854 protein-coding genes, 19 tRNA genes, 2 other RNA genes and 15 pseudogenes (1 of these 890 only partly in view) are annotated in these 910329 nt (G+C 68.5%); 437 read left to right on the forward strand and 453 right to left on the reverse strand.

Annotated features, from left to right (window positions below; genetic code table 11):
• The 6 genes in view from acs to QFZ21_RS00590 are tightly spaced (at most 32 nt apart) and all read left to right on the forward strand, a layout consistent with a single transcriptional unit that may run on beyond the window.
• Positions 1-1709, forward strand: partial view of an acetate--CoA ligase gene (gene acs / locus QFZ21_RS00565; RefSeq protein ID WP_373425987.1) — the 3' portion only. The gene continues 319 nt to the left of window position 1, outside the view; the window shows 1709 of its 2028 coding nt (coding positions 320-2028); the start codon falls outside the window, past its left edge; its stop codon occupies positions 1707-1709.
• Positions 1710-1716: 7 nt separating this feature from the next.
• A complete protein-coding gene (locus QFZ21_RS00570; RefSeq protein ID WP_307373311.1) occupies positions 1717-3021 on the forward strand; it encodes an O-acetylhomoserine aminocarboxypropyltransferase/cysteine synthase family protein in 1305 nt (434 codons plus the stop codon).
• Positions 3018-3602 carry a CoA-binding protein gene (locus QFZ21_RS00575; RefSeq protein WP_307373313.1) on the forward strand — a complete coding sequence of 195 codons (585 nt, stop codon included), beginning with the start codon at positions 3018-3020 and terminating at the stop codon, positions 3600-3602. Before QFZ21_RS00570 ends, QFZ21_RS00575 begins: the two co-directional genes overlap by 4 nt.
• Before the next feature lie 32 nt (positions 3603-3634).
• The gene (coaE, locus tag QFZ21_RS00580; RefSeq protein ID WP_307373316.1) at positions 3635-4234 is read left to right on the forward strand and encodes a dephospho-CoA kinase; all 600 of its coding nucleotides are present in this window, start codon (positions 3635-3637) and stop codon (positions 4232-4234) included.
• Positions 4231-5442 (forward strand): MFS transporter, encoded by a 1212-nt coding sequence (locus QFZ21_RS00585; protein ID WP_307373319.1) that lies wholly within the window; start codon positions 4231-4233, stop codon positions 5440-5442. The genes coaE and QFZ21_RS00585 overlap by 4 nt, the downstream gene beginning before the upstream one ends.
• Positions 5443-5467: 25 nt before the next feature.
• Complete coding sequence (locus tag QFZ21_RS00590; protein ID WP_307373321.1) at positions 5468-6259, forward strand: GNAT family N-acetyltransferase; 792 nt, start codon at positions 5468-5470, stop codon at positions 6257-6259.
• Here the strand turns inward: QFZ21_RS00590 and QFZ21_RS00595 are convergent.
• Positions 6232-6852, reverse strand: a complete 621-nt coding sequence (locus tag QFZ21_RS00595; protein WP_307373323.1) for a DUF4126 domain-containing protein — start codon at positions 6850-6852, stop codon at positions 6232-6234. The two genes, QFZ21_RS00590 and QFZ21_RS00595, sit on opposite strands and share 28 nt — an antisense overlap.
• Before the next feature lie 65 nt (positions 6853-6917).
• On the opposite strand from QFZ21_RS00595, the gene uvrB reads away from it, so the two are divergent.
• A complete protein-coding gene (uvrB, locus tag QFZ21_RS00600) occupies positions 6918-8990 on the forward strand; it encodes an excinuclease ABC subunit UvrB (RefSeq protein ID WP_307373326.1) in 2073 nt (690 codons plus the stop codon).
• Between the two features lie 16 nt (positions 8991-9006).
• A complete protein-coding gene (locus QFZ21_RS00605) occupies positions 9007-9339 on the forward strand; it encodes a TfoX/Sxy family protein (RefSeq protein WP_307373328.1) in 333 nt (110 codons plus the stop codon).
• 61 nt (positions 9340-9400) lie between these two features.
• Here the strand turns inward: QFZ21_RS00605 and QFZ21_RS00610 are convergent, their stop codons facing one another.
• Positions 9401-9655, reverse strand: coding sequence for a hypothetical protein (locus tag QFZ21_RS00610; RefSeq protein WP_307373330.1), 255 nt, complete (start codon positions 9653-9655; stop codon positions 9401-9403).
• A gap of 44 nt (positions 9656-9699) precedes the next feature.
• On the opposite strand from QFZ21_RS00610, the gene QFZ21_RS00615 reads away from it, so the two are divergent.
• The 16 genes from QFZ21_RS00615 to QFZ21_RS00690 all read left to right on the forward strand — a co-directional run bounded on the left by QFZ21_RS00615 (position 9700) and on the right by QFZ21_RS00690 (position 25621).
• On the forward strand, positions 9700-10143 hold the full coding sequence (locus tag QFZ21_RS00615) for a MarR family winged helix-turn-helix transcriptional regulator (protein ID WP_307373333.1): 444 nt from the start codon (positions 9700-9702) through the stop codon (positions 10141-10143).
• Positions 10144-10203: 60 nt separating this feature from the next.
• On the forward strand, positions 10204-10959 hold the full coding sequence (locus QFZ21_RS00620) for a DUF4129 domain-containing protein (RefSeq protein ID WP_307373335.1): 756 nt from the start codon (positions 10204-10206) through the stop codon (positions 10957-10959).
• On the forward strand, positions 10956-11429 hold the full coding sequence (locus QFZ21_RS00625; RefSeq protein WP_307373339.1) for a hypothetical protein: 474 nt from the start codon (positions 10956-10958) through the stop codon (positions 11427-11429). The genes QFZ21_RS00620 and QFZ21_RS00625 overlap by 4 nt, the downstream gene beginning before the upstream one ends.
• On the forward strand, positions 11426-12397 hold the full coding sequence (locus QFZ21_RS00630; RefSeq protein ID WP_307373342.1) for a MoxR family ATPase: 972 nt from the start codon (positions 11426-11428) through the stop codon (positions 12395-12397). The genes QFZ21_RS00625 and QFZ21_RS00630 overlap by 4 nt, the downstream gene beginning before the upstream one ends.
• Complete coding sequence (locus QFZ21_RS00635) at positions 12394-13704, forward strand: DUF58 domain-containing protein (protein ID WP_307373345.1); 1311 nt, start codon at positions 12394-12396, stop codon at positions 13702-13704. Before QFZ21_RS00630 ends, QFZ21_RS00635 begins: the two co-directional genes overlap by 4 nt.
• A complete protein-coding gene (locus QFZ21_RS00640) occupies positions 13701-14240 on the forward strand; it encodes a hypothetical protein (RefSeq protein WP_307373348.1) in 540 nt (179 codons plus the stop codon). Before QFZ21_RS00635 ends, QFZ21_RS00640 begins: the two co-directional genes overlap by 4 nt.
• Before the next feature lie 55 nt (positions 14241-14295).
• Complete coding sequence (gene uvrA, locus QFZ21_RS00645; protein WP_307373350.1) at positions 14296-17184, forward strand: excinuclease ABC subunit UvrA; 2889 nt, start codon at positions 14296-14298, stop codon at positions 17182-17184.
• On the forward strand, positions 17184-19058 hold the full coding sequence (gene uvrC, locus QFZ21_RS00650) for an excinuclease ABC subunit UvrC (protein ID WP_307373351.1): 1875 nt from the start codon (positions 17184-17186) through the stop codon (positions 19056-19058). Before uvrA ends, uvrC begins: the two co-directional genes overlap by 1 nt.
• 29 nt (positions 19059-19087) lie before the next feature.
• Positions 19088-19960, forward strand: a complete 873-nt coding sequence (gene rapZ / locus QFZ21_RS00655; RefSeq protein WP_307373352.1) for an RNase adapter RapZ — start codon at positions 19088-19090, stop codon at positions 19958-19960.
• A 67-nt stretch (positions 19961-20027) separates the two neighbouring features.
• Positions 20028-21005 carry a DNA-binding protein WhiA gene (gene whiA, locus QFZ21_RS00660; protein ID WP_307373354.1) on the forward strand — a complete coding sequence of 326 codons (978 nt, stop codon included), beginning with the start codon at positions 20028-20030 and terminating at the stop codon, positions 21003-21005.
• A gap of 185 nt (positions 21006-21190) precedes the next feature.
• Positions 21191-21817: a superoxide dismutase gene (locus QFZ21_RS00665; RefSeq protein ID WP_307373357.1), complete on the forward strand. Its 627-nt coding sequence runs from the start codon at positions 21191-21193 to the stop codon at positions 21815-21817.
• Between the two features lie 103 nt (positions 21818-21920).
• On the forward strand, positions 21921-22931 hold the full coding sequence (gene gap / locus QFZ21_RS00670; protein ID WP_307373359.1) for a type I glyceraldehyde-3-phosphate dehydrogenase: 1011 nt from the start codon (positions 21921-21923) through the stop codon (positions 22929-22931).
• A gap of 10 nt (positions 22932-22941) precedes the next feature.
• Positions 22942-24156 carry a phosphoglycerate kinase gene (gene pgk, locus QFZ21_RS00675; RefSeq protein WP_307373361.1) on the forward strand — a complete coding sequence of 405 codons (1215 nt, stop codon included), beginning with the start codon at positions 22942-22944 and terminating at the stop codon, positions 24154-24156.
• Positions 24147-24938, forward strand: coding sequence for a triose-phosphate isomerase (gene tpiA, locus QFZ21_RS00680; protein WP_307373363.1), 792 nt, complete (start codon positions 24147-24149; stop codon positions 24936-24938). Before pgk ends, tpiA begins: the two co-directional genes overlap by 10 nt.
• A gap of 81 nt (positions 24939-25019) precedes the next feature.
• Positions 25020-25268: a preprotein translocase subunit SecG gene (gene secG, locus QFZ21_RS00685; RefSeq protein ID WP_307373366.1), complete on the forward strand. Its 249-nt coding sequence runs from the start codon at positions 25020-25022 to the stop codon at positions 25266-25268.
• Entirely contained in the window at positions 25268-25621 is a 354-nt protein-coding gene (locus tag QFZ21_RS00690; RefSeq protein ID WP_046012631.1) for an RNA polymerase-binding protein RbpA, read from the forward strand. The genes secG and QFZ21_RS00690 overlap by 1 nt, the downstream gene beginning before the upstream one ends.
• Before the next feature lie 89 nt (positions 25622-25710).
• Here the strand turns inward: QFZ21_RS00690 and QFZ21_RS00695 are convergent, their stop codons facing one another.
• Entirely contained in the window at positions 25711-26946 is a 1236-nt protein-coding gene (locus QFZ21_RS00695; RefSeq protein WP_307373368.1) for a hypothetical protein, read from the reverse strand.
• A 19-nt stretch (positions 26947-26965) separates the two neighbouring features.
• Positions 26966-27039, reverse strand: a tRNA-Gly gene (locus QFZ21_RS00700).
• A gap of 139 nt (positions 27040-27178) precedes the next feature.
• On the opposite strand from QFZ21_RS00700, the gene QFZ21_RS00705 reads away from it, so the two are divergent.
• The 12 genes from QFZ21_RS00705 (at position 27179) to QFZ21_RS00760 (ending at position 37900) form a co-directional block, all read left to right on the forward strand.
• A tRNA-Pro gene (locus tag QFZ21_RS00705) sits at positions 27179-27252 on the forward strand.
• 62 nt (positions 27253-27314) lie between these two features.
• Positions 27315-28799, forward strand: coding sequence for a trigger factor (tig, locus tag QFZ21_RS00710; protein WP_307373370.1), 1485 nt, complete (start codon positions 27315-27317; stop codon positions 28797-28799).
• Between the two features lie 72 nt (positions 28800-28871).
• A complete protein-coding gene (locus tag QFZ21_RS00715) occupies positions 28872-29366 on the forward strand; it encodes a tetratricopeptide repeat protein (RefSeq protein ID WP_307373372.1) in 495 nt (164 codons plus the stop codon).
• Positions 29367-29445: 79 nt separating this feature from the next.
• Complete coding sequence (locus tag QFZ21_RS00720) at positions 29446-30042, forward strand: ATP-dependent Clp protease proteolytic subunit (RefSeq protein ID WP_116636734.1); 597 nt, start codon at positions 29446-29448, stop codon at positions 30040-30042.
• A gap of 20 nt (positions 30043-30062) precedes the next feature.
• Positions 30063-30704, forward strand: a complete 642-nt coding sequence (locus QFZ21_RS00725; RefSeq protein ID WP_307373375.1) for an ATP-dependent Clp protease proteolytic subunit — start codon at positions 30063-30065, stop codon at positions 30702-30704.
• Positions 30705-30858: 154 nt separating this feature from the next.
• Positions 30859-31794, forward strand: a complete 936-nt coding sequence (locus QFZ21_RS00730; RefSeq protein WP_307373378.1) for a sugar-binding transcriptional regulator — start codon at positions 30859-30861, stop codon at positions 31792-31794.
• Positions 31791-32792 carry a deoxyribose-phosphate aldolase gene (gene deoC, locus QFZ21_RS00735; RefSeq protein ID WP_307373380.1) on the forward strand — a complete coding sequence of 334 codons (1002 nt, stop codon included), beginning with the start codon at positions 31791-31793 and terminating at the stop codon, positions 32790-32792. The genes QFZ21_RS00730 and deoC overlap by 4 nt, the downstream gene beginning before the upstream one ends.
• A gap of 8 nt (positions 32793-32800) precedes the next feature.
• The gene (locus QFZ21_RS00740) at positions 32801-34243 is read left to right on the forward strand and encodes an aldehyde dehydrogenase family protein (RefSeq protein WP_307373382.1); all 1443 of its coding nucleotides are present in this window, start codon (positions 32801-32803) and stop codon (positions 34241-34243) included.
• Positions 34240-35091 (forward strand): aldehyde dehydrogenase family protein, encoded by an 852-nt coding sequence (locus tag QFZ21_RS00745; RefSeq protein ID WP_307373384.1) that lies wholly within the window; start codon positions 34240-34242, stop codon positions 35089-35091. Before QFZ21_RS00740 ends, QFZ21_RS00745 begins: the two co-directional genes overlap by 4 nt.
• Before the next feature lie 151 nt (positions 35092-35242).
• Positions 35243-36511: an ATP-dependent Clp protease ATP-binding subunit ClpX gene (clpX, locus tag QFZ21_RS00750; RefSeq protein WP_307373387.1), complete on the forward strand. Its 1269-nt coding sequence runs from the start codon at positions 35243-35245 to the stop codon at positions 36509-36511.
• Between the two features lie 17 nt (positions 36512-36528).
• Positions 36529-37299 (forward strand): hypothetical protein, encoded by a 771-nt coding sequence (locus QFZ21_RS00755; RefSeq protein WP_307373389.1) that lies wholly within the window; start codon positions 36529-36531, stop codon positions 37297-37299.
• 34 nt (positions 37300-37333) lie between these two features.
• Positions 37334-37900, forward strand: a complete 567-nt coding sequence (locus QFZ21_RS00760) for an NUDIX hydrolase (protein ID WP_307373392.1) — start codon at positions 37334-37336, stop codon at positions 37898-37900.
• On the opposite strand, the gene QFZ21_RS00765 is transcribed toward QFZ21_RS00760, so the two are convergent.
• The gene (locus QFZ21_RS00765) at positions 37897-38523 is read right to left on the reverse strand and encodes a class I SAM-dependent methyltransferase (RefSeq protein ID WP_307373394.1); all 627 of its coding nucleotides are present in this window, start codon (positions 38521-38523) and stop codon (positions 37897-37899) included. The two genes, QFZ21_RS00760 and QFZ21_RS00765, sit on opposite strands and share 4 nt — an antisense overlap.
• A 7-nt stretch (positions 38524-38530) precedes the next feature.
• The gene (locus tag QFZ21_RS00770) at positions 38531-40582 is read right to left on the reverse strand and encodes a M3 family metallopeptidase (protein ID WP_307373396.1); all 2052 of its coding nucleotides are present in this window, start codon (positions 40580-40582) and stop codon (positions 38531-38533) included.
• Positions 40583-40687: 105 nt separating this feature from the next.
• On the opposite strand from QFZ21_RS00770, the gene QFZ21_RS00775 reads away from it, so the two are divergent.
• Together QFZ21_RS00775 and QFZ21_RS00780 are read left to right on the forward strand one after the other, a co-directional pair.
• Positions 40688-41299 carry a transcriptional regulator gene (locus QFZ21_RS00775; protein ID WP_307373397.1) on the forward strand — a complete coding sequence of 204 codons (612 nt, stop codon included), beginning with the start codon at positions 40688-40690 and terminating at the stop codon, positions 41297-41299.
• Entirely contained in the window at positions 41296-41514 is a 219-nt protein-coding gene (locus QFZ21_RS00780; protein WP_307373399.1) for a hypothetical protein, read from the forward strand. The genes QFZ21_RS00775 and QFZ21_RS00780 overlap by 4 nt, the downstream gene beginning before the upstream one ends.
• Positions 41515-41529: 15 nt before the next feature.
• On the opposite strand, the gene QFZ21_RS00785 is transcribed toward QFZ21_RS00780, so the two are convergent.
• The 9 genes and pseudogenes from QFZ21_RS00785 to QFZ21_RS00825 form a co-directional block, all read right to left on the reverse strand.
• Positions 41530-41763, reverse strand: a complete 234-nt coding sequence (locus tag QFZ21_RS00785; protein ID WP_307373401.1) for a hypothetical protein — start codon at positions 41761-41763, stop codon at positions 41530-41532.
• A pseudogene (gene valS, locus QFZ21_RS00790) lies at positions 41763-44379 on the reverse strand (valine--tRNA ligase). Before valS ends, QFZ21_RS00785 begins: the two are co-directional and overlap by 1 nt.
• An 81-nt stretch (positions 44380-44460) precedes the next feature.
• Positions 44461-45294 carry a serine hydrolase gene (locus QFZ21_RS00795; protein WP_307373404.1) on the reverse strand — a complete coding sequence of 278 codons (834 nt, stop codon included), beginning with the start codon at positions 45292-45294 and terminating at the stop codon, positions 44461-44463.
• Positions 45291-46247 carry an LD-carboxypeptidase gene (locus QFZ21_RS00800; protein ID WP_307373405.1) on the reverse strand — a complete coding sequence of 319 codons (957 nt, stop codon included), beginning with the start codon at positions 46245-46247 and terminating at the stop codon, positions 45291-45293. Before QFZ21_RS00800 ends, QFZ21_RS00795 begins: the two co-directional genes overlap by 4 nt.
• Entirely contained in the window at positions 46244-47893 is a 1650-nt protein-coding gene (locus QFZ21_RS00805) for an ABC transporter ATP-binding protein (protein ID WP_307373407.1), read from the reverse strand. The genes QFZ21_RS00800 and QFZ21_RS00805 overlap by 4 nt, the downstream gene beginning before the upstream one ends.
• A gap of 1 nt (position 47894) precedes the next feature.
• On the reverse strand, positions 47895-48809 hold the full coding sequence (locus tag QFZ21_RS00810) for an ABC transporter permease (protein ID WP_307373409.1): 915 nt from the start codon (positions 48807-48809) through the stop codon (positions 47895-47897).
• The gene (locus QFZ21_RS00815; RefSeq protein ID WP_307373412.1) at positions 48806-49849 is read right to left on the reverse strand and encodes an ABC transporter permease; all 1044 of its coding nucleotides are present in this window, start codon (positions 49847-49849) and stop codon (positions 48806-48808) included. Before QFZ21_RS00815 ends, QFZ21_RS00810 begins: the two co-directional genes overlap by 4 nt.
• 70 nt (positions 49850-49919) lie before the next feature.
• Complete coding sequence (locus tag QFZ21_RS00820; protein ID WP_307373415.1) at positions 49920-51725, reverse strand: ABC transporter substrate-binding protein; 1806 nt, start codon at positions 51723-51725, stop codon at positions 49920-49922.
• 283 nt (positions 51726-52008) lie between these two features.
• Positions 52009-53157, reverse strand: a complete 1149-nt coding sequence (locus QFZ21_RS00825) for a M20 family metallopeptidase (protein ID WP_307373416.1) — start codon at positions 53155-53157, stop codon at positions 52009-52011.
• 92 nt (positions 53158-53249) lie between these two features.
• Between QFZ21_RS00825 and QFZ21_RS00830 the strand changes: the two genes are divergently transcribed.
• The 10 genes from QFZ21_RS00830 (at position 53250) to QFZ21_RS00875 (ending at position 64317) form a co-directional block, all read left to right on the forward strand.
• Positions 53250-54041, forward strand: a complete 792-nt coding sequence (locus QFZ21_RS00830; RefSeq protein ID WP_307373418.1) for a GNAT family N-acetyltransferase — start codon at positions 53250-53252, stop codon at positions 54039-54041.
• Positions 54038-54727, forward strand: coding sequence for a MurR/RpiR family transcriptional regulator (locus QFZ21_RS00835; RefSeq protein ID WP_307373419.1), 690 nt, complete (start codon positions 54038-54040; stop codon positions 54725-54727). The genes QFZ21_RS00830 and QFZ21_RS00835 overlap by 4 nt, the downstream gene beginning before the upstream one ends.
• On the forward strand, positions 54724-55887 hold the full coding sequence (gene menC, locus QFZ21_RS00840; protein ID WP_307373421.1) for an o-succinylbenzoate synthase: 1164 nt from the start codon (positions 54724-54726) through the stop codon (positions 55885-55887). The genes QFZ21_RS00835 and menC overlap by 4 nt, the downstream gene beginning before the upstream one ends.
• Positions 55888-55914: 27 nt before the next feature.
• Positions 55915-57018 carry a dipeptidase gene (locus tag QFZ21_RS00845; protein ID WP_307373422.1) on the forward strand — a complete coding sequence of 368 codons (1104 nt, stop codon included), beginning with the start codon at positions 55915-55917 and terminating at the stop codon, positions 57016-57018.
• Entirely contained in the window at positions 57015-57728 is a 714-nt protein-coding gene (locus QFZ21_RS00850) for a type 1 glutamine amidotransferase (protein WP_307373425.1), read from the forward strand. Before QFZ21_RS00845 ends, QFZ21_RS00850 begins: the two co-directional genes overlap by 4 nt.
• Positions 57725-59260, forward strand: coding sequence for a serine hydrolase (locus QFZ21_RS00855; RefSeq protein ID WP_307373427.1), 1536 nt, complete (start codon positions 57725-57727; stop codon positions 59258-59260). Before QFZ21_RS00850 ends, QFZ21_RS00855 begins: the two co-directional genes overlap by 4 nt.
• A gap of 101 nt (positions 59261-59361) precedes the next feature.
• The gene (locus tag QFZ21_RS00860; RefSeq protein WP_307373429.1) at positions 59362-60981 is read left to right on the forward strand and encodes an ABC transporter substrate-binding protein; all 1620 of its coding nucleotides are present in this window, start codon (positions 59362-59364) and stop codon (positions 60979-60981) included.
• Positions 60982-61058: 77 nt separating this feature from the next.
• Positions 61059-62003, forward strand: a complete 945-nt coding sequence (locus QFZ21_RS00865) for an ABC transporter permease (protein ID WP_307373431.1) — start codon at positions 61059-61061, stop codon at positions 62001-62003.
• Positions 62000-62812: an ABC transporter permease gene (locus tag QFZ21_RS00870; protein WP_307373434.1), complete on the forward strand. Its 813-nt coding sequence runs from the start codon at positions 62000-62002 to the stop codon at positions 62810-62812. The genes QFZ21_RS00865 and QFZ21_RS00870 overlap by 4 nt, the downstream gene beginning before the upstream one ends.
• On the forward strand, positions 62809-64317 hold the full coding sequence (locus QFZ21_RS00875; RefSeq protein ID WP_307373436.1) for an ABC transporter ATP-binding protein: 1509 nt from the start codon (positions 62809-62811) through the stop codon (positions 64315-64317). Before QFZ21_RS00870 ends, QFZ21_RS00875 begins: the two co-directional genes overlap by 4 nt.
• Here QFZ21_RS00875 and QFZ21_RS00880 read toward each other — a convergent pair.
• On the reverse strand, positions 64307-64957 hold the full coding sequence (locus tag QFZ21_RS00880) for a pentapeptide repeat-containing protein (RefSeq protein WP_307373439.1): 651 nt from the start codon (positions 64955-64957) through the stop codon (positions 64307-64309). The two genes, QFZ21_RS00875 and QFZ21_RS00880, sit on opposite strands and share 11 nt — an antisense overlap.
• A gap of 419 nt (positions 64958-65376) precedes the next feature.
• Here QFZ21_RS00880 and QFZ21_RS00885 point away from each other — a divergent pair, with 419 nt between their 5' ends.
• From QFZ21_RS00885 to ndk, 5 genes and pseudogenes are all read left to right on the forward strand, one after another.
• A complete protein-coding gene (locus QFZ21_RS00885) occupies positions 65377-66120 on the forward strand; it encodes an endonuclease domain-containing protein (RefSeq protein WP_307373441.1) in 744 nt (247 codons plus the stop codon).
• 386 nt (positions 66121-66506) lie between these two features.
• Positions 66507-69915, forward strand: a pseudogene (gene ileS, locus QFZ21_RS00890) (isoleucine--tRNA ligase).
• Complete coding sequence (locus QFZ21_RS00895) at positions 69912-71264, forward strand: folylpolyglutamate synthase/dihydrofolate synthase family protein (RefSeq protein WP_307373444.1); 1353 nt, start codon at positions 69912-69914, stop codon at positions 71262-71264. The pseudogene ileS and the gene QFZ21_RS00895 overlap by 4 nt, the downstream one beginning before the upstream one ends.
• Positions 71261-71683: a DUF4233 domain-containing protein gene (locus QFZ21_RS00900; protein WP_307373447.1), complete on the forward strand. Its 423-nt coding sequence runs from the start codon at positions 71261-71263 to the stop codon at positions 71681-71683. Before QFZ21_RS00895 ends, QFZ21_RS00900 begins: the two co-directional genes overlap by 4 nt.
• 1 nt (position 71684) lies before the next feature.
• Positions 71685-72101 carry a nucleoside-diphosphate kinase gene (gene ndk, locus QFZ21_RS00905; RefSeq protein ID WP_307373449.1) on the forward strand — a complete coding sequence of 139 codons (417 nt, stop codon included), beginning with the start codon at positions 71685-71687 and terminating at the stop codon, positions 72099-72101.
• Between the two features lie 61 nt (positions 72102-72162).
• Here ndk and QFZ21_RS00910 read toward each other — a convergent pair whose 3' ends face one another.
• Positions 72163-72780 (reverse strand): vitamin K epoxide reductase family protein, encoded by a 618-nt coding sequence (locus QFZ21_RS00910; RefSeq protein ID WP_307373452.1) that lies wholly within the window; start codon positions 72778-72780, stop codon positions 72163-72165.
• Between the two features lie 283 nt (positions 72781-73063).
• On the opposite strand from QFZ21_RS00910, the gene QFZ21_RS00915 reads away from it, so the two are divergent.
• The gene (locus QFZ21_RS00915; protein WP_307373455.1) at positions 73064-75706 is read left to right on the forward strand and encodes an Rne/Rng family ribonuclease; all 2643 of its coding nucleotides are present in this window, start codon (positions 73064-73066) and stop codon (positions 75704-75706) included.
• Here the strand turns inward: QFZ21_RS00915 and QFZ21_RS00920 are convergent.
• Positions 75668-75937 (reverse strand): DUF4031 domain-containing protein, encoded by a 270-nt coding sequence (locus tag QFZ21_RS00920; RefSeq protein WP_307373457.1) that lies wholly within the window; start codon positions 75935-75937, stop codon positions 75668-75670. The genes QFZ21_RS00915 and QFZ21_RS00920 overlap by 39 nt on opposite strands.
• A gap of 211 nt (positions 75938-76148) precedes the next feature.
• Here QFZ21_RS00920 and rplU point away from each other — a divergent pair, with 211 nt between their 5' ends.
• From rplU to QFZ21_RS00975, 11 genes are all read left to right on the forward strand, one after another.
• The gene (gene rplU / locus QFZ21_RS00925) at positions 76149-76457 is read left to right on the forward strand and encodes a 50S ribosomal protein L21 (protein ID WP_028501602.1); all 309 of its coding nucleotides are present in this window, start codon (positions 76149-76151) and stop codon (positions 76455-76457) included.
• Between the two features lie 19 nt (positions 76458-76476).
• A complete protein-coding gene (gene rpmA, locus QFZ21_RS00930) occupies positions 76477-76734 on the forward strand; it encodes a 50S ribosomal protein L27 (RefSeq protein WP_028501603.1) in 258 nt (85 codons plus the stop codon).
• A 119-nt stretch (positions 76735-76853) separates the two neighbouring features.
• Complete coding sequence (obgE, locus tag QFZ21_RS00935) at positions 76854-78353, forward strand: GTPase ObgE (RefSeq protein ID WP_307373460.1); 1500 nt, start codon at positions 76854-76856, stop codon at positions 78351-78353.
• The gene (gene proB, locus QFZ21_RS00940) at positions 78350-79135 is read left to right on the forward strand and encodes a glutamate 5-kinase (RefSeq protein ID WP_307373462.1); all 786 of its coding nucleotides are present in this window, start codon (positions 78350-78352) and stop codon (positions 79133-79135) included. The genes obgE and proB overlap by 4 nt, the downstream gene beginning before the upstream one ends.
• A 9-nt stretch (positions 79136-79144) precedes the next feature.
• Positions 79145-80398: a glutamate-5-semialdehyde dehydrogenase gene (locus QFZ21_RS00945; RefSeq protein WP_307373465.1), complete on the forward strand. Its 1254-nt coding sequence runs from the start codon at positions 79145-79147 to the stop codon at positions 80396-80398.
• Between the two features lie 67 nt (positions 80399-80465).
• Positions 80466-80690: a hypothetical protein gene (locus QFZ21_RS00950; protein WP_307373467.1), complete on the forward strand. Its 225-nt coding sequence runs from the start codon at positions 80466-80468 to the stop codon at positions 80688-80690.
• Between the two features lie 22 nt (positions 80691-80712).
• Complete coding sequence (gene nadD / locus QFZ21_RS00955) at positions 80713-81318, forward strand: nicotinate-nucleotide adenylyltransferase (RefSeq protein ID WP_307373469.1); 606 nt, start codon at positions 80713-80715, stop codon at positions 81316-81318.
• Positions 81315-82607, forward strand: a complete 1293-nt coding sequence (locus QFZ21_RS00960) for a hypothetical protein (RefSeq protein ID WP_307373472.1) — start codon at positions 81315-81317, stop codon at positions 82605-82607. Before nadD ends, QFZ21_RS00960 begins: the two co-directional genes overlap by 4 nt.
• On the forward strand, positions 82607-82987 hold the full coding sequence (gene rsfS / locus QFZ21_RS00965; RefSeq protein WP_307373474.1) for a ribosome silencing factor: 381 nt from the start codon (positions 82607-82609) through the stop codon (positions 82985-82987). Before QFZ21_RS00960 ends, rsfS begins: the two co-directional genes overlap by 1 nt.
• Position 82988: 1 nt before the next feature.
• Positions 82989-83678, forward strand: coding sequence for an SDR family oxidoreductase (locus QFZ21_RS00970; RefSeq protein WP_307373478.1), 690 nt, complete (start codon positions 82989-82991; stop codon positions 83676-83678).
• A gap of 97 nt (positions 83679-83775) precedes the next feature.
• A complete protein-coding gene (locus QFZ21_RS00975) occupies positions 83776-84060 on the forward strand; it encodes a hypothetical protein (RefSeq protein ID WP_307373480.1) in 285 nt (94 codons plus the stop codon).
• Positions 84061-84136: 76 nt separating this feature from the next.
• On the opposite strand, the gene QFZ21_RS00980 is transcribed toward QFZ21_RS00975, so the two are convergent.
• The 4 genes from QFZ21_RS00980 to QFZ21_RS00995 form a co-directional block, all read right to left on the reverse strand.
• The gene (locus tag QFZ21_RS00980; protein ID WP_307373481.1) at positions 84137-84319 is read right to left on the reverse strand and encodes a hypothetical protein; all 183 of its coding nucleotides are present in this window, start codon (positions 84317-84319) and stop codon (positions 84137-84139) included.
• Between the two features lie 370 nt (positions 84320-84689).
• Positions 84690-87308, reverse strand: coding sequence for a hypothetical protein (locus QFZ21_RS00985; protein WP_307373482.1), 2619 nt, complete (start codon positions 87306-87308; stop codon positions 84690-84692).
• Positions 87309-87342: 34 nt separating this feature from the next.
• On the reverse strand, positions 87343-90378 hold the full coding sequence (locus tag QFZ21_RS00990; RefSeq protein ID WP_307373485.1) for a toll/interleukin-1 receptor domain-containing protein: 3036 nt from the start codon (positions 90376-90378) through the stop codon (positions 87343-87345).
• Positions 90371-91543 (reverse strand): hypothetical protein, encoded by a 1173-nt coding sequence (locus QFZ21_RS00995; RefSeq protein WP_307373487.1) that lies wholly within the window; start codon positions 91541-91543, stop codon positions 90371-90373. The genes QFZ21_RS00990 and QFZ21_RS00995 overlap by 8 nt, the downstream gene beginning before the upstream one ends.
• A gap of 235 nt (positions 91544-91778) precedes the next feature.
• Between QFZ21_RS00995 and QFZ21_RS01000 the strand changes: the two genes are divergently transcribed.
• From QFZ21_RS01000 to QFZ21_RS01015, 4 genes are read left to right on the forward strand one after another with little or no spacing between them, the layout of a single operon-like run.
• On the forward strand, positions 91779-92834 hold the full coding sequence (locus tag QFZ21_RS01000) for a PASTA domain-containing protein (RefSeq protein WP_307373490.1): 1056 nt from the start codon (positions 91779-91781) through the stop codon (positions 92832-92834).
• A complete protein-coding gene (locus QFZ21_RS01005; RefSeq protein WP_307373492.1) occupies positions 92831-95215 on the forward strand; it encodes a VWA domain-containing protein in 2385 nt (794 codons plus the stop codon). The genes QFZ21_RS01000 and QFZ21_RS01005 overlap by 4 nt, the downstream gene beginning before the upstream one ends.
• Positions 95212-97494, forward strand: coding sequence for a hypothetical protein (locus QFZ21_RS01010; RefSeq protein ID WP_307373495.1), 2283 nt, complete (start codon positions 95212-95214; stop codon positions 97492-97494). Before QFZ21_RS01005 ends, QFZ21_RS01010 begins: the two co-directional genes overlap by 4 nt.
• A complete protein-coding gene (locus tag QFZ21_RS01015; RefSeq protein ID WP_307373497.1) occupies positions 97491-99611 on the forward strand; it encodes a TIR domain-containing protein in 2121 nt (706 codons plus the stop codon). Before QFZ21_RS01010 ends, QFZ21_RS01015 begins: the two co-directional genes overlap by 4 nt.
• A 248-nt stretch (positions 99612-99859) precedes the next feature.
• Here the strand turns inward: QFZ21_RS01015 and QFZ21_RS01020 are convergent, their stop codons facing one another.
• Both QFZ21_RS01020 and QFZ21_RS01025 read right to left on the reverse strand, forming a co-directional pair.
• Positions 99860-100090 (reverse strand): hypothetical protein, encoded by a 231-nt coding sequence (locus tag QFZ21_RS01020; RefSeq protein WP_307373500.1) that lies wholly within the window; start codon positions 100088-100090, stop codon positions 99860-99862.
• A 135-nt stretch (positions 100091-100225) separates the two neighbouring features.
• Positions 100226-100298: transfer RNA gene (locus tag QFZ21_RS01025), tRNA-Ala, on the reverse strand.
• A gap of 137 nt (positions 100299-100435) precedes the next feature.
• Here QFZ21_RS01025 and QFZ21_RS01030 point away from each other — a divergent pair.
• The 5 genes from QFZ21_RS01030 (at position 100436) to QFZ21_RS01050 (ending at position 104803) form a co-directional block, all read left to right on the forward strand.
• The gene (locus QFZ21_RS01030; protein WP_307373502.1) at positions 100436-101506 is read left to right on the forward strand and encodes an NAD(P)-binding domain-containing protein; all 1071 of its coding nucleotides are present in this window, start codon (positions 100436-100438) and stop codon (positions 101504-101506) included.
• Between the two features lie 64 nt (positions 101507-101570).
• A complete protein-coding gene (locus QFZ21_RS01035; protein WP_307373505.1) occupies positions 101571-102362 on the forward strand; it encodes a hypothetical protein in 792 nt (263 codons plus the stop codon).
• On the forward strand, positions 102359-102886 hold the full coding sequence (locus QFZ21_RS01040) for a DUF3592 domain-containing protein (protein WP_307373506.1): 528 nt from the start codon (positions 102359-102361) through the stop codon (positions 102884-102886). Before QFZ21_RS01035 ends, QFZ21_RS01040 begins: the two co-directional genes overlap by 4 nt.
• Positions 102887-102915: 29 nt before the next feature.
• A complete protein-coding gene (locus tag QFZ21_RS01045) occupies positions 102916-103572 on the forward strand; it encodes an NAD(P)H-binding protein (protein WP_307373508.1) in 657 nt (218 codons plus the stop codon).
• Positions 103573-103603: 31 nt separating this feature from the next.
• Positions 103604-104803 carry a glycoside hydrolase family 3 N-terminal domain-containing protein gene (locus QFZ21_RS01050; protein WP_307373510.1) on the forward strand — a complete coding sequence of 400 codons (1200 nt, stop codon included), beginning with the start codon at positions 103604-103606 and terminating at the stop codon, positions 104801-104803.
• Between the two features lie 2 nt (positions 104804-104805).
• Here QFZ21_RS01050 and QFZ21_RS01055 read toward each other — a convergent pair whose 3' ends face one another.
• From QFZ21_RS01055 to QFZ21_RS01065, 3 genes are read right to left on the reverse strand one after another with little or no spacing between them, the layout of a single operon-like run.
• The gene (locus tag QFZ21_RS01055; RefSeq protein WP_307373512.1) at positions 104806-105669 is read right to left on the reverse strand and encodes a 3-methyladenine DNA glycosylase; all 864 of its coding nucleotides are present in this window, start codon (positions 105667-105669) and stop codon (positions 104806-104808) included.
• A 12-nt stretch (positions 105670-105681) separates the two neighbouring features.
• Positions 105682-106707, reverse strand: coding sequence for an App1 family protein (locus QFZ21_RS01060; RefSeq protein ID WP_307373514.1), 1026 nt, complete (start codon positions 106705-106707; stop codon positions 105682-105684).
• 4 nt (positions 106708-106711) lie between these two features.
• Positions 106712-107383, reverse strand: a complete 672-nt coding sequence (locus QFZ21_RS01065; protein WP_307373516.1) for a DedA family protein — start codon at positions 107381-107383, stop codon at positions 106712-106714.
• A 41-nt stretch (positions 107384-107424) separates the two neighbouring features.
• Between QFZ21_RS01065 and QFZ21_RS01070 the strand changes: the two genes are divergently transcribed.
• The 5 genes from QFZ21_RS01070 (at position 107425) to holA (ending at position 115494) form a co-directional block, all read left to right on the forward strand.
• On the forward strand, positions 107425-108756 hold the full coding sequence (locus QFZ21_RS01070; RefSeq protein WP_307373518.1) for an anthranilate synthase component I family protein: 1332 nt from the start codon (positions 107425-107427) through the stop codon (positions 108754-108756).
• 34 nt (positions 108757-108790) lie between these two features.
• Positions 108791-111367, forward strand: coding sequence for a leucine--tRNA ligase (gene leuS, locus QFZ21_RS01075; RefSeq protein WP_307381171.1), 2577 nt, complete (start codon positions 108791-108793; stop codon positions 111365-111367).
• Between the two features lie 97 nt (positions 111368-111464).
• Positions 111465-112070, forward strand: a complete 606-nt coding sequence (locus QFZ21_RS01080; RefSeq protein ID WP_307373521.1) for a ComEA family DNA-binding protein — start codon at positions 111465-111467, stop codon at positions 112068-112070.
• 33 nt (positions 112071-112103) lie between these two features.
• Entirely contained in the window at positions 112104-114419 is a 2316-nt protein-coding gene (locus QFZ21_RS01085; RefSeq protein WP_307373523.1) for a ComEC/Rec2 family competence protein, read from the forward strand.
• 37 nt (positions 114420-114456) lie between these two features.
• Entirely contained in the window at positions 114457-115494 is a 1038-nt protein-coding gene (holA, locus tag QFZ21_RS01090; protein ID WP_307373525.1) for a DNA polymerase III subunit delta, read from the forward strand.
• 114 nt (positions 115495-115608) lie between these two features.
• Here holA and rpsT read toward each other — a convergent pair whose 3' ends face one another.
• The gene (gene rpsT, locus QFZ21_RS01095; protein WP_307373528.1) at positions 115609-115869 is read right to left on the reverse strand and encodes a 30S ribosomal protein S20; all 261 of its coding nucleotides are present in this window, start codon (positions 115867-115869) and stop codon (positions 115609-115611) included.
• Between the two features lie 222 nt (positions 115870-116091).
• On the opposite strand from rpsT, the gene QFZ21_RS01100 reads away from it, so the two are divergent.
• Together QFZ21_RS01100 and QFZ21_RS01105 are read left to right on the forward strand one after the other, a co-directional pair.
• Entirely contained in the window at positions 116092-117465 is a 1374-nt protein-coding gene (locus QFZ21_RS01100; protein WP_307373530.1) for a GH1 family beta-glucosidase, read from the forward strand.
• The gene (locus tag QFZ21_RS01105; RefSeq protein WP_307373532.1) at positions 117462-118682 is read left to right on the forward strand and encodes an MFS transporter; all 1221 of its coding nucleotides are present in this window, start codon (positions 117462-117464) and stop codon (positions 118680-118682) included. The genes QFZ21_RS01100 and QFZ21_RS01105 overlap by 4 nt, the downstream gene beginning before the upstream one ends.
• Here the strand turns inward: QFZ21_RS01105 and QFZ21_RS01110 are convergent.
• The 5 genes from QFZ21_RS01110 to QFZ21_RS01130 all read right to left on the reverse strand — a co-directional run bounded on the left by QFZ21_RS01110 (position 118677) and on the right by QFZ21_RS01130 (position 125128).
• Positions 118677-119405 carry an alpha/beta fold hydrolase gene (locus QFZ21_RS01110; protein ID WP_307373533.1) on the reverse strand — a complete coding sequence of 243 codons (729 nt, stop codon included), beginning with the start codon at positions 119403-119405 and terminating at the stop codon, positions 118677-118679. The two genes, QFZ21_RS01105 and QFZ21_RS01110, sit on opposite strands and share 6 nt — an antisense overlap.
• A gap of 63 nt (positions 119406-119468) precedes the next feature.
• The gene (locus tag QFZ21_RS01115) at positions 119469-121184 is read right to left on the reverse strand and encodes an ABC transporter family substrate-binding protein (RefSeq protein WP_307373534.1); all 1716 of its coding nucleotides are present in this window, start codon (positions 121182-121184) and stop codon (positions 119469-119471) included.
• A 115-nt stretch (positions 121185-121299) separates the two neighbouring features.
• Complete coding sequence (locus tag QFZ21_RS01120; RefSeq protein WP_307373535.1) at positions 121300-123231, reverse strand: ABC transporter ATP-binding protein; 1932 nt, start codon at positions 123229-123231, stop codon at positions 121300-121302.
• Complete coding sequence (locus tag QFZ21_RS01125; protein ID WP_307373537.1) at positions 123228-124145, reverse strand: ABC transporter permease; 918 nt, start codon at positions 124143-124145, stop codon at positions 123228-123230. Before QFZ21_RS01125 ends, QFZ21_RS01120 begins: the two co-directional genes overlap by 4 nt.
• Positions 124145-125128: an ABC transporter permease gene (locus tag QFZ21_RS01130; protein WP_307373539.1), complete on the reverse strand. Its 984-nt coding sequence runs from the start codon at positions 125126-125128 to the stop codon at positions 124145-124147. Before QFZ21_RS01130 ends, QFZ21_RS01125 begins: the two co-directional genes overlap by 1 nt.
• Positions 125129-125401: 273 nt before the next feature.
• Between QFZ21_RS01130 and lepA the strand changes: the two genes are divergently transcribed.
• Positions 125402-127255: a translation elongation factor 4 gene (lepA, locus tag QFZ21_RS01135; RefSeq protein WP_307373542.1), complete on the forward strand. Its 1854-nt coding sequence runs from the start codon at positions 125402-125404 to the stop codon at positions 127253-127255.
• 80 nt (positions 127256-127335) lie between these two features.
• Here the strand turns inward: lepA and QFZ21_RS01140 are convergent, their stop codons facing one another.
• Positions 127336-127671, reverse strand: coding sequence for a GIY-YIG nuclease family protein (locus tag QFZ21_RS01140; protein ID WP_307373544.1), 336 nt, complete (start codon positions 127669-127671; stop codon positions 127336-127338).
• A gap of 207 nt (positions 127672-127878) precedes the next feature.
• On the opposite strand from QFZ21_RS01140, the gene QFZ21_RS01145 reads away from it, so the two are divergent.
• From QFZ21_RS01145 to QFZ21_RS01210, 14 genes are all read left to right on the forward strand, one after another.
• Complete coding sequence (locus QFZ21_RS01145) at positions 127879-128532, forward strand: DUF1990 family protein (protein WP_307373547.1); 654 nt, start codon at positions 127879-127881, stop codon at positions 128530-128532.
• Positions 128533-128548: 16 nt separating this feature from the next.
• On the forward strand, positions 128549-129784 hold the full coding sequence (hemW, locus tag QFZ21_RS01150) for a radical SAM family heme chaperone HemW (protein WP_307373550.1): 1236 nt from the start codon (positions 128549-128551) through the stop codon (positions 129782-129784).
• 136 nt (positions 129785-129920) lie between these two features.
• Positions 129921-130955 (forward strand): heat-inducible transcriptional repressor HrcA, encoded by a 1035-nt coding sequence (hrcA, locus tag QFZ21_RS01155; protein WP_307373552.1) that lies wholly within the window; start codon positions 129921-129923, stop codon positions 130953-130955.
• Positions 130956-130992: 37 nt separating this feature from the next.
• On the forward strand, positions 130993-132108 hold the full coding sequence (gene dnaJ, locus QFZ21_RS01160) for a molecular chaperone DnaJ (RefSeq protein WP_307373555.1): 1116 nt from the start codon (positions 130993-130995) through the stop codon (positions 132106-132108).
• Positions 132109-132110: 2 nt separating this feature from the next.
• On the forward strand, positions 132111-132839 hold the full coding sequence (locus QFZ21_RS01165; RefSeq protein ID WP_307373556.1) for a 16S rRNA (uracil(1498)-N(3))-methyltransferase: 729 nt from the start codon (positions 132111-132113) through the stop codon (positions 132837-132839).
• A 52-nt stretch (positions 132840-132891) separates the two neighbouring features.
• Positions 132892-133242: an HIT domain-containing protein gene (locus tag QFZ21_RS01170; RefSeq protein ID WP_307373558.1), complete on the forward strand. Its 351-nt coding sequence runs from the start codon at positions 132892-132894 to the stop codon at positions 133240-133242.
• Positions 133243-133321: 79 nt separating this feature from the next.
• The gene (locus QFZ21_RS01175; protein ID WP_307381172.1) at positions 133322-134368 is read left to right on the forward strand and encodes a PhoH family protein; all 1047 of its coding nucleotides are present in this window, start codon (positions 133322-133324) and stop codon (positions 134366-134368) included.
• 16 nt (positions 134369-134384) lie between these two features.
• Positions 134385-134843, forward strand: a complete 459-nt coding sequence (ybeY, locus tag QFZ21_RS01180) for an rRNA maturation RNase YbeY (RefSeq protein WP_307373560.1) — start codon at positions 134385-134387, stop codon at positions 134841-134843.
• Positions 134840-136135, forward strand: a complete 1296-nt coding sequence (locus QFZ21_RS01185; RefSeq protein WP_307373562.1) for a hemolysin family protein — start codon at positions 134840-134842, stop codon at positions 136133-136135. The genes ybeY and QFZ21_RS01185 overlap by 4 nt, the downstream gene beginning before the upstream one ends.
• Positions 136128-137024, forward strand: coding sequence for a GTPase Era (era, locus tag QFZ21_RS01190; protein WP_307373564.1), 897 nt, complete (start codon positions 136128-136130; stop codon positions 137022-137024). The genes QFZ21_RS01185 and era overlap by 8 nt, the downstream gene beginning before the upstream one ends.
• Before the next feature lie 54 nt (positions 137025-137078).
• On the forward strand, positions 137079-137606 hold the full coding sequence (locus tag QFZ21_RS01195; protein WP_307373566.1) for an RNA polymerase sigma factor: 528 nt from the start codon (positions 137079-137081) through the stop codon (positions 137604-137606).
• Complete coding sequence (locus QFZ21_RS01200) at positions 137596-138582, forward strand: hypothetical protein (protein WP_307373568.1); 987 nt, start codon at positions 137596-137598, stop codon at positions 138580-138582. The genes QFZ21_RS01195 and QFZ21_RS01200 overlap by 11 nt, the downstream gene beginning before the upstream one ends.
• On the forward strand, positions 138579-139049 hold the full coding sequence (locus tag QFZ21_RS01205; RefSeq protein WP_307373572.1) for a hypothetical protein: 471 nt from the start codon (positions 138579-138581) through the stop codon (positions 139047-139049). The genes QFZ21_RS01200 and QFZ21_RS01205 overlap by 4 nt, the downstream gene beginning before the upstream one ends.
• 36 nt (positions 139050-139085) lie before the next feature.
• Entirely contained in the window at positions 139086-140042 is a 957-nt protein-coding gene (locus QFZ21_RS01210; protein ID WP_307373575.1) for an NADP-dependent oxidoreductase, read from the forward strand.
• A gap of 1 nt (position 140043) precedes the next feature.
• Here QFZ21_RS01210 and QFZ21_RS01215 read toward each other — a convergent pair whose 3' ends face one another.
• The gene (locus tag QFZ21_RS01215; protein WP_307373578.1) at positions 140044-140691 is read right to left on the reverse strand and encodes a hypothetical protein; all 648 of its coding nucleotides are present in this window, start codon (positions 140689-140691) and stop codon (positions 140044-140046) included.
• Between the two features lie 194 nt (positions 140692-140885).
• Here QFZ21_RS01215 and leuA point away from each other — a divergent pair, with 194 nt between their 5' ends.
• The gene (gene leuA / locus QFZ21_RS01220; RefSeq protein ID WP_307373581.1) at positions 140886-142640 is read left to right on the forward strand and encodes a 2-isopropylmalate synthase; all 1755 of its coding nucleotides are present in this window, start codon (positions 140886-140888) and stop codon (positions 142638-142640) included.
• A gap of 156 nt (positions 142641-142796) precedes the next feature.
• On the opposite strand, the gene QFZ21_RS01225 is transcribed toward leuA, so the two are convergent.
• Complete coding sequence (locus tag QFZ21_RS01225; RefSeq protein ID WP_307373584.1) at positions 142797-143489, reverse strand: trimeric intracellular cation channel family protein; 693 nt, start codon at positions 143487-143489, stop codon at positions 142797-142799.
• Between the two features lie 34 nt (positions 143490-143523).
• Here QFZ21_RS01225 and recO point away from each other — a divergent pair, with 34 nt between their 5' ends.
• Together recO and QFZ21_RS01235 are read left to right on the forward strand one after the other, a co-directional pair.
• Positions 143524-144267 (forward strand): DNA repair protein RecO, encoded by a 744-nt coding sequence (gene recO / locus QFZ21_RS01230; protein WP_307373588.1) that lies wholly within the window; start codon positions 143524-143526, stop codon positions 144265-144267.
• Positions 144264-145064 carry an isoprenyl transferase gene (locus QFZ21_RS01235; RefSeq protein WP_307373590.1) on the forward strand — a complete coding sequence of 267 codons (801 nt, stop codon included), beginning with the start codon at positions 144264-144266 and terminating at the stop codon, positions 145062-145064. Before recO ends, QFZ21_RS01235 begins: the two co-directional genes overlap by 4 nt.
• Here QFZ21_RS01235 and QFZ21_RS01240 read toward each other — a convergent pair.
• Both QFZ21_RS01240 and QFZ21_RS01245 read right to left on the reverse strand, forming a co-directional pair.
• Positions 145007-145615, reverse strand: a complete 609-nt coding sequence (locus QFZ21_RS01240) for an AAA family ATPase (RefSeq protein ID WP_307373593.1) — start codon at positions 145613-145615, stop codon at positions 145007-145009. The two genes, QFZ21_RS01235 and QFZ21_RS01240, sit on opposite strands and share 58 nt — an antisense overlap.
• Positions 145616-145824: 209 nt before the next feature.
• Complete coding sequence (locus QFZ21_RS01245) at positions 145825-146121, reverse strand: GIY-YIG nuclease family protein (protein ID WP_307373595.1); 297 nt, start codon at positions 146119-146121, stop codon at positions 145825-145827.
• Positions 146122-146414: 293 nt separating this feature from the next.
• Between QFZ21_RS01245 and QFZ21_RS01250 the strand changes: the two genes are divergently transcribed.
• A complete protein-coding gene (locus QFZ21_RS01250) occupies positions 146415-147089 on the forward strand; it encodes a DsbA family protein (RefSeq protein ID WP_307373597.1) in 675 nt (224 codons plus the stop codon).
• Between the two features lie 75 nt (positions 147090-147164).
• Here QFZ21_RS01250 and QFZ21_RS01255 read toward each other — a convergent pair whose 3' ends face one another.
• Both QFZ21_RS01255 and QFZ21_RS01260 read right to left on the reverse strand, forming a co-directional pair.
• Positions 147165-148391, reverse strand: coding sequence for a metallophosphoesterase family protein (locus QFZ21_RS01255; protein ID WP_307373599.1), 1227 nt, complete (start codon positions 148389-148391; stop codon positions 147165-147167).
• Positions 148392-148544: 153 nt separating this feature from the next.
• Positions 148545-149036, reverse strand: a complete 492-nt coding sequence (locus tag QFZ21_RS01260; protein WP_307373601.1) for a glutathione peroxidase — start codon at positions 149034-149036, stop codon at positions 148545-148547.
• A gap of 60 nt (positions 149037-149096) precedes the next feature.
• On the opposite strand from QFZ21_RS01260, the gene dusB reads away from it, so the two are divergent.
• From dusB to QFZ21_RS01285, 5 genes are all read left to right on the forward strand, one after another.
• Positions 149097-150272, forward strand: coding sequence for a tRNA dihydrouridine synthase DusB (gene dusB, locus QFZ21_RS01265; RefSeq protein ID WP_307373604.1), 1176 nt, complete (start codon positions 149097-149099; stop codon positions 150270-150272).
• A complete protein-coding gene (locus QFZ21_RS01270) occupies positions 150262-151647 on the forward strand; it encodes a deoxyguanosinetriphosphate triphosphohydrolase (protein ID WP_307373606.1) in 1386 nt (461 codons plus the stop codon). The genes dusB and QFZ21_RS01270 overlap by 11 nt, the downstream gene beginning before the upstream one ends.
• Complete coding sequence (dnaG, locus tag QFZ21_RS01275) at positions 151647-153506, forward strand: DNA primase (RefSeq protein ID WP_307373609.1); 1860 nt, start codon at positions 151647-151649, stop codon at positions 153504-153506. The genes QFZ21_RS01270 and dnaG overlap by 1 nt, the downstream gene beginning before the upstream one ends.
• A gap of 53 nt (positions 153507-153559) precedes the next feature.
• On the forward strand, positions 153560-154333 hold the full coding sequence (locus QFZ21_RS01280; RefSeq protein ID WP_307373611.1) for an ATP-binding cassette domain-containing protein: 774 nt from the start codon (positions 153560-153562) through the stop codon (positions 154331-154333).
• Positions 154334-154431: 98 nt separating this feature from the next.
• Positions 154432-154507 (forward strand) — tRNA-Asn (locus tag QFZ21_RS01285).
• A gap of 41 nt (positions 154508-154548) precedes the next feature.
• Here QFZ21_RS01285 and QFZ21_RS01290 read toward each other — a convergent pair.
• From QFZ21_RS01290 to QFZ21_RS01300, 3 genes are read right to left on the reverse strand one after another with little or no spacing between them, the layout of a single operon-like run.
• Entirely contained in the window at positions 154549-155442 is an 894-nt protein-coding gene (locus tag QFZ21_RS01290; RefSeq protein WP_307373613.1) for a dihydrodipicolinate synthase family protein, read from the reverse strand.
• A gap of 45 nt (positions 155443-155487) precedes the next feature.
• Positions 155488-156198 (reverse strand): bifunctional 2-polyprenyl-6-hydroxyphenol methylase/3-demethylubiquinol 3-O-methyltransferase UbiG, encoded by a 711-nt coding sequence (locus tag QFZ21_RS01295; protein WP_307373615.1) that lies wholly within the window; start codon positions 156196-156198, stop codon positions 155488-155490.
• Positions 156195-157241, reverse strand: a complete 1047-nt coding sequence (locus tag QFZ21_RS01300; RefSeq protein ID WP_307373617.1) for an NAD(P)/FAD-dependent oxidoreductase — start codon at positions 157239-157241, stop codon at positions 156195-156197. Before QFZ21_RS01300 ends, QFZ21_RS01295 begins: the two co-directional genes overlap by 4 nt.
• 68 nt (positions 157242-157309) lie before the next feature.
• Here QFZ21_RS01300 and QFZ21_RS01305 point away from each other — a divergent pair, with 68 nt between their 5' ends.
• Positions 157310-157888, forward strand: a complete 579-nt coding sequence (locus QFZ21_RS01305) for a helix-turn-helix domain-containing protein (protein ID WP_307373619.1) — start codon at positions 157310-157312, stop codon at positions 157886-157888.
• A gap of 51 nt (positions 157889-157939) precedes the next feature.
• Here QFZ21_RS01305 and QFZ21_RS01310 read toward each other — a convergent pair whose 3' ends face one another.
• Both QFZ21_RS01310 and def read right to left on the reverse strand, forming a co-directional pair.
• Positions 157940-158446: a septum formation family protein gene (locus tag QFZ21_RS01310; protein ID WP_307373621.1), complete on the reverse strand. Its 507-nt coding sequence runs from the start codon at positions 158444-158446 to the stop codon at positions 157940-157942.
• A 138-nt stretch (positions 158447-158584) separates the two neighbouring features.
• On the reverse strand, positions 158585-159151 hold the full coding sequence (gene def, locus QFZ21_RS01315; RefSeq protein WP_307373622.1) for a peptide deformylase: 567 nt from the start codon (positions 159149-159151) through the stop codon (positions 158585-158587).
• A gap of 43 nt (positions 159152-159194) precedes the next feature.
• Here def and QFZ21_RS01320 point away from each other — a divergent pair, with 43 nt between their 5' ends.
• Positions 159195-160241, forward strand: coding sequence for a DMT family transporter (locus QFZ21_RS01320; protein ID WP_307373624.1), 1047 nt, complete (start codon positions 159195-159197; stop codon positions 160239-160241).
• A 3-nt stretch (positions 160242-160244) separates the two neighbouring features.
• On the opposite strand, the gene pgl is transcribed toward QFZ21_RS01320, so the two are convergent.
• The 6 genes from pgl to tkt are packed head-to-tail and all read right to left on the reverse strand — an operon-like array spanning position 160245 to position 168358.
• Complete coding sequence (pgl, locus tag QFZ21_RS01325; protein ID WP_307373627.1) at positions 160245-161024, reverse strand: 6-phosphogluconolactonase; 780 nt, start codon at positions 161022-161024, stop codon at positions 160245-160247.
• A 5-nt stretch (positions 161025-161029) separates the two neighbouring features.
• On the reverse strand, positions 161030-161965 hold the full coding sequence (locus tag QFZ21_RS01330; RefSeq protein ID WP_307373629.1) for a glucose-6-phosphate dehydrogenase assembly protein OpcA: 936 nt from the start codon (positions 161963-161965) through the stop codon (positions 161030-161032).
• Positions 161962-163512, reverse strand: a complete 1551-nt coding sequence (gene zwf / locus QFZ21_RS01335) for a glucose-6-phosphate dehydrogenase (protein ID WP_307373632.1) — start codon at positions 163510-163512, stop codon at positions 161962-161964. The genes QFZ21_RS01330 and zwf overlap by 4 nt, the downstream gene beginning before the upstream one ends.
• A gap of 21 nt (positions 163513-163533) precedes the next feature.
• Entirely contained in the window at positions 163534-165141 is a 1608-nt protein-coding gene (locus tag QFZ21_RS01340; RefSeq protein WP_307373634.1) for a glucose-6-phosphate isomerase, read from the reverse strand.
• On the reverse strand, positions 165138-166250 hold the full coding sequence (gene tal, locus QFZ21_RS01345; RefSeq protein WP_307373636.1) for a transaldolase: 1113 nt from the start codon (positions 166248-166250) through the stop codon (positions 165138-165140). The genes QFZ21_RS01340 and tal overlap by 4 nt, the downstream gene beginning before the upstream one ends.
• Positions 166247-168358: a transketolase gene (tkt, locus tag QFZ21_RS01350; protein ID WP_307381174.1), complete on the reverse strand. Its 2112-nt coding sequence runs from the start codon at positions 168356-168358 to the stop codon at positions 166247-166249. Before tkt ends, tal begins: the two co-directional genes overlap by 4 nt.
• A gap of 217 nt (positions 168359-168575) precedes the next feature.
• Here tkt and QFZ21_RS01355 point away from each other — a divergent pair, with 217 nt between their 5' ends.
• Positions 168576-169481, forward strand: coding sequence for a heme o synthase (locus QFZ21_RS01355; RefSeq protein WP_307373638.1), 906 nt, complete (start codon positions 168576-168578; stop codon positions 169479-169481).
• A 57-nt stretch (positions 169482-169538) separates the two neighbouring features.
• Here QFZ21_RS01355 and QFZ21_RS01360 read toward each other — a convergent pair whose 3' ends face one another.
• Together QFZ21_RS01360 and QFZ21_RS01365 are read right to left on the reverse strand one after the other, a co-directional pair.
• Complete coding sequence (locus QFZ21_RS01360; RefSeq protein ID WP_307373640.1) at positions 169539-169994, reverse strand: hypothetical protein; 456 nt, start codon at positions 169992-169994, stop codon at positions 169539-169541.
• A gap of 65 nt (positions 169995-170059) precedes the next feature.
• Entirely contained in the window at positions 170060-171181 is a 1122-nt protein-coding gene (locus QFZ21_RS01365; protein ID WP_307373642.1) for a heme A synthase, read from the reverse strand.
• A 230-nt stretch (positions 171182-171411) separates the two neighbouring features.
• On the opposite strand from QFZ21_RS01365, the gene sufB reads away from it, so the two are divergent.
• The 7 genes from sufB to QFZ21_RS01400 are packed head-to-tail and all read left to right on the forward strand — an operon-like array spanning position 171412 to position 177994.
• Positions 171412-172830: a Fe-S cluster assembly protein SufB gene (gene sufB / locus QFZ21_RS01370; protein WP_307373644.1), complete on the forward strand. Its 1419-nt coding sequence runs from the start codon at positions 171412-171414 to the stop codon at positions 172828-172830.
• Complete coding sequence (gene sufD / locus QFZ21_RS01375; RefSeq protein ID WP_307373646.1) at positions 172831-174036, forward strand: Fe-S cluster assembly protein SufD; 1206 nt, start codon at positions 172831-172833, stop codon at positions 174034-174036. It abuts the gene before it with no gap.
• Positions 174033-174359, forward strand: coding sequence for a non-heme iron oxygenase ferredoxin subunit (locus tag QFZ21_RS01380; RefSeq protein ID WP_307373647.1), 327 nt, complete (start codon positions 174033-174035; stop codon positions 174357-174359). The genes sufD and QFZ21_RS01380 overlap by 4 nt, the downstream gene beginning before the upstream one ends.
• The gene (gene sufC, locus QFZ21_RS01385; RefSeq protein WP_307373649.1) at positions 174360-175130 is read left to right on the forward strand and encodes a Fe-S cluster assembly ATPase SufC; all 771 of its coding nucleotides are present in this window, start codon (positions 174360-174362) and stop codon (positions 175128-175130) included.
• Between the two features lie 10 nt (positions 175131-175140).
• Complete coding sequence (locus QFZ21_RS01390; RefSeq protein ID WP_307373652.1) at positions 175141-175470, forward strand: metal-sulfur cluster assembly factor; 330 nt, start codon at positions 175141-175143, stop codon at positions 175468-175470.
• 2 nt (positions 175471-175472) lie between these two features.
• Positions 175473-176627: a MalY/PatB family protein gene (locus QFZ21_RS01395; protein ID WP_307373654.1), complete on the forward strand. Its 1155-nt coding sequence runs from the start codon at positions 175473-175475 to the stop codon at positions 176625-176627.
• Positions 176624-177994: an MFS transporter gene (locus QFZ21_RS01400; protein ID WP_307373655.1), complete on the forward strand. Its 1371-nt coding sequence runs from the start codon at positions 176624-176626 to the stop codon at positions 177992-177994. Before QFZ21_RS01395 ends, QFZ21_RS01400 begins: the two co-directional genes overlap by 4 nt.
• Here the strand turns inward: QFZ21_RS01400 and QFZ21_RS01405 are convergent.
• On the reverse strand, positions 177957-178541 hold the full coding sequence (locus QFZ21_RS01405) for a TetR family transcriptional regulator (protein ID WP_307373657.1): 585 nt from the start codon (positions 178539-178541) through the stop codon (positions 177957-177959). The two genes, QFZ21_RS01400 and QFZ21_RS01405, sit on opposite strands and share 38 nt — an antisense overlap.
• 74 nt (positions 178542-178615) lie before the next feature.
• Here QFZ21_RS01405 and QFZ21_RS01410 point away from each other — a divergent pair, with 74 nt between their 5' ends.
• Positions 178616-179311 carry an energy-coupling factor ABC transporter ATP-binding protein gene (locus QFZ21_RS01410; RefSeq protein ID WP_307373659.1) on the forward strand — a complete coding sequence of 232 codons (696 nt, stop codon included), beginning with the start codon at positions 178616-178618 and terminating at the stop codon, positions 179309-179311.
• Positions 179308-179901: an energy-coupling factor transporter transmembrane component T gene (locus tag QFZ21_RS01415; RefSeq protein ID WP_307373661.1), complete on the forward strand. Its 594-nt coding sequence runs from the start codon at positions 179308-179310 to the stop codon at positions 179899-179901. Before QFZ21_RS01410 ends, QFZ21_RS01415 begins: the two co-directional genes overlap by 4 nt.
• A 3-nt stretch (positions 179902-179904) precedes the next feature.
• Here the strand turns inward: QFZ21_RS01415 and QFZ21_RS01420 are convergent, their stop codons facing one another.
• The 4 genes from QFZ21_RS01420 to QFZ21_RS01435 all read right to left on the reverse strand — a co-directional run bounded on the left by QFZ21_RS01420 (position 179905) and on the right by QFZ21_RS01435 (position 183880).
• A complete protein-coding gene (locus tag QFZ21_RS01420) occupies positions 179905-181212 on the reverse strand; it encodes an acyltransferase (RefSeq protein ID WP_307373663.1) in 1308 nt (435 codons plus the stop codon).
• 96 nt (positions 181213-181308) lie between these two features.
• Positions 181309-181980: a response regulator transcription factor gene (locus QFZ21_RS01425; RefSeq protein ID WP_307373666.1), complete on the reverse strand. Its 672-nt coding sequence runs from the start codon at positions 181978-181980 to the stop codon at positions 181309-181311.
• Positions 181977-183257 carry a sensor histidine kinase gene (locus QFZ21_RS01430; RefSeq protein ID WP_307373667.1) on the reverse strand — a complete coding sequence of 427 codons (1281 nt, stop codon included), beginning with the start codon at positions 183255-183257 and terminating at the stop codon, positions 181977-181979. The genes QFZ21_RS01425 and QFZ21_RS01430 overlap by 4 nt, the downstream gene beginning before the upstream one ends.
• Positions 183258-183262: 5 nt before the next feature.
• Complete coding sequence (locus tag QFZ21_RS01435; RefSeq protein ID WP_307373670.1) at positions 183263-183880, reverse strand: DedA family protein; 618 nt, start codon at positions 183878-183880, stop codon at positions 183263-183265.
• Between the two features lie 164 nt (positions 183881-184044).
• Here QFZ21_RS01435 and QFZ21_RS01440 point away from each other — a divergent pair, with 164 nt between their 5' ends.
• The 3 genes from QFZ21_RS01440 to QFZ21_RS01450 all read left to right on the forward strand — a co-directional run bounded on the left by QFZ21_RS01440 (position 184045) and on the right by QFZ21_RS01450 (position 186789).
• Positions 184045-185643 carry an ABC-F family ATP-binding cassette domain-containing protein gene (locus QFZ21_RS01440; protein ID WP_307373673.1) on the forward strand — a complete coding sequence of 533 codons (1599 nt, stop codon included), beginning with the start codon at positions 184045-184047 and terminating at the stop codon, positions 185641-185643.
• A gap of 29 nt (positions 185644-185672) precedes the next feature.
• Positions 185673-186257, forward strand: coding sequence for a pyridoxal 5'-phosphate synthase (locus QFZ21_RS01445; RefSeq protein ID WP_307373676.1), 585 nt, complete (start codon positions 185673-185675; stop codon positions 186255-186257).
• Positions 186258-186324: 67 nt separating this feature from the next.
• A complete protein-coding gene (locus QFZ21_RS01450; protein WP_307373679.1) occupies positions 186325-186789 on the forward strand; it encodes a cupin domain-containing protein in 465 nt (154 codons plus the stop codon).
• 15 nt (positions 186790-186804) lie between these two features.
• On the opposite strand, the gene QFZ21_RS01455 is transcribed toward QFZ21_RS01450, so the two are convergent.
• Genes QFZ21_RS01455 through QFZ21_RS01470 form a run of 4 tightly spaced genes read right to left on the reverse strand, consistent with a single transcriptional unit; the run spans position 186805 to position 188822 of the window.
• Positions 186805-187614 carry an SURF1 family protein gene (locus QFZ21_RS01455; RefSeq protein ID WP_307373681.1) on the reverse strand — a complete coding sequence of 270 codons (810 nt, stop codon included), beginning with the start codon at positions 187612-187614 and terminating at the stop codon, positions 186805-186807.
• Positions 187611-187805, reverse strand: coding sequence for a hypothetical protein (locus QFZ21_RS01460; protein ID WP_307373684.1), 195 nt, complete (start codon positions 187803-187805; stop codon positions 187611-187613). The genes QFZ21_RS01455 and QFZ21_RS01460 overlap by 4 nt, the downstream gene beginning before the upstream one ends.
• Complete coding sequence (locus QFZ21_RS01465; protein ID WP_307373686.1) at positions 187802-188155, reverse strand: DUF3099 domain-containing protein; 354 nt, start codon at positions 188153-188155, stop codon at positions 187802-187804. Before QFZ21_RS01465 ends, QFZ21_RS01460 begins: the two co-directional genes overlap by 4 nt.
• Before the next feature lie 55 nt (positions 188156-188210).
• Complete coding sequence (locus QFZ21_RS01470; protein ID WP_307373689.1) at positions 188211-188822, reverse strand: DUF4190 domain-containing protein; 612 nt, start codon at positions 188820-188822, stop codon at positions 188211-188213.
• A gap of 161 nt (positions 188823-188983) precedes the next feature.
• On the opposite strand from QFZ21_RS01470, the gene QFZ21_RS01475 reads away from it, so the two are divergent.
• Complete coding sequence (locus QFZ21_RS01475) at positions 188984-189694, forward strand: beta-ketoacyl-ACP reductase (RefSeq protein WP_045280106.1); 711 nt, start codon at positions 188984-188986, stop codon at positions 189692-189694.
• A 24-nt stretch (positions 189695-189718) separates the two neighbouring features.
• Here the strand turns inward: QFZ21_RS01475 and QFZ21_RS01480 are convergent, their stop codons facing one another.
• The 3 genes from QFZ21_RS01480 to QFZ21_RS01490 all read right to left on the reverse strand — a co-directional run bounded on the left by QFZ21_RS01480 (position 189719) and on the right by QFZ21_RS01490 (position 192397).
• Entirely contained in the window at positions 189719-190414 is a 696-nt protein-coding gene (locus QFZ21_RS01480; protein WP_307373692.1) for an alpha/beta fold hydrolase, read from the reverse strand.
• Between the two features lie 41 nt (positions 190415-190455).
• Complete coding sequence (serB, locus tag QFZ21_RS01485) at positions 190456-191091, reverse strand: phosphoserine phosphatase SerB (RefSeq protein WP_307373694.1); 636 nt, start codon at positions 191089-191091, stop codon at positions 190456-190458.
• 64 nt (positions 191092-191155) lie between these two features.
• A complete protein-coding gene (locus tag QFZ21_RS01490; protein ID WP_307373696.1) occupies positions 191156-192397 on the reverse strand; it encodes a glucose-1-phosphate adenylyltransferase in 1242 nt (413 codons plus the stop codon).
• A 70-nt stretch (positions 192398-192467) separates the two neighbouring features.
• Between QFZ21_RS01490 and glgA the strand changes: the two genes are divergently transcribed.
• The 3 genes from glgA to QFZ21_RS01505 all read left to right on the forward strand — a co-directional run bounded on the left by glgA (position 192468) and on the right by QFZ21_RS01505 (position 194829).
• Complete coding sequence (glgA, locus tag QFZ21_RS01495; RefSeq protein ID WP_307373699.1) at positions 192468-193652, forward strand: glycogen synthase; 1185 nt, start codon at positions 192468-192470, stop codon at positions 193650-193652.
• Between the two features lie 17 nt (positions 193653-193669).
• Positions 193670-194455, forward strand: coding sequence for an ABC transporter ATP-binding protein (locus tag QFZ21_RS01500; protein ID WP_307373703.1), 786 nt, complete (start codon positions 193670-193672; stop codon positions 194453-194455).
• Between the two features lie 110 nt (positions 194456-194565).
• Positions 194566-194829: a type B 50S ribosomal protein L31 gene (locus tag QFZ21_RS01505; RefSeq protein WP_307373706.1), complete on the forward strand. Its 264-nt coding sequence runs from the start codon at positions 194566-194568 to the stop codon at positions 194827-194829.
• A 64-nt stretch (positions 194830-194893) separates the two neighbouring features.
• Here the strand turns inward: QFZ21_RS01505 and QFZ21_RS01510 are convergent, their stop codons facing one another.
• The 4 genes and pseudogenes from QFZ21_RS01510 to QFZ21_RS01525 form a co-directional block, all read right to left on the reverse strand.
• Positions 194894-195178, reverse strand: a complete 285-nt coding sequence (locus tag QFZ21_RS01510) for a hypothetical protein (RefSeq protein WP_307373710.1) — start codon at positions 195176-195178, stop codon at positions 194894-194896.
• Between the two features lie 56 nt (positions 195179-195234).
• The gene (locus tag QFZ21_RS01515) at positions 195235-195966 is read right to left on the reverse strand and encodes a hypothetical protein (protein WP_307373713.1); all 732 of its coding nucleotides are present in this window, start codon (positions 195964-195966) and stop codon (positions 195235-195237) included.
• Between the two features lie 109 nt (positions 195967-196075).
• A pseudogene (locus QFZ21_RS01520) lies at positions 196076-196489 on the reverse strand (alpha/beta fold hydrolase); the annotation flags it as partial.
• Positions 196489-198492 carry a DUF262 domain-containing protein gene (locus QFZ21_RS01525; protein WP_307373716.1) on the reverse strand — a complete coding sequence of 668 codons (2004 nt, stop codon included), beginning with the start codon at positions 198490-198492 and terminating at the stop codon, positions 196489-196491. The pseudogene QFZ21_RS01520 and the gene QFZ21_RS01525, both read right to left, overlap by 1 nt.
• 176 nt (positions 198493-198668) lie before the next feature.
• On the opposite strand from QFZ21_RS01525, the gene QFZ21_RS01530 reads away from it, so the two are divergent.
• Together QFZ21_RS01530 and QFZ21_RS01535 are read left to right on the forward strand one after the other, a co-directional pair.
• Entirely contained in the window at positions 198669-199442 is a 774-nt protein-coding gene (locus QFZ21_RS01530) for a hypothetical protein (protein ID WP_307373718.1), read from the forward strand.
• A 212-nt stretch (positions 199443-199654) separates the two neighbouring features.
• Positions 199655-200158 carry a DUF3145 domain-containing protein gene (locus QFZ21_RS01535; protein WP_307373720.1) on the forward strand — a complete coding sequence of 168 codons (504 nt, stop codon included), beginning with the start codon at positions 199655-199657 and terminating at the stop codon, positions 200156-200158.
• Between the two features lie 135 nt (positions 200159-200293).
• On the opposite strand, the gene QFZ21_RS01540 is transcribed toward QFZ21_RS01535, so the two are convergent.
• Positions 200294-201697: a PLP-dependent aminotransferase family protein gene (locus QFZ21_RS01540; protein ID WP_307373723.1), complete on the reverse strand. Its 1404-nt coding sequence runs from the start codon at positions 201695-201697 to the stop codon at positions 200294-200296.
• Positions 201698-201792: 95 nt separating this feature from the next.
• Here QFZ21_RS01540 and QFZ21_RS01545 point away from each other — a divergent pair, with 95 nt between their 5' ends.
• Positions 201793-202449: a YitT family protein gene (locus tag QFZ21_RS01545; RefSeq protein ID WP_307373725.1), complete on the forward strand. Its 657-nt coding sequence runs from the start codon at positions 201793-201795 to the stop codon at positions 202447-202449.
• Between the two features lie 74 nt (positions 202450-202523).
• Here QFZ21_RS01545 and QFZ21_RS01550 read toward each other — a convergent pair whose 3' ends face one another.
• From QFZ21_RS01550 to aceE, 6 genes are all read right to left on the reverse strand, one after another.
• The gene (locus QFZ21_RS01550) at positions 202524-203762 is read right to left on the reverse strand and encodes a beta-ketoacyl synthase (protein ID WP_307373727.1); all 1239 of its coding nucleotides are present in this window, start codon (positions 203760-203762) and stop codon (positions 202524-202526) included.
• Positions 203763-203854: 92 nt separating this feature from the next.
• Entirely contained in the window at positions 203855-204103 is a 249-nt protein-coding gene (locus tag QFZ21_RS01555) for an acyl carrier protein (protein ID WP_017202249.1), read from the reverse strand.
• 67 nt (positions 204104-204170) lie between these two features.
• Positions 204171-205172, reverse strand: coding sequence for a beta-ketoacyl-ACP synthase III (locus QFZ21_RS01560; RefSeq protein ID WP_307373740.1), 1002 nt, complete (start codon positions 205170-205172; stop codon positions 204171-204173).
• Positions 205169-206089, reverse strand: coding sequence for an ACP S-malonyltransferase (locus QFZ21_RS01565; protein ID WP_307373741.1), 921 nt, complete (start codon positions 206087-206089; stop codon positions 205169-205171). Before QFZ21_RS01565 ends, QFZ21_RS01560 begins: the two co-directional genes overlap by 4 nt.
• Before the next feature lie 100 nt (positions 206090-206189).
• Positions 206190-207392, reverse strand: a complete 1203-nt coding sequence (locus tag QFZ21_RS01570; protein ID WP_307373742.1) for a CdaR family transcriptional regulator — start codon at positions 207390-207392, stop codon at positions 206190-206192.
• 31 nt (positions 207393-207423) lie between these two features.
• Complete coding sequence (gene aceE, locus QFZ21_RS01575; protein WP_307373743.1) at positions 207424-210150, reverse strand: pyruvate dehydrogenase (acetyl-transferring), homodimeric type; 2727 nt, start codon at positions 210148-210150, stop codon at positions 207424-207426.
• 155 nt (positions 210151-210305) lie between these two features.
• Between aceE and QFZ21_RS01580 the strand changes: the two genes are divergently transcribed.
• The 4 genes from QFZ21_RS01580 to QFZ21_RS01595 all read left to right on the forward strand — a co-directional run bounded on the left by QFZ21_RS01580 (position 210306) and on the right by QFZ21_RS01595 (position 212896).
• Positions 210306-210381 (forward strand) — tRNA-Val (locus QFZ21_RS01580).
• Between the two features lie 31 nt (positions 210382-210412).
• Positions 210413-211039: a DUF1349 domain-containing protein gene (locus QFZ21_RS01585; protein ID WP_307373745.1), complete on the forward strand. Its 627-nt coding sequence runs from the start codon at positions 210413-210415 to the stop codon at positions 211037-211039.
• A gap of 99 nt (positions 211040-211138) precedes the next feature.
• Positions 211139-211903 carry a class I SAM-dependent methyltransferase gene (locus QFZ21_RS01590; protein ID WP_307373748.1) on the forward strand — a complete coding sequence of 255 codons (765 nt, stop codon included), beginning with the start codon at positions 211139-211141 and terminating at the stop codon, positions 211901-211903.
• A gap of 102 nt (positions 211904-212005) precedes the next feature.
• Positions 212006-212896 carry a TIGR01777 family oxidoreductase gene (locus QFZ21_RS01595; RefSeq protein ID WP_307373750.1) on the forward strand — a complete coding sequence of 297 codons (891 nt, stop codon included), beginning with the start codon at positions 212006-212008 and terminating at the stop codon, positions 212894-212896.
• Positions 212897-212924: 28 nt separating this feature from the next.
• On the opposite strand, the gene QFZ21_RS01600 is transcribed toward QFZ21_RS01595, so the two are convergent.
• Positions 212925-213689: an SDR family oxidoreductase gene (locus QFZ21_RS01600; protein WP_307373752.1), complete on the reverse strand. Its 765-nt coding sequence runs from the start codon at positions 213687-213689 to the stop codon at positions 212925-212927.
• 100 nt (positions 213690-213789) lie between these two features.
• Between QFZ21_RS01600 and QFZ21_RS01605 the strand changes: the two genes are divergently transcribed.
• On the forward strand, positions 213790-214635 hold the full coding sequence (locus tag QFZ21_RS01605; RefSeq protein ID WP_307373754.1) for a helix-turn-helix transcriptional regulator: 846 nt from the start codon (positions 213790-213792) through the stop codon (positions 214633-214635).
• Positions 214636-214656: 21 nt separating this feature from the next.
• On the opposite strand, the gene QFZ21_RS01610 is transcribed toward QFZ21_RS01605, so the two are convergent.
• Together QFZ21_RS01610 and QFZ21_RS01615 are read right to left on the reverse strand one after the other, a co-directional pair.
• Positions 214657-215046 (reverse strand): DUF2510 domain-containing protein, encoded by a 390-nt coding sequence (locus QFZ21_RS01610; RefSeq protein WP_307373756.1) that lies wholly within the window; start codon positions 215044-215046, stop codon positions 214657-214659.
• A 13-nt stretch (positions 215047-215059) separates the two neighbouring features.
• Positions 215060-215899 (reverse strand): aldo/keto reductase, encoded by an 840-nt coding sequence (locus QFZ21_RS01615; RefSeq protein WP_307373757.1) that lies wholly within the window; start codon positions 215897-215899, stop codon positions 215060-215062.
• Between the two features lie 127 nt (positions 215900-216026).
• Between QFZ21_RS01615 and QFZ21_RS01620 the strand changes: the two genes are divergently transcribed.
• The 4 genes from QFZ21_RS01620 to rnpB all read left to right on the forward strand — a co-directional run bounded on the left by QFZ21_RS01620 (position 216027) and on the right by rnpB (position 219303).
• Entirely contained in the window at positions 216027-216410 is a 384-nt protein-coding gene (locus QFZ21_RS01620; RefSeq protein WP_307373759.1) for a YchJ family protein, read from the forward strand.
• 37 nt (positions 216411-216447) lie between these two features.
• Positions 216448-217182, forward strand: a complete 735-nt coding sequence (locus tag QFZ21_RS01625; protein ID WP_307373761.1) for a zinc ribbon domain-containing protein — start codon at positions 216448-216450, stop codon at positions 217180-217182.
• A gap of 22 nt (positions 217183-217204) precedes the next feature.
• Entirely contained in the window at positions 217205-218902 is a 1698-nt protein-coding gene (locus QFZ21_RS01630) for a bifunctional 3'-5' exonuclease/DNA polymerase (RefSeq protein ID WP_307373764.1), read from the forward strand.
• A gap of 44 nt (positions 218903-218946) precedes the next feature.
• Positions 218947-219303: RNase P RNA component class A (gene rnpB, locus QFZ21_RS01635), an RNA gene on the forward strand.
• 79 nt (positions 219304-219382) lie between these two features.
• Here rnpB and QFZ21_RS01640 read toward each other — a convergent pair.
• On the reverse strand, positions 219383-219547 hold the full coding sequence (locus tag QFZ21_RS01640) for a hypothetical protein (protein ID WP_307373765.1): 165 nt from the start codon (positions 219545-219547) through the stop codon (positions 219383-219385).
• Between the two features lie 771 nt (positions 219548-220318).
• Between QFZ21_RS01640 and QFZ21_RS01645 the strand changes: the two genes are divergently transcribed.
• A complete protein-coding gene (locus tag QFZ21_RS01645; RefSeq protein ID WP_307373768.1) occupies positions 220319-220684 on the forward strand; it encodes a hypothetical protein in 366 nt (121 codons plus the stop codon).
• A gap of 160 nt (positions 220685-220844) precedes the next feature.
• Here the strand turns inward: QFZ21_RS01645 and QFZ21_RS01650 are convergent, their stop codons facing one another.
• Complete coding sequence (locus tag QFZ21_RS01650; protein WP_307373770.1) at positions 220845-221648, reverse strand: hypothetical protein; 804 nt, start codon at positions 221646-221648, stop codon at positions 220845-220847.
• A gap of 171 nt (positions 221649-221819) precedes the next feature.
• Here QFZ21_RS01650 and QFZ21_RS21025 point away from each other — a divergent pair, with 171 nt between their 5' ends.
• Positions 221820-222320, forward strand: a complete 501-nt coding sequence (locus tag QFZ21_RS21025) for a hypothetical protein (RefSeq protein WP_373425988.1) — start codon at positions 221820-221822, stop codon at positions 222318-222320.
• 108 nt (positions 222321-222428) lie between these two features.
• Here QFZ21_RS21025 and ppgK read toward each other — a convergent pair whose 3' ends face one another.
• Positions 222429-223175 (reverse strand): polyphosphate--glucose phosphotransferase, encoded by a 747-nt coding sequence (gene ppgK / locus QFZ21_RS01655; RefSeq protein ID WP_307373772.1) that lies wholly within the window; start codon positions 223173-223175, stop codon positions 222429-222431.
• A gap of 68 nt (positions 223176-223243) precedes the next feature.
• Between ppgK and QFZ21_RS01660 the strand changes: the two genes are divergently transcribed.
• Genes QFZ21_RS01660 through QFZ21_RS01675 form a run of 4 tightly spaced genes read left to right on the forward strand, consistent with a single transcriptional unit; the run spans position 223244 to position 228766 of the window.
• Positions 223244-223471, forward strand: coding sequence for an SPOR domain-containing protein (locus QFZ21_RS01660; RefSeq protein ID WP_307373775.1), 228 nt, complete (start codon positions 223244-223246; stop codon positions 223469-223471).
• A 2-nt stretch (positions 223472-223473) separates the two neighbouring features.
• A complete protein-coding gene (gene glnA / locus QFZ21_RS01665; RefSeq protein WP_307373778.1) occupies positions 223474-224811 on the forward strand; it encodes a type I glutamate--ammonia ligase in 1338 nt (445 codons plus the stop codon).
• Positions 224812-224820: 9 nt separating this feature from the next.
• Entirely contained in the window at positions 224821-227796 is a 2976-nt protein-coding gene (locus QFZ21_RS01670) for a bifunctional [glutamine synthetase] adenylyltransferase/[glutamine synthetase]-adenylyl-L-tyrosine phosphorylase (protein WP_307373781.1), read from the forward strand.
• A gap of 49 nt (positions 227797-227845) precedes the next feature.
• The gene (locus tag QFZ21_RS01675; protein ID WP_307373784.1) at positions 227846-228766 is read left to right on the forward strand and encodes a diacylglycerol kinase family protein; all 921 of its coding nucleotides are present in this window, start codon (positions 227846-227848) and stop codon (positions 228764-228766) included.
• A 32-nt stretch (positions 228767-228798) separates the two neighbouring features.
• Here QFZ21_RS01675 and QFZ21_RS01680 read toward each other — a convergent pair whose 3' ends face one another.
• A complete protein-coding gene (locus QFZ21_RS01680; RefSeq protein ID WP_307373786.1) occupies positions 228799-229953 on the reverse strand; it encodes an AI-2E family transporter in 1155 nt (384 codons plus the stop codon).
• Between the two features lie 175 nt (positions 229954-230128).
• On the opposite strand from QFZ21_RS01680, the gene QFZ21_RS01685 reads away from it, so the two are divergent.
• Both QFZ21_RS01685 and QFZ21_RS01690 read left to right on the forward strand, forming a co-directional pair.
• Complete coding sequence (locus QFZ21_RS01685; protein ID WP_307373788.1) at positions 230129-231691, forward strand: glycosyltransferase family A protein; 1563 nt, start codon at positions 230129-230131, stop codon at positions 231689-231691.
• Positions 231692-231914: 223 nt separating this feature from the next.
• The gene (locus QFZ21_RS01690) at positions 231915-232604 is read left to right on the forward strand and encodes a Type 1 glutamine amidotransferase-like domain-containing protein (protein WP_307373791.1); all 690 of its coding nucleotides are present in this window, start codon (positions 231915-231917) and stop codon (positions 232602-232604) included.
• 421 nt (positions 232605-233025) lie between these two features.
• On the opposite strand, the gene glnA (QFZ21_RS01695) is transcribed toward QFZ21_RS01690, so the two are convergent.
• A complete protein-coding gene (gene glnA / locus QFZ21_RS01695; protein ID WP_307373794.1) occupies positions 233026-234450 on the reverse strand; it encodes a type I glutamate--ammonia ligase in 1425 nt (474 codons plus the stop codon).
• A 122-nt stretch (positions 234451-234572) separates the two neighbouring features.
• Between glnA (QFZ21_RS01695) and QFZ21_RS01700 the strand changes: the two genes are divergently transcribed.
• Entirely contained in the window at positions 234573-234968 is a 396-nt protein-coding gene (locus tag QFZ21_RS01700) for an RDD family protein (protein ID WP_307373796.1), read from the forward strand.
• 6 nt (positions 234969-234974) lie between these two features.
• Here QFZ21_RS01700 and QFZ21_RS01705 read toward each other — a convergent pair whose 3' ends face one another.
• The gene (locus QFZ21_RS01705) at positions 234975-235463 is read right to left on the reverse strand and encodes an ATP-dependent zinc protease (RefSeq protein ID WP_307373798.1); all 489 of its coding nucleotides are present in this window, start codon (positions 235461-235463) and stop codon (positions 234975-234977) included.
• Positions 235464-235480: 17 nt separating this feature from the next.
• Here QFZ21_RS01705 and QFZ21_RS01710 point away from each other — a divergent pair, with 17 nt between their 5' ends.
• Positions 235481-236668, forward strand: a complete 1188-nt coding sequence (locus QFZ21_RS01710; RefSeq protein WP_307373799.1) for a RimK family alpha-L-glutamate ligase — start codon at positions 235481-235483, stop codon at positions 236666-236668.
• A 60-nt stretch (positions 236669-236728) separates the two neighbouring features.
• Here QFZ21_RS01710 and QFZ21_RS01715 read toward each other — a convergent pair whose 3' ends face one another.
• The gene (locus tag QFZ21_RS01715; protein WP_307373801.1) at positions 236729-237439 is read right to left on the reverse strand and encodes a DUF4191 family protein; all 711 of its coding nucleotides are present in this window, start codon (positions 237437-237439) and stop codon (positions 236729-236731) included.
• 164 nt (positions 237440-237603) lie between these two features.
• Here QFZ21_RS01715 and QFZ21_RS01720 point away from each other — a divergent pair, with 164 nt between their 5' ends.
• The gene (locus tag QFZ21_RS01720) at positions 237604-239136 is read left to right on the forward strand and encodes a hypothetical protein (RefSeq protein ID WP_307373803.1); all 1533 of its coding nucleotides are present in this window, start codon (positions 237604-237606) and stop codon (positions 239134-239136) included.
• A gap of 8 nt (positions 239137-239144) precedes the next feature.
• Here QFZ21_RS01720 and sucB read toward each other — a convergent pair whose 3' ends face one another.
• The 3 genes from sucB to QFZ21_RS01735 form a co-directional block, all read right to left on the reverse strand.
• Positions 239145-240947, reverse strand: a complete 1803-nt coding sequence (gene sucB / locus QFZ21_RS01725) for a 2-oxoglutarate dehydrogenase, E2 component, dihydrolipoamide succinyltransferase (RefSeq protein WP_307373805.1) — start codon at positions 240945-240947, stop codon at positions 239145-239147.
• Between the two features lie 67 nt (positions 240948-241014).
• Positions 241015-242388 (reverse strand): dihydrolipoyl dehydrogenase, encoded by a 1374-nt coding sequence (lpdA, locus tag QFZ21_RS01730; protein ID WP_307373808.1) that lies wholly within the window; start codon positions 242386-242388, stop codon positions 241015-241017.
• 3 nt (positions 242389-242391) lie between these two features.
• Positions 242392-243864: a leucyl aminopeptidase gene (locus QFZ21_RS01735; RefSeq protein WP_307373810.1), complete on the reverse strand. Its 1473-nt coding sequence runs from the start codon at positions 243862-243864 to the stop codon at positions 242392-242394.
• A gap of 113 nt (positions 243865-243977) precedes the next feature.
• Between QFZ21_RS01735 and QFZ21_RS01740 the strand changes: the two genes are divergently transcribed.
• The 3 genes from QFZ21_RS01740 to QFZ21_RS01750 all read left to right on the forward strand — a co-directional run bounded on the left by QFZ21_RS01740 (position 243978) and on the right by QFZ21_RS01750 (position 247018).
• A complete protein-coding gene (locus QFZ21_RS01740; RefSeq protein ID WP_307373812.1) occupies positions 243978-244919 on the forward strand; it encodes a proteasome assembly chaperone family protein in 942 nt (313 codons plus the stop codon).
• 168 nt (positions 244920-245087) lie between these two features.
• Positions 245088-246326: an RNA polymerase sigma factor gene (locus tag QFZ21_RS01745; RefSeq protein ID WP_307373814.1), complete on the forward strand. Its 1239-nt coding sequence runs from the start codon at positions 245088-245090 to the stop codon at positions 246324-246326.
• On the forward strand, positions 246326-247018 hold the full coding sequence (locus QFZ21_RS01750; protein WP_307373816.1) for a coenzyme F420-0:L-glutamate ligase: 693 nt from the start codon (positions 246326-246328) through the stop codon (positions 247016-247018). Before QFZ21_RS01745 ends, QFZ21_RS01750 begins: the two co-directional genes overlap by 1 nt.
• Positions 247019-247112: 94 nt before the next feature.
• Here QFZ21_RS01750 and QFZ21_RS01755 read toward each other — a convergent pair whose 3' ends face one another.
• On the reverse strand, positions 247113-248129 hold the full coding sequence (locus QFZ21_RS01755; protein ID WP_307373818.1) for a sugar-transfer associated ATP-grasp domain-containing protein: 1017 nt from the start codon (positions 248127-248129) through the stop codon (positions 247113-247115).
• A gap of 81 nt (positions 248130-248210) precedes the next feature.
• Here QFZ21_RS01755 and QFZ21_RS01760 point away from each other — a divergent pair, with 81 nt between their 5' ends.
• Both QFZ21_RS01760 and QFZ21_RS01765 read left to right on the forward strand, forming a co-directional pair.
• Positions 248211-248915 (forward strand): alanine racemase C-terminal domain-containing protein, encoded by a 705-nt coding sequence (locus QFZ21_RS01760; protein ID WP_307373820.1) that lies wholly within the window; start codon positions 248211-248213, stop codon positions 248913-248915.
• The gene (locus tag QFZ21_RS01765) at positions 248912-249952 is read left to right on the forward strand and encodes an alanine racemase (protein WP_307373823.1); all 1041 of its coding nucleotides are present in this window, start codon (positions 248912-248914) and stop codon (positions 249950-249952) included. The genes QFZ21_RS01760 and QFZ21_RS01765 overlap by 4 nt, the downstream gene beginning before the upstream one ends.
• 88 nt (positions 249953-250040) lie before the next feature.
• On the opposite strand, the gene QFZ21_RS01770 is transcribed toward QFZ21_RS01765, so the two are convergent.
• Positions 250041-250259 (reverse strand): hypothetical protein, encoded by a 219-nt coding sequence (locus tag QFZ21_RS01770; RefSeq protein ID WP_307373824.1) that lies wholly within the window; start codon positions 250257-250259, stop codon positions 250041-250043.
• A gap of 180 nt (positions 250260-250439) precedes the next feature.
• Here QFZ21_RS01770 and QFZ21_RS01775 point away from each other — a divergent pair, with 180 nt between their 5' ends.
• Positions 250440-252566 (forward strand): type IIA DNA topoisomerase subunit B, encoded by a 2127-nt coding sequence (locus tag QFZ21_RS01775; RefSeq protein ID WP_307373826.1) that lies wholly within the window; start codon positions 250440-250442, stop codon positions 252564-252566.
• 9 nt (positions 252567-252575) lie between these two features.
• Here QFZ21_RS01775 and QFZ21_RS01780 read toward each other — a convergent pair whose 3' ends face one another.
• The gene (locus QFZ21_RS01780; RefSeq protein WP_307373828.1) at positions 252576-253793 is read right to left on the reverse strand and encodes a glycosyltransferase; all 1218 of its coding nucleotides are present in this window, start codon (positions 253791-253793) and stop codon (positions 252576-252578) included.
• A gap of 32 nt (positions 253794-253825) precedes the next feature.
• On the opposite strand from QFZ21_RS01780, the gene QFZ21_RS01785 reads away from it, so the two are divergent.
• From QFZ21_RS01785 to QFZ21_RS01800, 4 genes are read left to right on the forward strand one after another with little or no spacing between them, the layout of a single operon-like run.
• Positions 253826-254815: an NAD(P)-dependent oxidoreductase gene (locus tag QFZ21_RS01785; RefSeq protein ID WP_307373830.1), complete on the forward strand. Its 990-nt coding sequence runs from the start codon at positions 253826-253828 to the stop codon at positions 254813-254815.
• Positions 254812-255609: an MBL fold metallo-hydrolase gene (locus QFZ21_RS01790; protein WP_307373832.1), complete on the forward strand. Its 798-nt coding sequence runs from the start codon at positions 254812-254814 to the stop codon at positions 255607-255609. Before QFZ21_RS01785 ends, QFZ21_RS01790 begins: the two co-directional genes overlap by 4 nt.
• On the forward strand, positions 255609-256910 hold the full coding sequence (locus tag QFZ21_RS01795) for a F390 synthetase-related protein (protein WP_307373834.1): 1302 nt from the start codon (positions 255609-255611) through the stop codon (positions 256908-256910). The genes QFZ21_RS01790 and QFZ21_RS01795 overlap by 1 nt, the downstream gene beginning before the upstream one ends.
• Positions 256897-257829: a 3-oxoacyl-ACP synthase III family protein gene (locus tag QFZ21_RS01800; RefSeq protein ID WP_307373835.1), complete on the forward strand. Its 933-nt coding sequence runs from the start codon at positions 256897-256899 to the stop codon at positions 257827-257829. Before QFZ21_RS01795 ends, QFZ21_RS01800 begins: the two co-directional genes overlap by 14 nt.
• Before the next feature lie 13 nt (positions 257830-257842).
• On the opposite strand, the gene QFZ21_RS01805 is transcribed toward QFZ21_RS01800, so the two are convergent.
• Positions 257843-260284, reverse strand: a complete 2442-nt coding sequence (locus tag QFZ21_RS01805; protein ID WP_307373837.1) for a DNA topoisomerase (ATP-hydrolyzing) subunit A — start codon at positions 260282-260284, stop codon at positions 257843-257845.
• 44 nt (positions 260285-260328) lie between these two features.
• Here QFZ21_RS01805 and QFZ21_RS01810 point away from each other — a divergent pair, with 44 nt between their 5' ends.
• Positions 260329-261450 (forward strand): alkaline phosphatase family protein, encoded by a 1122-nt coding sequence (locus tag QFZ21_RS01810; protein WP_307373839.1) that lies wholly within the window; start codon positions 260329-260331, stop codon positions 261448-261450.
• A gap of 27 nt (positions 261451-261477) precedes the next feature.
• Here the strand turns inward: QFZ21_RS01810 and sepH are convergent, their stop codons facing one another.
• On the reverse strand, positions 261478-262530 hold the full coding sequence (gene sepH / locus QFZ21_RS01815) for a septation protein SepH (RefSeq protein WP_307373841.1): 1053 nt from the start codon (positions 262528-262530) through the stop codon (positions 261478-261480).
• Between the two features lie 199 nt (positions 262531-262729).
• Between sepH and QFZ21_RS01820 the strand changes: the two genes are divergently transcribed.
• Positions 262730-263023 (forward strand): DUF4193 domain-containing protein, encoded by a 294-nt coding sequence (locus QFZ21_RS01820; protein WP_167943181.1) that lies wholly within the window; start codon positions 262730-262732, stop codon positions 263021-263023.
• Positions 263024-263104: 81 nt separating this feature from the next.
• Here QFZ21_RS01820 and QFZ21_RS01825 read toward each other — a convergent pair whose 3' ends face one another.
• The gene (locus QFZ21_RS01825; protein ID WP_307373843.1) at positions 263105-263575 is read right to left on the reverse strand and encodes a DUF3093 domain-containing protein; all 471 of its coding nucleotides are present in this window, start codon (positions 263573-263575) and stop codon (positions 263105-263107) included.
• Between the two features lie 3 nt (positions 263576-263578).
• On the opposite strand from QFZ21_RS01825, the gene dut reads away from it, so the two are divergent.
• The 5 genes from dut to dxs all read left to right on the forward strand — a co-directional run bounded on the left by dut (position 263579) and on the right by dxs (position 270489).
• Entirely contained in the window at positions 263579-264052 is a 474-nt protein-coding gene (gene dut / locus QFZ21_RS01830) for a dUTP diphosphatase (RefSeq protein ID WP_307373845.1), read from the forward strand.
• Positions 264045-264632: a DUF3710 domain-containing protein gene (locus tag QFZ21_RS01835; RefSeq protein ID WP_307373847.1), complete on the forward strand. Its 588-nt coding sequence runs from the start codon at positions 264045-264047 to the stop codon at positions 264630-264632. Before dut ends, QFZ21_RS01835 begins: the two co-directional genes overlap by 8 nt.
• Positions 264629-265399 carry a DUF3159 domain-containing protein gene (locus QFZ21_RS01840; RefSeq protein ID WP_373425989.1) on the forward strand — a complete coding sequence of 257 codons (771 nt, stop codon included), beginning with the start codon at positions 264629-264631 and terminating at the stop codon, positions 265397-265399. Before QFZ21_RS01835 ends, QFZ21_RS01840 begins: the two co-directional genes overlap by 4 nt.
• 155 nt (positions 265400-265554) lie before the next feature.
• Positions 265555-268392, forward strand: a complete 2838-nt coding sequence (locus QFZ21_RS01845; protein WP_307373849.1) for an aconitate hydratase — start codon at positions 265555-265557, stop codon at positions 268390-268392.
• Between the two features lie 156 nt (positions 268393-268548).
• Positions 268549-270489, forward strand: a complete 1941-nt coding sequence (gene dxs, locus QFZ21_RS01850) for a 1-deoxy-D-xylulose-5-phosphate synthase (RefSeq protein ID WP_307373851.1) — start codon at positions 268549-268551, stop codon at positions 270487-270489.
• A 39-nt stretch (positions 270490-270528) separates the two neighbouring features.
• Here dxs and QFZ21_RS01855 read toward each other — a convergent pair whose 3' ends face one another.
• Positions 270529-271998 carry a glycerol-3-phosphate dehydrogenase/oxidase gene (locus QFZ21_RS01855; protein ID WP_307373853.1) on the reverse strand — a complete coding sequence of 490 codons (1470 nt, stop codon included), beginning with the start codon at positions 271996-271998 and terminating at the stop codon, positions 270529-270531.
• Positions 271995-272567 (reverse strand): TetR/AcrR family transcriptional regulator, encoded by a 573-nt coding sequence (locus QFZ21_RS01860; RefSeq protein WP_307373855.1) that lies wholly within the window; start codon positions 272565-272567, stop codon positions 271995-271997. The genes QFZ21_RS01855 and QFZ21_RS01860 overlap by 4 nt, the downstream gene beginning before the upstream one ends.
• 53 nt (positions 272568-272620) lie before the next feature.
• Between QFZ21_RS01860 and QFZ21_RS01865 the strand changes: the two genes are divergently transcribed.
• Genes QFZ21_RS01865 through QFZ21_RS01875 form a run of 3 tightly spaced genes read left to right on the forward strand, consistent with a single transcriptional unit; the run spans position 272621 to position 276789 of the window.
• The gene (locus tag QFZ21_RS01865; protein WP_307373857.1) at positions 272621-274255 is read left to right on the forward strand and encodes an FAD-binding oxidoreductase; all 1635 of its coding nucleotides are present in this window, start codon (positions 272621-272623) and stop codon (positions 274253-274255) included.
• Position 274256: 1 nt separating this feature from the next.
• The gene (locus QFZ21_RS01870) at positions 274257-275174 is read left to right on the forward strand and encodes a diacylglycerol kinase family protein (protein WP_307373858.1); all 918 of its coding nucleotides are present in this window, start codon (positions 274257-274259) and stop codon (positions 275172-275174) included.
• Complete coding sequence (locus QFZ21_RS01875; protein WP_307373860.1) at positions 275158-276789, forward strand: FAD-dependent oxidoreductase; 1632 nt, start codon at positions 275158-275160, stop codon at positions 276787-276789. Before QFZ21_RS01870 ends, QFZ21_RS01875 begins: the two co-directional genes overlap by 17 nt.
• Before the next feature lie 78 nt (positions 276790-276867).
• On the opposite strand, the gene QFZ21_RS01880 is transcribed toward QFZ21_RS01875, so the two are convergent.
• From QFZ21_RS01880 to QFZ21_RS01895, 4 genes are all read right to left on the reverse strand, one after another.
• Complete coding sequence (locus QFZ21_RS01880; RefSeq protein ID WP_307373862.1) at positions 276868-279009, reverse strand: 3-hydroxyacyl-CoA dehydrogenase NAD-binding domain-containing protein; 2142 nt, start codon at positions 279007-279009, stop codon at positions 276868-276870.
• Positions 279009-280214 carry a thiolase family protein gene (locus tag QFZ21_RS01885; protein ID WP_307373864.1) on the reverse strand — a complete coding sequence of 402 codons (1206 nt, stop codon included), beginning with the start codon at positions 280212-280214 and terminating at the stop codon, positions 279009-279011. The genes QFZ21_RS01880 and QFZ21_RS01885 overlap by 1 nt, the downstream gene beginning before the upstream one ends.
• Before the next feature lie 73 nt (positions 280215-280287).
• Positions 280288-281481, reverse strand: a complete 1194-nt coding sequence (locus tag QFZ21_RS01890) for a ribonuclease D (RefSeq protein ID WP_307373866.1) — start codon at positions 281479-281481, stop codon at positions 280288-280290.
• The gene (locus tag QFZ21_RS01895) at positions 281474-282055 is read right to left on the reverse strand and encodes a DUF3000 domain-containing protein (RefSeq protein ID WP_307373867.1); all 582 of its coding nucleotides are present in this window, start codon (positions 282053-282055) and stop codon (positions 281474-281476) included. The genes QFZ21_RS01890 and QFZ21_RS01895 overlap by 8 nt, the downstream gene beginning before the upstream one ends.
• Before the next feature lie 25 nt (positions 282056-282080).
• Between QFZ21_RS01895 and QFZ21_RS01900 the strand changes: the two genes are divergently transcribed.
• On the forward strand, positions 282081-283235 hold the full coding sequence (locus QFZ21_RS01900) for a S9 family peptidase (protein ID WP_307373869.1): 1155 nt from the start codon (positions 282081-282083) through the stop codon (positions 283233-283235).
• Here the strand turns inward: QFZ21_RS01900 and QFZ21_RS01905 are convergent.
• Positions 283219-283650, reverse strand: coding sequence for a SufE family protein (locus tag QFZ21_RS01905; RefSeq protein WP_307373871.1), 432 nt, complete (start codon positions 283648-283650; stop codon positions 283219-283221). The two genes, QFZ21_RS01900 and QFZ21_RS01905, sit on opposite strands and share 17 nt — an antisense overlap.
• Positions 283651-283669: 19 nt before the next feature.
• Positions 283670-284563, reverse strand: coding sequence for a sulfurtransferase (locus QFZ21_RS01910; protein WP_307373873.1), 894 nt, complete (start codon positions 284561-284563; stop codon positions 283670-283672).
• 145 nt (positions 284564-284708) lie between these two features.
• Here QFZ21_RS01910 and zapE point away from each other — a divergent pair, with 145 nt between their 5' ends.
• The 3 genes from zapE (at position 284709) to QFZ21_RS01925 (ending at position 287717) form a co-directional block, all read left to right on the forward strand.
• Complete coding sequence (gene zapE / locus QFZ21_RS01915; RefSeq protein WP_307373875.1) at positions 284709-285746, forward strand: cell division protein ZapE; 1038 nt, start codon at positions 284709-284711, stop codon at positions 285744-285746.
• Positions 285747-285880: 134 nt separating this feature from the next.
• Complete coding sequence (locus QFZ21_RS01920) at positions 285881-287119, forward strand: ammonium transporter (RefSeq protein WP_307373876.1); 1239 nt, start codon at positions 285881-285883, stop codon at positions 287117-287119.
• 19 nt (positions 287120-287138) lie between these two features.
• Complete coding sequence (locus tag QFZ21_RS01925; RefSeq protein WP_307373878.1) at positions 287139-287717, forward strand: type II toxin-antitoxin system PemK/MazF family toxin; 579 nt, start codon at positions 287139-287141, stop codon at positions 287715-287717.
• On the opposite strand, the gene QFZ21_RS01930 is transcribed toward QFZ21_RS01925, so the two are convergent.
• Positions 287683-288846: a DUF1611 domain-containing protein gene (locus QFZ21_RS01930; protein WP_307373880.1), complete on the reverse strand. Its 1164-nt coding sequence runs from the start codon at positions 288844-288846 to the stop codon at positions 287683-287685. The two genes, QFZ21_RS01925 and QFZ21_RS01930, sit on opposite strands and share 35 nt — an antisense overlap.
• Before the next feature lie 219 nt (positions 288847-289065).
• On the opposite strand from QFZ21_RS01930, the gene QFZ21_RS01935 reads away from it, so the two are divergent.
• Complete coding sequence (locus QFZ21_RS01935) at positions 289066-289452, forward strand: SPW repeat protein (protein ID WP_307373883.1); 387 nt, start codon at positions 289066-289068, stop codon at positions 289450-289452.
• Between the two features lie 79 nt (positions 289453-289531).
• Here the strand turns inward: QFZ21_RS01935 and QFZ21_RS01940 are convergent, their stop codons facing one another.
• A complete protein-coding gene (locus QFZ21_RS01940) occupies positions 289532-289963 on the reverse strand; it encodes a GIY-YIG nuclease family protein (RefSeq protein WP_307373885.1) in 432 nt (143 codons plus the stop codon).
• Between the two features lie 117 nt (positions 289964-290080).
• On the opposite strand from QFZ21_RS01940, the gene QFZ21_RS01945 reads away from it, so the two are divergent.
• The 3 genes from QFZ21_RS01945 (at position 290081) to QFZ21_RS01955 (ending at position 293835) form a co-directional block, all read left to right on the forward strand.
• On the forward strand, positions 290081-291046 hold the full coding sequence (locus QFZ21_RS01945) for a TIGR03885 family FMN-dependent LLM class oxidoreductase (protein ID WP_307373888.1): 966 nt from the start codon (positions 290081-290083) through the stop codon (positions 291044-291046).
• Positions 291043-292707 (forward strand): alpha-amylase family protein, encoded by a 1665-nt coding sequence (locus QFZ21_RS01950; RefSeq protein ID WP_307373889.1) that lies wholly within the window; start codon positions 291043-291045, stop codon positions 292705-292707. Before QFZ21_RS01945 ends, QFZ21_RS01950 begins: the two co-directional genes overlap by 4 nt.
• A 192-nt stretch (positions 292708-292899) precedes the next feature.
• Positions 292900-293835, forward strand: coding sequence for a sorbosone dehydrogenase family protein (locus tag QFZ21_RS01955; RefSeq protein ID WP_307373891.1), 936 nt, complete (start codon positions 292900-292902; stop codon positions 293833-293835).
• A 13-nt stretch (positions 293836-293848) separates the two neighbouring features.
• Here the strand turns inward: QFZ21_RS01955 and QFZ21_RS01960 are convergent, their stop codons facing one another.
• Positions 293849-294250: a hypothetical protein gene (locus QFZ21_RS01960; protein WP_307373893.1), complete on the reverse strand. Its 402-nt coding sequence runs from the start codon at positions 294248-294250 to the stop codon at positions 293849-293851.
• 94 nt (positions 294251-294344) lie between these two features.
• Positions 294345-294420: transfer RNA gene (locus QFZ21_RS01965), tRNA-Val, on the reverse strand.
• A 151-nt stretch (positions 294421-294571) separates the two neighbouring features.
• Between QFZ21_RS01965 and QFZ21_RS01970 the strand changes: the two genes are divergently transcribed.
• The 4 genes from QFZ21_RS01970 to QFZ21_RS01985 all read left to right on the forward strand — a co-directional run bounded on the left by QFZ21_RS01970 (position 294572) and on the right by QFZ21_RS01985 (position 295467).
• Positions 294572-294644 (forward strand) — tRNA-Gly (locus tag QFZ21_RS01970).
• A gap of 52 nt (positions 294645-294696) precedes the next feature.
• Positions 294697-294767, forward strand: a tRNA-Cys gene (locus tag QFZ21_RS01975).
• A 28-nt stretch (positions 294768-294795) separates the two neighbouring features.
• Positions 294796-294867 (forward strand) — tRNA-Val (locus tag QFZ21_RS01980).
• 468 nt (positions 294868-295335) lie between these two features.
• Positions 295336-295467, forward strand: coding sequence for a hypothetical protein (locus QFZ21_RS01985; RefSeq protein WP_307373895.1), 132 nt, complete (start codon positions 295336-295338; stop codon positions 295465-295467).
• Positions 295468-295719: 252 nt separating this feature from the next.
• Here QFZ21_RS01985 and QFZ21_RS01990 read toward each other — a convergent pair whose 3' ends face one another.
• Entirely contained in the window at positions 295720-295872 is a 153-nt protein-coding gene (locus QFZ21_RS01990) for a hypothetical protein (RefSeq protein ID WP_307373897.1), read from the reverse strand.
• A 128-nt stretch (positions 295873-296000) separates the two neighbouring features.
• Between QFZ21_RS01990 and QFZ21_RS01995 the strand changes: the two genes are divergently transcribed.
• The 3 genes from QFZ21_RS01995 to QFZ21_RS02005 all read left to right on the forward strand — a co-directional run bounded on the left by QFZ21_RS01995 (position 296001) and on the right by QFZ21_RS02005 (position 297090).
• Positions 296001-296273, forward strand: a complete 273-nt coding sequence (locus QFZ21_RS01995; protein ID WP_307373899.1) for a hypothetical protein — start codon at positions 296001-296003, stop codon at positions 296271-296273.
• 104 nt (positions 296274-296377) lie between these two features.
• Positions 296378-296638 (forward strand): hypothetical protein, encoded by a 261-nt coding sequence (locus QFZ21_RS02000; protein ID WP_307373900.1) that lies wholly within the window; start codon positions 296378-296380, stop codon positions 296636-296638.
• Positions 296635-297090, forward strand: a complete 456-nt coding sequence (locus tag QFZ21_RS02005) for a BLUF domain-containing protein (protein ID WP_307373902.1) — start codon at positions 296635-296637, stop codon at positions 297088-297090. Before QFZ21_RS02000 ends, QFZ21_RS02005 begins: the two co-directional genes overlap by 4 nt.
• A gap of 45 nt (positions 297091-297135) precedes the next feature.
• On the opposite strand, the gene QFZ21_RS02010 is transcribed toward QFZ21_RS02005, so the two are convergent.
• From QFZ21_RS02010 to QFZ21_RS02020, 3 genes are all read right to left on the reverse strand, one after another.
• Positions 297136-297657: a hypothetical protein gene (locus QFZ21_RS02010; RefSeq protein WP_307373904.1), complete on the reverse strand. Its 522-nt coding sequence runs from the start codon at positions 297655-297657 to the stop codon at positions 297136-297138.
• A gap of 303 nt (positions 297658-297960) precedes the next feature.
• Positions 297961-299307: a deoxyribodipyrimidine photo-lyase gene (locus QFZ21_RS02015; RefSeq protein WP_307373906.1), complete on the reverse strand. Its 1347-nt coding sequence runs from the start codon at positions 299305-299307 to the stop codon at positions 297961-297963.
• Between the two features lie 29 nt (positions 299308-299336).
• Entirely contained in the window at positions 299337-299735 is a 399-nt protein-coding gene (locus QFZ21_RS02020; RefSeq protein ID WP_307373908.1) for a hypothetical protein, read from the reverse strand.
• A 117-nt stretch (positions 299736-299852) separates the two neighbouring features.
• On the opposite strand from QFZ21_RS02020, the gene QFZ21_RS02025 reads away from it, so the two are divergent.
• The 3 genes from QFZ21_RS02025 to QFZ21_RS02035 all read left to right on the forward strand — a co-directional run bounded on the left by QFZ21_RS02025 (position 299853) and on the right by QFZ21_RS02035 (position 303225).
• Positions 299853-300623: a GIN domain-containing protein gene (locus QFZ21_RS02025; protein WP_307373909.1), complete on the forward strand. Its 771-nt coding sequence runs from the start codon at positions 299853-299855 to the stop codon at positions 300621-300623.
• A 143-nt stretch (positions 300624-300766) separates the two neighbouring features.
• Entirely contained in the window at positions 300767-302695 is a 1929-nt protein-coding gene (thrS, locus tag QFZ21_RS02030; RefSeq protein ID WP_307381176.1) for a threonine--tRNA ligase, read from the forward strand.
• On the forward strand, positions 302692-303225 hold the full coding sequence (locus tag QFZ21_RS02035; protein ID WP_307373911.1) for an HIT domain-containing protein: 534 nt from the start codon (positions 302692-302694) through the stop codon (positions 303223-303225). Before thrS ends, QFZ21_RS02035 begins: the two co-directional genes overlap by 4 nt.
• A gap of 15 nt (positions 303226-303240) precedes the next feature.
• Here QFZ21_RS02035 and pdxY read toward each other — a convergent pair whose 3' ends face one another.
• Both pdxY and QFZ21_RS02045 read right to left on the reverse strand, forming a co-directional pair.
• Positions 303241-304092 (reverse strand): pyridoxal kinase PdxY, encoded by an 852-nt coding sequence (gene pdxY / locus QFZ21_RS02040; RefSeq protein WP_307373913.1) that lies wholly within the window; start codon positions 304090-304092, stop codon positions 303241-303243.
• A 61-nt stretch (positions 304093-304153) separates the two neighbouring features.
• A complete protein-coding gene (locus QFZ21_RS02045; RefSeq protein ID WP_307373914.1) occupies positions 304154-305458 on the reverse strand; it encodes an aminotransferase class I/II-fold pyridoxal phosphate-dependent enzyme in 1305 nt (434 codons plus the stop codon).
• 89 nt (positions 305459-305547) lie between these two features.
• On the opposite strand from QFZ21_RS02045, the gene pdxS reads away from it, so the two are divergent.
• Together pdxS and pdxT are read left to right on the forward strand one after the other, a co-directional pair.
• The gene (pdxS, locus tag QFZ21_RS02050; RefSeq protein ID WP_307373916.1) at positions 305548-306441 is read left to right on the forward strand and encodes a pyridoxal 5'-phosphate synthase lyase subunit PdxS; all 894 of its coding nucleotides are present in this window, start codon (positions 305548-305550) and stop codon (positions 306439-306441) included.
• Positions 306431-307039 (forward strand): pyridoxal 5'-phosphate synthase glutaminase subunit PdxT, encoded by a 609-nt coding sequence (pdxT, locus tag QFZ21_RS02055; protein ID WP_307373918.1) that lies wholly within the window; start codon positions 306431-306433, stop codon positions 307037-307039. Before pdxS ends, pdxT begins: the two co-directional genes overlap by 11 nt.
• Here pdxT and QFZ21_RS02060 read toward each other — a convergent pair.
• Together QFZ21_RS02060 and QFZ21_RS02065 are read right to left on the reverse strand one after the other, a co-directional pair.
• Positions 307036-308415: an aminotransferase class V-fold PLP-dependent enzyme gene (locus QFZ21_RS02060; protein ID WP_307373920.1), complete on the reverse strand. Its 1380-nt coding sequence runs from the start codon at positions 308413-308415 to the stop codon at positions 307036-307038. The two genes, pdxT and QFZ21_RS02060, sit on opposite strands and share 4 nt — an antisense overlap.
• A 43-nt stretch (positions 308416-308458) precedes the next feature.
• Complete coding sequence (locus QFZ21_RS02065) at positions 308459-309145, reverse strand: alpha/beta hydrolase-fold protein (protein ID WP_307373921.1); 687 nt, start codon at positions 309143-309145, stop codon at positions 308459-308461.
• 88 nt (positions 309146-309233) lie between these two features.
• Here QFZ21_RS02065 and QFZ21_RS02070 point away from each other — a divergent pair, with 88 nt between their 5' ends.
• From QFZ21_RS02070 to QFZ21_RS02105, 8 genes are all read left to right on the forward strand, one after another.
• Complete coding sequence (locus QFZ21_RS02070; RefSeq protein ID WP_307373923.1) at positions 309234-309995, forward strand: YebC/PmpR family DNA-binding transcriptional regulator; 762 nt, start codon at positions 309234-309236, stop codon at positions 309993-309995.
• A 46-nt stretch (positions 309996-310041) separates the two neighbouring features.
• Positions 310042-310620 carry a crossover junction endodeoxyribonuclease RuvC gene (gene ruvC, locus QFZ21_RS02075; protein ID WP_307373925.1) on the forward strand — a complete coding sequence of 193 codons (579 nt, stop codon included), beginning with the start codon at positions 310042-310044 and terminating at the stop codon, positions 310618-310620.
• Positions 310621-310629: 9 nt separating this feature from the next.
• Entirely contained in the window at positions 310630-311250 is a 621-nt protein-coding gene (gene ruvA / locus QFZ21_RS02080; protein WP_307373927.1) for a Holliday junction branch migration protein RuvA, read from the forward strand.
• Positions 311243-312271 (forward strand): Holliday junction branch migration DNA helicase RuvB, encoded by a 1029-nt coding sequence (gene ruvB / locus QFZ21_RS02085; protein ID WP_307373929.1) that lies wholly within the window; start codon positions 311243-311245, stop codon positions 312269-312271. Before ruvA ends, ruvB begins: the two co-directional genes overlap by 8 nt.
• Positions 312272-312349: 78 nt before the next feature.
• Complete coding sequence (gene yajC, locus QFZ21_RS02090) at positions 312350-312745, forward strand: preprotein translocase subunit YajC (RefSeq protein WP_373426034.1); 396 nt, start codon at positions 312350-312352, stop codon at positions 312743-312745.
• Between the two features lie 55 nt (positions 312746-312800).
• Positions 312801-314567, forward strand: coding sequence for a protein translocase subunit SecD (gene secD, locus QFZ21_RS02095; protein WP_307373933.1), 1767 nt, complete (start codon positions 312801-312803; stop codon positions 314565-314567).
• Positions 314567-315556 carry a protein translocase subunit SecF gene (gene secF, locus QFZ21_RS02100; RefSeq protein ID WP_307373935.1) on the forward strand — a complete coding sequence of 330 codons (990 nt, stop codon included), beginning with the start codon at positions 314567-314569 and terminating at the stop codon, positions 315554-315556. The genes secD and secF overlap by 1 nt, the downstream gene beginning before the upstream one ends.
• 69 nt (positions 315557-315625) lie before the next feature.
• Positions 315626-317878 (forward strand): bifunctional (p)ppGpp synthetase/guanosine-3',5'-bis(diphosphate) 3'-pyrophosphohydrolase, encoded by a 2253-nt coding sequence (locus QFZ21_RS02105; protein WP_307373937.1) that lies wholly within the window; start codon positions 315626-315628, stop codon positions 317876-317878.
• Here QFZ21_RS02105 and QFZ21_RS02110 read toward each other — a convergent pair.
• Entirely contained in the window at positions 317865-318416 is a 552-nt protein-coding gene (locus QFZ21_RS02110) for a type IV toxin-antitoxin system AbiEi family antitoxin (RefSeq protein WP_307373939.1), read from the reverse strand. The two genes, QFZ21_RS02105 and QFZ21_RS02110, sit on opposite strands and share 14 nt — an antisense overlap.
• 64 nt (positions 318417-318480) lie before the next feature.
• The gene (locus QFZ21_RS02115; RefSeq protein WP_307373941.1) at positions 318481-319833 is read right to left on the reverse strand and encodes a DUF349 domain-containing protein; all 1353 of its coding nucleotides are present in this window, start codon (positions 319831-319833) and stop codon (positions 318481-318483) included.
• A gap of 215 nt (positions 319834-320048) precedes the next feature.
• Here QFZ21_RS02115 and nirB point away from each other — a divergent pair, with 215 nt between their 5' ends.
• Genes nirB through QFZ21_RS02135 form a run of 4 tightly spaced genes read left to right on the forward strand, consistent with a single transcriptional unit; the run spans position 320049 to position 324959 of the window.
• On the forward strand, positions 320049-322628 hold the full coding sequence (gene nirB, locus QFZ21_RS02120; RefSeq protein ID WP_307373943.1) for a nitrite reductase large subunit NirB: 2580 nt from the start codon (positions 320049-320051) through the stop codon (positions 322626-322628).
• Positions 322625-323023 carry a nitrite reductase small subunit NirD gene (gene nirD / locus QFZ21_RS02125; RefSeq protein ID WP_307373945.1) on the forward strand — a complete coding sequence of 133 codons (399 nt, stop codon included), beginning with the start codon at positions 322625-322627 and terminating at the stop codon, positions 323021-323023. Before nirB ends, nirD begins: the two co-directional genes overlap by 4 nt.
• Positions 323020-323835, forward strand: a complete 816-nt coding sequence (gene cobA / locus QFZ21_RS02130; protein WP_307373947.1) for a uroporphyrinogen-III C-methyltransferase — start codon at positions 323020-323022, stop codon at positions 323833-323835. The genes nirD and cobA overlap by 4 nt, the downstream gene beginning before the upstream one ends.
• The gene (locus QFZ21_RS02135; RefSeq protein WP_307373949.1) at positions 323832-324959 is read left to right on the forward strand and encodes a uroporphyrinogen-III synthase; all 1128 of its coding nucleotides are present in this window, start codon (positions 323832-323834) and stop codon (positions 324957-324959) included. Before cobA ends, QFZ21_RS02135 begins: the two co-directional genes overlap by 4 nt.
• Before the next feature lie 54 nt (positions 324960-325013).
• On the opposite strand, the gene QFZ21_RS02140 is transcribed toward QFZ21_RS02135, so the two are convergent.
• Both QFZ21_RS02140 and QFZ21_RS02145 read right to left on the reverse strand, forming a co-directional pair.
• Entirely contained in the window at positions 325014-325916 is a 903-nt protein-coding gene (locus QFZ21_RS02140; protein WP_307373952.1) for a formate/nitrite transporter family protein, read from the reverse strand.
• A 144-nt stretch (positions 325917-326060) separates the two neighbouring features.
• A complete protein-coding gene (locus tag QFZ21_RS02145; RefSeq protein ID WP_307373954.1) occupies positions 326061-326390 on the reverse strand; it encodes a hypothetical protein in 330 nt (109 codons plus the stop codon).
• A gap of 126 nt (positions 326391-326516) precedes the next feature.
• On the opposite strand from QFZ21_RS02145, the gene QFZ21_RS02150 reads away from it, so the two are divergent.
• The 12 genes from QFZ21_RS02150 (at position 326517) to aroQ (ending at position 338490) form a co-directional block, all read left to right on the forward strand.
• Positions 326517-327890: a replication-associated recombination protein A gene (locus QFZ21_RS02150; protein ID WP_307373956.1), complete on the forward strand. Its 1374-nt coding sequence runs from the start codon at positions 326517-326519 to the stop codon at positions 327888-327890.
• A gap of 167 nt (positions 327891-328057) precedes the next feature.
• Positions 328058-328687 carry a 30S ribosomal protein S4 gene (gene rpsD / locus QFZ21_RS02155; protein ID WP_045280244.1) on the forward strand — a complete coding sequence of 210 codons (630 nt, stop codon included), beginning with the start codon at positions 328058-328060 and terminating at the stop codon, positions 328685-328687.
• A gap of 116 nt (positions 328688-328803) precedes the next feature.
• Positions 328804-328992 carry a hypothetical protein gene (locus QFZ21_RS02160; protein WP_307373959.1) on the forward strand — a complete coding sequence of 63 codons (189 nt, stop codon included), beginning with the start codon at positions 328804-328806 and terminating at the stop codon, positions 328990-328992.
• A gap of 52 nt (positions 328993-329044) precedes the next feature.
• A complete protein-coding gene (gene alaS / locus QFZ21_RS02165) occupies positions 329045-331705 on the forward strand; it encodes an alanine--tRNA ligase (RefSeq protein WP_307373961.1) in 2661 nt (886 codons plus the stop codon).
• Entirely contained in the window at positions 331702-332175 is a 474-nt protein-coding gene (ruvX, locus tag QFZ21_RS02170; RefSeq protein WP_307373963.1) for a Holliday junction resolvase RuvX, read from the forward strand. Before alaS ends, ruvX begins: the two co-directional genes overlap by 4 nt.
• 2 nt (positions 332176-332177) lie before the next feature.
• Positions 332178-333761, forward strand: a complete 1584-nt coding sequence (mltG, locus tag QFZ21_RS02175) for an endolytic transglycosylase MltG (protein ID WP_307373966.1) — start codon at positions 332178-332180, stop codon at positions 333759-333761.
• A gap of 26 nt (positions 333762-333787) precedes the next feature.
• Positions 333788-334600 carry a shikimate dehydrogenase gene (locus QFZ21_RS02180; RefSeq protein WP_307373968.1) on the forward strand — a complete coding sequence of 271 codons (813 nt, stop codon included), beginning with the start codon at positions 333788-333790 and terminating at the stop codon, positions 334598-334600.
• A 73-nt stretch (positions 334601-334673) separates the two neighbouring features.
• Positions 334674-335903 (forward strand): chorismate synthase, encoded by a 1230-nt coding sequence (aroC, locus tag QFZ21_RS02185; RefSeq protein ID WP_307373970.1) that lies wholly within the window; start codon positions 334674-334676, stop codon positions 335901-335903.
• Positions 335887-336405, forward strand: a complete 519-nt coding sequence (locus QFZ21_RS02190) for a shikimate kinase (RefSeq protein WP_307373972.1) — start codon at positions 335887-335889, stop codon at positions 336403-336405. The genes aroC and QFZ21_RS02190 overlap by 17 nt, the downstream gene beginning before the upstream one ends.
• Positions 336402-337490 (forward strand): 3-dehydroquinate synthase, encoded by a 1089-nt coding sequence (gene aroB / locus QFZ21_RS02195; RefSeq protein ID WP_307373974.1) that lies wholly within the window; start codon positions 336402-336404, stop codon positions 337488-337490. The genes QFZ21_RS02190 and aroB overlap by 4 nt, the downstream gene beginning before the upstream one ends.
• Entirely contained in the window at positions 337487-338053 is a 567-nt protein-coding gene (locus QFZ21_RS02200) for a GNAT family N-acetyltransferase (protein ID WP_307373976.1), read from the forward strand. The genes aroB and QFZ21_RS02200 overlap by 4 nt, the downstream gene beginning before the upstream one ends.
• Before the next feature lie 2 nt (positions 338054-338055).
• Positions 338056-338490, forward strand: coding sequence for a type II 3-dehydroquinate dehydratase (gene aroQ, locus QFZ21_RS02205; protein WP_307381178.1), 435 nt, complete (start codon positions 338056-338058; stop codon positions 338488-338490).
• Between the two features lie 78 nt (positions 338491-338568).
• On the opposite strand, the gene QFZ21_RS02210 is transcribed toward aroQ, so the two are convergent.
• Positions 338569-338982 carry an HNH endonuclease signature motif containing protein gene (locus QFZ21_RS02210; RefSeq protein ID WP_307373978.1) on the reverse strand — a complete coding sequence of 138 codons (414 nt, stop codon included), beginning with the start codon at positions 338980-338982 and terminating at the stop codon, positions 338569-338571.
• Here QFZ21_RS02210 and QFZ21_RS02215 point away from each other — a divergent pair.
• From QFZ21_RS02215 to QFZ21_RS02230, 4 genes are all read left to right on the forward strand, one after another.
• Complete coding sequence (locus QFZ21_RS02215) at positions 338970-339548, forward strand: hypothetical protein (protein WP_307373981.1); 579 nt, start codon at positions 338970-338972, stop codon at positions 339546-339548. The genes QFZ21_RS02210 and QFZ21_RS02215 overlap by 13 nt on opposite strands.
• Positions 339549-340035: 487 nt before the next feature.
• Positions 340036-340596: an elongation factor P gene (gene efp, locus QFZ21_RS02220; RefSeq protein WP_307373982.1), complete on the forward strand. Its 561-nt coding sequence runs from the start codon at positions 340036-340038 to the stop codon at positions 340594-340596.
• Between the two features lie 3 nt (positions 340597-340599).
• Positions 340600-341010: a transcription antitermination factor NusB gene (nusB, locus tag QFZ21_RS02225; protein ID WP_307373984.1), complete on the forward strand. Its 411-nt coding sequence runs from the start codon at positions 340600-340602 to the stop codon at positions 341008-341010.
• Between the two features lie 54 nt (positions 341011-341064).
• Positions 341065-344349, forward strand: coding sequence for a DEAD/DEAH box helicase (locus tag QFZ21_RS02230; RefSeq protein ID WP_307373986.1), 3285 nt, complete (start codon positions 341065-341067; stop codon positions 344347-344349).
• Here QFZ21_RS02230 and QFZ21_RS02235 read toward each other — a convergent pair.
• Complete coding sequence (locus QFZ21_RS02235) at positions 344346-345251, reverse strand: DUF4349 domain-containing protein (protein ID WP_307373988.1); 906 nt, start codon at positions 345249-345251, stop codon at positions 344346-344348. The two genes, QFZ21_RS02230 and QFZ21_RS02235, sit on opposite strands and share 4 nt — an antisense overlap.
• Before the next feature lie 184 nt (positions 345252-345435).
• Here QFZ21_RS02235 and QFZ21_RS02240 point away from each other — a divergent pair, with 184 nt between their 5' ends.
• The 30 genes from QFZ21_RS02240 (at position 345436) to QFZ21_RS02385 (ending at position 379597) form a co-directional block, all read left to right on the forward strand.
• Positions 345436-347013 (forward strand): Rieske 2Fe-2S domain-containing protein, encoded by a 1578-nt coding sequence (locus QFZ21_RS02240; RefSeq protein WP_307373990.1) that lies wholly within the window; start codon positions 345436-345438, stop codon positions 347011-347013.
• 83 nt (positions 347014-347096) lie between these two features.
• Positions 347097-347627 carry a bifunctional pyr operon transcriptional regulator/uracil phosphoribosyltransferase PyrR gene (gene pyrR, locus QFZ21_RS02245; RefSeq protein ID WP_307373992.1) on the forward strand — a complete coding sequence of 177 codons (531 nt, stop codon included), beginning with the start codon at positions 347097-347099 and terminating at the stop codon, positions 347625-347627.
• A complete protein-coding gene (locus QFZ21_RS02250) occupies positions 347624-348589 on the forward strand; it encodes an aspartate carbamoyltransferase catalytic subunit (RefSeq protein ID WP_307373994.1) in 966 nt (321 codons plus the stop codon). The genes pyrR and QFZ21_RS02250 overlap by 4 nt, the downstream gene beginning before the upstream one ends.
• Entirely contained in the window at positions 348586-349890 is a 1305-nt protein-coding gene (locus QFZ21_RS02255) for a dihydroorotase (protein WP_307373996.1), read from the forward strand. The genes QFZ21_RS02250 and QFZ21_RS02255 overlap by 4 nt, the downstream gene beginning before the upstream one ends.
• Entirely contained in the window at positions 349887-350423 is a 537-nt protein-coding gene (locus tag QFZ21_RS02260; protein ID WP_307373998.1) for a hypothetical protein, read from the forward strand. The genes QFZ21_RS02255 and QFZ21_RS02260 overlap by 4 nt, the downstream gene beginning before the upstream one ends.
• Positions 350420-351589 carry a glutamine-hydrolyzing carbamoyl-phosphate synthase small subunit gene (gene carA / locus QFZ21_RS02265; RefSeq protein ID WP_307374000.1) on the forward strand — a complete coding sequence of 390 codons (1170 nt, stop codon included), beginning with the start codon at positions 350420-350422 and terminating at the stop codon, positions 351587-351589. The genes QFZ21_RS02260 and carA overlap by 4 nt, the downstream gene beginning before the upstream one ends.
• Entirely contained in the window at positions 351589-354876 is a 3288-nt protein-coding gene (gene carB / locus QFZ21_RS02270; RefSeq protein WP_307374002.1) for a carbamoyl-phosphate synthase large subunit, read from the forward strand. The genes carA and carB overlap by 1 nt, the downstream gene beginning before the upstream one ends.
• Entirely contained in the window at positions 354873-355718 is an 846-nt protein-coding gene (pyrF, locus tag QFZ21_RS02275) for an orotidine-5'-phosphate decarboxylase (protein WP_307374004.1), read from the forward strand. Before carB ends, pyrF begins: the two co-directional genes overlap by 4 nt.
• Positions 355678-356622 carry a guanylate kinase gene (gmk, locus tag QFZ21_RS02280; RefSeq protein ID WP_307374006.1) on the forward strand — a complete coding sequence of 315 codons (945 nt, stop codon included), beginning with the start codon at positions 355678-355680 and terminating at the stop codon, positions 356620-356622. Before pyrF ends, gmk begins: the two co-directional genes overlap by 41 nt.
• A 64-nt stretch (positions 356623-356686) precedes the next feature.
• Positions 356687-356944 carry a DNA-directed RNA polymerase subunit omega gene (rpoZ, locus tag QFZ21_RS02285; protein WP_042536631.1) on the forward strand — a complete coding sequence of 86 codons (258 nt, stop codon included), beginning with the start codon at positions 356687-356689 and terminating at the stop codon, positions 356942-356944.
• Positions 356945-357035: 91 nt separating this feature from the next.
• Positions 357036-358229, forward strand: coding sequence for a methionine adenosyltransferase (gene metK / locus QFZ21_RS02290; protein ID WP_307374014.1), 1194 nt, complete (start codon positions 357036-357038; stop codon positions 358227-358229).
• A gap of 16 nt (positions 358230-358245) precedes the next feature.
• Positions 358246-360207 carry a primosomal protein N' gene (locus QFZ21_RS02295; RefSeq protein ID WP_307374016.1) on the forward strand — a complete coding sequence of 654 codons (1962 nt, stop codon included), beginning with the start codon at positions 358246-358248 and terminating at the stop codon, positions 360205-360207.
• A gap of 18 nt (positions 360208-360225) precedes the next feature.
• Positions 360226-361146 (forward strand): methionyl-tRNA formyltransferase, encoded by a 921-nt coding sequence (gene fmt, locus QFZ21_RS02300; RefSeq protein ID WP_307374019.1) that lies wholly within the window; start codon positions 360226-360228, stop codon positions 361144-361146.
• The gene (locus QFZ21_RS02305) at positions 361143-362660 is read left to right on the forward strand and encodes an RsmB/NOP family class I SAM-dependent RNA methyltransferase (protein ID WP_307374021.1); all 1518 of its coding nucleotides are present in this window, start codon (positions 361143-361145) and stop codon (positions 362658-362660) included. The genes fmt and QFZ21_RS02305 overlap by 4 nt, the downstream gene beginning before the upstream one ends.
• Positions 362661-362664: 4 nt before the next feature.
• Positions 362665-363345: a ribulose-phosphate 3-epimerase gene (rpe, locus tag QFZ21_RS02310; RefSeq protein WP_307374023.1), complete on the forward strand. Its 681-nt coding sequence runs from the start codon at positions 362665-362667 to the stop codon at positions 363343-363345.
• A complete protein-coding gene (locus QFZ21_RS02315; RefSeq protein WP_307374025.1) occupies positions 363342-363605 on the forward strand; it encodes a phosphoribosyl-ATP diphosphatase in 264 nt (87 codons plus the stop codon). Before rpe ends, QFZ21_RS02315 begins: the two co-directional genes overlap by 4 nt.
• A gap of 38 nt (positions 363606-363643) precedes the next feature.
• Complete coding sequence (gene hisG / locus QFZ21_RS02320; RefSeq protein ID WP_307374027.1) at positions 363644-364486, forward strand: ATP phosphoribosyltransferase; 843 nt, start codon at positions 363644-363646, stop codon at positions 364484-364486.
• The gene (hisF, locus tag QFZ21_RS02325) at positions 364486-365247 is read left to right on the forward strand and encodes an imidazole glycerol phosphate synthase subunit HisF (RefSeq protein ID WP_307374029.1); all 762 of its coding nucleotides are present in this window, start codon (positions 364486-364488) and stop codon (positions 365245-365247) included. Before hisG ends, hisF begins: the two co-directional genes overlap by 1 nt.
• A complete protein-coding gene (gene hisI / locus QFZ21_RS02330) occupies positions 365244-365603 on the forward strand; it encodes a phosphoribosyl-AMP cyclohydrolase (RefSeq protein ID WP_307374033.1) in 360 nt (119 codons plus the stop codon). The genes hisF and hisI overlap by 4 nt, the downstream gene beginning before the upstream one ends.
• Positions 365600-366190 carry a Trp biosynthesis-associated membrane protein gene (locus QFZ21_RS02335; protein WP_307374036.1) on the forward strand — a complete coding sequence of 197 codons (591 nt, stop codon included), beginning with the start codon at positions 365600-365602 and terminating at the stop codon, positions 366188-366190. Before hisI ends, QFZ21_RS02335 begins: the two co-directional genes overlap by 4 nt.
• Positions 366191-366236: 46 nt before the next feature.
• Complete coding sequence (locus QFZ21_RS02340) at positions 366237-366467, forward strand: HGxxPAAW family protein (protein WP_307374038.1); 231 nt, start codon at positions 366237-366239, stop codon at positions 366465-366467.
• Between the two features lie 2 nt (positions 366468-366469).
• On the forward strand, positions 366470-367243 hold the full coding sequence (gene trpC, locus QFZ21_RS02345) for an indole-3-glycerol phosphate synthase TrpC (protein WP_307381179.1): 774 nt from the start codon (positions 366470-366472) through the stop codon (positions 367241-367243).
• On the forward strand, positions 367240-368508 hold the full coding sequence (gene trpB, locus QFZ21_RS02350; protein ID WP_307374040.1) for a tryptophan synthase subunit beta: 1269 nt from the start codon (positions 367240-367242) through the stop codon (positions 368506-368508). The genes trpC and trpB overlap by 4 nt, the downstream gene beginning before the upstream one ends.
• Entirely contained in the window at positions 368505-369308 is an 804-nt protein-coding gene (trpA, locus tag QFZ21_RS02355; RefSeq protein WP_307374042.1) for a tryptophan synthase subunit alpha, read from the forward strand. Before trpB ends, trpA begins: the two co-directional genes overlap by 4 nt.
• A gap of 10 nt (positions 369309-369318) precedes the next feature.
• The gene (lgt, locus tag QFZ21_RS02360; RefSeq protein ID WP_307374044.1) at positions 369319-370344 is read left to right on the forward strand and encodes a prolipoprotein diacylglyceryl transferase; all 1026 of its coding nucleotides are present in this window, start codon (positions 369319-369321) and stop codon (positions 370342-370344) included.
• Between the two features lie 82 nt (positions 370345-370426).
• Positions 370427-375007, forward strand: a complete 4581-nt coding sequence (gene gltB, locus QFZ21_RS02365; RefSeq protein ID WP_307374046.1) for a glutamate synthase large subunit — start codon at positions 370427-370429, stop codon at positions 375005-375007.
• A complete protein-coding gene (locus QFZ21_RS02370) occupies positions 375000-376466 on the forward strand; it encodes a glutamate synthase subunit beta (protein ID WP_307374049.1) in 1467 nt (488 codons plus the stop codon). Before gltB ends, QFZ21_RS02370 begins: the two co-directional genes overlap by 8 nt.
• A 62-nt stretch (positions 376467-376528) precedes the next feature.
• Positions 376529-377980, forward strand: coding sequence for a pyruvate kinase (pyk, locus tag QFZ21_RS02375; RefSeq protein WP_307374051.1), 1452 nt, complete (start codon positions 376529-376531; stop codon positions 377978-377980).
• Positions 377981-378113: 133 nt separating this feature from the next.
• Positions 378114-378926, forward strand: coding sequence for an alpha/beta fold hydrolase (locus QFZ21_RS02380; protein ID WP_307374053.1), 813 nt, complete (start codon positions 378114-378116; stop codon positions 378924-378926).
• Positions 378923-379597 carry a triacylglycerol lipase gene (locus QFZ21_RS02385; RefSeq protein WP_307374055.1) on the forward strand — a complete coding sequence of 225 codons (675 nt, stop codon included), beginning with the start codon at positions 378923-378925 and terminating at the stop codon, positions 379595-379597. The genes QFZ21_RS02380 and QFZ21_RS02385 overlap by 4 nt, the downstream gene beginning before the upstream one ends.
• On the opposite strand, the gene QFZ21_RS02390 is transcribed toward QFZ21_RS02385, so the two are convergent.
• Positions 379594-379806 (reverse strand): DUF2945 domain-containing protein, encoded by a 213-nt coding sequence (locus tag QFZ21_RS02390; RefSeq protein ID WP_307374058.1) that lies wholly within the window; start codon positions 379804-379806, stop codon positions 379594-379596. The genes QFZ21_RS02385 and QFZ21_RS02390 overlap by 4 nt on opposite strands.
• Positions 379807-379871: 65 nt before the next feature.
• Positions 379872-379954: transfer RNA gene (locus QFZ21_RS02395), tRNA-Leu, on the reverse strand.
• Between the two features lie 92 nt (positions 379955-380046).
• On the opposite strand from QFZ21_RS02395, the gene QFZ21_RS02400 reads away from it, so the two are divergent.
• The gene (locus QFZ21_RS02400) at positions 380047-380667 is read left to right on the forward strand and encodes an ANTAR domain-containing response regulator (protein WP_282217145.1); all 621 of its coding nucleotides are present in this window, start codon (positions 380047-380049) and stop codon (positions 380665-380667) included.
• Positions 380668-380670: 3 nt separating this feature from the next.
• Positions 380671-381234 carry a GNAT family N-acetyltransferase gene (locus QFZ21_RS02405; protein WP_307374062.1) on the forward strand — a complete coding sequence of 188 codons (564 nt, stop codon included), beginning with the start codon at positions 380671-380673 and terminating at the stop codon, positions 381232-381234.
• Here the strand turns inward: QFZ21_RS02405 and QFZ21_RS02410 are convergent.
• Entirely contained in the window at positions 381209-381637 is a 429-nt protein-coding gene (locus QFZ21_RS02410) for a hotdog fold thioesterase (RefSeq protein WP_307374064.1), read from the reverse strand. The genes QFZ21_RS02405 and QFZ21_RS02410 overlap by 26 nt on opposite strands.
• A 45-nt stretch (positions 381638-381682) precedes the next feature.
• Here QFZ21_RS02410 and polA point away from each other — a divergent pair, with 45 nt between their 5' ends.
• From polA to QFZ21_RS02440, 6 genes and pseudogenes are all read left to right on the forward strand, one after another.
• Positions 381683-384316: a DNA polymerase I gene (gene polA, locus QFZ21_RS02415; protein ID WP_307374066.1), complete on the forward strand. Its 2634-nt coding sequence runs from the start codon at positions 381683-381685 to the stop codon at positions 384314-384316.
• A 41-nt stretch (positions 384317-384357) separates the two neighbouring features.
• A pseudogene (locus tag QFZ21_RS02420) lies at positions 384358-386035 on the forward strand (DUF885 domain-containing protein).
• 53 nt (positions 386036-386088) lie between these two features.
• A complete protein-coding gene (locus QFZ21_RS02425) occupies positions 386089-387123 on the forward strand; it encodes an LLM class flavin-dependent oxidoreductase (protein ID WP_307374068.1) in 1035 nt (344 codons plus the stop codon).
• A 48-nt stretch (positions 387124-387171) separates the two neighbouring features.
• Positions 387172-388524 (forward strand): MFS transporter, encoded by a 1353-nt coding sequence (locus QFZ21_RS02430; RefSeq protein WP_307374069.1) that lies wholly within the window; start codon positions 387172-387174, stop codon positions 388522-388524.
• Between the two features lie 47 nt (positions 388525-388571).
• A complete protein-coding gene (locus QFZ21_RS02435; protein ID WP_307381181.1) occupies positions 388572-389318 on the forward strand; it encodes an SGNH/GDSL hydrolase family protein in 747 nt (248 codons plus the stop codon).
• A 64-nt stretch (positions 389319-389382) separates the two neighbouring features.
• A complete protein-coding gene (locus QFZ21_RS02440) occupies positions 389383-390129 on the forward strand; it encodes an SUMF1/EgtB/PvdO family nonheme iron enzyme (protein WP_307374072.1) in 747 nt (248 codons plus the stop codon).
• Positions 390130-390134: 5 nt separating this feature from the next.
• On the opposite strand, the gene QFZ21_RS02445 is transcribed toward QFZ21_RS02440, so the two are convergent.
• The 4 genes from QFZ21_RS02445 to QFZ21_RS02460 are packed head-to-tail and all read right to left on the reverse strand — an operon-like array spanning position 390135 to position 393148.
• Complete coding sequence (locus QFZ21_RS02445; protein ID WP_307374074.1) at positions 390135-390797, reverse strand: alpha/beta hydrolase; 663 nt, start codon at positions 390795-390797, stop codon at positions 390135-390137.
• Positions 390794-391216: a GNAT family N-acetyltransferase gene (locus tag QFZ21_RS02450; RefSeq protein ID WP_307374076.1), complete on the reverse strand. Its 423-nt coding sequence runs from the start codon at positions 391214-391216 to the stop codon at positions 390794-390796. The genes QFZ21_RS02445 and QFZ21_RS02450 overlap by 4 nt, the downstream gene beginning before the upstream one ends.
• A gap of 19 nt (positions 391217-391235) precedes the next feature.
• The gene (locus QFZ21_RS02455; protein ID WP_307374078.1) at positions 391236-392561 is read right to left on the reverse strand and encodes a nitrate/nitrite transporter; all 1326 of its coding nucleotides are present in this window, start codon (positions 392559-392561) and stop codon (positions 391236-391238) included.
• Between the two features lie 41 nt (positions 392562-392602).
• Positions 392603-393148 carry a GNAT family N-acetyltransferase gene (locus QFZ21_RS02460; protein ID WP_307374080.1) on the reverse strand — a complete coding sequence of 182 codons (546 nt, stop codon included), beginning with the start codon at positions 393146-393148 and terminating at the stop codon, positions 392603-392605.
• Between the two features lie 70 nt (positions 393149-393218).
• Between QFZ21_RS02460 and QFZ21_RS02465 the strand changes: the two genes are divergently transcribed.
• Positions 393219-393587 (forward strand): VOC family protein, encoded by a 369-nt coding sequence (locus QFZ21_RS02465; RefSeq protein WP_307374082.1) that lies wholly within the window; start codon positions 393219-393221, stop codon positions 393585-393587.
• A 6-nt stretch (positions 393588-393593) separates the two neighbouring features.
• On the opposite strand, the gene QFZ21_RS02470 is transcribed toward QFZ21_RS02465, so the two are convergent.
• Complete coding sequence (locus QFZ21_RS02470; RefSeq protein ID WP_307374085.1) at positions 393594-393878, reverse strand: DUF1905 domain-containing protein; 285 nt, start codon at positions 393876-393878, stop codon at positions 393594-393596.
• Between the two features lie 476 nt (positions 393879-394354).
• Here QFZ21_RS02470 and QFZ21_RS02475 point away from each other — a divergent pair, with 476 nt between their 5' ends.
• Positions 394355-394972, forward strand: coding sequence for a TetR/AcrR family transcriptional regulator (locus QFZ21_RS02475; protein WP_307374087.1), 618 nt, complete (start codon positions 394355-394357; stop codon positions 394970-394972).
• On the opposite strand, the gene QFZ21_RS02480 is transcribed toward QFZ21_RS02475, so the two are convergent.
• Positions 394957-395487: an AAA family ATPase gene (locus tag QFZ21_RS02480; RefSeq protein WP_307374089.1), complete on the reverse strand. Its 531-nt coding sequence runs from the start codon at positions 395485-395487 to the stop codon at positions 394957-394959. The two genes, QFZ21_RS02475 and QFZ21_RS02480, sit on opposite strands and share 16 nt — an antisense overlap.
• A 53-nt stretch (positions 395488-395540) precedes the next feature.
• Complete coding sequence (locus tag QFZ21_RS02485) at positions 395541-396167, reverse strand: TetR/AcrR family transcriptional regulator (RefSeq protein WP_307374091.1); 627 nt, start codon at positions 396165-396167, stop codon at positions 395541-395543.
• A gap of 114 nt (positions 396168-396281) precedes the next feature.
• On the opposite strand from QFZ21_RS02485, the gene QFZ21_RS02490 reads away from it, so the two are divergent.
• From QFZ21_RS02490 to QFZ21_RS02500, 3 genes are all read left to right on the forward strand, one after another.
• On the forward strand, positions 396282-396824 hold the full coding sequence (locus QFZ21_RS02490) for a dihydrofolate reductase family protein (RefSeq protein ID WP_307374093.1): 543 nt from the start codon (positions 396282-396284) through the stop codon (positions 396822-396824).
• A 172-nt stretch (positions 396825-396996) separates the two neighbouring features.
• The gene (locus tag QFZ21_RS02495; protein WP_307374096.1) at positions 396997-397668 is read left to right on the forward strand and encodes a peptidoglycan recognition family protein; all 672 of its coding nucleotides are present in this window, start codon (positions 396997-396999) and stop codon (positions 397666-397668) included.
• 60 nt (positions 397669-397728) lie between these two features.
• Positions 397729-398574 (forward strand): bifunctional 2-polyprenyl-6-hydroxyphenol methylase/3-demethylubiquinol 3-O-methyltransferase UbiG, encoded by an 846-nt coding sequence (locus tag QFZ21_RS02500; RefSeq protein ID WP_307374098.1) that lies wholly within the window; start codon positions 397729-397731, stop codon positions 398572-398574.
• Between the two features lie 9 nt (positions 398575-398583).
• Here the strand turns inward: QFZ21_RS02500 and QFZ21_RS02505 are convergent, their stop codons facing one another.
• The 3 genes from QFZ21_RS02505 to QFZ21_RS02515 are packed head-to-tail and all read right to left on the reverse strand — an operon-like array spanning position 398584 to position 401785.
• Complete coding sequence (locus QFZ21_RS02505) at positions 398584-400941, reverse strand: excinuclease ABC subunit UvrA (RefSeq protein WP_307374101.1); 2358 nt, start codon at positions 400939-400941, stop codon at positions 398584-398586.
• 29 nt (positions 400942-400970) lie between these two features.
• Positions 400971-401381, reverse strand: coding sequence for a VOC family protein (locus tag QFZ21_RS02510; RefSeq protein WP_307374103.1), 411 nt, complete (start codon positions 401379-401381; stop codon positions 400971-400973).
• Between the two features lie 5 nt (positions 401382-401386).
• A complete protein-coding gene (locus QFZ21_RS02515) occupies positions 401387-401785 on the reverse strand; it encodes a helix-turn-helix transcriptional regulator (protein WP_307381182.1) in 399 nt (132 codons plus the stop codon).
• Positions 401786-401965: 180 nt separating this feature from the next.
• On the opposite strand from QFZ21_RS02515, the gene QFZ21_RS02520 reads away from it, so the two are divergent.
• Positions 401966-402562, forward strand: coding sequence for an HdeD family acid-resistance protein (locus QFZ21_RS02520; RefSeq protein WP_307374106.1), 597 nt, complete (start codon positions 401966-401968; stop codon positions 402560-402562).
• A 67-nt stretch (positions 402563-402629) separates the two neighbouring features.
• Here QFZ21_RS02520 and QFZ21_RS02525 read toward each other — a convergent pair whose 3' ends face one another.
• Entirely contained in the window at positions 402630-403394 is a 765-nt protein-coding gene (locus QFZ21_RS02525) for an SDR family oxidoreductase (RefSeq protein WP_307374108.1), read from the reverse strand.
• Between the two features lie 120 nt (positions 403395-403514).
• Between QFZ21_RS02525 and QFZ21_RS02530 the strand changes: the two genes are divergently transcribed.
• From QFZ21_RS02530 to QFZ21_RS02545, 4 genes are all read left to right on the forward strand, one after another.
• Positions 403515-403988: an NfeD family protein gene (locus QFZ21_RS02530; protein WP_307374110.1), complete on the forward strand. Its 474-nt coding sequence runs from the start codon at positions 403515-403517 to the stop codon at positions 403986-403988.
• 25 nt (positions 403989-404013) lie between these two features.
• Positions 404014-404943 (forward strand): SPFH domain-containing protein, encoded by a 930-nt coding sequence (locus QFZ21_RS02535; RefSeq protein ID WP_307374113.1) that lies wholly within the window; start codon positions 404014-404016, stop codon positions 404941-404943.
• Positions 404940-405716, forward strand: a complete 777-nt coding sequence (locus tag QFZ21_RS02540; protein ID WP_307374115.1) for a glycerophosphodiester phosphodiesterase family protein — start codon at positions 404940-404942, stop codon at positions 405714-405716. Before QFZ21_RS02535 ends, QFZ21_RS02540 begins: the two co-directional genes overlap by 4 nt.
• A gap of 123 nt (positions 405717-405839) precedes the next feature.
• Complete coding sequence (locus QFZ21_RS02545) at positions 405840-406223, forward strand: RNA polymerase-binding protein RbpA (RefSeq protein WP_307374117.1); 384 nt, start codon at positions 405840-405842, stop codon at positions 406221-406223.
• Positions 406224-406309: 86 nt separating this feature from the next.
• Here the strand turns inward: QFZ21_RS02545 and lnt are convergent, their stop codons facing one another.
• From lnt to QFZ21_RS02590, 9 genes are read right to left on the reverse strand one after another with little or no spacing between them, the layout of a single operon-like run.
• The gene (gene lnt, locus QFZ21_RS02550) at positions 406310-407842 is read right to left on the reverse strand and encodes an apolipoprotein N-acyltransferase (protein ID WP_307374119.1); all 1533 of its coding nucleotides are present in this window, start codon (positions 407840-407842) and stop codon (positions 406310-406312) included.
• An 11-nt stretch (positions 407843-407853) separates the two neighbouring features.
• Positions 407854-410328 carry an RNA helicase gene (locus QFZ21_RS02555; protein ID WP_307374121.1) on the reverse strand — a complete coding sequence of 825 codons (2475 nt, stop codon included), beginning with the start codon at positions 410326-410328 and terminating at the stop codon, positions 407854-407856.
• A complete protein-coding gene (gene tatC, locus QFZ21_RS02560; RefSeq protein WP_307381184.1) occupies positions 410325-411083 on the reverse strand; it encodes a twin-arginine translocase subunit TatC in 759 nt (252 codons plus the stop codon). The genes QFZ21_RS02555 and tatC overlap by 4 nt, the downstream gene beginning before the upstream one ends.
• A gap of 57 nt (positions 411084-411140) precedes the next feature.
• Entirely contained in the window at positions 411141-411374 is a 234-nt protein-coding gene (gene tatA / locus QFZ21_RS02565) for a Sec-independent protein translocase subunit TatA (RefSeq protein WP_307374124.1), read from the reverse strand.
• 44 nt (positions 411375-411418) lie between these two features.
• Positions 411419-412402, reverse strand: coding sequence for a YafY family protein (locus tag QFZ21_RS02570; protein WP_307374126.1), 984 nt, complete (start codon positions 412400-412402; stop codon positions 411419-411421).
• Entirely contained in the window at positions 412399-413391 is a 993-nt protein-coding gene (locus tag QFZ21_RS02575) for a YafY family protein (RefSeq protein ID WP_307374128.1), read from the reverse strand. The genes QFZ21_RS02570 and QFZ21_RS02575 overlap by 4 nt, the downstream gene beginning before the upstream one ends.
• On the reverse strand, positions 413391-414323 hold the full coding sequence (locus tag QFZ21_RS02580) for an FKBP-type peptidyl-prolyl cis-trans isomerase (RefSeq protein ID WP_307374130.1): 933 nt from the start codon (positions 414321-414323) through the stop codon (positions 413391-413393). Before QFZ21_RS02580 ends, QFZ21_RS02575 begins: the two co-directional genes overlap by 1 nt.
• A gap of 10 nt (positions 414324-414333) precedes the next feature.
• Positions 414334-415353 (reverse strand): tRNA (adenine-N1)-methyltransferase, encoded by a 1020-nt coding sequence (locus tag QFZ21_RS02585; RefSeq protein ID WP_307374133.1) that lies wholly within the window; start codon positions 415351-415353, stop codon positions 414334-414336.
• Positions 415350-416042, reverse strand: a complete 693-nt coding sequence (locus tag QFZ21_RS02590; protein WP_373425990.1) for an HAD family hydrolase — start codon at positions 416040-416042, stop codon at positions 415350-415352. Before QFZ21_RS02590 ends, QFZ21_RS02585 begins: the two co-directional genes overlap by 4 nt.
• A 79-nt stretch (positions 416043-416121) precedes the next feature.
• Between QFZ21_RS02590 and QFZ21_RS02595 the strand changes: the two genes are divergently transcribed.
• Positions 416122-416970: a PAC2 family protein gene (locus tag QFZ21_RS02595; protein WP_307374135.1), complete on the forward strand. Its 849-nt coding sequence runs from the start codon at positions 416122-416124 to the stop codon at positions 416968-416970.
• A gap of 33 nt (positions 416971-417003) precedes the next feature.
• On the opposite strand, the gene QFZ21_RS02600 is transcribed toward QFZ21_RS02595, so the two are convergent.
• Positions 417004-417828 carry an undecaprenyl-diphosphate phosphatase gene (locus QFZ21_RS02600; protein WP_307374136.1) on the reverse strand — a complete coding sequence of 275 codons (825 nt, stop codon included), beginning with the start codon at positions 417826-417828 and terminating at the stop codon, positions 417004-417006.
• Positions 417829-417870: 42 nt separating this feature from the next.
• Positions 417871-419166 carry a M20/M25/M40 family metallo-hydrolase gene (locus QFZ21_RS02605; protein WP_307374139.1) on the reverse strand — a complete coding sequence of 432 codons (1296 nt, stop codon included), beginning with the start codon at positions 419164-419166 and terminating at the stop codon, positions 417871-417873.
• Positions 419167-419277: 111 nt separating this feature from the next.
• Between QFZ21_RS02605 and QFZ21_RS02610 the strand changes: the two genes are divergently transcribed.
• Positions 419278-419360 (forward strand) — tRNA-Leu (locus tag QFZ21_RS02610).
• A 47-nt stretch (positions 419361-419407) separates the two neighbouring features.
• On the opposite strand, the gene QFZ21_RS02615 is transcribed toward QFZ21_RS02610, so the two are convergent.
• Positions 419408-420502: a VIT1/CCC1 family protein gene (locus QFZ21_RS02615; protein ID WP_307374141.1), complete on the reverse strand. Its 1095-nt coding sequence runs from the start codon at positions 420500-420502 to the stop codon at positions 419408-419410.
• A 154-nt stretch (positions 420503-420656) separates the two neighbouring features.
• The gene (locus tag QFZ21_RS02620) at positions 420657-422399 is read right to left on the reverse strand and encodes a DEAD/DEAH box helicase (RefSeq protein WP_307374144.1); all 1743 of its coding nucleotides are present in this window, start codon (positions 422397-422399) and stop codon (positions 420657-420659) included.
• A 124-nt stretch (positions 422400-422523) separates the two neighbouring features.
• Between QFZ21_RS02620 and QFZ21_RS02625 the strand changes: the two genes are divergently transcribed.
• On the forward strand, positions 422524-423351 hold the full coding sequence (locus QFZ21_RS02625) for an SGNH/GDSL hydrolase family protein (protein ID WP_307374147.1): 828 nt from the start codon (positions 422524-422526) through the stop codon (positions 423349-423351).
• A gap of 21 nt (positions 423352-423372) precedes the next feature.
• Here the strand turns inward: QFZ21_RS02625 and QFZ21_RS02630 are convergent, their stop codons facing one another.
• On the reverse strand, positions 423373-424173 hold the full coding sequence (locus QFZ21_RS02630; protein WP_307374149.1) for an RNA methyltransferase: 801 nt from the start codon (positions 424171-424173) through the stop codon (positions 423373-423375).
• Between the two features lie 82 nt (positions 424174-424255).
• On the opposite strand from QFZ21_RS02630, the gene QFZ21_RS02635 reads away from it, so the two are divergent.
• Together QFZ21_RS02635 and QFZ21_RS02640 are read left to right on the forward strand one after the other, a co-directional pair.
• Positions 424256-425095, forward strand: a complete 840-nt coding sequence (locus QFZ21_RS02635; protein WP_307374151.1) for a Sir2 family NAD-dependent protein deacetylase — start codon at positions 424256-424258, stop codon at positions 425093-425095.
• Positions 425092-425679, forward strand: a complete 588-nt coding sequence (locus QFZ21_RS02640) for a histidine phosphatase family protein (protein WP_307374154.1) — start codon at positions 425092-425094, stop codon at positions 425677-425679. The genes QFZ21_RS02635 and QFZ21_RS02640 overlap by 4 nt, the downstream gene beginning before the upstream one ends.
• A gap of 27 nt (positions 425680-425706) precedes the next feature.
• Here QFZ21_RS02640 and QFZ21_RS02645 read toward each other — a convergent pair whose 3' ends face one another.
• Genes QFZ21_RS02645 through QFZ21_RS02665 form a run of 5 tightly spaced genes read right to left on the reverse strand, consistent with a single transcriptional unit; the run spans position 425707 to position 431659 of the window.
• Positions 425707-426516, reverse strand: coding sequence for a CoA ester lyase (locus tag QFZ21_RS02645; protein ID WP_307374157.1), 810 nt, complete (start codon positions 426514-426516; stop codon positions 425707-425709).
• Positions 426513-426992, reverse strand: a complete 480-nt coding sequence (locus tag QFZ21_RS02650) for a MaoC family dehydratase (RefSeq protein ID WP_307374160.1) — start codon at positions 426990-426992, stop codon at positions 426513-426515. Before QFZ21_RS02650 ends, QFZ21_RS02645 begins: the two co-directional genes overlap by 4 nt.
• 10 nt (positions 426993-427002) lie before the next feature.
• On the reverse strand, positions 427003-428151 hold the full coding sequence (locus QFZ21_RS02655; RefSeq protein WP_307381185.1) for an acyl-CoA dehydrogenase family protein: 1149 nt from the start codon (positions 428149-428151) through the stop codon (positions 427003-427005).
• Between the two features lie 2 nt (positions 428152-428153).
• Positions 428154-430100 carry a biotin carboxylase N-terminal domain-containing protein gene (locus tag QFZ21_RS02660; protein ID WP_307374163.1) on the reverse strand — a complete coding sequence of 649 codons (1947 nt, stop codon included), beginning with the start codon at positions 430098-430100 and terminating at the stop codon, positions 428154-428156.
• A 5-nt stretch (positions 430101-430105) separates the two neighbouring features.
• Positions 430106-431659, reverse strand: coding sequence for a carboxyl transferase domain-containing protein (locus QFZ21_RS02665; protein ID WP_307374165.1), 1554 nt, complete (start codon positions 431657-431659; stop codon positions 430106-430108).
• 112 nt (positions 431660-431771) lie between these two features.
• Here QFZ21_RS02665 and QFZ21_RS02670 point away from each other — a divergent pair, with 112 nt between their 5' ends.
• Positions 431772-432389 carry a TetR/AcrR family transcriptional regulator gene (locus tag QFZ21_RS02670; protein WP_307374168.1) on the forward strand — a complete coding sequence of 206 codons (618 nt, stop codon included), beginning with the start codon at positions 431772-431774 and terminating at the stop codon, positions 432387-432389.
• On the opposite strand, the gene QFZ21_RS02675 is transcribed toward QFZ21_RS02670, so the two are convergent.
• From QFZ21_RS02675 to pdhA, 3 genes are read right to left on the reverse strand one after another with little or no spacing between them, the layout of a single operon-like run.
• The gene (locus tag QFZ21_RS02675) at positions 432382-433749 is read right to left on the reverse strand and encodes a dihydrolipoamide acetyltransferase family protein (RefSeq protein WP_307374171.1); all 1368 of its coding nucleotides are present in this window, start codon (positions 433747-433749) and stop codon (positions 432382-432384) included. The genes QFZ21_RS02670 and QFZ21_RS02675 overlap by 8 nt on opposite strands.
• Positions 433746-434756, reverse strand: coding sequence for an alpha-ketoacid dehydrogenase subunit beta (locus QFZ21_RS02680; protein WP_307381187.1), 1011 nt, complete (start codon positions 434754-434756; stop codon positions 433746-433748). Before QFZ21_RS02680 ends, QFZ21_RS02675 begins: the two co-directional genes overlap by 4 nt.
• Before the next feature lie 2 nt (positions 434757-434758).
• Entirely contained in the window at positions 434759-435874 is a 1116-nt protein-coding gene (gene pdhA / locus QFZ21_RS02685; protein ID WP_307381188.1) for a pyruvate dehydrogenase (acetyl-transferring) E1 component subunit alpha, read from the reverse strand.
• A 170-nt stretch (positions 435875-436044) separates the two neighbouring features.
• On the opposite strand from pdhA, the gene QFZ21_RS02690 reads away from it, so the two are divergent.
• Positions 436045-436518 (forward strand): Lrp/AsnC family transcriptional regulator, encoded by a 474-nt coding sequence (locus QFZ21_RS02690; RefSeq protein ID WP_307374174.1) that lies wholly within the window; start codon positions 436045-436047, stop codon positions 436516-436518.
• On the opposite strand, the gene QFZ21_RS02695 is transcribed toward QFZ21_RS02690, so the two are convergent.
• A complete protein-coding gene (locus QFZ21_RS02695; RefSeq protein ID WP_307374176.1) occupies positions 436490-437389 on the reverse strand; it encodes an alpha/beta fold hydrolase in 900 nt (299 codons plus the stop codon). The two genes, QFZ21_RS02690 and QFZ21_RS02695, sit on opposite strands and share 29 nt — an antisense overlap.
• A gap of 66 nt (positions 437390-437455) precedes the next feature.
• Here QFZ21_RS02695 and QFZ21_RS02700 point away from each other — a divergent pair, with 66 nt between their 5' ends.
• The 3 genes from QFZ21_RS02700 to QFZ21_RS02710 all read left to right on the forward strand — a co-directional run bounded on the left by QFZ21_RS02700 (position 437456) and on the right by QFZ21_RS02710 (position 439695).
• Positions 437456-438184 carry a 3'-5' exonuclease gene (locus QFZ21_RS02700; RefSeq protein WP_307374178.1) on the forward strand — a complete coding sequence of 243 codons (729 nt, stop codon included), beginning with the start codon at positions 437456-437458 and terminating at the stop codon, positions 438182-438184.
• An 83-nt stretch (positions 438185-438267) separates the two neighbouring features.
• Positions 438268-439227 (forward strand): helix-turn-helix transcriptional regulator, encoded by a 960-nt coding sequence (locus QFZ21_RS02705; protein ID WP_307374179.1) that lies wholly within the window; start codon positions 438268-438270, stop codon positions 439225-439227.
• Positions 439228-439377: 150 nt separating this feature from the next.
• The gene (locus tag QFZ21_RS02710) at positions 439378-439695 is read left to right on the forward strand and encodes a hypothetical protein (RefSeq protein ID WP_307374180.1); all 318 of its coding nucleotides are present in this window, start codon (positions 439378-439380) and stop codon (positions 439693-439695) included.
• A gap of 46 nt (positions 439696-439741) precedes the next feature.
• Here the strand turns inward: QFZ21_RS02710 and QFZ21_RS02715 are convergent.
• Together QFZ21_RS02715 and QFZ21_RS02720 are read right to left on the reverse strand one after the other, a co-directional pair.
• A tRNA-Ile gene (locus QFZ21_RS02715) sits at positions 439742-439815 on the reverse strand.
• Between the two features lie 30 nt (positions 439816-439845).
• Positions 439846-440383, reverse strand: a pseudogene (locus tag QFZ21_RS02720) (gamma carbonic anhydrase family protein).
• A gap of 130 nt (positions 440384-440513) precedes the next feature.
• Between QFZ21_RS02720 and QFZ21_RS02725 the strand changes: the two are divergent.
• On the forward strand, positions 440514-440999 hold the full coding sequence (locus tag QFZ21_RS02725; protein ID WP_307374182.1) for a Dps family protein: 486 nt from the start codon (positions 440514-440516) through the stop codon (positions 440997-440999).
• A 66-nt stretch (positions 441000-441065) separates the two neighbouring features.
• On the opposite strand, the gene QFZ21_RS02730 is transcribed toward QFZ21_RS02725, so the two are convergent.
• The 5 genes and pseudogenes from QFZ21_RS02730 to QFZ21_RS02750 form a co-directional block, all read right to left on the reverse strand.
• Complete coding sequence (locus QFZ21_RS02730; protein WP_307374184.1) at positions 441066-442562, reverse strand: amidohydrolase; 1497 nt, start codon at positions 442560-442562, stop codon at positions 441066-441068.
• Positions 442559-443200: an FMN-binding negative transcriptional regulator gene (locus QFZ21_RS02735; protein WP_307374187.1), complete on the reverse strand. Its 642-nt coding sequence runs from the start codon at positions 443198-443200 to the stop codon at positions 442559-442561. The genes QFZ21_RS02730 and QFZ21_RS02735 overlap by 4 nt, the downstream gene beginning before the upstream one ends.
• Before the next feature lie 57 nt (positions 443201-443257).
• Positions 443258-444257 (reverse strand): annotated as a pseudogene (locus tag QFZ21_RS02740) (Fpg/Nei family DNA glycosylase).
• Position 444258: 1 nt separating this feature from the next.
• Positions 444259-444744, reverse strand: a complete 486-nt coding sequence (locus QFZ21_RS02745) for a ribose-5-phosphate isomerase (protein ID WP_307374190.1) — start codon at positions 444742-444744, stop codon at positions 444259-444261.
• Positions 444745-444782: 38 nt separating this feature from the next.
• Positions 444783-445967 carry a ferrochelatase gene (locus QFZ21_RS02750; protein ID WP_307374192.1) on the reverse strand — a complete coding sequence of 395 codons (1185 nt, stop codon included), beginning with the start codon at positions 445965-445967 and terminating at the stop codon, positions 444783-444785.
• A gap of 124 nt (positions 445968-446091) precedes the next feature.
• On the opposite strand from QFZ21_RS02750, the gene pepN (QFZ21_RS02755) reads away from it, so the two are divergent.
• From pepN (QFZ21_RS02755) to QFZ21_RS02770, 4 genes are all read left to right on the forward strand, one after another.
• On the forward strand, positions 446092-448662 hold the full coding sequence (gene pepN, locus QFZ21_RS02755; RefSeq protein ID WP_307374194.1) for an aminopeptidase N: 2571 nt from the start codon (positions 446092-446094) through the stop codon (positions 448660-448662).
• A 78-nt stretch (positions 448663-448740) separates the two neighbouring features.
• Positions 448741-449814, forward strand: a complete 1074-nt coding sequence (locus QFZ21_RS02760) for a mechanosensitive ion channel family protein (RefSeq protein ID WP_307374196.1) — start codon at positions 448741-448743, stop codon at positions 449812-449814.
• Positions 449811-450260: a globin gene (locus QFZ21_RS02765; RefSeq protein WP_307374197.1), complete on the forward strand. Its 450-nt coding sequence runs from the start codon at positions 449811-449813 to the stop codon at positions 450258-450260. Before QFZ21_RS02760 ends, QFZ21_RS02765 begins: the two co-directional genes overlap by 4 nt.
• Positions 450257-451915 (forward strand): FAD-binding dehydrogenase, encoded by a 1659-nt coding sequence (locus QFZ21_RS02770; RefSeq protein WP_307374198.1) that lies wholly within the window; start codon positions 450257-450259, stop codon positions 451913-451915. Before QFZ21_RS02765 ends, QFZ21_RS02770 begins: the two co-directional genes overlap by 4 nt.
• Positions 451916-451927: 12 nt before the next feature.
• Here QFZ21_RS02770 and QFZ21_RS02775 read toward each other — a convergent pair whose 3' ends face one another.
• A complete protein-coding gene (locus QFZ21_RS02775) occupies positions 451928-452593 on the reverse strand; it encodes a hypothetical protein (protein ID WP_307374199.1) in 666 nt (221 codons plus the stop codon).
• A 51-nt stretch (positions 452594-452644) separates the two neighbouring features.
• Here QFZ21_RS02775 and QFZ21_RS02780 point away from each other — a divergent pair, with 51 nt between their 5' ends.
• Positions 452645-453529 carry an acyl-CoA thioesterase II gene (locus tag QFZ21_RS02780; protein ID WP_307374201.1) on the forward strand — a complete coding sequence of 295 codons (885 nt, stop codon included), beginning with the start codon at positions 452645-452647 and terminating at the stop codon, positions 453527-453529.
• Here QFZ21_RS02780 and QFZ21_RS02785 read toward each other — a convergent pair.
• From QFZ21_RS02785 to QFZ21_RS02805, 5 genes are all read right to left on the reverse strand, one after another.
• Complete coding sequence (locus QFZ21_RS02785; protein ID WP_307374202.1) at positions 453526-453807, reverse strand: HNH endonuclease; 282 nt, start codon at positions 453805-453807, stop codon at positions 453526-453528. The genes QFZ21_RS02780 and QFZ21_RS02785 overlap by 4 nt on opposite strands.
• Before the next feature lie 185 nt (positions 453808-453992).
• Positions 453993-454481 (reverse strand): thioesterase family protein, encoded by a 489-nt coding sequence (locus QFZ21_RS02790; RefSeq protein WP_307374204.1) that lies wholly within the window; start codon positions 454479-454481, stop codon positions 453993-453995.
• Between the two features lie 7 nt (positions 454482-454488).
• Positions 454489-456168, reverse strand: coding sequence for an energy-dependent translational throttle protein EttA (gene ettA / locus QFZ21_RS02795; protein ID WP_307374206.1), 1680 nt, complete (start codon positions 456166-456168; stop codon positions 454489-454491).
• Between the two features lie 63 nt (positions 456169-456231).
• Positions 456232-456729, reverse strand: a complete 498-nt coding sequence (locus QFZ21_RS02800; RefSeq protein WP_307374208.1) for a hypothetical protein — start codon at positions 456727-456729, stop codon at positions 456232-456234.
• A gap of 74 nt (positions 456730-456803) precedes the next feature.
• A complete protein-coding gene (locus QFZ21_RS02805) occupies positions 456804-457328 on the reverse strand; it encodes a single-stranded DNA-binding protein (RefSeq protein ID WP_307374210.1) in 525 nt (174 codons plus the stop codon).
• Between the two features lie 205 nt (positions 457329-457533).
• Here QFZ21_RS02805 and QFZ21_RS02810 point away from each other — a divergent pair, with 205 nt between their 5' ends.
• Complete coding sequence (locus tag QFZ21_RS02810) at positions 457534-457803, forward strand: hypothetical protein (protein WP_307374212.1); 270 nt, start codon at positions 457534-457536, stop codon at positions 457801-457803.
• Between the two features lie 91 nt (positions 457804-457894).
• On the opposite strand, the gene QFZ21_RS02815 is transcribed toward QFZ21_RS02810, so the two are convergent.
• Positions 457895-457969, reverse strand: a tRNA-Arg gene (locus QFZ21_RS02815).
• A gap of 60 nt (positions 457970-458029) precedes the next feature.
• Here QFZ21_RS02815 and orn point away from each other — a divergent pair.
• The 6 genes from orn (at position 458030) to QFZ21_RS02845 (ending at position 460674) form a co-directional block, all read left to right on the forward strand.
• The gene (orn, locus tag QFZ21_RS02820) at positions 458030-458656 is read left to right on the forward strand and encodes an oligoribonuclease (protein WP_307374214.1); all 627 of its coding nucleotides are present in this window, start codon (positions 458030-458032) and stop codon (positions 458654-458656) included.
• Positions 458657-458692: 36 nt separating this feature from the next.
• Positions 458693-458768 (forward strand) — tRNA-His (locus tag QFZ21_RS02825).
• Positions 458769-458857: 89 nt separating this feature from the next.
• The gene (locus QFZ21_RS02830; protein ID WP_307374217.1) at positions 458858-459487 is read left to right on the forward strand and encodes a LysE family transporter; all 630 of its coding nucleotides are present in this window, start codon (positions 458858-458860) and stop codon (positions 459485-459487) included.
• A gap of 40 nt (positions 459488-459527) precedes the next feature.
• Positions 459528-459875 (forward strand): metallopeptidase family protein, encoded by a 348-nt coding sequence (locus tag QFZ21_RS02835; RefSeq protein ID WP_307374219.1) that lies wholly within the window; start codon positions 459528-459530, stop codon positions 459873-459875.
• Positions 459876-459931: 56 nt separating this feature from the next.
• On the forward strand, positions 459932-460168 hold the full coding sequence (gene clpS / locus QFZ21_RS02840) for an ATP-dependent Clp protease adapter ClpS (RefSeq protein WP_373426035.1): 237 nt from the start codon (positions 459932-459934) through the stop codon (positions 460166-460168).
• Positions 460165-460674 (forward strand): DUF2017 family protein, encoded by a 510-nt coding sequence (locus QFZ21_RS02845; RefSeq protein WP_307374223.1) that lies wholly within the window; start codon positions 460165-460167, stop codon positions 460672-460674. Before clpS ends, QFZ21_RS02845 begins: the two co-directional genes overlap by 4 nt.
• 4 nt (positions 460675-460678) lie before the next feature.
• On the opposite strand, the gene QFZ21_RS02850 is transcribed toward QFZ21_RS02845, so the two are convergent.
• From QFZ21_RS02850 to gatC, 6 genes are read right to left on the reverse strand one after another with little or no spacing between them, the layout of a single operon-like run.
• Positions 460679-461260 carry a hypothetical protein gene (locus QFZ21_RS02850; RefSeq protein WP_307374226.1) on the reverse strand — a complete coding sequence of 194 codons (582 nt, stop codon included), beginning with the start codon at positions 461258-461260 and terminating at the stop codon, positions 460679-460681.
• Positions 461244-461561, reverse strand: a complete 318-nt coding sequence (locus tag QFZ21_RS02855) for a hypothetical protein (protein WP_307374229.1) — start codon at positions 461559-461561, stop codon at positions 461244-461246. Before QFZ21_RS02855 ends, QFZ21_RS02850 begins: the two co-directional genes overlap by 17 nt.
• A gap of 38 nt (positions 461562-461599) precedes the next feature.
• Entirely contained in the window at positions 461600-462856 is a 1257-nt protein-coding gene (gene dinB, locus QFZ21_RS02860) for a DNA polymerase IV (protein ID WP_307374231.1), read from the reverse strand.
• A gap of 47 nt (positions 462857-462903) precedes the next feature.
• On the reverse strand, positions 462904-464418 hold the full coding sequence (gene gatB, locus QFZ21_RS02865) for an Asp-tRNA(Asn)/Glu-tRNA(Gln) amidotransferase subunit GatB (RefSeq protein WP_307374232.1): 1515 nt from the start codon (positions 464416-464418) through the stop codon (positions 462904-462906).
• Positions 464418-465956, reverse strand: a complete 1539-nt coding sequence (gene gatA, locus QFZ21_RS02870; protein WP_307374233.1) for an Asp-tRNA(Asn)/Glu-tRNA(Gln) amidotransferase subunit GatA — start codon at positions 465954-465956, stop codon at positions 464418-464420. The genes gatB and gatA overlap by 1 nt, the downstream gene beginning before the upstream one ends.
• Positions 465953-466252, reverse strand: a complete 300-nt coding sequence (gene gatC, locus QFZ21_RS02875) for an Asp-tRNA(Asn)/Glu-tRNA(Gln) amidotransferase subunit GatC (protein WP_307374235.1) — start codon at positions 466250-466252, stop codon at positions 465953-465955. Before gatC ends, gatA begins: the two co-directional genes overlap by 4 nt.
• Positions 466253-466321: 69 nt before the next feature.
• On the opposite strand from gatC, the gene QFZ21_RS02880 reads away from it, so the two are divergent.
• Both QFZ21_RS02880 and QFZ21_RS02885 read left to right on the forward strand, forming a co-directional pair.
• A complete protein-coding gene (locus tag QFZ21_RS02880; RefSeq protein WP_307374237.1) occupies positions 466322-468022 on the forward strand; it encodes a long-chain-fatty-acid--CoA ligase in 1701 nt (566 codons plus the stop codon).
• A gap of 66 nt (positions 468023-468088) precedes the next feature.
• Positions 468089-469921, forward strand: a complete 1833-nt coding sequence (locus QFZ21_RS02885) for a DEAD/DEAH box helicase (protein WP_307381190.1) — start codon at positions 468089-468091, stop codon at positions 469919-469921.
• A gap of 87 nt (positions 469922-470008) precedes the next feature.
• On the opposite strand, the gene QFZ21_RS02890 is transcribed toward QFZ21_RS02885, so the two are convergent.
• The 4 genes from QFZ21_RS02890 to QFZ21_RS02905 are packed head-to-tail and all read right to left on the reverse strand — an operon-like array spanning position 470009 to position 475128.
• Entirely contained in the window at positions 470009-470476 is a 468-nt protein-coding gene (locus QFZ21_RS02890) for a hypothetical protein (protein ID WP_307374238.1), read from the reverse strand.
• Positions 470473-472806: an NAD-dependent DNA ligase LigA gene (ligA, locus tag QFZ21_RS02895; RefSeq protein ID WP_307374240.1), complete on the reverse strand. Its 2334-nt coding sequence runs from the start codon at positions 472804-472806 to the stop codon at positions 470473-470475. The genes QFZ21_RS02890 and ligA overlap by 4 nt, the downstream gene beginning before the upstream one ends.
• Positions 472807-472845: 39 nt before the next feature.
• Positions 472846-473943 (reverse strand): tRNA 2-thiouridine(34) synthase MnmA, encoded by a 1098-nt coding sequence (gene mnmA, locus QFZ21_RS02900; RefSeq protein WP_307374241.1) that lies wholly within the window; start codon positions 473941-473943, stop codon positions 472846-472848.
• A 9-nt stretch (positions 473944-473952) separates the two neighbouring features.
• Positions 473953-475128 carry a cysteine desulfurase family protein gene (locus tag QFZ21_RS02905; protein WP_307374243.1) on the reverse strand — a complete coding sequence of 392 codons (1176 nt, stop codon included), beginning with the start codon at positions 475126-475128 and terminating at the stop codon, positions 473953-473955.
• A 100-nt stretch (positions 475129-475228) separates the two neighbouring features.
• On the opposite strand from QFZ21_RS02905, the pseudogene glgX reads away from it, so the two are divergent.
• The 3 genes and pseudogenes from glgX (at position 475229) to glgB (ending at position 481644) form a co-directional block, all read left to right on the forward strand.
• Positions 475229-477302: pseudogene (glgX, locus tag QFZ21_RS02910) on the forward strand (glycogen debranching protein GlgX).
• Between the two features lie 143 nt (positions 477303-477445).
• Entirely contained in the window at positions 477446-479443 is a 1998-nt protein-coding gene (locus tag QFZ21_RS02915; protein ID WP_307374245.1) for an alpha-1,4-glucan--maltose-1-phosphate maltosyltransferase, read from the forward strand.
• The gene (gene glgB, locus QFZ21_RS02920; RefSeq protein WP_307374248.1) at positions 479440-481644 is read left to right on the forward strand and encodes a 1,4-alpha-glucan branching protein GlgB; all 2205 of its coding nucleotides are present in this window, start codon (positions 479440-479442) and stop codon (positions 481642-481644) included. The genes QFZ21_RS02915 and glgB overlap by 4 nt, the downstream gene beginning before the upstream one ends.
• Positions 481645-481704: 60 nt before the next feature.
• Here glgB and QFZ21_RS02925 read toward each other — a convergent pair whose 3' ends face one another.
• Entirely contained in the window at positions 481705-482634 is a 930-nt protein-coding gene (locus tag QFZ21_RS02925) for a tetratricopeptide repeat protein (RefSeq protein ID WP_307374250.1), read from the reverse strand.
• Positions 482631-484577 (reverse strand): glycosyl transferase, encoded by a 1947-nt coding sequence (locus QFZ21_RS02930; protein WP_307374252.1) that lies wholly within the window; start codon positions 484575-484577, stop codon positions 482631-482633. The genes QFZ21_RS02925 and QFZ21_RS02930 overlap by 4 nt, the downstream gene beginning before the upstream one ends.
• Before the next feature lie 178 nt (positions 484578-484755).
• Between QFZ21_RS02930 and QFZ21_RS02935 the strand changes: the two genes are divergently transcribed.
• Positions 484756-485817: an AI-2E family transporter gene (locus QFZ21_RS02935; RefSeq protein ID WP_307374254.1), complete on the forward strand. Its 1062-nt coding sequence runs from the start codon at positions 484756-484758 to the stop codon at positions 485815-485817.
• Between the two features lie 9 nt (positions 485818-485826).
• On the opposite strand, the gene QFZ21_RS02940 is transcribed toward QFZ21_RS02935, so the two are convergent.
• From QFZ21_RS02940 to rpsB, 9 genes are all read right to left on the reverse strand, one after another.
• On the reverse strand, positions 485827-486543 hold the full coding sequence (locus QFZ21_RS02940; protein WP_307381192.1) for an alpha/beta hydrolase: 717 nt from the start codon (positions 486541-486543) through the stop codon (positions 485827-485829).
• 2 nt (positions 486544-486545) lie between these two features.
• A complete protein-coding gene (locus QFZ21_RS02945) occupies positions 486546-486833 on the reverse strand; it encodes a hypothetical protein (protein WP_307374255.1) in 288 nt (95 codons plus the stop codon).
• A 9-nt stretch (positions 486834-486842) separates the two neighbouring features.
• The gene (locus tag QFZ21_RS02950; RefSeq protein WP_307374257.1) at positions 486843-487421 is read right to left on the reverse strand and encodes a transglycosylase SLT domain-containing protein; all 579 of its coding nucleotides are present in this window, start codon (positions 487419-487421) and stop codon (positions 486843-486845) included.
• Between the two features lie 159 nt (positions 487422-487580).
• On the reverse strand, positions 487581-488162 hold the full coding sequence (locus QFZ21_RS02955) for a DivIVA domain-containing protein (RefSeq protein ID WP_307374259.1): 582 nt from the start codon (positions 488160-488162) through the stop codon (positions 487581-487583).
• A complete protein-coding gene (locus tag QFZ21_RS02960; protein ID WP_307374261.1) occupies positions 488162-489304 on the reverse strand; it encodes a phosphatidate cytidylyltransferase in 1143 nt (380 codons plus the stop codon). The genes QFZ21_RS02955 and QFZ21_RS02960 overlap by 1 nt, the downstream gene beginning before the upstream one ends.
• A gap of 5 nt (positions 489305-489309) precedes the next feature.
• Positions 489310-489864, reverse strand: a complete 555-nt coding sequence (frr, locus tag QFZ21_RS02965; protein ID WP_307374264.1) for a ribosome recycling factor — start codon at positions 489862-489864, stop codon at positions 489310-489312.
• A 68-nt stretch (positions 489865-489932) separates the two neighbouring features.
• Complete coding sequence (pyrH, locus tag QFZ21_RS02970; RefSeq protein ID WP_307374266.1) at positions 489933-490649, reverse strand: UMP kinase; 717 nt, start codon at positions 490647-490649, stop codon at positions 489933-489935.
• Positions 490650-490740: 91 nt separating this feature from the next.
• Positions 490741-491568 carry a translation elongation factor Ts gene (tsf, locus tag QFZ21_RS02975; protein WP_307374268.1) on the reverse strand — a complete coding sequence of 276 codons (828 nt, stop codon included), beginning with the start codon at positions 491566-491568 and terminating at the stop codon, positions 490741-490743.
• Positions 491569-491613: 45 nt separating this feature from the next.
• Positions 491614-492597 (reverse strand): 30S ribosomal protein S2, encoded by a 984-nt coding sequence (rpsB, locus tag QFZ21_RS02980; protein ID WP_307374270.1) that lies wholly within the window; start codon positions 492595-492597, stop codon positions 491614-491616.
• Positions 492598-492917: 320 nt separating this feature from the next.
• Here rpsB and QFZ21_RS02985 point away from each other — a divergent pair, with 320 nt between their 5' ends.
• Entirely contained in the window at positions 492918-493433 is a 516-nt protein-coding gene (locus tag QFZ21_RS02985; RefSeq protein ID WP_307374272.1) for a murein hydrolase activator EnvC, read from the forward strand.
• A 50-nt stretch (positions 493434-493483) separates the two neighbouring features.
• Here the strand turns inward: QFZ21_RS02985 and QFZ21_RS02990 are convergent, their stop codons facing one another.
• The 10 genes from QFZ21_RS02990 to QFZ21_RS03035 form a co-directional block, all read right to left on the reverse strand.
• The gene (locus tag QFZ21_RS02990) at positions 493484-494386 is read right to left on the reverse strand and encodes a tyrosine-type recombinase/integrase (RefSeq protein WP_307374274.1); all 903 of its coding nucleotides are present in this window, start codon (positions 494384-494386) and stop codon (positions 493484-493486) included.
• Between the two features lie 74 nt (positions 494387-494460).
• Positions 494461-494958: a DNA-processing protein DprA gene (locus QFZ21_RS02995; RefSeq protein WP_307374276.1), complete on the reverse strand. Its 498-nt coding sequence runs from the start codon at positions 494956-494958 to the stop codon at positions 494461-494463.
• On the reverse strand, positions 494955-495668 hold the full coding sequence (locus QFZ21_RS03000; protein WP_307374279.1) for a DNA-processing protein DprA: 714 nt from the start codon (positions 495666-495668) through the stop codon (positions 494955-494957). Before QFZ21_RS03000 ends, QFZ21_RS02995 begins: the two co-directional genes overlap by 4 nt.
• The gene (locus tag QFZ21_RS03005; protein ID WP_307374281.1) at positions 495665-497194 is read right to left on the reverse strand and encodes a YifB family Mg chelatase-like AAA ATPase; all 1530 of its coding nucleotides are present in this window, start codon (positions 497192-497194) and stop codon (positions 495665-495667) included. Before QFZ21_RS03005 ends, QFZ21_RS03000 begins: the two co-directional genes overlap by 4 nt.
• Complete coding sequence (locus tag QFZ21_RS03010) at positions 497191-497553, reverse strand: YraN family protein (RefSeq protein WP_307374284.1); 363 nt, start codon at positions 497551-497553, stop codon at positions 497191-497193. The genes QFZ21_RS03005 and QFZ21_RS03010 overlap by 4 nt, the downstream gene beginning before the upstream one ends.
• A 158-nt stretch (positions 497554-497711) precedes the next feature.
• Complete coding sequence (locus QFZ21_RS03015) at positions 497712-498038, reverse strand: DUF2469 family protein (protein WP_017204525.1); 327 nt, start codon at positions 498036-498038, stop codon at positions 497712-497714.
• Between the two features lie 69 nt (positions 498039-498107).
• The gene (locus QFZ21_RS03020) at positions 498108-498767 is read right to left on the reverse strand and encodes a ribonuclease HII (protein WP_307374292.1); all 660 of its coding nucleotides are present in this window, start codon (positions 498765-498767) and stop codon (positions 498108-498110) included.
• On the reverse strand, positions 498764-499489 hold the full coding sequence (gene lepB, locus QFZ21_RS03025; RefSeq protein ID WP_307374294.1) for a signal peptidase I: 726 nt from the start codon (positions 499487-499489) through the stop codon (positions 498764-498766). Before lepB ends, QFZ21_RS03020 begins: the two co-directional genes overlap by 4 nt.
• A 118-nt stretch (positions 499490-499607) precedes the next feature.
• Positions 499608-499955 (reverse strand): 50S ribosomal protein L19, encoded by a 348-nt coding sequence (gene rplS, locus QFZ21_RS03030; protein WP_120776970.1) that lies wholly within the window; start codon positions 499953-499955, stop codon positions 499608-499610.
• 169 nt (positions 499956-500124) lie between these two features.
• On the reverse strand, positions 500125-500613 hold the full coding sequence (locus QFZ21_RS03035) for an MFS transporter permease (protein WP_307374297.1): 489 nt from the start codon (positions 500611-500613) through the stop codon (positions 500125-500127).
• 110 nt (positions 500614-500723) lie between these two features.
• Here QFZ21_RS03035 and map point away from each other — a divergent pair, with 110 nt between their 5' ends.
• Positions 500724-501506 (forward strand): type I methionyl aminopeptidase, encoded by a 783-nt coding sequence (gene map / locus QFZ21_RS03040; protein WP_307374299.1) that lies wholly within the window; start codon positions 500724-500726, stop codon positions 501504-501506.
• A 15-nt stretch (positions 501507-501521) separates the two neighbouring features.
• On the opposite strand, the gene QFZ21_RS03045 is transcribed toward map, so the two are convergent.
• Together QFZ21_RS03045 and QFZ21_RS03050 are read right to left on the reverse strand one after the other, a co-directional pair.
• Positions 501522-501968 carry a pyrimidine dimer DNA glycosylase/endonuclease V gene (locus QFZ21_RS03045; RefSeq protein ID WP_307374301.1) on the reverse strand — a complete coding sequence of 149 codons (447 nt, stop codon included), beginning with the start codon at positions 501966-501968 and terminating at the stop codon, positions 501522-501524.
• Entirely contained in the window at positions 501965-502702 is a 738-nt protein-coding gene (locus tag QFZ21_RS03050; protein ID WP_307374303.1) for a class I SAM-dependent methyltransferase, read from the reverse strand. Before QFZ21_RS03050 ends, QFZ21_RS03045 begins: the two co-directional genes overlap by 4 nt.
• Before the next feature lie 70 nt (positions 502703-502772).
• On the opposite strand from QFZ21_RS03050, the gene QFZ21_RS03055 reads away from it, so the two are divergent.
• A complete protein-coding gene (locus QFZ21_RS03055; RefSeq protein WP_307374305.1) occupies positions 502773-503366 on the forward strand; it encodes a histidine phosphatase family protein in 594 nt (197 codons plus the stop codon).
• A gap of 10 nt (positions 503367-503376) precedes the next feature.
• Here QFZ21_RS03055 and trmD read toward each other — a convergent pair whose 3' ends face one another.
• The 4 genes from trmD to rpsP are packed head-to-tail and all read right to left on the reverse strand — an operon-like array spanning position 503377 to position 505427.
• Positions 503377-504093, reverse strand: a complete 717-nt coding sequence (gene trmD, locus QFZ21_RS03060) for a tRNA (guanosine(37)-N1)-methyltransferase TrmD (protein WP_307374307.1) — start codon at positions 504091-504093, stop codon at positions 503377-503379.
• A gap of 19 nt (positions 504094-504112) precedes the next feature.
• Positions 504113-504766: a ribosome maturation factor RimM gene (gene rimM, locus QFZ21_RS03065; RefSeq protein WP_307374310.1), complete on the reverse strand. Its 654-nt coding sequence runs from the start codon at positions 504764-504766 to the stop codon at positions 504113-504115.
• Positions 504759-504989, reverse strand: a complete 231-nt coding sequence (locus QFZ21_RS03070) for an RNA-binding protein (RefSeq protein WP_183152609.1) — start codon at positions 504987-504989, stop codon at positions 504759-504761. Before QFZ21_RS03070 ends, rimM begins: the two co-directional genes overlap by 8 nt.
• A 6-nt stretch (positions 504990-504995) precedes the next feature.
• A complete protein-coding gene (rpsP, locus tag QFZ21_RS03075; RefSeq protein ID WP_307374313.1) occupies positions 504996-505427 on the reverse strand; it encodes a 30S ribosomal protein S16 in 432 nt (143 codons plus the stop codon).
• A 185-nt stretch (positions 505428-505612) separates the two neighbouring features.
• Here rpsP and QFZ21_RS03080 point away from each other — a divergent pair, with 185 nt between their 5' ends.
• Positions 505613-506785 carry a glutamate--cysteine ligase gene (locus QFZ21_RS03080; RefSeq protein WP_373425991.1) on the forward strand — a complete coding sequence of 391 codons (1173 nt, stop codon included), beginning with the start codon at positions 505613-505615 and terminating at the stop codon, positions 506783-506785.
• A 22-nt stretch (positions 506786-506807) separates the two neighbouring features.
• Here the strand turns inward: QFZ21_RS03080 and QFZ21_RS03085 are convergent, their stop codons facing one another.
• Entirely contained in the window at positions 506808-507779 is a 972-nt protein-coding gene (locus QFZ21_RS03085; RefSeq protein WP_307374316.1) for a sugar-binding transcriptional regulator, read from the reverse strand.
• 102 nt (positions 507780-507881) lie between these two features.
• Here QFZ21_RS03085 and QFZ21_RS03090 point away from each other — a divergent pair, with 102 nt between their 5' ends.
• From QFZ21_RS03090 to glpK, 3 genes are all read left to right on the forward strand, one after another.
• Positions 507882-509591 carry a glycerol-3-phosphate dehydrogenase/oxidase gene (locus QFZ21_RS03090; RefSeq protein WP_307374317.1) on the forward strand — a complete coding sequence of 570 codons (1710 nt, stop codon included), beginning with the start codon at positions 507882-507884 and terminating at the stop codon, positions 509589-509591.
• A 92-nt stretch (positions 509592-509683) separates the two neighbouring features.
• On the forward strand, positions 509684-510439 hold the full coding sequence (locus QFZ21_RS03095) for an MIP/aquaporin family protein (protein WP_307374318.1): 756 nt from the start codon (positions 509684-509686) through the stop codon (positions 510437-510439).
• A 44-nt stretch (positions 510440-510483) separates the two neighbouring features.
• The gene (gene glpK, locus QFZ21_RS03100) at positions 510484-511998 is read left to right on the forward strand and encodes a glycerol kinase GlpK (protein WP_307374320.1); all 1515 of its coding nucleotides are present in this window, start codon (positions 510484-510486) and stop codon (positions 511996-511998) included.
• A gap of 66 nt (positions 511999-512064) precedes the next feature.
• On the opposite strand, the gene QFZ21_RS03105 is transcribed toward glpK, so the two are convergent.
• A complete protein-coding gene (locus tag QFZ21_RS03105) occupies positions 512065-512982 on the reverse strand; it encodes a hypothetical protein (RefSeq protein ID WP_307374322.1) in 918 nt (305 codons plus the stop codon).
• Between the two features lie 122 nt (positions 512983-513104).
• Positions 513105-513986, reverse strand: a complete 882-nt coding sequence (locus QFZ21_RS03110) for a LysR substrate-binding domain-containing protein (RefSeq protein WP_307374323.1) — start codon at positions 513984-513986, stop codon at positions 513105-513107.
• Positions 513987-514064: 78 nt separating this feature from the next.
• Between QFZ21_RS03110 and QFZ21_RS03115 the strand changes: the two genes are divergently transcribed.
• Positions 514065-514979 (forward strand): EamA family transporter, encoded by a 915-nt coding sequence (locus QFZ21_RS03115; protein ID WP_307374326.1) that lies wholly within the window; start codon positions 514065-514067, stop codon positions 514977-514979.
• Between the two features lie 7 nt (positions 514980-514986).
• On the opposite strand, the gene ffh is transcribed toward QFZ21_RS03115, so the two are convergent.
• Genes ffh through QFZ21_RS03135 form a run of 4 tightly spaced genes read right to left on the reverse strand, consistent with a single transcriptional unit; the run spans position 514987 to position 518345 of the window.
• Positions 514987-516546, reverse strand: a complete 1560-nt coding sequence (ffh, locus tag QFZ21_RS03120) for a signal recognition particle protein (RefSeq protein WP_307374328.1) — start codon at positions 516544-516546, stop codon at positions 514987-514989.
• A gap of 13 nt (positions 516547-516559) precedes the next feature.
• Positions 516560-517060 carry an RNA polymerase sigma factor gene (locus tag QFZ21_RS03125; RefSeq protein WP_307374329.1) on the reverse strand — a complete coding sequence of 167 codons (501 nt, stop codon included), beginning with the start codon at positions 517058-517060 and terminating at the stop codon, positions 516560-516562.
• Complete coding sequence (locus QFZ21_RS03130) at positions 517057-517719, reverse strand: hypothetical protein (protein ID WP_307374331.1); 663 nt, start codon at positions 517717-517719, stop codon at positions 517057-517059. The genes QFZ21_RS03125 and QFZ21_RS03130 overlap by 4 nt, the downstream gene beginning before the upstream one ends.
• A 38-nt stretch (positions 517720-517757) precedes the next feature.
• The gene (locus QFZ21_RS03135; RefSeq protein WP_307374334.1) at positions 517758-518345 is read right to left on the reverse strand and encodes a TetR/AcrR family transcriptional regulator; all 588 of its coding nucleotides are present in this window, start codon (positions 518343-518345) and stop codon (positions 517758-517760) included.
• A 99-nt stretch (positions 518346-518444) separates the two neighbouring features.
• Between QFZ21_RS03135 and lipB the strand changes: the two genes are divergently transcribed.
• The gene (gene lipB / locus QFZ21_RS03140) at positions 518445-519098 is read left to right on the forward strand and encodes a lipoyl(octanoyl) transferase LipB (RefSeq protein WP_307374337.1); all 654 of its coding nucleotides are present in this window, start codon (positions 518445-518447) and stop codon (positions 519096-519098) included.
• Positions 519095-520087: a lipoyl synthase gene (gene lipA, locus QFZ21_RS03145; protein WP_307374339.1), complete on the forward strand. Its 993-nt coding sequence runs from the start codon at positions 519095-519097 to the stop codon at positions 520085-520087. The genes lipB and lipA overlap by 4 nt, the downstream gene beginning before the upstream one ends.
• A 16-nt stretch (positions 520088-520103) precedes the next feature.
• Here lipA and QFZ21_RS03150 read toward each other — a convergent pair whose 3' ends face one another.
• From QFZ21_RS03150 to smc, 3 genes are all read right to left on the reverse strand, one after another.
• Positions 520104-520604 carry a DUF2004 domain-containing protein gene (locus QFZ21_RS03150; RefSeq protein ID WP_307374342.1) on the reverse strand — a complete coding sequence of 167 codons (501 nt, stop codon included), beginning with the start codon at positions 520602-520604 and terminating at the stop codon, positions 520104-520106.
• 44 nt (positions 520605-520648) lie between these two features.
• A complete protein-coding gene (gene ftsY / locus QFZ21_RS03155; RefSeq protein ID WP_307374344.1) occupies positions 520649-521521 on the reverse strand; it encodes a signal recognition particle-docking protein FtsY in 873 nt (290 codons plus the stop codon).
• Between the two features lie 61 nt (positions 521522-521582).
• Positions 521583-525128, reverse strand: a complete 3546-nt coding sequence (gene smc / locus QFZ21_RS03160; protein WP_307374347.1) for a chromosome segregation protein SMC — start codon at positions 525126-525128, stop codon at positions 521583-521585.
• A 527-nt stretch (positions 525129-525655) separates the two neighbouring features.
• On the opposite strand from smc, the gene QFZ21_RS03165 reads away from it, so the two are divergent.
• From QFZ21_RS03165 to QFZ21_RS03185, 5 genes are all read left to right on the forward strand, one after another.
• Complete coding sequence (locus tag QFZ21_RS03165) at positions 525656-525937, forward strand: hypothetical protein (protein WP_307374349.1); 282 nt, start codon at positions 525656-525658, stop codon at positions 525935-525937.
• Between the two features lie 14 nt (positions 525938-525951).
• Complete coding sequence (locus tag QFZ21_RS03170; protein ID WP_307374351.1) at positions 525952-527040, forward strand: GNAT family N-acetyltransferase; 1089 nt, start codon at positions 525952-525954, stop codon at positions 527038-527040.
• Entirely contained in the window at positions 527037-528116 is a 1080-nt protein-coding gene (locus QFZ21_RS03175; RefSeq protein WP_307374361.1) for a GNAT family N-acetyltransferase, read from the forward strand. The genes QFZ21_RS03170 and QFZ21_RS03175 overlap by 4 nt, the downstream gene beginning before the upstream one ends.
• 103 nt (positions 528117-528219) lie before the next feature.
• Positions 528220-528915 (forward strand): ABC transporter ATP-binding protein, encoded by a 696-nt coding sequence (locus tag QFZ21_RS03180; RefSeq protein ID WP_307374362.1) that lies wholly within the window; start codon positions 528220-528222, stop codon positions 528913-528915.
• Positions 528912-530234: an FtsX-like permease family protein gene (locus QFZ21_RS03185; RefSeq protein ID WP_307374364.1), complete on the forward strand. Its 1323-nt coding sequence runs from the start codon at positions 528912-528914 to the stop codon at positions 530232-530234. The genes QFZ21_RS03180 and QFZ21_RS03185 overlap by 4 nt, the downstream gene beginning before the upstream one ends.
• A gap of 6 nt (positions 530235-530240) precedes the next feature.
• On the opposite strand, the gene mutM is transcribed toward QFZ21_RS03185, so the two are convergent.
• From mutM to QFZ21_RS03215, 6 genes are all read right to left on the reverse strand, one after another.
• Positions 530241-531104 carry a bifunctional DNA-formamidopyrimidine glycosylase/DNA-(apurinic or apyrimidinic site) lyase gene (gene mutM / locus QFZ21_RS03190; RefSeq protein ID WP_307374366.1) on the reverse strand — a complete coding sequence of 288 codons (864 nt, stop codon included), beginning with the start codon at positions 531102-531104 and terminating at the stop codon, positions 530241-530243.
• A complete protein-coding gene (rnc, locus tag QFZ21_RS03195) occupies positions 531097-531789 on the reverse strand; it encodes a ribonuclease III (RefSeq protein ID WP_307374367.1) in 693 nt (230 codons plus the stop codon). Before rnc ends, mutM begins: the two co-directional genes overlap by 8 nt.
• Positions 531790-531803: 14 nt before the next feature.
• Positions 531804-532013, reverse strand: coding sequence for a 50S ribosomal protein L32 (gene rpmF, locus QFZ21_RS03200; protein ID WP_105668338.1), 210 nt, complete (start codon positions 532011-532013; stop codon positions 531804-531806).
• 2 nt (positions 532014-532015) lie between these two features.
• Positions 532016-532510: a DUF177 domain-containing protein gene (locus tag QFZ21_RS03205; protein WP_307374370.1), complete on the reverse strand. Its 495-nt coding sequence runs from the start codon at positions 532508-532510 to the stop codon at positions 532016-532018.
• A 126-nt stretch (positions 532511-532636) separates the two neighbouring features.
• Positions 532637-533134 carry a pantetheine-phosphate adenylyltransferase gene (gene coaD, locus QFZ21_RS03210; RefSeq protein ID WP_307374372.1) on the reverse strand — a complete coding sequence of 166 codons (498 nt, stop codon included), beginning with the start codon at positions 533132-533134 and terminating at the stop codon, positions 532637-532639.
• Positions 533135-533162: 28 nt separating this feature from the next.
• Complete coding sequence (locus QFZ21_RS03215) at positions 533163-535337, reverse strand: ATP-dependent DNA helicase RecG (RefSeq protein WP_307374374.1); 2175 nt, start codon at positions 535335-535337, stop codon at positions 533163-533165.
• Between the two features lie 60 nt (positions 535338-535397).
• On the opposite strand from QFZ21_RS03215, the gene rsmD reads away from it, so the two are divergent.
• Entirely contained in the window at positions 535398-536030 is a 633-nt protein-coding gene (rsmD, locus tag QFZ21_RS03220) for a 16S rRNA (guanine(966)-N(2))-methyltransferase RsmD (RefSeq protein ID WP_307374376.1), read from the forward strand.
• Here rsmD and thiL read toward each other — a convergent pair.
• Positions 536000-536995 carry a thiamine-phosphate kinase gene (gene thiL, locus QFZ21_RS03225; protein ID WP_307374378.1) on the reverse strand — a complete coding sequence of 332 codons (996 nt, stop codon included), beginning with the start codon at positions 536993-536995 and terminating at the stop codon, positions 536000-536002. The two genes, rsmD and thiL, sit on opposite strands and share 31 nt — an antisense overlap.
• Positions 536996-537018: 23 nt before the next feature.
• Here thiL and QFZ21_RS03230 point away from each other — a divergent pair, with 23 nt between their 5' ends.
• A complete protein-coding gene (locus QFZ21_RS03230) occupies positions 537019-537501 on the forward strand; it encodes a DUF3515 domain-containing protein (protein ID WP_307374380.1) in 483 nt (160 codons plus the stop codon).
• A gap of 24 nt (positions 537502-537525) precedes the next feature.
• On the forward strand, positions 537526-538122 hold the full coding sequence (locus QFZ21_RS03235) for a hypothetical protein (protein ID WP_307374381.1): 597 nt from the start codon (positions 537526-537528) through the stop codon (positions 538120-538122).
• Between the two features lie 3 nt (positions 538123-538125).
• Here QFZ21_RS03235 and QFZ21_RS03240 read toward each other — a convergent pair whose 3' ends face one another.
• The 6 genes from QFZ21_RS03240 to leuC form a co-directional block, all read right to left on the reverse strand.
• Positions 538126-539208, reverse strand: a complete 1083-nt coding sequence (locus QFZ21_RS03240) for a D-alanine--D-alanine ligase family protein (protein WP_307374383.1) — start codon at positions 539206-539208, stop codon at positions 538126-538128.
• Complete coding sequence (locus QFZ21_RS03245) at positions 539114-540274, reverse strand: NAD(P)H-dependent glycerol-3-phosphate dehydrogenase (RefSeq protein ID WP_373425992.1); 1161 nt, start codon at positions 540272-540274, stop codon at positions 539114-539116. The genes QFZ21_RS03240 and QFZ21_RS03245 overlap by 95 nt, the downstream gene beginning before the upstream one ends.
• Complete coding sequence (locus QFZ21_RS03250) at positions 540240-540995, reverse strand: 1-acyl-sn-glycerol-3-phosphate acyltransferase (RefSeq protein ID WP_307374387.1); 756 nt, start codon at positions 540993-540995, stop codon at positions 540240-540242. Before QFZ21_RS03250 ends, QFZ21_RS03245 begins: the two co-directional genes overlap by 35 nt.
• A gap of 5 nt (positions 540996-541000) precedes the next feature.
• Positions 541001-542368 carry a UDP-N-acetylglucosamine 1-carboxyvinyltransferase gene (gene murA / locus QFZ21_RS03255; protein WP_307374389.1) on the reverse strand — a complete coding sequence of 456 codons (1368 nt, stop codon included), beginning with the start codon at positions 542366-542368 and terminating at the stop codon, positions 541001-541003.
• Between the two features lie 66 nt (positions 542369-542434).
• The gene (leuD, locus tag QFZ21_RS03260; protein ID WP_307374390.1) at positions 542435-543031 is read right to left on the reverse strand and encodes a 3-isopropylmalate dehydratase small subunit; all 597 of its coding nucleotides are present in this window, start codon (positions 543029-543031) and stop codon (positions 542435-542437) included.
• Between the two features lie 3 nt (positions 543032-543034).
• On the reverse strand, positions 543035-544474 hold the full coding sequence (leuC, locus tag QFZ21_RS03265) for a 3-isopropylmalate dehydratase large subunit (RefSeq protein WP_307374392.1): 1440 nt from the start codon (positions 544472-544474) through the stop codon (positions 543035-543037).
• Between the two features lie 190 nt (positions 544475-544664).
• Here leuC and QFZ21_RS03270 point away from each other — a divergent pair, with 190 nt between their 5' ends.
• Both QFZ21_RS03270 and QFZ21_RS03275 read left to right on the forward strand, forming a co-directional pair.
• The gene (locus tag QFZ21_RS03270) at positions 544665-545960 is read left to right on the forward strand and encodes an O-acetylhomoserine aminocarboxypropyltransferase/cysteine synthase family protein (protein WP_307374394.1); all 1296 of its coding nucleotides are present in this window, start codon (positions 544665-544667) and stop codon (positions 545958-545960) included.
• Positions 545957-547270 (forward strand): LLM class flavin-dependent oxidoreductase, encoded by a 1314-nt coding sequence (locus tag QFZ21_RS03275; RefSeq protein WP_307374396.1) that lies wholly within the window; start codon positions 545957-545959, stop codon positions 547268-547270. Before QFZ21_RS03270 ends, QFZ21_RS03275 begins: the two co-directional genes overlap by 4 nt.
• 18 nt (positions 547271-547288) lie before the next feature.
• On the opposite strand, the gene QFZ21_RS03280 is transcribed toward QFZ21_RS03275, so the two are convergent.
• Positions 547289-547786 (reverse strand): DUF427 domain-containing protein, encoded by a 498-nt coding sequence (locus tag QFZ21_RS03280; protein ID WP_307374397.1) that lies wholly within the window; start codon positions 547784-547786, stop codon positions 547289-547291.
• Positions 547787-547822: 36 nt separating this feature from the next.
• On the opposite strand from QFZ21_RS03280, the gene QFZ21_RS03285 reads away from it, so the two are divergent.
• The gene (locus QFZ21_RS03285) at positions 547823-548410 is read left to right on the forward strand and encodes an LON peptidase substrate-binding domain-containing protein (protein ID WP_307374399.1); all 588 of its coding nucleotides are present in this window, start codon (positions 547823-547825) and stop codon (positions 548408-548410) included.
• Here the strand turns inward: QFZ21_RS03285 and QFZ21_RS03290 are convergent.
• On the reverse strand, positions 548382-548732 hold the full coding sequence (locus tag QFZ21_RS03290) for a DUF2834 domain-containing protein (protein WP_307374401.1): 351 nt from the start codon (positions 548730-548732) through the stop codon (positions 548382-548384). The genes QFZ21_RS03285 and QFZ21_RS03290 overlap by 29 nt on opposite strands.
• 12 nt (positions 548733-548744) lie before the next feature.
• The gene (locus tag QFZ21_RS03295; protein WP_307374403.1) at positions 548745-549749 is read right to left on the reverse strand and encodes a TerC/Alx family metal homeostasis membrane protein; all 1005 of its coding nucleotides are present in this window, start codon (positions 549747-549749) and stop codon (positions 548745-548747) included.
• Positions 549750-549941: 192 nt separating this feature from the next.
• Here QFZ21_RS03295 and QFZ21_RS03300 point away from each other — a divergent pair, with 192 nt between their 5' ends.
• From QFZ21_RS03300 to QFZ21_RS03325, 6 genes are all read left to right on the forward strand, one after another.
• Positions 549942-550610: a TIGR00645 family protein gene (locus QFZ21_RS03300; protein ID WP_307374405.1), complete on the forward strand. Its 669-nt coding sequence runs from the start codon at positions 549942-549944 to the stop codon at positions 550608-550610.
• A 55-nt stretch (positions 550611-550665) separates the two neighbouring features.
• Complete coding sequence (locus tag QFZ21_RS03305; RefSeq protein ID WP_307374407.1) at positions 550666-551223, forward strand: RNA polymerase sigma factor; 558 nt, start codon at positions 550666-550668, stop codon at positions 551221-551223.
• On the forward strand, positions 551220-552341 hold the full coding sequence (locus tag QFZ21_RS03310) for a DUF4349 domain-containing protein (protein ID WP_307374409.1): 1122 nt from the start codon (positions 551220-551222) through the stop codon (positions 552339-552341). Before QFZ21_RS03305 ends, QFZ21_RS03310 begins: the two co-directional genes overlap by 4 nt.
• Positions 552342-552451: 110 nt before the next feature.
• Positions 552452-553000 (forward strand): helix-turn-helix transcriptional regulator, encoded by a 549-nt coding sequence (locus tag QFZ21_RS03315; RefSeq protein ID WP_307374411.1) that lies wholly within the window; start codon positions 552452-552454, stop codon positions 552998-553000.
• Positions 553000-554238 carry an MFS transporter gene (locus QFZ21_RS03320; protein ID WP_307374413.1) on the forward strand — a complete coding sequence of 413 codons (1239 nt, stop codon included), beginning with the start codon at positions 553000-553002 and terminating at the stop codon, positions 554236-554238. Before QFZ21_RS03315 ends, QFZ21_RS03320 begins: the two co-directional genes overlap by 1 nt.
• Positions 554239-554274: 36 nt before the next feature.
• Positions 554275-555600 carry an acyltransferase gene (locus QFZ21_RS03325; protein WP_307374414.1) on the forward strand — a complete coding sequence of 442 codons (1326 nt, stop codon included), beginning with the start codon at positions 554275-554277 and terminating at the stop codon, positions 555598-555600.
• A 42-nt stretch (positions 555601-555642) separates the two neighbouring features.
• On the opposite strand, the gene QFZ21_RS03330 is transcribed toward QFZ21_RS03325, so the two are convergent.
• Positions 555643-555715 (reverse strand) — tRNA-Glu (locus QFZ21_RS03330).
• A 152-nt stretch (positions 555716-555867) separates the two neighbouring features.
• Here QFZ21_RS03330 and QFZ21_RS03335 point away from each other — a divergent pair.
• Entirely contained in the window at positions 555868-556506 is a 639-nt protein-coding gene (locus QFZ21_RS03335) for an MBL fold metallo-hydrolase (protein WP_307374416.1), read from the forward strand.
• 2 nt (positions 556507-556508) lie between these two features.
• Complete coding sequence (locus tag QFZ21_RS03340; protein ID WP_307374419.1) at positions 556509-557033, forward strand: GNAT family N-acetyltransferase; 525 nt, start codon at positions 556509-556511, stop codon at positions 557031-557033.
• On the opposite strand, the gene pepN (QFZ21_RS03345) is transcribed toward QFZ21_RS03340, so the two are convergent.
• From pepN (QFZ21_RS03345) to gltX, 6 genes are all read right to left on the reverse strand, one after another.
• A complete protein-coding gene (pepN, locus tag QFZ21_RS03345) occupies positions 557030-559513 on the reverse strand; it encodes an aminopeptidase N (protein ID WP_307374421.1) in 2484 nt (827 codons plus the stop codon). The genes QFZ21_RS03340 and pepN (QFZ21_RS03345) overlap by 4 nt on opposite strands.
• Before the next feature lie 55 nt (positions 559514-559568).
• Entirely contained in the window at positions 559569-560582 is a 1014-nt protein-coding gene (locus QFZ21_RS03350; protein WP_307374423.1) for a DNA topoisomerase IB, read from the reverse strand.
• A gap of 53 nt (positions 560583-560635) precedes the next feature.
• Positions 560636-561928 (reverse strand): MFS transporter, encoded by a 1293-nt coding sequence (locus tag QFZ21_RS03355; protein WP_307381194.1) that lies wholly within the window; start codon positions 561926-561928, stop codon positions 560636-560638.
• Positions 561929-562017: 89 nt separating this feature from the next.
• Positions 562018-563013, reverse strand: a complete 996-nt coding sequence (locus tag QFZ21_RS03360; RefSeq protein WP_307374425.1) for an SDR family oxidoreductase — start codon at positions 563011-563013, stop codon at positions 562018-562020.
• A 79-nt stretch (positions 563014-563092) separates the two neighbouring features.
• Positions 563093-563164: transfer RNA gene (locus QFZ21_RS03365), tRNA-Gln, on the reverse strand.
• Between the two features lie 113 nt (positions 563165-563277).
• Positions 563278-564783: a glutamate--tRNA ligase gene (gene gltX / locus QFZ21_RS03370; protein ID WP_307374426.1), complete on the reverse strand. Its 1506-nt coding sequence runs from the start codon at positions 564781-564783 to the stop codon at positions 563278-563280.
• Positions 564784-564955: 172 nt separating this feature from the next.
• On the opposite strand from gltX, the gene QFZ21_RS03375 reads away from it, so the two are divergent.
• A complete protein-coding gene (locus tag QFZ21_RS03375; protein ID WP_307374428.1) occupies positions 564956-566200 on the forward strand; it encodes an acyl-CoA dehydrogenase family protein in 1245 nt (414 codons plus the stop codon).
• Positions 566201-566265: 65 nt separating this feature from the next.
• Here the strand turns inward: QFZ21_RS03375 and QFZ21_RS03380 are convergent, their stop codons facing one another.
• The 6 genes from QFZ21_RS03380 to QFZ21_RS03405 form a co-directional block, all read right to left on the reverse strand.
• The gene (locus QFZ21_RS03380; RefSeq protein ID WP_307374429.1) at positions 566266-567036 is read right to left on the reverse strand and encodes a class I SAM-dependent methyltransferase; all 771 of its coding nucleotides are present in this window, start codon (positions 567034-567036) and stop codon (positions 566266-566268) included.
• On the reverse strand, positions 567033-568289 hold the full coding sequence (locus QFZ21_RS03385) for an MFS transporter (protein ID WP_307374431.1): 1257 nt from the start codon (positions 568287-568289) through the stop codon (positions 567033-567035). The genes QFZ21_RS03380 and QFZ21_RS03385 overlap by 4 nt, the downstream gene beginning before the upstream one ends.
• Positions 568286-569062, reverse strand: a complete 777-nt coding sequence (locus QFZ21_RS03390; RefSeq protein WP_307374433.1) for a fumarylacetoacetate hydrolase family protein — start codon at positions 569060-569062, stop codon at positions 568286-568288. The genes QFZ21_RS03385 and QFZ21_RS03390 overlap by 4 nt, the downstream gene beginning before the upstream one ends.
• 30 nt (positions 569063-569092) lie before the next feature.
• A complete protein-coding gene (locus QFZ21_RS03395; protein WP_307374435.1) occupies positions 569093-570193 on the reverse strand; it encodes a branched-chain amino acid aminotransferase in 1101 nt (366 codons plus the stop codon).
• A gap of 62 nt (positions 570194-570255) precedes the next feature.
• Positions 570256-571299 (reverse strand): 3-isopropylmalate dehydrogenase, encoded by a 1044-nt coding sequence (locus QFZ21_RS03400; RefSeq protein ID WP_307374436.1) that lies wholly within the window; start codon positions 571297-571299, stop codon positions 570256-570258.
• Positions 571300-571373: 74 nt separating this feature from the next.
• The gene (locus QFZ21_RS03405) at positions 571374-572909 is read right to left on the reverse strand and encodes an MFS transporter (protein WP_307374439.1); all 1536 of its coding nucleotides are present in this window, start codon (positions 572907-572909) and stop codon (positions 571374-571376) included.
• A gap of 63 nt (positions 572910-572972) precedes the next feature.
• Between QFZ21_RS03405 and QFZ21_RS03410 the strand changes: the two genes are divergently transcribed.
• Complete coding sequence (locus QFZ21_RS03410) at positions 572973-573515, forward strand: TetR/AcrR family transcriptional regulator (protein ID WP_307374440.1); 543 nt, start codon at positions 572973-572975, stop codon at positions 573513-573515.
• Positions 573516-573530: 15 nt separating this feature from the next.
• On the opposite strand, the gene serA is transcribed toward QFZ21_RS03410, so the two are convergent.
• From serA to QFZ21_RS03425, 3 genes are all read right to left on the reverse strand, one after another.
• Complete coding sequence (gene serA / locus QFZ21_RS03415) at positions 573531-575135, reverse strand: phosphoglycerate dehydrogenase (RefSeq protein WP_307374443.1); 1605 nt, start codon at positions 575133-575135, stop codon at positions 573531-573533.
• 140 nt (positions 575136-575275) lie between these two features.
• A complete protein-coding gene (locus QFZ21_RS03420; RefSeq protein ID WP_307374445.1) occupies positions 575276-575608 on the reverse strand; it encodes a hypothetical protein in 333 nt (110 codons plus the stop codon).
• Entirely contained in the window at positions 575605-576072 is a 468-nt protein-coding gene (locus QFZ21_RS03425) for a hypothetical protein (RefSeq protein WP_307374447.1), read from the reverse strand. The genes QFZ21_RS03420 and QFZ21_RS03425 overlap by 4 nt, the downstream gene beginning before the upstream one ends.
• Before the next feature lie 81 nt (positions 576073-576153).
• Here QFZ21_RS03425 and QFZ21_RS03430 point away from each other — a divergent pair, with 81 nt between their 5' ends.
• The gene (locus tag QFZ21_RS03430) at positions 576154-577092 is read left to right on the forward strand and encodes a hypothetical protein (protein ID WP_307374449.1); all 939 of its coding nucleotides are present in this window, start codon (positions 576154-576156) and stop codon (positions 577090-577092) included.
• A 95-nt stretch (positions 577093-577187) separates the two neighbouring features.
• Here QFZ21_RS03430 and ilvC read toward each other — a convergent pair whose 3' ends face one another.
• The 7 genes from ilvC to QFZ21_RS03465 all read right to left on the reverse strand — a co-directional run bounded on the left by ilvC (position 577188) and on the right by QFZ21_RS03465 (position 585979).
• On the reverse strand, positions 577188-578216 hold the full coding sequence (gene ilvC / locus QFZ21_RS03435) for a ketol-acid reductoisomerase (protein WP_307374450.1): 1029 nt from the start codon (positions 578214-578216) through the stop codon (positions 577188-577190).
• A gap of 70 nt (positions 578217-578286) precedes the next feature.
• The gene (gene ilvN / locus QFZ21_RS03440; RefSeq protein WP_307374452.1) at positions 578287-578799 is read right to left on the reverse strand and encodes an acetolactate synthase small subunit; all 513 of its coding nucleotides are present in this window, start codon (positions 578797-578799) and stop codon (positions 578287-578289) included.
• Between the two features lie 3 nt (positions 578800-578802).
• Entirely contained in the window at positions 578803-580605 is a 1803-nt protein-coding gene (locus QFZ21_RS03445; protein WP_307374454.1) for an acetolactate synthase large subunit, read from the reverse strand.
• 48 nt (positions 580606-580653) lie between these two features.
• Complete coding sequence (gene ilvD / locus QFZ21_RS03450; RefSeq protein ID WP_307374456.1) at positions 580654-582372, reverse strand: dihydroxy-acid dehydratase; 1719 nt, start codon at positions 582370-582372, stop codon at positions 580654-580656.
• A gap of 9 nt (positions 582373-582381) precedes the next feature.
• Positions 582382-583179 carry a trehalose-phosphatase gene (gene otsB, locus QFZ21_RS03455; protein WP_307374458.1) on the reverse strand — a complete coding sequence of 266 codons (798 nt, stop codon included), beginning with the start codon at positions 583177-583179 and terminating at the stop codon, positions 582382-582384.
• A gap of 24 nt (positions 583180-583203) precedes the next feature.
• The gene (locus tag QFZ21_RS03460; RefSeq protein WP_307374460.1) at positions 583204-584634 is read right to left on the reverse strand and encodes a trehalose-6-phosphate synthase; all 1431 of its coding nucleotides are present in this window, start codon (positions 584632-584634) and stop codon (positions 583204-583206) included.
• A 70-nt stretch (positions 584635-584704) separates the two neighbouring features.
• On the reverse strand, positions 584705-585979 hold the full coding sequence (locus tag QFZ21_RS03465) for an MFS transporter (RefSeq protein ID WP_307374462.1): 1275 nt from the start codon (positions 585977-585979) through the stop codon (positions 584705-584707).
• Between the two features lie 211 nt (positions 585980-586190).
• On the opposite strand from QFZ21_RS03465, the gene QFZ21_RS03470 reads away from it, so the two are divergent.
• On the forward strand, positions 586191-586490 hold the full coding sequence (locus QFZ21_RS03470; RefSeq protein ID WP_307374464.1) for a hypothetical protein: 300 nt from the start codon (positions 586191-586193) through the stop codon (positions 586488-586490).
• Positions 586491-586524: 34 nt separating this feature from the next.
• On the opposite strand, the gene QFZ21_RS03475 is transcribed toward QFZ21_RS03470, so the two are convergent.
• Genes QFZ21_RS03475 through QFZ21_RS03485 form a run of 3 tightly spaced genes read right to left on the reverse strand, consistent with a single transcriptional unit; the run spans position 586525 to position 589160 of the window.
• On the reverse strand, positions 586525-587709 hold the full coding sequence (locus QFZ21_RS03475; RefSeq protein ID WP_307374466.1) for an acetyl-CoA C-acetyltransferase: 1185 nt from the start codon (positions 587707-587709) through the stop codon (positions 586525-586527).
• Positions 587702-588370 (reverse strand): CoA transferase subunit B, encoded by a 669-nt coding sequence (locus tag QFZ21_RS03480; RefSeq protein WP_307374468.1) that lies wholly within the window; start codon positions 588368-588370, stop codon positions 587702-587704. The genes QFZ21_RS03475 and QFZ21_RS03480 overlap by 8 nt, the downstream gene beginning before the upstream one ends.
• A 1-nt stretch (position 588371) precedes the next feature.
• Positions 588372-589160 (reverse strand): CoA transferase subunit A, encoded by a 789-nt coding sequence (locus QFZ21_RS03485; RefSeq protein ID WP_307374469.1) that lies wholly within the window; start codon positions 589158-589160, stop codon positions 588372-588374.
• Positions 589161-589265: 105 nt separating this feature from the next.
• Between QFZ21_RS03485 and QFZ21_RS03490 the strand changes: the two genes are divergently transcribed.
• The 4 genes from QFZ21_RS03490 to QFZ21_RS03505 are packed head-to-tail and all read left to right on the forward strand — an operon-like array spanning position 589266 to position 592282.
• Positions 589266-590054, forward strand: coding sequence for an IclR family transcriptional regulator (locus QFZ21_RS03490; RefSeq protein WP_307374471.1), 789 nt, complete (start codon positions 589266-589268; stop codon positions 590052-590054).
• Positions 590055-590089: 35 nt separating this feature from the next.
• Positions 590090-590506: a MarR family winged helix-turn-helix transcriptional regulator gene (locus QFZ21_RS03495; protein WP_307374473.1), complete on the forward strand. Its 417-nt coding sequence runs from the start codon at positions 590090-590092 to the stop codon at positions 590504-590506.
• A gap of 29 nt (positions 590507-590535) precedes the next feature.
• Positions 590536-591765 carry an MFS transporter gene (locus QFZ21_RS03500; RefSeq protein WP_373425993.1) on the forward strand — a complete coding sequence of 410 codons (1230 nt, stop codon included), beginning with the start codon at positions 590536-590538 and terminating at the stop codon, positions 591763-591765.
• Between the two features lie 34 nt (positions 591766-591799).
• Positions 591800-592282 carry a YbaK/EbsC family protein gene (locus QFZ21_RS03505; RefSeq protein ID WP_307374475.1) on the forward strand — a complete coding sequence of 161 codons (483 nt, stop codon included), beginning with the start codon at positions 591800-591802 and terminating at the stop codon, positions 592280-592282.
• Positions 592283-592327: 45 nt separating this feature from the next.
• Here QFZ21_RS03505 and QFZ21_RS03510 read toward each other — a convergent pair whose 3' ends face one another.
• Positions 592328-592741, reverse strand: a complete 414-nt coding sequence (locus tag QFZ21_RS03510; RefSeq protein WP_307374477.1) for a hypothetical protein — start codon at positions 592739-592741, stop codon at positions 592328-592330.
• A gap of 143 nt (positions 592742-592884) precedes the next feature.
• Between QFZ21_RS03510 and QFZ21_RS03515 the strand changes: the two genes are divergently transcribed.
• From QFZ21_RS03515 to QFZ21_RS03550, 9 genes are all read left to right on the forward strand, one after another.
• On the forward strand, positions 592885-593679 hold the full coding sequence (locus QFZ21_RS03515; protein WP_307374478.1) for an NAD(P)-dependent oxidoreductase: 795 nt from the start codon (positions 592885-592887) through the stop codon (positions 593677-593679).
• Positions 593680-593991: 312 nt separating this feature from the next.
• On the forward strand, positions 593992-594243 hold the full coding sequence (locus QFZ21_RS03520) for a hypothetical protein (RefSeq protein WP_307374480.1): 252 nt from the start codon (positions 593992-593994) through the stop codon (positions 594241-594243).
• 514 nt (positions 594244-594757) lie between these two features.
• Positions 594758-595252, forward strand: coding sequence for a hypothetical protein (locus tag QFZ21_RS03525; RefSeq protein WP_307374483.1), 495 nt, complete (start codon positions 594758-594760; stop codon positions 595250-595252).
• Positions 595253-595550: 298 nt separating this feature from the next.
• Positions 595551-595904 carry a hypothetical protein gene (locus QFZ21_RS03530; protein WP_307374485.1) on the forward strand — a complete coding sequence of 118 codons (354 nt, stop codon included), beginning with the start codon at positions 595551-595553 and terminating at the stop codon, positions 595902-595904.
• Positions 595901-596527, forward strand: coding sequence for a hypothetical protein (locus QFZ21_RS03535; protein ID WP_307374487.1), 627 nt, complete (start codon positions 595901-595903; stop codon positions 596525-596527). The genes QFZ21_RS03530 and QFZ21_RS03535 overlap by 4 nt, the downstream gene beginning before the upstream one ends.
• Positions 596524-596904: a hypothetical protein gene (locus QFZ21_RS03540; RefSeq protein WP_307374490.1), complete on the forward strand. Its 381-nt coding sequence runs from the start codon at positions 596524-596526 to the stop codon at positions 596902-596904. Before QFZ21_RS03535 ends, QFZ21_RS03540 begins: the two co-directional genes overlap by 4 nt.
• A gap of 392 nt (positions 596905-597296) precedes the next feature.
• A complete protein-coding gene (locus tag QFZ21_RS03545; RefSeq protein ID WP_307374492.1) occupies positions 597297-597611 on the forward strand; it encodes a hypothetical protein in 315 nt (104 codons plus the stop codon).
• A 63-nt stretch (positions 597612-597674) separates the two neighbouring features.
• Positions 597675-597875, forward strand: coding sequence for a WhiB family transcriptional regulator (locus QFZ21_RS21030; RefSeq protein WP_373426036.1), 201 nt, complete (start codon positions 597675-597677; stop codon positions 597873-597875).
• A 151-nt stretch (positions 597876-598026) separates the two neighbouring features.
• Entirely contained in the window at positions 598027-598602 is a 576-nt protein-coding gene (locus QFZ21_RS03550) for a recombinase family protein (protein WP_307374494.1), read from the forward strand.
• Positions 598603-598662: 60 nt separating this feature from the next.
• Here the strand turns inward: QFZ21_RS03550 and QFZ21_RS03555 are convergent, their stop codons facing one another.
• Positions 598663-599532, reverse strand: coding sequence for a hypothetical protein (locus tag QFZ21_RS03555; protein ID WP_307374496.1), 870 nt, complete (start codon positions 599530-599532; stop codon positions 598663-598665).
• 121 nt (positions 599533-599653) lie between these two features.
• On the opposite strand from QFZ21_RS03555, the gene QFZ21_RS03560 reads away from it, so the two are divergent.
• Positions 599654-600109, forward strand: a complete 456-nt coding sequence (locus QFZ21_RS03560; protein ID WP_307374498.1) for a hypothetical protein — start codon at positions 599654-599656, stop codon at positions 600107-600109.
• A 24-nt stretch (positions 600110-600133) separates the two neighbouring features.
• On the opposite strand, the gene QFZ21_RS03565 is transcribed toward QFZ21_RS03560, so the two are convergent.
• Complete coding sequence (locus QFZ21_RS03565) at positions 600134-601120, reverse strand: RelA/SpoT domain-containing protein (protein WP_307374500.1); 987 nt, start codon at positions 601118-601120, stop codon at positions 600134-600136.
• Positions 601117-602142, reverse strand: a complete 1026-nt coding sequence (locus QFZ21_RS03570; RefSeq protein ID WP_307374502.1) for a nucleoid-associated protein — start codon at positions 602140-602142, stop codon at positions 601117-601119. The genes QFZ21_RS03565 and QFZ21_RS03570 overlap by 4 nt, the downstream gene beginning before the upstream one ends.
• Positions 602143-602547: 405 nt before the next feature.
• On the opposite strand from QFZ21_RS03570, the gene QFZ21_RS03575 reads away from it, so the two are divergent.
• Positions 602548-602826 carry a hypothetical protein gene (locus QFZ21_RS03575; RefSeq protein WP_307374503.1) on the forward strand — a complete coding sequence of 93 codons (279 nt, stop codon included), beginning with the start codon at positions 602548-602550 and terminating at the stop codon, positions 602824-602826.
• A gap of 25 nt (positions 602827-602851) precedes the next feature.
• Here the strand turns inward: QFZ21_RS03575 and QFZ21_RS03580 are convergent, their stop codons facing one another.
• The 3 genes from QFZ21_RS03580 to QFZ21_RS03590 form a co-directional block, all read right to left on the reverse strand.
• Positions 602852-603115, reverse strand: a complete 264-nt coding sequence (locus QFZ21_RS03580; RefSeq protein ID WP_307374505.1) for a hypothetical protein — start codon at positions 603113-603115, stop codon at positions 602852-602854.
• Positions 603116-604368: 1253 nt separating this feature from the next.
• A complete protein-coding gene (locus tag QFZ21_RS03585) occupies positions 604369-604701 on the reverse strand; it encodes a hypothetical protein (RefSeq protein WP_307374507.1) in 333 nt (110 codons plus the stop codon).
• A gap of 10 nt (positions 604702-604711) precedes the next feature.
• Positions 604712-604909, reverse strand: a complete 198-nt coding sequence (locus QFZ21_RS03590) for an AlpA family transcriptional regulator (protein ID WP_307374509.1) — start codon at positions 604907-604909, stop codon at positions 604712-604714.
• Between the two features lie 36 nt (positions 604910-604945).
• Between QFZ21_RS03590 and QFZ21_RS03595 the strand changes: the two genes are divergently transcribed.
• On the forward strand, positions 604946-606175 hold the full coding sequence (locus QFZ21_RS03595) for a tyrosine-type recombinase/integrase (RefSeq protein WP_307374512.1): 1230 nt from the start codon (positions 604946-604948) through the stop codon (positions 606173-606175).
• Between the two features lie 100 nt (positions 606176-606275).
• On the opposite strand, the gene QFZ21_RS03600 is transcribed toward QFZ21_RS03595, so the two are convergent.
• Positions 606276-606348 (reverse strand) — tRNA-Lys (locus QFZ21_RS03600).
• A gap of 153 nt (positions 606349-606501) precedes the next feature.
• On the opposite strand from QFZ21_RS03600, the gene QFZ21_RS03605 reads away from it, so the two are divergent.
• From QFZ21_RS03605 to QFZ21_RS03615, 3 genes are read left to right on the forward strand one after another with little or no spacing between them, the layout of a single operon-like run.
• The gene (locus QFZ21_RS03605; protein ID WP_307374514.1) at positions 606502-607299 is read left to right on the forward strand and encodes an inositol monophosphatase family protein; all 798 of its coding nucleotides are present in this window, start codon (positions 606502-606504) and stop codon (positions 607297-607299) included.
• Between the two features lie 19 nt (positions 607300-607318).
• On the forward strand, positions 607319-607888 hold the full coding sequence (locus tag QFZ21_RS03610) for a hypothetical protein (protein WP_307374516.1): 570 nt from the start codon (positions 607319-607321) through the stop codon (positions 607886-607888).
• Between the two features lie 45 nt (positions 607889-607933).
• Positions 607934-608470, forward strand: coding sequence for a GNAT family N-acetyltransferase (locus QFZ21_RS03615; protein WP_307374517.1), 537 nt, complete (start codon positions 607934-607936; stop codon positions 608468-608470).
• 39 nt (positions 608471-608509) lie between these two features.
• On the opposite strand, the gene ssrA is transcribed toward QFZ21_RS03615, so the two are convergent.
• Positions 608510-608879: a transfer-messenger RNA gene (ssrA, locus tag QFZ21_RS03620) on the reverse strand.
• A 140-nt stretch (positions 608880-609019) separates the two neighbouring features.
• On the opposite strand from ssrA, the gene QFZ21_RS03625 reads away from it, so the two are divergent.
• Positions 609020-609682, forward strand: a complete 663-nt coding sequence (locus QFZ21_RS03625; protein WP_307374519.1) for an SIMPL domain-containing protein — start codon at positions 609020-609022, stop codon at positions 609680-609682.
• A 16-nt stretch (positions 609683-609698) separates the two neighbouring features.
• Here the strand turns inward: QFZ21_RS03625 and hflX are convergent.
• Positions 609699-610979, reverse strand: a pseudogene (gene hflX / locus QFZ21_RS03630) (GTPase HflX); the annotation flags it as partial.
• A gap of 292 nt (positions 610980-611271) precedes the next feature.
• Between hflX and QFZ21_RS03635 the strand changes: the two are divergent.
• Positions 611272-611913, forward strand: coding sequence for a class I SAM-dependent methyltransferase (locus QFZ21_RS03635; protein ID WP_307374523.1), 642 nt, complete (start codon positions 611272-611274; stop codon positions 611911-611913).
• Here QFZ21_RS03635 and dapF read toward each other — a convergent pair.
• The 18 genes and pseudogenes from dapF to QFZ21_RS03725 all read right to left on the reverse strand — a co-directional run bounded on the left by dapF (position 611906) and on the right by QFZ21_RS03725 (position 628495).
• Positions 611906-612781: a diaminopimelate epimerase gene (gene dapF, locus QFZ21_RS03640; RefSeq protein WP_307374524.1), complete on the reverse strand. Its 876-nt coding sequence runs from the start codon at positions 612779-612781 to the stop codon at positions 611906-611908. The two genes, QFZ21_RS03635 and dapF, sit on opposite strands and share 8 nt — an antisense overlap.
• Positions 612782-612790: 9 nt before the next feature.
• A complete protein-coding gene (locus QFZ21_RS03645; protein ID WP_307374526.1) occupies positions 612791-613354 on the reverse strand; it encodes a dihydrofolate reductase family protein in 564 nt (187 codons plus the stop codon).
• Positions 613355-613382: 28 nt separating this feature from the next.
• The gene (gene miaA / locus QFZ21_RS03650) at positions 613383-614312 is read right to left on the reverse strand and encodes a tRNA (adenosine(37)-N6)-dimethylallyltransferase MiaA (protein ID WP_307374528.1); all 930 of its coding nucleotides are present in this window, start codon (positions 614310-614312) and stop codon (positions 613383-613385) included.
• Complete coding sequence (miaB, locus tag QFZ21_RS03655; RefSeq protein ID WP_307374530.1) at positions 614309-615856, reverse strand: tRNA (N6-isopentenyl adenosine(37)-C2)-methylthiotransferase MiaB; 1548 nt, start codon at positions 615854-615856, stop codon at positions 614309-614311. Before miaB ends, miaA begins: the two co-directional genes overlap by 4 nt.
• Before the next feature lie 47 nt (positions 615857-615903).
• Positions 615904-616830, reverse strand: coding sequence for a regulatory protein RecX (locus QFZ21_RS03660; RefSeq protein WP_307374532.1), 927 nt, complete (start codon positions 616828-616830; stop codon positions 615904-615906).
• Entirely contained in the window at positions 616830-617879 is a 1050-nt protein-coding gene (gene recA, locus QFZ21_RS03665) for a recombinase RecA (RefSeq protein ID WP_307374534.1), read from the reverse strand. Before recA ends, QFZ21_RS03660 begins: the two co-directional genes overlap by 1 nt.
• Positions 617880-618148: 269 nt before the next feature.
• A complete protein-coding gene (locus tag QFZ21_RS03670) occupies positions 618149-618373 on the reverse strand; it encodes a DUF3046 domain-containing protein (RefSeq protein WP_307374535.1) in 225 nt (74 codons plus the stop codon).
• Positions 618374-618397: 24 nt separating this feature from the next.
• Complete coding sequence (locus QFZ21_RS03675) at positions 618398-618706, reverse strand: helix-turn-helix domain-containing protein (protein WP_060925763.1); 309 nt, start codon at positions 618704-618706, stop codon at positions 618398-618400.
• 141 nt (positions 618707-618847) lie between these two features.
• A complete protein-coding gene (locus QFZ21_RS03680; protein WP_307374540.1) occupies positions 618848-619336 on the reverse strand; it encodes a CinA family protein in 489 nt (162 codons plus the stop codon).
• Positions 619333-619908 (reverse strand): CDP-diacylglycerol--glycerol-3-phosphate 3-phosphatidyltransferase, encoded by a 576-nt coding sequence (gene pgsA, locus QFZ21_RS03685; RefSeq protein ID WP_307374543.1) that lies wholly within the window; start codon positions 619906-619908, stop codon positions 619333-619335. Before pgsA ends, QFZ21_RS03680 begins: the two co-directional genes overlap by 4 nt.
• Positions 619908-622613 carry a DNA translocase FtsK gene (locus tag QFZ21_RS03690; RefSeq protein WP_307374544.1) on the reverse strand — a complete coding sequence of 902 codons (2706 nt, stop codon included), beginning with the start codon at positions 622611-622613 and terminating at the stop codon, positions 619908-619910. Before QFZ21_RS03690 ends, pgsA begins: the two co-directional genes overlap by 1 nt.
• A gap of 72 nt (positions 622614-622685) precedes the next feature.
• The gene (locus QFZ21_RS03695; RefSeq protein WP_307374545.1) at positions 622686-623180 is read right to left on the reverse strand and encodes a GNAT family N-acetyltransferase; all 495 of its coding nucleotides are present in this window, start codon (positions 623178-623180) and stop codon (positions 622686-622688) included.
• A gap of 76 nt (positions 623181-623256) precedes the next feature.
• The gene (locus QFZ21_RS03700) at positions 623257-624933 is read right to left on the reverse strand and encodes a ribonuclease J (RefSeq protein WP_307374547.1); all 1677 of its coding nucleotides are present in this window, start codon (positions 624931-624933) and stop codon (positions 623257-623259) included.
• Between the two features lie 53 nt (positions 624934-624986).
• Positions 624987-625964 carry a 4-hydroxy-tetrahydrodipicolinate synthase gene (gene dapA, locus QFZ21_RS03705; protein WP_046014383.1) on the reverse strand — a complete coding sequence of 326 codons (978 nt, stop codon included), beginning with the start codon at positions 625962-625964 and terminating at the stop codon, positions 624987-624989.
• A gap of 49 nt (positions 625965-626013) precedes the next feature.
• Positions 626014-626415, reverse strand: a pseudogene (locus QFZ21_RS03710) (EF-Tu/IF-2/RF-3 family GTPase); the annotation flags it as partial.
• A 15-nt stretch (positions 626416-626430) separates the two neighbouring features.
• Positions 626431-627192, reverse strand: a complete 762-nt coding sequence (locus QFZ21_RS03715) for an SDR family oxidoreductase (RefSeq protein ID WP_307374552.1) — start codon at positions 627190-627192, stop codon at positions 626431-626433.
• Positions 627192-627665, reverse strand: coding sequence for a dihydrofolate reductase (locus QFZ21_RS03720; RefSeq protein ID WP_307381197.1), 474 nt, complete (start codon positions 627663-627665; stop codon positions 627192-627194). The genes QFZ21_RS03715 and QFZ21_RS03720 overlap by 1 nt, the downstream gene beginning before the upstream one ends.
• Positions 627666-627685: 20 nt before the next feature.
• A complete protein-coding gene (locus QFZ21_RS03725) occupies positions 627686-628495 on the reverse strand; it encodes a thymidylate synthase (protein ID WP_307374554.1) in 810 nt (269 codons plus the stop codon).
• A 118-nt stretch (positions 628496-628613) separates the two neighbouring features.
• On the opposite strand from QFZ21_RS03725, the gene QFZ21_RS03730 reads away from it, so the two are divergent.
• The 3 genes from QFZ21_RS03730 (at position 628614) to QFZ21_RS03740 (ending at position 630061) form a co-directional block, all read left to right on the forward strand.
• Entirely contained in the window at positions 628614-629027 is a 414-nt protein-coding gene (locus QFZ21_RS03730) for a thioredoxin family protein (RefSeq protein ID WP_307374557.1), read from the forward strand.
• Between the two features lie 21 nt (positions 629028-629048).
• Positions 629049-629552 (forward strand): DUF4395 domain-containing protein, encoded by a 504-nt coding sequence (locus tag QFZ21_RS03735; protein WP_307374559.1) that lies wholly within the window; start codon positions 629049-629051, stop codon positions 629550-629552.
• A gap of 83 nt (positions 629553-629635) precedes the next feature.
• Entirely contained in the window at positions 629636-630061 is a 426-nt protein-coding gene (locus QFZ21_RS03740) for an OsmC family peroxiredoxin (protein ID WP_307374562.1), read from the forward strand.
• Positions 630062-630077: 16 nt separating this feature from the next.
• Here QFZ21_RS03740 and QFZ21_RS03745 read toward each other — a convergent pair whose 3' ends face one another.
• From QFZ21_RS03745 to QFZ21_RS03765, 5 genes are all read right to left on the reverse strand, one after another.
• The gene (locus QFZ21_RS03745; RefSeq protein ID WP_307381198.1) at positions 630078-630527 is read right to left on the reverse strand and encodes a hypothetical protein; all 450 of its coding nucleotides are present in this window, start codon (positions 630525-630527) and stop codon (positions 630078-630080) included.
• Complete coding sequence (gene dapB / locus QFZ21_RS03750) at positions 630527-631267, reverse strand: 4-hydroxy-tetrahydrodipicolinate reductase (RefSeq protein WP_307374564.1); 741 nt, start codon at positions 631265-631267, stop codon at positions 630527-630529. Before dapB ends, QFZ21_RS03745 begins: the two co-directional genes overlap by 1 nt.
• 52 nt (positions 631268-631319) lie before the next feature.
• Positions 631320-631922 carry a histidine phosphatase family protein gene (locus QFZ21_RS03755; RefSeq protein ID WP_307374566.1) on the reverse strand — a complete coding sequence of 201 codons (603 nt, stop codon included), beginning with the start codon at positions 631920-631922 and terminating at the stop codon, positions 631320-631322.
• 69 nt (positions 631923-631991) lie between these two features.
• Positions 631992-633017 (reverse strand): aldo/keto reductase, encoded by a 1026-nt coding sequence (locus QFZ21_RS03760; RefSeq protein WP_307374568.1) that lies wholly within the window; start codon positions 633015-633017, stop codon positions 631992-631994.
• Positions 633018-633235: 218 nt separating this feature from the next.
• The gene (locus tag QFZ21_RS03765) at positions 633236-635509 is read right to left on the reverse strand and encodes a polyribonucleotide nucleotidyltransferase (RefSeq protein WP_307374570.1); all 2274 of its coding nucleotides are present in this window, start codon (positions 635507-635509) and stop codon (positions 633236-633238) included.
• A gap of 364 nt (positions 635510-635873) precedes the next feature.
• Between QFZ21_RS03765 and QFZ21_RS03770 the strand changes: the two genes are divergently transcribed.
• Entirely contained in the window at positions 635874-637184 is a 1311-nt protein-coding gene (locus QFZ21_RS03770) for a UDP-glucose/GDP-mannose dehydrogenase family protein (RefSeq protein WP_307374572.1), read from the forward strand.
• Between the two features lie 24 nt (positions 637185-637208).
• On the opposite strand, the gene QFZ21_RS03775 is transcribed toward QFZ21_RS03770, so the two are convergent.
• Positions 637209-639152 (reverse strand): GDSL-type esterase/lipase family protein, encoded by a 1944-nt coding sequence (locus QFZ21_RS03775; RefSeq protein WP_307374573.1) that lies wholly within the window; start codon positions 639150-639152, stop codon positions 637209-637211.
• Between the two features lie 140 nt (positions 639153-639292).
• Between QFZ21_RS03775 and QFZ21_RS03780 the strand changes: the two genes are divergently transcribed.
• Both QFZ21_RS03780 and QFZ21_RS03785 read left to right on the forward strand, forming a co-directional pair.
• Positions 639293-639877: a DedA family protein gene (locus tag QFZ21_RS03780; RefSeq protein WP_307374575.1), complete on the forward strand. Its 585-nt coding sequence runs from the start codon at positions 639293-639295 to the stop codon at positions 639875-639877.
• Between the two features lie 37 nt (positions 639878-639914).
• On the forward strand, positions 639915-640091 hold the full coding sequence (locus tag QFZ21_RS03785) for a DUF5302 domain-containing protein (RefSeq protein WP_197072143.1): 177 nt from the start codon (positions 639915-639917) through the stop codon (positions 640089-640091).
• Between the two features lie 69 nt (positions 640092-640160).
• Here QFZ21_RS03785 and QFZ21_RS03790 read toward each other — a convergent pair whose 3' ends face one another.
• Positions 640161-641597 carry a cation:dicarboxylate symporter family transporter gene (locus QFZ21_RS03790; protein WP_307374578.1) on the reverse strand — a complete coding sequence of 479 codons (1437 nt, stop codon included), beginning with the start codon at positions 641595-641597 and terminating at the stop codon, positions 640161-640163.
• Positions 641598-641741: 144 nt separating this feature from the next.
• On the opposite strand from QFZ21_RS03790, the gene QFZ21_RS03795 reads away from it, so the two are divergent.
• Together QFZ21_RS03795 and QFZ21_RS03800 are read left to right on the forward strand one after the other, a co-directional pair.
• The gene (locus QFZ21_RS03795) at positions 641742-643028 is read left to right on the forward strand and encodes an ATP-binding protein (protein ID WP_307374580.1); all 1287 of its coding nucleotides are present in this window, start codon (positions 641742-641744) and stop codon (positions 643026-643028) included.
• A complete protein-coding gene (locus QFZ21_RS03800; RefSeq protein ID WP_307374582.1) occupies positions 643025-643705 on the forward strand; it encodes a response regulator in 681 nt (226 codons plus the stop codon). Before QFZ21_RS03795 ends, QFZ21_RS03800 begins: the two co-directional genes overlap by 4 nt.
• An 18-nt stretch (positions 643706-643723) precedes the next feature.
• Here QFZ21_RS03800 and QFZ21_RS03805 read toward each other — a convergent pair whose 3' ends face one another.
• The 3 genes from QFZ21_RS03805 to QFZ21_RS03815 form a co-directional block, all read right to left on the reverse strand.
• The gene (locus QFZ21_RS03805; protein WP_307374584.1) at positions 643724-645076 is read right to left on the reverse strand and encodes an FAD-binding oxidoreductase; all 1353 of its coding nucleotides are present in this window, start codon (positions 645074-645076) and stop codon (positions 643724-643726) included.
• 81 nt (positions 645077-645157) lie between these two features.
• Positions 645158-645820, reverse strand: coding sequence for an FMN reductase (locus tag QFZ21_RS03810; protein ID WP_307374586.1), 663 nt, complete (start codon positions 645818-645820; stop codon positions 645158-645160).
• A 1-nt stretch (position 645821) separates the two neighbouring features.
• The gene (locus QFZ21_RS03815; protein WP_307374587.1) at positions 645822-647048 is read right to left on the reverse strand and encodes an LLM class flavin-dependent oxidoreductase; all 1227 of its coding nucleotides are present in this window, start codon (positions 647046-647048) and stop codon (positions 645822-645824) included.
• Positions 647049-647158: 110 nt separating this feature from the next.
• Here QFZ21_RS03815 and QFZ21_RS03820 point away from each other — a divergent pair, with 110 nt between their 5' ends.
• Both QFZ21_RS03820 and QFZ21_RS03825 read left to right on the forward strand, forming a co-directional pair.
• On the forward strand, positions 647159-648289 hold the full coding sequence (locus tag QFZ21_RS03820; RefSeq protein ID WP_307374589.1) for an acyltransferase family protein: 1131 nt from the start codon (positions 647159-647161) through the stop codon (positions 648287-648289).
• 9 nt (positions 648290-648298) lie between these two features.
• Positions 648299-649162 carry a serine hydrolase gene (locus QFZ21_RS03825; RefSeq protein ID WP_307374591.1) on the forward strand — a complete coding sequence of 288 codons (864 nt, stop codon included), beginning with the start codon at positions 648299-648301 and terminating at the stop codon, positions 649160-649162.
• On the opposite strand, the gene efeB is transcribed toward QFZ21_RS03825, so the two are convergent.
• Genes efeB through efeU form a run of 3 tightly spaced genes read right to left on the reverse strand, consistent with a single transcriptional unit; the run spans position 649163 to position 652688 of the window.
• Positions 649163-650479, reverse strand: a complete 1317-nt coding sequence (gene efeB, locus QFZ21_RS03830) for an iron uptake transporter deferrochelatase/peroxidase subunit (protein ID WP_307374593.1) — start codon at positions 650477-650479, stop codon at positions 649163-649165.
• Between the two features lie 35 nt (positions 650480-650514).
• The gene (gene efeO / locus QFZ21_RS03835; RefSeq protein WP_307374595.1) at positions 650515-651747 is read right to left on the reverse strand and encodes an iron uptake system protein EfeO; all 1233 of its coding nucleotides are present in this window, start codon (positions 651745-651747) and stop codon (positions 650515-650517) included.
• Positions 651744-652688: an iron uptake transporter permease EfeU gene (gene efeU / locus QFZ21_RS03840; RefSeq protein ID WP_307374596.1), complete on the reverse strand. Its 945-nt coding sequence runs from the start codon at positions 652686-652688 to the stop codon at positions 651744-651746. Before efeU ends, efeO begins: the two co-directional genes overlap by 4 nt.
• 154 nt (positions 652689-652842) lie before the next feature.
• On the opposite strand from efeU, the gene QFZ21_RS03845 reads away from it, so the two are divergent.
• Entirely contained in the window at positions 652843-653847 is a 1005-nt protein-coding gene (locus QFZ21_RS03845) for an isopenicillin N synthase family oxygenase (RefSeq protein WP_307374598.1), read from the forward strand.
• A gap of 4 nt (positions 653848-653851) precedes the next feature.
• On the opposite strand, the gene QFZ21_RS03850 is transcribed toward QFZ21_RS03845, so the two are convergent.
• The 3 genes from QFZ21_RS03850 to rpsO form a co-directional block, all read right to left on the reverse strand.
• Positions 653852-654190, reverse strand: coding sequence for a transcriptional regulator (locus tag QFZ21_RS03850; RefSeq protein WP_307374600.1), 339 nt, complete (start codon positions 654188-654190; stop codon positions 653852-653854).
• Between the two features lie 13 nt (positions 654191-654203).
• A complete protein-coding gene (locus QFZ21_RS03855) occupies positions 654204-655079 on the reverse strand; it encodes a hypothetical protein (RefSeq protein ID WP_307374602.1) in 876 nt (291 codons plus the stop codon).
• Between the two features lie 178 nt (positions 655080-655257).
• A complete protein-coding gene (gene rpsO / locus QFZ21_RS03860) occupies positions 655258-655527 on the reverse strand; it encodes a 30S ribosomal protein S15 (protein WP_307374603.1) in 270 nt (89 codons plus the stop codon).
• A gap of 187 nt (positions 655528-655714) precedes the next feature.
• On the opposite strand from rpsO, the gene QFZ21_RS03865 reads away from it, so the two are divergent.
• A complete protein-coding gene (locus QFZ21_RS03865) occupies positions 655715-657007 on the forward strand; it encodes an MFS transporter (RefSeq protein ID WP_307374605.1) in 1293 nt (430 codons plus the stop codon).
• Between the two features lie 49 nt (positions 657008-657056).
• On the opposite strand, the gene QFZ21_RS03870 is transcribed toward QFZ21_RS03865, so the two are convergent.
• Both QFZ21_RS03870 and QFZ21_RS03875 read right to left on the reverse strand, forming a co-directional pair.
• Positions 657057-657611 carry a YceI family protein gene (locus tag QFZ21_RS03870; RefSeq protein ID WP_307374607.1) on the reverse strand — a complete coding sequence of 185 codons (555 nt, stop codon included), beginning with the start codon at positions 657609-657611 and terminating at the stop codon, positions 657057-657059.
• A 180-nt stretch (positions 657612-657791) separates the two neighbouring features.
• On the reverse strand, positions 657792-658160 hold the full coding sequence (locus tag QFZ21_RS03875; RefSeq protein WP_307374609.1) for an FKBP-type peptidyl-prolyl cis-trans isomerase: 369 nt from the start codon (positions 658158-658160) through the stop codon (positions 657792-657794).
• A gap of 90 nt (positions 658161-658250) precedes the next feature.
• Here QFZ21_RS03875 and QFZ21_RS03880 point away from each other — a divergent pair, with 90 nt between their 5' ends.
• Complete coding sequence (locus QFZ21_RS03880; RefSeq protein WP_307374611.1) at positions 658251-659753, forward strand: GntR family transcriptional regulator; 1503 nt, start codon at positions 658251-658253, stop codon at positions 659751-659753.
• A 134-nt stretch (positions 659754-659887) separates the two neighbouring features.
• Here the strand turns inward: QFZ21_RS03880 and QFZ21_RS03885 are convergent, their stop codons facing one another.
• Positions 659888-661195, reverse strand: coding sequence for a PrsW family intramembrane metalloprotease (locus QFZ21_RS03885; protein WP_307374613.1), 1308 nt, complete (start codon positions 661193-661195; stop codon positions 659888-659890).
• Positions 661196-661284: 89 nt separating this feature from the next.
• Here QFZ21_RS03885 and QFZ21_RS03890 point away from each other — a divergent pair, with 89 nt between their 5' ends.
• Positions 661285-662154, forward strand: coding sequence for a fumarylacetoacetate hydrolase family protein (locus tag QFZ21_RS03890; RefSeq protein ID WP_307374614.1), 870 nt, complete (start codon positions 661285-661287; stop codon positions 662152-662154).
• Positions 662155-662237: 83 nt separating this feature from the next.
• Here QFZ21_RS03890 and QFZ21_RS03895 read toward each other — a convergent pair whose 3' ends face one another.
• Entirely contained in the window at positions 662238-663698 is a 1461-nt protein-coding gene (locus QFZ21_RS03895; RefSeq protein WP_307374615.1) for an aspartate ammonia-lyase, read from the reverse strand.
• Positions 663699-663756: 58 nt separating this feature from the next.
• A pseudogene (locus QFZ21_RS03900) lies at positions 663757-664678 on the reverse strand (phosphodiesterase).
• Between the two features lie 60 nt (positions 664679-664738).
• Between QFZ21_RS03900 and QFZ21_RS03905 the strand changes: the two are divergent.
• The gene (locus tag QFZ21_RS03905; protein WP_307374617.1) at positions 664739-665305 is read left to right on the forward strand and encodes a TetR/AcrR family transcriptional regulator; all 567 of its coding nucleotides are present in this window, start codon (positions 664739-664741) and stop codon (positions 665303-665305) included.
• A 27-nt stretch (positions 665306-665332) separates the two neighbouring features.
• On the opposite strand, the gene QFZ21_RS03910 is transcribed toward QFZ21_RS03905, so the two are convergent.
• Positions 665333-665668: a peptidase gene (locus QFZ21_RS03910; RefSeq protein WP_307374619.1), complete on the reverse strand. Its 336-nt coding sequence runs from the start codon at positions 665666-665668 to the stop codon at positions 665333-665335.
• Positions 665665-667050 carry an inorganic phosphate transporter gene (locus QFZ21_RS03915; protein WP_307374621.1) on the reverse strand — a complete coding sequence of 462 codons (1386 nt, stop codon included), beginning with the start codon at positions 667048-667050 and terminating at the stop codon, positions 665665-665667. The genes QFZ21_RS03910 and QFZ21_RS03915 overlap by 4 nt, the downstream gene beginning before the upstream one ends.
• A gap of 156 nt (positions 667051-667206) precedes the next feature.
• Here QFZ21_RS03915 and QFZ21_RS03920 point away from each other — a divergent pair.
• Positions 667207-669307, forward strand: a pseudogene (locus QFZ21_RS03920) (S9 family peptidase).
• A gap of 36 nt (positions 669308-669343) precedes the next feature.
• Here QFZ21_RS03920 and QFZ21_RS03925 read toward each other — a convergent pair.
• The 6 genes from QFZ21_RS03925 to truB form a co-directional block, all read right to left on the reverse strand.
• Positions 669344-670372 (reverse strand): 6-phosphofructokinase, encoded by a 1029-nt coding sequence (locus QFZ21_RS03925; RefSeq protein WP_307374623.1) that lies wholly within the window; start codon positions 670370-670372, stop codon positions 669344-669346.
• Positions 670373-670574: 202 nt separating this feature from the next.
• Positions 670575-672719 (reverse strand): DEAD/DEAH box helicase, encoded by a 2145-nt coding sequence (locus tag QFZ21_RS03930; RefSeq protein ID WP_307374625.1) that lies wholly within the window; start codon positions 672717-672719, stop codon positions 670575-670577.
• A 222-nt stretch (positions 672720-672941) separates the two neighbouring features.
• The gene (locus QFZ21_RS03935; protein WP_307374626.1) at positions 672942-673892 is read right to left on the reverse strand and encodes a bifunctional riboflavin kinase/FAD synthetase; all 951 of its coding nucleotides are present in this window, start codon (positions 673890-673892) and stop codon (positions 672942-672944) included.
• Complete coding sequence (locus QFZ21_RS03940) at positions 673889-674326, reverse strand: hypothetical protein (protein WP_307374628.1); 438 nt, start codon at positions 674324-674326, stop codon at positions 673889-673891. The genes QFZ21_RS03935 and QFZ21_RS03940 overlap by 4 nt, the downstream gene beginning before the upstream one ends.
• Positions 674327-674383: 57 nt before the next feature.
• A complete protein-coding gene (locus tag QFZ21_RS03945) occupies positions 674384-674752 on the reverse strand; it encodes a hypothetical protein (RefSeq protein ID WP_307374630.1) in 369 nt (122 codons plus the stop codon).
• Positions 674749-675642 carry a tRNA pseudouridine(55) synthase TruB gene (gene truB, locus QFZ21_RS03950; RefSeq protein WP_307374632.1) on the reverse strand — a complete coding sequence of 298 codons (894 nt, stop codon included), beginning with the start codon at positions 675640-675642 and terminating at the stop codon, positions 674749-674751. The genes QFZ21_RS03945 and truB overlap by 4 nt, the downstream gene beginning before the upstream one ends.
• Before the next feature lie 88 nt (positions 675643-675730).
• Between truB and QFZ21_RS03955 the strand changes: the two genes are divergently transcribed.
• Positions 675731-676597: an A/G-specific adenine glycosylase gene (locus QFZ21_RS03955; RefSeq protein ID WP_307381199.1), complete on the forward strand. Its 867-nt coding sequence runs from the start codon at positions 675731-675733 to the stop codon at positions 676595-676597.
• A 13-nt stretch (positions 676598-676610) separates the two neighbouring features.
• Here QFZ21_RS03955 and QFZ21_RS03960 read toward each other — a convergent pair whose 3' ends face one another.
• From QFZ21_RS03960 to nusA, 5 genes are all read right to left on the reverse strand, one after another.
• Positions 676611-678785, reverse strand: a complete 2175-nt coding sequence (locus QFZ21_RS03960; RefSeq protein WP_307374634.1) for a response regulator transcription factor — start codon at positions 678783-678785, stop codon at positions 676611-676613.
• A 126-nt stretch (positions 678786-678911) separates the two neighbouring features.
• On the reverse strand, positions 678912-679337 hold the full coding sequence (gene rbfA / locus QFZ21_RS03965) for a 30S ribosome-binding factor RbfA (protein WP_307374636.1): 426 nt from the start codon (positions 679335-679337) through the stop codon (positions 678912-678914).
• A 99-nt stretch (positions 679338-679436) separates the two neighbouring features.
• Entirely contained in the window at positions 679437-682220 is a 2784-nt protein-coding gene (infB, locus tag QFZ21_RS03970; RefSeq protein WP_307374638.1) for a translation initiation factor IF-2, read from the reverse strand.
• 94 nt (positions 682221-682314) lie between these two features.
• A complete protein-coding gene (locus QFZ21_RS03975) occupies positions 682315-682569 on the reverse strand; it encodes a YlxR family protein (protein WP_307374640.1) in 255 nt (84 codons plus the stop codon).
• Positions 682570-682628: 59 nt separating this feature from the next.
• Complete coding sequence (gene nusA, locus QFZ21_RS03980; RefSeq protein WP_307374642.1) at positions 682629-683615, reverse strand: transcription termination factor NusA; 987 nt, start codon at positions 683613-683615, stop codon at positions 682629-682631.
• A 132-nt stretch (positions 683616-683747) separates the two neighbouring features.
• Between nusA and QFZ21_RS03985 the strand changes: the two genes are divergently transcribed.
• Positions 683748-685103: an FAD-dependent oxidoreductase gene (locus tag QFZ21_RS03985; RefSeq protein WP_307374644.1), complete on the forward strand. Its 1356-nt coding sequence runs from the start codon at positions 683748-683750 to the stop codon at positions 685101-685103.
• Here the strand turns inward: QFZ21_RS03985 and QFZ21_RS03990 are convergent.
• The 3 genes from QFZ21_RS03990 to QFZ21_RS04000 are packed head-to-tail and all read right to left on the reverse strand — an operon-like array spanning position 685072 to position 688695.
• Complete coding sequence (locus QFZ21_RS03990) at positions 685072-686112, reverse strand: TIGR00730 family Rossman fold protein (protein WP_307374647.1); 1041 nt, start codon at positions 686110-686112, stop codon at positions 685072-685074. The two genes, QFZ21_RS03985 and QFZ21_RS03990, sit on opposite strands and share 32 nt — an antisense overlap.
• 11 nt (positions 686113-686123) lie before the next feature.
• A complete protein-coding gene (locus QFZ21_RS03995) occupies positions 686124-687878 on the reverse strand; it encodes a proline--tRNA ligase (protein WP_307374649.1) in 1755 nt (584 codons plus the stop codon).
• Positions 687879-687924: 46 nt separating this feature from the next.
• The gene (locus QFZ21_RS04000) at positions 687925-688695 is read right to left on the reverse strand and encodes an isocitrate lyase/phosphoenolpyruvate mutase family protein (protein ID WP_307374651.1); all 771 of its coding nucleotides are present in this window, start codon (positions 688693-688695) and stop codon (positions 687925-687927) included.
• Positions 688696-688840: 145 nt separating this feature from the next.
• Here QFZ21_RS04000 and QFZ21_RS04005 point away from each other — a divergent pair, with 145 nt between their 5' ends.
• Both QFZ21_RS04005 and QFZ21_RS04010 read left to right on the forward strand, forming a co-directional pair.
• Positions 688841-690259 (forward strand): RNB domain-containing ribonuclease, encoded by a 1419-nt coding sequence (locus QFZ21_RS04005; protein WP_307374652.1) that lies wholly within the window; start codon positions 688841-688843, stop codon positions 690257-690259.
• 9 nt (positions 690260-690268) lie between these two features.
• Positions 690269-690961 (forward strand): nucleotidyltransferase domain-containing protein, encoded by a 693-nt coding sequence (locus tag QFZ21_RS04010; RefSeq protein ID WP_307374654.1) that lies wholly within the window; start codon positions 690269-690271, stop codon positions 690959-690961.
• A 34-nt stretch (positions 690962-690995) separates the two neighbouring features.
• Here the strand turns inward: QFZ21_RS04010 and QFZ21_RS04015 are convergent, their stop codons facing one another.
• Together QFZ21_RS04015 and ispG are read right to left on the reverse strand one after the other, a co-directional pair.
• The gene (locus QFZ21_RS04015; RefSeq protein ID WP_307374656.1) at positions 690996-691859 is read right to left on the reverse strand and encodes a hypothetical protein; all 864 of its coding nucleotides are present in this window, start codon (positions 691857-691859) and stop codon (positions 690996-690998) included.
• Between the two features lie 41 nt (positions 691860-691900).
• Positions 691901-693031: a flavodoxin-dependent (E)-4-hydroxy-3-methylbut-2-enyl-diphosphate synthase gene (ispG, locus tag QFZ21_RS04020; protein ID WP_307374658.1), complete on the reverse strand. Its 1131-nt coding sequence runs from the start codon at positions 693029-693031 to the stop codon at positions 691901-691903.
• A gap of 251 nt (positions 693032-693282) precedes the next feature.
• Here ispG and QFZ21_RS04025 point away from each other — a divergent pair, with 251 nt between their 5' ends.
• Positions 693283-695166, forward strand: a complete 1884-nt coding sequence (locus tag QFZ21_RS04025) for a chorismate-binding protein (protein ID WP_307374660.1) — start codon at positions 693283-693285, stop codon at positions 695164-695166.
• Positions 695167-695185: 19 nt separating this feature from the next.
• Here the strand turns inward: QFZ21_RS04025 and QFZ21_RS04030 are convergent, their stop codons facing one another.
• Positions 695186-696499, reverse strand: coding sequence for an RIP metalloprotease (locus QFZ21_RS04030; RefSeq protein ID WP_307374662.1), 1314 nt, complete (start codon positions 696497-696499; stop codon positions 695186-695188).
• 65 nt (positions 696500-696564) lie between these two features.
• Between QFZ21_RS04030 and QFZ21_RS04035 the strand changes: the two genes are divergently transcribed.
• The 3 genes from QFZ21_RS04035 to QFZ21_RS04045 all read left to right on the forward strand — a co-directional run bounded on the left by QFZ21_RS04035 (position 696565) and on the right by QFZ21_RS04045 (position 699660).
• Positions 696565-697149, forward strand: a complete 585-nt coding sequence (locus tag QFZ21_RS04035) for a hypothetical protein (RefSeq protein WP_307374663.1) — start codon at positions 696565-696567, stop codon at positions 697147-697149.
• A gap of 103 nt (positions 697150-697252) precedes the next feature.
• Positions 697253-697942, forward strand: a complete 690-nt coding sequence (locus tag QFZ21_RS04040; protein WP_307374665.1) for a YcnI family protein — start codon at positions 697253-697255, stop codon at positions 697940-697942.
• A 95-nt stretch (positions 697943-698037) separates the two neighbouring features.
• Positions 698038-699660 carry a Mur ligase family protein gene (locus tag QFZ21_RS04045; protein WP_307374667.1) on the forward strand — a complete coding sequence of 541 codons (1623 nt, stop codon included), beginning with the start codon at positions 698038-698040 and terminating at the stop codon, positions 699658-699660.
• Positions 699661-699676: 16 nt separating this feature from the next.
• Here the strand turns inward: QFZ21_RS04045 and dxr are convergent, their stop codons facing one another.
• The gene (gene dxr / locus QFZ21_RS04050) at positions 699677-700759 is read right to left on the reverse strand and encodes a 1-deoxy-D-xylulose-5-phosphate reductoisomerase (protein WP_307374668.1); all 1083 of its coding nucleotides are present in this window, start codon (positions 700757-700759) and stop codon (positions 699677-699679) included.
• A 36-nt stretch (positions 700760-700795) separates the two neighbouring features.
• The gene (locus tag QFZ21_RS04055) at positions 700796-701761 is read right to left on the reverse strand and encodes an FKBP-type peptidyl-prolyl cis-trans isomerase (RefSeq protein ID WP_307374669.1); all 966 of its coding nucleotides are present in this window, start codon (positions 701759-701761) and stop codon (positions 700796-700798) included.
• Between the two features lie 123 nt (positions 701762-701884).
• Between QFZ21_RS04055 and QFZ21_RS04060 the strand changes: the two genes are divergently transcribed.
• The gene (locus QFZ21_RS04060; RefSeq protein WP_307374670.1) at positions 701885-702682 is read left to right on the forward strand and encodes a 1-acyl-sn-glycerol-3-phosphate acyltransferase; all 798 of its coding nucleotides are present in this window, start codon (positions 701885-701887) and stop codon (positions 702680-702682) included.
• A 23-nt stretch (positions 702683-702705) separates the two neighbouring features.
• Here QFZ21_RS04060 and QFZ21_RS04065 read toward each other — a convergent pair.
• Positions 702706-703204: pseudogene (locus QFZ21_RS04065) on the reverse strand (OsmC family protein).
• Positions 703205-703235: 31 nt separating this feature from the next.
• On the opposite strand from QFZ21_RS04065, the gene QFZ21_RS04070 reads away from it, so the two are divergent.
• Positions 703236-704231 (forward strand): asparaginase, encoded by a 996-nt coding sequence (locus QFZ21_RS04070; RefSeq protein ID WP_307374672.1) that lies wholly within the window; start codon positions 703236-703238, stop codon positions 704229-704231.
• Positions 704232-704254: 23 nt separating this feature from the next.
• Here QFZ21_RS04070 and QFZ21_RS04075 read toward each other — a convergent pair whose 3' ends face one another.
• The 17 genes from QFZ21_RS04075 to prmC all read right to left on the reverse strand — a co-directional run bounded on the left by QFZ21_RS04075 (position 704255) and on the right by prmC (position 721081).
• Positions 704255-706957 carry an FtsK/SpoIIIE domain-containing protein gene (locus tag QFZ21_RS04075; RefSeq protein ID WP_307374674.1) on the reverse strand — a complete coding sequence of 901 codons (2703 nt, stop codon included), beginning with the start codon at positions 706955-706957 and terminating at the stop codon, positions 704255-704257.
• Between the two features lie 141 nt (positions 706958-707098).
• Positions 707099-707896 (reverse strand): PP2C family serine/threonine-protein phosphatase, encoded by a 798-nt coding sequence (locus QFZ21_RS04080; RefSeq protein WP_307374676.1) that lies wholly within the window; start codon positions 707894-707896, stop codon positions 707099-707101.
• A 79-nt stretch (positions 707897-707975) separates the two neighbouring features.
• Entirely contained in the window at positions 707976-708953 is a 978-nt protein-coding gene (locus QFZ21_RS04085; RefSeq protein ID WP_307374678.1) for an aldo/keto reductase, read from the reverse strand.
• A gap of 118 nt (positions 708954-709071) precedes the next feature.
• Complete coding sequence (locus QFZ21_RS04090; RefSeq protein WP_307374681.1) at positions 709072-709881, reverse strand: DUF5684 domain-containing protein; 810 nt, start codon at positions 709879-709881, stop codon at positions 709072-709074.
• A gap of 114 nt (positions 709882-709995) precedes the next feature.
• Entirely contained in the window at positions 709996-710742 is a 747-nt protein-coding gene (yaaA, locus tag QFZ21_RS04095) for a peroxide stress protein YaaA (RefSeq protein ID WP_307374684.1), read from the reverse strand.
• 91 nt (positions 710743-710833) lie between these two features.
• Positions 710834-711094: a F0F1 ATP synthase subunit epsilon gene (locus QFZ21_RS04100; protein ID WP_307374686.1), complete on the reverse strand. Its 261-nt coding sequence runs from the start codon at positions 711092-711094 to the stop codon at positions 710834-710836.
• A gap of 2 nt (positions 711095-711096) precedes the next feature.
• Positions 711097-712551 (reverse strand): F0F1 ATP synthase subunit beta, encoded by a 1455-nt coding sequence (atpD, locus tag QFZ21_RS04105; protein WP_046014457.1) that lies wholly within the window; start codon positions 712549-712551, stop codon positions 711097-711099.
• A gap of 21 nt (positions 712552-712572) precedes the next feature.
• On the reverse strand, positions 712573-713472 hold the full coding sequence (locus QFZ21_RS04110; RefSeq protein ID WP_136055020.1) for a F0F1 ATP synthase subunit gamma: 900 nt from the start codon (positions 713470-713472) through the stop codon (positions 712573-712575).
• Positions 713473-713492: 20 nt separating this feature from the next.
• Positions 713493-715133, reverse strand: a complete 1641-nt coding sequence (gene atpA, locus QFZ21_RS04115) for a F0F1 ATP synthase subunit alpha (protein ID WP_307374691.1) — start codon at positions 715131-715133, stop codon at positions 713493-713495.
• 47 nt (positions 715134-715180) lie between these two features.
• A complete protein-coding gene (locus tag QFZ21_RS04120; protein WP_307374693.1) occupies positions 715181-715972 on the reverse strand; it encodes a F0F1 ATP synthase subunit delta in 792 nt (263 codons plus the stop codon).
• Positions 715972-716529 carry a F0F1 ATP synthase subunit B gene (locus QFZ21_RS04125; protein WP_307374695.1) on the reverse strand — a complete coding sequence of 186 codons (558 nt, stop codon included), beginning with the start codon at positions 716527-716529 and terminating at the stop codon, positions 715972-715974. The genes QFZ21_RS04120 and QFZ21_RS04125 overlap by 1 nt, the downstream gene beginning before the upstream one ends.
• Positions 716530-716555: 26 nt before the next feature.
• The gene (gene atpE / locus QFZ21_RS04130; protein WP_045265023.1) at positions 716556-716795 is read right to left on the reverse strand and encodes an ATP synthase F0 subunit C; all 240 of its coding nucleotides are present in this window, start codon (positions 716793-716795) and stop codon (positions 716556-716558) included.
• A 57-nt stretch (positions 716796-716852) separates the two neighbouring features.
• Positions 716853-717638, reverse strand: coding sequence for a F0F1 ATP synthase subunit A (atpB, locus tag QFZ21_RS04135; RefSeq protein WP_307381200.1), 786 nt, complete (start codon positions 717636-717638; stop codon positions 716853-716855).
• 143 nt (positions 717639-717781) lie between these two features.
• Positions 717782-718300, reverse strand: a complete 519-nt coding sequence (locus tag QFZ21_RS04140) for a hypothetical protein (protein WP_307374698.1) — start codon at positions 718298-718300, stop codon at positions 717782-717784.
• Positions 718300-719469 carry an MraY family glycosyltransferase gene (locus QFZ21_RS04145; RefSeq protein WP_307374700.1) on the reverse strand — a complete coding sequence of 390 codons (1170 nt, stop codon included), beginning with the start codon at positions 719467-719469 and terminating at the stop codon, positions 718300-718302. Before QFZ21_RS04145 ends, QFZ21_RS04140 begins: the two co-directional genes overlap by 1 nt.
• Positions 719466-720170, reverse strand: a complete 705-nt coding sequence (locus tag QFZ21_RS04150) for an L-threonylcarbamoyladenylate synthase (protein ID WP_307374702.1) — start codon at positions 720168-720170, stop codon at positions 719466-719468. Before QFZ21_RS04150 ends, QFZ21_RS04145 begins: the two co-directional genes overlap by 4 nt.
• Positions 720171-720220: 50 nt before the next feature.
• Positions 720221-721081 carry a peptide chain release factor N(5)-glutamine methyltransferase gene (gene prmC, locus QFZ21_RS04155; RefSeq protein ID WP_307374704.1) on the reverse strand — a complete coding sequence of 287 codons (861 nt, stop codon included), beginning with the start codon at positions 721079-721081 and terminating at the stop codon, positions 720221-720223.
• A 98-nt stretch (positions 721082-721179) separates the two neighbouring features.
• On the opposite strand from prmC, the gene cysK reads away from it, so the two are divergent.
• Both cysK and epsC read left to right on the forward strand, forming a co-directional pair.
• Entirely contained in the window at positions 721180-722118 is a 939-nt protein-coding gene (gene cysK, locus QFZ21_RS04160; protein WP_307374706.1) for a cysteine synthase A, read from the forward strand.
• On the forward strand, positions 722115-722690 hold the full coding sequence (gene epsC / locus QFZ21_RS04165) for a serine O-acetyltransferase EpsC (protein ID WP_307374708.1): 576 nt from the start codon (positions 722115-722117) through the stop codon (positions 722688-722690). Before cysK ends, epsC begins: the two co-directional genes overlap by 4 nt.
• 7 nt (positions 722691-722697) lie before the next feature.
• On the opposite strand, the gene QFZ21_RS04170 is transcribed toward epsC, so the two are convergent.
• From QFZ21_RS04170 to lysA, 6 genes and pseudogenes are all read right to left on the reverse strand, one after another.
• On the reverse strand, positions 722698-723093 hold the full coding sequence (locus tag QFZ21_RS04170) for a phage holin family protein (protein ID WP_307374710.1): 396 nt from the start codon (positions 723091-723093) through the stop codon (positions 722698-722700).
• Positions 723094-723125: 32 nt separating this feature from the next.
• Complete coding sequence (prfA, locus tag QFZ21_RS04175) at positions 723126-724205, reverse strand: peptide chain release factor 1 (RefSeq protein ID WP_307374712.1); 1080 nt, start codon at positions 724203-724205, stop codon at positions 723126-723128.
• A gap of 10 nt (positions 724206-724215) precedes the next feature.
• Entirely contained in the window at positions 724216-726309 is a 2094-nt protein-coding gene (gene rho / locus QFZ21_RS04180) for a transcription termination factor Rho (protein ID WP_307374714.1), read from the reverse strand.
• A 159-nt stretch (positions 726310-726468) separates the two neighbouring features.
• Entirely contained in the window at positions 726469-727416 is a 948-nt protein-coding gene (thrB, locus tag QFZ21_RS04185; RefSeq protein ID WP_307374716.1) for a homoserine kinase, read from the reverse strand.
• Positions 727417-727418: 2 nt separating this feature from the next.
• A complete protein-coding gene (locus QFZ21_RS04190; protein WP_307374718.1) occupies positions 727419-728723 on the reverse strand; it encodes a homoserine dehydrogenase in 1305 nt (434 codons plus the stop codon).
• Positions 728720-730164, reverse strand: a pseudogene (gene lysA / locus QFZ21_RS04195) (diaminopimelate decarboxylase). The gene QFZ21_RS04190 and the pseudogene lysA overlap by 4 nt, the downstream one beginning before the upstream one ends.
• A 150-nt stretch (positions 730165-730314) precedes the next feature.
• On the opposite strand from lysA, the gene QFZ21_RS04200 reads away from it, so the two are divergent.
• A complete protein-coding gene (locus tag QFZ21_RS04200) occupies positions 730315-731361 on the forward strand; it encodes a YihY/virulence factor BrkB family protein (RefSeq protein ID WP_307374720.1) in 1047 nt (348 codons plus the stop codon).
• A gap of 16 nt (positions 731362-731377) precedes the next feature.
• Here the strand turns inward: QFZ21_RS04200 and QFZ21_RS04205 are convergent, their stop codons facing one another.
• On the reverse strand, positions 731378-732220 hold the full coding sequence (locus QFZ21_RS04205) for a DUF2993 domain-containing protein (protein ID WP_307374722.1): 843 nt from the start codon (positions 732218-732220) through the stop codon (positions 731378-731380).
• 51 nt (positions 732221-732271) lie between these two features.
• Positions 732272-733936: an arginine--tRNA ligase gene (gene argS, locus QFZ21_RS04210; RefSeq protein ID WP_307374724.1), complete on the reverse strand. Its 1665-nt coding sequence runs from the start codon at positions 733934-733936 to the stop codon at positions 732272-732274.
• A 93-nt stretch (positions 733937-734029) separates the two neighbouring features.
• Between argS and QFZ21_RS04215 the strand changes: the two genes are divergently transcribed.
• Together QFZ21_RS04215 and QFZ21_RS04220 are read left to right on the forward strand one after the other, a co-directional pair.
• Positions 734030-734845: an SGNH/GDSL hydrolase family protein gene (locus QFZ21_RS04215; RefSeq protein ID WP_307374726.1), complete on the forward strand. Its 816-nt coding sequence runs from the start codon at positions 734030-734032 to the stop codon at positions 734843-734845.
• A 16-nt stretch (positions 734846-734861) separates the two neighbouring features.
• A tRNA-Arg gene (locus QFZ21_RS04220) sits at positions 734862-734934 on the forward strand.
• A 282-nt stretch (positions 734935-735216) separates the two neighbouring features.
• On the opposite strand, the gene QFZ21_RS04225 is transcribed toward QFZ21_RS04220, so the two are convergent.
• A complete protein-coding gene (locus QFZ21_RS04225) occupies positions 735217-735732 on the reverse strand; it encodes a TetR/AcrR family transcriptional regulator (protein WP_307374728.1) in 516 nt (171 codons plus the stop codon).
• Positions 735733-735923: 191 nt separating this feature from the next.
• On the opposite strand from QFZ21_RS04225, the gene QFZ21_RS04230 reads away from it, so the two are divergent.
• A complete protein-coding gene (locus QFZ21_RS04230) occupies positions 735924-736994 on the forward strand; it encodes a zinc-binding alcohol dehydrogenase family protein (protein WP_307374730.1) in 1071 nt (356 codons plus the stop codon).
• 92 nt (positions 736995-737086) lie between these two features.
• Here the strand turns inward: QFZ21_RS04230 and QFZ21_RS04235 are convergent, their stop codons facing one another.
• Positions 737087-737707, reverse strand: a complete 621-nt coding sequence (locus QFZ21_RS04235) for a cyclodeaminase/cyclohydrolase family protein (RefSeq protein WP_307374732.1) — start codon at positions 737705-737707, stop codon at positions 737087-737089.
• 64 nt (positions 737708-737771) lie between these two features.
• Here QFZ21_RS04235 and QFZ21_RS04240 point away from each other — a divergent pair, with 64 nt between their 5' ends.
• Genes QFZ21_RS04240 through QFZ21_RS04250 form a run of 3 tightly spaced genes read left to right on the forward strand, consistent with a single transcriptional unit; the run spans position 737772 to position 739682 of the window.
• A complete protein-coding gene (locus QFZ21_RS04240; protein WP_307374734.1) occupies positions 737772-738233 on the forward strand; it encodes a MarR family winged helix-turn-helix transcriptional regulator in 462 nt (153 codons plus the stop codon).
• Between the two features lie 29 nt (positions 738234-738262).
• Positions 738263-738685, forward strand: a complete 423-nt coding sequence (locus QFZ21_RS04245; RefSeq protein WP_307374736.1) for an organic hydroperoxide resistance protein — start codon at positions 738263-738265, stop codon at positions 738683-738685.
• A 19-nt stretch (positions 738686-738704) separates the two neighbouring features.
• Complete coding sequence (locus QFZ21_RS04250; protein WP_307374738.1) at positions 738705-739682, forward strand: zinc-binding dehydrogenase; 978 nt, start codon at positions 738705-738707, stop codon at positions 739680-739682.
• Between the two features lie 7 nt (positions 739683-739689).
• Here the strand turns inward: QFZ21_RS04250 and QFZ21_RS04255 are convergent, their stop codons facing one another.
• Positions 739690-741189 carry a phosphotransferase gene (locus tag QFZ21_RS04255; RefSeq protein WP_307374739.1) on the reverse strand — a complete coding sequence of 500 codons (1500 nt, stop codon included), beginning with the start codon at positions 741187-741189 and terminating at the stop codon, positions 739690-739692.
• On the reverse strand, positions 741186-742916 hold the full coding sequence (gene treS / locus QFZ21_RS04260) for a maltose alpha-D-glucosyltransferase (RefSeq protein WP_307381202.1): 1731 nt from the start codon (positions 742914-742916) through the stop codon (positions 741186-741188). Before treS ends, QFZ21_RS04255 begins: the two co-directional genes overlap by 4 nt.
• A 183-nt stretch (positions 742917-743099) precedes the next feature.
• Here treS and QFZ21_RS04265 point away from each other — a divergent pair, with 183 nt between their 5' ends.
• The gene (locus QFZ21_RS04265; RefSeq protein ID WP_307374741.1) at positions 743100-743501 is read left to right on the forward strand and encodes a RidA family protein; all 402 of its coding nucleotides are present in this window, start codon (positions 743100-743102) and stop codon (positions 743499-743501) included.
• 23 nt (positions 743502-743524) lie between these two features.
• Here the strand turns inward: QFZ21_RS04265 and QFZ21_RS04270 are convergent, their stop codons facing one another.
• The 5 genes and pseudogenes from QFZ21_RS04270 to QFZ21_RS04290 form a co-directional block, all read right to left on the reverse strand.
• Positions 743525-744601, reverse strand: a complete 1077-nt coding sequence (locus QFZ21_RS04270) for a DNA polymerase IV (RefSeq protein WP_307374743.1) — start codon at positions 744599-744601, stop codon at positions 743525-743527.
• 40 nt (positions 744602-744641) lie between these two features.
• Entirely contained in the window at positions 744642-745034 is a 393-nt protein-coding gene (locus QFZ21_RS04275; RefSeq protein ID WP_307374745.1) for a DUF1304 domain-containing protein, read from the reverse strand.
• Positions 745035-745060: 26 nt separating this feature from the next.
• Positions 745061-745951 carry a CPBP family intramembrane glutamic endopeptidase gene (locus tag QFZ21_RS04280; RefSeq protein WP_307374747.1) on the reverse strand — a complete coding sequence of 297 codons (891 nt, stop codon included), beginning with the start codon at positions 745949-745951 and terminating at the stop codon, positions 745061-745063.
• A pseudogene (gene trmB / locus QFZ21_RS04285) lies at positions 745948-746674 on the reverse strand (tRNA (guanosine(46)-N7)-methyltransferase TrmB). Before trmB ends, QFZ21_RS04280 begins: the two are co-directional and overlap by 4 nt.
• A gap of 38 nt (positions 746675-746712) precedes the next feature.
• A complete protein-coding gene (locus tag QFZ21_RS04290; protein ID WP_307374749.1) occupies positions 746713-747552 on the reverse strand; it encodes a DUF3097 domain-containing protein in 840 nt (279 codons plus the stop codon).
• A 122-nt stretch (positions 747553-747674) separates the two neighbouring features.
• On the opposite strand from QFZ21_RS04290, the gene QFZ21_RS04295 reads away from it, so the two are divergent.
• From QFZ21_RS04295 to QFZ21_RS04310, 4 genes are all read left to right on the forward strand, one after another.
• On the forward strand, positions 747675-749732 hold the full coding sequence (locus tag QFZ21_RS04295; RefSeq protein WP_307374751.1) for a TPM domain-containing protein: 2058 nt from the start codon (positions 747675-747677) through the stop codon (positions 749730-749732).
• Positions 749733-749790: 58 nt separating this feature from the next.
• The gene (locus QFZ21_RS04300; RefSeq protein ID WP_307374753.1) at positions 749791-750534 is read left to right on the forward strand and encodes a PspA/IM30 family protein; all 744 of its coding nucleotides are present in this window, start codon (positions 749791-749793) and stop codon (positions 750532-750534) included.
• 66 nt (positions 750535-750600) lie between these two features.
• Positions 750601-751404: an arginase family protein gene (locus tag QFZ21_RS04305; RefSeq protein WP_307374756.1), complete on the forward strand. Its 804-nt coding sequence runs from the start codon at positions 750601-750603 to the stop codon at positions 751402-751404.
• On the forward strand, positions 751401-751838 hold the full coding sequence (locus tag QFZ21_RS04310) for a Fe-S oxidoreductase (RefSeq protein ID WP_307374758.1): 438 nt from the start codon (positions 751401-751403) through the stop codon (positions 751836-751838). Before QFZ21_RS04305 ends, QFZ21_RS04310 begins: the two co-directional genes overlap by 4 nt.
• A 31-nt stretch (positions 751839-751869) precedes the next feature.
• Here the strand turns inward: QFZ21_RS04310 and QFZ21_RS04315 are convergent, their stop codons facing one another.
• The 3 genes from QFZ21_RS04315 to QFZ21_RS04325 are packed head-to-tail and all read right to left on the reverse strand — an operon-like array spanning position 751870 to position 753557.
• The gene (locus tag QFZ21_RS04315; RefSeq protein ID WP_307374760.1) at positions 751870-752340 is read right to left on the reverse strand and encodes an SIP domain-containing protein; all 471 of its coding nucleotides are present in this window, start codon (positions 752338-752340) and stop codon (positions 751870-751872) included.
• Positions 752341-752373: 33 nt separating this feature from the next.
• Positions 752374-753084 carry a tyrosine-protein phosphatase gene (locus tag QFZ21_RS04320; protein WP_307374762.1) on the reverse strand — a complete coding sequence of 237 codons (711 nt, stop codon included), beginning with the start codon at positions 753082-753084 and terminating at the stop codon, positions 752374-752376.
• Positions 753081-753557, reverse strand: coding sequence for a carboxymuconolactone decarboxylase family protein (locus QFZ21_RS04325; protein ID WP_307374764.1), 477 nt, complete (start codon positions 753555-753557; stop codon positions 753081-753083). Before QFZ21_RS04325 ends, QFZ21_RS04320 begins: the two co-directional genes overlap by 4 nt.
• Positions 753558-753729: 172 nt before the next feature.
• Between QFZ21_RS04325 and QFZ21_RS04330 the strand changes: the two genes are divergently transcribed.
• The 6 genes from QFZ21_RS04330 to QFZ21_RS04355 all read left to right on the forward strand — a co-directional run bounded on the left by QFZ21_RS04330 (position 753730) and on the right by QFZ21_RS04355 (position 759713).
• On the forward strand, positions 753730-754671 hold the full coding sequence (locus QFZ21_RS04330; RefSeq protein WP_307381204.1) for an alpha/beta fold hydrolase: 942 nt from the start codon (positions 753730-753732) through the stop codon (positions 754669-754671).
• 93 nt (positions 754672-754764) lie between these two features.
• Positions 754765-756279: an ABC transporter substrate-binding protein gene (locus QFZ21_RS04335; RefSeq protein ID WP_307374766.1), complete on the forward strand. Its 1515-nt coding sequence runs from the start codon at positions 754765-754767 to the stop codon at positions 756277-756279.
• 17 nt (positions 756280-756296) lie between these two features.
• Complete coding sequence (locus tag QFZ21_RS04340) at positions 756297-757247, forward strand: ABC transporter permease (RefSeq protein ID WP_307374768.1); 951 nt, start codon at positions 756297-756299, stop codon at positions 757245-757247.
• The gene (locus QFZ21_RS04345) at positions 757244-758113 is read left to right on the forward strand and encodes an ABC transporter permease (protein WP_307374771.1); all 870 of its coding nucleotides are present in this window, start codon (positions 757244-757246) and stop codon (positions 758111-758113) included. Before QFZ21_RS04340 ends, QFZ21_RS04345 begins: the two co-directional genes overlap by 4 nt.
• A complete protein-coding gene (locus QFZ21_RS04350; protein ID WP_307374773.1) occupies positions 758110-758901 on the forward strand; it encodes an ABC transporter ATP-binding protein in 792 nt (263 codons plus the stop codon). Before QFZ21_RS04345 ends, QFZ21_RS04350 begins: the two co-directional genes overlap by 4 nt.
• The gene (locus QFZ21_RS04355) at positions 758898-759713 is read left to right on the forward strand and encodes an ABC transporter ATP-binding protein (RefSeq protein WP_307374775.1); all 816 of its coding nucleotides are present in this window, start codon (positions 758898-758900) and stop codon (positions 759711-759713) included. Before QFZ21_RS04350 ends, QFZ21_RS04355 begins: the two co-directional genes overlap by 4 nt.
• Positions 759714-759788: 75 nt before the next feature.
• Here QFZ21_RS04355 and QFZ21_RS04360 read toward each other — a convergent pair whose 3' ends face one another.
• Genes QFZ21_RS04360 through QFZ21_RS04370 form a run of 3 tightly spaced genes read right to left on the reverse strand, consistent with a single transcriptional unit; the run spans position 759789 to position 761908 of the window.
• Positions 759789-760406 carry a GNAT family N-acetyltransferase gene (locus tag QFZ21_RS04360; RefSeq protein ID WP_307374777.1) on the reverse strand — a complete coding sequence of 206 codons (618 nt, stop codon included), beginning with the start codon at positions 760404-760406 and terminating at the stop codon, positions 759789-759791.
• A 9-nt stretch (positions 760407-760415) separates the two neighbouring features.
• On the reverse strand, positions 760416-761123 hold the full coding sequence (locus tag QFZ21_RS04365) for a uracil-DNA glycosylase (RefSeq protein ID WP_307374779.1): 708 nt from the start codon (positions 761121-761123) through the stop codon (positions 760416-760418).
• A gap of 2 nt (positions 761124-761125) precedes the next feature.
• Positions 761126-761908, reverse strand: coding sequence for an SDR family oxidoreductase (locus QFZ21_RS04370; protein WP_307374781.1), 783 nt, complete (start codon positions 761906-761908; stop codon positions 761126-761128).
• Between the two features lie 148 nt (positions 761909-762056).
• Here QFZ21_RS04370 and QFZ21_RS04375 point away from each other — a divergent pair, with 148 nt between their 5' ends.
• The 3 genes from QFZ21_RS04375 (at position 762057) to QFZ21_RS04385 (ending at position 765754) form a co-directional block, all read left to right on the forward strand.
• Positions 762057-763379 carry a bifunctional o-acetylhomoserine/o-acetylserine sulfhydrylase gene (locus QFZ21_RS04375; protein ID WP_307374783.1) on the forward strand — a complete coding sequence of 441 codons (1323 nt, stop codon included), beginning with the start codon at positions 762057-762059 and terminating at the stop codon, positions 763377-763379.
• Positions 763380-763534: 155 nt separating this feature from the next.
• Positions 763535-764488, forward strand: coding sequence for an endonuclease/exonuclease/phosphatase family protein (locus QFZ21_RS04380; RefSeq protein WP_307374786.1), 954 nt, complete (start codon positions 763535-763537; stop codon positions 764486-764488).
• 60 nt (positions 764489-764548) lie between these two features.
• Positions 764549-765754 carry a homoserine O-acetyltransferase gene (locus tag QFZ21_RS04385; protein WP_307374788.1) on the forward strand — a complete coding sequence of 402 codons (1206 nt, stop codon included), beginning with the start codon at positions 764549-764551 and terminating at the stop codon, positions 765752-765754.
• A gap of 34 nt (positions 765755-765788) precedes the next feature.
• Here the strand turns inward: QFZ21_RS04385 and QFZ21_RS04390 are convergent, their stop codons facing one another.
• Genes QFZ21_RS04390 through QFZ21_RS04415 form a run of 6 tightly spaced genes read right to left on the reverse strand, consistent with a single transcriptional unit; the run spans position 765789 to position 770541 of the window.
• Positions 765789-766394 carry an NUDIX domain-containing protein gene (locus tag QFZ21_RS04390; protein ID WP_307374790.1) on the reverse strand — a complete coding sequence of 202 codons (606 nt, stop codon included), beginning with the start codon at positions 766392-766394 and terminating at the stop codon, positions 765789-765791.
• Positions 766395-766403: 9 nt separating this feature from the next.
• A complete protein-coding gene (locus QFZ21_RS04395) occupies positions 766404-767633 on the reverse strand; it encodes an MFS transporter (RefSeq protein ID WP_307374792.1) in 1230 nt (409 codons plus the stop codon).
• Positions 767634-767642: 9 nt separating this feature from the next.
• On the reverse strand, positions 767643-768113 hold the full coding sequence (locus QFZ21_RS04400; protein WP_307374794.1) for a GNAT family N-acetyltransferase: 471 nt from the start codon (positions 768111-768113) through the stop codon (positions 767643-767645).
• Positions 768106-768435: a thiamine-binding protein gene (locus tag QFZ21_RS04405; RefSeq protein ID WP_307374796.1), complete on the reverse strand. Its 330-nt coding sequence runs from the start codon at positions 768433-768435 to the stop codon at positions 768106-768108. The genes QFZ21_RS04400 and QFZ21_RS04405 overlap by 8 nt, the downstream gene beginning before the upstream one ends.
• 34 nt (positions 768436-768469) lie before the next feature.
• Complete coding sequence (locus QFZ21_RS04410; protein WP_307374798.1) at positions 768470-769711, reverse strand: hypothetical protein; 1242 nt, start codon at positions 769709-769711, stop codon at positions 768470-768472.
• On the reverse strand, positions 769708-770541 hold the full coding sequence (locus QFZ21_RS04415) for an NAD(P)H-hydrate dehydratase (RefSeq protein ID WP_307374800.1): 834 nt from the start codon (positions 770539-770541) through the stop codon (positions 769708-769710). The genes QFZ21_RS04410 and QFZ21_RS04415 overlap by 4 nt, the downstream gene beginning before the upstream one ends.
• A 56-nt stretch (positions 770542-770597) precedes the next feature.
• Between QFZ21_RS04415 and QFZ21_RS04420 the strand changes: the two genes are divergently transcribed.
• Positions 770598-771665 carry an NADH:flavin oxidoreductase/NADH oxidase gene (locus QFZ21_RS04420; RefSeq protein ID WP_307374802.1) on the forward strand — a complete coding sequence of 356 codons (1068 nt, stop codon included), beginning with the start codon at positions 770598-770600 and terminating at the stop codon, positions 771663-771665.
• Positions 771666-771739: 74 nt separating this feature from the next.
• Here the strand turns inward: QFZ21_RS04420 and QFZ21_RS04425 are convergent, their stop codons facing one another.
• The 3 genes from QFZ21_RS04425 to QFZ21_RS04435 form a co-directional block, all read right to left on the reverse strand.
• Positions 771740-772801 carry a hemolysin family protein gene (locus QFZ21_RS04425; protein WP_307374804.1) on the reverse strand — a complete coding sequence of 354 codons (1062 nt, stop codon included), beginning with the start codon at positions 772799-772801 and terminating at the stop codon, positions 771740-771742.
• Positions 772798-774114 carry a hemolysin family protein gene (locus QFZ21_RS04430; RefSeq protein ID WP_307374806.1) on the reverse strand — a complete coding sequence of 439 codons (1317 nt, stop codon included), beginning with the start codon at positions 774112-774114 and terminating at the stop codon, positions 772798-772800. Before QFZ21_RS04430 ends, QFZ21_RS04425 begins: the two co-directional genes overlap by 4 nt.
• Before the next feature lie 112 nt (positions 774115-774226).
• The gene (locus QFZ21_RS04435) at positions 774227-775681 is read right to left on the reverse strand and encodes a GuaB1 family IMP dehydrogenase-related protein (RefSeq protein ID WP_307374807.1); all 1455 of its coding nucleotides are present in this window, start codon (positions 775679-775681) and stop codon (positions 774227-774229) included.
• A gap of 159 nt (positions 775682-775840) precedes the next feature.
• Between QFZ21_RS04435 and QFZ21_RS04440 the strand changes: the two genes are divergently transcribed.
• Positions 775841-779533, forward strand: coding sequence for a multifunctional oxoglutarate decarboxylase/oxoglutarate dehydrogenase thiamine pyrophosphate-binding subunit/dihydrolipoyllysine-residue succinyltransferase subunit (locus QFZ21_RS04440; RefSeq protein WP_307374809.1), 3693 nt, complete (start codon positions 775841-775843; stop codon positions 779531-779533).
• An 81-nt stretch (positions 779534-779614) separates the two neighbouring features.
• Here the strand turns inward: QFZ21_RS04440 and QFZ21_RS04445 are convergent, their stop codons facing one another.
• The 3 genes from QFZ21_RS04445 to QFZ21_RS04455 are packed head-to-tail and all read right to left on the reverse strand — an operon-like array spanning position 779615 to position 781857.
• Positions 779615-780919: a GNAT family N-acetyltransferase gene (locus tag QFZ21_RS04445; protein WP_307374811.1), complete on the reverse strand. Its 1305-nt coding sequence runs from the start codon at positions 780917-780919 to the stop codon at positions 779615-779617.
• Between the two features lie 33 nt (positions 780920-780952).
• A complete protein-coding gene (locus tag QFZ21_RS04450; RefSeq protein WP_307374813.1) occupies positions 780953-781198 on the reverse strand; it encodes a zf-HC2 domain-containing protein in 246 nt (81 codons plus the stop codon).
• Positions 781195-781857, reverse strand: a complete 663-nt coding sequence (locus tag QFZ21_RS04455) for a sigma-70 family RNA polymerase sigma factor (RefSeq protein WP_373425994.1) — start codon at positions 781855-781857, stop codon at positions 781195-781197. Before QFZ21_RS04455 ends, QFZ21_RS04450 begins: the two co-directional genes overlap by 4 nt.
• A gap of 69 nt (positions 781858-781926) precedes the next feature.
• Here QFZ21_RS04455 and aroA point away from each other — a divergent pair, with 69 nt between their 5' ends.
• From aroA to bcp, 3 genes are read left to right on the forward strand one after another with little or no spacing between them, the layout of a single operon-like run.
• On the forward strand, positions 781927-783243 hold the full coding sequence (gene aroA / locus QFZ21_RS04460; protein WP_307374817.1) for a 3-phosphoshikimate 1-carboxyvinyltransferase: 1317 nt from the start codon (positions 781927-781929) through the stop codon (positions 783241-783243).
• Between the two features lies 1 nt (position 783244).
• On the forward strand, positions 783245-784315 hold the full coding sequence (rsgA, locus tag QFZ21_RS04465; RefSeq protein ID WP_307374819.1) for a ribosome small subunit-dependent GTPase A: 1071 nt from the start codon (positions 783245-783247) through the stop codon (positions 784313-784315).
• Between the two features lie 9 nt (positions 784316-784324).
• The gene (bcp, locus tag QFZ21_RS04470; protein ID WP_307374821.1) at positions 784325-784798 is read left to right on the forward strand and encodes a thioredoxin-dependent thiol peroxidase; all 474 of its coding nucleotides are present in this window, start codon (positions 784325-784327) and stop codon (positions 784796-784798) included.
• 39 nt (positions 784799-784837) lie between these two features.
• Here bcp and QFZ21_RS04475 read toward each other — a convergent pair whose 3' ends face one another.
• Positions 784838-785239: a hypothetical protein gene (locus QFZ21_RS04475; RefSeq protein WP_307374823.1), complete on the reverse strand. Its 402-nt coding sequence runs from the start codon at positions 785237-785239 to the stop codon at positions 784838-784840.
• 234 nt (positions 785240-785473) lie between these two features.
• Between QFZ21_RS04475 and QFZ21_RS04480 the strand changes: the two genes are divergently transcribed.
• Positions 785474-785722 carry a WhiB family transcriptional regulator gene (locus QFZ21_RS04480; RefSeq protein WP_028503730.1) on the forward strand — a complete coding sequence of 83 codons (249 nt, stop codon included), beginning with the start codon at positions 785474-785476 and terminating at the stop codon, positions 785720-785722.
• A 67-nt stretch (positions 785723-785789) separates the two neighbouring features.
• Here the strand turns inward: QFZ21_RS04480 and QFZ21_RS04485 are convergent, their stop codons facing one another.
• Positions 785790-787274, reverse strand: coding sequence for a sensor histidine kinase (locus QFZ21_RS04485; protein ID WP_307374829.1), 1485 nt, complete (start codon positions 787272-787274; stop codon positions 785790-785792).
• A 24-nt stretch (positions 787275-787298) separates the two neighbouring features.
• Positions 787299-787685 carry an Rv3235 family protein gene (locus QFZ21_RS04490; protein ID WP_307374831.1) on the reverse strand — a complete coding sequence of 129 codons (387 nt, stop codon included), beginning with the start codon at positions 787683-787685 and terminating at the stop codon, positions 787299-787301.
• Positions 787686-787813: 128 nt separating this feature from the next.
• On the opposite strand from QFZ21_RS04490, the gene QFZ21_RS04495 reads away from it, so the two are divergent.
• Entirely contained in the window at positions 787814-788425 is a 612-nt protein-coding gene (locus QFZ21_RS04495) for a hypothetical protein (RefSeq protein WP_307374833.1), read from the forward strand.
• Here the strand turns inward: QFZ21_RS04495 and QFZ21_RS04500 are convergent.
• Positions 788413-788691, reverse strand: a complete 279-nt coding sequence (locus tag QFZ21_RS04500; protein WP_307374836.1) for a helix-turn-helix domain-containing protein — start codon at positions 788689-788691, stop codon at positions 788413-788415. The genes QFZ21_RS04495 and QFZ21_RS04500 overlap by 13 nt on opposite strands.
• A gap of 97 nt (positions 788692-788788) precedes the next feature.
• Between QFZ21_RS04500 and QFZ21_RS04505 the strand changes: the two genes are divergently transcribed.
• Together QFZ21_RS04505 and QFZ21_RS04510 are read left to right on the forward strand one after the other, a co-directional pair.
• Positions 788789-789409 (forward strand): SAF domain-containing protein, encoded by a 621-nt coding sequence (locus tag QFZ21_RS04505; RefSeq protein WP_307374838.1) that lies wholly within the window; start codon positions 788789-788791, stop codon positions 789407-789409.
• Complete coding sequence (locus QFZ21_RS04510; RefSeq protein ID WP_307374840.1) at positions 789406-790677, forward strand: P-loop NTPase; 1272 nt, start codon at positions 789406-789408, stop codon at positions 790675-790677. Before QFZ21_RS04505 ends, QFZ21_RS04510 begins: the two co-directional genes overlap by 4 nt.
• Here QFZ21_RS04510 and QFZ21_RS04515 read toward each other — a convergent pair.
• Positions 790568-791794, reverse strand: a complete 1227-nt coding sequence (locus tag QFZ21_RS04515; RefSeq protein WP_307374842.1) for a pyridoxal phosphate-dependent aminotransferase — start codon at positions 791792-791794, stop codon at positions 790568-790570. The two genes, QFZ21_RS04510 and QFZ21_RS04515, sit on opposite strands and share 110 nt — an antisense overlap.
• 65 nt (positions 791795-791859) lie before the next feature.
• The gene (secA, locus tag QFZ21_RS04520) at positions 791860-794664 is read right to left on the reverse strand and encodes a preprotein translocase subunit SecA (protein WP_307374844.1); all 2805 of its coding nucleotides are present in this window, start codon (positions 794662-794664) and stop codon (positions 791860-791862) included.
• A gap of 186 nt (positions 794665-794850) precedes the next feature.
• Between secA and QFZ21_RS04525 the strand changes: the two genes are divergently transcribed.
• The 4 genes from QFZ21_RS04525 to QFZ21_RS04540 all read left to right on the forward strand — a co-directional run bounded on the left by QFZ21_RS04525 (position 794851) and on the right by QFZ21_RS04540 (position 800438).
• Complete coding sequence (locus QFZ21_RS04525) at positions 794851-795486, forward strand: PadR family transcriptional regulator (protein ID WP_307374846.1); 636 nt, start codon at positions 794851-794853, stop codon at positions 795484-795486.
• Entirely contained in the window at positions 795483-796208 is a 726-nt protein-coding gene (locus tag QFZ21_RS04530; protein WP_307374849.1) for an ABC transporter ATP-binding protein, read from the forward strand. Before QFZ21_RS04525 ends, QFZ21_RS04530 begins: the two co-directional genes overlap by 4 nt.
• A complete protein-coding gene (locus QFZ21_RS04535; protein ID WP_307374851.1) occupies positions 796205-799033 on the forward strand; it encodes an FtsX-like permease family protein in 2829 nt (942 codons plus the stop codon). Before QFZ21_RS04530 ends, QFZ21_RS04535 begins: the two co-directional genes overlap by 4 nt.
• Before the next feature lie 76 nt (positions 799034-799109).
• Positions 799110-800438 (forward strand): hypothetical protein, encoded by a 1329-nt coding sequence (locus tag QFZ21_RS04540; RefSeq protein WP_307374854.1) that lies wholly within the window; start codon positions 799110-799112, stop codon positions 800436-800438.
• 64 nt (positions 800439-800502) lie between these two features.
• Here QFZ21_RS04540 and hpf read toward each other — a convergent pair whose 3' ends face one another.
• From hpf to mtrA, 5 genes are all read right to left on the reverse strand, one after another.
• Positions 800503-801159 carry a ribosome hibernation-promoting factor, HPF/YfiA family gene (hpf, locus tag QFZ21_RS04545; RefSeq protein WP_307374856.1) on the reverse strand — a complete coding sequence of 219 codons (657 nt, stop codon included), beginning with the start codon at positions 801157-801159 and terminating at the stop codon, positions 800503-800505.
• 87 nt (positions 801160-801246) lie between these two features.
• Complete coding sequence (locus QFZ21_RS04550; RefSeq protein ID WP_307374857.1) at positions 801247-801936, reverse strand: ComF family protein; 690 nt, start codon at positions 801934-801936, stop codon at positions 801247-801249.
• A 97-nt stretch (positions 801937-802033) separates the two neighbouring features.
• Positions 802034-803755 carry an LpqB family beta-propeller domain-containing protein gene (locus tag QFZ21_RS04555; protein ID WP_307374859.1) on the reverse strand — a complete coding sequence of 574 codons (1722 nt, stop codon included), beginning with the start codon at positions 803753-803755 and terminating at the stop codon, positions 802034-802036.
• On the reverse strand, positions 803752-805434 hold the full coding sequence (gene mtrB, locus QFZ21_RS04560) for an MtrAB system histidine kinase MtrB (RefSeq protein ID WP_307374861.1): 1683 nt from the start codon (positions 805432-805434) through the stop codon (positions 803752-803754). The genes QFZ21_RS04555 and mtrB overlap by 4 nt, the downstream gene beginning before the upstream one ends.
• Before the next feature lie 7 nt (positions 805435-805441).
• On the reverse strand, positions 805442-806122 hold the full coding sequence (mtrA, locus tag QFZ21_RS04565; RefSeq protein ID WP_307374863.1) for an MtrAB system response regulator MtrA: 681 nt from the start codon (positions 806120-806122) through the stop codon (positions 805442-805444).
• Positions 806123-806219: 97 nt separating this feature from the next.
• On the opposite strand from mtrA, the gene QFZ21_RS04570 reads away from it, so the two are divergent.
• The 5 genes from QFZ21_RS04570 to QFZ21_RS04590 all read left to right on the forward strand — a co-directional run bounded on the left by QFZ21_RS04570 (position 806220) and on the right by QFZ21_RS04590 (position 811767).
• The gene (locus QFZ21_RS04570; RefSeq protein WP_307374865.1) at positions 806220-807614 is read left to right on the forward strand and encodes a hypothetical protein; all 1395 of its coding nucleotides are present in this window, start codon (positions 806220-806222) and stop codon (positions 807612-807614) included.
• Entirely contained in the window at positions 807611-808252 is a 642-nt protein-coding gene (locus QFZ21_RS04575) for a DUF4129 domain-containing protein (protein WP_307374867.1), read from the forward strand. Before QFZ21_RS04570 ends, QFZ21_RS04575 begins: the two co-directional genes overlap by 4 nt.
• Positions 808249-809436 carry a DUF4350 domain-containing protein gene (locus tag QFZ21_RS04580; protein ID WP_307374869.1) on the forward strand — a complete coding sequence of 396 codons (1188 nt, stop codon included), beginning with the start codon at positions 808249-808251 and terminating at the stop codon, positions 809434-809436. The genes QFZ21_RS04575 and QFZ21_RS04580 overlap by 4 nt, the downstream gene beginning before the upstream one ends.
• Before the next feature lie 99 nt (positions 809437-809535).
• Positions 809536-810459 carry a MoxR family ATPase gene (locus QFZ21_RS04585; protein ID WP_307381206.1) on the forward strand — a complete coding sequence of 308 codons (924 nt, stop codon included), beginning with the start codon at positions 809536-809538 and terminating at the stop codon, positions 810457-810459.
• A complete protein-coding gene (locus tag QFZ21_RS04590; RefSeq protein WP_307374871.1) occupies positions 810460-811767 on the forward strand; it encodes a DUF58 domain-containing protein in 1308 nt (435 codons plus the stop codon).
• Between the two features lie 10 nt (positions 811768-811777).
• Here the strand turns inward: QFZ21_RS04590 and QFZ21_RS04595 are convergent, their stop codons facing one another.
• A complete protein-coding gene (locus QFZ21_RS04595) occupies positions 811778-812770 on the reverse strand; it encodes a stage II sporulation protein M (protein ID WP_307381209.1) in 993 nt (330 codons plus the stop codon).
• A 16-nt stretch (positions 812771-812786) separates the two neighbouring features.
• Between QFZ21_RS04595 and QFZ21_RS04600 the strand changes: the two genes are divergently transcribed.
• Complete coding sequence (locus QFZ21_RS04600; RefSeq protein WP_307374873.1) at positions 812787-813596, forward strand: RDD family protein; 810 nt, start codon at positions 812787-812789, stop codon at positions 813594-813596.
• A gap of 48 nt (positions 813597-813644) precedes the next feature.
• Here QFZ21_RS04600 and QFZ21_RS04605 read toward each other — a convergent pair whose 3' ends face one another.
• The 4 genes from QFZ21_RS04605 to QFZ21_RS04620 form a co-directional block, all read right to left on the reverse strand.
• Complete coding sequence (locus QFZ21_RS04605; protein ID WP_307374875.1) at positions 813645-814859, reverse strand: ABC transporter permease; 1215 nt, start codon at positions 814857-814859, stop codon at positions 813645-813647.
• Positions 814856-815623: an ABC transporter ATP-binding protein gene (locus QFZ21_RS04610; protein WP_307374877.1), complete on the reverse strand. Its 768-nt coding sequence runs from the start codon at positions 815621-815623 to the stop codon at positions 814856-814858. Before QFZ21_RS04610 ends, QFZ21_RS04605 begins: the two co-directional genes overlap by 4 nt.
• Positions 815620-816546: an efflux RND transporter periplasmic adaptor subunit gene (locus QFZ21_RS04615; protein ID WP_307374879.1), complete on the reverse strand. Its 927-nt coding sequence runs from the start codon at positions 816544-816546 to the stop codon at positions 815620-815622. Before QFZ21_RS04615 ends, QFZ21_RS04610 begins: the two co-directional genes overlap by 4 nt.
• A 100-nt stretch (positions 816547-816646) precedes the next feature.
• Entirely contained in the window at positions 816647-816853 is a 207-nt protein-coding gene (locus QFZ21_RS04620) for a DUF3499 family protein (protein ID WP_307374881.1), read from the reverse strand.
• A gap of 81 nt (positions 816854-816934) precedes the next feature.
• On the opposite strand from QFZ21_RS04620, the gene QFZ21_RS04625 reads away from it, so the two are divergent.
• Positions 816935-817363 carry a hypothetical protein gene (locus QFZ21_RS04625; RefSeq protein WP_307374883.1) on the forward strand — a complete coding sequence of 143 codons (429 nt, stop codon included), beginning with the start codon at positions 816935-816937 and terminating at the stop codon, positions 817361-817363.
• Positions 817364-817386: 23 nt separating this feature from the next.
• On the opposite strand, the gene QFZ21_RS04630 is transcribed toward QFZ21_RS04625, so the two are convergent.
• The 5 genes from QFZ21_RS04630 to manA all read right to left on the reverse strand — a co-directional run bounded on the left by QFZ21_RS04630 (position 817387) and on the right by manA (position 823609).
• Entirely contained in the window at positions 817387-818769 is a 1383-nt protein-coding gene (locus tag QFZ21_RS04630) for a DUF5719 family protein (RefSeq protein ID WP_307374885.1), read from the reverse strand.
• Positions 818766-819128, reverse strand: coding sequence for a hypothetical protein (locus QFZ21_RS04635; RefSeq protein WP_307374887.1), 363 nt, complete (start codon positions 819126-819128; stop codon positions 818766-818768). The genes QFZ21_RS04630 and QFZ21_RS04635 overlap by 4 nt, the downstream gene beginning before the upstream one ends.
• A gap of 134 nt (positions 819129-819262) precedes the next feature.
• Positions 819263-821923, reverse strand: coding sequence for a glycosyltransferase (locus tag QFZ21_RS04640; RefSeq protein ID WP_307374889.1), 2661 nt, complete (start codon positions 821921-821923; stop codon positions 819263-819265).
• Positions 821924-822024: 101 nt separating this feature from the next.
• A complete protein-coding gene (locus tag QFZ21_RS04645; RefSeq protein ID WP_307374890.1) occupies positions 822025-822342 on the reverse strand; it encodes a WhiB family transcriptional regulator in 318 nt (105 codons plus the stop codon).
• 124 nt (positions 822343-822466) lie between these two features.
• Positions 822467-823609: a mannose-6-phosphate isomerase, class I gene (gene manA, locus QFZ21_RS04650; RefSeq protein WP_307374892.1), complete on the reverse strand. Its 1143-nt coding sequence runs from the start codon at positions 823607-823609 to the stop codon at positions 822467-822469.
• 68 nt (positions 823610-823677) lie between these two features.
• Between manA and QFZ21_RS04655 the strand changes: the two genes are divergently transcribed.
• Positions 823678-825093 (forward strand): O-antigen ligase, encoded by a 1416-nt coding sequence (locus tag QFZ21_RS04655; protein ID WP_307374894.1) that lies wholly within the window; start codon positions 823678-823680, stop codon positions 825091-825093.
• Entirely contained in the window at positions 825090-826388 is a 1299-nt protein-coding gene (locus QFZ21_RS04660; RefSeq protein WP_307374896.1) for an O-antigen ligase, read from the forward strand. Before QFZ21_RS04655 ends, QFZ21_RS04660 begins: the two co-directional genes overlap by 4 nt.
• A gap of 7 nt (positions 826389-826395) precedes the next feature.
• Here QFZ21_RS04660 and galE read toward each other — a convergent pair whose 3' ends face one another.
• The gene (gene galE / locus QFZ21_RS04665; protein WP_307374898.1) at positions 826396-827385 is read right to left on the reverse strand and encodes a UDP-glucose 4-epimerase GalE; all 990 of its coding nucleotides are present in this window, start codon (positions 827383-827385) and stop codon (positions 826396-826398) included.
• A gap of 149 nt (positions 827386-827534) precedes the next feature.
• On the opposite strand from galE, the gene QFZ21_RS04670 reads away from it, so the two are divergent.
• From QFZ21_RS04670 to QFZ21_RS04680, 3 genes are read left to right on the forward strand one after another with little or no spacing between them, the layout of a single operon-like run.
• Entirely contained in the window at positions 827535-829445 is a 1911-nt protein-coding gene (locus tag QFZ21_RS04670) for a glycosyltransferase (protein ID WP_307374900.1), read from the forward strand.
• Positions 829442-830404 carry a glycosyltransferase gene (locus QFZ21_RS04675; RefSeq protein WP_307374902.1) on the forward strand — a complete coding sequence of 321 codons (963 nt, stop codon included), beginning with the start codon at positions 829442-829444 and terminating at the stop codon, positions 830402-830404. Before QFZ21_RS04670 ends, QFZ21_RS04675 begins: the two co-directional genes overlap by 4 nt.
• Complete coding sequence (locus QFZ21_RS04680; protein WP_307374904.1) at positions 830401-830994, forward strand: hypothetical protein; 594 nt, start codon at positions 830401-830403, stop codon at positions 830992-830994. Before QFZ21_RS04675 ends, QFZ21_RS04680 begins: the two co-directional genes overlap by 4 nt.
• Positions 830995-831023: 29 nt before the next feature.
• Here the strand turns inward: QFZ21_RS04680 and QFZ21_RS04685 are convergent, their stop codons facing one another.
• Genes QFZ21_RS04685 through wecB form a run of 6 tightly spaced genes read right to left on the reverse strand, consistent with a single transcriptional unit; the run spans position 831024 to position 838177 of the window.
• Entirely contained in the window at positions 831024-831758 is a 735-nt protein-coding gene (locus QFZ21_RS04685) for an ABC transporter ATP-binding protein (protein ID WP_307374905.1), read from the reverse strand.
• Positions 831758-832576, reverse strand: a complete 819-nt coding sequence (locus QFZ21_RS04690) for an ABC transporter permease (RefSeq protein ID WP_307374907.1) — start codon at positions 832574-832576, stop codon at positions 831758-831760. The genes QFZ21_RS04685 and QFZ21_RS04690 overlap by 1 nt, the downstream gene beginning before the upstream one ends.
• A 10-nt stretch (positions 832577-832586) precedes the next feature.
• On the reverse strand, positions 832587-833723 hold the full coding sequence (gene glf, locus QFZ21_RS04695) for a UDP-galactopyranose mutase (protein WP_307374909.1): 1137 nt from the start codon (positions 833721-833723) through the stop codon (positions 832587-832589).
• On the reverse strand, positions 833723-835018 hold the full coding sequence (locus QFZ21_RS04700) for a nucleotide sugar dehydrogenase (RefSeq protein ID WP_307374911.1): 1296 nt from the start codon (positions 835016-835018) through the stop codon (positions 833723-833725). Before QFZ21_RS04700 ends, glf begins: the two co-directional genes overlap by 1 nt.
• Before the next feature lie 10 nt (positions 835019-835028).
• A complete protein-coding gene (locus QFZ21_RS04705) occupies positions 835029-837098 on the reverse strand; it encodes an acyltransferase family protein (protein ID WP_307374913.1) in 2070 nt (689 codons plus the stop codon).
• Positions 837095-838177 (reverse strand): non-hydrolyzing UDP-N-acetylglucosamine 2-epimerase, encoded by a 1083-nt coding sequence (gene wecB, locus QFZ21_RS04710; protein WP_307374915.1) that lies wholly within the window; start codon positions 838175-838177, stop codon positions 837095-837097. Before wecB ends, QFZ21_RS04705 begins: the two co-directional genes overlap by 4 nt.
• A gap of 54 nt (positions 838178-838231) precedes the next feature.
• Here wecB and QFZ21_RS04715 point away from each other — a divergent pair, with 54 nt between their 5' ends.
• From QFZ21_RS04715 to QFZ21_RS04725, 3 genes are read left to right on the forward strand one after another with little or no spacing between them, the layout of a single operon-like run.
• A complete protein-coding gene (locus QFZ21_RS04715) occupies positions 838232-839332 on the forward strand; it encodes a glycosyltransferase (RefSeq protein ID WP_307374917.1) in 1101 nt (366 codons plus the stop codon).
• Entirely contained in the window at positions 839329-840495 is a 1167-nt protein-coding gene (locus QFZ21_RS04720) for a glycosyltransferase (RefSeq protein WP_307374919.1), read from the forward strand. The genes QFZ21_RS04715 and QFZ21_RS04720 overlap by 4 nt, the downstream gene beginning before the upstream one ends.
• A gap of 1 nt (position 840496) precedes the next feature.
• Positions 840497-841630: a glycosyltransferase family 1 protein gene (locus QFZ21_RS04725; RefSeq protein WP_307374921.1), complete on the forward strand. Its 1134-nt coding sequence runs from the start codon at positions 840497-840499 to the stop codon at positions 841628-841630.
• Here QFZ21_RS04725 and QFZ21_RS04730 read toward each other — a convergent pair.
• From QFZ21_RS04730 to QFZ21_RS04770, 9 genes are read right to left on the reverse strand one after another with little or no spacing between them, the layout of a single operon-like run.
• Positions 841627-842928, reverse strand: a complete 1302-nt coding sequence (locus QFZ21_RS04730; RefSeq protein WP_307374923.1) for a glycosyltransferase — start codon at positions 842926-842928, stop codon at positions 841627-841629. The two genes, QFZ21_RS04725 and QFZ21_RS04730, sit on opposite strands and share 4 nt — an antisense overlap.
• The gene (locus tag QFZ21_RS04735) at positions 842925-843326 is read right to left on the reverse strand and encodes a hypothetical protein (protein ID WP_307374925.1); all 402 of its coding nucleotides are present in this window, start codon (positions 843324-843326) and stop codon (positions 842925-842927) included. Before QFZ21_RS04735 ends, QFZ21_RS04730 begins: the two co-directional genes overlap by 4 nt.
• Entirely contained in the window at positions 843323-844447 is a 1125-nt protein-coding gene (locus tag QFZ21_RS04740) for a glycosyltransferase family 2 protein (protein ID WP_307374927.1), read from the reverse strand. The genes QFZ21_RS04735 and QFZ21_RS04740 overlap by 4 nt, the downstream gene beginning before the upstream one ends.
• A complete protein-coding gene (locus QFZ21_RS04745) occupies positions 844437-846251 on the reverse strand; it encodes an ABC transporter ATP-binding protein (RefSeq protein ID WP_307374930.1) in 1815 nt (604 codons plus the stop codon). The genes QFZ21_RS04740 and QFZ21_RS04745 overlap by 11 nt, the downstream gene beginning before the upstream one ends.
• Complete coding sequence (locus QFZ21_RS04750) at positions 846248-847462, reverse strand: hypothetical protein (protein WP_307374932.1); 1215 nt, start codon at positions 847460-847462, stop codon at positions 846248-846250. The genes QFZ21_RS04745 and QFZ21_RS04750 overlap by 4 nt, the downstream gene beginning before the upstream one ends.
• Before the next feature lie 31 nt (positions 847463-847493).
• Entirely contained in the window at positions 847494-848480 is a 987-nt protein-coding gene (locus QFZ21_RS04755) for a Gfo/Idh/MocA family protein (RefSeq protein ID WP_307381211.1), read from the reverse strand.
• Positions 848477-849574: a DegT/DnrJ/EryC1/StrS aminotransferase family protein gene (locus QFZ21_RS04760; protein WP_307374934.1), complete on the reverse strand. Its 1098-nt coding sequence runs from the start codon at positions 849572-849574 to the stop codon at positions 848477-848479. The genes QFZ21_RS04755 and QFZ21_RS04760 overlap by 4 nt, the downstream gene beginning before the upstream one ends.
• A complete protein-coding gene (locus QFZ21_RS04765; protein WP_307374936.1) occupies positions 849571-850182 on the reverse strand; it encodes an acyltransferase in 612 nt (203 codons plus the stop codon). The genes QFZ21_RS04760 and QFZ21_RS04765 overlap by 4 nt, the downstream gene beginning before the upstream one ends.
• 60 nt (positions 850183-850242) lie before the next feature.
• Positions 850243-851451, reverse strand: a complete 1209-nt coding sequence (locus QFZ21_RS04770) for a glycosyltransferase family 4 protein (protein ID WP_307374938.1) — start codon at positions 851449-851451, stop codon at positions 850243-850245.
• Between the two features lie 57 nt (positions 851452-851508).
• Here QFZ21_RS04770 and QFZ21_RS04775 point away from each other — a divergent pair, with 57 nt between their 5' ends.
• Together QFZ21_RS04775 and QFZ21_RS04780 are read left to right on the forward strand one after the other, a co-directional pair.
• Complete coding sequence (locus QFZ21_RS04775; RefSeq protein ID WP_307374940.1) at positions 851509-852207, forward strand: glycosyltransferase family 2 protein; 699 nt, start codon at positions 851509-851511, stop codon at positions 852205-852207.
• A 3-nt stretch (positions 852208-852210) separates the two neighbouring features.
• A complete protein-coding gene (locus QFZ21_RS04780) occupies positions 852211-852564 on the forward strand; it encodes a DUF2304 domain-containing protein (RefSeq protein WP_307374942.1) in 354 nt (117 codons plus the stop codon).
• Here the strand turns inward: QFZ21_RS04780 and QFZ21_RS04785 are convergent.
• The 12 genes from QFZ21_RS04785 to QFZ21_RS04840 all read right to left on the reverse strand — a co-directional run bounded on the left by QFZ21_RS04785 (position 852548) and on the right by QFZ21_RS04840 (position 868378).
• Positions 852548-854446 carry a DUF6541 family protein gene (locus tag QFZ21_RS04785; RefSeq protein ID WP_307374944.1) on the reverse strand — a complete coding sequence of 633 codons (1899 nt, stop codon included), beginning with the start codon at positions 854444-854446 and terminating at the stop codon, positions 852548-852550. The two genes, QFZ21_RS04780 and QFZ21_RS04785, sit on opposite strands and share 17 nt — an antisense overlap.
• Entirely contained in the window at positions 854443-855180 is a 738-nt protein-coding gene (locus QFZ21_RS04790) for an ABC transporter ATP-binding protein (protein WP_307374946.1), read from the reverse strand. Before QFZ21_RS04790 ends, QFZ21_RS04785 begins: the two co-directional genes overlap by 4 nt.
• Positions 855177-856127, reverse strand: a complete 951-nt coding sequence (locus QFZ21_RS04795) for an ABC transporter permease (RefSeq protein ID WP_373425995.1) — start codon at positions 856125-856127, stop codon at positions 855177-855179. The genes QFZ21_RS04790 and QFZ21_RS04795 overlap by 4 nt, the downstream gene beginning before the upstream one ends.
• Before the next feature lie 91 nt (positions 856128-856218).
• Positions 856219-857658 carry a hypothetical protein gene (locus tag QFZ21_RS04800; RefSeq protein WP_307374950.1) on the reverse strand — a complete coding sequence of 480 codons (1440 nt, stop codon included), beginning with the start codon at positions 857656-857658 and terminating at the stop codon, positions 856219-856221.
• Entirely contained in the window at positions 857655-858353 is a 699-nt protein-coding gene (locus tag QFZ21_RS04805) for a cytidylyltransferase domain-containing protein (protein WP_307374952.1), read from the reverse strand. Before QFZ21_RS04805 ends, QFZ21_RS04800 begins: the two co-directional genes overlap by 4 nt.
• Entirely contained in the window at positions 858350-859396 is a 1047-nt protein-coding gene (locus QFZ21_RS04810) for a nucleotidyltransferase family protein (protein ID WP_307374954.1), read from the reverse strand. The genes QFZ21_RS04805 and QFZ21_RS04810 overlap by 4 nt, the downstream gene beginning before the upstream one ends.
• Positions 859389-860504: an N-acetylneuraminate synthase gene (neuB, locus tag QFZ21_RS04815; protein ID WP_307374956.1), complete on the reverse strand. Its 1116-nt coding sequence runs from the start codon at positions 860502-860504 to the stop codon at positions 859389-859391. The genes QFZ21_RS04810 and neuB overlap by 8 nt, the downstream gene beginning before the upstream one ends.
• A complete protein-coding gene (gene neuC / locus QFZ21_RS04820; protein ID WP_307374958.1) occupies positions 860501-861664 on the reverse strand; it encodes a UDP-N-acetylglucosamine 2-epimerase in 1164 nt (387 codons plus the stop codon). Before neuC ends, neuB begins: the two co-directional genes overlap by 4 nt.
• On the reverse strand, positions 861661-862818 hold the full coding sequence (locus tag QFZ21_RS04825) for a LegC family aminotransferase (protein ID WP_307374959.1): 1158 nt from the start codon (positions 862816-862818) through the stop codon (positions 861661-861663). The genes neuC and QFZ21_RS04825 overlap by 4 nt, the downstream gene beginning before the upstream one ends.
• Positions 862815-863810, reverse strand: a complete 996-nt coding sequence (locus tag QFZ21_RS04830; RefSeq protein ID WP_307374961.1) for a GDP-mannose 4,6-dehydratase — start codon at positions 863808-863810, stop codon at positions 862815-862817. The genes QFZ21_RS04825 and QFZ21_RS04830 overlap by 4 nt, the downstream gene beginning before the upstream one ends.
• A gap of 30 nt (positions 863811-863840) precedes the next feature.
• Positions 863841-867110 (reverse strand): LGFP repeat-containing protein, encoded by a 3270-nt coding sequence (locus QFZ21_RS04835; protein ID WP_307374964.1) that lies wholly within the window; start codon positions 867108-867110, stop codon positions 863841-863843.
• 194 nt (positions 867111-867304) lie between these two features.
• On the reverse strand, positions 867305-868378 hold the full coding sequence (locus QFZ21_RS04840) for a glycosyltransferase (RefSeq protein ID WP_307374966.1): 1074 nt from the start codon (positions 868376-868378) through the stop codon (positions 867305-867307).
• A gap of 121 nt (positions 868379-868499) precedes the next feature.
• On the opposite strand from QFZ21_RS04840, the gene QFZ21_RS04845 reads away from it, so the two are divergent.
• Positions 868500-870263, forward strand: coding sequence for a DUF4012 domain-containing protein (locus QFZ21_RS04845; protein ID WP_307374967.1), 1764 nt, complete (start codon positions 868500-868502; stop codon positions 870261-870263).
• A gap of 142 nt (positions 870264-870405) precedes the next feature.
• On the forward strand, positions 870406-870987 hold the full coding sequence (locus QFZ21_RS04850) for a hypothetical protein (RefSeq protein WP_307374969.1): 582 nt from the start codon (positions 870406-870408) through the stop codon (positions 870985-870987).
• Positions 870988-871192: 205 nt separating this feature from the next.
• Here QFZ21_RS04850 and QFZ21_RS04855 read toward each other — a convergent pair whose 3' ends face one another.
• The 6 genes and pseudogenes from QFZ21_RS04855 to QFZ21_RS04880 all read right to left on the reverse strand — a co-directional run bounded on the left by QFZ21_RS04855 (position 871193) and on the right by QFZ21_RS04880 (position 877080).
• Positions 871193-872647: an LCP family protein gene (locus tag QFZ21_RS04855; protein ID WP_307374970.1), complete on the reverse strand. Its 1455-nt coding sequence runs from the start codon at positions 872645-872647 to the stop codon at positions 871193-871195.
• Positions 872644-873111: a 5-(carboxyamino)imidazole ribonucleotide mutase gene (gene purE, locus QFZ21_RS04860; protein WP_307381216.1), complete on the reverse strand. Its 468-nt coding sequence runs from the start codon at positions 873109-873111 to the stop codon at positions 872644-872646. Before purE ends, QFZ21_RS04855 begins: the two co-directional genes overlap by 4 nt.
• Positions 873112-873230: 119 nt before the next feature.
• Positions 873231-874356 (reverse strand): annotated as a pseudogene (locus QFZ21_RS04865) (5-(carboxyamino)imidazole ribonucleotide synthase).
• A 65-nt stretch (positions 874357-874421) separates the two neighbouring features.
• Complete coding sequence (locus QFZ21_RS04870; protein WP_307381217.1) at positions 874422-874940, reverse strand: PH domain-containing protein; 519 nt, start codon at positions 874938-874940, stop codon at positions 874422-874424.
• Between the two features lie 86 nt (positions 874941-875026).
• The gene (locus tag QFZ21_RS04875; RefSeq protein ID WP_307374972.1) at positions 875027-875800 is read right to left on the reverse strand and encodes a biotin--[acetyl-CoA-carboxylase] ligase; all 774 of its coding nucleotides are present in this window, start codon (positions 875798-875800) and stop codon (positions 875027-875029) included.
• Complete coding sequence (locus QFZ21_RS04880) at positions 875797-877080, reverse strand: CDP-glycerol glycerophosphotransferase family protein (protein ID WP_307374974.1); 1284 nt, start codon at positions 877078-877080, stop codon at positions 875797-875799. Before QFZ21_RS04880 ends, QFZ21_RS04875 begins: the two co-directional genes overlap by 4 nt.
• Positions 877081-877195: 115 nt before the next feature.
• On the opposite strand from QFZ21_RS04880, the gene QFZ21_RS04885 reads away from it, so the two are divergent.
• Positions 877196-878221 carry a glycosyltransferase family 2 protein gene (locus tag QFZ21_RS04885; RefSeq protein ID WP_307381219.1) on the forward strand — a complete coding sequence of 342 codons (1026 nt, stop codon included), beginning with the start codon at positions 877196-877198 and terminating at the stop codon, positions 878219-878221.
• Positions 878222-878236: 15 nt separating this feature from the next.
• Here the strand turns inward: QFZ21_RS04885 and QFZ21_RS04890 are convergent, their stop codons facing one another.
• From QFZ21_RS04890 to QFZ21_RS04900, 3 genes are read right to left on the reverse strand one after another with little or no spacing between them, the layout of a single operon-like run.
• Positions 878237-879673, reverse strand: a complete 1437-nt coding sequence (locus QFZ21_RS04890) for a CDP-glycerol glycerophosphotransferase family protein (RefSeq protein WP_307374976.1) — start codon at positions 879671-879673, stop codon at positions 878237-878239.
• The gene (locus QFZ21_RS04895; protein WP_307374978.1) at positions 879670-880923 is read right to left on the reverse strand and encodes a CDP-glycerol glycerophosphotransferase family protein; all 1254 of its coding nucleotides are present in this window, start codon (positions 880921-880923) and stop codon (positions 879670-879672) included. Before QFZ21_RS04895 ends, QFZ21_RS04890 begins: the two co-directional genes overlap by 4 nt.
• A 45-nt stretch (positions 880924-880968) precedes the next feature.
• Positions 880969-882549 (reverse strand): S1C family serine protease, encoded by a 1581-nt coding sequence (locus tag QFZ21_RS04900; RefSeq protein ID WP_307374980.1) that lies wholly within the window; start codon positions 882547-882549, stop codon positions 880969-880971.
• A 98-nt stretch (positions 882550-882647) separates the two neighbouring features.
• Here QFZ21_RS04900 and QFZ21_RS04905 point away from each other — a divergent pair, with 98 nt between their 5' ends.
• On the forward strand, positions 882648-883850 hold the full coding sequence (locus tag QFZ21_RS04905) for an aminotransferase class I/II-fold pyridoxal phosphate-dependent enzyme (RefSeq protein ID WP_307374982.1): 1203 nt from the start codon (positions 882648-882650) through the stop codon (positions 883848-883850).
• 14 nt (positions 883851-883864) lie between these two features.
• Here the strand turns inward: QFZ21_RS04905 and QFZ21_RS04910 are convergent, their stop codons facing one another.
• Positions 883865-884674 (reverse strand): carbon-nitrogen hydrolase family protein, encoded by an 810-nt coding sequence (locus QFZ21_RS04910; RefSeq protein WP_307374984.1) that lies wholly within the window; start codon positions 884672-884674, stop codon positions 883865-883867.
• 79 nt (positions 884675-884753) lie between these two features.
• Between QFZ21_RS04910 and QFZ21_RS04915 the strand changes: the two genes are divergently transcribed.
• Positions 884754-884827 (forward strand) — tRNA-Met (locus QFZ21_RS04915).
• Between the two features lie 90 nt (positions 884828-884917).
• On the opposite strand, the gene QFZ21_RS04920 is transcribed toward QFZ21_RS04915, so the two are convergent.
• From QFZ21_RS04920 to QFZ21_RS04930, 3 genes are all read right to left on the reverse strand, one after another.
• On the reverse strand, positions 884918-886378 hold the full coding sequence (locus tag QFZ21_RS04920) for a cytosine permease (RefSeq protein ID WP_307374986.1): 1461 nt from the start codon (positions 886376-886378) through the stop codon (positions 884918-884920).
• A 141-nt stretch (positions 886379-886519) separates the two neighbouring features.
• Positions 886520-889444, reverse strand: a complete 2925-nt coding sequence (locus QFZ21_RS04925) for a UPF0182 family protein (RefSeq protein WP_373425996.1) — start codon at positions 889442-889444, stop codon at positions 886520-886522.
• 72 nt (positions 889445-889516) lie between these two features.
• Positions 889517-890608, reverse strand: coding sequence for a PDZ domain-containing protein (locus tag QFZ21_RS04930; protein WP_307374988.1), 1092 nt, complete (start codon positions 890606-890608; stop codon positions 889517-889519).
• A gap of 118 nt (positions 890609-890726) precedes the next feature.
• Here QFZ21_RS04930 and QFZ21_RS04935 point away from each other — a divergent pair, with 118 nt between their 5' ends.
• Positions 890727-892130 carry a zinc-dependent metalloprotease gene (locus QFZ21_RS04935; RefSeq protein WP_307374989.1) on the forward strand — a complete coding sequence of 468 codons (1404 nt, stop codon included), beginning with the start codon at positions 890727-890729 and terminating at the stop codon, positions 892128-892130.
• A gap of 801 nt (positions 892131-892931) precedes the next feature.
• Here the strand turns inward: QFZ21_RS04935 and QFZ21_RS04940 are convergent.
• Both QFZ21_RS04940 and nudC read right to left on the reverse strand, forming a co-directional pair.
• Positions 892932-894653: an ATP-dependent helicase gene (locus QFZ21_RS04940; RefSeq protein WP_307374991.1), complete on the reverse strand. Its 1722-nt coding sequence runs from the start codon at positions 894651-894653 to the stop codon at positions 892932-892934.
• Entirely contained in the window at positions 894650-895531 is an 882-nt protein-coding gene (gene nudC / locus QFZ21_RS04945; RefSeq protein WP_307374993.1) for an NAD(+) diphosphatase, read from the reverse strand. The genes QFZ21_RS04940 and nudC overlap by 4 nt, the downstream gene beginning before the upstream one ends.
• 64 nt (positions 895532-895595) lie before the next feature.
• Between nudC and QFZ21_RS04950 the strand changes: the two genes are divergently transcribed.
• Positions 895596-897062, forward strand: coding sequence for a phosphotransferase (locus QFZ21_RS04950; protein ID WP_307374995.1), 1467 nt, complete (start codon positions 895596-895598; stop codon positions 897060-897062).
• Here QFZ21_RS04950 and QFZ21_RS04955 read toward each other — a convergent pair.
• Both QFZ21_RS04955 and QFZ21_RS04960 read right to left on the reverse strand, forming a co-directional pair.
• A complete protein-coding gene (locus tag QFZ21_RS04955; protein ID WP_307374997.1) occupies positions 897008-900517 on the reverse strand; it encodes an ATP-dependent DNA helicase in 3510 nt (1169 codons plus the stop codon). The genes QFZ21_RS04950 and QFZ21_RS04955 overlap by 55 nt on opposite strands.
• Complete coding sequence (locus tag QFZ21_RS04960) at positions 900514-903726, reverse strand: ATP-dependent DNA helicase (RefSeq protein ID WP_307374999.1); 3213 nt, start codon at positions 903724-903726, stop codon at positions 900514-900516. Before QFZ21_RS04960 ends, QFZ21_RS04955 begins: the two co-directional genes overlap by 4 nt.
• A gap of 147 nt (positions 903727-903873) precedes the next feature.
• Between QFZ21_RS04960 and QFZ21_RS04965 the strand changes: the two genes are divergently transcribed.
• From QFZ21_RS04965 to QFZ21_RS04975, 3 genes are read left to right on the forward strand one after another with little or no spacing between them, the layout of a single operon-like run.
• Positions 903874-904098 carry a DUF3107 domain-containing protein gene (locus QFZ21_RS04965; protein ID WP_046013903.1) on the forward strand — a complete coding sequence of 75 codons (225 nt, stop codon included), beginning with the start codon at positions 903874-903876 and terminating at the stop codon, positions 904096-904098.
• 7 nt (positions 904099-904105) lie between these two features.
• On the forward strand, positions 904106-904393 hold the full coding sequence (locus QFZ21_RS04970) for a hypothetical protein (protein ID WP_307375002.1): 288 nt from the start codon (positions 904106-904108) through the stop codon (positions 904391-904393).
• 18 nt (positions 904394-904411) lie between these two features.
• A complete protein-coding gene (locus QFZ21_RS04975; protein ID WP_307375004.1) occupies positions 904412-904909 on the forward strand; it encodes a hypothetical protein in 498 nt (165 codons plus the stop codon).
• Here QFZ21_RS04975 and QFZ21_RS04980 read toward each other — a convergent pair.
• Positions 904906-905619, reverse strand: coding sequence for a ferritin-like fold-containing protein (locus tag QFZ21_RS04980; RefSeq protein WP_307375006.1), 714 nt, complete (start codon positions 905617-905619; stop codon positions 904906-904908). The two genes, QFZ21_RS04975 and QFZ21_RS04980, sit on opposite strands and share 4 nt — an antisense overlap.
• A 192-nt stretch (positions 905620-905811) precedes the next feature.
• On the opposite strand from QFZ21_RS04980, the gene QFZ21_RS04985 reads away from it, so the two are divergent.
• Positions 905812-907335: a DEAD/DEAH box helicase gene (locus QFZ21_RS04985; RefSeq protein ID WP_307375008.1), complete on the forward strand. Its 1524-nt coding sequence runs from the start codon at positions 905812-905814 to the stop codon at positions 907333-907335.
• Between the two features lie 8 nt (positions 907336-907343).
• On the opposite strand, the gene QFZ21_RS04990 is transcribed toward QFZ21_RS04985, so the two are convergent.
• Both QFZ21_RS04990 and QFZ21_RS04995 read right to left on the reverse strand, forming a co-directional pair.
• On the reverse strand, positions 907344-908264 hold the full coding sequence (locus tag QFZ21_RS04990; protein ID WP_307375010.1) for a DUF817 domain-containing protein: 921 nt from the start codon (positions 908262-908264) through the stop codon (positions 907344-907346).
• Positions 908265-908327: 63 nt separating this feature from the next.
• Positions 908328-909197 (reverse strand): PHP domain-containing protein, encoded by an 870-nt coding sequence (locus QFZ21_RS04995; protein ID WP_307375012.1) that lies wholly within the window; start codon positions 909195-909197, stop codon positions 908328-908330.
• 82 nt (positions 909198-909279) lie between these two features.
• Here QFZ21_RS04995 and QFZ21_RS05000 point away from each other — a divergent pair, with 82 nt between their 5' ends.
• Positions 909280-910302, forward strand: a complete 1023-nt coding sequence (locus tag QFZ21_RS05000; protein WP_307375013.1) for an endonuclease/exonuclease/phosphatase family protein — start codon at positions 909280-909282, stop codon at positions 910300-910302.
• The last annotated feature ends 27 nt before the right edge of the window (positions 910303-910329 follow it).

The following is a 910329-nucleotide window of genomic DNA, read 5'->3' on the forward strand; positions in this document are numbered from 1 at the left end:
CGGGGGATCGGGTCTCGGTCACCTACGCCGACCTGCAGCGGCGGGTGTCGCAGGCGGCGAACGGACTCCTGGCCCTCGGCATCCGTCCCGGCGATCGTGTCGTGATCTACCTGCCCGTGCTGGTCGAGACCATCGTGATCACGCTCGCGTGCGCGCGGATCGGTGCCGTCCACTCGCTCGTGTTCGGCGGATTCTCGGCCGAGGCCGTGCGGTTCCGGCTGCAGGACACCGGCGCGAAGCTGCTCGTCACGAGCGACGGCCAGTATCGACGGGGCACCGCCACCGAAGTGAAGTCAACGGCCGACATCGCCGCCGCCGACCTGCCGGACCTCGAGCACGTGCTCGTGCTGCGTCGCACGGGTCAGGAGGTGCCATGGACGGAAGGTCGCGACGTCTGGTGGCACGACGTGGTCGACACCGCGTCGACGGAGCACGAGGCGCAGCCGTTCGACGCCGAGCATCCGCTCTTCATCATCTACACCTCCGGGACGACCGGGAAGCCGAAGGGCCTCGTGCACACCTCGGGCGGGTATCTCACGCACGCGAGCTGGGCGCACTGGGCGCACTTCGACGCCAAACCCGACGACGTGCACTGGTGCACCGCCGATCTCGCGTGGGTGACCGCCCACACCTACGAGATCTACGGACCGCTGTCGAACGGACTCACGCAGGTCATCTACGAGGGCACGCCCGACGCTCCGCACCGGGAGCGGCACCTCGAGATCATCGAGCGCTACGGAGTGACCGTGTACTACACGGCGCCCACGCTGATCCGCACCTTCATGACCTGGTTCGGCGCCGAGCTCCCGACGGGTCACGATCTCTCGACACTCCGGCTGCTCGGCACCGTCGGGGAAGCCATCAATCCGGAGGCCTGGGTGTGGTTCCGGCGGAACTTCGGTCGCGATGAGCTGCCGGTCGTCGACACCTGGTGGCAGTCCGAGACCGGCGCCGCCATGATCGCTCCGCTGCCGGGTGTGACGACCCTCAAGCCGGGGTCGGCGACGGTTCCGCTGCCCGGCATCGACGTCGCCGTGGTCGATGAGCACGGAGTCGAGGTGGCGCCCGGTCGCTCGGGCACGCTGGTCGTGCGACGACCCTGGCCCGGTATGGCGCGCACGGTGTGGGGGAACCCGCAGCGCTACCGCGACGCGTACTGGTCGGCCTACGCCGGTCACGGCGACTTCGGCGGGTACTACGTCGCCGGCGATGGAGCGACCAGAGACGCCGACGGGTACATCTGGATCCTCGGGCGCCTCGACGACGTCGTCAACGTCTCCGGACACCGGCTGTCGACCATCGAGATCGAGTCGGCGCTGGTCGCCCATGAGACGGTCGGCGAGGCGGGCTCCGCCGGAGTCGCCGACCCCGTCACCGGTCAGGCGGTCGTCGCATTCGTGACGCCGTCCGGGAGGTCGGAGGTCACGCCCTCGGCGCTCCGCGCACAGGTGGCGCACTCCATCGGCCCGGTCGCCAAGCCCAAGCACGTGGTGGTCGTCGCCGATCTGCCCAAGACGCGCTCCGGCAAGATCATGCGCCGGTTGCTCGCGCAGCTCTGGGAGGCCGAGCAGGACCGCCGTGCCGGGCGCGAACCCGATCCGCTCGGCGACACCACATCACTGCAGAACCCCTGGGCCGTCGACGACATCGCCGACGTGCTCGCCACTGCTGAATCAAGCGCAACTGAAATCTCCCCGCAGTCGAACTGAGGACACCATGACCGAAGAACACCGTTTCGGGTTTCGCACCAGAGCCCTCCACGCCGGCGGCACTCCTGACGCCGCGACAGGCGCGCGCGCCGTGCCGATCTACCAGACCACCTCGTTCGTCTTCGAGGACGCGGCGGATGCCGGGAACCTCTTCGCCCTGCAGAAGTACGGGAACATCTACTCGCGGATCGGCAACCCGACCGTCGCCGCCCTGGAAGAGCGCCTCGCGTCGCTCGAGGGCGGCATCGGGGCGGTCGCCACGGCGTCCGGGATGAGCGCAGAGTTCATCACGTTCGCCGCCCTCGTCGGCGCCGGTGACCATGTCGTCGCGGCCGCGCAGCTGTACGGCGGCACCGTGACCCAGCTCGACGTGACACTGCGGCGCTTCGGCGTCGAGACCACCTTCGTCGCCTCGACCGATCCTGCCGATTACGCGGCGGCGATCCGTCCGGAGACAAAGGTCGTCTATGTGGAGATGATCGGCAACCCCTCGGGCGAGATCGCCGATATCGAAGGACTCGCCGCGGTCGCACACGAGGCGGGGGTGCCGCTCGTCGTGGATGCGACGCTCGCGACCCCGTATCTCGCGCGCCCCCTCGAACACGGCGCCGACATCGTCATCCACTCGGTGACGAAGTTCCTCGGCGGGCACGGCACGACCCTCGGCGGTGTCGTCATCGAGAAGGGCACGTTCGACTGGGGCAACGGCAAGTTCCCGCAGATGACGGAGCCGGTCGACTCCTACGGCGGCATCAAGTGGTGGGACAACTTCGGGGAGTACGGTTTCCTCACGAAGCTCCGCTCCGAGCAGCTGCGCGACATCGGGCCGGCGCTCAGCCCGCAGTCCGCGTTCAACCTGCTGCAGGGGATCGAGACGCTCCCGCAGCGCATCGACGCCCACCTCTCGAATGCCCGGATCGTGGCCGACTGGCTGGATTCCGACCCGCGCGTCGCCTACGTCACGTGGGCAGGACTCGACGGACACCCGCATCGGGAGCGCGCCGCCAAGTACCTCCCGCTCGGACCCGGCTCGGTCTTCGCGTTCGGTGTCGCGGCCGAGGACGGGCGCGCCGCGGGGGAGACCCTGATCGAGAACCTGCAGCTCGCCTCACACCTCGCGAACATCGGCGACGCGCGTACACTCGTCATCCACCCGGCATCCACGACCCATCGTCAGCTCACCGAGGCGCAGCTCGTGGCCGCGGGAGTGCGACCCGACCTGATCCGCATCTCTGTCGGACTGGAAGACGCGGAAGACATCATCTGGGACCTCGACCAGGCCCTCACCACGGCGACGGGAAAGAACCGATGAGCGCGACCAACACTTCGGCAACGGATGCCTGTGCCCTCCCCGCTGTGACGGATGCCGCGGCGTGCGCGCTGCCCGGCGCTGTCGCCGTCGATCCCGACCGCACCTGGGTCGGCCCCTCGCAGTCGGACCGCTTCGGATTGCTGCGTCGGACGAAGTCGGTGGCGATCGTGGGGGCATCGAACAACCCGGCTCGCGCGTCGTTCTTCGTCGCGACCTACCTGCTCTCGAGTACGGCGTACGACGTGTACCTCGTGAATCCTCGGGAGAAGGAGATCCTCGGTCAACCCGTGTACGCCTCTCTGGCCGATCTCCCCGTGGTCCCCGACGTCGTCGACGTGTTCCGGCGGCACGATGACCTGCCGGGCGTCGCGCAGGAGGCGATCGACGTCGGAGCGAAGGCACTGTGGCTTCAGCTCGGCTCCTGGAACGAGGATGCCGCCGCACTGGCGGAGGCCGCGGGCCTGTCGGTCGTCATGGATCGCTGCATCAAGATCGAGCACGCGCGCTTCCACGGCGGACTGCACCTCGCCGGGTTCGACACGGGCGTGATCAGCTCCCGCCGCCAGCTGCTGTCGCGGTGAGCGGCCGGGCCCCGGAACTCTAGACTGGCCGCATGCCCCTCATTGCACTCACCGGCGGCATCGCGTCCGGCAAGTCGACAATCGCCCGCCGACTGGCCGAGCACGGCGCGGTCATCGTGGACGCGGACCAGATCGTCCGCGATGTGCAGGCACCGGGCTCACCCGTGTTGGAGCGGATCGCCGAGACCTTCGGCTCCGACGTCATCGGGTCGGACGGCGCGCTGGATCGTGCTGCTCTCGGCGCCCGGGTCTTCGGAGACGCCGCGCTGCTGAAGCAGTTGAACGCGATCGTGCATCCTGCCGTGCGCGCGGAGTCGCAGCGCCGGTTCGAGGCCGCCCTCGCCGAAAATCCTGAGCCCGTGGTGGTGTACGACGTGCCACTCCTCGTCGAAGCCAGGGTGGACGATCCCTGGGACACCGTCGTCGTGGCGCACGCGCCGGCATCCGAACGTCTGCGCCGGCTGGTCGAGCTGCGCGGGATGGACGAGCGCGCCGCGCAGGAGCGCATCGATGCGCAGGTCTCGGACGAGAGGAGGCTCGCGATCGCCGACGTGGTCATCGACACCGCCGGCACCCTCGAGGCGACCCGCGCGCAGACCGACGCACTCTGGGAGCGGATCCGCGCGCGGTGACGTTCTCGGGTCATGCGCCGGGCTCCCGCGACTACCGGCGCCTCATCGCCGGTCTGTTCTTCGCCGGTGTCGCGACCTTTGCACAGCTGTACTCGGCTCAGGCCGTGCTGCCACAGATCTCCGTGGACCTCGCGGTCAGCCCGTCGACGGCGGCCCTGAGCGTGTCCGCATCCACGCTCGGCCTGGCTCTGGCGGTCATCCCCTGGTCGATCGTCGCCGATCGCATCGGCAGGGTGCCGGCGATGGCGACGGGTGTGCTCACCGCCACCGTGTTCGGACTCGCGGCGCCCCTGAGCAATGAGATCGCCGTTCTGCTCACTCTGCGATTCGCCGAGGGCGTGGCGCTGGGTGCGGTCCCCGCAGTGGCGCTCGCGTACCTCAGCGAAGAAGTCGAGGGGAGATACGCCGCCACGGCCGCGGGCAGCTACATCGCCGGAACCACGGTCGGCGGACTGCTGGGTCGTATCGTCTCAGGGCTCGTCGGAGAATTCGGGGGATGGCAGGCCGGGATCCTGTCCGTGGCGGGGCTCTGTGCCGTCGCCGCCGTGCTGTTCCTCTGGTTCACGCCGCGATCGAGGGGTTTCGTGCCGGGACGCCTGCGGGCCGATCGCGGACCGAGCATCATCGAGCGATTGCGCGCACCCCTGCGGTCACCTCTGCAGTGGGCGCTCTACGCGCAGGGGTTCCTGCTGATGGGCGCCTTCGTCGCGGTGTACAACTACCTGGGCTTCCATCTCGCGGGGGATCCGTTCGACCTGCCGTCGTGGCTCGTCACCCTGCTCTTCCTCGCCTACCTCGCCGGCACCTTCTCGTCTCCGTGGGCGGGCGTGATCGCCTCCCGGATCGGTCGATTCCCGGTGCTCGTCGCCTCGATCGGCGTGATGGCCGCCGGTGCAGGCCTGATGCTCGTCCCCGTCGCGGTGGTGGTCCTCGTCGGCCTGCTGCTCTTCACCGCCGGGTTCTTCGGGGCGCACGCCGTGGCATCCGGATGGACTCCCGTCGCGGTGGACCCCGCCAGCCGGGCGCAGGCCTCCTCGCTGTACTACTTCGCGTACTACGCGGGTTCGAGCCTGTTCGGCTGGATGCTCGGCCTGGTGTTCGGGTCGGCGAGCTGGGGCTGGTTCGTCGTGGTGGTCGTGGCGATGTGTGCGGCGGCTGCCCTCGCCGGGTGGGCGGCTCTGCGCAGGGCGCCGTCCGGTCGGGTCTGACCCTCCGCTCTGAGAGGATCTCCTCATGCAGCAGGAGTATCTCGAGGCGTACGACAGTCAGCTCCGCACCGACGCGGAGGTCGCGGACGCCCTCAGTGTGGAACGGCTCGGACCCCTTCGTCTCGCGACGTTCGCCGGTGGTCGGGGGTTCGTCACCTACGCGGACCTCGGCGGCGCGGACGCCGACGGCATCGGCGAGATGGTCGAGGCAGCCACGCAGTACTTCCTCGGCCTGAGCGGCATCGATGAGGTGGAATGGAAGACCCGCGGGCACGATCGAGCACCGGGCCTCCACGCCGGCCTCGTCGCCCGCGGCTTCGTTCCCGAAGAGTCGGAATCGATCATGATCGGGGAGGCCGCGCTGCTCGCGCAGACGGTCGCGACGCCTCCGGGAGTGGAGGTGCGCCGGGCTCGCACCGAGACCGAGGTACTGGCCGCCGGAGAGATGCAGGGTCGGGTGTTCGACGATCTCGGATGGCGTTCGCGCGCGGAGGCGCTGATGACGCGGCTGCAGGCGGATGACACTGTGGAGCTTTGGATCGCCGTCGCGAACGACGCGGTGATCAGCGCCGGGCGACTCGAGCCGGTCGCAGGCACGGCCTTCGCCGGGCTGTGGGGCGGATCGACGCTGCCGGAGTGGCGGGGCCGCGGGATCTATCGGGCGCTCACCGCCGAGAGAGCCCGCTCGGCACTGGCGCGCGACATCCGTTATCTGCAGTCGGACTCCACGGAGTTCTCGCGCCCGATCCTCGAACGATCGGGGCTCGTGAGGGTCTCGACGACGACGCCCTACGTCTGGACGCGTCCCTCCGACTGAGCCGCTCGGCGCTCCCTGCGCCGTCGCGCGCTCCGCCTCGCGATCACGATCGCGACGACGATGAGACCGAGGAGCAGGATGCCGGCGAGGACCGGGACGATGATGGCGGCCGCCGCCAGGGCGAACGAGGCGCCGTCCTCGGCCGTGCTGAGCACGGGAGCCGCGAGGCCGCCCGTGGTCGCGTTCGCTGCGAGGCGGGCGCCCGCCTTCAGCACGTGGACGACGAGCGCGATGACGATGCCGGCGACGACCGGCACCCACGTGTTGTCCGTGAAGAACGTCGAGGGGTCGTCCACCGCGATGGTCTGGGCTCCAGATCCGGCACCGAACGCGACCCCGCCGGCGGCCGGACGGATGACGCTCTGGACGACGTCGTTGATCGAATCGAGGGCGGGGACCTTGTCCGCGACGATCTCCAGTGCGAGAAGGGCGCCGAGCAACCACAGTGCGATGTCACCGGAGAGCCACGACCACCCCGCGGGGAGTGACATCGCCGGGAGAAGTCGGTCGGCGAGTCCGAGGAGGAACAGCGGCATCCATGCGTTCAGGCCGGCTGCGGCGGCGAGGCTGGAGCCGATGACGAACTCGATCACGCCCTTACTCTAGGCGCTGACGATCCGACGGCCTCGATGTCGGAGGGGCGGCATACGCTGGAGGTATGCAAACCACGCGCAGTGTTCGCCCCTTCGAGGTCATCAGCGAGTACGCGCCCGCCGGTGATCAGCCGAAGGCCATCGCCGACCTGGCCGGGCGCATCAATGCCGGCGAGACCGACGTCGTGCTGCTCGGAGCGACCGGTACCGGAAAGTCGGCCACGACCGCCTGGCTCGTCGAGCAAGTGCAGCGCCCGACCCTGGTGCTCGCCCACAACAAGACCCTGGCTGCACAGCTGGCGAACGAGTTCCGTGAGCTCATGCCGAACAACGCCGTCGAATACTTCGTGTCGTACTACGACTACTACCAGCCGGAAGCGTACGTCCCGCAGACCGACACCTTCATCGAGAAGGACTCGTCGATCAACGCCGAGGTCGAGCGTCTGCGTCACTCGACGACGCAGTCTCTGCTCAGCAGGCGAGACGTCATCGTGGTGTCGACGGTGTCGTGCATCTACGGCCTCGGTGCACCGGAGGAGTACCTCCGCGCGATGGTCGCCCTGCAGGTCGGCGAGCGATACGACCGTGATGCGCTCATCCGTCAGTTCATCGCGATGCAGTACAACCGCAACGACGTGGACTTCTCCCGAGGCAACTTCCGCGTGCGCGGCGACACGATCGAGATCATCCCGGTCTACGAGGAGCACGCGATCCGCATCGAGCTCTTCGGCGATGAGATCGAGGGGCTCTACTCGCTTCATCCGCTCACCGGCGAGGTCATCGAGAAGCTCGACTCCGTACCGATCTTCCCGGCCTCGCACTACGTGGCGGGCACCGACGTGATCCAGCGCTCCATCGGGACCATTGAGCACGAACTGGAGCAGCGCCTGGCCGAGTTCGAGCGGCAGGGAAAGCTGCTCGAGGCCCAGCGGCTGCGCATGCGCACGTCATTCGACCTCGAGATGATGCAGCAGCTCGGCTTCTGCTCGGGCATCGAGAACTACTCGCGCCATATGGACGGCCGCATGCCGGGCGAGCCACCGCACACGCTGCTCGACTTCTTCCCCGACGACTTCCTGCTGGTGATCGACGAGTCCCACGTGACCGTTCCCCAGATCGGGGCGATGTATGAGGGCGACGCCTCGCGCAAGCGCACTCTCGTCGACCACGGGTTCCGCCTGCCGAGCGCGATGGACAACCGTCCGCTCCGGTGGGACGAGTTCAAGAACCGCGTGGGTCAGACCGTCTACCTGTCGGCGACGCCGGGCAAGTACGAGATGGGCATCGCCGACGGCATCGTCGAGCAGATCATCCGCCCGACCGGTCTGGTGGACCCGCACATCGTCGTGAAGCCGTCGAAGGGCCAGATCGACGATCTGCTCGAAGAGATCCGGCTGCGTGTCGAGCGCAACGAACGTGTCCTGGTCACCACCCTCACCAAGAAGATGTCCGAGGAGCTCACCGACTTCCTCGGCGAGCACGGCGTGCGGGTGCGCTACCTGCACTCCGACGTCGACACGCTTCGCCGCGTCGAACTGCTCAGCGAACTGCGTGCCGGGGTGTACGACGTGCTGGTCGGCATCAACCTGCTCCGTGAGGGCCTCGACCTTCCGGAGGTCTCGTTGGTCGCGATCCTCGACGCCGACAAGGAAGGCTTCCTCCGGTCCGGCACCTCGCTGATCCAGACCATCGGTCGCGCGGCGCGCAACGTCTCGGGCGAGGTGCACATGTACGCCGACAAGATGACCGATTCGATGGCCAAGGCGATCGAGGAGACCGATCGACGTCGCGAGAAGCAGGTCGCCTACAACCTCGAGCACGGCATCGACCCGACGCCGCTCCGCAAACGCATCGCCGACATCACCGAGGTGCTGGCGCGCGAAGGCGCGGACACGGCCGACATGCTCTCCGGGCGAGGTCGCCAGTCGGGTAAAGGCAAGTCGCCCACCCCGAACCTGCGACGCACGGGTATCGCCGCCGAGGGCGCGCAGCAGCTCGAAGCCACGATCCAGGACCTGTCGAACCAGATGCTCGCCGCAGCAGGAGAACTGAAGTTCGAGCTGGCGGGGCGCCTGCGCGATGAGGTGCAAGACCTGAAGAAGGAACTCCGGGCGATGGAACGCGCCGGACACGCCTGACCTGGAGGGGTGACCGATGGATGCTGCAGGCGAGGAGCTCGCCGATCGGATCCGTGCGCTCCTAACGGTGGGGACCGAGATCGAGGAGCGCCGGATGTTCGGTACCCGCGCGTTCCTCGACGACGGGCGCATCCTGGTGGGTGCGCGCCCCGGCGGCGTCCTGCTCGTGCGCGTCGAAGAGGAGAATGGCGTCGCGCTGCTCACCGAACCCGGAGCGACACGGGCCGTGATGGGCTCCAAGGTCATGGGAACCGGATGGCTCGACATCGCGCCCGAAGCCATCGCCGACGACACGACCCTCATGTTCTGGCTCGATGTCGGGCGGGAGACCGCTGCTCGGAAGGGATGAGCCCGCGAGACGCAGCGGCCTGGCGGGGGAGAGGCTTCGGCGAGGAGTTGTGCGAGAACTGTCAGCGGAGGCCTACGGGCAGTGCACCATCGTTCGGGGTCCGGAACGATCGATCTCGTGCTCGGTCATCGGCGCCCCGCACAGCGGACACGCGCGCTCGGCCCCGCTCAGCGGCGCTGGGCGGGGGAGTCTTCTCGTAGGGGCCGACCGACGCGGGGCCGGCGAACCGGATCAGGTTGCTGTTGACCCACGCGTACAGGCCGCCGGCTTCGCGGATGCGGGTGCGAAGCGGTTCACGCTCAGGGTTCGAGGCCATGTTCATTAGTGTACTAACTATTAGCGCACATGTATAGTCGCCTTGTGACGGCATCCGACGATCTGCTCCGGCTGGACAATCAGCTCTGCTTCGCCCTCGTGACAGCGGCGCGCAACGTCGTCGCGATCTACCGGCCCATCCTCGAGCCGCTGGGACTGACGCACCCGCAGTACCTCGTGATGCTGGCTCTGTGGGAGCGCGCACCCCGCACGCTCAACGACCTGGCGGCCGACCTCGCACTCGAACCGGCGACGGCCTCACCGCTCGTGAAGCGCCTCGAGGTCGACGGGTTGATCGCGCGGCAGCGCAGCGCCGAAGACGAACGACGGCTGGAGATCACGCTCACCGCGGCGGGATCCGCGCTGCGGGAGCGCGCCCTCGACGTACCGCGCCAGGTCATGGCCGCCGTGGGGATGGGCGTATCGGAGGTCGCCGCATTGCGCGACGGTCTCGGCCCCTTCGCGGGGCGACGTCCCGACCTCGGCTGATCCGCACCACCCCGAGCCGTCCGACCTCGGCGCGGCGGAAGGCCCGTCTAGGGTGGAGTCATGTCGCGCCCCGAGCCTCCGGTCACGGAGCGGGAGCCCGTCCGCGACAGACCGCCCACGCGCCTGTTCTTCCCGCTGATCTCGGTCGTCGCGCTGTTCCTGATCGTCATGTTCGCCGCCGCCTCCCAAGGCCTTCCACAGTTCTCCGCCGTGCCGCAGGGTGGGACCGAGGAGTCGTACGCTCCGACCGCACCACCGGCCCCGTCCGCGCCGCCGTCGTCGCTGCCCGAACCTCCCGAGGACTCGCTGCTCCTCACGATCATCGGCATCATCATGGCGACGATCGTCGGCGCGGTGATCCTGATCGTGCTGTATCTGGGCCTACGCCTGCTGATCCGATACCTGGCCGGCCTATGGCGCGATCGGCCTCTCGCGCGTCGAGCGGCGGCGGAGGTCGACGCCACGCCGATCACCGATTCCCTCACCGACGTCGAGCCCGATGTGGGGACGATGCGTCGCGGGATCGCAGAGGCACTGCGGACCATCGGCGAGCGTCCCGATCCCGGAGACAGCATCATCGCCGCCTGGGTGGGGCTCGAGGAGACGGCCTCCGACGCGGGTACCGGCCGCGACATCCACGAGACGCCGTCGGAGTTCACCGTGCGCATCGTCGGGAGTCGCGCGGGCATCGCGGACGAGGTCTCGGTGCTGCTGGGTCTGTACGAGCGGGTCCGGTTCGGCGGCCACATCGCCGACGAGGGGGATCGTCACCAGGCGGCAGCCTGCCTGAGCGGCATCCAGCGGGGGTGGCGATGACGGGTCGGATCGTGCTCGCGGGCATCGGCGGGATCATGGCGATCGCGGTGCTCCTGCTGCTGTCGTGGCTCGGCGTGCCGATGGAGTTCGCGCTCATGTGGCTCATCGTCGTGATCGCAGTCGCCGTCGCGAGCCGACAGGTCTTCTTCGATGAGACCGTCGAATGGCCACCGCCGGAGCGCGAACGCATGGTGCGGGGCTCCGACGTCTCGCGCCTCGCCTGGTCCCTCAACACCCGCACGGGCGTCGCCGGGTATGTCGTCGTCGGCCGAGTCCAGCGCATCCTGCGACGTCGGCTGGCGCACCATGGCCTCGATCTCGACGACCCGGTGCAGCACGCGCGGATCGATGCGCTCCTGGGCTCCGGCATCCGCGAGGCGGTCCACCGTAAAGAAGTGCGGAGTTCCGACATCGACCGACTCCTCGATGCGATCGAGAAGCTTTCCCCAGAACCGGAGGAGACCAGATGAACAGTGAAGAGACGGCACGGATCGCCGAGGTCGGGCGTCGGGTGAGGGAGAGCGTCGGCACGGCCGTCGTCGGGATGGACGAGGCGCTGACGATCGCTCTCGCGGCCATCTTCGCCGGCGGTCATGTGCTGTTCGAGGATGTACCCGGTCTCGGAAAGACGCTGGCCGCGCGGAGCCTCGCGGCTGCGCTCGGACTCGACTTCCGGCGCCTGCAATGCACCCCGGACATGCTCCCGGGCGACGTCACCGGATCGTATGTGTACGCGCCGGCCACGGGCGACTTCCAGTTCCGCCCGGGGCCGATCTTCACCGGGCTGCTGCTGGCCGACGAGGTGAACCGCACCACCCCCAAGACCCAGTCCGCGATGCTGGAGGCGATGGCCGAACGGCAGGTCACCGTCGAGGGCAACAGGTTCCCGCTGCCACAGCCGTTCCACGTGATCGCGACCTCGAACCCGATCGAGTACGAGGGCACCTACGCTCTCCCCGAGGCGCAGCTGGACCGATTCATGGTGCGCCTCGCGGTCGGGTATCCGACCTTTGACGACGAGGCGCGGATCATCCTCGAGCGCGTGCGACGGCAGACCCCGGACGTCTCGGTCGCCGCCGTGGTCGACAGCGCCGGTCTCCTGGCGATCCAGGCTGCGGTCGAGCGGATCCACGTCGATCCCGACGTGGCGCGCTACTGCGTGGAGCTCACCAGGGCGACGCGCGACGCGGTGAACGTCTCGGTCGGAGCGTCCCCCCGCGGATCCCAGACGCTCGTGCTGCTCGGACGGGCGCTGGCCGCCCTCGACGGTCGGGCGTACGTCCGCCCTGACGACATCAAGCGCATCGCGGGACCCGTCCTGGCGCATCGCCTCACCCTCACCCCGCAGGCATGGGCACAGGGAGTCGATCCCGCATCCGTGGTCGCGTCAGTGGTGGCGTCGACCCCAGTGCCTCCGACCGTGGCCGCGGTGCGGTGAGCGACGTCCGCGCGTCGAGCCGCTCTCCATTGCGATGGCGGCGGACCCCGGTCATGGCGGCCGGGCTCGGCGGGGCGGTGCTGCTGGCAGCGGTGGGGCTGGCGTTCTCACGTCCGGACGTCGTCGCGATCGGGCTGCCCCTCGCGCTGACGACGATCTGGGCGCTGCGGGGGCGACCGCGTGGCGGCGATCTGCACATCGTGCTGCGCGCGCGGTCGGACGCGGCCGAAGGGTCGAACGAGGCAGTGGCGGATGTCGACATCGATGCCGAAGCCGACTGGGTACAGGTCGCGATCGATCAGGAGGAGCGCAGAACCGGTGTGGCCGATGTGCGTCCCGGCGAGGCCGCCGTCACGGCGCGGGTCCGGCTGCAGCATTCCGGTCCAGCCGAGCTGCTCGACGTCACGACCAGGGCCGTCGCTCATGACGGGGCCTGGGTGACCGACAGTGGGCCGCGCACCGCCGTCGTCTGGCACACCGCGCCTCGGACTCGCCCGATCGGCGTCCTGCCGGTCGCGCCGCGCCTCCGGGGGCTGCACGGCGCACACGAGGGCTCCCGACCCGGACAGGGTGGCGACTTCCGCGACATCCATGCTTTCGCGCCCGGCGACGAGCTGCGGCGCGTCGACTGGCGCGCCACCGCCAGGGCCGCGCGTCGGCCCGGCGAGCTCCTGGTGCGGCGGAGCAATGCGCTGAGCGATTCCTCGGTCGTGATCGCGCTCGACACGGCAGACGATCTCGGCACCGTGGTGGCCAGCTGGGGAGCGGCGGACAGCGATCGCTCCGGGGTCACATCGCTCGACCTCGCCCGTGAGGCGGCGCTCTCCGTTGCCACGGCCGCGATCGGCGCGGGGGATCGAGTCGCCTACCACACGCTCTCGCCGGGAGGCAGGAGCGTCCCGGCGGGCGGGGGAGTGCGGCACCTCCCGCGTGTGCGCGGTGTCATCGCCGCGACGGGCCCGGGTGGAGACGATTCCCGATATCGCCGATCGCCCGTCGTACCCTCCGGATCCATCGTCTTCGTGCTCTCGACCTTCTTCGACGGTGCAGCCGCCGACCTCGCGACCCGGTGGCGTGCTGCGGGGCATGCCGTCGTCGCGATCGATGTGCTGCCGACACCCGACGCGGGTCGCCTCACTCGGGAGCAGCGGATCGCGCTGCGGATGCTGCTCGCCGAACGCGACGACGTCCTGATCGATCTCCGACGCTCAGGGGTGGAGATCGTTCCGTGGGCGGGGGCGGATGTGGATGCCGCCGTGCGGCTGGCCGCACGGCGGCTCGAGCGGACGCGGGCGGTGCGGCGATGAGTCGCGCGATCCGCTCGTTCCGGGCGGGCGTCGCGGTGTTCGGGATCGTTCCGCGGCTGCTGCTCGTCGCCGTGGTCTGGATCGGCGCGATCGCTCTCGTCCCGTTCGCGCTCTGGCAGGGGGTCGCCGTGCTCGCGGCACTGGTCGCCCTGGTCGTGCCGCGATCGATGGCGGCCTGGCTCGCGGCCGCGTGCCTGGCCTTCGGAGTCGTGCTGGCGGCGCCGGCGCCGGAACGGACCGCTCTCGCCGTGCTGCTCGTGCACGCGGTGCACGTGCTCGGATCGCTGAGCCTGGTGATCCCCTTGCGCTCGCGGCTCTCGTTCTCGGCCCTGCTGCCGAGCCTCTACCGGTTCGTGGTGGTGCAGCTGCTGACGCAACCCCTCGTGTTCGCCGTCTGGCTGCTCGCGCCGTCGCCCGTGGATCGCGGGATCGCCTGGATCGCTCCGCTCGCGGGGGCGGCGCTGCTGCTGGGAGTGATCCTCGCTCTGCGGGCGGCGAAGAACGCGGATGCCGCGTCAGAAATGCGCGTCGATTGAGCGGTCTCACAGCCACCGCGGAGCCGATGTCCGTGGCCCCTCGTAGACTTGTCCGGTGCCTATTGTCCCCGTTGCCACCCCAGGAAAACTCAGCGTTCGCGGTGCCCGAGTCCACAACCTCAAGAACGTCGACATCGACATTCCCCGCGACTCGCTCGTCGTGTTCACCGGCCTGTCCGGTTCCGGGAAGTCGAGCCTCGCGTTCGACACGATCTTCGCCGAGGGCCAGCGTCGCTACGTCGAATCGCTGAGCGCCTACGCGCGCCAGTTCCTCGGCCAGGTCGATCGTCCCGACGTCGACTTCATCGAGGGGCTGAGCCCGGCGGTCTCCATCGACCAGAAGTCCACCAACCGCAACCCGCGGTCGACGGTCGGCACGATCACCGAGATCTACGACTACATGCGACTGCTCTGGGCGCGCATCGGCATCCCGCACTGCCCCGAGTGCGGCGAGAAGATCCAGCGGCAGACCGTGCAGCAGATCGCCGATCAGCTCATGGAGCTGCCCGAGCGCACGCGGTACCAGATCGTCGCTCCGATCGTCTCGCAGAAGAAGGGCGAGTTCGTCGACCTCTTCCGCGAGCTGGGCGCGAAGGGCTACTCACGCGCGATCGTCGACGGCGACCTCATCCAGCTCGCCGAGCCCCCGACGCTCAAGAAGAGCTACAAGCACGACATCGCCGTGGTGGTCGACCGTCTCGTGGCCTCCGACGAGATCCTCAGCCGCGTCACCGACTCGGTCGAGACCGCGCTCGGGCTCGCGGGCGGTGTCGTGCAGGTCAACTACGTCGACGGCGAAGGCGATGACGCGTGGCAGACCTTCTCCGAGAAGCTCGCCTGCCCGAACGGGCACGAGCTCACGCTCACCGAGATCGAGCCGCGCACCTTCTCCTTCAACGCGCCGTTCGGCGCCTGCCCCGCCTGCTCGGGGCTGGGAACGCGCATGTCGGTCGACGTCGATCTGATGCTCGGCGACACCGACCTCTCGATCCGCGAGGGCGTCATCATCCCGTGGACGACGCAGGGCAAGGGACTGTTCCAGTACTACGAGCGTCTGCTCGAAGGCCTGTCCCGCGACCTCGACTTCTCGCTGGACACGCCGTGGCACAAGCTCCACTCCGATGTGCAGGACGCGGTGCTGCGCGGCGAGAACTACAAGGTCACCGTCAAGTGGAAGAACCGGTACGGGCGCGAGATGCGCTACGCCTCGGGGTTCGAGGGCGTCGTACCCTACATCGAACGCCAGTACCTGCAGGCCGAGTCCGACACGCAGCGCAGCCGCTGGGGTGAGTACCTCCGCGAGGTCCCGTGCCCGGTGTGCGACGGCAACCGCCTCAAGCCGGAGGTGCTGGCCGTGCAGGTGCACGGGCACTCCATCGCCGAGGTCTCGCACCTCAGCCTCTCCGACGCCCGGGCGTTCATGGAGACGCTGAAGCTCACCGATCGTGAGGCGCAGATCGCCGCGCAGGTCCTCCGCGAGATCCGACTGCGACTCGACTTCCTGCTGCAGGTCGGGCTCTCCTACCTCAACCTCAGCCGCTCGGCGGGCTCGCTCTCCGGTGGCGAGGCCCAGCGCATCCGTCTCGCCACGCAGATCGGGTCCGGCCTCACGGGCGTGCTGTACGTGCTCGACGAGCCGTCGATCGGTCTGCACCAGCGCGACAACCGCCGCCTGATCAACACCCTCATCAAGCTCCGCGACCTCGGCAACACCCTGATCGTGGTGGAGCACGACGAGGAGACCATCGAGGCGGCCGACTGGGTCGTCGACATCGGTCCCGGTGCGGGCGTCAACGGCGGTGCGGTCGTGCACTCCGGGCCGTACTCGGCGCTGCTGAACGACAGCGAGTCGATGACCGGGCAGTATCTCTCCGGTCGCCGCGAGATCCCGATGCCGAAGAAGCGGCGGAAGATCGACAAGAAGCGCATGCTGAGTGTCGTGGGCGCGCGAGCGAACAACCTCCGCAACGTCACCGCCGACTTCCCCCTCGGCGTGCTGACCGCCGTCACCGGCGTCAGCGGCTCGGGCAAGTCGTCGCTCGTGAACGACATCCTCTACCAGGTGCTGGCCTCCAAGTTGAACGGTGCGCGCACCGTTCCGGGCAAGCACACCAGGGTCACCGGCCTCGACAACCTCGACAAGGTCGTGCACGTCGACCAGGCGCCGATCGGTCGCACCCCGCGGTCGAACCCCGCCACCTACACCGGCGTCTTCGATCGCATCCGCACGCTCTTCAGCGAGACCCCCGAGGCGAAGGTGCGCGGCTACCTTCCGGGGCGCTTCAGCTTCAACGTCAAGGGCGGGCGCTGCGAGGCGTGCTCGGGCGACGGCACGATCAAGATCGAGATGAACTTCCTGCCCGACGTGTACGTCGACTGCGAGGTCTGCCACGGCAAGCGGTACAACCGCGACACGTTGTCCGTGCACTACAAGGGCAAGAACATCGCCGAGGTGCTCGAGATGCCGATCGAGGAGGCCGCGGATTTCTTCGAGCCCATCCAGGCCATCCACCGCTACATGAAGACGCTGGTCGATGTGGGACTCGGGTACGTGCGGCTCGGTCAGTCGGCCACCACCCTCTCCGGCGGTGAGGCGCAGCGCGTCAAGCTCGCGACCGAGCTTCAGCGGCGCAGCAACGGTCGCAGCATCTATGTGCTCGACGAGCCGACGACCGGTCTGCACTTTGAAGACGTCCGCAAGCTCCTCGAGGTGCTGAACGGGCTCGTCGACAAGGGCAACACGGTCATAGTCATCGAGCACAACCTCGACGTCATCAAGTCGGCCGACTGGGTCATCGACCTCGGCCCCGAGGGCGGCTCCGGCGGCGGTCAGATCATCGCCACGGGTACCCCGGAGCAGATCGCACGCGTCGAGGAGAGCCACACCGGCCTCTTCCTCGGCGAGATTCTCGGCGAAGGGCGCTCCGCGCGGAAGGCCAGCTGATGGCGGATGCCCTCTCGTACAAGCCGCGGGCGGGGGAGATACCCACCGACCCCGGCGTGTATCGGTTCCGCGACGCCGAAGGACGCGTGCTCTACGTGGGCAAGGCGAAGAACCTGCGCCAGCGGCTCTCGAACTACTTCGCTCCACTGCGGACCCTGCATGAGCGCACCCGGCGCATGGTCACCACGGCGTCGTCGGTCGAATGGACCGTGGTACCCACGGACGTCGACTCGCTCCAGCTCGAGTACATGTGGATCAAGGAGTTCGATCCGCCCTTCAACGTGCGGTATAAGGACGACAAGTCCTATCCGTTCATGGCGGTGACCCTCGGCGACGAGGCGCCGCGAGTGATCGTCACCCGTAACCACAAGATCCCCGGCGCGCGCTACTTCGGACCGTTCCCCAAGGTCTGGGCGGTGCACGAGACCATCGACCTGATGATCAAGGCGTTCCCGATCCGCACCTGCAGCGACGCGAGCTACAAGCGCGCCATGCAGACGGGCCGTCCGTGCTTCCCCGGGCAGATCGGCAAGTGCGGCGGTCCCTGCTCCATGACGGTGACGATCGAGGAGCACCGGGCCATGGTCGACGACTTCGTCGCGTTCATGGCCGGCGGAGACGAGCGGTTCACCAAAGACCTTCGCAAGCGGATGCTGGCCGCGTCCGCGGCGATGGACTACGAGGCGGCGGCGAAGTACCGCGACAAGCTCACCGCGATCGACGCGGTGCTCGGCAGGAGTGCCCTCGTGCTGCAGCCGGACGAGGACGCCGACCTGTTCGGCATCGCCGAGGATGAGCTCGCGGCCGCGGTGCAGCACTTCGTGATCCGCGGTGGCCGCGTGCGCGGTGTGCGGGCGATGACGATCGAGAAGGAGATCGACATCACCACGGGGGAACTCGTCGATCAGGTTCTGCAGCGCGCGTACGGCGACGCGCAGGACGTGCCTCGCCGCATCCTGGTGCCGACCCTCCCCGATGACGCCGCGGAGCTCGAGGTCTGGCTGCGTGAGCGCCGCGGCAAGAAGACGGAGATCGCGGTGGCGCAGCGCGGTCAGCGCGCCGACCTCATGCGCACGGCGACGCTCAACGCGCAGCAGGCGCTGATCCGGTACAAGACGCGGCGCACGAGTGACTACGTGGCGCGCACGCAGGCACTGACCGATCTGCAGGAAGCCCTGGGCATGAGCGAGGCTCCGCTGCGCATCGAGTGCTTCGACATCTCGCATCTCGGCGGCACGAACGTCGTCGCGTCCATGGTGGTCTTCGAAGACGGACTGCCGCGCAAGGATCAGTACCGGTCGTTCGGGATCCCCGAGACCACCGACGACACCGACTCGATGTACCAGGTGCTCCGACGCAGACTCGCCTACCTCGATCGACCGGAGGAGCCCGAGGAGGAAGCGGGCGACGACGCGATCGTCCGCCGCAAGCCGCGGTTCGCCTACCCGCCGCAGCTGCTCCTCGTCGATGGCGGGAAGCCGCAGGTCGAGGCCGCCGCGCGCGCACTCCGCGACGCCGGGCACACCGAGATCGCGGTCTGCGGCATCGCGAAGCGCCTCGAGGAGGTCTGGCTTCCCGGCGAGGACTTCCCGGTCATCCTCCCGCGCACGAGCGAGTCCCTCTACCTGCTGCAACGCCTCCGCGACGAAGCCCATCGATTCGCGATCACGCACCAGCGCAAGAAGCGGCGGAACGACATCACCACCGTGCTCGCCGAGGTCCCCGGTCTCGGTGAGTCGCGCATCAAGGTCCTGCTCAAGCACTTCGGCTCGGTGACGGCGCTCAAAGGAGCTCAGCCTCACGAGATCCAGGAAGTCCAGGGAATCGGTCCCGTGCTCGCGCAGAATATCCATACGCACCTCTCCACTCGCTAGGCTGGATAGCGGGGGAGAAGGGCTGAGCGATGACTGACGGGGAGAAGGGCGAGTTTCTCATCGTCACGGGGATGTCCGGCGCAGGCCGTACCACTGTGGCGAATGCACTCGAGGACCTCGGCTGGTACGTCGTCGACAACCTGCCCCCGCAGATCCTCCGCCCACTTCTCGACCTCACCGACATGGGTGGCAAGGCTCTGCCGAAGGTGGCAGCGGTGGTCGACGTCCGAGGCCGCAACCTCTTCGACGACTTCCCCGGCGTCGCCCGCGCGCTCCGCTCGCGAGGTTCCGTCCGCGTTCTGTTCCTCGACGCGTCCGACGACGTGCTCGTCCGACGTTTCGAGTCCGTCAGACGGCCGCACCCTCTGCAGGGCGACGGCACACTGCTCGACGGCATCCGCATCGAGCGTGCTCGCCTCGCGCCGATCCGCGAGGCGGCCGACCTGGTGGTCGACACCTCGACGTTGAACATCCACCAGCTCGCGACACAGGTGTCCGACATCTTCTCGGAAGAGGGCGAGGCGCGTCATCGCCTGACGCTGCTCAGCTTCGGCTTCAAGTACGGGCTGCCCACCGACGTCGACATCGTCGCCGACATGCGTTTCCTCCCCAACCCGTTCTGGAACGAGGAGCTGCGCGGCCTGACGGGGCAGGACGAATCGGTGCGCGACTACGTGCTCTCCCGCGAGGGCGCGACCGAGTTCCTCGATGCCTACGCCGCGGCACTCGTGCCGGTGCTGGAGGGGTATCAGCGGGAGAACAAGAGCCACTCCACGATCGCCATCGGCTGCACGGGCGGCAAGCACCGTTCGGTGGCGATGTCGGAGGAGCTCGCACGACGGCTCTCGGCGGTCCCCGGGGTCGCCGTCAATGTCCGTCATCGGGACCTCGGCAGAGAGTAGCCGGTCGCCCGGCCGAGTAGGCTGGACGTTTGCGTCGCGATCCGGCGCGTGAACGTGAAGGAGTGTCGTGGCACTAACCACCGACGTCAAGGCTGAGCTGGTCAGCATCCGCAACGCACCCCCGACGGTGCGCGTCGCCGAGGTGACCGCGATCCTCCGGTTCGCCGGTGGTCTGCACTCCATCGCAGGCCGCGTGGCCGTGGAGGCGGAGGTGGATGCCGAGACGCTCGCGCGCCGCGTCGCCCGCGACCTCGCCGAGATCTACGGGGTGCGCCCCGAGATCGCGCAGGTGCAGTCGAGCACGGCCAACGACGGTGCCCGCTGGGCCGTGCGAGTGATCTCGCAGGGAGAGACCCTGGCACGACAGACCGGGCTCCTCGACCAGCGCCGCCGTCCGGTGCGCGGTCTGCCGAACCGGCTCACCACCGGCTCCCGTGCCGAGGTCGCCGGCCTCTGGCGAGGCGCGTTCCTCGCAGCCGGAACCCTCAGCGAGCCCGGCCGTTCCGCGATGCTCGAGGTGCTCTGCCCGTCGTCCGAGGCAGCGATGGCACTCGTCGGCGCCGCACACCGCCTCGGTGTCGCCGCGAAGGCCCGCGAGGTGCGCGGCATGCCCCGCGTCGTGGTCCGCGAGGGGGAGGCGATCCGCACCATCCTGAACGAGATGGGCGCGCAGAAGACCGCCGTCACGTGGGAAGAGCTCCGCCAGCGCCGCGAAGTGCGTGCCGGCGTCAATCGACTGGTCAACTTCGACGACGCCAACCTGCGCCGCTCCGCGCAGGCCGCCGTCGCCGCCTGCGCGCGCGTCGAGCGCGCACTCGAGATCCTCGCCGACGAGGTGCCCGACCACTTGCGCGTGGCGGGCGAACTGCGTCTGGCACACCGCGATGCCAGCCTTGACGAGCTCGGTCATCACGCCGATCCGCCGCTGACGAAGGATGCTGTGGCCGGCCGCATCCGCCGCCTGCTGGCGATGGCCGACAAGCGCGCTCAGCAGGAGGGCATCCCGGGTACCGAGGCCGCTGTGCCGATGGGGCTCGACGTCTGATCCGGTTGCATTCGAAGGCCCGCCGCCCCGCATGCAGGGCGGCGGGTCTTCGTCATATGGCGGAAGGATCTGGTCCGGCCAGGCGTTGTCGTCAGTAGGATGAGTTACGTCCGCTCTACGCCGCACATCGGTGGCGCGGAGGATCGGCAAGCGCCGCGGCGCGGCGCGGATTGGATGAAAGCGATATGGCGACTTACACGCTCCCTGACCTTCCCTACGACTTCGCAGCCCTCGAGCCGCACATCAGCGGCAAGATCATGGAACTTCATCACGACAAGCACCACGCGACCTACGTCGCCGGCGCGAACACCGCGCTCGAGCAGCTCGCGGAGGCCCGTGACAGCGGCAACCTCGCCAACGTCAACAAGCTCGAGAAGGACCTCGCCTTCAACCTGGGCGGCCACGTCAACCACTCGATCTTCTGGACCAACCTGTCGCCGAACGGCGGAGGACAGCCCGAGGGCGAGCTCAAGGCGGCCATCGACGAGTACTTCGGCTCGTTCGACAAGTTCCAGGCGCACTTCACGGCTGCAGCGACCGGCATCCAGGGCTCCGGCTGGGCCGTGCTCAGCTGGGACTCGATCGGCTCGCGCCTGATCATCCAGCAGCTGTTCGACCAGCAGTCGAACACGGCGCAGGGCACGATCCCGCTCTTCCAGCTCGACATGTGGGAGCACGCCTTCTACCTCGACTACCTCAACGTCAAGGCGGACTACGTCAAGGCGGCATGGAACATCGCCAACTGGGAGAACGTCGCCCAGCGCCTCGAGGTCGCCCGCAAGCAGACGAACGGCCTGCTGGTACTGTCGTAATCAAGACGGGCGTCCCGACGGACATCTGGCCCGTCGGGACGCCGTTGTCCATGCTTGTCTAGTTGAAACCGCGCGTATGCGCACGAGAAATCAGGAGACCTTAGTGTCTGTCAAGATCGGTATCAACGGCTTCGGCCGCATCGGACGCAACTACTTCCGCGCGGCTCTCGCGCAGGGAGCAGACCTCGAGATCGTCGCGGTCAACGACCTCACCGACAACAAGACCCTCGCGCACCTGCTGAAGTACGACTCGGTCGGCGGCGTCCTCGACGCCGAGATCAGCTACGACGACGAGAGCATCACGGTCAACGGCAAGAAGATCAAGGCGTTCGCAGAGCGCGACCCCGCCGGTCTCCCGTGGGGCGAGCTGGGCGTCGACATCGTCATCGAGTCCACCGGTTTCTTCACCAAGGCCGAGGCGGCCAAGAAGCACCTCGAGGCCGGCGCGAAGAAGGTCCTCATCTCGGCTCCCGGTACCGGCGTCGACGGCACGTTCGTCATGGGCGTGAACGAGGACACGTACAACCCGGAGACCGACCACATCATCTCCAACGCGTCGTGCACCACCAACTGCCTCGCGCCGCTCGCCCAGGTCTTCAACGACGCGTTCGGCATCGACCGCGGCTTCATGATGACGGCACACGCCTACACCGCAGACCAGAACCTGCAGGACGGCCCGCACAGCGACCTCCGTCGTGCCCGCGCCGCCGCGATCAACATCACGCCGGCATCGACCGGTGCGGCCAAGGCCATCGGCGAGGTGCTCCCGGAACTCCAGGGCAAGCTCAGCGGCTCCTCGTACCGCGTCCCGGTTCCCACCGGCTCCATCGTCGACCTGACGCTGGTCACCGACCGACAGGACCTGACGGTCGACGAGGTCAACGCGGCGTACAAGGCAGCTGCGGCTGACGGCCGCCTGGCCGGCTACCTGCAGTACAACGAGGACCAGATCGTCTCGAGCGACATCGTGCACAACGCGCACTCGTCGATCTTCGACTCGACCCTCACGAACGTGAGCGGCAACCTGGTCAAGGTCTCGAGCTGGTACGACAACGAGTGGGGCTACTCCAACCGTCTCGTCGACCTGACCGAGTACGTCGCCGAGCGTCTCTGAGCTCCGACACATGACTCTGCGCACCCTGGAATCGCTGGGTTCGCTCGAGGGCAAGCGCGTCATCGTCCGTTGTGATCTCAACGTCCCCCTGCGGGACGGGGTCATAACGGACGATGGCCGTGTACGCGCCTCGCTGCCGACTCTCAACGCACTGATCAACGCGGGTGCCCGCGTTGTCGTGTGCTCGCACCTCGGACGCCCCGATGGTGCTCCCGACCCGCAGTACAGCCTCGAGCCGGTGGCTCAGCGTCTGTCCGAACTCCTCGGCGCCCCCGTCGCGTTCGCGCGCGACACGGTCGGCGAGTCGGCGCAGGATGCTGTGGCGTCGCTGGAGGACGGCGGGGTCGTCGTCATCGAGAACCTGCGCTTCAACGCGGGGGAGACCGCGAAGGACGACGCGACGCGTCAGGCCTTCGCCGCTGAGCTCGCGAAGCTCGGCGACGTGCTCGTCTCCGACGGCTTCGGTGTCGTACATCGCAAGCAGGCGAGCGTCTACGAGCTCGCCGAGCTGCTGCCGTCTGCGGCCGGCCTGCTGATCGAGACGGAGCTCGACGTGCTCGACCGCCTCACCGAGAAGCCGGAGCGTCCGTACGCGGTCGTGCTCGGCGGATCGAAGGTGAGCGACAAGCTGGGCGTCATCTCGCACCTGCTGCCGCGCGTCGACCGCATCCTCGTCGGCGGCGGAATGCTGTTCACCTTCTTGAAGGCGCAGGGACACGAGGTCGCCTCGAGCCTCCTCGAAGAGGATCAGCTCGACACCGTCCGCGAGTACATCGCCGAGGCCGAGAGGCGCGGCGTGGAGTTCGTGCTTCCGACCGACGTCGTCGTCGCCGCATCGTTCTCCGCGGATGCCGAGCATGAGACGGTCGCCGCTGACGCGATCGAGTCGACGGCGTTCGGCGCCTCCGGCATCGGCCTCGACATCGGCCCGGAGACGGCCGCCCGGTTCGCCGAGGTGATCCGGAGTTCGAAGACGGTGTTCTGGAACGGCCCGATGGGCGTGTTCGAGTTCCAGGCCTTCGCGGCCGGCACGAAGACCGTCGCACAGGCGCTCACCGAGGTCGACGGCCTCAGCGTCGTTGGCGGGGGCGACTCCGCGGCCGCCGTGCGTCAGCTCGGATTCTCAGACGACCAGTTCGGTCACATCTCGACCGGTGGCGGAGCAAGCCTCGAGTTCCTCGAGGGAAAGAAACTACCCGGCCTGGAGGTGCTCGGATGGGCATAGCGACCCGTACCCCGCTGATCGCGGGCAACTGGAAGATGAATCTCGACCACCTGCAGGCGGTCGCGTTCGTTCAGAAGCTGCACTGGACGTTGAAGGACGCCAAGCACGAAGACGGTTCGGTCGAGGTGGCGGTCTTCCCGCCGTTCACCGACATCCGCAGCGTGCAGACGCTGGTCGACGCCGACAAGATCCCGTTCGCCCTGGGCGCGCAGGACATCTCGTCGCACGACTCGGGCGCATACACCGGTGAGGTGTCCGGCGCGTTCCTGGCGAAGCTCGACGCGAAGTACGTCATCATCGGCCACTCGGAGCGTCGGGAGTACCACGCCGAGTCCGACGAGGTCGTCGCCGCGAAGGTGCAGGCATCACTCAAGCACGGACTGGTCCCGGTCATCTGCGTCGGCGAGACCGCGGAGGATCTCGAGAAGTTCGGCGCCAGCGCGGTGCCGGCCGGTCAGCTCGAGGCGGCGCTCCAGGGTGTCTCGCCGAAGGCCGACATCGTCGTCGCCTACGAGCCGGTCTGGGCGATCGGATCCGGTCAGGCGGCGACGCCGCAGCAGGCACAGGATGTCTGCGCCGCGTTGCGCACGGTCATCGCGAAGGTCCTCGGCGACGATGCCGCCGCGCGCACCCGCATCCTGTACGGCGGCTCGGTGAAGTCGTCGAACATCGCCAGCTTCATGCGGGAGCCTGATGTGGACGGCGCCCTGGTCGGCGGCGCGAGCCTCGTCGTCGACGAGTTCGCCGCGATAATCCGCTTCGAGAAGCACGTCGGCGTGTGAGTGCAGCGGGGCTCCGGCCCCGCTGCACCGTATACTTGACCGTTACGGGGGCGCACCTGCCCCAGCGAAAGGCTCTTTCTCGTGGCAATTCTCGAGTTCGTCCTGCAGGTCGTGCTGGGCATCACCAGCGTCCTGCTGACCCTCCTCATCCTCTTGCATAAGGGCCGCGGTGGTGGCCTTTCCGACATGTTCGGCGGAGGCATGACCTCGTCGGCCGGCTCTTCCGGTCTCGCGGAGCGGAACCTCAACCGCTTCACCGTCGTCCTTGCGCTGACCTGGTTCGTCGCCATCGTCGCGCTCGGCCTCATCACGAAATTCGAGGTCATCTGATGGCTACCGGTGGAAATGCAATCCGCGGCACCCGTGTCGGTTCCGGCCCGATGGGCGAACAGGACCATGGCTACCACGCCGACCGCATCGCGGTCTCCTACTGGGACGGGCTCGGCAACGAGACGGTCCGCTACTTCGCGGCAGGGCTGCCCGAAGACGAGATCCCGGAGACCATCGATCACCCGCAGTCGGGGCTGCCGGCCGGCCGCGACAAGGAGAACCCTCCTGCTCTCGCGAAGGCCGAGCCGTACAAGACGCACCTCGCCTACGTGAAGGAGCGCCGCACCGACGAGGAAGCCGTGCAGCTCCTCGAGGATGCGCTCACCCAGCTGCGCGAGCGCCGGGGCCAGTGACCTTCGCTCTCTGACACGGAAGAAGCCGCCGCGAGTGATCGCGGCGGCTTCTTCCGTGTGTCAGCGCCTGACCGGCGTGGAGCGGGTGGTCACCGGCACTTCTTCGCGGCGTCGATGTAGTTCTGCGGCGGGTACCCGTAGGCCCACACGCCGTTGGCGTCGTCCGAGAAGCCCATACTGATCGCCCAGGCCGTCGCCCACTTCTCGATGCTGTCCTGCGTCGAGGAGTCGTACATGTCCTCGCATTTGACGCTGATCGCGTGTCCGACCTCGTGAGCGACGAGAGCCTTGCTCCGGTCGGCAGGCCATTGCTCGGCGACGGAGTTCGACAGCTCGATGACCGACCGCCCTGGATCATCCCACCACCAGGTCGTGTATCCACCCATGCTGCCGTTGTACCCGGCGCCGTTCACGATCGGGGCCCAGTCGAACTCGAGCAGCACTCCGGGGGCCAGCGACCGCGCGAAGGCCTCGATCTCGAGCCGCGCGTTCATCAGCGGACCGGACTTCTCGGCGAGCTCCGCCTTCTCGGCGGAGACGACCTGTGCCGCTGCGCTCTGCAGGGCGGAGTACGTCGTCACCGCGGTCTCATCGATCGTCGTGGTCGCGATCGCGTCGGCGGCAGCGCCGCGCAGGGCGATCACGGCGTCGTTGCGAGTGGAGAGGTGAGCCTTCTCGAAGGCCGTCGCCTTCTCGCCGGTGGTGGCGATGAGCGAGGTACCGCTCTCGGTGACCGCGTCGGAGGCGTCGAACAGGTCGGCCGCCTCCGCTGTCAGGTCGTCGGCGTACTGGAGGGCGTCCGCGCGTTCCTGATCGAGCCGACCGGTCTCGCCGAACAGCTCCCAGAACCATGTCGGCTTATCTCCGGCGACGGGGATATCCCGGGCGATCAGTTCTTCAGCGGCCTGCGCGGCGCCGTCTGCCTCGGCGACGGCGCTGACGAGTGCCTCCTCCGCTGCCGGGTCGACCGTGATGGCCTCGTTCTCGCTGTCGAGGATCAGCTGCGCGGATTCCGTCACCGCCTGCAGGTCGCTGTTCTCGCCGCGGAGCAGCGTCTTCTCACTGCTCGCGGACGCGACGGCATCCGCATGGCTCTCAGCCGCCGCGTCATAGCCGAGGTTCGCCGAGACCTGCGTGATCGCCAGGGCGGCGATGACGGCTGCGCCGCCGAGGATGCCGAGCACGAGGCGTGTGTGCCGCTTCCGCGGCGCGCGCGGGGGAGCTGCCGGTCCGACCCCGGAGAAGTGCGCGGAGAGGTGATGTCCTCCGTCGCGCGATGCGGGGTCGGGGATACGAGGGTGGTGCGGCGACGGAAGAGCGGTCACTGGATGCTCATTCGGTAGGTGGAGGGGCTGACGGGAATCGAACCCGCATCATTAGTTTGGAAGACTAAGGCTTTACCACTAAGCTACAGCCCCGAATCCCGGGCACTTCGTCAGGCTCAGCAACCCGGGGATCGGACCGGAGCAGTAACTCCGGCGTCATCGATCATACCGGACCGTGAGGGGTGCTCCCGTCCGTTAGACTCGATGGGGCTGAATCTGCGCGCGGATTCCCCGGGGCGTAGCTCAGCTTGGTAGAGCGCCCGCTTTGGGAGCGGGAGGTCGCAGGTTCAACTCCTGTCGCCCCGACACGGCATCTTCAGCCTGACAGCCGCGCTCTTGCGCGGAGACAACAAGGAGAACACACAAGCATGGCGAACAGCACCGTCGAGAAGCTGACCCCGACCCGGGTCAAGCTCAGCATCACGGTCACCCCGGACGACCTCAAGCCGAGCATCGCTCACGCGTATGAGCACATCGCTCAGGACGTCCAGATCCCCGGCTTCCGCAAGGGCAAGGTCCCGGCACCGATCATCGATCAGCGCATCGGTCGCGGCGCGGTCATCGAGCACGCCGTCAACGAAGGACTCGACAAGTTCTTCCGCGAGGCCAGCGCCGAGCACAAGCTCCGCGTCGTGGGCCGCCCGGCCGCCGACATCACGCAGTGGCCGAACGAGAAGGACTTCTCGGGCGACCTGCTGGTCGATGTCGAGGTCGATGTCCGTCCCGACATCGAGCTGCCTTCCTACGACGGCATCACCGTGACCGTCGACGCCGTCGAGGCCGATGAGGCCGCACTCGACGCCGAGCTCGAGAACATGCGTGCGCGCTTCGGCACGCTCGTGCCCGTCGACCGTCCGGCCGCGAAGGGCGACTTCGTCGACCTGGACCTCGTCGCCACCATCGACGGCGCCGAGATCGACCGCGCCGAGGGCGTCTCCTACGAGATCGGCTCCGGCGAGCTGCTCGAGGGCATCGATGATGCGATCGAGTCGCTCACCGCCGGTGAGGACACGACCTTCCGCTCGTCTCTGGTCGGTGGCGACCACGCCGGCTCCGAGGCCGAGGTCTCCGTGACGGTCAAGGCCGTCAAGGAGCGCGAGCTTCCCGAGGCTGACGACGACTTCGCGCAGATCGCCAGCGAGTTCGACACCATCGCCGAGCTCCGCGCGAGCCTCGCCGAGCGCGTCGCGCAGCAGGGCGTCTTCACGCAGGGCTCCGCCGCACGCGACAAGCTCGTCGAGGCGCTGCTCGAGAAGGTCGAGATCCCGGTCCCGCCGCAGCTCATCGAGGACGAGGTACACAACCACCTCGAGGGTGAGAACCGCCTCGAGGACGACGTGCACCGCGCCGAGGTCACCGAGGCGAGCGAGAAGCAGTTCCGCACGCAGGTGCTGCTCGACACGATCGCCGAGCAGGCCGACGTGCAGGTCTCGCAGGAGGAGCTCAGCCAGTACCTGATCCAGTCGGCATCGCAGTACGGCATGGCTCCGCAGGAGTTCGTCGAGGCGCTGCAGTCGTCGAACCAGCTCCCGGCCCTGGTCGGCGAGGTCGCCCGCAACAAGGCGCTCGCGATCGCTCTCGGCAAGGTGAAGGTCGTCGACACCAACGGCAAGGCCGTCGATCTGTCCGACTTCATCGTCACCGACGACGAGGCGTCCGAGGACGCTGCTGTCGAGGCCGACGAGAAGCCCGCCAAGAAGCCGGCCGCCAAGAAGCCGGCTGCCAAGAAGGCTCCGGCGAAGAAGGCCGATGACGCCGAGGCCGAGGACAAGCCCGCCGAGGACAAGCCCGCTGCCAAGAAGCCGGCCGCCAAGAAGGCTCCGGCCAAGAAGGCTGCCGACAAGGCCGAGTGATCGACACGATCCAGTGAAGAGGGCGGATGCTGCGGCATCCGCCCTCTTTTCGCATCGAGGGAGAACGTGAGCATGAAGAGCTGGGACGAGCGGATCGACGACGTCTGGGCGGAAGCCGCAGGCGACGAGGTCGGCGATGACACGATCGCGCACATCGACGCCTTGGCGGCCGAACGCGGCCCGGACGACGGCAGGGCGGAGTTCGAACGGGCGGGAGCACGCGATTCGGCGGGCAGGCCCGACGAGGCCGTGGCGCTGTATCGACGTGCTTTGGCGCTCGGACTCGATGAGGACCACCGCTCGCAGTGCGTGATCCAGCTGGCGAGCTCGCTGCGCAACCTCGGCGAGTTCGACGAGGCGCTCGACGTGATCCGTGCCGAAGCGGCGCGCGCACCGGACGGGCCGTACCGCGATGCCGTCGCCACAGTGCACGCGTTGATCCTCGCGAGCGCCGGCCGCCCTGCCCAGGGACTCTCGGTGGCGCTCCTCGCGCTGGTCCCTCACCTCCCTCGCTACCATCGCTCGATGACGGCGTACGCGCGGGAGATCGCGGAATCCGACACCTGATATGCCGACGGCGAACACGGCCTGAGCGCCGCGCCGACGCCGGTAGATTCGAAGCACGAACAAGGAAACAGGAGCTGAAATGGCTGCAGAACCCCTCGTCGCGACGAGCGTCTTCGACAGGCTGCTGAAGGACCGCATCATCTGGCTCGGTTCAGAGGTGCGCGACCAGAACGCCAACGAGATCTGCGCGAAGATCCTTCTTCTCGCCGCGGAAGACTCAGAGAAAGACATCTACCTCTACATCAACTCGCCCGGTGGGTCGATCACCGCCGGCATGGCGATCTACGACACCATGCAGTTCGTGCCGAACGACATCGTCACCGTCGGCATCGGCATGGCGGCGTCCATGGGACAGCTGCTGCTCACCAGCGGCACCAAGGGCAAGCGCTACATCACCCCGAACGCCCGCGTGCTGCTGCACCAGCCGCACGGTGGCTTCGGCGGCACGTCGAGCGACATCCAGACCCAGGCGCAGCTCATCCTCTCGATGAAGAAGCGCCTTGCGGAGATCACGGCAGGCCAGACCGGCAAGTCGGTCGAGCAGATCAACGCCGATGGTGACCGCGACCGCTGGTTCACCGCCGAAGAGGCCCTCGAGTACGGCTTCGTCGACCACATCCGTGAGCACGCGAGCGATGTCACCGGCGGCGGCGGCACCGCGGACGACGCAGAGTAATCCGGATTCGAGAGGACACCATGTACACGCCCACTTTCCAATCCGCAGGCAACCTGCCGTCCAGCCGCTACGTGCTCCCGCAGTTCGAGGAGCGCACGGCCTACGGCTTCAAGCGTCAGGACCCGTACAACAAGCTCTTCGAAGATCGCGTGATCTTCCTGGGCGTGCAGGTCGATGACGCATCCGCTGACGACGTGATGGCGCAGCTGCTCGTCCTGGAGAGCCAGGACGCCGAGCGCGACATCACGATGTACATCAACTCGCCCGGTGGCTCGTTCACCGCGATGACGGCGATCTACGACACGATGCAGTACGTCGCGCCGCAGATCCAGACCGTCGTGTTGGGTCAGGCGGCCTCCGCTGCTTCCGTGCTGCTCGCAGCCGGCGCGCCGGGCAAGCGTCTCGCGCTTCCGAACGCCCGTGTGCTGATCCATCAGCCGGCGATGGGTGAGGCCGGCCAGGGCCAGGCGTCCGACATCGAGATCCAGGCGGCGGAGATTCTCCGCATGCGCACCTGGCTCGAGGAGACCATGGCTCGCCACACCGGTCAGCCGGTGGAGAAGGTCAACCGCGACATCGATCGCGACAACATCCTCTCGGCCGAGCAGGCGCTCGAGTACGGCATCGTCGACCAGGTGCTCACCACGCGCAAGCGCGTCTGATCACGTCGATTCCGAAGGGGCACCAGTCATCACGACTGGTGCCCCTTCGTCGTACCCGACGGATGCGCAGGCCGCCCACGGGCTAATGCTCATATGAGCGAAAAGGTGCGCGAACGCGGCTGACCGCCTACCCTGGAGAGGGAAGGAGGATGCCGTGGAAGAAGATCTGCTCATGGTCCGCGTCGCCGAGCTGTACTACGACGAGGACAAGACCCAGGACGAGATCGGCGGACTCCTCAAGGTTTCCCGGTGGAAGGTCGGCCGCCTGCTGACGCAGGCACGTGAGCGCGGCATCGTCCGGATCGAGATCGTTCATCCGCGCGCGCGGCGCCTCGGTTTGGAACGTCTGCTCGTGGAGCGTTTCGGGCTGGCGGATGCGGTCGTCGTCCCAGCCCCGGAGGGGGACGACGGCACGCTGGAGCGCGTCGCGCAGGCCGCCGCCGATTTCCTCGCCGCACTCCGACCCGCACCGCGAACCTTGGGTGTGAGCTGGGGCCGCACGCTGCGTGCCGTCGCCGAGGCTCTGCCCGACGGCTGGGCGAACGGCGTCACCGTGGTGCAGCTCAACGGCGGCGTCAGCCTCAACCGTCGTTCCGGCGGCGCGGCCGGCCTCGCCGTGACGATCGCGCAGCGGGCCTCGGGCCAGGTGTCACTTCTGCCGAGCCCGGCGATCCTGGAGCGCGTCGAGACCAAGCAGGCCATCGAGGCCGACCGCACCGTCGCGGCGATCCTCGAGGAGGCCGCAGAGGCGCAGGCCTTCCTCTTCACCGCGGGTCCCTGCGACGCGTCGTCCGCCCACGTCGAGAACGGCTACCTCAGCGCCGAGGACGTGGAGGAGCTCGCCAGACGCGGCGCCGTCGGCGACGTCCTCGGGCGCTACGTCGACGCCGAAGGCAACATCGTCGACGCGCAGCTCGACGCGCGCACGGTGGGCGTCTCGCTCGACCGGCTGCGCGGCGCCAAGCGCGCGATCTTCGTCACCGCGGGCCCCGCGAAGCATGACATCGCGCGTACAGTCGTGACCAGCGGCCTGTGCGGCGTTCTGGTGACCGATGAGACCACAGCACGAGCATTGTTGGAGGAACAGTGACGACCCAAGAACTCAGCCGCAGGACGGCGGTGGACGTCCTCGGCGGTGAGCCGGACGACGCCACTCTCCGTCGCTTCCTGCACGGCCTCCCCGGCGTGGACGCGGTCGGACTCGAGCAGCGCGCTGCCGGTCTCGGCACCCGCTCGATCAAGACCACGTCGAAGGCGTGGGCGCTCGACACGATCATCAAGCTGATCGACCTGACGACCCTCGAGGGTGCCGACACCCCGGGCAAGGTGCGATCGCTCGTCGCGAAGGCGAAGAACCCGGATGCTGCGGATCCCACGACGCCTCGCGTCGCTGCCGTGTGCGTCTACGGCGACATGGTCGGCGACGCGGTCACCGCGCTCGGCAGCCTGCACGGCGACCCCGACGACGGGCTCATCTCGGTCGCTGCGGTGGCGACGGCGTTCCCGAGCGGACGCTCCTCTCTGGCAATCAAGCTCGCCGACACCGCCGAAGCAGTGGCCGCCGGTGCGGACGAGATCGACATGGTCATCGACCGCGGCGCCTTCCTGTCCGGGCGCTACGGCCTCGTGTTCGATCAGATCGCCCAGGTCAAGGAGGCCTGCCGCCGCGCGGACGGCACTTACGCCTCCCTGAAGGTCATCCTCGAGACCGGCGAGCTCAACACCTACGACAACATCAAGCGGGCCTCGTGGCTCGGCATCCTCGCCGGCGGCGATTTCATCAAGACCTCGACCGGCAAGGTGCAGCCCGCGGCCACGCTGCCGACCACTCTCTTGATGCTCGAGACCGTGCGCGACTGGCACCGCGGTACGGGCGAGAAGATCGGCGTGAAGCCCGCCGGCGGCATCCGCGCATCGAAGGATGCCGTGAAGTACCTCGTCACGGTCGCCGAGACGGTGGGGGAGGAGTGGCTCCAGCCGCACCTCTTCCGCTTCGGCGCCTCGAGCCTCCTGAACGACGTGCTCCTGCAGCGGCAGAAGCTCAGCTCCGGCCACTACTCGGGCCCCGACTACGTCACGATCGACTAGGGATACACATGTCATTTCTGGAATACGCTCCGGCACCGGAGTCCAAGGCGGTCCTGAACCTGAAGGACAGCTACGGGCTGTTCATCAACGGCGAGTTCGTCGACGGGTCGGGGGAGAGCTTCACCACCATCTCGCCGGCCGACGAGACGCGCATCGCCGAGATCGCCTCCGCGAACGACGAGGACATCGACCGGGCCGTCGCCGCTGCGCGACGCGCCTACGAGAAGACCTGGTCGAAGATGTCGGGCCGCGACCGCGGCAAGTACCTCTTCCGCATCGCCCGTCTCGTGCAGGAGCGCGCCCGCGAGCTCGCCGTGGCCGAGAGCCTCGACAACGGCAAGCCGATCAAGGAGAGCCGCGACGTCGACGTGCCACTGGTCGCCTCCTGGTTCTTCTACTACGCCGGCTGGGCCGACAAGCTCGATTACGCCGGGCTGGGTGCGAACCCGCGTGCCCTCGGCGTCGCCGGACAGATCATCCCGTGGAACTTCCCGCTGCTGATGCTCGCGTGGAAGCTCGCTCCGGCTCTTGCCGCGGGCAACACCGTCGTGCTGAAGCCCGCCGAGACCACGCCGCTGACCGCGCTGATCTTCGCCGAGATCCTGCAGCAGGCAGATCTTCCCGCCGGGGTCGTCAACATCGTCACGGGTGCGGGAGCATCCGGCGCATCGCTGGTGCGCCACCCCGACGTCGACAAGGTCGCGTTCACCGGGTCGACCGGTGTCGGCCGTGACATCGCGCGCGCCGTCGCGGGGACGCACAAGAAGGTCACGCTCGAGTTGGGCGGCAAAGCGGCGAACATCGTGTTCGACGACGCGCCCATCGACCAGGCGATCGAGGGCATCGTCAACGGCATCTTCTTCAACCAGGGTCACGTGTGCTGTGCCGGCAGCCGTCTGCTGGTGCAAGAGTCGATCCACGACGAGGTCATCGATCGGCTCAAGAGCCGTCTGTCGACACTGCGCCTCGGCGACCCCCTCGACAAGAACACCGATATCGGCGCCATCAACTCCGCAGCCCAACTGGCCCGCATCCGTGAGCTCAGCGACATCGGCGAGGCCGAGGGTGCCGAGCGCTGGACGGCCGACTGCGCGATCCCGGAGAAGGGGTTCTGGTTCGCCCCGACGATCTTCACCGGCGTCGAGGCCTCGCACCGCATCGCCCGCGATGAGGTGTTCGGGCCTGTGCTCTCGGTGCTGACGTTCCGCACGCCCGCCGAGGCGATCGCCAAGGCGAACAACACGCCGTACGGTCTCTCCGCCGGCATCTGGTCCGACAAGGGATCGCGCATCCTCGCGGTCGCCGACCGTCTGCGTGCCGGCGTGATCTGGGCCAACACCTTCAACCGTTTCGATCCGTCGAGCCCGTTCGGCGGGTACAAGGAGTCCGGGTACGGCCGCGAGGGCGGACGTCAGGGCCTCACCGCCTACCTCAAGGGAGCCGCAGCATGAGCAAGCGACTGGCCGTGCCGAAGACGTACAAGCTGGCGATCGGCGGGGCGTTCCCGCGGAGCGAGTCCGGACGCACGTACGAGGTGTTCTCGCCCAAGGGCGCGTTCCTCGCCAACGCGGCGAAGGGTTCGCGAAAGGATGCCCGCGACGCGGTGGTCGCCGCGCGTGCCGCGGTGAAGGGCTGGTCGGGAGCGACGGCCTACAACCGCGGCCAGGTGCTCTACCGTGTCGCAGAGGTGCTCGAGGGACGCCGCGCGCAGTTCGTGGAGGAGATCGTCGCGCAGGAGGGCGGCTCGACATCTGCCGCCGAGTCGCAGGTCGACGCGGCCATCGATCTCTGGGTCTGGTACGCCGGCTGGTGCGACAAGTACGAGCAGGTGGCGGGCAACGCCAACCCCGTGTCGGGCCCGTACTTCAACATCTCAGTGCCCGAGCCGACCGGTGTGGTCGCGATCGTCGCCCCGCAGGACTCGGCGCTGCTGGGTCTGGTCTCGGTCGTCGCTCCGGCCCTCGTCGCCGGCAACGCCGTGGTCGTGATCGCCAGCGAGCGGCATCCGCTGTCGGCCATCAGCCTCGCCGAGGTCCTGGCGACGAGCGATGTGCCCGGGGGAGTCGTCAACGTGCTCACCGGCTCGCCCGCCGAGATCGCGCCGTGGCTCGCCTCTCACCAGGACGTGAACGCGCTCGACCTCGCAGGAGCGGGCCACCTGGACTGGGTCGACATGCAGATCGCCGCGGCCGAGACGCTGAAGCGCGTGCTCGCGCCGGGCGAGGTCGTCGCCTCGCCGGAGCGGATCGGCGTCTTCACCGAGGTGAAGACCGTCTGGCATACGAAGAGCATGGTCTGACACATCCATCGGATCCGACGGAGGCCGGGCTCGCAGCTGCTGCGGTCCGGCTTTCGCCGTCACCAGACCGGATCGCGCCAATGCGGCCCTGTGTCGGATGCAGAGGTTAGGCTCGAAGGACGATCTCTGGATCCCCCATAGGAGGACGCGCATGGCCCGTATCGGTGAAAGCGCTGACCTGTTCAAATGCTCATTCTGCGGAAAGAGCCAGAAGCAGGTGCAGCAGCTCATCGCTGGCCCCGGTGTGTACATCTGCGACGAGTGCGTCGAGCTGTGCAACGAGATCATCGAGGAGCGCATGGCGGAGTCCTCCGCCGAGGGCGTCGCGGAGTTCGAACTGCCGAAGCCGCGCGAGATCTTCTCCTTCCTCGAGGAGTACGTCGTCGGACAGGAGCCCGCGAAGCGCGCCCTCGCCGTCGCGGTCTACAACCACTACAAGCGCGTCCGCGCGCACGGCACCCTGCAGACCGCCGAGCAGAAGGCCGAAGAGATCGAGATCGCGAAGAGCAACATCCTGCTCATCGGACCGACCGGCTGCGGCAAGACCTATCTCGCTCAGACGCTCGCCAAGCGCCTCAATGTGCCGTTCGCCGTGGCCGATGCCACCGCGTTGACCGAGGCCGGCTACGTCGGTGAGGACGTCGAGAACATCCTGCTCAAGCTGATCCAGGCCGCGGACTACGACGTGAAGCGTGCCGAGCAGGGCATCATCTACATCGACGAGGTCGACAAGATCGCCCGCAAGGCCGAGAACCCGTCGATCACGCGCGACGTGTCGGGCGAGGGCGTGCAGCAGGCGCTGCTGAAGATCATCGAAGGCACGGTCGCCTCGGTGCCGCCGCAGGGCGGCCGCAAGCACCCGCACCAGGAGTTCCTGCAGATCGACACCACCAACGTGCTCTTCATCGTCGCCGGTGCGTTCGCCGGACTCGAAGACATCGTGTCCGCGCGCGTCGGAAAGCACGGCATCGGCTTCGGCGCTCCGCTGCACGACAAGACCAAGGACCTCGATCTCTTCAGCGAGGTGCTGCCGGAGGACCTGCACAAGTTCGGGCTCATCCCGGAGTTCATCGGTCGTCTGCCCGTCGTCACGAACGTCTCGCCGCTCGACCAGGACGCGCTGATGGAGATCCTCACCGGACCCCGCAACGCGCTCGTCAAGCAGTACCAGCGCATGTTCGAGCTCGACGGCGTCCAGCTGGAGTTCGACGAGGAGGCACTGCGATCGATCGCCGACTTGGCCGTCGAACGCAAGACAGGCGCCCGTGGTCTCCGCGCCATCCTCGAAGATGTCCTCGGACCGATCATGTTCGAGATCCCCTCCGCGGAAGACGTCGCCAAGGTCATCGTGACTCGCGCCGCCGTCGACGAAGGCGCACCGCCCACCATCGTGATGGAGCGCAAGCGCAAGAGCGCGTGATGGGCTGAGGGCCGATCGTGCGTCAGGTCACGCTCGTCGTCGGGACCGTCTGCGTGGTCATGGTCGGTTTGGCTGTCTTCGCCACGCTCTGGCTCACCGGCTCGATCTTCGGTTCGCAAGACGGTGACAGGATCGCCTGGGATCGGGCGGCAGCGACGGCGGACGCCATGCAGGAAGACTTCGGCTATCAGCGCGACCGGCGCGATGCCGAGACGATCGCGGCCGGACCGGTGTTCACCGGGAGAAACGGTGCCACGCCCGTCGCCTGGTCGGGCTCCACAGACGCAGGTGACGAGGCAGTGATCGACGTCCGTATCCGCGTGGACGTCGCAGCCAACGAAGGCGGGTTCGGCAACGGTCCCGTCGTGAGCGCAGGAAATGCCGAGCGCTGCTACCGCTTCACACTGGTCATCAGCCAGGACGCCCGCCGAGACGAGGTCGACTGCGCCGATCTCCCGACCGACGTGGAGCCACCCGTGATCACGCCGCTGGCTGCTCTGCCGGAAGACGCGGCCGTCCGGTTGGAAGCCCTGCTGGCGGCATCCGATCCATCCGACCTCGCGCAGAACGTGCGTGCGGAGTTCACCGACCCGAAGTTCTCCGTTGACACGACGGTGACCGACGCCGGCGAGCTCGTCGTCGCCGTCGGTGCCCAAGAATCCCGCGACTGCCTCGTGAGAGTGCGCAAGCTCGACGGAACGATCGCTCCGGTGTCCTTCGATCGCATCCTGCTCGAGCCGGGCGAGGGCGGATGCACGGTGCAGCTCTACACAGCGCCGCCACTCTGAGCGCGTTGCCGTGCTAGCCAGAAGGAGAAGTCCTGTGAATGGATCGACGAACGATTCTCCTCACCCCTGGCGTGTTGTCTCGTCGGAGATGCTCGTCGCGGATCGATGGATCCGAGTCCGGGCTGACGAATGCGTCGATGAGCACGATCGTCGCATCGCGCCGTTCTACGTGTTGGAGTATGGCGATTGGGTCTCCGTGCTCGCCGTCGACACCGAGGGCCAGGCGATCCTCGTCGAGGAGTATCGCCACGGCGCCGGCATCGTCGCACAGGGAACCATCGGCGGAGGGGTCGAGCCCGCTGAAGAACCCCGCCGAGCGGCCGAGCGCGAGCTACGCGAAGAGACCGGCTACGAGGCTCGAGAAATCATCGACCTCGGAGCTACGTGGGCCAACTTCGGCAATCACACCAATCGCGTGCACCACTTCCTGGCACGCGACTGCGTTCTGGTGTCCGAGCAGTCGCTCGACGAGAGCGAGTCGATCGCGGTCCGGTTGCTGCCGGTGGCCGACGCGGGAGCCCGGCTGGAGCAGAGCTATCACCAGCTCACCTGGTACAAAGCGCAGGCGTGGCTCGCCGGGCAACCGCCGGACTCGCCCTAGGGGGTCGGCACGACGAGCTCTGCGATCAGCAACTCATCGATGGCATCGCTCCACTCCCGATGACGACGCAGTGTGAAGCCGTATCGGTCGAACGTCGCCGAGAGGTTCGCCGCGCCGGAGTACGGGGCGTGGTCGCGTGCATACGGCCGCTGCGCCGAGGGCTGCTCGGGAGCGCCATGACCGGACGTGTCCGTCTTCTGGAACGTCGCCGTCACGAGTCGTCCACCCGGTCGCAGGATCCGCCGCCATTCCGCCGCAGCTGTAGGCACATCTGGGATGATGTGCAGCGCTGTCACGCAGGTGAGCAGGTCGACCGACGCGGACTCGACCGGTATGTCCGCTGCGGACGCCCGGAGCCACGTCGCTCCCGGCAGATGGCCGCGCGCGACCTCGAGCATCCCCGCGGAGATGTCGACACCGATGAGGTCGGCGTCGACGGCACGGGGCGCGATCGCGCGGAGCACCAATCCCGTCCCTGTCGCGACATCGAGGATGACGTGCACGTCGGTGAGATCGGCGAACTCCGCCGTCGCGGTGGCGACAGCTCGATGCATCGCGCTGTCGTCGTATCGTTCAGCGCGGGAATCGAAGGCAGCGCTGATGAGGCTCAGCGGATCACTCATCCGTGGCTCAGCCCTCGAGTCCTCGTCGTTCGAGCAGCGGCGCGATCTCGGCGTCCCGGCCGCGGAAGTCGCGGTAGGCGTCCAGTGGATCCTGGGAACCGCCCACGCCGAGGAGACGCTGCCGGAATCGGTCGCCGTTCTCGCGGGTGAGGCCGCCGTTCTCGCGGAACCAGTCGACCGTGTCGGCGTCGAGCACCTCGCTCCAGATGTACGAGTAGTACCCGGCGCTGTATCCGCCGGAGAAGATGTGGGCGAAGTACGTCGAGGAGTAGCGCGTCGGGACGACCGGGTCGTTCAGACCGATGTCGGCGAGGGCCGCCGCCTCGAACGTCGGCACGTCGTCGATCGTCGCATCCGGGCCGATCCGATGCCACGCCTGATCCAGCCACGCCGCCGCCAGATACTCGCTCGTCGCGTGCCCCTGGTCGAACTTCTCCGTGGCGCGGAGTCGCTCGACGATCGCCGGATCGAGCGGCTCTCCGGTCTCGTGGTGCCGCGCGTAGTTGTCGAGGATCTCGGGCCAGAGAATCCACATCTCATTCACCTGGCTCGGGAACTCGACGAAGTCGCGGAACACGTTCGTCCCGGCGAAGTGCGGGTACGTGACCGTCGCGAACAATCCGTGCAGCGCATGGCCGAACTCGTGGAACAGCGTCGTGACCTCGTCGAGGGTCAGGAGAGTCGGCTCGCCGTCGCCCGGAAGCGGGACGTTCAGATTGTTGACCACCACGGGAGAGGTGCCGCGCAGCGTCGACTGGCTCACGATCGAGTTCATCCACGCTCCGCCGCGCTTCGAATCACGGGTGTAGAGGTCGAGGACGTAGAGACCCAGCGGGCTGCCGTCGGCGTTGTGCACCTCGAAGACGCGGGCGCCGGAGTGATACGCGGGAAGGTCGGCCCGTTCGGTGAAGGTCACGCCGTAGAGGCGGGTGGCCGCGAAGAAGACGCCGTCCTGCAGGACGCGTTCGGCCTCGAACCACGGGCGCAGCGCACGGGAGTCGATGTCGTAGCGCGCGCTGCGCACCTTCTCGGTGTAGTACGCCCAGTCGTGCGCCTCGATCGGGAAGAGTTCGCTCTCGGTCTCATCCACGATCGCCTGCAGTGCCTCACGCTCCGCTGCGGCGTTGCGCGCCGACGGTGCCGCGAGCTGACGCAGCATCCGCTCTACCGCCTCCGGGGTACCGGCGGTCTCGTCTGCCGTGACGTACGCCGCATGGGAGGCGTAGCCGAGCAGTGCGGCGCGCTCCGCGCGCAGTCGCACGATCTCGATGAGGACCGGACGATTGTCGTGGGAGTTGTCCCGTGCGCCGCGCTGCCGTGACGCCGCCATGATGCGTCGCCGCGATTCGCGGTCGCGCAGCTGCGCCAGGTACGGGTGTCCGGTGAAGAGCGGCAGCGCGATCAGCAGCTTGCCGTCCAAGCCACGTTCCTGCGCCGCGCGGGCTGCCGCGGAGAGCTCTCCCGCGCTGAGACCGTCGAGTTCCTCGGGGGAGTCGAACACGACCGCGAGGTCGTTCGTGTCGTCGAGCAGGTTGCGCTCGAACGTGTTGCTCAGCGTCGAGAGCTGCTGGTTGAGCACGGTCAGGCGTGCCTTGGCCTCGTCATCGAGCGCGGCTCCGGCGTGCGTCATCTCGCGGTGGTGACGCTCGACCAGATACCGCTGCTCTGGTTCGAGGTCGAGATCGTCGAGCTGGGCGTGCACCTGCTGCACCCGCCAGTAGAGGGCACTGTCGAGGGTTATGGCGTCCTGGTGCGCGGCCATGAGCGGAGCCAGCTGCTCGTCGACCGCCTGGATCTCCGGTGTCGCGTCCGCCGAGCTCACCGTGTAGAACGTGTGGGCCACCCGGTCGAGCAGCTCGCCGGAGCGCTCCAACGCCTCGATGGTGTTCTCGAACGTCGGCATCGATCGCACCATGGTGATGCGGGAGATCTCGCGGAGGTGCTCCTCGAATGCCGTCCGGAAGGCCGGGAGATAATGTTCGGCGCGGATCGTCCGGTAGTCGGGGAGCCCGTAGTCGAGCGAAGACGGCAGGAGCAGCGGGTTCGAGGCGTCGGTCATCCTCCGAGCCTAGCCACCGTCCCTCTCGAAGTCAGGGTGCAGTACAAAGGAACGGTTGCAAAGAAATGCTTGCAAAGAACCCTTTGCAAGAGTATCTTTGCAAGCATGACGGAGAACACGCAGATCAAGACCCTCGATTCGGGGGCGCTCAAGGCCCTCGCGCACCCGTTGCGGGTGCGGATCTTCGATCTGCTCGCCTCGCAGGGGCCGCAGACCGCCAGCTCGCTTGCCGCGCTGGTCGGGGAGACCTCGGGGTCGACGAGCTACCACCTGCGCGCCCTCGCCGCCCACGACCTCATCCAGGAGGTCGAAGGCCGCGGCACCGCGCGGGAGCGATGGTGGGAGCGCCCCAAGGGGCGGATCGACCTGCCGGGGCCGGACGACACCATGTCGCCCGCGAACCGCGCCGCAGCCCAGATCGTGACATCGGAATTCTTCCGGCTGCGCCACGAGACGCTGATGGCCTACCTCAACCGCCCGCAGGCTCAGGAGCCGGAGGAGTGGCGCGACGTCGGCATGGCCACGACCACCCACCTCGACATGACCGCGGCGCAGGTGCGGGAACTGCGGGAAGAGATCGAAGCATTCCTCGAGAGCGCGATCTCGCGCTTCCGCGGACAGACCGGCCCCGACGTGCGCCGCGTGTCTCTCCGTACCGACATCTTCGATCTGCCGAAGATCAGCACTCGCCAGAACAGCCCTGAGGAGGGATCATGACCACCGCAACGCTCCGACTCGCCACTCCCACGCCCTTCGAGCGGATGCTCCGGCAGGCCGCGCTCGGGCTCGCCCGACACGTCGATCGTCGGATCGCCGCCCGCGCCGAACGCCGAGACATCGCTCTCGACATGCTCCGCGAGCAGCAGGCCCGGAAGCAGGACCCGCGCGCCGTCGACCATGCACTCGCGCAGCTGGGACTCCCGCGGCGCTGAGGCGACGAGCCCGGGTCAGTCCTCGAACGGCCGCGCGATGACCTCGCCGGTTGCGGTCTGAAGGACTTCCCATCCCGCATCGAGCTCGGCGATGGCCCGCCCTTCGAGCCAGGTGAGGGTCCAGTGGCCCTTCGACAGGCTCACGGACCCAGCCAGATTCGCTTCCACCTCGGCGATCGCCGGCCGCAGGGCCGCGGGGACCGATGCCGGCGGTTCGGATCCCGCGGCCCAGCGCGTGCCGAGCTGCATCAGGCGTCCTCGGTCGGGGCGAACTCGATCGCGGTGACCGCGAACTCCTCTGCCTCGACGAACTCGATCTCGGCGATGCGACCCACAGCCCGCAGGTCGTCGGCGGCGGCTCGCAGGGCATCGAGCTTGGCGGCCGGGGCAGCGATGACGGCGCGCGAGACCGGGGTCTTCTGTGACGCCTTCGCCTCGGTCTTCGCACGACGGATGCCGATGAGCGCCTCGCTCGCGACGGAGAGCACCGCGGCGTCGCCCTCGACGCCCAGGGGCTCCGGCCACGCGGCGTTGTGCACCGAGCCCTCTTCGAACCAGGACCAGACCTCCTCCGTGGCGAACGAGATCACCGGCGCGAGCAGGCGGAGCAGAGTCGACAGCGCCAGACGCAGTGACAGGGCGGCGGATGCCTGGCCCGCGTCGGTCCGGTCGTAGGCGCGCTCCTTGACGAGCTCGAGGTAGTCGTCGCAGAAGGTCCAGAAGAACGCCTCGGTGAGTTCGAGGGCTCGAGCGGCGTCGTACCGCTCGAAGGCCTTGGTCGCCTCGACCACCACGCCGTCGAGGGCGGTGAGCATCGAGGCATCCAGGGCACGCGTCACCTCGGCGCCCTCGGGCACCGGGAACGACAGCACGAACTTCGCGGCGTTGAGCACCTTGATCGCCAGGCGCCGACCGATCTTGACCTGCGTCGGGTTCTGCGGGTCGAAGGCGGCATCCATGCCGAGTCGGCTCGAGGCCGCCCAGTAGCGCACGGCATCCGATCCGTGGTTGTCGAGCACGTCGGCGGGGGTGACGACGTTGCCCTTCGACTTCGACATCTTCTTGCGGTCGGGGTCGACGATGAAGCCGGAGATCGCGGCGTTGCGCCACGGCGTCCTGTCGTCTTCGAGCGTCGAGCGCAGCATGGTCGAGAACAGCCAGGTACGGATGATGTCCTGACCCTGCGGGCGCAGGTCGAACGGCGCCGTGAGCTGCCACAGCTCCTCGTCACGCTTCCACCCGCCGGCCAGCTGCGGAGTGAGCGACGACGTCGCCCAGGTGTCGAGGATGTCGGCCTCGGCGTCGAACCCGCCAGCGACGCCCCTCTGCGCTTCGGTGTAGCCCGCGGGCACATCGGTGGTCGGGTCGATCGGGAGCGACGCGGCATCCGGCGTCAGGACACGGTCGTAGTCGCGGTCGCCGTTCTCGTCCAGGCCGTACCAGAGCGGGATCGGCACGCCGAAGAACCGCTGCCGCGAGACCAGCCAGGTCGCCCGTCAGGCCGCCCACCCAGTTCTCGTAGCGCACGCGCATGAAGTCGGGGTGCCAGGCGAGTTCCTGGCCGTGTGCGATCAGCTTGTCGCGCAGGTCGCCGTCTCGGGCGCCGTTGCGGATGTACCACTGACGGGTCGAGACGATCTCGAGTGGACGGTCGCCCTTCTCGAAGAACTTCACCGCGTGGTTGAACGGCTTGCCGACCGCGGTCATGTCGCCGGTCTCCTGCAGCTTCTCGACGATCGCCTTGCGCGCGCTGAACACCGTCTTGCCGCCGATGTTCTCGGCGTACCAGGCGGCGGCATCCGCGTCGGCGACCGAGGACGGCGCGTCCGGCAGGAAACGGCCGTCCAGACCGATCGTGGTCATGTTGGGCAGCGAATCTCCGGTGGTGGTGCGCAGCTCGCGCCACCAGATGATGTCGGTCACGTCACCGAAGGTGCAGACCATCGCGGCACCCGTGCCCTTGTCGGGCTGAGCGAGGTGATGACCGTGGACCTCGATCTCGGCGTCGAAGAACGGAGTCCGCACCTTCGTCCCGATGAGGTGCTTGTGCGGGCCCTCCGGGTGCGTCACGATCGCGATGCACGCGGGGAGCAGCTCGGGGCGGGTGGTGTCGACGGCGATGGAACCCGATCCGTCCGCGAAGGGGAACTCGATCGTGTGGTACGCCGCCTGCTGGTCGCGGTCCTCGAGCTCGGCCTGCGCGATGGCCGAGCGGAAGTCGACATCCCACAGAGTCGGCGCCAGCGCCTGGTAGGCCTCGCCCCGCTCGATGTTGCGCAGGAACGCCAGCTGACTCTGCCGCATCGAGTCGTCGGAGATGGTGCGGTAGGTCTGCGTCCAGTCGACGCTCAGTCCGAGTTGCCGGAACAGCGACTCGAACTGCTTCTCGTCCTCGATCGTCAGCCGCTCGCAGAGCTCGATGAAGTTGCGGCGGCTGATCGGCAGCTGGTCAGCCGCACGGCTGGACTTGTTGTCGCCGCCCTCGAACGGAGGCGTGAAGTCATCGGTGTAGGGGAGCGACGGGTCGCAGCGCACGCCGTAGTAGTTCTGCACCCGGCGCTCCGTCGGCAGGCCGTTGTCGTCCCACCCCATCGGGTAGAACACGGTCTTGCCGCGCATGCGCTCGAACCGGGCCTTGACGTCGGTGTGCGTGTAAGAGAACACGTGCCCGATGTGCAGGCTTCCGGATGCCGTCGGCGGCGGGGTATCGATCGAGTACACGCCCTCGCGGCCGACCTCCGCCGCGCGCAGACGGTCGAACAGGTAGGTGCCCTGCTCCGCCCAGGCGGCGTCCCACTTCGCTTCGAGACCTTCGAGTGCGGGCTTGTCGGGAATCCGGTTCAGAGTCGAATCAGAAGCAGGCATGGAGGTCTCCTCGAGCGATGTATGCGGCACTGTGTGAGCGTGCCTGAGTGTGGGTTGTGCGCTCCAGTCTACAGAGGGGGTTCAGGGACGAGCGTCGTCGCGGTCGCGCCCGGTGACATGCCGGCGGAGCAGTTCGCCGACCGCCCTCATGCCGTCGATGACCGGAGCTCGGAGGTCGACCGGCGAGGTCTTCCAGTTCGCCGCGACGGCGTAGGCGACGCGGGAGGCCGGTCCGGTGAGGAGTCCGACGTCGACCCGGGCGAAGCTCACGCTGCCGGTCTTGTGCCGGAGAACCATGCCCTGGTACTCCGCATCGACGTGTGCGAGCGGGTCGAGGAGGAACGAGTCCGCCGTCATGGAGGTGTCGGCATCCGCGGCGAGCCAGCCCAGCACGCGTGCGCAGACGCCCGGGGAGTAGACGTCTCCCGCGCCCAGGCGCCGAATGACGTCGGCGAGTTCGGCCGCGGTGCCGTACGACGGGGTCCAGGGGAGGTCGGGTGTGCGCTCGTTCCGGATGTAGTCGAGCAGCGAGGTGCGGGTGTAGCCGAGGTCGGGGGCGACCCGGCGCACGGCCTCCAGTCCGCAGAGGTGGATCAGAGCGTTGGTCGCCAGGTTGTCGCTCACCGCCCCGACGAGGAGCGCGGCATCGTGCACCGTGATCCGCTGGTCGTGCATCCGATACAGCAGACCGGAGTCCTCCACGCGGTGCTCGTCCGGCACCGAGATCCGGTCGTCCTCCGACAGCGTGCCCTCCTCGAGCCGCCGTGCCACCTCGATGAGGAGGAAGATCTTCCCGATGCTCGCGGTCTCGCATTGCTCGTCCGGCTGGAACTGCGCGAGCACGGTTCCGTCATCCGCGTCGAGCACGGCCACCGACCAGGTGGCGCGCGGATCGAGAGGAGGAAGCGCGATCATGCGTCCGCCCCGACCGTGAGCTTCGCGCGGTCGCCGTTGGCATCGAGCACCCCGTCCACGCCGAGCGGGATGCTGAGCGCGTTCGGATCGTGGCCGAAACCCTGCTCCCAGAGGACCGGTATCCCGGCTCGGGCGAATTCCTCCTCCATCAGGGCGCGCACGAGGTCGAGATCTCCGCACTCGTGCCAGGAACCGAGCACGACGGCAGACGCGGCAGCGAGCCGGCCCGCCCGCCTCAGCTGCGTGAGGTACCCGTCCAAACGGTAGGGCTCCTCGGTGATGTCCTCCAGGAACAGGATGCCGGGGGCGGCGACGGCGGCTTCGGGTGCGCCCATCGCGGCGGCGAGCAGACTCAGGTTGCCCCCGGTGAATCGTCCGGTGGCGGTTCCGGGGCTCATCACCTCGGCCTTCGGCCCGATGAGGTCGCGTCCGCCCCACGGCTCGAACAGCCAGCGGTGCACGTCATCACGGACGAACTCGGAGTCGCGGAACACGTTGTTCCCTGGCATCGGACAGAACAGCGTGGCGAGGTCGAGGTGCGCGCGCACCGCCTCGTGCAGCGCCGTGATGTCGGACGAGCCGGTGAGGAGCTTCGGGCGACCATCGAGCCGGGCGGCCGCGCGCCGCATCTCGTCCCAGTCGATCCCGTCGAGGAGCCGCAGCGCCCCGTATCCGCCGCGGAGCGCGACGACGGCGTCCACCTCGGGGTCGAGCCACGCATCGACGAGGTCGCGACGTCGGGCGTCGTCCGGGCCGGCGAGGTACTTCGCGCGGGGGTGGGGAGTGAGCACGGCCTCGCCGACGCGCACGCGCAGCCCCCACGCCTCATAGAACCCGACGGCGCGCTGCAGGCTCGCTTCATCACCGGGACCTGCGGGCGCGACGAGCGCGACGGTGTCACCGGGCTGCAGCGGTGCGGAATCAAGGTAGGGCGACCGGCTGGACCGGGTCATGCCGCGCTCTCCTCGATGCGGGGTGCGGCTGCCAGCAGTCGCCGGGTGTACTCGTGCTGCGGATTCAGCAGCACCTCCTCGGTGCTGCCGCGCTCGACGATCTCGCCCTGGTACATCACCGCCACGCTGTCGGCGATGTTCCACGCCAGACCGAGGTCGTGCGTGATCACGAGTGCCGACAGGCCGAGCTTGCGCCGCAGAGACAGCAGCAGCCCGAGGATCTCGCCGCGCACCGATGCGTCCAGCGACGCGACCGGCTCGTCGGCGATGAGCATCTGGGGCTGCACGGCGAGCGCGCCGGCCATGACCACGCGCTGGCGCTGTCCGCCGCTGAGCTCCTGCGGGATCGCACTGAAGTACCGCTCGGGCGGAGTGAGCTCGGCCTCGGCCAGGCTCTGCGCGACGCGCTCGCGTTCGTCGCCGCCGAAGCGCTGGATGCGCAGGCCTTCGGCCACGGATTCGTACACGCTGTGCTTCGGGTTCAGCGCGGCCCAGGGGTCCTGGAGGATGAGCTGCACCTTCGACCGGAACTGCCCGAGGAGGCGGCCCCTGGTCGGGATCCGCTCGCCGGCGAACAGGATCTCCGAGCCCTGATCTGCGGGCTGCAGGCCCATCAGCGCGCGGGCGAGCGTGGACTTCCCCGAACCCGACTGACCGACCAGTGCGACGATCTCGCCCCGGCGCACCGCCAGGTCGACGGTGCGCACCGCGTGCACCGGGCGCCCGCCGGAGCGGTAGGTGACGTTGAGGCCCCGCGCTTCCAGCAGGACCTCGTCGCCGTGTTCCGTCTCGGGGATGTCGTCCGCGTCGCGGCCGTGCCGTGTGACCGGCGCCATGCGCGACGCGGGGTCGCCGATCGTCGGGAAGGCATCCGCCAGCTGGCGCGTGTACGGCTGCGTCGGTCGAGTGCACACGGCGTAGGCCTCACCGACCTCCACGAGCTCTCCATTGCGCATGATGGCGATTCGCTGGCAGGCGGTGGCGAGCACCGACAGGTCGTGGCTGATCATCAGCATCGAGATCCCGCGCTCGGCCACCAGCCGCGAGATCATGTCGAGGATCTGCTTCTGCACGATCACGTCGAGCGCTGTCGTCGGCTCGTCCGCGATGATGACCTCCGGATCGCACGCGAGCGCCATCGCGATCATGACGCGCTGCTTCTGTCCGCCGGACAGCTCGTGCGGGTAGGACTCCGCCTTCTGCGGGTCGAGGTCGACCACGTCGAGCAGCTCGAGCACTCGGGCCTTGCGTGCCTGCTCGGTCGACCACTGCTCGGAGACGTGGAGCTGGAGGGCCTCCATGATCTGCCACCCCACGGTGCGCACCGGGTTGAGGGAGTGCATGGCGCCCTGGAAGACGATCGATGTCTGCGACCACCGCACGGCGCGAAGCCGGCCGAACGACAGCGTCGCCACGTCTTCGTCTCCGAGCAGCACGCGTCCGGTCAGCGTCGCGTTGCGGGGGAGCAGCCGCAGCACGCTCATCGCCAGGGTGGACTTGCCGGAGCCCGACTCGCCCGCGATGCCGAGGGTCTCGCCGGCCGGGATCGTGAGCGAGATGTTCCGGACTGCGGCAATCTGCTCACGGGCCGAGCGACCGGTGGTGCGATAGGTGATCGAGACGTCCTCGAAGATGAGATCGGGCATGTCACCGGGTCCTTAGCGTCGGGTTGGTGATGTTCTCGACGGCGCGACCCATCAGAGTGAAGGCGAGCACGACGAGGACGATCGCGAGGCCGGGGACGAGCACGTACCACCAGTAGCCGCTCGTGGCCGCGGAGACGTCCATCGCGTTCTTCAGGATGGAGCCCCAGGACTGCAGCGTGGTGTCGCCGAGCCCGAGGAAGGCGAGCGTCGATTCGGAGATGATGGCGGATCCGACCGTGAGCGTGGTGTTCGCGAGCACCAGCGGCAGCACGCCGGGCAGCAGGTGCTTGATGATGATGTGCCAGTGGCCGGCGCCGAGCGCGCGGGAGCGCTCGATGTAGTCGCGGGATTCGACGGACAGGGTCTGGGCCCTCACGACCCGAGCGGTGCCCGCCCAGGAGGTGAGACCGATCGCGATGATGATCGTCCAGACTCCGCGGCTGAGCACCGAGGACAGCACGATCGCCAGGATCAGCGCCGGGAGCACCAGGAAGAAGTCGATGATGCGCATCATCAGTCCACCGAAGAATCCGGTGAAGTGACCGGCGGCAATCCCCACGAGGGTGCCGATGATCATCGACATCGCAGTGGCCGCGAGGCCGACGAGCAGCGACACCCGCGCTCCCCACACCATGCGTACCCAGAGCTCTCTGCCCTGATGGTCGGTGCCGAGCAGATGCTCCCACGACGGGGGAGCGAACCGCTCGACGTCGACGAGCTTCGTGACGTCGAGCATGCTCGGCGGTGCGATCACGGGGGCGAGCAGGGCGATCACCGTCACGATGACGAGGAAGACCAGACCGACCATGCCGGCGCGGTGGTGCGAGAACTGCCGGCAGAAGTCGGCGAAGGCCACGCCTCGGCGATGCCAGGCGAGCGCACGCGGGGAACGGACGGACGGCGCTGACGTGCTCATGCGCGCCTCACTCTCGGGTCGAGCTGTCGATAGATGAGGTCGGCGACGAGGTTCATCACGATGATGATCGCGGAGAACACCACGAACGTGCCCTGCAGCAGTGGCAGGTCGGGGCCGGAGATCGCCTCGAACGTGAGCTTGCCGAGGCCGGGCCAGGAGAAGACCGTCTCGACCGTCACAGCCCCGGCGATGAGCCCGCCGATGTGCATGAAGACGAGAGTGACCGTCGGCAGCATGGCGTTCGGCACCGCGTGACGGCGCCGGACGAGGTCGTCGCGAAGACCCTTCGCACGCGCGGTGGTCAGGTAGTCGGCACCCATCTCCTCGAGCAGCGAGCTGCGCATCACCATGAGGTACTGGGCGTATACGACCGCGACCATCGTGATCACGGGCAGCACCATGTGCGAGACGACGTCGAGCACGGCGCCCACGGGATCCGTCGGCGGATTGGGAGAGACCATCCCGCCGGTCGGGAACCAGTGCAGCGTGCCACCGAAGACCATCAGCAGCAGGAGAGCCAGCCAGAACGTCGGTACCGACCAGAACACCAGCGAGGTGCCCGAGGCGATGCGGTCGAAGGTGGAGCCGTGCTTCCAGGCGGCCTTCTGGCCGAGCCACAGACCGAGAGCGATCGCGAGGACCGCCGCCGTGCCGGTGAGCAGGATCGTGTTCCAGAAGTACGCGCCGATGAGTTCGGAGACCGAAGTCCGGTACACGTAGCTCGTGCCGAAGTTCAGCGTGAACACGTTGCCGAGGTAGTCGATGAACTGCTGCCAGAGGGGTTTGTTCAGGCCGAGCTGCTCGCGCAGCTGATCGGCCTGTTCCGCACTCATCCCGCGCTCGCGGGCGATCGACGCGACCGGGTCGCCGGGGAGGATCTTGAACGCGAAGAAGCCGAGCAGGATCACCATCGCCATGCTGATGGCCGCTCCGCCGAGCTTGGCGAGGATGTAGCGCAGGGCGCCGACGCCCTGGGGCTGCTCCTCGGCGGAGCCACTGGTCGCGATGGCGGAGGTGGACGGGGGTACCGCGTTCGTCATGGGGTCTCCTTGCTGCGGACAGCGACGCCGCGGGAGCGGAAGGATCCGCTGCCCGCGGCGTCTGCCGGAATCATTCGACGTCGGCGATGTTGCGACGTCGGATCAGGAAGAAGATCAGTCCTCCGACGAGGATGACCCCGACCACGACTCCGCCGATGATCAGTCCGGTGTTGGTGCCGGTGCCGCCGGCGGTGGCGCCCTCCACCGGCTCGACGGTGAGGTAGCCCCAGTAACCCGCCTGGTTGGCGATGATGCCGGTGTCCTTCGGCTGCAGCGTGAAGCCCGTGAAGCGGTCGGACCGGTAGGCCTCCAGGGAGTTCGCGTACCAGGTGGCGATCTGCGCGGTGTCGGTGTAGTTCAGCTCGAGCATCTCGCGAACGATCTCCTCGCGCTTCGTCTCGTCGAGCTCCGAGCGCTGCTGCGTGTACAGCTCGTCGAACTCCGGGTTGCAGTAGCCGTCCTGCGTCGTTCCGCCGGTGCCGTCGGTCGACGTCGGCAGGTTCATGCAGGTGTTGATCCCGAGCTGGTAGTCGGGGTCGGGGTTGACGGACCAGCCGCTGAAGTACAGGTCGTAGTCACCGCTCACGGCCTTCGCGCTGATGGTGTCGGAGTCCGTGGACTCGACCGTGATCTCGATGCCGATGTCCTTCATCCAGGGCACGAAGAAGTCCGCGATGGACTGCTCGTTGGAGTCGTCGGCGTCGATCATCAGGCGGAGCGCGAGCCGCTCTCCGTCCTTCTCGCGGATGCCGTCTGCGCCGGGAGCCCAGCCGGCCTCATCGAGCTTCGCCTTCGCTGCATCCGGATCGAATCCCTCGATCACGGAGCTGTCCTCGGGGAGGCTCCACTTCGGGAACGATGCGGGGATGAAGCTGGTCGCGTGCACGCCCTGTCCTTCGAGGACCTTGTCGAGAAGCGTCTCGGTGTCGGTCCCGAGGCGGATGGCCTGACGCACCTCGACGTCCTTCAGCGCTTCGCTTCCCGTGCCGTAGGGCACGTTGTCGCGGGTCTGCTGACCGAGGTTGACGCTGATCGAGTGGAACCGTCGCCCTTCGCCCGAGTGCGTGGTGATGCCCTCGACGCCGTCCAGCGCGTCGAACTGCGTGGGCGTGAGCCCGGTGACCAGGTCGACGTCGCCGGCCTTGAGCGCCTGCACCTGTGCGTCGGAGTTCGTGTAGTACACGTACTGGATCGCATCGATCTTCGGGGCTCCACGCCAGAACTTCTCGTTCGCCTTGAGGACGATCGACTGGTTCGCCGCGTAGCTCTCGAGCAGGAAGGGCCCGGAGCCGACGACATCCTTGTCGTTCGCGAAGGTGGTGGGGTCGTCGACGTTCTCCCAGATGTGCTGGGGGACGACCGGGATCTCGGAGCCCGGGTTCGGCGCCTGCGGGGTCTTGAGGGTGATCACGACGGTCTTGTCGTCGGGTGCCTCGACGGTGTCGAAGTTCGACACGAGGTTGCCGTTCGCGGTGGCGAGCGCCGGAACGGTCATCATCTGCTCGTACGTGTACTTGACGTCTGCGGACGTGATGGGTTCGCCATCCGACCACTCCAGATCATCCTGCAGGGTGAAGGTCCACGTGCGGCCGCCGTCGCTCACGTCCCAGGAGTCGGCGAGACCCTTGGTCGGCGAGCCGTCCTCGGCGTCGTTCTGCACGAGCGACTCGTACACGTAGCGGATGATGTTCGTCGGCGCGAGGTAGATCGAGATGAACGGGTTGAACGTGTCGACGAAGCCGGAGGTCGCGATACGCAGCGTGGTGTCGTCGGCCGGAGCTTCGGTTGAGGCCTGCACCGACTGCGCCTGCGCGGCACTGACCGGGGCGGCGATGAGGAGCGCGGAGACGATCGCAGCGGCGGTCAGACTTCGCACTGTTCGGGAGCGGGGATCAAGGCGCATGGAGGAAGTCCCTTCGGGCACCGCCCGGATTCACGATGAAGGCGGGTCGGTGGAGACCATGCAAGCGGATGTCGGCCCCGGGGTCAAGGGATCGGATGCGTATCGTCCGGAATTGCTCACGGTGTGTTGCGCCTCGACGTCGGTTCGATTGCCCTGAAACGGCGGAAAACAGCGGGTACGCGCGATCATCGGTAGTCGTGCAGATTTTACAGCTCGGTAACACGGCGGGGTGATCCGGATCGTATCTGGGCCGTCGTCAGGGTGTCGAAACGCGGAGGACGGCGCACAGCAGTTCGACCCGCTCGATCAGCGACGAGACCAGGAAGTGCTCGTCCCTGGCGTGCGCGCCGCCACCGCGGGGGCCGAATCCGTCGACCGTGGGGATGCCGCGGCTGCCGAGGAGGTTCGTGTCTCCCGCGCCCGCGGCCGGGCGTCCGGAGACCTGCTGGCCGACGGCTCGCCCCGCCACGGAGATCTGTTCGAGAAGCAGGGCGTCGGCGGGCGACGGCTGCCACGCCGGCCGGGAACTGAGGACGTCGACGGCGAGTCGAGCGCGGGCGCGTATCGGACTCAGTGCGGTCAGCGCCTCGAGCACCTGCCGCTCGGTCGCGGCGTCGGTGAACCGCAGGCCCACCTCGGCCTCGGCATGCGCGGGGACGACATTGGCCCTCGTCCCTCCCGAGATCGTGCCGACGTTGCAGAGGACGGGGCCGGGAAGCGCAGGGTCGGAGGTGATCGCGCGCACCCGCACCAGCTGATCGACGAGCTCCTCGATCGCGGACACGCCATCTTCGGGATCGAGTGCGGCGTGCGCGGCCTTGCCCTCGACCGACAGTCGCACCCGAGTGCTTCCGCGTCGGCCCACCTTCAACGCCCCGTCCGGATGCGGGGACTCGAACCCGATGGCGCCGGCGACACCCTCCGCGCGCTCGAGGAGCAGGGGTGAGGACAGGGGTGAGCCGACCTCCTCGTCGCAGACGAGCACGATCCGCACAGCCCGGCGTTCCGCCGGCGGCAGGTCCTTCGTTCGCCGCAGAGCCTCGAGCATCACGACGATGCCTGCCTTCATGTCGTAGGTGCCGGGCCCGCGGACGACGTCGCCGTCTCTCGACAAGGGCACGTCGCCGTCGAGAGTGCCCACGGGCCAGACGGTGTCGGTGTGCCCGACCAGCAGCAGTGGAGCGCCCGTGCCGGGGAAGTCGGCGACGAGGTCGATGCCGGCAGGGGAGGGGATCCGCTCGACGACGGCTCCGAGTGATTCGAATCGCGCACTCAGGCTCTCGGCGATTCGCGCGCTCGCGGCGGCGTCGTAGCTCGGCGTCTCATGACCCACGAGTTCGGCGACGAGTGCGAGGATGGCCTCTGACTGAGGGTCCGTTCCGGAGGTCGTCGAGGATGTGCTCACATTTACGAACCGTATCTGCCTCTTGATCGTGGTGCAACCCGCCGATAACATCGCTCGCATCACAAAGATTCGTCGATCTTAGGAAACGTATCGTGCCTCATGCTTCGGTGGCTGCCAGCGCCAGCGTCGGATTCAGCTGCCGGGAACTCCGCACCCATGCCGAGTTCATCGAGGCCTCGGCCCTGTACTCCCGGGTGTTCGCCTATTCCGAGAACGAGTTCGCGCTGAATGCGAACCTGCTCACGTCCCTCGCGCGCAACGGCGGGTCCGCGGTCGGCGCCTACTCGTCCGAGGGCGACCTGATCGGATTCGCCTATGGGTTCGCCGGCAGCGACGGACATGGCGCGACGTACCACTTCTCACAGGCCGCCGCGGTGGACCCCGACCATCAGGGGCGCGGGGTCGGCAAAGCACTGAAGCTCGCCCAGCGCGACGTCGCGCTCGGGTGGGGGCAGCGCACGATGCGATGGACCTTCGACCCGATCCTGTCGCGTAACGCCCACTTCAACCTCTCCTCTCTCGGCGCCGTCGGCATCGCGTTCGTGCCCGACTACTACGCACGGCCGGGCACCGACCGGCTCGTCGTCGCCTGGGACCTCACCGATACCTCCGCGACCGCCGCCACCGACGCCGCCATCGAGAGCCCGCCGCCGGTCGAGCGGGCGGACTGGGGGCGGTCTCTGCCGGCAGCCGACGGGGGCAGCTGGATCGTGACCTCTGCTCGCCCGGACGACCTCTCGGCGGCGGAACGCACGACGTTGGCCAGCAAGCTCGGCCAGACGCTGACCGAGGTCTTCCTGCGCGGCGAGGTGCTGATCTCCGCATCGCGGATCGACGAGACGACGGCGGTCTACCGCGCCGTGCCAGGGGAGGGGGCGGCATGACCGCACAGGACCACGAGGATCGCGATCTGATGTCACCCCGCGATCGCTTCGGCGAGCGCATCCGCACGAATCAGTCTGCGGAGAGCATCCAGGCGCACATCATCGAGACCGAGCAGCGCTCGCTCGCGCAGACGTTCGAGGAGCTGAGCAGATCGGCGCAGGTGCCCCAGGCGGCCTCGCTGCTTCTCGGCGCCCGCCGCCGCTACATCGCCGGCGAGGGCAAGGCGGCGGCATACGCGCAGCTGCTCAATGCCGATCTGTCCGCGACGCTCTCGAACGTCTTCCTCGTCGACGGTCATGCCCTGCATCCGCTCACGGTGCTCACCGACGTCCGCGCGTCGGATGTGCTGGTGGCGTTCTCGCTTCGCCGCTACCGGGAGGAGACCGTCCGGTTGGGGCGCCTCTTCCGGGAGGCCGGCGGTCAGCTCGTGGTCATCACTGACAGCGACGACGCGCCTCTCGCTCCGATCGCCACCTCTCTGATCCGCGTGCGCACCGGTTCGGCGTCGTACGCGGATTCACCCACACCGGTCGCCGCGGTCTGCCATCTGCTGAGCGCTCTGACGACCGCGAGCGCGAAAGGTGCCAGGCGACGCCTCGCCGAACGGGACCGGCTGGTCGCGCGCCTCGGCCTCTACGCGCCGGAGCAGAAGCGGACGCGCGCGGATGCGGAGGGCGACGCGTGAGGATCTCCCGCGTCCGGCTGTTCGTGCTGCGGCAGTCGCTGCTGCACAGCTTCGAGACGAGTTCGCACCGGAAGTCCGGGATCGAGCACATCCTGGTCGAGTTGACGGATGCCGACGGCCGGACCGGCTGGGGAGAGATCGCATCCCCCAGCGATCCCTACTTCGGCGCCGAGACGACTGCCACGGCGTGGGAGATCGCGACGCGCTACCTGCTGCCCGCCGTGCTCGGCCGAGAGTTCGATCGGCCCGAGCAGCTGGAGGAGGGGTGGAGCCGCATCCGCGGTCATGAGTTCGCCAAGGCGGGATTCTCGGGAGCCGTCTGGGACCTCTACGCCCGTGCGACGGGAGTGGCCCTGGCCTCGGCGCTCGGAGGCGACCGTGACGAGGTGGTGGCGGGCGTATCTCTCGGGATCGAGCCGTCGATCGATGATCTCCTGCGCCAGGTCGACGTGCAGCGGGCCGCCGGGTATGGGCGGGTGAAGCTGAAGATCGCCCCCGGGTGGGATGTCGAGCCGGTCCACGCGGTGCGCGGGGCGCATCCCGACCTGGACCTCCATGTCGATGCCAACGGTGCCTACTCGGACGACGAGGAGTCCGCCGGGGTGTTCGCGCGCCTCGACCGGGAGGGCCTCACGATGATCGAGCAGCCGTTCGCTCCGCGGGACCTCGTCTCGCACGCCGCGCTGCAGGCCAGGATCGGAACCGACGTCTGCCTCGACGAGTCGATCGTCGCGCTGGGTGACCTGCAGACCATGCTCCGGCTGCGGGCGGGACGAGTGCTCAACATCAAGGTGTCGCGCATGGGCGGGCTCAGCGTCGCGCGGGCGGCGCACGACATCGCCGTCGACGCGGGCATGCCGGTCTGGTGCGGGGGTATGCACGAGTTCGGCATCGGACGGGCGGCGAATGTCGCGATCTCCTCGCTTCCCGGTTTCCTCCTCCCCTCGGACGTCTCCGGATCGGACAAGTACTACGCCTCGGACATCATCGACCCGCCGATCGTGGCGGTGGACGGCCGCGTGCGCGTGCCCCGCTCAACCGGCATCGGACACGAGGTGCTGGTCGAGAGCATCGAGCGCGGTGCGTCGCGCTCCTTCGACTCGGCCGGTGCGAGAGCATCGGAGCAGGAGCCGACCCCGGTGGGCCTCCGGCGCGAATGAACCCAGAGCAGACGATCGAGGAGTGAGTTGAACGGTACGAGGATAGGCGTCATCGACGGGCACAACGATCTCGCCTGGGCGAGCCGATCCGTCCTGGGCTACGGCGTCGACGAACTGTGCGAAGCCGTGCCGGCACTGCACACCGACCTCCCGAGGCTCGCGGCCGGCGGGGTCGCCGGACAATTCTGGTCGGTGTGGGTGGATCCGGTGCTCCAGGATGCGGAGCAGGTGGTCGGCACTCTCGAGCAGATCGACTTCGTGCACCGCCTGGTCGACGCGTACCCCGCCCAGCTGGCGTTCGCGCGCACGGCGGCGGATGCACGGGCGGCGATGGCGGAGGGACGGATCGCCTCCTTCATCGGCATCGAGGGCGGCGACCAGATCGGCGGCTCGCTCGCCGTGCTGCGGCAGTTCGCCCGGCTGGGCGCCCGCTACATGACGTTGACCTGGTCGCGCACGATCGCCTGGGCGGACTCCGCCACCGACGATGCGGAACACGGCGGGCTCTCTGACTTCGGGCGCGAGGTGGTGCGGGAGATGAACCGCATCGGGGTGCTGATCGACCTCGCGCACGTCGCGCCGACCACGATGCGCGATGCGCTGGCCGAGACGACCCGACCCGTGATCGTGAGTCATTCCGGCGCGTTGGCGCTGTGCGACCATCCGCGCAACGTGCCCGACGACGTGATCGCCGCGATCGGCAGTCAGGGCGGCGTCGTGATGGTGCCGTTCGTGCCGACCTTCCTCACCCAGGCGCGCCGGGACTGGTGGACCACCGGTGAGGCGGGAGACGCACCCCCGGTCGGCGTGTCCGATGTGGCGGACCACCTCGACCACGTCCGGCGGATCGCGGGGATTCATGCGGTCGGGATCGGCGCCGACTACGACGGCACCGACGTGATGCCGGACGGCCTGGCCGACGTCTCCTCCTACCCCGCGCTCTTCGAGGAGCTCCGCGATCGCGGGTGGTCCGACGCCGACCTCGCCGCGGCCGCGCATGAGAACGTGCTGCGCGTGCTGGAGGCATCCGACCCTGATCATGAGGCGTTCCTCGCCGGACGCGCGGGTGCCCCATCGCGTGCCGCGATCGCACCCGCGATCGACACGGCTGTGCGGGCGAGGCGCTCATGAGCGCCCGCGTGCTCGTGGTCGTCAACTCGGTGAGCTCGGGTCCACGGCGACTAGAGACCTGGCTGAGGGAGCGCGACATCTCGGTCGAGCAGGTGGTCGGAGCGGAGGCGCCGCTTCCCGCGGCGCTGGACGGCTTCGACGGCCTCGTGCTTCTCGGCGGCGGGCTGATGCCCGACGACGACGACCAGGCGCCGTGGCTCCCGGCGGAGCGAGCGCTCGCCGCGGCAGCCATCGCCGCAGACCTTCCGACCCTCGGCATCTGCCTGGGCGGCCAGCTGATCGCCCACGTCGGCGGGGGAGAGGTCCGGGCCAAGACAGGGCCCGTCGAGCGCGGGGCGACACCGATCCGGCCGACGGATGCCGGTCGCCAGGACGCTCTGTTCGGAGTGCTCGGCGATGGTGCCCCGATGATCGAGAACCATCAGGACATGATCACGCGTCTCCCGCCGGATGCCGTGCTGCTGGCATCCAGCGACGCCGTCGCGAACCAGGCCTTCCGGCTGGGCGAGCACGTGCGCGGCGTGCAGTTCCATCCGGAGGCCAGTGCGGCCGACCTCCGTCAGTGGGATGACGCGGCGCTGCGCGGCGAAGGGCGCGCGCTGCCGGAGCTCATCGCCGAGGCGGAACGGGCCGATGCGCGCAACACCGCTGCCAGCCGCGGCCTCGTCGACGCCTTCGCCGACGAGGTGCTCGAGCGGGTGCACGCATGAGCCGGTGGGACAGCCTCGACCATCTGACGTTCGATCAGGCAGCGGGGCGCGCGCTGGAGGCGGGACTCGACGAGCGTGCCAAGACACTGGCGCCCGGGTCGATCGCGGCGATCTCGCTGCGCGGCGAGGTGCGGGCCGTGGTCCCGCAGGGCACCCCGCGTGAGGATGCCGCGCCGACGACCCGCGACACCGTCTTCCGCATCGCCTCGATGTCGAAGAGCTTCCTGGCCGCGGCGGTGCTCGCGCTCCGCGATCGCGGTCTGCTCGATCTGCATGCACCGATCACGGAATACGTCCCGTACGTCAAGGCTCAGTACGCCGGCCGGGATACCGTGATGACGGGCGCTCTGCTGCTGTCCAACCGCGCAGGGCTCAGCGAGGATAACGCGTGGGTCGATCGCCACCTCGGCGCCACCAGGGCCGAGATCGCGGAGCTGTTCACCACCGGACTCCCGCTGTCGGCGAGGCCGGGGACGGTGTATCAGTACTCGAATCTCGGCCAGTCCCTGCTCGGCCGGGCTGTCGAGACAGTGACGGGGCGGCCGGTGGATGATGTCGTGCGCGAGCTCCTGCTCGAACCGCTCGGCCTGGACCGCACCGCCCACGTCGCCGACCGGTACACGAGCACGTCACTCGCCACCGGATTCCGCACCTTCGACGAGGGGGCGACGTTCGTCGCGGAGCCGTTCGTCGGCTCGGGCGCCCTCGCCTGCATCGGCAGCCTGTTCAGCACGGTCGAGGACATCGCCACGTGGATGTGGTTCCTCGGCTCGGCGTACACCGATCAGCCGACGCATCCGGAGGTCCTCGCCCCGGAGTCCCGCCGTGAGATGCAGCAGCTGCACACGCCCATGCCGGTGCCTGCCGCAAAGCCCGGTGAGCGCGAACTCGCCGGACTCGGCTACGGCTACGGGCTGTTCGTGGAGGACGACCGTCGGTTTGGCCGAATCGTGCAGCACTCGGGTGGCCTCCCCGGTTTCTCGGCGCACATGCGCTGGCACGCCGCGACAGGGGCAGGCGCCGTCGTGTTCGGCAACTCCGACGGCTATGGGGCGAAGCGTGTCGCAGAGAACGTGCTGCGCGAGCTCCTCGTCGGTATCCACGCGCCCTCCGCGGTGATCCAGCCATGGCCGGCGACGGTGGATGCGGCGCGCAGCATCGACCGGATGCTGCGCGATGGCAGCTCGTCGACGGAGCTGCCCCTGCTCGCCAGCAACGTCCTCGAGGACGTTCCCGCCGCCGTGCGCGACGAGCGGTTCGCCGCCCGACGGGACGAGGTCGGCGGGATCGTCGCCGAACAAGAGCAGTTCGAAGAGCGGATCGTCTCATCGGCGACGGAGGCGCAGCTGCGCTGGCGGATCTCGGGGGAGAGCGGCGACCTCCTGGTCGATACGGCGATGGTCGGCGTCCCGAAGCCGCTCGTCCAGAGCCTGGTGATCTCGGCGGTGGACCGCGGACAGTCGCTCCTCCCCGACGAAGAACCCTCCGCGTCCGACCATCATCGGCTGGTGATCCCCGGGTCGCAGCGCTGACGAGACCAGTGGCGTCAGGTGATTCCCGCCGCACATCGACCGAGTCCAACAATCGGTCGTAGACTGGAAGCATCCCGACCCGCTCTTTCAGAGGAATCGTCATGCCCGCACGTCCCGCGCGCCGCCTTCTGCCGCTCACCGCCCTCGTCGCCGCCACCGGACTCGTGCTGAGCGCCTGCGCTGCGCCGGCATCCCCGAGCGGCGGAGACGCCGACGCCGAACTCGTCTGGTCCATCGAGGGCGCGAACCTGTCGGCGGGGCACATGGATCCGCAGATCAGCCAGCTCGACGTCTCGGGCATGGTGCAGCGCGCCGTTCTCGATTCGCTGGTGTTCCAGGAGGACGACGGCTCCTTCTCACCGTGGTTGGCGACGGAATGGAAGGTCTCGGACGACAGCACCGAGTACACCTTCACGCTGCGCGACGACGTCACCTTCACCGACGGCGAACCGTTCGACGCTGAGGCGGTCAAGGCGAACTTCGACCGCATCGTCGATCCCGAGACCGCGTCGAAGCAGGCGGCCAGCATGCTCGGCGCCGACTTCTACGACGGCACCGAGGTGGTCGACGAGCACACGGTGACCGTGCGGTTCACGCAGCCCTACGCGCCGTTCCTGCAGGCCGCGAGCACCCCGCAGCTCGGCTTCTACTCGCCGGCGGTGCTCGCCGAGTCCGCCGACCAGCTGGCGGCCGGCGGCCCCGGCATCACCGTCGGCACCGGTCCGTTCGAACTGACTGAGTACACGCCCGATCAGGAGATCGTGTACACGCGCAATGACGACTACGCCTGGGGTCCGCACGGCGACGAGGCGCCGAAGTTCGAGACGCTGCGGGTGGAGATCCAGCCCGAGGCCTCGGTCCGTACCGGGGTGGTGGAGAGCGGCGAGAGCGATCTCGCCAGCAACATCCCGCCGAACCTCGCGAAGGACCTCGGCGACGGCATCACGGTGGACTCCGTCGAGTACCCGGGCCTGCCGTACTCGCTGTACCTCAATGAGAAGTACGGCCTGTTCGCCGACGAGAAGGTGCGGCAGGCGTTCGCCCGCGGCATCGACATCGACGCGGCGGTCGACGAGATCTTCTTCGGTCAGTTCCCGCGTGCGTGGAGCATCCTCGGATCGACCACGCCCGGGTACGACGCGTCTCTCGAGGACAGCTGGCCCTTCGACCAGGACGAGGCGAACAGGCTGCTCGACGAGGCCGGATGGACCGAGCGGAACGCCGACGGCATCCGCACGAAGGACGGGGCGCCGCTCTCCGTCCGCTGGATCGCCTACACGCCGGTCCCGGATGACCGCGCCGCTCTCGCGAACGCGATCCAGTCCGACCTCAAGGAGATCGGATTCGACGTGAAGCGCGAGGTCCTCGAGCCCGGCGCCTACAACGACCAGTACATCCCGAAGACGTTCGACCTCACGGACTGGGGCTTCTCCGGCGTCGATCCGGATCTGCTGCGCGCCCACCTGCACACCGACGGCTTCCAGAACGCCTCCCAGGTGAGCGATCCCGAGATCGACGGGCTTCTCGAGCAGGCGGTCGCGACCAGCGACCAGGGCGAGCGCGACGAGCTGTACACGCAGCTGCAGGAGTGGAACGCCGACTACACGGCGATCGTGCCGCTCTACAGCCCGTCGGCGATCACCGCGGTCGGTGAGCGGGTCGAGGGACTCGACTACGACCTGTACGGTCGGCCCCTGTTCTACGATGTGACGGTCGGCTGACCCGGCGTCCTTCGTCTCGTCGCTTCGCTCCTCGCTCAGGAACCGGACATCGGTCGGCTGACCCGGAAGGGAGAACGGTGAAGGCTGCGTCACTCCGTATCGCGGGCCTCGCCGCATCCCTCGTCATCGTCCTGTGGGGCGCGGCGACCGTCGCGTTCCTGGCCTTCCGGCTGATCCCGGGCGACCCCGTGTCGGTGATGCTCGGCCCGCAGGCCCAGGTGAGCGAGGCCGTCAAGGACGGCATCCGCGCCGAACTCGGCCTCGATCGACCGCCGTTCGAGCAGTACCTGACCTTCATCGCCCAGCTCGCTCGCGGCGACCTGGGGGAGTCGTACCAGCTGCGGATGCCGGTGACCGAGGTGATCGGCAGGCAGCTCGGGGCGACCCTGCAGCTGGCGGTGCTGGCGCTCGTCATCGCGGTGGTCCTCGCGCTCGCGGTGGCTCTGTTCGTGCGCGGCGAGGCGGGTCGTGCGGTCGCGGCCGGCATCGAGCTCGTGGTGCTGTCGTCGCCGGTGTTCTGGATCGGGCTCATCCTGCTCAGCGTCTTCGCGTTCGGCCTCGGGTGGTTCCCGGTATCGGGCACGCGGAACCCCGCGACGATCGTGCTGCCCGCGATCACGCTGGCGCTCCCGGTCGCCGCGCTGCTGAGCCAGGTGCTCCGGGATGGGCTGGTCCAGGCCGAGCGGATGCCGTTCGCCGAGACGGTCCGCGCACGCGGCGCAGGGCCGACCTGGTTCACGCTGCGGCATGGGCTGCGGCACGGAGCCGCGAACGCCGTGACCCTCGCCGCCTATCTCACCGGCTCGGTCCTCGGCGGAGCGGTGCTCGTGGAGACCGTCTTCGCCCGCCCGGGGCTCGGTCGCGTGACGCTCGCGGCGATCAGTGACCGCGACCTGCCGGTGATCACCGGGGTCATCCTGCTGAGCGCGGTGGTCTTCGTCGCCGTGAACCTCGTGGTGGAGTTGCTGCATCCGCTGATCGATCCCCGGGTGACCGTGTCTCGCCCCGGTCTCGTGCGATGAGGCGCGCGCAGCGCGGGCTGCTGTGGGTCGCGATCGGCGTGCTGCTCGTGATCGGCTTCGCGGCCCTCTGGCCCGGCCTCCTGGCGACGCACGATCCGCTGCAGACCGACGTGCGGTCCGCGCTCCTGCCGCCGGGCGCCGAGCACCTCTTCGGTACCGATCAGAGCGGACGCGACGTGTACTCGCGCGTCGTCTTCGGCGCCGGGCGATCGCTCGGCATCGGGCTGCTCGCCACCGCGATCGCCCTCGTGGGCGGACTCGTCCTCGGGGCGCTCGCCGGCGTCGCCCCGCGCGCGGCCGACGCGATCATGATGCGGATCAACGACGTCCTGATGGCGTTCCCCGAGTTCCTGGTGGCGCTCGTCGTCGTCGCCGTGCTCGGGCCGGGACCGGTGAACATCGCAATCGCGGTGACCCTCGCGGCCGTTCCGGTGTACATCCGTCTCGCCCGGGTGCAGACACGCACCCTGCGCGGGGCCGAGCATGTCGAAGCGGCGCGCATCCTCGGCGTTCCGCCGGTACGGGCATTCGTACGCCATGTCGCGCCGGGGGTGCTGGGCTCGCTCAGCGTGCTGGCGACGATCGGCATCGGCTCGAGCATTCTCGCCGCGGCGGGTCTGAGCTTTCTCGGCCTCGGACCATCCGAACCCACCCCGGAGTGGGGGCTGATGCTCGCCGGCGGACGCAACGTGCTCGGTCAGGCGTGGTGGATCTCGGTGTTCCCCGGTATCGCGATCACGCTGACCGTGGTCGCCGCGACCGTCGTGGGGCGCATCCTCCGGGCGCGGGCAGACGGGCGGCGCGCATGACCGCGGCGCTCGAGATGCAGGGTCTGCGGATCTCGTTCGACGGCACGCCGGTCGTCGACGGCGTCTCGTTCACGGTCGCGCCGGGGGAGTGCGTGGCGATCGTCGGAGAGTCGGGCGCGGGCAAGTCGCTGACCGCCCGTGCGCTTCTCGGGCTCACACCGGCGGATGCCGAGGTGCACGTCGAGCGGCTCGTGGTCGACGGGGTGGACGCAGGGTCGCTCAGCGAGCGTGCCTGGCGGGGGCTGCGCGGACGGCGGATCGCGCTCGTCTCTCAGGACGCCCTCGTCTCCCTCGATCCGCTGCGCCGGATCGCGGACGAGATCGCCGAGCCTCTGCGGCTGCACGGGCTCGTCCGCGGGCGGATGGCGCTCGCCGGCCGGGTGCGGGAACTGCTGCAGAGGGTGTGGATGCCGGATGCCGAGCGCCGGGCGCGCCAGCATCCGCATGAACTCTCGGGCGGGCTGCGGCAGCGCGCCCTGATCGCGTCGGCGCTCGCTGCCGATCCGGCGGTGCTCGTGGCGGACGAGCCGACGACCGCGCTCGATGCGACGGTGCAGGCCCGGATCCTCGATCTCCTGCGGGAGATCCCGGACGACGGGACTGCCGTGGTGTTCATCAGTCACGACTTCGCCGCCGTGCGCCGTCTCGCCGACCGGGTGCTGGTGATGCGCGGCGGCGTGGTGGTGGAGCAGGGACCCGTGGCCGAGGTGCTCGAGCATCCGCGTCACGAATACACCCGGCAGCTCATCGCGGCCACCATCCACGAACCGCGCACCTCGGTGGAGACGTCGGCCGATCCGGTGCTGGTGGTCGCCGAAGCCTCGAAGAGCTTCGGCGAGGTCCCGGCCGTGGTGGACGCCTCGTTCTCGGTGCCCACGGGACGCACGCTCGGTATCGTCGGGGAGTCGGGCTCGGGCAAGACCACGCTCGCGCGCATGATCGTCGGGGTCGAACGCCCTGATTCCGGAGCACTGCGCTGGATCGGCGAGCGCCGGGTGCAGCTCGTCCACCAGAATCCGCTCGGAGCGTTCGACCCCCGCTGGACCGTGGCTCGCTCGCTGCGCGAGGCCCTCGAGGCCGGGGGCGTGCCGCGCTCGCACCGTGCCGCGCGCGTGACCGCCCTGCTCGCCGAGGTCGATCTCGACCCCTCGCTGGCCGGCCGGCGACCGATCGCCCTCTCCGGCGGGCAGCGCCAGCGGGCGGCCATTGCCCGGGCGCTGGCCGCCGATCCCGAGGTGCTGGTGCTCGATGAACCGGTCTCGGCTCTCGATCCTTCGGTGCGCGAACGCATCCTGCGCCTGCTGGCTCGACTGCAGCGGGAGCGCGGTCTCACGATGATCCTCGTGTCACACGATCTCGATGTGGTCGCTGCGGTGTCCGACGAACTCTTGGTGATGCAGGACGGCCGCATCGTCGAGCAGGGTGCGACCGCCACGGTGTTCGGTTCACCGCAGCATCCGTTCACTCGAGAACTGCTCGCCGCGAGCGGTGCCGTCAGTCCTTGAGCTGGATGCCGAGTCCGGCAGCGATCACGGGGGCGAGCTGCTGCACCTGATAGCCGGTGAGCGTCGTGCCGCGGAGGCTGTTCGCGTCGAGGTACGACAGGGCGTCGAGCCCGCGCAGGTCGACGTCCCTGGCCCGCATGCCGCGCGGGTCGACCTCGTCGCTGGACGTGTCGGCGAAGCGCACGCGGGTGAGCTCTGCCTGCGGCAGGTCGATGGTGCGGATGCTGCAGCCCGAGATCTCGATGTCGGTGGCGCGTGCGGCGCCGAGGTTCAGATAGTCGATCCGCAGGTCGCGCAGTTCGAGTTCGTCGATGCGGGCCCCGCTGAGATCGAGGGTGCCGATCCGGCCGTCGCTGATCCGCAGCCGCCGCACTCCCGCATCACGCATCTTCAGTGATGCGATGCGCACCCCGGTCATCGCGACGTCGAGGATCGTCGCGCCGGTGAGGTCGACGGCATCCGCATCGGCCCGGAGGGTGCACTGCTCGAGGGAGGCGTAGGCGAGGTCGGTGTCACCGTTGAGCTCGAGGCTCGCGGCGAGGAGGTCGGCGCTGCGGCGTGGCGTCGCCGACTCGAGGACGTCGGGAAGGTCGGGCGGCGAGACGCGGGGAGCGGCAGGGGATTCGGTGGTGCGAGGCATGGTTCGAGGGTAGGCGGTGGGGCGGACACTCCGGCGGCGCGAGGTCACGGCCACGCGTGTGCGTCGGAAGCGTCGGAAGCGTCGGAAGCCTCGGAAGCCTCTGTGGCCTCGGAAGCCTCTGTGGCCTGCGCGCCTGACAAGGCGTTGTGCGCGTCGCAAGGCCGGATGCGGCCCAGCAGGCCTTGCAAGACGCACAAGGCCTTGTCCGGCGGATGCCGACTCTTCCTCCGGATCGCGCACCTAGAGGAGTTATCCACGGATGCCGCGGAATGAACAGGCGGCGAGCGCCGTCCAGCGTCCGAGATGTTCAGACTGTTGCGCAATGAAGAAGATCGATGACCTGGTCGCACTCCTGTCGCGGCGCGGTGGCGTCGTGCGCGCTTCTGTCGTCAGGGACGACGGCTACCCCCCGGAGAACGGTGGATGCTGCGGTCGCTCGCGGCATCCTCACCCGACCCCGTCGGGGATGGCTCGCGCTGCACGACGCCGACCGCGTCCTGGTCGCGGCCGCACGACTCGGGGTGGTCGTGACGTGTCGGACCGAAGCCAGCCTGCGGGGGTTGTGGCTGCACGACCACCGCGGTCCGCCGCATTTCGCGTTGTCGCCCAACGCCGTGGGGAGGCGGGCGGTCGCGGCGACGTTCCACTGGGGTACGCCTCCTGTGCCGCGGCATCCGGACATGCTAGCCGATCCGATCGAGAACGTTCTGGCGTTCATCGCCGAGTGCGAACCGTTCGAGCAGGCGCTCGCCACGTGGGAGTCGGCCTTGAACAAGTCCCTGGTCACGATCGAAGGTCTGCGCGGCCTCTCGTGGCGACCGGCCGCACGTCGTGTGCTCGACGTGGCCAGCCCTTTCGCGGATGCAGGGCTCGAGACCTATCTGCGCGAAAGGCTGCGGTGGCTGCGGGTGTCGATCCGGATGCAGATTTGGATCGCCGGGCATCGTGTCGACACTCTGATCGGGGACCGGCTCGTGGTGCAGATCGACGGCGCACACCACGTCGGAGCGCAGCGTGCGGAGGACATCAGGCACGACGCCGAGCTGATGATGATGGGGTATCACGTCATCCGCGTGTCGTACACGCAGGTCATGTTCGACTGGCCCGCGGTGCAGGACGTGATCATGCGGGCCGTGGCTCAGGGGCTGCATCGGACTCGCTGAGCCGTACGTCTCGCAAGGCCATGTGCACCTCGCAAGGCCGTATATCCCGCATAAGGCCTTGCGACACGCGCAACACCTTGCGGGGCGTACGCGAAGACGGGATAGGGCGACGCACGCACCACCTTGCGGGACGCACGACGTCACGGATGCCGGCGCCTCCGGAGCGCGTACAATGGAGGGACGAGCATAGATCCGGCATCACCGGGGAGCTCTCGGAAGAACAGCCCTCCCTCGTGAGAGAGCGGGCTCAGTAGAACCGAGCGGGGCAGGCCCGTCACAGCCGTAGTGAGAGTGGCCCGCCGTGAGGCGCGCACGCGAGGTGGTACCGCGGTCCGCGAGGGTCGTCCTCGCAGGAGCATCCGCCACGACGATCACTGCGAGACGATATGACCTACCCGCGTTCCTCCTTCGGACCCGCCGCCGACGCTTCGACAGGCTCAGCGACCGCCGCCGCCGTCGCGCCCAGCCCCCGCTTCCCGCAGATCGAGGAGGAGGTGCTCGACTTCTGGAAGACGGATGATACGTTCCGCGCCTCGATCGAGCAGCGCGAGGGCTCGCCCGAGTGGGTGTTCTACGACGGTCCGCCGTTCGCCAACGGCCTTCCCCACTACGGTCACCTGCTCACCGGGTATGCCAAGGACGTGTTCCCGCGCTTCCAGACCATGATCGGCCACAAGGTCGACCGCGTCTTCGGTTGGGACACCCACGGGCTCCCCGCCGAGCTCGAGGCGATGAAGCAGCTCGGCATCACCGAGAAGAGCGAGATCGAGGCCATGGGCATCGACGTCTTCAACGACAAGGCGAAGAACTCGGTGCTCGCTTACACGCACGAGTGGCAGGACTACGTCACGCGTCAGGCTCGCTGGGTCGACTTCGACCGCGGCTACAAGACCCTCGACCTCGGGTACATGGAGAGCGTGCTCTGGGCCTTCAAGACCCTGTACGACAAGAACCTGGCCTACGAGGGCTACCGCGTGCTGCCGTACTGCTGGCGTGACGAGACGCCGCTGAGCGCGCACGAACTCCGCATGGACGACGACGTGTACCAGATGCGTCAGGACCCCTCCGTCACGGTCACGTTCCCCCTGACCGGCGCGAAGGCCGAGTCGCTCGGACTCACCGGCGTGCGCGCCCTCGCCTGGACGACCACGCCCTGGACCCTGCCGACGAACCTCGCGCTCGCCGTCGGACCCGACATCGAGTACGTCGTGCTCCCCGCCGGACCGAACGGTGCAGCCGACGTGCACCAGACGCCGGGAACGACGGATGCCGCTGTCGAGGCCTCCGCGCACCGCTACCTCCTCGCCCGTGAACTGCTCGGCGGCTACGCGAAGGATCTCGGCTACGAGAGTGCCGAGGACGCGCTCGCCGCGGTCGACGCGACGCTTCGCGGCGCCGAGCTGCAGGACGTCACGTACGACCGGCTCTTCGACTACTACGCCGACGAAGAGACCTACGGCACGCAGAACGCCTGGCGCATCCTCGTCGACGACTACGTCACCACCACCGACGGCACCGGCATCGTCCATCAGGCTCCGGCCTTCGGTGAGGACGACCTCCGCGTCGCCGGAGCCGCCGGCATCCCCACGATCCTCTCGCTCGACGACGGCGGACGTTTCCTCCCGAACGTCAGCGACGTCGCCGGAGAGCTGTGGATGGAGGCGAACACTCCGCTGGTCCGCATCATCCGCGACAACGGGCGTCTCGTGCGCCTGCAGAGCTATGAGCACTCGTACCCGCACTGCTGGCGCTGCCGGAACCCCCTGATCTACAAGGCGGTGTCGAGCTGGTTCATCCGCGTCACCGACATCAAGGACGATATGCTCGCGAACAACGAGCAGATCACCTGGGTGCCGGAGAACGTCAAGCACGGGCAGTTCGGCAAGTGGCTCGAGGGCGCGCGCGACTGGTCGATCAGCCGCAACCGCTACTGGGGCTCGCCGATCCCGATCTGGAAGAGCGACGACCCCGAGTACCCGCGTGTCGACGCCTACGGATCGCTGGCGGACATGGAGCGCGACTTCGGCACGCTGCCGCGCAACCCCGAGGGCGAGATCGACCTGCACCGGCCGTACATCGACGACCTCACGCGGCCGAACCCCGACGACCCCACGGGGAAGTCCACCATGCGGCGCATCGAGGACGTCTTCGACGTGTGGTTCGACTCGGGATCGATGCCCTACGCGCAGGTGCACTACCCGTTCGAGAACCAGGAATGGTTCGACTCGCACGCGCCGGCGGACTTCATCGTCGAGTACATCGGGCAGACCCGCGGCTGGTTCTACGTCATGCACGTGCTCTCGACCGCGCTGTTCGACCGTCCGGCGTTCACCGGTGTGAGCTGCCATGGCATCGTGCTCGGCAGCGACGGCTACAAGATGTCCGAAGTCGCTGCGCAACTATCCCGACGTCAGCGAGGTGCTCGATCGCGACGGCTCCGACGCGATGCGCTGGTTCCTGATGTCGAGCTCCGTGCTGCGCGGTGGCAACCTCGCCGTTACCGAGGAGGGCATCCGGGCCGGCGTCCGCGAGTTCCTGCTGCCGCTGTGGAACTCGTGGTACTTCTTCGCGACCTACGCGAACGCTTCGGGCGCCGACGGATACGAGGCGTCCTGGCGCACGGATTCGACCGACGTGCTCGACAGGTACATCCTGGCTCGGCTCGGCGACCTCGTCCGCGAGGTCAGAGCCGATCTGGAAGGGCTCGACTCCACCACGGCATCCGCTCGCCTGCGCGACTTCGCCGAGGTGCTGACGAACTGGTACATCCGGCGATCGCGCGACCGTTTCTGGGTGGGAGTGACCGCTGACCCGAAGAGTCGCGAGGCGTTCGACACGCTCTACACCGTGCTGGAGACGCTGACCCGCGTCGCCGCTCCGCTGGTGCCGCTGGTCAGCGAACGCGTCTGGCAGGGCCTCACCGGCGGACGCAGCGTGCACCTGCAGGACTGGCCGGATGCTGAAGCGTTCCCCGCCGCAGATGACATCCGCGATGCGATGGATGCCGTCCGTGAGCTCTCGAGCGTGGGCAACGCCCTGCGCAAGAAGGAGAAGCTCCGGGTGCGCCTGCCGCTCGCACGTCTGACGGTCGTCTCGCCGCTGGCCGGCGGTCTCGCGCAGTTCGAGGACATCCTGCGGGAAGAGCTCAACGTCAAGGCCGTCGAGCTCGTCGGCCAGCAGGACACCACGGCCGCCGAGTACGGCATCACGCACCGCTTGAGCGTCAACGCCCGTGCCGCCGGTCCGCGCCTCGGAAAGAACGTGCAGACGGTGATCAAGGCCGCGAAGGCCGGCGACTGGTTGGAGGTCGACGGCGTCGTCACCGCGGGCGGACTCGCCCTGGAGCCCGCCGAGTACGACCTCGCGCTCGAGACGACGGGCCGGCCGGAGGGCGAGGCTCTGGCCATCGTCCCCTCGGGTGGGTTCGTGCTGCTCGACACGCAGACGACGCCGGAGCTCGAGGCCGAGGGTCTCGCCCGCGACGCGATCCGCGTCGTACAGGAGGCACGTAAGAACGCCGGCCTCGACGTGAGCGACCGCATCGTGCTCGCCCTCAACGCCGCGCCCGCAGAGGCGGCTGCCCTCGAGGTGCACGCCGACCTGATCGCGGCCGAGACACTGGCGGTCGCCTTCGCCGTGCAGGCGACGGACGACATCGAGACGCTGGTCGATGAGGTCGGCAGTCCCGGTGACGGCGTGTTCCGCTCCGGCGCCCGCGCGCTGGGCTCCGGCAAGGCGCCGATCATCGTCACGATCGATGCGACCGCGGTCGTCAGCGAAGGGGCAGCCTCATGAGTGATCGCGAACGGGCGGATGCCGTCTACGAGACGCTCCTCGGCCGGGCGGGGGAGCGCTGGGTGCAGCCGCGCAAGGAGCGCACCGCGCGCATCCTCGCCTTCCTCGACGACCCGCAGCGCACCTACCGCGTCGTGCACATCACCGGCACGAACGGCAAGACCTCCACGGCCCGGATCATCGAGAGCCTGCTCCGCGCGCACGATCTGCGCACCGGACTGTTCACCAGCCCGCACCTGGAGCGGTTCACCGAGCGCATCATGATCGACGGCGAGCCGATCGCGGATGCCGCCGTCGCCGACGCCTGGGATGAGATCGAACCGTTCGTCGACATCGTGGATGCAGAGCTCGAGGCAGCAGGCGACGCCCCGCTGACCTTCTTCGAGCTGCTCACCGTGCTCGCCTTCGTGGCGGCATCCGACGCTCCCATCGATGTGCTGGTGCTCGAAGTGGGCATGGGCGGGGAGTGGGACTCGACCAACACCGCCGATGGCGACGTCGCGGTGTTCGCGCCCATCGACATCGACCACGCGGATCGCCTCGGCAGCACGATCGCCGAGATCGCCGAGGTCAAGGCGGGCATCATCAAGGAGGGTGCTGCCGTCGTCTCGGCCCAGCAGCCGCCGGAGGCCGCGGAAGTGCTGCGACGCGTCGCAGCGGAGAAGAACGCGACGATCGCCTTCGAGGGCGAGGAGTTCGGACTGGCCGAGCAGAAGCTCGCGGTGGGCGGCCAGCTGCTCACCATCCGCGGACTCGCGGGAGAGTACGTCGAGGAGTACCTGCCGCTCTACGGCGCACACCAGGGGCACAATGCCGCTCTCGCCGTCGCCGCGGTCGAGTCGCTGATCGGAGGCGCGTCGCAGCGCATCGCGGGCGACATCATCTCCGACGGGCTCCAGGCCGCGACCTCGCCGGGTCGGCTTCAGCTGCTCGGGGTCGCGCCGACCGTCGTGGTCGACGCCGCACACAACCCGCACGGCGCCAAGGCCCTCGTGCAGGCGCTGGACGACAGCTTCGACTTCGACGAGTGGGGTCTGGTGCTGGGCGTGCTGTCCGACAAGGATGCCGCGGGCATCGTCGCGCAGCTCGCTCCCGCGGTCGCGCACGTCTTCGCCACGGCGCCGGACTCCGAACGGGCCAACGATGCCGACGTCATCGCCGACCTGGTCGAGCAGACCGAGACCCGCGCCACCGTGCATCCCTCGCTGGCCGATGCCGCCGACGCCGCGCGCGAATGGGCGGCGTCGTCGGATCGTCGTGCGGTGGTGATCGCCGGTTCCGTGGTTCTCGCCGGCGAGGCGATCGCTCTGGCCGAGGAAGAGGATTGGAAGTCCGGGTGGCGCGCATGAGTTCCGATGCCGCTCCCGCGCCCGCGCCGCGCACGCCGCGCCCGCCGCGCACCCTGGTGCAGAAGCTCGCGCCCGTGGTGCTCGGCTTCGAGGCGATCGTCGTCTTCCTCGCGGGGCTGACGATCTTCGGCCTGAAGGCCCTCCCCGCCGGGATCGAGCCCTGGTGGGCGATCGTCGCCGGCGGTGTGGTCGGTCTCTTCTGCATCGTCGTGGCGGGATCGATCACGAGGCCCTGGGCCATCCCCGCCGGATGGGTGATCCAGGTGCTCATCGCCCTGTCCGCCCTCCTCGTGCCCGCCATCCTGCTCGCCGTCCTGGTTTTCGGTGGGATGTGGGCGTATGCGACGATCGTGGGGGCTCGACTGGATGCACGACTTCCCGCGAAGCCCTCGACCGAGACTCAGACAGAGAGTGAATGACATGGCCACCGAAGAGACACTCGTCCTCGTCAAGCCCGACGGCGTCGCCCGCGGACTCACCGGCGCGATTCTCGCGCGTATCGAAGCGAAGGGTTACGCGCTCGTCGACATCCGCCTCGTGGACCCCGACCGCGACGTGCTCGCCGCCCACTACGCCGAGCACGAGGGAAAGCCGTTCTACGAGCCGCTGCTCGAGTTCATGCTCTCCGGCCCGTCGGTCGCCATCCGACTCGCGGGCAACCGGGTGATCGAGGGCTTCCGCTCGCTCGCCGGCACCACCGACCCGACGACCGCGGCACCCGGCACGATCCGCGGCGACTTCGGCCGCGACTGGGGCCTCAAGGTGCAGCAGAACCTCGTGCACGGCTCGGACAGCCCCGAGTCGGCTGCGCGCGAACTCGGCATCTGGTTCGACTGAGACCACTCGCGCGAAAGCCCGCTCCCTCCGTGGGGGCGGGCTTTCGTCGTCCGGGGGAGAGTCAGAACAGGATGCGGACCATCTCGCCGAGGAAGTCGATACCGCGCAGCTGGATCAGCAGGATGATGAACGCATACGCGAGGATCGTCGCGAGCGGCACCCAGACCATCGCCTTCTCCGCGGTCGCCCTGGCCTTCTCGTTCCGGGTGAAGGTGCCGTTGCGCGTGAGATGCACCATCGTGGCGAAGAAGGTCGGGATCACCACTGCCCAGGTGACCATGCACCACGGGCAGAGCACGCCGAGGTTGGGTGCGTAGAGACTCTGGCCGATGAGCCAGCAGACGAAGACGAAGGACCCCGTGATCCCGGCGCCGAAGACCGCCCAGAACCACCGGGGGAACTGCGCTCCCGCGAGCACGGCCACGCCGACGACGAGGGGCGCCATCCAGCCGGTGAGTCCGAGGAGCGGGTTGGGGAAGCCGAACAGCTCACCCTGCCACGACCCCAGGTTGGTGGTGCACTGGACGAACGGGCTCAGATCACAGGCGAGCGCTTCCTTCGGATTCTCCAGAAGGATGAACTTCTCGACCGTGAGTTGGAAGGCGGCGAACCAGCCGACGACGCTCGCGATGATCAGCCAGACGGCGTAGACGACGGGGCGGGTGCGCTGCTCGCTCATGGGGTGATTATCTCAGTGGGAGCTATGGAAGTCGGGAGAACGGGCCGGTGAAAACGCGGGCTCGACGGCGTGATGCCGTAATCGGGGCGACTTGGTGCGATAATGGCCTGTGATGCGATGACCGGCGCCGCCGTGACACGCATCGACGCAGACTTCGGGGCCCCATGCCCCACGCGATCAGAGCCATGAGCCGGTCGCACGCCGATTGAGTTCGCGGCACCCGCGGGTGCCGCATGAGATTTCGCGAAGGCACCTGGTGCCTCGCGCAGGGAGCAAGCCAGAGATGGCCGATGAGAACAATGACAACAACATCCCGACCCTCGACCTCCCGGCTGACGCCGCGGAGCAGCTGACGGAGCCTGACGCTCCTGACGCCGACGTCGTGTCGGAGGCATCCGCCGAGTCTGAGGACGCGGCCGCCGAGGCTGCGGGGGAAGAGACCGCAGGCGGTTCCGATTCGGACGCCACGGACCTCGCCGAAGCGGAGCTGGCAGCGGATGCCGCGAACAACGCCGCCTCCGCCCAGGAATCCGATGACGCGCAGAGCGCCGAGCAGACCGACGGCGGTGCAGAGGCGATCGCCGAGGCGCTGATCGCCTCAGATCTCGAGATCGAGTCCGACGTGATCTCGACGGATGCTGACGCGCCGGCCGACCAGGAGTCTGCTGCCGACGCCGAGCCCGCTGCCGACACCGAGCCTGCTGCCGAGGCTGAGCCCGCTGCCGACGCTGAGTCTGCTGCCGAGACGGAGCCCGAGCCGGCCGGCCCCGTGACTGCGGTCTCTCTGGGACTGCTTCCCGAGGTGTTCGTCTCCCAGGTCTCGACGCAGCTGCACTTCTACGCGCCCGAGGTCGTCCCGCTGCCGGCACGCGCCGAGCGCCCGGAGCGAAACGACCGCAGCGAGCGCATCTTCGACCGGATCGCCGATCGCGATCAGGATGACCAGGCAGGCCGCCGCGGCCGCCGCCGTCGGGGTGGATCCGAGGGTGACGAGCAGCGCGACGAGCCGCGTCAGCGCCAGCGCGTCGTCGAGTACATCACCGAGCCGAAGGCCATCAAGGGCTCGACCCGGCTCGAGGCGAAGAAGCAGCGCCGCCGCGACGGCCGCGACGCCGGACGACGTCGTCCGGTCGTGACCGAGGCGGAGTTCCTGGCGCGTCGCGAGTCGGTCGACCGCAAGATGGTCGTCCGTTCCAAGAACGGCCGCACGCAGATCGGCGTCCTCGAGGATGGTGTGCTCGTCGAGCACTACGTCGCCCGCAACCAGGACGCCTCGTTGATCGGCAACGTGTACCTCGGCCGCGTGCAGAACGTGCTGCCCAGCATGGAGGCCGCGTTCGTCGACATCGGTCGAGGCCGCAACGCCGTGCTCTACTCCGGTGAGGTCGACTGGGACGGCGTCGAGACGGGCAACCAGCCGCGCCGGATCGAGCTCGCGCTCAAGCCCGGCGACCGCGTGCTCGTGCAGGTCACGAAGGATCCGATCGGCCACAAGGGCGCACGCCTCACCAGCCAGATCTCGCTTCCCGGCCGCTACCTCGTGTACGTGCCCGGCGGTTCGATGAACGGCATCAGCCGCAAGCTGCCGGACAACGAGCGTGCGCGCCTGAAGCGGATCCTCAAGGAGGTGCTGCCGGAATCGTCCGGCGTCATCGTCCGCACCGCCGCCGAGGGCGCCACGGAAGACCAGCTCACGCGGGACGTGCAGCGGCTCACCGCCCAGTGGGAGCACATCCGCAAGCAGGTCGACAACCAGCAGGCTCCCGCTCTGCTGCACGCCGAGCCCGATCTTCTCGTCAAGATCGTCCGGGATGTCTTCAACGAGGACTTCACCAAGATGCTCATCCAGGGCGAAGAGTCGCAGCAGACGATCCGCGCGTATCTCGAGAGCGTCGCCCCCGACCTCCTCGAGCGGACCGAGCCGTACGAGGACGAGACCGACCCCTTCGACGCGTTCCGCATCACCGAGCAGATCGAGAAGGCGCTGGACCGCAAGGTGTGGCTGCCCTCCGGCGGTTCGCTCGTGATCGACCGCACCGAGGCGATGACGGTCGTCGATGTCAACACCGGCAAGTTCGTCGGCTCGGGGGGAAACCTCGAGGAGACGGTCACCAAGAACAACCTCGAGGCGGCGGAGGAGATCGTCCGTCAGCTGCGCCTGCGCGACATCGGCGGCATCATCGTCGTCGACTTCATCGACATGGTGCTCGAGTCGAACCGCGACCTCGTTCTGCGCCGGCTGATCGAATGCCTGAGCCGCGACCGCACGAAGCACCAGGTCGCCGAGGTCACCTCACTCGGCCTCGTGCAGATGACGCGTAAGAAGCTGGGCCTCGGCCTGCTGGAGACCTTCAGCGAGAACTGCGAGGTGTGCGCCGGCCGCGGTGTCATCGTGCACCACGATCCGGTCGTCAAGCACCGCTCCAACGGCAGCAGCAGCGGCGACCGCAATGGCGACCGCAACGGCAACGGCAACGGCCAGAGCAACCGCCGCCAGCGCGGCGGTGGCAACGGCCCGAGTCAGAGCGCCCCGCCGGCGCCCAACGTGACCCACAGCATCCCCGAGGGAGCGAAGTCAGCGCTCGCGCAGATCGCCGCCTCCACGCTCGCACCGAGCCTCGAGCCCGTCGAGATCGCGGCGGATGCCGGTTCGGCCGAGGCCGTCCAGTCCCCGGCACCCGAGCGGGCAGAAGCACCTGAGCGCGCGAAGAAGCCGCGGAAGAAGCGCAGCTCCGACCGCAAGGGACCGAGGTCGCCTGCCGAAGCGCTGCTCGATTCCGTGCTCGACGCTCTGCCGGAACCCAAGGCTCCCGGTCAGGGACGCGGTCGCCGCCGGGTCTCCACTGCGGCGCTCACGGGCACCCCGATCTCGGTCACCAACGACTCGTCAACGGCGCCGGTCGCGTCCGCGGACACGGAGTCCTGAGGCGATCAGTCGTCGTACCAGTTCCTTGCCGCCGACGTGCTCAGCGCCGGCGGCGAGGAGCCGGGGGATGAGGTCGGCCGGCACGTCGTAGTGGTCGAGATCGAACGCGCGAGCGGGAACATCGTGGGCCTTCGCGAAGGCGTGCAGCTCGTCGAGATCGGTATCGCTGACCAGGTGCGCCCACAGTCTCCCGTGGGCAGGCCAGATCGGGTCGTCGACGAGAACGGTCATCCTGTCAGCCTACGACCGGACACACCGGCGGAGCCGCTTTGCGACCTCGTCCGACATCCGGTAAAGTAGTCCCTTGGTGCGTATGCCGCCCCGTCCTCGTCGGTCGGAGCGGAGAGCCTTGCAATTGCACCCGTCGTCCGCGACGTATGCAAGCAACAGTCTTCCCGTGAGATTCCTGAGCCGACGTGCTCCCCAACGAAACAGGTATGAAGTGGTTTACGCAGTAGTGCGCGCCGGTGGCCGGCAGGAGAAGGTCGAGGTCGGCACCATCGTTCAGCTCGACCGTGTCAAGGCTGCCCAGGGCGAGAAGATCGAGCTGGCCGCCGTGCTGCTCGTCGACGGCGCCACGGTGACCACCGACGCTGACTCGCTCGCGAAGGTCAAGGTCACGGCTGAGGTCATCGGCAACCTCCGCGGCCCGAAGATCATCATCCAGAAGTACAAGAACAAGACCGGCTACAAGAAGCGCCAGGGGCACCGTCAGGAGCTCACGCGCGTCAAGATCACCGGCATCAAGTAAAGACCGAGGAGACCAGGACATGGCACATAAAAAGGGCGCAAGCTCCACCCGTAACGGTCGTGACTCCAACGCTCAGCGACTTGGCGTCAAGCGCTTCGGCGGTCAGCAGGTCCTCGCCGGCGAGATCATCGTCCGCCAGCGCGGCACGCACTTCCACCCCGGTGTGAACGTCGGCCGTGGTGGCGACGACACGCTGTTCGCTCTGGCCGCCGGTGCGGTCCAGTTCGGCGCGAAGGGCGGCCGCAAGGTCGTCAACATCGTCGCCGCTGCTGAGTGATCACAGCACGACATTAGTCATCCAGACGGGGCGGGCTTCGGCCCGCCCCGTCTGTGCATCTGCCCGCGGATCGATCATCGATCCCCGGGCGAATAAACCAATCAGGAGGAGATCGCGACATGGTCACGTTCGTCGACACCGTGACACTGCACCTGCGTGCGGGCAAGGGCGGCAACGGCTGTGTCTCGGTCCACCGCGAGAAGTTCAAGCCGCTCGGCGGCCCTGACGGCGGCAACGGCGGTGACGGCGGCGACGTCGTGCTCGTCGCCGACCCGCAGACGGGCACGCTGCTCTCGTACCACCACTCGCCGCACCGGAACTCGGGCAACGGCGGTCCCGGCATGGGCGACCACCGCTCGGGCTTCCTCGGCGAGAACCTCGAGCTGCTGGTCCCGGTGGGCACCGTCGTGAAGAACACCGACGGCGAAGTCCTGATCGACATGATCGAACCGGGCGACCGCTATGTCGCGGCTGCCGGTGGCCAGGGCGGGCTGGGCAACGCGGCTCTCGCGACGCCCAAGCGCAAGGCGCCCGGATTCGCGCTCCTCGGCACCCCCGGGGTCGAACGCGACCTGGTGCTCGAGCTCAAGACCGTCGCCGACATCGCCCTCGTGGGGTACCCGTCCGCCGGCAAGTCGAGCTTGATCGGCGCAATCTCCGCCGCCCGGCCCAAGATCGCCGACTACCCGTTCACGACGCTCCACCCGAACCTCGGTGTCGTGCAGTCGGAGGACTTCCGCTACACCGTCGCCGACGTGCCCGGTCTCATCGAGGGTGCCAGCGAAGGCCGCGGCCTGGGCCTGGAGTTCCTGCGGCACGTCGAGCGCTGCACGGCACTGCTGCACGTGCTCGACTGCGCCACGCTCGAGCCCGGGCGCGACCCGATCTCCGACCTCGACGTGATCCTCGGCGAACTCGCGGCCTACCAGGTGCCGGAGGGACAGACGCCACTGCTCGAGCGCCCGCAGATCATCGCGCTGAACAAGATCGATGTGCCCGAGGCGCGCGATCTCGCCGAACTCGTGCGCCCCGACCTCGAGGCCCGCGGCTTCCGCGTCTTCGAGATCTCGACGGTCTCCCACGAGGGTCTTCGTCCGCTCACGCTCGCGCTCGGCGAGCTCGTCGACAAGCACCGCCGCGAGGCGGTCGTCGCCCCGCCGCGCGAGCGCGTCGTCATCCGCACACGCGGTCCGAAGAAAGAGTTCTCGATCCGGGTGGAGGGCGGCACGTACGGCAACGTGTACCGCATCCTCGGCGAGAAGCCTGTGCGCTGGGTTCAGCAGACCGACTTCCAGAACGAGGAGGCCGTCGGCTTCCTGGCCGATCGGCTCGAGAAGCTGGGCGTCGAGGACGAGCTGTTCCGCGTCGGAGCGGTGCAGGGTTCGACCGTGGTCATCGGCGAGGGCGACAGCATCGTCTTCGACTGGGAGCCCACCATGAGCTCGGCCGCCGAACTGATGGCGGCGCCGCGAGGAACAGACCCCCGACTCGCACCGAACGACCGTCGTACGACCTCGGAGCGTCGCCAGACGTACTACGAGCGCATGGACGCGAAGGCTGCTGCTCGTGCGGAGGTGGAGGCCCAGCGCCTCGCGGCGTACCGCGAGGACGGCGAGTGACCGCTCGCACTCGCGCAGATCTCGCCACGGCATCCCGCATCGTCGTGAAGGTGGGATCGTCGTCGGTGAGCGGCGAGTCCTCCTGGCGCATCCCGGTTCTGGTCGAGGCCCTGGCTGCGGCCCACGCGCGCGGCGCCGAGGTCGTGCTTGTGTCCTCCGGGGCCATCGCGACCGGCATCCCGTTCCTGCGTCTCGAGGCCAGGCCGACCGACCTCGCCACCCAGCAGGCGGCAGCGGCCGTCGGGCAGAACATCCTCGTCTACCGGTACCAGGAGTCGCTCCGCCCCTTCGACATCGTGGCGGGGCAGGTCCTGCTCACGACCGGCGACCTGGAGAATCCGACGTCGCGGTCGAACGCGCGTCGTGCGATGGAGCGGCTGCTCGGACTGCGCATCCTCCCCATCGTCAACGAGAACGACACCGTGGCGACGCAGGAGATCCGCTTCGGTGACAACGACCGTCTGGGCGCGCTCGTGGCGCAGCTGATCGAAGCCGACGCGCTCATCCTGCTCAGCGACATCGAGTCGCTCTACACGAAGCCGCCGTCCGATCCCGCTGCGGAGCCGATCGACATCGTCGCTCCGGATGCCGATCTCACCGGGCTCGAGTTCGGCGCGACCGTGGTCAACAGCGTGGGCACCGGGGGAGCGGCGACCAAGGTGTCGGCGGCACGACTGGCCGCGGCATCCGGTATCGGCGTGCTGGTGACCAGCGCCGACCTCGTGGATCAGGCCCTCGCCGGCGCTGAAATCGGGACCTGGTTCGAACCCGCGATCTCCTAAACTGGGCGGATGACCGACCAGACCCCGCAGGTGCGCTTGGTGCGCGCCAAAGAGGCGTCTCGCGCCATTGCCGCGCTCACCAGTGACGACAAGGCGCACGCGCTCGAAGCGATCGCCGTCGCTCTCGAGCAGGATGCCGCCCGCATCATCGAGGCGAACGGTCGCGACATCGCGCGCTGCCGTGAGGACGGCATCGGTGAATCGCTGATCGACCGGCTGCGGCTCGACGAGAAGCGGGTCGCCGCACTCGCCTCCGCCGTGCGGCAGGTCGCAGCGCTCCCTGACCCTGTCGGCCGGGTCGTCGGCGGGCACCGCATGCCGAACGGCGTGTCCCTCGAGCAGGTGCGAGTACCCTTCGGCGTGGTCGGCGCGATCTACGAGGCTCGCCCCAACGTCACGGTCGACATCGCCGCATTGGCGCTGCGGTCCGGCAACGCGGTCGTCCTCCGGGGCGGCAGCGCCGCACGCGATTCCAACACCGTGCTGGTCGAGATCATGCGCCGGGCACTCGAAGGCGCGGGCGTCACGCCCGAGGCGGTCCAGACGGTCGACGACTTCGGCCGCGAGGGCGCCAAGGCGCTCATGCACGGACGCGGATTCATCGACGTGCTCGTGCCGCGGGGGAGTGCCGGCCTGATCGAGACGGTCGTCACCGAATCCACCGTGCCCGTGATCGAGACCGGCGCGGGCAACGTCCACATCCTGCTCGACGAGACCGCCCCCGACGACTGGGCCCGCGACATCGTGGTGAACGCCAAGGTGCAGCGGCCGAGCGTGTGCAACGCCGTCGAGACCGTCCTGGTGCACCGTCAGGCCGCGCCGCGGCTCATCCCGCTCGTGGCGAGCGCCCTGCAGAGCGAGGGCGTGGCGATCCACGGCGACGACATCGTGGCCGGTCTCGTGACCCAGGTGATCCCCGCGACCGAGGAGGACTGGGAGACGGAGTACCTCAGCCTCGACATCGCGATGAAGGTCGTCGATTCGCTCGATGAGGCGCTCGACCATATCCGGCGTTACAGCACCGGTCACACCGAGTCGATCATCACGACCGATTCGCGCAACGCCGAGCGCTTCCTCGCGGAGGTCGACTCCGCCGTGGTCATGGTGAACACCTCGACCCGATTCACCGACGGCGGCGAGTTCGGATTCGGCGCGGAGGTCGGCATCTCGACGCAGAAGCTGCACGCCCGGGGCCCGATGGGACTCTCGGAGCTGACCAGCACGAAGTGGCTCGCGCGCGGGTCGGGGCAGACGCGCGGCTGAGGGCTAGACTGGGGGACGCTGTACCGCGCAGGATCCCGAAACAGCACCGCCACGAAACGGAGTCAGGATGAACCTCGTCGCACAGATCGCGATGGCCGCCGCCGAAACCGAGCACCACGGCAACGTCCAGCTGGAGACGCTGATCTTCGGTGTCATCGCGATCATCGTCTTCGCGTTCCTGGCTCTCGTCACCCTGTCGTACAAGAACGTCGCCAACCGTCACTCGGCGAAGGCGGACGCCTGGGCGGCGCGGCACGGCAAGGACGGCCACGAGGCAGGACACGGCCACTGAGCCCCATGGATATCGCGCCCTCATGAACACTGCTGCGACCACGCGCGCGCCGCGCATCGGCGTGATGGGCGGAACGTTCGACCCCATCCATCACGGCCACCTGGTCGCAGCGAGCGAGGTGGCGCACTCCTTCGACCTGGACGAGGTGGTCTTCGTCCCCACCGGTCACCCGTGGCAGAAGTCCGACGTCACGCCCAGCGAGCACCGCTACCTGATGACAGTGGTCGCCACCGCCTCCAACCCGCAGTTCACGGTCAGCCGCGTCGACATCAACCGTGAGGGCCCGACCTACACGATCGACACTCTCCGTGATCTGAAGACCGAGCGGCCGGATGCGGAGCTGTTCTTCATCACCGGAGCGGATGCCGTAGCGCAAATTCTCAGTTGGAGGGACCATGATGAGTTGTGGGAGTTGGCCCACTTCGTCGCGGTCTCTCGCCCAGGACACGTTCTGAGCACCGATGGCCTCCCGAGCGACAATGTCAGCCAGCTGGAGGTGCCGGCGCTGTCGATCTCGTCGACCGTGTGCCGTGAACGCGTTCGCGACGATCAGCCGGTCTGGTACCTCGTTCCCGACGGCGTCGTCCAGTACATCGCGAAGCATCATCTGTATCGGAGCAAGGCATGAGTACATCGGATCAGAACGAGCACGGTCCGCTGACGCGCAAGCAGCTGCGTGAGATCCGACTGACGGGTTCCACGCCCGTGATCACGCCGGAAGACGCCGCAGCCGCCGCCGCAGCGCCACCCGTACCCCCGGCGCCTCCCGTGCCCCCGGCACCTCCCGTGCCGAGCGCCGCCGAGCCGATCGACCCGGGTCCCGCGACGACCGCCGATGACGCCGCTGACTCCCACGGCCCGCTGACTCGCCGTCAGGTCCGCGAGCAGGAGCGAGCCAGGACCGGCTCGGTCGCGGTCACCGGAGCCGATGGTGCGGATGCTGAGGCAGAGACTTCCGCTGCTGACGCAGGCGCAGAGGTAGAGGCAGACGAGCCCGCCGCGCTGGTCGCCGAGCTCGTCGAAGAACCTCAGGTCGAAGAGCAGGCCGAAGAGCAGGCCGAAGAGTCTGAGCCCGTCGAACAGCCCGAGCCGGTAGCGAGCTCCGACGAGCCGGCCCCGGCCATCGTCTCGGGCGTCCCTGATTTCGCACGCCCCACTCCGACCGACACCGCGGGAGACGACGACGACCTCGACGATGAGATCGTCATCGAACCTCTCAGCGCTTCGGGTTCGGCACCGGTCGATGATGCTCCGGTGGTCGTTGCCGACGAGTCCGCCGAGCGGACGGAGCGGGACGACGTCGCCGCTGTCCTGGGGCTGCCCGGCGAGAGTGAGTCTTCTGCCGCCGAGACCGACGATGTCCTGGCTGACGTCGACGACTCCGACGACACCGACGAGGTCGAAGACGCCCGTCCGACCGTCAACTCCGCGTTCGGCGAGGGCGTCCTGACGGACGCGCCCGAGGTGCACACTCCGTTCCGTCCGTCGTTCGACGAGCTGCTCACGGTCGGAGACTCCACCGGGTCGCAGCATTCCGCGCCGAATGCTCTGATCTTCACGCCGTCACCCGGCGACGGATCCCTCTCGGGTCCCGTCGCCTCCACCGGTGAGATCCTGGTCACGGGTTCCTACGAGCTGCCCCAGGGCATGGGCTCGCAGGGTCACGCCCACGGCACCACCGATGGCAAAGACATCGATGCCGTCCTTATCGACGGAGAGCTGCCCCCGGCATCCTCTCCGACGCCGATCGCCGCCAGCGCAGCGGTCAGCACCATCAAGCCCGCCGGCGAAGTCATCCGCCCGCCGGCGCCCGAGAAGGGCAGCAGGCTCACCCTCGTCCTCACCATCATCGTCGGGGGTCTGGCTCTCGCTCTGGCGGTCGCTCTGGTCGTCGCCATATCTACGAATGTGTTCTGATGCAATCACCTGAAACTGCCGAAGAGATGCTGCGTCTCGCAGCACAAGCCGCCGTCGACAAGGGCGGTGAGGATCTGGTCGCGCTCAACGTGTCCGAGCCGCTGCCGCTCGTCGACATCTTCCTGCTCGTCACCGGAAACAGCGAGCGGAATGTCGCCGCGATCGCGGACGAGATCGAGGACCGGCTGCATGAGGCGGGTCACAAGCGCGTGCGCCGCGAGGGTCGTGCAGAGTCCCGCTGGGTGCTGCTCGACTTCGGCGACCTGATCGTGCACGTCTTCCACCAGGAGGAGCGCGTCTACTACGGCCTCGAGCGTCTCTGGAAGGACTGCCCGGTCGTTCCGATCGACGTCGCCGAGCCGGCCGCAGATCGTCCCTGACGTGCCGACGCACCTGATCACCGGGGCCGGTTCGGGCATCGGCGCGGTCCTCGCGCGACGCCTGCTGGATCGCGGTGACCAGGTGATCGCGCTCGCTCGCGACGCCGGTCGCGCCCGCGAGATCGCCGCGGAGCTCCCGGGCGCGTCCACACTCGTCGCCGATCTCGCGACGCCGGGCCGGGTCTCCTGGGCTCTGTCGAAGCAGCACCTTCCGGAGCGCATCGACTCTCTGGTGCACGCGGCGGGTGTGGTCGACCTCGGGACGGTGGCCGACCTGGCGCCCTCCCTGTGGGAGCAGCAGCTCGCCGTGAACCTCATCTCTCCGGCGGAGCTGACACGACTGCTCCTCCCGGTGTTGCGCGTGTCTCGCGGACAGGTGGTGTTCGTCAATTCCGGCGCAGGCCTGCACGCTCACGCGGGGTGGTCGGCGTATGCCGCGTCGAAGCACGGCCTGAAGGCTCTGGCTGATGCCCTTCGTTCGGAGGAGGCCGAGCACGGCGTCCGCGTGACGTCGATCTTCCCGGGTCGCACCGCCACTCCCATGCAGGAGCGGGTACATCAGCAGGAAGGGGTCGAGTACGACCCCGAGCGGTTCATCAGCCCGGATGCTGTCGCGACGACGATCCTCACCGCTCTCGATCTGCCGCGCGACGCGCACCTCACGGATCTCACGGTGCGCCCCGGTCGCTGAGCCCGGAATGCACCACCCGCGGAATCTGTCAAGCGTCTTACTGCCGTTCGGTACGCCCTGCACACTCTCATCAGAGAGAGTCCTGGAGGGGCAACCGATGTCAGAAGTGCCGGAACCGCGTTATGTGATGAATCGCCTCACCTCATCGGAGTGGATCATCAACGATCTGCGGTACCCGTCGAACGATCCGCGACACGTGGTCGCCTGCGTCTACGACGTCGAAGAGACCGAGGTCGAGGTGACGTGGCTGCGTCAGCTTCCGCTGGCGATCCGCTACGGCTCTGCCTTCGACGCTCTTGCCGACCTCGAGCGACTCCATCACTCCGTCCGCTCGACGCGGCCGATCTCGATCCCGTCCCGTCGCCCGCTGCTCGCGACCTGATCGTTCGCGGACAACGGCGCCCGCAACGAGAAACGCACCTCCCGATCATCGGGGGGTGCGTTTCCTTGAGTGCGGCTCAGAGAGCGTCGTTCTCGTCGACGTCAGCGTCGGCTGCCACGCGATCCGCCTCTGCGCTGTCGACCAGCGCGTCGTCGATGTCGGTGTCGACCACCTGCTCTCCGTCGACGTCCTTCGTCGGTACGCCCTCGGGGTTGTCATCGTCCGGGAACGGGACGACAGGAGGAATCGGGTTCGACATGTTCGCATCCTTTCGATCAGTGGAGCTGGATGCCGCAACCGTACGACCGCATCGCTCCCGCGGAGAGCGGGTTGACCGGAGTGGGGGAGCGCGCTAGACGAAGAAAGCCCCCGGACGAATCCGGGGGCTTCTCTGGTGGACCTGAGGGGACTCGAACCCCTGACCCCCTGACTTCGGTTGGAGTGTCCCGGGCTCCCGTTTCATCCCTCTGATGCCCTCGTTGACGGGGCTTGGGGCGGCGGGTTGGGAGGAGGCGCCCGCGCGGGCGTTGACGCAGGTCAGCTCGCACCAGCGGGCGGACCCGCCGCGCAGCGCGGCAGCGCGGGGGCATGAGGCGCGCACTGCGGGGCGGTGAGGAGTCGGGAAGCCGTCAGCGGGTCGCTTCGCCGACCAACCGGTACGACGCACGGAAGCGGGAGTGCGGAACGGGCCATCGATTGCCCCGGTCATCGGTGATGACCCAGTCCCCCGCGCGCGCTAGGGAGGCGCCTTCCAGGGATGCGACGGATTCCACCTCGAGCGTGCGTCGTGCACGGACCGTTCCGGAACGACGGAACCGGCCGTCTCCGAGCGAGGCGTAGATGAGCGGGAACTCGGCCTCTGCGACCGTGCGCAGGCTCCCGTCGGCTTCGGTCACCTGCCAGTCGCCGGCACCTCCCTTCAGCTCGCTGCCCGCATCGGACGTCCATGAGACCGGCTCGGTCAGCTGCACCGCTGAGACGACCCCGTCGCGCGCGTACCGCCGTCCATCCGTACGCGCAGGGATGATCCCCCGCGCCGCGAGGTTCGTCAGGACGATCTCGACCTGACGCCTGTTCCAGGCCTGGAGGGAATCCCTGGCCGCACCATCAGCCCGAGTCGACACGGCCCTGACCTTCGCACCCCGCTGGTTGAGCGGGATTCCCGTCTCCCAATCGCGGATGCTGTCGTTCCGGCGCTCGGCATCCTCGCGAATGAGGCGCGTGTTCCGCGCCTCCGCTGTCTCGTCGTGAGGCGGCACCTCGACCGCACCGCTCCACCCGTTCTGCAGTCGGAGCGCGACCCATCGCTCGTGTTCCCGCTCCGCCAGGAGACCGACCTCGGACGCGCTCAGCACTGCACCCCGGGTGCCGTCGTAAGGGACCCATACGAGTCCTGTGGCCAGCTCGGGCAAGCCGGTGAGCAGATGTCGGAGCTGTCGCACGTTGTCCTCGCGGATGAACTCGGGGAGGCGCTCGTCCTGCTCGTCCCACGGGTCACCCCAGGCGCGTCTGGTCGGACGCGGGTCCTGGCCTCGGGCGGCCACGTACATCTCGTGTTGGTGACGCGCGAGACCGGCCCAGCTGTCCTCCGGCGGATAGCGCCGTACTTCGGCTTCCTCCGTGACGATCGTCGAATGCAGGACCGGACCGAATCGGATCACCGCACCTCGCGGATGGGGACCTGCGGCTGACACGAATCCGTCCACGCCACGCACACGCTCATCGGCGAGGAAGAAGCGCGTGCGGGGAAAGAGCTGCGCCAGGCGCAGGGTCGAGGTGACCGCATCGGCACCCGTGACGATCACCGCCGCATCCGCCGACTGCGACAGGAGCTCGTCGGCAGCGGCCTCCCAGTCGTCGCCGCTGCTGATGACCGCAGGGCGCAGAAGATGAGCCGTGACCCCCGCGCTCGCATCCCACTCCTTGAGCATCCGATCCGCATGCGCATCGATAAGGACGACCCGGGGTGCCCCCGATGCGTCGCTCGCCGCTTCCGCGCCTCGCGCCCCCGCCACTTCCATCGCTGACCACGTGTTCCAGGCGAGCCGTTCCAGAAGCGCGCGTCCGAGGCCGGTGTCCCCCTGGATCAGGATGACCGGTGGATGCAGTTCGTCGACGGCGCGAAGCAGTTCGTCCGCGAGGACCTCGGATTCGGAGAGCGCATCGACGAACCAGCGCCGATCGGCGACGTGCGTGACGCGGAACTCCTGTGCCTCGCGTGAGTCGTCCAGCAGCAGCGTGATCCGCGGTACTCGACGATCGCTCAGCGAGAAGTCCGTCGTCGCCAATACGTCCTCCGCCGCGCGCAGGACGCGTCGGTTCACCTGAGCCCGGTCGGCGACCACGTACATGCGGTGCAAACTGGGGTGGTCCCGACGTCCGGCGCGAGAGAACGAGAACGCTCTATAGGTCAGAGCAAGTCGCAGCGCTTCGGGGCGGGTGGCATTGCCGATCAGCACGATCGCGCCCAGTTCGGTGGCTTCGGCGACGAGGGGGTCGGATGCATCGTCGTGGAGCGCCACGACGAGGGGTCTGCGCCGCGGTGCCGAGCGCCAGCGCGGATCGAGATCGAGCGGCTCCTGCAGCAGGGCCTGGACGAGCGGGAGCGAGCGACTCGTGAGCCCCACGACGAGGTCGACGTACTTGGCGCGACGGACGACGAGCCTGTTCCACGGCTCCCGCGACGCCGCGATGAGGACCAGCGCAGCACCAGTGAAGGTGGTCGCGATCGCGGCGAAGCGGGCGACCTCGAGTGACAGGGGGAGAACACCCGCGCACTGGCCGATCGCGTCGGGGCCGACGGCCGACGTCTCCAGCGCGCCGACGAAGAGCATGAGCGTCCAGGTGATCGGAGAGAAGAACGCCTGCTCGCCGTCAGTGCAGGGCCCGAACGACGCATAACCCAGGACAGCGGCGACGGCGGCGAGCCCGATGATCACGACGAGCGGAGCAGGTGCGAGGCTCTGCGTGGGTGTGCGTCGAAGGGCAGCACGATTGGGCGCCCACCAGCCGACGAACGTCAGCGCCCACATGGCGAAGAGCGCGCAGGTGAACCACCCGTTGCCGGCAGCGGGGAGGAACCACGGCGCGCCCGGATCGAGGCTCCACGCCGGGCGGAGGACGCCGACCGCCGCGACCCAAAGTGTCAGGGCGACTGTCGGAGGCAGTAGGAGCACCCACCACACCCGCACGGGTCCACGGGCCGCCACTACAGCGGTGTCGGAGGCTGGCGATCGTCGATCCGTCATGATACCGATTCCGTTCCTGCGGGCGTCGAAGCGGTCACGATGCGCAGATCCCGATCAGATGGATCTCGCACAGGGCGTCGTGGAGGCGCTCCCGAGAAATCGGGACGGTGAGCGTGCCGTCGTCACCGCCGTCCATGTCCACGGTGACGATCGCGAGCCCGTCGTAGGTCGTCGTCGAGAGGGAGGACACCTGCGTGTAGACGTCGATCGCATCCGAGACCAGCGTGCGCGCGGTGCCCGCGTCGATGATCTCGAACCGACCGCTGTCCGAGTTCATGGCCAGAAGCAGACCGTCATCCGTGAGGAAGGCGAACCGATCCGCTCCGCCGAACTCCGACCGCAGCGTCGGTTGCTCCGTCCACCCCGTGTCGTCGTGCCGGGCTGTCGCCGTGCTGCCCGTGCCCGTCTGGTACGCGAGCCACGATCCGTCCGCCGACCAGGCAGCTGCGAGCTCCGGCGATCCCACGGCGAACGACGTGGTCACCGGGCGTCCGGATCCGTTCCATGACGTCCTGATCGCTTCTCCGTCGGCGCTGCGATAGGTGATCCATCCGGATTCCCCGTCGATGACGTACCCGCTGATCTGCGCGGGGTCAATGCCCTTCCAGGGGTCGCCGGAGGTGCAGTCGACGGAAGAACCGTCGATGAAGGATCCGACCACATGCGGGGCGTCCGCCACACGGGCGTCCTCAGAGAAGCCCGCACCCGGCACGAAGGCGATGGCCGCGGCGCCGTCGCATGAGGCCAGGGCGACGACCTCGTCCGGGGTGACGAGCTGTGTCTGCGCGGTGCCGGCCTCGTAATCGTGCACACGGACCACGAGTCCGCTGGCGTCGGGCGCGTGAGCAGCGGACTCCGCGTTCTCAAGACTCCGGCGGGCGATGGGGCGTCCCTGGTCGATGAACACCACGCCGCCGGACTCGAGCGCGACGGCGCGGCCGCTCTCCCCTGCATAGGTCGTCGATGTCTGTTCGGTGATCCATCGCCACGGTGCGGCCAGCGTGTCCGCGGTGTACACCTCGATCGGCGCGTCTCCATCGAGGATGACCGCGGACTGCCCTCCGACTACGATCCGCCCGCCTTCTGTGGAGCCGAGTGCCACGACATCCTGGCCGTGCCACGCCAAGGCAGGAGCTGTCTCCACCAGGGTGCAGCCGGCGGCGAGCGCGCCGCTGTCCCAGGTCTGCATGGGAACGACCTCGAATCCGTCCTTCGTGACGACGAGATACCCGGTCGCCCGCGCGGGAAGGATCGCGAGTCCGGTATCTGACGCGCAGGCCCCCTGCACAGGCTCCGCACCGTACTGACCGGGGTAGTCGAGTTCACGACTGACCAGCGTGGACCAGCCGTTCTCATGCTGGACCCACCCGTCCGGGGGCGCATAGCCGCTCTCTATGCTCACGAGCGTCGCCGTGCTGGCGAACACCGTCAGATATGTGGTCGACGTCAGCCGCACGACCGTGGGCTGGTACTGGTTCCCCGACACGGACGACGGCGCGGTGGGAACGGCCATATCGCGGGCGGGCACTCCGACTGTCCCTGCGAGGTCGATGGTCATCACTTCGCCCGTGTACCCATCGTCGTTGGTGATCGCCGCGATGTCCCAGACCTCCGGAGCGGTCGTCACTGGTGCGAGGATGAACCCGTCGCCATCAGGGCGCACGAAAATCCAGCTCGAGCGGTCTTCGTCGGCGAGTAGGAACGAGCCGTGCTCGTCGACGTCCACCACCGTCATGCCCTCGGTTCCGGCAAGCGGAACGGAGACGTCGCGTGACCGGTCATGGATCACCGGCGAACCAGAGCTGGGTTGCAGGTAGATCAGGTCTCCGGATGCCGTCGCCGACAGGGCTCCGTCCGTATCGCTGAGAACCGAGGCGGCCCCCTTCGCATCGACGAACAGGACCAGCTCCCTCCACCCGGACGCGCTCGCGCTCGTCTGCTGAACGACGACTCCGTCACTCCGTCGGAGCAGGATGCTGCACCAGAGGGCACCGGAGTCACCGTCCTCCGCCGGGCTCACAGCATGCACGGCAAGCTCGGCGGCTCCGGCGTCGAAGACGACAGGAACCCCGCCGATGCACGCGACACCGGCGCCCCTGCTGAGCAGATGCACGGCATCGACGGTTCCGCCCACACGGCCGGAGGAGCGGATCTCCCCGCTGTCGAGATCGTAGACGCGCAGTGTCGGGTCGGCGGCGTCGTCCCAGATCACGAAGGATCGGTCGCCGACGACGGCCCCTGCCGGCACCATGCCGTCAGGGTCGATGCTGTGGATCAGGTGTCGAGCGGATGCTGCGGCATAGAGCATCGCCCCACGCAGGCTGGCCGAGTCGGAGCGATCCGCGGCGCGCAACGCGAACTCCGCGGCTGTCACAGGCGACCGCTCGCCGATCAGGATGGTCTGCGCGGCATCGGCTTCCGACTGCGCCAGGGCCGCGGCCTCCTGAGCAGCGCGCAGGTTGATCAGAGACCAGACGCCCGCGACGGCGGCGGCGACGAGGAGCACGGCCATCGTCGCGGCGATGGCGACGACAGTGCGCTGCCGTCGACGCTGCAGCGCCGCCTCCTCGAGCAGCAACGACTCGATGGGGATGTCCCGGATCGCGGCGAAGATCGGCGCGACGGCGGTCCGCTCCAGTCGGCGTTGCGCCGCCCCCAGGTCGATCCACTTCTGCTCGGAACGGAAGGCGCTCCGCAATGCCGGTGGAAGCTGTTCCGGGTGGATGAAACCGTCGTCCCAGGTGAGGTCGATGTCGTCGAGGCGGATCAGGAAGAGCCGATCGGGGGCCCCGCCGTTGGCCAGCCAGTGCGAAATCTCCTGATCCACCCAGCGTGACTCGACGGTGTCCTTCGCGAGCAGCACGATGAGGGAGTGGCTCCGGTCGAGGGCGGCGAGGATCTCCCCGTCGAGGTCGCCTGGTCGCAACGACGACTGATCGAGGAAGACGTCGAAGCTGTCCTCATTCCTCCTCGCCCGGCCTAGCCCTTCCAGAGCGGTCTTGATCGCACGCGCCTGTGCCATTGCCGTGGAGCGGTACGAGATGAAGGCATCGTAGAGCTGCTCAGCCATCGCAGTCGCTCCCGGTCGGCGCGTGGAGGATGCGGGCGATGCCCTTCAGCGGCTCGCTTCCCAGGCTGATGGCATCCGTCAGTTCCCACAGCGGTCCGACAGGGCTGGACAGCACGGCATCGCATCCCTCTCCGATCGCCCCCCAGGTGTGAGTCGTGACGGGAGAGGTGTCGGTCACGCCCGTCTCGGCGTCGATGCTGCCACGCAAGGACGTCCGCTTGAACTCGCACTGCTCACCCTCGTCGTGCTCGATCGTGACGTCCACGACGTAGCGCCCGCCATCCCACCATCCAGCCGTGACGACCATCTGCTCGTCCTCTGCGCCGGTCGTCACGGGGTCCGTATCGACGATCTCGCCCGCGCGATTGTCGACGATCACGACGTCTTCGCCGTGGTAGCACGCTCCCCACGTCGTGCCCTGCTGCACCGCGCTGAAGCGGCCGTCCGAGGAGACATCCACCGGCCCGACGCCGTTGTGACCGAGGATCTCCGTGTCCCGGGTCAGAGTGCCGTCCTGCTCGTAAAAACCCAGACTCCAGGGGCCGTAGAGCCGACCATTACCCGCCTCACCGCCTCTGGCCGATATCGCCGAGACCAGCACGAGACCGTCCACGCTCGCCTCGACCGTCGGGAAGCGCATCTTCGGCATCAGAGACGGCTCGAAGCGGGAGCGGACGAATGAGGCGTTCACGCGGCCGACCTCCGCGAGACCCTCGTCGAAGGTGACCAGGTCGAAGTCGATGCCGGGGGTGAACGACTGTTGAGCGGTGACCAGACCCGCCTCGGTCGCGGTCAGACCGTGACAGCCCGCGCACGTCGCAGACAAGCTCACCTCTCCATCGGAGAGGACGATCAGCGCATCTCCTGCGAGTACGGCGAGGCGTCCGCCGTCCAGAGGCGCCACCCTGGCGCCATCGCCAGCGATCGGTTCGTCGTCTATTACGGGCGTCGTCAGCGCTCCGTCCGCGTGGATCGTGACGAGTCGGTAGTCGGTGTCGAGCGCCAGCGCATAGTGGGACGCCTCGCTCACCACCGACGGTTGAGGCGTCGCGTCCGCGGTGCAACCGGTCAGCAGGGACACGGATGCGGCGATCAAGACGACGAGACCCGTCGTGCGCGTCCACGACGGGATCGCTCGATGCGCGGTGGTCGAGCCGTCTCCCATGCCCGAACTCTACTGGTGAGGGATCGCGCTCACGCAACAATGTCGGTCGCCGCACCCGGCGGACGACGTCGCGCTCTCGGTGTCGACGGCAGCCCCGCGGGACGTCCGATCGATGGACGCCGTAACGGATGAAGATTTCCTGCGACTCCCGCTCGTCATACTGCAACAATGGCGCGATGAGCCCGATATGTCGGGTGCGGATCGTGTCTGCGGACACACCATCGCAGGGGAGCACATGGACGCTGGGGAGCGGGACGTTTCGGGAGCTGGTGGGGGATCCGCCGCGGCGAACGCGGGAGCGGCGGAGACGGCGGATGCCGGGACCCCTGAGCGGCGGACCGCCCCGCGGCGTCGCCTTATCGTGATAGCCGGCGCACTCGCCGCGCTCGCGCTGGTCGTGGGCGGTACGGCAGGGGGATGGCATCTGGCCAACCGCACGCTCATCGCCTCGGCGTCGACGGGCGAGGAGTCGTCAGAGCCGGCGCCTGTGGTCGACCGCGTCGATTCGATCGTGATGCCTGAGGTGCGCGGGATGTCCCGTGCGGACGCCGAACAGGTCATCGCGGACGCGGGTCTCGTCGCGACGGTCTCGTTCACGGATACCCCCTCGGCATTGCCGGAGGGGATCGTCGTCGTGCAGGAGCCCCTCTCGGGGGCCGCGGATCCGACGACGATCGTGCTGGGGATATCCGTCCCCGCCGTGATGCCCGACCTCATCGGTCAGGAGCGGGACACCGCACTCGACACGCTTTCGGACCTTGCCGTGGCCGGAGAGGTCGTCTTCGCCTACGATCCCGACGCCGATTCCGGCCATGTGATCTCGTTGGCGCCCGCACCGGGAACCGCGCTGGGCGGCACCGCCACCGTAACGGTCGCCGCCAGGGGCGCCGAGCTCGACCTGCTCGAAGTCAGCGCGGACAGGGACCGATGCTCCACCCGGTCTGGTCTCCTCCTCGCCGGTGTCGAACACAGCCAGGCGATGACCTGCGACGTCGCCCGTGGAGGATCGGTCGCCTGGTTGCTCGAGGGTCGGGCCGACCGAATCACGGCCGCACTCGGCCTCACGGACGACTCGTCACCTCAGGCCTCCGCGCACGTGCGTGTATTCGCCGACGGGGTCGCGATCCTCGATCGGGAGGTGCGCTTCGGTGCGGCCGTGCCCCTGGACGCGCGGATCTCCGGAGTCCTCCAACTGCGGATCGAGGTCACCGGCACAGGCGACGCATCGTTCGCGATCGCACAGCCGGTGCTCGTGGGCGTGGACGTCGCGATCGCCGAGCTCGCCCGATGAACGGCAGGAAGCTCGGCGTCCTGATTGCCGCGACTCTGGTCGTCGCCTCGCTGCTGACCTCGTCGGTGTCCTCGTCCGCTGCCGCCGTCGAGCACGCGGTAGCCGCGCGCACCGGCGCTGCAGGCGGAGTCGCACCGGCAGCCCTGCCGAACGAAGGACGAGCCGCTCCGATCGTCGTGCTTATGGACACCTCCGGTTCCATGGACGATGACGACGGTTCAGGACTGAAGAAGCTGGTCGGCGCCGAGCGTGCCGTGACGCACATCGTCGAGACCCTCGGTTCGTCCACCGTGTTCGGCTTCGCGACCTACCCCGGAGACCGATCCTGCGACGGCGTGCGCTGGGTGATCGAGGCGTCGGAGACCGGCCTCCTCGACCCGGATTCCGCCGTGAGCCGGGTGAGGGAGCAGAAGGCCGACGGCGGCACGCCCACGGGCCCCGCGCTGCAGGCGGTGGCCGACCGGCTCCGCGAGCAGGGGTACTGGAAAGCGACCATCGTCCTCGTGTCCGACGGTCTCAGCACCTGCGGAACACCGCCGTGCGAGGTCGCCACGGCGCTCGTCGCCGACGGTTTCGACGTCACCGTTCCGACCGTCGGCTTCCGCACCTCCGACGAAGGAGCTGCGGAGTTGTCCTGCGTCGCCGAGGCAACAGGAGCGAAGTCCTATCAAGCGGGGGATAGCGAAGAACTGGACGACACTCTCGCGGCGATCGTTCAATCGAGGGTGTCGCTGGACGTGCAGTTCGATCCGAATCCGCTCGCCGGCGGGTCGCTGACGATCGCCGCGAGCGTGCAGCACGTCGGCGGCCGCGCGGCCGCCGACGTGCGGATGACTCTCGTCTTCGGCGAGGCCGACGACGAGCGCCGCGCCGGAATCCCTCCCCAGGTCTCGCTGGGGACCCTCGCGGACGGCAACAGTGGCTCCTACACCTGGACCGTGGGCGCCGGCGTGCGCGGAGAGACTCGAACCGTGCCGTTCACTGTCCGAGTCTGGGGGACGAACCTGGCCGTCACGGAGTTCACCGGCGAGTACACCACCCGGCCGCCGTTCGGGAAGGGTGCGGATCTGGGCGCCGTGCTGAGCGGCGTCGACGCGAAGCATCCGCTTGTCGTCTTCGGGGACTCGTACTCCTCCGGCGAGGGCACCGGCTCGTACCTCGACGTCCCGGCCGGCATCTCACCGAAGTGCCATCGCAGCGCCTCGACGACGATGGGCGCAGTGGTGGATGCGTCCGCGCTCGTGGTCCTGGCCTGTTCCGGTGCAGTGATGACGGATCTGACCCAGCCGAGCGAGCGCGCGGATAGGTCGCAGCTGGGACAGTTCGACAGGCTCGGGATCGTCCCCGGTGCGGCGATCCTCACCTTCGGGGGGAACGACATCGGTTTCGCCGCCGTGGTGACCCGCTGCCTCCTGATCAGCTGCGACGATCAGGGCATGCTCGACACCAAGGCCGGTGAAGTCGCCGACCTGCAAGCCGGCCTCGAGCTCGCGTATCAGGCGGCCTGGGCGCGGGTGAACACTCCCGCACTCGTGAAGGCACGCGACGGAGCCTACGCACCGGTCGTCGTGCTGCCCTATCCGAAGATCCTGCACCGAGCCGAGTACGGGGCCTGCTACCAGTTCAGCCACGGCGAGGTGATCGTCGCCGAGACCCTGGGCAGAGAACTCGGCGCTGTCGCCGATCGAGCCGTGCGAGCAGTCCAGAGCAGAGGGTTCGAGGTCTACTTCGCCGCACCCGTGATCGATGCGGTGCGGCCCGATCATACGCTCTGCGAAGCGGGTGACGAGGCCTTCATCAACGGACTGATTCCGCCGGGGAAATCGGAGTCGGTGCATCCGAAGGCCAGCGGGTACGAGGCGATGACCGACGCGCTCATCGGCTGGTCCCGCGCAACGGAGCGGATCGTCCCCGACGTGGCGGCGTCGGAAGTCGAAAGGCTCATCAGCATCCCGGAGGTGCGTCGTCCCGGCCCCCCGACTCCGGTCGTGGACGGAGCACTGCTCGTTCCCGGTCAACGCATCCGCGTCGACGGCAGCTTCGAGCCGAACAGTCCGGTCACGGTGGTGCTGAACTCGGATCCACGGGTGCTCGGCACGATGATCGTGGATGCCGACGGAACCGCGTCCGGCGATGTGGGGATCCCGCTCGACGCGCAGCTCGGTGCGCACCGGATCCACGTCTCGGGGTTCACCACCGACGGCGAGTTCGTCGCACGCTGGTACGACGTCTCCGTGATCGCGGAGACACAGCTGTGGGTGCACGCCGCCACCGTGAGCAGCGGGGTGGCGATCCTCGCCGCTGGCGTCCTGTTCGTCGTGGCACGACGACGACATCGACTGGAGCACCCGTCCTCCGTGGAAGAGAAGGTACGACCATGACGCCGACCGACGGATCGAGCGCGCGTCCGCGGGTGCACATCGTTGATTCCGTGGACACGTCCGAGGCGTCGGACGAGATCATCCGGCAGCTCGACGCACTCGGCGTCGACGCGTCCGCGCCGCTGCCCACGACGCCGGGAGAGGTGCGTGCGATCGTCGTGTTGCTCTCGGACAGAGCTCTCCAGGATCCGGTGTGGATGCGACGCGTCGAGGCCCTTCGCGACGAGCGCCTCGTCCCCGTCAGCGTCGGAGTCTCGGAGCACGGCGTGCCCGACTTCCTGAGGGAGCTCAACTGGGTGTTCTACCGCTCCCAGGACCAGGAGTTCGTCGCGCGACTCTTCACCGGCATCAACACCGACATCGGACGCTTCCGCAGCGATCGGGACACGCGCGCACTCGCGGAACGCTGGCTGGCCTCTGACCGCAACCCGGATCTCCTCGTCGACGACATCCGCGAGGTGAAGAGGAGGACGGAGGACGCCGGGCTCACGGCCGAGCGGGCGCGGTCAGAGTCATCCGTCTCGGCCCAGTTCCTCGCCGCGTCGCGCGCACTCGCCGTGCGCACGCGCATCGTCAGGATCTGGAGGGCTACTTATCGCAGTGCGATCGCGATCGCCGCCGTCGCCGCCGTCGTGTTCACGGTCGACTCCGTGCAGCAGGCGATCCACCGATCGAACAACTCGGTGTCGTTCGCGGTGGGAGACCCGGCGGCCGGCGTGCGCCCGGACATCGCCGCCTTCAAAGCAGGTGCCTCGCTCGCGGATGCCGGGGATTTCGACGGCGCTGACGGCAGATTCCGCATCGCCGTAGATGCCCTCAGTCGCCACTGGCCGCTCGGGTATCTGTCCGTCGGGGAATGGGCGATCGCCGCGATACGATTCGAGGCGGACGGCTCACTCGTCGCCCTCGATCAGGGCGGAACGGTCTGGCGGTGGACCTCTGCACTCGAGGCCAGGAACGCCCTCGAGACCGATGCATCCGTCATCCGAGGGGGTGACATCGCAGACGCCGACGTCGTTGTCGGGACCGACGGCTCGCGGATCGTGACGATCGACTCCGCGGGAACCTCGACGGTGGTCGCCGAGTTCGATGACATCGCGGATCTCCGCGTGGCGACATCGAGCAGCCGGATCCTCGTCTCTGCCGGTGGGCACCTGCACATCGTGCCTCTCGACGCAGGGACGGGACAGCAGGCCGAGGACCTCGGCGTCCGGGGCACCGTCATCGACATGGCGCAGACGACGGACGGCGGGGTGGTGGCGCTCGTCGAGCAGGATGGCGTCCTCCATCTCGTCGGTGATGACGGCTCGTCCACCCCGGTCGGTCCGTCGCCGGGCCCGATCACCAGCGGATCGCTCGCCGCAGATGGTTCGCGCTTCGCCCTCGATGTCGAGGGCACGATCTGGACATCGATTCAGGCGTCCGCTCCGGTGTCCAGCGGCATCCGCATCCCCGGAGTCCTCATCGAGATGCAGATGTCGAACGATGGGCTCGTCTTCGTCTCGGATCGCACGCGCGGCACGTGGGTCGCCGACCCCGAACTGGGTATCGATCTCGGCAGCATCTGCATCGGTCTGTCGGGGATCACGGAGATCGCGATCGAGCCGGGCGGAGACCGCGTGCTCTGCGTGCAGGGAACGCGCATGCTGCTCGACTCGCTGGACGGCATCCGGCCGGCGGATCGCGGCGTCGCCGTCGCGGAGCCGGCGCATTCGGCGGCGTCGTCCGGCGCCGTGGAGTCGGTGTCCATCCGGGACGGCCTCGTTGTCATCGATCGGGCGGACGCGCGTCCGTTCGCTCTGGACACGGCCGGAGTGTCGTTCGATCCCGCATACGTCCGACCCGAGTGGGTGGATGATGTCGAGTTCTTCGCCACCGGTGCTCTGATCGGAGCGCGCGGCACACCGACGTCGGTCGCGGTATCGGAGGACGGCGGCACCTTCGCCATCGGCTTCGTGGGCGGAACCCTGATCGAAGTCGATGTCGACGCGGAGGGCCACATGGCGCGCGTGGGATCCTGGCAGTTCCCCGATCATGTGCCGGTGAACTCCATCTCGTGGTCGGACGACGAGACCTCGATCTCCGCGACGAGTACAGAGGGCGTGCGCTGGGAACGGGCGTCGTGTGCCGGGTGCTGGTCGGAGGGGACGCTGAACGAGCGCATCGTCTCGCGGGCCTGGCTGTGCTACGAGGCAGCGGACATCGACCAACTCGGCGAGGCAGCGAAGGAGCTGTTCCGCCTCAGGGACTGCGAATCGAGATGGGGTGCGGGATCGTGAACGACTTCTTCATCTCTTATGCGCGCGAGGACGGCGAGTTCGCGCGAGCTCTCGTCGAGAGGCTCACGCGGCTTGGATGGACCGTGTGGATCGACGAGAAGGACATCCCCCCGTCGGTACCGTGGATGACCGAGATCCAGCGTGCGATTGGGGAGTCGATGCTGGTCATCGCGGTGGAGTCAGAGCACTGGCTCTCCTCGGATGCCTGTCGCATCGAGGTCGAGCTCGCCGCGCAGTCAGGCAGCGAGATCGTGCGACTCGTGCCCGAGCCCGCGGCCCTCGAGGATGCCGTCTCCCTTGTCGTGAGCGAACGGCGAGCGCTGCCCGAGGCGAGAGGCCTCGCTCTGATGGCGTCGACCGCGGCGACGATCTGGCGCGACTCCGGGCGCCGTCGATCCCTGCTCCTGCGCGGTCGTCCGCTCCGGGTCATGCGCAGGGCGCGCTCCGGTCATCCGGACGAGTTCTCGCTCCCCGCGACGGCGTTCCTGCGCGCGTCCGGTCAGGCGGCGGCCAGGCGCCTCTTCGCCACCATCGTTCTCGCGCTCGTCGCTCCCGTGCTCGCCCTCGGCATCGCCGTCAGCATCGCGGTCGCTGGCAAGGTCGATGAGCGGGTCGCGACTCAGGTCGCGGCCGCCACCGAGGCGGCGCAACGCAGTACCTACGCCGCCTGGAACATCTATTCGGGCATCGAGAGGATGCCGACGTCGATCGAATCCACCACCGCCTACCGACAGCTGTTCACCTTCCTGGCCGCGCGTACGCCGATCGCCTGGGACGGCGTCGTTCTCGAGACCTCGGGCTCGACCACGGCGACGAGCGCCGACGGTGGGTCGTCCGTGAGCGCACAGGGCGCGCGAGTGATGGTGACGGAGGCGGACGGACAGACGACGATCCTGCTCGCCTCGGCTCCCGTCACCGCCGTCGCGTGGAGCCCCGATTCGCAGTGGCTCGCCGTCGCGACCGCGACCGGCGCCGAGGTGATCTCGGTCCGCACGGGTGCGGTCATCGCCCTGCGCGGTGGCGCGGGCGCCGCGGATGCAGTGCGATGGCAGGATGCCTCGCACGTACAGGTGAGCGGGTCGACGGGCACGGGGACCTGGCGGGTGTTCGATGGGACGCCCGTCGCCGATCTTCCTGGCGTCCGCTACGGCGCCGAGTCGGACGGGCAGCTGTTCACTGTGGACTCAAGCGGCACGCTGTCGCGCACGGATCCGGTATCCGGAGAGGTTGCGACGCTGCCCGGTGACAGCGCAGAGCAGACGCCGACGGGAATGGATGCGGCCGCTGGCACGGTGGTCGTGGCGTTCGGCGGGGCGGAGCCATTTCTCAGAGTGCTGACCGATCGCGGTGCGAAAAGCCGCGACATCCCCATTGCAGGCTGTTCACCGATGGCGATCTCGTTGTCTCCCGGTGCGGATGCCGCATACCTCGCCTGCACGGTCCAGGAGACCAACCTGTCGCGGGTCGATCTCAGCAGCGGCGCGGTGACCTCGGCGCCGATGCAGCGGCAGATGGCATACGGGGTGCGTGCTCTCGACGACGGGGTGCTCTGGGGTGGCTACTTCGGAGCGGTCATGGAGTCGTCGAACGATCTGTCTCCGCGCAGGCTGACGGCACAGGAGACGGCGGCAGGCGCGTGTGGCACGCCGGTGCGGAAGTTCGTCGGCGCAGCGGACGGCTCTGAGCTCTTTCCCATCGGCGATGGGACGGGTGGCTTCGGATGCGCGGCAAAGATCGAGTTCGGCGAGTCTTTCGAGTCGCATCTGCTGATCTTCGAGACAGGAGACGGGAATGCGGCCCCGGATGCGGCGGTCAGCCCCGACGGCTCGCTCGTCGCCTATGGACTCGCGGACGGACGGGTGCGCGTGTTCACGACGGATCAGCTGGAGCCGGTCTACTTCGCGCAGGTCATGCCCGATTCGGTCCGGTCGATCTCGTTCTCGGCGGGTGGTGACCAACTGGTCGTGGCAGGCATCGGCGGGCAGGTGGTCTCCATAGCGCTCGACTTCACGTCCGCGGAGGACGCCAGGGAGTCGCTCATCGAGGATGCGCGCACTCGGCTGCAGAACGCGATCGACTGGGGGATCTACCTCTCGACGATGGATCAGTCTGAGTGACCGCCTACGGGGTGCGGCCGGCAGGGCGAGGACGGCGAGCGTCTTGGTGCGTCCAGTCGCGGACGTGTGAGACAGCCCGCCGTCGCGACGGCGGAAGCGAACACGCACCTCCGAGCTTCGTGACCTGATGGACGACGCTCATGCGGCAGGCGGCGACGTGGGACGCGTGGCCCCGGTCTACGGCATCCACCAGGCGCTGTGCCGGCAGGAACAGCTCCGCGAGAACCCGAAGTACGCCTGAAAGCACATCATCGGCGCTTGGCACTCATGGTCTGGGGAAACCGATTCTGCGCCATGCCGAGATAGACCTCGCCGACGCGCCCGTGATTCGCCATGCCCACGTTGAAGAGCACGGAGACAGCGGCCTCCGAAGAACGCACGTAGAATCGACCGAGGCTGAGAGCCTCGCGCACACAAACAACCAGTTGAGAACCGGGCGTATCCGCTGCGTCGGGAACGCCCTTGGTTCCCTGAGACATCCCCTCATATGCCGCGAGACCCGGCGCGGAGACTGTGACGACGAATGAGGGCACAACGACGAAAATTGCCCGTATTCTGGGCACGCGATTGATTCCCAAACGCGAAAAAACCCGCGATCTCTCGCGGGTTCATCGTGGACCTGAGGGGACTCGAACCCCTGACCCCCTGCATGCCATGCAGGTGCGCTACCAGCTGCGCCACAGGCCCAGACGCTGCCCCCGAACAGCTCGGAGCAACTTGAAAAGAGTACTACACGATTCGGCGGCAGCACCAATCGGGGAGCGGACCCCGGGCGCGTCGCCGCATCGCGGAACAACGGCCCCGGCCCGGGTGTTCGATCCATCGTGGACATCCTCGACAGCCTCGTGATCGGTGCAGGGCAGGCCGGTCTCTCGGCATCGTTCCATCTGACGCGGCTGGGGATATCGCACGTCGTCCTGGACTCCGACGCTCGACCGGGCGGCGCGTGGCAGCACCGCTGGGATGCACTGACGATGCGGGATGTGCATGGTGTCGCCGAGCTGCCGGACGACACGGCTCCTCCGCGTGACGAACAGCGCGCGAATGTCGCGGTTCCCGCTTACTTCGCCGCGTACGAGCGCGCGCACGACCTTCCGGTGATCCGGCCCGTGCAGGTCGATCGTGTGGAGGATCGGAACGGCCTTCTCGCGGTGCGTGCGCACGAGCGGGAATGGACGACGCGCACACTCGTGAACGCGACCGGCACGTGGAGCCATCCTTTCCTTCCGCACTACCCCGGTATGGAGACGTTCCTCGGGGAGCAGCTGCACACCGTGGACTACCCGGGACCCGCGCACTTCATCGGCAAACGCGTCCTGGTGGTCGGCGGCGGGGCATCCGCGGTGCAGTTCCTCGGCGCCCTCGCACCGATCACCGAGACGCTCTGGGTCACCCGCCGCGAGCCGGTGTGGCGGACGGACGACTTCTCGCCGGAGGCCGGCGCCGCGGCGGTCGCGCTCGTCGAACAGCGAGTGGCCGCCGGTCTTCCTCCCCAGAGCGTCGTCAGCGTCACCGGGCTCATGCTCCGGCCGCAGGAGCAGCAGGCGGAGCGGCTCGGTGCGTATGCCGACCGCCGTCCGATGTTCACGAGGATCGAGCCCGACGGGGTGCGCTGGGCCGACGGATCGTTCGAACGCGTCGATGTCATCCTCTGGGCGACGGGCTTCCGGCCCGCGATCTCGCATCTCGCACCGCTGCAGCTGCGCAGCGCCGCCGGAGGGATCCAGCTCGACCGCCACGGCCGCGGCACCACGGCCGTGGCCGACCCGCGTGTGCAGCTGGTCGGCTACGGCCCCTCTGCGAGCACCATCGGAGCCAACCGGGCCGGACGATCGGCGGCGAAGGGCGTGCAGCGTGCGTTGAGCGGCGTGCGCGCTTCCGCGAGCCCCAGCTGAGACCGGGCTGCCGGGGCGAAACCTGTGTTCGGTAGGCGATACCCCCGCTCGCTACGCTGTGCTCATGCTCCGCATCGTCATGGCCGTCGTCTGGCTGCTGCTCTCGGCCTGGCTCCTCATCTGGACCGGTGAGGGACTCTTCGGCGTGAACCAGCGCCAGTCGATCCTGCCGTTCTCGGGCGAGGACACCCTGGGCGGCCCGATCTTCATCGGTGTCGCCTGGGGACTGCTGCTGACCTTCGGCGGGATGTTCGTGGGGCTCGGTCGCCGCAGGGTGCCGCGCGGCGACGAGCAGATCGGAGTCGGCACGATCGTCGAGATCTCGCGCACCGGCCTGACTGTGAACGACGTGCCGCAGTACGACATCTTCGTACGCGTCACCCCGATCGCCGGCGACGACTTCATCGGGCAGCTGCGGATGCTGGTCGACGCCAGTGACTTCGCCGCGCTGCAGGTCGGAGCGCCGATGCCTGTCCGCTACAGCCTGACCGATCAGGACACGGTCGAGCTCGCCGATCCGACTGAGCCGGCTGTCCGCGACGCCCTGATGCAGTGGCGGATCGACCGCGGGCTCATCGACCCGCGCCAGGTGCGGGCGAGGATGACCGGCACGCAGGTCCCGGCATCCGTCCTCGAGGTCCGCCCGACCGGACGGCGCAAGGAGGGGCAGAGCGAGCTCGCCCTGCGCGTGCTGATGGCTCCGGAGGGGGCGCCCACCTGGGAGGCGGACACCACCGTCTTCGTCTATCCGCAGGCGATCTCCCATCTGCAGGTCGGCGCACCGATCTGGGCGTTCTACCGCCGGGAGGACCCGCAGACGGTCGCCGTGACGATCGAGAAGGAGGCCGGGCGATGAACCCCCTGGACACCCTCATCTGGCTGCTGAACTTCCCCGTCTCGCACGGCTATGCGATGGTCTTCATCGCGGGATTCTCGATCCTCGGCCTGTTCGCGATGTCGGCGCGGGGAGCAGTGCCCGGCGGTGAACTCCGCGCGATCCGCGAGCGGGAGGGGCTGCTGCGCCCCGAGGAGCGTTCGCGCGGGCAGCTGGGGGGCAGCGTTCGTCGCATCGTCTTCCGGGTGCTCGCCTTCGTGATGCTGGGGTGCCTCGTGCTCGGCATCCTCAGCCTGAGCGGTGTACCCGTCACCCGCGCCTACATCTACGACAACGGCCGCCCGACGACGGCGACGATGGAGGGCGACTGGGTGACGTTCACCACGGCGGACGGCGTCGAGTACACGCTCGAGAGCAACTTCTTCACGCCGGCGGTGTACCCGGATCGCGACGCCTATCTGCCCGGCGGCGCGCCGGTCGTGGTGCGCTATCTGCCCTCTCACCCGCAGGCGTTCGTGATCGACAGCGCGCAGACCCCGCGCTGACGTCCGCCACGGCGCGTAGGGTGAAGAGCATGTCGCGCATCATCGTGTTCGGCGGCCACGGCCGCATCGCCCTGCTTCTCGCCCCGCTCCTCGCCGCTCGCGGAGACGAGGTCACCGGAGTCATCCGCAACCCCGATCACACCGCCGAGGTCGAGGCGGGCGGCGCCAAGGCCCTGGTGGCCGACGTCGAGCATCTCGACGTCGATGCCCTCGCCGAGATCATCCGTGGGCACGACGCCGTCGTGTGGTCCGCCGGTGCCGGCGGCGGGTCCGCGGAGCGCACCTACGCCGTCGACCGCGATGCGGCGGAGCGGACGATGGATGCGGCGCAAGCCGCGGGCGTGCGCCGCTACGTCATGGTCTCGTGGCTCGGCTCGACTGCCGACCACGGGGTGCCGGAGGACGACTCGTTCTTCGCATACGCCGACGCCAAGTGGGCGGCCGACGAGCACCTGCGCGGCACCGACCTGGAGGGCACGATCCTCGCCCCGGGAACCCTCACGTTCGATGAGCCCACCGGCCGCATCCAGATCGATCCGGACGGCCGCGGTGCCGTCGCTCGCGCCGATGTCGCGGCAGTGATCGCCGAAGCCCTCGCGCAGCCGTGCACGATCGGGCGGACGATCCGCTTCGGCAACGGCAGCGCGGATTCCGCGGTCACGGTCGCCGACGCGCTCGCCTGCTGAGCGCGCCGACCTCGATCCCCGGAGCACCGAGATGCCGCGTCGACGCAGCTGGGCAGCCGTCGTGCTGTTCGCCGTGGCGGGAGCGGTGTGCGCAGCGCCGAGTGCCGCGGCGATGACTGCGGGGTCGGCTGACCACGCGACGGCAGCAGAAGAGACGGCTGTCGCATCAGCGGACTCCCTGGGCGACCACGCGGCATCCCTCGTTGCCTCGATGACGGTGGAAGAGCAGGCGGCGACCGTCGTCATGGGACACATCGGCGGCACCGACCCCGCGGCGTTGCGGTCGTACATGGCCGCAGGCTTCGGTGGCTTCATCTTGATGGGGGCGAACATCCCCGATTCCGAGGCCGCCCTCCAGAACGTCACGGCCGCCCTCACGACCGACGCCGCGCTGCCGCCGCTGATCGCGGTGGACCAGGAGGGCGGCATCGTGTCGCGCCTGAACGGCGACGACTATCCTGCGTCGACCACGCTGAAGGAGCGCCCGGTCGCCGACACGACGGCAGCGTTCGCCGCACGCGGTTCCCTGGTCGCGCGCTCCGGCATCACGGTGAACTTCGGCACCGTCGCCGATGTCACCGACGACGCAGGCTCGTTCATCTACGGACGTGCTCTCGGCACGGACCCGCAGAGCGCCGCCGAGCGGGTGGCCGCAGCGACGACGGCGCAGGAGCCGTTCGTCGCCTCGACCCTCAAGCACTTCCCTGGACACGGTGCCGCGCCCGGCGACTCGCACCGTGCCATCCCCGACTCCTCGATGAGCCTGAAGGAGTGGCGGTCGACCGAGGCGAAGCCGTTCGCCGCCGGCATCGATGCGGGTGCCTCGTTGCTGATGTTCGGACACCTGGCATACACCGCAGTCGACAGCGCTCCGGCATCCCTCTCACCGGCCTGGCACGAGATCGCCAGAGACGAACTCGGCTTCGACGGCGTCATCGTGACCGACGACCTCGGCATGCTGCTGTCGTCGGGTGACCCGGCCTACGCCGATCCGGTCGCGAACGGGGTGGCCGCCTTGGCGGCCGGCTCCGACCTCCTCCTGGTGATCGCGGGGTCCGACGCCGGTACAGCGGGGCGGATGACCGCCGGCATCGCCGCCGCCGTCGACTCGGGGGCCCTCTCGGCGGAGAGGCTCGAAGAAGCCGCCATCCGTGTGGTGACCCTGCGACTGCGTCTCTCTGCCGCGACGACGCAGTGGACGCAGTGCCCTGACTGCGACCCGGCGGACTGAGGTCAGACGCCGGCGAGCACGTGCTCGCCCTGCCACGCGTCCAGCAGTGCCGACCGGAGAGCGGCACCCCGCTCCGCGAAGCCCCGCTGCCGACGCACGTACTCGCTCTTACCGTCGGCGGTCTCGATCGGAACCGGGACGACGCCCCAGGCGGCGAGGTCGTAGGGAGCGGCCTGCATGTCGAGCAGACGGATGTCGCGGGCAAGCTCGAACGCATCGAGCAGCAGCTCGCCGGGGATGAGCGGTCCGAGCTTCATAGCCCACTTGTACAGGTCCATGCCCGCGTGCAGGCACCCCGGCTGCTCGAACAGCGGCTGCTCGTCGCGGGTCAGCGTCTCGCGGTTGCGCGGCACAGCATCGGGCGTGAAGAAGCGGAACGCGTCGAAGTGGGTGCAGCGCAGGTCATGCCCCTCCACGACGGCGTCCGTGCCGGCCTGCCCGAGGCGGAGCGGAACCGGATGCCGGTGCTCATCGGCGCGGTAGACCATCGCCCACTCGTGCAACCCGAAACACCCGAACTGCCCGGGGCGCGAGGCCGTGCGGCGCAGCATCCGCTCGACGAGACCCGCGAGCTCCGACTTCTCGCTCGCGAACGCGGCGGCGTCCGGCACCACGGTACCGTCGGTCGAGCCGGGGGAGTACCAGCGCCAGGAGAGGCGTTCCGGCGCGTCCTCGAGCTCGATGCCCGCCCCGGGGTGCCAGCGGCGCAACTGCGCGGGCTTGTAGGCGTAGTAGGTGAACAGGAAGTCCCAGACGGGATGCTTCTCGGCGCGCGTCGCGCGTTCGCGATGCTCGGCCGTGAGCGCGTCGGCGCGTGCGTGATGTTCCCGCTCGCGGGTCGTCCACTGCTCGCGTGTCAGCATCATGTCCGTGTCCTGTCAGCGCAGGATGCCGGCCTCGCCGAGCTGATCCCGCAGGCCCGCACCGTCTTCGGCGCTCACCCACGGGGCCGAGTCCGCGGCGTGCGGTTCGGGTTCGGCGCGACCACCGGCGAGCACGGCCTCGGCCGGCAGCAGCCGTCGGATCGCGACGCCGGCGATGGAGTCGGGGTGCTCCTCCATGAACTGCGTGTAGATGGCCTCGTCGTGCTGTCCGTCGTCGCCGATGAGCAGCCACTTCACGTCGGGGAACTCGGTCGCCAACCGGCGCAGGTTGGTGAGTTTGTGCTCGCGTCCGCTGCGGAACCAGCGGTCGTGGGTCGGACCCCAGTCGGTGAGCAGCATGGAGCCGGCCGGGAAGAGGTGGCGCCCGAGGAAGCGCCACAGCGTCGGCGCCACGTTCCACGCGCCGGTCGAGAGGTACACCATCGGCGCACCCGGATGCTGGCGCAGCAGCTGGTCGAGCAGCACCGCCATGCCGGGGACAGGAAGACGCGCGTGCTCGTCGAGGACGAACGAGTTCCAGAATGCGATGAACGGGCGGGGGAGTGCCGTCACCATGACCGTGTCGTCGACATCGGAGACCACCCCGAACTTCGTGCTCTCGGCGACGATGAACGCCCGAGCCTCCACCGGCTCCTGCTCCTCGACCGAGATGGTGAACGTCTGCCACCCGGCTTCGAGGTCGGCGTGGATCACGGTGTCGATGACTCCTCCGCGATCGGCGACCACCTGATGCGTGGAGTCGCCGAAGTGCACGGTCACCGCGGCGAAACTGACCGGGATGCCGACGAAGCTGCGCCAGCCCCGCACGCTCGCGGGCTCGCCGTCGCGGGTGCGCCGCGCCGGCGGGACGATCAGCACACGACCGACGACGCGCACCCACCCCGGACCGCCATAGCCGGGGAACGGGAGGATCGTGGCGACGCGCCCGCGGCGGCGCGCACGGCCCTCACGCCAGACGTGGAGGCGGTGCTCGAGTCGCGCGAACCAGTGGATCCGGGGCGCCGGGGGTGCGGAAGCCATTGGCTCAGTCTTTCACGTCGGCGTCCGACTCCGCTCCGTCGTCCTCCAGGTGACGGGATTCGAGGCGATGCAGCAGTTTCTTGCCGAGGAACACCGCCAGGAGGAAGACGGCGATGATGCCCACGAAGATGTACCCGGCGTAGTGGACCTTGTCGGCGAGCTCATCGAAGCTTCCGGCGGCGAGAGAGGTGATGCTGACGTATGCCGTCGCCCACAGCAGGCAGGCCGGCGCCGTCCAGGCGAGGAAGCGGCGGTACGAGAAGTGGCTCATCCCCACGGTGAGGGGAACGAGGGAGTGCAATACCGGAAGGAAGCGCGACAGGAAGATGGCGATGCCGCCTCGACGGGCGAGGTAGCGCTCGGCGCGCACCCAGTTCTTCTCCCCGACTCGACGCCCCACCCAGGAGGACCGGATGTGCGGACCGATCCACCGCCCCAGCCAGAAGCCGATGCTCTCACCGATCAGGGCGCCGACCAGCACGGCGACGATCATCGCTGCAGCCTGCGCCGGGCCCGTGATCCCGATGGAGGCGACCAGGACGACCGTGTCGCCCGGGACGACGAGCCCGATCAGGACGCTGGTCTCGAGAAGGACCGCCACACCCGCGATGAGTGTGCGGGCGACCGGGTCGATCGAACGCATGAAGTCGATCAGCCACGGTATGAAGTCCTCCACTCCTTGAGGATACGGGAGCACCCCGGTCCTAGGCTGGAAAGGTGCGCGAACGCCTGAGTCCCCGTGAGCTCTCCCTCTGGGTCGAGCCCGCGACGGTGTTCCGGATGCTGGAGGCTCGATCCGCCGACGTGTTCTGGCTGGATGCCGGAGCCGATGCCGCCGAGGGATGGAGCTTCGTGGGGACGGGGGAGCCCGCCGTGCTTCCGCAGGACGTGCGGCTCGACGTACCCGTCGACGGCCAGGATCTTCCGCCCTTCTCTGGTGGCTGGGTGGGCTGGCGCGACTATGAGAGCGGCGCGCGGGTCGCGGGTGCTCCGGTCTCCTCAGACGCTGAATCCGCCGGTCCCTCCTGGCTGCGCGCCACGCGGGTGGTCGCCTTCGACCATGCGGCTGCACGGGTCTGGGCGCTCAGCGCCGCAGGCGCCGTCGAGGGGTGGGCGGCCGAAGTGGCCTCGGCATCGGCATCCGTCCCCGAATCTCTCGCGACGAGCCGGTCGGACTTGGCGCCACCGTCACCCGTGATCGCCGATGCACGACATGAGCCCCACGAGTACGCCGCCCTGATCGAACGCTGCCGCCAGCTCATCCGCGCGGGGACCGCCTACCAGCTCTGCCTCACCACGCGCTTCACCGTGCCGGGGGCTCACGATGCCGTCACCGTGTACGAGCGCCTGCGTGCCGCGACCCCGGCGCACCACGGCGGGTTCATCCGCATCGGAGGACGAGCACTCCTGAGCGCGAGTCCCGAGCAGTTCCTGCACGCGGCAGGGGGAGTGCTTCGATCCCGTCCGATCAAAGGGACCCGGCCGCGGAGCACGGATGCCGCCGAGGATGCCGCGCTCGCCGCCGAACTCGCCGTCGACGCGAAGGAACGCGCGGAGAACGTCATGATCGTCGATCTGATGCGCAACGACCTCTCCCGCGTGTGCGTGCCCGGCTCGATCCGGGTGGAGGGGCTGTGGGTCGTGGAGAGCTACCCGGCCGTCCACCAGCTCGTCAGCACCGTCAGCGGCACAGCGGCCGAGGGCACGACGATCGGCGCTCTGCTCGAGGCGACCTTCCCGGCGGGGAGCATGACGGGCACGCCGAAGCTCTCGGCAATGACGCGGCTGCACGAGCTGGAGGGCGGGCCGCGCGGCGTCTACGCCGGCTGCTTCGGATACGTCGGCGTCGACGGTGCGGTGGATCTGGCGATGGTGATCCGCAGCATCGTGATCGATGAGGATCGTGCCGTCGTCGGTGCCGGAGGCGGCATCACCTGGGGATCGGTGGCCGCCGCGGAGGTCGCGGAGGTCGCGACCAAGGCGCGTGCCCCACTGGCGGCGCTGGGCGCGGAAATGCCCGGCCTCTGGGGTTCCGATATCCTGAATTGATCCCGTTTTTTCCTGCAGATTGGTCGTGCGTTCGTTGTCTGAGAACCTGTCCTTCGGTCCCGCCGACGAGGGGACCCCGTCGGCGCACGCCATCCAGAGCAAATGGCAGAAGTACTGGGCGGAGAACGAGACCTTCCTCACGGGCGGCGATGACGACAAGCGGCCGCGGCGCTATGTGCTGGCGATGTTCCCGTACCCGTCCGGCGACCTGCACATGGGACACGCGGAGAACTACCTCTACTCCGACATCGTGGCGCGTTTCTGGCGCCACCGCGGACACAACGTGCTCAACCCGATCGGCTGGGACTCTTTCGGACTGCCCGCCGAGAACGCGGCCATCCGACAGGGCGCCGACCCGCGCGAGTGGACGTACACCAACATCGCCCAGCAGAAGGCCGCCTTCCAGAGCTACGGCGTGTCCTTCGACTGGTCGCGGGTGCTGCACACCTCCGACCCGGAGTACTACCGCTGGAACCAGTGGCTGTTCCTGAAGCTGCACGAGCGCGGACTGGCCTACCGCAAGAAGAGCGCCGTCAACTGGTGCCCGAACGACCAGACGGTGCTGGCGAACGAGCAGGTCGTCGACGGCCGCTGCGAGCGCTGCGGCTACGAGGTCGTGAAGAAGAAGCTGACCCAGTGGTACTTCAAGATCACGGACTACGCGGATCGCCTGCTCGACGACCTGAACCAGCTCGAGGGCTTCTGGCCGCACAAGGTGCTGCAGATGCAGCGCAACTGGATCGGCCGTTCCGTCGGCGCCGACGTCGACTTCGCGATCGAAGGGCGCGAGGAGCCGGTGACGGTCTTCTCGACGCGCCCCGACACTCTGCACGGCGCCACGTTCTTCGTCGTCGCCCCCGACTCCGATCTGGCGAGCGAGCTGGTGGCGGATGCTCCGGCCGAGGTGCAGGAGCGGTTCCGGACGTACCTGGAACAGGTGCAGAAGGAGACCGACATCGATCGGCAGTCCACCGACCGCCCGAAGACGGGCGTGTTCCTGGAGCGCTACGCGATCAACCCGGTCAACGGCGAGAAGCTGCCGGTCTGGGCTGCGGACTACGTGCTCGCCGACTACGGCCACGGTGCCGTCATGGCCGTGCCGGCGCACGACCAGCGCGACCTCGACTTCGCCCGCGCGTTCGATCTGCCCGTCAAGGTGGTCGTCGACACCACGGCTCCGATCACGGGTGCGATGCCCGTGATCGAAGTGGACGACGAGGGCGTTCCGATCGACACCGGAGAGATGCTCGACGAGCAGAATCCGGCGTCCACCGGTATCGCGCTGACCGGCGAAGGCCGGATGATCAACTCCGGCGCGCTCAACGGACTGTCCAAGCGCAACGCCATCGCTCGCGCGATCGAGCAGCTCGAGGCGTCCGGCACCGGCCGCGCGGCCAAGAACTACCGCCTGCGTGACTGGCTGATCTCGCGCCAGCGCTTCTGGGGCACCCCGATCCCGATGCTGCACGCCGAGGACGGCCGGATCATCCCGGTCGCCGAGGACCAGCTGCCCGTGAAGCTGCCCAGCGTCGAGGGTCTGGACCTCAAGCCGAAGGGCGCGTCGCCGCTCGGCGCCGCCGAGGGCTGGGTGCAGACCGTCGATCCCGAGACCGGCGACCCGGTGCTGCGCGACCCCGACACGATGGACACGTTTGTCGACAGCTCGTGGTACTTCCTGCGCTTCCTGTCGCCGAACAGTGACACCGTCGCGTTCGATCCGGCTCAGGCGGCTCGTTGGGCTCCGGTCGACTCGTACATCGGCGGCGTCGAGCACGCGATCCTGCACCTGCTGTACGCACGTTTCATCACCAAGGTGCTCTTCGACATGGGCCTGATCGACTTCACCGAGCCGTTCTCGAACCTGATCAACCAGGGCATGGTGCTGCTCGACGGCGCGAAGATGTCGAAGAGCAAGGGCAACCTGGTGCTCTTCGAAGAGGAGCTCGACGCGTACGGCGCCGACGCCCTGCGTGTCGGCCTCGCGTTCGCGGGCCCCGTCGAGGACGACAAGGACTGGGCCGACGTCTCGACGACCGGTGCACAGAAGTTCCTGGCGCGGGCCCTGCGCATCGCCGGCGAGGTGTCGAGCCCGGTGGACGTCGTGTTCGCCACGGGTGACGCGGCACTGCGCCGTGCGACGCACAAGCTGCTCTCCGAGGCTCCGGCGCTCGTGGAGCAGACGAAGTTCAACGTGCTCGTCGCCCGCCTGATGGAACTGGTCAACGCGACGCGCAAGACGATCGACGGCTCGGCCGGTGCGACCGACCCCGCCGTGCGCGAGGCTGCCGAGACGATCGCCGTGATGCTCGATCTCATCGCTCCGCACACCGCGGAGGAGATGTGGGAGATGCTCGGTCATGAGCCGTCCGTCGGTCTGGTGACCTGGCGCTCGGCCGATCCGGCTCTGCTCGTCGAGGACACGATCACCGCCGTCGTGCAGGTGGGCGGAAAGGTGCGCGCACAGCTCGAGGTGTCGGCACGCATCGGCGAGGCCGAGCTCGAGGCGCTGGCGCGCGCGGACGAACGGGTCATCCGCTCGATCGGCGACCGGGAGATCCTCAAGGTCGTCGTGCGTGCCCCGAAGATCGTCAGCATCGTCGTCAAGGGCTGAGGCAGATACTCCTCCACCGGGGGCGATCCTGAGGGGTTGTCCCCGGTCGGCGTCTTCGCGCGCTGGGAGAGGAGAGCCGCGCGTCTAGCGTGACGGCATGGCCGCACCGCAGTCTCCGCCCGCTCCTCCTGCTCCGCGCCGACGGATGAAGTTGAGCATCGGCGCCGCGATCGCGTTGGCCCTGGTGGTGCTCTCCGCCGCCGTCGGTCTCGGCATCCTGCGCGGCCAGGCGGCTCCGACTGAATCGCTGCCGCTGTCGGGTGCCGCCGCGACATCCGGGCCTTCCGGTGAGCTCTACGTGCATGTGCTCGGTGCAGTGGAGCGGCCCGGGCTGTACGTGCTCGAACTCGATGCGCGCCTGGTCGACGCGGTGGCAGCCGCCGGCGGCACGACGGATGATGCAGACCTGGCGGCCGTCAACCTCGCGCGCGTCCTCGCCGATGGAGAGCAGATACTCGTGCCGACGCGTGGGGCGCCGGCTGACGCGCCGGGAGCCGCGCCGCCCGGCGACGACCGCGTCGACCTGAACTCGGCCGATCAGGCGGCCCTGGAGGCCCTCCCGCGCATCGGTCCGGCGTTGGCCGAGCGCATCATCGCCTGGCGCGAGGAGAACGGACGGTTCCAGTCGGTCGATGACCTACTCGCCGTGCCGGGTATTGGCGAGAAGCTGCTGGAGGGGATCCGAGACGGTGCGCGCGTGTGACGATCGTTCCCATCGGATGGGCCGGAGTCCGGTGTGAAGCGTCGCGACCTCCGACTGCTGCCCCTCGCTGTCGGTGTATGGGGCTCCGCGCTGTTATGCGTGTTCCTTCCGGGCTGGTCCGCCTGGATGGCGGCCGCCTGTGCGATCGGCGCGCTCATGGCGTTCGTTCTCTCCCGTCGATCCCGCGGTCGACATCCCCGTGGAGGCGGCGGGCTCGTCCTGCTGCTCTTCGCCGTGATGGCAGCCGCTGCGGTCACCGCCGGGCTGGCGACGCCGTCGCGGGAACAGGCCGCGGGGTGGTCGGGACGCGTGGTGGAGGTGACCGCGGACGTCACCTCGTCGGCATCGCTCGGACGGGATGGGCGGCTCTGGTTCGAGGCGCAGACGCGGGGCATCGGCATCCGCGGCGATCCTGTCGCGATAGCTGTGCCGGTGCGGATCGGTGTCGACCCGGGCGATGGGTTCGACCTCGGCGCCGGCGTGCGGGTCGTCGGGCAGGCGATGGCGACGGACCCGGGGGAGCGATCGGCCCTGATCGTGTTCGCGACGGAGGCGGAGGTCGTGCGTCCGGCCGAGGGTCTCTTCGGCATCGCCGCCGGCGCTCGACAGGCGTTCATCGATCGATCGACGCGGCTGCCCGAGCCGGGAGCAGGCCTGCTCCCCGGACTCGCCGTGGGCGACACCCGCGCCGTCACCTCCGAGCTGAACGATGACATGCGCACCAGCGGCCTGAGTCACCTCACCGCCGTCAGCGGAGCGAACTGCGCGATCGTGGTCGGAGCCGTGTTCTGGATGACTGCCTTGTGCGGCGGAGGGCGGATGCTGCGCGTCGTACTCGCTGCGTCGGCGCTCACCGGCTTCGTGATCCTGGTCACGCCGGAGCCGAGCGTGATCCGGGCCGGGGTGATGGCCGGGGTGGCAATGCTCACGGTGCCGCTCGGGCGACCGAGCGCCGGTGCGGGGATGCTGGCGCTGTGCGCCGTGGCGATCCTGATCGCGGATCCGTGGCTCGCGGCGACTCCGGGGTTCGCGCTCTCCGTGATGGCGTCCGGTGCCCTGATCCTGCTGGCGCCGCCGCTGAGCCGAGGAATGGCACGATGGATGCCGCAGCCGGTCGCTCTCGCGGTCGCCGTGCCGCTGGCCGCTCAGCTCGCCTGCGGCCCCATCATCGCCCTGTTCGCCGAGCAGCAGTCCCTGGTCGGCATCGCCGCGAACCTGATCGCTGCGCCGGCCGCGCCGATCGCGACCGTGATCGGACTGCTCGGCTGCCTCGCCGCGCCCATTCCACCGCTGGCCGACCTCTTGACCGCCTCCGCATGGCTTCCGGCCGCCTGGATCGCGACGACCGCAACCACCACCGCACAGCTGCCCGCGGCAGAGCTGCTCCTCCCGGCCGGGATAGGGAGCGCCGCACTCGTCGCTCTCGTCAGCGCGTCGATCACGGTGGTTCTGCTCCGCCCGCACACGACGCAGATGCCGGGAACTCGGCGTTGGGCGAGGCTGCTGCGACCCAGCGCCGCGAGCGTCCTCGTCGTCGTGATCTCGCTGGCGGCTGCGCGTATGCTCCTGACCGGTCCGCTGGCCACAGCCACGACACCGGATGAGTGGTCGATCGCTGCCTGCGACATCGGCCAGGGGGACGCCCTGGTGGTGCGCTCCGCCGGGAAGGTGGCGCTGATCGACACCGGCCCCGACCCCGACGCGCTGGCGGAGTGCCTGACGAGCCTCGGCGTTGATCGCATCGATCTGCTCGTCCTCTCGCACTTCGACCTCGACCATGTCGGCGGCGCCGCCGCGGTGCAGGGGAAGGTCGACGCCGTGGTGCACGGACCGACGGCGGAGCAGGCCGATGAGCGGCTCTTGAGCGATCTGCGAGACGGCGGTGCACGCCTCACCCAGGTGTTCGCCGGGCAGCGCGGCTCTCTCGGTGGCGCGGCCTGGCGGGTGCTCTGGCCGCTCCGGAGTTCGGCGGCCTTCCCTTCGGGCAACGACGCCAGTGTGGTGATGGAGTTCGACGGGGGCGGGGTGCCGCGTTCGCTCTTCCTCGGCGACCTCTCCGCGGCCCCGCAGCGCGTGCTGGCCCGCAGCACTCCACTCAGCGACTACGCGGTGGTCAAGGTTGCTCACCATGGCAGCGCCGATCAGGATCCTGCGCTGTACGAAGCCCTCGATCCGACCGTCGCGCTGTTCAGCGCCGGCGCCGACAACGACTACGGACACCCGCGTGATGAGACGCTCGATCTCCTGACCACGACCGGCGCTCACAACCTCCGGACCGATCAGCACGGGCGGGTCCTGCTCGGCATCCGCGAGGGAGAACTGCAGGTGTGGACCGACGAGAGCCCGTGACCGTCCTGGTGTCGCACGCCCCCGGTAGTCTGGAGCCATGGCAGCTTCGCGTCCCCCCTCCCGTGGCGGCGCGAAGGCGGGGAAGATCCCCCAGGTGTCGTGGCGCGATCCCCATCCCGCTCCGCTGGTGCTCGTCGCCGGCCCCGAGGAGATCTGCGCCGAACGCGCGATCGCCGGCGTACGCGACTACCTCCGTGCAGAAGACCCGGCGCTCGAGGTCAGTGACGTCCGCGCCGACGATTACGCCCCGGGCACCCTGCTGTCAGTCACCTCGCCGTCGCTCTTCGGAGAGCCGCGGCTGGTGCGCGTGTCGGGCGTGGAGAAGTGCACCGATGCGTTCATCCAGGAAGCGCTGTCCTACCTCGAACACCCTCAGGAGGGCGCGACTGTCGTGCTGCGGCACACCGGAGCGAGTGTGCGGGGAAAGAAGCTGCTCGACGCTCTGCGTGCCGGAACCGGCGGCGGCATCGAGATCGCCGTTCCCGCCATCAAGCGCGACGGCGACCGCGTCGACTTCGCGGCGGGGGAGTTCCGGGCGGCCAAGAAGCGCATCGCCCCGCCGGCCCTGCGCGCCCTCGTCTCCGCGTTCGCCGATGACCTCACCGAGCTGGCCGCCGCCTGCCAGCAGCTGATCGGCGACGTCGAGGGCGACATCTCCGAAGAGATCATCACCAAGTACTACGGCGGGCGCGTCGAGGTCTCGGCATTCGTGGTCGCCGATACGGCCATCGCCGGGCGCTACAGCGAAGCGCTGATCGCGCTGCGGCACGCCCTCTCATCCGGAGCAGACCCGGTACCGATGGTCGCCGCGTTCGCGATGAAGCTCCGCACCATGGCTCGCGTCGCCGGCAACCGCGAACCCAGCCGTCAGCTCGCCCAGCGCCTGGGCATGAAGGACTGGCAGGTCGATCGAGCTCGCCGCGATCTCGCAGGCTGGAACGAGCGGTCGCTCGGTATGGCGATCCAGGCGACGGCGCGGGCCGATGCCGAGGTCAAGGGCGCCGCCCGCGATCCGATCTTCGCGCTCGAGCGCATGGTCACGGTCATCGCGACGCGGGAGCCGTTCGGCGCATAGGCGACGCTCACCCGCGGAGCCCCGGGAGAGGACCCCGCGAAAGAGGGCAACGAAAAAGCCCGCCTCGAGGAGGCGGGCTGATTCAGAAGCTGCTCGACGAGCGGCGGTCTTCGCTCAGAGCGAGGCGACCTGCTTGGCGATGGCCGACTTGCGGTTCGACGCCTGGTTCTTGTGCAGAACGCCCTTGCTGACGGCCTTGTCGAGCTTGACGGCGGCCTTCTTGAAGGTCGCCTCAGCGGCTGCCTTGTCTCCGGCGGCAACGGCTGCCTTCGTCGAGCGGATGAGCGTCTTGAGCTCGCTCTTCACGGCCTTGTTGCGCTCGTTCGCCTTCGCGTTGGTCTTGTTGCGCTTGATCTGCGACTTGATGTTTGCCACGTGTGGACGCTTTCTATACAGGAATATGAGGAATGCCGGCAGCAGAAGAGGGCTGCTGCACAGCGGTCGTGAGGGAAGAACCCACACGCAAGCCAAGAGTCGAGTCTACCAGCAGACCACCCGTTCGCGCGAAACGGCGCCGGGAAGAGGATACTCGGTCGCGGATGGGCTGGCACCGGGTGCAGAATCATCACTATCCCGACATCGACGTCAAGGAGTCTCATGACCTTCGACCCCGTTCATCCGCGCATGCCTGCGGGGTTCCGCTGGTCGGCCGCGACTTCCGCCTTCCAGATCGAGGGGTCACGGCAGGCGGACGGAGGGGGCCGCTCCATCTGGGACGACTTCCTGGAAACGCCGGACGCGATCGTCGACGGGTCGACCGCGGATCCGGCGTGTGACAGTTACCGGCATCCGGGGGTGGACGTTGCCCTCGCCGCAGGCCTCGGCCTCGACCGCTACCGCTTCTCGATCCCCTGGGCGCGCGTGCAACCCGACGGCGCAGGGCGCGGCAACGTCGCCGCCCTGGACCACTACTCGGGGTTCGTCGACCGGCTTCTCGACGCCGGAGTGACGCCGTTCCCGACACTCTTCCATTGGGAGATGCCGAGTTCGGTCGAGGCAGCGGGCGGATGGCTGAGCAGGGACACCGTCCACCACTTCGCCGACTATGCGGAGATCGTTGCCGACCGCCTCGGAGACCGCGTCGCGCACTGGTACACCCTGAACGAGCCTGCGATGATGACGCTGCAGGGTTACGCCGTCGGTGCTCTCGCCCCGGGGAAACAGCTCCTCTTCGATGCCCTCCCGACCGTGCATCACCAGCTGCTCGCCCATGCCCGAGCGGCCGAGGCGCTCCGCGACCGAGGTGCCGCGCAGGTGGGGCTCGTCAACAACCACACCTGGGTGATGCCCTTGCGCGACACGGCCGACGATCATCAGGCCGCCGCGCTCTACGACGTCCTGCACAACCGCCTCTTCAGCGAGCCGCTGCTCGCCGGCCGCTATCCCGATCTGGAGGCCCTGGGACTCCCGCCGATGCCCGTGCAGGACGGCGACCTCGCAGCCATCGCCGGCTCCATCGACTTCTACGGCATCAACTTCTACAACCCGACGACGGTCACCGCCGCAGACCCCGTCGGCCCGATCCCCTTCGACATCGTGCCGACACCGGGCGCCCCCGTGACAGGCTTCGGGCCGGAGTGGCCGATCGTGCCCTCCGCACTGCGCGATCTCCTCATCGATCTGCACGCGCGGCATCCCGAGCTCCCACCCGTGATCATCGGGGAGAACGGCGCGTCGTTCCCCGAACCGGAGCGCGCCGGCCGGGTGGAGGATACCGCGCGGATCGACTACCTCACCGGCCACATCGCGGCCGTGGCGGAGGCGATCGAGGCGGGTGTGCCCGTCGAGGAGTACACGGTCTGGTCTCTCCTCGACAACTGGGAGTGGGCCGACGGCTACACGCAGCGCTTCGGTCTCGTGCATGTCGATTTCGAGACGGGGGAGCGCACGCCGAAGGCCTCCTACGACTGGTATCGGGAGCACATCGCGAGCAGCCGGGCCACCGCTGCCGGATCGGAGCAGGGACGATGACGTCATCGACGAAGGCCGGTGCGCGATGGATGTCGCTGTTCACGCTGGCCTGGTTGGCCATCTGGACCGTGCAACTCACTCCCGTGCAGCTGCTGCTGCCCCTGCAGCTCGATACCCCGGAGGATGACTGGATCCGCGGCGTCGTGTCGTCGGGCCTGGTGCTCGGCATCGGTGGTCTGGCGGGTATCGTCGCCGGGCCTCTGGCGGGAACGCTGTCTGACCGGGCAGGCGTCGGGCGCCACCGGCGGCGCCCCTGGGCACTGGGCGGAGTGTGGCTCACGGCCGTCTGCCTCGTCGTGACCGGCTTCACCAGCGGTCCGTGGGCGGTGGGGGCGGCGTGGGTCGGCGTCTCGGTCGGCGTGGCCGTGGCATCCGCGGCTTTCACGGCTCTGATCGCCGACCAACTGCCGTCGACGCAACGAGGGGCGGCCTCCGCCGCGGTGGGCTCCAGCCAGGCGGTGGGTATCGTCGTCGGCGTCGGCCTGGTGGTGCTCTTCGGCCTCGGTATCCGCGACGGCTACCTGCTGCTCGCGGCCGTCATCGCCGTCGCGGGCACGGCAGCCGCTCTACTGCTCCCAGACCCTCCCGGGGTGGCCGAGACGCGTCCCACGGCGACCGGCCGACGACTGCTTGCGTCACTGCGCGACCGCGACTTCGCCTGGATGCTCGCGGGGCGCCTGGTGACCAACGTGGGCAACGCCCTCGGAACCGCGCTCTTTCTCTTCTTCCTGCTGCACGGGCTCGGACAGCCGAGCGACATCGCCACCGACAACCTCCTGCTGCTGATCATCGTGTACACGGTCTTCGTCGTGATCGCCTCCGTGCTCACCGGCATCATCTCGGATCGCACCGGCAACCGTCGGACCCTCACGATCGCCGCGACCGTCGTGCAGGCCACGTCGGGCGTGGCCATCGCCCTCGTGCCCACATTCGAGATGACGATGGTCGCCGCCGCCCTGATGGGTCTCGGCTACGGAGCGTTCTCGACGGTCGGACTCGCCTTCGCCGCCGATCTGCTGCCACATGAGCAGGACCACGCGCGGGACCTGGGAATCGTCAACGTGACCGCCGCGCTGGGGCAGCTGATCGGTCCGGTGCTCGGTGCCGCACTCGTCGCCCTCGTCGGAGGATTCTGGCTGGTGTTCGTCGCGGCCGCCGTGCTGTCGCTGGTCGGCGGTCTGCTCACGGCATTCGCGCGTCAGCCGGCGAGATCATGACGCAGACGGCGCCTCCAGTGAGGCGATCGCCAGACGCAGCACCGCGTTGAAGACTCGCGGCCGCATCGCCGTGACCAGGTGCGTCGTGCGCGGGACGACGATCAGCTCTGCGTGCGGTGCGAGGCGCAGGAACAGCCGTTCGTTCACGCGCAGCTGATCGTACTGGCCGTTCACGAACCAGAGGGGCACCTCGATCCGCCTCACCGCCGTCGGGATGTCGAGCGTGGCGAGACTGCGGAGAGCGGCATCCTGCGTGTCGAGGGCGTAGCCGCCGGCGGCGAAGTCGGAGCGCGTCTCGGCGGGAATGGTCGCTGCGAGCATGCGGCGGGTGATCCACATGCCGCGGTCGGGAAGCGAATCCACGGCACGGAACAGCATCCGGTAGGCGGCGAGTCCTGCACCGCGGGGGAGTGAGGTGCACGCGGCGGCGACCAGACCGGCCACCGGGGGCTTCTGGGCGCCTCCCGCATAGGTGAGCGAGAGCAGCCCGCCCATCGAGTGGCCGACCAGCAGCACCGGTCCCTTCTCGGCCGCGGCGCGCACTGCGACGTCGATGGTGTGCAGGGCCTCGTGGAGGGAGAAGTCCTCGTCCATCCGGGAGCCGTGCCCCGGCAGGTCGACCGCGGTGTGCGCGTACCCCTGCTCGTCGAGGAAGGCGAGCTGAGAGCGCCACATCGTCGCCGAGGTGCGGATGCCGTGCACGAACACGATCTGAGCGGTCACGCGTTCAGCATAAGGAAAGCGGGGCCGGTGGATGAACCACCGACCCCGCTTCCTTCAAGGGATTTACTTCTCGTATCCCACGTTCTCCACCGGCGTGATGCCGAAGAGGTCGAGACCCACGTAGGGCTCGGGCGTGAGGTTGGCGAGGCCCTCCTTGACGGTCCAGATCTCCGGGCCGTTCAGGACGGGGATGATGCCCCAGGTCTTGGAGAAGATGTCAGCTTCCATCTCCATGGCCTTCTTCGTCTGCTCCACCGGGTCCGAGATCGTCTCGAGCTCATCGTGGATCATCTTGTCGATCTCCGGCGTGCCGGTGCCCGACAGGTTCAGGCCGCTGTCCGAGCAGTACAGCTGGCAGAACCAGGCGGCACCGAACGGGTCGGACGACGTGAAGTTGAGGAAGAACAGGTCACCGTTCTGGGTGTTGTAGTCCTCGGCGAAGTCCGCGGACGGACGCTGGTCGACCTCGACCTCGACGCCGATCGCCTTCAGCTGAGCCTGCACGGCGAGCGAACGCGCGCGTGCGGTCTCGGTGTCGGAGTGCACGGGGAAGACGAGCGACAGACGCTGGCCGTCCTTCTCGCGGATTCCGTCATCGCCTGCGACCCAGCCGGCCTCATCGAGGAGCTTGTTCGCGCCGTCGGTGTCGCCGTCCTTGCGGCCGGCCTTCTCCAGAGCGTTGAAGTAGTCAGGCTGGAAGGAGAACAGCGTCAGCGAGCCGGCGGGGTCCTCGGTGTAGTCGAGACCGTTGAAGACGATCTGCTTGACCTCTTCGAGGTTGATGCCCTCGAAGATCGCCTTGCGGACATTCAGGTCCTCGAGGACCGGGTTGGCCGCGTTGAGCGTGAAGATCGCGTTCGCGGTCGCCTGACCCTTGTAGGTCTTGACGCCCTCGAGGCCCTCGACCTGCGCGAGCAGTTCGGCGCTGCCGGTCTCGGCCATGTCGACCTCGTCGTTGCGCAGCGCGTTGACCGCAGCGGTCGGCTCCATCTGGATGAACTCGACCTTGTCGAGCAGCGGAGCCTCGCCCCACCACTTCGGGTTCGGGGTCAGCGTGACGACGCCGCCGGTCTTGTCGTAGTCCGACACGGTGTAGGGGCCAGCGCCCCACTCCGGGTGCCAGTCTCCGAGGAAGGCGGTGTTGAAGAGCTCCGGCGTGTTCACTGCCGGGTGCAGCAGCTGCGAATAGACCATCTCGGGCCAGGCGAACTCGCTCTTGAAGGTGACGATGACATCGTGGTCGTTCTCGCCGGCCTCGACGGACTCGATCTCCTTCCAGCCGTCGGTGGCGTTCGGCACGTATGCCTCGTTCTCGCCGTTCTGGGCTTCCCACGTCGCCTTGAAAGCGGTGACGTCGATGGGCGTGCCGTCGTTCCAGACAGCCTTCTCGTTGACCTTGAAGTGGAGGACGGTCTTGCCGTCCTCGACACCGAAGGAGTAGTCGTCGAGGTACGCCGGGTTGGGCTTGACAGTGCCGTCGGGGTCCATGAGCAGAACCTGCGGACGGAACCACGTTCCGATCTGGGTGACGCGTGCGTCGCCGTCGCCGTGGAAGTAGTTCAGCTGCTCCGCGATGTTCGAGACGGGGATGCGCAGCTCGCCGCCCTCGGCGAGGTTCTCGCGCGGCTGCGGGTTGTAGTCGGCGCCGGTGACGGTCTGTCCTTCACCGGAACCGCCGTCGTCGCCGCCGCCGTTGCCTGCTGCTGCACATCCGCTCATGGCGAGTGCGATGGCGCCGCCGATAGCGACGATGCCCATCAGCTTCTGATGCCGTTTCATGGTACTCCTTAGTGCCTGTCGGCCTTACTTGGGATAGGGGCAGAATAACTCCGCCCTTCGCGCGCAGATCGCATTGAGCACCGAACCGTTATCGGACTGTGCACTGCGGCGAGGGTCACGTGGCGGAGGCCGCCACCGCGTCGAAGCCTTCTACGGGGAGGACGATCCGCTCGCGGGTGCGCTCGATGTCCGGGTCGGGAATCGGGATGGCCGAGAGCAGCGCCTTGGTGTAGGGATGCTGCGGATCGTCGAAGACCTGGTCGACGTCGCCGTGCTCGACGAAAGCTCCCTTGTACATGACGGCGACCCGGTCGGCGATGTGCCGGACCACGGCGAGGTCGTGCGCGACGAACAGGTAGGAGAGACCGAGACGCGCCTTGAGCTCGTCGAGCAGGTTGATGACACCCGCCTGGATCGACACGTCGAGGGCGGACACCGGCTCGTCCAGCACCACGATCTTGGGGTTGGTCGAGATGGCTCGGGCGATGCCGATGCGCTGACGCTGTCCGCCGGAGAAGGCCGTCGGGAATCGGTCGCTGTGAGCAGGGTCGAGGCCGACCGTGCTCATCAGCTCCTCGACGCGATCGAAGACCTCGTCCTTGCCCATGCCGATGGCGAACATCGGCTCGGCGATGATGTCCCACACGGTCATGCGGGGGTCGAGAGCGCCCATCGGGTCCTGGAACACGATCTGCAGGTCACGACGGATCTGACGCTCCTGCGAACGCGACGTGATGTCCGAGACGCTCGTGCCGGAGATCCGGATGTCGCCGTCCTCCTGCGCGACGAGATCCATGATCTGCAGCAGCGTGGTCGTCTTGCCACTGCCGGACTCGCCGACGATCGCCAGCGTCTCGCCCTGACGGATGTCGAAGCTGATGCCCTTGACCGCCTGCACCTCGCCGACCTTGCGCTTGAAGAGCGAGCCCTTCATCAGCGGGAAGGTCTTGCGGAGGTTGACGGCCTCCAGCGTGATCGGGCGCTCCTCGCGCGGGATCTTCGTCAGCGCACTCTCCGGGATGATCGGGACGGGGAAGACGGGCAACCCGCCGAGCAGGCCGCCGTCCTCGATCTCGTCGGCCCGGATGCAGGCCGCGGTGTGGCTCTCGTGACCGGTCGTCGACACCGGCAGCAGCTCCGGCTCGCGCTCGGTGCAGGCCGGGATGGCGATCGGGCACCGGGCCGCGAACGGGCAGGCGTCCGGCAGGTTGATCAGCAGCGGCGGGTTGCCCTTGATCGGGATCAGCGGCACCTTCTCGTGCTTGTCGACGCGCGGGATGGCGCCGAGCAGACCGATCGAGTACGGCATCCGGGTGCGATAGAAGAGCTCACGCACGGGTGCATGCTCGACCGGCTTTCCGGCGTACATCACGAGCACGTCGTCGGCGGTCTTGGCGACCACACCCATGTCGTGCGTGATGATCATCATCGCGGCGCCGGTCTCGGTCTGCGCCTTGTCCATCAGCTCCAGGATCTGCGCCTGGATCGTCACGTCGAGAGCCGTGGTGGGCTCGTCGGCGATGATCAGCTTCGGATCGTTGGCCATCGCGATCGCGATCACGACACGCTGACGCATACCTCCGGAGAACTCGTGGGGGAACGCCTTCATCCGTCGTTCCGGCTCCGGGATGCCGACGCGCTTCAGCAGGTCGACGGAGCGATCCCACGCCTCCTTCTTGGAGAGTCGGCGGTGCACGGTCAGCGCCTCGATGAGCTGGTCGCCGATCGTGAACACGGGGGTGAGCGAGGTGAGAGGGTCCTGGAAGACCATCGCCATGCCGTTTCCGCGGATCACGGACAGCTGCTTGTCGGACTTGCCGAGCAGCTCCTGGCCGTCGAAGACGATGGAGCCGGAGACCTTCGCGTTGTCGTCGAGGAGTCCCATGATGGCGAGCGAGGTCACGGACTTGCCGGAACCCGATTCGCCGACGATGCCGAGCGTCTTGCCGGCCTCGAGGTCGAACGACACGCCGCGAACGGCATCGACGCGGCCGGCCTCCGACGCGAAGCTGACCGTGAGGTCTCGGACCGAGAGTACAGAACTCATGCGCGACCTCCAGCCGCCGAGGTGGGATCGAGGGCATCGCGCAGTCCATCCGCGATCAGAGCCATCGACACCGTGAGAAGCGTCAGAGCGGCAGCGGGGAAGAAGAACAGCCAGGGCGCGCTGACAAGAGTGCTCGAGCCATAGCCGATGAGCGCGCCGAGGGACACGTCCGGCAGCTTGACACCGAACCCGAGGAACGAGAGGGCCGTCTCCGTGAGCACCGCCGAGACGACGCCGAGCGTGAAGTTGATCACGAGCAGCGAACCGATGTTCGGAAGCATGTGCCGGATGACGATCCGCATACCGGAGAGCCCGGCGTAGCGCGCCGCGTGGATGTACTCGCGCTCGCGGATCGAGAGCGACAGCGTCCAGATGATCCGTGCGGGCATGTACCAGCCGACGACGAAGATCAGCACGAGTGAGATGACGAGCCAGTTTCCGCCGGCGTCGTTGGAGATCATCGCGAGGATCAGGAAGGCGGGGATGACCATCATGAAGTGGATGATGGTCAGCATGATCCGCTCGTAGGTGCCTCGGAAGTACGCGGCTGTCGCGCCGACGATGGCGGACACCACCGTCGTGCCGACGGCGACCAGCACGGCGATCTGGATCGAGCGCTGCAGGCCTACGGCGACCTGGGCGAAGTTGTCGTTGCCCGAGCCGTTGGTGCCGAACCAGTGCTCCGCGGAAGGACCCTGTCGCAGGGCGAGGAAGTCCAGGTCGGTGTGGCTGTGATTCGCGACGAGCGGACCGACGATCGCGAAGAGGACCAGGACGGCCAGGATGATCACGCCGAGGACGGCCCCGCGGTTGCGCATGAAGCGCCGGGTGTAGAGCGCCCTCATCGAGGTGCGCTTGCGGTTCTTCGGCGGGGCGCCGACCTCGGGGGACACGCCGATGGATTCGAGGGACATCAGTTCACCCGCACTCTCGGGTCGAGGATGACGACCGTCACGTCGGCGAGGATGGCGCCGATCGCGGTCATGAGGGCACCGAACGCCGCGACGGCGACCGTGCCATGGATGTCGTTGGTGCTCAGGGTGCTGATGAAGTACTTGCCCATGCCGTTCCAGTTGAAGATCGACTCGGTCAGCACTGCTCCGGTGAAGACCAGCGGGATCGTGAAGGCGACCTGGGTCGTGACCGGGATGAGCGAGGTGCGCAGCGCGTGCTTGCGGATCGCCTGCTGCTTCGTCAGACCCTTCGCGCGGGCGGTCCGCACGTAGTCGGCCTTGATGTTGTCGAGCAGCAGCGATCGCTGCAGGAAGTGGATGGACGCGTAACCGGTGATGACCAGCGCCAGCGTGGGTAACGTCAGATGTTGGAGCACGTCGACGAGAACAGGGAAGAACCCCTCCACCCCCGGGCTCGACGCGCCTGTCACGTAGAAGACCCTCACCCCCACGGCGTTGTTGAAGCCGATCGCGAGCAGCACGAGTGCGAAGCCTGCGACGACGACGGGGATGTTCAGGGTGATGATGCTGGTGGCCTGGCCGATGCGGTCGGCGAGCTTGTACTGGCGCGAGGCCGTGTACACGCCGAGGGCGATGCCGAGGACGGTCGTGATGATCGTGGCTCCGAGGACGAGCTCCGCGCTCACCCAGATCCGGTACGACACCTGCTCGTTGACGGACTCGCCCGTCGGGCCCAAGCCCCAGTCCCAGCGGAAGATGATGCCGGAGAACCAGTTCCACCACCTCTCAAGGAGCGGCACGCTCGCCGAGAGGTTGCGCGGCACCAGGAGGGCGTCGATCTGCTCTTGAGAGAGCGGAGGGCGGCGACCGAAGTAGTTGGTGGCGGGATCGAGGTACAACCACGCGAGGAAGTAGGTGATGTTCGTCGCGACGACGATCATCAGCACCCAGCCGAGAAGGCGGCGCACGAGATACTTGATCAAGGTGATGATTCTTTCTCTTTTTCAGACGCGCTCGGGATCTGCCGACGCAACGCTGAGTCGGGTAGTTATTCAACCACCATCTACCGTTCTGCGCGATGTGACCACGCCACGCGGGTTGTGACGGAGTCCTATCGCCCACGGGATCCAGTGTCACAGATGGCCCGGGCAACTTCGCGAGACTATCACCGGTATACCGGAATCCGACATTAGGCATCCCTCACCGTCCCGCGCGAATCGATGATCGGTCACCCCTCACCGTAGAATCGACGGGACATGTCACCTCGCGCTCTCACACCTCTTCAGCCTGCCTCGACACCGGCTGCGCAGATCCGCAACTTCTGCATCATCGCCCACATCGATCACGGCAAGTCGACTCTCGCCGACCGCATGCTCCAGATCACCGGAGTCGTATCAGATCGCGACATGAGGGCGCAGTACCTCGACCGCATGGATATCGAGCGCGAACGCGGCATCACGATCAAGAGCCAGGCGGTGCGGATGCCGTGGCAGCTCGACGGCGAGACGCTCGCCCTCAACATGATCGACACCCCCGGTCACGTCGACTTCACCTATGAGGTGTCCCGCTCGCTCGCGGCCTGCGAGGGCGCCATCCTCCTCGTCGACGCGGCGCAGGGGATCGAGGCGCAGACGCTGGCGAACCTCTACCTCGCCCTCGAGAACGACCTCCACATCATCCCGGTGCTGAACAAGATCGACCTGCCGGCTGCAGATCCGGAGAAGTACGCGAAGGAACTGGCCTCCCTCATCGGCGGCGAGCCCGAGGACGTGCTCCGCGTCTCCGGCAAGACCGGCGTGGGCGTCGAGGAGCTGCTCGATCGGATCGTCCGTGACATTCCCGCACCCGTCGGCGATGCGGATGCCCCGGCGCGCGCCATGATCTTCGACTCGGTCTACGACGCCTATCGCGGCGTCATCACCTATGTACGGATGATCGACGGCAGCTTCGCGCCCCGCGAGCGCATTCAGATGATGTCGACCGGCGCGAACCACGAGGCGCTCGAGGTGGGCGTCTCGAACCCGGAGCCCACACCCTCCCAGGGGCTGGGCGTCGGCGAGGTCGGCTACCTCATCACGGGCGTGAAGGACGTGCGCCTGTCGAAGGTCGGTGACACGGTCACCACCGCCCGCAAGCCCTCGGATCGACCGCTCCCGGGATACACCGATCCGAAGCCCATGGTCTTCTCCGGCGTCTATCCGATCGACGGCAGCGACTATGCGGAGCTCCGCGAGGCGCTCGACAAGCTGAAGCTGTCCGACGCTTCGCTCGCCTACGAGCCCGAGACCTCGGTCGCGCTCGGCTTCGGCTTCCGCTGCGGATTCCTCGGTCTTCTCCACCTCGAGATCATCACGGAGCGCCTCGAGCGCGAGTTCGGACTCGACCTCATCACCACCGCGCCCAGCGTGATCTACGAGGTGCTCACCTCGGACACCGGCGAGACGGTCACGGTCACCAACCCCAGCGAGTACCCGGACGGCCGGATCGGATCCGTGTCCGAGCCGATGGTCAAGGCGGCGATCCTGCTGCCGAAGGACTACGTCGGCACCGTCATGGAGCTGTGCCAGACCCGGCGCGGAACGCTGCTCGGCATGGAGTACTTCTCCGAGGAGCGCGTCGAGCTGCGCTACAACATGCCGCTCGGCGAGATCGTCTTCGACTTCTTCGACCAGCTCAAGTCGAAGACCCAGGGCTACGCCTCGCTCGACTACGAGCCCTCGGGGCAGCAGGAGGCCGACCTCGTCAAGGTCGACATCCTCCTGCAGGGCGAGAAGGTCGATGCCTTCAGCTCCATCGTGCACCGCGACAAGGCCTACGCCTACGGCACGCTCATGACGGAGCGGCTGCGCAAACTCATCCCTCGTCAGAACTTCGAGGTGCCGATCCAGGCCGCCATCGGCGCCAGGATCATCGCGCGTGAGACCATTCGGGCGCTCCGCAAGGATGTGCTCGCCAAGTGCTACGGCGGTGACATCAGCCGCAAGCGCAAGCTCCTCGAGAAGCAGAAGGAGGGCAAGAAGCGCATGAAGATGGTCGGTCGCGTCGAGGTGCCCCAGGAGGCGTTCATCGCCGCGCTCTCCGGCGACGTCGACGGCAAGGACAAGAAGTAGGGCTTCGCCCGCGCGGGGCCCGCTGAGCCTGTCGAAGGGGTGTCGGCTCTCTTGGTTGGGTCGCTGAGCCTGTCGAAGCGTCAGGCGTCGGATCCTCTTGGTTGGGTCGCTGAGCCTGTCGAAGCGTCAGTAACGCGTGATCTCGATAGTTCTGGTAGCTCCGACCCGCGCCGCTCGATGGGCGCGTCCTTTTTTCTCCGGTTCCAGCCCTGTATCTGCTTCTCGCGCCGGAACGCCGCATCCACCGTCTCGAAGTGCTCTGCGTATGCGAGCGTGACGGGGCGGCGTTTGCGCGTGAAGTTCGCGGCCCGAAGGTCATCCTTGTTGTGCTCCCAGACGCGGGCGTCAAGGTCGCCGTTCGTGCTTCCGGTATAGAAGCTTCCGTCGATACATTCGAGAATGTAGGTCCACGCCATGGACTTATCGTCGCGCGGCGAACGTCGGCCAGGCGCGGCTGTGGATAACCGGCTGGCCCTTGACAGGCTCAGGGGCTGGGGCAGTCGGCCCTTCGACAGGCTCAGGGACCCAAGGGCGTCGGATCTGGACGTGGTGATGCGTGTGAAAGGTGACGCCCCGCGGCGCGGAGAGTGATCGCCCAGGTAAGTCGAAGTAGGGTGGAACTCATGCGGCGCGGGACTTTCCGAGACGACACGGTGGACTATGCGGCCGTGGGTGCGACCCACGCGCCCGATCTGATGCACTACCCGCCCGAGCGCAGCATTCCCGCAGAGGAATCCTGGCGCATCGGCAGTGGAGCCGAGCGGTTCCAGACCGCCGGCGAAGCGCTCCTGTCCTGGACGGCGCAGCGTGCCGCTGGGCTTTCCGTCGACGATGTGCGACCCGCTCCGGGCCCCGCCTACGCAGGCGTGAGCTTCGATGCGGAGGGGAACCCGATTGCGCCGAGCAAGCGCGATGTCGAGCCGCGGTACGACGCGGAGGGCACGCCTTTCGTCGGCGCCGGCATGACGTTGCACCTCAAGGGGCGCGTCGGCGGCATGCGCGCAGACTCCGAACTCCGCGTCATCTCGGTCACCGAGGAGACCCGGCGCATCGGCTTCGTGCTGGGCACGGTCGGCGGCTCGGTCGTCAGCGGTGAGGAGTCCTTCGACGTCGAATGGCGCGAGGACAACGACGAGGTGTGGTTCACGGTCCGCGCGTTCGACGCTCCGAACTCCCTTCTCTACCGCACCATCCCGGCGCTCGTGAAGCGCCGCCGTCGAGAGCTCTTCGCCCGCTATCTCCGCGCCATCTCCCCGCTCTACGCGACGCCCGTCTGATGACGCGAGCGCTCTGATGGCGGGTCCCCTCCCGCTCGGCGACCCCGCGCCCGCCGACGGCAGGCTGCCGGCAGACCTTCCGGTCGATCTCTCGGTCCCGCTCTCGGCCTACCTGCACATCCCCTTCTGCCGGGTGCGCTGCGGATACTGCGACTTCAACACCTACACGTCGACCGAACTCCGGGGTGCGAAGCAGGAGGACTACGCGGCCACGCTCCTGACCGAGATCGACCTCGCACGGCGGGTGCTCGACGAGGCTGGTGCGCTCCGTCCCCTCCACACCGTGTTCTTCGGCGGCGGCACTCCCACCCTGCTCCCGGCCGGCGACCTGGCGCGGATGCTGGACGCCACCGCATCCGCCTTCGGGCTCGCCAACGGCGCCGAGGTCACCGTCGAGGCCAATCCCGACACGGTGACTCCGGCTGTGGTCCGCACCCTCGCCGATGCAGGCGTGACACGCCTCTCGATCGGCATGCAGTCGGCGGTGCCGCACGTGCTGGCCGCGCTCGATCGCACCCACCAGCCGGAGAACGTGCGCACCGCGGTCATGGCCGCGAAGGACGCAGGCCTGGCGGTCAGCGTCGACCTCATCTACGGGGCACCGGGTGAGTCGCTCGCCGACTGGGAGCGTTCGCTCGATGCGGCGCTCGCGCTCGACTCGGAGCACATCTCCGCCTACGCCCTGATCATCGAGGACGGCACCAAGCTCGCGCGGCAGATCCGCCGCGGCGAGGTGCCGACACCCGACGAGGACCTGCAGGCCGACATGTACGAGCTCGCCGATGCGCGCCTCGCGGCCGCAGGTTTCGACTGGTACGAGATCAGCAACTGGGCGCGCGCCTCGAGCGACGCAGGGTCGGCCGCCAATCGGTCGCGGCACAACCTGGCCTATTGGCGGGGGAGCGACTGGTGGGGGTTCGGCCCCGGGGCGCACAGTCACGTCGCCGGCCTCCGCTGGTGGAACGTGAAGCATCCCGCTGCGTACGCACAGCGGCTCGCGGCATCGGATTCGCCCGCCGCGGGGACCGAGCGGCCGGATGAGAGGGCGCGGCTCCTCGAACGGATCCTGCTGCGCAGCCGCATCCGGGAGGGGATCTCGATCGACGAAGTCGCGACCGCCAACCGGAAGCGCGTCGCCGGGCTCATCGCCGACGGGCTCGTCGATCCCGCTGCGGCTGTCAAGGGTCGCGTCCAGCTGACGCTCCGCGGACGGCTGCTGGCCGACCGCGTCGTCCGCGAGCTCACCGACTGAGTCCGCGCGGGGGGAGATCACTCCGCGTCGTCCTCGAGCGATGTGTTCGGGGCTTCCCCGGGTTGGCGGGGTAAGATTGGCACTCGGAACATCAGAGTGCCAGCGAGCATCCGAGTGTCAGCGGAAGGGGAAGGCGATGGTCTCAGAGCGAGGACTCCAGGTTCTCCGCGCGATCGTGAAGGACTACGTCGAGACCCACGAGCCCGTCGGCAGCCGTTCGATCGTCGATCGATACTCCTTCGGCGTCTCGGCCGCGACCATCCGCAACGACATGGCTCTGCTCGAGGACGAGGAGCTCATCACCGCCCCGCACACCTCATCGGGTCGTGTGCCCACCGACAAGGGATACCGCGTCTTCGTCGACCATCTGGCGCAGCTGCGCCCCCTGAGCGTCGCGCAGCGCACGGCGATCGAGTCCTTCCTGACCGCGCCCGCCGATCTCGACGATCTGATGATCCGCACCGTGCGCGTGCTCACGCAGCTGACCGGGCAGGTGGCCCTCGCGCAGTATCCGTCGTTCGCGCGGGCGCACATCACGCACATCGAACTGGTGGCGCTCGCCCCGAATCGGATGCTGATCGTGCTGGTCACCGATGCGGGCGGTGTGTCCCAGCGGATGACACCGCTGCCGGTCGATGTCGACGAGACCGACGTGGCCTTGCTGCGTGCACGGCTCTCGGCCCTGATCACGGGGCAGGCGGTCAGCGACGCCGACGAGCGTCTGCAGAACCTGGTCAGCACGACCGAGCACCAGCCGCAGGATGCCGCGCTGCGCACTCTGGCGGCCGTGGTCGTCGAGGAACTCGGCGAGTTCCGCCAGGAGCGACTCGTGATGGCGGGCGCCGCGACACTCGCACGCCGCGAACAGGACTTTCGCGGCAGCATCCACCCGCTGCTGGAGGCGATCGAGGAGCAGGTGACGCTGCTGCGCCTGATGAGCGAGATGGTGACCGACGAACACGGCCTGGCGGCGAGCATCGGCACGGAGAACGCGCCGTTCGGCCTCGGCGAGGCGTCGATCGTCGCCAGCAACTACGCCGCTCCGAGCGGCATGGCGCGAGTCGGCGTGATGGGGCCGACGCGAATGGACTATCCGAGCAACCTCGCAGCAGCACGGGCGGTCGCCCGCTACCTGTCGCGGATGCTCGACGAGGACGAGGCCGCTCGCTGAGGCGAGGGTCACGAGAGACACATCCAGAAAGGCGATTGTGGCGGACCACTATGAGGTTCTCGGGGTGTCCCGGGACGCTTCCACCGATGAGATCAAGAAGGCGTACCGACGCCTTGCGCGGCAGCTCCACCCCGATGTGAACCCGGGAGACGACGCGGCGGAGAAGTTCAAGCTCGTCACCCACGCGTACGACGTGCTCAGCGACGACGAGTCGCGGCAGCGGTACGACATGGGCGGCGGAGACGGCGCCGCCGGGAACTTCCAGGGCTTCGGCGGCTTCGGCGACATCTTCGAGACGTTCTTCGGTGCCGCCCAGGGCGCCGGACGCGGCGGTCGTCCGCGATCACGCCGTGAGCGCGGCCAGGACGCGCTGGTTCGCGTCACCCTCGACCTCGGCGACGTCGTCTTCGGCGCGCACCGCGACATCGAGGTCGACACCGCGATCCTCTGCGAGACCTGCCAGGGTTCGTGCTGTCAGCCGGGAACCTCGCCGGTCACCTGCGACATCTGCGGCGGGTCCGGTCACGTGCAGCGCCAGGTGCGCAGCCTGCTGGGCAACGTCGTGACCTCTCAGCCATGCGGCACCTGCGAGGGCTACGGGACCACCATCCCGTTCCCGTGCGGCACCTGCGGTGGTCAGGGACGCGTGCGCTCCCGTCGCACCGTGTCGCTCGACATCCCGGCCGGCGTCGAGACCGGTCTGCGCCTGCAGCTGCCCGGCTCGGGCGAGGTGGGCAGGGCCGGCGGCCCGAACGGCGACCTGTACGTCGAGGTCACCGTGAACGCGCACCAGGCCTTCAGCCGTGAGGGCGACGATCTGCTCGCGACCCTCGAGGTGTCGATGACCGATGCGATCCTCGGCACCGAGACGTCCATCCAGGGACTGGACGGCGAGGTCGACCTCGAGATCCGCGCGGGCGTGCAGTCCGGCGACGTGCTCACGATCAAGGGCCGTGGCATCACTCCGCTCCGCGGATCGCAGCGCGGAGACCTGCGCGTGGGCGTGCAGGTCGTCACGCCGACGAAGCTCGATTCCGCGCAGCGCGCGCTGATCGAGGACTTCGCCAAGAAGGCGAAGGCTCCGGGCCCCCAGTTGGCGCAGTTCCAGCAGGGGCTCTTCTCCAAGCTCCGCGACCGCTTCCGCACGCACTGATCGTGGCGCTGCACTTCCTCGTCGAGTCCTCGACCGACGCCGCGGTCGGAGACATGGTGTCGCTCACCGGCGCCGAGGCGAAGCATGCGGCCGTGGTGCGGCGTCTCCGCGTCGGCGAAGCGGTGACGGTCGGCGACGGCTCCGGCGTGTGGCTGTCCGGGCTCGCCGAGGAGGTGTCTCCGACGCGCGTCGACGTGCGGGTCGCCGAGCGCGTGGAGCATCCTGCGCCGACGCCCCGCATCGTCCTCGTGCAGGCTCTCGCCAAGGGCGACCGCGACGAGCTCGCGGTGCAGGCCGCGTGCGAGCTCGGCGTGGACGAGATCGTCCCCTGGCAGGCGAGTCGCAGCGTGTCGCGCTGGGAGGGACCGAAGGCCGCGAAGGGACGCGAGCGCTGGGCGTCGATCGTCCGTGAGGCGGCCAAGCAGGCGCACCGCGCGTGGGTGCCCGAGGTCGCAGCTCCCGTCACCACCGGGCAGCTCGCCGAACGGGCGGACGCGCAGCGGGTGCTGCTGCTCGACCCCACGGCATCCGTCCGTCTCTCCGAGGTGCGGCCGGACGGACGCGACATCGTGCTCGTCGTCGGACCGGAGGGCGGCATCTCCGATGAGGAGCTGGCGCGGCTCACGGATGCCGAGGCGGAGCGAGTCCTGCTCGGCGATACCGTGCTGCGCACCTCGACTGCGGGACCCGCTGCGATCGCCGTGCTGTCGGTAGCACTCGGACGCTGGTGACGCTCGTCCGCCCCACCGGCCGGTGTACGCGCCGGTCGGTAGACTTGACCCCATGACGGAACCCTCGATCTTCACGCGCATTCTCGACGGGGAGATCCCTGCGGAGATCCTCGCCGAGACCGATCGCCTGTTCGCGATCCGAGACATCGCGCCCCAGGCGCCCGTGCATCTGCTCGTCGTGCCCAAGACCGCCGACTACCGCGACGTGACCGAGGTCGCCGCCGCAGATCCGTCGCTGCTCGCCGAGATCGTCGCCTTTGCGAACGAGCTCGCGGGGCAGCACACGGACGACGGCGACTTCCGTCTCATCTTCAACACCGGCGCCAACGCCGGACAGACCGTGTTCCACGTCCACGCGCATGTGCTGGGCGGCGGACTTACCGAGAAGAGTGTCGGTGCCTGAGAATCACGAACCGCAGGAACGCAGCCTGGGGGGACCGACGCCGGAGTCGGTCGAGAAGATCTACGTCGACGGCGTCGCCATGGTGCAGCTGCTCGGCCCGCAGGATCGTCTGCTGCGGATGCTCGAGAAGGAGCACCCCGAGGTGCAGGTGCTCGTCCGCGGCAACGAGATCACGCTCAGCGGCACGCGGGATGCGGTCGGCGGGGCGAAGAGCCTGGTCGACGAACTGCTGACGATGACCAGGGCGGGCCACGATCTGGCGCCCAGCGACGTCTCGAACTCGGCGCAGATGCTGCGCCAGGAGGGCGGCCCCCGTCCTAGCGAGGTGCTCGGGGAGGCAATCCTCTCCACCCGGGGCAAGGTCATCCGTCCGAAGACCCTGGGACAGAAGGAGTACGTCGACGCGATCGAGGAGAACACGATCGTCTTCGGCATCGGTCCCGCCGGAACGGGCAAGACCTACCTCGCGATGGCGAAGGCCGTGCAGGCTCTGCAGCGCAAGGAAGTCACCCGCATCATCCTCACCCGTCCGGCGGTCGAAGCGGGGGAGCGCCTGGGGTTCCTGCCCGGCACGCTCACCGACAAGATCGACCCGTATCTCCGGCCGCTCTACGACGCGCTCAACGAGATGATGGATCCCGAGATCGTCCCTCGCCTGATGGCGACCGGAACGATCGAGGTCGCCCCGCTCGCCTACATGCGCGGACGCACGCTCAACGACTCGTTCGTCGTGCTCGACGAGGCGCAGAACACCACGCCCGAGCAGATGAAGATGTTCCTGACGCGACTCGGCTTCGGTACCAGGATGGTCGTCACCGGCGACATCACGCAGGTCGACCTGCCGCAGGGGTCGTCGGGTCTGCGTCTCGTCACGCGTGTGCTGGACGGGATCGACGACATCCACTTCTCGCGTCTCACCAGCGCCGACGTGGTGCGCCACTCGCTCGTCGGTCGCATCGTCGACGCCTACAGCGAGTATGACGAGAAGCGCACGGCACAGCGGTTCGAGCGTGAGCAGGCGGCCGCCCTTCGGCAGGCTCAGGGACCGGATGCAAGGACCGAACGACGCGGCGGCGCTGCCCGCCCAGGACCCCGTGACCGGATGCCGAAGCGAGGCCTCTCCTGATGAAACGAGCACAGGCATGATCGAGATCAACAACGAGTCGGCCATCGGCATCGACGAGACCGTCCTGCAGCGGCTCACCGACTTCAACCTGGAGCAGCTGCACGTGAGCCCCGACGCCGAGGTGGCCATCGTGCTCGTCGACGAGGGCGCCATGGAGGCTCTGCATGTGCAGTGGATGGACGAGCCCGGCCCGACCGACGTCCTGAGCTTCCCGATGGACGAACTGCGCCCCGGCACCGAGGACCGCCCGACGGCGCCCGGCCTGCTCGGCGACATCGTCCTCTGCCCGCAGGTCGCCGAGACCCAGGCGCAGGCGGCGGGTCACGGACTGATGGACGAGCTGATCCTGCTCACCACCCACGGTCTGCTGCACCTGCTGGGCTTCGACCACGCCGAGCCCGACGAGGAGCGTGAGATGTTCGGGCTGCAGAAGGAGCTCATCCAGGGCTTCGCTGCGGCTGAACGCCGCCGATGACAGCGACTCTCCTGCTCATCGCCGCCGTGCTGCTGGTGGCGTTCGGCGGTCTGATGTCGGCGATCGACGCGGCGTACGGTGTCGCCTCCCGCGGCAATCTGGCCGACATGGCGACCGAGGGAAGACGTGCCAAGGCCCTCGGCCGCATCGCCGCCGACCTCGACGCCCACGTCAACGCGGTCGCCTTCATCCGCGTGCTCGCCGAGGTCACGGCCGCGGTGCTCGTGACCGTCGCCTTTACGATCCTCATCGACAACAACTGGTGGGCGATGCTCGCCGCCGCACTCCTCATGACGGCGATCACGTTCGTCCTCGTTGGCGCGAGCCCCCGATCCTTCGGGCGACAGCACGCGGAGGGGATGATCCGCGGGACCGCGTCGATCGTGCGCGGCCTGCGCATCTTCCTCGGTCCGATCGCCCAGGGACTCGTCGTACTCGGCAACCGGGTCACCCCCGGCACCGGGCGCAGCTCCTTCACCAGCGAGGATCAACTGCTCAGCATGGTCGACGAGGCGGCATCCAACGACCTCATCGAAGAAGACGACCGCGACCTCATCCACTCCGTCTTCGACTTCACTGACCAGTTCGTGCGGGCGGTCATGGTGCCGCGCACCGAGATGGTGACGGTCGACGCCACCGCGACCACCGACGAGGCGATGTCGCTGTTCCTGAACCGTGGGGTCTCGCGCATCCCGGTGGTCGATGACGACGCCGACGACGTGGTCGGAGTGCTCTACCTCAAGGACCTGGTGCAGTTCGCGTATCGCGACGACAGTGCCTGGCGCGCGGCATCCATCCGTCCCATCGCGCGACGGGCCACGTTCGTGCCGGAGTCGATGCGGGCAGAGACCCTGCTGCAGCAGATGAAGCGCGACGCGGTGCACGTGTGCCTGGTGATCGACGAGCACGGCGGGATCTCAGGGCTCGTCACGCTCGAGGACCTGATCGAAGAGCTCGTCGGCGAGATCTCCGACGAGTACGATCAGGTGTCTGCGGAGTTCGTCGATCTCGGCCACGGGCGGTATCGCGTCAGTGCTCGACTCTCGCTGGAAGACGTGGGTGACCTGTTCGGGCTCGAGCTCGAAGACGACGACGTCGACTCGATCGGCGGTCTGCTCGGCAAGGCGCTGGGACAGGTGCCGCAGCCCGGTGCGACCGCGACGGTCGCGGGCCTGTCGCTCACCGGTGGGGCATCGCGCGGTCGCGGTCGAGGAATCGCCACGGTTTTCGTGGAACGGATGGCAACGGAGCCCGATGCTTCGGACGACGAAGGAGATCGACGCGATGACTGAGCAGACGAGAAGCGGATTCGTGACCTTCGTGGGGCGGCCGAACGTGGGGAAGTCCACGCTGACGAACGCGCTGGTGGGCGAGAAGATCGCCATCACCAGCGAGAAGCCGCAGACGACACGGCGGGCGATCCGCGGCATCGTCAATCGTCCGGAGGGGCAGCTCGTCATCGTCGACACCCCGGGCATCCACAAGCCCCGCACCCTCCTCGGCGAGCGGCTGAACGACCTGGTCGATCAGGTCCTGGGCGACGTCGACGTCATCGGGTTCTGCGTGCCGGCGACCGAGAAGGTCGGCCCGGGAGATCGCCGCATCGCCGCATCGCTCGACGGCTACGCCCGCGCGAAGAAGATCGCGATCGTCACCAAGACCGACGCGGCGGGGCGCGACGAGATCACGGAGCGGCTGCTCGAGGTCGACGCGCTCCGGGAGGACTGGGCCGCCGTCATCCCGCTGTCCGCGCTGACCCACGATCAGCTCGAAGTGCTGGCCGACGAGGTGCTGAGCCTGATGCCGAAGGGGCCGGCTCTCTACCCCGAGGGCATCACGACCGATGAGTCGCAGGAAGACCGGATCGCGGAGATGATCCGTGAGGCTGCGCTCGACGGCGTACGCGATGAGCTGCCACACTCGATCGCCGTCGTGATCGATGACATCGCACCGCGTGAGGGCACCGACCTCACCGACGTGCATGCCTCGATCGTGGTCGAGCGCGACAGCCAGAAGGCGATCATCATCGGACACAAGGGCAAGCGTCTCAGCGACGTCGGTGCCCGTGCACGGGTCGGCATCGAGAAGCTGCTCGGCACCCGGGTGTTCCTGGGGCTGCACGTGAAGGTGGCGAAGGAATGGCAGCGCGATCCCAAGCAGCTGGGTCGACTCGGATTCTGAGATGCACCTGCGCCACACGTCGTCGTCGGCGGGCAGACCGCCGACCACGCTGACATGAGGGAGCGCGGCGGAGACCCGGACACGCTGCGCGAGGAGGCCTTCACTCGAGTCTTCGACGCGCACTGGGCGGCCGTACGACACCACATCGAGTGCGTCGTCGCGGACGACACCGAGGTGTCGGAGATCGTGTCGGAGGTGTTCCTGCTGGCGTGGTCGAAGCTCAAGCCGGCTCGCCCGATGGGTCGGGTCTGGCTGCTTCGCGCGGCGGAGCGGCGCGTGCGCGCGCGTCCCGGCCCTGCTTTGACCCTGCAGTCGGCGGTGGATGCCGTTCACGCCGGCGTCTCCGGAGACCCCGATGCTCCTGGGCGGGTGGGGCGGGCTGAGGTCGTCCGGGCTTTGGGTGTCCTCACTCCGCGTGAGGCGCGTATCATCATGCTCACGTACTGGGATGGACTCGCGGAGGGGGAGATCGCGGAGTTGTTGCGCGCTCCTGAGTCCCGGGTGCGGAAGACGCTGGGCCGTGCGCGGGACAGACTGCGCGCGGAGCTCGGGCTGGAGGGGGGAACAGTTGATGACGTCTGAACACAGTGTGCTCGAGCGGGCGCTCATCGACGCCGATCCCGCGCGGACGCCCCGGGATGCCGCACCGGACGCACGCGCCATGGCGATGCGCGACCGGATCATCCGCACGTCGTCCGCCCCGAAGAGACATCGACGTGCGCGGGCCGTCGGCTGGACGGCGGGCATCACGGCGGCCGCAGCGAGCGCCGTTCTCGCTTTCGCCGTCCTCGTGCCGAACTCGCCCGCGATCGCGGGGTCGCCGTCTCCGCTCGACTTCGCCGGGTCGAGCACGATCGCCCAGATCGTCGATGAGGCGAGCGCCGATCTCGAAGCCGTTCCGGGACCCGCCGAACCGCTGCGATTCGTGCGGACAGCCTCCTGGGGGTTCTCGGTGGAGGTCGGCAACGAGACCACCACCGTCGTTCCGCAGCTCTCGACCCTGACCTGGGAGCCCGATGGATCCGGTCACATGACGATCATCGAGGGCGAGCCCTACGACCCGGCTGATGCCGAGGCGAGCAATGGCGCGGAGGTCAAGAGCAGTGGCGAGGTGGTCGAGGACTTCGACATCACCCCCGAACAGTTCGCGTCGCCGTGGTTGACCACACCGGGTGACTCCGCCGAAGACGTGACAGCGCTGCTTCGCGCATTCGGGATGCCCGAGAACGCCACTGCGTACGACGTGGAGATGGCCGTCACCGCGGTACTCGGTCAGTGGACGCTGACGAACGCTCAGCACCGGGAGATGCTGGCGGTGCTGGAGGGGGCGGGCGGGGGTGAAGCGCTCGGTACGTCGACCGATCGTCTCGGGCGGCCGGTCACCGGCATCCGCATCATGTCACCGGATGGCGCCGTGAGCGATCTCGTCCTGATCTCTCTCGACACGGGACGGATCGTCGGCGTCGAGCGAACGGTGCTGAAGGCGGATGCCGTCTATCCCGCCGGCGCGATCATCTCGTACACGATGTGGGACGTCGATGAGGAGCTGGTCCGGTGAGACGCCTGACCGCGGCGCTGCTCACCGCGCTGGTCGGGCTCGCGCTGACAGCGGGGGCGACTCCTGCGGTCGCAGATTCCGCGGGGGAACAGGACCCGCTGATCACGGCCATGCTCGAGGAGGTACCGGGCGGTGTCGTCGTCGCCGAGAATCGCGTCGTCTGGTCACGGCTCGACATGGAGCTGAACGTCCGGCCCGGGCAGGCAACGGTCGCGCGTGAGGTGGAGAAATGCGCCTCCGGGAGGATCTGCGCATTCAACGCCGTCAACCAGGGTGGGAGCTCGCTGACCTTCGGCACCTGCGGTACTCACCCGATTCCCTCGGCGTTCGTCACCAGGTCGCTCGCCAACGCGCGTTCCTCGGGGTCCGTGCAGGCGCGCAACGGTCTGACCGTGCTCGCGACCGTGTATCCCGGGAACTGGTCGAACCTCATCGGTACTGTCACGACCCTGCGGTGTGTGCTCTGAGGCCGCTGGGCGTGGTGCACGGGATAGCCTTCGAGGATGACTGATGCGGAGATGGCGATGGCTCGACACTGGATAGCGATGTCATCCGGCGCTCCCGAGAATTGGCAGTTCGTCGAGTACGACGCGGCAATCCCAGCCCACGGCGAGGTGACGATCCGCGTCCACGCGGCGGGCGTCAACCCGGCGGATGCCAAGCATGTCGCAGCCGAGCGGCCCGGGGTCGAGTTCCCGACGCCGATCGGTTACGAGGTCTCCGGGGAACTCACCGCGATCGGACCCGACACGCTGAGCGGATCGGGCCACGCCGAAGTCGGAGACGAGGTCGTCTCGTTCCGGGTCCGCGGCGGCTATGCGACAGCGCTCACCGTGCCCGCCGAGAAGGTGTTCGCGAAGCCGACCACTCTCACGCATCCTGAGGCGGCGAACCTTCTCCTCGTGGGGACCACAGCGGCCGAGATGCTCGCGGTGACGGGAGCCGCCCCCGGCGAGACGATCCTGCTGCACGGCGCATCGGGTGCGGTCGGGGTGAGCGTCCTGCAGCAGGCCCGACTTCGCGGCATCCGCGTGATCGGCACCGCGAGCGAGGGGCGGTTCGACGAGGTCGAGCGGTTCGGGGGTGTCCCGGTGCGCTACGGAGCGGGTCTCGCCGAGCGCGTGCGCGAGGTGGCCGACGGGCCGATCGCCGCGGCGCTCGATGCTGTCGGGACCGATGAGGCGATCGACGTGTCGCTCGAACTGGTCGCAGACCGCAGTCGCATCGTGACGATCGCGGCATTCGGCCGTGCCGCGTCGGACTGCATCCTCGCCATCGCGGGATCGATGCCTGACAGCGCCCGGTTCCGCGACGAAGTGCGTGGCGAGCTGGTCGCCCTGGCACAGAACGGCGATCTGGTCGTGCCCATGGCTCGCACATTCCCCCTGGACCAGGCGCCGGAGGCACACCGATTCCTCGCGACGGGTCACCCCGGTGGCAAGATCGCGCTGATCCCGTAGATCAGTCGATCTCCCGGAGTGACGAGGTGACGACGACAACACCCTCGCCGAACTCCGCGTCCACGGCATCCTGGATCGTGCCGTCATCCCAGAGCACCTGCAGCCACACGTACCCGCGATCGGTCATCACGGTGACGGCGTCAGCGCCGAGCCGGGTGGAGATGTCGTCCTGCACACGGGCGAGTTCATCCTCAGAGGTCGTGCCCTCGACCCCGTCGGTCGGATCCTCGGGCGCGATCGGGTCGAAGAGCGCCAGCATGATCGGCGGATCGGTGTTCGTGATCCGCTCGCCGTCGTACATCCCGTAGACCGCGTATGTTCCCCAGGTCGTGTCGCCACTGGTCTCGCTGCCATCGACGCCGTCCCAGGTCCAGTCATCGACGGGGATGCCACTGCATTTCGGAGGAGCGGACAGCGCGACCGCGCCGAAGCATAACTGCACATCGCCTCCGACGTCGAGGACGGTGCCGGTCCCGATGACGCGCCCTTCCGGCAGGCCGGGACTCGCGTTCTCGAGAAGCTGGTCGGATGGAACGGTCGTGCTGGTCGGCGCGGGGGACCCGCCGGGCCCCGACGCGCACGCGCTCAACAGGAGGAGGCCGACGACGGATGCCGCGGCAAGACTCAGGCGACGCTGCGATGTGCTCATACCCGACAGTGTCGGTGGCTCGCGGATCGTCTCAAAGCCGTTCCAAGCGCGCGCAGCAACCCTGCTAGCATGACGGCATGCCTTTCGGCGGTCTGCTTCTTCTTAGCTGCCGCGACGAGTCCTAAGAGCTAGGGCCTTCCTCGTCGCGGCGCTTGTGTTGGCCCGTACACCTTGACGAAGAGAAGAAGCCCATCATGCAGAACACTCAGCGCCCGTCTGCGATGCCGATCCACAAGTATCGGCCGTACCACGAGCAGATCAACGTCCAGCTGCCTGACCGCACCTGGCCCGACGCCCGCATCACCGAGGCCCCTCGCTGGTGCGCGGTCGACCTCCGCGACGGCAACCAGGCGCTCATCGACCCGATGTCGCCCGAGCGCAAGCGCGTCATGTTCGAGCTGCTCGTCAGCATGGGCTACAAGGAGATCGAGGTCGGGTTCCCCTCGGCGAGCCAGACCGACTTCGACTTCGTGCGCCAGCTCATCGAAGAGAACCTGATCCCCGACGACGTCACCATCCAGGTGCTGACCCAGGCGCGCGAGCACCTCATCGAGCGCACGTACGAGTCGATCGCCGGCGCCAAGCAGGCCATCGTGCACCTGTACAACTCGACGAGCGTGCTGCAGCGCGAGGTCGTCTTCCGCACCGACAAGCAGGGCATCATCGACATCGCGCTCGAGGGAGCCCGCCTCTGCCGGAGGTTCGAGAAGACGATCCCTGACACGAAGGTCTACTACGAGTACTCGCCGGAGAGCTACACGGGCACCGAGCTCGAGTTCGCCGTCGACGTCTGCAACCAGGTGATCGAGGTGTTCGAGCCGACGCCCGACCGCAAGGTGATCATCAACCTGCCGGCGACGGTCGAGATGGCTTCGCCGAACGTCTACGCGGACTCGATCGAGTGGATGAGCCGTCACCTCGCCCACCGCGAGAACGTCATCCTGTCGCTGCATCCGCACAACGACCGCGGCACCGCGATCGCGGCGGCCGAACTCGGCTACATGGCCGGCGCCGACCGCATCGAGGGCTGCCTGTTCGGCAACGGCGAGCGCACCGGCAACGTCGACATCGTCGCGCTGGGCATCAACCTGTTCACGCAGGGCATCGACCCGCAGATCGACTTCAGCGACATCGACCAGGTCAAGCGCACGGTCGAGTACTGCAACCAGCTGCCGGTGCCTGAGCGCAGCCCGTGGGCCGGCGACCTCGTCTTCACCGCGTTCAGCGGATCGCACCAGGACGCGATCAAGAAGGGCTTCGAGGCGATGGCCGCGCGGGCAGAGGCGGAAGGCGTCACGGTCGACGACATCGAGTGGGCCGTGCCCTACCTGCCGGTCGACCCGAAGGACCTCGGTCGCTCGTACGAGGCGGTCATCCGCGTCAACTCGCAGTCCGGCAAGGGCGGCGTCGCGTACCTGCTGAAGTCGGACCACGCGATCGACCTGCCGCGGAAGCTGCAGATCGAGTTCTCCGGGGTCGTGCAGGCGAAGACGGATGCCGAGGGCGGCGAGGTCACGTCCGACCAGATCTGGTCGATCTTCAACGACGAGTACCTGCCCGCCGACGACGCCACCGCAAAGTGGGGACGCTTCGAGCTGCTCGCCACGCAGACCCGCAGCGACATGTCGGGCGAGGTCGTGCTCGACGTCGTGCTGCGTGACGACGAGCAGCAGCTCGCGGTCGCGGGCTCGGGCAACGGCCCGGTCGCCGCGTTCGTCGAGGTGCTGCGCGCGCAGGGCTTCGACATCACGGTCTACGACTACGTGGAGCACGCTCTCAGCGCGGGTGGGGACGCGCAGGCGGCGGCCTATGTCGAGCTGCAGGTCGGCGACCAGCGCCTGTGGGGCGTCGGCATCGACGGCGACATCTCGACCGCGTCGCTCAAGGCGATCGTGTCGGGCGTGAACCGGTCGATCCGTACCCGCCAGCAGGAGCTGGCCACGGTCTGATCATCGCGCGCGACGTCCTTCGTCTTGCTTCGCTCGCTCAGGAACCGGAAGACTCGGTTGATGAGCGCCCTTCGTCTCGCTTCGCTCGCTCAGGAACCGGAAGTCTCGGTTCCTGAGCGAGGAGCGCAGCGACGAGACGAAGGGCCGCTCGCGTGCTCAGTCGCGGGGCTTGACGATCGCGATGGCACCGGTCTCGGCGGCGACCTTCCGCCGGTAGATGCGGCGCTGCTCCGGCAGGGAGACGTCGAAGCTCACCGCCAGCACGCGGATGACCGCCGTGACGACGATGCCGAGGATTGCGGCGAGCGTGATCGACATCCCGAAGCCGCTCGCGATCACGATGAAGGCGCAACCCGCGCCGGCGGCGACCGCGTACAGCGACCCGACGTGCATGATCGCGGTCGGCAGGCCCATCAGCATGTCGCGCAGCACGCTGCCTCCCACGGCTGCGCAGACGCCGATGAAGACCGCGGGAACGGGCGGGATGCCGAACCCGAGCGCCTTGCTCGTGCCGAAGGCGCCGAACATGCCGATGACCACGGCATCCAGCACCACGATCACGGTGTTGAGACGGGTGAAGAGTCCGGCGAGCAGCATCCCGAGCAGTGCGGCGCCCGTCGCCGTCACGAGGTACCAGTTGCTCTGCAGCGTGGCCGGTGTCTGACCGAGCAGGATGTCGCGGATGAGACCGCCACCCATGCCAATCATGATGCCGATGATCGCGACGCCCAGCCAGTCCAGCCGGCGCTGACCCTGGAACCCCGAGGCGAACAGTGCGCCCTGCACCCCGCCGAGGCCGACGCCGAGGAGGTCCGCCCAGAGCGGAATGGTGAAGAGCGGTTCGGTCACGCCTCCATTCTCTCGCACGGAGGATAATCGAAGCGTGCCCACCTACCGAGACGAAGTGGTGATCCTGCGCACCCACAAGCTGGGTGAGGCCGATCGCATCGTCACCATGCTCTCGCGTCGACACGGCAAGGTGCGGGCGGTGGCGAAGGGTGTGCGGCGCACGTCGTCGAAGTTCGGGTCGCGGCTGGAACCGTTCATGGTCGCCGACGTGCAGCTCTACCAGGGGCGTTCTCTCGACATCGTGCAGCAGGCCGAGTCGCTCGGCTCGTACGGTACCGACATCGCCGCGCACTACGACCGCTTCACCTCGGCGAATGCGATGGTGGAGACAGCCGACCGCCTGAGCGACTCCGAGGCGACACCCGATCAGTATCTGCTCCTCGTCGGCGGCCTCAGGGCCCTGTCGCGCGGCGAGCACGTACCGCGCAGCATCCTCGATTCCTACCTCCTCCGGGTGATGTCGCTGTCGGGGTGGGCCCCGTCGCTCGACGACTGCGCCCGCTGCGGCACGCCGGGTCCGCACTCGACGTTCGTCGTGCAGCTCGGTGGCCTGGTGTGCCCGAACTGCTCGCCGGCGGGCAGCCCGCGGGTGGCTGAGAAGACGTTGGCCCTGCTCCGCGCCCTGATCGCCGGGGACTGGGAGCTCATCGATGCGGCGTCCCCGGTCGAGACGGCGGCAGCGTCCGGACTCGTCGGCGCCTACGCGCAATGGCACCTGGAGCGCGGCATCCGCTCGCTCTCGCACGTTTCCGACATCCGAGGAGAACAAGCACGGTGAGCCCCAAGCCCTACACGCACAAGGACGCCGTGGCTTACCGCCCGCTCGACTGGACGGGGGTACGTCCGCCGGTCTTCCGTGCGGTGCCCGAGCATGTCGCGATCGTGATGGACGGCAACGGCCGCTGGGCGAACCGTCGGGGGCTCAATCGGGTCGAAGGGCACAAGGCCGGCGAGGAAGTGCTGCTCGACGTCGTGGCCGGAGCCATCCAGGCCGGCGTGAAGCACCTGTCCGTGTACGCGTTCTCCACCGAGAATTGGGCGCGTTCTCCCGAGGAGGTCCGCTTCCTCATGGGCTACAACCGCGACGTGCTGCATCGCCGACGCGACCAGCTCAACGAGTGGGGCGTGCGGGTGCGCTGGGCCGGTCGCAAGCCGCGCCTGTGGGGGAGCGTCATCAAGGAGCTGCAGTACGCCGAGGAGCTGACGCGCGGCAACGACGTGCTCACTCTCACCATGTGCGTCAACTACGGCGGTCGCGTCGAGCTCGTGGACGCGATGCGGGCGCTCGCGGCCGACGTCGCGGCCGGACGGATCAAGCCGAACGCCATCAGCGAGAAGATGATCCGGCGCAACCTCTACGTCCCCGACATGCCCGATGTGGACCTGTTTGTGCGCAGCTCGGGGGAGCAGCGCACCTCGAACTTCCTGCTGTGGGAGTCGGCGTACGCCGAGATGGTGTTCCTCGACACGCTGTGGCCCGACTTCTCGCGCGAGGAGCTGTGGCGCGCGATCGGGATCTACCTCTCTCGGGACCGTCGTTTCGGCGGAGCGATCGACACTCCGGCGGGGTCCTGAGCCCGGAGCCACGCCTCGGTCTGCCGCGGATGCCGCAGCCGCACGATCGTGAGATGCGGGAAGCGCTCGACGACCTCCGGCATCCGCTCGCCCCACTTGTGGAGCGTGTTCGTCTGCCAGAGCAGGATGTTCTCCTCCGGATCTCCGTTCAGCATCCGCCAGATCGGCTTCTCGACGTTGCCGTTCCACAGCGGAGTGCGCAGGATGCCGCGGGCGAGCGTGCGGCGCACCAGACGCCACCGGACCACGCGATACGGGTAGTCGAGCCAGACGACGAGCTGGGCGCGCGGAGGGAGGATCTCGTCGGTCCCCTTGCTGGTGTACTGCCACTCGGTGACCCAGCGGTCCTCCGCGGCGAACGACTGCACGTCGTCGAGGAACTCCGGTCGTGGCGTCCAGTTCGGCCCGTGGAACAGCGCATCGATCTCGACGTGGCGTAGCCTCCAGGCTTCGCCGATGCGAGCCGCCAGCGTGGTCTTCCCCGATCCGGTGACGCCCGCGATCAGCACCCGCTCCGGCCGGATGGGCAGAGGATCGTCGGCGGTGAGCATCCGGAAATCCTATCGATCGAGTGCGCCCTTCGTCTCGCTTCGCGGTTCCTGAGCGAGGAGCGAAGCGACGAGACGAAGGGCGCTCAGGAACCGGGGTGGGAAGAATCTCCGGTTCCTGAGCGATGGGCCCTTCGTCTCGCTTCGCTTGCTCAGGGACCGGGGCAGTGAGAACCTCCGGTTCCTGAGCGAGCGCAGCGAGACGAAGGACGTCAGCCGGTGTCCCGTTCCCGTCGCTGCCGCTTGCTCCAGCCGGGGAGTTCGTCATAGCGGCCCTCGATCAGCAGGATCTTCTTCGCTCGCGACCATCCATGAATACGTCGTTCCCAGCCGAACGCTTCGTCGACTCGGGAGAGCTCGCTGCTCCAGACGAGTTCGACGGGGCGGCGTCGTCTCGTGTAGTCCCCGCCTTCGCCGAACTGGTGCTGGGCGAGACGGAACTCGAGGTCGACGGTGCTTCCCGTATAGAAACTTCCGTCGCGGCATTTCAGGATGTAGACGAACGGCATGACGAGAACGTAGCCAACCGCGCTGCGGTGCGGAGACGTTCTCCACAGGCTCTCCTGGGCGCCCTTCGTCTCGCTTCGCGGTTCCTGAGCGAGGAGCGAAGCGACGAGACGAAGGGCGCTCAGGAACCGCGAAGCGACGTAACGAAGGGCGCTCAGGAACCGGCGTGTGAGAGGCCCGCGGTTCATCGGCGAGGGGCCCTTCGTCTCGCTTCGCTCGCTCAGGGACCGGGGTGTGAGGGCGCTCAGGAACCATAGGTGGAATAGCGGGCGGAATCATGCGGTTGGATGAGGGTGTGAGCGAACCCATCTCTATCGACATCTGGTCCGACATCGCCTGCCCGTGGTGCTACATCGGCAAGCGCAACCTGGAGAAGGGCCTCGAAGCCGTCTCCGCCGACGAGGATGCCCCCGAGGTCACCGTCACCTTCCACTCCTTCGAGCTGTCGCCCGACACTCCCGTCGACTTCGACGGCGACGAGATCGACTTCCTGGCCGGTCACAAGGGCATGCCGCGTGACCAGGTCGAGCAGATGCTCTCGAACGTGACGGGCGTCGCGGCGAACGCGGGGCTCGAGTACCGCTTCGACCTGCTGCAGCACACCAACACGGTGAAGGCGCACGAGCTGCTGCACTTCGCCAAGGCCGAGGGTGTGCAGCACGCGATGGAGGAGCGCCTCATGTCGGCGTACTTCACCGAGGGCAAGCACGTCGGCCGCATCGACGACCTCGTCGAGCTCGCGGTCGAGGTGGGGCTGGACGCCGACGGCGCGCGCGAGGCCCTCGAGAACGAGACCTATCTCGCCGCGGTCCGGCAGGACCAGGCACAGGCACGTGCCTACGGAATCCAGGGCGTGCCGTTCTTCGTCGTCGACGGACAGTACGGCATCAGCGGCGCGCAGCCGCCCGAGGCCTTCGAGAACGTGCTCCGCGACCTGTGGGCGAAGCGGGACGAGCCCGTCGAGGCCTGAGCCGTCGAACGATGACGCACGCGATGCGGCGGGGACCCGGGAGGATCCCCGCCGCTTCGCTGTGTGCGCCGGGTGTCAGACGCGCTGCTGGCGCGGGGCGAGAGGCAGCGGCTTCATGGGCTGGTCGTTCGCGGTCAGGTCGATGCCGAGGTCGCGCGCGTAGGCCACGCGCGTCGCGATCGACACCTCTTCTCCCGACTCGGTGAGTTCGAACACACGACCCCCGCGCATCCGGTTGCGCTCGGCCCCGTCGAGTCCGTAGGCGCCGAAGCCGGTGCCGGGCGCGTAGCCGAGCAGCACGCCGTAGTAGTCGCCGACGTAGTCGTTCACGTGGTCGTGGCCCACGAAGACGCCCTTCACATCGCCGCGTTCGACGATCGCGTTGTACATGCCCGAGTTGAAGGGCCCGGGGCACTCGTCCTCGTTGCGCTCTCCGGCGATGCCGTGGCGCGCCTTGCCGCGCGCAGCATCCGCCTCCGTACGCGTGTCGACGCCACCCCACCACATGAAGCGGTGCTCCCACAGGGCGATGTGGAGGAACATGAGGCCGGGCACCTTGCGGCCTCGGCGCTTCTCGAGCTGCTGCGACTGCTCGCGGTACCAGGCGACCTGGTCCATGCGCAGCCAGTCCCAGGTCGGGTAGCCGTCGAAGTTCTGGCCGGCGATGGTCTCCGGGGCGTAGCGACCCGCATCCATCAGCCACAGCGCGAACGCCTCGCGCTTCTTCTTGGCCGACGACGCGATCGAGACGATGGTGTTGCTGGTGCCGGTGACTCCGCGGGTGCTCTCGGCATTCACGTTGTACTCGTACGAGCGGTAGATCTTCAGCATCCCCGCCTCGTCGACACCCGACTGGGGAAGCGAGTCCTCGTCGTGGTTGCCGTAGGTGACCGCCCACGGGATACGGCGCGACTCCATCGGCCAGACGACGTTGTTGATCGCCTGCTTCACGGCGAGCCGCGTCTCGCAACCGCCGGTGATGACGTCGCCGTTGATGACCACGAAGTCGGGCTTCTCCTGGTCGAGCACCTTCTCGATCAGTTCGACCGTGCGCCGGTCGGTGAGCTCGTCGTCCTGCGTGTCATTGAACTGCACCACCTTGAAGGTCCCGTCGGCGCGGAACCGCAGCTGCGAGGCGCCGGGGCGTGGCCCCGCCGACACGGAGCCTGCAGCCGATGCCGACGAGGATGCGGACGAGCTCGCGGACGCCGGGTCGGCGCTGAGGGGCAGCGCGGTGCCGAGAGCGCCGAGCGCTCCGGCGGTGAGGACGGTTCGCCGGCTGATCGGCAGTCGGTCGGACATGGTGGTCTCCTTCGTCTTACGGGCGATATGCGCCGCGGCGAGACTAGGTCGGCCAGGTGGCGTCCGATCGACGTGCGGGTGAACGGACCCGTTCCCCGTCGAGGCAGGAGCGAAGGGCGCGGTTTACGCGCAGGTGAACGATCCGGCCTGGATCTAGCGGGGGAGAGCCGCCTCGATCGCGCTGACGATCTCCGGGTCATCCGGCTTCTGCTTCGGACGGAAGCGCAGGACCTCACCGTCGGGGAGCACGAGGAACTTCTCGAAGTTCCACTCCACGCGTCCGGCCTTGCCATTCGCATCCGGAGCTTCCTTCAGCGCCTTATACAGGTCGGAGGCGTTGCGTCCGTTGACCTTGACCTTCCCGTTCACCGGGAACGAGACACCGTAGGTCGTGGAGCAGAACTCGAGGATCTGCTCGATGGAGCCGGACTCCTGCAGGAACTGGTTGCTGGGGAAGCCGACCACGCTGAAGCCGCGGTCGCCGTAGAGACGCTGCAACTCCTCGAGCTGCTCATACTGCGGGGTGAGACCGCACTTGGACGCGACATTCACCACCAGGACGACGTCGGCGCCGAAGTCGTCGAGGGTCTTCTCGTTGCCCTGGGCATCGGTGAACGGGATCGAGCGGAGCGCAGAATCGGTCATACTTCACAGCTTAGGTCGCAGCATCCGTACCGGCTCCGCGTCTGGGAGAATGGAGGTGACATGACTCTCGCCACCGCCACCGCCCGCCCCCTCCGCATCGGTCCGATCGAACTCGACGTGCCGGTCGTCCTCGCACCCATGGCGGGGATCACGAACACCGCGTTCCGACGTCTGTGCCGCGAGTACGGGGCCGGCCTCTACGTGAGCGAGATGATCACGTCCCGCGCGCTCGTCGAACGCAACGAGACGACGATGCGGTTGATCCGGCACCATGAGTCCGAGACTCCTCGTTCCATCCAGCTGTACGGTGTCGACCCGAAGACGATCGCCGAGGCCGTGCGCATCATCGTCGCCGAAGACCACGCCGACCACATCGACCTGAACTTCGGATGCCCGGTGCCGAAGGTCACCCGTCGCGGCGGGGGAGCAGCGCTCCCGTGGAAGTCGAAGCTGTTCGCCGACATCGTCGATCAGGCCGTGAAGGCCGCAGGCTCCATCCCGCTCACGGTGAAGATGCGCAAGGGCATCGACCGCGACCACCTCACGTTCATCGACGCGGGTCGGGCCGCGGAGGATGCCGGAGCCGCGGCCGTCGCCCTGCACGCCCGGACGGCGAGCGAGTTCTATTCCGGTCACGCCGACTGGAACGCGATTGGCGAGCTCAAGCAGGCCGTCACCAGCATCCCCGTGCTCGGCAACGGCGACATCTGGTCGGCGGACGACGCCGTGCGCATGATGGAGCAGACCGACTGCGACGGCGTCGTCGTGGGTCGTGGCTGCCTCGGGCGCCCGTGGCTCTTCGGTGAGCTGGCGGCCGCCTTCGGCGGCGGCCCTTCGTCGAGCTCAGGGACCGGTCCGGTGGTCGACGCCACGCTGGGTTTCGTCGCGAACGCCTTCCGCCGGCACGCGCAGCTCCTCGTCGAGTTCTTCGAGGAGGAGGACCGCGGATGCCGCGACATCCGCAAGCACGTCTCCTGGTACTTCAAGGGCTACCCGGTCGGCGGCGACATCCGCACCGGTCTCGCCACCGCGTCGAGCCTCGCCGAGATCGACGAGCTGCTCGGGCAGCTGGATCATTCGGCGCCGTACCCCGGGGCGGATGCCGAGGGGCAGCGCGGCCGCTCCGGTCACCCGAAGCGCACCGCCCTGCCGGACAAGTGGCTGGAGTCGCGCGAGGTCGCGTCGTCGGCCACCGAGATGATGCGTGGAGCGGAGATCGAGAACAGTGGTGGCTGACTCTCAGGACAGCGCGCGCATCGACGGATACGCCGCCCGCGACGCCGAGCGCTTCTTCGCCGAGACCCATCGTTCGGAGCGCGACGACTTCGCCCGTGATCGTGCGCGCGTGCTGCACTCCGCGGCCCTCCGCCGCCTCGCCGCCAAGACGCAGGTGCTGAGTCCCGCGAGCACCGCCGACTTCGCGCGCAACCGCCTCACGCACTCGCTCGAGGTCGCCCAGGTCGGCCGGGAGCTCGCCACGGCCCTCGGCGTGGCGGCCGATGTCGTCGACACCGCCTGCCTGAGCCACGACCTCGGCCACCCTCCGTTCGGACACAACGGCGAGCGCGCGCTCAACGAGTGGGCCGAGAGCATCGGCGGCTTCGAGGGCAACGCCCAGTCGCTGCGTATCCTCACGCGTCTTGAAGCCAAGGTGCTCGACGACGACGACCACTCGGTCGGTCTGAATCTCACCCGCGCCAGCCTCGACGCGACCTGCAAGTACCCGTGGACCGTCGACAGCCCGGTGCCCGATCCGGGCGGTCGACTGAAGTTCGGTGTGTACCCCGAGGACGAGGCGGTCTTCCGGTGGATGCGCGAGGGGGCGCCGGGGCGTCTGCGCTGCATCGAGGCCGAGATCATGGACCTCTCCGACGACATCGCCTACTCCGTGCACGACTTCGAGGACGCGATCGTCAACGGCTACGTCGATGTCGCTCAGCTGGCCGACCCGAGGGAGCACGATGCTCTGGTCGGCCGGATCCAGCAGTGGGTCGGGTACGACTTCACCCGCGACGAGCTGGCCGATGCGCTGTACCGGCTCGCATCGCAGTCGATGTGGCTCGCGTCGTTCGACCGCTCGCGGCAGGCGCTCGCGCGTCTCAAGAACCTCACCAGCGACCTGATCGGCCGCTTCGCGCGCGCCGCGGTCTCGGCGACGCGGGATGCCTACGGGGGAGTGCCCCTGGTGCGCTACAACGCGCACGTGATCGTGCCGCGGGTGGTCGAGGCGGAGATCGCCGTACTCAAGGGCATCATGGGCCAGGCCATCGTCACGATCGATGCGCGCAAGGGCGTCTACAAGGAGCAGCGGCGCGTGCTCAAGCGGCTCGCCGACGTGCTGTGGTCGACCGACACCCTGTGGTCGGCCGGCGCCGACGTGCTCGAACCGGCCTTCGCCGCCGATTTCGTCGCCGCCGTCGACGATGCCGAGCGGGCCAGGGTCGTCGTCGATCAGATCGCGAGCCTCACCGATCAGAGCGCCATCGACTGGCACAACCGGCTCGTGGGGGAGATCGACCCGGCCGAGGTCGGCATCTGGACGCCGCGTCATGCCCGCCCCGGTACTCGCCCGCACGCCGAGAGGCGGCCCGTCGCCGAAGGGGCGCGCTGATGCCGCGCATCCGGCAGGCAGACGTCGACGAGGTCAAGGCGCGCACCAACATCGCCGACATCGTGGGTGAGCGCGTGTCGCTGAAGTCCGCGGGCGTCGGATCGCTCAAGGGCCTGTGCCCGTTCCACGACGAGAAGAGCCCGAGCTTCCACGTGCGCCAGCAGGTGGGGTACTACCACTGCTTCGGATGCGGCGAGTCGGGCGACGTGTACTCGTTCCTCCGCGAGATGGACCACGTCAGCTTCACGGAGGCCGTCGAGCGGCTGGCCGGCCGCATCGGCTACACGCTCCACTACGAAGACGGCGGCGCGGCCCCCGAGACGAGCGGACGCAGCCGTCTCTATGCCGCCAACACGGCCGCGGCGGAGTTCTTCCGTGCCCAGCTGCTCTCACCGGATGCCGAGGCCGGGCGCCGCTTCCTCGGCGAACGGGGCTTCGATGCGGGAGCGGCGGCGCACTTCGGCGTCGGCTTCGCGCCTCGGGGCTGGGACGGCATGCTCAAGGCCCTCACCGCGCAGGGCTTCACCCGGGAGGAGCTCGTCACGGCAGGGCTCGTCTCCACGGGGCAGCGCGGCGTCTACGACCGGTTCCGGGGCCGTCTGGTCTGGCCGATCCGCGATGTCTCCGGTCAGACGATCGGCTTCGGCGCCCGCAAGCTGTTCGACGACGACCAGGGTCCGAAGTACCTGAACACCCCCGAGACGCCGATCTACAAGAAGGCGCAGGTGCTCTACGGGCTCGATCTCGCGAAGCGCGACATCGCTCGCGGGGATCCCCGCCGGGTCGTCGTGGTCGAGGGGTACACCGACGTCATGGCGTGCCATCTCGCAGGGCTCACGACCGCGATCGCGACCTGCGGCACCGCCTTCGGCACCGACCACATCAAGGTGCTGCGCCGTGTGATGGGTGATGACAACGCCTCCGGAGAGGTCGTGTTCACGTTCGACGGCGACGAAGCGGGACAGAAGGCCGCGCTGCGTGCCTTCACGGAAGACGATCGGTTCAACGCGCAGACGTTCGTGGCCGTCGCGCCCGACAGCCTCGACCCCTGCGACCTGCGTCTGCAGCGGGGCGATGCGGCGGTCCGCGGGCTGATGGACGCCAAGGTGCCGATGTTCGAGTTCGCGATCGACCGCAAGATGAGCGGTTTCGACCTCGCCACGGTCGAGGGGCGAGTCGGCGCGCTCCGGGCCGCGGCACCGATCGTCGCCGAGATCCGTGACCAGCTCCTGCGTCCGGGGTACGAGCGGGTGCTGGCGCGTCGGCTCGGCATGGACCCGACCGAGGTGCGCAACGAGGTGGAACGTGCGGCGCGCGGGGTGTCCCAGCATCCGCCGACACGACGCGAGACGCCGCAGATCGACCCGGCGACCGGCGTGGCCGCCGTCGTGCCGGTGACGCTCGCCGGTCTGCCGCGCACGGCAGACGTCGCCGTCGAGCGCGACGCACTCATGGGGGCTCTGCAGTACGGCCATCAGGTCGACCAGACCCTCCTCGATCGGGCGCTCGCCTCGCCGTTTCGCACGGTGGGCCTCGACGCGGTGCGCGAGGCCGTGGCATCCGCTCCCGACCGCACCAGAGCGGGCTGGGTGACGGATGCCGTGAACGCCGTCCGCGAGCCGTATCGGTCCCTGGCGGGGGAGCTGCTGATGACGCCGTTCCCGGCCAAGAACGAGGAGGGCGCTGTCGCGTCGGCCACCGACCTCGCCCGCCGGCTCATCGTGCGGCAGCTCGAGCGTGAGAAGCAGGAACTGCTCGGGGCGGTGCAGCGCGTGCCGGCCGACTCCGACGGCGGGCGCGCGCTCCGGATGCGCCTGCGGGATATCGACGCCGAGCGCCAGCGGTTCGCCGAGTCGTGAGCGGCGCCGAGTCGTAACGTCGACCACGGCGGCAGAGACGGCAGGATGGTGACATGTCCCGTAAGCCCGAGTCCAGCGACGCGATCGAGTGCTCCGATCTGGTGATCGACCGGATCGGGCACGGCACGCCCACCCGGGCGGTCGACGGGGTGACGTTCTCGCTCGCCCCCGGCGGGCTGATCTGCGTGGCCGGTCCGACCGGCTCCGGGAAGTCGACCCTGGTGGCCGCGCTGGCAGGTTCCACCGATCCGTCCGTGCGTGTCGCCGGCGGGCGGGCGACGGTGTGCGGCGTGGATGTCCGGAAGCCCGGCCGCAAGCACCGGATCCTGACGTATCGCACCGGGTTCGTCCCCCAGGGAGCGGGAGCCGACCTACCGCCTCGTCTGACGGTGAACGAGGTGATCGCGGAGCCGATCCTCGTGCGCGAGCGACGGGTGAACTCCAAGGCGCTGTCGATCCGGGTGGCGACCCTGCTCGACGAGCTGCATCTTCCGCTCGGTACGGCCGCCAAGTTCCCGTACGAGCTGAGCGCGGGCATGCGCCAGCGCGTCGCGATCGCCCGCTCGTTCATCCTGGAGCCCCAGGTGCTCATCGCCGACGAGATCCTCGCGAACCTCGACCTCGAAGTGCGGCCAGTGGTCTTCGATGCGATCACGCGACGTCGCAAGGAGCAGTCGATGGCGGCGCTTCTCGTCACCAACGACGCGGCGTTCATCCGCGAGCTGAATGCCGAGACGCTCATGCTCCGCGGTGGACATGTGGTGGCTCGCGGAGTCGGCAAGGACCTGCTGTGGGCTCCGAACGCCGAGTCGGATTCCGGGCACTGATCCGCGACACGCCCGGAGGCGCCGAGATGCCCGTGGCTGTCACGAGCAGGGCCTGGAGTTTGCTAGGCTTGTCGAGTTGCCCGCGCAGCGGAGCACATTCCTCGGTAGCTCAATTGGCAGAGCAGCCGGCTGTTAACCGGCAGGTTCTTGGTTCGAGTCCAAGCCGGGGAGCCAAGATGGCCCGGAACTCCTTCGAGTTCCGGGCCATTCCCTTTTCAGGCTCCGAGCGCGAGCGCGTCGATGACCTCGGCCACTCGCGCTCGCGCGTCTGAGCGGAGCCCTCGCACCGGCCGCGGTAGGCAGTCGGGGGCGACCAGCTCGAGGTGCTCGGCGATGGCTGCCGTCACGCGGTAGCCGCCGTGCTCGATGAACAGTGCCCACAGCGGATCCAGACGGGCGGACGCTGCTGCCGCGGCCGCATGGTCGCCGGCCTGAGCGGCTCGGGTGATCGCCAGCGCCGGGTGGGGGAGGATGCCGCCGAGCACCGAGTACCAGGCGTCGCATCCGGCGGCCAGCCCTTTAGCTGCGAGCCAGTCTCCTGAGACGCCGATCGACACGGAGCCGGGGATGCGAGCGCGGATGCCGGATACGCGCTCGGCGGCCTCCTGCGGGTCGGTCGGAACACCCGGGATCTTGACCGAGGCGACGTTCGGCAGCGTCGCGACCCGAGCGTAGAGGTCGTCCGTGAAGGTGAAGTGAGTGGTGCGTGGGTTGTCGTAGACGACGAGCGGGACCGAGAGACCGGCCGTCACGTCTTCGAACAGGCCGAACACCTCGTCGGCGTCGAGCGCTTGGTATGCGACAGGCGCGAGGAGCACAGCGCTCGCGCCGGCATCCTGTGCATCGTCGGCGAGCCGCTGCACCTCGGACGTGCGCAACGCTCCGATGCCGACCATCACCGGAACGTCGCCCGCGGCGCTCACCGCGGCGCGGGCGACTCGGCGGCGCTCGTCGCGGTCGAGGTACGGGTACGAGCCGGTCGATCCGAGTGCCGTGATCGAGTCGACGTCGGCGGCGACGAGCCGCTCGATCAGGCCGACGTAGGCTGCCTCGTCGAACTCGTCATCGCGCAACGGCGTGAGCGGGAAGGCGCTGAGACCCGAGAACATGACTGCTCCACTCCTGCGGCGCCGGGGTGAGATGATCGCGCACGCTCAGCGAGGATAGCGCGGCGGGTCGCTCTCGTCTTGCGTCGGGTACGCGCGCCGCACCCGGAGCACGGCATCGACGAGGGTGATTTCGCTGCCGTCACGCCAGATCGCTGGGCGCTGCACGAGAGCGCTGGTCTCGGTGATCCAGTCCTCGCCCAGGTCGAGGGACGCGAGCACCTCGTCCGGCGTCGGCAGGGGCGGCCCGTCGTGCTGGTGATGGTCGAGCGCGGAGCCCGGAGGCGTCGCGCCGTGACCGACCACGAGCAAGTGTCCGCCGGGCGCGACCGCCGCTGACGCACGGCGCAGCACGACCTCTCGCGGAAGCTCGACGGGCGAATGCAGGAACGCCGAGGTGACGAGCTCGAACTGCGAAGGCGGCTGCCAGGTCGACAGGTCTGCCTGCACCCAATCGACGCGGTCGGCGAGCCCCGACCGCGTGGCTTCGGCTGCACCGACGGCCAAAGCCGTCGCGGAGATGTCGACCGCCGTCACCCGCCACCCTCGGGAGGCGAGCCACAGCGCGTCGCCGCCCTCCCCGCAGCCGAGCTCGAGAGCGGTAGCCGGGGTCAACTCTGCGACCTCCCGTGCCACAGCCTCGTTCACGCGGCCACTCCACACCTGACCGTTCTCGCCGCGTGTGGAGCGATAGCGGGTCTCCCAGAACTCCTCGGGATCGGATGCGGATGCCGGATCCGGCACAGGGTGCGCGCTCATCGCTGCGCGCCCGAGGCCGTGGCCACCTGCTCCGTGTCCACCTGCTCCGTCGCCGCAGCGACGTCGAGCGCGACGAGCTCCCCGTTCAGCGTGAGCGCGGCGGTCGCGCCGGAGCCCGCGGCGATCGGCACCAGGGCGCCCGGGTTCGCGGCGTTGCCGACTGCCCAGATGCCCGGGATGCTCGTCCTCCCGAAGGCGTCGACGGCCGGCCAGAGCCCGAAGGGCGTCTCGACACGCTCTGCCTCGAGCTGCTGCAGTGGGCCGTCGAGGGCGACGAGAGCCGGTTCGGCGAAGATCACGTCGACGGGGGCCGTCGAGCCGTCGGCGAGCTCGATTCCGGTGAGCACTGCGCCTCGAGTGATGACACGCGCGACGGCGAGGGGCTCCACCCGCATACCTCGCGCCTCGAGCACCCGCCGCTCCTCGTCGGGGATGGCGCCGGCGAGGTGGGTGAACACGGTGATGTCGCTCGAGTACGAGCGCAGCATATGGGCCTTGTGCAGGCCGGCGACGGAACCGACCAGCACTCCGATCGCACGGCCGGTCGCTTCGTAGCCGTCGCAGTACGGGCAGGCGACCACGCCCCGGCCCCACTGCTCTGCGAGGCCGGGAACGGCGGGCAGCTGGTCGCGAGCGCCTGTCGCCACGATGAGTCTGCCGGCGGTGGCACGCGCGCCGCTGTCGGTCAGTACCTCGAACCCGCCGGCGATCGTGCGCGTCGTGGTCACGCGGGCGTTCACGATCACGCCGTCGACGGCTCGCACCTCGCGGTACCCGTCGGCGACGAGGTCGAGCGGGGAGTAGCCGTCGCGGCTGAGCACGCCGTGCATGTGCGGGGCGAATCTGTTGCGCGGTTCCTGCGCGTCGAGCACCAGCACGCGACGGCGTGCCCTGGCGAGGATGAGGGCGGCGCTCAGACCTGCGGCGCCGCCACCGATGACGATGACGTCCCAGTGCTCGTCGGAGCGGGGAGTGTCGGTCTGCGTGTCCGTGTCGGGGAGGACGGGGGTGGATGCGGGAGAAGACGCCTGCGATTCGGTCATGCCTCCAGCATCCGCACCTGATAGCGTTTCAGCAAATAACCGTGCTGAATCGGCAACAAGGAGAATCCATGCTCGACGATTCGCTCGCCTTCATCGGGCCCCGTCTCAAGACATGGCGGGAGAAACGCAGCATGACCCTCGCCGACCTGTCGGCACTCACGAACATCTCGCCCAGCACGCTGTCGCGCCTGGAGGCCGGCAAGCGCGCTCCGAACCTCGAGCTGCTCGTCCCGATCGCGCGTGCGCTCGGTGTCGGTCTCGACGACATCGTGCCGCGCTCGACCCCCGATCCCCGGGTCTCCCGCAAGACCAGCGACGTGGGCGGCATCCGGTACGAATCGCTGTCGCCGGCGTCGAGTCCCGTGCAGACCTACAAGGTGAGATTCCCCGCGCACCAGGCGGGGGTGACCGCCGTTCCCGAGCCCAAGGTGCACGACGGGCAGGAATGGCTCTACGTCATCTCCGGACGACTACGGCTGGTGCTGGGCGACCAGGATGTGACGCTCGGTCCCGGAGAGGCGGCGGAGTTCGACACGCGTGTCCCGCATTGGCTGTCTGCGACGGGCTCCGGCCCGGCGGAGATCCTGTCCATCTTCAGCAAGGAGGGCAAGCGCATCCACCTGCGCGCCCGACCTGCGACCCGCTGACGCAGAAGAGGCCCCGCCGAGCGGCGGGGCCTCTTCCAGAACACGGGTCGGTCAGCGCGCCGCGCCCTTGAGCGAGGCCTCGACCGGGCCTGCGGGGTCGCTGACCACGCACTGGATCACGCGGTCGTCGAGCTCGTCCCAGGTACGCTTCGTCGGGGTGATCGGGTAGACCTCGAGCGTCGAGTCGTCGTAGGCGACTCCGATGAAATCGGTGAATCCGGCGCCGATGCACTCCTGCGAGGCGGCGTCGACAGCCTCCTCGGAGAAGTCGCCGTCGTCCATCTTGAACTCGTAGTAGACCTCTTCGTCGTGCGACTCGGTGCAGGGCACGACGTCGACATCCTGGATCTCGCCGGTGGCACTGGCCATCTTGCAGTCGCCGACCTTCAGCGCGAACACGTCGATGTTGTCGCTCTCGGTGACCTGGCCGGTCTCCTCGTCACGGTCGGCGTCGCCCGCCCCGCTGCCGAGAATGTCGTTGATCGCGCTACAGCCGCTCAAAGCGACGGAAAGCGCCAATGCGGCCCCCGCCAGCATCAACGCGCGTCGCGTACGCATCTTCATCATGATTGTTGTCCCCTCCACAGAGCCTCTTGGTGCGCGGGCATGCGAAGAAGACGCCCGCCGCGATCACGCTATCCGTCCGCGAGTCTGTGATGCAACTCCGAAGATGCTGTGATCGCGCTGGGAGCGGATTCAGCCCTCGAGGTCATCCACACCGGGCAGCCAGCTGGCGCCGGGGCGGCCCCAGCCGCGCTTGCGCGCGATCTTCTGCGCCGTCTTCCAGTCGGAGTCGGAGAGGCGGTCGACGTACAGGATGCCGTCCAGATGGTCGAACTCGTGTTGCATGATCCGCGCCCGCCAGCCGTCGACCTCGATGGTCACGGGCTCGCCGTCGAGATCGGTGGCGGTCACGTGCACGCGCTCGGAGCGCCGCAGCGGGAATCGCTCGCCGGGGAACGAGAGGCACCCCTCCGACTCCAGGTCGGGGTCGGGGTCGCCCGGCTCGAGCGGGGTCATCCACAGCACGGGGTTGATCAGCACACCGCGCCACGGCTGATCATCGTCATCCGCGTAGTTGTACGTGTAGATCCGCAGCGGCACCCCGACCTGGGGGGCGGCGAGCCCGACGCCGGGCGCGGCATCCATGGTCTCGAACATGTCCGCAACGAGAGTGCGGATGTCGTCGGTGATCTCCTCGACGACGGATGCGGGGGAGTGCAGAACGGGGTCGCCCATGATGCGAATCGGAAGTACAGCCACGTCACAACCCTAGTCCGCACGGGTCTCCGGGTAGGGTCTTAGTGTGAGCGTTGGGGTGTGGACAAACACGGCCGAAGAGGTCGGCGATCAACTCGTCGGCGCCTTCCAGAACCCCGGGCTTCTGCTCGGCATCCCGCTGGCTCTGGCCGGCGCGGTGTTCATGTCGCTCGGTGCGCAGTACCAGCACCGCGGGGTCGAGAAGGTCGAGCGCCTGAGCGGGTCGGCCGGCACGTCCGGTCTGAGCTTCGGCCAGATCAAGGCGCTGCTCACCCGCCCGTCGTGGATCCTCGGCACGTTCATGCTCGTGCTCGCCATCGTGTGCCAGCTCGCCGCGCTCGTGAAGGCGCCGCTCATCGTCGTCCAGCCGCTCGGCGCGATCGCTCTCGTGATCACGACGCTGCTGAACGCTCGCATCTCGGGACACTCTCCGACCAAGAAGTCGCTCACCGCGATCATCTTCTGCGTCGGGGGTATCTTCCTCTTCGTCTTCTTCGCGGCCATCTACGCCACGGAGAAGGAGGTCACCGAACGCGAGCTGTTCGTCATCCTCGCGCTGCTGCTCGTCGTGATCATCGTGCTCGGCGCGTGCTGGCTCATCCTGCGGCAGCGCATGCGTGCCCTCTTCTACGTCATCGGCGCCGGCATCCTCTACGGATTCGTCGCCACGCTCGCCAAGGTCGTGATCAAGCGCATCGAGGCCAGCCAGTTCGAGTGGATCACCGCCGTCTGCGTCCTCGCGCTTCTCGCCGCAGCCGCGGTCGGTGCATACTTCGTGCAGACGGCGTACAGCTCGGGACCGCCCGACCTCGTCATCGCGGGACTCACGGTCGTCGACCCGCTGATCGCCGTGCTCATCGGCATGATCGTGCTCCGCGAGGCCGCAGCAGCTCCCTGGTGGGTGCTCATCATCTTCGCCGCCGCCGGCGCCATCGCGGTCTGGGGCGTCGTCAACCTGGCCCGCTATCACCCTCAGGTCATCAGCGACAGCCAGGAACTGGGTATCGAGCGCGGGAGCACTCCGTCGTCCGGATCGTCAGCGCGTCCCGAGGCTTCGAAGCCGGAGTCGCCGCACCGGCCCGACCTGCCGTAGCGGTCAGTACGCCTGGTCGATCAGATCGGGCGAGACCTCGGATGCCGCCGCCTCGTCGACGAAGAACACCGTGCGCTTGCGACCCTTGGCTCCGGCGGCCGGAACGCTCGTGTAGCTCGCACCGGCGAGGGCGAGGCCGAGAGCGGACGCCTTGTCAGCACCGGTCAGGACGAGCCAGACGCGCTTCGACGAGTTCAGCACCGGACGAGTCAGCGTGACGCGCTCGGGCGGCCGCTTCGGAGAGTTGCGCACCGGAAGCGCCGCCTCGTCGGTCACGGTGACCTCGGGCCGATCCGGGAAGAGCGAGGCGATGTGGCCGTCGGGCCCGACGCCGAGGAAGCACACCGCGAACGACGGCCAGGGATTGTCATCCGTACCGAAGCGGGCGAGTTCCGCCGCGTACGCGGCTGCCGCCTCATCGAGCGTAATTCCGTCGTCGGATCCGGCGACCTCGTGCACGTTCTCGGCCGGAACCTGGATGTGATCGAGCAGGGCCTGCCGCGACTGCACCGAGTTGCGCTCGGGGTCGTCGCGCGGGACGAACCGCTCATCGCCCCACCAGAAGTGCACCAGCGACCAGTCGATCTCGGCGGCACGCGGGTCCGCGGCGGCCGCGCTCAGCACCGAGCCGCCCATCGAGCCACCGGTCAGGGCGACGTGCGCGATCCGGCCGTTGCGCGTGCGCGCGCGGACACGGGCGAGGAAGCGATCAGCGACCCGGGTGGCGAGGGCAGCAGGCGTGGATTCCACCACGACCCGCTTCTCTGCGGACGAAACCTGCATCGACGTCACTCTCCAGTCTCGGGCGGACCCAGCTTCTCCCAGCCCTCGGTGATCACTCGACCGTACAGGACATCGGGGTCCAGCCGACGCAGCTCCTCCGCCAGGCACTCGCGCAGCGTTCGGCGCGGCAGGTGCAGGTCGTGGTGCGGCTGATCGGGCTGCGTGAGCACGGCGACACCGGGAGCGGGACGCTCCAGCAGGATGTCTCCGGACTCCCGGGTGAGGCGCACCGACTTGATGCCCTCCTGCCAGTGATCAGGGTCTTCGTACGACCAGCGCACCGGAACCTCGAGGGCCATCTGCAGCCACGCCGCGAGCAGCGCGGTCGACGGCGACGCGGCCGCGCCGCGCACCTCGACCTCGGTGATCGGCTCGTAGGGGGGCTGGTCCAGCACCGCGGCGAGCTGCTCGCGCCAGTGCGTCAGGCGCGTCCACGCGAGGTCGGTGTCGCCCGGGGCGTGCGTGCGTCCGAGCAGTGCAAGCCGGTCGCGTACGTCCGACGCGGTCGCGGCATCCGTGATCCGACGCTGCGCGATCTTGCCGAGCGGCGATGTGGCGGGGGACTCGGGGGCCTCTTCCGGCCACCAGGCGACCACGGGCGCGTCGGGGAGGAGGAGACCGGTGAGCAGGCTCTCCTCGTTGCTGGCGGCGTCGCCGAAGGCGCGGAGGACGACGACCTCACTGGCTCCGGCGTCTCCCCCGACACGGATCTGCGCATCGAGGCGGGAGTCGCCATCGCCCGTGGTGAGCACGATGACGCGCATCGGGTGCTCGCGAGAGGCGTCGTTCGCCGCGTCGATGGCGGCCTCGGCCACGCCGTTGCGGGCGGAGATCACGAGGGTGAGCACGCGTCCGAGGGCGACCGCTCCGCCCTCTTCACGTACCTTGACGAGCTGCTTCGCGACCTGGCTGACGGTCGTGTCGGGAAGGTCGATGATCACGGTCGTCTCCAGACTCGTCCGTCGCGGGCCAGGAGGTCGTCGGCGGATGCCGGACCCCAGGAGCCGGGCGCGTACTGCTCGACCGGGCCGCCGACGGCCGCCCAGTACTTCTCCACCGGGTCGAGGATCTTCCAGGAGAGCTCGACCTCCTCGTGCCGCGGGAACAGCGGCGGGTCGCCCAGCAGCACGTCGAGGATGAGCCGCTCGTAGGCCTCGGGGCTCGCCTCGGTGAAGGCGTGGCCGTAGCCGAAGTCCATGGTCACGTCGCGCACGTTGGAGCCGCTGCCCGGGACCTTCGAACCGAAGCGGATGGTGACGCCCTCGTCGGGCTGCACGCGGATGACGAGTGCGTTCTGCCCGAGTTCGGAGGCGTTGCCGCGCCCGAAGAGGTGCTGCGGGGCTCGGTTGAAGACCACGGCGATCTCGGTGACCCGACGCCCCAGGCGCTTGCCGGTGCGCAGGTAGAACGGCACGCCCGACCAGCGACGCGTGTCGATCTCGAGCTTGATGGCCGCATACGTCTCGGTGGTCGATTCGGGGTTCATCCCCTCTTCGGCCAGGAAGCCGGTGACCTGCTCGCCGCCCTGCCATCCGCCGTCGTACTGACCGCGTGCGGTGGCGAGCGAGAGGTCTTCCGGCACGTGCACGGCCGCGAGGACCTTCTCCTTCTCAGCACGCAGATGCTCCGCCGACAGGCTGATCGGCTCTTCCATCGCGGTGAGCGCGAGCAGCTGGAGCAGGTGGTTCTGGATGACGTCGCGCGCCGCGCCGATGCCGTCGTAGTACCCCGCGCGCCCGCCGACGCCGATGTCCTCGGCCATCGTGATCTGCACGTGGTCGACGTAGTTGCGGTTCCAGATCGGTTCGTAGAGCTCGTTGGCGAAGCGCAGCGCCAGGATGTTCTGCACCGTCTCCTTGCCGAGGTAGTGGTCGATGCGGAAGATCGAGTCCGCCGGGAAGGCGACCTCGAGCGCGGCGTTCAGTGCGCGAGCCGATTCGAGGTCATGCCCGAAGGGCTTCTCGATGACGACGCGGCGCCAGTTCTCGTCGTCGTCGGCGTCTTCCCCGACGAGGCCGGAGTCCTTCAGCTGCTTGGCGACCAGCGGGAAGTCCCGCGGCGGTATCGACAGGTAGTAGGCGTGATTGCCCATCGTGCCGCGTTCCACATCGAGCTTCTCGACCGTCTCCCGGAGCTTGCGGAAGGAGTCGGGGTTGTCGAACTCGCCCGAGACGAAACGGATGCCCTGCAGCAGCTGCTCCCAGGTCTCCTCGCGGAACGGGGTCCTGGCGTGCTCCTTGACCGCGTCGTAGACGACCTTTGCGAAGTCCTGGTCCTCCCAGTCGCGTCGGGCGAATCCGACCAGGGCGAACCCGGGCGGCAGCAGGCCGCGATTGGCGAGGTCGTAGACCGCGGGCATCAGCTTCTTGCGTGAGAGGTCACCGGTGACGCCGAAGATCACGAGGGCGCTGGGCCCTGCGATCCGGTTGAGACGGCGATCGTCGGGGTCACGCAGCGGGTTGTGCCCGCGCGAGATGGGAACAGACATCGGTGGGGGATTCTCCTGCTGTTACTTCTGAGCGGCTTCGAAGAGGGCGAGCACGTCGTCGGAGGACTCCGTGATCGTCAGGGAGACGACCGGACGCCCGTGGTCCGCGAGAACACCCGCGTCGCCGGCGGCCTGCGCCTGGATGAGCTGCCCGAAGGTGAAGGGTCGCTCGGGGATCTCGAGATCCACGTCGGTGCGCTCGAGGATCTGCAGGAACACACCCTGGGCGGGTCCGCCCTTGTGGTACTGACCGGTCGAGTGCAGGAACCGCGGTCCCCAGCCGAAGGTCGTGGGACGACCCGAGTCGGCGGCGACGAGCTCGCGCAGGCCCTGGAGCTGCGGGACCTCGAGGCGGTTGACGTAGGCCTGGATCGACACGTAGCCGTCGGCGGGGAGCTGAGCCCAGAGCGCGTCCAGCACGCCCTCGACGGTGCCCGATGCCGCGAGTGCGGGGTCCGACACGCGCACCTCGACACCGTTCTCGACGAACGCGGGAGCCGTCGGCTCCGGACGCGCGTCGAGCAGGCCGCGGGCGGCGATCTTCGCCGACTCGACGTCGGGCTGGTCGAACGGGTTGATCCGCAGCAGGTGACCGGCGATCGCGGTCGCGTACTCCCAGACGATGAGCTGCGCACCGAGCGATCCGCTGACGAGGATCTCGCCCGGGTGGCGCTCGTGCAGGTGGAACTCGTTCGCGTCGTCGACCAGACGGACGATCTGCAGGTCGGCGGGCTTCGAGTCCAGCTCCGGCGAGACCGGGAGCAGGACGACCGGGAGGATCCCGGTGCCGTCCTTGCCGGTCGACTCGGCGATCAGCTGCTCGATCCAGTCGGGGAGGCCGTTGATGTGCGTCCCGTCGGTGATGAGGCCGAGCTTGTCGCGGCGCGGGCTGGTCGCGGAGATCGCCGCACCGAGCCGCAGGGCGGGGTTGTCGGCAGAGTCGACGGCGACCTCGAGCAGCGAGGCCTCTGCCTCATTCAGCAGCTCGTCGATGTCGGCGCCGGCGAGACCCGAGGGCACCAGTCCGAACGCGGTGAGCGCCGAGTAGCGACCGCCGACGTTCGGGTCGGCGTTGAAGACGCGGTAGCCGGCCTCGCGGGCGGACGCGTCGAGCGGAGAGCCCGGGTCGGTGACGACGACGATGCGCTCGGTCGGGTCGATGCCGAGATCGCGGAACGCCGCTTCGAAGGTGCGGCGCTGCGAGTCGGTCTCGACCGTCGAGCCGGACTTCGACGACACGACCAGCACGGTGTCGGCGAGGCCCTCGTCGAGCGCCGCGAGCACCTGACCGGGAGCAGTGGAGTCGAGGATCGTCAGCGGCACGCCGGCCGTCTGCGCGATGACCTCGGGGGCCAGCGACGAGCCGCCCATTCCGGCGAGCACGACGCGCGTGACGCCCTTGGCGTGCAGGTCTTCCCGGAGCGCGGTGATCTCCGCCACGAGCGGGCGGGAGATCGAGACGGCCTCGACCCAGCCGAGACGCTTGGTCGCCTCCGCCTCGGCATCCGGACCCCACAGAGACGCGTCGCCGCCGGTGATGCGCGACGCGATCAGGTCGTGGACGAGGCTCGGGACCGTCTCATCGATCGCCGCACGGGCCGCGCCCGAGGTGTGGATCGAAAAGGTCATCGCTGCGCCTCGAGAGCCTCGGTGACCTGGCCGAGCAGGTCGTGCCAGGAGTCGATGAACTTGGCGACGCCCTCGTCCTCGAGAACCTGGGTGACGTCCTCGAGGTCGATGCCGACCTCGGCGAGGTCCGCGAAGACCTGGTGCGCCTCGGCGTATCCACCCGTGATGGTGTCTCCGGTGATGACGCCGTGGTCGAACGTGGCCTCGAGCGTCTTCTCCGGCATCGTGTTCACGACGCCGGCCGCGACGAGCTCGGTGACGTACAGCGTGTCGGGGAGGTTCGGGTCCTTGACGCCGGTGGACGCCCACAGCGGACGCTGCAGGTTCGCACCGAGCGCGATCAGGTCCTGTGCGCGCTTCTCGGCGAACTTCTGCTCGAAGAGCTCGTAGGCGAGCCGCGCGTTGGCGAGCCCGGCCTTGCTCTTGAGTGCCTTGGCGGCGTCGGTGCCGATCGCGTCGAGGCGCTTGTCGGTCTCGGTGTCGACGCGCGACACGAAGAACGAGGCGACCGAGTGGATGCTCGACAGGTCGAAGTCGGCGCTGTGCGCCCGCTCGAGGCCCGTCAGGTACGCGTCGATCACGTCGGCGTAGCGCTCGAGGCTGAAGATCAACGTGACGTTGACGCTGATTCCCGCCGCGATCGCCTCGGTGATGGCGGGCAGGCCCGCCTTCGTCGCGGGGATCTTGACCAGGAGGTTGGGCCGGTCGACCTTCGCCCACAGTTCCTTGGCGGAGGCCACGGTGCCGGCGGTGTCGTGCGCGAGGTCGGGGGAGACCTCGATCGAGACGCGCCCGTCGACGTGGTTCGACTTCTCCCACACCGGACGGAACACGTCGAGTGCTGCTGCGACGTCCTGCGTGGTGGCCGCGAAGACGGCCTCCTCGGCGCTGGCGCCGGAGGCGGCGAGCTCGGTGACCTGGGCGTCGTACGACGTGTTGTTCTTGTCGGTGATCGCGTTGGCGAAGATGGTCGGGTTCGTGGTGACGCCGACGATGTTGCGCGACTCGATCAGCTCGGCGAGGTTGCCCGAGGAGATGCGCGTGCGGGACAGGTCGTCGAGCCAGATGCTCACACCTGCGGCGGCGAGCTGTGCGGTGGGGGTGCTCATACGTTCTCCTTGGTGCTGTTTGCCGCGAGGGTCTCGCGTGCGGCCGCGATGACGGCCTCGGTGGTGATGCCGAACTTCTCGAACAGGGTCTTGTAGTCGGCGGAGGCGCCGAAGTGGTCGATGCCGACCGAGCGTCCGCGGTCGCCGACGATCCCGCGCCAGCTGAGCACGGAGCCCGCCTCGACGGAGACCCGGGCGGTGACGGATGCCGGGAGCACGCTCTCGCGGTACGCCTCGTCCTGCTCGTCGAACCACTCGAGCGACGGCGCCGACACGACGCGGACGTTCACGCCTTCGGCGGCGAGGGCCGCGCGCGCGTTCACGGCGAGCTGCACCTCCGAGCCGGTGGCGATGATGATGACGTCGGGGCTGCCGTTCGGTGCCTCGGCGAGCACGTAGGCGCCCTTGACGGCCTCCGAGGCGGAGGCGAAGGAGTCGCCGGATGCCGCGCCGTCACCGCGCTCGAACACCGGGATGTTCTGGCGGGTCAGGGCGATGCCGGTGGGGCCCGCGTGACGGCGGAGGATCTCGAGCCAGGTGACCGACGTCTCATTGGCGTCGGCCGGCCGGACCACCGTGAAGTTCGGGATGGCGCGGAGCGTGGCGATCTGCTCGATCGGCTGGTGCGTCGGTCCGTCCTCGCCGAGGGCGACCGAGTCGTGCGTCCAGACGAAGATGCTCGGCACGTTCATCAGCGCGGCCAGACGCACCGACGGGCGCATGTAGTCGCTGAAGATGAGGAAGGTGCCGCCGAACGCGCGGGTCTTCCCGTGCAGCACGATGCCGTTGACGATCGCGCCCATGGCGTGCTCGCGGATGCCGAAGTGCAGGACCCGGCCGTACGGGTTGCCCGACCATTCGTGCGTCGACCACTCGGCGGGGATGAACGACCGTGCGTCCTTGATCGTGGTGAGGTTCGACTCAGCGAGGTCGGCGGAGCCGCCCCACAGCTCAGGGAGTTCGGCGGCGAGGGCGTTGATGACCTGGCCGGACGCGGCGCGGGTCGACACCTCCTTGCCCGCTTCGAACACCGGGAGAGCCGCGTCGATGTCGGCCGGCAGGTCGCCCGCCTCGAGGCGGTCGAGGAGTTCCTTACGCTCCGGGTTCGCGGCGGCCCAGGCGTCGAAGGACTCCTGCCAGGCGGCACGGGCCTCGGCGGCGCGAGCAGCCAGGCCGCGGGTGTGCTCGATCACGTCGTCGGCGACCGCGAAGCTCTGCTCGGGGTCGAAGCCGAGGACCTTCTTCGTCGCGGCGAGCTCGTCGGCTCCGAGAGCGGAGCCGTGGATCTTGCCGGAGTTCTGCTTGCCGGGCGACGGCCAGCCGATGATCGTCTTGAGGATGATCAGCGACGGCTTGTCGGTCTCGCCCTTGGCGGCCTCGATCGCGGCGTACAGCTCAGCGACGTCTTCGACGTACTCGCCCGTCTTCTTCCAGTCGACGACCTGCACCTGCCAGCCGTAGGCCTCGTAGCGCGCGGCGACGTCTTCCGTGAAGGCGACGTTCGTGTCGTCCTCGATCGAGATCTGGTTCGAGTCGTAGATCGCGATGAGGTTGCCCAGCTGCTGGTGACCGGCGAGCGAGGATGCCTCGCTGGTGACGCCCTCCTGCAGGTCGCCGTCACCGGCGATCACGTATACGAAGTGGTCGAACGGGCTGGTGCCGGCAGCGGCATCCGGGTCGAACAGACCCCGCTCGTAGCGCGCGGCGTACGCGAAGCCCACCGCCGAGGCGAGACCCTGTCCGAGCGGGCCGGTGGTGATCTCGACGCCCTTGGTGTGGCCGTACTCCGGGTGTCCGGGAGTCAGGGAGCCCCACGTGCGCAGGGCCTTGAGGTCTTCCAGCTCGAGGCCGAAGCCGCCGAGGTAGAGCTCGACGTACTGCGTGAGGGAGGAGTGCCCCACTGACAGGATGAACCGGTCGCGGCCGAGCCAGTCGACGTCCGTCGGGTCGTGGCGCAGCACGCGCTGGTAGAGGAGGTAGGCCGCCGGCGCGAGGCTCATCGCCGTGCCGGGGTGACCGTTGCCGACCTTCTCGACGGCATCGGCCGCCAGGATCCGTGCGGTGTCCACCGCGCGTCGATCGATGTCATCCCACTGCAATTCCGACACGTTCATGCCCTTTCCGACAGTTTCGAGGGCGCGCTTATTCCCTGGCGCATCCGCTTCGTCACGGGGAGTGCACTGCGCCGGGCGCGCGAGTGATTTCAGCATAGCGCTGGCGCGGGAGGTGCCACGGGGGCTTGACAGCCAGATGACGTCATCCGGTGTCATACACTGGAGAGGTTGTCCGGGAACATGTGCGGAGGAGGCGATCGAGATCTCGACGATGTCTGATCAGACCGTGAAGAAGTCGTCCGTCGGTCGCACGGTGAAGGCTTACATCACCCTCACGAAGCCGCGTGTTCTCGAGCTGCTGCTCGTATCGACGGTGCCGGTGATGTTCCTCGCAGCGGGCGGGCTCCCCGACCTGTGGCTGGTGCTCGCCACCGTCGTGGGCGGATCGTTGAGCGCGGGCTCCGCCGCCGCCTTCAACATGTACCTCGATCGCGACATCGACGCGCACATGCACCGCACCGAGAACCGGCCACTGGTGACCGGAGAGGTGACTCCGCGCGGTGCACTGATCTTCTCCTGGACGCTCGCCGTCGTGTCGACGGTGTGGCTCGCAGTGACGACGAACTGGCTCGCAGCCACGCTCTCGGCCGTCGCCATCTTCTTCTACGTCGTGATCTACACGATGATCCTCAAGCGTCGCACCGAGCAGAACATCATCTGGGGCGGCATCGCCGGATGCTTCCCTGTGCTCATCGGCTGGTCCGCCGTCACAGAGTCGCTGGACTGGCCCGCGTTCATCCTCTTCCTGCTCGTCTTCCTCTGGACGCCGCCGCACTACTGGCCGTTGTCGATGAAGTACAAGGACGACTACGAAGACGTCGATGTGCCGATGCTGGGTGTCACGCGCAACGCGTCGCAGGTCGGCCTCCAGGTCATCCTCTACGCGTGGGCGACCGTCGCGTGTTCGCTCCTGCTCGTGCCGATCGCCGGCATGGGTCTCGTCTACACGGTGTCGGCGCTCGTCTTCGGCGGCTGGTTCATCTACGAGTCGCACCGCCTCTACAACCGTGCGGTGCACGGCACCGAGGCGCGACCGATGCGCGTGTTCCACGCGTCGATCACCTATCTCACGCTGATCTTCGTGGCGGTCGCGCTCGACCCGCTGCTCCCGTTCTGACACCTGCTGAATGACGAAGCGGCGCCGATTGCTCGGCGCCGCTTCGTGGTTCAGTGCTCAGCGCGTGACGGCGGGTGCGGTCTTGTCGGCATCCGTGTCAGCATCCGTCTCAGCTCGCGCGGCCGCGTCGTCGGACTCCGCGCCGGCGGTGAGGTCGACGGGCCCTTCCTCGGCCACCGGCGAGGTCTCGTCGACCTCGGGCGTCCCGTCGGGCTCGGTCGTCCAGTCGATCGCCTCGACGACGGCCGGTGCGGGGGTCGCAACCAGCGACCGCGCGGCGACCAGTCCGAGCGTCAGCAGGATGCCGATGATCCCGGCGGCGAGCACGCCGGCGCCCACGACGACGAGCGACTGCCCGACATAGACCTCGACGCCAGTGGCCGTGCCATCCAGCAGGGTGGTCGTCATCGTGCCGATCTGGCTGGAGATGAGCCAGGCGCCGACTGCCGTCGTGACGAGGGACACCACCAGGAGGAGCCAGAATCCGATGCTTCGTGTGAGTGACTTGTTCATGCCGCCCACGATCCCCGACGCGCCGATGAGACCCTAATGCGGGCCCTATGGATAGCCTGTGCGGATCACTCCGCGGCGGTCACCGGGCGCCGGAGATGCAACACGACGACCGTGTATGCGGCCGCAGACAGCGAGGCGAGCACCATGTGGATTCCGACGAGCAGCGGGGGGAGTCCCTCTCTCGCCTGCCAGACACCGACGGCCACCTGCACGCCGATAGCGATCACGAGCACGAGCAGCCAGCGGCGCGGTTCCGCCCGCAGCTTCCAGGCGGCGACCGCCAGCACCAGCACGAGAGCGGCGAGGATGTAGCCGGGCCACGAGTGAACATGGGCGAGGATCGTCGCGTCGAATCCGTGCCGGAACACCTCGGCGTCGCCGGAGTGGGGCCCTGAGCCCGTGGTCAGCACGCCGAACACGATCGTCACCGCCAGGGCGAGCCCGGTCACGTGGGTGAGGATTGCGAACCACTTCGGCACGGCGCGCTCGCGCGGACCGGGCGCCGCGTACAGGCGCACGAGGAACGCAGCGGTGACGCAGACGAGCAGCAGCGACGAGACGTAGTGGAACCCGACGATGAACGGGTTGAGCCCGGTGAGCACGGTGATGCCGCCGACGAACGCCTGCGCGATGACGCCGACCAGAGTGATCCACGCCGGCACGGTCAGGTCGCGCCGATCGCTGGAGGCGCGCACGGATCGCACGGCCGCGACGATCGTCACGAGCAGCAGCACCGCGGCCGCGACGGGGAACGCGAGGTCCTTGTCGAAGAACCGGACGACGGCGTATGCGACGCCCGCCGCGACGATCCCGCCGCCGGCGAACCACAGCGCGGTGGTCAGTGCGCGTCGACCGCTGATCAGATGCAGCACGAGCAGCACGACCGCGATGGCGATGAGGCCCACCACGCCCGTCATCAGCCGGTTGCCGAACTCGATCACGCCGTGAATGCCCTGCTCGGGGGTCGGCACGAGGGATTCCGGCGTGCACAGTGGCCACTCCGAGCATCCGAGCCCGGAACCGGTGAGCCGCACCGCGCCGCCGGTGCCGATGATGATCGTCTCCGTGACGAACGACAGCCAGGCGAAGATGCGCAGCGCCCGTCCCCACCCGACGGGGCGGAGCGCGTCGGTGCTCTGCGCATCACCGGCATTCGTCGTGGCGGCGGGGAACTTCGTCTCGGGCATGGGTCCTCCGGACCGGGCTGACTCGCGGGCACGGCCCGGTTGTCAGGCGGAACCTGTAGAATCGGATTGTTGCGATGAGCGCTGACAGCGCTGATGCATCGACAACAGTTTAGGCGCGATGAATGCGCCGGTGATGAGGGCCCACCAACGGCACACACTCCCGCAGACTCGACGGGGATCACGTGTGCCGGGGCGGATGACACCGTTTTGGGACCTGTGAGGAGAGTGTGATGTCGGATGTGCTGATCGACCGCCCGGAGCTTGAGAGTCTGGGGGTGTACGAATTCGGATGGCACGATGAGGACGCCGCCGGAGCCATTGCGAAACGCGGAATCTCCGAAGAGGTGGTCCGTGGTATCTCGGCCCTCAAGCACGAACCCGAATGGATGCTGAAGACCCGTCTCAAGGGATATCAGCTCTTCGGGAAGAAGCCGATGCCGACCTGGGGCGCCGACCTCAGCGCGATCGACTTCGACAACATCAAGTACTTCGTGCGCTCCACGGAGAAGCAGGCGCAGACCTGGGAAGACCTCCCGGTCGAGATCCGCGAGACGTACGAGCGCCTCGGCATCCCCGAGGCCGAACGCCAGCGTCTCGTCGCGGGTGTCGCCGCCCAGTACGAGTCCGAGGTCGTCTACCACCAGATCCGCGAGGACCTGGAGGCACAGGGCGTCATCTTCATGGACACCGACACGGCGCTGCGCGAGCACCCCGAGTTCTTCGAGGAGTACTTCGGCACGGTCATCCCGGCCGGAGACAACAAGTTCGCCGCGCTCAACACCGCCGTCTGGTCGGGCGGATCGTTCGTCTACGTCCCCAAGGGCGTGCACGTCGAGATCCCGCTGCAGGCGTACTTCCGCATCAACACCGAGAACATGGGCCAGTTCGAGCGGACCCTGATCATCGCCGACGAAGACAGCTACATCCACTACATCGAGGGCTGCACGGCCCCGATCTACAAGTCGGACTCGCTGCACTCCGCCGTGGTCGAGATCATCGTGAAGAAGAACGCCCGCGTGCGTTACACGACGATCCAGAACTGGTCGAACAACGTCTACAACCTGGTCACCAAACGGGCCGTCGCCCACGAGGGCGCGACCATGGAATGGGTCGACGGCAACATCGGCTCCAAGGTGACGATGAAGTACCCGTCGATCTACCTCATGGGCGAGCACGCCAAGGGCGAGACGCTCTCGGTCGCCTTCGCCGGTCCCGGTCAGCATCAGGACGCCGGCGCGAAGATGATCCACATGGCGCCCTACACGCAGTCGTCGATCGTGTCCAAGTCGATCGCCCGCGGCGGTGGTCGTGCCGGCTACCGCGGCGAGGTGCGGGTGGACGCGAACGCCCACCACTCGGCGAACACCGTGCGCTGCGACGCGCTCCTGGTCGACACGAAGTCGCGCTCGGACACGTATCCCGCGATCGACATCCGCGTGGACGACGTGCAGCTCGGCCACGAGGCCACGGTCTCGAAGGTCAGCGAGGAGCAGCTGTTCTACCTGCAGTCCCGCGGTATGCCGGAGGACGAGGCGATGGCCATGATCGTGCGCGGCTTCATCGAGCCGATCGCACGCGAGCTGCCGATGGAGTACGCGATGGAGTTGAACAAGCTCATCGAGATGGGCATGGAAGGCAGTGTCGGCTAGATGACGGCTCAGGCTACGGCGTTCGCAGGGACGCAGGATACGAACGCGCACATCGACCCGGCGGCCCAGGTGGCCGACGCCGGCTTCGTTCCGGTGCAGACCCGCTCTCAGCGGCCGCACTCCTTCGAACCGGCGGACTTCGGAGCGCCCAGCGGCCGTGAGGTCAACTGGAAGCACACGCCCGTCGCGAAACTGACGTCACTGTTCGCCGTCGCGGCGCCGAACGACGGAGTGCGCTACGAGTTCAGCGCGGGGGAGCAGTACGTCGCAGCGCCCCTCGCGATCGGCGCTGCGCCCCGCGGCGAGGTCTTCCTGGCGGAGGACGTCACGGCGGCGATCGCCTGGCAGGGCTCCGCCGAGGGGATGCACATCCGCATCCCGCGTGAAGAAGAGGTCGCTGAACCGATCTTCGTCTCGATCGCGGGTCTCGGCGCTGATCGCCGTGCCGACGCCCACATCGTGATCGAGGCGCTGGAGCACAGCTCCGCCACCGTGGTGCTCCAGCACACCGGCTCGGCGCAGTACGCGCAGAACATCGAGATCATCGTGCGCGACGGTGCGAAGCTGACGGTCATCAGCCTGCAGCAGTGGCAGGACGACGCGATCCACGCGGCTGCCCACCAGGCACGCGTCGGCGCGGATGCCACGCTCAAGCACTTCGTCGTCACCTTCGGCGGCGGCGTCGTGCGGGTCAATCCCAATGTCGAGCTCGCGGGCGCCGGTTCCGAGGGCTACCTCTACGGACTCTCCTACGCGGACGCCGGGCAGCACCTCGAGAGCCAGGTGTATCTCCACCACAAGGGCTCGCACACCAAGGGCGACGTGCTCTACAAGGGCGCGCTGCAGGGTCAGGGCGCGCACAGCGTCTGGATCGGCGACGTCCTGATCGGCGCGAACGCGAACGGCACCGACTCGTACGAGGCGAACCGCAATCTCGTGCTCACCGAGGGCGCCCGCGCCGACTCCATCCCGAACCTCGAGATCGAGACCGGCGACATCCTCGGAGCAGGTCACGCGAGCGCCACGGGCCGCTTCGACGACGAGCAGCTCTTCTACCTGCAGGCCCGCGGCATCTCGGAGGAAGAGGCGCGGCGCCTCGTCGTGCTGGGCTTCCTCACCGACATCGTGCAGCGCCTCGGGATCCCGGCTCTGGAGACGGAGCTGCTCGACGCCATCGAGACCGAACTCTCGGCGGTGAACGCATGACCGCCGAGCGCGTCTGCGGCGTGACCGACCTCGAGGTCGACATGCCGCTGCGTGTCGACCCGGCCGGAGTGCCGATCACCGTCATCAAGGACTCCGAGGGCGTCATCCACGCGATCGGCGACACCTGCACCCACGGTGAGATCTCGCTGTCCGAGGGATTCGTCGAAGACGGTGCCGTGGAGTGCTGGGCCCACGGCTCGGCATTCTCGCTCACCACCGGCGTGCCCCAGAACCTCCCCGCTTATGAGCCCGTCCCGGTCTACGTCGTCGAGATCGACGGCGACGACGTGCTCATCGACCCGACCGTGACGAAGGAAGTCTGAATGTCTGTTCTCGAGATCCGCGACCTGTTTGTGACGGTCGAGACCGAATCGGGGACCACCCCGATCCTCAACGGAATCACCCTCACCATGAACACCGGTGAGACCCACGCCATCATGGGCCCCAACGGCTCTGGCAAGTCGACGCTCGCGTACACGATCGCCGGTCACCCGAAGTACACGGTGACCTCGGGCTCGATCACGTTCGACGGCCAGGACGTCCTCGCCATGACCGTCGACGAGCGCGCTCGCGCGGGCCTCTTCCTCGCGATGCAGTATCCGGTCGAGATCCCCGGCGTCACGGTGACGAACTTCCTGCGCACCGCGAAGACCGCGATCGACGGCGAGGCGCCGGCCATCCGCGGCTGGACCAAGGACGTCAAGACGGCCATGTCCAACCTGCGCATGGACCCGAAGTTCGCGCAGCGCAACGTCAACGAGGGGTTCTCCGGTGGCGAGAAGAAGCGCCACGAGATCCTCCAGCTCGAGGTGCTCAAGCCGAAGTTCGCCGTCCTCGACGAGACCGACTCCGGTCTCGACGTCGACGCTCTGAAGATCGTCTCCGAGGGCGTCAACCGGGCCAAGGAGAACACCGGTCTCGGCGTGCTCCTCATCACCCACTACACGCGCATCCTCCGCTACATCCGTCCCGACTTCGTGCACGTGATCGTCGCGGGCAAGATCGTGGAAGAGGGCGGCCCGGAGCTCGCCGACCGGCTCGAGGACGAGGGTTACGACCGTTTCCTCGACCCCGCGGCCCCCATCGAGGCGTAGGCTGATTCGCATGACAGCGACCCTCACGGACGAGAAGTACGACGCGGTCACCGAGGCTCTGAAGGACGTCATGGATCCCGAGCTCGGGATCAACGTCGTCGACCTCGGCCTCATCTATGATCTCGCCTGGGATGACGAGAACGACGCTCTCGTCATCCACATGACGCTCACCAGCGCCGGCTGCCCGCTCACCGACGTGCTCGAAGAGCAGACGGCTCAGGCGCTGGACAACGTCGTCGACCGCTTCCGCATCAACTGGGTGTGGATGCCGCCGTGGGGCCCCGAGAAGATCACCGACGACGGTCGGGACATGATGCGCGCCCTCGGCTTCGCGATCTAGGGATGCTTCGCGTCACGGCGCTGCCGTTGGCAGAGCTCCGAGAGCGCAGCAGCGAGAAGTGGCGGGAGTACCCCGCCGACGTCCTGCCGCTGTTCGTCGCGGAGACCGACTTCCCGCTGGCGCCGGCCGTGGCGGCGGCGCTCCAGCGTGCCGTCGACGTCGGTGACACGGGCTACGTCGCGTCGCGCAACCCGCTCGCCGCGTCCTTCACGGGTTTCGCGCAGCGCCGCTTCGGGTGGTCGCCCGACCCCGCACGCATGCGCAGCACCGCCGATGTCAGCATGGGAATCGTCGAGCTGCTGCGTCGAGTGACGCAGCCCGGTGATCGAGTGATCGTCACACCACCGGTCTACCCGCCGTTCTACGAGCTCGTCTCCGAGGCGGGGGCCGAGGTGGAGCGGGTTCCGCTGCGCGACACCGGCACCGGCTGGGAACTCGATCTCGACGGAATCCGCGCGGCGTTCGACGACGGTGCGACCGCGATCCTGCTCTGCAACCCGCACAATCCGACCGGCACCGTGCACGACGCCGACTCGCTCGCCGCCCTCGCCGAACTCGCCGAGGAGTTCGGAGCCGCTGTGGTCTCCGACGAGATCCACGCGCCGCTCGCGCAGCCGGGGACCGACTTCACGCCTTTCCTCGCTTCCGGCGAGGCGGCGCAGCGCGTCGGGTACGCGGTGGTCAGCGCCAGCAAGGCGTTCAACCTCGCCGGGCTCAAGTGCGCGCTGATGGTGACCGCCGACGACGCCACCTCGGCGGTCGTCCGCGGACTCCCGGTGGAGGTCGAATGGCGGACGGGTCAGCTCGGACTCCTCGCCGCTGTCGCCGCGTTCTCCGAGGAGAGCGATGAGTGGCTCGACGGCCTGCTGCGCACCCTCGACGAGAACCGCGTGCTGCTGGAGGACCTTCTCGCATCGCGCCTTCCCGGCGCCCGGTATCGGATCCCGGATGCCGGCTATCTCGCCTGGATCGACCTGTCGGCTCTGGGCTGGGGCGACAACCCCGCGCGACGGATCCTCAAGGACGCCAAGGTCGCTCTGCACTTCGGTCCGGCCTTCGGCGCCGAGGGCGCAGGCCACGTGCGGCTGAACTTCGGCACGAGTCCTGAGATCATCACCGAGGCCATCGAGCGCATCGCGGCGCTCGTCGGTCGATGACGCTCCCGGAGTCGCCCGCGTCGATCTGGGACCGCCAGCGCATCTGGGTGACCCTCGGTGCCGTCGCGCTCATCTTCCTCGCCGCGATCGAGGCCCTGGCCGTCACGACGGTGATGCCGATCGTCAGCGAGGCTCTGGACGGCAAGGAGCTCTACGCCGTCGCATTCGCCGGAACCCTCGCGACGAGTGTGATCGGCATGGTGGCTGCAGGTGCCTGGGCGGATGCTCGAGGGCCGCGGGGTGCCCTGTACGTCGCCGTGACGCTCTTCGTCGCGGGCTTGCTGATCTCGGGGCTTGCGATCACGATGCATCAGTTCCTGGTCGGGAGGCTCGTCCAGGGCCTCGGAGCGGGCGGACAGACCGTCGCGCTGTACGTCGTCGTGGCGCGGCTGTATCCGGCACACCTGCACGGCCGCATCTTCGCCGCATTCGCCGCGGCCTGGGTCGTGCCCTCGATGATCGGGCCGTTCCTCGCCGGAGCCGTCGCGGAGTACCTGGACTGGCGATGGGCGTTCCTCGGTGTCGCGGTGCTTACCGGCGCGGCGTTCGTGATGATCGCCATCCGGCTGCGCGGCGTCGATCTGGGGCACGGCGAGCCTCAGGATGGCCGCGCTCTCATCGCGCGTCTGCTGCTCGCCGTCGTGGTGGCGGTCCTCGCGGTCGTGGTCGGCTTCTCGGCCGACATGTCGCCCGCGTTCCGCTGGCCGGTCGCACTCGGGGCCGTGGTCGTCATCGCCGTCGCCGTGCTCCCGCTGCTGCCCCGGCGCACGCTGCGGGCCGGGCGGGGTCTGCCGAGCGTCGTGCTGATGCGCGGCATCGCGGCCGGGGCCTTCTTCGCGGCGGAGGCGTACATCCCGTACCTGCTGATGGAGCGGTTCGATTTCACGGCGACCTGGGCCGGAGTGGCGCTGATGCTCGCGGCGTTCGCCTGGGCGGGAGCATCCGCTCTGCAGGGACGCTACGGCGAGCAGTTGGGCAACCATCGCATCTCTCTGATCAGTCTCGGACTACTGCTGATCGCAATGGTGTGCGTGCTGCTCGCCGCTCTCTTCGGCGTCTCGCCTGCGCTGGTGATCATCGGATGGGCGTTCGCCGGAGGCGGGATGGGACTGCTCTATCCGCGCCTGACCGTGCTCACCCTGGCCTACTCCGACGAGACGAACCAGGGTTTCAACTCGTCGGCGCTGTCGATCTCGGATGCGACCGGATCGGCCGTCGCGATCGCTCTCGCCGGTCTCGGCGTGGCCACTCTCGGGGGCGGCTCAGGGGCATTCGGCGTCGTGTTCGCGTTCGGGATCGCCCTGGTCGTGCTCGCCGTGGTGCCGGGCCTCAGGCTGGGCCACGCCGCCGAGTCGCAGACGCCCTGACGGCCTCGGCGATGGCGGTCACGCCGAGGTCGAAGACCCGGTCGAGCCCCGCCGTGACATCGGTCTCCCCACCGTCGAGCAGGGCGCCGTGGCTGTCCGCGTGCATGCGCTGCTGTACGAGCGTCGCGTGTCCGAGCACGAAGTGCAGGATCGCGATCGCGCGCTCATCGACCTCCTCGGCGCCGGCGCGCTCGAGCTGTGCGGCCAGGGCGGTCTGGGCGGGCGAGGCGCCGAGCCTCAGAGCGTGGGTGCTGAGAACGAGTTCTGCGCCGTCACGGTGGGCGTAGAGCGCATCGCGGATGCCGCGGGCGGTCGTGAGCACATCTGTCGCGCCGACGGGGATCGAGGCGGTGATGCGATCGGCGAGGTCGGCGAGGAGCTCCTGCTTGTTCGCGTAGTGCCAGTAGAGCGCGCTGGGCTGCACCTCCAGTCGTGCCGCGATCCGTCGCATCGAGAGGTCGGCGAGACCCACCTCGTCGAGCAGCCCGAGTGCGGTCCGAGCCACGCTGTCGCGGTCGTGTCGTGCGGAATTGTGCTCGGGGGTCATGTCCTCACTATAGTGAACAGCGTTCAGGTGAACGGTGTTCAGGTGGAGCATCCGAGCCGATCGAAGGAGGGCGGATGTCCCAGGCGATGACGGACACCACCACGATCTCGCTCGACGGCGTGGGAGTCGAGATCGACGGTCGCGCGATCCTGCGGGACGTGGCCCTCATTCTGACGGCGCCGAGGACCGCGGTGATCGGCGCGAACGGTTCCGGGAAGTCGACGTTCGCGCGCCTTCTGAACGGGCTCATCACGCCGTCCCACGGTCGGGTTGTCGTGCAGGGACACGACACGGTTCGGGATCGTGCTTCGCTGCGGCAGCGGGTGGGCTTCGTGTTCACCAATCCCGAGGCCCAGATCCTGAGGCCCACGCCGGCGGAGGATCTCGCGCTGTCGTTGCGCGGCCGACCTCGCGCGGAGGTGGCGCAGCGCGTGCAGGCCGCGCTCCGTGAGCACGGGCTGTCCGCCCACGCCGACGCCCCGGCTTCGACGCTGTCCGGAGGGCAGAAGCAGATGCTGGCACTGGCGTCCGTGCTGATCGCCGAGCCGCGACTGATCGTGGCGGACGAGCCGACCACGCTCCTCGATCTGCGCAACGCCCGCCGCATCGGTGACCTCCTCCTCGCCCAGCCGGCGCAGACCGTCATCGTGACCCACGATCTGGAGCTCGCTTCCCGCTGCGATGTGGCCGTGCTCTTCGAGGAAGGCCGGGTGACCGCGACCGGCGACCCGGCCAGCGTCATCGAGACCTACCGTCGAGGTTGTGGATGATCCAGCTCTACCGGCCGGGAAGCGGAATCCTTCATCGGGCGCCGGCATCGCTCAAGCTTGCGGCGCTCGCACTGCTCGCGCTCGGTCTGTCGCTGGTGCGGCTCGACGCGGCGGGCACGGCGGGCGTGCTGCTCGGCGTCGTCGTGCTCTATGGCGCGGGCGGACTGCCGCCGCGGGTGCTGGTCGCCGAGCTCTGGCGAGTGCGCTGGCTGGCGATCGTGCTCGCGGCGGCTCTGGCGGTCTTCGTCTCCCCGCTCGCGGCATGGATCAGCACGGGCCGCGTCGTCGCACTGCTGCTCCTCGCGAGCCTGCTGACGCTGACCACTCGCATGTCCGAACTGCTCGACGTCCTGCAGCGGCTCCTGCATCCGCTCCGCCGGTGGGGCGTCGACCCGGATGCCGTCGCGATGACGATCTCGCTCACGATCACCATGATCCCCGTCGTGGCGGGTTTTGCCGAGCGGGTGCGCGAGGCCGGACGAGCCCGGGGTGTTCGACTCGGTGTGCGGACGGTGGTGCCGCTGCTCGTGCTCACCCTCCGCCATGCCGACGAGGTCGGCGAGGCGCTGGCAGCCCGAGGCATCGGCTGACCCTCACGCGATGCCGAACGCCGCGCGAGGCACCGGGAGAGCTGCCGCGGAACGGGCGAGACGGAGCGCTCCGGCGATGAGCAGGACGGCGATGACGATCGTCGCGACCGACGCGCTGAGGGCGAGGAGCAGCACGATCCCGATCAGCCCCACCAGCGAGCCGAGCACGATCCGCGGAGCGGAGGTCGTCGCCTCGGGCGCGGCCTGTGTCTCGAAGCGTGTGAACGCCATCGCGACCACGGCGGTGAGGATCAGCGCCGTGGCCAGCCACAGCGGACGCCCCGCCCACCATGCCACGCTGTCCAGCGCGGGCAGGGGAATGCCGGTGAGCAGAGCGCCGGTGGCGGTGATACCGGCCATGGCGAGCAGCACCGGCATGTGCCAGAGGTAGATGGTCATGGCCCGTCGCGTGACGAAGTTCGTGAAGGCTGCCGGCTGAGGGCGGCGGCTGAAGCGCTCGAGGCGGTCGCGGTTCAGCGAGAGGGCGCCGGTGTGGATGACTCCGACGAGGATCAGGGCAGCCGTGGGTGGATTGATGTTCGCGATGAGGTCGGGCGAGTAGACGCCGGTGAGGAAGGTGAGCGCCAGCAGCAGCGTCGCCGCGCGGATCGCGAGCATGCGGACGCGGCGGCTGAGCGTATCGATGCGGCCATCCGCGAGGAAGAAGCCGAGCTGCTGGAGCGCCATCCAGACGAAGGCGAGGTTCAGGAATCCGAGTCCCTCGAAGCCGCTCGCGGCGCGGAGTGCGTCGACGACGACCGCTGCCAGCGCGAGCAGGGCGATCGTCCGCAGCGGTGCCCGCTCGTGCGCGGCCGCGAGGAGCGGAAGCAGCGCCTGGCAGAGCACGAACACCCCGAGGAACCAGAGTGGCTGCCCGTAGCGGAACCCCGCGGTCACGATGATGTCGGCCGGGACGCCGACGATGGTGAGGACGGCGAGAGAGATCCCGACGACGGCGATCGTGAACAGCGCCGGCCGCAGCAGCCGGTGCAGCCGACCGGCCACGAAGGCCGTGGCCGTGCCGCCGCGACTGCGCAGACGCCGGTAGGCGAGCAGCCCCGAGAATCCGCCGATCACGAAGAACAGCGGCATCACCTGGAGCATCCAGCTCAGAGGAGCGATCCACGAGGTGCCGTCGCTGGCGTTCGTGAATGCCGGACCGGAGGCGGTGAGGGTGACGCCGACCATGATCGAATGCAGGAGCACCACGCCGAGGACGCAGAGGGCGCGGACGAAGTCGATCCCGGTGTCGCGCTGTGCGGGCGGCGGGGGAGTGGGAGCTGCGGTGCGCGGTGCCAGGGCGATGGTCATGAGTCCTCCTCGGGGCGATGTCCCCGAAGACTATGGACGCGGTGCGCGGGGCGGCATCAACCCCGGGTGCCGTTCCGGCCCCTACCGTGGAGTGAGTCAGTTCGACGGTTCGACGAGGCCGGTGTCGTAGGCGAGGATCACGGCGTGCACGCGGTCGCGCAGGCTCAGCTTCGCGAGCACCTTGCCGACATGCGTCTTCACGGTCTGCTCGGCGATGAACAGCTCGGCGGCGATCTCGGTGTTCGAGTGGCCCTTGCCGATCAGGACGAGCACCTCGCGCTCCCGTTCGGTGAGGTCGGCGAGCGCCGTCGCGGCGCGAGGTGCGCGGGGTCGTCGCCCGGCGAACTGCTCGATCATGCGCCGCGTGACGCTCGGCGCGAGGAGCGCATCGCCACCGGCCACCACCCGCACGGCGTGTACCAGTTCCTCCGGCAGTGCATCCTTCAGCAGGAACCCGCTGGCTCCGGCCTCCAGGGCGTCGTAGACGTAGTCGTCGATGTCGAATGTCGTGAGCATCAGGATCCGCGGGACGTGGGCCGCGGGATAGTTCGGACCGAGGATGCGCCGGGTCGCCTCGATGCCGTCGAGTTCCGGCATCCGCACATCCATCAGGATGACGTCCGGATCGAGTCGCGCGGACAGCGTGACCGCCTCGGCGCCGTTCGCCGCCTGCCCTGCGACGCGGATGCCGTCGTGGGCGTCGAGCAGTGCGGCGAATCCCGCACGGACCATGGCCTGGTCATCGGCGATGAGGACGCTGATCGTCACGGGTTCTCCTTGTCGGTGCCGGAAGCGCCGGTGAGCGACTCCGACGTTCTGGGTGCGCCGTCGACGGCCAGGGGAAGCGATGCCTCGACCGTCCAGCCGCCGTCGGAGTCGGCACGGGCGGAGAGGCTCCCACCGAGGAGTTCGGCACGCTCGCGCATCCCGCGAAGACCATATCCCGTTCCGTGGCCGTCCGGAGTGCGGGGCGGCGCGGCGTTGTGTACGCGGATCCGGATCGTCTCGGCATCGGCGTGCAGGCGGACGGCGATCCGGGCTCCCGGCGCGTGACGGACGGCGTTGCTCAGGGCCTCCTGGATGATGCGGAACGTGGCGATCTGCACTCCAGGTGCCGCCGCGGAGGCCGTGTCGCCTCCCTCGATCATCAGGCCGACCTCCACACCGGCACGGCGGATGCTGTCGACCAGGGCCGGCACATCGTCGATTCCCTGCTGCGGTGTCAGCTCGGTGCTCTGGTCCTCGGTGCGCAGCACACCGAGCAGCCGTCGCATCTCGGTCAGCGAGCCGCGAGCCGTCGCCGCGATGTCGTCGAACTCGGCTGCCGCGACATCGCCGATCTCGGGGAGGCGGTAGCGCGCGGTCGAGGCCTGGACCTGGATGACCGACATGCTGTGCGCCACGACGTCATGCAGCTCGCGCGCGATGCGCGTGCGCTCCTCGACGAGGGCGCGCCGCGATTGCTCGAGGGCGCTGTGCTCCTTCTCCCGGGTCAGCTCCTCGGCTACCCGCAGCCTTCCGGCCACCAGCGCCGCGATGAGGAGCATCGCCGCACCGAGGGAGACCGTCACGATGGTGTCGGCGGTGGCGTTGCCGGCGGCGGCCGGCGACGAGACCATGTCGGGCCGCAGGAGCGGCGAGGTGAGCGAGGCGATCACTCCGATGATCAGGGCGATGGAGCCGAAGCGGATGCCGTGCCGGAAGGTGATGACGCCGACGAAGACGACGAAGGCGAGGAGCGCCGGCACCGACCACGGCCACGGCGCATGACTCGCGTGCTCCCGGTCGACGATGAGGGGCACGGTGAAGACCGCGACGCCGAGCAGGGCGGTCGCCCACCGTGGATGCGAGATCGCCAGCAGCGGAGCGACGCACAGCGCGGCGCCGAGCAGGAACGACAGCGGGACCGGTGTGCCGTACAGCGCGGAGTGGATCGGCACCAGGTTCGCGAACAGCGCCACGGACACCACGCACAGCACCACGAGGGCCGCGGTGCGGGGTGAGATCCGCGAACGGCGTGGGGTGGTCTTCGGGCGACGTGCCATGAGTGTCATCCTGCCAGTCGGGGGATGGGCTCTCGTCGTCGACGAGCGGCCGCGACGCGGTCGAGCACCACTCCGACGACGAGAGCGATGACGATGCCGAGCCCTGCACTGAGCAGCGGCTGGTCCTTGATCCACGCGCCGGCGAGCAGGCCGATCGCCAGGCTGAAGATGCTCCAGCTGATCCCGGCGACCAGGCTCAGGGGCAGGAAGCGGCGCCAGGCGAAGTCCAGTGCTCCGGCCGACATGTTCACCGCCACCCGACCGACCGGGATGTACCGCGCGCCGAGGATGAGCGTCGCGCTGCGGCGATCGAGCGCTCGTTGCGCATGAGCGAACGCGCCGGCCACCCTCGGTCGACGCATCCAGGCGAACCGGGTGGTGCCGAGGCGCCGACCGATCGCGAACGCGATGTTGTCGCCGATCGCCGCGCCGATCGCGGCCACCAGACCGAGGAGCAGCAGGTTCCCGTCACCCGTGGACGCCGCCACCGCGACCGCGGCGACCAGCACCGTCTCGCTGGGAACGGGCGGGAAGAACCCGTCGATGATCGTCACGGCGAACAGCACCAGGTACAGCCAGGGGGAGGCGATCGCCTGCATGATGATCTCGTTGAGTATGTCCACTCCTGCACGCTACGAAGAGGAGACAGGTCGGGGCATCACTCTGCGGTATCGTCCCTGTCACTCTGAGGGCTGATCTTGCTGACCGGCGCCCCCTGCCGCGCGGCTTATACTGGGAGGTCGGCCGCTCGGCCGGACATCTCCCCCTGAACGAACGGACATCCGCTGTGCTTGCCGTGCACGACCTCGAGATCCGCGTTGGCGCGCGCCTGCTCATGGAGAACGTCTCGTTCCGCGTCGCCGACGGAGACAAGATCGGGCTCGTCGGCCGTAACGGTGCCGGAAAGACCACGCTCACCAAGGTGCTCGCCGGTGATGCCCTGCCGTCGAACGGCAAGGTGACCCGCTCGGGCGAACTCGGCTACCTGCCTCAGGACCCGCGCTCGGGCAACCCGGAAGACCTCGCCCGTACCCGCATCCTCGACGCCCGTGGCCTCGGGCAGCTGAACCTCGGGATGACCGAGGCCTCGCTCGCGATGGGCTCCGAAGACCCGGCCGTCGCAGAGAAGGCCATGAAGCGCTACGCCGCGCTGACCGAGAAGTTCGAGGCGCAGGGCGGCTACGCCGCCGAAGCACAGGCCGCTTCCATCGCGCACAACCTGTCGCTGCCCGACCGCATCCTCGACCAGCCGCTGTCCACCCTGTCCGGTGGTCAGCGTCGTCGCATCGAGCTCGCGCGCATCCTCTTCTCCGACGCGCAGACGATGATCCTCGACGAGCCCACGAACCACCTCGACGCCGACAGCGTCGTGTGGCTGCGCGAGTTCCTCAAGGGGTACAAGGGTGGGCTGATCGTGATCAGTCACGACGTCGAGCTGGTCGGTGAGACCGTGAACCGCGTGTTCTACCTCGACGCGAACCGTCAGGTCATCGACACGTACAACATGAACTGGAAGAACTACCTGCGTCAGCGGGTGGCCGACGAGGAGCGCCGCAAGAAGGAGCGCGCGAACGTCGAGAAGAAGGCGACCACGCTGCAGCTGCAGGCGGCGCGCTTCGGCGCGAAGGCCTCCAAGGCGGCTGCCGCCCACCAGATGGTGGCGCGCGCGGAGAAGATGCTCGCTGGGCTCGACGACGTGCGCCAGGAGGATCGCGTCGCGAAGCTGCGGTTCCCGAAGCCGGCTCCCTGCGGCAAGACGCCGCTCATGGCGTCCGGTCTGTCGAAGTCGTACGGTTCGCTGGAGATCTTCACCGACGTCGACCTCGCCATCGACCGCGGCTCCAAGGTCGTGATCCTGGGACTCAACGGTGCCGGCAAGACGACACTGCTCCGGATGCTGGCGGGCGTCGACAAGCCGGACACCGGGCAGCTCGAGCCGGGCCATGGACTCAAGGTCGGCTACTACGCCCAGGAGCACGAGAACCTCGATGTCAAGCGCTCGGTGCTCGAGAACATGGTGTCGGCGGCCCCGCACATCACGGAGACCGAGGCGCGCAAGGTGCTCGGCTCGTTCCTCTTCACGGGTGACGACGTGCTGAAGCCGGCCGGCGTGCTGTCCGGTGGGGAGAAGACGCGTCTGTCCCTGGCGACCCTCGTGGTGTCCTCCGCGAACCTGCTGCTCCTGGATGAGCCCACCAACAACCTCGACCCTGCGTCGCGCGAGGAGATCCTCGGCGCGCTCGCGCACTACGAGGGTGCTGTCGTGCTGGTCTCGCACGACCCCGGTGCCGTGCAGTCGCTCAACCCGGAGCGGGTGCTGATCCTGCCCGACGGTGTCGAAGACATCTGGAGCCAGGAGTACCAGGACCTCATCGAGCTCGCCTGAGCCGGAGCCCACGTGGCATAGTCGAGAGGGTGACAGACCCCGAGATCTCTCGACTGAATCAACCTCTCAACGAATGGCTTCGTGGTCGCCACGCTCTCACCGGCGAGCCGCCCGAGTGGAACCTCGATGCGCTGCCCGAGGAGCCGACGGTCCTGTTCCGTGAATGGATGCTGCAGGCCGACGCCGCCGGTGTCGCCGAGCCGCACGCAGCGACTCTCGCCACGGTCGATGCGAGCGGCGTTGCGGACGCGCGAACCCTGATCCTGAAGGAGATCGATGACGGGCGCTGGGCCTTCGCCAGCACCCGTTCCTCTCGCAAGGGTGCTCAGTTGACCGACTCGCCGTCCGCCGCACTGAACTTCTGGTGGCAGCCGCAGGTGCGCGCGGTTCGGGTACGAGGTCCTGTGGAGGAGGCGACAGCCGAGGAGAGTGCGGCAGACCTCGCTGCGCGGTCCGCCTCGGCGCGGGAGGGGATCGCGCCCGGCGACTGGGTGCGCTGGCGGATCATCCCGACGAGGATCGAGTTCTGGCAGGGATCGCGGGACCGCCGACACACCCGAGTCGTCTACGAACCGGTCGGCGACGGCTGGTCGCAGACGATCATCCGCGACTGACGTCGCCGAGGCCGCGAGGATAAGCGCGACCGCCGCACCCGACTACCCGCATCGAAGGAGAGACAGCGTGGACACACCCGCACCGACTGAGCGAGGAATGAGCGGATACCAGGTTGTCGAGATCGGTGAGCTCGACCAATGGCGCAGCCATCACGGCGGTTTCGATGCGACTCGATCGCGGGACGGCCGGCGCGTCGTCGATCACGAACTGACGATGCAGTACATCGGGATGACGGCGAATGCTCTCGAGCCGGGAGAAGAGGCCGGCTACTGGCACGTGCACGCGAAGGTCGAGGAGGTCTACGTGTTCCTCGGCGGCCGAGGGCAGATGGGGCTGGACGACGATGTCGTCGAGGTGGGCCCCGGCACCGTGATACGCGTTGGTCAGGGCGTCGCGCGCACGTGGCGGGCGCGCCCGGACAGCCCGGGAGAGCTGCGCTGGCTGTGCATCCGTGCGGGCGGCGAGGCGTTGCCGCACCTGCCGGACGACAGCTCGCGGCTGCCGCAGAAGCCCATGCCCTGGGTCGACTGAACGCGGCGACGAACCTCAGTGCGCGTCGAGCAGCTCGTCTTCGACGTCGGCGTCCTGATCTCGGCGACGGGACTTCTTCACCGGGGTTGCGATCCCCTCGACGTCTTCGCGATGCTTCACGATCTCGGTGCGGATGATGTATCCGATGAACACGAAGCCCATCAGAGCGAACAGGATCCACTGAATCGCGTAGGAGAGATGCGGGCCGGGATCGTCGGTGGGGGAGTCGAATCCTCCCAGCGAGGTCCCGGCGGGCTCCTCGCTGATGAGCTGACCGTACGCGCCGGTGATCACATCGCCGTCGACGAGTTCGGCGATCGACGGCAGGTTGATCGTCGGCACCTGGCCGTCAGGCGCTCCTCGACCGGAGGCCGGAAGCTGCTCCCCGGGACGGAGTCGCACGGTCGCCTCCACCTCACCGGTCGGCGGGGCGGGAACGGAATCCGGCGAGTCGCCGTCACCCGGGGGCACCCAGCCGCGGTCCACGATGAAGACGCGGCCGTCGACGTCGCGGAACGGAACCAGCACCTCGAACGCGCTCGTGCCCCCGTGCGGACGGTTGCGCACCAGGAGCTGTTGATCGGCGAGGTACTCGCCCCGCAGAATCACCGGGTGCCATTGGTCGCCGGGGTCGAGCGCGCCGTCGTCACCGATCAGGTCGGACAGGGGTACCGGGTCCGCGTCGTAGTTCTGCTCGACGAGCGCGATCTGCTCCGAGCGCGTTTCGTTCCGCTCGAACTGCCAGTTCGACAGGAAGGCGCACGCGACCGCGAAGCCGATCGCGATGAGCACGTACACAGCCCATCGGGTCATCCGCTGACTCATGCGGGAAGACCGTCCCGAACGAAGACGGGGAAGTCCCTCGCGGCCAGATAGTCGTGAAGGAACCCGACGTGCTCATCGCAGGCGAGCCAGATCTTCTCGCGATCGGCGGCGTGGATGCGCGGGTTGCGCCACACGACCTGATGGGTCGCCGCGCTCCGGCAGCCGGCGCGCGCGCATTCGAACTCGGTCACGATTCGTCCCGGCGTCCTTCGCGGATGGTGAACACCTGCGGATCGGTGGATTCCTCGACGGCGATGGGCTCGGGCTTCGGCGCCTCGATCTCCTGCACCGGAGATTCGGCGATGGTCTCGGTGCTGTCGCTTCCGGCATTGGCGAAGACCACGGCGATGTAGGGGAGCACGGCGGCGGCGATCCCGAACACCCAGGTGTACCAGCCGTACGGCTGGACGAGGACCATGAGGGCGAAGCAGATGATGCGGATCGTCATCGTGAGCGCGTAACGGCGCACACGATGATCCGCCTCATCCTGCGGCGACTGCGGCAGTGAGGTGACGGCCGGGACTCCGCGCGCGTTCTTCACGATGTTCCCAGCCTACGCCGGTGCGGCGACACCGGCGCGTCGGTGCGGCGGACGCTCAGCTCGCGTAGAGGAAGGGAAGGGTGAAGGCTCCGAAGAACAGCAGGCCGACGATCGTCGAGATGATCGAGAACAGGAGGATGCCGGCGACGACGTAGCCCATGATCACCCCGGCGAAGGCCATGCCGCGTCCGCCCAGACCGGGGTCGCGCTTGGTCTGACGAAGAGCCATGTGGCCGGTGATCACGGCGGCGATGGACGCCAGCATCGGTACCACGGCCCAGAACAGCACGATTCCGGCGATGCCGCAGACGAGTGACGTGACGGCGAGGCCGCTCGTCGGCCGGGCCGGCGGCGCGGGGTAGCCCGAGGCCGCGTAAGGGGAGTAGCCCTGCTGCTGCGGGGGGAGCGGAGGACCGTAACCGGACTGGGCGGGGGCGACGCCGTAGGGCGACTGCTGGATGGCTGCCTGACCGTACGGCTGCTGCTGCGGGGCGACCTGCCCGTATCCGGGCGTTGCGCCGGGGTAGGCCTGGGTGGGCTGAGGCGGGACCTGCGCGGGATATGTCGGTGCGTACGCCGGCGACAGCGTGGCCGCAGGAGGAGGAGGCGGCGGGGGTGTGAGTCGCTGCGCGTCGGGGGGAGAAGGGATGCGGGTGTCGTCGCTCACGCTGGTGCCTTTCGTCGCGTTCAGCGTCCCAGCACGCCTGGGTTCTGTCAAACGCTCGCCGCAGCCGGGCGATCACCGCGCACGTGCCTGGCGGAGCATCCTCGATAGGATCGATGACGGCTCGGGACCCCGGACCACGGCCCAGATCAGGAGTGATACCCATGAGTGCTCAGCGCGTCGTCCTCGTGACCGGAGGCAACCGCGGCATCGGCCGCGCGATCGCCGAGCGCTTCGTCCGCGACGGGTACCGTGTGGCCGTCACCGCGCGCAGCGGTGAAGGGCCAGAGGGCACGTTGACCGTCCGTGCGGACGTGACGGATGCTGCGGCGCTCGACGCCGCGTTCACCGAGGTGGAGCAGCAGCTCGGACCGGTCGAGATCGTCGTCGCGAACGCCGGGATCACGAAGGACACCCTGTTGTTGCGCATGAGCGAGGACGACTTCGACAGCGTGGTGGCGACCAACCTCGGCGGTACCTTCCGCGTGGTCAAGCGCGCGTCCAAGGGCATGCTGCGCGCGCGGTTCGGCCGAGTCATCCTCATCTCCAGCGTCGTCGGGCTCTACGGCTCCGCGGGCCAGGTCAATTACTCTGCGTCGAAGAGCGCGCTCGTCGGATTCGCTCGCTCCCTGACGCGCGAGCTCGGCGGGCGAGGTATCACGGCGAACGTCGTCGCCCCCGGATTCATCGAGACCGACATGACCGCGGAACTGCCCGAAGAGACCCAGAAGCAGTACAAGGCGAACATCCCTGCAGGCCGGTTCGCCACCCCGGACGAGGTCGCCGGTGTCGTGACCTGGCTCGCCGGTGACGACGCGGGCTACATCTCGGGCGCCGTCATCCCGGTCGACGGCGGTCTGGGCATGGGGCACTGACCCCGCCTCGGCCGCGTCAGGCGGTCATCGGGCGATCGCAGCGTTGATCAGCTCGCCGAGCTTCTCCGGCACGGAGAACTGCGGCCAGTGGCCCGACCCGATCTTCACGACCTCGGTGTCGTCGATCGCATGGAACTCCTCTGCGTAGTCACCCCACTGTTCGAGAACTGCTTCGAACGCCTCGCGGTCGAGACCGCCCATCAGCAGCGTCACCGGCACCCGGTACCGAGCGTCGTCGCCGAGGACGATCCCGTCGGTCGGCACGCGAGCGGGAACACTGCGGGCCAGGGGCGCGGTGCGCGCTCGCGTCGCCTCGTCGAGGTCGCTGACGTCGTCATCCGGGAAGAAGTCCCATCCCGGGAAGGCGACCACGCCGTCGACCAGCTCGAACTCGCCGATGTTCGCGCCCGGAGGCAGCGGCACGGTGTCGACGAAGATCACGCGGCTCACGCGGTCGGGCCGTGCGTCGGCGACACCCCAGGCGACGTTGCCCCCACCGCTGTGCCCGACGACGACGGCCGCACCCGGCAGGGAGTCCAGAGCGGCGACCGCAGCATCGACCCACTCGGCGATGCCGACGTCGGCGGACTCGGATGCCGGAGCGCCGAGGCCCGGCATGGTGAGGGGATGCGCGCGATGCCCCGCCTTCTCGAGAGTGGGGATCACGGCGTCCCAGCTGGTGGCATCGAGCCAGAGACCGGGGATGAGAATGATGTCCATGACCCGACGGTAGCCCTGGCGTCCGACATCCGCCAGGTTCGCTAGGGCAGGAGCGGAATGACCTCGGACAGGTCCTGCGGCCCGATCACGAGGCTCGCGGCGCTCTTCACGGCCGGCTTCGCATTGAAGGCGATTCCGAGCCCGGCGACGCCCATCATGGGCAGGTCGTTCGCGCCGTCTCCGATCGCGATCGTGGCATGCGGTGCGATGCCGAGCTCGCGGGCCCATGCCTGCAACGACGAGGCTTTCGCGGCGCCGTCGACGATGTCGCCGTCCACGTGGCCGGAGAGCACCCCGTCGACCACCTCGAGTCGATTCGCACGCCAGCGGTCCACACCCAGCTCCGGAGCCACACCGTCGAGGATCTCGTGGAACCCGCCTGAGACGACCCCCACGACACCGCCGCGCTGATGCACGGCCGCGGTCAGCTCCCGCACGCCCGGCGTCGGCTCGATACGTCCGCGGACCCGCTCGAACGCGGCGACCGGCACTCCCTCGAGTGCGGCCACGCGCGACCGCAGGCTCGTGGCGAAGTCCACCTCGCCGCGCATCGCGGCCTCGGTCGCCGCCTGGACCTCGTCGCGACGGCCGGCCTCGTCGGCGAGCAGCTCGATCACCTCATTGCGGATGAGGGTGGAATCGGCATCGAGGACGACGAGGAATCGCGCGGCGGTCACACGATCGAGCCTACCGACCAGCGGTGTGGTCGTTGCGCCGCGTGACTCGTCCGCGTCCGACGCCTCAGCGCTCGATGAAGATGCCCTTGCCGACCACGGTGATCCCCGACTCGGTCACCGTGAAGCCGCGGGCGAGGTCCCGCTCCCGATCTACGCCGACGGTCGCACCATCGGCCAGCACCACGTTCTTGTCGAGGATCGCCCGATGCACCCGGGCGCCCTGACCCAGCCGCACGTGATCGAAGACGACCGAGTCGGTGATGGTCGAGCCGCCTCCGGCGAGCGTCCACGGACCCACGACACTGCGTTCCAGGTGGGTGCCGGAGAGCACGGATCCGAGCGAGACGATCGAGTCGATGGCGTTGCCGATGCGACCGACCGAGTCGCGCACGAACTTCGCGGGCGGCGAGTTCACCGCCTGGGAGTGGATCGGCCACTCCATGTTGTAGAGGTTGAAGATCGGCAGCGTCGAGATCAGGTCGCGGTGGGCGTCGAAGAAGGAGTCGATCGTCCCCACATCGCGCCAATAGGACCGGTCGCGCGGCGAGGATCCGGGGACCTCGTTCTGCTTCATGTCGTAGTAGCCGGCCTCGCCGCGGTCGACGAAGTAGGGCACGATGTCGCCGCCCATGTCGTGTCCGGAGGTGGGCGACTCGCCGTCGGCCTCCACGGCGGCGATCAGCGCGTCCGTATCGAAGATGTAGTTACCCATCGAGGCCAGCACCTCGTGCGGCGAATCCTCGAGGCCGGCGATGTCGGTCGGCTTCTCGAGGAACTGCTTGATCCGGCCGGATTCCGCATCGGCGTCGATCACGCCGAACTGCGATGCCAGGGCCAGCGGCTGGCGGATGCCGGCGACCGTCGCCTTCGCACCGGAGGCGATGTGGGCGTCGAGCATCTGCCGGAAGTCCATGCGGTACACGTGATCCGCACCGATGACGACGACGATGTCGGGCTTCTCGTCGTTGATCAGGTTCATGCTCTGCAGGATCGCGTCGGCGGATCCCGAGAACCAGCGCTTGCCGAGCCGCTGCTGCGCCGGCACCGACGCGACATAGGAGTCGAGGAGTGCCGACATCCGCCAGGTCTGGGAGATGTGGCGGTCGAGACTGTGGGACTTGTACTGCGTGAGCACGACGACCTGTCTCAGGCCCGAGTTGATCAGGTTGGAGATCGCGAAATCGATCAACCGGTACTGCCCGCCGAAGGGCACAGCCGGTTTGGCGCGATCAGCCGTGAGGGGCATGAGTCGCTTGCCCTCGCCTCCGGCGAGGATGATCCCGAAGATCTTCTTTGGAGCGGACATGGCTCAACCATAGATGCCACGAAGCTCACCTCACTAGCGTCTGGACAAGTGAGTCACTAGCGTCTAAAGCATGCGAGTCGAGATGATCACGAAGGAATACCCGCCGGAGATCTATGGCGGGGCCGGTGTGCACGTCGCGGAGCTCGTCACGGCGCTGCGTCAGAGCATCGAGGTCAGGGTGCGAGCCTTCGGCGCTGAGCGCACGGAGGAGGGGACCTTCTCCTATCGTGCACCCGCCGAGCTCGCTGACGCGAACGCGGCGCTGCAGACCCTGGGCACGGATCTCGAGATCGTCTCGGCGATCGCCGACGCCGACATCGTGCACAGCCACACCTGGTACGCCAACTTCGCCGGGCACCTCGCCTCCCAGCTGCACGGCATCCCGCACGTGCTCACTGCTCACAGCCTCGAGCCGCTGCGCCCGTGGAAGGCCGAGCAGCTCGGCGGCGGATACGCCGTGTCGAGCGGGATCGAGAAGCTCGCGTACGAGAACGCCGCCGCCGTCATCGCGGTGAGCGCAGGCATGCGCGCCGACATCCTGCGCAGCTATCCGCAGGTGGACCCGGCGAAGGTGCGCGTGATCCACAACGGGATCGATGTGGATCGCTGGCGTCCGGTGCACGATGCCGCCTTCCTGCAGTCCATCGGGATGGACCCTGACCGTCCGTCCGTCGTCTTCGTCGGTCGCATCACCCGCCAGAAGGGTCTGCCGTATCTTCTCCAGGCCGCTCGGCTGCTGCCGCCGGAGGTGCAGCTGGTACTGTGCGCCGGCGCCCCGGACACGCCGGAGATCATGGCCGAGGTGCAGGAGGGCGTGCGTCTCCTGCAGCAGAGTCGTGACGGCGTCATCTGGATCGAGCGGATGCTGCCGCGCGATGAGCTCTCGGCCATCCTCACCGCGGCCACGACGTTCGTGTGCCCGTCGATGTACGAGCCTCTGGGGATCGTGAACCTCGAGGCGATGGCGTGCGGTGCGGCGGTCGTCGGAACTGCGACGGGCGGCATCCCCGAGGTCGTCGCCGACGGCGTCACTGGTCGTCTCGTACCCATCGAGCAGCTGCAGGACGGCACGGGCACGCCCGTCGATGCGGAGCGATGGGTCGCGGATCTCGCGGCCGTGCTCACTGAGGTCGCCATGGATCCGGAGCGGGCACGCGCCTACGGCGAGGCCGGGCGGGAGCGGGCCCGCGACGAGTTCAGCTGGGGTGCGATCGCCGACACCACGCGCGCGCTGTACGCGGAGCTGTCCGACTGAGCCGATAGGCTGGAGACATGTCGATCGCTCTGGAATTCACCGACGTCGTCGTGCGCCGCGAAGGGCGCAACATCGTCGATCACGTGACCTGGCAGGTCGCCGACGATCAGCGGTGGGTGATCCTCGGGCCCAACGGCGCAGGCAAGACCACGCTGCTGCAGCTGGCCGACACGCTGATGCATCCGACGGCCGGAACCGTCACGGTGCTGGGGGAGACCCTGGGCCGCACCGACGTGTTCGAGGTGCGTCCCCGCATCGGGTTCGCCTCGTCGGCGATGGCCAAGCAGGTGCCGCGCGACGAGACCGTCCTCAACACCGTTCTGACGGCTGCGTACTCGGTGCTCGGCCGGTGGAACGAGAGCTACGAGGACATCGACGAGCGCCGTGCCCTCCGGGTACTCGGAGACTGGCGACTCGATCATCTCGCTCAGCGCACGTTCGGAACGCTGAGCGACGGCGAGCAGAAGCGGGTGCAGATCGCGCGGGCCGTCATGACCGACCCCGAACTGCTGGTGCTCGACGAGCCGACGGCGTCCCTCGACCTCGGATCGCGAGAAGAGCTCCTCGCCCTGCTGAGCGGCTATGCGTCGTCTCCGTCGACGCCGGCGATGCTGATGGTCACGCACCACGTCGAAGAGATCCCGGTCGGGTTCACGCATGTGATGCTGCTTCGCGAGGGCCGCGTCGTGTCCGCCGGCCCGATCGCTGAGACGCTCACCGCCGAGGCACTGAGCGAGGCGTTCGGGATGCCGATCACTCTGAGCTCCGACGACGGCCGGTACGCCGCCCGCGCGGCATCCTGAACCGAGTCACGCAGAGTTTAGAACTACTGATAGAATCGATCCTTGGTGCTCACTGCGCCGCAGACTTCCCTCGTCCCTGGCACAATCCAGGGCAGCAACTAAGGAATCCCATGAAGACTGACATTCACCCCACGTACACGGCCGTCGTGTTCCGCGACCTCGGCTCGGGCGAGACGTTCCTCACCCGTTCCACGGTCCCGGTGAACGCGACCAAGACCATCGAGCTGGACGGCGTGGAGTACCCCGTCATCGACGTCGAGATCTCCTCCGCCTCGCACCCGTTCTACACGGGAAAGCAGCGCATCATGGACTCGGCCGGTCGCGTCGAGAAGTTCAACCAGCGCTTCAAGGGCTTCGGCGGCTCGTCCAAGTAACGACCGCTGTCACGAAGGCCCCGCACTCCTCGGAGTGCGGGGCCTTCGTCGTGCCGCGCGACGGTCAGATGTCGATGACGATGCGGTCGCCGCGGATCCTTCCCGGCGGGTCGCCGGGGGACGGGGCCGGTGCCGTGCGCTGCGTCTGGCGGTCGCGCTCCTGGCTCGCCTCGTGCGCGGTCGGCGACCACACACTGTCGAAGACGCCGACCAGACCGCCCGCGGCGGCGTTCTCGTACTTCTCCTCGACCGGCTTCCTCGAGAAGGTTCGCATCATGCCGAAGATCAGGAGGCCGGGCCCCATGGCCAGCACGACGGCCACCGCCGTCCACGCCATGACGTCCTTCATGGGTCCAGCCTAGACACGGCGTCGCCGTGCGGCATCCGCCTTCCGGCGGAGAGCCGTCAGCGGATGCGGCGTTCGTGCGCCAGATCGATCAGTCGCGTCAGCACCGTTCCGGAACGCAACCCGTTGTGCTCGTGCTCGGAGGTGATCCACGCCTCGACTCCGGGCAGCAGTCGTGCCGTCTCGAGCGAGAACTCCAGAGGGACGTAGACGTCGTTCACGTAGACGGCAGCGGCACCCGTCGCGCCCGAGGCGGCGATCGCCTCGGCGTCGTAGATCTCCGGCCACTCGAACTCGGCCAGCTCGAGGGCGACATCGCGCCAGGGCTGGAAGGCCGGCACCGTCTCGGTCCAGTCGCGTCGGATGTGCTCGCCGGTGAAGAGACTCGCATCGTCCCGGAAGTCGGTTGGTTCCGTGCGTTCCGCAGACCACCGCGTCGCCTGCCCGCTCGCGTAGCTCGACTCGTGGAAGGCGAAATACAGCGGGTTGCGGCCGTTGTACGGCATCGCGTGCAGGAGGTCGTGCCGGAAGGCGTTCGACGTCGGGTCCTGCTCGAGAAGGGACCACACGGTCTGCCAGCCGTCGTTCGTCCCGAGGGCGGATCCGACGGAGCGCATCCGGGATCGGGACACGACCTCGCCGTCCGGAAGCACGATGAGCCCGGCATCTGCCAGGTCGACCAGTCGGAGCATGGCGTCGCGATGCTCGGGGAACCGGCGGTAGTAGCGCTCCGATGCCGAACGCATCTTGTCGTAGCACAGGGCATAGACCTCGTCGGGGTGGCGCTCCACGGTGCTGAGCCCGCCGGTGATGAAGACGTCTTCGAGGGGAGCGGGCGTCCGTCGAGAGGTAGGCCAGCGTCGTGAAGCCGCCGAACGACTGTCCGAGCACGGTCCAGGTCGCGGCGCCCAGGTGCTCCCGCAGCGCCTCGCAGTCGCGCACGATGGCGTCGGCGCGCAGGTGCGTGAGGTGCTCGGCGACGACCGATGCGCCCCGGTCGAGATCCGCATCGCCGACCGGTGTGGACCGGCCGGTGCCGCGCTGGTCGATCAGTACCACCCGATAGTGGGCGAGCGCCTCGTCGAGCCACGCCGGCGCCGTCGACGAATGGAAGGGACGGGGAGACTCATGGCCCGGGCCACCCTGGAGGAAGACCAGGTAGGGGAGGGCTTCGCCGCCCTCCCGCGAGACGACCGCGGCGAACACGTCGATCGTCCGAGTGTCGGCGGGATCGCCCCAGACGAGGGGAACGGTGAGCGTGTGCTCCTCGACGGTGAGATCGAGAAGTCGGCGGGTGCGGGTCTCGGCGGTCATCACATCACGTTCCCTATGTAGGAGTACTTGACGAAGACCTCGGCGGCGATGCCGGACTCCTCCAGCACCCCCTGCACGGCGGTCATCATGTAGTGGGAGTCCCAGCCCATGTAGAGGAAGTGGGAGTCGTCGAGCTCGTCCCACTGTCCCTTCCAGGCCATCTCGTCGTAGATCGGACCGCCGTGCTCTGCGCAGTAGGTCAGCGCGGCGCTCCGGGTGTCGGTCCAGGCCCGGCGGAAGACCCGGTTGAAGAGGTACTTGACGTCGGGGACCTCCCAGCGTTCCCCGCGGTACTCGACGTAGTCGAACTCGCGTTCCCAGCCCGCCGGCCAGCCGCGACGGCGGACGGCATCCAGGATGGGGGTCAGGCCGTCGTCGTCGATCTCCGGCAGCGCCGGCCGAGCCCAGATCCGCACGACATCGGTCGTCAGCGCGACCGTGCGCTGCGAGATCGCTGCCGTGCCCCAGCTGTCGGCTCCCGCGAGTGCGCGCGTCGCCGGTACCGAGCTCCGGGCGTAGGCCTCGTCGCGCTTGACGGGGAAGGCCGCTCCGAACACCCGCTCGGTCAGCGGCTGCTCGAGCAGGGTGAGGTTTCCGAGGGTCGGGGCGAGCGCCCGGTGGCTGTTCTGCTCGTCCTCGGTGTAGTCGCTCCACGGCCGCAGTCCGTCTCCCGACCAGGTGTCGCCGGGGGCTGTGGGAACGACGTGTTCGACATCGTAGGCATCGAGGTCGTCGACGCCTTCCAGTCGTCCGAGCACGTAGGCGGCATGGGGGAGCTCGGCGTACTTCAGCACCGCGCTCACGCGCTCATCGGACGGAGTGATCCTCGCGAAGGCGCGGGCCAGCGAGTCGCGCCCGCCCGTTCGGGCTCGGCACAGCCGGGCGATCAGACGCTCGCCCGGGAGATTCACCAGGGTGCGCCGCAGATGCAGCGCCTGGATCCATTCCAGGGTCTCGATCAACTCGTCCCGGTCGATGACGCCCCGCGCATGGTCGCTGTAGGCGCTCATCACGAGCGGGTAGGAGGAACGGCCGAACGTGTTCACGTAGCGCAGTGGCCGCGCGAGCTCGGCATCCGGCTCCCGCGAGGGATCGAGCAGGATGCCGTAGATCTCGGCGAAGTGCCGCCAGTTCTCGGCGTCGCTCTGCAGCTGCGCCAGATCGACGCGGGGGAACGACCGGCGGAACGCGCTGTACACGCCGTGCTCGCCGTTCGCTGCGAGCTCCCGACCGGTGACCAGCACGAGGTAGTGCCGCCAGAAGGCCCCGATCGCCTCACCGGTGTGCTGCTCTATGGGGATCCAGTAGCACGACTCGACGTCGACCTGCTCGGCGTGGGTCAGACCCATCAGGATGTAGTTGTGGATGAGCTCGTGATCGCGCAGCGGCTCGCCCGTGGAGTTCAGGCTCTCGAAGATCTGCTGCGCGTTCGCTTCGGCGCCGAGGGTGATCGAGACGTGCTCGAGTCGCCGCAGCCCCTGCCAGATTCGCGGCACCTCGTCGACGTGGATCTGGCTGCGGAAGAAGGCGTAGTTGTCGTCGAAGCGGGATTCGCGGTCGGCGTCGCCGCGGCGGTCCAGCACCACCGATTCGTACAGCTCCGCCCAGGCGTCGTGCGGACGGAGCTTCGTGCGATCGGGCGCGTCCTGCCGCACCAGTACCCGTTCCAGCTCGGCCGCGGTGACCGGATCGGTCTCCCGGACGGCGTGGTGGAGCGATGCCACCAGCAGCATCAGGGTGGTGATGCGCTGCTGTCCGTCGATCAGGATGAGGTCGGCGTCGCCAGACGGGCCGTCTTCGGCCGAGAGGATCGACCCGATGAAGTGGCGGTGGGACTCGTCTTCGCGAGCCACCGCGCGGATGTCGGCGAGCAGCCGCTCGCACCCTCCGATGTCCCAGCGGTACTGGCGCTGATACACCGGGACGACGATGCTCTTCGACCCCGCCGCGAGCCATTCGATCGTGTTGACTGCTGTCGCCTCGACGTTGGTCGCGGTGCTCATGCTGGTGTCTCGTCCTCCCGTAGCGCCGGGCGCCGTGGACTCGCCGGGCGCCCGATCCAGTCTATTCGGTTATGCACGGCCGACCTCAGGGGAGCTCGCGATCGTCGCTGTTAGGCTTGCCTTATCAGGGCCTGTTAAAACGTGCTGGCCCCCGATGAAAGGATCTGACTCAGATCATGGGATACATCAAGTCCGCTGCCCTCGAGGAAAAAGGATTCGTCGTCCTCGACAGCTACAACCAGGAGCTCGACCCCAAGGAGTGGCTCGACATCGAGTACAACGACTGGAAGTCGTCGGGTGACACCCGCTTCGCTCCTCTCGCCAGTGCCTTCGGTGACATCGAGTGCAACGGCTTCTGGAACCACAAGCCGCCGCGCACCGATAAGGACGGCGTCTGGATCGACTCGCAGACCGAGAAGGCTCCGAACCTGACCCGTCGCGCGCAGGAGCCGGGCGCCAACGTCGGCCGCTGCCGCGTCATCGAGTTGCAGCCGACGCCCTACGGCGAGTGCCTCTACAACCTGCACCAGGACGACAACAACCGTCTGAACCCCGACGGGACCGGCTGGGTCGTCCGCGGATTCTTCAACCTGACGGATGACAAGGACAGCTACTTCGTCCTCCGCGAGAACCGCACCGACCCGAGCATCGAGTACCGCATCGCCCTTCCGGCCGGAGCGCAGCTCATCGTCGACACGCAGCGCCTCTGGCACGCCGCCACGCACAACGGCGACGAGCCCCGCTACTGCCTGATCACGTCGTGGACCTCGGGTCCTGAGCTCGACGCGTACATCGAGAAGTACAACGGCACGGATGACGTTCCCAACTACGAGGTCGCGCAGGATGTCCTCGAGGCAGGGTACGCCGAGCAGGCCCGCAAGGATGCCGCTCGCGCCGCCTACTACGCCGCGAAGGGTCAGCAGGTCAAGCAGGCGATGAGCGAGGCCTGAGCCTCCTCCTGGGGCGCTGAGCCTCCTCCTGGGTCGCTGAGCCTGTCGAAGCGACGAAGGCCCCGGTCGGGAAGACCGGGGCCTTCTTTGTGTGAACTACACGCTTGTGATTTCGGGGCAGGTAAGCGAGAATGAGCCCATAACCGCATATTCTCGCCACTCACGTTGGTTCAGGTCGTTGGGGAAGACGCACCTGATGAAACGGAGAGATCATGGCGACGGCTTACGCACGCGGAGTGGTGTTCATCCACTCTGCGCCTCGCGCGCTCTGCCCGCACCTGGAATGGGCGGTAGGGCGCGCTATCGGGCGCGCAGTGAACTTCGACTGGACCGCGCAGCCAGTCCTCGACGGCGCCCGCCGCGCGGAGTTCTACTGGGATGGCCCGGTCGGCACCGGGGCGGCTCTTGCGACCGCGATCCGCGGGTGGGAGCACCTGCGGTTCGAGGTCACCGAGGATCCGATACCCGGCAGTGACGGCGGCCGCTGGCTGCACACGCCCGACCTCGGCATCCACTACGCGCAGACGGATGCCGCCGGCAACATCGTCGTCGGCGAGGATCGCATCCGCTACGCGATGGAGATCGCCGCGGGGAGCGCGGTCGAGCTGCAGCGCGAGCTGGACGTCGCCCTCGGCTCGGCCTGGGACGAGGAGCTCGAGCCGTTCCGCCATGCCAGCGATGACGCACGCGTCGTCTGGCTGCACAAGGTCGGATGACCGACCCACGAAGCCTGGAGCGCGGAGGCGTGAGTATCGGATGCCGGTGATCCATCCCGGACGCTGAGAAGACGTATCCCGCTCCACACGACGAGGACCCCGCCCCGCAGAGGGACGGGGTCCTCGTCGCGATGATCAGATGACGGCGGCGCGCGGCAGCTCCTCGCGGTCTGTGATCTCGCCATCGCGCACGTCCGACCAGGCGAGCCGCAGTCTCTCCATCGCCGCCTTCGTCCGATCGGGCGGGAGGGTGATAGGGATCCGCAGTCGCCGTTCGAGGACGCCACCGGTGGCGAATCTCGGGCCTGGCGGCAGAATCAGTCGGTGCTCGCGTGCCGCCAGCGAGAGTCGGGTCGACACGGGTGCCCCCAGATCAACCCAGGCGGAGAGGCCGCCGTGCGTCTGCGGCATCCGTACTCCCTCGATGCGTGCGAGGCCCTCTGCGACGGCCGCCCGCCCGGCATCGAGGCGCGCGCGCACGTGCGCGGCGAGGGCGGGCATCTCGGTGAGGAGTTCGACGGCGATGCACTGTTCGAGGAGGGCGGTGCCGAGTTCGAAGGATGGCCGCACCGCGAGCAGACGGGCGATCAGTGGACGCTCGGCGCGGATCCAGCCGATTCGCATGCCGCCCCACGCGATCTTCGACATGGAGCCGATGGTGACGACGTGCGGCCCGAACGCGGCCATCGGGCGCGGAGACCATCCGCGATCGATGTCGAGCTCTGCGGTCGTCTCGTCGACGATGAGATACGTACCGGTGTTCTGCGCCGTCGCAGCGATGAGCGAACGCTCGGAATTCGTCAGCGTGGCACCGGTGGGATTGTGGAAGTCGGGGATCAGGTACGCGATATGCGGGCGGCTCTGCAGCAGCAGCTCGGTGAGGTGAGCCGTGTCCCATCCCTGCACGTCGACCGGTGTGGGCAGCGTGCGGTACCCGTACCGGCGGATCGCCTCCAGTGCGTGCGGGAAGGTGGGTTGTTCGACGACGGCGCGCTCTCCGCGTCGGCCGATCGTCGCGAGCACCAGATTGAGAGCGCTCAGCGCCCCGGAGGTGATGATGATCTCCTCCGCATCGGTGGCGACGCCACGCTCTGTGAAGCGCCGGGCGACGGCGTCGCGCAGTTCCGGGAGGCCGCGCAGCGAGTACCCGCTCGTCCCGCGCAGGGCGGCCAGCCGCGGCAGGGCGCGGACGGTGGCGTCGTACAGCCCCGGTGTGGAGTCCATGGAGGCGATGGAGAGATCGATCGCGGAATCGTCCTCGTCCATCTGCGGCGAGACGTGGTCGTGGGGGAGCGCGACCCGCGTGCCCCCGCCCTGTCTGCGCGAGACATAGCCGTCGACCTCGAGGAGGTCGTAGGCCCGGGTCATCGTCGATCGCGACCGGCGTAGCTCGAGGGCGAGGGAACGCTCGCTGGGGAGTCGTTCGCCGACCGTGAGGCGTCCGTCGAGGATGAGGGCGCGGATCTGTCCCGCCAGAGCCGCTGCGGTCGCGCCGGCCGCGCTCCGGGCGCCGAGCTGATCCACCAATCGTGAGGTCACCACTCCAGGATGCCGCAAACTGGCCTGATATCAGCAGACCACTTTTCGGAGAGTGGCCTTCTCTGTGCGGAGGCGGGATACAGCACCATGGAGAGATGAACCTCCGTTCCGCGATCCTCCCTGTCACCGCCACGAGTCGCCGCGACCTCGTCGAGCGCCTGGTGCAGCTGATCGTCGGGCTGGTCCTCTACGGTGTCGCGCTGGGGTTGATGGTGCGCGGCGGGATCGGAGTCGCGCCCTGGGACGTGCTGTCACTGGGTATCGCGACGCAGACCGGCCTCGGATACGGAGCCGTCACGAACCTCGTGGCCGTCGTCGTGCTGCTCCTCTGGATTCCGCTCCGACAGCGGGTGGGCATCGGAACGCTGCTCAACGCGCTCCTGATCGGGCCGAGTGCGGACCTCACGCTGCTCGTCGTTCCCGATCCGCCCTCGATCTGGGTCGGCGCACCGATGTTCGTCGTCGGTCTGGTGCTTCTCGCATTCGCGACCGGTCTGTACATCGCTGCGAGCTTCGGGCCGGGGCCGCGGGACGGGCTGATGACCGGGCTCGTGCGGCGCACCGGCTGGCGGGTGTGGATCGTGCGCACACTGATCGAGGGCAGCGTGCTGCTCATCGGCTTCCTGCTCGGTGGACCGGTGGGCGTCGGCACGGTGCTGTTCGCACTCGGCGTCGGCCCTCTGGTCGGCTGGTTCCTGCCGCGCATCACCCGCATCCGTGCGGAACGCTCGCGCCGACTCGCGCCCGTGTGACAGCCCTGAGCAGGTGCCGCGACACGAGAAGAGGCTTCGGGAGAATCTCCCGAAGCCCCTTCTGTTCCGAGCTGTCAGTCGGCGTTGGCGAACACGGCGACGGCGTTGTGGCCGCCGAAGCCGAAGGAGTTGCTGATCGCGATCTGCGGACCGTCGCCGAGCGGCGTCGCCTCACCGGACAGGCGGAACGGCACGGCGGGGTCGGGCTCGGTCATGTTGATCGTCGGAGGCGCCACACGATCGCGCAGTGCGAGCAGCGAGAAGATCGCCTCGAGTGCACCGGTACCGCCGAGGAGGTGGCCGGTCGATGCCTTGGTCGCGGAGACCGGGATCTCGCCGAGTCGGTCGCCGAAGACCTTCTTGAGTGCCACATACTCGTTCGGGTCGCCGACCGGGGTCGACGTCGCGTGTGCGTTGATGTGCGTGACCTGCTCGGGGGTGACGCCGGCCTCTTCGAGTGCCTGGGTCACCGCGCGGGCCGCGCCGGTGCCCTCGGGGTCATTGCCGGTGATGTGGTACGCGTCGGCGGTCACGCCGCCGCCGAGCACGTAGCCGTAGATCTTCGCGCCGCGAGCCTTGGCGTGCTCCTCGGTCTCGAGGATGAGGGCTGCAGCTCCCTCGCCCATGACGAAGCCGTCGCGGTCGATCGCTCCGGGACGCGAGGCGTGCGCCGGGTCGTCGTTGCGTCGTGACAGTGCCTGCGCGGAGGCGAACGACGCCATGGTGATGGGGTGGATCGCGGATTCGGTGCCACCGGCGATCACGACGTCGGCGAGCCCGTCCTGCAGGTGGTGGAAGGCGTGGATGATCGACTCGGTGCTCGAGGCGCAGGCGCTCACCACGGTCTGCGCGTAGGCGCGGGCGTGGAACTGGAGAGAGAGGTTGCCGGCCGCCGCGTTGGGCATCAGCATCGGCACGGTGAGGGGCATCACGCGTCGCGGGCCCTTCTCACGCAGGGTGTCCCAGGCGTCGAGCAGGGTCCAGAGGCCGCCGATGCCGGTCGCGAAGTCGACGCCGAGCCGCTCGGGGTCCACCTCGGGAGATCCGGCATCCTCCCACGCCTCGCGCGCGGCGATCAGCGCGAACTGCGACGAGGGGTCGAGGCGCTTGGCCTCATGCCGCGGGAGCACCTCTTCCGGTCGCACCATCGCCTCTGCGGCGAACGTCACGGGAAGGCCGTACTGCTCGACCCAGTCGTGCTCGAGAGTGCGGGTCCCGGACACGCCTGCGAGCAGGTTGGTCCAGTTGTCCGGGGCGGTCCCGCCGATGGCGGACGTGGCGCCGATGCCGGTGACGACGATGCGCTTGGTCATGGTGTGGTTCCTTGTCGGGCGGGGTCGAGCGGAGTTCGGGCAAGGCAGAGGATGCCACGCCCCGCGGAGGCGGGGGTGGCATCCTGCGCGGATTACTCCTGGCCTGCGACGATGAAGTTGACGGCGTCGCCGACGGTCTTCAGGTTCTTGACCTCGTCGTCGGGGATGGTGACGCCGAACTTCTCCTCGGCGTTGACGACGATCGTCATCATCGAGATCGAGTCGATGTCGAGGTCGTCGGTGAACGACTTCTCCAGGGCGACCTCGGAGGCGTTGATGCCGGTCTCGTCGGTGATGAGCTCTGCGAGGCCTGCGAGGACCTCATCGTTGGTGAAAGCCATGTGGTCTTCCTCTTTCTTGCGGGTTGTAATCGGAACCGTGGAACAGTCTAGGGATTCTCGCGCGATCTCAGGGGAGGACGACGACCTGTGCGGCGAAGACGAGCCCGGCGCCGAAGCCGATCTGCAGGGCGAGGCCGCCCGACAGCTCCGGGTGCTCGGCCATGAGTCGGTGACTGGCCAGCGGGATGGATGCCGCCGAGGTGTTGCCGGTCGTCTCGATGTCGCGGGCGATGACCGTCGTCTCCGGCAGCTTCAGCTGCTTGGCGAACTCGTCGATGATGCGCATGTTGGCCTGGTGCGGGATGAACGCGGCGATGTCGGACGGTTCGACGCCCGCCCTGTCGAGTGCTTCGCGCGCGACCTTGGCCATCTCCCACACTGCCCACCGGAAGACGGTCTGGCCCTCCTGGCGGAGGGTGGGCCACGGCACCTCGCCGTCGCGGAACTGCGTGAGCGTGCCGTTCATGCCGACGGCATCCGCCTTGGAGCCGTCGGAGCCCCAGACGGCGGGGGCGATCCCGGGCGTGTCGCTCGGACCGATCAGCGCGGCGCCGGCGCCGTCGCCCAGAAGGAAGGAGATGCTGCGGTCGGCCGGGTCGACGACATCGGAGAGCTTCTCGCTGCCGATGACCAGGGCGTACCGGGCAGCGCCGGCCCTGATCAGGGCATCGGCCTGCGTGACCGCGTAGGAGTATCCCGCGCAGGCTGCGTTGACGTCATAGGCGGCCGCCGGGTTCGCGCCGACGCGATCGGCGACGATCGCCGAGACCGAGGGGCTCTGCTTCGGGTTGCTGATCGTCGCGACGATGACCAGGTCGATCTGGTCGGCGGGGATGCCGGACTTCTCGATGGCCTCGGCGCCCGCGATGGCCGCGAGGTCGATGGCATCGGTGCCCTTGTCGGCACGGACCCGGGTGATGATCCCGGTGCGCTGACGGATCCACTCGTCGCTGGAGTCGATCGGGCCGATGAGGTCGTCGTTCGGTATGGCGTTCTCGCCGCGGGCGGCACCGAACGAATAGATCCGCGTGTAGGCGGGTCCGGTGACCTGCTTCAGGGTGGCGGTCATGCGGCTTCTCCGTTCAGCAGCGCGACGGCTGCGTCGAGATCTTCGGGAGTCTTCACAGCGACGGTCGGCACTCCGCGCAGCCCGCGCTTGGCAAGACCTGTGAGCGCGCCGGCGGGCGCGAGTTCGATGAGGCCGGTGATTCCGTGTTCGGCGAACGAGGCCATGCAGAGATCCCAGCGCACGGGCGAGGACACCTGGTCGACGAGATAGGTGAGCGCCTGCGTGCCGCTCTCCACCTGCGAGCCGTCGCGGTTGGTCCACAGCGGAATCGTGGGGTCGGCGGGTGTCACGGTGCCGATGGCGTCGCGCAGCGCGGCGACCGCGGGGGCCATGTACTCGGTGTGGAAGGCGCCGGCGACCTGCAGCGGGATCACACGAGTGCCCTTGACCGGCTGGGTCGAGAGGGCTTCGAGGCCGGGGAGCTCGCCGGCGACCACGAGCTGGCCGCCGCCGTTGTAGTTGGCGGGGGAGAGCCCGAGTTCCGTCAGCCGCTCGAGGACCGCCTGCTCGTCGCCGCCCAGGACGGCGCTCATGCCGGTCGGGGTCTGTGCCGCGGCATCCGCCATGGCTCGTCCGCGGATGCCGACGAGGCGCATACCGGTCTCCGCGTCGATGACTCCGCTGCCGACCAGCGCCGCGATCTCGCCCACCGAATGTCCGGCGATGCCGTCAGCCGACCGGCCGGCCCGCTGGACCAGCGCGTCGCCGGCGATCAGCGATGCCGCGACGATGAGCGGCTGCGCGACGCGCGTGTCGCGGATGGTGTCAGCATCCGACACCGTGCCGTGCTCGCGGAGGTCGACCTGCGCCGCATCCGAGTAGGCCGCGAGGCGTTCTGCCACTCCGTCGAGCTCGAGCCAAGGGGCGAGGAATCCGGGGGTCTGCGAGCCCTGACCAGGGCATACGACGACAATCACGTACTCAGTCTCTCAGCGTTTCGGGTTATGCGGTGGATGATCCATCACAAGATTCCGAGGATCCCTTGTGTGTGGCGTACAGGCCGTCGGTGCGCGGCGCTCAGCGCTGCGGGCGGCGGAGGGCCGGGCGGCGACGCGCCTGATCGCCCACGCCGATCGATCCGAGGATGAGCGCCGTCTGCAGGATCAGGGCCTCACGCGGCCCCGTGGCATCCCAGCCGATGACCTCGCTCACGCGCTTGAGGCGATAGCGCACGGTGTTCGGGTGCACGAACAGCTCCCGGGCGGTGGCTTCGAGCGAGCGACCGTTGTCGAGGTAGCTCCAGAGAGTGGTGACCAGATCGGTCGAGTGCGCCTGCAACGGGCGGAAGATGCGCTCGATGAGAGTCTGTTTGGCGAGCGGATCTCCGGCGAGCGCGCGTTCGGGGAGGAGGTCGTCCGCCTCCACGGGCCGCGGGGCGCTGCGCCAGGCACGCGCGACAGCGAATCCGGCCAGGGCGGCGCGGGCGCTCTGGCTCGCATCGACGAGAGCGACCACGGCAGGGCCGAGAACCACGTAGCCGGGGCCGAACGACGGTTCGAGGCGCGCGGCGATCTCCTGGAAGCCGAGTTCGTCCTCGACCTCCTCGGTGTCCTGTCCCGCGACTCTGGCGCGGCCGAGCACCAGCACCAGTCGCGATCCCTGCACGCCGATGAGCACGTCGACCGCCAGCTTGCGGGCGGTGCGACGCACGAGGTCGACGTCGAACTGCGGGGGTGTCGTGCCCACCAGGACCGCGACCTCGCCGTGGCCGTGCCAGCCGAGAGCGGCGATGCGGCTGGGCAGCTCCTCGTCGGCTTCACCCGTGAGGATCGAGTCGACGACCAGTGCCTCCAGCCGCGCATCCCAGAGCCCGCGGGCCTCGGCGGCCCTGGCGTAGACGTCGGCGGCGGCGAAGGCCACATCCCGCGAGTACAGCAGGATCGCCTCGCGAAGATCGTTCCCCCGGCCGGCGACGCGCTCCTCTGTCACCTCGACCGTCACCCGGATCAGCTGCAGCGTCTGCTGAAGGCTGACGCTGCGCAGCAGCTCGCGGGGCGCCGCCGCGAAGATGTCGGCCGCGATCCAGGGCGTGGAATTGGGGTCCTCGTACCACTGGATGAACGAGGTGATGCCGGCCTGCGCCACCAGCCCGACCGCCGAGCGGCGGGCTGGTGGCATGTCGGCGTACCACGGAAGTGTGTCTTCCAGCCGCTTGATGGTCACCGAGGCGATGTCGCCGGAGATCCGGCGCAGCCAGGTGAGCGTCGCAGCCTTGTCCATGCTGCGGGAAGACGAACCTGTCACCGAGGGCTCAGCTCTCCCCGCCTGCGTTGCCGCTCGTGCCGGCGTTGACGTCGTGCAGGCTGTACTTCCGGATCGCCTGAGCCGCGAGCGAGCGGTCGACGACGCCGTCCTCCGCCAGCGACTGCAGGGTGCGCACGACGACCGACGGGCCATCGATCTTGAAGAAGCGACGTGCCGCAGCACGGGTGTCGGAGAAACCGAAGCCGTCGGCGCCGAGCGTGGCGAAGCGGTTCGGGACCCACGGGCGGATCTGGTCCTGCACGGCGTGCATGAAGTCGCTCACCGCGACGACCGGACCTTCGGCGCCCTGCAGCTTCTGGGTGAGGTAGGCCGTGCGGGGCTCCTCCTCCGGGTACAGGAAGTTGTGCTCGTCGGCGGCGAGGCCGTCGCGGCGCAGCTCGGTCCACGAGGTGACCGACCAGACGTCGGCGATCACACCCCAGTCGTTCTTCAGCAGCTCCTGCGCCTCGAGGGCCCAGGGGAGTCCGACGCCCGACGCGAACAGCTGAGCACGGGGGCCCTCGCCTTCGCCGACGGACACCCGGTGGATGCCCTTGACGATGCCGTCGACGTCGACGTTCTCCGGCTCTGCCGGCATCACCATCGGCTCGTTGTACACCGTGATGTAGTACATGACGTTCGGGTCTTCGTGGTTCCCGCCGTACATCCGCTCGAGACCCGAGCGCATGATGTGCGCGATCTCGTAGCCGTACGCCGGGTCGTAGGAGACCGTGGCCGGGTTGGTGGCCGCGAGCAGGTGCGAGTGGCCGTCGGCGTGCTGAAGTCCCTCGCCGGTGAGCGTCGTGCGACCGGCCGTGGCGCCGATGATGAACCCGCGGGCCATCTGGTCGCCGGCCGCCCACTGCGCGTCGCCCGTGCGCTGGAATCCGAACATCGAGTAGAAGAGGTAGATCGGGATGAGCGGCTCGCCGTGGGTGGCGTAGGAGGTGCCCGCGGCCGTGAAGGCTGCGAGAGCGCCCGCCTCGTTGATGCCGACGTGCACGATCTGGCCCTGCGGGCTCTCCTTGTAGGCGAGGAGCAGTTCCCGGTCGACCGACGTGTAGTGCTGGCCGTTCGGGTTGTAGATCTTCGCGGTCGGGAAGTACGCGTCCATGCCGAAGGTGCGTGCCTCGTCCGGGATGATCGGCACGATGCGGTGGCCGAAGTCCTTCGAGCGGAGGAGGTCCTTCAACAGGCGGACGAACGCCATGGTGGTGGCGATCTCCTGCGTGCCGGAGCCCTTCTTGGGCAGGGCGTACGCGGCGTCGTCCGGCAGCGAGAGTCCGACGTGCGTCGACCGACGCTCCGGCAGGAAGCCGCCGAGTGCCTGACGACGCTCGAGCATGTACTGGATCGTCTCGTCCTGGGGTCCCGGGTTGTAGTACGGGGGAAGGTACGGGTTCTCCTCGAGCTGCGCGTCCGTGATCGGGATGTGCATCGCATCGCGGAACGTCTTGAGGTTGTCGAGCGTCATCTTCTTCATCTGGTGGGTCGCGTTGCGGCCCTCGAACTGCGGACCGAGGCCGTAGCCCTTGACGGTCTTCGCCAGGATGACGGTGGGCTTGCCCTTGTGCTCGGTCGCGGCCTTGAACGCGGCATAGACCTTGCGGTAGTCGTGACCGCCGCGCTTGAGGTTCCAGATGTCGTCGTCGGAGTAGTCCTTGACGAGGGCTGCGGCACGCTCGTCACGGCCGAAGAAGTGCTCGCGGACGTACGCGCCGGACTCGGCCTTGTACGTCTGGTAGTCGCCGTCGGGGGTGACGTTCATCAGGTTGAGCAGTGCGCCCTCGGTGTCGCGGGCGAGCAGGTCGTCCCACTCGCGGCCCCACACGACCTTGATGACGTTCCAGCCGGCGCCGCGGAAGAACGATTCCAGCTCCTGGACGATCTTGCCGTTGCCGCGCACCGGCCCGTCGAGGCGCTGGAGGTTGCAGTTGACGATGAACGTGAGGTTGTCGAGGCCCTCGTTGGCGGCGACCTGCAGCTGGCCGCGGCTCTCGACCTCGTCCATCTCGCCGTCGCCGAGGAAGGCCCAGACGCGCGAGGCGGAGGTGTCCTTGATGCCGCGGTTCTCGAGGTACTTGTTCGACATCGCCTGGTAGATCGCGTTGATCGGGCCGAGACCCATCGAGACGGTCGGGAACTGCCAGTACTCCGGCATGAGGCGCGGGTGCGGGTAGGAGGGGATGCCGTTCGGGGCGTGCGACTTCTCCTGGCGGAAGCCGTCGAGCTGATCCTCGGTCAGGCGACCCTCGAGGTAGGAACGTGCATAGGTGCCGGGGGAGGCGTGACCCTGCACGAAGATCTGGTCGGCGCCGCCCGCGTGATCCGCACCCTTGAAGAAGTGGTTGAAGCCGACCTCATACAGGGCGGCCGAGGAGGCGTAGGTGGAGATGTGTCCGCCGACCCCGATGCCAGGGCGCTGCGCGCGGTGCACCGTGATCGCGGCGTTCCAGCGGATCCAGGCGCGGTAGCGGCGCTCGACCTCTTCATCACCGGGGAACTCGGGCTCGTTCTCCGGTGCGATGGTGTTGATGTAGTCCGTGGTCGGGACCATCGGCACGCCCAGGTGCAGCTCCTTCGAGCGCTTGAGCAGGCTGAGCATGATCTCTCGGCCACGACCGTGGCCCTTCGCATCCACCAGCTCATCGAGCGACTGCTGCCACTCGCCGGTCTCCTCCGGATCGCTGTCGAGGGGGCCCTGGGAATACGGATCCTGGTCGTGAACAGTCACGGGGTGGAGCCTTTCGTCAAGCTGGCAGGTCATGCCAAGGAAACGGGAAGCGACGCGGGCAGCCTTGTCGGCTGTGCACAACGCGCGCCGGGTTCAGCCTATCCCTCTTCCACGACAGGGGTACGCATCGGACGCCCGATACACTGGACGCACCAGGGCCTTTAGCTCAGCTGGTAGAGCGCCACGTTTACACCGTGGATGTCGTCGGTTCGATCCCGGCAGGGCCCACCAGTCGATGCCGGATCGGGGCTAGCCTGATCGCATGACGGTATACATCCCGAGCATCGAGACCCCGTTCCGCCCGTTCCCAGAAGACCGCTGGTCGGTGGATCCTGCCTCGGGCAGCATCAGCGTGTCCAGCATTCCCGGCACTGACATCTTCACCGACCCGGGCGGCGATGACGGCGACCAAGTCACGTCGTCGACGCTGCACAACGCCGCGACACTTCTGACCGATGCTCCCGCCGGCGACTTCCAGCTGAGCGCGCGCGTCCGCGTCCGCTTCGCAGGCACGTTCGATGCCGGCGTGCTGTTCCTGCGCCACGACCGTGAGACGTGGGCGAAGCTCTGCTTCGAGTTCTCGCCGCGCGGGCAGGGCATGATCGTCAGTGTCGTCAACGATCGCGTGTCCGACGACGCCAACGCCTTCACGGTCGACGGTGATCACGTGCACCTGCGTGTATCTCGGAAGGGGACGGTTTTCGCCTTCCACGCCTCCACGGACGGCGAACGATGGATGCTGATCCGCGCGTTCGCGCTCCCGAACGGCGACAAGACGCTCGAGGTCGGATTCGAGGCCCAGTCACCTCAGAGCGACGGCTGCGACGTCGTCTTCGACGAACCCCGCCTCGTGGAGCGCACGATCTCCGACTTCCGCGACGAGTCGTGAACCACGGTTCTTCTCTCTGGTGATCACCGACCAGCCCCGCGCCCGGGTCGACACGGGACACATGTCTTCGTGCGTGCTTGACCGGATTCCCGAGAACCGATGATCGACGCGGAAGACTCCGAGTGGTCGGCCATCGCCGACGTGTGGGCGGAGCTGTGGGGAAGCTTCGCCGATCCGTCGCGTGGCGTCGTCATCGATGCCACCGGGATCGGACCCGGTTCGCGCGTGCTCGACGTGGGATGCGGGAGCGGGGAGTTCCTGGCGATGCTGGGCACACTCGGAGCAGAGGCGGCGGGCATCGATCCCGCCCGGCGCATGGTCGAGATCGCCCGAGCGGCTGCCCCCGCGGCGGATGTACGTGTGGGCGCGGCAGAGGAGCTGCCCTGGCCCGATGCCTCGTTCGATGTCGTGACCGCCTTCAACGCGCTGCAGTTCGCCGAGGACACCCTCGATGCGCTCGCGGAGATGCACCGGGTGACCGCACCCGGAGGCCTCGTCGCGATCGTGAACTGGGCCGAGCGCGACCGGAACGACCTCGACGCGATCGATACCGCCGTCGCGGCCGCCGAGGGCGATGAGCCGACGCCGGACGGGGAGCTCCGTCGGGAGGGCGGCGTGGCGCAGCTCCTCGCGGACGGCGGGTTCGAGGTGGTGTCCGCCGGGCTCGTCGAGATGCCCTGGGAGGCGCCGGATGCGAAGACGCTGCTGCGGGGTGTGCTGATGGGCGAGGATGCCGACATCGTCTCCGAGATCGCACCTGTCGTGCTCGCAGCGGCTGAGTCGTTCCGGACGGAGACCGGCGCATACCGCCTGGTCAACGCCTTCCGCTACGCGGTGGCCCGTCGTCCCGCTGCAGCGAGATGACCTCGGATCATCCGCGGGCGCAGTCACCCACGGGCATAGTGTGGACACCACTCACACCGTGAGCGAACGATCAGTGCAGGGGAACGGACACCGGGAGCGATCATGGCGCGACGCATCGTCATCAGTGGGGCATCCGGTCTGATCGGAAGTGCGCTGACCTCTTCGCTCCGCTCGGACGGCGCCGAGGTCATCACGCTCGTCCGCCGCCCGCCGAGGAGCGACACGGAGCGGCAGTGGGCGCCGGGGGAGCGCGACCTCGATCCCGATGTGTTCGCCGGTGCGGAAGCGGTCGTCGCGCTGGGAGGCGCGAGCGTCGGACGCCTGCCGTGGACACCCCGCTACCGCGACGAACTCGTCGACTCTCGATTGAAGAGCACCCGCACGATCACGACCGCCCTTCGCGCCCTGCGCGATGACGCGCCCGCCCTCGTCTCGGCATCCGCCGTCGGCTACTACGGATCGGCCCCGGGCGAGACGCTGACTGAGGACTCTCCGGCCGGAGGGACCTTCCTCGCGCAGCTGTGCGTCCAGTGGGAGGGGGAAGCGCTCCGGGCCGCTGATCACACCCGCGTCGCTCTGCTGCGCACCGCCCCGGTCATCCATCGCCAGGGCGTGCTCAAGCCGCTCATCCAGCTCACGCGCTTCGGAGTCGCCGGGCCGATCGGGCCCGGAACGCAGATCTGGCCGTGGATGTCGCTGGAGGACGAGGTGCGCGCGATCCGCCACGTCATCGATGCGAAGATCGGCGGCCCCGTGAATCTCACCGGTCCGACGCCGGCATCCGCCAATGACATCGGCCGAGCGCTCGCCCGCGAGATGCACCGCCCGTTCTGGCTCCCTGCTCCCACCTGGGCCCTGCGTCTGGCGCTGAGCGCCGCGGCGGCCGACTCGCTCCTGGTGTCGGACGCCGATGTGCGCCCGACGGTGCTGGAGAAGACCGGGTTCCACTTCACGCACCCCACCGCGGCGGAGGCGGTTCACTCCGCCGTGTGATCCGCCTCCGCGCAGGGTCGATCCGCGCTCAGTGCCCGTGGGGGTCGAGGCGATTGATCGTCGACACCACCTGGTCGTAGTCGCCGCGAGCCTCGCCGTACCTCAGGAACTTCACGTTCTCGACCTGGATCTCGGTCGCGTCGGGCTGTGCCTCGAGCAGCTCCATCACCTCGGAGACGAAGTCATCGAGCGGCATGGCGAAATCGCTCTCCTTCTGCCCGGGCAGCAGATCGGTCTGCACGGACGGCGGCTCGAGCTCGACGACCTTCACCGTCGATCCCGCGAGTTGCAGGCGGAGCGACTCGCTGAGCATGTGGATGGCCGCCTTGCTCGCGTTGTAGCTGGGCGTCGCCTTCAAGGGAGCGAACGCCAGGCCGGAGGACACGGTCATGATCGTGGCATCCGGCACGCTGCGCAGATGCTCGATGAAAGCACCGATGAGGCGGATCGGACCCAGGACGTTCGTGGTGATCGTCTCCTCGGCGGTCGCGAGGAACCCGGAGGGCGCCGACCAGTCCTCGACACGCATCACGCCGGCCATCGTGATGACGACGTTCAGGCTCGGGTGGGCGGTGATCACCTCGGATGCGGCGGAGCGGATGCTGTCGGCATCCGTCGTGTCGATCTGCACGGTGTGGATTCCCGGGTCCTCCGCAGCGATCGTGCGGAGCAGCTCGGCGCGTCGTCCGCCGACGATCACGGTGTTCCCCTTCGCGCGCAGTGCACGAGCGAGGGCGAGGCCGATGCCGCTGGTGGCGCCGGGGATGAAGATGGTGTTTCCGCTGATGTTCATGTCTCCACCCTCGGCTCCCATCCGAGGGCGCACCAGGGACGGGTCATCCAGGGATCGGCGGTCCCTGGATGGACCCGCTGCCGGGAGGGATACTGAACGGATGGATCGAGACGCGCTCGCTGAATTCCTCCTGCGGCGACGGGAGAGCCTGAGGCCGTCCGACGTGGGTCTGAGCGAAGGGGCGCGGCGACGGACGCCGGGACTGCGCCGGGAGGAGGTCGCCCAGCTCGCGGCGATGTCGACCGACTACTACACCCGCCTCGAGCAGCGTCGGGGGCCGCAGCCGAGCATCCAGATCGTCGCAGCGCTGGCGCGGGCGCTGCGGCTCACTTCCGACGAGCGCGACTACCTGCACCGGATCGCGGGGTACAGCGCGCCGGACCGCTCGGTCTTCACCGATTACGTGCGCCCCGGCCTGCAGCGCATCCTCGACCGCTTGCACGATTCACCCGCGTTCGTCGTCTCGGGGCTCGATGAGGTGCTGGTGCAGAACGACGCCGCCCGCGCGCTCCTCGGCGACGCGAGTCACCTGCGGGGGCTCGAGCGCAGTGGGATCTACCGCTGGTTCGCTCGCCCCGGCACCGAACGGGGTCGCTATCCCGAGGCCGATCACGCCCGGCAGAGTCGCTCGCTGGTCGCGTCACTGCGGGCAGCGCATGGCGCGGAGGGCACACGTGCCCGCGCCGCCGAGATCGTCCGCGAACTCACCCCGCGCAGTCCGGAGTTCGTCGAGCTGTGGGAGACGCACGAGGTGCGCCGCCGCTTCGAGGAGCACAAGGTGCTCATCCATCCGGAACTCGGCGAGATCGAGGTCGACTGCCAGGCCCTGTTCACCGAGGACGAGTCCCAGGCGCTGATCGTGCTCACCGCCGCGCCGGGGAGTGAAGCCGCCGGCAAGCTCGAGCTGGTCCGCGTCCTCGGCACTCAGACCGTGCACTCGTCCTGAGCCGCGACGCGCGGCTGCGGATCAGGTGAGGCGCTCGAAGACCAGGGTCGCCTGGATCCGATCGCCGCCGCCGAAGCCGGCGCTCCCGGAGGACGCCGTGGTGATCGTGTGCAGGCGGTACCCGAGCGCGGCCTGGGCGTTGATGGCGCGTTCGAGCTCGGTGAGGTTGCCGGACCCGGAGCCCCACATCTTCTCCTTGAGCACGACCTGCAGCACGACATAGCTCATGCCGGTCGCCGCGGGCCGGGGCTGGGCGCCCGACACGGCATCCGCCTGGATCCTGTTGATGACCCCGTTCAGCCCCGGCTCCTCGGGAGGCGGGGGCTGCACGGTGTCGGTCCAGTTCTGACCGTCCCACCATCGGGTCGTTCCGGAGCCGTCGTCGTACCAGCCGGCCTGTGTCGCGGTCATCGTCTTCTTCCCGTCAGGATTCTTCGTGGGTCCGCGGATCGGCGTCGAACAGCCGTCCGTCCGGTCGTCCGAGAGCCGTGATCGCCGCGACCTCCGCGTCGTCGAGGACGATCTCGGCGGCGGCGAGGTTCGAGACCTGGTGCTCGAGGGACGATGCCTTCGGGATGGACACGACCTCGCGTGCGACGTGCCAGGCGAGCACCGCCTGCACCGGGGTGATGCCGTGCGCGGCCGCGACCTCGGCCACGACAGCCTCCTCCACCAGCTCGCGAGCCCGCCCGAGCGGGCTCCACGCCTCGGTCAGGATGCCGTGCTCGCGGTGGTAGGCCAGCTGCTCCTCCTGAGGGAAATAGGGGTGCAGCTCGATCTGGTTCACGACCGGTCGCACGCCGGTCTCGCGTTCGATGCGCTCGAGGTGCTCGGGGAGGAAGTTCGACACGCCGATCTGCCGCACGATGCCCCGCTCCTGCGCGTCGACGAGGGCGGCCCAGGCCTGCACGTACTCGTCCTGGCTCGGGTTCGGCCAGTGGATGAGGTGGAGGTCGGTGATGTCCAGGCCGAGTCGCGAGCGGCTCTCCTCGATGCTCGTCCGCGCCTTCTCGGTCGGATGGTGGCGGCCGGGCAGCTTCGTGGTGACGATGATCTCTTCACGAGGAGCGTCGGATGCCGCGACGCCGAGGCCCACCGACCCCTCGTTCTCGTAGTTGAAAGCACTGTCGACCAGCCGGTAGCCGGCATCGAGGGCTCCGGCGACGGCGGCAGCGCCCTCGTCGCCGTTCAGTGCGTAAGTGCCGAGACCGATGGCCGGCAGCGCGAAGCCGTTGTGGGCGGTGAAGGTGGGAACAGCGGGCATCGGATCTCCTTCGGGAAGTGTTCCCCCAGCGTAGGCCTTGCGGTTCGGGCACGTCAGCGCTCGACTGTTGGGTCAGGACACCGGCGTGCGGGATCATGGCTCTCATGACTCTCGGCGCCGGACTCCCATGACAGATTCCGTACGATGCCCGTGTCTCTCCGGGAACACGTTCGATTCCTGCTGTGGGCCGCTCTTGCAGGGGGCTGCCGCACCCACGGCGGAGCGGCTGATGCGGTCCCGGTTCACCGCGTTCAGCCGAGAGGATGCCGCGTACCTGCTGCGCACCTGGCATCCGACGACACGGCCCCTCGCCGTCGATTTCGACCCAGGGCTGCGCTGGCTGCGGCTGGTGATCCTCGATCGCGTGGCCGGCGGACCGTTCGACGATGAGGGCGTCGTCGAGTTCGAGGCGCACTGGGTGCAGGATGCCGAGCGCGGAGCGCTGCACGAGCGCAGTCGCTTCGTGCGTGAGGAACGGCAGTGGTACTACCTCGACGGCGACGTGCGATGACCGGCGGGATGTCGCGGCAGCGGCTAGATTTGAGAGCGTGAACGCCACCCCCGAAGACCAGCGCACCCTGCTCGACATCGCCGACCTCGACCGGCGCATCGCGCAGGCGGAGCGTGCGCGCACGAAGCCTGCCCAGGCGGCGCGGATCAGCGAGCTCGTCGCCATCCGCCAGGATCAGCTCCGGGAGCTCACCTCGCTGACCGGCACCCGCGACGACGTGCGCACCGAGCTGAAGCGGCTGGAGTCCGACGTCGCCGTCGTCGAGCAGCGCCGCAACCGCGACGCCGAGCGGCTGGCCGCATCGACGAGCGCGAAGGACGCGCAGGCGCTCGAGCACGAGCTCGCCAGCCTCGCCCGCCGCCAGAGCGACCTGGAGGATGCCGAGCTCGACGTCATGGGGCGTCTCGAAGAGGCCGAGGCCGCCGTCGCCGCTCAGCAGGCCCTGCTCGAGACCACGACCGCCGAGGGGACAGCTCTCACCTCGCAGGCGAAGGCCGATGTCGCGGCCGCCACGGATCAGGGCACGCAGCTCGCGCGCGACCGGGCCGCCGTCGCGGCGACCGTGTCGGCAGACCTGCTGGCCGAGTACACCCGCCGCGCCGCGAACAGCGCCGGCGCGGCTCTGCTGACCCGCGGCACATGCAACGGCTGCCGCATGCAGCTGCCCAGCACCGACCTGAACGACGTGCGCCGCGCGCCGGCCGACCTCGTCGTCACGTGCCCGGAGTGCGGCTGCATCCTCGTGCGCACCGAAGAATCCGGGCTCGCTTGAGCGGGGCCCGCACGCGCCGTCGATGAGTTCGTCGACGTCGCACGAGCGGCGCATCGCGTTGGTGGCCGTCGGGAGCGATGAGTTCGCGGCCGTCGAGCTCGATGAGGGCGACGCTGAGCGCAGTCGCGTCCTCCTGTCCGGTGAGCAGCTCCTCGCCTGGGTGGCCGAGACCGAACGATCTGCCGCGCCGCGCTGGATCATTCGCAGTGCGCGGGACATCTATCCGCGTCTCCTCGGCGGCGAAGTCCGCCTGGGACGGACGCACGACCTGCTGCTCTGCCACGCGATCCTGCGCGACACCGATGCGGTGGCCCGGCCTCTCCCGCCCTCACCGGCCTGGGTTCGTCGCGAGCCCGACGATGCGGCCCCCGCGCTGTTCGACGTCATCGAGCACGACGCCGGGGACGACCCCGTGACCGAGGTGCTCGAGCAGTTCCGTGCGCAGCGCCGGGTCATCGCGCAGGAGCGGGGCGGTCGGCTGACCCTCCTGTGCGCGGCCGAATCGGCCGGCGGGCTGATCGCGGAGGAGATGCGCGCGGCGGGGCTGCCGTGGGACGAGGGCGTGCATGACGCGATCCTGACCGAGACGCTCGGCACGCGCCCGATAGCCGGAGGTCTGCCCAGCAGGATGGTGGAGCTCGGCGACCGGGTGCGGGCGATCCTCAGCGACTCGACCCTGCACCTCGACAGCCAGCCGAAGCTGCTCCGCGCCCTGCACCGCGTCGGTGTGCAGGTGGAGTCCACCAGCCGGTGGGAGCTCGCGAATCAGTCGCACGCGGTCGTGGAGCCGCTGCTCGCCTACAAGAAGCTCTCGCGGCTCCTCAGCGCCAACGGGTGGGCGTGGCTGGCCGAGTGGGTGCACGACCGGCGGTTCCGTCCGGTGTACATCCCCGGCGGGGTGGTGACCGGCCGGTGGGCGTCGGCGGGTGGCGGGGCGCTGCAGCTGCCGCGGAGCCTGCGCCCTGCCGTGCGCGCCGACCCCGGCTGGACGTTGATCGTCGCCGACGTGGCACAGCTGGAACCGCGGATGCTGGCCGCCATGGCGTCGGATTCGGCGATGGCCGAGGCCGCCAGGGGGAGCGACCTGTACGCGGGCGTCGTCGCCTCCGGCGCCGTCGGCACCCGCGAGGAGGCGAAGTACGCCGTGCTGGGTGCGATGTACGGCGCCACCACGGGGGACAGCGGCCGCCTCGTGCCGCGGCTCCGGAAGGTCTATCCCCGTGCGATGGCGCTCGTCGACAAGGCCGCACGCACCGGCGAGGACGGGGGAGTCGTCTCCACCTGGCTCGGCCGTTCGTCCCCTCGCCCCTCCATCCAGTGGGCGGACCTGCAGTCGAGAGCGACAAGCGCCGACGCCGATCCCGCCGAGGTCGCCCTCGCGCGGCGGCGTGCGCGGGATTGGGGGCGCTTCACCCGCAACTTCATCGTCCAGGGAACGGCCGCCGAGTGGTCGCTGATCTGGTTGGCCGAGATCCGGCACCGGCTGCAGCGCGCGCCGGAGGCGGCGGTCCCTGCCGTCTCGTCAGGACCGTTCGCCCGCCGGCCCCACCTCGCGTTCTTCCTGCACGACGAGGTCATCCTGCATGTGCCGGAGGAACAGGCCGAGGCTGCGGCCGACGCGGTGCGCGTGGCCGCGGCGGTGGCCACGCGCCGGCTGTTCGGCGACTTCCCCATCGATGTGCCGCTCGATCTGCGGATCGCGGAGTCGGCGGAAAAGTGATCGCGGTCGCCGCTCGCCGGGAGAAAGTAGACTGAGCACGCGAATGGGTCGACTGGACGGTCGCGTGGCGGGCAACCGCACCGAGGAACGTCCGGGCTCCACAGGGCAGGGCGGTGGGTAACACCCACCCGGAGTGATCCGCGAGAAAGTGCCACAGAGAGCAGACCGCCCCGCAAGGGGTAAGGGTGAAAGGGTGGTGTAAGAGACCACCGGGGGCCATGGTGACATGGCCCGCCAGGTAAACCTCGCCCGGAGCAAGGTCAGACAGAGGATGTTGACGCGGCCCGCCGAGTCCTCGGGTAGACCGCTGGAGCGGCACGGCAACGTGTCGCCGAGACAGATGGCCGTCGAAGGGGCGAAGAACCCCGGAACAGAACCCGGCGTACAGGTCGGCCCATTCGCATTAACCCACTTGATCAGGGACTTACCTGATTAAGATGGCACATAGTCCGCACATAGTCCGCAGAGAGTCCGCATCAGTCAGGGATCACCGGGCTCGTCCTCAAGACGGCTCGAGAGGGCCGAGTGCAATAGACGGCGTGCCCAAGGCGGCATTCGGAGCGTGAGGGCCTGGGTGTCCTCCGACGAAAGCCCGTGCTCCAGGGTGACGGTGAACTCGGGTTTGGCGTCCACGTGGATCGTCATCCGCTGGATGCTCGTCGGGATGTCGCCCTCGAGTAGGAGCGCTCGTCCCTCGGATGCGTACCTGTCACCGCCGTTCAGTCGGGCCGCGTGCTCGTGGCAGACGCCCCGCTCTCGAATGTCTGACCCATCTCCGGTGGCGAAGGCCGTCTCGGCTACGTTCAGGCAGCGCTCCGCAGCACTGCGCACGCGGGAGCATCGATCATGGATGAAAGGGTAGCGTCCGAAGCCCACATGCGCCGCGGAGGTCCTCGACGACGGGCAGTGCTTCGACGGCGTGGGGCGGACTCGCTTTGCGGAGCCCTTCACGGACGGTGGTGGCTCGGCTGTCGCCTTGACGACGAGCTCGATGGGTTCCGTGCGGACCTTAGGTCTGACGGAAGGGTCGGCCCATGGCGGATCGCAGGAAGACTCACTCGTCTCTACGAAGCCATCAAGGAAGACCCCGCGCCCCTATCCAGAGACACCGCCGACGACTTCATCAAGACCGCCGACAATCTCCGATCCACACTCGAGAGCGCGCAGAACCACATACTCACATCGCCCCCAGCAGCAGAACCAGACTCAGGGGCCGACCCCACCACCGACACCAGTGCCTAACGCTCGCGCTCGCCGCAGCGGATCGATCCGGCACCTCGTTGAAATCGGATCGACGTAGCCGAGCGTTTCGATCTCACGGAGCGGGCTTGTGGTGGTCGAGGGCCCGAACCCGCTCGATATCATGAGCGGATGGTCGTTCCCGCCGCCCCAGTACGAGCGCCCAGAGCGTTCCAGATGATGTGGGTGATCGGCTTCCTGATCGGAACGACCACGCACACGGCAGATCTGATCGTCGGCGGATTGGACGTCTACACCGGCTTCCCGCCTGGACTCCGGCTGTTCTGGGTGACACTCACGATTCTGGATCCCGTCACCGCTGTGTTGATCTACCTTCGACGGCGCTCCGGCATCGTGCTCGGCGTCACCGTGATGGTCGTCGACATCGCAGTGAACTGGACCGTCTTCATTCTGGTCGGCGGACTCTCGTGGTTTGGGATCATGAGTCAAAGCCTGTTCGCAGTGCTCACCTTCGTCACGGCACGCACCCTTTGGTTATGGTTCGGTCAATCTTCCGCACGGGGCGTCAACGTGAATGGGTAGAGCTGATCGACTTGCGGGCCCAGAGCACACCAAGGGATGACTGAGACTGGGGTCGTCGCGCTCCGCGTTCTGAGCCTCCGCCGAGCCTGCGGGGGGACGCAGCGTGCCGGAAGGTGTCGGCGGTCAAGCCGGTACCCGTACCCCCGCGCCGGAACGCTGGCTACGGCGTGATCAGCCATTCGAGGAACGACCGAGCTTCAGCCTCGTCCAGGATGACGCCAGCCTCGCTGCTTTCACGGATCAGTTGCGCGATTCCCGCATCTGTAACCGTTCCGCCGTCCAGTCCCCAGTTCGAGCGCGACTTCTCTTGCTGCTCCGGGCTCGCCTGATCCCACAGATAGATCATCGATTCGACGTCGGGCGTAAGTGCGTCGGCACCCTCAGCCGAATCGGAGCCTCCGAGATCCACAGCTTCGCCGAATGTTTCGATCGCTGCGGCTTCTCCCATGCCGAGCGACACGAGGACAGTCTCTACCTCATCGCCCTCGGAGACGACGAAGGTCTGGGCGAATGCCGCTTCACCTCCGGCGAGCATCTTCGGAGCGGCGTTGAGCGAGCGGAACTCGTCGTCGAGCAGGTATTCATCATCAAGGAAGACACCGTTCACGATGGCTTGGACGTTGAGCTCGGACGCGGGTTCGACCGGGTCACCGCCGACGCGAGTGATCGACCCCGCTACGGTCACGTAGCGCGTGCCGGACTGTTCCAACGGGAAGAGGTCCGAAAGGCGCGTTGGAGCCTCTTGAGGCGCCTGAACGGTAACTTCCCACACGGACCCATCGAACTCGAGTGTCACAGTCTCCCCGAAGGCGTGAGATGCGCTCTCAACTTCGGTGGGATTTTCAGACTCGCTGACGCTCGGGGCCGGCGACGGCGCACCAGGTGTCTCGGCAGGAGTTGAACATCCCGCCACTAGAAGGCCGACTACTGCCAGGCCGACGAGGGCCCCGATCTTGCTGTGCATGACGGGAAGCCTATCTGGCGGCCGTCGCGCAACTCGTTCGGTCCTGCACTCGTAAGAATTTCGAGGCGCGAGCGGTGGCAGCACGTCACCTCTGCCGCCTCACACGTCATATTCGACGTACGAGGCGGCGGCTGGCGTAATACGCGCATACCCGAGAACTATGGTCTCGACATGGCTACACGTCGCGTCAGGGGGACCGGCACCGTCTTTCAGGATCAACGCGGATATTGGACGGTGGCGTTGCCGCTCCCATCGCAGGACGGCACGCGAAAGCGGAGCGTCAAGCGGTTCAAGAGCCGAGGTGCGGCTCTGGAGCACCTTCGTGATTTTGAACGGTCAATCCAGGGAACGGACTTGCCGCGTAGCGCTGAATACCCATCTGGAGCTGGTGTCACCACTGTCGGAGAGTGGTTCGAATACTGGCTCGCCGAGTGCGTGTACCCGCAACTGAGACCGCGGACGGCCGACGGATACAGAAGCGCCGTTATCACCCACATCGTGCCCGCGCTCGGGGCCGGGACGTCGTTGTCCTCGGTTCGCGCGACAGACATTCGTCGCATGCAGCACCTGGTGAGAGAAGGCCTGGCTGCGACCACCGTTCGCAACGGTCAACGGGTTAATTCCCGATCAGACCGAAGAATCCACCAGCGCCAACGGTCGTCAACCATCTAGGCTCCGTACCCGGCGTACAGGTCGGCCCATTCGCCCTCGCACGAACGAAGGCCCCGCTGCATCAGCGGGGCCTTCCTCGTGAAATGGGTTCCTGAGCCTGTCGAAGGATCAGTCGCCGGCGAGGGAGGCCGCGCCGATGATGCCCGAGTTGTTGCGGTGGATCGCCGGGACGATCGGGGTCTTGAGGTCCAGCAGGGGAAGGAAGTCCCCGGCGTTCTTGGACACGCCGCCGCCGACCACGAACAGGTCGGGGCTGAAGAGGAACTCGATGTGCGAGTAGAAGGCCTGCAGGCGCTCGGCCCAGGCTTCCCAGCTGAGGTTCTCGCGCTCGCGCGCCGAGGTCGCCGCCCACTGCTCGACGGACTCGAACTCGCCGAAGTTGAGGTGGCCGAGCTCGGTGTTCGGGAGCAGCACGCCGTCGTAGATGAAGGCCGAGCCGATACCGGTGCCGAGCGTGGTCAGGAGGGTCAGGCCGCGCACATCCCGCGCCGCGCCGTGGCGTGCTTCGGCGACGCCGGCGGCATCCGCATCGTTCACGAAGACGATGTTGCGTCCGAGGCCGTCGCGGAAGAACCGCTCCGCGTCGAAGTCGACCCATTCCTTCGAGACGTTTGCCGCAGACAGCGTCTTCCCGCGCTTGACGATCGCGGGGAAGGCGACACCGAGCGGGAGGGTCGAGTCGTGCACGTCGAGCGTCTTCAGGACGGACTGCACGGCCACGAGCACATCCTGCGGGGATGCGCCCTCGGGAGTGGGGACGCGCACCCTGTCGGAGGCCATCGTGCCGTGCGCCAGGTCGACGAGTCCTGCTTTGATTCCCGTGCCGCCGATGTCGACGCCGATCGCTTTTGCCATGAGCATTAGCTTAGCGACCGCCGCACACGCCAGTAGGATCGATGACATCACGCGAGGAAGGGACAGCCATGTCTGACGGCGACGCAAAGTACTGGTACAACTCAGAGACCGGTCAGGTCGAGTTCGGCATGATCTCGCCGTCGGTGGACCGTGTCGGTCCCTTCGACACCGAGGCGGAGGCCGCTCGTGCCCCCGAGGTCGTCAAGGAGCGTTCGCGCGCCTGGGCCGAGGAGGAGGCCGCGGAGCAGGGCTGGGATGCGAAGAGCGGCGACGCAAAGGGCCAGGGCGCAGAGTAGTCATGGACAAGCAGAGGGACTTCGTCCTCCGGACGATCGAGGAGCGCGGCGTCAAGTTCGTGCGGCTGTGGTTCACCGACGTCATCGGCACGTTGAAGTCCGTCGCGATCGCGCCGGCCGAGGTCGAGGGAGCCTTCGCTGAGGGCATCGGCTTCGACGGCTCGGCGATCGAGGGACTGACCCGCACCTACGAGTCGGACCTGCTCGCACAGCCCGACCCGACGACCTTCCAGACGCTGCCATGGCGCGGAGAGATCGACCCGACGGGACGGATGTTCTGCGACATCACGACGCCCGACGGGCAGCCGGCGGTCGCCGACCCCCGCCACGTGCTCAAGCGCACGCTCGCGAAGGCCGCCGACGCCGGGTTCACGTTCTACACGCACCCCGAGATCGAGTTCTACCTGCTGAAGTCGTCGTCGTTCGGGCCCGAGGGCCCCGTCCCCGTGGACTCCGCCGGGTATTTCGACAACGTTCCCGGTGGCACCGCGCACGATTTCCGCCGGCGTTCGGTGCGGATGCTGGAAGATCTGGGCATCTCGGTCGAGTTCAGCCATCACGAGGGCGGCCCGGGGCAGAACGAGATCGACCTGCGCTACGCCGACGCGCTGACGACCGCCGACAACATCATGACCTTCCGCACGGTGATCAAGGAGGTGGCGATCGAGCAGGGCGTCTACGCGACGTTCATGCCGAAGCCGCTCAGCGGTCAGCCCGGCAGCGGCATGCATACGCACATGTCCCTGTTCGAGGGCGACCAGAACGCCTTCTACGAGGAGGGCGCGAAGTATCAGCTCTCCAAGACCGGCCGGCACTTCATCGCGGGTCTTCTCCGGCACGCGAACGAGATCGCCGCGGTCACCAACCAGTTCGTCAACTCGTACAAGCGGCTCTGGGGCGGCGACGAGGCTCCGAGCTTCATCACCTGGGGCCACAACAACCGTTCCGCGCTGGTGCGCGTGCCGATGTACAAGCCCAACAAGGGACAGTCGTCACGCGTCGAGTACCGTGCGCTGGACTCGGCGGCGAACCCCTACCTGGCGTACGCGCTCCTGCTCGCCGCCGGCCTCAAAGGCATCGAAGAGGGCTACGAGCTCCCGCCCGAGGCGGAGGACAACGTCTGGGCGCTGAGCGACGCCGAGCGGCGTGCGCTGGGCTACTCGGCACTGCCCGCGAGTCTCGACCACGCGCTCGAGTACATGGAGGCCTCTGAGCTCGTCGCCGAGACGCTGGGGGAGCAGGTCTTCAACTACGTGCTCCTCAACAAGCGCAAGGAGTGGGAGGCCTACCGCGGCCAGGTCACTCCGCTGGAGCTGAAGAACAACCTCGAACTGCTCTGAGGGACGCGCATGGCCCGTCCGGACGACTCCGTCTCGCTCTCCGCACTGGCGCGGCTCGGCTTCTCGGAGTTGAGCGAGGCTGCGGCATCGCTGTCGGAACTCGCGGAGATCCTCGACCTGTCGCGTTCCCTGCTGCTCGAAGCGGGGGATGCCGCCGACCCCGACGCCGCGGTGCGGGGAATGGTCCGCGTGGCGAGACGGGATGCGACGCAGCTGCGCGCGCTTCTCGCGAACGAGGAGTCGCGCCGCCGAGTCTGGCGGGTGTTCGGAGCCTCGGAGGGGCTGGCGGACTTCTTCCTCCGGCATCCGGACCAGCTGCCCGTCCTCGGCGAGCCGAACGACGTGCTCCCTTCCGGCGAGGTGCTGCGGGAGCGGCTCTTGGCATCGGTCGGTGCACGCGACGGGTTCGCGGAGACCGGCGACGACGCCGCGGTCGTCGCCATCCGCGTCGCGTATCGCCGAAATCTCGCTGCGATCGCCGCGTTCGACCTGACACATGCCTCGCCGGAGACCGTTGTCGCCGAGGTGTCCGCGGCACTGGCGGATGCGGCAGGCGCCGCCCTCGAAGCATCCCTCGCCGTGGCCAGGGCCCGACTGCGTGAGACGACGCCGCAGGCCGAGATCGCGGCGACCCGCCTCTCCATCATCGGGATGGGGAAGTCCGGTGCCCGGGAGCTGAACTACGTCAGCGACGTGGACGTGATCTTCGTCGGAGGCACCGGCGATGAGGAGGTCGTCGGCGAAGCTCGCGCGATCGACATCGCCACCCGCCTCGCGCGGGAGACGATGCGCGGACTCGACGGGATCGAGATCGAGCCTCCGCTGTGGGAGGTCGATGCGAACCTGCGTCCGGAGGGCAAGCAGGGAGCCCTCGTGCGCTCGCTGTCCTCGCACCTCGCGTACTACGACCGATGGGCGAAGAGCTGGGAGTTCCAGGCGCTTCTCAAGGCGCGGCCGCTGGCCGGCGACGAGCTCCTCGGCGCCGAGTACATCGCCGCCGTGCAGCCGAAGATCTGGTCCAGCGCGGCCCGGGAGGACTTCGTCGAGAGCGTGCAGCGCATGCGCGAGCGGGTGATGGAGCACATCGATGCCGAGGACGCGCCGTACCAGCTGAAGCTCGGCTCGGGCGGTCTGCGTGACATCGAGTTCACGGTGCAGCTTCTGCAGCTCGTGCACGGCCTGACGGATGAGACGCTGCGCACGCGCGGAACTCTGGAGAGCCTCGACGCGCTCGTCGCCGGTGGCTACATCGGGCGGGCGGATGCGGCCACCTTCGCGGACGACTACCGAGTCCTGCGACTGATGGAGCACCGTCTGCAGCTGAGGGAGCTGAGTCGCACGCACCTGATGCCCCGGACTCCCGCCGGCCAGCGGGTCCTCGCCCGCAGCACGGGGCTTGCCGAGACCGGGGAGGGCGTCTGGGCGCGGTGGGAGAGCGTGCGCCGGGAGGTGCGGGAGATCCATACGCGGCTCTTCTACCGGCCTCTGCTGAGCGCCGTCGCCGGACTGCCCGAAGAGGAGCGCACGCTCTCTGCGGCGCAGGCGCACGACCGTCTCGCGGCGATCGGTTTCCGCGACCCCGCGGGGGCGCTGCGTCACATCGGAGCCCTCACGACGGGGCTCAGCCGCAAGACCACGATCCAGCGGCACCTGATGCCGATCATGGTGCGCTGGTTCGCCGACGGCAGCGACCCCGACTACGGCCTCATCGCCTTCCGCCGGATCAGTGAGCGCCTCGGCGACACGCCCTGGTTCCTGCGGATGCTGCGCGACTCGTCCGGTGCCGCCGAGAGCCTCACGCGACTCCTCTCCTCGTCCCGCTACGTCGGGGAGCTCATGGAGTGGATCCCCGAGTCGGTCGCCTGGCTCGACAGCAGCGGTCGGCTGCGTCCGCGTGGTGCGGCGGCCCTGGACGAGGAGGCGAGGGCAATCCAGACCCGCCACGAGACGGTCGCCGACGCCTCGCGCGCCATCCGGGCGCTGCGGCGACGGGAGCTGCTGCGCACCGCGATGGGCGGGGTGCTCGACGTGCTCACGATCGAAGAGGTCGCGACGGCGCTGACCGAGATCACCGAGGCGACGATCCAGGCCGCGCTGCGAGCCGTGATCCGCGAGGTGGTGCCGCCCGAGGACGGTGCCCTCGATTTCGCCGTGATCGCGATGGGCCGTTTCGGCGGCGCAGAGCTCGGGTTCGGCTCCGACGCCGACATCCTCTACGTGTACGAGGCCAACGGGGTCGAGGCGCAGCGGGCGCAGACGCTCGCGACCCAGATCGTCGCGGGCCTCCGGGAGCACCTCACCGACCATCGGGTTCCGCTGGATCTCGACGCGGACCTGCGTCCCGAGGGGCGTCAGGGGCCGGTGGTCCGATCCATCGCGGCGTACACCGAGTACTACCGTCGGTGGTCGCTCTCCTGGGAGGCGCAGGCGCTCCTGCGAGCGCGCGGCGTGGCGGGCAGCGCGAAGCTGGTGGAGCGCTTCACCGCTCTGGCGGACACCATCCGCTATCCCGAGGACGTCGACCTGCAGGGCACCAGGGAGATCAAGCGCATCAAGGCGCGCGTCGAAGGGGAGAGACTGCCGCAGGGGGCCGACCCGCGTCGTCACCTGAAGCTCGGACCCGGCACGCTCAGTGACGTGGAATGGCTCGTGCAGCTTCTCCAGCTGCAGCACGCGCACGACGTGCCGGGGCTGCAGACGACCTCCACGCTCTCGGCCCTCGACGCCGCGGTCGCCGCCGACCTGGTGCCCGAGCCCGATGCAGAGCGCCTGCGAGAGGCCTGGCGGCTGGCCAGCAGGCTGCGTTCGGCGATCACACTGCTCACGGGTCAGACCAGCGATGTGCTCCCGGCCGACCGCCGGCAGCTCGATGCGATCGGCCGGCTTCTGGGGTACCCGGATCGCTCGGCCACAGAGCTCGAAGAGGACTTCCTGGGCGTCACGCGCAGGGCCAGGAAGACGTTCGAGCACCTGTTCTACGGGTAGTACGCGCGGCGAGTTTGCAGTATCCGGCGCCGTGACCCAAGCTGGCGCTATGAGCGACGCACGAATCGGAATCATCTGGAACCCCTCCAAGGTCGAGCAGGAGGTTCTCCAGGATGCCGTGAGTGCGGTCTTCGACGCCGGTGCCGACATCCGCTGGTGGGAGACGACGCCCGAGGACCCGGGTCGGGGCATGGCACGGGAGGCCGTCGAGGACGGCCGGGAGGTCGTCATCGCGGTCGGCGGCGACGGAACGGTGCGTGCGGTCGCGGAGTCGCTCGCCAGCTCGGAGACAGCCCTCGGCATCGTGCCTCAGGGGACAGGCAACCTCCTCGCGCGGAACCTCGAGGTTCCGTTGAACAACGTGAAGGCCGCGCTCGAGCGCGTCCGTGACGGAGAGGAGCGCCGCATCGATCTCGGCTGGGTGACGTACGACGGCACCGAGCACGCCTTCGCGGTGATGGTCGGCTTCGGCGTCGACGCGCAGATGCTGGTCGAGACCGATGACGATCTCAAGTCGAAGGCGGGATGGCTCGCCTACGTCGAGGCGATGGGGCGGGCACTGGCCGGCACCGAGATGACCGACATCACTCTCGCGATCGATGGCGACAAGGCGGTCGCCGTGCGCGGCCACACGATGCTGATCGGCAACTGCGGGATGGTGCAGGGTGGCATCCGCCTGCTGCCCGACGCCGTGCTCGACGACGGGAAGCTCGATGTGTTGATGATCAGCGCCGACGGGGCGCTGCAGTGGCTCGACACGCTCCGCTCGTTCGTGTGGGACAACGGCATTCGCCGTCTCTTCGGTGCGGTCGACGAGGCGGTCAGCACGGATTCGGCGCGTCACCTGCCGGTCGAGACGATCTCGGTCGAGCTCGCCACCCCGCTCATCTTCGAGATCGACGGCGAGGAGCTCGGCGAGGTCACCTCGTTCGATGTCCGCGTGCAGCCGGGCGCTCTGCTCGTCCGCTGAACTCGCGCTGCGCCAGCGCGTGCAGGCTTCGATCAGCGAGTCGTGACGACCGGAGGGACCGTCTTACGGTCCTGCGCGGGGAAGAGCACCTTCTGCACGATGATGATGATGCTCGCCGCCACGGGGATGGCAACGAGCGCGCCCAGGATGCCGCCCAGCGCGCCTCCGGCGACCGCCGCGATCACGACGAGGGCGCCGGGCACCGCCACGGCCCTGCTCATGATGCGCGGCGAGAGCACGTACGCCTCGATCTGCATGTAGACGAGGTAGTAGCCGATCGCGATGAGCGCAGTCACGGGGGACACGAACAGGCAGATCAGGGAGTTGATGATCGAGGCGGTGAGTGTTCCGACCAGGGGGATCATCGATCCGATGAACGCGATCAGGGCGAGGAGAGCGGGCACCGGGGCTCCGATGATGCTCAGGAAGATGAGACTCAGGATGCCGTTGATCAGCGCCAGGCTCGCCTGTCCGATCACGTAGCGGCCGACGGCTCCGGAGACGTCCTCGAGGAGGTCGGTGAAGGTCGCGCGCTGGTAGGCGGGAACGAACCGTGCGGCGGTGCGCTTCATGCTGCGCAGCGAACCCATGAAGTAGAGGGTGAGGATCAGGACGATGGTGATCCCTGTGAACCCGCCCGCGATGCCCGCGCCGACGGCGAAGACCCCGCCGCCGATGTCGGCGTAGTTGTCCGGGTCCTTGAAGAAGTCCAGCACGCCCTGGACGGCATCCTCGATGGTGGAGCCGAACTGACCGCTGACGTCCTTGAACCACGCGCTGTTCATGAAGTCCTCGACCATCCCCGGCCCGTCCTTGATCAGGTTGCTGATCTGTTCGACGAGGAGGGGGACGATGGCCAGGATGATGCCGGCGAACGCGAGAACCACGCCCGCCACGACGATCGCGACGGCAGCTGCGCGGGGGAGCTTGCGCTCGATGAAGGTGACGATCGGATCCAGTCCGAGCGCGAGGAAGACAGCCACGCCGATGTACACCAGCACCGTGGCGAGCTGATCGACGATGCCGCCGATCATCAAGGCGACCAGGACGCCGAGTGCGCCGAGGAGGCCGAAGGTGAACGGGTTCGTCCTGGCGTAGGCGGCGACCGCGTTCGACGGCTGCGCTTCGGTGAGAGTGGTCGTCGAACCCTGCTGCGCAGCCTTCGTGTGCACGGTCTTGCGGCGCATGATTCCCTCACTCTGTTCTTTGAGACCCCTCAGTTGACCATCCGGCCCTCGCCTGGTCAAGGCGGCCACGCCGGGTTGACACGGAACCGCCGACCGGGGTGACTTCTACGCCGAGACCGGAGCACGCCGGTGAACCTTCAGGATCGGCCACGGCCCATGACCTACGCTCGCCAGAGTGACGATTGAGAGAAGAGTTCGCGTCAGCGTGATCGTGCCGGTGTTCAACCCCGGACCGACCTTCGACGACCTGGTGGGGTCCTTCGACCGGCAGACCCTGTCGGCCGCCGAATTCGAGGTGCTGCTCTGCGACGACGGGTCCGACGAGTCGACGCAGGAGCGTCTCGCGGCGGTGGCGCAGGACCGTCCGAACGTGCGGGTGCTGAACCTCCCGCACAGCGGCTGGCCGGGCACGCCACGCAACGAGGGGATCGCGGCGGCGGCGGGGGAGTACATCTTCTTCGTCGATCAGGACGACTATCTGTTCGATGCCGTGCTGGAGAAGATCTGCGACTACGCCGACCTGCACTCGTCCGACGTCATCGTCGGCAAGGAGGTCGGCATCGGTCGCACTCTTCCGCGTCAGATCTTCCGGCGCGACGTGCCGCACGCGGTGCTCGGCAAGGATCCGCTCCTCGAACTGCTCACTCCTCACAAGATGTTCCGCACCGCTTTCCTGCGGGAGCATGAGATCCGCTTCCCGGATGGCCGTGTGCGGCTGGAGGACCACCTCTTCGTGATGCGGGCCTACTTCCTGGCCCGGACCATCTCGATCTTCGCCAGCGAACCGTGTTACGCCTGGGTCAAGCATCCGGGCAGTGCGAGCGCGGCGCGGATCGAACCCGAGACGTACTTCCCCCACCTGGAGGCCGTGCTCGACCTGGTGGAGGCGCACACCGAGCCCGGGCGGCTGCGCGACAAGCTCCTGCGGCACTGGCTGCGAGGAAAGATCCTCAAGCGGCTGTCGGGGCGACAGATGGCGCGATACCCCGCGGCGTATCGCGATCGTCTGCTCGATGTCGTCAGACCCCTCGTCGCAGCGAGGTTCGGATCCGGGGTCGACGACGGACTCACCTTCCCGAATCGGATCCGTGTCGCCCTCCTGCGGGCCGACCGACGTGCGGAGCTCCTCCGCCTCGCCGAGTTCGAGGCCGGGCTCGAGTGCGAGGCCGTCGTCACTTCGGCGAGCTGGACGCGCGGGGGCGGTCTCGCACTCGCGGTCGACGTTCGGATCACCTCGGGTGGTGCGGATGCCTTCGTCGCCGAGGAGTCCGTTCCGGGCTCGGGGCGCGTCGCCTGGGTGCCGGCCGTAGATCTCGGCGACCTGCCGCGCACGCTGTTCGAAGAGAATCGCGACGTCCGCCGCGACCACATCGACCTCTTCGCCGGATCGGAGAGCGGCGGCGCGCAGCGGCGTCTGCTCAGCCGGAAGCCGAAGAAGAGCGGTCCGGTCCGCGTGGCGGTCGATCCGCTGCGGGTCTTCGAACCGACGGACAGTTCGCGTCATGCTCGCTTGAGCGTGAAGATCCGTCGGGGCGGATGGACCTTCGAGGTTCCGCTGACGGCCGATCCCGCCCTGCTCGCGGGTGCCGGGGCGTCACCGCTGCTGGCCGGTCGCACCACCATTCTCGCCGTGACCGACGGCGGCGCGGTCGACCTCGTCCGCGAGTGGCCGGGAGGCGCCCTGAAAGACTTCGTAGGCCGCGCCGTGCGTCGCATCCGGGCGCTGCGCAAGAAATGAGCGCCGTGCCGTCCACAGGCCCCGGCTAGGTCACGATCCCCTTTTCTGGCAACCCCCTCGGCGCAGGACGCACAGATCTCTAACGTGGTGCGGGCAGGACGGGCCCGCGCCGCTGGAGGGTGCGCGCGCGGCGACGTTCTGAGGGGCAGTGGCCCGTTGCCGGGTTTCGCCCTGTGCAGCGGGCCACTGGTCGGTGCACACTGGCAGGGCGAAGGAGCCGCACATGAAACTACTGTTGACCTCCGGTGGCGTCACCAACCCGTCCATCCATCGTGCCTTGCGGGAGACGCTGGGCAAGCCGATCGAGGAAGCCACCGCGCTCATCATCCCGACCGCGCAGTGGGGGCATCCGATGTGCTCCCCACAGTCGGCGTGGATGTCCACGGCCGGCCGCTGGCCCGAACGACAGGATCTCGTCGAGCTCGGGTGGAAGTCGGTCGGCCTCCTCGAGCTCACGGCGCTGCCGAGCATCGACCCGGATCGGTGGAAGCCGTGGGTGCGCGAGGCGGACGTGCTCCTCGTGGAGGGCGGGGATGCGATGTACCTCGCTTTCTGGATGCGGGAGTCAGGCCTCGTGGAGCTGCTGCCGGAGTTGACCGAGACCGTGTGGGTCGGCATCAGCGCGGGGAGCATGGTCATGACACCGCGGGTCGGCGATCTCTTCGTGGAGTGGAACCCCGCGGGCGGCGACGAGGGACTGGGGCTGGTCGACTTCTCGCTCTTCCCGCACCTGGACTACCCCGGCTGGTCGGAGAACACCTCCGAGAGCGCTCGGGAGTGGGCCGAGGAAATCGGTGGCCCCGCCTATGCGATCGACGATCAGACGGCAATCGCGGTGGTCGACGGCGATGTGCGAATCGTCTCCGAGGGCAAGTGGCTGCCGTTCGGCCTCGCGGTCGACCGAGACCGCTGAGCCAGCGTCGACACGACAGCGGAGGGACTCTCACTCCGGATCTCCCGAGAGATCCTGGCGAGGAAGAGCCCCTCGACACCGGAGCGGCTTGGACACAGTCCCCCAGGACGTGTCTGGTGCATGCTCTCCCGCGTGATGGTACGCCTGATCAGCGCGCGCGGAAATCCCATGGTGATTCGCGAGAAGCAGGCGTACGCTCCTTGCGGATGGGGTGAGCCGGTGGAGGCCCCCAGCGAAGCCGGCTAGGTGTCCCGATGGGTTTCCCAGAACCGGTCGGGGCACCGTTTTGTCGATCTCTTGCTCTGATTCGCAGAGCGACTCCAGACACCGAAGAGCCCGCCCCAGCTGATGCGGGGACGGGCTCTTCGTGAGATTGCGCGGACTCCGCGAGGGCTAGCCCAGCGAATCCCGCGTCATCGGGTCAGACGCCGAAGTACAGCTCGTACTCGAACGGGTGCGGGCGCTGCGCCATCGGCAGGATCTCATTCTCGTACTTGTACGAGATCCAGGTCTCGATGAGCTCCTTGGTGAACACGCCGCCCTCGAGGAGGAACTGGTGGTCCTCCGCCAGTGCGTCGAGCGAGTCCAGCAGCGAGTTCGGGACCTGCGGGATGCCCTTGGCCTCCTCGGGGGGAAGCTCGTAGAGGTCCTTGTCGACCGGCTCGTGCGGCTCGATGCGGTTCTTGATGCCGTCGAGGCCGGCCATCAGCTGCGCAGCGAACGCGAGGTACGGGTTGCCCGAGGCGTCAGGTGCGCGGAACTCGATGCGCTTGGCCTTCGGGTTGGAGCCCGTGATCGGGATGCGGATCGCGGCGGAACGGTTTCCGGCCGAGTAGACCAGGTTGACCGGTGCCTCGAAGCCCTTGACCAGACGGTGGTAGCTGTTCAGGGTCGGGTTGGTGAAGGCGAGGAGCGCCGGCGCGTGCGCCAGGATGCCGCCGATGTACCACCGAGCGACGTCGCTGAGCTGGCCGTAGCCGGCCTCGTCGTAGAACAGCGGCTTGCCGTCGGCCCACAGGGACTGGTGCGTGTGCATACCGGAGCCGTTGTCGCCGTAGAGCGGCTTGGGCATGAAGGTCGCGACCTTGCCCCACTCGTTGGCGGTGTTCTTGACGATGTACTTGAACTTCAGGATGTCGTCCGCCGCGTGGACCATCGTGTCGAAGCGGTAGTTGATCTCCTGCTGACCGGCGGTGCCGACCTCGTGATGCGAGCGCTCGAGGATGAACCCGGCGTCGATCAGCTTCAGGGTGATGTCGTCGCGCAGGTCAGCGGTCTTGTCGACGGGGGAGACGGGGAAGTAGCCGCCCTTATAGGGGGTCTTGTTGGCGAGGTTTCCGCCCTCTTCCTCGCGGCCGGTGTTCCAGGCGGCCTCCTCGGAGTCGACCTTGTAGAAGCTCTCGCCCGCGGTGACCGAGTAGCGCACGTCGTCGAAGATGTAGAACTCGGCCTCGGGGGCGAAGAACGCGGTGTCGGCGATGCCGGTCGACGTGAGGTACTTCTCCGCCTTCTTGGCGACCTGACGCGGGTCCTTCGAGTAGATCTCGCCGGTGCGCGGGTTGTAGATGTCGAAGATCATCACGAGGGTGCTCGCCTCGCGGAACGGGTCGATGTACGCCGTGGTGACATCGGGGATGAGCTGCATGTCGGACTCGTGGATGCTCGCGAAGCCGCGGATCGAGGAGCCGTCGAAGAGCTGACCCTCCGTGAAGAATCCCTCGTCGACCGTCGATGCAGGAATGTTGAAGTGCTGCTGCACACCCGGGAGATCGGTGAAGCGGATGTCAAGGAACTTGACGTCGTTCTCCTTGATGTAGCTCAGTACCTCGGACGAATCTTTGAACATGTAACGACTCCTGGATTGCGGATCGATGGCTTCACGGCCATTGTGCACAGTACGGCGGGGGCGTTTCTCCCGGGTGTCCGTATTGTTTCAGGCATGTTACAGGGGTCGCTTAAGCTGGACCGGTGACGGATGCTGTGAACGCGTACCCCGGCGAGCGACTCGGACTGCCGGAAGCGGGTCCCGGAAGCGTGGGACGCCCGGGACGGCGCATCGCGGCGCTGGCGATCGACTGGGCAGCCGCGGTGATCCTCTCCATCGCCTTCTTCCAGTACGACGCGATCGCGACGACCGTGATCTTCGTCGTGGTGCAGATCCTGTTCATCCCGACCGCGGGCGGAAGCCCAGGCCACCGCATCCTCGGAATGCGAGTCGTCCGGCTCGACGGCGCATGGGTCGGGCTCTGGCGGCCGATCGTGCGCACCCTGCTGCTGGCCGTCGTCATCCCCGCGGTGATCTGGGATGCCGATCAGCGCGGTGTCCACGACAAGGCCGCCGGCACTCTCCTGATCCGCGCCTGACCTCGCTCAGGCGCGCCCGCGGTTGCGGCGGCGGGTCTCCCGGGGAGCCCGACCACCGAGGAAGGAACGCGCGGGGTCCACGATGTATCCGTGGCGCAGGGCCTCGCGGCCGATCAGCATACGGAAGCCCATCTCGTCCCGATTGCTCAGCGTCACCTCGGCGAGCACCTCCCGATCCACCAGCCGGATGAGCAGCTTCACCACCAGCCGCTCCTGCGCATGGCCCGACGAGCTGCGCACGGCGCGCCGGTCGTGAACCGGCGTCTCCACGACGACGGCATCCTCCTGGCTGTCCTGCCAGGGCTTCACCCGGAAGCGGACCCAGTCCTCGCCCTCCCGATCGAACTCGTGCACGTCGAACGCGTGCAGCGACGATGTGCGGGCACCGGTATCGATCTTGGCCTTGAGCCAGTCCACTCCGAGATCGGGCAGGCTGATCCACTCGCGCCACCCCGTAAGGGTGTTTGAATGGGTAGACCTACTCACTCGATACATCCTGGCAGGAAATCCCCGTGAAGATCGCAGTGCTCTCCCGTGCGCCGCAGGCGTACTCCACCCAGCGACTGCGTGCAGCCGCGCTCCAGCGCGGTCACAACGTCAAGGTCCTGAACACCCTGCGCTTCGCGATCGACCTGACCGCGGATGAACCCGACCTCCACTACCGGGGACGGCAGCTCAGCGACTACGACGCGATCCTGCCGCGCATCGGCAACTCCATCACGTACTTCGGCACGGCCGTGGTGCGCCAGTTCGAGCAGATGGACGTCTATACGCCCAACACCGCGAACGGGATCTCGAGCGCGCGCGACAAGCTCCGCGCCAACCAGATCCTGTCGCGGCACAACATCGCGATGCCGCCCACCGCCTTCGTCAGGAACCGGGCGGACGTGCGTCCGGCGATCGAGCGCGTCGGCGGGGCGCCCGTCGTGATCAAGCTCCTCGAGGGCACGCAGGGGATCGGAGTCATCCTCGCGCCGCAGGTGAAGGTCGCCGAGGCGATCATCGAGACGCTCCACTCGACGAAGCAGAACGTGTTGATCCAGAAGTTCATCTCCGAGAGTCGGGGTCGCGACATCCGTGCTCTGGTCGTCGGCGATCGCGTCGTGGCAGCCATGCGGCGCTCCGCGGCGGGTGACGAGTTCCGCTCCAACGTGCACCGTGGCGGCTCGGTCGACGCGGTCGAGCTCGATCCGGTATATGAACGAGCGGCCGTGCGCTCCGCGCAGATCATGGGCCTGCGGGTGGCCGGCGTCGACATGCTGGAGGGGGAGGACGGACCGCTGGTGATGGAGGTCAACTCCTCGCCGGGGCTGCAGGGCATCGAGACCGCGACCAAGCTCGACGTCGCGGGCGCGATCATCGATTACATAGCCGGACAGGTCGCCTTCCCGGAGATCGACGTGCGACAGCGTCTGACGGTGTCCACCGGCTACGGCGTGGCTGAGCTCATGGTCCACGGTGCGGTCGACCTGGTGGGCAAGACGCTGGGCGAGGCGGGCCTCTGGGAGCGCGACATCACGGTGCTCACGCTGCACCGCGGCGTGAGCGTCATCCCGAACCCGCGCAAGCACGTCGTGCTCGAGGCCGAGGACCGGCTGTTCTGCTTCGGCAAGCTCGACGAGATGCGCTCGATGGTTCCGGAGCGGCGTCGTCGCCGTGCCAAGGTGCGACGACTTCCTCGGCAGCCGCTTTCCGAGTGAACGAAGAACGCGGCCGCACCTGGAGTCCAGGGCGGCCGCGTTCTCGCGTTCTACAGGGGCTCAGCGCGGACGCTGAGCACGGACCTTCGTCGGGTCGATGCCCTTCGGGATCGGCAGCGACGACAGCGACTGCGAGACGGAGTCGATGCGGCGGATGACCGCAGCCATCGTGGTCTTGTCGATCGCCTTCGGCAGCTTCTTGATGGTCTTGGCGAGGTCGGCGATGGCCACCTCGTCGTCACCGTGTCCGACGTAGAACACCGTGACGGGCACGCCGTGGGCGACGCGCTGAGCCTTGCTCCGCTCCTCGTTGACGAGGCGGGTGAGGCGACCGCGCGCCCCCTCACCGACGACCACGATGCCGCCGCGGCCGACCGTGCGGTACACGGCTTCCTGCGTCTTCGGGTTGATGCCCACCGGGGTCTCGGATGCCTGCCAGCTGCGGCCGAGGCTGGTGCTGAGCACGTGACCGGTGGCGCCGGGCATCCCGTCGATCTTGGTGTACATCGCGGAGGTCGACATCCGCGTCATCAGGAACAGCGCGCCGAGCACACCGAGCATGAGGCCGGTGATGCCCCAGAGGATGAGCGTCCAGATCTGGAACGGGGGGATCAGGTAGCCCGCGACCAGGCCGAGGAGGATGCCGCCGATCAGGATCGCGATCTGGATCCAGGGGAGCCAGGGGTAGGCCTCACGCGTGAACTTGAAGAGGGACTTGATCTGGGAGAAGAACCCAGGACGCTTTTCGGGTTCGGGAGCACGCTTGGCCATGGGTACCAGCCTACCCAGTTCGGGCGGTCCTGACATCGACGTTCGCGTCCAGCGGAGCAGCCACCGGCAGCGACTCTTCCTGCACATCCTTCGAAGACCTGCTGATACATCCACATCGAGTCCGATCGGCCCCGCGCGGTCGCTTCTCAGGATGTGATGAGGGCATGGCAGATGTCGAGATCGAAGACCGGAGCGTCGCGCTCGTTCCGGGCGTGCACCGGGTGGTCCGCGCGCTCGATCCGGCAGAAGGTCCGTTCGCCGGCACCCTGGTCACCCGTGGGGACGGCGTGGCTGTGCGGATGGATGCGACCGATCTCGCGGGATGGCTGGGGTGGCGTTTCGCGGGAGCAGAGCACGTCGCAGGCCCGATCGACGTCGTCCGGCGTCCGGATGGGCACGACGTACTGCTGCCATGGTGCACGGACCGGGTACTGGGGTTCCTGGTCCGCCGGGCGGCGGCGGCCGCTCCGCTCACGTCGGGGGAGTGCAGCACGCTCGTCGCGAGCCTGCTGCGTGGCCTCGACGAGCTGGGCGGCTCCGCTGACGGGGTGCCGACGGGGATGTGGTGGCTGAGTGACGTCGGCCGCCCCATCTTCGTCATCGGCGGAGGACAGGATGCACGAGCCGGGGTCGTGTCGATCGTTGAGCGTCTCAGCGCGGACAGCACCGACAAGGCGCTGAAACGCGCGCTTCTGGCCGTGCACCAGGGAGTCGGGAAGGCGATGTCCCAGCCGAGGGTTCCTCGGAAGCTCCTGGATGCATGGGAGCAGGAGGTGCTGTCCGTCGCGGCTCCGCGCCCCCTCGTGCGGGAGACGCACGCGCCGGAACGGGCACGCGAGGTCGCTCGCGCCGTCCTGTCCGAGGCGGCACCGGCCGCACCACGGCGGCGGGGCCGACGGGCGGATGCTCCCACGGCCGCGCGGTCCGATGCCCGGCGCACACCGGGCATTCAGCAGCTGGAGGCCCTTCGGGGTACCGTTCGCCGTGTCGCTGTGGCGCTCGGCGGACGATTGCGAGGCCGCGGGCGAGTCGACGATCGGCGGCCGCAGACGAGGGCAGCGGCACCGGCATCGGCGAAGGAAGCGCATCCGCGTCCTCGCATTCGACGTCGCGCGATCGTCGTCGGCAGTGGGGTAGCCGCCGTGGTGCTCGCCGGCGGGCTGCTCTGGCCGGGCGACGCGCCAGGACAGGCGGCAGGCGACGATGGCTCAGGTGAGCCGTCGGTCGCTCGATCAGTCGATGATCCCGCGACGCCGCGCGCGGCCGACGCGGCAAAGGATCGGGAGCCGAAGGATGATGGGCCAGGGGATGCTGATCCGAAGGACGACGCCGAGCCTGACGGTGAGGACCGGAAGTCGCCCCGCGGAGCGCAGGAGCCGGATGCCGCAGCACCCGCATTGCTGGCCCTGATCGCCGAGTGCGGAGCAGCGGAGGACCCGCTGTGCACTGATGCGGTCGCGGCGGGATCGACCGGCGTCGTGGAAGCCCTCGTCACCGCGTCATCAGAGGATCCGGCGATCCAGCTGGTCGACGAGTACGGAGACGTCGCCGTGATCCGCCTGAGCACACCCCGAGCCGCTCCCGAACAGGGAGGTGAAACTCCGGCATCCGGTCCCGAGCAGATGCTGGTGCTCGTCCGCCACGACGAGAAATGGCTGGTCCGCGACGTCTACGGCGTCGCGGACCAGCCAGGATGATGCTGTCGTCAGGCTCCCAGCTGGGCGGCGAACTGCGCCGCCTCGAGGCGAGCCTTCACCGCGCCGAGGAAGCGAGCGGCATCGGCGCCATCGATGATCCGGTGGTCGTACGAGAGTGCGAGGTACACGTACGAGCGGACGGCGATCGCGTCGACTGCACCGACCTTCACCAGGCCGGGGCGCTTGACGACCGTTCCTGTTCCGAGGATCGCGGACTGCGGCAGGAACACGACCGGAGTGTCGAACAGCGCGCCGCGCGAACCCGTGTTGGTCAGCGTGAACGTGCCGCCGGCGAGCTCATCCGGCTTCAGCTTGTTGTCGCGGGTGCGTGCGGCGAGATCGGCGATCTCGTGCGCGATCTGCGCGATGTTCTTCGACGCGGCGTCGCGGAGCACCGGCGTGAGCAGGCCCCGCTCGGTGTCGACGGCGATCGATACGTTCTCGCTGGCGGGGTAGACGATCTGCTCCCCGTCGACGGTCGCGTTCACGATCGGGAAGGCCTGCAGAGCCTCAGCGGTCGCCAGAGCGAAGAACGGCAGGAACGACAGCTTGTCGCCCGTCTTCTCCAGGAACGACGCCTTCACGCTGTCGCGGTACTCCGCGAGTGCCGTGACATCGACCTCGACGACCGTGGTCAGCTGAGCAGTCTGCTGCATCGACTCGACCGCGCGCTTGGCGAGGACCTTGCGCAGACGGGACATCGGCTGCGTCGTGCCCCGGAGCGGCGACACCTCGAGCGGCGCGGGGGCTGCGGCAGCCGGGGCGGCAGCGGCAACCGGTGCGGCCTTCGCGGTCTCGGCGGCCTTCAGGACGTCTTCCTTGCGGATACGACCGCCGACACCGGTGCCGGTGACCGAAGCCAGGTCGACACCCTGCTGCGAAGCCAGGCGCCGCACCAGCGGCGTCACGTAGAGGTTGTCGTTCTCCGTGGGGAGGCTGAGCTTCGGCGCAGGAGCAGCAGAGGCTGCGGCGGGCGCCGGCTCGGCAGGAGCCGCAGCGGGCGCGGGCGCGACAGGTGCCGGGGCAGCCTCCGCAGCGGGGGCTTCAGCTACCGGCGCCTCAGCGGCCGGAGCCGCAGGAGCCTCAGCCGGAGAAGCAGGAGTCTCGGAAGGCGCAGCGGGAGCCTCAGCGGCCGGAGCCTCTGCAGCCGGAGCCTCGGAGGGAGCAGCGCCGGAACCGACACGTGCGAGCACAGCGCCGACGGCGACGGTCTCGTCTTCGCCGGCAACGATCTCCTGCAGCACGCCGGCGACCGGCGAGGGGATCTCGGTGTCGACCTTGTCGGTCGAGATCTCGAGGAGTGCCTCGTCGACCTCGACGGAGTCGCCGACCTGCTTGAGCCAGCGCGTCACGGTGCCCTCGGTGACGCTCTCACCCAGCTCTGGAAGCACGATGTCCTTCGCGTCGCCGGCCGGCGCAGCAGCGTCGGCAGCGGGCTGCGCTTCAGCGGCCGGAGCAGCCTCAGCCGGAGCGGCCTCAGCAGGAGCGGCCTCAGCCGGAGCAGCTTCAGCAGGAGCGGCCTCAGCAGCGGGAGCTTCCTCAGCGGGGGCATCCCCGGCAGGGGCGGCGGCGCTGCCGTCGCCGATCCGCGCGAGCAGAGCACCGACCTCGACGGTCTCGTCCTCGGCCACGAGGATCTCCTCGATCACACCGCTGACGGGGGAGGGGATCTCGGTGTCGACCTTGTCGGTCGAGATCTCGAGCAGGCCCTCGTCCGCCTGGACGGTGTCTCCCACCTGCTTGAGCCAGCGGGTGACCGTACCCTCTGTGACGCTCTCACCGAGAGCGGGGAGGACGACGGATGTGCTCATGACTGAGTCTCCTTCAGGAAGTTGTATGACGCGTATCTAGCTTAGTGACTCGGGCACCGGTTGGTGCTCAGAGGGCGTGCAGGGGCTTTCCGGCCAGGGCGAGGAAGGCTTCCCCGAGGGCCTCGCTCTGCGTCGGGTGCGCATGGACCAGAGGCGCGATGTCCTCCGGGTGGGCTTCCCAGGCGACGGCGAGCTGTCCCTCGGTGATGAGCTCGCCGACACGGTCGCCGAGCAGATGCACACCGATGACGGGGCCGTCCTTGAGACGGACGACCTTGACGAGTCCCGCCGTGCCGATGATCTCGCTCTTGCCGTTGCCGGCGAGGTTGTATTCGTAGGCGATGACCGCATCGCTGCCGTGCTCGGCGATCGCGCCCTCCTCCGTGGCACCGACCGATGCCACCTCAGGGCTCGAGTAGGTGACCTTCGGGATCTGCGAGTCCGGGATGTTCACGGGGGAGAGGCCGGCGATGCGCTCCGCGACGGCGATCCCCTGCTGGAATCCGCGGTGGGCCAGCTGCAGGCCGGGCACGATGTCGCCGACGGCCCAGACACCGGGAACGCCGGTGCGCAGCTCCTGATCGACCGTCACGAATCCGCGGTCGAGCTTCACGCCGGCTTCCTCGAAGCCGAGGTCGGCGGTGACCGGGCCACGTCCGACGGCGACGAGCAGGTAGTCGGCGGTGAACTCCTTGCCGTCCTCGAGGGTCACGGTGACCGAGTTCTCGTCCTGAACGGCGGTCTGGAAGCGGACGCCGAGCGAGTACTGGATGCCGCGGCGGCGGAACGCGCGCTCGAGGCCCTTGCTCATCGCGATGTCCTCGTTCGGGACGAGGTGGGGCAGCGCCTCGATGATCGTGACCTCGGCTCCGAACGACCGCCACACACTGGCGAACTCGACGCCGATCACACCGCCGCCGAGGATGAGCACGCGCTCGGGGATGACATCGAGGCCGAGAGCCTGCTCGCTGGTCAGGATCCGCCCGCCGATGTCGAGGCCCGGGAGTGAGCGGCTGTAGGAGCCGGTGGCGAGCACGACATCGGACCCGACGTAGAGGTCGTCGCCGACGCTGATGCTGCGATCGGCGTTCAGGCGGCCGAGTCCCGGGACCGTGGTGATGCCGCGAGCCTTGACGAGCCCTTCGAGTCCCTTGAACTTCTTCGCGACGATGCCCTCGCGGTAGGCGCGAACGCCCACGGGGTCGATGCCCTCGAGGGTCGCGGTGATGCCGACGTGCGCGGCGTCACGAACGTGCTCGGCGACCTCCGCGGCGTGCAGCAGAGCCTTTGTCGGGATGCAGCCGCGGTGCAGGCAGGTGCCGCCGACCTTGTCCTTCTCGATGAGGGCGACCGACTTGCCGAGCTCGCTGGCGCGCAGGGCTGCGGCATACCCGCCGCTGCCACCGCCCAGGACGACGATGTCGAAAGTGTGCGTTGTCATGTGTCATGCCTCCTTGTGGGATGCTGCGGCGAAGGCGACGATCGATCGGACCATCGCCCCCGTGGGGCCTTTTTCGGTGAAGCCGTACGGAGCCCCGCCGTGCTCGCCGGAGCCGGCGATGTCGAGGTGCACCCAGGGGATGCGCGGGGCGTCCGCCTCATCTGACGTGCGTCCGACGAAGCGCCGAAGGAAGAGGCCGGCGTAGGACGCCCCGCCCATCCGGTCGCTCATGTTGACGTTCTGCAGGTCGGCGATCGGCGACTCGAGCGATTCCTCCAGATAGCTCGGCAGCGGCATGTGCCAGGCCGGTTCGCCGGTCTGCGCGGCGGCGGCGAGGAGTTCCGCGACGGTGTCGTCGTCACCGAAGACCCCGGTGTGCCGGTGGCCGAGCGCGGCCACGATCGCACCCGTCAGCGTGGCGACGTCGATGATGACGTCGGGGTGCTCGCGGCTCGCGGCCACGAGTCCGTCCGCGAGGACCAGCCGTCCCTCGGCATCCGTGTTGAGCACCTCGACGGTGGTGCCGTCCAGGATGCGGACGACGTCGCCCGGGCGGAGCGCCCGGCCGGACGGCATGTTGTCGGTGATGCAGAGCCAGGCGGTCACGCGCACCGGCAGCGCCAGGGTGGCGATCGCGCGCAGCGCGGCGAGGCTCGTGGCGGCGCCCGCCATGTCGAACTTCATCCCCACCATGGATGCCGCGGGCTTGAGAGACAGGCCACCGGTGTCGAAGGTGATGCCCTTGCCGACCAGCGCGATGTGGCGGGTGGCATCAGCAGGGGAGTAGTCGAGACGCACCAGGCGCGGGGGGCGGTCGGATCCCTGGGCGACACCCAGGATGCCGCCGAAGCCCTGTTCGGCGAGAGCCGTCTCGTCGAGGATCTCCACCGTGACGTCGAGACCGGCGACGCTCTCCGCGGCGCTCTGGGCGAGCTGCTCGGGGCTCTGCCACTCGGCGGGAACATTGACGAGGTCTTTGATCTGAGCGACGGCATCGCCCACGGCCTGCGCACGGGCGATCTCGTGGTCATCGATCTCGGCGTGCAGCGTGACGGAGACGGCCCGCTTCTTGCCCGGTTCGGAACGGTAGGTCTCGAACCGGTATCCGCCGAGCACGGCGCCCTCGGCCGCCGCAGCGGCGAACGACTCCAGTCCCGGAGCGAGGCCGAGCGCCACGCTCTCGAAGCCGGTCAGCGAGCGCAGCGCTGCGCCTGCCGCGTTGCGCACCGCAGCTTCGTCGGGCGTGGCGCCGACGCCGACGACGGCGAACGGGAGCGAGGTCACCTCGGGCGCGTACACCCGCGTGAACGAGGAGGCGGATCCGGTGAATCCGATGCCCGCCAGAGCATCCGCCAGACCGGGGAACCCTGCCAGAGACTCGGACGATGCGGGAAGATCGGAGACGACGAGCACTGCGGCATCTGCAGCGCTTCCGGGGAACGTATCTGTGGTGTGCGACAGCACGGGAAGCGTCATGTCTCCATCCTAGGAGCCCGTCGCAGCCGTGGTGCGCGGGGACGGGGCCGCGTGTTCGCTCTCAGCATGACGAGCCCAGCCCGGGTGCCGGGAGGTGCTCGTAGCATGGTGACATGCCCTTCTCCGGTGAGATCCACGAACGTGTCGCGAACGCACCGACGGTGCCGCGCGGCCTGCCCCTGGTCGTGCTCCTGACGGGATTCACCGACGCGGGCAGCGCGGTCTCCGGTCTGATCGAGCACCTGCGCGAGACCGCCTCGCCGCAGCCCATCGTCGTGTTCGACAATGACGTGCTGCTCGACTACCGTGCTCGGCGCCCGGTGATCTCCTTCGATCAGGACCACCTGACCGAGTTCCGTCCCTCTCGGCTCGAACTGTCGCTGGCGACCGACGCTCTGGGTCAGCCGTTCCTGCTCCTCGCCGGCTACGAGCCGGACTTCGCCTGGAACGCCTTCGCGCAGACGGTCCTCGACCTCGCTGCCGAATTCGAGGTGTCCGGGCTCAACTGGGTGCACTCGATCGCGATGCCGGTGCCGCACACCCGCCCCATCGGCACGACCGTCAGCGGCAATCGCCGCGAGCTCACCGTCGCCCACTCGGTGTGGCGTCCGCGCACGCAGGTCCCCGCCACGGCAGGTCACCTGCTCGAGTTCCGTTTCGCGGAGCAGGGTCTCCGCGTCGTCGGTTTCGTGCTCCTGGTGCCGCACTATCTGGCCGAGACGGAGAACCCGGACGCCGTCATCGCCGCCGCCGACAAGCTCATGGCCTCCACCGGCCTCGTGCTCATCCTCGACGCCGTGCAGGAACGCCGCGACGACTACCTCACCCGGGTCGACGAGCAGGTCACCGGGAACGACGAGCTGCAGCAGATGGTCCACAACCTCGAGCGCCGCTATGACGCCTACATGGCCGGCCGCAACCCCGACGACGACTCGTACGACGAGGGCGGATTCAGCGAGCGCGACCTGCCCAGTGCCGATGAGCTGGCCGCCGAGCTCGAGCGCTATCTCGCGTCGCGCCCCTCCGGCGACGACGACAAGCCTCGGCGCAGCTGAGAAGAATCCGCGGCAACTTCGCGGCAATGCGTCGGCATCGCCACACGTGTGCGATACTAGGAGTCTGACCCGTTGTCAATCAGTGTTTTCCCGCACTGGACTTGACAAGGGTCTTACTAGTGTCCGAAATGTCCCGGGGCGGCTCATCAGCCCCGTGAAAGGCGAAACGTGACTCCTGCCACGACGAAGAAAACCCGGACGACGAAGAAGGCCGAAGAGACCACCGTCGACACTGAGGTCGAGGTCGACGCGCCCGAGAAGCCCGTACCGCTCAGCGCAGCCAAGCGCGCGGCGGCGAAGCGCGCCCCGGTCAAGAAGAAGAAGGCCGACGACGTCGTCGAAGATGACGAGGCTCCCGCAGCCAGCGCCGTCGAGGACGACGAGGACGACGACTCCAAGCCGAAGTTCACCGAGCCTCTGCCGACCGGCGCGATCGTCATCTCGTCGAACGACGACGAAGACGTCCCGGTGTACTCCACACAGATCACCGGTGCGACGGCCGACCCCGTCAAGGACTACCTGAAGCAGATCGGAAAGGTCGCGCTGCTGAACGCGGCCGAAGAGGTCGAGCTCGCCATGCGGATCGAAGCCGGTCTGTTCGCCGAGGAGAAGCTCTCCGCGATGACCGCCGCCGAGCGCACCGGCCAGCTCGGTCTCGACCTGCAGTGGGTCGCCCGCGACGGTCAGCGCGCCAAGAGCCACCTGCTCGGCGCCAACCTCCGCCTCGTCGTTTCGCTCGCGAAGCGCTACACCGGCCGCGGCATGCAGTTCCTGGACCTGATCCAGGAGGGCAACCTCGGTCTCATCCGTGCGGTCGAGAAGTTCGACTACACCAAGGGCTTCAAGTTCTCGACGTACGCCACCTGGTGGATCCGTCAGGCGATCACGCGCGCGATGGCCGACCAGGCCCGCACCATCCGCATCCCGGTGCACATGGTCGAGGTCATCAACAAGCTCGCCCGCGTGCAGCGTCAGATGCTGCAGGACCTCGGTCGCGAACCCACTCCGGAAGAGCTCAGCCGCGAGCTGGACATGACCCCGGAGAAGGTCGTCGAGGTGCAGAAGTACGGCCGCGAGCCGATCTCCCTGCACACGCCTCTCGGCGAGGACGGCGACAGCGAGTTCGGTGACCTCATCGAGGACACCGAGGCGGTCGTCCCGGCCGACGCGGTGGGCTTCACCATGCTGCAGCGCCAGCTCGAGCAGCTGCTCGACTCGCTGTCCGAGCGCGAGGCCGGCGTGATCCGGATGCGCTTCGGACTCGGCGACGGCCAGCCCAAGACGCTCGACCAGATCGGCGACACGTTCGGCGTCACGCGTGAGCGCATCCGTCAGATCGAGTCGAAGACGATGGCGAAGCTGCGCCACCCGAGCCGCTCGCAGTCGCTCCGGGACTACCTCGAGTGATGCAGGCGAACGAGGGCAAGGCGCTCGAGACGAGCGTCGACGGAAAGTCGTTCGCGCGGATTCCGCTGCGCACCCGCGTCGTGATGCCGGATGACGACCTCGACGCGATCATCACCGAGTATGCGAAGGACGCCGTCCGCCCGGGCGACCTCCTTTTCGTGACCGAGAAGATCGTCGCCATCACGCAGGGCCGGTCGTACCGTCTCGACGAGATCCAGCCGCGCAAGCTGGCGCTGTTCCTGTCGAAGTACGTCACGCGCACGCCGTACGGCATCGGACTCGGCATGCCCGAGACGATGGAGATGGCGCTGCGGGAGTGCGGCACCCCTCGCATCCTGCTCGCCGCCGCCGTCGCCGCAGTGACGAAGGCGCTCGGCCGTAAGGGCGACTTCTACCGCATCGCCGGCGACAAGGCCCGCGCGATCGACGGACCGACCAAGCACACGATCCCGCCCTACAACGAGGCCGTGGTGCTCGGACCGAAGGACCCCCGCGGGGTCGCCTCACACCTCAAGTCGCTGCTGGGCGGAGAGCTGGAAGTAGCCGTCGTCGACATCAACGACCTCGGCGGCAACATCCTCGGCTCGACCCTCGACAAGGATGGCGAGCGCCGCCTGGTCAAGATCCTCGGCGACAACCCGCTGGGACAGGGACTCGAGTCCACGCCCCTCGGCATCGTCCGGGCGGTCTGACCTCCGCCCACGGACACACCCCCTTCGTCGGGCTCAGGAACCGAACTGCGGAAGGCCCGGATGCTCAGCATCCGGGCCTTCCTCGTCTGCTGGTTCAGAACCCGATGATCTTGCGGTAGCGCGGCTTGTGTCCGGTGCGGATGCCGGTGACGCTGGGCTTGTTCTCGTAGACACCGGCGCCCCAGTTGCCCTCGACGAGAACCGGGCCCTCGGGGGTCACGACGACGTCCCAGCCGACGTACTGCACCTGCGGCACCACGCGGGCGACCTGGTCGATGAAGGCGCGCACCTCATCGATGTACGGGAGCTGGAAGTCAGCGATCCGGAAGCCCGAGTCCGGATGCGTCTCGTGCACGTGGCCGTGCGAGTCGTAGCCGGCGCCGACGGAATGACCGTTTTCGTCGAGCATCGTATAGAAGCCGCCGAAGGTCATCTGGTCGCTCACGGCGCCGCGACCGAACTTCTGCGCCATCGCCAGGATGTGCGCCTTCTCGCCATCGAAGAACGCAGTGATGCGGGTGGTGTTGACCGTGCCGGGGCAGACCGCAGCGAGGTCTCCGTGTTGGCGGATGACCTCTTCGATGAGCAGTTCGCCGCGGCTCAGCAGTCCGGCGTGGAACTCGTCCCAGTCGGTGATGTCGGCGGCGTGGTAGCGGTGCACGCCGGTACCGGCCTGGCCCACGGGCTCCTTGGTGACGATCGTGCCGAGACGCTGGGTGAGTTCGCGCACGGCATCCGCGTTCCCCGCGTCGACGACGAGCCACTCGCGGTGCAGGTGTGCCGCGAAGTGCCGGTTGAACTCGATCTTGTCCTGGAAGATCCAGCGGAAGTCCGGGTGGTCGTAGCGCTGCGAGAGCTGGTTCGAGACGGGGTGCGTCATGTACGTCTCGCGCTCCGCCTTGGTCAGCATCGCGAAGTCGTAGTCGATGTAGTCCTGGAATCCGACATTGTGCCGAGCCGCCGACCAGAGCATGTCGACGATGATGGCCGGTACCGCCCTGTGGTGCTGCTCCGACGCCTCCTTGGCTCGCTCCACCACCGACCCGACATCGATGCGGCGGGCACGACCCAGCAGATAGCGGACGCGGGGCGCGAGGGAAAGACGAGACATTGGGCTCCGAGGGTAGGGGTCCTCACCAGTCTACGGGGGCGTACAGGGCAAGCCGGGAAGGCGGAAGCTACTCTGGAAACCGTGTGTGACACGACTTCCAGCGCCCTGCCTCGTGCGGTGATCTCCCGCTCGGCGCTCGCTGCTGCGGCATCCGCCTCCGTTCGCGCGGGGGGAGAGACCGCCGACCTGCGGCGCGATGCCTGGGGGCACGGCGTCCTCACCGTCGCGCAGGCCGTGACGGCGGCAGGAGCCGCCCAGGTCCTCGTGGACTCGGAGGGCGAGATCGAGGCGCTGCGCCTGGAAGGGATCACCGCCGTGACAGCAGGGACCCCGGACATCGATCCGGCGCTGCTCTACGGGCTGCCGGATGCCGACGGCTCGCTCGCGACCCGACCTGTCCTGCGGCTCGCCGGTCGAGTCATCTCCACGAAGCGTCTTCGGGCCGGCGACGCCGTCTCGTACGGGTACACCTTCCGGGCGGAGACGGACACGACCGTGGCGCTGGTGACCGGCGGCTACGCGCAGGGGATCGTGCGCGCCCTCGGCAACCACGCCGAGGTCGAGATCGACGGCATCGCCCGCCCCATCATCGGGCGGGTCGCGATGGATGTCTGCGTGGTCGACCTGCAGGGTGCCGACGCGGATCTCGGAAGCGAGGTCACCTACTTCGGCGGCTCCGGCCCCGCCGCCCCGGGGCTCTCCCGCTGGGCTGCACTCACTGGGATGACGGTCGGCGAGCTCGTCGCGGTCGCCGGATCGCACGCGGCACGGGGGTGGGAGGCATGAGCCGCCCCGAACTCCGGATCAGCAGCGCGACCTTCCGCGCCAACATCGAGGCGGTCCGTGCGCGCATCACGCCCTCAGCGCTCATGCTCGTGCTCAAGGACGACGCCTATGGCCACGGACTGCCCTGGGCCGTCGAGACCGCGGTCGCGGCGGGAGTCGAGTGGTTCGGCAGCTACGACGTGCGCAGCGGGCTGGATGCACGACGGATCGCCGGCGGCGGCGTGCGCGTGTTCGCCTGGGCCACATCGACGGATGCCGAGATCGATGAGGCGCTCCTGCGGGATGTCGAACTGGGCGTCGGCTCGACCGAGTACCTCCGGCGCATCATCGACCGCGCCTCGGTCCTCGGCACCCCTGCTCGTGTGCACCTGAAGATCGACACGGGTCTGCACCGCAACGGCATCCTCCCCGAGGATTGGGCCGGCGCCGTGGCCGAGGCCCGGCAGGCGGAGCGCGCCGGGCTCATCGAGCTCGACGGCGTGTGGAGCCATATCGCCGAGGCCAGCGACGAGGAGGATGACGAGGCGCAGGCGGCATTCCTGCAGGCGGTCCGCATCGCCGGCGAATCCGGGACCGCGCCGGCCTCGCGTCACCTGACGGCGTCTGCCGCATCCTGGTGGCGACCCGAGCTGCGGGGATCCGTGTCACGGATCGGCGCCTTCTGCTACGGCATCCGATCGGCGGACGGGCCGGAACTCGAGGGCGTCCGACCCGTCGCCGCACTGGTCGCCCAGGTGACAGAGCTGGTCGAGGGCGAAGCCGTGATCGGGATCGGCAGTTTCGACGGCGTCCCCTCCACACTCTCGGGCGCACCGGTCGGGACCCCTGCGGGTGCTCGCGTCCTGCGGACGATCGATCAGACGACGGCGACCGTCGCGGAGTGGCCGGGCATGCAGGTGGGCGACGAGGTGACGCTCTTCGGCCCGGGAAGCCACGGGGAATCCAGCGCGACCAGCCTTGCCGAGCGCATCGACACCGTGGGCGAGGAGATCCTCACCCGGCTGAGTCCCCGCGTGCGTCGCGTCGTCCTGGACTGAGAGTCAGCAGGGGACTGCCGCCCGTCCGGGAACGAGAAAGGCTCCGGACCGCGCCGAAGCGCAGACCCGGAGCCTGGAGTCGTGGGGATCAGACGGTCTCGACGAGGCGTGCGCTCTCGTCGTGCCAGCTGGTCGCGACACTGCGGAGCTTCTCTTCGTACTTGCGGCCGTGGTGGGCGCAGAACAGGAGCTCGGATCCGTTGACTTCGGCCGCGATGTACGCCTGAGCGCCGCACGAATCACAACGATCCAGTGCGGTCAGGCGGAACTCGATGGCGGAAGCCTCACGTTCGGTCGTTGCATTCATCTCGGTGCCTCCTCGGGTGTCGGCCTCGCTGTGGGTGTGCTCAATGTAACCACGCTGCACCTGTATGCATGCCCGGTTGACGGCGTGTTTCGCTCAGCGCGTACGCAGACGGCACGGGCTGGGATCCGGTGGGGAGTGTCGGCGGCCGGCTCGGGCCCGTCGAGAATAGACTCGGAGATTGTGACCGCCGAGTATTCCGCCCATCATCTCCAGGTGCTCGAAGGGCTCGAGGCTGTCCGCAAGCGTCCCGGTATGTACATCGGTTCCAACGGATCGCCGGGCCTGATGCACTGCCTCTGGGAGATCATCGACAACGCCGTCGATGAGGCCGTCGACGGCAACGGGTCGAAGATCGATGTGATCCTTCACGACGACGGCAGCGTCGAGGTGCACGACCGCGGCCGCGGCATTCCCGTCGATGTCGAACCGCGCACCGGCCTGACCGGTGTCGAGGTGGTGTTCACGAAGCTGCACGCCGGTGGAAAGTTCGGCGGAGGCTCGTACGCGGCATCCGGCGGCCTGCACGGCGTCGGCGCATCGGTCGTCAACGCGCTCTCGGAGCGTCTCGACGTCGAGGTCGATCGCGGTGGCAAGACCTACGCGATGTCGTTCCATCGCGGGGAGCCGGGGATCTTCACCGACACCGGCGAGAAGCGGCCGGATGCGCCGTTCAGGCCGTTCGAGGACAAGAGCGAGCTGCGCGTCGTCGGCAAGGCGCCGCGAGGGGTCACCGGCACCCGCATCCGCTACTGGGCCGACCGGCAGATCTTCACCAAGGATGCGACCTTCCAGCTCGGCGAACTCGAGACGCGCGCCCGGCAGACGGCGTTTCTCGTTCCCGGTCTCGAGATCGTGGTCCGCAACGATCGCGCTCAGGACCGTCCGTCGTCGACGGCCGAGGATGGCACGGCCATCGACGCGAGCGCACCGAACGTGACCTCGTACCACTACGAGGGCGGCATCTCCGAGTTCGTCGACTACCTCGCGACCGACCCGCCCGTCACCGACAACTGGCGTATCCAGGGCGAGGGGACCTTCAAGGAGACGGTGCCGGTCCTGCAGGCCGACGGGCACATGATCGCGACCGAGGTCGAGCGGGTCTGCGCCGTCGACATCGCGCTCCGCTGGGGCACCGGCTACGACACGCGGGTGCGCTCCTTCGTCAACATCATCTCCACGCCCAAGGGCGGAACCCACCAGCAGGGCTTCGAACAGGAGCTGCTGAAGGTGCTGCGCTCCCAGGTCGAGCAGAACGCCCGCCGGCTGAAGGTCGGAAACGACAAGCTCGAGAAGGACGACGTTCTCGCCGGGCTCACCGCGGTGCTCACGGTGAACGTGCCGGAACCGCAGTTCGAGGGGCAGACCAAGGAGATCCTGGGCACACCGGCCGTGCGGCAGATCGTGGCGCAGGTGATCCGCAAGGACCTCGCGCAGCGCTTCACCTCCACCAAGCGCGACGACAAGAACCAGGCGGCGCAGCTGCTCGACAAGATCGTCTCCGAGATGAAGGCGCGCGTCTCCGCGCGGGCGCACAAGGAGACCCAGCGCCGCAAGAACGCGCTGGAGTCGTCGACCCTGCCGACCAAGCTCGTCGACTGCCGCACCAACGAGGTCGAACGCAGCGAGCTGTTCATCGTCGAGGGCGACTCGGCGCTGGGCACGGCGAAGAACGCCCGTAACAGCGAGTTCCAGGCGCTGCTGCCGATCCGAGGCAAGATCCTCAACGTGCAGAAGGCCTCGGTCAGCGACATGCTGTCGAACACGGAGTGCGCGTCGATCATCCAGGTGATCGGTGCGGGTTCCGGTCGCACCTTCGACATCGATGCGGCGCGCTACGGCAAGGTGATCCTGATGAGCGACGCCGACGTGGACGGCGCGCACATCCGCACCCTGCTGCTCACGCTCTTCTTCCGCTACATGCGACCGCTCATCGAGCACGGCCGCGTCTTCGCCGCCGTGCCTCCGCTGCATCGGGTGATCGTGATGAATCCGGGTTCGAAGCCGAACGAGACGATCTACACGTACAGCGAGCAGGAGATGCACGCGCTGCTCGCCAAGCTCCGCAAGGCGGGCAAGCGCTGGCACGAGCCGATCCAGCGCTACAAGGGCCTCGGCGAGATGGATGCCGAACAGCTCGCGAACACCACCATGGACAAGTCCGGCCGTCTGCTCCGTCGGGTGCAGATGCAGGATGCCGAGGCAGCCGGTCGCGTGTTCGAACTGCTGATGGGGAACGAGGTCGCCCCGCGCCGTGAGTTCATCATCGACTCGTCGGGGCAGCTCTCACGAGAAGCCATCGACGCCTGAACGGTCGGGTCAGCGGGCGACGCGCAGTGCGGCGTCGTAGACCTCGAGCAGTGCGGCACGATGCGTGCCCTGCGCCACCTGGTCGCGGTGCGCGATCGCGGCTTCGCTGAGGTCGGTCACCGAGGCGGGATCATCGCGCAGCCGGGTCAGAGCGGCTGCGAGCCCCGCGGCATCCGAGCTCGCCGTCACGAGTCCGCCGCCGGGCGGCAGGGTCTCCGCGAGGTCGGGATCGGTGACGATCACCGGGAGACCGGTGGCGATGGCCTCGAGGATCACCATCGGCTGGTTGTCGAAGTCGAGGGAGCTGGATACCAGGACGTGCGCGTCGCGCATCGCCGCGAGCACTTCGGACTGCGGAACGCTGCCGTGCACGCGGATGCGCCCGTCGGGGAGCGCTGCGGCACGCCGCGACACGGAAGCCCGCGAGACGCCGTCGCCGTACATGTGCGCAGCGATGTCCGGCACCTGCTCCACAGCGTCGAGGAACACTCCGGGACGCTTCTCCGGAGAGAGCCGACCGCACCAGATCACCCGCAGCTGCTCGCCGGGCGCGACGACTCGCGGCTCGGGAGCGCCGACGGCATCGAGTACCGATCGCTCGATGCCGTTCGACAGCACCGTCATCGGCGTCTCGACTCCCTGCGCGCTGAGCTTGTGCGCGAAATGCGCCGAGGGCACGATCACGCGATCCGCGTGATTCGCCTGACTGACCATCAGCCGCCACATCCGTCGCGCCGTGCGGGTGTGCGTGTACGGGGACGAGGAGTCGACTCGCGCGAGATCATGACTCATCCGCCGGCGATGCATCCCGGCCAGCAGTGCCGTGGTGACGCTCGGCAGCGGGAGGACGGAACGGGTGTAGACGTCGATCCGACCGTGCATCGTCTGCACGACGGGGATGCCGAGTGCGCGGGCGGCCTCGAAACCCGCGAGTGCGGCGAACATCTCGGTGTGCACGTGCACCACGTCGACTCGGCGCTCTCTCAGCTCGCGCTGCAGCAGAGCAGCGGCGCCAGACGGCGTCCACGTGAACGGATAGCCGTCCGGCGCGAATCGTCGGGCCGTCGGGAGGCGGATGACCGAAGGATCGGTGCTCTCCGCCGAGAGGGGCGCGAACACCCACACCTCGTGTCCGGAGCGCTCCAGTTCCTCTTTGTGCGCCTTGACCACGGTCTGCACTCCGCCGAGCGTCGGCAGGTAGTAGTCGGTGACCAGGGCGATGCGCACCCCCTCAGACTATGGCCGCTAGGGTGAGGAGCATGTCCGGAGCCCGTGTGCTGGTGACGGGGGCGAGCGGGTTCCTCGGCGGCCATGTGGTGCGCGATCTCGACGCGCACGGCCACGAGGTGTTCGCCGCCGGTCGTAACGCCCCGGCCCTCGCCGCGGTCGCCGACGAGGAGCATCGCATCCGCGGCGATCTGAGGTCCCTGGCCTCCGCCGAGCTCTCCGTGGACGCGGTGATCCATTGCGCGGCGCTCTCGACCCCATGGGGGCCCTGGCGGGCCTTCCAGGAGGCGAATGTCGAGGGCACAGCGCGCGTCGTGGAGTTCGCCCGCCGGAACGGCGTGCGCCGGATCGTGCACGTGTCGTCTCCGAGCGTGTACGCCGCTCCCCGGGATCACCTGCTGATCCGCGAAGAGGAGGTCGACACGGACAACCGGCTCAACGGGTACATCCGCTCGAAGATCGCCGCCGAAGCGCTGCTGCAGGAGGCTCGTCGCACGGGGCAGATCTCTGAGCTCGTGATCCTGCGCCCGCGGGGTCTGATCGGCGTCGGCGACCCGAGCCTGATCCCCCGCCTGCTCGACGTGCATCGCCGGGTCGGCATCCCGCTGTTCGACGGCGGCGAGAACCTGATCGACGTCACCGCTGTCGAGAACGTCGCGACGGCGCTGCGGCTCGCGCTCGACGCGGGCGATCCGGCCGGCGGCGTGTACAACATCACCAACGACGACCCTCGATCGTTCCGTGCTCTGCTGACGACGCTGCTCGAGCTCCTCGGCGAGACGCCGCGGATGAGGCCGATGAACCGCCGGGCGGCGTGGGCGCTGGCGACGGCGCTGGAGGCGATCTGCCGTGTGACACCTGGCCGCCCTGAGCCTCCGCTCACTCGGTACACCCTCAGCACCATCGCCTACTCGCAGACCCTCGACATCTCCCGCGCGGAGGCAGAGCTCGGGTACCGGCCGCACGTCTCCCTCGACGGCGCGCTCGCCCGCGTCGCTGCGCACCTGCGAGCGGCAGCATGAGCGGGCGCCTGCGGCACTACGTGTGCGGAAGCACGAGCCATGATCTTGCGGCGATGTTCCGCGGCGGGGCGCACGAGGTGAGGCAGTTCCCGTCCGGCGTCTTCCTGTACGACGGAGCGGGCGGGCAGCGCGTGCTCTTCGACACCGGCTACGCGACGGGCGAATGGCGCACGGGCTGGCGCGGTGCCGTGTACCGCCGCCTGCTTCCGCCGACGGTCGCGCCGGACGATGACATCGCCCGACAGCTGCGGGAAGACGGCGTGGACCCGGCATCTGTCACGCACGTGGTGCTCTCGCATCTGCATCCGGATCACGTGGGCGGGGTCGCGCGTTTCCCCGAGGCGACGTTCGTGATGACATCGGGTCAGCAGCGGGCGTTGGCCGCGCCGCGGCTCCGAGCCGGCATCCTCACAGGTCTCCTTCCGTCGTGGTTCAGTGACGCGACGAAGATCGTGCTCGGCGAACGCGACTTCCGTCCGACCGCTGTCGGGGGCGTTCCGCTGTCGGCCGCCGACCTGTTCGGCGACGGCAGCTACCGGATCCTGGACCTCCCGGGGCATGCGGACGGCCACATCGGCGCCCTGGTCGATGGCCGTGTGCTGCTCGCGGGGGATGCGGGGTGGGGTCGGGACCTGCTGGGAGCGGCAGATGCTCTCCGGGCGATCCCTCGTGCGGTGCAGCACGACTACGCCGACTACACGCGGACGGCCGCGCACCTGCAGGCCGTGGCTGCCGGGGGCGTCCGCATCGTGTGCAGCCACGACCCCCTCGATGAGAAAGAGCTGCTGTCCTGATGTCCCGGGTGCGGATCTTGCGCGAGTTCGCCGCCGTGCGGTGGGGCCGGCCGCTGCGCTCACGCGCAGGGGTGGAGCGACGTCAGACGAGGCTGCTGCGACGACACCTCCGCTTCCTCCGCCGCCGGTCGCCGCATTTCCGCGAACTCCTGGACGCGCACCCGTTCGACGCGCTCCCACTCATGGACAAGAGCGTGATGATGCGTCGGTTCGACGAGATCAACACCGTCGGAGTGCACCGGGATGAAGCGCTGGCCCTGGCGATCGCCAACGAGCGCTCTCGGGACTTCGCGGCGGATCTCGGCGAGAACTCCGTCGGGCTCTCCAGCGGCACGAGCGGTCACCGCGGCCTGTTCATCGTGAGTCCGCAGGAGCGGGACGCGTGGGTCGGGACCGTGCTCGCGCGCACCCTGCCGCGCGGACGGCTGCTCGGACACCGCATCGCCCTGTTCCTGCGCGCCGACAACAGCCTCTATGAATCCGTCGGATCGCGCGCGGTGTCGTTCTCGTACTTCGACGTGCACACCGACATGACGGAGAACATCCGCCGGCTCGAGGCCTTCCGCCCCACGATCCTGGTGGCGCCGCCCTCGGTGCTCCGGCTGATCGCCCGTGCCGCCGAGGACGGAATCCTCCACACCCGCCCGCAGAAGGTCTACGCCGTCGCGGAAGTCCTCGAGCTGACTGACGAGCGCCGCATCGCCGCGGCGCTCGGCCAGGAGCGGTTGCATCAGCTGTACCAATGCACGGAAGGATTCCTCGCGCACACCTGCGAAGAGGGCGTGATCCATCTCAACGAGGACAGCGTGCTGTTCGAGCGCGAGCCGCTCGACGAGGAGCGGTTCACCCCGATCATCACCGATCTCCGGCGACGGGCTCAGCCGATCGTGCGTTACCGCCTCGGCGACGTGCTGCGCATCCGGGCGACGCCGTGCCCGTGCGGAAGCGCCCTGACGGCGATCGAGCGCATCGAGGGGCGGGAGGGCGACACGCTGCTGTTCCGCGGACTCGACGGTCGAGGCGTGCCGGTGTTCGCCGACGTGATGACCAGGGCCCTGCTGTATGCCGAGGGGTTCGACGAGTACCGGGTGGTGCAGACGCACGCGTCGCTGCTGAGGATCTCCCTGGATGTGCTCGATGATCAGACGACGGACAGCGTCACGCACGAGGTGCACGCGCTCGCCGATCGGCTGGGCTGCGAACGCCCGGAGATCGTCTTCGACGTGTTCGAGCGAGACGGTTCGGTGAAGCTGCGCCGAGTGGTGCGGACGTGGAGGGGGAACGCCGATGCGGAGCTGTGAGATCGTCGGATGGGGGAGTGTGCTGCCCCCGGACTCCGTCCGCTTCGAGGACCAGGTGCGCTACCGCATCGCGGAGGACGTGTCGCACCTCGACATGCTCGCGAGCGCCTGCACCCGCGCACTCGCCCACGCGGGCATCGACATCGATGACGTCGATCTCGTGCTGGGAGCATCCGCCGCGGGGATCCAGCCGATCCCGTGCACGGCCGCGCTGGTCCTGGAACGACTGACCCTCGCCGGCCACGCCGCCGCCTTCGACGTGAACTCGACCTGCACCAGCTTCATCACCGCGCTCGATGTGGCCTCTCGGTACCTCGATTCCGGGGATCACGACACCGTCCTCGTGTTCGCCGGCGACGTCGGGACGAGGTTCCTGAACCCCGCCCAGCCCGAGAGTTACGAGCTGTTCAGTGATGCCGCGGTGGCCATGGTCCTCCGACGCTCCGACGACTCCGACCGTGGGGTGATCGCCAGCGCGCAGCAGACCTGGCCGTCGTACGCGCACGACACCGAGATCCGGGGCGGTCTCTCGCGGTCGCCGGCGCAGCTCTACGCGCAGTCGGACCCCGGCGACTACCTGTTCGACATGAACGGACGGCGGGCACTGCTCGGAATGATGCGCGTGCTGCCCGACTTCTTCGCGCGCTTCCACGCGAAGAGCGGTCTCGCCTACGACGACGTCGCTCTCTGGGTGCCGCACCAGGCCTCGGCCGCGCTCGGACCGATGCTCGACCGCCTCGGGATTCCAGAGGACCGTCGCGTGGACGAGGTCGCGCGCTTCGGCAACATGGTGTCGGCATCCGTGCCGTTCATGCTGGCGCGCGCTCTCGAGTCCGGGCGGGTGGGAGCCGGCGACACGGTCATCCTCTGCGGCACGGCGGCGGGTCTCACCGCGAACATCCTCGCTCTTCGTCTGTGAGGCGCGGGAACGCTCAGACGATCGTGCGGCCGATGCTGCCGATCACCCCGTCGATCGGCTGACCGGATGCATCGCGCCGGGCGCCCGTCTCGGGAAGCTTGCGCACGGCGCCTGTCGGATCGACGGCCTGGGCAGGACTCGGTCCCACCCAGGCGACCGTGAGCCGGTCCTCGCCCTTCAGGAACGAGTGCGCACGCACGCCACCGGTCGCGCGGCCCTTCGCCGGGTACTCGGAGAAAGGCGTCACCTTGGCGCGCCCCGGGTCGGTGCCCGGCAGGATGCTGTCGCCGCCCGAGACGGTGGCCACGACGGCGTCCGTCCCCGGAGCCACCACTCCGAACGAGAGCACGGAGGCGCCCGCTCCGAGCTTGATCCCGGCCATGCCGCCCGCCGGTGCCCCCTGCGGACGAACCGCGGATGCCGGGAAGCGCAGCAGCTGCGCATCAGTCGTGACGAACACGAGCTCGGAGTCGTCCGGTGCGTCGGCGGCGCCGACCACCGTATCGCCGGGCTTCATGCCGATGACCTCGAGGTTCGGACGCACGGGTAGCGTCGTCGGCACGATGCGCTTCACCGTGCCCTGTGCCGTACCGAGCGCGATCGGCGTCTCGCTGTCGAAGCGCACGAAGCCGATGACCCGTTCCCCTCTGGTCGAGATGCCGAGATAGTCGCGCAGCGGGGTTCCTGCGGCCAGCTGCACGGACGTCGCCGGCACGGACGGCAGGTCGACGGGGGAGAAGCGCACGACGCGACCGGTGCTGGTCAGCGCACCGAGCTCGGCGCGAACTGTGGTCTCGACTGTCGTGAGGATCGCATCGTGCTTGCTCCGGCGAGCCGGAACAGCGAGTTCCTGGCCTTCGCCGAGGTCGACGCGCACGGCCCGTCCGGTCGTCGAGAGCACCAGCACGGTGGCGGCATCCGCGATCTGCAGGTCGACCCCGCCCTTGGCCGCGCGGGGCTTGGGCGGTGCGGCGTTCATGAGCATGGTGCGACGCGCGGTGCCGTAGGCGTCTGCGGCGGCGTCGAGCTCGCGAGCGACGACCGCGCGAAGCAGCACCGGACTCGCGAGGAGCTCCCGCAGGGAGGCGATCTCCGCGAGCAGCGCGTCCCGCTCGGTCTCGAGCTCGATGCGCGAGAACTTCGTCAGACGGCGCAGGCGCAGCTCGAGGATGTACTCCGCCTGCAGCTCACTCAGATCGAAGACCGAGCGCAGGCGCGTGCGTGCCTGCTCCGAGTCGTCGGACGAGCGGATGACCTGGATGACCTCGTCGATGTCCAGGATGGCGATGAGGAGGCCTTCGACGAGGTGCAGGCGCTCCTCCCGACGGGCGAGCCGGTAGCGGCTGCGGCGGGTGATGACCTCGAGGCGGTGCCCGACGTAGACGCTGAGCATCTCCTTGAGGCCGAGGGTGCGGGGCTGCCCCTCGACGAGCGCGACGTTGTTGATGCTGAAGGAGTCCTCCAGCGGCGTCAGCCGGTACAGCTGCTCGAGCACCGCGTTCGGGTCGAAACCGGTCTTGATGCCGATCGCCACCCGCAGGCCGTGGTTGCGGTCGGTGAGGTCGGTGACGTCGCTGATGCCCTGCAGCTTCTTGGACTGCACCGCGTCGCGGATCTTCTCGATCAGCCGCTCCGGACCGACCATGTACGGCAGCTCGGAGACGACGATGCCGGTGCGGCGCGGCCCGAGCGGCTCGATGGAGATCTTGCCGCGCACCTTGAGGGCGCCGCGTCCGTTCGTGTACGCGTCCTTCACGCCGTCCAGGCCCATCAGGATGCCGCCGGAGGGGAAGTCAGGGCCGGGGACGAACTCCATCAGGTCTTCGGTGGTCGCGTCGGGGTTCTCGAGCAGGTGGGTCGCTGCCGCGACGACCTCGATCAGGTTGTGCGGCGCCATGTTGGTCGCCATGCCCACGGCGATGCCGCTGGCGCCGTTGACCAGGAGGTTCGGGAAGGCTGCGGGAAGGACGGCCGGCTGCTGGAACTGCCCGTCGTAGTTCGGGATGAAGTCGACGACGTCCTCATCGAGGTTCTCGGTGAGAGCGAGTGCCGCGCCTGCCAGCCGTGCTTCGGTGTAGCGAGCGGCGGCCGGACCGTCGTCGAGCGAGCCGAAGTTTCCGTGGCCGTCGACGAGCGGCACGCGGAGGGCGAAGTCCTGCGAGAGGCGCACCAGGGCGTCGTAGATCGCGGAATCGCCGTGCGGGTGCAGCTTGCCCATGACCTCGCCGACGACGCGGGCGCTCTTGACGTGACCACGGTCCGGGCGGAGACCCATCTCCGCCATCTGGTAGAGGATGCGGCGCTGCACCGGCTTGAGTCCGTCGCGGGCATCCGGGAGTGCGCGCGAGTAGATCACCGAGTAGGCGTACTCGAGGAACGAGCCCTGCATCTCGCTTCCGAGGTCGATGTCCTGGATGCGTTCCTCGACGGGCTCGGGCGGCGGGGTCTTCGGCATGGACTTCCTGGGGGCGTGAAGGAGCCTGTGTCAGACTGGCTCGGATGTCCCTCATGCTACCGTCCGAGTCGGCTACCGCCCGGAGCGTCGTCGGGGTGGCGGCTGACCTGTTCGCTGCGCTCCGCGGCGAATCGGCGGTGCTCCCGCGCGCGGAGTCGGTCGTGCTCGTCGTCATCGACGGTCTGGGGGCGATCAGTCTGCGCGCCCATGCCGGGCACGCCCGTGCGCTCACCGGCGGGATGACCAAACGCGATGTCGCGCACTCGGTCTTCCCTTCCACGACGGCCGCCGCGCTCACCAGCATCGTCACCGGTGTCTGGCCGGGTGAGCACGGTCTGATCGGCTACCGTGTCCTCGATCCCGAGCGGGATGTCCTGGTGAACCAGCTGAGCGGCTGGGAGTCCGACGGGCTGGACCCGTTCACCTGGCAGCCGGTGCCGACGATCTTCGAGCGCGCGGCCGAGCACGGGCACCGCAGCTTCGCCGTGGGCATCGCCGCATATGCGACGAGCGGATTCACCCGGGCGACCCTGCGCGGCGCCGAGTTCGTCGCCGCGACGACACCGGCGGAACGGGTCGCAGCGGCCTATGATCTCGCGCAACGTCACCCGGGATCCTTGGTCTACTGCTACCTGCCGGAGGTCGACAAGGCCGGGCACAAGCACGGCATCGACTCGCCGGAATGGGTGGCGGCTCTCGAGGGCGTCGATGCGGCGCTCTCGGTTCGCACGCCTCCGGGCGTCGGAGTGCTGGTCACGTCGGACCACGGGATGGTCGACGTTCCCGCGAGCCGTCAGATCGTCCTCGAAGAGGAACACCTCGCGGGCATCCGCCATGTGGGCGGTGAGCCGCGGATGCTGCACCTGTATCTCGCGCCCGATGCGGAAGCCGATGCCGTGGTCGCCCGCGTGCGCGCCGACCTGGAGGGCGCGGCCGACGTCATCACGCGCGATGAGGCGATCGGTCGCGGGTTCTTCGGTCCGACGGTCACCCCCGTTGCGGCGTCGCGCATGGGCGACATGCTCGCGGTCTCCCGAGGTGCCTGGGCGGTGTACGACGGCACGGCGCCGGACCAGCGGGGACGAGGCATGGTCGGGCAGCACGGCGCTCTCACACCGGAAGAGCGTCAGGTGCCGGTGATCAGGCTCGGAGCCTTCGCCCGCTGACCTTCGTGACGCGCGGAGGGCGGGGGATCACTCGTCGGTGCGTGCTCCGAAGACGATCTCGTCCCAGGAGGGCATCGCGTTGCGGCGACGCCGGCGCGAGTTGCTGTCGGCCGAGTCGGAGGGCGTGGCCCGCGGAGCAGGCTCGGGGGAGTCGGGTTCGTCGTCTTCCGGCTGGTCGAAGGCGTCGAACAGCGAGATCGGACTCTGCTCGATCTGGTCGACGTGATCGGGATCATCGATCAGCGGGGCGGTCTCGCGCTGCCCGCGCCGTCGGCGGAGTGCCTCGAGCAAGTCGGCCGTCTCTGGACTGGTCGTCTGCGATTCGGGGGCGCGGTTGATCGCGGCGGCCTGGGCAGCGGCATCCGATCGCTCCGGCAGCGCCGGGTCCTCGACATCGGCGTCCGGGGCCGGGAGCAGACGGGGCCCGAAGGCGCCGGAGTCGAATCTGCTCTCGTCCTTGTACGGCGACGTCGTGCGCTCCTGGTCGACGGCCCGCAGACGCGGGATGAGACCCTCGGGAAGCGAGCCCTGACGGGAGAGCTGGGTGGCGTCGGAGTTCAGCGGCGCAAGGGCGCTGCGGCGCGGATCGAAGCTCCACCGTGCGTCGTGCTCGACGTCGTTGGCGGTGAACTCCAGCTTCACGATCCAGCCGGTGTCCTCCTTCCAGCTCGCCCAGCGCTCGGCGGATGCCGCGACCTCGGCCAGCTTGTCGCGGACGGCAGCGCCGAACGTCGGCTGCGCGTCGGGTTCGACCTCGCTGCCGATCAGAACCGGGACGGCGAGCGCCTGGCCGATGATGTGCTCGCGCTCGGCGAGGACGGGACCCTCGAAGCGGGAGACGTCCTCGACGCTGATGCCGAGCAGCTCGGACACCTCCACTGCGGTCAGGCCGGCACGGATCTGCGCCTGGATGTCGCGCGGGCTGGCGGCGAGGCGCTGACCGGCAGGCTCGCCCTGGCGGGTGGCGCGACGGATCTCGCGCTGCAGCATGTCGTCGATGGGCAGCGCGAACCGCTCGCCCGACTCGGTCGCGAGTACGAGGACTCCTGCTTCTGTGCCGACGATGGTGACGTTTTCCATGCGAATTGCCCCTCTGATGGGTGTGAGTTCATGGTGTCACGCGACCGGCCTCACACCCGGGAATACTCTGGGCGTGCCGTCAGTTTGCTCTGTCGCATGGACCGGCATTTGCTTATTGCGTTCGGGTCATGCAAACTATGGCCGCCGATTACCCGACGGCACGCCACCCACTCGCACCATGAAAGTGGAGATTCACCGCATGGCCACCGATTACGACGCTCCCCGTAAGAGTGAAGACGACTCAGAGTCGATCGAAGCCCTCAAGGAGCGTGTGCCGGACAAACTCTCCGGTTCCAGCGGGGACGAAGACGCCGACAACCCGTCGAGCTTCGACCTCCCGGGTGCTGACCTTTCCGACCTCGAGCTCGACGTCGTCGTGCTGCCAGCGCAGCAGGACGAATTCACGTGCATGAGCTGCTTCCTCGTGAAGCACCGCTCGCAGCTCGACCACGAAGGCGCATCCGGACCCATCTGCAAGGAGTGCGCTGCCTAGCAGTCCTCCGACGAGACCCACGCGCCCCCGACCAGCATGGTCAGGGGCGCGCTGTCGTCTCCGGGTGCGGGTTGTGCGGCGTCAGTGTGCGGCGCGGATCGCGGCCGCAAGGCGGTCCGGCGTCCGGGTCGATATCGTCCAGCTCACGACCGGGTCGTCCTGGTCGGTGTTCGGAACCACCACGATCCCGTCGATGCCGCCGCGGATGAGATGCCAGCCCCGCGCCGGCAGACCGGGACCGCGGGCCTGGCGGGCATCGTCGCCGGTCAGCGCCACGGGCTCGCCCAGGAACCGGACGTCGATGTGCGCACGGCCCGCGCGGAGCGTCGACTCCTCGACCGAGACCACCGGTGTCGCCACGATGAAGCCTGCGACGAGGAGAGCCGACACAGCCGCACCGACGACCAGCGCCACGGTCGCGCCGACGGGCACGAAGATCAGCGACACCATGGGTCCGGCGAGCGCGACGGTGACGAGCAGCGGCAAGCCGGGGGCGAGTCGCTCGCGGTAACGCGGACGTGCGTCCGTGGCGGGGTTCTGCATTAGCCTCATGGGGTGACCGATTCCGTTGATGTCCCCATTATCGCCGCTGTGGTCCCCGGCTACGCCCATCCGGGTGACGCCGGAGCCGACCTCGTCGCGGCGGAGGCGGTGCACCTGGAGCCGGGCGACCGGGCTCTGGTGGCGACCGGGGTGCGCATCGCGCTGCCCGACGGCTATGCGGCGTTCGTGGTGCCGCGGAGCGGACTCGCGGCCAAGCACGGCATCTCGATCGTGAACTCCCCGGGAACGGTCGACGCCGGGTACCGCGGCGAGATCAAGGTGAGCCTGATCAACACCGATACCCGCAGCGCGTACGATGTGGCGGTCGGCGATCGCATCGCGCAGCTGATCATCATGCCCGTGACGCGAGCCACGTTCATCCCGGTCGACGAGCTGCCGGACAGCGTCCGCGGCGCCGGCGGATTCGGATCCACCGGGTACCAGGCAGGGCTCCACAAGAACGAAGCAGGACAGGCCAATGACTGACAACAACGAGACACCCTCGAAGCCGGCGCCCGTCAACCGCGCCACCGACGGTCCGTTCGACGACTCCGAGGCGAACCCGGTCCGCCCGTACATCGACCTGGGCGGCATCAAGATCCTCCCGCGCGAAGGGCTGAATCTGCGCCTCGAGGTCGAGGAGCAGTCCAAGCGCATCGTCGCCGTCGGTCTCGACTACGCCGACTCGTCGCTGCAGGTGCAGCCGTTCGCCGCCCCGCGTTCCGGCGGCCTGTGGGACGAGACGCGCGTGCAACTCCGCGACCAGGTCAAGGCGCAGGGCGGACGGGTCGAGGAGCGCGACGGCGCTCTCGGCAAGGAGCTCCTCGCCGAGGTGCCGGCGACCGCGAACGAGGGTTCCGGCCTGCGACTGGCTCGATTCATCGGCATCGACGGCCCGCGGTGGTTCCTCCGCGGAGTGATCGGTGGGGCCGGCGCCTCCGACCCGGAGGCCGCAGCGAAGGTCGAGGACCTGTTCCGCTCCATCGTGGTCGTCCGCGGCGGCGCTCCCATGCCCCCGCGCGACCTGATCCCCCTGAAGATGCCGGCGACGCCGGGATCGGCGTGAGCGCGCCCGAGCCTGGCGCGGAGCGCCGGCCGGGAGCAGAGCCCGACCGGGTCGAGGAGCGCGAGCAGAGTGCGTCCGACATCCTCGGCGCAGCGCTCGGCGGCGCCGCTCGCCGCGCGGGCCTCGACCCTGCAGAGAGCTCGACCACGCACAAGGTGGTCTGGTCGGCCATCGGCGGATGGCGCGGCATCCTGGAATCCGTATTGCCGAGCCTCGCCTTCGTGGTGCTCTACACGATCAAGCCGGAACCGCTCATCCTCGCCCTCGGGGTCTCCGTGGGCCTCGCGGCACTGTTCACGATCGCGCGCCTCGTGCAGAAGTCCCCTCCGTCCGCGGCGCTCGGCGGACTCATCGCGGCCGCGGCCGCGGCCGGGCTCGCACTGTGGACCGGTCGCGGGCAGGACAACTTCGTCCCCGGACTGATCACGAATGCCGCCTACGGCACCGCGATCCTCGTCTCGGCGCTGATCGGCTGGTCGCTCATCGGGCTCGCCGCCGGCTTCCTGATGGGGGAGGGCACTGCGTGGCGCAACGATCGCCGCAAGCGCCGCGCCTTCTTCTGGCTCGGCATCGCGTGGTCTGCGCTGTTCTTCGCGCGTCTCGCCGTGCAGCTGCCGCTGTATCTGACCGAGCAGGTCACGGCACTCGGCACCCTGAAGCTCATCATGGGCCTGCCGCTGTTCGCGCCGTTGATCGCCGTCACCTGGCTGGTCGTGCGCGCGCTGTATCCCCGCGCGCCGCAGGAGGACGAAGCAGTCCAGGCGTGATAGATTTTATCTTGACATCAAGATAAATTGCAGGCTTTCGCCCGCGACCTGTGAAGAGCAGACTGAGTTAGGTCCGCCTTGCTGGCAGCAAGGGCTCGCTGGCGAGCAAGATGGAGGCGCCTGTCGCTCCCATCCGAATAGAAGGAGACGGATCCGTGTCCACGGTGAACAGCTTCGGTGCCAAGAGCACCCTGACGGTCGGCAGCACCGACTACGAGATCTTCCGCATCGACACGGTGCCCGGTTTCGACAAGCTCCCGTTCAGCCTCAAGGTGCTCCTGGAGAACCTCCTCCGCACGGAGGACGGCGCGAACGTGACGAAGGCGCAGATCGAAGCGCTGGGTTCGTGGGATGCCGCGGCCGAGCCGAACACCGAGATCCAGTTCACGCCGGCCCGCGTCGTGATGCAGGACTTCACCGGCGTGCCCTGCATCGTCGACCTCGCCACCATGCGCGAGGCCGTCACCGCGCTCGGCGGCGACGCGAACAAGATCAACCCGCTCTCGCCGGCCGAGATGGTCATCGACCACTCGGTCATCGCCGACCTGTTCGGCTCGGAGAACGCCCTCGAGCGCAACGTCGAGATCGAGTACGAGCGCAACGGCGAGCGCTACCAGTTCCTCCGCTGGGGCCAGACGGCGTTCAGCGACTTCAAGGTCGTTCCGCCCGGCACCGGCATCGTCCACCAGGTGAACATCGAGCACCTGGCCAAGGTCATCTACGACCGTGACGTCGACGGCGTGCTGCGCGCCTACCCCGACACCTGCGTCGGCACCGACTCCCACACCACGATGGTCAACGGCCTCGGCGTGCTGGGCTGGGGCGTCGGCGGCATCGAGGCCGAGGCCGCGATGCTCGGCCAGCCCGTGTCGATGCTCATCCCGCGCGTCGTCGGTTTCAAGCTCAGCGGCGAGATCCCCGCCGGCGTCACCGCGACCGACGTCGTGCTCACGATCACCGAGCAGCTGCGCCAGCACGGCGTGGTCGGCAAGTTCGTCGAGTTCTACGGCGAGGGCGTCGCCTCCGTCCCGCTCGCCAACCGCGCCACCATCGGCAACATGTCGCCGGAATTCGGCTCGACGGCCGCCATCTTCCCGATCGACGACGTGACCCTCGACTACCTGCGCCTCACCGGCCGCAGCGAAGAAGCCGTCGCCCTCGTCGAGGCCTACGCCAAGACGCAGAAGCTGTGGCACGACGCGTCGGTGGAGCCCACTTTCAGCGAGTACCTCGAGCTCGACCTCGGCACCGTCGTGCCGTCGATCGCCGGCCCGAAGCGCCCGCAGGACCGCATCCTCCTCTCCGAGGCGAAGTCGCAGTTCGAGCAGGACATCCTCTCCTACGCCTCCGCGTCGACCTCCGACTCGGTGGTCGACCTGGAGTCGAAGCACTCGTTCCCGGCATCCGACCCCGGTTCGGTCCCCGGCGAGGAGGAGCCGACCACGACCCGCCCTGTGCACATCAACAGCGGTGCACCGGCGAACGCCTCGAAGCCCGTGCCCGTCACGACGCCGTCGGGGGAGAAGTACATCCTCGACAACGGCGCCGTCACGCTCGCCGCGATCACGTCGTGCACCAACACGTCGAACCCCTCGGTGATGATCGCCGCCGGGCTCGTCGCCCGCAAGGCGCTCGAGAAGGGCCTGAAGCAGAAGCCGTGGGTCAAGACCACGCTCGGACCGGGTTCGAAGGTCGTCACGGACTACTACGAGAAGTCCGGGCTGGACAAGGACCTCGAGGGTCTCGGCTTCTACACGGTCGGCTACGGCTGCACGATCTGCATCGGAAACTCCGGTCCGCTGATCGAAGAGGTCTCCGAGGCGATCAACTCGCACGACCTGGCCGTCACGGCCGTCCTCTCGGGAAACCGCAACTTCGAGGGCCGCATCAGCCCCGACGTCAAGATGAACTACCTCGCCAGCCCGCCGCTGGTGATCGCCTACGCTCTCGCGGGCTCGATGCACTTCGACTTCGAGAACGACGCGCTCGGCAAGGGCACCGACGGTGAAGACGTCTTCCTGCGGGACATCTGGCCGACGCCGGCCGAGGTGCAGGAGCTCGTCGACTCGTCGATCTCCCGCGAGCAGTTCATCAAGCAGTACGCGACGGTGTTCGACGGCGACGAGCGCTGGCGGAGCCTTCCCACCCCGGATGACGCGATCTTCCAGTGGGACGAGAACTCCACCTACGTGCGTAAGGCGCCGTACTTCGACGGCATGACCATGGAGCTGACCCCGGTCAGTGACATCCAGGGTGCACGCGTGATGGCGACGCTCGGCGACTCGGTCACCACCGACCACATCTCGCCGGCCGGAAACATCAAGACCGGCACGCCCGCCGCCGAGTACCTCACCGCGCACGGTGTCGACCGCAAGGACTTCAACTCCTTCGGCTCGCGTCGAGGCAACCACGAGGTCATGATCCGCGGAACGTTCGCGAACATCCGCCTCAAGAACGCGATGGTGTCGGCGGTCAACGACGGCCAGGTCGTCGAAGGCGGGTTCACCCGCGACTTCACGCAGCCCGGCGGCCCGCAGTCGTACATCTACGACGCGAGCATGAACTACCAGGAGCAGGGCACGCCGCTCGTCATCTTCGGTGGCAAGGAATACGGTTCCGGCTCGTCGCGCGACTGGGCGGCCAAGGGCACCAGCCTCCTGGGCGTCAAGGCGGTCATCACCGAGAGCTTCGAGCGCATCCACCGCTCCAACCTCATCGGAATGGGCGTCGTCCCGCTGCAGTTCCCCGCCGGGGAGAGCTGGGAGTCGCTGGGCCTCGACGGCACCGAGATCGTCTCGATCACGGGCCTCGAAGAGCTGAACAACGGCGTCACGCCGAAGACGGTCAAGGTCACCGCGACCCCGAGCGAGCACTCGCCCGAGGGCAAGCAGCCGGTGGAGTTCGACGCGGTCGTCCGCATCGACACCCCCGGTGAGGCGGATTACTACCGCAACGGCGGCATCCTGCAGTACGTGCTGCGTTCGCTCGTCTGATCGCTCGACCGGAGGGGCTCGGATCTCTGGATCCGAGCCCCTTCCGCGTGTCAAGGCCCCGTCGCTCACCGAGCTTTGCCGGGTGGGCGAGGTAGGATCGGGAGGACCGCCCGGCGCTTTCCCGGACGCCCTGACGGAGCCTGTGAGGAGGTGCAGATGCCCATTCTTCCGAGCATCTCAGGACCCCGTGATCTGGACGCACTGTCCATCGAACAGCTCGGCGAGCTGGCCGCGGAGATCCGCGCATTCCTCGTCGAGAACGTGTCGCGCACCGGTGGCCACCTCGGCCCGAACCTCGGCGTCGTCGAATTGACGATCGCGCTGCACCGCGTGTTCCAGTCGCCGGACGACCCCTTCATCTTCGACACCGGGCACCAGTCGTATGTGCACAAGCTGCTGACGGGCCGACAGGACTTCTCCGGGCTGCGGCTGCGCGGCGGACTGGCCGGGTACCCGCAGCGCTCGGAGAGCGCCCACGACGTCGTCGAGTCCTCCCATGCCTCGAGCTCGCTGAGCTGGGCGGACGGCGTCTCGCGCGCGCTCACCGCGACCGGTCGGGCCGACCGGCACGTCGTCGCCGTCGTGGGCGACGGGTCGCTGACCGGTGGGATGACCTGGGAAGCCCTGAACAACATCTCCGACGACAACGATCGCAACCTGGTCATCGTCGTGAACGACAACGGTCGTTCCTACGCGCCGACCATCGGCGGCATGTCGCGGTATCTGAACCGGGTGCGCACGGCCGCGACCTATAAGGATCTCCACCGCAAGTCCGACCGCCTGTTCCGCGCGTTCGGCCCGGTCGGACGTGCGGTGTTCCGCGGCGTACGGGGCGGCACGCACGGATTCCTGTCGCGCTTCACGAACAACGAGGCGCTGTATTCCAATCTCGACATCAAGTACCTCGGTCCGGTGGATGGACACGACCTGCCGATGCTGCTCGAGACCCTGGAGCTGGCGAAGTCGTACGGCGCCCCGGTCATCGTGCACGCCATCACCGAGAAGGGACGCGGCTACCAGCCCGCCCGCGACGACGAGGCCGACCAGTTCCATGCCGTCGGACGCATAGATCCCCTCACCGGTGAGGGACTGACCGCCGGTGGTCGCGGATGGACGGATGTCTTCTCCGAGTCGCTCGTCTCGATCGGCGAGCGTCGCAACGACGTGATCGCCATCACGGCGGCCATGCTGCGCCCCACCGGTCTCGCGCCGTTCGCCGAGCGCTTCCCCGACCGCGTGTACGACGTCGGCATCGCCGAGCAGCACGCGGTGACCGCCGCTGCCGGACTGGCCTTCGGCGGACTGCATCCTGTCGTTGCGCTCTATGCCACCTTCATGGGCCGGGCGTTCGACCAGGTGCTGATGGACGTCGCCCTGCATCGTGCCGGCGTCACCTTCGTCCTCGATCGTGCGGGCGTGACCGGTCCGGACGGGCCGAGTCATCACGGCATGTGGGACCTGGCGATGCTGCAGATCGTGCCGCACATCCGCATCGCCGCCCCTCGTGACGGTGCTCGCCTGACCGAGGCTCTCGAAGAGGCGGTGGAGGTCGACGACGCGCCGACGGTCATCCGCTTCCCGAAGGGTGATCTCGCCGTCGACCTGCCCGCGATAGACCGGCTGGACGACGGTGTCGACGTGCTGGCGCGCGGCGAGTCGGAAGACGTGCTGATCGTCGCGATCGGTCCATTCGCCGCCCTCGCCATGGACGTCGCCGAGCGCCTGCGTGCCCAGGGGATCGGAGCGACCGTGATCGATCCTCGCTGGGCGATCCCGGTGCAGCCCTCGGTTGTGAGCCTCGCTGCCCAGCATCGGCTCGTGATCACCTTGGAGGACGGGATCCGGGTCGGCGGGATCGGTACGCGGGTGCGTCAGGTGCTCCGCGAAGCAGGCATCGACACGGCCGTCGACGAACTCGGGCTTCCCGACGAGTTCATCGACCATGCCTCGCGAGACCAGATCCTGACGGATGCCGGCCTCACCCCGTCGAAGATCGCACAGGACATCGTCTCGCAGGTGCTCGGCACTCGGATCCCCGTGGCCCGTCATGCCGGTGAGACCGGAGCGATCGATCTGCCGCTGCACGAGCGTCGCTGAGGGGAGCCCGTCGCGGCTGCCCACGGCGGGCGTTCCGATTCAGTCGAACTCTGCGAGAGTCTGCGTCACGATCCGGTCGATTGCGCCGCGGCACCGGTCACCGTCCGCTTCGATGAGACCGATCCGTGTGCGCCGCTCGAGCACGTCATCCGTCGTCATCGCCCCCTCTGCGCGCACCGCGAACTCGATCTCCGCCCGGGTGACGGCGACGCCCTGCGCGATACCGGCATCCGGTTCCTCGACGGTGGCACGCCCGAGGACGTCGTCCTCGACCAGCCGCAGACTCGCCGACCTGCTCGGTGGGGCGTCGAGCCCGCGAATCCGCGCCGCGAAGTCGACCGCATCCTCCGCCATCCGCCGATATGTCGTGAGCTTTCCGCCGAGGACGTTGACGAACCCTCCCTCCGACACGGCGACGAGGTGCCGGCGCGACACGTCTGCCGTGGCGCCCTCGCCGCTGTCGACCAGGGGGCGGAGCCCGGCGAACGTCCCGCGGACCTGTTCCCGTCGGATCGGCGTGGCCACGACCCGGTTCAGGGTAGCGAGGAGGAAGGCGATCTCGGCCTCGGTGGCCTCGGCGATCCGAGGAATCGGTCCGGGAGCGTCCTCATCGGTGAGCCCCACGATGACTCGTCCCAGACGCTGGGGGAGCGCGAAGACGTACCGGCTGATCGATCCTTCGTGGGGGATGGTCAACGCCGCCGGGGGATGACCGAGATCGGCGGCGTCCAGCACGATATGCGTGCCGCGACTCGGACGCATGGCGATCGCGTCGTCGAGGGTCCCTGCCCAGACTCCCGTCGCATTGATCACGCTGCGCGCGCGGATGCGGAACCGCTCGCCGGTGAGCGCGTCGAACGCATCGGCCCCATCGGCGCTCAGACGCTCGGCGCGCACGCGCGTCAAGATGCGAGCGCCCTGCGCCGCGGCGGTTCGAGCCACGGTGACGACGAGGCGCGCGTCGTCGATCAGCTGGCCGTCGTACGACAGCATCCCTCCGTGCAGACCCCGCGGGTCGAGCGCCGGGAAAAGTCGTGTGGCCGTGCGCGCCGTCACAGGGCGCGGGGCGGGCAGCACGGAGCGCGGCGTCCGTGCCTGCATACGGAGCAGGTCGCCCAGCGCCATGCCGACCCCACCCGCTGCCCTCTGACGCCAGGTCAAACCCGGACGGAACGGCAGCAGCTGAGCGAGCGGACGGATCAGATGCGGGGCGATCCTCGTCATGAGGAGATGGCGCTCGACAGCGCTCTCGCGTGCGGTCGCCACGTCGCCGGTCGCCAGGTAGCGGAGGCCGCCGTGCACGAGCTTCGAGCTGAACCGACTCGTGCCGAACGCCAGGTCTTCGGCCTCGATCAGGGTGACGGACAGGCCCCGGGACGCCGCATCCAGGGCCACACCGGCGCCGGTGATCCCGCCGCCGATCACGAGCACATCGGTCGTGTCGGCGGCGGACTGTTGCAGTTCCCGACGCCGTCGCGACGGATCGAGGTCGCTCGACGGCGGGGTCATACGCGCAGGTGGCCGTCGAGCGCGGCGCGGAGCTCGCGCTCCCACGCGTCGTCATCGATGAGGTCGGCGACGGTTCCCTGCGACAGCACCGCGGACTGAGCGATGAGCAGCAGCATCACGGCGATCTCCTGCGGGGCGCCTCGGCGCACGGAGCCGTCTTCCTGGGCCGCGCCGATGGCGGAGGCGAGCCATTGCAGGATCATCCGCTGGCTCGACCCGACCCGCTGCAGCGTGTAGCGCGTGAACGCCTCGGGTTCGTCGGCGAGCAGGGGACCGAACACCGCATCGTCGCGGAACAGGGCCGTGAATGTCATCACATCGTCCACGAGGGCCGACCGTGAACGTGCCGGCGAGGGGAACTGGTCGATCACCCCGACGACCCGACGCAGCAGTGCGGAGCGGACCACGTCGTCGGCATCGTTCCAGCTGCGGTAGATCGTCGGTCGGCTGAGACCGGAGCGGCGCGCCAGCTCAGCGATCGACACGCCGTGGACGCCTCGCCGCTGGATGAGGACGTCGGCAGCATCCAGGATCCGCTCCTGGGGCGGATCCCACCGGGGGCGCTGCATCTCCCACTCGGTCGCTGGTTGACGTTCTTTCATAATGTGTCACACTGTAACCCATGACGGCGGAGAACGGCAGCGGTGCCGCAGCGGATTCGATGAGATGGAACGGCTGGGGCGATCCCGCCCGCGCCCGCGACCTCCCTCTTCCGGTACGGTCCCTTCTGCCGCTCCTGTTGGGGCGCTTACGGCGCCCGGCGCCTTCGATCGGCCTCGATGAGGTGCTCGTGGCGCCGAGCGCCCTGACTGCCGATGATGTCGCCGCGCTGGGCTCCGCAGTAGGGCGCGAGTACGTCGATACATCGCATGAGGCCCGCATCCGCCACGCCGGTGGTCGCTCGACCTCCGACCTCCTCAGACGACGCGAGCGGGAGCAGCTCGTCCCGGATGCGGTCCTGCGGCCGGGGACGCACGACGAAGTGCAGGCGTGTCTCGCCGCAGCGACGGACCGCGGCATCGCCGTGATCCCGTTCGGCGGCGGCACGAGCGTGGTGGGCGCGCTCGATCCTGAGCGCGGGAGGCACCGCGCCGTGGTCAGCCTGGATCTCCGTCGACTCACCGGGCTCATCGGGTTCGATGCGGTCAGCGGAGAGGCGGTGCTCGCGGCGGGCACGACCGGACCGGAAGCGGAGGCACTGTTGTCCGCGCACGGATTCGAGCTGGGCCACTATCCGCAGAGCTTCCGCTACGCGACCATCGGCGGGTTCGCCGCCGCGCGTTCGTCCGGGCAGAACTCCGCCGGCTACGGACGGTTCGACACGATGGTGACCGGGCTGCGCGTCGCGACCCCCACCGGCGACATCGACCTCGGACGCGCGCCGGGCTCAGCGGCCGGCCCTGACCTCGTGCGGGTGTTCCTCGGATCGGAGGGGATCTTCGGCGTCATCACCGCGGTCCGGGTGCGGGTGCACCCGATTCCTCAAGACCGCGTACTGGAGTCCTGGTCGTTCCCGGACTTCGCTGCGGGCGCGGAGGGACTGCGCCGGGTCGCTCAGAGCGGCGGCGGGCCGACCGTGATCCGGTTGTCCGACGAGGCGGAGACCGCCGTCAGCCTCGCTCAGCTGGGCAAGGTCGGCAAGGCGCTGCGCCAGGGGGCGAGCGTCGTGACCGTGTACGAGGGCGAGGGCATCGCCGAGCGGCGGGCCGCCACCGCTGCTCTGCTCGCGGCCGCCGGGGGAACCTCGGCCGGCCAGGGCGCGGCCGAGGACTGGCTGCACGGGCGCTTCGACGGACCGTACCTGCGTGACTCCCTGCTCGACGCGGGTGTCTTCTGCGAGACGCTCGAGACGGCGACCACGTGGGCCGACCTGCAGAATCTTCGTTCGGCGGTGGAGACTGCTCTGCGCGCTGGATTCGCTGCTGCCGGGGCGAGGTCCTCCGTGATGTGCCATGTCTCCCACATCTACCCGACGGGTGCGTCGCTGTACTTCACCGTGCTCTCCGGCATCCGCGTGGATCCGCTCGCCACCTGGGCGGGAGTGAAGGCAGGCGTGAACGACGCGATCCTGGCGGCCGGCGGTACCATCAGTCACCACCATGCGGTGGGGCGAGACCACGCTCCCTGGCTCGCTCACGAGATCGGGGAGACCGGCATCCGCATCCTCACCGCCATCAAGCGCGAACTCGACCCCCACGGCATCATGAACCCCGGCGCGATCATCCCCGCGGATGCCGTACCCGCGAAGGCCGGCTGAGGTGGGACATATCGCGCTGCTGTCGAATCCGCTCGCCGGCAAGGGGCGCGGTCGCTCGGCGACGGAACAGGCTCTCGCGCACCTGCGTGCGAGCGGCGCCGACGTGCGGCTCTACTCCGGCGATTCCGCCGAGGCGACCAGGAGACTCGCTGAGCGAGCACTCGCCGAGAGCCCCGACGTGTTCGTGGTGATCGGAGGCGATGGCACGCTCTCCGGCATCCTCGAGGCGGTCTGCGCGGCATCCGTACCCGTCGCGCTCGTGGCCGCGGGCACGGGCAACGACCTCGCTCGCGCCCTCGATCTTCCGCGGCATGACGTCGCCGCCGCGGCCGAACTCGCACTCAGCGGCACCCCCCGAAGGATCGACGTCGGCGAGGTGCGCACTCCCGACCGCGCCGCGCCCTTCCTGACTGTCGCGGCCCTGGGTTTCGATGCCAAGGTCAGTGACCGCACGAACAGGTTGCGCTGGCCGCACGGCGCTCTGCGGTACTACCTGGCGCTGGTCATCGAACTCGTCCGGCTCCGGCCGCTGAGCTTCACCGTCAGGGCTGATGGGGAACACCCCGTGACCTTTCTCGGCACGCTCGTGGCCGTGGGCAACACCGCGAGCTACGGCGGCGGGATGCCGGTGTGCGTCGGAGCATCGCCGGACGACGGGATGCTGGATCTCGTGCAGGTCTCGCGCGTCGGACGTCTGCGGCTGCTCCGACTCTTCCCACTTCTCCTGACCGGTCGCCACCTCTCACGCCGCGAGGTGACTCATCGACGAGCGCGCACGGTGACCGTGAGCGCACCGGGACTGGTCGTGTATGCGGATGGCGAGCGCCTCGGAGAGGACGAGTGCACCATCTCGGTGCGGGCTGCGGCTCTGACCGTGATGGTCCCGTCGGAGAGGGCCGCGCATGACCGTCTTCGATGAGGACGTCGTCGTCGTCGGCTCGGGGTTCGGCGGCTCCGTCGCGGCTCTGCGTCTGACTGAGAAGGGCTACCGAGTGCGTGTGCTCGAGGCGGGGCGACGCTTCGAGGACGAGGACTTCGCGAAGACCAGCTGGAACGTGCGTCGCTATCTCTGGGCTCCGGCCTTCGGATGCTTCGGGATCCAGCGCATCCATCGTCTGCCGCATGTGATGATCCTCGCGGGAGCCGGTGTGGGAGGTGGCTCGCTCAACTACGCCAACACGCTCTATCAGCCGGGTGCCGCGTTCTTCGCGGACCGGCAGTGGGCACGGATCGCCGAGTGGGAATCGGAGCTCGCGCCCCACTACGCCACGGCGAAGCGGATGCTCGGGGTCGTCGAGCACTACCCCCACAGCGGACCGGTGGAGCGGATCATGGCGGGCGCCGCCGACGACCTCGGCGTCGGTGCCACCTTCCGGCACGCGCCCGTCGGCGTCTGGTTCGGGAAACCGGGGGAGCGGACCGCCGATCCGTTCTTCGGGGGAGAGGGCCCGGAGCGCACCGGCTGCACCCTCTGCGGGAACTGCATGGTCGGATGCCGCGTCGGCGCGAAGAACACCCTGATGAAGAACTATCTCGCCCTCGCGGAACGCCGCGGCGCGGTCATCGAGCCGATGCGCACGGTGACGGAGGTGCGTGAGCTCGAGCGCGGCGGCTTCGCCGTCACGACGCAGCGCAGCGGCGCCTGGGTGCGGCACGACCGGCGCACCGTCACGGCGGGGCAGGTGGTGCTCGCCGCCGGCACCTGGGGCACACAGCAGCTTCTGCACCGGATGCGGCGCTCCGGTGCGCTCCCGCATATCTCGGATGCCGTCGGGCGGCTCACCCGCACCAACTCCGAGGCCCTCGACGGCGCCGTCGCGACGAAGGTGCCTACGTCTCTGCAGCTGGCTCGAGGAGTGGCGATCACCACCTCGTTCCACGTGGACGAGCGCACGCACGTCGAGAACGTCCGCTACGGACCGGGGTCGAACCTGATGGGCGCACTCGCGACGGTGATGGTGCGCGGCGAAGGCTCGCTCACCCGTCGCCTCGGCGGCGTGATCGGACGCGCTCTGCGGTCGCCGATCCGCCAGTTCCGCCTGGGTTCGCTGCGGCGGTGGAGCGAACGCGGCATCATCGCCCTGGTCATGCAGACGGCGGACAACTCACTCACCCTGTCGCTGAGGCGACGTCTCGGTCGTCTGGTCATGACGAGCGAGCAGGGTCACGGCGAGCCGAACCCGAGCCACCTTCCGCAGGCGCATGCGGCAGCCGCGGCGATCGCGGCGCGGATCCGCAGCGAGGGCGGCGTGGACGCGGAGGCCCGCGGATCCTGGCCGGAGGTGTTCGGAATCCCGCTCACGGCGCACTTCCTCGGCGGGGCCGTGATCTCCGAGACGCGGGAGAGCGGCGTGATCGACGCCTACCACCGGGTGTGGGGCCACTCCGGACTGCATGTCGTCGACGGCGCCGCCGTTCCTGCGAACCCCGGGGTGAATCCGTCGCTGACGATCACCGCTCTCGCCGAGCGGGCGCTGTCGCATTGGCCCCGCCATGGCGAGGAGGACACGAGACCGTCGCAGTCGGCGACGTGACCTCGGCGTCGGCGGACGACGAAGCGCCCCACGGATCCGCGAGAATCCGGTGGGGCGCTTCGCCTTGCGATCAGCCGGTCAGCGGCTCTCGATGCCGCGGATCTGCGGCGTGTGGAACGATCCGCCGAAGGCGCGCTCCGACGCTCCCTCACGATCGAGGTACGGCGAGGCGCCGCCGTCGATGAACGGCCAGCCGGCCCCGAGGATGAGGCAGAGGTCGATGTCCTCGACCTCGGGAACGACGCCCTCGTCGAGCATCAGCTTGATCTCCGTCGCCAGACCGTCCTGCACTCGCTGCAGGATGGTGGCGGCGGATGCCGGTGCCTTGCCGACCGCGGGCTTCAGCAGCTTCTCGGCTTGCTTCGTCCAGCCGGTGACCCGGCCACCCTTGTCCGTCTCCACGACCGCGTCCAGCTCGGCGAGAGCGTGGAAGTTCTCGTTCGCGTAGAAGCGGTCGGGGAACGCATGCACCATCGTGTCCTGCACGTGGGCGGCGACCTTCCACCCGACCAGGTCGATCAGCTGGAACGGTCCCATCGGGAGGCCGAGCGGACCGAACGCCTTCTCGACATCGGCGATCGGGGTGCCCTCGTAGACGGCGCGAGCGGCTTCGCCCATGACCTTGGCGAGCAGCCGATTCACGACGAATCCGGGGGCGTCGGCGGTGAGCACCGCGTTCTTCCCCAGGTTCCTCGCGACGACGAACGCTGTCGACAGCGCGGCATCCGCCGTGGTCGGCGTCTTCACGATCTCGATCAGCGGCATCACCGCGACCGGGTTGAAGAAGTGGAAGCCGACGAGCCGCTCGGGGTGTGCGAGCTTCGAGCCGATCTCCTCGACCGACAGCGAAGAGGTGTTGGTCGCGAGGATCGCGTCTTCGGCGACGATCTTCTCGATCTCACCGAACACCTGCTGCTTGACGCCGACCTCCTCGAACACGGCCTCGATCACGAAGTCGCAGTCGGCATAGAGGCTCTTGTCCGTGGTGCCGGTGACGAGCGCGCGCAGCCTGTTCGCGGCGTCGGAGTCGAGACGCCCCTTGGCCTCGAGCTTGCCGATCTCCTCGTGGATGTATGCCACGCCCTTGTCGACGCGCGCCTGGTCGAGGTCGGTGATGAGCACGGGCACCTGCAGCTTGCGCACGAACAGGAGGGCGAACTGGCTCGCCATGAGGCCCGCACCGATGATGCCGACCTTGGTGACCTTCTTCGCCAGCTCCTTGTCGGGCGCGCCGACGGGACGCTTCGCGCGCTTCTGCACGAGATCGAACGCATACATGGAGGCGGCGAACTGGTCGCCCGTGACGAGTTCGGCCAGAGCCTCGTCCTCGCGCGCGAAGCCCTCCGCCTTGGTGCCGCTCTTCGCCTTGTCGAGCAGGTCGAGTGCGGCGTACGGCGACTTCGGGACGGTGCCGATCTTCGACTCCAGCATGCCGCGCGCCATCTTGATGGCGATCGGCCACTTCGTCAGGCGTTCGATCTTGCCCGGCTCGTTCTTGCGCTCGACCTTCTTGCCGCCGAGGACCGCGTCGGCCCAGGCCAGCGAGTTCTCGAGGTACGTGGCAGCGGGGAAGATCGCGTCGAAGATCCCGAGGTCGAACGCCTGCTGGGGCTTCAGCATCCGGTTCTGCTTGAGCGGGTTCGAGATGACGACCTCGAGGGCGTTCTCGATGCCGATCAGGTTCGGCAGCAGGTAGGCGCCGCCCCATCCCGGAATGATGCCGAGGAAGACCTCGGGAAGAGCGACCGCGGCGGCCGACGCATCGACCGTCCGGTACGAGGAGTTCAGTGCGATCTCGAGCCCGCCCCCGAGTGCGAGCCCATTCACGAAGGCGAAGGACGGCACGCCCAGATCGCCGAGCTTCGTGAAGACCTTGTGCCCCAGCTGCGCGATCAACCGTGCGTTGTCGCGTGAGCCGACCTTGCTGATGTCGGAGAGATCGGCGCCGGCGGCCATGATGTACTGCTTGCCGGTGATGCCGACGGCCTGGATCTCACCCGAGGCTGCGCGTGCACGCAGACCGTCGAGGGTCTCGCCCAGTTCGGTGAGCGTGGCCGGGCCCAGAGTGTTGGGTCGGTTGTGATCGCGTCCGTTGTCGAGCGTGATCAGGGCCAGGACCTTGCCGGAGGCGAGTCGGATGTCGCGCACCGGGGAGTGCGTGATGACCTCTCCCTCGGTGAGTGCCTGAATGGGCGAGAAGTCGATGTCGTCGTAGCTCACTACTTCCTCTTCTTTCCGTCGAAGTGCGGGTTCTCCCAGATGACGGAACCGCCCTGCCCCAGGCCGACGCACATCGCTGTCAGGCCGTAGCGGACGTCGGGGCGCTCGGCGAACTGCGCCGCGAGCTGGATCATCAGGCGAACACCGGATGCCGCCAGCGGGTGGCCGACCGCGATCGCGCCGCCCCACTGGTTGACCCGGGGGTCGTCGTCCGCGATGCCGAAGTGATCGAGAAGCGAGATCACCTGGATGGCGAAGGCCTCGTTCAACTCGAACAGGCCGATGTCGGAGATGTCGAGTCCGGCCTTCTTCAGCGCCTTCTCCGTGGACGGGATCGGTCCGATGCCCATGATCTCCGGCTGCACACCGGCGAACGCGAACGAGACCATGCGCATCTTCGGCGCCAGGCCCAGCTCCTTCACCGCACCGCCACCGGCGAGCAGCGACATGGTCGCGCCGTCGGTGAGGGGGGACGAGGTGCCGGCGGTCACGCGACCGTGCGGACGGAACGGCGTCTTCAGTGCGGCGAGATCCTCCATCGTCGTCTGCGGGCGACGACCCTCGTCCTCGGTGGCGAGGCCCCAGGCGCCGTCGGCGCCCTTGATGGCGACCGGCACCAGATCGGGCTGGATCTTTCCCGCATCGTAGGCCGCCTGCACCTTGTGCTGGCTCAGCATGCCGTAGCGGTCGGAGCGCTCCTTGGTGAGGTGCGGGAACCGGTCGAAGATGCGCTCGGCGGTGACGCCCATGTTGAGGGCACCGGGATCGACCATCTTCTCGGCGACGAAGCGCGGGTTCGGGTCGGCGTTGCCGCCGATCGGGTGGTGTCCCATGTGCTCGACGCCACCGGCGAGGGCGAGGTCGTACATTCCGACGCCGATCGAGGCGCCCATGGTGGTGACGCTGGTCATCGCACCGGCGCACATGCGCTCGACGGCGAGTCCGGGAACGGTCTGCGGGAGCCCGGCGAGGATCGCCACGGAGCGCCCGAGGGTGAGGCCCTGGTCTCCGGTCTGGCTCGTCGCCGCGATCGCGACATCGTCGATGCGGTCGGCCGGCACGGCCGCGTTCCGCTCCATCAGGCCGATGGTCGCCTTGACGGCGAGGTCATCCGCGCGGGTGTTCCAGTACTGGCCTTTTTCGCCGGCGCGCCCGAAGGGGGTGCGCACTCCATCGACGAAGAAGACGTCCGAGATCTCGGCCACTCTGCCTCCAAGTTTGTGCGGTCGCCTCAGTCTATGAAGCCGCAGAAACCGGGAAGAATCGGTTGGATCGAACCTACGAAGCGGGCGCGGGCGTGGTGTCCGGCTCTTGCGCCGCCTCTACAAAGGCATCCGCGATCTTCTGTGCGGTCTGTGCAATCTGCCACGGCCGTGCGCCGAGCGCCGAGAGGGCCGCACCGATCTCTTCGGCGGATTCGCCGGGGACGTCCCACGCCACCCGACGCAGGAACTCCGGCGTCAGCAGATTCTCGGTCGGCATCCCGAGTCCTTCGGCGACACCCTCCACGACGGGCCGCGCCGCCTTGAGCCGGGCATCGGCCTCGGGGTTGCGATCGGCCCACGCGCGAGGCGGAGGCAGAGTGTCGCTCGGCACGCGTTCGCGGGGGAGGTCTTCGGCCGCGCGGCCGTCGACGATCGCCTGCCACCACCGATCCAGCTGGCTGCGGCTGGCGCGACCCTGGAACTCCTTGACGCCGGCGAGTGCCTGCTTCGATGAGGGATTGGCCATGACGGCGGCGACCAGCGAGCGATCGGGAACGAGTCGCCCGGGAGAGACGTCCTGTTCCTGCGCGAACGACTCCCGCGCCTGCCACAGGGACCGCGCCACGGCGAGGTTGCGGGCTCCGCGGACCTGGTGCAAGCCGCTCAGGCGTCGCCAGGGATCCTCCCGCGGCGGCTTGGGGGCCCGCGACAACGTCGCCGCGAACTCCTCGGCTGCGAACTCCGTCTTGTCCTGCTCCTCGAGCTCGGCGACGAGTACATCTCGCACGTCGATGAGGTGCAGCACGTCGAGTGCGGCGTAGTCCAGCCACGAGTCCGGAAGCGGCCGTGTGGACCAGTCCGACGCCGAGTGCTCCTTCTTCAGCGTGATCCCGAGGGTGTCCTCGACGACGGCGCCGAGGCCAACCCGCTCATGTCCGAGGAGACGCGAGGCCAGCTCCGTGTCGAAGATCGTCGGCGGCTCGAGGTGGAGCTCGCGCAGCGAGGGCAGATCCTGGCTCGCGGCGTGCAGAACCCACTCCACCTGTCCGATGGCCTCCTGCAGCGGCGCGAAGTCTCCGATGGGCGGGGGGTCGAACAGGAACACCCCGGCGTCGCGGCGGAACACCTGCACGAGATACGCACGCTGCGAATAGCGGAAGCCCGAAGCACGCTCGACGTCGACGGCGACGGGCCCGGTGCCCGCGGCGAGCACAGCGCAGGCTGCGCGGAATCCCTCAGCATCAGAGATCACGGAGTATTCAGTCACGTACAGCCTTTCGCGCGCCGATCACGGCGATGCCCTCGGAACCTGGCGGAAGCCCCGCCAGCATTCCGACCAGCTCGGCCCATGCTTCGACGTGCGGTCGGAACGGGCCATCCGGAGTCCAGGACGCCCGCAATTCTATCTGTGCGCCGTCGCCCTCGACGGCGAGCGCCCCGAAACCCCGCGACAGCGTCTTCGTGGAGGTGCCGGATTCCGAGTGGTAGCCCGCGTCGCGGGAGTCCAGAGCGTCCACCAGCCACGACCACGTGACGTCTGCCAGCAGGGGGTCGGTGCCGATGTCGTTCTCCAGCGGCGCCTGGGCGAAGATGACGATGCGCCAGGCCCCGCCCCAGGCACCCGGTTCATCGGGGTCGTGCAGCAGGACGAAGCGTCCGGTGCCGTACACCGACTCTCCTTCATCGTCGGGACGCACGTCGGCGGCGAGCGCGATGGCGTACGGGGCGAGGCCCTGCGGCGTGGCGATCTCGCGCACCGTGATGTCGTCGCGGAACGCGGTCTCGCGCAATTCGGCCGTCGCGCTCTCGAAAGGGCTCCCGGCATCGGGGGGTGCGGTCACGGCAACAGGCTAGAGTCAGGAAGCGATGAAGAGTCTCAGGCACGCCGTTGCGCTCCTTGTCCCCGCGCTGCTCGCGCTGGGGGCGTCCATGGCCTTCCTGGTCTTCGGCGTCGCTCGGCGGGTCGTCACCCCGATGCGTCGCGGGGTCGATACGGAGATCCTGGCCGTCGACACGGGGGCGCAGACGATCGAGCTCACCCGCACCGTCGACACGGAGCTCCCCGGCCGCTACGGACTGTTCACGACCGGCACCTACGGCTATGTGAAGCTCGGCGCCGTGCTCAGCGCCGACGCGGTGAGCGTTCGACGGAAGCTGCTGACGCAGATCGAACCAGGCGCTCAGGTCGACCGCGGCGCGGCCTTCAGCGGGTACTACTACTCGGCACCGAGCGAGCTGCACCTGCCCTCGCAGAACGTGCTCATCGGTTCGCCCTCGGGCCCGTGCCCGGCCTGGTACTTCCCTGCCGCTTCGTCGACATGGGTCATCCAGGTGCACGGACGCGGGGCCACGCGCGTCGAGTGCCTGCGGGCCGTGCCCGTGCTGCACGCCGCCGGCCTCCCGAATCTGGTCGTCTCATACCGCAATGACTCTGAGGCCCCGCGCAGCCGGGCCGGTGCTTATGCACTCGGCGCGTCGGAGTGGCGTGACGTCGACGCGGCCATCGCCTACGCGCTGCGCCACGGAGCGGAGCGCGTGATCCTGATGGGATGGTCGATGGGCGGGGCGGTGGCCCTGCAGACAGCCGTCAACTCGGGTCATCGGGACCGCATCGTCGGCCTCATCCTCGAGTCCCCGGTGGTCGACTGGCGGACCGTGCTGCGCTACCAGGCGCGGATCGCCCGCGTCAGGGCTCCGCTGCCCGGCCTGGCGATGAGCGCCCTCGAGCGCCCTCTCACAGCACGCTTGAGCGGGGCGGACGACGCGATCTCGTTCGACCGGCTCGACATGGTCGCCAGGGCGGCCGAGCTCTCCGTCCCCATCCTGATCCTGCACAGCGCGGACGACGGCTTCGTGCCGATCGATTCGTCGTCGGCGCTGCGCGATGCGCGACCCGACCTCGTGACGATGCCGGAGTTCTCGGTGGCGCGCCACACCAAGATCTGGAACTACGACCAGACCGGCTGGAGCGACGCCATCACGCAGTGGCTGGACGCGCGCGGGTTCAGCGCTTCTGCCTGACCTGCTTCTTCGCCCGCATCAGCATCCCGGTCATGCCGCCGATCCGCAGCGGTGAGACCGCCTTGGTGAGGCCGATCGACTGCGGGTAGTCGTCCGGGATCGCGAGGACCTCGTCGGGCGTGAGGCCGGTGATGCCCTGGACGAGGATGCTGGCGAATCCGCGCGTCGTCGGTGCCTCTTCGGGCGCGGTCGCGTGCATCGTGACGACGCCGTCCGTCACCTCGACGTAGATGTACACGGGGGACTGGCACTCGGCCACGCGCTCGCACATCTCGGGGTGGTTCGCGACCTCGTCGGAGACGGGCGGGAGCTCATCCGAGTACTCGAGCAGCAGCAGGAGCCGATCGGACTCGGGGGTCTCCAGGAAACCGTCGCGGATCTCGGCGAGGATGTCAGGAACGTCGGTGGTGCTCATCCCTGACATCCTCCCACGATCAGACCGATCCGGGCTCGGCGCCCGTCACGATCGGGACGCGGACGGCGCTGCCCCATTCGGTCCAGGAGCCGTCGTAGTTGCGCACGTTCTCGAAGCCGAGCAGGTGCTTCAGCACGAACCAGGTGTGGCTGGAGCGCTCACCGATGCGGCAGTAGGCCACCACGTCGTCGCCGTCCTGCAGCCCGGCTCCGTCGCGGTAGATGGCGTCGAGCTCTGCGCGGCTCTTGAAGCCGCCGTCCTCGGCGACCGCCTTCGCCCACGGCACGCTCTGCGCGGTGGGGATGTGGCCGGCCCGCAGCGTGCCCTCCTCCGGGTAGGCGGGAGCTGTTGTGCGCTCCCCGCTGTACTCCTCGGGGGAGCGGACATCGATCAGCGGACTGCCGATGTGCGCGAGGACGTCGTCCTTGTAGGCGCGGATCACGGAGTCGTCACGCTCCACCACCGGGTAGTCGGTCGCGGGGCGCGTCGTCGCCTCGCGCGTGACCTCGCGGCCTTCGGAGATCCAGCGGTCGCGGCCCCCGTCGAGGAGGCGCACGTCCTCGTGGCCGAAGAGGGAGAACACCCACAGTGCGTAGGCGGCCCACCAGTTGTTCTTGTCGCCGTAGATGACGACCGTGTCGTCGCGGGAGATCCCCTTGCGGCTGAGCAGCGCCGCGAATCCTTCGCCGTCGACGTAATCCCGGACCACGGGGTCGTTGAGCTCGGTGTGCCAGTCGACCTTCACGGCGCCCGGGATGTGCCCCGTCTCGTAGAGCAGCACGTCTTCGTCGGACTCCACCACCACGAGCCCCGGTTCACCCAGACGCTCGGCGAGCCATTCGGTGGTCACGAGACGGCCGGGTTCGGCGTACTCGGCGAACTTGGGGGAGGAGGAATCGAACTCGATGGCCATGGGTTCTCCGAAGCATTGAGCGGACGAGGGTGGACGTGCAGACGGCGTAATGTGGAGCCGTCCCTTCGACGATAGATCCCCGCAGTGCGCCCTGCGCCCGATTCGTAAGACTTCGACACAGGCCGGCACCCTACTCAGGACTGAGATGACCGACACGACCAGCAGCACGGGCTCGGTGCATCTGACCGATCGCCAGCCCGCCGTCACCGGACCCGAGATGCTCGCGAGCCTGGTGCCGCCGCCGCAGTTCGACACGGCCACGTTCGACAGCTATCGCGCGGATCCGGCCTTCCCCTCGCAGGAGGAGGCGAAGGAGACGCTGATCCGATTCGCCGGCCCCGGCGCACCGGTCAAGCGCGGCGGCTTCTTCAGCCGCGCGAAGAAGGAGCCCGAGGTCAAGCCGGGCGTCTATCTCGACGGTGGATTCGGTGTGGGCAAGACCCACCTGCTCGCGTCGATCTATCACGCGATGCCCGCCCGACGGAAGTACTTCGGCTCATTCATCGAGTACACCGCCCTCGTCGGAGCGCTCGGATACAAGAACACGGTCGACCTGCTCAAGGGTGCGGATCTGCTCTGCATCGACGAGTTCGAGCTCGACGATCCGGGCGACACCATGGTCATGACCCGTCTGCTGGGAGAGCTGGTCCCGACGGGCACGAAGCTCGCGGCGACCTCGAACACGCCGCCGAACGCGCTCGGCGAGGGGCGCTTCGCGGCCCAGGACTTCCTCCGCGAGATCCACGCGATGTCCGACAGCTTCCAGACGATCCGCATCGACGGCGTGGACTTCCGCCAGCGCGCGCTCGACGGTCACGCCGTCGTCCTCGACGACGAGGCCTACGCGGCGGCATCGGCGGGCGCGATCGGTGCCGGCGCGGCATCCGACGACCGCTTCGACGATCTCATCCGCCATCTGGCCCAGGTGCATCCGTCGCGCTATATCCGCCTCATCGACGGACTCGGGCAGGTCGGTCTGCGCGGCGTGCGACAGCTGACCGACCAGTCCGAGGCGCTGCGCTTCGTGGCGTTCGTGGACCGCGTGTACGACGCTCAGATCCCGATCATCGCGACCGGTGTCGGACTGGACACGGTTTTCTCCGACGAGATGCTGGCCGGCGGATACCGCAAGAAGTACCTGCGCGCCATATCCCGACTGAATGCCCTCACGCATTCTGCGTGAGCCTGCAGGCCCGCGTAACGCGATGTTCACATTCGGAGCCACCCTGTAACAGCGGGGAAACAAACTTCACGCCTGCGCGAAACGGCGCGTCGTCACACTGAAGCTCTCAATTACTTCGGATGTGAGGTTTTCCTATGGATGCTCCCGGCAACATCTCGTGGGCGATCACCGCGACAGCGCTGGTCCTGCTCATGACGCCTGGCGTCGCCTTCTTCTACGGCGGTCTCGTCAAGGCGAAGAGCGTCGTCAGCATGATGATGATGAGCTTCGGCTCGATCGGCCTTGTCGCCGTGCTGTGGATTCTCTTCGGCTTCTCGATGAGCGCCGTCGACAGCCCGACCGCCTTCGCCGGCAACCCCTTCGCCGACATCGGCCTCTCGAGCCTCGCCTCGGGCGAGGGATCGAACGTCGCCCTGCTCGGTGTCGCATACGGCGCCACCTTCGCGATCATCACCGTCGCCCTGATCTCCGGCGCCATCGCCGACCGTGCGAAGTTCGGCAGCTGGCTGATCTTCGCCGGCGTCTTCGCGACGGTGGGCTACTTCCCGGTCGCCGCCTGGGTCTGGGGTGGCGGATGGATCATGAACCTCGGCACCACGCTCTTCGGTGAGGAGAGCGGCATCGGCGTGATCGACTATGCCGGTGGTACCGCGGTGCACATCAACGCGGGTGCTGCGGCTCTCGCCCTCGCCATCGTCCTCGGAAAGCGCATCGGCTTCCAGAAGGGCATCCTGAAGCCGCACAACGTGCCGCTGACGCTGCTCGGCGCCGCACTGCTGTGGTTCGGCTGGTTCGGCTTCAACGCTGGCGCCGAGTGGCTGGCGGAGGACATGGGCGGTGTCGGCCTCATCGGTCTCAACACCCTCGGTGCGACGGCTGCGGCCATCCTCGGCTGGATCCTGATCGAGAAGATCAAGGACGGAAAGCCCACGTCGGTCGGCGCCGCGTCCGGTGCTGTGGCGGGTCTCGTCGCCATCACCCCGGCGTGCGCGAACCTGACGCCGGGCTGGGCGCTGCTGCTGGGTCTGCTGGCCGGTGTGGTCTGCGCACTGGCGATCGAGCTGAAGTTCCGTCTCGGCTTCGACGACTCGCTCGACGTGGTCGGCATCCACCTCGTCGGTGGTCTGCTCGGCACCGTCTACCTCGGCTTCTTCGCCTCGGAGACCGGCCTGTTCGTCGGCGGCGACGCCCGTCAGCTCGCCGTCCAGGTGATCGCGGCTCTGGGCGTGCTGATCTACTCCTTCGTCGTCGCCTTCATCATCGGCTTCGCGATCGAGAAGACCATCGGCTTCCGCGTCACGAACGAGGACGAGATCGCCGGTGTCGACCTGGTCGTGCACGGCGAGGAGGGCTACGCGCTCGCGGACGCATGACAGCGGTTAGGGTGACCGTGTGAGCAAGACCGACGGCATCCTCGCAACACTCGCGCAGATCCTGCAGAAGATGCTGGGGTCAGACCGGGCGTCTCGGACACCAATTCGTCCGAGGCGCCCGGATGCGCGTCTGCGGCCGACAGCGGACACGAAGGAATCCCGACCGGCCTCGGTGCCGGGTGCCGGCACCACGACGATCCGAGTCGACCCCGACCAGATCGACGATCTCTCGATCGGATACGCACCGGAGCCGGACGGCGCTCCGGATGCCGGCGAGATCGTCTGGACCTGGGTCCCCTACGAGGAGAACGACGGGCGGGGCAAGGACAGACCCGTGCTGGTCATCGGCCGCGCGTCGCGGGATCGCGTCTACGCGGTGCGCATGACCAGTAAGGCGCACGACGGCGACCGCGACTACCTCTCCATCGGATCCGGGTCGTGGGATTCGCAGGGACGGGAATCGTGGGTCGACATCGAGCTGCTCTACAGCGTGCACGAGCGCGGCCTCCGTCGTGAGGCCGCCGTGCTCGACCGCCGGCTCTACGACCGCGTGACGGGCGCTCTCAGACGCCGCTACGGGTGGTCTGCAGCGGGTTGAGTGCAGGGAACGCCTGCAGCACCATCTCGACGAGGTCCGAGAGCGGGCGGGTCAGCGGGTCGGTGGCCGGAAGACCGAGGTCGAGCTCGATCTCGTCGATCGCTGCCCCGAGCTGGTCATCCGTCAGATTCTCATGGTTGACCGTGATGCCGATGACGCGGGTGTCGGCGAAGGCCTCGATCAGCGTGACCTCGCTCGCGACCGTGGGCATCTTCACCATCGGGAAGTCGCCGAGGTTCACGCGTCCCGGGGCGTGCTGCACGATCACGCCGGCCGGCTGACTGCCGCGGAGGATGTGCGCGGAGGTGATGTAGGCGGGGTGACTCAGCGCGCCCTGGCCCTCCACGATGATCACGTCGGGGTCTTCACCCTCGAACGCCGCGACGACCTGATTCTCGACCTCGCCGGAGCAGAACTGCGGCACGAGTGCGTCGAGGGCCACGCCGTACTTGCCGCCCTGGATGATCGTGGTCTGTCCGGTGCCGACCATGACCGCGTGGATGCCATGGTCGTTGAGTGCGCGGACCAGGAGAGTCGCGGTGGTGCGCTTCCCGATGGCGCCGTCCGTGCCGAGGATCGCGATCCTCGGGCAGGTGACGTCGAAGATGCGGCCGGAGAACAGGTGGAGATCCTTCTTGTCCTTCGGGCGGCGGATGTCGGTGATGGTGACCCTGGCGAGCAGGCTCGCGGCCACGAACTCGGCGTCGTCGGTGAGGAACTCGTGGAGGCCGTTGATGATGTGCATGCCGCGGGCGATGCCGTCGAGCAGCACGGTGCGCTGGTCGGCGGACAGCAGGCCGTCGGCCGGAGCGACGCCGCAGATGAGGTAGTCGGGCACGCGACCGGCGTGCGCGATCGCCGAGGCGAGATCGCGGAGCACGGGGATGCCGTTCGGGGTGCGGTCGAGCAGCTTGCCGGCATCCGCGCCCGCATGTGTGCTGTCGATGACGCTGAGGATCTCGTACTTCTCGGAGTGACGGACGAGGCCGTTGGCGGTCTTGCCGTCCTGCTCGCCGAACTGGCCCTCGCAGTAGATGACGGCCGTCGTTCCCTGCGGGAGCGGGAACGGTGCAGCCCACTCCTCAGCGGACGGACTACTCGAAGACGACGGGAAGGACGGTACAGACATGGCGCTGCTCCTCGGATAACACAGAGGAGGCGACGGAGAACGAAATGGCCCAGAAGGCCCGTTGGTCGACAAGAAGTCTTCCCTGACGTCGACGAGATGCCGACCTGATCACAGTAGCAGCGTGGTCTGAGACCCGGCCGGGAGCCGTCCGCAATCCGATTCGGAGGGTGCGACGAACCATCTGTGAGCCGCGATCGCGGCGAAGCACAAGGAGGAATCATGCGTTTCATTCCCACCAAGGTCCACGGCATCCTCGACTACATCGTGGGCGTGGCACTCATCGCTGCACCGTGGCTGTTCGGCTTCGCCGGCATGGGCGGCCCGGCCGTGATCATCCCGATCGTGCTGGGTGTCGGCCTGATCGTCTACAGCCTGTTCACGAAGTACGAGTGGGGTCCCTTCGGTTTCATCCCGATGCCCGTGCACCTCGTGTTCGACATCGTCGCGAGCCTGTTCCTCGCCCTCTCCCCGTGGATCTTCGGATTCTCCGGTGAGGCCCTCAACGTCTGGTTGCCGCACGTCGTCGTCGGTGCTGCCGTGATCGTGGTCGTCCTGTTCTCGCAGCCCCAGCCTGCGAGTGCGAAGGGCCGCGTCGCCACTGCCTGAGCATCGTCGACGAGGGATCGTCGGGTCGCCGCCTTCGAGCGCGGTGGCCCGACTTTCTCTTTGTCCTCGACTTCCCGCCCTATCGCTCACCGCGCAGGGCATCGCTGAACCACCGGGCGTAGAGCTGCCACGGGTCGCCCACAGTGCGCAATGCGGTGACGTGGGTGCGCAGTTCGGGAGTGAGCGTGAACCATTCGCCTCCTTCGCGGATGCCGGCATACTCCCGGTGCCTCTGCTGCTCGAGAGAGCGGTCGCCGCGTTCGAACGCGAGGAGTTCCTCGTGCCGGATACTCGCCAGACGCTGCCGAGGGCGACGGCTCGTGCCGATCTTCACGCGACGATCGAAGCGCAGGTAATAGACCACGTCGACCTGCGGCAGCGGGAGATCACTGTCGGGGACGTCGCCGTATCGCCATCCGCATGTCACGCAGATCCATGCCGCGCCCACGCGCGCCCCCGAGGCTCCTCCGCAGAGGTGGCAGGGGCCCGGCAGCACGGCGTTCGGAGACATGCCCGGATGCTACGCCGGGCGTCGGACAGCGCCGCTCGCCCCCGGTGCTCCTGCCATAGACAGAGGGCTCGGCGCCAGCCCCCTCCGAAGGGCGGCGAAACTCGGCAGACTCGGCACATGGTGTTCATCGGATTCCATGCCTCTCACGAACAGATCGCGCCGAGTGCGCTCCTGGATGCCGTCGTCGCCGCCGAGCGGGCGGGCTTCGACGGCGCGATGTGCTCCGACCACCTCGCGCCGTGGAGCATCCGGCAGAGCGAGTCGGGCTTCGCCCTGAGTTGGATCGCCGCAGCGCTTGCGCGGACCGCCTTCCCGATCGGGATGGTCAATGCGCCCGGCCAGCGCTATCACCCGGTCATGATCGCGCAGGCTTTCGCGACGATCGAGGAGATGTTCCCCGGCCGTTTCTGGGCGGCGATGGGGAGCGGCGAGGCTCTCAACGAGCACGTCACCGGGGATGCCTGGCCTCCGAAGGCGACCCGCAATGACCGACTGCGCGAGAGCGTCGATGTCATCCACCGCCTGATGGACGGCGAGCTGGTCGACCATGACGGTCTGGTCCGCGTGCACCAGGCCAGGGTGTGGAGCCGACCGTCCCAGCCGCCGCCCTTGTTCGCGACCGCCGTGAGCGCGGAGACCGCCCGGTGGGCGGCATCCTGGGCGGACGGTCTCGTCACGGTCGCACAGAAGCCGGAGGCCCTGCGCGAGGTCGTGAGCGAGTACCGGGCGGCCGGCGGCGTCGGCCCGTGCGCACTGCAGGTGCATCTGAGCTGGGCGCCCAGCGATGCCCAGGCGGTGCAGATCGCGCGGGAGCAATGGGCCAACGGCCTGCTCTCGCCGCCGGTCACCTGGGATCTCGAGCAGCCCGAGGACTTCGAGCGCGAAGTCGGGGAGGTCGACGATGCCGAGATCCGCAACGCGGTCCTCGTCGAGCATGACATCGCCTCGTTGGCCGCGCGCATCGCGGACCTCGTGGACATCGGGTTCGATCGCGTCTACCTTCACCACGTCGGGAACGTCCAATCGGAGTTCCTCCGCCTCGCGGCATCCGACCTCATCCCTGCGCTCAAGGAGCAACTGTGAAGATCACGGACACCAGCGACCTGTGGTGGAAGACGGCCGTCGTGTACTGCCTCGATGTCGAGACGTTCCTCGATTCGAACGGTGACGGCGTCGGCGACCTTCAAGGCCTCTCCCAGCGGATCGACTACCTCGCGCAGCTCGGCGTCACATGCCTGTGGCTCATGCCCTTCTACCCGACGCCTGATCGAGACGACGGCTACGACGTCAGCGACTTCTACGGCGTCGATCCGAGGCTGGGCCATCATGGAGACCTGGTCGAGGTCATCCGCACGGCCCGGGATCGCGGCATCCGCGTCATCGTGGATCTGGTGATCAATCACACGTCCGACCGGCATCCGTGGTTCCAAGCAGCGAAGCGCAGCGTCAACTCTGCGTATCGCGACTACTACGTGTGGCGCGACGATGCTCCGCCGGCGGGGCAGAAGAACACCGTCTTCCCGGGACAGGCGAACGGCATCTGGGGCAAGGACGAGAAGTCGGGGCAGTGGTACCAGCACAGCTTCTACGAGCATCAGCCCGACCTCAACATCGCCAACCCGCGTGTGCGCGACGAGATCGCGAAGGTGATCGGATTCTGGTTGCAGCTCGGCATCTCCGGCTTCCGTGTCGATGCGGTGCCGTTCCTGCTCGAAGTGCCCCGGGGCGCCGACATCCCGGAGCCGCACGATCTGTTGCGCGACATCCGCCGCTTCCTGCAGCGCCGGTCCAGCGAGGCGATCCTGCTCGGCGAGGTCAACCTGCCTTACGACCAGCAGGTCGCCTACTTCGGCGGGGAGGCCGCGGACGAGCTGACCATGCAGTTCGACTTCGTCGGGATGCAGGCGCTGTACCTGTCGTTGGCGCGCCGCGATCCCTCTCCGCTGGTGCAGGCGCTCACCTCCCGTCCGCGGCTCGGGACCGAGGTTCAGTGGGCGAACTTCCTCCGGAACCACGATGAACTCACCCTCGACAAGCTCAGTGACAGCGAGCGCCAGGAGATGTTCGACGTGTTCGCACCCGATGAGCGGCAGCGGGTCTTCGGGCGGGGCATCACTCGCCGCCTGCCCACGATGCTCGAGGGCGACCCGCGGCGCATCCGGATGGCGTACAGCCTCCTCTTCACGCTGCCCGGCACGCCGGTGCTGTTCTACGGCGAGGAGATCGGGATGGGCGAGAACATCGACATCCCGGGCAGAGAGTCGGTGCGGACCCCGATGCAATGGTCGGCGGATCGCAACGGCGGGTTCTCGGACGCCGCCCCCTCGCGGTTGGTCAGCCGTCCGCCGGCGGGCGGCTTCGGTCCCCAGCATGTGAACGTGGCCGCTCAGCTGGAGGACCGGGGATCCCTGCTGCACTTCCTCCGAGATCTCACGTCTCGCTACCGCATCTCACCGGAGCTCGGCTGGGGGAGTCTCGAGATCATCGATCGCTCCACCCCGGGTCTTCTCGTGCACTCGCTGACCGCCGAGGTCGGGCGCGTCATCGCGATACACAATTTCTCCGAGGTGCCGGTCGACACGGTCTTCCGGATCGGCGATGAACCGGAAGGCACCACGCTCGTCGATCTGCTGGAGCCCGCTCGCGTGCCGATGGGGCCGGCGGGCGAGGTCGAACTCGAAGTGCCGGGATTCGGGTACCGGTGGCTGCGGGTCTCGCGTCCGGGTGATGGCCGTGTCACCTGACTTCGGCGCGGCGAGCGCCTCGCGGAAATCGGGCAGGCGATGAGGCGGGGTGCCGTCGGCCCGGGAGTCGTCGCGGCCATCTCGGTGCTCGTACTCGGCCTGAGCGCGTGCACCGCCGGACCGGCGTCGAGGCCCGGGACATCTGGAGGCTCTGGTTCCGAGTTCTCGGGTTCTCTCGACGCTGATTTCGAGGTGGTCGCGAGGGATCTCGACGTCCCGTGGTCGATCGCCTTCCATGACGGGTCGGCACTGATCAGCGAGCGGGATTCCGCGCGCATCGTCGAGGTGGATGAGGACGGGGATGTCCGCGAGGTGGGCGTCGTCGACGGCGTCGCGGCGGCCGGAGAGGGCGGACTGCTGGGCATCGCCGCGCACGACGGGTACCTGTACGCGTACTTCACGGCGACGGGGGAGAACCGCATCGAGCGGTTCGCGCTCACCGGCGACCGCGGATCATTGGCTCTCGGCCGGTCCGAGACCGTCATCTCCGGGATGGATGCCGCCGGCAACCACAACGGCGGACGCATCGCGTTCGGTCCCGACGGCATGCTCTACGCGACCGTCGGAGACGCAGGAGACCCGTCGGAGGCGCAGGACCTCGACTCCTTGTCGGGGAAGATCCTCCGGCTGACTCCCGAGGGAGAGGTGCCGGAGGACAATCCGTTCGAGGGGTCTCCGGTGTTCAGTTACGGGCATCGCAACCCTCAGGGCATCGCCTGGGCCGAGGACGGCACCCTGTACGCGAGCGAATTCGGCCAGGACACCTGGGATGAGTTGAACGCGATCGAGGCGGGTGGCAACTACGGATGGCCCGAGGTGGAGGGCATCGCCGACCGGGAGGGCTTCATCGATCCGGTGCAGCAGTGGAGGCCGGACGAGGCGAGTCCGAGCGGCATCGCCATCGTCGACGGGTCCGTCTTCATCGCCAATCTGCGAGGCGAGCGGTTGCGAGAGGTGCCGGTGGCGGACGTCTCCGCAGCGGCGGAGTACTTCGTCGGTGAACTGGGCCGCCTGCGCGACGTGGTGGCCGCGCCCGATGGGACGCTCTGGATACTCACCAACAACACCGACGGGCGGGGGAGCGCCGCGGAGGGCGACGATCGTGTCATCCGCATTCGGGTCGGGTAAAGCACGGCGGGGTCTACTTGTCTCGACGCCGCTTCACTCCCCGTGGCACCCATTCCCACCAGAGGAAGTGGTGGTCGCCCTGCTCCACGTCGAAGACTCGCCCGCAGACACAGCACTCGCACACGTAGGTCATCGACCAGGCCGGTTCGCTCGTCGACAGGGTCGTGGTGTGTCCGGCATCCGCTTCTTTGCCGGGGTCGTAGGCGAGAAGCCCGGGATAGTTCGCGCACCAGCAGGCGCCTGCGCGATAGTTGTCGAGCTTCGCGACCGCGTGCTCGAAGTTCGCCTGGTTGGAGCGCACGAGACCGCCGAGGTCGACGCGATCGGCTGCGTGCCGGATGCGGGGGAGCGCGGCCACCAGGGGATCGAGGACCGTGGTGTCTCGAGAGGCGATCGTCTCCCATGTCGCGTGCATGATCCTGCCCGGATCCTGTGACAGGAAATCATCGAGAAGGGACGGCACGTCGCCACGATAACAGCGTCGCACGGTAGTGCGTGAAGAGGAGATGTGGTGGGCGATACCGGACTCGAACCGATGACCTCTTCCGTGTGAAGGAAGCGCGCTACCAACTGCGCCAATCGCCCATACCCGCGGGGTACGTCAACCGATACTACCCGACGCTCGGAGCCGGTGAGGACACCCGCTGCGGACACGCGCGAGAAACGTTTCCGGTTTTGACACCGGCCGATCATCGGCTAATGTTTCATGAGTGCCCGGGACAACCGGGAACGAAATGCGGATGTAGCGCAGTTGGTAGCGCACAACCTTGCCAAGGTTGGGGTCGCGAGTTCGAGTCTCGTCATCCGCTCGAGTGCAGAGGGTTCCTCCGGGAATCCTCCGCACGTGGGGTCAATCCACACGGTGGCGTGGCCGAGCGGCTAGGCACCGGCCTGCAAAGCCGTTTACACGGGTTCGAATCCCGTCGCCACCTCACCTGAAACTGAATAGCCCCGAAACGGGCGCGATTGGCGCAGCGGTAGCGCGCTTCCCTGACACGGAAGAGGTCACTGGTTCGATCCCAGTATCGCGCACACTGAAACCCCCGGATCTCCGGGGGTTTTTTCGTGTCTGGGGCGTGCGGGCGACCCGGCGCGAGAATCGGCGCTGAGGTCCAGCGGCCTGCCGCCGCATCCCTTCACGCCGCGACAGGCCGCCGGTGTTGCGGAGGCTCAGCCGCGCCGTCCCCAGACGCGCGACCCCATCCGCAGCGATCGACGATATGCCGACAGGCGCGACGAGTGAAGGGGGTACCGATATATCGCCGGGTTGGGTATGTTGACGCCTAGATCGCAGGAAGCAGCGATCTCACGGGCCGGTGAAGTCCCCAGCAACACCGGCTGGTGGCCCCGAGGGTTCCCCAGACCTGCCGGGGCCACCCCTCCCGCTTCGCCCGTGACGATCACGCGTCCCTGCTCGGTGGGGAATAGCCGCACCTCGCAATTGCGAACGCCCGAATGCGCGCGATACGCTCCAGTTTCAACCGATATACAGGAGTGCAGATGACCGCGGCATACGAGACACCCGGGACGAACGACGGCACGAGTCGCCGCAAGCTCATCAGGACCGCGGTGTGGTCGGTTCCCGTCATCGCGGCCGCTGTCGCGACGCCCCTTGCTGCCGGGTCTGTATAAGTTCTGACTGCCAGCAACGAATGTCCCGCGCCTGTTACTTCTGTCGGCAATGTGCGGGAACACCGTCCCAGTCTGAGAGCTCGAGCTCGGCAAAGGGATAGATGTGCAGGTCAATTACGACCCGTGACAGCCTCCGTCGTGTGAGAGAACTCCAGTAAGTCTCCTCGCGGCATGCAGTTCCGAGCACCGTGTCGCCACACGAAAAGAACCCCCGGTCTCCCGGGGGTTCTTCGTGTACTCGACAGGCGCCGATCAGCCTCCGGACGGGTTCTCCAGGGGCTTGCCGTCGTCGTCGGTGGTCTCGTCATCGAGGAGATCCTGCGTGTCGTCGGGGGCGCCTCCGGATGCCGTGTCGGCTTCCTCGTCTGCTCCCGGGGTTCCGTGGGTGTTCTGCGGATCACTCATGTCGTTCTCCTTCGGTCGGTGGATGTCCGACGATATTCACGCGGCCGCATATCCCGGAGGGGGTTGACGGCGACGCGGATCGGTGGCGCCGATGCGGGCGCCCCGGTTCGGTCACCTAGGCTTGAACCATGCTCGTCGCCCTGATCCGCCCCGCCGAGAAGCACGTCGCGAGTGCGGAGGGGACCGAGATCCCCGAGCTTCGCGCTCAGCTCATCGCCGAGGCCCCGCAGGGCTGGGAGCTCGCGTCGGCGCACGTCGAGATGAAGCCTGGCGGCATCCGCATCGTGGAGGGTCGGTTCGTGCGACGTGACGAGCCTCAGGAGATCGAGGCCGAAGACATGGCGGCCCTCGCTGCGAAGGTTCCCGAGGGCTGGCAGATGCTTTCGGTGCGGCGGGCCTGAGTCGACCTCAAGGTCCCTGGACCGTCCCGCGATGTCTTGGCATATTGGATGCCGGTGGCGCAAGGGGGATCCGCCGCCCACGTCCTCCGTCATAGTGTTCACGAGTGAACGATCCCCACTCCCTGTCCTCCGGCGTCCTCTGGGCGTGCGTAGAGGAAGGATTCCATGTCGGCAGCCGCGGCGGCGACTTCCTCGGGTACGTCGACCGTCGGCCTGACGGAAGCTACTCCGCCTTCGATGCGCGATCGCAGCCGATCGGCGCATTCCCGACGCTCGAGGAAGCGACGGCAGCGGTCTCCACGTCCCAGCCGGATGTCGGTCCCGAATCCGCGTCGGGCGGGCAACTGAAGGGTGCCATCCGATGACGACCGAGAACACCGAACTGATGTCCCTCGTATACACGAGCACCGCCTCGGCGCCGTTCCGCTCGAGCGCGTTGGACCACCTGCTGGCGCAGTGCCGGGCGCTGAACGGAGCGCGCGAGGTGACCGGGATGCTCCTCTACCGGGGCGAGCGCTTCATCCAGGTGCTGGAGGGTCCCGCCGACGTCGTGCGTCGACTCGCGCGAACCATCGGTGGCGATCCGCGTCACCGCGACATGCGGGTCCTGATCGAGGAGCCGATCGACGAACGCCGCTTCGAGGACTGGACGATGGGGTACCGGACCCTGCAGAGCGAAGCGGCTGACGCGCCGGCCGGATTCCGTGATTCGTTCGCAGACCTGGAGGAGAGCGACGAGCGCTCCACCACCCTGCGTGCGCTGGCAGAACTCACCCTCTGGTTCCGCGTGCGCGCCGAGCAGGCCGCACGGGTCTGAACTCGCACCCGGCCTCTGGGGACCTCCACCGTGCGGGAGCGATGCTCACTGCTCCGCGCGGGCCGCGCGATTGAGGTACCACGCAGCGAACCGCCACCCTGCCAACCCGCCGGCGACGAGAGCGAGAACAGCACCGCCTATTCCGTATGTCAGTACTCCGGCCACGAGGAACAGCACTATCACCATGAATCCGTTGCCGACCGGACCAAGGCTGCCCGGCAGCCAGTCCGGACGGAGAGCGAGGACGTCCAGGCTGCCGGTTCCCAGAAGAATGGCGAGGAGGTTCGCGCCGATCAGCGACAGCCCCGCGAGCCACAGGAGGTTGAGTCCGCTCAGGTCATCGGGTGCGATGAGGATCGCCGCGAGGGTCACCGCCGCAGCTGAGGACAGCACGAAGGTCGCCAGCGCGACGCCCAGGACGGTTCCGTCGCTCTGGAGTATCGCGGGGGCGAACAGCTCCGGCGCCGATGGCCCGAGGACAGACGTGATGATCGCGGGAAGGAAGAGGAGCACGTAGGGAACGAAGGTGTCGAACCACTGCGTCGGTGGCGGTGGGTGGATCGACACGGAAGAGGAGGCGCCATCCGCATCCCGCGTCACGAGCGCGCCCCCGCCCATCTGAGTGAGTTCTTGACGAGCCTGCTGGACAGCTGAAGGCCTGCTGACGTGCGTCGCGATCAATCCACCCTCGGGTTCGCTCGCAACCTCCCAGCCACCTGACGCAGCGCGCACATATCGAACGTTGTCAACCATGCCGACCCCCAGTGCCGACGCCCCACCGATCATCGGTGATCGGTGGCGGCGGTCTTGCCACTGATAGTGGCCCTCTACGCTCGAGGCGTCAAGGCTCCGGCGCGATGGTCCGCGCGATCACGTGCCCCGGGGGGCGCGCTTGACCTCGTCGTATGCGGTGAGCGCGGCCTTGCGGGTCGCGCCCAGATCGACGATCGCCAGCGGGGGCGCGTCCGACGCCCACTGCGAGATGTAGACGCCGTCGGGGTCGAACTTCTTCGCCTGGAGCTCGGGGTTGAAGATGCGGAAGTACGGCGCCGCGTCCGCACCGGATCCTGCGACCCACTGCCAGTTGAAGGGGTTGTTCGCGTCGTCGGCGTCGACGAGGGTGTCCCAGAACCACTCCTCGCCGAGACGCCAGTCGATCAGCAGGTTCTTGATGAGGAACGAGGCCGTCACCATGCGCACGCGGTTGTGCATGTACCCGGTGTGCCAGAGCTCTCGCATCCCGGCATCCACCAGGGGCACCCCCGTCTCGCCGTGCTGCCAGGCGTCGAGCAACGACGGATCGAGCGGAGGCCAGGGGAAGGCATCGAATTCGCGCCGCAGGTTCTTCGTCGCGAGTTCGGGGAAGTGGTAAAGCGTGTGCCAGGCGAACTCGCGCCAGCCGAGCTCGGAGAGGAACCGCCCGGCGCCCTCGACGCCGACCGCTTCGTGCCACACGGTGAACGGGCTCACCTCGCCCCAGCGCAGCCGCGGTGACATCAGCGACGTCGCTCCGGCGGAGGGCCGGTCGCGCGCCCGGTCGTACGCGGGGAGATCGTCGGTGAGGAACTCCTTCAGTCGACGTCGGGCGGCCGGTTCGCCGGGCTCCCACGTCTCGCGCAGGCCCCCTGCCCAGTCGGGGCTCGTCGGGAGGAGCTCCCAGTCCTCCAGCGCGTCGGATGCCGCGGGCTTCGCGACGCCGTCGATCTCGCGAGGCTCGGGCAGCGGAGCACGCGGAGCGGGGAGCGCGAGGCACGCCCGCCAGAACGGCGAGAACACCGAGTAGTGCGTTCCACTCCCGGTCGTGACCGTCCACGGTTCGTGCAGGAGCGAGCCGGCGAAGGACGCCACGACGATGCCGTCAGCCCGGAGCGCGGACTTGATGTCGGCGTCCACCGCGCGTTCGGGGCCTCCGTACCGGCGATTCCAGAAGACCGCCCCGGCGCCGGAGTCCGAGACCAGGTCGCGGATCACCCGGTCGGCGGGCCCGCGCCGCAGTATCAACTTCCCGCCGCGCTCGCTGAGCCGCTCGCCGAGGGAGGCGAGCGAGTGGTGCAGCCACCACCGTGCGGCGCCGCCGAGCGGGCGGATGCCGTCTGACTCCTCGTCGAGCACGAAGACCGCGAGGATCGGCTCCCCTCTGTCGATCGCGGCGCGCAATGCGGGGTTGTCGGCCAACCGGAGATCGTCGCGGAACCAGACGAGTGAGGGTGAGGTCATATGCCTGTGCCTTCCAGGATGAGACGGGGTCAGCGACGACGCCGACGGGGCGGTTCGGCCGTGGCCCAGAGCGCCCAGAGCACCAGCAGCGGTTGGAGGAAGAGGCGCCCGAGGCGACGGCCGTCGGTGTCGAGCCCCGGCGTCGAGCGGCGGGTGCGCCACTGGTGGATGTTCCCCGGAAGCACGGCGACGAAGAACGCGGCGGTCGCCCACCCGATCCGCCGACGCTCGCGGGGGAGCGCGATGAGGCCGGTGGCGAGCGCGATCTCCGCCGCTCCCGACGCGAGCACGATGGTGTCCTTGTCGAGCCGGGTGATCTCCACCGCCCAGTCGGGCACGACGACGCGGAAGCCGCGCGTGGAGGAGAAGTGCATGACGCCGATCGCGCCGAGGGCGATGGCGAGGGTCCACCGGGCGACTGCTCTCATGCCTTCACGCTACGGGATGCCTCGGTCATTCGGCGGATCGCGCTCATACCCAGGAGGCACGCGAGGTTGCTACCCCGGTAGCTGTCGGCGGCACGGCCGCGTACCTACGCTGAGGCCATGCGCTCACCTCTCCTCGTCTCCACCGCCTCGGTGCTCCTCGTCGTGGCATCCGCTCTGACCGGCTGCGCCGCGCTCGATCCGGGCAAGCCGGTGACGGAGGAGCGTTCGGTCACCGATGTGGTCGCCGTCGAGCTCGACACCGACGGTGACATCAGGGTCCGGGTGGGTGCGACGCCCTCCCTCACCGTGACGGCCGGCGCGCACATCGTCGATCGGCTGACCGCGGAGGTCGATGACGGGGTTCTCCGACTCGGGATGACGGGCGAGCCGATGCTGCGCAACGGTGACATCCGCTACGAACTGACGGTGACGTCTCTCGAATCGATCGCCGTGTTCGGCTCGGGGGATGCATCGGTCGACTTCTCCGGCGCGGTCGCACCGACCGTGTCGGTCCGCGGGTCGGGCGACGTCGAAGCGAGCGGTATCGACGCCTCCGAAGTGCAACTCACAGTCGATGGATCCGGTGGGATCGACGTGAGCGACGTCCAGGTCGATACTCTGACCGTCCGCGTCGACGGTTCCGGAGGCGTGACGATCGACGGCGCGGCCGAGGCCCAGCACGTCGAGCTGAACGGCGACGGCGGCTACGAGGCCGCAGATCTCCGCAGTGCGCGCGCCGTGGTCACCGTGCACGGCGCGGGCGGCGCGTCGGTCAATGTCGACGACGCGCTCGACGCCGTGATCGACGGCAGCGGCGACATCTCCTTCGTCGGAGACCCGGTGGTCTCGGAGGATGTCTCCGGATCCGGCGAGATCGAGCGCGGCTGAACAGACCGGCCGCTCTTCCAGCGGTCCGGAGCGGGCGGCCATACGAGTAACCTGGGTACCGACCCAGATGGAGAGTTTCTGTGCCTGAAAACGCCCGGCCGCACGACGGCTTCGCCCTGTTCACCGATCGAAACGTCGTCGCGATGCGCGTCAACGGCGACCTGAAGGATCTCGCCACGACGGTGACGGATGCCGATGAGGTCGAGCCGGTCACGATCGACAGCCAGGACGGCCTGAACATACTCCGCCACTCCGCCGCGCACGTGCTCGCACAGGCGGTGCAGCGGATCAATCCGCAGGCGAACCTCGGCATCGGCCCGCCCATCACCGACGGCTTCTACTACGACTTCGGCGTCGAGACTCCGTTCACCCCCGAGGACATCAAGGCGATCACCAAGGAGATGCAGCGCATCGTCCGCGAAGGGCAGCGCTTCGTCCGTCGTGTGGTCACCGACGAAGAAGCCCGTGCCGAGCTCGCGAACGAGCCCTTCAAGCTCGAACTGATCGGCCTCAAGGGCCCCGGTAAAGAGGTCGCCGAGGGTGCCTCGGTCGAGGTCGGCGAGGGCGAGCTGACGATCTACGACAACACCACTCGCGACGGCGAGGTCGTCTGGAAGGACCTCTGCCGCGGCCCGCACCTGCCGAACACCCGCATGATCGGCAACGGCTGGGACCTCACCCGCATCGCCGCGGCCTACTGGCGCGGCAGTGAGAAGAACCCGCAGCTGCAGCGCATCTACGGCACGGCCTGGCCGACCAAGGACGAGCTCCGCGCCTACCAGCACCGTCTCGAAGAGGCGGCGAAGCGCGACCACCGCCGTCTCGGCAAGGAACTCGACCTCTTCTCGTTCCCCGAGGAGATCGGCTCGGGCCTGTCGGTCTGGCATCCTCGCGGTGGCATGATCCGCGGCGAGATGGAGCAGCATGCCCGCAAGCGGCACATCGAGGGCGGCTACACCTACGTGTACACGCCGCACATCTCGAAGGAAGACCTCTTCCTCACCTCGAACCACCTCGTCACGTACAAGGAGGGCATGTTCCCGCCCATCGTGATGGACGAGGAGCGCGACGACGAGGGCAACATCACCAAGCAGGGCCAGGACTACTACCTGAAGCCCATGAACTGCCCGATGCACATCCTGATCTACAAGGAGCGCGCGCGCAGCTACCGCGACCTGCCGCTGCGGTTCGCTGAGAACGGCACGGTCTACCGCAACGAGCTCTCCGGCGCCCTGCACGGCCTCACCCGCGTGCGCGGCTTCACGCAGGACGACTCGCACCTGTTCGTGACGCCCGATCAGCTGGAGGAAGAGGTCTCGAAGGTCCTCGACTTCATCCTCTCGATGCTGCGCGACTTCGGGCTGAACGACTTCGAGCTCGAGCTCTCGATGAAGGACGACGAGAAGTCGAAGTGGATCGGCTCCGACGAGTTCTGGGAGTCGTCGACCGATGCCCTGCGCCGGGTGGCCGTCGCATCCGGTCTCAAGCTCACCGAGGTTCCCGGCGAAGCGGCGTTCTACGGCCCGAAGATCGACCTCAAGACCAAGGACGCGATCGGCCGCACCTGGCAGCTCTCGACCGTGCAGGTCGATCCGAACCTGCCGGAGCGCTTCGACCTGGAGTTCATGGACAAGGACGGGCAGAAGAAGCGCCCGATCATGATCCACCGCGCGCTGTTCGGCTCGATCGAGCGGTTCTTCGCGATCCTGCTCGAGCACTACGCCGGCGACTTCCCGGTGTGGCTGTCGCCGCTGCAGGTCGTGGGCATCCCCGTCGCCGAGGAGTACGCCGACTATCTGGGCGACGTCATCCGCACGCTGCGCGATTCCGGCGTCCGCGCCGAACTCGACACGTCGGATGACCGGATGCAGAAGAAGATCCGCAACCATACGACCGGCAAGGTGCCGCTGCTGCTGATCGCGGGGGAGCAGGACCGCGCCGCCGGCACCGTCTCGTTCCGCTACCGCGACGGCACCCAGGAGAACGGCGTCCCGATCGCGGACGCGGTCGCCCGCATCCGCACCGCCATCGATTCGCATGTGCTCGTGCAGACCGCCGCGGACCTCGTGTGACGACCGCAGAGGACGGCGGGCTCCTCGCGGGCGTTCCCGACGAGTTCCAGCGGCTGTGGACCCCGCACCGGATGGCCTACATCCAGGCGGGCCCGGAGCCGCTGCGCGAGGAATGCCCGTTCTGCGAGGCTCCGAAGCATCCGGACGCGGAGCGGTTGATCGTCGCGCGCGGTCAGACGGCGTACGTGCTGCTGAACCTGTTCCCGTACAACTCCGGTCACCTGCTCGTGTGTCCGTATCGCCACATCGGCACCTACGACCAGGCGACGCCCGAGGAGGTCGCCGAGATCGGCGCCCTCACGCAGACCGCGATGCGGGTGCTGCGCGAGGTGTCGCGGTGCGACGGGTTCAACATCGGCATGAATCAGGGCGCTGTGGCAGGGGCGGGGGTCGACGGGCACCTGCACCAGCACGTGGTGCCGCGCTGGACGTCGGACGCGAACTTCTTCCCGATCATCGCGAAGACCAAGGCGCTGCCGCAGCTTCTCGGCGAGGTGCGCGAAGCCGTCGCGAACGCCTGGCCGCACTAGGGCCAGGCAGCGGGCTCAGCGCACCTGGCGTGCGGTGAACTGCATCCGCGGGTGCGCATAGAACTCCTGCGCCTCGACGAGCTGCAGCTCGCGGTCACCGGAGTCGAGGGTGGCCTTCAGCAGGTCGTAGACGCTGGACGCCGTGCGCTCGAGGGCGGTCTGCGCGCTGCCGGTCTCGACGTAGTGCGCGGTGAAGAGTGCGGCAGTGACGTCACCGGAGCCGTTGGCCTTCATCGGCAGGTGCGGGGTCTGCACGATCCAGGCCCCGTCGTCGTCGACGGCGAGCATCTCGATGGTGCCCTCCTCGCGGTCCGGCCGTTCGACGCTCGTGACGAGCACCGTGCGGGGTCCCATCGCCCGGGCGAGGTCGACCGAGGCGAGCGTCGACTCGAGGGTGTCGGGCTCGGTCTCGGTGAGGAAGCCCAGTTCGAACTGGTTCGGCGTGATGATGTCGGCCACCGGGACCACACGCTCGCGCAGCAGGATCGGGATGGCCGGAGCGACGAAGCATCCGGACTTCGCGTTGCCCATCACGGGGTCGCACGCGTACACGGCCTTCGGGTTCGCCTGCTTGACGCGCGCGACGGCGTCGATGATCACGTCGCCGATGCCCTCACCGCCCTGGTAGCCGCTGAGAACCGCGTCGACCTGGCCGAACACGCCGCGCTCCTCGATGCCGGTGATGACCTCGCGGACGTCGGCGGGATCGATGAGCGGGCCTCGCCAGGCGCCGTACCCGGTGTGGTTGGAGAAGTTCACGGTGTACACCGGCAGCACTTCGACGCCGATGCGCTGCAGCGGGAACACCGCGGCGGAGTTGCCGACGTGACCGTAGGCGACGGCCGACTGGATGGAGAGGATCTTCATTCTCCGGTCCTTTCATTCGAGGCGGACGAGAGCCCGCGGCGGGTGATCATCGTGTGATACCTCATGCGACGGCCGAGACGAGATCGGCGACGAGCGTTGCGGCGTCCTCATCGCTGAGGTCGTGCACGGTGAGGCGGAGATGATGAGACGGCTCGGCGCGGTCGTCGAGCGCGAACTCATCGCCGGTGCGGGCGAGCCAGCCCCGCCGCATCAGACGCTCGGCGACGACCCGGGCGGGGCGAGGCAGCTCCACCCAGAGACTCAGGCCATCGGATGCCGGTGCTTCGATGCCGTGATCGCGCAGACGCGCGGCGAACGCGGCGTTGCGTTCGGCGTAGTGCGCGGCCGCGGCCGCGACGTCGGCGGTGACGGATTCGTCGGTGAGCTGCGTGAGGGCAAGACGCTGCAGCAGGTGGCTCACCCACGTCGTGCCGGGGCTGAGACGCATCGCGAGCCGGTCGGCCGTCTCGTTGTCGGTGGCCGCGATCGCCAGGCACATGTCGGGCCCGAGGAACTTCGACACCGAACGCACCAGAGCGAACCGCCGGTGATCGGGGCCGATGAGCGACTCGTACGGGCGCTGCGAGAGCATCGAGAAGTGGTCGTCCTCGATGATCAGCACGTACGGATGGTCGGCGAGAACCGCGCGGAGTTCGGCGGCCCGCTCGGCGGTGAGACTCGCCCCGGTCGGGTTCTGCGCGCGCGGCGTGCAGATCACGGCCCGGATGCCGGCGTCGAGCGCCGCCCGCAGACCGTCCACTGTCATGCCCTGGTCGTCCACCGGGACCGCGACGGCGCGGTACCCGCCCAGGCGCACGGTGTGGATGCTGGCGAGGAAGCACGGGTCCTCGAGAGCGACAGCGTCGTCGCGCGTGAGTGCCTGGGCGAGAAGTCGCTCCACGGCATCGACGGAACCGCTCGTGATCGTGATGCGGAAGTCGGCGTCGAGGTCGGCGGCCACCCAGGCCCGAGCCCACGCGTCGAGGTCGCGATCGATGACCGGCTCGCCATAGAGGACGGGCCTGCTCGCGATGTTCATCAGTGCAGGGGAGGGGTCGGGGATGCGACGGGGATCGGGATTGCCGGTGCCGACGTCGCGCAGCACGGTGTCGGCCGCGTAGCCCTCCTGGGCGACCGCCTCGAAGCCGGCGACCACGGTGCCAGCCCGGCCGCGCGAGATCACGAGTCCGGCCTGTGCGAGCTGGCGATAGGCGGCGACCGCGGTGTTGCGGTTCACACCAAGGGTGGCGGCGAGCTCGCGCACCGGAGGGAGCGGGCTTCCGGGTCGGAGGACGCCGCGATCACGGAGGGCGCGCACACTGTCGGCGATGTCCGCCGCGGTGGTTCCGGTGATGTCGTCGATCATGTGTCCTCGCCTCGATTCTAGGTCGTTTCGGACAGTGCTATGTTTGGCCTAGATCAAACCAGACTTTGTGCACCCGACAGGAGATCGCCATGACCGACCAGACCACGACCGGATCCTCGCGCGTCAAGCGCGGCCTCGCCGAGATGCTCAAGGGCGGCGTCATCATGGACGTCGTCACCGCCGAGCAGGCAAAGATCGCCGAGGATGCCGGCGCCGTCGCCGTCATGGCCCTCGAGCGCGTGCCGGCCGACATCCGTGCGCAGGGCGGCGTCTCGCGGATGAGCGACCCCGACATGATCGACAGCATCATCGACACGGTCTCGATCCCGGTCATGGCCAAGGCTCGTATCGGGCACTTCGTCGAAGCTCAGATCCTCCAGGAGCTCGGTGTCGACTACATCGACGAGTCCGAGGTGCTGTCACCGGCCGACTACGTGAATCACATCGACAAGTTCGGCTTCACTGTCCCCTTCGTCTGCGGCGCCACGAACCTCGGTGAGGCGCTGCGCCGCATCAACGAGGGCGCGGCGATGATCCGCTCCAAGGGCGAGGCCGGCACCGGTGACGTGTCCGAGGCGATGAAGCACATCCGCAAGATCCGCGGCGAGATCGCTGCATTGACGGCCCTCCCGAAGGACGAGCTGTTCGTCGCGGCCAAGGAGTTGCAAGCGCCGTACGAACTCGTCGCCGAGATCGCCGAGACCGGCAAGCTTCCCGTGGTGCTGTTCGTCGCCGGGGGCGTCGCCACACCGGCGGATGCCGCCATGATGATGCAGCTCGGCGCCGACGGCGTGTTCGTCGGATCCGGCATCTTCAAGTCGGGCAACCCGGTCGAGCGCGCGAAGGCGATCGTCAAGGCGACCACGTTCTTCGATGACCCGAAGGTCGTCGCCGAGGCCTCACGCGGACTGGGCGAGGCGATGGTCGGCATCAACGTCTCCGACCTGCCCGCACCGCACCGCCTCGCCGAGCGTGGCTGGTAGTCCGAGGGTCGGCGTCCTCGCGCTGCAGGGCGATGTGCGCGAGCACGCCGCCCTGCTGGAGGAGCTGGGAGCGGAGGTCACGCTCGTCCGACGCCCGGAAGAACTCGCAGCCGTCGACGGCCTCGTGATCCCCGGCGGGGAGTCCAGCGTCATCGACAAGCTGTCGCGCATCTTCGGGATGCAGGAGCCGATCCGGGCTGCGATCGCCGGCGGGATGCCGATGCTCGGCACCTGCGCCGGACTCATCATGCTCGCCGACACGGTGGTGGATGCGATCGACGGCCAGGAGTCGTTCGGCGGCCTCGACGCGGTGGTGCGCCGCAACGCCTTCGGTCGACAGGTCGAGTCCTTCGAGGCGGAGATCCTCGTGCCCGAGCTCGGCGTTGAGCCGGTGCGAGCGGCGTTCATCCGCGGTCCGGTCGTCGAGTCTGTCGGCCCGGGCGCCGAGGTTCTCGCGGCGCTCCCCGACGGACGCGTCGTCGCCGTCGAACAGGGCGGCCTCCTGGGCTTGAGTTTTCACCCCGAGATCACGGGAGAGAAGCGTTTTCATCGACGCTTCCTCGATCGGGTGCGGACGTTCGCGAACGCGGGCTCCTAGAGCGACACCAACCGGCGGACCGCCTCGACCGTGCGTCGGATGTCGTCGGGAGTCGTCACCCAGGAGGACATCGAGCATCGGAGTGCTGCGCGTCCGCGCCACTCGGCACCGGTCACCGCCGCCGTGCCGTCGGTCAGTATCGCCGCACCGAGAGCGCGGGTGGCGGCATCCGATCCCGCAGAGAACATGACCTGCGTGTAGTCGACGTCGTTCAGGATCTCGATCTGCTCGATGGAGGCGAGCCCGCGTGCCATCGCGACGGCGTTCTCGTGCAGCCGGTCGATGAGCGCCGCGACGCCCGACCGTCCCAGGCTCCGCATCGCTGCCCACGCGGGAACGCCGCGGGCGCGTCGCGACAGCTCCGGGGTGACATCCCACGGATCCAGCCCCGAATAGATCAGATAGTCCCCTCCGGTGCGGAATGCCGCGATCGAATCGGCGGGATCCCGCACGATCGCCATCCCGCAGTCGTACGGCACGTTGAGCGTCTTGTGCGCGTCCGTGGCCCAGGAGTCCGCCTGCTCCATGCCGACGGTCAGCGAGCTCAGAGAAGCGGATGCCGCGGCCCACAACCCGAACGCCCCGTCGACGTGCACCCATGCGTCGTGCCGCTTCGCGATCGGGATGAGCGCGGCGAAGTCGTCGAAAGCCCCCGTGTGCACCTCTCCGGCCTGGAGACACACGATCACCGGTCCATCTCCGTTGGCGAGCAGACTCTCCAGAGCATCCGGGCGCATCCGGCCCTGGTCGTCGGCGTCGACCACCAGGAGTTCGGCCCGTCCGATCCCGAGGAACCGCGCGGCCCGGTCGATCGACCCGTGCCGATCCGCGCCGACGACGAAGCGGAGCGCAGGAGCCTCGCGCACCCCGTGCTCGGCGACATCCCACCCGGCCCGGCCGAGCACGGCCACCCGCGCCGTCGAGAGACACGTGAAGTTCGCGAGCTGCCCGCCCGTGACGAAGCCCACGCTGGCGGACGCGGGCAGGCCGAACAGGTCGAGCATCCACTGGCCTGCCACCCGCTCCATCGCGACGGTCGCGGGCGTGAGGGTGGACGAGCCGGAGTTCTGATCCCAGGCCGAGACGAGCCAGTCCGCGGCCAGCGCGGCGGGGTGCGTCGCACCGATGACGAAGCCGAAGAACCTGCCGCCAGGAATCGCGACGAGCCCGGGGTCTGCGTGCGCGGCGATCTCCTCGATGACCGCGACGGGGTCTATCCCGTCCTCGGACAGCGGGCCGCCGAACACGGCGAGCATGTGGTCGAGGGATGCTCGCGGCCAGACAGGTCGTTCATCGACGGAGTCCAGGAACGCGAGCGCCGCGTGGTGCGCGGCCTCGAGCGCGCGCGCTCGATCATCAGGGGGAGTGACGTCCATGGGTCAGGCCTACACCCGCGAGCCATCCCGCGCCAGACGGATATCAGGGGAGGCGTCGGTGGGAGAGCAGCCACTCGTACAACTCGGGGTTCTCGTACGACTCGGTCCAGGAATCATGGCCGATGCCCGCATATCGCGTGAACCGCACGTCAGCGCCGAGTGACCGGAGCTCGGTCGCGATCTGCTCCGTGGCGGAGATCGGCACGACATCGTCGGCGTCGCCGTGGAACGCCCAGACAGGCAGGCGATGGATCGGCGCAGCGCTCTGCAACCACAGCCCTCCGCAGATCGGCGCGATCGCGGTGAACCGATCGGGATACCGCACCGCCAGGCTCCAGGTTCCGTACCCGCCCATGCTGAGCCCGGTCACCGAAACGCGTTCCGGGTCCACGCGGTGCGCGGCGACGACCTCGTCGAGCAGCCCGGACAGCGTCGAGAGCTCGGCAACCCATTGGCTCGACGCGGCGCACTGGGGCGTCACGAGGATGAAGGGGAACTCGTGGCCGGCATCCGCCAACTTCGGCGGGCCATGCACCGCAGCCAGGTCGAGGTCGGAACCCCGTTCGCCTGCACCGTGCAGGAACAGCACGAGCGGCCAGCGTCTGCCCGGGTCGACGTCGTAGTCGTCCGGCAGGTGGATCAGGTACCGCAGGGCATCGGCCGGTGTCGACTCGTCGTCGTGCACCTCGGACGAGCGGACGGCCGGGGTCACGTGTCGGGATCTGCGCATAACTCCATCCTGCGCCACTCCCGCAGTTCGTTAGGATAGACGACGCCCTCGGTGCGAGCTCCGGGGCGGATACGACGAGCGGAGACTTATGTCCGGGCACTCCAAGTGGGCGACCACGAAGCACAAGAAGGCCATCATCGACTCCCGTCGGGCGAAGTCGTGGGCCAAGCTCATCAAGAACATCGAGGTCGCGGCCAAGCTCGGCGGCGCCGACCTGGCGGGCAACCCGACCCTGTTCGACGCGGTGCAGAAGGCGAAGAAGACCTCTGTGCCGAAGGACAACATCGACCGCGCGGTCAAGCGCGGTGCCGGCATCGGCGGCGAAGCCGTCGAGTACCTGTCGATCATGTACGAGGGCTACGGGCCCAACGGCGTCGCCCTCATGATCGAGTGTCTGACCGACAACAAGAACCGCGCCGCCGCCGAGGTGCGCACGGCGCTGACCCGCAACGGCGGGACTCTCGCCGACCCCGGAAGCGTCGCCTACAACTTCAGCCGCAAGGGGGTCATCGTCGTCGGCTCCGAGGGGACCAGCGAGGACGACGTCATGATGGCGGCGCTCGAGGCGGGTGCCGAGGAGATCGAGCCGCACGCCGAGGGGTTCGAGGTCATCACCGACGCCAGCGACCTGGTCGCCGTGCGCAGCGCGCTGCAGGAGGCGGGGATCGACTACGAGTCCGCCGACGTCGAGTTCGTCCCGAACCTCAAGGTCGAGATCGACGCCGACACCGCGCGCAAGATCTTCCGTCTCATCGACGCCCTCGAGGACAGCGAGGACGTGCAGAACGTCTTCACCAACTTCGATCTGTCGGCTGATGTGCAGGCCGAGCTCGAGAACGACGAGGGCTGAGGCGAGCCTCACGCGTGACGTCGGATCGGCGGCTTAGCCTGGGGGAGTGACCTCCTCCCTGCGCGTGCTCGGCATCGACCCCGGCCTGACCCGGTGCGGTGTCGGCGTCGTCGACGTCGATCGATCCCGCCGGGGCACGCTGGTGCACGTGGGAGTCATCCGCTCGGCACCCGACGCGGAGATCGGCGATCGTCTGGCGATCGTCGCAGCCGGCATCCGGGAAGTGATCGCGGAGTTCCGACCGGATGCGGTCGCCGTCGAGCGCGTCTTCGCACAGCAGAACACGCACACGGTGATGGGCACGGCCCAGGCGAGCGGAGTGGCGTTGCTGATGGCTGCGGAGGCGGGGCTTCCCGCAGCGACGCACACCCCGAGCGAGGTCAAGGCCGCGGTCACTGGGTACGGCTCCGCGGACAAGCGGCAGGTGCAGGCGATGATCGCGCGCATCCTGCGCCTCGACGCGCCGCCCCAGCCGGCGGATGCGGCGGACGCTCTCGCGATCGCGCTGTGTCATGCCTGGCGACGCGGGGGAGCAGTCGCGACGAAGGGCGCGCTGACCCCGGCGCAACGCGCCTGGGCGGATGCCGAGCGTGTCGCTCGAACATATCTACGAGCCGCACCGTAGGCTGAGCGGATGATCTCCTCCCTGCACGGTGTCGTCCTGCACGCCACGTCCGATCAGGTCATCATCGACGTGGGCGGCGTCGGGTTCTCCGTCGCCGTGCCGAGCGACGTCGCGCACACTGCGACGGTGGGGGAACGCCTGCTCCTACACACCAGCCTGATCGTCCGCGAGGATGCACTGTCGCTGTACGGCTTCGCGGATCGCGGTGAGCTGGAGATCTTCGGCCTGCTGATCAGCGTCACCGGAGTGGGTCCCAAGTCGGCGCTCGGCGTGCTCTCGCATCTCACGGTCGATCAGATCGCCGAGGCGGTGACCGGCGAGGACGATGGTCCGTTCCGGCGAGTGTCGGGCATCGGCCCGAAGACCGCCAAGCTCATCGTGCTGCAGCTCGCCGGCAAGGTGCACCCGGTGTCGGCTGTCGCGAAGTCCGCAGCGGGATCGGGCAACGACGTCGTCTCGCAGGTCGCCGCCGCACTCGTCGGGCTCGGCTGGTCGGAGAAGGTCGCGACCGAGGCCGCGACGCAGACCGCCGCCGACGCGACCGACGCCGAGAAGGGCTCGGTCGCTTCGCTCCTGCGCCGCACGCTCGCGATGCTGGGACCGGCACAGGGGAGCCAGACGCGTGTCTGACGCCCGCGATGCGGCAGAGCCCGCCGACGAGACCGAGCTCGCGATCGAGGGCGCGCTGCGCCCCACCAGCCTCGGCGAGTTCGTCGGGCAGCAGAAGGTGCGCGGCCAGCTGCAGCTGCTGCTCGACGCGGCGCGCATCCAGAGCCGACCGGCCGACCACATCCTTTTGGCAGGGCCTCCGGGACTCGGCAAGACCACGCTGGCGATGATCGTCGCGCACGAGAGCGAGCGGCCCCTGCGGCTGTCGAGCGGTCCGGCGATCCAGCACGCCGGCGATCTCGCGGCGCTGCTCTCCAGCCTGGTGCCCGGCGAGGTCCTGTTCATCGACGAGATCCACCGCATGGCGCGCTCCGCGGAGGAGATGCTCTACCTCGCGATGGAGGACTACCGCATCGACATCATGGTCGGCAAGGGCGCCGGCGCCACCAGCATCCCGCTCGAGCTCGCGCCGTTCACGCTGGTCGGCGCGACGACGAGGTCGGGTCTGCTGCCGAATCCGCTGCGCGACCGCTTCGGCTTCACCGGCCATCTCGAGTTCTACGAGGAGCACGAGCTGGAGCAGGTCATCTCCCGATCCGCTCTGGTGCTCGGGGTCGACCTTCCGCACGACTCGCTCGCCGAGATCGCCCGACGCTCGCGCGGCACGCCCCGCATCGCGAACCGGCTCCTGAGACGCGTGCGCGACTACGCCCTCGTGCACGGCGGTGGGCGGACGGCGACCATCGAGGGCGTACGTGCGGCCCTCGAGCTCTACGACGTCGACGCGATCGGCCTGGATCGTCTCGACCGGGCCGTGCTGGAGGCGCTCGTCCGACGGTTCCGCGGCGGGCCGGTGGGGCTCAGCACTCTCGCCGTCGCGGTCGGCGAGGAGGGCGAGACCGTCGAGAGCGTGGTGGAGCCGTATCTGGTCCGCATCGGCTTCCTCGGGCGCACTCCGCGCGGCCGGATCGCGATGCCGGAGGCGTACGCGCATCTCGGCGTGCCGCACCCGGACGGGACGCTTCGCCTTGATGACCTATAATCGCTGAAGACTTCCCGGATATCTCTGTGCGCCCAAAGGCTGGTGCGTGCACCTGCGAAAGGCGCTTCCCCCATGCCCATGGAATTCCTCCTCTTCGGTCTTCTCGCCGTCCTCCTGATCTTCATGATCTTCAACACGCGCAAGCGCACGAAGCAGATGAAGGCCGAGCAGGAGGAGAAGGCGACCAAGACCGTCCCCGGCGTCAAGGTGCTCCTGCAGGGCGGCATCTTCGGCACGATCGTGGCCTACGACCCTGAGGACCTGGACTCCCCGGCGCTCGTCGAGATCGCCCCCGGAACCATCATCGAGGTCCACAGCCAGGCCATCCTGCGCATCGTCGAGCCCAAGGACGTCGTCGTCGAGGACGAGGTCGACCCGCTCGACGCTCCGGTCGCCGACGAGTCCGCCGCTCCGGCCATCGAGACCACCGAAGAGACGCGTCTGCGCCTCGAGCGGGACGCAGACGACAAGTAAGACCGCGGCCTGCTCCGCTCCTCGCTCTTCCGGCATCCCAGAAAGCTGAACACACGTGGCTTCATCCTCTCCGGTCCGTCACGCCTGGCGGGTCCTTCTCGGCCTGCTCCTCGTGACGGGCGTGCTCTTCGGCATCAACTCGCTGGGCGTGTACGTCTTCAAGGTCGGGGAGGGGAAGCCGGCGAGCTCGTGGTCCCCTGAGCTCGCTCTCGACCTACAGGGCGGCACGCAGATCGTCCTGAGCGCCGAGACGGAGGACGGCGCCGCGCCCACCTCGGAGCAGCTCGACCAGGCCGCCGCCATCATCCGGCAGCGCGTCGACGCCTCGGGTGTGGCCGAGGCCGACATCACCACCGAGGGTGGACAGAACATCGTCGTCCAGATCCCCGGTGTCGCGGATCAGCAGACCCGCGATCGCATCCAGTCCAGCGCGCAGCTCGAGTTCCGGCCGGTCCTGTTCACGACGGCCGCCAGCACGGAGTTCGTCGGCGACGACGGCAACTCCACCCCCTTCCCCTCGCCGGACCCGTCGCTGAACGCGACGCCGACGGCCGAGCCGACCGACGCCAGCGATCCGTCCTGGGTGACCGACAAGCTCTTCGCCGAGTTCCAGGCCTACGACTGCGCCGACCCGGCGAACGACCCGTCGCGCGAGCCGCAGGACCAGCCGGTCATCGCGTGCGACGAGACGGGCGCCGCCAAGTTCCTGCTCGGTCCGACCGAGCTCACCGGTACCGCGATCTCCGACGCGACGGCCGGTCGCGACCCGAAGTCGGGCGCCTGGCTCGTGCAGCTCACCATGAACGGTGAGGGCGGCGACGCCTTCGGCAAGGTCAGCACGCGCCTGAACCAGAACCGCATCGACGGACTGTCGCCGCGCGACCAGTTCGCGTTCGTGCTCGACGGCCGCGTGGTCAGCGCACCGCGGATGAACGGCGTCATTCTCGACGGCCGCCCCAGCATCTCGGGCAGCTTCACGCAGGAGAGCGCGACCACTCTCGCCGACCAGCTCAAGTTCGGGGCGCTCCCGCTCAGCTTCGTCGTGCAGAGCTCCGACACCGTCTCCGCGACCCTCGGGACGCAGCAGCTCCAGATCGGTCTGATCGCAGGACTCATCGGTCTCGCGCTCGTGGCAATCTACTCGCTCATCGTCTACCGCGCCCTGGGCTCGGTGATCATCGCGTCGATCGCGGTCATGGCGGTGCTGACGTATGTCATCATCTGCATCCTGGCGTGGCGCCTCGGCTTCCGCCTCTCGCTCGCCGGTGTCGCGGGTCTGATCGTGTCGATCGGCTTCACGGCCGACTCGTTCATCGTCTACTTCGAGCGAATACGAGATGAGCTCCGCGACGGCAAGTCCATCACCTCCGCTGTGGAAGACGGCTGGGGCCGCGCGAAGCGCACGATCTACATCTCGAAGTCGATCAACATCCTGGCGGCCGTGGTGCTGTACATCCTCGCCGATGCGACGGTGAAGGGCTTCGCGTTCACGCTGGGGCTCACGACCCTGATCGACGTGTTCATCTTCGTGATCTTCACGCACCCCGTGATGCAGCTGCTCGCCCGGACGAAGTTCTTCGGCGGCGGTCACAAGCTCTCGGGGCTCGATCCGGAGGCGCTCGGCGCCGTGTACCGGAGCCGGTCGCAGTTCCGCGAGGTCGCCAGCACGAGCACCGGCCGCGGAGCGAAGAACGCCCGCGCCCGCGGTGAGGCCGACCGTCGGCAGACGATCGCCGAACGCAAACGCGCGGAAGCTCTCGCAGGAGAGAGACCGGGTAAATCCGACAGTTCTACCAGTGGATCCAGGGAGGGAGACGCCTGATGCCCTCCATGAATGAGTTCGGCAACAACCTCTACTCGGGCAAGACGTCCTTCCCGTTCGTCGGCAGGCGTCGCCTGTGGTTCATCATCGCGATCGCGCTCGTCGTCGGTTCCGCGCTGGTGCCGTTCATCCGGCCGATCCAGTTCTCGATCGAGTTCACCGGCGGCTCGCAGTTCACCGTCCAGGCCCCCGACAGTGTCGATCAGGACACGGCCAAGGACGCCGTGCAGTCCGTCGTCGCGGGTGCTGCGACCAAGGTCGTCGTCGTCAACAAGGTCGACATCCGGGTGCAGACCGACCAGATGAGCTCGGAGCAGACCCAGCAGGTCTCCGATGCCCTGGCCGACGCCTACAAGGTCGACGCCGAGGCGGTCACGTCGTCGTTCATCGGACCGGCCTGGGGTGAGAACGTCACCAAGCAGTCGCTCTGGGGTCTGGCGATCTTCCTCGCCCTGACCTTCCTGATCCTGGCCATCTACTTCCGCACCTGGAAGATGTCGGCCGCGGCGATCATCGGTCTGCTCGACGTGCTCGTCATCACGGTCGGCGTCTACGCGCTGGCCGGGTTCGAGATCTCGCCGGCCGCCGTGATCGGCTTCCTGACGATCCTCGCCTACTCGCTGTATGACACCACCGTCGTGTTCGACAAGATCCGCGAGAACACGACCGAAGACGGTGAGAAGTCTGCCCGGCTGTTCGGCGAATCGGTCAACCTGGCCGTGAACCAGACGCTGGTGCGCTCGATCAACACCTCGGTCGTCGCGGCGCTCCCGGTGGGTGCGGTCCTCTTCATCGGATCGTTCTGGCTCGGCGCCGAATCGCTCACCGACATCTCGCTGTCGATCTTCGTCGGCATCCTCGTCGCGACGTATTCGACGCTGTTCGTCGCAGCCCCGCTGTACTCGCTCTTCCGTGAGAACGAGCCCCAGCTGAAGGAGCGCGACGCCCGTATCCGCGAAGCCCGCAGCAAGGCGGCCGTCGACGCCTGATCGTTCCCTCACCGCGGGAGCTCGTCCCGCACAGTACGCGTAGGATGAGAAGGTTCGAGAGGTGAGTGGATGGCGGAGCCGCAGACGACGTCGCAGGGATCCAGTCTGCGACGACTGGTGCCCCGCATCTTCTCCCGCGCGTCCCGGATCAACGACCTCGACAACCTGATCCGCACGGTCCGCGCCAACCATCCGCGCGGCGACTTCCCGGTGATCGAGCGGGCCTACGCGGTCGCGAAGGAAAAGCACGAGGGTCAGAAGCGACAGAGCGGCGAGCCGTACATCACGCACCCGCTCGCGGTCGCGCAGATCCTCGCCGAACTCGGTCTCGGACCCCGCGCGATCGCCGCGGCGCTCCTGCACGACACGGTCGAGGACACCGGATACGCGCTGACCGACCTGACGGCGGAGTTCGGCGACGAGGTCGCGATGCTCGTCGACGGCGTCACCAAGCTCGACAAGGTCAAGTACGGCGAGAGCGCGCAGGCCGAGACCGTCCGCAAGATGATCGTCGCGATGTCGAAGGACATCCGGGTGCTGCTCATCAAGCTCGCCGACCGGCTGCACAACGCGCGCACCTGGGGTTTCGTCCCGCCGGAGAAGGCGGCGAAGAAGGCCAAGGAGACGCTGGAGATCTACGCTCCGCTGGCGAACCGCCTCGGAATCCAGGCGATCAAGTCGGAGCTGGAAGACCTCTCGTTCGCGGTGCTCCACCCGAAGATCTACAACGAGATCCACAGCCTCATCACCCAGCGCACGCCGCAGCGCGAGAAGTACCTCGCCCAGGTCGTCGAGGAGATCGACGAGGACCTCCGCGATCTGCGCATTCGCGGGAAGGTCGTCGGTCGCCCGAAGCAGCTCTACTCGGTGTACCAGAAGATGGTGGTGCGCGGCCGCGAGTTCGACGACATCTACGACCTGATCGGCATCCGCGTGCTGGTGGCGTCGGTGCGCGACTGCTACGCCGTGCTGGGTGCGATCCACGCCCGCTGGACGCCGCTGCCCGGCCGGTTCAAGGACTACATCGCCACCCCCAAGTTCAACCTGTACCAGTCGCTGCACACCACCGTGATCGGTCCGGCGGGTCGCACGGTCGAGATCCAGATCCGCACGCACGAGATGCACCACCAGGCGGAGTACGGTGTCGCCGCGCACTGGATGTACAAGGAGCGGATGAACGGCGGCGGCAAGACCGAGGTCCGCGCCTCCGACACCGACATGGCCTGGCTCGCGCACATCTCCGACTGGCAGGCGGAGACGGCCGACCCCGGCGAGTTCCTCGACTCCCTGCGGTTCGAGATCGGTGCGAAGGAGGTCTACGTCTTCACGCCGAAGGGCCGCGTCATAGGCCTCCCGGCCGGGGCGACGCCGGTCGACTTCGCCTACGCCGTGCACACCGAGATCGGGCACCGCACGATGGGCGCCAAGGTCAACGGACGCCTCGTGCCGCTGGAGTCCGAGATCAAGAGCGGCGACGTGGTCGAGGTGTTCACCTCGAAGAACCCGGATGCCGGCCCGAGCCAGGACTGGCTCGGGTTCGTGGCCAGCACGCGTGCCCGGAACAAGATCCGCGGATGGTTCACGAAGGAGCGTCGCGAAGAGGCGATCGAGCAGGGCAAGGAGGCCATCGCGCGAGCGATGCGTCGCCAGAACCTGCCGCTGCAGAAGCTGATGAGCCAGGACTCGTTCGCCGAGGTCGCGCACCAGCTGCACTACGAGGACGTCTCGGCCCTGTACGCCGCCGTGGGCGAGGGACACGTTTCGACGCAGTCGGTGCTCGAGAAGGTCACGGCGCTCGTCGCCGCGAGCGACCCGGCGACCGGAACCATCGAGCTGCCGGGCAGCGTGCCCACCCGCGAACCCCGCACCGGTGATTCGGGCGTGCTCGTGCGCGGTGCCGCCGACATCCTGGTCAAGCTCGCCAAGTGCTGCACCCCCGTACCCGGTGACCCGATCGTCGGCTTCGTGACCCGCGGCAGCGGCGTGTCCGTGCACCGCGCGGACTGCGTCAACGTGAAGGCGCTCAGCGCCGAGCAGGACCGCTTCGTCGACGTCTCCTGGGCGCCGACGACCAAGAGCGTGTTCCGGGTGCAGATCCAGGTCGAGGCACTCGACCGCTCCGGTCTGCTCTCCGACGTGACGCGGGTGCTCAGCGAGCACCACGTCAACATCCTGTCGGCGACCGTCACGACCAACGACGAGCGGCTGGCGCTCAGCCGCTTCGTCTTCGAGATGGGCGACGCCGTCCACCTCGATCGCGTGCTGAACGCGGTGCGGCGCATCGACGCGGTCTACGACGTCTACCGCGTCACCTCGTCCTGACGGCTAGCCGTTCCAGCGCCGCAGTGCCGACGCGGCTCCCCGGCACGCGTCGCATGCCGCCGAGCCGGGTGGCCGCCTCCGACGGGAGCTGCGGATCGAGGTCGGCGAGCAGGTTCATCCACGGCAGCATTCGAGGATCGCGGTGCAGGCCCGTGGCGAGATCGAGCATCGTGCGGACCGGGGTCGACACGGGGATGCCGCCGATCAGCTGCAGATCCGATGCGGCGAGCAGGGTGTCGTGGAAGACGAGGCGGGCGCTGGTGTGGGGGCGGAGCCGGCGGTCGACCGCTCGTTTCACGTGATGCACGGCTGGGGGAGCATCACCGGCGCCGTGAATCCAGGCGGCCGTCGGACCGGAGGCCGCCGTCCCCGGGCGGACGAGGGCGGCCAGTGCACTCGCACGGACGTCCGGCCCCTCGACCAGATCGGCGGGGACGTAGGCATCGCCCACCTCGACGACGTGCCCGTCGATGCGGGCGGCGCTCAGCTCCGCGATGCTGAACCGCGCGCCGGGCAGATACAGGAACGCGGGGTGCATCACGCCAGTGTGGCGCAGTGCACCCCGCGTTCGAGGTGTTGAGAGCGAGCTGTGGAGAACCCGGTCAGCTGCCGAGGGCGTTCAGCCAGGTACGACGTGCCTCGAGGGCCTCGGTCGCTTCCTTGGCCGCCTTCTTGTCGCCGGCCTTCTCCGCGGCGGCGAGCTCGGACTCGAGCTTCTCGATGGCCTCGAGCAGCTGCGAGCTCATGTCGTTCGCGCGAGCCTTCGTCTCGGGGTTGTTCTTCTTCCAGTCGACTTCCTCGCGGGCCTTGAGCGCCTGCTCGATCACGCGCAGGCGATCGTCAAGGGCGCGCTCCTTCTCGCGCGGGAATACCCGTCCGAGCTCGTCCCACTGCTGCTGGATGCGCGTGAGCAGAGCGCGAGCACGCTTGATGTTCGACTCGTCCGCGACGGCCTTCGCCTCTTCGAGAAGGGCTTCGCGCGCCTCGATCTTCGGTGCGGACTCGGCCTCCTCCGCGGCGGACTGCTCGGCGCGGGCGGCGTACAGAGCGTCGCCGGCGGCCTTGAACTTCGCCCACAGCGCGTCGTCGGCCTTGCGGCCTGCACGGCCGGCGGCCTTCCACTCGTCGAGCAGGGTGCGGTAGGCGGGGATGCCGTCGGTACCGCGCGGGGCGAGAGCTTCGGCGCGCTCGACCAGGCGGGACTTCGCGTCACGAGCGGACTTGTGCACGTCATCGAGCTCGGAGTAGAAGGCGCGGCGCTGCTTGTCGACGATCGCGCGGGCGTCGCGGAACCGCTTCCAGAGCTGCTGGGAGATGCCCTTCGACAGGCGAGGACCGTTCTGCTGCTGGGCCTGCCAGGTGTCGAACAGCTCGCCGAGCTCAGCCGTAACCTGCTTCCACTGGACCTTGCTGAGATCGCGGGCGGCGATGGCCTCGGCGCGCTCGACGAGTGCGGTGCGCTCGGCGATCGCCTTGTCGACGAGCTCCTTGGCCTGCTGCGCCTCCTGCTCGGTCGCCTCCGACAGTGAGGCGGTGAGGGTGTTCAGACGGTCGCGGAGCCCGGCGAGATCACCGACGGCGGCGGCATCCGTCGCCTCGGCGATGAGGTGGGCGGCCTGCTTGGCGAGGTCACTCGCCGAGGCGCCGCCGGCCTGCTGACGCTGCTCGAGGGCGTGCACCTTGAAGGCGATGTCGTCGAACTTGCGCACGAAGTAGGCGAGGGCCTCGTCGGGGGTTCCGTCGGGGTACTGGCCGACGACGCGCCAGGCATCGCCCTCGCGAACCTCGACGGTGCCGTCCTCCGACACTCGACCCCACTCCGCGGAGGAGTCGGAGGATGCCGGCGCCGGGGTCACCGGCGCCACGGCGGCCGGATTCGGCACCTTTCGGGGCAGGGGCTTGGCGGGGGGTGCGGGAACGGGCGGAGTCGGCTTCGACGGCTCGGTGGCAGACACGTGATTCTCCTTGCGCGGTCGGGCCGCGGGAGGCGGAAAGGACGAGGCTCAGCCTAGTACGCCGCGGCACTCGTGATGAGGCCGCCGAGTTCTCACATCGCCGTTACCGTTCTGTGAGCAGATCGTTCGACGGACGAAACACAGTCCTGCACATCCGGGAAACACCGCGCTCCTATCGTCGCCAGCACGACAGTCCCCCGGTCGACAGGAGCCCCATGTACGACACCTCATCCACGCCGCACGAGATCCTGGTCGTCGGAGCGGGGATGGTGGCGCATCGGTTCGTGGAGAGTCTGCTCAGTCGCGCGGATGCCGAGGTACGCGTGACTGTGATCGGCGACGAGGGCCGCGGTCCCTACGACCGCGTCGGACTGACGAGCTTCTTCGCCGGCGCGTCGCCCGACGACCTGGAACTCGACCGCACGGTGTTCGCCGATGCGCGCGTGCGACTGATCTCCGACGACCGGGTGCTGCGCATCGACCGTGCCGGGCGTGCGGTGCGGACCCGTTCACGGCGCACCTACGGCTACGACACCCTCGTGCTCGCGACGGGTTCGTTTGCGGCGAGGGTCGCCGTCGATGGCGCGGATCTACCCGGATGCTTCGTGTACCGCACGCTCGATGACGTCGCGGCGCTGCGGGAGTTCGTGTCTGCGCGCTCGGCGGCGCTCGGACGTCCGCTGCGCGGCGCGGTGATCGGCGGCGGGCTGCTGGGCCTCGAAGCGGCGGGGGCGCTGCAGGGGATGGAGGTCGACACCACTGTCGTGCAGTACTCGGACAGGCTGATGTCGGCGCAGCTCGATCAGGCCGGAGGCGGGATGCTGAAGCGCCTGCTCGAGGCGCGCGGCATCACCGTGCGCACGCAGGCCCGGACCACCCGGCTCGACCCGGACGAGTCGGGAGCGGTGACCGCCCTCGAGTTCCAGGACGGCTCCTTCCAGCGTGCCGATGTCGTGGTGTTCACCGTCGGCGTGCGCCCGCGCGACGAGCTCGCGCGCAATGCGGATCTGGACGTGCACCCGCGCGGCGGCGTGCTCATCGACGAACGGTGCTCCACGTCAGACCCGGACATCCTCGCGATCGGCGAGGTCGCGAACTTCGACGACCGCTGTGTCGGGCTGGTCGCACCCGGCTATGCCATGGCCGAGGTCGCGGCGACCCGTCTGCTCGGGGGTGAAGCGAGCTTCCCGGGCTACGACGAGTCCGCCAAGCTGAAGCTGTCCGGCGTCGACGTCGCGAGCTTCGGCGACGCTCTGGCCCGCACGCCCGATGCGCTCGACGTGGTCTATGCCGACCCGGTCGCGGGTGTCTACAAGAAGCTCGTGCTCTCCGACGACGCGCAGACGCTGCTCGGCGGCATCCTGATCGGCGACGCGAGCGCGTACGGCGCGCTCCGGCCGATGGTGGGTGCAAGGCTCGGCGCCGATCCTGCCGCGTATCTGCTTCCGGAGGGCGGTGTCGAGGCGCCCGGGGGAGAGCTGCCTGATGCGGCCGTCGTGTGCTCGTGCTCGAACGTGTCGGCCGGTCGGATCCGTCAGGCCGTGCACGACGAGGGCTGCCGGGACGCCGCCGCCGTCAAGGGCTGCACGAAGGCCGGCGCGACCTGCGGCTCCTGTGTGCTGATGGTCAAGAAGGTCGTCGGTCAGGAGCTCACGAAGCTCGGCCAGACCGTGTCGAACGCGCTGTGCGAGCACTTCGACATGTCGCGCAGGCAGCTCTTCGACGCCGTGCGCGTCGCGGAGCTGTCGACTTTCAGCTCGATCGTCGAGCGCTTCGGACGCGGACGCGGCTGCGACATCTGCAAGCCGGCGATCGCCAGCATCCTGTCGAGCCTGGTGGGCGCGCACGTCCTCGACGGTGAGAACGCCGCGCTGCAGGACACCAACGACCACGTGATGGCGAACATGCAGAAGGACGGCACCTATTCGGTGGTGCCGCGGATGCCGGGCGGCGAGGTGACGCCGGACGGACTACTGGCCATCGGGCAGATCGCGAAGGACTTCGCGCTGTACACGAAGATCACCGGCGGGCAGCGGATCGACATGTTCGGCGCCCGGCTCGAGCAGCTGCCGCTGATCTGGGAGCGACTCGTCGACGCCGGCTTCGAGTCGGGCCATGCCTATGGCAAGTCCCTGCGGACCGTGAAGTCGTGCGTGGGCTCGACCTGGTGCCGCTTCGGCGTGCTCGACGCGGTGGGCATGGCGGTGCAGCTCGAGCTGCGCTACCGGGGGCTGCGGGCCCCGCACAAGCTGAAACTCGGCGTCTCGGGGTGTGCCCGCGAGTGCGCGGAGGCCCGCGGGAAGGATGTCGGCGTGATCGCGACGGAGACGGGCTGGAACATGTACGTCGGCGGCAACGGCGGCTTCACCCCGCGGCATGCGCAGCTCTTCGCGTCGAATCTGGACGACGAGGGGCTGATCCGGGCGATCGACCGCTTCTTCATGTATTACATCCGCACGGCCGACCGTCTGCAGCGCACGGCTCCCTGGTGCGAGGAGATCGAGGGCGGCCTCGACGGGTTGCGCGGGGTGATCTTCGACGACACCCTCGGCATCTGCGATGACCTTGACGCCGCCATGGCGCAGCACGTGGAACGGTACGAGGACGAGTGGGCCGCGACCCTGCGGGATCCGCAGAAGCTCGAGCGTTTCCGGTCCTTCGTCAACGCGGCGGACACTCCGGATCCCTCGCTCGCGTACGTCGCCGAGCGGGGACAGATCCGACCGGCCACCCCCGAGGAGCGGCGCTCCGGCGGAGTGCTCATCGCCGGCACGGCGCTGGAGGTGCGGCGATGAGCGGGGCGGTCGCGGAGACGACGCTGGTGCGCGTGTGCGCGGTCACCGACCTCGAGGTCGAGCGCGGTCGGGCCGCGCTCCTCGATGGCGGGCAGGCGGCGCTCTTCCTGCTCGCGGACGGACACGTGCATGCGGTGTCGAACCTCGACCCCTACAGCGGCGCGAACGTCATCTCCCGCGGCATCGTCGGGACCAGGGGCGACTCGCCGACCGTCGCTTCGCCCCTGCACAAGCAGGTCTTCGACCTGCGGACCGGTATCTGCCTGGAGACGCAGGGCAAGCCGGATGCCGCGCTGCGGGTGTGGCCGGTGCACGTGATCGACGGCGACGTCCTCCTCGACGTCGCCGAACCCGCGTCATCACCGGCCGCACTCTCGACGGAGGCGGGCGCATGAGGGCGCTGCTCCGGCGACTGCGCGCTCCGGGCACCACGTTCCGTTCGTCGGCGACGCGGGTCGGACGGGTCGACCTGATCGGAGGCGGTCCGGGGCCCGCGGACCTGATGACCCTGCGCGCTCATCGCCTGCTGGCCGAGGCCGACGTCGTCGTGGCCGATCGGCTCGGACCGGCCGATGAGGTCCGGGCTCAACTGCGGTCCGGCGTGCTGGTGATCGACGTCGGCAAGCGCCCTGGCCATCACCCTGTTCCGCAGGCGCAGATCAATGCGCTGCTCGTCGATCATGCGCGCGCGGGGAAGCGGGTCGTGCGTCTGAAGGGCGGTGATCCGTTCGTCCTGGGGCGCGGCGGCGAAGAAGTGCTCGCCTGCGAGGCTGCGGGCGTGCCGGTCAGCGTGACGCCGGGCGTCAGCTCCGCGATCTCCGTGCCGCAGGCGGCCGGGATCCCCGTGACGCACCGGGGCGTCGCCTCGGCGCTCCACGTCGTGAACGGCCAGGGTCCCTTCACCGACAGCGCTCTCTCCTCCTTGGCCGATGCGTCCGTCACGACGGTCGTGCTGATGGGGGTCGCCGCGCTGCCGCGGCTCGTCGGCTCCGCTCTGCGGCACGGTGTGCCTGCCGACCGCCCGGTGGCGATCGTGGAGAACGGGCACACGCCGCAGCAGCGGACGATCCGCAGCACCCTCGGTGCGGTACTGGCGGACGCGACAGAGGCGGCCGTGGTCAATCCGGCCGTGATCGTGATCGGCGACGTCGCACGGGCCGGGCTCCTGCTCCCGTCGCCCTCGTCCTTCGCGGAGAGCACTGCGTGAGTTCCCCGACCGTTCTCGAATCCGCTCTCGCCGGCTGCACGATCATCGTGGCAGCCGATCGTCGTTCGCTCGACCTCGCCACCGCACTCGAGAGACGCGGCGCACAGGTGCAGCGCGCACCCGCATTGAGCATCGTCGCCAATGCGGATGACGCGGAGCTGATGCGTCGTACGGAGGAACTGATCGCCTCGCCGCCCGACATCGTCGTCGTGACCACGGGCGTCGGGTTCCGCGGCTGGATGGACGCGGCGCACGAGCACGGGCTCGACGAGGGCATCGCCGATGCTCTGCGAGGAGCCCACTTCGTCGCGCGAGGTCCGAAGGCTCACGGGGCCATCCAGCAGGCCGGGTTCACGGCCGACTGGGTGGCCGAGTCGGAGACGTCGACGGAGGTCGGCGAGTACCTCTTGGCCTCCGGCATCGCGGGAAAACGCATCGTCGTGCAGCATCACGGAGCGGGATCGGACGGACTCGACGAGCTCCTCGCCGGCGCTGGCGCCGACGTGCTGAGCGTGACGGTGTACCGCTGGGGTCCACCGTCGGATCCCGAGGTCGTGCGTCGTTCCGCCCTGCACGCCGGTTCCGGTGAGGCCGATGCGGTGCTGTTCACCTCCGCTCCGGGCGCAGCATCCTGGCTCGCCGTCGCCGAGCAGGCCGAGGCGCTCGACGACATCCGCCGCCGCGCGGTCACGGGCAGGCTGCTGCTCGCCGCCGTCGGGCCGATCACGGCCGGGCCGCTCCTGGCGGCGGACCTGCCGACGACGATCGCGGACCGGGGTCGCCTGGGTTCGCTCGCCCGGTGTGTGATCGCGCATTTCGGCGGCGGCCGCGCGCCGTCACTGCTGACGGATGCCGGCATCGTCGAAGTCCGCAGCGGTGGTGTGCTCATCGACAGCCGCTTCGTCCCGCTGTCGCGCACCTCCGCCGGACTCATCGAGGCGCTGTTCGTCGCGGGCGGACGGGTGCTGTCCCGCGCCGAGATCGGCCGTCTGCTGCCGGGCGGCGAACGCAACGGTCACGCGGTCGAGGTGGCAGTGGCGAGGCTCCGCGAAGCGCTCTGCGGTGTGGACCTCGTCCAGACCGTCGTGAAGCGCGGTTACCGCCTCGCGGTCACCGAGTACTGACGCGGAAATGCCCGGCGAGCGAACTCGCCGGGCATCCGCTTTCTTCCGGTGGGGTCAGCCGACGTTCACCGGCTCGGCCGCACGGTCGGCGAGGACGACGGATGCCGGAGCCTGCGCTGCGGCCGCCGGGGCGGTCTTGGTGCGCGGCACGCGGACCTTGCGCGTCGCCGTCTTGCCGTAGGTGATGTACAGCGGCAGGGCGACGAACAGGAGGCCACCGACGAGGTTGCCGACGACGGTCGGGATCTCGTTCCAGATCAGGTAGTCCATGATCGTGAAGTCGGCGCCGAGGAGGAGGCCGGACGGGAACAGGAACATGTTCACGATCGAGTGCTCGAAGCCCATGTAGAAGAACAGCATGATGGGCAGCCACATCGCGACGATCTTGCCGACGACGTTGTCCGAGATCATCGCGAGGACGACGCCCGTGGAGACCATCCAGTTGCAGAGGACGCCGCGGATGAACAGGGTGAGCATCCCGCCCACGCCGTGCTCGGCGTACCCGACGGTGCGACCGTGACCGATCTCGCCGATGGCGTGCCCGACGGCGCTGGGCTCGGTGCTGAACCCGTAGGTGAAGTAGATCGCCATCAGGACCGCGACAAGGAACGCGCCGCCGAAGTTGCCGAGGAACACCAGGCCCCAGTTGCGGAACATGCCGCCGAGGGTGGCCCCGGGACGTCGGTCCAGCACGGCGAGCGGCGCCAGCGTGAAGACGCCGGTGAGCAGGTCGTAGCCGAGCAGGTAGAGGATGACGAAGCCGACCGGGAAGAGGATCGCGCCGAGGAGCGGCTGCCCGGTGTTGGTGGAGACGGTCACCGCGAAGGCCGCGGCGATCGTGAGCAGGGCTGCCCCCATGAAGGAGCGGATCAGAGTGTCGCGGGTGGACATCTGGATCTTGTAGGCACCGGCATCGACCATGCGGGTGACGAGTTCGGCGGGCTTGACGTAGGACACGGGCGACCTCCAGGTGGGGGACTCGGGGAGCATGATGCTCGCTGTGCCCAGAGTCGTCCACGGGAGTTTCGGTCAGTCGTGCGCGGCGTTACAGCTGTGGTGCGAAGCGCTCACATCGCGACCGCACGCGTGTGAGGGGAGCGATCACTCGGCCGGGGTGTCCGATGGGATCGGCGCCGGAGTGGTCCCCGGTGTCGTGCCGGGGGTGGGCGCAGGCGTCTCCGCGGGCGGCGTCGTCGGCTCGACCGTCGGGGTCGGCGTGGGCGTCGGTTCCGGGGCGGTGACCTGGGCGTGCACGACCTGGCTGCCGATCGCCGCGATGACGATGAGGGCTCCGACGATCGCCGCGACCGCGTTGTCCCGCACCCGCCGCCGGATCTGACTCTGGTGCCAGATCGTCCGTGCGGTGTGCAGACGAGTGCGCTCGGCCTGAGCGCGCTCCTGCCGTGTGCTCCTGGAACCGCGTGCGGCCATGCCCTGGGTCTCCCGTTCCGTGCTGCTGCGCTCATCTGCGCTCGATGTCGCCTGAGAGCCTACCGGGGTGGACGGGGTGCGCTGAGCGTTGCGTCAGTGTCGTGGCCCCGCCAGTAGCCTGGAGGGATGACGTCTCCTGCCGCGCTGCTCTCCGGGCAGACGCCCCTCGCCGTGCGCATGCGCCCGGTGTCTCTCGACGAGGTCGCTGGTCAACGTCATCTGCTGCGCGCCGGATCTCCGATCGTGGCGCTGGCCGATCCGGATGCGACCTCGCCCGGCGCCGTGTCCATCATCCTGTGGGGTCCGCCGGGCACCGGCAAGACCACCCTCGCGCAGGCGATCGCGCGGTCGTCCGGCCGGCGCTTCGTCGAACTGTCGGCCATCACGGCCGGTGTCAAAGACGTGCGCGAGGTGATGCAGGAGGCCATCACCCAGCGCGACCTCTACGGGCAGACGACGATCCTGTTCCTCGATGAGATCCACCGCTTCACCAAGGCGCAGCAGGACGCCCTGCTCCCCGGAGTCGAGAACGGCTGGGTGATCCTGATCGCCGCGACGACCGAGAACCCATCGTTCTCGGTGATCTCGCCGCTGCTGTCCCGGTCCCTGCTGCTGACGCTGCAGCCGCTCACCGACGATGACATCGGGCTCCTCATCGATCGTGCGGTCGACGACGCGCGAGGACTCAACGGCACGGTGACACTGAGCGCGGAGGCCCGGTCGGCGCTGATCCGTCTCGCATCCGGTGATGCCCGGCGCGCCCTCACCGGACTCGAGGCCGGCGCGGCCGTCGCACTCTCGCATGCGTCGGGCGGGAGCGCGAAGGCCAAGGGCAAGAAGAAGACCGACGACGCCGCCCCTGTGCCCGAGGTGTCAGCCGACGACGTCGCGCAGGCCGTCGACAAGGCGCTGCTGCGCTACGACCGCCAGGGTGACGAGCACTACGACGTGATCAGCGCGTTCATCAAGTCGATCAGAGGATCCGACCCGGATGCTGCCCTGCATTACTTGGCGCGCATGATCGAGGCGGGGGAGGACCCCCGTTTCATCGCGCGACGCCTGGTGATCTCGGCATCCGAAGACGTCGGCCTCGCCGACCCTCAGGGACTCGTGATCGCGGTGGCCGCCGCCGACGCCGTGGCCTTCATCGGCATGCCCGAGGGACGGATCCCGCTGGCGGAGGCGACCGTGTACCTCGCCACCACCGCCAAGTCGAACGCCGCCTATGTCGGGATCGATGCCGCGATCGCCGACATCCGGGGCGGGGGGTTCGGCCGTGTGCCCCTGCATCTCCGCGACGCGCACTATCCGGGGGCCAAGCGTCTCGGCCACGGAAAGGGGTATGTCTACTCGCACGACAGCGAGTACGGCGTCGTGCCGCAGCAGTATCTTCCCGACGAGCTCGACGGCAGGCGCTACTACGAGCCGAAGGCGCTCGGTGCCGAGCGCGACATCGCCGCCCGCCTCGAGCGGATCCGCCGAATTCTCGGAGATCGTTGAGCGGTACCGCGATCTGTTAGACTTGATCGGCTCGAAACCGTGTTTTCGGGCATCTCCTCGTTCACACCCCACCTTGCTGGCGCCCCGGCGTGCGCTCCCAGGCAGAACGCGGACGATACGTCCGTGAGTCGTGAAAGACGCGACCACGTCATCGGAAGGACAGCTTCGTGACCACGAAGTCCCAGGACCGCCGCAAGGTGCGCCTCAGCCGCGCACTCGGCATCCCGCTCACCCCGAAGGCCGCCCGCTACCTCGAGAAGCGTCCCTACGCTCCGGGTGAGCACGGCCGCACCAAGCGCAAGGCAGACAGCGACTACGCCGTCCGTCTGCGTGAGAAGCAGCGTCTTCGCGAGCAGTACGGCATCCGCGAGAAGCAGATGCGAAACACCTTCAACGAGGCTCGTCGTCAGGACGGCCTGACCGGTGAGAACCTGGTCGAGCTGCTCGAGATGCGTCTCGACGCGCTCGTCGTGCGTTCGGGCTTCGCCCGCACCACCGCGCAGGCTCGCCAGCTCGTCGTGCACCGTCACATCCTCGTCGACGGCCAGCTCGTCGACCGCCCGTCGTTCCGCGTGAAGCCGGGTCAGCTCATCCACGTCAAGGCCAAGAGCGAGGGCACCGAGCCCTTCCAGGTCGCAGCAGCCGGCGGTCACGCCGAGGTCCTGCCTCCCGTTCCCGGCTACCTCGAGGTCGAGCTCGACAAGCTCCAGGCTCGTCTGCTCCGTCGTCCGAAGCGCGCCGAGGTCCCCGTGACCTGCGAAGTGCAGCTCGTCGTCGAGTACTACGCGGCTCGCTGAGTCTCGCGCATCACGCGCAATCACGCAGGAGGCGTCGGGGCAACCCGACGCCTCCTGTCGTTTGCGCATACGATGGTGAAACCGCGCCTTCGCGGATCACGGGCAAGGATGATGACATGAAGAACATGCGGTGGTTCCTGATCGGTCTGATCGGCGGCTTCGTCGCGGCTCATTTCATGAACAAGGACCCGCGCGGTCACGACATCCTCGCCGAGGTCGACGCCAGGATCAACGGATTCACGGCGGCCCTGGGCGACGCCTACCGCGAGCAGGAGGCACGGCTCACGGAGCCGGGCGACAACTGATCCCTCGCCGCGCCTCGGCGCTGCATCTTCACGCAAGGACACCCGGCACTCTATGAAAACTGCGGAGATCGCGCAGCGTTACCTCGACTTCTTCGAGAAGAACGACCATGTCATCGTCCCGTCGGCCTCTCTGGTCAGCGACGATCCCTCCCTGCTCTTCACGGTCGCCGGCATGGTGCCGATGATCCCGTACCTCACGGGCGTCGTCCCCGCGCCGCATCCGCGCATCGCCGACGTGCAGAAGTGCATCCGCACCAACGACATCGAAGAGGTCGGCCGGACCGCCCGTCACGGCACGTTCTTCCAGATGCTCGGCAACTGGTCGTTCGGCGACTACTTCAAGGAAGGCGCGATCCGCTACGCCTGGGAGCTGCTCACGAGCTCCGAGTCCGACGGCGGTCTCGGCTTCGACGAGAAGGACCTCTGGGTCACCGTCTACGAGACCGACGACGAGGCCGAGGCGATCTGGCGCGACATCATCGGGCTGAAGCCGGAGCGCATCCAGCGCCTCGGGCGGGCAGACAACTACTGGAACACCGGTCAGCCGGGACCCGGCGGGCCCGACTCCGAGATCTTCTTCGACCGCGGACCGGCCTACGGCAAGGACGGCGGCCCCGCCGTCGACGACTCGCGGTTCCTGGAGATCTGGAACCTCGTGTTCATGCAGGACTTCATCGAGAACATCCGCGGCAAGACCGAGTTCGACATCGTCGGCGAGCTGCCGATGAAGAACATCGACACCGGCATGGGTCTCGAGCGCGTCGCTTTCCTCAAGCAGGGCGTCGAGAACATGTACGAGAGCGACCAGGTGCGGCCGGTTCTCGATCGCGCCATCGAGCTCTCGGGACGCACGTACGGGGCGGTGCACGAGGACGACGTCCGCTTCCGTGTCGTCGCGGATCATGTGCGGTCGTCACTCATGCTGCTCTCCGACGGGGTCCGGCCGTCCAATGAAGGACGCGGCTACATCCTCCGACGCCTGATGCGTCGCACGGTGCGCTCCATGCGCCTGCTCGGCGTCGACGAGCCCGTCTTCCCTGAACTCTTCGCCACCTCGCGTGACGCGATGAAGTCGGCGTACCCCGAGCTGGAGCGGGACTGGTCGACGCTGTCCGCATCGGCCTTCGCCGAAGAGGAGACCTTCCGCCGCACCCTGGCATCGGGGTCGACCATCCTCGACCTCGCGCTCGATCAGACCAAGCAGGGCGGCGGGAAGACCCTCAGCGGACCCGAGGCGTTCCTGCTGCACGACACCTACGGGTTCCCGATCGACCTCACCCTCGAGGTCGCAGAGGAGGCCGGTCTCGACGTGGACCGCACGGCCTTCGACACCCTGATGCAGGAGCAGCGCCAGCGCGCCAAGGCCGACGCCCGCAACCGCAAGCGTCAGCTCGCCGACGTCTCGGTGTATCGCGACCTGCGTTCGCTCGGCGAGACGGGCTTCGACGGCTACACCGCGCTCGAGGTGGAGTCCCGGATCCTCGGCATCCTCGTCGACGGCGCCGTCGTGCGCAGCGCCTCCGAGGGGCAGATCGCCGAGGTCGTGCTCGCCGAGACGACCCTGTACGCCGAGTCCGGCGGACAGGTCGCCGACAAGGGGACCATCGTCGGGCCCGGGTTCGAACTCGAGGTGCTCGACGTGCAGCGTCCGGTGCCCGGGCTCATCAGCCACACGGTCGAGGTCACCCGCGGCAGCGTGGCGGTCGACGACGCGGCCACGACCGTGGTCGACGCAGCGAACCGCCGGGCCGCGCGTCAGGCCCACTCGGCGACGCACCTCGTGCACGCCGCGCTGCGCGACACGCTCGGCTCCACGGCGACCCAGGCCGGTTCATTGAACCGCGCCGGGTACATGCGGTTCGACTTCTCGTGGGCGCAGGCACTTTCCGGAGAGACCCGTTCCGAGATCGAGGAGATCACCAACCGCGCCGTGCAGGACGCCCTCGAGGTGACCACGCGCATCATCTCGCTCGACGAGGCCAAGGAGGCCGGTGCGATGGCGCTCTTCGGCGAGAAGTACGGCGACGTGGTGCGCATGGTCGACATCGGCGGTCCGTGGTCGCGTGAGCTCTGCGCCGGGACGCATGTGTCGTCGAGCGCCGAGATCGGGCTGGTCAGCGTGGTCGCGGAGTCGTCTGTCGGTGCCTCCAACCGCCGCATCGAGGCGCTGGTCGGCGCGGACGCGTTCCGGGAGCTCGCTGCGGAGCGTGCACTCGTGTCGCAACTGACGAGCTCCCTGAAGACCCCGCGCGAGCAGCTCCCCGAGCGCATCGCCGACCTCGCGGCGAGCCTGAAGGCCGCCGAGAAGCGCATCGCGCAGTTCGAGGCCAAGGAGCGCGCCGGTCAGGTGCCCGCGATCGCCGATGCCGCCCAGCGGGTCGGCTCGTTCCTGGTCGCTGCTCAGTCGCTCGGCGACGTCGCCTCTGCCGACGACGTGCGCGACATCGTCATCGGTGTGCGCGACCGGCTCGGCTCGGATGCCGCCGTCGTGGCGCTCGGCGCCGTCGTCAACGGTCGTCCGGTCGTCGTCGTCGCGACGAATGATGCCGCCCGTACGGCCGGCGCGAAGGCGGGTGCGCTCGCGAAGCGGGCCGCCGGTGTGCTCGGCGGTGGTGGCGGCGGACGTGACGACGTCGCCCAGGGCGGTGGGGCGGATGCTGCGGCGCTGCCTGCCGCGCTGGAGGCCATCTCTCAGGAGCTGCACGTCGCGTGAGCGGCTTCCGCCGTGGGGTGCGCATCGGCATCGATGTGGGCCGGGCCAGGGTCGGGGTCGCGCGATGCGACCCCGACGGCATGCTGGCCGTGCCCGTCGAGACGGTTCCGCGAGGAGACACGTCGGTAGACCGGATCATGGCGATCGCGGGAGACTACGACGTGCTCGAGTACGTGGTGGGGCTTCCCGTGAACATGCAGGGTGCGGACACCGCTTCGACCACCGACGCGCGGGATTTCGCTGCCGCCCTGCAGCAGCGGAGCGGAGTGCCGGTGCGACTCGTCGACGAGCGTCTGAGCACCGTCACCGCGAATGCGGCCTTGCGGTCCTCTGGGAGAACACAGAAGAAGTCTCGTAGCATTGTGGATCAGATCGCCGCCGTCGTCCTTCTGCAGCAGGCGATCGACACGGAGAAGAGCACCGGGAACCCGGCCGGTGCCACGATTCCGCCCGACGAGGAGCCCGTCTGAACATGTCTGATCGCGAGAGTGCCCCTCAGCACGATCCGGACGCCCGGTTGGGCGACCTGTTCGAGAACCTGCCCGACCCCACGCATCAGATCCCGACCGTGGACGACAGCGCCCCTGCGCCGGGTTCGCGTCGCGCCGCTCGTGAGGCGGCCGGCTCGACAAGTGCGCAGCAGCCGGTGTCCGCTGATCCGTCGGGCTCTCCGGCCGTGAAGCCGGATGCCTCGAGTGACGTGCACGCTCTGTTCGGCGCCGACGAGTTGGGCGCGGGGGGTGACTCTGCTCAGAGCGCAGCAAGGCCGACGGAATCCCGTTCCGAGGTGCCGATCGCGGCAGCGGCAGGATCCGCAGGAGCGGGGTCCGCAGCATCCGGCCCCGCAGCATCTGGTGCCGCAGCTTCGGGACCGGTCACCCCGGATCCGGCGCCGCCGCTCGGCGGGGGTCTCGACGATCTCTTCGCGCCGCACGACGATCACGTCGACTCCGGCCGCCCCAAGAAGAAGCGTCGCAAGGGCTGCCTGGTCGCCCTGATCATCGTGCTCGTCATCTTCGGCGGCATCGCCGCGGCCGGTGTGTGGGGCCTGAACACCTACGGCGACAAGATCAACGAGGTCATGGGCTGGGGGGAGTCGAAGGACTTCGAACCCGGCGAGGCCACGGGCGAGGCCACGGTCACTATCCGCTCCGGTGACACCGGCCAGCCCGTGTCGGTTGCGCTCTTCGAAGCCGGCGTGACAAAGACCGAGGACGTGTTCTACGACTACCTCGTCGCGGAGAGCCCTGACGCCGTCTTCTACCCCGGCGTCTACCAGCTGCAGAAGAAGATGACGGCAGAGGCCGCCCTCGCTGCGCTCCAGAACGAGGACAACCGACTCGCGAACGCGGTCTCGATCCCGGAGGGCGCCACGCTGGAGTACTTCCTCCCGACCGTCGCCGAGACGATGGGATTGCCGATGGAGGACTTCACCGCGGCCATCGCCGATCCATCGGCGTACGGCGTCGAGGCAGACAGTCTCGAGGGGTGGCTGTTCCCCGCCGTGTACGAATTCGACCCCGACGTGACGGCCGCGCAGGTCGTGCAGCGCATGGTGGATCGCACTCGGGAGTCGCTCACCAAGGCCGGGGTACCCGCCGGAGATGAGCAGCGGGTGCTCACGATCGCCTCGATCATCCAGCGAGAGGGGCGCACAGACGACTTCCCGAAGGTGTCGAGGGTGATCGAAAACCGTCTCGCGCCGGGCAACAGCGAGACCAACGGGCTTCTGCAGATGGATTCGACGGCACAGTACGGCGTCGGCGAACTCCACGCGGGCGCCGCGGGGTCCTCTGAGAAGGCGCTCACCGACCCGAACCCCTGGAACACCTACATCCATCCGGGGCTGCCGAAGGGGCCGATCGCGACGGCGACGGACGCCGCGATCGACGCGGCCATGCATCCCGCGGATGGGCCCTGGTTCTACTTCGTCACGGTGAATCTGAACAGCGGCGAAACGGTCTTCTCTGCGACCTACGCGGAACAGCAGGAGGCGGAGAAGAAGCTGCACGCATGGTGCAAGGACAACCCCGACGCCGGCTGCTACGCCGGGTAGTCGGCACGTCGAAGGAAGCGGCACGCATGAACGGCGATCACCTCGCGGTCTGGGGAGACCCCATCTCCCATTCGAAGTCTCCGGCGCTGCACGCGGCGGCTTACCGCGTGCTCGGGCTCGACTGGGAGTACGGCCGGCAGCAGGTGGCCGAGAAGGAGTTCCTCGGCGCGCTCGGTGAGCTTGATGGCAGGTGGCGTGGGCTGTCGCTGACCATGCCGCTCAAGGAAGCGGCGTTCCGAGCTGCCGCCTCGCGTGATGCGCACGCGGAGCTCACCGGTGCCGTGAACACCCTGCTGCTCGGTGACCATCTGGCCGGGTACAACACCGACGTCGGCGGCATCATCGACGCTCTGGCGGAAGCGGGCGTCCAGGGCGTGCGCAGTGTGCGCATCCTGGGTGCCGGGGCCACGGCGGCATCCGCCCTCGTCGCCGTGGCCGACATCGGCGCGACCGTGGTCGATGTGCGCGCCCGTCGTCCAGAGCGCTCGGCGGGACTCGTCGACCTCGGGAATCGGATCGGCGTCGCGGTCGAGGCGCATGCGCTCGACGCGCTCCCGTCGCCGGTCGATCTGACGATCGCGACCCTCCCCAGCGGAACCGCGCTGCCGGCGGAGGTCGTCGCGCCTCTTGCTGCCCAGGGCGGCGCGCTGTTCGACGCCGCCTACGCGCCCTGGCCATCGGCACTCGCACGGGTCTGGGGCGACGCTCCGGTGATCTCCGGACTCGGGATGCTGCTGCACCAGGCCGTGCGTCAGATCAGGATCTTCCGTCACGGCGACCCGACGATCGAGCTCCCCGACGAGGCAGCGGTGGTCGCGGCCATGCGCGCGGCACTCTGACGCAGGAGCCTGATCGGCGCCCTTCGGCGAAACGCGGCACGGCACACCTCCCAACGCATGGGAGACTGGACTAATGCTCCGCGTGCTCACGGCCGGCGAATCGCACGGCCCAGAACTCATCGCCGTCATGGAGGGTCTGCCCTCCGGCGTCCCGGTGTCGTCCGAGGCCATCCAGGCCGACCTCGCCCGCCGCAAGCTGGGCTACGGCCGCGGCTCGCGGATGAAGTTCGAACAGGACGAGCTCACGATCTCCGGCGGCGTCCGCCACGGCAAGACGCTGGGCAGCCCGATCGCTCTGCGCATCGGCAACACCGAGTGGCCGAAGTGGATCGAGGTCATGAACCCCGAGCCCATCGAGCTCACCGACAAGTCCCGCGGTCGCAGCGCGCCTCTGACCCGCCCGCGCCCCGGCCATGCCGACCTCGTCGGCATGCAGAAGTACGACTTCGACGAGGCCCGTCCGATCCTCGAGCGTGCGAGTGCCCGCGAGACCGCGGCCCGTGTCGCTCTCGGCGCGATCGCGAGGTCGTTCCTCGGCGAGCTCGGCATCCGTCTCGTCAGCCACACGCTCTCCATCGGCCCGGTGCGCGTGCCCGAGGGATCGGTACTGCCGACCCCGGATGACGTCGATGCCCTCGATGCCGATCCGCTGCGGTGCTTCGATGCTGCGACCTCCGCGCTGATGGTGGCCGAGGTCGATGATGCCAAGAAGGACGGCGACACGCTGGGCGGCATCGTCGAGGTGCTCGCCTACGGCCTGCCGCCCGGGCTGGGTTCGCACGTGCACTGGGACCGTCGCTTGGACGCCCGGCTCGCTCAGGCCCTGATGAGCATTCAGGCCATCAAGGGTGTGGAGGTCGGCGACGGGTTCGAGACCACGCGTCGGCGCGGATCCGCGGCTCACGACGAGCTCTTCGCCACCGCCGACGGCATCACTCGCGGCTCCGACCGAGCGGGAGGCACGGAGGGCGGCATGTCCACCGGCACCGTGCTCCGCGTACGCGCCGGCATGAAGCCGATCGCCACTGTGCCGCACTCGCTCCGCACGATCGACGTCGCCACCGGCGAGGACGCCACGGCGCACCACCAGCGCTCCGACGTGTGCGCCGTGCCCGCAGCGGGCGTCGTCGCCGAGGCGATGGTCGCGGTCGAGCTCGCGAACGCCGTGCTCGAGAAGTTCGGCGGCGACAGTGTCCGTGAGACGCGACGCAACCTCGACGGCTACCTTGCCGGCATCCCGGCGGAGCTGCGCACGTCGCCCGCATCCGAGGCAGCGCTCATCGCGCATGACGAGCGAGGCTGATCCGCTCACGCTGGTGCTGGTCGGCCCGATGGCGGCCGGCAAGACCAGCATCGGCCGCCGGGTGGCGCGACGGCTGCGTGTGCCGTTCATCGACACCGACAAGCGGATCGTCGCGGAACACGGCCCGATTCCGGCGATCTTCGCGGAGCACGGCGAAGCGCACTTCCGGGTGCTGGAGCGCGCGGCCGTGGCGGCGGCTCTCGACGGCGGGGGCGTGATCTCCCTCGGCGGAGGCGCCGTCACCGACGCCGGGACCCGAGAACTGTTGCGACAGCATCCGGTCGTCTTCCTCACCGTCAGCGCAGATTCGGTCGCCGATCGCATCCGGGGTGGCAACAGGCCCCTGCTGGCGGGGGACGATCCGCTGGAGAACTGGAAGCGCATCTTCGACGAGCGCCGAGCCTGGTACGACGAGGTCGCGGGGAAGACATTCGACACGTCGCGGCGGCCGATGCAGAAGATCGCCGACGAGATCGTGGCATGGAGGAGAGAACAGCGATGAGCACGACGACCATCAGCGTCACCGGGAACGATGCCTACGACATCTCGATCGGACGGGGCATCCTCGACAGGGTGTCGGCCGCGCTCGAGCCGACAGTGCGCAAGATCCTGGTGATCCACCCGCCGACGCTGGCCGCACGCGCCGCAGAACTGCGCGACCGCCTGCTGGGCGACACCGAGAACGGCCCCCGCGAGGTTCTGCTGGCCGAGGTGCCGGACGCCGAGCAGGGCAAGCGCATCGAGGTCGCCGCGTTCTGCTGGCAGGTGATGGGACAGGCCGACTTCACTCGGTCGGATGCCGTGATCGGCTACGGCGGGGGAGCGGTGACCGACCTCGCCGGTTTCGTCGCGGCGACCTGGTTGCGGGGCGTGCAGCTGGTCCAGGTGCCGACGACGGTGCTCGGGCTGGTGGATGCGGCGGTCGGCGGCAAGACCGGCATCAACACCGCCGAGGGGAAGAACCTCGTCGGGGCGTTCTGGGCTCCGCGAGCGGTGATCGGCGATCTCGACGAGCTCAGCAGCCTCAGCCCGAACGAGGCCACCGCCGGGTTCGCCGAGGTCGTGAAGGCGGGATTCATCTGGGCGCCCGAGATCCTCGACATCATCGAGGCCGATCCGGCGCGAGCGGTGGACCCCACCACCGATGAGTTCCGTCGTGCGGTCGAACTCGCCATCGACATGAAGGCGAAGGTCGTCTCCGACGACTTCCGCGAGGCCGGGCTTCGCGAGATCCTCAACTACGGCCACACCCTGGGACACGCGATCGAGCATGCGGAGCGGTACAAGTGGCGCCACGGCGCGGCGGTGTCGATCGGCATGCTGTACGCCGCGGAGCTCTCCCGTCTCGCGGGTCGCCTGTCGGATGCTGCCGCAGAGCGCCACCGCACGGTCCTGGAGTCTCTGGGGCTTCCGACCTCCTACCGGGCCGGTGCGTGGCCGCAGCTGCTCGCCACGATGCAGCGCGACAAGAAGAGCCGTGGCGGAATGCTCCGGTTCATCCTGCTCGACGACATCGCGAAGCCGACCGTGCTGCAGGCGCCCGACGAGTCGTTGATGTTCGCCGCGTACCAGGAGATCGGGGCATGACAGTCGCCGGACGCCGTGTTCGCGCCGACGAGTGGGAGCTCGTGCGGGACCTGCGCCTCGACGCGGTTCGCGACCCGCTGGCGCCGATCGCGTTCCTCCACTCGTACGAGGCGGAGGCGGCTCATCCCGATGAGTTCTGGCAGGACCGCGCCTTCAACGCAGCGAGCGGTGACGCTGCGGCGCAGTTCGTCGCAGAGGTCGACGGCGAGTGGATCGGCACCGTCACTGTGATCCGTTGGGATGCGGGCGACACCGATCATCATGGTCGAGACGTGACCGCGCCACGCGGTGACGTCGTGGGCGTCTTCGTCCGTCCGGAGCACCGCGGCAGCGGGGTCGTGGACGCACTGATCAGCGCCGCCGCGGCCTGGGCGCGAAGCCTCGGTGACGAGTCGCTCACGCTCGATGTGCACGCCGATAACGTTCGCGCCCAGGCGGCCTACCGGCGCGTGGGGTTCGTCGAGACCGGCGCTCGCTTCTCCTCGTCGATCGGACCGGAGCTGGAGATGAGTCGTGCGCTCTTCGAAGCAGATCTCAGGAACGCGGATAAGGTGTCGTCGTGACGATGAACCCCCGGTTGCTGCTCGTCAACGGCCCGAACCTGAACCTCCTCGGCACGCGTGAGCCCGATGTCTACGGCACCGCGACGCTCGCGGACGTCGAGAAGCTCACCGCTGCGGCGGCCGACGCGCTCGGCTATGAGGTGCGCGCGGTGCAGAGCAACCACGAGGGTGTGCTCATCGATGCGATCCATGCCGCGCGGGCGGACTGCGCGGGCATCGTGATCAACCCCGGCGGACTCACGCACACGTCGGTCGCCCTCCGCGATGCCCTGACGGGGGTCGCCCTGCCGTTCGCGGAGGTGCACATCTCGGATGTCTACGCCCGCGAGGAGTTCCGACACCACTCGTACCTGCACGATGTCGCCGCCGTGCGTGTGATCGGCCAGGGGGTCGAGGGGTACGCGGAAGCGGTGCGGGAGCTCATCGCGAAACTCTGAGACCCGGTGTCGGCTGCAGCGCGCTCTCGGTCCCGCCCGCTTCGCTCGGAAGGATGAACGCGGCGGAACCGCGGGGGATCAGAACGGCGGGGGAGCGTCGCTGACGAAGCCGGTCGGCGTGGTGACCTCGACCGTCCGATCTGAACGCGTACGGAACACGGCTCGCGTGCGATGTCGATGCGCATGATCGCGGGGACACAGCGGTCGCAGATTCGCGAGATTCGTCTCGCCGCCCTCCCTCCAGGGACGATCGTGATCGATATCGGCATCCACCGCCAGCCGTGTGCATCCGTCTCGTGAGCACGTGCCGTGTCGAACGGCGATCCACTCGCGTTGCGCCCTCGTCGGACGGTAACAGCGGCGGTCCATGTCGAGGACGACGCCCTGCACCGGATCGGTGATGAGCCGCCGGAAGGTCTTCGCCTCGAGGAAGAGCTGCCGGGCAGTGAGGGGATCGATCGTGTCTCCGCCGACGATCGATGCCTGCTCCACCGGAACGGGCTGACCAGCGCCAGCAGCTGAACCGGCACAGTGACGAAGATCTTCGTCTTGACCGCCGTCGGCGTTCCGGTGCCCTTGAGCCAGTCGATGAAGAGGTCCGTGCGGATCTGGTCGCGGGTGCGCCCTTCGCGCTTGTCCTTCTGCAGGTGCTTAACCGTGGCGGTGAGGCGCCCGAAGATCGCGACGGCCTCGTGAGTCGGCACCAGAGCGCTGATCCAGGACATGCCGTCGCCCGCCGGCGCGTGCACGACCTTCCGATCGGCCATCGCGCGCGTGTGACGCCGGGCCGCGAGGTCGCCGCTGACGGCGTCGATGAGCCTTTTCACGCGCCGTCGGAACGCCGCGGATGGACAGGTCAGCACCCAGCCGGCGGCTGCGCCGTCGACTTTCGCGATGACCTCCGCCGCCGCATCCTGAATCTCCTGGGGAGCATCCGCGGGCGGAACGATGGCATGGAGCAGCGTGACGACTTGGCGGATGCTGGTCATCGAAGCGAAGCCGTCTCGCGCCTGCCGCCAGAGCTCAGGAAGGTGGCGCATCGCCCAGCCCGCCGTTGACTGCAGTTCCCGCACCTGATCCTCCGAGAGACGCAGGCGCAGCGCGATGTCGAGGACTGCCGACCGCTCCGCCATCGCCGGATCGGCATGATGCGTGTAGATCTCCGGGTGACGGCGCGACATTTCCAGCGCGCCGACGATTCGCTCGCATCGCAGCGCCGCCTGTCGATTCGCCTCGTTGTCGGTGCACGACAGGTCATCCAGCAACAGCGCGACAACGGCGCCCGCACCGCGGGACTGGTCGCTCCTGTCGCTGTTCTCGCCCATGACTCGAGTTTAGTAGTTATGTTCGAACTCTGCGACTCTCGCGTCTGTTATATATCGGTGGATCCGCCCGGGACGCCGGACCGCACGACCCACTCCCGGCGACCCCGAATCGCCGCCGAATCCGGACCCGACCCCGCATCCCGTAGAATCGACTGTCGGCCCTGCCTGTACCGCGGGGGAGAGGCCGGACCCACAGACTCAGGAACGGAACTCTCAGCGCATGGCATCTACCGCAGACATCAAGAACGGCGTCGTTCTCAGCATCGACGGACAGCTCTGGAACGTCATCGAGTTCCAGCACGTCAAGCCCGGCAAGGGCGGCGCGTTCGTGCGGACCAAGCTGAAGAACGTCGTCTCCGGCAAGGTCGTCGACCGCACCTACAACGCCGGCGCGAAGATCGAGATCGAGAACGTCGACCGCCGCGACTTCACGTACCTCTACGCCGACGGCGACAGCTTCGTGTTCATGGACACGTCGGACTACGACCAGATCACCGTGAGTGCGGCGACGGTCGGCGAGGCGAAGAACTTCCTGCTCGAGAACCAGCCGGTCACGATCGCGCTCAACAACGGCAACCCGCTGTACATCGACCTCCCGGCATCTGTCATCCTTGAGGTGACGTACACCGAGCCCGGCCTGCAGGGCGACCGCTCGTCCGCCGGCACGAAGCCCGCGACCGTCGAGACCGGCTACGAGATGCAGGTCCCGCTGTTCGTCGAGACCGGTACGAAGATCAAGGTCGACACCCGCACGGGTGACTACCTCGGTCGCGAGAAGTAAGGCGTGAGCGCCCGCACGAAGGCGCGCAAGCGCGCTCTCGACATCCTGTTCTCCGCCGATGTGCGGGGCGATGACGTCGCTGTGGCACTGGCGGCCGAGGCCAAGCGAGCCGCGAGCGAACCAGCCCGCGAGGCCTCTTGGCTCTACGCCCGGGAGATCGTCGACGGCATCATCGATCAGCGCGACGAGATCGACGAGCACATCGCCACGCACAGCCGCGACTGGAAGCTCGAGCGGATGCCTGCCGTCGACCGCGCCCTTCTGCGCATCGGCGTCTGGGAGATCGTCTACAACGATGAGATCCCGACCGCGGTCGCGATCGACGAGGCGGTCGAACTCGCCAAGGAGTTCTCCACCGACGACTCCGGCGCGTTCGTGCACGGAGTCCTCGCCCGGGTGGCCCGCGCCGCCTGACCGGCTCAGCCGCGTCGCTGAGCCCATGTCGGATGTCACGGGAAGGATGCTGGCATGCCCGCTCCGCACGTCGACCTCCGCGATCTGATGCAGATCACGGACGCCGGTGGGTACGCCCGCGGACTCGCCTACTTCCGCGAGGGAAACGTCCTCGACCTGGACTGGGACGAGGAGCAGCAGGAGCTCGAGGGGCACGTCAAGGGCAGCAACGACGCCGAGTATCTCGTCGAGGTCGGTTTCGTCTCCTCGAACGGCAAGAGGCATGTGCGCTCGACCCGATGCTCGTGCCCGGTGCGCTCCGGATGCAAGCACGTGATCGCCGCGCTGCTGGCCTCGAACGTGCATGAGTACTCGCAGCAGGACGGAGCGAGGGTCGCTGTGACGTCCGCGCCGCCGCCCACCCAGCCCGCGCCACCGTCGTGGCGTGCGCTGGTGGCGCCGGCCATCACCGGACAGAAGCGCCCGCTGGCCCTCGGCGTCGAGCTGCGTCACCGCGCGCCCCGGGGCGACAACCACTGGGCCCCTCGCGCGGTGCGCCCCGCCACGCCGCGAGACCTCGCGAAGTCGGCGGGCGAGCTGCTCCTCGCGATCCGTCCCCTGATGCGAAGCCACCAGACGGGCGCGTGGATCCAGGGGCAGGCGAGCTGGGACGTCGTGCGCCGCGACATCTCCCAGTTCGGCCGCGTGCAGAGCCGCTGGTTCGGCGACCTGCTGAGCATCTCGCGCGATTCGCTGCTGTCCGGCAACGCCGGTGATTGGCTCGTCGTCGATCAGATCGAATCGGGCCTGCTGTGGTCGCACCTCCGCTCCGGCGCGGCGCTGGGCATCCCGCTCGTCGCGAGTCAGAAGAACGCGATCGTGCAGCTGGCCGACTCCGCCGAGGTGTCGGCCACGATCACCCGTGATGAAGGTGGGACGCTGACCGTCGGCGCCGACGCGGTGATCGATGGCCGCCCCATCGCCGCCGCGCATGTGCATCCGATCGGACGCTCCGGGGTGTACGCCGCCGAGCTCATCGGCAACCGCATGCGGATCGCCCTCGCCGAGGTGCCGCTCAGCGAGCAGGTGCGCGCCCTGCTCGATGCACCGCACACGATCGTGGTTCCGGCCGAAGAGGAGGAGGCCTTCGTGACGGAGGCCTACCCGCTGCTGGCACGACGCTCTGCGGTGCGGACCGTCGGCGACGTCTCACTGCCAGAGATCCCGGCCCCCGAGCCCGTGCTGAACGTCGCCTTCGAGCGAGGCGACGTCGTCAGCTACTCGTTCGCCTGGTCCTATCGCGGGTTCGGCACCGTGCCGTTCGCGGCGAGCCCCGCGAGCATCCGTGATCCCGAGGCGGAAGCGGCCCGACGCGTCGAGCTCGAGTCCGTGTGGCAGGAGCACACCACGAACAGGTTTCTCCCCTCGGGGTCGTTCCACGACATCGATGCAGCCGCCTTCGTGGCCACGGTGGTCCCCGCCTTCGAGGCCGCCGGGGTCTCCATCGTCACGACGGGCGTCCGGAAGGAGTATCGCGAACTCACCGGCACGCCGGAGGTGAAGGTGACGACCGTCGAGACGACCGACTCCGACTGGTTCGATCTCGGCATCATCGTGACGATCGACGGCCGACACATCCCGTTCGGGCCCCTGTTCACCGCACTCAGCCGGGGCAAGAAGAAGCTGCTGCTCTCCGACGGCGGGTACTTCTCGTTGAACCACCCCGGCCTCGACCGTCTCCGGGAACTCATCGAAGAAGCCGGAGAGCTCGACGAATGGGAGACCGGCCCGCGGATCAGTCGCTACCAGACCGACCTCTGGGAGGAGTTCGAGGATCTCGCCGACGAGGCCCAGCCGGCCGTGAGCTGGAGATCGATGGCCGAGGGTCTGCGAGCGGCCACCGGGGTTCCCGAGACGCTCCTGCCCGCGTCGATCCGCGCCGAACTCCGGCCGTACCAGAAGTCCGGCTTCGACTGGCTCGCCTTCCTGTGGAAGCACCGCCTCGGAGGGATCCTCGCCGACGACATGGGACTCGGCAAGACGCTGCAGCTGCTGACGTTCGTGCAGCACACGAGGGATGCGGGGGAGAAGCGCCCGTTCCTCGTCCTCGCACCGACCTCCGTGCTCAGCACGTGGAAGACGGAGGCGGCGCGCTTCACACCCGAGCTGCGGGTGGCCATCGTCGACACCACGAGCGGAACCCGGCGGGATGCCCTTGCTCGAGCCGCTTCATCCGTCGACATCATCGTGAGTTCCTACACGGTGGCGCGGCTCGACGAGAAGGAGTTCGCGTCGGTCGAGTGGGCGGGTCTGATCCTCGATGAAGCGCAGTTCGTCAAGAATCCGAAGACGAAGCTTCATCGCGCGATCGCGACCTTCCGCGCCGACGTGACCTACGCCGTCACCGGCACGCCGATGGAGAATAGCCTCTCCGACCTGTGGGCGTTGCTGAAGCTGGCGGCACCCGGGCTGTTCCCCTCGGCGCGCAAGTTCCGCGACCGGTTCATCCAGCCGATCGAGAAGGGCAAGGTCCCGGAGAACGAGGAGGGCGGCGAGTACCGTCAGCGCCGCCTGGCGCAGCTGCGCCGTCGCATCCGCCCCCTCATGCTCAGACGCACGAAGGAACTGGTCGCCGCCGACCTCCCGCCGAAGCAGGAGCAGGTGCTCGAGGTCGAGCTGAGTCCCGCACATCGCGCACTTTACGACGTCGTGCTGCAGCGGGAGCGGCAGAAGGTGCTCGGGCTGATCGACGACCTCGACCGCAACCGTTTCATCGTCTTCCGTTCCCTGACCCTGCTGCGGATGCTGAGCCTGGCACCCGGTCTCGTCGACGAGAACGACGCCGACATCGGCTCCGGCAAGCTCGACACACTGATCGATCGGGTCAGCGAGCTGAGGGCCGAGGGGCACCGAGCTCTCGTCTTCAGTCAGTTCACCTCGTTCCTCGACATGGCGGCCGCGCGCCTGGATGCCGCCGGCGTTCCCTACGCGCATCTCGACGGCTCGACGCGGCGCAGACAGGACGTCGTCGATGGATTCCGATCAGGGGACCAGGTCGTGTTCCTGATCAGTCTCAAGGCCGGCGGGTTCGGGCTCACGCTCACGGAGGCCGACTATGTGTTCCTTCTCGACCCCTGGTGGAACCCGGCCGCCGAGGCGCAGGCGATCGACCGCACCCATCGCATCGGCCAGACGAATCAGGTGTTCGTGTATCGGATGATCGCCGCCGGCACCATCGAGGAGAAGGTGCGCGAGTTGCAGCAGCGGAAAGCCCGCCTGTTCACCGCGGTCATGGACGACGAGGAGCTGTTCTCCCGATCGCTCACGGCAGAGGACATTCGCGGTCTGTTCGACGACTAGCGGGGTGCGGGAGGAGTCTGCTCGGGCATCGCGAAGAGGGCGGGATCCGGCATGACCTGGGCCAGCGGAGGACGCGCGTCGCGACGACGACGGTTGCGGCCCACGAGCCAGATCACGCAGGCGATGACTGCGGCGATGAGCACGAGCCAGGGCAGACCCACGCCGATGGCGATCAGCATCGTGCCCCAGAAGGCACCGAACCCGGCCCACCCGACCGCCAGCGCTTCGCCGAAGTTCTGCGGCGCCGTCACGACGGGCACGTACTCCGACACGAGACTGAGCGTGATGGTCGACATCGCGACCTGATCCTCCAGAGCGCGCGACTGGGCTTCCAGGCCTTCGAGCTCGGTCTGGCGCTCCGCGATCGCCGACTCCAGTTCGATCAGATCCGAGGTCTTCGACGCGGTGCCGAGCCAGTCGGTGTAACGGGCGATCGACGCGCGAAGAGTGGTGATGCGCGCGGCGAGATCGCGCTGAGTCGCACCGACCTCGGTGGAATCGAGTGCCGTCTCCTTCACCTCGCCGAGGTCGGCCAGCGCGGCACGGACCTCTTCGATGGCGTCGGCGGGGATCCGCAGCGTGAGCTCTGCACTCGCCTGCCCGCCGTCCTCGGCCGCCCGTTCCGTCCGCCCGCTCACTCGTCCGCCGGCGTCGGTCACGATCGAGGTCGCTTCGCCTGCGGCCGTGATCGGGTCGCCGGCGACGATGGAGATGCGGCCGGTGATCACGACAGCGGTGTCGACCTCCTCGCCGTCCGTCGCCGCCGGGGCATTCTCGGCGGGGGCTTCGTCCACGCTCGCGGATTCGTCTCCGCCGGAACCCATGGCGGAGCATCCGGTGAAACCGATGGCCGCGGTCGACGCCAGAACAAGAGCGATGAGCAGTCTGCGTTTCGTCTTCATAGCCGCAGAGTAGTGAGCGGAATCCCTCGGGACGCCGGGAGTTCGGTCACGATCCGATCAGGGTTCCGTAACGACTGCGCAACGCCCGACGGACCGGTCCGCGCCGCGGCTTTTCACGGCCCGTCTCCGAAGCCGCACAGGGGAGCGCCGGTAGACTCGAACGGCTCACTTCGAGAGGAATGCAATGCGGATCACGGGACTCGGCCATGCCGGGATGTTCATCGAGACGGTCGGCGGGAACATCATCTGCGACCCCGTCCTCGGACCCTCCTTCTTCGGCTCCTGGTTCCCTTTCCCCGACAACCGCGGGCTCGACTGGGAGCGCTTCGGTCGAGAGGCCGACTTCCTCTACATCTCGCACCGCCACCGCGACCACTTCGACCCGAAGCTCCTCGAGCGGTACATCCGCAAGGACATCGAGGTGCTCCTGCCCGAGTACCCGATCGACGACCTCGAGAAGGACATCCGCGCTCTCGGCTACACGAACATCACCTACGCTCCGGCGGGGGAGATCATCGAGCGCGGCGACCTCAAGATCATGATCACGCCGCTGCGTGCCCCCAGCGACGGCCCCATCGGCGACTCCTCGCTGAGCGTTGACGACGGCACCGCCTCCGTGCTGAACCAGAACGACTCGCACCCGCTCGACCTGGAGAAGCTGTTGGGCTTCGGCAAGCCCGACGCCTATTTCACCCAGGTCTCCGGCGCGATCTGGTGGCCTATGGTCTACGACCTGCCGCTCGACGCCAAGCAGAACTTCGCCAAGCTCAAGCGCGACGCGCAGAACAAGCGCGCCATGTACTACATCGAGAAGGTCGACGCCACGCACGTCTTCCCGATGGCGGGCCCGCCCATGTTCCTGCGCGACGACCTCTTCGACTTCAACGGAGTCGGCAAGAACGGCGAATCGATCTTCACCGACCAGAAGCAGTTCCTCGCCCACATGCAGGAGCTCGCACCGCAGTACGACGGGCACCTCTTCGTCCCGGGCACGGTCGTCACCGTCGAGGGTCCCTCGGTCACCACTGAGCAGTCGCTCTACACCGAGGCGGAGATCGCGCACATCTTCGATGAGAAGTGGGACTACCTCGAGTCGCAGCGGGCCACCCGCCAGCAGGAGATCCGCGACGAGGAGGCCTCCCGCGCGGAGATCATCCCGCCCGCCGAGATGCTCGAGACCCTGAAGACCTGGTGGGAGCCGCTGCTCAAGAAGTCCCGCACGATCCGCCTCGGCGTCGGCGGCTGCGTGCGGTTCAAGATCGGCGACCTCGACATGGTCGTCGACTTCCCGCGCGCCAAGGTCCGCGAGTACGCGGGCGAGGAGTGCATCTACTGGTACACGATCCCCGCCGACCTCGTCTCCACGAACATCCGCGACCGCGAGATCGACTGGTCGAACTCGATCTTCCTGTCCATGCAGTTCCAGGTGGGCCGCAGCGGCAAGTTCAACGAGTTCCTCACGACCTTCCTGAAGTGCCTCTCGGTGGACCGCATCGAGTACGTGGAGAACTGGTACCAGGAGCAGACAGACCAGACGGAGGACGCGGAGATCGGCGACTGGGTCGTGCAGCGCCGGTGCCCGCACCTGCGCGCCGACCTCACCAAGACGGGCAAGGTCGACGAGGACGGCGTCCTCACGTGCAGCATGCACGACTGGAAGTGGGACCTGAAGACCGGCCGCTGCCTGTCGACCAGCGGCCACCCGATCCGGTCCTCGAAGATCGACGAGGTCACCGACCCCGTGCTGCGCGAGGCGAGCTGACCGGGAACCCGTCCGGGCTCCGATAGACTGACCCCACAAGCAACCTTTAACACCGTCCTGTGAGGCGGAGAAGGGAGCGGCTGATGAGCGCACGCACCGTGCTGCACGAAGCCGACGTGTCGCGGGCATTGACCCGCATCGCACACGAGATCCTCGAATCGAACCGAGGGGCTGAGAACCTCGTCCTGCTGGGCATTCCGACCCGCGGCGTCACCCTCGCCCATCGCCTCGCGGTGCTGATCGCCGAGATCGCGCAGACGCCCGTCGCGGTCGGCGCCCTCGACGTCACGCTGTTCCGGGACGATCTGGCCAAGCATCCGACCCGGTCTCCACATCCGACCGAGATCCCCGCCGGAGGGATCGACGGGAAGACCGTGGTCCTCGTCGACGACGTGCTGTTCTCCGGACGCAGCATCCGCGCCGCCCTCGACGCCATCCAGTCGATCGGACGGCCCGCAGTGGTGCGGTTGGCGATCCTGGTCGACCGCGGGCACCGCGAGCTGCCGATCCGCCCCGACTTCATCGGCAAGAACATCCCCTCCGCCCGGACCGAACGGGTCAACGTTCGCCTGCGCGAGAACGACGGCGCCGAGGAGGTGACGATCGGCGAATGAGACATCTCCTCGACACCCGCACCCTCGCGAAGGCCGACGCCCTCCGCATCCTCGACATCGCGGAGGACATGTCCGACACACAGTCACGCGAGGTCAAGAAGCTCCCGACGCTGCGCGGCAAGACCGTCGTGAACCTGTTCTTCGAGGACTCCACCCGCACCCGGATCTCCTTCGAGGCCGCGGCGAAGCGCCTCTCCGCCGACGTCATCAACTTCGCGGCGAAGGGATCGAGCGTGTCCAAGGGCGAGAGCCTGAAGGACACCGCCCAGACTCTGGAGGCGATCGGCGCGGATGCCGTCGTCATCCGGCATCCCGGATCCGGAGCACCCCAGACGCTCGCGACGAGCGGCTGGATCTCGGCCGGTGTCGTGAACGCCGGGGACGGCACCCACGAGCATCCGACCCAGGCCCTGCTCGACGCCTTCACCATCCGCAAACGCCGCTTCGGCGCCGACAGCCGGGGGCACGACCTCACCGGACTTCGCGTCGTCATCGTCGGCGACGTTCTCCATTCCCGGGTCGCCCGGTCGAACGTCTGGCTGCTCACCACGCTCGGTGCCTCCGTCACTCTCGTCGCGCCGCCGACGCTGGTTCCGCAGAACGTCTCGCTGTGGCCCGTCCGCATCGTCTACGACCTCGACGAGGCCCTCGCAGACGGTCCGGATGCCGTGATGATGCTCCGCATCCAGCTGGAGCGGATGAACGCCGCGTATTTCCCGACTGAGCGGGAGTATTCACGCCGCTGGGGGTTGGACGCACGGCGTGTGGCGGGTCTCCCGGACGGTAGCATTGTGATGCATCCCGGCCCGATGAACCGCGGCCTGGAGATCTCCTCCGAAGCTGCCGATTCCGCCCGTTCCACGGTGCTGGAGCAGGTCACGAACGGGGTCTCCGTGCGGATGGCGGTGCTGTACCTGCTGCTGGCAGGAGAACGAGACGACGAACGAGGGGGAGACCTGTGAGCGAGACCCTCGTCATCACCGGTGCACAGCTGCTCGGTGCCGAGAGCGCCGACATCATCGTCGAGGGCGGTGTCATCACCGAGATCGGCACAGGACTCAGCCGCACGGGCGCCCGCGTCATCGATGCGGACGGGCTTGTCGCGCTGCCGGGTCTCGTCGACCTGCACACGCATCTTCGCGAGCCGGGATACGAAGCATCCGAGACGATCCTGACCGGCACGAGGGCCGCGGCCGCCGGCGGATTCACCGCTGTCTTCGCCATGCCCAACACGTCGCCCGTCGCCGACACAGCAGGCGTGGTCGAGCAGGAGCTCGCCCTCGGCGAAGCCGCCGGCTACGCCACCGTGCAGCCGATCGGTGCCGTCACCGTCGGGCAGAAGGGCGAGCGCCTGGCCGAGCTCGGCGCGATGGCGACCTCGCGGGCCCAGGTCCGTGTCTTCAGCGACGACGGGTTCTGCGTGTTCGACCCGCTGATCATGCGCCGTGCGCTCGAGTACGTGAAGTCGTTCGACGGCGTGATCGCGCAGCATGCACAGGACCCGCGGTTGACCGAGGGTGCCCAGATGAACGAGGGCACCGTCTCGGCCGAGCTCGGTCTCACCGGATGGCCGGCCGTGGCCGAGGAGTCGATCATCGCCCGCGATGTGCTGCTCGCGGAGCACGTCGGCTCCCGTCTGCACGTCTGCCACCTCTCGACGGCCGGCTCCGTGGACATCATCCGCTGGGCCAAGAAGCGTGGCATCGCCGTCACCGCCGAGGTCACTCCGCATCACCTGCTGCTGACCGACGAGCTCGTGCGCGGCTACGACGCCCGCTACAAGGTGAACCCGCCGCTGCGCCGCGAGGAAGACGTCCTCGCCGTGCGCGAGGGTCTTGCCGATGGCACGATCGACATCGTCGCCACCGACCACGCCCCGCACCCGAGCGAGAACAAGGCGTGCGAATGGCAGGCGGCCGCGAACGGGATGGTGGGTCTGGAGAGCGCACTGCGCGTGGTGCACCAGGCGATGGTGCAGACCGGCCTCATCGGATGGTCGGACGTCGCCAGGGTGATGAGCGCTGCGCCCGCGCGCATCGGCCGCCTCTCCGGTCACGGCACACCGCTCGAGGTCGGACGCCCCGCGCAGATCACGCTCTACGACGCCTCCGTGGACGGCGTGTTCACCACGGCCGACCTGCACGGTCGCAGCGAGAATTCACCGTACCTCGGCCGCGCCCTTCCCGGACGGGTGGAGTTCACCGTGCACGGCGGACGCCTCACGGTCGAGGGCGGCTCCGTGGTCGAGGGGCTGAACGCGTGAGCCGCGAACTCGCCATCGGGGTCATGATCGCCGCGGCGGTCCTGATCCTGCTCGCGATGCTGTTCGCGTGGCGACGACGTCTTCGACGCGATTCGGGGCTGACGGCCCCGCTCGGAGTGCCGGAGCACGCGGAGGTCGCACGCCGCGACGAGGTGCTCTACGTCTCGACCACGCGGCATGATCAGCCGCTCGAGCGTCTGGCGGTCTCGCCTTTGGCCTATCGCGCCCGCGGCGAGCTCGCCGTCACCGATCGCGGCATCGCGCTGTGCCTCGACGGAGCGCCCACCGTGTTCCTCGCCTCCTTGCGCCTGGTCGAGGTCGACAGGGCCACCGTGACGATCGATCGCGTGGTCGAACCCGGCGGACTCATCCGCATCGCCTGGCACGCCGACGACGAAACGGTCGTCGATTCCTACCTGCGCCTCACCGGAGGCGACCCGAAGAACCTCATCTCTGAACTGCAGCAGCTCGTCCCCGTATCCGCTGTCCCCGCATCGGACGACGCCGCCCCCGACACAGGAGCAACACGATGACCGCCCTGCCCGAAACCGCCGTCCTCGTCCTCGAAGACGGCACCCGCCACACCGGACGCGCCTACGGGGCGCGCGGGCGCACCCTCGGCGAAGTGGTCTTCGCCACCGGCATGTCCGGTTACCAGGAGACGCTCACCGACCCGTCGTACGCGGGCCAGATCGTCCTGCAGACCGCGCCGCACATCGGCAACACCGGCATGAACGACGAGGACACGGAGTCGCGGCGCATCTGGGTCGCCGGCTACATCGTCCGCGATCCCTCGCGAGTCGTGTCGAACTGGCGAGCGAACGCCTCGCTGGACGACATCCTGGTCCAGGACGGCATCGTCGGGATCAGTGGCATCGACACCCGCTCGATCACCCGCCACATCCGGTCAGCGGGATCGATGCGCGGCGGGATCTTCTCCGGAGAGGATGCCGCACTCGACCCCGAGGAGCAGCTCCGGATCGTCCGCGAAGCCCCCGAGATGGCGGGTCGCAACCTGTCGGCCGAGGTCTCCGTCGACAGCGTCGAGATCACGCCGGCGGTGGGGGAGCGGATCGGCAACCTCGCCGTGCTCGACCTCGGCGTGAAGCAGGCCACCATCGTGAACCTCGCCGCCCGCGGATTCGAGGTGCACGTGCTCCCGCAGGATGTCGGCATCGACGACATCCGCGCCATCGATCCGGTCGCCGTGTTCTACTCCAACGGTCCGGGCGACCCCGCGGCATCCGGCGATCATGTCGAACTGCTCCGCGCCGTACTCGACGACGGACTCCCGTTCTTCGGCATCTGCTTCGGCAACCAGCTCCTCGGCCGCGCGCTCGGCCTCGGCACCTACAAGCTGCCGTTCGGCCACCGCGGCATCAACCAGCCGGTGCTCGACAAGACCACGGGTCGCGTCGAGATCACCGCGCACAACCACGGCTTCGCGGTGGAGGCGCCCCTGGAAGGCTCGTTCGACAGCCCGAACGGCTACGGCAAGGTCGAGGTCAGCCACGTCGGGCTGAACGACAACGTCGTCGAGGGTCTGCGCGCCCTCGACATCCCCGCCTTCTCGGTGCAGTACCACCCGGAGGCCGCGGCCGGGCCGCACGATGCCAACTACCTCTTCGACCGGTTCCGTGACCTGGTCATCGCGACCCTTCGACAAGCTCAGGGACCCACCCAGGGAGAAGCCAAGTAATGCCCAAGCGCGACGACATCAACTCCGTCCTCGTCATCGGATCCGGCCCGATCGTCATCGGCCAGGCCTGCGAGTTCGACTACTCCGGCACCCAGGCGTGCCGCGTGCTCCGCGAGGAGGGCGTCCGGGTCATCCTGGTGAACTCCAACCCGGCCACGATCATGACCGACCCGGACTTCGCTGATGCCACCTACATCGAGCCCATCACGTGGCAGGTCATCGAGACGATCATCGCGAAGGAGCGCCCCGACGCGATCCTCCCGACCCTCGGCGGTCAGACCGCGCTGAACGCGGCGATCGAGCTGCACAATCACGGCATCCTGGAGAAGTACGACGTCGAGCTGATCGGCGCGAGCTTCGAAGCGATCAACAAGGGTGAAGACCGTCAGATCTTCAAGCAGCTGGTGCTCGACGCCGGCGCCGACGTGGCCGACAGCCGCATCGCCCACACGATGGACGAGGTGCTGGCCGCGGCCGACGAGCTCGGGTACCCGCTGGTGGTCCGCCCCAGCTTCACGATGGGCGGCCTCGGTTCCGGCTTCGCCTACGACGAGAACGACCTGCGGCGCATCGCCGGCGCCGGGCTCCGGGACTCGCCCACGACCGAGGTACTCCTGGAGGAGTCGATCCTCGGCTGGAAGGAGTACGAGCTCGAGCTCATGCGCGACACGGCCGACAACACCGTCGTCGTCTGCTCCATCGAGAACGTCGACCCCGTGGGCGTGCACACCGGCGACTCGATCACCGTCGCCCCGGCGCTGACGCTCACCGACCGCGAGTACCAGAAGATGCGCGACATCGGCATCGACATCATCCGCGCGGTCGGCGTGGACACCGGCGGCTGCAACATCCAGTTCGCCGTGGACCCGTCGAACGGCCGGATCATCGTCATCGAGATGAACCCGCGCGTCTCCCGCTCCAGTGCTCTGGCGTCGAAGGCCACCGGGTTCCCGATCGCCAAGCTCGCCGCCAAGCTCGCGCTCGGCTACCGCCTCGACGAGATCCCGAACGACATCACCGGTGTCACCCCGGCGAGCTTCGAGCCGACTCTCGACTACGTCGTCGTCAAGGTGCCGCGGTTCGCGTTCGAGAAGTTCCCGGCCGCCGACGCCACGCTGACCACCACCATGAAGTCGGTGGGCGAGGCGATGGCCATCGGCCGCAATTACGCCACGGCTCTCCAGAAGGCCCTCCGCTCGCTGGAGAAGCGCGGGTCGAGCTTCCACTGGGGGATCGAGGAGCGCTCGGTCGATGAGCTGCTGGAGATCTCGCGGATTCCCACCGACGGCCGCATCGTGACACTGCAGCAGGCGCTCCGCAAGGGCGCCACCGTCGAGCAGGCCTTCGAGGCGACGGCGATCGACCCGTGGTTCCTCGACCAGATGGTCCTGATCAACGAGGTCGCCGAGATCGTGCGCACGGCGCCCGAGCTGGATGCCGCCACGCTCCGCTACGCGAAGGAGCACGGCTTCTCCGACGCGCAGCTCGCCGAACTCCGCGGCACCACCGAGCCGGAGGTGCGCGGCGTGCGCCATGGCCTCGGCATCCGTCCCGTCTACAAGACCGTCGACACCTGCGCCGGCGAGTTCCCGGCCCTCACCCCGTACCACTACTCGAGCTACGACTTCGAGACCGAGGTCGCTCCCTCCGAGCGCACCAAGGTGGTCATCATCGGCTCGGGGCCCAACCGCATCGGTCAGGGCGTCGAGTTCGACTACTCCTGCGTGCACGCGTCGTTCGCCCTGTCGGATGCCGGCTTCGAGACCGTCATGGTCAACTGCAACCCGGAGACGGTTTCGACCGACTACGACACCTCGGACCGCCTGTACTTCGAGCCGCTCACGCTCGAGGATGTGCTCGAGGTGCTCGACGCGGAGGCTGCCAGCGGCACGATCCTCGGCGTCGTCTGCCAGCTCGGCGGACAGACCCCGCTCGGCCTCGCCAAGGGCATCGAGGCGGCCGGGTACACCGTGCTCGGCACCAGCCCCGCGGCCATCGACCTCGCCGAGGAGCGCGAACTGTTCTCCCGCCTGCTCGACGAGGCCGGCCTCGTGGCTCCGCGCAACGGCACCGCGATCGACGCCGACGGCGCCGTGCGCATCGCCGAGGAGATCGGCTACCCCGTGCTGGTGCGCCCGAGCTTCGTGCTCGGCGGCCGCGGCATGGAGATCGTCTACGACACCGCGTCGCTGCGCGACTACTTCGTGCGTACGGCCGGCGAGGTCATCATCGAAGAGGGCAAGCCCCTGCTCGTGGACCGCTTCCTGGACGACGCGATCGAACTTGACGTGGATGCGCTCTACGACGGCACCGACCTCTACATCGGCGGCGTGATGGAGCACCTGGAAGAGGCCGGCATCCACTCCGGCGACTCCAGCTGCACGCTTCCGCCGGTCTCGCTCGGCCGCACCGACGTCGACCGCGTGCGGGAGGCGACGCTGGCCATCGCGAAGGGCGTCGGCGTGCGCGGTCTGCTGAACGTGCAGTTCGCCATCAGCGCCGGGGTGCTCTACGTGATCGAGGCGAATCCTCGGGCCAGCCGTACCGTGCCGTTCGTCTCGAAGGCGCTCGGCATCCCGATGGCGAAGGCCGCCAGCCGCATCATGACCGGCTCGACGGTCGCCGAGCTGCGCGCCGAGGGCATGCTGCCGCAGCAGGACGGATCGCGCGTGCCGCTCGGCGCCCCGGTCTCGGTCAAGGAGGCCGTGCTGCCGTTCAAGCGCTTCCGCACCGCCGACGGCAAGACCGTCGACTCGATCCTCGGCCCGGAGATGCGTTCCACCGGCGAAGTCATGGGCATCGACCGCGACTTCCCGACCGCCTTCGCGAAGAGCCAGGCCGCGGCGTACGGCGGAATGCCGACCTCGGGAACCGTGTTCATCTCGGTCGCCGACTCGGACAAGCGCGCGGTCATCCTGCCGGCGCACCGTCTGCAGCAGCTCGGCTTCACGATCGTCGCGACCGAGGGCACCGCCGAGATCCTCTCGCGCAACGGCATCGCGGTCACCGTCGTCGAGAAGTACAGCGCGACGCAGGAGTCCGGCGCGACGAACATCGTCGACCTCATCAACGACGGATCGATCGACATCGTCGTGAACACTCCCTCGGGCGGCGCGGCACGTGCGGACGGATACGAGATCCGTGCCGCGGCGGTCGCCGCCGACAAGGCTCTCTTCACCACGATGGCCGTGCTCGGCGCGGCCGTGAGCGGAATGGATGCCGCGCACGAGGGCTTCCAGGTGAAGAGCCTCCAGGAGTACGCGATCGATCGGGCGGCCGCGCTGTGACACAGAGCTTCGGCGAGCGGATGCGGGCGGCCCTGCAGGCGCAGGGTCCGCTCTGCGTCGGGATCGACCCGCACGCCGAGCTGCTGGCGGCGTGGGGGCTGAGCGACGACGCGAGCGGTGTCCGCGAGTTCGGTCTCCGCACCGTCGAGGCGGCAGCCGGTCGAGTGGGCGTGGTGAAGCCGCAGGTGTCGTTCTTCGAACGGTTCGGGTCCCGCGGCTACGCGTCACTGGAGGATGTGCTCGCGGCCGCACGGGACGCAGGACTGATCGTGATCGCCGACGCCAAGCGCGGCGACATCGGCTCGACCATGGATGACTATGCGAGCGCGTGGCTCACCCCGGGCTCGCCCTTGGAAGCCGACGCCCTGACGGTGAACCCGTTCCTCGGTGTCGGCGCGCTCGACGGCGCCTTCGCTCTCGCGGCTCGGCACGGCAAGGGACTCTTCGTGCTCGCCACCACCAGCAACCCCGAGGCCGAGCGCCTGCAGCGGTCCACAGGACCGACGGGTGCGAGCGTCTCCGCCGACATCATCGGCGAGGTGTCTGCCCGCAACACCGACGTTTCGGGTGCCGGGGAGTGGGGGAGCTTCGGCTTCGTCATCGGCGCGACCGTGGACTGGACTGGGGCCGGGATCGCCCCGTTCCTCCCGCTGGCACCGGTCCTCGCTCCGGGCTTCGGCACCCAGGGCGCAGCTCCCGCAGACCTCCGACGCCGCTTCGGCATCGTGTCGGAGGCCGTGATCGCGAGCGAGAGCCGCAGCATCCTTTCCGCAGGTCCCGCCGACATCGCTGCAGCGATCGATGCGCGTGCCGCCGAATACCGCGAGGTGGTCAGTGTCTGAGCAGGGTCGGACGGTTCCCGAAGTCGACCGCGTCGCGGCGGCCCGCCGAGCGGTGGAGCGCCGTCGCGCGCGGGCATCGCTCAAGCGCGACCTCACCACGCGCGTCGTGACACCTCAGGAGGTGCTGCACCGCGCCACGGCGGATGCGGACTCGGTCGAGGGCTCGATGCGCATCACCGACTTCCTGCTGGCATTGCCGGCCATCGGCGCGGGCAAGCGCGACCGCGTGCTGGAAGAGCTCCAGATCTCTCCGGTGAAGCGGCTGGGCGGCCTGGGCGCACGCCAGCGCCGGGTGCTCGAGGACTGGCTCGACGGACGCTTCCCCGTTCTCCGGCCGCGCGGTTCGCGGAGCCGTCTGCTCGTGCTCGCCGGGCCCACGGCGGTCGGCAAGGGCACGGTCGCCGCCCACATCCGCGAGCACAATCCGGAGATCCATCTCTCGGTCTCCGCCACGACGCGACCCCCGCGGCCCGGAGAGGTCGACGGGGTGCACTACTACTTCGTCGACGACGCCGAGTTCGACCGGCTGATCGCCGACGGCGAGCTGCTCGAGTACGCCGTGGTGCACAACCGCTCGCGCTACGGCACGCCGAGGGCTCCGATCGACGAGGCTCTCGCGGCAGGCAAGACGGTCCTCCTCGAGATCGACCTGCAAGGGGCCCGCCAGGTGCGCCGCGCAGAACCGGCCGCGACGCTCATCTTCCTGCTCCCTCCCAGCTGGGACGAACTGGTGCACCGACTGGTCGGCCGCGGCACCGAGGAGGCCGAGGAGAGGGCCCGCCGGCTGCGGACCGCGAAGGTCGAACTCGCCGCCCAGAACGAGTTCGACCACCTCATCGTGAACGAGGACGTCGCCGCTGCGGCCCGCGAGGTCGTAGAATTGTCAATGAGCTCTGCGCGCTGATTCCTCTCGCGCGCCTGCAGCACCGACTTCGCGACGATCCCGTCGCCTGATCAGGAGGTCCACCATGGCCGGACACCACACCAACGGAATCATCGATCCCCCCATCGACAACCTGCTCGACCGCGTCGACTCGAAGTACGAGCTGGTCATCTACGCCGCCAAACGCGCGCGTCAGATCAACGACTACTACTCCGATCTGCACGAGGGCAACCTCTTCGACAACGTCGGCCCGCTGGTCGACTCGTCGGTCGAGGACAAGCCGCTCACCATCGCCCTGCACGAGATCAACGAGGACAAGCTGCGCCTGCGTCACGCAGAGTGATATTCGACGACCGCGCCCCCGGTCTGTCGGAGGCGCGGTCCAGAATGGGTGCAGCACCCCTTCCACCGTCCGTCCCCGTTCTGGAGCACCGATGAGCGCCCTGCGTCTGTTCACGTCCGAGTCCGTCACCGAAGGGCACCCGGACAAGATCTGCGACCAGATCTCGGACAGCATCCTCGACGGGCTCCTCGCGAAGGACCGGGACTCGCGGGTCGCGGTGGAGACGCTGGTGACGACCGGACTCGTCCACGTCGCCGGCGAGATCCGCACCGACGCCTACGTCGACATCCCCACCATCGTCCGCCAGGTCGTGAGCGGCATCGGCTACACCTCCAGCGAGACGGGCTTCGACGGCGCCTCGTGCGGCGTCAGCGTGTCGGTGGGGGAGCAGTCCTCCGACATCGCGCACGGCGTCGACAACGCCCAGGAGCACCGCGACGGCTCCTCCGTCGACCCGCTCGACGGACTCGGCGCGGGCGATCAGGGCATCATGTTCGGTTTCGCCACCAATGAGACGCCCCAGCTGATGCCGATGGCCGCGTGGACCGCGCACCGCATCGCCGAGCGTCTCACCGAGGTGCGCCGCAGCGGACTGCTGCCGTTCCTCCGCCCCGACGGCAAGACCCAGGTCACGCTCGGCTACGAGGGCTTCACGCCGAAGACGGTCGACGCGGTCGTGCTGTCGACGCAGCATCACCCCGACATCTCGCAGGACGAGCTCAAGGCGCAGGTGCGCGAGCACGTGATCGACCCGATCCTCGCGAACACCGGTCTCGACCTCGGCGACGTCACGCACTACATCAACCCCGCAGGCCCCTTCGTCACGGGCGGTCCCAAGGGAGACGCCGGGCTCACCGGCCGCAAGATCATCATCGACACCTACGGCGGAGCTGCCAGGCACGGCGGCGGAGCGTTCAGCGGCAAGGACCCGTCCAAGGTCGATCGCTCCGGCGCATACGCCACGCGCTGGGTCGCCAAGAACGCCGTGGCCGCCGGGCTCGCCGAGCGCCTCGAGGTGCAGGTCGCGTACGCGATCGGCGTCGCTCGTCCTGTGGGACTCTACGTCGAGACGTTCGGCACCGGGGCTGTCTCCGACGACGTCATCATCCGTGCGATCGAGCAGGTCTTCGATCTGCGGCCGCAGGCGATCATCGAGCAGCTCGACCTGCTGCGTCCGATCTACGCGCAGACCGCCGCGTACGGCCACTTCGGGCGCGAGCTGCCCGACTTCACGTGGGAGCGGACGGACCGCGTCGAAGAGCTGCGCCGCGCTGCCGGGCTCTGACAGGGCCTCGGTCCTGATGGCTTCCGAGAGCCGGCGCATCGCGCGCGTGCTCCTCGACTCACCGCTGCCGCAGCTCGATCGGCTGTTCGACTACTCATTGCCTGTCGAGTTCGGCGATGTGCCGCTCGGTGTGCGCGTACGCGTCCCGCTCCGCACGGCAGGCCGTGTGGTCGACGGGTACATCGTCGAGATCGACACGGAGGACGACGTCGAGCGGCCGCTGTCCGAGGTCGAGAGCGTCGTCTCCGAGGTCGCGGTGCTGCCCGAGCGCCTGCACCGGCTCGCCCGGCGCGTCGCAGACCGTGCCGCCGGCTCGGCATCCGACATCCTGCGACTCGTCATCCCCAAGCGGCAGGTCCGCGTCGAGAAGGCCTGGACCGCCGACACGCCCGCGGCCGCACTCGATGACGACGCACTCGCACGCGGACGGGAGATCCTCGACCTGTACGAAGGCCTCGAGGACGTGCTCGAGGACAAGGGCCGTGCGGCCGTGGAGGCAATCCCGCAACTCCGGGAAGGGATGCCGGGGTGGTCGCAGCTCCTGGCGGCGTCTGCCGCGCGCACTTTGGCTTCCGGGAGCTCCGCGATCGTGGTCGTGCCGGACCACCGTGACCTGGATCAGCTGCTCGCAGCCCTCGACGGCTTCGTGCCCGCCGAGGCCGTCGTGCGCCATGACTCCCGACAGTCCAACCCGGACCGCTACCGGGCATTCCTGCGCACTCTCGAAGAGGCGCCCTGCATCGTGGTGGGAAACCGCTCGGCCGTCTACGCCCCGGTCGAGGCCGGACTGGTGGCGATCTGGGACGACGGCGATCCTCTGCTCGGCGAGCCGCTCGCCCCCTACGTGAACGCGCGCGACGCGGCACTCCTCCGCCAGGAGCTGGAGCAGTCGGCTCTCCTCTTCGCCGGGCACACCCGCACGACCGACGTCGAGCGGCTGGTGGCGCACGGCTGGCTGCAGGACGTGCGCGCGGCACGGCGGGTGCTTCCGAAGGTCGTGCTCAGCACGCCGCAGGAGATGGAGCAGCCGACCGCCCAGCGGATGCCGTCGTCGGCGTTCCTGGCCGCACGGACCGCCGCCGCCGAGGGGCCCGTGCTGGTGCAGGTGTCGCGTCCCGGATTCTCGCCGTCGCTGGTGTGCGCGGAATGCCGGGCTCCGGCGCGCTGCGCCCACTGCGGAGGCCCGCTCGGCGCGCGCCATCGCGGAGCCGTCCCGGTCTGCGGCTGGTGCGGCCGAGGGGCGCGCGCGTGGACCTGTCCGACCTGCTCGTCCACGAAGCTGCGGCTGGCATCCTCGGGCAGCGAACGGACGGCCGATGAGCTCGGCCGCGCGTTCCCCGGCATCCGCGTCATCGTCGCCGACGGCGCGCATCCGGTGGAGCGCGTCGATGCGAAGCCCGCTCTGGTGGTGGCGACCCGGGGTGCAGAACCGCTGGCCGACGGTGGCTACCGCGCCGTGGTGCTCCTCGACGGGCCGCGGATGCTGCAGGCCCCCGACCTGCGCGTCGGCGAGTCGTGTCTGCGGTGGTGGTCGAACGCGGCCGCTCTCGCCGCACCCGGCGCACCCGTCCACCTGGTCGGCGTCGACGGCACCGTGGGCAGAGCCCTCGCCACCTGGAACCACGCCGGGTATGCGAGATCCGAGCTCGAGAGCAGAGCCCCGCTGCACATGCCACCCACCGCGCGTGTCGCCCTCGTCGAGGGATCGGCCGCTGCGGTCCCTCGTGCGCTGATGGCCCTCGGTGAACTCTCGCTTCCCCCCGATGCGGTCCTCGGACCGGTGCCGGTGGAATCCGACGACTTCCCGCCCCGCGTACGTGCGCTCGTGCGCTTCGACTACGGCGCCGGGAGCCGTGTCGCCACCACCCTGCGGGCAGCGGTCGTCGCCGAGGCGGTGAGCGGCCGCGGTCGCCGCGGCCCCGGACAGACGAAGAACACGCTCTCCGTCCGTCTCGATATCCTCGATCCAGAGCTCTGACCCTTCCGGAGAACCTTCATGCGCCTCGTCTTCGCCGGCACACCCGCTGCTGCCGTGCCCACCCTCCGACGTCTGGCGACGGACCACGAGATCGCCGCGGTGGTCACCCGCCCCGACGCGCCGCTCGGTCGCAAGCGGGTCCTCACGCCGTCACCGGTCGCTCAGGCGGCGGCGGAACTCGGCCTCCCCGTGATCAAGGCCGCGCGCCTCGACGCCGAGGCGACCGCGCAGATCGTCGCGCTGCGACCCGAGCTCGGCGTGATCGTGGCGTACGGCGGGCTGGTGCGCGAGCCGCTGCTCTCTGCCCCGGATGCCGGCTGGATCAACCTGCACTTCTCGCTGCTGCCCGCCTGGCGGGGCGCGGCACCGGTGCAACGGGCGCTGATCGCCGGCGATGAAGTGCTCGGCGCGAGCGTGTTCCAGCTCGTCGCGGAGCTCGACGCCGGCGACGTGTTCGCCGCGCGCCCGGTCGATGTTCCCGCGGGCGCGACCGCGGACGTCGCTCTCGATTTCCTCGCCATCGACGGTGCCGAGCTCACAGCCGATGTGGTCGACGCGATCGCCGACGGCACGGCGCAAGCGGTCCCGCAGCACGGAACTCCGACCGTCGCCCCGAAGCTCTCACTGGCTGACGGACTCCTCGACTGGTCACAACCGGTCGATGTCATCCACGCGCAGTTCCGCGGAGTGACCCCCGAGCCCGGCGCGCACACCACGGTCGACGGTCTGCGGCTGAAGATTCTCGACGCGGCGCCGGCGGACGACGTCGAGCCTCTCGAACCGGGGGCCATCGTCGGCACCCGGTCGGCGCTGCTCATCGGCACGGCATCCACTCCGCTGGCGGTGACGCGCGTGCAGCCGGCGGGCAAGGGCGCGATGAGCGCGGTGGACTGGTGGCGCGGCCAGCACGGCACGGAAGAACGGCGAGCAGGATCATGACCGGAGCAGAGCAGGGGAGAGGGCCCCGCCGACCACGCGGCGACCAGAGGTCCGGAAGCGGTGGACGCCAGGGCGGAGCACGGAAGCCGAACGACGCATCCTCCGGACAGCGCGGCCCGTCGCGCACCGTTCAGCCGGCGCGACGGGTGGCGTTCGACGTGCTGCGCGCCGTATCGGACTCCGACGCCTATGCGAATCTGCTGCTGCCGGCGGCGATCGCCGACGCTGGACTCTCACCGCAGGATGCCGCCCTCGCGACCGAGCTGACGTACGGCACCCTGCGACGCCGCGGCCTCTACGACGCGATCATCGCGGCAGCCGCCGACCGTGCGACCGACGGCATCGACTCGGCGGTGCTCGATGCGCTCCGGCTCGCCGTGCACCAGCTGCTCGCCACGCGCGTCGCGCCGCACGCGGCCGTCAACGAGTCCGTGAACCTCGTGGCGACGGTCTCGGGCCGCGGCGCGTCGAGCTTCGCCAACGCCGTGCTCCGACGCATCACGCGTGAGACGCCGGAGCAGTGGCAGGAGCGGATCGAGCAGGACGCCCGCTCCGACGATGAGCGGCTCGCGCTGCGGTCGGCGCACCCGGTGTGGATCATCCGGGCGCTGCGACGGGCGCTGGCGGCCGAAGGGCGTTCGGAGGAGCTCGAGGCGCTCCTCGCAGCGGACAACGTCTCGCCCGAGGTGACGCTGGTCGCGCTGCCCGGACTCGCGGAGCCGGCTGAGCCCCGACGTCCGTTCGCCGCCACCGCCTTCGGGTCACCCGGCGGCGATCCGCGGCACTCCGTCTCGGCATCCGGTGGCACCGTCCGCGTGCAGGACGAGGGCTCGCAGCTGGTCGCCCTCGCCCTCGCCGACGTCCTGCCGATCCGCGAGGGGGAGCGCTGGCTCGACCTCTGCGCCGGGCCCGGAGGCAAGACCGCGCTGCTCGCGGCGATCGCCCGTCAGCACGGCGCTGTGCTGGAGGCCAACGAGATCGTGCCGACCCGCGCCCGCCTCGTGCGCAACGCCCTGCGCGCCGTCCCGGGCGACGTCGTCGTCCACGAGCAGGATGGCCGCGAACTCGCCGCCACCCACGCGGGGCAGTTCGACAGGATCCTCGTCGACGCACCCTGCACCGGTCTCGGCGCGCTCCGACGACGCCCCGAGGCGCGGTGGAGGAAGACTCCGGCAGACGTGGCCGAGCTCGTGCCGCTGCAGGTGGATCTGCTCAGCGCCGCCCTCGAGGCGCTCGCACCCGGCGGCGTCGTCGCGTACGTGACCTGCTCGCCGCACCTCGCTGAGACCGTGGGTGTCGTGCAGGAGGTGCTCCGCGGGCGCACCGACATCACCGAGCTCGATGCCCGTGCTGCGATCTCGCAGCTCGCCCGATCGCCGATCGACCTCGCCGAGGACGGTCGAACCGGATCCGGCAGCGCCCAGCTCTGGCCGCACCGTCATGGCACCGACGCCATGTTCCTCGCGCTGCTGCAGCGCGAGGGTTCCGCGACCGACCGACCGAAGGAACACTAGGACCGTGGAACTCCCCAGCGCCCCGCGCATCAACCCCAGCATCCTGGCGGCCGACTTCGTGAACCTGCAGGCCGATCTCGCCCGCATCGCGTCGGCGGACTTCGCGCACGTCGATGTGATGGACAATCACTTCGTCCCGAACCTGACGTTCGGACCGCAGATGGTCGAGCGCATCCAGGCGACCAGCCCGATCCCGCTCGATGTGCACCTCATGATCACCGACCCCGACCGCTGGGCGCCCGGTTACGCGGAGATCGGCGCGTCGAGCGTCACGTTCCACCTCGAGGCGGCGGCGGATCCGATCGCCCTCGCTCGACGCCTCCGTGACATCGGCGCCCGTGCCGGCATCGCGATCAAGCCCGACACCCCCGCGGACGGCCTGTACTCGGTCCTGGAGGAGTTCGACCAGATCCTGGTGATGACGGTCGAGCCGGGGTTCGGCGGTCAGGGGTTCATGCAGGAGACCATGCCGAAGCTCCGCTCTCTCGCCGAGGAAGCGAGACGACGCGGGTCGCAGGTGTGGCTGCAGGTCGACGGCGGCATCTCCGACAGCACCATCGAGATGGCGGCAGCCGCAGGGGCCGACACGTTCGTCGCGGGTTCTGCGGTGTACGGCGCGGACGACATCGAGGCGGCCGTCACCCGGCTCAGAGACCGCGCCCGAGCCGCTAGCCTTGACGGGTGAAGACTTTCGACGAGCTGTTCGCCGAGCTCAGCGCCAAGGCCGAGACCCGTCCTGAGGGATCCCGGACCATCGCCGAGCTCGACGGCGGCGTGCACACGATCGGCAAGAAGATCGTCGAAGAGGCCGCCGAGGTCTGGATGGCGTCCGAGTACGAGTCCGACGAAGCCGCTGCCGAAGAGATCTCGCAGCTGCTCTACCACCTGCAGGTGATGATGCTCGCGAAGGGCCTCAGTCTGCAGGACGTCTACCGACATCTGTGATGCGCTCCGTTCTCACTCCTTCGAACTGAAAGCCGTCCATGCTGCGCATCGCTGTTCCGAACAAGGGCTCGCTCTCCGAGACCGCCGCCGACATGCTCGCCGAGGCCGGCTACGCCGGTCGCCGCGACCCCAAGACCCTTCATGTCGTCGACGCCGAGAACGACGTCGAATTCTTCTTCCTCCGTCCGAAGGACATCGCCACCTACGTGGGATCCGGCGCCATCGACGTGGGCATCACCGGCCGTGATCTGCTCCTCGACGCACGGATGCCGGGGGCACGGGAGATCGAGGCGCTCGGCTTCGCCGGCTCCACCTTCCGCTTCGCCGCACCCGCCGGCAAGTACACCGACGTCTCCGAGCTCGACGGCCTGCGCATCGCGACGTCGTACCCGGGCCTGGTCGACGCGTTCCTCGACGAGCGCGGCATCGCGGTCGACCTGGTGCCGCTCGACGGAGCCGTGGAGTCGGCGGTGCGCCTCGGCGTCGCGGATGCCGTGGCCGACGTCGTGGAGACCGGCACCACGCTCCGCCAGGCAGGCCTCGACGTGTTCGGACCGGTGATCCTGCAGTCCGAGGCCGTGCTCATCGCGGGACCGGTCGACGCAGAGGGTTCGGAGACGCTGCTGCGGAGGCTCCGCGGCGTGATGGTGGCGCGGCGATTCGTGATGATCGACTACGACCTGCCGGTCGCCCTCCTCGACGATGCGGTGAAGATCGCCGGGGGCGTGGAGTCGCCGACCGTGTCTCCGCTGCGCGACCCGGAGTGGGTGGCGGTGCGCGTCATGGTCGCGCGGTCGAGGGTCAACCACGTGATGGACGCTCTGTACGCGCTCGGCGCGCGGGCCATCCTCGTCACCGCGATCCACAACGCGAGGCTCTGATGACGCTCGCCAGCCGCGTCATCCCCTGTCTGGATGTGGCCGACGGCCGCGTCGTCAAGGGTGTCAACTTCGAGAACCTGCGCGACATGGGCGATCCGGTCGCGCTCGCCCGGCACTACGCGGCGCAGGGCGCCGATGAGATCACCTTCCTCGATGTGACGGCGACCGTCGACGCCCGGGCGACGACCTACGACGTCGTGCAGCGCACCGCCGAGCAGGTCTTCGTCCCGCTCACGGTGGGCGGGGGAGTGCGCAGCGTCGACGACGTCGCACGTCTGCTCGCCGTGGGCGCCGACAAGGTGGGCGTCAACTCCGCCGCGATCGCCCGCCCTGACCTGCTCGGCGAGATCGCGGATCGGTTCGGTGCCCAGGTGCTCGTGCTGTCCCTCGACGTGAAGCGGGCCGACACGACGCCGTCGGGCTTCGTCGTCACCACCCACGGCGGCCGCACGCAGACGACGCTCGACGCGCTCGTCTGGGCGCGGGAGGCCGCGGAGCGCGGAGCCGGCGAGCTGCTGGTGAACTCGATCGACGCCGACGGCACCCGCGACGGCTTCGACCTCGAGTTGGTCCGTCTCATGCGCGAGATCGCGACGGTCCCGGTGATCGCCTCCGGCGGCGCGGGGAAGGCCGCGGACTTCGCCCCGGCCATCAAGGCGGGAGCGGATGCCGTCCTCGCCGCGAGCGTGTTCCACACCGGGGCGCTCACGGTCGGCGATGTCAAGGACGCGCTGCGCGCGGAAGGAGTGCTGGTCCGGTGAGTACCGTCGAGGAACGAATCGGCCAGGTCGCCTTCAACGCCGACGGGCTCGCCCCCGTCATCGTGCAGCAGTGGGACACCCATGAGGTGCTGATGCTCGCCTGGGTCGACGCGGAGGCGCTGCGCCGGACGCTGACTTCGGGCCGCGCGACCTACTGGTCGCGGTCCCGCCAGGAGTACTGGCGCAAGGGCGATACCTCCGGCCACATCCAGGTCGTCCGGGAAGCCCGCCTGGACTGCGACGGCGACGCCATCCTGCTCCTGGTCGACCAGACCGGCCCGGCCTGCCACACCGGCACGCACACCTGCTTCGACACGACGGATCTCGACGCGGTCGTGGGAACGGCCGCGCCGTGACGCTCGCGCGCCGCGGTCGGTCGATCGCCGTCTCCGGGTTCCTGCTCGCGGGGGCCATCGGCATCATCTCCTCGACGCAGACCTGGCTGACGGTCGAACGGGCCGACGCCGGCGAGGCGATCCTGGTCCCCGGTGCATCGGCACTGGTGCTGCTGGCGCCGCTGAGCCTGGCGGTGCTGGCGCTCGGCGCCGCGCTGTCGATCGCCGCCAAGCCCGTGCGGCTCGTCTTCGGCGTACTCGCCGGCGCAGCATCCGTGTTCCTGGGCTGGTCGACGCTCCAGGTGCTGCTGACCGCGCCCCTCAGCGCCGTGGCACCCGCGGTGACCGAGGCGACGGGCCTGGCCGGCGGCGACGCCCTCAGCGACGTCGTCCGGGCCATCGTGCCTTCGGCGTGGCCGGTCATCGCCCTGGTGGGCTGGGTGATCCTGCTCGCCGCCTCCGTCGTCGTGCTCCTGACCTGGCGCGGCTGGAAGACCGGCGGCCGCCGCTACCGCACCGACAACGCCGAGCACACCGCACACGAGGGACCGGTCGATGCGGTCGATTCCTGGGACGAGCTGTCCCGCGGAACCGATCCGACACGGTGACCCCGATAGACTGATTCCCGCCCCGCACGTCGTCCCCGGAGGAAACATGACCAACCCGATCGCTGACCCCGGCCACGGACACTCGCCTGCGGCCTGGACCGCCGTCGTGATCATGCTCGTCGGCTTCACCGCCGCGACCGTCGCGTTCTGCTTCGAGCAGCCCCTCCTGGTCTGGATCACCGCGGCGCTCATCCCGATCGGCGCGATCGTCGGCTGGGTGCTCGCCCGGGCCGGTTACGGCGTGAAGGGTCCGAAGTACTCTCCGAAGGCACACTAATGGTGCTCGCCGACCTGACGGCCGGCGCTGTCGCAGACGCAGAGCGTCGCGCCCTGTCGCGTCCTCTCGCCGTCGTGGAACGAGAGGCTCTCGCGCGGCCCGCCGCCAAGGACGCCCTGTCGTTCCTCGCGCCCGCCGATCGCGTGAAGATCATCGCCGAGGTGAAGCGGGCGAGCCCGTCGCGCGGCGCTCTGGCCGAGATTCCCGACCCTGCACTGCAGGCGTCGCTCTACGAGACCGGGGGAGCCTCGGCGATCAGCGTCCTCACCGAGGAGCGGCGGTTCGGCGGCAGCCTCGCCGACCTCGAGGCGGTCACCGCTCGCGTCTCGCTGCCGGTGCTGCGCAAGGACTTCATCGCCAACCGCTATCAGGTGCTCGAAGCACGAGCAGCCGGTGCGGATCTCGTGCTGCTGATCGTCGCCGGCCTGGAGCCCGCGGTGCTGCGTGACCTGTTCGGGTTCATCACCGAACTCGGGATGACGCCTCTGGTCGAGACTCACGCCGCCGACGAGCTCGAAGCCGCGATCGATCTCGGTGCGCCGCTGATCGGCGTCAACGCGCGGGACCTGAAGACCCTCGAACTCGACCGCGATTTGTTCGGCCGCCTCGTCGAGCGCATCCCCGACACCGCGGTGAAGATCGCCGAGTCGGCTGTCCTCACACCCGATGATGTCGTGCACTATCGCTCCGCCGGCGCCGACGTGGTCCTGATCGGCGAGGCGCTGGTCACCGGCGATCCGGTCGCCACCCTGAAGAGCTTCCTGGAGGCATCGTGAGTCTGCGCGATCAGCACGGCCCCTACTTCGGCGAGTTCGGCGGGCGGTACATGCCCGAGTCGCTGATCGCCGCGATCGACGAGCTGACCGTCGCGTACGAGGCGGCCGTCGCGGATCCGGACTTCCGTGCCGAGCTCGCGCACCTGCTGAGCTCGTACGCCGGGCGGCCGTCAGCGATCACGGAAGTGCAGCGGTTCGCCGCGCACGCCGGCGGCGCGCGCGTGTTCCTCAAGCGCGAGGACCTGAACCACACCGGCTCGCACAAGATCAACAACGTGCTCGGTCAGGCGCTGCTCACGAAGCGGCTCGGCAAGACCCGCGTGATCGCCGAGACGGGTGCCGGTCAGCACGGCGTCGCCACGGCGACGGCTGCGGCACTGTTCGGCCTCGACTGCACGATCTACATGGGCGAGGTCGACACCGAGCGGCAGGCGCTCAACGTCGCCCGCATGCGTCTGCTCGGCGCGGAGGTGGTCCCCGTCACATCCGGATCGCGCACCCTGAAAGACGCGATCAACGACGCCTACCGCGACTGGGTCGCCTCGGTCGAGACCACCAACTACGTCTTCGGCACGGCCGCGGGGCCGCATCCGTTCCCCGCCATGGTCCGTGACTTCCAGAAGATCATCGGCGAGGAGGCGCGCCAGCAGCTGCTCGACGAGGTCGGTCGCCTTCCCGATGCGGTGCTGGCGTGCGTGGGCGGCGGATCCAACGCGATCGGCATGTTCGACGCCTTCCTCGACGACGAGGGCGTCAAGCTCTACGGAGTGGAGGCGGCTGGCGACGGCGTCGACACCGACCGTCACGCGGCGTCGATCGAGCGCGGGCGCCCGGGAGTCCTGCACGGCTCGCGGACCTATGTGCTCCAGAACCAGGATGGGCAGACGATCGAGTCGCACTCGATCTCGGCCGGACTCGACTACCCCGGTGTCGGCCCCGAGCACTCCTGGCTCGCGGACATCGGCCGTGCCGAGTACATTCCTGCCACCGACGACGAGGCCATGCAGGCCCTCCGCCTGCTGAGCCGGACCGAGGGAATCATTCCGGCGATCGAATCCGCTCATGCCCTCGCGGGCGCGCTGCGCATCGGCCGCGAGCTGGGTCCGGATGCCGTCATCGCCGTCTGCCTCTCCGGACGCGGCGATAAGGACATGGACACCGCGGCGCGGTACTTCGAGCTGTACGACGAAGCCGCTCTCGCGCACGACGTCAGCGACGAGAGCGCCGAAGAAGACCTGGCCTCGAAGGGGGAGCCGCAGCTATGAGCCGCGTGGAACACGCCCTCGCCCGCGCGCACGCCGCCGGACGCAGTGCATTCGTCGGCTATCTGCCCGTCGGGTTCCCCGACCTCGAGACCAGCATCCAGGCCGCCATCGCCCTCGCCGAGAACGGCGTCGACATCATCGAACTCGGCCCGCCCTACAGCGACCCGGTGATGGACGGCGCGATCATCCAGGAGGCGACGACCCAGGCGCTGGCCGCCGGATTCACGACCGCCGACCTCTTCACGGCGATCCGCGCGATCACCGCCGCGACCGACGTCCCGGTGCTCGTCATGACCTACTGGAACCCCGTCATGCAGTACGGCGTCGACCGCTACGCCGACGATCTGCTCGCGGCCGGCGGCGCCGGACTCATCACGCCCGACATCACGCCCGATGTCGCGGGGGAGTGGATCGCCGCCAGCGAGCGCACCGGTCTCGACCGGGTCTTCCTCGCCGCGCCCACTTCGACGGACGAACGCCTCGACCTGGTCGTGAAGTCCTCCACGGGCTTCGTCTACACGGTGTCGACCATGGGCATCACGGGGGAGCGCACCGAGCTCGACCGCGCGGCCCGCACCCTGGTGGGCCGGCTCCGCGAGCACGGGGCGACGCGGGCCTGCGTCGGCATCGGCATCTCGACGGCCGAGCAGATCGCGGGCGTCTCCGAATACGCGGACGGCGCGATCGTCGGCACCGCGCTGGTCCGAGCCCTGCGCGACGGCGGCATCCCCGCTCTCGCCGAGGTCACCCGAAACCTGGCATCCGGCACGTCGTCGGAACGCCCCGATCACGAGAACTAGAATCGCACTCATGTCCCTCGCGCTTCACAGCACCTTCAACGGCGTGCTCGCCAGCATCCCGAGCCCTCCGGTGTCCTTCATCGATCTGGGTCCGATCCGGATCCACTTCTACGCGCTCTGCATCATCGCCGGCATCATCGCCGCCACGCTGCTGACGAATCGCCGCCTCACGAAGCGCGGCGCCGAACCGTGGGTCGTGATCGACATCTCGATCCTGGCCGTTCCGATCGCCATCATCGGTGCGCGCGTCTTCCACGTGCTGACGCACCCGAACTTCTACTTCGGTGAGGGCAGGAACACCTGGAACCCGTTCGAGCCCGGTTCCGTCTGGGCGATCTGGGAGGGGGGTATCGCCATCTTCGGCGCCCTCATCGGCGGCGCGATCGGCGCCTATCTCGGATGCCGGTGGACAGGCATCCGCTTCTGGACCTTCGCCGACGCTCTCGCGCCCGGTCTGCTCCTCGCTCAGGCGATGGGCCGGTTCGGCAACTGGTTCAACAAGGAGCTGTTCGGTCTTCCGACCGATCTGCCGTGGGGTCTCGAGATCCCCGCCGACAACTCGGCCTTCCCCGCCGGCCTTCCGGAGGGCACGCTCTTCCACCCCACCTTCCTCTACGAAGTGCTCTGGAACGGTCTCGGCGTGATCGTGCTGCTGTGGCTCGGCCGCAAGCTCTTCTTCCAGTGGGGCCGTCTGTTCGCGATCTACCTGATCTGGTACAGCGCCGGCCGTGTCGTCTGGGAGTCGATCCGCATCGACCCGAGCGAGATCATCCTGGGCCTGCGCAGCAACGTCTGGGCCGCGATCATCGGCATCGTCGTCGGTATCGCGATCCTCATCGTGCAGACGCGTCGTCACCCGGGCCTCGAGCCGTCGCCCTACCAGCCCGGCCGCGGACGGACCGACGAAGGCGCTGATGTAGAATCGCAGGACAATCCCTCCGATTTCGTCGACGTGAGCGAGCCTCCGGCCGAAGAAGTCACCGCAGGAGCCAGCGCCACAAGCACCGCTCCCACGGACTCGGAAGGCTCTCGCTAGCCTCCTCGTCCGCGAGGAACCCACGCATCCGCCCGGCCAATGACGTCCCCGGGTCATCTGAACGATCTGAGGACGGTACCGCATGGCATCGAGCGACCTCCGCGCACCGGTCGGGTTGAACTTCCCGGCCAAGCAGGGCATGTACAACCCCGCGTTCGAGAAGGACGCCTGCGGCCTCGCCATGGTGGCGACGCTGCGCGGCACGGCGGGGCACGACATCATCGCGCTCGCGCTGCAGGCACTTCGCAACCTCGAGCACCGTGGTGCGATCGGGTCGGATGCCGGCACCGGAGACGGCGCGGGCATCCTGACGCAGATGCCCGACGAGTTCCTGCGCGCGGTCGCCGGCTTCGAGCTGCCGCCGGTGGGCGAGTACGCTGCGGGGCTCGCCTTCCTGCCCCGGGACTCGAGCGTCCGCCGCGAGCAGAAGGCCGGCATCGAGAAGATCGCCCGTGCCGAGGGACTGCGCGTGCTCGGCTGGCGCGAGGTGCCCACCGCCAACGACAACCTCGGCAAGCTCGCCGACGAGGCCCGGCCCGCCTTCGAGCAGCTGTTCGTCAGCGCAGGCGGCGGCTCCCACGCGGAGGCACCGCTCACCGACATCGCGCTCGACCGTGTCGCGTACCGCCTGCGCAAGCGTGCCGGCCATGAGCTCGGCGCCTACTTCGTCTCGCTGTCCAGCCGCACGCTCGGCTACAAGGGCATGGTCACGACTCTGCAGCTCGAGCCCTTCTACCCGGATCTCCAGGACGAGCGGTTCGCATCGGAGCTCGCCGTGGTGCACTCGCGCTACTCCACCAACACGTTCCCGTCGTGGCCGCTCGCTCAGCCGCTGCGCATGCTCGCCCACAACGGCGAGATCAACACGGTCGGCGGCAACCGCAACTGGATGCGCGCCCGTCAGTCGCAGCTCGAGTCCGAGCTGCTCGGTGACGTCGCGCCCCTGCTGCCGATCTGCACCGACGGCGCGAGCGACTCGGCCTCGTTCGACGAGGTGCTCGAGCTCCTGACGCTCACCGGCCGCAGCCTGCCGCACGCGATCATGATGATGGTGCCGGAGGCGTACGAGAAGCAGGCCGACATCTCGCCGGAGCTGCGCTCGTTCTACGAGTACCACTCGAACCAGATGGAGCCGTGGGACGGCCCCGCCGCGCTCATCTTCACCGACGGAACCCTCGTCGGTGCCACGCTCGACCGCAACGGGCTGCGTCCCGGCCGCTGGACCGAGACCACCGACGGGCTCGTCGTGATCGGCTCCGAGACCGGCGTCCTGACCTTCGAGCCGGAGCGCATCAAGCGCCGCGGGCGGCTGCAGCCGGGCAAGATGTTCCTCGTCGACACCGCGCAGCGCCGCATCGTCGAAGATGAGGAGATCAAGCGCGACCTCTCCACGATGCACCCGTGGCAGGAGTGGCTGGATGCCGGGGCCGTGCGTCTCGCCGATCTGCCCGAGCGCGAGCACATCGTGCATCCCGCCGCGTCGATCACCCGCCGTCAGCGGACCTTCGGGTACACCGAGGAGGAGATCCGCATCCTGCTGACCCCGATGGGGCAGACGGGGGTCGAGCCCCTCGGCGCGATGGGATCGGACACGCCGATCGCCGTGCTCAGCAAGCGTCCCCGTCTGCTGTTCGACTACTTCACGCAGCAGTTCGCGCAAGTGACCAACCCGCCGCTGGACTCGATCCGCGAAGAGGTCGTGACGAGCCTCAAGCTCGGACTCGGACCCGAGAGCAACCTGTTGTCCTGGGGACCGGAGCACACCCGCACCGTCTCGCTGGACTTCCCGGTCATCGACAACGACGAGCTCGCGAAGATCCGGCACATCGACAAGGCGCTGCCCGACCGTTCGAGCGTGACCATCCGCGGCCTCTACCACTTCGACTCCGGGCCCGAGTCTCTGCAGGAGCGCCTCGCCGAGATGTGCGCCGAGGTCGATGCGGCGATCGAGGACGGCGCAGAGTTCATCATCCTGTCGGACCGCGACTCGAACAAGGATCTGACGCCGATCCCGTCGCTGCTCATGGTGTCGGCGATCCACCACCACCTCATCCGCCGTGAGAACCGCATGAAGGTCGGGCTCATCGTGGAAGCCGGCGACGTACGCGAGGTCCACCACGTGGCCACGCTGATCGGGTACGGCGCATCGGCGATCAACCCGTACCTGGCGATGGAGACGGTCGAGCACCTCGTGCGCACCGGATACATCACCGGCATCTCTCCGGAGAAGGCCGTCAAGAACCTGATCTACGCGCTCGGCAAGGGTGTGCTCAAGATCATGTCGAAGATGGGCATCTCCACGGTCTCGTCCTATGCGGGCGCACAGGTGTTCGAGGCGGTCGGACTCGGCCAGGAGTTCATCGACGCCTACTTCACCCGCACCGAGTCGAAGCTCGGCGGGATCGGCATCGCCGAGATCTTCGCCGAGAACCAGGCGCGGCACGACTACGCCTACCCGGAGGATGCTGCGGCGCGCGCCCACGAGCGCCTCTGGACCGGCGGCGAGTATCAGTGGCGCCGGGACGGGTCTCCGCACCTGTTCAACCCGGAGACGGTGTTCAAGCTGCAGCACGCCACCAGGACGCGCCGCTACGACATCTTCCGCGAGTACACGAAGCTCGTCGACGACCAGGCGGCCGAGCTCAAGACGCTGCGCGGGCTGTTCGCGCTCAAGACCGGAACGCGCAAGCCCGTTCCGCTCGACGAGGTCGAGCCCGTGTCCGCGATCGTCAAGCGCTTCTCGACCGGAGCGATGAGCTACGGCTCGATCTCCCGCGAAGCCCACGAGACGCTCGCGATCGCGATGAACAGCATCGGCGGCAAGTCGAACACCGGCGAGGGCGGCGAGGACACCGACCGGCTGGTCGACCCCGAGCGACGCAGCGCGATCAAGCAGGTGGCCTCCGGTCGCTTCGGCGTGACGAGTCTGTACCTCACCGAGTCGGACGACATCCAGATCAAGCTCGCACAGGGCGCCAAGCCCGGCGAGGGCGGTCAGCTGCCGCCGACCAAGGTGTACCCGTGGGTGGCGCGCACGCGTCACGCGACGGCGGGTGTGGGCCTCATCTCGCCGCCGCCGCACCACGACATCTACTCGATCGAAGACCTGAAGCAGCTCATCTTCGACCTGAAGCGGGCGAACCCCGAGGCGCGCATCCACACCAAGCTGGTGAGCCAGTCGGGCATCGGCGCGGTGTCCGCGGGTGTCGCCAAGGCGCTCAGCGATGTCATCCTCGTCTCCGGTCACGACGGAGGCACTGGCGCGAGCCCGCTGAACTCCCTCAAGCACGCCGGGACGCCGTGGGAGCTCGGCCTCGCCGAGACCCAGCAGACGCTCATGCTCAACGGCATGCGCGACCGGGTCGTCGTGCAGGTCGACGGGCAGCTCAAGACCGGCCGCGACGTGATCATCGGCGCCCTGCTCGGGGCGGAGGAGTTCGGTTTCGCGACCGCTCCGCTCGTGGTCAGCGGCTGCATCATGATGCGCGTCTGCCACCTGGACACCTGCCCCGTGGGCGTCGCGACGCAGAACCCTGCGCTGCGCGAGCGCTTCACGGGCAAGCCCGAGTTCGTGGTCAACTTCATGGAGTTCATCGCTGAGGAGGTGCGCGAGCTGCTCTCGGAGCTCGGCTACCGCTCGATCGACGAGATCGTCGGCCGCGCCGACCTGATCGAGGTCAACGCGGCAGTGGATCACTGGAAGGCGGAGGGCCTCGACCTCAGCCCCGTGCTCGACGGACCGGCGTTCCCGGCGGGGGAGCCGCGTCGCAGCGGTCGCTCCCAGGATCACGAGCTCGAGAAGCACTTCGACGTGCAGCTGATCGACATCGCGAAGGGCGCGCTGCTCAACGGCGAACCGGTCGTGGTCGAGCTGCCCATCGCGAACACCGAACGCGCGGTCGGCACGATGCTGGGCCACCAGGTCACCTCGCGCCACGGCGCGGCCGGCCTGCCCAAGGAGACCATCGACGTCACGCTGCACGGCACGGCCGGGCAGTCGCTCGGTGCGTTCCTTCCGTCCGGCATCATCCTCCGCCTGGAGGGCGACGCCAACGACTACGTGGGCAAGGGCCTCTCGGGCGGCGACATCACGATCCGCCCGCCGCGCGGTTCCACGATCGCCCCGCATGAGAACGTGATCGCCGGCAACGTCATCGGCTATGGCGCGACCTCGGGCACGATGTTCCTCTCGGGTGTCGTGGGGGAGCGGTTCCTCGTGCGCAACTCGGGCGCCACCGCGGTCGTCGAGGGCGTGGGAGACCACGCGCTCGAGTACATGACCGGTGGTCTCGCCGTGATCCTCGGATCCACTGGTCGCAACTTCGGTGCCGGCATGTCCGGCGGCGTCGCCTACGTGCACGCGCTCGACACCGCGAAGGTGAACGCGCAGTCGCTGGGCAGCGGGGAGCTTCTCCTCGAGGCTCTGGACCGCGCCGATCTCGAGGTGCTGCGCAGCCTGCTCGTCAGCCACGTCGAGCGCACGGCGTCGCCGCGCGCTGCCGCTCTCCTCGAGCGATTCGAAGAGACGGCGACGGAATTCGTCAAGGTGCTGCCGCGTGACTTCGCGGCCGTGCGCACCATGCGCGAGGAAGCACTCGCCGAGGGGATCGACCCCGACGGCGACATCGTCTGGAACCGCATCCTGGAGGTGACCGGTGGCTGATCCCAAAGGCTTTCTGAAGGTGACCGAGCGGGAACTCCCCGCCCGCCGACCGGTGCCGGTGCGCATCATGGACTGGAAAGAGGTCTATGAGCGCGGCGACAAGGCCGTGCTGCAGCGCCAGGCCGGGCGCTGCATGGACTGCGGTGTGCCGTTCTGCCACTCCGGATGCCCGCTGGGCAACCTGATCCCGGAGTGGAACGACCTCACGTGGCGCGGCGAGGGTCGCGCCGCCATCGAGCGTCTGCACGCGACGAACAACTTCCCGGAGTTCACCGGACGGCTGTGCCCCGCACCGTGCGAGAGCTCCTGCGTGCTCGGCATCAATCAGCCGGCGGTCACCATCAAGCAGATCGAGGTCTCGATCATCGATGAGGCCTTCGCGAAGGGCTGGGTCGAGCCCGAGCCGCCGGAGCGTCTCACCGGCAAGACGGTCGCCGTCGTGGGATCGGGGCCGGCCGGCCTCGCCGCGGCGCAGCAGCTCACCCGCGCCGGACACACGGTCGCGGTGTTCGAGCGCGACGACCGGATCGGCGGACTGCTCCGCTACGGCATCCCCGACTTCAAGATGGAGAAGGGGCAGCTCGAGTCGCGCCTTCGCCAGATGCAGGAGGAGGGGACGCGCTTCCGCGCCGGCGTCGAGATCGGGAAGGACATCTCCTGGGCCGATCTGCGGGCGCGCTACGACGCGGTCATCATCGCGACCGGCGCCACGGTGCCGCGCGATCTTCCGATCCCGGGGCGCGACCTCGACGGTGTGCACTTCGCGATGGAGTACCTCGTCGAGTCGAACCACGCCGTCGCCGGCGACAAGGTCACCGAGCAGATCACCGCCGAGGGCAAGCACGTCATCGTGATCGGCGGCGGTGACACCGGTGCCGACTGCATCGGGACGGCCCACCGCCAGGGCGCGCTGAGCGTGACGAACCTCGCGATCGGCAAGCAGCCCGCGTCGGAGCGTCCCGATCACCAGCCGTGGCCGATGATGCCGACCCTGTTCGAGATGGCCTCAGCCCACGAGGAGGGCGGCGAGCGGATGTTCCTCGCCTCCACCGTCGAGTTCCTCTCCAACGAGGTGGGCGAGGTGCGCGCACTCCGCGTCGCCGAGACCGAGTACGTCGACGGACGCCGCGTGCCCAAGAGCGGCACCGAGCGCGAGATTCCCGCGGACCTCGTCCTCATCGCGATGGGCTTCACCGGCCCCGAGCAGGACGGCTACACCGAGGACACGCTCCCGCAGGTCACGGATCGCGGAGCGTTCCGCCGCGACTCCTCCTACGAGTCCACGGTCTCGGGTGTCTTCGTCGCCGGCGACGCCGGTCGCGGACAGTCGTTGATCGTCTGGGCCATCGCCGAGGGTCGTGCTGCTGCGGCCAATGTCGATCGGTTCCTCATGGGCACCACGGTGCTTCCCGAGCCGGTGCGACCGCATGATGTCGCGATCGGACTCCAGCCCGCGTAGGCTGAGCCGCGGCACCGTCGCCTGATTCACCTTCCCCCACTTTTCTACCCTGGAGAATTCTGTTGAGACGCGCGAAAATCGTCGCCACCCTGGGCCCCGCCACTTCCACCTATGAGACGGTGCGCGCACTGATCGATGCGGGGGTGGACGTCGCCCGCCTGAACCTCAGCCACGGTGACTACTCCGTCCACGAGAACAATTACGCCAACGTGCGTCGTGCCGCCGATGACGCCGGTCGGGCCGTGGCCATCCTGGTCGACCTGCAGGGTCCGAAGATCCGTCTCGGCAAGTTCGAGAACGGCCCCTACGAGCTCGCCAAGGGCGACATCTTCAAGATCACCACCGAAGACATCATCGGCAACAAGGAGATCTGCGGGACGACCTTCAAGGGTCTGCCGCAGGACGTCAACCCTGGCGACTTCCTCCTGATCGACGACGGCAAGGTGCGCGTCGAGGTCATCGAGACCGACGGCGTCGTCGTCACCACGAAGGTCATCGTCGCCGGAGCCGTGTCGAACAACAAGGGCATCAACCTGCCCGGTGTCGCCGTGAACGTCCCCGCGCTCAGTGAGAAGGACGAGGACGACCTCCGCTGGGGTCTGCGCATCGGCGCCGACCTCATCGCGCTCTCGTTCGTCCGCAACGCCTCGGACGTCACCCGCGTGCACGAGATCATGGCCGAAGAGGGTGTCCGGGTTCCGGTCATCGCGAAGGTCGAGAAGCCGCAGGCCGTCGACGCGCTCGAGGAGATCGTCGACGCGTTCGACTCCATCATGGTCGCCCGTGGTGACCTGGGTGTCGAGCTTCCGCTGGAGGCTGTCCCGATCGTGCAGAAGCGCGCTGTCGAGCTCGCCCGCCGGATGGCGAAGCCCGTCATCGTGGCGACGCAGATGCTCGAGTCGATGATCAACAGCCCGGTGCCGACGCGCGCCGAGACCTCCGACGTCGCCAACGCCGTGCTCGACGGCGCCGACGCCGTGATGCTCTCCGGTGAGACCAGCGTCGGCGACTACCCGGTCGTGGTCGTCGAGACCATGGCCCGCATCATCGAGTCCACCGAGGAGCACGGCCTGGAGCGCATCGCGCCCCTCACGACGAAGCCGCGCACGCAGGGTGGCGCCATCACGCTCGCGGCCCTCGAGGTCGCCGAGTTCGTCGAGGCGAAGTTCCTCTGCGTGTTCACGCAGTCGGGTGACTCCGCGCGCCGTCTGTCGCGTCTGCGCTCGCGCATCCCGATGCTGGCGTTCACACCCGACCCCGACATCCGTCGCCGCATGGCGCTGACCTGGGGCATCCGCTCCACGCTCGTCGACATGGTGCAGCACACCGACCTGATGTACCTGCAGGTCGACGACTACCTGCTCGGCAGCGGTCTGGCCGAGGAAGGGGACAAGGTCGTCGTGATCTCCGGTTCCCCTCCCGGAATCGTGGGTTCCACCAACGACATCCGCGTCCACAAGGTCGGGGACGCGGTCAACGGTGCGGCACCCATCTACAAGGAAGCGACCGTCTGACCTGGTTCGGATGCTGACGGGAGGGGCGGGACTTCGGTCCCGTCCCTCTCGTCGTTCCCGGATGCTTCGCAGTTCCGACGCCGCGCGTCAACCCGCTGCCGCCCCCGATCCGGGTCGCGGTAGCTTTTCTCCCATGGGTTCCGATCACCGCCGCATCAGCACCGGAGGACTGACGTTCGGAGTGATCGAGAGTCCTCGCCCGGCCGGGTCCCTCGCCCCGATGGTCGTGCTGGTGCACGGGATCGGGATGTCGCATCGCTACCTCTCGCGGCTGCACGACGTGCTCGCCCGTTCCACCCGCGTCGTCTCGATCGACCTGCCGGGCTTCGCCGGGCTCCCCCAGCCGCGCGAGGCGGCGGACGTGCCTCGCCTCGGCCGCGCCCTCGCCGATGTCATCGCGACGCTGAACGAGGAGCGCATCGTACTCGTGGGGCATTCGATGGGTGCGCAATGGGTCGTCGAGGCGGCGTTGCACCGGCCGCATGCCGTGTCGGCGGTCGTCGCGATCGGCCCGGTCGCCGACGAACGGCACCGCACGATGCCGTCCCAGGCACGCGCGTTGGCCGTCGACACTCTCGGGGAGACCCCGGCGATCAACACGATCGTGTTCACCGACTACCTGCGGTGTGGCATCCCCTGGTATCTGACCCAGTTGCGGCACATGCTCGCCTACCCGATGGAGAAGCGGGTCCGGCGTCTCTCGATGCCCTTCCTCGTCCTGCGAGGTGGCGACGACCCGATCGCCGGACGGGGGTGGTGCCGCCGCCTACGAGATGCAGCCCGAGTCGCTCGTTTCGTCGAGATCCCTGGCCACCACCACGTCGTGCAGCAGTCGGCCCCGCTCGCCGTCGCCGACGCCATCCTGTTCCACACGGCGTCGACGTGGCCGGATGCCGCGCAGGTGCATGCCCGGTCCGAATCGAAGGCCACCCCATCAATCCGTTGAAGGCCGCTGCCTGGTGGGCCGCCGACTACGCCTATGCGGGGTACTGGCAGGTGCGCGCCTTCTTCGATCGCGCGGATGCCAACTCTTTCGCAACCGGAGATGCCGCGCACATCGTCGTGCTTCCCGGTGTCTACGAGACGTGGAGGTTCATGCAGCCGCTCATCGCGGCACTGCACGCGCGCGGTCACCCCGTGCACGTCATCGAGGCGCTGCGGCGGAACCAGCGTCCCGTCACCGAGATGGCCGCCGAGGTCGCCGCATTCCTCGAGGCGCAGGAACTGAGCGACGTGATCCTCGTGGCGCACAGCAAGGGAGGTCTGGCCGGGAAGCTCGCCATGACCGGCCCGGCCGCCGGTCGTATCCGATCTCTGCTGGCGGTGGCGACGCCCTTCGGCGGCTCGAGCTATGCCCGCAGGATCCCGATGCGGACTCTACGCGCGTTCTCGCCGGACGACCCTTCGATCGTGAACCTCGGGCAGCAGCTCGCCGTCAACGAGCGCATCGTCTCGATCTACGCCGAGTTCGACCCGCACATCCCGGAGGGGAGTGAGCTCGCCGGCGCGAAGAACGTACGGCTCGACACGGGCGGGCACTTCCGCATCCTGGCCCATCCGCGCGTCCTCGCCGAATTGGCTGTGCTCGCCGCGGAGCCTGCCGAGCCCGCGGGCTAGGACTTCAGCTTGCGCAGTGCCGAACCCCGGTGCGCCGCCCGGTCGCCGGACTTCTCGGACTCCACGATGAACGAGGGTTCGTCTGCAGATGCCGTGAACTTCTGGTCGGCGAACGTGAAGTCGCGCGTCTTGCGCTCGACGATGCGCCCGCGGGTGCGGCCCTGCGACGTGTTCCAGCTGACGCGGTCGCCCTGGGAGAGATCTGTCATGCCGCCAGAGTAGGCAGGCGGCGCGCCGAAGGAACGGGGGTTGACGAGTCAGAGGACTCTCTGGGTGCCGGCGGTGGGACTCGAACCCACACGCCCTTTCGGACAAAGCATTTTGAGTGCTCCGCGTCTGCCATTCCGCCACGCCGGCTCGTGTGTCGCGACTTCGACTTTAGCGCAGGAGGACCGGCCCGAGCGCCGCGCCACCGCCGGTGCACAGGGCCTCTCCACTAGGATGGATCTGTGACCGAGCAAGAAGAGCAGGCTGTTGAGCCCACGGCATCCGCACCCCGACGCGTCGTCGTCGCCGAAGACGAATCGCTGATCCGTCTCGACATCGTCGAGATCCTCCGCGACAACGGTTTCGATGTGGTCGGAGAAGCGGGAGACGGCGAGACCGCCGTGGCCCTCGCCACCGAACTCCGCCCCGACCTCGTCATCATGGATGTCAAGATGCCCCAGCTCGACGGCATCAGCGCCGCCGAGAAGCTGCACAAGGGGAACATCGCCCCGGTCGTGCTGCTCACCGCGTTCAGCCAGAAGGAGCTCGTCGAGCGGGCCAGCGAGGCCGGCGCACTGGCCTACGTCGTCAAGCCGTTCACGCCGAACGACCTCCTCCCGGCCATCGAGATCGCCCTCGCCCGCCACGAGCAGATCATCACGCTCGAGGCCGAGGTCGCCGACATGGTCGAGCGCTTCGAGACCCGCAAGCTCGTCGACCGGGCCAAGGGTCTGTTGAACGAGAAGATGGGGCTCAGCGAGCCGGAGGCGTTCCGCTGGATCCAGAAGGCGTCGATGGACCGTCGTCTCACGATGCAGGACGTCGCCAAGGCGATCATCGAGCAGCTCGCGCCGAAGAAGTAGCCCGTGCTCCGGCTCGACGCCGAGCATGTGATGCGGCCGGTCGAGGCCGGTGACGGACCGGCGCTCGCACGCGCCTACCTCACGAATCGCGCTCACCTCGCGCCGTGGGAACCGACTCGCGACGAGACGTTCTTCACCGACGCCTGGCAGGAGGAAGACGCCCGACGGTGCGTGACGGATGCCGCGGCCGGACGCAGCATCCGATTTCTCATCGTCTCGACCGACGGCGAGATCCGAGGGCGAATGAACCTGAACAACATCGTGCGCGGTGCGTTCTGGAGCGCCGACCTGGGGTACTGGATCGACGCGTCGCGGCTGCGGCGAGGACTCGCCACGCGCGCTGTCCGCCGGGTGACGGAGTACGCGCGAGACGAGCTGAAGCTCCACCGGCTGCAGGCAGCGACGCTCGTGCACAACGCCGGCTCGCAGCGCGTGCTCGCCGAGAACGGCTTCGTGCGGATCGGCTCAGCGCCGAAGTATCTCCGGATCGCGGGGGAGTGGCAAGACCACCTGCTGTTCCAGCGATTGCTGGAAGAACCGTTCAGCTCGCGCCCGGCGCGTCCCTGACCATGTTCGTGATGCGGATGGTCGAGCAGCGGCGGCCTTGATCGTCGGTCACCACGATCTCGTGCACCGTGATGCTGCGACCGAGGTGCACGGGAGTGCAGACGCCGGTGACGATGCCGGAAGTGGCGGAACGCGTGTGCGTGGCGTTGATGTCGACGCCGACGGCGAGGCGGCCGGGGCCGGCGTGCAGGTTCGCGGCCATCGAGCCGAGCGACTCACCGAGCACGACGTACGCGCCGCCGTGCATGAGGCCGACCGGCTGCGTGTTGCCCTCCACGGGCATCGTGGCGACGCAGCGTTCGAGGCTGAACTCGAGGAACTCCATGCCCATCTTCTGGGCGAGTGCGCCCATTCCGCGGGCGGTGGCCCAGTCGAGTCCCTCGCTCGTGGCGACGTCGCTCATGAATCCTCCTCAGCGGGTGTCTGTCGTCCTCGTTAGGCTGACAGGGTGACGGACTCCGCAAAGCCTACCCTCATGGTCATCGACGGCCATTCGCTCGCCTACCGTGCCTTCTTCGCCCTTCCGGTCGAGAATTTCACGACGAAGGACAACCAGCACACGAACGCCATCTACGGCTTCCTGTCGATGCTGGTGAACCTCATCAAGGCCGAGCAGCCGACGCACATGGCGATCGCCTTCGACACTTCTCGCCACTCGTTCCGAACCGACGAGTACCCCGAGTACAAGGCCACGAGGTCCGAGACGCCGCAGGAGTTCCGCGGTCAGATCCCGCTCCTGCAGGACTGCCTGGCCGCGATGTCGATCCCGGTCCTGACCAAGGAGGGGATCGAGGCCGACGATATCCTCGCCACGCTCTCCACCCAGGGCGTCGAGCAGGGCTACGACGTGCTGATCGTCTCGGGTGACCGCGACAGCATCCAGCTCGTCAACGACGACGTCACGCTGCTGTACCCGAACGTGCAGGGCGTCTCGCAGCTCAAGCGCTACGACCCGGCAACCGTGCAAGAGCGCTACGGAGTGCGGCCGGAGCAGTACCCCGACATCGCGGCTCTCGTCGGCGAGACGAGCGACAACCTGCCCGGCGTGCCGAAGGTGGGGGAGAAGACCGCGGTCAAGTGGCTCACCCAGTTCGGCACACTCGACGAGCTGCTCGAGCGGGCGGACGAGATCAAGGGCGTCGTCGGCGGCAACCTGCGCGACCACATCGACGACGTCCGGCGCAACCGCAGGCTCAATCGTCTGCTCACCGATGTCGAGCTTCCGGTGGCCCCCGGCGATCTGGTGGTGACCCCGATCGACGCCCAGGCCGTGCGCGATATCTTCGCCCGGCTCGAGTTCCGCACCCTGCTGCCGCGCGTGTTCGAAGCAGTGGGCGCCGGAGAGGTCGCCGACGACCCCGCGTCGGTGGTCGTCATGCCCGTACCCGGCGAGGTCGCACCCGCCGACCTCGCCGCCTGGGCCGGTTCGCAGGAGGGCGACGTCGCGCTGCGCGTGACGCTCCAGGGCGGAAAGCCCGCGCGGATCGGAGTGGCCACGGCGACCGAACTCCGCGAGACCGACTGGACGGAGGCCTCGGCCGATGACCTGCGGTCGTGGATCGAGTCCGACAGCCCCAAGGTGCTGCACGACGCGAAGCCGCAGGTGAAGGCGCTGCTGCGCCAGGGTCTGCGTCTGGGCGGGCTCGCCTATGACACCAGCCTCGCCGGGTGGTTGCTGCGCCCGAGCTTCCCCGACAAGACCCTCGCCGACCTGGTCGAGCGGTACCTCGGCGAGAAGCTACCCGAAGCCGACCCGACGCAGCTCGTTCCCGAGACCGAGGGCGCCGCTCCCTCTCAGGAGGCCTGGTTCGCGCTCCGCGTCGCCGATGCGCTGCGCGAAGACATCCCGGAATCCGTGAACACGGTGCTCGTCGACATCGAGCTGCCGACCCTGAGGACGCTCGCCGACATGGAGGTCGCCGGCGTCGCCGTCTCGCACGACGTGCTCTCGACGTTCTCGGGCGAACTCGCGACTCGGGCTGAGGGGCTCGCACAGGAGGCCTTCACGGCTGTCGGGCGGCAATTCAACCTGGGCTCCCCGAAGCAGCTCCAGGAGGTGCTGTTCGAAGACCTGCAGCTCCCGAAGACGCGCAAGACGAAATCCGGTTACTCGACGGATGCCGCCGCGCTGGCAGATCTGCAGGAGACCCATCCGCATCCGTTCCTCAGCCTGCTGCTGCAGCACCGCGAGGCCACGAAGCTCCGTCAGATCATCGAGTCGCTCGACACCGCCATCGGCGATGACCACCGCGTGCACACGACCTACGTGCAGACCGGCAGCCAGACCGGGCGCCTGTCCAGCACCGACCCGAACCTGCAGAACATCCCGGTGCGCACAGAGGAGTCGCGCCGCATCCGCAGCGCGTTCCAGGTGGGTGAGGGGTACGAAGCGCTGCTCACGGCGGACTACTCCCAGATCGAGATGCGGATCATGGCGCACCTCTCCGGTGACGAAGGACTCATCGAGGCCTTCAACAGCGGCGAGGACCTGCACCGGTTCGTCGGTGCCCGTGTCTTCGGTGTGGACCCGAGCGAGGTGACCTCGGCCATGCGCACGAAGGTGAAGGCGATGTCGTACGGGCTCGTCTACGGTCTGTCGGCGTTCGGACTCTCCAAGCAGCTCCGCATCGAGCAGTCCGAGGCGAAGCAGCTGATGGTCGAGTACTTCGCCCGATTCGGGGCGGTCCGCGACTACCTCCGCGCCTCTGTGATGAAGGCGAAGGAGGTCGGGTACACCGAGACGATCTTCGGACGCCGTCGGCCTTTCCCCGACCTCGCGAGCCCCAACCGCGTGCTGCGAGAGAACGCCGAACGCGCGGCGCTCAATGCGCCGATCCAGGGCAGTGCGGCCGACATCATGAAGATCGCCCTGCTGCACATCCACGACGACCTGCAGGCCGAGAAGCTCCAGTCCCGCGCCCTGCTGCAGATCCACGACGAGCTCGTGGTCGAGGTCGCACCGGGCGAATGGGACGCGGCGGAGCGCATCGTCCGCGCGCGGATGGGCGACGCGGCCGATCTCACGGTGCCGCTCGACGTCCAGGTCGGCCGCGGCGGCGACTGGAACGAGGCCGCGCACTAGAACCGATATATCGAACGGGTGCCGGGGATTAGGCTGAAGGGATGACTTCAGCTCCCCGCACTCCCTCCGCCATCGACAAGGTCGCCGATGACTGGGTCGATACGATCGCTGTCCTCGCTCCCACCCTCGGCACGTACATCGGGCGCGACGAGGTCAACGACCGCTTCGGCGACCTGAGCCCCGCCGGACACGAGGAGATCGCCGCGGCGACGCGGTCGACGCTCGACGCGCTCTCCGCTCTGGAGCCGGTCGACGCGATCGACGAGGTCACCAAGGCCGATCTGAGCTCCGAACTGCGCCTCGACCTCGAGTTCCACGAGGCGAAGTGGCACCTGCGCGACCTGAACGTGATCGCCTCCGCGGCACAGGACGTGCGCGCGGCGTTCGACCTGATGCCGACGGGGAGCGCCGACGACTGGGGAGTGATCGCGACCCGTCTCGCCGCAGTGCCCGGTGCGCTGCGCGGCTACACCGAGACCCTGCGGCAGGGCATCGCGGAGGGCATCACCCCGGCGCGTCGGCAGGTCGTCGAGGTCGCCACCCAGATCAATCGCTACACCGCAGACGACGGGTTCTTCGCTGCGTTCGTCGCAGAGGCCGCGCCCGACGAGGGACAGCTTCCGGCATCGCTCGCGCGCACTCTCGCCGATAACTCCGCTGCCGCGCGCGTCGCCTACGACGAGCCTCCGCCGCTTCCTGGCCGAGGAGCTCGCCCCTGTCGCCGGCGAGGTCGACGCCGTCGGCAGAGACCTGTACGCCCTCAACTCCCGGCGCTTCCTCGGCGCCACCATCGACCTCGACGAGACGTACGAGTGGGGCCGCGAAGAGCTCGCGCGGATGGTCGCCGAGCAGACCGCCATCGCGAACGAGATCCTCCCCGGTTCCTCGGTCGAAGAGGCCGTCGCCCACCTGGAGTCCGACCCGGCGCGCAAGCTCGTCGGCACGGATGCTCTCCAGAAGTGGATGCAGGAAACCAGCGACCGCGCCGTCGCCGAACTCGGCGCCTCGCACTTCGACATCCCGGAGGCCATCCGCACCCTCGAGTGCATGATCGCGCCGACCCAGGAGGGCGGGATCTACTACACCGGTCCCACCGACGACTTCTCGCGTCCCGGCCGCATGTGGTGGTCGGTGCCCGAGGGCGTCACCGAATTCGACACCTGGCGCGAGCTCACCACGGTGTTCCACGAGGGAGTGCCCGGTCACCACCTGCAGATCGCGCAGGCCGTGTACAACCGCGCCGAACTGAACACGTGGCGGCGTCTTCTCGCTGGCACCTCCGGCCACGCCGAGGGCTGGGCCTTGTACGCCGAGCGTCTCATGGAGCAGCTGGGCTACCTCGACGATCCCGCCGACCGCCTCGGCATGCTCGATGGTCAGCGCATGCGCGCCGCTCGCGTGGTGCTCGACATCGGCGTACACCTCGGCAAGCCGCGCCTCGACGGCACCGGAACCTGGGATGCGGCTTACGCGCTCGACTTCATGCGCGGCAACGTCAACATGTCCGACCAGTTCGTGCAGTTCGAGGTGAACCGCTACCTCGGCTGGCCGGGACAGGCGCCGTCGTACAAGGTCGGACAGCGCATCTGGGAGCAGGTCCGCGATGCCGTGCGCGCTGCGGAGGGGGAGTCGTTCTCGTTCAAGGACTTCCACAAGCGCGCCCTCGACCTCGGTGGCGTCGGTCTCGACACCCTGCGCAGCACACTCCTTCCGCGCTGAGGGAATGCCGCGACCGATGCGCATGTTCATCCATCTGAATGGAAAGGGATGACATGAGCATCGAATTCGGGCTGGACACGTTCGGCGACATCACCCGCGACGCGGAGGGCGAGCTCCTCACCGGCGCACAGACGATCCGCAACGTCGTGGCTCAGGCCGAGATGGCCGACGCGGTCGGCGTGGACTTCTTCGGCGTGGGGGAGCACCATCGCGCCGAATTCGCGGTCTCTTCGCCGGAGATGGTGCTGGCCACCATCGCAGGACGCACGAAGAACATCCGCCTCGGGACGGCCGTCACGGTGCTGTCCTCCGATGACCCGGTCCGCGTGTTCGAGCGGTTCTCCACCCTCGACGCCCTCTCCGACGGGCGCGCCGAAGTCGTGCTCGGACGCGGCTCCTTCATCGAGTCGTTCCCGCTCTTCGGCTACGACCTGCGCGACTATGACGCGCTCTTCGAGCAGAAGCTGGAGCTCTTCACCGAGCTTCTCAAGGAAGAGCCGGTCACCTGGTCCGGCACGATGCGCGCCTCGCTCGAGAACGCGAACGTGTTCCCCAAGACCGAGAACGGACTGCGCACGTGGGTCGGCGTGGGCGGCAGCCCGGAGTCCGTCGTCCGCGTCGCACGTCACGGGCTCGGACTCATGCTGGCGATCATCGGCGGTCCCGCCGTGCGCTTCAAGCCCTTCGTCGAGCTGTACCACCGCTCGGTCGCGTCCTTCGGGACGACCTCGCACCCGGTGTCGGTGCATTCGCCCGGCCACATCGCCGAGACCGATGCCGAGGCCTGGGATGCCGCCTATTCCGGCTTCGAGGCGATGAACAACACGATCGGTCGCGAGCGCGGCTGGCCGGCCTACAGCCGCGCACGGTTCCAGAACGACGTCGGGCCGGAGGGCGCGATCTACGCGGGTTCTCCCGACCGTGTCGCGGCGAAGATCGCCGACACCGTCACGATGCTGGGTCTCGGACGCTTCGACCTCAAGTACGCCACAGGGACGCTGTCGCACGAGGTGATGATGCGCAGCATCGAGCTCTACGGCACCGAGGTCATCCCGCGGGTGCGGAAGCTCCTCGCCGACCGCGACTGAGCCGTCATCGTGGGGCTGCGCGCGCATCCGCCGCCCTACGATGAGGTCATGGCCAACTCCGCCCTGCCGAGTCGCGCATCGCTCGCCGAGCGCCTCGACGAATTGCCCTTCACCCGGCGCCACTTCCGCGTCCTCACCGGCTCAGGAGTCGGCTGGGCGCTCGATGCGATGGACGTCGGACTCATCTCGTTCATCCTCGCTGCCCTTACTCAGCAGTGGGGCCTGACCAAGACGGATGCCGGGTGGATCGCCTCGGTCGGCTTCCTGGGCATGGCGATCGGCGCGACGCTCGGTGGCCTCCTGGCCGATCGACTCGGCCGCCGACAGGTGTTCGCCATCACCCTGCTGATCTACGGCATCGCGACCGGTGCCAGCGCGCTCGTCGGCGGCATCGCGGTCCTGCTGGTCCTGCGCTTCTTCGTCGGGCTCGGACTCGGGGCCGAGCTGCCGGTCGCATCGACCTATGTGAGCGAGTTCGCTCCGGCGCGGATCCGCGGTCGACTCATCGTCATCCTCGAGGCCTTCTGGGCGCTCGGTTGGACGGTGTCGGCTCTGATCGGATACTTCGTGATCCCGGCATCCGACGACGGCTGGCGCTGGGCCTTCGCGCTCGGAGCGATTCCGGCCGTGTACGCGCTGATCGTGCGCTGGGGTTTGCCGGAGTCTCCGCGTTGGCTCGCCTCCCGCGGACGCATCGCCGAGGCCGACCGCATCGTATCGACCTTCGAGGCGGATGCCGGACTCGTACCGGGTCCCGCCATCCGCAAGGAACCGCCGTCGCGAGCGATCGCGGTCACGGCGCGGGCGAGGCTCACGACCCTGTGGAACCGTGAGTTCCGCGTGCGCACACTCTGTCTCTGGCTCGTATGGTTGTGCGTGAACTTCGCTTATTACGGCGCGTTCATCTGGATCCCCAGCATCTTGCTGGACGCCGGATTCGACCTGGTCAAGTCGTTCGGCTTCACGCTCATCATCACCTTGGCGCAGCTTCCCGGCTATGCCGTCGCGGCCTGGCTCATCGAGGTGTGGGGCCGCCGGGCGACTCTCTCGGTGTTCCTGATCGGTTCCGCCGTCTCGGCCGTCTTCTTCGGAACGGCGAGCACGGAAGGCGCCATCATCGCTTCCGGCATGGCCCTGTCGTTCTTCAACCTCGGGGCGTGGGGCGCGCTGTACGCGGTCACGCCTGAGACGTATCCGACGTCGCTTCGGGGGACCGGCGCCGGGTGGGCGGCGGGAGTCGGACGGATCGCCTCGATCGTGGCCCCGCTCACAGTCCCGGTCCTGCTCGTCGCGGGCGGCACCCCCGTGCTCTTCGTCGTGTTCGGCGCCTGCTTCCTGGTGGCCGCCGCTGCGGCATGGGGGCTCGCCGATCGCGGAGGTGTCGCACTCGACGACCGCTGATGCGCCGGGCAGCCTCCGGTCGGGAATAGGCTTGCTCGGTGGCAGATGTGCGTTACGTGGCTATCGGAGACTCCTTCACGGAAGGGGTCGGCGACGTGCTGCCCGACGGCACGGAACGCGGGTGGGCCGATCTCGCCGCGCAGGGCTGGGCCGACGCGGCCGGTCACCCGATCCAGTACGCGAACCTCGCGATCCGCGGCAAGCTCGCGTGGCCCATCGTCGAGCAGCAGCTGGAGCCCGCCCTCGCGCTGCGACCGACCCACCTCTCGTTCAACGGGGGAGGCAACGACATGCTGCGGCCGCGCACCGACCTCGAGCACATCGCTGACGCGTTCAGCCGCGTGCTGCGGCGCTGCGATGAGGAGGGCGTGACGATGATCCTGCTCTCCGGCGCGAACCCGAGCGGACAGCTGCCGATGGGATCGCTCGTGCAGCGCCGCGGCGATCTGCTCTCTGAGGCCGTGCTGCGGCGGGTCGAGGATCGTCCCGATGTGATCAGGGCGTTGAACTGGCCCGACCGCGAGCTCGCAGATCCCGCGTACTGGTCGGAAGATCGGCTGCACATGAACGCGGCAGGCCACCATCGCGTGGCGGCGCGCGTCGTCCAGGCGCTCGGCTTCGAACCGCCCGAGACCTGGTGGAAGCCGAGCGAACGGGGAGGAGTGCGGCCGGGCGGGTTCGCCTACTACCGCGAACACGTCGGTCCGTGGGTACGCCGGCGCGTGACCCGCACCTCTTCCGGTGACGGCCGCGCAGCGAAGTACCCGACGTGGGTCGAGCGGACACCGTCGTGACTCAGCGGCGCCGACGGCGAGAGCCGGCGCCCTCGGGCGAGACCAGGATCGCGGGCTGAGTGATATGTCCGACTTCGAGATGGCGCGCATCCCTGCGGGTTCCGTGACACTGCACGATGCGCGGCGCAAGCTGCAGCGCACCGTGTCGCTGGAGCCGTTCGAGATCGGCGCGTACCCGGTCACGGAGGAGCAGCTGGCGGACGTGCTCGGCATCCCCGTCCGGCATCCGTCCCGCCCGGCCGTCGATCTCAGCTGGCTGCGGGCGGTGCACTTCTGCAACGCCGCGTCCGAGTGGGAGGGCTTCGACCCGGTCTACCTGTTCGACGGGGAGGACGTCAGCTGGGATGCCACGGCAGACGGATACCGTCTGCCCACCGAGGCGGAGTGGGAGTTCGCGTGCCGCGCCGGGTCGGTAGGGCCGCACTACGCTCCGCTGGCGGATGCCGCATGGACGAGCGCCGATGGCGTCAGCGCGCCGCAGAACGTGGGCGGCAAGATTCCGAACCTGAACGGGCTGTTCGACACACTCGGCAACGTCTGGGAGTGGTGCTGGGATCTGCTCGATCCTGCCCGCTATGGCGACTATCGCGTCTTCCGTGGCGGGGGCTTCGCGGATGATGCCTGGAGCGTGCGCGCATCGGTGCGTCGTGGGGGAGCGCCGCGGATGCATCATGACGACGTGGGCCTTCGGCTGGCGCGGGGTGGGTTCCCTACCGCGGACGAGGCGCAGGGATGGTCGGCGCGGTTGGATCGAGAGCGGGCTGCGTTCGACGGACCACTCCCGTCGGGATGGACGCCGCTTCGGCGCTGAGGGCGTCAGATTGCCGCGAGCTCGGCGACGACGATGTCGGCGATGACCTCCGGCCGGGAGATGTATGGCGAGTGATCCGCGTCCAGTTCGCTCGCCTCTGTGCACCGCGGAGCGAGCGAGCGCTGGATCTCCGGATCGACGGCGCGATCCTGCGCACAGACGATGTAGCGGGACCGCGCTTCCTCCCACGCGGCGCGGCGCGGGATACCGCGACCGTGTCCAGGAGCCTGCGGGACCAGCAATCCGACGGCCCAGGCCGCGGTCTCCGCATCGGCATCCGCATAGAGAGCGCCTCTCGCCAGACTCGGGTCGATGACGGTACCGCCACCCGGATCGCGACGCATCGCTTCGTTCACGAGCGCCCCGCCCAGCGATGCGCAGCTCTCATCGGTCGTCGGGACGAAGGCCGCGAGATACACGAGAGACCGCACCCCGGTGAGGCCGCTGATCACTGCACCGCCATAGCTGTGTCCCAGCACGAGCGGCGGCGAGGGACACGCATCGACGACAGCCTGCACGGCGGTGGTGTCGGCATCGAGGGAACCGCGGTGCAGAGTGGGCGTGTGGGTGTCGATGCCCCTGCGAAGAAGCTCCGCGGCGAGCAGGTTCATGTGTGCGCCCTGGTGCCACAGCCCATGGACGAGCACGACAGACGGAGTCGTACTCACGACGACGTCAGGTGCTTGATCATGTAGCGGTTCGGGTCCTCGGACGGGGCGAAGCCGTACTGGGCGTAGAGGCCATGTGCGTCGGCGGTCGCGAGCACGATGCGCTTCACCGGTAGCGGCTCGAGGTCGGCGATCACGCCTTCCACCAGCATCTTGCCCACGCCGGTTCCGCGAGCGGCCTCGTCGACGAAGACATCGCACAGCCAGGCGAAGGTCACGGCGTCCGTCACCACGCGCGCATAGGCGACCTGTTCACCGTCGGCGTTCCACACGCTGTAGTTGCGCGAGGCCTCGATGGCGGCATCCTGCGTCGCGCGCGACCTGCCGAGCGCCCAGTAGGCCTGTTCGCTCAGCCAGGCGTGCACACGCTCACGATCGATGACGGACGAATCGGAGGAGAACGTGAAGCCGGAGACCATGCTTCATCCTATGAGCGGTTCAGCGACGCGGATCAGGGTCGAGGCCGATGCGGATGCGCGTGTGCTTCCGCTCGATGAGGATGAAGGTGACTCCGAGGATCCACAGCGGAATCGGCATCAGGAAGGCGATGCGGAAGGCGTCCAGCGTGTAGGTGTCCGGAGTCCCCGCACCCTGTAGATCGAGGGCGAGGCCGATCAGGAAGATCGCGATGAGTGCGGCGATGAAACCGCCGGCGTTGGTCACTCCGGTCGCCGTGCTCAGACGATGGCTCGGGTTGTGCGTGCGGGCGTGGTCGAACGCGATCATCGACGCGGGGCCTCCGGTCGCCAGCGCCACGGCGAGGACATAGAGCAGCCAGAGCGGAGCGGCGCCCGGAAGCAGCAGCACGATGATCCAGGCCAGCATCTGCACGCCGACAGCAGGAAGCACGAGCGCCAGCGAGCGGTGGTTGGGAAGCCGGCGGGACAGGTCGCCGATCACGGGCCCGAGAACCATTCCGGCGACGACGTACACCGAGATGATCCCGGCCGCGTGCGCAGTGTCGAGACCTTGCGCCGCGGTGAGGAAGGGCATCCCCCAGAGGAGGATGAACGCGGTGCCGGCGAACGGAGATGTGAAGTGTGACCAGAACGCCAGACGGGTACCGGGATGGGCCCAGGCGGCACGGATGCCGACACCGGTGTCGATCGCCGACGTCACGACGCGGATCACCCCGGTATCGGTGTTGACCGTCACGTCGGCGTCGCGTTCCGGTGGATGATTGCGGATGATGAGGGCGACGAGGATCGCGAACAGGGCGCCGAGCCCCGCGATGCTGCCGAACGTAATCGTCCAGGTCGTCGCGTGGAGGAGAGCCGCCACCGGAACGAGCGCGATGAGCTGACCGGCCTGACCCACGATGCCGGTGAACTGCACCATGAGCGGTCCGCGCTGGGAGGGGAACCAGGTCGCGACGAGTCGGAGCACGGCCGGGAAGATCGCCGCATCCCCGGCGCCGAGGAGGATACGGGCGATGATCGCGATGCCGACGCTGGGGGAGAGGGCCATGGTGAGCTGGCCGGCGGCCATCAGGAGCATGCCGATGGTCATGATCGGTCGCGAACCATAGCGGTCGAGGAGGACACCGATCGGAATCTGCATGCCGCCGTACACGGCGAGCTGCACGACCGCGAAGAGCGCGAGTGTCGAAGCATCGGCCTGGAAGCGATCTGCGGCTTCGACCCCCACCGCGCCAAGCGAGGTGCGGTTGGTTACCGCGAGGACATAGGCCGCCACTCCGACCGACCAGATCAGCCAGGCCCGCCATTCCGGGGTGGAGAGCGGCGAGCGGGAGACCTGGGGCACCCTTCAACGCTACTCCCGCGCGGCGCGGCTCGTCGCCGCGCTCATTTGTCCAGGCGGATCCCCATCACCTGGATCTCGCGCGTCTCCGTGATGCGGACCGCGGGATCGACGACCGTCCAGCCGAGCCGGGTATAGAGCCGTTGAGCGGGAATGGCGTCCTGATAGCAGCCGAGCAGGGCCGTCCGATAAGGGAGGCCGTGCAGCACGGCGTTGATCAGGGCCGCCGCGACTCCCCGGCGTCGGTTCGAATCGGCGACGGCGAGCTCGACGACCGAGAAGCACTCGGTGTCCAACCAGGCGCGCTGGGCGTCAACCGGCAGGGCTGCGTCGAGACGATCCCACCACCAGTCGCCGAGCGAGATCCCGGCGCCGAGCACGAGGCCGACGATGTGCGAATCCTCAGTCGCAAGGAGAAGTCGGAAATCCGGCCTCTCTTCCGCGTATCGCCGCGCCCGCGAGAGGAGGCTGTCGTGGCTCTCCGAACGGTCATCGCCGTAGGGCGGCTCGGTGAACACGTCTGCGTACAGCTCGGCGGCTCGAGACAGCTGGTCATCAGTGCCGTCCCAGGGGGCAATGGTGAAAGTCATGTCATCACCCTGCCATCCAGGGGCGACATCGAGTGCGTGGAATGTCGGTGACGGTCACTACGGTGATGCCATGACACCTCAGCCCGTGCATCACTCCCTCGACTACACCGAGCTCGTCGTGACCGACCTCGCCGCGGCCACGACGTTCTACACCGAAGCCTTCGGCTGGTCATTCGTCGACTACGGACCCGGCTACGCAGGCATCGCCTCACCGAGCGGCGACGGGAGCGAGGTGGGTGGACTACTACTCGCCGACGAACCGCGGCCCGTCGGCGGACCCCTCGTGCTGCTGTACTCGACCGACCTCGACGCCACCATGGACGCGATCACGGCTGCGGGCGGCACGATCCTGCAGCTGCCGTACGAATTCCCGGGTGGCCGCCGCCTGCACTTCGCCGATCCTTCGGGCAACGAGCTCGGAGTGTGGGCCGCGCAGTAGTCCCATTCAGCTGAGCCGCTCAGTGAGATGGACCGTCACGTCATCCCCGTCTGTCTTCCCGATCCGCTTGCGGATGGCCGCCGCGACCGGCAGCTTGTGAGTGCCGTCGCCCAGGGCCATAAAGGCGCCGCGGAACGGCTCGCCGTCGACGGTTCCCGCGACCTTGACCAGGCCGCGGGTTCCGAAGACCTCGGCAGAGTCGGAGAGCTGCACGCACGTCCAGGTGTCGCCCTCGCGGACTTTGCCGAGCGTCGCGACGAATGTGATGTCGAGGGGAGTGGGTGTGGTCATGACGGTTCCGTTCGTTCGGTCAGACGAAGAGTCCGACGATGGCGCCGATCAAGGCCAGTTTGACGACCCAGTCGACCAGGTGGACGGCGGCTGCTGAGAGGGCGGTGTTCTCGTGCACGACGCCCACCCATGAGGAGGGTGAGGGGCAGCGCGGTGAGCGCCAGTCCCAGCAGAAGACCTGCGATCGGACCGTGCCAATCCGCTGCGATCAAGATGCCGGCGATCAGGCCTGATGCGATGAGGCTGCGCACCACTACGGATGCCATCTGCACGCCGACGGAGAGACCCGGTCGGGGAGTGCTGGTCCGTGAGACGAGGGTCGACACCGGCGGTATGGCGTACAGCACCGCGCTGGCGATGAATGACGCCACGGTGGCGAGTGCGATTCCCAGGGCGATCATGGCGACTCCTTTAGTACCGAGTGGTACTCAGCGTAGGTTCGCCTTTTAGAACTGTCAAGTACTAATATGAAGGACATGACGACTGCAATCCGCCCGCCAGGTCGCCCCGCCGGACGAACGGGGGAGGAGCTCCTTGCGGTAGCCCGCGATCTGTTCCTCGAGCGCGGGTATGGCGGCACGTCCATGGAGGAGGTCGCCACGCGCGCAGCGATTTCGAAGGCGTCGCTCTACCGCGAGCATTCGTCGAAATCCGCGCTGTACGAAGCAGTGGTGCGTCACTGGGCCGCATCAGGACGGGACGCGATGCGGCCGGCGCTCGATCGGCTCCAGACTGCCGACGATCTGCGACAGGGCCTCTCAGAGCTCGCCGAGACGATGCGCGCCGGCATCCTGAGCGAGCCCGTCCTCGCCATGCGACGGCTCGTCGCCGCGGAAGCTCTGACTCAGCCGGTGGTGGCGAGGATGTATCTCGAGGAGAGCTGGAACAGCAACATCCACTCTCTCGCTGACACCCTCAGCACGATGGCCACCAAACACCGCCTCCACATCGACGACCCGGATGCCGCAGCCTCAGACTTCACCTGGCTCGTGATCGGCGCGCCGCTCAATGCGCGCCTTCTCGCCGGCGACGCTCCAGCGCCACCCGTCGCCCGTACGGTCGATCTCTTCCTTGCGGGCTACAGGGAGCGCTGAACGGACAGGTCGCGCAGGATGCTCGCGACGATCTCACTCGTGGTGTCCTCCGGGCCCACGCGTCGCTCATCGAACCAGGGGAGCGGCTGCCACCCGTCGTACCACTCGCGGATCTTCTCTTCGGCGACGACCTTTCCGAGCGGCCGTGAAGCGTGCCGTCGCAGCGTCTCCTCGAGGCCGAGGTCGAACTGACAGATCGCCGTGGCGCCTCGGTGCTCGCTGACGAGATGTTCGAACCGCTCGGTGTAGTCGCGGAGGTTGAAGATGCCGTCGAGGATCACGTCGTACCCGAGATCGAGAGCCTGGCCTGCGGCAGTGACGATGAGGATGCTCGCGTCGCGCGACCGTGCGCGTGAATCGGGGTTGCTCAGCATCTCGCGTCGGATCTGGTCCTGGTGGATGACCGCGACCTCCGGGCCGAGCTCGGCACGTAGCGCGAGGGCGGTGGTCGTCTTGCCTGATGCCGAGTCTCCGCGGAGGATGACGAGACGGGTGGAGGTCGTGCCGACGGTCATGAGTTCATCGTGACACGGTTCGGTTATCCCGCGGATGCGGCGAGGCGCCCCAGTTAGTCTCCCGCGCCGTACCGGGCGACGATGGTCTTCGCCGCCTCATCGACGGTGCGGCGTGTCTCCTCGTCGGTGAGCGACCATCCGACATGCACGAGTCGCGGCCAGAAGACGACTGTCGCGATCATGCCGAGGAACTGCGCAGCTGCGACGTCGAAGTCGTCGATCCGTGTCTCTCCGCTGGCGTCGGTCGACTCGAGAAAGGCCCTGAGGGCACGCAGGACAGGAAGCGTCCCGAAGTTGAAGGTCTGCTCGCGCAACTCCGGGAATCGGGCTGATTCGGTGATCACCGCGCGGATCAGGTCCGTCATCCGGGGATGACCGAGCACCTCCGCGTATGCCAGCCCAATGACGACGAGGCCCGAATGAAAGTCACCGGCCGGCGGCTCGACGGCCTCTGAGTCCTCGGCGTTACCCGCTCCGAGCACGATCGCCTCGAAGAGCTCGGCCTTCGTCGGGAACTGCTTGAACAGTGTCGCCTTGGATACACCTCCCCGCTCCGCCACCTTCGCCAGGGAGGTCCGCTCATACCCGAGTTCCAAGAACAACCCTGTCGCGGCGTCGAGGATCGCGGCGCGGTTGTCGGCTGCGACTTGGCGGTGATAGGCGGAGAGTTCGCGGGACATGACTCCATTATGACGTAGAGGTGAGTTACTTGACTCACGACCCGCAGGAGACTAGCCTCACTTTATGGTGAGTCGTCCGACTCACCATAACGAAGGCATCCCACGGGAGGAACAATGGCGAAGGTACTGATTCACGCGACGGTGTCGCTGGACGGATTCATGGCCGACGAGAGCGGGGCAGTCGACTGGATGAACGGCTTCGCCGTGGATCCCGAGGACGAGACGGTGGTCGGGGGCGTCGTAGGGAGCATCGGCGCGGTCGTCGGCGGCGCGAACAAGACGCAGACGATCGAAGACGGAGGGGTTCCTTACGGCGGGATCGTCGGAGTGCCGGTCTTTCTGATGACGCACAGCGCGCACGAGCCGGTTGTGAAAGACGGCATCACGTACAACTTCGTCGTCGACGACGTCGTCGAGGCCGTGAATGCTGCCAAGCGTGCGGCGGGGGAGAAGTGGGTGAGTGTGCTGGGAGGAACTGTCTCCCGACAGTGCTTGGAGAAACGACTTGTGGATGAGATCGTGCTGGACGTCGTGCCGATCCTCCTCGGAAGCGGGATCTCTTTGTTCACGGGGCTCAGCGAGCACATCACTCTCGAGCGGGTGGAGACCTCTGCTTTCGCGAGCGAGGTGCACCTGCGTTACCGGGTGCTCGCCTGAGACCGTGAGAACGGCGCGTGATGCGGTCAGCGCCCGTCGTGGGTGTGGGACTGGAGGCGCCTCAGCCTAGGAGAATGGTCGGATGCAGCAATCGCAAGCGCCCGAGCCCGCCGAGAACATTTCGGCGCACACCCGCCGACGCTTCCTCATCGCTGCCGGCGCGGGTGTCGCGGTGACTGCCGCAGGCATCTGGTTCGCGGCGACGGCCGAGATTCCCGACGGTCCGACCGCCGCTGCGGGCGCGGACAACCCGAGGGGATTGGTCCGGTACGACCCTGTCTATCACCGCGCGGTGAGCGGGCTGGAAGCGCCCCTGGGGTTCGACGACTGCGGGCATTCCACCACCCGGGCGAGCCGCGACACAGCAGGAAGCGACCGCCACACCGTGACGCCCGTCATAGACCGGTTCGTCATTCATCACACGGGTACGACGGCAGACCAGCTGGACTTCCTCTCGCGTTGCAACATGCGATCCTCGGCTCCCACGTTCTATCTGCGGCACGACGGATCCGTCATCGAGCTGATTCGCCCTGGCGCGAAGCCGTCGTCAACCGGAGCTGACTGGAACTGGCGATCGCTGGCGGTGGAGACTCTGAACGCGACGGGGGCGCCTGACTACGCCGTGACAGAGGCTCAGCTGGAAGAGCTGGCACAGATGATCGCGTGGCTCGCGACGTACGACGGCGAGCGTCTGGACGGCGTGCCGGTGTCGTTCACGATCGACAGGGAGCACGTCATCACCCACCAGGAGACGTGGTCGGGGACCGAATGCCCCGGTCCGTATCTGCAGTCCCGGTTGGACGACATCGTGGCCCGCGCCAGGGAGATCTTTCAGAAAAACTGACATAATGTGCATTATCGGCTTATGTCCGAGAGGGGTTAAGTCGGTGGCTAGGCTTCCAGCATGAACGGAAGCAACGTCGAGATCGACTGGGAAGCCGCCCGACACGCCAATCTGCAGAATTGGGACGACCGCGTGCCGCTGCACGAAACGGCCTACGGACTCGACGCCTACGACGACCCGAAATACCTGAGCGACGTCGTGCGACACGACCTGCCTGTCTTGGCGCCGTTCTTGCCTGGCCGCACCCTCGCCGGACTCGATCTCTGCCACCTCCAGTGCCACATCGGGACGGACACCGTCTCGCTGGCACGAGCCGGCGCCACCGTCACCGGCGTGGATTTCTCCCACCCGGCGCTGGCTGCGGCAGCACAACTCGCCCAGCGCGCCGGCGTGGCGGCCACCTGGGTTGAGGCCGACGTACTCGACGCCCGGAGCGCCGTCATCGGCGACTTCGATGTCGTCTACACGAGCATCGGTACGATCACCTGGCTCGCCGACCTGGATCGGTGGGCGGCTCAGATCGCGGCGCTGCTCCGTCCGGGCGGCACGTTCTTCATCCGCGACGGGCATCCGGCTCTCTACGCGCTCGACGAGGAAGCCCCGACACTGACCACTCGCTACCCGTACTTCGGCGACGGGCGCGCGCAGCAGTGGGACGACGAGTCGACCTACGTCGGCGACGGCAAGGTCGCTCATCCTCGCACCTTCGAGTGGCCCCACCCGCTGTCCGAGATCCTGGGTGCTCTTCTCGGCGCCGGTCTCCGTCTCCTGCACTTCGACGAGGGCCGGACGCTGCCGTGGCGCTTCAGTCCGCGGATGGTCGAGGTGGATGGCGATTTCGCGTGGCCGGAGCCGGAGCGCAATCTCGTGCCGTGCACCTACACGATCGTCGCGCGGCGGGAGTGATCGCAGGCGTCACGCACCCACGTACTGCGCCAGATGCTCGCCTGTGACTGTCGTTTTTTGGGATACCAAATTGCTCGGAGTTCCTTCGAAGACGATCTTGCCGCCGTCGTGCCCGGCACCCGGTCCGATGTCGATGATCCAATCCGCGTGCGCCATCACGGCTTGGTGGTGCTCGATCACGATCACCGTCTTGCCGGAATCCACCAACGTGTCGAGGAGCCCGAGAATCTTGTCGACGTCGGCGAGGTGGAGTCCCGTCGTGGGCTCATCCAGCACATAGACGTCGCCCTTCTCCCCCATCTGGATCGCCAGCTTGATGCGTTGCCGCTCTCCCCCCGACAGCGTCGAGAGTGGCTGGCCGAGCGAGAGATACCCGAGGCCGACGTCGTCGAGCCGGCCGAGGATCGCCGTCACTGCGGGGATCTTCGCCTCTCCGTCGGAGAAGAAGACGCGTGCTTCGGAGACCGGCAGGTCGAGCACCTCGGTGATGTCCTTGCCCGCCAGCTTGTACTCGAGCACGCTCGCCTGGAAGCGCTTGCCGCCACAGTCCTCGCACGGGGTTTCGATCGTGTCCATGAAGCCCAGCTCGGTGATGATGACACCGGCCCCCTTGCAGGTCGGGCAGGCCCCCTCGGAGTTCGCGCTGAACAGTGCGGGCTTGACGCCGTTGGCCTTCGCGAACGCTTTGCGGATCGGCTCCAGCAGACCGGTGTACGTCGCCGGATTGCTTCGTCGCGAGCCCTTGATCGCACCCTGGTCGATCGCCACGACGCCCTCTCGGCGCGAGACCGAGCCGTGGATCAGCGAGCTCTTGCCGGAACCCGCCACCCCGGTCACGACGGTGAGGACGCCCTTCGGGATGTCGACGTCGACGTCGCGGAGGTTGTTGGCGGTCGCGCCACGCACCTCGATCGCGCCCGTGCTCGAGCGCACCGAGTCCTTCAGCTGCGCCCGATCGTCGAGATGATCTCCCGTGCGCGTACCGCTGGCCTTGAGTCCTTCGACCGTGCCCTCGAAGCAGATCTGGCCGCCTGCACCGCCGGCGCCGGGCCCGAGATCGACCACGTGGTCGCCGATCGCGATCGTCTCCGGCTTGTGCTCGACGACGAGGACCGTGTTGCCCTTGTCGCGCAGCTTGAGCAGCAGGCTGTTCATCCGCTGGATGTCATGCGGATGCAGCCCGATCGTCGGCTCGTCGAAGATGTAGGTGACGTCGGTGAGAGACGAGCCGAGGTGGCGCAGCATCTTGATGCGCTGCGCCTCTCCCCCGGACAGCGTCCCCGACGGCCGCTCGAGACTCAGGTATCCGAGACCGAGAGTGACGAAGGCGTCGAGATTGGCGCTGAGGGCCTCGAGCAGCGGTCCGGCACCCGGAAGATCGAGACCGCGGACCCATGTCGCCAGGTCGGTCACCTGCATGCGACACGCATCCGCGATGCTGATGCCGTCGATCTTCGACGAACGGGCGCCCTCGGTCAGTCGGGTCCCATCGCACTCCGGGCAGACCGCGAACGTCGCGACCCGCTCGACGAACGCGCGGACGTGCGGCTGCAATGCGTCGAGATCCTTGGACAGCATCGACTTGGTGATCTTCGGGATCAACCCTTCGTAGGTCATGTTGATGCCCGAGATCTTCACCTTGGTCACCTCGCCGTACAGCAGCAGATGACGCTGCTTCTCGGTGAACTCCGAGATCGGCTTGTCGCCCGGGTAGAAACCGGATGCGGAGAACCCCTTCACCATCCAGCCGTCGGCGGTGTATCCGGGAACCATGATCGCGCCCTCGTCGAGGGACTTCGACTCGTCGACGATCTGCGAGAGGTCGAGGTCGGACACTGCTCCCCTGCCCTCGCATCGCGGGCACATGCCGCCGAGGTAGATCGCGTCCTTCACGATCTTCTTCTCGCCGCCCGGCCCGGTCATCACACCGCTGGCCCGCTGCGTCGGGATGTTGAACGAGAACGCCGTCGACCCGCCGATGTACGGCTTGCCGAGCTTGCTGAACAGGATACGGAGCATCGCGTTCGCGTCGGTCACCGTGCCCACGGTCGATCGGGGGTTCGCGCCGAGACGTTCCTGGTCGACGATGATCGCCGTCGTCAGACCTTCCAGCACGTCCACGTCGGGTCGTGGGACCGACGGCATGAAGCCCTGGACGAAGGCACTGTAGGTCTCGTCGATCATGCGTCGCGACTCGGCGGCGATCGTGTCGAACACCAGCGAGCTCTTCCCTGACCCCGAGACGCCCGTGAAGACGGTCAGCCGCCGCTTCGGGATGTCGACGCTGACGTCTTTCAGGTTGTTCTCGCGCGCACCCTGCACGCGGATGATGTCGTGGGTGTCTGCGGGATGCTCGGCGGCGGTCATCGGCTTCCTTCGTGTGTCGAGGCTGAAGCTCAGCCGGCCTGATTGATACGGAGCAGGTTTCCTGCGGGGTCGCGGAAGGCGCAGTCGCGGACGCCGTACGGCTGGTCCATGGGCTCCTGCACGACGTCGGCACCCTGCTCGACGAGTCGCTCGAAGAGCGCGTCGAGGTCGTCGCTGGCGAGAGTCAGCGCTCCGTAGCTGCCCTTCGCGATCAACTCGAGGATCGTCTGGCGCTCAGCGTCGGTGATTCCGGGATCGGTTGCCGGCGGGTGCAGGACGATCGAGGTCTCCGGCTGACCCGCGGGTCCGACGGTGAGCCAGCGGAGACCGTCGTAACCGACGTCGTTGCGCACCTCGAACCCGAGCGCGTCACGATAGAACCCGAGGGCCGCGTCGGCGTCGGTGTGCGGGAGAAAGGCGTAATGGATGCTGATGTTCATGGTGTTCACGCTAGGTGCGCATCGGTGCGCGGTGCTTCTTGATTCCTGATCGGTCTGGTGACGTGCTTGGCCTGGAACGACGGGATCCCGTCGACGTTGGCAGCGCGTTCACGGTACACCCGGGGTGAGACACCGACCAGTTCTGTGAAGCGCGTGCTGAATGTGCCCAGCGACGAGCAGCCGACCTCGAAGCACACGTCCGTCACGCTCAGGTCGCCGCGACGCAGCAGTGCCATGGCTCTCTCGATGCGTCGAGTCATCAGGTAGGAATACGGCGACTCACCGTATGCATCCCGGAACCGGCGACTCAGATGACCGGCCGACATGTGCACTCCACGCGCCAGCGCCTCGACATCGAGCGGCTTCGCATACTCGCGGTCTATCCGGTCTCTGACCTTGCGCATGACGACGAGCTCGCGGAGTCGGGCGTCGTCCACGGCGGTCACGAGTCGATCCTGCCATGTCGCTGTGTGACCCGGGGTGACGGCGCGCATCCTGTCTGTCGAGATCCACTCCCCCGGAGAACGGCTCCAGGGCTAGCCTGTGAGCATCCCCACAGGATTCTCTCAGAAAGGGTCCACATCATGTCGCAACCATCCACCGCGGCGAAGTCTGTCTTCGCCTCAGTACGCATTGCCCTTGCTGTCTCCGGAGTGCTTGCACTGCTCGCAGGCATCGTCCTCCTCGTTTGGCCCGGCAAGTCGCTCGCGGCCATCACCGGCATCTTCGCCGCTTACCTCGTCGTGGCGGGCGTCGTCTACGTCGGGCTGGGCATCTTCTCCGGCAGAGGAGGCGTCTGGGCACGGGTCGGGCACATCGTGCTCGGGCTCCTCTACGTCGTGGCCGGCGTGATCGCGTTCGCGAACCTCCAGCCCGTCGGCGAGTTCCTCGCGCTCGTCGTCGTCATCTTCATCGGCATCAGCTGGATCGTCGATGGAGTGGTGTCGCTGACTCTCCTCGGCCGCGACGGGTCGCGCGTCTGGACGCTGCTTTACGCTCTGTTGAGCATTGTCGCCGGTGTGGTCGTGCTGTTCTCGCCCCTCATCGCCGGGTTCGCTCTCTGGCTGCTCTTCGCGGTCTCCCTCATCGCGCTCGGCATCGTGCAGATCGTGCGCGCGGTCACCCTCGGCAAGGACGGGAAGTCGTCCGTCGCGGCATCGCAGGACGACACCGCGGTCTGAACACCTCCACACAGGCGTCGGCCCCTCCCCGCGGCACTGCGGGAAGGGGCCGACGTCTGAAGCGGGATCACTCAGCGGCGAAGGCGCTCACGTCACCGACGAGCCGAGTGTTGTCCGCGGGCACGGGATCGACGGCCGCACGAGCGACCTCCGCTGCGAACTCCGAGACGTTGTAGAGCTTGCCCGCCGACTCGCGGCGCTCGGCGATCGCGCCGGGGTTGGCGCGCTCGAGCAGCGTGGCGGTGATCGTGCCCTCGATCATGTCTCCGGAGACGACGGTGAAACCGATGCCCTTCTCGGCGAGACCCGGGATGAGTTCGCGCAATGCGTCCTCGCCGGCACGCTTCGAGAGCGCGACCGGCTCGTACTCGGGCATGGTCGGCGTGGTCCGGATGAAGTGCGCCTGGTGACTGGTCACGAAGACGACGCGCGATCCCTCGCCGAGCAGCGGCGTCGCGGCGTTCAGCACGCTGAGCTGCGCATCACGGTTCAGCGTCAGCGCGTAGTCCTCGGCCATGCCAGACTCCATGCCGCCGGAGGCGTTGAGCACGAGCACGTCCAGCCGGCCGTACTCGGCGCGGACCGCCTCGAACATCTCGGCGACGGATGCCGGGTCTGTGAGATCGGCGCCCACCACAAGCGCCCGGCGGCCGAGCTCGCGCAGCTGGGCGGCGAGCTTCTCGGCACGCGGCGCCTTGTTGCGGAAATTGATGACGACGTCGGCACCGGCCTCAGCCAGATAGCGCACGGTGTCGGCGCCGATTCCCCGCGACGAGCCGGTGACAAGTGCGACCTTGCCGTCGAGGGATCCTGCAGGAAGAACGTCGGTCACGATGACTCCTCATGGTGCGTGAGATGCCGTGATCGCACGGCCCGTCCACACTATCAATCCGCCTCCTGACACCCCGGCCGCGTCCACGCCCCGTGATAGGTTGACCGCAAAGGAGGCCGCATGAACGACTTCTCCGTCTTCATCGAATTGATCGACAACTGGGCATGGATCGGTTGGCTGGTCCTGATCGCCCTCTTCCTCGTGATCGAGATGCTGACGCTCGACTTCACCTTCCTGATGCTCAGCTTCGGCAGCGCGATCGGACTCGTCACCGATCTGGTCGGACTTCCCATCTGGGCGCAGGTGATCATCGCCGCAGCCGCCGCCGCGGTGTTCATCCTCTTCCTCCGGCCGCCGCTGCTCAAGCGGCTCCGACGCGGGGAGGATCCGACGAAGTCCAACGTCGACGCACTGATCGACCTCCGAGGCGTCGCCCTTCACGACATCACGCAGATCTCGGGGCAGGTGAAGCTGAGCAACGGCGACACCTGGACCGCACGCTCCCTCACGTCCGTCCCCATCCCGCAGGGCTCGCCGATCGCGATCAGCGCGATCAACGGCGCGACCGCCGTCGTCCGTCCCATCAACGACTAGACCCCCTAACGACTAGGAGAAATCAGTGAACGACTCCTCGTTCATCCCGACCGCGATCCTGTGGATCCTGGTGGCGGCGATCATCATCTTCGTGGTGGTCACCGTCGCCCGGTCGATCCGGATCATCCCGCAGGCGACCGCGGGTGTGGTGGAGCGGCTCGGCCGCTACCACAAAACCCTCATGCCGGGTCTGAACCTCCTCGTCCCGTTCATCGACCGGCTGCGTCCGCTGATCGACATGCGCGAGCAGGTCGTGTCGTTCCCGCCCCAGCCCGTCATCACCGAGGACAACCTCGTCGTGTCGATCGACACCGTCGTGTACTTCCAGGTGACGGATGCTCGTGCCGCCACGTACGAGATCGCAAACTACCTCGGTGCCGTCGAGCAGCTCACCACCACCACACTTCGTAACGTGGTCGGTGGCCTCAACCTCGAAGAGGCGCTCACGAGCCGCGACAACATCAACGGACAGCTCCGCGTCGTGCTCGACGAGGCCACCGGTAAGTGGGGCATCCGAGTCGGCCGCGTCGAGCTGAAGGCGATCGACCCGCCCATCTCCATTCAGGACTCGATGGAGAAGCAGATGCGTGCAGAGCGTGATCGTCGTGCGGCGATCCTCACCGCAGAAGGAACGAAGCAGTCGGCGATCCTCGAAGCCGAGGGTGCCCGTCAGGCAGAGATCCTCCGCGCCGAGGGCGACAAGCAGGCCGCGGTCCTCCGCGCCCAGGGTGAAGCCGAGGCGATCCAGAACGTGTTCACCGCCATCCACCAGGGCGCGCCTGACGACAAGCTGCTGGCCTACCAGTACCTCCAGATGCTGCCGAAGATCAGCGAGGGTCAGTCCAACAAGCTGTGGATCATCCCGAGCGAGCTCACCGAGGCGCTGAAGGGTATCGGCAGCGCCTTCACGCCGAAGCCCGGACAGGCGCCGAACAACACCCTTCCGGGCGCGTGACGCACCCGTACTTCTCGAAGGCGCGGCATCCCCGAGTCCTCGCCCACCGCGGTCTGATCACCACGGCGGGCGGGGACTCGGGCGTCTGGGAGAACACGGCAGCCTCTTTCGCGGCCGCCCATGCCGCCGGGGTGGAGTACATCGAGAGCGACTGCCGGGTGACCGCCGACGGGGATGTCGTGCTGTTCCACGACGAGACTCTCCAGCGCCTCGTCAGCGACCCTCGGCCGGTCGCGGAGGTCCGTACTCGGGAGCTGAGGAGCATCTTCGCCGATCACGGCGGCCTCCTGACCGTCGCAGAGGCGCTGGCCTCTTTCCCCCAGGTCCGCTTCAACATCGATGTGAAGGCGGAAGCCGCGAGCGGGCTCCTGGGCCCGATCCTCGTCGATGAGACGCACCGCGTCCTGGTGACCAGCTTCTCGGACGCGTACCGCCGCAAGACGCTCTCAGCCGTTCTGCGAGCGGGAGCTGCTCTCCGCCCGGCAACTTCCGGCGGCAGCAGGACGATCGCGGCCCTGCGTTCGCTGTCGTCGCTCCGGGTCTCCCCCGCTCGGGTGCTCCGCGAGGTCGACGCGCTCCAGATCCCCGAGCGACGCGGCCTGGTGAAGGTCCTCACTCCGGCGCTCCTTCGCGCGGCTCACCGCCACGGCGTCGAAGTGCATGTGTGGACGGTGAACGAGCCCGAGGCGATGCTCCGTCTTGCTGGTCTGGGGGTCGACGGGATCGTCTCCGACCGCGCCGATCTCGCGCTCGCAACGCTCAACCCTGTGTGACCGGATCCGGCCCTATAACCTTCGCCGCTGGGATTTCGCTGTGAATCGCGCCGAGATCACGCCCGCGTTGAGCAGGCGCACAGGCTGGAGCGTTATACCTGACAGCGACGAGAGGACCACAAAATGGCAGATCGCAGCCTGCGCGGCATCCGACTCGGCGCCCAGAGCCTACAGAGCGAAGAGGGCGTCGTTTTCATGGAACGCCGCGAAACCCACTACTCCTGTGACACGTGCGGACACGTCACGAACCTGATGTTCTCGGCCGACGCCGAACCGCCGCAGACCTGGGAATGCCGCTCCTGTGGAGCGGACGCCCGCCTGAACGTCGACGGCAAGTCCGTGACCCTCGAGGTCACCGACGAGAAAGCCGCTCGTACCCACTGGGACATGCTGATGGAGCGCCGCACCCGCGCCGAGCTCGAAGAGCTCCTCGAGGAGCGCCTCGCCTTCATCCGCGCACGCCGGGGTGCGGGCGAAGACCCCACCCGCGAGAAGATCGGCGCCTGACAGATCGAGTTCTGACAGGTCGAACCAAGAAGCAGCGGGGCTCCGAGAGCCCCGCTGCTTCTCTGTGCGCGGCAGGCCGCGACCGGTCAGCTGACGGGCTTCTTGCGCGCCCGCCACCACGCGACCGCCAGGGCCACGAGACCGCCCCAGACGAGCAGCAGCTGGACCCACGGCCCCAGAACGACGCCCGAGGTGAGACCGGTGCGCAGCTCCACGTCCTCCAGCATCGCTCCGGCCTCGTCGGCATCCAGACTCGTCACAGTGGTGCCGTCCGGGCGGATGATCTGACTCGTTCCGACCGTCGAGATGTTCACGACGCTGCGGCCGCTCTCGATCGCCCGCATGCGCGCGAAGGCGAGCTGCTGCAGGTTCTCGTTCGTGCCACGGAAGTCCGCATTGTTCGTCTGGAACACGAGGACCTCAGCACCCGCGTGCAGGCTCTCGGTGATCACGTCGTCGTAGATGACGTCGAAGCAGATCGCCAGGCCGACCGAGACCCCGTCGACGTCGACGACGGGCGGATTCTCCCCCGGCGTGTACTCGCGCTGGATGAGCCCGATGAGGTCAGGGGCCAGCGCGTTGAAGAAAGCACGATCCGGCACGTACTCGCCGAACGGCACCGGATGCCGTTTGTCGTGCAGCTGCGTCGCTCCCCCGGCATCCGTCCACAGCATCGACGTGTTGAAGTACCGATCTGCCCGGCCGGTGGCGGCATTCGCGAGCAGTGGCGCTCCGATCCGCGTGGCGATCGAGGTCATCCGGCGCGCCAGGGACTCGTTCTGGAAGGGATCCGTGTCCAGCGATCCTTCGGGCCAGACGAGCAGATCGACGTCCTCGCCGTAGAGCGGTGTCGTCGCATCGGTCTGCGCCTGGATCAGGGAGAAGGGCTCACGCTGGTCGAAGTACCCGGAGGGACCGTTGCCCTGCACGGCGGCGATGCGCAGCAAGCCCGAGTCCGACGTCGGGAAGAGCGGGGTGAACAGCAGGACGAGTACGAGCGCTGCCGGCATGACCAGACGCAGCGGCCGCTGCCAGGCGCGCAGGCGCACGACCTCGATGAGCATCGCCACCAGCAGGACCATCAGGAAGCCGAGTCCGCTGACGCCCAGCCACGACGAGAGAGGCGCAAGGGGGCTCTGCGCCTGGCTCATGCCGATCCGCGCCCACGGGAAGCCTCCGTAGGGCCAGGAGCCCACGAACACCTCTCGTCCCACCCACAGCGCCGCGACGACCGACGGCAGGCCGAGCAGACGCCCCGCGGTACCGGGGAAGGCCCGCGGCATCCAGCGGTACGCGAGCGCGGTCAGGATCAGCGCGATGCCTGTCAAGCCGCCCTCGACGACGCTCAGAGCAGCCCACGGGATCGGACCGAGGTATCGCGACGTGAACGAGACCAGGAGCGCGAACAGCACGATGCCGTAGACGAGTCCGACCAGCAGCGCTCCCCCGGCTCGTCGTCCGATGAGCGCCAGCAGGATGAGGGCCGTCGCCGGGAAGGCCAGCGCCCAGATCGCGGCCGACGGATACGCGAAGTTCATCAGGCACGCGGAGATCGCCGCGGCGATCACGGCGGCCCAGAGCGGGAGGAGGGGGCGCGATCGCGCCGGGGACTCAGACATCCCTCTCATTCTCACATCGACGAGTAGGAGACGATTCCGCGTCGCACGCCGTCCAGAGCCGCCCGAGCCGTGCGGGCGAGCGTGCCGTCCTCGGCCACGATCGACAACTGATCGAGGAGGTCGATCGTCTGCTTCGCCCAGCGCACGAAGTCACCGGCGGCCATGTCGGCATCGATCAGCACCCGGTCGAGCATGCCGCCGCGCGCCCAGGAGTGCATGGCACCGGCAAGACCGGCCGCCAGCGGCTCGCTGCCCGGCAGATGGTGATCCTTCTCCAGGTCGTCGAGTTCGGCCCAGAGAGTCGTCGTCTTCTCGTAGGCCGCGCGGAACGCGCCGCGCGGAAGGTTCCGCTCCCCCGCGTTCGCCTCATCGCGGCGCGGTTCATACACGAGGCAGCAGGCCATCGCGGCGAGCGACGGAGCGTCCAGCCCGTTCCAGAGTCCCTGCCTCAGGGACTCCGCGACCAGCAGGTCACGCTCCCCGTAGATGCGGCGCATCGTGCGTCCGGCATCCGTCAGAACGGTCTCCGCGCCCTCTGCCGTCAGGTAATCGAGGGTCTCGAGCACCTCGACGACGCGGTCGAAGACGCGCGCGACGGTGCCCGTGCGCGTCTCGATCTGGCGACGGAGGCGATCGGTCTGACGCTTGAGCTTCCAGTAGCGCTCGGCCCAACGGGCATGCGCCTCGCGATCGGGGCATCGATGACAGGGATGCCGTTGCATCTGCGTCCGCAGCGATTGGATGCGCTTCATGCGCTTGTCACGAGAGGCGCGCGGCGCCTGGGAGTCCTGCCGGTTCTTCTTCTCGAGGTCGCTCAGCTCACGCCGGATCGCCGCGTACTCGGGGAAGTCGCCGTGCTCGCAGGCCATCGACTTCTGGTAGCCGGCGAGCGACTCCTCCGCCTCTCGAACCTGCCGCGCCAGCCCGACGACGGAACGATCGGCCTGGAACTGCGCGAACGAGGACTCCAGGATCTGGCGCGCCCTGGCCTTGCCGAACATGTCGATGAGGTTGACCGCCATGTTGTAGGTCGGCCGGAAGCTGGAGTTCAGCGGATAGGTCCGTCGCGACGCGAGCGCAGCCACGGACTGCGGGTCCATGCCCTCGGTCCACTGCACCACGGCGTGTCCCTCGACGTCGATGCCGCGGCGGCCGGCGCGCCCGGTGAGCTGCGTGTACTCCCCCGACGTGATGGCGACACGGGCCTCGCCGTTGAACTTCTCCATCTTCTCGAGGACGACCGTGCGCGCGGGCATGTTGATCCCGAGCGCCAGGGTCTCGGTGGCGAAGACGACCTTGACGAGCTTGAGGCGGTAGAGCTCCTCGACCACTTCCTTGAACGCGGGAAGCAGGCCGGCATGATGTGCCGCGACACCGCGCTCGAGGTTCTCCAGCCAGTCCCAGTAGCCGAGCACACCGAGATCCTCGTCCTGGAGCGATCGGGTCCGCTCCTCGACGATCGCTCGGATCTCGGCCTTCTCCTCGCTCGACGTGAGACGGATGCCGGAGCGACGCACCTGCTGCACGGCGGCGTCGCATCCGACCCGGCTGAAGATGAAGAAGATGGCGGGGAGCAGATTCGCGCGCTCGAGGAGCTTGATCACATCGGGCCGGTCCATCCGCTCGATGCGTCGGACGTTCGACGGACGCACGGGGCGCTGCCCGCCGCGGGGTGGGCGCTTGGCCTGCCGTCCCGCGTGCCGGTTGCTGATGTAGGACTGGGTCTGACGATTGTTCTCGTAATTCGAGCCGGTGAACGAGCGGATCCGCATCAGCTCCTGGTTCACCTGCGCTGTCGCGATTCCCGCTCGGTCGTCGAAGAGCGGCAGGAGGTCGTCGCGCACCAGCACGTGCTGCTCGAGCGGGACCGGCCGGATCTCGGAGACGATCACCTCGGTGTCGCCGCGCACCGTGTCGAGCCAGTCGCCGAACTCCTCGGCGTTCGACACCGTGGCGCTCAGGGAGACGAGCCGCACCTGCTGCGGCAGGTGGATGATGACCTCTTCCCACACCGCGCCGCGGAACCGATCGGCGAGGTAATGGACCTCGTCCATGATCACGTGGCGAAGGTCGCGCAGCGCCGGTGAATCGGCGTAGATCATGTTGCGGAGCACCTCGGTGGTCATCACCACGATCCGGGCGTTGCCGTTGATGTTGGTGTCACCGGTGAGGAGCCCCACCTCCTCCGGTCCGTAGACCTCGACCAGCTCCCGGAACTTCTGGTTCGAGAGCGCCTTCATCGGGGTCGTGTAGAAGGCCTTGTCCTTCGGCGTCTGCATGGCCAGGTGGATCGCGAACTCGCCCACGATGGTCTTGCCTGCTCCGGTGGGAGCCGCGACGAGCACGCTGCGACCGCTCTCGAGGGCGTGGCACCCCGCGATCTGGAAAGGATCGAGTTCGAACTTCTGGCGTGCGGCGAAGGCGACGGTCGCCGGGTGCTCAGCGGCCTCTCGTGCAGCCGCGTAACGCTCGGACGGCGAACTCATGCAGGATCCGGCAACAGCCCCGCAGCGGCGTCACGCTTGCGCTTGCGCCGATCGAACAGCAGAGACAGCCCCGCTGCAGCGAAGAAGAGCACGATCAGGATGCCGGCGAGCATCAGCATGCTGATCACGTCAGCGGCCGGCGTCGACAGCGCGGCGAACACCGTCGCGATGAGGATCGCGACGCGCCAACCCTTGAGGATCGCCTTGCCGGACATGACCCCGGCGACGTTCAGCGCGACCAGGAAGACCGGGAGCACGAAGGCGACACCGAGCACGATCATCAGCTTGAAGATGAAGTCGTAGTACTCCTGCGCCTGGAAGAGGTTCTTCGCCCCTTCCGGCGTGAATCCTGCCATCAGCTCGATGATGTGCGGCTGGATCAGGACACCGATGTAGCACCCGGCGAAGAACAGCGGAACCGCGGCGGCGACGAAGGAGATCGTGTAGCGGACCTCCTTGCGCGTCAGCCCTGGCATGATGAACGCCCAGATCTGCCACAGCCAGACCGGCGCCGAGATGAACAACCCGAGCGAGAACGCGATGCGCATGCGCATGTCGAACGGACCGGTGATGGTCGAGTACACGAGCGCGGCAACGTCTTCGCCTCGCTCAGCGGCGATGTCGTTGATCGGCTTCGTGATGAAGTTGATGACCGGGTCGGTGATCAGGAATGCGATGACCATGCCGACGACGAGCGCGAGCGCAGCGAACATGAGCCGCTTGCGGAGTTCGACGAGATGTGCGCCGAGCGACATCCGCCGATCCCGATCCGCCTTCTGCTTCACGGTCGGTTCGATGGTTGCCACGGCCGGTTAGGTGCGGGGCGGAGTCTCAGGTTCGACGCCCGAGTCCTTCACCGTGGTGGGCTCGGCGACGACCGTGTCGCTGCGCGCCGCGTCTTCGTCCTTCATGGCCTTCATCTCGCCCTTGAAGACACGAGCCGACTGACCCATGCTCTTCGCCAGAGCGGGCAGCTTCGCAGCGCCGAAAAGAAGGAGGATGACGGCGAGCACGATGAGCAGGTGCCAGCCTTGCAGTCCAGCCATTTTAAAATCCCGTCGTCGGTGGGCGATCCATCTCAGTCTACAGATCAATCCCCGAGATCGGGGCGGTGGTACAGAGCGAGTCCCGCCGCCGCCCACTCCCGCGTGGCTGCGCGCGCGACGCCCGGCTCCAGCACCTCCATCGCTCCCCCGAAGCGCGCCGCGAGGCGCTTGATGCCGCGGGGGTCGGCGAGATGGAGGTGCGCGGTCACGCTTCCGTCGACGGCCTCGAGCGCCGTCGTCGGGAAGAATCCGCTCAGCAGCGGGGCGAACCGCTCCGACACCCGCACCGTCACCTCACGCTCCTCGTCCAGTCCCGCGAAGGCCTCCGGTACCTGGTCCCCGCCGTGCGTGATCGGGATGTCGGTCAGCTTCGGCTCGCTCACACGGTCGAGGTGGAACGTGCGCATCGCCTGCCGCAGGTGACACCAGCCCTGCAGATACCACTGCGCGTTGGTGATGAGGATCTGCATGGGGTCCACGGTCCGGGTGGTCGGCACGGCATCCGGTGCCTGATAGGTGAAGGAGATCGCGACGCCGTCCTGCAGCCCGCGGGCCACGGCCTCGCGCACCTCGTCGACCGCGCTCGGGGCGACGACGACATCCGCGGGGGCGTCCGCTGCACCACGGGAGAGCTTGGAGATGAGGCCTGCGACGAGTCCCGAGTCCGAGACGGCGGGCACCGCGGCGACCATCTGGAGGCCGGCCAGCAGCGCGGCGGCCTCGCGGGCGGTGAAGCGCGGTACACGGCGCAGGGCGACATCGTTCGTGATCTCGATGACGTCTTCGAGGTCGAGGAGGTCCCAGTTGATGTCGAACATCTCCTGCGGCTGCTGCCAGTAGCCGGATTCCCCGGGGAGTCCGATGACCGTCAGCTTCTCGACCATCGCCCGCATCTCCTGCGGCGTCACGCCGAACTCCGCCGACGCTTCGGCGAGCGAGACCTGACCGTGCTCGAGGAGGTAGGGCACGAGGGTGAGGTACAGCCGCACACGGTCCGCTGCCAACAGCGGCTTCGCCTGGGCGCTCATGAGGCCTCCTCCCGCTCGGCGTGCGCGTCGAGGGCCGCGCGCAGTCGCGCGATCACCGCGTCGCGGAGTGGAGCCGGCTCGACCACGCGCACCTCTGGCCCGTAGGACGCGAGCTCGTCGGCGAAGATGTGCAGGTCGACGAACGGCACCGTGATGCCCTGAGCCGCGGGGGCCGCCCGACGTCCGAGCCGCAGAGACGCTTCCGTGCCGGGAGTCACCTCCAGCAATGCGGAGTTCTCGGCCGCGACGCGCTCGAGACCCGCGAGAGCACGGTCTCCCGCTCCGTCGCGGAGCGCGGGATCGAAGCTCTTCGCGGTCATCTTGACCTCGCCGACGATCCGGCTGAGCAGGAACATCCGGTCCTCCTCGACGTCGACGTCGATGCCGAACACATGCCAGCGCGCCTCGTAGTCCACCAGGGCGAGAGGGCGGATGCTGCGCCGCCTCGGCACGGCCTCGCCCGGTTTCAGGTACTCGAAGACGACGATCCGGCTCTTCTCGATCGCCTCCTGCAGCGGCGAGAACGCCGCGTCGCGGGCTGTGATCCGAGGAGCGAAGCCGATGATCGGCTCGTCGCCGTCGATCCCCAGGGCGCGGATCTTCCGGACGCCGGACTGCGCGTCGCCCGACGCCGACTCCGCACTCCAGACGCTCCCCGCGAGGCGGAGCACCGCCAGCTCTGCCGGAGTGAACTCGATGTCGGACGGCAGGTCGTACTCCGCCTGCGGAATGCGATAACGGGCCTCGCGCAGGTCGTTCGGGTCGGCCTGATCGCCGATCGTCTCGATCGGCACGCCCAGGGAGCGGAGCTCCTCCTTGTCGCGCTCGAACATCTTCTCGAGGGCATCGGAGCGGGTACCGGCATCCGCGCGCTGACGGTAGCCCGACACGTTGTCGAGGATCTGCTGCTTGGTCAGCCCGATCTCCGTGGCCATCAGCGCCACGACGAGATTCGTCAGGCGCTCCTCCGCGGGAATCCGGGCAGCCATCACTGGGTCGGCGCCGTGACTGCGCCCAGGATGTCGACGACGTAGGCGACCGCAGGAGCTCCCTCGGCGCCGGGAGTCACCACGAGCACCTGCGAACCGACCGTCTTGCCGACCAGAGCCTCGGCGACGGCGGGCGCGACCTGCGAGATGTCGGCCGCAACGGCCTTCCCCCACGTGGTGTTGACGACCTTCTTGTCGTCCCAGCCGACGGCGGTGTAGTGGACGAACGGCATCTCACCGGTGGCGACCTCGTCGCCCTCGCCCTTGATCAGCGTCTGGACGACCTGAGTGGTGGGCGCCGCCGAGTCGGGGATGATCACCCCGGGCGTGCCGTCGGGCGCGCGGACCACGGTCGGCATCCCGGCTGCGTCATTGAACTGCAGCGTGCCTTCCGCGCGGGGAAGGAAGACGTCGAGCGCATCGCCGATGAACACCATGGTGTCGTCCGCCGCGAGTCCGAAGCCCGAGAGCGTCTCCGCTCCGGCGTCTTCTGCCGAGACCGCCACTACGATTCGCGATCCCTCGGTCACGCACTTCAACGCGGAGGAGAGCGCGGGAAAACGCTCCGACTGGATGTCGAGGCTGGTGAGCGCTCCCGTCGAGGCATCGTATTCCGTCGAGGCGACCATCTCACCGGTCTCGCCGCTGTAGAGCGAGAGCTCGAGGACGAAGGGCTGCTGGCCGTTCTCGACCGGGCGTCCATCACCCTCGATGACGGTGCTCGAGCCGGACTTCTCCACCTGCAAGGGCGAGAAGATGCTCACGTCGGGCTTCGATCCGAGGTCGCCTTTCACGGTGACGGCATCGCGGACGCCGACCGAGTCGGCGCTGCGATCGCATGCGGCATCGTCGGAGGAACCGGTCGCAGTGCAGCCCGTCAGGGCGAGGACGGCGAGGCTGAGGGAGGCCAGAACGGCGGACGTTTTACGCACGCGCTCCAGTCTATTCCGTCGTGTCGTCCGATTCGCGCGAAGCGGCAGCCAAGCGTGCCCCTTCGGCGGCCTTGCCCGCCTCCCTGGCCCGCTTGCGCAGGTTCTTGTCGGTGATCTCGCGATCGCCGACGGCGCCCGGGGTCCACAACTCCACGTCGTCGTCGCCGTAGCTGCTCTTCGATGCCCGTCGCTTCACCGACGGCGCCACCGCACCGGGGGCGAGACGACGAGCCGTGAGCAGAAATCCGGTATGCGCGACCATGCGGTGGTCGGGACGCACGGCGAGTCCTTCGACATGCCAGCCTCGGACCATCGTCTCGGACGCCTCGGGGTCCGTGAACAGGCCCGTGGCGCGGATGTACTCGGCCGTGCGCGACAGCTGCGTCACGGTCGCGACGTAGCAGAGGACGACTCCGCCGGGGGTCAGGGCCTCCGCCACGGCGTCGATGCACTCCCAGGGGGCGAGCATGTCGAGGACCACGCGATCGACGGTGCCGGCCGGCACGGCGTCGGGGAGCTGCTCGACCAGATCGCCGACCACCACGCTCCATGCGGTGGGATGCTCGCCGAAGAAGGTCTCCACGTTCCCCCGAGCGACATCGGCGAAGTCCTCGCGACGCTCGAACGAGAGGAGCCTCCCCTCCGAGCCGACGGCGCGCAGAAGCGACAGCGAGAGCGCACCGGATCCGACCCCGGCCTCGACGACGGTCGCTCCGGGGAAGACGTCGGCCTGCATGACGATCTGTGCCGCATCCTTCGGGTACACGATCGCGGCGCCGCGGGGCATCGACATCGCGAAATCGCGGAGCAGCGGGCGCAGAGCCAGGTAGTCGTGACCCGAGCTGTTCGGCACGACGGAACCGTCGGGAAGCCCGATGAGGTCACGGTGGCGCAGCACACCCTGATGCGTGTGCAGCTCGCCGTCCTCGCGCAGCGTCACTGTGTGCAGGCGGCCCTTGGGGCCTGTCAGCTGCACGCGATCACCGATCCGGAACGGACCGCTCGGTCGCTGGGTGTCGGTGCTGGTCATAGCGTGGCTCCCGCCGTGGTGCGGTTCGCCTCGAAGAGGTCGACGAGGTCGGCGACGCCGCGGCCGGCGAGCGTGTCCCAGAGATCGTGGGCCCCGATGCCGTCCAGCGACACGATGTGCGGAACACCGAGGGCCACGGCTCCCGACGCGATCCCGGCGCGCAGGCCGGTCGGAGAATCCTCGATCACCACGGCATCCGCGATGTCGACGTCGAGCAGCGCGGCGGCCTGCAGGTACGGCTCCGGGTGCGGCTTCGGGTTGTCGACGTCATCGCCTGCGACGACGATGTCGAAAGCCTCGAAGTCGATGAGATCGACGACGTTCAGCGCCATCCGCCGCAGCGACATGGTGACGAGCCCCGTCGGTATGCCTGCGTCCTTCAGCTCGGCGAGCAGCTCGCGGGCGCCGGGCCGGAAAGGAACACCCTGGGTGCGGAGCAGATCCTGCACGACGTCCGTCAGGTGCGACACGATCGCCTCGGGTTCCATCGCGACGCCCGCGTTCTGCAGGATGATCGCACTGTCGATCAGTCCGCTGCCGACGAGCTGCAGGGCGTCCTCGTGACTCCAGGATCCGCCGAAGGATTCGACCAGCGAGGTCTCGGCCGCCATCCAATACGGCTCGGTGTCGACGAGGGTTCCATCCATGTCCCAGAGGACTGCGCGGGGCTTTCTGCTCACTGAACCCATGCTAGCCGGGCTCCGCCCACATCCCCTCGCCGCGGACTAGCCTGGAGGGATACGTCCTCGATCTCGAAGGGAGCCCCCGATGGATGTCCTCGGTTCACGCATCATCATCGCCGCCTTCGACGGCTGGAACGACGCGGGCGAAGCAGCCAGTGGCGCCGTCGAGGCATTGCGTTCATCGGCGGAGTACGAACTCGTGCACTCCGTCGACCCCGAGCTGTACTTCGACTATCAGTACACCCGGCCGGCGACGCGGATGGATGCCGAAGGCCACCGGCAGCTGAAATGGCCGGAGGCGGGACTGTGGCGTCCGCTCGACCCGGGCCCCGGGCCCGAGTTCTGGCTTCTCACCGGCGTGGAGCCCGCACGCACCTGGCAGGCGTTCGCCGCCGAGTTCATCGACATCGCCCTGCGCGACGACATCACCGGACTCGTGACGATGGGCGCGATGCTGGCGGACGTGCCGCATACGCGTCCTATCTCGATCTTCGCCTCCAGCCAGAACGAGCAGGTGCGCGAGGCGCACGACCTCGAGCGCTCCCTCTACGAAGGTCCGGTCGGCATACTCAGCGTGTTCGAGCACTTCGCCGAGAGCGCCGGCATCCCGACAGCGGGCCTGTGGGCGAGCGTTCCGCACTACGTCGCGTCGGCGACGCCCTCGCCGAAGGTCACGCTCGCTCTGCTGGACCGGCTCGAGGAGCTCACCGGCGTCGACGTCGATCGTCAGCGCCTGCGCACTGAGGCGGCCGCGTGGGAGGCGTCCATCGACGCTGCGGCATCCGAGGACGAGGACATGGCGGAGTACATCCACCAACTCGAGCGCACGCGCGACACCTGGGACTCCCCCGAGGCATCGGGCGACGCCATCGCCCAGGCGTTCGAGCGCTACCTGCGTCGCCGAGGCGACGCCCCCGGCGACCACAAGCGCTGACGCCCCCGGCTCGGCTCGGCCTCGAGCCTCGGCTCAGGCGGCGATGACGCCGGTGCCGAGCAGCACGAGCAGCACGGTGCCGAGCAGGATGCGATAGATCACGAACGGCAGGAAGCTGCGCTTCGAGATGAAGTTCATGAAGAACGCGATCACGCCGAGCGCGACCACGAAGGCGATGCCGGTGGCGGCGAGGGTGTCTCCGAACGAGAAGAACGACGGCTCACCCCAGCTCTTGAACACCTGGTAGAAGCCGCTGCCGAAGACGGCGGGAATGGCGAGCAGGAACGCGTAGCGCGCGGCAGCCGCGCGCTCGTAGCCCAGGAAGAGGCCCATGGTGATGGTGCCGCCCGAACGGGAGACGCCGGGAATCAGGGCGAGCGCCTGCGCGAAGCCGAACGCGATGCCGTGCGGGTAGGTGAGGTCGCCGAGCTTCCGGCGCTTGGCGCCGACGTGGTCGGCGATGCCGAGCAGTATCCCGAACGCGATGAGCATGATCGCGACGATCCACAGCGAGCGGAACACGGTCTCGATCTGGTCCTGGAAGAGGAGGCCGAGCACGACGATCGGGATGCTGCCGATGATGATCATCCAGCCCATCCGGGCGTCGGGATCGGAGCGCGGCGCCTTGCCGACGAGCGACCGACACCACTGCGTGATGATGCGCACGATGTCCCGCCAGAAGAACACGACGACGGCCGCCTCGGTGCCGATCTGCGTGATGGCGGTGAAGGCCGCTCCGGGGTCCTCCCCCGACGGCAGGAAGGTGCCGAGGATGCGCAGGTGCGCGCTCGAGGAGATGGGCAGGAACTCGGTGAGTCCCTGGACGATGCCGAGGATCAGCGCTTCGAGCAGGTGCATGGAGGGGCCTTCTGGTGAGTGGACAGCGCGGGAGCGACGGGCTCAGTACGTACGCAGCAGATCGGCCAGCACGCGCTGGCCGAAGACAAGCGATTCTACGGGCACGCGCTCGTCGACTCCGTGGAACATCCCGGTGAAGTCGAGGTCGGCGGGAAGTCGCAGCGGCGCGAATCCGTAGCCCGTGATGTCGAGCGACGCCAGCGCCTTGTTGTCGGTCCCGGCGCCGAGGAGGTACGGGATGACCGGCACTCCGGGGTCGTGGCGGCCGATGCTCGCCACCATCGCCTCGACCAGCTCGCCCTCGAAGGGAGTCTCCATGCCGATGTCGCGCACCACCGTCTCGATGACGATCTCGTCGCCGACGATCTGCTGCAGCTCGGCCAGCACATCGTCTTCGGTCCCGGGGATGACCCGCACGTCGATGAGCGCCTCGGCCCGCTCGGGGATCACGTTGTGCTTGTAGCCGGCGCTCAGCGCGGTCGGATTCGTCGTGGTGCGGAACGTCGAGCGCAGGAAGGCCTCCGCGGGGCCCGCTGCGGCGGCGAGAGCATCCGGATCGTCCGTGCTGCGTCCGGTGAGCGCGCCGAGCCCCTCGAGCAGCGCGGTGGTGGTCGGGGTGAGGCGGATCGGCCAGCGGGTCCGTCCGATCGCCGCCACGGCCTCGGCGAGCTTGGTCACCGCGTTGTCGTCGTGCAGGCGGCTCCCATGCCCCGCTCGCCCCTTCGCCACCAGACGGATCCAGATGAGGGCCTTCTCGCCGACCTGGAGCAGATACGCGCGCCGGTCGTCCACGGTGATGGAGTATCCGCCGACCTCGCTGATCGCCGCCGTCGCGCCCGCGAACCATTCGGGCCGGTCCTGCACGACCAGCGCCGAGCCCTCCACGCCGCCGTTCTCCTCGTCGGCGAAGAAGGCCAGCACCAGATCGCGCTCCGGCTGCTCCCCCGCGCGCAGGATCTCCGCCACCGCGGTGAGGATCATCGCGTTCATGTTCTTCATGTCGACGGCGCCGCGGCCCCAGAGCATCCCGTCCTGCACGAGGCCAGCGAACGGGTCGACGGTCCAGTCCTCCGCCATCGCCGGGACGACGTCGAGGTGACCGTGCACGACCAGTGCGGGCTTGTCCCTGTCGCGGCCGGGGACGCGGGCCATCACGTTGGTGCGGCGCGGTATCGGTTCGTAGTACTCGACGTCCAGCCCGAGGCCCTCCAGGTAGGCGCCCACGTACTCCGCGGCCTCCCGCTCCCCCTCGGCTCTGCCGCCGCCGAAGTTCGACGTGTCGAAGCGGATGAGGTCGCTCGCGATGCGAACGACCTCCGGCAGTGAAGGATCGATCATGCCCTCAGGCTACCCAAAGGGCGTGCCACGCCCGGGCGTCACGCTCGGTTCGAGCGGCGTCTCAGAACGTGCTAATCTCATTCTTCGGTCGGCAACGATCATCCAACACCTGCGCGGGTGGCGGAATGGTAGACGCGCTACGTTGAGGTCGTAGTGCCCGTAAGGGCGTGGGGGTTCAAGTCCCCCTCCGCGCACAAGAACAAGAGGCGGTCCCGAGAGGGACCGCCTCTTGCGTTTGCGGTCAGGCGACGCCCACTCCGAACAGCAGGCCGAGTGCATACGTGACGGCGGCGGCGCCGAAGCCGATGGCCAGTTGACGGAGCGCACGGCGGAGCGGCGGACCGCCGGAGAGGACACCCACCATCGCACCGGTGCTCAGCAAGGCCACTCCGACGAGCACGAGGGCGACGATCACCGCGGTTGCACCCTGGAGGCCGAAGATCCACGGCAGCACCGGGATGATCGCGCCGGAGGCGAACAGCAGGAAGCTGGAGATGGCGGCCGTCCAGTCGCTGCCGACGATGTCGTGGTCCCCGCCCGGCACGGTCACTGGACCCGTCGCGGCACGCCGCGCGCCGGCCTTGGCAGCCTCGACGATGCGGTGTGCGCGTTCGAGTGCTTCCGTCTGATCCATTCCTCTGGCTCGGAACACGAGGGCGAGCTCGTTCTCGTCGATGTCGAGATCGCCGGCGGCGTCCGCGGCATCCTCGTTCGCCTCGGTCGCCGCCAGCAGCTCGCGCTGGGAGCGCACGGACACGAACTCGCCCGCACCCATCGAGAGCGCACCGGCCAGCAGCCCGGCGATGCCGCTGAAGAGCACGAACCCGGAGCTCACCCCCGTCGCGCCGATGCCGAGCACGAGGGCGAGGTTGCTCACCAGGCCGTCGTTGGCGCCGAAGACCGCCGCACGGAACGATCCGGACAGACGACGCCGGCCACGGGCCGCGAGGCCCCGCACCACCTCGTAGTGGATCTTCTCGTCCGCCCGCATCGCCGGTGTCGCATACTGCTCGGAGTCGTAGGGCGAACGGGCCTCCGCGCTCTGCGCGAGCGCGAGCACGAAGATCGATCCGAACCGGCCGGCCATCCAGCCGAGCAGACGCGAACGGATGCCCGCGCGGGGCAGCCGGGACGGCTCCCCGTCGAGGAGGTCGAGCCAGTGCTGCTCGTGCCGCCGTTCCGCATCTGCGAGACGCAACAGGATATCCCTCTCCTCGCCCGTGCGCCGTGCGGCGAGCTTCTGGTATACCGAACCCTCGGCACGCTCCTCGACCAGGTAGCGCGCCCAGCGGCGACGGTCGGCAGCGGTGGGCTCGGCTGCAGCGGGGGCTGTCATGGATCCTCCAGATGTCACGATGTCCGACGCGCGGACAACCGTTCCACGCTAGCCCGGCGGGCTTGCCCGATCGCACGGAAGCCACGGATTGCCAGCATTTCGGGGATCCGAACCCGCCGAGGTCTCACCTGGCCGAGGAGTCGGGCGCCCGACGTCAGGAGCGCACGCGCTTGCGGAGCACCTCGATGCGGGACTGCAGCTGTGTCACCGTGGCCTGAGCCACCGCGGGTCCGCCGCAGATGCGCCGGAGCTCGGCGTGCACGGCACCGTGCGGCTCGCCCTTCTGACGCGCGTACAGGCCCACGAGACTGTTCAGGAGCTGGCGCTGCTCCTTGAGCGTGCGGTGGAGAGGCGCAGGGAGGGTCGTCGTCTCTGTCGGGCTCGCCGAGGCCTCGCGAGCCTCGCGCAGTCGGGACTGGCGGCTCTGACGCTGCATGAGGAGCTCGTGCACGTGCTCCGGCTCGAGGAGACCGGGAAATCCGATGAATTCCTCCTCTTCGGGCGTGCCGGGTTCGGCGAGCTGCCCGAACTCCTGCCCTTCGAAGACCACGCGGTCGAAATGGGCGACCGACTCGAGCGCCTGATAGCTGAACTCCTGCGTCAGGGCGTCGGACGCGTCGTCCTCGCGATTGGCGCTGTCGAGCAGGGAGTCCTCGAGGCCGTCGTCGTCCTGGGACTGCCGGTCGAGCGCATGATCGCGCTGCTTGTCCATCTCGCCCGCGAGCCCCATCAGGACCGGAACCTGCGGCAGGAAGACGCTCGCGGCCTCGCCTCGACGTCGAGCCCGCACGAACCGGCCGATGGCCTGGGCGAAGAACAGCGGTGTCGACGACGACGTGGCGTACACGCCGACCGCGAGCCGCGGCACGTCGACGCCCTCCGACACCATGCGGACCGCCACCATCCAGCGCGCGTCGCTCGCGCTGAACTTCTCGATCCGCTCCGAGGCCGTCGCGTCGTCGGACAGGACGACAGTGGGCTGCTGGCCGCTGATGCTGTGCAGGATCTTGGCGTAGGCGCGGGCGACGGTCTGATCCGTCGCGAGCACCAGTCCCCCGGCATCCGGAACATGGTGGCGGATCTCGGTCAGGCGACGGTCGGCGGCCGACAGCACCGCAGGCATCCACTGCCCCTCGGGATCGAGGGCCGTCCGCCATGCCTGCGACGTGACGTCCTTCGTGTTGTCCTGCCCGAGATGCGTCTCGAGCTCGTCGCCCGCGGTCGTCCGCCACCGCATCTTGCCCGCGTACATGTGGAACAGCACCGGGCGCACGACGCCGTCGGCGAGTGCCCGGCCATAGCCGTAGTTGTAGTCGGTGCGCGAGATGCGCGCACCGGAGTCGTCGGGGTGGTACTCCACGAACGGGATCGGCGCGGTGTCGCTGCGGAACGGCGTACCCGACAGGAGCAGGCGGCGCTTCGCGGGACCGTAGGCATCGCGGATCGCATCGCCCCAGCTCAGGGCGTCGCCGCCGTGGTGCACCTCGTCGAGGATGACGAGGGTCTTCGCGTCTTCGGTCAGGTGCCGGTGGACGGAGGATTTCGCCGCGACCTGCGCGTAGGTCACCACGGCCCCGTGATAGTGCCGCGCCGGGGCCCAGTCGCTGTTGCGGAAGCGGGGGTCGAGACGGATGTGCACGCGAGCTGCGGCATCGGCCCACTGCGTCTTGAGGTGCTCGGTCGGCGCGACCACGATGATGCGGTTGACCTCGCCTGTGCGCATCAGCTCGACCGCCAGGGTGAGTGCGAACGTGGTTTTCCCGGCACCCGGCGTGGCGGCGACGAGGAAGTCGCGCTGATCGGCCTCGAAGTAGCGCTCCAGGGCCTCCTGCTGCCAGGCGCGCAGCTTGCTGGCGGTTCCCCACGGGGCGCGCTGGGGAAAGGACGGAGAGAGCATCGGCTCCACGATAATCGCTCCGTCGGACATCGGCGCACGCCGGTCGAGGTGTCGTACGGCGGAGTAGGCTCGGTCACTGCGATGCGGCCACCGCCGCGCGCGACTGTTCGCGAAGGAGAGCTGGATGACCGACCAGGATTCGACTCGGACCCCCGACTCCGACAACCCCACCGTCCACCCCTGGCGCCGCTTCGTCGCCATCGGGGATTCGTTCACCGAAGGCATCGGCGACCCCGATCCCGCGTCGCCAGGGCAGCACCGTGGATGGGCCGACCGCGTCGCCGATGTCCTCGGGCAGCAGGTCGACGACTTCGCCTACGCGAATCTCGCCGTACGCGGAAAGCTGATCTCGCAGATCGTCGCGGATCAGATCGAGCCCGCAGTCGCCTTACACCCCGACCTCGTGTCGATCTGCGCGGGCGGCAACGACGTGATCCGCCCCGGCACCGATCCGGACGCCATCGCCGCGCAGCTGGAGGATGCCGTGACCCGGCTCTCCTCCACGGGAGCCACCATCCTGCTCTTCACCGGGCTCGACACCGGCTTCACCCCGGTCTTCCGCGCTTTCCGCGGCAAGGTCGCGATCTACAACGAGAACGTGCGGGCGATCGCCGAACGCCACGACTGCATCGTCGCGGACCAGTGGGCGCTCAAGGTCGTCCAGGACATGCGGTTCTTCGACGACGACCGTCTGCACTACAACGCGCTCGGGCATCACGAGGTCGCGCGCATGGCGCTGCGCGCGCTCAACGTGCCGAACGACCTCGAGGCCATGCAGCCGGAGCCGTTCCCCGTGCGTACCTGGCGCGAGGCGCGATCCGAGGACTTCGGCTGGGCGCGCGAGCACCTGGTGCCGTGGGTGCTGCGTCGGCTGCGGCACCAGTCGTCCGGAGACCACGTCGCGGCGAAGCGCCCCGACCCCTCCCCCGTGTTCCGGCACGAGCAGGACTGAGCGACACCCCTGCTGAGTCCCTCAGCGCTTCAGCGCCCAGAGCGCGACGGCCGCCGCAGAGGCCACATTGAGCGAGTCGACGCCGCCGGACATCGGGATCGTGACGACGTGGTCGGCGCTGTCGATGGTGGCGTGCGACAGCCCGTCACCCTCCGACCCCATCACGAGCGCGACACGCTCCGGACGATCTGCGGCGTAGGCATCGAGCGTCATCGCATCCTCGGAGAGCGCCAGGGCCGCGATGTCGAAACCGGCCGCATGCAGGTCGGCCACGGCTTCGTCCCACTCATCGATACGCGCCCACGGCACCTGGAAGACGGTGCCCATGCTCACCCGGACACTGCGCCGGTAGAGCGGATCCGCTCCGCCGGGTGACACCAGCACGGCGTCGGCCCCGAGACCGGCGGCCGCGCGGAAGGCGGCGCCGACGTTCGTGTGGTCCCCGATGTTCTCCAGGATCAGCACCAGACGGGCACCTTCGAGGAGGTCGCGCACGGCCGGCAGCTCGGGACGGTGCATCGACGCGATGGTCCCCCGGTGCACGGCGAAGCCGGTGACCGCCTCGGCCACCTCGTCGGGCACGACGTAGACCGGGACGTCGAGATCGCCGACGATCGCCCGGATGTCGTCGATCCGGCGCTCCTGCACGAGCACCGAGCGCGGTCGATGACCGGCCGCGACCGCACGCGCGATGACCTTCGTCGATTCCGCGATGTACAGACCGCCGGACGGCTCGCGCATCGTGCGGAGCGCCGTGTCGGTGAGCCCCCGGTAGTCGTCGAGACGGGGGTCGGCCGCATCGGGCACGAAGAGGATTTCCACGAGCACCACTCTGCCACCCGACGACCGACGCACGGCGCGACCCACCCCCGCCGCACGCCGTAGACTCCTTCGGGGAGGTCCTGTGAGCGCGTCGAGCACTGCTGAGCTGTCGGCCAGCATCGCCCACGCCGCAGACCTGCTGCGCGGCAAGCGGATCGCCCTCCTGACCGGCGCCGGCATCTCGACCGACTCCGGCATCCCCGCGTATCGCGGAGAAGGTGCCAGGACCCGCAGCGATCCGATGACGATCCAGACGTACCTCGGCGACGAGGCCGCCCGGCGCCGCTACTGGGTCGGCGGGCACCTCGGCTGGAAGGCGTTCGCTCGCGCAGCGCCGAACCCCGGGCACACCGCTCTCGCCGAGCTCGAATCCGCTGGCACCGTCTCCGGCGTGATCACCCAGAACGTCGACGGCCTCCATCTGCGCGCGGGCAGCTCCCACGTGATCGAGGTGCACGGGACGATGCGTCGCGTGCTCTGCCTGCACTGCGGTCAGGTCTTCGACCGCCGCGATATCGCCGTGCAGATCGAGGAGCTCAACCCCTGGATCAGCGTTCCGGAGAACGTGGCCCTCAACCCCGACGGCGACGTGCTGCCGGAGAGCACCGACGGGTTCCTGATCCCGACGTGCACCGTGTGCGGCGGGATGCTGAAGCCCGATGTCGTCTTCTTCGGCGAGTACGTGCCGCAGGATCGCTTCCGCGCCGCAGAGTCCCTGCTGCGCTCCAGCTCAGCGCTCATCGTCGCAGGGTCCTCGCTCGTGGTGAACTCCGGCGTGCGACTCGTCGAACGCGCCCGCCGTCGCAGCATCCCCCTGATCATCGTCAACCGCGAGCCGACCCGCGCGGACGCCTGGGCGCATCTCACCATCGCCGCCGGCACCAGCGACGTGCTCCCCGCCCTCCAGGAACTGCTCTCGTGACACTCATCACCCTCGTCCGCCACGGCCAGACCGACTGGAATCTCGATCGGCGCATCCAGGGCTCGACCGACATCCCGCTGAATGAGAAGGGACGCGCTGACGCGCATCGGGCCGCCGCGCACCTCGGAGCGTCCGCCCACGACGCGATCTACACGAGCCCGCTGCTGCGCGCGAGGGAGACCGCCGAGATCATCGCCGCGGAACTCGGGCTCGAACTCACCGGGATCGTGGCCGATGTCCGCGAGCGCGAGTTCGGCGACGGCGAGGGCATGCTCGTCGACGACTACATCGCGAAATACGGCGACTGGCACGCCGAGGTCCCCGGTGCGGAGTCGCTCCACGAGGTCGGCGCCCGCGCGATCTCCGCTCTCGATGCGATCGCCCGGGAGTCGCGGCGAAGGTCCACGCCGCGCGCGGAGTCGGTCCTCGTGGTCGCGCACGGCGGCGTCATCCGCGCGATCATCGATCAGGTCTCCGGAGGGACGCTCCCCCGCGACGGCGAGGTCATCGCGAACGGCTCGGCGCACCGGTTCGAGGCATCCCCCGGCTCGCTGCGACTCCTCGAGGAATCGTTCGTCCTCTGATGCACCCCGCGTGATCCGTCGCCGCGATCAGTTGGCGCGCGCGACGACCGACCGTGCGTGACGGAGGACCGGCTCGTCGACCATCCGTCCTTCGAACCGGAACACGCCGCGTTCGTTCTCGGCTGCTGCGAGCACGGCGCGTGCCCAGGCGACGGCCGCCTCGTCCGGCCGATACGCCGCGCGAATGACCTCGACCTGATTCGGATGGATGCACGCGGTGGCACGGAAGCCCGACGCCGCAGCATCCACCGCCTCCGCCTCGAGACCCGCCGCGTCACCGAGGTCGATGTGCACGGCGTCGATCGCGGCTTTCCCGTGCGCCCCCGACTCGATCAGCACTCGCGAGCGGGCATACCGGGCGACGTCGCGATAGACACCGGCGCTGTCGCGTGAGGAGGTGCCGCCGAGCGAGGCGACAAGGTCCTCCGCACCCCACATCATCGCGGAGACGAGCGGATGTGCCGCGATCCGGTCGGCCGCATGGATTCCTCGGGCCGTCTCGCAGAGCGCGATCAGGGAGAAGCCCTCGTCGAACGCAGCGAGGCTCTCGGCGCTCTCGGTCTTCGCGACCATCACCGTCCGGAAGGCGGTCTGCGCCACGGCCGCGAGGTCGGCGCGGAAGTGTTCGCTGTCCGGCGCGTTCACGCGGACGATCACCCGAGCCGGATCGAGGTCAGCATCGATCACGTTCGCGCGCGCCGCCGCCTTGGCAGTCGGGAGCACCGCGTCCTCGAGGTCGAGGATCACGGCATCCGCCCTCTCCAGCGCCTTCTCGAAGCGCTCCGGACGGTCGGCCGGGCAGAAGAGCAGCGCCGGCCCCAGGTCGAACGCGGTCATGCGGCACCCTCCGGAAGGCAATGCACGAGGACCGTCCTCGCGGCGGTCGCGACGACGACGCCATCCTGATTGCGACCGGTGTGAGCGAGCTGCACCACGCCCTGGCCCGGACGAGACGAGGACAGGCGCTTCTCGACGATGACGCTCTCGGTGTAGAGGGTGTCGCCGGCGAAGAGCGGATGCGGGAACGCGATGTCCCCGAGTCCCAGCTGCGCGACCAGGGTGCCCTGGGTGAGCTGCGCCACCGAGGCCCCGACCATGGTCGACAGCGTCCACATCGAGTTCATCAGGCGCGCCCGGAACGGCTCCTGTGCGTCGGCGAACGCCGCATCGAGGTGCAGGGCCTGCGTGTTCATCGTCAGCGTCGTGAACAGCACGTTGTCCGCCTCGGTGGCCGTGCGGCCCGGGCGATGCAGATAGCGCGCTCCCGCCTCGAACTCTTCGAAATAGAGACCTCGCTGAATGATGTCCGGCACGTCGCCCACGCTAGCCGACGAGCCCGAGACCGCGGGCGATGATGAGCAGCTGCACCTCGGTGGTCCCCTCGCCGATCTCGAGGATCTTCGAGTCGCGGTAGTGGCGCGCCACGGGGAACTCGTTCATGAAGCCGTTGCCGCCGAAGATCTGAGTCGCGTCCCTCGCGTTGTCCATCGCGGCCTCGCCGGCGACGAGCTTGGCGATCGCGGCCTCCTCTGCGAACGGCTTCCCCGCGTCACGGAGCCGCGCGGCGTGGTGCCAGGCGAGGCGGGCGGTGTGCACGCGGGCGCGCATCCGCGCCAGGGTGAACTGGGCGTTCTGGCGTGTGCTCAAGGCGCTGCCGAAGATCGTGCGGCTCTTCGCGTAGTCGACGGCGGCCTCCAGGCATCCCTCTGCGGCTCCGGCCGAGAGTGCCGCGATCGCGATCCGGCCCTCGTCGAGGATGTTGAGGAAGTTCTTGAAGCCGCGCCCGCGCTCGCCCACCAGGTTGGCGGCCGGCACGCGTGCGCCCTGGAACGTCAGCGGATGGGTGTCCGAGGCGTTCCAGCCGACCTTGTCGTAGGGAGCCTCCACCGTGAACCCGGGCGTGCCGTTCGGGACGATGATCGTCGAGATCTCCTTGCGGCCGTTCGCCACCCCCGTGACAGCCGTGACCGTGACGAAACGCGTGATCGGCGTGCCGGAGTTGGTGATGAACTGCTTGGAGCCGTCGATCACCCACTCGTCGCCCTCGAGGCGTGCGGTGGTGCGCGTGGCGCCGGCGTCGCTGCCGGCCTCGGGTTCGGTCAGGCCGAAACCGGCGAGAGCGCGTCCGGCGAGGAGATCGGGAAGCAGCTCCTGCCGCTGCTCCTCGGTACCGAAGCGGTAGATCGGCATCGCGCCGAGGCTCACGCCCGCCTCCAGCGTGATGGCGATGGACTGGTCGACGCGGCCGAGGGCCTCGATCGCGATGCCCAGTGCCATGTAGTCGCCGCCCTGCCCGCCGTACTCCTCCGGGAACGGCAGACCGAAGAGACCCAGATCGCCCATCTGCGCGACCACGTCCATCGACAGCGTGTGCGTGCGGTCGGCCTCGTAGGACTGCGGCGCGACGACCGTCTCGGCGAACTCCCGCACCATCGCGGCGAGCTCGCGCTCCTCCTCGGACAGATCTTCCATCATCAGTTCTCCTCCGTCGTCACGCGGGCGACCGGTTGGTCGCGCCGCACCTGATCGCCCGCAGCGACCAACAGGTGCACCACGCCGTCGTGCGGCGCCAGCACCTGATGCTCCATCTTCATCGCCTCGATCGCCACGAGCGGGGCGCCCGCCGCGACGGTCGCCCCGTCCTCGACGTGCACCGCCACGACGTTCCCCGGCATCGGGGCTCGCGCCTCGGGTTCGGTCGCCGCCGCGCCGCGGTCCAGCGCATCGAGCCTGCGCCGCATCCGCTGGCGTCGACTCAGCGGACGAAGGCGCGCGGTGCGACCCTCCTCCGTGACCCAGACGGCGCCGTCGGCATCGGCGGCGGCGCGGAGTCGGGAGGCTTGTGCGCGCGTGTCGTCGCCGCTCAGCTCCACCACGTCGTCCTCGTCCGTGAGGAAGGCGACCGGCGCCCCCGTCACGGAGCGGGCCCCGAGTCGCCAGCCGGGGCGCTCGCGCCACAGGGGGCTCGTCCGCAGAGGCTCCGCTGACGACGGCAGGCTCGCGTGCGCCGCGGCGATCATCGCCGCCGAGGGTTCTGCCGCGTGAACGGGCAGGAGCGTCTCGATGAGACCGGTGTCGAGGTCTCCGGCGACCACCCGCGCGTCACGGCAGAGCTGCCGCAGGAACGCGATGTTGGTGTCGACGCCGAGCACGACCGTGCGGGATAGCGCGTCATCGAGTCGTCTCAGGGCCGTCGCGCGGTCGTCGGCGTAGGCGATGACCTTCGCGATCATGGGGTCGTAGAAACCGGTCACCTCGCTCCCGGTCTCGACCGCGGCGTCCACGCGGACTCCGGTCGGAGGCTCGAACAGGAGCACGGTGCCCGTGGACGGGAGGAATCCGCGCTCCGGCGACTCGGCATAGACGCGGGCCTCGACCGCGTGTCCGCGGATGGTCGGCGACACATCCAGCGCGCGACCCGCGGCCACTCGGAGCTGGAGGGCGACCAGATCGAGCCCGGTGACCTCCTCTGTGACGGGATGCTCGACCTGGAGGCGCGTGTTCATCTCGATGAAGAACACCTCCTCGGGAGCATCCGCATCGATGAGGAACTCCACGGTTCCGGCCCCGACGTAGGCGACGCTCTCCCCCGCTTGCACGGCAGCGGCGAGAAGGCGCTCGCGTGTAGCCACCGGGATCCCCGCGGACGGGGCCTCCTCGAGCACCTTCTGATGGCGCCGCTGCAGCGTGCACTCCCGCTCGCCGAGTGCGATCACCGTGCCGTGGGCATCGCCGAAAACCTGCACCTCGATATGACGGGGGCGGCGGATCAGACGCTCCAGGATGAGCGAGTCGTCGCCGAACGCCGATCCGGCCACCCGGCGGGCCGAGGCCAGCGCACTGCGGAGACCGGATGCGTCGGTGACGACCTCCATGCCCTTGCCACCGCCACCGGCGCTGGGCTTGACCAGGAGCGGGTATCCGACGGCGTCCGCCTCCTCCGCGATCTCGCCGTCCGAGAGCCCCTTGGCGTCGAACCCCGGAACGACAGGAACGCCGTACCGCACCACGTGCTCGCGTGCTCGCGCCTTGTCGCCCATGATCTGCAGCGCCTCGATCGAGGGCCCGATGAAGACGATTCCGCTCTCCGCGCAGGCTTCGGCGAGGCCGACGCTCTCCGAGAGGAACCCGTAACCGGGATGGACGGCCTGCGCACCCGTGTGCCGAGCCGCGGCGATCACGGCGTCGATGTCGAGGTACGACTCGGCCGCCGGCGCCGGCCCGATGCGCACGGCGACGTCGGCTTCCCGCACGTGGGGCGCTGCGGCATCCGCATCGCTGTAGACGGCGACGCTGCGGATGCCGAGATCGCGGAGCGTGCGGATGACGCGGCGTGCGATCTCCCCGCGGTTCGCGACGAGGACGGTGTGGAATCCGTCGTCGGCGTTCGAGAGTGACTCTGAGGGTTCGATGATCGACATGGCTCTCACATCCGGAAGACGCCGAAGCGCGGCTCGGGCAGCGGACTGCGGGCGACGACGTCGAGGGCGAGTCCCAGGAGATCGCGGGTCTGGGCGGGATCGACGATTCCGTCGTCCCAGAGCCGGGCGGTCGCGTAATACGGCTCGCCCTGCTGTTCGTACTGCTCGCGGATCGGCGCCTCGAAGGACGCTCGATCCTCGCCGCTCCAGGACTCGCCGCGAGCTGCCAGCTGATCCTCCTTGACCGTCGCGAGCACGGAGGCCGCCTGAGCGCCGCCCATGACCGAGATCCGGCTGGCAGGCCAGGTCCAGAGGAATCGCGGCGAATAGGCGCGGCCGCACATCGAGTAGTTGCCCGCACCGAAGGACCCGCCGATGATGACCGTGAGCTTCGGGACGCGGGTGCTCGCGACGGCGGTGACCATCTTGGCGCCGTCCTTGGCGATGCCTCCTGCCTCGGCATCCGATCCGACCATGAAGCCGGTGATGTTCTGCAGGAACAGCAGCGGGATGCCGCGCTGATCGCAGAGTTCGATGAAGTGCGCGCCCTTCTGCGCGGACTCGCTGAACAGCACGCCGTTGTTCGCGACGATGCCGACCGGGTGCCCGTGCAGCCGTGCGAATCCGGTCACGAGCGTGGTGCCGTACTCGGACTTGAACTCGTGGAAGCTGTCACCGTCGACGAGGCGGGCGATGACCTCGCGGACGTCGTAGCCCTCGTTCACATCGACCGGCACGACGTCGTACAGCGAGGACTGCTCCGCCGGCGGGCGGCTGTCGAGCACCTCCCAGGCGGGGGCCTGTGGCAGGGGCAGTGTGGCCACGATGTCGCGGAGGATCTCCAGCGCGTGCTCGTCGTCGTCGGCGAGGTGGTCGACGACGCCGCTGCGCCGTGCGTGCAACTCACCTCCGCCCAGCTCCTCGGCGGTCACGATCTCGCCGATCGCCGCTTTGACGAGCGGGGGTCCGCCGAGGAAGATCGTGCCCTGCCCGCGTACGATGACGGTCTCGTCGCTCATCGCCGGAACGTAGGCCCCGCCGGCCGTGCACGACCCGAGGACGGCGGCCAGCTGCGGGATGCCCGCTGCGGACATCCGCGCCTGATTGAAGAAGATCCGGCCGAAGTGCTCGCGATCGGGGAACACCTCGTCCTGTCTCGGCAGGAAGGCACCGCCGGAGTCGACGAGGTAGAGGCAGGGCAGCCGGTTCTCGAGAGCGACCTCCTGGGCCCGCAGGTGCTTCTTCACCGTGAGCGGCAGGTAGGTCCCCCCTTTGACGGTCGCATCGTTGCACACGACCATGACGTGACGGCCGTGGACCAGCCCGATTCCGGCGATGACTCCGGCACCCGGCGCCTCTCCCCCATACAGGCCTTCGGCGGCGAGTGGCGCGACCTCGAGGAGGGGGCTGCCCTCGTCGAGGACACGTGCCACGCGGTCCCGCGGCAGCAGCTTCCCGCGCGCCACATGGCGGTCTCGGGACGCCTGCGGTCCGCCGAGCGCGGCCGTCGCGAGGCGCTCCCGCAGCTCGTGTGCGAGCGACTCCTGGGTTGCCGGCATCGCGATGTCCTCCTCGACTCACGGTCGCGCCGACGGATGGTCTGGCGCGTTGCACGCTTTCTCGGTTAGTGTTCACTAACCCGTTGATTCAGGTTAGCGAGGATTAACTGAGATGACAACCCCGGTGACCGCTCGAGACCGCGCCAAGGCCGAACGCTCCGACGCGATCTTGCGCGCCGCAGCGCGCCTGTTCGCCGAGCGCGGCTACACCGGCGTGAGCCTCGAGGACATCGGTGCCGCCGTCGGCGTCTCAGGGCCTGCCGTCTACCGCCACTTCGCCGGCAAGCAGGCGCTGCTGGGTGCCGTGCTGGTGAAGGTCAGCCACGACCTCATCGACGGCGGCGAGAAGGTGTCGCTCGGCACGACCACCGCTGATGAGCGGATGCGGGCGCTGATCCGCTTTCACGTGGACTTCGCCCTCGGCAACGCCGAGGTCATCCAGGTGCAGGACCGCGACGTGGCGCACCTCTCCGAGGCCGATCGCGCGGAGGTCCGCCGCCTGCAGCGCAGCTACATCGAGCTGTGGATGGACGCGCTGACGGCGCTCCCCCCTGCCGCCGCAGACGAGCGGTCCGCCGTCGATCGCGACGAACTCCGCCTTCGGGTGCAGGCGTGCTTCGGGCTCATCAACTCCACGCCGCACAGCACCAGGGCCGCCTCGCGTCGGCATGCCGCCACCGCGAGCGTGCTCGTCGCGATGGCGAATGCCGCGCTGCGGGCGCCTAGCTGAACAACATCGCGCGGCCGGGCTCGGCCAGGATGTCGGCGACGTCCTTCAGGAAGCGTGCTCCCTCCGCGCCGTCCACCAGACGGTGATCGAACGACAGGCTGAGCGTCATCACCTGCCGCAGAGCGATCTCTCCCCGGTACTCCCACGGCTGCCGACGCACGGCGCCGACCGCGAGGATGCCGGACTGCCCCGGCGGGAGGATCGGCGTTCCCGCTTCGACGCCGAAGACGCCGATGTTGGAGATCGAGAACGTGCCGCCCGCGAGCTCCGCCGGAGAGGTCCTTCCCGATCGCGCCGTCTCGGCCAGCGACTTGAGCGCACCGGAGAGATCGACGAGGTTCATCCGCTCCGCACCGCGGATGTTCGGCACGATGAGCCCGCGGTCGGTCGCGGCGGCGATGCCGAGATCGACGTAATGGTGCTGCACGATCTCGCCCGCCGCTTCGTCCCAGCGCGCGTTCAGCCCCGGGGCGCGTCCGAGCGCGAGGCACACGGCCTTGGCGATCACTGCGAGGGGGCCGATCCGGTGTTCGGAGAGCGACCGATCCTCGCGCAGCGTGGCGAGGAGATCCATCATCGCGGTCACGTCGACCGTGTGGAAGACCGTGACGTGGGGTGCGGTGAACGCACTCTGCACCATCGCGGCCGCCGTGTGCTTGCGGACACCGCGGATCGGGATGCGCGTCTCGCGGGGGGCGTCACCTGCGGCGGCGAAGAGCCCTGCGGGCGATGCCGGCGCCGTCTCGGACTCCGCGGCCGGAGCAACGGCTGCCGAGAAAGCCGCACCGACGCGTTCCGCATAAGCGTCGACGTCGTTCCGGGTGATCAGGCAGTCACCGACCTCGGCCGCGACGAGCACGAGGTCGATGCCGAGACGCTTCGCGTGCGCGCGCACCGGCGGCGTGGACCGCGGGCGCTCGATGACCGTCTCGGTGTTGACCGACGGCGACGCGTCGTGCGGCGCCGCCTCGAGCACGGCCGTGTCGGCCGCCGCACTGCTCGATCCGGCGCGGCGCGCGCGCCGCGCCGGTCGGCCGGTGGAACTCGGTGCGGCGCCGTAGCCGACGAGGTTGGGCTGCGCCTTCTCTCCCGCCTCATCCGGGACGACCGGCTCATCCTCACCCTCGACGTCGAACTCGATCAGAGGGGCCCCGACGGCGACCGTCTCGCCGGCATCCGCATGGAGGGTGGAGACCGTGCCCGCGTAGGGCGACGGCAACTCGACGATGGCCTTCGCCGTCTCGACCTCCGCGAGCGTCTGGTTCAGCGCGACCGTGTCTCCCGGCGCGACGAGCCACTGGACGACCTCGGCTTCGGTGAGTCCTTCACCGAGATCGGGCAGGCGGAATTCGGCGTTCATACGTCTGCTCCCGTCAGGCTGTTCGGTCGGTCGAGCACGCGGTCGACCGCGTCGAGGAGGCGATCGAGGTCCGGCAGGTGGTACTTCTCGAGCTTCGCGGGCGGGTAAGGGATGTCATGCCCTGTCACGCGGAGAGGGGCGGATTCGAGGTACTCGAAGCAGCGCTCGGTGATGCTCGCGATCACCTCGGCCGCGACCCCGGCCTCGCGCGACGCCTCGTGCGCGACGACGACTCGGCCGGTCTTACGCACCGACGCCGCCACGGAGTCATAGTCGACCGGGGACAGCGACCGGAGATCGATGACCTCGAGAGAGATGCCCTCGTCCTCCGCGGCGTCCGCCGCCTGGAGCGCGGTCGTGACCATCGCGCCGTAGGTGATCAGGGTGGCATCCGTTCCCGGACGCACCACGCGGGCGAGCCCCATCGGCGGCGCATCGGCCAGCGACCCCTCGAGGTCAACGTCACCCTTGTGGTGGTAGAGGCGCTTCGGCTCGAAGAAGACGACCGGGTCGTCGGAAGCGATCGCCTGGCGGAGGCTGCGATAGGCGTCCTCGGGGTTCGAGACCGCGACGACCCGAAGACCGGCGGTGTGCACGAAGTACGCCTCCGGGGATTCGGAGTGGTGCTCCGCCGCGCCGATGCCCCCGGCCCACGGGATGCGGATCGTGATCGGCATCTTCACACGCCCCTGCGTGCGGTAGTGGAGCTTGGCGACCTGGGCGACGATCTGGTCGAACGCCGGGTAGACGAATCCGTCGAACTGGATCTCCACGACCGGCCGGTAGCCGCGGAACGCCAGTCCCACCGCCATGCCGACGATTCCCGACTCCGCCAACGGGGTGTCGATCACCCGGGCCGCACCGAACTCCTCCAGCAGCCCGTCGGTGATGCGGAAGACGCCGCCGAGCTTGCCGATGTCCTCGCCGAGCAGCACGACCTTGTCGTCGTCGCGCATCGCCTGGCGGAGCCCTGCGCCGAGGGCCTTGCCGAGAGTCACTTCAGTCATCGTCATGCCGCCCCTTCGAACGAAGCGAGGTAGGCGGCGTACTCGCCGCGCTGGCGATCGAGGCCCGTGTGGGGTTCGGCGTAGACACCGTCGAAGACCGCCATCGGTGCGCGGGTCTCCATGCCGAGGCAGGCCGCGCGCATCTCCTTGGCGACGAGATCAGCCGCCGCCTGCGTCTCCGAGATGTGCTCCTCGGTCAGCTCGCCTGCGGCGCGGAGGTACTCCTCCAGTCGGGCGATCGGGTCGCGGCGGCGCCACGATTCGAGCTCGGCCTCGTCCCGGTAGCGCGTGGGGTCATCGGCGGTGGTGTGGGGACCCATGCGGTAGGTGACCGCCTCGATGTACGCCGGGCCGCGACCGGCACGCGCGTGATCGAGCGCCCAGCGCATCGCCGCCATGCAGGCGAGTACATCGTTGCCGTCCACACGAAGGCTCGGGATGCCGAATCCGGGCGCCCGGCCGGCGATCGGATACTGCGACTGGAGGGCGACCGGCTCGGAGATCGCCCAGTGGTTGTTCTGACAGACGAAGACGACCGGAGCCTGGTACGAGGAGGCGAAGATCATGGCCTCGTTCACGTCGCCCTGGCTTGTGGCGCCGTCTCCGAAGTAGGTCACGGCGACCTCGTCGGCCCCTTCGTGACGGATGCCGAGTGCATAGCCGACCGCGTGCAGGGTCTGCGCGCCGATGATGATCTGCAGCGGGGCGACACGGAGCGTCTCGGGATCGTGTCCTGCGCCTTCTTCGCCGCGCCACATGCGCACGTAATCTCCGGGTTCGGCGCCCCGCGCGTAGATGACCCCGGTCTCGCGGTAGCTGGGGAACACGTAGTCCTGAGGGGCGATCGCGCGGGCGGTCCCGATCTGCGTTGCCTCCTGCCCTTGGCAGGGCGCCCACAGTCCGAGCTGTCCTTGACGCTGGAGCGCGACGCCCTCGGCATCGATGCGGCGGAGGATGATCATGTCGCGATGCAGGGAGCGCAGCTGCGCCGCGTCGACGTCGGCGACGAAGGGGTCCAGCCGTGAGTTGGCGCGGCGGGAGCCGTCCGGGGCCAGGATGCGCTCGGCAAGCTCCAGATCCTGGGCGGTGTCTGCGATGGGCGTGATCTGCGGCGACATCATCGTCCTCCTCGTGCTCGGCGGCCCTCGTGGGGCGCTCGCGCTGACTCCGGCGTCATCACCGGCATGGTCTGAGGCTACGTCTGCTCAACACCTCGCTCAAGCAATTGGAAAGCGCTTGAGCATGTTGCTCAATTTTGGGGGATCCGGGCCTGCTAGGGTTTGGCACTATGCCTGGACTGGACCGCATCGATCTCGAGCTGCTCGCCGCGCTCGCTGACGATCCCCGCATCACCATCGTCGCTCTCGCAGAGAATCTGAAGCTCTCGCGCAACACGATCCAAGCGCGGATGGCGCGCCTCGAGCAGACCGGGGTCTTCCTCTCCTACGAGCGGTCGTTCTCGCCTGACGTGCTCGGCTTCCCGTTGCAGGCGTTCGTGAACATCGGCGTACGGCAGCCCGAGCTGCCCCGCATCATCAATGAGCTCGCGAGGATTCCCGAAGTCGTCCAGGCCCACGGGCTGAGCGGCTCTATCGATCTCCTGGCGCGTGTCGCCTGCCGCGATGCGCGGCACCTGTTCGATACGGATGCCCGGATCCTCTCCATCGAGGGTGTCGAGCGCACCGAGACCTCTCTCGCCATGGGCGAGGTCATCCCGTTCCGGGTGGCAGGGCTCATCGGCCTCGCGCGACGGGAATCCTGAGGAAACGGCGCACCGCACCGGCCGCCTCGGCCGGGGTCTCGTAGTGGATCAGGTGCCCGACGTGGGCGATCTCGACCAGAACAGCATCGCTGAAGAGCGTGGCGAGGGTGCGTTCCGCCTCGATCGGCGTGATGTCGTCGCGCTCCGCCGCGACGAGCAGGGTGGGAACGTCGATGTCCGCGGCGAACTCCCGCACGTCGTGCGAGACGCTCGCCACGAAGGCGTCGCGCAGTACATTTCGATCGGAGAACCGTGAGAAGTACGTGTCGTGCTGGTCGTGGATGAAGCGTCGGAGCGCCGGATCCTTCGTCTTCGCCATCGTGATGCTCATGACACGCACGATCAGACCGTTGCGCAGCAACGCGGTTCCCAACCGCTCGGGCAGACGCGCGCCGAGGGCGTAGTACAGCACGGCGAGCCGCGTCATCAGGCCCTTGGGTCCCTCGAGTGCCGGCGCCCCGATGGGGTTCAGCAGGATCAGGCGCGGAGTCGTGAGCCCGCCGGCAACGGCCGCCGCGGTGACGATGGATCCGAACGAGTGACCCAGGATGACCGCACCCGGAGCGACTGAGGCCGCGAAGTCGGTGAGCCAGCCGGAGTACTCGTCGAGGTCGTGTGTGCGGCCGGGCAGGGGCTCCGACTCGCCGAAGCCCGGAAGGTCGGGCGCGATCACCCGAGCCTCGGGGAGGAAGGCCAGCACCGGTTCGAGCCCGTGATGCTCACCGCGAAAGCCGTGCACGGCGACGATCGTCGTCGCGGCATCCGAGGGGCCGTACTCCCAGTACACGGTCGTCCCACCGCGCACTTCGACCTCGTGCCGTCGCACCGGCAGGCGTCGGAGACGGTCGGCGTACGGCGAGGGCGCGGTCATCCCCCGAGTCTACGAGCCTCCGCTCTGCTCACCCTCAATGTCCGACGGCCGCTCTACCGTGGTGTTATGTCACCCGGTCCCGCGCTCCCCGCCTGGCTCACTCGCGTCGCCGTGTTCGATCTGGAGACGACCGGCGTCGACGTCACGACCGATCGAGTCGTCTCGGCGCACGTCGGTGTCCTCGACGCGGACGGCTGGGAGATCGCGGCACGTTCCTGGCTCGCCGACCCGGGTGTCCCCATCCCCGAAGGCGCGACGGCCGTGCACGGCATCACGACCGAGTTCGCCGCGGGCAACGGCCGTCCGGCTCGGGAGGTCGTCGCCGAGGTCACAGCGGCTCTGCGGTCGCTGCTCGTCCAAGGCGTACCGGTCGTCGCGTACAACGCGGCCTACGACTTCTCGCTGCTCGCGCACGAGGCGGCGAGGCATGGCATCGAGCCGCTCGTCGATCCCTCACCTGTCATCGATCCTCTGATCATCGACAAGGCTTACGACCGCTATCGTCGCGGCAAACGCACGCTCGAGGTCGTCGCCGAACACTACGCGGTCCCCCTCGAGGGAGCTCACGAAGCCTCGGCCGACGCGATCGCCGCAGGCCGGGTCGCTCAGGCGCTCGCCCGCCAGTTCTCGCTTCCGCCGACGCTGACCGAGCTGCACACCCGTCAGATCGGCTGGGCGAGGTCGCAGGCGGCGAGCCTGACCGAGTACTTCGTCAGCATCGGTCGACTCGAGCCCGAGGAGACGCTGGACGGCAGCTGGCCGGTGCGGCCGTCCCCGCCGACGGGTTCGCACTGAGCATCCGATCCGGCAGTGTCCGTGGCGTGGGATAGAGTCCGAAGGATGCCCGCTTTCACGCGCCGGTGAGGAGAAGTCGGTCGATGCAGTTCACGTCCCGGGATGTCGCCGAGGTGCAGTCCACCTGGCAGCAGTTCGTTCCTTCTGCAGCGCTGCAGAAGATCGACCCGCATCGCTTCCGCTTCGACTGGCGATCGGCTGATCTCGGCAGCGCGACGCTCGTCCGGTACGACCTGGCCGCGCAGGTGCACTCCCTGGCCGAACCGCAGGACCAGCTCCTCGTCTGTCGCGTGGACGCGCCCGACGCCCAGGTGTGGTCGGGACGCGATGCCCTCGACGCCAAGACGCCCTGGCTCTCCGACGGCTCCCAGGTACAGGCGCGCTGGAACCAGGGTGCGCGCGTCCGTGCGCTCGTGTTCGATCTCGCCGCCGCCGAGGCGCGCGCCCAGCAGCTCATCGGCGACGACTCACTCCGACTGCGATCGACCGGGCTGTCGCCGCACTCGGCCGCCGCAGCCGAGCAGTGGGAGAAGATGTTCGACTACCTGGATTCGTCGCTCGGCGACGAGGCCGGGGACCAGCGCATCCTCGTGTCCGAGTTCGAACGTCATGCGCTGATGACAACCCTCGCGACCTTCCCGACGTCGCTCAGTGACGCGCTTCGCCGTCCCACGCAACGTGCGGGCGCCCCCGCGACGGTGCGCCGGGCTCTCGCCTACATCGACGAGAACGCGCACCTGCCGATCACGATCGACGATGTCGCCGTCGCTGCGTACATCTCGACTCGGGGCCTTCAGTACGCCTTCCGTCGGGCCCTCGACATCACCCCGACCGAGGCCCTCCGGCGGGCTCGTCTCGACGGCGCTCGTCGAGATCTCGAGAGCGGCGAGCATCACTCGGTGCGGGCCGTCGCCCGGCGCTGGGGCTTCGCCCACCCGTCTCGCTTCGCAGCCGCCTACCGTTCGACCTACGGTGTCGCGCCGACGGCAACCCGCGACAGTGCACAAGTGGTGACACCAGGCGAAGAGCCTGTTCGCACGTAACGGCGGGTCACGCCCGAGTGAACGGCACCCTCTTGACGGTTGGATAGGGTTCAACTATCCCCCGGGGTCGCGAGTCGACCCGCTCTGCGTGTCTGCTGAGGAGCACCCATGACCCACGCGTCCACCCTGCGCCGAGACTCCGTCTGACCGATGGGAAGCCTGTACTACGGCGACGCTCAGGATCCGATCCAGATCGAGGATCGCGCTCTCGCACACCTCAAGGTCGTCATCGCGACGAAGCTTCGCCGCAACGAGAGCTTCACGCTGTCCTGGCGGCATCCGGAGGGCGACACCCCCGGTCGCTCCACCCTGTGGCTGCACCCGTCGATTCCGTTGCGCTTCGTGTTCCAGGAGGCGGAGACGCCGGAGTTGAGCCGGACCTGGATCGAGGACCTCGCCCATTCCGCGAACTCGAGCGGCGGGATCACCCTCGTCGAAGAGCATCTGGAAAGCGCGACGACCGTCTGAGCGACCTCGGTCGCCCGCAGCGTGCCGTGGAGCGGTGATCGAACGGTAGGGCGGGCGGGACTTGAACCCGCGATCGTTGGGTTATGAGCCCACTGCCTTAACCAGCTTGGCCACCGCCCCGTACGGCCTCCAGCCTAGCGGCCGGACGGGTCAGACCTGCGTCGCGGCGGCATGGGTCTGCAGGTGCCTCAGATAGATCTCGGCGTTGGCTATGAGGCCGGCGCGCTCCTCGTCGCTGAGCGCACGACGGACCTTCGCGGGGACACCCGCCACCAGGGATCCGTCGGGGATCTCGGTGCCGCCCAGCCACCACCGCGCCGCCGGCGATCAGGCACCCGACGCCGATGAGCGCGCCGCTGAGGATCACGGCGCCCATCCCGATCAGAGACCCGTCGCCGATCGAGCACCCATGGACCACCGCGTTGTGTCCGATCGAGACGTGCGCGCCGACGACCACCGGGTGCCCGGCGTCCACGTGCACGGAGACGTTGTCCTGCACGTTGCTCGCCGGCCCGATGGTGATGCCCGCTGAGTCACCGCGCAGCACAGCGTTGTACCAGACACTGGCACGGGCGCCGAGGGAGACGTCGCCGACGATGCGGGCTCCCTCCGCCACGAAGGCCGATCCATCGATCGACGGGGAACTGTTCGGCAGGGCGAGAACGGATGCTCCTGAGGCGACGGTCATGAGGTGAGACTACCCTCACTTCCGCGGAATCACGCGGAAGTGAGGCCAGCCTGAGCTTGCTTGCGGAATGTCTGAGCGTGAGTAGCGTTGTCTTCACACGTACGAGAGATCCGTTCCAGAGGAGCACAAGATGAGCAAGGCACAGACCATCACCACCACCGCCATCGACCCGACCGTCGCCGCAGGTGCGGCACAGTTCCTCTCCCCCGTGGTGCTCGGCCTCCAGGCCCTGACGATCAACGGCAAGCAGGCGCACTGGCACGTGCGCGGCGCGAACTTCGTCGGCGTCCACGAGCTGCTCGACACGATCGTCGCCCACGCCGGCGACTTCGCCGACACCGCTGCGGAGCGCATCGTCGCCCTCGGCCTCCCGATCGATGCCCGTGTGAGCGCCGTGGCCGCGAAGGCCGGCGCGACCCCCGTTCCGGCCGGCTTCACGCAGTCCGACGAGCTCATCCGCGCCGTCATCTCCGACATCGATGCCATCCTCGTCGACGTCAAGGCTGCGGTTGACGGTCTGGACGAGGTCGACCTGACGAGCCAGGACGTCGCGATCGAGATCCAGCGCGGCCTCGAGAAGGACCGCTGGTTCCTGGTCTCGCACGTCGCAGCCTGATCACGAACGTCGAAGGCCGGTCCTCCGCAGCAGCGGAGAACCGGCCTTCGTCGTATACGCGCGGTGTCAGGCGCGGTGCGACACGCAGCCTCCCAGCAGCGTCGCGATGACCGGCATCGCGCGCAGCTCGCCGCCCGTGGCCGTGCGCGGGTCAAGCCCGCAGAGGACGATGTCCGCCGTCTCCCCCGGGCGCAGCGAGGACCGCACGCTCGCCTCGAAGGCCTGATCGATGGTGAGACGCTCCTCGGGATGCCATGGTGCGCGGTCATCGTCGGTCCGGGTGACGGCCGCGGAGATCGCCTGCCAGGGGTCGAGCGCCGCGACCGGCGCATCCGAACCGAACCGGAGTTCCGCCCCCGCGGCACGGAGCGACGCGAGCGGGTAGGTGATCGCGGTCTGTTCTGACCAGTGCCGTCCGACGAGGTCCCGATCGTCGAGCGCGTGCTGCGGCTGCACGCTGGCGATGACCCCCAGCCGGGCGAACCGGGCGAGGTCGGCGTGCCGGACGAGCTGCGCATGCTCGATCGTCCCGACGGCTCCGGCGACCGTGAACGCATCAAGTGCCGACGTCGTCGCGCGATCGCCGATGGCGTGCACCGCGGCGTCGAGCCCCGCTCCTGTGGCGCGCGTGAGCAGCTCGGTCAGTTCATCCGGCGGCACGGTCAGCACGCCGAAGTTCGCCGGATCGCCGGGATAGGCGTGCGAGCACGCAGCGGTCCGCGTGCCGAGCGAGCCGTCGCTGATCACCTTGAGCGGGCCGACGTGGATGAGACCTCGTGCACTCTGGGGCGCATCGGCGTCCTCGTGGACCTCTCCGGTGTGCAGCCCGGCGCCGATCGCTCGATCGAGGTCGAACGGGTACAGGGCGAACTCGACCCGGTGGGCGGCAAAACCGGCCCGCACCCGGCGCGGCCAGGCCTCGGCGTTCCATGCCATGTCGAAGTCGACCAGGCCTGTGACGCCGCGCGCGGCTGCACGCTCTCCCGCCTCGGCGACGGCGCGGTCACCGTGCGCCGGGTCGACGGCGTTGAGGCGCCGCGAGATCTCGAACGCGTCCTTCTCACGCAGCATCCCGTCAGCACTGCGGAATCCCTCGCGGGCGAGGGCCGCCGAGTTCAACCAGACGCTGTGCACGTCGGCGTTGATCAGGTACGTCGGCACCGGGCCGGTCATGGCGTCCAGAACTCTCAGCGTCGGGAGGTCGGGCCACAGCGCATCGCGGAACCCGGCGCCCACTCGCCGTCCGTCGGGAAGAGACGGGGCGAGGCTCATCCGTTGCGCCGCTTCGCCGGCGGATGCGGCCTGGCCGAGCGGCACCCGCTCCGAGTCCAGCGCCCACTGCACAGTGTGGACATGGTTGTCCCAGAGCCCGGGAACCGCCCACGCGCCATCGCCGTCGATCACTTCGCCGCGCGCCGGCAGCGCACCGATCGGTGCGATGTCGACGATGCGCCCGTCCGCGATGTGGATGTCGACGGGTTCGTCGTCGATGAGGAACTCCCGGCCGGGGCCGGCGATGCGCACCGCCCGCACGGTACCGATCTCTGTTCCGCGTCCGGTCACCGCTGGACTCCCGTTCGCGCATCCTGCGCCCGCTGCATCTCCGCGGCGAGGGCGGGGTTCGCGTACGGTCCGTCGTCTGTCAGGGCGGCGATCACGTTCTCGATCGTCTCCGCCGGCTTGTTCTGGCTCAGCTTCCGCTTCGCCACGACACGCGACGGCGTCAGCCGGAATCCGACGGTTCCTGCGGCGAGACGCTGCACGTACTCCGGATCGTTGGGACGCTCCCACATCAGACGCGGATCGGGCATCCGCGACTCGAATCGTTCGACCAGCCGGTCCAGCACCGCGAGGTTCTCGTCGTCGCTGAGGATCTCCGGCACACCGGACAGATGCACGGCGGTGTAGTTCCACGTCGGCACGGCTTTCACATCACCGTACCAACCGGGCGAGACGTAGCCGTGCGGGCCCTGGAACACCACCAGCAGCTCGTGCTCCCCCAAGCCGTGGATGAGGTCGTCCGGTCGACCGACGTGGCCGACGACCGTGAGGTCGTCGCGCGACTCATCGAGCAGCACGACGTAGTGCGAGGCGACCTGCCCGTCTTCGCCTGTGCTGACGATCGTCGCCCACGGATTCGCGTCGATCACACGGCGGATCTCGGTGACGTCGGCCAGCGTGAAGCTCGGGTTCTGTCGCATGGAATCAGCCTAGAGCGGATGCCGTGCTCCGGACTCGGGGACCGGAGCGCCGCAGGGTCAGGCCTGGCAGCGCGGGCACCAGTAGAGCTTGCGCGCGCCGATCTCCTCGAGGGCGATCTCGGTGCCGCAGACCCGGCACGGCAGGCCCGCGCGGTGGTAGACCCAGTGGCGATCGTCGCGGCTCGCCATCGCCGCGCGGTAGTCCTCCGGCGACAGGTCGTCCATCGTCATCATCTGCCCGGTCTCGACGCCGATCGCGAGCAGGCGCACCCAGTCGTGCCAGATCGCACGGACGATCTCCTCCGGCACGTTCTTCCCCGGCGTGTGGGGGTTGAGCCGGTGTCGGTACAGCAGTTCGGCCCGATAGACGTTTCCGATGCCGCTCACGACCGACTGGTCCATGAGCAGCAGCGCGATGACCGTCTGCGTCTTGCGCACCGCCCGGACGAAGCGTTCCTCGTTCTCCACCGGATCGCCCACCAGTGGATCGGGCCCGAGCTTCGCGACGGTCGCGAGCATCTCCTCCGGAGTCTGCAGGACGCAGGCGGTCGGGCCACGCAGGTCGGCGGCCGTGATGTCGGTCATGAGACGCAGACGCACCTGGCCGACGATCGGAGGAGGCCACTCGACTCCTTCGTCGGCGAGGCCCTTCGTCTGCTCCGACATGCGCACGTGCACGCGAGTGCGTCGCGGAGCACCGATCGAGGACAGCGAGTTCTCGCCCGCGTCGTCGAGGATCGGATCGTCCAGCACCGTGCCGCGCTGATTCGTCTGCCCCATCCGGCCGTTGGCGGAGGCGATGGGTGGGGTCCATCACGATCTCACCGGCGAAATCCCAGGCCCCGTAGAGCCCGAGGTGCACCCGAAGCCACAGGTCGCCCTCCGCCTCGAGGAACATCTGCTTGCCCACGGCTTTGACGCTGACAGCCGCTCGTCCGTCGAGCACGGCAGCGCCCTCGGCGAACCTGCCCTGCGGACTCGACGCGTGCAGCGTCTTGCCGATGAAGTTCCGATCGAACTGCCGCGCGATCCGGTGGACGGAGTGACCCTCGGGCATGTCAGTCCCTCGGGTCCGGGAGCAGAGAGCCGTCGCGCTCGAAGTCGGCGATCTGGCCGATCCGGCGCACGTGCCGCTCATCTCCGGAGAACGGCGTCTCGATGAAGCGGTCGATCAGGGCGGTGACCTCCTCATAGGTGTGCTGCCGCGCGCCGATGGAGATGACGTTCGCATCGTTGTGCTCGCGGGCGAGCTCCGCGGTCGAGAGGTTCCAGACCAGAGCCGCACGAACGCCCTGCACCTTGTTCGCGGCGATCTGCTCGCCGTTCCCCGAACCGCCGAAGACCACGCCGAGCGCGTCGACGCCGGCAGCCTGATCGGCCACGACCGCCTGGGCGGCACGGATGCAGAAGGCGGGGTAGTCGTCCACCGCGTCGTAGACGATCGGGCCGTGGTCGACGACCTCGTGCCCGGCGGCACGCAGGTGATCCTGCAGCTGCGTGGAGAAGTCGAGACCCGCGTGGTCGGTGGCGATGTGGATGCGCATGGCTCCCATCCTAGAAGCGCACGCAGGAGAGCGTGAGGTCAGGGCGCGACGCCCGCGGCGGCCGGCTTGAACCCGGCACGGATGTTCTCGCAGCAGCCGGGACGACAGACGTCGAATGCGCCAGGGAGTGACGTGACATGCGGGCGTTCTGCGTTGGGGCGCCCCTGCAAGCGCTCCTCGATCAGATCCACGATGCCGGCCACGAACGACGGCGCCACCCCCGGCGTCGGGGTGCGCGTGAAGGCCAGTCCGGCTTCCTCCGCGGCCTCGGCCGCCTCGGTGTCGAGATCCCAGAGCACTTCCATGTGGTCGCTCATGAATCCGACCGGGACCACGGCGACGGCCTTGCGACCGCGGGCGGGCAGCTCGGCGATGACATCGCAGACGTCGGGCTCCAGCCAGGGCTGCGAGGCGGGGCCCGAGCGCGACTGGTAGACGAGCTCCCACGACACATCTGCCGCGGCGGGGATGGTCTGCCGCACCCGGTCCATCACCCAGGCGGCCACCGCGAGATGCTGCGCCGCGTAGGCGCCGCCCTCTCCCCAGTCGATGTCGCGGGCGCCCGACCGCTCGGCATCCGCCGTCGGGATGCTGTGCGTGGAGAACAGGATCTGGATGTCGGCAGCGGCGATCCCCTGCGCCAAGAACGCCTCCACCGCCTCGCGCACGCCGCGCTCGAATGCCTCGACGAAGCCGGGGTGGTCGTAGAAGGGGCGGATCTTGTCGATCGTCACCGTGTCGCCGAGCCCGGTCTCCTCGAGAACCCGGGCGAAGTCCTCGCGATACTGACGGCAGCTCGAGAAGGAGCTGTAGGCGCTCGTGGCGAAGGCGAGGAGGGTGTTGTGGCCCTGTGCGGATGCCTCGGTCACGACCTCGTCGAGGTACGGGGCCCAGTTGCGGTTTCCCCAGTACACCGGAAGGTCGATGCCTCGTTCGGCGAGTGCTGCTTCCAGAGCGGCCTTCAGCACGCGATTCTGGCCGTTGATCGGGCTCACTCCACCGAAGTGGCGGTAGTGGTGCGCGACCTCCTCGAGCCGTTCATCCGGGATGCCGCGCCCCCTCGTCACGTTGCGGAGGAACGGGATCACGTCCTCCTGGCCCTCGGGCCCGCCGAAGCCTGCCAACAGGATGCCGTCGTATGCGACCGGAACGGTCACGTACGGAGCACCCCCTGCCGCAGCAGATGAGGCGAAGCGGACGACGGTCGGCTCGATAACAGTCACCCCTCCATCCTTTCACCTCTCAGGAGGGAGGGTGCCCGCTGCTCTGGCGTAGGCTGTCAGGGTTGCCGTCGGCGCCAACTGCGCCCGACTCCGGTGACATCCCCTCACCCCTGGGAGTACCGCTGTGCCTGGAGAGAACCTCACCCGTATCGAAGCGCAGGAGCGCCGCGACGTCGTCGACACCCAGTCGTACGAGATCGCACTCGATCTGACCAAGGGTGCGGAGGTCTTCGGTTCCCGGAGCGTCGTACGCTTCACCGCGACGCCGGAGAGCTTCACCTTCATCGACCTCATCGCGCGTGAGGTGAGGGAGATCTCCCTCAACGGCGAGCTGCTCGACCCCGATGAGGTCTTCGCCGACTCCCGGATCGCCCTCTCCGGTCTCCAGGCCGAGAACGTGCTGGTCGTCGACGCCGACTGCGAGTACACCAACACCGGTGAGGGACTGCATCGCTTCGTCGATCCGGTCGACGGCGAGGTCTACCTGTACTCGCAGTTCGAGGTGCCGGATTCGCGCCGCGTCTTCGCGGTCTTCGAGCAGCCCGATCTGAAGGCCACCTTCCAGTTCACGATCACCGCGCCCGCGGCGTGGAAGGTCATCTCCAACTCGCCGACGCCCGAGCCCATCGTGCACGACGATTCAGCGGGATCCGGAACCGAGAAGTTCGCGACGTGGGGCTTCGAGCCGACTCCGCGCATCTCGTCGTACATCACCGCGCTCGTCGCAGGTCCCTACGAGTCGACGTTCTCCGAGCTCACGAGCGCCTCAGGCCGCGTGATCCCGCTCGGCGTCTACGGACGCAAGAGCCTGTGGCAGCACCTGGACGCCGACTACATCTTCGACAAGACACGTGAGGGCTTCGAGTACTACGAGTCGAAGTTCGGCGTTCCGTACCCGTTCGCGAAGTACGACCAGCTCTTCGTCCCCGAGTTCAATGCGGGTGCGATGGAGAACGCCGGCGCCGTCACCTTCACCGAGACCTATGTCTTCCGCAGCAAGGTCACCGACGCCGTCAAGGAGCGCCGCGTCGTCACGATCCTGCACGAGCTCGCGCACATGTGGTTCGGCGACCTCGTCACCATGAAGTGGTGGAACGACCTCTGGCTCAACGAGTCGTTCGCGGAGTGGGCGTCGACCATCGCCACCGCAGAGGCCACCGAGTGGACCGAGGCCTGGACCACCTTCAACGCGATGGAGAAGACCTGGGCCTATCGTCAGGACCAGCTCCCCTCCACACATCCGATCGTCGCCGAGATCAACGACCTCGAAGACGTACAGGTCAACTTCGACGGCATCACCTACGCGAAGGGCGGCTCGGTCCTCAAGCAGCTCGCGGCGTGGGTGGGCATCGAGGCCTTCTTCGGAGGCGTCTCGCAGTACTTCCAGAAGCATTCCTGGGGCAACACCGAGCTGAGCGACTTGCTCACGGAGCTCGAGGCCACCAGCGGCCGCGACCTGAGCACCTGGTCGAAGAAGTGGCTGGAGACCGCCGGAGTCAACACTCTGGAGCCGGTCATCGCGGAGGGCGGCGACGGCACCATCTCGCGGTTCGCCGTGACGCAGACCGCGCCGGCCGACTACCCGACGATCCGTCCGCACCGCCTCGGCATCGGCTTCTACACGCTGACCGACGGCTCGCTGACCCGCACGCACTACGTCGAGGTCGATGTCGACGGCGACCGCACCGAGGTGCCCGAGCTGCAGGGCCTGAAGCGCCCCGACCTCGTGCTGCTCAACGACAACGACCTCGCCTACGCGAAGATCCGTCTCGACGAGAAGTCGCTGGCCACGGCGATCGCCCACCTCGCAAACATTCACGACCCGCTGGCCCGCTCGCTGGTGTGGGGCGCGGCCTGGGATCAGACCCGCGACGCCGAGACCCCGGCATCTGCCTACATCGACCTCGTGCTCGGCAACATCGGGCGCGAGACCGAGTCGACCACTGTTCGCACGACCCTCGCCCAGCTGCGTTCCGCGGCCACGCTGTACGTGGCGCCGGCCGATCGCGAGGCGGCGCGCCTCAAGGTCGCCGACGGACTCTGGGCGCTGGCCGAGGCCGCCGACGCCGGCAGCGACAGCCAGCTCCAGTTCGTCACCGCGTTCGCCAGCTCCCTGGTCAGCCCCGAGCATGCCGGGGTCGTCGGCCGACTGCGCTCCGGTGAGGAGACCCTGCCGGGCCTCGAGATCGATGCCGACCTGAACTGGCAGCTGCTCTACGGTCTCGCCACGATCGGTGCGACGGATGCCGCGACCATCGATGCCGCTCTCGCAGCGGACAACACCGCGAAGGGCGGCGAGTTCGCCGCTCAGGCACGCGCCGCGCTTCCCGACGCCGCGTCGAAGCAGGTCGCGTGGGCCTCGCTGATCGAGCGGGACGACGCCCCGAACACGATCGTGCGGTCGGCCGCCCTCGGCTTCGTACACCCGGCCGGTGCCGCCGTGCTCGGCGAGTTCGTGCCGAAGTACTTCGACATGCTGCTCCCGATCTGGGAGTCGCGCTCCTACCAGATCGCGCAGTACCTCGTCGTCGGACTCTTCCCGACCTCGCTGGCCGACATCGCGCTGCGGGACGCGACCCGCGCCTGGCTGTCCGCGAACCAGGATGCCGCTCCGGCCCTCCGCCGTCTCGTGCTGGAGAACCTGGCGGACGTCGAGCGCGCGCTGGCCGCGCAGTCCCGCGACGCCGAGGACTGATCCCGCGGATCCTGTGACCGGGCCTCTGCTGCAGCGCTTCCAGCCTGCGCAGAGGCCCGATCGCTAGAATCGGCGGTGATGATGATCCCCTTCGAGAACACTCCCCCCGCCACTCCTGCAGAGCTCCCCGACCTGTGGAAGAAGGTTCTGGTCGTACTCGGCGACGTCGGGATGAAGGCGCTCGCCGTCGCGATCATCATCGTCAGCTGCATCGTGATCGGTTTCGTGCTGCGCGTCGTCATCCGCCGCGTCGTACACCGCATCGTCGACAGCGCGAAGAACAAGGCGGATGTCGACGACACGCAGGCCCTGGAACGATCGCCGCTCGCTGACATGCGGCTCGTGCAGCGCACGCGCACTCTCGGCTCGATCCTGCAGAACATCGTCAACGTGATGCTGGTCGTGATCGCGCTCGTGCTCGTCGTCAGCGCGCTCTCTCCTGGCCTCCTCGGCTCTCTGACGCTCCTCACCGCCGCCGTCGGCGCGGGCCTCGGCTTCGGGGCGCAGAACATCGTCAAGGACGTGCTCAACGGCATGTTCATCGTCGCCGAGGATCAGATCGGCATCGGCGACGTCGTCGATCTCGGCCTCGCGAGCGGGGTGGTGGAGTACGTCAGCGTGCGCATCACCCAGGTGCGCGATGTGAACGGCACTCTCTGGTACGTCCGCAACGGCGAGGTCACCCGAATAGGCAACATGTCGCAGGGCTGGGCCCGCACCATCATCGACATCGGCGTGCCCGTCGACTCCGATCTGGAGCAGGTCGAGCACACGATGCTCGAGACCGCCCAGGGCCTCGCGAAGGACCCCAAGTGGCGCACTCGCATCATCGAGAAGCCCGAGCTCTGGGGGCTGGAGTCGATCGGCGGCGACGCACTGGTCGTCCGCATCGTCGTCAAGACGCGCGCCAACGCGAAGGACGATGTCGCTCAGGAGCTGCGCCGGCGGCTCCGCGCTGCCCTCATCGACAAGAGCATCGCGGTGCCGAGCCTCGTCGATGTCGTGCCGACCGGCCTCGACGGAGCGCGTCGCGTCCGCGGCGCGAACCCGCCGCGCACGCGTCCGAACGCCGTGACCGGCGTGCCGGTGATCCCCGACCGCGGCATCTGGCGCCGCAAGAAGCCGACCGATGACGGGAGCTCCACGAAGTGACCTTCTACGACGAGGTCGGCGGGCACGAGACGTTCGCGAAGATCGTCTCGGTGTTCTACCGCGAGGTGGCGCTCGACCCGGTGCTCAAGCCGATGTATCCCGAGGAAGACCTCGGGCCCGCCGAACAGCGGCTGCTGATGTTCCTCGAGCAGTACTGGGGTGGTCCGACCACCTACGGCGAGACGCGCGGGCACCCACGCCTGCGGATGCGTCACATGCCCTTCCACGTCGATCCCGATGCGCGGGATCGTTGGCTCCGTCACATGCGGACCGCCGTGGACGAGGCGAAGTTGTCGCCCCTCCACGAATCGACGCTCTGGGACTATCTCGAGCGCGCCGCGCATGCCATGGTGAACACATTCGAGCCGTCCGGGATCGGGACCCAGCCTGGCGGACGCCCCACTCTCGAGACACGATCCAGTCAGGTATCAACGGAGACCCCATGACGAAGACGCCCCTGTCCGCAGATGTCCTGGTGATCGGGTGGGGGTTGGCCGGTCTCGTCGCCGCCGCAGAAGCGCTCGCTGCGGGCCGTCGCGTCATCCTGCTGGACCAGGAGCCGCGCACCAACCTCGGTGGGCAGGCGTGGTGGTCGTTCGGGGGGTTGTTCTTCATCGACTCCCCCGAGCAGCGGCGCCTCGGCATCAAGGACTCCCTCGAACTCGCGACCCAGGACTGGTTCGGCAACGCCGCATTCGACCGTCCGGAGGACGAGTGGCCCCGGAAGTGGGCGGAGGCCTACCTGCAGTTCGCGGCCGGTGAGAAGCGCGCCTGGCTGCGCGAACGCGGCGTCGGGTTCTTCCCGGTGGTCGGCTGGGCGGAGCGCGGCGGCTACGGTGCGATCGGACCAGGCAACTCGGTCCCCCGCTTCCACATCACCTGGGGAACCGGTCCCGGCATCGTCGCCCCGTTTGCGGCGGCCGTCGAACAGGGCGAGCGGGAGGGGCACCTGACGGTCCTCCCCCGCCACCGTGTCTCCGAACTGGTCGTCACCGACGGCGCAGTCACGGGCGCGCGCGGCGACGTGCTGGCCACGAGCGGTGCACGGCGCGGCGAGGTGTCCTCCCGAGAGGTCATCGACGAGTTCGAGATCAGCGCCGGTGCCACGATCGTCGCGTCAGGCGGAATCGGCGGCAACCACGACCTGGTGCGTGCAGCCTGGCCCGCGCGACTCGGCAGTCCGCCCGATCACATGCTCACCGGGGTCCCCGCCTACGTCGACGGCTCGATGCATGCCGTCAGTGCGACCGCCGGAGCACGGCTGATCAACGGCGATCGGATGTGGCACTACGTCGAGGGCATCACGAACTGGGATCCGGTGTGGCCCTCGCACGGCATCCGTATCCTCCCGGGTCCGTCGTCGCTCTGGCTGGACGCGACCGGCACCCGACTGCCTGTACCGCTCTTCCCCGGCTTCGACACGCTGGGAACGCTCGCGCACCTGCGCACGACCGGTCACGATCACTCCTGGTTCATCACCTCCCGACAGATCGTGGAGAAGGAGTTCGCGCTGTCGGGCAGCGAGCAGAATCCGGACCTCACCGGCAAGGACGTCGGACTGTTACTGAAGTCCCGGCTGGCGAAAGGCCCGACGGGGCCCGTGCAGTCCTTCCTCGACGAGGGCGAGGACTTCATCGTCGAAGCAGATCTGGAGACGCTCCTCGAGCAGATGCAGCGGCATCCCGGCGGCGAGGCCCTCGACATCGACAACGTGCGGCGCGAGGTGCTCGCGCGCGACCGCGAGATGGACAACGACTTCACCAAGGACGCGCAGATCGGCATGCTGCGCTCGATGCGCAGCTATCGCGGCGACAAGCTGATCCGCACCGCGGCCCCGCACCGTCTGCAGGATCCCGCTGCGGGACCCCTCATCGCCGTCAAGCTCCACGTGCTCACCCGGAAGTCGCTCGGCGGCATCAACACCGACCTCGACGGTCGCGCGCTGGACGACCGGGGCGCGCCCATTCCCGGGCTCTACGCGGCAGGAGAGGCCAGCGGCTTCGGTGGTGGCGGCGTGCACGGATATCGGGCGTTAGAGGGCACATTCCTCGGCGGGTGCCTGTTCTCCGGACGCCAGGCGGGACGCGCCGCGGCCGGCTGAGCCCGACCGAGCCTATTCGGCAGCGCCGGTGCCGCGGACGGCCGTCAGTCCGGTCGCCACGGGACCCCGAGCGAGCACATGGCCGCGACGGAACGCCAAGCGGGTCCACCGCCCCGAGAGCATGACCGGTACCTGCTCCTCACCCGAGATGAATCCGAGCGCGTCGGCCGCGAAGGCGACTCCGCGCGGCAGACCGCCGAGATCGTCATCCGGCTCGCCCCAGATCGCCGCACGCAGCGCACGGACGGCCTCCTCACCGGAACCGGGGGTCGCGCCGTGAGCGACAGCGGAGATGCCCCACTGCGCCCGCTGCGCCACGACGGATGCCGGGAGCGTCGTCACAGGCGTCCACGCACCGCGGGGTGGCGCGACACCCGCCCACGCGGGCGAGAGTCCGGTGTCTGGAAGTGTGAGGCGATGCGGCTCGTCGGCGGCGGTGAGCTGATCCACCACGATGTCGCACTCGAGTTCGGGGTCGGCGTGCACGATCCTCATCGCCAGGATCGTCGGCGTCTGATCGAACAGTCCGTGCGGCGCGAGCGCTGCCGTGGTCAAGGCGAGGACGCCGTTCGCGGCCTGCAGCCGGACGCCGTCATCGGTGATCCTCGTCGCCCGTCCGACGAAGGTGAGAACGTCCTTCGCGGTGTCCGGGTCGGCGAGGAGAAGGTGATGCGGCACGCGCTCTAAACTACCAACGGAGCGGCGCCCTCGGGTCGCGGAGAGGAACCCATGGACGCGGACGACCACGCCATTCGAACCGTCGAGCGACTGCTCGAGGTGCTCGACCTCGACGCCTCGGAGGCGCGGACGACGGAGGATATCTTCGTCGGAGCCTCGCACCCGATGCCGACCGGTCGCATCTATGGCGGGCAGGTCCTGGCGCAGAGTCTCATCGCTGCGGAACGCACTCTCCCGGAGGACCGTGCCGTGCACTCGATGCATGGTTACTTCCTGCGCCCGGGCGATGCGAGCCAGGGCATCACGATCGCCGTCGACCGCATCCACGACGGTCGTTCTTTCTCCACAAGACGTTCTCAGGCGTACCAGAACGGGGTGCCGATCTTCTCGATGATCGCGTCGTTCCAGGATGGGGACCCCGGCGTGGAGCATGCCGAGCCGATGCCCGCGGGGGTGCCGGCACCGGAGGACCTCGCCCCGGACGAGGACCGTGTGGCCGGCGTTCCCGCCGGAACGACACGCATGCTGAGCGAGCGCGCCGCGGACATCCGGCACATCGGGTCGCCCCTCTACCTGCCGAACGACGATGAGCGCACCAATCGTCAGGGCGTCTGGATGCGGATGCGCGCGCCCCTTCCGGACGACCAGCGGCTGCACCGCGCCGCCCTCGCGTATCTCAGCGACATGACCATCCAGGAATCGATCCTGCGGGCTCACGGCCTCCACTGGACGCTGCCGGGACTGAAGGTCGCCAGCCTCGATCATGCGATGTGGTGGCACCGGCCCGCGCGGGTGGACGAGTGGCTCCTCTATGTTCAGGAGTCGCCCAACGCCCGGGGTGGTCGAGGCCTCGCGACCGGGCGAATCTATTCGCGCGACGGCGATCTCGTGGCGAGCGTGGCCCAGGAGATCATGATCCGGGTTCCGGACGCCTAGTCACCGACGATCGTCGGCAGGATCGTCGCGTAGCGGAGCAGGAAGGCCCGCTCGTCGAGCTTCTTGCGTCGGAGCCACCCGGTGACCTCGCTGTTGCTCTTGCTCGCGTTGCAGGACGCGCATGCGGGCACGACGTTCTCCAGCGTGTAGCGTCCGCCGCGGGAGACAGGCATCACGCAGTCGCGCTGGAGCGGCTCCCCCGGCGTCAGGCAGTAGGCGCACCCACCCCAGGCAGCGACGAGCCTGGTCCATTGCGCGGGGGTGAGGTCATTGTCCACTCGGTCCAGCCGGCGCTTCCGTCGTTTCGCGTAGCGCGCGCGTGCCGCCGGCGATGTCGTGGCGGGAAACCTGCGGCGTGAGGGCACACGTCGACGGTACTGGCCCGCGGGGCCCTCGCGCGTGATCTCCGCCAGCGCGCCACGCGGTCACTTCCCTCCTGCCGCGCCCGGTCGGCCCGACCCGCCTAGCGGTGCGCGTACTCGATCGAGGGGCCGACGAAGGGCTCCCAGGCGTCGCGCATCTCCTGCGTCAGTCGCGTCGGTCGGCCGGATGCGGCATCCACGAGGACGATCACGGCTGTCGAGCGCGCGTAGATCACGCGCGGCTCGGCGCTCGGGTCGTTGTGCACCTCGTAACAGACCTCGACGCTGGACCCGCCGAGCTTGCCGAACCACATCTGCACTTCGAGCGGGCGTCGCTGGTAGGGCACCGGTGCGAGATACTCGATCTCCTGTCGCGCGATGAGCGTCAGGATGCCCTCGTCGATCCCGGAGTCGAGCACCGCGGTGGACGGTGCCTCCTCCCCCGGCCCGGCCCTCCAGAACGCGCGGACGCGCGCCTCTTCCAGCAGCTTGAGCATCGAGGTGTTGTTGACATGGTTGAAGGCGTCGAGGTCTCCCCACCGGAGATGGATGGGGATGTGCAGGCGGGACTCGTGCGTCGTCTCGGACACGGCCGGCTCAGTCGCGCGTGAGCTTGCGGTGCGTGGAGCGGTGCGGCTTCGCGGCATCCGGTCCGAGGCGCTCGATCTTGTTCTCCTCGTACGCCTCGAAGTTGCCCTCGAACCAGTACCACTGGCCGGGCTTCTCATCGGTGCCTTCGTAGGCGAGGATATGGGTCGCGATGCGGTCGAGGAACCACCGGTCGTGGGTGATGACCACCGCGCAGCCCGGGAACTCGAGAAGAGCGTTCTCGAGCGAGCTGAGGGTCTCGACGTCCAGGTCGTTCGTGGGCTCGTCGAGGAGCAGCAGGTTGCCGCCCTCCTTCAGAGTGAGCGCGAGGTTCAGGCGGTTCCGCTCTCCACCGGAGAGGACCCCGGCCTTCTTCTGCTGGTCCGGACCCTTGAAACCGAACTTCGACACGTAGGCGCGCGAAGGGATCTCGGTCTTGCCGACCTGGATGTAGTCGAGCCCGTCGGACACGACCTCCCACAGCGTCTTGTTCGGGTCGATGTTCGAGCGCGACTGGTCGACGTAGCTGATCTTGACGGTCTCACCGATCTTCAGGTCGCCGCCGTCGAGGGGCTCGAGGCCGACGATCGTTTTGAACAGGGTCGTCTTTCCGACGCCGTTCGGGCCGATGACGCCGACGATGCCGTTCGGCGGAAGGTTGAAGCTGAGGCCGTCGATCAGCACGCGGTCGTCGAAGCCCTTGTGCAGCTTCTTGGCATCGATGACGATGCCACCGAGACGCGGGCCGGCCGGAATCTGGATCTCGTCGAAGTCGAGCTTCCTGGTCCGTTCGGCCTCGGATGCCATCTCCTCGTAGCGGGCGAGACGAGCCTTCGACTTGGTCTGGCGGCCCTTGGCGCTCGAGCGCACCCATTCGAGCTCCTCTTTGAGGCGCTTGGCGAGCTTCGCGTCCTTCTTGCCCTGGACCTCGAGGCGTTCGCCCTTCTTCTCCAGATAGGTCGAGTAGTTGCCCTCGTAGCCGATGAGGCGTCCGCGGTCGACCTCGGCGATCCACTCGGCGACGTGATCGAGGAAGTACCGGTCGTGGGTGATCGCGATCACCGCACCCTTGTAGGCCTGCAGGTGCTGCTCGAGCCAGAGCACGCTCTCGGCGTCGAGGTGGTTCGTGGGCTCGTCGAGGAGCAGCAGGTCGGGCTTCTGGAGGAGCAGCTTCGCCAGCGCCACGCGGCGCTTCTCTCCACCCGAGAGCGGACCGATGGGTGCGTCAGCCGGCGGGGTGCGCAGAGCATCCATCGCCTGGTCGAGCTGGGAGTCGAGGTCCCAACCGTCGGCGGCGTCGATCTCCTCCTGGAGACCGCCCATCTCGGCCAGCAGCGCATCGAAGTCCGCGTCAGGATCGGCCATGAGGGCGGAGATCTCGTTGAACCGGTCGACCTTCGCCTTGATCGCGATGCCGTCCTGGATGTTCTCGATGACGGTCTTGGTCTCGTCGAGCTCCGGCTCCTGCATGAGGATGCCCACGGAGAATCCGGGAGACAGCTTGGCCTCACCGTTGGAAGGCGTGTCGAGGCCGGCCATGATCTTGAGGATCGTCGACTTTCCGGCGCCGTTCGGACCGACCATGCCGATCTTGGCTCCCGGAAGGAATGCCATGGTGACGTCATCGAGGATGAGCTTCTCGCCCACTGCCTTGCGTGCACGCACCATCGAGTAGATGTACTCAGCCACCGAAAACCGCTCCTTCTGTTGGCGTCGAAGATCGACACTCCAGCCTACCGGCCCTCGGCTGAGTCACCAGTCGATGGGCCGAGTCGTACCGATCAGGCAGCGCCCTTCTGCGAGCTGAGGCATGACCGTGGTGACGACCTGCCCGGTAGACGGACCCACCTGGCCGATCAGGCACTCCTCGTCGCCCCAGCGCACCGAGAACTGGAGGCTCTCGGCCGGATTGCCGACGGTCGTCTGGTCACGAGTGACCTGCATCATGTCGCGCTCGAACCCTGCCGCGATCAGCGCATCGATGTACGCCCGACCCGCTCCTCGCTCATCGGAGGCCCAGACGGCATCCGTGACCTTCGTGAACAGCGGGAGGTTCTCCGACGCAGTCCCATCGGGTACCAGTACCGGCCCCGCAGGGGTCGTCGATGTCGGCGACGGCGAGGACTCGGCACTGGGCGACGCGGAGGGCTCGGGTCCCGGCGTACACGCGGACAGGGCGAGCAGAGCGGCGGCCATCACCGCAAGGGGGACAGCCGCACGCGGGGCCGTGGAGACCGGTCGACGAAGCACCTGCTGAGTCTACGGGCCGAGGACCCAGCGGCGACGACGACCGGTCAGAACGGAGGCAGCGGCGTGTGCAGCTCTCAGTAGCCCCGCGCGGGGGCCGGGTCAGCCGTCGTCTCGGCCCAGGCCAGATCGAGGTCGGACATGTCGGTGCCCTCCGGCGAGTCCGCCTCGTCCTCATCACCCGGTACCTCGCTCGCCTCGCTCTCCGCACCGGCCGCAGTGCGCGCGCCCGATTCGGACGAAGCGGATCGCGCGCGCGGGCGGTAGGCCGTCGTCCCCCACCGCAGGTCGTGCCCGATGGCGTCGGCGTCGATGTCGACGCTGGTCCCCTGCTTGCCGTTGCTCTCCCAGGAGCGGATGCGCAGACGCCCGGTGACGATGATGCTGTCGCCGGTCCGGAGTGACGCCTTCGCGTGCTCGCCGAGCTGTCGGAAGGCTGCGACCGAGAACCAGTTGGTGTCGCCGTCGACCCAGGTCTGTGTCGTGTTGTCGTATCGCCGGTGACTGCTCGCCATCCGGAAATTCGTCACAGGGCCGCTGCCGGTCTGTCCCTGGGTCGGCTCGGTGGCGACTCTGCCCACGATGGTCACGGTGTCGATCATGATCTGTCCTTTCGCTGTCCGAGCCGAGTGCCCGGGTCGCTCCAGCGTGCACCGCGCACTCGCCGCGCTCTCGCCCCAATGACGCGATCGGTGGACAACTCGGACTCGGGGCGAACCGTGCAGACGTCACCGCAGCGGCCGTTCGAGGGTAGCGGTGCGGAATGTCGGTGGTCGGTCATATGTTCGAATCAGGAAAGGAGTTCCGATGTCCGACAGCTTGACCACATACCTGCCCGAGGTTCCGTATGCGACGCCTCGGCTCTCCTCCCCCCGTGAACATCTGGTCCGGGCGGCCGACCACCTCTGGAGGGTGCAGGACCGCAACGAACGCGTTCTGGGCCACCTGCGCATCACCGCAGATCCCCTCGGGCTCCGGTACCGGGCCGAGCGTCTCCACCTGGCAACCGGAGCGTTCCGCATCGTCGGCGAGTTCTGGCGAGCGGACGACGCCGTCGCGGCGCTGCGCTACTCCTAGCCCGTCGCGGCTCGTCGCCCGTCGCTACTCGTAGCCCCGGACCTGGCCGGGTCGCGCCACGTCGCCCGCATCGGCGAATCGTGGGAAATGCTGGTGCCCCCGGCAGGATTCGAACCTGCGACCGGCGGATTAGAAGGCCGCTGCTCTTCCTCTGAGCTACGAAGGCGTATGCATCCAGCGTACCGCCCCGGGCGGCCGATGTCGGGCCCGTCGATAGGATGGCTGCATGGTATCTGCGTCGGAGAACGATCGTCTCGTATGGATCGACTGCGAGATGACGGGGCTCGATCTCGCGGTCGATGAACTCGTCGAGATCGCCGTCGTCATCACCGATTTCGAACTCCGCCCCATCGACCCTGGTTTCCAGGTCGTCATCCGGCCCAGCGAGGCTGCTCTGGCGCACATGAACGATTTCGTCACCAAGATGCACGAGACGTCCGGTCTCATCGAGGAGATCCCGCAGGGCATCTCCGTCGAAGACGCCGAGGCGCAGACGCTCGCGTACATCCGCCGGTTCGTGCCGCTGGAGCGCAAGGCACCACTCGCCGGCAACACGATCGGCACCGATCGCATGTTCCTCGCGAAGTACATGCCCCAGGTCGATCAGTGGCTGCACTACCGCAACGTCGATGTGTCGAGCATCAAAGAGCTTTCGCGCCGCTGGTACCCCCGCGTCTTCTTCCAGGCGCCCTCGAAAGACGGCGGCCACCGCGCCCTCGCCGACATCCTGGAATCGATCCGCGAGCTGCGCTACTACCGCGAAGCAGTCTTCGTCGACGAGCCAGGACCCTCCAGCGATGACGCACGGGACATCGCTACCCGCACGGTGTCGGAGTTCACTCCGAACATGTAATAGACTCATCTGGTTGCCTGCTCCGGCGGGCACATGGTGGGTATAGCTCAGCTGGTAGAGCGCTGGCTTGTGGTGCCGGATGTCGCGGGTTCGAGTCCCGTTACTCACCCCAGTGAAGAGGCCCGAATCGTGCGATTCGGGCCTCTTCTGCGTCGTCGGGAGCAGGCATTCCACGCTCCTGCAGAGCTCTAGACTGAGCAGGTGTCACTCGCGGTCTGGTTCTCGCTTCTCACCGCCTCGGTGATCATCAGCTTCACCCCCGGCGCCGGGGCGATCAACACGATGTCGAACGCTCTCAACCAGGGGTGGCGACGCGCGATCTGGGGCATCATCGGGCAGCAGATCGCTCTGGTCGTCCATGTCGCGATCGTCGCCGCGGGCGTCGGACTGCTGGTCTCGCGGTCCGAGTTCCTCTTCAACGCCATCCGGTATGCCGGGGCTGCCTACCTTGTGTACCTCGGCATCCGACTGATCCTCTCGAAGCCCACAGTGGTCGTCGACGATACCATCGCCCCCGTCGACTCCCGGGAGAGTCACTGGTCGATGATCCGACGCGGGTTCTGGGTCAATCTCCTCAACCCCAAGGCCGTCGTCTTCTTCCTGGCCTTCATCCCCCAGTTCATCCGGCTCGACCAGCCGGCGGTGCCCCAGTACCTCATCCTCATCACGACCGTCATCATCGTCGACGTCATCGTCATGTGGGGATTCTTCGCCGCTGCCGCGCGGCCGTTCCGCCGCCTGACCCAGACGTCTCGCGGCCAGCGCATCCTGAACAGTGTCTTCGGCGTGCTCTTCATCGGCGTCGCAGCGCTGCTCGTCTTCCTGCACTGACAGGCGCTCACCGCAGCGCCCCGCCCCTAGGCTGGACCCGATGGACATGGATGCCGCAGCCTTCGAGAAGCTCGTGATCGACGAGCTCGATCAGCTGCCCGACGACATGGTCGACGGTCTGGAGAACGTCATCTTCGTGGTCGAGGACCGTCCGGAGGACGGAAGCCTCGACCTCCTCGGGCTCTACGACGGCCTGGCCCTGACCGAGCGAGCGCAGTACGGCATGGGCGAGCTTCCTGACCGGATCGTCGTGTTCCGCGAGTCCCACCTCGACCAGTGCGACACGGAGGATGAGCTCCGCGACGAGATCCACACCACCCTGGTCCACGAGATCGCCCACTTCTACGGTCTCGACGACGAACAGCTCCACGAGATGGGGTGGGCGTGAGCGCCCCGTTGGCCGCCCCGGAGATCGACGAGGGCACCGACCTGAGTGCCGCGCCGATGGAGCCGTGGCAGGTGGTCGTGTGGAACGATCCCGTGAACCTGATGAGCTACGTCGTCCGGGTGTTCCGCACGTACTTCGGGTACTCCCTCGATCACGCGACCAGTCTCATGCTCGCCGTCCACCACGACGGGCATGCGATCGTCGCGACCGGGCCCCGCGAGACCATGGAGGTGCATGCGCAGGCGATGCACGACTACGGACTCTGGGCGACCGTCCGAAAGGCGCCCCAGTGACTGCGTCGCAGCGCATCGTGCTCCCGCTCGCGCTGATCGAGGGGGCTCATCTCGCGCGCCTCGTGGAGGAGTTCCGCGAAGTCGTGGCGGAGCGGAACCCTGACGACCCCGCGGTCGAACGCCTGACGCCGAGTGCGTATCCCGAAGACGCGGAGGCAGCGAAGAGCTTCGCCGAGAGCACCCGTGACGACCTCCTGGACCGGCGCCTCCTCGATGCCGAGAGGGTGCGACACGCACTCGCGCCCTTCGAGACCGACGTCGATTCGCTCACAGAGGAAGAGGCTCTCGCTGCGCGCGACCTGGTCATCCTCGAAGAGGACATCGACGCCTGGCTCCGCACCCTGACGTCCCTCCGACTCGTGATCGCCAGCCGACTCGGCATCACAACGGACGAGCACGAGCTCGACGACGGAGACGGGCGCCGCGACGTGTACGACTGGCTCGGCTATCGCCTGGAGGTCCTGATCCAGGCCGCGGACGAGGCGGACGCGCGGCTCGGCCGCTGACCGACTACGGTACCTCGACGACGCGAGTCGCGAGCGCCTGGGGATCGTCTCGTTCGACGTGCCGCTGCTCCTGCTCGGCCCACCGGTCCCAGTGTGGTCGATAGGTCTCGCCGTCTCGGGCCAGAGCGCGAGCCTTGCGACCGGGCTCCGCGGATTCCACCCAGACGCGCACGTCGCCGAGCCTCGCGGTGGCCGGGGTCAGGAGCCCGCTCCCCTCGACGATGACACCGAGCGAAGGATCGACGGCGTGATTCTCGGCCTCGGTCTGCTCGGCCCAGTCCCATCGCTGCCAGGTCCCGAGGTAGCCGCGGCCGTGCGGTCGGAGGATCCCGTCGAGTGCGCGATCGACACCGGCGTCCAACCCGTCCCATCCCGGGTAGATCGAGTCGAGTGCGATGAGCTGCACGCGCCCCTCCACGGGCCAGCGGGCCGCCAAGCGTGCGGCGAGGGAAGACTTGCCCGCTCCGCTTCGTCCGTCGATCAGCACCACCGGATTCGCGGCAGCCAGGGCACGGACGTCGTGCTCGATCAGCGTCGCGGCTCGCTCGAGGGCAGCCGCGACGGGGTCGTCACTTCTTGAGGGCACGGATGATGCGCGAGAGCGCCTTGCCGGTGATCCAGACGAACGGACCCGCCACGACGAGCAGCGTGACGATGTTCGGCTCGAATCGCAGTCCCTCCTCGCGGCGCACGTAGACGCCGACCGGGATCGAGACGCCGCCGCCGCCACCGCCTTCAGCGCCTTCGCCGCTTCCTCCGCCGAAGCCGGAGTAGGTGATCGACACCGGGGTGATGCTCACCCCGTCGACATCCTGCGGCTCGCCATACGCGCTCTTCACGCCGAAGGACGCGATCTGCTTACCCAGTTCCAGTGCAATGTTCGGCATGGTTCCACGCTAGCCGACAAGCTCCGCGAACGGTGAGGTCAATCCAACCCGTGAGCCTTCGGATGCTGCGCCGCACCGCGCCCGTCGGCCCGGCCGATGTGTCGGGCACGGCTGATCGTCGCCGTGCCGAATCGGGCGACCGCCTCATCCATCGCGCCCTCGACCTTCCGCCAGTGCTCGTCGTCGTCCCAGAGGGCGAGACCGCCCCCACCGGCGGGTCGCAGGTTCTCCGCGCGCACCCCGAGCAGGCGGATCGGATCTCGACGGTCGATCTGCTCGAACAGGGTCTGCGCGGCTTCTCCGATGCGTTGCCCGACCGCGGTGGGCTCGCCCAGCGTCTGCGAACGACTCAGCGTGCGGAAGTCGTCGAAGCGCACCTTGATCGCGACCGTCGCCGTCTCCCACTCCGCGCGCCGCAGTCGTGCGGCCACGCGATCGGCGAGCCGGAGGAGTACAGCGCGGAGGAAGTCGCGGTCGAGGATGTCGGTCTCGAAGGTCTCCTCGTGACCGATGCTCTTCTCGATGCGCTCCGTGTCGACCTCGCGGGCGTCCTCTCCGCGGGCGAGCAGCGTGAGTCGCGCACTGAGAGCCGGACCGACCGCTCGCTCCAGCATCTCGCGAGACGATTCGCGGATGTCCCCGATGGTGCGGATGCCGCGGGATTCGAGGGTCTCCGCGGCCTTGGGGCCGACTCCCCACATCGCTCGGACCGAGCGCGGCGCCAGGAAGTCGAGCGTCTCGGATGCCGGGACCACCAGCATCCCGTCGGGCTTCGCGATCGTCGACGCCATCTTCGCCACATGCTTCGTCGCAGCCACCCCGACGCTGCAGGTGATGCCGACCTCCTCGTGAACGCGCGCGCGGATCAATGCCGCGATCTGCGCCGGGCTCCCCCACAGACGCCGGACGCCCTGCACGTCGAGGAACGCCTCGTCGACGGACAAAGGCTCCACGAGGGGGGTGAACGACTCGAAGATGTCCATGACCTGCCGCGACACGGCCTGGTACCGATGGAAGTGCGGCACCACGATGCGCGCCGTCGGGCACAGTCGCATGGCCTGCGACACCGGCATGGCCGCGCGCACACCGTAGCGGCGGGCCTCATACGAGGCACTGGACACGACCGAGCGTCCGTCCGGGGCGCCGATGATCAGCGGCAGGCCGCGGAGGCTCGGGTCATCGAGCACCTCGACGGCAGCGTAGAACGCGTCCATGTCGACGTGGAGGATGCGGGTGCCGCTGTCATCAGCGTCGGCGGCGGACGTGACCTGCCCTCTACCGTCACCGTGACCCATACGACCATTCTCCCTCGGGCCGCCGACGTGCGGCCCGAGGGAGCACGCTACTGAGCGGCGCGCTCGAGGATAAGTTCGCGGACACGCGCGGCGTCTGCCTGTCCCTTCATCGCCTTCATGACGGCGCCGATCACCGCACCCGCGGCCTGGACCTTGCCGTCCTTGATCTTCGCCAGCACATCGGGCTGCGCGGCGAAGGCCTCGTCGATGGCCGCGATCAGTGCGCCGTCGTCGGACACGACGGCCAGTCCGCGCGCGTCGATGACCTGCTGCGGGGTACCTTCACCGGCAATGACGCCCTCGAGCACCTGACGCGCCAGCTTGTCCGTGAGGGTGCCCGCGTCGATGAGCCTCTGCAGCGCGACGACGTTCTCCGGGTTGATCAGCTCGGCGGCATCCTTCTCGTGTGCATTCGCCAGGCGGGAGATCTCGCCCGTCCACCACTTGCGCGCGCTCGCGGGAGAGGCTCCTGCGGCGATCGTGGCAGCGACCTCTTCGAGCACGCCGTTGTTGCGCACGTCCTGGAACTCCAGGTCGGTGAAGCCCCACTCGGTCATGAGGCGACGACGCCGGGCGACCGGCTGCTCGGGCAGGGCTGCGCGCAGCTCTTCGATCAGTGCCGCGGGAGGCTCCACCGGAAGCAGGTCGGGCTCCGGGAAGTACCGGTAGTCATCGGCATCCGACTTCGGACGGCCCGGCGACGTGGTGCCGGTGTCCTCGTGCCAGTGCCGCGTCTCCTGTGTGATCGTGCCGCCGTCGGCGAGGATCTGCGCCTGACGCTGGATCTCGTACCTGACCGCCCGCTCGACCGAACGCATCGAGTTCACGTTCTTGGTCTCGGTGCGGGTGCCGAGCTTCTCGGTGCCGCGGGGGCGCAGTGAGATGTTCGCATCGCAGCGCAGGTTGCCGCGCTCGAGACGGGCCTCGGAGATGCCCAGCCCACGGACGATGTCGCGGATCGTCTGGACGTAGGCCTTCGCGACCTCGGGAGCGCGGTGCTCGGTCCCGGTGATCACCTTCGTGACGATCTCGACCAGCGGGACGCCGGCGCGGTTGTAGTCGACGAGCGAGTACTCCGCGCCCTGGATGCGTCCGGTCGCACCACCCATGTGGGTGAGCTTGCCGGCGTCCTCCTCCATGTGCGCGCGCTCGATCGGGATGGTCACGACCGTGCCGTCCTCGAGCTCGACCTCGACGGAGCCCTCGAACGCGATCGGCTCGTCGTACTGCGAGATCTGGTAGTTCTTGCCGAGGTCCGGGTAGAAGTAGTTCTTCCGGGCGAAGCGGCTGGATTCGGCGATGGAGCAGCCGAGCGCGAGACCCAGGCTGATCGAGGAGCGGATCGCCGTCTCGTTCACGACGGGCAGCGACCCCGGCAGCCCGAGATCGACCGGCGCGATGAGGGTGTTGGGCTCTGCCGCGTGGTACTTCTCGTTGGCGGGGTTCGGCGCATCCGAGAACATCTTCGTGTTCGTGTTGAGCTCGACGTGCACCTCGAAACCGAGGACCGGCTCGAACAGCTCGAGCGCCTTGTCGAAGTCCATGAGCTTGGCGGTGGCCATCAGCGGGTTCCTCCGTTACTGGGTCCCTGAGCTTGTCGAAGGGCGGGCGCCTGGGAGAGGAGCGGGGCTCCCCAGGAGTCGAGCAACACGGCTTCGAGTGCGGCGCCGACCTTGTAGAGACGCGCGTCCTCGCGGGCGGGCGCCAGGAACTGGATGCCGACCGGCAGGCCGTCCTCCTCGGCGAGACCGCTGGGGATCGAGATGCCCGGCACGCCGGCGAGGTTCGCCGGGATCGTCGTGACGTCGTTCAGGTACATCTGCAGCGGGTCGTCGATCTTCTCCCCGATCTTGAACGCCGTCGTCGGCGCCGACGGCGTCGCGATGATGTCGACGTCGGCGAAGGCGTTCGCGAAGTCCTGCTGGATGAGCGTGCGGACCTTCTGCGCGCTGCCGTAGTACGCGTCGTAGTAGCCCGCCGACAGCGCGTAGGTGCCGAGGATGATGCGGCGCTTGACCTCGTCGCCGAAGCCGGCGTCGCGGGTGGCGGACATCACGTCCTCGACGGTGGGGTTCCCGTCGGGGGTCACCCGCAGGCCGAAGCGGACGGAGTCGAACTTCGCCAGGTTGCTCGACGCCTCGGCCGGGAGGATCAGGTAGTAGGCGGCGACGCCGTATTCGAAGTGCGGTGCGCCGATCTCGACGATCTCCGCCCCCTGAGCCTCCATCAGGGCGAGTGCGCTGCGGAAGGACGCCGCCACGCCGGGCTGGAAACCGCTGTCCGGGAGCTCGCGGATCACGCCGACCTTCAGACCCTTGAGCACGTCTCCGCGGGCGCCCTCGCGCGCAGCATCCGCGAATGAGGGCCAGGCGTCGCGCAGTGACGTGGAGTCCTTCGCGTCGTGACCGCCGATCACATCGTGCAGGAGCCCGGCGTCGAGCACCGTGCGGGTGACCGGCCCGACCTGGTCGAGGCTCGAGGCCAGCGCGATCGCCCCGTAGCGGCTCACGCCGCCGTAGGTGGGCTTCACGCCGACGGTGCCCGTGACGTGCGCCGGCTGACGGATCGATCCGCCGGTGTCGGAGCCGAGCGCGAGCGGAGCTTCGAAGGCAGCCACTGCCGCCGCCGAACCACCGCCGGAGCCGCCGGGGATCCGATCGAGGTCCCAGGGGTTGCGGGTCGGGCCGTAGGCGGAGTGCTCCGTGGAGGAGCCCATCGCGAACTCGTCCATGTTGGTCTTGCCGAGCGGGATGAGACCCGCGGCCCGAGACCGCGCGACGACGGTCGCGTCGTACGGCGACCGGTAGCCCTCGAGGATGCGCGAACCGCTGGTCGTCGGCTGGTCGTTCGTGACCAGGACGTCCTTGATGGCCAGCGGCACGCCGGCGATCGGGCCGAGCTGCTCCCCCGCCGCGCGCTGCGCGTCGACGGCTGCCGCAGCCTCGAGCGCGTGCTCGTTCACGTGCAGGAAGGCATGGACGTCGCCGTCGACGGCGGCGATCCGGTCGAGGTGCGCCTGAGTGGCCTCGACGCTGGAGATCTCGCGCGAGGCGAGCTTGTCGGCGAGCTCCGCGGCGGTCAGGCGGATGATGTCGCTCACTGCTCTTCTCCCAGGATCGCGGTGACCCGGAAGCGGCCGTCGGCGGCATCCGGTGCGTTCTGCAGCACCTGCTCGTGGGTGAGGGTCTCCCCCACCTCATCGGGACGGAAGACGTTGCTCAGCGGGATCGGGTGGCTCGTCGCGACGATGTCGGCGGTCGCGACCTCCGACACCTTGGCGATGTTGTCGACGATGGCGTCGAGCTGGCCCGTGAGCCGCGTCACCTCGTCGTCGTTCAGCTGGATACGCGCGAGCACGCCGAGATGGCGCACGAGTTCAGGGGTGATTTCAGACACGCTTCCAGTCTAGTTGTCTCGTATAGGGCGCCCCTTCTGAGACCACGCGCGCGCTCTATGCTGGGGCACGTGAGCCAGTTCCAGCCTCCGCGCCCATGGATCGCCAGCTATGCGGCGGGAGTCCCCGAAGACCTCGCCCCCGTCGAGGGCTCGCTGATCGACATCGTCGCGGCGTCCGCCAGGGACTATCCCGACGCCCCTGCTCTGCAGTTCTTCGGCAGGGAGACGACCTACGCGGATCTGCAGACCCAGATCGACCGCGCCGCCGCCGGACTCCGCGACCTGGGTGTCCGCGCCGGAGACCCCGTGGCGATCGTGCTGCCCAACTGCCCGCAGCACATCGTGGCGTTCTACGCGGTGCTGCGCCTGGGTGCTGTCGTCGTGGAGCACAACCCGCTCTACACGCCGCGCGAACTCCGCAAGCAGTTCGAGGATCACGGCGCGAAGCACGCCATCGTGTGGAACAAGGTGGCGCGCACGGTGCAGGAGTTCCCTGTCGACCTCGCGGTCGCGAACCTCGTGTCGGTCGACGTGACGCGCGCGATGCCCTTCCTCACGCGCCTCGCGCTCCGCCTGCCCGTGGCGAAGGCCCGCGAATCGCGCGCCGCCCTCACTGAGAACGTGCGCGGCACCGTCGCGTGGGACTCGCTCGTGGCCTCCACGCCGATCCCCGCGACTCACCCCAAGCCGTCCACGGACGACCTCGCGATCATCCAGTACACCTCCGGCACCACGGGCACCCCCAAGGGCGCCTCGCTCACGCACCGCAATCTCCTGGCGAACGCCGCGCAGGCACGGGCCTGGGTTCCCTCGATCACGCGGGGCGACGGCTGCGTCGTCTACGCGGTGCTGCCGATGTTCCACGCCTACGGATTGACCCTCTGCCTCACCTTCGCGATGTCGATGGGCGCGCGGCTCGTACTGTTCCCGAAGTTCGACCCCGACCTGGTGCTCGACGTCGTCAAGAAGCATCCGGCGACGTTCCTGCCGCTCGTACCGCCCATCGCCGACCGGCTGCTCGCAGCCGCCCGCGCGAAGGGAGTGTCACTCGAGGGCATCGAGGTCGCCATCTCCGGCGCCATGGCGCTGCCGCACGACCTCGTCGTCCCGTTCGAGGAGGCGACGCACGGCTTCCTGGTGGAGGGGTATGGACTCAGCGAGTGCTCCCCCGTCCTGATGGCCAACCCGGTCGCCGCCCATCGCGTGCCCGGAACCGTCGGCCTCCCGCTGCCGGGCACGGAATGCCGGGTCGTCGATCCGGAGAACCCGACCCAGGACGTGCCGGAGGGATCACCGGGAGAACTGGTGGTCCGTGGCCCGCAGGTGTTCTCCGGGTACTACGGCAAGCCGGAGGAGACCGAGGAGGTCTTCGCCGACGGCTGGTTCCGCACCGGAGACATCGTCACCATCGATGACGCCGGCTTCGTCCGCATCGTCGACCGCATCAAGGAGCTCATCATCACCGGCGGCTTCAACGTCGCGCCCACCGAGGTCGAGAACGCACTTCGCCAGCATCCTCAGGTCACGGATGCTGCGGTCGTGGGTCTCGCGAGCGAGCATTCCGGCGAAGAGGTCGTCGCCGCGATCGTCGTCGACGGCGGCAGTGACGTCGACGTGGAGGCGATCCGCGAGTTCGCGCGCAGCATCCTCACCCCTTACAAGGTCCCGCGACGCATCTTCGTGGTCGACGAACTGCCGAAATCGCTCATCGGGAAGGTCCTTCGCCGCCAGGTCAAGGAGAAGCTCCTGGCGTTGACGACCGGTCGCTGAGGACGCCCTCACAGGCGGCGGACACCGCCGGGGCGCTACCCTTGGGAAGTGACTCCTGAAGATGCAGTGCTGACCGACGCCCCCGAGGACTCCCCCGCGACCCCCGGATTCGAGGAACTCGGCATCACCGGGCCCGTCCTCAAAGCCATCAAGGATCTCGGCTACGAGACGCCTTCCCCTATCCAGGCGGCGACCATTCCGACCCTGCTCTCGGGTCGTGACGTCGTCGGACAGGCCCAGACCGGTACGGGAAAGACCGCCGCCTTCGCGCTCCCCGTGCTCGAGCGCCTCGACGTGTCGCAGAAGATCCCGCAGGCCCTCGTGCTGGCGCCCACGCGCGAGCTCGCGCTGCAGGTGTGCGAGGCCTTCGAGTCCTACGCCTCGAAGATGAAGGGCGTCCACGTCCTCCCCGTCTACGGCGGACAGGGCTACGGCGTGCAGCTCTCTGCGCTGCGCCGCGGCGTGCACGTGATCGTCGGCACCCCCGGCCGCATCATGGACCACCTCGCCAAGGGCACCCTCGACCTGTCGGAGCTGAAGTACCTGGTCCTCGACGAGGCCGACGAGATGCTGAAGATGGGTTTCGCGGAGGACGTCGAGCAGATCCTGGCGCAGACTCCCGCCGAGAAGCAGGTCGCCCTGTTCTCGGCGACGATGCCCCCGCAGATCCGTCGCCTCGCGCAGAAGTACCTGCGTGAGCCGGAAGAGATCAGCATCAAGTCGAAGACCGCCACGGGCACGAACATCACGCAGCGCTACCTCGTGGTGTCGTACGCGCAGAAGGTCGACGCCCTCACCCGCATCCTCGAGGTCGAGAACTTCGACGGCATGATCGTCTTCGTCCGCACGAAGAACGAGACCGAGACGCTCGCCGAGAAGCTGCGGGCGCGCGGATACTCCGCCACCGCGATCAACGGCGACGTCGCGCAGGTGCAGCGCGAGCGCAGCGTGAACCAGCTGAAGGACGGCAAGCTCGACATCCTCGTGGCGACCGACGTCGCGGCCCGCGGCCTCGACGTCGAGCGCATCAGTCACGTGATCAACTTCGACATCCCCACCGACACCGAGTCGTACGTGCACCGCATCGGCCGCACCGGGCGGGCGGGCCGTACGGGTGACGCGATCAGCTTCATCACGCCGCGCGAGCGCTACCTGCTCAAGCACATCGAGAAGGCCACGCGTCAGCAGCCTGCTCAGATGCAGCTGCCGAGCACGGAGGACGTGAACACCACTCGTCTGAACCGCTTCGACGACGCGATCACCACCGCGCTCTCCGAGACCGGTCGCATCGAGGCGTTCCGCGACATCGTGGCGCACTACGTCCGTCATCACGACGTCCCCGAGGGCGATGTCGCCGCTGCGCTGGCCGTGGTCGCACAGGGCGACAAGCCGTTGCTCCTCGATCCGGCGAACGATCCGCTGACGAGGGCTGTCGAGGCCGACAATCGCCCGCCGAAGGAACGTGCCGGGCGGGATTCCCGCGAGCCTCGCGAGCCGCGCACGGAGCGCCGTGGCCGCGGCGACTACACCGCGTACCGCATCGAGGTGGGCCGCCGTCACCGGGTCGAGCCGCGTCAGATCGTCGGTGCGCTGGCGAACGAGGGCGGCCTCGGTCGCGACGACTTCGGTGTGATCAACATCCGCCCCGACTTCTCGACGGTCGAACTCCCCGCCAATCTCAGCCCCTCCGTGCTCGAGAAGCTGCGGGACACGCGCATCTCGGGTCGTCTGATCGAGATCAAGCCGGACCGTGGTCCGGCCGGCGGACGCCGCAGCAGCGGCCCGCGTGAGGACTCCCGCGACAGCGCGCCCCGCTACGAGCGCCGTGACCGCGACGAGCGCCCGGCCCGCAGCGATCGGGACGAGAAGCCGTTCCGCAAGCCGCGACACAAGAGCTGACGCACCACACCGCGGACGACACGAACCTCGCAGGAATCCCACCGGATCTCTGCGAGGTTCGCGTCGTTCTGCGCTCGTGCGGCGGCGTCAGACGGCCTCCCGTGCGAGTTGGGCGGCGATGTCGATCAGCGGTTCCGGATGTGCGAGCAATGCCCGCTGCTCCGGGTTCGCGATGAGGTGTCCCAGCAGCCGATGCGCGCCATCGACCGTCGGCGCCCAGTAGCCGCCGACGTGATGACGACTCAGCGGCACGGTCGTGGACTCGCCGTCGACGGTCAGCGTGACGGCACCGTCGTCGGGATCGGCATCGAGATCGGCCAGCACGACGGCCGTGAGAGCTCCGAGAACCACGGTGCTGACGAGGCCGGGGAGCCGGAAGCGCGTCGTCGGCACGTCGAGCACGATCGATTCGATTCCGTCCCACGAGAGGATGCCGCGGTTGCCGTTGCCCTCGCGCAGGATCACCGCGTCCGGTGTCAGCCGCAGGTGATTTCGTCCGGGGTCGCCGACGGCCAGTGCATCGGCAACGGCGATCAGCGGTCCGTAGCGCTTCACGCGTCGTCGCTCGCCTGCTCCAGTGCGCCAGGCCCTTCGGTGACGAGGATATGGAACTGTGCGGCATCCAGGATGCGGATGCCGAGCTCCTCGGCTTTCCCGAGCTTGGATCCGGCGCCGGGACCGGCCGCCACGAAGTCGGTCTTCTTCGACACGCTCGACGCCGCCTTGCCGCCGGCCTGGATGATCGCCTCCTGGGCGCCCTCTCGCGTGTAGCCGTCGAGGGAACCGGTGGCGACCACCGTGACGCCCTCGAGCACGCCCCCGGCAGCAACGGCGCCGCCCGGTCCGGGGTGACCAGGAGTCGCCCACTGCACACCGGCCTCGGTCCAGCGTCGCAGGATCTCCTGATGCCAGTCGATCTCGAACCAGGCGAGCAGGGAGTCGGCGATGATTCCCCCCACTCCCTCGACCGCCGCCAACTCATCCCGCGACGCCGCGCGGATCGCGTCGAGCGAACCGAACCACTGCGCCAGCGCGCGGGCCGCGGACGGCCCGACGTGGCGGACATTGAGCGACACCAGCAGGCGCCACAGGTCCTTCGTCTTCGCCTTCTCCAGCTCGGCCAGCAGCGTCAGGGCCTGCGAGGAGGGCTGAGGCCCCTCGGCACCCGCCTTCTTCTCGGCCGCGGTGGGGTTGCGCCGGAAAGGCGCCCTCGTCTTCACGAGCCCGTCGTCGTCCTGCTTGGGCAGCCCCGTCTCGGAGTCGCGAACGACGAGCTCGATCGGCACCAGCTGCTCGAGCGTGAGAGCGAACAATCCGGCCTCGGTCTCCAGCGGCGGAACCGACGGCGAGGTGGGCTGGGTCAGAGCGGCCGCCGTCACCTCTCCGAGGGCTTCGACGTCGAGCGCGCCGCGGGAGCCGATGTGCTCGACCCGGCCGCGCACCTGCGCAGGACACGAGCGAGCGTTCGGGCAGCGCAGGTCGATATCGCCCTCCTTCATCGGCCGCAGCGGCGTGCCGCACTCCGGGCACACGTCCGGCATCACGAATTCGCGCTCCGTACCGTCGCGCTTCTCGACCACCGGGCCGAGCACCTCGGGGATGACGTCACCCGCCTTGCGGAGCACCACCGTGTCGCCGATCAGCACGCCCTTGGCCTTGACCACGTCCTTGTTGTGCAGCGTGGCCTGGCGTACGACGGATCCTGCGACCTGCGCCGGAGCCATGACGGCGAAGGGCGTGGCGCGACCGGTGCGGCCGACGGAGACCACGATGTCGAGCAGCTTCGTCTGCACCTCCTCCGGCGGGTACTTGTAGGCGATCGCCCAGCGGGGTGCGCGACTCGTGGCGCCCAGCTCATCGTGCAGGTCGAGTTCATCGACCTTGACGACGATGCCGTCGAGCTCGTGCTCGATGTCGTGCCGGTGCTCGCCGAAGTACTCCACGAACTCCGCCACCTCGTCGATCGTGCGGCAGACCTTCGTGTGCGGGCTCGTCGGCAGGCCCCATTCGGCGAGCAGTTCGTACACCTCGCTCTGTGCCGCCACCGGTGGGTTGCTCCACGCGCCGACGCCGTGCACGTACAGTGCCAGCGACTCGATGCGCAGCAGTCCCGCCTCGAGCTCGAGCCCGTCCTTCTTGTCGATCTGCTGGCGGAGGCCGCCGCTCGCGGCATTCCGCGGGTTCGCGAACGAGGGGAACCGCCGTGCCGCGGCCGTGCGCGCCTTGTCCTCGTCGAACGGCTTCTTCCCACCGCCGCGCGCCTCCCAGCGCGCCAGAGCATCGGCGTAGGCGCGGTCGCGGAACGCCGCCTGCGCGGCGTTCAACCGCTCGAATGCGGCGACGGGAATGAACACCTCACCGCGGACCTCGACGATCGTCGGGTGCCCCTCTCCGCTGAGCCGCTCGGGGATCTCCGGCAACCGGAGCGCGTTCTCCGTGACGATCTCGCCCACCCGTCCGTCGCCACGCGTGGCGGCCGAGGTGAGCACGCCGTTCTCATAGCGCAGGTTGATGGCGAGTCCGTCGATCTTCAGCTCGGTGAGCCAGTCCACCCGCCGGCCGGCGGAGCTCTGCGTCTTCGCAGCCCACTCCCGCAGCTCGTCGAGCGAGAACACGTTGTCGAGGCTCAGCATGCGGTCGGCGTGCTCGATGGTCGCGAGGCCGGTCGCCTCGGCGGCGCCCACCGTCTGCGTGGGCGAGTCCTGGCCCTGCAGCTCGGGATGCAGCCGCTCGAGCTCCTCGAGCCGGTGCATCCATCCGTCATAGGTGAAATCGTCGACGACCGACGTGTCTCGCCCGTAGTAGGCGTCCTTCGCATCGAGGATGCGAGTGGTCAGCTCTCGGGCTTCGGTTCGGGCGTCTTCCAGCGAGATGTTCTCCGGCACCCCGCCAGTCTACGAGCGGGTGCCGACATCCATCGAGGGCTACGCGCCGACCGGAACGGCCGACACGGTGGTGTCGATCGTGAACTGCCCGAGCACCCTGGTGCCGACGTAGAGCACGGCTGTCTGCCCCGGCGCCACACCGTCGAGCGGCTCGACCGGCACGACGCGCAGTCCCTCCTCCGACACGGATGCCGTCGCCGGCACCGGCTCGGAGTGCGCGCGGATCTGCACGTGGCACTCGAACGACGAGTCGGCGGGTCCCGCGCCCGCCCAGCTGAACCGCTGTCCGGCGATCTCCGCGATCGCGAGAGCCTCCTTCGGCCCGACGACCACGGTGTTCGAGACCGGCCGCACCTCGAGGACGAACCGCGGCTTCCCGTCCGCCGCCGGCACGCCGAGCTTGAGTCCGCGTCGCTGGCCGACGGTGAAGCTGTGCGCCCCTTCGTGGGACCCGACGACGGCGCCGGCGCGGTCCACGATCTCGCCCGTCGCGGTGCCGACCTTCTCGGCGAGCCAGCCGCGCGTGTCGCCGTCGGGGATGAAGCAGATGTCGTGGCTGTCGGGCTTCTGCGCGACGGTCAGACCGCGGGCCTCCGCCTCGGCGCGCACGACGGCCTTCGACGGAGTCGTGCCGAGCGGGAAGTAGGTGTGCGCGAGCTGCTCCGTCGTCAGCACGCCCAGCACGTAGGACTGGTCCTTCGCGTTGTCGGCCGCGCGGTGCAGCTCGAGTCCCTGTTCGCCGTCGATCAGCGTGGCGTAGTGGCCCGTGCACACCGCGTGGAATCCCAACTCGATCGCACGCTCGAGGAGCGCGGCGAACTTGATCTTCTCGTTGCACCGCATGCACGGGTTCGGGGTGCGACCGGCCTGGTACTCGGCGATGAAGTCACCGATCACGTCGTCGCGGAACCGCTCGGAGAAGTCCCAGACGTAGAAGGGGATGCCGAGCAGATCCGCGGCACGGCGGGCGTCGAGCGCATCCTCGATCGTGCAGCATCCGCGGCTGCCGGTCCGGAGGGTGCCGCCTGCCCGCGACAGGGCCAGGTGCACGCCGACCACGTCGTGGCCCGCGTCCACCGCACGCGCAGCCGCGACGGCGGAGTCCACCCCACCACTCATCGCCGCAAGTATCCGCATGAGAACAGTCTACGAGCGCCCGCCTGAGCCGGACCCGGATGCCCGCGCCACAGCATCGGCGATCACCCCGGTGACCGCGTCGACATCGACCTCGGTGGAGGTGCGGCCGAGCGAGAAGCGCAGAACGCTGCGCGCATCCCGCTCGCTGCGTCCCATCGCCATGACGACGTGCGAGGGCTCCGCGACTCCGGCCTGGCAGGCGGATCCGGTCGAGGCCGCGACGCCGGCCACGTCGAGCAGGAAGAGGAGGCTCTCTCCCACGGCACCGGGGAACAGGAGGTGAGCGTTGCCGGGCAGTCTCTGGTCGGGGTCACCGAGGAGCTCGGCCGTGGGGACGGCCGACCGGATGCCGGATACCAGCCGCTCGCGCAGCGCGCGCAGCCGCGCCGACTCGCTCTCCCGCTCCGCCTCGGCGAGCTCCACTGCGGTGGCGAACGCGGCGGCGCCGGCGATGTCCTGCGTACCCGCCCGAAGGCCCCGCTGCTGGGCGCCGCCGCGCAGCAGCGCCGTCAGCCGGGCCGTCCTCGCCGCGACGAGCACGCCGATACCGACGGGCGCGCCGATCTTGTGACCGGCGAAGCTCATCGCCACGAGTCCGACTCCCGGAGCCGCATCCGCCCGCAGCGCGCGGAAGGACAGCGGCACATGGCCGAGTGCCGCCACCGCATCCACGTGCATCGGCACTCCGGCGGCCGCGGCGGCTGCCGTCAGCGCCGCGACGTCGTTGAGGGTGCCCGCCTCGTTATTGGCGAACAGCCCGGTCGCGAGCGCGGCCCCCGGAAGCTCGGCAGCGAAGGCTACGGTGTCGATCCGGGCGACCGACGTGACCCGAACCGCACGCAGCACCGCCCCCTCCTCCACGAGCGCTGCGACGGTGTCCATGGTGGCGTGGTGCTCGGCATCCGGCATGACGATCGCCTCCGTGCCGGCGGCACGCGCCCGCCACATGCCCTGCAGCGCGAGATTGATCGACTCCGTGCCTCCGGAGGTGAAGACGATCTCGATCGGGTCGGCGCCGAGCACGGCGGCCGCGCGTTCGCGCGACTCCTCGAGCAGCCTGCGCGCGTCCTGACCTGCCCCATGGGTCGACGAGGCATTGCCGATCGTCTCGGACGCGGCGAGCCAGGCGTCGCGCGCTTCCGGCCGCAGTGGCGTGGTCGCCGCGTGATCGAGGTAGTGCCGCATCCTCCGATTCTCCCCCGAATTCTGCCGCCGGGCGCAGAGCGCACGTGGAACCGAGTGCACCGTGGCGTGGGACCGCGGAACATCCGCCTAGTGTGTACTCATGCCCGAGTCCCGAGACTTCACCGCGCCCGGCGGTCCAGCCCTCGACAACCTCGGCGTCCGTCTGCACGACGGCGTCGGCACGCTGCGCGTCTGGTCACGCAACGCGTCCTCCGTCGAACTCGTCGTGTTCGACGCCACCGACCTCGACTGGGCGACCGATGAAGCACCCCTGGAGCGGCGCCCCGGCGGGATCTGGGAGATCACCACGCCGCTGCTGCAGCCCGGTGTCCGGTACGCGATCCGCGTCGGCGGCCCGCACGGCCCGGGGAACACATACAACCCCGAGAGCATGCTGCTCGACCCGTACGCCCGGGGCCTCGCCCAGGGCGACGGCTACGAGGAGTGGCGCTCGGTCGTCATCGTCGACGGCTTCGACTGGGGCGATTCCCGCAAGCCCCGGGTCCCGCTCGATCGGACGGTCATCTACGAGGGTCATCTCAAGGGCCTCACCAAGCGCCATCCGAACGTGCCGCCGGCGCTACATGGAACCTATGCGGGGCTCGCGCACCCGGCCATGATCGAGCACTTCCACTCGCTCGGCATCACCTCGATCGAGCTCCTCCCGGTGCACGCCTTCGTTCCCGAGCCTCGGTTGCTCGAACGCGGACTCACGAACTACTGGGGCTACAACACCCTCAACTTCTTCACCCCGCACAACGCCTACGCCACGGAGAGTGCCCGCAAGGCAGGCCCCGAGGCGGTCCTCGCGGAGTTCAAGGGCATGGTTCGGCTGCTCCACGAGGCGGGCCTGGAGGTCATCCTCGACGTCGTCTACAACCACACGTCGGAAGAGGGCATCGGCGGCCCGCGCTCGAGTCTGCGCGGCATCGACAACGCGAGCTACTACCGCCAGGACGACGCCGGGGTGTACATCGACACGACCGGATGCGGCAACACGCTCGACACCTCCGTCGACGCCGGCGCACGGCTGGTTCTGGACTCCCTCCGGTACTGGGCCGAGGAGATGCAGATCGACGGGTTCCGGTTCGATCTCGCGGCCGCGATCGCGCGTGACGGTGCGCACACCTACACGCCGGAGCATCCGCTTCTCACCGCCATCGCGAACGACCCGATCCTCGCCGACACCAAGCTCATCGCCGAGCCGTGGGACGTCGGTCTCGGCGGCTGGCAGACCGGCAACTTCCCGTCCGGCTGGCACGAATGGAACGACCGCTATCGCGACCGCGTGCGCAACTTCTGGCTGAGCGACATCGACTATGCGCGCAGGGCATCGGCGCCGGTGGGCATCGGCGGCTTCGCGACGCGGCTCGCCGCGGTCGTCGAACACCTTCGCGGATGAGCGGGGCCCGCTGGCGAGCGTGAACTTCGTCACCGCGCACGACGGTTTCACACTGCATGATCTGGTCTCGTACGACGTGAAGCACAACGAGGCGAACGGCGAGCAGAACCGCGACGGCGCCGACATGAATCGCGCGTTCAACCACGGCGTCGAGGGCCCGACCGACGATCCGAGCATCCTGAAGGCGCGCCGCAAGGCGATGCGCAACCTGCTCGGCACCCTCCTCCTCTCCGCCGGCATCCCGATGCTCACGGCGGGCGACGAGGTCGGACGCACCCAGCGCGGCAACAACAACGCCTACGCGCAGGACTCAGCGCTGACCTGGCTCGGCTGGGAGTTCGAGCCGTGGCAGGAGGACCTGCGCGCGCATGTGACCCGCCTGATCGCTCTCCGCAACGCCAACCCGGCCCTGCGACCGAGTCGCTACGCGCGTCTCGGCGAGCACATCCCGAACGCCTCCGTCATGGACTGGTTCGACCAGAACGGCGAGACGATGGAGAGCGGGCAGTGGGCGGACCCCGGCAATCGCACGCTGCAATACGTGGCCGCGTCCACGCCCGACCGCGAAGCCGCGAACCGCATCCTGCTGATCGTGCACGGCACGGAGTCGCCCATCGACGTGCGTCTGCCCGAGGAGATCGAGGGAGCGACGCGGTTCGTCTCGCTCTGGTCGAGCGCGGACGAGCAGCCCTCCGACGACGCCGAATCGTTCGCACCGGGCGACGTTCTGTCCACCTCCGGAACGTCGATGAGACTGTTCCGCGTCGAATGATGTCAATCGACGGCGGCGTTGTCCACCCGCTGCGCCGGATTCGACGAGCGCGGTAGATTCGGCTTGTGGCTGAACGTGTTGGAAGAACCCCGCCCCCGGCTCTTCGGAGCCCCGCGCAGATCCCGACGCGCCCATCGGGTGAGATGACAGAAGTCGCGGACACGCGAGCGCCGCGCATCCCGCTCCTGCACGGCTCTCCCTCGGTTCCCGGCGGCTTCCCCGCAAAGGCGTTCGTCGGCGAGGTCGTCCCGTTCAGCGTGGTCGCGTTCCGCGAGGGGCACGACATCATCGGCGTGCACGTGCGGCTCACCGCACCGAGCGGCGAGGAGAGCCTGCATCGCCTCTCGCCGCGGAACGACGGCACCGACACTTGGTCGACCGAGATCGCGCTGGACGAGCAGGGACCGTGGACCTACCGGTTCGAGGCCTTCTCCGACGATTTCGCGACGTGGGCCCACGCCGCCGAGCTCAAGGTCGCCGCGGGCGTCGACGTGCCTGTGATGGCGGCTCTGGGGGCCGAGCTCCTGCGCCGCGCGGCGGCCGAGACGGATCGGCCGGCAGCACAACGGAAGCGCCTGGCCGCGGATGCCGCGTCGCTCGCGAGCGGGGACGCCCAGACCACGATCGATCTCTCGACGGATGCCGAGCTGGCCCGGATCTTCGCCGAACGACCGCTCACGACGCTTCGCTCCGCCGCCGAACCCCAGACCCTGCTGGTCGACCGCGTCGGCGCCGGAGTGGGCGCGTGGTACGAGTTCTTCCCGCGCTCCGAGGGAGCCAGGCGGCTCAAGGACGGCACGGTGAAGAGCGGCACGTTCCGGACGGCGGCGAAGCGCCTCCCCGGCGTCGCGCAGATGGGCTTCGACGTCCTGTACCTGGTGCCGATACATCCGATCGGGACGACCAACCGGAAGGGCCGCAACAACACCCTCGTCACCGAGGACGGCGATCCGGGCTCCCCGTACGCGATCGGCTCGGCGGAAGGCGGTCACGACGCCATCCACCCCGATCTGGGGACCGCGCAGGACTTCCGCGCGTTCGTCCGCGCCGCGCGGAAAGAGGGCCTGGAAGTCGCCCTCGATCTCGCCCTCCAGGCGTCGCCCGACCACCCGTGGGTCGCTGAGCATCCCGAGTGGTTCACCACCCTTCCCGACGGCACCATCGCCTACGCGGAGAATCCCCCCAAGAAGTACCAGGACATCTATCCGCTGAACTTCGACAACGACCCGGCGGGAATCTACGCCGAGATGTTGCGGATCGTGCGCCACTGGGTCGCGCAGGGCGTGAAGATCTTCCGCGTCGACAACCCGCACACCAAGCCGCTGCAGTTCTGGGAATGGCTGATCGGCACCGTCAACGCCGAAGACCCCGACGTGGTCTTCCTCGCCGAGGCCTTCACCCGCCCCGCGGTCATGCGCGCACTCGCCGCCGTGGGATTCCAGCAGAGCTACAGCTACTTCACCTGGCGCAACACGAAGGCGGAGCTCGAGGAGTTCCTCACCTCGGTGTCGCAGGAGACCAGCGACTACATGCGGCCGAACCTCTTCGTCAACACGCACGACATCCTGACCGAGTACCTGCAGTTCGGGGGCAGGGCCGCCTACCGCATCCGCGTCTGCATCGCGGCGACGGCCGCACCGATCTACGGCGTCTACGCCGGCTACGAGCTCTTCGAGAACGTCGCGCGGCCCGGATCCGAAGAGAACAACGACAACGAGAAGTACGAGTTCAAGTTCCGGGACTGGGCGGGCGCCGAAGAACGCGGAGAGTCGCTCGCCCCTCTGCTTCGACGACTGAACGAGATCCGGCAGGCGCACCCCGCGCTTCGCCAGCTGCGCAACTTCTCGGCGCACTGGAGCGACGACGACTCCGTGCTCGTCTACAGCAAGCACCTCGCGGCCGAGTTCACCGGCACGGGCAAGCCCGACACGATCATCGTGGTCGCCAACGTCGACCCGCATTCGGTGCGCGAGACGACGGTGCACCTCGACACCACGCGGTGGGGCGTTCCGCTCGGCGAGACGTTCGAGGTGGAGGACCTCCTCACCGGCGCGGTGTGGACCTGGAACGAGCACAACTACGTGCGGCTCGACGCCTTCGCCGAACCCGTGCACATCCTGAAGGTGAGGGACCGGTCATGAGCTACGTGGAAGACGTCACGGCATCCGCGGACTGGGAGGCGGTCGCCGCCGCAGAGCATCACGATCCCCACTCCGTGCTCGGCTCGCATCCGATGAAGGACGCTGCCGACCGCACCGTGACCGTCGTGCGGGTCCGCCGCCCGCTCGCCACCACGGTGGAGGCGGTCTTCGACGACGGGAGCCGGCTCCCTCTCGCGCATGTGGCCCACGGCATCTGGGAGGCACAGCACCCCGGCCCTCCGCTCCCCTATCGTGTCGCGACGACCTACGGCGAGGACGAGGAATCCGTCACCGGTGACCCGTACCGCCATGCTCCGACCCTCGGAGACATCGACATGCATCTGATCGCCGAGGGGCGGCACGAACGCCTGTGGCAGGCTCTGGGCGCCCATGTCCGCACCCTCGACGGCGAGCACGGCGTCTCGTTCGCCGTCTGGGCGCCGAACGCCTCGGCGGTGCGCGTGGTCGGAGACCACAACGGCTGGAACGGCGAGACGCACGCGATGCGCTCGATGGGTGTGAGCGGTCTCTGGGAGCTCTTCATCCCGGGCCTGTCCGCCGGCACGAAGTACAAGTACCAGATCCGCACGCGCGAGGGCGGTTGGATCCTCAAGGCCGACCCGATGGCACTCGCCGCCGAGGTGCCCCCGGACACGGCATCCGTCGTGGCGACCTCGTCGTATGTCTGGACCGATGGCGCCTGGATGACCCGGCGCGCGGCCACCCACGCCGTAGCGCAGCCGCTCTCGATCTACGAGATCCACCTCGGGTCGTGGCGGAACGGTCTGGGCTATCGCGATATCGCCGACCCGCTCATCCAGCACGTCACGGAAGCCGGATTCACGCACGTCGAGTTCATGCCGCTCGCCGAGCACCCCTTCGGCGGCTCCTGGGGCTACCAGGTCAGCGGGTACTACGCGCCGACCAGTCGGTTCGGAAGCCCCGACGACCTGCGCTATCTGATCGACCGGCTGCACCAGGCCGGCATCGGCGTGATCATGGACTGGGTTCCCGGCCATTTCCCGAAGGACGCGTTCGCATTGGCGCGCTTCGACGGCCAGCCGCTGTACGAGCACCCGGACCCTCGGCGCGGCGAGCACCAGGACTGGGGCACGCTGATCTTCGACTACGGCCGCCCCGAGGTGCGCGGCTTCCTCGTCGCGAACGCGCTGTACTGGTTCGAGGAGTTCCACGTCGACGGGCTGCGAGTGGATGCTGTCGCATCCATGCTCTATCTCGACTACTCCCGCGACGAGGGTGAGTGGGAGCCGAACATCCATGGTGGCCGGGAGAATCTCGAGGCGATCCGTTTCCTCCAGGAAGTCAACGCGACGGCATACCGCCTGCACCCGGGCATCCTGATGATCGCCGAGGAATCCACCAGCTTCCCCGGAGTGACCGCACCGACCGATCACGCAGGACTCGGATTCGGGTTCAAGTGGAACATGGGGTGGATGAACGACTCGCTCCAGTACATCGAACGCGACCCGATGTACCGCGCGCATCATGAGGGCGAGATGACCTTCTCCTTCGTCTACGCGTTCGGCGAGAACTACCTTCTGCCGATCAGTCACGACGAGGTCGTGCACGGCAAGGGGAGCCTGCTGGCGAAGATGCCCGGAGACCACTGGCACAAGCTGGCGAACCTCCGCGCCTACCTCGCCTACATGTGGGGGCACCCCGGCAAGAAGCTGCTCTTCATGGGGCAGGAGTTCGGTCAGCTCGCGGAGTGGTCCGAGGGACGAGAGCTGGACTGGTGGCTGCTCGATCAGCCCTCCCACGCCCAGCTGCAGGGCTTCGTCGGTGCGCTGAACCACACCTACCGTGCTCAGGCTCCGCTCTGGGAACGGGATAGCGACGGGTCGTCCTTCTCCCGCCTCGGCGCGCCGACGTGGGAGCCGACGATCATCGCCTTCGAGCGCCGGGACGCGCACGGTGGTCGGCTGGTCGTGATCAGCAACTTCGCGGGAGTCGAGCGCACCGCACACCGTCTCGTCCTCCCCCGCGAAGGCGTGTGGGAAGAGATCCTGAACACGGATGCCGGTGACTACGGTGGGCGCGGATCAGGAAACCTGGGCATGGTCATCGCGCACACCGAGGACGGTGGCCAGCCCACGGCCACCTTCACCCTTCCCGCGCTCTCCACGCTGTGGCTGCGTCATCAGCCCGAGCCGCACGTGCCGACGATCAGCCACGGCTGAACGACCCGCCGAACCGGCTGTCGTCAGAAGAGCCGGCTCTCGTCAGAAGAGCAGCTCTCGTCAGAAGAGCAGCGACGACAGCCGGTTCCGGGCCGCGATCACGCGCGGGTCCGCTGCACCGATGAGGCCGAAGAGCTCCACCAGGCGCTCGCGCACGGGGGTGCGCTGGTCGGCGGGAAGCTGAGCGAACAGGTCGAGCAGGCGCAGGAACGAGTCCTCGACGTGACCGCCGGCGATGTCGAGGTCCGCGACCGCGAACTGCGCATCGATGTCGAGGGGCGCGTTCGCCGCAGCAGCGCGCGCCTCCTGCAGGTCGAGGCCCTGCACGCGGTCGAGCAGCCGGACCTGACCGAGACCCGCGATCGCGTCCTCATCACGCGGATTCTCGGCGAGAGCTTTCTCGTAGGCCCGGATCGCCGCGGCGTAGTCGCCGATCTCGATGGCTGCGAAGGCCTCCGCGTGCAGGGGCGGCAGCGGCGGCTCTTCCTCCGGTGCCGCTTCGGCCGGAGCGTCGCCCACGGACAACGAGCCCGTGACGCCGTTCTGCGCGGCGACCTGGAGCAGTTGTGCGAAGACCTCGCGCACCTGCTGCTCGGGGACCGCCCCGGTGAACATCGGCACCGGCTGTCCGGCGATGAGCGCCACGACCATCGGGATCGACTGCGCGCGGAAGCTCTGTGCGAGCTGCGGATTCGCGTCGACGTCGACCTTGGCGAGGAGAACCCGGCCGCCGAGCTCCCTGGTCACCTTCTCGATGATGGGGCTCAGCTGCTTGCACGGACCGCACCATTCCGCCCACAGGTCGACGACGACCGGTACCGTGCGCGAGATCTCGAGGATCTGACCGAAGGTCTCGTCCGTGGCGTCCACCACCACATCCACGACGCCGGGCGCGGGGGCCGGGGCGCCATCCGGTGACGCGGCCGGACGGTTCCGCAGGCTCGACAGGTCTACGGCGCCGCGCAGCGCGGCCGGGGAGATTTCGCTCACTTGATCACCTTCGCTGACAGCATGTCCTGGCGCACGGCCAGGAGTCGGATCTGCTCCGAGGAGCCCTGTGCGGGCACCGAGAAGAACAACTGGAATCCATACGTGGACTCGACGCCCTTGGCGGCCTCCGACACACCCGTCAGTGCCTTGGCCTGCGGGTTGTCGGCGAGGCGGATGACGGCATCCGAGACGGTCGGCGTCACCTTCTCGATGTCCTCGAGCGAGATCGCCACGATCGCGCCGCTGTCGAGTGTGGTCATCGACACGGGGTCGTCACCGGTGGGGACCATGTCGAACGCCGCCTTCGACGTCTTGTCGGCGCCCTTGTCCTTGAGCTTCTGGTTGAGGGCGGCGCGGCTCTCGGTGATCGACTTCGCCAGGCTCAGCGAGATGTCGTCGAAGAGGTCGTACGACGGGCTCTTCTCCCCGGCGTCGACGACATCGGCGAAGGCTGCAGCGAGCTCGGCGGGCGGCATCCGCAGGAAGGCGGAGTCGGAGGGTACGAGCGAGCTCCCCAACCACGGTGCCGCGACCTCAGGGAACACCACGTCAGCCGACATCTCGGCCATGTCGGTGACCTTGTAGTTCGCCCAGGGGTCCTGCTGCGTCATCGTCAGGATCACCGGCGGCACGGTGTCATCCTCGGTGCTCTTGGACAGCACGAGCACGGTGCGCGGCCAGCGGTCGGTCGCCTCGGGAAGCACGACCTCGAACTTGTCGGTAGGGATCGCCGAAGGCAGCGGGGTGTCGGTGAGCTTCGTGCGCAGAGCGTATTCGGTGGTCCGCGCGGCCAATGCCCGTCCGTCGAGGCGGGTCTTGGCGAGATCGAGATCGAGGGCCGTGTCGGCCTCGACGAGGGTGTCCGAGATGTTCTGCAGGATTCGCGTCGCCTGGGCTTCGGTGACAGCCGGCGGCTTCTGGTTCTCGGGTGCGATCACCGTCGGGGTGGGCGAAGGTGTCGGCGCGGCGTCTCCGAACTGCGGCCAGGATTCAGCGGAGCAGCCGGCAGCGAGCACGGCGGTCAGCGCCAGAGCCGGAAGGGCCAACAGGCGACGGCGGCGGTTCGGGCGGGACGCGCGCATCGCGTTGCGGGAATCCTGCTCTCTGGCTTCGTCCACGATCTCGGCCTCCTCGACCTCCGGCGTCGGATCGCTGTTCGGAGTGGTCTCGTCCGTCGCCGGTTCAAGAGCAGCTCGATCCGCGGCCGGCAACGCGGCTACATCGATGGGCTCGGTGATCGGCATGGGACCGGGTCCCTTGCGCCGCGGGCCACGACCTCGCCGCTGATAGCGGATTCCGAGGATGTACAGGATGAGTCCGATCAGCAGCACGACACCGCCGGCGACCATGAGCGGACCGGCCCAGGGCGTCGTGTTGTCGAGCGGCCAGGAGACGACGATGTCGTCGGGGGCATTCTCGGTGCCGTCGTGCGCGATCAGGACGCTGGTGCCCTCCGGCAGCTGCATGTTGTCGGCGATGAGGGCGTTCTCGTCGCTGAAGGAGTCCAGCCACAGGTCCGACCCGACCGGGTTGCGGCCGGTGGGCTCCTCCCCCGTCGCGTCGCCGGGGTTCTCCTCGGAACCCGCCTCGGGTTCCTCAGCAGGCTCGTCGGTCGGGGCAGCCGCTTCGACGTGCGTGACCTCGAGTGCGCCCGCCTTGTCGACCGTCACGTGGTTGTAAGCCGAGTCCGCCAGCCACGCCTCCATGTCGGGCGTGCGACCGTAGCTGGCGAAGATCTCTCCGCCGCCGCGGATGAGCAGGGTCTGCGCCCCGGGGTTGGTCCGGAGGACGTCGCCGTCGAGGAGGACGAACGGGGCCGGCTCCTCGATGTCGACCTTCGTCTGTTGGGAGTCGGGTCCGAGGAAGATGGTGCGCTGAGCCATCCCCGACCCGATCAGCACCGCGGCCAGCACGAAGGCCACGACGGCCCATACGAAACGCACGAATAGTCTCCTCACGCGTCGCAGACACCCGTCCGAGACGCAACACTCGACATTCCAGACTAGCGAAAGCTCCTGTGTGTTGCCCACAAACCGGTGCACTGTCCCAGCGCTCGGCACGTCGCCAGCTCTCTGCACGGCCCGCTCGATAGCCTGATTGCATCCGTTTCGAGGAGCCCCGATGAAGATCCACAACCCCTTCCGCACCGCCCTGGTGGCGACGCTCGGCGTGGGCCTCGGCATCCTGCTGATCAGCAGCGTCGAGACGCTCTCGACTGTGCTCCTCTATCTCGGGACGGCTCTCTTCCTGAGTCTGGGACTCGACCCGCTCGTGTCCTTCCTGGAGCGGCGACGGCTCCCCCGCTGGTTGGCCGTGCTGGTGACGATCCTCGCGGTGCTGGCGATCTTCGTCGGCATAATCCTGATCGTTCTGCCGGTCCTCGTGAACCAGATCTCCCAGCTCATCGCGCAGATCTCCGTGATCGTCCAGCGCGATGAGGCGATCAACGACCTCAAGCAGTGGATGCAGGATGCCTTCCCGAACCTCAAGGTGGACGAGGTCTTCAACTACGCCGTGGACTGGCTGAACACGAACCTCACCGACATCGGAGGATCAATCGGTCAGGGAGTGCTGGTGGCCAGTGGCGCCGTGCTCAGCGGTCTCTTCGGGGCGTTCATCGTCCTCATCCTCACCATCTACCTCACCGCGTCGACGCCCTCCTTGAAGCGGGCGGTGTACCAGCTCGTGCCCGCCTCCAAGCGCGAGCGCTTCATCGACCTCTCGGAGCAGATCACCGATTCAGTCGGCTACTACGTGATGGGTCAGGTGACCCAGGGAGTGATCAACGGCGTGCTCAGCGCCATCTACCTGAGTATCATCCAGGCGCCGTTCCCCGCGGTCCTCGCCGTCGTCGCGTTCTTCTTCTCGCTGATCCCGCTGGTGGGAACCCTGACCGGATCGACGATCATCGTGCTCGCCTGCCTGCTGCCCGGCGTGGGCTCACCCGGTATCGCGATAGCCGCGGCGATCTACTACCTGATCTACATGCAGATCGAGGCCTACGTCATCTCGCCGCGAATCATGAGCCGCGCCGTGTCGGTCCCGGGGGCGGTCGTCGTCGTCGCCGCGCTCGCGGGCGGCAGCCTGCTCGGACTGCTCGGCGCGCTCATCGCGATCCCGGTGGCCGCCAGCGTCCTGATCATTTACCGCCAGGTGCTCATCCCTCGGATGAACGAACGCTGACGACCGTGCTCACTCCTCCGACGGCCAGTGCGTCGCGAGCGGGAGCGCGTTCGGATTCACGGCGGCGACGATCTCGGTGAGCACGCGCCTGGTCTGGGTCTCGCCCACCCACAGGTGCTTGCCGCCTTCGACCGCGATCAGCTGCGCGTGCGGGATCGACGCAAACCGTTCGCGAGCCTCGGCCGGACGCAGATAGTCGTCCAGCTCGGGCACCAGAACCACGACGGTGCGATCGGTCATCGCCCAGGCCGCGACCTCGGCATCCGACGCCCGGTGGAGCGGGGGCGACAGGAGGATGATCCCCTCGATGTCATGCTCACGTCCGTACTTCAGCGCGAGCTCGGTGCCGAACGACCAACCCACGAGCCACGGCCGGGGCAGCTGCCACTCTCGGACGAACGCCATGGCCGCCGCGACGTCGAACTGCTCCGAGGCGCCGCCGTCGAATGTCCCGCCGCTGGTGCCGCGAGGCGAAGTCGTGCCTCGGGTGTTGAACCTCAGCACCGCGAGATCCGCGAGAGCCGGCAGCCGCGCCGCAGCCTTGCGGATGATGTGCGAATCCATGAAGCCACCGGCGGTCGGCAGCGGGTGCAGCGTCACGAGCGTCGCCGCGGGGGCGGCACTCTCCGGCAGCGCCAGTTCGCCGACGAGCGTCAGCCCATCGGCTGTTCCGAGTTCGATGTCCTCCCGATGCGCCGGAAGCTCCAGCGGTCCGCGGATCTCCATGCTCACGCCATCCTCCAACAGTGTGTGTGCCAGTGCCGTCGCGCTGCGAGGTCGGCCGCATCCCCGAGCACGCCGTCCGCGCGCCAGGCGACGAGATGCGCGGTTCCCTGGGGAATGCCTCGCCCACAGCCGGGACACACGTATTCCTTCACCGCTTGCACGGCCGATACGGGCTGCACCGTCCACTCGCTGCCACGACGAACCTCAGATCGTTTCCACCCGGCGATCAGACGCTCGAGCGAGTCGTCGGGTTCAGGGCGCGCGGAAGGTCGTCTGCGGGAGCGGGGCATCGTGCCTGCTCACCACCAGTGGTTGTTGATCCAGAAGTTGTACGCGCCCGCCCAGCTGCCGTACCGGCCCGTCGCGTATCCGCTCGCCCAGCGGAGGTTGTCGACCGGGTTGTAGCCGTTACCGGGAACCTTGCTGCACGGCAGGGCCTGAACGAGACCGCACGCACCTGAAGAGGAGTTCGTCGCGTTCGGGTTCCAGCCGCTCTCGCGGGAGACGACGTAGTCGACGTACTGCCAGTCGCTCTGAGCGATGCCTGCCGCGGCCATCCATTCGGCCGGTGCTCCGCCACCCGTGTACGGCGGGAGGGACCCTCCGCCGGTCGAGCCGCTGTTGGATTCCGATGCCACCACGGGCTTCGGCTTCGGCTTGGGCTTCGGCTTCACGTAGACCTCGAATGATCCGCGCTCGACGGGGGTGATCGCCGCGCCTTCCACTGTCACCGTGAGGTTCTGCGTGTCGGCGAGAGCGACCGAGTAGGCCGAGTCCGGAGCATCCGCAAGGGCCGGCTCAGCGAGGGCCACCCCGGTCGGTGCGACCATCGCGCCGGCGAAGCCGACGACCGCGAGGGCACTGAAAACGCTGACCACGCCGCGTCGTCTCGACCATCGTCTGGTACCCGCGCGCGCCGGATTGCGCATCGCTGCAGGGACCTGCGACGAGCCGCTACGTTCGAGATTCATGTCGTTTCGGGAGTTCACGATGAGAGACAGTCTACGCAAAGGTCCCTGAGACGGCCATCAGGAAGCTCAGCGAACAGCGAGAATCACGTCGATCGTGGCATCGAGGAGGGCGTCGACCTGCTCTTCGCGGTAACCGCCGCGCTGCATCCGGAACGCCGCCGACCGCAGCTGCTCCGGGGTCAATGCATCCCCGTCGCGAAGGTAGCGGACGATGCGCGTCGCCACGTGGTCGACCTCATCGATGCGATAGCCGAAGGTGAGGACACCGGTACGCGCGAAGCGATGACGGCGCGGACGGGCGAGGTGATCCAGGATGACCTGGGCGTCGTCGCGCGCCTGCTCCACCCAGGCGCCAGCGCCCTGTGCGCGTACCACGCGCTCCCGTTCTCGGGCCGCGAACGCGTCTTCGACGCGGCCCAGCGCGGCATCCACATCCGCGACGACGTACCCGTCCTTGACGAGCGGGAACGATGCGGTGCGCACGTCGGCCGCGCCGAGCTCGTCTCCCCCGGTCTCGAACGCACGTCGGGCAGATGCCAGGAAGGTGTCGACCGCTGTGCGGTGATAGCCGCGGGTGCGACCGCTGGTGAGCGCGAACGCGGGGGGCTGCTCGGCCACCGTCTGCTCGTCGATCCGCTCTTCGTTCATCAGATGACCACCCAGGGAGAGAGGAGGAAGTAGAGCCCGAGCGCGGGGATCGTCGACGGGAGGATGCTGTCCAGGCGGTCGAGGAGGCCGCCGTGGCCGGGAAGCCAGGAGCTCATGTCCTTGATGCCGAGGTCGCGCTTGAGCATGGACTCGCCGAGGTCTCCCAGAGTCGCCGTGAGCAGGATGCTCGCTCCGATGATCAGTCCCGCCCACCAGGGGAGGTCGAGGAGGAACATCGCCAGCAGCACGCCGGCCGCGAGAGATGCGAGGACGGCGCCGCCGAATCCCTCCCAGGTCTTCTTCGGACTGATCTTCGGCGCCATCGGGTGGCGTCCGAACGCCAAGCCGGCCGCATAGGCGCCCGTGTCCGCCGCGACGGCGATCGCGATGAAGCTGAGGACCCACCACTGCCCGCCCTCCTGGACGAGCAGGATGAGGGCGACCCCGGCGAGGAACGGCACGTAGATCTGCACGAAGCCGCCGATCACGGCGTCTGCGAGCACGTCGCCGTACGTACGGCCGTCTTGGGCGACCATCTGACCGACGAGTCGCCACACGATGACGAACGCCACGGAGACGAATACCACGACCCAACTCAGCCATGGCTCCGCGAAGTAAGCGGCGAGCACCAGGACGGCGGCAGCGATGAGCTGCGGAACGACATCGACTCGACGCCCGGAGGCGCGCAATGCTCTCGTCAGCTCCCACACGCCCAGCAGTGCGGCCGCGAGGGCGAACGGCACGAAGAGCGCCTTGATGAACAGGAGCGAGGCCAACAGAGCGGCGCCGAAGGCCAGACCGATCACCGTGGCGAGGATCAGGTCGCGCCCGGTGCGCTGCTTGATGCGCTCATTCGCCTGATCGAGCTGATCGCGGGCGTAGGAGACGTGGCTGTTGAGCTCGTCTCTCCGTACGCGCCACTGCTCACGGATCGCGTTGTGATCCGCCGTGTCGAGCGGCGAGGAGCCGTGCAGGTCCGCGTCGACGGGAGGCAGAGGCGGGCGAGGAGGAACGCTCGCGACGTCGAACGACGGGAAGGCCCCGTCCACGAGCGGGATACCGTTGTCGGGCGCCGCCGCACCACGCGCGCCCAGGCGCGCCGACGGTTCGCCCTCCTCGGGATCTCGCGTGACTTCGGACATCGTGACTACACCTCGAGGAGTTCTGCCTCTTTGCGCTTGAGAGCGTCGTCGATCAGGTCGACGTGCTGACGCGTCAGCGCGTCGAGCTCCTTCTCCGCGCGTGAGATCTCGTCCTCGCCCAGTTCGCTCTTCAGCGCGTCGAGCTCGTCCTTCGCCTTGCGACGGATGCCGCGGACGTGCACCTTCGCGTCCTCGGCCTTGGTCTTGACGAGCTTGACGTACTCCTTGCGGCGCTCCGCCGTCAGCTCGGGCATCGAGACCCGCACCAGGTTGCCGTCGTTGGTCGGGTTGGCGCCGAGGTTCGGCATGTCGCGCACGGCCTGCTCGATCGCCTTGAGGGCAGACTTGTCGTACGGCGTGATGATGAGGGTGCGAGCCTCCTGGTTCGCCAGCGACGCGAGCTGCGCCAACGGCGTCGGGGTGCCGTAGTAGTCCACCAGCACCTTCTGGAACAGCTGCGGGTTCGCACGACCGGTGCGCACCGTGGAGAAGTCCTCCTTGGCAGCCTCGACCGCCCGAGACATGCGAGAGGTGGTTTCAGCGAGGACGTCCGCGATCACGGTGGCTCCTATCGTCGGGGTGTTCTGGAAATTCTATCGGGCGAAGCCGTCTCCGCCCGCTCACACGCTCAGGCGGTGACGAGTGTACCGATCGGCTCACCGAGCAGGGCGCGCGTGACGTTGCCGGCGGGCTCCATGCCGAAGACCCGCATGTCCATGTTGTTGTCCATGCAGAGGCTGAACGCCGTCGAGTCGACGACCTTGAGGCCGCGCTGGAGCGCGTCGCGGTAGGTGACACGCTCGATGCGCTCTGCATCGGCGTGCTTGTTCGGGTCGGCGGTGTAGATCGCGTCCACGCCGTTCTTCGCGACGAGGACCTCTTCCGCCCCGATCTCGAGCGCGCGCTGCGCGGCGACGGTGTCGGTCGAGAAGTACGGAAGACCGGCGCCCGCGCCGAAGATGACGACGCGCCCCTTCTCCAGGTGCCGCTCGGCGCGCCGGGGGATGTACGGTTCAGCGACCTGCGTCATGGCGATCGCGGACTGCACGCGCGTGGCGGCGCCCGCCTGCTCCAGGAAATCTTGGAGCGCGAGAGCGTTCATCACCGTGCCGAGCATGCCCATGTAGTCGGCACGTCCGCGATCCATGCCCCGCTGGCTGAGCTCCGCTCCGCGGAAGAAGTTGCCGCCGCCGACCACGATGGCGACCTCGACCCGGTCGACCGCTGCGGCGATGTCGCGCGCGATCTGACCGACCACGTCGGGGTTGACGCCGAGCTGCCCGGCGCCGAATGCCTCCCCGGAGAGCTTGAGAAGGACGCGACGGCGTCCGGTGCGTTCGGTCATGGGGGTTGTCCTCTCGTCCCGATTCAAGATAGTGCCTCGTGGGCACGAAGAAGGGGTTCGGATCTCGATGATCCGAACCCCTTCGACAGTGTTACGCGCCGACCTTGAAGCGCGCGAAGTCCGTCACGGTGATACCGGCGTCCTTCGCCACCTGGGCGACAGAGAGCTTGTTGTCCTTCGCGTAGTCCTGCTCGAGCAGGGCGACCTGCTTGATGAACGCGGAGACGCGGCCCTCGACGATCTTGGGCAGTGCCGCTTCCGGCTTGCCCTCGTTGCGGGAGATCTCGGTGACGATCTCGCGCTCCTTCTCGACCGCGTCAGCCGGAACGTCCTCGCGAGCGAGGTACGACGGGTTGGCGAACGAGATGTGCTGAGCGATGCTGCGCGCCGTCTCGGCGTCGTCACCCGTGTAGGCGACGACGACACCGATCTGCGGAGGCAGGTCCTTGCTCGTGCGGTGCAGGTACACCTCGACCTTGTCGCCGGTGACCGTGCGCACGCGGCGCAGTTCGACCTTCTCGCCGATGATCGCGGCTTCTTCCGAGATCAGCTGCTCGACGGTCTGCGAACCGGCCGTCGCAGCGAGAGCGGCCTCGAGCGTGTCGGCCTTGACGGCCGCGACAGCGTCGGCGACCTTCTCGGCGAGGGTGATGAAGCGGTCGTTCTTGGCGACGAAGTCGGTCTCGCAGGCGAGCTCGATGAGCGTCACGGCGCCATCCTGCTCGCGAGCGACGATCAGGCCCTCACTGGTGGAACGGTCAGCGCGCTTCGCGTTGCCCTTCGCACCCTTGAGGCGCAGGATCTCGGTGGCCTTCTCGACGTTGCCGTCAGCCTCCTCGAGCGCCTTCTTGGTGTCGACCATGCCCGTGCCGAGCTGCTCGCGCAGCGCCTTGAGGTCAGCGATGGTGAAGTTGGCCATGTGTGGTGGCTCCTTGCTTCGTGAAAGTGGGTATGTTCGCGGGAATTACTTGGCGTCGGTCGCTTCGGCGGCGGCGACCTCAGCGGTCTCCTCACCGGAAGCGGCGGCGATCGCCTCGTCGTGCGCCTCAGCGCCGGCCTCGTCGGCAGCGGTCTCGTCGGCTGCGGGCGTCTCGACGACGGCGGCCTCGTCGGCAGCGGTCTCGACCTCAGCGGCGTCAGCGGACTCCTGGACCTCGGGAGCGTCAGCAGCGTCGGCCGCAGGCGCCTCGTCGGCGGGGGTCTCGAGAAGCTCGCGCTCCCAGTCCGCCAGCGGCTCAGCGTCGCCGGTCTCCGGGTTGTGCTTCTGCTGCAGGCCCTCGGCCGCGGCGTCGGCGATGATGCGCGTCAGCAGCGAGACGGAGCGGATCGCGTCGTCGTTGCCGGGGATCGGGTACTGGAAGTCGTCCGGGTCGGCGTTCGTGTCGAGGATGCCGATCACGGGGATGCCGAGCTTCTTGGCCTCATCGATCGCGAGGTGCTCGCGCTTGGCGTCGACGACCCAGATGGCCGACGGCGTCTTGGTGAGGTTGCGGATTCCGCCGAGCGACTTGTGCAGCTTGTCGAGCTCGCGCTTCTTGAGGAGGAGCTCCTTCTTCGTGAAGCCGCTGTTCGCGGGGACCTCGTAATCGAGTTCCTCGAGCTCCTTCATGCGTGCGAGACGCTTGGAGATCGTCTGGAAGTTCGTGAGGAGTCCACCGAGCCAGCGCTGGTTCACGAACGGCTGGCCGACGCGAGTGGCCTGCTCGGCGAGGATCTCCTGCGCCTGCTTCTTGGTGCCGACGAAGAGGATCGTGCCACCGTGGGCGACGGTCTCCTTGACGAAGTCGTAGGCCTTGTCGATGTACCCCAGCGACTGCTGCAGGTCGATGATGTGGATGCCGCTGCGCTCCGTGAGGATGAAGCGCTTGACCTTCGGGTTCCACCGACGCGTCTGGTGTCCGAAGTGCACGCCGCTGTCGAGCAGCTGGCGGATGGTGACCACAGCCATGGTCGTCTCCTTGTTCTGGCGCGTTGATGCGCCGTTGAGGTTTCTGCCGATCTGGTGATCGGACTTCCTGGTGCCCGGCGCACACCCGCCCGCTCGTGGAGCGGGACCTGTGGGAGTGGATGCCGCGACCTCTGTCTTCTCAGACGCCGGTCGCTGTGGGCACGCGTAGTCACCCCGATATCGAGGTGCTCCCCCAGCATACAGGACGTGGGGTGCTCACATGCCCTGCACGAGCGGAGGTCTCCGCTGTTTCTCCCCCGGCACCGCAGGGTCGACGTTCGGCGGCCGGGTCGCCCCCGAGCATCGAGCAGGATGCCGTCATGCGTCTCGCCTCACGAACGGCCCTGATCGTCCTGGTCCTCGTCCTCCTATCCGTGTCGATCGGCCGGAGCGCCTCCGCCGCCGACAGCGATGCCGAGGGCACCTGGCTCTGGCCGCTCGACGGCGCGCGGCGGATCGCCGAGCCTTTTCGCGCGCCCGCGCACGAGTACGGAGCCGGGCACCGCGGTGTAGATCTGGTCGCATCGCCGGCAGCAGTCGTCCGCGCTCCCGCGGACGGCGTCGTGGCGTTTCGCGGAACGGTCGTCGACCGGGCGCTGCTGACGATCGAGCATGAGGGCGGATTCGTCTCGACGTTCGAGCCGGTGACGTCGACACTCGACCCGGGCGACGCGGTGTCGGCGGGAGACGAGATCGGAGTTCTCGCCGTCGGAGGACATGCTGCTGCCGGAACTCTCCACGTGGGAGTGCGTCTCGAGGGCGACTACATCAACCCGATGCTGATGTTCGGCTCGGTGCCCCGTTCCGTGCTGCTCCCCTGCTGCGATGCGCTGTAGGAGCCGACACTGCGCGCAGCCCGCAGGCAGGCCAAGGCGTCCGGGCGCACTCAGGCCCGTGGATGTGCGAGCCGGTAGGTGGCGGACAGTCTTTCGGCAGAGACGTGGGTGTAGATCTGCGTCGTGCCGAGGCTGGCGTGGCCGAGGATCTCCTGCACCGCCCGCAGGTCGGCGCCTCCGTCGAGGAGGTGCGTCGCTGCCGTGTGACGGAGCGCGTGCGGTCCGACGGTCTCGGCACCGACGATCGGTCCGAGCACGCGTGCGACGAGCGAGTACACGGTGCGTGGACCGATTCGACCACCGCGCGCGCCGAGCATCACCGCGGGCGTTCCTACCGAGGCCCGTGCGACCAACACCGGTCGCGCGCGTCGGAGGTACGCCGCGACGGCATCCCGAGCGGGAGTCCCGTACGGGACGACGCGCTCTTTGGAGCCTTTGCCGAGCACCCGCGCGGTGCCGCGGTCGAGATCGAGGTCGTCGATGTCGAGTCCGCAGAGCTCCGAGACGCGGATGCCGGCGCCGTACAGCAGTTCCAGGATCGCATGATCGCGCAGCGCGATCGGGTCCCCTGAGTCGGCCGCCGTACGCTGCGCGTCGAGGAGCCCGGACATCGCGTCGTGGGACGCGACCGTGGGAAGGGTGCGGCCCTTCTTGGGGGCGATCAGGCGAAGGCTCGGATCGTGCTCGACGAGCCCCTCCTCCTGCGCCCAGCTGAAGAAGGAGCGGGCGGCGGCGGCGCGGCGAGCGAGCGTGGAGCGGGCGTCTCCGCGCTGGGTCGCCCGCCAGAGCCAGTCCCGCAGCGCTTCGAGGTCGACCGCGTCGAGGTCGACCTGTCCTGCCGACGCACCGAGGTCGCGCAGATCGGAACGGTAGGCCTTGACGGTCGCCGGCGACAGCCTGCGCACCTTCTCGAGGTGCTCGGCGAACGCCTCTGCGGCCTCGGCGAGTTCCATGCGTCCAGCTTGCCTCCGATAGTGCGGTGACGTTCAACGCCTCGCCGGGGCTAACGCTGCGCCTGGGCAGGCTCTCAATCGCTCCCTGCCGCGACGCGATGCCACCCGCGCTCATCTCGAGCCACTCTGCCGTCCAGGTCGAGGAACCCGAGCAGCTCGCGGACGCGGTCTGGTGAGAGTCCTGATCGACGGGCGAGCTCGGTCTCCGAGATCCTCGATCGCGAACTCAGCGCGTCGAGCAGGCGGACCTGATCCGGGTCGATCGCTTCTCCGCGCTCCACCTGAGCGGGTAGCACACCCCACATCTCCCGCACCTCGGCGGCGGACGTCACGCACTGGGCGTCGTATTCGCGCAGCAGCCGATGACACCCCGCCGAGGATGCCGACGTCACCGGTCCTGGCACGGCGCCGAGAGGCCTTCCAAGGGCAGCGGCATGGCCGGCGGTGTTCAGCGAGCCGCTGCGCCACCCCGCCTCGACGACCACGGTCGCCTGTCCCAGCGCTGCGATGAGACGGTTCCTTGCGAGGAATCGCCATTTCGTGGGGGCCGCACCGCACGGCGGCTCGCTCACGACGGCGCCCGCCTCGACGATCTGCCGCAGAAGCTGCTGATGACCCGCGCCGGATAGGCGCGGTCCACGCCGCCCGCGAGGAAGGCGATGGTGGCCCCTTGCACACCGAGCGCGGCACGATGGGCTGCGCCGTCGATACCGTAGGCGCCGCCCGACACGATGACGGCGCCCGTGGCTGCGAGGTCACCGGCGAGTTCTGCCGCGACGTGCTCGCCGTAGCCACTCGCCGCGCGCGCTCCGACGACGGCAACCCGCGGCTCGGCGACGAGCAGCTCCGGTCGACCGCGCACCCAGAGTGCGCTCGGCGCGTTCGCCTCCAGGTCGTGGAACGACGACGGCCAGAACTCATCACCGGGCACCAGCAGCGTCGCATTCACGTCGAGCGCTCCCCGCAGAGCATCGCGCACGGCGCGAGGATCGGCGCGAGGTCGCCACCGCGCGCGCCCCTCCGCCATCGCGCGGCGTGTGGCGTGACCACCCCGCTCCGTCGCCTTTCCCATCGGTGAGGCCTGTCCAGACCGGTTGCCGAGCGCGAAGTCGAGGGCATCGGCGGCCCCGAGCTCGGCGATGAGGGTGCCCGCCACGGCGTCACCCGGCTCCGCGATGACTGTCCAGGCCGCGCGCGCGACGGCATCGGCCACGTCGTGCTCCCCGCGGATCCGGCGGGCCAGTTCGACGAGGTCTTCGTGGGCGAGAAGCGCGTCCATCATGGTGTCAGTCCTCTCTTCAGATGCAGAGCGCGACCGATCTCGGCGGCACCCGGCGATTCGATCTCTCCGAGGTCGGCCATCGTCCACGCGAGCCGCAGTACCCGGTCGTAGCCCCGAAGCGTCAGGGCTCCTCTCTCGAGTGCCCTGTCGAGCGTCGATCGGACCGTCGGCGGGAGCCGGAGTTCGCCCTGCCGCAACCAGGTTCCCGGCACATCGGCGTTGCGATGCCACGGAGTGCGGGCCCAACGGCGCGCCGCGCGTGCCCGAGCGCTCACGACACGCGCGAGCGCCTGCGCCGTCGTCACCTCGGCGCGGTTCCCGGCGGTCGCCCGGGAGGCGGCCACCCGTCTCACCTGCAGGTCGATGTCGATGCGATCTCGCAGAGGCCCCGAGAGGCGCGTGGCATAGCGGCGGATCGCCATCGGCGGGCACATGCACTCGGCTCCTCTGACTCCGTGATTCCCGCACGGGCAGGGATTCATCGCGAGAAGGAGCTGAAACCTCGCCGGGAACCGGGCGGTGAAGCCCGCACGGTGCACCTCGATCACTCCGGCCTCGAGAGGTTGACGCAGAGCGTCCAGGGCGACACGCGAGAACTCCGCGGCCTCATCGAGGAACAGCACACCGCCGTGTGCACGGGCGATCGCTCCCGGCCGCGCTGCGCGCGACCCACCGCCGACCAATGCCGCCACCGAGGCACTGTGATGTGGGGATTCCAACGGGGGCAGCAGATCGAGAGCCGTGACCGGTTCACCACTGAGCGACCGGATCGACGCGACCTCCAGGGCTTCCTCCTCAGTGAGCGGCGGCAGGATCCCCGGCAGCCGCCGAGCCAGCATCGTCTTCCCGGCACCGGGCGGTCCGCTGAGAAGCAGGTGATGCCCTCCGGCAGCCGCGACGATGAGCGCGTCAACGGCTTCTTCCTGGCCGACCACGTCCGACAGGTCGAGCACGTCGTCGCTCTGAGAGCCGGATGACGCCGACACGACAGCCTCCACCTCCATCACCTCGACATCTGCACCATGCCAGCAGGCGACCTCCGCGAGCGACGCCGCCGCGCGCACCTCGACACCCGGCACCAGCCTTGCCTCCGCCTCATTCCCTCGCGGTACGATGACGCGCTCGAATCCTGCCTTTGCCGCCGCGAACACCGCGGGAAGAACCCCGGGGACAGGGCGTATCCGACCATCGAGCCCGAGCTCGCCGATGTGGACGGTGCCGGCGATCGCTCGCCGTTCGATCGATCCACCGGCCGCCAGCGCGGATACGGCGATGCCGAGATCGAAACCCGCCCCCTGCTTGGGCAGGCTCGCCGGTGACAGGTTCACGGTGAGGCGCCGTCGTGGCAGATCGAGCCCGGCGTTCTTGCAGGCGTTGTGCACGCGCTGCACGGCCTCCCCGAGCGACTTGTCCGGCAGACCGATGATCTTGAATTCGGGCGTCTGGTTCGACAGATCGGCCTCGACCTCGACGAGATGCCCGTCGACGCCGGTGAGCGCGACCGCCCAGGTACGCGCCGTGCTCACGTGATGTCCACGAGATGCTCGAGCGTACCGTTCGCCGGGTCGGTGCCGACGATGCCGATCGCTTCGATCCGCACGACGAGACCGCGGGCGAGATCGGGATGGGCCGCCTGCCACGCACGGGCGAGTCCCCACAATCTCCGCCGTTTTCGCTCGTCGATCGCCTCGAAGGGATGACCGAACGCCACCGAACGCCGTGTCTTCACCTCGACCACCGCGAGGTGTCGTCCACGCGAGGCGACGATGTCGATCTCACCCTGACCACAGCGCCAGTTCCGGTCCAGAACGGCGTAGCCGCTCTGCGTCAGATGCTGCGCGGCGCGCTCTTCGCCTGCTCTGCCGAGTTCATCCTTTGCTGCCATGCCCTCAGCATCGTGCGAGGAGACGACGCCAGACGCCGTCGATCAGCGATGATCGCAGTCTTTCGGGACAAGTCGTCGATCGGCCGCGCTGTGGAGAAGGCCCGAAGACGGTGACACTCTCCGCGCGACGCCGAGAAGGTCCTCGAGTTGGGCGAGCGTCATTCTCCGTCGAGAGAAAGCTCCTGCGGGAGCTCGAACTCGCGCCGCTGAAGCTCCTCGACGTTCACGTCCTTGAACGTGAGCACGCGCACCGCCTTGACGAAGCGGTCAGCGCGGTAGATGTCCCACACCCACACGTCGCTCATCGAGATCTCGAAGTAGAAGTCGTGTTCGGTGTCCCGGCGGACGACATTGACCTCGTTGGCCAGATAGAACCGGCGTTCGGTCTCGACGACGTACTGGAATTGGGACACCACGTCCCGGTACTCCCGGAACAGAGCCAGCTCTAGTTCGCGGTCGTAGTCGTCGAAGGCTTCCTCATCCATGATGTGTCCATCCTAGAGTCGCCGAGCGCCCCTCGCGGCATCCGGCCAGAGGCCCGCGCCCCGCGCGCGTCAGAACAGGGTCGGAGCGTCGGTGATCGCCCAGGACGCGCGGTGGAACGGCGAGAGCCCGACCGCGCGGATGGCCTCCCGGTGCTCCGGGCTCGCGTAGCCCTTGTTCCGATCCCACTGATAGTCGCGATGGCTTCCGTGAAGCTCGGCCATGTACCCGTCACGGGCTACCTTCGCGATCACCGATGCCGCCGACACCGATGCGCAATCGCGATCGGCCTTGATCACCGGCCGCACCCGGAGCGGCACCGGGTGCACCTTGGACACGTAATCATGATTGCCGTCGAGCAGGATGAGCGCGTTCTCGATCCCCGCCCCCTGGTCGACGACCGCCTGCACCGCGCGCGACGCAGCCAGCCCGAGAGCACGCATGATCCCGACCTCGTCGATCTCCGCAGCACTCGCCCAGCCCACGGCCGATGCCTGCACCCAGGCGGCGGCGCGCGCTGCGACATCCGGCCGACGCTTCTCTGTGACCAGCTTCGAGTCCCGCAGTCCTTCAGGCACTCGTCGTCGGGCGCCTGCGGCATCCATGACGGCGGCCCCCACGGCGACCGGACCGGCAAGGGCCCCGCGGCCGACCTCGTCGAGCGAGATGAGCAGCTCGCACTCCCCCAGCAGGCGACGTTCCAGGGTCAGCCTCGGCGTGATGACGGTCATTCCGCGTCCGGAACTCCGTTGAAGCTCTGGTGATGGCCGTCGATCGCACCCATCCGGTCCAGAGGCCATGTGGTGAGGAAAGCCTTGCCGACGATGTTTCCCAGCGGGACGAATCCACCGCTCGGCAGCTCCTGGTGCGCCCGGGAGTCGCGCGAGCGATCGCGGTTGTCGCCGAGCAGCCAGACCGACTCGTCGGGGACGACGACATCGAACGGCTCGTCCGAGGCTGCGGTGTCTCCCTCGGGGAGATTCAAGTAGTCGAGCTCGTCGATGGGAGCCCCGTTGATGGTGATCTGCCCCAGGGCGTTGCAGCACACCACATGGTCGCCGGGGAGGCCGATCAGCCGTTTGACGAGATGGTCCTGCGAGTCAGTCGCCGAGATTCCGACGAAGTTGAGAACCCAGTCGACAGCCTGCACGAGGGGAGGCTGCGCGGGCTTCTGCGGCTCCGGATCCAGCCAGCCGCCCGGATCCTTGAACACGACGACATCACCGCGCTCGTAAGCGGCCCACCGCGGCGTGAGCTCATCGACGAGGATCCGGTCCTTGACCAGCAGCGTGCGCTCCATCGATGCCGACGGGATGTAGAAGGACCGCACGACGAACGACTTCACGACGAACGAGACGAGCGCGGCGATCACCACGATCACCAGCACGTCGCGCAGGAAGATGAGGAACCCTCGACGACGTCGGGTCGCAGGCGCGGATGAGGAGTCGGTCATCAGGTTCCTTCACAGTCTTTCACCGCCGAGATCGCGGCCGTATCAAGGTTCGCACACCGGGGAGAGAACACAGCACCCCGGGACATCGTGTCCCGGGGTGCTGTGGAGATGCTGCGCGTCAGCGGTCGCGCTTCTCCTTGATCTTGGCCTTCTTGCCACGGAGCTGGCGAAGGTAGTAGAGCTTTGCGCGGCGCACGTCACCGCGGGTGACGACCTCGATGTGGTCGATCACCGGCGAGTGCACCGGGAAGGTGCGCTCGACGCCCACCTGGAAGCTGATCTTGCGGACCGTGAAGGTCTCGCGCACACCGTCGCCCTGGCGGCCGAGGACGACGCCCTGGAACACCTGGATACGCGAGCGGGAGCCCTCGGTGATGTTCACGTGAACCTTCACGTTGTCACCGGGGTTGAAGACGGGGATGTCGGAGCGGAGTGAAGCCGCGTCGACAGCGTCGAGGATCTGCATGATCGTCTCTCTCTGCACTCGCCACAGGTCGGATGCATGTATTCAAAGGAACAAGAAAGGGAGTGTGCCGAACGGCGCTGACGCGACCGCGGGCTCCCCTGTGGCAGAGCGGGTCACGGCACAAAGGACCATTCTGCCACGGATGCGGTCCCCGACCAAAACGGTCCGGTCAGCGGTGATCGTCGCTCTCGCGGACGACGATGACCTCGTGTGCGCGGGTCGGCGGCGCCTGCTCGTCGGCAGCCGGGATCGTCGACCACGAGATCGTCTCGCGCAAGCGCGCGCCGCTCCCCTTCGCCTCGTCCCACAGCTGCCAGAGCTGCAACCAGATGAGCGCGATCCCGACGACGATCGCTGCGGTGAGCAACCAGCCGAACGCACCGTCGATGAAGAACCCGACCGCGATCGTGAGTCCGTGCCACAGCGAGAATCCTGCGACGTCCCACCAGGAGACGGCGCGCTCCACGCGGACCGACGGCCGGGAACGCGTCAGCAGGGTGAGGAGCAGCTGCCCGAGGAACACGGAGGGCAGGGCGATGAACAGCACCCAGAGGATCGACCAGCCGCCCTGGAAGACGCCCCAGCCGATCAGCAGCCACAAGGGCAGCAGGAAGGCAGCCGGAAGCAGCCACCGGAAGAACGCCTGACGCAACCACATGGTCAGATCGTACGACGCCGCGATGACGCAGACCCCGGTGTTCGCTGTGAGCGCGCGGCAGCGCGGCACTCCGGCGATCAGGGAGAATGGAACGGACGAGAGGACACCCGATGATCGAACTGCGCACCCCCGCCGAGATCGACGAGATGCGCGCCGCGGGACGTTTCGTGGCCGAGACGCTGGCCACCCTGCGGGACGAGACCAAGGTCGGGACGAACCTGCTCTCGATCGACCGCCGCGCCCACGACATGATCCGCAAGGCGGGCGCGGAGTCCTGCTACATCGACTATCACCCCTCGTTCGGGGCGAGTCCCTTCGGGAAGGTCATCTGCACCTCGGTGAACGATGCCGTGCTGCACGGCCTCCCCCACGACTACACCCTGCGCGACGGCGACCTCGTGACCCTCGACTTCGCCGTGTCCGTCGACGGCTGGGTCGCAGACTCGGCCGTCTCCTTCATCGTCGGCACGCCGCGCGAGGAGGACCTCCGCCTGATCGACACCACGGAACGCGCGCTGGCAGCCGCGATCGAGACGTCTGTGGTCGGGAACCGCATCGGCGACATCTCCGCGGCGGTCGCCGCGGTCGCCCATGGGGAGGGCTACTCGATCAACACGGATTTCGGCGGCCACGGTGTCGGCCGCACGATGCACGGCGACCCGCACGTCGCCAACGACGGCCGCGCCGGGCGAGGCTTTCCGCTGCGCTCCGGACTCGTGCTCGCGCTGGAACCCTGGTTCCTCGCGACCACGGACGAGCTCGTGACCGATCCCGACGGCTGGACCCTGCGCAGCGTCGACGGCTCGCGTGGTGCCCACTCCGAGCACACGATCGCGATCACCGAAAGCGGTCCGATCATCCTGACCGATCGCTCGTTCCTCGGCGTCGACTGAGGTCGTCGACCCTCGTCACGCCGGAGGAAGCACCCGCTCCCAGGGGGCGACCGGGCCCTCCGACACGACGAACAGCGGATGCGGCGCGGGCACGGTCACGTCTCGCCACCTGTCGAGCACGTCAGGACTGCGCGCCGAGAGCTTACTGCGCAGATGCTGCCACTCCAGGGCCAGCTGCCCCGTCGTGACCGCGAGCCTGTCGTCTGTGACCGATCCCGGCCGGTCGATGCGCGACCGGTCGAACCGGTAGCCCCGTGCGTCCGCTTCATCCGCGAGCGACGAGAGATACCCGGCGATCAGTGTTCGCGGCTCGGCGACCGCGCGAAAGCGTTCGAGCTGGGGATGCGCGACGTAGCCGCGCGTCCGCCCCGCCAGCACGGCCTGCGCGAGCAGCGCTTCCCGCCAGCCCGCAATCAGCCCCTGCCGGTCGAGGTACCGCGGGTGCAGCGACCAGATCCTCATACCCGACGGTAGACGAACACTTCGGTCACGTGGTCGAGCTCGAAGTCCGTCCTGCCCCGAGTCTCGGGGGACGTGTCGAGGACATCATCGATCGCCGCGCGCATGGCGGATCGCCGCGGCTGATCCGCGGCCAGGAAGCTGCTGACGGTGGACCAGCGCTGCACGTAGTGCTCCCGAGAGATCCATTCGGTCCACGCCACCTCGTCATGACGGACGAACTCGAATCCGGGGAGCTCCTCCGCAGCGCTCTCGACGGTGGCGTCGGTCGCGTCCACCGCGGGATGCGCGATCCGCTGGCAGGCCATGTCCCAGGCGCAGGCGGGGTTCGCGCGATTCCAGATCAGGCCGAGCGCGCCACCGGGCACCAGCACCCGTGCGATCTCGGCGCACGCCGGTTCGCGGTCGAACCAATGGAACGCCTGCGCCACTGTCACCACGTCGACGGACGCCTCCTCGACGGAGATGTTCTCGGCCGTGCCCGCGACTGCCTCGACCGAGGGGAGGTTCGCTCGGAGCACCGTCAGCATGGGCACGGAGGGCTCCACGGCGATCACGCGGTCCGCGCGTCGGAGAAGGAGTCGTGTGAACTTTCCGGTGCCCGCCCCGAGGTCCAGGGCACGCCCCACGACTTCGGGAACGATGATCTCCGCAGCAGCCGAGGGAAAGCCCGGCCGGTAGAGGTCATAGTCCTCTCCGATGCTCTCGAACGAGCGTGCGAGTGCGTGATCGACCATCATCCGACGCTATCAGCGCGGCAAGAAGCCCGACGCACGGTTCCGCCATGTCCTGTGCCATTCTGAGTCCATGATCCCGCAGGACCGTCACGTCCCGGAGCGCCTGCTCCTGGTGCGGCACGGCCAGACGACCTGGAATCTCCAGCGCCGGCTCCAGGGACAGCTGGACTCCCCCCTGACCGATGACGGGATCGCCCAGGCGAACGCCATGGCTGCCCGCCTCGCACAGATCGGCATCGGCACGATCTGCTCCAGCCCGCTGGGCAGAGCTCTCCACACGGCCGAGATCATCGCCGGTCGTATCGGCGTCGACGTCATCGAGGTGCCCGAGTTGGCTGAACTCCATCACGGAGATCTCGCGGGCATGACCTGGGACGAGATCGACCAGAAGCACCCCGGAGCACGGGAGGAGCGCGCGGCCAACCGCTGGGGATGGTCGTTCCCCGGCGGCGAGAGCTATGCGCAGGCGCGTGCGCGCGCCCGCAAGGCGCTGAGCAGTTGCGGCTGGGCGTCAGCCGGACTGCCCCTGCTGGTGAGCCACGAGATGATCGGACGGATGCTGCGCGCCGAGCTGCGGGGACTGGATGCTGCCGGCGCGCTGTCGCTCCGGCATCCGCACGGCGTCGTGTTCGAGATCGAGCGGGGCGCGGAGCGGATGCTCTGACGCGCGGGTCCTACGGCTCGACGCGGTCGTCCGGCAGCAGATCCGGCCGACGGCGGCGGGTGCGCTCGAGCTGCTGATCGCGGCGCCACGCGGCGATGACCGCATGGTTCCCGCTGAGGAGTACGTCGGGGACCGTGCGATCCCGCCAGCTCGATGGCTTCGTGTAGGACGGGTACTCGAGGAGCCCGTCCTCGTGCGACTCCTCCACGAGACTCTCGGGATTGCCGACGACTCCGGGGATCAGCCGTCCGATGGCCTCGATCATCGCCATCGTGGCGACCTCTCCCCCGTTGAGCACGTAATCGCCGAGGCTGATCAGGCGCACTTCACCGAGGTCGGCGGCGTACTCGAACACGCGCTCGTCGATGCCTTCGTAGCGTCCGCATCCGAAGATCAGGTGATCGCGCATCGAGAACTGACGGGCGGTCGCCTGGGTGAAGACCTCCCCGGCGGGCGACGGGAAGATGATGGTGGGACGCACGGAATCCGCCTCCGAGGATGGCGCAGCGAGCTCGTCGAGAGCCAGTCCCCAAGGTTCCGGCTTCATGACCATGCCGGCGCCGCCGCCGTATGGAGTGTCATCGACGGTGCGGTGGCGGTCCGAGGTCCAGTCGCGGAGGTCCCGCACGTTCAGCTCGAGGAGGCCCGCATCACGCGCCTTGCCGAGCAACGAGAGCGTCAGTCCGTCGAAGTACGACGGGAAGATGGAGAGGACGTCGATGCGCACGGAGGAACCGTATCAGCGGTCACTCGGACGCGGCGGCGTCCGACGCGTCCTCGGAATCCGAAGCCGTCTCGGCATCCGAAGCGGTCTCCGCATCCGCCGCTTCAGGAAGCTCCTCGAAGAGCCCGGCCGGCGGGGTCACGATGACGCGGCCACTGGCGACATCGACGGTCGGCACGATGGCCGACACGAACGGCACCATGACCTCGGACCCGGCCGCTGAGCCCGAAGCAGTGTTCACGATGAGAAGGTCCTGGGCAGGGAAGTGCTCCACGCGCGCGACACGACCGATGACGACGTCGTCACGCACGACATCGAGTCCGACGAGCTGATGGTCGAACCAGGCGTCGTCTTCGACCTCGTCGTCGTCCTGGTCGATCCACAGGATCGCCTTGACGAGGGTCTCGGCCGCCTCGCGATCATCGACGTCGTCGAAGAACACCACCGGGTTGCCGTTCATCACGCGGTATTCGCGGACCTTGACGTCCTTGCCGTGCCACGGAGATGCCTCCGGCACCTGCAACGTGAACTCGGCCCCGGGGACGAAGCGCCCGGCCGGGTTGTCGGTGTACAGCTCCAGCTTCAGCGCACCCTTGAGGCCATGGGCCTTGACGAGGCGCCCCACTCGAAGCTGGTTCTTGCCCTGATTCCGGTCTTTCGGCACCACGTCAGTCATCCGCGACATCGACGCGGACCCGACGACCGTCGGCCAGAGCGCTGATGAGGGTGCGAAGGGCCTTCGCGGTGCGGCCGCCGCGCCCGATCACGCGTCCACGGTCGTCGGGGTGCACGCGCACCTCGAGGAGATCGCCTCGCGGCGATGTGGATTCGTTGATGCGGACATCCTCCGGGTGATCGACGATCCCCTTGACGATGTGTTCGAGCGCGGCGGCGAGCACGACGGATTACTCTGCGTCGGCGGCGGGAGCCTCAGCGGCCTCCGCGTCGGCGGCGGGAGCGGCCTCGGCGGGAGCCTCGGCCTTCTTCTCGACCTTGGGCTTCACGACGGACTTCTTGGAAGCGTCGATCTCGAAGGGAGCCTTGGGCTCCTTGACCTTGAGGGTGGACTTCGCGTCCTTGTCGCCCTTGAAGATTCCCCAGTCGCCCGTGATCTTGAGGATGGCGGCGACCTGCTCGGTCGGCTGCGCACCGACGGAGAGCCAGTACTGCGCGCGTGCGGAGTCGACCTCGATGAACGAGGGCTCCTCGGTGGGGTGGTACTTGCCGATCTCCTCGATCACGCGACCGTCGCGCTTGGTCTTCGAGTCGGCGACGACGATGCGGTAGTACGGCGCACGGATCTTGCCCAGGCGCTTGAGACGAATCTTTACAGCCACGATTCTCCTGAATTGTGTGGAAGGAAGGAACTGATCGCCTGGAGAGTGGGGTGCACACCCGGCGGAAGCTCTGATGAGGGAGGACGTGTGCTGGATAGAGGGTCGAGCACGTCGTCCGACCTTCTATTCTGCCAGATGCACAGCCCAGGCGCGAAACGCGGCGAAACGGCGGGTGCCGTGTCGTGATGCCCGCGTGTCAGACTGTGCTCGTGAAGCTCGAATTCGCCTCCTCGGCCCGCTCCACCGTCGGCATCGAGTGGGAGATCATGCTCGCGGATCCCGCGACCGGTGATCTCGTCGGACGTGCCCCCGAGCTGCTGGATGCGCTGGAGGCCGAGAGCGAGAGCGAACGCCATACGGTCACGGGTGAGCTGCTCACGAACACGATCGAGGTGACGAGCGGGATCGGCGACTCGGTCGCTCACGCCATCGATGACATCGCCAACGCGATCGCGGCCGTGCGCACGGCCACCGATCCGGCCGGGATCGAACTGCTGTCCGCGGGGAGCCACCCGTTCGCGCAGTGGTACGACCAGCAGGTCACAGACAAGACCCGGTATCACAAGCTCATCGAGCGCACGCAGTGGTGGGGCCGGAACATGATGATCTGGGGCATCCACGTGCACATCGGCGTCGAGGACCAGCGCAAGGTCTTCCCCATCATCAACGCCCTCGCCGGTTTCCTCCCCCACCTGCAGTCGCTGTCGGCATCGAGTCCCTATTGGGCCGGCGAACGCACGGGGTACGCCTCGAACCGCGCGCTCGTGTTCCAGCAACTCCCCACGGCCGGGTTGCCGTGGCCCCTGAGCGAGTGGTCGGAGTACGAGTCGTACCTGGACGACATGGTGCGCACCGGCGTCATGGCCGACGCGACAGAGGTGCGCTGGGACATCCGCCCGGCGCCGCGTTGGGGAACCATCGAGGTGCGCGCCTGCGACGGCATGTCGACGCTCCCGGAGCTCGCCGCCGTCACCGCGCTCACGCAGGTGCTCGTCGAGCACTTCTCGCGCCAGCTCGACGAGGGGCGCACGCTGCCCGAGATGCCGGCGTGGTTCCACCGGGAGAACAAGTGGCGCGCGGCGCGCTATGGCCTGGATGCACGAGTGATCGTGGATGCGGACGGCACGCAGCGCCCGGTGCGCGAGCACCTGGCCGAGACACTCGAGGAGCTGGCGCCCGTCGCCGTCGAGCTCGGGTGCTTGCGCGAATTCACCAGCAACGCCACGACGCTCGAGAACGGCGCCAGTTACGAGCGGCAGCTCGTCATCGCCAACGCGACGGGTGGCGATCTCGGTGCCGTCGTACAGCACCTGATCCGGGAGTTCCGGTCCGGCCCCGAGTCCTCGATCGAGGAGTAGCCCGGCCGACGGGCCGCGGGTCTCAGTCCTCCACGAGGCGACGCGCGAGTCCTTCGTCGAGCACCACGTCGGTGATCAGTTCGGCGGCGATCGCCGCCCGCAGGCTGATCAGCTTCGGAATACCGGACACCACGCAGACCCGCCGCGGCACTCGGCGCAGCCGATCGAGCCCGGGCCCGGTGGCTCTGGCGTTGACCCGGATGTCCCGCCACGATCCATCCGCCCGGAAGAACACGGTCGCGACGTCGCCGATGGCGTGGTCCTCGCGGAGGCTTCGGTAGTCCTCGCGCCCGAGGTAGCCGCCGACGTAGACCCGGCTCGGGACCTCGGCGGCCGGTGATCCCAGGCTGAACACCGCGATGTCCATCTTGGCCTGCAGGTCCAGCACCCGGCGGGTGCTGCGCTCGCGCCACATCGCCTCGCGCGTCGCGGGATCGTCGAAGAACGCCGGCACCGGGAACTGCTGCACCTGCGCGCCGAAGGCGCTGCCGAAGCGCTGCAGGATGTCGCTGGAGTACTCCACGCCGCTGGTCTGGGTGTTCCCCGCACCGTTGAGCTGCACGAATGTGGTGTTGTGGGTCTCCTTCTGGGTCAGCCCCCGACTGACGGCACTGATCGTCGAGCCCCAGGCGACCCCGATGATCATGTTCGAGTCGACGAACTGCGACAGCAACCGTCCGGCCGTGAGGGCGACCCGTTCCAGTCGCTCGACCTCGCTGACGATCTCGGGCATCGGCACCACATGGGCGGCGACGTGGTGTCGGTCACGGATGCGCTGCTCCAGCATCCCGAGTCGCTCGAGAGGCGAATTGATGCGGATGTCGACCAGGCCGCTCTCCCTCGCGAAGCTCAGCAGACGCGAGACGGAGGAACGAGACGTGCGCAGTTCCTGTGCGATGACCTCCATGGTCTTGTCCTGCATGTAGTAGAGCTGCGCGGCGGTGAGCGCGGCGATCAGCTTCTCGTCGCGAGATTGCGCTCCGGGAGCGGCCATTCGATCCTCCTTGCTCTCGATCCTTGCACATATGTGCAGTGGACTTGCGCACCGTGGTCGTGCAGGTCGATGCTGGGGGCAAGCAAGGAAGAGAGCGCGAGAATGACCGATTCGACACACTCATCAGCGGAGCGCACCGAGGTTCGCGCGATCCGCGAATCCGGACGCACGAGCGTCCTCGTCATCGGCGGCGGGATCAACGGCATCTCGGCGTTCCGGGACCTCGCCCTGCAGGGCGTGGACGTACTGCTCGTCGAGCGCGGCGACTTCGCCTCGGGCGCATCGGCCGCGTCGAGCCACATGATCCACGGCGGCATCCGCTATCTGGAGAACGGCGAGTTCCGTCTCGTGCGCGAGTCCGTGCAGGAGCGCAACGGCCTGATCAAGATCGCGCCGCACTACGTCAAGCCGCTGCAGACGACGATCCCGATCTACTCGACGTTCTCGGGCATCCTCGCCGCTCCCCTGCGCTTCCTCACGCACAAGAGCGGCAAGCCCCAGGAGCGCGGGGCGTTCCTCATCAAGGTCGGGCTGACGATCTACGACACCTTCTCGCGCGACGGCGGCATGGTTCCGCGCCACCGCTTCCTCGGGCGCAAGCGCGCACTCGCCGAACTGCCGCACCTCGACCCGAACATCAAGTACACGGCGACCTACTACGACGCTTCGATGCACGACCCCGAGCGCCTGGCTCTGGACGTCCTCCAGGACGGCATCGCCGCCCACGCCGGCGCGCACGCCCTCAACTACGTCGAAGCCGTTGCCCGCGACGGTGCCAAGGTCGTGCTCCGTGACCGCGAGAGCGGCACCGAATTCGAGGTGCAGGCCGACGTCGTCGTCAACGCCTCCGGCCCGTGGACCGACCTGACCAACGACGCGCTCGGCCTCGACAGCCGCTACATGGGCGGCACCAAGGGCTCGCACATCGTCCTCGACCACCCCGAGCTCCTCGAGGCGACGCAGGGTCGGGAGATCTTCTTCGAGCACTCTGACGGTCGCATCGTGCTCATCTACCCGCTCAAGGGACGCGTCATGGTCGGCACGACCGACATCGACGCCGACCCGAGCGAGATCGCGGTCTGCACGGACGAGGAGGTCGACTACTTCTTCGACCTGGTCCATCACGTGTTCCCGAAGATCCCGGTATCGCGGGATCAGATCGTCTACAAGTTCTCCGGCATCCGCCCTTTGCCCCGCCATGAGGACACCGCTCCCGGCTTCGTGTCGCGCGACTACCGCATCGAGGTGGACGAGAAGGGCGCAGTGCCGCTGGTGAGCCTCGTCGGCGGCAAGTGGACGACCTTCCGGGCACTCGGCGAATCGGTCTCCGACGTCGTGCTCGGGCTGATCGACCGCACCAGGACCGTCTCGACGGCAGGCCGAGCCATCGGCGGCGGACGCGACTTCCCCCGCACCGAGAAGGCCAAGCGCATCTGGATCCAGGACAACCTCGCCGGAGCCGGTGACCGCGCCGAGCGCCTGATAGCCCGCTACGGCACGCGCGCCGCGCAGGTCTGGGAGTATGTCGAACAGGGTGACGACGCTCCCCTGGCCGGCGGTGACCTCTCCACCCGCGAGCTCGAGTGGATGGTGAAGCACGAGATGGTGGCCCGCCTGGAGGACATCGTCCTCCGCCGCACCAGCATCGCCTTCGTCGGAAACGCGGATGCCGATGTGCTCGACGAGATCGCCGACGCGCTGGCTCCGCTCCTGGGCTGGGATCGTGCGCGGCACGATGCTGAACTCGAGCAGACCCGTCTGCTGCTGAACGAACGACATGGACTCCACATCTCGTCCCGCGCCCGCGGCTGACGAGAACTCCGACCGCCGCCCTCCTCGCGGCGAAACTCCCTCACCGTGTCGGGGCAGAGGGGCCCTGACACTCAAGAAAGGTCAATGAAGACATGGCTGATGTGAATCTCGGTCTCTACTTCCTGTCGGAGTTGGTCGGCACAGCGATGCTGATCCTCCTCGGTTGTGGTGTGGTCGCCAACGTCGCTCTCGCGAAGAACAAGGGCTTCGCCGGCGGCTTCCTGATGGTCAACTGGGGATGGGGCCTCGCGGTCTTCGCCGGTGTGCTCGCCTCCGCGTACTCCGGTGCCATCCTCAACCCCGCTGTCGGCATCGGCCTGCTGGTCGCCGGCAAGATCTCGTTCGTGATGTTCCTGACGGCCACCGGTGCTGAACTGCTCGGCGCGATCATCGGTGCCGTCCTCACGTGGCTCGCCTACAAGCAGCACTTCGACGAGGAGCCGGAGGCCGCCAACAAGCTCGGCGTCTTCTCGACCGGTCCCGCGATCCGCTCGTACGGCTGGAACCTGGTCACCGAGATCATCGGCACGTTCGTGCTGGTGTTCGTGATCTTCGCGTTCGCGGACTACGGCGACATCGAGGTCGGCACGCCCGGAGGCCTCGGACCGCTCACCGCGCTCCCCGTCGCGCTGCTCGTCGTCGCGATCGGCGCCTCGCTCGGTGGACCGACCGGCTACGCCATCAACCCGGCCCGTGACCTCGGCCCGCGCATCGCCCACGCCATCCTGCCGATCAAGGGCAAGGGCTCCAGCGACTGGTCCTACTCGTGGGTCCCCGTCGTCGGTCCGCTCCTCGGTGGTGTGCTCGCCGCTCTCGCCGCTCCCGCGCTCCTCGGCCTCGCCGGCTGACCGACGCACAACGCAACCGCAAAGCTATTCAAAGGAGAAGCACAGTGGCTGACTACATCATCGCCATCGACCAGGGAACGACCTCGAGCCGCGCCATCATCTTCGACAAGAAGGGGAGCATCATCGAGTCGGGCCAGAAGGAGCACGAGCAGATCCTTCCGAAGGCCGGCTGGGTCGAGCACGATGCCGCCGAGATCTGGCGCAACGTGCAGGAGGTCATCGGGCTCGCGCTGAGCCGCGCCGACCTCACCCGTCACGACATCGCCGCGATCGGCATCACCAACCAGCGCGAGACCGCGGTGGTGTGGGACCGGACGACCGGCAAGCCGGTCTACAACGCGATCGTCTGGCAGGACACCCGCACGCAGGAGATCGTCGACCGTCTCGCGGCCGATGGCGGCGGAGACCGGTTCAAGGACATCGTCGGCCTTCCGCTGGCGACGTACTTCTCCGGCACCAAGATCGCCTGGATCCTCGAGAACGTCGACGGTGCCCGTGAGAAGGCGGAGGCGGGTGACCTCGCCTTCGGCACCACCGACAGCTGGGTGCTCTGGAACCTCACCGGCGGCGTGGACGGCGGTGTGCATGCGACCGATGTCACCAACGCCTCCCGGACCATGTTCATGGACCTCGAGACGCTCGAGTGGCGCGACGACATCCTCGAGGTGTTCGGCGTGCCGCGCTCGATGATGCCGGAGATCCGCTCCTCCTCCGAGGTGTACGGCAACGCGGAGGACTCCTCTCTGCTGCGTGAGACGCCGATCGCCGGCATCCTCGGCGACCAGCAGGCGGCGACCTTCGGCCAGGCGGCGTTCCAGACCGGTGAGAGCAAGAACACCTACGGCACGGGCTGCTTCCTGATCTTCAACACGGGCGAGGAGATCGTCCACTCGAAGAACGGGCTGCTCACCACCGTCGGCTACAAGCTCGGTGACGGTCCGACCCACTACGCGCTCGAGGGTTCGATCGCCGTCACGGGCTCGCTGATCCAGTGGCTCCGGGACCAGCTCGGCATCATCTCTTCGGCCCCCGAGGTCGAGAAGCTGGCCGAGCAGGTCGACGACAACGGCGGCGTGTACATCGTCCCGGCTTTCTCGGGACTCTTCGCTCCGTACTGGCGACCGGATGCTCGCGGCGCGATCGTCGGCCTCACCCGCTACGCGAACAAGAACCACATCGCTCGCGCGGCGCTCGAGGCCGTGGCGTTCCAGACGCGCGACGTGCTCGACGCGGTCAACGCGGATGCCGGAGTCGACCTCACCGAGCTGAAGGTCGACGGCGGCATGGTCGCGAACGATGCACTCATGCAGTTCCAGGCCGATGTCCTGGGCGTCCCGGTGGTGCGTCCGGTCGTCGCCGAGACCACGGCGCTGGGTGCGGCGTACGCCGCCGGCCTCGCGGTGGGCTTCTGGAACGGCCTGGATGACCTCTCTGCCAACTGGCAGGAGGACAAGCGCTGGGAGCCGTTGATGGAGGCCGGTGAGCGCGACCGTCAGCTGCGCCTGTGGCGCAAGGCCGTCACCAAGTCGATGGACTGGGTCGACGAGGACGTGAACTGATCACACGCGATCATCGAGGCGGGCTCGGAGGTAATCCCTCCGGGCCCGCCTTTTCCGTGCGCGAAATCAGAAGCCGTTGATCGTCGCGAAGAAGGCGCCGGTTCCGTCGACCGTCACCGATCCGTCTTCGCGGGTGGTCGTGACCTGCTCGTATCCCGCTGCACTCCAGTAGTACACGTTCGCCGAGATCTCGCCGACGCCGTCCGAGAAGGCCATCTGAGCGAACTGAGCTATCCCGTGCACCACCTGGAGCGCACTCGGGCCCTCCACGACGTGGAACGCCAGATGGTGACGCGAAGGCACGGCGAAGAGCACGCCATACGGCGCGGAAGGCACACCCACGCGAGCGAGCAGCGCCGGGATGTCGAGGGCACGACTCGCCGTGAACATCGACTCCGTCGCGATGAGGTGGAACGGACCGCTTCCGGCATCCAGTGTCTGCATCTCCGCGAGAGGCTCGGCGGAGACCGCGGCGATCGCCGCCGGCCACAGGCGGTCCGCGTCGAAGCGGCTGACGATCGCATCCGGGACGGTGGACACGGTCTCGGGATAGTCCAGCATCAGGATCGCCTCGAGGTCGTTCACGATCGCGCGACGGTAGGTGAACTGGGCACGGTGGCTCTCGGGCAGGTAGGTGCTCGGGATGAGGCGGGCCTTCACGAGCGACAGGATCTCGTCATCGGAGAGCTCGTCGTCCGTGGGCTCCGACCTGCGGCTGAACAAGCCGGAGATGTGACGCTCGACGACCTGCGGCCAGTTCTGTTCCGGCTCGAGCTTCACCGCACGGGAGAGGTTGTACAACCCGAACTGGCCGCCGGAGGAGCTCTCCGCATAGTCCCCGTGCACCGTGACCGTGCCCTCCGCAGCGGGCCAGAGCTCGGCGAAGAGTCGGCGGAGTAGAGCAGCCTGTTCCTTCGTCAGGTCGTCGAGATCGGGATCGACTTCGGCAGCCGACTTCTTCTTCCCGAAGTTGAGGAATCCCACTCGTCACTCTCTCTCAGCGATCGTCGGCGGGAGGATCTCTCCGGCTCGAACTCGCAGCCGTTCACGCTACCGGACGCCATCGCGGAGATCCGTAGTGACGCAGAATACCGGCGAGCATGCGGTCAGAGGCGCTCGTGGTTCGCGAGAATCGCGAGGAACGCCCGGGCGACGCTGCGTGGCGCAGCCACATCCCATGCCACGTACTCGACCCTTTTCGGGCCGTCCCGCACCTCGACGGCGACCACATCGACTCCCGACCGCACGATGACTCCGGGAGCCAGCAGTGCGATCGCGAGGCCGGCGGCCACCAGACCGAGCATCAGCTCGGCGGAATCCGCCTCGAAGACCACGTCGCGTTCGATACCGGCTGCGGTGAACGCCGCGTCGCTCTGTGCGCGACCCGACGTCGAGGCGGGGAAGTCCGCGAACGTCATGCCCGCCAGGTCGCGAAGATCGACGGATGCCGATGCCGCGAGGTCGTGGCCAGGCGGGAGGACCGCGACCAGACGATCGGACGAGAGCACCCGCGAGGCGACGCCGCTCGGAGCCTGGCCCTCTCGGAGCCCGAGGAGCACCACGTCGAGATCGCCATCGCGGACCGCCGCCGTCAACGAGTCACTGTTGCCCACCCGCAGTTCCACACGAGCCGACGGATGCGCCGCGCGGTACGCGACGAGCAGCGCGGGCAGGCCGACGGCGGTGACCGTCGGGATGACTCCGAGGCGCAGAGTTCCGACGACGTCCCCGGCGACGGCCGCCGCATCCTCCTTCGCCTGCTCTGCGGCGAGCAGCGCCGCTCGCGCGTGAGGAACGAACGCCTCCCCGGCCTCGGTGAGGCGCACTCTGCGACTCGATCGTACGAAGAGCCGCTGCCCGAGTTCGCGTTCGAGCGCGGCGATCTGATGACTCAGAGCCGACTGGGTGACGAAACAGCGCTCCGCAGCGCGAGTGAAGCTCGACGTCGCGGCGACCTCGACGACATACCTCAGCTGCTGCAACTCCATCCGACCATGATCCCGCTTCATGCTTTGCGTGACAAGCATGCGTTGGACTCATCGAAGTTGTCAGAGGAGCCTGGAAGCATGAACCGAGTCACCATCCTCCTGCTGACGGCACTGGCCCCGATCGCCTGGGGAACGACGTACCTCGTCACGACCGAGCTCCTCCCCCTCGGGCATCCGCTGTTCGCGGGACTGCTCCGTTCTCTGCCCGCCGGCCTGCTCGCCATCGCGGTCAGCCGCCGACTCCCTCGAGGCACCTGGTGGTGGAAGGCGTTCGCGCTCGGCGGGCTCAACATCGGAGCCTTCTTCCCGCTCCTGTTCCTCGCGGCAGAGCGGCTCCCCGGCGGCGTCGCGGCGGCGGTCGCGGGCGCGCAGCCGCTCATCGTGCTGGTGCTCGGCTCACTCGTGCTGCAGGAGAGGATCCGGCCGGCCACCGCGGCGGCGGCGGTCGCAGGCGCTGGTGGAGTCGCGCTCGTCGTGCTCGGACCGGCGGCGTCGCTGGACCTCTGGGGAATCCTGGCGGCGCTCGGGGGCGTCACCGCCACCGGCGTGGGCATGATCCTGACCAAGCGCTGGGGCCGCCCGTCCGGCGTCGGCCCGATCGCCTACGCCGGGTGGCAGCTGGCCGCGGGCGGACTCCTCCTGCTGCCGGTGACGTTGCTGGTCGAGGGCGTGCCCGCCACGATCGACGGCGGCGCGGCGCTCGGGTATCTCTGGCTCGGGACCGCCGGCGGAATCGTGGCGTACACACTGTGGTTCCGCGGCATCCAGCAGCTGCCCGTCATCGCTCCCGGACTGCTCGCGCTGCTCTCCCCCATCGTCGCGACGATCCTGGGCGCGCTGATCGCCGGAGAAGCGTTCACGGCCGTGCAGGTGATCGGCTTCACGATCGCCCTCGGCGCGCTTGTCTCCGGTCAGATCTTCGCCCGCAGGGGGCGGATGACCAGCCCTGCGGCAGAGCCCACCGCGGCGCCCGCTCTCGCGGCGCCGCGCTGACCGCGGATCAGCTCTTGCCGAAGAGCTTCTGGATCTCGGCGAGGTCAGCCTCGCTCGGCTGCTGAGGTGCTCCACCGCCCAGGCCGAAGCCGGAGCCGGTCGGAGCCGAAGTCGATGCGACACCGGCGTTCTCGGCAGCGCGCTTCGCGGGGTTGCCCGAGCGGGATCCGCCGGACGACTTGCCCTTCTTGCCGCGCTTCGACGAGGCGCCAGGGCGACCCATGCCGGGAACCGCACCCATCCCGGGGATGTTCGGGGTGCCGCCTCGCGCGACGGTCTTCATCATCTTGGCCGCCTGCTCGAACCTCTGCACGAGCTGGTTGACGTCGGTGACGGTCATGCCGGAGCCGCGCGCGATGCGCAGGCGGCGCGAACCGTTGAGCACCTTCGGGTTGCGACGCTCGCCGGGCGTCATCGAACGGATGATGGCCTCGGTGCGGTCGATCTCGCGCTCGTCGAAGTCCTCGAGCTGCTGCTTCATCTGGCCCATACCCGGGAGCATCCCGAGCATCTTCTTCATCGAGCCCATCTTCTTCATCTGCTGCAGCTGCTCGAGGAAGTCCTCCAGCGTGAAGGCCTCGGTCGCAAGCTTCTCGGCCATCTTCATGGCCTCTTCCTCATCGAAGGCCTGCTGGGCCTGTTCGATGAGGGTCAGGATGTCGCCGAGGTCGAGGATGCGACTCGCCATGCGGTCGGGGTAGAACGGCTCGAGGTCTTCGAGACGCTCACCCGTCGAGGCGAAGATAATCGGCCGACCGGTCACGGATGCGACGGACAGCGCCGCACCACCGCGCGCATCGCCGTCGAGCTTCGAGAGCACGACGCCGGTGAAGTCGACGCCCTCCTGGAAGGCCTTGGCCGTGTTGACGGCGTCCTGACCGATCATCGCGTCGATGACGAACAGCACCTCGTCGGGGTCGACGGCCTTGCGGATGTCGGCGGCCTGCTTCATCAGCTCGGCATCGACGCCGAGGCGACCGGCGGTGTCGATGATGACGACGTCGTGCTGGTGCCGGCGGGCGTGCTCGACGCCGTCACGCGAGACCTTCACCGGGTCGCCGACGCCGTTGCCCGGCTCGGGCGCGTAGACGGTGGCACCGGCCTGCTGGGCAACCACCTGAAGCTGGTTGACGGCGTTGGGGCGCTGCAGGTCGGCGGCGACCAGAAGGGGCGTGTGCCCCTCGCCCTCGAGCTGCTTGGCGAGCTTGCCCGCGAAGGTGGTCTTACCCGAACCTTGGAGGCCGGCGAGCATGATGACGGTGGGCGCGGTCTTGGCGAACTGCAGACGGCGCTGCTCGCCGCCGAGGATCTGCACGAGCTCCTCGTTGACGATCTGCACGACCTGCTGCGCCGGGTTGAGCGCCTTGCTGACCTCATCGCCGAGCGCGCGCTCGCGCACCTTCGCCGTGAAGTCCTTCACCACGACGAGTGCGACGTCGGCGTCGAGCAGCGCGCGACGGATCTCGCGCACGGTGCCGTCGACGTCAGCCGCGGTGAGCTTGCCCTTCGTGCGAAGGTTGCGGAAGGTCTCGGTGAGCCGATCGGAGAGCGTGCCAAAGGTAGCCATGGTGCTGTCGATTCTACGCGAGCGGAGCCTCCACGCTCAGCGCGGCACGAAGCTCGCTCTTCGCCCGCTGATAGCGACCGCGCACCGTGGATGACGGAATGCCGAGGAGCTCGGCCGCGTCCGTGAGCGAGAACCCATCCCAGTGCACCAGGCGCACGACTTCCGCGAGGTCGGGATCGAGCCGCTCGATCGCGTCGCGCACCTCTGCACCGGCATCCGAGGGTGGAGCGGTGGTCTCGCCCTGCACATGGAGTCGGATGCGATCGGCCAGGGCCCAGCGTCGCCGGGCGCCCCGCGCGTGGTTCTGCAGGGTTCCGCGAGCGATGCCGAACAGCCACATCCGCGCACGCTCTGGCTCGTCCGGGAGGTCACGACCCCGGCGCCAGGCGGTGACCATGGTCTCGCCGAGGAGGTCGGGCGCGTCGTCAGGACCGACGCGTCGGGCGAGGTAGTTCAGGATGTCGGCGCTGCAGCTCTCGAGTGCTTTCGAGACCGGCTCGTCCGAACGCCTCACGGGGTGCCACCCTCGCCGCCCCAGTCCTCGCCCTCGCAGTGCACCTGGCTGTGGGCTTCGGCTCCTTCCAGGTCCCCCGCACCGCTGTCGTAGCCGTGCGCCTTGAGCTCCTCATACAGCGCCTGGCTGAGAGCGGCGTCGTGGGAGAACCAGGAGTTCAGGTCGGGCTGGCGCGGATCCAAGACCTCATCCACGGCTGCGGCCTGATCGGACTCGATCTGACGGAGATGATCGTCCACGAACGGAGCCGCTGCGGCCTCGACGTCGGTCGTTGCGAACCACCCGTCGATGATCCGATCGACGTCCGCCTGGATCAGTGGATTGTGCGTGTCCAGCTGGCTGAACCGGATCTCGCACTCGCCCCAGGTGGGCGATGTGTAGCTGTAGCTGCGATCGGGGTTCTCCAGTCCATCGCTCCAGAGCCAATCTCCGGAGGCCGTCGCCACGCCCGCGCCGCCCACGAGCAGGACCGCCAAAGCGCCGCTCAGGATCGCTGCGCGGCGTGCGCGCGGTTGCTTCGGTACTTCGGATCGAGCGGCGAGCACCATCGCCCGCACGTCATCGGCCGTGATCGTGGTCACGGCGGGTGCCGCAGCATCCAACAGGTCGTCCAGTTGATCCCTGATCATGAGTTCCTCCTCGGGGGTGGGTTCACTCATGACGTGTCCGGCATCCGGCATTTCGTCCGCGGGTCTGCTCAATCCGCCCAGGGGAGGTCGTGGATGGTTCCGAGCGCCTCACGAAGAACGGTCTCGGGCGAGCCACGACCGGCGCCCTGCTCGGCCCAGACCCTCAGCGAGGAGAGCACTGCCGCTGCGTGGGCGGCACCGAGGATGTCGGCCTTGAGCACGTCGTAGCCGGCTGCCGTGGCAGCGGAAGACACGGCCGCCGCCAGGCGCGCGTGGCGGAGTCCGGTGTCGCGCACGAGCTCGTCCTCCAGCCCCATCGCCTGTGCGTTGCGCAGCGCCAGCGCAAGCGGGTCGGGTGCGAAGTCCCGGACGATCTGGAGCAGGATGCCGCGCACCGAGTCACCCGCCGCCCCTTGACCGAGGTCGCGGAGCGACGCTGCCGCGTGCTCGATCCTCTCGTCGATGCCCGACCACAGCACGTCGCTCTTCGAGGTGAAGTAGTTGAAGAAGCTCGACCGGCTCACTCCGGCGCGCTGCGTGATGTCGGCCACCGAGGTCGCGTCGTAACCGCGCTCCAGGAACAGCTCGCAGGCCGCTTCGGCGAGCGTCTCGCGCGACGAGGCGCGGGGACGACCTGCTCGACCGGTGGAGTTCATGCCCTCACGCTACCGCCGACCCGGCGCGTTGAGCTCTCCCGCCTTCACGAGGAGTATTGTTAGACACACTCCAACAACTTCTCGAAGGGGCAGACGAGCATGCTCGACATCCTCACACCCGGTTTCGCTCCGAATCCGGTTCCGTACACAGAGGGCTGGGAGCTGCAGCGTCGCATCCATGCCGACGTCGTCGACGGCACGCGCCCCGACACGCTGATCCTCCTCGAGCACGAAGCGGTGTATACGGCGGGCAAGCGCACAGAGCCCCAGGAGCGACCTCAAGACGGCACGCCTGTGGTCGACGTCGATCGCGGCGGGAAGATCACCTGGCACGGACCGGGTCAGCTGGTCGGGTATCCGATCGTGCGTCTGCCGGAGCCGATGGACGTCGTCGCCCACGTGCGCCGCCTCGAGCGCCTCCTGATCGACGTGCTCCGTGGCTTCGGTGTCGACGGGTACCAGGTCGACGGCCGGAGCGGGGTGTGGGTGCGCCGCCCGCTGTCCGAGGACAAGGTCGCGGCCATCGGAGTACGCGTACAGCAGGGCGTGACGATGCATGGGTTCGCGATCAACTGCGACAACTCCCTCGCCGGCTTCCGCGGCATCATCCCGTGCGGCATCACCGACGCCGGGGTCACGACTGTCAGCGAGACGACCGGCACTTCGGTCTCCCCCACCGACATCGTCGAGGCCGTGATCGCGGCCTTCACCACCGAATACACGACCACCGACCTCGCCGGAGTTCTCGCATGACCGCCGCCGCACCCGAGGGACGAAAGCTCCTCCGCCTCGAGATCCGCAATGCCGAGACGCCCATCGAGCGAAAGCCCGAGTGGATCAAGACCAAGGCGAAGATGGGCCCGGAATACACCGCCCTGTATTCGCTCGTGAAGAGCGAAGACCTGCACACCGTGTGCCAGGAGGCCGGCTGCCCGAACATCTTCGAGTGCTGGGAGGACCGCGAGGCCACCTTCCTCATCGGCGGATCGCAGTGCACGCGACGCTGCGACTTCTGTCAGATCGACACCGGCAAGCCCGACGCCTACGACACCGACGAGCCGCGCCGAGTGGCCGAGAGCGTGCAGAAGATGGGACTCCGCTACGCCACCGTGACGAGTGTCGCACGCGACGACCTGCCCGACACGGGCGCGTGGCTCAACGCCGAGACCGTGCGTAAGATCCACGAACTCAACCCGAACACAGGCGTCGAGCTGCTCGCGAACGAGCACAACGCCGATCCGGCTTTCCTTGGCCAGATCTTCGACGCCCGACCCGAGGTCTTCGCGCATAACGTCGAAACCGTTCCCCGTATCTTCAAGCGGATCCGTCCGGCTTTCCGCTACGAGCGGTCGCTCGACGTCCTGACGCAGGGACGCAACGCCGGACTCATCACCAAGTCGAACCTGATCCTCGGCATGGGCGAGGAGCCCGAAGAGGTGGTGCAGGCCCTGCAGGATCTGCACGAGGCCGGATGCGACATCATCACGATCACGCAGTACCTCCGGCCGACGCCACGCCATCTCCCCGTCGCGCGCTGGGTGAAGCCGGCGGAGTTCGTGGAGTTCAAGGAGGAGGCGGAGCGGATCGGATTCCTCGGTGTGCTCGCCGGTCCCCTGGTGCGGTCCTCGTACCGGGCGGGGCGGCTGTGGGCGCAGTCGATGGCATCGAAGGGCCGTGAGATCCCGTCACACCTGGCCCACATCGCGGAGAGCGCAGACCTGGGCTTCGCTCAGGCCGTGTAGCCCCCGGCAGTCAGGCTCAGTCGGCGCTCATCACGGACTGCACGCCGCCGTCGGAACCGAGGTTCACGAGCAGCACGTCGTCGCTGGAGGTGTCGTCGAGCGCGTACTCCAACACGGCGAAGGGTTCGGATCCGCCGTGCTCGTCCGCGAGGATCGTCATGCTCATGAGCCGCAGAGACCGGATGATGTCGACGGCGGGATCGCCCGAGACGTCGACGAGCACATCGGGGAGGTCGTCCCCGTAGGCCTCCTGCTGCTGGAGGATGTACTCGGTCACTTCGCTCGTGCGATCGTCGACCTCGGAGAGCATGCCCCGGCGTGCGGTGTCGTCGACGCTCTCCAGCCCGGCGATGAGAGAGGCGGCGATGTCGAGGGCGTCTGCGGAGACGTCGTCCTGGTCGGGCGCCGTGAGGTCGACGGTGACGCTCTGGTCCCCCAGCTCCACCGTCTCGGACCAGAAGATCGAGCCGTCCGGACCGGACGACAGGAGTCCGAAGTAGTCGTGTTCGATCGCCATAACGCTATGAAACCAGCCTCGTGCTCACTGCGGTAGCCCTCTCCTCAACCGACCAGCGATTGGACGAAAACATGGGGGGTGAAACCGGTGAGATCATCGATCCCCTCACCCTGCCCGAGAAGCTTCACCGGGATGCCGGTGCGCTCCTGCACCGCGAGGACGAAGCCGCCCTTGGCGGAGCCATCGAGCTTCGTGATGACCAGTCCGGTGACGCCCGCGTGCTCGAGGAAGGACTGCGCCTGGAGCACGCCGTTTTGACCCGTCGTCGCGTCGAGGACGAGCAGCACCTCGCTGATCGGCGCCTGCTTCTCGATCACGCGGCGGATCTTGCCGAGCTCGTCCATCAGGCCGCCCTTGGTGTGCAGGCGCCCCGCGGTGTCGATGATCGCGATCTCGATCCCCTCGCGCTTCGCGTAGTCGACGGTCTGGAACGCGACGGATGCCGGATCCTGCCCCTCCTGCTGAGGACGGACGATCGCCGCTCCCCCGCGCTGCGCCCAGGTGGCGAGTTGGTCGACGGCCGCCGCACGGAAGGTGTCTGCCGCACCGACCACCACGCTCCGCTGGAAGCCACGGAGGAACTTCGTGAACTTGCCGATGGTCGTGGTCTTCCCGACGCCGTTGACTCCGACGACAAGAACCACCGCGGGGCGCTCGGTGAGCTTGAGGGTGGTGTCGAACTTCGCGAAGTGCTCCTCGAGCGTCTCGCGCAGCATCCGCTGCAGGTCCTGCGGATCCGTCGTGCGGTACCGATCGACCTTCTGACGCAGCTCCTCCACGATGCGCTCGCTGATGTCAGGGCCGAAGTCGGCGGTGATGAGCGCGGTCTCGAGGTCCTCCCAGGTCGTCTCGTCGATGGTGGGCTTGACGAACATGCCGCGCAGTGCGCGACCGAGAGACCAGGACTTCTCCGCCATGCGTCCAGCCTACGGGGCGCGGACGAGAATGATCCGCGCGGGCGTCACGACGGAGAGTGGATCAGCTCGCGGCGGAGACCCGATCCCCGACCCGTTGGCCGACCACCGCGGAGACACCGTCCTGACGCATCGAGACGCCGTAGAGTGCGTCGGCGATCTCCATGGTGCGCTTCTGGTGCGTGATGACCAGGAGCTGGGAGGTCTCCCGCAACTGCTCGAACACCGTGAGCAATCGCCCGAGGTTCGCGTCGTCGAGAGCGGCCTCGACCTCATCCAGGATGTAGAACGGGCTCGGACGGGCCTTGAAGATCGCGACCAGTAGCGCGACCGCCGCCAGGGAACGCTCTCCACCGGAGAGCAGGGACAGACGCTCGATCTTCTTGCCCACCGGACGGACCGAGACCTCGATGCCCGTCGTGAGCATGTTCTCGGGATCGGTGAGGCTGATGCTGCCGGTTCCGCCGGGGAAGAGCAGCGGGAACACCTGGCCGAACGCCTCTTTCGTGTCCTCGAAGGCGCTCGCGAAGATCGTCTGCATCCGCTCGTCGAGGTCGCCGATGATCGTCAGGAGGTCTTGGCGCGTCTGGGTGAGATCGGTCAGCTGCTCGGTGAGGAAGGCGTGGCGCTGCTCGAGGGCTGCGAACTCCTCGAGCGCCAAGGGGTTCACCCGTCCGAGCTGGCCGAGCTTGCGCTCTGCCTCGGCGAGTCGCCGCTGCTGGATACGGCGATCGAACGGGATCGCCGTATCGTCGATGAGCTCGCCGTCCGCCGGCTCTCCCCCTGGATCGCGAGGAACCAGCTGATCCGGACCATATTCCGCAATGAGAATATCTTCGTCGAGCGCCAGTTCCGACGACACGCGCTCCAGCAGGCTGTTCAGGTGCAGCTTCTTCTCGTGGATCTGCAACTCCAGACCGTGCACGCTCTCGGTGAGTCCCGCCAGACGCTCGCGAAGAGATGTCTCCTGCGCGCGCAGCGCGACGAGTTCTTCGTTCTGTGCCGACCGCGCAGCTTCGGCTTCGCCGAGCGCGAGCCTGGCCTCGGTGACCGAACGGTCGAGCGAATCGAGGATGCGGGGCAGCTCCTCCGCCACACCGGAGGCCGCCTCCCGCTGCCCGCGCCGGATGACCGCGCGCCGTGCAGCTTCGGCCGCGGCATCCCGCTCCTGTTCCCTCTGCCGCTCCAGACTGGTCACTCGCGCCTGAGCCGCGCGCACCCGCTCTCGGAGCGTCTCGATCTCGAGCCTGGCGCGCACCTCGTTCTCCCGCGCCGCTTCGAGGGCATCGAGCAGGCCATCGCGGGCGGTCGCGTCGAGCACCGGACGCGGGGCGGAGATGGCGGCCTCGACCGCCTCCTTCGCAGTGAGGGCCTTCGCCTCGGCGTCCGCGACCGCCGCCTGGGCCTGGGCGAGACCCGTCTCCAGCCGCTCGCACTCGGCAACGGCCGACTCATGACGCACCGTGATCCGGTTCACCTGCTCGGCGTGGGTGGCCAGCGCGGCATCGTGCTCGCGGAGGGCGCGGAGTGCGTCCTTCGCCTGACGGCGCGTCATCTCCACAGTCTCGTTCGCGTCCTCGCGCGCCTCGCGCAGCGAATCCACGACGATCTGGATCTCGGTCAGTCGCTCCCTGGCCGCGTCGCGCTCTGCGGCGAGCTCCAGACGCGAGCGCTCGCCTCCGGAACCGGTGCGCAGCGTCTGCGCCGTGATCACGTCGCCGCCGATCGTGACGATGGTCGTGGTGGTGTCGCCGGCGACGTCGAGCGCTGCGCGAGCCGCACGTGACGAATCGAGATCCGACGCGATAAGCACGTGCGACAGCACTCCGAGGACGCCGTCCGGGGCGGTGACCGTCTCGATCGCGGGCGTGACCCCCTCGATGCGGGGCAGCTCGACGTTCGGACGCAGCGAGTCGGCGACCACGAAGTCCACGACTCCCCGTCGCTGCGCGGTCGCCTGTGCTGCGAGAGCGAAGGCGTCGGCCGCCGAGTCGATGAGGACCCCCTCCGCGAGCGGACCGAGCACCGCCGCGATGGCGGCTTCGAAGCCGGAAAGCACCTGCACGGCGTCGCCGACGAGACCGCGCACGCCGGCACCGCCCTCCTTGACGATCTCGGCAGCTCCGCCCGAGAGAGCGAGCGCACTGCTCAGCGCGGCGGCCTTGGCGGTCAGAGAGTCGACCTCGCGCTCGGCGGTGTGCAATCGCTCTCGCAGCGCCTCTCGCTCGGACTCTGCAGCGGATGCTGCGCGCTGCGCACTGTCGTAGGCCGCGGCGTGCTCGACCGCCGTCCCCTCCGGAGCCTCGGCGTCGTCGAGGCTCTCGAGCGCATCGGTCGCCTCCCGGCGCCGGATGTTCGCCGCCTCGAGGGCGTTCTCCTGCCGGAGGACCGCTCCGCGCACGGCCGCGAGGGCCGAGGCTGCGGCATCCGCTGTTCCGCGCAGCGTGGTGAGACGCATGTCGTACTCGGAGACGAGGGCGCTCTGCTCGGCGATGTCGACGTCGAGCGTGTCCAGCTCGGCACGAGCGTGCACGACCTCGCGGCTGGCGGTGACCGCCGCATCCTGAGCGTCGCCGAGGCCGGCCGAGATCACGTCGATCTCCGCCCTCGCCTCATCGATGGTGCTCTGCGTGACCGTGACGGCTGTGACCGCCGCGTCGTCCTCCTCCGAACCGAGCAGCGCGAGGCGCTGGTTCGCGAGCGTGTAGAGGCCGCGCATGCGCTCTTGCACCTGCTCGAGCCCGAAGGCCACGCTGCGCGCCTGATCGACCGCGACGGAGTTCTGGTCCTGCTCCAACCGGGTGATGCCGGCGCGAACGCCTTCGACCTGATCGGTGAGCACCAGGCGCTCGGTGTGCCGCTCGTGCTCGGTGCGCGTGTGATCTGCGAGAGCGGTGCGCAGGGCCACGACGTCGTCGGCGAAGATGCGCGCCTTGGCGTCGCGGACGACAGCCGCGATGGTCTGGGCCTCCCGCGCGATCTCCGCCTGGCGGCCGAGCGGCTTGAGCTGGCGTCGGATCTCACCGGCGAGGTCGCTCAGACGGGTGAGGTTCGTCTCCATCGCATCGAGCTTGCGGAGGGTTTTCTCTTTGCGTCGCCGGTGCTTCAGGATGCCGGCGGCCTCCTCGATGAAGCCGCGCCGATCCTCCGGCGACGCCTGCAGAACCGTGTCGAGTCGCCCCTGGCCGACGATGACGTGCATCTCGCGTCCGAGGCCGGAGTCGCTGAGGAGCTCCTGCACGTCGAGAAGGCGGCAGCTGTCGCCGTTGATCGCGTACTCGCTGGACCCGTTGCGGAACAGCGTGCGACTGATCGTCACCTCGGCGTATTCGATCGGCAGGGCACCGTCGGCGTTGTCGATCGTGAGCTGCACCTCCGCGCGACCGAGCGGTCCGCGCGTCGAGGTGCCGGCGAAGATGACGTCCTCCATCTTGCCGCCGCGGAGCGTCTTCGCGCCCTGTTCGCCCATCACCCAGGCGAGACCGTCGACGACGTTCGACTTGCCCGATCCGTTCGGTCCGACGATGCAGGTCACACCAGGCTCGAACACGAAGCTGGTCGGCTGGGCGAAGGATTTGAACCCCTTGAGCGTCAGGCTCTTCAGATGCATGCGGGCACCGCTCGTCCGGGGAGAATCACGCCGCTACGCTACCGGAATCACGCCGATCCCCCGGCATCCCGCGCGGACGACCGTGGAACCCGCACCGACCGCGACACGCCGAGACCCCGATGCTGTGCTTGACGTTCTCGGCGATCGTTCGCTACGGTGACTTCCGGATCGCCACACGAAAGGAGGTTACCGATCATGATGACTCAGCTCAACGCACAGGCCACAGGCCTCACCGCGCCCGCGCACTCTGCGCCGCGCTTCGCGTTCTCGGTAACCGCCGGCGACCGCTCCCGCGCGCAGTCTTAGAACCGCAGCCCGAGAACTCCGGCCCGTAGCGGGCCTCTTCTCGTCGGTTCGTCCGCGCCCCACCGTCTGATCTCTCCGCAGATCACGGATCTCCCGCCGCCCCTCGGCATCCGCATTTCGCGGACCGATGCGCTGCCGCCTCCCGCGCCGCCCCGTCCGCTTCGGCAGACGCTGGTGCCGCCTCCGCGCCTCCACTCATCATTCATCTCGAAGGAATCATCGTGAACACGACGCTGCACCGCAGCCTTGCCCACCCGCCCGATACCGAGGACCACGAGGTCCTCCAGATCCCCCGCCCCGACGAACTGCGAGAGCTCGCGCTCTCGGATCGTCTGTCCCTCCGGATCGGCCTCTGGCTGCTCCAGCGGGCGCAGCGCCCCCGGCCCGTGCGCCGAGGCCTGCACACCGACCCCGCCGATCCCCGCTCCCTCGCGGAGCGGAACCGGTCCGCGGCGGAGTCCTACGCCCTGCTCACCTTCGACCTGCAGCGCGGCATGCGCTGAACGGAGATCAGATCATGACCATCCCGCTCACCGCCGACGCGACCCTGCGTCCGCTCGTGCTCCCGGCACGGGCGGACGCGGCGGACGCGGGCGAGTTCCGCGAACTCGCCCGCGTCCGCAATCTGGTCTATCGCGAGATCACCGGCCGAGACGAAGACGCCCTCACCCCGGAGGCTCTCCTGCCGATCCTGCGTTCGCGCACGGATCGCACGACCTTCTCGTGGTCGGTGTACATCGCTGACGAGATGGTCGGACGCGCGGTCGTCAACATCCCGCACGAAGAAGGCTCCCGGGTGGCGATCGTGTCGATCGAGCTGCGACCGCAGGTCTGGGGCCGTGGCATCGGCAGTGCCGTGCTCCCCCATCTGGAAGCCGTCGCTCGCGAGCATGGACGCACGGTCCTGCAGAACTGGACCGAGCAGCAGCCGAGCGCGGGACCACGCATCGAGGCCCCGACCGGTTTCGGCAGCGTGCCCGAGGATCATGTCGCGCGATTCCTGATGCGTCAGGGCTTCCGCCTGGAGCAGGTCTACCGCGTCAGTCACCTCCAGCTGTCGCTGGAGGCAGTGCAGCGCGCGCGAGATCTCCTCGCGGAAGCCGGTGCCGCGGCGGCCGACTATCGGATCGTGCAGTGGATGCTGCCGACGCCCGCGGACCGGGCCGCCGGGTACGCCTGGCTGAAGTCGCGCATGTCGACCGACGCTCCGGCCGCCGGCCTTGAGATGGACGAGGAGATCTGGGATGTCGCGCGCCTGACCGAGACCGAGGCACGGATCGCGGAGATGGGCCAGACGATGCAGGTCACCGCCGCCGAGCACGTCCTCACCGGCGAACTCAGTGCGTTCACCGAGCTCGCGATCGGTCCGGATCGCGCGGAGGTCACGCACCAGGAGGACACCCTCGTCCTGAAGGAGCACCGGGGGCATCGGCTGGGTCAGCTGGTCAAGTGCGCGGCGCTGCTCGCCTGGTCCGAGGTCGCACCGGGATCACCGAGCGTGATCACCTACAACGCCGAGGAGAACCGGCACATGCTCTCCATCAACGAAGCCCTGGGCTTCACCCCCACCGCCTACGAAGGCGCCTGGAAGAAGGAACTGACATGAAGACCGTCGCACTGACGATCGACCGACTGATCGTCCCTGCCTCGCTGGAGAATGCCGACGCCGCGGATTTCCGCGCGTACGGCGACCTCAACCGTCTGATCTGCGACGAGGCCGTCGGGATTCCCGACCTCGCCCCGGATGCTGCGCAGATGCTGCCTGATTGGCAGGACGACACCGACTCCATCGACCTCGGATTCGTCGCCCGCCTGGAAGGCCGGATCGTCGGGATGGTGACGATGGCTTTCGCCCAGGAGACGGATGCCCACGCCGCCGAGGTCGACCTTCTCGTGCCCGCCGAGCATTGGGGGCGCGGAGTCGAGCAAGCGCTGATGGAGCGCGCCGAAGAAGAGGCGCGGGCGCGCGGGCGCAGCGTCGTGCAGATCTGGTCACTGCACCGCCCCGAAGAGGCGGAGCGAATGCTCGTGCCGCGCACGGGCTGGGGACGGATCCCGGCGATCCCGCTCAGCGATCTGCTCGAATCCCGGGGCTTCGTGCTGGAGCAGGTGGAGCGCAACAGCGAGTTCGACCTGCGCGGCGACGCCGAACCGCAGCGCAAGGCGCTCGCGGACGCGCTGGCGTTCGCCGGCTCGGACTACCGTGTCGTGGAGTGGATGATGCCGACTCCGCCGGAGCTTCGGGAGGGGTTCGCCGCCGTGCTGGCCCGACTGTCGACCGACGCGCCGAGCGGCGACATGGACTTCGCCGCCGAGCACTGGGATGCCGACCGTGTGGTGCGCCGGGAGGCGCGTCTCACCGCGGCCGGTCAGGCGGTCTCGGTGGTGGCCGTGCGACACGAGCCGACGGGTGAGCTCGTCGCCTACAACGAGCTGCTCATCGCCGCCGACCGTTCCGGGGTGACCCATCAGTTCGGGACCCTGGTGTCGAAGGACCACCGCGGACACCGGCTCGGCACGATCGTCAAGTGCGCGAACCTGCTGCGCTGGCGCGAGCTGATGCCGCTGTCGGCCGTCGTGTCGACTTTCAACGCCGAGGAGAACCGCCCCATGCTGAGCATCAACGAGGCGATCGGCTTCGTGCCGGTGTCGTACGCGGGCGCCTGGCAGAAGAAGATCTGAGCGAACGGTGCGGGCCCGATCTCATTCTCCGGGATGACGTCGGGCCTGCATCGTCATCCGCACGGCCGACGCCCCGGCGCTGCGCGATCACGAGGCTGGAAGCATGAACATCCCCGTGATCGAAGCACATGCCCTCTCCCAGTCGTTCGGAACCACTCGCGCGCTCGCCGGCGTCGATCTCGCGATCCACCGCGGCGAGTCGGTCGCGATCATGGGCGCATCGGGTTCCGGCAAGACGACCCTCCTCCATGTGCTCGCAGGCATCATCGCCCCGGATGCCGGGTCGGTGATCTTCCGCCCCGCCGAAGGGGCGCCGGTCGACGTCACCGGCATGAGCGAATCCGCGCGGTCCCGGTTGCGGCGCGAGCGGTTCGGCTTCGTCTTCCAGCAGGGACTGCTGATCCCCGAGCTGACCGCCGTCGAGAACGTCGCGCTCGCGTCGATGATCAACGGCATCCCGCGCCGCGACGCCGTGCAGCATGCCGCAGCATGGTTGGCGGCGCTCGGGCTCGCCGGCATGGAGGATCGTCGCATCGGCGAGCTCTCGGGCGGTCAGGCGCAGCGCGTGGCGATCGCCCGCGCCCAGGCGACCGGCGCCGAACTGGTGTTCGCCGACGAGCCGACGGGCGCACTCGACTCCCAGACCTCCGCGGAGGTCATGGACGCTCTCCTCTGGTCGACCACCGGCCAGGGACGCACCCTCGTCGTCGTCACCCACGACCCCGACGTCGCCGCACGGTGCACACGTACGGTCGCCGTCCGCGACGGACGCATCCTCTCCTCGGCGGTGTCGGCATGAACCGCTCGGTGCTCGCTCTGCTGCTCCGACCGGCACCCGGCCAGAGCAGTGTCATCGCTCTCCCGGTCGTCGCCTTCGGTGTGGTCACGACCCTCGTCCTGACCGTCATCGGCGGGGCGCAGTCCTTCTGGGGCTGGACCGACGAGTTCGCCCCGGTGTATCAGGCCCTCGCCGCCATCGCCCTGGTGCTGCTGGTGGTTCCGCTGATGTCGCTCGGCGGAGCGGCGGCCCGCCTCTCCGCGCGCCGACGGGATGAGCGCCTCTCCACTCTGCGCCTGCTGGGTGTGTCTCCCGGCGGCGTGACCGTGGCGACCGTCGCGGAATCGGTTCTCGTCGCCGCTGCAGGAGCTGTGGCCGGGGTCCTCGGTCACGTGGCGCTCTCCCCGCTGATCGGCCTGATCCCGTTCCGTGGCGACCCGCTCGGATTCGGCGCCGTCGTCCTGCCGCCGCTCTCCATCGGCGCCGTGTTCCTCGGTGTGCTCCTGCTCGCGGCGGTCAGCGCTGTGATCGGGTTGCGCCGCGTCGTGATCTCGCCGCTCGGCGTGCGCACTCGGTCGACCGCCTCCGGCGTGCACTGGATTCGCGCCGTCCTCGCCGCGGGCGCCGTCGCCGTCGCCTTCGTGCTGATCAAAGTGTTCCCCTCGATCGGCGGTCTCGTCACGACCATCGTCGTGCTCGCCGGACTGTTCGCCGCCGTGCTCGCCGTGCTCAACCTCGTCGGGCCCTGGGTCCTCAAGGTCTCCGCCTCGCGGCAGCTCCGCCGGGCAGAGAAGCCCGAGCGACTCCTCGCGGCCCGCATCGTCCTGGACGACCCGAAGGCGGCGTGGCGGCAGGTCGGAGGCATCGCGATGGCGAGCTTCATGGCGGTGTTCGCCGGCACGGGCGTCGCACTGCTGAACGTGATGAGCGCGTCCGACACCTCGGCCGCCGACGCCGCACTCGCGGCGGACATCCGCACCGGCCTCGTCATCACCCTCATCGGGTCGTTCCTGATGGTGGCGGCATCGGTCGGCGTCAACCAGGCATCCGATGTACTCGACCAGCGCGAGCTGCACCGCAGCCTGCATCACCTGGGCATGCCGCTGGAGACCGTCGATCGAGCGCGCCGCCGTGCCATCATGTCGCCGCTGCTGGTGACCGCGATCGGCTCGGCACTGTGTGCGGCGATCCTCGTCTTCCCTCTCGTGGGAATCGCACTGATCACGGCTCCCCTCTCGCTCCTCACGATCGCGTTGGTCGTGGCGATCGGCATCGGGGTCGTCTGGGCGAGCACCCTGGCAACGCGTCCGCTGCTCGCCCGAGCGTTCCAGACGGCGTGAAACGGATCAGCGTCGGCGCTGGCACCGAGGGCAGTAGTGCGAGGACCGATTCATGAACGACTCGCGGCGGATGGGCGACCCGCACCGCGGGCACGGCTGTCCGCCGCGGCCGTACGCGTTCAGCGAGTGCGCGAAGTAGCCGGCCTGGCCGTTGACGTTCACGTACTGCGCATCGAAACTCGTCCCGCCCTCGGCGAGGGCCTTCGCGAGGACGGCGCGCACCTCGGCCAGCAGCCGGTTCACCGCGACGGTCGACAGCCGATCCGCCGCGGTCTCCGGGTGGATGCGCGCAGCCCACAGCGCCTCGTCGGCGTAGATGTTGCCGATCCCGCTGACGACGCCCTGGTCGAGCAGCACTCGCTTGATGGCACTGTGCTTGCGCAGCAGCGCCGTGCGGAATCGCGGGTCGTCGAACAGCACGTCCATCGGATCCCGGGCGATGTGGCTGACCTGGGTGGGGATGAGCGAGGGACCGTCGTGCACCAGATCGTCGACGGCGAGCGAGCCGAAGGTACGCTGATCCGCGAAGACGATCGCGAGCTCCCCGTGAGTCGGGTGCTCCAGATGGATGCGCACCCGCTCGTGTCTCTCGGCGACGGCATCCGGGGTGCGCAGCAGCATCTGGCCGCTCATCCCGAGGTGAGCGATCAGCGCGGACTCGGTGTCGGCGAGCGGAAGCCAGAGGAATTTTCCTCGTCGTGCAGCGTCCGAGAAGGTCCGCCCCTCGAGGCGCCCGACGAAGTCCGCTGCGCCGGCGGGATGCCGCGTGATCGCACGGTCGTCCCACACGCTCACGGCGGTGATGACCGAGCCGATCGCTGCGGGCGCGAGCCCTGCACGGACGACCTCGACCTCGGGAAGCTCAGGCACGCTCGTTCAGCAGGCGCCAGGCGCTGAGAGCAGCCGCCATCTCGGCGGTCTTCTTGCTGCTGCCGGTACCGGTCATCCGCACTTCGCCGACGACGACCGTCGCCGTGAAGCGGCGATCATGATCCGGCCCGCTCGCCTCGACGGAATACCGGGGCGGGGTGGCGCCGACCCGAGCGGCCAGCTCCTGCAGACTGGTCTTCGGATCCATGGCCGCGCCGTACCGCTCAGGGTCCGCCAGCAGCGGCTCGGTGAATCGCAGCACGAGCTCGGTGGCCGCCTCCGGACCCGCCGAGAGGTACGTGGCGCCGATCACGGCCTCCATCGTGTCCGCCAGGATCGAGTCCTTGTCCCGGCCGCCCGTCTGCTCTTCGCCGCGGCCCAGGAGCAGGTGGCGCCCCAGATCGATTCCACGAGCGACCTCGGCCAGGGCGACGGTCGAGACCACGCTCGCCCGACGCTTCGCGAGTTCACCCTCGTCGAGGTCGGGGTGGGTGGTGAACAGCATCACCGTGACGGCCTGCCCGAGCACCGAGTCGCCCAGGAACTCCAGGCGCTCGTTGTGCGGGATGCCGCCGTGCTCGTAGGCGTAGGAGCGGTGGGTGAGCGCCAACTCCAGAAGCTCCGCGTCGATGTCGACGCGGAGCTTTTCTGGGAGAGGCCTCGTCCCCCCGGGGACCTCCGTCACGATCGGTTCGCGACTCAGACGTCGGCGACCTTGCGGCCCTTGTACTCGAGGAAGAGCTCGGTGCCCTGCGAGTCCGTGACGACCTTCGCCTGGTGCGGACGGCTGTAGACGACCTTGCCGTTCTCGATGGTCTTGACGAGCGCGATGGGCGCCGCCTTCCACTGCGCGCGGCGCGAGCGGGTGTTCGAACGGGAGACCTTGCGCTTCGGGGGGTTACCAGCCATGACTAGCTCTCTTCTTTCTCGGCGGCACGAGATTCATCCGCGCCGTCCTGGTCTGTGATCTGTTGGAGCGCACTCCATCGAGGATCGATGGGAGCCACCTGCTCCGTTACGGTGCTCACGGCCAGTCGCTCACCCGTGTTCGGGTCGAGCCCGGGGCAATCCGGCTGACACACCGGTTGAAATGGAAGCGACAACACGGCCGCATCCCTGACAAGAGTTTCAAGATCCACGTGGTCGTCTTGAACCTCGAAGTCAGTTTCTTCCTCACCAGGATACGCGAAAAGCTCCTGGAACTCGACTTCGACCGGCCGAGCGATGTCGATCAGGCATCTTCCGCACACTCCGACGTACTCGGCATCCGCTGTTCCGGAGACCAGGATGCCCTCGTGGACCGACTCGAGGCGCACGTCGAGGTCGATCTCCGACCCCTTCTCGAAGGTGACGATTCCCTCGCCCCAGGTCTCGGCCAGGGTCACGGTGAAAGCATGTTCGCGCATCTCGCCCGGGCGTCGGACGATGTCGCGGGCGGGCAGGATGAATGGGCCGTTCAGTCGAGATCGCACCCGGCCATGCTACCCGGGTATGCCTGCGACCGGGCCGAACGGGACTCGGCAGGAGGCGGCTCAGATGCCGCGCGCGCCCGTGTCGAGGAACGCCGCGACGGCCGGTGGGACGAAGGGCGTCACGTCGCCGCCGAGAGACGCCACCTGTCGCACGAGGGAGCTCGACACCATCGCGTGCGAGGGATCGGGAAGCAGGAAGACCGTCTCGATGTCGGCGAGATGCCGGTTCACGATCGCCATGGGCGACTCGTACGCGACGTCGATCTGCGACCGGATGCCCTTGACCAGCACCCCGGCTCCGACATCGCGGGCATAGTCGACCAGAAGCCCCATACTCCAGGAGCCGATCACGATCGTCCCCGGCATGCCGTCCTCGTCGATGGACCGCTCCAGCAGCGCGAGGCGCTGCGCGATCGGCAGCATCGCCTCCTTGCCGGGATTGTGCACAACGAGCACGTGCAGCTCGTCGTACAGCTTCGCGGCCCGGCGGATCACGTCGAGGTGACCCAGGGTCGGCGGATCGAACGAACCCGGGACGACGGCGATCCGACTGCTCATCGCTCCAGCCTAGGGCACCGTGGAGCGCTCAGTTCTTCGCCAGTGCCGCGCGGTCCTCGTCGCTCACGCGTCGGGCGATGACGTCGCGGAGCCCCGGATGCCGCGACAGTTCCGGGTCGGCCGTGAGTATCTCCTCGGCGACCTCCCTTGCGCGGGTGATCAGCCCCGCGTCCTTCACCACGCGCAGCAGCTTCAGCGAGGAACGGACGCCCGCTTGCGCAGCTCCCAGCACGTCGCCCTCGCCGCGCAGCTCGAGATCCACCTCGGCCAGGGCGAAGCCGTCGAGGGTCGCGGCGACCGCCTCGACGCGCTCCCGGGCGACCGAGCCCGTCTCGGCCTCGGTGACGAGAAGGCAGAGCCCCGGCACACCGCCTCGACCCACACGCCCGCGCAACTGATGCAGCTGCGACACCCCGAACCGATCGGCGTCGAGCACGATCATCGTCGAGGCGTTCGGCACATCGACTCCGACCTCGATCACGGTCGTGGCCAGCAGCAGATCGATCTCACCGCGGGCGAAGGCCTGCATGACGGCATCCTTCTCGTCGGAGGGCATCTTGCCGTGCAGCACCGCCCGACGGAGTCCGCCGAGCTGCGGGTGCGTCGCGAGGGCCTCGTCGAGCTGCACCACGCCCCAGCGCGGGCCGCTGGCGCCCTCGGGCTCGACGGGCGCTGGCTCCCCCGGCTCCGCGGTCTTCTTCGTGGTGTCGATCGCGGCACAGACCGCGAACACCTGCCTGCCCTGGGCGATCTCCTCTGCGGCTCGCGCCCACACGCGGTTGAACCACTCCGGATGCTCGGCGAGGGGAGCCACAAACGTCTCGATCCCGGCACGACCGGCGGGCATGGTGCGGATCACCGAGGTGTCGAGATCGCCGAAGACCGTCATCGCGACGGTGCGGGGAATGGGTGTGGCGGTGAGCACCAGAGCGTGCGGGCTCGATCCCTTCGCGCGCAACGCCTCGCGCTGCTCCACCCCGAATCGGTGCTGCTCGTCGACGACGACGAGTCCGAGGTCGGCGAACGTCGTCTTCTCCCCCAGCAGCGCGTGCGTGCCGACCACGATGAGCGCCTGCCCCGACGCGACCCGCAGTGCAGCCTTGCGCCGGGCTGCGGCCGGCAGCTGGCCGGTGAGGAGCGTGGGCATCACGAGCGGCGCGAGCTCAGGACCGAGCATCTTCGAGATCGAGCGCAGGTGCTGACCCGCGAGCACCTCGGTCGGCGCGATCAACGCGGCCTGTCCGCCCGATTCCGCGACCTGCAGCATCGCGCGGAGCGCCACCAGCGTCTTGCCGGAACCGACCTCTCCCTGCACCAGACGGTTCATCGGCCACGATCCGACGAGGTCGCGGGCGACCTGATCGCCGACCGTCTGCTGGTCGGGCGTGAGGTCGTACGGCATACTCGCGTCGAATCGCTCCAGCAGACCTCCGGGCTGGGCGGGGCGGGCAGTGGCCGACAGCGCGCGCACCGCATCCCGCTGCTGCAGCAGTGCGGTCTGCAGCGTGAGCGCCTCGTGCATGCGCAGAGTGCGGACGGCGGGATCGATGTCGTTCCGCGTGCGCGGGCGATGGATGAGGTCCAGTGCCTCCTTGGCGGTGAGGAGCTCTTCCCCGACGCGCACGTCTTCCGGAAGAGGGTCGGGCACCGACGGAAGGTCGTCGAGGACGCGGCCGACGAACTTCGCGATCTGCCAGGTCTGCAGGGTGGAGGTGGCGGGATAGATCGGGATCAGCACCGCCGCCCGCGCATCGGCCCGACGCCGCGCGGCATCCTCATCGTCGAACAGTTCGTACTCGGGATGGGCGAATTGAGTGACCTCGTTGAACATCCCGACCTTGCCGGAGAAGACTCCGCGTCGGCCGACCGCGAGATCCTTGGATCGCCACTCGGCCGCGCCGATGTTCTTGGCGAAGAAGGTCAGCGACATGCGCCCGATCCCGTCGCCGATCACGACGTCGACCATCGCACCCTGGCGATTGCGCATGCGACGGAAGCTCGAGGACAGCACCTCGGCGACGATCGTCACGGTCTCGCCGAGCGGCAGATCGCGGATGGGGGTCAACTCCCCCGGGTCGGCGTACCTCCGCGGATAGTGCGAGACCAGGTCTCCCACCGTCTTCATGGCGAACGCCCGGTTCAGCGACTTCGCGGGGACCGCGCCGAGGGCGTCCTCCAGCGAGGAATCGAGCGTGAGCGGCATGCTCCGAGTCTAGGGAACACGGCGGACACGACGAGCGCGCGACTGTCGTATCGTGAACGGGTGACGAGGATCATCGCCGGAAGAGCCCGCGGAGCACGACTCGAAGTACCGGGTGCGGGGACGCGTCCGACCAGCGATCGGGTGCGCGAGTCGCTCTTCGGCGCACTGGAGTCGGCCGACGCTATCGCCGAGGCGCGGGTGCTCGACCTGTATGCCGGGTCCGGCGCACTCGGACTGGAGGCTCTGAGCCGCGGCGCCGCCGAAGCGGACCTCGTCGAGCGCGGCCGTCAGGCCGCCGGGATCATCCGGCGCAACGCGGCTGTGGTGGCGAAGGCGGGCGGCCACGCGAGGGCCCGGGTCCACGAGGTCGCCGTGCACTCCTTCCTGCTGCGGGCCTCCGGCCCCTTCGATCTGGTGTTCATCGATCCGCCCTACGACATCGACGATGCGGCGATGACGGCCGACCTGGTCGCGCTGGCTCCGTCGCTCTCGCCGCACGCGCTGGTCGTGGTCGAGCGCGCACGTCGATCCACCCCGCCGGACTTCGCGGCCGCAGGACTCGACCTCATCCGGGAGAAGTCCTACGGCGACACCGCGCTGTGGTGGGCGGAACCGTCAGGTGGCGAGGATGCTCCGGCAGAAACAGCCGCGGCTGACGCAGCTCAGCCCGAGACGGAGTCCCAGTCCCGGTAGGGATCCCAGCCCGAGACATCGACGGGGCGGTCGTCGCAGAGCAGATCCTCGTCGCCCGCGGAGCGGACCTCGCCGATGATGCGGAACCCGGGGGGCAGCAATCCCTCCGGGAAGGTGGCGAGCAGCGCGTGGTCCTCGCCGCCGGCGATGGCGCGTTCCGGGTCGTCGCCCAGCGCCGCTCCATCCAGGGCGATCGTGACACCGGATGCCGCGGCCATGCGTCGCGCGTCCAAGGCCAGGCCGTCGGACACGTCCATCATCGCCGTCGCTCCGGTGAAGGCCGCCACGGCGCCCAGCCCGATCGGCGGTGACGGCCGCAACTGCGCCGACAACGCCGCGCGCTCGCCCGTGGCCAGCTTCGACGGGTCGACGGGCACGGGGACGCCGTCCTCGCGGAAGCGGCCGAACAGCACCGCGAGTCCGTGAGCCGCATGGCCCAGCTCACCGGCGACGGCGACGACATCACCGGGCCGCGCCCCGCTGCGTGTCACGGGCGCTCGCCCCTCGAGGTCTCCGAGCGCGGTGACGGCGACCGTCAGCACGTCGGAGACGGTGAGGTCGCCGCCGACCACCGCGCACCCGGGTGCCAGCGCGGCGCAGGCCTCCCGGAATCCGTCGGCGAGCTGCTCGACGAACGACAGCCTCAGATCGCGCGGGACGGCGAGGGCGACGAGCAGCGCTGTCGGGCGCGCACCCATCGCAGCGACGTCGGCGAGGTTCACGGCCGCCGCCTTCCAGCCCAGGTCGTAGCCGCTGGACCAGGCGAGCCGGAAGTCGGGGCCGTGGACGAGCGTGTCCGTGGTCGCGACGACGGAGCCCGACGGCGTCGCGATGACTGCCGCGTCATCGCCGGGTCCCAGCAGAGTGTGCGTGCCCTGCACGGTGCGGCTCAGGATCGCCTGGAGGATACGCCCCTCGGAGATGTCGCCGAGGCGCGGGTCGTCGGCGTCGGGTCGGGAGGGCATGCTGTCAAAGGTAGCCTGGAAGCATGCTCCGTTCCCGTCGCCTCGCCTCCCTCGTGGGTGCGGTGACCCTGGCCGCCGCCCTCGCCGGCTGCTCCACGACCGTGCACCTCGAACCCGCCGACGATGCGAACGATCCGGGCTGTGCCGCCGTCTCCGCGCGGCTGCCCGAGACCGTCGGCGGATTCGATCGCGTGTGGACCGACGCACAGGCGACCGCGGCCTGGGGTGATCCGACGATCGTCCTCCGGTGCGGCGTGGAACCGCCCGCTCCGTCGGCGCTCGTCTGCACGACCCTCGGCGGCGTCGACTGGCTGGTGCTCGAGCAGGAGGAGGAACGCCAGCGCCTCGTGACCTACGGACGGGAGCCTGCGGTGGAGGTGAACATCCGTCGCGGCGAGCAGATCGACTTCCAGACGGTCGTCGACACGATCTCCTCGCGCATCCAGCCGGGGCTGTCCCCCGCCACGGCGGAATGCACCGACCGGGTCGAGTTCCCCGCGGAGTAAGCGGGTCGCCCCTAGACTCGCGGCATGAACCGCACCGCAGCAGGCCGAGCATCCGTCGTCGCAGCGATCATGGTCGGAGTGGGGGCACTGGTCAGCGGACTGATCAACTTCCTGTTCCTGCTCGCGAACGTCGCGAGCCTCCCCCGGCTGCTGATCCTGCAGGATCCGATCGGCTTCGCGATCCGGCCGCGGGTGCAGCCGCTCGCGGTGGTGGCCATGCTCGTCGCCCTCGTCGTACTGATGGGGCTGACCTGGCTGTTCGTGCGCATGATCGTCCGCTCCGCGCTGCCCGGACGTGCCGCGGCGGTGTTCTTCGGGACCTGGGGTGCGGTGATCATCGCCTCGTGGATCGCCGGCCTCGTGCGGGCCCCGCTCATGCTGCTGGTGCTGCAGATCCCGGCGGAGCAGTCCGAGATCCTCATGACGCAGTTCTCGCAGATCAGCGTCGCCGGTGCATCCTGGGGACTCATCTGGGGGTGGCTGACCGCCCTGGTCATCGCCCTCGTGCACCGTGCCTCTCGGGACGCCTCCACCGATCCGGCGGGCGCACCTGTGTACCCGCCGTCGCAGACCTACCCGCCGGCGCAGACGTACCCGCCCGTGCCGCCCGCAGCGGGCTGAGGATCAGCGGCGCAGACCGGCCTCGATGAGCTCGGTGATCAGATCGCCGTAGCTCAGGCCGGAGGCCACCCAGCACTTCGGGAACATCGAGATCGGTGTGAAGCCGGGCATCGTGTTGAGCTCGTTCACCACGAGGTCGCCCGCGGGTGTGAGGAACATGTCGACCCGGGCCAGGCCCCGTCCGTCCACGGACTCGAACGCTCGGACCCCGACATCCTGGATCGCCGCGATCTCTTCGTCGGTCAGGTCAGCCGGGCAGACGACGTCGACGCCGTCTCCGCCGAGGTACTTGCCCTCGAAGTCGTAGAACCCTCGTGACGTCAGCACGATCTCACCGGGGAGGGAGGCCCGCACGCCGTCGGCGCCTTCGAGCACGGCGACCTCGATCTCTCGGCCGGACACCCCGGTCTCGATGAGCACCTTGTCGTCCTCGGCGAACGCCACGGCCATGGCGGCATCCAGCTCGTCGAGGGTGGCCACCTTCGAGACTCCGACGCTCGATCCGGCGCGCGCCGGCTTCACGAAGAGCGGAAGGCCGAGTTCGGCCGCCCGCGCACGCGCAGGCGCAGCATCCTGATCCCACTCGCGGCGACGCACGGTGACCGACGGGGCGACAGCGATTCCCGCAGCCTCGAGGGCGATCTTCATGAAGTGCTTGTCCATGCAGAGCGCGGAGTCGAGCACGCCGCCTCCGGCGTAGGGAACCTCGAGCGTGTCGAAGTAGCCCTGGATCGTGCCGTCCTCGCCATGCGTCCCGTGCAGGATCGGCAGCACGACGTCGATCTCGCCGAGATTCTCCAGCCCGCCATCGGCGCGCACCACCCGCAGCGTACGGTCACCGCCGGGCTCGGGCCAGAGCACGCGGGTGCCGTTGTCGACCACTTCGGGAAGGTGCTCCGCATCGAGCGGGAACTTCGCCGGGTCGTCGTCCTCGAGGACGAAGGCCCCTTCGCGGGTGATCCCCACCGGGATCACGGTGTACCGGTCGCGATCAATCGCTCCCAGCACGCCCCCCGCCGTTGCGGAACTGATCGAATGCTCGCTGGAGCGCCCGCCGAAGAGCACCACCACCGTCTGCTTGTCCATGGCTGGTCCTCTCACCCTGCGGGGTGTCGTCGTCCGTCGTCAGGTGGGGTGCGATGTCGCGGGGATCCATCTTCCCGTCCAGCACCATCTTCACCTGCTCGACGATGGGCATGTAGACCTCGGATTCGCGCGCGAGCTGCAGGATCGGCGCAACGGACGCGAGTCCCTCGGCCGTCTGCTGCATCTGCTTCACGACATCCTGGAAGCTGTATCCCTGACCGAGCAGCCGCCCGGCCGTATTGTTGCGGCTCAGCGGCGACTGGCACGTGGCGATCAGGTCGCCGAGACCGGCGAGCCCCTGCAGCGTCTCGGGGTGGGCGCCGTTCGCCACGGCGAAGTCCGTCATCTCGACGAGCCCACGCGTGATGATCGAGGCCTTCGTGTTCTCCCCGTAGCCGACACCGTCGACGATGCCGATCGCGACGGCGATGAGGTTCTTCAGCACGCCGCCGAACTCCGTGCCGATGACGTCGGTGTTCACGAACGTCCGGAAGTAGCCGTTCCGCGCGGCCCTGGCGACGATCTCGGCCGTCTCCTGGCTCCGCGATGAGATCACGGCGGCGGTCGGCTGCTCGCGGGCGATCTCGAGTGCGAGGTTGGGCCCGGAGGCCACGGCGATCCGGTCGGGGTCGCAGCGCAGCTCCTGCTGGATCACCTGGCTCATGCGCAGCCCGGTGCCGCGCTCGACGCCCTTCATCAGGCTGATGATCTTCGAATCGCTGTCGGCCAGCAGCGGGCGGAGCGCCTTCAGGTTCTCGCGCAGCGACTGGCTCGGCACCGACAGGTAGACCTGTTCCGCACCGTCGAGTGATGTGGCGAGCTCGTGCGTCGCAGCCATGGACCGCGGCAGGTTGATTCCCGGCAGGTAGCGCGAGTTGCGCTTGGCCTCGTCGATCTCGTGCGCGAGCTCGGCACGCCGGGCCCACATGGTCACCTGCGCGCCGCCGTCGGCGAGGATCTTGCCGAACGTCGTGCCCCAGCTGCCCGCGCCGATGACGGTGGCGCGAGGGCCGGTCGGGAGCGGTGGCTTCTTAGGAGTCAAGGCGGCCCGTCTCCTTCTGGCCATGCGTCGCGGGATTCCACCGCTCGGCAGGCGACTTCTCGTCGCGCAGCTGCTCGAGCAGTTCGGTGATCGCGTTCATCAGGCGGGTGGTCGCCTCGTTCAGCGCGGCCTGCTCCCCCGCGCGTCCGCGGAGGTCGGACACGTCGACCGGGTCGCCGATGATGACCTGGACGGGCTTGCGGAGGGGCCAGAAGCTGAGCCCCTTCTGGTAGCGGCCCATGATCGCCTGCGTGCCCCACTGCGCCATCGGGATCAGCGGGATGCCGTCGGCGAGAGCGAGACGGACCGCGCCGGACTTGCCGCGCATCGGCCACAGGTCCGGGTCGCGGGTGAGCGTGCCCTCCGGGTAGACGATGACGCCGCGCCCGTGCTCGACGAGCTCGGCCGACTGCTTCATGGTCTGCTTCGCCGACGACGCCGACGAGGTGCGGGCGACCGGGATCATCCCGGTGTGACGCAGGAACCAGCCGAGCACCGGCACCGTGAACAGGCTCTCCTTCGCCATGAACCGCGGCGCGCGACCGATGCGCCATACGGCGAGGGCCACGATCAGCGGATCGAACTCGGAGTAGTGGTTCGGCGCGAGGACGAACGCGCCCTCCCGAGGGAGCTTCTCCGCCCCGGTCACGCGGATCTTCGCGAGCAGCGAGATCACCGGCACGACCATCGCGGCGAGCGGCCAGAAGACGCTCGGGCGCGACTTCTCCGGTGACCTGGCACCCATCGCCGTCACCGGATGACGTCGAAGTCAGCGCCGAGGGCGTCGAGCTTGGCGAGGAACTTCTCGTAGCCGCGGCTGAGGATGTCGACACCGGTGACCTTCGACTCCCCGGTCGCCGTGAGCGCGGCGATGATGTGGCTGTAACCGCCCCGGAGGTCGGGAACCACGATGTCGGCGCCGTGCAGGGGCGTCGGGCCGGTGACGACCGCGGCCTGCTCGAGGTCGCGGCGGGGCACGCGGCGCGGTCCGTCCTGGAGTCCGCGCGGGTGCACGACGATGTCGGCGCCCATCTTCACCAGGGCGTCGGTGAAGCCCAGGCGGTTCTCGTACACGGTCTCGTGCACGACGGAGCGGCCGTGCGCCTGCGTGAGCGCGACCACGAGCGGCTGCTGCCAGTCGGTCATGAAGCCGGGGTGCACGTCGGTCTCGATGACGACCGGCTTGATCTCGCCGTCGCGGCGGAAGAGGATGCCGTCCTCCTTGATGTCGAACCAGCCCCCCGCCTTGCGGAACACGTTGAGGAAGGTCAGCATCTCCTGCTGCTTGGCGCCCCCGACGAAGATCTCGCCGTCGGTCGCCAGCGCCGCAGAGGCCCAGGAAGCGGCCTCGTTGCGGTCGAAGATGGAGCGGTGGTCGTAGCCGCGGAGCTTCTCGACGCCCTCGATCACGATCACCCGGTTGGGCTCGTAGGAGATGATCGCGCCCATCTTCTGCAGGACGGCGATGAGATCCATGATCTCCGGCTCGATGGCGGCGTTGCGGAGCTCGGTCGTCCCCTCGGCGCGGACGGCCGTGAGCAGCACCTGCTCGGTGGCGCCGACGCTCGGGTAGGGCAGGTGGATGTTCGCGCCGTGCAGGCGCGCGCCGGGCCGGGAGAGGCGGATGCCGCTGGGCAGCTTCTCGACGACGGCGCCGAACTTGCGCAGAGCATCCAGGTGGAAGTCGATCGGACGGTCACCGATGCGGCATCCGCCGAGATCGGGGATGAACGCCTGACCGAGGCGATGCAGCAGAGGACCGCAGAACAGGATCGGGATACGGGAGGCACCGGCGTGGGCGTCGATCTCCTCGAAGTGCGCGGACTCCACGTCGCTCGGGTCGAACACGAGCGCGCCGGGCTCGTCGCCGTCGGACACTCGTACGCCGTGCACCTCGAGCAGCGAGCGGACCACGGCCACGTCGCTGATCGCGGGGACGTCACGCAGCACGCTGACCGTCTCGCCGAGCAGCGAGGCCACCATCGCCTTGGTGGCGAGGTTCTTCGCACCCTTGACGTCGACGCGACCGCGAAGTGGACGACCTCCTCGAATGGCGAGGACGTCTCCGGTGAGAGCGGGGACTCCGTCCGGGAGAGCGTCGCGCACAGGTGTCGTCATTCGGGCCTCACTTCGTTCCACGGATTTCGGGGGCGGGTTGCCCCTGGCTCCCCCGCCCCCACCGCATCAGAGCACGGGGAGGGTTCTCGGCCGCCACGACTCGCGACGGGCCTCGAACTGCGCGATCTTGTCTTCGTTGCGCAGCGTGAGCCCGATGTCATCGAGCCCTTCAAGGAGCCGCCATCTAGTGTAATCGTCGATCCCGATCTCGGCCTGGATGTCGCCGATGGAGGCGGTGCGCTCCTCGAGGTTCACGGTGATCTGCGCCCCGGGATTCCGCTCGATCTCGGCCCAGATCCGTTCCAGATCCGCCTCCGAGATGGTCGCCGCCAGGAGGCCCTGCTTGCCCGAATTGCCGCGGAAGATGTCGGCGAACCGGGGGCTGAGAACGACTTTGAACCCGAAGTCGCGCAGCGCCCAGACCGCGTGCTCGCGGCTGGAGCCGGTGCCGAAGTCAGGGCCGGCGACGAGCACGGAGGCACCCTGATACCGGTCCTGGTTCAGCACGAACTCGGGGTCCTGGCGCCAGGCGTGGAACAGGGCATCCTCGAAGCCGGTCTTGGTCACGCGCTTCAGGAACACCGCGGGGATGATCTGGTCGGTGTCGACGTTCGACCGCTGCAGCGGAGCAGCGATCCCGGTGTGAGTGTGGAACTTCTCCATGGTTCAGACCTCCAGATCGCTCGGGCTGGACAGGGTGCCGCGGATCGCGGTCGCCGCGGCGACGAGCGGCGAGACGAGGTGCGTGCGACCGCCCTTGCCCTGACGGCCCTCGAAGTTGCGGTTCGAGGTCGACGCGCAGCGCTCCCCCGGTGCGAGCTGATCCGGGTTCATCCCGAGACACATCGAGCAGCCGGCGAATCGCCACTCCGCTCCGAAGTCCTTGATGATCCGGTCCAGTCCCTCTGCCTCGGCCTCGAGGCGCACGCGCGCCGAGCCGGGGACGACCATCACGCGGACGCCGTCCGCCTTCTTCTTCCCCTCGATGATCGAGGCGAAAGCTCGGAGGTCCTCGATGCGGCTGTTCGTGCACGAGCCCATGAAGACGGCGTCGACGGGCACCTGCTTGAGCGGCGTGCCCGGGGTCAGGGCCATGTACTCCAGCGCGCGCTCGGCAGCCGCGCGTTCGTTCGGATCCGTGATCTCGGCCGGGTCGGGGACGGATGCCGACAGCGAGCTCCCCTGCCCGGGGTTCGTGCCCCAGGTGACGAACGGCTCCAGCTGGTCGGCGTCGATGAACACCTCGGCGTCGAAGACCGCGCCGTCGTCGGTGGGGAGCGTGCGCCAGTAGGCGACCGCATCCTCCCAGTCCTGCCCCTGCGGGGCGTGCGGCTTGTCCTTGACGTAGGCGAAGGTGGTCTCGTCCGGAGCGACCATGCCCGCGCGTGCACCGGCCTCGATCGACATGTTGCAGATCGTCATGCGCCCCTCCATGGAGAGGGCCCTGATCGCGCTGCCGCGGAACTCGAGCACGTAGCCCTGCCCGCCGCCGGTGCCGATCTTCGCGATGACGGCGAGGATGATGTCCTTCGCGGTGACGCCGGAGCGCAGCGTGCCGTCCACGGTGATCGCCATGGTCTTGAACGGCTTCAGCGGGAGGGTCTGCGTGGCCATCACGTGCTCGACCTCGCTCGTGCCGATGCCGAAGGCCATGGCGCCGAATGCACCGTGCGTCGAGGTGTGCGAGTCGCCGCAGACCACGGTGATGCCGGGCATGGTGAGGCCGAGCTGCGGTCCGACGACGTGGACGATGCCCTGCTCCGCGTCGCCGAGGGAGTGCAGACGCACGCCGTACTCGGCCGCGTTGCGACGGAGGGTCTCGATCTGCGTGCGGCTCGTGAGGTCGGCGATCGGTTTGTCGATCTCCCACGTCGGGGTGTTGTGATCCTCCGTCGCGATCGTGAGGTCGAGTCGACGCAGCGGGCGTCCTTCGCTCCGCAGACCGTCGAAGGCCTGCGGGCTGGTGACCTCGTGCACGAGGTGCAGGTCGATGTAGATGAGGTCGGGTTCGCCGTTCTCGCCCTTGACGACGAGGTGGTCGTCCCAGACCTTCTCGGCGAGGGTCCGCGGGCGGACTGCGGCGGAACCGGATGCGGGGGTGCTCATTGCGTGTCTCCTGAAGCTGGCGGAAGGGCCCACGATGGACTCCGCGACGAGGAGGGGCTCAGAACGAGGTCTCGTCGCGGCCGCTACGAAGGAGGCGCACGGTCCGCATGACGTCAGATTACCACCGCTCGGGCGCGCCCCGATCCGCCATGACACTCTGTTGATCACCTGACCGACCGAGAGGCCACGCATGACCGTCGACACCGCCCGCTTCGCCACCCGTGCGGTTCACGCGGCGAGAGGCCGCGAGACGGCGGCGCCCCGCGCCACCCCCATCTACCTCACGGCCGGCTTCGAGTTCGACGACTTCGATCACGCCGCCGATCACTTCGGGACCGGCACGGGGTTCGGCTACACCCGCACGGGCAACCCGACGGTGCGTGCCGCGGAACGACAGCTCGCCGACCTCGAGTCGGGTGCCGACGCCGTGCTGGTCGCCAGCGGACAGGCGGCGGTCGTCACCGCCCTGCTCACCGTCGCCGGCGCCGGTGACCACATCGTCACCTCGACCCACATCTACGAGGGCACCCGCGGTCTGCTTCTCGACAACCTCGCGCGGCTCGGCATCGAGACGACCTTCGTCGACGACATCTCCGACCCCGACGCCTGGCGGGAGGCGATCCGTCCGAACACGCGCGCACTCTTCGCCGAGTCGCTGGCGAATGCCCGCAACGACGTGCTCGACGTCGCCGCCATCAGCGCCGTGGCCGACGAATCCGCGATCCCGCTCATCGTCGACAACACGCTCGCGACGCCGTTCCTGTTGCGCCCCATCGAGCACGGCGCCGCGATGGTGGTGCACTCCGCATCGAAGTTCCTCGCCGGTCACGGCTCGGTCCTCGGCGGAGTGATCGTCGATGACGGCCGGTTCGACGCCGAACGCGCCGGACACAACGCTCCTCACCTCGTGCTTCCCGGCCGCGGCGGCCTGCCGAGCGTGTTCGCCCGTCATGGCGGCCGCGCGCGCATCGCCTACGCGCGGGAATCCGTGGCTCCGCGCTTCGGCGCGTCGCCGTCGCCGCTGAACGCCTTCCTGATCGGCCAGGGCGCGGAGACTCTCGGGCTGCGCGTCGAACGCCAGTCGCGCAACGCCCTCGAGGTCGCGCGGTGGCTGGAGGCGCACGACGCCGTCGAGAGCGTCGACTACGTCGGCCTGCCGTCGCACCGCGATCACGACACCGCCGTCCGCTACCTGGAGCGCGGATTCGGCTCGATCTTCACCTTCACGCTGCGTGGCGGTCTCGATGCGGCTCGCCAGTTCGTGGAGCAGGTGCAGGTGTTCACGCACATGACGCACATCGGCGACGTTCGCTCCCTGGTGCTGCACCCGGGGACGACGAGTCACGCCCAGCGCACCGAGGAGGAGCGCGAGCTGCTGGGTGTGCGGCCGGGGACACTGCGTCTCTCGATCGGCATCGAGGACATCGAGGACCTGATCGCCGACCTCGACCGCGTCCTGCAGGGCGCCCGCGAGGCCGTGGCGTGAGCCGGCCGCAGCACTTCGGGTGGTTCCTCGCCCGCGGGTTCGGGCCGCAGGGGTGGGGCTATCCGTCACTCGACTGGGACTATGACTGGACGCGCCCCGAGATCTATCAGGAGGCCGCGCGCACGCTCGAGCAGGCGGGCTTCGACCTCGTCATCATCGAGGATGCGCCGTCGATGGGGTCACCGGAGACGCTCGACATCCGCGTGCGGCACGCGTTCGGCGGGCCGAAGCACGATCCGCTGCTGCTCGCGCCCTATCTCTTCCAGGCGACAAGGCACCTCGGCGTCGTGCCGACCGTCAATCCCGCAGCCTCGCTCCCCTACACCTCGGCGCGCCAGTTCTCTACGCTGCAGCACCTCAGCGGACACCGGCTCGGTCTGAACGTCGTCACTGACACCGGGAGCGCGCGTCACTTCTCGGATGCCGCGCAGCTCGGCCATGACGAGGCCTACGACCGCGCAGAGGAGTGGCTCGACGGCATCCGCTCGCTGTGGCGCAGCTGGGATGATGGTGCGCTGGTCGCCGATCGCGCGACGGACGTCTTCGCCGACGGGTCGAAGATGCAGCGCATCCAGCACCGCGGCACTCACTACTCCTTCGACGGCCCGCTGAACGCCCTGCCGTTCACCGACGGGGATCCGGCGATCGTCTCCCCAGGTGGCTCGGGACGGGGGCTCGGCTTCGCGGGAGCGAACTCCGACGTGCAGCTCGCGCTCGCGCCGCTGCACGAGGCCTCGGTCCGTGCGTATCGGTCGAAGATCCACGATGCGGCCGTCGCCGCCGGGCGGCGACCCGAGGACATCAAGATCCTGTTCGCCATCCAGCCGGTGATCACGTCCTCCGCCGAGGAGGCGGATCGCATCGTCGCGGCATCCGCGCATCCCGACGAGGCTGCCCTGGTGCAGATCGCGCGCAAGCAGTCCAGCGATCTGGAGACGGACCTGACGTCACTCGACCTCGACAAGCCCCTCGACGTGTCGATCTTCGGGGCGCACGTCTCGCGCGGCAGCATCCAGCGGCTCATCGGCGATCGCGGTGAGGACGCTCCGCTGCGCGCGCACCTGACCGCTCTCGTGCGCGCAGGTCGCTTCTCGGACCGCTCCGGTTTCGTGGGCACCGCCGAGGAGTTCGCCGACGTGATCGAGGAGCTCGGGGACTGGGGCAACGACGGGGTGCTCCTCTGGGGGGACTTCCACCCGGTGACGCTGCACCGCACGCTCGACGAGCTCGTTCCGGTGCTGAGACGCCGCGGCATCCTGCGTCGCGAGTACGTCGACGGTGGGCTGCAGGCCAACCTGCGCGCGTTCTGACCGATCGACCGGCCGGCGCTACCAGCCCATCGAGCCGGGCGTGCCCTTGAACGGCCCGACGACCGCCGATGTGACCCACCCGCCGTAGAAGCCTCCGGGCTGCGGGACCACGACCTCGCTCCCGACGGTGCACTCGTCCATCGGCCCCGCGTACACCGCGACCTTGTCGACCAGAGTCTCGAACCCCGGCGACGGCTGCGGGTAGTTCCATGCCGCGCCCTCACGCACGGTGCCCCCGCTCTGCACGTCGAAGTAGCGCGCGGCGCCCTTGAACTCGCAGAACGAGCTGCCGGCGGCAGCCACGAGCGCGCCGGGGACGAAGTCGGCGATCGGGAGGTAGTAGACGGGCGGGTGGCTCGTCTCGAGCACCCGGACGGCACTGCGGGTGTCGGCGATCAGCTCGCCAGCGAGGCGGATGGTGATCCGCTGGGGGACCTGCTCGACCCGCGGCGGCCTCGGGTAGTCCCACACGGATTCCTGGCCGGGGCCGGGGGGTTCGGGAGTCGGTCTGCGCATCTGTTCACTGTACGTCGCGCGGTGTTGACTGGTGCAATGACCGCAATACCGATGTTCCCCCTCGGCTCGGTGCTCTTTCCGCACACCCCGCTCCCGCTGCGCGTGTTCGAGCCGCGGTACCTCACGATGATCGGTCACCTCCTCGAGGAGGACGAGCCGCAGTTCGGCGTCGTTCTCATCGAGCGGGGTCACGAAGTCGGAGGCGGTGACCGGCGGAGCGTCGTCGGCACGATGGCCCGGCTGGTCAGCGTCGCGGCGGATGCAGATGTGCTGCACATCATGACGGTCGGCACCGAGCGCTTCACGGCGGAGCGGTGGCTGGAGGATGAGCCGCACCCCCGGGCCGAGGTCTCGCCCGTGCCCGAGCTCGCGTGGAACGATGCGCTCACCCCGCTGCGCACCGAGGCCGAGGCCATCGTGCGGCGGACACTCGCGCGGGCGCCGGAGGCGCGATGGGATGCCGACATCGAGCTGTCGGATGACCCGCTCTCGGCGACCTGGCAGCTTGCTGCGATCGCTCCCCTCGGCGAATACGACAGGTATGCCCTGCTGCAATCGACCACGACGGGCGCGCTGCTGCGTCAGGTCATCGATCTCACGCTGGAGGCCGAGCTGCTGTGGTGACCCGGGCCAGGTGCCGCTGACGCATCGCCAGGAACAGAGGAAAGGTGAACGCGAACGCCGTCACCCCTGCCAGCACCACATAGAGCCACCCGAACCGCATGCCGAGCCGACGCGCCTCGACGATGATGAACACGCTGCCCGCGATCGCCACCACCAGGAGATCGACGGTGATCGACGACACCGCCGGACCACCGTCGACCAGGTCGCCGAGGAAGTTCGTCATCTGCGTGATCGCAAGGACGTTGAACGTCCACGTGCCGATGAGGCCTGCCAGCGCCAGCACGAGATAGACGAGGGCCAGAGGTGTCCAGTGACGGGTCATGGCGCCATGATCTCACTCGACGGTCGTGACCTTCTTCGCTGCGCGCTTGTCCCGCCCCGAGGCGATGAGGCTCGCGACCGTCGCGACGGTCATCGACGCGATGATCACGCCCAGCGAGACCATATTGTCGATGTCGGGAACCCACTCGACGTGCTCGCCACCGTTGATGAACGGCAGCTCGTTCACGTGCAGGGCGTGCAGGATCAACTTGATCCCGATGAAGCCGAGGATCACCGCGATGCCGTAATGCAGGTACCGCAGGCGGTCGAGCAGGTCACCGAGCAGGAAATACAGCTGGCGGAGGCCCATGAGGGCGAAGATGTTCGCCGCGAAGACGAGGAACCCGTTGGTCGTGATCTCGAAGATCGCGGGGATCGAGTCGATGGCGAAGATCAGGTCGGTCACGCCGATGGTGATGAGCACGATGACCATCGGGGTGAACATCCGCTTGCCGTCGACCGTGGTGCGCAGCTTCGAGTCGTCGTAGTGATCGCTGATGTCGATGCGCCGACGGAGCAGCCGCACGACGAAGTTCTCGCGCTGCACCTCGCCCTCGTGGTCGCCGTCCGGCATGGCCTGACGGATCGCCGTCCAGATCAGGAAGGCGCCGAAGACGTAGAAGATCGGCGAGAAGTTCTCCACGATCGCGACGCCGACGAGGATGAAGGCCCCGCGCAGCACCAGCGCGATGATGATGCCGATCATCAGCACCTGCTGCTGCAGGCGCCGCGGCACAGCGAACTGCGCCATGATCAGCACGAACACGAAGAGGTTGTCGATCGAGAGGCTGTACTCCAGCGCCCAGCCGGTGATGAAGTCGCCGGCATTGCTCCAGCCGCCGACATTGCCCAACAGCACGGCGAAGAGGAGGGCCAGGCCGACGTAGAAGACGACCCAGAGAGTGGATTCCTTCGTCGACGGGATGTGGGGGCGCAGGCGGATGAGCAGCAGGTCACCGATCAGGATGATCGAGAGGACCACCATCGAGGTGATCTCGAACCAGAGAGGGATTTCCAAGGGCGCACTGCACCTTTCGGGAGGGTCGGGAAGAAGCCGAAAGTCTCTCCCCCGCACATGATGTGCGTCGCGCGCCCGGAGCAGCGATGCCGATGCTCGTGATGACGTTACGCGCGGATCCGGGATACTCCCTCTCGCGGGTGCAATGCTACCGGAGCAACAGTGCGGTGGAGAACGATATTGCATGGTGAAATGGTCGACGTGACCTCGACTTCGCGCCCAGACCACGCCGACCACGCCATCGCTCCCCTGCAGGCACGAACCCAGAACTCCTGGGCGCGTGCGATCGGGTCGCTGATCTTCGTCAGCCGCTGGCTGCAGGCTCCGCTCTATCTCGGCCTGATCGTGGCGCAGCTGGTCTATGTCGTGGTGTTCATGGTGGAGCTGTGGCACCTCATCGCCGAAGACGTGTTCGGTGACATCACCCACATCGAAGAAGCCACGATCATGCTGACGGTCCTCGGGCTGATCGACGTGGTCATGATCGCCAACCTCCTGATCATGGTCATCATCGGGGGCTACGAGACCTTCGTCTCGCGGATCAACGTCGACGGGCATCCGGACCAGCCGGAGTGGCTCTCGCACGTGAATGCGAATGTGCTCAAGGTGAAGCTCGCGATGGCGATCATCGGCATCTCGTCGATCCACCTGCTGAAGACGTTCATCGAGGTCGGCGGCATGAGCGAGACGGGCATCAACGAAGACGGAGAGAAGTACACCCCCACCGGCGTCCTGTGGCAGGTCGTCATCCACATGGTGTTCATCGTCTCGGCCGTCGCCCTCGCGTGGATCGACAAGATGTCGCAGAGCACGGCGAAGGCCGCTCACGCCGCCCAGCACGCCGAGGTGCACGGAATCTGAGACGATGGGGCATCCGTCGACACTTGCCGGGTGAGAGACACCGAACGGAATCAGGATGCCCGTGCAGACGAGTGATCAGAAGTGGGCGGCCCAGGCCGCGGCCGGCGACGAGAGCGCCTTCCGCGAGCTGTACCGCGCGCATGTGCGGCCGGTCTACTGGATCGCCCAGGGCATCCTCGCGTCGCCCGCCGACGCCGAGGATGTGACGCAGGAGACCTTCGTGGTCGCCTGGCGGAAACTCCCGACGCTCGAGTTGCAGGGAGAGTCGATCCTGCCGTGGTTGGCGACGATCTGCCGCTTCCAGGCGGCGAATCGGCTTCGCCATCGCCGGCGCGACCAGGCGCACACCGCCGAGGCCATCGATGAGAACCTGCCCGACACGGTCAGCGTCGAGGAGCAGGTCATCACGTCGGCCCTGGCCGCTCGGATCGCCGCCGAAGTGGGCACGCTGAACGATCTCGACCGTGAGATCTTCCGCCTCTGCGCCTCCGAGGGGTACGCCTATCAGGCGGCCGCCGAAGAGCTGGGGGTCAGCCACGCCGTCGTCCGGAACCGTCTCTCCCGAGTGCGCACCCGCTTGCGTGGCGCCGTCAAGGAAGTGAGAGACGCATGAACGACCAGACCACCCCCGAGGAGCTTCCCGAGCTCTCCGAGCGTACGATCGTCCGCATCGAGGACGCCGTGTTCGCCGAGATCGCCGCCGAGCGCCCGCCCGTGCGGCCCGCCGCCGTCCGAGCCCGCGCCAGGCGGCGACGGTGGCTCACGGGCGCCGGAATCGCCGCGGCCTTCGTCGTCGGCGTGCTGGTGACTCCCCCGATCCTCGGCGTCGTCGGCTCCGGCGGCATGACGGTCGCCGACGGCGGAGGCATGTCGGGTGGGTCCGTCGCGGACTCGAGCGGCGGGTCGCCGGACAAGAGCATGGATGCCTCCTCCGAGGCCGCCCCCGAGGCGATGGAGGACGGCTCGGCGCTCGTCGGATCGGATGCCGTCGACGCGGACCGCTCGATCATCGCCACAGCCAACGCGACCCTGCAGGTGAAGGACATCCAGGATGCCGCGGCGGCGATCGCGGCGCTGGCCGAGGAACGGGGCGGGTACGTCGAGACGACCGAGATCGGCAAGGCCGTCGCTGTCGACGACACGGTCACGCAGCCGGCGCCGCCGGACTCCGGGTACGGCTGGATCAGCATCCGGGTGCCGTCCGCCGATCTGTCCGAGGCCATCGAGGAGCTGGCCGAGTCCGGCGAGGTGCTGTCGTCGTCGATCTCGAAGCAGGACGTGACGTCGGTCGCGATCGACCTGCGCGCCCGCGTCGATGCCACCCAGACGTCCGTCAAGCGACTCACCGAGCTGATGGCCCAGTCCGGCAGCGTGTCAGAGCTCATCGAAGCAGAGGTCGCGCTGACCGATCGTCAGGCTGAGCTCGAGTCCTACGAGCAGCAGCTCGCCTCGATCGAGGATCAGGTCGCGATGTCGAGTCTGCAGGTGGAGCTGACACGCACCGCGGCGCCGACCACCGCCGACCCGGCCGGTTTCGGCGACGGCCTGCTCGCTGGATGGAACGGCCTCGTGGTCTCGCTGAACGCCCTCGTCATCGCGCTCGGCTTCATCCTCCCCTGGCTCGCCATCGCCGGGGTCATCGTGCTGATCGTCTGGCTGATCCGCCGGGCACGGCGCACTCGTCGCTCAGAGAACCCCGCCCCCGCATCCGCGGAGACGGACGCGGACTGACGACGGTGTCGAGAGCCGCTCCGGATCACCTTCGGAGCGGCTCTTCCCCGTCTTTCCGGGGTATACAAGAAGCCTTGTGAGCTGACGGGCTCGGCCGTAGCGTTCTTCCCGTGGAAGACATCTCCGTGATCACCGCCGTGCATCATCCCCTCCGGCGCCGCATCTTCGACTACCTGCTCCTGTACGGGACGTCCCAGGTGACGGCGATCGCCCGCGCACTGGACAGCCAGGTGGGGAGCATCAGCCATCACCTGCGGATGCTGGAACGCGCCGGCGTCGTGGAGCGCGCGGAGGACACGACCGGTGACCGGCGCACCAGCTGGTGGAAGCTCGCCCGCCGCGGGATGTCGTGGTCGACGGACGACTTCGAGGACTCACCGGCCGATGCGCTGCTCGCCCGAGAGGCGGAGCGTCAGGGCATCCGGATGCAGATCGAACGACTGCAGCGCTGGCGACGACGCCGCGGCGAGGCGGTGTACGGCGAGTACGACGCGTTCAACACGGAGCGGACGGCCTGGGCGTCGCCCGACGAGATCCGCGATCTGTCCGAGCGCGTGCGGCGCGTTCTCGACGAGTGGCAGGAATCGATCGATCTCGACGACGGCAGGCCCCGCGTGCCGATCTTCTTCTTCTCGCACGCGTTCCCGACGGCGCCGTGATGACCGCGATCGAACCGGTCGAGCTGAGCGCGCCGCCGCCGTTCTCCCGCGATCGCCGAGTGCATGCCTGGATCGTCGTGAAGGCGCTGTCGGATGCCGGGGATGCGCTCTGGACCATCGCGCTGGCCTGGACCGCCGTGCAGATCGCGTCTCCCGCGGTGGCCGGATTGATCGTGGCAGCCGGAACCGTGCCCCGCGCCGTCGTGCTGCTGTTCGGCGGAGTGCTCGCCGATCGAGCGAACGCGCGTCGGGTGATGCTGCTGTTCAACGTTCTCCGGGTCGGCGTGCTCGTCGTCGTCGCGCTGTGGGTGCTCGCGGCACCGCCGACGGTGGGCGTGCTGCTGCTCGCCGCGGTCGCGTTCGGGGTGTGCGACGCCTTCTACGAGCCATCGGCCGGCACCGTCGCTCGGCAGCTCGTGCGGGCCACGGACCTGCCCTCCTACAGCGCGGTCGCGCAGACCGCGTCGCGCCTGGGCACCATGGGCGGCGCGGCCGTCGGCGGCGTGCTCGTCGCACACGTCGGCCTGAGCGGCAGCGCATCCGTGAACGCACTGACCTTCACGATCGTCGTCGCCTTCATCGCGCTCTGGCTGCGACCCCGGTTCGCGCTCCCCCGTGCCGAGAAGGAGTCGCCACTGCGCGGCATCGCCCGCGGTTTCGCTCATCTCAAGGCCGCCCCCACCACACGCACGCTCGTCATCGCGCTCTCCGGGCTCAACCTCGCCGTGGGTCCCGCCGTCGGCATCGGACTCGCGCTGCGAGCCCTCGACGAGGGATGGGGTGCGCCGGCGGTCGGTCTGTTCGAGGCACTCCTCGGCCTCGGTGCCGCGCTCGGTGCGGTCTCTGTCGCACGGTGGCGACCCCGCCGCGAGGCCTACGCGGGCTTCTGGGCCCTCGTCGTCCAGGGCGGCGCCATCGCCGCACTCGGCTTCGGTCCCCTGTGGACCGTGGCCGCGGCGGCGTTCGTCATCGGTGCGACCGCCGGCTACGCATCGGTGCTGCTGAGCTCCACCTTCGCGGCCACCGTCGACACGGCGTACCTCGGCCGGATGGGCTCGATCACCCGGCTCGGGGACGACTGCCTCATGCCGCTCGCGATGGCCGCGTTCGGCGCGCTGGCGTCCGCGACAGCTCTCTGGGTGCCGTTCGCCCTGTACGGCGGAGCGATGGCGGCGCTGATGATCCTCCCGCTCAGCAACCGGACTTTCCGCACGCTGTCGCTGCGTCCCGAGTCCTGACCGGAGCACGCGCACCGCGCCGCTAGAGTCGTCGGCATGAGCAGTGCCGCCCTGGATCCCACTCCTCGCACGGTGCCGGCCGGGCGCGACCTCACCCTCGACCTGGCCCGCGTCGCCTGCGTCGTGCTCGTCGTCTTCGTGCATATCACCTTCACCGGCGTGGGGCGAGCGCCCGATGGTTCGCTGCTGATCGAGAAGACGGTGGAGGCGCAGCCCTGGTTCGTCGGCGCGTCCTGGATCGCGAACATCATGCCGCTCTTCTTCGTGGTGGGCGGCTACGCGGCCAGAGCCGGCTGGAGATCGGCCGTCGCCCGGGGAGAGACCACGGATACATACGTGCGGGTGCGACTCGCGCGTCTTGCCCGGCCGGCGCTCCCCCTGTTCGTCTTCTTCACGGTCGTGCTCGGCGTGACGCGGATGCTCGGGATCGACCCCGCGCTCGTCGACACGATCGCGATCGGCGTGGGATCTCCGCTCTGGTTCCTCGCGGCCTACATGATCGCGCAGGCGCTGGCTCCCGTCATGATGCGCCTGCACGAGCGGCACGGGGCATGGGTGCTTCTGGTACTGCTGGCCGCCGCCCTCGCGGTCGACGCCTTCCGATTCCTGTTCGTCGGCGGAGTCCTCGGCATCGAGCCGGTGCCGCCCGGCGGGTACGGGCTCGGTCAGGAGCTGTTCGGCATCCCCAACATCGTGTTCGTGTGGCTCTTCGCCCAGCAGGTCGGCTTCTTCCTCTACGACGGCTGGTTCCTGCAGCGCTCCTGGTGGCAGCTGCTCCTGCTGATCGCCGGAGGGTACGCCGCGCTCTGGGGTCTGGTGTCGCTCGGCGGTTACACGCAGAGCATGCTCGGCAATCAATGGCCGCCCACCGCGACGATGGCGGTGCTCGCCGTGATCCAGGCCTCTGCGCTGACCCTGTTGCGTGCACCTCTCACCGCGTTGATGCGCACCCGCCCGGCGCAGGGCGCCGTCTTCCTGATCGGCTCGCGCCTGATGACGATCTACCTGTGGCATCTGCCGATGATCATGGTCCTCATCGGCATCGAGCTGCTGCTTCCCGTCCCTCTGCCGACGCCGGGGGGCGCGGTGTGGTGGTGGACGCGCCCCGTGTTCCTCGTCATCGTGCTCGCCGCGGTGTGGCTGCTCTCGCTGTGGCTGGTGCGTTTCGAGAAGGTCCCGAAGGCCGGCCTCCCCCGTCATCCATCACGGGCGGCGACGATCGGGGCGGTGCTGGTGTTCGTCGCGCCGATCATCGCGATCACCGCCTACGGGCTCGATTTCCCGCTCGCCGGGATCGCAGCTCTCGCTGCCGGGGCAGCACTCTGGCTGACGCGGGGCGCGGCGCGGGAGAAAGTCGTCTGAAACGACGAAAACCCCCGGCGAACCGGGGGTTTTCGGGTGTTGTGACCCCAGCGGGATTCGAACCCGCGTTACCGCCGTGAGAGGGCAGCGTACTAGGCCGCTATACGATGGGGCCGTCTTGCGGAGCGTTTCCGTCCCGCGACAACCGTTCAAGTATGCCATGCCGATTCTCGCTCCGCAAAATCGAGGCGACCTGTGCCGAGTCCCCGGGCGTGGCGCACACAGACAGTGTTTGCCGAGCGGCCCTCGAAGGAGTTGACTCGTCTCATGCGCGTCACCAAGTTCGAACATGCCACCCTCCGCATCGACCAGAGCGATGAGACCCTCCTGATCGATCCAGGGTCCTTCACCACCCCCCTCACCGACCTCAACACGCTCGTCGGCGTCGTGATCACCCACGAGCATCCGGACCATTGGACCTCGGACCACCTCGACCGCATCCTGCGCGACGCACCGGGGACTCCGATCTACGCGCCCTCCGGTGTGGCCGCGGCAGCCGACGGGTACGAGATCACCGTCGTCGCGCCGGGAGACTCGATCGAGGCCGGCGCCTTCGCGCTGCGTTTCTTCGGCGGCACCCACGAGGTCATCCACTCCTCTCTCCCGACCGTCGAGAACGTCGGCGTCCTGATCAACGACGTGCTCTACTACCCGGGCGACTCCTACGCGGTCCCCGAGGGCATCGAGGTCGACACGCTCGCCGCACCACTCGGCGCCCCCTGGCTGAAGATCGGCGAGGCGATGGACTACGTGCTCGCCGTCAAGCCGCGCCGAGCGTTCGGCACCCACGACATGACCCTGTCGGTCATCGGCAAGAACATGCACCGGCAGCGGCTGCAGTGGGCGACCGAGCAGGACGGCGGCGAGTTCTTCGTCCTCGAATCGGGCGACACCCTCGATCTCTGACCGTGGGCATCGAACGGCTCCTGCCGTCTCCCACGACCCGGCTGCGGTTCCGGGAGATGACGCACGACGACCTCGACGCGATGGCCGCGATGCTGGGCGATCCGGAGGTGATGGCCTTCTACCCGGCGCCGAAGACCCGCGCGGAGAGCGCCGAGTGGATCGAGCGGATGCAGGAGCGCTACGACCGCTTCGGACACGGTCTGTGGATCATCGAGACGCACGACGGCACGTTCGTCGGGGATTGCGGCATCACCTGGCAGTCGGTCAACGACGTGCGGGTGCTCGAGGTCGGATATCACGTCGTCGGCGAAAGGCAGCGCCAGGGCTACGCGACCGAGGCCGCGCGAGCGTGCGTCGACCTCGTCGCGCGGAAGTTCGCGCCGATGCTCCTCACGGCGATCATCCATCCCGATAACGCGGCCTCTCGCGGAGTCGCCGAGAACCTGGGCATGACGCACATCGATGACGACCGCGCGCACCCGTGGATCGTGCGCACCGTCATGGGGATGCAGGTCTCCCCCGCCTAGCTGGTTCCCGCCCGCACGCGGAGCTCGCGCGCGAGGTGGTCGCGCTGCTCGATGATCAGGCGCCGGAGCGCGGCCGGAGCAGATTCGTGCTCCGCAAGCCACGTGTCGACGAGTTGCAGCGAGTCGCTCGCCGGGAACAGCCCGACGACCAGTCTCCTAGCCAGCTCGATGCTGCGCGCACCCCAGACGTCGCGGATGCGGGCGAAGTACTCGGCATCGAAACCCGAGATCAGATCGCGCCGTCCGCCGGCCCGGAAACCGGCGATCTCGGCGTCGAGGTGGTCGTTGCTCAGCGAGAGGTCGTTCCACGCCGCTTCCCACGCGACCCGGCGGACGGCCTGCTCAGGGCGGGAAGCGTGGGCGCGCCGCGCAGCGGTGCGTCCGCTCCCAGTGTCGTCGCGCTCCTGCTCCGCCGTGATGTCGTACACGTCGGCATGACCGGTCGTGACGAGTGCGGTGAGGAGTTCCCAGCGCAGATCGGGGTCCACGACGAGACCGTCCGGCACGTCGCCGTCGAGCAGGGCCCGTACCTCCGCGTGTCGCGCGTCGTCGTACATGGATGCCGTCGCCAGAGCCCTCGCCCACGAGAGCTGGGCGTCGCTACCGGCATCGGCGGCCTCGAGTGCGGCCCAGGTCGCCTGCGTCCACTCGCGCTGCTGCTCGTCGCGACGTGCGTGATCGACGAAGTGCCGCAGCGTGAACGCCGCATTCGCCAGGACGCCGGAGATCAGGCCGATGTTCGACTCCGCCGGAGCGTGCGCACGGACGATCGCGAGGTATCGCGTCGCGTCGAGCTCACCGTCGCGCGTGGCGTTCCAGAGCGCCGACCACACCAGCGCCCTCGCGAGCGGGTCTTCGATCGCCGAGAGCGACTCCTCCACGGTGGCCAGTGAGCGCTCGTCGAGGCGCGCCTTCGCATAGGTGAGATCGTCGTCGTTGAGCAGCACGAGGTCGGCGTCGGCCGATTCCAGTGGGGTCCGCGCGCCCGTGATGTCGAGCTCCGATTGCTCCCGGCGCACGATGCGACCGTCGACGCGGTCGTACAGGCCGATCCGGAGTCGGTGCGGGCGCGGGTCGCTCTGCATCAGGAGGCGGTGGCCTTCGGCATCCGTCTCCATCCACAGCACCGACATGCCTGACGTCTGCAGCCAGGCGGCCGACCAGTCACTCATGTCCCGCCCAGAGACGGCGCTCAGCTGCACGAGGAAGTCCTCGAGCGTGGTGTTGCCGAAGGCATTCGCCGCGAAGTACCGTCGCGCACCCTCGAAGAAGGCGTCGTCGCCGACGAAGGCGACGAGCTGCTTCAGCACCGCCGCACCCTTGGCGTAGGTGATCCCGTCGAAGTTCAGCTTCGCCGCCTCGAGGTCGGTGATGTCGGCGACGATCGGATGCGTCGTCGGCAGCTGATCCTGCTGATACGCCCACGCCTTGCGCTTCGCGGCGAACGTGACCCAGGCGTCATGGAACCGGGTGGCCACGGCGGAGGCGTGCGAACCCATGTAGTCCGCGAAGGACTCCTTGAGCCACAGGTCGTCCCACCACTTCATCGTGACCAGGTCGCCGAACCACATGTGTGCCATCTCGTGCAGGATCGTGTTGGCCCGCCCGGCACGCTGCGCCTCGGTGGCGGCTCCGCGCGAGATGTAGCCCTCCGTGAAGGTCACGAGTCCGGGGTTCTCCATCGCGCCGAGGTTGTACTCGGGAACGAAGATCTGGTCGTACTTGCCCCACGGGTAGGGGTAGGCGAAAGCATCCGTGAAGAAGTCGAGGCCCTGGCGCGTGACCTCGAGGATCTCGTCCGCCTCGAGATGCTGCGCCAGCGAGCGACGCACGAAGACCCCGAGCTCGATGCGCTGCTCATCGCGCTGCCAATCGCCACTGACGCGCGCGTACGGGCCCGCGGCGACCGCCGTGATGTAGCTCGAGATGGGGAGCGTCGGCGCGAACTCGACCCGCTGCACGCCCACTCCGAGGTCGGTGTGTGCGGGCGCCTGGTTGGACAGCACCTCCCAGCCCGACGGCGCATCGATCACGAACGTGTACGCAGCCTTCATGTCGGGCTGCTCGAAGCAGGCCATCACGCGCCGCGCGTCGGCGGGCTCGTACTGGGTGTAGAGGTAGGTCGCGTCGTCCACGGGATCGTGGAAACGGTGCAGCCCCTCGCCCGACCTGCTGTAGGCGCCGATCGCCTCGACCCGCACCACGTTCGCTCCGGCCAGTCCCGAGAGGGAGATCCGCGCGCCGTCGTAGACGATCTCCTGCTCCACGCCGTTCACGACGAGCCGGCGCACCTCCTCGCCGATGAAGTCCAGCCAGGTCGTGTCGGTGGAGGACTCGAACTCGAGCGTCGTCGCGGTGGGGAAACCTGTCCGCGCACGTTCGGGCGCTCCGGTGAGATCGAGTTCGACACGGAAGCTGCGCAGGGCGACGGCCGCGGATCGCGCCGCAGTCTCGTCCCGGCTGAGGTTGGCGGTGTCCATGCTTCTATCCTGTCATTCCAGAGGAAACCTCACGGACGTCGCGGTTCCCCTCGTCTCACCGAGCCTGTCGGGACGCAGACCGGCGGCTGGCCTTCCGCGCCTTCTTCGGTCCGCCCAACAGACGTCGGATGGCGGTCTCGGGCGACACGGAGATGTCGAGGGTCTCTCCCCGCGCGTAGAGGCGGAACACCTTCGGGTCGATGTAGCTGCCGCGAGCGACCGCGGTCGTGTTTCCGAGTGCGGTCGCCGTCGCCTGCACCGCCAGACGCTCCGCCTTCCCGCGGTCTCCTCGGCCGTCGAGAGGGCCGATCCGGGCGAGGGCATCAGCCGCGACGATGGTGCCGTGCAGAGTTCGGAAGTCCTTCGCCGAGAACGATGCTCCGGTGACGTGGCGCACGTAGTTGTTGACCTCTGCGGGCGTGATCCGCACCCGTTTGCGACCCTTCCGATACGCGAGCAGGAACTGTTTCGGGGATCCGACCGCGAAGTCCGTCAGAGCATCGGCGAGCGATGCGTCGGTGATCTCGATGGAGGCCGTGCGCCCGCTCTTCGCGGGAAAGGACAACGCGACGGAGGCACCGTCGACGCGCACGTCACGACGGCGCAGAGTCGTCAGCCCGCGACTGCCGTGCCGGACCAGGTAGCGCTCGGACCCGATGCGGATGGCCGCATCGTCGAGCAGCCGGAAAGCGACCGCGAGAGCGCGCTCCTTGGTCTGCCCCTCATCGCGGAGCGCGCGCGTGACCTGAGCGCGTGCCCCGGGCAGCGCGGCCGCCAGGTCGAGAGAGCGCACGAACTTGCGTCGATCGCGGGACACGCGCCACAGCGGGTGATACAGGTATTGCTTACGGCCGGCCTCGTCGACCCCCACCGCCTGGATGTGCGCCAGCGGATCCGCCGAGATCCAGACGTCCGTCCACGCGGGTGGGATGACCAGGTCGTGGATTCTTTCGCGATCGGCGTCGGGTGCCGGCGAGTTCGTCTGATCGACGTAACGGAAACCGCGCCCCGATCGCACGCGACGGAAACCGGGGTCCTCGCCGGGGATCACCCGGGTCAATGCCGCCATGCGTCGTGCCTCCTGGTTCCGCGGCCGCTGCGAAAGGTCGAGCCGCTCGATCACTACGCTGCCGGTGCGTCTCCCCCGGCGGAAGGGAGTGGCGTCTCGCGCTCCGGCGTGCTATCCGGCACGCCGTTCGCCTTCGGCGGGACGACCCTCTCCAGCACGATCGCCAGCCCGCCGACCGCGACACTGCCGGCGACCATGACGCCGACGAACCAACCGTCGACCCCCTCGCCGAGCATCACGCCGGCGACGAGCGGGCCCGTGATCGCGCCACCCTGGAAGGCGGCCGAGTTGATCGCGTTGTAGCGGCCGCGGGTGCGGTCAGTGGCGAGGTCGTTGTAGATCGCCGGAACGGTGGGCTGCAGCATCGTCTCGCCGAACGCGAAGACGCCCATGAACGCGATCACGCCGATAGCGGCGGTGAGCGATCCCGGCAGGAAGCCGGTGGCGCCCAGCACCACCCAGGACAGCGCCCAGAGAAGCGCCATGACCTGCATGACCCGTGTGCGCCGCTTGCCCGAGATGAGTCGGAGCACGGCGAACTGCAGCAGTACGATCACGGCTGTGTTCACCGCGAACGAGAGCCCCACCACCTGGGTCGACACCTCGGCGACCTGACGGGCGAAGGCGGGGAACCCGGCCTCCAGCTGTCCGTAGCCGATGAACACCGCGAAGAAGGTGAGGAGCGTCAGCCAGAGCACGGCCGGTCGCCGCAGGATCTCGCGGTAGCCTCCGGAAGGGGTCGCGTCGCCGTCGGCATCGGCCTGCGTACGCACTCGGCGCAGAGGTCCGAGCAGCAGCGCCAACGGGATGAGGCTGCTTGCCGCGTCGATGAGGAAGATCGTCGTGAAGGTGGTGGGATCGTGCACGTCGACGAAGAAGCCGCCGATGATGCCGCCGACGCCGATGCCGAGGTTCACCAGGGCGAAGTTGACGCCGAAGTACTGCTGACGGACCTCTCCATCGACCACGCTCGCGATGAGCGCGTTGAAACCCGGCCAGGAGACGCCGAAGTTCACGCCGATCAGCATCACCGCGACGGCGGCTACCGCCGGATGCGTGGCGGTAGCGAGCAGAGTGCACCCGGCGATCATGGCGAGCAGTCCGACGATCAGCACGCGCCGTGCCCCGAGGCGGTCGATGAGCGTGCCGCCGGGACCCGTCACGACCAGCCCGGTGATCGCGATCAGGCTCATCAGCGCGCCCGACACCCCGAGATCGAAACCGCGCACCTCGTGGAAGTAGATGATCGTGAACGGCAGAGTCATGCCGCGCCCGAGCGTCTGGATCGCCACGGTGGAGAGCAGCCAGCGCCCCTCGGTGGGGAGCGCGATCCAGAAGGTCTTCATGCCGGTCACCAGAGAATTCTGCCCGATGCCTCGGACATCGTCACACCGGCCGCCCGGACCGGCGCTGGCTTACGATCGCGAGCAGTCCCTCAGCTGCGCGGCAGCGCGAGGATGCGCTCGAACGCGGCATCCTGCTCGGCATCGACGACCTGCCGCTCGGGGTGTGCGTCGTACCAGGCGAGGATCTCCTGCGCCCCCTCGTCGAAGGTCACGGTGGTCCGGAACTCCGGAACGAGCGCCTTCACCTTGCTGTTGTCGAAGACCATCGAGTGCGTCTTGTCGCCGAGCAAGCCGCCGGCCCAGTCCGGATGCACGGTGGAGATCGTGTCGGAGGCGACGTGCACGAGCTCGGGCTCGACGCCGGCGGCTTCGCCGATCCAGCGGTAGATCCGATCCCAGGTGGGCGCATGGTCGCCGGTGATGTGGAAGACGTCGCCGACCGCATCGGGGTGCCCCAGAAGTCCGACGAACGCCACGGCGAAGTCGCGGGTGTGCGTGATCGTCCACTGCGTCGAGCCGTCGCCATGCACCACGACCGGCTTGCCCGCGCGCATGCGGGCGATGTCGGTCCACTGCCCGAGCGTGGGGATCAGGGTCGCATCGTAGGTGTGCGACGGGCGCACGATCGTCGTCGGGAAGCCGCTCTCTCGATACGCGGCGACCAGCAGGTCCTCGCACGCGATCTTGTCGCGGGAGTACCGCCAATAGGGGTTGCGCAAGGGGGTCGATTCGACGATCGGCAGGCGCGTCGGCGGCGTCTGGTAGGCGGAGGCCGAGCTGATGAACACGTACTGCCCGACCCGCCCGTCGAACCGGTCGATGTTCGCCTGCACGTGAGAGGGCGTGAAGGACAGGAAATCCGCGACGACGTCGAAGTCGCCGCCCGCGCTGTGCAGCGCATCTCTCGTCGATTCGGGATCGCGGATGTCGGCGACGATCGATCGGACGCCGGAAGGCAGCGGGCGGATGCCGGTCGTGCCCCGGTTCAGCACGCTGACGTCGTGACCGGCTTCGAGGGCCCGCGAGACGCTTCCCGCACTGATGATGCCCGTACCGCCGATGAAGAGGATGCGCTTCGCAGTCATCCCGCCAGTCTGGCAGGAGCGCCGGACGTGTGGGCTGATACAAAAAGAAACCCCCGCCTGAGCGGGGGTTTTCATCTTGCTGGGGTACCTGGACTCGAACCAAGAATAACGGAACCAGAAACCGTCGTGTTGCCAATTACACCATACCCCAAGGGCGAAACCGGAGTCTCGCACCGAGAATCAAGCCTACCCGAGCGGCGCCGGAACACCAAAATGGCCCGTCCCGCACGGCCACCCGGGCGCGTCGTCCTCAGTGGCCGATTCTCAGCTCTCCAGGAAGGCCGACAGGCCTCGCAGGCGCCGCAGCGACTCGTCCTTCCCTAGCAGCTCCATCGACTCGAACAGCGGCGGTGAGACCCGGCGGCCGGTGATGGCGACGCGCGGCGGGCCGTAGGCGATGCGCGGCTTCAGCTCGAGGTTCTCGACGAGGGCGTGTGCGAGGGCGTCCTGGATCTTCTGCGGAGTGAACTCGGTCACCGGCTCGAGGGCCGCGGCGCAGGCGTCGAGAACCTCCGCGGCGTTCGCCGGCAGACCCTTGAGCGCGTCCGCGTCGTAGGAGACATCGTCGGTGAAGAGGAATCCGACCATGCCGGGCACCTCCCCCAGCAGCTGCACGCGCTCCTGTACCAGGGGTGCGACGCGGAAGGCCTGCACCAGCTGTTCGCGCGTGGGCTCGTCGAACAGCCCGGCGGCGGCGAGGTACGGAACCGTCCGCTCCGCGAAGTCCTTCTCGGCCAGCATCCGGATGTGGTCGCCGTTGATCGACTCGGCCTTCTTCTGGTCGAAGCGGGCCGGGTTCGGGTTCACGTTCTCGATGTCGAAGGCGGCGGTGAACTCCTCGAGGGAGAACACGTCGCGGTCGTGGCCGATCGACCATCCGAGCAGAGCGAGGTAGTTCAGCAGCCCCTCCGGGATGAACCCGCGGTCGCGGTGCAGGAAGAGATCGGCCTGCGGGTCGCGCTTGGAGAGCTTCTTGTTGCCGGTCTCGCCCAGCACGAGAGGCATGTGCGCGAAGCGCGGCACGAAGGTCGTGACGCCGGCATCGATCAGCGCGGCGTACAGCGCGAGCTGACGTGCAGTCGAGGGCATGAGGTCTTCGCCGCGCAGCACGTGCGTGATCCCCATCAGAGCATCGTCGACCGGGTTCACGAAGGTGTAGAGCGGGATGCCGTTCGGGCGGACGACCACGAAATCGGGGAATGATCCCGCGGGGAAGGTGACCTCGCCGCGGATGAGGTCGACGTAGGTGAGGTCCTCGTCTGGGACGCGCAGGCGCAGCGCGGGCTGGCGCCCCTCGGCACGGAACGCCTCCTTCTGCGCGTCGGTCAGCTCGCGGTCGAAGTTGTCGTAGCCGAGCTGCTTGGCGCGACCGTTCGCCTCGTTGCGCGCGTCGATCTCCTCGGCGTTGGAGTAGCTCTCGTACAGCGCACCGGAGGCGAGAAGCTTATCGATGACGCCGCGGTAGATGTCGTGGCGCTCGGACTGCCGGTAGGGGGCGTGCGGCCCGCCGACCTCGACGCCCTCATCCCAGTCGATCTTGAGCCAGGTCAGCGCGTCGAGCAGCTGGCGGTAGCTCTCCTCGCTGTCGCGCGCGGCGTCGGTGTCTTCGATGCGGAAGACCATCTTGCCGCCGTTGTGCCGGGCGTACGCCCAGTTGAACAGGGCGGTGCGCACCAGACCGACGTGCGGCAAGCCGGTCGGAGAGGGGCAGAAGCGGACGCGGACGTCGGCACCACGTGCAGTCGTGGTGAGGGGGTGAGGAGTAGCCATAGCCCTCTGATTCTAGTTGCCGATGCCACGCCGCCCTGGGCCGGTGGCCGCCGTCACGAACCGCGTACGGAGACACCCGGAGAAACAGAGCCTCACCCGGGGTAATCCGCCGGCCGTGATCCGCCGCCCGCTTCTATCGTTGCGGCACACACCCCGACCGGAAGGCGACGACATGACCATCACGGATGCAGTGACGACAGGAATCAACAACCGCTGGAGCGACGCGGCGGCACCACGAACCAGCGTCGGATGGCTCGACCGGGCCGGGGAGGTCGCCGACATCCTCGCCGTCGACGCCGTCGAGCGCGACCGCGCCAACGCGACCCCGCATGCGGAGGTGCAGCTGCTGAAGGATTCCGGACTCGTCACCCTGCTCGGCCCGCGCGAGCACGGTGGTGCGGGCGAGACCTGGGACACCGCGTACAAGGTGATCCGGACCGTAGCCCGAGGCGACGGGTCGATCGGCCAGGTGCTCGGCTACCACTATCTCTGGGCCTGGGCGGCGCGGCTCGTGGCGACGGACGAGCAGATCGCCGCGGTCGAAGAGCTCTACACCGCGAACAATCTCGTGTTCGGCGGGGCCGTCAATCCGCGCGACTCGGACCTGACCATCCGCGAAGACGGCGACGAGCTCGTCTTCTCCGGACGCAAGTCATTCTCCACCGGCGGCCAGATCTCCGATCTGACTGTGCTCGAGGGCGTGCTCGACGGTACGGAGACGCACATCTTCGCGATCGTGCCGACGGCACAGGAGGGCATCGTCTTCGCCGACGACTGGGACAATCTGGGTCAGCGGCTCACCGAGTCCGGGTCGGTCGAGATCCGCGATGTGCGCGTCCCCTGGGCGTCCGCCGCCGGATTCGTGGACAGGGTCTTCCAGCCGCTCACCTACAACACGCTGAACGTGCCAACGATCCAGCTGGTCTTCGCCAACTTCTACCTCGGCATCGCCCAGGGCGCCCTCGAGACGGCATCCGCCTACACGCGCACCACCACCCGGGCGTGGCCCTTCGGCGGCGACGACAAGCAGCATGCGACCGACGAGTGGTATCTGCTCGAGGGGTACGGCACGCTGGCGTCCAAGCTCTGGGCGGACGAGGCGCTGCTGGATGCCGCGGGCGCCGAGATCAGCGCCGTGCTGCATGCACCGCGGGAGGAGCTCACGGCCCGGCGGCGCGGCGAGATCGCCGTCCGGATCGCGGCGGGGAAGCTCCGCATCGTCGACGACGGCCTCGAGGTGGCGACCAAGGTCTACGAACTCACCGGCGCACGGGCGACCGCGAACTCCGTCGGCCTCGACATCTTCTGGCGCAATCTCCGCACGCACAGCCTGCACGACCCGATCGCTTACAAGAAGAGGGAGGTCGGGCAGTACGTGCTCCTGAACGAGGTGCCGGAACCCACCTGGTACACCTGAGCCGCGCGGCCCGGCTCGGCGTCGCATCCGTCGCTCATGTCGAGCTGGATGCGACGCCGTGCGGCTCAGGGTGCTCGGCCGATCGCCACCGCCGCGGTGTGCTCGAGTGCGATCATGCCGTCCGTCTCGTGCTCCACCACGAGTTCGTCGAACGCGGCACGGAACCGTCGGCGGTCGGACTCGTCGAGCCCGCGGTAGAACAGCCCGGCCGACGCGACGCCTCCCTCGGCGGAGGCCCAGAGCGCGGCAGGCGCCACGTGCCATGTCCAGGAGAGCTCCGCGACGTCGGTGGCGACCCATCCCCCATCCGCCAGCATGCGGCCGAATCCTGCTGGCGTGCGCTCGAACTCCTTGTCCGCGGGGAGGCGCTCCCCCGCGCTCGGCGTGAGCCCCGCGCGAGCGCTGACGTCGACCCAGAACCACGACGGCGACTCGAGCCAGATCGTGGCCGCGAGGAGCGAGCCGGGCATCGCGACCCGCGCCATGCCCCTCGCCGACGCCCGTGGATCCGCCACGTGATTCAGCACGAAGTTCGCCGTCACCGCTTCGAAGTCGTGATCCGGGAAAGGCAGGTCAGGGAGCGCGCCGTCGACGAAGCGCACGCCGGGATGTTCACGCTCGGCCACGGCTCTCATGGTGGGCTCGGGATCGCTCGCCGTCACCGACCAGCCCTCGATCGCGAACCGTGCCGCGAGCGTGCCCGTGCCCGAACCGACGTCCAGGAGTCGCCTTCCCTCGCCCGACCCGAGCGTCGCTGCCAGCGCATCGCCGGTGCCCTCACACAGCGAGGCGTAAGAGGCGGCGTACGCCTCGCCGACACCCGCCCACGGCTTCATCGCGTCGTCCGCCCTAGCGGCGACAGCGCGACGATCGCGATGACCAGAACGGATGCCGCGATGCCGAGTCCCGCGTACTGGAAGTTGGACAGCACCACCCCGGCGAGGATCGACCCGGCCGCCGCCGACAGGCTCATCAGCGAGTCGCTGCGCCCCTGTCGCCGCGTGCGGATCTCGGGCGCGGAGGCCTCGGTGAGCAGGGCAGCACCGGCGACCGTGGCCGCGCTCCAGCCCAGGCCGAGCAGGATCAGGGCGACCATGACGCCCCAGGTCTCCGTGCCGGTGAAGACAGCGAACGCCAGCGCCCCGCCGAGCAGCACCTGGCCGAGCAGGACGACCCGCAGGCGACCCCACCGGTCGGCCAGCACGCCGAAGAGCGGCGACAGGGCGTACATGCCGCCGACGTGCAGCGCGATCGTGATGCCCACGAGGGCGGACACGTCGGCGGGTGTGGCTGCCATCCCGTGCGCGCCGTGCGCCATGTGCGACAGGTGCACCGGAGTCATCGCCATGACGGAGGCCATCACGACGTGGGATCCCGCCACCGCGAAGATCGCGTAGCGCGCCACCAAGGGGCGGTCGGCGATACGAGCGCCGGTCGCCGTGGCCGCCGCCTTCGCCAGCCGCTGCGCCGCGAGCAGCGGGTCGGGCCGCAGGGCGACGACGTAGAGCACGAGTGCCGCGCACTGCGCCACGAAAGAGAAGACGTAGGAGCCCGTCTGCGGCGGCATCCCGATCGCCGCGCCGACGATCTCGCCCGGTCCGAGCAGCAGCGGGCCCGCGACGCCGCCGATGGTGGTCGACCAGACGACGATCGAGAGATCCCGCCCGCGATGCTGCGGCGCGGCGAGGTCGGTCGCCGCGAACCGCGACTGCAGGTTGCCGGCGTTGCCCGCGCCGATCATCAGGATGCCGGCCAGCAGCAGCGGGAAGACCCGCACGGATGCCGCGAGGATCACCACCGCGATGCCGACGAGTGCGAACAGGTTCCCGAGGGTCAGCGCCCGGCGACGGCCGACCCTCGCCGCCAAGCGTGCCAGCGGGATGGCGCACACCGCGGCGCCGAGCGTCACGGATGCCGTCGCGAGTCCCGACAGAGCATCACTGCCTGAGATGTCCGCGGCCAGCAGTGCGCCGAGTGAGACCGTCGCTCCGAAGGCGATGCCGCCGAGGACCTGGCCGAACGAGAGCACCAGCACGGTGCGCCGCTGTACGGCCGACTGCTGCGCCGCCGTCAAGGCGACGCCGGTCATGACGCCGATACGGCGTCGCGTGCGACGTTGCGCAGGATCCCCAGCCCCGAGATCTCGACTTCGACGACGTCGCCCGCACCGAACGCGCCGACACCGGCCGGCGTGCCCGTCATGATCACGTCGCCGGGAAGGAGGGTGAACACGGCGGAGGCGTACTCGATGATGGCCGGGACCGAGTGGATCATGTCGGTCAGCGGCGCCTGCTGGCGCACCTCGCCGTTGACTCGGGTCTCGATCGTCGCGGAGGAAAGGTCGAAGTCCGTCTCGATCACGGGTCCGAGCGGGCAGAAGGTGTCGAAACCCTTCGCCCTCGCCCACTGGCCGTCCTTGCGCTGCAGGTCGCGCGCGGTCACATCGTTGCCGATCGTGTATCCGAGCACGTAGTCGAGAGCGTTCGCGGCCTTGACGTTCTTGGCGATCTTGCCGATGACGACGACGAGCTCGCCCTCGTACTCGGTCTGCTCGGACAGGGTCGGACGCACGATCGCATCGCCGGGTCCGACCACAGCGGTGTTCGGCTTGAGGAACAGCAGCGGCTCCTCCGGTGCCACTCCCCCCATCTCGGCCGCGTGGTCGTGATAGTTCTTGCCGACGCAGACGACCTTCGAGCGCGGGATGACGGGTGCGAGCAGCGCGGCATCCGCCAGAGGAACCCGAGCACCGGTGGTCTCGTATCCGGTGAACATCGGGTCTCCGGCGAGCACGACGAGGTCGCTCCCGTCGATGATCCCGTAGCTGATGGCGTCGTCGTGGCTGAACCGGGCGATCTTCATGCGATCCAGCCTACCCAGCGCCGTGTGGCGTCAGGCGTCCAGACGCAGCAGCCAGCCGTGCCGGTCCTCGCGGCGGCCGTACTGGATGTCGGTGAGCTCTTCGCGCAGCGACAGTGCGAGCTCGCCCTGCGGCTGCGGCTCGTCGAATCCCTCGCCGACGAGTGCGCCGATCGGGGTGACGACGGCGGCGGTGCCACACGCGAACACCTCGACGATGTCGCCGGATGCCACACCCTCACGCCACTCGTCGATCGAGATCGGACGCTTCTCCACCGTGTAGCCGCGGTCCTCCGCGAGCTGCAGCAGCGAGTCGCGCGTGATGCCCTCGAGGATGCTGTCCGACTCGGGCGTCACGACGCGGCCGTCCTTGAAGACGAACACGACGTTCATGCCGCCGAGCTCCTCGACGTTGCGGTGCTCGTTCAGGAACACGACCTGGTCGCAGCCCTTCGCGCTCGCCTCGGACTGCGCGAGCAGGCTCGACGCGTAGTTGCCGCCCGTCTTCGCCTTGCCCGTGCCACCCTTGCCTGCGCGGGCGTAGTCCTCGGAGAGCCAGATGCGCACCGGCTTCACGCCGCCGGAGAAATAGGCCCCGGCAGGGCTGGCGATCACGTAGTACGCGACCTTCTGCGCGGCCCGGACTCCGAGGAAGGCCTCCTTGGCGAACATGAAGGGCCGCAGGTAGAGACTCTGATCAGCACCGGAGGGCACCCAGCGGCCGTCGACGGCGACGATCTCGCGCAGCGACTGGATGAAGTAGTCGGTGGGGAGCTCCGGCAGCGCGAGGCGCCGGGCACTCGCCTGCAGGCGCGCCGCATTGCGGTCGGGGCGGAACGTGTGGATCGATCCGTCCTCGTGGCGGTACGCCTTGATGCCCTCGAAGATCTCCTGCCCGTAGTGCAGGACGGATGCGGCGGGGTCGAGCGGAATGGGACCGTAGGGCTGCACGCGCGGGCGGTGCCATCCGCCCTTGGCCGACCAGCAGATGTCGACCATGTGGTCGGTGAAGACCACTCCGAATCCGGGGTTCTCGTGCACCTCGGCCACGCGGGCGGGCGTCGCGGCCGCGAGGTTCTTGGTCACAGCGAAATCGAGCGGCGCCACGGCAGCCTCTGCATCGATGGTCGTCATCATCGTCATCCGTTCCTTGTGGGTGGGCGCATCGTCGCGCCGTCTCAGCCTACGCCCGCCGGTCAGAGGCGGGCAGTGATCGCGGAGCCGATCTCCGCCGTCGTGCGTGCCGAGCTGCGCTCGGCGATATCCGCCTCGACCGCCGCGCTGATGCGGGCGGATTCGGCGGAGAGTCCCAGGTGGTCGAGCAGGAGTGCGATCGACAGGATCGCCGCCGTCGGATCGGCCTTCTGCTGCCCGGCGATGTCGGGCGCCGAGCCGTGCACCGGCTCGAACATCGAGGGGAACGCACCGTCCGGGTTGATGTTGCCGGATGCTGCGAGACCGATGCCGCCGGTCACCGCACCGGCCAGGTCGGTGAGGATGTCGCCGAACAGGTTGTCGGTGACGATCACGTCGAACCGCGAGGGGTCGGTGACCAGGAAGATCGTCGCCGCATCCACGTGCAGGTAGTCGACGGCGACGTCGGGGTGCGCGGCCGCGACCTCGTTCACGATGCGCTGCCAGATGCCGCCGGCGTGCACCAGCACGTTCGTCTTGTGCACGAGCGTGAGCTTCCTGCGGCGTCGCTCGGCAAGGTCGAAGGCGTAGCGCACCACGCGCTCGACGCCGAAGGCGGTGTTCACGGACGTCTCGTTGGCGATCTCGTGCGGGGTCCCCTTACGGATCGCGCCGCCGTTGCCGACGTAGGGTCCCTCCGTCCCCTCCCGCACCACGACGAAGTCGATCTCGCCCGGATTCGCGAGCGGCCCAGGCGCACCGGTGAAGAGCTTGGAGGGACGAAGGTTCACGTAGTGGTCCAGCGTGAAGCGGAGCTTCAGCAGCAGCCCGCGCTCGATGTTGGCGTCCTTCAAGCGCGGATCTCCCGGCGTTCCGCCGACAGCACCCAGGAGGATGGCGTCCTGCGCGGAGATGGCCTCGAGGTCTTCGTCGGTCAGGGTGTCACCGGTCTCGAGGAAGCGGGCGGCTCCGAGCGAGAAGCGGGTCTTCTCGAAGACGACGTCGCTCTGCGCGGTCACCGCGTCGAGGACCTTCTCGGCCTCGGCGACGACCTCGGGTCCGATGCCGTCACCGGGGATGACGGCCAGCTTCACGACACGCGACATGACACTCCTTGCACCGGGTGGACCGGCCCCTGCTCGACGACGTGTCGAACGGGCCGGTCCTCCCAGCGTAACGGTCAGTGCGTGGGTGCCTTGCGCAGTGTGACGGCGGCGATGAGTCCGGCGACGACCACCAGCGCAGCGCCGATCAGCGAGGTCACCATCACGCCGGAGCCGAAGGCCGCGGCGGCGGCATCCCACAGCGCATCGCCGAGCCGGGCGGGCAGCTGCTCTGCGGCCGTGTAGGCGCCGGCGAGAGTCTCGCGGGCGGCATGCGCCACATCCGCCGGCAGGCCGGCGGGCAGCACCAGCGCCCCGCGGTAGAAGGCGGTGATGATGCCGCCGAGGATCGCCGTGCCGAGCACGGCACCCAGCTCGTACGCTGTCTCGGAGACCGCACTCGCAGCTCCCGCCTTCTCGACCGGAGCACTCGACAGGATCAGCTCGTTGGAGATCGTCTCGGCGGCGCCGATACCGAGGCCCAGCACCACGAAGGCGATGATCAGCGGTGCCACACCGTGCTCGTGCGTGGTGAACGCGACGATCAGGTAGCCCGCCACCGAGAACAGCAGCGCTCCGGGCACGAGGATGTGCGGCCGCAGGCGACGCGAGATCGGGACGACCCCGAGGCCGGCGACGATCATCGCGACCATGCCGGGGACGAGGGCGAAGCCGGCCACCATGGGCGAGAGTCCCAGCACGAGCTGCAGGTGCTGCGACACGAAGTAGAGGAAGCCGACGAGCGCCACCACGCTGAGCAGGTTCACCATGATCGCCCCGGAGAACGTGCCGCGGCGGAACAGCGCCATGTCGAGCATCGGGATCTCCGCGCGGAGCTGGCGGCGGACGAACAGCACGCCCATCGCGATTCCGAGCAGCGCCCAGGCTCCGACCGAGACGGACGGGCCGTCGACCGCGAGCGACTTGATGGCGTAGACGACCGGGATCATGGCCGCCATCGAGAGCAGGATGCTGAGGGGGTCGATGCGTCCGGGCTTCGGGTCGCGGCTCTCCGGTACCAGCAGCGGACCGGCGATCAGCAGCGGGATCAGCACGGGCACCGCGAGGAGGAAGACGGACCCCCAGGCGAAGTGCTCGAGCAGGAATCCACCGACGATCGGGCCCAGAGCGGCTCCGGCCGAGAACGCCGAGGCCCAGACCGCGATGGCCATCCGGCGCTGGTCGCGGTTCTGGAAGATCGAGCGCAGCAGGGAGAGCGTCGACGGCATCAGCATGGCGCCGAAGAAGCCGAGCAGCGCCCGTGCGGCGATCAGCAGTCCGGCAGTCGGCGCGAAAGCGGCCAGCACCGAGACCGCGGCGAAACCGGTCGCGCCGATCAGCAGCATCCGCTTCCGTCCGAAGCGGTCGCCGAGGGTTCCCATGGTGACGAGCAGTCCTGCGAGCACCAGCGGATACACGTCGATGATCCACAGCTGCTCGGCTCCCGAGGGGGCGAGTGCGATGGAGATCTCGGGCAGCGCGAAGCTCAGGACCGTGTTGTCCACCGACACCAGCAGCACCGGCAGCATGAGGACGACGAGCGCCGCCCAGCCGCGGGCTCCGACGCGGGGAGCATCCGTCTCTGTCGTCGGGATCGACGCAGTACGGGTCATGGAACACCTCTCAGGATCATGGCGGCCTCGTTAGTAAACCGTCCAGATGGTATAGTAACAGACATGCCTCGACCTCCCCTCGCCCGCGAGAAGGTGCTCGACGCCTTCGAATCGATCGTGATCGCCGACGGAGAGCGCGCCGCCACCCTCGAGGCCACGGCCAAGGCGGCCGGCGTCTCCAAGGGCGGACTGCTGTATCACTTCGGCTCGAAGGAAGAACTCGCGGCGGGCCTGCTGGACCGGCTCGACGCCCTGACGACCGCCGACCTCGAGATCATGGCGTCGGCAGAGGAAGGGCCAGTCGCCTATTACGTGCGCACCTCGGTGATGGAGGACGAAGCTCTCGATCGCGCGCTCATCGCGGCCTCACGGCTCGCGCAGGGCGGAATGGTCGCCGCCGCCGAGGGGCTGCGCAACAACCGTCGCCGCTGGCAGGAGGCGATCCGTCCGCACGTGCGCGACGCGGCGAGCCTGGACCTGGTCATGCTGCTCAGCGACGGCCTCTACTTCAACAACTCGCTGGACGTGCACGGAGCCGAGCGGCTGGTCCCCCACCGCGAAGAGCTGGCTGCGTTGATCGCGCTGGTCCTGAAGGCGACTGCGTGACGGCAGTCTCCCCGCTCAGATCTCGGTGATCTCGATCTGACGGAACAGGTCGGCGTCGATCGCGTCACGCACATCGTCGAGTAGCTCATCCGAGACCGGCGAGTCGAGCGTGAGAACGCTGAGCGCCTGTGCGCCCGCCGCCTGACGCGCGATCTGCATGCCCGCGATGTTGATGCCCGCCTCGCCGAATTTCTGGCCGTACACGGCCACGATGCCCGGGCGGTCGGTGTACAGCATCACGACGTGGTGCTTCTCGATCGGCAGTTCGAGGGTGTGATCGTTGATGCCGACGAGCTTCTCCGCCTGCTTCGGCCCGGTGAGGGTGCCGGAGACCGACAGCTGCGAACCGTCCGAGAGCGCGCCGGTGAGGGTGATGAGGTTGCGGTACTCGTCGCTGACGTCGTCCTTGAGCAGGCGCACGGCGATGCCGCGCTGCTCGGCGAGCAGCGGCGCGTTCACGTACGACACGGTCTCGCTGACGATGTTCGTGAAGACGCCCTTGAGGGCGGCCAGCTTGAGCACGCTGACGTCGTACTCGTTCAGCTCGCCGTGCACCTCGACGTCGAGGCTCGTGAGAGGCGATGTCGCGAGAGCGGCGAAGATCTGACCGAGCTTCTCGACCAGCGAGATTCCGGGGCGGACATAGGGGTCGATCACGCCGCCGGCGACGTTCACCGCGTCGGGGACCAGGTCGCCACCGAGGGCCAGACGCACGGAGCGGGCGACGGAGACGCCGGCCTTCTCCTGCGCCTCTTCCGTGCTCGCGCCCAGGTGCGGGGTCACGACCACGTTCGGAAGGTCGAGCAGCGGGCGCGCGGTGCCGCCCTCTGCCGGCGGCTCCGACGTGAAGACGTCGAGACCGGCGCCGGCGATCTCACCGGCGACGAGTGCCTCGTGAAGAGCGGCCTCGTCGATCAACCCGCCGCGAGCGACGTTCACGACGAAAGCGGTCGGCTTCATGGCCTTGAACTGCTCGGCGCCGATCATGCCGGTGGTCTCCGGCGTCTTCGGCATGTGAATGGTGAGGAAGTCGGCTTCTGCCACGAGCTCGTCGAGGGTGAGGAGCTGCACGCCGAGCTGCTGGGCGCGAGCGGAGGTGACATAGGGGTCGTACGCGACGACGCGCATGTCGAAGGCGGCGAGACGTGCGGCGACGAGAGCGCCGATGCGGCCGAGGCCGACGATGCCGACGGTCTTCTCGAAGAGCTCGGCTCCCGTGAACGAGCTGCGCTTCCACTGTCCGGCCGAGAGAGAGGCGTGCGCGGCGGGGATCCGACGCGCGAGGCTGAGGATGTGGCCGACGGTGAGCTCGGCGGCGGAGACGATGTTCGACGTCGGCGCGTTGACGACCATCACGCCCGCCGCGGTGGCCGCCTTGATGTCGACGTTGTCGAGGCCGACGCCGGCGCGCGCCACGACCTTCAACTGCGGCGCGTGGGCGAGCGCCTCCTCATCGATGTGCGTGGCCGAGCGGATGAGCACGGCGTCGGCATCCGCCAGCGCGGCGAAGAGCGCTTCCCGGTCGGTGCCGTCGACGTTGCGAACGTCGAAGTCGGGGCCGAGGGCCTCGATCGTGGCGGGAGAGAGCACTTCGGCGATGAGCACAACGGGCTTCGGCACAGAGAATCCTTCGGGGCAGCACGACAGGCGGGAGGGGCCGATGCGCCGCACACCGTGGGGGCGCGATCACCTCAACCCTACCCGAGCGGTCGCCGGGCTCCGTGCCGTGTGACGCCTCGCGTCCGTGGCCGAGCCCGACGTCAGGCGCTGGGCAGCGTGAGACTCAGCGCGATGAGACTCATCCAGAACACGGCGACGATCCCCAGTCCGGCGAGGAAGGTGAGCGCGAGTTCGCCCACCCTGCGGCGGCGACCGATGGCGTACGCGAACGCGAACACGATGGCGGGGAACACCACGCCGAAGAGCAGGGCCGCCCATCCGGTGCCCGTGAGGCCGCCCTGCGCCATCGTGATGAGATGCGCGACGGCGTTCCACACCGCGTAGGCGTAGAAGAGTCCCGCCAGCCCGATCACGAGGCCCACGATCCACCGCGGCGAGCCCGCCGAGGTCTCGGTCGTCTGCACGTCGCTCATGCTCCGATCACCCCCACGGTCACGAACGGCCAGGGCACGAGGAGGACGACTCCCGCCAGGAGCACCGCGACGCGGACCCACCCTGCCTTGCCCCGTGTCAGCACCCAGCTCGCGAGGAACCAGAGCGCCGGGGCGGCGATGGCCAGGACGAACCAGGGCAGGAACATCGCATCGTCGACGAGGAAGGAGGCGAGCGGCTTCAGACGCAGTCCCCCGACCACCCAGCCGATCGTGTAAAGCAGGTACACGCCGCCCACGACACCGAGGATGAGGAGCATCGCCGTGCTCAGCGGTGCGTGCGGCTCGGCGGAGGCCGGCGTGACGGTACCGTCCTCCTCGACGCGGCCGACCGCTCCGCTGCCCTTGCCGACGGCGTTCCATCCCTGGGGCAGGGCCGGGTCCTTGGGTGTCGTCGTCGCCTCGTCGCCGTCCCAGCTGAGCGCGTCGTCGGAATCGGAAGTCATCTCCCCAGAGTAGGACACGCCGTCCACTATGCTCGGTGGCATCCGGGCCACGGGGGCCTTCGGCAACGGGAAGAGGTCGTCGTGGCTGAGAACAAGAAGGTGGACCGCGCCACCCCGAGCGAGACGGGCACCACCGGCGGCGAACCGCCCGCAGGGTGGACTCCGACAGCCGACGCGAAGAAGCAGGCCACGACCTTCCGCTGGGTCGCCGCCGTCCTCTGGGCCCTGGCCATCGCGGCAGAGGCCGTCGGAATCTTCTGGGTGCTGCGGCAGCGCGTCTTCGTCGGCGAGGACGGCGCGCTCGTCCGCGACGCCGACACGGGCCTGCTGCGCGAACAGGGCGTCACCGCGCAGTTCCCGCAGTGGGCGTTCATCACCCTTCTCGTCTTGCTGGTCGTCATCGCAGCCCTGTCGATCACCGGCTCCGTGCTGTGGAAGAAGGCCAACCGTCTGGACCCGGCGCGGAAATCCGACACGGTCCGCTTCTTCGTGCAGAATCAGCTCGGTGCCATCATCGCCGTGATCGCGTTCCTGCCGCTCATCATCCTGGTCTTCCTGAACAAGGACATGGACAAAGGGCAGAAGACCATCGCGGGGATCGTCGGCATCGCCCTCGCCGCCCTCGCCGCCGTCCTCGGCACCACGTTGAACCCGCCGTCCGTCGAGCAGTACACCGCCGACCAGTCAGCGGTCATCCAGCTTCTCGGTCAGGACGAGGTCGTGTGGGTCGACGGCGGCGCGGTCTACCACGTGTGCGATGAGGTCTCGGCGATCCAGACCGGCAGCGAGATCCGCACCGGCACGACGGCCGAGGCGATCGAGGCCGGGAAGATCCGCCTCACGCTGCAGTTCGCCTCCGAGCTGCGCGCCTGCGACCTGGCCGTGCCCGAGAACGACGAGGAGATCACCGCTGCCCTCAAGGCGATCCAGGCCGGTCAGGTCGACACGTTGCTTCCCGCTCCCGTCTGGGCGGATCCTGAGGATGCGCCGATCGAGATCGAGGAAGCGCCCGCCGAATAAGCGGACGAGCGGCTTCGCTGGCGGCCACGTCCCTCCCCCATGTACAAGAACGGGCACCCCCGAAGGGGTGCCCGTTCTTGGTGGATCAGCTCAGATCAGCGCGCAGCGCTGCCGTCGACGTAGTCCTCGTCGGTCTGCTTCCAGGCGAAGAGCGAGCGCAGCTCCTTGCCGGTGACCTCGATGGGGTGCTGCTCTTCCTTGGCACGCAGCGCGAGGAACTCCTCAGCGCCGTTGTCCTGGTCGTCGATGAAGCGCTTGGCGAAGGCACCGGACTGGATGTCCGCGAGGACGCCCTGCATGCTCTCCTTGACGCGGGCGTCGATGACGCGGGGGCCCGAGACGTAGTCGCCGAACTCGGCCGTGTCGGAGATCGACCAGCGCTGCTTGGCGATGCCGCCCTCCCACATCAGGTCGACGATGAGCTTGAGCTCGTGGAGCACCTCGAAGTAGGCGATCTGCGGCTGGTAGCCCGCCTCGGTGAGGGTCTCGAAGCCGGCCTGCACGAGGTGGCTGACGCCACCGCAGAGCACGGCCTGCTCGCCGAACAGGTCGGTCTCGGTCTCTTCGGTGAAGGTCGTCTTGATGACGCCGGCGCGAGTGCCGCCGATGGCCTTGGCGTACGAGAGTGCGGTGTCCCAGGCGTGACCCGACGCGTCGCGCTCGACGGCGATGATGTCGGGGATGCCGCGACCGGCGACGAACTCGCGGCGCACCGTGTGGCCGGGAGCCTTCGGCGCGACGAGGATGACGTCGACGCCCTCGGGAGCGTCGATGTAGCCGAAGCGGATGTTGAAGCCGTGCGCGAAGGCGAGGGTCTTGCCCGCGGTCAGGTTCGGCGCGATCGACTCGCTGTAGATGGTGCGCTGGTGCTGGTCCGGCGCGAGGATCATGATCAGGTCGGCCCACTCGGTGGCCTCGGCGACGGTCTTGACGGCGAAGCCCGCCTCTTCGGCCTTCGCGGCGGACTTGGAGCCCTCCTTGAGCGCGATGGCGACCTCGACACCCGAGTCGCGCAGGTTCTGCGCGTGGGCGTGACCCTGCGATCCGTAACCGACGATCGCGACCTTCTTGCCCTGGATCAGGGACAGGTCTGCGTCGGCGTCGTAGAAGATCTCGGTGCTCACGGTGTGTTTCTCCTTGTTTGTGGTGTGCAGGTCGGACTCTCGTCGAGAGCCCGGCGAGTGTGTGGAAGTGTCAGCCGCGCAGAACGCGCTCGGTGATGCTCTTGCCGCCGCGGCCGATCGCGAGGAGACCCGACTGGGCGATCTCCTTGATGCCGAACGGCTCGAAGGCCTTGAGCAGGGCTTCGACCTTGCCCTTGTCTCCGGTGACCTCGACGACGAGCGCATCCGGCGCGTAGTCGACGACCGACGCGCGGAACAGGTTCACGACCTCGATCACGTTCGATCGCGTGGAGTTGTCGGTGCGCACCTTGACGAGCATGTGCTCGCGCTGCACGGACGACGACGCATCGAGCTCGACGATCTTGATGACGTTGATCAGCTTGTTCAGCTGCTTCGTCACCTGCTCGAGCGGAAGCTGCTCCTCCACGTCGACGACGACCGTGATCCGAGAGATGCCCGGAACCTCGGTGACTCCCACGGCGAGGGACTCGATGTTGAAGCTGCGACGGGCGAACAGCCCGGCGACACGGGTGAGAAGACCGGGACGGTCCTCCACCAGCAGGCTCAGCACATGGGTCGACATGGGTCAGTCCTCCTCGTCGAAGGTGGGCGCATGGTCGCGCGCGTACTGGACATAGCTGTTGCTGACTCCCTGCGGGACCATCGGCCACACCATCGAATCGGCGCTCACCACGAAGTCGATCACCACCGGACGATCGTTCGTCTCGAGGGCGAGCTTGATCGCGGCATCCACCTCCTCCGCCTTCTCCACGCGGATCGCCAGGCAGCCGTAAGCCTCACCGAGCTTCACGAAGTCGGGGATGCGCACGGTGCCATGGCCGGTGTTGAGGTCGGTGTTCGAGTGGCGTCCGTCGTAGAACAGCGTCTGCCACTGGCGCACCATGCCCAACGACGAGTTGTTGATGATCGCGACCTTGATCGGGATGTTGTTGATCGTGCAGGTCGCGAGCTCCTGGTTGGTCATCTGGAAGCAGCCGTCGCCGTCGATCGCCCACACCGGGCGATCCGGCTCGGCGACCTTCGCGCCCATCGCCGCGGGAACCGAGTAGCCCATGGTTCCGGCACCGCCCGAGTTCAGCCAGGCGTTCGGGCGCTCGTACTTGATGAACTGCGCCGCCCACATCTGGTGCTGACCGACGCCGGCGACGTAGACGCCCTCCGGACCGGTGAGCTCACCGATCCGCTGGATCACGTACTGCGGCGCCAGCAGACCGTCGTCCGGGGGCGTGTAGCCGAGCGGGAACTCCTCGCGCAGTCCGTCGAGGTACGACCACCACTCGGCGATGTCGGGCTGGGTGCCGCCGACGACTCCGCGGAACGCAGCGTCCAGGTCGATCAGCACGTCGCGCACGTCGCCGACGATCGGCACGTCGGCGTTCCGGATCTTCGAGATCTCGGCCGGATCGATGTCGACATGCACGACCTTCGCGTTCGGTGCGAAGTCGGCGGCCTTCCCCGTGACGCGGTCGTCGAACCGTGCGCCGAGCGCGACGATCAGGTCGGACTCCTGGAGGGCGAGCACGGCCGGAACGGTGCCGTGCATGCCCGGCATCCCCAGGTGCTGCTGGTGCGAGTCGGGGAACACTCCCCGCGCCATGAGCGTCGTGACCACGGGCGCGTTCGTCGACTCCGCGAGAGCCAGCAGTTCGGCCGCCGCGCGACCGCGGACCACGCCACCGCCGACGTACAGCACCGGCTTCTTGGCCTCCGCGAGCAGGGCCGCTGCGGCCTGGATCTGCTTGCCGTGGGCCTTGGTGACCGGACGGTAGCCCGGAAGATCGACCTTCGGCGGCCAGATGAACGGCGCCGACTTCTGCTGCGCGTCCTTGGTGATGTCCACGAGCACCGGCCCCGGGCGCCCCGTGGAGGCGATCTCGAAGGCGGCGGCGAGGGCCCCGGGGATCTCGGAGGGCTCCTTCACCAGGAAGGAGTGCTTGGTGATCGGCATGGTGATGCCGACGATGTCGGCCTCCTGGAACGCGTCGGTCCCCATCAGGTGGCTGAACACCTGACCGGTGATGGCGACGATCGGCACCGAATCCATGTAGGCATCGGCGATCGCCGTGACCAGGTTGGTCGCACCGGGGCCCGATGTCGCGATCGCGACGCCGGTGCGGCCACTGGCGGAGGCGTATCCCTCGGCAGCGTGGCCCGCGCCCTGCTCGTGACGGACGAGGATGTGGCGCACCGTCTCGTCGTCGAGCAGCGGGTCGTACACCGGCATGATCGTCCCGCCGGGGATGCCGAAGACGTCGGTCACACCGAGAAGACCGAGGGACCGGACGACGGCCTCGGCGCCGGTGAGCTCGGGTGAGGAGGCCTTCGGGGACGGTGGCCGTGGAACGGCCGAAACGGAGTCAGCAGTCATGTCATTCCTTGATGATCTGAGAGTTCGTCAGTAGCGGGCCGACGTGGATCACCCGGTCGTCGCGCCTTCTGCAGCGGAACGCACGAGTCGCGAGTACTTGGCAAGAACTCCACGGGTGTAGCGCGGGGGAAGCGGCTCCCAGCCAGAACGGCGGGAGGCGAGCTCAGCGTCGTCGACGAGTAGGTCGAGAGAGCGAGCTGCGATATCGACCCGTATCAGATCACCATCGCGCACGAAGGCGATGGGACCTGCGTCCACCGCTTCGGGTGCTATGTGGCCGATGCACAGGCCGGTTGTGCCGCCTGAGAATCGTCCGTCAGTCAAGAGTAGTACATCTTTTCCGAGGCCAGCGCCCTTGATGGCGGCCGTGATCGCCAGCATCTCGCGCATGCCCGGTCCGCCCTTCGGACCCTCGTAGCGGATGACGATGACGGTGCCGGGCTCGATCTCGCCCTCGGCGACGGCATCCATCGCCGCACGCTCGCGCTCGAAGACCCGCGCGGGTCCCTCGAAAACGGCCGCGTCGAAGCCGGCCGTCTTGACGACGGCTCCGTCGGGCGCCATCGAGCCGTGCAGGATCGTGAGCCCGCCGGTGGCGTGGATCGGGTTGTCGAACGTGTGGATCACGGTGCCGTCGATCGGCTGCGGGTCGAGCTCGGCGAGGTTCTCGGCGAGCGTCTTACCGGTGACCGTGAGCGCGTCGCCGTGCAGCAGACCTTCGTCGAGCATCGCCTTCATGATCACCGGGATGCCGCCGTGCCGGTCGACGTCGTTCATGACGTACTTTCCGAACGGCTTCATGTCGGCCACGTGCGGAACCTTGTCACCGATGCGGTTGAAGTCGTGCAGGCTCAGCTCCACGTCGGCCTCGCGGGCGATCGCCAGCAGGTGCAGCACCACGTTCGTCGAGCCGCCGAGAGCCATCGCCAGCGCGATCGCGTTCTCGAACGCCTCCTTGGTGAGGATGTCGCGGGTCGTGATCCCCTGGCGCAGCAGGTTGACGACGGCCTCGCCGGAGCGGTGCGCGTAGTAGTCGCGACGGCGATCCGCTGCGGGCGGCGCGGCGGAGCCGGGAAGGCTGAGGCCGAGCGCCTCGGCGACGGATGCCATGGTGTTGGCGGTGTACATGCCACCGCACGCACCCTCGCCCGGTGCGATCGCGCACTCGATGCGCTTGAGGTCCTCCTCGCTCATGAGCCCGGCGCGGCACGCGCCGACGGCTTCGAACGAGTCGATGATGGTGACGTCCTTCTCGGTGCCGTCCGAGAGCTTCACCCAGCCGGGGGCGATCGAACCGGCGTACAGGAAGACGCTCGAGAGGTCGAGGCGGGCGCTGGCCATCAGCATCCCGGGGATCGACTTGTCGCAGCCGGCGAGGAGGACGGATCCGTCCAGCCGCTCGGCCATCATCACGGTCTCGACCGAGTCGGCGATGACCTCGCGCGACACGAGCGAGAAGTGCATTCCCTCGTGGCCCATCGAGATGCCGTCCGAGACGGAGATCGTGCCGAACTGCAGCGGATAGCCACCGCCGCCGTGCACGCCCTCCTTGGCGCCCTGCGCGAGCCGGTCGAGGCTCAGGTTGCAGGGGGTGATCTCGTTCCAGCTGGAGGCGATGCCGATCTGCGGCTTCTCCCAGTCTGCGTCGCCCATGCCGACGGCACGGAGCATTCCGCGGGAGGTCGTCGCCTCGATGCCGTCGGTGACGACGCGACTGCGGGGCTTGATGTCGATGGGCGCGCTGTGAGAAGGATCATGCGAGGACATGACGGAAGTCTATTCCCGCAGAGAGGCGCGCTCGTCCGCGAGCGCCTCCAGAAGCTCGGCCATCTGTTGTGGGTTCTCCACACGCAGGATGGCTGCGCTCTCCCCCGGACCCACGCGCACCCCGAGGTCGCCCGGCTGCAGCACGCGCATCGCATCCTCGTCGGTGGCGTCGTCCCCGGCGAAGAGGATGCCGGTCGCGTCGAAGTGGTCGCGCAGCGCTGCCATCGCAGCGTCCTTGCCCTCCACCCGCGAGGAGAACTCCAGGACGCGGTGTCCGGCGCGGCGACGCCAGTGCGGGAAGCGCTCGGCGACGAGTGCGTCGATCTCCGCGAAGACGCGCACCTCGGTGTCGCGGTCGGCGCGGCGGGTGTGCACGCCCATCCCGAAGGTCTTGGGCTCGAACTCGGCACCCTCGTAGCGTTCGATGATGGGACGCGCCGCCGCCCACAGCTCTTCGCGCGCTCCGTCGTCGGTGGCGTCGCCCGTCGCTGCGGCATCGCCCTCCCCCGGGAACCAGTACTGGGCTCCGTGGGATCCGGCGAGCGCGATCACGGAATCGTCCGTGTGCTCGGTGATCACGCGGAGATCGTGCATGCTGCGTCCGGAGACGTAGGCGACGACCGTGTCGGGGAGGGCCGCCAGTCTTGCGACCTGCGTCGCGACGGCGGGGAGTGCTCGTGCGGCCATCGGGTCGGGCACGAGAGGCGACGCGGTTCCGTCGAAGTCGAGCGAGACGACGAGCCGAGGTGTCGCGGCGAGCGCCGACAGGTCGGGGTCGGGGGTTCCGGGGGTCCAGCTGCGGGTCACGTGCTCTTCCGTTCTCGTGTGCGGTCAGCGGGCGTCGCGCGCTGAGGCGAGGGCCGTCAGGAACGACTCCGACCACGCGGTCACGTCGTTGTCGAGCACACGGCGCCGCAACGACCGCATGCGTCTCGCCTGTTCCCTCGGCGGCATCTCGACGGCGCGCATGATCGACTCCTTGAGCCCCTCGATGTCGTGAGGGTTCACGAGGATCGCGCTGCCGAGCTCGTCCGCGGCGCCGGCGAACTCGCTCAGGACCAGCACCCCGCGGTTGTCGATCCGGGTGGCGACGTACTCCTTCGCGACGAGGTTCATGCCGTCGCGCAGTGCGGTCACCAGCATCACGTCGGCGGCGAGGTACAGCGCGACCATCTCCTCGCGGGGGTAACCCTGGTGGAGATAGCGGATCGCGGTGTGGCCCATGGTGTCGAAGTCGCCGTTGATCCGGCTCACCGAGAGCTCGATCTCATCGCGCAGGTTGGCATAGGCATCGACCCGCTCGCGGCTGGGGCTGGCCACCTGCACCAGGGTCACGTCCTCGACCGAGAGCAGCCCGTCACTGAGCAGCTCGCCGTACGCCTTGACACGGTGCCCGATCCCCTTGGTGTAGTCGAGACGGTCCACTCCGAGCAGGATGTGCTTCGGGTTGCCGAGGTTCTCGCGGATCTCGGCGGCGCGCGCCTGGATGTCGGGCCGTGCCGCGAGCTCCAGGTAGGGCGCGGTGTCGATCGAGATCGGGAACGCCTTCACCAGCGCGCGATGCGACTCGCCGCGCTCGTCGATCTCGCCGTTGCCCGACGGCACCGTGACGAACGACGACTTGATCTCGTACTTGAGGCGGCGACGTACGGCGTTGAGGAAGTTCGTGGCGTCCGTCGCCCGCTGGAAGCCGATCACATCGGCTCCGAGCAGACCCCGCAGCACCTGACCGCGCCAGGGCAGCTGGGCGTACAGCCCGTGTGCGGGGAACGGGATGTGGTGGAAGTAGCCGATCGTCACGTCGGGCCGCAGAGCCCGGACCATCTGAGGCACGAGCTGCAGCTGGTAGTCGTGCACCCACACCGTCCCGCCCTCGGCGACGGCAGCGGCTGCGGCGTCGGCGAAGCGACGGTTGACCGCGACGTAGGCGTCCCACCATTCCCGGTGATACTGCGGCGGGGCGATGACGTCGTGGTAGAGCGGCCAGATGGTGTCGTTGGAGAATCCCTCGTAGTACTCCGCGATCTCCTGCTCGCTCAGGGCGATCGGGATCAGGCGGATGCCGCCGGAGGTGAACGGCTTGAGCTGGAGGTCGGGCTGCCCCGGCCAGCCGACCCAGGCCCCGTTGACGCTCTTCATCACGGGTTCGAGCGCGGCGACCAGCCCTCCGGGAGAGGTGCGCCACACCTCTTCGCCCTCGGGTCCTGCGATGCGATCGACGGGCAGCCGGTTGGCGACCACGACGAAATCTGCGGCAGCCATGATGACTCCTCACGCCAGGGGTTGGATGGTGTCCAGGCTATCGAGGTTGCGGCGTTCTGTTCGCCAGTCCTCAGGCGGTGGCGGGCGACAGCCGAGGGCCGGGCCTGCTGAGGAACCAGTTGGCCAGCCCGGCCGCGAAGGTGACGGTCGCGGCCAGGATCGGGAGCAGGAGTGCCGGAGCGGTGCCGATCTGCTCGGCGATCGCACCGGTCACGGCGGCGCCGATGGACTGTCCGACGACGACACCGGAGCCGAGCATCGTCATCACCGTGGCCGAGCGCCCGAGCGGGCTGCGAGCCGCGCCGAAGCTGTACTGCGTGACCAGGGTCGGCCCGATGCCGATGCCCATGATCCCCAGCGCGACCATCATCGTGCCGGGAGAGTCGACGAAGACGAGGAGCAGGGTGCCGGCGAGAAGGATTCCCGAGAAGACCACCCATCGCGCGCGGAGCGAGAAGCGCGGAGGAAGCCACGCGACGCCGAGGGCCAGGATCGCCGATCCGACTCCCATCACCCCGTAGAGGAGGCCGGCCTGCTCGGGCGCCCCGAGGTCTGCCATGAACGAGGTGAGCGCGGTGAGCATCGTCCCGAAGAAGATCCCCACGCCCAGGATGCCGAGCACGACGATGAGCAGCTGCGGTCGGAAGAGGTCGGAGACGGTCGAGGGCGCCTTGCCGTCGGAGTCGCGCTCCTGGGACACGTGCCGCCCGCTCGGATGCAGCGCGAACGCGCCGACGAACACGACGGTGAGCACGGCGGCGCCCACGAGCGGAGCCCACGGCGCGAGAGCCGAGGCGAGGATGCCGACGATGAAGGGCCCGAACACGAAAACGGTCTCGTCTGCCGCGGACTCGTAGGCCATGGTCCCCGAGAGGGTGCGGGTGCGGGTGGCCTCCGGCATCCTCTCCCGGATCATCGTGACCAGTCGCGAGCGGGACAGCGGCGCGACCTGCGGTGCGGTCGCACCGATGCCGACGGCGGCGAGCAGCACGAAGGCGTTTGCGCCGGAGCCGTAGACGACGACCGTGAAGAGCACCAGCATCGCTCCGTTGGCGAGCGCGAGCACGGAGAGGACCCCGCGCTGTCCGAACCGGTCGGCCGCCGCGCCCAGGAGCGGCCCGAAGCAGGCGGTGCCGAGGCCGACCGCCGCAGACGTGAGGCCGCCCAACGAGAGCGAGCCGCGGGCGGCCACCACCACGGTGAGGACGCCGACGACCATCATCGCGAACGGCAGCCGGGCGATGAAGGCGATGAGGAAGTACGGGAGACCCGCGAGACGGAGCAGGCTCGTCTCGTCGGAACGGGAGGCCGCGTGTTCGGGTGTCTGTGAGGAAGCGTGTGTCATGGCTCTCGCGCGTCGAAGACGCGATCTCGGGTGCCGCCGCTGTCCGCAGGAATGCCCGCGGCCGGTAGATACACGGTGGTGCGGCCGCGGATGGACCGCGACGCCCCCATGGTATCGGTTCAGCCTGAACAGGAGCAGGACCCCTGACAGGATCAGGACCGGGTTGTCAAGGCTCGGTGCCGCATCCGACGCCGCCGGGTACCGTAGGGGAATGCGCTACCTCTTCAGCACCGGACTCATCGCAGCGATCTCGGCCGGGGTCTCGCTGCTGCGTGGCACTCGCCAAGAACCGATCACCTGGCGCTCGGCGCTCTCCTGGGTGAGCTGGGGCATCACGATGGCTCTTGCCGTCGGAGCCGTCGTCGACATGAACCGTTCGCGGCGCGGCGTGCTCGTCGACGCCGACTCCCCGCAGTCGGTCAAAAAGTCGAAGAAGGCGCAGCGTCTGCAGTTCCGGTCGCAGAAGGCACTGGCCGACGCCCAGGACCACGCGCAGGACCGACGCAGCTGAGCGTCGCTCTGGTCGGGCCCTGAGCACTTCGGGATCAGCGCGTCAGGATGAGGGCTTCGCCCTGACCGCCGCCTCCGCACAGCGCGACCACAGCCGTCCCTTCGCCGCGGCGGGCGAGTTCGTGGGCGACGTGCACGACGAGGCGGTTGCCGGATGCTCCGATCGGGTGCCCGATAGCGATGCCGCCGCCGTGGATGTTCACGATCTCGCTGTCGAGGCCGAGTTCCGTCTGGGACCGCGCGACCACTGCGCCGAACGCCTCGTTGATCTCGACCAGATCGAGATCCGCCGGTGAGATGCCCTGCTTGGCGCACGCCTGCTCGATCGCCCGTGCCGGCTGCGCCTGCAGGGAGTTGTCGGGCCCGGCGGTCTGTCCGCTCGCGCCGACGGTGACCAGCACGGGCCAGCCCTTCGACTGCGCCGTGCCACGCGTGGTGACGATCACCGCGGACGCTCCGTCGGAGATCGGCGAGGAGTTCCCCGCCGTGATCGACCCGCCCTCGGCGAAGGCCGCGCGCAGACCGGCGAGAGTCTCGACGGTCGACTCGGGGCGGACGCCCTCGTCGCGCGTCACCTGCACCGGCTCGCCGCGCCGCTGGGGCACCTCGATCGCGACGATCTCCGCATCGAAGACGCCCGCGGTCTGGGCGGCCGCCGCCCGCTGGTGCGAGAGGGCCGCCACCGTGTCCTGGGCTTCTCGGGTGAGCTCGTAGCGCGCGTTGTGCCGCTCGGTCGAGGCGCCCATGCTCTCCCGGTCGTACGCATCCGTCAACCCGTCGTACGCCATGTGGTCGAGCACCTCGACGGTGCCGTAGGCCCATCCGTCTCGGGAGCCCATCAGCAGGTGCGGAGCGCGCGTCATCGACTCCATGCCGGCCGCGACCACGACCTCGGCATCGCCCGTGCGGATCATCCGTGCCGCGTCGATGACGGCGGTGAGTCCGGAGAGGCACACCTTGTTGACCGAGTGAGCCGGGACGTCCCAGCCGATACCGGCACCGATCGCGGCCTGACGAGCCGCGTTCTGGCCCGATCCCGCGGCGAGCACCTGGCCGACGATGACCGCGTCGACGTCCTCCGGGTCCACCGATGCCTGCTCCAGCGCGCCGCGGATGGCGAACGACCCCAGCTGCGGCGCGGTGAAAGCGGCGAGCTGCCCCTTCAGGCGGCCCTGCGGGGTGCGGGCGGCGGCGACGATGACGATGTCGTTCTCAGCCATGTTGTTCGGTCCTTCCGGTGGTGAGGGAGTCGGAGATGAGGAGCGGGGGTTCTGTCGCCGCGACGACCTCCTCGACGGTGACCCCCGGTGCGGTCTCGACGAGCACCAAACCCTGATCGGTGACATCGATCACGGCGAGGTCGGTGATGATGCGGTCGACCACACCTCGGCCGGTCAGCGGGAGCGTGCAGGCGTCGACGATCTTCGGGGTTCCGTCTTTGGCGACGTGCTCCATCAGCACGATCACCCGGCCGGCGCCGTGCACGAGATCCATGGCGCCACCGGGCCCCTTGACCATCTTGCCCGGGATCATCCAGTTGGCCAGGTCTCCGGTCGCCGAGACCTGCATGGCGCCGAGGATGGCCGCGTCGATCTTGCCGCCCCGGATCATTCCGAAGCTCAGCGCGGAGTCGAAGAACGCCGAGCCCGGGAGCGTGGTGACGGTCTCCTTGCCCGCATTGATCAGGTCGGGGTCGACCGCCTCTTCGCGCGGGTACGGCCCGACGCCGAGGATGCCGTTCTCCGACTGCAGCACGACGGTCACGCCCGCCGGCACGTGGTTCGGCACCAGTGTGGGCAGGCCGATGCCGAGGTTCGCGTAGGCGCCGTCCTGCAGCTCGGCGGCAGCACGGGCCGCCATCTGGTCTCGGGTGAGCGCCATGTCAGGCTCCTTCCGCGGCGTCTGCCGGTTGCGAGACCGTGCGCCGTTCGATGCGCTTGGGGATGTCGGTGCCGACCTCGACGATGCGGTGCACGAAGACGCCCGGCAGGTGGATGTGGTCGGGGTCGAGCTCCCCCGGCTCCACCAGGCGTTCCACCTGCGCGATGCAGACGCGGCCCGCCATCGCGGCCAGCGGGTTGAAGTTGCGGGCCGCCTTGTTGAAGACGAGGTTGCCGTGCCGGTCGCCGATCGCGGCATGAACGAGCGCGAAGTCGGTCGTGATCGCCTCCTCCAGCACGAAGTCCTTGGGCACGCCGTGCACGTCGAAGCTGCGGACGTCCTTCGCCGACGATGCCACGGCGACCGAGCCGTCGGGGTTGTATCGACGGGGCAACCCGCCCTCGGCGACCTGGGTTCCGACGCCGGTCTGGGTGAAGAACGCGCCGATGCCCGAGCCTCCGGCACGCAGCTTCTCGGCGAGGGTTCCCTGCGGAGTGAGTTCCAGCTCGAGCTCCCCGGAGAGGAACTGCCGCTCGAACTCCTTGTTCTCGCCGACGTACGACGACGTCATCTTGCGGATGCGTTGCGCGCCCAGCAGGATGCCGAGGCCCCAGTCGTCCACACCACAGTTGTTGCTGACGATGCTGAGTTCTCTCGTGCCCTGCGCGAGCAGGGCTTCGATGAGAGCGATCGGGTTGCCGGAGAGCCCGAAACCGCCGACGGCGAGAGACGATCCATCTTCGATGTCGGCGACAGCTGCCGTCGCGGATTCCCATTGCTTGTCGATCACGCCTGCTCCTTCGGATACGCGGACCTCTCCAGCATCCGCCCGCCGAGGTCCGGAAGGGAACCCCGGTCTTGCGATGTGGTCGAACCAGCGGATAGCGTCCACATCATGGAACAGCAGCCGCTCGCCGTGCCCGGCACTCAGGCCATCGCCCGGGCGGCGCGCCTACTGCGTCTGGTGACCGCGGCGGGAGCCGACGGCTCCACGCTGCAGGAGCTGGCGAGATCCGCGGACCTCTCGCGCTCGACGGCGCATCGCCTGCTCAGCGCGCTGAAGGCGGAGGGGCTCGTCGACCGGGACGCCGAGAGCACTCGGTGGATGCCGGGGCCGGAGCTCTTCCTCATGGGAACGGTTGCGGCGGCGCGGTACGACGTGACGGCTCTCGCGCGGGACATCGTGCGGTCGCTGGCGGTCAAGACCGAGGAGAGCGCGTTCTTCTCGGTGCGCCGCGCCGACGAGACGGTCTGCCTGCTGCGCGAGGAGGGCTCGTTCCCGATCCGGTCCTTTGTCCTCAGCGAGGGCGTGCGGTTCCCCCTCGGTGTCGCGAGTGCGGGCCTGGCGATCCTGGCGTTCCTGCCTGACCACGATGTGGATGCCTACCTGGAGCGCCACCCGGAGCTCGTGAGCGCCTGGGGGCGCGCACACGGCGAGAGCCCGCTGCGCACACGCCTCGCTGAGACGAAGGAGCGCGGGTATGCGATCAACCCGGGCCTGATCGTCGAGGGCAGCTGGGGCATGGGGGCTGCGGTGTTCGATCGGTCGGGTCGGCCGGAGTGGGCACTGAGTCTGACCGGGGTCGAGTTCCGCTTCGGTCATGAGCGCACCGCCGAACTCGGTCGCATTCTGCTCTCCCATGCGCACCAGCTCTCGGCGCGGATCGCCAGCGCTCGCCGATAATCGCAGTACATACCATCAGGTATATACTGATTGGTATGAATCGATCGGATGTCATCGGATCCCTGGTGCTCTCGGGTTATGCGCTCGGCCGCATCGCGGCGCAGGATGCCGGGAACGACGCACCTGCAGCCCAGTGGCGCGTCCTCAGCCTGCTGGAGCAGGCAGGCCCGCAGCGAGTGGGCGCGCTGGCAGTATCCGCCCGCACGACGCAGCCGGGCATGACCAGGCTCATCGGGGGTCTGGAGCGCGAGGGCCTGGTCCTCCGCTCCCCCGATCCCGACGATTCGCGGGCGATCGTCGTCGACATCACCCCGGCCGGCACCGCGGCCATCGCTGCATGGCGCGTCGAGTTCCGGGAAACGCTGGCTCCGCACTTCGCGGACCTGAGCGAAGACGACTGGGCCGCCCTGACCCGCGCTGCAGAGATCCTCGCGCTGCGCGCCGCTGACTAGAAGAACCACGAGAAGACTGGAGAATCACGGTGAACGCCCCCGCCCGCCCCTCGGTATGGAAGCAGCCTGCGCAGGTATGGGCCGTCGCCTTCGCCTGCGTCGTCGCGTTCATGGGAATCGGACTCGTCGACCCCATCCTGCCGGCCATCGCCGAGTCGCTCGAAGCGTCGCCCGTCGAGACCGAACTGCTGTTCACCAGCTACCTGCTCGTGACCGGTCTGGCCATGCTCGTCACCAGCTGGATCTCGAGCCGGATCGGCGCCAAGGCCACACTGCTCATCGGACTCGCCCTCATCGTCGCCTTCTCGCTCCTGTGCGCGCTGAGCGGCAGCGTCGACGCGGTCATCGGCTTCCGTGCCGGTTGGGGCCTCGGCAATGCTCTCTTCATCTCCACGGCCCTGGCGACGATCGTCGGCGCGGCATCCGGCGGCAGCAGCGCAGCCATCATCCTGTACGAGGCCGCGCTCGGGCTCGGCATCGCGATCGGACCGCTGCTCGGCGGCCTCCTCGGCGAGCAGAGCTGGCGTGGTCCCTTCTTCGGCGTGGTCGTGCTGATGGCGATCGCATTCCTCGCCGTGCTGGTGCTCCTGCGCGGTCCCGGTGAGAAGCGGGTGCCCGTGCGATTCTCCGCGCCGTTCACGGCACTGCGCCGCCCGGCACTCGCGATCCTCGCGGTCGCTGCGCTGTTCTACAACATCGGCTTCTTCGTGCTGCTGGCGTTCTCGCCGTTCCCCCTCGGGTTCGGCGCGCTCGGCATCGGATTCACCTTCTTCGGCTGGGGCGTCGCGCTCGCGGTCACCAGCGTCTGGGTCGCGCCCGTCCTGATGCGTCGGATGCCGCGCACACGCATCCTCCTCATCGTGCTGCCACTGCTCGCGGTCGATCTCGTCGCGGCCGGGCTCGTTGTCGGAAACGCGGGAGCGCTCGTCGCGTGCATCGTCATCGGCGGGCTGCTGCTCGGCGTCATGAACACCGTGCTCACCGAGGCCGTGATGGAAGCGACGGATCTCCCCCGCTCGGTGGCGTCGTCGGCATACTCCGCCGTGCGCTTCCTCGGCGGCGCGATGGCGCCTCCCATCGCGGCGCTGCTGTGGCACGCCTTCAACGCGACGGTGCCGTATGTCTTCGCCGCAGCATCCGTTCTGCTCGCTGCCGTCACCGTCTTCCTCGGGCGTCGCGTGCTGGCGCACATCGATGACGAACCAGCGGATGCCACCGCCGAAGACGCCGAGGCCATCCTGATCGGCGACGCCGCCTGAGGAACCCGGCACGCCGCTTCGGTACGGTGGGGCCATGACTGACCTGTCCCACCTTCCGGAGCGCAGCCGCGTCGTACACCGCCACCTGTCGGATGCCGGCTTGTCAGCGCAGATCCGCGTGCTCCCCGATTCCGCTCGCACAGCGGCCGAGGCAGCGGCAGCGATCGGATGCGACGTCGCGGCGATCGCGAACAGCCTGGTCTTCCTCGCCGACGGTTCGCCGGTGCTCGTCATGACCAGCGGCGGGCACCGCGCAGACCTCTCCGTCCTCGCACACGGTATCGGCGCGACCGAGATCGCGATGGCGCCGGCATCCGTCGTCCGCTCTTCCACGGGTCAGGCCATCGGCGGAGTCGCCCCCGTCGGGCATCCGACACCTTTGCCGACCTACATCGACGAATCGCTCGGGGAACTCGAGGAGACCTGGGCAGCAGCCGGCCACCCGCACACGGTGATGCCGCTGACGTTCGACGAGCTGCGTCGGATCACCGGCGGTCAGGTCATCCCTGTCGTGTGACCCCATCAAGGATCGCCGGGGCATCCTCACCGGTGACCGCCGCCATCACTTCACCGTCACTTCGATCTTCGCTGTCTTCCGATCATCGGGGTCCTCAGGCACCGACCCGCGGAAGAGGAACTCGAACTCGATCACGGTCGTGCCCTCGCCCGCCGGAGCGAATCGGTAGCTGAGTTCGCTCGGCGCTCCGGTCTCGCCGGGCTCCCCGAGATACGTCGACCGCTTCTCCCCCGGCGCGAGCACAGCCGCATCAGGTTCCTCGGTGATCGACCACTCCTGGCCGACGGTGGCGTTGACCTCGCCGAAGTCGACGATGAGCGCTTCGCCCGGCGTGAGAACGACGGATTCGGCTGTGTGGTCCACGGTCTTCTCCGCTGCACCCGCGCAGGAGACGAGACTGAGGGCGATCGCCAGCGCACCCGCTGCGGCCGTCACCACTCGACTGAGTCGACGCATCATCCTCCCTCCGCGATCACGGTATCGCATGGCACGAGCACGCACCTTCATCGAAATCAGCTCAGCTGGGCGAAGGATGGGGATGGTGACGTCTTCACGGACTCCGGCGATCAGAGCCAGTTGCGTCTTCCGTTAGCGTCGGTCTCATGGATGACACGCACACACGCCGCTGGGCCGTCACGGGAGCCGCTGGGACGATCGGACGTGCGCTCCGCGCGCACCTCGCCGAGACATCGGTCGAACTCGTATCGATCGATGTCTCGGAGATCACCCGAGTGGGCCGGTCGGAACGCCTCGTCCGCTGCGACATCGGCGATCTGACCGGTCTGGAGAGCGCCTTCGAAGGATGTGAGGGCGTGGTCCATCTGGCCGGAATCGCCGACGAGGCGGACTTCCACGACCTCGCCGAGGTCAACATCGTCGGCACGTACCACGTGCTCGAGGCGGCGCGCCGCGCCGGAGTCGGCCGCGTCGTGTACGCCAGTAGTAACCGCCTGACCGGGTCCTACCCGACCGAGACGCTGGTGGACGAAGCAATGCCTCCCCGCCCCGACGGGTTCTACGGGGTATCCAAGGTCGCCGGTGAGGCGCTCTGCCGGCTCTACACGGACAAGTTCGACCTGAGCACGATCGCTCTGCGAATCGGTACGTACGAACCTGCTCCGGGCTCAGCGCGCGAGATGCGCACCTGGCTCAGCCCTGGCGATGCACTCCGCGCCTTCGACGCCGCGATGACCACCCCGCAGGCGCACACGGTGTTCTACGCCGTCTCGAACAACACCGAGCGCTGGTGGAGCCTCGAGGCTGCGCGAGCAGCGGGCTTCGAACCGTCCGACGACGCCGCCGCTCACGGAAGCCACGACCCGCTTCCCGCCGACCAGCGGCAGGGCGGGATGTACGCCACACCCGAGTACTCGCTCGACCGGATGCGCTCCGACTGACGCGCGGAAAGCAGAAAAGCCCCGAAGACTGGCGAGAGTCTCCGAGGCTGATCCGTGCACCCCCTCGGACTTGAACCGAGAACCCACTGTTCGACCAGAGGTGGAATCGAGTGTGATCGCGTGTGAATGTCCGCGTGTGGATATCTGTAGAAAACCCTGTTCAACGGCCCGATTCTGAAACTGAGTCGCGACGCCCAATCACGGAACTTCCCGGATGCATCCTGACTACATCCTGACTAAAACGCGGCGAGCGCAATGGAGCCATCACGCTAGGGTCTGGACATGAGCAACCAAGTCCCTTTCACTCAGGCGATGTACGACGCGCAGCAGCGGTCAGCCGCGCACGACACGGCCCGGCGCGCGGCCCGCGCAGCCGAATCCACTGATGAGCACATCCAGCGCCTCGTGGATGCAATGGAGACCCAGCTCGACCTCGCGAAGGCGTCGCAAGTCTCGGCGGAGTCGGCGCAGAAGTTCTCCAGGTGGATATCCATCAGCTCGCTCATCGTCGCCGTGGCTTCGCTAGGAGCCGCAATCGCGGCGATTGTCGTGACCGTCCAATGACACTGAGTCACGGTTAGTGCGTAACTCGCAGAAATAAATGCCCGGTTAGCGCGTATTTACATGATGTAGACAGGGCGCATCTGTGCGGGTACTCTCACCCTGAACCCGTCCAGGGGCAGACATGGAAATGCCGCCCCGGTCCTGGCAGACACGAGGCGGCAACGAAGGATTTCCGATGTCGATGCTACCCGCCGACGCTCCACGTCGCACTCCTCGACGGGTGCCCCTCCTCTACCGCTCTGACGACCCTCGATTCTCGGTTAGCGCGTACGCGCCTAGAAAGCTGACGCTCGCAGAGATGCAGCGTGGGGTTAGCGCGAACTCCGCGTCAAATAAGGTGCCCGCACACGAGCCGGGCGTTAGTGCGTATAGCGCGTCAACGAACCCCGTTCTACCCCCCAAGGAGAGACCGACCGACGAGGGCACGCTCTGGACCTTCTCCTCGATGGCGACGAGAGCGCGAACGGCTGGACGGTCACAGCGAAAGATTCTGCGGTTCCCTCCTCTGCGACCGATGTACGCGAAGAGTCGCACCGACGCTGACGGCAACGTGATCCGCAAGGGCGCGAGCTACCAGGGCGACATCTGGACATACCTGGCCAAGTGGGGCTTCAGGACGCTGAACGACCTCGACGGCGCTGGATACGCACCTCCGTCTCACGCCGACCTCGCGGCCATGTTCGAACGCCGAGTCTTCGAGCGGGCAAAGACGTACGACACCTACTACAGCAACCGCGGGCACGGCATCAGCATGAGCGACGTTGAGATGATGGCCCCCGCAGCAGCAGAAGCAGTGCTCCGTGACTGGTCTCCGGACTGGATTCGAAAAACGAGAGAGTGGGGTGCCGCAGGAGGACGGAAGTCTCGACCCTCCGAACCGGCCTACTCCGATGAAGACCTCGATGCTCTCGTAGCACTCGACGGGCAGACCAAGGCGCAGCAGTCCATCGCCCTCGATGTCTCGCAGAGCACCATTGATCGAATGCGGCGAGCGCTCCGCAGCCGTTAGCGCGTACTGCACTAAATCCCTGAGCTGTCGGTCCCTCAACACGGTCTAGTGACCGATGGCCGATATCCTTGGTATGGAACGTTCAGCCGTCGCGACTGCATCGCCCCGCCGTGTCGGCAGGCCCTGCGCAGTGTGTGCACTCAGCTCCGAGCAGCGCACCGCGCTGGAGACGGCACTTGCCGCGGGTACCCCCATTTCCCGAATTGCCGAGCAGAGCTGGGCACCAGGGCGAGAGTCCATCTCACACCACCTCCGCAGCGGGCACCTTCCCCAGCAGCTCCAGGAACAGGCTGAACGGGTGCTGGGCCTCGACCATACGACCGTGCTCGCCCGAGTCTCTGACATCGCCGGTCGAGCCCGCACAGCAGCGCTGGAAGCCGCAGACGCAGGAGACCGTGCAGCGGTGTTGAAGGCCGGTGACTCCGAACTCCGTGCCCTGGGCATCCTCACCGCAAACGGCGAGACCAGCGAGCAGGAGATCGCACTCCGCTCGATGTTCCGTGACATCGCCGCAGCCGTCATCCGACTGGCACGCCACGACGCCGCCGCAGCCGAGCCCGTCGCCGCCGAGCTGGACCGGATGCATCGCTCGGCCATCGCCGCCGACATTCGCGAGCAGTACCCCGAATCGAGAATCGAGAATCGACCATGACCGACATCATCGAGTCCCCACGGCAGCGCCTGCATCGTCTCCGTGCCGAGCTGGCCGAACGCGAGGCGGTGGCAACAGCCCCCGCAGAAGCCCAGCTCCGTCTTCCTGTTCCCGGCACGACGATCCATTGTCTCGTCAGCGGCACGACGATCAGCACCGGCACGAGCTTCACGTCGCGTGGAGCCGTGCTCGACCGAGGCACGAACATCACGGTCACCGCCGACATGATCGAGGGAAACCGAGACGCCGGAGGGCGATACCGCGGTCCCGCGCTCGTGCACGATGCTGATGCTCAGATCGCCGCACACGGGTGTGTTCTGTTCGCCCCTGGACCCGCACCCTCCGACATGGTTCCCGAGCGCGGCACGCCGACCTGGCGCGAGCAGCGCGAGAACGCTCGGCAGGCCGCACATCGTGAGGCAGACCCCGTTCGTCGGCGGGCCGCGCTGGACCAGGTTGAGCGCAAGCACGGACCCGCGCCGACCACGAGCACGATTCTGAATTCGACGCCGGACCCATCGATCAAGCTCGCGGAGCAACAGCGCGCTGAGCTGGATGCGCAGGGCCTCAGACTCAAATGGTCCTACGACGCAGTCGAGCCCGGAGTAAAGGTGCGACGATGAGCGGCGCACCTGGAAACGCCTCTCGCAGCGTGCACAGAGCTCTCCGCGACCTCGTCGCCAGCTACCTGGACTCCCAAGGCATCCAGGCCGTCACGAAGCGCCAGGCCGTCAGCATCTCGGACTCGCTCAGCGAGGAAGTCGCTCTCGTACCTGACCTCAGCATCTCGGGCGTTGATGTCGACGTGAGCAGCAAGCTTCGCCACCGTCTGAGCGAGTCCCTGGACTCTGTGCAGCGCGGTGCAATCCTCCGGGACGTGCCCGCCTACGGGTTCGTTCAGTGGCGCGCTGACCGCGACATCTCGGGTGCCTACGTGGTCCTGGACCTCGCGAGCTTCGCCCGTCTCCTCCGCGGCGATCATCTCCCGTCGCCGCCCTAACCCCATGCCACCGCGCGGGTTGCTCCTCAGTCTCCTCGCGCGGGTCCGCCGCCTGAGTTGTGAGCGACGGCGGCACCCCGGCCTCCTCCGTCTCGTTGTCATCGTTCGGCGGAGGGGGCCGGACTCTAAGACCCCGGCCCCCCGCCCAACTAAAAGAGTTGGCTGAACGGAAATCAACGCGGGGGGTCGGCCCCCTTCAAGGAGACATCGTGAAGACCAAGCACGCGAGAACAATCGGAGCGTTCAGAACGTCGGGCGTGAATCCTCGACCACAGGCCCCACACGCCCCTCAGCAGCCTCCGCAGGCCGCAGCGTCGCCCGCACCCCGAGCGGCTCCCCCAGCGCGTCCTGCGCCGCGCACGGCACCGCAGCGCCCGCAGGACGCCACGACGATGCAGGAGGCCATCGACGGCCTCATGCGAGCCGGTGCCGAGCCGGGGCCGCAGCTCGTGACTCCGAGGTTCAAGAGCACGGCGGGACCATGGCTTCAGTTGGGAGCGCATCAGGTGCGCCTGCCCCCGGAGGTGGCCATCGCCACAGCCGTCGCCGCAAGCGGGCACCACTACGCCCTCCTCGCTCATCTCGACGGCAGCACGGAAGAGGGCCGAGTTCAGATTCTCATCGCCGTGCAGCGAGGCGTCCTCGAACTCATCGGTGTCCCCGCATACGCCCTCCGCGACGCGCGTCGGGCCTACTTCGGGTTGTGACCGATGAGCGCCGCATCGGACAGGTGGGCCGAGCTGAAGACGGCGCTCCTTGTTCATGAGCCGATGTGTGCAGATGACCTCAGGTTCGTGGACGACGGGCGCAGTGATGCAGCGAACCGCGCTCTCCGGCCAGTGTGCGAGTCGTGCCCGATCCTGGCGCAGTGCGAGGCATACGCCGTCGCAGCTCCTCGACATGCCATCGTGGGCTACTGGGCGGGAGCGCGGAGGGGTGTCCGACCACGGGAGTCTGCTATTCGTCAGTGATCACGGTTGAGTGTCCGATGTCCTGATAACGAACAGTCGCACGGCAAGGCACCGTTCGCCCCATACGGCAGCTCGAATCTGTCTCAGAAGTATGTCCGGAATGCTGGCTGTCCGCTTGCGTCAATGTGCCAGGATCGGACATAATGAGAGTATGACCACTTCCAGCACCTCCCGCACCTACGGCTACGTCCGCGTCAGCACCCGTCGCCAGACGGTCGATCAGCAGATGGATGCGCTCCTCGCCGCGGGTGTGCCCGCCGACAACATCTATGGCGACGTCATCTCGGGAGCCAAATGGGACCGGGACGGACTGTCTGACCTTCGCAAGCTCCTGCGTTCGGGAGACACGCTCGTCGTCGTCGCTCTCGACCGGCTGGGGCGCTCACTTTCAGAAATGGTGAAGCTCCTCGATTGGATTGTTTCGGAGGGCATCGAGCTTCGCTCCCTGCGTGAGGGAATCGACCTCACAACCCCCACGGGTCGGATGCTCGCCGGTATCTTCGCCAGCTTGGCCGAGTATGAGCGCGCACTTATCCTGGAGCGCGCAGAGGCCGCACGCGATGCAGCTCGCGCCCGTGGCCGTCAACTTGGACGCCCGAAATCGATGGATGCCGAGAAGATCGAAACCGCGCGAGCCCTCCTCGCCTCCGGCATCTCCCGCGTGCAGGTGGCCAAGCGCGTGGGTGTTTCTCGCGCCGCGCTCTACCGTGAGATTCCGGTCGTTTGACCCGTTGTTCGATAGTTATCCGGACGCTCCCCGGATAACGTGCGTGGAGCCCTCTGCGGCCTACGGCGTAGACGCGCTGATGTCCTGGACGGTTGGTGTCTGCGCGACCCTCGGGACAGAGTCCACGAAGCTCACTGTGGCGGCTGACGTGGTTCCAGCGTCGAAGTGGCTGGTGAACTCCAGATCGGAATCTTCTATCGCTGAGTACCACTTCTGTCCGTACCCGTGTCCATTCAAGAACAACTTGATGCCGGTTGCGGTGACGCGAAAAACGAAGAACGCGCGTTGCGCATCGAAGGCTCTTCCCTTGGTGTAGCTGACTACCCTGCTCAGGTAATCCCCGTCTCCATGCGACATCTCGGTTAGGCAGTCTTCTCGTTCTAGCCCGTACGCAGCCTCATACAGGCGGTGGAGGTGAGCGTCCTCCTTCAGCGGCCAATCCAATGAATCGAACAGGCCTTCGACGTCAACCACGAAGTGTCGGGTAGTCCAATCCCACAACGTGTGTAGGCCGTCAGCGATGACTCGCGCGCGAACACCGCTGTACAACACATAGTGCAGCCTCAGTTGGTCGGCAGACATTCGCCCGACGAGAGCCGCCCATGAAACTCCCGCGTCGTTTTCGCCGTCATTGGACCGGCCAGAGGCGAGGACGCCGCTCAGGTACTCAGCGACGAACTCATCATCGGACCACTGAGCTTTCTCGAACACCGCGGCAGCGACCCGAAGCGGCACGGCACCGGGGCTCTCCAAGTTAGTCTTCTTCTCGCCACGCTGGGCGATGCGTTCCACTCGGCGTCGGTACCGTTTGACCAGATTCTGCGCCGACTCCTCTGCGACTGGGCCTAGCCACTTGTTGAGAAGACCGCCCGCCGACTTGCTAAGTTCTCCGACCGCGCCCACGGCAGCAGTGGCAATTGGATCGACCATGCAGGCACCATATCGCGATCCTCCGACAAATTCGGAGCAAGGGTTTACCTCCCAGTTGCGCCAGGCGTAACACGGATAGGTGCGCTCCGAAATACGGGGACTACCTGGAAGGAACCCGACCATGGACACTAACGACAAGACCCGGGAAATCCGACTTCGCCGCGCAGCTCAGCGCCAGGGGCTGAGCCTGCACAAATCCCGGAGCCGCGACCCCCGCGCCATCGGTCACGGCCTCTTCCACATCGCTGATGGGAACAACACCGCCGTCGCCGGACACGGACTCACGGGCCACGAGATGAGCCTCGATGACGTGGAGGTATACCTGGCCGACGCGCAGGACTTCGATGTCCATTTTGAGAACTTCACCGGCCACGCCGAGCTGGAGCAGACGCGCCCCTTCTTGTGGTGGCAGGAACACTACCGCCTGGGCAATCGCACCTTCTCCGGCTGGATGCTTGCCGAACCCGCCGATTCACCTCGGGACCACTTCATCGGCGCTGGCCGCTGTGATCTCGCCTACGCGGCACTGAAGGCGCGCGCCGTGCTGAGCCAGTGGGCCGAGGACAGCGGCCGTTGATCTAACCGAGACTAGATATCCGCGCTACTCCGTGAGAACGATGTTGAAGGAGTCGCATGTTTTTCGCACGATGTCCTCAAGGTCGGTGTCTCGGATCGCGTCCAAAAGGAGACTCTCGCGATGAGTTGCCCGCTCCAGGACCGCGAGCACTTCAGGCTGAGTCGACAACCAGTCGCGACTGTCGATGTAAGAATCAGCACCTGGTTGATGCGCGCGCAACTGTGTGGCGAGACTCGTTGCTTCGTTCAGATAACTATCAATCAGTTCGACGAAGCGCGGCTTCTCGTCCTCTGCGTAGGCCTCCCACAGGATTGTGATGATGTCTAGATCGGTCGGAGCTCCGCCTGGCTCGCTGAGAAGCGCCTCGTACTGGTCATCCAGATACTCGACGGCTCTAGCTAGCTCGTATGCAGGCAATGACTCCCTCTTCTTGAACATCCGCTGAACTTCATCATCGAAGATTTCAACAACAGCAGTGAGACGGTGGATCACGCGGGTGATGCGGCGAGGCGGTGTGATAAGCCCCTTGTACAGGAGCTTATGCGAGACCACCGACCAAGCATCCTGCGAGCGAGTACGTATCTGAACCTCGCACAGGATCGGCCCCCCGACCGCATCCTTCGAGACACCGTCATCAACCGTCACGTGCGTACCGGCGTAGAAGAGCCTGTCGACATCCCCTGACTTCACCTCTGTGACGCAACTGGCCCAGCCGTATGCCTCCAATGCGCGGCGCGCGGCCTTGCAGTCTCGCTTAGTGGAGCAGATGACCCGGACTCCCACCTTGTCGGTGATCGATTCCCACTCACGGACCACGCCGGGTGTCTTGCTCAGTTTGCGTATCAAGCTCCGGGCGGCCTTCACGCGCGACGTGACGTAGTGCTCGCCCGCCACGGGGCCGACGATCTCTCGGACTTGTTTTCGGTACGCCCTATCTGCTTCCGTCAACATCGGGAGTGAGTCCGTGTAAATCTTCGCCGGAGAAGTCTGCGCGGCGCTCTTATCCGTCACCGCGGCCCCTTCGAGAGGTCGTAGCTCTCGGGGTTGTCATTGATGACGATACTGGTTTCGGTGACTTCGACGATGCCCGCATCTATTGCGCTGGAGCTTGCCTGGACGATCACCCCATGCCCCGTGCGTACCCGCAGCCCTCCGATGGAGCTTGACACGAGTGTCGTGTCCTTGCGAAATTCGTTGGCAAGCACCTGATGCGGTATCAACGCTCTCAGTTCGTCCCGGTCCTCCCGGTCGATGAAGTCACGAACGAAGCCCGAGACGTTCAAGTTCGGTGTGGGACTCTCGAGTACCGCCGCAACTGCGCCCCCGTAGCGAAGCTTCTTCTCATCGGAAAGTGAGGGGGACTTGAGGAAGCGACCCACGCTCTTTACAAAATCTTCCGTCAGCTTCTCGGCCTGGTGCACCAGTTCGAACCCGAGGTACCCGTCAAGGAAGTAATCGGCGTAGCCCTGTCCGTTCTGGCGGTCGACCATGAGACCCATCAGACGCTGGGTCGTTGGGTTGATCCATAGAAGTGCGATCTTGTACACCTGGGCGGCGCGTCCCAAGATCAGTTCGTCAAGGTGCTCAACCTCGAAAGAAATCACGCCGTCCGCATCGACCGACTGTCTCAGACGAACGCCTTCTTGGTGTTCGGCCTTCATTATCACCAAACGATCAATGGAGTCCGCGCGGGCGAGCGAGCAGAGGAAGACGCCCGCTGAAGCTGACCCGCCCTGCGATGCATGAAGGTGTTCCGCCATGCTCTGCGAGGCTGTCTCAAGTTGAGAGTGATCGAGCAGAACCGAGCGAGCCAAGTCCGGGATTGGGCTTCCTAGGTCGGTGTTGTAGACGATCTCGCGACCCTTCGCGAAGGATGGCTGAAGCATCTCCTCACGGATAAACCGATCCGTCTGAGGATTGAGAGTCGTTGGGTCCTGAGACAGCACAACCCTCGCACCGCCGTCAATGAATTTCCCCCGCGGGACTTCGTGGATCATCGTCGAGACAAGCGTGATTGGTGGAACAGTCGGCATCTTCGCCCCTCCATGCGTATGCGAGCATGCTACCCAGGCCCGGCCAACCCACTGCGACCAACATCCGGCCCGAACCGATGCACCCGCGTCCCTGGAGCATACTGGCCGTACACCAGAACCTGGCTCTGCCACTGATCCTTGTGACGTTCGCGCAGTCTCCACCGTTGTGATCGCTTCGCCTTCTGCGAAGCGGCGCAGCTAGAACTGCGGCAAGAGATGGTGCCGCTTCGCGACTTGGGCGCGGCATCTGGGCTGTGTGCTCGTCCCTGCTGGGGTGCCAGTCCAGCAGCCATACTGATGAGATGAGACGAGCTGCGGTCGCCGTTGCACTGTTCTTGCTGTCCATTGCCGGACTGGCGGGGTTGCAGTGCGATCCCCGCGGTCACACCCGCATGTGACGACGCAATGGTCGCCGCCGAGCAGGAGACGGGCGAGAACGAGACCGCTATCCTTGCCACCCTCGATGAGTGCGCGGACGCGGAGGACTGGATCGTTGGCTTGCAGGCCCGCCCCACAGCGGGCTCGTTCACCTCGTACACCAGGGCTGAGGCAATTGACTTCTTGGACCTCGCATGCATCCGACGCATCGACGCAGCCGTGTGCATCGACGCCGCAGAACGGGGACATCTCACGTTCGAGTTAGACGATCCACGTCTTCCTGATCTGCAGGTGCCACACCCCTGAAGAAACTCGCAGCGATACTTGCGAATCACTGATAGGTCTTGTGAACGTGCCAGCCATCCTCGCCCTTGTAGACGTCGAAAACGAACGTCACCCCGTCTTCGTCGGTCCCCTGAAATCGCCAGCCATACAGGCCATGATGAGCTTCGCCGGGAGTCACTGACCACGACGAGTGCCTCAGCCGCGTCGGAGTGTCCGAGACGCGCCAGCGTCGGCCCGCAAAGACCATCCGAGTAGGGACGTCGTCCGTCATCCAGAGGGTTGCGGCGTGGTCGACTGTCGGCGTGCTCATGGGTTAAGACCATAGAACAGATGTTCGAATCTTGCTACCCTCGAACATGCCGGGAAGGTGAGGTGCGGCGTGTGGGTGCAGGGGATCGACTGAAGTACTCGAACGACATTCGCGCTCAGCGCGCCGCGGTCATTGCAGCCGCGAAGCGTGGGCCGCTCCAGTCGCTCTCGGATCGAGAACTGGCGCTGAGGGAGACGCCAGTCACCATCTACCCACATGCACTACAGCGAACAGTGCGAGCGTGGGTTCGATTCGGAGCTGAGGCCGTCCGGGTGGACGCGAGGCTCGTGCGTTCGACGCCGACCGCCGCAGGAATCGAGTTTCGAGCCGAGGGACAGACGTTTCGGTGCTGGGTCTGGGGCAATGCCATTCAGCTCGCCGACCATGAAGGCGTGAGTTCACTCTCGCCGACCTGAACCGCTGCCGCTGGCCGACGACGATAAGTTACTGCCTTCCGCCGCGCGAGTTTCCCCAGAGACCCGCACGGCGGAAGGGTAGAGCTTGGATGCGGTGAGTCCCCAGGAACCGCATCACTGCCGCTCTGGGACGAAGAGTAGCCTCTGCTCTCCGCGTGCGTCTAGATGAAGACGGTGTACAAGAATCGGCGCACGTGTCCAGCGGCCTGCCGCCGCATCCCTTCACGCCGCGACAGGCCGCCAGTGTTGCGGAGGCTCAGCCGCGCCGTCCCCAGACGCGCGACCCCATCCGCAGCGACCGACCTTATGCCGACACGCGCGAGGAGTGAAAGGGGTACCGATATATCGCTCATTTCGGTATGTTGACGCCTAGATCGCAGAAAGCAGCGATCTACCGGGCCGGTGAAGTCCCCAGCAACACCGGCAGGTGGCCCCGAGGGTTCCCCAGACCTGCCGGGGCCACCGCCCACTCTGATAGCTCGCTGACGCGGGCACACGAACCCCAAGCGAAGCCATGCCCACCGATGAGCACCCCGTAGGCCCGACGCAGCAAGATCGCGACGTGCTCATCCGCCATCTCGACGAGCTAATCGACCGCGATTGGGTCTGCGAAGCGAACACGTTTGAGTATGTCGGTGATGGTCCGCTGTGGATACTAGTGACCGTCGACGACGGCATCGTGTCAGTGCACCATCGGGAGTCCGAGGGAGAGGACCTTCGGGTCTCGCACTTCATCGGTTACCAACTGGTGGAAAAGGCTGTGGCATTCACGAATAGACTCCGTGGCTCCCCGTCGTAGCGGCGAGCCAGGTCGCCTCACGCGCGCTGATTCATGCTTTACGGATTCGCTTCGTCGCCTTCCTGGGACGCAGCAGCGGCAGCAATAGCAGCCTTGCGCCGCAGGTACGACTCGTGATGTTGAACGCGCCTGCGCTCCCGGCGCTTCTTCTCCTCGGCAGAGAGCGACGTGGCCCCGGCCTGGCGCTCCGCCTCCAGTATCACCGCGGCGGATGCAGCCTTTGCGATCTCGATGGCGTACTCCGGGTCCTGCCGGAAGGCGACATCAGCGAGTTTCCACAGATGACGCATGCGCGCATGCATCCGTGCCTCGGGGTCGATCTCGATCTCCCCGTTCGCGATCATCTCGTCGAGGTCGGCGGGCGTGTCCATGCCGTCCGTGTTAGGTCGCATCGCGCTCTCCAGCTCGGAGCCACGCATCGACATCGGACTGCCGGTAGCGGATGCGCCCACCCGCGTGGATGAAGCGCGGACCAGTCCCCCGATATCGGAGCTGGGCAAGCGCAGGAACCGACCGACCGAGATAGGTGGAGACCTCGCGCGGCGTGAGTAGTCGGGAGCCCCCGTTATTGTTCGTCATATCCGTGATACGCCCCCGATGCGCGAGAGAGCAAGGATGAGCACGAAAGTTTGGATCGCTGACACCTGGCTTTACTCCAACGGAGAGCGGAAGGGTGAGAAGAAGCCGGGCTACGGCACTGGCCAGCGCTGGCGTGTCGTCTGGATCGATCCCGACACCAACCACGAGCGGTCCCAGAGCTTCCCGAAGAAACCTCAGGCCGAAGCACACAAGACGTTCGTGGAGAACTCCCTTCGAGAGAACAGCTACACCTCCCCCGAGGTCGCCGCGATGACCGTGGCCGACGCCGTCGAAGCCTGGATGAACTCGAAGAAGAATCCCGGCGAGGCGAGCCGCAGCACCTACCGCGACCGCATCGAGAACTACGTCCTGCCTCGATGGGGAAGCACTCGCCTGAGCGCCGTCAGACGCACCGACGTGGACACGTGGGTCTCTGCCCTCCAAGACGGCTCAGCGCCCCGCAGAGAGGGCGTGAGAGGCGCGCAGCGGCCCTTGAAGCCTGCGACCATCGACGCCGTTCTCGTGCCGTTCATCGCCGGGCTGAGGTTCGCCGTCCAGGAGGGCTGGATCAGACGCAATCCCGCGTCGGGAGTCGAGACGCCGCGCATCGAGTCTGAACCCGTGATCTTCCTGACCTACACCGAGCTGGAGAAGCTGATCGAGTCGATGCGAATCACCGCGACCGCACAGGATGCCCTCCTCGTCGGCATCATGGGCAACGTCGGCCTGCGCCCCGGTGAGGCGTTCGCGCTCGACGTCGGAGACGTTGATCTGGCTCGTCGCCGCATCTCGATCTCGAAGACATTCACGGTCAATGGCAAGCGCGCTCCCATCATCGGCAAGACGCCCAAGACCCGCGCGGGCATCCGCGAGGTACCCATCCCCCCGCACCTCGTGGATGACCTTCGCGCGCAGATCGCCAAGCGCCCCAAGGCGGCCCCGTTGTTCGTGAACCGTGAGGGCAAGCACGAGAGCACCGCGAACTGGCGCAACCGGCAGTGGAAGAAGGCGACCGAGGCGGCGAAGTCCCCCACGGGGCTCACCCCGAAGGGGCTACGGCACACCGCAGCGTCGCTCGCAATCGCGGCCGGGGCCGATGTGCTCATGGTCCAGAAGATGTTGGGCCATGCCGACGCCAAGGAGACGCTCAACACCTATGCGAAGTTGTTCCCGGACCGCATGGACGAGGTTACTGCGAAGATGACGAAGGCGCGAGATCGAGCGCTCCGAAAGGCCTCGAAGAAGGCGAATCCTGAGCCGTCCTGACTAGCGGGATGGGCGAGCGCATCCTGACTGCATCCTGACTGGGCATTCATCAGCAGCAAGCAAAAATCCCCCGATCTGGCGAGAGATCAGGGGATTTTCGTGCACCCCCTCGGACTTGAACCGAGAACCCACTGATTAAGAGTCAGTTGCTCTGCCGATTGAGCTAGAGGTGCGTGGTCTGGGATGACCCCGACCGAGGAATTACATTACCAGCCGATCGGTCCCATGCGAAATCGACGCGACCCCGGGCGTGGCCCGTCGTCACACGAGGTAAGGGTGGCCGAAGGACCCTCTGGCCCGCCGGTCCCAGCGACTATTCTTGGAGCGTGACAGCCTCCCTCCCCGCCGACTCTCTGCGCCGCGACCTCGAGCTCGCCCTTCGCCTGGCCGACGCCGCAGATGCCGAGTCACTCGCGCGCTTCGACTCCGCCGACCTCGAGATCTCGACGAAGGCCGACAACTCGCACGTCACGGATGCCGACCTCGCGACAGAGCGTGCGATTCGCAGCATCCTCGAGACGGAGCGACCCGACGACGGGATCTTCGGCGAGGAGTACGGCGCCCAGGGCAGCACGCATCGGCAGTGGATCATCGACCCGATCGACGGTACCGCGAACTACCTCCGCGGAGTTCCGCTCTGGGGCACGATGATCGCCCTCGCGATCGACGGGGTACCGCAGGTCGGCGTCGTCAGCATGCCGGCCCTCCAACGGCGCTGGTGGGCGTCGGCAGGTTCCGGGGCGTGGACGGCCACCGACGGCGAACCTCGACCGCTGAAGACCTCGTCGGTGGCGTCGCTGGACGATGCGAGCGTGAGCTTCCAGAGCATCGCCCAGTGGTCGGATGCCGGCCACCTCGACACGCTGCTCGCACTGGCGGGACGCGTCTGGCGCGATCGCGCGTACGGCGACGTCTTCGCCTACATGCTTCTCGCAGAAGGACGCCTCGACATGGTCGCGGAGTTCGATGTGAAGGAGTATGACATCGCAGCGGCAGTCCCGATCGTGCGGGAGGCCGGCGGAAGGATGACCTCCTTCGACGGCGACGAGACGATCTCCGCGCGCTCGACGCTTGCCACCAACGGCATCCTTCACGACGACTTCCTCAGCTTCCTGCACGACTGACCGAACCCCGAGGCCCGCGATGACCACTCGCACCCTTTCCGCCGTCATCGGCGGACTGCTGGTCGTGGCGTGCCTGACCTCCTGCGCCGCCCCTGCGGAGCCGCTCGAGACTCCCCCCGCGGCATCGACGGCCCCGACTTCCGGTAACGGTGTAGAGCCCCCGGTCACCCCGACGCCGACGGCACCCGCAGCAGAGATCTCGTGCGAGTCCATGATCTCCACGGGCACGGTCGAGGCGTTGACCGGCGCGGGCTGGACGGCCAAACCGAAGGACTTCGTCGTCGGCGACGTGGAGCTCACCGAGGGGCTGCTCTGCTTCTGGGCCGACTACTCCGTCGGCTCCGATCACGGCCAGCTCTACGGGTGGTCGCAGATCACCTCCGACGATGCGTCCAGCGCCCAATCAGCACTTCTCGAGGGAGGATGGCGACGCGAGGACGGGCCCGAGGGCACGTACTTCACCGAGGACCCGCGGTACTCGATGGGTACCGACGACGATGGCTACGGCATGACGTATCTCTTCGGTGACGGATGGGTGAAGCTCGCGGACACCAAGCAGGGCCTCGTTCTCATCGAGTGGACCGGCTAGCGAGTTCGGGACTCCGCTCGGCTCCTCGCGTGGCACCCTCGACACATGACAACTCTCTCGCTGCGCCTGTGGCAGGACGACGATCTGCCCCTGCTCCACCGGGCGAACACGCCGGCGATGACCTCGCATCTGAACGGTCCCGAGTCGCCTCAGCAGATCGACGATCGTCACACGCGGTACCTTCGCTACCTCAAGACCGGCGAGGCACGGATGTTCGTGGTTCTTCTGGGCACGGACCCCGTGGGCTCGATCGGCTACTGGAAGGTCAGCTGGCACGGCGAGCCGGCGTGGGAGACGGGCTGGTTCGTGCTGCCGGAGGCGCAGGGTCAGGGCATCGCCGCTCAGGGACTCGCCCTTCTCATCGAGGACCTGCGCGCGCACGACGATGGCCGTCGCTTCCTGGTCGCATTCCCCGGGGCAGACAATCCCGCCTCCAACGCGGTGTGCCGCCGCGCCGGTTTCCGCCTCGTCGGCTCAACCACCGAGGTGTTTCGCGAACAGCAGTTGGCGATCAACGAGTGGGTTCTCGATCTCGCTCACGAAGACACCGGGCAGGATGCAAAAGGCCCGTCTCTCCGGTGATCACCGGAGAGACGGGCCTCTTGATTTGCGACAGCGACCTGGTGGAGCTGGGGGGAATCGAACCCCCGTCCAACGCTGAAAATCCACGCCTTCTCCGGGCGCAGTCTGTAAAGACGTTCTACTCGGCTCCGACCTTTGTCACAGACACCTAAGTCGACGAGCCCAGCCTGGGAAGAGTCCCGTGCGACGTCCAGACGCCGTCGCACAGCAAGATTCCTAGATGACGCCAGGGTCCGTGACGGAATCACACACGGTCTGACGGACTATCGGGCTCGCTTATGCAGCGAGGGCGAAGTCGTTGCGCTTGGTTTCGGCAACTATTTTTTTGCAGAGAGCGTTTACGAGATAACTCTGCATCCTCGGCCCGCTTCTCGTGGATATACAGGCGCTGTCGAAACCGATCAGCCCCGTGATCCTTCTCTCGAAGGAGCCGCTGTCGCACTGTGGAGTTTTTTACCCGGACGTTGATGGCCCGAGCATCACAGCTTACAACGTCGGCGGCACGTCCGCCATTCCCGGCTGCCGGGTCTGCTGGCGTAGAGTCGCCGCATGAGCGAAGTCACGGTCACCGTCCGCGGCGAGCACGAGGCGCGCATCGCGCCCGAGCGCGCCACTATCCTCGTCAGCGTGCATGCAGAGGGACCGGAGCGTACCTCCGTGGTCGAGCACGTCATGAACCTCGCCGAACCGGTGCGCAACAGCATCGCCGAACGCACGGATGCCGGGACCGTGGTCGACTGGACCAGCAAGCGTCTCTCCGTGCGAGCAGAACGGCCGTGGAACAACGACGGCAAGCGGCTCGCCCCGGTGTACTACGCGAGCATCGACTTCACCGCGACTTTCTCCGAGGCATCCGAGCTCTCGATCTGGGTGTCGGACATCTCCCTCTGGGACGGAGTCGAGGTCGGGTGGGTGAACTGGCACCTCACTCCCCGCACCATCGCGCGCGTCGAGAGCGAGGTCGCCGCGGCGGCTGTCGGCGTCGCGGTCTCACGCGCCCAGGCATACGCGAGTGCGCTAGGGCTGGGTGAGGTCACGCCGCTGGAGATCGCGGACGTCGGACTCATCTCCTCGGGACAGCCGGCACCCGCTGTCGCCATGATGAAGTCCCGAGTCGGCGCCTTCTCGGCGGACGCCGCGCCCGCCATGGAGTACGAGCCCGACGAGATCGTCATCGCTGCGACCGTGGAGGCTCGCTTCCTCGCGCGCTGAGCGGGCCGGATCGAGGTCAGCCGGTAAACGGCGCCAACTCGGCCGCCAGACGCTCGGACACCCGAGCATGCACGGCCGTTCCGGCCTCGCGGTGCTCGACCGAGAGCAGCATCCCCGTCTCATGGATCGCCGCGACCAGGTCGCCGCGATCGTAGGGAATGACGGCGTGGACCTCGATGGCGGGCTTCGGCAGCGCCTCCTCGATCGCGGCGCGGAGCTCGGCGATGCCCTCGCCGGATCGCGACGACACGAACTGCGCGCGCGGCTCCAGACCGCGCAGCACCAGACGCTCGTCGTCACCGATGAGATCGGCCTTGTTGAAGACCACGATCTCCGGCATGTCCCGGACACCGACATCGCCCAGCACATCGCGGACGGTCTTCAGCTGCCCGGCAGGATCGGGGTGTGAGGCGTCGACCACGTGCAGCACGACGTCGGCCTCGCCGACCTCCTCGAGCGTCGAGCGGAAGGCCTCCACGAGCTGATGAGGCAGATTGCGTACGAAGCCCACCGTGTCGGTGAAGGTGTACACGCGGCCGTCTGTCGTCTCGGAACGACGCACGGTGGCATCCAGGGTGGCGAACAGAGCATTCTCGACGAGCACACCGGCGCTGGTGAGGGCGTTGAGCAGACTCGACTTGCCGGCGTTCGTGTACCCCGCGATCGCGACCGAGGGGATCGTGTTGCGCTTGCGCTCGGCGCGCTTGGCCTCCCGCGCCGGACCGAAGTCGCGGATCTGCCGACGAAGCAGCGCCATCTTGGTGCGGATGCGGCGGCGATCGAGTTCGATCTTCGTCTCACCGGGACCACGGGATCCCATGCCGGCACCGCCGGCACCGACCTGTCCACCGGCCTGACGGCTCATCGAATCACCCCAGCCGCGGAGGCGGGGAAGAAGGTACTCGAGCTGCGCGAGCTCGACCTGCGCCTTTCCCTCGCGACTCTTCGCGTGCTGACTGAAGATGTCGAGGATCACGGTCGTGCGGTCGATGACCTTGACCTTCACGACGTCTTCCAGGGCACGGCGCTGGCTCGGGGCGAGTTCCGTGTCGGCGATCACCGTGTCGGCGCCGACGGCAGCGACGATGTCCTTGAGTTCCTGAGCCTTGCCTCGCCCGAGGTACGTGGCAGCATCCGGATGAGGACGACGCTGCAGCACGCCGTCGAGGACGACGGCACCCGCCGTCTCGGCGAGAGCAGCGAGCTCCCGCAGCGAGTTCTCGGCGTCTTCCTGCGCACCCTGCGGATACACGCCCACGAGCACCACGTTCTCGAGACGCAGCTGGCGGTACTCGACCTCAGTGACGTCTTCGAGCTCCGTGGAGAGACCCCCGACACGGCGAAGCGCGTGGCGATCCTCGAGGTCCCATTGGTTGCCGTCTGTGGTCGAGTGCGCCGCCGTCGACGAATCCTGCAATGCCTGAGCTGCACCGAAGACGCGCACCTCCGAACGCTTCTCTGCGTTCGCGAGCACGCGGTCGACTGCTTCGTCATCCATGGAGGGGATCGTGGTCTCCGTCATCCGTTCCTGATCTCTGCTTTCGTTGCGAGCCTTAACCTTAGCCCGGGGTGTCCGGTACGCTCACCGTATGGGGTCCGACCACTACTTCACTGCGGCCCCGGCAAGCCCCGAGAATCTGCGTTCGATCCGTGTGTCGCTCGCAGGCCGTGAGCTGGATGTCACCACCGCCGGTGGCGTCTTCAGCCCGGATCGATTGGATGCCGGCACCGCAGTGCTTCTCGCCAACATGCCCCCGGTGCCCCCGGGAGGTCATCTTCTCGACCTCGGCAGCGGCTGGGGGCCGATCAGCCTCTCGATGGCCCTTGCTGCTCCGCACGCGACGGTCTGGGCCGTCGACGTGAATGAGCGGGCTCTGGATCTCGTTCGCCGCAACGCGGCTTCCCTCGGCCTCACCAATATCAACGCATCGCTGCCCGATGATGTTCCCGAGGATGTCACGTTCCGTACAATCCGCTCCAACCCGCCGATCCGGGTGGGGAAGAACGAGCTGCACGGACTGCTCGAACGCTGGATCCCTCGCCTCGACGACCGCAGCGATGCGTGGCTCGTCGTGCAGCGGAATCTCGGCGCAGACTCGCTGCAGCGGTGGATCGGAGCGACCTTCCACCCGGGATACAGCGTGTTCCGCACCGCGACCGGCAAGGGCTATCGCATCCTCAAGGTCCGCAAGCACGGCACCCCGCAGACGGAACCCATCGCGCTCAGCTGACGAGATCGACCTCGCCCTGGAAGACCAACTGAGCGGGCCCGGCCAGCGCGACGTGCTCGCCGTCTTCGGCGGGGAACATGCGCACGCTCAGCGTGCCTCCCGGCACCTCGACCTGCCAGTTGTTCGGCGCCTGCTCGCCAGCCCAGAACCGCACGGCCAGGGCAGTCGCTGCCACCCCCGTGCCGCAGCTGAGGGTCTCCCCCACGCCGCGCTCGAACACGCGCATGCGCACGTGTCCGATGCCATCCCGGACCAGAGGCTCCCCTGGAACGACGAACTCGACGTTCGCGCCGGCCGGGAGCAGAGGATCCAGATCGGGGGCGCGGTGGAGCTCCACCGCCGCGAGCTCGGCCTCCGACGCGAGGGCGACGACGACGTGCGGGTTGCCGACGTCGATCCCCAGCCCCGGACGGGTGACCGTCAAGCCGTCGACGCGCACGAGGGGATCATCACCCGACAGCTTCCACCGGCCGAGATCGACCTGGTAGCCGGTCGCGCTCCTGGTGACATCTCGGACGCCGGCCCGCGTGCCGATGGGGAGCGTGGAGCCCTGTTCGATCGTCGCGAGCCCCGACCTGACCAGGAAGTGAGCGAACACGCGGATGCCGTTGCCGCACATCTCGGCGATCGAGCCGTCAGCATTCCGGTAGTCCATGAACCACTCCGCGTCGGGCTCTTCCGCGAGTGCGGCCGCGCCGACATCGATCGAAGAAGAACGCACCACACGCAGAATGCCGTCGGCGCCGATCCCGAAGTTCCGGTCGCAGAGCACAGCCACCTGCTCCACCGACAGCTCGAGCTCACCGTCCGGATCGGCGATGATGATGAAGTCGTTGCCCGTGCCTTGCCCCTTGGTGAATGCGACCATGAGCCCAGTCTAGGGAGTGCCGACCGGCTGCTCGGCACGCGCGTCTCCGTCGTACCTCACCCGGTATCGACCACACAGGAAGCTGCGGTTGCGGGCCACCTCGAGCAGCTCGAGGTCGAGCGCGCGCGGCAGCAGAGGAGCACCCGAACCGAGCGTCACCGGCGCATACTGCACCCACACCTCGTCGAGCAGACCCGCATCTGCGAACTGCCCCGCGAGGTCACCGCCACCGACGATCCACAGATCCTTGTCGCCGGCGGCCTCCACCATCTCGGTGTGCACGCTGCGCACATCGTGCTGCGTCAGCCGGACATCGGCTCCCTCGGGAACCTGAAGCTCGCGGTGCGTGAACACCCAGGTCGGCTGAACGTAGCCCCACCGCCCTTCCTCGTGGCGCATCACCCACTCGTAGGTCGAGGCGCCCATCGCCAGCGCTCCGATGTTCTTCTCGAACCCCTGGTAGGCCATGGGGCCGTCGTGGTCGATGTCCTGTCTGAGCAGCCAATCGAGCGAATGCTCGGCGGTGGCGATGAACCCGTCGAGGCTGGAGGCGGTGAAGTAGTGGGTCGTCATCCCCTCACAGTGGCACCAGCCACCGACATCACTCGCCGCTGTCCCCGGTCCCGAGGAGCGAACCCGCGTCGCCGGGCGCGTCGAGCCACTCGATCTCGGCGTAGCGCTTGAACCACGACACCTGACGCCGCGCGTACCGCCGAGTGAGCGCCTGCGTCTCTGCGATGGCCTCGGTCTCGGTGAGCCGTCCGTCGAGCTGTCCGAGGGCCTGCGCGTACCCGATGGCGCGTCCCGCCGTGGCCCCGCGCTCCAGCCCTCGCTCGCGGAGACCGGCCACCTCGTCGACCAACCCGTCGTCCCACATCCGCCTGACCCGCGCGTCGAGCCGCTCGACGAGCACCGGCCGATCGACGTGGAGCCCGATGATCCGGGTGTGCGGATGCCACAGCACCGGTCGCTCGGGCAGCGCGGCACCGTGCGTCGCGCTCCCCTGCTCGAGGACCTCCAGTGCCCGCACGATGCGTCGGCCGTTGTGAGGGTCGACACGCGCAGCGGCCACCGGATCGGCCACGCGAAGCCTTTCGAGCAGAGCGGCGGGGCCATCGGATTCCAAATCGCGCTCGAGACGCTCGCGGACCGCAGGGTCCCGGGGCGGGAAGTGGAATTCGTAGAGGACGCTCGACACGTAGAGGCCGGACCCGCCGACGAGGATCGCGTCACCGCCGCGCTCATGGATCGCTGCGACCGCCGATCGAGCTCGCGGCTGGTACCAGGCGACGGCGGCATCCTGGTCCACCTCCCGCACGTCGAGAAGGTGGTGCGGGATCCCGCGCCGTTTCGCCTCGGGGAGCTTTGCCGTGCCGATGTCCATGCCCCGGTAGAGCTGCATGGCGTCGGCGTTCACGATCTCCGACGGATTCCCCTGGGCTCGCAGCGTCGCGGCCAGCTCCAGCGCGAGATCGCTCTTGCCTGTGCCGGTCGCGCCGACGATCGCCCAGAGCCGGGCCGGTCGCGTCACACGCCGACGCGGAGAGTCGGGAGACCGAGCGAGACAGCCCGGGGCCCGCCGTCCGCGCTGGGCGCTGGCACTGCGCAGGATTCCGCCTGCCCGCGGTCCCAGGCGTCTCCCCCGCGAGTGCGGCGGATTCGCAGCGGCTGCCCCGTGGGGTCATCCGCGAGCAGATGGAACGGGGCACCGTGCGTGATCGTCACGGTCACCACATCGCCAGGACGGGGAAGATCGGAACCGGGGGTGACCTCGAAGTGGACCAGACGGTTGTCCTCGCCGCGGCCGGTGAGACGGTGGGTCTCGGCGTCCTTCTTGCCTTCACCGGTCGACACCAGCACCTCGACCTGTCGACCGACCTGCTTCTGGTTCTCCTCCAGGGAGATGCGCTCCTGGAGGGCGAGCAGCCGGTTGTAGCGCTCCTGCACGACCTCCTTCGGAACCTGATCCTCCATTGTCGCGGCCGGCGTGCCTTCGCGAATCGAGTACTGGAACGTGAACGCGCTGGAGAAACGCGCTTGCTCGACCACACGCATGGTGTCCTCGAAGTCCGCATCGGTCTCGCCCGGGAACCCGACGATGATGTCGGTCGTGATCGCCGCATGCGGCATGCGGTCGCGAACTCTGTCGAGGATGCCGAGGAATCGCTCACTGCGGTAGGACCGGCGCATCGCCTTGAGGATGCGATCGCTGCCCGATTGCAGAGGCATGTGCAACTGAGGCATCACGTTCGGCGTCTCCGCCATGGCATCGATGACGTCGTCGGTGAAGGCCGCGGGGTGCGGGCTCGTGAACCGGATGCGCTCCAGGCCGTCGATCTCTCCGGCGGCGCGCAGCAGCTTGCCGAAGGCCTGCCGGTCACCGAACTCGACGCCGTAGGAGTTGACGTTCTGTCCGAGCAGAGTGACTTCGATCGCACCGTCGTCGACGAGCAGGCGGATCTCGTTCAGGATGTCGCCGGGGCGTCGATCCTTCTCCTTGCCGCGCAGGCTCGGGACGATGCAGAACGTGCAGGTGTTGTTGCAGCCGACCGAGATCGACACCCATCCGCTGTGGGCCGAGTCGCGCTTCGTCGGGAGGGTCGAAGGGAACACCTCGAGCGACTCGAGGATCTCGAGCTCCGCGTCGCCGTTGTGCCGTGCACGCTCGAGCAACCCGGGGAGCGACCCCATGTTGTGGGTGCCGAATACCACGTCGACCCAGGGCGCCTTGTCGAGCACAGCCTGCTTGTCCATCTGCGCGAGGCAGCCGCCCACGGCGATCTGCATGCCTTCCTTGCGGCGCTTCACGGAGGCGAGGTGTCCGAGCGTCCCGTAGAGCTTCCCGGCCGCGTTGTCGCGAACCGCGCAGGTGTTGATGATGACGACATCCGCCTCAGCCCCGTCGGCGGCTCGGGTGTACCCGGCACTCTCCAGGGATCCCGACAGACGCTCGGAATCGTGGACGTTCATCTGACAGCCGAAGGTGCGTACTTCATAGGACCGCTGCCGGCCGTCGACGTCGACGGCCGCCGACGATGCCGCGATGATCGTCGGTTCGCTACGAGGGATAGTCATGATGATCCCATTGTACGAGCGGATGGGAGACGTCGGAGCGGCGCGGCTCAGTCGGAATCGACGAAGCGGACGCCCGAGGAGCGACCGCCCGTCGCCACCTCGCGTAACGCCGTCTTCGCCGCGTTCATCGCCACGGACCCGTTGTACCCGCGGCGCGAGAGCTGGCCGATGAGGCGGCGCACAGCGGTGTCGTTGTCGAGCCGGCTCATGGACTGCGCCTTCGAGCGGGCGAACTCCAGCGCACGTTCCGAGTCGTCGTCGGGCAGGTCGTCGAGCGCTGCGTCGATCACGTCGCGGGGTATGCCACGCAACGACAGTGCTCGCGACAGTGCCACCCGGCCCTGTCCTTTGCGCTCCACACCCGACGACACGAGCAGCTCAGCGAGCACCGCGTCGTCGAGATAGCTGCGGCGGCAGAAGTCATCGATCACGTCATCGATCTGGGAGGAATCGAGGTGATGCCCTCGCAGAACCAGGCGGGCCTCTGAGATCGAGAGCGACTTGGACCTGAGCTTGCGCAGCAACGCCTCCTCGGCCACCGCGCGGAGTTCTTCGCGAGACGGACCCTGCTCGGCGTCGACTCCCTCGTCCTGCGTTCCGCGCAGTGCGCGCAACCGCGGAGCGATGCTCTTCGACGCGGACCTCTCGGTCGTCGACGGCTCTGAGGCGGCCTGCGCCGACGCAGCCGCCCGCGCTGCCGCGCCTCGAGCGGGATGACGCTCGCTCGGAGTGCCGGCATCGCCCGAGTCCTCGGCGCCGTTCGAGTTCGCGGTGTCCCACGCCGACCGCCACAGACCCGAGTCGCCGGTGCGTCGGGGTACGACCTTCTCCGCGTGATCCGTCTCCTTCGCGCGATCCGTGTCATCAGCGGGAGGGGCCAGCCGGGACGGCGCGTCAGTCGAGGACGCCTTCTTGCCGAAGAGAGGGATGATGGGGGCGATCCGTTCCGAATCGCCCCCACGTGTGTCGTTCATCAGGCCGGACGACGCTCGGCCAGCTCGTCAGTCGCTTCCGGTGCGGCGATTGCTCCGCCGATACCGAGCTTCTGCTTGATCTGGGTCTCGATGGCCAGAGCGATATCCGGATTGTTGAGCAGGAACGTGCGCGCGTTCTCCTTGCCCTGTCCGAGCTGATCGCCGTCGTAGGTGTACCACGAACCGGACTTCTTCACGATGCTGTGCTCGACGCCGAAGTCGATCAGGCTGCCCTCGCGGGAGATGCCGATGCCGTAGAGGATGTCGAACTCGGCCTGCTTGAAGGGCGGAGCCATCTTGTTCTTGACGACCTTGACCCTGGTGCGGTTACCCACCGCGTCGGTGCCGTCCTTCAGCGTCTCGATCCGGCGGATGTCGAGTCGCACCGAGGCGTAGAACTTCAGAGCCTTACCGCCGGCGGTGGTCTCGGGAGAACCGAAGAACACGCCGATCTTCTCGCGCAGCTGGTTGATGAAGATCATGGTGGTGTTGGTCTGGTTCAGCCCGCCGGTGAGCTTTCGCAGCGCCTGCGACATGAGGCGCGCCTGCAGACCCACGTGCGAGTCACCCATCTCGCCCTCGATCTCGGCACGAGGCACGAGAGCCGCCACCGAGTCGATGACGATGAGGTCGATCGCTCCGGAACGCACGAGCATGTCGGCGATCTCGAGAGCCTGCTCACCGGTGTCGGGCTGCGAGACGAGCAGAGCATCGATGTCGACGCCGAGCTTGGCCGCGTAGTCGGGGTCGAGCGCGTGCTCGGCATCGATGAACGCGGCGATGCCGCCGGCGCGCTGTGCGTTGGCGATGGCGTGCAGGGTGAGCGTCGTCTTACCGGAGGACTCCGGGCCGTAGATCTCCACGATGCGGCCACGCGGAAGGCCGCCGACGCCGAGGGCGACGTCGAGGGCGATGGAGCCGGTCGGGATGACCGCGACGGGGGCACGATCATCGCTGCCCAGCCGCATGACGGAGCCCTTGCCGAACTGGCGGTCGATCTGGGCGAGTGCTGTCTCGAGGGACTTCTCGCGGTCGGCGGGTGATGGCATGGTCTGCTCCTTCTGCTCGCGTGGTGCCGCCTGTAGGCTGCCGCGGCGCTTCCGATTGGGAGCAACTCTCCGACAAGGCGTATGGCTCTTCGGCCTGTTCTTCACCGTAGGAGCAACCACCGACATTGAGTCGGACAGTCGATCGGATTGTGCGGAACGAACCTCAGTGACCACTTGTGCAGAACACTACGCGCTCTTCGAACACATCTTCGACGACACGCCGCGATTCGCTGAGCGAAAACCGGCACACCTCGAACGTGGATGAGCGGTCAGCGCCGCCGCGGCTCCTGACGGCCTGCGCCGTGACGGCGGTTCTCCGGAACATCCATCTCCGTGCAGAGCGCGAGCCAGATGTCGCGCGGCGGTTCGCCGTCGGACAGCGCCTCGACCGACGTGCGATTGCCCAGATCGGACAAGACGAGGTCGTTGATCAGCGACGCCGCGCGCCCCTGGAACTCCGTCTCGACGGCGCGGAGGAATTCACTGCGACGCATACTGTCTCCTGAGCGTGCTGGACGTCAGTGCAGCGAGAGCTCGGGCTCGATCGATGCGACCAGATCGTCGGGGACCACGTCGGGGAACACCTGAATGCCCTCGAGCACGGAGATTCGGTCGCCGACCTCGCGCATGATCGTGGAGATGGGCACGTCGAGGGCGTCCGCGACCGACGCGAGGATCTCGCTCGATGCTTCCTTCTGCCCCCGCTCGACCTCGCTGAGGTAGCCCAGCGCGACGGAAGCCTTGCTTGCGACCTGCCGGAGCGTGCGCCCCTTCTGCAGGCGGAAGTCCCTCAGCACATCGCCGATTTCCTGTCGTACAAGAATCATCGGAACCTCCTCCCCGTTCGATACCCCGAGGTCTCCCTCAGTGAGAAAGCCAGTCTAACGCCCCTGGCTGGCACAGAATCTACCCCTGCACTCTGTGGTTTGAATGTGAGCACATCGAGGATAACCGCGCCGTGCCGGCCACTATTCCCCGATCACGTCGAGGAGCGCAGAGAGCACGGCTGTGACCGACTCATCGCGGATATGCGCCCGGTCGCCGTCGAGGTGGAGCTCTCGTGTCCAAGTCCCCTCAGGGGTGACGAGACCGAGGTGGACCGTTCCGACCGGCTGTCCGTCGGGCGAGTCCGGGCCGGCGATCCCCGTGGTGGAGATCCCGACGTCTGCCGCCCTGCCGTCGACGCGCACAGCCCGCCGCACGCCCTGTGCCATCTGCAGGGCCACGCCGGAGTGCACGGGACCGTGCTGTGCCAGCAGCTCGTCGTCGACGCCGAGCAGAGTGTGTTTGACGGGGGTCGAGTAGGCCACGACTCCCCCGAGCAGCACATCCGATGCCCCGGGAACCGACACGAGTTCGGCACAGACTGAGCCGCCGGTGAGGGACTCCGCGACGCCCAGCGTCCACCCTCGGCTGCGGAGTGCGGACAGCACCCGCGCCGCCGGCGTGACGGTCACGCCTTCTGCCGCGAGCCGCGCACCTGCGCGATCACGTAGTCGATACCGCTCACGACGGTGAGGATCAGAACGATGATCATGAGAACGGCGGTGATCAGCGTCCACGGTCCGAGGCCGATGAAGACGTGCAGCGGAAGCAGCGCCCATCCGAGAGCCACAGCCTGGACGGCGGTCTTGATCTTGCCCATCCACGCAGCCGCGACCACGTGTTCGCTGGCCACCATGAGGCGATGGACCGTGATACCCCACTCGCGCGCGAGGATGATCGCGACGATCCACCACTGGAGTTCCCCGAGGCTCGCGAGGCCGATGAATCCCGCACCGGTGAGCAGCTTGTCGGCGATGGGATCCCACAGCTTGCCGAACTCGCTGACGATGTCGTACTTGCGAGCCAGATAGCCGTCGATCCAGTCGGTCGAGATCGCGACGATGAACAGGATGCCGGCGGCCCAACGCAGCCCCTCTTCCGGCAGCCCGTACGTTCCGCCGAGCATGAGCAGCACGAAGAAGACGACCGCGAGCGGGATCCGTGCGATGGTGATGGCGTTGGGCAGCTGCCGAGGGATCGCCATCAGTCGCGCCCCGTCAGGCCCCAGGCGTCTTCATCGCCCTCAGCCTCGACGACGGGAAGATCACGGAACTGGGCTTCCACCGGGTCATGCGGGGTCGCCGCGGAGGCACTCGGCATCGATGGCGCCGTCGGGGCCGCCGGCACGTCGTCGCCGCGCAGCTTGGCCATCACCTGAGGCAGCTGCTCCGCGGTGGCCAGCACATCTCGGGCCTTGGAGCCCTCGGACGGGCCGACGATCTCGCGGGATTCCAGCAGATCCATCAGTCGTCCGGCTTTGGCGAAGCCCACGCGGAGCTTGCGCTGCAGCATCGAGGTGGACCCGAATTGCGACGACACGATGAGTTCGGCCGCAGCGAGCAGCAGCTCGAGGTCGTCGCCGATGTCCTCGTCGACTTCCTTCCTCTTCGTCGGCTCGAGGGCCTCCTGCACATCGGGACGGTAGTCGGGGCGAGCCTGGCGCGTGACGTGCTTGACGACCGCGTCGATCTCCTTCTCGTCAACCCAGGCGCCCTGCAGCCGGAAGGGCTTCGAAGAGCCCATCGGCGAGAACAGGGCGTCACCCTGGCCGATCAGCTTGTCAGCGCCGGGACTGTCGAGGATGACGCGGCTGTCGGTGACGCTGGTCACCGCGAAGGCGAGGCGGGAGGGGACGTTCGCCTTGATCAGCCCGGTCACGACATCGACGCTGGGCCGCTGCGTGGCGAGGACGAGGTGGATGCCGGATGCTCGCGCGAGCTGCGTGATGCGGACGATCGAGTCCTCGACGTCGCGCGGGGCGACCATCATCAGGTCGGCGAGCTCATCCACGACCACGAGCAGGTACGGGTACGGCTTGAGCACGCGTTCGCTGCCCACAGGAAGCTCGACCTCACCCGCACGAACCGCACGGTTGAAGTCGTCGATGTGCCGGTAGCCGAACGACGCGAGGTCGTCGTACCGCATGTCCATCTCCTTCACGACCCACTGCAGCGCCTCGGCGGCCTTCTTCGGGTTCGTGATGATGGGCGTGATCAGATGAGGGACGCCGGCATAGCTCGTGAGCTCCACCCGCTTCGGGTCGATCAGGACCATGCGCACGTCGGCGGGCCGCGCGCGCATGAGAAGGCTCGTGATCATCGAGTTCACGAAGCTGGACTTACCGGAGCCGGTCGAACCGGCGACGAGCAGGTGCGGCATCTTGGCCAGGTTGGCGATCACGATGTTGCCGCCGACGTCCTTGCCGACGCCGATCGTCATCGGATGCGTGCTCTTCTGCGCCGCGGGCGAGCGCAGCACGTCGCCGAGCGCCACCATCTCCTTGTCGGCGTTCGGGATCTCGATGCCGATCGCACTCTTCCCGGGGATCGGCGAGAGGATGCGAACATCGTTCGAGGCGACGGCGTAGGCGAAGTTGTTGCTGAGCTGCAGGATCTTCTCGACCTTGACGCCGTGACCGACCTCGACCTCGTACTGTGTGACCGTCGGGCCCCGCGAGAAGCCCGTGACCTTCGCGTCGACCTTGAACTGCGAGAGGACACTCGTGATCTGTTCGATCACCTTGTCCGTCGCCTCGGAACGCACGACCGGAGCGGGTCCTTCGACCAGCAGTCCCGGCGAGGGCAGGATGTACGGCGCCACGGGCGCCTGAGGCCCGCGCTCCCCCGGTCCCTCCGTCCCGAACCCGTCCAGGCCCGGGAGCTCCGGCATCTCGCCGGTGTCGGACTCATCGTCGAGAAGCGCCGTGGCCTGCTGCTCGGCGAGCGAGTCAGTCACCGAACGCACATCGGAGAGCACCTCCGTCGCCGCATCGTACGGGTTCTCCACCACCACGGCCTGGTCGTAAGCGGGCGTCGGATCCGAGGTCGTGAGCAGCGCGGTGATGTCATCCGAACCGAGAGTGCCCTCGTCGGGGTCTTCCTCGCGGCCGGTCTTGTTGCGTCGCCACCAGGGCAGCACATCGGGGTCGTCGACCTTGTCGGCGTCGTCGATCGCCGCGGCATCCTTCGCCGGCTTCTCCACCCGCTCGGCGTCGAACATCCACGCGTACAGATCGCCGAGACGCGCGCCGATGCGGTTCGGCGGCGTCTTGGTGAGGATCAGGACGCTGAGCGCCGCGAGCAGCGACAGCACCACGTAGGCGGGGATGTCGGTCAGATACGTCAGCGGCTGACCGACCAGCCACCCGAGGAGGCCCCCGGACTCGCTGAGGGCGGGCATCCCCTGATTCGGGTGCGGCCGCGGACCGGCAACATGGAAGATCCCCGCGAGGGCGAGGACGAACATGCCGAAGCCGATCCCGATGCGCCCGTTGTCGTGGACGGACGAGGGGTGCCGGAACAACCAACCGGCGAGCAGCAGGAGCAGCACCGGCATGATGAAGGCGACGCGGCCCACGAAGAGACCGACCGTGTAGGCGCTGATGTTGGCGGCGACCTCGTTGCCGATGAAGAACCACTCGTTGACCGCACCTGCGACGGCGAGCAGCACGAGGAAGAACGGGAAGCCGTCTCGGCGGTCGTCCTTCTCGAGGGTCTCCGGCCCGAAGGCACGGAACAGCCCGCCGACGCCGTGCGCCAATCCGGTCCACGCCCGAGCCGCGAGGGGAGGCTTGTCCTGCTCGTCGATGTACTTCTTGGGCGCGGGCTGGGCCTTGGGAGCCGTCTGCCGCTTGGGGCGCGACGACGCGCTCTTCGACGCGCTCTCAGTCTTCGTGGTACTCCTGGCCATGCCCTCACGTTACGCGGAACCGCCGACACTTCCGCGTAATGACGCGGCTTTCCGGTGATCCGGATCGACCCATCAGGCGGTACGTCGCACCATCGTGTCGCGGAGCAGACCCTGTGCCGAGATGCTGAACCCCTCGGCCCGGTAGAGGTTCCGCGCGAAGTTGTCCCGTTCCACGCTCAGGCTGATCCGCGCATGCCCCTGCGCGCCGGCCAGCTGCACGACGCCGCGCAGAAGCGACCTCCCCACGCCTCGGGCGCGCCAGAGCGGGTGGACGCCGAGGATGAGCTCGGGCACCGCCGCGCCGACGAATCCGAGACCCGGCTCGTTCTGCGGCAGCATCCGGTACCAGGCGGCGCCGATCGGAATGCCATCGTGTCCGATCGCGATCAGCCCGTCGTCGGCCCCGCGCTTCCAGCCTGCGATGTACCGGCGATGATCAGCGGAGGTCAGCACCTCGTGGCGGGGCCGCACTCCGCCGGCGCGCCAGTTCGCGGCCTCGACGAGCATGTCACCGAGAAAGACGGCGTCGGGCTGGGCGGCCGGACGAAGGGTGAAGCCCGTGGACATGACGCGAGCCTAGACGGCGGCTGTTACGACCGGATGTCGGGCGGCCGTGAGTGCGGCCGCCCGTTCCCGGCAGGGCTCAGGCTTCGATGACGAGGGGAACGATCATCGGGCGGCGGCGAAGACGCTGGTTCACCCAACGGCCGATCGTGCGGCGGATCACCTGCGAGAGGGCATGGGTGTCGCGGACGCCGTTGCCCGAGGCCTCCTTGAGGGCGGCCACGATCTTCGGCGTCACGTCATCGAACACCGAATCGTCCTCCGCGACTCCTCGGGCGTGGATCTCGGGGCCGGAGATGATCTGCCCCGTTGTGGCATCCACCACGACGATGATCGAGATGAAACCCTCTTCTGCGAGGATCCGACGATCCTTGAGGTCGGCGTCGGTGATCTCGCCGACCGTGGAGCCGTCGACGTAGACGAAGCCGAGATCCAACTGGCCGACGACATTCGCGACGCCGTTCTTCAGGTCGATCACGGTGCCGTTGGAGGCGATGATCGTGTTCGACGCCGGGATCCCGGTGTCCTGGGCGAGCTTCGCGTTGGCGATGAGGTGGCGGTACTCGCCGTGAACCGGCAGCACGTTCTTCGGCTTCAGGATGTTGTAGCAGTAGATGAGCTCGCCCGCGGCGGCGTGCCCGGAGACGTGCACCTTCGCGTTCGCCTTGTGCACGACGTTCGCACCCAGCTTCGTGAGCCCGTCGATCACCCGGTAGACGGCGTTCTCATTGCCGGGGATCAGGCTGGAGGCGAGGATCACGGTGTCCCCCTCGCTCACCTCGATCGCGTGGTCGAGGTTGGCCATGCGGCTGAGGACGGCCATCGGCTCGCCCTGGGATCCGGTCGACATGTAGACGATCTGGTCGTCGGGCAGGTCGCGCGCCTTCTTGTAGTCGATCAGCACGCCGGACGGCACCTTCAGGTAGCCCAGCTGCTCGGCGATCGTCATGTTGCGGACCATGCTGCGACCGAGGAAGGCCACACGGCGGCCGTTGGCGTATGCCGCGTCGATGACCTGCTGGACACGATGGACGTGGCTCGAGAAGCTCGCGACGATGACCCGGCGGGGAGCCTTGGCGATGACCTGGTCGAGCACCGGTCCGATGGAGCGCTCGGTGGGCGTGAACCCCGGGACGTCGGCGTTCGTGGAGTCGACCAGGAACAGGTCGACGCCCTCCTCGCCGAGACGGGCGAAGGCGCGGAGATCGGTGATGCGGCCGTCCAGCGGCAGCTGGTCCATCTTGAAGTCGCCGGTCGCGAGGACCATACCGGCAGGCGTGCGGATGGCGACGGCGAGGGCATCCGGGATCGAGTGGTTCACCGCGACGAACTCGAGGTCGAACGGCCCGACCCGCTCCTGCTGGCCCTCGGTGACCGTGAGGGTGAACGCCTTGATGCGGTGTTCCTTGAGCTTCGCCTCGACGAGCGCGAGCGTGAGGCCAGAGCCGATCAGCGGGATGTCGCTCTTCAGCCGCAGCAGGTACGGGACCGCACCGATGTGGTCTTCGTGCCCGTGTGTGAGCACCACGCCGACGATGTCGTCGAGGCGATCGCGGATCGGCTCGAAGTCGGGAAGGATCAGGTCGACGCCCGGCTGGTGCTCCTCGGGGAAGAGCACGCCGCAGTCGACGATCAGGATCTTGCCGTCGTACTCGAACATGGTCATGTTCCGGCCGATCTCGCCGAGACCGCCGATCGGGATGACCCGGAGCGTTCCTTCGTCGAGAGCGGACGGTTCTGACAGGGGGATGGACATGCTGTCTCCTCAGTCGGACACTGTGCGCGTCCGTTCGTTCATGGCGACGCGCCTCAGCGCGTCGTGCCGTGCACCTTCGGCAGGGCACCACCCGCGGCCGCGTTGCGGTCGGGTCGGAAGTTCGAGAAATCGGCGCCGGGCACGTTCTTGACGAGGTCGAGCTCGTCCTCGATGAGCGCGGCCTCCCACTCCTCCGGGCCGACCAGGGGCAGGCGCACGCGCGGGCTCGAGATACGGCCGAGACCGTGCAGGATGTATTTCGCTGCGACGGTGCCGGGCACGTGGGTCATGACGGCGCGCACGAGCGGCTCGAGCCGCTTGTGCTCCGCCGTGGCCGTGGCGAGGTCACCGTTGTTCACCGCATCGATGATGGTGCGGTACGGGCCGGGCGCCACGTTCGCGGTGACGCCGATCAGGCCCGTGGCGCCGATCGCGAGATGCGGCAGCGCATTGGCGTCGTCACCGGAGAAGTACATGAGGTCGGTCTGGTTGAGCACGCGGCTCACCTCGGAGAAGTCGCCCTTAGCATCTTTCACCGCGAGGATGTTGGGGTGCTTCGCGAGACGCAGGATCGTCTCGTACTTGATCGGCACGCCCGTGCGCCCGGGGATGTCGTAGAGGATCACCGGCAGATCGGTCGCGTCGGCCACCATGCGGAAGTGGGTCAGGATGCCGGCCTGGGTCGGCTTGTTGTAGTACGGGGTCACGATCATGATGCCGTCGGCGCCGGCCTTCTCGCTGGCCTTGTACAGCTCGATCGCATGGGCGGTCTCGTTGGATCCGCCACCGGTGATGATCTTGGCGCGTCCTGCGGCCACGGACTTCCCGACCTCGACGAGCTTGAGCTTCTCGGGGTCTGTCAGGGTCGAGGTCTCGCCGGTAGTTCCCGTCACGACGATGCCGTCCGCGCCCGCGGTGATCACGTCATCGATGTGCTTCTCGACGGCGGGCCAATCGACTTCGCCGTCGGCCGTCATCGGAGTGACGAGCGCGACGAGAACCTGTCCGAAGGGGTTGCCCGAGTGCGTCATGCCACCAGCGTATCGGTTCGGATGATGCTCACGCTGACGCGGTCACCCGGATGACGTCGCCTCGGCTCACGTCGATCCTGTCGCGCAGCAGCACGCCGACCATGGTGCCGGCCGATGCCTCGTTCGCATGCTTGCGGAACATCTCGATCCCGGTGATCGACGTGCCAGCGATCGGAGCCCCGGCCCGCAGGACCGTGACGTCGTCGTCGACCCGGATCGTCCCCGCGGTCACCGTGCCCGTCGCCACCTGGCCGCGTCCCGTGATCATGAAGACGTCCTCGACGGAGAGTTCGGCCCCTCCCCCGATGGCGCTCACGAACGCGGGTGTCTCCGCGGGCACCGCGGACCCACGGGTGAGGGCGGCGATCCGCGCGGCTTCTGCCTCGTTGTACTGCCGCAGCAACTCGTTCGCATCCTGCGGATCCTGCTTCCGCCTGCGGAACCACCCCATCGTTCGTCCTCGCGATCAGACGCGGCCGCGTCGGGCGACGCCCGAGGTGAGGGAGCTCGGCAGGACGCGGGTCAGCGCCACGAGCGCCTTATACCGCAGCGACGGGATCGACACGGACCTGCCCCGCGCCGCATCTCGCAACCCTTCGCGGACCACGTCGCGGGCGTTCAGCCACATGAAACGGGGCACGCCCTCTTCGCCCACGGGAAGGCCCATGCGCTCATGGAAGGAGGTGTGCGTGAATCCGGGGCACAGCGCGGTGACGGAGACGCCGTCGCGAGAGTACTCGGCGTTCGCCCATCGGCTGAATCCGATCAGCCAGGCCTTGCATGCGGAGTAGGTCGAACGCGAGATGAAGCCTGCGACCGAGGCCACGTTGATGATGCGACCACCCCGGCCGCGCATCGACTGCAGCGCGGCGTGCATGAGCCGCATCGAGGCTTCGACGTGCACCCGCAGGTGCCGCACCTCGTCGGCGATGTCGTTGTCGGCGAACTGCAGCGGCAGACCGAAGCCGGCATTGTTGACCAGCAGGTCCACCGGGTCGGCGGGGTCGCGCAGGCGTGCCGCGACCCTCTCTACACCGGCGTCCTCGGCGAGATCGGCCACGAGGACCTCCACGGCGACGCCGTGCTCGCTTCGCAGGTCAGCTGCCAGGGCGTCGAGGGTCTCCTCCGTGCGCGCCACCAGGATCAGGTCGGCCCGACGGCGCGCGAGCTGGCGCGCGAACTCGGCCCCGAGGCCGGCGCTCGCTCCCGTGATCAGTGCGGTGGGCATCAGCGCGCGTATCCCAGGAATCGGTAGCGGATGCCGGTGCGAGAGGTCTGCCACTCCCCCTCGTCGACGAGTCGCCAGCCCGCCTTGGGTGGAGCGTACGCGTCACCGTCGACGGACAGATCGATTTCGGTGACCTCGAGCCTGTCGGCATCGGCGATCACCTGACGGAAGATCTCCGCCCCGCCGATGATCCAGACGCGATCCAGGCCACGGACCGCCTCCGCGACGGTCGCCGCGCGGCGTGCACCCTCCGCGCTCCAATCCTGCTGGCGGGTGATCACGATGTTCTCGCGACCTTCGAGGGGCCGGAACCGCTCGGGCAGCGAGTCCCAGGTCTTGCGCCCCATCACCACCGGAGCACCCAGCGTGATCTCCTTGAAGTGCGCGAGATCCTCGGGCACGTACCAGGGCATTCCGCCCTCGGCACCGATCACTCCGCCGTTCGCCTCGGCCCAGATGAGCCCGACCAGCATCGTGCCCACCGGGACGTCACTCACACTGCCACCGCCGCCCGGATCGGCGCGTGGTGCTGATAGTCCTCCACCACGAAGTCCTCGTAGCGGTAGTCGAGGATCGACTCCGGGGTGCGGGCGATGCGAAGCGTCGGGTAGTCGAACGGCTCGCGACTCAGCTGCTCATGCACCTGCTCGAGGTGATTGTCGTAGATGTGGCAGTCGCCGCCGGTCCAGACGAAGTCGCCGGGCTCGAGGCCGACCTGCTGTGCGACCATCATCGTCAACAGCGCGTAGGAGGCGATGTTGAAGGGCACGCCGAGGAACATGTCGGCGCTGCGCTGGTAGAGCTGGCAGGAGAGCTTGCCGTCCGCGACATAGAACTGGAAGAGCGCGTGGCAGGGTGCGAGGGCCATGTCGGGGATGTCGGCGGGGTTCCAGGCCGAGACGATCAACCGGCGCGAGTCAGGGGTCTGCCGGATCTGTTCGATCACGTCGGAGAGCTGATCGATGCTCTCCCCGTCGGGTGTGGGCCACGAGCGCCATTGCACGCCGTACACCGGCCCCAGGTCGCCGGAGGCATCCGCCCATTCGTCCCAGATGGTGACGCCGTTCTCCTGCAGCCACCCGACGTTGGAGTCTCCGCGCAGGAACCAGAGCAGTTCATAGGCGATCGACTTGAAATGCACCCGCTTGGTCGTGATCAGGGGGAACCCCTTCGACAGGTCGAATCGGATCTGTCGTCCGAAGACACTCGTCGTGCCGGTTCCAGTGCGATCCGACTTGTGTGTGCCGGTCTCCAGCACGTCGCGGAGCAGGTCTTCATACGGCGTCGGGACGGCTGCACTCATGACTGCCACGATACCTTCCCACCGCCACGGCCGGGCGGATGCCTGCACGCTCGCGCGCCGTCCGTCATGGTCGGAAACATCGGCCTTCGGCATGCGTCGCGCGCCGTACTCTCGATCCATGTCGCCAGCGCTCGCCTTGGGAATCGCGGCAGCGCTCCTCGCGCTCGCCACGATCATCGGCGTCGTGCTGCGCCGCCGGGACGGGCGTCGGCGAGCCGGTGGCGCGCTGCGCTTCGATCCGACGGATGCCGGCGCGACGGAGCTGGGTTCGCGGGCGACCCTCGTGCAGTTCAGCACCGAGACGTGCGCGCGCTGCCCGCAGGTGCGTCGCATGCTCGGAGCCTACGCATCCGATCACGAGGGCCTCCGTCTGCTCGAGATCGACCTGACGCACAGGCCCGACCTGTCGGCACGCTACAAGGTGCTGCAGACGCCGACGACGTTCGTCGTCGACGACTCCGGAGCCGTCCGTGCCCGATTCCACGGGGTGCCTCAGCGGCACGCCCTCACCGAAGCCGTCGCTGCCGTCTGAGGCGCGAAGATCGGAGCATCCATGACCACTCCCGCAGGCATCGACCCGCGTGCGCCGCGGTTCGCCGCGACGATCACCGCCGTGCTGCTGTTGGCGGCCACCTTCCTGGCGTTGGTCGGCATCTCGACCGCAGGTCTCCAGGCAGCTCCTCTCCTGCAGCGCGCCCTCGACCCCGGCTTCCTGCTCACCGTCGTCATCGCGCTGCTGTTCCTCTGGAGCGTCGCCTCGCCGGCGACCGCACCGTGGGGCGTGCTGTTCCGCCGGCTGGTCCGCCCCCGCCTCGCTGCTCCGGCAGAACTCGAGGATCCGCGACCTCCGCGGTTCTCACAGGGCGTCGGACTCTTCGTCGTCGGGATCGGGCTCGTCCTGCACCTCGCCGGCGTCCCCTGGGCTCTGCCGATCGCCACGGCCGCGGCGTTCATCGCCGCGTTCCTGAACGCCGCCTTCGCCTTCTGCCTCGGCTGCCAGCTCTACCTCCTGCTCCAGCGCGTGGGGATCGTGGGCCGGACCGCCGCCGCATCCTGAGCGCTGTTCCTTCGCCCGCGACCTCTCGCTAGGCTGGCCGGGACGCGTCGCGGCCTCTCCGCAGCGCGAGAACCGGAGGAATCATGCCTGTCACCAGCGAAGCCGCCAGCACCTGGACCGGATCGCTCATGGAGGGATCCGGCACGGTCGCGTTCTCGTCGTCGAACCTCGGCACCTTCCCGCTCAACTGGAAGGCGCGCAGCGAAGGCAGCGACACGACGACGACGCCGGAGGAACTCATCGCCGCCGCACACTCCTCGTGCTTCAGCATGGCCCTCTCACACGCCCTCGCCGAGAACGGCACTCCCCCGGAGCGGGTGAACACCAGCGCGTCCGTGACATTCAAGCCGGGCGTCGGCATCACCGGCAGCCACCTCAACGTCAACGCCGTCGTCCCCGGTCTCTCGCCGGAGAAGTTCCAGGAGATCGCCGCAGAGGCGAAGACGGGCTGCCCGGTCTCTCAGGCGCTCGCGGGCATCGAGATCACCCTCGAAGCCACGCTGGCCTGATCACGCGCTCGCCCGGTCACTCGCGCGAACGGGCGGCACGGGCGAGTCGGATGGCTTCCCGGATGCTGGCCCTCGCGTCTTTGCGGCGCCCGGCAGCATCCTGCACCACGCCCAACCGGTAGCGGGTGCGCCAGTCCGCGCCGGGCGCCTCCGCCTCGGCCGTGTACCGAGCGATCAGCGGATCGGCGTCGGCGCGGGCGATGCGGCCGCTCGGAGTGAGCTCGGTCTCGACCGGCGGCATCCCGCCCTCTGCGTCGAGCGTTCGACCGAGGCGATCGGCGGCGAACCCGAACTGCATCTCACGCAGCAGCGCCCACGCTCCGATGGGCGTGAGCACGATCAGTGTGATCCCCATGCCGATCGACACCGGTGAACCCACCGCGATGAACATGACCGCCAGCCAGATCGCGACGGCGAGATACACGAGGAGCGCCGCGGCCATCAGGCCGACGCCGATCCGTGACATCACGAGCGGATGCCGATGTCGATCATGTTCTCGAGCCCGACGATCACACCGGAGGCGGTGAGCGCGTACGGGACGGCGAGCCGGATACCCGGAGCGTACGCCAGAGCCGGATCGATGGTGTCATGTGTGAAAGTGAGGGACTCGCCGGGCCCGGACAGGATCACCTCCTGCTTGGCGATCACTCCCGGCCGGCGCAGTGAATGGATCGGGACGCTGCCGACCTGCTGACCTCGGGCACGCTGATCGGCGTGGGGCGCGCTGACCGGCCCCTGCTCCGCACGCGCGGCGGCGATCAGCTCCGCCGTGCGCACCGCGGTGCCGCTGGGAGAGTCGACCTTGCGCTCGTGATGGGCTTCGACGATCTCGGCCGAGCCGAAGAACGGCGCCGCCGCCGCCGCCAGGGCCGAGCCCAGCACCGAGCCGAGCGAGAAGTTGGGGATGAAGACGACACCGGTGCCCGCTGCCTCGACGAGGGGTCGCACCAGAGCAATGCGCTCGGCGGACCAGCCGGAGGTCGCGACGAGCACGTTCATGCCGCTTTCGATCGCGGCGCGCACGACGTCGACGCTCACCTGAGGCGTCGACGCATCCACGACGAGGTCCGCGCCGGACAGATCCGCGAGGTCGCTCGACGATGTCAGCACGCGGCTCACCTCGAAGCCCTCGAGCTCGTCGATCACCGCGTGGATGATCGTGCCGAGCTTTCCGGTTCCGCCGACGAGTGCTACCTGCGAGGTCATGCTTTCAGTCTAGGGAGCGGGCAACGGCTTCCGTCCGGGGCGCGCGGGGCTGTCAGACGGGCATCGGGTCCGGGATGCCGGTGCGCAGCTCGACCGGCAGATGACCGGTGTCGTTGTGGTTGAGCAGCGTCCAGGGCCGACCCTGCTTCTGAGCGATGATCGTCAGTCCGCAGTGCGCCTGATTGAGCGTCATCCAGCGCCACTCCGGTGCGCCGAGCACCTCGCGGACGAACCAGGAGATGACGAAGTTGTGCGTGATGAGCACCTCGTGCACCTCTCCGTTCTTGCGGATGAGGAACTCGTTGACGGCATCCGCCATCTGGGCGCGGCCGGCATCGATCTCGGCGTCGGAGATCGATCCGAAGAACGGCTCGAACGCGGCCGGCGTCTCTTCCGTCATCCCGGTGGGGACGCAGTCGAAGAGCAGCGCGGTCGGCTCGGGGTCGACCGACGGCAGCCGGCCGGCGATCGCGCGGGCTGTCTCGTTCGCGCGCAGCAGGGGCGAATGCCAGACCGCATCGAGCGGTAGACCGGACAACCGGTCGGCGATCAATTCGGCCTGACGCTGCCCGCGCGGCGAAAGGGGTCCGTCGGCGAGACCGTGCTCTGCATCCTGATGTTCACCGTGTCTGACCAGATATATGTAGTGCGTCACAAACTCGCTCGCTTCATCGCCAGCATCCGCCGGGCCTCTCTTCCACCCTATGTCACGGGTGCCTGATGCTCAGTTGCCCGCGCGCGTGAGCTCGGCGACCTGGGTCCGCGAGAGCGAGACTCCCGCTCCCTGCATGAGTTCGTCGACATGGTCGGTCGCGAACGTGTTCACGATGGGCGCCGCGACCGTGCGCTGCGCGAGCAGCCACGCGATCGACACCGCTGCCACCGGGACGGCGAGCTCGGCGGCGACCTGATCGAGCGCGCGGAGGATCTTGATGCCGCGGCGGTTCAGGTGGCCCCTCAGCTGCTCACCCCGGACGCCTTGCGACGTCAGCGCCTTGCTGCGGTGACGGCCGGAGAGGAACCCGTGCTCCAGTGCGTGCGACGGCGTCACGGCCAGGTTCTGCGCCCCGGCCACCAGCCGCAGGTCGCCTTCGAAGGGCTGCCGTCGGAGAAGGTTGTAGGGCGCATCGATGACCTCGATGCGCGGGTAGCCGGCCGAGGCGAGGATGCGTGCCTCCACCAGGCGCTCCGGCGCGAGGCCGAAGGCTCCGACGGAGCCGATCTTGCCGGCATCCTTCAGCCATTCGACCGTGGCGAGCGTGTCTTCGAGGTTGGTCGTCGCATCGAGCGTGGCATCGAGGTAGAGCACATCGATGCGTTCGACTCCGAGGCGCGTCAACGACCCCTCCACGGCCCGGACGAGGTTCACGGAGCCGAGGCCGGGATTGTCGGCGTGGGCGCCGATGCGCACGCTGAGCACGGCTCTGTCGCGGTGCCCGCGCGATCGCAGCCACTGGCCGATGATGTGCTCGCTGCGCCCACCGGAGAAGCCGTCCGCGGTGTGGATGGCATTCCCGCCGAACTCGACGTAGCGATCGAGGATGCCGTGACTGGTCTCGAGGTCGACGTTCCAGCCGAACTCGGCCGCGCCCAGCACGAGGGGGAAGGTCTCGAAGCCGGTCTCGCCGAGAGGGACGCGGATGCCCTCTCCTATTCCCGGACCGACGATCGGGATAGGGGCCGACGGGTGCTCGCTGCCCGTTCGGGCGCGCTCGTCCGACGCCCCTGCGCCTACGCTGAACAACCGCATTCTCTCACCCCCGCGTCGATCGGTGCGTTCCGACCTGCGTCACTGCCTGAAATGCACCCCCCGGTGCGTACTTCGAGGGTAAGCGACAGCGGCGAACGTCCCGACCAATCCAGGGAACGGCGCGAAAACTTCCCATAACGTTTCGGTTACGCCGAGAACGACGGAGCCCGGGCCCATCCTGTGCGGATGGACCCGGGCTCCGGTTCGAGCGGTGAAGCCTACTCGGCGTCGACATCCGCAGCAGGCGCTGCTTCTGCCGGAGCGTCGTCGAGGACGGGCTCGAGCGACAGCTTGCCGCGGTCATCGATCTTCGTGATCTTCACGAGGACCTTCTGGCCGACCGAGAGGACGTCTTCGACGTTCTCGACGCGCTTGCCACCGGCGAGCTTGCGCACCTCGGTGACGTGAAGCAGTCCGTCCTTGCCCGGAAGCAGCGAGACGAAGGCACCGAACGTGGCGATCTTCACGACGGTTCCGAGGAACTGCTCGCCGATCTCCGGGTTGGTCGGGTTCGCGATCGCGTTGACCTGGGCACGGGCGGCCTCGGCCGAGGGGCCGTCGGTCGCGCCGATGTAGACGGTGCCGTCCTCCTCGATGGAGATCTGCGCGCCGGTCGTGTCCTGGATCGAGTTGATCGTCTTGCCCTTCGGGCCGATCAGCTCGCCGATCTTGTCGACCGGGATCTGCACGCTGATGACGCGCGGCGCGGTCGGCGCCATCTCGTCAGGAGCGTCGATCGCGGAGTTCAGGACGTTGAGGATCGTCAGACGCGCGTCGCGCGCCTGAGTCAGCGCACCGGCGAGAACCGACGTCGGGATGCCGTCGAGCTTGGTGTCCAGCTGGATCGCGGTGATGAACTCACCCGTACCGGCGACCTTGAAGTCCATGTCGCCGAGAGCGTCCTCCGCACCCAGGATGTCGGTCAGCGCCGCGTAGCGGGTCTCACCGTCGACCTCGTCGGACACGAGACCCATCGCGATGCCGGCGACCGGAGCGCGCAGCGGCACACCGGCGTTCAGCAGCGAGAGGGTCGAGGCGCAGACGGAACCCATCGACGTCGAGCCGTTGGAGCTCAGCGCCTCGGACACCTGACGGATCGCGTAGGGGAACTCCTCGCGGCTCGGCAGCACCGGCACGAGGGCGCGCTCGGCGAGGAAGCCGTGCCCGATCTCACGACGCTTCGGCGAGCCCACGCGGCCGGTCTCACCGGTCGAGTAGGGCGGGAAGTTGTAGTGGTGCATGTAGCGCTTGCTCGTCGTGGGCGACAGCGAGTCGATCTGCTGCTCCATCTTGAGCATGTTCAGCGTGGTGATGCCCATGATCTGGGTCTCGCCGCGCTGGAAGATCGCGGAGCCGTGCACGCGCGGGATGACCTGAACCTCGGCGTCGAGCGGACGGATGTCCGCCAGGCCGCGGCCGTCGATGCGGGAGCCCTCGGTGAGGATGCGACCGCGGACGATCTTCTTCGTGACGGACTTGTACGCCGCGGAGAACTCGAGCGGAGCGCCGGCAGGCAGCTCGTTCGACTCGGTCGCCTCGATGAGCTGTGCCCGGACGCGGTCCTTGATCGCGTCGTCGGCGCTCTGGCGCTCGGTCTTGTCGGCGATCTGGTACACGCCGACGAGGTCGTCGTAGGAACGGCCGGCGACGAAGTCGTAGACCTCCTGGCTGTACGCCGGGAAGACCGGGTAGACGCCCGGCTCCTTCGAGGCGGTCGCCGCGAGCTCGGCCTGAGCCTTGACCAGCTGAGCGATGAAGGGCTTCGAGGCCTCGAGGCCCTGGGCCACGATCTCCTCGTTCGGCTTGGTGGCGCCGGCCTTGATCAGGTTCCAGCTGCCCTCGGTGGCCTCAGCCTCGACCATCATGATCGCGACGTCTTCCGAGCCATCGGACTTGGTGACGACGCGACCGGCGACGATCAGGTCGAACACAGCCTCGCCGACCTGCTCGGCGTTCGGGAACGCCACCCACTGGTCGGCGTGCTCGCCGTGACCGGGGATGAACGCGAGGCGCACACCGGCGACGGGGCCGGAGAACGGCAGACCGGAGATCTGCGTCGAGGCGGAAGCCGCGTTGATCGCCAGTGCGTCGTAGTACTCGCCGGGAGCGATCGACAGCACGGTGATGACGACCTGGACCTCGTTGCGGAGACCGTCGACGAACGACGGACGCAGGGGGCGGTCGATCAGACGGCAGACGAGGATCGCCTCGGTGGAGGGACGACCCTCACGACGGAAGAACGAGCCGGGGATCTTGCCGGCGGCGTAGGAGCGCTCCTCGACGTCGACAGTCAGCGGGAAGAAGTCGAAGCCTTCACGCGGGTGCTTGCCTGCGCTGGTGGCCGAGAGGAGCATGGTCTCGCCGTCGAGGTACGCGGCGACTGCGCCCTGAGCCTGCTGCGCGAGGCGGCCGGTCTCGAAGCGGATGGTGCGGGTGCCGAAGCGGCCGTTGTCGAGAACGGCCTCGGTGGCGGTGATTTCAGGACCTTCCAAGAGGTCTCTCCTTCTTTGTTTAGACTCGCGAATCCATGTGACGCGCGAGCGCATTCAAGAGGAGCGGAACAGCAGGGTTCGGGCGCGCGGGCATTCCCGCGACTATCGCCTGCGCTGGCCACCAGTAGAAAGCCACCCGGCATCTCCTGCCGAGGAACCCACCACAGGGGACCAGCTTCTCCGCCGCTCGCTCCGTGAGTCGATATGAAATTGTGCGATCGACCGAAGTCAACCTCGTCCACCCTACCAGCGTGAACCCGGGAAACCCTTGTCGCTGCGCGCGACGCGGATCGGACATGCCCCGGCCACGGCCCGTTCACCCGACGGATGCCGCGACGTGAGCGGCATCCGCTCTGCTGGTGCCATGCGCTTGTCAGTGATCGGCTGCGGGTACCTCGGTGCCGTGCACGCCGCCGCCATGGCCTCCATCGGACACGACGTGATCGGTATCGACGTCGACGAGCGGAAGGTCGCGGCGTTGGCAGCGGGAACGGCGCCGTTCTTCGAGCCTCGACTCGAGGAACTGCTCGCCGACGGCCTGGCATCGGGTCGACTGACGTTCAGCACGCGACTGGAGGATGCTGCCGGGTCCGAGGTTCATTTCCTCGCCGTCGGCACTCCGCAGATCCCGGGCGGGCATGCCGCAGACCTCCGCTATGTCGACGCGGCCGTCGACGCGCTCGTCCCGCACCTCCGCCCCGGCGACGTGCTGGCGGGGAAGTCCACCGTGCCGGTGGGCACGGCCGCTCGACTCGCCGAGCAGATCGACGGCACCGGAGCGACGCTCGTCTGGAATCCGGAGTTCCTGCGCGAGGGCTGGGCCGTCCACGACACGCTCACGCCCGACCGCCTCGTGGTCGGCGCCGCAGCCGGCGAGGACGGCGACCGGGCGGTGGAGGTGCTCCGTTCGGTCTATCGATCCGCTGTCGACGCGGGAACACCGTTCCTCGTCACCGACCTCGCCACCGCCGAGCTGGTCAAGGGCGCCGCCAACGCCTTCCTCGCCACCAAGATCTCTTTCATCAACGCGATGGCCGAGATCGCCGAGGCCTCCGGCGCCGACGTCACCCTGCTCGCCGACGCCCTCGGATATGACACCCGCATCGGACGGCGCTACCTCGGATCGGGCATCGGCTTCGGCGGGGGCTGCCTGCCGAAGGACATCCGCGCCTTCGCCGCACGCGCCGAAGAGCTCGGCCGCAGCGAGTCGGTGGGGTTCCTGCGTGAGGTCGACTCCATCAACCTCCGCCGTCGCGACCGCGCCGTGCAACTCGTCGTCGATGCGCTCGGCGGTCTCGTCTTCGGCCGCCGGATCGCCGTCCTCGGAGCGGCGTTCAAGCCCTTCAGCGATGACATCCGCGACTCCCCCGCCCTCGATGTCGCCGTCCGCCTGCGCGGACTGGGCGCGGACGTGGTGGTGACGGATCCGGCCGCGATCGACAACGCGCAGGCCGCCCACCCGCAGCTCGGCTATGCGAGAGAGCGGGACGACGCGCTGCGCGAGGCGGACGCGGTCGTCGTCGTGACCGAATGGGACGAGTACCGCCGGGACCTCTCCCCGGTCCTCGCCGGTGGACTGGTGCGGGGACGGGTCATCATCGACGGGCGCAACTGCCTGGATGCGGCGGCCTGGCGCGCGGCCGGGTGGCAGTACCACGGCATGGGCAGACGCTGACCTGTCGGGGCGCTCGCCCTCGCCTCACTTCTGAGCGGGTTGGCGCTGCCGGGTCTGCGAGCCGCGGAGGTAGACGTAGTCGTGGTGCTTCGCGACTCTTCCGTCTCCGGCGGCCCGCCCGTGCAGTCGTCGCCAGACCCAGGGCAGGGCGTGACGACGCCACCAGGCTCCGGCGCTGATCGATTCGTGCTCGTGGAGAGCGGCATCGAGTGCACCGAGCGCGTCCGCATGAGGGACACCGAGCACCTCACCGGCTCGATAGGCGAGAAATCGGTGTCCGCGACTGCTGAGGTGCACCAGGTCTTCCCCCCAGTGGGGTCGATCCGGGAGTTCGGGATAGAGGTCCGTGTCGATCAGGATCGCGCCCGTGCGTGCCGCGATCCCGGCCAGCGCGGTCGCGAAGGCGCTGAACCGCCTCGTGTAGATCGATGCCGCACGCCTGCGGGGCAGGAACGGCGTCAGCAGCACGACATCCGCCCCGGTCTCGCGCAGTCGATGCACCGCCGTCTCGAGCCGTGCCGCCAGGGCCCCGACGTCGACGCGGTGCTTCACCAGGTCGTTCGCGCCGACGAGGATCGACACGAGATCCGGGCGCAGTTCGAGCGCCCGGTCCAGCTGAGATCCACACACGTCGCTCACACGCTTGGACCGGATGGCGAGGTTCGCGTAGTGGACTCCACCGCGCGCGGCCAGCAGCAGCGCCAGTCGATCGGCCCACCCGCGCAGCGCTCCATCCGGTGCGGGGTCGCAGAGGCCCTCGGTGAGCGAGTCGCCGAGCGCGACGTAGCGATCCCAGCGAGGTGCGGCGATCGGGGCCGTGGGCTCCGGGCGCACCAGGCGGCGAGCGCGCGCGGCCCCGTCGGCCCGACGCAGGGAGCGGGCATCATCGAAGTGCTCGAGGAGCTGACCGCACACGCTCGCCCAACTGCGTCCCTGCACGGCTTCGCGCCCCGCCTCTCCGAACGCCCGCCGCTTGCGCGTGTCACCCGCGAGGTCGGCCACGCGCATCCGCAGATCCTCGAGGTCTCCCGGCCGGTACAGCCAGCCGTCGATCCCCATGCGGACGAGGTCGAGCGGTCCGCCTCGCCCGGTAGCCACCACGGGCACGCCGCTCGCATGCGCCTCCTGCAGGGTCTGCCCGAAGGTCTCGCTCTCGCCCGGGTGCACGAACACGTCGAAGGAGGCCATGGCCGCGGCGAGCGCCTCGCCGTCGAGGTGGCCGAGGAACAGCGCCTCGGGGAACAGGCTCTCGAGCCGCGGCCGGCTCGGCCCGTCGCCGACGATCACGAGGCGCGTCCCGGGGATGTCGCGGAGGACGGCGAGATCCTCGACCTGCTTCTCCGGAGCCAGGCGTCCGACGTAGCCGATCACGACCTCCGCTCCCCATTCCGCCCGCAGGGCACCGTTGCGGCGGGACGGCTGGAAGCGCTCGGCATCCACTCCCCTGCCCCAGCGTCGGACGCGGTCCACGCCGAGCGACGCGAGTTGCTGTGCGGACTCCGCCGAAGGCGCGAGCGTCAGGGTCGCGCGGCGGTGCAGCCGCGCGATGTGCGTCTGGGCGATGCCGGTCGTCGCGGCGACCCGATAGCGCTCGGTGTAGGCCGCCACATCGGTCTGGTAGGCAGCGACCGAGGCCACGTCGAGGCGCTCCGCCGCCAGCACGCCGCGCCACCCGAGGGCGAAGGGGGACGCGAGGTGCACGACGTCGGGCTCGAACCTGCGCAGAGAGGCGGCGACCCGGTGCGCCGTCGACGTGCCGACCCGCACGTTCCGGTAGCCGGGCAGGGCGAGGCTCGGGATCGCCTCGACGAGCGCTCCGCTCACCTCGCCGGGAATCCCGGCCGCGGCCGGTGCGAGGACGTGCGCCTCGTGTCCCCGGTGCTCGAGGTGCCGCAGGATCTGCAGCACCGATCCGGTGACGCCGTTCATGTGCGGAAGGAAGGACTCCGTGACGATCGCTACTCTCACACCCTCAGGATGACGTCACCGCGCGCACCCGCTCTCCGAAAACGGCCTTCGCCACCAGATGTTCACCGGATGCTGGACCGCAGGTCACCGGCTATCCGGTCTTTGGTTCCTGTTCACCGCGGCCGTACACAGTGTTCTCCGTGCCGACCGACCTGCTCGCCGAATCGCTCACGGGTCCCTGGAGTCTCGTCCTGATGAGCGTGCTGGTGCTGGGCGACGCCTTCTTCGTGGTGGTGCCTGGGGAGATCGCCGTGACGGCACTCGGCGCATTCGCCGTCTCGAACGGTGCCCCTCCCCTGTGGGCTGTCATCGTCTGCGCCGCCGTCGCGGCCGCGCTCGGTGACGCCTGCTGCTATCTGATCGGACGGGCCGTCGGCACCGAGCGCTGGAGATGGATGCGCACCCCTCGCGTGCAGCAGGCGCTCGCCTGGGCGCAGCGCCGGCTCGACGGCGGAACGGCCACCGTGCTCTTCACCGCCCGCTTCGTCCCCTTCGCCCGGCTCGCCGTCAACCTGGTCGCCGGAGCATCCCGCATCCATCCCCCGCGCTATCTGGCGCTCGTCACCCTCGCCGCGACGGCATGGGCCGCGTACCAGGCTGCCATGGGCGCGGTCATCGCGACGATCATCCCCGGCGGGCCCCTCGTGGCCGTACCCGTGTCGATCGCCGTCGCCGTCGCGGTGGGGGTCCTGATCGATGCGGTCATCCGCCGAGCGCGGCGCTGATCTCCCCCTCACAGCGGGCGTGCTCTAGGCTCGGGGCATGAGCACCGAAGAAGGCGCCACCTCCTCCGAGGAGATGAAGCGCAAGTTCAAGGAAGCGCTCGAGAAGAAGAACGCGCACCACCGGCAGGGCGAGTCGCACCTCGACGGCGATTCCGCCGTGCACGGCGCGGCTGCCCCGCAGACGCGGCGCGAGTTCCGACGCAAGAGCGGTTGACCACACGGATGCGGGAGCCGGTATCGTCCGGCTCCCGCATCCTCTTTTTCGCTCCAGGTTCTGCGTGATTCAGACCTGCGCTGCGCGATCCCTCGCCCGCTGCTCCTTCGCCGTCATCTCCGCGACCGCCGATTCGCTGAGCTCCTGCACTCCTGCAGCGTGCGGTGCGTCGGACATCCCGTGTCCGTCTACGCCGTCCATCAGCGACTCGTCGAAGGGAAGCTCTCCGCTGAGCACCCGGCCGACGCGATCGCGGTCGATCTGCTTCGTCCAGGTGCCGATGAGGAGTGTGGCCACCGCGTTGCCGGTGAAGTTCGTCAGGGCGCGGCCCTCCGACATGAAGCGGTCGATCCCGACGATCACGCCAACGCCGTCGACCAGGTCGGGGCGGTAGGCCTGAAGGCCGCCGGCCAGGGTTGCGAGTCCCGCTCCGGTGACTCCGGCTGCTCCCTTGCTCGCGATGATCATGAAGACCAGCAGGCCGATCTGCTCGCCGATCGACATCGGCTGCCCCATGCCCGTCGCGATGAAGAGCGACGCCATCGTCAGGTAGATCGCCGTGCCGTCGAGGTTGAACGAGTAGCCGGTCGGAACAGTGATGCCGACGACGGGCTTGGAAACGCCGACGTGCTCCATCTTCGCGATCAGGCGAGGCAGCGCGGACTCCGAGGAGGACGTCCCGACGATCAGCAGGTACTCGCGGGCCAGATACTTGATCAGCGAGAAGATGTTGACCCGGGTGACCGCGAAGAGCAGGGCGCCCAGCACCACCACGATGAACACGATGCACGTGATGTAGAAGGCGATCATCAGGATGCCGAGGCTCCAGATCGCCGCGACGCCCGTCTTGCCGACGACTGCGGCGATGGCTCCGAACGCACCGAGTGGCGCGAGCCACAGGATCATGCCGAGAATGCGGAACACCAGCTTCTGAAGCTGCTTCACCGCGTCCATGATCGGGGCGCCCCGCTCGCCGAGTCCCTGCAGCGCGAAGCCGACGAGAAGCGCGATGAACAGGACCTGCAGCACGCTCTCGCCCGTGAAGGCCGAGAAGAATGTCGCGGGGATGATGCCGAGGATGAACTCCTGCGTCGTCTTCGCCTCGCCCTCCGCCTCATACGAGGAGCCGGCCATGTCCAGGCCCGCGCCCGGGTGGATGATGTTGCCGACGACCAGGCCGATCGCGAGGGCGAAGGTCGACATCACCATGAAGTACAGCAGCGCCAGACCGCCGATCTTCCCGACGGTGGCCGCTTTCGCGATGGATCCGACCCCCACCACGATGGTGCAGAAGATGATCGGCGCGATCATCATCTTGATCAGCGCGACGAACCCCTTGCCGATCGGCTCGAAGCTCTGACCGACCTCGGGCCAGATGAGCCCGACCAGCGCACCGAGCACGACGGCGATGATCACCGACACGTACAGCCAGGTGTGCCGGTCCCAGGAATGCTTGCCGCGCCGCCAGTTGAAGCCCGGCAGACTGAAACCCGTTGTAATGGCCATGTTTCCTCCTCGATCATGAACGTCGTCGTGTCATGTGCGGCGGCTTCCGCGTCGCCGATCACCCTCACCGTCGCCGACTTCCCACGGCGACGCGATTTGTGGTCGTATTGGTCACTACCGAGCACCGACGACCGGAGGGATGCGATGGCACCTGTGCCAGGAAGCCGCAGCGCCGCCTCCCGCGTCTTCGCCGTGCTCCTTGTGGCAGCCGTCGTCATCGGCGCACTCGTCGCCGTCTATCTCGTGGTCGAGGCGCAGCGCGCCATCCGAGCCGAGGCCGAGCGGGTCACGGCGGCCACCGCCATCGCCCTCGCGTCATCCCCCGACGCGGTATCGGCGCTGGGTGCCGGTGACGAGGCGCGCGCCACGCGACTGCTCGAGCCGTACGCGACCAACGTCGTCGACGACGCCGGACTCGACTTCATCACCGTCATGACCGTGGAGGGGACGCGCGTGACGCACCCCGACCCCGAGCAGATCGGCGGTCAGTACCTGGGCACGATCCCCGACGAGCCTCGCGCCCTCACAGAGGAGTTCACCGGCACCCTCGGACCATCCGTCCGGACGATCGTGCCGGTGCGTGACGCCGGCGGGGCACTCATCGGCTGGGTGGCGGCGGGAGTGACCACCGAGTCGATCACCGAGACGCTGGTCCGACGGCTCCCCCTCACGCTCGGGATCACGGCGGGTCTGATCGCGCTCGGGGCCGGCGGCGCTCTGATCGCACGACGGGCCACGCGACGCATCGCGGGCGATCTTCCACCCGGGCAGGTGCGCGATGCGGTGTCGTCGTACGAATCGATCCGCACCCTCGGCGAGGCGCTGCGCGCACAGACCCACGAGCACGGGAATCGGATGCACACCGCCGTCGCCCTGCTCGAGCTCGGTCGGCGCGACGAAGCGATCGAGATCCTCACCGAGACGTCGCGGCAGAGCCAGTCGCTCGTCGACCAGGTCACGGCACGACGGCACGGCGATCCCGCCGTCGGCGCACTGCTGCTCGGGAAGGCCTCACAGGCGAAGGAGCGCGGGATCGACTGGCGGCTGCACCTCGACCCTGACGCGCCTCGATCTCCGCTGTCCACCGTCGACAGCGTCTCGGTGCTCGGGAACCTGGTGGACAACGCCATGGATGCGGCCGCCGACTCGGCCGACCGCTGGGTCGAGGTCTCGCTGAATTCCGCCGCGGACGGCGGGATCGTGCTCGAGGTGTCGGACAGCGGCCCCGGTGTTCCGCCGGCCTTGCGCGAGCAGATCTTCGCGCAGGGGTTCTCGACCAAGCCTGCCGGTGCTCAGGGACGCGGAGTCGGCCTCGCACTCGTGCGTTCGGTGGTGACCGGAGCGGGAGGCGATGTCACCGTGAGCACCGACCCGACCACATTCCGAGTCGTTCTCCCCGCGGCGACCGGCACTCGGAGGCAGGGATCGTGATCCGCGTGTTGCTGGTCGACGACGACGCGCTGACCCTGGAGCTGCACCGCGACTACGTGGCGCGCCTGGACGGATTCGTCGTCTCCGGCGAGTGCAGCGGGGCACGCGCCGCCGTGAGCGCGGTCCTGGATCGCGAGGGCCCGACCGGCTTCGACCTCGTGCTGCTCGACATCACGATGCCGGACGGATCGGGCATCGACGTGCTCCGCGCGCTGCGCGCCCGCGCGGCATCCGTCGACGTGATCGCCATCACGGGCGTCCGCGATGCCGACACCGTGCGGCAGATGGCGACGCTCGGTGTCTTCCAATACCTGGTGAAGCCGTTTCCGTTCGCCGTCTTCGCCGAGCGGATGGCGCAGTTCCGGACGCATCACGACCAGGCACGGTCGACGGAGGGCGCGGCGACGCAGTCCGAGATCGACGCTCTGCTCGGACGGGCGACGGGCGCGATCGCGCTTCCGAAGGGGCTGTCGTCGGGGTCGTTGGAGAAGGTCAGCGCTGCGCTGCGCACCGTCGGCCCGCTCTCGGCGAGCGAGGCGGCAGAGCGGCTCGGGATGTCCCGCGTGTCGGTGCGCCGCTACCTCGAGCACCTCGTCGCGGAAGGTGTCATCGTGCGCTCGGCCCGCTACGGCACCCGAGGACGACCGGAGACGGAGTATCGATGGAACCGCGACTAGCCGCCGTGAACCGAGCCCTCAGCGGGGAAGACGTCCCTCGTGCAACAGCTTCTCCGGATCGGCGACGGCTCTGACAGCCCGCAGCCTGTCGATCTCGGCCGGGGTGCCGCAGCGGTCGAGCGTCTGGCCGGGCTCGAGGTACGTGGGCACGATGCGGCCGGCCTCCGCGGGGCCCAGGAGAGCGCGGAAACCCGCGAGGCTTCGGTCGCCCGGTTCGCTCGGCGCCCCGGGGAACACCGGGACCAGGGCGTGCAGCAGCCACTCGACGGATTCCAGGGATGCGAAGCCGCTTCGACGTGGCTCGTTCAGCGCGCCGCCGAGCATCCGGATGTCGATGCCCATGATCGGGGCCTGCTCCGGCAGCTCGCGGAAGTCGACCAGGGCATCGATCATCGCGTCGTCCAGTGCCGTGAGAGCCATCGACGCCCCGCGGCCGGGGGTCGGCTCGGTCGGCTCGGTGGAGGCGGCGGCGAGAGCGGCCTGAGAGGTCGGGCCGGAGATCTCGCGTCGCACGGCGCCCGCGCGACGCACCCGCTCGATCAGCTCGTCGGCGGTGCCGTCGACGGACAGCGCCTGCACGTCGAGGAAGCTTCTCCCCCGGATCTCCTCAGGCAGCTGAGGGACGTCAGGCATGCGCATCGAGTTCATGAAGACGTTCAACGAGGCCGGCGCCTCCGCTGCGAGGTCGCGCACGGCGCGGATCACGGCAGCGGCGTCCGACACATCGAAGGTGAGACCCGCGCCCCACAGCGAGGGTACGCGGACGAGGTTGATCTCGAGGGCCGTGACGATCCCGACGATTCCGCCCGCACCGCGCAACGCCCACATCAGCTCGGGATCGCTGTCGTCGTCGACTCGGCCGTGCGTCCCGTCGGGGCGCAGGAGCCACGCGGCGCGCAGGTTGTCGGAGCCGAGTCCGGCCGTGCGGCTGAACCAGGAGTGACCGCCGCTCAGGCTGTACCCGGCGACGCTGACCACCGGGCTGGTGCCGGCCGGAGCCGCCCAGCCGGTGCCGTCGAGCGCGGCGACGACCGCGCCCCAGCGCACGCCGCTGCCCACGCGGAGCACCCCGGAATCGACGTCGACGTGAAGCTCGTCGAACGCCGCCGTGCGCACGATCACCGCGTCGTCGAGAACGCCGGAGGCGCCGTGCCCACTCGGCTGGACCGCGAGCCGGAGGTCCGAGTCGCGGACTGCGTCGAAGAGCAGCCGCAGATCCGCGACGTCGGCGGGTGCGGCGACAGCGGCAGGGTGCTGTTCGATCGCGAGGTTCCACGGCCACCTGGCCGCCTCGTACTCGACATCGCCGGGAAGGAACAGCGAACCGCTCAGACGGTCGCGAAGAGCGTCTGACGAGGAGATCGAAGGCATGAGGCCCACGGTAGGACCCCCGTCGGACATTCGGCAAGGGCATCATCAGAGCCTCACCGCAGACACGACGGACCGGCCGCGTCACTCCCCCGCGAGACCGCCCAGCAGGTGACCGAAGGACCGACCTTCGCCCAGGTAGGTCGCCGGGTCGTACGGGTCCGCCGCGGTGGCGGCATCGCGACGAGCGATCGACTGGGCCAGTTCCTTCGCGCCCTTCTCGACACGCTTGGCGAGCGGCGCGACGTCGTCACCCGCACCGCCCCAGTCGCTGGACGCCGCGAACACGCCGGTCGACACGGCATCGGCGTGCAGGTAGGCGAAGAGCGGACGGATGGCGTAGTCGATCGCCAGCGAATGCCGGGCAGTGCCCGCGTTCGCGCCGATCAGCACCGGCTTCCCCGTGAGCGCGTCCGGATCAAGCACGTCGATGAACGACTTGAACAGGCCGGAGTAGCTCGTCGAGAAGATCGGCGTCACCGCGATCAGCGCGTCGGCGGAGACCACTGTGTTGATGGCGGTCTCCAGCGCGGGCGGGGCGAAACCCGTGAGCAGGTTGTTCGTGATGTCGTGCGCGTAATCGCGCAGCTCGATCACATCGACACTCGCCTCGATGCCTTCTCCATCCGGTCCCTGAGCCAGTCGAAGGGCCTTCACGGTCTCGGCCGCGAGGCGGTCGGCCAGCATTCGAGTCGAGGACGGGTTGGAGAGCCCGGCGGAGACGACCGCGATCCGACGCAGTGTCATCTCAGGCTCCCTTCCGGCTCAGTCCGAACGCCGCTCCGGCGGGTGCCGGAGTGTCTTCGTAGGGCGAATCCCCGGTCAGGTTGTCGCCGCGGTTGGCGCCGGGTCGCGCCTGACGCGTGGGTCCGTCGCCGAACTCCGCCTTCACGCGAGCGGCGTGGGTCGGTGCGTCCGGAACGGATGCCGGGCGCCCCTGTGCCAGCTCCTTGCGGAGCACGGGCACGACCTCCGCGCCGAGGATGTCGAGCTGCTCGAGCACGATCTTCAGCGGCAGACCGGCGTGGTCGATGAGGAACAGCTGGCGCTGATAGTCGCCGTAGTGCTCGCGCATCGCGGCGTACCGGTCGATGATCTGCTGCGGCGATCCGACGGTGAGCGGGGTCATCTCGGTGAAGTCCTCCATGCTCGGACCGTGGCCGTAGACGGGCGCGTTGTCGAAGTACGGGCGGAACTGGTTCGCCGCGTCCTGCGAGTTCGCGGCCATGAACACCTGGCCGCCGAGACCGACGATCGCCTGCTCGGGCGTGCCGTGTCCGTAGTGCGCGTAGCGCTGGCGGTAGAGCTCGATGAGCCGCTGGTAGTGCTCCTTCGGCCAGAAGATGTTGTTGGCGAAGAAGCCGTCGCCGTAGTACGCGGCCTGCTCCGCGATCTCGGGCGTGCGGATCGAGCCATGCCAGACGAAGGGCGCGATGCCGTCGAGGGGCCGCGGTGTCGAGGTGAAGCCCTGCAGCGGAGTGCGGAACTTGCCCTCCCAGTCCACGACGTCTTCCCGCCACAGCTTGTGCAGGAGTGCGTAGTTCTCGATCGCGAGCGGCAGACCCTGGCGGATGTCCTGTCCGAACCACGGGTACACCGGTCCGGTGTTGCCGCGACCGAGCATGAGGTCCATGCGGCCGTCGGACACGTGCTGCAGCATCGCGTACTCCTCGGCGATGCGCACGGGATCGTTCGTCGTGATCAACGTGGTGGACGTGGACACGATGAGGCGCTCGGTCTGCGCGGCCAGGGCGGCCAGGAAGGTGCTGGGGCTGGAGGACCAGAACGGCGGGTTGTGGTGCTCGCCGATGGCGAAGACGTCGAGACCGACCTCTTCCGCGTGCTTGGCGATGGTCAGCGTCGCCTTGATCCGCTCCTGCTCGCTGGGTGTGACGCCCGTGGTGGGGTCGCGGGTGATGTCGCTGACCGACATGATGCCGAACTGCATCGCCTGCGCGCCTGACTGCTCGCTCATGATTGCTCCATGCTCTCCGAATCGGATGCTCCGCATCCTTTTCTATTCATTTGAATGTATATGAGTCAACGCGTTGCCGGCAACTTTATTCCCGACGGTAGCCTCGAAGGATGAGCGACGCAGCAGCGGCCCCGACGGACCCCGCGACCGGGACCACCACCCGGCCGCGGCGGCGTGTCCCCTTCTGGGACAACGCCCGCTACGCCTGCATCGTCCTGGTCGTGCTCGGGCACGCCATCCAGCGGCTCAGCTACGACTCCGACATCGCGTTGGCGTTCTATCTCGCGCTGTACGCCTTCCACATGCCCGCCTTCGCCATCATCTCGGGCTACTTCTCCAAGTCCGGATCGCCGACCAAGACCCAGATGGCCAGGGTCATCACCGACATCCTGGTGCCCTACGTCATCTTCGAGGTGCTCTGGACGCTCACGAAGTGGCTCGTCGAGGGCCAGGCGAGTCCGAACATCACCAAGCCCTCGTGGACCCTGTGGTTCCTGCTCGCCCTGGGGATCTTCCGCCTGATCGTCCCCTACCTCGCGCTGCTCCGCTGGCCGCTGCTCTGGACGGTCGTGATCTCGATCGGCGTGGGATACCTCCCCAACGTCGACAGCACGTTCTCGCTCTCACGCACCCTCGGTCTCCTGCCGTTCTTCGCGCTGGGATGGTGGCTCCGCGATCGGGACATCGTCGCCACGTTCCGTCTGCTCGACTTCCGCCCGTGGTGGGTGCGCGGCTCAGCCCTCGCCGTGCTCGCCGCCGCCGGCTGGGCGGCCTGGCACTGGCTTCCGGTGTGGCAGACGATCGACCTGCGCCGCTGGCTCTTCTACGAGGACTCGTACGCCGACCTCGGTGGTGAGGAGTGGTGGGCCGGTGCACTCCGCTTCGCGCTCATGCTGCTCGCGGTCGTGCTGTGCGCTGCTTTCTTCGCCCTGATCCCCCGCTCGACCTACTGGTGGACCCACTTCGGCCAGTACACGATGTACGTCTTCCTGCTGCACTCGTTCGTGCTCTATCCGTTCCGCGAGTCGGGTGCGCTCCGCGACCTGGAGCCGACGTGGCTCTGGTTGCCGCTGGTGACCGCGCTGTCCGTGGTGCTCGCGCTCGCCCTGGCCACCAAACCTGTGCGCCGGGTGTTCCGCCCGCTCATCGAACCACGGCCGAAGTGGCTGTTCGCCGACCCCGAGCTCGCGGCGCGCAAGGGCCGCAGGAACGACCCGACCGGCTCGCGCCGACCGCGATAGCCTGATCGGATGACCCGAGCGCTGACCGTCCGCGACCGTATCGTGGCCGAGGTCGCGGCCACGCAGTTCCGGGCTCACGGCCTGCACGTCCTGATCGGCGACGACACGGCCGAGCACCGCTGGACGGCCGACGTGCGCGAGGACATCCACTCGGTCGCGAAGGCCGTCTGCGTCCTCGCCGCGGGTATCGCCGCCGACGAAGGCCGCGCGGACCTCGACACCCCCGTATCGACCTCCCTGACGGGCGTCGAGCTGGGGGCAGGCGTCGAGCACGTCACCCTCCGCCACCTGCTGTCGATGTCGAGCGGGATCGATCTTCCCTGGTCGGAGACCATGATGACCGACTGGCCGGATCTGTCGCTCGAGTTCCTCGGCCGCCCGACTCACGGCCGAACCTTCCAATACTCGAACGCCAGCACCTACACCGCGATGCGCGTGCTCTCCGAGCGCGTCGGCGACGTGCTCGAGTATCTCCGCCCGCGTCTGTTCACGCCGCTCGGCATCGAAGACCCGGTCTGGGAGCGCTGCCCGAACGGGCGGATCGTCGCCGGTGGCGGTCTCGCGCTCCGCACGGAGGAGCTGGCGCGCGTCGGCCGCCTCATCCGGGACCGCGGCCGGTGGCGCGACGAGACGATCGTGTCGGCCGGCTGGATCGACGCGATGCACAGCGACTGGGTCGTCAGCGGCGAGAGCCCCGGGTACGAACGCTACGCCCTCGCCGGGTGGGACGGACCGGGTCGCGCCTGGCGGCTGCACGGCGCCCACGGACAACTCGTGATCTTCGCAGGCGACGCCGTCGTGACGATCACCGCGGACGACCACGGCGGCGCGGATGCGATCGCGTCCTTCGTCGCGGACGCGCTCGACGACTGATCAGGCGAACAGCTCGGCCCCGATGTACGACCCGGGTGTCGCTCCCGCCGGTACCGCCCAGATCCCCGATCCGACGTGCCGGATGTACTCGTTCAGACGGTCTGTCGACAGGCGCCTCTGCAGAGTGATGAACTGCTCGGGATCACGCTGGTAGGACAGGAAGAACAGCCCTGCGTCCAGGCGTCCGAGGTCGTTGTTGCCATCGACGTAGTTGTAGCCGCGTCGGAGGATGCGGATACCGTCGTTCTGGTCGGGATGCGCCAGTCTGACGTGCGCATTCGCATCGATCGCCGCGCCCGAGAAGTCGGGGGCTGTGGACTCCGAGCCGCCGGACAGCGGCGCCCCCTCGCCCTTGTCACGCCCGACGATGGTGTCCTGCTCGGACAGCCGCACCCGGTCCCACGTCTCGATCAGCATCGCGATCTTCCGGGCGACGAGGTACGAGCCGCCCGCCATCCAAGCCGGCTCATCGGAGGCCCCCACCCAGACGTGCTTCTCGAGCGCCTCGGCGTCGTCGGAGAGGATGTTCGCCGTACCGTCCTTGAACCCGAACAGGTTGCGCGGCGTCGCCTGCGCGGCCGTGGTGCGCGAGGTCTTGCCGAAGCCGAGCTGCGACCAGCGCAGTCGCGCACGGCCGAACGCGATGCGGCTCAGGTTGCGGATCGCGTGGACCGCGACCTGCGGATCGTCGGCGCAGGCCTGGATGCAGAGGTCGCCGTGCGAGGTCTGCGGATCGAGATCGTCGCCGAGGAAGGCCGGGAGCCGCTCCAGACCCGGCGGACGCCGCGCAGCGATGCCGTAGCGGTCGCCGTCCTCGTTCTCGAACAGTCCTGGTCCGAAGCCGAAGGTGATCGTGAGGCCGGAGGCCGGCAGCCCCTGCGCCTCCCCCGTGTCGTCCGGGGGCTCCTCCGCCGAGCCGCCGACGGCGCCCGTCGCGCTCACATCGAGCCCCTGGACCATTCGGGACGCCGCGTACGTCCAGTCCTGCAGGAGCGTCATCAGGTCATCGCGATCGGTCCTGGGCATCATGTCGAACGACGCGAAGTGCAGATGATCCTGCACCGGGGTCGTGATGCCCGCCTGGTGCGCACCGAAGAACTCGTAGGCGACCTTGCTGTCCTCGTTCGCCCCGGCGCGGCCGATCGCGACGCCGCCGGCGAGGCCGGAGCCGACGCCGACGGCGAGCCCGGCGACACCGCCGCCGATCGCGAGACCCAGCAGGCCTCGCCTGCTCAGACCGGATGGAGCGGATGCCGCGGCCGGAGCACCGCCCTCGGGCGATTCCTCCGGCGCGGCATCCGCTTCTTGTTCTTTCACGTGCGTGATCGTATCTCGTCAGCCGATGAGGCTTCTCACTCGAGCACGGTGCCGGTGAGCTGTGAGAGCGGCTCAGCGAGGGCGTTGATGAGGTCGGTGAACTCGCGCTTGTCCTCATCGGTGAGCTGCGAGTAGCCGACGAAGCCGTCGGTCAGCGAGCCGTGTGCAGCGAGCGATTCCTCGAGCGCCGCGTAGCCGGCTTCGATCTCGGTCACGAGCGTCTTCCCGTCTTCGCCCTGCGCCTGGGCGAAATCCTGCACGAGCGAGAACGCCATCTTCGAGCCCTCGACGTTCGCGGCGAAGTCGTAGAGGTCGGTCCCCGACCACCAGTCCTCCTCGCCGGAGATCTTGCCGGTCGCGACCTCATCGAGCAGCGCGATGGCGCCGTTCGAGATGCCGCCGATTCCCTGGTCCTCCAACGACGTCGTGAAGTCGTCCGAGTGCACGTAGTCGTAGAGCTCCTGCACATCGGCCAGCAGCAGATCGCCGAAGTCCGCCCGCTCCTGAGGCGTCGACGGCGCCCAGTCCTGACGGGCCGGGGTCTCGCCGTCTGCGTTCAGCGCGTCGGCCGCCGGAACCCACAGGTCCTTCTCGATGCGGTGGAAGCCGGTCCAGTCCAGGCCCTCAGCAACGGCGTCGACCTCGCGGTAGTCGATGCGGGGATCGAGGTCTCCCAGCGCCTCGGCGACCGGTTCGATCCGCTCGTAGTAGGCGCGCGTGAGGGGGAACAGCTCCCGCGCCTTCTCGTCGTCGCCCGACTCGTAGGCCGCGACGAACTCCTCGACGGCCGGGACGAGCTGACCGACCTGGTCCTTCACGAATGCGGCGTAGAGGTCGACGGCCTTCTGCTTCTGCTCGGCGTCGGGGCCTTCGACCGCGACGCGGTCGCCGGTGACGGTGAAGGCCGCCTTGCCGACTCCCTCGCCGATCATGCCCGGCTTGCAAAGGGTGAAGTAGTCGCCCGGCTGGGCGACGACGGTGAGGGTGCGAGATGCCGCGGGTGCGATGTTCTCCACCTCGCCGACGATGCGCAGACCGTCCTCGGCGAGGAGGTAGAACTCCGACACCTGGTCGGTGTCGTTGGAGACCTGGAACGTGAGGGTGCCGCTCTTCGCGGTGGTCTGCGACACGGCGCAGTCGCTGTCGGTGGACGAGACGTCGAAGGCATCGGCCGCGGCGACGTCGCTCTTGGCGACGCAGCCGCTGAGGACGAGGGCGGCGGCGCCGGTCGCGGCGAGTGCCGCGAGAACCCGGAGGGAGGTGGTCATGCTGCTCCTTGTTGTGAGAGAGACGGAGTTTCGTCGGCCACAGCGGCCGGTGCCGGCCGTGCGGCGGGCTGCTTCGCGCGGAGGCCGCGGACGTAGAGGGTGCCGACGATCGAGATGTACAGGGTCCAGGCGATGACCTGGAGCCACGTCATCGCGGGCATGAACCCGACCGTGGCCTGGAGGATCACGGCCAGCGGTCCACCCGGAGCGACGGTCGAGGAGACATCGAACGCCCAGCCGAACGGGAAACCCGCCCAGCCGTGGGCGACGCCGCCGGTGACCGCATCGACCGGCGCCGCGGCGGTGAAGGGCCCGGGAAGAGCCCCCGCCTCCTGCAGATCCATGAGCGCGTAGGCGAGCACGCCCGCGGCGACGACGACGAGGAAACCGCCCGTCCAGGCGAAGAAGCGACGCAGGTCGAGCTTCACCGCACCGCGGGAGAGCAACCATCCGATCACGACGGCGACGATGATGCCGAGCAACGCACCGAGCAGGGCGGTCGGTGCCCCATCGAAGTCCTGCACCATCGCCCACAGCAGCAGGGTGGTCTCGACGCCCTCCCGGGCGACCGACACGAACCCGACGAGGACGAGCGCCCAGACCCCTCCGACCGTGAGTGCGCGCTTCAGGTCGCCCTCGAGCGTCGCCTTCATCGTGCGTCCGGCCCGCTGCATCCAGAAGATCATCCAGGTCACCATCGCGACCGCCAGCAGAGACAGGCCGCCGCCGAGCAGCTCCTGTGCCTGGAAGGTGAGGGCGTAGGCGCCGAAGGTGAGCACCGCACCGATGCTCAGGGCGAGGGCGATCGCCAGTCCCACGCCGATCCAGAGCTTCGGCAGCGCATCACGGCGACCCAGCCGCCGGAGATAGGCGACGAGGATGCCGACGACCAGGGCGGCTTCGAGGCCCTCGCGGAGGCCGATCAGGAAGGTGGGGAGCACGGACGATCTCTCTGAAAGAATTGAGGTAAGGCATCCCTTACCCACGAGACTTTAGCACCGCCGGGCGAAGACGCCGAACCATTGCGTCGCATCGGGAGCGGTAACGCGACGCAACACTCGCCCCGACCGCGCGAAGCCGACGTAGCCTCGGTCCATGGCTGAACTCTCGCTCCCGATCCTCGACTTCTCCCAGCTCGACGAAGGACCCGAAGCTGCCGCGCGATTCCGCGACGAGCTCCGGGCTGCGACGCACGACGTCGGGTTCTTCTACCTCACCGGCACGGGCATCTCCCCCGAGCTGGAGGCGCGACTCCACCAGGCAGCCCTCGACTTCTTCGCGCTGCCCGAGGCCGACAAGCTCGCCATCGAGAACGTCAAAAGCCCGCATTTCCGCGGCTACACCCGCGTCGGCGGCGAGCGGACGCAGGGCAAGGTCGACTGGCGCGAGCAGATCGACATCGGACCGGAGCGCGAACCGGTCGACGACGGCCCCGCCTTCAACCGCCTCACCGGTCCCAACCTCTGGCCGGCGGCCCAGCCGGAGCTGCAGGAGGTCGTCACCGAGTGGCACGACACACTGACCGCGATCGCCCGCAAACTGCTGCGCACGTGGGCGTTGACCCTCGGTGCGGACGAGACCTATTTCGACGAGCCCTTCCGCGACCCGTCCACCCTGATCAAGATCGTGCGCTACCCGGGATCCCACGAGCCCGAGCCGCAGCAGGGCGTGGGCGCGCACAAGGACTCCGGTGTGCTCACGCTGCTCTGGGTCGAGCCGGGGAAGCGCGGCCTCCAGGTCGAGCGCGACGGCGAATGGGTGTCCGCTCCTCCCGTCGACGGCGCCTTCGTCGTCAACATCGGAGAGCTGCTCGAATACGCCACCGGAGGTTATTTGAAAGCAACGAATCATCGGGTCATCTCGCCCCGCGCACCGGAGGAGCGCATCTCGATCCCGTTCTTCTTCAACCCCGCGCTCGACCAGCAGCTCCCGCTGCTCGAGCTCCCTGCCGACCTGGCCGCCGAGGCCACGGGCGTCACCGATGATCCGAGCAACCCGATCCACGCCACCTACGGCGAGAACGCCTTGAAGTCCCGCCTGCGCGCGCACCCGGACGTGGCGGCGATCCACCACGCCGATCTGCTGGGCACTCCCGCCTGAGAGATCAGGGCATCTGCTGCCCGCCGAGCTCGACGATCTCGCGCAGGGCCCGCAGGTGTCCCGAGAAGGCGCTGAGCCCCGCCTCCGTCGAACGCACCCACGTCCGCGGGCGAGAGCCCAGGTTGCCCTTGCGGCCGGTGACGTAGCCGGCATCCTGCAGATGCGAGATCGCCTTGCTCAGGGCCGAGTCGCTCGCCTGCAGGATCTCGGCGAGCGTGGCGAAGTCGAGTTCGATCCCCTCGGCGAGCGACGCCATCAGGGAGAACCGGATCGGCGTGGAGAAGTTGTCGTCCAGCCGGGTGCGGGGATGGGCTCGCCGAGGTTCGGCGGCACGATCGGTCATCGGGAGCAGCCCATCAGCTCGCCCCGTTCGACGGGGTCCGTCGATGCGACTCCGGCACGAGAGCGGATCCGATCAGCAGCAGCGCCACGAGTGCGCCCGCGCCGACCCTGATCGGCATCGGCACCTCGCCGGAATAGGCCGACTGCAGGCTCAGCCAGATGATCACTGCCATGCCAGCGCCGTAGGCGGCGAACTGCGGCCAGCGCCAGTAGCGACCGAGGGATGCGGGGCCCGCATCCGTCGTCCACGCGAAGAACCAGCCGATGATGATCAGCATCATCGCAAGCATCACGAGCGATGTGCCGAGGTTGTCTCGGATGCCGATCGACAGCGCCGCGGCCCCCAGGAACAGACCCAGAACGGCGGTGGCGATCCTGGTGGCGAGCGGAAGCGGCTCCCGCGGTTCGCGGACCACCCGCTCACTCCCCCGTGCCTTCCAGAGCTGGACCAGTCCCAGCCCGCCGAAGCCGATCAGCAGGAGAGCGCCCGGGATGAACGACACCCAGAGCGGTCCGTGGCCGGGTGACAGCAGGATGAAGAAGAACGAACCGATCACCGCGACGGCGAGCGCCACCGTGAGGACCACGTACCACACCTTGGATCGCGGAGTGCGCCATTGCAGACCATGACGTTCGCCCATCCCCGCGCTTATCTGACTCATGATGATGATCAGGAACAGCAGGGGGTGGATGGCCGAGGAGTCCGTCCGGAAGACGAACACATAGGCGGTGATCACGACCGAAGTCACCGCTGCCGAGAGGATCGTCTGCCATGCGACCGCACGCCGGTCGATCCGTCGCTCACGACGTTGCTCCACGGCTTCGACCTGGTCGAGATAGAGACGGGCGACCTCGGGAGATGGTGGGTCCAGCGGTTCCACACCGTGCATCGACCGGTGATCCATGACGACCTCGACATTCTCTTTCCATGTGGAAAGCTCAGTTACTTTCCTAATGGAAACCTTCCGACTCGTCAACCCCCGCCAGGGAACGACGAAGGCCGCCCCACACCGTGGGACGGCCTTCTCAAGAATGTTCTGCGCGATAAGTACGCTGGGGCGCTCTGCCTTAGCGGCGGAGTCCGAGACGATCGATCAGCTTGCGGTAACGCTCGATGTCGATGTCCTGGAGGTAGCCGAGCAGACGACGGCGCTGACCCACCATGAGGAACAGGCCACGACGCGAGTGGTGGTCGTGCTTGTGCTCCTTGAGGTGTTCGGTGAGGTCCTTGATGCGCTGCGTCAGCATCGCGACCTGCACCTCGGGGGATCCGGTGTCACCGGGGTGCGTCGCGTACTCTTCCATGATCGCCTTCTTGGCGTCAGACTCGAGTGGCATAGATGGGATCCCCTTTCAGTTCGTTGCGCGGCGCCCGACGCCTGATGCGAGGGCTCTCTTTATCCGCGGCCGATCAAACGGCAACCTGAAGAGTCTACCAGTCGGCGAGCACCCCGGTCGACACGCGGAGCGAGCCGGCCACCGCCTCGCGCGACTACGCTCGAAGGGTGCAGCAGAGGGTCTTCGAATGAGCGCGTCCCGCGGACACCTCATCGACCTCACTCCGCTGAAATCGAGCCCCGCGTTCGCACGGATGTGGATCGGGTCGACGCTGGCGGGCATCGGCGGCCAGCTGACCATCGTCACCGTCATGCTGCACGTGTTCGCCCTCACGGAGAGCACCTTCGCGGTGTCGATGATCGCGGTCGCCGGGCTCATCCCGATGATCCTGGCCGGACTGTACGGCGGGATGCTCGCCGACGCGTTCGATCGCCGGCGGGTCGCACTGATCGCTGCGACCCTGACCTTCGCGTCCACCGCCCTCCTCGCGGCTCTCACCTGGTCGGGTCTCGAGACCATCTGGTGGCTCTACATCCTCAGCATGCTGAACTCGGCGGCGAACTCGGTCGGGATGGCGACCAGGACCGCCATCGTGCCGCGGCTCATCCCCCGCGACATGCTCGCGGCGGCATCCGCTCTCAACGGCGTGGCGTTCGGCGTCACCGTGATGGCGGGGCCGGCCCTCGCGGGAATCCTGGTGGCGCTCACCGGCTACGGCTGGACCTACACGATCGACGTCGTGCTGATGCTGTCGATGTTCCTCGGCCTGTGGACTCTTCCCGCGCTGCGTCCCGAGGGTGACATCGTGAAGCCGGGATTCGCCTCACTCGTCGACGGCTGGCAGTTCCTGCGCAGGGCCGGGAACATCCGGATGCAGTACATCATCGACATCATCGCGATGACCTTCGGCCAGCCGCTCGTGCTCTTCCCCGCCCTCGGTACCGTCCTGCTCGGCGGAGGGGCCGTGACGACCGGCATCCTGACCGCCGCCGTCGCGGTCGGCACGTTCGCGTCGAGCCTGTTCTCCGGTCGCGTCGTGCACTACCGCTGGCACGGGCGCGGCATCGAGCGCGCCGTCGAGGCCTACGGCGCCGCGATCCTGCTCTTCGGTGTCGTGCTTCTGATCGGGGCTTTCTCCGGATCGGCTTCCGAGACCACCCCGCACATCGGCCTCATCGTCGCGGCGTGCGTGGCTCTCGCCCTCTCCGGCGCCTCGGACAACGTCAGCTCGATCTACCGCAACACCATGATGCAGGCAGCGGTCCCCGACACGATGCGCGGGCGCCTGCAGGGAGTCTTCATCGTCGTGGTGACCGGCGGACCGCGCGTCGGCGCGCTCTACGCCGGAACCCTTGCGACGGTCACCGCGCTCTGGTTCCCCCCACTTCTGGGCGGCATCCTCGTGATCGCGCTGGTCGCGCTGCTCGCCCGCCGCAACCGTCGATTCCACGACTACGACGCAGAGAACCCCGAGCCCTGAGGGGCCCGGGGTTCGCGTGCGAGCGATCGGCTCAATCCTGCTGCAGAAGTCAGTCCTGCTGCAGAGCGCCCTGCAGGTCGAGGCTGATCGTGACGTCCTTGCCGACGAGCACGCCGCCGGTCTCGAGAGCGGCGTTCCAGGTGAGGCCGAAGTCCTCACGGTTGATCACGGTCTTGGCGGATGCGCCGGCCTTGTAGTTGCCGAAGGGGTCGGTGCCGAAACCGCCGAAGTCGAGCTCGAAGCTGACCGGCTTGGTGATGCCGCGGATCGTCAGGTCACCGTCGACGAACAGCTCGTCGCCCTTGACATGCGCGCCGGTGGAGACGAACTCCATGGTCGGGAAGTTCTCGGTGTCGAAGAAGTCGCCCGAACGGAGGTGGGCGTCGCGGCCCTCGTCGTTCGTGTCGATGGACGTGACGTCCACACTTGCCTCGACCTTGGCCTCCAGCGGGTTCTCCGGCGCGACGAGCGTGGCGCTCTTGACGCCGAACGTGCCACGGACCTTCGAGATCATCATGTGACGGACGCTGAACGTCACCTCGCTGTGGGAGGGGTCGAGCACCCAGGTGCCTGCGCGGTAGCCGGGGATGTCGATGCTGGTCATGGTTTCTCCTCTGGAGAGATCAGCCGCTGCTGCGGCGAGGGACAGGGGCCGCGTGCGCGGCATCACTCGGTCCAACTTACATTCATCGACATATATTCCCGCGCATGCAGATAGGTGGCCGTCACGATGAAGCGCCCCGCCCCCGCAAAGGGACGAGGCGCTTCGGTGCGCGTGCGACGGTCAGCCGACGGCGACGAGATCGATGATGAAGATCAGGGTCTTGCCGGACAGGAAGTGGCCGCCGCCGACAGGGCCGTAGGCGAGGTGCGGCGGAATGACCAGCTCGCGTCGTCCGCCGACCTTCATGCCGGGGATGCCGTCCTGCCACCCCTGGATCAGGCCGCGCAACGGGAACTGGATGGTCTCGCCACGGCCCCAGGAGGAGTCGAACTCCTCACCGGAGTCGAACTCGACACCGGCGTAGTGCACGGTGACGGTGTCGCCGGGCTTCGCTTCGGTGCCGTCGCCCTCGATGAGGTCGCGGATGACGAGCTCCTCGGGAGCGGGGCCGGTAGGGGCATCGAACTCGGGCTTTGTGCGATCAGTCATACGTCCATCCAATCATCATCGGGCGCACTCGTGGCTGAGGGATCTTTCCGGTAAGGGCAACCTTGGTGCGAGAATCGAAGCATGGAATCGATGTCGACCTCGCAAAGGGCCGTCGATCCCCTCGCGCCGGCACCCATCGAGGCCGCCGAGCCGCGACGCCCGCATCGTCTGCAGGGAGTGCTGTTCCAGCCGATCGGCGATGAGGGCAGGGCCGAGCTCGTGGAGCGCCGACTGGTCGATGCGATCACCCGCGGCCACCTGAGCGCAGGCGAGCGGCTCCCCACGGAGGCCGACCTCTCGAAGAGTCTCGGCGTCGCCCCGGTGACCGTGCGGGAGGCCCTCCTCGCTCTCAGGGAACGAGGGCTCGTCATCACCCGTCGCGGACGGAACGGGGGCAGCTTCGTCGCTCAGCACGCGGATCCGCTCTCGTTCGCCCGGGAGGCCGTCCGCAAGACCTCCCGGGTCGCACTGCGCGACATGGGCGCTCATTACGCCGCCATCACCGGTGCCTGCGTGCGACTCGCCGCTCGCCGAGCGGACGCCTCGGAGGCTCGGCAGGTGCGCCGACGCATGGAGCATGTCGGCGAACTCGACGGCGACGCCCGGCGGCGGCTGCTCGACGACGTGCAGATCGAGCTGGTCGCTCTCAGCCAATCGGCGCGGCTCACTCGAGAGCAGATGAAGCTGCAGGGCGAGATCTCCCCCTTTCTCCGGCTCGTCGCGCACGCGGACGAGGGGTGCGTGCGACAGGCCGAGCACCTCCGCTCGGTGATCGACGCGGTCGAGGCCGCCGACCCCGAAGCGGCGAGCGCGCGCACGGAGACCATGGTGCTCGAGACCGTCGACCGCCCTCATCCAGCTCCAAGTCCGACTGAAGGCCGACACATGACAACGGGAACTGACACGGCTGCCCGCGATGCGGCAACGATCGTCGAGGAGTACTTCGCCTCCCCGATCAGGAGCCTGCTCGCCTGGGTGACCCCCTTCGCTGAGCAGGTCGCAGCGGCCAGACGCTCCGGTCCGCTCACCAGCGCGAGGATCGACGCGCTTGTCGAGCCCCACGCCCTGGCCACGCTGAGCCTGACCGACGTGCCCGTGTACGGCGCGGGGTTCATCGCCGCCATCGATCTGCTCGCCGACGCGCACAGTCACCTCGCGTGGTGGCAGGGCGAGGACCGCAGGCAGCTCGTGCTCGCCGCGCAATCGGTCAACAAGGAGAACATCGACTACAGCGCGCTCGAGTGGTACCGGGTGCCGATGGCGACGGGCGAGCCGCACATCGCAGGACCCTATGTCGACTACCTCTGCAGCGACGACTACACGATGACCATCGCCGCGCCCGCGGCGGTCGACGGGGAACGGATCGGCGTGGCCGGCCTCGACCTGCTCGTCGCATCGGTGGAGCACGACCTGACGCCGCGTTTTGCGGCCCTCGGCCACGAGGTGACGCTGATCAACGGCGTCGGCCGCGTGATCGTCTCCACCGACACCCGTTGCGCCACCGGGGACTCAGTACGCGGCAGCCGTCTGGCTGATCTTCCGCGTGTCACCTGCGCCGGTGTCGCCCTCGACGTGATCGTCGAAGGCATCTGAGCGGACGCCCGGACTCGACGGCGCGCAACAAGCCCTTGACACCCCGCGGGGGCGGGTGCACCCTGTTTACAGACCAACTCAGCGCCCGGGAGACTAGCAGGCATCGCCGCAGCACCGGGCGCTGAGTCTTGCCGTCAGTAGGCCAGCAGCGCCGCTCTCGTCGCCCTCGTGCGGATCAGCAGTGCCCGCTCATCCTCGGCGGCGAGCGGGTCGCGGCCGGTGATCGCCCGCTGCCGCACCGAGGCCAGCGCCGTCGCATCCTTGATGAACTCCTTCATCAGCGGACGACGATCGCCGCGCAGCTGCCTGGCCCACGTGAGACCGACCTTGCGTCCGGCCGGCGTCGCCAGCATGGTGACCTCCTCCGGCGTGAACCATCCGGCCGCGGCGTAGTCGCCGAGGCGCGCCTTGGTGAGCCGCGACTCCTCCCGCCGCAACGCGATGATCCCGATGATGAAGCCGACGAAGAGCGGCACCTGGAGGGTGAAGTACAGCCCGAAGAAGTCGGCGAACGTCGCAGAGCCGTTCCACAGTCCGTGCAGCAGGATCGCTCCGAGCATCCCGAGCAGCCCGGCGCCGAGCGCGGCGCCCGCCGAGCCATGACGTCGCGCGGCGAGACCGATGGCGAAACCGGTGAGCGAGGTGAACATGGCGTGTGCGAACGGCGACAGCAGCGCTCGCACCACGAACGTCACCGTGAGCTGCTCTCCGCCGCCCTCGATCAGGCTGATCGCGAAGTACTGGATGTTCTCGGTGAAGGCGAAACCGGCGCCTACCAGAGCGCCGTACACGACACCGTCGACGGGTCCGTCGAAGGCGCGACGGGCCACGAGGAAGACGAGGAAGACACCCAGCCCCTTCCAGAACTCCTCGACGATCGGCGCCTGCACCACGGCGGAGAACGCATCGTCCCGCACGCCCAGCAGCAGCGTGAGGCCGATGTCGACGAGCAGGGTGAGCCCGATCGCCGCGATGGCCCCCCACGCGATGGCGAAGACCACCAGGCGTTTGGGCTCGGGCTCCCACCGGTCGATCATCCGAACTCCGAGGAAGACGATCGCGAGCGGGATCAGCGCGAGCACGAGTCCGATCACGGATGCCAGTGGACCCAATGCCCAGCCGAAATATCCGATCAGCGCGAGCAGCAGGAAGCCCAGGAAGGCGAACAGCCACAGCGAGACCGAGCGCCCCTTCTTCGTAGGCACGGGCAGCGCCGGCAGCGAGGCGGCCGGCGAAGGAGCGACAGGGGCGGGTGGCGTGTACGGGGTCGGCTGCGCCAGGGCCGACGCGTACGTCGGCTGCTGCGAGAACTGCGCCGGCGTGTACGGGGAGCGCGCGTACTGCGGCGCGGAGTACTGCGGCGGAGTCGGCTGCGGTGAGGGAGGCGTGTACGGCGTGGGCTGCTGCGGCTGTGGCGGCTGGGGAGGTCCTCCGAAACTCATAGCCAAAGCATATGGGGCACAAGCGTCATCGCCCCCTTATGGCGGACACCTCCACACGCCGATCCCCCACCACCCGGTAGCGTAGAACCATGCGGTTCGCTCATCTGCGCCGTCCCGACTCCCCCCACGCGGTTCTCGCCGTGGTGCAGGACACGGACGCCATCCTCGTCTCTGATCTCCTCAACGACGCTCCTGCCACTCTGCAGAAGCTGATCGAGAGAGGAGACGGCGTGCTCGACGAGCTCCGCGCAGCGCTCGCGGCAGGTGCGGCCCCTCGGCATCCGCTCGGCGACTGGACCTTCGACTCTGCGGTCCTCGCTCCCCCGGCGGTGCTCGCCGTGGGCCTCAACTACGCCGCGCACTCGAGCGAGCTCGGGCTCAAGACCGACGCTGCGCCGACGGTGTTCACCCTGTGGCCGAACTCCCTCAACGGGCACGAGCAGATCACCTCCTGGAGCCGCTCACTCAGCGAGGCCGTCGACTACGAGGCCGAGCTCGGTGTACTGATCGGCGCCCCGGCGAAGGACGTCACCGAGGCCGATGCGCTCGACCACGTCTGGGGTTACACGGTCGTCAACGACATCACCGCTCGGAACATCCAGTTCGCCGAGGCGCAGTGGTCCCGCTGCAAGTCGTTCGACGGCTTCACCCCCACCGGGCCGTTCGCCGTCACGGCCGACGAGGTCGCCGACCCGCAGGACCTGCACATCTGGGCCGTCGTCGACGGCGCCACGGTGCAGGACGCCAGCACCGGACAGATGGTGAGGTCGGTCGCGAAGCTGATCGCCCACCTCTCGCAGTCGATCACCCTCCTGCCGGGCACTCTGATCTCGACGGGCAGCCCCGGCGGGGCGGGGTACTCCCGCGATCCGCAGATCTTCCTCCAGGACCACTCGACCGTGACCGTCGGGATCGACGGCCTCGGCGAACTCACCACCTACTGCCGCGTCAACGACTGACCTCGTCCGGCGCGAACGCGAAGGGGACGGATGCAGCTCGCATCCGTCCCCTTCTTCGTGCGGGCGTCGGTCGTGCAGACCGATCAGATCTCGACGAGATCCTCCGGCGTGATCACCGGGATGGCGGCGGTGATGGCCTCGAGCCCGGAGAGACGAGCGGGCGAGAGCTGCTTGATGACCTCGTCGCGCGACATCAGGCCTGCCTCCACGACCAGGTCGGCCACGTTCCGGTTCGTCAGCAGAGCGGTCTTGGCGAGGGCAGCGGCGGCCGCGTAGCCGATGAACGGGGTGAGCGCGGTGATCACGCCGACCGAGGCGCCGACCATCGCACCGAGGCGATCGCGGTTCGCGGTGATGCCGTCGACGCAGTTCACCCGCAGTGTCCACATCGCCTGACGCATCCAGGTGATCGACTGGAAGATCGAGTGCGCGATCACGGGCTCGAAGGCGTTGAGCTGGAGCTGCCCCGCCTCGGCCGCCATCGTGACGGTCATGTCGGCACCCGCGACAGCGAAGGCCACCTGGTTCACCACCTCGGGGATCACCGGGTTGACCTTGCCGGGCATGATGCTGGAGCCGGCCTGCATCGCGGGCAGGTTGATCTCTCCGAAGCCGGCCTGCGGGCCGGAGGAGAGCAGGCGCAGGTCGTTGCAGATCTTCGACAGCTTCATCGCGTTGCGCTTGAGGGTCGAGGAGAACGACATGAACGACCCGGTGTCGCTGGTGGCCTCGACGAGGTCGGCTGACGTGACCAGGTCGAGCTCCGTGATAGCGCGCAGGTGCTTCAGCACCGCGGGCGCGTAGTCGGCATGGGTCGTGATGCCGGTGCCGATCGCGGTCGCGCCCATGTTGATCTCGAACATCAGTGACGCGTTCTCGGTGAGCCGCGTGTGGTCGAACCCGAGGGTCGACGCGAAGCCGTGGAACTCCTGACCGAGCGTCATCGGCACGGCGTCCTGCAACTGGGTGCGGCCGACCTTCAGGACGTCGTGGAACTCACGCGACTTGGCGAGGAAAGACAGCCGCAGCAGGTCCAGCTCCTCGAGGAGCGAGCGGAGGGTCAGCGAGAGACCGATCTTCACCGCGGTCGGGTACACGTCGTTGGTCGACTGGCTGCGGTTCGTGTGGTCGATCGGCGACAGGAACGCGTAGTCGCCCTTCTCCCGGCCCGCCATCTCGAGCGCGATGTTGGTGATGACCTCGTTCGCGTTCATGTTGGTCGAGGTCCCGGCCCCGCCCTGGATGACGCCCACCGTGAACTGATCGTGGAACTCGCCGTCGATCACACGCTGTGCTGCCCGGTCGATCAGGTCCGCACGCTCCGGGTCCAGCACCCCGATCTCACGATTGGCCCGCGCGCTCGCCTGCTTGACCATCGCGAGAGCGACCACCAGATCGGGATAGACCGAGATGGGGCGCTTGGTGATCGGGAAGTTCGCGTCGGCGCGGGCGGTGTGGATGCCCCAGTACGCGTCGACGGGGATCTCCATGCTCCCGAGGGAGTCGGATTCGGTGCGGGTGAGGGCAGGCGCGGCAGAAGCCATGTCACATCCTTGTGGGTCGTGGCGGGTGAGAGTGGGGGATGCGTCCAGTCTACGCGGCTCACCGCGGGGGTTTACGGGAGAACGCCTCCAAGCGCCCCTCCGGCGAGAGCGTCGCCATCTGCGCGAGCCACTCCTCGGAGAAGAAATCCCCCGTCGCTGCGCCGTCCACCGGGATGACCGTATGGGTGATCGTGTCGGGGTGCACGTGGACGAGCTGGAACGCCTGTGCGGCATCCATCCCGTTCACCTCCGCGGCCGGAAGTGCGACGTTCATCGTGTAGCAGGTCGCCGACGAGACGCTCACCGGGAACGCCGGCGAACGTTCCGTGAGAGGAGTAGTGCAGGTGCCCGGCGAGGATGCCGCGCACGTCGGTGCCGCGGATGATCTCGGCGAGCTCGTCCTGATGACGGAGTTCCAGGATGTCGAACAGCGGAACATGGCTCGGCAGCGGAGGATGATGCATGGCCAGCAGCGTGCCGTGCGGAGCCGGCACGCTGAGCTGGTCGGCGAGCCACGAGAGCTGACCCGCGTCGAGATCACCGTGGTGCCAACCGGGAACGCTCGTGTCGAGGGCGATGACGCGCAGCCCGTCGAGATCCCACACTCCGGTGACCGGCTCTGCCGAAGCGGGAAGACCGAGCAGGTCCCGGCGCAGGGCCGGGCGCTCGTCGTGGTTGCCCGCGACCCAGACCACCGGTGCCCCCAGCTCGGCGGCGATCGGCTCCACCGCCTGACGCAGTCGGCGGTAGGCGTCGGGCTCCCCCAGATCCGCGAGATCCCCCGTCACGACGATGGCCGAGGGGTTCGGATGCACCGTGCGGATCGCCTCGAGGGTCCGCGCGAAGTTCGCCTCGACGTCGAACCTGTCCGCCAGACGCACACCGCCGGCGAGGAAGTGCGGGTCACTGACGTGGATGAGGACGTGGGACGCGGGCCGGTGCCGGCCGAAGGCATACTCGCTGCCGGTTCCTGCGGACATGTCCTCAGCCTATGCTCCGCAGCACTACTGCGGGTGTAGTGATCGCAATAGGATGACGGCATGGCCAAGAACGAGAGCAGACGACGAGCGATCGCGGACGCCGGCCTGGCCGTGCTCGCGCGAGAAGGATCCCGCGGGCTCACGCATCGAGCCGTCGACGTCGCAGCCGGCGTGCCGACCGGCACGACCTCGAACTACTTCCGCAGTCGGGACGCCCTGGTGGAAGGTCTCGTCGAACGCATCGGGGAACGGCTCGCTCCGAGCGAGGAAGACCTCGCGCGACGCGCAGCCGGCGCGCCGGGGCCGGACCTCTTCGCCGATTACATCCGCGACATCGTGCGCCGCCTGAGCGCCGACCGTGACGTGACGATCGCGCTCTTCGAACTCCGCCTCGAGAGCAGCCGCCGCCCGGAGGTCGCCGCGGTTCTCGGCGCCTGGCAGCGGGCCGGCCTTGACGGCGATGTCGCCTTCAATGCCGATGCGGGGCTTCCCGGTGGGCGACGGGAGATCGCGCTCTTCCACTACGCGATCGACGGGCTCCTGCTCGATCGGCTCACGACGTCCATCGATCCGGAGACCTCGACCGACGACATCATCGACGACCTGGTCGCCGGGCTGCTCCGCTGAGAGCAGTCGTCGAATCCTCGCCGCCGGTCAGTGGCCGACGACGATGATCAGGATGCCGGCGATCACGGCCGCGGCGCACAGGATGAAACATCCGTATGCGCCGACGAGCGAGATCGTCTTCTGCGTCTCTGTGAGCGGGCTCTTCTTGGCAGCCTTCGCCGCCTGCTTCGCGGCGCGCTTGAGTTCCTTCTCCGAGATCACGGTGATCGCGTCGGTGAACTCCGCCGGGCTCACGACCGGGGCGCGGCCGCTGCGTACGAGGAGCCGGAGTCCCACGGAGTAGAAGGTCACGATGGCCGTCGCCCCTACCAGAGCGGCGACGAACACCTGGAGGAACGCCGCCCAGTCGATGGTCACGTTCATGCGGAATCCCCGTCCCGGTCGACATCCACGGGCTTCGCGATCTCGCCCGTCTTCACGGTGCTCGACTTCTTCTCCGACTTCGAGGCGGCCTTGGCCGCAGCCTTCTTCTTGGCTTTCGCCTTGGCGTCGGCCTTCGCCTTCTCCCGCGCGTCGGCCCGCGCCTTCGCCTCGGCCCTGGCCTGCTCGATGCGCTGCTGGCGGCGCGTGGGAGGCGGAGTGTCGGGAAGGTCGACCGCGAGGCCGGACTCGGCCACGTCGCTCATCGCGTTGGCGGAGGTCACGGCATTGCGACGCGAACGAGCGAAGAGTCCGAGGATGATGAGGACGGCGAGAACCGCATCGATCGCGACGCCCCAGTTTCCGAGCCAGACAACGAGCAGCGCCGCGAGTGCACCGACGCCACCTGCGGCAGGCAACGTGAGCAGCCAGCCGATACCGATCCGCCCTGCGGTCCTCCAGCGGACGGTGGATCCACGGCGCCCGAGTCCGGAGCCGATGACCGAACCCGACGCGACCTGCGTCGTCGAGAGAGCGAAGCCGAGGGCGCTCGAGGCGAGGATCGTGGCGGCGGTCGAGCTCTCGGCGGCGAAGCCCTGCGCGGGCTTCACGTCAGTCAGTCCCTTGCCGAGCGTGCGGATGATGCGCCAGCCGCCGAGGTAGGTGCCGAGCGCGATCGTGAAGGCGCACGCGATGATCACCCAGAGCTCCGGCTCGTGGTGCGCACCGGACTGCCAGCCGATCGTGATCATCGCGAGGGTGATCACGCCCATGGTCTTCTGCGCGTCGTTGGTGCCGTGCGCCAGTGCGACCAGCGAGGACGTGAAGATCTGCCCCCACCGGAAGCCGTCCCGACCGTCGGGCTTGCCGTCGTACCGGCGCGTGATCGAGTACGCGATCTTCGTCGCGGCGAACGCGATGATGCCGGCCGTGAGAGGGGCGATGAGCGCCGGCAGAACGATCTTCGACAGCACAGCCCCGAAGTCGATGCCGCCGAGGCCTGCACCGACGAGGGTCGCTCCGATGAGGCCGCCGAACAGTGCGTGCGAAGAGCTCGAGGGGAGCCCCAGCAGCCACGTCAGCATGTTCCACGTGATGGCGCCGATGAGTCCGGCGAAGATCAGGGACAGGAAGAGATCCGCTCCCGCCTGGATGATCGCGTCTTCCTTGATGATCCCGCCGGAGATCGTCTTGGAGACCTCTGTCGACAGGAACGCGCCGACGAGGTTGAGCACGGCGGCGAGGAGGACGGCGGTCTTGGGTTTCAGCGCGCCGGTGGCGATGGGCGTCGCCATCGCGTTAGCGGTGTCGTGAAACCCGTTCGTGAAGTCGAAGAAGAGTGCCAGCGCGATGACAAGCACGACGATGAGGGCTGCGGTTTCCACCGTTCGCTTTCGGTCGTTGAGGAAGAAAGGAGGTGTCGACGAGATCGACGTGACGAACGAAGAGTTCACCGTGGGTTTGACTTCCGTTTACCGGCCCCGCTCGATCCTCCCACCCTGCCCCGTGCCGGTCAACTCGACCTGGGATACCGTGGGACGGTGACTGACGCCCCTATCGCAGACCGCCGCTCCACCACCCGCACCCACCACGGCGACACCGTCGACGATCCGTACGAGTGGCTGCGTGCGAAGGACTCCGCCGAGGTCATCGCGCATCTCGAATCGGAGAACGCCTACACCGACGCGCAGACCGCGCACCTCGCCCCGCTGCGCGAGAAGCTGTTCGAGGAGATCAAGGGGCGGGTGCAGGAGACCGACCTCTCCGTACCGACCCGTCGCGGCGACTGGTGGTACTACAGCCGCACCGAGGAGGGCGCCCAGTACGGCATCCACTGCCGCGCCCGCGGCCGATCCCGACGACTGGACTCCCCCGCGCCTCGAGGCCGGCGTGCCCGTCCCCGGCGAGGTGATCCTGCTCGACGGCAACGTCGAGGCCGAGGGCCACGAGTTCTTCTCGCTGGGCGCCTTCGACACCTCGGACGACGCGACGAAGCTGCTGTGGTCGACCGACTTCGAGGGCGATGAGCTGTACACGGTGCACGTGCGCGATCTCACGACCGGTGAGACGCTCGCCGATGAGATCCCGAACACCGGCGGCGCCTTCTTCACCCCCGACGGCACCGGCGTCCTGTACACGACCCGCGACGAGGCCTGGCGGCCCGACACGCTCTGGCTGCACCGCATCGGCACACCGGTCTCCGACGACGTCACGCTGTTCCACGAACCGGACGAGAAGTTCTGGCTCGGGGCGGGGATCACGCGCAGTCGCCGGTACCTGGTGATTGGTGTCGGGTCGAGCATCACCAGCGAGGAGTACCTCGTCGACCTCCAGGGCGAACTGACGGCCGAACCGCGGCTGGTGTGGCCGCGCGTCGAGGGCGTCGAATACTCCCTCGAGCACGCCGTCGTCGAGGGCGAGGACCGTCTGCTCATCCTGCACAACGATGGAGCGCTCGATTTCGAGCTCGTCTCGGTGCCGGCATCCGCCCCGCAGGGGGATCGACGCGTGGTCATCGCGCACGAACCGGGCCGACGTCTGCTCGGCATCGATGCGTTCCGGGATTTCGCCACCGTCGAGTACCGCAGCGAAGGCCTCGAACGGGTCGGCCTGCTCGACTATGCGACGGATGCCGTCGACGAGCTGTCCTTCGATGAGCCGCTGTACTCCGCGGGGGTCAGCGGGAACCCGGAATGGCACTCCCCCTACCTCCGCCTGGGCTACACGTCGTTCGTCACGCCGGGGACCGTCTACGACCTCGACCCGGCGACCCGCGAGCTGCTGCTTCGCAAGCAGGTCGCCGTGCTGGGCGGGTACGACCCGACGCAGTACGGTCAGCGCCGGGATTGGGCCACTGCCTCCGACGGCACACGCGTGCCGATCTCCCTGGTGTGGAAGCGCTCGTTCGGCGAGCCCGGCTCGGAGACACGACCGGTGCACCTCTACGGCTACGGCTCCTACGAGCACTCGATCGACCCCGGGTTCTCCGTCGCCCGACTGTCTGAACTCGACCGCGGAGTGATCTTCGCTGTGGCCCATGTGCGCGGCGGCGGCGAGATGGGCCGACAGTGGTACGAGGAGGGCAAGCTGCAGAACAAGCGCAACACCTTCACGGACTTCGTCTCGTGCGGCGAGCACCTGGTCGCAACGGGCGTGACGGCCCCGGATCGTCTGGTCGCCGAGGGCGGCAGCGCCGGCGGCCTGCTGATGGGCGCGGTGGCGAACCTCGCTCCGGAGCTCTTCGCCGGCATCCTCGCCGGTGTCCCCTTCGTCGATGCGCTGACGACGATCCTCGACCCGTCGCTGCCGCTCACGGTCATCGAGTGGGACGAGTGGGGCGACCCGCTGCATGATGCCGATGTCTACGCGTACATGAAGTCGTACACGCCGTATGAGAACGTCCGCGACGACGTCCGGTACCCGCGCATCCTCGCCGTGACCTCACTCAACGACACCCGCGTGCTCTACGTGGAACCGGCGAAGTGGGTCGCGCGCCTGCGCGAGGCGGGCGCTTCGGATGTGCTCCTGAAGTGCGAGATGGTCGCAGGGCACGGCGGCGTCAGCGGACGCTACAACTCCTGGAAGGAACGAGCCTTCGAGCTGGCCTGGCTCCTCGACACCCTCGGGGTCGCCGAAGCCTGACCCGAGTGGCGCCGGTTCGCTCCCCCGATTGAGAGATCAGCCGAAGAGCGCAGCGGCCTCGTCGTAGCGGTACCGGGGTACGGTGTTGAGCTCTCCGAGGGCATCGGCGAAGGGCACGCGAACGATGTCGGTGCCCTGCATCGCGACCATCTGGCCCCAGGCGCCGTCGACGATCGCGTCGGCGGCGTGCAGCCCGAGGCGGGTCGCGAGGACACGGTCGAACGCCGAGGGCGACCCGCCGCGCTGGATGTGGCCGAGGATCGTGGCGCGGGTCTCGATACCGGTGATGCGCTCGATCGCGGGCGCCAGCTGGTCGCCGATGCCGCCCAGACGGGGACGGTTGAAGGCGTCGAGACCCTTGTCGCTGTAGGCCTCTTCCATGCCGAGCAGCTTGAATCCCTCGGAGACGACCACCAGGGGGGCACGACCGCGGTCGTGCGCGCTCGACACGAGCGCGGTGATGTCGTCGATCGACATCGGCACCTCGGGGATGCAGATGACGTGCGCGCCGGCGGCCATGCCGGCGTGCAGGGCGATCCACCCGACGTGGCGGCCCATGACCTCGGCGACCATGCAGCGCTGATGCGAGTCACCGGTCGTGCGCAGTCGATCCATCGCATCGGTGGCGATGTTCACGGCCGTGTCGAAACCGAACGAGTAGTCGGTGGCCTGCAGGTCGTTGTCGATCGTCTTCGGGACGCCGAGCACCTTGATGCCGTCCTTCGACAACCGGTCGGCCGCCGCCAGCGTGCCCTCGCCACCGATCGCTACGATGCCGTCGATCTTATGGCCGTACAGCGTCTTGGCGATGTTCTCGGCTCCGCCGCGCTCCCCTTCGTAGGGGTTGGTGCGGCTGGTTCCGAGGATCGTGCCGCCCACCTTCGACAGCCCCTTCACCTCGTGCCGGGTCAGCGGCATGAAGTCGCCCTCGACGATGCCTCGCCAGCCGTCGCGGATGCCGACGAACTCGAGGTCGTACGTGGTGGTGCCCTTGAGCACGATGCCGCGGATGACCGCGTTGAGTCCGGGGCAGTCGCCGCCGCTCGTCAGGATGCCGATCTTCATGCTGGTGCCTTCAGACGTTCGAGAAAAGGGGGAATGGCGACGCTGCCTGCGATCGACACTAGTGCCCCGGCACTGCCGGACGCCATTCGAGCCCGATGAAAACGGGCGATCTTGACGCGCCTTCCCGGCGATATCCCCCAAATTTGGCAGAGAGCCCCGACCGACCGTCGGAACGGGCGTTAAGAACAGCTCTTCTTGACGCCTACGCGCCGCCGAGAGCCTGACGCAGCAGATGCATGAGCGCGGCCAGCTGGATCGGCTCCGCCGCCTTCTCGTCGATCGCCTCGCCGTCGAGCGCACGCGCCGCCAGGCCCTGCTTCTGGTCGATGAGCTCCGCGATCTTGGTGTCGATCGTGTGCGCGGCGATGATGCGCCAGGCCGTCACGGGCTCGTCCTGCCCGATGCGGTGCACACGGTCGATCGCCTGCGTCTGCTCGGCCGCCGTCCACGACAGCTCGGCGAGCACGACGTTGGATGCCGCCTGCATGTTGAGGCCGACGCCTGCCGCGGTGAGCGAGCAGACGGCGATCCCGACCTCGGGGTCGCCGTTGAAGTCGTCGATCGCCTGCTGGCGGGCCGTCGACGTCTGGTCGCCTCGGATCGAGACGGCGCGGATGCCGACCGAGGCGAAGTGCGCCTCCGCCTGGTCCATCACGTCGATGTGCTTCGCGAAGAACACCACCTTGCCGACGGAACGCTGCAGCTGCGCGGCGTAATCCGCCGCGAGCTGCGCCTTCGCCTGGCCGATGCGGCGGACCATCGTGAAGACGTTGTCTCCGCCGGTGCCCGCTGCCTTCGACTCCTCGAGCTCGTTCAGCGCGACCAGGCGCACGATGTCGTCGTCGATCTCGCCGGGCGCCAGTCCGCGATCGCCCCGGGCCTCGATGATGCGACGGTAGCGAGCGGCCAGCCGCTCCCCCAGCTCGCGCTCGGCCTGACGGATGCTGCGCCCGAACTCGTCGTCGAGCTGCACCGGCAGGTCGGCGATGAGCTTGTCGGGCAGGTCCGCCGCGACGTCCTTCTTCTTGCGACGGACGATCCCCATCGAGATCACCGCATCGCGGGCCTCCGGATAGAACGCCTTGTCGGCGGGCGTGTAGCCGGTCGCGTCGAGCTTCTCCATCAGCTCGGGACCCGGCTTCTCGCCCGTCGTCCAGCCGAGGAAGCGCCAGATCGCGTCGAAGTCCTCGACGTCGTTGATCAGCGGGGTTCCGGTGAGAGCGAGCATGAGCGGATTCCCGCCCGGAGTGCGCTCCCGCATCCGCGAGGCGAGCGCCAGCACGTTCTGCGAACGCTGCGAGGAGAGGTTCTTGATGAAGTGCGCCTCGTCGACCACCATGCCGCGGAGGCCGATCGATCCGAGCCACGAGAGGTGGCGGTCGAGGATCTCGTAGTTGACGATGAACACGTCCGCGAAGGCGTCGATGTCGGTGCCGTCGCCCTGAATGACCGTGGCGCGTCGCTGCGGCGTCCAGCGCTCGACCTCACGCGCCCAGTTCATCTTGACGACGTTCGGCACGACCGCGAGCAGCGGATAGGCGCCCGCGATCGAGGCGGCGAGGAGCGACTGCGCGGTCTTGCCGAGACCGGGCTCATCCGCGAGGAGGAAGCTCCGGTGCCCGCCGCGCACGGCTTCGAGGAACCGGGACTGGTGCACCATCACCTCGAGGCCCTTGGGCGAGAGGTGGTCGTACTCGGGTGCGGGCGGCAGCTCCATGGTGGCGGCGGACCCGCCGGCGCCGGTCTCGAACGCCTTGTACAGCGGGCCCATCAGCTCCCAGCCGTCGAGGCGACGGCGCGGGGTCGACGTGCTGCGCGGAGTCAGATCCGGCGCCAGGAAGGGGTTGGCCAGCTGACGCGACTCGACCGATGGCGGCGTGACCTGCCGTTCGGCGATGGCCGCCGGGACCGACGAGATCTGCACCGGCGCGGCATCCGCGATGATGAGCTCCTCCGGCGCGAGCTCCGCGCCGGACTCGAGCAGCCAGTCGCGCCGCATCCGCTTGGCCACCGGGGAGGTCGCCTGATCGGCCTCGAGGAGTTGGATGAGCGATGTGTCGCGCGCCGCGGTCTTCGCGAGGATCGTGGCGACGCCGTCGAGTCGCTTGAGCAGCTCAACGCGGGCGGGGTCGCCGATCTCGGCATCCGCCTTCACCCTGGCGCGCTCTTCGCGCACCAGGAACGCGATGACCTGGAACTTGACCCGGTTCGTCGGGCCGAGCTTTCCCCGCTGCGACTTCGCCTCGATCTCGCGCACCTTGCGCGCGAGGATCGGGATGAGGGGGGCCTCGTCGTCTCGACGGGACGTCTTCTTGCGCCGCGTGGCGGCGGTTGCCGTGGTCGGCATGCTCCTCCTGAGCGTGAAGGCCCCGGCATCTCCGTGAAACCGTGGGCCGTTCTCGATGTCCGCGTGTGGCGTGAGCCATGACCGTACGGACAGTTGTTCCGGTTTCCGCCGATGCACGCGTGACGCGTGAGGGTCGGTGAGAACCGAGGTCCAGTCTACGTCATACCGCCGGGACGACGCAGGATCTCGCCGTCCGCAGGGACTTTCGTGTTGCGGCCAGGGCTACGCCTGCGCCGCCAGGACCACTCGGGCGTCGGCGACATCGACCGCGATCTGCGCCGCGAGCTTCTCGATCCCCTCGTAGGCGACCATCCCCCGGAGCCTCCGGACGAACTCGACGGTGACGTCGTGACCGTAGAGCTCGAGGCCCGTCTCGTCGAGGACGTGCGCCTCCACCTGACGCTCGAGCACGTCGTCGAAGGTCGGGTTCGTGCCCACCGAGATCGCCGACGGATGCCGGATGCCGGTGTCGTGATCGACGAGCCACCCGGCGTACACGCCGTCGGCCGGGACGAAGGCATCCGTGATCGTGGAGAGATTGGCGGTCGGGAATCCGAGCTCACGACCGCGCTTGAGTCCGTGCACGACCTCTCCGCGCACGTCCGGGTACCGCCCGAGCGCACGAGCCGCCTCCTCGACGTCGCCCTCGACCAGCAGCTCGCGGATCCAGGTCGACGACACGCGTCGCTCGGACCCGGCCAGGTAGACGTCATCGACGACCTCGACCGTGAAGCCGTGTGTCGGTGCGAGCCGGCGCAGCAGGGCCGGAGTCCCCTCGCCGCCCCGGCCGAAGCGGAAGTCCTCGCCGACGAGCACCTGCGAAACGCCGAGCGCCCCGACCAGGATGTCGACGACGAAGGCCTCGGCGCTGCGGGAGGCGAGTTCTTCGTCGAAGGTGAGCACGAGCGTCGCGTCGAGTCCGAGTTCGCCGAGCAGCTCGAGCTTGCGGTCGACGGTGACGACGTTCTCGGGGCACCGGTCCGGGCGCAGCACGGCGAGCGGGTTGCGGTCGAAGGTGACGGCGACCGCCTGGCTCCCCGATGCTGCAGCGGCTTCCTTCAGGCGCTGGATCACGGCACGATGACCGGCGTGCACGCCGTCGAACTTGCCGATCGCCACAGCACTCGGCCCGAAACCGTGCGGGACCTCGTCGGGGCTGCGGAAGACGATCACGCGCCGACCTCGAGCGGGCGGCCGGCGGTCGCCGGCCGGTGCGTGCGGAGCCACCAGATGCCGAACACCGGGAGGACCAGCGGGATGAACAGGTAACCGCGGCCGAACAGCGACCACACGGTCTCGTGCTGGAAGAGATCGGGGAGCAGGATGCTGAGCAGCCCCACGACGATCACTCCGGTGAGCTCGAAGACGATCGCGACCCACGCCACGGCGTACCAGCCCTGCCGACGGGCGAGGACGAGGGCCAGCGTCGCCAGGATGTAGACGACGGCGGCCAGCGCGGAGAGCGAGTATGCGAGCGGTGCCTCGTCGAATCGGCGGACGATCTGCACGAAGCTGCGCCCCGTGGCCGCCAGCGCCATCACGGCATAGACGATCACGAGGACACGACCAATTCCGGTCATCCGAGTGGAGGGGGCGAGGGAGCTCATAGCGCGTTCCATTCTAGAGCCGCGCGACGTGGCGCAGCTCCGCGGGGACCCGTCGCGTCACGCGATCTGCACCGACCAGATGACCTGCATCCGCCACAGCATGATCGCGATCGCCAGAGCGGCGACGCCGAGGATGACGGTGCTCCAGCGGCTGCGTTCCATCAGCGCCCAGAGCACCGCCCCGATCGGCAGCAGTGCCGCCGACACGAGGTAGACCCAGAGCTCGAGCAGGTCGCCGGTCGGCGGGTTGCCCACCAACGGCGCGACGATCGCCACGATCACCTGCACGACGAGAAGCACCTCGACGAGGGCGAGCGCACCGACGGTGTAGTCGCTGGGCCTCCGGCCCGCGAATCCGGCGGTGAGACAGAACACACCGGCGGCGACGGCGATCACGACCTGGGCGATCGTCAGCCACATGATCATCGACCGGCCTCCGGCATGTTCATCGCGCTCTTGAGATCGGCCCCGCGCTTCTCGACGATGCCGACCAGCGCGCCTTCGTCGTCGATCGCTGCCGCAAGCGCTCCCTCGAGCCGCTGCGCCTGGCCGCCGAGGCGCTTGCCGTGGCGAAGGTCGCGGGCCTCCTCGTTCGACACGTGGAGCGGCTGCAGGATGCGTCCGGCTGCCTCGGCGGGCGCGAGGGTGGCGGCGCCGTCGAGGTCGTCGAGCACGACGGCGTCGGCCACATCGAAGGGACCGACCCTGGTACGGCGCAGCGCCGTCAGGTGCCCGCCGACGCCGAGCATCGCACCCAGATCTCGGGCGAGCGCGCGGATGTAGGTCCCCGATGAGCAGTCGACGAGCACGTCGAGATCGAGGTGTCCCTCGCCTTCGCGTCGCGCGAGCACCTCGAATCGGGAGACCACCACCTCGCGCGCCGCCAGCACGACCTCTTCCCCGGCCCGCACACGGTCGTACGCACGGCGTCCGTCGACCTTGATCGCCGAGACCGCGCTCGGGATCTGCGAGATCTCGCCGGTGAGCGATGCCACACCGGCTGCCACGGCCTCGGTCGTCACCGCCGTCCATGCTTCCGGACTCGCGCGGGTGAGGATCTCTCCGTCGGCGTCGTCGGTGCCGGTGGTCTGGCCGAGTCGGATCGTGGCGACATAGGTCTTGTCGGCGCCGACGACGTAGGTGAGCAGTCGGGTCGCCCCTTCGATGCCGATGACGAGCAGCCCGGTGGCCATCGGGTCGAGAGTTCCCGCGTGACCGACCTTCCGGGTGCCGAATGCCCGCCGGGTGCGCGCGACCACGTCGTGACTGGTCATTCCTGCTGGCTTGTCGACGAGGAGGATGCCGGGCGAGACCATCCCCCCAGCCTACGACGCCACCGGTACTGTCCGAGTCCTCGCCTAGGCTGTCGGAGTGCCCCCCACATCGTCGCTCTCGCCATCGGCGATGCGGCCGCTCACGGACTGGTATCGGGCCGGGGCTCGCGATCTGCCGTGGCGGCGGGCCGCGTTCCACGAGGAGTTCGGTGCCTGGGGCGTGCTCGTCAGCGAGTTCATGCTGCAGCAGACCCCCGTGTCCCGCGTCATCCCGCACCTGGAGGCCTGGCTGGACCGCTGGCCCACTCCTGCGACGATGGCGGCTGCGTCCGCGGCGGAGGTCGTGCAGCAGTGGGCGAACCTCGGTTACCCGCGCCGGGCGCTCTGGCTGCACCGTGCGGCGATCGAAGTGACCGCGCGCCACGGCGGGACCGTGCCCCGGGATGTCGACGCACTGCTCGCGCTGTCCGGGATCGGCGACTACACCGCCAGGGCGGTCGCCGTGTTCGCCTACGGCGACCGGCATCCTGTCGTCGACACGAACACGCGACGGGTCCTCGCCAGGGCCGTCGAGGGTCGCGCACAGCCAGCGTCTCCTTCGCGACGCGATCTGGAGGCGATGGCGGCGTTGCTGCCCGCGGATGACGCCGAGGCCGCAGTCGTGAACGCCGCCGCCATGGAGCTCGGCGCGACCGTGTGCACGGCGCGCTCTCCGCGGTGCGAGGACTGCCCTCTCGCCGAAAGGTGCGCCTGGCTGGCCGCGGGCCGCCCGGACACGGGAGACACCCGGCGCCGTCAGGCCACGTACGAGGGTTCCGATCGCCAGGCGCGGGGCGCGGTGCTGCGCCTGCTGCGCGAGGCCGCCCCCGAGGCCGTGCCCCTCGCCACCGTTCTGCCGGCATGGCCCGACGCTCGTCAGCGGGACCGCGCGATCGACTCCCTCATCGCCGACGGACTCGCAGAGGCCGACGGGGAAGGCCTGTCGCTGCCGCGCTGAGCACGGTCCACCGTCAGAGGTGCTGGTTCGTCCGGTGCGCGAGAGCGGTGAGTTCGACGCGCTTGCGCACATCGAGTTTCGCGAAGACACGGCCGAGGTGCACCTCCACGGTGCGCACCGAGACGTTCAGCGCCGCCGCGATCTCGCGGTTGCCCGCGCCGCCCACGGCCAGCATCGCCGCCTCGAGCTCGCGCGCGGTGAGCAGCTGCGACCACGCGTGCCGGCATGCCTCCAGCGGGTCCGCCACGTCCCCCGTCCTATCGAGCATGTCGAGTCGATCCAGTCGGTGATGGATCGACCGTGCCCACGCGGTCGCGCCCGCCAGTTCGAACAGTCGCTGCGCGCTCTGCAGATGCCGGCGTGCGACGACGTGCTCGTCACGGATGGCGCACTGGATCCCCAGCATCGCCTCGACCCTGGCGCGGGCGAAGGGCGAGCGCAGAGTGCGGGCGACCAGGTGCACCTCCTCGCGCTCGGTCCGCCATCGTCCGTCGGTCATCGTGGCGATCCGGATGCGCAGCTCGTGGCCGAGGAAGACCTCGGGGGGCGCGACGATGCCGGAGTCGGCACCGTCGGCCTCCCACGTCAGCGCGACCTCGTCGAGGCCGGGTACCGAGAACGTGGTCTGCGGTGCCCCCAGGTCGAGCCAGAGGCGCACCGAGGTCGCAGCGTCGTCGAAGTCCCCGGCGAGGAAGGCCTCGATCGCACGGTCCAGCAGCTGGTCGATCTTCACCGTCGGTGGGAACGCTGCGGTGAGCGCACGAGACACAGGACCGACTGCCCCGAGGACCGCGAGGTCGAGACGCCGCGCCAGCACCACCCCGAGACCTGCGAACGGCATCGCGATCGGGAGCTCTAAAGCGGCGCGGATGAGTCGGTCTCGCGCGACCCCGATATCGCCGCGCCAGGAGAGCAGCAGCGCCTCCACGACGGCCCGGTACGCCCGCACGACAGGGCTGTACTCGAATCCGGCGACGAGCGGGTCGACCTCGGCCTCCATCGCGTCGTTCGCCGTGCCCAGCAGGCGAAGTCCGCGGTCGACGTCGCCGTCCAGAGCCGCACGGAGCCCGCGGAGCATGCGTCCGGTCAGCGGGCCGGAGCCCGAGACGTCCTCACGGTCCCGCTCCCCCGCGATCAGCCAGGCGAGCGCCACGGCCGGATCACGCAGACTGCGCTCCGCGCCGACCCGGGCGCTACCCTCGCGGAGGGCCTCGAGCCACGATCGCATGCCGGAACGATCGTCGCGCTCGGCACAGAGCACGGCAGCGAGAGCCGCGGCCCTCGCCCACGAGTACCAGTCGTCGGGGTCATCGGTCCGAGGCCGCAGGGAACCGGGGTCGACGTCGGGCACCGTGCCATGCAGATGCGCGCGTGCCGTGATCAGTCCTGCGAGTCCTTGCAGCCGGAAGCGCTCCGTCCCGTGCGGGAACAGCCGACCGAGCCAGGCGGCGGCCTCCACCGCGAATCCCGCGCCGACGGAGGAGGCACCCGCCACGAGATAGGCCTCATCGCGATCGACGCCGACCGCATGCTTCGTCGCCTCGCGGGCGAGCAGCAGCGCTCTGTCCGGGTGCCCCGCCTCGGAGAGTTCCCGGGCGATGCGCGTCAGTTCGGCCGCGGTCGCCGGGTCGCCGTGGAACGAGGCGCGCGCTCGGTGCCAGTCGGCGCCCACGCGGTCGCCGTGATCCGCGCAGACCGTGCTGAGTCGATCGTGTACGGCCCCGACGACGGTGGTGGCCGTCCGTGCTCGGAGCCAGATGGCGAGCCGCGGGTCTATGAAGCGGGCACGGCCCACCCGCAGAACGAGGTGTCGTCCGACGGGTGCCGCAGCGATCTCCACCGCGGACCGCCCGTCGAAGGCGAGCAGCGGGGCCAGCCGGTCGTCGAGCGACACCGAGAGCGCGAGGAGCAGATCGCGATCGCGCGCGGGAAGGATCAAGTCGTGAAAGGCCCGCGCGATGGCCGGCACCAGCGGCAGCGGGTTGGGCAGAGGCCGCAGCCCGTGTCGCTGTGCCGGTGTCAGTCGCCCCGCCACCTCGCGGATCGTCAGCGCGTCGGCGTTCAGTTCGGCGGCCAGACGTGAGACCACGTGCGGAGCACACCCCAGCTCGCCGGCGAGCAGCAGTTCGATCAACGCCTCGATGTCGGAGGGCGCGATCGATCGATCGTGATGCGCGTTCGAACCCACGATGCCGATCCCCCTCAGCTCGGCGGGACACGATCCCGCAGAGCCGAGGCTAGCAATTCGAAGTGGGCCGTGAGGCGCGAAACGACGCTGTATATCGGTTGGCGCGATCAGACGATCGCGCCAACCTCAATCCTGGTCGTCGTCGGTGCGGTACGGGTCCGCTTCGCCGGCGTGAGATGCCGACGATGCGAGCCTGGCCACCTCGGCGTCGCGCTCCTGCGCCTGGCGCAGCAGTGCCCCGATGTGGTCGGCGTTCTCCGGCAGCGCGTCAGGGATGAATTCGAGCGTCGGCACGAGACGCGTACTCAGCTGCCGTCCGACCTCGCTGCGCAGCATGCCGGTCGCGGAGGTGAGGGCCTCGCCGCTGGCGATGCGCTCCTCCTCCGTGCCCAACACCGTGTAGAACACGGACGCGTGCTGAAGGTCGCCGCTGACGCGGCAGTCGGTGAGGGTGACGAAGCCGAGGCGCGGGTCGCGCAGACCCTTCTCCAGTCGCTCGGCGAGGATCACGCGGATGCGGTCCGCCAGACGAGCCTGTCTTTCACCAGCCATTTTTCTCTCCTTCTCCACGAAGTCCTCGGGCGCCCTTCGTCTCGCTCAGCTCGCTCACGAGCCGGAGCGAGGAAGGACGCCCGAGTGATTTCGACCAGGTCAGCCGCGAGGCTTCTCGACGAGTTCGATCGTCTCGATCTCATCGCCGATCTGGATGTCATTGAACTTGCCGAGGCCGATACCGGCCTCGTAGTCCGTGCGGACCTCGGTGACGTCGTCCTTGAACCGGCGCAGCGACTCGATGGCGAGTGCATCGCCGACGACGACGCCATCGCGGATGACGCGGGCCTTGGCGTTTCGCGTGATCGTTCCCGACCGCACGATGACACCGGCGATGTTGCCGAACTTGGAGGAACGGAAGACCTCGCGGATCTCCGCGACGCCCGACTGGACCTCTTCGTACTCCGGCTTCAGCATGCCCTTCAGCGAGTTCTCGACCTCGTCGATGGCGTTGTAGATCACCGAGTAGAACCGGATGTCGACGCCTTCGCGCTGAGCGCGCTCGCGCGCCTTCGTGTCGGGACGCACGTTGAAGCCGACGATGATCGCGTTGTCGATCGTCGCCAGGTTCACGTCGGACTCGGTGATCGCACCCACACCGCGGTGGATGATGCGCAGCTGCACCGAATCGTCGACCTCGATCTTGAGGAGCGACTCCTCCAGCGCCTCGACGGCACCGGAGACGTCACCCTTGATGATGAGGTTGAGCGACTCGACCTTGCCCTCCTGGAGAGCGCGGGTGAAGTCCTCGAGCGAGATGCGCTTGCGGGCCTTGGCCAGCTGGGCGTTGCGCTCGACGGCTTCGCGCTTCTCAGCGATCTGACGAGCCATGCGGTCTTCCTCGGTGACGATGAAGACGTCGCCGGCGCGGGGCACGGAGTTCAGACCCTGCACCTGCACCGGACGCGACGGGTAGGCCTCGAGGACCGCATCGCCGTTCTCGTCGGCCATCGCACGCACACGGCCGTAGGCGGTGCCTGCGACGATCGCGTCACCGATACGGAGCGTTCCGGACTGGATCAGCACCGTGGCGATCGAACCGCGGCCCTTGTCGAGCTTCGCCTCGATGGCGACACCGCGAGCGGCCTTGTTCGGGTTGGCGGTCAGGTCGAGACCGGCGTCAGCGGTGAGCAGCACCGCGTCCAGGAGCTCCTGGATGCCGGTGCCGGCACGAGCCGACACGTCGACGAACATGACGTCTCCACCGAACTCCTCCGCGACCAGACCGTACTCGGTGAGCTGCTGGCGCACCTTGGACGGGTTGGCGTCGGGCTTGTCGACCTTGTTGACCGCGACCACGATCGGCACGTTCGCCGCCTGGGCGTGGTTCAGAGCCTCCACCGTCTGCGGCATGATGCCGTCGTCGGCGGCGACCACGAGGATCGCGAGGTCGGTCACCTGAGCACCACGGGCACGCATGGCGGTGAACGCCTCGTGACCCGGGGTGTCGATGAAGGTGATCGCGCGCTCGATGTTCTCGTGCTCGGTCCACACCTGGTACGCACCGATGTGCTGGGTGATGCCACCGGCCTCGCCCTCGATGACGTTGGTCTGGCGGATGGCGTCGAGCAGTCGGGTCTTACCGTGGTCGACGTGACCCATGACGGTGACGACCGGCGGACGGATCTCGAGGTCGTCCTCGCTCTCCTCCTCGAGCTCCTGATCGAGGTTGAGACCGAAGCCCTCGAGGAGCTCCTTGTCCTCGTCCTCGGGCGAGACCATCTGGATCTTGTAACCCAGCTCCTCACCCAAGACCTCGAACGTGGCCTCGTCCAGCGACTCGGTGGCCGTGGCCATCTCGCCGAGGTTGAAGAGGATGGTGACGAGAGTTCCCGGCTGAACCGTGTAGCCCGTCAGCGTCTCGATCTTGTCGGCGAAGTCCGCGATGGACGCGCCGCGACGCATGCGGATGATCTCCCCGTTGCCGCGGGTGACGTTGACGCCACCGACGACCGGAGCACTCCGCATCTCGAACTCTTGCCGCTTCGCCCGCCGCGACTTGCGCTGCTTGCTCTTGCCGCCGCCCTTGCCGAAGGCACCTGCGGTACCACCGCCGGGGCCACGGCCGCGACCGCCGCCGCCACCCGGACGACCGGCGAAGCCGCCGCCACCGGGACGTGCACCGGGGCCGCCTGCACCACCGGGTCCGCCGGCACCGCCGGGACGACCGGGGCCGCCGGGACGCTGCTGGAACGGGGCGCCACCGGGACGACCGCCGCCACCGGGACGACCGGCACCACCGGGACGACCGGGACCGCCGGGACGCGGGGCACCCGGACGCGGAGCGCCGGGGCGAGGCGCCTGCGGGCGCGGGATGTTTCCGGGCGTCGGGCTCGGGCGCTGGCCCATGCCCTGCGCGGAAGCGAAGGGGTTGTTGCCCGGACGGGGACCCGCCGGACGCTGACCCATCCCCTGCGAGGAGGAGAACGGGTTGTTACCGGGGCGCGGGGCTCCGGGCTTCGGGGCGCCGCCGTCGGCGGACTTCTCCGCAGCGGGCGCAGCAGCTGCTGCCGGTGCCGCGGGGGCCTCTGCAGCGGGCGCGGGTGCGGCCGGAGCCGGAGCTTCGGGCTCGGGTGCCGGGGCCGGGGCCGGCTCGGGGGCAGGCTTCGGACCGGGCTTCGGGCCGGGCGTCGGCGCCTGCTTCGCGCCGGGCTTCGAGGCGGCGGGCTTCGACGCGGGCTTGGCTGCAGGCGCAGCATCCGCACCGGTCTTGAGCGAGCCATCGGCTTCGATCGCCGCGCGCAGCTTGCGCGCCACCGGCGGTTCGATGGTCGAGGACGGGCTCTTCACGAACTCGCCGAGTTCTTTGAGCTTTGCAAGAGCGACCTTGCTGTCGACGCCGAGTTCGGCGGCGATCTCATGTACGCGTGGTTTACCAGCCACAATTCTCCTGTCTGAGTCGGTCCACCCAGACAGGGCAGACCACTAGTCGCGGACGGGTCTCATTTCGAGCCGTTCACTTTGTTTCCATAGCTGTTCAGCCTTTGTTTCTTGGTGGGTTCTGTTCGAAGTTCCGCGTGTCCAACGGAGTGGAGACGCGCAGTGCTCGACCGAATGCGCGACGCCGCAGAGCGGCATCCATGCATTCCCGTGTCGGATGCACCCATGCGCCTCTCCCCGGCAGAACCGCGTCCTCGTCCATGACGAGCACATTGTTCTGGGACACCACTCTGAGAAGAGCGGAGCGGGAAGCACGCATGCGACAGCCGACGCACGTTCGTACGGGTTCCATCTTACACCTGCGTTCCGCCGCCCCTCGCTCTCACCCGGAGAGTCGAGGGGCGGATGCGGTCAGTCGTCGAGGACGCTGTCGGGCTGGATGTCGATCTTCGCCCCGGTGAGCTTGGCGGCCAGACGCGCGTTCTGACCCTCCTTGCCGATCGCGAGCGACAGCTGGTAGTCGGGCACCAGAGCACGGACGGCCTTGGTCCCGGCGTCGAGCACGAAGGCGCTCGTCACCTTGGCGGGCGACAGGGCGTGGGCGACGAATGTCGCGAGATCGGGATCGTGGTCGACGATGTCGATCTTCTCCCCCGCGAGCTCCTCGGTCACCGCACGGACGCGACGCCCCATCTCGCCGATGCAGGCGCCCTTCGCGTTGATGGACGGGTCGTTCGCCCTGACGGCGATCTTGGTGCGATGCCCCGCCTCGCGAGCGAGCGAGACGATCTCGACCAGTCCCGCGGCGATCTCGGGCACTTCGAGCGCGAAGAGCCTGCGGACCAGGCCGGGGTGGGTGCGTGACACGGTGATCTGCGGACCCTTGAGACCCTTCGCCACGCTCGTGACGTACACGCGCAACCGGGCGCCGTGGGTGTACTCCTCGCCAGGCACCTGCTCCTCAGGCGGGAGGATGGCCTCGACGGCGCCGAGGTCGACGTGGATCATCCGCGGGTTCGGCCCCTGCTGGATCACGCCGGCGACGATGTCGCCCTCTTTGTCCTTGAAGTCGCCGAGCACGACGTCATCAGCGATGTCGCGCAGACGCTGGCTGATGACCTGCTTGGCGGCGAAGGCGGCGATGCGGCCGAAGTCGTCGGGAGTCGCGTCCTCCTCGCCGATGATCGCGCCCTCTTCATCCCGGACGACCTGGAGCACGTCGACATGACCCGTCTTGCGATCGAGGTGCACACGGACGCCTTCGGGGGCCGCGCCGTCACCGGCGACGTGCTTGGAGTAAGCGGTCAGGATCGCCTGCTCGATGATCGAGACGAGTTCCTCGAAGGGAATCGCCTTCTCCTTCTCGATCCCTCGCAGCAGACTCAATTCGATGTCCATGACGGCCTCCCTATTCAGCTCTCGTCGCGCCTGTTCGCACGCGCGACATCCGTACCACGATACCCTGTGCCCACCGCCTGTTGCCACGGCGGCAGCTGCGCGGAAGCCGCTGAGACATCGCAGGAGGAACGCGTGGACAGGTTCGACACCATCGTCGTCGGAGCAGGGATGTCGGGGGTCACCGCCGCGCGCATGCTCGCGGATGCCGGTCAGCGGGTCGTCGTGCTGGAAGGGCGCGATCGTGTCGGCGGTCGGATGAACACCGATCGACAGGCAGCCTTCCCCGTCGATCTCGGCGCCTCCTGGGTGCACGGGATCGACGCGTCCCCGCTTTGGGAGTTCGTGCAGGCGCTCGGCATCCCCACGCTCGAGTACACGGTGGGCAGCTTCCAGGTCGGCGGCCGCCCGATCGAGAACTTCGACGGAGACGGCCGGGCGATGGATGCCGCGGCCATCGCGCAGTGGATATCCGATGTCGACGAGGCCGATCGTCTCCTCGTGGAGGAGATCGCGGCCTCCTCCCCCGGCGACACGTATCTTGATGTGACCGAACGCGCGCTCGACCGCTCAGGACTGTCGCCGGAGCGCATCGACGAGATCCGGGAGTTCTTCCGCCACCGCGTCGAGGAGCAGTGCGGCGCTTGGATCGGCGATCTCGACGCGCACGGTCTCGACGAGGACGCCATCGACGGCGACGAGGTCATCTTCCCGCGCGGCTACGACGAACTCCCGCATCGCATCGGCGCGGGACTCGACATCCGGCTGGATCACGTCGTCACCCGCGTCACCCGTTCGGATGCCGGTGTCGTCGTCAGGACCGATGGTGACGAGTTCACCGCGGATCGCGTCGTCGTGACCGTGCCGCTCGGCGTTCTCCAGGCCGGGTCGATCGCGTTCGAGCCGCCTCTGCCGGAGTCTGTCGCCGGTCCCATCGGACGCCTGGGCATGGGCGTGTTCAACAAGATCTTCATCCAGTTTCCCGAGCGGTTCTGGGCCGAGGGAAGCTATGTGATCCGGGCGCTCGGTGAGGCCGGGGAGCACTGGCACTCCTGGTACGACGTCTCCGCGGTGAGCGGCATCCCGACCCTGCTCACGTTCGCGGCGGGACCGTTCGGCCGGCGTATGCAGGAGCTTCCGGATGACGAGGTGGTCGCGGATGCCGTCCGTGCGCTGCGTGTGCTGTACGGCGACGCCGTGGGTGAGCCGCAGGCGCACTGGGTCACGCACTGGGGGCAGGACCGATTCTCCGTCGGCTCGTACTCGCATCTGGCGGTCGGGTCGTCGCATCACGACCACGATGAACTCGCGGGTCCGGTCGACGGCGTGCTGCATTTCGCCGGCGAAGCCACCTGGGGCGACGAGCCCGCGACCGTGGGCGCAGCGTTCTACTCAGGACACCGTGCCGCCGAGCGCATCCTCGGCCATTCGATCGACCTGGCCGAGTTCGCCGCGCGCATCACTGCGCGTGAGCAGACCGAAACGCGTTGACCGCACCGATCAGCCGGAACAGATTCCCGACCTGACGCTGGTCGAGGTGCAGCATCAGCCGCGGCAGATGCAACAGGTCGTCGTCGCCGACCTCGGGAGGTAGCGGGCTCGTCCGCTCGATCCGCCCGGACGCCAGCATCAGACCGAACTGCTCGTTGAGCCCGTCGATCTCGGCATCCGTCGGCTCGTGGCGCAGGCGCAGCACCAGCGAATCCCCGACCCACCGAAGCGAGTCGTAGTTGTGCCAGAACCCGGCGATCTCCGCTCGCGCGGTCTCGACCGAATCCGTGACGACGACGCGGTCGAAGTCGCCGGGCGAGATGACGCCCATGGGCTCCAGGCACTCGTCGATGAAGCGCTGCAGTCCCTGCCAGAAGGTGCCGCCCGGCTGATCCAGGAGCACGATCGGCGTCGGCTCCGCCTTGCCCGTCTGCTGAAGCGTGAGCAGCTCGAACATCTCGTCGAGCGTGCCGAACCCGCCGGGGAGGCAGATGAAGCCGGACGACTCCTTGACGAGCATCAGCTTGCGGGTGAAGAAGTACTTCATCGCGACGACCTGGCCCTGGCCGGTGACGAGGCTGTTCGCCTTCTCCTCGAACGGCAGACGGATCGACACCCCGAGCGAGAGTTCGGGACCCGCACCCTCCGCCGCGGCCTGCATGATCCCTGGCCCCGCGCCGGTCACGACCATCCACCCGTCGGCAGCGAGGGCAGCGGCAGTGTCCCGGGCCTGCAGGTAGAGGGGGTCGTCCTGGCGTGTGCGCGCGGAGCCGAAGACACTGACCTTCGGCACGCCGCGGAACGGTGCGAACAAGCGGAACGCGTCTCGCATCTCGGCGAGAGCGGCCGACGCGATCTTGAGATCGAGCCGGTCGGCATCGTCTTCGCCGAGCCCGATCGCCGTGCGCAGCATCCGCATCACCAGGCGGCGATCCGCGCTCACGCCGGCCTCGTCGAGCACCGCCTTGATCTCAGCCGTCAGGGACTCCGGCAGCGGTTCGTCGGTCATACGGGTTCCGATCAGCTCGTGAGTCGGGCGATCGCCTCATCGAGGGACAGCGCGTCGCGCTCACCCGTGCTGCGATCCCACAGCTCCACCTGCCCGTCGGCAGCACCGCGACCGACGATCACGATCTTCGGCACGCCGACGAGTTCGGCGTCGCCGAACTTCACCCCCGGCGAGACCTTGGGACGATCGTCGTAGAGCACATCGAGGCCCGCGGTCTCGAGCTGCGCCGAGAGTTCCTCAGCAACATCGAACGCGACCTGGTCGCGTCCGGCTGCCACGACCTGCACGTCGAACGGCGCGACGGATGCCGGCCAGATCAGACCCTTGTCGTCGTTGTTGAGCTCGGCGATGATCGCGAGGATCCGGGTCACGCCGATGCCGTAGGAGCCCATCGTGACGGTGACGAGCTTGCCGTTCTCGTTCAGCACCTTGAGCCCGAGAGTCTCCGCGAAGAAGCGACCGAGCTGGAAGACATGACCGATCTCCATGCCGCGCGCGAGCTCGACAGGCCCGGAGCCGTCCGGGGCAGGGTCGCCCGCACGGACGTTCGCGATCTCGACGATGCCATCGGCGAAGAAGTCACGTCCGGCGACGACCGAATGGGCGTGCTTCTGATCGATGTTCGCGCCGGTGATCCAGCTCGTCCCCTCGCTGACGCGGGGGTCGACCAGATAGCGGATGCCGGTGGCGGACTCTTCGCCGAGCACGGCGCCGGTCGGCGACCAGGGGCCGATGTACCCCTTCACGAGCAGCGGGTTGTTCTCGAAGTCGTCTTCCGTCGCGGTCGACACATCGGCCGGGGCGAATGCCACTTCAGCCCGCTTCTCATCGACCTCGCGGTCGCCGGGGATGCCGACGACGACGAGCTCGCGAGTGCCGTCGAGGTGCGAGAGGGCGAGGACCACGTTCTTGAGCGTGTCGGCGGCGGTGTAGTCGCCGTCGAGGTGCGCGTTGCTGTGCGCGACGAGGGTCTCGATGGTCGGCGTGTCCGGCGAGTCGAAGATGACGGGCGAAGCGTCGGCATCGAAGGGAACGGCGTCCGGCACCGGCGTGGTGAACGCCTCGACGTTGGCCGCGTACCCGCCCGCGCTGCGGACGAAGGTGTCCTCGCCGACCGGCGTCGGGTGCAGGAACTCCTCGCTCCGCGCGCCTCCCATGAGTCCGTTGTCGGCGTTCACGATCACGTACTCCAGGCCGAGGCGCTGGAAGATGCGCTCGTACGCGTCTCGCTGCTCCTGGTAGCTGGTCTCGAGACCGGCATCCGACGCGTCGAAGGAGTAGGCGTCCTTCATCGTGAACTCCCGGCCTCGGAGCAGCCCGGCACGGGGACGCGCCTCGTCGCGGTACTTGTCCTGGATCTGGTAGATCGTCAGGGGCAGGTCTTTGTACGACGAGTAGAGGTCCTTCACCAGCAGGGTGAACATCTCCTCGTGGGTCGGCGCGAGGAGATAGTCGGCGCCCTTGCGGTCCTGAAGACGGAAGATGCCGTCGCCGTAGGATTCCCAGCGCCCGGACGCCTCGTAGGGATCGCGCGGCAGGAGGGCCGGGAAGTGCACTTCCTGAGCGCCGGCGGCGGCCATCTCTGCGCGGATGATGGCCTCGATCTTCGCCTTGACCTTGAGGCCGAGCGGCAACCACGTGAACACGCCCGGGGCGGCGCGGCGGATGTAGCCAGCCCGGATCAGCAGCCGGTGGCTGGTGACCTCTGCTTCGGCAGGGTCTTCGCGGAGCGTGCGGAGGAAGAATTTCGAAAGACGAGTGACCACGGCTCAAGTCTAGTGAGCCGTGGTCACTGGTCTCATCGACGCGGTGTCAGTTGAGCGCGGGCAGACCCGAGGGGACGACTCCGCCGCCGTACAGGCTGACCGCCAGCTCCTGCAGAGCGGTCAGGGCGACGCGCTGCGGGAGCGGCCCGTAGGAGATGCGTGCGACGCCGAGCTTCTCGTACTCGGATGCGGCGAGCGCGCCCGGGATGCCGATGACGCTGACCTTCCGCTCGCCGATGCCCTCGACGAGCTGGCGGGTCACGTGGGCATCGAGGATGCCAGGCACGAACACGGAGGTCGCACCGGCATCGATGTACGCGCGTCCGCGCTGGATCGCGTCGGCGATGCTCTCCTTCACGGGGCGCACGCCCGCGCGGACGAACGCGTCGGTGCGGGCGTTCAACGCGAACGGCACGCCCTCGGCCTCGGCTGCCTTCACGATCGCCTCGACCGCGGCGACCGACTCGTCGAACGGCTTGAGGCGGTCCTCCACGTTGGCTCCGACGACGCCGACGCCGATTGCGAGGCGCGTGGTCTCCCCCGCGTCTCCGTAGCCGTCGTCGAGGTCGGCGGTGACGGGAACCTGCACGGATGCCGCGATGCGTCCGACCATGTCGATCATCACGTCGCGCGGCGTCGCCCCGTCGTCGTAGCCGAAGGATGCGGCGATGCCGTGGCCGGCGGTCGCGATCGCCTTGGTCTCGGGGAGTGCCGCGACGGCGCGCGCGCCGACGACGTCCCACACGTTCACGACCCGGAGGATCTCCGGCGCGTCATAGAGTCCGATCAGGGTCTGTGCCTTGGCTGCAGTGGTCATGCCTCCACGCTAACGCGGGTCGTCGACATCGGGGCCACGGAAGTTCGCAGAACGACACGAACCTCGCGGAGAAACTGTCGGATCGGTGCGAAGTTCCTGCCGAGCTGCGAGGTTCGTGACGTCTTGCTCGACCTAGTGTGGAGACATGCCTCAGCGCCGATCGCACGTCGCCCCCTCCGCCGCACAGACCGAGCTCGCCGCCGCCCTGGCATCGCTCAGAGAGTCGCTCGACGCACCGGTCGAGTTCCCGTCCGAGGTCCTCGCCGAAGCAGAGGCATCGACCGCCGCGACCCCCGACCTCGATCTGCGCGACATCCCGTTCGCGACCCTCGACCCCGCGGGTTCGCGCGACCTCGACCAGGCATTCCACCTCGAGCGCGCGGGCTCCGGATACGCGGTCCGCTATGCCATCGCCGATGTGCCCGCATTCGTCACACCCGGCGGTGCCGTCGACACCGAGGCTCGCCGCCGAGGGCAGACGCTGTATGCAGCGGACGGCAGGATCCCGCTGCATCCGCCCGTCCTCAGCGAAGACCGCGCCTCCCTGCTCCCCGACGTCGATCGCCCCGCCCTGGTGTGGACGTTCGCGCTCGACGTCGAAGGCGTCGTCACCGATTTCCGTCTGGAGCGCGCCCTCATCAGATCTCGCGCGCAGCTCGATTACGTCTCGACACAGCAGGCACTCGACCGCTACGAGGACGGCCCCGCCGGTCTGCTGCCCGAGATCGGCGCCCTGCGGCTCGAACAGGAGCGTCTGCGCGGCGGCGCGAGCCTCAACCTCCCCGACGAGGAGGTCGTGCGGAACGCGGACGGCACCTACGGCATCGAACGCACCAGCCCACTTCCCGTGGAGGAGTGGAACGCCCAGCTTTCGTTGATGACGGGGATGGCCGCGGCATCCCTGATGCTCGACGCCGGCGTCGGGATACTGCGGACCATGCCGGAGCCCGACGACGATGCCTTCGACGCCTTCCGCCACCAGACCGAAGCGCTCGGTCGACCCTGGACATCCGGAACCTATGGCGAGTATCTCCGCGCCCTCGACCGAGCCGATCCGCTGACGCTCCCCGTCCTGCAGGCTGCCGCCTCGCTGTTCCGCGGCGCCGGCTACCTGGCCTTCGATGGCACGCCTCCGAAAGACGCCGTCCAGGCCGCGATCGCCGCTCCCTACGCCCACGTCACGGCTCCACTGCGACGGCTCGTCGACCGCTGGTCGCTCGCCATCTGCCTCGAGACGTCGAACGGACGCGAGGCACCGGCGTGGGCTCGCGAGTCACTCGATCAGCTCCCGGCGCTCATGCAGGAGTCGGGTCAGCGCGCGTCGCGGCTCAACGCCGCCACGATCAACTGCGTGGAAGCAGCCCTCCTCACCCCGCTGGTCGGCACCGAGATCGATGCGACCGTCATCGAGCTGCGCGGCGAGCGCGCCCAGATCCAGATCGCGGATCCCGCGGTCACGGCCTCCGCGCCGATCCCGGCCGGCGTGAAGCCCGGCGACGTGGTGCGCCTCCGCATCCTCCGCGCCGACGTCGCCCTCGGTGAGGTGGAGTTCTCGGCCGGGTAGCCTGACCGCGTGGACCATCTCGCCGCCGCCGAACGATTCATCGCCCGCTCATATCCCCGCGCCTCGACGGCCGTCGTGGGCGGCAGCACTGCGCGGGGCGAGCGCACGGCGACCAGCGACATCGACCTGCTGCTCATCGGGGACGCCCTGTTCGACGATGCCTCGCAGACGAGTGAGGCCTCGACCCACAGGTTCGAGGGAGAGACGATCGAGGTGTTCGCGTACACGCCCACCGGGTTCGCCGAGTGGGCGGAGCGTGGTGTCTCTCAGCATCGGCCCGTGATCGTCGACATGCTCGTTGAGGGCATCGCGATCCGCGAGGATTCCCGCACCGCAGAGCTGCGGCGGCACTGGCGGATGATTCTGGATGCCGGGCCGACGATCGACGTCGCCGAGTCGGCGTTCCGTCGCTACGTCATCACCGATGTGCTCGATGATCTCCGCGACGCCACCGATCCGCTGGAGCGCCACGTGCTGTCGTCCGTGCTGTTCGAGCGGACCGCCGAACTGATGCTGCTCACGAACCATCGCTGGGTCGCGATCGGCAAGTGGCTTCCTCGTCGACTCCGTGCGCTCGACGCGCGACGCGCAGACGCGCTCAGCGCCCCGTTGCTCGCGGGCGACCACACCGCCTTCGCGGATCGCGTGGCAGAGGAGCTCGACCGCGCGGGAGGCAGGGTGCAGGAGGGTTTCGTCCGCTGAGCCGCCGGCCGTCGGGCCGCGAGCCGCGCTGCCGTCAGCCCGCCGGTACCGCCGTGGTCGTCATGACCAGCAGCTGAGGATCCGTCAGGTCGAGGGCGATCGAGATCGAGGCGAACTCGGAGAGTGCGTGGACGTGGGTGCCGCCGCACAGGATGACCGCTTCTCCTTCGGGGAGCTCGCAGTGCCAGCGGCGCCGATCCACGATGGTCGGGCCGTCCGTCTCGATGCGACTCGCAGCGCCGGAAGCCACCCATGCGGCGAGCTGCGCATTGGCTGCGGCCTCGCGGCTCGCGAGCGTCGCTGCGAAGGTCTCGGTGTCGAACCCCGCTCGACGCAGGCTCTTGCCGAGCCGGTACTCGTCGACGCTGCCGTCCTCATGGATGCGACTGAACTGATTCGCGCGACCCTCGAAGTCCGGATTGCCGAGAGCATCCGCCCCCGGGTCCTTCCGCCACAGGTCTGCGACGGCGAGGTCGAGTGCGAGCGAAGCGAGGTGGCAGGCGGTGTGCCCTCGGCTGAGACCTGCCCGACGACCGGCATCCGCTGTCAACGAGACAGTCGCTCCGGGGCTCAGCCAGTCGGGAGCCGCTCCGGCGAGCCGATGGCCCACCAGCCACGTCCACCCTTCGGCGCCACGCTTGACGGGGATGTCGCTCCCGACCGCGAACCGGCCGTCGTCGCTCACCGCAGCCATGACGGCCTCGGTGACCTCGACCCGCTCCGCTCCGGCGGTCAGCTCGCCGGAGTCGCCCGGCTGATCCGGCCACGTGTGGTCCACAGGATGGAACGGCGTCGCGTCGACCACGACCACCACTCCGTCCGGGCCCGTCTCGACACGACTGACGGTGGCGTCGCCGTGGACGGAGCCGTCGGCGAAGGAGACGATCGTGGACGACATGGAACTCCTGCTGTCAGGGGGAGGATCGCTGCGAGAGCGAATCAGACGGTGACGACCTGGGCGGTGCCGAGAGGCGCCGCGGGGCCCATCTCCGCGGCGATGCGGTTCGCCTCTTCGATCAGCGTGGCGACGATGTCCGCCTCGGGCACCGTCTTGATGACCTCACCCTTCACGAAGATCTGGCCCCTGCCGTTGCCGGAAGCGACACCGAGGTCAGCCTCGCGCGCCTCGCCGGGACCGTTCACGACGCAGCCCATCACGGCCACTCGCAGCGGCACGGTCATGTCCTTGAGGCCCTCGGTCACGTCTTCCGCCAGCGTGTAGACGTCGACCTGCGCGCGCCCGCAGGACGGGCACGACACGATCTCGAGCTTGCGCTCCCGCAGGTTCAGCGACTGCAGGATCTGATGGCCGACCTTGACCTCTTCGGCGGGCGGGGCGGACAGCGAGACACGGATGGTGTCTCCGATGCCCTCGCTGAGCAGAATGCCGAACGCCGTGGCGCTCTTGATCGTTCCCTGGAACGCGGGCCCGGCCTCGGTCACCCCGAGGTGCAGAGGCCAGTCCCCCATCTGCGCGAGCTGACGGTAGGCCTGCACCATGATCACCGGATCGTTGTGCTTGACCGAGATCTTGAAGTCATGGAAATCGTGCTCCTCGAAGAGCGATGCCTCCCAGCGCGCGCTCTCGGCGAGCGCCTCGGGAGTCGCCTTGCCGTACTTCTGCAGCAGACGCGGGTCGAGCGATCCGGCGTTCACGCCGATGCGAAGGGAGACTTCGGCGTCTTTCGCGGCCTTGGCGATCGCGCCGACCTGATCGTCGAACTTGCGGATATTCCCCGGGTTGACGCGAACCGCAGCGCACCCGGCATCGATCGCCTGGAACACGTACTTCGGCTGGAAGTGGATGTCGGCGATCACCGGGATCTGGCTCTTCTTCGCGATGATGTGCAGCACATCCGCGTCTTCCTGCGTCGGCACCGCCACGCGCACGATCTCGCAGCCCGATGCCGTGAGTTCGGCGATCTGCTGGAGGGTGCCGTTGATGTCGGTCGTCTTCGTGGTCGTCATCGACTGCACGCTGACGGGGGCATCTCCTCCCACCAGCACCTTGCCGACCTTGATCTGGCGGGACTTGCGGCGCGGGGCGAGGACGACGGGGACCTTCGGCATCCCAAGATTCACTGCTGGCACCCGTCCAGCCTACGCCGCCAGGATGCACGAGGGCTGGATACGGCCTCCATCCGTCTTCGCGTCACGCGCCCGAGGCGCACACCGGCGGTGTGGTAGTTTTCACCCCATGCTCGCGAACGTCACCTGGTGGCCCGCCTCCTAGGCGGTGTGTTCGCGTTCCCACGAATTCAGACCGCCTCCGGGGCGGTCTTTTCGTTGAGCCGAGCCGGAGCCCTGCACAGGAGACATCGATGACCCTCTCACGACTCGCCGAGCTCAGCGCCGACCCGGCGGCATCCTTCGTGCTCATCGCACGCGACGGCGCCGACACCGTCGAGCTCCTCACGGGCGATGTGATCGATGTCGATCTGCTCGGCGACATCCCCCTCGACATCGACGGCGTGCCACGCGAGGTCTTCGCGCTGGTTCCGTATCGCCAGGTGCGAGAGCGCGGGTTCGTCGCCCAGGAGGACGGCGCGCCGCTGCGATGCCTGATCGTGGACGAGCACGATCACCTCTCCACCTCCGAACTGATCGAGGCGCTCCCGTCCGCACCGGTACCGCTGCACGACGACGGCTTCGACATCGCGGACGCGGATTACGCGACGATCGTCGAGAAGGTCATCGCCGAGGAGATCGGCCACGGCGAGGGCGCCAACTTCGTCATCCGACGCGACTTCACGGCCCGCATCGACGCCGACGATCGGACGGCCGCACTCACCTGGTTCCGGGCTCTGCTGACGCATGAGCGCGGCGCCTACTGGACGTTCGCGGTGTTCACGCCGGGGCACATCGCCGTCGGGGCGAGCCCCGAGGCGCACGTGGTCGCCCGCGGCGGGGTCGTCACGATGAACCCGATCTCCGGCACCTTCCGCCACCCGGCCGGCGGCGCGACCCGGGACACCCTCGTCGAATTCCTGTCCTCGACGAAGGAGACCGAAGAGCTCTTCATGGTCGTCGACGAAGAGCTCAAGATGATGAGCGCGGTGTGTTCGGACGGTGGTCGGATCACCGGCCCTCATCTGAAGGAGATGTCGCGCCTCACCCACACCGAGTACATGCTCCGCGGGCGCAGCACGCTCGATCCCCGCGACATCCTTCGGGAGACGATGTTCGCACCGACGGTCACCGGATCGCCGATGCAGAACGCCTGCGCGGTCATCCGTCGCCACGAGAGGAAGCCCCGTGGCTACTACTCCGGTGTCGCGGCCCTGTTCACCCCGAACGCGGAGGGCGGCCACGATCTCGATGCACCGATCCTGATCCGCACCGTCTATCTGAACGACGGCGCACTGAGCGTGCCCGTCGGGGCCACGCTGGTGCGGCACTCCGACCCGCTCGGCGAGGTGTCCGAGACCCACGGGAAGGCCGCCGGCGTGCTGGGCGCGATCGGTGCGATCGACCGCGATCGGGTGGCGGAGGCACGCAGCGATGCCGATGCCCCGGGCGACGAGCGCGCTCTCGCCGACGACCCGACCATCGCCGACCTGCTCTCGTCGCGCAACGCCCGCCTCGCGGACTTCTGGCTCAATCCGCAGGGCGACGACCTCGACGGGCCGTTCGCCGGACGCACCGCCGTGGTCGTCGACGCGGAGGACCGATTCACCACGATGCTGGCCCACCAGCTGCGCCACCTCGGCCTCTCCGTGACGATCGGCGCCTGGAGCGATGTCCAGGACGGCGACCTGGCCGCCGCCGATCTCGTGGTGGCGGGACCCGGTCCCGGCGATCCCCGCGATGCCGGAAGCCCTCGTATCGCCCGCATGCGGGAGGTCGTGGCCGGACGCCTCGACGCGGGCGCTCCGCTCCTCGCCGTGTGCCTGAGTCACCAGATCCTCGGCGACCGGCTCGGCATCGAGTTGATGCCCCTGGATGCTCCGCATCAGGGGCTGCAGAAGTCGGTTCCCGTGTTCGGCGAGGATGCCTCGATCGGCTTCTACAACACCTTCACCGCACGGGTGGCGCCGGGGACGACGAACGTCGGCCCCGCCGAGGTGTCAGCGGATCCCGGCTCCGGAGACGTCTACGCACTCCGCGGCCCGCGCTTCGCATCCGTACAGGGGCACCTCGAGTCGATCCTGTCCCGCGACGGCATCCACACGCTCGAGCGACTCGTCCGCCACGCACTCGCCTGAGCCGAGGGCCGCTCCGCAGCTATTGCAGGATGCTGATCGGGTTGAACAGGTCCGCCACGAGCAGCAGCGCGCCCATCCCGATGAGCAGCACCGCGACGACCACCGTCAGCGGCACGAGGCGCGTCGCGTCCACCGGAGCCGGCGGTGGGCGGCGGAAGAGCTTCGCCCACACTCGCTTGATGCCCTCCCACAGCGCGACCACGACATGACCGCCGTCGAGGGGCAGCAGCGGGACGAGGTTGAAGACGAAGAGGGCGACGTTCAGCGAACCGAGCAACCCGAGCAGCACGGCGAAGCGGTTCAGCACGGGCGCATCCGTCGCGGCGACCTCGCCGGCGAGACGCCCGACCCCGACCACGCTCAACGGCCCGTTCGGGTCGCGCTCGCCCCCGGTGACCAGCGACACGCCGATGTCCCACATCCGCACCGGAAGCGTCACGATCAGCGAGCCCACGCGGCTGACGGTGTCGGCCGTCATCTGCGGGCCGGCCGTCAGCGGCTGCTGCACGTAGCCCATCTGGGCGCCCATGCCCACGTACCCGACGGTCTTGACGACCGGGTCGCCTGCCTCGTCGAGGATCGGCTGACCACTGGCATCCGTGATCTTGCGTTCCGCCGCGATCGGAGTGATGCGGAGCGTCTTCTCGGCGCCGTCCCGACGGACGACCATCTCCAGGGTCCGGCCGGGAGCCTTCTGCACGATGGCCGTCGCTTCAGCGAAGGTCGACACCGGCTGCCCGTCGATCGACACGATCACGTCGCTCGGCTTGATCCCCGCCTCGGCAGCGGGTGACGCCGGTTCCTCGGCGGAGCATTCCGTGGTCTGCGATCCCGCCGGGACGACGCACTCCGTCACGGACGCGATCGTGGTCGTCCCCTGCTGCACGCCGATTCCGGAGACGAGGACCGTGAAGATGATCAGCGCCAGGATCAGGTTCATGAACGGCCCGCCGAGCATGACCACCACGCGCTGCCAGACAGGGAGCTTGTAGAAGACGCGGTCCTCTGCGCCCTCGGCGATCGTCTCGTCATTGGCGGATCGCGCGTCCTGGATGAGGGAGCGGAAGATCCCCCGCGCAGGCCCGGCGTTCTTCGAGGCCGGGTACATGCCCGACATCGAGATGAACCCACCGAGTGGCAGCATCTTGAATCCGTACTCGGTCTCGCCGATCCGCTTCGACCACAGACGAGGGCCGAATCCGATCATGTACTGACCGACGCGCACGCCGAAGAGCTTCGCGGGGACGAGATGGCCGACCTCGTGCAGACCGATCGACAGGCCGAGCCCGATCAGCATGAACAGGATGCCGCCCAGATAGAGCAGGATTTCCACCTGCTCACGTTACTGCCCGCCGCCTAGGAATCCGCCCGGCCCGCCGATCCGGATAGGCTGACCGGGTGACTTCCCGGCAGCTGCGACTGGTACGTGCTGCTGCCGTCTCCTCGGTCGCGACGCTGATCGCCGCCGTGTCGCACACGCTGGGCGGCGGAGCCGCTCCGCATCCGCTGCTGATCGTCGCGGTCATCGCCCTGCTGATGCCGTTGAGCGCGGTGCTGATCGGCGTGCGCCAGTCGCCCGCGCGAGTGGCTGCGACGGTCCTCTTCTCGCAGGCCGCCTTCCACCTGCTGTTCCAGGCGCTCGGATCGCCCACCGGCACCGGGCTCGCGAGCACATCGGGGCACGCCCACCACGTCGACCTGCAGGTGCTCGGCTCCCTCGTGCCGAGCGCGGGCGTCGACCCCTCGATGCTCCTGGCCCACGTCGGCGCCGCGGCGCTGACCACACTCCTCGTCTGGCGCGGGGAGTCGGTGGTCCGCACCATCGCCCGCTGGGTCCGCGCACTGCTGCGCCGCGGCGCGCCCACCGCGCCCGCCGACCATCGACGTCCCGCGACACTCCGCTCCTTCGTCCTGCCGCCGTTCGACGCCGCGGTCTCCCCCGCCGTCTCGCGGCGAGGACCACCTGCGCTCCTCCGCGGCTGACCAGTCGCACAGTGATCCGCTGCGCTCACCGCAGTGTCTTTTTTCGCGGGTTCCCGCGCCATTCCGGCGCGCCCGCTTCCACGAGCACTCAGGAGACTCCCTCATGACCAGCAACACCCGTACCACCTCCACTCGCACCCGCCGCGCGCTCCTCGCATCCGCGGCCGTCATCGGCGGCACCGCTCTCGCCCTGGCCGTTCCGACGATGGCCAGCGCGCACGTCGGCGTCAGCCCTGACGAACTCGTCGCCGGCGACCACGGCGTGCTCACGTTCTCGTTCTCGCACGGCTGCGAGGACTCCCCGACCACCGCACTGCGCATCACGATGCCGGACGGGCTCGCGTCGGTCGCTCCGACTCTGGACGGCGACTGGACCATCGACGTCGAGCGCGGCGACGACGGCCTGGTGAGCGCCGTCACCTACACGGCACTCGCGCCGGTGCCGAACGGCCTCCGCGGAGCCGTCAGCATGGGGGTCGGACTCGACGAGGACACTCCCGAGTCGCTGGCCTTCCCCGTCGTGCAGGAGTGCGTCGACGGGTCGACGGAGTGGACCCAGCTCGCCGAGAACGGAGAGGACCCGCACAGCCTGGAGTCCCCGGCGCCCGTCGTGACGGTGACGGAGGCGACCGCCGACGGACACGGCTCGCACGACGCGGCCGACACGGAGACGGATGCCGCCGCCGAGGGCGCCACTCCCGACCCGCTGCCCACGGTGCTCGGCGCCGGCGGACTCGTCGCGGGGATCGCGGCGCTCGTGGTCGCCGTCCTCGCCTACCGCCGCCGCGCCTGATCGACCGTACGTCTGCTCCCGCGTCGCACGCCGGCGCGGGGGCGGACGTGCCGCGGACGGGGTTCCCCCTGCCTCCGTGAGATCATGGTCTCGACATGTCGATTGAACAACAACCGAGCCTGCCTCCCGTGCTCCGCCCCGCGAACCCGCCCCGGCGTGAGCTGTCCGAACTCGCCTCCCGATTCGCCCGCTCCGTGCGCGGCGATGTCGACGGCGTCGTGGTCTCCGGCATCACACTCGCCACCGCCGATCTCCGCGCCGGCGAGGCGTTCGTCGCGATCCAGGGCGTGAACCGCCATGGGGCCGACTTCGCCGCCGATGCCGCGACGAAGGGGGCCGTGGCCGTCATCACCGACGAACCGGGCGCCGCGATCGCCGCCGATACGGGTCTCCCGATCATCGTGGTGGACGACCCCCGCGGCACGCTCGGAGACCTCAGCGCGTGGGTCTACGGCACCGGCGCCGAAGACCCGCTGCCCCTGCTGTTCGCGACGACCGGCACCAACGGCAAGACGAGCGTCTCGCATCTGCTCGAGGGCATCCTCGACCAGATGGAGGTCGTCACCGGGCTGTCGTCCACGGCAGAGCGGCACATCGCCGGCGAGGTCATCGTGTCGCGACTGACGACGCCGGAGGCATCCGAGATGCACGCGCTGCTCGCCCTCATGCGGGAGCGCGAGGTCGAGGCCGTCGCCGTCGAGGTCAGCGCTCAGGCGCTCTCGCGGCACCGCGTGGACGGCATCCGATTCGACGTCGCCGGGTTCACGAACCTCAGCCATGACCATCTCGACGACTACGCCGACATGGAGGAGTACTTCGAGGCGAAGCTGCCGCTGTTCCGCCCGGATCGCGCGATCCGCGGCGTCGTCTGCCTCGACTCCCCCTCCGGTGCGATCGTCGTCGAGCGCTCGGATATTCCGGTCGTCACGGTCGGCACGCCCACGATCGCCGCAGACCCCGACGCTGCGGCTCTGGCCGACTGGGTCGTCGTCATCGACGATGAACGAGCAGCAGGAACCACCTTCACCATGACCGGCCCGGCCGGAGCGCTCACCACCACGGTCCCCGTGATCGGCCCACACATGGCCGCCAACGCCGCGCTCGCGATCGTGATGCTGCTCGAGGGCGGCTACGCCTGGCAGCGGATCGTCGGGGCGCTCTCGCGGGACGGCGGCATCCGTGCTTACCTGCCCGGTCGCACTCAGCTGGTCTCGGGTGATCGCGGACCCGCGGTGTTCGTCGACTTCGGTCACTCCCCCGACGCGTTCGAGAAGACCCTCGCCGCTGTCCGGCGCGTGACACCCGGTCGTGTGCTGATGCTGTTCGGCGCCGACGGCGACCGTGACGCGAGCAAGCGATTCGACATGGCGCGCACGGCGGTGCAGGGAAGCGACATCCTCGTCGTCACCGACCACCACCCTCGTTTCGAAGACCCGGCCTCGATCAGATCGACGCTCATCGAGGGTGCGCGGCGGGCGCGTCCGGATGCCGAGATCCACGAGTACTCGCCGCCGGAGAGCGCCATCATCGCGGCCGTCGGACTGGTGGGCGACGGCGACGCGATCCTCTGGGCCGGCCCCGGCCATCAGGACTACCGCGACATCCGCGGGGTCCGCACCCCGTATTCGGCCCGCGAGCTCGCCCGGCGCGCTCTGCGGGCGGCAGGCTGGCCGGTACCGGACTCGCGCTGGCCCGTCCCGTACGCCGACGAGGACTGACCCCGGCCCGACAGGTTCAGGCCGCGGCGATGAGCCGGTCTGCGGTGCGCCGTGCCCACGTCTCGGCATCCGCGAGCGACTCGACCGTGAGCGTGTCGGGGGGCTCGTGCGCGTCGACGACACGGGCAATCGTGTCGACGATGCCGAGGAACGACAGCCGTCCCTCATGGAAGGCATGCACCGCCTGCTCGTTGGCCGCGTTGTACACGGCGGGGAACGTGGCGCCCGCGCGGCCGACGGCCTTCGCGAGGGCGACCGCCGGGAAGGCCTGGCTGTCCAACGGCTCGAAGGTCCATGACGACGCCACGGTCCAGTCCAGCGGCCGGCCCACTCCGCCGACGCGGTGCGGCCAATCGAGACCGAGCGAGATCGGCAGCCGCATGTCGGGTGGCGACGCCTGCGCGATCGTCGATCCGTCGATGAACTCGACCATGGAGTGGACGATCGACTGCGGGTGGACGACGACGTCGATGTCGTCGTAGGCGATGTCGAACAGCAGGTGCGCCTCGATCACCTCGAGCCCTTTGTTCACGAGCGTCGCCGAGTTCGTCGTGACCATCCTCCCCATGTCCCAGGTCGGATGGGCGAGCGCCTCCGCGGGGGTCACCTGCGTCAGCTCCTCACGGCTCCGCCCGCGGAACGGACCGCCGGATGCCGTGACGACCAGCCGCCGCACCTCGGCGTGGGTGCCCGAGCGCAGCGCTTGAGCCAGCGCCGAATGCTCCGAGTCCACGGGGACGATCTGGTCGGGTGCAGCGGCGGCCAGCACCAGCTCCCCGCCGACGATGAGGGACTCCTTGTTCGCCAGCGCCAGGGTGCTTCCCGCCTTCAGCGCCGCGAGGGTCGAACCGAGACCGATCGATCCGGTGATCGCGTTGAGCACCACATCGGCGTCGACGTCTCGGACGAGCTGCTCGGCCTCGTCCGCACCGAGAGCCGTGTCTTCGACCTGGAACTGCGCGGCCTGCTCAGCCAGCATCTCGGTGTTCGAGCCGGCGGCGAGACCGACCAGCTCGAACCGCCGGGGGTTCGCTCTGATCACATCCAGAGCCTGCGTTCCGATGGAGCCGGTGGAGCCGAGGACGATGATGCGACGCATGCCGCCAGCCTAGGACACCGGTCTCAGACCCCTCGCCTACTTCTGCTGCTGCTGAACCGGCGTGGTCGCGAGGATGTCGACGACGAAGACCAGGCTCTCCTTCTGGAGTTCGCTGGTGGCGTCGCCGCCGTAGGCCTCGGACGGCGGCATCTTGACGACGACCTGCGAGCCGACCTTCTGGCCTTCGAGAGCCTTCTTGAAGCCCACCACGACGCCGGAGGTCTGGAACTGAGACGGTGCCGCATCGCGGCTCCAGCTCGAGTCGAACTCCTCGCCGTCAGACCACTTGACGCCCTTGTACTGCACGACGACGAGATCGCCTGCTCCGACCGTCGGGCCGTCGCCCTGCTTGAGGACCGCGACCTCTGTCTCGGTCGGAGCGTCTTCGTCGGGGATCGTGATGGTGGGAGCGCCCTTGTCGTCGAGCTTCACGGTCGGCATCCCGGGGGTCGGGTCGACCGGTGTGCCGGTGGCGACCTCGGGGAGGTGCTCGACGGCCTCGGCGTACACGACCACGTTGCCCACGCCCTCACCGAGCATGCTGCCCGGGAGCGTGAGGACGATCCGCGAGCCGACGGGCTTGCACTCGAGCGCTGCGACGAAGAGCGATGACTGGTTGGTGTCGAGGAGCACGGGCAGCAGGCCGTCTTCGCCGCGTGCCGAGGAGTCCACCACTTCTCCGGACTTGGCATCGACGATCTGATACTGCACGGAGACGAGGTCGTTGACGCCGATCTCGTCGCCGTCGCCCTCGCTGATGACCGTGCGCTCGACCCCTGCGAAGGCCGCATCGGCGGGCACGGTCACCTTCGTGTCGGCGCCCTCTCCGTCGACGACGACCGAGTCGGAGGTCGCCCCGGACTTCGCGTCCAGTGCGCAGGAGCTCGCCGCCGTCGGCTCGGGCGTGCTGGAGCTCTCCGGCGCAGCGCCACCGGCGCAGCCCGCCAGCAGCAGAGTCGCCGCAGCGACGGTGGACAGGAAGATGAGCGGACGCTTGCGCACAGTGGGACCTCTGGATCGCGGGCAGGACACCCCATCCTCCCCCATTCCCCTTTGCCCGCGCTGGGAGGCGCGTCGCGAGTCTTCATTCCCGCGATGGCATGGATCCGGGAGTAGCCTGCTCTGATGACCTCTGAGCAGTCCGTCGAGCCCGAATCCTCGTCAACGCCGACTGCCTCGGACGAAGAGAGCTCGAAGCCCCGGCACGCCGGGTTCGCCTATTCGCTCGGCCGCGGTCTGATCAGCCCGCTCGCTCGCCTGGTCTACCGCCCCCGTGTCGAGGGTCGGGAGAACGTCCCCCTGACCGGGGCCGTGATCTTCGCGAGCAATCATCTGTCGTTCATCGATTCCATCGCCATCCCGGTGGCCGCTCCCCGCCCCGTGCACTTTCTCGCGAAGTCGACGTACTTCGAGGGCACCGGTTTCCGCGGGTGGCTCAGTCGCACGTTCTTCCAGTCCATCGGTGCCATCCCGGTGCGCCGCGGAGCCGGTCAGGCGGCGCTGGATGCGCTCGACCTGCAGCGCCAGCTCCTCGACGAGGGTCTCGCCGTCGCGCTCTATCCCGAGGGCACCCGGTCAACGGACGGGCGTCTGTACAAGGGTCGTACCGGCGTGGCCTTCCTCGCACTGCAGACCGGCGCACCCGTCGTTCCGGTCGGCCTGATCGGCACGGACAAGGTGATGCCGGTGGGCGCGAAGGTCCCGAACCGCTCGGAGCGCATCACCGTGCGGTTCGGCGAACCGCTCGATCTCTCCCCGCACGGCCCTGCGACGAGCGGGCGGGCGCGGCGACTCGCGACCGACGACATCATGGCGGCGATCCATGCGCTCTCCGGGCAGGAGCTCGCCGGCGCCTACAACGAGGCTCCGGCGCAGGGCACGATCGAGAAGATCAAGCAGGCGCTGCCGCACGAGCGGCGCTGACCCGCCTCGCCTCGCGTCGGCCGTCAGGCGAGTGCGGTGACGGTGGCCTGGTGACGCACCGGGAAGTTCATCGAGTTGGCGATGAAGCACCACTCGTTGGCCTGGGTGTGCGCCCGCTCCGCGGCGTCGATCATCGACTCGTCCGCGACGACGACCTCGGGGTGCAGCATCACCTCGACGAAGGATCCGCCGCCGGCTCCGTCCTCCCGCATCAGACCGCTCGCCCGATCGCTGTACGACACGACGACCACGCCGACGGTGACGCACGCGTGCAGGTACGACAGGAGATGGCACTCGGACAGCGACGCCAGCAGCAGGTCCTCGGGGGTTCCATCTCGACGGATCGCCGCGAAAAGGCTTGTCTGCCGACGCGAGGAGTTCCGACTTGCCGTCGACCGCGATGGTCACGTCGCGGCGGTAGTCCCGGTAGCCGCTCGTCCCACTGCCGGTGTTGCCGGTCCAGGTCGTGGAGAGCGCATAACGGTGCTCGCCGAGGGCGCGGGGGGTCTGGTGCTCTGCCATCCGACCAGTCTGCCAGGGATACAATCGACGGGTGCCGGAGACTCTCACTGTTCAGGATGCCGTCGAGCTCGCCGTCGTCGAGCGGAACGGGTTCGTGGAATCCCGGCACGCGGGGGCCGCGGTCGTGCTGTCCCCCGATGGAGACATCGTCGCCCGACACGGGAACGTCGATGCGCTGATCCTCCCGCGATCGAGCCTCAAGCCACTGCAGGCCGTGGCGTGCATCACGGCGGGAGCTGTGCTCGAAGGCGAGCAGCTGGCGCTGTCGACGGCGAGCCACACCGGAACGGACCGGCATGCGTCCGTGGTGCGCGACATCCTCACCGAAGGCGGTCTGACCGAAGACGACCTGGGCTGCCCGCCCGCCTGGCCGAGCGACTCTGCGACCCGCGACGAACTCGTGCGCGAGCACGGTCAGGTTGCCCGTGTGCGCATGAACTGCTCGGGCAAGCACGCCGCGATGCTTCGCGCGTGCGTCGCGACGGGGTGGCCGACCGACGGATACCTCGACCCCGCGCATCCGTTGCAGTCGCACATCCGGGACGTCGTGGAGCGGCTCTCCGGCGAGAAGGTCGCGCATACAGCGATCGACGGTTGCGGCGCGCCCGTGCACGCCCTGACTCTCACCGGCCTGGCCCGCGCGATCCACCGCATCGGCACCGCCTCCGATCGTTCGCCGTTCGCTCTCCACCGCGTGGCCGGCTCGCTCGTCCGCGCCGTGCGCGAGCACCCGTGGACCATCGAGGGGCCCGGGCGTCCGGACACCGTCGCCATCGAGAAGCTCGGCGTCTTCACCAAGGGCGGGGCCGAGGGCGTCATGGTGATGGTCGCCCCGAACGGCACCACCGTGGCATTGAAGATGCTCGACGGCGCGCCGCGCGCTTCGACGATCGTCGCCGCCACCCTTCTCGCTCGCGCCGGCGGCCTGAACGACGCCGAGGTGCGCACGCTCGGCGATGCGCTCCCGCTCGAGGTCCTCGGCGGCGGGAAGAACGTGGGAGTGATCCGCCCCGGCGCGGGTATCTGACCTTGGGCGGGCGGCCTGTCCGCTCACCCTGAAGCGAGCGCCGGCAGCACCACACGGCGCGGTGGCTGCGCATCACGCACTGACCACGCACGTCCGGCGTGCGGCCTCGCGTACGGCGGCAGCTCTTTCACACCGGCGAGCTGCCGGAGGTCTGCCGGCTGCTCGGCACGGATGAGGATCTCCCCCTCGGCGCGAACCCGCTGCCAGACCGACCAGCTGCGCTGCCACGTCTCGGCGTCGGCCACCATGATGCGCCGGGCTGTCGGGTCATGCGGCTCAGCACCCGCGAGGATCACCTCGCAGTCCGGATGGGCGGCGCGGAGCCGCTCGGCGACGACATTGGCCGCGGACGAGACGACGGCGGTGACCGCGGCTCCCGGAACCCAGGGATCTGGGACCAGCGCACCCTGCGCCCTGCTCGTGTCTTCCTCGACCCAGGCGAACTGAACCTCGCGCTCGCCGATCCGCGCCCGCCCTGGCTTCCGCTCCCTCACGAACCCGGATGGCTCTCCCCCGGCGGCCAGGTGCTCCACCCTGCTCGACATCCGCAGCAGTGCACGCCTCGGGAGCATGTCGAACAGCCGCCCTGCCGGCCCGGCCGCGCGTGCCGAGGTCAGCACGAACGTGGTGCCCACCGCACCACGGACGATCTGCTCCCAGCGGTGTGCGAACTGCTGGGCGTGCTCGACAGGCAGCGCGGCGATCAGGGCGTCCAGGCCGTCGCACAGCACGAGCTGCGGCGCAGCCTCGGTCTGCGCTGCCCACGCGGTGACCCGATCCCACGCCGACTCCAGATCGTGCGGCACCCACACCGCATCAGGGCGCTGAGCGGCGATCACCCGTAGTACCGACGTGCGGCCGGACCCGGGCGCACCGAGCACGGCCAGACCACGGTCGACGCCGCAGCGGAGCACCTCCAACGGCTGCGCCTGATGGTCGGGATCGTCTGCGCGGCCGAGCACGACGTTGTCGGCCACCGCCGCGGCGGCGCGAGCCCGGCGCCCCGCAGGAACGACCGCAGGGCGCGTCTGCTCCGAGAGCTCGGCGAGCGCGAGACGCGTGGGCAGTGCAGGGAGCCACGGACTCTGCGGCGGATCCGATGCGGCCCAGCGCATACCGATGCGCCGCAGATCCGACGCGCCGGTGAGCGCGACGCGCACGGTGACGGGACTGCGATCCTCCGGCCGCCGCACGAGGCCGAGGCCACGCGACGTCGCGCCCCCGGGAAGCTGCGCCGCGGCATCCGTCCCGATGACGAGCCTGCTGTCGGCAGCATCGGCGACCCGCAGGCTGATCCGCAGCGGGCAGTTGGCGGCGAGAGCGTCCCGCGCGACGCCCGAGGCTCGCTGCGTACCCAGGATGAGGTGCATCCCGAGCGCGCGCCCCCGCGCTGCCACGTCGGTGAACACCGCGCCCAGGTCGGGGTGCTCCTGCAACAGGGCGGCGAACTCGTCGACCACGATGATCAATCGGGGCATCGCCGCCTCCCGGACATCACGCGCACCCGCTGCCGCGAGCACTGCTTCGCGACGACGCAGCTCCGCGGTGAGACTCGAGACGCCGCGCCTGGCGCCGTCCTCGTCGAGGTCGGTGATCACGGCAGCCACCTGGCGGAGTTCCCGGAGCGGCTCGAAGGCCGTGCCGCCCTTGAAATCGGCCAGGATGAAGGACACCCGTTCCGGACCGTTGGCTGCGGCGATGGCCGTGACCCACGTCACGAGCAGCTCGCTCTTGCCGGTTCCCGTCGTGCCGGTGACGATGGCGTGCGGCCCGTCTTCCACGATGTCGACCACGACGTCCTCGCGTTCGCCGCGACCGATCACCGCGGGCAGTCCGCCGTCGGCGGCGGACTGCGACAACTCGTGCAGCGCCACCGACTCGGGCACGGCGTCGGAATCGTCGGATTGCAGCAGGCACGTCTGAGCAACGGCCGCTGCCTGCGCAGCAGACAGGCACTCCACCGCGACCTCGGAGATGCCCTGCGGTGTGCGCAACACGGCTGCGCGCGGTTCGACGACGTCGATGACGGTCGTGATGCCCTCCGGTACGTCTGCCCCGCTCTCGACCAGCCAGATCAGCGCGTCGGCATCGACACGACCGGTCGCGGCAGAGCCCACGCCCAGGCGGAGCCCGCCGCGTCGCAGCCGGGTGGCATGCGGCAGCGCTCCGAGTCCGATCCGTGCAAGCTCGGCGCCGACGAGCGAGAGCTGTGCCGCGCTGAAGCGCAGAGACAGCTGCACGACCAGGGCACGCGCTGTCGCATGGATCAGCGGTTCCGCGCCCCGGAGGCACACGCCGCCACCCAGAGGCACCGTGATCGGGGCATCCTGCAGAATTGCGGCACGCTCCCGGAAGGCGCGCCCGCGCTCGTCATCGCCGCCGCTGCACCGCACGCCGCTCGGCACGGTCCCGCTTCCGACGACGACCACCGTCGACGCATCGGGCCGGAGTGCACCGCGCAGGGGCGGCTGCGCGAGGCACGACGCGGCATCCGGTTCGAGCAGGCGCAGACGGCCGATCGCCTCCTCGTTCCGGCGCTGCAACTCCTCCTCCGCCGACGCCCACCCCGCCTCTGCGTCTTCCTTACTCCGCCGAAGGTCTCGGCGTCGACTCCGCGCGGCGTCGAGGAGCGATGCGACCAGCATGAGAGGCCCCAGCGCAGCGAAGCACAGGGCCATCAGCGATCCCGTGATCAGCCAGAGGACGACGCCTGCCGCAACGGGCATGATGGCTGCCATGAACGGCAGGGATGGCCGCCGTGCGAGAGCGGGCGCGGCGCGGGAAGCGAGATCGGAAGAGATTCCATGCCGTTCAGTGCACAGCATGATCCACCGGAGAGCGCACCTGTCCACAGGCGCGCTCGACTACTATTCGGATTCTTCGAGTGTGGAGGACTCTTCGGGCTCACCGTTCACCTGGACGATGACGAGGGTCACGTTGTCGCGGCCGCCGTTCTCCAGGGCGGCGGCGAGCATCGCGTCGACCGCGGGGCCGGGTTCGGCGTTCTCCCGCAGGAAATGCTGGATGCCGTAGTCGGTGAGCTCCTTGGTGAGCCCGTCCGAGCAGATCACGAAACGGTCCCCCGCGCGCACATCGATCGTCACATAGTCGGGGGCGTTCAGCTCGCTCGCACCGACAGCGCGCGTGATCACGTTGCTGTACGGATGCCCCTCGGCCTCCTCGGGGCTGATCTTGCCCGCGGCGATCAACTCCTGCACCACCGAGTGATCGGTCGTGACCTGCACGAGCCGGTCGTCGCGCAGCAGATACACGCGCGAGTCGCCGATGTTCAACGACACCCACTGCGGCTCGTCGCCGTCGACGTCGAGGAAGACGCCGGTGAGGGTCGTTCCTGTGCCCTCGTCGGTCGTCTCCGGGTGATCGGCGATGTCGCCGATCGCGAGTTCGAGCGCACTCTCGATCGCCGGTCTCGTGACCTCACCCGCATCGACCATCGCCTGAAGACGCGAGACCGTGCTGCGGCTGGCGATCTCGCCGCCGGCGTGTCCGCCCATTCCGTCGGCGACGATGAACAGGGGGTACTCGGCGAGGAACGCGTCCTGATTGGTCTCGCGTCGCCGTCCCTGATCGGTGGCGCCTGCCCACGAGAGCTGCAGCGGACGCTGCGCAACCGTGACGCTGTGCGTCTTCGTCGTCTCAGACACGTACTGCCTCCGATGGACCTGCGGCCATTCGGGCGGTCGCAGGATACTCACACATCGTAGTAGAACTCCCCTGCTGCGATCACACTCGCGCGCCCGGATCCTCGGGCAACGGGAAAAGGGAATCGATGAGCGCGAGCTCGGCGGCATCCGGACGCCAGGCTTCCCCGGCGGCGGCGTTGGCCTCGACCTGCGCGGAGGTCGTCGCGCCTGCGATCACGCTGGAGACCGCCTGCTGTGCGAGCAGCCAGCCGAAGGATGCCTGCAGCATCGTGATGCCGCGCTCATCGCAGAAGGCGCGGAAACCTTCGATCGCCTCCCACGGCGCCTGCTCCCACACGTGCCGTCGCGTTGACATGATGCGGCTCGACGCCGGTCCGCCCTCCCGGGTGAACTTGCCCGTCAGCAACCCGTTGTGCAGGGGAAAGTACGGGAAGAAGCCGAGACCGTAGCGCTCGACCGCCGGCAGCACCTCACGCTCCGCCGCACGCGCGAGCAGCGAGTAGTGGTTCTGCGCCGAGATGAACCGTCCCGTGGAACGTTCCCGCGACGTGAACTCGGCTTCGGCGATCTGCCACCCCGTGAAGTTGGAGTGTCCGTAGTAGCGGATCTTCCCCTCGCGAACCAGGTCGTCCAGGGCATCCGTCGTCTCCGCGATCGGAGTCCCCGGATCCGGCAGATGCAGCTGGTACAGGTCGATCCAGTCGGTGCGGAGCCGACGGAGCGACTCCTCCACGGCGCGTCGCACGTATCGGCGCGATGCGCGGGCGCCCGGGAACTCATATCCCATGTCCCGCTCCTGACCGAACTTCGTCGCGAGGACGACCCGGTCGCGCCGGCCCTCCAGCGCCTCCCCCATCAGCTCCTCACTGCGGCCCGCGACGGCGCCGTACATGTCCGCGGTGTCGAGGAGTGTGATCCCGTTGGCGATCGCCGCATCGATCACCTCGCGCGTACCGGCGAGCGTCTCGGTCGCGGTGCCGCTGCGGCCGAAGTTGTTGCAGCCGAGGCCCGTGGGCGAGACGAGGAGACCGGAGGCGCCGACACGGCGCTGCGACATGACCATGTTCTCCACGTTAGTCGCCGGGGGCATCCGGGCGGCGGCGCGCGACCGACGCGGGGCCCGACCGGGACGACAGAGGGCCCCCGACCGGAGTCGGAGGCCCTGAGTCAGATGATCACGCCGGAGGCTGCGTCGGATCCGTCGGCGGTGCCGGCGGTGCGGCGGGCGGAGCAGCCGGAGGTGCCGGCGGAGTCGCGGGCGGCGCTGCCGGAGGAGCCGGCGGCGTCGAGGGCGGCGGAACCGGAGCTCCGGTCGCGGGCGCCGCGGGAACAGCCGGAGGCGCGTAACCGGGCTGCGCGGGAGGTGCGTAACCCTGCGGGGCAGGCGGAGCGTATCCCTGCGGGGCGGGCGGTGCGTATCCCTGGGGCGCGGCACCGTAGCCCTGCTGCTGCGGGGCTGCAGCGGACGGCTGGACGGGAACGCCGTCCCACACCGTGCGGTCGCCCATGAAGCCGTTGCTCGCCCACGAGGCGGGCTGGATGTTCGGGTTCCAGCGCGACTGGTCGAACGCGTTGATGCCCAGCCAGACCGGCGGAAGGAAGAAGTACAGCACGACCCAGACGGCGTCCTTCTGCAGCTTCAGACCGACGCGCCAGGCGGCGACGAGATCCAGGATGCGGGCGGCGATGCCGACCAGCGGAAGGATGAGGAACCAGCCGAGGAACGGGATGATGGCTCCGAGGACACCGGCGCCCATGAGGTAGAGCAGCAGCCACGGGCTGAGATCGCCGAGCTTGTAGAAGATCATCGAGTTGTAGACCGGCACCCAGGCACGCCACTTGCCCTGCACACCGGCCTTCTCGAAGATCTTCATGTAGAAGAATGCGTAGAGCGCATAAGCGATGAGCGGCACAATCGTGTACAGCAGGCCGAAGGCTGCGAGTGTGCCCCCGGTCAGACCGCCATAATCAGAGTAATCGTCCACGGTTCCCTCCAACGGATTTCGTGATGCGGGGTCGTATTGCGTTGATCACACTAGCGTGTCAGCGGTGCACACGCATTCACCGCCGCGCAGTGGCGGGCTCTGTGACATGCCACGTCATTCCGTGACGACGAGCTCCAGGATGCCGGGGCCATCGCCCTCGCGCAACACGATATCCCGTCTGGCAGCCCAGGCACGGAACGTCCGCTCCGACGAAAGCCTCGGACGGTCCTCGGCCAGCGCTCGCACCAGGAGCCCTTTGGACTTCTTGTTGAAATGATTGAGCGCTCGACCGTGCTCGGTGACCACGCGGATGTACGCGGACGGGACGGAGGGCGGCACAGGACCGAGAGCGACATAGGCCTCGCTGCGGAGGTCGAGGACGAACGACGGCTCGGCCTCGGCGATTGCGGCCGTCGTCGCGTCGGCCCAGTGCCGGCGCAGCGCCGGCAATCCGGGTATCGAGGTGCCCGCCGACAGTCGATACGACGGCAGCGGGTCCAGCGCCCCGATCGGTCCCAGCGGCGCGCTGTGGATCCACACATGCTCGCCGAGCCATCGTCGCGATGACTTCGGCAGCGTGGCGGCGTCGAGCGCATCGAAGAGCACCCCGGTGTAGCGGTCGATCGCCGCCATCGTGGGCGCCGTGCGCAGCATCCGATTGTGTTCGATGTCGCCGATCTGACGCGCACTGAGCTTCAGGACGCGGCGTGCCGCCTCCTCATCGGCGGCCAGCTCGATCAACGCGTCGAGCGTCGTCGACCGGTGCGCGTGAAGACCGGGAAGGGGCAGCGTCTCGACGGCGAGCGGTGCGCCGTCACCACCGGCGCGCTTCGTCTCGGACGGTGGGAGCAGGATCTTCATGGGACCTCGGGAACAGACACGTCCGCCCCGGAAACTCCGGCACGCTCAACGAGTGAACGGCGGAGTCCGGGGCGGACGGGTAACAGGACTGCTAGGCGATGAGGGCCGCGTTGCCGGCGACGATCGTCAGGGTGTTGCCCTCCATGGAGAGGAACCCGTCCTGCGCGTTGGCCAGCACCTTGGTGCCATCCGTCTGGGTGATGCGGACCTGACCCTCAGCGAGGATGGCCAGCACCGGCTCGTGGCCGGTCATGAAGCCGATCTCACCCTCGACGGTCTTGGCGACCACGAGGCTCGCCTCTCCCGTCCAGACCTCCGCGTCCGCGGAGACGAGGCTCACGTTGAGCGCCATGGTCAGCCGTTCTCCTTCTGGATCTTCGCCCACTGCTCTTCGACGTCGTTGATGCCACCGACGTTGAAGAAGGCCTGCTCGGCCACGTGATCGAAGTCACCGCGCGTGATCGCATCGAACGACTCGATGGTCTCCTTGAGCGGAACGGTCGAACCCTCGACACCGGTGAACTTCTTCGCCATGTAGGTGTTCTGCGAGAGGAACTGCTGGATGCGGCGCGCACGGGACACGACGATCTTGTCTTCCTCGGACAGCTCGTCGACACCGAGGATCGCGATGATCTCCTGCAGCTCCTTGTTCTTCTGGAGGATCTGCTTGACCGTGGTCGCGACGCGGTAGTGGTCCTCGCCCAAGTACCGGGGGTCCATGATCCGCGACGTGGAGGTCAGCGGGTCGATGGCCGGGTACAGACCCTTCGACGCGATCTCACGAGAGAGCTCGGTCGTGGCGTCGAGGTGGGCGAAGGTGGTCGCCGGAGCCGGGTCGGTGTAGTCATCGGCCGGCACGTAGATCGCCTGCAGCGAGGTGATCGAGTGACCGCGCGTCGAGGTGATGCGCTCCTGGAGCACACCCATCTCGTCGGCGAGGTTCGGCTGGTAGCCCACGGCGGACGGCATGCGGCCGAGAAGCGTCGAGACCTCGGAGCCCGCCTGCGTGAAGCGGAAGATGTTGTCGATGAAGAGCAGCACGTCCTGCTTCTGCACGTCGCGGAAGTACTCCGCCATCGTCAGAGCCGAGAGGGCGACGCGCAGACGCGTTCCCGGCGGCTCGTCCATCTGGCCGAAGACGAGGGCCGTCTTGTCGAAGACACCCGCCTCTTCCATCTCGTGGATCAGGTCGTTGCCCTCACGGGTGCGCTCACCGACACCGGCGAACACCGACACACCACCGTGGTCCTGCGCGACGCGCTGGATCATCTCCTGGATGAGGACGGTCTTTCCGACACCGGCACCACCGAACAGACCGATCTTTCCACCCAGCACGTAGGGGGTCAGGAGGTCGATCGACTTGATGCCGGTCTCGAACATGGTCGTCTTCGACTCGAGCTGGTCGAAGTTCGGTGCCTTGCGGTGGATGGGCCAGCGCTCGGTGACCTCGATCGTCTCGCCGGGCTCCAGGTTGAGCACCTCGCCGATGACGTTGAAGACCTTGCCCTTGGTGACGTCACCGACGGGGACCGAGATGGCCTCTCCGGTGTCGCGGACTTCCTGGCCGCGGACGATGCCGTCGGTCGGCTTCAGGGCGATGGCGCGGACGAGGTCGTCGCCGAGGTGCTGAGCGACCTCGAGCGTGATCTCGACGGAGGAGTCGCCGATCACGATCGTGGTCTTCAGTGCGTTGTAGATGTCGGGGATCGAGTCGTGCGGGAACTCGATGTCGACAACCGGACCGTTGACGCGTGCGACGCGCCCGACGACCGCGGTCGCCGGCTGGTCAGCCGGGGCGGTGAGGGTCATTTTCGTCTCTTTCCTGATGGTCTATTTGCTCGACGAGAGGGCGTCGGCGCCGCCGACGATCTCTGCGATCTGCTGCGTGATCTCCGCCTGACGCGCGTTGTTGCGCAGACGGGTGTAATCGGTGATGAGCTTGTCGGCGTTGTCGCTGGCGGACTTCATCGCCTTCTGCGTCGCGGCCTGCTTGGCGGCCGACGACTGCAGGAGTGCGTTGAAGACGCGGCTCTGGATGTACACCGGCAGGATCGCGTCCAGCACGGTCTCGGCATCCGGCTCGAACTCGTAGAGCGGGTAGACGGTGTTGCCCGCCTCCGACTCATCGGCCTCCGAGATCTCCAGCGGAAGCAGGCGCACGGACTCCGGCGACTGCGTCATCATGCTGACGAAGCGGTTGTACACGAGGTGGATCTCGTCGACGCCGCCCTCGTCCGCGCCGCGGTTGAAGTCCTCGAGCAGCTGCTGCGAGATCTCCTCCGCGGTGTGGAACGACGGGGTGTCGGTGTCGCCGGTCCACTCCGCAGCCGCCGCGATGCGACGGAACTGGAAGTAGCCGACAGCCTTGCGGCCGACGAGGTAGAACACCGGCTCCTTGCCCTGCCCGCGCAGGAGCTCCGCCACCTCGAGACCCTCACGGAGGATCTGCGAGTTGAAGGCTCCGGCGAGACCGCGGTCCGACGAGAAGATCACGACCGCGGAGCGGCGGATCGTCTCGGGCTCGCGGGTGAGCGGGTGGTCGACGTTCGAGTGCGTCGCGACGGCGGAGACGGCCCTCGTCACGGCACGCGCGAAGGGGCTGGACGCTTTGACGCGTGCCATGGCCTTCTGGATGCGCGAAGCCGCGATGAGTTCCATCGCCTTCGTGATCTTCTTGGTCGTCTGAGCAGAAGAGATCTTCTGCTTGTAGACCCTGAGTTGAGCGCCCATGAATTCAGTACCTCGCGCGGTTACGCGCGACGACCCTTGACGATCTTCTCCTGGTTGACGTCCTCCGCCTCGGCAGCCTCGTGCTCTTCGTGGCCGGGAGCGCCGATGGCGTGTCCCTTGCCACCCTGGAACTCCAGGACGAAGGCATCGGTGTGCTTCTCGAGCTCTGCGACCGTGTCGTCATCGAGGACGTTGGTCTCGCGCAGGGTCTCGAGGACCTTGGTGTTGCGACGCAGGTAGTCCAGAAGTTCGCGCTCGAAGCGGAGCACGTCGGAGACCTCGAGCGTGTCGAGCTTTCCCTTCGTTCCGGCCCAGATCGAGACGACCTGCTCCTCGACGGGGTACGGAGAGTACTGCGGCTGCTTCAGCAGCTCGGTCAGACGCGCACCACGCGACAGCTGACGACGCGACGCCTGGTCGAGGTCGGACGCGAACATCGCGAAGGCCTCGAGCGAGCGGTACTGCGCAAGCTCCAGCTTCAACGTTCCGGAGACCTTCTTGATCGACTTGACCTGAGCATCACCACCGACTCGCGACACCGAGATACCCACGTCGACCGCCGGACGCTGGTTGGCGTTGAAGAGGTCGGACTGGAGGAAGATCTGGCCGTCGGTGATCGAGATCACGTTGGTCGGGATGTACGCCGAGACGTCGTTCGCCTTGGTCTCGATGATCGGGAGACCCGTCATCGATCCGGCACCGAGCTCGTCGGACAGCTTCGCGCAACGCTCCAGCAGACGGGAGTGCAGGTAGAAGACGTCACCCGGGTAGGCCTCACGGCCCGGCGGACGGCGCAGGAGGAGGGAGACGGCACGGTAGGCCTCGGCCTGCTTCGACAGGTCGTCGAAGATGATGAGGACGTGCTTGCCGCCGTACATCCAGTGCTGGCCGATCGCGGAACCCGTGTAGGGAGCGAGGTACTTGAAGCCGGCGGGGTCGGATGCCGGAGCTGCCACGATCGTGGTGTACTCCAGGGCGCCGGCCTCTTCGAGCGCGCCCTTCACCGAAGCGATGGTCGAGCCCTTCTGGCCGATCGCGACGTAGATGCAGCGGACCTGCTTGTTGACGTCGCCGGACTCCCAGTTGGCCTTCTGGTTGATGATCGTGTCGATCGCGATGGCCGTCTTGCCGGTCTGGCGGTCGCCGATGATCAGCTGACGCTGACCGCGGCCGACGGGGATCATCGCGTCGATGGCCTTGATGCCGGTCTGCATCGGCTCGTGGACCGACTTGCGCTGCATGACGCCGGGCGCCTGCAGCTCGAGCTCGCGGACCGCCTCGGTGGCGATCGAGCCGAGGCCGTCGATCGGGTTGCCGAGCGGGTCGACGACGCGGCCGAGGTAGCCGTCGCCGACGGGGACCGAGAGGACCTCACCCGTGCGGGTGACCTTCTGGCCGGCCTCGACGCCGGTGAACTCGCCGAGGACGACGACACCGATCTGGTGCTCGTCGAGGTTCAGGGCGAGACCCTTGGTGCCGTCTGCGAAGGTCACGAGCTCGTTGGCCATGACGCCAGGCAGGCCCTCGACGTGCGCGATTCCATCCGCGGCGTCGATGACGGTGCCGACCTCGGTCGCCCCGGCCCCGGTGGGCTCGTAGGCGGCGGCGAAGTCCTTCAGCGCGTCACGGATGACGTCGGGGCTGATCGATAGTTCTGCCATTGTCTTCCCTTTGTATCTGGGTGCGCGGTTCCCCGCGCGAAGTCGTGTTAGCCCGCGAGCTTCTGGCGAAGGTCTGCGAGTCGAGCGGAGATGCTGCCGTCGATGACGTCATCGGCGATCTGCACGCGCAGGCCTCCGACGACGGCAGGGTCGATGACGACGTTGAGCGAGACCTTGCCGTCGTAGCGCTGCGAGAGAGCGTCGCTCAGACGGGCGCGCTGCGTCTCGTTGAGCTCCGACGCGGTGTGGACCGTTGCCACGACCCGCCCGTGCTGGCTCGAGACGATGCGCGTGGCGCGGCTGAGCAGCTGGCGCACTCGACGCCCGCGCGGCTGGCGCACGAGCGAGGAGACGATCAGCGTGACCGGAGCGCTCGAGCCGCCATCGGCGAGCAGACGCTCGACGAGTGCGACCTTGGCGTCTTCTCCCCCGAGGCGGCTGCCCAGGGCGAGCTCCAGCTCGGCGTTCGCGGCGATGACACGGGAGAAGCTGAAGAGCTCCGCCTCGATGTCGGCGCCGGGTTCCGCGATCGCGGCGGCGCGGATCGCGAGTTCCTCGATGCCGTCGACCAGCTGGTCGGCGTTCGACCAGCGCTCGGCGACGACGGTCTTCAGAACGCTCTGTGCGTCTGCAGAGAACCCGCCGAACACCGCGGTCACGACGTTCTGTCGCGCTTCGGCCGGAGCCGAAGCGTCGGCGAGCGCGCCGCTCAGCTGGGACGAGTCGCTCACGGCCTGCCCGGCAGCGAAGAGCTCCCGTGCGGTGTCGAGAGTGACGTCCTTCGCTGCGGCAAGCGTCTGGATGGATGCCGCGAGTGCCTGAGTGGTCGCGCTGCCCATTACTTCGCCGCCTTCTCGGAAGCTTCGAGATCGGCGAGGAAGCGATCGACGACAGCCGTCGCACGAGCGTCGTCGGAGAGAGTCTCTCCGACCACACCGCCGGCGAGGTCGATGGCCAGCGAGCCCACCTCGCTGCGCAGCGAGACGAGAGCGGTCTGACGCTCGGCCTCGATCTGCGTGTGCGCGGTGGCCGTGATGCGGGCGGCCTCGGTGGAAGCGGCGTCCTTGGCCTCGGCGACGATCTTCTTGCCGTCCTCGCGGGCGGCCTCACGGATCTCACCGGCCTCGGTGCGTGCCTCCGCCAGCTGGCGGGTGTACTCCTCGAGTGCTGCTTCGGCCTTCTTCTGCGCCTCGTCAGCCTTCGCCATGTTGCCTTCGATGGCAGCCGAACGCTCGTCGAGCATCTTCGTCAGCTTGGGAAGGGCGACCTTCCAAACGACGACGAGGATGATGACGAACCACAGGGCCGACCAGATGATGTCGTACCACGCGGGGATCAGCGGGTTGTGAGCCGCTTCGCCCTCTGCTGCGAGGTTCGTGACAAGAGCGTTCAGCATCCTGTCTCCTTCAGAAGTCGTAGAGATTACGCGGGGAACGGGATGAATGCGACGGCGATGCCGACGAACGCAAGCGCCTCGGTGAAGGCGATACCGATCCACATGAGGACCTGAAGGCGACCGGCCAGCTCGGGCTGACGGGCGACACCCTCGATGGTCTTGCCGACGACGATACCCACGCCGATGGCCGGGCCGATGGCTGCGAGGCCGTAGCCGACCGCACCGATGTGACCGTTGATTTCAGCGAGAACCGTAGTTGCGTCCACGGGTTTTTCCTTTCGTTGGGTGGGAGGGCTGTTGCCCGCCCGCTCAGAGTCTGTTGCTCAGTGCTCTTCTGCGACCGCGAGCTGGATGTAGACCGCGGTGAGGACGGTGAAGACGTAGGCCTGGAGAACGGCGACCAGGATCTCGAAGATCGTGAAGGCGCCGCCGAAGGCGAGGGTTCCGACGCCGAGGGCGGCCCAGCCGCCGCCGACGGTGAAGAAGAAGAACTGGGTCGCTGCGAAGCAGAGGACCAGGATCATGTGCCCGACGACCATGTTCATCAGCAGTCGCAGGGTGAGGGTCACCGGGCGGATGATGAAGGTCGAGAGGAGCTCGATCGGGGTGACGATGATGTACACGGGCCACGGCACACCGGAGGGGAACAGCGCGTTCTTGAAGAAGTTCTTCGGGCTCTTCTTGATACCGGCGTAGATGAAGGTGGCGTAGCTGACGAGCGCGAGGACCAGCGGCACCGCGATGATGCTGGTTCCGGCGATGTTCAGGAACGGGATGATGCCCGTGATGTTCATGAACAGCACCATGAAGAAGATCGTGGTGAGGATCGGCAGGAAGCGGTCGCCGTCCTTGCGCCCCAGGAGGTCGTGCGCGATGTTGCCGCGGACGAGGCCGAGACCCATCTCGACGAGGCTCTGGAAACGGCCGGGCACGACCGTCATGCGACGGGTGCCGAGCCAGAGGATGAGGACCACGGCGATCACCGAGAGCAGCTGCACCAGGTGGATGCGGTGCACTGGGATGCCCGCGATGTTGAAGAGGATCTCCGGGAAGAACTCATCGATCGACGGGCCGTGGAACTCGCCGTCAGTGGCGAGTCGAGGGATCAGGGTCGCAGCAAGATTGAACAGCGCGGGCTCCAGCTTCGGGGCACCGGTCAGAACCGGGGCGACGATGGTCGGTGTGCTTCAAGCGCAAGCGCTCGCGGGCGAGCGGCGGGCACACCTCAACACTATCAGAATATGAGGATGTCCTAAGACCGCGGACCGCCCTCGGAGGCCCCTGCGTCCGGTATATCACGGGCACCCGGCGCAACGTCCTCCGGCACCTCGGTCGGCAGCGTCACGTCGCTGACGTTCGGGAGGCGCATGCGGGTGAGCACGATCACATCGATCACGAGCGACATGATCACGCCGGCGATGATCGAGAGGAAGAAGACCATCGGGTGCAGCCACGGCTGGCCGGCGAGCAGGATCATCACCACGACGAAGACGCCGAGCTTGAGCAGCCAGCCGCCGAGCACGATGGCGAAGAAGAGCTGCACGTAGAGCGGATCGCCGTACCAGCGATTGGCGATGAGGATGCTGGCGCCCGTGATCGCCAGGAACAGCGCGGAGAGGAGCACGCCGAGGAGACCGCTCACGAGCCCCTCCCCCTGCGCCACGAGGAATCCGACCCCGCCGGCGACGATCGCCAGTGCCGCAGCAGCCACCGCCGACCAGATCAGCGTGCGTCGGAGGATCGGTGTGCTGGAAACGGGGCTGGGGCTCATCAGGACTCCACGGGTGTCGGATCGGGTGCAGCGCCCGCGGCGCGCTTTCTGCGGCGGGAAGGACTCAGGGTGATGACGAGGCAGGCGGCGATGCCCACGATGCCGAAGCCGACGCCGAGGAGGTACTGGCCCGGCCAGTCCTCTCGTGCACCGACGTACATCAGCAGCACGGCGAGTGAGATCACGGCCGTCCACGCGTAGAAGATGAGCACGGCGTCGCGATCGCGGTGGCCGAGGTCCAGCATCCGGTGGTGGAGATGCTTGCGGTCCGGCGAGAACGGCGACTTGCCGGCGTTCATACGGCGGAGCACCGCGAGCCCGAAGTCCAGCAGCGGCAGGAGCACGACCAGAAGCGGCAGCAGGATCGGGATGAACGCACCGAGCAGCTGCGAGCGGCCGAGGCGCTCGGGATCCAGCGCGGACGGGTCCATCTGGCCGGTGAGCGCGATGGCGGAGGTGGACATGAGCAGTCCGATGACCAGCGCACCGGAATCGCCCATGAACAGCTTCGCGGGACTCCAGTTCAGCGGCAGGAACCCCAGGCAGGCGCCGATCAGGACCGCGGCGATGAACGTCGAGAGGTTGAAGTAGCTCGACGCCCCGGAGTCTCTCGTGAAGATGTAGGAGTACGCGAAGAACACGCCGTTCGAGATGAGGCACACCCCGGCGACGAGCCCGTCGAGTCCGTCGATGAAGTTGACCGCGTTCATGACGATCACGATCGCGAACATCGTGATCGTGATGCTCACCCAGCTCGAGAAGACGATCAGGTCGCCGAACGGCAGGGACAGGATCTGCAGGCCGCCGCCGACGGTGATGATGCCGGCGGCGAGGAACTGGGCGCCGAGCTTGATCATCCAGTCCAAATCCCAGAGGTCGTCGATGACCCCGATCACGGCGATCAGGAACGAGGCGCCGAGGATCGACCACATCGTGGTCGGCGGGAACCAGATGCTCTGGAAGAAGGGATTCGCCGCCGAGACGATACTGCCGACGGCGATGCCCAGGAAGATCGCGACGCCGCCGAGTCGCGGGGTGGGGGTGGTGTGCACATCCCGATCGCGGATGCCGGGGTAGAGCTTGAAACGGAGGCTGAGGCGCCACACCGCCCACGTCAACCCGAAGGTGATGACGGCGGTGAGGATGATCGTGAAGAGATACTGCTTCACGAATCCCCGTCCTGGTGCTCGTGCTCCTCCTCGGGCTCGAGCAGATCGCCGAGCACCTCGTGGAGCTGTTCGCGCGTCACCACCCCGTGCCGCAGGATGCGCACGACGCCAGGCTCCTCGTCGCCGTGGCGGACGAGCGAGGTCGCGTCGACGATCGTCGAGGCGATGCCGTCCTTGCTCATCCCGTCGGCGAGGTACACCGCGACGCTCTCGCCCAGCATCTGCTCCGCGTCGTGCGCCGAGATGGCGGCGTCCTGGCCGGTGAGGTTCGCGCTCGACACCGCGAGCGGCCCGGTCTCGGCGAGGAGCTCGAGCGCGACGTGACCTTCCGGCATCCGCACGGCCACGGTTCCGAGGGTCTCCCCCAGGTCCCACACCAGAGACGGCTGCGCCGGGAGCACGATCGTCAGGCCGCCGGGCCAGAAGGCGTCGACGAGGCGCTGCACGGGCTCCGGGACGGATTCCGCCAGTGCGGCGAGGGTCTCCTTCGTGCCGATCAGCACGGGCGGCGGCTGATCGCGGCCGCGGCCCTTCGCATCGAGCAGCCGCTGCACCGCGGCCGGCGAGAAGGCGTCTGCGGCCACGCCGTAGACGGTGTCGGTGGGCATGACGATGAGTTCGCCGCGGCCGATCGCCTGGCGCGCGTGGCGCATTCCGGCGAGCAGCTGGGCCTCGTCGCGGCAGTCGAAGATGGTTGACATGACGGTTCGATTCTATCCGGGGTGAGCGTGTGCGATGCTGGGCGACCGCGTCAGGGCCGCAGTGCTGTCGTGGTGCGGTCTCGCAGCGTGAGATCTCGGTGCGTGGCCGTCGCGCGCCACCCGTCGGCCGAGAGGAGTTCGCGGATCGACGCGCCCTGCAGTTCACCGTGCTCGATCACGAGCAGGCCACCAGGACGCAGTAGGCTCAACGCCCGCGTGCTGAGCACCCGCACGACGTCGAGTCCGTCCTCTCCCCCGTAGAGCGCCAGCGCGGGGTCGAACAGCCGTACCTCCGGATCGCGGGGGACGGCGGCATCCGGCACGTACGGAGGATTGGAGATGACGACGGATGCCGTGCCGTCGAGCTCCGGGAAGGCGTCACCGAGATCCGACAGCACGAGTGTGAGGTTCTCGACTCCGGCCGTATTGCGACCGGCCCAGGCGTGCGCGTCCGGGGAGAGCTCGGCCGCGAAGATCCGCGCGTGCGGAACCTCGGTGGCCATGGCCAATGCGATCGCCCCGCTTCCGGTGCCCAGGTCGACGCCGATCGGCGCAGGCTCCGGAGAGTTCAGCAGTGCATCGATCGCGTACTGCACGACGGTTTCAGTCTCGGGGCGCGGCACGAAGACCCCCGGTCCGACAGCCAGTTCGAGGTGGCGGAACGGAGCGGTGCCGGTGATGTGCTGCAGAGGCTCCCGCGCCGTGCGCCGGTTCACCAGCGCCTCGAGCCGCTCGGCGTCATCCGCCGTGAGCGCGTCACCGCGGATGATCGCCGCCTGCACCTCGCCGCGCCGTCTTCCGAGCACGTGACCGACGAGCAGCTCGGCGTCGACGAGGGGATCCGGCACCCCGGCATCGGCGAGACGCTGGGCCGCGGCGCGCACGAGGGCGGCGAGCGAGTTCTCAGGCATGGCTTCCAGCGTAGAGTGCGAGCGACTGTCACATTGGCTGTGCACCACGATGCCTCGCATAGGCTGGTGCCGCAGCGACCCGCACAGGAAGGCTCCTCATGCCCGGCATCCACGCAGACATCACAACAGCGTTCGGCAACACCCCGCTCGTCCGCCTCAACAGAGTGGCCGAGGGCGTCGGCGCGACGGTGCTCGCCAAGCTCGAGTTCTACAACCCCGCATCCAGCGTGAAGGACCGTCTCGGCATCGCCATCGTGGACGCCGCCGAGGCATCCGGAGAGCTGAAGCCGGGCGGCACGATCGTCGAGGCGACCAGCGGCAACACGGGCATCGCCCTCGCCATGGTCGGCGCGGCCCGCGGGTACAAGGTCATCCTCACGATGCCGGCATCGATGTCGAAGGAGCGGCGGATGCTGCTCAAGGCGTTCGGCGCCGAACTGGTGCTGACCGACCCGACGAAGGGTATGACCAACGCGATCGCCGAGGCGGAGGAGATCGCCGCGAAGACTCCCGGCGCCGTCCTGGCGAAGCAGTTCGCGAACGAGGCCAACCCGGCCATCCACCGCAAGACCACGGCCGAGGAGATCCTCCGCGACACGGACGGCAAGGTCGACTACTTCGTCGCCGGCATCGGAACCGGCGGAACCATCACGGGCGTCGGCCAGGTGCTGAAGGAGCGCATCCCCGGCGTGAAGATCGTCGCCGTCGAGCCGAAGGACTCCCCCATCCTCACCGAGGGGCACCCCGGTCCGCACAAGATCCAGGGCATCGGGCCGAACTTCGTGCCGCCGATCCTCGACCGCGACGTGATCGACGAGGTCATCGACGTGACGTTCGACGACGCCATCCGTCTGGCTCGCGACACCGCGGCCAAGGACGGCATCCTGGTCGGCATGTCGAGCGGAGCTGCGATCTGGGCGGCGCTCGAGATCGCCCGGCGTCCCGAGGCCGCGGGCAAGAACATCGTCGTGATCATCCCCTCGTTCGGTGAGCGCTACCTGTCGACGGCTCTGTACGAGCACCTTCGCGACGAGTGAGTGCATCGATCAGGGCCCGCGTGCGCGAGGACATCGCTGCCGCGCGTCTGAGGGACCCCGCCGCCCGCAGTTCCCTCGAGGTGGCGCTGCTGTATCCGGGGCTGCACGCCATCTGGGCGCATCGGGTATCGCACGCGCTGTGGCGGCGCCGGCTGCGTCTGCTCGCCCGCGCCTCCTCGCAGCTGTCGCGGTGGCTGACCGGCATCGAGATCCATCCCGGTGCGCGCATCGGCCGTCGGTTCTTCATCGACCACGGCATGGGCGTGGTGATCGGCGAGACGGCCGAGATCGGCGACGACGTGATGCTCTATCACGGGGTCACGCTCGGCGGTCGCACGCGCGACTCCGGGAAGCGGCATCCGACGCTCGGTGACGGTGTCGCGGTCGGCGCCGGCGCCAAGATCCTCGGCCCGGTGACGATCGGCGCAGGCTCCGTGGTCGGCGCGAACGCCGTGGTCACCCGCGACGCCCCGGCGGACAGCATCCTGGTGGGGGTCCCGGCGAAGCCGCGCCATCGCAGTGTCGGTGAGGACACGCGGGCGCTGCTCACCGCGCCCGACTATTCGATCTGAACCGAGGTCACTCCTTCTCGGACTTCTTCCGCTTGAGGAAGACGAGCGGAAGCAGCACGCTGCCGAGTGCGGTGATCAGCCAGACGATGACCGCGCCGAGGAGCCAGCCCGTGGCGTCGACGATGCGGAGTCCGCCGATCGGCAGCAGCACCACGATGACGAGGGCGATGAGCGCCGAGATGATCCCGATGCCGCCCATCAGCACCGGGGCGTAGCGATCGGCGAGCCTGCCCACCAGCGGGGCGAGCACGCTCTGCACGATCGCGAAGATCAGGATGCAGATGACGAAGCCCCACCACTTGTCCCACTGGATCTGGAAGCCCGGGAGGACGGCATCGGCGACGATGAGCCCGATGCCGGCCGAGACGACGTAGGTCAGCGCCCGGATGAGAAGTGTGATCACGCGCCGAGCCTAGCGCTCGAGGCGTACCGTCGTCAGGAGTCGTTGCCGACGGCGGCGAGCTGGGCTTCCTCGTCGGCGGCGATCGCGCTCGTGATGATCGGATCGAGTGCGCCGTCCATCACCTGGTCGAGGTTGTAGGCCTTGAAGCCGGTGCGGTGATCCGCGATGCGGTTCTCCGGGAAGTTGTAGGTGCGGATGCGCTCCGAGCGGTCCATGCCGCGGATCTGCGACCTGCGCACATCGGAGGCAGCGGCGGCCAGCTCTTCCTGCTGCCGTGCGAGCAGGCGGGCGCGCAGCACGCGCATTCCGGCCTCGCGGTTCTGCAGCTGCGACTTCTCGTTCTGCATCGAGACGACGATGCCGGTCGGCACGTGGGTGATGCGCACGGCGGAGTCGGTGGTGTTGACGGATTGACCGCCCGGGCCTGACGACCTGAACACGTCGATCTTGAGATCGTTCTGGTCGATCTGGATCTCTTCGGGCTCATCGACCTCGGGGAACACCAGCACGCCGGTGGTCGAGGTGTGGATGCGTCCCTGCGACTCGGTCGCGGGAACCCGCTGCACACGGTGCACGCCACCCTCGTACTTGAGGTGGGCCCAGACTCCCTGAGCAGGATCGGTGGACGAGCCCTTGATCGCGACCTGGACGTCCTTGTAGCCGCCGAGGTCGGACTCGTTGCGCTCCAGCAGTTCGGTCTTCCAGCCCTTGGACGCCGCGTACTGCACGTACATGCGCAGCAGGTCGGCGGCGAACAGCGCCGATTCGGCGCCGCCCTCCCCTGCCTTGATCTCCATGATCACGTCACGGGCGTCGTCAGGATCGCGCGGGATCAGCAGACGGCGCAGTCGCTCCTGCGTTGTCTGCAGCTCCTCTTCCATCGCGGGGATCTCGGCCGCGATCGACTCGTCCTCGCGCGCGAACTCGCGTGCGGTGTCCAGATCGTCGGATGCCGCCACCCATGCGTCGTACGCGGCGACGATCCTCGACAGCTCGGCGTAGCGACGGTTGACGCGCTTCGCTCGGGCGGCGTCGGCGTGCACCGCCGGGTCGGAGAGCTCCTCCTGCACCCGGCGATGCTCGTCGATCAGAGTCTGGACGGACTCGAACACGTCAGGCCGCTCAGCGGATGTTGTTGTCGTGACCGTGCCCACCCGAGGGGAGCGTCGGGATCGACTTCTGCATCTGCACGAGGAACTCGACGTTCGAGTGCGTCTCCTTGAGCTTGCCGAGGACGACCTCGAGCGCCTGCTGCTGGTCGAGGCCGGCGAGGGCACGACGCAGCTTCCAGGTGATCTTGACCTCGTCGGCCGAGAGCAGCATCTCTTCGCGGCGGGTGCTCGACGCGTTCACGTCGACAGCCGGGAAGATGCGCTTGTCGGCGAGAGCGCGCGACAGGCGCAGCTCGCTGTTGCCGGTGCCCTTGAACTCCTCGAAGATGACCTCGTCCATCTTGGAACCGGTCTCGACGAGCGCCGTCGCGAGGATCGTGAGCGATCCACCGTTCTCGATGTTGCGCGCCGCGCCGAAGAACCGCTTGGGCGGGTACAGGGCGGACGCGTCGACGCCGCCGCTCAGGACGCGACCGGATGCCGGTGCGGCCAGGTTGTACGCGCGGCCGAGGCGGGTGATCGAGTCGAGCAGCACGACCACGTCGCGGCCCAGCTCGACCAGACGCTTGGCGCGCTCGATGGCGAGCTCGGCGACCGTGGTGTGGTCTTCGGCGGGGCGGTCGAACGTCGAGGCGATGACCTCGCCCTTGACTGTGCGCTCCATGTCGGTGACCTCTTCGGGGCGCTCGTCGACGAGCACGACCATGAGGTGGACCTCGGGGTTGTTCTGTGCGATCGCGTTGGCGATCTGCTGCAGCACGATGGTCTTACCGGCCTTGGGCGGCGCGACGATGAGGCCGCGCTGGCCCTTGCCGATCGGCGCCACCAGGTCGATGATGCGCTGGGTCAGCTTCTCCGGCACCGTCTCCAGGCGCAGACGCTCCTGGGGGTACAGCGGGGTGAGCTTGCCGAACTCGACGCGGGTCGCGGCGTCGTCGATGGACAGACCGTTGATCGAGTCGACCTTGACCAGGGCGTTGTACTTCTGGCGCCCCTGCTGCTCGCCCTCACGGGGCTGCTTGATCGAACCGACGACCGCGTCGCCCTTGCGCAGGTTGTACTTCTTGACCTGACCGAGAGAGACGTAGACGTCGCTCGGGCCGGCCAGGTAGCCCGTGGTGCGGACGAAGGCGTAGTTGTCGAGCACGTCGAGGATGCCGGCGATCGGGATCAGGACGTCGTCCTCGCCGATCTCGGTGTCGAACTCGTCGGTCGGCTCCGCGCCGCGACGCTTGTTGCGCTGACGGTTGCGGTTGTTGCCATTGGCCTGGTCGTCAGCGGCGGCCTGCGGCTGCTGCTGCTCCTGGGCGGTGCCGTTCTGGCCCCGACCGCGGTTGCGGCTGCGGTTGCGGTTGCGGTTGCGACCGCCCTGCTCCTCGCCGTCGCCGGAATCGCCGGAGTCGTCCGACTGCGCGTTGTCCGACTGCCCGTTGCTGTCCTTCTGGGCGTTGTCGTTGCGCGCGTTGTCGTTGCGACCGTTCTCGTTGCGGCCGTTCTCGTTACGTGCACCGGAGTTGCGGCCGTTGCGACCGTTGCCGCTGCGAGCGTTGTCGCTCTGCTGTCCGTCGTTCTCGTTGCTCTCAGCGCGCGAGTCATCGCTCTGCGAGTCGGAGGTCGCGGTGTCGCTGTTCGACTCCGCGGCCTGGCCGTCGGCGTCGGCGGCGGGCTTCTGCGCGCCGCGGCGGCCGCGCCCGGTGGTCTTCGGTGCGGCCTCGGCCGCCGCCTCGGCGGTCTCGGCTGCTGCCGCGGCCGGTGCGGCGTCGGCGGCCGGAGCCTCGGCATCCGCCTTCTTGGCACGGCTGCGACGCGGTGCCTTCGCCTTGGGGGCGGCTTCCGCCTTCTCGGCGCCGTCGCCGGCGGGAGCTGCCTGGGGCTCGGTCGCCGCGGGGGCGGCATCCGTCTTCTCAGCGGCCTTCTCGGCAGCCTTCTCCGCCTTGGCGGCGGCGGTCGCGCTGGTGGCACGACGCGGCGCGCGCTTGCGCGGCGCCGTGGCTTCAGCGGTCGAATCGGTGCTGGGTGCCGACGCGGGGGCGTCGACTGCCGCAGACGTCTGATCGTTCTGGGTCTCGGAGAGGTTCTCCACGAGTACTCCCTTATATGTCATGGGGAATGAGCGTTCCACGCGCACAACGGGTGCTGCGCACGATCGCACGGGCTGACGCTCGGCGCCAGCCGGCCTCGGCACGAAGCTCTGGAGAGAGCAGTGCCACAGGGGTTTGCGTGCGGGTCTTGCAAGATTTGCAATGGGGCCAGATTCACGAAACTACGTGGAGCCCTCCGCTCGATTCCCCACTGTACCACCACGGACGTCGACCGCGAGCAGAAGCGCCTCCCACGGGGTGTCGGTGATCCGGTCGGCCAGCTCGACGGCATCCTGACGGCTGCCGGGCCCGTCCGCGAGCACGAGCACGCTGGGGCCGGCACCCGAGACCACCGCCGCGAAGCCCGCGGCCCGCAGCGCCTGCACGAGGCGCTGCGTCTCCGGCATCGCTCCGGCGCGGTAGTCCTGGTGCAGCCGGTCGGCCGTCGCATCGAGCAGCAGTTCGGGGCTTTGCATGAGCGCGGCAATGAGCAGGGCCGACCGCGAGACGTTGAAGATCGCGTCCGCCGTGGAGACCTGCGGCGGCTGCAGCGAGCGTGCCTGTGAGGTCGACATCGTGTAGGCGGGCACGAGCACGAGCGGCGAGACGCCGCGATGCACCAGCAGCTTCTTGTGCTGCGGTCCGCGCTCTCCCACCCAGGCGATCGTCAGGCCGCCGAAGAGCGCCGGGGCGACGTTGTCGGGGTGCCCTTCGAGCTCGGTGGCGAGCCGGAGGAGATCGGCATCGCTGATCTCGACGTCACCTTCGAGCAGTCCCTTCGCCGCGAGCACGCCGGCCACGACGGCGGCACCGGAGGATCCGAGGCCACGACCGTGCGGCACGCCGTTCTCTGCGATGATCCGCAGACCCGGAACGGGACGACCGGCATCGGTGAAGACGTGCGCGATCGTGCGCACGATCAGGTTCGAGTCATCACGCGGGATGTCGGCGGCGCCGGTGCCCGACACCTCGATCTCGAGCTCCCCTTCGGGAAGCGCCGTGACCTGCAGGGTGTCGTAGATGCTGAGCGCCAGGCCCAGCGTGTCGAACCCCGGGCCGAGGTTCGCGCTCGTGGCGGGGACGCGCACCTCCACGGTGCGCCCCTCGCCGGAGGCGGGCGCCGCGTCCATCGTCACTCGCCTTCCACGCGGAGCACCGAGACGACCCGCTCGACGACGGAGCTGTCGGCGAGGGCGTCGACGGTCGCGCTGAGCGCCTGCTCGCTCGCGCGGTGCGTGCCGATGACGAGACGCGCGGTGGGCTCGTCCTCGCCCTCCACGGTCTGCACGACCGTCGCGACGGAGACTCCCCCGTCGCTCAGCGTGCCGGCCACCGTGGCGAGCACACCCGGCGCATCCGCGACTTCGAGCGTGATCTGGTAGCGCGTCGTGACATGTCCGATCGGGACGACCGGGAGGTTCGCCCTGGTGGACTCGCCCACCCCGACCCCGCCAGCGATGTGGCGACGGGCCGCCGAGACGACGTCGCCCAGCACGGCGGATGCGGTCTGCACGCCGCCCGCACCGGCACCGTAGAACATCAACGACCCCGCGGCCTCCGCCTCGACGAACACGGCATTGTTCGCGCCGTGCACGGTGGCGAGCGGGTGAGAGGTCGGGACCAGCGCGGGGTACACGCGCACCGAGATCGACTCGACGCCATCGGCCTCGATGCGCTCGCACACTGCGAGCAGCTTGATCACGAAGCCGGCGGCGCGCGCCTCCTCGATCATCGAGGCCGTGACAGAGGAGATGCCCTCGCGGTACACGGCTTCCAGCGGAACGGCCGTGTGGAACGCGAGGCTCGCGAGGATCGCCGCCTTCTGTGCGGCGTCATAGCCCTCGACGTCGGCGGTCGGATCCGCTTCGGCGTAGCCCAGCCGCTGCGCGTCGGCGAGGACGTCGGCGAAGTCGGCTCCCTCGGTCTCCATGCGGTCGAGGATGTAGTTGGTGGTCCCGTTGACGATGCCCATGATGCGCACGACCCGGTCGCCGGCGAGCGAATCGCGCAGCGGGCGGATGATCGGGATCGCGCCCGCTGCCGCCGCCTCGTAGTAGACCGAGGCCCCGACGCGATCGGCGGCTTCGAACAGTTCCGGACCGTGAGTGGCCAGCAGCGCCTTGTTCGCGGTCACGACATCGGCGCCGGAGCCGATCGCCTGCAGGATGCTGGTGCGCGCCGGCTCGATGCCGCCGATGAGCTCGATCACGATGTCCGAGCCGAGGATGAGCGACTCGGCATCCGTGGTGAAGAGCTCCTTCGGCAGGTCGACGTCGCGCGGTGCGTCGACGTCGCGGACGGCGATGCCTGCGAGCTCCAGCTGCGCACCGGCGCGGTCGGCGAGCTCATCGCCATGGCGCAGCAGCAGAGCTGCGACCTGAGAGCCGACCGCTCCCGCGCCCAGCAATGCGACGCGAAGTCGTCGGTAGTCAGTCATCGTTGCTCCTTCGGAGGGGTTCGTTCAGGTTCGTCGCGGGATCGGGTCCCGTCGATGCCCGCGTCCCTGGCCAGCAGGTCGTCGATGGTCTCGCCGCGGACGATGACCGACGAACGGCCGTTCCGGACGGCGACCACCGGAGGACGCGGAACGTGGTTGTAGTTGCTCGACAACGCGGCGCAGTATGCGCCGGTCGCGGGCACGGCGAGCAGATCGCCCGGGACGAGGTCCGCGGGAAGGTACTCGTGATCGACGACGACGTCGCCGGACTCGCAGTGCTTGCCGACGACGCGGCTGAGCTGCGGTTCGCCGTCGCCGACGCGCGAGGCGATCCGGGCGGAGAACTGGGCGCCGTAGAGGGCGGTGCGGGCGTTGTCGCTCATCCCGCCGTCGACGCTGATATACCGGCGCACGGCGCCCGATTCGATCGTCACATCCTTCGTGGTGCCGACCTCGTAGAAGGTGACTCCGGCCGTGCCGATGATCGCGCGCCCGGGCTCGAAGGACAGCGCCGGGACCGGGATGCCGCGTGCGGCGCAGCCCTCGGCGACCGCGGCCACGATCTCGCCGGCCAGCACCTCGATGGGCGTCGGGTCGTCGCTGCGCGTGTACGCGATTCCGAAACCTCCGCCGAGGTTCAGCTGGGGCACGGGCCCGCCGTCGAGGAGCGCGGCGTGCAACTCCAGCACCCGCGACGCCGACTCGCGGAAACCCGCGACGCCGAAGATCTGCGAGCCGATGTGACAGTGCAGGCCGGCGAAGTCCAGCCCCGGGATCTCCCGGATGCGCGCGACCGCCGCCTCCACCTCCGCGAGCGGGAAGCCGAACTTCTGGTCTTCGTGCGCGGTCGCGAGGAACTCGTGGGTCTCGGCGTGGACGCCGCTGATCACCCGGACGAGCACGCGCTGCACGGCACCCGTCTGGGCGGTGATCGCGGCCAGACGCTCGATCTCGATCGCACTGTCCACGATGATCGTCCCGACGCCGGACCGGACGGCGCGCTCCAGCTCGGCCGTCGATTTGTTGTTGCCGTGGAATCCGAGCGACGCGGGTGAGACGCCGGCGGCGAGCGCCACCTCGAGCTCTCCTCCGGTGCACACATCGACGCGCAGCCCCTCATCGACGACCCAGCGCGCGACGGTCGTGCTCAGGAACGCCTTGCCCGCGTAGTAGACCTGCGCGGTGGTGCCATGCTCCCCCGCAGCCCGATCGAAAGCCAGGCGGAACGCTCTGGCGCGCCCGCGCACCTCGTCCTCGTCGAGCACGAGAACCGGCGTTCCGTAGGTGCGGGGGCGAGGTCGGCGGCGCTCACGCCGGCGATGCTCAGGACTCCGTCGGGATCACGGACAGCCGACTCCGGCCAGACCCCGCTGGCGAGGTCGTTCGCGTCCTCGGGTACGACGAGCCATTCCGGAGCAAGCGAATCGGCAGGGAGAAGCACGGAGCACCAATCGTCGGGAGGATCTCGGGCTGAACGCCCGCAGCGAGATTCCCCCGATTCTATGGCACCGCCTGCGGGCGCTTCGTCATGGTGACACCCGGCGTCAAGCCCCTGCGGCTGTTCTACGGCGCCTCATAGGGTGGGGCTGTGATGAACTCCGAATCGTCCTCCGAGACTCCGAAGCGGCCGGGACTCGTCCCCCGCGTGAGCCAGGCCGTCATCGCGTGGGCTCTGCGCCGGCGCCTCGTCCGCGCCGCGCTGCTGTATTCGGAGCGCCGAGGACCCATGCTCGCCGACAGCGTCACGTACCGCGCGCTCTTCAGCGTCTTCGCCGGAGTACTGCTCGGGTTCTCGATCGCGGCGCTGTGGCTCTCGGGGAACCCCGAGGCGTGGCGGGCGATCATCGATGCCGTGCAGTCCGTGGTGCCCGGGCTCATCGGCGAGGACGGCGTGATCAAGACAACCGATCTCGAACAGCCGGCATCCTTCTCGATCGCCGGCATCATCTCCCTCGTCGCCCTCGTGGGTGCAGCCCTGGGGGCGATCGGATCGCTGCGCACGGCGGTGCGGGTGATCTCCGGCACCACGCACGACGACATCCTCTGGATCTGGGTGATCGTGCGCAACCTGCTGCTGGCGCTCGGCATCGGCGTCTCGTTCGTGGCCGCTGCAGCCGTGACCTTCGTCGGACAGCTCGGTGTCACGTGGGTCAGCGGACTGCTCGGGCTGTCGCCCGACTCCCCGCTGGTGAGCTGGACGGTCCCCGTGATCTCCCTCGTGGTCGTCTTCGCCCTCGACACGATCCTTCTGATCGGCGTCTTCCGTCTGCTCTCGGGTGTACGCCCCGCCGGACGGTCGCTGTGGAGCGGTGCCCTGCTCGGCGCGTTCGGGCTCGTCGTGCTCCAGCAGCTGTCCAGTCTGTTCGTCGGCGGCGCCACCAGCAACCCGCTCCTCGCCTCCTTCGCCTCGCTCCTGGCGCTTCTGATCTGGCTCAACCTGTCGACCCAGGTCATGCTGCTCGCCTGCGCCTTCATCGTGACGGCCGAGGAGGAACGAACCGACCGGGTGCACCAGAAGTTCGGTGCCACGACGTTCCCGCAGCGTCGGCTCCAGCGTGCCGAGGTCGACGTGCAGATCGCGACCGCCGAGCTCCGGGCCGCGCAGAAGGCAGCGGCAGGCGAGGACGGCAAGTCCTGAGTCGCACGCCTCGTCGTCAGCGCGGGCAGACGCCCTTCTCGAGCAGCGACTCGTCGGTGGCGATCGCTCCGTCGACGTCGATGTCGATCACGGCTTCGCTGCCGACGATCTCGAGCCCGGTGAGCGTGAGTCCCGCCGGGAGCTGATCCGCGATGCACACGCGCTGCGGCTTGGTCAGGTCTTCGCCCACCGAGCCCAGCATCCCGCCGACGCCGTCGAAATCGACGTCCAGCCCGCCGATGCTCAGCGACACCGGTGTGAGCTCGAGGTCACCCTCGACGGCGCCGGGCGTGAGCGTCAGGGAGATCGGGACGGAGGCGCCGAACACGGTGAACGACCCGCCGAGCGTGGCGTTCGGCGGTTCGAAGGCAACGCTCTCGACGGGCAGGTCGGTGCCGGCGAGCAGGGTCGTGAACTCGGCCTGGTCGACGCGGATCGTCCCGGACGCCCCGCCGAGGTCGCCGCCGCGCAATGGGATCCCCGTCGCCGTGACGTCGGCTGCACCGGTCACGCCCTCGAGGGTCACGGCATCCGTGGACAGATGCAGCGTGTCGAGCCGGCCGCCGATGAGCTGCGGAAGCAGGATGCCTTCCGCCTCCACGTCGAGCTGCTGGTCGGCCGGAAGATCGAGCTGGTCGATGACGAGCGAGCGCACCGTGCCGGGGAGGATCGAACGCGCGATGAACTCGGCGGCCACCACGAGCGCGGCCAGCAGGATCACCAGGATGAGCAGCACCCACGGCCAGCGGCGTCGACGGCGCCTCGGCTGCGCGGCATCCGCTCCCCCACCGGGGATGACGAGCGTCGGATGCTCGGCAGAGGCCTCCGGATACGGCAGGGTGTGGTTGTCGTCGCTCATCCTGCCATCCTGCCTCACGGTTCGGCGGCCCTGAAGTCCAGCGGCCTCGGGCTACTTGCGTTCCGGGGCCGAGACGCCGAGCAGATCGAGACCGTTGCGGAGCACCTGGCCCGTCGCGTCGTTCAACCACAGACGGGTGCGGTGCACGCTCTCAACGGGGCCATCGCCCAGCGGGATCACGCGGCACTTGGCATACCAGCCGTGGTACAGACCGGCGAGCTCCTCGAGGTAGCGCGCGACGCGATGCGGTTCACGGACCTCGGCGGCGTAGGCGACGATGCGCGGGAACTCCTGCAGCACGCCGAGCAGCGCGGCCTCGGTCTCGTGCGTCAGGAGCTCGGGAGCGAACTCAGAGCGGTCCACGCCGGAGTCGGCGGCGTTGCGGGCGACGTTGTGCGTGCGGGCGTGCGCGTACTGCACGTAGTGCACGGGGTTGTCGTTGTCGCTCTTCTGGAGCAGCTCGGGATCGAGGTCGAGCGGCGAGTCCGCGGGCGAGCGCTCCAGCGAGTAACGCAGCGCGTCGGTGCCGAGCCAGTCGAGCAGGTCATCCATCTCGATGATGTTGCCGGCGCGCTTGCTGAGGCGTGCACCGTTGATCGACACGATCTGTCCGATCAGCACCTGAACGTTCTTCTCCGGGTCCTCCCCCGCCGCGCCGGCGATCGCCTTCAGGCGGTGCACGTAGCCGTGGTGGTCGGCGCCGAGCAGGTAGATCTTGTTCTGGAAACCGCGGTCGCCCTTGTTCAGGTAATACGCGGCGTCGGCGGCGAAATAGGTGTACTCGCCGTTCGAGCGGCGGATCACGCGGTCCTTATCGTCGCCGAAGTCGGTCGTGCGCACCCACACAGCGCCGTCCTCGTCGAAGACGTGGCCCTGCTCGCGCAGACGGTCGACGGCCTGGTCGATGAGACTCGTGCCGTCGGCATCCTTCGCGTGCAGCGTGCGCTCGGAGAACCAGTTGTCGAAAGGCACGTTGAAGCGGTCGAGCGAGTGCTTGATCTCGGCGAGCTGGTACTCGTAGGCGAGGTCGAGTGCGACGGAGTGCTGCTCGTGCTCGGGCAGCGCGAGCAGATCGGGCCGCGCCTCGAGCACGCGCCCGGCGAGCACGGCGATGTACTCGCCCGGGTATCCGCCCTCGGGCGTGGGCTCGCCCTTCGCCGCTGCGAGCACCGACAGGGCGAAGCGGTCCATCTGCGCACCGGCGTCGTTGATGTAGTACTCGCGCACGGCGCGCGCGCCGCTCGCGGTGAGCAGGCGGACGATCGAGTCCCCGAGGGCAGCCCAGCGCGTGTGGGCGATGTGCAGCGGGCCGGTGGGGTTCGCCGAGACGAACTCGACGTTGACGCTCACACCTGCCTGCGAGGTGTTCGTCCCGTACCCGGGGCCGGCGTCGACGATGATCTTCGCGAGCGCACCCGCGGCGGCGGCATCCAGACGAATGTTGATGAACCCGGGTCCGGCGACCTCGGCGCTCGCCACTCCGTCGACACCGGCGAGTCCGTCGGCGATCTGCTGTGCCAGTTCCCGCGGATTCGTGGCGAACGTCTTCGCCAGACGCATCGCGACATTGGATGACCAGTCACCATGGTCCCGGTTGCGCGGGCGCTCGAAGACGATGTCGGATGCAGCGAGCCCGAGCGGCTCGCCGGGACGTCGTTCCTCGGCGATCGGAGCGAGGACGGCGAGGAGGGCTTCGGCGAGCTTTTCAGGGTTCATAGCCGTCCCAGTTTACGGGCCGCGATCACCCCGACCGACGACCGGACGGCGCGTGGAATTCGTATTTGGTTTCCGATGATCTACTCTCATGCAATGCACGCCTCCGCCGCCCGACGCCGACTGCGCACCGCGGGAATCGCCCTCGCCCTGCTCCTCGCCGTCGCGGCAGGCGTTCTCGGCGTGTGGCGACCGTGGACTCCGCTGCCCGCGACAGCCCCCGTCGGGGCCTCTGCGGAAGGCCAGGCCGGTGCACCCGCCGCGATCGCGCCGGCACCCCTGACGCTGCCCGAGAATCCGACCGTGCTGGTGTTCGGAGACTCCTGGACGTACGGGTCCGCGGCGAATGTGCCCACGCTCGGATACGCGTACGTCCTCGCGGATCTGCTGCACGGCAAGACGATCGTGAACGGCGTCCGCGGCAGCGGCTACCTCAAGCCGGGCATCGACGGCCCCACGTTCGGCGAGCGCATCACTCTCCTCAACCCGGCGCTCGACCCGGACCTCATCGTCATCCAGGGGTCCATCAACGACCGGGCACAGGGCGTGGCCGGATACCGCGAGGCGGTGACCGCCGCGTGGGATGCCCTGGCGGCGAAGTACCCCGAGGCCGTGATCGTCGTGCTCGGACCCGCTCCGCACGAGCTGCCCGTGGGAACGGAGACCGCTCGCATCGACACCGACCTCTCCGAGCTCGCCGCTGCGCGCGGCTGGTGGTACATCTCCCCCATCGCCCTCGACTGGATCACCGACCAGAACTACCTCGCGGTCATCGACGTGGACCTCGGGCGCAAGCATCCGTCCACCGAGGGCCACCGTTACCTCGCCGAGAAGCTCGTCAGCGCCCTCGACGAGTTGCGCGGCGCTCCGGTCACCGAGGCCGGCGGGTCGGAGACCACCCCCGACGAGTGATATCGTCGTTCGGTACGCCTCCGTAGCTCAGTGGATAGAGCGCCGGTTTCCGGTACCGTAGGTCGCAGGTTCGACTCCTGTCGGGGGCACGTATGCGAAAAGGGATCGCCCGCCAGGGCGGTCCCTTTTCGCATACTAGGTAACCCTCTACTGAGGGGCCCCATTTGCCCGAGGCTCCGCGCGCCGCCCATCTCTCCAGAACGCGACGACGCCCACCGGACAAGGCGGCGTGCGGAGTGGCAAATGGGGACGCGGGGGCACGAAATCGCAGAAGGGGACCGTCCGCCAGGACGGTCCCCTTCTGTGATTTCTAGGTAACCCCGTACTGAGGGGCCTATTTGCCGGAATGACTCCGCGAGATGGGCGTGATCTCACTCGTTGATCCAGCCCTGTATGTCGTTCCATACCGTCGTCAGAGACTCCTCGAGTGAGTGATCGGAAGGACCTTCCAGCCATCTGTCCATCGCGAGGTCGAAACAGGTCACTGCGAGGGCTGCCAGTGTGTGAGCCTGCTCAGAGTCGATGCCGCGCTGGTCCAATGACTGCGCGATGGCGCGCGCGAGGTAATGACTGCGGAGAAGATCACGCTCGTGCAGCGCCGGTTCACTGTGAACGATGCTGCGTCGACGCGCGATCTCTTCTCGCCAGCCTTGGATGCCTCGGCATGCGGCTGCGAGACCCGCGCGCACAGTGGCGGTTCCGCCGCTTTCCGCGGGGACCGAGGCCATGAAGTCGCTCACCGCCTGAGGAAACTCGCGATCTCGGAGAAACAGCACATCGCGTTTGTCGGAGAAGTGGCGAAAGAACGTCCGCGTGGTCAGGCCAGCCGCCTCGGCGATCTGGGGAACGGTCGTCCCCGCGTACCCCTGTGCGGCGAACAGGGCCATCGCCGCAGCTTCGAGCCGCAGTGCGGCATCAGGTGACCATCGAGGCATGAACTCATGATGACACGAACTGTCGTAGGCTGACCATTGACGACACGACATGTCATCGGGATCGGGGATGGGACGAGATGAGCGAAAACAGCGCGGCGTGGATGGATTCGCCCTACGCGGATCTGGGGGTTCGAGGAGCCCCGATGCCGAAGGCAGGGAAGGGACAGTTGCTCATCGAGGTACGCGCCGTGGCAGTGAACCCGCTCGACGCGATCATCCAGTCCAACGGCACCGTCATGTACGGCTGGTTGCAGTACCCGGTGATCCTCGGGGAAGACGTCGCGGGCATCGTCGTGGAGACCGGTACCGGCGTGAAGGACTTTGCCGTCGGAGATCGGGTCGTGGCGTACGCGATGGGCCTCGAGAAGGGGCGGGACGAGGCTTCCGAAAGCGGCTTCCAGGCTTACGCCGCCGTCGACGCGGCCCTGGCCGCCCCCCTTCCCTCCACCATCGCCTTCGAAGACGGGGTAGTCCTGCCATTGGCAATCTCGACTGCGGCGGCAGGCCTGTTCGAGGAAGGCCAACTCGGACTGGACTACTCGCATCTCGGAAACGTGGCCCCGCGCGAAGAGATCGTCGTGGTCTGGGGCGGCGCGACGGCCGTCGGAGGCAACGCGATCCAGCTCGCCCGAGCAGCCGGCTATCGGGTCGTCGCGACAGCCTCCCCCAAGAATCACGATCAGATGAGGCGGCTGGGAGCGGAAGCCGTCTACGACTATCGTGACCCCGAAGCTGCGGACCACATCATCGAAGAGGTCCGCAGCTCCGTCGTTGCGGGCATTCTCGCCGTCGCGGTCGGGTCTGCCGAGCCCTCGCTCAGGATCGCGCGCGCGACCAGGGCCACGAAGATCGCGATGGCGAGCCCTCCGGTCTCGTTCTACGAACAGCCTCGCCGTCGTGGTCTCTCCCTCGCCCGCACCCGCCTCTTCCTGAGGCTCGGAACGCGAACTGCACTCCTGCAGGTGCGCAGTCGCGCCCACGGGATCAGAGCATCGTTCATCTGGGGAAGCGCCATCGCCACGTCCCCTGTGGGCCCGGCCATCTGGGGCGAATATCTCCCTGCCGCTCTCGCCTCCGGCAGCCACCACCTCTACCCGGAAGCCCGAATCGAGGGCGATGGCCTTCCGGCGATCCAAGCAGCCATCGACACCCTCCGCCGCGGTGTATCTGCACAGAAGCTCGTCGTAACCCTCGACCCAGCAGTAAGGACATGAAGTCACTCCACGAACCGTCGGGCGGAGACGGCGTGTTCACCGAAGGGGACCGTCCGCGAGGACGGCCCCCTTCGGTGTACTCCCCTTCGCGTCTAATCGTCGAACGCCGCAGACAGCTTCCGCGCAACCCCACCCGCCGCCTCCTGCACCACGCGGAACCGCTCGACCGCTGCGACCAGCGACGGATGGTCACCCTTCCGCGCCCCATGCCGCGACGCCGTCTGCAGGTTCGCTCGCAGGTTGGTGGATACGCCGCGGATGCCAGTCGCGAGAGCATCCGCCGCGATGCACAGGTCCGCAGCGAGGCTCGGATTGCCCACTTCGGCAAGCAGGCACAGTTCGGGAAGCAACCGCTCGCCCGCTTCGCCTATCGCGGCGGAAGACACGGCCGCGTGCACGGCAGCCTCACGGACGCGCTCGTCGCGCTCTGGATCCGACGAGTTCAGCGCGAGCGCCGCCCCGAACTCTGCGGATCGCACCTCGTCCGCCTCGGCGGCGGTCAAGACATCTTCGCGCCACCGCGTGAGCCGAGCGGCAGACTCGGCCGCCTGCCCATCATCGGTGTACTCCGCGACCATTCTGAGCAGCGCCGCGGAGATGCCGAGAATCACCCCGCACGCCGCGCCACCACCCGGTGCGCCGGTGGGCTGGGCAAGTTCGCTCAGCCAGTCGGAGAGCGGTACGGACGTCGGAACGGGAACGGTCTCATCCATCCGCGCCACAATAGCCGGTCGTGATTAGGTTGTGCACAATTGAATTGCGTGACATGGTTGAGGTATGGCCGTGACCGATGAGATGGTGTGCTTCTCGCTCTACTCCGCTGCGCGCGCCACCACCCAGGCGTACCGCGCCCTGCTCGCACCGTGGGGACTGACGTATCCGCAGTACCTCGTGCTCGCGATCCTCTGGCACGAGGGCGACCAGACCATCGGCTCGCTCGGCGAAGCCATGCAGCTCGACTCCGGGACTCTCTCCCCTCTCGTCCGACGTCTTGAACAGGCCGGCCACGTCGCCCGCGCGCGCCGGAGTGACGATGAGCGGGTGGTCACGGTCGCGCTCACGCTGGCCGGACACGCGCTCCGACACGACCTCGCGTCGATACCCGCTCAGGTGGCGCGTTTCTCCGGCATCCACGACGATGCCCACCGCCGCCGACTGATCGCCGAGCTGCAGGAGCTCACCGCTCTCCTCCAGGACGCCACGACCGACGCCGCCGCGCACGCGCGCAGCGGCGCATGACCACCACGACAGAAGGAAGAACCGCACCCATGGAAGCTCTCTACACCGCAGAAGCCCTCGCCACCGGGGCAGGCCGAGACGGACACGTCGCCACGAGCGATCGCCGCGTCGAGTTCGATCTGGCGATCCCGAAGGAGATGGGCGGCAGCGGTGACGGCGCAAACCCTGAGCAGCTGTTCGCGGCCGGTTACGCGGCCTGCTTCCACTCCGCCCTGCAGAGCGTCGCCCGCACGCAGAAAGTGCGCATCGCCGACACCTCGGTCGGCGCGCGCGTGCAGATCGGATCGAACGGCCAGGGCGGCTTCGGTCTCGCCGTCGAGCTCGAGGTCGTGATCCCGGAACTCCCGCACGACCAGGCGCAGGCACTCGCGGATGCCGCGCACCAGGTGTGCCCGTATTCGAACGCGACCCGCGGCAACATCGACGTCACGATCACGGTCTCCGACGACTGACCCGAAAGGCACTCACATCATGCGCGCACTCATCCATCCCACGTTCGGCGCCCCCGAAGACGTCCTGACCGTCGAGGACCGCCCGGTCCCCGAGCCCGGTCCCGGACAGGTGCGCCTGCGCATCGTCCTCTCCCCCATCCACAACCACGACCTGTGGACGGTGCGCGGCACCTACGGCTTCAAGCCTGAGCTGCCCGCGGCGTCCGGCACCGAGGCGCTCGGCGTCGTCGATGCTCTCGGCGACGGTGTCGACACGCTCGCCGTCGGTCAGCGCGTCGCCACGGGAGGAACCTTCGGCGCCTGGGCGGAGTACATCGTCGCGAACGCCGCCGGGCTCATCCCGGTGCCCGACTCCCTGCCCGACGAGAGCGCCGCGCAGCTCGTCTCGATGCCCTTCAGCACCATGACGCTGCTGCAGTTCCTCGACGTGGAGGAAGGCGACTGGATCGTGCAGAACGCCGCCAACGGCGCGGTCGGACGGATGCTGGCGCAGCTCGGTGCCGCGCGAGGGATCAACGTGCTGGGCCTCGTCCGCCGCTCCGCCGGCGTCGAAGAACTCCGGGCACAGGGCATCGAGAACGTCATCGCCACCGACCAGGACGACTGGCGGGAGCAAGCCGAGGCACTCACCGGCGGAGCAGCCATCGTCGCCGGAGTCGATTCCGTCGGCGGTGCCGCTGCCGGCCAGGTGCTGTCCCTCATCGCCGAAGGGGGCACGCTGGTCGCCTTCGGCGCGATGGACTCCCCCACGATGGAGATCGCCTCCTCCGACGTGATCTTCAAGCAGGCCACGGTGAAGGGCTTCTGGGGCAGCAAGGTGATCCCCGCCCTCGATCCCGCTGAGCGGAGCGCCCTGTTCGGCGAGCTGTTCCAGCGCGTCGGTGACGGCACGCTCACGCTGCCGGTCTCCGGAGTCTTCGACGCCGCCGACATCGCCGACGCCGTGCGCGCGAGCGGAACCCCCGGTCGCGTGGGCAAGGTGCTGCTGCGCTTCTGAGGGCGCCTCACGCCGGGATCGGGGTTCCGTCCCCGGTCTCGGCGTCTCCGATCGCGGCATCCCCGATCTCCGCAGCCCCGATCTCCGCGAGCGCGGCGAGCGGTATCCGGACCCACGTCGGCCGGTTGCGCTTCTCATAGACGGCCTCGTACACGGCCTTGTCGGCAACGTACGCATCGAGCAGCCGACGGTGGGCCTGGTCGAGAAGAGGCGCGCCGATCGCTTCCGAGTACGCCTCGAGGAAGTGCTCGCGTGCGCGACGCGACCATTCCTCGCCACGAATCGTGCGCAGTCGCTCCTCGTCCTCCGCCGCATCCCCGGCGAATGTCCGCGACAGCTGCACCACTCCGGGCGCGTAGTCGAACGACCGAAGCATCCCTGCCACATCCCGCCAGGGAGAATCGGGCAGTGACCGTTCGGCGAAGGGCCTGCCGGGCTCGCCCTCGAAGTCGACGATCCGCCAACCGTGCGACGTGCGCAGCGTCTGCCCGAGGTGGAGGTCGCCGTGCACGCGTTGCACGTCGATGCCGTCGAGCGCCGCGACCGCTTCGTACGCCGCGCGCACACGATCGGCATGCGCCGCCAGCTCGGGAACCACACCGAGCGCATGATCCAGTCGCTCGTTCATCGCACGGGCGAGATCCGCCGTCGCGTCCGGTCCCCGGCGCTCGGAGGGGAATCGGTCCCGCAGCATCTCGTGCACCTGGGCGAGCGCCTCGCCCAGTCTGGTCGCCTCGCCGGCGAAGTCCCCACCCGAGTCGGCGACGGCCTGCGCCGGATCGGCCAGCAGCGTGCGCACGCTTCCGGTGGCGAGTTCGAACCCGTCCGAGGCGGTGCGCAGGAACTCCTGGAGCATCGCCAGCTGCACGACCTCGCCGTCGACCTCGATCTCGACCCAGCCGTAGAGGGCGGCGATGCTCTCCGCCGCGCCGCGCGTCAACTCCTCGTGGATCTCGATGTCGGGGTTCACACCCGGACTCACCTTGCGGAAGATCTTCATGATCGCGGTGTCGTCGAAACGAACCGAGGAGTTCGACTGCTCGCCCGACAGCGGAGACGCCCGGAGAGCCGGATCGAGCGCTTCTCCCCCGGGTACGCGCCGGAAGACCAGAGCGCCGATGCGGACGTCGCCGTCGGCCTCCGCGTCGACGAACGCGCCCAGCCAAAGTGCCATGGCCTTCCGGTCGTGCACGGCGTCGAACACATACCGCTGGCCGCCCTCGTGCTCGACGGCGCCGACGAACGCATGCCCGATCTGCTCGACGTACTCTTCATAGCTCGCCAGAGGGACCTGATAGATCTCGCTCCCGCCCTCCGGGTCGGAATACTCGATCGTGAGGAGGAAGATCTCGACCGACGGCTCGGAGGCATCTGCGATGTCCGAGGCGGGTGCGGCGAGCGCGGCGATCGACCGCATCCGCGTGGCGCGGAAGGGCCGCCCCTTGCCGGCGAACCACCGCGTGCGGACGAGGTAGTCCTCGAGGACTGCGGGTTCGATGTGGATCACAGCATCCTCAACTCTCCGGGCTCCTCGGCCGGTTCCTGCAGCTGGAACCAGAAGAAGCCGTGACCGCCGAGCGTGAGCAGATAGGGCAGCTCGCCGATCCGCGGGAACGGTACTCCGCCGATGAGCTCCACCGGCACGAGACCTTCGAAACGTCGCAGGTCGAGCTCCACCGGCTGCGGGAACTGGGAGAGGTTGTTGACGCAGAGGATCACGTCGACCGAGCCGTCGTCGTTCGAGTGCTCACGCGTGTACGAGAGGACCGCGGGATTGGAGCCGCCGAGGTCGTTGAAGCTCCCGAGACCGAACGCGGGATGCTTGCGCCGGGCGTGGATCATCTCGCGGGTCCAGTGCAGCAGCGACGAGCGGTCCTCCTGCTGGGCCTCGACGTTCACCGCGAGATATCCGTAGACCGGGTCCTGCACGAGCGGACGGGTCAGCTTGCCCGGGTTCGCCTTGGAGAACCCGGCGTTGCGATCCGAGCTCCACTGCATGGGCGTGCGGACGCCGTCGCGGTCACCGAGCCAGATGTTGTCGCCCATGCCGATCTCGTCGCCGTAGTAGAGCACCGGCGACCCCGGCAGCGACAGCAGCAACGCCGTGAAGAGCTCGATCCGATCGATGTCGTTCTCGAGCAGCGGTGCCAGCCGGCGTCGGATGCCGATGTTCGCCTTCATGCGCGGGTCCTGCGCGTATTCGCTCCACATGTAGTCGCGATCCTCGTCGGTCACCATCTCGAGGGTGAGCTCGTCGTGGTTGCGGAGGAAGATCCCCCACTGGCATCCGGACGGGATCGGCGGGGTGTCGGCGAGGATCTCCGTGATCGGGTACCGCGACTCGCGGCGGACGGCCATGAAGATGCGCGGCATGACCGGGAAGTGGAAGCACATGTGGCACTCGTCGCCTCCGACCTCCGGGTCGCCGAAGTAGTCGACGACATCGGCCGGCCACTGGTTGGCCTCGGCGAGCAGCACGCGACCCGGGTACTCCCGGTCGACGATACGGCGCACCTTCTTGAGGAAGTCGTGCGTCTCCGGGAGGTTCTCGCCGTTCGTGCCGGGTCGCTCGTAGAGGTACGGCACCGCGTCGAGGCGGAAGCCGTCGAGTCCCATGTCGAGCCAGAAGCGCATGGCGTCGATCATCGCCTCGTGCACCTTCGGGTTGTCGAAGTTCAGGTCCGGCTGGTGAGCGAAGAAGCGATGCCAGAAGTATTGCTGGCGCACCGGATCCCACGTCCAGTTGCTGGGCTCCGTGTCGACGAAGATGATGCGCGCGTCCTCATAGAGCTCGTCGGTGTCGCTCCACACGTAGAAGTCGCCGTAGGGCCCGTCGGGGTCCTTCCGGCTCTCCTGGAACCAGACGTGCTCATCGCTGGTGTGGTTCATCACGAAGTCCACGATCACGCGGATGCCGCGCGCGTGGGCGGCATCGAGGAACTCCTGGAAGTCCGCGGTGGTGCCGAGGTCGGATTGGATGCCCGTGTAGTCGGCGACGTCGTATCCGCCGTCACGCAGTGGCGACGGGAAGAACGGAGGCAGCCACAGGCAGTCGATGCCCAGCCACTTCAGGTAGTCGAGCTTGTCGATGAGTCCACGGAAGTCGCCCGAGCCGTCTCCGTCGCCGTCCTGGAAGGAGCGGACGAGGACCTCGTAGAAGACGGCGGTCTTGAACCACTCGGGCTCCGGACTCCCCGGGGTGTCCGGGAACGGCTCCTGGGTGAGGATGGGGATGGACGCGGTCTGTGGGTGGGAGTCGGCAGCACTCGTCACAGGGACCTCCTGACGCGGAACATGTCTTCAGGTTGCCTGATCACCCGCCCCAGCGGAGGCCCCTTGCGGTGATGCTGCCGCACGGTGTACCGGCCTGCCGGCGATCCGCCGGTCGATGTCGGAGGCCCGCGGCAGAGTGTCGTCATGGAGATCACACTCGCTCAGCCCGCGGGCCTCGTCGTCAGCCCCGCATTCAGTCATGTCGCCGTGGTGCCTCCGGGGGCGACCACGATCTACGTCGGCGGCCAGAACGGCGTCGACTCATCCGGGGCGGTCGTCTCGGCGGATGCCGGCGAGCAGTCGGTCCGTGCCGTCGAGAACGCCCGGACAGCTCTGGAATCCGCCGGGGCCGGCCTCGACGACGTGATCAGCTGGACCGTGCTGATCCATCAGGATGCCGACCTCAGGGCGGCCTACGGAGCGGTCGCGTCGAAGCTCGCTCGAGACGGCGCCCCTCCCCTCGTCACAGCGGCGATCGTCCACGGGCTCGGCGTTCCCGGCGCGTTGATCGAGGTCAGCGCCGTCGCCGCCGTCATCCGCGACTGACGATCGCGACCGCCGGATCCGCGTCAGATGCGCCCGCGGACGGGCGTCCGCTCCACCGTGTCGCCTTCCTCCGGCATCGCCATCTCGGCGCGCACCCCGAGCAGGCGCACCTCACGCTCCGGATCGAGCGTCGCCGCGAGAGCGACCGCGGCCTCGATGACCTCGACGCGCTGCATCGACGGCACCGCGAGCTTGCGACCGAACGTCTTCGTCTCGAACGGCGCATATCGCACCTTCAGGTGCACGCGCACGACGGGTCGACCCTCGGCAGCACAATCGTCGAAGGCGTGCCCGGCGAGCTCGCGGACCGCGCCCTCGACCTCGACGGTGGTCGTGAGGTTCTGCTGATACGTGGTCTCCCGGCTGTGGCTGCGTGCGACCCACGGAGTGTCGTCGACGACTCGCGGGCCCCGTCCCGATCCGAGCCCGTGGTACCAGACGCCCATCTTCGGACCGAACTCCCCCACGAGCTCCTGTTCGTCCGCATCGGCGAGTTCTCGCACGGTCGCGATGCCGTGCTCCGCGAGGCGCTTCTGCACCTTGGGTCCGACGCCCCAGAGGTCGCGCGTCGGCTTTTTCCCCATGACCTCGAACCAGTTCTCCTCGGTGAGCCGGAACATTCCCCGCGGCTTCCCGAACTCGGTCGCGATCTTGGCGCGCACCTTGTTGTCGCCGATGCCGACCGAGCAGTGCAGCTGCGTCGCCGCCAGCACCGCGGCCTGCGCGTCGCGCGCTGTCTGCTCCGGATCGTCGGTCGTCACTCCGAGGAAGCACTCATCCCAGCCGACGATCTCCAGCGTCACGCCCGGCAGCGCCCTCAGGGCGGCCATCACCTCGGCCGACGCCGATTCGTAGGCCTCGTGATCGACGGGGAGGAAGATCGCGTCCTCCGGCGCCTTGCGCGCGGCGATCTTGAGCGGCATCCCGGATCCGATACCGAACGCCCTCGCCTCGTAAGACGCCGTCGACACGACCGCCCGCTCCGTCGGATCGCCGCGGCCTCCGACGATGACCGGACGCCCGGCGAGCTCGGGTCGGCGCAGCACCTCCACCGCGGCGATGAACTGATCCATGTCCACGTGCAGCACCCAGTCGGCCATGCAACGAGTGTGGCCGCTCGCGCAGCCGATGTCACGCCCGTCAGGCGATGGCGACGCCGATCGCGGTGGCGATGACAGCCAGCAGCGGCAGCGTCCCCTGCATCACCGCGGCGCGAGTCTTGGAACGATCCGACAGCACGAGCACGAGCGCGGCCGCCAGCATCATGCCGGTGCCGGCGAACACGAGCGTCAGACCCACGGTCGCCGCGCCCATGATCACCAGGCCGATGCCGAGAAGCGCGGTCAGCGCGAGGAACAGGTTGTAGAACCCCTGGTTGAAGGCGAGCTGCTTCATCGTGACCGCATCCGCCTCGCTGGCGACGCCGAAGATCTTCCTCGTCTCGGGCTCGGTCCACTTCAGCGACTCGAGCGCGAAGATGAAGACGTGGAAGGCCGCAGCAGCTGCGGCGAGGACGAGACCGACGATGAGCATGGGCTGATTCTCGCAGAAGAGTGAACTCAGACGAGGAAGATCGGCAGCAGCCCCGGATTGTGCGCGTGCACGAGCACGGCGAACACCACGGCGTCGAAGAGCAGATGCACGGTGACGACGTACGCGAGCGAGTGGGTGCGGAGGAAGATGAACCCCTGCAGCAGCGCGAACGGGATGGTGAGAAGGGGGCCCCATTCGCGGTAGCCGAGCTCCCAGAGGAACGAGACGAACACGATCGCCTGCAGCAGATTCGCGACGACGTCGGGGAAGTGACGACGGAGCAGCGCGAAGACCGTGCAGATGAAGAACAGCTCGTCCCAGATGCCGACCGCGCCGACGCCGACGAACAACCGGGCGATCAGTTCCGGCGTGTCCACGACGGGCCAGTTCTGGTAGACGCCGCTCGTGATGAAGTAGAACGGCAGGATCAGCCAGCCGAGCACCAGCACGGCGACGAGCCAACCCCACTGGAGCCGCCCCCACCGGCGGTGAGTGCGCCACGGGAAGCTGATCGCACGGTCCCGGTAGACGAATCGCGAGATCACGTACGGCACGGCGACCGCGCCGCCGAGCGCCAGCGTGAACCGCAGCATGGCCAGATTGTCGAGTTCGGCCGCCAGCGGGATGATGCTGACGATCAGCATGCCGATCGCGATCAGGGAGAGATCTCTGGTCAGAGAGGGAGGCCGATGGGTGCCGATCACCCGCGCTGTCTCGCGGCGCGCGCCCATGCTGACGACGGAGTCCGGTGCCATGCGACCGCGCTCGACAAGCCATGCGACGCCGACGCCGAGCGCCAACAGCGCCCATCCCAGCCACGGGATCTCCAGGACGAAGAACGCGGGAGCCGCGGCGCACACCAGGAGCGCGGGCGCGATGCCGGCGCGGAGCGAAGTGCCCTGCGCAGCCGAGGTCACGCGCGCGCCTTGCGGCGGTAGACGAGGTCCCGGATGTCGCGGCCCTTCGCGATGCCCTTGCGCTCGAACGCCGTCATCACGCGCCCGTCGAAGCGCTCTGCCCACTCCCCCTCGAACGCGCGCTCGAACAGCGGCTCGGCGTCGAGCACCTCGCGCATCTGGAGGGCGTAGTCCTCCCAGTCCGTGGCGAGCCGCAGCAGGCCGCCGTCACGCAGAGCGCGCGCCGCGGTGTCGCCGAAGCCCGCCCGCACCAGACGCCGCTTGGTGTGCTTCTTCTTGTGCCACGGGTCGGGGAAGAAGATCCACACCTCGCGCGCTGCGCCCTCCGGCAGGTACGACGACAGGACCTCCGGCGCGTTCGCCTCGACGACACGGAGGTTGCGGGCGCCCTCCCGGTCGGCGTCGAGCATCGTCCGCGCGAGGCCGGCGCGGAACACCTCGACGGCGAGGAAGTCGTCGTCCGGGCGGGCGGATGCCGCGGCGACGATCGCATGCCCCTGACCGGAGCCGATCTCGACGTAGAGGTCGGCGTCGCGGCCGTACTCCACCGCCGGATCCAGACGGCGCCTCCGGGTGCACCGAGGTCCACGCGACGTCTCGTGGCACGTCGAGGAGGTAGTGCGGGGCCAGGTCGATGAAGGCGCGGTCCTGCGCCTCGGACATCCGTCCACTCCGGCGCACGAAGGACACCGGTTCGTCGCGGAAGGTGCGGGGTTCGGGCATGTTTCCAGGGTAGTCGCCGGGGCTCACAGCTCCCGCGCTCAGTGGGCGGGCTCCGTCACGAAGTCGATGAGCTCCTCGACACGGCCGAGCAGCGCGGGCTCCAGGTCGCGGTAGGTCGTGACCTTGGAGAGGATGTGCTGCCAGGCGCGCCCGGTGTCCCCCTGCGTCTCGTACGGCCAGCCGAACGCCCGGCAGATTCCGGTCTTCCAGTCGGTGCCCCGCGGGATCTCCGGCCACTTCGCAATTCCCAAGGCCCGCGGCGTGACGCACTGCCAGACGTCGACGAACGGGTGTCCGACGATGCGGAGGTGGCGGCCGTGCGGACCGCGAGCGATGGCATCCGCGATCCGCGTCTCCTTGGATCCCGGCACGAGATGGTCGACGAGCACGCCGTAGCGGCGGGTCGCGCTGGGCGGCTCCGCGGCGAGAAGATCGTCCAGCAGATCGATGCCCTGCAAGAACTCGACGACGACGCCCTCCACGCGGAGGTCGGCGCCCCACACCTTCTCGACCAGCTCGGCATCGTGCTTGCCCTCGACGAGGATACGGCTGGGCAGTGCGACCCTGGCCCGCTGATCAGCCGCGACGAACGAGCCGGATGCCGTGCGCCGCGGCCCCTGCTCCTTCGCAGCCGGGGCGACCAGCCGAACAGGCGCCCCATCGATCAGGAAGCCGCCGCCGAGCGGGAAGAGGCGCTTGCGGCCGAGGCGATCCTCGAGCTCGACGTTGCCGCCCTGCACGCGGGTCACCGCGCCGCAGTAGCCGTCGTCCGCGACCTCCACCACGAGGTCGGTCTCGGCCGGTACCTGGGGCACCTTCTTCGCACCGCGCTCGCGCCAGCCCTTGGCCAGCACGTCCGCTCCGTACCTGTCATCCATGCCATCCAGCGTATGTGTCTCCGCTGACGGCGAACGGAGATCGGGTGCCGGATGCTGTCGCGTGTCGGCCTCTGTGCATAGACTCGACGCATGGGGCTCGGCTGCCGGTCGGAGGGAACAGCATGACGAAACGGTGGCTCACGCTCGCCGCGGTGACAGCAGCTGCCGTGGCCGGAGCGCTCTCCGCTTCCGCCGCCTCCGCGACAGATCCGCTCGACCTCGACACCGGGTACGTCACCGATGAGGCCGGGGTGCTGAGCAGCGGCCAGGAGGCCGACCTCGAAGCCCGACTGACCGAGCTGAGCGAGAACTCCAACGCCGATCTCTTCGTCGTCCTCGTCGATGACTTCAGCTCGCCGTCTGACAGCGCCGATTGGGCGGACGACGTCGCAGAGAACAACGGACTCGGCTCCGACCAGTATCTTCTCGCGATCGCCACCGAAGGGCGCACGTACTACATCTCCGCCGCCCCCGACGGTCCGCTGAGCGACAGCAAGCTCGACGACATAGAAGACAAGATGGTGCCGCTCGCCTCCCAGGAGGACTGGACGGGCGCGATCACCCTCGCAGCCGACGAGATCCAGGGCGACGGCGGGGCCGGAGCCCTGCGCACCGCGCTGATCGTCGGCGCGGTGATCGCCGCAGGACTCGTCATCTGGCTGATCGTCGCCCTCATCCGGCGCTCCCGACGGAACGCCGAGGTCCGCAGGCGCGGCGCCATGCCGGAGAAGGCCGACCCGAACGACCCGTTCTCCACCCTCACCGACGAGCAGGTCGAGACGCACGCCGGAGTCGCACTGGTCCAGGCCGACGACGCCATCACCTCCAGCAAGGAAGAGCTCGGATTCGCTGTCGCGCAGTTCGGCGAGGGCGCGACGGCGGAGTTCACCCAGGCCGTCGACGCGGCGAAGGCCAAGATGTCGGAGGCCTTCGACCTCAAGCAGAAGCTCGATGACGAGATCGAGGACACGATCCACGATCGCCGTGCCTGGCACATCCGCATCATCCAGCTCGCCGACGAGATCGACGATGTGCTCGATGACAACACCGAAGCGTTCGATGCTCTGCGCAAGCTCGAGCAGAACGCGCCGCAGGAGCTGGAGCGGGTGCGCGGAGAGCGGGCGGCGCTCGAGCCGGTCCTCGCCGCCGCCGGTCCCGCACTGGCCACTCTCTCGGGGGTGTACGACGCGACGGCGCTCAGCACGGTGGCGGACAACCCCGCGCAGGCCCAGGAGCGCGCCGCACTCGCGGATCGCTCGTTCGAGGCGGCCGCCCAGGCGATCGCGGCCGGTCGATCCGGAGAAGCGGCGTTCGCCATCCGCACCGCCGAGCAGGCCGTCGGTCAGGCGGCACAGCTCGCCCAGGCGATCACCTCGCTCAGCACCGAGCTGCAGGAGATGGAAGCCCAGGCGCAGGCGCTGATCGCGGAACTCCAGACCGACTTGGCCGCCGCACAGCAGCTCCCGGATGCCGACGGTTCCATCGCCGCCGCGGTCTCCGCCACCAACCAGCAGATCCAGATCGCCCAGACGAGTCTCGCCACTGCTCCGCGCAGTCCGCAGCGTGCTGTCGAGGCTCTGACCGCCGCCAACGCCCAGATCGACGCCGCGATCGCGCAGGGACGCGAGACCGTGGATCGAGCGCGGCGCGCCCGGCAGATGCTCGGACAGTCACTGGCGCAGGCGAGCTCGGAGATCCGCGCCACCCGCGAGTTCATCGAGACCCGTCGCGGCACCGTGGGCTCGACGGCCCGCACGAGGCTCGCCGCAGCCGAGACGAGCCTGACGCAGGCTCTCGCACTGCAGGCCACCGACACCAATGCGGCGCTGACCGAGGCGAACCGGGCGATCGAGCTCGTGCGGCAGGCGACGTACTCGGCGCAGTCCGACGTGCAGTCGTACAACAGCCAGAACAGCTACCAGGACGACAACTGGGGCGGTCTCTTCGGCGGTTCGAGCTCGCGATCGAGCGGGTCGGGAATCGGCGGCGACATCCTCGGCGGCATCATCGGCGGGCTTCTCTCCGGCGGCGGAGGCGGAGGGAGCTCCTCGCGCAGCAGCGGAGGCTACCGCAGCTCCGGCTTCGGCGGTGGTTCTCGCAGCAGCTCACGCAGCAGTTCGCGCAGCAGCTCTCGGAGCAGCAGCGGACGCAGCGGACGATCCGGAGGTAGACGCTTCTGAACCGCTCATCCACACAGACGCACAGCTCTCGACTTCGCCCCTCTGAAAGGAATCACGCATGACCAAGCAGTCCATCTTCGGACGTATCTCGACCCTTCTCCGAGCGAACATCAACTCGCTCCTGGACTCTGCGGAAGACCCGCAGAAGATGATCGACCAGCTCGTCCGCGACTACACCAACAGCATCGCCGACGCCGAGTCCGCCATCGCCGAGACCATCGGCAACCTGCGCCTCCTCGAGCGCGACCACGAGGAAGACGTGCAGGCGGCAACCGAGTGGGGCAACAAGGCACTCGCTGCCAGCCGCAAGGCCGACGAGATGCGCACGACCGGCAATGCGGCGGATGCCGACAAGTTCGACAACCTCGCCAAGATAGCCCTGCAGCGCCAGATCAGCGCCGAGCGCGAGGCGACCGGCGCCGAACCGCAGATCGCGTCGCAGACCGAGATCGTCGACAAGCTCAAGAGCGGCCTCAACGGCATGAAGGACAAGCTCGGCGAGCTGAAGAACAAGCGCAGCGAGCTTCTCGCCCGCGCCAAGGTCGCCGAGGCGCAGACCAAGGTGCAGGACGCGGTCGGATCGATCAACGTGCTCGACCCCACCAGCGAGCTGGGCCGGTTCGAAGACAAGGTCCGCCGCCAGGAGGCTCTCGCCCAGGGCAAGATGGAGCTCGCCGCGTCGAGCCTCGACGCCCAGTTCGAGAGCCTGGAAGACCTCGGTGAGCTGACCGAGGTCGAGGCCCGCCTCGCGGAGCTCAAGGCCGGCGGCACCGCGCCGCGTCAGGCCATCGAAGGCTCCTGACACCCTGCCGATGCCCCGGACCATCGCGTGTCCGGGGCATCGGCGATTTCTCCCCCGGAGGTGACCATGGTGCGATTCCTCGTCGTTCCACAGTGGCAGGGTTCGCCCGCCCCGCGCGCGATGCTTCTCGTCGACGGCGCGTCCGCCATCGCCGGCGACCTGCCGAGGGCAGCGACGACGGTGCTCGATGTGCCGGTCGAAGCGGGTGAATCCTTGGGCACCGGCGTCCGCCGCCTGAGTGCACTGCTGCGCACGCGCGAACTCCTCAGCGATCAGCTCGGAGCAGACACGGTCGTGATCGGCGGAGACTGCAGCGTGACCGTCGCCGCGCTCGCTGCGCTCCCCGGCGGCACCGACGACCTCGCGGTCGTCTGGTGCGACGCTCACGCCGACATGCACACGCCGGAGAGCTCGCCCTCCGGCGCGTTCTCCGGGATGGCGCTGCGGGCCGTGCTCGGTGAGGGCGAGGAGCAGCTCGTCCTCTCCCCCGGTATCCCGCGGGATCGCATCGTCGCGGTCGGGATGCGCGATCTCGACGATGCCGAGGTCGACCTCATCGATCCGCTCTCGCAGGTCTCCGTCGACGACCTCGAACGAACCGACGCTCTCGTCGAGGCGGTGCGCGCCACCGGAGCATCCCGTGTCTGGGTGCACATCGACGTCGATGTGCTCGATCCGTCGGACTTCGCCGGTGTGTCCTCCGCCGCGCCGTTCGGCGTCTCGCCAGCGAAGCTGAGCGCCGCCATCCGCCGGCTGCGCGATGAGATCCCGCTGGCCGGTGCGACCATCTCGGGCTTCGCGCCTCGTTCGCCCGCCGATGCCGTGGACGATCTCGGCGCTCTTCTGCGCCTGGTCGGAGCGGTCGCATGACGGCCGACTGGCGTCCCGCTGCCGACGAGGCGCTCGCCCGCGGTCGCCGCTTCGATCGCCGCATCCCCGCGTTCCTGTTGCGTTCACCGATCAGCATGGTCGGCTATTGGTGGGGCACCGCGGTCGGGTGGCTGTGGGGCTCCCTCTGGAGCACCGGGCCGGTGGAGCGGCGTGCCGGACTGTGGGTGTTCCAGGGCATGCCGCAGTGGACCTTCAACCGCGGCGGCGTGTGCGTGGGCGGCTGCTTCCTGACGGGCGATTCCCGTCCGACGGATGCCGTGCTCCGCCACGAGGCCGTGCACAAGCAGCAGTGGCTGCGCTACGGCATCCTGCTGCCGGTGCTGTATTTCTTCGCCGGACGCGATCCGCTGCACAACCGCTTCGAGATCGAGGCGGGCCTGGAGGACGGCAACTACGTGCGTCGCTCCCGCTGAGCCTCAGCGCGAGCGGAACCGTCTGTGACGGTCAGCGATCGGCGGGCAGCAGACCGAAGCGCTCGGGAGCGTGGATCTGCGCCGCGTCGATGTCGAGCGCGTTCGTCAGGTGGTCGACGATGTCGGCGGTGCCGAGGTAGCCCCCCAGGAGCGTGACGTGCGTCTCGATCTCCTCGTCGCACATCATCTCGTCGGCCCACGCGCACGTCGCGCGCGCCAGCGCCTGGCCGGGAGTGCACGAGCGGCCGGTTCCGGGGGTGCCGGAGCGCTGCCCGCGGGCCAGCCAGGTGACGGTCATGCGCCCGGGGGCATCGATGATGCCGATGTCGGAAGCGTCGGGCACCTCGATGAAGATGCGGCCCGAGGCGCACAGCGGCAGCGTGGCCAGGAAGATCTCGAGGTCGGCGAGCGAGTGCTCGTCAGCCGTCACCAGGTGGTGCGCACGTCGACGCGCAGCACGGCGCTCAGCGCGCGTTCCGCGGATCTCGAGGGAGGTGTTCATGGTGACTCCATGCTACACCAAGTGAAGGCTTGCCTAACCTTCCTCGACGAGTGCGGTCTTCAGCGCCGCGAGCTCCTCCTCGGTCATCCCCTGCGCGCGGAGGTATCCGGCCGCCGATCCCCAGCGCTCGTCGACCTGCTCCAGTAGACGTCGCATCACCGGTGCCGGCGACTGCGTCGCGAGGGCGACGGCATGGACGGCCTCCGGATGCTGCGCGCGCAGGTACGCCGCGATCCGCTGCGACCGCTGCGCCGGCAGCTGCGACTCCGTGAGCGCGTAGTCGGCGATCACCGCCTCCCGGTCGGCGCCGACCGCGGAAAGCGCGAGAGCGACGGTCACGCCGGTGCGGTCCTTGCCGACGCTGCAGTGCACCAGGGTCGGGGCACCCGCGGCGATGATCCGGATGGCCTCGACAAGCCGCTCCCCGCTCTCCTCGAGCAGGTGCAGGTAGAGGTCGTCGAGGCTCGTGTCGGCCTCGAAGAAGGACCGCACCGAGCCGAGGAACAGCGGAAGGTGCGTGGTGTCCGGGCCCTCGATCTCGGTGGGCTCGGCAGCGACCTCCTCACCGTCGCGCAGGTCGACGATGTGCTGCACGCTCGTGCGGAGCGCCGTGACGCCGGCGGTCGTGGCGCCGGAGAGCTGGCCCGAGCGCAGCAGCACCCCCGATCGGATGCGACCGCCCTCCGCGGGCATGCCGCCGACATCGCGGACGTTGTTGACGCCGTCGATGTCGAGGACCGTCATGCCGGAGCCTGAGCGGTGCGCGGCGACACCGGGTACCGACCGGCGATGACGATGCGGTTGAAGGCGTTGATCGACACGCATGCCCAGCTCAGGGCCGCGTACTCCTTCTCGGTGAACACGCTCCCGACCAGGTCGTACACCTCGTCGGAGACGCCGTCCTCGGAGATGAAGGTGAACGACTCGGCCAGTTCCAGCGCCGCGCGCTCGCGTTCGGTGAACACGCCGCTCTCGCGCCAGACGGGGATCTGCGTGATCGTGTCGGCGTCGATGCCGGCCTTGACCGCACGGTCGACGTGAATCCGCACGCAGTAGCTGCATCCGTTGAGCTGAGAGCAGTGGATCATCACGATCTCTTTGAGGCGATCGTCGATCCCGTTCGCGGTGCAGATGTCACCGATCGTCCGCGCGAAGGCGTCCAGAGCCTGATAGGCGGTCGGCTCGGTCTTGGACAGGTGCACACGCGTCTCGCTCATGACTCCATGATATTCGGCGGTGCGCTGAAGAGTCCGTGATCCTCGATGACAACCTGAGATGCGCATTGCGAATCACACTCTCCTCGCACTAAGCAATTAGTGAAGCATTGGCGCCTTAATGCTTCCCCTTCTGGTCCCGCATTTCCCGCAACCCGCACGCCGGGAGCAGAATATGGGGGTGGCGATCGACAACTCCGAGTTCAGCTATCTTTCCGCGCAGTCCGACGCTCTGTCGGTGCCCCTCCCTCCGGTGGAGCGTCTCACTCTGGCTCTGCCCGACGGTCGCACCCTCAGCGCCCTGCGCTTCGGCACGGAAGCGCCGCGGGTCACTCTCCTGCACGGCGCCGGCCTGAACGCGCACACCTGGGACACCACGTCGCTCGCACTCCGTCAGCCCCTGCTGGCGATCGACCTCGCCGGGCATGGCGACTCGTCCTGGCGCGCAGACGCCGATTACACCCCGCAGACGCTCGCGCCCGATGTCGCAGCGGCCCTGGACGCGTGGACCTCGCAGCCGCAGGTGGTCGTCGGCCAGTCGCTCGGCGGACTGACGGGCGCGGCTCTGGCGGCGCTGCGCCCCGACCTGGTCGCGGAGCTCTTCGTGGTCGACATCACCCCGGGCATCGATGTCAGCGCGGGCCCCGCGGCGCTTCGCGCCTTCTACGAGGGTCCCACCGACTTCGCCACGCGTGACGAACTCGTCACCAAGGCCATGTCGCTCGGCTTCGGCGGCACCCGGCCCGAGACCGAACGCGGCGTGTTCCTCAACACCCGGGTGCGCGCGGATGGTCGCGTCGAATGGAAGCATCACTTCGCCCACCTCGCCGCGCAGGCCCTTGCGGCACACGACCCCGGATCCGCAGCCACGCCGTCAGCGATGCACGAGACGGGCTGGGATGACCTGGCAGCGGTTCGGGCACCCCTCACGCTGGTGCGGGCAGAGCGCGGCTTCGTCAGCGCGGAGGATGCCGCCGAGCTGCAGCGCCGCATCCCCGCCGCCCGCGTCGTGGTCCTCGATGCGACCCACAACGTGCAGGAGACCGCTCCCGCCGCCCTGGCAGAACTCGTCGCCTCACGCGTCGACGCCGCGGCATCCGTCCACACCGATATATGACGTTCCGTTCCGCATCGGTCCCACCACCCCTCACCCATCTCTAGGCTCGACACAACGGCACACAGCAACTGCCGCACCGAGAGGAATCACCCCATGCTCCGACGTACCCGACGTCTCGCACTGATCTCCGCACTCGCGGCCGCCGCGGTGGTCCTGAGCGCCTGCTCCGGCACCCCCGACCAGGCGCCGTCGACCTCCCCCGGCAAACCCGACCCTGACGCGACCCTGCACGTCGGCCTCGTGCTCGAGCCGAGCAACCTCGACATCCGGCACACCAGCGGCGCCGCGATCGAGCAGATCCTCATCGACAACATCTACGAGGGTCTCGTCACCCGCACGCAGGAGAACGAGATCGAAGGTCGGCTCGCCTCCGACTACGAGGTCTCCGAGGACGGACTCACCTATACGTTCACGCTCAACGACGGCATCCTGTTCCACGACGGCACGGCGCTGACGTCGGCCGACGTCGTCGCGTCCTACGAGACGGTCCGCACCGACGCCACGGTGCAGGGCAACGCGGAGTTCGCCGCGGTGGAATCCGTCACGGCACCCGATGCGACCACCGTCGAGATCACGCTCTCCGAGCCGAATCAGAACTTCCTCTTCGCGCTGACCGGTCCCGCGGGACTCGTCTTCAAGAAGGGCGACAAGACCGACCTGAAGACCGCCGAGAACGGGACCGGCCCGTTCACGCTGACGCGCTGGAACAAAGGCAGCACCATCACGTTCGCGCGCAACGACGACTACTGGGGCGAGAAAGCGGGCGTCGCCGAGGTCGAGTTCCAGTACATCCCCGACTTCACCGCCGGGGTGAACGCGGCCATCGCGGGCGACGTCGACGTTCTCACGGCCGTCGACCCGAACCTGGCGTCGCAGCTCGAGGGCGACTTCACGCTCACGAAGGGGCGCACGACAGACAAGGCGACGCTGGCCTTCAACAACAAGAAGGCTCCGCTCGACGATGTCCGCGTGCGTGAGGCACTGCGCCTGGCGATCGACCACGACGCGCTGATCGAGGCCGTCGGCGCCGGCACCACGCTCTACGGCCCGATCCCCGAGCTCGATCCCGGTTACGAGGACCTGTCCGATGTCGTTCCCTACGATCCCGAGAAGGCCAAGGAGCTGCTCGCCGAAGCCGGCCAGGAAGACCTCGAGCTCACCCTGACCATCCCGACGTTCTACGGCACGACGGTTCCGAAGGTGCTGATCTCCGACTTCGAGAAGGTCGGCGTGACGCTCGACGTCGACTCGGTCGAGTTCCCGGCCTGGCTGGAAGACGTGTACACGAACCACGACTACGACCTGAGCTTCGTGCTGCACGTCGAGCCGCGCGACTTCGGTAACTTCGCCAACCCGGACTACTACTTCGGCTACGACAACGCCGAGGTGCAGGATCTGTACTCCCAGGCGCAGGCCGAGGTCGATCCCGACAAGTCCGCGGAGCTGCTCGCGCAGGCCGCCCGCCTCGTGTCCGAGGATCACGCCGCCGACTGGCTGTACAACGGCGAGACCATCACCGCGGTGAGCCCGATCGTCTCCGGCTTCCCGGAGGACTCGATCAACTCGCGCATCAACCTCGCGGGCGTGACCGTCTCCGCGGAGAAGTAAGCAGCGGTCACCCCTACGTGGTCCGCTACGCGCTCGTCCGAGGAGCCCTGCTCATCGCAGGGCTCCTCGTGTCGAGCGTGCTCATCTTCCTCACCCTGCGCGTCTTCCCCGGCGACGTCGCGCAGCTCATCGCCGGCACGCAGGCCTCGCCGACGGAAGTCGAAGCTCTTCGCGAGTCCCTCGGCCTGAACCGCCCGCTCGTCGCGCAGTACACCGACTGGATCGGCGGGATCTTTCGCGGCGACCTCGGCACCTCGTTGCTCTCCGGCGCCTCGGTCGGCGAGGAGCTGTTCCTGAAGGCGCAGGTCACGGTGCCGCTCGGAATCATGTCGCTGCTGATCGCGATCCTCATCGCAGTGCCGTTCGGCATCCTGGCGGCGATCCTCCGCGGTCGCCGTGGAGGCACCGCGCTCAGCGTCGGCGCGCAGACGCTCGCGGCCGTTCCGGTGGTGTGGGCGGGCATGATGCTCATCGTCGTGTTCTCGGTCTGGCTCGGGTGGCTGCCGCCGCAGGGGTTCCCGCGCACGGGGTGGTCCACGCCCGGACGGGCCATCGAGTCGCTGCTGCTCCCCGCGCTGACGATCGGGATCGTCGAGGGTGCGATGCTGATGCGCTTCGTGCGCAGCGCGACCCTGCAGGCGGCCGGCCAGGACTTCGTCCGCACCGCCGCCGCCAAAGGCCTGACCCGCACGCGGGCGCTGATCCAGCACGGCATCCCCGCCGTGGGACTCTCGATCATCACGGTCCTCGGCCTGCAGGTCGCGGGCATCATCGTCGGCTCGGTCGTGATCGAGCAGCTGTTCACCCTCCCCGGAATCGGACGGATGCTGGTGGCCGACGTCGGCACGCGCGATCTGATCAAGGTGCAGAGCGAGCTGCTGGTGCTGACCGGATTCGTGCTCGTGGTCGGCTTCGTCGTCGACCTGGTGCACCGCGCGATCGACCCTCGACAGCGGGAGGCCGCATGACTCCCCGCTGGCTCTCGCGGCTCTGGCAGACGGCGACCGGGCGCTTCGGTCTGATCGTCGTGGCGGTGATCGTGGTCACCGCGATCGTGGCGTCGTTCTGGACGCCGTTCAATCCCCAGTCGTCGAGCATCGGCGACCGGTGGCTGCCGCCGAGCTGGCCGCACCTGCTCGGGACTGACGACACGGGTCGCGACATCCTGAGCCTGCTCATGGCCGGGGCGCGGACGACCGTGTTCGTGAGCGTGGGGGCGGGACTCGTCGCGACGGTCCTCGGCATCGCCCTCGCCGCCCTCGGAGCGTTGACCGCCCGATGGGTGCGCGAGACGGTCGCGGTCTTCGTCGACATCCTCATCGCGTTCCCCGTGCTGCTGATCGCCATGATGATCTCTTCGGTGTGGGGCGGATCGCTCTGGGTCGTGATCTGGGCGGTCGGCATCGGATTCGGTGTGAACATCGCCCGCGTCACCCGGCCCGAGCTGCGCCGCGTGCAGCAGAGCGACTTCGTGCTCGCCGCCCGGGCATCCGGACTCACACCAGCGCAGAGCCTCGTGCGCCACCTGCTGCCGAACGTCGCTCCGGTCTTCATCGTGCAGCTGTCGTGGTCGATGGCCGTCGCCGTGCTTGCCGAGGCGGGGCTGTCGTATCTCGGCTTCGGCGCCTCGGTCGTGGAGCCCAGCTGGGGCATCCTGCTCGCCGATCTGCAGCGCTACATCGGCGTGCATCCGCTGTCGGTCATCTGGCCGGGGCTCACCATCACGATCACCGTGCTGGCGCTGAACCTGCTCGGCGATGGACTGCGCGAGGCGACCGATCCGACGCTGCGCCACCGCGCCGCGCAAGTCCACACCCCGGCGGTGATCGCATGACCCTGTCGGTGCAGGACCTCGTCGTCGAGATCGACGGGCGTCGCGTGGTCGACGGCATCTCCTTCGAAGTGCCCGACGGCGCGCGGCTCGGGCTTATCGGCGAATCCGGCTCCGGCAAGTCGCTCACCGCCCTCGCCGTGCTCGGGCTGCTGCCCGATGGCGCGACGGCGAGCGGCAGCATCCGTTGGAATGACACAGAGCTGATCGGGATGCCGGATCGTGAGCTCGCGAAACTCCGCGGCGACGACATCGGCATCGTCTTCCAGGAGCCTCGCACCGCGCTCAACCCGATCCGCACCGTCGGACGACAGATCGCGGAATCGATCCGCATCCACGAGGGTCTCGGCCGACGCGAGGCACGAGAGCGCGCGATCGCGGAGGCCGCGCGGGTTCGTCTGCCGGATCCGGAGTCGATCGTCGACCGGTATCCGCACCAGCTGTCCGGAGGGCAGCGTCAGCGCGTCGCGATCGCGATGGCACTCGCCTGCCGACCGAAGCTGCTGATCGCCGACGAGCCGACCACGGCCCTCGACGTGACGATCCAGGCCGAGATCCTCTCGCTGCTGCTCTCCCTGGTATCCGAGGAGGGGATGTCGCTGGTGTTCATCACGCACGACCTGGCGGTGCTCGCCCAGGTCGCGACAGAGGGCGTGGTGCTCGAGCACGGGCGGGTCGTCGAGGCGGCGCCTGTGACGACTCTCCTGACCGCGCCGTCCTCCCCCATCACGCAAGGGCTGTTGCGCGATGCCACGGCGACGCTGTGGCGGCCGGAAGGACGTGCGACGTGAGCCTCATCGAAGCACGGGGCCTCCGCCGCGACTTCTTCGTGCCGAAGCGCTCGACGTTCGAACGCACCCGCACGCAGACCGCGCTGGCCCCGACCGACCTCGACATCGTCGAGGGGTCGTCCGTCGGGATCATCGGCGAGTCCGGCTCGGGTAAGTCCACGCTCGTGCGGCTGCTGCTCGGACTCGACCGCCCGACGGCGGGCACCGTGAGCGTCGACGGACGTGCGGTGGATGCCGCGGCATCCGCGAAGTCCCTGCACTGGCTGCGGCGCGAGACCGGGCTCGTGTTCCAGGATCCGTACGCATCGCTCGACCCGCGGATGACGGCCGGTCAGATCGTCGGCGAGCCGCTCTGGGCGCTCGAAATCGAGGGCGACCATCGGGCCAGGGTGCGCGAGGTGCTGGCACAGGTGGGGCTCGAGCCCGAGATGGCCGATCGGTATCCGCACGAGTTCTCGGGTGGGCAGCGTCAGCGGATCGCGCTCGCGCGGGCGATCGTGCACCGTCCGCGCATCCTGGTCGGCGACGAGCCGCTCTCGGCGCTCGATGTGACGGTCCGCGCGCAGATCCTCGAACTGCTGATCGAGTTGCGCCGTACGACGGAGCTCACGCTACTGCTCGTCTCGCACGACATCGGCGTCGTGCAGAACCTGTGCGACACGGTCGTGGTGATGAAGGACGGCCACATCGTCGAGCGCGGTTCGACCACCGATGTGCTCCTGCACCCGCAGCACGACTACACGAAGGCGCTGCTATCGGCGATCCCGGTCATCCCCGGCACTCCCGATCCTGGAGACGTGCCCGGGATCTGAGAGGCCCCGGTCGCTGAGCGAGCGCACTCACCCGGCTGTTGAGCGAGCGAAGCGAGACGAAACACGCGCGCCCCCTCAGCTCTTGGCCCCGAACCAACTCCCCCGCCGGCGTCCGGTCGGCTTGAGCACCCTCCGCATGTAGACGGTGCCGAGGTCGCGACCGAACTTGTGGCCCACGCGTCCCATGCGTCCCGCTTCGACGAAGCCGAGCTTGGCGTGGAGTCGGATCGACGCTTCCGCGCCGCTGTCGCTGATCACGGCGACCATTTCGCGGAGTCCGATCTGCTCGCACGCGTCGATGAGCGCCTGCAGGAGGGCGGCCCCGAGCCCTTTGCCACCCGCGCCGGGTCCGAGGTAGATCGAGTCCTCTGCCGTATAGCGGTAGGCGTTCTTGCCCGCCCACGGCTGTGCGAGCGCATACCCGATCACGACGCCCGCTGGCGAGACGGCGACGAGGAACGGCAGCTTCAGCCGATCGAGCAGCGCGAACTTCTCGCGCCAGTACGGAATGCTGCTGCGCCGCTCGTCGAGCGTCACCGCCGAGTTGCTCACGAAGTGGTTGTAGATCTCCCGCACATACGGCAGGTCAGCGGGACGCGCGGGACGGATCGAATACGCGAAGACCTCGGGCGGCGCCTCGGGACGCAGATGACGCGGCAGAACACGGCGACGGTCCCCCGGCTCGAACTGCATGCATTCAGCTTAGGAGGGAGCGGCTTCGCCCTCCACCCTCCAGTCCACCGGCTCCGCCCCGAGTTCCTCGAGAAGAGCGTTGGCCCGCGAGAACGGCTTCGACCCGAAGAACCCTCGGCTCGCCGACAGCGGAGACGGATGCGCGGATGCGATCACCGGCGTCTCTCCGAGGAGCGGCTGCAGGTTCGCAGCATCCTTCCCCCAGAGGATCGCGACGAGCGGCTGATCACGGGCGACGAGTGTACGGATCGCGAGCTCGGTGACCTTCTCCCAGCCCCATCCGCGATGGGATGCCGCGGCGCCGGGCTGCACGGTGAGCACCCTGTTCAGCAGTAGCACACCCTGGTCGCTCCATGCCGTGAGGTCGCCGTGCGGCGCGGGCGGAATGCCGAGGTCGCTCTCCCGCTCCTTGTAGATGTTCGAGAGGCTGCGCGGCAGCGGGCGCACATCGCAGTCGACGGCGAATGAGAGCCCGATCGGGTGGCCGGGCGTGGGATACGGGTCCTGGCCTGTGATCAGCACCCTGACGTCGGTGAGAGGGCGCTGGAATGCCCGCAGCACGTGGTCTCCGGCCGGCAGGTACCCGCGACCCGCAGCCTGCTCGGCACGGAGCCGGTCGCCCAGCTCGGTGATCACGTCCTGCACGGGGGCCAGCGCCTCCGCCCAGCCCCGATCGATCTGCCCGCCGTCAGCGAGCTCGGCGAGAGTGCGCGCCATCGTCAGTCGATGGACCGCACACGCAGCGGGCCACGAGCAAGCAGATGCTGGGCCGACTGCGCGACCGGCCGCATCGTGATCATGTCGAGGTTCACGTGCGCGGGCGACTCCAGCGCGTACGCGATGACATCGGCCACGTCTCCGGCGAGCAGCGGCGCCTCCACCCCGGAGTACACGGCCTCAGCCGCGACAGTGTCGCCGCCGAGCCGGTTGAGCGTGAACTCCTCGGTGTGCACCATGCCGGGCGCCAACTCCACCACGCGGATCGGCTCGCCGTTCAGCTCCTGACGGAGCACCTTCACGAGCATCGACTCGGCGGCCTTGGCGGCGTTGTATCCCGCTCCCCCGGCGTACGCTGTCTGCGCCGCCGTGGACGTGATGAAGATTGCGTCGGCGTGTCCATCGGATGCCGCCGATCGGCGCAGGAGCGGGAGCAGACCCGCGATGAGCCGCTGCGTCGCCAGGACGTTCGCATCGAACATCCACTGCCAGTCGTCGATCGACGCATCCTCGATGCGGTCGGTGCCGCGCGCGCCGCCGGCCACCTGCACGAGGGCGTGCACCGGACCGGACTTCTCCAACTCCGACACGAGCGCGTCGACCGCAGCGCCGTCGGTGAGATCGCAGGCGATGGCGGAAGCACCGGTCTCCTCGGCGAGCGCGGTCAGCCGATCCTCTCGCCGAGCGACGCCGACGACGTCCCATCCGCGTTCCCGAAGCGTGCGCACCGTCGCCGCGCCGATCCCGGAGCTCGCACCTGTCACCACTGCACGTCTGATCACCATGCCTCCACCGTACGATGTTCCCCCGGGATTTCGGGGCACGGCACTGTTACGTCACATTTCCCGACCGTTGTTGACAGCAACCGATATTCCGTACTCTCGCTGGAACGGCATCCGCCATCAAGCCTTCCTATCGTTCCAGGGGGAACACATGTCCGCACCCGAGTCCTGGCGTTTCGAGACCAAGCAGATCCACTCGGGTGCCGCGCCCGATCCGGTCACGAAGGCCCGTGCCACGCCGATCTACCAGACCACGTCGTACGTGTTCGACAGCGCGGATCACGCCGCCAACCTCTTCGCCCTCGCGGAGTTCGGCAACATCTACACCCGCATCCAGAACCCGACGCAGGACGTGCTCGAGCAGCGCCTCGCGGCCCTCGAAGGCGGCACCGGTGCACTGGTGCTCGCCAGCGGACAGGCAGCCTCGACCTTCGCCGTGCTGAACATCGCCGAGGCGGGCGACCACTTCGTCGCCTCCAGCTCGATCTACGGCGGCACCTACAACCTCTTCAAGTACACGCTCGCGAAGCTCGGCATCGAGGTCACGTTCGTCGAGAACCAGGACGACGCCGAGGAGTGGCGCCGCGCGGTCCGCCCGAACACCAAGCTCTTCTTCGCGGAGACGATCGGCAACCCGCAGATCAACGTCCTCGACATCCGTTCCGTCGCCGACGTCGCGCACGAGGCGGGGGTCCCCCTCATCGTCGACAACACGATCGCGACCCCGTACCTGATCCGTCCGTTCGAGCACGGCGCCGACATCGTCGTGCACTCGGTCACGAAGTTCCTCGGCGGCCACGGCACCACCATCGGCGGCGCCATCATCGACGGCGGCTCGTTCGAGTGGTCGAAGAACGTCGACAAGTTCCCGGGCCTGACGGTTCCGGACCCCTCGTACCACGGCGCCAGCTACACCGCCGCGGTCGGCGACCCGCTCGCCTACATCATCAAGGCCCGCGTGCAGCTGCTCCGCGACCTCGGCTCGGCCATCTCGCCGCAGAGCGCCTGGAACCTCATCCAGGGCATCGAGACGCTGTCGCTGCGCATCGAGCGCCACGTGCAGAACGCCCAGGAGATCGCCGAGTGGCTCGACAACCGCGATGACGTCGCGACCGTCAACTACTCGGGTCTGCCCTCCTCGCCGTGGTACGCCAAGGCGAACGAGTACGCGCCCAAGGGCGTCGGTGCGGTCCTCTCCTTCGAGCTGAAGGGCGGCGTCCAGGCCGGCCGCGAGTTCGTGAACAGCCTCTCGCTGTTCAGCCACCTGGCCAACATCGGCGACGTGCGGTCGCTCGTCATCCACCCGGCGTCGACCACGCATGCGCAGCTCACCCCCGAGCAGCAGCTCACCGCCGGTGTCACCCCGGGCCTCGTGCGCCTCTCGGTGGGCATCGAGAACGTCGAAGACCTCAAGGCAGACCTCGACGAGGCTCTCGCCGCGGCTCGCCGCGTCACGGAGGCCGCTCGCGCCTGATCCGTCAGCGGACAGCAGGGATGCCCTGGGCTTCGGCTCGGGGCATCTCTGCGTCCTGACCACTTCTCCCGCTGCAGACGGACGATACCCGGCCCGCGCACAGGCTGTGCGCCCCAGAATGGATCACCCCGCCCGAGGAGAACACCATCGACGTCATGCAGCACCGACCCCCTGCCCCGCGGCCTGCCGCCCGGCGGAGGCGCGCGCGTGCAGCCCGCGTTCTCGCGAGCGTCGGAGTTCTCCTGCTGATCGCCGTCGTCTGCTCGTGGGTGCCCGGCGTGGTCGGAACGGCCGCTGCCGCCGCCCTGCCGTGGAGCGGGCTGGCGCTCGCGATCGTGTGCGTGCTCGCGCTGTTCCTCGCCCGCCGCATCCTGCTGCTGCTACTCGTCCCCGTGCTGGTCTGGGGTCTCGCGATCGCGCCGTCCGCTCCCGGTCTCGGCGCGACACCGGCGGCCGGCGCGACGCCGGTCGAGATCGTCAGCCAGAACGTGCGCGCCCACTCGGGCGGCGCCGCGGCATCCGCCACCGAACTCGCCGCGACCGGCGCCGACATCATCGCACTCACCGAGCTCGACGGAGACAGCCTCACCGCTGCGCGGAATGCGCTGGCGGCGGACTACCCGCACTCGTACGCCGTCGGCACCGTGGGCGTCTGGAGCCGCTACCCGATCCCCGACGCGCAACCGCTCACCCTCGGCCTCGACTGGAAGCGCGCTCTGCGGGTGGTCGTGCGGACGCCGGATGCCGATGTCGCCGTCTACGTCCTGCACGCGGCATCCGTGCGCCCCGGTCATCAGCAGGATCGGGACACGATGCTGTCCGGCATCGCGGAGGCGGTCGCGGTCGACGAGGCAGGAGCGATCGTCGTCGTCGGCGACTTCAACGCGGCATCCGCGGACCCCGCACTCGGTGCGATCCGATCCGAACTCGATTGGGTGCGACCGACCGACGGCAGTCTCGGACTGACCTGGCCGGCGAGCCTGCCCCTCACCCGCATCGACCATGCCTTCACGCGAGGAATCGATGTGCTGAGCGCGACGACGGTCCGGGCCGGCAAGAGCGACCATCTCGCGACGGTGACGACGGTCAGCATCCGCTCCTCCGACTGACACGCCCGGCGAGAACGTAACCTTCGACCCGTGCTCCGCCCGCCAAGGGACAATGGACAGATGGACTGGCAGACGACCTCCGAGGACACGGTGCCGTCGGCACCCGTGACGGAGGCCGACGTCCGGCTGCTCCGTGCCCGCCCCCCGGCGACGGGAGCCTGGCGCGACGGGGACCCCGTCGGCGGCCGACGCTTCGCCGCGTTCGGAGCGTTCCAGACCGAGAGCGGCGAGGAGCTCCCCGGCATCCGCATCGCCTACGAGACCTGGGGTGAGCTGAACGCCGCCCGCGACAACGCCGTGCTGGTGCTGCATGCCCTCACCGGCGACAGCCACGTGCGCGGTGACGCCGGCGCCGGTCACGCGACCGCCGGCTGGTGGCAGGATGTCACCGGTCCCGGCGCCCCGCTCGACACTGACCGCTGGTTCGTGATCGCGCCCAACATGCTCGGCGGATGCCAGGGGTCGACGGGGCCGGCCAGCGTCGCGCCGAACGGATACGAGTGGGCCTCGCGGTTCCCGTACCTGACGATCCGCGACCAGGTCGCCGCCCAGGTGCGCCTCGCCGACGCCCTTGGGATCGACCGCTGGGCCGCCATCGTCGGCGGTTCGATGGGCGGCATGCACGCACTGGAGTGGGCGGTCGCGCACCCGAAGCGGGTCGAGCGCCTCGCCGTGCTCTCCTCTCCCCCGGTGACGACGGCCGACCAGATCGCGCTGAACACCGTGCAGCTGGAGGCCATCCGGATGGACCCGCGTTTCCAGGGCGGCGAGTACTACGACCTGGGCGACGGCGACGGGCCGCACCGCGGACTCGCGCTCGCCCGGCGGATGGCGCTGCTGAACTACCGCAGCCCGATCGAGCTCAACCAGCGGTTCCAGCGGTCCTGGCAGTCCGGGGTGTCACCGCTTGGCCACGGCGGGCGGTTCGCCGTGGAGTCGTACCTCGACTTCCACGGCAACAAGTTCACGCGCCGGTTCGACGCCAACAGCTACATCACCCTGGTCGAGGCGATGAACTCGCACGATGTGGGTCGCGACCGCGGAGGTGTCGAGGAGGCGCTGCGCGCGGTGACCGCGACGACGCTCGTGCTCGGTATCGACAGCGACCGGCTGTTCCCCGTCGACGGGCAGCAGCGCATCGCGCGCAGCATCCCGAATGTCCTCGGCGACGACGCGGTCGTGCTCACCAGCGACTTCGGGCACGACGGCTTCCTCATCGAGACCGAGGCCGTCGGCGCGCACCTGCGTCAGCTGCTCGACAGCTGACGCGTTTTCCCCCTTCGCGTCGAAGAGTGTGTGCTCAGGCGGGCTCGAAGATCCAGGGAAGAGTGCGCGCCTCTAGACGGCCCTGCGTCCAGGCGAACGCACGGCCCTCGTCGAGCACACGCGTCTGGAACAGCTGAGCCGCCCCGCCAGACGAGCGTGCGGACTCTGCGTCGGAGAAGACCGAGAGCTGGTGCAGCGTCATCCAGGTAGGCGGGAACAGGGTCCACTCACCGGCCGCGTGTCGCGCCAGCGCCTCGGAGGGGCGAACCCAGGCGATCTCCGCGACCTCGTCGGCGGACGCCACCGGCTCATCGCCGGGCGCCATCGCCAGGAAGAACCAGGTGCGGATGCGGGTGGGCGCCTCGATCGGCGGATGCCACTCGGAGAGCGGCACGATACCGTCGACAACCAGCCCGACCTCTTCGAACGTCTCGCGGATGCCGGCGCGACGCGCGTCCTCACTCTCCGCTTCGCCTTCCCGCCTGTCCCCGGGCTCCACCTTGCCGCCGGGGAAGACCCACGCCGACGCGAACGAGCCGCGATCCGGGCGCCTCATGAGCAAGATCTCGAACCCGGGGTCCGCAGCACGCAACAGCACCACGGTGCCGGCGACCGGCAGAGAAGTGTCGGGGTTATCCACCCCGACACTCTACGACTTGGCGAGGAGCGCGGCCTCGGTGCGGTGCCGTTCGCTGCGGAACGACAGCAGCGCGATCAGCAGGCCGATGACCGCCAGCGCCGCTCCGGTCCACGCGGGAGCGGTGAATCCCCAGCCGACCGCGATCACGATGCCTCCGAGGAAGGCGCCGAGGCTGTTGCCGATGTTCAGCGCAGAGTGGTTCAACGCCGCCGCGATCGACTGATTGTCGCCGGCGACATCCATCAGTCGGGTCTGAATGGTCGGGCTGAGGACCGCCGAGACGAAGCCGACGACGAGCACCAACAGTCCGAGGGTGACGATCCAGAACGCCAGCAGTGCGAGCAGCGCCAAGACACCGGCCAACGTCACGAGCCCGACCAGCAGCGTGCGTCGGAGATCGATGTCGGCGAGATGACCGCCGACGAGGTTACCCACCGTCATGCCGATGCCCATCAGCACGAGGACGATCGGCACCACCCACTCCGGTGAACCGGCGACCTCGGTGACGAGAGGGGCGATGTAGCTGTACACCGCGAAGAAGCCGCCGAATCCGATCGCACCGACGGCGAGTGCGAACCAGACCTGCCGGACGCGGAACACTCCGAGCTCCTGCCGCATCGTGCGACCGGGCGACCCCGGATGCTTCGGCACGAACAGCGCGATGCACAGAGTCGCGAGCGCGAAGACGAGCGCAACGACGGCGAAGGCCGCGCGCCAGCCGAACTGCTGACCCAGGAAGGTGCCCAACGGCACCCCGACCACGTTGGCGACCGTGAGCCCGGTGAGGATGAACGCCACGCCCTTGGCGCGATTGCCCGGACCCATGACATCGGCCGCGACGAGCGCGCCGATGCCGAAGTAGGCACCGTGCGGGAGCCCCGCGAGCAACCGCGAGGCTGCGACGAGCTCGAACGTGGGCAGCACCACCGTGAGGGCGTTGAACACCGTGAGGGCGAGTGCCAGCACGATCATCACGCGATGCCGTGGGTAGCGCGCGACGAACCCGGCGATGGTCGGCGCCCCGATCACGACGCCGAGCGCATACAGCGAGATCAGCCAGCCGGCCTGGCTCAGCGCGTCCGGCCGGCTCGAGTCCCACAGCGAGGGAAGCAGGTCGCCGGCGATATCGGGCAGCAGGCCCATGATGACGAATTCGGTCATGCCGATGCCGAAGCTGCCGATGGCGAGAGAGAGGAGCGCCCTCTTCGCCGCACCCCTCGATTCAGTCGAGGGATTCACCGGATCAGCTTAGCGGTCGCCGACGGGTGGCTGAGCCCGCCGGTCCACCGTCATGAAGACGTCCACCGCGTCCTGCTGATCGACGACGAACCCATGACGCTGGTACAACCGCCGGGCGGGACTGCCCTGCAGCACGTTGAGCCGGTAGAGCGCGGGCGCATCCAGGATCTGCTCCAGAACCTTCGTCCCCACACCGACCCCCTGATGGGAGGTCGCGATGTAGAAGTGCTCCAGCCAGTGCGCCTCGCCCTCGCGCCGGAGGGCGACGCATCCGACGTCCTCCCCGTTCACGACGATGATTCGGGTCGCTGCCGGATCGAACGCATCGCGGAACCTCTGCCGGACGCGGACATCGTCATACCGACCGAGTCTCTCGAGGTCTGGCCGGAGGACGACGGCCCGAAGCTCGGCGAGCCGATCGACGTCCTCAGAGATCGCGAGGCGAAGGCCTACCGTCGCGACAGACGGAGCATCACCCATCGGAGTCCTCGATGGCCGCCTCGAGCCGTTCGATCTTCGCGTCGAGCTCGCCGGAGTATCCCGGGCGGATGTCGGCCTTGAGCACGAGGGAGACGCGCGAACCGAACGGCATCACTGCCTCGGTGGCCCGCTTGACGACATCCATCACCGAGTCCCAGTCGGGACCCTCGATCTCGGTGAACATGCTCGTCGTGCGGTGCGGCAGTCCGGAGTCGCGGACGACCCGGACGGCCGCGGCGACGGCATCGTGCACGGAATCGTCGGTGCGCTCGGTCCCGTCGGCGGGGACGCCGCTCGGGGCGACGGAGAAGGCGATCAGCATGGGTTCACTCCTTGAGGTTCGAACGGTGGCTTGGTCAACGGCGGTTTGTCGAGCCGTGGCGGGTCACTGGCACGCGCACGAGCGCGCGGATCCCGACGACCAGCAGGACGATCATGAGCACGTTCCGCAGCGTGAGCACCAGCACCGGCAGCAGTTCGGCGCGCAGCAACGCGTCGTAGCCGAGCGGATACACGAGGCAGGTGAGCGCGCAGAGAGTCAGCACCATCGTGGCCGGAACCCGCGCCCTGAGTCCGTCGACGACGAGCCAGAGGATCACCGGTGCCAGCAGCCAGGTCTGGAACTGCGGAGACCCGACCTTGTTGGTGACGATGAGCGCGACCACGAGCGAGAGGGCCAGGGGCGGGAAGAGACGGGAGAAGGATGCTCCACGCCAGGACTTGATCGCGCCGAGCGCGACGACGATACCGACCACGACCACCATCAGTGGGGTCAGAAGCGCGGTGACGCCCTCCACTCCTGACGCGCTGATCTGGAAGGTCAGGATCTCGAAGCTGTACTCGATGCGGGCGGCGCCGGCCACGGCGAGCCAGAGGAACGGCGTCGCGGCGACCGCCTCGATCTGCAGCCCCCGGCCGGTCTGCTCGGTGAGGAAGCCGAGGATCTCGGTGTCCGCTCCGAGCAGGAACAGCACCACGACCACCCCGGCGGTGACGGCGGCTGCGGCGAGCAGCATCCGGATCCGGGTCCTGGCTGCGACGATCGCCGCCAGCACCAGGGCGCCGGGCCAGATCTTGATCCAGGCGCCGACCGTGAGCAGCGCGGCCGCGACGACCGGCCGCGACGCGAGCCAGAGGCCGCCGACGACGGCGATCGGAACCGTGATGGCGTCGATGCGGTAGATCGCGATCGGTCCGAGCAGCAGCAGCGCGGCGCACCAGAACCAGGCGGCGATGCGACGCGGCCGCGACGGGGCGCGCCCGACGAGCACGGCGAAGGCGAGGGCGTCCAGCACGGTGACCAGCACCGCCCAGGCGACGAGAAAGGCCCCGGAGACGCCGAGCAATGGGACCAAGGGCATCGCCAGCAACTTCGTGATCAGCATCGGCACGAGTGCGAGCTGCGGATACACCCAGGTCTCGGTCACCCCGACGATCGCGCCGCCGCTCAGCGCGGAGGACGCCCACGGTTCGTACACCAGTACGACGTCGCCCATCGGCTGGCTGGGATACACCCACCCCATCACGATGGTGAGGAGATGCGCGACGAGGAACGCCGCCCAGAGCGCGACGATCCTGCCGGTGAGTGCTCGGCTCACGCGAGGACGTCCGCGACCGCGAGCGGAAGTGCGTCGGCCACGTCCATCGCGACGATCGGATGCCCCGGCGCCCCCTCGAGCGCGCCTGCCGCGATGCGCCCCGCGTGCCCGTGCAGCCAGACTCCCGCGGCCGCCACCTCGACCAGCGGAGCGCCCGGATTCGCTGCGACCACCGCGCCGAGTGCGCCGGCCAGGACGTCACCGGTGCCCGCCGTCGACAGCCACCCGGTGCCTGCTTCGACGGCGATGACGGTGCCGTCCGGGTCGGCGATCAGTGTGCGCGCGCCCTTGAGCAGCACCGTGCCGCCGATCTTCGCGGCCACCTGCGCTGCTTCCTCGGCGCGCTCGTCCTCCGAGGAAGGGACGCGCAGGCGGTCCCTGAGCCGCGCGAACTCCCGTGCGTGCGGAGTCACGAGGAACGGTGCGCGGGTCCCCGGCGCGAGATCCAGAGCGCCCGCGTCGATGATCACGGGCGAGGCGCCCGACAGGATCTCACGCAGCGCCAGGGTCTCGGCGTCGGTGCGGTCCGTCGGGTCCGTACCCGAGCCGATCACCCAGGCATCGATCCGCGACGACCCGACATCGGCCCCCACCACGGTCTCGGGGCGGCGAGCCAGCACGGCATCGCCGACGCGATCCGCTCCGACGTAGCGCACGAAACCCGCGCCCGCCCGCCACGCGGCTTCGACTCCGAGGACGGCGGCACCGGGATAGGCCGGCGACCCGGTTCGCAGCGCGACCACGCCGCGGGCGTACTTGTCATCGTCCTTCGACGGCGCCCGGAAGAATGCCGCGGCATCGTCGCGTGACCACTCGCGCACCAAGACCATGACTCCACGTTAGTGCGACGGCCCGCGGTGCACCCGCGCCGGGGTAGCGTCGAACGGTGAGTCTTCTCTTCTCCTCTCTCAGCATCCGATCCGTCACCTTCCGCAATCGCCTGTGGGTCTCGCCCATGTGCATGTACAGCGCCGTCGACGGCGTCGTGCAGGAATGGCACCACGCGCACCTGGCCCAGTTCGCCTCCGGCGGCGCGGGACTGATCGTCGCGGAGGCGACGGCGGTCGTGCCCGAGGGACGGATCTCGCCGCGGGATGCCGGGCTGTGGAACGACGAGCAGCGCGACGCCTGGGCGCCGATCGTGCAGGCGATCCACGACCGCGGCACCGTCGCCGGCATCCAGCTCGCGCACGCCGGCCGCAAGGCATCCACCTGGTGGCCCTGGGCGGCAGGACGCGGATCGGTGCCCGCGGCCGACGGCGGATGGACCACGACCGCGCCGTCGGCGGTCGCTTTCGACGGGTTCGACGAGCCCATCGCCCTGGATACCGCGGGGATCGACCGCATCGTCGACGCCTTCGCCGCGTCGGCCCGGCGCGCGCTGGATGCCGGCTTCGACGTGCTGGAGCTGCACGGCGCGCACGGCTACCTCCTGCACCAGTTCCTCTCGCCGCTGTCGAACCTGCGCGACGACGAGTACGGCGGATCGCTGGAGAACCGGGCGCGCCTGCTGCTCCGGGTCGTCGACGCTGTCCGCGCCGAAGCCGGCGAGGACGTGCCCCTGTTCGTGCGCATCTCGGCGACCGATCACGCGGAGGGTGGCTTCACGGCCGAGGAGGCCACGACGGTCGGCGACTGGGCCGCCCAGCGCGGCGCCGACTTCATCGACGTCTCCAGCGGCGGACTCGTCGCGCATCAGCAGATCAGCGTCTTCCCCGGATACCAGGTGCCGCTCGCCGAGACCGTCCGGCAGGGCGGCCGCATCCCCGTGTCGGCCGTCGGCCTCATCACCGCAGCCGAACAGGCCGAGCAGGTGCTCGTCGACGGCGCGGCCGATGCGATCTTCGCCGGACGCGAGTGGCTGCGCGATCCGCACTTCGCGCTCCGCGCCGCGCACGAACTCGGAGCCGAGGTCGCCTGGCCGCCGCAGTACGACAGGGCTCGCTGGCGCTGACGCCCAGCCCCGCACGACGAAGGCCGCCGCTCCTGTCCGGAACGGCGGCCTTCTGTCGATCAGCGCCTCGTCGATCAGCGTCCGCGGATGCGACGGGTCGCGTCCTGCACCTCTCCGACCAGTTCCTCCAGGATGTCCTCGAGGAAGAGCACCGCGGTGGTGCGGCCCTCGATGTTGCGCACCTTCGCGAGGTGCCGACCCGCCCGGCGCATCAGCGCCAGAGCATCCTCGAGATCGGTGTCTTCCTGGACGGGAACCATGTGGTGGATGCGCTTCGACGGGATCGGCTGGACCATCTTCACGGCCGAGTCGGATCCTTCCGACGCGCGGAGGATGTCCTTCAGGTGGACGTACCCCACCGGCACAGCATCCGCATCGACGATCACGTAGCGCGAGAAGCCGTAGCGGGCCACGGCCTTCTCGATGTCGTCCGGCGTGGTCGTCTGCGGCAACGTGACGAGGTCGCTCAACGGCACGGCGACGTCGCGTGCCTTCTTGTCGGTGAACTCGACGGCCGCCGCGACCGTTCCCGCGGTGTCGGAGAGCACGCCCTCGCGACGCGACTGGTCCACGATCGTGGCGACTTCTTCGAGCGTGAACGTCGACGCGGCCTCGTTCTTCGGCTCCACCCGGAACAAGCGCAGCACGCCGTTCGCGGCGGCATTCAACACCCAGATCACCGGCATGAACACCTTCGACACCCAGACGAGCGGGGTGGCGAGGATGAGCACTGCGCGATCCGGCACCGAGAACGCGAGGTTCTTCGGCACCATCTCGCCGAACACCACGTGCAGGAACGAGACGATCAGCAGTGCGATCGTGAACGACACCGCGTCCACGACGCCGTCCGACCATCCGAACGCATGCAGCGGCGCCGCGAGCAGGTGATGGATGGCAGGCTCGGAGACGTTCAGGATGAGCAGCGAGCAGATCGTGATGCCGAGCTGCGAGGTCGCGAGCATGAGCGTCGCGTGCTCCATGGCGTACAGCGCGGTCTTGGCCGCACGGGAGCCCTGTTCCGCGCGCGGTTCGATCTGCGAGCGGCGTGCGGAGATCACCGCGAACTCGGCGCCGACGAAGAAGGCGTTGGCGACGAGCAGCACGACGAGCCAGGCGATTCCTCCCCAGTCGTTCATCGGGTGGCCTCCTCTCCTGGTTCGGACGGTCTCGGAACATAGCGGACGCGGTCGACGCGGCGGCCGTCCATCCGTACGACCTGCAGGATGCCGCTGTCGACCGACACCTCGTCGCCGACCGCGGGCACACGCTCGAGCACACTCATCACGTAGCCGCCGACGGTGTCGTACACGTCGCCCTCCGGTACCACGACACCCGCGCGGCGGCGCAGTTCATCCGGTCGGAGTTCGCCGGGGAAGGTGACGCCGTCGGTGCTGCGGATGATCCCTGCCCTCGTGCGGTCGTGCTCGTCGGAGACCTCGCCCACGAGCTCCTCGATGAGGTCCTCGAGCGTGACGAGGCCGGCCGTGCCGCCGTACTCGTCGACGACGACCGCCAGCTGGTAGCCGCGGGCGCGGAGTTCCGAGATCAGGCCGTCGACGTGCACGGTCTCCGGCACCCGGAGCGCGTCGGTCGCGAGAGCCCCGACCGGCACCTCCGCGCGACGCTCACGCGGCACGGAGATCGCGGCCTTGAGATGCACGACCCCCGAGATGTCGTCGAGGTCGTCGTCATAGACGGGAAAACGGCTGTGGCCGGTGCGGCGTGCCAGCTGGATGACGTCGTCGGCGGAGTCACCGGCGGCGAGCGCGTGCATGCTGGGCCGCGCCGTCATCACGTCGGCGGCGCTCAATCGTGAGAACGTCAGCGTGCGGTCGAGCAGGCTCGCCGTGTCCTCCTCGAGGAGTCCGGCATTCGCGGAGCGGCGGACCAGAGAGGAGAGCTCCTCGGCGCTGCGCGCACCCGAGAGCTCCTCCTTCGGCTCGATGCCCATGCCGCGCAGCACGCCGTTGGCGCTGCCGTTGAGTACCACGACCGCGGGCTTGAAGACGGTCGTGAACGCGACCTGGAACGGGATGACGAGCTTCGCGGTCTGCCGCGGAAGGGCGAGGGCGAAATTCTTCGGCACGAGCTCGCCGAGGATCATCGAGAGGACGGTGGCGACGAACATCGCGAGGATCGTGGCGAACGGTCCGATCACGGCCTCGGGAAGGTTCCACGCGTGGAAGGTCGGACGGAGGAGGTTCGACAGCGCCGGCTCCATCGTGTAACCGGTGAGCAGCGTGGTCAGCGTGATGCCGAGCTGCGCCGACGAGAGATGGGTCGACGTGTGCCGGAGAGCGCTGATCGTGAGCGAGAGGCGGGACTCGCCCTTCGCCTGCCGCGCCTCGAGATCGGCCCGGTCGAGGTTGACCAGTGCGAACTCGCTCGCGACGAAGAGGCCGGTGCCGACCGTGAGCAGGAGCCCCACGCCCAACATGATGTAGTCCATCAGCGGTTCCTCTCCGGTGAGAGAGGCGGACAGTGGGGCGATGTACTGCAACTGGGAGGGTCGTCCATTATGCCGACGATTCTACAGAACCGGACTGGGAGTGCGAGCCGGACTACCAGCTCACCGGGAGAGCCTTGCCCTCTTCGTATCCGGCCGCGGATTGCAGGCCGACGAGCGCGCGATCGTGGAACTCGGGCACGGACGATGCACCCGCGTAGGTGAAGGACGATCGCACCCCGGATGTGATCATGTCGAGCAGATCCTCGAGCCCGGGACGCAGCGGGTCGAGGTAGATCTTCGACGAGGAGATGCCCTCGGCGAAGAGCTCCTTCCGGGCTCGCTCGTACGCGTCCAGACGACCGAACCGGGCCTGCACCGCCTTGGTCGAAGCCATCCCCCAGGATTCCTTGAAGATGCGGCCCTCGGCGTCCCGCTGCAGCTCCCCCGGCGCCTCGATGGTGCCGGCGAACCAGGAGCCCACCATGACGGATGCCGCGCCTGCGGCGAGGGCGAGCGCCACGTCACGCGGATACCGCACGCCGCCGTCCGCCCAGACGTGGGCGCCGAGTTCCGCCGCCGCCTGCGCCGTCTCGAGGACGGCGGAGAACTGCGGGCGGCCGACGGCGGTCATCATGCGCGTCGTGCACATCGCGCCGGGCCCGACGCCGACCTTCAGGATCGTGGCGCCGGCCTCGACGAGATCGTGCACCCCGTCGGCGGTGACGATGTTGCCCGCCACGATCGGCAGGCCGAGGCCCAGCTCCGACACGGCGCGGAGCGCGCTCAGCATCCCCTCCTGGTGGCCGTGCGCGGTGTCGACCACGAGCACGTCGACTCCCGCGGCGGCGAGAGCCTTGGCCTTGGCCGCGACGTCTCCGTTGATGCCCACGGCGGCGGCCACGGCCAGGCGTCCGTCGGCGTCGAGCGCGGGCCGGTACAGCGTCGAGCGCAGGGCGGTGCGGGCGCTCAGCGTGCCGACCAGGTGCCCATGATGGATGACCGTCACCATCTCGACTCCGGCGTCGGTGATGACGTCGAAGGCGTGCCGCTCCGAACCGATGTCCTCGGCGTCGATCGACGGCACCCCGCTGTGCACGAGGTCGCCGAGCTGGGCATCGGGAAGGGCCGTCGCGAGCCTCGTGGCCGGAAGGATGCCGAGAACGTCGCCCACGTCGACAGGGGCCGCACCTCGCGCCACGACGATGCCGTGACCGGCGGTCGGGGGAAGCAGGCGCAGGGCATCGGCGACCGAGGCCTCCGGCGGAAGCACGATCGGGGTGTCCCACAGCACCGGCTGCGCCTTGACGTCGCGGATCGCGGCATCGAGGCCCTGCAGCGGAAGATCCTGCGGGAGCACGCCGAGGCCGCCGCGTCGTGCGAGCACCGCCGCGAGCCGCGGACCCGTGACCGAGTTCATGTTCGACGCGACCAACGGCAGCGTCGCCGGCGTACCGTCCTGCGGGGCGAGGTCGACCTGCAGCCGACTGGTGATCGCGGACCGCCGCGGCACCAGGAAGACATCCGAGTAGGTCAGATCGACGGTCGGCTGTGCACCTGAGAACTCCATGTGTCCACGGTACCCAGATCGCCGCGCGGACGGGCACGTCCTTCGACGACTCGCGTAACGAAACACGTTAGGCTGGAAGTCGAGAGTGTGCGGACCCGAACGCATCCTGCGGGGGCGTCTGCGCCAGAGTGCTTCAGTGATGAAAGAGGGCGATCGAGAGTGTCGAACCAGGTGACCGGCGTCGGGGGCGACGGGGGGTTCGGAGCCAATTCCTGGCTCGTCGAAGAGCTCTACGAGCAGTTCAAGGAGAACCGCGACTCGGTCGACAAGGAGTGGTGGCCGATCCTCGAGAAGTACCACTCCGACGTCTCCGGCACAGCCGCCCCCGCAGCATCCGCTCCCGCAGCCCCGACATCCGGTTCTACGGACACAGGGGCGCACCCCGTCACCGCGCCCATCCCGGTGATCGGCGCCCAGCCCGTCGCGCGCACCACGACCAAGCCGGCCGCAGCCGCTCCGATCCCCGCGCAGGCGCCGAAGCCGGCGGCGAAGGAAGCCGTCGACGCGGCCGAGGAAGACAAGATCACCCCGCTCCGCGGTCTGCCCAAGACCCTCGCGGCGAACATGGACGAGTCCCTGACCGTCCCGACCGCGACCAGTGTGCGCACGGTGCCCGCGAAGCTGATGATCGACAACCGCATCGTCATCAACAACCACATGGCCCGCACCCGCGGCGGCAAGATCAGCTTCACCCACCTCATCGGCTGGGCGCTCATCCGCACGCTCGACGAGTTCCGCAGCCAGAACGTGTTCTACGCGGAGATCGACGGCAAGCCGTCCGTCGTCGCCCCGGCGCACGTCAACCTCGGCATCGCGATCGACCTCCCGAAGCCCGACGGCACCCGCGCGCTCATGGTGCCCAGCATCAAGCGCGCCGACACCCTGAGCTTCACCGAGTACCTGTCCGCCTACGAAGACCTGGTCACCCGGGCGCGCAACAACAAGCTCACCGCGGCCGATTTCCAGGGCACGACCGTGTCGCTCACCAACCCGGGCGGTATCGGCACCGTGCACTCGGTTCCGCGTCTGATGAAGGGCCAGGGCTGCATCATCGGCGCCGGCGCCCTCGATTACCCGGCCGAGTTCCAGGGCGCCAGTGCGCGCACCCTCAACGAACTCGCCATCGGCAAGACGATCACGCTCACGAGCACCTACGACCACCGCGTCATCCAGGGAGCCGGCTCCGGCGAGTTCCTCAAGAAGGTGCACGAGCTGCTCATCGGGCAGCGCGGCTTCTATGACGACATCTTCGCGGCGCTGCGCATCCCGTACGCACCGATCCGTTGGAACCCCGACATCGCGGTCGACCTCGCCGAGCGCGTCGACAAGCAGTCGCGCGTGCAAGAGCTGATCAACTCGTTCCGCGTGCGCGGTCACCTCATGGCCGACATCGACCCGCTGGAGTACGTGCAGCGCTCGCACCCCGACCTCGAGATCGAGAGCCACGGCCTCACCTTCTGGGACCTCGACCGCGAGTTCGTCACCGGCGGCTTCGGCGGCCGGCGCGTCGCGAAGCTGCGCGACATCCTCGGCGTGCTGCGCGACTCGTACTGCCGCACGCTCGGCATCGAGTACATGCACATCCAGGATCCGGAGCAGCGTCGCTGGTTCCAGGAGAAGGTGGAGGTCAAGTACCAGAAGCCCGGGCACGACGAGCAGCTGCGAGTGCTCCGCAAGCTCAACGAGGCCGAGGCGTTCGAGACCTTCCTGCAGACGAAGTTCGTGGGACAGAAGAGGTTCTCCCTCGAGGGCGGCGAATCGCTCATCCCGCTGCTCGACGAGATCCTCCAGGGCGCGGCGACAGCCGGGCTCGAGGGCGCAGCGATCGGCATGGCCCACCGCGGACGGCTGAACGTGCTCACCAACATCGCGGGCAAGACCTACGGCCAGGTCTTCCGCGAGTTCGAGGGCACCCAGACTCCCGGCAACCAGCGCGGATCCGGTGATGTGAAGTACCACCTCGGCACCGAGGGCACTTTCGTCGCCGACGACAAGTCCGAGCTGCCCGTCTACCTGGCGGCCAACCCGTCGCATCTCGAGACCGTCGACGGCGTGCTCGAAGGCATCGTCCGCGCCAAGCAGGACCGCAAGCCGATCGGCACCTTCGCCTGGCTCCCGATCCTGGTGCACGGCGACGCAGCGTTCGCCGGTCAGGGCGTTGTCGTCGAGACCCTGCAGATGTCGCAGCTGCGCGGCTACCGCACGGGCGGCACGATCCACGTCGTCGTCAACAACCAGGTCGGCTTCACGACCTCCCCCAACGACGGACGCACATCGGTGTACTCCACAGATGTCGCGAAGACCATCCAGGCGCCGGTGTTCCACGTGAACGGCGACGACCCCGAGGGCGTCATCCACGTCGCGCAGCTGGCGTTCGAATACCGCGAGCGCTTCCACCGCGACGTGGTCATCGACCTCGTCTGCTACCGCCGTCGCGGTCACAACGAGGGCGACGACCCGTCGATGACGCAGCCGCTGATGACCGACCTGATCCAGGCGAAGCGCTCGGTCCGCAAGCTCTACACCGAGTCGCTCGTCGGTCGTGGCGACATCACCGAGCAGGAATACGACGAGGCCAAGGCCGACTTCCAGAACCGCCTGGAGATCGCGTTCGCCGAGACCCATGCGGCCGAGACCGGCACCACGCCGGTCGTGACCGAGCTCCCGCCCGAGGAGCAGGTCGGCGCGCCCGACATCACGGGCGTGCCGAACGAGGTCATCCAGCTCATCGGGGATGCCTTCGTGAACAAGCCGGAAGGCTTCTCGGTCCACCCGAAGATCCAGCAGCTGCTCGACAAGCGCCTCGACATGAGCCGCAACGGCGGCATCGACTGGGGCTTCGGCGAACTGCTCGCGTTCGGTTCACTCCTCGTCGAGGGCACTCCGGTGCGCTTCGCGGGGCAGGATGCCCGCCGCGGCACGTTCGTGCAGCGTCATGCGACCCTCCACGACCGTGCGAACGGCCAGGAGTGGCTGCCGCTGTCGAACCTCTCCGATGCGCAGGGCCGGTTCTTCATCTACGACTCGCTCCTCAGCGAGTACGCGGCGCTCGGCTTCGAGTACGGCTACTCGGTGGAGGCACCGGAGGCCCTGGTGCTCTGGGAGGCGCAGTTCGGCGACTTCGTCAACGGCGCGCAGTCCGTCATCGACGAGTACATCTCGGCGGCCGAGCAGAAGTGGGGACAGCAGTCCAGTGTCACTCTGCTCCTCCCCCACGGCTACGAGGGTCAGGGGCCGGACCACTCCTCCGCCCGCATCGAGCGCTTCCTGCAGCTGTGCGCGCAGGACAACATGATCGTCTCGCGTCCGTCCACGCCCGCGTCGTACTTCCACCTGCTGCGTCGACAGGCCTATGCGCGCCCGCGCAAGCCGCTCATCGTCTTCACGCCGAAGGCGATGCTGCGACTGCGCGGAGCGACCAGCCCTGTCGAGGCCTTCACGCAGGGCCGCTTCGAGCCGGTGATCGACGACGACCGCGGTCTCGACCGCAACGCCGTCACGCGCGTCCTCGTGCACTCCGGCAAGGTCCACTGGGATCTGCGCGCCGAGCTTGAGAAGAAGCCGAACCCGCAGGTCGCGCTCGTGCGCATGGAGCAGCTCTACCCGACACCGATCGATGAGCTGAAGGCGATCACCGACTCGTACCCGAACGCCGAACTCGTCTGGGTGCAGGAAGAGCCGGAGAACCAGGGGGCCTGGCCGTTCCTGGCGCTCGCGTTCGCCGACGTCCCCGGGGATCGCTCGTTCCGTCCCGTCGCGCGCACGGCCTCGGCGTCGCCGGCGACCGGCTCCTCGAAGGTGCACGCCGCCGAGCAGGCGACCCTGATCCGCGAGGCGATCACCACCAGCTGATCACGTCACGACGAAAGGGGCGCCCCGGCTTCGGCCGGGGCGCCCCTTCTCATCTCCGCGGTTCTCCGCGAAGAACCGCCGTCAGTACCAGATGTCGAGCGACGGCACGGGGAACGAGATCATCGCTCGGTCGAGTGCTTCCACGGCCGAGGCGTCGGCCGCGATCCGACCGGCGCCGTGCAGAGATGACGCCCGAACGCCGCCGGCATACAGGGACGACAGCGCCGAGACGTCGAGGGTGATGTCGGGACCGGCGCCCTCGGCCCGTTCGACCGTCGCCGTGCTGTCGCTCCCCGCACGGAGCCGCCAATCGCCGCGGGCGAATCCGAGCGGATCCTCGACACGGATGACGGCGTCGAGCGGCGCCGAGAATCGCCGGGCGGTGAGCGCGGCCGGCACGTCGAGGATGCGCAGCCAGCCGTGGTCGTGCACGACCTGGTTCACTCCGCGGGGATCGAGCACCAGCCACGGCAGCGGGTCGTCGACAGGGCGGAGGTCGGCCGTGACCTCGTCGACGAGGTCGTGCTGCAGGGCGAAGCGCCACAGCGCTGCGAGCGCGTCGGGCGTCTCCGCCACCAGGATTCCGACATCGAGGGCGAATCGGAAGGTCTCGCCCTTCTCTCGCAGTGTGTAGGCGAGAGCGCCCCGAAGGACGCCCTCCTCATCGAGGTAGCGGATGCCGCGCACCTTGTCGCGGTCGTGCACCGTGGCGGCGGCGCCGGAGATACCCTCCCACCGGCCCTGCCAGCCGGCGATCCGGCCGGGCACTCCGCGGCGCACGCGGTCGTGCACCATAGCGATGTCGGCGGCGAGCGTCTCGCGGTCGATGTACTCGATCCGTCCGAGCGGAGCGACACCGCCCCATCCTGCCTGCCGGGTGTCGACGGTGAAACGCGAGACAGGAATCGCCGAGCCGAAGCCGTAGCGCCCGTAGATCGTGGCTTCGGTGGCCGTGAGGCCGGCGATGGGGACGCCGGCGGATGCCGCGGCACGGAGCTCCCCCTCCAGCAGCGAGCGTGCGATGCCGCGGCGCCGGTGCGTGGCGGCGACCGTGACCATGCTGATCGCCCACATCCCGACCTCGGCGCCCCCGGGCACGGTCAGCGGCGTGACCCAGGCGTTCGTGGTCGCGACCGGGAGTGCCGAGACCGAGGCACCCGCCTCGTATACGGCGACGTTGCGCCGTTCGGCGAAGGTCTTGCGGGCCTGCGCGAGTGATTCCGCGTTCGGCTCGGCGCCGAGGAACCCCCGGTCGGCCGCCCGCTGAAATCCGGTCGCGCGCTCGTCATCGGAGAAGTCGACGACGCGGTATTCGAGACCCGCGGAGCTCAGTCGTTCGGTCGAAGTGGAGTCGGCGGGGACGGCGCGCGCATCGAGGGTGGTCATCGTTCCAAACTACCGACGACCTCCGACGGCGGCTCAGTGCTGGGCGGCCTGAACCTCGCGGAGACGGGCGAACACCTGATCGCGCAGCTCCTCCGGAGCCGTCTCCTTGCACGCGCGCGCGACGACCTCGGTCAGGGTCGTGGCGACGAGCGCCTCGTCCCGACAGGAGGGACAGTTCTCCAGATGCTCCCGGATCTCGGTGTGCTCGGTCTTGCACACCTCGTTGCGGAGGTACTCCTCCAGATCCTGGCGGGCTTTGTCGCAGCCGCAGTCGCTCATTTCTCGCTCCTCGGGTCAGCCGCGGCGATGCCCCGCTCAGCGGCGTAGTCGGCCAGCAGCTCCCGCAGCATGCGCCTGCCACGATGCAGGCGGCTCATCACGGTGCCGATGGGGGTCTTCATGATGTCGGCGATCTCCTGGTAGGCGAATCCCTCGACATCGGCGAAGTAGACGGCCAGCCGGAAGTCCTCCGGCAGGGCCTGCAGCGCGTCCTTGACGACGGATGCCGGCATGTGGTCGATCGCCTCGGCCTCCGCGGAGCGGCTGTGGCTCGCGGTGGTCGACTCGGCTCCGCCCAGCTGCCAATCCTCGAGCTCGTCGATCGTGCCCTGGAACGGCTCGCGCTGGCGCTTGCGATAGATGTTGATGTACGTGTTCGTGAGGATGCGGTACAGCCACGCCTTGAGATTGGTGCCCTGGGAGAAGGTCGCCCAGGATCCATAGGCCTTGACGAACGTCTCCTGCACGAGATCTGCGGCGTCGGCCGGATTGCGCGTCATGCGCATCGCGGCGGCGTAGAGCTGATCCATGAAGGGGAGCGCCTGCTCCTCGAATTCGCGCCGAGGGTCGCTGACTGTCTCTGCGGTTACGGTGTCATCCATCACCGGCCAGTCTAGGCCGCTGATGTCCAGCGTCCCTCGTTCCAGCGTGCCCAGCATGCAGTCTCCTCGTCGACGGACACCCACCCTTTCACGCGGCGAGCATCCTGTTCACTAAAGTGAGAACCGATGAGCGCCAACAGGTATTCCCCGTCCCGTGTCCAGGGCTCCTACACCGCGCCCTCCGTCGACACCCCGGTCCACGCCGAACTCACGATTCCCGGCTCGAAGTCGCTGACCAATCGCGAACTCATCATCGCGGCGATCGCCGATGGCCCGGGTCGCCTGATCGCACCGCTGCACTCCGACGATTCCGCCCGCATGGTCGACGCCCTCCGCGCGCTCGGCGTCGGCATCGAGGAGGTCGATGCCGGCCACGAGTTCGGCCCCGACCTCGTCGTCACTCCGGCGAAGCTCGAGGGAGGCCGCACCGTCGACTGCGGCCAGGCCGGCACCGTGATGCGATTCATCGCTCCGCTCGCGGGTCTCGCCGCGCACGACGTTCACCTCACCGCCCACGAGACCGCTCTGCATCGACCGATGGGCGGGCTCATCAGCGCCCTCCGCGACCTCGGAGTCGACATCGACGACGAGGGCACCTGGGCGCTTCCGTTCACGATCCGCGGTCACGGACGCATCCGCGGCGGCCGCGTCGAGATCGACGCCTCGGCATCCAGCCAGTTCGTCTCGGGTCTGCTGCTCGCCGCTCCGCGCTTCGACGTCGGCCTGCACCTGGTGCACACCGGCGAACACCTGCCGAGCCTGCCGCACATCGACATGACCATCGAAGCCCTGAGCCGGCGCGGCATCCGGATCGAGCGTCCCGCTGTGGGCGAATGGCTCGTCGAGGCCGGCGTCCCGCGGGCGAAGGAGATCGCGATCGAGCCGGATCTCTCCAACGCCGCGCCGTTCCTCGCCGCCGCACTCCTCACCGGCGGCTCGGTCTCCGTCACCGGCTGGCCGGCGCATTCGACGCAGCCCGGAGCCCTGCTCCCCGACATCCTGCAGGCCACCGGAGCGCACGTCAGCCGACATGGCGGCACCCTCACGGTGCGCGCCGGTTCCAGCATCCGCGGCCTCGATCTCGACCTCGCCGCGGCCAGCGAGCTGACCCCCACCCTCGTCGGACTCGCCGCGTTCGCCGAGTCCCCGACCACCATCCGGGGCATCGGCCACATCCGCCTGCATGAGACCGACCGCATCGCCGCACTCATCACGAACATCCGCGCCCTCGGCGGCGAGGCCGAAGAGCTGCCCGACGGCCTGCGCATCATCCCGCGTACGCTGCACGGCGGCGGCTGGGCCGCGCACCACGACCACCGGATGGCGACCACCGGCGCCCTGATCGGGCTGCGCATCCCCGGCGTCGAGATCGATGACATCGGCACCACCGCGAAGACCCTCCCGGAGTTCACGATGCTCTGGGAGCGGATGCTGCGGAGCTGAAATGAGCTGGCTCGACGACACCGACGACCTCGACGACGACTTCGAGGACTACGACGAGAGCAGCATCCGCACTCGACCGAACCCCAAGGCGAACCGTCCCCGCACCAAGCGTCGCCCCGCGCACGACGACGCACAGTTCGGACGGATCCTCGGGGTCGATCGCGGTCGATACACCGTGCTGCTCGACGAGGACACCGACGACGAGCACGTCATCAGCGCCGTGCGGGCGCGGGAACTGCGGCGCATGCCGATCGTCACCGGCGATCAGGCTCGCGTGGTCGGCGACACCTCAGGAGACGAGGGAACGCTCAGCCGCATCGTCGGGATCGCGGACCGCACCTCGCTCCTCCGGCGCAGCGCGGACGACACCGACCAGGTCGAGCGCGTCATCGTCGCCAACGCCGATCAGATGCTGGTCGTGGTGGCCGCTGCCGATCCCGAACCGCGCGCACGCCTCGTGGATCGCTATCTCGTCGCGGCGCTGGATGCCGGAATCCGTCCGCTCCTCGTCGTGACCAAGACCGACATCGCCGACCCGACCGAGTTCCTGGCGCACTTCGACGGTCTCGACCTGCGGGTGTTCACCAGCGCGCGCGACGAGATGCCGGTCGAGGAGATCGGCGCCGCTCTCGTCGGACACTCGACGGTCTTCGTCGGCCACTCCGGTGTCGGCAAGTCGACCCTGGTCAACGCCCTCGTCCCGACGGCCCTCCGTGCCACCGGACACGTGAACCAGGTCACCGGTCGAGGACGCCACACCTCGTCCTCCACGGTGTCTCTGCGCTATCAGGGAGCGGATGGCACCGGCTGGGTGATCGACACCCCCGGGGTGCGCTCGTTCGGCCTCGGCCACGTGGATCCGGCCAACATCCTCGCCGCCTTCACGGAGCTCGCTCTCATCGCCCAGGACTGCCCCCGCGGCTGCACACACCTGGCCGATGCGCCCGACTGCGCACTGATCGAAGCCGCCGAGCGCGGCGAGCTCAGCGAGACCGGGCGCGCCCGACTCGACTCGCTGCAGCGGCTGCTGCAGACGTTCGCCGACAAGGCCGAGCAGGCACCCGGCCGATAGGCTGGACGGGTGACTCAGCGCCTGGAACCCGGATCCGCAGCACCCGACTTCTCCCTGCTCGACCAGGACGGCTCGACCGTCCGCCTCAGCGACCTGCGGGGGCAGAAGGTGGTGCTCTACTTCTACCCGGCCGCGATGACTCCCGGATGCACGACACAGGCCTGCGACTTCCGCGACAGCATCTCCCCTCTCCAGGGGCTCGGCTACCGCGTTATCGGCGTCTCGCGGGACGAGCCTGCGAAGCTTGCCGCGTTCCGCGAGCGCGATGGGCTCACGTTCACGCTGCTCAGCGACCCGGACCACGCCGTGCACTCCGCGTACGGCGCCTGGGGCGAGAAGATGAACTACGGCAAGGTCATCGAGGGCGTCCTCCGCTCGACCTTCGTGCTCGACGAGGACGGAACCGTCACGCACGCCCTCTACAACGTCAAGGCCACCGGCCACGTGGCACGCATACGCAAGCTCCTCGGCGCCGACGCCTGAAACCCTTTCCGCTCGGCGGCCCTCACTCTGTGGTGGGGCTCACTCCGCGGCGGACTGCTCGTCGGCGCGCTGATCGCCTTCATGACGTGCGCTCGAGATCAGCAGTGCGAACCCGATCAGACCGGGGAGTCCCACGGCGAGCGTGAACGGCCACGAGATGGGCTGCACCGTGAGCGACGCGAGCGCCAGGGCGACCGCCAGCACCTGGCACACCACTCCTCCGGAGCGCGCCCACGAGCGACCCTTCCGTGCGCCCGATGCGAACGCGATGAGTGCGGCCGCGCCGATCACGGTGAGCACGATCAGGGCGAGCGCGGTGGGCACGGAGGACGCATCTCCCGAGACGGCGCCCGCGAGCTCGATCACCGCGAAGACGAGCAGCGCCGCACCCTCTGCGGCGAGGACTGCGGCGGCGGCGAGGGCGAGGCCGGGTGCGCGCACGATGGGTCTCCTGAGAATCGGATGAGAAGGCGGAAAACCCTTGATTTCGCGGGTTTCATGTAACAGAATAGACAGCGTCATGTGCTCCCACAGCGGCGTGGGGCGGGCTCATCGCTCGCATCACAATTCGCGGGCATCCGTCCGCATCTCACCAGGGTAACTGAACCCGAACAGTCACCCGAATCTGAGCAGTCGCGTCGCGACATCTCAGGAAATCCACACCGAGGAGCCCCCATGGACTGGCGCGACAAGGCCGCCTGTTTGACTGTCGACCCCGAACTGTTCTTCCCTGTCGGGAACACCGGTCCGGCCGTCGATCAGATCGAGAAGGCGAAGACGGTCTGCGCCACCTGCACCGTGACGGAGATCTGCCTGCAGTACGCCCTCGAGAGCAGCCAGGACTCCGGCGTCTGGGGCGGTCTGTCCGAAGACGAGCGCCGAGCGCTCAAGCGTCGCGCCGCACGCGCCCGCCGCGCTTCCTGATCTCCACGAAAGCGGTCTGAGCTTCGGCTCAGACCGCTTCGTCGTGTCCGGCCGAGGCCGGCGGCGGTCAGGGCAGCAACCACCGCAAGGGGATGTCGATGACCACCTCGGTGCCCTCGCCGTCGCTCCCGCGCCACTCGATGGTGCCGCCGAGCTCGCCCTGGATCAGGGTGCGGATGATCTGCGTTCCGAGGCCTTGGCCGATCCGCCCCTCCGGCAGTCCGAGCCCGGTGTCATGTACGGTCACGCGGAGATTGTCCTCGGTGCGAGTCGCGTCGATGGTGACGAGACCCTCGCGCCCCGCCAATCCGTGTTCGACGGCGTTCGTGACCACTTCGGTCAGCGCGAGCGCGAGCGGCGTCGCGTACTCGCTCGGAAGCACTCCGAAACGGCCGGTCGACTGGGTGCGCGCCCGAGTATTCGGCGCCGAGGCGACCTCGGCGACGAGCTTCAGCACGCGATGGAAGACTTCGTCGAAGTCGACTTTCTGGGTGAGACCCTGCGCCAGCGTGTCGTGCACGACCGCGATGGAATCGACACGTCGCATGGCCTGACTGAGCGCATCCCTGGCTTCGTCGGAGTGGGTGCGTCGCGCCTGGATGCGCAGCAGCGACGCCACCGTCTGGAGGTTGTTCTTCACCCGATGGTGGATCTCGCGGATCGTCGCATCCTTGGTGATGAGCTCCTGCTCCTGATGACGCAGCTCCGACACGTCGCGGCAGAGCACGATGGCGCCGATCCGGGTGCCGCGGTCCTTCAGCGGGATGGCTCGCAGCGACACCGTCACTCCGCGCGCTTCGATGTCGGTGCGCCAGGGCGCCCGGCCGGTGACGACCACGGGAAGCGACTCGTCGACCTGCCGGGACGGCGGGACCAGTCGAGCCGTCACCTCGGCGAGCGATTCGCCCTCGAGTTCGTCGTCGAATCCCATCCGGTTGAATGCCGACAGGGCGTTGGGGCTGGCGAAGGTGGTGATGCCGTCGACATCGAGGCGGATGAGGCCGTCCGATGCGCGCGGTGCACCGCGGCGCGGGGACGTCGGTGCGGCGAGGTCGGGGAAGCTGCCTTCCGCGATCATCCGGAACAGGTCGTTGGCACACTCGTCGAACGTGATCTGCTGACGGGACGGGGTACGGGCCTCTCCGAGGTTGGTGTGCCTCGTCACCACGCCGATGACCGAAGGAGGCGCATCCGGCCTGCGGCGGTCGTTGATGATCGGCACAGCGCGTACTCGCGTGGGAGTCTCCTCGAACCAGTCGGGGGACGAGGAATCGACGATCGCGGCCGACTCGAATGCCCCCTGCACCTGGGTGCGCCACTGCGGCCGCACCCGCTCCCCCACGATGTCGCGGTAGAACAGGGTCGCCGCCCCGCTGGGGCGTGCGTGCGCCACCGCGATGAACGAGCCGTCCTCGGTCTGGATCCAGATCACGATATCTGCGGAGGCGAGGTCCGCGAGAAGCTGGCCGTCGCCGGCGAGCCGGTGGAGCCATTCGACATCGCTGTCGGTCAGGCGACCTTGGGCGTGGGCGAGATCACTGAGCGTTGACACTCCTCCAGCCTAGGGTCACATCCCTCAGAGGATCGCCAGAGAACTCGCACGCCAGCGACGGTCCAGACCCTCGAGGCGGATGGCCACGGCGCGCGTGCGACCCGGCCCGGCGACGACCACCACGGCCTCGATGACGCCGTCGACCGGCTCGGTCACCCGGATCGAACGGAGGGCGAAAGTCGGGCGCGCAGGCGAGACCCCCCTCGCGCTGCGCGCCCTCGCCGACAGGTTCGCCCTGGCCACCAGGCTCCGGAACGCATCCTCGCTGAACCACCGGGCGAGCTGGTCGACTTCTCGGACCCCGGCCAGCACCTCGAGCACCCCCTGGGTGAGACTGCGCAGCAACGGCGCAGGATCGGGCAGCTCGACGGTGGAGGTCGGCTGCGGTGCGAAATACTCGTGAAGCGTCATCGTGGGCACTCTCGGTCGGGGAGAACTGCGAGTCAGTACAGCACGGCGGTCGGGGTCTCGACGCGGAGTCCCGGGATGAATGTGGATAACTCGTACGTCGCGCTCCGAGGTCGCCTACGCTCTGACGGATGCACTGGGATCGCCTGTTCGAAGACCTCGAAGGTCAGTTGGCCTCGGAATGGGAGGCGGAGCGCGCTGCTCTCGACGCCGAGTCCGAGCGGCTCCGCATCGCGAGACTGGATCTGCGCGGTCGACTGCGGATGCTGTGCGCCGCAGACGCCGAGGCGACGATCGAGCTGGCCGACGGGCGCCGGTTCCCGGTGCGGTTCCAGGGCTACGGGGCGGACTGGATCGCAGCGGCGTCGAGGAGTGCCTCGGGGGTCCACGCCACTCGATCGACCTTCCTGATCCCGCATCACGCGATCGGGGCGCTCGTGCTCGACCATGGCGTGCTCCTGGCCAGCCTCGAGGAGAGCGTCCTCGACGATCACGCGCTACGGGAGCGGATGACCTTCGGGTTCGTGCTGCGCGACCTCGCTCGACGGCGCGTCCCGGTGCACATCAGCACCCGGAGCGGCGGCGAGACCCATGGAACGATCGATCGAGCCGCGGCGGATCATCTCGACCTGGCCGTGCACGAGACCGGGGAAGCCCGCCGCGCCGGCGCGGTGCAGGGCTTCCGTATCGTCCCGTTCGCGTCGATCCTCGCGGTGCGGACCGTCGGCGATCAGGTCCCGTGAGCAGAGGACGTGCCCCACACCTCGGGGAAGCTCGCCGTCTGGGACTGCCGCCACAGCGCCATACGTCGCGCGTTCTCGGACTGCGCGGCGAGATAGTCGCTCAGGCTCGATTCCTCGACGCGCCAACGAGGCGGCGAGCCGAGCTGCGATCCTCGCAACAGCCCCTCATGGACGAGTTCGATGACTTCGTCGACGCCGATGCTCAACAGCTCTGCCACCTGAGCGGGTGCGAGAAATCGCGGAGCGGACGCGGGCGAGGCTGCCATGCCCTCATTCTCTCTCACCCGCGTCCGTACGCCTACGCCGATCGAGGCCTGTGGATAACTCGAGAGCCGCGTGGGTGATTTCTGTGACGATATCGCCATGGCTTCCCTCTCCCTTCGTCGCCGTGCCTTTTGGGGCGACATCCGCTTCCTGATCGGAATCCTCCTGGTGGCCCTCTCCATCACCGGTGTGTGGTTGATCGTGTCGGCGTCCGACGATGCCACGCCTGTTCTCCAGGCGAACCGGACCATCATGCAGGGCGAGGCGCTGAGGTCGAGCGATTTCCAGGTCGTCGAGATCGGACTGGGCGCGCTGACCGACCAGTACCTGGCGCCGCAGGACCTCCGAGCCGGCCAAGTCGCATCGCGCACGGTGCGCGAAGGAGAGATCGTGCCGACGTCCGTCGCGACCGATGCCGACGACAGCCGCAGCACCACGATCGTGGTCGAGAGCACCACCGGCATCCCCCAGGAGGTCGCGGCCGGGACCGTCGTGGAGGTGTGGCATGCGCCGCCGCTCGACGACGGTCGCGCGCGCGACACCCCGCGGATCCTGGTGGCCGACGTGATCGTCCGCAGCGTGCTCGAGCCGGAGGGGATGCTCGCCGACGCGGGTACCCAGGTGGAGCTCGTCGTCGATCGGGCTGACGTGGCCGACGTCCTCGCCGCGATCACCGGGGGCTCCTCCCTCTCGGTCGTGCCCGTGGCGGCCGGATCGTGACGTCGATCATCGTCGCCATCGAACAACCACGAGCAGGAGAGCTGGTCGCCGAGCTCGAGCTCGAGGGCATCGCAGCCGTCGCCCTCGACTCCCCGTCCGAGTGCGTTCCCCTGCTCCCGGGCGCCGAGGCGATCGTCCTGCCGGCGACGCGAGCAGTGCTGACCGCAGACCTGATCGCTGCGTGCGACCGCGCAGGAGTCCGCATCCTCGCCCTCGGCGGAACAGACAGCCGCCTCCTCGCCCGTCTCGGACTCGCCGCCGCGCTGCCGCGCGAGGCAGCCGGATGGGAGCTCGCTGCTGCCCTGGCGACCGAGCCGCGTTCCGCCCGCGAGCCACGACAGGCACACCCTCATCGCGTCACAGCCATCTGGGGGCCGCACGGCGCGCCCGGTCGGTCGACCGTCGCCGTCCAGCTCGCCGTCGAGCTGTGCCGTACGGGTCGCAGCACAGCGCTGGTCGACGCCGACACCGTCGCACCGTCCCTGGCTCTGCAGCTCGGCCTCAGCGACGATGCCCCGGGCATGGCTGCGGCGTGCCGGAGGGCGGAGCTGGGCGGACTCGACGCTGCCGAGCTGACCCGGCTGGCCGCAACCACCTCCAGCAGCGCGGGCGAGCTGGAGGTGCTGGCCGGGATCAATCGGCCGACGCGCTGGCCCGAGCTCTCCGCGCGTCGAGTGAGCGCCACCCTCCAAGCCTGTCGGGGCTGGGTCGAGGAGACGATCGTCGACGTCGCCGCGGCCCTCGACGCGGATGACGAGGTGTCGCACGACCTGGCCGGCCCCCGTCGCCATGCCGCGACCTCGGCGGCGCTCCGCGAGGCGGACACGATCATCGCCGTGGCATCCGCCGACCCGCTCGGCATCAGCCGATTCCTGCGCGATCATTCGGAGCTGCGCCGGCTGGTGTCCGCCACGCCCGTGACCGTCGTGGTGAATCAGACCCGTCCTGGACCGCTGGGAATCGATCCACGCGGTCAGGTGCGACGAACGCTCGAGACGTTCGCGGGCATCACCGACGTCACCTTCCTCCCGTTCGACCAGCGAGCAGCCGACGCGGCGCTGCTGCACGCGCGGCCCATGGCCGATGTGACGCCGCGCTCTCCGTTGGTCTCCGCGGTGCGACGCCTCGCCGAAGCGATGTCGCCCGCGGGAGTACGCGCTACTGGCGGTAGCTCGCGAGGAAGTTCCCCAGCCTTTCGACTGCTTCGCTCAGTACTCGCGGCTCGGGGAGCGTCACCAGGCGCAGGTGATCCGGAGCCGGCCAGTTGAAGCCGGTCCCCTGCACCAGGAGGATGTGCTCCGACACCAGGAGGTCGTAGACGAGCTTGGCATCGTCGCGGATCTCGTGGACGTTCGGATCGAGTCGAGGGAACGCGTACAGCGCCCCTTCGGGCTTGACGCACGACACGCCCGGAATGGCCTCCAGGCCCTCCCACGCGGCGTCTCTCTGCTCGTGCAGGCGGCCGGTCGGAGCGATCAGCGCCTCGATCGACTGAACGCCGGAGAGCGCGGCCTGAACCGCATGCTGAGCGGGGACGTTGGGACACAGGCGGGTGGAAGCGAGCAGGGTGATGCCTTCGATGAAGCCCTTCGCGTGCTCCTGAGGACCCGTGATCACCATCCACCCGGACCGGAAGCCCGCGACCCGGTAGGTCTTCGACAGACCGTTGAACGTCAGGCAGAGCAGGTCCGGGGCGACGGTCGCGGTCGGGATGTGCACGGCGCCGTCGAAGAGGATGCGGTCGTAGATCTCGTCCGACAGCAGGAGGAGCTCGTGCTCCCTGGCGATCTGCACCAGTCCTTCCAGGATCTCCCGCGAGTAGACGACGCCCGTCGGGTTGTTCGGATTGATGATGACGATGGCCTTGGTGCGGGGCGTGACCTTCGACCGGATGTCCTCGAGATCCGGCTGCCAACCGTCGTCCTCATCGCACAGGTAGTGCACCGGAGTGCCGCCGGCAAGACTCGTCATCGCCGTCCAGAGCGGATAGTCGGGCGCAGGGATGAGGACTTCGTCGCCCTCGTCGAGCAACGCCTGCATCGTCATGGTGATCAGCTCGGACACGCCGTTTCCGAGATACACATCATCGGGGTCGAACCGCGGAAAGCCCTCGATCTGCTCGTACCGGCTGACCACGGCACGACGGGCCGAGATGATCCCCTTGCTGTCGCTGTACCCGTGGGCCGTCGGGAGTGCGGCGAGCATGTCGTGCACGATCTGGTGCGGTGCATCGAAACCGAAGATCGCCGGATTGCCGGTGTTGAGCTTGAGCACCCGATGGCCCTCGGCCTCCAGGCGCGCCGCCTCGACGAGAGCGTTTCCGCGGATCTCGTACAGGACGTTCTTGAGCTTCGACGACTGGTCGAAGTTGCGCGATGGGGTCATCGGCCAAGCCTACAGCGACGACGAGAGGGCCAATCCGCACGGACTGGCCCTCTCGTCGGTGCACGCTACTTCTTCTTCTTGCCCTGCGCTCGACGCTGCTCGCGGTTGCCGGCGGCCGGAGCGGCGGCATCCGTCCTCTGTCCGAAGGCTCCGCGCGGAGCCTCCTGCTGCGGCTCATCCGTCGGCGCCTGGGCAGACGTGGCGGCCTGCCGCAGGCGATCGGTCGCCGCCTGCTGCACCTGACCGCGATCGTTCCGGACCTCGACCTCGCCCGCATCGTTGGCCGCGGAGTACTCGAGCCGCTGCTCGGAACCTCCCTCGGAGAGCCCCTTCGCCTCGACCTCGGTGACCTCGGAGTCGCCTGCCCTGCGGACCTCGACCTCGAGGTTGTAGAGGTAGCCGACCGACTCCTCCTTGATCTGGCCCATCATCGACTGGAACATCGAGTAGCCCTCGCGCTGGTACTCGATCAGCGGGTCGCGCTGCGCCATCGCGCGCAGCCCGATGCCGTCCTTGAGGTAGTCCATCTCGTACAGGTGGTCGCGCCAGCGACGGTCGAGCACCTGCAGCACCACGCGACGTTCGAGCTCGCGCGTCGCCGCCTCGCCGAGCGCCTCTTCACGCTTCTCGTAGGCGATCTTCGCGTCGGAGAGCAGCTCGCGGGTCAGGCCATCGGCGGTGATCCCGCCCTTGCGTCCTGCGGCCTCCGAGACGACCTCATCGATCGTGACGCCCACCGGGTAGAGCGTCTTCAGCTCGGTCCAGAGAGCATCGAAGTCCCAGCTCTCGTTGTGCCCCTCGCCGGTGTGATCGCGCACGACGCCGCTGATGGCATCCTCGATGAAGTGCTGCACGCGGCCGGCGATGTCGTCGCCCTGGAGGATGTGCCGGCGATCGGCGTAGATCGCCTCGCGCTGGCGGTTGAGGACGTCGTCGTACTTGAGCACGTTCTTGCGCATCTCGGCATTGCGCGACTCGACCTGCGACTGGGCGCTGCGGATCGCACGCGAGACGAGGCCCGACTCGATCGGGACATCGTCGGGGAAGTTGGTGCGCGACAGGATCGCCTCGGCCGCTCCCGACTGGAAGAGGCGCATCAGGTCGTCTGTGAGGCTCAGATAGAAGCGGCTCTCCCCCGGGTCGCCCTGACGGCCGGAGCGTCCGCGGAGCTGGTTGTCGATGCGGCGCGACTCGTGGCGCTCCGTTCCCAGCACGTAGAGTCCGCCGGCTTCGATGACCTTTCCGGACTCCTCGGCGACGACGTCCTTCATCGCCTGGTACGTCTCGTCCCAGGCGATCTCGTACTCCTCGGGCGTCTCGACGGGATCGAGACCCTTGCCCTTGAGATCCTGCACGGCGAGGAACTCGGCGTTTCCGCCGAGCATGATGTCGGTTCCACGCCCGGCCATGTTCGTGGCGACGGTGACGGCGCCCAGACGCCCGGCGCGGGCGACGATCTCGGCCTCACGCGCGTGGTTCTTGGCGTTGAGGACCTCGTGCTTGACGCCCTTCTTGGCGAGCAGCCGCGAGAGGTACTCGCTCTTCTCGACGCTCACCGTGCCGACCAGCACGGGCTGTCCGCTCGCGTGGCGCTCGGCGATGTCCTCCACGACCTGGGCGAACTTGGCGGTCTCGTTCTTGTAGACGAGGTCTGACTGGTCCTTGCGGACCATCGGACGATTGGTCGGGATCGGGATCACGCCGAGCTTGTAGGTCGACATGAACTCGGCGGCCTCGGTCTCGGCCGTACCGGTCATGCCGGCGAGCTTGTCGTAGAGACGGAAGTAGTTCTGCAGGGTCACCGTGGCGAGGGTCTGGTTCTCGGCCTTGACCGGAACACCCTCCTTGGCCTCGATGGCCTGGTGGATGCCCTCGTTGTAGCGGCGTCCGACGAGTATGCGGCCGGTGTGCTCGTCGACGATCATGACCTCGTCGTTCATGACGACGTAGTCGGTGTCCTTCTTGAACAGCGCGAGAGCCTTGATCGAGTTGTTCAGGAACGAGATCAGCGGCGTGTTAGCGGACTCGTACAGGTTGTCGATGCCGAGGTAGTCCTCGACCTTCTCGATACCGGGCTCGAGCACGCCGACAGTGCGCTTCTTCTCGTCGACCTCGTAGTCCTCTCCTGCCTCGAGAGTGCGGGCGATCTTGGCGAACTCGGCGAACCAGCGGTTGGCCTCGCCGGACGACGGGCCGGAGATGATCAGCGGCGTACGCGCCTCGTCGATGAGGATCGAGTCGACCTCGTCGACGATGGCGAAGAAGTGCTCGCGCTGGACCAGGTCCTCCTTGCGCCACGCCATGTTGTCGCGGAGGTAGTCGAAACCGAACTCGTTGTTCGTCCCATAGGTGATGTCTGCGGCGTACTGCTCCCGGCGCACGGCGGGGGTCTGCCCCGACACGATGATGCCGGTGGTCATGCCGAGCGCGCGGAACACGCGGCCCATGAGCTCCGCCTGGTAGCTGGCGAGGAAGTCGTTCACGGTGATGATGTGGACGCCCTTGCCGGCGATGGCATTGAGGTAGGCAGGGAAGGTGGCGACGAGCGTCTTGCCCTCACCGGTCTTCATCTCCGCGATGTTGCCCAGGTGGAGCGCCGCACCACCCATGATCTGCACGTCGTAGGCGCGCATGCCGAGCGTGCGCTTCGCAGCCTCGCGAACAGCGGCGAACGCCTCCGGCATCAGCTGGTCGAGGGTCTCGCCCTTCTCGTAGCGCTCCCGCAGCTCGGTCGTCTCGTTGCGCAGGTCGTCATCGGTGAGCTTGGAGATGTCCTCTTCCAGCGCCCCCACTGCCTTGACCACTTGGTTCAGGCGGCGGATGACCCGCCCCTCGCCAGCACGCAGCAGCTTCTCAAGAGGATTGGCCACGGATGTCATCTCCCTGTCAGTGGGTAAAGTGCCGGCCGCCAGGAAGGCGATCGCCAGGCATACTTTGCCATGTTACCGGGCTGTGACCTGCGCGTCGCCTGCATGGGCACCTCGCGCGTCGTGACGAGGAGATACCGAGTATGCATATACTGGGTATTGCATTCCAATCCATCCCGGGAGATCACCATGTCGGTACGCCAGAGCCTGCTCGCCATCCTCGACCAGGGGCCCTGCTACGGCTACCAGCTCCGACACGAATTCGACCGCCGCACCGGATCGACCTGGCCACTCAACGTGGGACAGATCTACAACACCCTGGAGCGGCTCGAACGCGACGGGCTCGTGCGACGCGGAGAGGTGGACGAGCAAGGGCACGTCTACTGGGAGATCACCCCCGCCGGCTCCGCCGATGTCGCGGAGTGGCTCTCCTCCCCCGTCGTGCGGACGCAGGCGACCAGAGATGAGCTCGCCATCAAGCTCGCCGTCGCCGCGACGCTTCCCGGCGTCGACGTGGCGGCCGTGATCCAGGCGCAGCGCACCGCATCCCTGCGGCAGCTGCAGGCACTCCAGCGCGCCAAGTACGCGGGCGGCGACGCGGACGGCCCGGAAGAGCTCGCGTGGGCGCTGGTGGTCGACTCGATGATCTTCGCGGCGGAGGCCGAGGTACGGTGGCTCGATCACACCGAGCAGCGGCTGGCGCTGCATCCCGAACATGCGATGGCATTGGAGCTCGCCACCGAGCGCCCCAAACGCGGCCGGCCCGCCAAGGTCGGCGCCCCGCTCGCGGATGCCGACCTCATCGACGGCGAGCCTTCGCTGTGACCGCCGAGACGGTCCTCCGCCTGGTCGGGGTCACCCAGCAGTATGGCCAAGGCGCGACTGCGGTCTCAGCGCTATCCGGGGTCGATCTGGAGGTGCGGCGAGGAGAGCTCGTCGCCGTGATGGGCGCGTCCGGCTCCGGCAAGTCGACACTGCTCGCGATCGCGGGCGGCCTCGCCAGGCCCACGACCGGGGAGGTCGTGATCGAGGACTCCTACCTCAGCGAGCAGACTCCGGCGGATCTCGCCCGGCTGCGACGACGCTCCGTGGGGTTCGTCTTCCAGGACTTCAACCTGATCCCGACGCTGACCGCCCTCGAGAACGTCACGCTTCCGCTGGAACTCGACGGATTCCGCGGCAGGGTCGCCCGGCGGGCGGGAAAGGACGCGCTGCAGTCCGTCGGTCTCGCCGAGAAGTTCGACTCCTACCCCGACGACCTGTCCGGCGGCCAACAGCAGCGCGTTGCGATCGCGCGTGCCGTGGTGGGCGGCCGGCGCCTCATCCTCGCCGATGAGCCCACCGGCGCCCTCGACTCCGTCACGGGAGAGCTCGTGCTCCGGATGCTGCGCGGACGGGTGGATGCCGGTGCGGCCGGCATCCTCGTCACCCACGAAGCGCGGCATGCCGCCTTCGCCGACCGCATCGTCTTCCTGAGGGACGGGCGCATCGTCGACGAGACCCGCCGGGACGACGCCGACACCCTGCTGGCGGGAGGCAGCCGATGACCACGACGCTCGAGACGCCGACTGTAGTGGACCCGGAGCATTCCGCTGCCCGTGAACCTCGTCCCGGGATGCGGTCCCGATGGCGTATCGCGTTCCGCCTGGCGCGACGTCAGCTGCAGCGCACGGCGCTCACGAGCACGCTCATCGGGGTCCTGATCATGCTGCCGATCGCCGCGCTGACGGCGTACGCGGTCGTCGGCGCCAGCACGATCAGCACTCCACAGGAGCGGGTGACGGCGGAACTGGGCGAGATGGACGCGTGGATCGCCGTCGGTGGTCTCCCGGGGAACGGCTTCTGGCAGTCGCCGACCGATCCGACGTGGACCGGGTATCCGGCCGACGCCTCCGGGTCGCCGGAGGGGACCCCCGTCGCGGATCCGACCGCACTCCTGTCGCCCGGTGCCCGCACGATCCGTGTAGTGGAGTCGGACGTGCGGGTGGAGACGCCCGGAGGGGTCACGGCGCTGCCGGCGTGGAGCGGCGAGGTCTGGGATCCTGCGTTCGACGGCCGCTACGAGGTGCAGGAAGGTCGGGCTCCGGCGAACAGCCGCGAAGTCATGATCAGCCCGGCGGGCCTGAACCGTCTCGACGTCGCGATCGGTGACGAGGTGGTCCTCAGCGACACGGACACCGCTTACACGGTCGTCGGGACTCTGACCGACGCCTCCCTGCCGGGCAACGTCGCGGCGCTCTTCCTTCCCGCCGACGCCGACATCGCCGGTGATGTTCGCTGGTACGTCTCCGGCGGGACCCTGAACTGGGCCGATGTACAGCAACTCAACGAGCAGGGCGTCGTCGCGTTCTCTCGCGACGTGATCCTGGATCCTCCCTCGGCCGGAGACCCGCTGCGGGGTTTCTTCCAACGCGGCCTGAGTGAGATATGGACCGTGATCATGGTGGTCGTGGCCGCCGGGCTGTTCGCCGCATACGTCGTGGTGATGCTCGCGGGGGCGGCCTTCGCCGTCGCTGCCCGTCGCCAGCAGCGCTCCCTCGCGATCGCGGCGAGTGTCGGCGCCACGGGGGCGGATCTGCGGCGGATCGTGCTGTTGCAGGGAACAGCTCTCGGGGTCGCGGGCGGCCTCGCCGGAGCAGGACTCGGAATCGGTGCGGCCGCGCTCATCACGACCCTGTTCTCCGACGGCTCCAGCACCCGATTCTGGGGTTTCCACGTGCCCTGGCTCATCCTCGCGGGGATCCTGCTTTTCTCGGTCCTGGTGGGCACGGCATCTGCGGCCATACCCGCACGCACCGTGGCGCGCACCGACACGCTGAGCGCTCTCCGCGGCGCGCGCCGTCCCCAGCATCCCCGCGCATCTCGACCGATCTGGGGATCGATCCTGCTGCTCGTCGGGGTCGCTCTCACGATCGGCTGCGCTTTCGCCGTGCTGGCCGTCAACGTGGCGGACTTCCCCGCGGAGTCCCCGCTGCGCGTGCTCCCGCCGTTCGGGATCGTCTTCGGTCCGATCCTCGTCCAGCTCGGAATCCTGCTGTCCGGCCGCTGGCTGCTGTGGATCACCTCGAAGGCCCTCTCGCGGCTCGGCATCGCCGCGCGGATCGCCTCGCGCGATGCGGCGGCGAACTCTTCGCGCACTGTGCCGGCGTTCGCCGCGATCGCCGCGACCGTCTTCATCGCGGTCTTCGCGATCGGGCAGACGTCGATGCAGAACGCATCGACCGCACGGGACTGGTTCTATCAAGCGCCGGTCGGCAGTCTCGCCGTCAGCGTCTACCAGGCCGGGTCGAGCGCTCTGGACGACACGGACGCGGCGGAGGGCGCGGAAGCCGGGGTCGCGCTCGCGGACGCGATCGGCGCCTCGGATACCGCCGTGATCGCGCAGCAACCCGAGTTCCGGTCATACCCCTCGTCCGGCGAGGTCCCCGAGGACGCGACGAAGGTCATCGCCGTGCTGCCGGAGCGGCACCTCCTCGACCCCGACGTCAACCCGTCGTTCACCGGACAAGACCCGTCGAACCCCGTTGCGGTCGTCGACGCCGACGATGTGCCCACCGCGCTCGGCGTCACGTTGACCCCAGCGCAACGAGACGCCTATCGCGAGGGAGCGGTCCTCGTCACCGATCCGCGGTACGTCACGGACGGCACCGTCGAACTCGGCGCGTGGACCGGCCGAGACGCGTACGACGGGACCATGCCCGACAACATCTGGAGGCCCTGGAACGACGGCCCGGAACGCACGGAGCCGCTCTGGGAGAAGAGGATCGACGCGATCTCGCTCGATGTTCCGCACCAACCGGTCGCCGTGGCGATCGCACCGGAGGCGGCGGCAGCACTCGGCATCCGTTCCCGCCCCTCCCTCGTGATCGCCTCCTTCGATGCCCCTCTGTCCCTCGCAGCCCGTGACGGAGCCCAGCAGCAGGCCGAGTCGCTCAGCAACGAGGACTGGGCCGTCGCCCCATACTTCGAGAGCGGCCCGCCCGACGACGCCTTCTGGATGATTCCGATCCTCACCGCAGTGGCCGTCCTCGTCCTCGGTGCGAGCGGTGTCGCGCTGAGCCTGGCGCGATTCGAACGACGCCCGGACGACGCCACCCTCTCCGCTGTCGGCGGCACGAAAGCGCTCCGCCGCCGCATCGGGTTCTGGCAGGGGCTGATCATCACCGGCTTCGGCACACTCGCGGGCGCGGTGGCCGGCGTTCTGCCGCCGATCGGATTCGCGATCCAGTCCCAGGACCGACTGTCCGTCGCGGACATCCCGTGGCCGGTGCTCGGTCTCCTGGCGGTCGCCCTTCCGCTCGCCATCGCGACCGTCAGCTGGGTGGTCCCGCCGAGGACAGCAGAGCTCACGCGACGCACCGCCATCGCCTGACGTGCTCTGAGCGAAAATCGTTCGCCCGGAGCGGATGCTCAGCCACCCTGAGCGCCGGGGAAACTAGGATCGGGTCATGGCTGGAATTTGGGGCAGACGCAAACGCGAACAGGAAGAACTCGCCGCACAGGACGCCGAGCTCGCACGGCGCGCGGAGCAGGCCCTGGTCAGCGCGGATGAGCGGATCCGGACCACCTCCGACGAGCTCTCGTTCGCTGAGGCCGAGCTCGGCGGATCGCTGACCTCCGATCTGCGCAAAGCCCTCGTCGCCGTCCGCACGCATCTGCGCGAGGCGTTCCAGCTGCACCAGCTGAACCACGACGAGATCCCCGACACGGCGGAAGAGCTGCGCACCCGGAACGCGCGCATTCTTCAGCTCTGTGACTGGGCACAGGACCTGCTGGATGAGAAGACCTCGGTGCTCGCCGAATCGATCGCCAAGGTCCGCCGCGCCCCCGAGGTCATCGCGAAGGTGCGAGCAGACGCCGAGGCTCTCAGCGCGCGCATCCCGCAGACGAACGAATCCGTCGCCCGCCTGTCGGCGCGGTACGCCGACTCGGCGATGCACCAGATCACGGCGAGCGCGGCGGAGGCGGAACAGCTCATCGCGTTCGCCACGCACAGCGCAGCCATCTCGGAGCGCCGCCGTGAAGCGAAGCAGAATGAAGAGGCGAACCTCGCATTGGAGACGGCGACCGAGGCGACGCGTCGCGCCTCCGCGCTGCTCGATGCCGTGGAGGACTTCGAGATCGAGGCACTGCGCGCCGAGTCCACTCTGGCCGAAGTCGTGGCCGATTCTCGCGGCGACCTGATCGCTGCCCGCACAGCTCCTCAGGTGCCCGCGGTGGCCGAGGCGGTCTCCGCCCTTCAAGCTGCCCTGAGCGCGTTGACTCCCGCGGGAACACCCAACGATCCCTTCGCCGAGCTGTCGCAGTTGCGCACCGCCAACTCTGCGCTCGACGAGGCGATCGCCAAGGCACAGCACCGTGCCCAGAATCCGCTTCCCAGCATCGCCCAGGTGCAGCACACGATCGACGACGCCGATCGTCAGCTCGGCGTGGCACGCGGACTCATCGCCGGCCACCGCGGCTGGATCGGCGCAGACGCGCGCACCCGCCTCGCCGAGGCCGAGCGACTGCGGGTGGACCTGTCGGATCTGCTCCCGGCGGAAGACACCCGCGAGGCCGCGCTCGTGGCCGCCCGGCGCGTCGCTCATCTCGCATCCGAGGCGCTGCAGCTCGCTCAGCGTGACATCGACTCCTCGCGGCCACAGGACCAGGGCTGGGGTGGCGGAGGCGGCGGAGGCTGGGGCGGTGGGTCGCGCGGCGGAGGCGGCGGCGACATCGCCTCCGGCATCCTCGGTGGACTCGTCATCGGCAGCCTTCTCGACGGCATCTTCGACTGACAGCACACGACAACGGCCCGCCCCTCTCGGGGCGGGCCGTTCTCATGTCAGCTGAGATGTCGGCTCAGGAGGCGAGGGCCTCCGCGGGCGGGGCCTGGGTGCTGAGCGCGATCACACCGTAGTCCCAGCCCTTGCGTCGATACACGACGCTGGGGTGGTCGGTGCGGACGTCGACGAACAGGAAGAAGTCGTGACCGACCAATTCCATCCGGTCGACGGCCTCCTCGACCGTCATCCACTCGGCGTCGAAGCTCTTCGTGCGGATCACGACGGGCGAATACGCCTCGTCCTCCACGTTCTGCACAGGCACGCTGCCCGTGGCGACGGCACGCAGGAGCTCGACCGAGGCCGGCTCCACGTCGATGCCTTCGAGGGATCCGCTCTCCTTCTCGAAGTGGGGCCCGCGAGGATGCTGTCGTCCGTCGACGCGCTTCTCCTTCGCGCGGCGCAACTGTTCGGACATCTTGTCGACCGCGAGGTCGAGAGCGACGAACTTGTCCCCGTCGGTCGCTTCTGCGCGAACCACCGGGCCCTTTCCGATGAGCGTGAGCTCGACGGTCTCCTCAGGAACACGGCCGTTGCGGAACACCCGGTGGGTGACCTTCACGTCCAACCGCTGCGCTCGCGCGGCGAACGTCTCGACCTTGGCGATCTTCTCCTCGACAACGGTTCGGAAGCGATCAGTGATACCCACTCCGACGCCAACGATGCTTGTTTCCATTGCTGCCTCCTTGTCCCGGTCCTCCCGGCCAAGGGCGGACCGTGGTCGCCTTGTGACCCCCCACGCTAGTCCGCATGATCGTGGAAGTCACGGGCGGGTTTCATCGTGTCGTCGATGAGTTTCCGATGAGTCCCCTCCGAATCCCGCATGTCTCGGCGTGGCGGCGAGCGCAACCGCTGCCACGACGTGGAATCCTGCGGCGCTCAGGGCGCGCGCCGCCTCATCGAACGTCGCTCCGGTGGTGACGACGTCGTCGACCAGGACGGCCTCGGCCCCGCCGCCGCTCTGCCGTGCGCCCATGCTGTCGCGGACGTTCAGGGCTCGCTCGCCGACCCCGAGACCACGCTGGTCCGCGGTTCGCGCGCGGAGGGCGAGCACGCGCTGCGGTGGGGAACCGGCTCGGCGGACGAGCATCTCGGGCACCCGATATCCGCGCGCACGGAACGCCCGCCCGGAGGTGGGAACCGGAACCACCCAGGTGGAAGACGACACGACAGGTGCCAGGACGGCGGCCAGAGCTGCCCCCAGCGGTCGGGCGAGAAGCGTTTCGCCCTCGCCCTTGAATCGGCGGATGCAACGGGCGGGAACTCCGTCGAAGCTCAGGGCCGCGCGCACACGCAACCCCTGGGGCGTCTCGACCTCTCGTGGGGTCGGCGCGAGTTCACGCGCGCAGGAAGGGCAGAGCAGAATCCCGGGTTCGTCGCACCCGGCGCAGGACGCAGCGAGGAGGAACGCGGCGACGTCGCCGCCCACCGCGCGCCAATCGACTGAGATCACGCGACCATGCTGCCTCGCCCCGGCACCGGGCAGCGCGTACGATCGCCGCATCCGGGATAATCTCCATCCCCCGCTCGATCGTGCAGGGCGGGTCGGGTCATTCCCCGGCGCGGGTCGCCAGCAGCGTCACCCCGGTGGCGACCTCGCGCCAGGCCGAGCCCGCGTGTGCGAACAACTGGCCTCCCGAACCGAGCACTCGCGCTCCGGCCGGGGCACGTGCACCCGCGAACGAAACGGCCTCCCCGGGCGCGGCCTCGACGAGTCCCGGACCGCTGACGATCTGCGTCACGATCCGCGGGTTCATCGGATCGACCAGCACTCCCAGGCGATCCGGACCGAGCCAGGACAGCCCTGTCGCCGCGCCGTCCAGCAGTCGCAGCTGCTTGATCTCGTCGAGAGCGGTGGGAACCCCGTCGGAGTCGCGGACGACCGCCGCGACGACCAGCCACCGCTGACCGCCGACCATGATCACCGCTGCGATCCTTGCGCCGTCCGCCGCGACACGCAGGTCCGATATCGACGACGCGCTGGGCCATGCGTTCTTCACCGGAAGCGGAGCGACGTCGTCTCCCCACACTCGCAGCGCTGTCGGGTCCGTCCCCGGCACGGTCCAGACGTAGCCGTAGCGATCAAGCGACGGTGCGATGAGTCCCGGCCCTGCGGCCAGCTCGTCGCGACCGGTCTCGCGAAGCAGGAACGCCCGCCCGTCAGCGAGCTGCACGGCGGCGCGCGAGTCATCGGCGGCCACCTCGATGGCGGCGAGCGGCTCGGCGATCTCCGCGATCTGGTCGCTGATCCCCGAGATCGGTGAGATCTCGCCGCCGACGATGCGCCCGAACGCGCCATCCTTCACGACGAGGGTCCCCGCCTCCGCGGCAGGTTCCGCAACATCCACCACACCCGCATCGAGGGCGCGATCGTCGACCGTGAAGCGCACCTCCGAGACCGAGACTCCGGCCGCCTTGAGCGTCGCCTGCAGCTGCGTACGCATCCGCGAGAGCGTCCGGCCATCGAGCCCGGAGGCCGACCGGGTGAGCGCGACCTCCGCGACCTGCGCGGACGTGATGGGCACGGCCTCCTGGGCCAGCTGCACATCGGCGGGGAACGCATTCTGCACCGCCGGATCGAGCCAGGCGCTGGGCGCCCCGGAGATGAGGGCCTTGGTGACTGTGGTCGCGGGGCTCAGGCGACGCGGGAACCACCGCATGTCCGGCACCAGCCGCGACCAGCTCGCGTCGAAGTACTGCAGCGGATACCCGTCGAAGACCTTGGTGAATCGCGGATCGTCGATGACGATCCCGTCCGGCGCCTCGGTGATGCGCCATTCGCCGTCCTCCTGGCGCTCCAGCGCGAAGCGCACGGGAGAGGCACCGACGGCCTCCGAATACTCACCGAACTCGTCGACGCTCGCCACGAGGTCGAGCAGGACCTGCACTTCGGCGGAGTTCACGTCCTCGACCTCGTCATCCGGAACAGAAGCGGTGATCGTCCGCGAGTCGGTCGCGACATCGATGGACACCCCTGCCGACGGACGCCAGGTCTGCTGCAGCGGCTCCGCGAGGAACTTCCGCGCCGTCTCCCAGTTGTCGGCGGTCGTGATGCCGGCCTCGAGGAACCCTTCGACGATCTTCTGTGGCCCTGCCCCCGAGATCGGCCCCGAAGCCACGGGGAGGATGTCGACATCCTGCGGGGATTCCCCGAGCGGCAAGCCTGCCGCCACATCGCCGGCCATCGGCAGCCCGGCGCAGGCCGGGAGCAGGAGGGCTGCGACGACCAGCGCGACACCGCGCAGCATCCGGCTCGTTCTCGATCGCCTCATCGCTCCCCCGGTCCGTCGAACAGGCGGTCGGCCAGCTCCGTCAGGGAGAGCGGCTGCGTCGCGTCGCCCAGCTCCGCGAGCGGTTCCTGCGGCTCGACCGGGATCGGACTCGGGCCTTCCAGCGCACCGCCGTGCCGAGGAACCGTGAGCACGAAGTTCGTTCCGACACCGAGCTCCGACCAGACCGCCAGCGTCCCGCCGTGCAGGGTGGCGTCGCCGAGAGCGATCGAGAGTCCGAGTCCGGTTCCACCGATCGTGCGCTGTCGGGACGGGTCCGCCCGCCAGAAGCGGTCGAACACGCGCTCGGCATCCGCCGGCTGCATCCCGAGTCCGAAGTCCCGGACCCCGGCGGCGACGGCATGCTGGTTGCTGTCCACGGTGACCACGATCGGTCGCCCCTCGCCGTGCTCGATCGCGTTGCCGATCAGGTTGCGCAGCACGCGCCGGACGCGCCGGGGATCCATGTCCACGGGAGAGTATCCCCCCGGCGCCACGAGCCGCAGCTCGGAGCCGTGCCCTTCGGCCAGCGGATGCATCTGCTCGATGATGTCCTCGGCGATATGCGCCAGGCTCGTCGCCTCCAGCTCCAGCTGCACCGAACCGGCGTCGTAGCGGCTGATCTCGAGCAGGTCGGACAACAGCGTCTCGAATCGCTGCACCTGCGCGTGCAGGAGCTCGGCGGTACGGGCGGTGGTCGGATCGAACTCCTCGCGCTGATCGTTGAGCATGTCGGCGGCAAGGCGGATCGTCGTCAGAGGCGTCCGGAGCTCGTGGGAGACATCCGACACGAAACGCTGCTGGACCAGCGACAGCTCGCCGAGCTCCTTGATCTGCGCTTCGATGCTGTCGGCCATGGCGTTGAACGAACGTCCGAGTGTCGCCAGCTCATCCTCGCCGTGCACCTCGAGACGGACGCCCAGGTCTCCGGCCGCGAGCCTCGCGCTCGTCTCGGCCGCCTGCACGATCGGGGTGGACACCGCTCGCAGCACGATCCAGGAGATCGCAGCGACGATCGTCAGGAGCCCGATACCGGCGATCCACAGGGTGCGCTGCACGAACACCAGCGTCTGGTCGGCATCGCCCAGGTCATAGGCGAAGTAGATCTCGAACGGTCCCGCCTCCGGTACGAGGAGCTGCTGGCCGACGACGATGCCGGGGACCTCGCCGCCATCCGCCACCGGCAGCGCGACCGACTGCCAGGCCTGACGGTCGTCGAGCTCTTTGACCCGGGCCCGGATCTCCGGGCTCAACAGATTCTCCGTCAGCCTCGCCTCGAAGCCGTTGAGCTGAACCCCGTTCGATTCGGTGTCGATCTTGAATCCGGCGAGCTGATCGGTGCTCGAGGTGCGGGCGAGGTCCTGTTGGATGCTGTTCCACAGTTCGGTGAGAGCGGCCGGATCGTCACCGACCTCTGCGACATCGAGCACGGTCTGCGCCTGATCGACCGCACGCCGGGCGTCTTCGAGTGCCACGTTCTTGCGCGAGACGAACAGATCGTTCTGGATGACGAGGGCCATCGTCACGCAGGTGACGAAGATCGCCAGGGAAGTCGCGGCAAGGGTGATCGTCAGAGTGCGGAAGCGGAGCGAGCGGCGCCACAAGGCACCGAGGACCGTCGGCCAGCCGCGCCAGTCGCGCAGGACAGCGACCGCCGTGGTGGTCGCTCCCGTCGCGGCCATCGTGCGCCTAGCCGACGCTGCCGGCGCGGTAGCCCACGCCGCGCACGGTCATCACGATCTTGGGATTGTCCGGGTCGAGTTCGACCTTGGCGCGGAGCCGCTGCACGTGCACATTCACCAGCCGCGTGTCCGCCTTGTAGTGGTAGCCCCAGACCTGCTCGAGCAGCATCTCGCGGGAGAAGACCTGCTGGGGCTTCGAGGCGAGTGCGACGAGCAGTTGGAACTCCAGCGGCGTGAGCGCGATCGGCGTCGTGCCCCGGCGCACCTCGTGCGCGTCGACATCGACCGTGAGGTCTCCGACCTTGAGCTGCTCACTGGTGGTCTGCGGTGCGGGACGCAGCCGCGTGCGGATGCGCGCGACCAGCTCCTTCGGATTGAACGGCTTCACCATGTAGTCGTCGGCACCGACTTCGAGGCCGCGGACGACATCGGCCGTGTCGCTGCGCGCGGTCAGCATGAGGATGGGGACGCCGGACTCCGCCCGGATCCGCGTGCAGATCTCGATGCCGTCCATACCGGGGAGCATCAGATCGAGCAGCACGAGATCGGGTCGCTGCGTTCGCCACTCATCGACCGCACGCGCACCATCGGCGCAGAAAACCGGCTCGAAGCCCTCCGTGCGCAGCACGATGCCGATCATCTCGGCGAGCGCGGTGTCGTCGTCGACCACAAGAATGCGTGAGGTCATAACAGTTACCTTATGGCACCGAGTCCCGCGGTCCCCAGGTCCGCGCACCACCCATCCGGATATGACACGATGGGAGCGCGCGACGGAGGGAGTGCCAGTGAGTGGTCAGACGTGGACGCCTGCCCCGAAGAAGGGGATCATCCCGCTTCACCCACTGACGTTCGGAATGCTGCTCGGAAAGGCCTTCGCGGCGCTCCGGCACAATCCGAAGGTGCTGTTCGGGTTCGCGGTCGTCATCCAGCTGGTCGTCGTCATCGCGACGGCCGGGGTGATGGGTGTCGTGCTGTTCACCACCTTCTCCAGGCTGGAGACGGTCTCCCCTGCCTCCCCCGACTTCGAGGCGGTACTCGCCGGCACGATTGCGATCAACATCATCGCGGGTCTGGTCGTCGGCCTCACGTCCATCGCTTTCACGGCCATGATGCAGGGTGTCGTCGCCGCCGAGGTGGGCTTCGCGTCGATCGGAGTGAAGGCCACCCTCGGCATGCTGTGGCGCAAGATGGCGCCGTCCTTCTGGCGGCTCGCCGGGTTCGCCTCGCTCTCGGTGGTGGCGGTGTTCGGTCTCATCGTGATCGTGGCGGTGATCATCGGCGCCTTCGTCGCCGGCGGGCTGGGCGGCAGCGTCGAACTGATCGGGGTCGTCGTCCTGGTCGTGATCCTCATCGCCCTGGCCTGTGTCCCGCTCGCCGTGTGGCTCACGACGAAGCTGCTGCTGGTGCCCTCGATCCTGGTCCTCGAACGCGCGCGGTTCCGCGACGCCTTCGTCCGTTCCTGGAGGCTCACCCGCGGGCGCTTCTGGGTGGCATTCGGAGTGACCTTCCTGATCAGCGCCATCATGGGCCTGGCTATGCAGGTGGTGAGCTTCCCGGTCGCCATGCTCGGCGGGCTCCTCGGCTCGGTGGTCGCCCCCACGGGCGGAGATCCGGGCGCGATCATCGGCTACGTGGCCACTCTCATCGCTCCGCAGATCCTTCTGCTCGTGCTGCAGGCCATCACCCTGGTCGTGCAGAGCACGGGATCGGCGCTCGTGTACCTCGACTGCCGGATGCGGTACGAAGGCCTCGATCAGACACTGGTCTCGCACGTGGAGCGCCGCGATCTCGGCTGGACCGAGGAGCAGCTCGGCGATCCGTTCGCCGTCGATCCCACGCGGGCGGTGACGAGCACACCGCCGCCGAAGCAGGTTCCCGAACATGTGATGATGACCCAGGGCTACGGGTACCCGGCGTACGACGGCCGGCAGTACCCGAACCCGCAGTATCAAAACCCGCAGCCCGTGCCGCCGCAGTATCAGCAGTACCCGCCGCAGTACCAGCAGTACCAGCCGGAGTACCAGCAGTACCCACCGCAGCCCGCCGCCTTCCCACCCGCGGCACCGCCGCCTCCTGCTCTGCCGACCGCGGCGACCCCCGCCCCGCCCAGTGACAGTCCGTGGGCCACTCCGTCCGACGGAGGATGGGCGGCGCCCGGAAGCGGTGACGGCACGGCATGATCCGACCGTTCGACGACCTCTTCGTTCCCGACGGCGACGAAGCGCGGCGGTGGGCCGAGGACGAGCTGTCCAACCCCCGGTATGCCGACGCGAAGCCGACGTGGTTCGATCTGATCGCCCGTGACATCGGGAGATTCCTCGCCGATCTGTTCACATCGGACAACGGGGCGAACGTCGGCCCGGCGGCGCTGATCGTCGTGTGCGTGATCATCGTCGCGGCGCTGATCACCGCCCTCATCGTCTGGGGCAGGCCGCGCAGCTCCCGGGCCGTGCGGCGCGCGCGCACCGACCTCCTCGGCGTGGACGACGATCGCGATGCGGCGCAGTTGCGGTCGGATGCCGAGCGAAGCGCGAGGGACGGCGACTGGGATGCCGCGACGGTGCTGCGGTACCGCGCCATCGCCCGGAGCCTCCTCGAGCGAGACCTCATCGATCCCGCGCCCGGTGCAACGGCGCAGGCGATCGCGCGGGAGGCCAGCGGGGTCTTCGCCGACGAGGCGGCGGCGATGCGCCGCGCTGCCGTGTCCTTCGACGACGTCCGCTACCTGCGGCATCCGGCGACCGAGGAGAGCTACCGCGACCTGTCGGCCACCGATGATCGCCTCCGCGCGCGACGTCCGGAGGCGGTGCCCGCATGACGATCGTCGATCAGACCACTCCTGCGCCTTCCACGGCCGAGGAGCGCCCCCGGCGGACGCGCACCATCGTCGGATGGGTGATCGTCGTCGCGCTCGTGCTCCTCGTGGCCTTCGTCGCGATCCGGGTGAGCGCGAGCTCCCCCGGTGCGCGCGGTACCCTCGATCCGGAGGGCCGCGATGACGCCGGAGCGCTCGCGCTCGCCGAGATCCTGCGCGAACAGGGCGTCGAGGTGTCGGTCTTCCGATCGCGTGCCGAGGCCCGAGCAGCGCTCGGCGACGACACGACCCTGGTGATGACCAACCCGTACACGTTGACCGATGCCGGACTCCGTGAGCTCATCGACCCGGCCGCCCGCGTCGTCTTCCTCTCCACCGGCACCCATCTGCTGAACACGATCGACATCGGCGACAACGCCCCCGGCAGCTCCGACGCGGTTTCCGCCGGATGCGATGTCGCGGAGTTCGCCGACGTGGGCACCATCCGGCCGGACAGGTCCTTCTCCCCCGCCGACGGAGTCGACGCGTGCTTCGGCGACGACGACGGCGCCGCCGTGCTCGTCGACGATCGCTCCGGCGACCACCGCGTCGTCGTCGAGGGCACGAGGCTCTTCAGCAACGCTTATCTGGCGGAGAACGGCAATGCGGCGCTGGCGCTCGCCCTCCTCGGCCAGACCGATCGGGTCGTCTGGTACGTGCCCTCCTTCGCCGACACCGACATCGAGGCCGAGTCCCCCGACACGCTCGGCAGCCTCACCCCGCCCTGGGTGACCCCGGTGATCCTGCTGCTCCTGGCTGCAGGCATCGCCACGGCCGTCTGGCGCGGGCAGCGCTTCGGCCCCCTCGTCGCAGAGACGCTGCCGGTCACCGTGCGCGCGTCCGAGACGATGCACGGACGTGCGCGTCTGACCGCCCAGGCCGGTGATGCGCCGCACGCCGGTCAGGCGCTCCGCGACGGCGCGCAGCGGCGCCTCGCCCGCCGGCTGGGACTCGCAGTGCACGCCGGCGCGGACGAGGTCGCCGACGCGGCATCCGATCGCCTCCGCATCCCCCGCGGCACCCTGCAGTCCTTGCTCGCAGGACCTCTTCCCGCCGATGATGCCGCTCTCGTCGACCTCGCGCGCCGCCTCGACGAGCTCGAGAACGCCGTCGAGGCGAGCACGGGCACCGCGAAGGGCGAGCGATGAACCGCATCCGAACCGCCGAAAACCCATCTCCACGGAAGCCGAGGGCATCACGTGACCGTTGACAACCATCCCGCCGACGACGCCGCACTGCGGCAGGCCATGCACCGCGTGCGCACCGAGGTCGACAAGGCCGTCGTCGGCCAGGCCGGCACCGTGACCGGACTGCTGGTCTCGCTGCTCGCCCGGGGCCACGTGCTCCTGGAGGGCGTGCCCGGAGTCGCGAAGACCCTGGTCGTGCGCTCCTTCGCCCGGGCGCTCGGGCTCGACACGAAGCGCGTGCAGTTCACCCCCGACCTGATGCCGGGCGATGTCACCGGATCGCTGGTGTACGACGCCCGCACCGGGGAGTTCGACTTCCGTGCCGGACCGGTGTTCACCCACATCCTCCTGGCCGACGAGATCAACCGCACGCCGCCCAAGACGCAGGCGGCCCTGCTCGAGGCGATGGAGGAGCGTCAGGTCTCCGCCGACGGCGTCAGCCGGACGCTGCCGGACCCGTTCCTCGTCGCGGCAACCCAGAACCCGATCGAACACGAAGGAACGTACTCGCTCCCCGAGGCACAGCTGGACCGCTTCCTGATGAAGCTCGTCGTCGGCATGCCGGAGCGGGATGCCGAGGTCGCGGTGCTCCGCCGCCACGCCGAGGGCTTCTCCCCTCGTGAGCTCACCGGCATCGAGGCCGTCGTCTCGGCGGAGGAGATCCGTGCGGCGCAGGAGGCCGCAGGACGAGTCGAGGTCACCGACGACGTGCTCGGCTACGTGGTCGACCTCGCCAGGGCGACGCGCCAGTCCCCCTCCGTCGAGCTCGGAGCCAGCCCGCGCGCGTCGACGGGCCTGCTCGCCGCGGCGAAGGCATGGGCCTGGCTGAACGCTTCGTCCGCTGTGACGCCGGATCATGTCCAGACGATGCTGGTGCCGGTGTGGCGGCACCGTCTCCAGCTACGGCCCGACGCGCAGATGGAGGGGGTCTCGGCCGATGCCGTGCTCACCTCGGTCGTCCAGCAGACCAGGGTGCCGATCTAGGTGTTCGTCACCGGCCGGCTCGCCATCGCCCTCGCCGTGGGCGTGATCCCGCTCGTCCTCGCAGGACTGGCGGGGTACCCGGCGTACGCGGTGCTCGGCGGATGGATCGCCCTGTGCGCCCTGCTCGTCGGGATCGACGTCGTCGCGGCCGCGAGCCCGCGGGCGGTCACCGTGAGCCGCCGAGTCCCGGCGCGCACGCGGATCGGCGAGCCCGTCAAGGTGAGCGTCGCCCTGCACAACCACGGGACCCGGATGCTGCACGCGGTGATCCGTGACGCGTGGCAGCCGACGGCCGGTGCCGCACCGGAGCGTCAGCGGCTCAGCATCCCGCCCGGGGAACGCGGTCGCGTCGCGATCCCCCTGCTGCCGCGCCGCCGCGGTGAGCTGGTGAGCGAGTTCGTGGTGATCCGCTCACTCGGTCCGCTCGGTCTCGCCGGCCGGCAGGCGCGCCATCGGGTGCGGGGCGCGATCCGGGTGCTGCCGGCGTTCTCGTCACGGAAGCACCTTCCCTCACGACTCGCGCGGCTGCGCGAGCTCGACGGCAACACGAGCATCCAGGTGCGCGGTCAGGGCACCGAGTTCGATTCGCTGCGCGAATACGTCCGCGGCGATGACGTGCGGTCGATCGACTGGCGTGCGACCGCCCGCGCCGGAACCACGATGCTGCGCACCTGGCGGCCCGAGCGCGACCGCCACGTTGTGATCATCATCGACACCGGACGCACGGCGGCCGCGCGCGTGGGCGACGGCACGCGCGTCGACGCGGCACTCGAGGCCGCGCTGCTGCTGGCAGCCCTCGCGTCGCGGGCCGGCGACCACGTGCACCTGCTGATGTACGACCGGGTGGTGCGGGGCCGGGTGACCGGAGTCGACGGCACGGCCCTGCTCCCCGCGATGACCGACGCGATGGCGCCGGTGCACGCACGGCTCGTGGACACCGACTGGCATGGCGCGTTCAGCGCGGTGCGCACGCTCACGACCCGCCCCTCTCTCATCGTCGTGCTCACCGCGCAGGATGCGGCGGAGTCCGCTCGATCCTTCCTCGGCGCCTTTCCGAATGCTTCGCGCGCGACGACGGTCCTGGTCGGATCCGTCACCGACGACGACATCGCGGCGCTCGCCAGGCGGCGCGGATCGCGCGAGGAGATCTACCTGGCCGCCGCTGCCGAGCGCACCCTGAGGGACGCGGAGAACGTCGCCGACGCGATCCGCCGGGCGGGCGGAGAGGCGATCGCCGCGGACCCGGAGGAGCTGCCGCCGCGGATCGCGGACCGCTACCTGGAACTGAAGGCCGCCGGCCGGCTCTGACGCTGCGGTGTCACCCGGCGACGAGGCGCGGCGTGCCCGCTTCGTATTCGAGGAGGTCGCCGGTCGCTCCCTGGCGATAGGCGCGTCCGCCGATCACGACCATGTAGATGAGGAAGACGGCGAGCGCCGCGGCGCCGATCCCGATCTTGAGGGGCCACGGCAGCGCCCACCCTGTGACGAAGCCCTCGACGAGCCCGGCGAGGAACAGCGCGAACACCAGGCCGATCGCGACGGTGGCGAGCGCCCGGCCCTCCTCCGCGAGGGATTCCCCGCGCGTGCGCGCCCCGGGGGCGACCCACGACCAGAACACGTGCAGCCCGGCCGCCGCGGCCACGAAGATGCAGGTCATCTCGAGCATGCCGTGCGGGAGGATGTAGAGGATCATGATGTCGGCCTTGTCGTGCGCGGCCATCACGGCCCCCGACGTGCCGAGGCCGATGGCATTCTGCACGAGCATGTAGACGGGCCAGATGCCCGTGACGCCGAACAGCACGCATTGCATCGCGATCCAGGCGTTGTTGGTCCAGACCATGCCCATGAACTCGGCCGCGGGGTTCTCGGTGTAGTAGCCGGTGAAGCTCTCGTCGGCGTACTGCTCGAGCGCATCGGGCGGCCCGAGCGTCGCGATGAGGGCGGGATCGGCGGCGATCCACGCGGCCGTGCCCACGCCGACGGCGATGAAGGCCACGGCGATGATCAGAGTCGTCCAGCGCAGCCGGTACAGGGCGGCGGGCAGTTGCGCACTGAAGAAGCGTGCGGTCTGGGTCAGGATGCTGTCGGAGGCGCCCGTGAGGCGGAGGCGCGCCCGCACCAGGATCGTGGAGAGGTAGGCCCCCTGCGGCGACTCGCCGACCGATGTCTTCAGCTCGGCGAGATCTGCGGATGCGGCGCGGTAGCGGACGATCAGCTCATCGACTCCGGCGCCGTCGAGGCGGGCGCGGCTCAGTTCCTCCAGCCGCTCCCATTCGGCGCGGCGTGCATCAGACAGCGCATCGGCATCCACCTGATTTACTGTACTCATGTCCGTCTCGATCGATTCATCCGACGAGGTGCTCTCCGGCGAGGCCGTCGCCATCGACGTGCAGCCCGTCGGATTCCTGCTGCGCGCGCTCGGCGCCCTCATCGACATGCTCGTCGGCTTCGGCGTCTTCATCCTCTGGCTCTTCCTGCGCATCTGGCTGGTCGACGCCGGCATCCTCTCCGAGGCGACCGACCGCATCGCGACCGTCTCAGCCATGGTGGTGAGCTTCGTCGTGCTTCCCATCACCATGGAAGTGGCCTTGAAGGGGCGCAGTCTCGGAAAGCTCGCCGTCGGCGGGCGGATCGTCCGTGTCGACGGCGGAGCCGCCGGGTTCCGCCACGCTTTCATCCGTGCACTGCTGGGCGTTCTCGAGATCTACATGACCTTCGGTGGCCTCGCTGTGCTCACCGGGGCGTTCAACGCGCGTTCCCAGCGGCTCGGCGATCTGGTCGCCGGAACGTACAGTCAGCGCGTCCGCACGCCGAAGCTCATCCCCCTCGTGCCGGTGCTGCCGCCGATGCTGCTGGGCTGGGCGCAGATCGCCGACGTCGCCCGCCTGCCCGATCGCCTCGCCCGCCGCATCTCGCAGTTCCTGCAGAATGCGCAGCGGATGGTTCCTGAGGCGCGTGCTCGGGTCGCACAGGACCTGCTCGCCGAGGCGACGCCCTTCGTGTCGCCGATGCCGGCCGCCCCGCCGGAGGCCGTGCTGGTGGGCATCACCGTGCTGCGCCGGGAGCGCGAGCGCCGTGCGCTCGAGAACTCCGACCGACGGGCCGAGAAGCTCACCGGCCGTCGCGTCGGCGTCTGACCGAGCCGGCTCGTCGACGGGAGCGCCGATACCGGCGCCCCTCGCATGTCAGAAGCGGATCGCGTCGATCACCTTGACGCGCAGTGCCACGAGCGCGGGAATGAACCCGGACACCGCCCCGACGATCACCGAGGCCGCGAGGCCGACGAGGGCTGCGCGCATCGGGAAGGGCGGGACATCCTGGATGCCCACGAACATCGAGTCGATGAGCCAGTCCGACCGCAGAACCGCGACCACGATGGCGATGCCGACGATCCCGGCCACGGTCGTCGCCACGAGGCTCTCCAGGAAGACGGAGAAGAAGACGCGTCCCGAGCTCGCCCCGAACGCGCGACGCACACCGATCTCGCGGACGCGCTGCCGCATGGCGACGAGTTGGATGTTGATCAGACTCAACGCCCCGAGGGCGAGGATCAGCGCCGCGATGCCACCCGTGATCATCTCGAAGGTCGCCTGCGCATCCATCGCGCCCGGCTGCGCACCCCAGTCCGATCGACTCACCGAGACGGTCTGCCCCTCCGGGAGGCCCGCTCGGAGGTCCATCGCGAGAACCGGCCCGATCTCGTCCGCCTGATCGGACTCCAGCCAGATCTCATACTGCGTCCAGGCATCGACCGGCAGCGCGTCCACTCGGTCCCGATAGGCGTCGTAGAGGAGATCCACGCGAGCCTCCTCGTCGCCGAACCCCTGACGCGCGGTGACGCCGACCACCTGATACGTGCCTCCGCCCGGGCCCGAGACCGTGATGGTCGGATGCTCGATGATCGGAATGCGTCCGAGCCGATCCCACAGAGGCTCGGAGATCACGACCGGCGGTGCGAGCGCCTCGACGTCGGAATCGAGCAGCCAGCGCCCGGTGAGCAGCTGCTCGCGGTGGATCTGCGAGTACGCCGGGTCGATCAGGCGCGCGCCGACGTCGGTGATGCCGTCCGGCAGCTGCACCGGGATCATCACTCCCTGTGCGATCCGCGCGGTGTGGCTGAAGTCGAAGCGCTCGGAGACCCGCAGGAAGCGCTCATCGAACTCGTCCCCGTCGACCGGGGATCCGTCGTCGGTCGTCGCCGACACGACGATGGTCGCGGCACGTCCGCCCCAGCGGTCCGATTGTTCGGCCTGGTACTGGCGCTGATACTCCGAGATCGCCACGACGGCCGTCAGCGCGCCCACCGACACCGCGATGCCGATCAGACTGAGGAGCACGCGCAGCTTGTGCACGCGGATCTCCGCCCAGGCATCCGCGAGCGCGCCGAGGAAGCCGGTCATGCCGACGGCCCGATCGCCGCGGTGGGAACGACGGAGGCGGGAACGGATGCCGCGAGCGTCGAGGCCTCGAACGCCCGGCTGAGATCGACGGGCTCGAGGAGTCCGGCATCGAGCCGGTAGTGTCGGCGGGCGCGCGCCGCGACGTGCAGGTCGTGGGTGATCGTCACGAGAGCCGCATCGGTCTCGGTCGCGACCTCGTCCAACAGCGTCATCACCGACGCACCGGTGTCGATGTCGAGTGCCCCGGTCGGCTCGTCCGCGAGAATCAGCACCGGGCGTCGCACCAGCGCTCTGGCGATCGCCACCCGCTGCTGCTCTCCGCCCGACAGCCGATCCGCGATCTGGTCGATACGGTGGCCCAGGCCGACCCGCTCGAGCATGTCCGCCGCGATCTGCCGGCGATTCCAGAACATCCGTCCCTTGGCGTGCCCGAGCGGCATCATCACGTTGTCGATCGCCGTCCGTCCGGAGAGCAGGTTGAACTGCTGGAACACGAAGCCGACGTTGTCGCCGCGGAGCCGGTCGAGGCGGCCCGAGCGCATGCGCCGGACCTCCTTCCCCTCGAAGGCCACGGAGCCGGAGGTGGGCGCATCCAGCATCCCGAGAATGTTGAGCAGGGTCGACTTGCCCGATCCGGAGCGCCCCACGATGGAGACGTGATCCCCGGCGCCCACCTCGAGAGTGACCCCCCGGAGGATCTCCAGACGCGAGTCGTCGGCGAGGAGCACGCTCTTCGCGACGTCCTCAAGAGCGACGAGGCTCACCAGCTCATCCCGCTGTCGCACTGCTCGACACCGGGAGAGATCTCATAGCAGTTCTCTTCGACCGGAGCGACGAACCCGGGGACGAATTGACGCACGCTGTCGCCCTCCTCGAGCCCTTCGGTGACCTCGACCATCACGCCGTCGTTCACTCCGAGCGTCACTGCGCGCTCCTCCGGCTCTGATCCGTCGCCCGCATCGACCCACACCGTGCCCGTCCCTGCACCACCCTGGACCGCGGTCACCGGGATGACGAGGGCATCCTCGACCTGGCCGAGCGCGAGGTCCATGGTGGCAGGGAGTCCGGCGAACACGGTCTGGTCGGCGGGGAGCGCACAGCGGACGCTCGCCGTTCCCTCCGCACTCACCTGGACGCGCACGCCGTTGCACGTGAACGGTGCGGGGCCTCCGGTGATCGTCACGGTCGCCTCGGTCGGGGCATTCACGAGGCGGTAGAGCTGGACCGGTTGCACGGTGGCGAGCAGATGGTAGCGCGCAGGCGTGAGCGTGTAGATCTCCGTCCCGACTGTCGCGGACTGCCCTTTGACGAGAGCGATCTCGGACAGGTCGCCGGCCTCCGGCGCGACGATGTCGAAGTCCTTCCGCGGATACTCCTGCCGCACGCTGAAGAGCTTCTGCCCCTTCTTGACCGAGGCGCCGTCACTGACGTGCACCGCGGTGATCGTGCCGTCGAATTCGCCGCGGACGGCGAAACTGTCGTCGCGTGCGACGTTGCCGCTCAGCGACAGCGCGTTCACGACCGATCCGCGTTCGACCGCCACGATCGGATCGGTGATCTCGGCCTCCGGGCTGACGGAGCTCTCGACCCGGTCGGGGAAGAACGCGATCTTCACGAGCGCCGCGGCGCACAGACCGAACACCAGGACCAGCAGCAGGGGGAAGATCCAGCGACGCCAGACGATCACGGGGGCCTTTCCGGTCGTGCCGCCCTGGCACGTCCGCGGTCAGGCTATCCAGAAATGTTTTCCGGGTATGGCAATCGCTGCCGCGTGTCGCGACACGACCTCACGCGCGCAGCGCCTCGTGGCGGACGATGAGCCATCCCGCCGGAACGGAGAGTCGGTCCGCGTGGGGTGAGCACAGATCATGCGCCTGCGGATCGTTCGCGGCTCCGAGCGGACCGAGGGCCGCCATCTGATCGCCGTAGTCGTAGGTGAGCGTCGCCACGGCTTCTCGCGCGCAGCCGACCTTCGAGCAGAGTCTTCCGTCCATCTCGGTCAGCGTACGGCTCGCGGACGAGGACCAGCCGGTGCCGCGCCGCACACGAGCGCATGCACGGATTAGACTTTCGACATGCCTCGTCGCCGCGCGTCTCGCGCCTCTGCTGCTCCGCGGCGGGGAGCGCGCCACGGCCGTCACGGGCGTCTCGGTCGCAGCGAGGTCGTTCGACCACCTCTGGCACCGCTCGATGGATGGATCGACCGCTTCGACCTCACGGTCGGGACGGCGGTCGAGTTCCTCCGCGGCACCTGGCCGGAGTTGCAGGAGGTGCGCTTCGAGATCGGCGCGATCCCCGCGTTCGATGCGTCAGAAGAGGTGCCGCGCTGGTACCTGGATCGCGAGAACCGGCGAATCGTCCTGTTCCGTCTCCCCATCGAACGGCTGCTGCCTCCCGGCCACGACGATGCGATGCATCGCCGGATGGCCATCGAGAGCGCGGTCTTCCGAGCCGCGGCCGAGTACGTCGGCCGCGAGCCCTGGGATCTCGGTCACGACCACTGAGCCCTGACCCCCGTGGCGTGCGGTCAGGGATAGACCGTGATCGCGCTCTCCGCTCCCGCACCCGGCCGGATGGACAGCACGGCGATCGCACCCGGCGCGGTGAACGACACGGACGCGTGCACGGGCGCCGTCGTGCCGAGGCGGTAGGTCGTCTTCGCCTCCACACCGACGCTGACGTATTCTCCGGCCCCGACGGCGACCTCCTGCGACGCGCCCCCGTCTGCCGGCTCGACCGTGACCGTGATGTCTTCCTCCGTCCTGTTCGCCAGGTGAAGCTGCGGTGCCGGCCCGGACGGGACCGCGACCAAGACGTCCGAGTCGACCTCGGGCGACGGGGTCGCCCAGGCGAAGTCGGTGCCACTGCCGGAGCCGTCCTGCTGGCGCACGGCGGCGACGACAGCCGCATCGGCGTCGACCGCCACGGAGTAGGTGCCGGGGTCGAGCCCGCTCAACGCCACCTCGGCCGGTTCGTCGGCGACGAGCGGGACAGAGAACTCCTCGGTCGACGCGCTCGAGCCCTCCGCGGTGACGCTGATACGCGCTTGGGTGTCGGTCCCCGGCGAGAGCAGCCGGAGCACTGTCATGTCGGCGTCGTCTCCGTCGACGGTGAACGCCTGCACCCCGGGGATCACCAGGCTCTCCTGCGGGGCCGGGACAGCCTCTTGAAGATCGACGCCCGCGGGGTCGAGCACCCGCACCAGCGAGGACTGCAACACCGCGCGCACGGGCGCGCCGACCGCCGTGACCTCGACCACCGGCGCCTCATTCCCCGCCGCGATCGACGCGAGCGGTAGGGCGAGCTGCGTGCCGGCCGGGATCACGACGGTGCGTGCGCTGCGCATCGTGCCGTACACCGACAGCGTCACCGTCGACGGGACTCTCGCGGCGTTCGTCAGGACGACGACGTCCTCGGTACCCGTCCCCACGTCGCCACCGACCAGCCACGACTCCAACAGAGATTCGCCGCACGGCAGCGCGGCGAACCCGGCGAGGTCCTCCGCCGCGATGGTCATGGACTCGGCAGCGGCGATCAGGGGTGCGGTGCGCCCGTCGACCGTTCCGGTGAGCACGCGGACCTGGTCCGCATCGATGAGGTCGGGGGCTTCCAAGGCCTCCACCGTCGGGGCGGCCGCGCTCCCCGCGTCGATGAAGCTCGGCGTGGCTGCGGAGCGCATTTCCATCGGCGCAGACGGGTCTCGGCCGAGCGCCCGCAGATCACCGTTGCACACCAAGGTGCTGTCTGCGGGAAGAGGGGTGATCTCCGCCTGAGCCGGTTGCTGTCGAATCTCCGGCCACGGCGCATGGATGGCCGCGACGACACCGACCACGCAGGCCACGGCGACGACCACACCCGTCACGAGCCGCGCGCCGGTCGCGGCGACTCGGAAAGCGCGTGTGCCGTTCATCGGTCCTCCTCCGAAGTCGGGCGTTCGGATCGCCGATCGACGTCGAGCGCCGTCTCCTCGGTATCGTCGGTCTCGACAGGCTCGTCCGTCTCGACAGGCTCGTCCGTCTCGACAGGCTCATCGGTCTCCACGGGTTCGACGTTCTCGACGGGTTCCACCGTCTTCACGCCGATCATCGGATCATCGGAGATCCCGTCATCGTGCTCGCCCGTCGCGGCAGGGTCCGCTGACACGTCGTCCGGAGAGGCGTCCTCTGCCAGGACGTCCGGCTCCTCGTGGAGCGCGTCCCGCTCCTCCGCCGCATCCGGATCATCTCTATCCTCGATGTGCCGCGGCAGGACGAGGGGCTCGTCCGGCACACGCCCGACGATGCGAGACAGGGCGCGAGCGGCCCGACGCGACGACCGGGTCGGGATGGAGAGCAGCAGCGCCGCGAGGACGAAGACGAGTTGCAGGGTGATGATCAGGCGAGCCGTGCTCCGATCCTCGGCACTCAGCGCCGGAGGTTCAGCCGCCTCGGCCTGGAGCCGCCAGAGCAGCCCACGATCGGTCTTGCCTGCAGGCAGGAATCCGGGACGCTGATCGATCGAGGCGGCGGCCGTCGTGCGCAGAACACGCGCCTTGTCGTCCTCCCCCGTAGGCAGCCGAGACAGCAGCACGTAGCTGATGCCGCGCTTCGCGAGTTCGGCGGGAGCGTCGAAATCCCGTGCGGAGAGCAGATCGACCGCAAGCGTCGAGATGTCGCGGCCCCCTGGGCGGTGGTCGCCGTGTTCATCATGGTGGACTGGGATCCGAGTGTCTCGCTGGCTCCCCACACGACCTCGACGGCGAGTCCGCCGCCGTCCTGCGGGGTGAGCACGAGCGTCGCGATCTGCCGGTCGTCGGCAGCCTGCGCAGCGACGTACGCGGGCAGGGTGGACACGGGACCATTGGTCAGCACCGACCGCTGGGCGTGGAACGCCACGAGAGCCGGCCCCGCGCAAGCCACCAGAGCGGAGCCCGCGACGACAGCGGCCGCCACACGCAGACGCGGAAGAGTGACCGCCGTGTCCAAGGTGACCAGTGCAGCGCCCACCACGCCGACCCACGCGAGGCTCAGGCCTGAGCCCGGCCAGATGCCGACGCCTGCCCCCTGCGCGAAGGAGACCGAGATGCCGACCGAGAGGAACGCGGTGGCCAGGCCCGAGAGCGCCACGATCAGAAGCGTGATGCCGGCGCGCCACCTCGGAGCGACGGCGGACGCGAGAGCGAGCAGGGCGATCGGGGCGCACAGCAGTGGAGCCCACGCGCCGATCGGTTCGGGGAGGAATGCCATCCACCTGGCGAGGTCCGGCGTCGGGAAGCCTGACGCGAGCGCGAGACGACCGGCGGCGTCCGCGGCTGCCGAGGGCCCGGCCCAGACCACACCCGGGTCGGCGAGCAGCGCCAGCGGAGTTCCCTGGGACAGCTGCCAGAGGACAAGAGGCGCGAAGAGCAGCGCGGCCGGGAGCGGCAGCCACAGCAGACGGCCGGCGCCCCGGAACTGGGCGGTCGCGAGAGTGATTCCGATCGCCACCACCCAGAGCAGCAGCAGAGCCGGGATGAGCGAGGGGGCGCACGCGGCGACGGCCGCCAGCAGCAACGATGCCGCACCGGCCGCACCCCAGGATCGGTGCGCGACGGCGGCGGCATGGAAGAGCCATGGCAGCAGCAGGTGCACCAGCACAGCGGCCGGACGCCCGTCGACGAGAGCAGTGAGGAAGGTCGGCGCCACCGCCCACGCCACGCCGGCGAGGATCCGCAGGCCGGCACGATCGGTCACCCGCGTCGCCGCGAACCAGCCGCCCAGCACGGCCAGCGGAAGGGCGAGGATCCACAGGAGCACCAGGATGAAGGAGGGCTCGGCCGGCCAGAGCGAGCCGAGCACCGCCACGATGGCCGCGAACGGGTCCGCAGGACCCACCACGTCGACGCCGAGGCCCCGCACGCCCCATGCGGCGTCGCGCCACAGGCCCGCGATGGTGTCACGCAGAGGGAGGAGCCCGCCGCCGCCGATCGTCGGCCACGCGAGCACGGTCGTGAACGACGCGATGCTGACCACCAGGGCTGCCAGCACCACCCAGGCCCCGCCACCGGAGAAGAAATGCAGCTCGCTGACCGCACCGCCTTCGCTGCCGTGACCGTCGTCGAGGCGCCGACGCAACTGGGACGAGGTCACCCGCAGCGGGCTGATACTCGCCCAGGTGGAGGTACGGAAGGAGCGGATACGCGCACGCGAACGGGCGATCGCGCCGAAGCGCAGCATCGCGGTGAGCGCGGCCGCCCACTCGGGGATCACGGCTTCCGGGCGCTTGCCGACCAGCTGCGTGATCGATCGCCACAGCGCGAGCGGTAGGAGCGTGAGCCAGTGCACCGGCACCGCCGCGGCCGGCGCGTACGCGAGTCGGCGGTGCAACTGGGCGAGTCGGCGGACGAAAGCGCGGCGCGAGCGACCGGCGGGGAGCGCGGCGGGTCCGTCCGGCGAGGCGGAGATCCGTGCGTCCGGTGCAAGCACCACACGGCCGCCCCCGAGGCGCGCGCGCACGCCGAGGTCGAGTCCCTCGTCCGCCCCGCCGAGCGCGGTGTCCGGACGGAGGGCGTCACGCACCTCGCCGCGGATCAGGATCCCCCTGATGTCCGAGCCGAGGACATCGTCCATGCCGTCGTGCTGTCCTTGATCGAGTTCGCCCGCGGCCAGCTCGACGGATCGGCCGAGAGCGGTCATGCTGATTCCCAGCGACACGATCTCACGCTCGTTGTCGGTCGCGATGAGCTTCGGAGCGATGATCGCCGCCGACGGCGAGCGCTCCAGCATCCCGGTCAATCGCTCCAGCGCTCGCGGATGCGGTGTCGTGTCCTGCGCCAGCAGCCAGATGGCGGAGCCTTCCGCCACTCGGGGGCGGGCGAGCTCGACGGCCTCGGCGAACGATGTCGTGGTGCGAGCCTCGATGATGCCCTCGACCGTGCGGCCCACGGCCTCGCTCTCTCGCGCCGACGCGGCGTCGCCGCACACGACCAGCGTCACCGCCGCTGCCGTCACCGATTGGGATCGCACGGCGTCGAGAGTGCGGAGGAGCTGCGCGCGGGCAGATGATCCGGCGCGCGCGACGATGATGGCGTGAACTCGGGCTGGCATGACGTCGTCAGCCTATGCGCGCGATCATCGGCGCCGGAGCAGTGGATGCGGCGCGCCCGCGAAGCTGTGCGTCCTCGATGCTCCGCGGCCGATCGGGCGGGTCAGCTGGCGCGACGCTTGAGCTTCCGGCGCTCGCGCTCGGACAGCCCGCCCCAGATACCGAAGCGCTCATCGTTGTTGAGCGCGTACTCGAGGCATTCGCCGCGGACGTCGCACGTCGTGCAGATGCGCTTCGCATCCCGCGTGGAGCCGCCCTTCTCGGGGAAGAAGGCCTCAGGATCGGTCTGCGAGCAGAGTGCGTCGCTCTGCCAGGCGAGAGCATTGTCGTCGTCGGCGTTCGGCTTCCGAACCCCCGGTACGCCGAGGTTGATCGGGTCGACGAACCAGTTCTCCGGTACCTCGGAACGGTAACCCGTCATGTCGATCTCCAACCCTCTGTTTCCGCCCCCCGGCGGGCCGTGCTCCACTAATTACACCCGTGTCATTCGCTCCGGTCAAGTCGCGGATCGTAAACCCTCAATCCAGTCTTGAAGGTTCTTGACCTCACACCGGCGTGTCGCGCCCGGGCGAGGCCACGAAAGCCTCGCCGTCGCCGGAGAGCGTCAGAGACCCCTCGTCCGCTGCGGCGAACGCCACCGCCCCGACGGCAACGTCGAGCTGCTCCCCCGACCCCGTTGTCACGTGGACCGAACCGGCCGTGGTCAGCACCATTGTGGGCCCTGAGACAGGGAGCGTGATCGGCGTACCGGCGAGCGCGATCCTCGCCAGGGCGAAGTCCGGCACCGGCACCGGGTAGTGGGTGATTGCCCCCTCGGCGGTGGGACGGAGCACCGGCACCTCCCCTGGCACGGTGTCGAGGATCGACAGCAACTCGGGCACGTCGATCCTCTTGGGGGTGAGCCCGCCGCGGAGCACGTTGTCACTCGCCGCCATGATCTCGACCCCGAGCCCGGAGAGGTACGCGTGCAGCAGGCCCGCCCGCAGGAAGACGCCCTCCCCTCGGCGGAGGACGACGTGATTCATCAGCAGTGCGACGACGACTCCGGGGTCTCCCGGATAGGTCGCGGCGACGCCGGCGATCGCCCGCAGAGTGGTGGCCCACTCCCCCGCATCCGTCTCTTCGTCCGCCGCCGTCACCGCGGCGATGATGTCATCGACCTCCGTCTGGGCCTCGCCACCGAGCAGCCAGCCGATCGCGTCGCGCAGCACGTCGCCGTCGGCTCTCAGCCGGCGCCTCAGCTCCACGACGCCGGCCGCGTCGGAGAGCGCGTCAAGCAGACGAAGACTGTCGGGCACCGGCCGCAGGCCGCTCAGCGACTCGAACGTCTCACTGAGGGCGACGATGAGCTCAGGTTTGTGATTGTCGTCGCGGTAGTTGCGCTGCGGGTCGTCCTCAGCGAGACCGCTCTCCCGTGCCCATCCCTCTCGGGCCTGCGCGATCGTCGGGTGCACCTGGATCGAGAGCGGCCGGCCTGCAGCGAGCAGCTTGAGAAGGTACGGCAGCGTGCCGCCGGTCACCTGGTCGAGCGTGCCGCCGCCGGTCACGTCGGAGGGGTCTCCCGGGTGGTCGCCGAACCACACCTCTGCCTCCGGCTTCCCGGAGGGCGCGCGGCCCTCGAGGCCGGCGAGGAGCGAGTCGGATCCCCAGGCGTAGTCGCGGGGCGCATTCGTGAGGCTCAGCAGCATCCCCCCAGCGTAGAGGCGGTCGGCGCGACTCAGGGTCGCACCGGGCACGGCGCTGTAGCCTGAACGCGATGGCCCAGTACACCAAGCACCCGGTGGCTGCCCCGCCCACCGCGCCGGAGCGCGAGTCGACGGGGCACCTGCTGCTGCGCGCGTACGTGATCCTCATCCTCTTCGCGACGTTCGCGCATTCCGCGGTGTACAACCTCCTCGGCATTCTCGGAGCGGGAGTCGTCCTCGCCGTGCTCACGCTCGCCACCCTCGGCATCGGAATCCCGATGCTGGCGCGCAGCCGGCCGCAGCCGTTCCGCTGGCGGCGGCTGCCTTGGACGGCCCTCGGCTACACGACTCTCGCCCTCGTCTCCGTGGCCTGGTCGCAGTGGCGCGGACCGACCCTCCTCACTTGGGTGCTGCTGGCCGCCGTCACGGTGAATGCTCTCTTCATCGCGCACGTCCTCACCTGGCACGAGATCGTCCGCGCCCTCTCCTCCGCCTTCAAATGGATCCTCGGCCTGTCACTGCTTCTCGAGGCGTGGGTCTCCCTCGTGGTGCACGGGCCGCTGCTGCCGAACTTCGCGACGATCCCGGAGGGTGAGATCGACCCGCAGTGGTACTGGGTGCGCGACAACCTCTTCGATGGCGGCAGGATCCAGGGCATCGTCGGCAATGCCAACCTCCTGGCCATCGTCTCGCTCTTCGCGATCATCACGTTCGGCGTGCTGTTCGCGGCGCGGGCGCGCTGGCGCACCACCCTCGCGCTGTGGGCTCTGCTCGCCGCCTACTTCCTGTTCCGCACATCCTCGGCGACCGCGTTCGTCTGCGCCGCTGCTGCCGCCGTGGTTCTCGCGGTCGCCCTCCTGATGCGGCGAGCGACGACCCCCGGCGCCCGGACCCGCATATACGTGGTCGCCATCGGCGCGACCCTCATCGGCGTCATCGGGGTCTGGCTCGCCCGGGAGCCCCTGCTGGCTCTTCTCGGTCGCAGCTCCGACCTCACCGGACGCTCGGACCGCATCTGGACCAAGGTGCTCGCCCGCGCCGGCGAGCATCCGATCTTCGGCAACGGCTTCTCCAGCCCGTGGATCCCCACGGACCCGGCCTTCGACCGCTGGATCACGGACCACGACATCACCGTGTTCCACGCCCACAACATGTGGCTCGACGTGCTCCTCCAACTCGGCGTCGTCGGCATCGTGCTGATGGCCGTCGCTTACGGCAGTCTGCTCTGGCGCTCGTGGTTCTTCGCCGTCGACCGCCCACGGTGGGATCTCCACGCCGCGCGCACCTTCTCACCACTCACCCTGCTGCCGAGCCTGTTCACCGTCGTCCTGCTCGTCCAGGGCTTCTCGGAGTCGACCCCGATCATGCTGTGGGGCTGGATGCTGGTGATACTGCTGTCCTTCAAGCTCAAGTCCGTACCTCTGGTGGGCGTCGGCGAACGCGACCTCCTGTTCGAGCGCGGCGCCCGACAGCGGCGGGTTCCGTGACCCCGCTCCGACCGATGGCGCGCCTCCTCGGATCCGTGGAGATGGCACGCGCCTTCACGCTCGCCGTCCTGACCGCGGTGTTCGGCTCATTCGCGCTCGAGAGGCTGACGTCGACCGTCACGCTGGCCGCCGTGATCGCGGCGCTGTGCCTCCTCGGTGCGGCGATCCTCTGGGTCCGGCGCGAGGAGCTGTCCCCGCTGCGGATCGCCCCCTCGTCGTTGTTCGCCTTTCTGGGCTGGGCCCTGGTGAGCCTGGTCTGGACGACCGACCGATCCGACACGGTCTTCGGCTGGATGTCGCTGTTCGGGTTCGCCTTCCTCGCCCTGACCGTCGGACACATCCGAGACACGCTGCAGACCGTCCGCGCGATCGGCGACACTCTGCGGGCGCTCCTGGCCGTGTCGCTCGGGGCCGAGATCCTCTCCGGCATCCTGCTCGACATCCCCTTCGCCTTCCTCGGCATCGAGGGAGACCTCGCGGCCGGAGGTCCGATCCAGGGCATCTTCGGCAGCCGCAACATGCTGGGCTTCATCGCCGTCATCGCCCTGATCACCTTCGTGATCGAGTGGCGGACGCAGTCGGTGGATCCCCCGCTCGCGGTCGTCTCCATCGCGCTGGCCGGAACGCTGGCATTCCTCTCCTCGTCGCCGACGGTGCTGGTCCTCGCGGTCGCCGTCGGCATCGTGACGGCCGCTCTGACGATCGTGCGGCACGCGTCGCCGGAGCGCCGCAACCTCGTCCAGTGGATGCTGGGGATCCTCGTCGCCCTCGCCCTCACCGTGGCGTTCTCGCTGCGCCATCAGATCATCGCGATGCTCGACGCCGGTTCCGACTTCTCCATCCGGGCGAATCTGTGGAACTCCATCCTCGACTTCGTCGCCGTGAAACCGATCCAGGGCTGGGGCTGGTTCGGCGGCTGGGCGCGCGGCGAGTACCCCTTCACCTACATCAACTTCCGCCTCGACGACCGTCATCAGAGCGCTCTGAACGCGTTCTTCGATGTCCTGCTCCAGCTCGGCGCAGCGGGGCTGGTGCTGTTCCTGCTGCTCGGCGGGGTGGCTCTCATCCGCTCCTGGCTGGTGGCCAGCGTGCGTCGGTCCGTCGTCTACGCCTGGACGCCGATCACACTGGTCACTCTCGCCGTCGACTCGATGTTCGAGAGCTTCACCCTCGTCGGCGCCGGATGGTTCATGCTCGTGCTGTGCGCGCTGCGTGCGGGACAGTCCCGCTCCTGGCGGGAGAACATCGACGCCGCGCAGACCGGCGCGATCCCGACCCTGCGTCGGCTGGGATGACGGGGACTCAGCGCAGCGAGCGCAGCCGTTCCGCCCACGCGACAGCGTCGCGCACGCCGTCGTCGACCGAGCGCTCGGCCTCCCAGTCGAGCACCGCGGCCGCACGGTCGACGATCGCGAAGGCACCGGCCTGATCGCCCGGCCGGCGCTGGGTCTCGACGACGGGGAGCGGTTCACCGGTCACGCGCTCGAACGCCGCGACCAGCTCGCGCACGGTGACGCCGTCTCCGGTGCCGATGTTGATGACCTGGTACGGGTCGGCCTCCGTCGCCACCTCGTCGAACTTTCGCACGGCGGCGACATGCGCAAGGGCCAGGTCCCAGACATGGATGTAATCGCGCAGGCCGGAGCCGTCGCGCGTCGCCCAGTCGGTGCCGGTGATCGAGAAGGCGGCGCCGGTCGCGCGCGCCTGCATGATCTTGCCCAGGGCATGCGACGGCGTCGGATTCTGCAGACCCGTACGCAGCTGGGGGTCGGCGCCGATCGGATTGAAGTAGCGGAGAGCGATGGCACGGAAGTCGCCCGCCACCGCCGCGTCCTTCAGGATCTGCTCGACCATGGCCTTGGTGGTGGCGTACGGGCTGGACGGTGCGAGCAGCCCGGTCTCGTCGACGCCCTCGCCGCTCTCACCCTGGTAGACGGCCGCGGAGGAGCTGAACACGACGCGGGAGATGCCGGCCTCGCGCAGCCGCTGCAGCAGGATGACGGTCTTGCCGACGTTGGTGTCGTAATAGCCGAGCGGGTCGGCGACCGACTCGGGCACCACGATGCGCGCGGCACAGTGCACGACTGCGTCGATGTCCGGATGGTCGGCGACGATCCTGTCGAGCACTTCCCTGTCGGCGATGTCGCCTTCGTACAGGTTGCGCCCCTCGCCGAAGGCTCGGAGACCCGTCGAGAGATCGTCGAGGATCACGACCTCGATCCCGGCCTCGATGCATGCCGTCGCCACGGTCGATCCGATGTAGCCGGCGCCGCCGGTGATCAATACCTTCATCGGGGTCATTCTAACCATCGCGAAGATGACGCCAGGGCGTCGACTCTCCGCAGATCCGAAGGTGACGGACGGTAGGCTACTCACTGCTCGTCGAGTCCCGCGCTGTCCTCCGGCAGCGGTCTGCGGCACCAACATCGGAGAACTCCCCAGTGGCCCACGTCCTTCAGAACGTCGTCTTCCCACTTGATCGCGACCCCGATCTGCTTCCGCTCTATGCCGATCCCGAGACCTGGTCCGTGATCGAGGATGAGCCCGTGCGCGTGTCCAACCGCGCGCATCTCGGGAACATCCTGGGCCGTCACCGCGCCCGCATCGTCGCCGGTCGGCGGGTGTCGCTCGGCACCTACTTCAATGCCTTCCCGGCGTCGTACTGGCAGCACTGGACGAGCGTGCGCGAGGTGCAGCTCACGGTGAGGACGACGGGACCTGCGACGATCCTCGTCTACCGCTCCAACGGGTCCGGCATCCGCCAGCGCGTCGCGACGCGCGAGGTCACCGGCGAGGCGTCGACCTCGTTCGATCTCCAGCTCACGCAGTACAGCGACGGCGGCTGGATCTGGTTCGACGTCGTCGCCGACGAGAAGCCCGCCGTGCTCGAGGGTGCGGAGTGGACCACGGAGCAGGATCCTGCCCGCACCGGAAAAGCCTCGCTCGGCATCACCACCTACAACAAACCCGATTACTGCGTCGAGACCCTGCGCGCCCTGGCCGCCTCCCCCGACGCGCTCGAGTTCGTCGATCGCATCTTCCTGGTCGACCAGGGTACGCAGTTGGTCGCCGATCAGGACGGATACACCGACGTCGCCGAGCAGCTCGGCGAGACGCTGCAGGTCATCCGACAGGACAACCTCGGCGGCTCCGGCGGCTTCGCCCGCGCGATGCACGAGACGCTGCAGCGCCCCGAGAGCGACTTCGTGCAGCTTCTCGACGACGACGTCCGCCTCGAGCCGGAATCGCTCCGTCGTTCGATCGTCTTCGGCCAGTACGCGACCACCCCGGTGCTGGTGGGCGGTCACATGTTCGATCTGCTCGACCGACCCAAGCTCCACGGCTGGGCCGAGGTCGTCGACGAGCACCCTTTCATGTGGCGCAATCTCTACCAGGAGAAGATGCCGCACGATTTCGGTGTGTCGAACCTGCGTCAGTCCGCTCTGCTGCACATGCGCATGGACGCCGACTACAACGGGTGGTGGATGTGCCTCATCCCCCTCGACGCGCTCCGCGAGGTCGGCCTGGCCCTTCCCGCGTTCATCAAGTGGGACGACGCCGAATTCTGCCTCCGCGCCGGCGAGGCCGGGTTCCCCACCGTCTCGATGCCGGGCGTCGCCCTCTGGCATGTCTCCTGGGTGAACAAGGACGACACGATCGACTGGCAGGCCTACTTCCACGCACGCAACCGGATCGTCGCGGGCCTGCTGCACTCCAACGCCCCGCGGGGTGGACGCCTGCTGACGCACAGCCGACGTGTCGACCTCAAACACCTCATGATGATGCAGTACTACCCCGTGGAGTTGCGCGCGCGGGCGCTGCGCGACGTCCTGTCCGGTCCGGATCACATGCGGCAGAATCTCGCGACTGCCATGCCGGCGGCGCGCGCCCTGGCCGCCGAGTACCCGGAGACAATCGTGCACCGCGATCCCTCACGAGTGCTGCACTCCCGGCGCGGCCGCCAGGTCTACAAGCGGTTGTCGAAGAACGACTTCGACAGCCCGAAGGGCATGCGGCTTCGCTGGTTCACGATCTCCACGCTCGCGAAGCACTGGCTTCACCGGCCCGACCCCGCCAATGTCGCCCAGCCCGAGGTCGAACTGGGCAAGGAGGACGCCCACTGGTGGCGCATCCCGTCCTTCGACAGCGCACTGGTCAGCGCCGCAGACGGATCGGGCAAGAACATCTACACGCGTGATCGTGCCAAGTACCGCCGGATGCTGCGCGAGAGCATTCAGCTGCACGCCGAACTGCGCCGTCGGTGGCCCGAGTTGCGGAAGCAGTATCGCGATGCGCTCCCGCGACTCGTCTCCCCTGCATCCTGGGAGCAGCTGTTCGAGGAGAAGGCATGACTGCGGCGCCCGGTGCCTTCGACCCGGCGACCGCGACGATCGTGATCGTCACGTTCAACCGTTCGCATCTGCTGGCGGGCCTCCTCACCAGCATCACCGCGATGAACCCGAAACCGGGCCACGTGGTGATCATCGACAATGCGTCGTCCGACGACACCACCGACGTGGTCGAGTCGTTCCGGGACGGCATCGGCACCGAGATCGTGTACCGACGCCTTGAGACCAACACCGGCGGCTCCGGCGGTTTCAGCGAGGGCATGCGGACGGCGTACGAACTCGGGTCCGAGTGGATCTGGATGATGGATGACGACGTCGAGGTCGTCACCGACGGTCTCGCCAAGATGGGCAAGTGGGCGTCGCGGTTCAAGAGCATCCAGGGCCGCCGCTTCGACTACGACGGCAGCGAGTTCTACTGGCAGTACCGCATCGCCGAGCGCATGGGGATCCCGATCCCCTTCGCGCCCTCCGGATTCGACGCCTCCGGCTTCAAAGAGATGAACAGCGGATGCTTCGAGGGGATGTTCATCCACCGTTCGATCGTGCAGCAGATCGGCCTGCCGGACCCGCGGTTCTTCATCTACTGGGATGACCAGATGTACGGCTGGCTCGCCTCCCGCCGGACGACCGCTGTCATCGTGGATGAATTCGTGCTGCGACGCACCCGCGAGATCAAGCAGTGGGACATGGGCATCCGCCACATGAACGCCTCGAGCAACGCCTACCGCTACTACATCATGCGCAACCGCGGCTTCATCAAGCAGTACTACCGCGTGCACGGCGTCTACAACCCGGTGCTCTTCGGTCTGGGTACCGCGGCGACCTTCGCGAAGGAACTCATCCGCCTCGTGTTCGTCGAGCGCACCGTCCGCGGCACCAGCAACCTCTTCCGCGGCCTCCGCGACGGAGGCAGGGCCGGACGGGATCGCGCCTGGCAGCCGATGGCCCCCTTGGACGCATGACGATGGACGAGCAGCAGCCGGAACTGCGATGGGCCCCGCTGGAGCCCGCGCCGAAGCGCACCGGTCGCGTCTGGCTCATCGTGGGCATCGCCGTCGCCGCGCTCGTCATCGTCGGCGTTCTGCTGTTCCTCCTGATCCCGCGCGGCGAATCACCTGATCCCGGAGCCAGCGCGTCGCCGAGCCCGTCGGCATCCGCCACGTCGACGACGACCCCGTCGCCGTCCGCCAGCCCCGAGCCGAGCGAGACGCCGATCACCACTCCGCCGCCCGCTGCGGACCCGACCGTGGAAGTCTTCCGCGGCAAGGTGAAAGGCTGGCTCGACACCGCACCGCGCGGGCTCGACATCATCGCGGGAGCCGTGGAGCAGGACGGTCTCCCCGTGCTCGACACCCTGCAGGACGACGCGCAGCGATTGTCGGATTCACAGCCGCCGTCGTCGATCCAGCAAGCGTGGAGCGACGGGATCTCCGCGTACTCGCAGCGTCTGACCGACCTACGCTCAGCCATCACGAGCGGCTCCGGCGTCTCCGGCGCCATCGACGCCGCACGGTCGGCGGCGCAGGATCTCCGCGGGCTCGTCGGACTCTGAGGTCGAAGAGTGCTGGATCCGGGTGACCGCTAGACGGCGTGGTCGGCGTTGTACCGGTCGAGCACCTCGGCGATCGGAGCATCGAGCACGAGGGCTCCCTTATCCAGATACAGGCCCCTCGTGCAGAACCGGCGGAGGTCGCGCTCGTTGTGGCTCACGAAGAACAGCGTGCGCCCCTCCGCGAGCAACTCGTCGATGCGCTTGTAGCACTTGTCCCGGAACGCCTTGTCACCCACGGCGAGAACCTCGTCGACGAGCAGAATCGGCTCGTCGAGCTGGGAGACGACGGAGAACGCCAAGCGCACCTTCATGCCGTTCGAGAGGTGCTTGTACGGGGTGTCCTCGAAGCCGGCCAGCTCGGCGAAGCCGATGATGCCGTCGTACCGGCGGGAGACCTCGTCCCGTGACATGCCGTGGAGCCCTGCGGTCAAACGGACGTTCTCGCGCACTGTGAGGTCGCCGACGAATCCGCCGGTGATCTCGATCAGCGGAGCCACGCCGCCATTCACGATGACTCGGCCCTCATCGGGCAGCAGGACCTTGGCCACCAGGCGGAGCAGCGTCGACTTCCCCTGGCCGTTGCGGCCGACGACGCCGATCGACTCCCCCGGCTGCACCGAGAACGAGACATCGCGCAGCGCCCAGAACTCGCCGGGGCGAGACCGGCGGGAGGCGCCGGCGAAGAGATCCTTGAAGGTGCGGCTCCCCCTCCGGTTTCGGCGGAAGTGGACGCCGAGGCCCTGCACTTCGATGGCTGAGGACATCAGAGCTCCTTCAGCACGGGTCGCTCGAGTTTCCGGAAGGTCCAGATTCCCAGGGCGAGGATCACGAGGCACATCACGACGCTGATCACGAGGGTGAAGAGATTCCACTGATCGGGGAAGAACGGCATGCGGTAGAGCATGAAGATCCCAGCGAGCGGATTGAACGCACCGAGCGTCTGAAAGAGCCCGGGAAGATCGGTGACGTTGTAGATGATCGGGGTCGCATAGAACATCGCCCGCAGGATGAGGGCGGTGGTGCGCTCCAGATCGACGTACATGACGCACAGCGGCGCGACCAGCAACCCCAGCCCGACGAGGAGAACGGTCTGCAGGAGCATCGCCACGGGCACCCAGAGCACGCCCCAGCCCACCTCGACGACGTACTTGGGGTCCGTCTCGACGAGCAGGTTCACGACGATGAACAGCACGAGCACGGGCAAGGAGAAGAGATACTCCATCCCCTTGCTCAGCACGATCCGGTTGACCCAGATCGAGCGCGGGATCGCGGTGGAGCGCACGAGACGCGCATCCTTCTTGAACGCGCGTGTGAAGTCCGACACGGACGCGTTGAACCACACCCAGGGCAGCAGCGCACTGATCAGGAAGATGATGTACGGCTCTTCGCCGACATCCCGATGGAAGATCTGCGTGAAGACGAACCAGTAGATCCCGCTCATGACGAGCGGGTCGAGAACCGACCACAGATAGCCGAGGAAGCTCGTCGAGTACCGGACCTTCAGGTCGCGGGCCGACAGCAGCCACAGCGAATGCAGATAGCGCCGGGGCGTCCCGGGCGCCCCGACAGCAGCGTGACTCACGATGTCGAGTCTAGGAGAGACTGTTGTTCCAGAGCGACAGCGCCGAGCCGATGGCCATGTGCATGTCGAGGTACTGGTACGTGCCGAGGCGTCCGCCGAAGTGCACGTCCTTCTCGCCCTTCGCGAGCTCCCGGTACGCGAGCAGGCCCTCGCGGTCGCTCGAGGTGTTCACCGGGTAGTACGGCTCATCCTCCCGTGTCGCGAAGCGCGAGAACTCGCGCATGATGACGGTCTTGTCAGACTCGTAGATGTCCTTGCGCTCCGGGTGGAAGTGCTTGAACTCGTGGATCCGCGTGTAGGGCACGTCCATGTCGGGGTAGTTCATGACGGTCGTGCCCTGAAAATCGCGCACGTTGAGCACTTCCTGCTCGAAGTCGAGCGTCCGCCAGCTGAGCGCACCCTCGGTGTAGTCGAAGTACCGGTCGACAGGCCCGGTGTACACGATCGGAACCTGACCGACGGTCGCGCTCTTGTTGAGTGGCTGCGACTCGTCGAAGAAGTCGACGTTCAGCTTCACCTCGATGTTCGGGTGATCCGCCATCCGCTCGATCCACGCGGTGTAGCCATCGGTCGGCAGACCCTCCCACGTATCGTTGAAGTAGCGGTTGTCGTAGGTGTACCGCACCGGCAGCCGGCTGATGATGTCGCCGGAGAGCTTCTGCGGGTCGGTCTGCCACTGCTTCGCCGTGTAATCGCGGAAGAAGGCCTCGAACAGCGGGCGCCCGACGAGGGCGATGCCCTTCTCCTCGAAGTTCGCGGCGGTCTTGGCGTCGAACTCTCCCGCCTGCTCCTTCACCAGCGCACGAGCCTGATCCGGCGTGTACGCGGCCTGGAAGAACTGGTTGATCGTGCCGAGGTTCACCGGCATCGGGAACACCGTGCCCTTGTGCGTCGTGTAGACGCGGTGGACGTAGTTCGTGAAGGTCGTGAAGCGGTTCACGTATTCCCACACGGTCGGGTTCGAGGTGTGGAACAGGTGCGCGCCGTAGCGGTGGACCTCGATCCCGGTCTCGGACTCCGCCTCGCTGTAGGCATTGCCGCCGATGTGGTGGCGGCGGTCGATGACGGTGACTTTGCGGCCCGCTTCTGCTGCGCGCTCCGCGATGGTGAGGCCGAAGAAACCCGACCCGACGACGAGAAGATCCATCAGGCCGCTGTCCCGACGACGATTCGCGGCGTGCCGGCCCAGCGGGCGGCATCTGTCGCCGCTCGCCCGTCCACGAGGAGCTTGACCCCGGGCAGCTGCGCCGGGCTCAGCTCTTTGTAGTCGACGTGATCGGTCTGCAGGACCGCGAGGTCCACCGCTCCGCCGATCGAATACGGCTCGAACCCGAGACCGCGGAGCTCCTCGTCGGTGTACAGCGGGTCGTGCACGACGACCTCAGCACCGCGGTCCTTGAGCGCCTTCACCGTCGGGAACACCCCGGAGAACGCCGTCTCCTTCACTCCCCCGCGGTACGCGGCCCCGAGCACGACGGCGCGCAGACCGCTCAGGTCGCCGAGGATCCCCTCCGCCTGTGCGACGAGACGCTCGGGCATCGAGGCGTTCAGCTGACGGGCGACGCGCACGATGTCGGCGTCGGGATCCGTGGACAGGTAGAGACGCGGGTACACCGGGATACAGTGGCCGCCGACGGCGATGCCGGGGCGGTGGATGTGGCTGTAGGGCTGCGAGTTGCAGGCCTCGATCACCTTGTACACATCGATGCCGTGCGAAGCGGCGAAAAGCCCGAACTGGTTAGCCAGGCCGATGTTCACATCGCGGTAGGTGGTCTCGGCGAGCTTCGCCATCTCGGACGCCTCGGTCGTTCCCAGATCCCACACGCCGTTCGGTCGCGGCAGATCGGGGCGCTCGTCGAACTGCAGCACGGCCTCGTAGAACTCGCGCGCACGGCGATTTCCCTCGTCAGACAGCGCGCCGATCAGCTTGGGGTACTTGCGGAGATCGGCGAAGACACGTCCGGTGAGCACGCGCTCGGGCGAGTAGGCGAGGAAGAAGTCGGTGCCCTCGACGAGGCCGGAGCCCTCTTCGAGCATCGGCTTCCAGCGGTCGCGCGTCGTTCCGACGGGCAGTGTGGTCTCGTACGACACCAGGGTGCCGGGGGTCAGGTGCTCCGCGAGAGACTTCGTCGCGGCATCCATGTACTTGAAGTCCGGCTCCCACGTCTCATCGTTCACGAATACGGGCGCTACCAGCACGACGGCATCCGCACCGGGGATGGCGTCGGCATAGTCCGTGGTCGCGCGCAGACGACCGGAGGGGATGAGCTCTTCGAGACGCTGCTGCAACTCGGCCTCGCCCGGGAAGGGCTCCTGGGCTGCGTTGATGGTGTCGACAGCCTTCTTGTTGACATCGACGCCGATCACGTCATGACCTGAGGAGGCGAACTGGACGGCGAGAGGGAGCCCGATCTTTCCGAGGGCCACGACGGCGATACGCATGAGATCCAGTCTATGGGGCTTCGGCTGGGTCGACGCCGAGCAGGTCGGCCAGAGCCGGGTCGAGAGCGGGAGCGAGATAGGAGACGAAGGTCGAGGTCATGTGGTTGACGTCCCGGTACACGAACATGTCGTCGATGATCACTGGACACGTCGCCGCCGTGCAGATGAACTCTGTGAGATCGACATAGGCGGCACCGGTCTGCTCGGCGACATCCTGCTCCACCGCTGCGAGGTCGTCATCGATGGCCCACTCCCGGTCCTCGTCGCATCGTGCGGTATCCATGACGTCCGTCGAGACGCACGTGTCGGGCTGCGACCGCAGACGCGGAGAATCCGCGATGAGCAGAATCTTGCTCCCGGCGTCGCGGAGCTTCTGCACCGTCGACCGGAGGCCGTCGCGCCACAGCGGCAGGCGCTGCGAACCGTCCGGACTGTCCGCGAGCACGTAGTGAGCGTAGTTCGAGATCACGACGAGGTCAGGCGGGTCGGCGAGGAGATGGGCGACGACCCGATCGCGCCATCGGTCGCATGACGAGTAGGGCACGCTCTTCACGAGCACTGTCACCGCAGCCGCCGAACACGACGACTTCGTGTAGGTGCGAAGAGACGTCCCCGGGTTGTCGATCGCGAACTCGTTCAGGGCGGGGAACCACTGCGCAGAGTGCGAGTCCCCGAACAGAGCGATCCGGCGGTCGCCCGTCGCGTCCGCGTACTCGCAGTCCTGCACTGTCTCGTTCTTGACGTCGAGCTGGCATCCGTCGGTGAACAGCGGAGCGAGATCGTCTTCCACGTCCTGGAGCGCGGGAGTCATGTTCTGCGGCACGAAGGCGGTCCCCTTCGGCGGCGACGTCGGGAAGTCCGGCGAGGCCGCGACCGTGCCACCGCTTCCGGTGAGCCGATCCGCCGACCAGTTCACCGCTGCACCGATGCCGATCGCGAGCACGACGGTCACGCCGAGCGCCGGCAGCAGCGTGAACCGCGGTCGCCGCTCGACGAGCATCCGCGGAGCGCGGAAGGGCATCTCGACGAACCGGAAGAGCAGCCACGCGAGAGGCACCGCGATCACGATCCCGAGCAGGACTCTGACCCACAGACGCAGCGGGTCCTGCTCCCCCGCCGACGCCTGGGTGATGACGAGCAGCGGCCAGTGGACCAGGTAGAGCGAGTACGAGATCAGGCCGACGAACTGCAAGGGCCGCAGCGAGAGGGTCGCAGTCGGACCGGCGGATGCGGCGGAGGCCCCAGCGTAGATCACCAACCCCGTCCCGAGCGTGGGGAGCATCGCTGCGACGCCGGGGAAGGCCGTCGAATCGTCGAACAGCAGCGCGCTTCCCAGGATCATGAGCAGTCCCAGCCAACCCGCGACTGCGGCTGCCCGTCCGGGCAACCGCGAGCCACGTAGCAGAAGCACTCCGACGACCGCGCCGACCAACAGCTCCCACGCACGCGTCGGCAGCAGGAAGAATGCGCTCGGCTGGTCGATCGGTGTGAGAACCACGCCCGCGGTCAGACTGGCGAGCGCGATCACGATCACGCCGACCAGCAGGAGGCGGGGTCGCTTTCGCGTCGCGAGGAAGAGCAGCAGGAGGATGACGGGCCAGAGGAGATAGAACTGCTCCTCGACCCCGAGCGACCAGTAGTGCTGGAACGGCGACGGGGACTGATCGGCGAGATAGTCGGTGTCCTGGATCGCGAACCAGAAGTTGGGGACGTACAGGATCGTAGCGAGTCCGTCCCGCAGCACCCTCTCGAGCGCGAGCGGCGGGTAGAACACGATGGCCGCGACCACGGTCAGTATGGCGACGGCCAGCGATGCCGGAAGAATACGGCGGATCCGGCGGGAATAGAAGTCGGCGAATCGGATGCGCCCGTCGCGCTCGAGCGACTGCAGGAGGTGCGTCGAGATGAGGAACCCGGAGATCACGAAGAAGACGTCGACGCCGACGTATCCGCCCGTGACGAAAGGGACACCGGCGTGGTACAGCAGGACGAGGCCGACCGCGATCGCTCGAAGGCCCTGGATGTCCGCGCGGAACCCGCGGCCGGCGGCGGCGGTGGATGAGGCGGGTGCCGACGTCACGCGACGCCAGGGTCGCCGGCCGCTCGCAGCAGCTCGGCGACCACACGGTCCGCAGCATGACCGTCGCCGTACGGCGCTTCGGCCGTGTCGGTCGGTCGGGGACGCGTCACTCCGGCGGCGATCTCCTCGGCGGTGTTCGCCAGGACGTTCCAGCCGAGCGAGACGGTCTCGACCCACTCCGTCTCCGTCCGAACTGTCGTGCACGGGACGCGCAAGAGGAAGGCCTCCTTCTGCAGGCCGCCGGAATCCGTCACGATGCCGGCGCTGGAAAGCGCGGCGGCGATCAGCTCGGCATAGGCGAGCGACTGGTGCGCGATCAGGGACCCCTGAGTGAGGGTGATCCCGTGCGCGGCAGCCTTCGCCACGACACGGGGGTGCGCGAGAAGAACGACAGGCTTGTCAAGTCCACCGAGCGCCGATGCGACTTCGGCCAGGCGGGTGGGATCGTCGGTGTTCTCCGCACGGTGGATCGTCGCGACGTAGTAGCCGCCGGGCTGCAGGCCGAGCTCCTCCAGGAGAGGCGAGGGCCGGGAGCCGACCTCGTCGCGGACCTCGAACAGCACGTCCGTCATGACGTCGCCGACCAGCACGGTGCGCGCGGCGAGTCCTTCGTCTGCGAGGTGCTCGACCGCGACCTGTGTCGGCGCGAGGAGCAGGTCGGCGGCATGGTCGGTCATGACTCGGTTGTGCTCTTCCGGCATCCGCCTGTTGAAGCTGCGAAGCCCCGCCTCGAGGTGCGCCACGGGGATGTGCATCTTGACCGCGCTCAGCGCGGCGGCCACCGTCGAGTTCGTGTCGCCGTAGACCAGCACCCAGTCGGGGCGGTGCTCGTCGAAAACGGCGTCGAGCGCCGCGAGCATCGCGCCGGTCTGCACACCGTGCGAGCCGCTGCCCACGCCGAGGTGGACGTCCGGGGCCCCGATGCCGAGCTCGTCGAAGAACACGTCCGAGAGCATCGGGTCATAGTGCTGACCGGTATGGACGATGACGTGCTCGACGCCGGCGGCGAGCGCGGCCTTGTGGATGGGGGCGAGCTTGACGAACTGAGGGCGAGCGCCCACGACGCTGACGATCTTCACGGAAGACGATTCTACGCGGCATGTCCCCGGGTATCCGGTTGGTACCGTAGGTCGGTGCGCATCCTCTTCATCACTCCCTGGTATCCGACTGTCTCTCAGCCGGTCGCGGGCGTGTTCGTCGAGCGGGATGCACGGCTGATGAGCGCCGACCACGAGGTCGAGGTCGCCCATCTCGTCGACCCGGCCCTGCTGGGCGACGAGGACGCCGGAGCCGACGCGCGATCCGATCTCCGCGTGCACCGGATTCCGATGGGACGCATTGATCCTCTCGCGCCGCTCCGCGCCTGGCGGAAGCTCCGACCGCTCATCGAGGGCGCGGACCTCGTGCACTCGCATGCGTTCCAGGCGTTGCTCCCCTTCGCCTGGCGTCCGGTCCGCCGGCCGTGGGTGCATTCCGAGCACTGGTCCGGCGTCGCCCATCCGGAGTCGTTCACGGCTCAGCACCGACTCGTCTTCGCTCTGACGTCTCGCCTGCTGCGCCGCCCCGACATGGTCACCGCCGTGAGCACCTACCTTCTCGACCGGGTGCGCGACCACCGCGACGGTCCCACGATGATCGTCCCGTCCGTGGTGCCTGCGGTGCAGCCGACCCCCGTGCAGCACTCGGCCGACGCGCTGCGACTCGTCACGGTCGCGAACCTCGTCGAAGGCAAGGATCCGATGCTCGCGGTGGACACGGTGGACGAGTTGCGGCGACGCGGCGTCCCGGCGAGTCTCCGCTGGGCCGGAGACGGGCCGCTGCGCGCAACCGTCCAGGAACGCATCGATGACCGGGGATCCGCCGTCACTCTGCTCGGCGCACTCGATCGCGCCGGAGTTGCGGCTGAACTCGACGCCGGGGAGATCTTCCTGCTGCCCACCAGGAGCGAGACGCTGTGTCTGAGCGCCATCGAGGCGATCTCGCACGGACGGCCTGTGGTGATCGGCGCCCGAGGCGGTCAGCGCGACTACATCACGGCCGACAACGGTGTCCTCGTCACCGACCGGACTCCGCAGGCGTACGCCGACGCCGTGCTCGGCGTCGCCGCGGAGTTCAGCCGCCACGACCCCGAGGGGGTCGCCGCGACCGTGCGCGGTCGGTTCACTCCGGACCGCGTGAGGGAGCTCTACCAGAGCGCCTACACCGCGGCGATCGCACACGCGGAGCGACCATGACGATGGCGCCGCGCGAACGCCTGAGCGACTGGGTCGCTCGGCACCCCGCCAGCCTTCCGGGACGCCTCGTCGCCCTGCGACACGGACTCCCCCGTCCCTCGGATCGGCGAGAGGTCGCCACGCCACCCGACACCGAGGTCCGCGTGCTGATCGGTCCGGCGAACCACGCCGGTCAGGCGACCCGATGGGCGCGCGCCCTCGAGGATGCCGTCGAGGGCCTCGGCGCCCGGTCCTTCGCGGTCGAGACGCGCTTCGGCTTCCCCGCGGATGCCGTCGTCGTCGACCGTGTGTTCCAGAATTCCGCGAGATGGCAACGGAGTCAGATGCGGGCGGCACGGGGGTTCACCCACCTACTCGTGGAATCGGTACGCCCGCCGTTCGGGAGACTCGCGCGACGGGATCTGCGCAAGCAGCTCGCGCTGCTGCCCGCTGACGTGCGAGTCGCGTTCGTGTGCCACGGCACGGACGTCCGGTCGAACCGTCGTCCATCCGACACGCTCACCCCGACGGAACGACAGACCGACCGCATCGCCGCGCGCCACCGCGCCCTTCTCGCCGAGCTGGACCGTCCGACCTTCGTGACGACTCCGGACCTGCTCGACGACATGCCGGATGCCGTGTGGCTGCCCGTGGTCGTCGATGTCGGGCGGTGGGAGGTCGGCGAGCGTCCGGCCGCGGCACGTCTGCGGGTCGTGCACGCCCCCAGCAGGTCGGCCGTGAAAGGGACGGCGCTGATCGAACCGATCGCGAGGGCCCTGCATGAGGAGGGCGTGATCGATTACCGCCCCCTGTCCGGCGTGCCGCACGCCGACATGCCCGGAGTGCTGCGCGACGCCGATGTCGTGCTGGACCAGTTCGTGCTCGGCAGCTACGGTGTCGCCGCATGCGAGGCGATGGCGGCCGGAGCAGTCGTCGTCGGCCACGTCACCCCGTCGGTCCGCGAACGCGTGCACGCGGCGACCGGACGCACGCTGCCCCTCGTCGAGTCGACGCCCGAGACGCTCGACGCCGTGCTCCGCGGGCTCGCCGACGACGTCGAGGAGCGGGAGCGTCTCGCCGCCGCGGGACGCATGTTCGTGCACGAGGTGCACGACGGCCGTGTCAGCGCGGAGATCCTCTCCCGGAACTGGATCGACGCCACCCCCAGACGGAAGAACGAGTGACATGACCCGACTCCTGATCATCTCCTTCTCGGATCTGCGCTCCGACGCACGACTGCAGCGACAGATCGCCGCCTTCTCCGACACCTACGACGTGATCACCGCAGGATGGGGTGCACACCCTGAGGGCGCGGTCGAGCACATCGCGCTCCCGCTCCCCCCGGCCGGCGCGGCACGGGCTCGCCGGATGCGCGTCGAGTCGGTCCTGTTCCGGCTCCGCGCCTACGGCCTGGCCCATCGCACGTCTCCTCTGCAGCGCGCGGCGCGTCGTGCGCTCCGCGGTGTCGACGCCGACGTCGTCCTGGCGAACGACATCGACGCAGCGCCGCTGGCATACGACATCGTCAGCCCGGACAGGGTTCACGTCGACCTCCACGAGTTCTTCCCCGGCCTCCACGACGACAATCCGAAGTGGGCTGCCCACCGCGGTCCGTACAACGGATGGCTGGTCCGCAGGTTCGCGGCTCCCGCGGCATCGTCCACGACGGTCGCCGCAGAGATCGCCGAGCGCTATCGGGCGTACGACCTCGACCCGCAGGTCGTCACCAACGCCTCGCACCTGGAGAACCGCGCGGTCCAGCCGGTCGGCGCGCCCATCCGCCTCGTGCACACCGGGGCCGCTCTGGCCGGCCGTCACCTGGAGACGATGATCGAGGGCGTTGCCCTGAGCCGTGCCGACGTGAAGCTCACCCTTCACCTGATGCCCAACGACCAGGCCTACATCGAGCGCCTCCGAGCGCGAGCCGCGGAACTGCCGAATGTCCGCGTGCTCGATGCCGTACCGCACGACGAGCTCATCGAGACGCTCGCGCAGCATGACATCGGCATCCACATCCTCCCGGCGACATCGACGAACCATCGCCTCGCCCTGCCGAACAAGTTCTTCGACTTCGTTCAGGCCCGCCTCGGAGTGATCGTCGGACCGACGGCCGCTATGGCGAGCATGACCGAGCGGCACGGATTCGGTGCAGTGACCGGAGGGTTCACCGCACGCGATGTGGCCGACGTCCTCGACGACCTCTCGCACGAGCAGGTCGCGGGGTGGAAGCGCGCGGCGGACGCCGTAGCCGCCGAGATGTCCGCCGAGCACCAGGTCGGGACCTGGGTGAAGGCGGTCGACCGGCTGCGCGACCGCTAAGCGGGTGCGAGCGCGGCGATCCGGGGACCGAGCTGACCTGCGCGGGAGTATCGGCTGCCCCACTCCTGCGCAGCGGCGCGTTCCTCCGCCGTCTGCGCGGCCGCCATCCGAGCTGCCGCGGCGAAGGCGTCCGCCACGGCCTCGACGGTCAGAGCGGCACAGGGCACCCATGCCGGAGACCCTCTCATGACGTCGGTCGCCGCGTTGCCCGGATCGTGCACGGACACGACCGGGATACCTGTGGCAGCATACTCGAACACCTTGCCGCTCGTGACATAGCGACCGGTGCCGAGCGCCAGGACGAGTGCGTCGAAATCACGGTAGACGCGCGCGATGTCCGCTTTCCCTACCGGACCGTCGTAGCGCACGCCGTCGTCGGCGGCGGTGCCGATCGCGACCGCGGCCGCGGTGTCGGCAGCTCCGAAGTGCCCGAGGTAGCCGCGCAGCACCAGACGGGAACCGGCCATCGTCGGCTCCTGCTGACGAGCCTGCTGCCAGCCCCCGATCATGATGTCGACCGGAACCTTCGTGCTGACGGTGCCGATGTAGCCGAACACGAGCCCCGTCGAGCGGGCGTCGCGGACCGGAACCTGGAGCGGCTCGCGGTACTCGTCGAACCCGTTGGCGACGACCTTCATGCGCGTCGTGCTCTCCGGATGCTCTCGCGCGTGCCATTCGAGGATGGCGTCGTTGACGAACCAGATCTCGGCCGCGGATCGCATCAGACGCCGCTCCCATCGGCGCACACCCGGGGTGGCGGTGATCAACCGCCGCCCCGAGAACACGTCCAGCTGCCAGGCGTCACGGTAGTCCATGACGTAGGGTACGCCGAATCGCCGATTCAGATGCCAGCCCGGGATGAAGTCGACGTGCGGATTGGCTGTTCCGATCGCCAGATCGACAGGGTGCTCGCGATGCACGCTCTCCGCCATCGCCTCGAGACCGGGGCGCCAGCGACCGTAGTTCGGCTCGGGAAAGCGGAGGAAGTCCTTCCGCAGGTCGAACAGCTTGAAGAGCTCCGGAAAACGAGCCCGCCCGTATGGCCAGGTCGCGATGTCGTTCTGGAACGCGGGGACGTTCGGGTCCTCCCTGATGATCCGGACTCCCGGGGCGACCTGCTTCGCGAGATCCTCATCGGCGCCCGTCGACATGCGGAAGACGTCCTCGGTGACGGTGAGCACCGTCACATCCCAGCCCGCGGCCGCGAAAGCGTTCACCGTAGCCACCGCACGATAGACGCCGCCGGCCCGGCTGGGAGGGAAGCTCCACGCCGTGTACAGCAGGTGCGGGCGCGTCATGAGCTCTCCTTGTTCTTCGCCGTCAGCACCTCTCGGGCGGCCGCGGAACCGTAGACGATCCGCGCGGGCCGTTGCGATGCTCGTCCGGCCTTCCAGGCGGCGAAGACCGCGTCTTCATCGGCGGCCACGATCAGCTCTGCCGCAGACAGAGCGCGCTGCGCCGCAGCATCCGCTCGCACGCGCCGTGCGAACTGGGTCCCCGCGTCCGCGCCGAGCAGCCGTAGCGGGATGCGTGCGACGAATCCGCCGCCCAGAACGCGACGAACGGCCGACGTCCAACGCGCCGGAGCCTGGACGCGGATGTCCGCTTCATCCCAACCGATCACGGTCGCCGCCGCATCGGCTCGCAGCGATTCCGTGTCCTGCGTCGCCCGAGGCGCCAGGATCACCACTCTCATCCGCCCGACCTTCCCGACGATGCGCCCTGCCGCGACGACCGCAGGCGATAGGCCGCAGACACTTGCCGCATGACCGCTCTTCCCGCCGCGAGCGAACGCAGCGGTGCATGACGGTGCAGGAGGAGCCACGGCGCCCGGGGCACGATACTGCCGGCTCTGGATGCACCGCGGCCGTTCGCCGCTGCGGCGGCCACCATCGAGCGTCGCCGGATCGCGTCCAGATCGGCATCGAGCTCGCGTGGAAGCAGCCGCGTCGCAGCCGGCGCGGCCGATGTCAGCTTGTCCAGCACCGCAGCCGCCGCGTCGACGTCTGCGGCGTCAAGGCTCCCGGCGTCGACCCGGTTGCGCACCGCCGGTATGACGTGAACCCGGATGACCTTCGCCACGGACGCCCGACGCAGTGGCGCGGGGAGCGTGGAGACAAGCCGGAGGAACCCGTCGAGGAACGCGAAGTCATCGATCAGACGACCGAATGCATGGGTGACGCGATCGTCCTGGTCCGCGTGCTCCCGGTAGGCGGGAGTTCGGGCATCGAAGACCACGCGGCCGCTCGTCCACAGGCGCAGACCGTATTCCTGGTCGACGCCCCGCGGCAGATCCGCCGTGTAACGCAGGTGCGAGGTCGTCGCGCGGCGCTGCAGCCCCAGCGCCGCCGTCCTCTCGAAGAGCCGATCGCGATCCGCATCGAGCACCTGGATGCGGCGACGCGACCGGATGCGGGGTGTGGGCACCGCGAACCCGCCATCTCGCACCACAGGAGCGATGACGGCATCCGCGCGATGCTGCTCGGCTAAGGCCACCCACGCGTCCAGAGCGCCCGCCTCGAGAGTGTCGTCCGATCCGATGATGGTGACATACACACCGGTGGCGGCGTCGAGCCCGTGGTTGAAGGCGTTGGCCGGAGAACGGACGCCGTCTGCCAGCGCCAGCACGCGGACGCGCGGATCCTTCGCGAGGGCACCGAGCCGCTCGACGATCGCGTGCGGTTCCACGTTGTGGGCGACTACCGTCAGGCGAAGATCGGCCTTGGTCGCGAGCACGGAGGCCGCTGCCCTCTCGACCGGACGACGGTCGTTGTGCACCGCGATGACCACGTCGACCAACGGAGAGTCAGAAGACACTCTCGTCCTTTCGTCCGTCCGGATCGATCAGCCCCGCGAGCGCCGCCTGGAGCGCGAACTCCGGTTCGGCGGCGACGACCTCGCTGAAGGTACCCGCCGCCGCGACCTCGCCGTCGCGCATGAAGAAGATGATGTCGGCGTTGCGAATGGTGGAGAGCCTGTGTGCCACGGTGATCGTCGTGACCGAGCCTCTGAGCTCCTCGATCGCGCTGGTGACGGCGGCCTCGGTCGCCGTGTCCAGTGCACTCGTCGCCTCGTCCATGACGAGCACGAGCGGATCGGTGTAGAGCGCTCGGGCGATACCGAGCCGCTGACGCTGTCCCCCGGAGAGTGCGAGGCCGCGCTCTCCGATGCGTCCGTCCACGCCGCCCTCACGCGATTCGATGAGAGGCAGGATCTGCGCCCGCGACAGCGCCTCCCGCACGCGCCCACGATCGAAGTCCGTCCGCCAGCTGAGCGCCACGTTCTGCGCCACGGTGGCGTCGAAGAGGGACACATCCTGCGGGACGAAGGAGATCTGCGCCCGCCAGGCGTTCAACACCTCGCTCAGTGGCACATCGTCGACGGAGATGGTGCCGTGCGTGGGCTCCACCAGACCCAGGAGCAGATCGATCATGGTCGATTTCCCGGCTCCGGATGCTCCGACGAAAGCCACCTGTGACCCGAAGGGGATCTCGATGTCCACACCTCGAACCGCATCCGCGGCGTCCGGCGAATAACGGAAGCCGACGTCCTTCAGCCGGAGCGCTGTGGGTTCCTCGGGCAGGCGCGCGACGTCGCCGATGTTCGCGATCTCCATGTAGCGGTCCGAACGCTGCACCTCTTCCAGGACGGCCTTCGCGTGCGGTGCACTGATGTTCAGCTGCTGGAGAACGCCCTGGAAGCGCACCAGCGACGGTGCGAGACGGAATCCCGCGAGACCGAACAGAGCGATCGAGGCCATCGCCCCATCGACAGATCCCTCGGTGAGGTACCCGGTGGCGCCGACGATCACGATTCCGCCGATCAGGGCGACGTCGAGGACATACCTCGGGATCTGTCCCAGGAACTGCGAATTCGATCGTGCTCGCGTCGCGTGCGACCGGTTCTCCCGCACGACGCCGGCGACCTCTGCTGCGCTGCCACGCAACGTGACCTCTTTCAGCGCACCGATCATCTCGGTGATGAGCCGCGACGACCGCAACGAGTACCGCAGCGCCACGAGGCCGGCCTCTTTCGACCGGCGCGAGATCTGGAACTGCAGGAGGAGCGCGATCGCTCCCAGATAGACCAGGGTGACGAGACCCACGAATGGCTGAGCGATCGCCAGGACGAGGATCAGGGAGAAGAAGCTGAAGAACTCCCCGATGAGAGACGCTCCGGGGAGCAGGAACCCGGAGATCGTCGTGCTCACACTCGAATCGCTGATGCGAACGAGGTCGGATGAGTTCCTCCGCAGCCTCTCCACCCAGGGGGCGCGGATGTACCCGTCGAAGACGCGGACCCCGAGCTCCAACTCGTAGGAGGCGAAGCGTCGAGTGGCGAACCACTGGAGCGTGAGAGCGAAGACGCCCTTCAAGACGATGAGGACGCACACGAGACCCAGCGGTATCAGCACCAGGGGGCCCTCGATCGTCCCGAAGACCGGCAATGTGACCGGTGTACGGCTGATCAGCGGCGAGATCACGACGGCGAGCATTCCGAGGGCGAGACCATCCATCAGCGCGAGCACACCCATCACCGATGCGTAGAACGTCAGGAAGCGAGCCGCGCTTCGCGGCAGAACACCCAGCACGCGCTTGTAGAGCGCCCAGTTCGCCTTCATCGTCCGGTTCCTTCGGTGCCGATCGACGCGAGGAACGCTCTTCCCTCGGACTCCGCGTTCAGTTCTGCGGCTGCCTTCGCGGCGTTGGCCTTCATCCGGGTGAGCTGGTCGACGTCGATGGCGACAAGAGTGTCACGCAGCGACTCCCATGTGAACTCGGGCACGACGACGCCGTGTCCGTACTCTCGCACGATCGGAGCCATGGTCGGAGTCTCCCCCACGACGAGCGCGAGTCGACCCTGTGCGGCTTCGAAGAACTTGTTCGGCATGGCGTATTGGATGTTGTAGGTCCCGTTCGGACGGTAGAAGACGATCTCGAGGTCGTACTGGTTGATGCGCTCGGCGATCTCTCGCATCGGCGCAGGAGGAACGATGTGGATCCGGTCCTTCGCCGGATGGGACGCGATCTCGGCGCGAAGCTTGGCATGCACCGCAGGGTTCTCCGTGAGCATGAAGGTCATCGAGAATCGGTCGGGGAGCTCGCGCAGCGCGGCGAGGATCTCGGTGAAGCCGCGGGCCCAGCTCGGCAAGCCATGGAAGAGCATCTTGAAATCGGCCGGATCGACCGGGCGGGGCTCGAGTCCGGGCACGAACGGGGGCGCGTTACGCACCTCGTCAGGGACCCGGATGCCGAACTCCTCCGCGTAGAGACGACCTATCGGTGTGTTGACGACGGAACGGCTCGTGAACCCCGAGGACCCGAGATGCCGCCGAACCCAGCGATAGTGCGGCCCGGTGACTCGCCCGCCGAAGTTGCGACGTCGCACGTCCGGGTCGCGGTACTCGTGGAGATCGAGGTGGCGTCCGCCGCGCCGGGCGGCGGGCGTGAAATCGCGCGGATCTTCCACCCACGGGGCGAACTCGTATTCGTTGAACACGACCAGATCGTAGGCGCCTGCCCGGACGCGGTCACGGAGCGGGCGCGGAATCCTGTTGGTGACGAGCAGGCGGAAGCGCGATCGCGCCGGCATAAGGAAATGCGTCACAAGGGTGCCGACACGGCCCGCCGTCCATCGTACGGGCGCCGAGAGCGCGAAATGGTCGCGCACCTGCGCCGAGGGATGCCCGCCGAGACCGAGCGTATCCACCGTCCAGCCATCGCCCGCGAGCCAGTCGATCTCGCGTCGCACCCGCGGGTCCGAGGCGATGCTCGAGTAGGACAGCACGAGAGCGGTGCGGCCGTTCCGCGACATGAGCGCATCGGAATTCATGACTTCACCGGCTCCACGACGCGCTGACAGGTCACAGGGTGACCGAATTGCCGACCAGAGCCGATTCCAGTGCAGCCTCGACGACGACGAGAGTCCGCTGGCCCTGTTCCATGGTGACGACGTCTGTTTCCTGCCCGAGCACAGCATCGCGGAAGGCCTCATGCTCGACGCGCAGCGGCTCGCGCTTGGCGAACGCGTAGCGCGTGACGTCTCCCTCGGAGACCCCGCGGAACGACGACACGGATTCCCACTCCAGGGGGATCGTGCCGTTTGCATAGAACGTGAGGTCGCCGGTGGAGGTGTCGGCGACGAACGCGCCCTTCTCCCCCGTGACGACGGTGACCCTCTCTTTCATCGGGCTGAGCCAGTTCACGATGTTGTTCACGATGACGCCGGACTCCGTGCGTCCTGTGATGGTGATCATGTCCTCGTGCTCCCGGCCGCTCTTGAATGCGGTCTGCGCGAACACGCGCTCGTAATCGCTCTGCACGACCCAGGCGGTGAGGTCGACGTCGTGCGACGCCAGATCCTTCGCGACGCCGACGTCGGCGATGCGCGACGGGAAGGGTCCCTGACGACGTGTCACGACCTGGTACACAGCGCCGAGCTCGTCGGCCTCGATCCGGCGGCGCAGCTCCTGCACCGCGGGGTTGAAGCGTTCGATATGCCCGACCGCGCCCACGAGCCCTGCCGCGGCGAAGGCGTCGACCATGCGCTGGCCCGCTTCGACGGTGTGCGCGATGGGCTTCTCGACGAGGGTATGCACGCCCGCGGCCGCGAGCTTCAGCGCCGCATCCTCATGGAACCGCGTCGGCACCGCGACGACGGCGATGTCGATGCCCGCGCCGATCAGGGCATCGATGTCGGGAAGGATCCGCAAGTCACCGGCGACACCGTGCGGGTCTCCACCGGGATCGGCGATCGCGACGAGGTCGACGCCGGAGATCTCTCGCAGCACCCGTGCGTGATGGCGTCCCATCATCCCGACGCCGAGGAGCCCGGCCCGCAACGTCATCAGGCGCCTGCCTTGGCGACGGCGTTGACGGCAGCGACGATGCGCTCGAGGTCGTCCTGGCTGAGTGAGGGATGCACCGGCAGCGAGGCGACCTCGCGAGCGGCCCGCTCGGTCTCCGGGAGATCGAGGCCCGGCGCGAAGTGAGTCAGCGAAGGGAGACGGTGGTTCGGAATCGGGTAGTACACGCCGGCGCCGACGTTGTACTCGTTCTTCAGGGCTGCGACGAAGCCGTCGCGATCCTCGGGGACGCGGACCGTGTACTGGTGATAGACGTGGACCGCTCCATCGGCGACCGGAGGCACGATGACACCCTCGAGGTTCGCGTCGAGGAACGCGGCGTTCGACTGCCGCGTCTTCGTCCAGGCGTCGACCTTCGTGAGCTGAACGCGGCCGATGGCGGCGTGGATATCGGTCATCCGGGCGTTGAAGCCGATGACCTCGTTCTCGTACTGACGCTCCATGCCCTGGTTGCGGAGCAGCTTGACCTGGCGCGCGATCTCGTCCGTCGCGGTCGTGACCATGCCGCCCTCGCCGCTGGTCATGTTCTTGGTCGGGTAGAGGCTGAACATGGCGAAGTCGCCGAAGGATCCCACCGGACGTCCGTCCAGCGCGGCTCCATGAGCCTGCGCGGCATCCTCGTACAGGGCGACGCCGTGCTCGGAGGCGATGGCCTCCAGCTCACGCATGCGCGCCGGGTGCCCGTACAGGTGGACGGGCAGGATGCCCTTGGTCCGGGGAGTGATCGCCGCGGCGACGGCCTCGGGGTCGAGCGTGAAGGTGTCCGGCTCGATGTCGACGAATACCGGCGTTCCGCCGGTCAACGCGACGGAGTTGCCGGTCGCCGCGAAGGTGAACGACGGCACGATGACCTCGTCGCCGGCGCCGACGCCGGCTGCGAGAAGCCCGAGGTGGAGGCCTGCGGTTCCGGAGTTCACGGCGACGGAGGGGCGTCCGGGAACGAAGTGCTCCGAGAACTCCTTCTCGAATGCGGCGACCTCGGGGCCTTGGGCGACCATGCCGCTGCGCAGAACCCGGTCGACTGCTTCACGCTCTTCGTCGCCGATGATCGGCTTGGCGGGGGGAATGAACTCGCTCACACGGTCTCCTTGCTCAGTGTTCCATCAGTCTCGATAAATCGTGCACCCGTCGAGGGGCACACCCAGGTCCTGTCATCTCCGTCGGCGACGAGCGGCACACCCGACTCGCCGACCCATCCGATCCGGCGCGCGGGGACACCGGCGACGAGCGCGTACGCCGGAACGTCCTTGACGACCACGGCACCGGCGGCGACGGTGGCCCACTCGCCGATCGTGACCGGCGCCACACAGGTGGCACGCGCGCCGATGGCAGCTCCACGCTCGATGGTCACACCGACGGGCTCCCAGTCATGAGCGCTCTTGATCGAGCCGTCGGCATTGATCGCGCGCGGATACGTGTCGTTGGTCAGCACGACGGCGGGTCCGATGAACACGCCGTCGCCCAGCTTCGCCGGCTCATAGACCAGCGCGTAGTTCTGAACCTTGCAGTTGTCACCCATGATCACTCCGGTACCGATGTAGGCACCACGACCGACGATGCAGTTCTCGCCGAGCTGCGCACTCTCGCGCACCTGCGCGAGATGCCAGATGGAGGAGCCGGCGCCGATGATCGCATCGGGGGAAACGTCGGCGGAATCGACGATCCGCACGCTGGTGGGCTGGGTCACAGAGCTCTCCTCCTGTCGACATCGCTCATGCGATGACTCGACGGTGTGCAATTCTATCGTTCAGTGGCTGGATGCCCGTCCAGCCCCCCGCCGCGCGCCGCGCCGCGATGCCACCGTCGCGAGCACCGCGTCTGCGGCGCGAGCTGCCACTGACCGGGCCGATACGTTCCGATGCGCCCAGTCCACGAGGTGCGGATCCGGGCGGCCGTCGGTCTCGGCGAGAACCCCTGCGATCGCTGCGGCATAAGCCTCGGCATCGAACTCGGCGGAGGCGCCCAGCTGCTCCTCGACGATCGTCGTGCGCAGCGGTTCCGGGCCGCAGTACGCGACCGGCGTTCCGACGGCCAGAGCCGCGTACAGCTTCGTGGGCACAGCGAAGTCGTACCCCTTCCCCGGCTGGAGGGTCGCGAGCGCCACCCGCGCGGACCGGATCCACGCCGCGGCCTGCTCGGGCGGCATCGGCGGGAGGAACGTCACCCTGTCGGCGATGCCTTGTGCCACCGCCGACGCTTCGAGGGCATCGCGATCGGACCCCTGTCCGATGAAGACCGCCTTCACCGACGGAACCGAGCGCAGGAGGATCGCGAGCGCGTCCACCGCCACGCGCGCACCGTGCCATTCGCTCATGGTGCCGGCATAGACGATGTCGGGGGCATCGTCGATACGCGGGCCGTCCGGAGCGAAGAGGTCGGTATCGACGCCGTGCCCGACCGGGCTCATCCTCGCCCCGGGTGCCATCGTCCGGATCCGTGAGATGACTCCGTCGGACACGACGAGATCGGTTGCCGCGCCGAGCAGAGCGAAACGTTCGAGACGTCGGACCACGCCGATCACCCAGCCGGCGGCCCCCGTCATCTGCGCCGCATCGGACCAGATGTCCGCCGCGTAGTAGACGTATGGGCGACGGATCAGCCAGGTGGCGACCCGCGCGACGGTGCCGGTCGTGGGAGGCGGCTCGACGACGTAGACGTCGGCTCGTCGTCCGAAGATCATGCGGAAGAAGAGGGGGATGTCGAAGCTCATGTACTGGAGGTAGCCGCGCACGTACCCTGCTCGATCTCTCAGCACCGGCCAGCGTGCGACGGTCTCGGCTGTCCCCGCGTCGTGCCGGATACCGCGGGGCGGCCGGCTCGTGAGGACGCGGACGTCCTGTTCTCTCCGCACCAGCTCGTCCGCCAGGGCCTGCAGACGCAAGGAGGCGGCGGACGGCTCGGGCGCGTAGATCCGGGAGATGATCGTGACCCGATTCGCGCGTCTTTTCGTCGGCATCCTGCCCCTGCAGCTCGATTGACCGGCGTCCGAACCGACACCTGACACAATAGAACCATGTCCTCGAGCGTCCCTGCGCCTTCCTCGCCCGACCAGAGCGCCTGGGTCGTCATCCCCCTCTACAACGAGGCGAGTGTCATCGGCGGCGTCGTGGAGAGCCTGAAGCCGTACTTCGCACACATCGTGTGCGTCGACGACGGCTCCTCCGACCGCTCCGCCCGTGAAGCGATGGATGCCGGTGCGCATCTGGTGCAGCATCCGGTCAACCTCGGTCAGGGCGCAGCTCTGCAGACCGGATTCGCATTCGCGCTTTCGCACCCCAAATGCGAGTACATCGTCACGTTCGACGCCGACGGTCAGCACCGCCTGGAAGACGCGATCGGGATGCTGGAGCTCGCTCGTCGCGATGATGTGGCGATCGTGTTCGGATCGCGGTTCCTCGACGATCGTACGAACCCCGGGTGGATCAAGAAGGTCATCCTGAAGACAGCGGTCTGGGTGACCAACCTCACCACCAGTCTCAAGCTCACCGACGCGCACAACGGCCTGCGCGTGATCCGGCGCGACGCCGCCGAAGCGATCGACCTCCGCCAGGATCGGATGGCGCACGCGACCGAGATCGTGCTCGAGCTCGGCCGCACCCGCCTCCCCTGGAAGGAGTACCCGGTGGAACTCCTGTACACGGACTATTCGAAGGCGAAGGGCCAGAGCGTGCTCAACTCCGTCAACATCCTCGTCGACCTGGTGGTGAGGTAACCCATGTGGATTCAGATCGTCCTGATCGCCGCCATCGTGGTGCTCGCGGTCTTCATGATGCGCCGAACCGGCGCGGACAGCCACCTCGCCATCAGGCGGCTGCTCATGGGCCTGTTCGTCGTGGCCGCCGTACTCTCGGTGCTGTTCCCGCAATGGCTGACCTGGCTCGCAGGCCTCGTGGGCGTCGGCCGTGGCACCGACCTGGTGCTCTACGCCCTCATCCTGATGTTCCTGGCTTTCGTGTACTCGCAGTACCGCCGCAACATCGCTCTGCAGCGCCAGCTGACTCTCCTCGCCCGGAAGATCGCCCTACTCGAGGCGTCCGAGAACGAGAAGGACTCTACTCACAACCGGTGACCCGGTAGAGGACGGCATCTCCGACGCGGTCCTCCTCGGTCAGGATCGGTGACCGCGCGAGATCGTGCAGGCCGTCGTAGGTCGTGTAGTGGTTCTTGAACAGCACGGTCTCGCCGAAGTCGAGTGCATGAGTCACGCCGAGTCGTTCAATGGCATCGCACACGCTGGCGCTGCCGTCGGCCAGGTACCGCGCGAGTGTCGAGGCATCACTTCCGTATCGTCCGGTCACGTGGGGGAACACCACCGCGTGGCCGGTGTAGGAGTACAGAAGCCCTGCGCCGGTGAGCGGGTCGCCGATGACGAGGCTGTCGTCCGGCAGCTCCTCGTCGATCTTCTCGAAGAGTGCCGCTTCATCGGGCGACAATCCCTGAGACGCCTCTCCGAACTGGAAGCTCACGCCGCGCATGTAGCCCAGGTCGTTGCGCAGCGCCAGCAGATGGGTCGCGCCGGCGACGGCCAGCACTGCCACCATCGCGATCACTGCACGGCGATGACCCGCCGTCCACCGACGACGAAGCCAGTCCATCACCACCGCGGCCCCGAGCGCCGCGAGAGGGAGCCCCCAGATCGCGATCAGCGCGCCGACACGCGTCGTGTCGTCGTACCAGATGCCGACGAACGCACTGCGTACCGACAAGAGCGGAAACCACGCCGCCATCAGGAAGAAGAAGATGCTCACGGCGTAGGAGGCGAGGATCCACCAGGTCCGATCCTTCACCAGCCGCCAGATTCCGATGCCGGCGAGGGGGCCGAGGAGCAGGCCCGCCGCGCGGCCGACAGGGCTGAGGAAGGCGACCTCGCCCACAGCTTGCGCCATGGACGCCGTCGGTCGCCATTCATTGGTGGTGACGTTCGCCGCGATCCAGACGGCTCCGAGCGCTGCCAGCCCGACCACGACGGCGATGGCCATCACCACACGGGTGGCGACTCCGCCGGCACGCGCCGTGAGCCACGCGCGCCAGATCAGATACGGGACGAGCAAGGCGATCGCCCCCAGCAGGGCCGACGGATGGGCGAGCGCCACGGCGCCGGCAGCGGCGACCGCGACGAGGATGCGCAGCGTCCGTTCCGACCAGCGGAGTCCCGCCTCGAACGCGATCACGACGGCGGCGAGGAGGATCGGGATGAGGGCTGTTCCCAGCAGGTTGGGGTAGAGCACACCCCAGTTCAGGAATCCAAGCGGGAAGACGCTGAATCCGAGACCCACCACGGGAGCCCAGGCTGCGGCAGACGGCCTGCTGGGGAAGACCACCGCAGTGAGCGCCGCGAGACCGAGGGACCACACGACCGCGATGACCACCACGGTCGTGACGTTGGTCGCCGCCACGATGCTTCCCGCGACCGGCACCAGGAGAGCGACGATCGCGTGCCAGAGAGTCGGATAGAACGAGGTGTCGGTCTGGGGCACCACCATCGTCATGTGCAGTGGTGAGGCGTTTCCGGTGGCTGTGATGAACTCGACCGCATTCAGATGGAAGAGCCCGTCGTACAGCTGCGTGGGGTTGTCCGGGTCGCCGATCCCGAACGCGACGATGACGACCCACGCGACGAATGCCGCCGCCACACCGATCCACACGCCGGAGCGCTGACCGATCGCGGCCGGCGGCGGGACGACGGCACGCCGGCCGAGCAGGTGCAATGCTCCCGCGATGATCCAGACCGCGACCGCGACGACGACGACGGGCAGCAGACTCCAGCGCATTCCCAGCAGCGGCGCCACCAGGGTCGCCGCGCCGAGCACGCTGAGGGAGACACCGACCGCCGCAGCGACCCGCACGACACCGCGGACTCCACGCAGCGCCAGTCCGACGGGCAGGCCGGGGACGACCAGGATCGCGAGAGTGGCGGCGAGCGCCGGCACCTGTCCGATCCAGTCGATCACGCGTCCACCAGGGCGATGGCGCCCTCGACCTCACCGTCGTAGACGACCTGGCCCTTGTTGATCACGATGCCGCGGTTGCACAGCTCCCGCACCATCTCCATGTCATGGCTGACAACCACGAGGGTCTTGCCCTCGGCGATGAGTTCCTCGAACTTCAGGCGGCACTTCTCCCGGAACGGCGCGTCGCCCACCGAGAGGATCTCGTCGACGAGCAGCACGTCGAGCTCGACGTGGATCGCGACGGAGAAAGCCAGCCGCATGAACATCCCAGAGGAGTAGTGCTTGACCTCCTGGTCGATGAACTGCTCGATCTCGCTGAATGCCACGATCTCGTCGTAGCGCGCCTCGATCTCGTGCCTCTTCATGCCCAGGATCGCCGCGTTGAGGAACACGTTCTCGCGCCCGGAGAGCTCCGGGTGGAAACCCGCACCCACCTCGATGAGTCCTGCGACGCGGCCGCGGGTCAAGACCTGACCGTCGTCCGGCTCCATGACACCCGAGATGAGCTTGAGCAGGGTCGACTTCCCCGACCCGTTGAAGCCGAGGATCGCGACCGACTCCCCCTCGCCGATCACGACGTCCACGCCCTTGAGCGCTTCGAACTGGCTCGTGAGCTTGCGTCGCTTGATCCAGGACACGACCGTGTCCTTGAGGGAGAACGCGTGATTGAGGGTGAAGCGCTTGCGCACCCCGTCGATGATGATGCTCGGTTTGATGGCCGTCTGCTCGCTCATAGGTCTTGCGCGAACCTTCCCTCGAGACGTCGGAAGACGAACTGACCGAACAGCAGCGTGGCGACCGCGATCAGGAACGTCCAGAGTGTGTTCCATGCAAGGCCGGGCGGGACGGCGATCATCGCCTCTCCGACATAGCCGGACGCGGAGACCATGCCCTCGGTGGCGGGGCGCCAGAACGCATAGTGGAAGAGCTCCACTCCCTGAGTGATCGGGTTGAGCATGTAGAGCTCGACGATCCACTGCGGCCAGCCGAGGCGGTCGACGATCGCGTCCTGCACCTGAGTCCAGGCGTAGAGGACGGGCGACGCCCACGTCGCGAGGAGAAGAAGCAGCTCGACGATGTTCTCGGCGTCGCGGAAGCGCACGTTGACCGCGCCGAAGAAGAGCCCGAGCCCGAGGCTGAAGACCATCACGATGATCATGCCCGCGAGAATCGCCAGCACCGACAGGATCGAGACGTGCGCGATCCACCCCATCAGCAGGCAGACGATGAGCAGTAGTCCGACCTGGGGAAGGAAGTGGACGAACGCGACGATCACAGCTGACACGGCGAAGAGCTGGCGCGGGAGGAACACCTTGCGCACCAGCGGGGCGTTCCCGACGATCGACGATGTCGCGTTCTTGAACCCCTCGGAGAAGAGATTGATCATGACGATGCCGGAGAACAGGTACACCGCATAGTTGGGAAGGCCTCGGTCGAGGTCCATGAAGATCCCGAGGACCACCCAGAAGACGAGGAATTGCGCGGCGGGTCGGACATACGACCAGGTCCAACCGAGCACCGAGTTGCGGTAGCGCGTCGTGACGCCGGTGCGCACCAGCAGGTTCAGCAGATAGCGCCAGCGCACGATATCGATCAGGCCCCGGCTCTTTCCCGGGGTGTCGAAGTCGGAACGCGGGACGGCGGCGAAAAGATCTCGGGTTACAGTCACAGGCCCACTCATTCGGCGACGGCGACGGGGGCCGCCTCGGTGATGCTCAGTTTACGACACCCGACCTGAAGGCTCGGGTAATGACCACGCTCGTCCGCCGTCGTCACGGTCCGAGCCGCGGGAGAAGCTCGCCGAGCCATCGGCGGTAGCCGGCGACCGAATCCGGCGCCCATAGCGCCGGATCGGGCTCCCCGACGACAACTCCCCCGTCGGCGAGCGCGTGAATCCGCCCCGCTGCCTCGACGGCCGTGCGGACGCGCGTCCCGAACGCATCGCCGACGATGGTGGAGGCGAAGGAGTTCTCGCGCGCGATCACCTCGCATCCGAAGGCAGCGGCTTCGAAGAGGACCGTGCTCGCGACGCCGACCACGGCTCGCGTTTCAGCGAGCGAGTCGTATACGTCCGGATTCCGGTCGATGGCGATGCCGGAGTGTGCGGCGATCGCCGGATACCGCTCCGCGACTGCTGCGGACTCCGCGGGATGCGGGCGGAAGACCACGCTCCACGCCTCATGCAGAGCCCCGCGAAGCTCCGTCACGAACCGGTCCGTCTCTTCGGGGTCGGCGCGGGAGGAGATCACGAGGAGCTGACGACGTCGGACCGAGGGAGCCGATCGGGCCACCTCTTCCAGGTGAGGCTTCCCGATGGCCGTCGTCTTCGCCGGCAGGCGCAGGCCTTCGGACCAGAACTCGCCGAACGTCAGAAGTTCGTCCGGAAGTGCGCGCCGGAGCGAGGCGTCCTCGAACGCGCGGCCGTAGTTGTAAGCGGCGTGGGAGGGGCCGATCCAACCGTGCTGCGGTTCGACGACGTAGGCGCCTGCATCCTTGAACACGCCGACCGCCTCGCCGTTGTACGTGTAGGAGGCAGTGTCCATGATCACCAACCGGGGCCGCACGCGACGCACCACGCGACGCAGGGAGGCGAGCTCGTGAGGGCGGTGCGCCTCGGTTCGAAGCACGCGAGCGCGGAGCGGCACGAGCTGCGCGGGCTGCAGCCCGAGCTCTTCCGCGAAGAACGCGAGGAGGCGGTCGACGGTCTGGACGGTCTCGACCGGAGGCACGTACCTGCGAGCCCACAGCCGCGCCCGCGCGGTGGCACCCTCCATGCTGAGCGTCGGCGAGAACGAGGGAACGCCCATCGCGGTCGGCAGCGGGCGTCGTTGGATCACGAGCGCATCGTCGGTCGACTCCGCGAAAGACTCGACGAGCCAGTTCCGGGCGCGTCCACCGCGGGGTGCCAGGGTTCCGCCACCCACGTAGAAGATCACGTCGTGTCGGCGCGCGCGCTGGACTGCGTCCCAGCGATTCGGCAAGAAGGCTTTCGCCAGCCGCGTCAGTTCTCCTCGTCGGGTCCAGTTGTCGCTGGCCACCGCGACGCTGCCGGTGCTCTCCTCGGAGAGCATCCAGCCCAATTGCATCCGCACCTGCGCCCAGAACGGCACGGTCGCTCCCGGAAGCGCCTCGAACAGTTCCCGTGGAGCAGCGTCCTCCAGATCAAGGATTTTCTGAGTAGCCGCCGTCGTGCGGAGCGAAGAGCTGCTCACAGATCGACTCGCTGCGCCATGAGCCACTCGACGATGCGGAAGTCGAACTCGCTGTCGACGTCGATCGAGCGGTCCGACGGCATCTCATAGAGGATCGTGGAGGGGAAGAAGACGACCTGATCATCAAGAAGCGACTCGCGACGCCAGACGTAGATGGATCCGTTCATATCGAAGCAGCGAGGCGCGTCCTGACGCCGGAGAACGGCGTCGTCGGGCTTCTTGCTTACTCCGACCGTGCCGTCGGAATGCTCCTCGACGAGGTTGAAGTAGGGGTTGCGGCGAGCTTCTGCTCCGGTGATGAGCGACTCGACATCGGCGGCCTCGAACATCGCGACCGCCGCGCGGATGTCATCGACGGTGCGGAGAGGGCTCGTGGCGTCGAGATCCACGCACACGTCGTACCGGCTGCCGGTGCGCTTTTCCGTCGAGCGGACCGCATGTGCGATCGCGGAAACCTTGCCGGCGGTGTCCGTCGCCATCTCGGGCGGCCTGCGGACGACACCCGTCGCGCCGAAGCTCGGTGCGAGATCGAGAATCTCCTCGGAGTCGCTGGACACCACGATCTCGTCGAACAGGCCCGTGGCTACGGCCTGAGCGACCGAGTGCCCGAAGAGCGGACGTCCGGCCACGATGCGGAGGTTCTTCCCCGGGACCCCCTTCGACCCCGCGCGGACCGTGATCGTGCAGATCCTCATCGTCGTCTCCGTTCCCACGCCTGACGGGCGCGCTCGAGGTCCTCCGGGCGGCCCACGTCGATCCACTCCTCGTGGATCTCGAATGCTCCGACACGCCGACCGTCATCCATGAGCCGGCCGAGCAGCGTCGGCATGTCGCAGTACTCGTCGGCCGCGAGCGTCTCGAGTGCTACGGGCTCGAGCACGTAGATGCCCGCGCTGACGAGCTCGCTGTGATACGGCTTCTCGGCGAGCGCGATCACGTCATCGCCTTCTCGCCTGATGACTCCGAAGGGTATCTCGAACCCGTACTCGCGAGCGCCGATCGTCGCTGCCGCCCCCGTGCCCTCGTGGAAGGTGAGCATCCGGCGGAGGTCGACCTGCGTGAGGAGGTCGGAGTTCATCACGACGAACGGCACCTCGATCGCGTCTCGCAGCTGGGCCAGCGCTCCGGCAGTGCCCAACGGCGCGGGCTCATGGAGGTAGGTGATCTCGAGATCCAGCGCCGTACCCTCGCCGAGGTGCTCCTCGATGAGGTGACCGAGGTGATTCACTGAGACGTGGACCCGACGGAACCCTTGATCGTGCAGGCGTCCCAGGATGATGTCGATCATCGGCACATCGCCGAGCGGCACGAGCGGCTTCGGGATGTCCTTCGTGATCGGGTACAGGCGCTGACCTCGCCCGCCCGCCATCAGCACGACGGGGGTCTCGAGCGGAGTCGCGATGCGCCCTTGCTCTCCCACGACGTCGATCATCCGCCCTTCGCCGTCTACCACGGCCACCACTCGGATGCCGCGACGCGACTTGAGCGCATCGACGTGCTCCTGGCTGGCCGTCAGAGAGACCGTGGCAGGCTCGCGATTCATGATGCCTCCGACGCTGTCCTCGAGCGCGGATCCGGAGAGGAGGCCCCGGCGGATGTCACCGTCGCTCACTGCGCCTACGAGGCGTCCTGCGGCATCCTCCACGAAGACCACCTGGAGTCCGCCCCGATCGAGCTGCATGAGGGCCGTTCGGATGCTCGTATCCGGGCCGATGACGAGCACCTGCCTGTCAATCATGTCCGCCTGTCCTCTTGTCGATGAGTTCTCCCCGTCGGTAGGAACGCGTCGCCGGTGCGCCGACCACGTCCCAGTAATCGAAGGTCGTCCGACCCGACGCGGGACGGAAGCACGCCACGGCTGCCTCCGTCACGATGTCGCCCTCAGCGATCTCCCTCGCCGCCACCAGGCTGCGCCGGACGACGGCACGGTTGCCCTCCTCGACGGGCTGGCACCGCTTCTCAGCCGACCCCAGCATGACCGGTACTCGTCGGAGGTCGGCCACGTAGGCGCGCAGACCGTCGGGATCGAGGGAAGCGGCGTGATCCGGGCCCTCAGCCTTCACATCGAAGGTGAAGTGCTTCTCGACCACCACCGCGCCGAGGCCCACCGCGAGGACCGAAGCGAGCGAGCCGAGGGAGTGGTCCGAGTAGCCGACACGATGACCGAAGGTCGAAGCGATCGTCTGCATTGCTTGGAGATTCAGATGCGCGTCGGCGGCTGGGTATTCGGTCGTGCAGTGCAAGATCGTGACGTGCTGGGAGAACTCGAGACGAGCATCGCGTCGGCTCCACGCCTGGTCCAGGACCTCCTCGGTGATACGAGAAGAAGTGTCCAGAATCCCGTTCGCCTGCGCCAGACCAGCGGCGATGAAGCGCAGCGCACGCTCGATCTCGGGCATTTCTGCCATCCCGGTGGAGAGGATCACGGGCAGTCCGGTGCGCCCCGCCGCGACCAGCAGGGGCACGAACGTGAGGTCGCCCGAGGCGATCTTGACCATCGGAATCCCCAGTTCGGCGACGAGGAAGTCGAGACCCGCGACATCGAACGCGGTGGAGAGGAACTGGATGCCTTGTGCGTCGCAGCGCTCGCGAAGCTCGCGGAACTCCTCCCGGCTCAGTTCGAGCTGACGCAGCAGGTCGTGCTGGGAGCGGCTGTCGTCCTCCGAAGTCCGCTGATAGTCGGCGAGCGCCGCAGTATCCAGGGCGAGATTGTCGGCCGAGAAGGTCTGGAACTTGACCGCGTCCGCGCCGGCGGAGGCGGCGAGGTCGATCAGCTCTTTGGCGGTGGCAAGGGAGCCGTTGTGATTCACGCCGGCTTCGGCGATGACGAAGACACCATCGGTCATGAGTGCGGCTTCTCCTCGAGGTCGTGGAATCTTTTCCGGGGCGGTCGCGGGATGGCGGAATCGCGCAGAGTCTGTGTGGTGAGCGCTGCGAAACCCGGCCCGCCGAAGATCGCCGTGCCCTCGACGCTCGCCGGGCTGCTGATCGCAACGCGCACGGCATCAGCGATGGCGCCGCGGTCCGGCGACGGCGAGGCGACGCTCGCGGAGACCGGCCGCCCCTTCTGCCGGTCGCCGATCAGAACGGACGGAATGCCGAGAACCGGCGCCTCCAGCACCGTGCTGGAAGAGTTCCCGGCGACGACCGCCGCGGCCGCCATCACGCTCAGATAGGCGACCTGGCCGAAGGATTCGACGAAGTCCACCCGCTCGGGGTGCGCGGCCACGAACTCCCCGATCCGGCGACGGACATCCGCAGTGCCGATGTCTGAGTTCGATCCGGTGATGACGATATGCAGGCCGTCGACGTCGAGGAGCCCCGCTAGGAGCTCGTCGAGAAGCACCTCGGGAGACTCGACGTCCATGACCGCGGGGTGGAACGTCACGAGAGCCGTCTGCTTCGGAAGTCGGATGCCGAATCTTGCAGCGACCTGCTCGCGCGGGAGCAGCTCGAGCGCATTCAGCGCGTCGACGATCGGCGCACCGTGGAAGTGCACACGCCCCGGTTCCTCGCCGAGTTGGATCACCCGGCGCCGGTGGTCCTCGGTAGAGGTGAAATGCAGATAGGCCATCTTTGTCAGGGAGTGACGCAGCGCATCGTCCATGGCCCCTTCGGTGAGTTCTCCGCCGTGGATGTGGGCGATCGGGATGGAGAGGATCGTAGCGGCCGCCGCGGCAGCGAATGCCTCGAGCCGGTCGCCGAGGACGACGAGGACATCCGGTTCGAGCTCGATCAGAGCCTCGGCATAGCGCGGAAGAGCCCTCCCCACGTCGGCGGCCACCGCACTCCGGGTGTCCGCCTCCGACCAGATCGGAACGGAAGCGGCGATCGGCAGACCGTCCGCCACGATCTCGGTCTCGGTGCGCCCGAACGCATCAATCAGATGCGTGCCCGTCACGATGATGCGGAGGTCGAGCTCCGGGTCCGCATCGATCTCGCGCAGCAGCCCCCGGAGCAGACCATAGTCGGCGCGGGTACCGGTGAGAACCGCGACCCTCCTCATACCGCCGCCAATGCCGGCGAGCTGGGGATGCAGACCACGCTCGAGTGCAGCGCTTCCGCGACCGGCGTCGGAGCGTGCGGAAGGTGCCGATACGGGGCCTGCAGATGCAGCAGATTCCAGAACGGGCGGCACTGCAGGCCCGCATCGTTCGTCGCCTCAAGCAGCTCGTCGCGGCGATCCAGTCCGCCGGCTGCGCGGACCGCGCAGAGCCAGTAGTTACTCTCCGTCCCGCCGGGCTCAGCGAGGAACGTCACGTCGGCGACGTCGGCGAAAGCATCTCGATAGCGGTCCGCGAGACGGCGCTTCGCGGCGAGGAAATCGGGTAGCCGTTCGAGCTGTGCCACCCCCAGCGCGGCATTGAGGTTGGGCATCCGGAAGTTGTACGCGACCTCATCGTGCTCGAACTCCCAGCGGTGCGCCAGCTTGGCCGTCGTCGTGAGGTGGCGCGCGCGCAGGGCGAGCTCCTCGTCATCGGTCAGGATCATTCCCCCGCCGCCCGTGGTGAGGATCTTGTTGCCGTTGAAGCTGAGGATGCCGAGCGCCCCGAACGTCCCGGTGTGCTGTGCGCCGACCCGGCTTCCCAGCGATTCGGCGGCGTCTTCGACCACGGGAACCCCGAACGCGTCCGCGAGTTGCAGGAGTTCGACGATGCGCATCGGGTGTCCCAGGGTGTGCATCGGCACGACCGCGCCGATACGGCGACCTGTTGCGGCGTTGATGAGCCCCTCCGGGGTCGGTCGCGCCGCTCGCAACACCTGGCCGACCGCATCCACCGACAGTCCGAGGGTCTCTTCATCGCTGTCGACGAAATACGGTTGCGCCCTCGCGTGAGAGACGGCGTTCGCCGTCGCGATGAACGACAGTGCGGGGACGATGACATCATCCCCGGGGGCGACTCCGGCGAGCTCCAGTGCGACCTGTAGCGCCGACGTCCCGTTCGACACGGCGATGCCGTATGCCGCGCCGGTGAAGGCGGCGATGCCCTTCTCGAACTCTCCGACGAAGCTCCCGACGCTCGACACGAAGGTGGAGTCGAGACATTCCCTCACGCGGTGCTTCTCGGCCTCCGCAATGTCGGGGATGTGCAGCCCGACGAAGGGCTCGTCACCGACCACGTCACGGATGGTCCGGACGAATGCCTCGGCGCTGCTCATACGACGTACGCGTCGGTGCGGTACCGGGCGAGGTTCGCCGGGTCTGTGAACCACTCCGCCGTGGCGCGGAGCCCCTCGCGGAAACCTTCGATGCCTTCATGGCGCGGGCTCCAGCCGAGGATCTCACGGGCCTTCGTGTTGTCGGAGAACAACCGCTCGACCTCGGAGCTGGCCGGCCGCAGGCGGGACGGGTCCTCGGTCGCGGTCGCATCGACGCCCATCACCTCGGCGATCAGGTCGAAGGTCTGGCCGATCGACACCTCGAAGCCGGCACCGAGGTTGATGACCTCGCCGACGCCCGCGGTGCTCGTGAGCGCCGTCGTGAACCCGGAGACGGTGTCGGGAACGTACGTGAAGTCGCGCGAAGGCGTGATGGCGCCGAGCTGGATCTCGCGCTTCCCCGCGGCGAGTTGACTGATGATCGTCGGAATGACCGCGCGCGCGGACTGGCGGGGACCGAAGGTGTTGAAGGGCCGGATCGTCACTGTCGGGAGGCCGAAGGATGCGTGGTACGAGTTCACCATCTGATCAGCGGCGATCTTCGAAGCGGAGTACGGGGACTGCCCCTGCAGGGGGTGCCCCTCGTCCATCGGGACATAGCGGGCCGTGCCGTACACCTCGCTCGTCGAGGTGTGGATGAAGCGGCTGATGTCCGCCGCGCGAGCAGCGTTCAGGAGATTCAGCGTGCCCTGGATGTTCGTCTGGACATACAGGTCGGGAGCCGCGTAGGAATACGGGATCGCGATCAGCGCAGCAAGGTGCAGGACGGCGTCACGGTCCCGTACTGCCGACATCATGAGCGCCGGATCCCGCACATCCCCCGGGAGGAACTCGATCTGCGACGCGATCTCCGGATCGATGCCGTCGAGCCAGCCCCGGGAGTCGAACGAGTTGTAGAGCACGAGCGCCCGGACATCATGGCCGTCTCTGACGAGTTGCTCCGCGAGGTGCGATCCGATGAATCCGTCAGCTCCTGTGAGCAGTACCTTCATGCTGCCAGTCTATCCGAGCGCTCCTCGCCGCTACCTGGTGTAAGACAGGGTCCCGTTGGCGAACGACTGGGTGCACTTCGTCGACGAGCACGTTTCAGCGCTCGTCGGCCAGCCGAGGTCTCCGCGGATCCAGCCGCGAGCGCTGTACAGCTTCATCATCGCGCTCGACGACGCGAAGGTTCCGTAGGAGGAGGAGTGGATCCACCCCCCGGTGAACGCCTGCCCGAATCCGTTGCCGTTCGGGTCAGTCACCACAGTCACGTCGCGGTCCGCGAACCCGAGCATGCTCTTGGCGCCGCCCATGGACGTGTAGAGCTGAGAGATCTTCGCGTTCGACGTGGTCAGGACGACCGCTTCTTGCGTACCCTGCACGCGAATGGCGCCGTTCACGAAGGCCTGCCGGCAGATCCCATCGGCACAGGCTTCCGCACCGACCGGCCACCCCAGCGATCCGCGGATCCAGCCGGCCGGGCTGAACACCTGCATGATGGTGGTCGAGGACGTGAAGGTGCCGTAGCCAGAAGAGTGGATCCAGCCGCCGTCGAACTTCTGCGCGAAGCCGTTGCCGTTCTTGTCGGTGATCGTCTGCACAGACCCCGCCGCCTGCCCGAGGAAGCCCGCAGCGCCACCGGCCGCCTGATACGCCTTCTGGATGGCCTGGTTCTGCCCCGTCAGGATCGCCACCGCCGCTGAGCCGGACTGGTACCGGATGGTGCCTCCTGCGAACGACTGCGCGCAGGCGCCGGAAGCACACGTCTCGGCCCCCGTCGGCCAGCCGAGCGGTCCGCGCAACCACCCGGCGGCGCTGTACGCCTTCATGATCGCTGCGGAGGAGGCGAACGAGCCGCTCGCCGACGAGTGGATCCAGCCACCGTCGAACTTCTGTGCGACGCCGTTGCCGTTCTTGTCGGTGACTGTCGTCTCCGCGCCCGTCGGCCAGCCGAGCGCACCTCGGAGCCAGCCCGCGGCGCTGTACGCGGTCATGATCCGCGTCGACGAGGAGAACGATCCGGCATCCGACGAATGGATCCAGCCACCGGTGAACTGCTGAGTCACACCGTTGCCGTTCGGATCGGTGACCGCGGTCTCCGCCCCCGTCGGCCACCCCAGTGCGCCTCGGACCCAGCCGGACGCGCTGTACGCGGTCATGATCCGTGCGGACGAGGCGAAAGTGCCCTTGGCCGAGGAGTGGATCCAGCCGTTCACGAAGCGCTGCGCGTCGCCGTTGCCGTTCGCATCGGTCACGTGCTGGACCACCCCGGAGGGCGCCCCGATCCACCCCGAAAGCCCGCCGAGCGACTGGTGGAGGGTACGGATTGCCGCGGTGATCTTGGTACCATCCGACCCTGCCGTCGCGGCTGTCAGGCTGCCCTTGGCGAACGGCTGCGTGCATCCGAGGTCTGTGCACTTCTCTGCACCGGTGGGCCAGCCGAGCGACCCGCGCACCCAGCCGGCGGCCGAGTAGAGCGCCATGATCTGAGCGGAGCTCGCGAAGGTTCCGCGCGCGCTGGAGTGGATCCAGCCGCCGGCGAACTGCTGGGCATAGCCGTTGCCGTTCGCGTCGGTCACCCGTTTCACCGGCTGCAGCGGGTACCCCAGTGGGCCTGTCGCGCCGCCGGAGGCCTGGTACACCGTGCGGATGGCAGAGTTCGTCACGTCGGCCGCAGGACCGGCGGGCTCACCCTTCTTGAACTGCAGCACCCCGCCTTGGAACGGCTGCGAGCATACTGTCGAGGTGCAGGTCTCCGGCCCTGTGGGCCATCCGAACGCCCCGCGCACCCACCCGACCTTGCTGTAGGCGGTCATGATCGTCGCGGACGATGCGAACGTACCGGCCGCGGAGGAATGGATCCAGCCCCCCTCGAATCTCTGCGCGAAGCCGTCGCCGTTCGGGTCCACGATGCTCTGCACAGGCGAGACGGCGTAGGCGAGCGGTCCGCCTGATCCGCCCTGCGCGGTGTAGACCGTCTTGATCTGCTGGTTATCCACCGCCGGGACGACGTAGGCCGGCTGTCCCGCCGGGTACCGGATCAGTCCTCCCGCGAACGACTGACCACACATCTGCGATCCGCAGGTTTCTCTGCTCGTGGGCCAGCCCAGGGGCCCGCGAAGCCATCCGGCGGCGCTGTATGCCGTCATGACGCTTCGCCCCGAGGCGAACGTGCCCTTCGTCGAGGAATGGATCCACCCCGTCGCGAACTCCTGGGAGATGCCGTCGCCGTTGGGATCGGTGATCGCCTTCGGAGTCGCAGTCGGATATCCGAGTTTGCCGGTGAGCCCGCCCTGTGCGACGTACTCGGTGTAGACCGCGCCGTAGACGGTGATCGGACCGAGGGCGCGCGTCCAGGTGATGACACCCTTCGCGTAGTTCCAGGTGCACCGCGCGGTGGCTGCCGTGCAGTTCGGCTGCGCGCCCGCAGCTCCGAGCACACCGGACGCGCCGCCGAGCTTGGTGTGCAGACGTGAGATCTCGCCGAGCGGATCCACGGTCTGGGTCGATCCGAACCAGTCAGTGAAGTAGTTGTAGAAGTTCCGGTTGCCGTACGCGGAGCAGCTGTTGCCCTCGCCGTAACCGGCACGAAGTGCGGCCGCGTTCGGCTGGTACGGGGTGTAGTAGTACAGCGCCGACGTCGCCTTGTTGGCGACGCGCACCGGTGACGAACCGCACGAGGCGTTCGGGTTGTAGAGGATGTTCCACGTCTTCCCGGGTGCGTACCACTGGAACCACTTGCCTTCCATGTAGATCTGCATCTGACGCGCGGCGCCGTAGATCTGGTGGAAGAAACCGATGTAGTTCGGGTCGCACGGCGCGGTGTCCGGGCAGCCCTGGCCCAGCGCGATGTTGAACCGCCAGGCGCTCGGCCAGGTGTGTGTGATCAGGCCCTGCTCCTTCTGGAGCATCACGATGAGCACCTGGGGATTGATGTTGCAGGATTGCGCCACTCGGTAGATGATCCGCGCGGCCGACTCGTTCGCGGCGCCCGTGTACCCGTCGCAGTACGCGTCGGCGGGACGCGTCACGGAGCTGATCCGGAAATCCTTGAGGCAGACGATCTGTTTGCCGTCCTCATCCTTCCCACCGAGGCAGCGCGCCACCTTGCTGCTGAAGAAGCTCTGGATCTGCGCTTCGCTCATCGTGCCGCTGTTGGTGAATGTCGCGTCGCTGATGATGTTGCCTGCGTTGAATCCGACGAGAGAAGTCTTGACGATGCCCGCGGCCGCAGGGTCGACGGATGCCCGCGCGAGGTGCGCGCTGCTCGTCGAGGAAACGGAAGCCGATGCGGCGGTGGCGGGGACCACCGTGCCGATCATCAGGGCGGAGGCAGCGAGGAAACAAGTGAGGAGCTGGGCGACCCTCAGAGTGTTTCGAGAGCGTGGGGCACGTCGAGACATGTGACCAGTGTGACGGAAGTTGCAGGATGGTGCCACTGTTACTGAGAAATCGCCGCAAGAACCCGGCGTGTCGCACAGACCCGCAGGTAGCTCTCAGGAGATCAGAGGTCGGCGTGCAGAGCCCAGACGCGCTCGGCCGCGCTCGCCCACGAGAACGCACGGGAGCGGTCGTCGGCGAGCACGCTCAGGCGCGCGGACGCATCGCCCGTCGCATCCGCCACGGCCTCCGCCAACCCGTCCTCCGGCACGAGGACTCCGCCATCCGCGATGACGTCGCAGTGCGATCCGCTCTCCACAGCGATCACCGGGATGCCCAGGGCCATCGCCTCCACCGCACGCCACGGCCACGCGGCGATCGCGCTCGTCGCTGCGAACCCGGCTGCGCCGGCGAGCACTGCGGCACGATCGGCGGGCGACAGCGCACCGCGCACGTGGGCGCGCCGTTCAGGGAGCCCTGCGGCCGAGGCGATCTCGGCGAGACGCGGCTCCGCGCCCTCCCGTGCGTCGAGCACGACGGCATCGATCCCCGCCTCGACGGCACCTCGGAAGCCCTCGCTGAGCGTGGCCTCGGAGCCGGTCAGGACCACATAGCGGGCCGGAAGGGACAGCGCGACCCGTCGGTCGTCGGCGTCGTCCGGCACCGCGAAATCTCGCGGCGCCGCTCCGGCGATGACCCGGATGCGGTCACCGAGCTTGGCGAGTTCGGACAGCCGTTCCCCGATGGCGTGCGTGGGCACGACCACGGCGTCCGCGTGCTTGACCGCGCGGCGCAGCATCCCCCGCTGCCAGGCCACCACACCCTTGGGCAGCAGTTCGGGAGCGTCCCAGGCCCGCAGATCCCAGAGAGTCACAGTCGTCTGATCGTTGTCGTGCAGCCTGTCGTGCCGCACGAGCGGCGCCATCAGAGACGGTGCGTGGACGAGTCCTCCCCCGACGCCGGGCGCGATCCCGAGCTGCCAGGATCCCGCGAGCTCACGACGCCCGAGAGCGAGCGTGCGCACATCCGTGAGACCGCTGATCGGCACCTCTGCACCCGCCGGGACGATGGCCTCGACCGTGCAGCCGGACGGGGCCGTCGCCACCAATCCGATCGTCAGATCCACTGCAGCGGCCGCCTGATCGGGATCGACCACGTGCACAAGCTGATCCAGAACAACACGCAGTCGAGCACCCATGCGCTCAGGCTATCCTCGCCTCGCCCCTCCCCCGTGGAGCGCGACGCCGGATCCCCGTGAATGTCAGCGTTCCCACAGCATCCGGCACATGTCTCACGGACGTTCGTGCTTGAATGCTCTCGTGAGCGACGGTCGACTTCCCGTTCGGCGCCGATGGATCGGGTGGACCGTCGGCGTCGTGCTGACCCTGCTCGTGCTCGCCATCGGATGGGTCGCCATCCGAGGCATAGGCGCGGTGAGCGACCTGCAGCAGGTCGCGAAGGGTGCCTCCCAGTTGAAGAAGTCCATCGGCGATGGCGATCTCGACGGCGCGAAGCCGATCGCCGAGAGCATCGCGGCGAACGCGAGGTCCGCGCACGACCTCACCTCGGATCCGATCTGGCAGGCCTTCACACTGCTCCCCTGGCTCGGGCCCAACTTCGGCGCGGTGAGCGAGATCGCCGACATCGCCGACGACGTCTCGGATGGCGCCCTCGCGCCGCTGCTCGACGTCGCCGCCGACTTCGACCTGGCGGGCCTGGGCTTCAGCGACGGCGCGATCGATCTCGCACCGTTCGCCCAGATCGAGAAGCCTCTCGGTGCCGCCAGTTCAGCTCTCACCGACGCGCAGCTCCGCGCTCAACGCATCGATGCCGGTGCCACGCTCCCTCCCCTCGCCGACGCGGTGGGAGAGCTGCGGTCATCCGTCACGCAGGCCGCGACGGTGGTCGGGTCCCTGCACGGCGCATCGGTGCTGCTGCCGACCATGCTCGGCGGTGAGGGTCCGCGCGACTACGTCCTGGCGATGCAGAACAACGCGGAGCTCCGCTCATCCGGCGGAATCGTCGGCTCGATCGCCCTGTTGCACGCGGAGGACGGCAGGATCGAGTTGCAGAAGCAGGCGTCGACGAGCGACTTCCCGCCCCTCGACACAGCCCTTCCGCTGAGCGACTCGACCATCGCGCTGTTCGAGGACCGTCCGGGACGATACCTGCAGAACATCACCAACATCCCGGACTTCGCCGACGCGGGTGCGACGCTCGCCGCCCGGTGGACGGGGCGTTTCGGGGGGAAGGTCGACGGCGTCATCGCAGTGGACGCCATCGTCGCGAAACACCTGATGGGAGCGATCGGCGAGCTGAAGTTCGGCCCCTTCACCGCGACGGAGGACTCCGTGGTGGACATCCTGCTGTCGCAGGTGTACGCGACCATCTCCGACCCTGCCGTGCAGGACGACATCTTCGCCCAGGCGGCGAGAGGGCTCTTCGGTGTCGCTCTCTCCGGGGGCGACACTCCCGCGCTCCTCGGCGCCCTCGCCGAGTCCGCCTCCGAGGATCGGATCAGGATCTGGAGCGCGCACGAAGACGAGCAGTCGCTGCTGGCCTCGTCCGACCTCGGCGGGACGATCCCGGAGGACACCGCGGATGCGACCTACGTCGGGGTGCTGCTGAACGACACGACCGGCAGCAAGATGGACTACTACACGCGGGCCTCCGTGACGACGGCGGTCGGCACCTGCGACGGCGCGGCGACGACGCAGGTACGGGTCACCTGGAAGAGCACCGCCCCCGCAGATGCTGCGACGTCCTTGCCGGAGTACGTCACCGGCGGTGGCGTCTACGGCGTGCCGGCCGGCTCCGTGCGCACCCTCATCGCGGTCTACGGACCGGCAGGCGCCACGCCGTCCCATACCGACAGGGACGGCGCGGAGGAGGGCGTGCAGACCGCCCTGCTCGGCACCCGCTCGGTCGTGCAGCACGAGGTGCTCCTCGCCCCCGGCGAGTCGACGACCATCACCGTCGAGTTCCAGGGAGAGGGCGCGGGCGAGCGGCTCACGCAGGTGAACATGACCCCGATGATCGACCCTCCGAAGGCGACGCGCGAAGAGCTTCAGTGCAGTTCGTGACTTTCGCCGCCGAATAGGCTACTGTCGACTCACTGGGGAATATCTGGGCTCTGTCTTCCTGCCGTGGGGGCAGGATGAGCTCACGCAGTCGAATGCAGGGGTGTGTTCGGGTGCGATTCCGCGTGAAATTCTGGGGAGAATCATGCTGAAGAAACTGGCTGCAATCAGCCTTACTGCTGGCGCGCTGGTATTCATCGCGCCGACCGTCGCAACCGCCGCGCAGACTGTGCCGGCTGCAGAGTCCGACTCGTATGCGGGGACTCCCGGGGTGAAGGTCGGCGACCCGATCATCGACACCTGCGAGGTCTCGACCGTCGTCTTCGGCGCGGGCTACTTCCTGCCGTCCGAGACCGTCAACGTGAATGTCTCCGGCCTGAACGCCGGGGGCGCCTCGGTGTCGGGGAACACGGCTTCAGCCGACGGTGGCCTGACGGTCACGTTCCGCCCGCCGGCGGATGGCGAAGGCTCGTACACGCTCGCCTTCGGGGGATCGCGTCCGTACACCGCGACCATCACGGTCTCGCACGGTCAGGACGCTGCAGCCAACTGCGGCCACGACCCTGCGGTCGCGCCGGCCGGCACTGAGATGCCGCTCACGGGCGGTACCGAGCTGGCTCTCACCGGTGGAAGCGTTTCGCCGTGGATGCTCGGTGGCGGAGCAGTCGCTCTCGTCGCCGGTGGCGCTCTGGTGGCCGCTGGGGCGGCCCGCCGCAAGCGCGCCTAGGTTCGACTGCCGCCTCGTGCGGTGGTCGACCGGACGACGGTGATCCCTCCCCCTCCGATCACCGTCGTCTGGTGTATCCGGTGACCGCGCCGGAAGCCCACGACCGTCTCCTTCATCTCGGGGAGACGGTCGTGGGCTGCGCCATGCCCGCGACCGATCACCGTCGCGGAGCCGCCACCGATCACGGTCCGGGAGCCGCGACCGATCACGGCTCGGGGGTGGGCGTCTCCGTCGGAGGGTGGAGCTTCTGCTGGACCATGTCGTGGATGAACCCGTAGTCAGGCTCGTGCTCGTCGACACCCGCCTCGGGAACGAGCTCGATCGTGGTGACCGGCTGCTTCTTGGCCTTGAGCATCAGGTCGAAGAACTCGGGCAGCTTGTCCTGAGGCAGGTCGGTGTTGATGAGCGCCGTTCCGGCCGCCGCGACCTCGTTGAACCGCGTGAGCACCGTCTGCGGCGTGAACTGGGACAGGATCGCCTCCTGGAGCTCCCGCTGCCGCTTCATGCGATCCCAGTCGCTGGTCGTGTAGCGCGAGCGCGCGTACCACTGCGCGGTGTCGCCGTCCATGTGCTGCTGGCCCGGCTCGATCCATCCGATCGCCCACGCGTCGACATCGTGCGGATCCACGCCGTCCGGAGGACCGCCCTTCGGGAGACGCTCGGTGACGTTGATGTCCACCCCGCCGAGCGCATCGACCAGATCGGCGAAGCCGTGCATGTCGACGAAGACGTAGTACGGGATCTCGATGCCGAGAACACCCTCGGCTGCATCCTTGGTCGCCTCGATACCGGGGTCCGAGCCGTGCGCCGCCGCGTCCGGATACAGCGATGCCCCGCCGTCCTCGCGGCAGATCTCCGCCGCGTTGCGCACGTGGTTCATCCATCCGTTCCAGCCGCAGGACGATGAGCTGTGTCCTTCGAACCCGTTGGGATACAGCGCCTGCATCGGGCTACCCTCGCTGAACGGGGCATTCGGAAGCTCGCGCGGGATGCCGGTGATCGTCACAGCGCCGGTGTCGGCGTTGACGGACACCACGGAGATGCTGTCGAACCGCATCGAATCGCGCCCGTCTCCGCTGTCGGCGCCCAGCAGGAGGATGTTGTAATACCCCTCGCTCGGGGGCAGACTCGGTCCGCTCTGGCCGAAGATGGTGCTGATCGTGCCTCGAGCCGAACCGACCGCGGTCGCCGCGTATCCGGCGCCACCGCCGACGAGGCCCAACAGCACCAGGGCCACGACGGGGATCGCGATGCGCGACGCGCCGGGCACCTTGACCAGACGGACGAGCCGCAGCGCGTCGAAGGTGAGAACGATCCAGAGCACGACGTACGCGACGAGCAGCACCTGCACCAGCGTGAGCACGGCCGCGGAGAACCACCCGCCGCCGATCGTCAACCAGAGCAGCACCGGACGTGCGAACAGTGCCAGGCCGGCGGCGACGATCACCAGGAACCACGCGAGCAGCGTGGCGCCGAGACCGAATCGCCCGAGGCGTCGATTCCCCGCCAGGACCTGCGCGGATCCGGGGACGAACAGGTTGAGCGCGACGAGCCACCATCCGCGCTTGGTCATCATGCCCGCATCTGCCGAGTCGGGATGCCGCAGCGGCCGGGTCTCGATGAGCGGGCGCGCGGTCGCGCGCGGTGGCGCGAGGGTCACAGCGAGTCCTTCAGCCGTTCGTTCTTGGCCTCGACCTGAGACTCGAGATCACGGGCGAAGGCCTCGATGCGATCAGCGAGATCGGAATCGGCTGCACCGAGGATCCGAGCAGCCAGCAGCCCGGCGTTGCGTGCGCCGCCGATCGAGACCGTGGCGACCGGGATGCCGGCGGGCATCTGCACGATCGAGAGCAGCGAGTCCATGCCGTCGAGGTAGGCGAGCGGCACCGGGACCCCCACGACGGGGAGGGCGGTCATCGATGCGACCATACCCGGGAGATGCGCCGCTCCCCCGGCTCCGGCGATGATCACCCGGATGCCGCGCCCTCGCGCCTCGCGCGCATACGACATCAGCTTGTCCGGGGTGCGGTGGGCCGACACGACCTCCACCTCATGCGGGATGCCGAACTCGGTGAGCGCCTGAGAGGCGTCGCTCATCACGCGCCAGTCGGAGTCGGATCCCATGATGACGCCGACCAGCGGCTCGGCAGCGGAGTGCAGTGGCTCGGTCACCTGATCAGGCTACGGTCTGGTGCTGTGAGAAGCCCCCAGCGGCACGCTCTTGCGACGTGATCGCGGCGGAGTCAGGCGAAGTACGCGGCCGTGGCCCTCGCCTCGTACACGGCATCGTCGAGATCATCACCTGCCACGTTCACGTGGCCGACCTTGCGGCCGGGGCGCGGAGCCTTGCCGTAGGTGTGGATCTTGGCCGTCGGGTGCTCCGCCATGGCGCCGGCGAATCGCTCCTCCAGCCCGCCCTCCTCCGGCCCGCCGAGGATGTTGACCATCACCGACCAGGGCGCACGGGGGGACGCGCTGCCGAGCGGAAGATCGGCCACCGCACGCAGGTGCTGCTCGAACTGGCCGGGTGACCGCGCCGTCCTGACTCCAGTGGCCGCTGTTGTGGGGCCGCATGGCGAGCTCGTTGACGAGAATCCGCTCATCGTCGGTCTCGAAGAGCTCGACGGCGAGCATGCCCGTGACGCCGACGCCTTCCGCGATGGTGCGGCCGATCTGCTCCGCCACCTGCACGAGACGCTCCGCCGCGGCAGGGGCCGGGGCGATCACCTCAGCGCACACGCCGTCACGCTGCACGGTCTCCACCACGGGGTACGCGACGATCTCTCCACTGACACTGCGCGCCACCTGCTGGGCGAGCTCCCGGACGAACGGCACGAGCTCCTCCACGAGGAGGGCGTCGCCTTCCTCGACCGCATCCATCCAGTCCTGCGCCTCATCGGCGGAGCCGATCACGCGCACACCCTTGCCGTCGTAACCGCCCCGCGGCGTCTTCACGACGGCCCGGCCGCGGTGGGCATCGAGGAAGTCCTGCAGTTCGGCGGTGTCGTGCACAGCAGCCCAGTCGGGTTGCGGGATGCCGAGCTCCGCCAGACGGGCGCGCATCACGAGCTTGTCCTGGGCGAACTGCAGCGCGTCGGGCCCGGGGTGCACAGCCACGCCATCCGCGACAAGCGCCCGCAGCACGTCCTGCGGCACATGCTCGTGATCGAAGGTGATGACATCGACGTCCGCCGCGAAGGACCGGACGACCGCGAGGTCGCGGTAGTCGCCGACGGCCGTCGCGGCGAGGCGGGCGGACATGCCGTCACCCTCCGCCAGCACCCGCAGGTCGAGGCCGAGTTCGACCGCCGGAGCGATCATCATCCGGGCGAGCTGTCCGCCGCCGATCACGCCAACACGCAGTGCCATGTGCCGTCTCCATTCGTCTGCCCCCATTCTCCCGCACCCAGCGAGCGGGGACGGACACACCGGGGTCAGGCGCGGTCGAACTCGTCCGAACCGCCCTGCGCGTCGCGGTGCGCGAGAATCTGGCCGACCTCGATCTGGTCGGCGAGTGTCTCGTGCACCAGCGTCACATTGGGGACGTTCGGCAGACGGAGTGCCGCGTCGACGCCGTTCGAGAGCGTGATGGTGCCCGATCCCCACAGCCGCTGCAGGGGGCCGCGGCGCACGCCGATCGTGTACCCCCTGGCGTGAGACATCTCCCGACGCTGACGCGCCCCGATGCCCTGATGGGCGATGACCCGTCTGGTCGTGATCGTGGTGCTGCGCGAGTACCAGATGATGAAGGGGAAGACGACCAGGAGGATGACGAGAAGACCCGACGCGCTGAGCAGCATCCAGTTCTCGATTCCTGCCGGCAGGTTGTCGTAGAAGAAGGCCGTGGCGCCGAAGGCGGCGATCAGGACGACCGCCGACCAGAACAACCGACGCGCGTGGCTTCGGAAGCGGGCGATCAGGAGTTCTTCGGACGGCACGCCCGGCGGCGGCATCAGGGGCCGGCCTCCGAGCGTCACTGGCTGGGTCACCCCACCATTGTGCCTGTGATATCCGACAACGCCGTCTGCGCGGCGGCGTGTCAGTTTCCGGCGGGCCGCACGTGAACGACGTCTCCGGCCGAGATCGCGTGCTCGACGCCATCGATGGACACGAGCAGACGTCCCTCCCGGTCCAGTGCCGTCGCGGTGCCCTCGAGCACCCGGCCACCCGGCATCGACGCGCGAACGGCGAGGCCCAGAGTCGCACAGCGGTCCGTCACAGCCGCATGCAGACCGCTCACGACGGCATCATCGGCGGCGGCGAGCGCGACGAGACGACCATCCAGGACACGCAGGTAGTCGGACAGCAGGCGGTCGTCGTCGACCTCCGTCCCGAGGACCGTGAAAGACGTCGCCGTGGGCACCGGGAGCTCCTCGGGCGTCATGGCGGTGTTCACCCCGGAGCCCACGATCACGGAATCGGTCGTCGCCTCGGCGAGGATGCCGCAGATCTTGCGGCCGTCGACCAACACGTCATTCGGCCATTTCACGGCGACGTCATGGTCGGGGAGCTGCGCGGCCACTGCCTGGGCCATCGCCAGACCCGCCGCGAGCGGGATCCATCCGCGCGCTCCGGGATCTGCGGGAAGCTCGCGGAGCAGGACGGAGATCGCGAGCGAAGAACCCGCCGGTGCGACCCAGGTGCGGTCGAGTCGACCACGCCCGGCCGTCTGGTTCCTGGTCAGCAGAACCGACAGATGGGGCCACTCCGCGTCGCCTGCGCGGGCGCGCAGATCGGCGTTCGTCGACCCGGTCGAGGGCAGCTCCTCGATCCGGGCGGCGATCGCACTCGAGAGGGGGAAGCCGACGTTCACGCGTCCTCCTCGTCGGCCTCTTCGTCGTCGTCGTCCTCGTCCTCGCGGACGGCGCCGATCTCGTGGGCCTGCCAGTTCTCCCACTCCTGCATGAGATGGCCGACGGCAGCATGGAACTTCGCCGTCGCCACGCCGGGAGTCGTGTCGCCGAAGTAGTGCTGCACCCACATCCGCAGACGGGCGACGGCCGCGTCGTCGGCGCGCACGCGCTCCACCTCGGACACGATGCGCGACGCGGCATCCACGGTCAGCCATTCGCAGTCCGCCAGATACCCGGTGGAGTCGATGGCCGCCCGGTCGTCGACTGGGCGCGTGATCATGAGGGGCTTCCCCGCCGCAAGCCGGTCGTACACCATGGCCGAGATGTCGACGACCGCGACGTCGGCGGCCGAGAGCTGCCACCCCAGTTCTGCGCCGTGGTCGTAGACGTGCTGCGCTCCGCGGTCGGCGGCGTTCGCGGCATTGATCGCCGCGACGATCCGCCGGTGGGCGGCGCCGTATGCCTCGTCGACCACTCCGCTGCGCGGATGCGGGCGATAGATCACGCGGTGCGACCCCGTCGCCAGCAGCTGCTTCACGAGCGTCTCGCCATGGCTGGCGATCGAGCCGTAGTGGGCGCTCGGCCGGTCGCCCTCCCAGGTCGGCGCGTAGAGCACGACGGTGCGGCCGTCCGGTGTGTACGGCAGGGTGCCGGAATAGTGATCGGCCTGCGGACGGCCGATGTCGAGCGTGCGGCGATCGACGTCGTAGTCCCACAGCGTGCGGGCGAGCCGGTCGCGCGCGGCCTGACCCGCCACGAAGGCGTAGTCGTAAGCCTTGTACTGATTGGTGGTCATGTACATCTTGTCGGACTCGCCGTGATTGATGAACACGTGCCAGCGCCGCCCGTAGCGGAACATCTGGAAGTTGCGGGTGTTCTGATTCACGTACAGGACGACGCGGATGTCCTGATTGGCGATGAACCGCTCGAGATCGCGGACCTTGGGCACGAAGGCGACGGCCGGACCATCCTCGTCGAGGAGCTTCTCGGCGCCCGCGGCCGACCGCGAGAGCACCACGACCGGCCAGAGCCGGGAGAGCTCGGCCAGGGGCCGGTACCACTGACGCATCTGGTACATGTTCACTGCCCCGTCAGCGAAGTACACCGCGACCTGGAAGTGACCGGCCGGATGGGGTTCGTGCTCCGAGAGGCGGCGGCGCACCCGCTGCACCGCGCTGCGGGATGCGAGCGCACGCGTGAGGAGACGGTACGCCTTCGTGACGTCAGACAATGCACCCATCCCTCCAGAATACGGTTGCCCGGCACGGATCAGGGAACGCCCGAAGTCACCGTGACATGATCGTCGTGTGCCTGCCAACGATTCCACCGCCACCGAAGCCGGGGTGTCGTTCGTCATGCCGGTGCTCAACGAGCGCGCATACCTCGAGCACGCCGTCGCGTCGGTCCTCGCGCAGGAGGTCGAGGGTCCCGCCGAGCTCGTGCTGGCTCTGGCCCCGTCGACCGATGGCACGACCGAACTCGCCGAGCGTCTCGCCGCCGCGGACGACCGGATCCGTCTGGTCGAGAACCCGGCGGCGCACATCCCCGTCGGTCTCAACGCGGCCATCCGCGCCAGCCGCTACCCGACCATCGTGCGCGTCGATGCGCACTCGGAGCTCTCCCCCGGGTACGCCGCTCGCGCGCTGGAGACCTTGCAGCGCACGGGATCCGCGAACGTCGGCGGCATCATGCACGCCGAAGGGCGCACCCCCTTCCAGAAGGCCGTCGCCCGCCTGTACAACTCCCCCGTCGGACTCGGCGGCGGCGCCTACCATGGCCGCACCAACGAGGGCGAGGCCGAATCCGCGTATCTGGGCGTGATGCGGCGCGAGGTGCTCGACGAGGTCGGACTCTTCGACGAGTCCATCCGCCGCGGCGAGGACTGGGAGCTCAACCTCCGCATCCGCCAGGCCGGGCACCGGGTCTGGTTCGACCCGAGCCTGTCGGTGACCTACTGGCCGCGGGAGAGCTGGCTGCGCCTCGCCCGCCAGTTCCGTGCGACCGGCGCCTGGCGAGGAGAACTCGTCCGCCGGTTCGGCCGCCGCAACGGCATCCGCTACTTCGCTCCGCCGGCGCTGGTGCTGATCGTCGCGCTCGCGGTCGTCGTCGGCGTGCTGCAGCTCACGGGTGTGCTCACCGGCGTCGCCGCGCTGACGGCGTCGCTCCTCGTGTATGGGCCGCTGGCGCTGTACCTGCTGCTGGTGCTCGCGGTCGCTCTCGCGCCGGGCGACGGCGGTCTGCGTCAGAAGCTGTGGTCGGCGGTCGTGCTGCCGACCATGCACCTGTCGTGGGGAGTCGGCTTCCTCGGCGGCGTGCTGCGCGGCGCGCGCGACACCGTCGACGCCTCGAGGCTCGGCACGCGCAACACCCCGCTGCCCTGAGACCCGCCGCAACGATCAGCGGGTGACGAGCCCGAGGTCCAGGATGCGATCGACGACGCGCTGCGCCGCATGGCCGTCGTCACGCCGGTTGAACTGCGCGCGCCACGCTGCGTAGCGCGCAGAGTGCACGGACTCCTGGCCGCGGTCGGCGAGCGCGGCGGCGAGTTCGTCCTGTGTGCGCACCAGCGGGCCGGGAGCGCGTTCCGCGAGATCGAAGTAGAAGCCTCTCAGCTGTCCGCGATAGTGGTCGAGGTCCGGAACGAGGAAGTACATCGGCTTTCCGGTGACGCTGAAGTCGAACATGACCGAGGAGTAGTCGGTGATCAGCGCGTCGGCGGCGAGCAGCAGCTGCGACGTCTCGGGGAACCCGGTGACATCGATCACTCGGGCACCGGCATGGTCGCGCCCCTGATGCAGAGTCCGGGAATGACCGCGCACCAGCACCACGGCATCGGCCTGCTGCGCGAGCAGTTCCGGGTCGACGAAGTCGACCATCTCGCTGCGATCGTCCCGCCAGGTCGGCGCGTAGAGGAGCACGCGCTCCTCGGGCCCGATGCCCAGCGCCGAGCGGATGACGGCCGGGTCACCCGTCGTGAGGACGTCGTTGCGCGGATAGCCCTCCACCCAGATCGGGCGACCGAAGAACGCATATGCCTTGCGGAGGATGCGCTCGGAGTAGGTGTTCTGCGCCAGCAGCACGTCCCAGCGTCGGGACTCCTTCACGACGGCGGCCATCCGGCGCGGATCGAAGCCGGGGCGGTGCAGGGCGAGTCGCTTGAGCGGCGTGCCGTGCCAGGTCTGCAGCACCTTCTGCCCCGGTTTGCGCACGAACCGGCGCCGAAGCCAGTCGTTGACGACGAGCAGTCGGGCGGCGCCGCGCGCGTGCCACCACTCGGGACTCCCCTCGACCACGGCGATCGCCCCCTCGGGCACGGCGACCGAGAGGTCCACGACGCTCCAGTACCGGCGCACGTCCGGCGCGCGCCGCGCGAGCTCCCGGTCGATCGCCCGGGGGTTGCAGCCGACGCTGCGCCCGTAGAAGCTCTCGAAGAACACGGCGTTCTCGGTGCCGCCGGTTTGGGCCACGTAGCGGCCCTCGAGTGTCGCCTGCCCCTCGACGGTCTCGTATACGGGCGAGATCGGCGGCGCGATCTGCACGGAGCCGCCTTCGACGGTGACGCGCACGCCGGTCAGGACGACGGGCGCGACGTGAAGCTCGTCCAGCTCGACGTCCGCGATGCGCAGTTCGTACTCCCCCGAGGGCAATGGCAGCTCCGGGCCGCCCCAGCGCGAGGCCTTTAGCGGGAAGGTGGCTTTCCAGGTCTTGCCTCCGCCGGTGAGGCGCGCGTCGACACGTGCCCGCGGTCCGATGAGAGCTGCCGCTGCCGGTCGAGGACCGGTCCCGGCGATGATCAGCGCCTCCGCGACGTCATCGATGCGGGCCGTTGTCATGCTGCTCCCTTCGGCGCGGGGATCCCCCGCGCGCGGATTGCTTCGTACACCCGCTGGGTGTTGCGCCCATCGCGGTACGCATGCATCTCCGCGCTGAGCGTAGCGGAATGCGCGGTACCCGCTTCGAACGCATCGGAATCGGAGAGCAGGGTTCGCAGCTGACGGAGCAGCACGCCCCAGTCTGCCGCGACCTCGTCGCCCGCCACATCCTCGAACCGCCCGTAGAACCCCCTCGTCCGCGCGTAGGCGGCCGCGTCCGGTGCGAGGAACAGCACCGGCATCCGCAGCAGTCCGACGTCGTAGGCGAGAGAGGAGTAATCGGTGATGAGCACGTCCATCGCCGGAAGTGCCGGCGAGACGTCGGGGAGGACGGAGGCGCCCAGCATCCGCACCCGCCTGGTCGGAAGCGGCGGGCTGTAGGCGCCCTCGCCGAGCAAATGCGAGCGGATGAGCAGGACCGCGTCGGCGTCTTCGAGAGTGCGGATGATCCCGACCCATTCGGATGCCGAGGGCACGGCAGGGTCGGCGGCGCCATCGCGCCAGGTCGGTGCGTAGAGCACCGTGCGTGCGCCGTCGGGGAGGTCGTCGATGAGGCCGTGCAGCAGAGCGGATGCCGCTGTGCGGCGCTCTTCGATCGTCCCGGCGGAGAGCACGTCCACGCGCGGCTCTCCGGTCACGACGACGCGGTCGTCGCCGAGGCCGAACGCGGACTCCAGGCGCCCACGGGCACGGTGCGACGCAGCAGGCAGTACCCGGATGCGCTGGGCGGCACCCCGATAGAGGAGGGCGATCAGGCGGCGCAGCAGCGGCGCCCCCGGCACGTCCGGCACCTGCGTCGTCGCCGGGGAGTCGAGGCCGATCCGCTTGAGCGGGATCCCGTGCCAGAGCTGCACCACGAAGCCGCCGCCGTTCGCATAGCGGTTGACGTCGCCGAGGCCGTGCGTGACGACGAGCACGCCTGCCCTCGCCGTCGTCCACCAGCCGCGGAGGCTGTCCTTGCGGACCGTGCGGAGGCCGAGCGCCGCGGCATCCCGATCCTCGCGCTCGGACGAGGTGAGCCAGACCGTGTCGTGCCCTGCCACCGAGGCGTACCGATGGAGAGCGAGCGCCCCGTCACCGATCCCGGCACCGCATCCGAAGACCCAGCGCCGGCCACGCGGCACCAGCAGGGTACCTATGCGTCCTGCGGCATAGAGCGGGATCCGGAGCAGCTTGGCCGCATTGCCGGTGCCGAAAGAGAAGGACGCCACCCCGCGAGCCTATCGCGGGGGTGGCGTCCTTCCGTGCGGAACGGCTCAGCCGGCGAGGTCGCCGAGCGTCACGTCGATCTCGTACTCCTTGCCGCCCCGGACGTAGGTGACCTTCGCGTCGCTACCAGCGGCCGCGGCGCGCACCTGTGCCGTGAGGTCGCTGGCGTTGGTGATCGGAACGCCGTTGAACGCGGTGACGACATCGCCTTCCTTCAGGCCGCCGTCAGCGGCCGCTCCACCGGCGCTCGCCTTGGCGATGTAAGCTCCGGCGACCTCTGCACCCTCGACGCTCGCCGCGTCGCGCACCGATGCTCCGAGGAGTCCGTGCGTGGCCGCGCCGTCGGCGATGATCTCCTCGGAGACGCGCTGCGCGATGTTCGAGGGAATCGCGAAGCCGATGCCGATGGAGCCCGACTCCTCGGAGTTGCCCGAGCTGGCGATGGCCACGTTGATGCCGATCAGCTCGCCCTTGCTGTTCACGAGCGCTCCGCCGGAGTTGCCGTGGTTGATCGCGGCGTCCGTCTGGATGACGGCGATCGAGATCGACTCGGAGGACTGCTGACCGGTGTTGCCGGGGAGGTCGAACTGGAACGGTCCCTCTCCCTCTCCCTCACCCTCCGGTGTCTGCTGGTCCTCGGGAGCGTCTTCCGACGACGAGTCGGGGAGCGCGGACGAGGCGATCTGGATGCTCCGGTTCAGCGCGCTCACGATGCCGGTCGTGACCGAGTTCGCGAGGCCGAGCGGTGCACCGAGGGCAACGGCGGTGTCACCGACGTTGAGCTTCGACGAGTCGGCGAAGTCGATGGGCGTGAGGCCCTTCGCCCCCTTCAGCTTGATCACGGCGAGGTCGTAGATCGGGTCGGTTCCGACGACCGTGGCCTCGTAGATGTGTCCGTCGGAGGTCGTCACCCGGATCGTCGGGTCGGCGACAGCACCGCCGAGCGTGACGACGTGCGTGTTGGTGAGCACATAGCCGTCGTCGCTCACGATGACGCCCGAGCCGCTGCCGCCCTCGTCGGAGCCGGCGACCTCGATCGTGACGACGGAGGGGAGGGCGGCCGTCGCGACCGCCGTGGTCTCGTTGACCGATCCCGGGTTGTTGACCGTGACGGTCTGCGGGCCCGTCGCGGTACCGCTGGAGGGCTGGTTCTGGATGCCGCTCAGCAGTGCTCCGCCGCCGAATCCTGCGACACCGCCGACGAGGGCCGCCGCGAGGATGAACGCCGCGAACTTCGGGCCGCTGCGGGGCTTCGAGTCCTTCGTCTTCACACCATCGGCCGGCGGGACGACGAACCCGAGCGGCGCCGTTCCGTCGAGGGGTTGGGTCGGCTGCGTGTACGACGCAGCGCTGGGGATGCCGAAGGCGGCTCCCGGTGCCGAGCCGGTCGCCGGGGCGCTCGGCGCGGCGAAGCGCTGGGCTGCGGGCGGACCGGCAGGGGCCGCCGGCGCCTGCGACGTGAAGGTCGAAGGCACCTCGTGTCCCTGCGACGGTGCCGTCGAGGACGCACCGGTGAGGTCAGCGGCGGCGGCGGGCGCCGGCTGAGCGACGCCCTCTGCTGCCTGGGCGGACGGCACGGCGTCGTGCGACGCGGGTGCCGAGTGGTTCTGGGTGTCGTCTTCGTTCATGGTGTGCTCCTTCATCAACGCCCCTTCAGACTGCTCCTCGAGTCTGTGCGTTTGATATGGCGGAGATGAGTTTCGGCTATGGCCTTAGCCTGTTCTTCATGAGTGTCATCCCCGGCGCATGGCGCCGCACGGCTGCGGGTGCAGGTCTGCTCGCCGCGGACGGAACCGTCGCGCCCACCATCTTCGCAGAGATGTCTGCGGCGGCGGCCCGGACCGGCGCGATCAATCTGGGCCAGGGCTTCCCCGACGAGGACGGTCCGGCGGAAGTCCTCGAGGCGGCACGCGCGGCCATCGCGGGCGGGGCGAACCAGTACCCGCCCGGGCGCGGTACTCCCGATCTACTTGCCGCGATCAGCGAGCACCAGCATCGGTTCTACGGCCTCGACGTCGACCCCGCGACCGAGGTCATCGTGACCGCGGGAGCCACGGAAGCCCTGACGGCGACACTGCTCGCGCTGATCGACGGGCCGGACGACGAGGTCGTCGTCTTCGAGCCGTACTACGACTCCTACGCGGCGGCGGTCGCGCTCGCAGGGGCGCGACTGCGGACCGTGCCGCTGCGCGCTCCGGATTTCCAGCCCGATCTCGACCAGCTCGCCGCCGTGGTCACCGACCGGACGCGCATGATCCTGGTCAACGACCCGCACAATCCCACGGGCGTGGTCTTCGACCAGGAAGTGCTCACCGAGATCGTGCGCCTCGCGCATCTGCACGACGCCGTCATCGTCACCGACGAGGTCTACGAGCACCTCGCCTTCCGTGCGCCGCACACGCCGATCGCGACCCTCCCCGGGGCGGCCGAGCGCACGCTCACGATCTCCTCGGCCGGGAAGACGTTCTCCACCACCGGCTGGAAGATCGGCTGGGTGCATGGCCCGGCGGAGCTCATCACGGCCGTACTGACCGTGAAGCAGTACCTCACGTATGTGAACGGATCACCCTTCCAGCCGGCCGTCGCGGTGGGGCTGCGGCTGGACGATGCGTACTTCACGAATGCCGCTGCCGCCCTCGAGAACAAGCACCGGATCCTCGGTGACGGACTGCGTGCCGCCGGCTTCACCGTGCACGCGCCGCAGGGCGGCTACTTCACAGTCGCCGACGCGTCGGCCTTGGGCGGGACGGATGCCGCGGCCTTCTGCCGTGCACTCCCCGACCGCGCGGGTGTCGTCGCGATCCCGATCACCGCGTTCCTCTCACCGGAGCGGCGGCACGAGTACGGCGGACTGGTGCGATTCGCCGCGTGCAAGCGCGTCGAGGTGCTCGAGGAGGCGGTCTCCCGCCTCGCGGTCTTCTCCGCCTGACGTGACGGCCCGGGTCAGCGGGGCACGACCGCGTAGCGCCGCATCCGGAGCGACGGGTTCACCGCGCGCACCCGTTCGATGACCGCGCGCTCGACCGGGGCCACGGCGATCCCCTCGTGCGTGCCGACGCCTGCCAGCACGACGCCCTGCGGATCCACGATCTGCGAGTGACCGACTCCGATCGGGGTCGGATGGTCGGCGGCCACCACGTACACCGTGTTCTCGATGGCCCGTGCCGCCAGCAGCGTGGTCCAGTGGTGCTCCTTGAGCGGCCCTCTGACCCATTCGGCGGGCACCACGAGCACGTCGGCATCCGCGTCGACCAGCGAGCGGGAGAGTTCGGGGAATCGCAAGTCGTAACAGGTCATCAATCCGAAGCGCAGACCGCCCAGTTCGAAGGTGGCGGCCTCCCCCGGGTCGCCCGGTTCCACCCAGTCCGACTCGGTCTGCCCGAAGGCGTCGTAGAGGTGCTGCTTGCGGTAGACCGCGAGGATGCCGTCACCGCGCACGGCCACGACCGTGTTGCGCACCCGGTGGCCTTCGGAGGCGCGTTCCGCGAGGCCGGCGACGATCACGACCGCATAGTCCGCGGCCAACGCGGTCAGGGTGCCGACGAACTCGCCGTCCAGACCTTCGGCATTGGCGGTGAGAGTCGCATCCATCGGGTCGACGAAGTAGCTCGAGTACTCGGGGAACACGATCAGCTTGGCGCCGCGCGCCGCGGCGTCCGCCGTGAGAGCGGCGATCCGCTCGCGATTGTCGGAACGGGATGCCGTCGGGGCGAACTGGCACACGGCGACGGGCACTGCTGCGGTGTCGGACATGCCCTCATCCTCCCCCATCCCCGCGGACCCGGCCTCGATTCGCGGGCCCTCGGAATCCGTGATAAGTTACTTTTTGTGCCGCGGGGTGGAGCAGTTCGGTAGCTCGCCGGGCTCATAACCCGGAGGTCGCAGGTTCAAATCCTGTCCCCGCAACGAGAATGCGACACAAGAAAGGCCCCTGATCGGGAGAAATCCAGATCAGGGGCCTTTCGCCTTCTCCGGCCGAGGCGCGGGGAAATTCGCTCAGCCGCGTTCTGAGCCGAAGCTCACCGAGCGCACTCCCATCGCTTCGGCCTCCTGCACGGCGAGCTGTCGCTCGGCCTTCAGATCGAGGCCGCGCGCCAGCAGCACGTAGGCGATCGCGGAGGCGGCGAGTCCGACGAACAGCGCGACGTCGATTCCGCCGATGGCCGCCGCGATCGGGCCGGTGAACCACGTGGTGACCACGAACGGGATCATCGCGACGATGCCGATGATGTAGGCCGTGATGCCCCGCCAGCCCCAGGCACCGTAGATGCCGTGCGGGCGGAACATCTCGGCCACCGCGTACTGACCCCGGCGCACCAGGTAGTAATCGACGAGGTTGACCGAGGTCCACGGTACGAGCACGTACAGCAGCACGACCAGGAAGCTGCCGAACGAGTCGAGGAACTCCCCCGTCGAGAGGGCAGCGCCGAGCAGACCGCCGAGACCGACGATCGTGCAGGCGATGATCCGGGTGGTCCGTGTGGGACGCACCGGCCGGAAGGAGTCGGCGACGGTGATGAGCTCGATGCTCGCCGCGTAGATGTTGATGGTGATGACGGTGATCAGGGCGGGAAGCGCCGCCCAGAGCAGCACTGCGCCGGCACCCGGGACGATCGCATCGGCTGCCGCGGTGATCGCCCCGACCGGATCGGCATCCGAGAAGAGCGACGCGACGAACGCGCCGAGGATCATCAGCCAGCCGGCGCCGACGATCACGCCCGACGCGGTGTGGAAGAGCGCCTTACCGGGGCTCGTCTGCGGCGGCAGATAGCGCGAGTAGTCCGAGACGTAGGGCGCCCAGCCGAGCGCATAGGCGGCCGCCGCCGCGAACTGCACGAGGAACGCAGGCCAGTTCACCTCGCCGAGAGAGAAGTCGGCAGGCGCGAGCGGAAGCGCGAAGAGCGCCACGACGCTGAAGACCCCGAAGGTGGCGAGGAAGAGCCACGTCAGCCACTTCTGCACGCGGTGGATCCAGTGGTACCCGACGATGGCCAGGGTGAGCGCGAGCGCCGTGATGAGCACGTACCAGCCGACTCCCGCGTTGACACCCGTCGTCGCCGTGAGCACCTGGCCGGCGAGCAGCTGATTGAAGATGTTGAATCCCACGATGCTGGCGACGACCACCAGGCACACGATCGCGACGCCCCGGTAGCCGAACTGCGCGCGGGACTGGATCATCTGCGGCAACCCCAGCTGCGGCCCCTGAGCGGAGTGGAACGCCGTGAAGACGGTGCCGACGCAGACTCCCAGCACGATCGCCAGCAGCGAGACGAGGAAGTTCGCTCCCATCGCGACGCCCACCATGCCGGTGGCCAGGGTGGTGAGATTCGCGTTCGACATGAACCAGAGTGAGAAGAGGCTCGACGGCGTGCCCGTTCTCTCCGTCAGCGGCACCCAGTCGATCGACTTGACCTCGATCCCGGTGGTCGACGGCACGGTGATGACGGGCTCACTCATATCGATTCCTCGGACATAGTCGCCACAGTAGGCCGCCGCGCGAGACTATCCCATCCCGTGAGTCCTATGCCCGCCACAGGGTTGACCGATACGCGAATCGGGCGCCCCCGAAGGGACGCCCGATTCGATTCGATACGAGGACTACTGCCCCGCTGCGGAATCCAGCGCGAGCAGCTTCTCGACGGCAGCGGTGAGACGCTTGTCGGCCTCGGCGAACTTCTCGAGGTCACCCGCCTTGAGCGCGGCCTCGCGGTCGAGAAGCGCCTGCTGCGCGTCGGCGAGCGCGGCGGCCTCGTCCCCCGTGGGTGCGGTCGGCTCCGTGGGTTCTGTCGGAGTCTCGCCGCCGTCGGGATCCGGCTCCTCCGGGTCGGTCGGCTCGACCTCGTCATCGCCGCCCGTGGCACCGGAGTCACCGCCGAAGAGGGTGTCCAGCGCCTCCGACAGCGTGTCCTCGAAGGCCACCCGGTCACCGAATGCGACCAGCACCTTCTGCAGACGAGGCAGCTGCGTGCCCTCGGAGGACTGCACGTAGACGGGCTGCACGTACAGCAGACCGCCACCGACCGGCAGCGTCAGCAGGTTGCCGTAGATGACCTCGGACTCACCCTGTTGCAGCAGGTTCAACTGCGGCACGACGGCCGTGTCGGAGTTGTAGGTGTTCTGCACCTGGCCGGGGCCGGGCACCGTGGTGTCCGTGTCGATCTCCAGCAGGCGCAACTGGCCGTAGCCGTCGGATTTGACGCCCTTCTCCGATCCGGCATCCGAGTCCACCGCCAGGTAGCCCATCAGCACGTCTCGGCTGCCTCCGGCTCCCTGCGAGACCGGGATGAAGGTGGAGAACATCGAGAACCGGGGGTCGTCCTGACCGGGCATCTGCATCGTCAGGTAGTACGGCGGCTGCAGCATCGCCTTCGAGCGCGGGTCGTTCGGCGTCTGCCACCGGTTGTCCTGCTGGGCGAAGGAGCCCGCCTTGTCGACGTGGTAGATACCGAGGATGTCACGCTGCACCTTGAACAGGTCGGTCGGGTAGCGGACGTGGCTCATCAGCTCACCGGACATCGCGCTGATCGGCTTCACCGTCGACGGGTAGACCTTCTGCCAGGTCTTGAGCACCGGGTCCTCGGCATCCCATGCGTACAGCTTCACGGAACCGTCGTACGCGTCGACGGTCGCCTTGACCGAGTTGCGGATGTAGTTGATGTCGTCGATCGCGAGCGTCGGCGACGGGACGTTGGAGTCCGCGATCGCGTCGGAGAGGCTGACGCTCGTCGAGTACGGGTACGTCGAGCTCGTGGTGTAGCCGTCGACGATCCAGACGATGCGGCCGTCCACGACGCTCGGGTACGGGTCGCTGTCGAGCTCGAGGTACGGTGCGACCTTCTGCACGCGCGTCTTCGGGTTGCGGTCGTAGAGGATCTGCGAGTCCTCGTTCACGAGGTTCGAGAACAGGATCTGCTCCGACTGGAACTTCAGGGCGTAGAGGAGCTTCGTGAAGGTGTCGCCGACCGACGGGCCGCCCTTGCCCTCGAACGTCGTCTTGGTCTCGCTGGAGCCGTCCTTGCCGCGCGGATAGTCGATCTCGGCGGGCTCGGAGCCCTTCGGTGCGCCGACGATCGAATACTCCGGGGAGTTCTCGCCGAAGTACACGCGGGGCTCGAAGTTCTCGCGGTCCGTGAGGAAGCCGGAGGACGGGATGCCGCGCTCGAGGAACACCGGCTCACCATCGCTGGTGCGCTGGTTTCCCGCCGCGGCGACGAGACCGTAGCCGTGGGTGTAGACCGCGACGCGGTTGTTCCAGTTGTCTCCATCGCCGAGGCCGGACATGTCGAGGTCGCGGACCGAGACGACGGTGTCCTGCATCTTGCCGTCGATCTCGTAGCGGTCGACGTCCATCGTCGTCTGGAACTGGTAGTAGCCGCGGTACTGCTCGAGCTGGCGGACCGTCGGCGGGATGACCTTCGGGTCCATGATGCGGATGGATGCGGTGGTCTCGGCATCCTCGCGCAGCTGACCTGCCGCAGCGTCGGTCTCCGCCTCGAAGGTCGTGCTCTCGAGGTTGTCGACGCCGTAGGCCTCTTTGGTCCCGTCGATGTTCCGCTGGTAGTACTCGGCCTGGTAGGCGTTCTGGTTCGGCTTCACCTGGAAGGTGGTGACCACCCAGGGGTAGCCGACACCGACGACCAGGGAGGCGACGATGAGGAGCGCCGTTGCCGCGAGCGGGAACCGCCACCGGCCGATGACGGCGGTGACGAAGAACAGGATGGCCACCATCGCGGCGATGATCGCGATGATCGCGAGGCCAGGGATGGTCGCGTTGACACCCGTGTAGGCCGCACCCGTGATGCGGTCGTCGGGAGTGGTCAGTGTGCGGTACCGATCGAGCCACAGGCTCGCGGCCTGCACCAGCAGGTAGAGACCCGCGATGACGGCCAGCTGGATGCGGGCCGGCTTCGAGATGCGCAGCTCACCCTGCCCGATGCGCACCGAGCCGTAGAGGTACGAGACGAGGGCGGTGACCAGCAGCGACAGCAGCAGCACCGCGGAGACGAACGCGAGGAGGATCGTGTAGAACGGCATCGCGAACATGTAGAAGCCGGTGTCGAGACCGAACTGCGGGTCGACGCTCGAGGTCGCCACGCCGTTGGCCCAGAGCCAGACGGTCTTCCACTGGCCCGCCGCGGCGAAGCCGGCGAACAGGCCGAAGAAGATCGGCATGCCCCACATCGCGAGGCGGCGGAGGGGTTCGATGACCTCCTGGTACCGGTCCAGCTGCGAGCTGAGTCGCACGTACACCGGACGCAGCCGGTAGGCGAGCTGGATCACGACGAAGAGCGGCACGCCCATGCCGAGGAAGCCCACGGCGAACATCACTGCCGTGGCGATCCACTGCGTGGTGAGCACACCCGTGAAGCCCACCTGGTCGAACCAGAGGAATTCGGTGTAGAGCGAGGCGAACACGAAGAACGTCGCGATCAACGCGGCGATGATCACCAGGGAGATGCCGAAGATGCGTCGGGAGGTTCGAGGCGTGGCCGGATTCGGAGCTGAGGCTGAGTTCGAGGTCACCATCCCATCCTAGGCGGGCCTCACTATGGGGTGGCTGTCATCCCGGTCACGGCGAGGTCACGGCGCTCGCGCTCACGACGCGGGGAGCTCGCACGTCGGGAGGGAATCGACGTCACCGTCGTCGGCGATCACGGCGAGCGCGTCGAGCGACTCCTCGAGTGTGGCGGTGCGGATGACCTGCAGGCCGTCGGGGACGTGTCCGACCACCTCGTCGCAGTTCGACGCCGGCGCCAGGAAGTAGTCGGCTCCGGCATCGCGCGCACCGTACAGCTTCTGACGGATGCCGCCGATCGGGCCCACGGTCCCTTCGGCGTCGATGGTGCCGGTGCCGGCGATGTTCTCGCCACCGTTGAGCTCGCCCTCGGTGAGGGTGTCGACGATGCCGAGCGCGAACATCATGCCGGCGCTGGGCCCTCCGACGTTGTCGAGCTGGAGCGTCACATCGACCTCGAAGTCGTAGTCGGTGCGCAGCGTGATGCCGATGAGCCAGGTCGTGACGCCGTCCTTGGTCTGCTTCTCCGGCGTGATCTCGACCGTCCGCTCCTCGCTGTCGCGCAGCACGGTGAGCGACACCGCATCGCCCTCGGCATCCTGGATCTCCTGGCGCAGGCGAGCTGCGGACGTGACGGCGGTGCCGTCTATCGCGGTGATGACGTCCTCGGCCTCGAGCACACCGTCGGCCGGTGCGTCCGGCACGGTCTCCTCGACCACGACCTCCGCCCCGGTGTCATAGCCGAGCTCGTTCAACGCGGCCGCTGTCGCCTCGTGCTGCGAGTCGACCATCAGTGTCGCGTTGCGCTCATCCCGCTCCTCGGTCGTGAATCCCTCAGGGAACACCGAGTCGAGGGGCACGACGGCGCGCGACGAGTCCATCCAGGCCAGCGCGAGCTCGAACCAGCTGGGGGTGCGTTCGCGGTTGCCCACCACCTGCACGGTCGTGAGGTCGAGCGTGCCGGCGGTCTCGAACGTCTTGGCACCCTCGACACTGATCAGCGGTACCTCCTCGCCGTCGGCGCCGGCGGCCGTGCCGAGCGTGTCGTAGACCGGGCCGGGCCGCTGGATCACGTACGGCGTCGGGAGGAAGGTGAGGACGACGAGCGCGACGAGCGCGACGATCAGCGCCCAGACTCCGAGTCCGGGCTTTCCAGACCGCGTTCGATCCACAGCATTCCTCCGTCGTTCGCGGGCGGCGTACAGCGATCTGCTCGCTTCGGGGACGCGTGCAGAAACCTGTGACTAGCGTAGATGCCACGGCTATAGGCGTGCTGAGAGGGCGATCGACATGGCAGACAACGACCCGACACCCGAGGACTTCCAGGAGTTCCTGCGAAAGATGCTCTCGAATCAGGGCGGTGGGGACATCGACCCCGAAGCCCTGCGGGACGCCTTCCAGGGCATGGAAGGCTTCCAGTTCGACCCGGCGATGATGCAGACGATCATGGCGCAGCTGCAGGGGGCGATGGGCGGCGATCCGTGGGAGAACGCGCTGCGACAGGCGCTGCACATCGCCAACCGCGACGGTCAGAGCATCACCGCCGGATCGCGCAGCTCGCTCGTGGACTCCTTCACGCTCGCGAACCTCTGGCTCGGCGAGGCGACCACGATCTCCGAGCTCTCCGAGGCCCCGACCGCCATGACGCGGGGCGAGTGGGTCGAGAAGACGCTTCCGGTGTGGAAGGAGATCGCGGGGCCTGTCTCGACGAGCATCGCCGACGCGCTGACCTCGGCGCTCGACACGCAGGTCCCGGAGGAGATGCGCGGGGTCGTGCAGGGCGCGGGCAAGCTCATGCGCGGGCTCGGCGGCTCGGTGTTCGCCGCGCAGTTCGGTCAGGTGCTCGGCAACCTCGCGCTCGAGGTCGTCTCCGGCGGTGACGTCGGCATCCCGGTGCTCCCCGCCGGGACGGCCGCCGTGATCCCGCAGAACCTGACCGCCTTCGGCGAAGGACTCGAGATCCCCGAGGACCAGATCGCGCTGTATCTGGCGACCCGCGAACTCGCCTACGCCCGGCTGTACCGGCACGCGAAGTGGCTGCACCTGCACGTGATGGCGCAGATCACCGAGTTCGCCAGCGGCGTGACGGTCGACGTCGACGCCCTCGAAGACGTCGCCAGCCGCCTCGACCCGTCCGACCCGGAGGAGCTGCGGGCGGCGATCGAGGGAGGTGCCCTCCTCCCCACGCAGAGCGAGGCTCAGCGCGAGGCTCTCACCCGGTTGGAGAACCTGATCGCCACGATCGACGGATGGGTCGACGTGGTCACCGCTCAGGCGACCTCACGTCTGCCTGACGGGGCGCGCATCGCCGAGGCCGCTCGACGGCGTCGCGCGGTGGGCGGACCGGCGGAAGACGCCCTGGGCGCGCTGGTCGGGCTGAAGCTGCGCCCGCGTCGGATGCGGGAGGCGTCGGCGATGTGGCAGGCGGTGACGGATGCCGTCGGCATCAGCGGTCGTGACGCCCTCTGGGACTACCCCGACCTGATGCCGACCGCCGAGGACATCGATGATCCGAGCGCCCTGGTCGCCCGGCTCCAGGCGGCGGAGCGGGGCGAGCAGCCCGTCGCGGACGAGTTCGACGAAGCCCTGGCGCGCCTGCTCGACGGAGACGACTTCTCCGACGAGAAGCCCGCGGACGGCGGCGATGGCGATGACGACGCGGAAGGCGCACCGGAGGGCGATCGACCGGTCTGAGTCCGCTCCAGCGCCTCTCCCCCGCGCCGCGGGATGAGGAAGTTCTCCACCGATGCGGTTTCGCACCTCCACGGCATCCGCGGCTTGTCCAGAATCGGGGGATGCCGCTCACGCCGACGACCCTGACCCGCCTGGACCCGAGCGTTCCCCTGCTCTGGCGGGACGAGCGGACGTTGCAGCTCGGTCTCGGCGGTGAGCTGCGGGTCGAGGCCGACAGCGCGTGGGTGGAGCTGCTGCTGAGCCGGATGCGGGCGGGCTTCCGTCGTGGTTCCTTCGACGTCATCGCGCACGGCCTCGGGGCGCCGAGAGATGAGGCGCGAGCGCTGCTGGGCCGGCTGGAGCATCTGCTCATCGACGAGGGAGGGCCGGCGCGACCGGCCTGGGTCGAGATCATCGGCATCACGGACGGACGTTGCGCACACCGTATGAGGGAGGCCCTCGCCGATGAAGGCGTAGCGCTCATCGATCGCTCCACACCGGCTGCGGTCGGAGTCGTGCTCGTGCAGGGGGCTGCGGCCGCCCTGCAGTTCGCGCGGTACCTGCGCGAGGACACCCCGCATCTTCCGGTCGCTTTCGAATCGGGTCAGTTCACGGTCGGACCGCTCGTCGTTCCCGGCGAGACGCCGTGCCTGACCTGCCGCGACACGCACGACACCGACCGCGATCCGGCGTGGCCGCTGCTGCATGCGCAGCTGATCGGCCGTGGTGCGGGGCCGATCACGGCGGCGCAGGTGGGTGAGGCGGCACGCCTCGCGGCGCAGCTGATCACCGCGCGCTCGGGTGCGGCACGCGTTGTGCGGGTCAGCGCCGACGGCTCCCGCGTGTGGCGTGCGGTGACGTTTCACGAAGAATGCCGGTGCCGCGCGCGGTGGTCCCCATCTCCGCGAGGAACCGCGACGGCTCCCGCTCTCCGCGCCCTGCCGACCTCGACCACGACAGGTCCAGCGTTCGCGCGGCGCGCGTGACACCCACATAGGCCAGACGCCGCTCTTCGTCGATCGCCTCGAACGTGGTCGCGTATGAGATCGGGAGCGATCCCTCCGCCCAGCCGGCGAGGTGCACGTGGGGCCACTCCAGGCCCTTCGCCGCATGCAGCGTCGAGAGCGTCACCGTCCGCATCGTCGGCTCGTGCTGATCCTTGGCCCGCGCCATCAGCGCATCACTGAAGGTGCGGAGATTCGCATCGGGGCCGGCTTCCTCGGCCAGACGCAGGATCGCGCGGCGCGCCTCCCACCCGTCGCGCTGCGCACCTCCGGCCACCGGCGGTTCCTCGGTCAGGCCGAGTTCGCGCAGCACCCGCTCGACGCCCGGGAGGAAGCCCTGTTCGGTGGGTGCGACCGCTGCGGCGCGGAGCGCGAGGATGGCCTGCCGAACCTCGGGCATGGCGAAGAACCTGGTGCCGCCGAGTACTGACGTGGGGATGCCCTCTGCGGCGAGCGCCTGCTGCAGGACCGCCGACTGGGCATGGGCCCGGTACAACACGGCGATTTCCGCGGGCGAGGCACCGGCGGAGATCCGCGCCGAGATCGTCTGGGCGATGCCCGCGGCCTCCTCGGTCTCGGTGTCGTACGCCGTGACGGTGGGTGCGTCGGCGGTGAACTGCTCGCGAGCAGGCACGAGTTCGAGGGCACCGGGACGGCCCTGCATCAGCGCGTTGGCCGCGGTGAGGATCGGGGCCTGCGACCGGTAGTTCGTCTCGAGGCGCACGACGGTCGCCCCCGGATGCCGACGCTCGAACTCGAGCAGGAACCGCTGCTCTGCGCCCGCGAACGAGTAGATGGTCTGGCTCGCATCGCCGACGACGCAGATGTCCTGCCGGTCTCCCAGCCACAGCTCCAGCAGTCGGTTCTGCAGCGGCGAGACGTCCTGGAACTCGTCCACCGTGAAGTGCCGGTACTGCTCGTGGACGGACGCCGCGACCCGCGGTTCCGCCTCCAGCATGCCCGCGCAGGCGAGGAGGACGTCTTCGAAGTCGAGCTGGCGCCGTTCGTCCTTCAGCGCCTCGTATCCGCGCATCACCTCGGCCAGCTGGGTGGCGTCGATCCCGCTCACCGGGCGCCCCAGAGCCGCGTACTCGTCGATCGAGCGCATCGACACCTTGCGCCACTCGATCTCCGACGCGATGTCGCGCAGTGTCGCCGTGCTCGGCCGCAGCCGGATCGCGTCGGCAGCCTGACCCAGCATCCGCACCTTGTTGGTGATGATCGCCGGGGCGGGAGAGCCGGCGAGCGTCGGCCAGAAGAAATTCAGCTGCGCGAGGGCCGTGGCGTGGAACGTGCGGGCGGCGACGCCCTCCACGCCGAGGGCTCGCAGGCGTCCGCGGAGCTCGCCCGCCGCCTTCGCCGTGAAGGTGACGGCCATCACGCGGGAGGGCGAGTAGGCGCCGGTGTCGACACCGTGCGCGATGCGGTGGGTGATCACCCGGGTCTTGCCGGTCCCGGCGCCGGCGAGCACGGCGACCGGTCCACGCAGCACGGATGCCGCAGCCCGCTGCCGCTCATCGAGGGCATCGAGTGCGCTCACTCGCGTCCCTCGTACCAGTCGATGATCAGGGCGCGGGCGATCGAGGCAGGACCCGGAAGCCCCACCGGCCCGTCGCCCGCGAGCGCCGATCCGATCTCGGAGCGGGTGAACCAGCGCACATCGACGATCTCCTCGCCGTCGGCGCGCGCTGCCGATTCGTCCTCGACGACGGCGCGGAAGCCCACCATGAGCGAACGCGGGAAGGGCCAGGGCTGCGACGAGAGGTAGCGCAACGACGACAGCCGGACTCCGGATTCCTCTTCGATCTCCCGGTGCACGGTGGATTCGAGCGACTCCCCCGCCTCGGTGAATCCGGCGAAGCAGGAGTACATCCGTCCGCCCCAGTTCGCGTTCGCACCGAGCAGCAGGCGTTCTCCGTCGCGGCTCTCGATCGCGACGATCACGGCGGGGTCGTTGCGGGGGAAGTGGTCGCGTCCGCACACCAGGCAGCGTCGCGACCAGCCACCCTGCCGAAGTTCGGTGCCGCCGCCGCACGTCGGGCAGAACGGCGCGTCCCGCAGCCACCCGGCGAGCGCGATCGCCTCGACGAGCAGCTCGGACTCCCGGTGGTCGATGCGCCCGCCGAGATCGCGCAGGCCGAGCCAGATCTCGTCGGGCGCGGCGTCGAGCGCATCGGTCTCGGGGGCCGCGACCGCCAGCAGGAGCACGGTGCCGTCGTCGTCGCGTCCGAGAAGCGCCCAGGTGGCGTCGACCACGCCCTCGACGGGGACGCGCAGAAGGGTCGAGTCCACCACCCTGACCCGCCCTTCCCGCACCACGATGACGCGGGTCGAGGGGTCGGCGCGCAGGCGGTCGAGCACGTCCGGCTCCTCGCGGAGGTCTGCGGCGCGGTCGAGCGACGGGCGCTGAATGGTCATCGACTCCCCCTTTCACGGGCGTGGCGGGGGCAGGACAACCCCGGCGTCGACCTACCCTGGGGGCATGGGACGCTCTCCTTTCACTCTAGCCGCGGCGGTGACGGCCGCACTGCCCGGCGCGGAGGTCACGGGCGCCCGCCGCCTGAGCGCGGATGGCGATGGCCGGTTCGACTCGGCGGTCGCCTCGCTGGCCGACGGCCGTGAGCTCGCGATCCGTGTCGCCGACGACGACGAGACGGCGCGCGAACTCGCCGCCGAATCGCTCGCTCTGCGGGCGTTGACCGACGGCGCGCGCGCCATGCTGCCGTTCCGCGCGCCCGAATACATCGGCGAGACCGCGGTCGGAAGCGGGCGGGCGCTCGTCACCGAGCTGCTGCCGGGCTTCCAGATCGAGGCGGCGCTGGTGCCGGCCGGGCGAGGCGCGGCCGAGTCGATGGGCGCAGCGATCGCCGCGGTGCACGGCATGCCGACCTCGGTCGTCCGCGGTGCGGGCCTGGTGACACGTTCTGCAGAGGAGAGCCGGGACGAGCTGGCCCGTCTGGTCGACGCCGCGTCGGCCACCGGCCGCGTTCCTGCTCGCCTCACGGTGCGCTGGCGCGACGCCGTCGCCGACGACGATCTCTGGCGGTTCGAATCCACCGTCGTTCTCGGCGGGGTGCAGGCGACCTCGTTCCTGTTCGACGACGACCCGGAGCGCGGCCCCGAGGTCACCGGTCTCGTCGGTTGGCACGGCCTCTCCGTCGGGGATCCCGCCGTCGACCTCTCTTGGCTCTCGGCGGCACCCGACGCGGCACTCGATGTGCACGCCTCGTATGCTCGCGCCGTCGACCGCTCCCCGGACGCCGGACTCGAGGTGCGCGCCCGTCTGCTGGCCGAGCTCGAGTTCGCCCGCTGGCTCGTGCACGGCGACACGATGCGCCGACCCGACATCGTCGACGACGCCGCAGCCCTGCTCGAGTCTCTGGCCGAGGGGCTGCGCACCGACGACCTCAGCATCATCGCGCCGCGCCGCGAGGGCGTGGACTCGGCCCTCGACGCGCTCGGCCGGGTGCCCGCCGCCACGGTCGCCGACGTCGACACCTCGATGCAGACCGATGCGTACAACCCGAACGAACTCTGGATCGAGGCGGATGCCGAGTCGGATGCCGACGCCGAGTCAGACGCCGATGCCGACGTGAGCGAGCCGGGCTCGGCGGACGAAGGCGGCTCGGACGGGAGCGCGGCCACTCCCCCGCCGTGGGCCGCCGAGCGGAGCGACACCCGTCCCGCGCAGAAGGACGACGCCGCCCACCGCGCCGAGGTGTCGAGCATCGAGACCGAGGACCTCTCCGCCGTCGCCGGTCTGTTCGCCGGCACGAACGGCGTCGCCGGGGTGCGCGAGGATTCCCATCCGCTTAACCTGCGATCGGCCACGCCTGCCGCCTCGGACACCTCCGATTCGGACGACTCCGAGGACTCGGACGACTCGGAGGAGGCTCAGCGTGCCGCGCGGGCGGCGCTCCAGCGCTGGAAGAGCTCTTCCTCGGAGTAGACCCGGTCGCCCCGGATGACGAGGTCATCGCCCACGTAGTACAGGGCGACGTCGATCTCCTCCAGGGGGACCCCGAAGCGCCGGTGGTAGGCCAGGCGGTAGAGCGCGAGCTGCAGCATCCGCTCGTCGCGTTCCTTCGCCGTTCGCGGAGCCCGACCGGTCTTCCAGTCGACGATCTCGATGCGTCCGCCGCGGTCGGCGCGGCGATACACGGCGTCGAGCTTGCAGATGACGATGTGCCCTTGGTCGACGGGGTCGACGCCGTCGAGTCCCGCGCCGAGGGCGAAGTCGATCTCGATCTCCACGGCGATCGGTTTCAGATCGCCCCATTCGCTGCGTTCGAACGTCTCCTGCAGCGCGGCGAGATCGGCGGAATCCGCAGACGCCATCTCTGGAGCCGTGTCGTCCGGACCGAATCCCGGCTCGGGCGACAGCTCGTCCTCGTCGAGCTCCCACAGCGCTTCGTCCACGCGGCTTCCCACGCCGACGAGCTCGGATCTCTGCTCGACCCAGGCATGGAACAGCGTGCCCAGACGGGTCTGGCGGTACGGGCGCTCGGGCATCGGCCGGACGATGGATGACAGGGTGCCGGTGAAGTCGGTGACGTAGTCCTTGAACCGCGAGGCCGGCACGCGCGTCGGCGCGGCCGCATCGGTGCCGCGCTGTCGGGCGGCGCCCTCGGCCAGCAGGCGGGTGAGCTCGACGGAGGGCTCTGCCCGCCCCGCGCGGATCGCATCGTCGACGGCCGCAGCCGCCGCGGTGACGACACCTCGGCGCCCGCCCAGCGGATCGAGGGGCCAGCTCAGCGTCGATCCGGGGCCTTCGTACGGATTCTGGTCCGGATCGACGGGTTCCACGGGATCGAGTCCCTGCACCTCCATCGCCTCGACGAGAAAGGGGCTCGGTGTGCGCGGCGCCTTCTGGCCGGCCCAGTGCGCCCCGCTGAGCAGGAGGTCGGTGCGGGCACGGGTCACCGCGACGTAGGCGAGTCGGCGCTCCTCCTGCTGCTGATACGCGCGATAGGCGTCCTTGAAGCGTTTGAGCGCCCCGCCGTGCGGATTCGCCTTCGTCGCACCTCCGGAGAGCGAGGCCTGCGCGAGCTTCTGCCGCTTCGCAGGGTCGGTCTCCTCACCCATCGCCCCGATCGGATCCCATTCGAAGCGCGGCAGGGCGTCACGGTCACCTCGCAGAGCGAACGGCACGACGCCGAAACCGAACCATCCGGACGTATCGGAGACGCGGCTGGGGAGCTCATCGACCACGAGGCGCACCACTGCGACGGCGTCCCACTCCAATCCCTTCGAGCCGTGGATCGTCAGCAGCTGCACGACCCCCGGTTCTGGGGGCTCGGGGCGCGGCATCAGCTCGTCGGTGCTCTCCGCCTTGTCGAGCCAGGCGAGCAGACTCCCGATGGAGCCCCGTTCGTCGGCGGCGAGGAACGCCCGGACCTCATCGGTGAAGGCACGCAGCTGCGTCGCCGCGATTCGCGCGGGGCCCCTGGTCTCGTTCGACGCCAACTCGATGTCGAGCCGGAGCTCGAGCTCGATGAGGCGGATCAGCTCGGGGATCGGCTGGGACGCCGCGCGCCGCAGCCGCTCGAGCATCTCGCCGGCCGCGCGGATGCGGGTGCGGCCGTCGGGCGTGATGGTCTCGAGCAGGCGGTAGTCGTCGCGCACCGCCCGCACCACGTCGACCGCGTCGATGATGGAGACCGCCTCGTCTGCTCCGCGGGACGAGCGCAGCTTTTCGCGCACCTCTTCCGGGAGCGGAGCCATGGCAGTGTCCCGCTCGGCCAGGGCTCGGCCGAGGTCGTACAGCGCCCCCATGTCGGCGACTCCGACGCCGAAGCGGGGACCGGTGAGCAGACGGATCAGGGCCGAGCCCGCCGTCGGGTCGTGCACCACCCGCAGCGTCGACACGACATCGACGACCTCGGGGGTGGTGAGCAGTCCGCCGAGCCCGAGGATGCGATGCGGAATACCGCGGGCCGCGAGCGCTGCGGCGAAGGTCTGCATGTGCCGCTTCGAGCGGAACAGGATCGCGCCGGTGTGCGGGACGCCGCCCTGCGCGCGCCCGGCCAGGCGGGAGGTGTGCGCGGCCCGACGGTCGGCGAACCACTCCGCGACGGCGTCGGCCTCGTCGTCGACCGTGAACGGGAATCGGACGCTCACCTCGCCGGCGCCTGCACCGGGACGCGATTCGAGCGGCGGCACGTCGAGGCCCGGGCGCTGGAGCGGTTCGAGCACGCGATTCGCGATGTCGAGGATGCCGCGATCGTTGCGCCAGCTCGTCATCAGGCTGTAGGTGCGGGCCTTCTGCGTACTCGAGAACGTCGCCGCAAACGCGTAGAGGTTGTCGGCACTCGCGCCGCGCCAGCCGTAGATCGACTGGTGCGGGTCGCCGACCGCCATGACGGCCGAGTCGCGGAAGAGCTCGGCGAGGAAGCGGGTCTGGATGACGGAGGTGTCCTGATACTCGTCGAGCAGCACGACCCGGTGCTGCTCTCGCAGCTCGGCGCGCACGTCGGGAGCCGACTCGACGATGTCGTACGCCCCGCCCACCTGGTCGGCGAAGTCGAGCACTCCCCGTCTGTGCTTCTCGGAGATGTAGTCGCGGACGAGTCGTGCCAGCGTCGGCAGGCTGAGCAGGTTCGTCGCCGCCTTCTCGACGTCGGCGTTGCCCCGGTAGGGCTCGAACGCCCGAGCCTGCTCGAGGGCGATCCGCTCTGCCAGGTCGAGATCGACCCGGTGGTCGAGCGCATCTCCGGCGAGGCGCTGCACGGCATCGATGACCGTGCCGAGTGCGAAGTCGATGTTCTCGAGCTCGGGAAGATCGCTGCGGAGCACGACCTCGCGGGCCAGCATCCAGGACGCCGCCTGACTGAGCATCGCCACGTCGGGATCCCGTCCGATCCGGGCGGCGTGCTCCCGGACGATGCCGTCGGCGAAGGCGTTGTACGTCGAGACGCGCGGCCGCACCATGAGGTCTTCCGCGGCGCGCGGCGTCTCGGGATCCCATCCGGTGCCGAGCTCGGCGGCGAGGTCATCGAGCACATGAGCTCGGACGAGGTCGCGCTGCCGGCCGGGAGCGGCCTCGGTGACCCGCTGGAGGGCGCCGTCTCGCACGATGCGCCCCAGGTGCGGGAGGAGCCCGCGGCGACCGAACTCGTCGATCACCGCGAGCCGGTGGCCGATGCGCTCGGCGAGCTCGCCCGCCGCCTTGCGCGTGAAGGTCAGACCGAGGATCTCGTCTCGGCGCACATGGCCGTTGGCCACCAGCCACACGACGCGCCCCGACATGGTCTCGGTCTTGCCACTCCCGGCACCTGCCACGACCAGCGCGGGCACGGGCGGCGCCTCGATCACCTGCTGCTGCGCCGGGGTCGGAGACGGCTGGCCGAGCGCCGTCGCGATGTCGACCGCCGAGAGAGCTCCCTCACCGGTCCAGTCGGTCATGAACTCACCGCCGATACCGTGTGGATCCGACACGGATGGACGCGGCGCTGCGTGTCGCCGCAGTGCGATTCGACCTGCGCCGTGAAGCTCGAGGCCGACATGCCGCGGGCCGCACCCACCACCCTGCGCAAGAAGGCCGACCTCGAATCGTCATCGAGCGTGTGCTGGTGGGCGATGCGGTAGTCGCTCTTGGCGAGGGTCTTCGACACGATCACGAGTCGTGCACCGGCGAGGGACTCCGGTGGGGCGCCCTCGACGAGCCCCTCCTGCACGGCGACCTGGTAGGCGGCGAGCTGGGCGTGCTCGAGCACGCCGGAATCCGACTCGGGGTCGTTCTTGCCGGTCTTGAGGTCGACCACGACGGTCGGACCGGGGGCATCGCCCGCCATCCGCTCCCAGCCGCGACCGCGGGCATGGGGGTGTTCTCCGAGGCCGGGCGGGTACGCCTCGACGCGGTCGATGTAGCCGTGGATGATCGCCTGGTTCGCCCGATCCTCGCCGACGGCGTGCACGGTCGGGAGGGCATCGTCGGTGTCGGGGACGTCGACCGCGAAGCGGAACTCGACCTCGCTCCCGATCACTCGACCACCGTCGCCCTGCACGTCGCCCAGGTACGTGTGCAGCCGATCGACGAGGAGGTCGGCGCGGCGGCGCTCCTTGCGTCCGATCCACTCCGTCTCGAAGTCGAGTTCCGGCCAGTGCTCGGCGACGATCGCGCGCATCTGCTCGAGATCGCCGTCGGGGACCCGCTCCATCGCCTCGTGCACGATGGTGCCGATCCCGGCGGTCGGCGGCATGACCGTGTCTCCGCCCAGCGACGACACGACCCAGTTGAGGCCGCACTCCTCGTAGGACTCCATCTTCGACGGCGACACCCGCGCGCCGGCGACGGCGAGATCGCGCAGTGGCGCATCCGTCGAGGCGGGGGTCACCCCGTACCACTCGGCGGGGTCCGCTCCCGGCACTCCCTCGCGGGCCAGCACCGACAGCTGCCCGGCGGCCTCGCGCCGCAGCGGCTCCGATGGCACAGAGGTGAGCGTGCGGCGATGCCGTGCGACCAACCCGCGGAGAGTGAGCGGATGCTCGGCCGATGCATGACGCTCCGGCGGATCGGGCGCAGGAAGGAAGCCGAAGAACGCGCTGGGGGTCAGGTCGTCGTCGTCGACCGCCGTGATGAGGAGCCGGTCGCGGGCGCGGGAGATCGCCCGGACGAACAGCCGCAGCTCGTCGTGCAGGGCGGCTCGACGACGGTCGACGACCCCCGGAGGCTCGACGCTCACACCGGTGCGGGCGGCCTCGAGTGCATCGGCGAGGCGCCAGGTCTGCAGCAGTCCACCACGCAGTCGTACGTTCGGCCAGACGCCGTCCTGCACCCCCGCGACGACGACCGCATCGAACTCGGTTCCGAGCGCCGTCGCCGGGGTGAGCAGCGTCACCTTCCCCGGTCGGTCCGGCGTCGAGAGGGAGTCTTCCGGCACCTCGCTGTCGAGGATGTCGCGCACGAAGGCGTCGGGCTTCTCATTCGGCGTGCGCTCGACGAACCGCTTCGCCGCGTCGAACAGCGACACGAGGGCATCGAGCGATCGTGCGGTCTCCGCGCCGGTGGGGAGCAGCGAGATCTCGCGCCACGCCACCTGCAGTCGCCGCCCGTCGACGGCCCTCGCCTGGTCCCACACCCGCCAGAGCAGGTCGTGGATCGTCTCGCCCTCGACTGCGGCACGGGCGACGGCGTCGATCGTCTCCGCGAAGCGCTCCGCCGTGCGCGATTCGGGCGCATCGATCAGGGTCAGGTGCGCGGGATTCGCCATCGCTTGCCGCAGCAGTTCTCGCGCCGGCGTCGACCCGCCCTGCGCGAGCTCGATGTGTCGGAGGCGCGCGCGCAGCCGTCGCAGGCCGATCGCATCCATCCCGCCGAAGGGCGTGCGCAGCGCTTCTTCCAGCGCCTGCGGGGTGCGCTCGTCGACCGGAGTCAGCGCGAGCCGGACGATCCCGACGATGTCACGCACGATGCCCTCGCTGCCGAGCGGCCGCTGCACGCCCGCGGCGCGCGTCGGGATCTCCCTGGCGGCGAGCTCGGTCTCGAGCGTGGTCACCTGCCGCGTGTCGTGCGCGATGACGGCCATCTGATCCCAGCGGATGCCATCGCTGAGATGCCAGTCCCGCATCACCCCGGCGATGCGGTCGAGCTCCTCGTGAGGCGACGGTGCGAGGAACGTCGTCACCGCGGCGGCCACCTCGTCGGTGGCGGGCAGCGGGGCGCGCCGATGATCCACTCGACCCGACACTCCGATCGCCTGCGTCACCGTTCGCGTGAGCGAGGTCAGCGCCGGCTGCTGGCGGTGCGGTCCGTCGAGGACGTGGACCTCACCCAGCGCGCCGGCGAGCTGCGCGAACAGCTCGGGGCTCGCCCCGCGGAAGGCGCCGGACGAGATGTCGGGGTCGCCGAACGCGAGGACCGCGATCCCCCGCGTCTGCAGCGCGCGCACCACGGCGATACCGCCGCGGGTGAGCTCCTGGGCATCGTCGATCAGCACGACGCGCAACGGCGCCAGGGGGCCGAGCGCCGCGGCATCGGCCGTCTGCAGGATCATGCTCGCCTCGCTCAGCAGGTCGGCGGCGTCGCGGTGCGCCGAGCGCGCCGCATCGAGCACCGATCGGTACTCGATGAGGAACTCGCCGGCGGCCGCCCACACGGCGTTGCCCGACGTGCGCAGCTGCTCGGGCTGGACGCCGATCTCGGTGCACTCGGCGAGGAAGGCACGGAGCTCGGACCGGAACCCCTTCGAAGCCCGAACCGAGACGCTGAGCGCCTCGGGCCAGAGGATGCGCCCGTCTTCCGCGTCTCCGGCGAGGAGCTCGGCGATGATCCGGTCCTGGTCAGCGCCGGTGAGCAGGGCCGGCGGCTCGGCGCCCGCGCGCACCATCGCTCCGCGCACCAGCTGGAAGGCGAACGAACCCAGAGATCGGGCGAGCGGCCCCGGGGTGGCCTGGCCGATGCGGACGCCGATGCGGTCGCGGAGGGCCGTGGCCGCCTGCCGGCTCGGGGTCAGCACGAGAACCTGTTCCGGCTTCATGCGCTCGGCGTCGAGCAGGTGCACGACTCGGTCGACGAGCGTGCGGGTCTTCCCTGTACCGGGAGCGCCGATGATGACCCCCGACGCGGTCGCCTGGGCGAGCACGACGGCTCGCTGCGCGGCATCCGGTGTCATGTCCTCCACGCTATCGGGACGTCCGGACATCGTCGCTCCGGCCCGCTCGTGCCCTGTGCGCTCACGGCGAAACCGGCCCGCCCCGCCGATCCTGCCCTGGTCACGCGCGGTAGAGTTGGCGAGTCCGACGAACTTCGAGGAGCACCCGTGGAAATCCGCATCGGCATCATCAACACCGGCCGTGAACTGAGCTTCGACACCGGCGCGAGCGCGGACGAGGTCCGCACCCAGGTCTCCGCCGCACTCGAGCAGAGCTCGACGCACCTGAACTTCTCCGACGTGAAGGGCAACTCCTACCTCGTCCCGACCGCGAACCTCGCCTACATCGAGCTGGGCACCGAGGAATCGCGCCGCGTCGGCTTCGTCGCCTGACCCCGCGATGTACATCCTCCTCGCTCTGATCGGCGCGTGTGCTCTCGGCATCGGCGCGCACTACCTGATCGGCGGCCGCGAGCTGCGCGGCGTGGTGGTCACTCCGGCGATCGCGACTGCCGCGGCCGCCATCCTGTACACGAGTCTGCAGTGGGCGGGCGTCGGCGAGGACAGCATCTGGCTGTGGCTCGCCAGCGTGCTCGGCGCGGTCGTCGTGGCAGTGCTCGCGACGCTGGCGCTGGTCGCTCTGCGTCGGCGTTCGGATGCCGAGGCCAGGGCAGCACTCGGCATCTGATCCGACGGGACGCCTGAGGTGGACGCACGACGCACGCTGTGGTGGATCCGCGTCTGCATCGCCGTGATGATCCTCGGCCTGTTCGTGAGCGGGGTGACGGCATTCCCGCTGAGGGTCGAGCTCGTGATCGGCTCCGACCTGCTGCATGCCTCCCCCGCCGTCGACTGGTTCCCGGACGCGGTCGCCTGGGTCGACCGGGTGGCCGCCGCTCTGGTCGACGTGGACGGCCGCTATCCCTTCATCTCCTACGGCACCGATTGGCTCGCGTACGCGCACCTCGCGATCGCCGTGGTGTTCATCGGCCCCCTCGTCGATCCGGTGCGCAACATCTGGGTGATCCAGTTCGGCGTGATCGCCTGCGCCGGGATCATCCCGCTCGCGCTGATCGCCGGCGGCGTGCGCGGCATCCCGCTCGGATGGCAGCTGATCGACATGTCGTTCGGCGTGATCGGCGTCATCCCGCTTCTCATCGCCTGGCGGCTCACACGGCGGCTCGAGCGGATGCGTTCCGTCTAGGAGGCGAGGCCCATCGCGTCCATCCGCCGGGCGTGCGCGCCCATGAGCTCGGTGTACACCGGTTCGATGCGCTCGTCGTCGGCGGCGAGGTGCTCGGGCCGCAAAGCCGAGCGGCACACGAGGATGGTGTCGCCCACGAGGCGACGCGCCCACATCGACAGCAGCGAACGCCACTCCTCGTCGCTCTCGATGGTCTCCTGGATGATCGCGACGATCTCGTGCCGGGCGTCGTCCTCACGGAGGATCTGGGCGACCCGGCGCCCGGTGTCGGCGTAGCTGGACGCGAGCGCCAGATAGAAGTCGTCGAGCATCCCGGCGGTGATGTACACGGCGAGGAGCGTCTCGCGGGGACGTGCTCCGATGGTCTTGCGGCGGAACGCGTCGAGGTTCTCGCGGAACGGCAGCATCACCTGGGTCGGGTCGTCACCGCGCTCGGCGATGACGTCCACGATCGCGCGGTGCTTCGTGAGGGCCGCCCCCGCGGCGCGCGAGAGCGACTCCTTCTCCGACAGCTCCGGCGTCGCACGGATGAGGCGGGTGAGGGTCTCGAAGTAGCCGAGCTGCAGGTAGGCGGCCTGGCCGAGGAAGCGGTCGAGCTCCGGCGCGAGTTCGGCGAAGTCGACACGGGTCGCGTCACCCTGATCGCCGCGGCTCCGCAGAGCGAGCGTGCGGCGGGGCGCGGCATCGCGCTGCCAGAACCACTTAACCACGAGGTCTCCCTACCGAGTTCGCCACGTCGTTCACAATACTCGCGCACGGGTGCCCTTCCTGGCCCCTAGCACGGCTCGGGTAGGCTGGGCGTGTCCCGCCGTCGGAGCGGGACCCCGCGCCTGTGGCACAAGAGACGGCGTGGATCCGTTTACGTGGCGATCCCACCGGTCGCCGGACAGGCAATTGAACAAGTGACAACTTTCGCTGACCTCGGCGTCGATCAGGACATCGTCGACGCAATCGCCGCAAAAGGCATCGTCGACGCATTCCCCATCCAAGAGCAGACCATCCCTCTCGGCCTTCCCGGCCAGGACATCATCGGCCAGGCGAAGACCGGAACGGGAAAGACCTTCGGTTTCGGCATCCCTGTCGTCCAGCGTCTGGGCCCGAACCCGGAGCACGGCGTCAAGGCACTCATCGTGGTGCCGACCCGCGAGCTCGCCGTGCAGGTGTACGAGGACATCGATCTCCTCACCAGCAACCGCTCGACCAGCGTCGTCGCGATCTACGGCGGCAAGGCGTACGAGGGTCAGATCGACCAGCTCAAGGCCGGCGCGCAGATCGTCGTCGGCACTCCCGGTCGCCTGATCGACCTCGCCGGCCAGCGCCTGCTCGACCTGTCGAACGCGACCGAGGTCGTGCTCGACGAAGCCGACAAGATGCTCGACCTCGGCTTCCTCGCCGACATCGAGAAGATCTTCCAGAAGGTGCCTGAGGTGCGGCACACGCAGCTGTTCTCGGCGACCATGCCCGGCCCGATCGTCGCCCTCGCGCGCCGGTTCATGACGAACCCGATCCACATCCGCGCGACCGACCCCGATGAGGGGCTGACGCAGGCGAACATCAAGCACCTGGTGTACCGCGCGCACTCCATGGACAAGGACGAGATCATCTCCCGCATCCTGCAGGCGGAGGGCCGCGGCAAGACCGTGATCTTCACCCGCACGAAGCGCGCAGCGCAGCGTCTCGTCGATGAGCTGGGCGACCGCGGCTTCAACGTCGGCGGAGTGCACGGCGACATGGGCCAGGACCAGCGCGAGCGCTCGATGGCCGCGTTCAAGGCCGGCAAGCGCGACGTGCTCGTCGCGACCGACGTCGCCGCGCGCGGAATCGACGTCGACGACGTGACGCACGTCATCAACCACACCATCCCCGACGAGGACAAGACGTACCTGCACCGCGCCGGTCGTACGGGCCGCGCCGGCAAGACGGGCATCGCGGTGACCTTCGTCGACTGGGAGGACCTGCACAAGTGGGCCCTGATCAATCGCGCCCTCGAGTTCGGCCAGCCCGAGCCCGTCGAGATCTACTCGTCGAGCCCGCAGCTGTTCGAGGATCTCGACATCCCCGCCGGCACGAAGGGTCGTCTCCGGGCTGCTCCGAAGACCGAATCCGTGAAGACCGAGCGCACGCGTCGGCCCGAGCGGGCAGCGGATGCCGCCGCCGAAGGCACCGACGAGGGCGGGACGCGCCGCCGCCGGCGCCGTCGCAACAGCGAGAACCCGGTCGGCTCGACGTTCGCCGAGGGTGCCGCCGAGGCATCCGGCAGCGAAGCGCACTCCGACCAGTCCGCCGATCGCAGCGCCGACGGCGGCGGAACCCACGACGGCGCCGGCAAGGAGCACCACGACGGCAAGCCGGCTCCGGCGCGTCGTCGCCGTCGTCGTCGCGGCGGCTCGGGCGCTCCCGGCGCAGCGCCGGTCGCCGGCGCCTGAACGACTGACTAGTCCAGAGGGGCGGATGCTGCGCGAGCGGCATCCGCCCCTTCGGCGTTCTCCGCGGACGGACCCCGCAGCGCGGCCGGCACCTGCGGCGGATACACCCACGCCACCAGCACCACCGAGATCACCATCAGCAGGAACCAGGAGCTCAGCTTGCTGAGCGACACCGGCTGCCATGCCTCGATCTGGTCGGGATACGCCCACGCTCCCGCCCACGTGCCGATGTTCTCGGCGAGGTAGATGAACACCGCCACCCCGGCGAACGCGAGCAGCAGCGGGAGTCGGATGATGCGTCGCCACACGCGCGCGTGCATGACCGTGGGCATCCACAGCACCACGACGCCGGCCAGCAGCAGCCAGCGGGCGTCCCACCACCAGTGGTGGGTGAAGAAGTTCAGGTAGATGCCGGCGGCGAGGATCGCGGTCAGGCAGCGCCGCGGATACCGGGCGAAGCCGAGGTCGAACATCCGGTAGACGCGCACCATGTACGAGCCGACCGCCGCGTACATGAACCCGCTGAACAGCGGCACGCCGCCGATGCGGAGGATGCCGTCCGCGGCATACGCCCACGAGCCGACGTCGGTCTTGAACAACTCCATGACGGTGCCGGTGAGGTGGAAGAGCACGATGACCCACAGCTCGCGGCCGCTCTCCAGCCGGAAGACGAGCATCCCGATCTGGATCAGCACCGCGGCGATGGTGAGCGCATCGTTGCGCGCGAGAGCCGCATCATCCGGGTACCACAGCTGCGCGGCGACGATCACGACCAGGAGCGCAGCTCCGAAGATGCACGCCCACGCCTGCTTGAGGACGAAGACCGTGAACTCGACGAGTCCCGCGCGAATGCCGTTGGCCGGAGCGCCGAGGAGCACGCGGTGGGCGAGCGCATCGACGCGGCGCTCCAGGGAAGTCGCTCGCTGCATGCCGTCGACCGTATCCGCGCCGTTCGACAGTCGGCCGGGAGAGTCCCGGCAGTACGCCGTGGATCAGGGGAGTCGCGGAGCCGTGCCGGTCCCGCGGTCTATGATCCGCGCGACCATCTCCTCGGCCGTGGTGTTCTCACCCGGACGGTTCGGCTTTCCCGTGCCGTGATAGTCGCTCGATCCCGTGACGATCAGATCGTGCGCCGCGGCGATCCCGCGCAGGACGTTCTTGCCGCGTTCGGTGTTCTCGCGGTGGTCGATCTCGAACCCGCCGAGCCCCGCGTCGATCAGCCGCTCGATGTACGGGACCGGCATCATCATGTCGCGCCCGGTCACCGGGTGGGCGATGACGGCCACTCCCCCGGCGTCGGTGATCAGCCGTACTGCGGTGAGCGGGTCGGGCGCGTAGTGCGGTTCGTAGTAGCCCTCGCGGGGGTGCAGGATCCCCTCGAACGCCTCGGTGCGGTCGCGGACGATCCCGCGCGCCACCAGCGCGTCGGCGATGTGCGGGCGTCCGACGGTCGCGTCGAGCATGGTCTGCTCCAGCACGTCGTCCCAGTGCAGGTCGTAGTCGCGGCCGATGTTGCGCACGATCCGCTCGGCGCGGCCGATGCGGTCGCCGCGGATCCGATCGGTCTCAGCGCGCAGCGCCGCATCCTCCGGGTCGAAGAGGTAGCCGAGCACGTGCACGCTGCGCCACTCGTGCTTGGCGGAGAGCTCCATGCCCGGGAGGAACGTCATCCCGAGTGCGGTGGCGGCGTCGCCCGCCTCGACCCATCCGGTGGAGCGGTCGTGATCGGTGAGGGCGAGCGTGCGCACGCCGCTCGCGTGGGCCTGTCGCACCACCTCGGCAGGACTCTCCGTGCCATCGGAATGGTTGGAGTGCAGGTGCAGGTCGGCGGGACCGGCGAACCCGTACGACGGATTGGACATCCTCCGAGCGTACCGATCAGCACCCCCGTCGGACGCGCGGCACGGCAGGGACTTCACAGGCGGCGCTTCTAGGCTGGAGGGGATGCTTCGACTACTGGGGATCCTGTTCACCGTGCTGCTCGCGATCGCCGCGGCCATCACGGTGTGGCCGCAGTTCTTCCACCTCGAGCAGACCTATCCGTTCGCACAGCTCGTGTCGGTTCGCGGGCTGGTCCTAGGCGGTTTCCTGATCCTCGCGGTGCTCGCGCTGCTGCTGATGTTCGCCCGGCCGCTGCGCGGCTTCGCAGCATCCGTCCTGATCGTCTCGCTGCTCGCGGCAGGGGCCGTCGGCGTGGTCGGGGCCACCCGCGGCTTCGGAGCGTCGGCGCTCCCCGAGAAGACCGAGAGCAGCGTGCGCGTGCTCACCTGGAACACCGCCGGTGAGGCGGTCTCCGCCGAGCAGATCGCGCAGCAGGTCCTCGAGCAGGGGGCCGACATCGTTGCGCTCCCCGAGACGACCGAGGCCGTCGGCGAGCAGATCGCCCTGATGCTGCGCGAGCAGGGGCATCCGATGTGGGTGCACCACGTGCAGTTCCGGCCCGACGTGCCGAACGGACCGCAGTCCTGGCAAACGACCGTGCTCGTCGCGCCCGATCTCGGCGAGTACTCGGTGATCGAGTCGTCGAAGGACGGCACGAGCAACACCGGTTCGGTGCCGAGCGCGGTCCTGATGCCGATCGACGGCTCAGGACCGACGATCGTCGCCGTGCACGCGGTGGCGCCGCGCATGGAGGAGATGGAGCAGTGGCGGAGCGATCTCCAGTGGATCGCCGACCAGTGCCCGGCGGGCGACTTCATCCTCGCCGGTGACTTCAACGCGACTGTCGACCACATGGCGCCGCTGGGTGTCGAGGGCGGCGACATCGGGTACTGCCGCGACGTGGCCTCCCGCACGGGCAGCGGACTCGCCGGCACCTGGCCGAGCTCGCTGCCGCCGCTGGCCGGCGCGCCGATCGATCATGTGATGGCTTCGCCGAACTGGGCGCCGTCCGGCTCCCTCGTGCTCGACGACGCGGGCGGGAGCGACCACCGCGCCCTCGTCGTGCAGCTGGAGCCGGCCGGCTGATCTCCCGCTCCTGTCGCGCAGATGACA

The sequence above is a fragment of the Microbacterium sp. W4I20 genome (assembly GCF_030816505.1).
In the GTDB taxonomy this organism is placed as follows: Bacteria; Actinomycetota; Actinomycetes; order Actinomycetales; family Microbacteriaceae; genus Microbacterium.

Coding starts and splice junctions, on each gene's coding strand:
- QFZ21_RS00570 (WP_307373311.1), top strand. CDS start 1,717: ATGACCGAAGAACACCGTTTCGGGTTTCGCACCAGAGCCCTCCACGCC.
- QFZ21_RS00575 (WP_307373313.1), top strand. CDS start 3,018: ATGAGCGCGACCAACACTTCGGCAACGGATGCCTGTGCCCTCCCCGCT.
- coaE (WP_307373316.1), top strand. CDS start 3,635: ATGCCCCTCATTGCACTCACCGGCGGCATCGCGTCCGGCAAGTCGACA.
- QFZ21_RS00590 (WP_307373321.1), top strand. CDS start 5,468: ATGCAGCAGGAGTATCTCGAGGCGTACGACAGTCAGCTCCGCACCGAC.
- uvrB (WP_307373326.1), top strand. CDS start 6,918: ATGCAAACCACGCGCAGTGTTCGCCCCTTCGAGGTCATCAGCGAGTAC.
- QFZ21_RS00605 (WP_307373328.1), top strand. CDS start 9,007: ATGGATGCTGCAGGCGAGGAGCTCGCCGATCGGATCCGTGCGCTCCTA.
- QFZ21_RS00610 (WP_307373330.1), bottom strand. CDS start 9,655: ATGGCCTCGAACCCTGAGCGTGAACCGCTTCGCACCCGCATCCGCGAA.
- QFZ21_RS00620 (WP_307373335.1), top strand. CDS start 10,204: ATGTCGCGCCCCGAGCCTCCGGTCACGGAGCGGGAGCCCGTCCGCGAC.
- QFZ21_RS00625 (WP_307373339.1), top strand. CDS start 10,956: ATGACGGGTCGGATCGTGCTCGCGGGCATCGGCGGGATCATGGCGATC.
- QFZ21_RS00630 (WP_307373342.1), top strand. CDS start 11,426: ATGAACAGTGAAGAGACGGCACGGATCGCCGAGGTCGGGCGTCGGGTG.
- QFZ21_RS00640 (WP_307373348.1), top strand. CDS start 13,701: ATGAGTCGCGCGATCCGCTCGTTCCGGGCGGGCGTCGCGGTGTTCGGG.
- uvrC (WP_307373351.1), top strand. CDS start 17,184: ATGGCGGATGCCCTCTCGTACAAGCCGCGGGCGGGGGAGATACCCACC.
- rapZ (WP_307373352.1), top strand. CDS start 19,088: ATGACTGACGGGGAGAAGGGCGAGTTTCTCATCGTCACGGGGATGTCC.
- QFZ21_RS00665 (WP_307373357.1), top strand. CDS start 21,191: ATGGCGACTTACACGCTCCCTGACCTTCCCTACGACTTCGCAGCCCTC.
- pgk (WP_307373361.1), top strand. CDS start 22,942: ATGACTCTGCGCACCCTGGAATCGCTGGGTTCGCTCGAGGGCAAGCGC.
- tpiA (WP_307373363.1), top strand. CDS start 24,147: ATGGGCATAGCGACCCGTACCCCGCTGATCGCGGGCAACTGGAAGATG.
- QFZ21_RS00690 (WP_046012631.1), top strand. CDS start 25,268: ATGGCTACCGGTGGAAATGCAATCCGCGGCACCCGTGTCGGTTCCGGC.
- tig (WP_307373370.1), top strand. CDS start 27,315: ATGGCGAACAGCACCGTCGAGAAGCTGACCCCGACCCGGGTCAAGCTC.
- QFZ21_RS00715 (WP_307373372.1), top strand. CDS start 28,872: ATGAAGAGCTGGGACGAGCGGATCGACGACGTCTGGGCGGAAGCCGCA.
- QFZ21_RS00720 (WP_116636734.1), top strand. CDS start 29,446: ATGGCTGCAGAACCCCTCGTCGCGACGAGCGTCTTCGACAGGCTGCTG.
- QFZ21_RS00725 (WP_307373375.1), top strand. CDS start 30,063: ATGTACACGCCCACTTTCCAATCCGCAGGCAACCTGCCGTCCAGCCGC.
- QFZ21_RS00740 (WP_307373382.1), top strand. CDS start 32,801: ATGTCATTTCTGGAATACGCTCCGGCACCGGAGTCCAAGGCGGTCCTG.
- QFZ21_RS00745 (WP_307373384.1), top strand. CDS start 34,240: ATGAGCAAGCGACTGGCCGTGCCGAAGACGTACAAGCTGGCGATCGGC.
- clpX (WP_307373387.1), top strand. CDS start 35,243: ATGGCCCGTATCGGTGAAAGCGCTGACCTGTTCAAATGCTCATTCTGC.
- QFZ21_RS00765 (WP_307373394.1), bottom strand. CDS start 38,523: ATGAGTGATCCGCTGAGCCTCATCAGCGCTGCCTTCGATTCCCGCGCT.
- QFZ21_RS00770 (WP_307373396.1), bottom strand. CDS start 40,582: ATGACCGACGCCTCGAACCCGCTGCTCCTGCCGTCTTCGCTCGACTAC.
- QFZ21_RS00775 (WP_307373397.1), top strand. CDS start 40,688: ATGACGGAGAACACGCAGATCAAGACCCTCGATTCGGGGGCGCTCAAG.
- QFZ21_RS00780 (WP_307373399.1), top strand. CDS start 41,296: ATGACCACCGCAACGCTCCGACTCGCCACTCCCACGCCCTTCGAGCGG.
- QFZ21_RS00785 (WP_307373401.1), bottom strand. CDS start 41,763: ATGCAGCTCGGCACGCGCTGGGCCGCGGGATCCGAACCGCCGGCATCG.
- QFZ21_RS00795 (WP_307373404.1), bottom strand. CDS start 45,294: ATGATCGCGCTTCCTCCTCTCGATCCGCGCGCCACCTGGTCGGTGGCC.
- QFZ21_RS00800 (WP_307373405.1), bottom strand. CDS start 46,247: ATGACCCGGTCCAGCCGGTCGCCCTACCTTGATTCCGCACCGCTGCAG.
- QFZ21_RS00805 (WP_307373407.1), bottom strand. CDS start 47,893: ATGCCCGATCTCATCTTCGAGGACGTCTCGATCACCTATCGCACCACC.
- QFZ21_RS00810 (WP_307373409.1), bottom strand. CDS start 48,809: ATGAGCACGTCAGCGCCGTCCGTCCGTTCCCCGCGTGCGCTCGCCTGG.
- QFZ21_RS00815 (WP_307373412.1), bottom strand. CDS start 49,849: ATGACGAACGCGGTACCCCCGTCCACCTCCGCCATCGCGACCAGTGGC.
- QFZ21_RS00835 (WP_307373419.1), top strand. CDS start 54,038: ATGACCGCACAGGACCACGAGGATCGCGATCTGATGTCACCCCGCGAT.
- QFZ21_RS00850 (WP_307373425.1), top strand. CDS start 57,015: ATGAGCGCCCGCGTGCTCGTGGTCGTCAACTCGGTGAGCTCGGGTCCA.
- QFZ21_RS00855 (WP_307373427.1), top strand. CDS start 57,725: ATGAGCCGGTGGGACAGCCTCGACCATCTGACGTTCGATCAGGCAGCG.
- QFZ21_RS00860 (WP_307373429.1), top strand. CDS start 59,362: ATGCCCGCACGTCCCGCGCGCCGCCTTCTGCCGCTCACCGCCCTCGTC.
- QFZ21_RS00870 (WP_307373434.1), top strand. CDS start 62,000: ATGAGGCGCGCGCAGCGCGGGCTGCTGTGGGTCGCGATCGGCGTGCTG.
- QFZ21_RS00875 (WP_307373436.1), top strand. CDS start 62,809: ATGACCGCGGCGCTCGAGATGCAGGGTCTGCGGATCTCGTTCGACGGC.
- QFZ21_RS00880 (WP_307373439.1), bottom strand. CDS start 64,957: ATGCCTCGCACCACCGAATCCCCTGCCGCTCCCCGCGTCTCGCCGCCC.
- QFZ21_RS00895 (WP_307373444.1), top strand. CDS start 69,912: ATGAGTGATCGCGAACGGGCGGATGCCGTCTACGAGACGCTCCTCGGC.
- QFZ21_RS00900 (WP_307373447.1), top strand. CDS start 71,261: ATGAGTTCCGATGCCGCTCCCGCGCCCGCGCCGCGCACGCCGCGCCCG.
- ndk (WP_307373449.1), top strand. CDS start 71,685: ATGGCCACCGAAGAGACACTCGTCCTCGTCAAGCCCGACGGCGTCGCC.
- QFZ21_RS00910 (WP_307373452.1), bottom strand. CDS start 72,780: ATGAGCGAGCAGCGCACCCGCCCCGTCGTCTACGCCGTCTGGCTGATC.
- QFZ21_RS00915 (WP_307373455.1), top strand. CDS start 73,064: ATGGCCGATGAGAACAATGACAACAACATCCCGACCCTCGACCTCCCG.
- QFZ21_RS00920 (WP_307373457.1), bottom strand. CDS start 75,937: ATGACCGTTCTCGTCGACGACCCGATCTGGCCTGCCCACGGGAGACTG.
- rpmA (WP_028501603.1), top strand. CDS start 76,477: ATGGCACATAAAAAGGGCGCAAGCTCCACCCGTAACGGTCGTGACTCC.
- obgE (WP_307373460.1), top strand. CDS start 76,854: ATGGTCACGTTCGTCGACACCGTGACACTGCACCTGCGTGCGGGCAAG.
- QFZ21_RS00945 (WP_307373465.1), top strand. CDS start 79,145: ATGACCGACCAGACCCCGCAGGTGCGCTTGGTGCGCGCCAAAGAGGCG.
- QFZ21_RS00950 (WP_307373467.1), top strand. CDS start 80,466: ATGAACCTCGTCGCACAGATCGCGATGGCCGCCGCCGAAACCGAGCAC.
- nadD (WP_307373469.1), top strand. CDS start 80,713: ATGAACACTGCTGCGACCACGCGCGCGCCGCGCATCGGCGTGATGGGC.
- QFZ21_RS00960 (WP_307373472.1), top strand. CDS start 81,315: ATGAGTACATCGGATCAGAACGAGCACGGTCCGCTGACGCGCAAGCAG.
- rsfS (WP_307373474.1), top strand. CDS start 82,607: ATGCAATCACCTGAAACTGCCGAAGAGATGCTGCGTCTCGCAGCACAA.
- QFZ21_RS00975 (WP_307373480.1), top strand. CDS start 83,776: ATGTCAGAAGTGCCGGAACCGCGTTATGTGATGAATCGCCTCACCTCA.
- QFZ21_RS00980 (WP_307373481.1), bottom strand. CDS start 84,319: ATGTCGAACCCGATTCCTCCTGTCGTCCCGTTCCCGGACGATGACAAC.
- QFZ21_RS00985 (WP_307373482.1), bottom strand. CDS start 87,308: ATGACGGATCGACGATCGCCAGCCTCCGACACCGCTGTAGTGGCGGCC.
- QFZ21_RS00990 (WP_307373485.1), bottom strand. CDS start 90,378: ATGGCTGAGCAGCTCTACGATGCCTTCATCTCGTACCGCTCCACGGCA.
- QFZ21_RS00995 (WP_307373487.1), bottom strand. CDS start 91,543: ATGGGAGACGGCTCGACCACCGCGCATCGAGCGATCCCGTCGTGGACG.
- QFZ21_RS01000 (WP_307373490.1), top strand. CDS start 91,779: ATGGACGCTGGGGAGCGGGACGTTTCGGGAGCTGGTGGGGGATCCGCC.
- QFZ21_RS01005 (WP_307373492.1), top strand. CDS start 92,831: ATGAACGGCAGGAAGCTCGGCGTCCTGATTGCCGCGACTCTGGTCGTC.
- QFZ21_RS01010 (WP_307373495.1), top strand. CDS start 95,212: ATGACGCCGACCGACGGATCGAGCGCGCGTCCGCGGGTGCACATCGTT.
- QFZ21_RS01020 (WP_307373500.1), bottom strand. CDS start 100,090: ATGTCTCAGGGAACCAAGGGCGTTCCCGACGCAGCGGATACGCCCGGT.
- QFZ21_RS01035 (WP_307373505.1), top strand. CDS start 101,571: ATGCTCCGCATCGTCATGGCCGTCGTCTGGCTGCTGCTCTCGGCCTGG.
- QFZ21_RS01040 (WP_307373506.1), top strand. CDS start 102,359: ATGAACCCCCTGGACACCCTCATCTGGCTGCTGAACTTCCCCGTCTCG.
- QFZ21_RS01045 (WP_307373508.1), top strand. CDS start 102,916: ATGTCGCGCATCATCGTGTTCGGCGGCCACGGCCGCATCGCCCTGCTT.
- QFZ21_RS01050 (WP_307373510.1), top strand. CDS start 103,604: ATGCCGCGTCGACGCAGCTGGGCAGCCGTCGTGCTGTTCGCCGTGGCG.
- QFZ21_RS01055 (WP_307373512.1), bottom strand. CDS start 105,669: ATGATGCTGACACGCGAGCAGTGGACGACCCGCGAGCGGGAACATCAC.
- QFZ21_RS01060 (WP_307373514.1), bottom strand. CDS start 106,707: ATGGCTTCCGCACCCCCGGCGCCCCGGATCCACTGGTTCGCGCGACTC.
- QFZ21_RS01080 (WP_307373521.1), top strand. CDS start 111,465: ATGGCCGCACCGCAGTCTCCGCCCGCTCCTCCTGCTCCGCGCCGACGG.
- holA (WP_307373525.1), top strand. CDS start 114,457: ATGGCAGCTTCGCGTCCCCCCTCCCGTGGCGGCGCGAAGGCGGGGAAG.
- QFZ21_RS01100 (WP_307373530.1), top strand. CDS start 116,092: ATGACCTTCGACCCCGTTCATCCGCGCATGCCTGCGGGGTTCCGCTGG.
- QFZ21_RS01105 (WP_307373532.1), top strand. CDS start 117,462: ATGACGTCATCGACGAAGGCCGGTGCGCGATGGATGTCGCTGTTCACG.
- QFZ21_RS01115 (WP_307373534.1), bottom strand. CDS start 121,184: ATGAAACGGCATCAGAAGCTGATGGGCATCGTCGCTATCGGCGGCGCC.
- QFZ21_RS01120 (WP_307373535.1), bottom strand. CDS start 123,231: ATGAGTTCTGTACTCTCGGTCCGAGACCTCACGGTCAGCTTCGCGTCG.
- QFZ21_RS01125 (WP_307373537.1), bottom strand. CDS start 124,145: ATGTCCCTCGAATCCATCGGCGTGTCCCCCGAGGTCGGCGCCCCGCCG.
- lepA (WP_307373542.1), top strand. CDS start 125,402: ATGTCACCTCGCGCTCTCACACCTCTTCAGCCTGCCTCGACACCGGCT.
- QFZ21_RS01140 (WP_307373544.1), bottom strand. CDS start 127,671: ATGGCGTGGACCTACATTCTCGAATGTATCGACGGAAGCTTCTATACC.
- QFZ21_RS01145 (WP_307373547.1), top strand. CDS start 127,879: ATGCGGCGCGGGACTTTCCGAGACGACACGGTGGACTATGCGGCCGTG.
- hemW (WP_307373550.1), top strand. CDS start 128,549: ATGGCGGGTCCCCTCCCGCTCGGCGACCCCGCGCCCGCCGACGGCAGG.
- hrcA (WP_307373552.1), top strand. CDS start 129,921: ATGGTCTCAGAGCGAGGACTCCAGGTTCTCCGCGCGATCGTGAAGGAC.
- QFZ21_RS01170 (WP_307373558.1), top strand. CDS start 132,892: ATGACGGAACCCTCGATCTTCACGCGCATTCTCGACGGGGAGATCCCT.
- QFZ21_RS01175 (WP_307381172.1), top strand. CDS start 133,322: ATGGTGCAGCTGCTCGGCCCGCAGGATCGTCTGCTGCGGATGCTCGAG.
- ybeY (WP_307373560.1), top strand. CDS start 134,385: ATGATCGAGATCAACAACGAGTCGGCCATCGGCATCGACGAGACCGTC.
- QFZ21_RS01185 (WP_307373562.1), top strand. CDS start 134,840: ATGACAGCGACTCTCCTGCTCATCGCCGCCGTGCTGCTGGTGGCGTTC.
- era (WP_307373564.1), top strand. CDS start 136,128: ATGACTGAGCAGACGAGAAGCGGATTCGTGACCTTCGTGGGGCGGCCG.
- QFZ21_RS01195 (WP_307373566.1), top strand. CDS start 137,079: ATGAGGGAGCGCGGCGGAGACCCGGACACGCTGCGCGAGGAGGCCTTC.
- QFZ21_RS01200 (WP_307373568.1), top strand. CDS start 137,596: ATGACGTCTGAACACAGTGTGCTCGAGCGGGCGCTCATCGACGCCGAT.
- QFZ21_RS01210 (WP_307373575.1), top strand. CDS start 139,086: ATGACTGATGCGGAGATGGCGATGGCTCGACACTGGATAGCGATGTCA.
- QFZ21_RS01215 (WP_307373578.1), bottom strand. CDS start 140,691: ATGAGCACATCGCAGCGTCGCCTGAGTCTTGCCGCGGCATCCGTCGTC.
- leuA (WP_307373581.1), top strand. CDS start 140,886: ATGCAGAACACTCAGCGCCCGTCTGCGATGCCGATCCACAAGTATCGG.
- QFZ21_RS01240 (WP_307373593.1), bottom strand. CDS start 145,615: ATGCTCACCGCCGACGATCCTCTGCCCATCCGGCCGGAGCGGGTGCTG.
- QFZ21_RS01245 (WP_307373595.1), bottom strand. CDS start 146,121: ATGCCGTTCGTCTACATCCTGAAATGCCGCGACGGAAGTTTCTATACG.
- QFZ21_RS01255 (WP_307373599.1), bottom strand. CDS start 148,391: ATGTCCGACCGACTGCCGATCAGCCGGCGAACCGTCCTCACCGCCGGA.
- QFZ21_RS01260 (WP_307373601.1), bottom strand. CDS start 149,036: ATGACCGATTCTGCGCTCCGCTCGATCCCGTTCACCGATGCCCAGGGC.
- dusB (WP_307373604.1), top strand. CDS start 149,097: ATGACTCTCGCCACCGCCACCGCCCGCCCCCTCCGCATCGGTCCGATC.
- dnaG (WP_307373609.1), top strand. CDS start 151,647: ATGCCGCGCATCCGGCAGGCAGACGTCGACGAGGTCAAGGCGCGCACC.
- QFZ21_RS01280 (WP_307373611.1), top strand. CDS start 153,560: ATGTCCCGTAAGCCCGAGTCCAGCGACGCGATCGAGTGCTCCGATCTG.
- QFZ21_RS01290 (WP_307373613.1), bottom strand. CDS start 155,442: ATGTTCTCGGGTCTCAGCGCCTTCCCGCTCACGCCGTTGCGCGATGAC.
- QFZ21_RS01295 (WP_307373615.1), bottom strand. CDS start 156,198: ATGAGCGCGCACCCTGTGCCGGATCCGGCATCCGCATCCGATCCCGAG.
- QFZ21_RS01300 (WP_307373617.1), bottom strand. CDS start 157,241: ATGACCGAATCGCAGGCGTCTTCTCCCGCATCCACCCCCGTCCTCCCC.
- QFZ21_RS01305 (WP_307373619.1), top strand. CDS start 157,310: ATGCTCGACGATTCGCTCGCCTTCATCGGGCCCCGTCTCAAGACATGG.
- QFZ21_RS01310 (WP_307373621.1), bottom strand. CDS start 158,446: ATGCGTACGCGACGCGCGTTGATGCTGGCGGGGGCCGCATTGGCGCTT.
- pgl (WP_307373627.1), bottom strand. CDS start 161,024: ATGCAGGTTTCGTCCGCAGAGAAGCGGGTCGTGGTGGAATCCACGCCT.
- zwf (WP_307373632.1), bottom strand. CDS start 163,512: ATGTCTGTTCCCATCTCGCGCGGGCACAACCCGCTGCGTGACCCCGAC.
- QFZ21_RS01340 (WP_307373634.1), bottom strand. CDS start 165,141: ATGACCTTTTCGATCCACACCTCGGGCGCGGCCCGTGCGGCGATCGAT.
- tal (WP_307373636.1), bottom strand. CDS start 166,250: ATGAGCACCCCCACCGCACAGCTCGCCGCCGCAGGTGTGAGCATCTGG.
- QFZ21_RS01355 (WP_307373638.1), top strand. CDS start 168,576: ATGTCTGATCAGACCGTGAAGAAGTCGTCCGTCGGTCGCACGGTGAAG.
- QFZ21_RS01360 (WP_307373640.1), bottom strand. CDS start 169,994: ATGAACAAGTCACTCACACGAAGCATCGGATTCTGGCTCCTCCTGGTG.
- QFZ21_RS01365 (WP_307373642.1), bottom strand. CDS start 171,181: ATGCCCGAGACGAAGTTCCCCGCCGCCACGACGAATGCCGGTGATGCG.
- sufB (WP_307373644.1), top strand. CDS start 171,412: ATGTCGGATGTGCTGATCGACCGCCCGGAGCTTGAGAGTCTGGGGGTG.
- sufD (WP_307373646.1), top strand. CDS start 172,831: ATGACGGCTCAGGCTACGGCGTTCGCAGGGACGCAGGATACGAACGCG.
- QFZ21_RS01380 (WP_307373647.1), top strand. CDS start 174,033: ATGACCGCCGAGCGCGTCTGCGGCGTGACCGACCTCGAGGTCGACATG.
- sufC (WP_307373649.1), top strand. CDS start 174,360: ATGTCTGTTCTCGAGATCCGCGACCTGTTTGTGACGGTCGAGACCGAA.
- QFZ21_RS01390 (WP_307373652.1), top strand. CDS start 175,141: ATGACAGCGACCCTCACGGACGAGAAGTACGACGCGGTCACCGAGGCT.
- QFZ21_RS01395 (WP_307373654.1), top strand. CDS start 175,473: ATGCTTCGCGTCACGGCGCTGCCGTTGGCAGAGCTCCGAGAGCGCAGC.
- QFZ21_RS01400 (WP_307373655.1), top strand. CDS start 176,624: ATGACGCTCCCGGAGTCGCCCGCGTCGATCTGGGACCGCCAGCGCATC.
- QFZ21_RS01405 (WP_307373657.1), bottom strand. CDS start 178,541: ATGACCCCCGAGCACAATTCCGCACGACACGACCGCGACAGCGTGGCT.
- QFZ21_RS01410 (WP_307373659.1), top strand. CDS start 178,616: ATGTCCCAGGCGATGACGGACACCACCACGATCTCGCTCGACGGCGTG.
- QFZ21_RS01415 (WP_307373661.1), top strand. CDS start 179,308: ATGATCCAGCTCTACCGGCCGGGAAGCGGAATCCTTCATCGGGCGCCG.
- QFZ21_RS01420 (WP_307373663.1), bottom strand. CDS start 181,212: ATGACCATCGCCCTGGCACCGCGCACCGCAGCTCCCACTCCCCCGCCG.
- QFZ21_RS01430 (WP_307373667.1), bottom strand. CDS start 183,257: ATGGCACGTCGCCCGAAGACCACCCCACGCCGTTCGCGGATCTCACCC.
- QFZ21_RS01455 (WP_307373681.1), bottom strand. CDS start 187,614: ATGAGTCAGCGGATGACCCGATGGGCTGTGTACGTGCTCATCGCGATC.
- QFZ21_RS01475 (WP_045280106.1), top strand. CDS start 188,984: ATGAGTGCTCAGCGCGTCGTCCTCGTGACCGGAGGCAACCGCGGCATC.
- QFZ21_RS01480 (WP_307373692.1), bottom strand. CDS start 190,414: ATGGACATCATTCTCATCCCCGGTCTCTGGCTCGATGCCACCAGCTGG.
- QFZ21_RS01490 (WP_307373696.1), bottom strand. CDS start 192,397: ATGTCCGCTCCAAAGAAGATCTTCGGGATCATCCTCGCCGGAGGCGAG.
- glgA (WP_307373699.1), top strand. CDS start 192,468: ATGCGAGTCGAGATGATCACGAAGGAATACCCGCCGGAGATCTATGGC.
- QFZ21_RS01500 (WP_307373703.1), top strand. CDS start 193,670: ATGTCGATCGCTCTGGAATTCACCGACGTCGTCGTGCGCCGCGAAGGG.
- QFZ21_RS01505 (WP_307373706.1), top strand. CDS start 194,566: ATGAAGACTGACATTCACCCCACGTACACGGCCGTCGTGTTCCGCGAC.
- QFZ21_RS01510 (WP_307373710.1), bottom strand. CDS start 195,178: ATGAAGGACGTCATGGCGTGGACGGCGGTGGCCGTCGTGCTGGCCATG.
- QFZ21_RS01525 (WP_307373716.1), bottom strand. CDS start 198,492: ATGAGCACCGCGACCAACGTCGAGGCGACAGCAGTCAACACGATCGAA.
- QFZ21_RS01530 (WP_307373718.1), top strand. CDS start 198,669: ATGGGATACATCAAGTCCGCTGCCCTCGAGGAAAAAGGATTCGTCGTC.
- QFZ21_RS01535 (WP_307373720.1), top strand. CDS start 199,655: ATGGCGACGGCTTACGCACGCGGAGTGGTGTTCATCCACTCTGCGCCT.
- QFZ21_RS01545 (WP_307373725.1), top strand. CDS start 201,793: ATGAACCTCCGTTCCGCGATCCTCCCTGTCACCGCCACGAGTCGCCGC.
- QFZ21_RS01550 (WP_307373727.1), bottom strand. CDS start 203,762: ATGACCAAGCGCATCGTCGTCACCGGCATCGGCGCCACGTCCGCCATC.
- QFZ21_RS01555 (WP_017202249.1), bottom strand. CDS start 204,103: ATGGCTTTCACCAACGATGAGGTCCTCGCAGGCCTCGCAGAGCTCATC.
- QFZ21_RS01560 (WP_307373740.1), bottom strand. CDS start 205,172: ATGACCGCCACCCTGAAGCAGGTCACCGGACCCGCCTACACGCGGATC.
- QFZ21_RS01570 (WP_307373742.1), bottom strand. CDS start 207,392: ATGGACAAGGCTGCGACGCTCACCTGGCTGCGCCGGATCTCCGGCGAC.
- QFZ21_RS01585 (WP_307373745.1), top strand. CDS start 210,413: ATGACGGTATACATCCCGAGCATCGAGACCCCGTTCCGCCCGTTCCCA.
- QFZ21_RS01590 (WP_307373748.1), top strand. CDS start 211,139: ATGATCGACGCGGAAGACTCCGAGTGGTCGGCCATCGCCGACGTGTGG.
- QFZ21_RS01595 (WP_307373750.1), top strand. CDS start 212,006: ATGGCGCGACGCATCGTCATCAGTGGGGCATCCGGTCTGATCGGAAGT.
- QFZ21_RS01600 (WP_307373752.1), bottom strand. CDS start 213,689: ATGAACATCAGCGGAAACACCATCTTCATCCCCGGCGCCACCAGCGGC.
- QFZ21_RS01605 (WP_307373754.1), top strand. CDS start 213,790: ATGGATCGAGACGCGCTCGCTGAATTCCTCCTGCGGCGACGGGAGAGC.
- QFZ21_RS01610 (WP_307373756.1), bottom strand. CDS start 215,046: ATGACCGCGACACAGGCCGGCTGGTACGACGACGGCTCCGGAACGACC.
- QFZ21_RS01615 (WP_307373757.1), bottom strand. CDS start 215,899: ATGCCCGCTGTTCCCACCTTCACCGCCCACAACGGCTTCGCGCTGCCG.
- QFZ21_RS01620 (WP_307373759.1), top strand. CDS start 216,027: ATGACAGATTCCGTACGATGCCCGTGTCTCTCCGGGAACACGTTCGAT.
- QFZ21_RS01630 (WP_307373764.1), top strand. CDS start 217,205: ATGAGTTCGTCGACGTCGCACGAGCGGCGCATCGCGTTGGTGGCCGTC.
- QFZ21_RS01640 (WP_307373765.1), bottom strand. CDS start 219,547: ATGACGATCCACGTGGACGCCAAACCCGAGTTCACCGTCACCCTGGAG.
- QFZ21_RS01645 (WP_307373768.1), top strand. CDS start 220,319: ATGATGTGGGTGATCGGCTTCCTGATCGGAACGACCACGCACACGGCA.
- QFZ21_RS01650 (WP_307373770.1), bottom strand. CDS start 221,648: ATGCACAGCAAGATCGGGGCCCTCGTCGGCCTGGCAGTAGTCGGCCTT.
- QFZ21_RS21025 (WP_373425988.1), top strand. CDS start 221,820: ATGGCTACACGTCGCGTCAGGGGGACCGGCACCGTCTTTCAGGATCAA.
- ppgK (WP_307373772.1), bottom strand. CDS start 223,175: ATGGCAAAAGCGATCGGCGTCGACATCGGCGGCACGGGAATCAAAGCA.
- QFZ21_RS01660 (WP_307373775.1), top strand. CDS start 223,244: ATGTCTGACGGCGACGCAAAGTACTGGTACAACTCAGAGACCGGTCAG.
- glnA (WP_307373778.1), top strand. CDS start 223,474: ATGGACAAGCAGAGGGACTTCGTCCTCCGGACGATCGAGGAGCGCGGC.
- QFZ21_RS01670 (WP_307373781.1), top strand. CDS start 224,821: ATGGCCCGTCCGGACGACTCCGTCTCGCTCTCCGCACTGGCGCGGCTC.
- QFZ21_RS01675 (WP_307373784.1), top strand. CDS start 227,846: ATGAGCGACGCACGAATCGGAATCATCTGGAACCCCTCCAAGGTCGAG.
- QFZ21_RS01680 (WP_307373786.1), bottom strand. CDS start 229,953: ATGCGCCGCAAGACCGTGCACACGAAGGCTGCGCAGCAGGGTTCGACG.
- QFZ21_RS01690 (WP_307373791.1), top strand. CDS start 231,915: ATGAAACTACTGTTGACCTCCGGTGGCGTCACCAACCCGTCCATCCAT.
- glnA (WP_307373794.1), bottom strand. CDS start 234,450: ATGTTCAAAGATTCGTCCGAGGTACTGAGCTACATCAAGGAGAACGAC.
- QFZ21_RS01705 (WP_307373798.1), bottom strand. CDS start 235,463: ATGTATCGAGTGAGTAGGTCTACCCATTCAAACACCCTTACGGGGTGG.
- QFZ21_RS01715 (WP_307373801.1), bottom strand. CDS start 237,439: ATGGCCAAGCGTGCTCCCGAACCCGAAAAGCGTCCTGGGTTCTTCTCC.
- QFZ21_RS01720 (WP_307373803.1), top strand. CDS start 237,604: ATGGCAGATGTCGAGATCGAAGACCGGAGCGTCGCGCTCGTTCCGGGC.
- sucB (WP_307373805.1), bottom strand. CDS start 240,947: ATGAGCACATCCGTCGTCCTCCCCGCTCTCGGTGAGAGCGTCACAGAG.
- lpdA (WP_307373808.1), bottom strand. CDS start 242,388: ATGACAACGCACACTTTCGACATCGTCGTCCTGGGCGGTGGCAGCGGC.
- QFZ21_RS01735 (WP_307373810.1), bottom strand. CDS start 243,864: ATGACGCTTCCCGTGCTGTCGCACACCACAGATACGTTCCCCGGAAGC.
- QFZ21_RS01740 (WP_307373812.1), top strand. CDS start 243,978: ATGCCCTTCTCCGGTGAGATCCACGAACGTGTCGCGAACGCACCGACG.
- QFZ21_RS01750 (WP_307373816.1), top strand. CDS start 246,326: ATGCAGGCGAACGAGGGCAAGGCGCTCGAGACGAGCGTCGACGGAAAG.
- QFZ21_RS01755 (WP_307373818.1), bottom strand. CDS start 248,129: ATGTCTCGTCTTTCCCTCGCGCCCCGCGTCCGCTATCTGCTGGGTCGT.
- QFZ21_RS01765 (WP_307373823.1), top strand. CDS start 248,912: ATGAGCCGCCCCGAACTCCGGATCAGCAGCGCGACCTTCCGCGCCAAC.
- QFZ21_RS01770 (WP_307373824.1), bottom strand. CDS start 250,259: ATGAATGCAACGACCGAACGTGAGGCTTCCGCCATCGAGTTCCGCCTG.
- QFZ21_RS01785 (WP_307373830.1), top strand. CDS start 253,826: ATGTCCGGAGCCCGTGTGCTGGTGACGGGGGCGAGCGGGTTCCTCGGC.
- QFZ21_RS01790 (WP_307373832.1), top strand. CDS start 254,812: ATGAGCGGGCGCCTGCGGCACTACGTGTGCGGAAGCACGAGCCATGAT.
- QFZ21_RS01795 (WP_307373834.1), top strand. CDS start 255,609: ATGTCCCGGGTGCGGATCTTGCGCGAGTTCGCCGCCGTGCGGTGGGGC.
- QFZ21_RS01800 (WP_307373835.1), top strand. CDS start 256,897: ATGCGGAGCTGTGAGATCGTCGGATGGGGGAGTGTGCTGCCCCCGGAC.
- QFZ21_RS01805 (WP_307373837.1), bottom strand. CDS start 260,284: ATGCCGAAGACCCCGCCGCCCGAGCCCGTCGAGGAACGCATCCAGGAC.
- QFZ21_RS01810 (WP_307373839.1), top strand. CDS start 260,329: ATGTCCCTCATGCTACCGTCCGAGTCGGCTACCGCCCGGAGCGTCGTC.
- sepH (WP_307373841.1), bottom strand. CDS start 262,530: ATGGAAAACGTCACCATCGTCGGCACAGAAGCAGGAGTCCTCGTACTC.
- QFZ21_RS01820 (WP_167943181.1), top strand. CDS start 262,730: ATGGCCACCGATTACGACGCTCCCCGTAAGAGTGAAGACGACTCAGAG.
- QFZ21_RS01825 (WP_307373843.1), bottom strand. CDS start 263,575: ATGAGGCTAATGCAGAACCCCGCCACGGACGCACGTCCGCGTTACCGC.
- QFZ21_RS01835 (WP_307373847.1), top strand. CDS start 264,045: ATGACTGACAACAACGAGACACCCTCGAAGCCGGCGCCCGTCAACCGC.
- dxs (WP_307373851.1), top strand. CDS start 268,549: ATGCCCATTCTTCCGAGCATCTCAGGACCCCGTGATCTGGACGCACTG.
- QFZ21_RS01855 (WP_307373853.1), bottom strand. CDS start 271,998: ATGACCCCGCCGTCGAGCGACCTCGATCCGTCGCGACGGCGTCGGGAA.
- QFZ21_RS01860 (WP_307373855.1), bottom strand. CDS start 272,567: ATGCAGCGCCCCCGGTGGGATCCGCCCCAGGAGCGGATCCTGGATGCT.
- QFZ21_RS01865 (WP_307373857.1), top strand. CDS start 272,621: ATGACGGCGGAGAACGGCAGCGGTGCCGCAGCGGATTCGATGAGATGG.
- QFZ21_RS01875 (WP_307373860.1), top strand. CDS start 275,158: ATGACCGTCTTCGATGAGGACGTCGTCGTCGTCGGCTCGGGGTTCGGC.
- QFZ21_RS01900 (WP_307373869.1), top strand. CDS start 282,081: ATGAAGAGTCTCAGGCACGCCGTTGCGCTCCTTGTCCCCGCGCTGCTC.
- QFZ21_RS01905 (WP_307373871.1), bottom strand. CDS start 283,650: ATGAGCACCACCGACGTTCCTGACATCCTCGCCGAGATCCGCGACGGT.
- QFZ21_RS01910 (WP_307373873.1), bottom strand. CDS start 284,563: ATGGCCATCGAGTTCGATTCCTCCTCCCCCAAGTTCGCCGAGTACGCC.
- zapE (WP_307373875.1), top strand. CDS start 284,709: ATGACCGACACGACCAGCAGCACGGGCTCGGTGCATCTGACCGATCGC.
- QFZ21_RS01920 (WP_307373876.1), top strand. CDS start 285,881: ATGGATGCTCCCGGCAACATCTCGTGGGCGATCACCGCGACAGCGCTG.
- QFZ21_RS01930 (WP_307373880.1), bottom strand. CDS start 288,846: ATGTCTGTACCGTCCTTCCCGTCGTCTTCGAGTAGTCCGTCCGCTGAG.
- QFZ21_RS01935 (WP_307373883.1), top strand. CDS start 289,066: ATGCGTTTCATTCCCACCAAGGTCCACGGCATCCTCGACTACATCGTG.
- QFZ21_RS01940 (WP_307373885.1), bottom strand. CDS start 289,963: ATGTCTCCGAACGCCGTGCTGCCGGGCCCCTGCCACCTCTGCGGAGGA.
- QFZ21_RS01945 (WP_307373888.1), top strand. CDS start 290,081: ATGGTGTTCATCGGATTCCATGCCTCTCACGAACAGATCGCGCCGAGT.
- QFZ21_RS01960 (WP_307373893.1), bottom strand. CDS start 294,250: ATGCACGCGACATGGGAGACGATCGCCTCTCGAGACACCACGGTCCTC.
- QFZ21_RS01985 (WP_307373895.1), top strand. CDS start 295,336: ATGACCGCGGCATACGAGACACCCGGGACGAACGACGGCACGAGTCGC.
- QFZ21_RS01990 (WP_307373897.1), bottom strand. CDS start 295,872: ATGAGTGATCCGCAGAACACCCACGGAACCCCGGGAGCAGACGAGGAA.
- QFZ21_RS01995 (WP_307373899.1), top strand. CDS start 296,001: ATGCTCGTCGCCCTGATCCGCCCCGCCGAGAAGCACGTCGCGAGTGCG.
- QFZ21_RS02005 (WP_307373902.1), top strand. CDS start 296,635: ATGACGACCGAGAACACCGAACTGATGTCCCTCGTATACACGAGCACC.
- QFZ21_RS02015 (WP_307373906.1), bottom strand. CDS start 299,307: ATGACCTCACCCTCACTCGTCTGGTTCCGCGACGATCTCCGGTTGGCC.
- QFZ21_RS02020 (WP_307373908.1), bottom strand. CDS start 299,735: ATGAGAGCAGTCGCCCGGTGGACCCTCGCCATCGCCCTCGGCGCGATC.
- QFZ21_RS02025 (WP_307373909.1), top strand. CDS start 299,853: ATGCGCTCACCTCTCCTCGTCTCCACCGCCTCGGTGCTCCTCGTCGTG.
- thrS (WP_307381176.1), top strand. CDS start 300,767: ATGCGCGTCAACGGCGACCTGAAGGATCTCGCCACGACGGTGACGGAT.
- pdxY (WP_307373913.1), bottom strand. CDS start 304,092: ATGAAGATCCTCTCCATCCAGTCGGCCGTCGCCTACGGTCACGTCGGC.
- QFZ21_RS02045 (WP_307373914.1), bottom strand. CDS start 305,458: ATGATCGACGACATCACCGGAACCACCGCGGCGGACATCGCCGACAGT.
- pdxS (WP_307373916.1), top strand. CDS start 305,548: ATGACCGACCAGACCACGACCGGATCCTCGCGCGTCAAGCGCGGCCTC.
- QFZ21_RS02060 (WP_307373920.1), bottom strand. CDS start 308,415: ATGGACGTCACTCCCCCTGATGATCGAGCGCGCGCGCTCGAGGCCGCG.
- QFZ21_RS02065 (WP_307373921.1), bottom strand. CDS start 309,145: ATGCGCAGATCCCGACACGTGACCCCGGCCGTCCGCTCGTCCGAGGTG.
- QFZ21_RS02070 (WP_307373923.1), top strand. CDS start 309,234: ATGTCCGGGCACTCCAAGTGGGCGACCACGAAGCACAAGAAGGCCATC.
- ruvA (WP_307373927.1), top strand. CDS start 310,630: ATGATCTCCTCCCTGCACGGTGTCGTCCTGCACGCCACGTCCGATCAG.
- yajC (WP_373426034.1), top strand. CDS start 312,350: ATGGAATTCCTCCTCTTCGGTCTTCTCGCCGTCCTCCTGATCTTCATG.
- secF (WP_307373935.1), top strand. CDS start 314,567: ATGCCCTCCATGAATGAGTTCGGCAACAACCTCTACTCGGGCAAGACG.
- QFZ21_RS02105 (WP_307373937.1), top strand. CDS start 315,626: ATGGCGGAGCCGCAGACGACGTCGCAGGGATCCAGTCTGCGACGACTG.
- QFZ21_RS02110 (WP_307373939.1), bottom strand. CDS start 318,416: ATGCACCCCGCGTTCCTGTATCTGCCCGGCGCGCGGTTCAGCATCGCG.
- nirB (WP_307373943.1), top strand. CDS start 320,049: ATGTACGACACCTCATCCACGCCGCACGAGATCCTGGTCGTCGGAGCG.
- nirD (WP_307373945.1), top strand. CDS start 322,625: ATGAGCGGGGCGGTCGCGGAGACGACGCTGGTGCGCGTGTGCGCGGTC.
- cobA (WP_307373947.1), top strand. CDS start 323,020: ATGAGGGCGCTGCTCCGGCGACTGCGCGCTCCGGGCACCACGTTCCGT.
- QFZ21_RS02145 (WP_307373954.1), bottom strand. CDS start 326,390: ATGGCCGCACGCGGTTCCAGGAGCACACGGCAGGAGCGCGCTCAGGCC.
- QFZ21_RS02150 (WP_307373956.1), top strand. CDS start 326,517: ATGACGTCTCCTGCCGCGCTGCTCTCCGGGCAGACGCCCCTCGCCGTG.
- QFZ21_RS02160 (WP_307373959.1), top strand. CDS start 328,804: ATGAAGAACATGCGGTGGTTCCTGATCGGTCTGATCGGCGGCTTCGTC.
- alaS (WP_307373961.1), top strand. CDS start 329,045: ATGAAAACTGCGGAGATCGCGCAGCGTTACCTCGACTTCTTCGAGAAG.
- mltG (WP_307373966.1), top strand. CDS start 332,178: ATGTCTGATCGCGAGAGTGCCCCTCAGCACGATCCGGACGCCCGGTTG.
- QFZ21_RS02180 (WP_307373968.1), top strand. CDS start 333,788: ATGAACGGCGATCACCTCGCGGTCTGGGGAGACCCCATCTCCCATTCG.
- aroC (WP_307373970.1), top strand. CDS start 334,674: ATGCTCCGCGTGCTCACGGCCGGCGAATCGCACGGCCCAGAACTCATC.
- QFZ21_RS02190 (WP_307373972.1), top strand. CDS start 335,887: ATGACGAGCGAGGCTGATCCGCTCACGCTGGTGCTGGTCGGCCCGATG.
- aroB (WP_307373974.1), top strand. CDS start 336,402: ATGAGCACGACGACCATCAGCGTCACCGGGAACGATGCCTACGACATC.
- QFZ21_RS02200 (WP_307373976.1), top strand. CDS start 337,487: ATGACAGTCGCCGGACGCCGTGTTCGCGCCGACGAGTGGGAGCTCGTG.
- aroQ (WP_307381178.1), top strand. CDS start 338,056: ATGAACCCCCGGTTGCTGCTCGTCAACGGCCCGAACCTGAACCTCCTC.
- QFZ21_RS02215 (WP_307373981.1), top strand. CDS start 338,970: ATGCCTGCTCCACCGGAACGGGCTGACCAGCGCCAGCAGCTGAACCGG.
- efp (WP_307373982.1), top strand. CDS start 340,036: ATGGCATCTACCGCAGACATCAAGAACGGCGTCGTTCTCAGCATCGAC.
- QFZ21_RS02230 (WP_307373986.1), top strand. CDS start 341,065: ATGCCCGCTCCGCACGTCGACCTCCGCGATCTGATGCAGATCACGGAC.
- QFZ21_RS02235 (WP_307373988.1), bottom strand. CDS start 345,251: ATGAAGACGAAACGCAGACTGCTCATCGCTCTTGTTCTGGCGTCGACC.
- QFZ21_RS02240 (WP_307373990.1), top strand. CDS start 345,436: ATGCGGATCACGGGACTCGGCCATGCCGGGATGTTCATCGAGACGGTC.
- pyrR (WP_307373992.1), top strand. CDS start 347,097: ATGAGCGCACGCACCGTGCTGCACGAAGCCGACGTGTCGCGGGCATTG.
- QFZ21_RS02250 (WP_307373994.1), top strand. CDS start 347,624: ATGAGACATCTCCTCGACACCCGCACCCTCGCGAAGGCCGACGCCCTC.
- carA (WP_307374000.1), top strand. CDS start 350,420: ATGACCGCCCTGCCCGAAACCGCCGTCCTCGTCCTCGAAGACGGCACC.
- carB (WP_307374002.1), top strand. CDS start 351,589: ATGCCCAAGCGCGACGACATCAACTCCGTCCTCGTCATCGGATCCGGC.
- gmk (WP_307374006.1), top strand. CDS start 355,678: ATGCGCGTGCCGCCGAATACCGCGAGGTGGTCAGTGTCTGAGCAGGGT.
- rpoZ (WP_042536631.1), top strand. CDS start 356,687: ATGGCCGGACACCACACCAACGGAATCATCGATCCCCCCATCGACAAC.
- metK (WP_307374014.1), top strand. CDS start 357,036: ATGAGCGCCCTGCGTCTGTTCACGTCCGAGTCCGTCACCGAAGGGCAC.
- QFZ21_RS02295 (WP_307374016.1), top strand. CDS start 358,246: ATGGCTTCCGAGAGCCGGCGCATCGCGCGCGTGCTCCTCGACTCACCG.
- fmt (WP_307374019.1), top strand. CDS start 360,226: ATGCGCCTCGTCTTCGCCGGCACACCCGCTGCTGCCGTGCCCACCCTC.
- QFZ21_RS02305 (WP_307374021.1), top strand. CDS start 361,143: ATGACCGGAGCAGAGCAGGGGAGAGGGCCCCGCCGACCACGCGGCGAC.
- hisG (WP_307374027.1), top strand. CDS start 363,644: ATGCTGCGCATCGCTGTTCCGAACAAGGGCTCGCTCTCCGAGACCGCC.
- hisF (WP_307374029.1), top strand. CDS start 364,486: ATGACGCTCGCCAGCCGCGTCATCCCCTGTCTGGATGTGGCCGACGGC.
- QFZ21_RS02340 (WP_307374038.1), top strand. CDS start 366,237: ATGACCAACCCGATCGCTGACCCCGGCCACGGACACTCGCCTGCGGCC.
- trpA (WP_307374042.1), top strand. CDS start 368,505: ATGAGCCGCGTGGAACACGCCCTCGCCCGCGCGCACGCCGCCGGACGC.
- lgt (WP_307374044.1), top strand. CDS start 369,319: ATGTCCCTCGCGCTTCACAGCACCTTCAACGGCGTGCTCGCCAGCATC.
- gltB (WP_307374046.1), top strand. CDS start 370,427: ATGGCATCGAGCGACCTCCGCGCACCGGTCGGGTTGAACTTCCCGGCC.
- QFZ21_RS02380 (WP_307374053.1), top strand. CDS start 378,114: ATGGGTTCCGATCACCGCCGCATCAGCACCGGAGGACTGACGTTCGGA.
- QFZ21_RS02390 (WP_307374058.1), bottom strand. CDS start 379,806: ATGACAGATCTCTCCCAGGGCGACCGCGTCAGCTGGAACACGTCGCAG.
- QFZ21_RS02410 (WP_307374064.1), bottom strand. CDS start 381,637: ATGAGCGACGTCGCCACGAGCGAGGGACTCGACTGGGCCACCGCCCGC.
- QFZ21_RS02425 (WP_307374068.1), top strand. CDS start 386,089: ATGAGCATCGAATTCGGGCTGGACACGTTCGGCGACATCACCCGCGAC.
- QFZ21_RS02430 (WP_307374069.1), top strand. CDS start 387,172: ATGGCCAACTCCGCCCTGCCGAGTCGCGCATCGCTCGCCGAGCGCCTC.
- QFZ21_RS02440 (WP_307374072.1), top strand. CDS start 389,383: ATGTCCGACTTCGAGATGGCGCGCATCCCTGCGGGTTCCGTGACACTG.
- QFZ21_RS02450 (WP_307374076.1), bottom strand. CDS start 391,216: ATGGTCTCCGGCTTCACGTTCTCCTCCGATTCGTCCGTCATCGATCGT.
- QFZ21_RS02460 (WP_307374080.1), bottom strand. CDS start 393,148: ATGACTTTCACCATTGCCCCCTGGGACGGCACTGATGACCAGCTGTCT.
- QFZ21_RS02465 (WP_307374082.1), top strand. CDS start 393,219: ATGACACCTCAGCCCGTGCATCACTCCCTCGACTACACCGAGCTCGTC.
- QFZ21_RS02470 (WP_307374085.1), bottom strand. CDS start 393,878: ATGACCACACCCACTCCCCTCGACATCACATTCGTCGCGACGCTCGGC.
- QFZ21_RS02475 (WP_307374087.1), top strand. CDS start 394,355: ATGACGACTGCAATCCGCCCGCCAGGTCGCCCCGCCGGACGAACGGGG.
- QFZ21_RS02480 (WP_307374089.1), bottom strand. CDS start 395,487: ATGACCGTCGGCACGACCTCCACCCGTCTCGTCATCCTCCGCGGAGAC.
- QFZ21_RS02485 (WP_307374091.1), bottom strand. CDS start 396,167: ATGTCCCGCGAACTCTCCGCCTATCACCGCCAAGTCGCAGCCGACAAC.
- QFZ21_RS02490 (WP_307374093.1), top strand. CDS start 396,282: ATGGCGAAGGTACTGATTCACGCGACGGTGTCGCTGGACGGATTCATG.
- QFZ21_RS02500 (WP_307374098.1), top strand. CDS start 397,729: ATGAACGGAAGCAACGTCGAGATCGACTGGGAAGCCGCCCGACACGCC.
- QFZ21_RS02505 (WP_307374101.1), bottom strand. CDS start 400,941: ATGACCGCCGCCGAGCATCCCGCAGACACCCACGACATCATCCGCGTG.
- QFZ21_RS02510 (WP_307374103.1), bottom strand. CDS start 401,381: ATGAACATCAGCATCCATTACGCCTTTCTCCCGCACACCGACGCCGAC.
- QFZ21_RS02515 (WP_307381182.1), bottom strand. CDS start 401,785: ATGCGCAAGGTCAGAGACCGGATAGACCGCGAGTATGCGAAGCCGCTC.
- QFZ21_RS02520 (WP_307374106.1), top strand. CDS start 401,966: ATGTCGCAACCATCCACCGCGGCGAAGTCTGTCTTCGCCTCAGTACGC.
- QFZ21_RS02530 (WP_307374110.1), top strand. CDS start 403,515: ATGAACGACTTCTCCGTCTTCATCGAATTGATCGACAACTGGGCATGG.
- QFZ21_RS02545 (WP_307374117.1), top strand. CDS start 405,840: ATGGCAGATCGCAGCCTGCGCGGCATCCGACTCGGCGCCCAGAGCCTA.
- lnt (WP_307374119.1), bottom strand. CDS start 407,842: ATGTCTGAGTCCCCGGCGCGATCGCGCCCCCTCCTCCCGCTCTGGGCC.
- QFZ21_RS02555 (WP_307374121.1), bottom strand. CDS start 410,328: ATGAGTTCGCCGTCCGAGCGTTACGCGGCTGCACGAGAGGCCGCTGAG.
- tatC (WP_307381184.1), bottom strand. CDS start 411,083: ATGTCGCTCGGCGCACATCTCGTCGAACTCCGCAAGCGGCTCATGTTC.
- tatA (WP_307374124.1), bottom strand. CDS start 411,374: ATGGCTGGACTGCAAGGCTGGCACCTGCTCATCGTGCTCGCCGTCATC.
- QFZ21_RS02570 (WP_307374126.1), bottom strand. CDS start 412,402: ATGAGCGCCCAGGCGAAGCCGCTGTTGGCAGCGGACCGTGTGCGGCTG.
- QFZ21_RS02575 (WP_307374128.1), bottom strand. CDS start 413,391: ATGGCTGCCCGGATTCCCGCGGAGGAGCGCCTGACGAATCTCGTCGTG.
- QFZ21_RS02585 (WP_307374133.1), bottom strand. CDS start 415,353: ATGACCAGCACCGACACCCAGCGACCGAGCGGTCCGTTCCGGATCGGT.
- QFZ21_RS02590 (WP_373425990.1), bottom strand. CDS start 416,042: ATGGGTTCAGTGAGCAGAAAGCCCCGCGCAGTCCTCTGGGACATGGAT.
- QFZ21_RS02595 (WP_307374135.1), top strand. CDS start 416,122: ATGGATGTCCTCGGTTCACGCATCATCATCGCCGCCTTCGACGGCTGG.
- QFZ21_RS02600 (WP_307374136.1), bottom strand. CDS start 417,828: ATGCACCTGCTCGAAGCGCTGATCCTCGGCATCGTCCAGGGACTCACC.
- QFZ21_RS02605 (WP_307374139.1), bottom strand. CDS start 419,166: ATGATCGATCCTTCACTGCCGGAGGTCGTTCGCATCGCGAGCGACCTC.
- QFZ21_RS02615 (WP_307374141.1), bottom strand. CDS start 420,502: ATGACAGCCCCCGCTGCAGCCGAGCCCACCGCTGCCGACCGTCGCCGC.
- QFZ21_RS02620 (WP_307374144.1), bottom strand. CDS start 422,399: ATGCTCTCTCCGTCCTTTCCCCAGCGCGCCCCGTGGGGAACCGCCAGC.
- QFZ21_RS02625 (WP_307374147.1), top strand. CDS start 422,524: ATGACCGACCAGGATTCGACTCGGACCCCCGACTCCGACAACCCCACC.
- QFZ21_RS02645 (WP_307374157.1), bottom strand. CDS start 426,516: ATGACCGCGTTCGACCTGGGGCCGGCGCTGCTCTTCTGCCCGGCCGAC.
- QFZ21_RS02655 (WP_307381185.1), bottom strand. CDS start 428,151: ATGGAAGATCTGTCCGAGGAGGAGCGCGAGCTCGCCGCGATGGTGCGG.
- QFZ21_RS02660 (WP_307374163.1), bottom strand. CDS start 430,100: ATGTCGATCATCGAACCCTCAGAGTCACTCTCGAACGCCGACGACGGA.
- QFZ21_RS02665 (WP_307374165.1), bottom strand. CDS start 431,659: ATGCCGGCAACCCAGGAGTCGCTCGCACACGAGCTGCGGGAGCGCCTC.
- QFZ21_RS02670 (WP_307374168.1), top strand. CDS start 431,772: ATGACAACCCCGGTGACCGCTCGAGACCGCGCCAAGGCCGAACGCTCC.
- QFZ21_RS02675 (WP_307374171.1), bottom strand. CDS start 433,749: ATGAACGCCGAATTCCGCCTGCCCGATCTCGGTGAAGGACTCACCGAA.
- QFZ21_RS02680 (WP_307381187.1), bottom strand. CDS start 434,756: ATGACTGAAGTGACTCTCGGCAAGGCCCTCGGCGCAGGGCTCCGCCAG.
- pdhA (WP_307381188.1), bottom strand. CDS start 435,874: ATGTCGCCGCAGATCACGCCCATCGCAGACACCGCCCAGGATCTGGAG.
- QFZ21_RS02690 (WP_307374174.1), top strand. CDS start 436,045: ATGCCTGGACTGGACCGCATCGATCTCGAGCTGCTCGCCGCGCTCGCT.
- QFZ21_RS02695 (WP_307374176.1), bottom strand. CDS start 437,389: ATGACCGCGCCCTCGCCGTACGCCGACCGTCTCCGACGCCTGCCGGTG.
- QFZ21_RS02700 (WP_307374178.1), top strand. CDS start 437,456: ATGTCACCCGGTCCCGCGCTCCCCGCCTGGCTCACTCGCGTCGCCGTG.
- QFZ21_RS02705 (WP_307374179.1), top strand. CDS start 438,268: ATGCAGTTCACGTCCCGGGATGTCGCCGAGGTGCAGTCCACCTGGCAG.
- QFZ21_RS02710 (WP_307374180.1), top strand. CDS start 439,378: ATGGGAAGCCTGTACTACGGCGACGCTCAGGATCCGATCCAGATCGAG.
- QFZ21_RS02725 (WP_307374182.1), top strand. CDS start 440,514: ATGAGCAAGGCACAGACCATCACCACCACCGCCATCGACCCGACCGTC.
- QFZ21_RS02735 (WP_307374187.1), bottom strand. CDS start 443,200: ATGCGACAGAACCCGAGCTTCACGCTGGCCGACGTCACCGAGATCCGC.
- QFZ21_RS02745 (WP_307374190.1), bottom strand. CDS start 444,744: ATGCGCATCCACATCGCCACCGACCACGCGGGTCTCGACTTCTCCACG.
- QFZ21_RS02760 (WP_307374196.1), top strand. CDS start 448,741: ATGATGATCCCCTTCGAGAACACTCCCCCCGCCACTCCTGCAGAGCTC.
- QFZ21_RS02770 (WP_307374198.1), top strand. CDS start 450,257: ATGACGAAGACGCCCCTGTCCGCAGATGTCCTGGTGATCGGGTGGGGG.
- QFZ21_RS02780 (WP_307374201.1), top strand. CDS start 452,645: ATGGACGCGGACGACCACGCCATTCGAACCGTCGAGCGACTGCTCGAG.
- QFZ21_RS02805 (WP_307374210.1), bottom strand. CDS start 457,328: ATGATCGACACCGTGACCATCGTGGGCAGAGTCGCCACCGAGCCGACC.
- QFZ21_RS02810 (WP_307374212.1), top strand. CDS start 457,534: ATGTCCGACAGCTTGACCACATACCTGCCCGAGGTTCCGTATGCGACG.
- orn (WP_307374214.1), top strand. CDS start 458,030: ATGGTATCTGCGTCGGAGAACGATCGTCTCGTATGGATCGACTGCGAG.
- QFZ21_RS02835 (WP_307374219.1), top strand. CDS start 459,528: ATGGACATGGATGCCGCAGCCTTCGAGAAGCTCGTGATCGACGAGCTC.
- clpS (WP_373426035.1), top strand. CDS start 459,932: ATGGAGCCGTGGCAGGTGGTCGTGTGGAACGATCCCGTGAACCTGATG.
- QFZ21_RS02855 (WP_307374229.1), bottom strand. CDS start 461,561: ATGCCGAACATTGCACTGGAACTGGGTAAGCAGATCGCGTCCTTCGGC.
- dinB (WP_307374231.1), bottom strand. CDS start 462,856: ATGGGTCACGGTGACGGTAGAGGGCAGGTCACGTCCGCCGCCGACGCT.
- gatB (WP_307374232.1), bottom strand. CDS start 464,418: ATGGCCACCGCCAAGCTCATGGACTTCGACAAGGCGCTCGAGCTGTTC.
- mnmA (WP_307374241.1), bottom strand. CDS start 473,943: ATGCGGATACTTGCGGCGATGAGTGGTGGGGTGGACTCCGCCGTCGCG.
- QFZ21_RS02905 (WP_307374243.1), bottom strand. CDS start 475,128: ATGCGGCACTACCTCGATCACGCGGCGACCACGCCACTGCGGCCGGAA.
- QFZ21_RS02915 (WP_307374245.1), top strand. CDS start 477,446: ATGACAGAAGTCGCGGACACGCGAGCGCCGCGCATCCCGCTCCTGCAC.
- glgB (WP_307374248.1), top strand. CDS start 479,440: ATGAGCTACGTGGAAGACGTCACGGCATCCGCGGACTGGGAGGCGGTC.
- QFZ21_RS02935 (WP_307374254.1), top strand. CDS start 484,756: ATGAAGATCCACAACCCCTTCCGCACCGCCCTGGTGGCGACGCTCGGC.
- QFZ21_RS02940 (WP_307381192.1), bottom strand. CDS start 486,543: ATGGAGATCCGCGGACCGCTGGAGCTTCCGGCGCATCGGGAGGACATC.
- QFZ21_RS02945 (WP_307374255.1), bottom strand. CDS start 486,833: ATGCCCCGCTCCCGCAGACGACCTTCCGCGCGCCCTGAACCCGACGAC.
- QFZ21_RS02955 (WP_307374259.1), bottom strand. CDS start 488,162: ATGAACGAAGAGCGGATCGACGAGCAGACGGTGGCCGAGCAGCCCCCC.
- QFZ21_RS02960 (WP_307374261.1), bottom strand. CDS start 489,304: ATGTCCGAAGTCACGCGAGATCCCGAGGAGGGCGAACCGTCGGCGCGC.
- pyrH (WP_307374266.1), bottom strand. CDS start 490,649: ATGACCGAACGCACCGGACGCCGTCGCGTCCTTCTCAAGCTCTCCGGG.
- tsf (WP_307374268.1), bottom strand. CDS start 491,568: ATGGCCAACTTCACCATCGCTGACCTCAAGGCGCTGCGCGAGCAGCTC.
- rpsB (WP_307374270.1), bottom strand. CDS start 492,597: ATGGCTGTGGTCACCATCCGCCAGCTGCTCGACAGCGGCGTGCACTTC.
- QFZ21_RS02985 (WP_307374272.1), top strand. CDS start 492,918: ATGCGTCTCGCCTCACGAACGGCCCTGATCGTCCTGGTCCTCGTCCTC.
- QFZ21_RS02990 (WP_307374274.1), bottom strand. CDS start 494,386: ATGGAACTCGCCGAGGCCGCAGAGGCGTTCGCCGAGCACCTCGAGAAG.
- QFZ21_RS03000 (WP_307374279.1), bottom strand. CDS start 495,668: ATGATGGACGCGCTTCTCGCCCACGAAGACCTCGTCGAACTGGCCCGC.
- QFZ21_RS03010 (WP_307374284.1), bottom strand. CDS start 497,553: ATGGCAGCAAAGGATGAACTCGGCAGAGCAGGCGAAGAGCGCGCCGCG.
- QFZ21_RS03015 (WP_017204525.1), bottom strand. CDS start 498,038: ATGGATGAGGAAGCCTTCGACGACTACGACCGCGAACTAGAGCTGGCT.
- QFZ21_RS03020 (WP_307374292.1), bottom strand. CDS start 498,767: ATGACCGTCATCACGCCGAGGCTGACCCTGGAACGTCGCCTGCTGGGG.
- lepB (WP_307374294.1), bottom strand. CDS start 499,489: ATGACCGACTCCTCATCCGCGCCTGCGACCCGACGTCGTCGAGGGTTC.
- rplS (WP_120776970.1), bottom strand. CDS start 499,955: ATGCAGATCCTCGACGCTGTCGACGCGGCTTCACTCCGCTCCGACATC.
- QFZ21_RS03035 (WP_307374297.1), bottom strand. CDS start 500,613: ATGTGGTTGCGTCAGGCGTTCTTCCGGTGGCTGCTTCCGGCTGCCTTC.
- map (WP_307374299.1), top strand. CDS start 500,724: ATGATCGAACTGCGCACCCCCGCCGAGATCGACGAGATGCGCGCCGCG.
- QFZ21_RS03045 (WP_307374301.1), bottom strand. CDS start 501,968: ATGAGGATCTGGTCGCTGCACCCGCGGTACCTCGACCGGCAGGGGCTG.
- QFZ21_RS03050 (WP_307374303.1), bottom strand. CDS start 502,702: ATGGTCGATCACGCACTCGCACGCTCGTTCGAGAGCATCGGAGAGGAC.
- QFZ21_RS03055 (WP_307374305.1), top strand. CDS start 502,773: ATGATCCCGCAGGACCGTCACGTCCCGGAGCGCCTGCTCCTGGTGCGG.
- rimM (WP_307374310.1), bottom strand. CDS start 504,766: ATGACTGACGTGGTGCCGAAAGACCGGAATCAGGGCAAGAACCAGCTT.
- QFZ21_RS03080 (WP_373425991.1), top strand. CDS start 505,613: ATGCCCGCGTGTCAGACTGTGCTCGTGAAGCTCGAATTCGCCTCCTCG.
- QFZ21_RS03085 (WP_307374316.1), bottom strand. CDS start 507,779: ATGGCCGCTCCCGGAGCGCAATCTCGCGACGAGAAGCTGATCGCCGCG.
- QFZ21_RS03090 (WP_307374317.1), top strand. CDS start 507,882: ATGACCGATTCGACACACTCATCAGCGGAGCGCACCGAGGTTCGCGCG.
- QFZ21_RS03095 (WP_307374318.1), top strand. CDS start 509,684: ATGGCTGATGTGAATCTCGGTCTCTACTTCCTGTCGGAGTTGGTCGGC.
- QFZ21_RS03110 (WP_307374323.1), bottom strand. CDS start 513,986: ATGGAGTTGCAGCAGCTGAGGTATGTCGTCGAGGTCGCCGCGACGTCG.
- QFZ21_RS03115 (WP_307374326.1), top strand. CDS start 514,065: ATGAACCGAGTCACCATCCTCCTGCTGACGGCACTGGCCCCGATCGCC.
- ffh (WP_307374328.1), bottom strand. CDS start 516,546: ATGGCTACCTTTGGCACGCTCTCCGATCGGCTCACCGAGACCTTCCGC.
- QFZ21_RS03130 (WP_307374331.1), bottom strand. CDS start 517,719: ATGAGTGAACCCACCCCCGAGGAGGAACTCATGATCAGGGATCAACTG.
- QFZ21_RS03135 (WP_307374334.1), bottom strand. CDS start 518,345: ATGAACTCCACCGGTCGAGCAGGTCGTCCCCGCGCCTCGTCGCGCGAG.
- lipB (WP_307374337.1), top strand. CDS start 518,445: ATGCTCGACATCCTCACACCCGGTTTCGCTCCGAATCCGGTTCCGTAC.
- lipA (WP_307374339.1), top strand. CDS start 519,095: ATGACCGCCGCCGCACCCGAGGGACGAAAGCTCCTCCGCCTCGAGATC.
- QFZ21_RS03150 (WP_307374342.1), bottom strand. CDS start 520,604: ATGGCGATCGAACACGACTACTTCGGACTCCTGTCGTCCGGTCCGGAC.
- ftsY (WP_307374344.1), bottom strand. CDS start 521,521: ATGGCGGAGAAGTCCTGGTCTCTCGGTCGCGCACTGCGCGGCATGTTC.
- smc (WP_307374347.1), bottom strand. CDS start 525,128: ATGCATCTGAAGAGCCTGACGCTCAAGGGGTTCAAATCCTTCGCCCAG.
- QFZ21_RS03170 (WP_307374351.1), top strand. CDS start 525,952: ATGACCATCCCGCTCACCGCCGACGCGACCCTGCGTCCGCTCGTGCTC.
- QFZ21_RS03175 (WP_307374361.1), top strand. CDS start 527,037: ATGAAGACCGTCGCACTGACGATCGACCGACTGATCGTCCCTGCCTCG.
- QFZ21_RS03180 (WP_307374362.1), top strand. CDS start 528,220: ATGAACATCCCCGTGATCGAAGCACATGCCCTCTCCCAGTCGTTCGGA.
- QFZ21_RS03185 (WP_307374364.1), top strand. CDS start 528,912: ATGAACCGCTCGGTGCTCGCTCTGCTGCTCCGACCGGCACCCGGCCAG.
- rpmF (WP_105668338.1), bottom strand. CDS start 532,013: ATGGCTGGTAACCCCCCGAAGCGCAAGGTCTCCCGTTCGAACACCCGC.
- QFZ21_RS03205 (WP_307374370.1), bottom strand. CDS start 532,510: ATGCGCGAACATGCTTTCACCGTGACCCTGGCCGAGACCTGGGGCGAG.
- coaD (WP_307374372.1), bottom strand. CDS start 533,134: ATGAGCAGTCGGATCGCCGTCGTCCCGGGTTCGTTCGATCCGCCGACC.
- QFZ21_RS03215 (WP_307374374.1), bottom strand. CDS start 535,337: ATGCCGCTCACGCTCGATTCCTCGCTGGAGGACGCCCTCGGCGCGGTC.
- thiL (WP_307374378.1), bottom strand. CDS start 536,995: ATGCCCTCCCGACCCGACGCCGACGACCCGCGCCTCGGCGACATCTCC.
- QFZ21_RS03230 (WP_307374380.1), top strand. CDS start 537,019: ATGCTCCGTTCCCGTCGCCTCGCCTCCCTCGTGGGTGCGGTGACCCTG.
- QFZ21_RS03235 (WP_307374381.1), top strand. CDS start 537,526: ATGAACCGCACCGCAGCAGGCCGAGCATCCGTCGTCGCAGCGATCATG.
- QFZ21_RS03240 (WP_307374383.1), bottom strand. CDS start 539,208: ATGGACAAGCAGACGGTGGTGGTGCTCTTCGGCGGGCGCTCCAGCGAG.
- QFZ21_RS03245 (WP_373425992.1), bottom strand. CDS start 540,274: ATGGCCAGAAGGAGACGGGCCGCCTTGACTCCTAAGAAGCCACCGCTC.
- QFZ21_RS03250 (WP_307374387.1), bottom strand. CDS start 540,995: ATGGGTGCCAGGTCACCGGAGAAGTCGCGCCCGAGCGTCTTCTGGCCG.
- murA (WP_307374389.1), bottom strand. CDS start 542,368: ATGACGACACCTGTGCGCGACGCTCTCCCGGACGGAGTCCCCGCTCTC.
- leuD (WP_307374390.1), bottom strand. CDS start 543,031: ATGGAGAAGTTCCACACTCACACCGGGATCGCTGCTCCGCTGCAGCGG.
- leuC (WP_307374392.1), bottom strand. CDS start 544,474: ATGAGCACCCCCGCATCCGGTTCCGCCGCAGTCCGCCCGCGGACCCTC.
- QFZ21_RS03270 (WP_307374394.1), top strand. CDS start 544,665: ATGACCGTCGACACCGCCCGCTTCGCCACCCGTGCGGTTCACGCGGCG.
- QFZ21_RS03280 (WP_307374397.1), bottom strand. CDS start 547,786: ATGCGCAGACCGACTCCCGAACCCCCCGGCCCCGGCCAGGAATCCGTG.
- QFZ21_RS03285 (WP_307374399.1), top strand. CDS start 547,823: ATGACCGCAATACCGATGTTCCCCCTCGGCTCGGTGCTCTTTCCGCAC.
- QFZ21_RS03290 (WP_307374401.1), bottom strand. CDS start 548,732: ATGACCCGTCACTGGACACCTCTGGCCCTCGTCTATCTCGTGCTGGCG.
- QFZ21_RS03300 (WP_307374405.1), top strand. CDS start 549,942: ATGGTCGACGTGACCTCGACTTCGCGCCCAGACCACGCCGACCACGCC.
- QFZ21_RS03305 (WP_307374407.1), top strand. CDS start 550,666: ATGCCCGTGCAGACGAGTGATCAGAAGTGGGCGGCCCAGGCCGCGGCC.
- QFZ21_RS03310 (WP_307374409.1), top strand. CDS start 551,220: ATGAACGACCAGACCACCCCCGAGGAGCTTCCCGAGCTCTCCGAGCGT.
- QFZ21_RS03320 (WP_307374413.1), top strand. CDS start 553,000: ATGACCGCGATCGAACCGGTCGAGCTGAGCGCGCCGCCGCCGTTCTCC.
- QFZ21_RS03325 (WP_307374414.1), top strand. CDS start 554,275: ATGAGCAGTGCCGCCCTGGATCCCACTCCTCGCACGGTGCCGGCCGGG.
- QFZ21_RS03335 (WP_307374416.1), top strand. CDS start 555,868: ATGCGCGTCACCAAGTTCGAACATGCCACCCTCCGCATCGACCAGAGC.
- pepN (WP_307374421.1), bottom strand. CDS start 559,513: ATGGACACCGCCAACCTCAGCCGGGACGAGACTGCGGCGCGATCCGCG.
- QFZ21_RS03350 (WP_307374423.1), bottom strand. CDS start 560,582: ATGGCGGCATTGACCCGGGTGATCCCCGGCGAGGACCCCGGTTTCCGT.
- QFZ21_RS03355 (WP_307381194.1), bottom strand. CDS start 561,928: ATGAAGACCTTCTGGATCGCGCTCCCCACCGAGGGGCGCTGGCTGCTC.
- QFZ21_RS03360 (WP_307374425.1), bottom strand. CDS start 563,013: ATGACTGCGAAGCGCATCCTCTTCATCGGCGGTACGGGCATCATCAGT.
- gltX (WP_307374426.1), bottom strand. CDS start 564,783: ATGGCTACTCCTCACCCCCTCACCACGACTGCACGTGGTGCCGACGTC.
- QFZ21_RS03375 (WP_307374428.1), top strand. CDS start 564,956: ATGACCATCACGGATGCAGTGACGACAGGAATCAACAACCGCTGGAGC.
- QFZ21_RS03380 (WP_307374429.1), bottom strand. CDS start 567,036: ATGAAGCCGTGGGCGGGTGTCGGCGAGGCGTACGCCGCCTCTTACGCC.
- QFZ21_RS03385 (WP_307374431.1), bottom strand. CDS start 568,289: ATGACCGGCGTCGCCTTGACGGCGGCGCAGCAGTCGGCCGTACAGCGG.
- QFZ21_RS03390 (WP_307374433.1), bottom strand. CDS start 569,062: ATGAAGATCGCCCGGTTCAGCCACGACGACGCCATCAGCTACGGGATC.
- QFZ21_RS03395 (WP_307374435.1), bottom strand. CDS start 570,193: ATGACGACCATCGATGCAGAGGCTGCCGTGGCGCCGCTCGATTTCGCT.
- QFZ21_RS03400 (WP_307374436.1), bottom strand. CDS start 571,299: ATGTCGCGTGTCGTGAAGCTGGCCGTCATCCCCGGTGACGGCATCGGA.
- QFZ21_RS03405 (WP_307374439.1), bottom strand. CDS start 572,909: ATGACCCGTACTGCGTCGATCCCGACGACAGAGACGGATGCTCCCCGC.
- QFZ21_RS03410 (WP_307374440.1), top strand. CDS start 572,973: ATGCCTCGACCTCCCCTCGCCCGCGAGAAGGTGCTCGACGCCTTCGAA.
- QFZ21_RS03420 (WP_307374445.1), bottom strand. CDS start 575,608: ATGAGCGACGTGCAGACGACCGAGACCTCGGCGGGCTCGCCGCGGTGG.
- QFZ21_RS03425 (WP_307374447.1), bottom strand. CDS start 576,072: ATGACTTCCGATTCCGACGACGCGCTCAGCTGGGACGGCGACGAGGCG.
- ilvN (WP_307374452.1), bottom strand. CDS start 578,799: ATGTCGACCCATGTGCTGAGCCTGCTGGTGGAGGACCGTCCCGGTCTT.
- QFZ21_RS03445 (WP_307374454.1), bottom strand. CDS start 580,605: ATGACTGCTGACTCCGTTTCGGCCGTTCCACGGCCACCGTCCCCGAAG.
- ilvD (WP_307374456.1), bottom strand. CDS start 582,372: ATGTCCTCGCATGATCCTTCTCACAGCGCGCCCATCGACATCAAGCCC.
- QFZ21_RS03460 (WP_307374460.1), bottom strand. CDS start 584,634: ATGGCTGCCGCAGATTTCGTCGTGGTCGCCAACCGGCTGCCCGTCGAT.
- QFZ21_RS03465 (WP_307374462.1), bottom strand. CDS start 585,979: ATGACACACGCTTCCTCACAGACACCCGAACACGCGGCCTCCCGTTCC.
- QFZ21_RS03470 (WP_307374464.1), top strand. CDS start 586,191: ATGCGCTACCTCTTCAGCACCGGACTCATCGCAGCGATCTCGGCCGGG.
- QFZ21_RS03475 (WP_307374466.1), bottom strand. CDS start 587,709: ATGGCTGAGAACGACATCGTCATCGTCGCCGCCGCCCGCACCCCGCAG.
- QFZ21_RS03480 (WP_307374468.1), bottom strand. CDS start 588,370: ATGGCGCTCACCCGAGACCAGATGGCGGCCCGTGCTGCCGCCGAGCTG.
- QFZ21_RS03490 (WP_307374471.1), top strand. CDS start 589,266: ATGGAACAGCAGCCGCTCGCCGTGCCCGGCACTCAGGCCATCGCCCGG.
- QFZ21_RS03495 (WP_307374473.1), top strand. CDS start 590,090: ATGAATCGATCGGATGTCATCGGATCCCTGGTGCTCTCGGGTTATGCG.
- QFZ21_RS03505 (WP_307374475.1), top strand. CDS start 591,800: ATGACTGACCTGTCCCACCTTCCGGAGCGCAGCCGCGTCGTACACCGC.
- QFZ21_RS03510 (WP_307374477.1), bottom strand. CDS start 592,741: ATGATGCGTCGACTCAGTCGAGTGGTGACGGCCGCAGCGGGTGCGCTG.
- QFZ21_RS03515 (WP_307374478.1), top strand. CDS start 592,885: ATGGATGACACGCACACACGCCGCTGGGCCGTCACGGGAGCCGCTGGG.
- QFZ21_RS03520 (WP_307374480.1), top strand. CDS start 593,992: ATGTACGACGCGCAGCAGCGGTCAGCCGCGCACGACACGGCCCGGCGC.
- QFZ21_RS03525 (WP_307374483.1), top strand. CDS start 594,758: ATGTACGCGAAGAGTCGCACCGACGCTGACGGCAACGTGATCCGCAAG.
- QFZ21_RS03535 (WP_307374487.1), top strand. CDS start 595,901: ATGACCGACATCATCGAGTCCCCACGGCAGCGCCTGCATCGTCTCCGT.
- QFZ21_RS03540 (WP_307374490.1), top strand. CDS start 596,524: ATGAGCGGCGCACCTGGAAACGCCTCTCGCAGCGTGCACAGAGCTCTC.
- QFZ21_RS03545 (WP_307374492.1), top strand. CDS start 597,297: ATGCAGGAGGCCATCGACGGCCTCATGCGAGCCGGTGCCGAGCCGGGG.
- QFZ21_RS21030 (WP_373426036.1), top strand. CDS start 597,675: ATGTGTGCAGATGACCTCAGGTTCGTGGACGACGGGCGCAGTGATGCA.
- QFZ21_RS03550 (WP_307374494.1), top strand. CDS start 598,027: ATGACCACTTCCAGCACCTCCCGCACCTACGGCTACGTCCGCGTCAGC.
- QFZ21_RS03555 (WP_307374496.1), bottom strand. CDS start 599,532: ATGGTCGATCCAATTGCCACTGCTGCCGTGGGCGCGGTCGGAGAACTT.
- QFZ21_RS03560 (WP_307374498.1), top strand. CDS start 599,654: ATGGACACTAACGACAAGACCCGGGAAATCCGACTTCGCCGCGCAGCT.
- QFZ21_RS03570 (WP_307374502.1), bottom strand. CDS start 602,142: ATGCCGACTGTTCCACCAATCACGCTTGTCTCGACGATGATCCACGAA.
- QFZ21_RS03575 (WP_307374503.1), top strand. CDS start 602,548: ATGGTCGCCGCCGAGCAGGAGACGGGCGAGAACGAGACCGCTATCCTT.
- QFZ21_RS03580 (WP_307374505.1), bottom strand. CDS start 603,115: ATGAGCACGCCGACAGTCGACCACGCCGCAACCCTCTGGATGACGGAC.
- QFZ21_RS03585 (WP_307374507.1), bottom strand. CDS start 604,701: ATGGACACGCCCGCCGACCTCGACGAGATGATCGCGAACGGGGAGATC.
- QFZ21_RS03590 (WP_307374509.1), bottom strand. CDS start 604,909: ATGACGAACAATAACGGGGGCTCCCGACTACTCACGCCGCGCGAGGTC.
- QFZ21_RS03595 (WP_307374512.1), top strand. CDS start 604,946: ATGAGCACGAAAGTTTGGATCGCTGACACCTGGCTTTACTCCAACGGA.
- QFZ21_RS03610 (WP_307374516.1), top strand. CDS start 607,319: ATGACCACTCGCACCCTTTCCGCCGTCATCGGCGGACTGCTGGTCGTG.
- QFZ21_RS03615 (WP_307374517.1), top strand. CDS start 607,934: ATGACAACTCTCTCGCTGCGCCTGTGGCAGGACGACGATCTGCCCCTG.
- QFZ21_RS03625 (WP_307374519.1), top strand. CDS start 609,020: ATGAGCGAAGTCACGGTCACCGTCCGCGGCGAGCACGAGGCGCGCATC.
- QFZ21_RS03635 (WP_307374523.1), top strand. CDS start 611,272: ATGGGGTCCGACCACTACTTCACTGCGGCCCCGGCAAGCCCCGAGAAT.
- dapF (WP_307374524.1), bottom strand. CDS start 612,781: ATGGTCGCATTCACCAAGGGGCAAGGCACGGGCAACGACTTCATCATC.
- QFZ21_RS03645 (WP_307374526.1), bottom strand. CDS start 613,354: ATGACGACCCACTACTTCACCGCCTCCAGCCTCGACGGGTTCATCGCC.
- miaB (WP_307374530.1), bottom strand. CDS start 615,856: ATGACTATCCCTCGTAGCGAACCGACGATCATCGCGGCATCGTCGGCG.
- QFZ21_RS03660 (WP_307374532.1), bottom strand. CDS start 616,830: ATGAACGACACACGTGGGGGCGATTCGGAACGGATCGCCCCCATCATC.
- recA (WP_307374534.1), bottom strand. CDS start 617,879: ATGCCATCACCCGCCGACCGCGAGAAGTCCCTCGAGACAGCACTCGCC.
- QFZ21_RS03670 (WP_307374535.1), bottom strand. CDS start 618,373: ATGCGTCGCAGTGAATTCCTCCGCGCCGTCGAGACGGAGTTCCAGGGG.
- QFZ21_RS03675 (WP_060925763.1), bottom strand. CDS start 618,706: ATGATTCTTGTACGACAGGAAATCGGCGATGTGCTGAGGGACTTCCGC.
- pgsA (WP_307374543.1), bottom strand. CDS start 619,908: ATGGCGATCCCTCGGCAGCTGCCCAACGCCATCACCATCGCACGGATC.
- QFZ21_RS03690 (WP_307374544.1), bottom strand. CDS start 622,613: ATGGCCAGGAGTACCACGAAGACTGAGAGCGCGTCGAAGAGCGCGTCG.
- QFZ21_RS03695 (WP_307374545.1), bottom strand. CDS start 623,180: ATGTCCACGGGCTTCACCCTTCGTCCGGCCGCCCAGCCCGACGCCGTC.
- QFZ21_RS03700 (WP_307374547.1), bottom strand. CDS start 624,933: ATGTCCATCCCCCTGTCAGAACCGTCCGCTCTCGACGAAGGAACGCTC.
- dapA (WP_046014383.1), bottom strand. CDS start 625,964: ATGACGCACTCGGGCAACCCCTTCGGACAGGTTCTCGTCGCGCTCGTC.
- QFZ21_RS03715 (WP_307374552.1), bottom strand. CDS start 627,192: ATGCCCACCGCACTGATCACGGGAGCGAGCGCCGGCCTCGGGGCCGAG.
- QFZ21_RS03720 (WP_307381197.1), bottom strand. CDS start 627,665: ATGCTGGTCGGGCTCATCTGGGCCGAGGCGAACGGCGGAGTGATCGGT.
- QFZ21_RS03725 (WP_307374554.1), bottom strand. CDS start 628,495: ATGAGTGCAGCCGTCCCGACGCCGTATGAAGACCTGCTCCGCGACGTG.
- QFZ21_RS03730 (WP_307374557.1), top strand. CDS start 628,614: ATGTCGCCAGCGCTCGCCTTGGGAATCGCGGCAGCGCTCCTCGCGCTC.
- QFZ21_RS03735 (WP_307374559.1), top strand. CDS start 629,049: ATGACCACTCCCGCAGGCATCGACCCGCGTGCGCCGCGGTTCGCCGCG.
- QFZ21_RS03740 (WP_307374562.1), top strand. CDS start 629,636: ATGCCTGTCACCAGCGAAGCCGCCAGCACCTGGACCGGATCGCTCATG.
- QFZ21_RS03745 (WP_307381198.1), bottom strand. CDS start 630,527: ATGTCACGGATCGGCGTCGGCCTGATGGCCGCGGCGCTCCTCGTGTAT.
- dapB (WP_307374564.1), bottom strand. CDS start 631,267: ATGACCTCGCAGGTAGCACTCGTCGGCGGAACCGGAAAGCTCGGCACG.
- QFZ21_RS03760 (WP_307374568.1), bottom strand. CDS start 633,017: ATGCGGTTGTTCAGCGTAGGCGCAGGGGCGTCGGACGAGCGCGCCCGA.
- QFZ21_RS03770 (WP_307374572.1), top strand. CDS start 635,874: ATGCGCTTGTCAGTGATCGGCTGCGGGTACCTCGGTGCCGTGCACGCC.
- QFZ21_RS03785 (WP_197072143.1), top strand. CDS start 639,915: ATGAGCACCGAAGAAGGCGCCACCTCCTCCGAGGAGATGAAGCGCAAG.
- QFZ21_RS03790 (WP_307374578.1), bottom strand. CDS start 641,597: ATGGCCATTACAACGGGTTTCAGTCTGCCGGGCTTCAACTGGCGGCGC.
- QFZ21_RS03795 (WP_307374580.1), top strand. CDS start 641,742: ATGGCACCTGTGCCAGGAAGCCGCAGCGCCGCCTCCCGCGTCTTCGCC.
- QFZ21_RS03805 (WP_307374584.1), bottom strand. CDS start 645,076: ATGCCTTCGATCTCCTCGTCAGACGCTCTTCGCGACCGTCTGAGCGGT.
- QFZ21_RS03810 (WP_307374586.1), bottom strand. CDS start 645,820: ATGACACTGCGTCGGATCGCGGTCGTCTCCGCCGGGCTCTCCAACCCG.
- QFZ21_RS03815 (WP_307374587.1), bottom strand. CDS start 647,048: ATGAGCGAGCAGTCAGGCGCGCAGGCGATGCAGTTCGGCATCATGTCG.
- QFZ21_RS03820 (WP_307374589.1), top strand. CDS start 647,159: ATGAGCGACGCAGCAGCGGCCCCGACGGACCCCGCGACCGGGACCACC.
- QFZ21_RS03825 (WP_307374591.1), top strand. CDS start 648,299: ATGACCCGAGCGCTGACCGTCCGCGACCGTATCGTGGCCGAGGTCGCG.
- efeO (WP_307374595.1), bottom strand. CDS start 651,747: ATGACCACCTCCCTCCGGGTTCTCGCGGCACTCGCCGCGACCGGCGCC.
- QFZ21_RS03845 (WP_307374598.1), top strand. CDS start 652,843: ATGGCTGAACTCTCGCTCCCGATCCTCGACTTCTCCCAGCTCGACGAA.
- QFZ21_RS03850 (WP_307374600.1), bottom strand. CDS start 654,190: ATGACCGATCGTGCCGCCGAACCTCGGCGAGCCCATCCCCGCACCCGG.
- QFZ21_RS03855 (WP_307374602.1), bottom strand. CDS start 655,079: ATGCACGGTGTGGAACCGCTGGACCCACCATCTCCCGAGGTCGCCCGT.
- rpsO (WP_307374603.1), bottom strand. CDS start 655,527: ATGCCACTCGAGTCTGACGCCAAGAAGGCGATCATGGAAGAGTACGCG.
- QFZ21_RS03865 (WP_307374605.1), top strand. CDS start 655,715: ATGAGCGCGTCCCGCGGACACCTCATCGACCTCACTCCGCTGAAATCG.
- QFZ21_RS03870 (WP_307374607.1), bottom strand. CDS start 657,611: ATGACCAGCATCGACATCCCCGGCTACCGCGCAGGCACCTGGGTGCTC.
- QFZ21_RS03875 (WP_307374609.1), bottom strand. CDS start 658,160: ATGACTGATCGCACAAAGCCCGAGTTCGATGCCCCTACCGGCCCCGCT.
- QFZ21_RS03880 (WP_307374611.1), top strand. CDS start 658,251: ATGTCGACCTCGCAAAGGGCCGTCGATCCCCTCGCGCCGGCACCCATC.
- QFZ21_RS03885 (WP_307374613.1), bottom strand. CDS start 661,195: ATGAGTTTCGGAGGACCTCCCCAGCCGCCACAGCCGCAGCAGCCCACG.
- QFZ21_RS03890 (WP_307374614.1), top strand. CDS start 661,285: ATGCGGTTCGCTCATCTGCGCCGTCCCGACTCCCCCCACGCGGTTCTC.
- QFZ21_RS03895 (WP_307374615.1), bottom strand. CDS start 663,698: ATGGCTTCTGCCGCGCCTGCCCTCACCCGCACCGAATCCGACTCCCTC.
- QFZ21_RS03905 (WP_307374617.1), top strand. CDS start 664,739: ATGGCCAAGAACGAGAGCAGACGACGAGCGATCGCGGACGCCGGCCTG.
- QFZ21_RS03910 (WP_307374619.1), bottom strand. CDS start 665,668: ATGAACGTGACCATCGACTGGGCGGCGTTCCTCCAGGTGTTCGTCGCC.
- QFZ21_RS03925 (WP_307374623.1), bottom strand. CDS start 670,372: ATGAAGATCGGCATCCTGACGAGCGGCGGCGACTGCCCCGGACTCAAC.
- QFZ21_RS03930 (WP_307374625.1), bottom strand. CDS start 672,719: ATGCCGACCACGGCAACCGCCGCCACGCGGCGCAAGAAGACGTCCCGT.
- QFZ21_RS03940 (WP_307374628.1), bottom strand. CDS start 674,326: ATGAGCTCCCTCGCCCCCTCCACTCGGATGACCGGAATTGGTCGTGTC.
- QFZ21_RS03945 (WP_307374630.1), bottom strand. CDS start 674,752: ATGATCATGTGGCTGACGATCGCCCAGGTCGTGATCGCCGTCGCCGCC.
- truB (WP_307374632.1), bottom strand. CDS start 675,642: ATGGTCTCGCCCGGCATCCTCCTCGTCGACAAGCCAGCAGGAATGACC.
- QFZ21_RS03955 (WP_307381199.1), top strand. CDS start 675,731: ATGCGGCCGCTCACGGACTGGTATCGGGCCGGGGCTCGCGATCTGCCG.
- rbfA (WP_307374636.1), bottom strand. CDS start 679,337: ATGGCTGGTGAAAGACAGGCTCGTCTGGCGGACCGCATCCGCGTGATC.
- QFZ21_RS03975 (WP_307374640.1), bottom strand. CDS start 682,569: ATGGAACCCGTACGAACGTGCGTCGGCTGTCGCATGCGTGCTTCCCGC.
- nusA (WP_307374642.1), bottom strand. CDS start 683,615: ATGGACATCGAATTGAGTCTGCTGCGAGGGATCGAGAAGGAGAAGGCG.
- QFZ21_RS03990 (WP_307374647.1), bottom strand. CDS start 686,112: ATGACCGACGAACCGCTGCCGGAGTCCCTGACGGCTGAGATCAAGGCG.
- QFZ21_RS04000 (WP_307374651.1), bottom strand. CDS start 688,695: ATGACCACTGCAGCCAAGGCACAGACCCTGATCGGACTCTATGACGCG.
- QFZ21_RS04005 (WP_307374652.1), top strand. CDS start 688,841: ATGCCTCAGCGCCGATCGCACGTCGCCCCCTCCGCCGCACAGACCGAG.
- QFZ21_RS04015 (WP_307374656.1), bottom strand. CDS start 691,859: ATGTCGTCCACGATCGTCTCCTTCGCCGACGGCTCCGTCCACGGCGAC.
- ispG (WP_307374658.1), bottom strand. CDS start 693,031: ATGCCGAAGGTCCCCGTCGTCCTCGCCCCGCGCCGCAAGTCCCGCCAG.
- QFZ21_RS04025 (WP_307374660.1), top strand. CDS start 693,283: ATGACCCTCTCACGACTCGCCGAGCTCAGCGCCGACCCGGCGGCATCC.
- QFZ21_RS04040 (WP_307374665.1), top strand. CDS start 697,253: ATGACCAGCAACACCCGTACCACCTCCACTCGCACCCGCCGCGCGCTC.
- QFZ21_RS04045 (WP_307374667.1), top strand. CDS start 698,038: ATGTCGATTGAACAACAACCGAGCCTGCCTCCCGTGCTCCGCCCCGCG.
- dxr (WP_307374668.1), bottom strand. CDS start 700,759: ATGCGTCGCATCATCGTCCTCGGCTCCACCGGCTCCATCGGAACGCAG.
- QFZ21_RS04060 (WP_307374670.1), top strand. CDS start 701,885: ATGACCTCTGAGCAGTCCGTCGAGCCCGAATCCTCGTCAACGCCGACT.
- QFZ21_RS04075 (WP_307374674.1), bottom strand. CDS start 706,957: ATGCCCGTTGCGGCAGGCGTCGTCCTCTGGCTGATCACGGGATCGCTG.
- QFZ21_RS04085 (WP_307374678.1), bottom strand. CDS start 708,953: ATGTCGCAGCGCCGTGTCGGCGCCTCCGGTCTCCTCGTCTCGCCCACG.
- yaaA (WP_307374684.1), bottom strand. CDS start 710,742: ATGAAGATCCTGCTCCCACCGTCCGAGACGAAGCGCGCCGGTGGTGAC.
- QFZ21_RS04100 (WP_307374686.1), bottom strand. CDS start 711,094: ATGGCGCTCAACGTGAGCCTCGTCTCCGCGGACGCGGAGGTCTGGACG.
- atpD (WP_046014457.1), bottom strand. CDS start 712,551: ATGACCCTCACCGCCCCGGCTGACCAGCCGGCGACCGCGGTCGTCGGG.
- QFZ21_RS04110 (WP_136055020.1), bottom strand. CDS start 713,472: ATGGGCGCTCAACTCAGGGTCTACAAGCAGAAGATCTCTTCTGCTCAG.
- atpA (WP_307374691.1), bottom strand. CDS start 715,133: ATGGCAGAACTATCGATCAGCCCCGACGTCATCCGTGACGCGCTGAAG.
- QFZ21_RS04120 (WP_307374693.1), bottom strand. CDS start 715,972: ATGGGCAGCGCGACCACTCAGGCACTCGCGGCATCCATCCAGACGCTT.
- QFZ21_RS04125 (WP_307374695.1), bottom strand. CDS start 716,529: ATGCTGAACGCTCTTGTCACGAACCTCGCAGCAGAGGGCGAAGCGGCT.
- QFZ21_RS04140 (WP_307374698.1), bottom strand. CDS start 718,300: ATGAGCCCCAGCCCCGTTTCCAGCACACCGATCCTCCGACGCACGCTG.
- QFZ21_RS04150 (WP_307374702.1), bottom strand. CDS start 720,170: ATGTCAACCATCTTCGACTGCCGCGACGAGGCCCAGCTGCTCGCCGGA.
- prmC (WP_307374704.1), bottom strand. CDS start 721,081: ATGCCTGAGAACTCGCTCGCCGCCCTCGTGCGCGCCGCGGCCCAGCGT.
- cysK (WP_307374706.1), top strand. CDS start 721,180: ATGCCCGGCATCCACGCAGACATCACAACAGCGTTCGGCAACACCCCG.
- rho (WP_307374714.1), bottom strand. CDS start 726,309: ATGACATATAAGGGAGTACTCGTGGAGAACCTCTCCGAGACCCAGAAC.
- thrB (WP_307374716.1), bottom strand. CDS start 727,416: ATGGACGCGGCGCCCGCCTCCGGCGAGGGGCGCACCGTGGAGGTGCGC.
- QFZ21_RS04190 (WP_307374718.1), bottom strand. CDS start 728,723: ATGACTGACTACCGACGACTTCGCGTCGCATTGCTGGGCGCGGGAGCG.
- QFZ21_RS04200 (WP_307374720.1), top strand. CDS start 730,315: ATGAACTCCGAATCGTCCTCCGAGACTCCGAAGCGGCCGGGACTCGTC.
- QFZ21_RS04205 (WP_307374722.1), bottom strand. CDS start 732,220: ATGAGCGACGACAACCACACCCTGCCGTATCCGGAGGCCTCTGCCGAG.
- argS (WP_307374724.1), bottom strand. CDS start 733,936: ATGAACCCTGAAAAGCTCGCCGAAGCCCTCCTCGCCGTCCTCGCTCCG.
- QFZ21_RS04215 (WP_307374726.1), top strand. CDS start 734,030: ATGCACGCCTCCGCCGCCCGACGCCGACTGCGCACCGCGGGAATCGCC.
- QFZ21_RS04225 (WP_307374728.1), bottom strand. CDS start 735,732: ATGGCCCTGTTCGCCGCACAGGGGTACGCGGGGACGACCGTTCCCCAG.
- QFZ21_RS04230 (WP_307374730.1), top strand. CDS start 735,924: ATGCCGAAGGCAGGGAAGGGACAGTTGCTCATCGAGGTACGCGCCGTG.
- QFZ21_RS04235 (WP_307374732.1), bottom strand. CDS start 737,707: ATGGATGAGACCGTTCCCGTTCCGACGTCCGTACCGCTCTCCGACTGG.
- QFZ21_RS04240 (WP_307374734.1), top strand. CDS start 737,772: ATGGCCGTGACCGATGAGATGGTGTGCTTCTCGCTCTACTCCGCTGCG.
- QFZ21_RS04245 (WP_307374736.1), top strand. CDS start 738,263: ATGGAAGCTCTCTACACCGCAGAAGCCCTCGCCACCGGGGCAGGCCGA.
- QFZ21_RS04250 (WP_307374738.1), top strand. CDS start 738,705: ATGCGCGCACTCATCCATCCCACGTTCGGCGCCCCCGAAGACGTCCTG.
- QFZ21_RS04265 (WP_307374741.1), top strand. CDS start 743,100: ATGGAGATCACACTCGCTCAGCCCGCGGGCCTCGTCGTCAGCCCCGCA.
- QFZ21_RS04270 (WP_307374743.1), bottom strand. CDS start 744,601: ATGGCCGACTGGGTGCTGCACGTGGACATGGATCAGTTCATCGCCGCG.
- QFZ21_RS04275 (WP_307374745.1), bottom strand. CDS start 745,034: ATGCTCATCGTCGGTCTCGTCCTCGCCGCAGCTGCTGCGGCCTTCCAC.
- QFZ21_RS04290 (WP_307374749.1), bottom strand. CDS start 747,552: ATGGATGACAGGTACGGAGCGGACGTGCTGGCCAAGGGCTGGCGCGAG.
- QFZ21_RS04295 (WP_307374751.1), top strand. CDS start 747,675: ATGACGAAACGGTGGCTCACGCTCGCCGCGGTGACAGCAGCTGCCGTG.
- QFZ21_RS04300 (WP_307374753.1), top strand. CDS start 749,791: ATGACCAAGCAGTCCATCTTCGGACGTATCTCGACCCTTCTCCGAGCG.
- QFZ21_RS04305 (WP_307374756.1), top strand. CDS start 750,601: ATGGTGCGATTCCTCGTCGTTCCACAGTGGCAGGGTTCGCCCGCCCCG.
- QFZ21_RS04310 (WP_307374758.1), top strand. CDS start 751,401: ATGACGGCCGACTGGCGTCCCGCTGCCGACGAGGCGCTCGCCCGCGGT.
- QFZ21_RS04315 (WP_307374760.1), bottom strand. CDS start 752,340: ATGAACACCTCCCTCGAGATCCGCGGAACGCGCGCTGAGCGCCGTGCT.
- QFZ21_RS04320 (WP_307374762.1), bottom strand. CDS start 753,084: ATGACGGTCCTCGACATCGACGGCGTCAACAACGTCCGCGATGTCGGC.
- QFZ21_RS04325 (WP_307374764.1), bottom strand. CDS start 753,557: ATGAGCGAGACGCGTGTGCACCTGTCCAAGACCGAGCCGACCGCCTAT.
- QFZ21_RS04330 (WP_307381204.1), top strand. CDS start 753,730: ATGGGGGTGGCGATCGACAACTCCGAGTTCAGCTATCTTTCCGCGCAG.
- QFZ21_RS04335 (WP_307374766.1), top strand. CDS start 754,765: ATGCTCCGACGTACCCGACGTCTCGCACTGATCTCCGCACTCGCGGCC.
- QFZ21_RS04345 (WP_307374771.1), top strand. CDS start 757,244: ATGACTCCCCGCTGGCTCTCGCGGCTCTGGCAGACGGCGACCGGGCGC.
- QFZ21_RS04350 (WP_307374773.1), top strand. CDS start 758,110: ATGACCCTGTCGGTGCAGGACCTCGTCGTCGAGATCGACGGGCGTCGC.
- QFZ21_RS04360 (WP_307374777.1), bottom strand. CDS start 760,406: ATGCAGTTCGAGCCGGGGGACCGTCGCCGTGTTCTGCCGCGTCATCTG.
- QFZ21_RS04365 (WP_307374779.1), bottom strand. CDS start 761,123: ATGGCGCGCACTCTCGCCGAGCTCGCTGACGGCGGGCAGATCGATCGG.
- QFZ21_RS04370 (WP_307374781.1), bottom strand. CDS start 761,908: ATGGTGATCAGACGTGCAGTGGTGACAGGTGCGAGCTCCGGGATCGGC.
- QFZ21_RS04375 (WP_307374783.1), top strand. CDS start 762,057: ATGTCCGCACCCGAGTCCTGGCGTTTCGAGACCAAGCAGATCCACTCG.
- QFZ21_RS04380 (WP_307374786.1), top strand. CDS start 763,535: ATGCAGCACCGACCCCCTGCCCCGCGGCCTGCCGCCCGGCGGAGGCGC.
- QFZ21_RS04385 (WP_307374788.1), top strand. CDS start 764,549: ATGGACTGGCAGACGACCTCCGAGGACACGGTGCCGTCGGCACCCGTG.
- QFZ21_RS04400 (WP_307374794.1), bottom strand. CDS start 768,113: ATGGGTGATGCTCCGTCTGTCGCGACGGTAGGCCTTCGCCTCGCGATC.
- QFZ21_RS04405 (WP_307374796.1), bottom strand. CDS start 768,435: ATGCTGATCGCCTTCTCCGTCGCCCCGAGCGGCGTCCCCGCCGACGGG.
- QFZ21_RS04415 (WP_307374800.1), bottom strand. CDS start 770,541: ATGGTCTTGGTGCGCGAGTGGTCACGCGACGATGCCGCGGCATTCTTC.
- QFZ21_RS04425 (WP_307374804.1), bottom strand. CDS start 772,801: ATGAACGACTGGGGAGGAATCGCCTGGCTCGTCGTGCTGCTCGTCGCC.
- QFZ21_RS04430 (WP_307374806.1), bottom strand. CDS start 774,114: ATGGACTACATCATGTTGGGCGTGGGGCTCCTGCTCACGGTCGGCACC.
- QFZ21_RS04435 (WP_307374807.1), bottom strand. CDS start 775,681: ATGGAGTTCTCAGGTGCACAGCCGACCGTCGATCTGACCTACTCGGAT.
- QFZ21_RS04445 (WP_307374811.1), bottom strand. CDS start 780,919: ATGACCACCCTCGATGCGCGCGCCGTCCCCGCCGACTCCACTTCGACC.
- QFZ21_RS04450 (WP_307374813.1), bottom strand. CDS start 781,198: ATGAGCGACTGCGGCTGCGACAAAGCCCGCCAGGATCTGGAGGAGTAC.
- QFZ21_RS04455 (WP_373425994.1), bottom strand. CDS start 781,857: ATGCTGGGCACGCTGGAACGAGGGACGCTGGACATCAGCGGCCTAGAC.
- aroA (WP_307374817.1), top strand. CDS start 781,927: ATGAGCGCCAACAGGTATTCCCCGTCCCGTGTCCAGGGCTCCTACACC.
- rsgA (WP_307374819.1), top strand. CDS start 783,245: ATGAGCTGGCTCGACGACACCGACGACCTCGACGACGACTTCGAGGAC.
- QFZ21_RS04480 (WP_028503730.1), top strand. CDS start 785,474: ATGGACTGGCGCGACAAGGCCGCCTGTTTGACTGTCGACCCCGAACTG.
- QFZ21_RS04490 (WP_307374831.1), bottom strand. CDS start 787,685: ATGACGCTTCACGAGTATTTCGCACCGCAGCCGACCTCCACCGTCGAG.
- QFZ21_RS04495 (WP_307374833.1), top strand. CDS start 787,814: ATGCACTGGGATCGCCTGTTCGAAGACCTCGAAGGTCAGTTGGCCTCG.
- QFZ21_RS04500 (WP_307374836.1), bottom strand. CDS start 788,691: ATGGCAGCCTCGCCCGCGTCCGCTCCGCGATTTCTCGCACCCGCTCAG.
- QFZ21_RS04505 (WP_307374838.1), top strand. CDS start 788,789: ATGGCTTCCCTCTCCCTTCGTCGCCGTGCCTTTTGGGGCGACATCCGC.
- QFZ21_RS04515 (WP_307374842.1), bottom strand. CDS start 791,794: ATGACCCCATCGCGCAACTTCGACCAGTCGTCGAAGCTCAAGAACGTC.
- QFZ21_RS04525 (WP_307374846.1), top strand. CDS start 794,851: ATGTCGGTACGCCAGAGCCTGCTCGCCATCCTCGACCAGGGGCCCTGC.
- QFZ21_RS04535 (WP_307374851.1), top strand. CDS start 796,205: ATGACCACGACGCTCGAGACGCCGACTGTAGTGGACCCGGAGCATTCC.
- QFZ21_RS04540 (WP_307374854.1), top strand. CDS start 799,110: ATGGCTGGAATTTGGGGCAGACGCAAACGCGAACAGGAAGAACTCGCC.
- hpf (WP_307374856.1), bottom strand. CDS start 801,159: ATGGAAACAAGCATCGTTGGCGTCGGAGTGGGTATCACTGATCGCTTC.
- QFZ21_RS04555 (WP_307374859.1), bottom strand. CDS start 803,755: ATGAGGCGATCGAGAACGAGCCGGATGCTGCGCGGTGTCGCGCTGGTC.
- mtrB (WP_307374861.1), bottom strand. CDS start 805,434: ATGGCCGCGACGGGAGCGACCACCACGGCGGTCGCTGTCCTGCGCGAC.
- mtrA (WP_307374863.1), bottom strand. CDS start 806,122: ATGACCTCACGCATTCTTGTGGTCGACGACGACACCGCGCTCGCCGAG.
- QFZ21_RS04575 (WP_307374867.1), top strand. CDS start 807,611: ATGATCCGACCGTTCGACGACCTCTTCGTTCCCGACGGCGACGAAGCG.
- QFZ21_RS04580 (WP_307374869.1), top strand. CDS start 808,249: ATGACGATCGTCGATCAGACCACTCCTGCGCCTTCCACGGCCGAGGAG.
- QFZ21_RS04585 (WP_307381206.1), top strand. CDS start 809,536: ATGCACCGCGTGCGCACCGAGGTCGACAAGGCCGTCGTCGGCCAGGCC.
- QFZ21_RS04600 (WP_307374873.1), top strand. CDS start 812,787: ATGTCCGTCTCGATCGATTCATCCGACGAGGTGCTCTCCGGCGAGGCC.
- QFZ21_RS04605 (WP_307374875.1), bottom strand. CDS start 814,859: ATGACCGGCTTCCTCGGCGCGCTCGCGGATGCCTGGGCGGAGATCCGC.
- QFZ21_RS04620 (WP_307374881.1), bottom strand. CDS start 816,853: ATGGACGGAAGACTCTGCTCGAAGGTCGGCTGCGCGCGAGAAGCCGTG.
- QFZ21_RS04625 (WP_307374883.1), top strand. CDS start 816,935: ATGCCTCGTCGCCGCGCGTCTCGCGCCTCTGCTGCTCCGCGGCGGGGA.
- QFZ21_RS04630 (WP_307374885.1), bottom strand. CDS start 818,769: ATGAACGGCACACGCGCTTTCCGAGTCGCCGCGACCGGCGCGCGGCTC.
- QFZ21_RS04640 (WP_307374889.1), bottom strand. CDS start 821,923: ATGCCAGCCCGAGTTCACGCCATCATCGTCGCGCGCGCCGGATCATCT.
- QFZ21_RS04645 (WP_307374890.1), bottom strand. CDS start 822,342: ATGACGGGTTACCGTTCCGAGGTACCGGAGAACTGGTTCGTCGACCCG.
- manA (WP_307374892.1), bottom strand. CDS start 823,609: ATGCTGCTGAGCCTCACGAATGCGCCCCGCGACTACGCCTGGGGATCC.
- QFZ21_RS04655 (WP_307374894.1), top strand. CDS start 823,678: ATGGCCCAGTACACCAAGCACCCGGTGGCTGCCCCGCCCACCGCGCCG.
- galE (WP_307374898.1), bottom strand. CDS start 827,385: ATGAAGGTATTGATCACCGGCGGCGCCGGCTACATCGGATCGACCGTG.
- QFZ21_RS04675 (WP_307374902.1), top strand. CDS start 829,442: ATGACTGCGGCGCCCGGTGCCTTCGACCCGGCGACCGCGACGATCGTG.
- QFZ21_RS04680 (WP_307374904.1), top strand. CDS start 830,401: ATGACGATGGACGAGCAGCAGCCGGAACTGCGATGGGCCCCGCTGGAG.
- QFZ21_RS04685 (WP_307374905.1), bottom strand. CDS start 831,758: ATGTCCTCAGCCATCGAAGTGCAGGGCCTCGGCGTCCACTTCCGCCGA.
- glf (WP_307374909.1), bottom strand. CDS start 833,723: ATGGATCTTCTCGTCGTCGGGTCGGGTTTCTTCGGCCTCACCATCGCG.
- QFZ21_RS04700 (WP_307374911.1), bottom strand. CDS start 835,018: ATGCGTATCGCCGTCGTGGCCCTCGGAAAGATCGGGCTCCCTCTCGCC.
- QFZ21_RS04720 (WP_307374919.1), top strand. CDS start 839,329: ATGACGATGGCGCCGCGCGAACGCCTGAGCGACTGGGTCGCTCGGCAC.
- QFZ21_RS04725 (WP_307374921.1), top strand. CDS start 840,497: ATGACCCGACTCCTGATCATCTCCTTCTCGGATCTGCGCTCCGACGCA.
- QFZ21_RS04730 (WP_307374923.1), bottom strand. CDS start 842,928: ATGACGCGCCCGCACCTGCTGTACACGGCGTGGAGCTTCCCTCCCAGC.
- QFZ21_RS04735 (WP_307374925.1), bottom strand. CDS start 843,326: ATGAGAGTGGTGATCCTGGCGCCTCGGGCGACGCAGGACACGGAATCG.
- QFZ21_RS04745 (WP_307374930.1), bottom strand. CDS start 846,251: ATGAAGGCGAACTGGGCGCTCTACAAGCGCGTGCTGGGTGTTCTGCCG.
- QFZ21_RS04750 (WP_307374932.1), bottom strand. CDS start 847,462: ATGAATTCCGATGCGCTCATGTCGCGGAACGGCCGCACCGCTCTCGTG.
- QFZ21_RS04770 (WP_307374938.1), bottom strand. CDS start 851,451: ATGCCGACGAAAAGACGCGCGAATCGGGTCACGATCATCTCCCGGATC.
- QFZ21_RS04775 (WP_307374940.1), top strand. CDS start 851,509: ATGTCCTCGAGCGTCCCTGCGCCTTCCTCGCCCGACCAGAGCGCCTGG.
- QFZ21_RS04780 (WP_307374942.1), top strand. CDS start 852,211: ATGTGGATTCAGATCGTCCTGATCGCCGCCATCGTGGTGCTCGCGGTC.
- QFZ21_RS04790 (WP_307374946.1), bottom strand. CDS start 855,180: ATGAGCGAGCAGACGGCCATCAAACCGAGCATCATCATCGACGGGGTG.
- QFZ21_RS04795 (WP_373425995.1), bottom strand. CDS start 856,127: ATGAGTGGGCCTGTGACTGTAACCCGAGATCTTTTCGCCGCCGTCCCG.
- QFZ21_RS04805 (WP_307374952.1), bottom strand. CDS start 858,353: ATGAGGATCTGCACGATCACGGTCCGCGCGGGGTCGAAGGGGGTCCCG.
- QFZ21_RS04810 (WP_307374954.1), bottom strand. CDS start 859,396: ATGATTGACAGGCAGGTGCTCGTCATCGGCCCGGATACGAGCATCCGA.
- neuB (WP_307374956.1), bottom strand. CDS start 860,504: ATGACCGATGGTGTCTTCGTCATCGCCGAAGCCGGCGTGAATCACAAC.
- neuC (WP_307374958.1), bottom strand. CDS start 861,664: ATGAGGAGGGTCGCGGTTCTCACCGGTACCCGCGCCGACTATGGTCTG.
- QFZ21_RS04825 (WP_307374959.1), bottom strand. CDS start 862,818: ATGAGCAGCGCCGAGGCATTCGTCCGGACCATCCGTGACGTGGTCGGT.
- QFZ21_RS04830 (WP_307374961.1), bottom strand. CDS start 863,810: ATGAAGGTACTGCTCACAGGAGCTGACGGATTCATCGGATCGCACCTC.
- QFZ21_RS04840 (WP_307374966.1), bottom strand. CDS start 868,378: ATGGGTGCTCGACTGCGTGTTGTTCTGGATCAGCTTGTGCACGTGGTC.
- QFZ21_RS04850 (WP_307374969.1), top strand. CDS start 870,406: ATGCTGAAGAAACTGGCTGCAATCAGCCTTACTGCTGGCGCGCTGGTA.
- purE (WP_307381216.1), bottom strand. CDS start 873,111: ATGGGATCCGACTCCGACTGGCGCGTGATGAGCGACGCCTCTCAGGCG.
- QFZ21_RS04870 (WP_307381217.1), bottom strand. CDS start 874,940: ATGCCGCCGCCGGGCGTGCCGTCCGAAGAACTCCTGATCGCCCGCTTC.
- QFZ21_RS04880 (WP_307374974.1), bottom strand. CDS start 877,080: ATGGGTGCATTGTCTGACGTCACGAAGGCGTACCGTCTCCTCACGCGT.
- QFZ21_RS04885 (WP_307381219.1), top strand. CDS start 877,196: ATGCCGGTGCTCAACGAGCGCGCATACCTCGAGCACGCCGTCGCGTCG.
- QFZ21_RS04890 (WP_307374976.1), bottom strand. CDS start 879,673: ATGACAACGGCCCGCATCGATGACGTCGCGGAGGCGCTGATCATCGCC.
- QFZ21_RS04900 (WP_307374980.1), bottom strand. CDS start 882,549: ATGAACGAAGACGACACCCAGAACCACTCGGCACCCGCGTCGCACGAC.
- QFZ21_RS04905 (WP_307374982.1), top strand. CDS start 882,648: ATGAGTGTCATCCCCGGCGCATGGCGCCGCACGGCTGCGGGTGCAGGT.
- QFZ21_RS04910 (WP_307374984.1), bottom strand. CDS start 884,674: ATGTCCGACACCGCAGCAGTGCCCGTCGCCGTGTGCCAGTTCGCCCCG.
- QFZ21_RS04920 (WP_307374986.1), bottom strand. CDS start 886,378: ATGAGTGAGCCCGTCATCACCGTGCCGTCGACCACCGGGATCGAGGTC.
- QFZ21_RS04935 (WP_307374989.1), top strand. CDS start 890,727: ATGGCAGACAACGACCCGACACCCGAGGACTTCCAGGAGTTCCTGCGA.
- nudC (WP_307374993.1), bottom strand. CDS start 895,531: ATGACCATTCAGCGCCCGTCGCTCGACCGCGCCGCAGACCTCCGCGAG.
- QFZ21_RS04950 (WP_307374995.1), top strand. CDS start 895,596: ATGGGACGCTCTCCTTTCACTCTAGCCGCGGCGGTGACGGCCGCACTG.
- QFZ21_RS04955 (WP_307374997.1), bottom strand. CDS start 900,517: ATGACCGACTGGACCGGTGAGGGAGCTCTCTCGGCGGTCGACATCGCG.
- QFZ21_RS04960 (WP_307374999.1), bottom strand. CDS start 903,726: ATGACACCGGATGCCGCGCAGCGAGCCGTCGTGCTCGCCCAGGCGACC.
- QFZ21_RS04970 (WP_307375002.1), top strand. CDS start 904,106: ATGTACATCCTCCTCGCTCTGATCGGCGCGTGTGCTCTCGGCATCGGC.
- QFZ21_RS04990 (WP_307375010.1), bottom strand. CDS start 908,264: ATGCAGCGAGCGACTTCCCTGGAGCGCCGCGTCGATGCGCTCGCCCAC.
- QFZ21_RS04995 (WP_307375012.1), bottom strand. CDS start 909,197: ATGTCCAATCCGTCGTACGGGTTCGCCGGTCCCGCCGACCTGCACCTG.
- QFZ21_RS05000 (WP_307375013.1), top strand. CDS start 909,280: ATGCTTCGACTACTGGGGATCCTGTTCACCGTGCTGCTCGCGATCGCC.